Here is a 922,746-nt window from a genome sequence, read left to right as displayed (position 1 = left end):
CTGATTTGGCGAACTTATATCGTGCAAATCTAGTTGAAATCAAATAGGAAATAGCAAAGATTGTTTCACGTGAAACATTTTAGTCAGGAAAAATGAACACATGAGTTGAAATGGTCGGATCATAAGGAGTAGCAGGGCAGCTGTAGTTTATAGGCTGTCCTGTTTTTTACGTTAAAAATGAAGAGCTTGTGGTGTAAGGTTTAGTGCTAAACAATCATTGTTGATTTAACATAATTGCGGTTCTAAAGTTATTTAGGGACTTTGTCAAATAGTGTTGATGGTCCATAGAACTCTATCTTTATGGTAGGGTTCTTTTTTACTGCCATAGCTAGGTTAAAGTGTTTGGGTTGGGAGGCAGGTGCGGGTCCGAAGCGTAGCGAAACGGGCCCGCACCTGCCTCCCACAGTGTTGACCTAAATTTTTTATTTTAGGCATGGATCAATTTGATGCGGATAAAGAAATGCCTTAAGTTACTGAATCCGTAACAGCTACGTTTAAGTTCTTTGATCTTGCGATTGATCCCCTCTAACGGCCCATTAGAGTAGTCATAGAGACAAGCGTTCCTGATCCCTAAGTAGTTCTTTTGAATGGTCCTCATGACGGTATCCATTTCAGTACCATTGGGACGGTAGTTCATAACTAATTGTTGTAAAGTAGCCCGATCGCGGTTGCGAATAAAGGTTAAGATCGTTTGATAGGTCTGATAGTTTTCTGCGAACTGTGGAAAATTCTTGAGTCCCAGATCGACCACATTTTGGGCAGTCGTGTATTCATTTAATCCCCGATAATATTTAACCTGGGAGGTCTCAAGTTGATTTTCAGCTAAGTGGAATAAGCGCCAGTTGCTTTTTAAAACTTTATAGTTGCGGTCGTGGTGGTCGTTGATCCCTTTTAAAACACGCAGCCGTTCATGGTCAAGTGCCCGACCCGCTAACTGAACAATATGGAAACGGTCAAAGACGATCAGTGCGTTAGGAAAAAGACGACGGACGAAAGTCTGATACTGCGCATTCAGATCCATGGTCACCAGTTGAACTTTTTGACGCTCAGAAAGTGTATAAGTATTGGTGAAATACTCGCGGATCGTCTGCGAGAGACGATCTGGCAATAAGGTGACCAAATCATGGGTTTTTGCGTCAATGCAGATAAAAGAAAAGCAGTTCTTAGTTGAACGAAATTCGTCAAAACTGAGAGCTGTCGGCAGCTCTTTGGGCGTTACTAAAGCTCGCTGATCCTTATACAAGATCCGTTGAACCGAGGAAGCTGAGATTCCCACGGTCTGGCTGATCGTTTTGACTGGCAGTGAGTTCTTAGCCAAAGTCGCGATTTCGTGGACTGCTTGGCGGGTGATCGAGTGCCGAGGTGGAGCGAGCTGCGTCTGCGCGCTAAAAGTATGGTGGCAAGTCCGGCACAGATAACGCTGTTTGCGCAAGTTCATGCGGAGCGGTTGTTCACCTAGGCTGGGTAGTCTCATCTTGGTCAGGCGGGTCCCATTCTGAACGATATTCGTGGAACCACAATTAACACAGCGTTCGACGGGGTAAGTCAGCGTAGCTGAAAGCAGTTTTTCGTGAACTCCGGCCTGTGAAAAATCAGTACAAGCTGAAATTTTGATATTTGGGTCTTGGATATTGAGTAAATTTAGGATAGAATCAGTTTGGGACATCATTTATACCTCGCTTTGATTTGGTTTTGTCGCTTTAATCGTAGCATATGAGGACAAATGATGTCCTTTTTTGTACAAAAATAGTGCTGATGATTTTACCATCAACACTAAAAAGTGTAGACCCGTTATTTATTTGATATACTTAAATAAGTAGATAGCGCTAACATTTGAAAGGGGTCCCTTAGTATGAAAATTGTGGTTATTGGTGCTTATGGACATATTGGCTCGTATCTGGTTCCGAAGTTAGTTAAAAATAACAATGAAGTGATTGCTGTCAGTCGGGGAAAACATCAACCTTATACCCAAGATAGCGGTTGGAAAAAAATTCAGCATATGAGTTTAGACCGAGTAAAAGATCCAAAATTTGCAACTAAGATTGCAGCCTTAAACGCTGATGTCGTGGTTGATTTAATTAACTTTAAACTTGAAGATACGCAAAAAATGACGGCCGCGCTTAAAAACACTCAGCTTTCGCATTATCTTTTTTGTTCGTCGATTTGGGCGCATGGCAGAGCAAAAACCTTGCCGGCAGACCCTAATGATCCTGCCAAGGAGCCATTGGACGATTATGGTAAAAATAAATTTGCCAGCGAACAATTTTTGAAACATGAATATCGGACAAATGGTTTCCCGGTCACGATCATTATGCCAGGACAAATCTCGGGGCCGGGCTGGACTATTATTAACCCAGTTGGTAATACAGATCTTGGAGTTTTTCAAAAAATTGCTAATGGTGAAAAAATCACCTTACCAAATTTTGGTATGGAAACTTTGCATCACGTTCATGCAGATGATGTTGCACAGATGTTTTATAAGGCGATTTTGCACCGTAATCAAGCTTTAGGGGAAAGCTTTCATGCAGTCGCGGCTGAATCTATGACCCTATATGGTTATGCTAAAGCTTGCTATCAATTTTTTGGTCAAGAACCACAAATTGATTTTCTGGCTTGGCCCGAGTGGGTAAAATTAGTTAATAATCAAGAATTGTCTGAGCATTCCTATTATCATTTGGCTAGAAGTGGCAGTTATAGTATTGAAAACGCACGGAAATTGTTAAATTATGAGCCTAAATATACAACACTAGAAACTGTTGAACAAGGGATCCAAAGTTATCTTGAACGTGGGCTGATTACATTAAAAAAATCTGAATAGTAAAAATTTCGTTGTTAGAAACGGTTCTATTTAAAAAGACAAAACAAGGGCTATTAAGTCTGAGTTTTGCCTTTTTGGCTAACTAGTTTTCTATGTTGTATTTAAGTGGCTTTTAGAAGTATAAGTTGATTTTATTAAAAAAGAAAAAGATTGCATTAAATGGCGATTGAATGTATGCTGAAAATACACGGGTGAGCCTTTACTGTGTAACCATGAGAACAAAAGAACTATCACAATTGTCAACCTTTTTGCGATAGTTCTTTTGTTCTTTAAATAATCATGAGTTTTTTAGAAAATTGGGCTATTTAAATATTGATTCAGCCTTTCTCTGGTATTGGTGTTCATTCTAATAAAACCAATACCCTGACTCTTACATAAAGCTGCGTTACCCCAACTTTGCGGCTTTTTAAGATCAAGTTGGTTAAAGCCAGGTAGATCACCAAACTTAACAGCAAACATATTAGCCGAAATTCCCATGGAATGTGCAACCTCAGTTATTGGTCTAAAGTTTTCCTCTAAAACAGAATCGCCAATTTCGCGACAATGTTGTAACAAATTATCATATTCATTCATTAAAAAAACACCTTTCATTTGAGCTCATTTTGTTTTGATAAAAGATAATTTTGTGGTTCAAAAAAGCTAACCCATATGCCGGTTAGCTTTTTTGAATAAAATTTAGCAAAAAAATCTTTTGAACGATAAAAACAATAACCTAAACCCTAATTGTGTGGTGATGTCGCAAGAAGCTATCATTCTATACATAATAATAACAACCTCCACTTAAAACAGAGCAGAGTGAATCGTTTAGAAGTTGAGCACTATCGGGCTTCAACAATAAAGTCGTGCTTTTTGCGACTTGTTGTTGAAGTTGGATAGGCATAGTTGAGCTGCGTGAAACAGAAAGCTCCGCCTAATCAACTTAGACATCACGGCAAGAAAAAAGCACTTGTCATAATGCCTAAGTCCATTAGTGCTCGCTTTCTCCCGGTTCACTCCGCTCTGTTTTGCAGACTTTTGATTCACGCAGCTCGACTACTTAAACGAGGTTGGTAAAAAGAAATCAGTGCATTAACGCATAACTAACACAGAAACTGGCGCATATTTGGCCATATAAGCTGCTTCGCTCCCAAAACGGCGAGCAACCCCCGGCTTATCAAAGGAACCAATAATCAACAAATCTGGTTTAATATGCGGAATAACGTCATTGACAATTGTTCTACCAGGTTTTCCTTCAGCAACAACAGTCTGGACTTTTTTCACGCCAGCTTCTTTTGCTTCCTTTTCATATTCAAGCACGTGTTTTTCCAGTGCTTCCCTTTCGCCATGAATGTAATCATCATCAAGAGCTTGGTAAACATTCATTTCGTTACTTTCCAATACAGAAACGATAAAAAGCTCAGCGTTATTCTCCTTGGCATAATTAATTGCGTAATGGAAAGCTAACTGTGCGTCATGTGAATCGTCAGTTCCGACTAAAATACGAGTAAATTTTGTTTGTTCATCAGCCATGATCATTGTCCTCCTTGATTTTGCTCCTTTTCGAGAGCTTCTTTTTGCGCTAAACGTTTATCCCCACGATATAAATCAGTAATTGTCCAGATCAACAAAGCGATAATTAAAACAATGATGACATAAGCAATATTATCAGCCATAGAAACTTGCGCAGCAGTCAGATTATCCCCATAGAAGGCTTCAATTGATCCCGGTAAGCCGATCATATTCAAGTAAGTTAAGCCAACGACAGAAACCCAACCTAAGATATTGACCCAGAGTGAATTTTTAAACCGTAAACCCATTTCTGTTTTACTATTAGTTAACATTAATAAAGGCAACATTGAGAATGGTAAGGCAAAGGCTAAGAAGACCTGCGAGTTGTTCATTAAATTATTAATGGCAACGTGCTGTTGCACTTCACTTTGACCACTGGTTGAGATCACGGCAATCAGTACTGGGATCACAGAGATCAAACGTGTGACTAAACGACGTGCCCACAAAGGCATTTTCATGTGAATAAAACCTTCCATGACAACCTGACCAGTCAGTGTACCAGTAATAGTTGAGTTTTGACCAGAAGCTAATAAAGCGACCGCAAAAAGTGTTGATAAAATACCGGATTTAGCGACACCAATCAAAACACCATTACTTAATTTGGAAGTATCAGAAAGAGCTTTGTACAAACCAAAGAATGACGGATCTTGGACTGTTCCAGATTTGAAAACAGCAACACCCATGATCAAAAGCAAAGCATTAACAACAAAGGCTAATGACAGTTGGATATTAGAATCCCAAGTCGAAAAATTAACTGTCCGAGCAATGTCTTCTTGATCGTTATTGTCAATTTTACGAGTTTGGGAAATAGCTGAATGCAAGTACAGGTTATGTGGCATAACGGTAGCACCGATGATACCTAAAGCACCTGAAATAGGTGTCATGCCTTGAACGTCAGGTGAAGAGGCAAAAGTTTTACCGGCCGGAACTAATCCTTTGAATATGGCACCCCATGCAGGATCAGATAAAGCTACTTGATAAATAAAAACAGCTAAAATGACTAAAATTAAGCAAACCACGATTGCTTCGATTTTCCGAAAACCGATTTTAGTTAATAAGAGCAATAACAAAACATCTAGTACAGTCAAGAAAACGGCAATCACTAACGGAATATTAAACAGTAGATAAAGCGCGATCGCACCACCAATAACTTCAGCAATATCTGTCGCCATAATGGCTAATTCAGTCATGATCCACAAAATAATACCTAAAGTTTTACCAGTGCGGGCCCTGGTTGCTTGGGCCAGGTCCATTTGACTTACAATGCCCAGTTTAGCGGCCATGTACTGTAATAACATGGCAATCAAACTCGACATTAAAATCACGGACATAAGTAAGTAGGAGAAATTTTGCCCACCAGTGATTGAGGTTGACCAGTTACCGGGATCCATATAACCAACAGCAACTAAAGCTCCAGGACCAGAATACATAAATAATGTTTTCCAGAATCCCTTACCCTTAGGAACTTCCACAGTTCCATTAATTTCTTCCAGCGAAGGTCCATTAGCATAATGGATCAAATAGTGTTGCTTATGAGTTTTTGACTCATTTTGACTCATTTTTAAAGCCACCTTTCTTTTTAAACCATAGTTATTGTACAATGAATTTGCGTATATTGAAACAAAAAGTTTTGGTTACAGAAGAATGAAAGGGGTATTTTTAATATGAGGTCGATCGAAGACAATTATTTACGGGCTATTTTTGAAGGGAGTTATTTGAAAAAAGGTATCTCTAATAAACAATTATCGGAGTTGTTAAAAATCACTCCTGCTTCTACAACAGAATTTACTCAAAAATTACATAAACAGGGATTAGTTGACGGGGGAAAATATAAAAAAGTTTCTTTGAGTGAAAAAGGACAACAAAAAGCCCAAAAAATTATGCATAAATTTCGGTTATGCGAAGTTTTATTAGAAAAATGTTTTAATTTATCATTAGCAGAAGTGGTTCAACAAGCATGGCTGCTAGCTGACTTTTCTAGTGAAACTTTACTGCACGAGCTGAATGAGAAACTGGGAAGACCAAAGAAAACTTTTTTCGGAGCGGAAGTTCAAGAACCTAAAGTTTTTAATTCTGATCTGGAGATGTTAAGTAGTGTTAAAACGGGAAACGTGGTTATCTTGAGAGAGTATTTGGGAAGTAAGAATATGGTAATTTATTTTTCAGAGTTAGCTTTAAACCTAAATGAAGAATTAAAAGTGGAAAAATATGATCATGACTTTAATCTTTTTGTGTTAACAACAGTTAATAGTAAGAAGATCATGGTGAGTAAAGAGGTCGCAGATTTTATTTATGTAGAAATAAAGAAATAGGGCTAACATGAATTAAGAAATGTAAGTAGTCCAAATCTTAGCTGCTTTTAAAATAACGAAAATTCATATTGTGAGATTGCTCGGTGAGTCCGTTGATGGTGGTAACTTTCTATTTGAATTACTGACGAAAAAACCTCAAGGACACAATAGTTTTGCAAAAGTTGTGCACTTAACAAAAAAACTGACACAACGTGTTTTTCAACGTTGTATCAGTCAGTTTTATTCAAAGGATGTGATGAATCAAGTTATTGATTAGGATGCCAAACCATCGCCATAAACGATCACTGGCATTCCCTGATGACTGCGGTCAAATAGTTTTTCCATATCAGCAGGAGCAACGTTGATACAACCGTTTGAGCCATGGTCATAGCGGGCTGAGGGGTTTCCTAGGATGGTTTTTGAGACCCAAGGGGCTGAATGAATAAAAATTCCATCATCAGTTAGGTCCATCGCCTGCGGAACATAGGAGCTGTATTTGGTACCGTCTTTTTCAGTTCCCCGCATGGTCATCGGGGCCTTGCGCCATTTAATATAGTAGTAACCTGTCGGAGTTGCGATATTGACTTTTGGTGACCCCGTGTTGACAGGTGCCGTTTGGACAACTTTATTATTTTCCACCAAATAAAGTTGTTCATTAGTCAGATCTACTTCGATATGATTTTGATTTTTGATAGCATCTAAGTCAGATTTATCAAATTTTTGGTCGGAATTATCGATATTTTTAGCAGGAATGGTCAACTTGCCAGCTAATAATTGTCCTTGCAAATAGCGGCCTTCGTTGTATTCTTGAATCTTCCAGCCTAAAGTTCCTTGGGAATTATCAAAAGAAACATTCTGACCTTGAGCAGTAGTAAAATCTGTTTTCTGTGACCCAGATAAGGAATACTTTTGATTTAAATTGCGGATATAATTGTAACTTGGATTCATGTTTAAATTTGATCCGCTTTCGTTGATCGTTCCCTCAGTTAAAACATTTTTTACAGGCGTAGTTTCTGTTTTGCCCATGACAGTATATTTGAAATTCTGTTTTAGAATTTTGGTGATTTTTTGGTATTCATCTTCACCATACCAAGTTGGCTTTTTTAAAATAATTGAAACGTTCTGCTTAGGTTCATTATTAGGATCGAGTTGTTTTGCTAAATTATTGATAGTAGCAGTTGGATCGATCTGGTTGCCAGAAACAGCTTTTTTAAAAGTTGCTTGACCATTGGCTAAAGTGATCTGAGCATTTTGCGGTGCCGTTCGCTTTTGGTTCGCTTGTGCGATCGCTTGAGTAATTTGTGCTTTTTGGGAGTTCAAATTGTCAACAGCAGCTTTTTTGTCATAAATGCTAGCCTTTTTTGCAGCTTCTGGTTTGGTTGAGAAGGGGTGAGTCCGTCGCTGATGAAGCAAGTTTTTTAACTCATCACGGTAAGCATGACTAGCAGCTATTTTTAATTTACCTTGGTAGATTATTTCTTTGGTCTGTGGGTCTTTAAGCGTGAATTCGGGTTCCTTAAGTTCCGAGCTGATTTTTGAGTCAGCATTTTTATAGGATAACTTACCGATATTAACACCTTGAACAACGGTATTTTTTGCAAAGTGTGTAGTATGCCAGCCATAATAGCCGCCACAGACAGCTGCGATCACGGCTAAGGTAACTAGCAGCCAAAATTTTTTGTTGATTTTCAAACTTAAAACACCTTTCTGAGCTTTAAACTGGTTGGTTATCTAAAATATAATGCAATTTTGCCGATAAAAATGCGATTTCTAAAATAATTTATTACGCGTGGTGCTAGTTTGTAATAGTACAAAAAAATTAACAAAAAAGTCCAACACAGTTAGACTCATAAGTGACTAAACTTAAAAGGAGTCCTAACGATGTTGAACCATCCTAAGTTTAAACAAATTCGTCACGAATTACAAGGTAACTATCATTATTTTTATCAGCTGTGCCAGTCGCTTTACCAGCGCTATTGCCCACGTTGTGTGACGCAACGGCGTAATGTGGCGCACGTTAAAATCGATGACTGTCGATTGTTGGCGCTACTGTGTTTACAAACAACGCTTGGTATCCAATCACAACGCCGTTTTTGGCGCTTGATGACCGCCTTTATGCCGCAAAAAATCACCATTAGTCGGTCACGGTTCAACCGTCGCGCACTACAATTATTACCCGTGGTCAATGCGATCCGTACTGGTTTGACGCGTGAAGCAGCCCAACCTGGACAGATCGCAATCATTGATAGTTTGCCGAATCCATTGTGTGAACCAGTACGTAAATTTAGAGCACGTATTTTTGCTGGGCAAGCTAATATTGGCTACAATGCCACTAAGCAAATGTCGTTCTATGGGTTTAAAACCCACATGCTAGTAACCACTGATGGCTACATTCTGAATTATGTGGTGACTGCCGCTTCGGTCCATGATACAAAAGTTGCCGTTAGCTTGATTGATGATTGTCCTTGTCCAATTGTTTTGGCCGATGTCGGTTATGTAGGCAAGCGACTTGGCGCTGAATTTAAGCAATTAGGCTACACGTTATGGACACCATACCGTTCGAATATGAAGGGGGCCAAGGAACATAATAAGCGCGCGCTCAAGGCGTTACGTCGCACAATTGAATCGCGTTTTTCTACCTTAGTTAGTGATTTTGGAATTGAAACTAACTTAACGCGGAGTGCCTTTGGCTTTCAACTAAAAATTGAACTGGCAATTTTAGTCTATAATTTAGGATTTTTTAATTTTGTGACGAACTAGCACCACGCGTATAATTTATTGTAAATTAATAGTTGCACATTGGTGTATCTTAGCATAAATGTATATAAGAATACAGTGCCCTTAAGTTTTAAAAACAAACATGGTGTTTTTTCGTTAGATTCCTATTTAAGGCGGCAATAAACAGCTTACAGAGCACCAACCTTTTGACAAAATATACTATACCAATTTTTAAAAGTAGTACTCGAAACTTGTGAAAAAGGATAGCCTATAATTAGTATAACATAATTGCTTTTGAGCAAATGCTGACGTTTAATGGTTGAAAATGCTTAAATTAAGTAATATCATATTTATATTGACTTTATACAAAAACTTAAGCACGTCAACTTTGTGAGGTAATTGTAATGACAAGTGGTCTTAATGAACCAAACCAATTCAAAAAACGAGCAGACGATAATGAAAAGCAGTATTTACGTGAAATAATGGAAGAAAGATTTCCAACTAAAGAGGCTGTGATCACTGAGATCATGAACCTAGAGGCGATTTTACATTTGCCAAAAGCAACTGAGCATTTTGTGAGTGATCTACATGGCGAGTATAGCGCTTTTGACCATATTTTGCGTAATGGTTCGGGTAATATCAAAAATAAGATCACGGATGTTTTTGGCGGCAGAATGACACCCAGCCGCTTGCAAAATTTTGCGATTTTAATTTATTATCCGGAAGAAAAGTTGGAATATAAGAAACGGCAGCTGCAACAAGATGAAGATGATGCGTTAGAACAATGGTATTTGGACACGATCCAACGCTTAGTTGAATTATTGGAGTTTGTTTCAACAAAATATACACGATCAAAGGTTCGTAAAGCACTTGACCCAAACTTCGCGTATATCACAGAAGAATTGTTGTATACGGATCCACAAGAATTTGATAAACGCAGCTATATTGATCAGTTAATGAAAAATTTAGTGTCAATGGGAGTAACTGATGAATTTATTATTGCAACTTGCTATACGATCCAGCAGTTAGTTGTTGACCATTTACATGTTTTAGGTGACATCTATGATCGCGGTGACCATCCAGAATTGATCATGGAACGTTTGATGTCTTATCATTCGGTTGATATTCAGTGGGGAAATCATGATATGTTATGGGTCGGAGCTTCATCGGGCTCGGCATTATGTATGTTGAATTTGCTGCGGATCAGCGCACGCTATAATAACTTAGCTACGATCGAAGATGCATATGGGATCAGCTTACGGCATTTGTCGCGTTTTGCGGAAGAACATTATGCGGACAATCCAGCTTTTCGTCCTAAGTTAGTCGATGGTGATTCATTTAATTTTGACGGCGAACAGTTACAGTTGACTCAGATCCAACAAGCAGTAGCAATCATGCAGTTTAAGATGGAAGTACAAACGATTGCCAGGGAACCAGACTTTCAGATGGATGATCGTGCACTGCTGAATAAAATCGACTATGACAATAATACTCTTGAATTGCAAGGTAAAACCTACCAGCTGACTAATACTTGTTTTGACTTGATCGACCCGAAAGATCCGGGGAAATTAACAAGTGAAGAGCAAGAGCTTGTGGAAAGTTTACTGCATTCCTTTGTAGAATCTAAGAGCTTACAGAAGCACTTAGAATTTTTGGTAAATAAGGGGAGCATGTATTTGCGTTACAATGACAATTTGCTGCTTCACGGCTGCATGCCGGTTAATGAAAAGGGCAAATTTTTGCCGTTTAAGTATCATGGCAAGGAGTATCACGGCAAGCAGTTAGTAGATTTCTTTGATCAACAAGTGCGACATGCATATAATGATCCGTGTGCTAATGATTATAGTGCAGCTGATCTGATCTGGTATTTGTGGCAGGGGCCGATCTCGCCATTGTTCGGCAAAAAAGCCATGACGACTTTCGAACGTTATTTTATTAAAGATCAGGCTAGTCATGAAGAAGTTCGTAATCCGTACTTCAGATTACGTCATAATGAAATATTCGTTGATAGTATGTTAGAAGAATTTGGTTTGGATCCTCAGGATGGACATGTGATCAATGGACACACACCTGTTAAAAGAGGCCATGATGCCATTATGGCCAATGGTAAGATGTTAGTTATCGATGGGGGCTATTCGAAGGCATATCAGCCGACAACGGGTTTTGGAGGCTATACACTCTTATATAATTCATATGGTTTGCAATTAGTGGAGCACCATCCTTTTACTTCGAAAGAAGACTCGATCGTGAATGGTAAGGACATTGTTTCTACTAGAAGAGTGGTCAACCATGAGGTTCATAGAAAGTCTGTGGCTGATACAGATATTGGTGCGCGTTTGAAAGAAAACGTCAAAATATTACGCAGCTTACTGGACGAATATTAATATCAAGATGAAAAGTGAGACATTTCGAAGTTAGGTACTAAGCGTGCTTCTCGACGAATAATGCCTAAAGTGGATAAGCAAAAAGAGTCAAGGAAGTTTTTTTCCTTGGCTCTTTGTTTTTAAATTATGATAATAATTCGAAACCAGGCGCGATAACTTTAACATCTTTAGGATTTAAACCGCTAACTAAGATTTTGTTATCCTTTGTAACAAAAACAGCACCGTAAAGATCAGGATCGTCTTTACCCCAGTCTGTGACCGGTTCGCCAGCAAAGAACAGTTCAGTTGTGTGGATCTCACCATCGATCGAGTATTTAGAAAAGACAGTAACACTGGCTAAGTTATTGCTGCGAGGATAGCCCGTCTTTGAATCCAAAATGTGGTGGTAGCTTTTACCATTGATATCCAAATGGCGCTCATAGATCCCGCTTGTGACAATGGAAGAAGCGGGCGTCTTGACAACGGCCACAGCCTGACCGCGCTGATCTTTCGGGGCCTGAACACCCACACGCCATAGGCCATCTTCATGTATGGGTTGTTTGCCGACTAACAGAAGATTGCCCCCGAGGTCGATCATGCCACTGTTGATCCCGCGAGCTGCCCAAAGATCTTTAATTCGATCAGCAATATAACCCTTAGCGATCCCGCCAAGGTCGATCTTCATGCCAGCTTTCTTGAGAAAGACTGTTTGATCTTTGTCATTTAATTCGATCTCGTTAGGATCAACGATAGGCAAACGTTCATTGATTTCCTCTTTTGTTGGTAATTGAGCGTCATCAAAGCCGATGTCCCAGAGTTTTACCAATGGCCCGATCGCAGCATTGAAGCCTAAATGTTGCCGACTGATCTCCACGGCTTTTCTGATCAGATCGTAGACACCATTTGAAACTTGGACTGGCTTTTTTCCCGCAGCATGATTGACAGCCATAACTTCTGATTCTGGTCGGTTAACAGTTAGGAGGTCTTCATAACGGACGATCAATTCGTTGGCCGCGTCTAAATCATTTTCGGTCGTAGCACCAAAAGTCGTTAGGGTGATCTTTGTTCCTAAACCATAATATTGTTTGGTCAAACGTTGTTCAGCTATTTTTTTTACGGGTTCTGGGTGGATATCTGTCCAAAGAACCTCCTTATTTTCAGCCATATTTTTCATCCTCATCTCATAAACACAAATTAATTTCCATTTTTATTTTACCATAGCGAAGTTAGAGACATAGAGTGGGAATCCTTTATTTAACAAACCAAAAAGGACTGGCCTTTTCTAATCATTAGAATGGACCAGTACTTAATTAGCTTTCAGGATCATTGTTGTGTACTTAGCAGCTCGGTAATTTCATCTTGTGGGATTCCTGCGAAAAAGCGTGAGAGGTCAAGTGCGTTTAGTTTTTCTTTGATTTTTTCTTGGGAGTACTTCGTTCCCTTTAGTTCATCTTGTAATTCATCAACGTTTTCAGGTCCGAAGAAGTCGCCATAGATCACGACATTCTCGATCGTACCATTTTCAATGTTAAAGCGCGCATCGATCGTACCGCCAGCAAAGTGTTTCCGGCGTTGAACAGTGAATTTTGGTGATTTACCATAGACCCAATCCCAGTTATAGTAGATCTCTTGTTCAAGTTTAGCGATCTCTTTTTTATCTTCATCGTCTAAAACGTAAGCATAATTTTTTTCTGCTTCTTCAATAGTATTAGTTTTCCAAATCTTTTTGATCAATTCTTCACGTAATTGGAATGTATCCATATTTTGATATTCTTCCTTCAAATATGGTTTGATATTAATTACCCGTGAACGGACTGATTTAATGCCCTTAGATTCAATTTTATCCTTTGGGACACGTAAAGCACTTGCGACCACGTCTGTATCGACGTCAAACATACATGTACCATGTGAGAACGTCTTACCATCGCGAGTATACATTGCATTACCAGAGAACTTGCGTCCGTTTAATACGATATCATTACGCCCAGTTACTTCTATATTCGTGGCACCCATTTCTTTTAGTCCGGCAACAACTGGCTGTACCATCGATTTAAAGTCGCCAAATTCCTGATCTTTAGCTGGAATGACCATACTAAAACACATATTACCAAGGTCTTGGTACATAGCACCGCCGCCAGATAGGCGCCGCGTGATCGTAATATTGTGTTTTCTACAATACTCTGGATCGATTTCTTCCATGGTGTTTTGGTTACGGCCGACAATAATGCATGGTTTTTCGATATAAAACAGCATAAATGGCGGTGTCATTTTACCACTGTTCATTAAATACTGTTCTGTAGCCAGGTTAGTCCGAATATCTTTGGTATTCATTGCGATATATTGCATGTTATTTCCCTCTCTGTTACACAAAACCTGCTGCTTGACTAAAATAATTTAAATTTGTACTTGTCAGGTCTGTGTTTATTTATCAGTGTGCGTAAAGAATGTAAGTTCAAGCATTAATGATTACGTTTTCATGATAGCATTAATGCCTTTCTAATTCAAGAATACTTATATAGTAATAGTTGTTGTTTACTTCAGTTATGATTCATAAAAAAATGGGACTTTGTCAAATAGTGTTGATGGTCCATAGAACTCTATCTTTATGGTAGGGTTCTTTTTTTACTGCCATAGCTAGATTAAAGTGTTTGGGTTGGGAGGCAGGTGCGGGTCCGAAGCGTAGCGAAATGGGCCCGCACCTGCCTCCCACAGTGTTGACCTAAATTTTTTATCTTAGGCATGGATCAATTTGATGCGGATAAAGAAATGCCTTAAGTTACTGAATCCGTAACAGCTACGTTTAAGTTCTTTGATCTTGCGATTGATCCCCTCTAACGGCCCATTAGAGTAGTCATAGAGACAAGCGTTCCTGATCCCTAAGTAGTTCTTTTGAATGGTCCTCATGACGGTATCCATTTCAGTACCATTGGGACGGTAGTTCATAACTAATTGTTGTAAAGTAGCCCGATCGCGGTTGCGAATAAAGGTTAAGATCGTTTGATAGGTCTGATAGTTTTCTGCGAACTGTGGAAAATTCTTGAGTCCCAGATCGACCACATTTTGGGCAGTCGTGTATTCATTTAATCCCCGATAATATTTAACCTGGGAGGTCTCAAGTTGATTTTCAGCTAAGTGGAATAAGCGCCAGTTGCTTTTTAAAACTTTATAGTTGCGGTCGTGGTGGTCGTTGATCCCTTTTAAAACACGCAGCCGTTCATGGTCAAGTGCCCGACCCGCTAACTGAACAAGATGGAAACGGTCAAAGACGATCAGTGCGTTAGGAAAAAGACGACGGACGAAAGTCTGATACTGTGCATTCAGATCCATGGTCACCAGTTGAACTTTTTGACGCTCAGAAAGTGTATAAGTATTGGTGAAATACTCGCGGATCGTCTGCGAGAGACGATCTGGCAATAAGGCGACCAAATCATGTGTTTTTGCGTCAATGCAGATAAAAGAAAAGCAGTTCTTAGTTGAACGAAATTCGTCAAAGCTGAGAGCTGTCGGCAGCTCTTTTGGCGTTACTAAAGCCCGCTGATCCTTATACAAGATCCGTTGAACCGAGGAAGCTGAGATCCCCACGGCCTGGCTGATCGTCTTGACTGGCAGTGAGTTCTTAGCTAAAGTCGCGATTTCGTGGACTGCTTGGCGGGTGATCGAGTGCCGAGGCGGAGCGAGCTGCGTCTGCGCGCTAAAAGTATGGTGGCAAGTTCGGCACAGATAACGCTGTTTGCGCAGGTTCATGCGGAGCGGTTGTTCACCTAGGCTGGGCAGTTTCATCTTGGTCAGGCGGGTCCCATTCTGAACAAGATTCGTGGAACCACAATTAACACAGCGTTCGACGGGGTAAGTCAGCGTAGCTGAAAGCAGTTTTTCGTGAACTCCGGCCTGTGAAAAATCAGTACAAGCTGAAATTTTGATATTTGGGTCTTGGATATTGAGTAAATTTAGGATAGAATCAGTTTGGGACATCATTTATACCTCGCTTTGATTTGGTTTTATCGCTTTAATCGTAGCATATGAGGACAAATGATGTCCTTTTTTGTACAAAAATAGTGCTGATGAACGCTCATCAACACTAAAAAGTTTAGACCCAAAAAAATCCCCAGTGACGGGGATCAAAAATTGAATTGTGCAATTTTTAAATGTTGGTTGGGAATCCTAGACCAACATCAGCTGCATCCATAATACCTTCAGCTAAGGAAGGATGAGGATGGATAGTCAAGGCAACATCATCCAGAGTTGCGCCTGATTCGATAGCTAACGTTAGTTCGGTGATTAGATCGGCAGCATTTGCTCCAACGATTTGGGCTCCAACGATTTGTTCATCGTCTTTAGTAAACACTAAGCGAATAAAACCTTTTGTGGCATTCATTGAAATTGCACGGCCATTTGCAGCAAATGGGAACTGTGCTTTCTTAACGTCTAAGCCTTGATCCTTAGCTTCTGCAAGAGTTAAACCGGTTGTGGCGATTTGTTCGGCAGTGTAACAAACAGCTGGCATAGCCCGGTAATCAACAATGCTTGATTTTCCGGAAATGGCTTCGGCTGCAACTTTACCTTCATAGCTGGCTTTGTGAGCCAAAGCAGCTCCGGCAACGACATCCCCGATAGCGAAAATGTGTGAGACATTTGTCCGGCCTTGGTTGTCAACTTTGATCAAACCACGATCATCAGTTTCAACTTTCGCTTGTTCAAGACCCATTTCGGCCGTGTTAGGTTTACGTCCAACAGACACGATACAATAATCGGCTTTGATTTCTTTAGTTTCACCATTGATCTTTGCAGTTACTGTGACAGAATTATCATCTTGTTCTGCTTTTTGAGCCATGGCTGAAGTATAAATATCGACATTATGGTCGGTCATGTTCTTCTGAACAACTTTGACCATGTCTGATTCATAATTAGCTAAGATCGAGTCCATACCTTCTAAGATAGTTACATGTGAACCAAAATCTGCATAAGCTGATGCAAGTTCACTTCCAATATAACCGCCACCAATCACAATTAATTCTTGGGGAATTTCTTTAAGTGCTAAAGCACCAGTTGAATCAACCACACGACCCTCAAATTTGAAGTTAGGGATCTCAATTGGATGGCTGCCAGATGCTATGATCAAATTTTTGAAGTTGTAAGTCTGAGCGGAATCATCTTTACCGATCACACGCAAACTATGGTCGTCTTTTAAAAATGCTTCTCCCCACAAAACATCGATATGATGTTTCTTAAAGAGACCGGAAACTCCGCTTGTCAGCTTGTTGACTACAGAGTTCTTCCATTCTTGTGTTTTACCAAAATCGATTTGGGCATCTTTTGTAGTAATGCCCATGCCAGCTGTACCTAAAGCGTTTTGATAGTGATGAGCTGCTTCGATCAAGGCTTTAGAGGGGATACAGCCAATATTTAAGCAAACACCGCCGATAAATTCGCGTTCGATTACGGTAACTTTTTGTCCTAATTCGGCTGCGTGGATCGCTGCAACATAGCCGCCAGGGCCGGCACCGATCACAACAGTCTCTAAATCTTCTGCAAAATCTCCAACTACCATTTAATTATCCCTCCATCAAAAGTAATTCTGGGTCGCCCAGCAGTTCTTTCAAACGGTTAACTGCACGTTGAGCAGTTGCACCATCGATCACACGGTGGTCAAAAGCCATCGTCAACTTCAAGACACGGGCTGATTTAACTTCACCGTCGACAACAACTGGTTCTGGGCTGATTTTACCGATACCTAGAATTGCAACTTCTGGGAAGTTGATAATTGGGGTAAAGAAACCGCCACCGACTGAACCGATGTTAGTGATTGAAATTCCGGTGTGACTCATGTCACCTGAACTTAACTTACCGTCTTTGGCTTTTTCTGTATTAGCACTGATCGAACGTGCAATGTCGAATAAGCTTTGTTGGTCAGCATGCTTAACGTTTGGAACAAAAAGCCCACGATCAGTATCAGTTGCAATACCGATGTTGATATAGTCTTTAAACACGCTTTGCTTGTTATCCATGTCAACTTGCGAGTTGAAGATCGGGAATTCTTTCAAAACAACTGCAAGAGCTTTTGTAACATAAGCCAAGAATGTTAAATGAACGCCTTTAGAAGCAGCAAGTTCTTTGTACTTCTTACGGTGATCCCACATCTTATCAACAACAACTTCATCAAAGATGTGGACATGCGGTACATTGTCATTGGAACGAGTCATTGCTTTAGCTGTAGCATAACGGATCCCGGACATCTTTTCAGTATGCTCTGGCCAGTCAGTAGAAGTTGAAACAAGAGCAGCAGGAGCCTTTTGTTTTTCAGCAGGTTGTTCTGTTGTTTTCTCTGCTTCAGCGGCTTTTGCACCACCACCAGCCAAGAAGCTGTCGATGTCAGTCTTCAAGATCTGACCGTGGTTACCACTACCGGAGATTTGTGTTAAGTCAGCACCTTTATCACGTGCATAGGCCCGAACACCCGGCATTGCTAAAACAGGTAAAGAGTGATCTTGTTTTTCACCAGTTGGTGCTGCTGCGGCCGTGTTTGCAGCAGGAGTTTCTTTGCTTTCTGCAACAGGAGCTTCTTTTGTAGTGCCACCTTCAACGTTACCTTTTCCAGCAGCAACTTCGAGTTCAACTAAAGGTTGACCTACTTCTGCAGTTTCACCTTCAGGGACCAAGATCTTAGTAATTTTACCAGCAACAGGAGAAGGAAGTTCTTCAACAGATTTGTCGTTTTCGATTTGAACCAAATCGCCGTCTTCCTTGACTTCGTCGCCTTCTTTAACGTGCCATTCACCAACAGTACCTTCAGCAATACCTTCGCCAATGTCAGGTAAGTTGAATTGGTAAGTGTCTGTGCCAGAATTACCGTTACCGGCAGGTGCTGTGGCGGAAGCTTTTTCTTCTTGCGCGGGTTTTTCAGGTGCAGCTTCACCCGAAACGTTACCTTTACCATCTGCCACTTCAAGTTCGACTAAAGGTTGACCCACTTCTGCAGTTTCACCTTCAGGGACCAAGATCTTAGTAATTTTACCAGCAACAGGAGAAGGAAGCTCTTCAACGGATTTGTCGTTTTCGATTTGAACCAAATCGCCGTCTTCCTTGACTTCGTCGCCTTCTTTAACATGCCATTCACCGACTGTACCTTCTGCGATACCTTCGCCAATATCAGGCAAGTTGAATTGATATTTCTCCATTTGTTATATACCCCCGTATATTTGATCAAGTCATCAATGAGGGAAAGCAGCCTATATAAAAGATCCATATTACGAATTTACAATATGAAGATCAGCTAAGGCTTGCTTTGGTACACCTCATCTCGCTTTGTAATTAATAATTTACGATTTCTTTAGCTTTTTCAATAATATCGTTCTTATTTGGAAGCCATATTTCTTCTGCTTGACTGAATGGGTATGGAGTATCTGGTGCTGAAACTCTGCCAATTGGTGATTCAAGCGATAAGATCGCTTTTTCAGCAATGATAGAAGCAACTTGTCCCATGACTCCGGCTTGGTTTTGAGCTTCTTGTACCAAGACAGCCCGACCAGTTTTTTTAACAGAGTTGATAATTGTTTCCTCATCTAACGGGGAGATCGTCCGTAAGTCGACTACTTCAGCTTCGATACCTTCTTTAGCCAAAGCAGCAGCGGCTTTCAAACTCTCTTGAACCATATAACCATAGGAAACGAGTGTAATATCTTTACCTTCACGTTTAACATCAGCTTTGTCCAATGGAACAGTGTAAGGATCCTCTGGAACTTCTTCTTTAAATGAACGATAAAGTTTCATGTGTTCCAAGAAGACGACCGGATCATCAGACCGGATCGATGAAGCCAATAAACCCTTAGCGTCATATGGACCGCTAGGTATAACGACACGTAAGCCTGGAGTTTGGGCTAATAAGCCTTCCAAACTATCAGCGTGGAGTTCTGGTGTGTGAACACCGCCACCAAATGGGGCACGGATCGTGATCGGCATCTTACGTGAGCCGCCCATTCGGTGACCTGTCCGTGAAATTTGACCAGCAATTTCGTCCATTGTTTCAAATACGAAACCAAAGAATTGAATTTCAGGTACAGGACGGAAACCTTCCAAAGAAAGCCCCATTGCTAAACCACTGATCCCAGATTCGGCTAATGGTGTATCGAAAACACGATCTTCACCGTTTTCATCTTGCAAACCGTCTGTAGCACGGAAAACACCGCCGTTACGGCCAACATCTTCACCGAAAACTAGGACTTTTTCATCTCGTTTGATTTCTTCATCTAGGCCTTGAGTAATTGCCTTGACCATCGATAATTTAGCCATTCTTAGTCACTCTCCTTTGCAGTATAAGCATCGATCTCCGCTTTGATCGCAGGTGGGGTGTCGATAAACGTATTCTTCAGGAAGTCACTTACTTTTTGTGGTGCAATACTTTCAGTTTTTTTGATTGCTTCGTCAATTTGTTTGTTGACTTCTTCTTCCCAAGCTTTTTCTTGATCTGTTGACCAGATACCCTTATCTGTCAGATACTTACGCATTCTGATCAATGGATCTTTACGTTGCCAATCGTCAACTTCAGCTGATGTTCTGTAACGTTTTGGATCATCACCAGATAATGTGTGTGGACCATAACGGTATGTCAATGTTTCGATCAGAACAGGACCATTACCAGCAACTGCCCATTCACGAGCGGCTTTAGTTGCTGCATAAACAGCTAAAGCATCCATTCCATCAACTTGGATCCCAGGAATACCTACCGCAACAGCCTTTTGAGACAAAGTGGGAGCAGCAGTTTGTTTTGCACGCGGTACTGAAATAGCGTAGCCGTTGTTTTGCACAAAGAAGAGTGCAGGAGACTTAAAAGCACCCGCAAAGTTGATGCCTTCATAAAAGTCACCTTGTGAAGTACCGCCATCGCCAGTATAAGTGTATGCTACTGTTTTCTTATTGTTTTTCTTAATACCTAAGGCAACACCAGCCGTTTGAACATATTGAGCACCAATAATGATCTGAGGTGGCAAAGCCTGCATTGCTTCTGGATACTTGTTGCCATCAACATGACCACGCGACCAGAGAAATGCTTGATAAAGCGGAAGCCCGTGTTGTACAAGTTGAGGTACATCACGATATGCGGGGAGAATAAAATCATCTTTAGTCATCGCAAAATTCGAGCCGATCTGGCTGGCTTCTTCACCAGAAGTTGGTGCGAAGAAACCTAACCGTCCTTGACGATTCAACTTAGTAGACCGTTCATTTAAGACACGTGACCAAACCATCTGTTTAAATAATTCTGTTAGTTCATCGTCTGAGAGATCTGGTAAGAGATCCTTGTTGACGATTTGACCTGTTTCGTCCAAAATACTGAGAGTTTCAGTGTTTGGAGTACTCTTGAGTTGTTCAAAATCTATTTTTTTCATTTGTAAATTTTCCCTCCTCGAAAACTTGCTAATGATATACTGAAAAGCTTTACCATAACGCTTTCATTACTAATGCTAATACCTTTTGAGCCAAATGTAAACTTTAACAAATTGTGCACATTATATTTAAATTTTTTGTTGCTAGTATCAAGCCAAATACATATAAAAACAAATTTTTATACCCGATGTATGTGAACGCTTTCACGATAAACCGTTGACTTTTGATAACTTTAGATGACGTCATCAAATTAGTGGCAATTTGCGAATAGGTATTTATTAATGCCTTATCGAAAGGTGAACAATTAATTTAAAAAAAGGTTCAAATCAAGATAAATACCTAAGCAATGCACAAACTTTGCAGAAGAAGAGTTAGAGAACACGAAAAAACTAATTAAAGATAAATATATTGATGTTTAATTTTAAGAAGTATTGGATTATGATGTGGTTAGAGTATATGCTATGGAGCGAGTTTTGCGTGGTAAAGGGTTGCAGTTGTCCAAGCTCTGTTTTAAATGCTAAAGGCGCATTAATATTTTGGTTTCTGATAGTATGTGAGAGTTCTTATTTTGTTATGCTGTTAATTTGAGGGGGATATTTTATGGAAGAAACATTTGTGGCATATCCGATAGTGATCACGCCTGAAAAGAACAATGAATACTATCAATATTTAGTATTTTTGCCCGACTTTGGGACCTATTGCCAGGCGAATAGTATCATAGAAGCACTACGTGTGGCTGTGAAGTTTATTCGGGATTATGCATTGACCAATGAACTTCCTCCTATGAAGCTTGAATTGCCTCACAGTATTGGAGAACAGCTTGTGACTTTTGTAAATCTTGAAATGTCAAATTAAGTTAGAAATAACATAGCTGTTTATCTGTGATGTTTTCCATGAATACCTCAATTGGTGTTTTATAATTTAATGATTTTCTTGGAATATGATTACGCCGGCTACTGACTTGTTGAACTAAAGCATTTGGTAAATTGCGAAAATCCATGCTCTTGTTGAGACCATCTCGTCTAATTAGTCCATTATTATTTTCGTTTAAGCCACGCTGGTTAGGAGCCCCAACTTCGGCAAAATAAGTACTAATATCATGCTTATTTGCGATTTCTTTCCAACCAGTGAATTGTTTACCATTATCAAAAGTAATTGACTTGAAAAGGTGTTTTGGCTGTTGGGACAACCATTGATTAAGATGTTTATTAACGCATTCAGCCGATTTTTGTTGGATGTTTAAAATGATTTCAACTTTGGAGAGACGCTCAACTAAGGTCATAACTGCACCTTGATGTGCTTTGCCTTGGACGGTGTCTGCTTCTAAATGACCAAATTCATGTTGAAAATGAGGATAATCCTGATAGCGTTGATAAATACTTCTGCCGAGTCGGCCAGCTTTACCACGCCGTTCAACGTAACCATTTGGATGCCTTTTACCTTTCATTGGCAACAATTTCACATTGAAAACACCTCTTTGAAAAAGTCGGTATAAGGTTCTCATACTACAACTGATCTGTATCTCAGCTCGACCAATAATCGTATCAGGGGTCCAACCTAATGCGAGTTTCTGCTTAATGTATTTGGTTTCATCTTCTGGTAATTCAATTGCTTTTCGACCGCAATGAGTTTTATTAACTCGATGATTTTCTTGAAATTGACTAATTGAATTACCAGCATCTAGAAACCGGTAAACACGATAAACGGTTTCGCTGGAACGTTTAAGAGCTTTAGCGGCATGATAGGCTTTAATATCTTGTTTCCAAAAATTATATATAAAGGTTAATTCACGTGTGGTAAGATGTTTATAAGTCATTTGTGGTTACCTCTCTTTTGATTAGGGATATTCAAAAGTCTACCACAAATGGCTTTTTTATTTCTAACTTAATTTTACAAACGACGAATGTTAACTTGGCTGCTAAAAAAGGTAAATAATTTGTCAGCCGGAAGAATTTAGCGTATTACTAGGACAGTTAAAAGAGGAGGGGGTTAAAATGGCTGCAATCTACGATTTCAACGAGACAGAAATGAGTGGTCAAAAGCTTGAGATGAAAGATTATACTGGGAAAGTTTTGCTGGTAGTTAATACTGCTAGTAAGTGCGGTTTAGCTCCACAGCTGGAAGGCCTGGAACAATTGTATCAAACATACCATGAACAAGGTTTTGAAGTTCTAGGTTTACCATCTAATCAATTTCATCAAGAATTAGAAACAGATGATGAAGCAAGTGACTATTGTCAAGTTCATTATGGGGTTACTTTTCCGATGACAAAAAGAGTCAAATTAAATGGAGACGATGAAGACCCGCTTTTTACCTATTTAAAAGAAGAATCAGGTCATGGAAAAATCAAATGGAATTACACTAAGTTTTTAATTGGGCGTGATGGTCAATTGATCCATCGCTATGCCCCAACGACTAAACCAGAGAAAATCATTCCAGCAATTGAAGAAGCTCTTTTGGCGGAATAACTACTGAACAATGTGAATTATTAAAGATAAAGGTATTCATCATTTAGCAGAAAAAATGATGAATACTTTTTACTATGGTTGCTTTTAAATAGCTTGCTTTATTTTCGTTATGCTATATACTACTAACATAGATTTTTATAGATACAATTATAAAATTTGTAAAATGAAAATATTTAAAAAGTGAGGGAAAATTACTTATGAAACAAATTGTTTTCCAAGATATCTCATATCGAATCGATGATAAGCAAATATTAACTGATATTTCACTAAAAATTGATAAGGGAGAAATAGTGACGATTGCGGGGCCGTCTGGGAGCGGTAAGAGCACATTAGTCAGAATATTGGCTTCACTTGTAACACCAACAGCAGGGAAAATCATATATGCAGGTAAAGATATTGAAGAAGAAGAACCAATCAGTTACCGCAGGAGAGTGTCGTATGCAATGCAGCAGCCGACTCTATTTGGTAAGACTGTTCGTGAAAATTTAGAGTTTCCCTACCAGATCCGTCAGCAAGCCTTTGATGAAAACAGAGCGCTTATTGCTTTGAGGACGGTTGGGCTTTCTGAAGATTATTTACAACGTGAGGTCAATAATTTGTCCGGTGGTGAAAAGCAACGAGTCGCATTGTTGAGAAATATTTTAATTTTGCCAGAAACATTGATCATGGATGAAGTAACCGCTGGCTTAGATGGGGACAACCGTACTATCATTTATCAATTGATCGAAAAATTAAATCAACAAGGTGTGACGATTATTATTGTTACGCATGACGAACAAGAAATTGCGCAGGCAAAACGATTGGTAGAAATAAAGAGTGGGAAAATAATGGGGAGGTAAGGAACATGAATTTAGCCGTTAATAATCAAGGATTGGCTTTAGCGTTTGTGTTGGTATTGATCACAATGGGAATCGCTTATAAAGAAAAATTACAAGTCAACAAGGAAATCATTACCAGTGTTATACGGGCAATAGTGCAGTTGTTTCTGGTAGGTTATTTGTTGAAGTATGTTTTCCGAGCTAATAACAATATTTTGACGATAGCATTGGCCTTGATAATTGTTTTTAATGCTAGTTATAATGCAATGAAAAGAAGCCAAGGGATCGAACATGGTTTTAGAAACTCATTTTTAGCTATTTTCATCAGTACTGGAGTTACACTGACAGTCCTAATAGGAATCGGAACGATCAAGATGATACCTTCGCAATTGGTCCCTATTACCGGGATGATTGCATCAAATGCGATGGTCGCAATTGGAATTTGTTATCGTAATTTAAATCAAGCTTTTCGTGACCAACGGCAACAATTACTAGAACGTTTGGCATTAGGAGCTGACTTAAAAGATGCGTCATTACCGATCTTACAAGAAACGATCAAAATTGGTATACAGCCAACAATTGATTCAGCCAAGACAGTGGGGATAGTTAGTTTGCCAGGAATGATGTCAGGTTTGATTTTTGCAGGTGTTGATCCAGTACGTGCAATCAAATACCAGATCTTGGTAACTTTTATGTTGCTGTCAACGACTGGGATTGCTTCTTTTATTGCTTGTTATCTTTCTTACCGCTCATTTTACAATGAACGAAAACAATTACTGTAAAACATAGCTAATTGAGTACTTAAGGTCATCCAATGCTTAATTTTTGTCATGAAAATGTTTCACGTGAAACATTTCAGCAAAATTAATTCCGAATTGCTATACACAGTGTATTATTAGGGGTGTAAAGAGGAAAAAGGGAAGGGTGGTTTGATGTTAGCATTTATTTGGGCTGAAGATAGTAATCATGGTATCGGTTATCAAGGTCAACTACCTTGGCACATGCCCGCGGACATGAAATTTTTTAAAGATACAACTACAGGTAATACGATAGTCGCAGGGCGTAAAACTTTTGAGAGCTTTAAACGTCCACTGCATAACCGAAAAAATATAGTTCTGACTTCTCGTGATGAGAAAGACTTTCCTGAAGGAGTGGTTGTTTATCATAGTGTAAAAGAGGTATTGGAATACTATACGAGACAACCAAGTCAAAAAATGTTCATTATTGGTGGTGTGCGCTTATTTAAGGAATTTTTACCTTATGCTACAGATTTGTACCGGACAACGATCGACCATGAATTTGCGGTTGATACCTATATGCCTGAAATTGACTATAACCATTTTATGTTAAGTGATTTTGTGGAAGGAAAAGTTGATGAAAAAAACAAATATCCGCATCATTTTGAGCATTTTATGCGAGTCGAACCAGAAAATGAATAAAGATATTGTTGTTGATAAAGAGAGATTCTAAAAGCAGGATCTCTTTTTTGCTAGAACAAGGAAAGGAATTGAGAGAACATGGCAGCTAATTTGGAAGAAAAAATTAATGATACGAATGATCCGGACAAATTAAAACAGTACCTTGAGCCGCTTAGTGATATGGATTTCTGTCAGGTGATAGTTGATTGTGCAGATGGACAAAGGCTGGATAACTTTGTTCCACAGCATAAGTTTCCGGCTTACACGATTGCTTTGCATTGTATTGATCATCAGAAAATCAGTAGTAAGCAGCGGAAAACCATTCAAAATCTTTTTTTAGCGACGAAAGCAAAGGGGACTGACAATGCAGGATAGAAAAGGGCTATTAAAAGCATTATTGATTGCCTTGCTTTTTTTAATACTTGCATCACTTTATTTTAAGCGAGAATCTTTTGAATCTAATAGTACAACCGTAAATAGTAATGAGAATGTCGTGCAAACTTTTGCTTAGTAGTCATATCATGAAGTCATAAGAAAAGAGCCAGAAAAAAATAGTAGTTCTAGAGAATGTATTTAGGAAAAAAGCCGGACACAGACTTGACGTATAATCGACTAGGAAACATAGTGAACTTTTTGTACTCGGCTAAGGAAGGTGCTAAAAACTTTTTGTTGACCCAAGTTAGTCAAGAGATTGGTTAATAAAAACCATTATTTTGGTGGTCGACGAAAACGAATTGTTCTCAAAAAGTAAATACAAAAAAACAGGTGCAAAATGTTGGAAAAGCCAGAATTTTGCACCTGTTTTCAATTTTGAGGCCAGTTTTTCCTAGCTTCCTGCAAAAGGAGCTGTTTGATTAAGACAATTTGAAATAAAAGGGTAAAGAAGGCCATTGATAAATCGATACTTAACAAAATACTTGGAATCAAAGAAAAACTTAACGGAAGTTTTTACTCAGCACAAATCTGTTGTCTATATGATATCATTATGATATCATAATGGGTGTAAGGGGGGTAGATAGATATGTTTACATTTGGAAAAAAGATATCATTTCGGCCATTGATCATTGCTTTAATTTTCTTGTTAGTGGTGGGCTCACCTATTGCCGGCGCTTTTGGCATGTGGGGTTGGGCAGCTGGAATCGGAGTTTTTATTGTTGTAGTCTGTGTTTACTATCCGGGTGTACTTGAACTTGAATTTAACTATATTGAGATCACCGATTATGAAATTAAGTACTATGACTTTAGAAGTTGGTGGAAAAGAGTCTTGATGGTGTTTATGGGTCCAATGACACCATTAAAAAGCATTGATTTAGATGAAATTGTTAGCGCTCGCACTATTGGGCAAGAAAAAGGAGAAAAAATGCCAGTGGGCATGGCTATACCAGCTTCTAATTTTATTGGTGCTTTTGCCGGAGCAGTTTCCACCATCCAGAAACTGTATTGGATCGAAATTGAGTTAGAAAATGGAAAAAAGATAAAGTTATCCTTAGCACATGACAAAGCGTATAATACCGAAAAAACGGTTAAGAAGGCTAAATTAGCAGTAGAATGGATCTTAGCGGATAAGAAGAAAGAAGACCATTAAGAATGAAAAAATTAAGTGGAATTTTGTTCATACTGATCGGTATTTGGGAGTTCTATGCGGTTTACCGGTCCTTTAAAAATGTGCAGAAAAAAGGCAATGAAAATACATCTGGATTCATGCCCCTATCTTTATGGAGTGGTGGAGTTTTCGGATTGATTATGATTGGAATTGGCACTACATTACTATGCAATACACTGTAATATCAAAATTTTGTCAAAAAAGAAGGCTGTAGGACTTAAAAAAAATTTTCCTACGGCCTTTTTAAGTTATTGTTCATCCTTTATTTTGAAAACTCTCTCTGATATTCCTAGTTTATTGACGAGAATAAGGTAAATCACTAAAGCTATGATACCGATCACCCCACAGAAAATAAAACCTGAAATTTTACCAGATGGCAAATAAATGTTTCTTGCTAGCAAGGTGATCAGCGTAATCAAAAGAAAATAGCCAATGTTAATTAGTATGATTGGGAATAGCCGACGTAAACTGAAACCAAATTGTTCGTGAATCTTACGGTAACTTAGAAAGCTCACTAAGCCAAAGGCAATCGCTGTTGCTAAAACAGCTCCCATACCCTGAAAATAGTAAACAAAAGGAAATTGGCAAACTATTTTGGTAACTAAACCAAATAAAAGATAGGTCATTGCTTTGCGACTGTAATGTAATGACTGTAGTAAGGTCAAACCATTGATAGCAATAGCCATGATAACACTTTGCCAAATATTGAAATATAAGAATAAAGCACCTTTAGAATCATAAGTAAAAAAGATACCATTAATTTCGGGTGAAAGTACGGCCAACATTGTAGCAGCCGGCAACAAGATAAATAACAAATAAGATAGATTTTGCTCTAACAACTTTTTGATACCTATACGGTCATGAATTGCATTTTTACCAGCAATCAACGGTAAACTTGTTTCCGCCAGTGCTGTGGCTAATGCAATAATGACAGCAGTGATCTTTGAAGGATTAGCTGAAAAGATAGTATAAATGTATTGAGTGTATTCGGATGATTTAGCTAACAAACCTTGCATGATCTGTTTAAAAAACAGTTGATCTACAATCTGACAAAGGGTGATGCCAGCACCGACGATAACAAACGGCATTGATTCATATGCAATCATAAACAAAGTGTGTTTCATTCCGTGCAGATCAAGCGGTAGACTTTTCTTTTGTTCAGCATGATAAAGCGGCAATTGACGCTGATAATGAAAAAGTAAATAAAAGTAGCTCGCTAGTGCACCAATAAAGGCAGCAAAAACACTGAAGTATACTGCGATAACATAGCTGGCGTGAAACTGATAAATCAGCAAGTAAGTACTGCTTAGGATGAACACTACGCGAAAAATCTGTTCCCAAAGTTGGGAAATTCCAAATGGCCTGAGGTCCTGGTTTCCTTGAAACCAACCACGAATAATACTCATTGAAGGTAGAATAGCTACTGCTGGAGCTAAACTTCTAATAGCAATGGTAGAATTCCGCTGTGAAACAACAGGTGTGTTTTTGGCAAAAAAAGGTGCAAAGAAATATAGAAGAGCAGCAAAGAAAAATCCAGAAATGACCATCAACCAGAAACCAGTTTTGAATAATTTGTGACCATTTTTAAATTTTTGCTGACTATTATACATAGCAACCCGTCTAGCAATACCAGATGGAAAACCTGCAGTACCCAGAGAAAGAAAAATTGCATAAATAGTAAAAGAAGAATTATTTAATGCCTGTGCAGTTGTAATATTGTGGGCAGACCCCATCATGTAAAGCCAGGGAATCAAGTAAACGACGCCCAAAGCACGTGAAAAAATACTTCCAAAAGAAAGCCAAAAAGAACCGGATATCAATTTTTTGTTCACTTAAAATACACCTTACTTATCTAAAAATTTTGATTAAAGGAGGAAAGTTATTTCCCGGGTTATTTTTCTAAAAGTCGTAATAAAAATATATGTCAGCTTTGCCAGACTGAGAGGTATGATCATACACCTTAGTATTTAACCCGCCAATTCTAAATCCAAAAGATAGGTAAAACAAGCAAGCATTAAGGTTGTTGTTTTGGCAAACTGTAAAAATCCCTGCATATTTTGCCTTTTTTGCAAGTTGGCATGCCTGTAACAATAGCTTTTGTGCAATAGCTTGGTGGCGATATGCGACGTTAACTTTTAAATCGTCTAAATAGAGATACTTAAATGGCTGCTTCCTAAAAACAGCTAGTCCCACTGGTTGTGTTTGCGTAAATGCTCCGAGAGCAAAGCCGGTTGCATTGATCTCTGAAAGTTGGTAGTTTTCTTGTGGAAATATTTGTGAAGTACTTTGAGAAGCAGCATAAAAATTGATGTTGTAACACCATTTATTTGATAGCTTAACAACATTTAAATCTCCGATGATTTGAAAAGGCTCATTTTTAAGCTTCAAGGCAGACCGATTATTGTCTACAATGGGCTCGATTTTTATGTCCATATTAGTGTCTCTCCTTGTTAACTTTTCCATAGAGGATCACAGCATTAGAAAAAGCGGATTTATCTTACCGTGATTTGGTTTATTTCTTAAATAAGGTCCTTATCCTGGCATGTAAATGTTGCAGAAATAAGACTTGTTTGCGCGTTCTTTCCAAATGGCGATATCTTGTTTTAAACTTTTTATAAAACTCTTGATGATAATTTTCTGCGGGCCAGAATGTTTTTGCGGGTTCGATCGGAACAATGATTGGTTTTACATATTTATTGGAACTTTGTAATTCACTTTTTGATTTTTCTGCTATTTGTTTTTGCTCGGGTGTTGTGTAAAAAATTGCGGGACGATAATTGTTTCCTCGATCATCAAACTGCCCCTCAGCGTCTGTAGGATCGATCATTCTCCAATATGTTGCCAAGATTGTCTGGTAATTAATTTTTCTTGAATCAAAAATAATCTCTACAGCTTCTACATGCCCAGTTTTGTGTGTCTTGACTTGTTCATAAGAGGGATGTTGCAAATGTCCTCCCGTATAGCCGGATATTACTGATTTAACTCCTTCCTTGGTGTTAAAGGGTTCAACTAGGCACCAAAAGCATCCACCGGAAAAAATAGCACGTTCTTGAAAAGCTGGGTCTTTTTGATAATGAATACTATAATCAAAGCGCATTTTTCCCGCTGGGTCACCTTTTAGTTGCAAATAAAAATCTGCAACAGCAGGTGTTAAGTTATTTCTTAAGGCTAATGGACGTAAATTGAATTCAAGTTGTTCAAGTGAGGTTTTGATTTCTTGACCAGCTTGAATTTTTTTGCGTGTCTGTTCAAGTAATTGCTTTTCCCATTCATGTGTAGCTGTGTTGTTGAGTAAGGTCTGTAAATTTTGTAAAGTTTCAGTTTTATTCATATGTGAAACAGCCTCCTTACTAGTAAAAACCTTGCAACATGCATGTCTGAGTAATTATAGCACAGAGCTATGTGAAACTAATGAACTCGGCCGTTAAATTCTGCAAAGCATATATCTATTTATCGTGAAAACTTTGTTACTACTGAAATATACGCACTAAAAAAATTTTTTCTCAGTAATGAATAACTCAAGTCAGAAAACTTTATTTTTCAGAACCACGCCTATATTATTCACTGAAAATGAATATTATCTCTTTTTATTGCATAAAAGTAAAAAAACTTGCAATATATGTATAATTATTCTACTATTGAGAAAAAATTTTGAAAAGAGGAATTGACATGAGCAAAGAAAAAGTAGTTTTAGCATATTCGGGTGGTTTGGATACTTCTGTGGAGATTGCATGGCTCAAGAATGCTGGATATGATGTGATTGCTTGTTGTATTGATGTTGGTGAAGAAAAAGATTTGAACCAGATTCAACAAAAAGGTAAGGAGGTCGGGGCGATCGGATCAGTAGTAATCGATGCTCAACAAGAATTTGCAGAAGAGTATTGTTTGATCGCATTACAAGCACATACTTATTACGAAGGCGAGTATCCTTTAGTCTCTGCACTGTCGCGTCCCTTGATTGCGAAGAAATTAGTCGAAGTCGCTAAACAATATAATGCAACTACGATTGCACATGGTTGTACAGGTAAGGGAAATGACCAAGTTCGTTTTGAAACGGAGATCCATGCTCTGGCACCTGAATTAAAAATTGAAGACCCAATTCGTGACCAACATATGTCCCGGGAAATGGAAATTGAATATGCTAAAGAAAATGGCATTCCTATTCCGATCAGTAAAGAAAGCCCCTATTCGATCGATGAAAATTTATGGGGACGTGCTAATGAATGTGGCGTGTTGGAAGATCCGTGGGCAACTGCGCCAGAGGATGCTTATGAGAGAACAAATGCTTTGGATAATACCCCAGATATACCTGCTTATTTAGAGATTTCTTTTGAAAAAGGTGTTCCTGTTTCAATTGATGGGGAAGAATATCAATTGCATGATCTGATCAAATATGTCAACAAAATTGCTGGTCAACATGGTATTGGGCGGATCGATCACGTAGAAAATAGGTTGATCGGTATCAAGTCTCGCGAAATATACGAATGTCCCGGTGCCGAAGTTTTGTTAAAAGCGCATAAAGACTTAGAAGACTTGACCACAACGAAAGATTTAGCACATTTTAAACCTATCATAGAAAAAGAAATCACAGATACGATATACAACGCTTTATGGTATACGCCGTTATTTGATTCGTTAAAGGCCTTTTTAGTCGAGAGTCAAAAGGAGGTTAATGGTACTGTCAGAGTTAAACTATTTAAAGGAAATGTTATTTGTGAAGGACGGCAGTCAAAAAACTCCCTGTATGACTTGAATTTAGCTACTTATACTTCTGCGGACTCATTTGATCAAGAATCAGCAGCCGGTTTTATTAAGTTGTATAGTTTACCTTCGACAGTTCATGCCCAGGTTCAAAACAAACAACATATGCCACAAATGCAAGACTTTAAGTAAAGAGTGGGGGAAAACTAATGGAGATAAACCAAATGTGGGGCGGCAGATTTGAAAAAGGAAACAGCACAGATGTCATCGCTTTTAATGAGTCGATTTCTTTTGACAAACGTTTAGCAAAGCAGGATATTTTGGGTTCTCTTGCACATACTAAGATGTTGGTTCATACTCAGATCCTTTCTCAAGCAGAAGGTGAACAAATAATAAACGGCTTAGAAAAACTGCAAAAGAAGTTGTTGGCTGGAAATTTAAGCTTTTCAAGTGATTACGAGGATATTCATATGAATATTGAGACCCTGCTGCAGCAAGAAATTGGTCCAATTGCTGGCAAATTACACACTGCTCGCAGCCGTAATGACCAGACTGCCACGGACATGCATCTTTTCATGAAAGATGAAATTTCCCAGATCATTAACTTGTTAGACCATTTGCTCAAGGTCATTGTTATTAAAGCAGAAAAGAATATTACGACTTTGTTAGCAGGTTATACTCACTTACAACATGCACAGCCTATCTCTTATGCGCATTACTTAATGGCGTATTATGAGATGTTTACGCGAGACCTTCAAAGATTTCAGACAGCTAAAGCCAGTGCTGATGATTCTCCTTTAGGAGCTGCTGCTTTGGCAGGTACGACTTTTCCGATAAACAGGGAGTTTAGTGCACATGAATTGGGGTTTGGAAAAGTCTATCAGAATTCGATCGATGCAGTATCAGACCGCGATTATTTATTGGATTTTTTAAGTGCTTCGGCAACGGTGATGATGCACTTAAGTCGATTCTGTGAAGAGATCATTCAATGGAATTCTTATGAATATGACTACATTGAAATCAGCGATGAGTATGCTACTGGAAGCTCCATTATGCCGCAAAAGAAAAATCCAGATGTTGCAGAGTTGATCCGTGGGAAAACTGGGCGTGTGTATGGGGAACTTTTTTCCTTGCTAACGACACTGAAGGGGCTTCCTTTAGCATATGATAAAGATTTACAGGAGGATAAGGAAGGAGTATTTGACGCAATTGACACAGTAAAAGCCTGTTTGTCATTATTTGCAGGGATGCTTGAGACGATTTCAGTGAAAAAAGATAAGATGGCGGCAGCATTAAAAGACGACTTTTCGAATGCCACTGAGATGGCAGATTACTTAGCAAATAAGGGATTACCGTTCCGACAAGCACATCAAGTGGTTGGAAAATTAGTTCACTATGGAATGGAACATCACTTGCCCTTACAGGAAATGAGGCTGGAACAACTTCAGAAGTTTGAACCAAAGATCGAGGCTGATGTGTATAGTATTTTATCTCCCAAGAAAGCTGTAAAACGACGGATATCATTAGGAGCGACGGATTTTACGCGAGTCAGTGAGCAGATAAAGCGTGCTCAAGAAAAATTATTTCATTAGAGTAAGTTTTAAAAATATGTTGGTATTAAATTGATATGTTTATTTTAGTTATGTCTAGCATGATGATAAAGACAATTTTTTATATAAGGTCAATCAAAAATTTAAGAGAGTCTATGGTAATTTTAGTATTTGGAAAACGGTTTATTTGCTACAAAATAAGGATGCTGGTAAGATATTAATGTTATATTAAAAATTAATTATCGGAGGCATATATTACCATGGCAAAATTAACCAGTGAAATGAAAGAATTATTTGCAAGTGAATTTCCGTTTCTAGCTACCGCTGACAAAAATGGCAATCCTAAGGTCGGACCGAAAGGCTCTTTTAAGGTATATGATGACGAACATTTGGCATATGTAGAATGGACTGGCAAGGAAGCGTTTGCTAATTTGAAGGCTAGTGGCAAAGCTGCTGTTGCAGTTGCAAGCAAGCCGAAAAATGCTGGTTTTCGTTTCGAAGGGACAGCACATATTTACTATCCTAATTCTCCAGAATATACTGAAGCAAAGGAAAAAGGTGGATTTGGCGATGGAATCGCAATCGTTGTGATCGATGTTGAACGAATTTATCAATTAAAAGCGTCTGCTCAATCTGACGATTTGTTAGATGAAAGTGTTCCAGCACGAAGAGGATAATTTACTTATAAAAAAGGACCACTACAATTAGAGCGCAAAATAATGAGGGACTGACCTAAAAGTTCAACAAGTATAAAGTGCTTAAAGGTAGTGGTCCTTTTTCTACGTAAAGTCAATAGTTAAGCCTAATCTTATAGGATTTAGCTGTAATTGTTTAGTATTAAAAAAACACCAGCAGTTTGCTAGTGTTGAAAAGAATAAATAATTAGTAATCGAACATAGTAAACGCATTGTCTAAGACTTCGTCCCAATTACGATGCATGTCATGGACAAAAACGGCTTGTTCTTCAGGATGCTTGGCAAAATGAAAATTTTGGGGTTCACCGTGTGAGCGCAACCATTTTTTCGTAAATGACCATTCATACCGATAACCGATCGGCCGGCAATGCCAGTTAATGTTATTAATATTTTTAACGCCATCACGTGCGTGAATATGACCAAAAACTACATCTGTGGCTGTCTCACTGTAATTTGAAATTACATCACCGATTTTTTTGCTGCCAAGTACACCACCAAGAGCACGCCAAGTTACTGCTTTTCTGTCAAAGGGCGCGGGATACATGATAAATTCCTGACGTGGCACAAAATGAGTTGCGATGATCACTCTTTTATTTTGTTTTTGAAAATCGTCTAACAAAGAAGTAAGATGCATTGCTTGTTTCTGACTGATCACAGGGTCACTTTCTGAACGTTTAATGAATTTATCGATCCAATATTTATTTTTATAATCGGCTACGATTTTGTCAGGTGGCTGTTCGTCAGTTTCTCCTCTGGCAAAGCCGTAATCATACCAACCATTGAAGGGTAATAACACGGTGTCGGAGTTTAAGTTCAAGGGAGTGAAATTTAAAAAACCAGGTGTTTTGTTATTTTCAATATTGTTAGTATCTAACATGTCATGATTTCCAAAATTAAATGTTGTGGGCAAGATCGAGTTGAGTGTTTGGATGATCTCATTGCCTTCACGGCTAAAATGATTTGTAATGTCTCCCGCAATATGCAATTTTGTTGCCCCAGCATCTTTGATATAAGTTCCGATCGCAAGCAGATCATGTAAAGTAAATTTATTAATATCAACATGTAGATCTGAAATGATTGCTAATTTCCCCATTTGTGTTCCACTTTCCCCTTATTATTGAAGATAATAATTAGACTAAACATTTCTAACTTAGCCTATTGAAGCGTGATAGTCAATTTGTTGGCTTAAAGAGACCATGTGGAAGTTTGAATGCAAAAAACACGCGAGTGTCCTATAATCGACTGTGTGTTTTTTTTGCATGTACTTATTGAAGATAATGTTTGTTTACTAATTCAAACCCAAACACTGCTAGCCAGATACAGATGGCTGCTAGTATGAATAAGGTAGTATATGAGATATAGTGGATGATTACAGCTCCAACGATTGGTCCAAGAGCTCGACCAAACGATGTGGCACTAGCAAGCGATCCTTGAAAACGGCCCTTTTGTCCCTCTGGACTAATGTCATTAACAAAGGTTGAGGCGGCAGGGTTAACTAAAATTTCACCCAAGGTTAAAATTGCCATTGCTGTCAGGAAAAGAAAATAGTGATTTCCAGCTACGATCAGGATCAAAAATGAAGACCCGATCAATGCTAACCCACCGTACAAGCGTAGATGCAAATGACTCATTAACCATTCATCGAAATAGGTCATGATTGGCTGAATCAAAACGATCATGACCCCGTTTAAGGTCCAAACTGAACTATAATGTTTGATGCTTAAATTGTTTTCAACCATGAAAGTAGCGATGTTGCTTTGCCATTGTTCATAGAAGATCCATAAGACAACGATGTTAAATAATAGTGCTAATAAAGGCCAAAGTTTGTTAGGAGTCAGCTTATCTGGTTTCGGCAGTGATTCACTGCGATTTGTATTGTGTTGGCTCTCATGATTTCGATAGAATAAAATGATAATTATCGCAAAAATGATAAATAAAACTGTGGAAACCGCAAAGACTTTGCTAATACCAAAAGGTAGAATGTAACCTACCATTAAAGTTCCGATAACCATCCCCAGGTTGCTCATAAAATATAGAATGTTAAAGATGTAACTAGTTCGTTTGTTCTTAACGACGGTTGCAAATGAGTTAATGCAGGTCAAGTTCAAACCATTACCAAAGCCTAACATGACGAGACCTAGCGGAAAAGCAGGCCAACCATTGTTAAACATCAGAAAAGTACTGGCACAAGTGACGATGATGCTCCCGAGAAGGATCGTATAAAAGTGGGACCAGCGATCATAAAGGAAACCGCCTATTGTGTTCCCCAAAACAACGCATAGCGAATTACATAGTAGAACAAAGCCTGCTGTGATCAGAGTTTTTCCCAAGGTATCATGTAAATAAATTGTTGTTAGTGGCCAGATAAAACTTGTGCCGGTATTTGCCAAGAATGATCCGGCAAACAACCATTTAGCTGGCATTCCAGTCTGTTGTTTCAAAATATTGTCCCCCTTAAAAATTACCAAGGTAAAATGAGTGGATCAGAAGGCTGATATTATAGGAACTGAATAAAGTCTTCTGGTTCATACAACCAAATTAAAAACTCAACATTACAATGGCATTTAGACATCGTTACATTGGGCTTTGATTTGTGTATTCGATAGTTGCTAATAATTATTAAACGTGCTGCAAAACGCATCATTGGATACTGGACTGTCATAAAAACACCGTTAACCATCTTAACATAAGGGAAAGATGTTTGTCTGTGGTTTGTCGATAACAACTGAAAATACAGTAAACCTTATTTTTTGAAGGAAAAACCAAAAATTTAGAGAAAGCGCTTGCATTTTTAGAAAAATAGTGTAATATAAGAATTGGAAAGGGGTTAGATCCCACGGAGGTATGACCAAGGTTCAACGTCATACCATGAGTTTTAAAGATATAAGCTATTTCCGACACGGTCAGAGGGAATAGTGTGAAGGTGAATGATGGGATTAAGTACTCCTTTCAAATAACCAAGCCAGCAGGTCATGATAACGGATCACCGATAATGTAAAATAAAATTGTGAAATTTATTGCGGTGATGAAAGGTTAGCATGGGTTGCTGGTTTTTTGTGTCTATTTACATGTATAAATAAAAGTACTCATGGCAGTCAAGGTTGAGTACTTTTTTATTGGAATTTGCTTAATTTGTTCCAATAAGTTAAAATGAAATCGTATTCAAAACACCATAAGGAGTGACATCATGAAAATCAAATTGATTGCCATAGATATTGACGATACTTTGTTGAGTTCGGAAGGGAAAATTTTGCCAAGCACGAAAACAGTACTGCAAAAAGCGTTGAAACATGGTGTAAAAGTTGTTCTATGTTCCGGTCGTCCTTTGCCAGGGATGCGCCCGTTTTTGGATGAACTGGGTATTGCTGGGGATGAACAGTATGCAATCAATTATAATGGCAGCGTTATTGAAACTGTATCAGGCAAAGTGGTAGCTGAAACAGGCTTGAGCAATGCTGTTTATCGACAAATAGATACATATTCAAGTTTAAATGGGTTGCCATATAATGTGTTAGATCGTAATGGAGAGATTTATACTAGTAATCATGATGTAAATAGGATCACAGTCGTTCAAGCCTGGGAAAACAGTGCTGGCCTTCTGATCAGAAAGCCAAGTGAGATGCCAGCAGATTTCGGGATCGTTAAGGGGGTTTTTGTTGGAGAAACTGAAAAACTAGATCAGGCGCAGAGTGGGGTTCAGCAAGAATTTGGCAGCGAAAATTATGTTGTTCGAGCAGCAGATAATTTTTTGGAAATCATGAATGCGACCGCTGATAAAGGTAAGGCCCTCACCAAACTGACTGAAACTTTGGGACCGGATAAGAGTGAAGTGATGGCTATTGGTGATGAGCGTAATGATATTCCGATGTTTGATTTTGCCGGTCAAGCAGTTGCCATGGGGAACTCTTCATCTGCTGCGAAAGAACATGCTTCATATTTAACAGCATCTAACGATAATAATGGGATCGCACAAGCTTTAAATGAATTAGTATTTTAGAATGTCTAATAAAATAAGTAAATGGCTCTTATTGGTATTTGTTGTTTTTTTTCTGTAAAATTAACCTAATGTTTTGCAGCAAGTAAATTATTTTTGATGAATATGGTGGAGGAGTTTGCTATGACGTATGTTTTAGGTTTAACTGGCGGGATTGCTAGTGGCAAAAGTACCGTAAGTGATTATTTATATGAACAAGGTGCCGTGATCATCGATGCAGATGTTGTTTCTCGTGAAGTGGTTCGACCAGGAGCCAAAGGGTTATCTGGCTTGACCGCAGAATTCGGACAGCAAATTTTAGATGAAGGCGGGACTTTAAACCGTGCAGCCTTGGGTGATATCATATTCAATAGCAAGGAAAAAAGAGACATAGTTAATGGCATCTTACATCCTTTGATCAAGGAAGAAATGCTTGCACAGGTTGAAAGTGCTGCACAAAAAGGGACCGATGTGGTAGTGTTAGCAATTCCGTTGCTTTTTGAAAGCCACTGTGAACGGTATTGTGACGCCGTCTTAGTGGTCGATATTGATCCTAATACACAAATTCAACGATTAATAGAACGAAATGGGTACACAAAAGAGCAGGCACAAGCTAGGATCTCTAGCCAAATGGATCCTACTGAAAGGCGTAAACGTGCAGATTTCGTTGTTGATAACAATGGCAGCAAAGAGGAAACGTATCGCCAAATCGATATATTATTGGAAAATGTTTTAGAATAAATGTAAAAAAAGTTCAGGAATTTTGGGTCAAACCAGTTTCCTGAACTTTTTGATTTTTGCCAAAAATGTTTCACGTGAAACATTTAGAAGTTCTAGAACGAAGTGTTTTCACTAAAAGGCTGGGCTTTCAAGGCTTTGGCCATTGTGAAGGCTAAGATAAGTTTGATAGTATCTCCGGGTAAAAACGCTAAGTTTGAGAATAGTGCAGTCATAAAAGGAACCTGACTTTGAATAGTTAGCCAAATAGTACCAATTAAATCGGAGCAGATAACGCCTGCTAGCCAGACAACTAGTAACTTCAGAGTGATCGACTTCTTGTTTTTAAGAAATGATAGTCCAAAGTATATTAAAAAGGGTGTTAAGAGCCAACTAAACATGTAACCAGCTGTTGGTCCAAGTAAAATGGGCAGACCACCGCGACCGCCAGATAGGACAGGCAATCCGAGTGCAGCTAGCAGTAATAAAAGAAATATAGACATTGTTGCATGTTTAGGCTTAAGTATTAATGAAGCGAGCATTACGCCCATATTTTGTAAGACTATTGGCACAGGAATGATTCCCAAAGGGATCCCTGGTATCAGACCAAGGACAACTAGTATAGCAGTCATGAATGCAATAGTTGTTAAATCTTTTGTTTTCAAATTCCTTCTCCTTAACGTCAACCAAAAATATTATACAGGTTAACAATAGTAAAATAGCATAATTTGAGCAAATTAACAACCCAAGATATGCACAAGGCGTTTAAAATTACATTTATTTAATTTTTTGATAGACTAGATATGTCTTAAAGTCTTATAAGGGGGAATTTTGATGTCTGATAATAAACTTAGTACTGGGTCTGGACAACCGTGGGGTGATAATAATCACTCTCAAACAGCCGGTGTTCGCGGTCCGGTCTTATTGCAAGATTATCAACTACAAGAAAAATTAGCTCACTTTAATAGAGAGCGTATCCCGGAACGTGTTGTTCATGCGAAAGGGGCAGGAGCTTATGGTACATTTAAGTTAACAAAAGACATGAGTAAATATACTAAGGCTGATTTGTTCAATGGAGTGGGGAAAGAAACTCCAATTTTCCTTCGTTTTTCGCAAGTAGCTGGTGAAGCTGGTTATCCTGATACATTACGTGATGTCCGTGGCTTTGCCCTCCGCTTTTATACGCAAGAAGGCAATTATGATATTGTTGGGAATAATACACCGGTATTCTTCATTCAAGATCCGTTGAAGTTTCCAGACTTTATCCATTCACAAAAACGGGATCCAAGAACACATTTACGTGACAATAATATGCAGTGGGATTTTTGGGCTCATTCACCTGAATCCTGTCATCAAGTCACATATCTGATGGGGGATAGAGGAAACCCTGCTAGTTATCGAACAATGAACGGTTATGGAAGTCATACTTATAAGTGGGTCACTGAAGATGGTACAGCTTATTGGGTCAAATATCACTTTATTAGTAAACAAGGTGTTCAAAATATGACAGATGAAGTAGCTACTAAAGCTGCTGGTGAAGACACCGACTATTTACTGCATGATTTATTCGATGCAATTGAAAGAAAGGACTATCCATCCTGGAAAGTTTGTGTACAGATTTTGCCTTATGAAGAAGGATTGCACTACAAACATGATATCTTTGATGTAACTAAAGTTGTTTCTCATAAAGACTATCCTTTGACCGAGGTGGGAGAATTCACTTTAAATGAAAATCCGACTAACTATTTTGAAGACGTAGAAGAGGCTGCTTTTGCTCCAGCTAATTTAGTGCCCGGTATTGAGCCTTCACTAGATAAACTATTGCAGGGCCGCTTGTTCGCTTATAAAGATGCTGCGCGTTATCGTTTAGGAGCAAATTATGAGCAGCTTAAAGTCAATCGTCCGTTAAATGGAGTTAAAAATTATGAACGGGACGGGTTTATGTCCCAAGGGCACGGCTCAGAGGTCAACTATGAACCAAATAGTAAGAATGGGCCGGTTGAAGATCATTCAGCAAGAATTCATGGAGATCGGTTAGAGGGTCAAACAGGAAATTATGAAGCATATGAAACTGATAATTTCTCAGCAGCCGGTGACTTATACAATGTCATGAGTGAGGATGAAAAACAAAGATTAGTTAAGACCATTAAAGAAAATCTTGGAGTGGTCGATGATGAAAATATTAAAATTTTAGAAACAAAACAATTTTATCAAGCTGATCCTGATTATGGGATCAGGGTAGCAAAAGCACTAGGCTTGAATTTAGAAGATATCAAATAATAAAAAAATAAAGTTGAAAAACTTTCATCACATTCGTCTATTAAATCAGAGGCGAGTGGTGAAAGTTTTTTTATTGTGAAAAATTACTACAAGTTGTGTAATAACAGCTTGGCTATCGCTCCTCTTGTGAATTGAATTGTAAACGATATTATTTATTCAAATAAGCCTTGCTATTGGAACTAAATATGTGAATAATTGTAATTGAAAACGATTCTCAATTGAGAATCGTTGCTGGCAATACGTCAGTAATAATATAGTGAGGCGGGTATTGTTATGACAAGGTGTAAACGACTACTTAAAGTGGTTTTAATGCTGGTGATTTCTCTTATTTTTATAGGAGGATGTGCAAACAGCTCAAAAGCAAACCATGGTTCTAAAAGTAGTGAAAATAATAACAATAGTAAATCCTGAATTATTCATACTTTTCCCTTAAGGACTACTTTTTGTTGTTGTCATGCTAGTTCGCATCTTTTTCGTTTTTCACCTGTTGGGTGTACAAAAAGAGCACATCCTGTGCTATTGTAAAGTCGATGAAAACCACAAAGAACAGGAGTGCTCCTTATGTCAACTTTACATCATGAAAAACTTTTATTCAATGACCAGATCAACATTTCTAATGACGGTGGTGAGTTAGCGAACGATGCCGGAACTTTATTAATTGCTGAATTTCTGCACCAAATTCACTTTGACCAGCTCTTAGAAGATAACTTGCATTTTAAAGATGACCGTAAATATTGTACCTTTCCCTTGAACAATTTATTTAAGCAGTTGCTGTTGCAATTGCTGGCAGGATACTGCCAAGATCAGTCGGCTAATACCTTGTCACACGCCGTTGATTTTAAGCTGGTCTTGTCTCAAGCGGTCGCTTCCCAGCCGACACTTTCACGCTTTATCAATCACATTTCAGCGTCTGGGCTCTTTTCAGTCAAATCATTGCTCGGCTCGGTAGCTCACTTTGTTCTTGGGCAGCTAAATCAACATCAGCTGATCCTTGATCTAGATTCGACACATGCCGATACGTTTGGTGACCAAGAAAAGAGTGCTTATAACGGTCACTACCAGACCAACGGTTATCATCCTTTACTAGCCTTTGATGCTTTATCGGGCTGCTTGTTGAATGCTCAATTACGCCCCGGCAATCGCTATACTTCCCAAGGTGCGACTAAATTTTTATTACGGAGCTTACGGGCCTATGACGGATCTTCCCTGGATGTCTTAGTGCGGGGAGATTCTGGTTTCGCAGCTCCAGGGATCTACCATGCGTGTGATAAAAAGCAGGCTAAGTTCGTGATTCGTTTAAAAGCGAACTACCAGCTCCAAAGTCGGGCTGAGCACCTGATCCAAGTGGGTGACCAGGACTTCACCGAAGCTGAAGTCCAATGGCATGTCCTGCGAGACTATTGTCCTCAAAGTTGGTCACGACCTTATCGTGTGATTATTAAATCAACGCGGCCGGCGGGCAACTTTCTGTTTGACCATGAGTTTATCGTGACCAACTTGGAAGAATTAAGCGGTCCACAAGTCTTTGCCCTCTATCACCAACGCGGTTCCATGGAAGACTTGATCAAAGAAGTTAAACGTGGCTTTCACTTTGATAAAACGGACAGTTCTAGTTTTGAGGCCAATGAGTTCCGGATGCTGGTAGCTGGGGTCGCTTATAATATACTGCAAGCCATGAAGAACTTAGTTTTACCAACAAAGCTTAAACACGCTCAGGTCGGGACGATCCGTTTTAAATTACTCCATGTGGCAGCTAAGGTCACGCACCATGCGCGTCAAGTCTGGGTCCATTTATCTCAGACCAATGTGTTCGATAAATTATTTTGGCAGACACTGTTCAAGATTCAAAATCTAAAAATATATCCGCTGTGAACTCACAAAATAAAAAATGTTTTTCTTAGGGAAAGGGTGAAGTCTGTCCTTTTTTAAACAGTCCGACAACAAAACTAACAAAAAGCTGCTTTTTTTACACACTAAAGTAACTTTGCACAAAGTTTTAACTGCAACGAAAAGTATGAATAATTCAGGTAAATATCCACTGAAAATAAAGAATAAATTTGGTACTACAGTTATTAAACAGAAACCTAAGAGAATTGCAACGATTCAGTGGGGGAACCAAGACGTTTCTTTGGCATTAGGTGTTGTGCCGGTTGGATTCTCAGCGGCCAATTTTGGTGTTAAAGACAATAGCGGACTTTTACCATGGACTAAGAAGAAATTGGATCAGCTTGATGAAAAAAATCCGAATGTTTACAAAGACACAGATGGACTTGATTTTGAAGCTATTGCTGATTCTAAACCAGATGTTATCTTAGCTGCCTACTCAGGAATTACTAAAGAGGAATATAAAACATTATCAAAGATCGCACCAGTGGTAGCTTATCCCAAGTCAGCATGGACAACTTCATGGAAAGAACAAATTCATCTTGATTCTAAGGGAATGGGGATGGAAAAACAGGGAGACAAACTGATCAAACAAACAGAGCAAAAAATAAATACCAGAGTCAAAAAGTATCCCCAGTTAAAAGGAAATACAGTCACATGGGTCAATTTTTCAGCCAAGGATCTTTCTAAGTTCCAGATTTACACCTCTGCAGACCCGCGACCGGCCTTGTTAAAAGAATTTGGCTTAAATTATCCCGAGAATATAACCCGGGAAATAAAGAGTAAAAATAGTTATTCAAAAGATTTCAGTTCCGAAAAAGAATCTGTTTTAAATGATACAGATATTATCGTTGGCTATGGAGATAAAAAGTTATATCAGACTTTAAAAAATGATCCAGTTTTAGGTCAGGTCCCAGCTATTAAACGGGGCTCAGTTGCTTTTATTGGTAGTGATTCACCTATTGTTGCTGCTGGAACGCCAACGCCATTATCGATCAGTTATACCTTAGATGAGTATCTTAGATTATTAGGAAAGGCAGCCGGCAAAGTTCAATGACAGCAGTTGATCACGTGAAATCGCATAGTCGCATTAAATGGAAGCTGATCTCATCTTTGTTTGTGTTATTGATTTTTGCAGGTTTTGCTTCAGTTTTCTGTGGTGTTAAAGATATTTCTGCACACGATGTTTCTTCTATTTTGCTTATGCAGAAAGTAAGCGACCCTCTTGTGGAAAGCATTGTTCAGAAAAGGATAATCCGGACTTTTTTTGCAATTTTATGTGGGGTAGCTTTAGGTATCTCTGGAGCTTTAATGCAGGGGGTCACTCGTAACCCCTTGGCTGACCCAAGCATCTTAGGAATTAATACAGGAGCCTCTTTCTTTGTGGTTTGCGGTCTGGCATTTTTTAAAATCAGCTCAGCCTGGCAATATATTGGACTAGCTTTTATCGGAGCCTTAGCAGCTGTAACTATTGTTTTTGGAATCGTTTTTTTGGAACGTAAAGTTGATCCGTTAACGCTGATCCTTTCTGGTACAGCGGTCAGTATTATGTTTTCTTCTTTAGTTACGACTGTGATTTTAGTTAAGCAAGATTCCCTGGACCAATTTCGTTTTTGTCAAGTCGGAAGTTTAGGTTCGGCAACAAGTCAGGGAACAATGATCTTTGTTCCAATATTTATTGCAGGTTTTATATTGGCGATGTGTTGTGCACCTGGATTGAATGCGTTGATGCTTGGTGATGAACTTGCAAGAAACTTAGGAGTCAATGCCGTGTTGATTAACGTTTGTGCTTGTATAGCCGGTATTATCTTATGTGCAACTGCAACTGCTTTAGCCGGACCGATTGCTTTTATTGGTTTGTTATCTACACATATGACGAAATTGATCGTTGGATCTGATTTAAGAAAAGTAATTCCTTTATCTTCTCTGACTGGAGCGTTATTTTTAACGATCGCTGATGTAATCGGCCGGTTAGTCAGTGATTCTAATGAAATTAGTGTTGGAATCATAACAGCGTTAGTAGGCGCTCCTTTGTTGGTCTACTTAGCAAGAAGAATGAAGGTGCAAGCCCAATGATGGATGAAAATAATTCTAGTTCAAAGAAGTTTGTTGGGTCACAACGTCGTAAGATCCGTCGTTTTCTTTCAGTGGGTATATTAGGTGTAGTGTTGCTGGGGCTAATAGTTTTCTCGCTTTTATATGGGAGAACGATATATTCAATTTCAGAGGTTAGCCAAGTTATTTTGGGTAGGTTTGTTCCTGGCGCTTCTTTTACCATTTTAACCTTAAGATTACCTAGGATGATTGCTGCAGTTTTAGCTGGCTTTTCTTTTGGGATAGCTGGGTATATTTTTCAAACTATGTTACGGAACCCGTTGGCTAATCCTGATATTTTGGGGATCAGTTCTGGTTCAAGTTGTGCTGTGGTGATCTGCATTCTTGTTTTTCATGCTGGTCAGATGACACGCTCACTTGCGGCAGTATGCGCAGGATTATTGACCGTCATTATTTTATTTGGTTTATCTGGGCATAAAAGGGTGGTTGCTACACAGATCATTGTAGTTGGTATCGGATTACAAGCCTTTTATAACGCAATAATTTCGTATCTGACAGTGACTGGTGACCAAAGAGATCTGCCTGAAACGTTACGTTGGTTGAACGGTAGCTTGGATAGTGTAATGCTAGCCCAACTTCCTTTTCCGTACCGTTTTCCAGTTGGTGTTGTAACTGGACTGATAGGTGCGCCTTATCTAATTTGGCAATTGATGGTAATTAGTAAACGGGGTGGATATGATGAGTGAGCATGAATTTTACTGTGAAAATATTAATGCCGGTTATTCAGAAAGAAATATACTAAATAATGTTTCCTTACGTATACCAGCTGGGAAAATTAGTGTTTTGATCGGTTCTAACGGTTGTGGAAAGTCGACTTTACTGAGAGTTTTGGCCGGATTTCTTATCCCGACTTCAGGGCAAGTCAGGTTGGATGGCAAGCAGTTGAAAAAGTATTCAGCTAAACAAGTGGCGCAGATCCTTGCAGTACTGCCGCAACAGTCTAGTGCGCCTGTGGGCTTAAAAGTGATCGATCTTGTCAGTCAAGGTCGTTTTCCTCATCATTTTGTTTTTAGCAGATTCAATAAGCAAGATGAAGACGCGGTTTTAGAAGCAATGGAAATGGTTGGCATTACAGATTTAGCAAAGAGAGATGTTAGTGGGTTGTCTGGTGGTCAAAAGCAACGAGTTTGGATTGCTCTTGCATTAGCACAACAAACGGATATTATCTTTTTAGATGAACCGACAACATTTTTAGACATGACTTATCAAGTTGAAATTTTGGATCTGCTGTCCGATTTAAATAAACGTTTCGGTAAGACTATTGTTGTTATCTTGCACGATATCAACTTGGCTGCTCGTTATGCTGACCGACTTTTTGCCTTGAAAGACGGCATGTTGATCGAGGAGGGGGATACCGGAAAAGTGGTAAAAAAAGATTTGATTAAAGAAGTTTTTGGATTAAACTCAGTAATCGTTGAAGACCCAATTACGCATAGTCCCGTGGTAGTCCCGATCGGAAAATAGGCAAAAAAAGGAATGACTAGTTCGTTTGTAATTAACAAGCGCACCAGTCATTCCTTAATACTTCGAGGATTATCCATATGTCATTCTCTCCTTAAATATTTTGCGTGACAGAAAATTATTTTTTTGGCAAGAAAATGTCGTTGTAGATGTTTTCTTTGCGCCAATCTGAAAAAGACAAATTGTTTTTGCGCTTGGATTTCGAATAACCGTATAAGTCATCGGTGACATTCGAGGCCAGAGCCAAAACAATTAAAAGGAAAAGAAGTAGACCAACTAGTCTTAACATTTTGATCCCTCCCTGAGAATCATTATATTTAAGATGAAATAATCATCTTGTTGATTCGTCTTTATTATAGCAAAATTGTGTGGGAGTACTCAATCTAATTGTTTGGATAAAATCAATAAAAATAGTGTGTTCTCTTTTTTTTTTTTAGCTACTAAAACCATCAATTTTTATTAAAAATATGCAACAAATGTTTCACGTGAAACATTTGCTGCATATTTAAGCAGATCCAATTATTTCTGCGTATATAGCGGTTTATAGCTTAAGAATAGAGCTACGGATACTAGAAGTGCAAATAATAGTGGGATCCTAGTAGTTTTATCAAAGAGTAAGAAAATCAAAAAACCACCGAAAAAGAGTAGGGTCAGATAATCAGTCCATGGGTAGCCTGGCATTCTGAAAATTTGACTTCCTACAGGATTTGTTTTGCGGTACTTTAAATGACAATAGACGAGAATTAACCAGACTAAAACAAAACTGATTGTTGATACGCTGGAAATCAATTCAAACACATTATCTGGGATCAAATAGTTTAATAATACTACTAGCAATAAAAATACGGTTGAAAAATTTAACGAAGCATAAGGGACACCGTTTTGGTTTACACGGGCTAACTTTTTAGGAGCACTGCCGCTATCGCTGAGAGAGTGTAAAGTTCGACTTGTGCTAAATAAACAGCTGTTTGTCGCTGAAAGAGCAGCAGTCAAAACAACAAAGTTTAAAATACCAGCAGCTCCAGGAATTCCGATGGAAGCAAAAACTTGGACAAATGGGCTGGTGGATGTTGAAATCTTATCCCAAGGATAAATACTCATGATTGCAATCATTGAACCGACATAAAAAAGGCCGATCCTAATGGGCAGGCTATTAATAGCAGTGGGTAAATTTTTTTCAGGGTCTTCAGTTTCACCTGCAGTCAAACCAACCATTTCGATACCTACAAAAGCAAAAACGATCATTTGGAAGGACATTAAAAAGCCATAACCTCCGGTAGCAAAGAAACCACCGTGAGTCCATAGATTTTCAAAACCAGCAGAATTTCCATCGATATTAAATTTGAAAATAGCTAAGAAAAAGCCTACAGCAATCAGTATTATGATTGCCAAAACTTTAACTAGAGAGAACCATGATTCAAGATCACCAAAGAGACGGACATTTACGTGATTTACCAGATATAGACACAATAAAATTATTAGCGGCGTGGCCCATTGTGGAAAAGCTGGAAACCAATACTTGATGTAGATTCCACTTGCAGTTAAATCAGCCATTGCCAAGCTGATCCAACAAAACCAATAAAGCCAACCAACTACGAATTCTAAACGATCTCCCAAATAAATTTTAATGAAATCCAAAATTGAACGTTGAGACAAGTCGGATAGTAATAGTTCGCCGACTGCTCGCATCATAAAAAAACAAAATAGTCCGACTATTATGTAAGATAAGATGATTGCTGGGCCTGATGAATGAATCGCACTTCCTGATCCTAAGAACAAGCCAGTGCCGATCGCCCCCCCAATAGCAATCATTTGAATATGTTTGTTTTGTAAAGAACGCGACAGTTTTTGTGATTTCTGAGGTTGCTTCATTAATGTTCCTCCTCGTATTTGAAAATTCTAAAAATTTATGTCAAAGCGAAAATGAAAGCGCATTAAAAGACATCCCCCATACTATCGTAATAGTACAAGGGGCGTCTAAACGCTGTTCCACCCAAGATTTACGGTTTATTGACCGCCCTTCAGCAAGATGTCTTAATTTGTATAAGGAAATAATTGCTTTAACGCACTGATAAAGGTTGTGCTACCATTCCATTGTTGTTTACTGCCATTTTTGCTAGTTTTCAGCCCTTACCAGCTCTCTGATCCTTCCATGTATCAGTTACTTCCTTATCTTACATGTTTTTCGTGATAAATATCAAGTACTCTTTTAAAAATATTTCCATAAAAAAGAAACCCGTTATAAAGTGGGCTTCAATCTTTTTTTTGACAGATTACGTAACATGTCTCATTTGGAGAATGTAAACATGAATACAATTGCATTTTGGGTAACATACAACGATAAGGTTACTTCAGTTTTTACATAAAATCAAGTTAAAAAACACGAAAATCTAATTTTATTTATGAAACTGTATACAATGGTATATATCAATTATCGTTACTAAATTAAAGAAAGCGGTTAAAAACTTGTTATTGGTTTTTTTAAGCAATAAACGTTTTTTTAAGACAAAGAATTGTTAATGTGCATGTAAACAGTCATTCCCTTTTGAAAGTAAAAAGAATTAGAGTAATTGAAAGGATGCTCATTTTTGGTACAATTTATTTCTTCGATCTTTAAAGTTGGAGTACCAACTGGTTGCTTACTTTCTTGCGCTTCATTTTCACCTAGACTGTATACACTCACATATTCGTCGGCATTGGTAACCTCAATATCATAATTTTCCACGATGAAACTGAAAATTGAATCTTCACATATTTCTTTATTAAGATAAGGAACTTGTTGTTTTAAATAATAGGCATGTTCCAGACTGACCAAGTCTTTATTTGAGAAGCGTAACCTGCTAACATAATAAACTTGATCATCAGGATCACAATCTAAATGTGCAGCAATTTCTTTTCCTGCGGGGATAACTTTTAAAGCATTAACCTTTGATTTAATGATAGTTCTTTTTCCCAAACTGCCGAGTCCGTTTTTACCTGCAATGTTCATAAAATAACCATCGCTGTGCAAAGGCACGTTAACAAAATATCCACTACCTTGAACACGCTTGATCAAGCCCTGTTCAAATAGTGCGTCCATCGCATTTCTAATCGTATTTCGACTGGTGTTATATTTTTCAACTAATTCTGCTTCACTGGGTAATTTATCCGTGTATTTTCCGTCTGCAATGTGTCTTGAGATCTCAAATGCGACTTTTTTATATTTTAAAACCATTGTCTACCCTCCTCGTATGGGCTTTATTTTAATTAAACTTTGTTATTTTTAGGATAACTCCTCATGGCAAAGAGTTCCGCTTAACTAATTTCCACACTATACTGCTTAAAGCGCAATATGGTGTAGAAATCTGTTAATGCTCACTCTTTAGTCGTCATGCTCCGCTCACTTTTTAGAGTAAGTACTTTTTATCTCCAATCGGGTCTTGGGACGTTAAAATCTTTGGGCCGTCATTTGTAATTGCTAATGTATGCTCAAATTGGGCTGAAAGACTGCGGTCACCTGAAAGATAATATTCCCAACCAGTTTCTGGCACTATTTTTGTGTCGATTTCCCATGAACCACCAGCATTGACCATTGGTTCGATCGTGATCACCATTCCAGCTTTTAAACGTAATCCTTGATGAGGCATGCCATAATGATAAATATCTGGGGCTTCATGGACAGACGGTCCAATACCATGGCCAATAAGCTCTCTTACGTCTCCCATGTGATGTTTGGTCTCGACATATTCCTCGATCGCATGCCCAATATCGCCCACTCGATTGCCGACTTGTGCTTGTTCTATTCCAAGGTATAAAGCTTTATGCGTCACCGCTAATAATTTATCAATTTCGGGAGTTGAATCACCAACGACATAGGTCCAGGCAGAATCACTTTGATAGCCGTGCCAACTGACACAGAAGTCAACTTTAACCACATCATGATTCTTGAGTTTTAATCCCTTGCGGGGTGTAGCGTGGGCAACTTCATCGTTAATACTGATACAAGTTGCGTATTTATATCCATCGGCTCCTTTTTCTGAAGCAATGGCGTCATGATCTTGAATATATTGATCTACTGATTGTTCGATTTCCCAAGTATCCATACCCACATGTAATTTATCACGTAACATTAAATGCGCTCCTGCCAAAATAGCACCTGAATGTTGCATGCCTTCTATTTCTCGTTTAGATTTTAGAGTAATCAAAATCATTATCTCCTTAATGTTTTTCTGACCTAACAATAACTTATCATTTTAATTCATAATAGCATAATGGAATAAGTTATTTGAAATATTAGTATTGTTGTGCTATTGACAACACTAACTACACGTTACATTATACGCTTAAAGGAAAAATATTTGTTGGGATAATTACGATTTGTCACATGTTTCACAAAAACTAAAAACTTATCTTTTTTCATTCAAAAAAGCACCTTAAACCTGAGATTTCGGTCACGGTACTTTTTTAGGATAAGGTTTATAACTAAAGTAACTTTTTTAGACGCAGCATGTCTTTTAAAACTAGCTTATTTTCAATTATCTCTTTGTTGTAATGAATGGAAAAGAAGTCTTGGTCAATACCAACAATGCGGAAGCCGCGCTTTTGGTATAAGTATAGTTGTGCAAAACTAGTTGAACCAGTCCCAATCTCTAAACATTTGAATTTTTTGTTTCGAGCAGTCTTTTCTGCGAATGTTAACAATTGCTGTCCAATTCCCTGATTCCTTATTTTGGGGTCAACTGCGATGTTAACAATTTCCAGTGTCTCTGGATGTGTTGGTAGTAATATTATGATGCCGACAAGCTGACCTTGCGCAGTTGCTTGGTAACAAAAAGAACGATTCAAGTATGAATCTATTAGTTCTTTAGAAGGATCAGCCGCTAACAATAGTTGATAATGTTGAGTTGTTGGTTTCTTAAAAACTGTAATTTTGAGTTCCATAATGTCTTCCTTAAAGTTTGTGTCCAATCCGTAGTATAAATAACAAAAGGAGGGCGATGATCACTGAAAAAATCAGGACCATGATCCATGCGTATGATGTATGGGCGCCCGGCAGACCAACATTCATGCCATAAAATCCGGTCAGGATCGTGGGAATAGTCAAAGCAAGCGACCAGACGGTCAAGACTTTCATCGTATCGTTCAGGTTATTGTTGGCAATGGTGTTAAAAGTATCGCCGATCCGGCCAACGACCGCTAATTCAGTTTCGATCATTCGCGAGACCTGTTCGCTTTCGATCACGACGTCTTCTAACATGTCTTTTTTTGCACTTTGTTCACCGGTATAACTGGGCGTAAAGAAGTGCGTATGCGGTAATTTATGAAACATTGTTAAATTTAATGCACTGGCACTTGAAAAATAAGAGAGAGTTTGTTGTAAATGCGAAAATTTGATCAATTCTTTATTCTTGATTTCTTTATTAAGTACTTTATCCAAACGATTGCGTTCTTTAGTTAGATTATGCATGATAGGCATGAAGCTATCCATTAACTCGAATAGGGCAGCGAAAATAAACTCATTGCGAGTTTGGTAAGCTTTTTCGCTGTGCTTATGGATGATTTTTTCAAAGTTTTCTTCGCCACTTGGATTAAAAGTGAAGATAAGGCTGTCGTGTAATAAAAAACCTACTGGTTGAGTGATATATCTTAATTGTCCTTTATGCAAAGCATGTGGTATTTGAACGATGAAGAGTTCATCACTGCTGTCTTCATCATAGACATAATTTGGTACTTCATCGCGATCAATAACGTAGTTGATCACTTCTTGCGTAAGACCATATTGTTGTTTGAGTTGAGTAGTTTCTTCAGTGGACAAACGCTTTGTTTGGATCAGGGTCAGATCTGCGGTAATGTTTTTAGATTTGAGCATAATTTTTCCTCGGTTGATCAATTGTATTATTCACATTGTAATAGTTGTTGGTGCAAAAGACAAAAGTTCCTTGCTGTTTAGTTATAGTTGTAGAGATGATCGACATTATTTGACAATTATCTTTAAGTGCCAGAAACTAAACGTGTAAATTACTTTATCTATTTAATAGTAAGGGGGGTCGTTACTCCTGAGTTTTTGAAAGACGTTTGTTGTTAGTCAAAGTAAGAAGTACTTAATGGATCAAGGAGTGGTAATGATGAGTGAAAATGTTTTAGCTAAAACTACAGAATTAAATAATGGCGTCAAGATGCCGGTTTTTGGTTTAGGTGTTTGGAAGACCAATAATTCAAATGCGGCCAATTCAGTTTTTACAGCAATTGAGAAAGGATATCGCCTAATAGATACGGCTAAGCAGTATGGTAATCAGCCGGGTGTTGGCGCAGGGATAAAGCAGGGCCTGCTCAAAACAGGATTAAACCGTAAGGATCTTTTTGTAACATCTAAGGTGTTCAACGGTGATGTTGGTTATCAAGCTACTTTGGAGGGCTTCAAGGACACAATGAACCAGTTACAGCTTGATTACTTGGATCTTTATCTGATCCATTGGCCAGTAGATGGACGTTACTTGGACACCTGGCGCGCATTGGAAGAATTGTACCATCAAGGAAAAATCAGGGCGATCGGCGTTTCTAACTTTGATACTGAAAGGTTACAGGACTTGATGGCCCACTGTGATGTGACACCAGCTGTGAACCAACTAGAGTTTAATCCGTTGAATCAAGAAAAAGATATTCGGCAGTTAATGCAGTTGCAAGGTATCCAGCTAGAAGCATGGTCGCCTTTAGGTGGTGGTGAATCATTAAATGAACCAACGATTCAGAGATTAGCTGACAAATACCATAAGACACCTGCACAGGTTATTTTGCAGTGGGATATTCAGCAAGGTGTGATCACGATCCCTAAATCAGTGCACGAAAAACGTATCATAGAAAATAGTCAGGTCGGTAATTTTGAATTAACCCAGGAAGACCAAGCAGAAATCGCTAAGTTGGATCAGGCCAAAAGAAGTTTATGGTACGAAGATTTCGCATGGCATGATCCGCAAAACCCAAATGGAGTTTCAGATGCCGTTGATCAATGGGACGATACGGAAAAATTTTTGCCAAAAAACAAATAGGTGAGTTTTTAGCAAAGGACCTTGTCAAAATATGGCAAAAATATCTGTATGAGTGAAAATGAGATTTTGGTAAAACGCTTTACATGTTGCTATAAAACTATTATATTTAATTTGCACCGCTACTTTAAAAAATTTCAGTATTTTATTTAAAGCAAACAAGTTTAGCAAAAATTGTTAAGATAATGGGCTTGAGTAGCAAATAATCTTTCAGTGCTAAATAAATACACTTAATTATGAATAGTTTTAGCAGTCATACAAGGAGGAATATCAATGGCAATTAATATTATTATGGATACAGACCCGGGGATCGATGATGCAGCAGCACTTACGATGGCGATCAATGATCCACAGATCAACTTGAAGTTGGTTACTGCTGTTGCCGGTAATGTTACAGTTGATAAAACAACTGCAAACGCTTTAAAAATCGTGCATTTTTTTGGTAAAGACCAGGAGATCCCTGTTGCCGCAGGGGCTAAGCAACCTTTGATCAAGCCTTTCGAAGATGCTGCCAGGATCCATGGGGAATCAGGTATGCCGGGGTATGATTTCGGTACTGATTATGGTAAACCAATTCAGAAATCTGCGGTTGAAGCTTTAAGAGACGAAATTATGGCAAGTGATGAACCGATCACTTTGGTACCGACTGGTTCTTATACTAATATTGCGTTGCTATTTACCGAATATCCCGAAGTTAAGGATCGTATTAAAGAAATTATTGCGATGGGCGGGACTTTAGCAAAAGGGAATATGACCAGTGCTGCGGAATTTAATGTTTTTACCGATCCGCATGCGGCAAAAATTATGTACGATTCAGGGATCCCGATCGTGATGGTCGGATTAGATGTGACCTTGAAGGCGCTGTTAACTCCCGCAACGATGGATAAGTTAGGAACGATGGGTAGAACGGGGAAAATGTTGCAGGCGTTAGTTACTCATTACAATGACGGTGACGAGAATGGTCATCCGATGCATGATGTTAATACCATCTTCTATCTTCTCCATCCAGAAGCCATGACAACGGAAGAAATGTGGGTAGATGTGCAAACAGAGGGCCCAGCGATGGGAGAAACTGTGGGTGACATTCGTGGAGCATACCACGATGGTAAAACAAATGCTAAAGTTTGTGTTGATATTGACGCAGCAGCATTTAATAAGTGGTTCTTAGAAGAAGTTGCTGCAATCAAAGACTAGGGTCAAAATATATTAAAATCTTTGAGTTTTGTTTTTGCAAATAGGTAATTTTAGAGTGAGTAATATCACTCTATTTTTTTGTCTTTGATGTTTAATAATCAATTATTTTCTCAATTTTCTTAAGAAAATAATGTTTTTAATACAATAAGCAGAATGATTTGCGGAAAGTATGGTTAAAGATTTATAACAGAAAATGAGTAGAGTCGTGGGACAAAACAATAAAGTTTATATCCCAAGAAAACAGTTTTGTTAGAGGATAAAGAGCATACTAACCACTAAAAATTAACTATAAAGAATTGGTGAGAATAAATGAAGCAAAGCTATAATAATAAAGTTTTATTGATAATTAAACGTTGTTTGATAATATTGGCTCTCATATATTTGAGCATTGGTACTTGGGCAAATATATATAACGCTTCATCACCGCTAAATTCATTGGTATTACTGCCATTAATTATTATTGGTCCGCTTCTATTTAAAATGGTTTATTCATGTATCAATGGACTCACGGTCAGTCAGTTAAAAAAAGCAATCCTTTTTTCATTTGCAATTATGATCCTTGTCCAACTTTACGTCCTGATCGCAATGCCGGCAACGGTTTATCATGATGCATTCAGGACTGTGCAACAAGCTGAACAGATCAGTACTGGTGATATTGATTGGACGAGTACCTATTTTTTGCGGAACCCCAATAATGTACCGATCGTGGTTTTTTTAGGTCAGTGGTTTAAGTTCACTAATTTTTTAGGGCTTAGTCCTAATGTCGCATTGAGTGTTTTAAAATTACTTATTTTTGACGGAATGATCGTCACCATTTTAGCTATTTTGAAAGAAATTAAGGGTGATCTTAAATTATCGGCGATGGCCGCTATTTTTTTCTTACTAAGTCCATACAGTTATACGTATAATATCCAGGTTTTTTATACAGATACCCCTATTTTTTTAGCTTGTGCTGTGACGGTTTTGATTTTATTGAAATGGCAGGAAAGAAAAAACAGTTTAGATAAAAGCAAGCAAGGTAAGTTGTTACTGTTTCCGCTATTTGGGGCTTGTTTGCTGGCACAAATAATTAAGCCTAATTTTTTGATCTTTGCGATTGCAGCTCTGATCACAACCATACTGCTTTACTTTTTTCAAAGATTGTCCTTAAAAAAGATTTTAGCACCATTAGTTACCATAATTTTAGCAATTGGTTTAGCATTTCCCGCCGGTAAATTAGTCAATGCTTCTGTTGATTATCACTATCATCAGTCATATGAATTGCCAACTCTGCATTGGGTCGAAATGGGGCTTAATGCTAAGAGTTATGGGATGTACAGTGTACAAGATACTAAACGGACATTAAAAATTAAAAACTTAAAAAAAAGACAAACGGCAGCGAAAAAGGTCATTAAACAGAGGGTTAAAAAGTTAGGATTTTTTGATCTTAACAAGTTATGGGTCACTAAGATGGGGATCTTATTAAAAGTAAATTATTACAATCAAGCTTATACTGGTGGTTTTGTGCAGTCGCCATCCTGGTTTCAAAAACATCAACGCTGGTGGAGTGCTACCGCAGATATAATGTTGCGCTGTTCTTTTATTTTCCTTTATTCGCAAGCTTTATTAGCCTTAGTCAATGAATTTAAAAAACATCAAACTGCAGGGCTCATCATATTTTTGCTATTGGTGATCAATGGTTATTTGACGGCGCATATGCTTTTTTGGGAAGCTGAAGAGAGATATGGACAAGTTATTTTTCCGTTGTTAGTCACGGTGATCGGTTTGGATTTAAGTTCCTCTGTTCAGTCATTTACATTTGTAAAGACAAAGAGATGGCTTGTACTACGAGTATTGTCTCTGATCGCGGTCATTATTTTTGTTGGCGGTAATTATCTAGTTTTGAATAAAAAACAAATTCAGGGGCTACCCGTGATAACAGTTGCCCAACGCAGCCAATTATCAGATCAGTATCATGCCAAAGTTGTCTGGCTGGAACCGGGGGAGTATGTGACACAAAATATGTGGGTCAAAAGTCAAAATAATTATTTTTCCTTTTTAAAGGCCCCAGGCAGCCGAGCAAGTGCGATATTAACCAACATTGATAAATCTGTCTCTTATAATGTGACACCAGGGCATCTTAAGTTTAAGCAAAATAAGTTTGAACCTGGAAAATATCAATTAAGGCTTTACAATGCAACGTCCAGGCGACAACCTGTTTGGCTAGTGCGAACTCATCATTATCAATTAGGGCAGGAACCTGCCAACATTTCTGAACCAGATTGGGGAAAGAGAACGTTGATTTACTTATTTGGACAAACTCAAAAAAATATCAAACAATGACTTGCCTGCGGTGAAAAGAGTTGGTAATTATGAATTTCAAAAGAAAGTTGTTAATGATTGATTATTTAGCACACTAATTGGTGAGCGAATATTAGACAATATTGCTTTTGAGTATTATGGTGAACCCGAAGTATAGATAAATAAAATTGTAAGGAGGTAATTTTTTGAATAACTATCAACAACTATTAGCAGATTGCCAAGAAATTGGTGATGCAGCTCGAGCAGACCACTTTACAGAGGCGTCTACGATCAGCCAAGGGTTAAATATTTCAAGTGATAAATTTGCACAAAGATTTAAACAGTTACCTAAAATTCAACGAAGTGAATTATTGCAAGATCCGCAACATTTGAAAGGTGTTTTTGCTAAGTGCGACGGGATCTTAGTCATGAATCTTAATCAAACTGCTAGAGATGCATTAAATAATTATCTAGACGCCAAGGTTTATTAAACTACAGTTAACGCATGATCGATCTTGAAAGTATATAATTTAAAAAAGTTACTCAACAACAAATAATGGGACTTTGTAAAATAGTGGTGATGGTCCTTAGAACTCTATCTTTATGGTAGGGTTATTTTTTTTTACTGCAATAGCTAGATTAAAGTTTTTAGGCGGGAGATAGATGCGGGTCCAAAGAGTAGTGAAACGGACCCGCACCTGCCTTCCACATAGTTGACCTAAATTTTTTTATCTTAGGCATGGCAAGAGTCAAACAGTTAATTTTAATGGTATTGTCGTTGTTAGCCTAGTATTTTTTGCTAAGTAGTGCGAATTGGTCGTGGGTGCCGTGAATTAGTTGAGTTATAGCCTTCATCGACATAAAATAATTTCATAAAAAGATCCTTACTATCCTGATGAACGACACGGTCTTGGTTATCTTCAAAAACAATACCTTGGACCGATATCTTAATTTTAGATTCAGGGCGAGTCTGTTGGCAGTTCTGAATCCTTACCTTGGGCGTATATTTACATGAGCTGTACTATTTTTTTTCGTTTTTATTTCCTAGTACTTTCACATGACCTTACTGTATTCCATGTAGTTGTTTTAATAAATATTTTTCGCAAATTTATTTATATTTTTTGGGAGGGGACAGCAACGTTATTTGTATATAAAATTCACTTAATAGAACGACTGCAAGTTATTAATTATTTTTAGTGTCCTACTATAAATGTTGGCGGGGAGAATAGATGCTTGGTATGATTAAGATAATAAATTTGAAATGAGGTAACCATTTGAGTACAGAAATAATTACCGCTGCGATCGACCAGTATGGCTATTTAGGGATAGCCTTGCTGATCGCGCTAGAAAACGTATTTCCACCGATCCCTTCCGAAGTAGTACTTGTTTTTGCGGGGTACTCTACCTTACATACAAATTTAGGCCTTGTTGGAGCAACCATAGCTGCTACTGTTGGTGCTTATGTTGGAGCGTTGATCTTGTATATGGTGGGACGTTTTTTGAATGTTGATCAGCTTAAGAAGGTTGCACGTAGTAAAGCTGGTAAAGCAATAAGGCTGAAAGAGACCGATATTGATAGGACTGCCACTTTTTTTAATAAATATGGTGGATGGACAATTTTAGTGGGGCGTTGTGTACCTGTGATCAGAAGTTTGATCTCGATCCCTGCTGGTATGACGGGTTATCCGCTCGGAAAATTTAGTATATTGACAATTGGTGGAACTTTAATTTGGAACTTTATCTTAATAAACGTTGGTCATTATGCAGGAAAAGCCTGGCGCCAAATGTTAATAGTCGTTGATGAGTGGCTGTATGTTATTTTGGCAGTAGCAATTTTAATCGTAATATTGATTTGGTTGTTTAGAAAAAATAAGAAAACATAACTATATCCTGAATTATTCACCATAAGTTCTCCAAGCACAGTGTCACCCCGTTATCATGGGCGGTACTGTGTTTTTTATTTTTCACCTTTTTAGTGCAGAAAAAGAACCTCCGATTTGGTATAGTTGATTCACCACAAGTCAGCTATCCACCAAAAGAAAGAGGTCCTTCTCATGGCAACTTTACCGGAAAAACGAGTTAATTTCAATCCTAAATTACATATTTCGCACACTGGTGGTGAACTTTCCACTGATGCTGGGCTAGTGTTGGTCAAAGAATTAATGGCGCAACTCAATTTCACGACCTTAGCGTATCAATTAGTCCATTTTGATGACCAGCGCCATTACGCTCGTTACAGCAACGTTAGTCTACTAGAGCAGGTCGTGCTGCAGTTGATCGCCGGCTACCCTGCCGATCTAGCTGCCACTAGTTTGCGCGATGACCCCGCATTTAAATTACTATTGGCACAACCGCAATTGGCCTCACAACCGTCGTTATCCCGTTTTTGGCAACGCTGTGACGAGCAGACCATCACCTCATTACAAACGTTGAATCAAGCATTGCTTGACCAAGCGTGGACTGGCACCAAGCAACAACAGCTAATTCTCGATATTGACTCGACCCATGCCGATACTCATGGTCATCAGGAAAAACGGCCTTTAATGCGCATTACGGTACCACGGGTTACCATCCGCTGGTCGCTTTTGACGGGCAAACGGGCCACTGTTTAAAGGCTCAATTGCGCCCAAGTAATGTTTATACCAGTACGGATATTGCCCCCTTTATCACACCACTACTACAGCACTATCATCAAGTCAAACCGAACGCTGATATCTTGGTCCGCGGGGATAGTGGCTTTGCGACTCCAGAATTATACGAAACTTGTGAAGCCAACGACACTTTTTACTTGATCCGCCTGAAAGCCAATCGGCGGCTGAACCAACTGGCTGAACGTTTTGTTCAGATCAGTGATGAGCAGAATTGGACTGAGACCGAGGTCCATTATTATCGCGCGTCTTATCAAGCCCGATCATGGCCTAAGCCGCGCCAGATCTATATTAAATCAACTCGACCAGCTGGTGAATTGTTATTTCAACATGAATACCTCGTGTCCAATTTAACGAGTTTTGTCGCCGAAGATGCGTTTCACGCCTATCACCAACGGGGTCAAATGGAAAACTATATCAAGGAAGCCAAAGCTGGCTTTTACCTGGATAAAATGACTAGCTCGCAATTTATACCAAATTATGCCCGCATGATGCTCAGTGTCCTCGCTTATAATTTAGTCAGCTTGATGCGCCAATTGTTGCCTGCACAACATCAGCGATTACAGGTTACAACCTTGCGCTTATGGCTGTTTAAAGTAGCGGGTAAGCTGGTGACCAGCGGCCGGCAACTTTATCTAAAATTAAGTCGCCACCACGTCTATCAGGATTTGTTTTATCAACTGTTAGCTCGAATCCAAGCGCTACAGTGGGGCTAGCTCAGTACGATAAATCAAAAAAAGGCCGTTCGACCAAGGGGCAAGTACGCCCAAAATTGAGGATCAAAGATTTATCCAGCCCCATAATTTGGTAGCCTTTAGCAAAAACAGTACATCTTGGTTTGACTACGCCATAGCAGCACGAGAATTGGTCCAAAATTGTGCGGTATGCCGATATTAAACCTCGTATGAATAATTCGGGCTAAGAAATCAGTTTCACTTGAAAGAAATGAGTTGTAACGTGTTTTTTTAATTCACGTTATAACTCATTTTTTGTGGGTAAAAATTATTTTATAGCAGATCTATGGTTATTATCTAGGATTCCTTTTAGCACTTTGACTACGTTTAAATCTGGTATTGCATAATAAAAATGGATTTTAATAAAGTGCTATTCAAAAAAGGCCCTGCAGATCGTTAGTATATGTCTCCTGAATTATTCATACTTTTTGTCTTAAATAAAATTTGGCGCAAAATAACCGTGGTCTCAGAAAAAAGCTTTTTTTGTTAGTTTTGCGGTCGTATTGCTTAAAAAAGGGCAGACTTCACCCTTTCCCTAGAAAATATATTTTATTTTGTGAGTTCACAGCGGGTATATTTTAATGTTTTGGATCTTAAACAGTGTCTGCCAGAATAATTTATCAAACACATTGGTCTGGGATAAATGGACCCAGATCTGATGGGCGTGGTGCGTGACCTTAGCTGCCAAATGAAGTAATTTAAAGCGGATGGTCTCGACCTGAGCGTGTTTAAGTTCCGGTGGTAAAACCAAGTTCTTCATGGCTTGGAGTATATTGTAAGCCGTGCCAGCCACCAACATGCGAAACTCATTGGCGTTAAAGCTGGAACTGTCCGTTTTATCAAAATGAAAACCGCGTTTAACTTCTTTGATCAAGTCTTCCATTGAACCACGTTGTTGATAGAGGGCAAAGACTTGCGGACCACTCAATTCTTCCAAGTTGGTCACGATAAACTCATGGTCAAACAGTAAATTTCCCGCTGGCCGAGTTGATCTAATGATCACCCGATAAGGGCGTGGCCAACTTTGGGGACAGTAATCCTGCAGGACATGCCATTGGACTTCAGTTTCGCTGAAGTCGTGGTCGCCCACTTGGATCAAGCGCTCAGCCCGACTTTGGAGTTGGCGGTTCGCTTTCATGCGGATCACGAATTTAGCCTGTTTTTTATCACAGGCACGGTAGATCCCTGGCGCTGCGAAACCAGAATCTCCCCGCACGAGGACATCCAAAGAAGACTGGTCATAGGCCCGTAGGCCCCGTAATAAGAATTTAGTCGCTCCCTGTGAAGTATAGCGATTGCCTGGACGTAATTGGGCATTCAATAAGCAGCCCGATAAAGCATCGAAAGCTAGTAATGGATGATAACCGTTAGTCTGATAATGACCGTTATAAGCACTTTTTTCTTGGTTACCAAATGTATCAGCATGCGTGGAGTCGAGGTCAAGGATCAGCTGATGTTGATTCAGCTGGCCCAGGACTAAGTGCGCCAAAGAGATCATTACAGACTTGACGGAGAAAAGGCCTGTCGCCGAGACGTGATTGATAAAACGTGAGAGCGTCGGTTGGGAAGCGACTGCTTGTTTTAGAGCTAAGTTGAAATCAGCCGCTTGGGCCAAGGTGTTAGCAGACTGATCCTGGGAATACCCCGCTAGTAATTGAAATAACAACTGCTTGAATAAATCGTTCATAGTGAAGGTACAATACTTGCGACCATCTTTGAAACGCAAGTTAGTCTCTAAAAACTGGTCAAAGTGGAGTTGATGGAGAAACTCAGCAAGCAATAAAGTCCCCGCATCGTTCGCTAGCTCACCGCCGTCATTAGAAATTTTGATTTGTTTATTGAATAAAAGCTGTTTATGATGTAAAGTCGACATTAGGAGCACTCCTGTTCTTTGTAGTGTTTAGTCGACTTTACAATAGCACAGGATGTGCTCATTTTGTACACCCAGCAGGTGAAAAAGAAAAAAGGTCAGCAACAGCACGGCAACAACCAAAAGCAGACCTCAAGGTAAAATTATGAATAATCCAGGTGTCTAATTAAATTAAAAAACATTTATTTTAAAAAATTTGGTTTACCGGGACTGAACTCCAGCATAATAAAAGGAATACTTAAGGATATTAGATAATAATTGGAGAAAAATAATAAAATACTTTATTTGTCAATTTGAAAGGGCAGAGGTGCTATACTTTTTAAGTGTATGAATAAAAATACATAATAAACTAAATAGTTTGAATAAAATATCAGTTAGGTAGTTAGTGGATCTATATCAGTGATCATAAAAATTTTAAGATAAAGCCCAATCTATATGAAAAAGCAATAATATTTATCCGCCAAATAAGTAATTTTCTTTATTACTAAAGCTGGTCCATTTACTTAAACTGCCTTCTTTATTTTGTTGTTAGGAGAGTTTCATTTGGAGAATTCACATAAAATTAAAACTAAAGCATTAGTAATGATGATTTTTTCATCTATATTTGGCTTTGCTAATACAACTGTTGCTTATTATCAAATGGGCTATGCTAGTATTTTCTGGTATATTTTAGCAGCTTTGTTCTTCTTTTTGCCTAGTTCATTGATGTTTGCTGAGTATGGCGCTTCATTTAAGGAAGCAAAAGGTGGGATCTACTCTTGGTTGGAGGGATCGATCGGTGAAAAACCGGCCTTTATCGGGACTTTTATTTGGCTATCCTCGTGGGTGATCTGGTTAGTTTCCACATCATCTAAAGTTTGGATCCCTTTGTCCGCTTTGATTTTTGGACACGATGCCACGCAGTCTTGGACTTTATTTGGACTAAATTCGACACAAACAATTGGATTATTGGGGATAGTTTGGATCCTTTTTGTGGCCTTTACAACTACCCATGGAGTTGATTTTGTTGCTAAAGTTTCATCACTTGGTGGAACATGTATCGTGATCTTGGATGTCATATTTTTAATCGCCAGTCTAGTTGTTTGGATCGGTAATCATGGTGCCTTAGCACAACCGATCAGCGGGATCTCAAGTTTCTTCCGTTCTCCTAACCCAAGCTTTGGCAGTTCTTTGGCCTTGATATCATTTGTGATCTACGCGGTTTTTGCGTATGGCGGAATGGAGTCAATGGGCGGTATCATGGATGACATAGATAAGCCTGAAAAGACTTTTCCCAAGGCTTTGACGATCTCAACCCTTATTATTACTGTTGGTTATGCTTTGATGATCTTCTTTTGGGGTATTAGTAGTAACTGGAAAACTGATTTAGGCGGCTCTCAAGTTAATTTGGGAAATATCACCTATATCTTAATGAACAATCTTGGGATTCAATTGGGTAGTGCTTTAGGTTTGTCACATGCTACCGGTCTGGTGTTCGGTAATATTATGACTCGTTTTGCCGGTATTGGAATGTTTATGGGTTACTTAGGTGCTTTCTTTGTTTTGATCTATTCACCGATCAAATCGTTTATTATTGGATCAGATTCTCGCTTATGGCCTGCTAAATTAACTAAGATGAACAAGCACAATATGCCAGCTAACGCAATGTGGTTACAAACGGCGATCGTAGCTGTTTTTATCTTCCTAGTTGCTTTTGGCGGTTCCGCTGCTCAAAAATTTTATACGATCTTGACGGATATGGCCAACGTTTCGACAACATTTCCGTACTTATTTTTGGTAGGTGCTTTTCCTTTCTTTAAGAAACGTCAAGACCTAAAACGGCCATATGAGATCTATAAGAATAAGACATTTACTAATTTCATTGTCACTATAATTTTGATTATTTTAGCTGGTGGGATCATTTTCACGTGTGTTCAACCGATCATTGAACACGATTATCAAACTTCATTCTGGACAATGATCGGACCAATTTTCTTCGGGATCGTTGCTTGGGCTTTCTACTCTTATTCAGAAAAGAAAATTGCTAAAGAAGATACTAGTGTGACAGTTAAACCACAAAAGTAAAACAAAAAAGCCAGTCAAGCGACTGGCTTTTTTATGTAAAGAAAATTTTGTGGCACTGGAAATATAGAGCGAATACTACACATCCAGGCGTATATCGAGTCATACATTCAACCCTCTTAAAATTTAGTATAACACTAAAACACGAACAAAATAAATTACAAAAATATTACATTCTGTATGAAAAAAATATTTTATCCTATATTTTAGGATCAAAGGAGTCTAAAGGTTTGCTAAATTTAAGTTCAGAGTAGCTTTTCTCTAGTGAGAGCGTGCTGCCAGTCAATTAGGCCAAACATCAATACCATCCATTTTTACGAGCAAGTAAGTGAAAATGAAGGTGTTGGATCGACTGACCAGCTGCTTTTCCATTAGCATTTAAAATATTGAGACCAGTAAAGCCGTGATCAATGCAATGGTTGGAGATCATTTGAATAACTTTGATCAAATGAGATAGAATTTCTTGATCACAAATCATAATACTTGTGACATGCTTTTTTGGTATTATCAACATGTGGTAGTTCATATCTTGTGCGTTATCCAGAATAATTAATGTTGTCTCATCCTCCTATATTTTGTAACTAGGGATCTGGTGAGCAATAATTTGGCAAAAAAGACACATAATTTTAGTCCCCTTTTTTATTTCAATTTTTTAAGCAAAAAGTTGGTAATATGATCAGAATAGATTTTATCATAGATAATAACAAGAGTTTCTGTTAAGGAGGTAAATAAAAATGAGCTATACAGCAGTAAATCCTTATACCGGTCAAAAAATACGGTCTTTTGAAAATATGACCGATCAGCAGTTAGAGATGCTTTTAGATCAAGCCCAAGATTTCTATGAAAAAGCCCAGAGAAGAAGTGTTGAGGAAAGGACGGGATTCCTCAATGAATTAGCAGACGAGTTTGAATATAATACCGAAAAATATGCTCGCATTTTATCTACAAACATGGGAAAGTTGATATCCGAAGCACGGCAGGAAGTTGCTAAGACGGTTTCTTTTGCACGCTATTACGCCAAAAATGGTGTGCGCCTTTTGAAGCCGCAGCCGTACAATGATTTGTCCAGCGGACAGGCGCAAGTTGAGTTTTCAGGCATAGGGATCGTTTTAGCGGTTGAGCCGTGGAATTTTCCGTATGCTCAAGTCATGCGTGTCTTTGCTCCTAATTTTGTTTTGGGTGATCCAGTGATCTTAAAACATGCCAGCATTGTTCCAGAGGCTGCTTTAGCCTTTCAAGAAGCATGCGATAACGCTGGTTTACCCTTAGGGGCTTTTACTAATATTTTTGCAAGCTATGATCAGATCGATCATATAATTGAGGACCCGCGTGTGCAGGGTGTGGCTTTGACCGGTTCTGAAGGCGCTGGACGTAAAATTGCTGCTAGTGCTGGCAAAAATTTGACTAAGTCGACCTTAGAATTAGGTGGGACCGATGTTTTTGTTGTTTTAGATGATGTTGATGTTGGCGCAGCCGCTAAAGATGCTGCCAAGGCACGTTTGACTAACGCTGGTCAAGTATGTACTGCTGCCAAACGCTATATAGTGTCTGCAGAGATTTATCCGGACTTTTTAGCAGCTTTAAGGGATGAATTTGTCAAGTACCACTTAGGCGATCCACTGGATGAAAAGACGACCTTAGCTCCGCTGTCTTCAAAAAGTGCGCAAAAACAGTTGCAAGAACAAGTTGAAAAAGTGATTGCTGGAGGAGCTAAAGTCTTATTCGGAGATCCCACACCAAATAAGGGGAAGGGAGCTGGTTTTTCTCCCTTGATCTTATCTGGCATGGATGAAAGTAATCCAATGTATGAAGAAGAATTATTTGGACCAGTCGCCCAAATTTACCAGGCTCATTCAGACGATGAGGTCGTTAAAATCGCTAATAACTCACGCCATGGCTTGGGTGGAGCAATTTATACGAAGGATGTCGAGCGTGGTAAAAAGATTGCTTCCCGGATCGAAACCGGTCAAGTTACGATCAACCAAATTTTAAGTTCTCAGTCGGAAGTACCTTTCGGTGGGGTTAAAGATTCTGGTTATGGACGGGAGTTAAGTGATTGGGGGATCTACGAATTCGCTAATATTAAACCAGTGATATACTGAGAAATCCAGCTAGCTTTTTGATAGGACAAAAAAGAAGAGGTCACTTTATTAGTGAGGACCTCTTCTTTTTGCGTAGTTTTTCTGATTGATAAAGGATCAATCACTAATTGCTGGTGCTTTTTTAATATCCTTTATTCGTTTGATCTGTTCAAGCATATACCATGCTAAATTGGCCCGAGATAACTTACCCTTTAGTCTGTTTCTACCTAAATATCCAGTGTGGACATGTTTAGACAAGGGAGCATTAGTTAAAAGAAAAGCAATTCTTGACAAGAGTCCGATCAGTGTCTAAGTCGCACACTAATTGACTATACTTGACGATTTGTTCAAAAGTGGTCGGTCGACTTAAGCGGATCATGACTCTTCTTGATTTGAATTTCAGGGTATCTTTGTCCGATGGATCTTGTGTACTAGTTGTGAAGAGAACGATGAAACGTCTAACATTACATTTTCTAAGTTTATTGGCTAATAATAACTGGCTGATTTTGTTAGCCGGTGTTTGATCGATTGCAGCAGGAGAAAGTTCATTAAGATCCGCCCCGAGAATACTTGCAGTCTGCTGGGTGAAACGGGTACGTTCAATGTAGATAGCATCTAACCATTCTTCATCTGCAATAGAGGTGCGAACCTTGATCTCTGACATTTTTACACATTTAAAGAAGGTGAATCTGATGTTGTTCACATTTATCGATCAGCTCTTGTGGCCAGACACTAGCTTGAACTTCACCAACATGTGCTTTGCCTAAAAGCAACATACATAGGCGTGATTGACCGATCCCGCCCCCAATAGTAAATGGCATTTCATCATGAATGATACGTTGGTGATAAGGATATTTGAGACGATCAGTTGCGTGGGCAAGGTCTAGTTGTTCTTGTAAAGCAGCTTCCGATACTACTTTAAATTAATTCTAAATTATGTTTATGGCAATCCTAAAAAGTGTTAAAATTCTTGTCAGAGGGGGAAATCACGATGAAAACCTATACGGACTATTTCTTTGATGAGCCAGCGTTTGATCTCCACGATGGCGGGTACGTGCCGCTTGAGGTCAGTGATGCGCCTGAGAAGCCCTTAAATGTGCCGCCGTTGTTGAAACCGGATAAAGAGACGGCGACCGACATTTATTACACGGTGACAGCAGAGGCTGGGGAAACGCAACTGTTACCTGGGGCGAAGACCAAGACGTGGGGCTATAATACCAGTCTGTTAGGTCAGACGATTGTGTATCGCCGTGGTCAGCATACGCATGTGACACTGAAAAACACCCTGCCTGAGTTGACCACTTTTCATTGGCATGGGGCTAATGTCAGTGGCCCTTATGTTGATGGCGGATGCCATGCGCCGGTTTATCCGGGTGAAAGTAAGCATATCGACTTCACATTGGAACAACCGGCGACGACTTTGTGGCTGCACGCGCATCCGTGCCCATCCACAGCCGAGCAGGTTTGGCATGGTTTGGCTGCCATGGTGATTGTCAAAGACGACCATGAAGCCAGCCTGCCATTGCCAAGGAACTATGGCGTTGACGATATTCCGGTCATTTTGCAAGACCGGCGTTTTCATGAGAACAACCAGTGGGACTACCGGGCTGATTATGATCCTGACGGTGTTGCTGGGCCAACTGCAATGGTTAACGGTACAATCAATCCCTATTTTGATGTCACCACGCAAAAGGTCCGGTTGCGTTTTCTGGATGGTGCTAATCGCCGTGAATGGCGGTTGCATTTTTCCGATGACCTGCCATTTACGCAAATTGGCGGGGATGGCTCACTGTTACCGGAGCCGGTCAAATTTACTCATTTGATGCTGACTTGTGCTGAGCGTGCCGAAGTGATTGTTGATTTTGGCCAATACCATGAAGGCGACGAGGTCACCTTATATACGGATGATGTGCCATTGCTAAAGTTCCGCATTCATGCGTTCAAACCGGATCAGACTACCTTGCCTGATAAGTTGTTCGATGTGAAGGCACCAGTGGTTGACCCGGCTTTGCCAGTTCGCCACGTTGTGATGCAGGGGATGGACGAAGGTGTTGCGATTGATGGTAAAAAGTTTGCCATGCAGCGGATTGATGCCACGCAACCAATTGGCAAAGCCCAGTACTGGGATGTTACCAATAGCAATGATGCGCCTGGAATGGTTCATCCATTCCATGTGCATGGAACCCAATTCTTAGTCTTGTCGCGGAATGGGCATGCGCCGTATCCAAATGAACATGGTTTCAAAGATACAATTGGCGTGAATCCTGGTGAAACGGTTCGGCTGCTGGTTCGCTTTGATTTGCCAGGGGTTTATATGTATCACTGCCATATCATTGAGCACGAAGATGGCGGCATGATGGCACAGATTGAAACATTCGATCCAGCCAAGCCAAAGCAAGAATATAAATTGATGGATATGGATACGTTAATGATGGCCTTGGCTAAAGAACGTGGCGTCAAACCATCTGAGATTTGGATGGGCGGTATGCAGTCTTATGAAAAAATGGGAATGAAAATGTAAACGTCCCACAATACTAATATAGAAAAAGATGATTTTAATATGCACTCTCCAACGATCAAACATCGCGGGGCTTTTGTCGCCACGTTACTGACAGGTACCTTTTCGATGTCAATTTCTCAGTCTTCTTTAAGCACCGCTTATCCTGCTTTTATGAAAGCTTTTGGTTTAGGAGCGGATACAGTTGCTTGGCTGACAACCGGCTTTATGTTGGTGATGGCCTTGATGATTCCGGTTAGCCCATGGCTGTTGCATAATGTTACTTTCCAACGGCTTTTCCAAGCGATTGAACTCATTTTTGCCATTGGGACAGGCTTATGTATCTGGGCACCGAGTTTTACCGTGCTCATGATTGGCCGGTTGCTTGAAGCGATTGCGGTCGGGATTATTTTCCCGAGTTTCCAGACCGTGTTGCTGACGATTACGCCGCATAGTGAGCGTGGTCGGGTGATGGGCACGGCGGGATTGGTCATGGGCTCAGCCTTGGCAGTCGGTCCGATTATTTCCGGTGTTTTGCTGACATGGTTCCCTTGGCAGGCTTTATTCTTGTTCTTCTTGGTCGTTTCGCTGCTTGTGCTGGCCGTTTCAACGGTGACCATTGCGTCTGTCATGCCATTGCAACCGACGCAACTGGACTGGGTGTCCTTCCTTTTATCCGCAAGTTTTCCAATTCTACTTTATGCCTTGGGTGCTTTGTCGAAAAAAGGCTTAACTGTTGGCGTGGTTGGTTTGTTGATTTTAGGCGTTCTGGCAGCTGGTATTTTCGTTGTTCGGCAATTGAATCGCCAACCACCAATGTTGCAAATGCGAGTTTTTGCCACTGGTATGTTTACTAAAGCGGTGTTTCTGACCGGAATTTCATACGTCGGTTTGATTGTCACCACTATCCTGATGCCGCTTTACTTTCAAACGCTACTTGGTTTGTCACCGTTGATTTCTGGCTTGTCCTTAGTGCCAGCTGCGGTGTTGCTGAGTATTTTGAATCCAATTAGCGGGCGCCTACTGGATCGCTTTGGACCGCGTGTCGTGGCCATGATTGGCATGTTGTTGATTACTGGCGGCTTTGGTCTGTTAGCAGTCTTTGCCCATCATTTACCGCTGATTGGGGCAATTATGTTGGCGATGGCGACTGAAGCCGGCAATGCCTTTGTGATGATGCCTTCAGTGACGGCTGGCGCGAATGCTTTGCCGAATGAGCTCGTGGCAGACGGCACTGCGGTTACAACGACGGCTCGTCAGTTATTCGGTTCTGCCGGTGTCATGTTCGCCACAGTGTTGTTGGATGGCATGCAAACCACGCTGCGAAGTCATGCTGGCGGTTTTGCTGTTACCTTCGCTGTGTTTGCTGGCGTGGGCCTGATTGGCTTGCTGTTGGCGTTGACGTTACCAAAGGAAGTCGCGAAGAAAGCGGTATAGCTGCGAATTCGTGCTTTGCATCTACAAAAATAACCGCCTACCAAAATGTAGACGGTCATTTTTGTTGCAACTAAGCATGCTTGACTGGGTACTTAGCCGCAAATGATCAGGAGAGAAGCATCGCGACTAGGAAAGGAGGGCAACACGGTTGCTTTAGTCAACAAAGACCAGTTCGATAGTTTCATCTTCCGGTTTGATGTTGACAGATAAATGACGATTAAGGTCGGCCACCAATTTGCCTGCGAAGGCCATCTTCTCGTCGAATTCGGTCATGTGCGAAGTAAACGGGACGCTTTGGTAATTAAAGTTTTCGCCGATATAGCCCGGATCAGTCACGTAGCGCAAGTTGTTTTCGTCGTGGCGACTGCCCGGTTTCAGGACGGTATCCAAATACTGATAGAGAATCGTTGGATCGTAGTTCAGCGGCTTATCAAGGGTCGTGGAAAGCTTGTAGCCGGTTGCTTGACCAGCGAATTGTTCGTTGATTTGGACTTGGGTAAGGCTTTGATACAATTTCAAAACGATCACTCCTCTTCTTTTCACTTTTAGTATAGCAGTTATGGTAGATTGTAAAATTAATCCGAACGCTGTTCGGACAAAAAAGATCAGCTTCCTTTAAAATGTTGTTTACCACAAACCCATCTTTTAGGAGCTGATCTTTTGTCTGAGAGTATAAAATAGTTTGTGTAAATGAATAAAAGTCCTGTTGAAAAGGGAATCCCTTCCCCGTATGATTAAATCATCCAAATCAAACCAAAACGGAGGGATTCCCCATGGATCAGTTTACCAAAAATCTAACCAAAACTCTATTGTTAAATGGCGATGTTAAAGAACTTTTTCGCCAACAACTTGAAAAAGCTATTAATCAAATCTTACAAGCTGAGTTAACTTCGTTACTCGGTTATGATCCTTATGAACGTAATGGTTTTAAGGCTAACAATTATCGGAATGGTCAATACTTTCGGTTAATTGATTCCGAATATGGTAAGTTGAAAATTGCTGTGCCGCGTGACCGTAAAGGCCATTTTCATAACCACCTGCTTCCAGCTTATTCTCGTCGTCAAGATGCTTTAGAAACTACAATTATTCAACTTTACTCTAAAGGTGTTACCACTCGTGAAATCGCTGATTTGATTGAGAAAATGTATGGTTCTTATTATTCAGCTACAACTGTTTCTAACATTACTGCTCAAGTAACTGAGCAGATTGAAGCTTTTCATCAACGAACCATTAAAGCAAACTATGTTTGCTTATTCTTAGATGCAACTTATTTACCTTTGCGTCGTGACACAGTTCAAAGAGAAGCGGTTTATATTGCCTTAGGAATTACACCCACTGGAATTAAGGAAGTTCTTGATTATCGCATTGCACCCAGTGAAAATGCTGAAGTCTGGTCGGAAATGGCAGCAGATCTTAAGCAGCGAGGGCTTAAACAGGTTCAATTAATTATTGCGGACGGAATGGTCGGACTTCAACCAGCGCTGTTACATGCTTTTCCTAAAGCAAAATTTCAAAGATGTTTAGTTCATGTTATGCGTAATATTAGTACACATGTCCGTTTAAAAGACCGTGAGGTCATTTTAAATGATTTCAAACAGCTTCATTCGGTAACTAATAAAACTGAAGCTCATAAAATGCTTGCCGATTTTTATAGTACTTGGGAAAAGCAATACACAAATCTGATTAGTCACATTAGGTCAATTGAAAAGGAATTATTAGCTTTTTTGGCTTTTCCAGCCGCAATACGCCCAACCATTTATTCAACAAATATTATAGAATCACTAAATAAAAAGATTAAACGCAAGACTAAAGCAAAAGAACAGTTTCCCAATGAAAAATCATTAGACAATTTCATTGGAGTGCAAGTAATTAGTTACAACGAAAAGAACTTTAATCGAATTCATCGTGGATTCGGACAAGTTAAGGATACATTAGAATCACTTTTCGACTGAAAAGGTTTAATTTTATGGAGAAAGGGCAATCCCTTTTTACACAAACTTCTTGACACTCCCGCTACGGGACTTTAAAGATCATTGATGGAGATCAGGTTGAGGAAACTTCGGGTGATATGATCTATGAGTACAATTATATGGGTAAGCCCGATCCATTAGCCAAAATTTAAGTTTTTGAATAGCCATGAAAAGACCCGAAACACGACAATTTAAACGTTATGTTTCGGGTCTTTTGTTTAAAACTTTTAGAATGGACACGCAGATAATCTATGTTGATAGGTGATCCAGCAGAGTTCGGTGGATCTATCAAGGAAACACTCTCTATGAAATGTCCAGTTTCAAAATCTTTTTCACCGCTAAAGGTACATTAGTTAAAATGGCGGTAGGTATCAATGACCTTTAAACCAAGCTCTATGCTTTGAAACATACACAGGAACTGCTAGAGCATAGTTAGTATAAAATTTGACCACTGAATAAACGGAACATTTATTTTTTACTATCTCAGAAAATGCAACAGTATTGGTCAAGACGCTTTGTAAAACACCTGACAGAGTCTTTGTGAATGGTATTTTAAACTAAATGCGGTAAATTTTTGTTTCCTTGATAACTTTCGCTCCTAACAGACAGGGAGCCATGGAAATTTTTTGAAAAAGGGCAAGTACTTGCTTCTGTATGAAGATCCTTGATAGAATTTAATTATATCAGACATTAACAAAGTAGTTCATTAACTAGTTAAAACTGGGGGGCTTTTTATTTCTGTTGAAAAAAGTTTAATTCTTATTTTCCCTAGCTAAAGCTCGTAATAATTGTTCATCACGATACTTGATCGTTTCTTTTCCTTGTTCACCGGTCCAGTCGTAAAAACCTTCACCAGTTTTTTGTCCTAGTTTTCCTTCTTTTACTTTTTGGGCGAGTAACGGGTTCTCTCCAACAGCGTTGCTGATCTCATGAGTAAGATAACCGATAATGATGTTGAAAGTGTCCAAACCGCCTAAGTCAGCACTAGCAATTGGACCTAAGATGCTATAACGTAAACCTAAGCTATATTTTACAATGTCATCGATGGTTTCGGGTGATGCGATGTCTTGCTGTATAATTGACAGACACTCGCGTATAATAGCTGCTTGAATTCTATTCCCTACAAAGCCGGGCGCCTCTTTTTTGAGAGCTACAGCATGTTTACCGATATGATTCATTAGATCAACGGTTGTTTGGACCACGTTAGGATCAGTTTTTTGTGCTGGCACAACTTCGACTAATGGCATCAAATGAGCAGGATTGTAAAAATGTGCTACCAAGAAGCGCTCAGGTTTATTTAGATATTGGGCAATTTCAGTTGGACTTAGTCCGGAAGTATTTGTGGCCAAGATAGTCTGAGGTTTAACCAGATTTTCTATTTTTTGCCAGATCATTTTTTTAACATCCATCGATTCAACTACGGATTCTATTACGAAATCAGCACCAGTTAAAGCATCAGGATAGTCAGTTGTTATCGAGATCCGCGCCATAATTGCTGGGATCTCATTTTTAGTAATGATACCAGCCTTAACATAGGTTCTAAGATCGCTTTCAATTTTCTCTAAGCCATTTTTCAAGGCCTCTTCTGTCATCTCTTCTGTCATATCCAACAAGTTAACGGGATAACCCTTTAAGGCAAATTGCAGGGTGATAGCATGTCCCATAGTACCAGCGCCAATATTCGTGATTTTTTTAATATCTTCTAAAGACAAAAAATTACCTCCTTTTGTAAAGGGCAAGAAACACTCTCGGGTTTCAAAGCCCAACTACGAAAACAAAGTGAAGAAAGTGGAAGACAATTGACATTGTTATGTGTGGTCATTGCATTTTTAGCAATGTGAGATTTACGTTGAATAAGCGTAATTGCCTGATTTTTGCAACTTGATTACATGCATTTTATTCTGAGTTTGACTATATTCTAAAATAAATGTGAAAGTTAAAAGGTTATTTAAAATATGTTAGTGAATATATTCACTAATGGGTTTTAAAAAATCAGCATGATCAGTATATGATAATACTAAATCATGGCATATTAATTTCCGCTGAGAATAAAAACATACTATCTATAGTAAAAATACCGCAACATAATAGATAATACAAGAGCTTGTTGGGAGAAATTTATATTAAAATTTAGGCTTATGCCATATATTCTTTGTAGGATTTTCCAAGATATGGAAATTCATAGATCATACTGCCAGAACGTTCGATTTTATTATTAACGTCAACGATTTTAATACTACCATCAGCCATATCTCGAGTATAAGAGGGATTTAGGTTGAGTTTGTCAAATTGTTCTCTAATTCAAGAGGATCTGGCCCATAATAATCTTGTGATTCGACCTCTTTGGTTACTTTAAGGCTGTATGAAATCTGTTAATTGATCGATACTGCTCCACTGATAGTCGCGATGCCCATGATCGTTAACTTGGACGGTTTTCCCGTCGTAAGTTAAGGTCCCTTTGCAGTAGAAGGCATAAAGTTTTTATATTACTTTCCGTCTTTGTCGGTGATGGTGAATCCTAATACTGGTTGGATAGTATCTTCATTTAACAAATTTTTTTAGTTACAAACAACTTCTTTTTCATATATGCCTTTTTATATTACAATGTGAGTTGTAGTAGAAGATTTATATTTGGAGGCGAAAAGATGGGTAATACAGCAAAAGGAAACCGTTATCAATATGTCGTTGTTGGTGGTGGAGTGGTTGCCGGCTATGCGATCAAGGGTATCCGAAAAGAAGATCCAAGTGGATCAATTTTGGTTGTGTCAAAAGAGGCGGATGTTCCCTATGAACGGCCTGCTTTAAGTAAAAAGTTATGGTTAGATGATGAGTTTACCGAAGAAGATATTAGAATTGGTGCGGAAGATCATGCGGATGTTACCTTTAAGTTTAACACGACCGTTAATAAGATCGATCGCCAAGAAAAAGAGGTTGAGTTAGGAGATAATACTGTTGTCCATTATGAGCAGTTATTATTGGCAACTGGTGGCGAACCACGTAATATTAAAGGACCGGATGATCCGCATGTTTTAGTTTTCAGAAATTGGTCGGATTATCGTAGACTCCGCAAATTTAGTGGTAAAAATAAGCATGTTGTTATTATTGGCGGCGGATATGTTGGGACTGAATTAGCTTCTTCATTAACACAAAATGATACTAAAGTTACCATGATATTCCCTGAAAAAGCACTTGGAGAAGGTAAATTTCCTGAAGAGATCCGTCAAGAATATGAGGAGACCTTCAAGAAAAATGGGGTCGAGATACTAAGTGGTAAGATGGTTGAATCTTATCAGCGTCAAGGAGATCATTTGACTATTTCTATAGCTGATGGTTCAGAGATCTCTGCTGAAACCATTATTATTGGTCTGGGTGTTACTCCAAGGATCGAATTAGCTAAGGCTAGTGAGCTGGAATTGGCCGATGGTGGTGTAAAAGTCGATGAATATCTTCAAACTAGTGATCCATCGATCTGGTCAGCTGGGGATATTGCTTCTTATCCAGACAAGATCTTAGGCCGTCAACGGATCGAACATGTTGATCATGCTCGCCTTTCCGGTGAACTAGTGGGTCAGAACATGGCAGGAGCTCACCTTGCTTATCAGCATACCCCATACTTCTATTCAATGATTTTTGATATTTCTTGGCAGGCTATCGGGAATATCGACCTAAGTTTGAAAAAAATCTTCGACAAAAGGAATAGTGGAACTATCGTTTATTTCTTAAATGATGAAAAACTTGCTGGTGTTTTGGTTTGGAATGTTCCAGTCGATCTTGATGATGTTAGAAAACTTCTCGCAGATCCACCAGCAGATAATGATGAACTAATTGGCTCAATTAAAGAAAATTAATTTCAGTAAAGAAAAATCGTTTTATTTAAAAGGCATGCGTTTCCTGAACCTGAATCCCGGGAAACGCGTGCCTTTAATTTAATAACTAGTTAATATTTATTTTTTATCGACAGCATGTCCGCCAAAACCGTTTCTTAAGGAAGAAACAACTTTACCAGTCATCGTATCATTTTCTTCTGAACGGTATCTCATCATCAAAGCACTGCTGATCGCAGGCGTTGGTACATGAAGTTTGATTGCCTCTTCAACCGTCCAAGCACCTTCACCAGAAGAGTGCATAACTCCCTTGATCTTATCTAAATCGGCGTCATTGGCAAATGCCTCTTGGGCGAGTTTCATCAACCAGCTGCGTACAACGGAACCGTTATTCCAGACCTTAGCCACGGCTTCATTGTCAAAGTTAAATTGACTTTTGGATAAGACCTCAAAACCTTCACCGATGGCTTGCATCATGCCATATTCCACACCGTTATGCACCATTTTTAGATAATGGCCAGAACCGCATTGACCAGTGTATAGATAACCATTTTTTGCGGCAATTTTTTCAAATAAAGGCTTGATCTGAGAGAAAATGTCCTTTTCTCCCCCGATCATGAAATTTCCATCATGACGTGCACCGGACATGCCGCCCGAAGTACCAACATCAAAGAAATGGATCCCTTTTTTGGCAGCTGTTTGGCCATGGTCAATAGAATCCTTATAATATGAGTTACCACCATCGATTAGGATGTCGTCTTGATCCATCAAGTCGACCAATTTAGAGACACTATCGTTAGTCGGGCCGCCAGCAGGAACCATTAACCAGATAATGCGTGGTTGGGGCAAAGACTTAACTAGTTTTTCTAAACTGTTGGTTATTTCAATATCAAACTCTGAGTTTTGAGCTTTTTTGCGAGTTTCTTCATTTACGTCAAAAACACTGACTTCCACATCGTGGTCTAACATATTTTCCATTAAATTCCAGCCCATTTTTCCTAAGCCGATCAAACCAAGTTGCATTTTATTCTTCCTCCTAAATAGTTCGTTCATGTGTGATTATCTTTAGATTAGCAAGTTTTAAGCACTAGCACGAAAAATGATCAATCTTCATTTTGGGAGTGACTGTGTTCAATCTGGAAACGCGCGATATTTTCATATTCAGGTCTTAGTTGACGAGTTAAACGAATGTAGATCGGAACTAATTCACGATAAACAGCAAAATTTTTCGGATTTGGATCATAAGTTGATGTTTCACCGATAAATTGTTTGACAACACTAAGGTCGTCAACGATTCCGAGTGATTTCATACCTATTACCGCTGCTCCCAGGCAAGACGACTCAAAGTCTTGTGGTATCGTGACCGGAGTTTCGAAAACATCCGCTAGCATTTGCCGCCACAATTGAGATCGGGCAAAACCGCCAGTTGCTAAGATCTCTTTGGGTTGTCCGACAACTTCTTCTAGTGCCAGCAAGACAGTATAAAGGTTATAGACAATGCCTTCTAAAACAGCACGAACCATGTGTGCCCGAGTGTGCATTTGCGTTAAACCAAAGAATGAACCACGCGCGTTTGCTTCCCAGATCGGTGCACGTTCACCACTTAAGAAAGGATGGAACAGTAAGCCGTCAGATCCAGCTGGAACTTGTGCTGCAATTTCAGTTAGTAAGTCATAAGTATTCTTGTGCAGTAAGGCAGCTGTACTTTTTTCAGCATCGAACAGATTGTCGCGAGCCCAACGGAAGACAACGCCTCCGTTATTAACTGGGCCTCCAACTACATAGTGCCCTTTATCAACGGCATAGCAGAAGATTCTTCCCTTTGGATCAGTGACGGGATGGTCAGTAACAACACGCACAGCACCAGAAGTACCGATCGTGACAGCAACGACCCCAGCATCGATCGCGCCCACACCGAGATTTGATAATGCACCATCAAATGCTCCTTGGATAAAGGTCGTATTGGCAGGGCAACCGGTCTTTTTAACGAATTCATCTTTTAAACCGGAAAATTGATGATAGGCATCGACTACTGGAGGCAGTTGTTCTTCACTGACGCCGGCAACCTTGAGTGCTTCTTGCTCCCATTTTTGCTGAAAAATGTTAAAGAGTCCAGTGCAACTGGCAACTGATATATCCATTTGCCAAACACCGAATAGACGATAGAAAATGTATTCTTTGATGCCGCAATAGTATGCTGCCTTTTTATAAATATCCGGTCGTTCATTTTTTAGCCAGAGTATCTTACACAGTAGTGACATCGGGTGGATCGGTGTTCCTGTTTTTTCATAAATAGACTGACCACGAGCAGAATTTTTGATCTGTGCCGCATATTTGGCAGAGCGTGTGTCTCCCCAGGTCTGAACTCTGGTCAGTGGCCGGTGATTTTTATCTAATACGATCAAGCTTTGGTTAGCACTAGAAAAACTAACCCCCCTTAAGTTGTCTCTCTTGAGGTCAAGATAACTGATTACTTGTTTTAATGCTTTAGTAACAGCGGTCAAGATCTCTTCTTGATCTTCTTCTGCCATGCCTGTTGCGTCGCGGTATAAAGGATAGCCTTCGTTAGCGTGCGTGTAAACTTGACCATCTTCGCCATACAGCACGGCTTTTGTGCTGGTAGTTCCAATATCCATTCCAATGATGTAGTTCATTATATGACATCCTTTCGCAAAAATAGGTGACGAAAAATTGAATGTGGTTTTTAAAATTCGTTGTGTAATATGAATTTTTTGTAATTTACCAATTCTTTAGCGACTAGACGAAAAGAGATAAAGCGTAAACCGAGATCAATCCAGTCAGCGAAATGACCGAGGTCAAAGTTGTCCAGGAAAGGAAAGTCTCTTTTAAAGTTAAACCAAAGTACTCTTTGATCATCCAGAAACCTGCATCGTTGACATGGTCAGCAAAAATACTGCCTGCGCCTATGGCCAAAACCATTAAAACGGGATCAACGCCTGTTTGAGCGATCATGGGAACGACCAAACCAGCAGCTGTTAATGCAGCAACTGTAGAGGAGCCAAGACTGACCCGGAGAATAGCGGTGATCAGCCAAGCAGCGAAGATTGGTGACATATTAGTGTTGGCAAATAGGGATGAAATATAATTTGAGATCCCGCCTTCGACCAAAACTTGTTTGAAGGCACCACCACCACCGATAATAAAGAGCATCACGGCGATCTGCGTGATAGCCGATTCAAGTGTGGCACCAATTTGTTTCATAGGTATTTTTTGGCCAATACCCATTGTAAAAAGCGCTAAGATCAATGAAAGCAGCATAGCAACATCGGCATTACCGATAAATTGAACGGCTTTATTAAAGCTGTTGTTTGGCAGCCAATATTTTAGGATCGTAGAGATCCCGATCAAGATGACAGGCAGCATCGCTGTAATGACACTTTTAACAAAGGATGGCGTTTCTTCCAACTTAAATTCTTTGACTTTGCCAAGTCCAGGGATCGATTTTTGAATGCGATAAACTTGTGGATACCATTTATGCAGAAAGTGATTAAATACTGGACCAGAAACGATCACCGTTGGAATAGCAACAATAATACCAAGTAAGATCACCTGACCTAAGTCAGCATGTAAGATCCCAGCAATTGCAGTTGGGGCAGGATGTGGTGGGATAAAACCGTGCATGACATTTAAAGTCGCAGCCATTGGGATAGCAAGAACTAGCAACGGCAAACCTAACTCGTCAGCAATCACAAAGATGATCGGTAATAAGACGACTAGGCCAACTTCGAAGAATAAAGCTAAGCCGACGATAAATGAAGCTAGGATCACGGCAATTTGAATCCGCTTTTTACCAAAATTATCGATTAAAGTATGTGCAATTCGATAACCGCCACCTGAATCGGAAACAAGCTTGCCGATCATTGACCCAAGACCAAAGACGATAGCTAGGTCTCCAAGTTGATCTCCCATACCCGACGTAATAATATCGGGGATTTTTGCCAAAGGGATCTCTAGTGCTAAAGCTGTCAAAAATGAGGTAACGATCAGTGAAATGAAAGTATTTAATTTGACCTTAACGATTAAAAAGATCAATAATACGACGGCAGCCGCAACGATCACTAATTTCATAGTAAAAGCGTCCTTTCTTATAACCGTGTTAGAACAGTAAAAAATAATTAAAATGAAAAAAAGTAGCATAATAAAAATAAAAAAGATGACTTTTTTTTACAACTCCATTATAATTGAAAATGGTTACAATGCAAGAAAAACTTTTAAGAAAAATAAGCAATGTTAATAAATAAAGATATTAGAATAATGGAGTGATAAGAAATGGAAGGACAAATTACAGAAAGGATCAAAAAAGATTACGTCAGGATGGGTGCCAGCAGTAAAAAATTAGCTGATTTTATTATGAAAAACTATGCGCAGATCTCTTTTATGACATTAGCACAATTAGCAAAAAAAAGCGGAGTTTCGTTGGCAACTGTTTCACGTTTTGCTAAGGACATGGGATACCGGAATTTTTCTCAGTTTAAGTGGGCCTTAAACAGCCAGGTTGAAAATCCGCTTGCAATCGGCAGTGAGATTTCTGACCATGATACACTTAAAACCGTTTCGCAAAAGGTTTTGAGCGCTAACATTGAAACCTTAACGGAGACTTTTGATTTGATGCATGAAAAAGACCTGCTTGCTGCTAGAGAATTGATCGTTAGAGCTAAAAATTTGTCATTTTTTGGATTGGGCGGATCTAATATTGTTGCCTTTGATGCATACCACCGCTTTTTGCGGGTGCCATTATATGTAACTTATAATTCTGAATATCACATGTCACTGATGCAGGCTTCTAAGTTGACTAAAGATGATTGCGCGATTGTTATTTCACATACAGGTAGCAATAAAGATACTCTCAACATCGCAGAGGTCTTAGAGCAAAAACATGTGCCGATGATCGTTATCACTAGCACGCCTAAGTCACCGTTGACGACTTACGGCAAAATTTGTTTCTTTTCGATTTCTAAGTCTTTACAATATCGGCAAAAGGCTTTCTTATCAATGACTTCGCAGTTGGCGATCACAGAATGCTTGTATATGTTAACGGCACAATATTTTGGTAAAAAAGCCGATGAGACCTTTGATAGCCTGCAAAGTATCATTGAAACACGTCATAAATAGAGAATAACATAGTAAAAAAGGGCACGAGGCCTTTAAAGTAAGGATCTCGTGCCTTGTGCCATTCTTGAGTAAGAATTAAATTTTAAAACTAACGCATTACTAAAACAGGGACTGGCGCATACTTGGCCATGTAGGCGGCCTGACTTCCAAAGCGTTTGCTGATGCCGGTTTTATCAAAAGAGCCAATGATCAACAAGTCGGGGTTCACCTGTGGGATGACTTCAGAAACGATCGTTTTGCTAGGATCACCTTCAGCAATCACTGTTTGAATGCGTTTGACACCTGCTTTTTTTGCAGTCTCTTTGTAAGTTAATAGATGATTTTCTAATTCTGATTTTTCACCATGAATATAATCGTCATCTAAAGCTTGGTAAATATTCATCTCATCGCTTTCGAGCACGGAAACAATGAAAAGTTCTGCATCATTTTTCAAAGCATGATCGATCGCATAGTTAAAAGCTAATTGAGCGTCTCGCGAATCATCAGTACCAACGAGAAGACGTGAAAATTTAGGTTCTTTGTTTGTCATTATTCTTGCGACTGCTTTCTTTGTGCTTGTTCTTTTGCCAAACGTTTGTCACCACGATAGATATCAGTGACAGTCCAAACTAATAGAGCAATGATCAGTGCAATAATAATATATGCGATCGTGTCAGCTGTTGTAACTAGTGCAGCAGTTGGATCGTTTCCGAAAAATGCTTCGATCGATGCTGGTAATCCCTTCATGTTTAAGAAAGTTAGACCAAGAACAGAGATCCAGCCGAGGATCCTGACCCAAGTCGAGTTCTTAAAACGATTGCCCATTTCTGTCTTGCTGTTAGTTAGCATTAGTAATGGGATCATTGAAAACGGTAGGGCAAAAGCCAAGAAAACCTGCGAATTATTCATTAAGTTGTTGATAGTGACGTGTTGTTGAACTTCGCTTTGACCACTTGTTGATAACACAGCAATTAAAACTGGCACAACTGAGATCAAACGAGTGACTAAGCGACGAGCCCACAAAGGCATCTTCATGTGCACGAAACCTTCCATAACGACCTGACCGGTCAAAGTACCAGTAATAGTTGAGTTCTGACCTGAAGCTAACAAAGCAACGGCAAACAAGACTGACAAGGCACCAGAACGAGCAACTTTGATCAAGATACCATTGCTTAACGTCGAAGTATCTGAGAGTGCTTCATACAAACCGAAGAAAGAAGGATCTTGTACAGCTCCTGATTTGAAGACAGCGACACCCATGATCAAAAGCAAGGCATTAACGATAAATGCCAGGGATAGCTGGATATTTGAATCCCAAGTAGTGAACTTAACTGTCCGTGAAACATCTTCTTCGTCGTTATGATCAACTTTTCTGGTTTGCGAAATAGCTGAATGCAAGTATAAGTTATGCGGCATGACCGTAGCACCGATGATACCAAGGGCACCAGAAATTGGTGACATCCCATGAACTTCAGGTGAACTTGCAAAAGTATCTCCAGTTGGGATAAAGCCTTTGAACATTTCACCCCAATTTGGATCAGACAGAGCTACTTGATAAATGAAGACTCCTAAGATCACGAAAATTAAACAAACAACTATCGCTTCAATTTTTCTAAAACCGATCTTGGTCAATAATAGCAATACTAAAACATCTAAAACTGTTAAGAAAACAGCAATGATCAGAGGGATATCAAATAAAAGATAAAGGGCGATCGCACCACCGATAACTTCAGCGATATCGGTTGCCATAATAGCTAACTCTGTCATGATCCATAAAATGATCCCCAAAGCTTTACCTGTCCGGGCACGTGTTGCTTGTGCTAGGTCCATTTGACTTACTATGCCCAGTTTAGCGGCCATGTACTGCAACAGCATGGCAATTAAACTCGACATCAAAATCACAGACATTAACAAGTAGGAGAAGTTCTGCCCACCTGTGATCGATGTAGACCAGTTACCTGGATCCATGTATCCTACCGCAACTAAAGCACCCGGACCGGAATACATAAACAGCGTCTTCCAAAATCCCTTGCCTCTAGGAACTTCCACAGTTCCATTGATTTCTTCGAGCGAGCGACCGTTTGCATATTGAACCAAACGGTGCTTCTTTTGAGTTGGTTGCTCGTTTTGACTCACTTGTAAAACCACCTTTCCTTTTTCCACTGAATATTGTACACCATAAGTTCATAGATTAAAATAAAAAGTTTTGGTATACTTAAAAATAATAAAAGGGGGAATTAAGTGATGCATAATGTAGCGGATAATTACTTGCGGGCAATTTTTGAAGGGAGTTATTTAACAGGAAAAACGTCTAACAAACGTTTGGCAGGTTTATTGGGTGTATCTCCAGCAACTACCACCGAACAGGTCAAAAAAATGTGCCAAAAAGGAATTGTCATCAGTCAGAGGTATGGTGCGATCTCGTTTAGCAAAGAAGGCGAAAGACAGGCTATCCAATTGATAAAAAAATTTCGCTTATGTGAAGCCTGGCTTGACAATGAATTAAATTTGCCTTTAGAACAGATCGCGTCACAAGCCTGGAAACTTGCAAACTTTGATAGTCAGCTCATGTATGATCAGTTGAATGAGCAATTAAATTATCCAAGAAAGACTCCATTTGGGACTGATGTGCAAGAACCGCGGCTCTTTAATGAGTCAATACATTCGCTAAATTCGCTTAAACCCCAACAAAAATGCAAGTTAGCAGAGTATTTGGATAACTCAAAGGTCATTGGATATGTGCAGCAAATCGGACTGAAAATCGGGTATGGATATTTCGCTGAAAAAGTCGACCGTGATTTCGATATTTTGTTTTTATCATCTAAAGAAGGGCAGCAGCAAATGGTCAGTCGTAAAGTTGGTAAATATATTTATGTGCGTGTGCTCGAATAGAAGTTGAATTATCATTGAAATAAAATAATTTCCTACGGTTGCGAAAAGACTCTTATCCTGTAAATCTTTTAGCTTGAATAATTAAGCATTTATTTTGAAATTATTAGGGTGCCTATGGTACGGTTGATGTAATTCATTTATATAGGGGGTTTTTTATGTCAAGAAAGGAATTAAAGAAGGGTGCGAAAACCAAATTAAATGGTCATTTCAGTTTCTTCTTCTTACTTTTTCTACCGTACATAGTTCTATATTTTATTGGGAGTTCGCAAAGTAACTCTCAGGGTCTTAAGACCTTACAAAATCAACAAACAGGGCTTAATTGGGGATCGATACTCCTCTTACTTGCCAGTTTGATTTTAGTGGGCGCACAATTTGTTAGCTTGGACAGTATCCGCAATAAGGCCGAATATACACAAGGTTTCTCCAAGGGATTCACAATTTTTTCAAATTCAAAATACTTTTGGGGAGCTGTTGGTATCGGCTTGCTTGAATTTATCTGGGTTTTCTTGTGGACGTTACTGCTCTTTGTTCCTGGGATCATTAAGGGTTTAGCTTATTCACAGGCTTTTTACATCTATCGTGATTCTGTTGATGCTGGACAGCCGCTCCGCTTTCGTGGTGCCGTTACACAGAGTCGTCAGATGATGGATGGACATAAATGGGAATTTTTTGTTTTGCAGCTTAGCTTGATCGGTTGGCAGATCTTGGTTTGGATTACTAATGGTCTTGCTGGGATCTGGGTCTTTCCGTATACGAATTTAACTTACGCAAATTACTATGACCACTTGAAAGAAGAACAAGCTGGTAACATTGTGGAACCCGCAACTGAAAATTAATTCAAAAAGAAAAACAAGTTTGGCAATAACTTGCGTATATATTAGTGTATGTGCTTAATCATACCTGCATAGATCTTCCATGCAGCAGCTGACCTTGAACACTCACCTTCTAAAACCACCATCGCATCAGTGTGTGAGAGTGTTTGCTGTTAAAGAGAACTTCTAAGCGCAGATCATCCCTGAAAAATGGTGTAGGAAATTTTTTCTACGCCATTTTTGTCGTGAAAAAATTTGTATGAGGAAGAATCGCAGTTGATATTTATTCTTTTTGAAGTGATATTTCTTTTCTGAATGACAAATAATTGCTATGGTTAAGGTTGAAATGACTATAAAAAAGTTAATTACAGTAGGGAAATTTTTAATTTGCTAAAATAGAATGCAGAAGAGCTTTTTCATTCACTTAGTCTGTACGTAATTAAATATGGAAGGACAAATCGATGGAACAAATAATGCAAACATTCAATGAAAGAAGAGGGGATCTGTGGCAGGCATTGCTGCAGCATTTGCAGATCTCGACACTTTCTTTACTGATTGCGATGGTGATCGCGATCCCACTAGCGATCTGGGTCGTTAAACATAAAAAAATATCCGAGTTTCTCTTACAGTTGACAGGGGTTTTGCAGACAATACCTTCACTGGCTTTATTAGGTTTGTTGATACCGGTCGTGGGAATTGGGACAGTTCCAGCCGTGATTGCTCTGGTAGTCTATGCTTTATTGCCGATCTTTCAAAATACCTATCTGGGTTTAACTGAGATCGACCCAGCACTGGAAGAAGCAGCTGATGCGTTCGGAATGTCGCGCATGAAAAAGTTATTTAAAGTAGAGTTGCCACTCGCAATGCCGACGATTATTTCCGGTATTCGGACTGCTTTGGTTTTGATCATCGGTACAGCCACTTTAGCGGCTTTGATCGGAGCTGGCGGTCTGGGGACCTTTATTTTGTTAGGGATCGATCGCAACAATACATCATTGATTTTGATCGGGGCGGTTGCATCTGGAGTTTTGGCAATCATTATGAGTTCATTGATCAAATGGCTGGAACATGCATCCGTAAAGACGGCTGTTTCTGTTTTGGCTGTCATCGTTGTCTTATTAGGTGGCGGTAGCGCATATAATGCTTATATCAATCGGACTGAAACTGTCACGATTGCTGGTAAGTTGGGCTCAGAACCTGAAATATTGATCAATATGTATAAGGAATTGATCGAGCAAGATGAGCAGCATATTAAGGTAACTTTGAAGCCAAATTTTGGTAAAACGACCTTTTTATTTAATGCTTTGAGAAATGAGCAAATCGATATTTATCCGGAGTTTACTGGAACAGTCTTGGAAACACTAGCAAAAAAGTCACAAAAAACAAGCGGTTTAACAGCTAACGAAACCTATGACAAGGCTAAGCAAATCATGAGAAAGCAAGAAGACATCGAGCTTTTGCGGCCAATGAAATATAACAATTCCTATGCTTTAGCCGTCAAAGACAAATTTAAACAGCAACATCATTTGAAAACAATTAGTGACTTGCAAAATGTCCAGTCGATCCTAAGCGGAGGAATGACCTTGGAGTTTATTGATCGCAGTGATGGTTTAAAAGGGATCAAGAAAACTTATGGCTTGAATTTTCCTGTCAAATCGATGGAACCAGCTTTACGCTATCAGGCAATCAATAAAAATAAAATCAATATCGTTGATGCGTATTCGACCGATAGTGAGCTGCGACAGTACCATTTGAGTATTTTGCAAGATGATAAGCATATGTTCCCGACCTATCAAGGTGCACCAATGATGACGAAAGATTTTGCTGACAAGCATCCGCAGATCGTTAAAAGCTTGAATAAGTTAGCCGGTAGGATCACAGAAAAAGAAATGCAGGAAATGAATTATGAAGTCAATGTGCAAGACAAAGCACCAGCAACAGTTGCACATCATTATCTGAAGACCCATCACTTGTTAAAGGAGGGTGATTAAATGGCTGCTGCAATTGAGTTTCGAAATATTCAAAAAGCATTCGGAGATAATACAGTTATTTCAGGAATGGATATGAGTATTCGACAAGGTGAAAGATTTGTCTTAGTTGGTTCGTCCGGCAGCGGCAAAACAACTTCTTTAAAAATGATCAATCGTTTAGAACAGCCGACTGGTGGACAGGTTTTGATCAATGGCAAGAAAGCAGAGGACTATCCGCTCCAAGAGTTACGGTGGATGATGGGGTATGTGTTACAACAGATCGCCTTGTTTCCTAATATGACTGTTTCGCAAAATATTTCTTTGATCCCCGAGATGAAGGGGACTCCTAAAAATCAACTGCAAGAAATGGCAGACTCCCTTTTAAAAAGAGTCGGCTTGGATCCGGTCAAATACCGCAACCGTTATCCGCGTGAGTTATCTGGTGGTGAACAGCAACGTGTCGGGATCTTACGGGCGATCTCATCTAAACCGCCGATCGTGTTGATGGATGAACCTTTTAGTGCTCTAGACCCAATTTCACGTGCCAGTTTGCAAGACTTGGTGTTGGATATTCATGAGCAGTTGCATAACACGATCGTGTTTGTGACGCATGATATGGATGAAGCACTAAAGATCGGTGATAGAATTGGTATTATGAGTGAAGGCCAGCTGCTGCAAGCTGCTTGCCCGCAAGAAATCGCACAGCACCCGGTGAATAATTTCGTGCGTGACTTTTTTAGAGGGAGTATGGCGAAGAATATTTATGATACTCCTGTGAATAAAGTGTTGTTAGCAACTCAGCCGCTGAATGGATTAGCTAAAGAACAGCGTGAAGATGTTCCTGTCTTGGCAGAAAATGCGGTTTTACGCGATTTGTTTGAAAAATTAAGTACTAATAATTATGTGGAGATCAGAGATCGAAGTGGACAAAGTCAAGGCTATTTAGACCGGCAAAAAGTATTAAATTATCTTAGTCAAAATGAAGAACAGGAGGACTAAAACATGGAGAAGATCTCAGAAAAGTATGATGCGGTTGTGATTGGTGCAGGTCCGGCAGGAACGGCTGCAGCTGCGGCAATTAAAGCACAAGGACAGAAAGTTGCGTTGATCGAGGAAGACTTGTGGGGCGGTACATGTCCCAATCGGGGATGTGATCCGAAAAAAATCTTATATACAGCTGTGGAAGCTAAAGAACATGCTAAACTCTTAGCGGGTAACGGCTTAAAGGCACAAATCGATATTGATTGGTCAGCTTTGATGACGAATAAACGTGCTTATACGTCTGGAATCAGTTCGGCTACCAAAAAAGGCATGGAGAGTTCAGAGGTCAAGACATATACTGGGCATGCAGAATTCGTTGCTGGAACAACAGTGAAGGTTGGCGAATGTTTGCTGGAAGCTAGTAATTTTGTGATCGCTACGGGACAGCGACCAGGGCTGTTAGATATTCCGGGCAAAGAATTTCTGCAGACTAGCACGGACTTCTTGGACCTTGATAAAATGCCGCATGATCTAACTATCATCGGTGGGGGTTATGTTGCCTTTGAATTAGCAGGGATCGCAGCTTCAGCAGGAGCTCAAGTGACGGTTATATTGCATAACTCGCGACCGCTAAAAGCTTTTCCACAAAAATTAGTGACAGAGTTAGTGCAGTCCTTACAAGAACATGGGGTAGAATTTGTTTTTGATCAAGATGTTACTCAAGTGGAGCAAATTGGAGCTGGTTACCGTTTGTCAGGGACAAATGACTTCAGCCAAGATACTAATATGGTATTTGCGGCGGTCGGACGGCAGCCCAATGTGGATGACTCGGGCTTAACACAAGCTGGTGTGGAATATTCCAATCAGGGTGTCATAGTTGATCGACACTTACGTTCTACTGCAGCTCACATTTATGCCATCGGAGACGCAGCAGCATCTCCTGTACCAAAATTAACTCCAGTAGCTGGTATTGAGGCCAAGTATGTAGCAGCTCAACTTGCAGGGCGCGATGACGAGATCGATTATCCAAAGATCCCGACGGTAGTTTTTTCATTACCAAAGTTGGCTCAAGTAGGAATGACAGAAAATCAGGCTCAGCGAGATGAGGCACGGTACCAAACCAAAAATATAGACTTAACAGGATGGATCACCTACAAGCGACAACATGAAAAAAAGCCGTTAGTGCAACTGATCGTAGATAAGGTAAGTGAAAAAGTAGTAGGAGCGGCTTGTTTAAGTATGGAAGCCGATGAAATGATCAATTATCTGAGTGTATTGATCGGAGAAGAGTATACAGCAAAGCAGGTCAAAAAGATGATATGGGCATACCCAACAACCGCAAGTGATCTGCAGTATATATATTAGTCAGTGAAATGAGACGGTTAGAAGATGAACATTATCGGACTTAGGTAATATAGGGCATCTTTTTCACTGAATGTCTTGGTACAAAAAAGTAGTGCAATGATTTTTCTGACTTCTATGTTAGTTTGGAAAAACGGAGATAGGCAGTAATGTTAGGAGGGATCGAGTGAATAAAAAGGATGATGCTCGCCAATATTTGCTAGATTATTTTGCACAAGCTGACAAACTAAATGGAACAATTGAAGAAATGAAACAATTACGTAAAGGCAATGCACCAAAGCAAGAACAATTGGATGAAAAAGTGCAGGAATATGAGCAAAGACTGAATAATTTAAATTCTGGCAAAATTAAGATGAATCAAAGTTTAAAAATATTAGGTTTTGATAAGCCAATAGCTAAATTTAGTCAGGAAGAACTGATCCGTTTATCAGAAATACTTGAACCATAGAGTGTAATTTTGAGGCAAAACAATTAGAGGAGAACGGTATGAGTAAGCAGAATAATATGACACTGCTAGCTGAAAGACAGGTCCGACCAAATCCGTTGTTTGATCCTAAAGCATTAGCAAAATTTGTAGCCGAAAATGATGATCTGATTTTTGCGAAGGTTGATAGACAAGCTATGTGGTTATTTCCAAGTGGCCAGCTAGTACAGTCAAATAAAGAGAACAATCAAAAAAGAAGAGTATGTCATTATTATATAAAATACTATTTTAGATATATTGGTATGAAAAACGTGCTTAAGATAGAACAAGAAAATCAACATGTTTTCAATAATTTAGTCACAAAAGGTGTAGGAGTAGTTAATTTAGTTCCTGAAACAATGGCAGCGCTTAAAGGAGACGACCAGGACTTAACTGAGCAACAAAAACAGTTTTTGAGGGTAAATAAATACAAACTATATAGTTATGTCAAAAACCACCCGATTACAGCCAAATATTTAGCTAAGGCTGCTAAAATTTAATAAATAAGCCCTTCACTACAATTTATTCTGCAGCGAAGGGTTTGATTTTTCTTAACCTAAAAGAGCTTCTACAGAAACATGAAAATAACGAGCAACCGCAACTAATTTATTGCAAGGTGCCGTTTGATTCCAAGTTTGAAAAGTGCCAGCTGGCAATCCCAATGAAATTTCGATAGTACGTAATGGTATGTTTCTAGTAGCAGCCAAAGCTTTAATTGTTTCAAAAATCAAAAAGACATCTCCTTGCTTGTATATTCTACACACTATATTATGCAATAACTTTCACTAAATTGAAATAGCTTTCACATAGTTTAACTAAAAAAGAAGAATTAAAGGGATAACTTTGTATTAGCTTTTTGAAAGAAAGTTTGCTATTCTAATAATAATTTAAAGATGAAAGTGAGAGATCTGAGCATTGAAAAACTAATTTAACTTTTTAAAACTATCGTTAGCTGGGCAGGGTAGAAATCTAGCCATTATTTGGTGTGACTCGGATAGTTTTAAAGTTAAATTGTTTTAGTGCTACGGGTTTTTTTGTGTCTATAAAGGGATTTATTAAGCTCGCAATTTAACTTGAGAAACTACTACCTTGCAGATATTAAAGCAAGGAGGCAGTGTATGTCGCAAATTAAAATTAGAAATTTGTCTTTTTCTTATCCAGGACAGAAAAAGCGGTTATTTAATAAAGTTGATTTAAACTTAGATTCAGACTGGAAATTGGGGTTATTTGGCAGGAATGGTCGCGGTAAAACTACACTATTAAAATTATTACGCGCCAAGCTTGGGTATCAAGGGGAAATCTCGCACCAGGTGGAGTTTAATTATTTTCCCCAGGAGATCAATGATCCTAGTCAGCTGGCTATTTATGCATTAAGCGAGGCGGTTGAGTTTGAAGAATGGCAGTTGAAACGAGAATTGAATTTGATGCAGGTTGATCTTGACCTTATTTGGCGACCTTTTGCTAGTTTATCCGGTGGTGAACAGACTAAGCTTAGATTGGCATTATTATTTATTGATCAACAAAAATTTCCGTTGATCGATGAGCCAACTAATCATTTAGATCTAGCTAGTAGAAAGCAAGTGGCCACTTATTTGAGAAAGAAAAAGCAAGGATTCATAGTAGTTAGTCATGACCGTGGATTCGTTGATCAAATTTGTGATCACATTTTGGTGATAGAGAAGTCTAAAATTTCCTTATATAGCGGTAATTATTCGACTTATGATCAAGAAAAAAGGCTGTCAGATTCATTTGAGATACAGCAAAATGAAAAATTAAAAAAAGACATTGGTCGACTTAAACAGACGGCTCTTGAAAAAGAAAAGTGGTCAGGTTCTCGAGAAAGAGATAAACGCGGAGATCCGCACAAAAAGGGAAGCGGCAGTATTTATGATACGGGACACATTGGTGCACGTGCTGCTAGAGTGATGAAAAGATCAAAGTCTTTGAAAAAAAGAATGGACGATGAGATCCATGATAAAGAAAAGCTAATGAAAAATATCGAACAAGTCGATGAACTAGCACTTAATTTTCGCTCGAGCCACCACAAAACATTACTTCAAGTGGAAAATTTTAGTCTTTCTTATGGAAATGAGTCTTTATTTAAACCAGTCAGTTTTGCGATCAGAAAGGGAGAACAAGTCGGTGTAGTTGGCCCAAATGGGATAGGAAAAACCAGCTTGATCAAAGTTCTGCTAGGTACTTTTACTGGCAATAGCTCTGGAACTATCAAAATACCAGCTAATATCAAGGTTAGTTATATTTGCCAAGAGTTTGAAAAAAATGTGGGTCACTTGCAAGATTTCGCTGTAGATAATCAGTTAGATTATGAAATGTTTTTTAATAATTTGCATAAGTTGGGACTAGAAAGAGAAGTTTTTGCACAAAAAATCGAAAATATGAGTATGGGACAGCGAAAAAGAGTAGAAGTTGCTAAATCTTTGTCGCAACCAGCCGAATTATATATTTGGGATGAACCGTTAAATTATTTGGATGTATATAACCAAGATCAGTTAACTAAATTAATAGCTGAAAATAAACCGACGTTATTACTGATCGAACATGATCAGTGCTTTATCAAAAAAGTGGTCAGTGAAATTGTAGGTTTGAAAAAATAGGAGAGTTAAAAAAGTAAAAATGGCAATGAGAGGATCGATTTTTAATTCAACTTAAGCTTTTTGTAAATAGAACTAAAGGGTAAGAACATAGACATGGATCACGATCCCTGATGTTGCGTAGTTGTAGTTACTAACTATTAGTTTAGGCACTTACTCAGTAGACCGACAGGACTGCTGGGTAAGTGCCTTTTGAATTTGAAAGAATTGCAGCAAGCTCTTCTGTGATCAGAATTAATTGTTCATCTAGACTAGTAATCATTTTTAACAGCCAAGTCAATGGCCCATGACCGCAATCTTTATTAATGACTAGCCGTAATTATAAACTGAACCATTTAAGGCCCGTTCATTGATAACTTAAAAATATTTTGAAAGCGCTATCTAAAACGCGTTGACATTTAACTATAATTAATTACAATAAGACATATATGATAGCGCTATCAAATAAAGCTAATACATTAATTGGAGATTATTTTACATGAAAAAAATTAAAGCTGCTGTCTTAGATGGTATTAATGAAAATTTCAAAATCGAAAAAATTCAAATTAATGATCAATTAAGCCCACATGATGTTCGTGTTCACATTGTAGCCAGCGGAATTTGCCATACAGATGAAGCTGTTCGTAATGGCCAGGGGGGAGACTTTCCATTTCCAGCTGTTTTAGGTCATGAAGGTGCCGGGATCGTAACCGAAGTCGGCAGTGCCGTCCGCTCAACTAAAACTGGAGATCATGTTGTTTTGTGTTATGACTATGATGGGTATTGCAAAAATTGTCTAAATGGTCGTCCCGCAGCTTGTATCAACTGGAATCGTCTGAATATGGAAGGAACAAAGATCGATGGCTCTGTTCCCTTCTATACCGAAGATGGAACACCGATCAAGATGTTGTTCAATCAATCTTCATTTGCAACTGAAACCATCGTTGATGATCGTAATGTTACTGTTATTGACTCAGACATCGATTTGCGCAAAGTTGGACCTTTAGGTTGTGGTTTTGTTACTGGATCAGGAACTGTTTTTAATGGCCTGAAACCTGAAGTCGGCTCATCGATTGCGATTTTTGGGACTGGTGCTGTTGGTTTGGGTGCATTAATGGCAGCCAAAATTGCTGGTTGTTCAAAAGTTATTTGTATCGATATTGTGCCTAAACGTCTGGAAATTGCTAAAGGTCTTGGTGCTGATTATGTGATCAACAGCAAAGAAAATGATGCTGTAGCCGAAGTTAAAAAAATCACTGGTGGCGGTGCTAACTATATTATTGATACGACTGGTATCACCCCCGTCATGCAGCAAGGTTTTGATTCTTTAGCTTCTGGGGGGATTTTTGTTCCATTGGCAGTTACTCGTCATGAATTCAAGATCGATCATCCATTTGCTGATTTGACTGCTTACGAAAAAACAGTTAAGGGAGTTTTGATGGGCGAAGCTGTTCCGCAAAAAGCCATCCCTGAATTGATTGAATTCTGGCAACAGGGGAAATTTCCGTTTGACTCCTTAGAAAAATTCTTTACCTTGGACCAAATTAATGAAGCTAACCAAGCTTCAAGTTCAGGAGAGGTTATTAAACCTGTTTTTATCATTGACGATGATTATCAACCTGGTAAATAAAAAACAAATTTCAAATATGAATGGTTCCTTATAAAAAGCATTGCTACAGACGCTAGCAATGCTTTTTTAAGTGCGCCCGGCATGGGCAGTAACTAGGCGGTGTAAGTCCGCTGTGAGCCGTAGTGGCCGGTATCACGAGTCGAAGACAAGGGTGTCTATCGTGAGGTAGAATCTGAAGGAAGTCCTAGACGAAACATCGAATCGATGAACAAGAAGTGGCTAAAAGGCTGGAAACGGTGGGATGAGATTGCTTAACAAATCGAAGTCCCTGACCACTCGAAACCGTCACAGTAAAGCCAACGGTTTGATGCGAAAGCTACTGCTCTTACCCGGGGAGGTCTGTCATGGTAGTTCTCTCAAGCTGGAAGTTATTTCTGGCAGGAACAGGCTCAATAGTAATGTTGAGTTGTCCATGACAGAAGTCAGCCGAGGCCATAGTAGCCAGTAATGGTGAAAGGCTGAACAACAATAATTTTGATTCATCCTGGAGGTGGAAACAATACGACAATCGCAGAAAACAGAAAATAAAGCTGACTACCTGTGGAGGGTAACCCTGGAAGGGTCAGAGCAAACAGGAGCGCGTAGCGTTGTTTCTGGTGAAAAGAGAACTCAAAATGGCTTATTACGTGAGAAGGTCTTAGACCGGAATAATTTAAATCGGGACTTTGTCCATGTCAAGCGTAATAAAGGGGCTGGAGGAATTGACGGCATGTCCGTTGAGGAACTTGGCCCATACTTGAAAGAGAATAACGTAAAACTAATCGAGGCCTTGCGAACCGAAAGCTATGAACCCCAACCTGTCAAACGAGTTGAGATTCCTAAGCCAGATGGTTCGAAACGTCAGTTAGGAATCCCAACGGTCGTTGACCGTGTGGTTCAACAGGCGTTACAACAGCAACTGTCTCCTATTTTTGAAAAAGTATTCTCAGATAATAGTTATGGTTTTCGACCACACCGCAGTGCACAAAGTGCTGTGAAAAAGGTGGTTGCTTATTATAATCAGGGTTATCACTACGTGGTCGACCTTGATTTAAAGTCCTATTTTGACAATGTGAACCATGATTTACTAATTAAATTTGTTGAAAATTACATTAGTGAGCCATGGGTCTTGCATTTGATTCGTAAGTTCTTGACGAGTGGTGTGATGAATGGTCGATTTTTCGAGAAGTCCGCTAAAGGTACACCGCAAGGTGGCAATATTTCACCATTACTAGCAAATATTTATCTGAACGAGCTGGACAAAGAATTGACCAGAAGAGGACATAAATTTGTACGCTATGCGGATGACTGTAATATCTATGTTAAAAGTAAGCGTGCGGGTGAACGGGTTCTCAAAAGCATCACCCAGTTTTTAGAAAAGGAACTCAAAGTTGAAGTGAATGCAGAAAAGACGCAAGTCGGTTCTCCACTAAGACTGAAGTTTCTAGGTTTTTCGCTGGGTGCGGGACGCAAGGGAGCCTATTTGCGCCCACATCAGAAGTTAAAACAAAGAGTTAAGCAGGAACTGAAACGAATTACTAGGAGGAATCGAGGCGTTAGCCTAGACAAAATTCTCAAAGAAATCAAACAGAAAATGCAGGGCTGGGTTCAGTATTATTCCATTGGAAAAATGTCTTCATTCTTAAGGAATCTAGATGCTTGGTTGCGTTCGCGCATCCGTCAGTACATCTGGAAGCAGTGGAAGAATATTGGAACCCGATTCAAAGCGCTGGTCAAATTAGGGATGAGCCACAAACAAGCCAAAACCTACGCAAATACGCGGAAAGGATACTGGCGTAACGCTCACAGTAAAACACTGTTGATGACCATAACCAATAAAAGACTGACACAACGGGGACTATTAAACATGTCTCAGTTGTATCAGTCAATACAAAGTAAAGCTTAAATTGTTGAACCGCCGTATACGGTTCCGTACGTACGGTGGTGTGGGAGGTCGATAGTGCGAACTATCTCCTACCCGATTTAGAAGGCTAGCACCAACGATAAAAATCCTAGAGCTAAATCTCAAGATTAATCAATCACATTGTGAAGAATCCAATGGCTATAAGCAAGACGAGCACCAGGAGTAATCACCCAGGGGTGATTAATTTCGAAAATTTGAATTTCAGTTTCTAAGTAAAGCGGCGTCTTACCATGATTAAAAGCAAAAACGGGTTGTGGAAAATCAGGCTTACTAGCAACTTGATGAACACTTTGACGAGAGTTCATCTGCCACCGAATTTTTAGATCTTCACGCGACAATAATTTTGGCAGGTGTGTTTTTTCAATTTGAGCTTGTTGCTGCAACTTTTGTGTAAATTCTTGTTTAGTCTTGTTTTGGTGCCAATCATCAAACAGCTCATATTTGTTGGTTTTAAAATCTAAATCCATAAAGCCGGCCTCCTAACCAAAATCAATTTTATCCAGCATCGTTTCAGTACTAGCCTGGTCTAAGCCTAAATAAGCTAAAGTCATCGTCTCACTGGAATGATTGAGCAGATTCATGACTAAGCCAATATTATAGTTTGATTGTGTGTAGACACGATAAGCCCCGGTTTTGCGCATCGTATGAGTACCTAGATAATTAATTCCTAACAGATTGCCAACTTTACTCATAATTTTGTAGAACTGTTTTTCAGTGATATGGCGTTCTGGGTGTTGACTGGAAGGAAAGAGCCATTCGGATTCAAGCTTATGATCAAGCAGCCATTGACGATACAATAAGAGTTCTGTTTGAACTGGTTTAAGATACAAGGTATTAGGCTTACCCGTTTTTCGGTCGTGAATGAACGCATTTTGTTTAATAGAACCGTCCGGATTAAAAATATCGGTTTGTTTTAAGCCCATAACGTCACTCACTCTCAGTAGCGTAGCTTTACCAACTTGAAAGATTGTATAGTTACGCTGGCCAGCTTTAAAATTATTGAGTAAAGTATCTTGAACCTCTTTGAGAACGTTAGAATCTTTGATGGGTAAGACAACTTGTTGCATGTAAATGACCTCCAGTAACCTCCAGTAAGAATATTTGCATTGTGTATCTACGTGGGGTATACTTGGCTTGCAATAATAATTTAGGAGGGGAAAATATGGAACTTATTAAAGAACAAACACGCTTAGCAAAGTGGGGAAACTCGAAAGCTGCTAGAATTCCTAGCCAAATTATTAAACAACTGAAATTAGATGATAACCAAGATATGACAATAACCATTGAAAATGGATCAATTGTTTTAACACCAATAAAAAAGAACCCAACCAATATTCACGAACTATTTAAGAATTGGCAAGATGACGGGAAAAGGGATCACGAGCTTGATTGGGGAAAGTCAGAAGGTAATGAACTTCAATGGTAAGCCAAGGTGATATATTTTATGTTAACTTTAATCCAAGGCGTGGTCATGAACAGATGAATAAGCGACCAGCCATTGCTCTAAGCAATGATCTAGTCTGTCAGACAAGTAACATGACGATTGTGGCTCCAATTAGCAGTACCAAGCGTAATTTTCCAATGTATCATCGACTAACTAGTAGTCAAACAGTATATGGAAAAGTATTATTAGATCAAACCATAGCCTTAGATTTACGGGCAAGACATGTCACTGATGAAACTATTGTCGATCATGTATCGCGTGAAGAACTAGAAGAAATAATCACTTTGTACAAATTATTGTTTAGTATTGATGATAAATAGAAAGAGCCATTTATTTAATATTAAAACAAATAACCCCCAACATCTATATTATAGATATTGGGGGTTATTCTTTCAATGTTTTTGAGGGGCGATTTGAAGGTTATAGCCCCTTTTCCTTGCTCTTCTGTAATCATTGCAAATTATTATTTATACTTTCCTAGTACAATTTTTTTGACTTCCTGTAAATAATCATCAGGATATTCCGGCACTAGTAAATTTCCATCAATGGCATCAACCATGATCTTTTCTTTATCTTTTAACTTATTATAAACTGTTTGATCAATGAAACTACTGTGAGCAACATCGCCCTTGGTCATCAAATAGTAGTACCTTGTGTATTGATTTGCTGGTAGTCCCAGACGGTTAATCCGATCTCGGGACTGCAACATGAAGGTCAAATTAAAGTTGTATTCGAAGTAAACCGCGTCGTGTACAGTTTGATGCAACGAAATGGATTCCCCTAAAGTGTTAGGATTCGATACCAGTACTTGTGCATCACCGGTCCGGAAATTATTAATCATTCCTTCTCGATCCTGTTTTGGTGTCGCTCCATAAACCAAGGTAGTTTTAATGCCCATGCCATTAAGAGTAAACGCGTGGTGCTAGTTCGTAACATTCAACTATTTAGTACAAAATTTTACAAAAAAAGCCCAACAAGGTTAGACTCTTAAGTGACTTAAACAAAGGAGACCTGATCTTGTTGGACCACTTAAAGTTTAAACAAAAACGACACAATTTACAAGTCAATTTAGCTCAACTTAAAGTTCTTTGTGCTGAGCTTTATCAAAAATACTGCCCGCGCTATATTTCGCAACGCCGTAACACCACTAATTCTCGTGTTTCTGATGTGCAGATCTTAGCCTTACTGTGTTTACAGGTCATTACACAGATGCACTCCCAGCGTAAATTCTTTGCCTGGGCACAGACCTTCATCCCACATCAATTGAACATTGAGCGCTCCCGTTTTAACCGACGAGCACAACGTCTTCTCCCAGTGGTCATGGCCATGCGGCAGGGGTTGACTCGCGACTATGCGCAAACAGGACAGTTTGCGATCATTGATAGTTTGCCTAACCCTTTATGCCAAAAAGTTAGAAATAAGCGGGCCAAGGTTTTCCGCGGCATAGCTGACCTAGGCTACAATGCGACCAAAGACATGTATTTTTACGGGTTTAAGACTCATTTTGAGACCTCGCTCAGCGGTTATATCTTAAATTACACTGTCACCGAGGCCTCTAAACATGACACCCAAGCGGCGTCAACTTTGATCGCAGGCTGTCCGTGTCCCTTTGTTTTAGCGGATGTCGGTTATGTGGGACAGCCCTTACAAGAAGATTTTGGCGAGCTAGGTTATGAGCTCTGGACACCTTACCGTTCAAACATGAAAGGAGCCAAACAGCACAATGTTCCGGCTTTGAAAGATCTCCGGCGCACGATCGAATCCCGTTTCTCGATCCTAGTTGAAGATTATGGGATCGAAAAAAACCTCACGCGGTCAGTGGTAGGCTTTTGGTTAAAAATCGAATTGACCGTCTTTATTTATAATTTAGGCTTTTTTGATTTTACAGAAAATAGAATTATTACGAACTAGCACCACGCGTGATCATAATTAAAACTCCTCCCTAAAAATCTTCTCTAGGAACTGTACTTACTTTAATATTCAAAGGCTTAGGCATTGTTACTGTTACCAAATCTAAAATTTAAAGCAAAATATCGTTTACCTTACCAACTAATATATACAACTATGTATCAACATTGTGACTATAATCCATTTTACGTAATTTTCTTTTCAAAAAATCATCTCCCTTACATAATGTAATGAAGCAAATATCATGCCAATATAGTGTCAAGGAGAAGACGGTTCACAGACAACTATTTAAAACTAATATTAAAGTCCTGACTAATAATTACTAAAACTAAAGAAAAGAAACGTTGATTTCCTGAATTTTATTTTTATTTTTGTTAAAAATTAGTAATTTAAAAGGCTGGAACAAATCATTTTTAGTCAAAAAATGATTTGTTCCAGCCGTAAGATTTGTTCATTTATTCAGTTTTTAAGCCATCTAATAATTGGTAGTCAAAATATTTAAACTTGAATACTATCGCTTCAACAATTATAAGATGGAAGAAGAATACAAGTTTTCCTTCCTAATTATTATCGCAGTTATCTCATATTTCAATCTAATCATTGTTCGTTATTTACTTAATTTAGAAGCGGCTGCTTCATCTAGCAAAACAACAACATCAGGATGTTTTTGCAAAACACTTGCAGGAACATCTTCTGTAACTGGTCCTTCGACCATTTTGGCAACAGCGTCAGCTTTGTTAGCACCGAATGCTTCAAGAATGATTTTCTTTGATTTCATAATTGAACCAATTCCCATTGAATATGCTTGTTTCGGTACATCTTCAACATGTTCAAAGAAACGTGCGTTAGCTTCAATAGTTGAATCAGTTAGATCAGCAACATGTGTTTCTAAGTCAAAGGGTGTGCCTGGTTCGTTAAACCCAATGTGCCCATTACGACCGATCCCCAACAATTGTAGATCGATCGGATGCTCAGCAATGACCCTATCGTAACGCTTAATTTCTTCTTTTGGATCCTTTGCCAAACCATCAGGTAAGTATGATTTTTTAAATGGTTTCTTGGAAAAAAGATACTTATTCATGAAATATTTATAGCTTTGATCATTATCAGGACTAATACCCACATATTCATCCAAATTGATCGAAATACTATCAGAGAAATCTAAATCGCTTTTAACAAGTTCATCATAAGTCGTAAGTGGTGTTGATCCTGTAGCTAATCCAAAAACTTTTGCTCCACTTTGAACAGCTTCTTTAAATATCTTGTAGCCCTCAACACTCGCTTTTTGTTGATCTTTTTTAACAATAACTTTCATCGCTGAAAACCTCCGTTTCCGTTTTATTGGTATAGTCCAATTATAATTGATATAGACCAATGATGCAAGCCAACGAGCTAAAAAAATAACCACTAGCATAAACTTAGTAGTCATTTTTCAGATAATTTTAATATCCAGCGTATTGCTTAAATGCTATTCTATTCAAACCTGTAATTACCATCGTACAGTGGCATTCTATATGCGCGATAAACATAACCTTTCTTGCCACCGTGTTTGAACGAGAAGTTGAAAACTTGAGTTCCATCTGGTTTAACTTCAATAATATTGCTTTCTTTACCACCATTTTTAAAGCCAAAAGTTAGTAATGTGTTCCCATTGTCTAATCGTTGTGCGTTACCAATGACAGGAGTAAAATTCTGCTTCCCAAGTTGTTTACCGTATGACCATGTTTGCTTGATAGTCTTATTTTTTTGATCAATTTGATATTGAGTACCTTGGGAATATTTGCCAGAAGTCTTCTTAGGGCCGTTTGTCACAGCAATGTTGTTATCATACAACAGAATATTTTCTTTATTAGGATCTCCCGTGTCATTAGGCAACTGTGTCAAGGCATGTTGTCCTCCAGTATGCTTAGTTCCTTTTTCAGGCGTTAACAAATACTTGTGATATTTTTTAGGCCAAGCAGATTTTTTCTTACCGCTATATAGCCACTTAAATTCCTTGGTTCTATAATCAAGTTTGAATATTAGATCCTGATTACGGTTTGAGACTAATAGTGAATTTTCTTCCGGCAAATACTCTATTGAATTCATGTGCAACCAATCATGTCCAGGACTAGCCGAACCGTCTGAAGCAGCTCCTTTATCGGCTTTATATTTATACCAAACAGATTTAGGTAATAGACGTTTCATATCGATCAAGTTCACGATCTTGCCTGTTTGATGAGAGATCTCAGCAATTGTATCTTCCCCATAAACTGAGCCATCTGAAACCGTCGCTAGGATATTATGATTGGGCAGCTCAACAATATCGTGGTGGATCAGCGTTCGTTTGTTTTTCGGTGTGAATTGATATTCTTGGTAAACCCTACCTAAAGCATCGGTTTCAAGCAAACTATTATAAAGCTCTTTGCTATTATCTTTTTTGGTTAAGATCATTAAATGGCCCTGAGACCATGACTCTACAACATGTTGCGTATAAAGCGTGGAGTACCAGCGGATCTCACCATTGCTATCTACAGCAAACGGTTCTTGTGTTGTCCGGTTCATGACAGTCAGTTTGTTGTCTCCGATATCCATTTGATCTGCTTTCTTGTTAGAAACAGAACTTTTAGCCCGCTGCAAATTTGCTGGTAATTTATCAGTGTTGAGCGTCAATTCTTTTGTCTCAGTCGTTCCATTTTGATACTGAACATCGAGCCTGACTCTGTTAGCATGATCAGCATATAAGCCAACGATCGGAACTTTATGTACCGTGCTAGCTCCTCCGTTAACTTTGTTAGTCAGAGTTGTTTCGTTATTTTTTCCGATCACCGTGTATTTTACTGATGCAGGGATACTGGTATGAAACACCACTAAGGCACTCAATGGTGAAGTTTTATAAGGATTTACCTTAACGAAGGGATTTTCTAGAGTATAGTTCTGGTTTTGGGAAACTTCTTGATATTCTTGTGTCAGCTCTTTTTGTTCATCTTGTCTGACCGAAATCTTTTTTGCATTGATATTTTTCTTGATTTGTTTCTCTGTTAGTGGGACCCGATCCTTTTTTTCTTGATCTGGATCTTTTTTTGAAGTGTTATTGTTCTGCTGACCACAGCCAGCAATAAATAGTGTCAGAGAACTTATAAGTAATAATGATATTATCCAAATTTTGTGTTTTTTGGAAGAATGCAAAGAACCACTCCTTTTTTATTTTTATATTTCACATTATATTAATAGTACCAAACTTTCTGCTTTTATCTTTAACTTAATGTGTTAAAACTTTTAAAAGGGTAAAAATTTAAACAATTTTTTAGAACTAACTCGTTCTTTTACTATCTGACATCATGTGAAAGCAAATCATGCTAGCCCATTTTCTTTAGTAACCATCTGACCACACTTTTTTGAGACATCAAAAAAAGAGGCAACAATATAAACTTTAAAACATTGGGGTCTACACTTTTTAGTGCTGATGAACGCTCATCAGCACTAAAAAGTGTAGACCCTAATCCGGGACTTTGTCAAATAGAGTTCTATGGGCCATCAACACTATTTGACAAAGTCCCGGATTAATTTTACGATTTACCTAATTAGTTTTAATATTTTTAAGTTGATATTATAACTTAATGAATTATCTAATAAGAATTGATTGATATATAGCTGATACGAATAAATGACGATGTTCGGTAAAGAATATTGCTATTATATAGAAGTGAAAAAAGAACTGTAAAAACTTGACCATTTTTGTTGACATCAATTGTTACAACTTTATGACAAGACTGAATTCAAGTTGTTGGGTATATACCATTATGTTATAGTGTGATAGATAATGCATATTTTTATGATTTTTTATGAAGATTGCGGTAATGGTGGAGGTACGCATGAGACATAAAGCAGGACGAATCGTGGCAGTCTTACTGGTTTTGTTGATAATCGTCGGTGGTGGGGCTGTGGCAGCAATTTATCAAAAAAACAGTCTAGCTCACGTTTATTTTCACAAGTTGACTGATAAGACGGAGAAAACAACGCCAGTGGCAACAACGGATAAGACTGCAAGTTCTACCATTGATGAAGCTAAGCTGAAGGCACAGCTGAAACGGCTCCAGTTTGTCGGTAATGTGGCGGTAATTCAGGATGGCAAGTTGGTCTATCAACAGCCATACGGACAAGATCCACAAAAGAATACCAAAACAGCGACGACGGAGTACCAAATCGGAGCGCTACAAAATACGCTGACGGCGGCGGCCGTGATGCAGTTAGTCAAAGATGGCAAGTTGGATCTGACCACACCGGTAAGTAAATATTACCTATTAGATAATGCCGATGCCAGTGTCACGGTAGGCAGCCTTTTGGAAATGACTTCTGGTTTAACGTTGGATGTTTTACCGGCCAGTGAGTTAAATAAAGATGTGATTGGGTGGAATTTAGCGAATGCCACTGTGACCACAACAGGGCAGTATAACTTCCAGACGGTTAACTATGCGTTACTTTCTGGCATCATTGCGCAAGCCTCGGGTGTATCCTACCAGAAATTCATTAAGGACACGCTTTTGCAACCAGCTGGGGTCAAACATACAGGCTTTGTCACCAGCGCCGCGGTACAATCTAAGTTAGCCCCATCACTCACTTATGATAAGGCTAGTGACAGTGCTTCAGCGGTCACGCAAGACACACTTTTCCAAACGATGAATGATCAGTTAGGCTCAAAACAGCTCTATACCACAGCTAGCGATATGGCACAGTTGACTCATTACATCACCAGTAGTAGTTTTGTCGGTGAAAAGTACATGCATCAAGGGGCCATCGCCAAAGAGGGGACTGCCTATACTGGACGGTTGACTATTGATGGCAGCCGGTTAGTCAGTCGGGCTGACTTTGCTGGTTACCACAATGCGCTAGCCTTTACTGAGGATGGTAAAACTGGTGTCGTATTACTAAGCAATTATCAAAAAGATGGCAGCTTAAGTGATACGGCGAAAGCCATTTTGAAACTGGTGCAAAAAAACGACTAATTAATCGCACAAAAGGCACTATTTACGAATGATTGTCCAAAAGTTATACGACATAGTATGGCGTTTAACGATTAATATTCGTTTTGTCACGTGTTTGCCATGTTATGTAAACAAACTATAATGACAGTGAATTAAACAATAAGTTTAATCAATGATAGTGCTTATTAGAAAATATAAAACAAAAAGAAACTTGTTCGGTAGGTAGCCGAAACAAATCAAAAATTCAAATTTATGCTCTGCATAAATTATCCCGTCATCTATGTATGATCTGGTCATATTTCTTGTGGGACTTTTTAGCCACAGGGATGGTCACCAACTGTAACATCTAAAATTTATTAGTAGATTTAACTAATGGATTCACCTTAAGAGTGTGTAATAGGAGGAGCTTTTTAAATGAACGAAACGAGCCATTCAGAGGCAACCCTGAGTATTGAAGATATTCTGTTGACGTTGCGCAAACATTTAAAGATCATTATCGGATCAACGATCATCGTAACGTTATTGGCGTTCGTCGTGACGTTCTTCGTGATGACACCTAAATACCAATCAACAACCCAATTATTGGTTAACCGGAAACTAGACGACAATCAACAAACAGCTGTTTTACAGCAAACCCAGGCTGATGTCCAAATGATTAATACTTATAAGGATATCATCACTAGTCCAACGATCTTGAAGGATGTCGCTAAGGATGTGGGTAATGGGCAAACGGTTAGTAAATTAACTGATGAAATTTCGATCAGTAGTCAACAGAATTCACAGGTGTTCTCAGTCGACGTTAAAACGACCGATCCCCAAGAAGCAGCTAAAATCGCTAACATCACGGCACGGACTTTCCGTAATAAGATCAAATCGATCATGAGTGTTAATAACGTTTCGATCGTCTCCAAGGCAGCGGTCAATGAATCACCAGTTTCACCGCGGTTACCATTAAATATTGCCATTGGGTTCGTGCTCGGCTTGTTAGCCGGAATTAGCTTGGCCTTCTTAAATGAAGCGTTGGATAAAACGGTTAAGGATGAAGCCTTTTTGGCTGAAGCAGGTTTGACCAGCTTAGGGATCGTTTCGGAAATTTCAGACAAAGATATTAAGAAGCGAGCCTCTGCTGGACAACAACACGGTCAACACGGACATCATACGCGGGTTGCGGAAACAACCGATGAGTTGCCGCCGCGTAGTGCAGAATCACGACGGAGGGTGAACTAATGGCTTTATTTAAAAAGAAAAAGCAGTTGGATTCGAGCAGTATGAAAAATGGGGTCGGGTTGATCACCGTAACCAAGCCAACCTCTTCGATTGCCGAACAGTTCCGAACGATTCGGACTAACGTTCAGTTCTCTTCTGCTGATCGGCAATTGAAAACGCTGCTCTTTACGTCCGCTGATCCTTCAGAAGGTAAGTCAACGATTAGTTCTAACGTAGCCGTAACTTGGGCGGATCAAGGGAATAAAGTCCTGTTGATCGATAGTGATCTACGCCGGCCAACGGTTGCGCGCTCTTTTCGCGTTTCTAATAGTCAAGGGTTAACCACGATTTTAACGGCAAAACAGGCGAATTTAAGTGAAAGTATTCATGAGACTGAAGTACCGAATTTGTACGTTTTACCAAGCGGTCCGGTGCCACCGAATCCGTCTGAATTACTTAACTCTTCGAAAATGGATCAATTACTGAAAGTCTTAAAAGAACAATTCGATATTATTATTCTGGACGTACCACCAGTTAATACGGTCACCGATGCACAAATTCTAGCAAGTAAGGTTGACGGCGTGATCTTGGTGGTTCCCCAAGGTATCGCTCTTAAAGGGGCTGTTTTACGGGCGCGCGATTTACTCAAAAAGGTGAACGCTAACCTGATCGGTGCCGTACTTAACCGCGTGACAGATGCAGCTTCTGGTGGTTACTACGTTGGGTATTATGGTGGCTACTATGGTGGCTATTACGGAACGGACGATAAGAAATGATCGATCTACATTGTCATATCTTACCGGGATGTGATGATGGGGCGCCTACCATGGCTGATGCCTTAGCAATGGCCCGAGTGGCTGTAGATAATGGTATTAGTCATATTTTGGTGACGCCACACCACATGGACGGCAAATATACCAATCATAAGGCTGATGTGATTCAGCGGACTGCAGAATTTCAAGCAGCGCTGGATGAAGCTAAAATCGATTTAGTTGTCTTCCCAGGTCAAGAAGCGCATATCAATGGTGACTTAATGCAAGCCATTAAAAATGATGACGTGTTGTTCGCTGATGAAACTAATCGCTACTTGATGTTGGAGCTTCCCCACGGTGAAGTACCAGAGTATACGAACCAGATGATTTTTGAACTGCAAGCGGCAGGAATTACCCCAGTGATCGTCCACCCAGAGCGAAATCATGGTATTCAAAAGAAGCACGGGTTGCTCTATGATTTCGTGGCTAGCGGTTGCTTGACACAAATTACCGCTAGTAGCTACTTAGGCGTTTTTGGTTCCGAGGTCGAAGACTTTACGCAACGGATCATTGATGCCGACTTAGGCTTTGTTTTTGCCTCGGACGCGCACAACCTGAAGGGACGTAATTTCCGGATGCAGAAGGCGTTCGCTAAGCTGGAGCAGCATAATGGGGCGGAAATGGTCACTTGGATGCAAGATAATGCTAAAAAAATCATTAATGGTGATGACTTAGAGCCAAGTGAGTACCACCATATTAAAGAAAAAAAGAAGTTTTGGTTGTTTAGATAATAGTTGAATTTGGAGGACAGATAATTGAGTAAAGTTTTAGTGACCGGTGGTGCCGGATTTATTGGGTCAAATTTAGTTGATCAGTTAATACAGGATGGTGATGAGGTCGTGATCGTTGATGACTTATCAATGGGCTTGGCGAGCAACATTCCTAGCTCATCTAAAGTGACCTTTTACGAACACAGCATTACTGACCATAACTTTATGCAAGAACTGTTACTCAAAGAGGATTTTGATTATATCTATTTATTAGCGGCCATTGCTAGTGTTGCCGATTCGGTGGCACGGCCGTATGAAACACACCAAATCAATCAAGAAGCAAATATTTTTATCTTAGAAACAATTCGCCAAAATAAATTAAATGTTAAAAAAGTATTGTTTACTTCGTCAGCGGCAGTTTATGGAAATAATCCTGAATTACCTAAACGTGAGGACTCAACAATTGATCCGTTGACACCATATGCAATTGATAAATTTGCAACTGAACGGTTTGTAATTGATTATGGAAAACTATATAATATTCCAACAGTGGCGGTACGGTTCTTCAATGTTTACGGACCACGGCAGAATCCTAAATCACCGTATTCAGGGGTATTATCATTAATTACGCAAGCAGCTAAACATCAATCCGCATTTACAATTTTCGGTGATGGTGAACAAACGCGTGATTTTGTCTTTATTAAAGACGTAATCCAAGCATTATGCCTATTGACGAAGGGTAGCAACATCGTACATCAAGTTTTTAATGTTGGTGCCGGTAAACATACTAGCCTTAATCAAGTAATTCAGGTGTATGAACAAATTATTGAACGTGATCTGCAAATTATTCATAAAGCAGAACGGGTAGGGGATATCAAACATTCATATGCAGATATTACACAATTAAGAAGTTTAGGCTATCAGCCGCATTATGATATTACGACTGGGTTAAAGTTATATTGGGAATCGTTAACGGATTAGGGGGAACCTTATCATGGAAAACCAAATCAGTCATACACAAACAGTAGATGAACATGATTTTGTAGCTAAATTGGATCGACCGTTTCATCACATCTATTTACCATTTAAGCGTTTATTCGATCTAATCTTCGCAACGCTATTGATGATTCCAGCTTCAATTATTATTCTGATTTTTATGATTTTAGTTAAGTTAGAAACACCGGGCAAGTGCTTCTATAGCCAAGAGCGTGTTGGGCTAATGGGCCAATCGTTTAAAGTAACTAAATTACGATCAATGTATAGTGACGCGGAGAAGAAATCTGGTGCAATGTGGGCAAATAAAGAAGATCTACGGGTCACACGTGTTGGTCATTTTATGCGTAAAACACGGGTAGATGAATTACCACAATTGTGGTCAGTAATTAAAGGGGACATGAGTTTGATTGGTCCACGTCCGGAACGACCAATGTTCACGCAACAGTTTAGCGAAGATATTGATGGTTTTGAACAACGTTTGTTGGTTAAACCAGGTTTGAGCGGTTACGCTCAAGTCCATGGTGGTTACGACGATACACCAGCACAAAAGCTTGCTAATGATATGTACTACATAGAGCATTTTGGGGTATTGACTGATGTTGGGATTTTCTTTGAGACGATTCGGGTTATAGTGACCGGGGATGGAGCTAGATAATGGTAGTGACCGAACAGCCGTTAGTTTCAATTATAATGCCGGCGTATAATGCTGCACGCTTTATTGGAGAAACGATAAAGAGCATACAGAATCAAAGTTATATATTTTGGGAGTTATTGATTACCGATGATTGTTCAACCGATAATACATTTGAGATTGTTCAAGAATTCATAGCGAATGATGAGCGGATTAAACTATTTCAATTACCTCAAAACTCTGGAGCCGCAGTTGCTCGGAACAATAGCATGAGTGAGGCAAATGGTCGTTTTCTAGCTTTCTTGGACGCTGATGATTTATGGGAAAGTAAAAAAATAAATACACAATTGAATTTTATGCTTGATAACAATTTAGCATTTACGTTTACTAGTTACAGTTTTCTTGATAATCCAAGTAATATTGTTGAAGTTCCTGAACGGCTTGATTTGGCAGGCATGTTAAAGAATACTATTATAGGTACATTGACAGTTATGATTGATACGGATATGACCGGTCCTTTTCAGATGCCATTGGTAAGAAGAGGGCAGGATTTACTAACATGGGCTAACTTATTAAAGAATATTCAATATGCCTATGGAATAAATATTCCTTTATCTCAGTATCGTACAGTTAGGGGATCATTGTCGAATAATAGGCTGAAAGCTTTAAAAAGAACTTGGCACAATTACTATAAAGAGTTACATTTGGGGTTACCAAAAGCTTCATTTTATTTTTTTTGTTATGCTTTGAATGCTTTGAGAAAACATTATAAATCTTGAGTATTGCCTGAAAGGAGATGCTTTTTTTGCAAATAGGTCATTTAGTTTCTGGACTTAATATAATTAATCCTTTAGATCAAGTAAACAAAATGAATATATTGACGAATGCTATTCTAATTAATCAGTCAGATAGGTTTACATATGATCGGTTTCAAAATGGCAGAGTAGGGTATGATTTCTATTCATTTGATGAGCGTGGGGTAGGATTAAGTAGGAATAATGCATTGATGAGATCTCAATTCGACATATCAATTATTTCGGACGAAGATATGGTATATACAAAAGATTACCTAGATATTATACGTAAAGCTTATAAAAGGTTTCCGAGTGCTGACATGATAGTTTTCAATGTTCGTGTTCATGATCAAAATGGTATTCATGATAAAGTCACTAGAGTGGGCAAGGTACACTCTTGGAATGCATTGAGATATGGTACGGCCACGTTTACGTTTAAAACTGAAGTAATAAAGAAAAATAATATTACATTTTCTTTATTATTTGGCGGGGGAGCTAAATATTCTTCGGGTGAAGACTCTTTATTTATTTGGGAGTGTATAAATAAAGGTTTGAATGTTATTTCAGTTAATGAAACTATTGCTGACGTGTATAATACAAACTCTACATGGTTTGAAGGATATAATAAAAAGTATTTTAGAGATAAGGGCTCATTATTCTATGCGTTAAGCCCTTTACTTCATAATATACTTATTTTCCAGTTTCTGGTTAGAAAGAAAAGTTTGTACAAAGACTCTTATGATAAAAAAACTGTTCTCAAGCTTTTATTAGAAGGGGTTCGAAGCTTTAAATCGAATTCTATATGAAACATTTATGAGGAATGAGGGAGATCATTGACTGTATTGCTTACTTTTTTATATATTTTCCAGTTTCCCATTTTTAATATACCCGTTTTTAATTCTTCTCATTTAAGTTTCTTAATTCTTTTAATAATAATGATGTTCAACAAGGATTATAGGCTGAATATACATAAAGTTTTAATGGATAAAAGAGTTGTTAGAATATTTGTTTCTCTACTACTTATTATATTCTATGCTTTGTTAATTGCTACTATAAAGGAAACGTATGACTTTACAATAGGAAAAACATTCTTAAGTCAGCTGGTACAACTCTTAATTGGAGTTTTTTTGTTTTCATATATACATTCTAAAGGAAAACATGTACCAGTTATAATTATTGAATCTTTTTTCGTTCAATCTTTGATTATGGTGGCTTCTTTTTTGAATGAGAACATTAATTCATTTTTGGATTATTTTCGTAGTTCAACATTAGTTGATTTTATTGACCAACGTGAATGGTATCAAGGTATTCGTGGATTAGGCATAGCCGGTTCAAGTTTTTTCGGTTTAGCCATTGGATTTGGTATTCTTTATATTTTGATAGTTCATTACTATTCTGAACTTCCAATTAAAAGCTCGGTAGTTCGTGTTAGCTGTTTAATTATTATTGTTGTTATGGGTACCACAGCTGGGCGTATTTCATTAGTAGGGTTAGGTATTGCTGCGGTGTACGCTTTGTTAAGATGGTTGGAACCTAATAGAAAGAAAAAACAGAAGGTAAAATTAAAGAGATTTAACGTAAAAAGTCTCTTGATTTCATTCTTTGCTTTAATTGTTATTTTGATATCTTCACCGTCGTTAATAAACTTAGCAAGTAGCAATGCAACGGTCTCTAAATTATTGGACTGGGCCTTAGAATTTTATTATAAATTTCAGGCAACTGGTCAGGCATCGACAAGCTCAACCTCTGTTCTAAAAACTATGTATTTTAATGTAAAAAACTCTACGTTGCTATTCGGAGACGGACGTTACACTAATCAAGATAATACGTACTACATGCACACTGATGCCGGCTATATGCGAAATATTTTGTTTTTTGGTTTAATTGGGTTATTATTTTTAATTGCTTTTCAGATGCTCTTTTTCGATTGGAGAAAAGATATACAATTAAACTTATTTTTAATTGTTGCTATATTAATTTTTCATATAAAAGGTGAAACCATTGGTTTTGCTTTAATATTGCAAAGTATTTTATTTTTAAATTACCTAAGTCACATATACCCTTTAGGACCAGTTTTAACGAGGAGAACTAAAAATGATCTCAGTTATAATGAGCACCTATAATGAAAAAGTGGAATGGATTCAGGCAAGTATTTCTTCAATATTAAACCAAACATTTAAGAATATTGAATTGATTATTATTGTTGATAATCCTTTAAATCAAGAAATCAGGCAATGTTTAGAGCAGTATAGTGGGAATAAAAGGGTTAGCGTTTTTTTTAATGAAAAAAATATGGGTTTAGTTTATTCTTTAAACCGTGCGATCTCTGTATGCCATGGAGAGTATATAGCAAGAATGGATGCAGATGATATTGCTATAGAAACTAGGTTACAAAAAGAATTAGACTATCTAAATGACAATAATTTAGACTTTGTATTTGCCAATGTTAATCAAATGTCTGAGAATGGAAAGGTTACTTATCGGAATGCAGGTATCGACATGCGTCCCTCTGAAATAAATAAAATTATTAGATATGGTAATGTTTCTAAGCATCCTACTTGGTTTTTAAAAAGTACTGTCTTTAGTGATTTAGGTGGTTATAGGAATATAGAGTATTGTGAAGATTTTGACTTTGTCTTAAGAGCGTTAAGTATGGATTTTAAGATTGGATTATTAGGAACGAGTGTGTTAAATTATCGGTATAGAGAAAGTAGTATATCAAGATCCAATGCATTAGAACAATTCTTAAAAGCCGATTATATAAAGCGCCTTTATATAGATGAAAAACTTATTTCTACTGATGTTACCACTATTAACGAAAAATATAATAATTTATCTAGAAAAAGTAAAGAGAATTATGCTCAAGGGCTTTTGTATTTTCAGTGTTTTGTTAAGAACTTAAAACAAAAAAATATATTAGCATCGGGGATATTCTTAATCAGGACTGTTACTACTAGTAAGTTTTTAGTTAAAAAAGTGGTAGACACGACTCGTTTTAAAATCTATGAAAGAAAATTAAGTAAAGTATAAAGGAGATCACAATAAAGTACATGATGAATATTATCAATAGAATAAGGATAATTAAACGTAAAAGTATTATTGAGTGGATTAATTATTTTTCTAAAAAGCGGAGTTTTAAGCTGCCGAAGGATATGCATAAAAAAAGGGTGTTCTTATTCTTGACACCAACGCATACTAATTTAGGAGATCAAGCAATTGCAATTGCTGAATTAATTTATTTAAAAAAGAAATTACCTGAATATCAGGTAATTGAAGTACCAGATATAAATACTGTTAAAGGTATTAAACTAATAAAAAAAGTAATTGAGTCTGATGATATAGTTATGATTCATGGGGGGGGGAATTTAGGTGTTCTTTACCCTACCGCTGAAAAGAGAAGACGTTTAATAGTCCAAATGTTTGAGCATAATAAGATTATTACCTTTCCGCAATCAGCATACTTCTCAGACGATAAAGATAGTCAGGCAGAGTTAATAAAATCGCGCTCTATCTATTCCGATAATAAAAATTTTGTTTTAGTTGCAAGGGAAACATTAACAAAAAAATTTCTTGAAGAAAATTTTCCAAAAAATAAATTATTATTTACGCCTGATATTGTCTTTTTTTTGAATGCTCGGCTACAGCTAGAAGAGTATAAAAGGTCAGGTATTTTATTGGCTCTTAGAAAAGATAAGGAACGTTCATTATCTTCAAACTTTATCGATAATTTAGTTAATAGATTAAAACGTGATTTTCATATAACATATTCAGATACGGTTATTCACGAAAATATTGAAATTAATAGTATGAATAGAGATACGTATTTTATAAATAAGATTCACGAGTTCTCAAAACATCAATTAGTAATAACTGATAGGCTACATGGAATGCTTTTTTCTCTACTCACTAAAACACCGTGTATTGTTTTTAATAATAATAACGGAAAAGTAAAGTATACTTACTATAATTGGCTCAAAGAAGTCAATTATATTAAGCTTATGAAGACTGGTGATATAGATTTAATTTTAGCCAATATTAATCAATTATTGAAAATTAAGCCTATATCGAAAAAATTTGATACGGATTTTTATGAACTTACAAAGTATCTGAAAGAATAGCTGCTAAAAACTTAATCTAGGAAAATATAAATGAATAAAATTAAACATCTAATTGGAAACTCTATGGTATTCGCCGTTGGTAATTTGGGTAGCAAGCTTATATCTATATTATTAGTTCCGTTATACACATATGTATTATCAAAACAACAATATGGTACAGTTGACTTAATAACAAATACAGTAAGTTTGTTATTACCTATTATTTCTCTTGATGCATATGATGCCGTTTTAAGATTTGTAATGGATAAGTCGACTGATAACAGAAAGGTATACACAAATGCCATTATAATTACAGTAACAGGTGCCTTAATTTTTCTGTTAGTCATGCCGCTTGCTAATCTAGCACATATTCCACAATTATTTTACTTCTATATAATATTGGTTTGTCAGGCCTTTAATTCAACTTTTATTCAATATGCTCGTGCAATTGGCCAAGTAAAAGTTTTTGCGCTCAATGGTATTTTAACTACCTTAGTTACTGGTATATCAAATATTATTCTATTGGTATACTTGCACTGGGGGATTAATGGTTATTTACTTTCCATAATAATTGCTTCAGTAATAAGTTCTGCATATGTATTTATCAGACTTAGATTGATAAATGAATTTAAGATTTCGCTAATTAATAAAAAATTAATAAGAAAAATGTTGATATATAGTATTCCGCTTATTCCTAATGCATTAGCATGGTGGGCTACAAATACGTCTAGTCGTTATTTTATTTTGTATTTTGTCGGAGTCGGTGCAAATGGATTATTTGCCGTAGCAAATAAGATCCCTAATTTGTTATCCATGTTAAACTCAATTTTTTTCCAGGCTTGGCAAATGTCAGCTATTGAGGAGTATAATTCAGAGGAAAAGTCGGAATTTTATTCTAATGTCTTTAATTACTATAGTCAAATGATGTTCCTTGGATCATCATTTATTTTATTTGTAATTCAGCCTTTTATGCATATTTTTGTGGCCCAGTCTTTTTATAGTGCTTGGTCATTAATACCATTACTGCTGTTTTCGGTACTCTATTCGAGTTTTTCTAGTTTTTTAGGAACAAACTATATTGCCGCTAAACAAACAATGGGAATCTTTTACACTACTGTTATAAGTGCGGTCATCAATGTTGTTTTAATTTTTCTATTTGTTCCTATCTTAGGGGCAAACGGAGCAGGGTTAAGCAGTTCTATTAGCTTTTTAGTTATGTGGTTGATTAGAATAAGAGACACTAAAAGATTTATTGATATTCGTCTTGATGTTCAGAGCATAAAATTAAATCACGTAGTGCTTATTTTACAATCTATTATTCTGTATTTACCAATAAATTTTTTACTAATTCAAATAATAGAATTTAGTTTATTTATGCTCAATATTTTTGTTAATATTAAGTTTATTAAAGGACTTTTGGATTTCGGCAAAACAGTTTTTAGAAGGAGATAATATTATGAAAATAGCAGTTGCAGGTACGGGATACGTTGGCTTGTCATTAGCGGTTTTACTTTCACAACGTAATAAGGTAATGGCATTGGATGTAATACAAAAGAAAGTTGATCTCATAAATAATAAAGTATCACCTATTGTCGATGATTATATTTCTAAATACTTAGCTGAGAAGAAATTAGATTTAAGAGCAACGTTAGACTATAAACTTGCGCTGAAGGATGCTGATTATGTCATTGTTTCAACGCCAACTAACTATGATTCCGAAAAGAACTTTTTTGATACATCAAGCGTAGATGATATTTTAGAGAAAATCACTAGAATTAATCCTGACGCAGTTGTTATTGTAAAGTCAACAATTCCTGTTGGTTTTACTGAAGAGGCCCGTAATCGATTTAATAATGATAATATTATTTTTGCACCTGAATTTTTGCGCGAAGGTAAGGCTCTTTATGATAATCTTTATCCTTCACGTATTATTGTGGGTGAAGATTCTAAACGCGGGCATCTATTTGCCAAATTATTACAAGAGGCTGCCATTGAAGATAATATTGCAACCTTATTTGTTTCTAGTTCGGAAGCAGAATCTATTAAGCTATTTTCAAATACCTATTTAGCTATGCGTGTTGCTTTCTTCAATGAGTTAGATACGTATGCCGAGGTTCGTGGGTTAGATACCAAGCAGATCATTGACGGTGTGGGATTAGATCCGAGGATTGGCAATCATTATAATAATCCTTCATTTGGCTATGGCGGTTATTGCCTGCCTAAGGATACTAAACAGTTACTGGCTAATTATAATGATGTTCCCAACAATTTGATTCAGGCTATTGTTGATGCTAATACAACACGTAAAGACTTTATTGCTAATCAAGTATTAGCTCATGATCCTAAAAAAGTTGGTATTTATCGATTGACTATGAAATCTAATTCTGATAATTTCCGGCAGTCATCAATTCAAGGAATAATGAAACGAATCAAGGCGAAGGGAATTGAAGTAATTGTTTATGAACCAACTTTAAAAGATGCCACATTCTATAATTCTGACGTCGTTAATGATTTGGATACTTTTAAGCAAGAATCTGATGTCATCGTCGCTAATCGTAATGCAGATGAATTATTGGATGTACAGAGTAAGGTATATACACGCGATCTATATAATGTAGAATAATGATAGAAATTTTTAGGAGGTCAGTATTTTATATAAGTATAAGGAGAATGTGGGGAAAGTATGGTAAAAAAGAAGTGGTTATCTGAACTAACAGCATTAAGAGCTTTTGCAATTATAATGGTTGTACTAGGCCATAGTATGATTGTATACTCAACAAAATGGACAGTATATAGTATGGGAAACAACTCGCAATTTTTTAATGTCTTGAAAATGTATATCGACGTATTCCAGATGCCGTTATTTATTTTTATTTCAGGGTTAGTTTTTGGCTTTAACAGGATTAATTTGCGTAAGTACTTAAATTTCTTTGGTTTTATTAGAAATAAAATTAAACGAATTTTATTGCCATTTTTAAGTGCGCCCGGCATGGGCAGTAACTAGGCGGTGTAAGTCCGCTGTGAGCCGTAGTGGCCGGTATCACGAGTCGAAGACAAGGGTGTCTATCGTGAGGTAGAATCTGAAGGAAGTCCTAGACGAAACATCGAATCGATGAACAAGAAGTGGCTAAAAGGCTGGAAACGGTGGGATGAGATTGCTTAACAAATCGAAGTCCCTGACCACTCGAAACCGTCACAGTAAAGCCAACGGTTTGATGCGAAAGCTACTGCTCTTACCCGGGGAGGTCTGTCATGGTAGTTCTCTCAAGCTGGAAGTTATTTCTGGCAGGAACAGGCTCAATAGTAATGTTGAGTTGTCCATGACAGAAGTCAGCCGAGGCCATAGTAGCCAGTAATGGTGAAGGGCTGAACAACAATAATTTTGATTCATCCTGGAGGTGGAAACAATACGACAATCGCAGAAAACAGAAAATAAAGCTGACTACCTGCGGAGGGTAACCCTGGAAGGGTCAGAGCAAACAGGAGCGCGTAGCGTTGTTTCTGGTGAAAAGAGAACTCAAAATGGCTTATTACGTGAGAAGGTCTTAGACCGGAATAATTTAAATCGGGCCTTTGTCCATGTCAAGCGTAATAAAGGGGCTGGAGGAATTGACGGCATGTCCGTTGAGGAACTTGGCCCATACTTGAAAGAGAATAACGTAAAACTAATCGAGGCCTTGCGAACCGAAAGCTATGAACCCCAACCTGTCAAACGAGTTGAGATTCCTAAGCCAGATGGTTCGAAACGTCAGTTAGGAATCCCAACGGTCGTTGACCGTGTGGTTCAACAGGCGTTACAACAGCAACTGTCTCCTATTTTTGAAAAAGTATTCTCAGATAATAGTTATGGTTTTCGACCACACCGCAGTGCACAAAGTGCTGTGAAAAAGGTGGTTGCTTATTATAATCAGGGTTATCACTACGTGGTCGACCTTGATTTAAAGTCCTATTTTGACAATGTGAACCATGATTTACTAATTAAATTTGTTGAAAATTACATTAGTGAGCCATGGGTCTTGCATTTGATTCGTAAGTTCTTGACGAGTGGTGTTATGAATGGTCGATTTTTCGAGAAGTCCGCTAAAGGTACACCGCAAGGTGGCAATATTTCACCATTACTAGCAAATATTTATCTGAACGAGCTGGACAAAGAATTGACCAAAAGAGGACATAAATTTGTACGCTATGCGGATGACTGTAATATCTATGTTAAAAGTAAGCGTGCGGGTGAACGGGTTCTCAAAAGCATCACCCAGTTTTTAGAAAAGGAACTCAAAGTTGAAGTGAATGCAGAAAAGACGCAAGTCGGTTCTCCACTAAGACTGAAGTTTCTAGGTTTTTCGCTGGGTGTGGGACGCAATAGCGCCTACCCGCGTCCTCATCAAAAACCTAAACAGAGAATTAAACAGGAATTGACAAGAATCACCAAGAGAAGCCGAGGCGTCAGCCTTGATAGGATTCTGCATGAAATTAAGCAGAAAATGCAGGGCTGGATCCAATATTATTCCATTGGGAAGATGAAAAACTTTCTCCAACAACTAGACAAATGGTTGCGCTCGCGCATCCGCCAGTATATCTGGAAACAGTGGAAGAATATCGGAACCCGTTATAAAGCATTGATTAAACTAGGCTTGACACCCAAACAGGCGAAAATCTACGTCAATACTCGTAAGGGATACTGGCGCAACGCGCACAGTAAAACACTGTTGATGACCATAACCAATAAAAGACTGACACAACGGGGACTATTAAACATGTCTCAGTTGTATCAGTCAATACAAAGTAAAGCTTAAATTGTTGAACCGCCGTATACGGTTCCGTACGTACGGTGGTGTGGGAGGTCGATAGTGTGAACTATCTCCTACCCGATTCTTAAATTGTCAAATTAAATGTAAGGTTGCACCAAATAAACCTCATAATGTGACTTAAGGATACTTGTGAGAAATTAATTCTTGAAACATAGAGAATTAAAGTTCATCCTGAATTATTCATATTTTTTTCCTCGGTACTGTTTCTTGTTACTGCAATACATTTGACAGCTTTCTTCTTTTTCATCTGTTGGGTGTTGTGCTATTGTTAAGTCGACCAAAACCACAAAGAACAGGAGTGATCCTTATATTGACTTTACATCATGAACGATTTTTATTCAATAAACAAATCAAAATTTCTAATGACGGTGGTGAATTAGCGAACGATGCTAGAACTCTATTACTGGCTGAGTTCCTCCATCAACTCAACTTTGACCAGTTTTTACAGTCTAACATACATTTTAAAGATGATCGCAAGTCTTAGACTTTCTTCGCAAACAATTTATTCAAGTAGCTGCTGTTTCAATTGTTAGTGGGTACCCCCAAGATCAGCCCGCTACTGCTTTTGATACCTTATCGGGCTGCTTATTGAATGCTTAATTACGGCCCGATAATCGTTATACGTCGCAAGGTGTAACTAATTTCTTATTTCGGAGCTTACGGGTCTATGATGAATCTTCTGTGGATATCTTAGTGCAGGAAAATTCTGGTTTCGCAGCTCCGGGGATCTACCATGCCTGTGATAAAAAGCAGGTCAAGTTTGTGATCTGTTTGAAAACAATCCACTAGCTCCAAAGTCGGTTTGAGCGCTTAATCCAAGTGGGCATGTCCGGAACGATTAACGTCCAAAAAGTTGGTCACGTTCTTATCGTGTGCTTATTAGATCGATTCGGCCGGCCGGAAACTTGTTGTCTGACCATGAGTTTATTGTGACTAACTTGGAAGAATTGAGTGGCCCGCAAGTTTTCGCTCTCTACCAACAACGAGGGTCGATGGAAGTCCTGATCAAAGAAGTTAAACACGGCTTTACCATCTAGACTTAAACACGCTCAAGTTGACACTATCCGCTTTAAGTTACTACATCTAACAGCTAAGGTCACACACCATGCACATCAGATCTGGATCCATTTATCCCGGACTAATGTGTTCGAGAAATTATTCTGGCAGACATTGTTTAAGATTCAAGAGCTAAAAATATATCCGCTGTGAACTCACAAATTATAAAGGTACTTCTTAGGAAAGTTGTTCTTAATGAAGGTAATTGCTAATGTGATAATAAAGCGTCAAGTTTTTTTGGAAGTAGTATGTTTTGGAATAGTTGAAAGGACGCTCGTTTTTTAGATAATTGATCTCTTCAATTTTTAAAGTCGCCTCATTTACCGAACGTCCCGATTCAACGGCTTCCTGTTCTGTTAGTTGATGAATTTTAACGTATTCATCGGCGTTGACGATCTCAATATTGTAGTTATCCATGATAAACTTGAAAATCGAAGTTGAACAAATTTTTTTGTTTAAGTACGGGACAACGCTACGTAAATAGTAAGCTTCTTCTAAACTGAGTAGATTGTCTTTAGAACGTCGCAATCGTTTGACGTAATAAACTGGATCATCAACATTACAATGTAAAAACTTAGCGACTTCCCGACCCGCCGGTCTACTTTCAAAAGCCAAGATCTTTGAAGATACAGGTGCTTCATTAGATAAGGCATTCATTCCGACTTTATTTGCTAAATTCATTAAATTATCTTCGGTATGTAAGGGTTCATTAACAAAGTACCCACTTCCCTGGATCCGACTGATCAGACCTTGGTTATATAAAACATCAATGGCATTGCGGACTGTATTACGGCTTACTAAATACATGCCCATTAATTCAGATTCGCTAGGCAATTTTTTTTGGAATGTCTGGTTGGCAATTTTTTGTGCGATATCTTGAGCAATTTCCTTGTATTTTAGACCCATAAACCTGTCCTCCTTAATTCATTTAAAGGTACTTGTAAAATTGATACCAATATGGTATAAATATATTGTAATAGAAAGCGCTTTAATTAGCAAGGGCTAAAAATTGACTACGCTAACAAGGCGAAATAATAAAAAGTAAAGATGGAGGTCTTTATTATGGCAAAAAAGACGATCATGTTATGTTGTGCAGCTGGTATGAGTACTAGCTTGTTGGTGACGAAGATGCAAAAAGCTGCTGAAGCAGAAGGTAAAGATGTTGAAGTATTTGCTGTCCCAGCCGCTGAGGCAGATTCACAATTGGAAAGTAAAGATATCAACTGTGTGTTACTCGGACCTCAGGTTAGATACATGGAAGCAGATTTCCATAAAAAATTGGATGACAAGAAAATCCCTGTTGCAGTGATCGATATGCAAGCATACGGGATGATGCAAGGCGATAAGGTTATCAAACAAGCCTACGATTTGATGGGCGAATAAAAGCACTTGATTTTATAACGTAATGAAAACAGGAGGTTCAAGATGGCCGAAGAAGAAAAACAAACACAATCGTCTGCAGAGGAGCAACAATTACAAACAACGATGGGTTTGATCGTTAATGCAGGAAATGCTAAGTCCTTTGCTGTAGAAGCAATCAAAGCTGCCAAGGAAGCTAATTTCACTGAAGCCCATAATAAATTAGACGAAGCACAAAAAGCACTGGTTGAGGCACATAATACTCAGACGGGAATGTTGACTAAAGAGGCACAAGGTGAACACGCAAAAGTAACATTATTGATGGTTCATTCCCAAGACCATTTAATGACTGCGATCACCTTTGTTGATTTAGCAACAAACTTTGTTGACGTGTATGAACAGCTTGACGAACTAAAAAAATAATAGGGTAAGTTAAAGCCGCTTAAGACATGATTATTATCAGATGTGTATGCTATAGCTTGTTTTTCAGAGATGGAACACATATATCAGATAAGCGGAAGGCCTTGGTTAGAGACCCCGACTAATAACAGCTCTTAGTGCTTCGACGGGGAGTTCTCAGTGTTTGAAATGAAATAAATTATAAAGAAAGGGCAGGAGTAGACAAAGAAATTTGGCGACTCTTGCCCTTTTTTCTTTAAATAGGATCAATTTTAATAATACAAGGAGGATAACTATGGGTTTTAAAAAAGATTTTTTGTGGGGTGGAGCCACGGCCGCTAATCAATATGAGGGCGGCTATGATCAAGATGGGAAAGGACTAAACGCGATAGATGTATTAACTAATGGTGCAGTCGATCGTCCTCGCCTTGTCACTTGGAAAAAAGAAGATGGAACAACTGGAAATTCCCCGTTCGTGTGGGGTGGAGATTTTAATATTCCCGCAGATGCTACACCAGCCATTTTGTCTGATTATCATTATCCTAGCCATCATGGGACAGATTTTTATCATCACTATAAAGAAGATATTGGTCTAATGGCAGAAATGGGCTTTAAAGTATTTCGGTTGTCGATCAGTTGGTCGCGTATTTTCCCAAATGGAGATGAAGAAGAGCCTAATAAAACAGGTTTAAATTTTTACAAGCAGATCTTTGAGGAATGTCATAAGTATCACATTGAACCGATGGTAACTCTGTCGCATTACGATACACCATTAGCGCTCATCAAACGATATGGCGGCTGGTCCGACAGAAAATTAATTAATTTGTTTGAAAAATATGTAGTAACAGTATTTAAGTATTATAAAGGCCAGGTCAAATACTGGACTACCTTCAATGAGATCAATGCAATGACTCTTGCACCGTACATGGGTGGTGGTTTGACTGATCCTACTCCGCAAAATCGAGCTCAAGGAGCACATAATCAATTTGTAGCTAGTTCTTTGGCAGTCAAGGCTGCTCACAGGATCGATCCTGAAATGAAGGTGGGACAAATGCTGGCCTACTCTCCAATTTATCCTTACACTTGTGATCCGGCTGACCAAGTCGAGATAATGAAAGCTCAGCAAGAAACGTTATTTTATTCTGATGTTCAAGTCGGCGGCCGTTATCCAGAATATCGTTTAAAGAAATATGAGCGTGAAGGCATCAAGCTTGATGATCGGCCGCAGGATTATGAATTATTAGCTGAATATCCAGCAGACTTTTTAAGTTTTTCTTGCTATAGTTCCTCTGTCTTAACAACTCATGCTAATGATGACCATGCTGCTGGTAATTTAGGGGTGGCTGGTGTTACTAACCCATATTTGGAAACTAATGCTTGGGGTTGGGCAACTGATCCAGATTGCTTGCGTTTAGCATTGAATATTTTGTGGGACAGATATCATAAACCGCTATGGGTCGTTGAAAATGGACTTGGCTGGGCTGATAAACTCGAAGACGATCATAAAATTCATGATGATTATCGCATCAAATATTTGCGAGCTGCTATTAGCTCAATGTCTGATGCAGTTAAGATAGATGGTGTTGATTTGATGGGCTATACTATGTGGAGTGCTATTGACTTAGTTTCTAACGGAACTGGTGAAATGAAAAAACGTTATGGACTTGTGTATGTTGACTGCAATGATCTTGGTAACGGCACAATGAAACGCTATAAAAAAGATTCGTTTAGCTGGTATCAAAGGGTGATTGTATCTAATGGAGCGGACCTAAAATAGTTTAAACAAAAAAATGAAACGTTAAAGTGAACCCCCATAGTTGGAATTCTTTGTCCAACTATGGGGGTTCACTTCAGACAACACTTTTTTAGTATAAATAGCCCAGTAACAAGCCACCAAATAATGCAATTGGACCACCTAGATATGTGGCTAATGCATAAGGGATAACTTCAAATTGTTTGTTTCTTCTTAGCGTGATCAGTTCAACGTTGAGGGTCGAAAAAGTAGTAAAGCCGCCTAAAAGGCCGATCCCTAATATTGCGTATAAGTATGTAGTAATTTGCAGACCAACTAGTATTCCTAAAAGAAATGCTCCAATTAGATTGATAAGTAAGGTGGCCCAAGGAAAAATTTGCTTAGTGTGTTGTTTGATCATAGTAGTTACTAGAAAGCGGAGACTAGCGCCCAAGCCTGCGCTAAGGCCAATTAGAATTAAGCTCATTCTTGGTGCTCCTTTCTTTTAAACAGGTGGTTAGCTACAGTGAAACCCAGCCATGCTGCCAAGTATCCGCCGAAAATTGAAAAAAGTAAATAAAGGCTGGCCGGCAACAAATTATGAGTGAGTATAGCCTGATCAAAATCGTTACAAAATGAGGAAAAGGTGGTGAATGCGCCAATGAAACCTGTACCTATTCCAGCATTCATCCAACCAGAAAGCAGATTATGTTCGATAACATAGTAGGTCAAAAAAGAGAGTAAAAAACATCCGATAATATTGATCAATAATGTAGTTTGTTTGCCGGGAAACAGTAAAGTCAGACCATAGCGGCTAAGACTGCCAAGAGAGCCAAAGAAAAAAATACTAAGTAGGTCTTTGAATTTCATGTTTTAATATGCCTCCTTGTTTAACAACAAAATAAAAATCCGCACTCCTACGTAAAAAATTCACTTAGACGTCATTACGTGGGAGCACGGATTTTTGGACTGGTGAACGTCATCACCAGAAAACATTTTTTAATAAAGGATAAAAAATATTATAACGAAAGAAAAAAATTTTTTCAATCATAAGTATGATTTGAAAAGGGCGATAGTTAGGCTGCTTATGTGAAAGCAATATAAGTATCATTTTTAATGTGCTTATGTTACTTTAATTGTAAACGCTTGATAATTGTGGAGGAAAAAGAATGTTAAATCAGTGTAAATTAATTGCTGTTGATATGGATGGAACATTTTTGAATGACCAAAAAGACTATGATCGTCAGCATTTTGCTGCTCTATATCGTAAAATGCAGGAAAGAAAAATTCAGTTCGTGGTTGCTAGTGGGAATCAGTATTATCAGCTGTGTACTTTTTTTGCTGATTTTCCCGATATTATTTATATTGCGGATAACGGGGCTTATATTCGTGACCTTGCCACTGTGTATTTTGGCTCTCGTTTTGACCCTAAACAGGCAAAGAAAATTTTGGGTCAACTTAATACCTATCCAGGTCTGTTTGACGAGTTAGTAGTGAGTGGTTTTAAAAGTGCTTATATTCTGGAAGATAGCAGTGAGGAATTTAAGAAAGAGGCACATTTTTATAATAGGAAATTGCAAATTGTGGATTCCTTTGCAGAAATAATAGATGAAAGTACTAAGTACTCATTTAACTATACAACTCAAGATACGATGAGTTTTATGCAAAAGTTGCAAGAACAGTTATGGGGCATGGCGGAGATCACAACCAGCGGTCATGGTAATTTTGATATTATTCAACCCGGAGTGCACAAGGCTAGTGGATTAAGGCATTTGAGCCAAAGATTAGGGATCCCACTGTCTCAAATGTGTGCTTTTGGTGATGGCGGTAATGATTTGGAAATGCTAGAAGCTGTCGGTGACGGTGTAGCGATGGCTAACTGTGCACCTGGAGTCCAAAAAATAGCCCAGCATCAAACCGGAACTAATAACGAACAAGGTGTCTTGCAATATCTGGATAAATTACTGAATAATAATTAATAGGGAATATGTATTGATTTGAACGGCAACTGCTAAAGCAGAGTGGTCGTTCATTTTTTTGACGATTTTACCGTGATCATTGGGTCGAAAAAAAAATTTACCCTGCTGTAAAAGTAATTAGTTAAAAATACACAAGGAAGCTTTTGCTGCCTTGTGCATGTTAGCGTCATTATTTAATAATATAAGTGATTTTTTCAGGGGTCTCAATTCCAAAAATGTGTTTTTCTGGATCCTCGTCAATAGGACCTAGGTCAAAAATTGTTTTATTTCCATGCTTCTCGATGTTATGAATGCTTGAAAATACTAAATGACGTATTGATCGTGCAATGTCTTTGTTTTCTTGTGTTTTTTTCGCCGCGCCGCTTAAAGTGTAGCCATCATCAAGGAAAAACTTGATCATACGAATACTGGCAATTTGATTGTAAGGCAGCTTAATTGCACCATTATCTGCTTTAACAGTTCTTAGATAACCATTTTTGATCCAATAGCGGACTTGAGCATCGGTCACATTACTTGCTCTGGCAGCATCTCTAATGCTGAGCAGTATGTTATCAGATTTGATTATGTCGTGCATCCAATCTGAAAAATCTTGAAGTTTATCCATTAAAACTCTCCTATATGAAGTATTTATTAGCTGCATTAAAACTCTACACTATATTCATACCATAAAAATGTAAACGTATCAACTATTTGATAAACAATGTCAAATAGTTGACAAAAAAAGAAAAATAATTTATATTGGTCATTATCCAATTTAACGGTCAAATATAGATCAGCCTATCTAGGTCTTTGTTTGACTTTATTTGTATGATAAAAATTTGAAAGAAGGAATATCTTTTGTCAAAAACTGCTGATAATAAATTAGGTGGTTTTAACAAAACAATGATGATCATTGTTTTGTTAATTGGTACGTTTTGTACGGTCCTAAATCAGACTTTGCTTTCAACGGCTTTACCAAAGTTGATGTCGACTTTCGACGTTTCAACTGCAACAGTTCAGTGGTTGACCACTGGCTTTTTGATGGTAAATGGGATCATGATCCCTCTTTCTGCCTATTTATCAACGACTGTTAATACAAAATGGCTCTATATTGGAGCTATGACGATTTTCTTAGGTGGGACGATTTTAGCCTATACTGCTCCTACTTTCGGCGTTTTACTGGCTGGACGTTTGGTTCAAGCGCTTGGTGTCGGGATCACTATGCCTTTGTTGCAAACGATCATGTTGTCGATTTTTCCAGCTGAGTCTCGTGGTGCTGCTTTGGGTCTGGTGGGGATCGTTATTGGTGTGGCACCTGCCATTGGTCCTACTTTGTCCGGTTGGATCATTGATAAATATTAGTGGCGTGACCTTTTTTGTATGATCATTCCAATCATGACATTTGTAATTGTCTTAGCGCTTTTCTTTATGAAACCTGTTATTGAAACACATAAGCAAAAAATTGATTGGCTTTCTTTGATATTGTCGACAATTGGTTTTGGCAGCCTATTGTTTGGTTTCTCATCTGCCGGTAATGATGGTTGGACTTCAACGAAAGTCATTGTATCTCTTGTAGTTGGTGCAATTGTAACCACACTATTTGTTTGGCGTCAGTTAATTATCCCCAAGCCGTTTTTGGAATTACGTGTTTTCAAAATTGGTGAATTTACCCTATCAGCTATCTTGTCTTCGATCGTCATGATCGCTATGTTGGGTGTTGAAACAGTTTTGCCATTGTATTTACAGATCGCTCACGGAATGAGCGCCCTGCATTCTGGATTAACATTATTATCTGGTGCGGTCGTTATGGCCCTTATGAGTCCGATAACCGGGAAAACTTTCGATGCTTTGGGTGGGAAACGTTTGGCCACAACTGGTATGGTTTTATTAACTTTAGCAACGCTGCCTTTTATGTGGTTAACACTTGATACTCCAACAATCTACATCGTCTTCTTGTATGCAATTAGAATGTTTGGGATCTCAATGGTTATGATGCCAGTTACTACTTCAGGGATGAATGCTTTACCGGACAGTTTGATTGCTGATGGTACTGCTTCTAATAACACAGTGCGTCAGGTTGCTTCATCAATTGGTTCTGCGATCATGATCACTTTGCTGACTAACGTCACAAACAATGCCGAACCAGCTAAACATCTGCTAAAAGCAGCTCCACTTAGCTACAAGCAACAATATTTGCAGGCTTCCTTAGATGGGTATCATGCAGCGTTTGCCTTTTCATTAGTATTTGCTGTTATTGGTGTTGCCCTGACGTTCTTCTTGAAAGATCATGACCACGAAACGCATACTAAGAATATCAGTTCAGATGATTTTAAAAATAAAGGCGGTGATGCTGCATGATCTTAGCTACTTTAGTAATTGGTGCTGTCGCAGCATTCCTATGCTATGTTTATATTAAACCAGTCGTTTGGAGAACTATTGGGACTTTGCTTTCTGCAGTGCTTTTAGTTGTTTCATTAGTCATGTTGACGGTGAATAGTAGCAGTCATTACGGCATGCATAAAGTGACGACGACAAAGACAACACAGATTCATCCAGCAAGTTCTAAAAATAGCTTAAATATTATGCTTTACAAACCGATCGGTTCGAATGGTAAAGAAACTGTGCAAGTTTATAAAGAAACTTCGGATCAGAAGAAACCGAGCCATACTCAAGCTAATGAGTATACAGTCGCTAATAATCATATCAAACGTACTAATGCTAAGAGTGCGACTTTGCAAGTCAAGGAAACTCGTTGGAAGTTTAAATCTAATGGTTATAAGTTCTGGTTTGGTATTTCTGGAATGCAAAATAAACTTGTTAAACGTTCTAACACCTTTAATTTGCCAAAAGACTGGCTTTATTTGTCCACTACGCAAGTTAAAGCCTTACAAAAGAAAATGTCTGGTATGAAGACTAAGGCAGGACAGGCCAAGGTTAAGGAACAAGCGCAACAGTATGTTTCGCAAAAGATGAAAGCAGCTATTATGAAAGACCCTAGTTTAGCTACAGATAAGGCAAAACAAGCACAATTAGCTAAACAATATGGACAGGAATTCCAGCAACAGATGATCAAAAAGATCGTTGCGGAAGTTAAATAATAGTTCTGTTAAATAATGAAAAATAGTAAAAAAGCACGAAACTTCTTTAATGGGGAGTTTCGTGCTTTTGCGTAAAATAGACTGATTATTTAAACTTTGCAATATATTTTTGTGACTTTTCATCGTCAAACTCATTTTCTGATTTACCGATCACAACGGTCGCTAATGAATTTCCGACCACGTTAACAGCTGTCCGTCCCATATCAATGATGCGGTCGATCCCAGCAATAAAAGTTAAGCCGCTCATCGGAACACCGATCGTGGCGATAGTGGCCAGTAGGACAACAAAGGAGGCACCGGGAACACCGGCCATACCTTTCGATGTCAGCATTAAAACGATTAAAAGGGTCAACTGTTGTCCAAGAGAGAGGTGAATGCCATAAGCTTGAGCAAGAAAGAGGGCGGCCAGAGATTGATAAATGGCCGATCCATCTAGGTTAAAAGTATAACCAGTAGGAATGACGAAAGAAACGATCCCTTGGTTAACGCCGAATTTGTCCATTTTTTCCATCATTTTAGGTAAAACTGCTTCTGAACTAGCAGTTGAAAATGCTAAAATGATCTCATCTTTAATGACGTGCAGCAGATCTGATAGTTTGAATTTAAAGATCTTTGCGACGATCCCCATTACCACTATCACAAAGGCAATCATTGTCAGATACGTAATGGCTACAAAATAACCTAGTGGGAGTAAAGCATTGATCCCCATTTCTGCAAGAGTTACACCGATCAAAGCACAAACACCAATTGGAGCGGTTTTCATGACCCAGTTAGTTACTTTGAACATGACCTGTTGAACTGCCGTCAAGAAATCAACGATGATCTTGCCTCTTTCACCAATCGCAGAAATTCCTAAGCCAAAGAAGACAGAAAAGAAAATTACGGGCATCATATTTCCTTCTGATAGTGATTTAAAAATGTTAGTGGGAATGATCCCCAACAAAGTAGCCCAGATCCCTGTATTATGTTTAGCTGATTTAGCAGTTGCCATGTATTGGCTGATATCGGAACCATGGAGCGAATGAATGTTGATCATTGTTCCTGGGTGAAGCACATTAGCGACGATCATGCCAAGAATGATCGCGATCGTACTCAATATTTCAAAGTAAATCAAGGTTTTTAGACCGACTCTTCCGAGTTCTTTAATGTCACCCATATTGGCGATCCCTACAGTTAAACATGAAACTACTATCGGCAAAACGATCATTTGAATCAGGTTAATAAACATTGTCCCGATATTTTGCATAGCAGTGATTGCTGCTTGATTTTTGTAGAAGACTATCCCAAGTATTACACCTAAGATCAAACCAATCAGAATTTGCCATCCTAAAGATAGTTTAAAAAATTTATAATGTTTCAATTATGCTCCCTCTCTCTAATAATAAGCTGATGCCAGGCATATACAGAGCTAAAAAGTTTTGGATAAATCAATTTTTAAAATGTAATATGCGAGCACCATTTAATGACCAGTGTCTTTCAAATCTTTACTTTTTAATCAACTCTTTTTAGCCTGAATTATTCATACTTTTCGTTGCAGTTAAAACTTTGTGCAAAGTTACTTTAGTGTGTAAAAAAAGCAGCTTTTTGTTAGTTTTGTTGTCGGACTGTTTAAAAAAGGACAGACTTCACCCTTTCCCTAAGAAAAACATTTTTTTTTTGTGAGTTCACAGCGGATATATTTTTAGATTTTGAATCTTGAACAGTGTCTGCCAAAATAATTTATCGAACACATTGGTCTGAGATAAATGGACCCAGACTTGACGCGCATGGTGCGTGACCTTAGCTGCCACATGGAGTAATTTAAAACGGATCGTCCCGACCTGAGCGTGTTTAAGCTTTGTTGGTAAAACTAAGTTCTTCATGGCTTGCAGTATATTATAAGCGACCCCAGCTACCAGCATCCGGAACTCATTGGCCTCAAAACTAGAACTGTCCGTTTTATCAAAGTGAAAGCCACGTTTAACTTCTTTGATCAAGTCTTCCATGGAACCGCGTTGGTGATAGAGGGCAAAGACTTGTGGACCGCTTAATTCTTCCAAGTTGGTCACGATAAACTCATGGTCAAACAGAAAGTTGCCCGCCGGCCGCGTTGATTTAATAATCACACGATAAGGTCGTGACCAACTTTGAGGACAATAGTCTCGCAGGACATGCCATTGGACTTCAGCTTCGGTGAAGTCCTGGTCACCCACTTGGATCAGGTGCTCAGCCCGACTTTGGAGCTGGTAGTTCGCTTTTAAACGAATCACGAACTTAGCCTGCTTTTTATCACACGCATGGTAGATCCCTGGAGCTGCGAAACCAGAATCTCCTCGCACTAAGACATCCAGGGAAGATCCGTCATAGGCCCGTAAGCTCCGTAATAAAAATTTAGTCGCACCTTGGGAAGTATAGCGATTGCCGGGGCGTAATTGAGCATTCAACAAGCAGCCCGATAAAGCATCAAAGGCTAGTAAAGGATGATAACCGTTGGTCTGGTAGTGACCGTTATAAGCACTCTTTTCTTGGTCACCAAACGTATCGGCATGTGTCGAATCTAGATCAAGGATCAGCTGATGTTGATTTAGCTGCCCAAGAACAAAGTGAGCTACCGAGCCGAGCAATGATTTGACTGAAAAGAGCCCAGACGCTGAAATGTGATTGATAAAGCGTGAAAGTGTCGGCTGGGAAGCGACCGCTTGAGACAAGACCAGCTTAAAATCAACGGCGTGTGACAAGGTATTAGCCGACTGATCTTGGCAGTATCCTGCCAGCAATTGCAACAGCAACTGCTTAAATAAATTGTTCAAGGGAAAGGTACAATATTTACGGTCATCTTTAAAATGCAAGTTATCTTCTAAGAGCTGGTCAAAGTGAATTTGGTGCAGAAATTCAGCAATTAATAAAGTTCCGGCATCGTTCGCTAACTCACCACCGTCATTAGAAATGTTGATCTGGTCATTGAATAAAAGTTTTTCATGATGTAAAGTTGACATAAGGAGCACTCCTGTTCTTTGTGGTTTTCAACGACTTAACAATAGCACAGGATGTGCTCTTTTTGTACACCCAACAGGTGAAAAACGAAAAAGATGCGAACTAGCATGACAACAACAAAAAGTAGTCCTTAAGGGAAAAGTATGAATAATTCAGGTTTAGTTAAAGTAAGTGTGATACCTTAATTTTTTAAGCAAATAAAAATTATTTAACCATAAGATATATTCTACATCAAATACACGAACATTTTAAAGAAAAAAACAATAAAAAACAGAAAATCGGTTAAAATATATTGGAAATATCGTTGAATGTTATTCTATAGCAGTTATCAACCGACTATAAGTGGATTTTTAATAGGAGGAGAGCCTGTTAACCAAATCCAGGAGATGTAAGTTGACCAATTACGATTTTAAGTGAAAAAATGTGTATTTAACTTCAGAAATTCTGATAGAAAAGATTTGCAAAAAAACAGGGTGCAGAGAAATTTTTAATTAATTCCTACATCCTATTGTTATTAATAAAAATATTATCCCAGTTCTTTTATTATCATTTTTCAGTTTCTATGACTGGTTTTTCAGTCAAAGTTATCAACCCAATAGCTTTTAAACCAGTGTGAGTCATGATAATAGGACTAGTCAATTCTTGGATAAAATCTGCGGTCGGATTATCATGAAGAAAAATATCTTTAATTTTCTCCATGATGGAATTATCGGCTGCGACGTGGGGAAGTGCTAATGCCTGGAGTTTCTTATCTTTCAATTGTTCTTTTAATTTTTGACAATATTTAAACCAGCTTTTAGTATTGCGCCCCTTAGAAACGACATCTAATGATTTGTCTTTTAGTTCCGCCACTACTTTAATATTAACTAGCTTAGTTACTGCTCCCATCATTTTGCTGACACGTCCGCCAGCAACCAGGCAGTCAAGATTATCGATCAGAACATGAACTGTTGTCCGCTTATAAATTTCTGCGCAATGTAATTTAATATACTCAATGGTTTTTCCCAAAGCAGCATCTTCAGCCGCTGCAAGTACTTGGAATGCTTCGCCACGGTCAGTTGACTTGCTATTAATGACAGTCACTTCAGTTTTAGTCATATCTGCAGCTTGTTGAGCAGCAGATACTGTTCCACTTAAAACATCTGATAGTAGGATAGCTACAACTTGGCTGCCATCTTTGCCAAGTTCATTGAATGCTTCTACAAAGCGTCCCAAAGACGGCTGGCTTGTTTTGGGGATACTTCCGACCCTTAACATTTCGATGAGTTCGTCTCGGCTGATGTTTTTGCCATCAATATAATTTTTACCATTCACTTCTACAGAAAGAGGGACGATCGTAATTGAATATTGTTCTATTTCTTTAGGCGTTAGAAGGACTGAAGAGTCCGTTAAAACTTTGATTTTTTTCATTTAAAGAGCTCCTATGGACTTTATTAGTGTCATAATACCATAATTCGTTGTACCTTGAGGTAGAAATTTTCTTAGACTGAGGCTGTATTACTTGGTAAGTAGTGAAAAAATTTATGAGGTGGTATTTGAGGAGCAAGTTTAAAATGATTATTTTCAAAAATATGTAGTAAGTTATATTGATGAGCTGAGAATATGAACGATCGTTTTTAAAGCGGTTAGAGTTGCAATTAAAATCGTTAATAAATTGATTGAAAAAAGAATTGAGTAAGAAAATCGTTAGCGTGATCACTATTTATAATATGCGGGTTTTTAAAATCTTTAATGGCCTATTTATACGAGTTTAAGGGTAGAACTGTAACACAAAAAGAGATGACCGATACCCTTGTGTTAAATCACCAGACGATTCATAGTATTGTATGACGGCTGGGAAATAATAGATTGATCGAAGTGTGACATCTGAGAAGTGATAAATGGCAGGTCTCTTGATCGTTATCTGAAAAAGGGTTTAATTTATTAGAACAGTATATTGATAACATCTATGTAGTGATGGACGATATAAACCATCAAATCATGCTGGAATTAGATGAAAGCGAGGAACCGATTTTTTCAGAGGTTCTGGCAAAAATCATTCATGATTTTTAGACTTTCAGCCGCTATAAATGTAGTTTGCTATATAAAATAATATTCCTTAATTTTTTTCTGAAACAATTACAAATATTGATGGAAATTTTTGAAAAAAGTGATACAATTACAATTGTCACAAAAGCGAACTATAAACTTGATGTACTAATTTATAGTTCGTGATACAGGAGGAATACATTTTGGATAATTTTTTTCATCTAAAAAAATCGGGGACTAATGTCGGTACCGAGATCAGCGCTGGATTAACTACTTTTTTTGCTTTGTCATATGCTCTTTTTGTTATTCCAGGTGTTTTAAATGAGGCGGGGATCCCTGGCCAGGCAGCGTTTTTGGCCACGATTATTGCTTCAGTCGTGGGGACTTTGATCATGGGCCTTTTCGCAAACGTTCCTTATGCCTTAGCACCCGGCATTGGTTTGAATGCATTCTTTACATATACTGTTGTTATGAGTCTAGGCTTTCGTTGGCAAGAAGCATTAGCACTTGTTTTCTTCTGTGGTTTAGTCAATATCATAATTACTGTAACCAAGATCCGGAAAATGTTGATTTCCGCCATTCCAGTTAATTTACAAGTCGCTATTAGTGGTGGGATCGGTTGTTTCATTGCTTATATTGGACTTAAAAATGCTGGATTCTTACAGTTTAAAACTGGTGCAGCTGATATTTTAAGCGTTAATAATAAGCCGTTTTCAGCCGAACAGGAACATTTTTCTCATGGCATTTCAAGTGTTGTTTCTGGTGGTGGAATCGTTCCTTCTTTGAGTAATTTTAATAATCCTGAGATCATCCTAGCTGTCATCGGAGTTTTGATCACAGTTATTTTACTAGTTAAAAAAGTACCGGCGGCTTTGCTGGTTGGCATTATTCTTACTACTATCATTGGGATCCCGATGGGAGTGACTAATTTGCATATTTCTGGCCAGTACTCCTTCGGGGCTTCTGTTTCTCAATTAGGCGATACCTTCTTAGCAGCTTTTTCGGATAAAGGGATGGGAAGCTTATTTTCTGATCCGCATCGCTTGCCTTTAGTATTAGTAACTATTCTATCCTTTAGTTTGTCAGACACATTTGATTCTTTAGGGACCTTTATTGGAACTGGGCGTCAGACTGGGATCTTTTCTGGAAAAGAAGAAATGGAACTAGAGGAACAACCAGGTTTCAAGTCAAAACTAGATAAGGCCTTATTTGCTGACTCGATCGCCACGGGTGTTGGTTCGCTTTTTGGTACATCTAACATTACGGCTTATGTCGAAAGTTCAGCTGGGATCGGTGCCGGTGGTCGGACTGGCTTGACTAGCGTGACTGTGGCCGTCATGTTTATCTTGAGTGCATTTCTATCACCTTTCTTATCGATCATTCCGTCGGTTGCAGTTGCTCCATCACTGATCATGGTGGGTGTGATGATGATGGGTAACTTTAATGATATTCCATGGAAGGATCTGGAAGAAGCTATTCCAGCTTTCATGGCTTCGATCGTCATGGCATTTACCTATAATATTACCTATGGGATCGCCTTTGGTTTTATTTTCTATACACTTGTTAAAACGGTCTTAGGCAAAGGGAGGCAAGTTCATCCATTGATTTGGGTCGTTTCGCTGTTGTTTATAATCAACTTTGCTGTTTTAGCTTTGATTTAGGGAGTGTCAAGAAGTTTGTGTAAATGAAAATCCCTTCTCCTGGCAAAATAAAGTATTAATCGAAAAGTGATTCTAACGTGTCTTTGACTTGACCAAATCCGCGATGGCTACGATTGAAGTACTTTTCGTTATAGCTTATGACTTGAACTCCAATGAAATTGTCTAAAGATTTTTCGTTTGGAAATTGTTCCTTTGGTTTGGTCTTGCGTTTGATTCTTTTGTTCAGTGATTCTAAGATATTGGTTGAATAAATTGTTGGTCGAATGGCCGGGGGAAAACTCAGGAAAGCTAATAGTTCATTTTCAATGGATTTAAGTTGCTGGATCAGATTGGAATACGATTTCCCCCATGCACCATAAAAATCATTTAAGATCTTGTGTGCTGCAGTTACATCGGTCGCTGAATGCAACTCTTTAAAGTCATTTAAGATCGCCTCACGATCTTTTAAACGCACATGCGAACCAATATTGCGCATAACATGTACTAGGCATCTAGGCATCTTTGAAATTTAGCTTTCGGGAAAGCGTGCAATAATGCTGGCTGCAGACCAACCATTCCATCTGCAATGATCAACTGGACTTGTTCTAATCCACGTTTTTTAAGATCTTCTGCCATTTCTGACCAAACTCCTGTATTTTCACTTGGAGCGATTCGATAATCAAGAACTTCTTTGATGCCGACAGATGTAATACCTAAAGCAATATAGACCGCTTCTCTTTGAACTGAATCGCGGCGCAAAGGTAAGTAAGTTGCATCTAAGAAAAGACAAACATAGTTTGCCTTAATAGTTCGTTGATGAAAAGCTTCAATCTGTTTTGTTACCTGAGCAGTGATATTAGAAACAGTACTAGGTGAATAATAAGAGCCATACATTTTTTCAATCAAATCTGCAATTTCACGGGTCGTAACGCCCTTGGAATAAAGCTGAATGATTGTTGTTTCTAAAGCGTCCTGACGACGAGAATAAGCTGGAAGCAGGTGGTTATGAAAATGGCCTTTACGGTCACGCGGCACAGCAATTTTCAACTTACCATATTCAGAGTCAATTAAACGATAATACTGGCCATTACGAGAATTGCCAGTATTAAAGCCACTGCGGTCATAAGGATCATAACCAAGTAAGGCAGTCAGTTCAGCTTGCAAGATGTGATTAATAGCCGTTTCGAGTTGTTGACGAAAAAGTTCTTTAACATCGCCATTTGACAATAGAGTTTTGGTTAGATTTTTGGTAAACTAATCCATGGGGAATCCCTCCGTTTTGGTTTGATTTGGATGATTTAATCATACGGGGAAGGGATTCCCTTTTCAACAGGACTTTTATTCATTTACACAAACTATTTTATACTCTCTTGATTTAAAGAAGGATCACGAAATTAAAATAGATATTTGGCCCGTAAATGCTATGGTTAGTCTAATTTACGGGTTTTTCTGTATACTGAGACTATAATATTCAAAAAAGAAAGGACGATTACTTGTGGGAAAGATCCATAACTTAGAACAGGATGGTTCTAATCGAAATTTGAAAGTTGATCAAAAAACTTCGCTGCAATATCAAGAGGTATTAAAGCATTTGCATGATTTTAGAGAAAATCAAGGGTGGAGCGACTTTCATAATTTGAAGGACCTTGCACTTTCGTTGAACCTTGAAGCATCAGAGGTCCTGGAGATCTTTCAGTGGCAGGCTGAAGATGCTTCTTTAACGGACGACAAACGGATTCATTTGGAAGAAGAACTTGCTGATGTATTGACATATACGTTTTTTTATGTGTGATCAGCTCGACTTGGATCCGGTTAAATTAGTTGAAGCTAAAACAAAAATCAATAATCAACGAACATGGAACGTTTAAATGAAAAAATGAGATTTTGCCGGGAAAAATATTTCCGGTTTTTTCTTTTATTGCGAATTTTTTACCGATTAGCTGCTTAATACAACCAATCATTTCAAATTAGAGCTTGATGAGAAAAAAGATTGTATAATGTTTTCATACTAAGTGAAAGATAGGTAAAGGGGGCAGAGTGAACGTGAAAGTAAATTTCTTTATAGATGACGATCAACCTGAACATGTTGATTTCCACGTTAAGAAAATAACCCCAGAAATGCAGTCCATGGCCGATGATTTACAAAAATCGGATTCCCTATTGTGGGGCTATCAAGATAAAACTGTAAAGCCTCTGCAATTTGAAGAGATAATTAGGATCCGGACTGAAGCAAGTGACGTTCAAGTGCAAACTGTTTCTGGTACATATAAAGCCAAACAACGAATTTATCAGCTGGTAGAGTTGTTACCAAAAAAATTCATTCAGATCTCAAGTGGAGAAATCGTTAATTTTGAATTTATTGATCACTTGGAATTAGGTGGAAATGGAAATATTAAATTGATCATGATGAATAAAGAAGAATCATATGTATCACGACGTTACGTTTCAAAAATTAAAAGGAGGTTAGGAATATGATCCGGCGAATTTTAAACCACTTCTTCTTTGGAATGCCATTTGGTATCACCTATGGTTTATTAGTTACTTTGGGCTATTCATATGGCCGTGGCGACACATTTTATCAACCTGCTGAAGCTCGCTTTGCAGAACATTTTTCCAGCAACTTAGATGTATTGTTGATCTCTATAATCTTGTGGGCCTTGTTTGGTTCATTATTTTCCGTAACTGCCTTGGTATTTGAAATAGAAAGGTGGAGTTTAGCGCGACAAACTTTGACACATTTTGCGACAACTGTGTCTGGTTTTATGATCATTGCATATTTTGCAGGTTGGTATCCCTTAGATCTTGCGAGCATTACGAGTGAAATATTCGTTTTTGTCATTATTTACTTGGTGGTTTGGGGCTATAGCATGTTACGAGCAAAAAGAAGCGTTGATGCGATCAACAAGAAAATTAAGAAAGAAAAATAATTTTTGTTGTCGAGCTCTCCCGGCTTGCTTTGCTCTGTTTTAGTAGTCGAGCTCTGGCAAGCAAGAAGTTCCGTCTATCCAACTTTAACAAGACAGTGCCTAAAACGCACTATCTTGTTGAAGCCCGATATACTCGCTTCTTCCCGGCTTGCCTCCGCTCTGTTTTTATAGTCGAGCTCCGTGAAACAGAAAGCTCCGCCTATCCAAGCCAGGAATTACAACGCCCAACCCGCGTTATAATTCCTGACTCCGATAGTGCTCACTTTCTCCCGTTTCACTCTGCTCTGTTTTTATAGTCGAGCTACGCATGGCAGAAGGTTGCGCCTAACCGACTTTCACACTCCAATGCTAAAAAACGCATTATAGCGTGAAAGCCCGTTAGTGCTCACCTTCTGAACACCATGCTCCGCTCTGTTTTCATAGTCGAGCTCCGTGAACCAAAAGTCTGCGCCCATCCAACTTTAACAACAAGTCGTAAAAACCACGACTTATCGTTAAAGTCCGATAATGCTCAACTTTTAACCGGTTCACTCCGCTCTGTTTTCAAAGGAGGAATTTTTATGGCTGATTTTGATTATGATGTTGTCTTTATTGGTAGTGGTCATGCTGCTTTTCATGGGGCCTTTAAATTATTACAGGCTGGGAAAAAAGTTGCTTTTATCGAAGAAGATAAATTAGGTGGGACTTGTCCTAATTATGGTTGTGGCGCTAAATTACTTTTGGATGGCCCTTTTGAGGTGATTCAGGACAGCCAGAATTATAAGGGCTTTGGTTTAGATACTGCCCCACAATTAAACTGGGAAGATCTCATGAAATATAAGCACGCCTGGATCGACCGTATTCCCGGGATGATGAAAGAAATGTTCCCTAAAGCGGGGATCGATATCTATGAAGGAAAAGGTAAATTAACAGATGCTCATACGATAAAAGCTGGTGACAAACAAATCACTGCAGCAAATATTGTTATCGCAACTGGTGCACATGACTCGATTTTACCCGCAGCAGGTAAAGAATATATTCATGGCAGCAAAGATTTCTTATCTATTCCACATTTGCCGAAGTCTATTGTCTTTATTGGTGCCGGCTTGATTTCTCTTGAATTTGCCTCGATGGCTGTTAAAGCTGGCACGAAGATCGAAGTTATTGAGTATTCAGATCGGGCCTTGGCTCAAGATGACAAGAAGTATGTTGATAAATTAGTAGCCAAAATGGAAGCAGAAGGTGTCAGCTTCCATTTTAACGAAGCTGTTAATGAAGTTAAAAAGAACAATAACGGTTATTCTGTTACGACAGAAGCCGGTTTGAAGTTTGATACAGATTATGTCTTCGGAGCTACAGGGCGTCAGGTTAACACGCAAGATATGGGCTTGGATGAAGTTGGTATCACTTATACTAAAGGCGGCGTTAGTGTTGATGATCATTTGAGGACAAGTTTGAAGAATATTTATGCTAGCGGAGATGTGATCGACAAACAGATCCCTAAGCTAACACCAACTGCAGCTTTTGAATCAAATTACATCGCAGCACAGATTTTGGGTAAAGATGACCAGCCGATAGACTATCCGACAGTTCCATTTATCGCCTATACCTTACCGCGAATCGCCCAGATCGGTCTCACTCCAGAACAGGCTCAGGTAGAACCAGATAAATATCAGGAACAAGTTTTACCATATGGCAAGAGTTTTGATACTAAACACGATGATGATGCTGAGCTGACCGTAATTTTTGAAAAAGAAACTCATAAAGTTGCGGGTGCGGTAATTTATGGCGGCCAAGCTGCTTCTTTGATCAATATATTGACATTTGTTGTTGATAAAGGCTTGACTAACGATGACCTGGAGCAAATGATTTTCGGTTTCCCAGATGTTAGTTATTCAATTTTAGGTATGCTAAACCCTAATGGTGCAATGGGTTAATGTAAATTTAATAAAGAAAATGGTCATCCTAAGAATTAGTGTCAGGATGATCATTATTTTTACCGGTAAAACAAGTAAAGATAGCGGTCAATCAAGTTTGTTTATGGTATATTAGTAATAAATCGTGTACGCTTTATTTAGCAGCGAGAAAACTTATTAATATGAAAGGAGACGATTAACCATGGTAAAACAAGATATGGAACTAGCAAATCAGCTCTGTTTTTCGATTTACAACGCTAATCGTCTTTTTGCAAAGTTTTACCAGCAAACATTGGATGAATATAAACTGACCTACCCGCAATATTTAGTCTTGTTGGCTTTATGGGAGAAAGATCAGCGTAATTTACATGACCTTGGGAAAACTTTACACTTGGCAAGTAATACGTTGACTCCCTTATTACGGCGCCTTGAAAACACTGGGTGGATCACACGAGTTCATCCCTTGGAAGACAAAAGGCAGTTAGTCGTTAGCTTGACAGAGATGGGAAAAAAGTTAAAACCGCAAATCGAAGAAAAAATAGCTCATTGTATTAAAGATGTTGGAGAGTTTAGCGTTGAAGATTATCAGAAATTGCTCACGGACAACCAGAAATTGATCAAAAGCTTATTGAAACTGGTTTGACCCTCACTATTTATAGTTCACAAAAAGATCATGTTTAAACGCATGGTCTTTTTGTGTTCTAAGAGCTGTTCAGAGTCAGACTTTGAATCAATATGGTTAAATATATTTATAAAGCAGATGCCTCATTGACGAAGTTGTACCAATAAGTTATAATTCTTTTGGAAAGCGTTTTATTATAAACTTAACAAGAAAGAGAAGTGTGGAATAATGGTTGCAAATTCATTTCCAAAAGGGTTCCTATGGGGCGGTGCTGTAGCTGCTCACCAACTCGAAGGTGCTTGGCAAGAGGGCGGTAAAGGTGTTTCTGTCGCAGATGTGATGACTGCTGGAGAAAATGGTGTTCCCCGTGAGATCACTAAAGGTGTCTTACCTGGTAAAAATTATCCTAACCATGACGCAATTGATTTTTATGGACACTATAAGGAAGATATTGCGTTATTTGCTGAAATGGGTTTTAAGTGTTTTAGAACATCGATTGCTTGGACACGGATCTTTCCTAAGGGTGATGAAACTGAACCTAATGAAGAAGGACTCAAGTTTTATGATGATCTTTTCGCTGAATGCCATAAATATGGCATTGAACCAGTTGTAACTTTAGCGCACTTCGAAATGCCGTGGCATTTAGTTGAGAAATATAACGGTTTTGGCAGCCGGGAGACGATAGATTTCTTCCTGCGTTTTGCGACGACTTGTTTCAAACGTTACAAAGGCCAAGTCAAATATTGGATGACTTTTAACGAAATTGATAACCAAGCTTCATTCAATAATGATTTTTCGATGGCTACAAATTCCGGCTTACTCTTGGATAATGATAGTAATAATGAGGCTGAAATGTATCAGGCTGCTCATTATGAGCTAGTTGCGAGTGCGTTGGCTGTTAAGGAGGGTAAAAAGATCGATCCTGATTTTATGATCGGGTTAATGATCAATTATACACCAGCTTATCCTGCTTCTTCAGACCCAGAAGATATCTTGCTGGCTCAACGGGTCAACCAGCGTCGTTTCTGGTTCTCTGACGTTCAAGCTTGGGGTGAATATCCAAAGGGTGTTGAAGCCTATATAGAACGTCAGGGTTATCGACCAGATATTACAGCTGAAGACAAAGTTGTCCTTAAGGAAGGAACAGTCGATTATATTGGTTTCAGTTATTATCAATCAATTACAGTTAGTGCTAAGAAAGAAAATGCCGATAGTTTGGAATCACCTGATAATGTTATTGTCGAAAATCCGTATTTGGAAACAAGTGACTGGGATTGGTCGATCGACCCGATTGGCTTGCGTTACGGTTTGAATGAACTGACTGACCGTTACCATTTGCCATTGTTTATTGTGGAAAATGGGTTAGGTGCAGTTGATCAGGTTGAAGAAGACGGCAGCATCCATGATCCATATCGTGTGGATTATTTGCGCAAACATCTGGAAGAAGTTAAAAAAGCAGTTACTCTTGATGGGGTCGACTTGATGGGCTATACTCCATGGGGGTGCATCGATTTAGTTTCTGCTGGAACAGGCCAAATGTCGAAACGGTATGGTTTTATATACGTTGACAAAGATGATGATGGTCACGGTACATTAGCGCGTTCAAGAAAAGATTCGTTTTATTGGTATCAAAAAGTAATCAAAACTAATGGTGCAGATCTAGAAACCTGAATTATTCATACTTTTCGTTGCAGTTAAAACTTTGTGCAAAGTTACTTTAGTGTGTAAAAAAAGCAGCTTTTTGTTAGTTTTGTTGTCGGACTGTTTAAAAAAGGACAGACTTCACCCTTTCCCTAAGAAAAACATTTTTTATTTTGTGAGTTCACAGCGGATATATTTTTAGATTTTGAATCTTGAACAGTGTCTGCCAAAATAATTTATCGAACACATTGGTCTGAGATAAATGGACCCAGATTTGACGCGCATGGTGCGTGACCTTAGCTGCCACATGGAGTAATTTAAAACGGATCGTCCCGACCTGAGCGTGTTTAAGCTTTGTTGGTAAAACTAAGTTCTTCATGGCTTGCAGTATATTATAAGCGACCCCAGCTACCAGCATCCGGAACTCATTGGCCTCAAAACTAGAACTGTCCGTTTTATCAAAGTGAAAGCCACGTTTAACTTCTTTGATCAAGTCTTCCATGGAACCGCGTTGGTGATAGAGGGCAAAGACTTGTGGACCGCTTAATTCTTCCAAGTTGGTCACGATAAACTCATGGTCAAACAGAAAGTTGCCCGCCGGCCGCGTTGATTTAATAATCACACGATAAGGTCGTGACCAACTTTGAGGACAATAGTCTCGCAGGACATGCCATTGGACTTCAGCTTCGGTGAAGTCCTGGTCACCCACTTGGATCAGGTTTTCAGCCCGACTTTGGAGCTGGTAGTTCGCTTTTAAACGAATCACGAACTTAGCCTGCTTTTTATCACACGCATGGTAGATCCCTGGAGCTGCGAAACCAGAATCTCCTCGCACTAAGACATCCAGGGAAGATCCGTCATAGGCCCGTAAGCTCCGTAATAAAAATTTAGTCGCACCTTGGGAAGTATAGCGATTGCCGGGGCGTAATTGAGCATTCAACAAGCAGCCCGATAAAGCATCAAAGGCTAGTAAAGGATGATAACCGTTGGTCTGGTAGTGACCGTTATAAGCACTCTTTTCTTGGTCACCAAACGTATCGGCATGTGTCGAATCTAGATCAAGGATCAGCTGATGTTGATTTAGCTGCCCAAGAACAAAGTGAGCTACCGAGCCGAGCAATGATTTGACTGAAAAGAGCCCAGACGCTGAAATGTGATTGATAAAGCGTGAAAGTGTCGGCTGGGAAGCGACCGCTTGAGACAAGACCAGCTTAAAATCAACGGCGTGTGACAAGGTATTAGCCGACTGATCTTGGCAGTATCCTGCCAGCAATTGCAACAGCAACTGCTTAAATAAATTGTTCAAGGGAAAGGTACAATATTTACGGTCATCTTTAAAATGCAAGTTATCTTCTAAGAGCTGGTCAAAGTGAATTTGGTGCAGAAATTCAGCAATTAATAAAGTTCCGGCATCGTTCGCTAACTCACCACCGTCATTAGAAATGTTGATCTGGTCATTGAATAAAAGTTTTTCATGATGTAAAGTTGACATAAGGAGCACTCCTGTTCTTTGTGGTTTTCAACGACTTAACAATAGCACAGGATGTGCTCTTTTTGTACACCCAACAGGTGAAAAACGAAAAAGATGCGAACTAGCATGACAACAACAAAAAGTAGTCCTTAAGGGAAAAGTATGAATAATTCAGGAGAAAACTAATTTGTTAAATGTTCCTAAGTAAAAATATTAAGGATAAGAGAAGTTGGGGTAAAACATGGCTAAAAATAAAAAACAAGAACAAAAAAGAATAGAAGAACAGCGAAAAAAGCAGAGTAGGGAAACTATGTCTTTCAATCGTTTTTTGTTATTTAGATATGTCGCTGCATTTTTCTTTTTCCTGAATTTGTACTGGCTGGTACTGTTGATCCAAGGGCATCAGCAGACACTATTATTGCCTTTATTGTTGATGGTTGCAGTTTTGCCAGTTGTGTGGGAACACTTTAAAAAGTTGCATAACAGTTCTAACGAATTACCGTACTCTAAAATATATTTTTGGATTCAATTAGGCGTTAATTTTGCACTGTTGTTAATTTGCATGACGCCCTTGTTTGCTAATTTTTATCCGTTTATGTCAGTAAGGGGAAAGACACTGATCATTACCATGTTGATTTTAGGAATACTATTATGTTTGTTTATGGAAAGACGTGTCAACTTGATCGAACATGATCGTGACCGCTATTTAAAAACAATGCAGGAGTACAATGACGCACTCAATAAGAAATAAAAATATTACAGAATAATCGTTGCCACCGATAAAAGGGGGCAACGATTTTTTTGAAAGGAAAATAAAAGTTGTTAACTCGACTTGTAGGTTAAAATCACAAAAAATTGCGAAAAAAATTTAAAGGGACTTGTAAAAATAGTACCAACATATTATAATTTGTATGTAGGAATTAAAGCGCTTTAATTTGAATGGAAGGAGGTAACTTAGAAGCGCTAGTGTTGATATTTGAAGAATTATTATTTTTTTAGGACAGAATAATAACAGGAAGATGTACTTATTTGTGCCATTAAATGGTGAATATGCTTAAAAAAATATTTTTTTAAACATAAAATGTAACCGCAATCATGAGTTCCTGTTTTTTCTGGTTCTTAATAGTTGTCAGTATAAATTGACGTTAAACAAAGGAGAAAAAATTATGGGTGAAGATAACAAATTTATGAAGTTGTTAAATGATAAACTCATGTCCCCAATGGGAAAAATTGCTTCAACTCGGATCGTTCGAGCTATCATGGCAGCTGGCCTAGCAAGTATTCCTTTTACGATCGTAGGTTCCATGTTCTTGGTATTGAATATTTTACCGACCGTTTTCACAGGTTTAACAGGTTTCTTCAATGCAACATTTGTCAAGATCACTAACTTGTACATGATTGCTAACCAAACGACTATGGGAATCTTAGCTTTATACTTTACGATCGTTATTGGTTATGAATATACGAGAATTATCCGGGACGAAGAAAAAGTAAATCTTGATCCTGTTAATGGTGCTTTGTTAGCTGTTTTTGCTTTCTTTATGACAATTCCAGAATTGGTCATTAAAGGTGGTACTTTCACCTTGTTGAATGTTACTAATAAAACAGAAACAGTTATTAATGGCTGGAGATCTGGTGCTGGTGGTTTAGACCGGTTGGGAACTGGTGGTATCTTTACTGGTATTATCATGGCCTTGCTTGCGGTTAAGATCTATCAAATTATTGTTCAGAAAAATTGGGTCATCAGAATGCCGGAACAAGTACCTTCAGGTGTTTCTAATTCCTTTACAGCCCTGATTCCAACATTTGTTATTTCTTTTGTCGTTTTGCTGATCGATGGGATCTTGATTGCATTTAATACTGATATTTACAATGTGATCGCTATGCCATTTAGTTTCGTTACGAACTTGACTAATAGTTGGCTCGGGATCGTTGTCATCGAATTATTGATCTCATTGTTGTGGGTCTTGGGTATTCACGGTGCCAATATTATCGGTGCTTTCATTACACCTATTACTTTGAACAACTTGACGTTGAACGCCCATGGTGCACACATGATCTTTGCTGGTGAATTTAACAATATGTTTGTTATTATTGGTGGTTCCGGGGCTACTTTAGGTTTAGTATTCTTTATGACATTCATGGCTAAATCAGCTCAGTTGAAGACTTTAGGACGTGCTGCAATTGCACCAGCGTTCTTTAACATTAACGAACCGATCATCTTTGGTGCCCCAGTTGTGTATAACCCGTACCTGTCGATCCCATTTATGTTGGCCCCAGTGGTTACTTCATCATTAACATATTGGTCCATTAAGCTTGGGCTTACAAGCCAGATTATTGCACAGATGCCATGGCCATCACCTGTTGGTATTGGTGCTTTCCTTGGTACTGGTGGTGACTGGAGATCAGTTATCTTAGCATTCGTTAACGTAATTGTTGCTGGCTTAGTTTACTATCCATTTGCACGGATCTATGATAGAAAACTGTTAGCTCAGGAACAAGCAAACCTAGCTGCAGAAAAATAATATGAAAGTTTTTTAAATCAGTAAAAGAAGAAACTTCGCTACTACCACAAAATGGTAGAGCGAAGTTTTTATATATATCATTAACTAATTTTAGTTACTTTTAGAAATAATAAAAGCAACTATCCAAACGATGATCACGGCACCGATGATCGATGGAATAATTGCCATTCCAGCGACTTGAGGCCCCCAATCGCCAAGAAGTGCTTGGCCCAGAGAAGAACCAACCAAACCGGCGATAATGTTGGCTGCACAGCCCATTGATTTTCCTTGGCTAGTAATGCCTCCAGCGATGGCACCGATCACGGCTCCAACGAGCAAGACCCATATCCAATGCATAGTAATATCCTCCCTTTAAACGGTAATCAATAATAGTATGTGTCATAAGTATACCTATTTTTGTAACTAAGGTAAAAAATTTGAATCGCCTGAGGGCCAATTTTTACCGAATGTTTTGTAAACTCCATAAATTCAAAAAATTTAATATAGAAATTTAGGGCATATTTTTTGAGACAATTTTTTGAGAGTAATAACCGGTTACAGTTACTATAATATTAGTCATTGTGATTTTGACGTTATCGAATAAACGGGGAGAATAATAAGAAGAAACCGCTATGATAATAATTATCTTCAGTTAGTTTTGAATTAGATAATTTGACTTATTAGGTATTTATTTGAAATAATAGTTTGGTATTGTTTATAAAAGGGAGGAGTAGGAAAGAATGACAGAAAAAGTTAAAGTTACAAATTTAACTAAAATATTCGGCAAACAAATCCCCCAAGCCAAAAAATTACTGAGTCAAGGAAAAGATAAGAAAGAGATCCTTGCTCAAACTGGTTGTACAGTTGGGGTCAACCAAGCAAATTTTACTGTTAATGATGGTGAGTTGTTTGTCGTCATGGGACTTTCTGGGAGTGGAAAATCGACTATCATTCGGATGATCAATCGTTTGATCGATTCAACTGAAGGTGATGTTGAGATCGACGGTCAGAAAGTCATGGAGTTATCAAAAGAAGAATTACGTAAGTTACGTCAAGATAAAATTGGGATGGTTTTTCAAAACTTCGCCTTGTTCCCACACTTGACAGTTTTACAGAATGCAGAATATGGATTAGCACTAAAAAAAGTTGATCAGGAAACACAAGAAAAAAAGGCCAAGGATGCTTTGAATCTAGTTGGTTTGAATGGGTACGATCAACAATATCCTGACCAATTATCCGGTGGGATGCAACAGCGTGTCGGTTTAGCACGGGCAATTGCCAATGATGCCGAGATCTTACTGATGGATGAAGCCTTTTCTGCTTTGGATCCATTGTACCGGAAAGAAATGCAGGATCTCTTGTTACAGATCCAAGAAAAAATGCATAAAACGATCATCTTTATCGGGCATGATTTAAACGAAGCCTTGAAATTGGGTGATCGGATCATGATCATGCGTGACGGAAACATCGAACAGATCGGTGAACCTGAAGATATCTTGACGCATCCGGCTAATGATTATGTTGAACGCTTTATTGAAGGCGTTGACCGGACCCAAGTTCTGACGGCCAGTAGCGTCATGGCTAAAGCACAGGTGGTCAACATTGCTAAAGCTGGTCCGCGAGTTGCTTTACGCCGAATGCGGGAAAATGACATTTCTTCGATCTACGTGGTTGATAACGAAAACAGGTTCGTCGGCTTCGCTGACGCACATGATGTTTCGGACCTGATCAAGAAAAACAGTAAAGATTTACGGTCTGTTTTGAAGACGGATGTGCCCAAGACTCATGCTGATACACCGATCAATGATCTGATCAATGATATTTCGAAGACTCCGATTCCGTATATCGTGGTCGATGATGATGATCATTTGCTGGGTATTATCTTGCGTGGGACAGTCTTGGCTGCTATTTCTGGGGAAGAGGTGAGCGTTTAATGAAGGGTATCGGAGCATTACCATTAGCCGATTGGATCAACGCTGGTGTTGATTGGCTAAGTAAATTTACAGGATTTTTCAACAGTATTACGGCTTTTTTCCAGGCCATCATTGACGCGATCCAATGGGTCTTTGATTTGTTGCCGGAATGGTTATTTATCATTGTCATTTTGGCTTTAACGTATTGGGTCAAGAAAGACCAAAAGAAATTGGGTTTCATGATTTTCGAAGTTTTGGGTCTTTTATTGATCTGGAACTTAGGGTATTGGCGTGATATGACACAGACCCTGACTTTGGTCTTGTCGTCAAGTTTGATCGCGATCGTCATCGGGATCCCGCTGGGGATCTGGATGGCTAAGAGTAATAAGGCTGAAGTTGTGATCAAACCGATCTTGGACTTCATGCAGACTCTGCCAGCCTTTGTTTACCTGATCCCAGCTGTCGCCTTCTTTGGGATCGGGATGGTTCCTGGTGTCTTGGCATCTGTGATCTTCGCAATGCCACCGACAGTTCGAATGACCAACTTGGGTATCCGTCAGGTCCCAGCAGACTTGATCGAAGCTGCTGATTCATTTGGTTCGACTAGTTGGCAAAAATTGATCGGGCTGCAGTTGCCAATGGCTAAGACAACGATCATGTCCGGTGTTAACCAGACAATGATGCTTGGCCTTTCCATGGTTGTTATTGCGTCGATGATCGGTGCGCTTGGTTTGGGTACGCAGGTTTACTTCGCTGTTGGACGTAACGATGCTGGTGCAGGTTTTGCTGCAGGGATCGCGGTGGTTATCGTCGCTATTATATTGGATCGGATCACACAATCGTTCAACCAGACATCTAGATAAGGGGTGATCATAGTGAAGAAAAAAATCCTCCGTTATCTAAAATTAGCAGCCGCGACTTTAGGCTTGGCGGTAGTTGTTAGTGCTTGTGCCAAACCGCCCGAATATAATTCGCATAAAAAATTAGGGTCTCAGATCAACTATACGATCACAGGGATCGAAGCTGGTGCGGGTATTACTGATAGTACTGAAACGGCATTGAGTAAGTACCATCTGAAAAGCGCAAATTGGCAACTTATGCCAAGTTCTACTGCTGCCATGGTAAGTACATTGGATAAGGCTATTAAAAATAAAGAGCCGATCGTAGTGACAGGGTGGCAGCCGCACTGGATGTTCGCCAAATATCCGCTGAAATTCTTAGATGATCCTAAACATGCTTATGGCAAGGGTGAATCAATTCGGACTATTACTCGAAAGGGATTTAGACAAGATAATCCAGGTGCCAACAAGTTCTTAGAGAATTTCCACTGGTCGCTTAAAATGTCTAATCCATTAATGATGAAAATCAATAACGGTATGGATAAACAAAAAGCCGTTGATGAATTTATTAAGGACCATCCTAAGCAAGTCAAAGAGTGGCTAAAGGATGTGCCTGATGGAAAGAACAAGAAAATCAAAATCGGGTATACTCCATATGATTATGAAATAGCTGCTACTACCCTAGTCACGACTCTTTTGAAACAAAAGGGGTATGACGCAACGATGAAGCAGCTTGATGTTGGTATTATGTGGAGTGCGATCTCTAGTGGTAAATTGGATGCTACAGTTACGGTCGAACTTCCTGTGACACATAAGTTATATGCTAAGAAATATAAGGGTAAATATGTTGAAGTTAGGAAAAATCTGGAGCATGCTAAAACTGGATTGGCTGTGCCGAAGTATATGAAGAGTATTAATACTATCGATGATTTAAAAAACAAATAAGAATAAGGTTGATGCAAAAAGTATTAGCGGATCACCCTGAAATGTAACCTGGCTGTTAACGATTCATTACTTTCTTACTATTCTGAAGTTGAGGATATTACTAAGGATATTTTATTCTTGGCAAGTGACAAAGCTAAGACAATTACCGGAACAGAATTAGTAATTGATCATAATAGCCTACTATTTAAAAATATAAGACTTGTGAAAAGATATCCTGCAAATGTAAAGGGGTATCTTTTCTTTTGGGTCTAAACTTTTTGGTGTTGATGAACGTTCATCAGCACTATTTTTGTACAAAAAAGGACATCATTTGTCCTCATATGCTACGATTAAAGCGACAAAACCAAATCAAAGCGAGGTATAAATGATGTCCCAAACTGATTCTATCCTAAATTTACTCAATATCCAAGACCCAAATATCAAAATTTCAGCTTGTACTGATTTTTCACAGGCCGGAGTTCACGAAAAACTGCTTTCAGCTACGCTGACTTACCCCGTCGAACGCTGTGTTAATTGTGGTTCCACGAATCTTGTTCAGAATGGGCCCGCCTGACCAAGATGAAACTGCCCAGCCTAGGTGAACAACCGCTCCGCATGAACTTGCGCAAACAGCGAGTTGATGCCAAGTTCGACAGCTGCTATGACAAGCACATTAGACAAAGCAATCAAGTATAAAGAACCAATCGTTGTGACAGCTTATCAGCCACACTGGATGTTTTCTAAATATCCGATCAAGTGGTTAAAAGATCCGAAGAACGTTTTTGGCAGAGGTGAGCACGAAGCTACGATTGCTCGTAAGGGTTTGAAGAAAGATAATCCTGGTGCGTATAAGCTCTTGCAAAATTTCCATTGGGATCTGAAGAAAGATGCTGAACCTGTCATGATGGATATCAACGGCGGCGAAGATAAAACCGTTGCTGCGCAAAAGTTTATTAAAAACAATCCTAAAAAAGTCAGCAAAATGTTGCAAGGCGTGCCCGATGGAAAAGGTAAAAAAATCAAGTTAGTTTATATGCCTTATGATTATGAAATTGCTGCTTCCAATGTGGTGGAGCAATTGTTGAAACGAAAAAATTATGATGTAACATTACAACAACTAGACGTTGAAGTTATGTGGCAAGCAATTGTTTCTGATAAGGCAGACGCTTCAGTTACTGCCGAGTTACCTTCAACACACAAGGCATTTGCTAAGAAGTATAAGGGGCAGTATGACTATGTGCGGACAAACTTGAAGGGTGCTCGGATCGGTTTAGCTGTTCCTAAATATATGAAGAATATCAACTCGATCGAGGATCTGAAAAATAATTTGGATCGATCCTAATGGCTATCGTTAGATATATTAAACAAACTATCATCTTTTAACAGATGATAGTTTGTTTTTTTGGGGGGGTTTTGTTAGCAAAATTGGCAACTAGTCGATTCAGATCAAAACTGGTGGAGCCACCGCTACCAGTAGAGGAATATGCGACATTACTGCTGAAATTGTCAGTATAGTTGAATGGATGATCACTTGTATTATAATACTTTCATGTGCATAGACTGGGTAAACTTTGTTTAGCTGTCTTTGTCTAATATATCCAAAGCTGCAGCGGCTAATATATATTCATCCCAGAGACTGACCTCTTTAATATTTCTTTTACTTAGTAGGGAGAACTCTTCTAAATAGTTTTTTAATTGTACTATTTGCGTGCAAATTTTTATTCCCTCGTCGGTGAGCTGGTGATTGTCGTTTAATAACCATTTTGTGTCCAGTGGATCGCTTTACGGTTCTTTTTGTTGCGTGTTTTTAATGCATCAGCACTTGATTCAACTAAACTGTATTTCATGCAATAAGTATAACTGTAATCAGAAAACTTAGACATTAGTTCTTGCCAGTTAGAACCGTGGCTCAAGTATTTAGATAAGACGGGGTTCGGTTACCACATTATCTTTTTTAACACGATAAAAAACAGTGTATAATGCTTGAAGCGGTTCATGTGCATCTCTTTCAGGTTCCTGCAGCAAATTGATTTTATTCTGACTATTGCGGCATCTCCTGTTTATTTTCAGTATTTTTGAAGTAGTTTTGTTCCGTGAAACCAAAAGGACTTGCTAGAAGTGAGTTAGGAAACATTTTGATAGCCCGGTTAAAACGTGTGACAGTATCGTTATAAATCATCCTTGATTCTCTGACTAGATTTTCATATTTATCAACTGAAGACATTGTTTGGAGATTTACGTTGCTGGCTTTTAGGTCTGGATATTGTTCGGTTAGGGCGCTGATCACCCCTAAAACATTGCTGAAGAGCTGATCATCTTGGTCAATGTCTTTGACAGAAGCATCTTGTGATACGCTGGAACGATCTTCAATAATTTTGGTTAAAGTCTTGTTTTCGTAAGTTTGGTAATTTTTAGTAGCGGTTATCAAGTTAGTCAAGGCATCCCAGCGACTTTTGATTTGAGCTGAGATCTGACTCATAGCGTTATTGGTATTTTCTCTGAATCTAATAAATTTGTTATAAGTAACGATCCCCCAGATAAGTAAAATAGCATAATAGCTATAATGGTCAGCCATAGCATATAAAACCCTCTTTCAAAACAGAGTGGAAAAACCCGCTTAGAAGATGAGCACTAGCAGCCTTTTGTCATGCGGAGCTCGACTACAAAACCAGAACAAGTTGAGATGACATAGTGAGATATTTTTGAGTATGGTAAGAAAATACTAGCAGAAATTTATTGGCTAATGATAACAGCTGGTTAATTATTTAAATAGCTTAGCACTTTTCACAAGGCGAGTACTTGAAAATTATCTAATATTCGTCAGAAAAGGCTTGGTATGTTGAGGTGTTGCCATTTATGTGCACAGTGAAGGTGTTACTATTAGTTACTTTTGCAAAATATATTTCACAAATCCTATAACTAACACATTATCATTACTATTCAAAAAAACGCAAGTGAAACGATTTCGAATACAAAAAAACACCCCACAATTATTAGATTTCTATGTCTAATAATTATGGGGCACTTCGGCTCACTAGCCTTTTTCATTATTTATTATCAATGTGGTAATTTTTTTGTTTAAGTAAGTTTAGAACAAATGCTAATGCCATGCAGCCAACTGCGATCGTAAAAACATTTTGTAAACCGTTATGATAGATCTGATGCATTAATGGGATCAGTTTGTCCGGCAATTGATCTACAGTATGGGGATTGATCATTTTGTTGAACATATTAACGTTCAAATGCGCTTCTGGATGAGCGTGAATCCCATGAATCAAAGAACGATTGATAACGATCCCAAAAGCAGAAATTGAAATGCTTTGTGAAAGTGTCCGGACCAAAGTATTAAAAGATGTTGCCATCCCGACATTTTCTGGTGCAACGATACTTTGAGAAATAATTGTAGAACTTGTAACTGTGATACCAAAACCTGTTCCTAAGAACACTCCAATAATTAAAAAGGCATAAAAGGGTGTGTCCACTGGCAAGAAGACAAATACCGTACCTGAAATAACAAGCAGCCCCATACTCAACATTAATATTTTGCGTGGTGTCATCTTGCCTAAGAAGATACCTGCTAAAAATGAACCAAAGATCCATAAGATAGAACTTGGTGTTGTAGCGAAACCGGCAATTGTGGCTGGTAAGCCCAGAAGTCCTTGTGTCCATGAGGGTACGTAGACATCAAAAGCAATCAGAAAAATAGACATCATTGCTACTGCAAAATTTTGAATTACAAAAGTGCGCTTTTTAAAGAGATCTAATAAGATGATTGGATCCGCTGCTCGTTTTTCTTGTCGAATAAAGAGTATTAAACCAATAATTGCAGCTATAAAAACGCTAATTGCGGCTACGACGTTAATGTGGGTCTTGTTTAGGACTTCTACTCCATATAAGATCCCACCGATCGTCAAAGATAACCAAATAATTCCCCAGATGTCTAACTTGCCGTGGGCATAGTGTTTATCTTCGCGCAAATTGACCCAAATCAAAAGGATCGAGACCAGGCCGATCGGTACGTTGATGAAAAAGACCCATTTCCAACTTAAATTATCAACGATCAAACCACCTAAAAGCGGGGCAGCAACAGAAGCTATTCCCCAGGCTGAATTATTCAGACCCATCACTTGGGCCCGTTTATCTGGGGGATAGATGTCGGCGATGATCGTATTTGAAATAGGTAAGATCGCTCCCGCACCGATTCCTTGAACAGCACGCCAAGCAATTAACTGCGGCATGCTGGTCGATAGCCCACTTAACATTGATCCAATCAAAAAGACCAAAAGTCCAGTGATGAAGACCGGCTTTCTGCCAAGTTCATCAACTAACTTACCGTAAACTGGTGTAGATAAAGTGGTTGTTAATAAGTAGATCGAGAAAACCCAGTTCATGATCGAGATTCCTTTCAGATCTCCCACAATAGTCGGCATAGCCGTTGAAACGATCGTACCTTCGACCGCACTCAAGAAAGTGGCGATGAAAAGAGCAAAAGTAACTATTCCCTTATTTGTTTTTTTGTTTGAATTCAAAATAAAAACCCCTAGTTATTATAATTTACCAACATATTATCTTAGCATATTTAATGGTGAAAAATATATATCAATTTTGGTTGAAAATAAATAATTCCCTAAAAAATGAGGAATTTGTTTTTTCTTCGTAACTCGTAAAATATAAAGGCTGGTGTTAGTTCGTAATGATTTTTGCAAAAGTTCGATCAAATATTTGAAAGGGGCAAACTAGTACCATACGTATAATTTATGGGCGTGAATCAACGGACTTAAGGGTAGTCCAAAGTTTAATATAGAAAAATACAGATGATCAGTGATTAGGTTCTGATCATCTGTATTTTGAGTTAACCAATGATTTGATGCGTTTTTTCTGGTGCTAGTAACATTTCAGTGATTATTTGGACAAAATTTTTGTTAGAACCAAAAATTGTGCGAGTTAGTAAGGTCTCCAGTGTTTTATCATTTAAATCGGTTCCAAGCAGGACTTCTTCTAAGGCTTCGGCCGCATCTACTGTAATAGTGTTACCAAAGAATTTGATACGTGAGATTTGTTGGTTCTTTGTTGAAAAATTGACATGTAGCTGACCGTTTTTCAATTGAAGGTTCGAGTAATATTCATAACCGGGATTTTTTCCGTAATTCCAAACATCTTTCCCGTATTTTTGATCGATCAGCTTAAAGATATTTTTCCAATCTTTTTGCGTTAAATGGTAAGTTGGAATGTCCTCCATATGTTTCACGTGAAACATATGCAGTAAAAGTTCATTTTTAAAGGCCTCTGCTGACATGGACGCATATTTATTCGGCAGTAGGGGTTTTAAATTTATGATCGGTCGATCAGCTGATAAGACACCGCGTTTGACTTGATCACGTTTTTTGGGAGTCAAAGCAAGACGTGCATTTGCAATATTCATATCAAACATCAGTGTTCCGCCAGCGGCGTAGCCATCTTTACCCTTGATCATGCACATGCCAGAAAATTTATGATCATTTGCGACTAAAGCACTTTTAGCACTAACGTGACCTCCTTGAAGTCCCATTTCTTCTAAAGCAGATAAAATTGGTTCTGCAAAGTAATTATAGTCACTACAGTGATCAAAGCTGCCGCTAATAATGTTTTCAAAAATAATGTTGCCTTCGTCATGATAAACGGCTCCGCCGCCGGAAGTCCTCCTGACTAAGCTAACGTTGTTTTGCTCGAGGTAATTTAGGTCAACTTCACTAAAAGCGTTTTGTGCAGATCCGATGATCACCGATGTGCGATTAATATAACAAATCAGTCCGTGACCAGGTAATTTTAAGTCGTTGATCAAGTAGTTGTCGATCGATTGATTAACGATCGGGTCATAACAATTGTGGTTGTGAGGTGTAATATCGATTAAAAACATTTTGCTCCAGGCTTTCTTCATTTTTTTGGTTTTCTCAGAGGCGGTGGGGAAAAAAACACCGCTAATAAAGGAGTTGTACTTCTAGGTTACTTTCTTAATTATACTTGACTTTTGCATTTTTTGCTCGTATATTGTAACTAATCATTCTTATCTTAAACAGAGATAAAGTAGTCAAAGTGCTTTGTCCATGCCATTTTATTTGGCGTGGAGTGGCGCTTTTTTTGTGCCCTAAGGAGGGATTTTTAAAATGACGATGATGCAAACAACAGAATACGATACGATCGCTGCAATCTCGACCCCCCCTGGTGAGGGTGCGATCTCCATTGTGCGGATGAGCGGTGAGGAATCGTTGGAAGTTGCTGCTAAGATTTTTAAAGGAAGAAACTTACAAGATGTCCAGTCGCATACAATCAATTATGGACATGTCGTTGATCCGGAAACCAATGAAGAAATTGATGAAGTAATGGTGTCTGTAATGCGTGCGCCAAGAACTTTTACGCGAGAAGATATTATTGAGATCAACTGTCATGGCGGTATTGTGCCAACTAACAAAATTTTGCAGTTATTGTTGCAAAATGGTGCTCGTTTGGCAGAACCGGGTGAATTTACTAAACGTGCTTTCTTGCATGGAAGAATTGATTTAACTCAGGCGGAATCTGTGATGGATCTGATTCGAGCTAAAACTGACCGTTCAATGAAGGCCGCATTAAATCAGTTGGATGGTAACTTGTCGAAATTGATCAAAAATTTGCGGCAAGATATTCTGGATACATTGGCTCAGGTGGAAGTTAATATTGATTATCCAGAATATGATGATGTAGAAACAATGACAACTAATATTCTGAAAGAAAAAGCTCAGGAAGTTAAGACACGTATCCAAGATCTTTTACGCACTGCCAATCAAGGTAAAATCATGCGTGATGGATTGGCAACTGCAATCGTAGGTCGGCCAAATGTCGGCAAATCTAGTTTATTGAACTATTTGCTGCATGAAGATAAGGCAATCGTAACCGATGTTGCTGGGACTACCCGTGATGTGATCGAGGAATATGTCAATATTCGCGATGTGCCGTTAAAATTGATCGACACTGCCGGTATCCGTGATACAGAAGATAAAGTTGAAAAAATCGGGGTAGAACGTTCGCGTAAGGCGATCGAACAAGCCGACCTAGTGATGGTCTTAGTGAATGCCAGCGAACCTTTAACAAAAGAAGATCGTAAACTGTTAGATCTAACTAAAGAAAAGAAACGCTTGGTGATCTTAAATAAGACGGATCTGCCGCAAAAAATCGACATGAGTGAGATCAAACAGCTGGTTGCACCTGAAGAATTATTAAGCACATCAGTTTTAAAGAATGATGGGCTAGATGAATTAGAGGAACGGATCGCAAAAATGTTTTTCAATGGGATCGAAAATTCTCAAACAACAGTCATGCTGACAAATTCACGCCACATTGCATTGTTGCATCAGGCCAAAGATTCTTTGGAGGCCGTATTGCGTGGGATAGACGAAGGAATGCCAGTAGATCTCTGTCAGATCGACATGACGGATGCTTGGGATGACCTGGGAGAAATAACGGGAGACTCGTACAAAGATGAGCTATTGGACCAGCTTTTCAGCCAGTTCTGCCTTGGAAAATAAGTGGGTGGAACAAAGCGGTTAGAAGGTGAGCATTAACGGATTTCCGCACTAGGATGCGCATTTGGCATCGTAGAGCGGAAATCAGTTAAGCACAACCTTTTGCTTTGAGGAAACGGATAAGACGAAATTTAGCACTTAGAAAATGATTTTGTTAACAGATGATATTTAAAACAGGAGAAGAGAAATTATGCAGGAAATAAAACAGTATGCCGGCAAAAATTACGATGTCATCGTGGTTGGCGCAGGACATGCAGGATGTGAAGCAGCTTTAGCCGCTGCGAGAATGGGAAACAAGACCTTGTTGATGACCATTAACTTGGAAATGGTTGCTTTCATGCCATGTAACCCTTCGATCGGTGGGCCTGCCAAAGGGATCGTTGTTCGTGAATTAGATGCCCTTGGCGGTGAAATGGGTCGTAATATTGATCAGACATATGTTCAGATGAGAATGCTCAACACGGGTAAAGGACCAGCAGTTCGCGCTTTACGTGCGCAAGCTGATAAACGCCAGTATTCGATTGAAATGAAGCATACTCTAGAAAAACAAGAAAACTTGACCTTACGTCAAGGGATCGTTGATGACCTGATCGTTGAAGATGGTGTGATCAAAGGTGTTGTCACAAATACTGGTGCTCGTTATGGTGCTAAGTCAGTTGTTTTGACAACAGGGACAGCAGCACGCGGAAAAATTATTATCGGTGAATTGATGTATTCATCTGGACCAAATAATACACAACCATCGATGAAATTATCTGGTAATCTGGAGAAGCTGGGCTTTGAACTCAAACGTTTCAAAACAGGGACACCACCACGTGTTGATGGAAATACGATCGACTATTCCAAGACTGATGAGCAGCCTGGTGATGAAACACCGCATCATTTTTCATATGAATCTAAGGATGAAGACTATCTTTCAGCCAAAGACCAAATGTCTTGCTGGTTAACATATACAAATGGTGGAACACATGAGATCATTCATGACAACTTAAATCGTGCCCCAATGTTTACGGGTGTGATCGAAGGTGTTGGACCGCGTTACTGTCCTTCGATCGAAGATAAGATTGTTCGTTTTGCTGACAAACCACGTCATCAATTGTTCTTGGAACCGGAAGGCAGAGACACGGATGAATACTACGTTCAAGGTCTTTCAACATCAATGCCGGAGGAAGTTCAGCAGCAATTTGTGCACTCGATCGCAGGTTTAGAGAATGCTGAAATGATGCGTCCGGGTTATGCGATCGAATATGATGTTGTCTCACCATACCAATTACGTCCAACACTCGAAACAAAATTAGTTTCTGGACTATATACAGCTGGCCAGACAAACGGAACTTCAGGTTATGAAGAAGCAGCTGGGCAGGGGATCATTGCTGGTATTAATGCTGGGCGACATGCTTTGGGCAAAGACGAAATAACCTTGAAGCGCAGCGATGCTTATATTGGAGTTATGATCGATGATCTAGTTACCAAGGGGACTAATGAACCATACCGTTTGTTAACTTCTCGAGCAGAATATCGCTTGATTTTACGGCATGATAATGCAGATCTGCGCTTGACAGATCTTGGTCATAAAATTGGGCTGATTTCAGATGAAAGATATGCACAGTTTGAAAACAAAAAGCAACTCATTGAAGCTGAAATGAAACGTTTGTCAAGCATTCGGATCAAGCCAAACGACAAGGTCAACGCATACCTTGCAGAACATGGCGAACACGAATTGAGAGACGGTATTTTGGCTAGCGACTTTTTGAAACGTCCATATGTCAAATACATGGATCTTCTGCAATTTATTCCAGCACCAGAAAATAAATTGGAACAGCAAAGTATTGAACAAATTGAGATCCAACTCAAGTATGCTGGGTATATTAAAAAGTCCATGCAGAAAGTTGAAAAATTAAAACGAATGGAAGCTAAAAAGATCCCTGACCGTATCGATTATGCAGCTGTTGACGGTATCGCCACAGAGGCTCGGCAGAAATTGGAAAAGATCCGTCCGGAAACTCTTGCTCAGGCAGGCCGGATCAGTGGGGTAAACCCAGCTGATATGTCGATCTTAGCTGTATATATTGAACAAGGAAAGATCGCTAAGATCGATGATGACCAAGTTCAACGCGGTGCCTAGATCCTTACTAATATTAAGAGCGAAAGCAACATGTTCTTAGCCATAAAAACAGCACGAAGTTTACCAAAATTTTGGAAATTTCGTGCTGTTTTTTAGTATTGGCTATCACATGAAAATTACAATTAAAAAGCTTTTACTGTTAATAATTATGCAATTGTTGGAACAGTTTGATTTTGGCCGGCGAAAGGCGTGTCATTTTTGAGTGCGAGTCCAGATCCATATATTCGTAATTTCCTCTGTTGGCAGGCCAAGCAGGCACTCCAAATGAATTTGGCTGACCGGTGTAGGCAAAGTTTACAAGGTAGCGCGACATTGTCTGCCCTAGGTAAAAGTCCTTATTAGTCCAATAATCTTTTCGTAAGTCAGAAAAATTATTTAGGAAATAGGGAACATCCGAAGTATGGAATGCACCCCATTTATCAGACTCAGGTCCAGGCATCACATGAGAAAATAGGTAATTGTATGTTCGACTACGATAATTTTTATTTCTGATACGCGCTAATTCATTTTGTTTGACTAAAAGGTCATCAACATTTAATTTGTTGGCGACTTTTGTAACGTTGGAATCGGTGGCTGGGTATAGTTTTAAGAATTGCTCTGCGTAAGATCCAGTTTTTTCACGGACCTGTTTTTCGTAGGATGCTTTGGTCAAATTATCGGTCGAGAGTAATTCACCTTCGATGTCGTCTTGAGTGTACCCGGCTAAAACGGGGATATCCATAGAATTCCCTTTTTTGACTGCATCGATGTAATTTCCAGGAACAACTTTGCCATCGATATTAGGGCGACCCTTATACTTGGCGTTGAGCACATCTTGGGCTGGAAGTTGACGCATTTGTGACAATGATTTACCCGCAAAAGCTTTGGCACCTTCAGCTTCTTTTTGTGCCAGTGATGGTAATTTCCGCTGGTAATAGTTGATACTTAAGACTGCTGCCTTGTTAAACAAGCCTTTAGCTTTTGGCGAGATCATTAAGTCGTTGATGGATTCCGCGCCGGCAGATTGACCCATCAAAGTAACATTATTGGGATTCCCGCCAAATTGATGGATATTTTGTTTGACCTACTGTAAGGCTTTGACCTGATCCATTAAATCGTAGTTACCTGATGTACCATTCTTTGCTTCTTTTGTTAGTTCAGGGTGAGCAAGAAAGCCCATAGTGCCAACTCTGTAATTGAAACTGACAAAGATCGCACCCTGTTTAGCGATGTTTTCGCCATCATAGACTGGGCATGATGAACCACCGGAGTTAAAGCCACCGCCATAAACATAAACTATGACAGGTTTGTGCTTGTTGCGGTCGGTTTTTGCCCAGATATTTAGGTTAAGCGCATCTTCGGATAAGCCAGTGTCAGCATTGACGAATTCTTGGGACCATTCTTCAAATGGAGCCGGATCATTTTGAATCGGACTTTTCCCCCAATTATTGGCCTTAAGAACGCCTTGCCATGGTTCAACATTTTGCGGGTCCTGCCAACGTAAGGTTCCAGTTGGAGACTTTGCATATGGGATCCCTTTGTAGATTGCAACATCGTGGTGTTGTGAATAAGTGCCGCTGACCTGACCGCCAGTGATATTTACTGGAATGGTAGGGTCTAGGCGATGGTTGTTATGGATCGAATGATGTGGATAAGTAAAACCAGAGAAAAGTAATAGTGACAGACCAATGATAGCGGAATGAACAAGTTTACAATACTTCAAAAAAAAGACCTCCTCTTACGACTAAGTGTTAGAAAAGGGATAATATAAGCATTTTCAGCAATCGATCACTTTGTTGTTGTCTGAAACAAGCCCGAAGTTTTATTTTTGACAGCTGAAAAATAAGAAAAATACATAAAAAATACGTGATAGCGTTTACAACTAATAATATAGCACATTCTTGATATTTGAAAAGAAAGATCCAGACATAAATATGATATTAGTATCAAACTATTTTGAACCAATCAATTTTTATAGCAAAATAACTCGAAGTATTGGTAATAATGTTAGTGTCTTTTTTAACTTAATTTTTGTGAAAACGTTAACATAATAAAAATTAATTATTCTTTTTTAAAAAAATTCCACAGCAAAGCATAAGCTGAAATCTAGTTGCATTAATATATTTAAATGCAGTTATGACGGTGTTTTGAAGAGACTTATCCTTTTAAATCAAGCTTTAAAAGAGCATAAAAAGTTAAGCGTTTTCAAAAAATAGTTTGAAAAACATTGCACAAACAGCTTGAAAAATTTCCAGAAATGATATATTATAACAAGTGAAATAATTCACAACAAATACAAAAAATAACTTCATGTTGGAGGATATTAATTATGAAAACGGCAGAAAAGAGTCAAAGCAAAGTCACCGGAAATTCACTTGATGCACAAGAAAAAGCTAACGAGTATACGGGAAAATTAGTTAGTAAAGCTGTGAAAGCCGAAGAAGAATATAGTTCTTTTACACAAGAAGAAGTCGATAAAATAGTAGCCGCTATGGCTTTAGCAGGTTCAGAAAACTCGCTAGCTTTAGCTCACGAAGCTGTTGATGAGACTCAACGCGGTGTGGTTGAAGACAAAGATACTAAAAATCGTTTTGCGACAGAAAATGTTTATCACACGATCAAGAATGATAAGACCGTTGGGATCATTGAAGATGATGTGATTCGTGGCAGTATCAAAATTGCTGCTCCTTTAGGTGTTATCGCTGGGATCGTGCCGACAACCAACCCAACTTCAACGGTTATGTTTAAGGCTATTTTAGCAATGAAGACTAGAAATGCGATCGTCTTTTCATTTCATCCACAAGCACAAAAATGTTCTGCTCATGCCGCACAGATCGTCTATGAGGCAGCCGTTAAAGCTGGTGCTCCAAAAAACATTATTCAGTGGATCGAAACTCCTTCACTTGAAAACACGACTGGTTTGATCAGAAACCAAAATATTGCAACGATCCTTGCAACTGGCGGCCCTGGTATGGTCAATGCAGCTTTGAGCTCGGGGAACCCTTCACTTGGTGTTGGTGCTGGGAATGGTGCAGTGTTTGTTGATCATACTGCTAGGATCGACCGTGCGATCGAGGATCTACTGTTATCCAAGCGCTTTGATAATGGGATGATTTGTGCCACTGAAAATTCAGCAGTCGTTGAAGCTCCGATTTATGCAGAGTGGTTGCAAAAGATGCAAGATCGTGGTGCCTATTTGGTTCCTAAAAAAGATTATCAAAAATTAGCAGATTTTGTGTTTAATGAAAAGCATGGTGTCAATGGGAAGATTGCTGGGAAATCAGCACATTGGATTGCAGATCACGCTGGAATTAAAATGCCTAATGATAAAGATGTTTTGATGTTCGAATTAGATCGTAAGAACATTGGTGAAAAGCTTTCTTCTGAAAAATTATGTCCAATGATCTCTGTTTACCGAGCAAAAGATAGAGAAGAAGGGGTCGAAATTGTTTGTGAGTTGCTTAACTATCAAGGTGCTGGCCATAACGCAGCTATTCAAGTTGGGACACAGGCTGACCCATTCATTAAAGAATTTGCTAACCGGACTGAAGTCTCTCGGATCTTAGTGAACCAACCTGATGCACTCGGTGGTATCGGAGATATTTATACCGACGCAATGCGTGCTAGTTTGACGCTTGGAACAGGTTCCTGGGGGGATAATTCATTGTCACATAACTTGTCGACAGAAGATCTGTTGAATATTAAAACAATCGCTAAACGGCGTAACCGTCCACAATGGATTCGTTTGCCAGAAGATATTTTCTTTGAAAAAGATTCAGTCACTTACTTGCAAGAGATGCCCGGCCTAGAAAAAGTCTTTATTGTTGCAGATCCTGGTATGGTACAGTTCGGATTTGTCGATAAAGTTTATTCCCAGTTAGACATTAGACCTAACCGAGTTAAGACTTCTCTTTACGGCACAGTTGATCCTGACCCAACCTTGAGCCAAACAATTGAAATTGCTAAGCAAATGCATCAATTCAAACCTGATACGATCATCGCTATCGGTGGTGGTTCAGCCCTTGATGCCGCAAAGATCGCCCGTTATATCTATGAATATTCTTACGATAAAGAAGGGTTCTTAGATGACTACAGCAAGGTCAGTGCTTTGTTTGTCAAGTTGCAACAGAAATTTATGGATATCAGAAAGAGGATCGTAACCTTCAAGCATCAGACACATACGAAGATGGTTGCTATCCCAACGACCTCTGGGACAGGTTCAGAAGTTACTCCGTATGCCGTAATTACAGATGATGAAACACACGTTAAGTATCCATTGACTGACTACGAACTAACTCCAGAAGTATCAATTATCGACCCGCGTTTTGCTTTGACAGTTCCAGCACGGACAGTTGCATTATCTGGTTTAGATACTTTATCTCATGCTTTGGAATCGTATGTTTCAGTAATGTCTTCAGAGTTTACACGTCCTTGGGCACTACAAGCTATCAAGTTAGTCTTTGAAAATCTGGAAGATTCCTATAATTATCGGATCGAACACAGAACCAAAGGCGGCGAAAAATCCAGAGTTAACATGCACTATGCAGCCGCTTTGGCCGGAATGTCCTTTGCTAATGCTTTCTTAGGGATCAATCATTCCTTGGCTCATAAGACTGGTGGGGAATTTGGTTTACCGCATGGTTTGGCTATTTCGATCGCAATGAAACACGTAATTAAATTTAACGGTGTTAGCGGCAAAGTTAAACGGACACCATTCCCACGTTACGAAGTTTATAGTGCACAAAAAGATTATGCTGACATCGCACGTTATCTTGGCTTGAAAGGTAAGAATGATCAAGAATTAGTGGATGCATTATGCGATAAGATCGATCAATTAATGAAGGCAGTTGGCGTCACACCAACATTGTCTGCTAACGGCGTAACAAAGGAACAATTCAATGGTTCTTTAGATAAATTGGTAGACTTAGTTTATAACGATCAGTGTACGGCAGTAAATCCACGCCAACCAAGTTTAGCTGAGATCAAGCAACTCTTGCAAGATCAATTTTAATGACTATATAAATCTATTTTTTGATCCTCGTCTACATTGGATGAGGGTCTTTTTGGTGGTTAGGAAACAAACTGCAGAATAACGCAATCGTTGTTACAGTAAGGCTTCAATCTTTTGGAATATGTTTAAGGGCCGTCGATTTAACCCATGTAATGGGATAGATCGACGGCCCCTTTATGATCGGACAGCTAGTTATGTCCTAGATCCTTTATTATTTATGAATGAGGACTTTGCTTAAGAATTTTTGGGCTCGCGGTTGCGAGGGGTCGGTGTAAAACTTCTCAACTGGATCATCTTCAATGATCTCTCCTTGATCGATAAAGATCACGCGGTCTGCTACTTCGCGTGCAAAATCCATCTCGTGAGTAACTATAACGATCGTTTTATCAGTAGAGCTAACAATTTCTTTGATGGTATTGAGAACATCGTCGATCATTTCGGGATCTAGGGCACTAGTTGGCTCATCAAATAACAAAACTTTTGGATCCATTGCTAACGCGCGTGCGATTGCTGCTCTTTGCTTTTGACCACCTGATAACTCGCGCGGTTTTGCTGCCGTTTTTGAAGTTAGTCCAACTTGGATCAAATACTGCATTGCAGCTTCCTTATTCTCTGTTTCGTTTTTCTTGAGAACGATCCGCGGTGCTAACATTACATTTTCCAAAACAGTTTTGTTTTCATACAAATTAAAATGTTGGAAAACCATCCCGATATCACGACGTAAGGCGTTTAAATCAGCTTTTCTATCGGATAAATCGATACCGTTCACGATGAGCTGTCCGGATTGAATACTTTCAAGTCCGTTGATTGTTTTGATCAAGGTGCTTTTTCCAGAGCCGGAGGGGCCAACGATGACCACGACTTCACCTTGATAGATTTTTAAATCGATATCTGTTAATGCATGAAATTTGTCATAGTATTTGTTTACTTTCTCAAATTCGATCATTGCCATAAGACATCCACTCCTATCTGCAGCTTTTTTATAAAAATAAGCTAAACGAAATTAATTGTTTGTTAAAACGTTTGTCATATTTGCTCAGAGGTATCTTCAAAACAATTTGAAAATGAGACTAAAATGCTGAAAGACAGGGATCAATTCACCCTAAATATACTACTCTTTTTACTTTTCTACTATATTAAAAGATTGCAGGGTCCAGTTGTTTTTCAAAAATTAGTGCAAATTTTTGCTTCTATATTATGAAAAGATAAGAATTTGTATTACCATTGGGAAAGTAATAATTTTTAGGATAAATCTGGATGAGCTTAAATTTTGAATAGTGTTTAAAAATAATTATTCTATAGTTAACGCGATAACAGAACTATTTAGTTTTAAAGATAGTAGAGTTATTGCCAGATAAAATAGTAAGGAGATTTATATGAATCGAAAATTAAAATCACGACAAGCCAAATGATCGCTTTGGGAGGGACGATCGGTGTAGGCTTGTTTATGGGCGCAAACTCTTCAATAAAATGGACTGGGCCGTCAGTACTGTTAGCCTATGCTTTGGCGGGTGTTTTTCTGTATTTGATCATGCGTGCCTTAGGTGAGATGCTGTACATAGATCCAGCAACGGGTTCGTTTGCCAAGTATGCTACAGAATATATTCATCCGTTTTTTGGCTTTTTAACTGCTTGGTGTAATGTTTTCCAGTGGGTTATCGTTGGAATGAGTGAAATGATCGCCTTAGGGGGATATTTTGCTTTTTGGTGGCCTAATTTGCCGCAATGGCTCCCAGGCTTGATCGCGTTGATCATCATTACGTTAGCTAACTTAGCATCTGTTAAAGCCTTTGGAGAAATGGAATTTTGGTTTGCTTTGATCAAAGTCTTAACTATTATTTCTATGATCATTGCTGGGGCTTTATTAATTTTTGTCGGAGGGGGCAATGATTTTCATCCGATCGGTCTGGACAATTTATGGACACACGGTTTTTTTACTGGGGGATGGAAGGGCTTCTTCTTTTCTTTAGCTATTGTCGTGGGTTCTTATCAAGGAATGGAACTGATCGGTGTTAGTGCTGGTGAAACTGAAAATCCCCAGAAAACTTTAGTTCAAGCAATCAAGTCGATGATCTGGAGGATATTGATTTTTTATATTGGTGCAATTTTTGTGATTTTATGTATCTACCCATGGGATAAGCTCGGCGAAGTGGGCTCACCATTTGTGCAAACTTTTGCTAAATTTGGCACTCCGCTCGCTGCGGGATTAATTAATTTTGTTGTGATAACAGCAGCTTTATTAGGCGCAAATTCCGGGATCTATAGCTCCAGTCGGATGCTTCATACTTTAGCTGATAAAAAACAGCTGCCGCATAAATTTACGCTGTCAGGACGAAATGGTATTCCTATTTATAGTGTTTTGGCGGTTTCATGTGGAATTTTTTGGGTGTTTTATTGAATTTGATCCTACCATTGATATACAAGGATGCTGGTTCGGTTTTTGTCAAAGTTTTCAGTGCCAGTATTTTACCGGGAATGATACCATGGTTTGTGATCTTAGTCAGTCAGATAAAGTTTCGTAAGGTTCACCAAGAAAAATATGCAGACCATCCCTTTAAAATGCCTTTTTCACCTTATACGAATTACTTAACATTGTTCTTTTTGTTCGTTGTTTTGATTTTTATGTTTTTAAACAGCGAGACCAGAGTCTCTGTTATTGTTGGGGTAATATTCATTCTTTTCTTGGTTATTATTTATTTTTCTAAGCGAGGTACAAAAGCTGGGGCAAAGGACCTGTAAATCCTGGTAAAAGATATTTAAAAAGACAGTTGTTAAGGTGAACGTTGATCTTCTAGAACTCATTCGAAGATCAGCGGTTTACTAGCAGATAGTGGTTGGACAGTAATGTAAGTAAAACAAACGGGCTGGAGAAATCAAAAATCGATTTTTCCAGCCCATTTACATAACTTGGACTTATTACGAGTCACTTCTTTATTTATCCCAACCAAACTCTGAATATGGGATTTGTTGTAAATAGTTATATACACCAAGTTTACGATTTTTTATTAATTGGGAAGGCAGCTTATCTAAGGAAGCCCAAGTTAGTTCACTGTTTTTATCAGGTTCCATGATTTTTGGAGTACCATGGTACTTTTGGATAAGAAAATAAGCATTATGGTAAATTTTGCCAGTTTCTACGTCATTTTTGTGAATCAGCGTGACAAATTTAATGTCTTCTAAGTCTGTTTTCGGGGGGGGACGGTGCCTTACTAGCTAATCACAAAAAAGAACATATAATAGCTTTATGATATGCTCTCCTTATAGTAGACATGGAAATAAACAAAATCCGTATTCTACTGATAAGGAGAGCATATTAAAATCCTCAGCCAACTTAAGGGTCATTTGTTGCATTGTTTAGACCCTGCCAGATTTTTTGTTGTTAAAAGGCTGATCTTATGGAAAAGACGAGGGTCTATTACTAATAATGGACCCTGCTTTTAACTTATTCATGATGTCCTAATCTTTGCAAATATCCAGCAAAATCTTCATCTTCAGAAATAATTCCTGTTTCTTTTTCTTCATACCAGTTGATTTTGTCGTTTAAAATTTGCAGATGATGTTGAATTTCTGAAAATTGCTGTAAAAAATTATTTTTAGTTGTTTTTAAAAGCTTTAGACGTTGTGGAATAGTACTGTCTCCTTGTTCGCGCCACATAATATATTGCTTGAGTTCTTTAATACTCATACCAGTTCCTTTTAAATGATTTAAGAATTTAAGCCAACTAACATCTTCTGCGGTATAGTAGCGCCGTCCATTAAGATCTCGCTGTGGTTTGATCAAGCCTTCGTTTTCATAGTATCTTAAGGTGGAAGCTGGCAAATTAAATTTATGGCTGAATTCCCCGATATTATATTTTGTATTGTTAGAGAAATTATTCATTTTAGTCTCTCCTTAAAGTTAGATTCATTAACTATTATATAAAAATAGGCTGAAAAACAAAACTTTTCGTTTTCGTTGACTTAAAGTGTACTTTAAGTAGTATATTAAATTTCAGAGGTTAGGAATGGAGGTAAACGAATGAGCAAGCAGTGGACAACGGAACAATTAAATAAATTCACGAATGCTGATGACCTGCATGTTTCGCATTTTTATGCGGACAGAAAAACCTATGGAACGCCAACATGGGTCTGGACAGTTGTTGTCGACCATAATTTATACGTGCGAGCTTATAATGGTCAAAATTCTAGGTGGTATCAGTCAGCTATGGTACAACAAGCTGGTAAGATCAAACTAACAGGTAAAGGATTTGAAACAAAATTTATAGATGCAGCAGGGAACAATGAACTGGATTTAAAAATCAGTTCTGCATATCAAGCAAAGTATAAAGACAGTCCATATTTACCGCCTATGCTAAAAAAAGGTCCAGTCAATGCAACGGTTAAAATTTTACCTAGATAGTTTAATAAATTTATTTTATAGGAGGGATTTTTATGGTTAAGAAACAAACCGCCGGACAAGAACAGTTAGGTGCTTTTGCACCACAATTTGCCCACTTAAATGATGATGTTTTATTTAGGGAAGTTTGGAGTAAAGAAGACCAGTTATCTGCGCATGATCGTTCACTAGTAACTATTGCAGCGCTGATTTCCATGGGAAACACTGAGCAGTTAACGACTCACTTACAAATTGGGAAAAATAACGGTATTACACAGGAAGAAATTGTTGCTGAAATCACCCACTTAGCTTTTTATGTCGGTTGGCCGAAAGCCTGGTCAGCTTTTAACCGAGCAAAAGAAATTTGGCAGGAAAAATAATTCGTTTTAGACAAGATAAGGAGGAGAAGAATGACAGCGAAAAAAGTTGAACAACCAGGAGTATTTGCGACTGGGTCAAAAAACGATGCTTATGCCCAATACTTTATTGGTCAAAGCTATAACAATAAGTTAGTAACTCCTGGGAAAGATGTTAGTGTTCCTGTAGGAAATGTAACATTTGAGCCTGGTTGTCGTAATAACTGGCATATTCATCATCACGGGAGTCAAATTTTACTAGTTACTGGCGGCGAAGGCTGGTATCAAGAAGAAGGTAAACCAGCCCAACGATTAAAGCCAGGTGATGTCGTGATCGCACATGATGGCATAAAACATTGGCATGGGGCAACTAAAGATTCGTGGTTTAGTCATTTAGCCATTACTACAGGTACTTCAGAATGGCTCGAACCAGTGACAGATAAAGAATATTCTGCATTATCTTAAGTTAGCAGCAGCTGATTGAATAAGGAAGGTAGAAAGATGACAATTCTAAATGAAAAGTACACTTTAAATAATGGTGTTAAAATCCCTAAACTAGGTTTTGGTACGTGGTTGATCGACAATGATAAAGCAGCTACAGTAGTTCAACAAGCAGCCCGAATCGGATATCGTCACTTTGACACTGCACAAGCCTACGGCAATGAGGAAGGTGTTGGTGTCGGATTAAGGGAAACCGGCCTTAACCGGGATGATTTATTTGTGACAACTAAGGTGCAAGCTGAATTTAAAGACTATTCGACGGTTAAGAAATCTATTGACCAATCGTTACAAAAACTAGGGTTAGATTATGTGGACCTATTATTGATCCATGCTCCTGAACCGTGGACTGAATTTCATGGCGAGAACCATTATTTTAAAGAAAACTTAGAAGTTTGGCGTGCCATGGAAGAAGTGCTTCAAGCGGGCAAGGTTCGTGCAATCGGTGTTTCTAATTTTTTACAAACGGACTTAACTAATATTTTAGAAAAGGGTTCAGTTAAACCTGCAGTTAACCAATTATTAACGCATATTGGTAATACTTCTTTTGATTTACTGAAACAAGCAAAGCAAAATGATGTCTTAGTTGAAGCCTATTCACCCGTGGCACATGGTGAAATCTTGCAAAATGAACGGATCAAGCAAATGGCGCATAAATATCGAGTTTCAGTCCCGCAATTGGCAATTCGTTATTGCTTGGAATTAGGAACCTTGCCCTTACCTAAGAGTGAAGATCCGGAACATATTGCTAATAATGCGGACGTTAATTTTAAAATAGCCGTAGAAGATATGCAGACTTTACAAAACCTACCACAAGATAAAGATTATGGTAATTCAAGTGCTTTTCCTGTATTTAGCGGCAAATGATTTAATAGTCATAAAAAAATAAGGTTCTCCTATATGAAAAGGGAGTTCCTTATTTTTTAGATGATAACCTTTAGTTGCTATTAATAAAACATTCACTCACTTACTTTTTGAAGTGTAAAAACAATTTTATTTTTGTCTTTGACGTTTTGTTGTTTTACACCTTTACTTGCTTTCTTACCGTTAATAGTATACATCCAATACTTTTGCTTTTTGTCATTTTGCTTATGGCCGTTGATCTCTGTGATCATTCCTTTGTGTTCTTTAGTTGGCCAAGCCTTTTTAAGTCCCGTGTCAACTTTGGTGCCTTTCTTAAGTTGTACATTCTTAGTACCTAAAGATCGTCTGCCAGATTTTAACTGGTAAGTAACCCTAACAGTATCATTTTTCTTAACTTGTTTTAAATTATTGTTTTGTCTAGAACACCCAGTAGCAAAAAGCATATTTAACAATACTAATAAAGTTACAGAATATTTTTTTAACATTTTTTTCTCCGTATCATTATTTTTTAAATTGTTTATTTACTAAATGAATTTTTGGACTTTGCACATACGTCCTCGTAACCATCCATAAAGTTAGCATAACGCGCCAAAACAAATAAATAATCAGATAGCCGATTCATAAATTTTAACTCTGATTCAGCTAAAGTTTGTTGAGTATCATTGAGCTTAGCTGCTGTTCTTTCAGCTTTCCGAGCTAAAGTTCTGGCATATTGTAAATTAGCCCCGGTTTGCTGACCTCCAGGTAGGATGAAGGCCTTAATTTCTGGCGTCTCATTATTTAATTCGTCGATCTTTTTTTCAAGTATGTCGACATCTTTATCCTGAATATTGTGATGACGTTTGATCGCAATATCAGCCTGTAATTCATATAATTTACGTTGTAAGTGTTTGATGTTTGGCTCTAACTGTTTGTTTTTGATACTTAAAGACGCACAAGTTACTCCTAGCCAAGATTCTAATTCATCAATTTGTCCTAATGTTTCTATTTGCAAGTCATATTTAGGGACCATGTGACCAGTAACTTGTTTGGTCTGTCCTTTATCGCCCACTCCAGTATAAATTTTTAGCTTCATTCTGTCTTCTCCTGCTTTGCCTTTTGCGACAATTTATTTGACTGGACAAGCTCCACCTTCACAATCTTCTTGACCAACGATTTCAAACTCTTCCTGATCTTGACCCTGATTTTGACGTGCAAAGACTGTCTGTACATCATGCTTGATTTCGGCTTGTTTATGTTTAAAGGTAGCTTTGCTAATTGGTTTCTTGGGAGCTTGTTTAAAATCAGCACCAGAATATGGTAAAAGAGAAGTAGATTTTGTAATAAAACGATATTGATTTAATAGGTCACTTATTTCTGGAGCTTCCTCAGGTTGAAAAGTAATCGTGCAGCTGACCGCATTATCTGACCAGTATTCTTGTAAGAAAGCCTGAGTTGCAAATTGTTCAGCAATTGAAACTGTTCCAGCTGAAGCAAACTCCGGGTCGTCTGCATGTGGTGCACGCATTGGAAATTCAACGCACATGGTATTTTTAGTATAAACATCTGGCTCCATATGATAGCCAGCGGCACTTAATGACAAAAGTAATGGATCATTATCTTGAAAACGAATACGTTGAATTAAGTAACCAGCGTAATGAAAGTGCATTCCTTCTGAAGCACCGGCCAATTTTGCAACTGTTCCAGAAGGCTTGACAGTTGTATGTTTAAGCGAAGGAACACAATTAAGAGTCTGCGAATATTCTTTATCAGCTTGGATAACTGCTTGATAAAGTTGAGTGACCTTATGTGCAGCTTTTTGGTCATAAATAGGGCGTTTTACTTTTTTACCAGTTACTGGGTCATTGCCTTCGCCAAAACCACGAACCACACGATGCCCAAATTCATTTAAAATCCAATCTTGAATTCCAGACATTGAGATACCGATCCGACGATTTTGAGCAATGATAGTACGCGAAATTTCCCAATCATAGTGGCTAAAAGTCACGCGTTTAGCAAATCTTGTTCCTAACGTAAAGACTTCTTGTAAATTCCAGCCTTGTTGAGTGGCGATTCCCGGAAAAACTTCAAATAAATTACATGGTTCCCCATTTGCTAAAGAAATCTCACCACATGGATTTGTACCTTCAACATTAGGATCGATCCCAGTTTGTTTACCGTCCACAATGCGCCCATAATTTTTTGATAAGTCAAGGTTCACAATTCCTGGTTCCCCATTTTTACGTAACGAATTAGCAACTTCATCATAATTATTAAAGTTAGAATCAACAGCTACACTGTTATTAGAGGCCCACCGGTGATGATAAAGTTTGGCTCGATCTTGTTTCATGTTAATAAAGGCATGGTCATCAGCAGATCCCAGTGCCAATTCAGCTGAGCGACGCACATTACCCGCTACTACGGCTTTTCCAATTAAATTACCAATATCAGTACACTCTACAGAACTTAATTTTTTCCCAGCTTGTTCATTCAGAATTTGGTTAATATCAAAAAGCATCTCAACTAGTGGTGCTGGACCAGATGCGGTTCCACCAAACCCATGGATTGCTTCACCTCGCGCACGAATATGACTAACATCCAGCACAAGATCGGTGGAGCCAGTTATATTAGTAGAACTAAAATGATGATCGATCATCGTAGCATTTGCCAAGACCCAGCCCTCACGAGTGTCAGGAAGTTCATATAAATCATAATTATCTGGAACATGACCCGCTAACCATCGTTCCTTGTCTTGTGCTCCCATTTTAACTGTTTCAGCATAAGCTTTACTGTTGTGACTGATCAAAATGGTTAAATTGACTGTATTATCAACAGTTGGTAATTGATTGATGTTTTCTTGTGTGACGGAAAAGCCTACTCCGCCGCCCTTCATTAATTGATCAAACATAAATGAAAAGGGCATGGATGCTGCTGTCTGATCTTGAGTTAGATATTCAGGCACAATGTGACTATCGCCATATGCTTGAGGACGTATTGCAATAAACCAGCAATTGTTTAAAGCATCACCGTGTTCTTGTTGATATTTTGTGCCAGAAATCCACAGATTTCTCCCTGAGGGTGTCGCTCCTAAACCATAAATCAGACGAAAAAGCTTTTGCGCTTCTTGAGTTAGCTCGTCTTTTATTTTGGGGCTAGGATCATACTGCAAACGTGGGTCTAGATTAATATTACCCTCAACAGTCCGTTTAACAGTCTCATCCCAATTTTCTGTACGCTGTTTTTCAGGTAAATAACGTGCATAGGTCCTTTTATAAGTAACCCAGCCCAAAGGTCCCCAATGAGGTTTGATAGATTCTTTGATTTGCTCAATGAACTCATTAGATAGACTGATTTTTTCTTTTTGGATAGTTTTCATAAAGGTCCTCCTTTGTTCTTTTATACTATATATGGTATATCCTAATGAGAATTAATACAACATATAGTAGAAGTGTAAAAAGGAGAAATATAAATAAAAAGCGATAGGTGCAAAAACTATAGCGAATTTTTTTAATTTTTAAAATCTAATTTTTAGGTGCGCCCGGCATGGGCAGTAACTAGGCGGTGTAAGTCCGCTGTGAGCCGTAGTGGCCGGTATCACGAGTCGAAGACAAGGGTGTCTATCGTGAGGTAGAATCTGAAGGAAGTCCTAGACGAAACATCGAATCGATGAACAAGAAGTGGCTAAAAGGCTGGAAACGGTGGGATGAGATTGCCTAACAAATCGAAGTCCCTGACCACTCGAAACCGTCACAGTAAAGCCAACGGTTTGATGCGAAAGCTACTGTTCTTACCCGGGGAGGTCTGTCATGGTAGTTCTCTCAAGCTGGAAGTTATTTCTGGCAGGAACAGGCTCAATAGTAATGTTGAGTTGTCCATGACAGAAGTCAGCCGAGGCCATAGTAGCCAGTAATGGTGAAGGGCTGAACAACAATAATTTTGATTCATCCTGGAGGTGGAAACAATACGACAATCGCAGAAAACAGAAAATAAAGCTGACTACCTGCGGAGGGTAACCCTGGAAGGGTCAGAGCAAACAGGAGCGCGTAGCGTTGTTTCTGGTGAAAAGAGAACTCAAAATGGCTTATTACGTGAGAAGGTCTTAGACCGGAATAATTTAAATCGGGCCTTTGTCCATGTCAAGCGTAATAAAGGGGCTGGAGGAATTGACGGCATGTCCGTTGAGGAACTTGGCCCATACTTGAAAGAGAATAACGTAAAACTAATCGAGGCCTTGCGAACCGAAAGCTATGAACCCCAACCTGTCAAACGAGTTGAGATTCCTAAGCCAGATGGTTCGAAACGTCAGTTAGGAATCCCAACGGTCGTTGACCGTGTGGTTCAACAGGCGTTACAACAGCAACTGTCTCCTATTTTTGAAAAAGTATTCTCAGATAATAGTTATGGTTTTCGCCCACACCGCAGTGCACAAAGTGCTGTGAAAAAGGTGGTTGCTTATTATAATCAGGGTTATCACTACGTGGTCGACCTTGATTTAAAGTCCTATTTTGACAATGTGAACCATGATTTACTAATTAAATTTGTTGAAAATTACATTAGTGAGCCATGGGTCTTGCATTTGATTCGTAAGTTCTTGACGAGTGGTGTGATGAATGGTCGATTTTTCGAGAAGTCCGCTAAAGGTACACCGCAAGGTGGCAATATTTCACCATTACTAGCAAATATTTATCTGAACGAGCTGGACAAAGAATTGACCAGAAGAGGACATAAATTTGTACGCTATGCGGATGACTGTAATATCTATGTTAAAAGTAAGCGTGCGGGTGAACGGGTTCTCAAAAGCATCACCCAGTTTTTAGAAAAGGAACTCAAAGTTGAAGTGAATGCAGAAAAGACGCAAGTCGGTTCTCCACTAAGACTGAAGTTTCTAGGTTTTTCTCTGGGTGTGGGACGCAATAGCGCCTACCCGCGTCCTCATCAAAAACCTAAACAGAGAATTAAACAGGAATTGACAAGAATCACCAAGAGAAGCCGAGGCGTCAGCCTTGATAGGATTCTGCATGAAATTAAGCAGAAAATGCAGGGCTGGATCCAATATTATTCCATTGGGAAGATGAAAATCTTTCTCCAACAACTAGACAAATGGTTGCGCTCGCGCATCCGCCAGTATATCTGGAAACAGTGGAAGAATATCGGAACCCGTTATAAAGCGTTGATTAAACTAGGCTTGACACCCAAACAGGCGAAAATCTACGTCAATACTCGTAAGGGATACTGGCGCAACGCGCACAGTAAAACACTGTTGATGACCATAACTAATAAAAGACTGGCACAGCGTGGGCTAATAAATCTGTCCAAACTGTACCAGTCTATTCAAGCAAAAGCTTAAGTTGTTGAACCGCCGTATACGGTTCCGTACGTACGGTGGTGTGGGAGGTCGATAGTGTGAACTATCTCCTACCCGATTATAAACATTGGATCCTATAAGGAATTGAGCAAAAAATAGAGGATTCATTTCTCACAAATGGCCTCTAAGAAAGATTAAATTGCTCGATTATTTAACATTCTCACTTATCTTTTATTCAGAAGTGACTCAATTTTCTCTTGGATAAAAGTTGTTCTGTTTTTCCTGTAAGGGTCTAATTTCGCTATTTTGAAGCTCTCTTTTTGACCACTGGGGATCCCACTGGGGATCATCTTTGGGTAAAATAATAGTTTTTCAAACTGACAAAGTAATGTGAGGACAAAAAAGCTGCTAATCATGAAAAAAACTAGAGTATGTACAAATATTGACGAAATAAAAAGCCGCTCAAATACTGCTGTTAAGGAGCTTATCTTAATTTGGGATATATCCATACCAATTTAATAAAAACATTGACAAGTTTTACGCAAAGGTGTATTTTAAGCTTTGTAATATAAATAATAACTTAAATAAAATATATACCAATATAATTTTTACGCAGAGGTATAGCTAAAATTATTTAATGGAGGAGTTTCAAATATGTGCGGAATTGTCGGAGTAACAGGTAAAGAAAACGCCACAGAAATTTTATTGAATGGGCTTAAAAAGCTTGAATATCGCGGGTACGACTCGGCAGGTATTTATGTTAATGATCAAAAGGGCAATGGTTATTTAGTCAAGGAAAAAGGCCGGATCGAAGACTTACGTGCTGCTGTTGGTCCAGCAGTTAAAGGAACTACTGGGATCGGCCATACACGTTGGGCAACTCATGGTGCTCCAAGTCAGGCTAATGCTCACCCTCAAGTATCTGCAGATGGCCGTTTCTACTTAGTACATAACGGTATGATCGGTAATTTCCGTCAACTAAAACAAGAATATTTAGCTGATACAAAATTCGTGAGTGAAACTGATACAGAAGTGATCGTGCAATTGATCTCGCATTTTGTTAACGAAGGTATGGAAACCAAAGAAGCCTTCACACATGTTTTGAGCTTGATCGATAAGACATCATCCTATGCCTTCTTACTGATGGACAAGACACAGACTAACACATTATTTGTTGCTAAAAAGAAGAGCCCGCTGTTGATCGGTGTTGGCGATGGCTTTAACGTTGTCTGCAGTGATGCCATGGTCATGTTATCAGAAACTCATGATTTCATTGAATTAACTGATGGCGATGTTGTGACTGTTACACCGAGTGCTGTTGAGATCGAAGACAAAGATGGTAATCAAGTAGAACGTAACCAATTCCACGTTGATGATGACGCCACAGCCTCTGAAAAGGGTGCATATGACTTCTTTATGCTAAAAGAAATCGATGAACAACCAGCTGTGATCCGTGGTTTACAGCAAACATATATTGCCCAAGATGGTTCTATTAAAGTTGATAAAAAATTGATGGATGCTATGGATAAAGCTGATCGTTTATACATTGTTGCTGCTGGGACAAGTTATAATGCTGGTTTGGTCGGGAAAAACATTTTCGAAAAAATTGCGGGTATCCCAACTGAAGTACACATTGCTTCGGAATTTGGCTATAACATGCCATTGTTGTCAGAAAAGCCGTTGTTTATTTTCTTGACTCAAAGTGGAGAAACGGCGGACAGTCGTGAAGTTTTAGCTAAGGTCAATGAACTTGGGTACGAAAGTTTAACCATTACTAATGTTCCAAATTCTACTCTTTCTCGTGAAGCCACATATACAATGTTGTTAAATGCTGGGCCAGAGATTGCTGTTGCTTCAACTAAAGCATACACTGCTCAAATTGCTGCCGAAACCATTTTGGCTAAGGGATTGGGAATGATCAAAGGCACAAAACAAGCAACTGAATTTGATACAGGTTTTGAACTTACTAAAGCCGCTAATGCTATTCAGTCCTTAGTTGATCAGAAAGACATTGTTGAAGACTTGGCTAAAAAATACCTAGAAACAACTAGAAATGCTTTTTACATTGGTCGTGGGATCGACTATCAAACAGCCATCGAAGCTGCATTAAAATTGAAAGAAGTTTCTTATGTTCAAACTGAGGGCTTTGCTTCAGGTGAATTGAAACATGGCACGATCTCTTTGATCGAAGACAAAACACCAGTTATTGCGATCATTACGGATCAAAAGACTGCTAGTTTAACAAGAAGCAATGAACAAGAAGTGATCTCGCGTGGCGCTAATGTGATCAATATAGTGTCTGAAAACTTGGCAACAGACGGTGACCAGATCGTTTTGCCAGAAGTTCATCAATTATTAACACCGTTAGCAGCAATCATTCCAGCACAGTTACTTGCATACTACACAAGTAAGGAACGCGGCTACGACGTTGATAAGCCAAGAAACTTGGCTAAGAGTGTTACTGTTGAATAAACAACACAGCCTGATACAATAAGAGAAAATATTTAAAAAAAGATAACCGTTAGTTTAAAAAGGTCCGTTTTTTAAAACTAGTGGTTATTTTTTTAGATTTTTGTGTAAGTTTCCTTGCATTATTGGTCTATATCAATTATAATTGGACTATACCAATAAAACAGAGACGGAGGGTTTCAGCAATGAAAGTTATTATTAAAAAGAACCAGCAAGAAGCAGGCGTTGAAGGTTACAAGGTATTTAAGGAAGCTATTCAAAATGGTGCTAAAGTTTTTGGTTTGGCTACAGGCTCCACACCAGTTACAACTTATGAGGAAATTGTCAAAAGCGATTTAGATTTTTCAGACTGTACCTCAATTAACTTGGATGAATATGTAGGTATTAGTCCAGATAATGATCAGAGTTACAAATATTTTATGAATGAACATCTTTTCTCCAAGAAACCATTTAAGAAATCATATTTGCCAGACGGTTTAGCAGAAGATCCAGAAGAAGAAACCAAGCGCTACAATAAGGTCATTGCTGATAATCCAATCGATTTACAATTATTAGGGATTGGTCGTAACGCCCACATAGGCTTTAACGAACCAGGAACATCATTTGACTTGGAAACCCATGTTGCTGATTTAACTGATTCGACTATTGAAGCAAATGCACGTTTCTTTGAGCATGTTGAAGATGTTCCAAAGCAAGCTTATTCAATGGGGATCGGTTCAATTATGAAGTCAAAGAAAATCATACTTGAAGCATTCGGTGCTGAAAAGGCTGACGCTGTTGCTAAGATGATCGAAGGACCTGTGACAGAAGATGCTCCTGCAAGTATTTTGCAAAAACATCCCGATGTTGTTGTTTTGATCGACGAAGCAGCTGCTTCTAAACTAAGTAAAAAATAAAATATGTTAAATTAAAAATAAGGTCCCGCATATATTTCACAGTGTGAAGTATTGCGGGGCCTTTTTGTATTGGAACTAATGTAGGGAGGGCTTATTTTCTGATCGCTTCTAAGAATTTTTCAGTCAAAAACGAGCGTAATTTACTAGTTTTCCCGTGTTCAAAGAGGGCAGTGTTGTCATCGTTCATGATGATCAAGCTGCTGATCATCCCTAAGGTACTTTCGGTCAGTTCGTCAAGATCATAAGGAGCTAATAATACGACCATACGTTTAACGGAGATCTTTTCTTGATCCATTGCTTTCATCGTAAACGGCTTTTTTAATTCAAAAATTGAGCAGAATGGTTTTTTTACCCCTGCGGTACTGGTATGAAGGATCGCTAAGTTAGTATCTGGAATGCCGATCGGAGCAAGTTGGATCCTTTGGAGCAGTCCAGCAATAACATCTTTTGTGTCGGAAATAAAACCTGTGGGAATTTCGGTGATGATCTGACTTGTGATACTTTCTAAAGATTCTTCGTTATTAGTGATCTGTTTGACTCGGAAAGCTTGAACGATCTGATTGTACAAGTGGATCTCACTTTCCTTTTGCAACAAAACTTTTGGAGAAATTAGCGATTTATTTCCTGTAGGCACCGGTTCTTCTTGGATGGCTGAGTATTTCTTTTGATATGTTTGCAGCCAATTACGAACCTTGTTAACATCGTTTTCCAATAAAAGCGGACTGACAACTTGGTAATCTCTTGGAAAACCTGGGAGATCGATAGTCGAAAGAATAATGTCATAATTTTTTGGTTCTATTTGAGATAGATCGCTGACTTTTGTAGTATCGATTTTTTGAATTTCAGGTACTTCGCGTATCAAACGACTTTTTAAGATCTGTGAAGTTGAAAAACCATTTTCACAGATGACGAGTGCCCGTAATTCACGTTGATAAGTTCGATTAGTATATTCGTTGGCAAAATATAACAAAAGCAGTTGTAACTCAGGTTGAGTCAGTTCTTTACCTGGAAAAACTTCTTTCCATTTTGAACGGATCGTGGCAAATAAACGCGTATATTTATCACTGACACGTTGCAAAGTGTCAATTTGAACATTGGGTAATTGTTGTTGGTCGTTTTTGATCAAGTTTTCAATATGTTTTGACAAACGTTTGAAAAAATCTGGATTTCTGCGAAAATCCCAGCCGTAAGTAGTGGAAACCAATTCAACTAATTCTCTAACTTGAACCATCACTGAAAAGTCATTGACATCAAAATCGAATGAATTAACATTGGCTGTTGCGTTTTGGATGTGTTGCGCTAGGGAAATTACTTCTTCTTTAGTAATTTGTTTTTCATTTCCAACTTTTTCCCAATGAAAATTAGCAAAGAATTTATACGTAACGGCTAAATATTCGAGTTCTTTAGTCTTTGTGACAGAACGAGTGATCGCAGCATTATTGTCGAAACGAAAAATTGCAATTGCAAACATTAAGACAGTGCTGATGATCTGTCTGTCAGAATAAAAATTAATTTGCGGAAAGATATGGTGAGCTAATTGACGACTAACTTCGGACAATAACTCGTATGGCAGCAAGGTCATAAAGAAATTAGCGACGGAATCGTCACGTTCATTTAAGTAACGTAAAAATGAATATTCATTAATTTCAGTCAGTAAAATACCGCAGAGTACTTGGCGTCTTTTCAACTCATCTCCGGTGATCTGAACGCCGACTCCTTTCTTTTTTTCAACGGTTAAATTATATTCAGCCAAAGAATCAGATAGTGTCAGCAGGTCATGTTGGATCGTGCCTTCACTAACATCAAGATTATATGCAATACTAGAGATCTTGGTGTTTTCGCTATTCAGCAATAAGCTGGCGGCTACAGCATTTTGCCTTTGAGAAGTTGGCATATCATAGGCTGAATTTTGTCCATTGAGAGAGACTTTTAATTTTTGCTTACTGCTGTTTTTTCCTTCTAAAATGTAATTTCCATTTTGACTAGTGAGGATCAAATCATTTTGTTCTAGGAATAAACGAATGTTTGAAAATTCGCGGTAAAGTGTGCGACGGCTGACGTGTAATTGTTTTTCCATTTCCGTTAGCGATATCCCGTTTGTCTCGCTTAGTAACGTTAGTAAGATTTGTTTTTGTCGTGTAGAAAAAAGTATCATTATTTTTACCTCTTTAAACTTAGACGTTAAGTTGGTATATAGGTCATGGTAGATCACTTTTAAACATAATTAGTCTAATCATAATGAAAATTTGGAGAGCTGGCAATAGTTAATAATGTTTGATTCTATTTCCAGACACTTTTTATTATAAACGTTATATTTTTTGTTTCAGTACAAAAGCTGGCCAATAAAGTTTAATGATTGTGTTTTTCTGGCGAAGTTCTAGCTATTCTAATTAGTCGAATAGTCAAAAAAATCAACTAAAGGAAATTGGTAAAAAATTATTACAATGACTGGTCAGTAGAAATTATCGTTTCTTAGTAGTCTGGTTTAGAGTTTATGTTCTAACTGTTTTACGGCTGGTAGATATAATTATGCATGCTAAGTGTACAATAAATAAGGGTTTGATAATAATTGAGCACCGCTTAAATAGCTTAATAGTATCCATGCAATATATTTAGCAGCTGGTATGGATGGCTTAACTATAAATAAGTATGTAACAATTGCTGTGTAAAAGTGGCTACGCTAAAAGCCAAATTTGTATAGTGGCTTGAATAGCTTTAATAAAACTGATAAGAAATTAATTTGATGTGCAGATCGAAACTATATGGCCTATGATAAAAATTAACTAAAAACCCTTTATTGCTAGGAGATCAGAGGTTGTTTTTGATTTTGATACATTTTGATATGATTTTCAAATAGAAATTTTCAGTGTTTAACAATTTATCTGTAAGTTTCTATATATCAGTTTTATCAGACAGAAAAAATTCCCATTATAGTAGAATGCGGATTTTGTTTATCCCTTTACCTACTATAGTGGGAGCATATTACTTTTTAGAAAATTTAATGGTACTTTCTTTGCATCAAAGATTTTTCTCAGGTTTTACCTAATAAGATACTTGTATATTCATAGCCTGTTTTGGTTATATTAAAATATCATTTGTTTATATTGCATGTAATGACCAATACTACGTTTTATGACATACTTTATTTGTTATTCTCCAATTTCCTTTCGTAGATTATGAATGCTACTGATGCCTGCCTGCATAACATTTTCAACATATTTATCAAAGTTTTCAACGGATTCTTTTGAAACTATTGCTTCCAGTACCATTCCTAAATTAGCACCGGTTATACATTCAAAATTTAATTTTTCCATAGAAGCAGCAGTAACATTTGTGGGGCTTCCTCCAGGAATGTCGGTTAATACTAAAACCTGCCCATTTTTTGATTTTTCAGCGATGGCAGTTTTTACAACCTTTTCAAACTCTGCAATACTATTGCCAGGGTTTAACGAATAGGTAAAGACGTTTGTTGGTTCACCTGAAATTATAGTGCTGGCATTTAATAGTCCCTTTGATAAACTTCCATGAGTAACAATTATTAAACTTATCATTTAACACAATCCTTTCTTGTTCTACTCAATTTTTTAGTAGCAAAAAATGTGCCAACTCAGGAATTATTCCAAATAAAAGAATTTTATTGGTTTAGGGAATAATGTGTATCAAAAATTTCGACAATATATGCTAGCTCTGTATCAGGAATTTCTATAAAATAATCATTCTCAATTTCTTTAAAGGAACATTTGATAGTTTTAAATAGTTCAGGATTTCTTTGCTTGAATTTTTGAACGTTATTGTAAGGTAAGGGCTTTTTTAGCATAATTCTTTCCACCATACTGGAGCAATGGAACATAAATTTAATTTTTAAGTCATCATTTTCAGGAATTTTTTGGTGGTTAGTGATTCTGGTTAATGTTTTTTGTAACCTTGATATGACTTTTTTAGGGTCAATGAATAAGAGAAATTGTCCTAAAGAATCAATCATTTTTTGGTTAGAAAATGAAAAAGATTTTGGAGTGATTTTTTCCATTAAAAAATCACTTTTCAAAGAATTAAATAGATTATCAAGCGTTGCACTAGGTAATTGCGACTTTCTCGTTGCCTCTAAAAGCATTGGGGTGCTTATTGGAGAAATGTTTCTGACTTGATGATTGGTTTTTTCCTGTATCAAATTTGCAAATAACGACAGGGAGCCCATATCAGAAAGAATTAACACCCCGTGTCCATTGTCTATTCTTTCAATTGTATTTAATACTTTTTTGAATATTTTGTCTGTGCCTTCGTCTAAGGGCAAGTCGATTCCAATCGCATGTGTTGAATTTAAAAATGAATTAACCACTTCACACATACTTGATGCAATGTTATCCCCGTGGGAAAGAGCCAAAATACCAATGCTTTTTTGATTTTTTTCTTTGGACATGTGTAAAAGCATTGTTAGAAAGGTTAATTCTCCTTCCGGAATATAAAAATCGATCAGCTGATTTAGTCTCTTTCTGATATCTAGTGCTAATGTATATTCTTGTGGATACTGTTGCTTAACTGAAGTAGTTTGTGGATACTTGGGAATATTTTTTGAATAAATCCTATTCTTTAATGTATTAATGTGCAGCATTAACCCTAATATAGTATTCTTGTGGAGGTTTAACTGTAGTTCAGTCAATGTTGTTTTTACTGCCGTATATACAGAATAATTTATTATTTTGGTGATGGTTTGTGACCTATCAAGCTCTTCAAAAGCATCTATTTGCTGGTAAAAGCCCTTTGCTGCCACATATGCTTCGTTTAAGCCAGTGTTGTGCAAATATTCTTTTTTACTTGAAACTTTAAAGCTAGGTTCAAGTGTAGCGTTGGGGGTTGTTAAATAGTTAGGAGATGACTCAGGATTATTTGACTTTGTAGAGTCAATTTCAATAGTTTCATTTAATCGTGATACCAAATCTTGAATTAGTACTTCTTGATATTTTTTTTCTTTAAAGTAAGATTTAATAGTTTTCTCTGGTAAGTCATTAAAAGTAATAGAAATTTTATTTTCTAAGACACCATTTTCTTTCATATAGGCTTTAGCACATGTTAACTTGATGTCTACCTTTAGTTGACCTAGATTACTTGGTGTTTTGTAATTTAATAAGGCTTCTATGACGGATTTATCTACAAGTAGAGAGGATCCTATTTGTTTTGCCTCGGCTTTAAAAAATAAATATATGTAATCTAGTTTCTCGGTTGGAAAACGGTCATCTAAATCTGGTAAATTTACTGAAACAGGAATTCTACGAGTAAAAGTTCTTAATAAGGCAGAAGAGATATCCTCTGTTGTGGCCATGACAAAAAGAATGTGGCCAATAGTGTTTGGGGTTACCTGACCTAAACGACGATACGTTTGATTGTCAATTACCTGAAACAACATTTCTTGTGCTTGTGGCGGTAGTCTATGAACTTCATCTAAAAATAAGATACCATGTTCTGCTTGTTTGATAATTCCTTCTTTTGTGCTATTTGCTCCTGTAAAAGCCCCCTTTTCATATCCAAAAAGAAGTGACATTAATAATTGTGGGTTATCAACATAATCAGCACAATTAAAAGTGATCATTGGGGCGTTTTTTTTAAGAATACCTTTGCTTATGGCAAAATTGTAAAGATAACTAACCATTGTAGTTTTACCAACACCAGTAGATCCAGAAAGTAGGATATTCATACCGTATGGGGGATATAGTATTGCCGCTTTTAGCTGTTCTACTACAGATTTTAGACTTCCCTGATAACCAATCATTTTTTCAAAAGGGTCTTCAATTGCATTGTCTTTCTTTTTGACCGTTAGAAGCTTGCTTAGTTCCTCTTGTGTAAAAATGAAGTTATTTTTTTGTGGAAGATTTATTTTGGAAGCTAGTGCATTTACTGATAGATATAAAACAGGTTTTCCGCTGATCTTTATCACTTGTTTCTCTCTAAAAAGTTTATTAAGTTCTTTGCTGACGTTTGAGCGTGTTATATCAAGCTTCTTAGAAATATAACTTGTACTAATCCCAGAGTTTTGCTCTACACTTTCATTGAGGCTACCTTTGGTTTCTTCCTCCAAAAACATTTTTATACGGTCTTTTCTAGAAAATTGTCTCATAAAAGAACCCTCCTAATATCATGGTACAAAGACAATTGTATCAAATTTAAGCAAACAATTCATTATTAGTGATACACATTTGATACAGTTAAAGACATTATAAATAGAAAACCTGTAACCGCTTAATAGTTTGCTGTTGGCACACTTTTTGCTTCTTGATATTATGTAAAAGTAAAATATAGGAGGTTTTTTTATGGCAAACATAGCTTTATTGAGAGTCGATGATAGATTAGTACATGGACAGGTTGTTACAAAGTGGATCGGGGAAGCGGGAGCAAAGGAAATTGTAATTGTGGATGATTATTTGGCCACTAATACTTATTTAAGCAGTGTTTTCAAAATGGCTGCGCCTCATGGTGTAGAAGTCGTAACTTATTCTTCAGAAACTTTTGTGGAGAAGATTAATTCGGATAGTTTTGGAGAAGTACCTCTGCTGGTATTGTTTAAAAGCATTGAGATTTTAGGAAAAGTATATAGTTTAGGGTTTAAAAATAAAAATGTACAAATCGGGGGTATCGGAGCAAATTCAGATAGAAAAATAGTTTTCCAAAGTATTGCATTGTCAGAATCAGAAGCTCAGAAATTAAAAGAAATTCAACAGAAAGGAGTAAAAGTGATATTTCAAAGAGTACCCGATGAAAAGCCAAGTGATCTGTCAATGATTTTGAAAAAGAAGTTTAAAAATTTAATTTAGAGGTGAGTTATCGTGGATACAAAAATTACTATATTACAAGCAATTTTAATCGGATTATTTTATTGGTTTAGAGGATGTCGATTTGGATATACTTTTGGGGTTGTTACGATATTTTCACCTTTACCAGCAGCACTGTGGGTTGGTATTGTTTTAGGAGATATACCAACAGCTATGAAAGTTGGTGCAGCATTACAATTGATCTATTTGGGACTTCTAGTACCAGGTGGAGCAGCTCCTTCGGACCCTACAATTGCTGCTCTTGTTTCATGCTCTGTTGCTGTAGTTTCGAAAACTAATATTAATGCGGCTGTTGCATTGGCAGTTCCGATTGGTTTATTGGGTGTACAAATAAATAATATTGAATATATTATTAACGGCTTTTTAGCATCAAAAACAGATAAAAATGTAGAAGAGGCTGATACTAGAGGAATGTTTCGAACTTCTGTTATCTATCCTTCGGCGTATAAATTAATTTTATATGCGATACCGATGACTCTAGTACTATATTTTGGAGCAGCACAAATCGGTGGCCTAATAAATATGATCCCTCAAACTATTTTAAACGGATTAAATTTAGCCGGTGCTGTATTACCGGCAGTAGGTTTTGCTATTATTGTCCAGCAGATTGGGAAGAAGAGTCTACTTCCATATTTCTTAGCAGCATTCTTTTTGGAACAGTATAGTGGAATTCCTACCTTGGCAATTGCATTAGGTGGTTTATTCTTGGCATATTTGCATATAACTTTCACTTCAGATTCCAGTAAAGCAGCTAAGGAGGCATAGAGTATGAATAAAATTGTAGATAAAAGAGAAAAACAGGTTGAAAATAATAAAGAGAGTAAGATAACTAAAAAGGATTTAACAAAATCATGGTTGCTATGGTGGTTGTTTGCTGAAACAAACCATTCCTTTGAAAGAATGATGGGGCTTTCTTTTGGACTTTCTTTGTCTCCGATTTTGAAAAAAATTTATACAAAAAAAGAAGACTTAGTTGAGTCATTAAAAAGACATACTCAGTTTTTCAATACTAGTGGAAATTGGGGATCATTAATTCCTGGAATTGTTATTGCTATGGAAGAGCAGAAATCCAAGGGAAATGATATCCCTGAGGAAGCAATTGTAGGTACTAAAACAGGATTGATGGGAGCAATAGCAGGTGTCGGTGATACTATTGATTGGGGCATGTGGTTACCAATTATTTTTAGTTTGTTTATTCCCATGGCAAAAAATGGAAATGGATTAGCTGGGATACTTCCTTGGCTTATATTCATGGTGATTACTTTAGTTGAAAGCTATTTTCTCTTTCATCTAGGCTATAAATCCGGGACAGCATCTGTTGAAAAAGTTTTAGAAGGTGGCTTTGTTGACAAGCTGATCACAGGTGCAAGTGTTTTAGGACTTTTTATGATGGGTGGATTAGCTGCTTCATATGTGAAGGTGACCACACCTATAAAAATAGTTACTGCGGCAAAGGTTTTAAATATCCAAAAGGATATTCTTGATGCTATTGCTCCAGGAATTTTGCCTTTATTAGTAGTGGTTGGCGTATATTTTTATTTAGAAAAAGTTAGTAAAAACTATACCAAGGCTATGCTGTGGTTAATTCTTCTTTGCTTGATTTTTGGCGGATTTGGTATCTTGAAGTAGGAGGAGAAAAATGGCCTTATTGCATATTGATTTTAAGTCGTCAGTTTTAAATAAATCTAGTTCAATATACGCAATTACTCCTGAACCGACTAAAATAGATTCATGGAATGATTTGCAAGTATTATATTTATTACATGGTATGGGAGATGACCACACAAAGTGGATTAGGCGAACTAATGTTGAGCAATATGTTAAAAAGTATAACTTAGTCGTTATTAGTGCACAATTTGAAAAAAGTTTTTACTCTAATATGGTGTATGGTGAAAATTATTGGGATTTCTTAACTTCCGAGTTGCCATATTTAGTAGATAGAATGTTCCCAATATCAGATAAGAGAGAAGACAGATTCGTGGCAGGCTTGTCGATGGGTGGATTTGGCGCTTTTAAATGGGCTTTAAATTACCCTAAAATGTTTAGTAATGCTGCAAGCTTTTCAGGAGTTCTTTCTCTGCAGGACTTTTTTGAAATACGTAGTAAAAAGGTGCTCGAAGGGTTAAATATTAATAATTCGGTCGAACGTTTCAGGTCTCTAGCGAATTCAGTTATCGGGAACAAGGGCAAAATAGCCGGCACAAATAATGATTTGATTGAATTATTAAAACAAAATTCCAAGAGTAATTTACCCAACTTTTATCAATTTTGCGGAGATAAAGATCCAATTTTACAATTTAATAAAAAATTTAAAGAATGTGCAGAGAATATGCCACAACTTAATTATCAGTATTTTGAAAGCAGTGGGAAGCATGATTGGGTTTTCTGGAATAAGTGTTTGTTAAAGTATATCAATCTTTTACCTTTAAAAGAAGTGAGATGACATATTTTATAAACTATAATTTGGAAGAATTAAGTATGTGCTTAAATAGTTGATTTGTACGTATGACACTAAATCCCAGAAATTTTTTTGAAAAATATGTTAGTTATGAGCATAACTGCTAATTAAATTATATTTAAAGATGAAAACAGACTGCCTGAATACAGGGGTTAAGGATACAATGACTTAACTATAATTTAACTTTTACAAATTAACAGGTCAGGGATTACTGGACTTTAACGGGAAAATAGCATCCATTGTTTGCTTTTAATAATTTTGGCACTCCATACTGTGCCACTTTTGACACTAGATTTTATTGAAAACGCATCCTGTAAGCCTTAACATAATTAGTGGAGATTCACAAAAGGGAAAGGTGTTCTTTCCCAATTGCATTAATTATTTTAATTACAAGAGGCAAAATAATTTGCTTACTTTGTAAAAGGAGGAAAAATAATGTCACAAGATGCTACAGCTTCGTCTGGGAAACCAAAGACGAGTTTGAAGGCTAAAGTGCAAAAGTTTGGCACATTTTTATCAGGAATGATTATGCCAAATATCGCAGCAATCATTGCTTGGGGCTTGATCACGGCGATTTTCTTAACGCCAGGAGGCTGGTTTCCAAATGCTACTATCAATAAACTAAGTGGACCAGCGCTTACGTATTTATTGCCATTATTGATCGGTTATACTGGTGGAAAGATGGTCGACGATGAGCGTGGAGCTGTTGTTGGTGCTATTGCTACGATCGGTTCCATTGTGGGTTCGAATGTTCCAATGTTCTTAGGTGCAATGATCATGGGCCCATTAGGCGGCTGGTGCATGAAGAAGTTTGATGATTTATTCCAAGACAAGATCAAGTCGGGTTTTGAAATGATCTACAATAATTTCTCAGCTGGTATTATGGGAATGCTGTTGGCAATTTTAGCTCAGGCAGTTGTGGGGCCGTTTGTGGTTGCAGGCAGCAAATTTATGTCTAGCGGTGTTGATTGGATCATTTCTGTTCATGCTTTACCATTAGCTAATTTGTTTATCGAACCTGCTAAGATTTTGTTCCTGAACAATGCTGTTGGTAATGGTATCTTAGTTCCACTTGGAATTCAGCAGGCTTCTAGTGCTGGAAAGTCAGTTTTATTCTTACTTGAATCTAATCCTGGACCTGGTATCGGTGTTTTACTTGCGTTTTGCCTGTTTGGTAAAGGTAGTGCTAAGTCTTCAGCTCCTGGAGCTGCAATTATCCAATTCTTTGGTGGGATCCATGAAATCTATTTCCCATACATCATGATGAAGCCTTCTTTATTCTTAGCAGTCATGGCTGGTGGTGTAACAGGGACATTTACTTTCCAATTGTTAGGTGCCGGTTTAAAGGCCGCTGCCTCACCTGGTTCAATAATTTCCATTTTATTGATGACGCCGAAAGGTGCATATTTGGCCGTACTTTCAGGTGTGCTCACCGCTGCGATCGTTTCATTTTTGGTTGCTGCGTTTATCTTGAAGAGAGACAAGTCAACGCCTGAAGATGATGATTTTGCAAGTAAACAAGCTCAAGTCTCAGCCATGAAATCTGAATCTAAGGGTAATGCAGCCAATACTAATGACACCCAAGTTAGTGGTCAAGGAATGGATTACTCAGATGTTAAAAAAGTTATTTTTGCTTGTGATGCTGGTATGGGTTCCTCAGCAATGGGAGCTTCTCTGTTAAGAGATAAATTTAAAAAAGCTGGTTTGCAAGATATTTCTGTAACTAATATGGCCGTTCGAAACCTAAAGGACGAAGATGGGTTATTAGTCGTGACACAAGAAGAGTTGCAAGAACGTGCTCAACAAAAAGCACCAAGCGCTTTGAGTGTTGCAGTCCAAAACTTTATGAATAGTCCGCGTTATGATGAGATCGTAGCTAATTTGAAAGTTGCCCAACAAGGAACAACTGATGAAAAAGAAAACTCTCGACCTACGACTAATTCTCAGTCAGGAAAGCAAGAGTTTGGCGGAATTGATTTCTCTCAAGTTAAAGAGATTGATTTTATCCACCATGATGAACATACTGGTTCTGCAACGATGGCAACCAGCATGTTGAAAACGCAGCTTGAAAAAGCTGGTAAGAAAACGACCGTTAAACGTGTTTCAATTGATGATGTTGTTGATGACAAGGACAGATTAGTGATCTCAACACCGGAAACTATCAAAAACTTGAAGACTCGTTATACTAATGTTCAATCATTGTCTGTAGCTGATTTACGAGACCAAAAGCTGAGTGATATCGTGGAAAGGGTACAATAAGAGGGTAGTAATTTAGGAATCAAGCATAATGAGATGAGTTCTGTAAAGAATGTTCCGAAGGAAAGAGAGGCGTTTAGCAAATGGATCTACAAAAAGATATGGTCTTGTTAAACCAAAGTGTTCCTAATAAAACAGAGGCTATTAAATTAGCAGGCAAGTTGTTAGTGGATGCAGGTTGTGTTGAGCCGAAATATGTTGATGCAATGATTGCCAGGGACAACGACGTTTCGACTTATATGGGGAATTTTATTGCTATTCCACATGGTACAGATGAGGGAAAGCAATATATTAAAAAGACTGGGATCTCGGTCGTTCAGGTCCCGATGGGTGTCGATTTTAGCGAAGATAAAGAGACTGACAACACAGTAACAGTTGTTTTTGGGATTGCAGGTAAGAACAATGAACACTTGGATATTCTTTCGCAAATTGCATTGTTTTGTAGTCACATCGACAATGTTGCGAAGTTAGCCGATGCGCAGTCACCACAAGAGGTTATAGATTTATTGAAAGAGGTTGAAAACTAATGAAAGCAGTTCATTTTGGAGCAGGTAACATTGGTCGCGGTTTTATCGGAGAAACATTAGCCGCAAATGATTTTTCAATTGATTTTGTAGACGTTAATGATACGATCATTTCCGCACTGAATTCACGGCATGAATATGACATCGAGCTGGCTGCACCTAGCCAAGAAAAGATCCATGTTGAAAATGTCGATGGTATCAATAATGGCAAAGAACCCGAAAAGGTTGTGGCAGCCATTGCGGAAACTGACTTGGTTACAACTGCGATCGGTCCTAAAATCTTACAATTTATCGCACCTTTGATCGCAGAAGGTTTGGTTGCTCGTAAGAAACAAGGCAACACACAAAAGGTTGATGTGATCGCCTGTGAAAACATGATCGGTGGCTCAGCTCATCTAAAGGATGAAGTATACAAGGCTTTGGCTGATGAAGATCAAGCGTTTGTTAATGAATATGTTGGTTTTCCTAATGCTGCAGTTGATCGGATCGTACCATTACAGAAACATGATGATCCCTTGATGGTTTCTGTTGAACCATTCAAGGAATGGGTCGTCGATGAATCACAAATGGCTAACCCTAATTTAAAGCTGGAAGGCGTTTCTTATGCTCCAGACTTGGAACCATATATTGAACGTAAGTTATTCTCAGTTAATACTGGTCATGCTACAGTAGCCTATACTGGTAAAACGTTAGGCTATGATACGATCGGTGACGCTATTAAGGATGAACGTGTTTTGAATCAGCTGAAGGGTGTCTTGAAAGAGACTGGTGATTTGTTGATTGCTAAGTGGAACTTCAAGCGTGAAGACCATGAGGCTTATCAAAAGAAGATCATCAATCGTTTTGAAAATCCTTATATCTCTGACACAATTGCTCGTGTTGGTCGGACACCGATCCGCAAACTTGGCTTTGATGAGCGTTTTATTCGGCCGATTCGCGAAGCAAAAGAGCATGGTTTGGGCTATGAAAAACTGTTAGAAACAGTTGGTAAGATTTATCAATTCAATGTTCCAGAAGACGATGAGAGCGTCAAATTGCAACAAATGCTGCAAGATAAATTTGCTGAAGTAGTTACTTCTACGACTGATTTGAAAGATCAGGAATTAGTAAGTGAAATTGCTGGTAAAATGTCAGAAGAATTTACTGCAACGCATAAATAAACTATGCATAGTGAAAAATTAGCTTAAGGTACAACAAGATATAAATATATAAAAGGCAATTCAGTTTTTCTGTTTTGCCTTTTTATATATAATTTTCTATCTAAATTTAAAATTTATTAAATAACCTGAATTATTCATACTTTTCCCTTAAGGACTACTTTTTGTTGTTGTCATGCTAGTTCGCATCTTTTTCGTTTTTCACCTGTTGGGTGTACAAAAGTAAGCAGTGTTCAACTGGACGGATTTCAAGTAGAAGCTGATTCTTATACAATTACCTTATTCAATTAGCTAGAGGTGATTTTTTGGAAGATAAACCAGAATTTGTGCAAGTTAAGGTGGCTGCGCTTAAAAACAAAGATTATAAGCCGCAAAAAGCCATGCAGTTGCGTGTAGATCAAAATAAGACTGGCGTCATTTATAATCGGATCAATAATTATATCCTAGATGCTTTTTTGAAGGCGGTGTTTACGCATGACGATGCTTGATTTGTCCCAGCTCGACCGGATCTATTTGGCAACTGGGAAAACTGACCTTCGCAAAGGAATTGACGGTTTAGTTACTGTGATCACCGAACAATTCGCCTTGGATCCATACCAGAGTACCTTATTTTTATTCTGTGGTAGTCGCAAAGATCGTTTTAAGGGACTCCTGTGGCAGAAAGATGGCTTTTTGTTGCTTTACAAGCGTTTTGAAGACGGTCGTCTTCAATGGCCGAGGAACCAAGCTGAAATGCGGCAGCTTCAACCCGCTCAATTAGTCCGTTTACTACAAGGCTGGTCCATAGATGCGACGATTCATGACTTTGATCCAGCACATTTAAGACTGCAGCAAAAGAACAATGTGGTTTAGTTTTCCCTGTGGAAAACTAAATCTTTTTTGCTCATCCACAGTTTTAAATCTGTGGATGCAATTATGCTGAAAGCGTGCTATGCTAACTTTTGAAAACATCAGCTACATCGCTGATCAGAAAATGGTGAAGTTAAATGGATCAACAAAAAACGATTGCTAAATTAACACTTGAAAATGAAGAACTCCGTAAACAAAACAAGGCTAATGAACAGCGGATTGCTGAACTGGAAACTCTTTTAAAGTCTTTTCAGGCAAAATTATTCGGGACTAAGTCAGAAAAAACTGTCTCGGTTAACGAAAATCAAATGACACTTTGGGATGATGACAGTGTTTTTACCTGGTCAGAGCACACTGACAAACAAAGCGCAGAAAGTTCTCAAGAAAAGATCCAAAAGTCACCGAAAAAGCGGGAAAAACGGCAAAAGCAAATAGAAGATTTAGAGATAGTTAAAAACATTAAACGGCTCAAAGAAACTACTTGTCCTTACGGACAAGCACTTAAGGTTGTTGGAGAGAGATTTATAGGGAAAAAACTGCACTACAAACCAGCCGAATTATGGGTGGTCGAGGAATACGTTGCAACCTACGCTTGTGCTTGTGCTGCTTGTCTGGCGCAAAATAACGGTCAGACAGCTTTCTTTAGCGCCGAAAAAGCGACGCCTTTATTCCCACATAGTCTGGCTACCCCCACTCTGTTAGAGAATATCGTCTATCAAAAATACGTTTTAGGGACACCTCTTTATCGTCAATTAAAAGATTGGCGTCGTTTCGGGTGGAATGTCTGTGAGCCGACTTTAGCTGCTTGGGTCATTCAGGGGGCAGATATGCTAAGATCATTGTATGATCTCCTACATAAAAAATTGCTGCAACGTCCCTATTTACAAGGTGATGAAACTGTTGTCAAGGTTTTGCGTGAACCTGGGAAAAAGCCTACGGCTGAATCACGAATGTGGGTGCAACGCACGGTCCAAAAAGACAAACTACAAGCTATTTATTATGCCTATCGGCGCGATCGTTCTGAAAAATCGGCTTGTTCCTTATACAGTGGCTTTACTGGTGTTTTACAATGTGATGGTTATCAGGTTTACCCTAAAGTAGATTGTGCCGACCGCGTTGGTTGTTTAGCTCATGTGCGCCGTAAATTTTTTGAGGCAGCCAAATACAGTCAGGCCGCTAAAGGTCCGCTAAAAATCCTGGATCAGATTTTCCACCAAGAAAAGAAATGGGCCAGTTTAAATAGTTCTGCTAGAATAAACAAAAGGAATGAGTTTTTAAGGCCTTTGTTCGAAAAATTTTGGCAGGCTTTGGCAACTTGCGCTGCTCTACCTAAGTCCTTATTGGGGAAAGCTATCGCATACGCACTAGGACAAAGGGAAGCCATCAATAAATTATTACAATATGGTGAGATCGATATTTCCAATAATACTTGTGAACAGGCGGTAAAATCGTTGGTTATCGACCGCAAGAACTTTTTATTCAGTACAAGTGTGGCAGGCGCTGAGGCGAATGCCATCTGGCTGACCTTGATCGAAAGTGCCAAAGCTAATGGCCTTGATCCGCAAAAATATTTAACCAAAATCCTGACTGTAGTTCCTCAGCTGGGACCTTTCCCAACTGAAAAAGAACTAGAGCCTTATTTACCCTGGAATTAAACTTAAATAGCGCCAAAGATCCCTGATATGAAGCAAGGTTTGCTTTCGTGTCAGGGATCTCTATTTTGTCAAAGCAAATTTAAATGGTTTTGTCTAACCGTCCAGTTGAACACTGCTTACGTACAAAAAGAGCACATCCTGTGCTATTGTAAAGTCGATGAAAACCACAAAGAACAGGAGTGCTCCTTATGTCAACTTTACATCATGAAAAACTTTTATTCAATGACCAGATCAACATTTCTAATGACGGTGGTGAGTTAGCGAACGATGCCGGAACTTTATTAATTGCTGAATTTCTGCACCAAATTCACTTTGACCAGCTCTTAGAAGATAACTTGCATTTTAAAGATGACCGTAAATATTGTACCTTTCCCTTGAACAATTTATTTAAGCAGTTGCTGTTGCAATTGCTGGCAGGATACTGCCAAGATCAGTCGGCTAATACCTTGTCACACGCCGTTGATTTTAAGCTGGTCTTGTCTCAAGCGGTCGCTTCCCAGCCGACACTTTCACGCTTTATCAATCACATTTCAGCGTCTGGGCTCTTTTCAGTCAAATCATTGCTCGGCTCGGTAGCTCACTTTGTTCTTGGGCAGCTAAATCAACATCAGCTGATCCTTGATCTAGATTCGACACATGCCGATACGTTTGGTGACCAAGAAAAGAGTGCTTATAACGGTCACTACCAGACCAACGGTTATCATCCTTTACTAGCCTTTGATGCTTTATCGGGCTGCTTGTTGAATGCTCAATTACGCCCCGGCAATCGCTATACTTCCCAAGGTGCGACTAAATTTTTATTACGGAGCTTACGGGCCTATGACGGATCTTCCCTGGATGTCTTAGTGCGGGGAGATTCTGGTTTCGCAGCTCCAGGGATCTACCACGCGTGTGATAAAAAGCAGGCTAAGTTCGTGATTCGTTTAAAAGCGAACTACCAGCTCCAAAGTCGGGCTGAAAACCTGATCCAAGTGGGTGGGGTGACCAGGACTTCACCGAAGCTGAAGTCCAATGGCATGTCCTGCGAGACTATTGTCCTCAAAGTTGGTCACGACCTTATCGTGTGATTATTAAATCAACGCGGCCGGCGGGCAACTTTCTGTTTGACCATGAGTTTATCGTGACCAACTTGGAAGAATTAAGCGGTCCACAAGTCTTTGCCCTCTATCACCAACGCGGTTCCATGGAAGACTTGATCAAAGAAGTTAAACGTGGCTTTCACTTTGATAAAACGGACAGTTCTAGTTTTGAGGCCAATGAGTTCCGGATGCTGGTAGCTGGGGTCGCTTATAATATACTGCAAGCCATGAAGAACTTAGTTTTACCAACAAAGCTTAAACACGCTCAGGTCGGGACGATCCGTTTTAAATTACTCCATGTGGCAGCTAAGGTCACGCACCATGCGCGTCAAGTCTGGGTCCATTTATCTCAGACCAATGTGTTCGATAAATTATTTTGGCAGACACTGTTCAAGATTCAAAATCTAAAAATATATCCGCTGTGAACTCACAAAATAAAAAATGTTTTTCTTAGGGAAAGGGTGAAGTCTGTCCTTTTTTAAACAGTCCGACAACAAAACTAACAAAAAGCTGCTTTTTTTACACACTAAAGTAACTTTGCACAAAGTTTTAACTGCAACGAAAAGTATGAATAATTCAGGAATAATAAAGAAATATGTTCCATTTCAAGAAACGTTTCTAAAAATCAGAAACCGTTTCCAAAAAGCGCAAACAGTATTGATAAAGCAATCTGAAAAAGAGAAAATAAACTTGTACCAAAGAAGTAGTCACAAGAAAAAAGTTAAATTATTTACGGAGGTAATTATAATGGCTAAACGTGGCGATGGGAAAAAGTTTTCAGTTCTAATTGCTGGTGGGGGTAGTACTTATACACCAGGTATCGTGTTAACTTTATTGAATGGATTAGATAAGTTTCCACTTCGAAAGTTAAAATTCTACGATATTGATGGTGAAAGACAAGAAAAAATTGCAGAAGCAACCGAGATCTTGTTAAAAGAACGTGCTCCAGAAATTGAATTTTTAGCTACTACAGATCCAGAGAAGGCTTTTACCGATGTTGACTTTGTTATGGCACAGATTCGTGTTGGTAAATATGCTATGCGAGATGTAGATGAAAAGATTCCATTAAAGCATGGCGTAGTTGGACAAGAAACTACCGGACCTGGAGGTATTGCATACGGATTGCGTTCTATTCCAGGCGTTATTGGCCTAGTTAAGTACATGGAAAAATACTCGCCAGATGCATGGATGCTGAACTATTCTAATCCGGCAGCTATCGTAGCCGAAGCAACTCGTCGTGAATGTCCAAATTCTAAGATCATTAACATTTGTGATATGCCAATTGGTATCATGGATCGGATGGCTGAGATCGTTGGACTTAAAGATCGAAATGAACTTGATTTTAGATATTATGGTTTGAATCATTTCGGTTGGTGGACTGATGTTTGGGATAAGGAAGGCAATAACCTAATGCCAGAACTGAAAGAATATGTTTCTAAAAACGGTTATTGGATAGGCGGAGACTACGATAAGGGAACTGAAGCAAGCTGGGAAGCAACATTTAAGATGGCAGCTGACACCTTTGCTCTAGATCCGACGACGTTACCTAATACGTACTTGAAATATTATATGTATCCAACGCAAGTTGTTGAACATTCAGATCCACACCACACTAGAACTGACGAAGTTCGTGAACATCGTGAAAAGAATGTATTTAGCGAATGTAAACGAATTGTTAAAGAAGGAACTGCTAAAGATACAAACTTTGTTCCTGATGATCATTCAACTTATATCGTGGATCTGTGTGAAGCAATTGCCTACAACACCCATCAAAGAATGCTTGCAATTATTCCTAACGAAGGTGCTATCTCCAATATTGATCCAACTGCAACAGTTGAAGTACCTTGCTTGTTTGGTTCGAATGGGCCTGAAAGACTTGCAATGGGTGAAGCTGCTCAATACCAAGCTGGTATGATCACAGAACAAAATAGTGTTGAGAAATTGGCTGTGGATGCATGGCAGCAACATTCATACACTAAGTTGTGGCAAGCGTTTAGTTTATGCAAAATTGTGCCTGATGCTAAGGTAGCTAAAGATATCTTAGATGAAATGATAATTGCCAACAAGGATTACTGGCCAGAGCTTAAATAAAATTAAATGATCAACTAGAGGGGGAAGTCGATAATTAATTGTGTTAGTGACTTTTCCCCTTTTGCACTTATTCTAATTGAATGTGAGATGAATTTATTATGATGCAGAAATTGCAAAAATTCGGAGCAGCGATGTTTGTTCCTGTCCTATTATTTGCGTTTGCGGGACTTGTTGTCGCCTTTGGATCATTGTTTACTAACTCCTTGATTTTTCCTCATTTAGCACAGGAAGGTACTATTTGGTATGGAATTTGGTACATTATTTCCGAAGGTGGTTGGACAGTTTTACGTGAAGTTCCTCTTTTGTTTGTTATTGGTCTGCCAATCGGATTAGCTAAGAGGTCGCAAGGTCGTGCTGCTTTGGAATCTTTTGTGACCTATATGACTTTTAATTATTTTGTAGGAGGATTCTTAAGTCAATTCGGGTCTTTCTTTGGAATTAATAATTATAATAAACCAATTGTGGAAAATTCTACAAATGGTGGTTTAACGGAAATTGCCGGTATAAAAACATTGGACACAAGTATTATTGGTGCTTTACTTATAGCTGGCATCGTAGTTTGGTTGCATAATCGTTACTTTGATAAAAAGTTGCCTGAATGGTTGGGAACTTTTCAGGGATCAGCTTACGTAGTTATTTTGGGTTTTGTATCTATGTTTTTCCTTGCTTTTGTGACTTGCCTTGTTTGGCCTAAAGTACAAATGGGGATTGCAAGTCTGCAAGGCTTCTTGACACATTCTGGGGTCGTTGGAGTTTGGGTGTATGGTTTCTTACAACGTATATTAATTCCGACTGGACTTCATCATTTTATTTATATTCCGTTTCAGTATGGACCAGCAGTTGTTTCTGGTGGGTTGCAAGCGTGGTGGTTGGAACATTTAACAACTTTCGCTGCAACCAAAGAATCAATTAAAACTTTGGCACCCGCAATGGGCTTTGAGTTGTTTGGTAATGAAAAAGTCTTCGGTGTTCCAGCAATCGCATGTGCCTTTTATGCAACGGCAAAGAAGTCAAAAAAGAAGGAAACTGCTTCTTTATTAATACCTGCAGGTTTAACTTCTCTTTTAGCAGGAATTACGGAACCGGTTGAATTTACTTTCTTATTTGCTGCTCCAGCCCTATGGTTCGTGCATTCTTTTTTAGCCGCAACAATGCAGGCTGTTATGTATAGTTTTGGTGTAGTCGGACAGCTTGATGGCGGGCTTATTGGTGATGCTGGTCAGGTTTGGATTCCGTTATGGCACAATCATTGGCAAACATGGGTCACTCAAATTGTAATCGGTTTAATTTTCTCTTTGATCTATTTCTTTGTTTTCAAGTTCTTGATCGAGAAGTATGATTTTATGACACCTGGACGTGAAAAAGATGATCAGGATGTTAAATTATTACGGAAGAAAGATTATAAGGCAAAAAAGGCGGCCCAAGATAGTGGTTTAAATTCTAAAGATCCTTATATTCAAAGGGCCTCTGACTATATTGAGGAACTTGGAGGAGCAAGTAATATCGATGATATTACTAGTTGTGCAACGCGTTTACGTGTGACAGTTAAAGATGATAGTAAAGTTGCTGCTGACTCAGAATTTAGAGCAAGTAAAGCAACTAGTGTAGTTCGTCATGGAAAAGCCATTCAAGTGATCGTAGGTTTAGATGTTGCCCAGGTTTTGGAAAAAATCCAAGATTTATTGGAAAACAGTGATATTACTATTGCTAGTGAGGCTGCAGAGAATCCATATCATCAGTCTGCTCAATTTATTTTAGATTCTCTAGGGACCCAGACAAATGTGAAAAATATTGAGAATACAGCTGACGGAATAAGTGTTACTGTTAATGATCCCGCGCAAGTTGATAGTGAAGATATATTTATATCATTAGGTTTGGGTATTAAACAGGTCAAAGTAGACAAAGATAATGTTAAAATTAAAATTGAACAGCAAAACGAGTACTTCGATGCCATTAAAGCAATGATATAGGCACTTGTGTATTTTAAAAGCAAATCCGTCATCGGGGGTGATTACGGGTTTGTTTTTATATTTTTGACTTAGATGACCTAGCTTAGTTTTGGATTTTTAGGAAATATTATTTATATGAGTAGCCTGTATTGTATAATAATAGATAAGAATCACAAAATGTATATCGAGGTTATTTCATGAGAATAGAAAAGTACGTTAATAAACATTATGATGAATTAAACCAGACAGAAAAGGAAATTGCCAGTTTTGTAATGATGCATCCCAAAGAAACGATTGTTATGAGTCTTACTGAATTAGCTCAGGCATGCTTGGTTTCTCGGTCAGCGATATTTAGATTTACCAAAAAGATTGGGCTGAGCGGATTCAATCGTTTGAAGTATATATTAGAAGATGATCAAATGAATAATGAGAGTCAAAGAGATGAAGATTATTTAGAAAGCACAATAAATGCTATCGATGCGGCCGCTCGACAATTTAAAAACAAAGATGTTGAAAAAATATATGCAAGTTTTGATAAAGCAAAAAATATTTATATTTGTTCGACAGGTTGGGTTCAGGAAATAGTTTCTAATCAATTACAAAGAGATTTTTTTATTGCGTCGTTTGTAAAATTAAGTTAGAAATAAAAAAGCCATTTGTGGTAGACTTTTGAATATCCCTAATCAAAAGAGAGGTAACCACAAATGACTTATAAACATCTTACCACACGTGAATTAACCTTTATATATAATTTTTGGAAACAAGATATTAAAGCCTATCATGCCGCTAAAGCTCTTAAACGTTCCAGCGAAACCGTTTATCGTGTTTACCGGTTTCTAGATGCTGGTAATTCAATTAGTCAATTTCAAGAAAATCATCGAGTTAATAAAACTCATTGCGGTCGAAAAGCAATTGAATTACCAGAAGATGAAACCAAATACATTAAGCAGAAACTCGCATTAGGTTGGACCCCTGATACGATTATTGGTCGAGCTGAGATACAGATCAGTTGTAGTATGAGAACCTTATACCGACTTTTTCAAAGAGGTGTTTTCAATGTGAAATTGTTGCCAATGAAAGGTAAAAGGCATCCAAATGGTTACGTTGAACGGCGTGGTAAAGCTGGCCGACTCGGCAGAAGTATTTATCAACGCTATCAGGATTATCCTCATTTTCAACATGAATTTGGTCATTTAGAAGCAGACACCGTCCAAGGCAAAGCACATCAAGGTGCAGTTATGACCTTAGTTGAGCGTCTCTCCAAAGTTGAAATCATTTTAAACATCCAACAAAAATCGGCTGAATGCGTTAATAAACATCTTAATCAATGGTTGTCCCAACAGCCAAAACACCTTTTCAAGTCAATTACTTTTGATAATGGTAAAGAATTCACTGGTTGGAAAGAAATCGCAAATAAGCATGATATTAGTACTTATTTTGCCGAAGTTGGGGCTCCTAACCAGCGTGGCTTAAACGAAAATAACAATGGACTAATTAGACGAGATGGTCTCAACAAGAGCATGGATTTTCGCAATTTACCAAATGCTTTAGTTCAACAAGTCAGTAGCCGGCGTAATCATATTCCAAGAAAATCATTAAATTATAAAACACCAATTGAGGTATTCATGGAAAACATCACAGATAAACAGCTATGTTATTTCTAACTTAATTTGACATTTCAAGTTGTAGATAAAAATGCATACGTTTTGCCGGGAGAAGTTGATGAACTAGGGATAGTTTTGAAAAAGATGAAACCTGGCGATGTGTTGATCATTATTTCTTTTAATGGTGAAAATGAAAGATTAGTTGAACAAGTGAAACAAGCTCAAATACGTGGAATCGTAACTCTGTCGTTTACGTCTGTTAGTCAAAATAAACTGGCGGAAAATGCCCAGTACAGTTTATACTACAATGTTATTGATAAGCAGGTCCCGTATCCAAATAGAAATGAGAGTTTCTTTACAGGTTTATATGTTTTGAATGATCTTTTGACAATGGGGTATGCGGATTACAGAAAGAATCAGGAGTTGGAGGAACAAGATGGAAAAGGTAAAAAAGAAAAACAAAGTTAGTGAATACTTGAGAACTGTTCTGTATCAGATGGGATTGACGCCAAGAAGAGCAATCAACTCGATGATTTTTTTATTAGTTTTTAGTTTTTTAGCCAGTATATGTTATATCTTGTTCTTATCGAGTAAGAGTGGAACAAAGTTTCAGACTTTTCTTGGAGCAAATCCGCAGAGTGCGGTAATGTTTATTATTTCAGCGATAGACTTTGGGTTAGGTTATGTGTTGTGGAATAAAAGGGAGAAACTGGTAACTAGGAGAAAAAATTTTCAGGCAGTTAACTTTTTTTTGTTACTTTCTCAACTTATAGTGGGTAACTTAGTCTGTGTGATTTTGGCTGTAATTGCTTTATATGTTTCATCGCAAGTTAAAGACGATGGTGGGAAGTACTTGTCAAGCGCAGAAATCATGCTCTTTAGCCTTAGTGGTTTGGTGTACGTTTTCTGTGCTATTCTTTTATTACGTTTACGGTGATAGTTTTAAATATACGAGGAGGTAGTAACATGTTTGGATTTGGTAAAAAGAAGAAAGAACAAATGATATATTCTCCAGCAACTGGCAGATCGATGCCGATAACAGAGGTTTCAGATGAAGTTTTTTCTGGTAAAATGATGGGCGACGGCTTCGCTGTGGAGCCAACTGAAAATGCAGTATACGCTCCGTTAAAGGGGACAGTCTCTACAGTTTTTCCAACAAAACATGCGATCGGTATAACGACAGATAAGGGCTTAGAGGTGTTAGTCCATATTGGCCTAGACACAGTTGAGTTAGATGGCGCTCCTTTTATTAGCAAAGTTAAAGAAGGTCAAGAAGTGGATCAGAATACACAAATCTCTGAAATGAATATTGCCGATATTCGGCAAGCGGGTTACGATCCAACGATAGTTATCGTTTTTACTAATATGGATCTCGTAAAAACAGTGCCGGAACCTCAAAGTGGAGAAATTTCGCATTCTGCTGAAATTGGGATGCTGGAATATAATAAATAGACGTTCAAACGGTTTTATTTAAGTATAAATGAAAGGGCTTTTATGTTGACAACGGGATTTTGATCCAATAAGAAATGAGGCAAAATAATGGCATTTTTCAACGGTTTATCACACATTGGCATCCCAACTAAAGATTTTTATAAGAGTACAGAATTGTATGAAAAACTTGGTTTTGAACTAATTAATCAGGAAGATAATTTGGGTAGTAAGGTAAACTTCTATCAGATCAGTGATTTAATATTGGAAGTTTATGAAGATAAAACTAATTCTGAAAATGGCGCTATCAACCATTTCGCAATTGCTACGGATGAAATCGACAAAACTTTTGCACATGTGAAAAAACTTGGTTTTGAGTTGATTGATGATAAGATCATGCATTTACCGTTTTTTGAGCATGGCATTAGCTATTTCAATTTTTACGGGCCTAACCATGAAACGATCGAAGTTTGTCAAAAAAATAAAGAATAAGCGAGTGATCATATGTTAGTAGGATCTATTGAAGTAGGAGGAACAAAGTTTGTTTGTGCAGTTGGTAATGAAAATTATCAAGTTAAGGATCAAATTCAAATTCCCACAACGACTCCGAGTGAAACTTTGCAGAAAACAGCTGAATATTTTGCGCAGTTCGAAATTGAAGCAATTGGGATAGCTTCGTTTGGACCGATCGAGATCCGCAAGAATTCGCCCAAATACGGCTACATTACTAAGACACCTAAAGCAGGCTGGGAGAACACCAATTTTATTGGTTACCTAAAGAAGTATTTAAATGTGCCAATGTTTTTTACGACAGATGTGAACGGCTCTGCATATGGTGAATATGTGATGTCTCTTTTATCAAATGAAAAAATTGATTCGTTGGTCTACTATACTATTGGCACGGGAGTCGGCGGTGGTGCTATCGTTGATGGAAATTTGCTAGGTTCAACCGGTCATCCTGAAATGGGACATGTTTTATTAAAAAGGCATCCTGATGATCTTGATTTCGCTGGGGTTTGTCCATTCCATAATGATTGTTTAGAGGGCTTGGTTTCTGGGCCCACATTTGAGGCTCGTTTGAACAGGGCTGGCAAAGATGTTCCTCTTTCTGAACCTGTTTGGGATATTATGAGTTATTATGTTGCGCAAGCAGCTATTCAAGCGACTTTGATATTACGGCCGAATAAAATAGTCTTTGGTGGTGGGGTCACGAGTGAAGAATTTTTACGTAAAGTTCGGCGAGATTTCGCTAAACTGCTCAATGGGTATGTAGAGGTCCCTCAACTGGATAAATATATCACAATGCCTGAAATTAAAAATAATGGCTCCGCAACAGTGGGAGATTTTGCCTTAGCGATAGATATGCTTAAAAGATAGTTTAGAGTGGAGGTTATGTTTTATGCCAAAATGGTTTCAAGATTCTGTAGTTTATCAAATTTATCCACGCAGTTTTCAGGATAGTAACAGTGATGGGATCGGTGATTTGAATGGTATCAGCCAGAGATTACCATATTTGAAAAAGTTGGGCGTTGATGTTTTATGGTTGAATCCTATTTATAAATCTCCTGATGTTGATAATGGCTATGATATTGCCGATTACGAAACTATCCAGCCGGTTTATGGGACTATGAGTGATTTTAACAAGTTATTAGCCCAAATACATGAAAATGGTTTAAAACTTGTGATGGATTTAGTAGTTAACCATACTTCAGATCAACATAAATGGTTCCAAGAAAGCAAAAAGTCTCGGGACAATCCCTACGCGGATTACTATATCTGGCGAGATCCGGTGGATGGTCACGAACCTAATAATTGGGGGTCTGCGTTCAGCGGGCCGGCCTGGACCTATGTGCCGGAACGAGGGCAGTATTATTTGCATTTGTTTGCGACAGGGCAGCCAGATTTGAATTGGGAAAATCCACAGGTTCGCCAAGAAGTGTACTCTTTAATGCGTTTTTGGCTTGATAAAGGGGTCGATGGTTTTCGCATGGATGTTATTAATTTCATTTCCAAACCCGTTGGTCTGCCAGACGCACCGCAGGAAGGCGGTTCAGCTTATGGCGATAGTTTTGCTATTGTTTCGGGTGGGCCGCGGTTAGATGAATTTTTAAGGGAAATGAATCGGAAAGTATTATCTAAATATGATGTGATGACTGTCGGAGAAATGCCCGATTCTACTCCTGAAGAGGCAATTAATTATACTAATCTAGATGGAACTGAATTAAATATGATCTTTCAGTTCCAGCATGTGAATTTAGGCGGGAATCCAGATCCAAGGCTAGGAAAATGGAATGATCAGCCAGTAAAATTATCAGAACTAAAAGAAGCATTATCACGTTGGCAAGTAGAGTTGGATGGTAAAGCTTGGAATAGTTTGTATTGGGGTAACCATGATCAACCAAGGGTGGTCTCTCGTTTTGGATCTGATCAACCAGAGTATAGGGAATTATCAGCTAAGATGTTAGCTACCACATTACATATGATGCAAGGTACACCATATGTTTATGAAGGTGAAGAGCTGGGAATGACCAACGTTCATTTTAAAGAATTATCGGAATATGAAGATATTGAGTCAATCAATGCTTATCACCAATTGGTTGAAAAAGAAAGAGTAGTAGCACCTGAACAAATGCTGGAATATTTGTCTTTCATGTCACGTGATAATTCGCGGACTCCGATGCAGTGGAGTGCTGAAAAAAATGCAGGTTTCACAGATGGAGCAAAGCCATGGTATGGTCTGAATCCTAATTACCTTCAAATCAACGCTGAAAATGAATTGAAACAAGAAGGCTCAGTATTTTATTACTATCAGAAATTAATAAAAATGCGCCATGATTCAGAATTGATTAGATATGGATCATACGAGTTGTTAGACCCCAATGATGAAGAGGTTTTTGCCTATAAGCGGCATTACAAAGGGCAAACTTTACTAGTCATCAGCAACTTTACTGAAGACACTTTAGAGCGAGATTATGAGCAAGACCAGGGGGAATTAGTCCTTGCTAATTACTCTGAGAGACAGGAAAGATCCTTTAAGCCATATGAAACTAGAGTTTATTTATTTAAATAGTCTTGGCACTAGCCATAACTAAAGAATGCTGTCTGGGCGACATTTGTTAATTTGTCACGCTTAGACAGCTTTTTGCACTTAACACAAAAAAACAACATCTTGAAAAGATTAACGGATATTTCCCTCTAAAGTAAGTTTTTGTACGCTTGGTGTTAGTTCGTAACAACCAATCATTTATACAAAATTTTACAAAAAACCAATAAGGTTAGACTTTTAAGTGGTCAACCAAAAAAAATAAAACCAATTGAACCACATAAAATTAAAAAATGTCTTAATTTACAAGTCGATTTGAATCGGTTAAAGGAAATCTGCGGGTGCCCTTACGACAAATATTGTCGTTTTTTTATCTATAATTGGTGCAAAATCAAGCATACGTGCGTTTCTGACGTACAAATTTTAGCTTTACTTTGCATACAAATGATAAATAATATTCAATCTCAATGTAAATTTTCGAGCAGGTTAAGTTTTTTATTTTTAATCAAATTGCGCTGAGTTGGGCTGTACTCTTTTTGTTCGGCGAGCATATCAACATTTAACTGTCATAATGGTCATGCGTCAAGGAGCTAATGTTCAGTCAAATAAATTTATTGATAGTTTGCGTAACCTCTTATGTCAAAAACTAGAAATAAGCACGCCAAGGCTTTTTCTAACTTAGCGATATAGGATACAATGTCACGAAAACCATGTATTTTTATGGCCTTAAAGCCCACTTAGGAGCGGCAACTAATGGTTATATTTTGAACTATATTTGTCACCAAGTCTTCAATTCATGATACACAAATCGCCTTAATTTTGATCGAGAGCTGTCCCTGTCATTTTGTTTTGGTATGTTAGCCAAACTTTAAAAAAGTTTACAAAACATGGGTACAACCTTTAAACACTTTATTGTTCAAATATGAAAGGTGCAAGGCAACATAATAGTTGTGTTCTAAAGAAATTACGCTGTATCATTGAATCCCATTCGTCAATTTTGGTGGCCAAAATTATGGAATCGTAAATAATTTAATGCGTTCGTTAGACGGTTTTTGGCTAAAAAATGAGTTGATTGTTTTTACTTATGATCTTGTTTTTTGTTTTAACGAGAATGAAGTTATTACGAACTAGTACATACACGTTATACCACTTTTAATCAATTCATTTTTTATTTCAATTGAATATATGATTCTAAACGGGATAAAAGCGATAGATAACTTAACCTTTCAAGAAAAAGCGGTTTTTGAAAAATATTCGGATCTTAAATGAAAGTTTTTAAAATGAGAGTTATTGAAAAATTTTGTACATTTTTATTTTATGTATTATTATTCACAATGTTTTTAAACTTAATTGCTAAAAGAAGTGCGTATATAAGACGAAAATTCCCCAAATCTTGTATATTTTATTTGTAAGTGTTAATTTGTCTTAATCCATAAGAATTTAACTTTATAAAATCTGATGAATAATATAATCTAATTAGCGAATAAAGATACTCTAATGATAGTTTTAACCTCATTGCTTATGTGAAAAATAAAATATATAATTATGGTGAAATAGCAAAATAGAAGCGCTAACATAAATGTATTTTTGTTTACGATGTTTTATTTTCAAGGGGGCGAAATTGATGAATCGAGAAAAAAGGTTAGAGTTGATCAAAAAGATTGTAGATTCTGAGAAAATATCAACTCAAGAAGAATTATTAGAAACTTTAAAAAAAAGGGGCGTAAATGCGACTCAAGCTACGATATCGAGAGATATTAAATCTTTAGGGCTTTTTAAAAGTATGAAGAATGGGACAAAGTACTATATAACGCCTTATAAGCAAAAAGAAGCAAAAAAAATCAATAAAATTCAAGAAGCTATTCACGATAATGTGACTAGTGTTGAGAGAATTGCATGGCTAAATATTGTAAGAATGCCTTTAAATTCTAATTATGCAAACGCTTTAGGGTCGTTGCTTGACACAAGTAATATACCTGAAATCGTAGGGACTCTTGCAGGCAACGACACATTGGTTATTATTAGTAAAAGTGAAGATGATGCTGCTAAAATAAAACAATTTATTTTAGAAAGTATTGATAATTAGTAATTGCATTTTTCTTAAGGAGGAAAAAAATTGTTAGAGGAAACTGAAGTTAAAAGGTCTCTAAAAACTAGGCATTTGTCAATGATTGCATTGGGAGGTAGTATCGGGACAGGTTTATTTGTGGCAAGTGGGTCAGCAATTTCTAAAGCTGGACCAGGGGGAAGCGTTGTTGCATATGTTGGTATTGGAATAATGGTCTTTTCTTTGATGACTTCATTGGGAGAAATGGCAACATATTTTCCCGTTTCCGGTTCCTTTGCCAGCTATGCCCGACGATTTGTTGACCCAGCTTTTGGCTTCGCAATGGGTTGGAATTACTGGCTAAATTGGGTGATCACTCTGGCAGTGGATGTTTCGACGATTGGTCTCGTTTTTAAGTTTTGGTTTCCTAATAGTTATGGGTCACTTTTTAGTTTAATCGCCTTTATTTTAATTTTTTTGATAAACGCCTTGTCAGTTAGTTCGTTTGGAGAAACGGAATATTGGTTGGCGATAATAAAAGTCATTACAGTGATTTTTTTCTTGTTGGTCGGCTTTTTAACGATTGTTGGGATAATTGGTGGCCATCCAGTTTTTGGAAGAAATTTTACGTATAAAGATGCACCATTTGTTGGTGGCCTACCAAGTATTATTCAGGTCTTCTTAGTTGCTGGTTTTTCTTTTCAGGGTACAGAACTGATTGGAATTACTGCTGGGGAATCTGAAACCCCCGGTGAAAGTATTCCTAAAGCAATCAAGCAGGTTTTTTGGAGAATATTAATTTTTTATGTTTTTTCGATTGCAGTAATTGCTGCCCTAATACCTTATACTAGTCAAAATTTGTTAGGTACAAGTGCTTCAGATATTACTATCAGTCCATTTACTTTGGTTTTTAAACGTGCGGGTTTGGCCGGAGCGGCCAGTATTATGAATGCTGTTATTCTAACGTCTGTACTTTCTTCTGCTAATTCAGGAATGTATGCTTCTACTAGAATGCTTTTTTCTTTAGGGGTTAATGGCGATGCTCCTTCCATTTTTGCTCGGACTAATAGTCGTGGAATTCCTATGCCGGCATTATTAGTAACTAGTATTGTGGGATTGGTTATTTTTGGGACCAGCATTGGCGATAGTCATATATATACTTTCTTGGTTAGTGCTAGTGGGTTAAGCGGTTTTATAACGTGGTTAGGTATAGCAATATCCCATTACAGGTTTAGGAGAGCTTTTGTAGCTCAGGGACATCGGTTGAGTGAACTTAAGTATCACGCAATGATGTTTCCGCTGGGACCAATTATTGCGATGATTTTATGTGTGGTCGTAATCTTTGGTCAGGACGTTGATTCTTTTTTAAAACTTGACTGGCAAAATATCGTTATTTCGTATATGTCTATACCTATTTTTTTAGTTCTTTTTATTTACTATAAAGTCAAATATCACAGTAAATTAATACCTTTAGATCATGTTGATTTATCTGTTCATAAATAGCAGCAAACGTTTTAAACCCTGCCAAAAAAACGTATAAGTTTAAATAATTTTTTATTTTCGAGTAGCATATTGGGGAGTGTCAAGAAGTTTGTGTAAAAAGGGATTGCCCTTTCTCCATAAAATTAAATCTTTTCAGTCGAAAAGTGATTCTAATGTATCCTTAACTTGTCCGAATCCACGATGAATTCGATTAAAGTTCTTTTCGTTGTAACTAATTACTTGCACTCCAATGAAATTGTCTAATGATTTTTCATTGGGAAACTGTTCTTTTGCTTTAGTCTTGCGTTTAATCTTTTTATTTAGCGATTCTATAATATTTGTTGAATAAATGGTTGGGCGTATTGCGGCTGGAAAAGCCAAAAAAGCTAATAATTCCTTTTCAATTGACCTAATGTGACTAATCAGATTTGTGTATTGCTTTTCCCAAGTACTATAAAAATCGGCAAGCATTTTATGAGCTTCAGTTTTATTAGTTACCGAATGAAGCTGTTTGAAATCATTTAAAATGACCTCACGGTCTTTTAAACGGACATGTGTACTAATATTACGCATAACATGAACTAAACATCTTTGAAATTTTGCTTTAGGAAAAGCATGTAACAGCGCTGGTTGAAGTCCGACCATTCCGTCCGCAATAATTAATTGAACCTGTTTAAGCCCTCGCTGCTTAAGATCTGCTGCCATTTCCGACCAGACTTCAGCATTTTCACTGGGTGCAATGCGATAATCAAGAACTTCCTTAATTCCAGTGGGTGTAATTCCTAAGGCAATATAAACCGCTTCTCTTTGAACTGTGTCACGACGCAAAGGTAAATAAGTTGCATCTAAGAATAAGCAAACATAGTTTGCTTTAATGGTTCGTTGATGAAAAGCTTCAATCTGCTCAGTTACTTGAGCAGTAATGTTAGAAACAGTTGTAGCTGAATAATAAGAACCATACATTTTCTCAATCAAATCAGCGATTTCACGAGTGGTAACACCTTTAGAGTAAAGTTGAATAATTGTAGTTTCTAAAGCATCTTGACGACGAGAATAAGCTGGAAGTAAATGATTATGAAACTTGCCTTGTCGGTCACGCGGCACAGCAATTTTCAACTTACCATATTCGGAATCAATTAACCGAAAGTATTGACCATTCCGATAATTGTTAGCCTTAAAACCATTACGTTCATAAGGATCATAACCGAGTAACGAAGTTAACTCAGCTTGTAAGATTTGATTAATAGCTTTTTCAAGTTGTTGGCGAAAAAGTTCTTTAACATCGCCATTTGATAATAGAGTTTTGGTTAAATCTTTGGTAAACTGTTCCATGGGGAATCCCTCCGTTTTGGTTTGGTTTGACGATTTAATCATACGGGGAAGGGATTCCCTTTTCAATAGGATTTTATTTATTTACACAAACTATTTTATACTCTCTGATAAGGCAGACGAAAAAGCGATTCACGTTTTGTTAAAAAGAGAGGACAAGTTGGTTGCTTATACACGTATCGTACCTCACACAGATCAAGTACACATTAGTTTTGGTAGGGTCTTGGTTGTTAAAGAATATCGTAAACACGAATTAGGTAGAAAAGTTGTTCAAGCTACACTTAATCAAATTCAAAAACAATTTCCTGCTAAAGAAATTAAGATTCAAGCACAAAGTTACTTGCAAAACTTTTATAGCTCATTTGGGTTCTCACCTGTTTCTGACGTTTATTTGGAGGATAATATTCCACACCTGGATATGATTCTAAAAAAATAAAACACATGCTGAGGAGAGTGAAATAGAGTGAAGTTACTGGTGTTATTAGGAACAGTTATTTCAGCTTGTTTTGGTTCTATTTACTTAGTTGCCACCATTAAAGGTAAAGTACAACCAAATAGAGTAACCTGGTTACTCTGGTCGCTTTCTCCTATGAGTGCGACAATTGTGGCTATTTCAACGGGAATCAGCTGGTCTATTTTACCAGTATTCATGGCTGGATTCATGCTGTTCCTAATTTTCCTTGGTAGTTTTATTAACAAAAGTGCTTATTGGAAAATTAGTCTGTTAGATTTGCTTTGTGCCGCACTTTCAATTGGCACCCTCGTTATTTGGAAGATGACTAACGAACCTAATTTAGCTGTTTTGTTCGCTATTTTAAGTGACGCTTTAGCTGCATTGCCCACCTATATTAAAATTTGGTTGTTTCCTTATACCGAAAGGCCCTTTTTTTATATTGGCGGTACTTTTTCAGCTCTAACAAGCTTGATTGCAGCTCCTAATAATAAGTTGACAACCATCGGTTTTGCTGTTTATTTAGTAGTCCTCAATACATCACTCATGCTGCTTATTTATTTTCGCCAAAAAAAGTTTTCTAGTAGTAATTAATATCAAGCGAAAGCCAGTACAATACCATTTACGCTTTAAATGGCTGGTTTTGAAAAATTTTAATTAATTTAATTAATCAGTACACTTGACGAAGACCGCAATTTTAACATTCGTTCGATTTCACGGTAAATAAACCCTTGAGTTGTTTCCTTGTCGGAAATGATCCAATTGAGGTATTTAGTTGAAAAGAGCAAGTAGATATTTTTCCGAATCTAAGCCGTTGGCTTTGGCACTCTCAATTAAAATTCTTGCGGTCCATGACCAATAATTTTACGGCTTGTTTGTAAAAATTGTTGGAGTACTCTTTATCTATGGAACCAAAATTGAAGAGGATAGCAATAAGTCTTCTTTTACTTGGGAAAAGTAATCGCTAAATTTTATCCTAATTAAGGTCCAAATTGCTAAAATATTATGAAGAATTAATTAGAACTCATGCCGTTGAAGAGATCGAACAGAAATATTTGATTTCTAGCGATGATTTGACAGAAATGTTGGGTGATTGGATCGTGCAGTATGAAATCCAAAATTTAATTCAGAAAATTGAAGCCGAGCTTAAAGCTACTTAGGGCAACTCGCCTAACAAACGAGCGCAACTAAAGCTGAAAAATCTTTGCTGGACGCCACAACGCAACAGTTTTTTGAAACAGATCACGAAGCGACGTTTATGTCGATGAAAGCAAATTCCTTGATAAATGGACAACTAAAACCCGGCTATAATCTCCAAAAATCAATTTGTTTTGAACTATGAGATTCTTCTTAAGCCAGCTGATACTTGGACATTGGCTCCATTTTTGTTAGACATGCCGTATTTAGACTTATTCAAATGCAATTTAACTGACACTAATTATTGCAGTGAATCAAATTATAGTGTAATTCTAGGGACTGTCTGAAAACTAAAAATTCAGGTATAATCTGAGGAAAAACGAATCGAGGCATTCCGATGACAACACCTAAACGATACGAACTGGAAGATGCTCAGTGGGACCGAATCAAAGGATACTTCCCACCATACCGGACTGGCCGTCCATCAAGCCTAGACAACCGTACCGCCCTCAACGCTATCCTCTGGCTCATGCGCAGCGGGGCTCCTTGGCGTGATCTACCTGAACGCTATGGCTCTTGGAAAACGGTGTATAGTCGCTTCCGAGCCTGGGTAAGTTCAGGCTTGTTCGAACAGGTTTTTCTCGAATTGATTGACGATCCCGACATGGAAAACTTGAGCTTAGATTCAACGATCGTTCGAGCGCATCAAAAGGCCACTGGGGCAAAAAAAACGCCGAATGTATGGTCGAAAATCAAGCTATTGGACTAAGTCGAGGTGGCCGAACGACCAAGATTCACGCACTCGTTGACGGATTAGGGAATCCCTTGGGTTTTCGCCTAACAGGTGGTCAAGTACATGATAGCCAAGTTGCCAGTGAGTTGCTGGAAGGCTTCGATATTTCTCAATCAAATATTATCGCGGATAAAGCCTATGGCACCGCGAAACTTCGCCAGTATATTGAAGATAAAGCAGGCGTCTATACCATTCCGCCAAAGGAAAATACCAAAGACAAGTGGACCTGTGATTACCACGTTTATTGTGAGCGCCATTTGATTGAGAACTTCTTCAATCAGTTGAAGAACTTTCGTAGGATTGCAACGCGTTATGATAAGCTCGCTCATGTTTATCTGGCTACGGTCTACATTGCCTCAATTTGCATCTTACTTAAGTAGTTTTCAGACGGACCCTAGATGATTTTGAGAAATTTCCGCTGTTTCCTTACGGTGTATGTGCGAGAGAGAAAAGAAATGCATTTTTTGAGAATTACAGTGTACACAACGATAAATTAGGTTTTGAACGAAAATTTAAAGTTTATGAGTCCAACAAAACAAGTAACATCAGAGTTAGCCCGACTATCGAAAATTCTCAAAGGTACCAACGGTGCATAAACTACAATCCAACTCGTGAGTATTTCAAAAATTATATTAAAGAACAGCCCTCATTAGGAATAGGATTACAGCTCTTCGTCCAGAACAAGATCGATATTGAACCAGTTTTCAAGTACATCGAACTTATTTACGAGACGAAGAAGCCGTTTCAAACGAGCTAAGGTTCTCTGTAATGACCATTAATTTAACCAAGTTAGCTCAGTTTTTGGCTAGTGATAGCCATTACTTTGTTGGACGACATGAACAAATTGTTCTTAAAAGTAAATATATAAATCAAACAAATAGGGTCAAAATTTTGAAAAACCAGAATTTTGACTCTGTTTTACATTTTGGAGATAATCTTTCCCAGCTTCTCATAACTTATTATTAAAGACGGTCGGCTAAACAGCGCTTACATTTATTAGCGTTATACTAAAATGATTTTTACAATCATAAATTTTAAACAAGCAGAACCTATCAGAGTAAATATTGTTTGTTTTCAGCTGACTTAAGCATGCCTTTATTTTAAAAATCAATTATTTTTACTTAGTAAGAAGCAAAATAGATGGTGAATTTTTGGTAATATAACCGACTTGACTATCACAGTTGAAGTATTGTTTTAATTTGGTCTGTAATTCGGCAACGGCTTTTCTGTGATCATTCTGTCGCTTAGGATTTACATTTTCCATGTAAAATAGAGCGTCACTAGTGTTTTCAGTAACCTCAACTCTGGCGCTATCACGCCAAGACCAGCAACGACTTAAGATAGAATGATCGTCAGTATAGATCACTTCGTTAGGCATAGCTTCTTGCTCTTCTTTTTCACCAATCGGCCAGAATTTTTCGCCACCTGAAGCAACCGTTAGTCGAATATCTCCTTCAATTTTTGCCAGGTCTTCTCCTGCGACAGGGAAAGCCCAGTTTAACGAGACTGAATTATAAACATCGACTATTGGGTTGATACTAGTAACTCCCTTACCTTGCTTAGCCCTTTTTAGCAGACTTTCGACAGCGCAACGTGCACCTTTTTTTGTTTTAAATTTTTGAAATGCTTTTCTCCAATCAGAAATTACATCGTTGGAACTGATTGGATTATCCGGGATCCATTTGATTGCTTGGCAATTAGCTTTTTCAAGTAAATTTGCAGGAATTTTATCGTTTTCATGGTTATTAATATCCTCAGCTACGATCACTGCAATTTCTACATCTGGAAATAAGTTCCAGAAAGGTGCTTCAGCTCTAAAGTTTTTCTTCATCAATGATACCCTCCTAGTATTAAGTATTATATGTATAATTAGGATGCTAGTTTGTAAAACCCAACCATTTAATACAAAATTTTATAAAAACCTCAACTCAATAAAATGAAACTTTTAAATGACCAAACAAAAAGGAATATAACCAATTAATTCACATAAAGTTTAAACAAAAACGTCATAATTTGCAAATCGATTTGAATCAGTTATAGGAAATCTGTGAGTGTTTTTTCGGCAATTATTGTCTTTCTTTTATCTATAATCGAATCAATACCAAGCATGCGAGCATTTCTGGCATACAAATTTTAGCTTTGCTTACAGATAATTAGTAATGTCCAATCTTAACGTAGATTTTTCGAGTTGGCTAAGCTATCTATCTCAAAGAAAATTGCACTGGATTGTATTAACGTTAATCGGTGAGCACATCAGCTTTTACCTGTCATCATAAATGCGCTATAAGGCGTGAATATGTGCAAGCAGATCAGATCGTTATTATTGACAGTTTGCCTAATTCACTATGTCAAAAAGTTAGAAACAAGCGTGCAAAGGTTTTTCTCTAACGTAACCGATATAAGGTATAATGTCGCAAAATCTATGTATTTTTAGGACTTTAAAACTCATTTGATCAGGGTAACTAATGGTTATATTTTGAATTATTTCGCTACCAAAATTCCAGTTCATGATACACAAGCTGGCTCAACTTAGATCGAGAGCTATCCCTGTTTAAACAGGAGTGCAATCTTTAAGCATCTTACCATTTAAATATGAAAGACGCTGGGTAACATAATAGTTGTTGCTTTAAAGAAATTACATTGTATCATTGAAGATTCCTTTTCAGTTTTGAAAGACGATCATAGTACTGAACGTAATTTGACGCGTATTGTGTATCTTTCAAAAGTCCCCATTTTTTATAATTAGAATGGCTAAGTCTATATGGCATTATAATTATTTTAAAACATTAGTTGATATTATTAAATAAAAAAGTTGTAGTTTGGAAAAATGAAAGCGGCTCTAATTATAAAGTTAACAAAAAATAATAATTATTTCTTTATTCTCACTTTATTCAAAATAATAATCACTATGCAATAAAGCTCTCAAAAAATGTATAAAGTATTGATTGGAATTCATCTTTATTTAAACAAAAATTTCATTTTTAAATATTGATATAGCAGCATTTGACAGCGTTTTTTTAATGAAGTACACTCTGAGCGTCAAAAGAAATAAAACACTAAGGAGTGACATTTATGCAAAAATCTACAGGAGTCGTTACACCAGAATTCCATACAGATAATGCTAAAAATTATGGATTTAGTAGTCCAATTCACGTATCTTCGGAAATTGGAAAGTTGCGTTCAGTAATTTTGAAGCGACCTGGCAGAGAAATTGAGAATTTAACACCTGATACCATGCCACGATTGTTATTTGATGATATTCCATATTTACCGATTGCCCAAAAGGAACATGACTATTTTGCTCAAACTCTCAGGGATAACGGCGCTGAGGTTTTGTACCTTGAAAACTTGGCGGCCGATGCATTGAATGAACAACCTGTTAAGCAAGAATTTGTTGATCGCATGGTCAAGGAGTCGGGATTTAAGGATGGACTAACATATTCTGCTTTGAAAGAATACTTGGTGGGCATGGAGCCTTTGCAAATGATTACCACCATTATGGAAGGCATTCGCAAGAGTGACATTGATCTGAACTACAAGGATTTACGATTACTTTCAGAAGATGCTGATTATCCGTTTTTAATGGATCCAATGCCTAACTTGTATTTCACTAGGGATCCAGCTGCCTCGATTGGTGATGGACTCTCAATTAATCATATGACATTTGCAGCTAGAAGACGTGAATCATTATTTATGGAATATATCATCAAACATAATCCACGTTTTGCAGACCAGGGCGTGAATGTTTGGAGAGACAGAAATCATACCACACGTATTGAAGGCGGAGATGAATTAGTCTTAAGTGATCATGTGATGGCTATCGGAATCTCACAACGGACATCGGCTGACGCGTTGGAAGATATTGCTCGTAATCTTTTTACAAATTCAAACTATGACACAGTTGTGGGAATTAAGATTCCGCACAATCATGCAATGATGCATTTAGATACAGTCTTTACTATGATCAATTACAATCAGTTTACAGTTCATCCGCAAATTATGAACGGCGGCAAGATAGATATGTGGGTCCTTCATCCAAGTAAAGATGGACAGATCACTAGCGAACACCGTACTGATTTGCTCGAGGTTTTAAAAGAAGTCTTGCATCAATCTGAACTTGACCTGATTCCAACCGGCAATAGTGATCCAATCGTTGCACCACGTGAACAATGGAATGATGGTTCTAATACTTTGGCCATCGCACCAGGAGAAGTTGTCACTTATGATAGAAATTATGTTTCTAATGAGATGTTAAGGGAACATGGAATCTTAGTTCATGAAGTTCTCTCAAGTGAACTTTCACGCGGTCGGGGCGGCCCACGTTGTATGTCGATGCCAATTATCAGGGAAGATTTAGAAACTAAGTAATAAAAATTCAGGACTAACTCTAGGTAAGTTATTTTAATAGTTTTAATAAGATAACAAGGTATAACACTCGTTCAATAAAAATTTAATTTGAGGTGAAGAATCACATGGAGAGTAAATTTGTTGGTAAAGAAAGTAACGTTTTTCAAGGACGCAGTATTTTGTCGGAAACATCAATGACACCTGCAGAAATGGAATATTTGATTAATTTTGGGCTTCATTTGAAATTTATGAAAAAGAATAATATTCCGCATCGTTATCTAGAAGGGAAAAACATTGCTTTGCTGTTTGAAAAGGCTTCGACTAGAACAAGATCTTCTTTCGTGACAGCGGCAATTGAATTAGGTGCGCATCCTGACTATTTAGGTAAAGATGATATTCATTTAGGTAAGAAGGAAAGTGTTGAAGATACTGCTAAAATTTTAGGATCAATGTTTGACGGAATCGAATTTCGCGGTTTCAAACAAGAAACTGTTGATGGGCTAGCTAAGTATTCTGGTGTGCCGGTTTGGAATGGTTTAACAGATGAATGGCACCCAACACAAACGATTCCTGATTTAATGACAATGAAGGAAAATTTCGGCCGTTTAAAGGGATTGACATTAACTTACATTGGCGATGGCAGAAACAACGTGGCTAACTCCCTGTTAGTTGGCGGTTCAATGGTTGGTGTCAATGTTCACGTGGTCACACCTAAAGCTTTATATCCTTCTGAAAAACATGTTTCTATCGCCAAGGAATATGCTGCAAAGAGTGGTGCTCAAGTTATGATTACAGACAACATTGAAGAGGGTGTTAAGGGCTCTAACGCCATTTACACAGATGTTTGGGTCTCAATGGGCGAAAGTGATTGGGAAGATCGTGTTAAACTGCTCAAACCATATCAGGTCAATATGGAACTGATGAAGAAAACAGGAACACCGGATGATCAATTGATCTTCATGCATTGTTTGCCAGCCTTTCATGATACTAAGACAGCGTATGGACAAGATGTCTATGAAAAATATGGTATCAGCGAGATGGAAGTTACTGATGAAGTCTTTCGTAGTAAATACTCACGTGTCTTTGAAGAAGGTGAAAACCGGAAGCACGGGATTAAAGCTATTATGGCAGCTACGTTGGGGAATTTATTTATCCCATCAGTCTAAAATGCTATTTTAAGTTTTGATCAGGAGTGTGAACTAAGATGCCTAAGAAAATCGTAGTCGCTTTAGGTGGTAATGCAATCGCGACTAAAGACGGCTCGGCGGGAGCTCAACTCAATTCGATCAAGCAAACCGCTGAGGTGTTGGCACAATTTGTTAAAGCAGGTAATCAATTGGTTGTCACCCATGGCAATGGCCCACAAGTTGGAAATTTGTTATTGCAAATGACTAAGGGACAGTCAAAAGGCAATCCTCCCATGCCTTTGGACACGGTGGGAGCTATGACGCAAGGCAGTATTGGCTACTGGCTGCAAAAAAGTTTGTCTGAGATTTTTGAAAAAGAAAATATTCAAAAAACGACTGCTACTATTGTAACACAAACTATAGTTGATCAAAATGACGAGGCATTTCATGCCCCTTCTAAACCTATTGGTCCGTTTTATTCCAAAGCTAAAGTAATAGCATACCAAAAAGAACATCCGGGATATGTTTTTGCGGAAGACGCAGGGCGGGGGTACCGAAGAGTCGTAGCTTCCCCGCGACCGATAAATATTAAAGAATCTCCGCTGATCTCATTGATGTTGGAAAATGGTATGGTACCGATTGCTGCTGGTGGAGGCGGTATCCCAGTGATTAAAACCGCTGATGGCAGCTTAACTGGTGTGGAGGCTGTAATAGATAAAGATTTTAGCGCGGCTAAATTGGCTGAAAATATTGGTGCAGATGAGCTGATAATTTTAACTGCGGTTGATTATGCCTATATAAATTATGGAAAGTCTTCCCAGAAAAAATTAGGAGAAGTAACCGTGCATGAAACGATGGAATACCTTGAGCAGGGCCAATTTGCGGCGGGAAGTATGTTGCCTAAAATTCAAGCTGCAAATGATTTTGTTTCAAATACAAATGGTCAGGCAGTTATTACTTCCTTGAAAAATGTTTCTCATTTAATTACTGGTCGCTCTGGAACAGTGATCACTAATTGATTTGTCATAATTGTTTTTAATGACAGATGCAAGGAGAGTCTGAGCATAGGAACTATGCCAGACTCTTTTTTTCTTGAAAAATTTAATAGTTTTAGTGAAGCACATTTGCTAGTGAAAGTTATCAATAAAATTTGAAGGGAATGAATTTAATGGAGAATAATTCAAAAGGAATCGCTAAAGGTGAGCTTGTTGCTTTAATAATTAGTTCATCGATTGGAACAGGGATTTTCGGTATTATGAACGATTTAGCTAATGCTGCAGCGCCAGGTCCTGCGTTACTGGCGTGGGTCTTTGTTGGAATCGGTATTCTTGCCTTGGTTCTCTCGTTGAATAATTTGTCTGAGAGACGTCCTGAACTTGATTCCGGGATTTTCAGTTATGCTGGAGCACAGTTTGGACCCTTAGGTGAATTTATTTCAGGCTGGGCCTATTGGCTGTCATCTTGGTTAGGAAATATTGCCTTTGCCACAATGTTAATGAGTTCTTTTGGGACCTTTTTTAAAGTGTTCAAAGGTGGTCAAAATTTAGCTTCGATTTTTGCAGCAATAATTATTATGTGGTTACTGACTCTTTTGGTAAATAATGGCGTTGAAAGTGCTTCTTTCATCAATACGATCGTTACGATCTGTAAGTTAATCCCAATCTTTGCATTTGTTGTCATTATGATCATCAGCTTTAAGGGCGGAATCTTTACGGCTGATTTCTGGGGCAACGTTACTAATAATGTCTTACACGGGGGCAAAACAGTTTCATTATTTGAACAGATGAAAGGTTCGATCATGGTTATGATGTGGGTCTTCATTGGAATCGAAGGAGCTTCTGTTTTAGGCAACCGTGCTAAGAAAAAATCTGACGCACAGCAAGCCACAGTTTATGGTTTAGTTTCATTACTAGCAATTTATATTTTAGTTTCATTGTTACCATACGGAGTCTTGAGTCAAGCTAAGATAGCCACTTTGCAACAACCAGCCATGGGTGAAATTTTGAAACACGTTGTTGGGTCATGGGGTTCAGTTATGATCAACATTGGCCTAATCATTTCTACACTTGGGGCATGGATTTCATGGACGATGCTGCCAGCTGAAACAACGATGTTGATGGCTAAGGACAAGACTTTGCCTAAGTCATGGGGAAAGGTTAATAAGAAAAATGCACCTACCTATTCTTTGGTAATTACTGGTGTAATGCAGACAATCTTCTTGTTTTCGCTGCTCTTTACTGAATATGCATACAACTTTGCCTACAGTTTATGTACAGCTGCGATTCTGATTTCTTATTTGATGGTTGGATCATATCAAATGCAATTCTCTTACCAAAAGAAAGAATGGGGACAATTTGTGATAGGTATTATTGCGGCTGCATTTCAGTTGACAGCGATGGTACTAGCTGGTTGGCAACAGGTTTTGATGGTTTCGATCCTCTATATTCCTGGATTTATCTTTTATTATTTGTCTAGCAAAGAAAATGATCGTCGAATCAATAAAAATGAGAAGATTACTATGGGGATAGTACTATTGATTGCCGTAATAGCAATTATTATGATCTGCACCGGTACAATAAAAGTTGGTTAAAATGAATAAACAGCAGAATTTCGAATTTGTTAATGGAGGAAAATAAGATGGCAAAAATAGTTGTTGCTCTAGGCGGGAATGCGATCCTCTCAGAGGATCCATCGGCCCAAGCACAAAAACGTGCTGTTAGTCAGACAGCTAAAGAGTTGGTTAATTTTATTAAAAACGGTGACCAGTTGATCATTACTCATGGTAACGGTCCACAAGTGGGAAATTTATTGTTGCAGCAAAGTGCTGGTGACAGCTCAGAAAACCCAGCCATGCCATTGGACACTTGTGGAGCAATGACACAGGGCAGTATTGGCTATTGGTTCCAAAATGCTATGCGTGAGGAATTGCTTAAGAATGGGATTGACAAAGACGTAATGACGATCATCACACAAACAATCGTTGCAGAGGATGATCCGGCTTTTCAAGATCCTTCTAAACCGATCGGCCCGTTTTATAAAAAAAGCGAAGTAGCGAAACTAAGGCAAGAACACCCAGACTGGAAGCTGATGGAAGACGCTGGGCGTGGATATCGGCGAGTGGTTCCTTCACCAAAACCCGTTAAAATCAATGAATACCGGGCAATCAAACAAGTCGTTGAGGCTGGAATCGTGCCGATTGTTTCTGGCGGTGGCGGGATACCTGTTGTTGAAAGAGGCGACCGTTTGGTCGGCACAGAAGCTGTGATCGATAAGGACTTTAGTGCGTCTAAGATTGCTCAACTGATCAAAGCTGACAAGTTGATCATTTTAACTTCTGGCGGAGGTGTTTACTATAACTATGGTCAGCCCGAACAAGCCGAATTAAAAACTGTTGGCATTGAGGAGATTCAAGAGCATATTAACGCTGAAGAATTTTCGAAGGGCAGTATGATGCCGAAAGTTAAAGCAGCGGTAGACTTTGTCCGCCAAAGCGGTAATCCCGCTGTTATTGGGGATTTGAAAGATGCTAAAGAGATCATTGAAGGAACTCAGGGTACGATGATCATTAATGAAGGTACTCAAACAGAATACAGATAAATTAAAGTTTTGAGCAAATAAGTTTCAAAGCTATTAATCAAGAGGCAGGAAGATAATGATGATTTTCTTGCTTTTTTGCTTTATTCCTATAAATGATATTGTTTAATATCGGTGGGAAAGTAAGTAATAAGCTAGACTTGATTTATTTAATTGGTCGCTAGTAAACAAATTTTTCTTTTTTAAAGAGCCTTACATTGAGGATTTTTGTAAGGCCATTTTAAAGCTTTCATATAATCTCCATGTAACACCATAAAATATTTTCAAAAACATGAATTATTTTGCACAATATATTTTGAGATTTGTTTGCGAGCTTTACCTAAGTGAACATATCATTTGATAAAATTTTCTTGCCAAATAATAAGTAAAATGCAGAAAGTATAAGAAAGACTCGCTTGTGTAAAATTATTTATTCCCGACATATGCTATTTTAACGGCGTTTTCAGCTCGATTAAAGTATTTTTTAATTTTATTTAATAGAATAAAAAATATAAATATGGGCTTACTCTTTTTGATTTTTGTAGTATGATAAGTAGGTAGCTAAATATGTGAAAAAAATTCAATGTTATGAAAAAGAATTGTACTAGGAGGAACCTTTTATGAAAATTGCTGAAATTGTTGGGACTAATTCGGCTGGATCATATAATCGTAAACTTTTAAAATATATGCAAAAACAGTATAGTTCAGATGAATGTGAACTTTCAGTTTGTGAGATCGACAATTTGCCTTTGTTTAATGTGTCGTTATTGTCGGGGGATTTACCTCAAGCAGTCAAAGTGCTTTATCATGAAGTCGAAACTGCTGATGCAGTGATAATTTCCACGCCTGAATATGACCACGCGATCACAGCAGCATTAAAGAGTGCACTAGAATGGTTATCTTGTCGGAAAGAATTGTTTTTCCAAAAACCGGTTATGATCGTGGGAACATCTTTGGGTAATCAAGGAACTTCCCGTGCCCAAGATAGTCTCCGTCAAATTTTAAACTCACCAGGTCTGTGTGCAGATGTTTTGTCGGGCCATGAATTTTTGTTAGGCCATTGTCAAGAACAGTTTAACCAAGCTGGAGTTTTGAAGGATCAGGATACTGCTGGATTTTTGGATGAATGCTTTACAGCTTTTGTTCAAAAGGTACGCATGCATCAAAATAGAAATGAAGAAAATGTAGCTTAAACTGTTAAATATGAATAGCATCAGTTAGGCATTGATCGCGTAAGATGGGTCAATGTTTTTTATTGTCTTTAGTTAGTTTCGGTAGCTAATATTTGCTACAATAAGACCATGGACAAAAGTTCGTTGCCGGAGTTAACGGACTCCGGTCTCTATCGTTATTTGCAACAGAATAGCCATGAATTGATCAACTGACTTTGGGACAATTGTTTTTTCAAAAGTATAAAAAGACCAGTTGTTTTGGTATTAGCGGACTCTAGCTGTTATTATGGATATTAATAGCAGCTAGAAAATGAATAGAAAAAAATGATTTATCAATTAAGGATACCAATTAATAAATGAGATGAGGGAACGGGTTTGGCATATATTGAAATTGAGCATTATTCAAAAGTATTTGGCAGCGGTGAACGTGGGATCCGCGCTAATGATGATATTTCCTTTGAACTTGAAAAGGGACAGTTAATGGTCATTGTGGGTGCTTCTGGTGCAGGTAAGTCAACTTTATTGAATACTTTGGGTGGAATGGATTCAGCTACTGAGGGCCGAGTAGAGATCAATGGGAAAAACATAGCTGAATATTCAGAAAAGCAGTTAACTACTTATCGGCGAAATTCGATTGGATTTGTTTTTCAATTTTATAACCTGATTCCTAATTTAACTACTTTAGAAAATGTTGAACTGGCATCTGAAATTTCTCCAGACGCACTTGATCCAGCTGAAACGTTGGGCAAAGTTGGTTTGGAAAATCGGAAAGATAATTTTCCTTCACAGCTTTCGGGTGGAGAACAGCAAAGAGCTTCAATCGCACGCGCGGTTGCAAAAAATCCAGAACTTTTGTTGTGCGATGAGCCAACGGGGGCGCTTGATTATAAGACAGGCAAAACGGTTTTACAGCTTTTACAAGATTTCAGCCACAAAGAGAGCAAAACAGTTATTATTGTCACTCATAATGCTGCGATCAAAGCGATGGCTGATCATGTGATCGAGATCTCTGATGGCAAAGTCAAAGAAGATTATCTTAATGAGTGGCCAAAACCAGTTTCCGAGATCGAGTGGTAGGTGAAGAGTTTGCATAAAATTCTAAGAAAGAATATTTTTCGTGAGTTTAGAGGCTCGTTTCCTCGTTTTATTTCGATTGCGATCTTACTGGCTCTGGGAGCTTTTGTGCTGATCGGATTAAAGGTCACCGGAGACGATATGCGTGCAACAGGAAACCAGTATTTTCGCCAACATAAAATGGCCGATGCACAGGTTACTAGCACGGTTGGCTTTAATAATAGCGACCGAAAATATATTGAGCGGATGAAGCATGTTAAACAGGCAGAGTACAGTATTTATCGAGATGCTTTAACAGCGGATTCAAAAAAACGATCCGGTTAAACGAAAAGACTACTAAATTATCAATATATCAGGTAGTTCAAGGCAGGCTACCACATAAGCCAAATGAAATTGCTTTAAGTAAGTATGAAAAGAACAATTATAAAATTGGACAACAAATCAGTCTTGTTGATAATCAAGGCAAAAAGCAAATAGCTGGACTTAAATATCATAAATACAAAATTATTGGCTTTGTCACGTCCAGTGATTATTTGCAGAAAGATAATTTAGGAGTTTCTAATGCTGGCAAGGGACAAATCGATACTTTTGGAGTACTGACCAAGTCGGGCTTTAGTCAGCAAACTCCAAATGTTGCCAAGATTTCTTATGATAACCTGCGTGGTCAAAGTTATTCAGATCAATTTGAGAAACGATTAAACAAAAATATTGATCAGGCAGCACCAATTTTAGCAAAGAGAGCTGATAAAAGACAGTCGGAAATCAAGAAACAGAAAGAAACTAAAATAAAAAATGCCAGAACTGTTTTAGGTCAGCAAAAAACCAGTTTATTTGAACAACAAACAAAGTTAGACTGGAAGAAAAAACAACTGGAGCTCGCTGCGGCCGAAGTCAAGGATAGTCAACAGCAACTCGCCGGTTTTCAAGGTCAACTGCAAACAATGCCTGCTGGTTCGCAAAAGGATGCACAAAACCAGCAATTGCAAATGCAACAACAGCAAGCAGCTGTTCAAATAGCTCAACTTAAAGAAGGGCAAGAGCAGTGGCAGAAAAGTTCGCAGGCTCTGAGATCCGGTCAGAAAAGGTTAGCGAAGACAGAAGATAAACTTAACCAACAGGACAAACAAGTTAATAAAATGACTGGTCTGACTTACCAGCTTCAAGCTCGCAGCGATTATAACCAAGGCTATAATCAGTTTGGTGAAGCAGCTAAGAGGATAGATGTCTTGTCTAATACCTTTCCGCTGATTTTTTTTGCAGTAGCAATTTTAGTCACATTAACTACGATGTCTCGCATGGCTGAAGAGAAAAGAACGGATATTGGAGTGTTACGGGCATTGGGCTATACGAAGCTTGACGCGATGAAGCTTTTCTTAATATATGGGACTAGTGCAGCTGTTTTGGGGACAGCTGTCGGTAGTTATTTTGGTACCTGGTTATTACCCGAACGGATCTATGCTGCATACGCTGCTAACTTGGCAGTGCCCACGCTGCAAACGCCGCCGTCCTGGTTGTGGATCGGCATTAGTTTAGTGTTTGCCTTAATGTGTACCGTTGTTCCTTCGGTTTATGTTGCGTGGAATTCGTTGAAAGAACAGCCCGCATATTTATTGGTCGAAAAACCACCGCGGGCTGGGTCTAAGGTTTTACTTGAAAAAGTTCCATTTATTTGGAAGAAAATGTCATTTGATCAGAAAGTAACCATCCGAAATCTCTTTAGATATAAGAGCCGGATGTTTATGACAATCATTGGAATTTTTGGATGTACGGCGTTGCTGATCACTGGGTTTGGTATGCGTGACTCGATCAACGGGATCATCGATAATCAGTACCAAAAAATTACACATTATGATGTGGTCGGCATCTATGATCCTAATGCTAGTCAAACAGAAAAAGATAACTATCAAAAACAGGTTCATGATATTAAGACTGTCAAAAAGCAGGATAATATTTATTATGGGTCGGTAACCACTAGGCCGCAGGGAACGATCAGCAATCAGCAAATATCTATGATGGTCCCTCAACACGAGCAAAGGTTTGATGATTTTCTTACTTTGCGAGACTTTAGTGATCACAAGAAGCTGAAACTTCAGGGGCATGGAGCAGTGATCACAGAGAAACTGGCTAAGCTAGGACATTATCAGGTTGGTGACCATTTGGACCTAACCGACAGCTCTGGTCGCAGTCACCGCATCAAAATCAGTGGGATCAGTGAAATGTATGTTGGTCATGATGTTATTCTCGACAGTAGTTATTACCATAAAGTTTTTGGTAAACAAGTTGTTTATAATGCTAAGATCTTGGACCTAAAAGACCGTTCTGCCAATAATATCGATCAAGTTTCACGTAAATTGAACAGCCAAACAGCTGCAGTCACTGCAGTTCAATCAAACCAGGCTAAAATGGCGATCAATACGATTTTGCATGGACTTAATAATATTGTATGGATCATCGTGATCGCTTCTTCTGCTTTGTCATTCGTTGTGTTATTTACGTTGACTAACATCAATGTGTCTGAGCGGACACGTGAATTAGCAACTCTAAGGGTCCTAGGTTTTTATCAGCGTGAGACGGTGATGTATATTTATCGTGAAACGGCTATTTTGATGCTTCTTGGGATCTTAGTTGGTTTTAGCGGTGGATATTATTTACATCACTTTATTATGGAAACATTGCCGCCCAATAATGCACTGGCTGACATGACGCTGCGCTGGTCTAATTTAGGCTTGTCTGCTGGTTTGACCTTACTCTTTTCATTGATCGTTATGCTGATAATGGTGCAAAAAATCCGCAAAATTGATATGTTGGGTGCTTTAAATTCGGCAGATTAGTTTAAGCAAACGGGTAAGCTGAAATTATTTGAATATAACTTAAATTGAGTTAAAATATAGCCAAAATATTTGTCTATGAGTAATTCAGGGGGTATCATCATGTGGTTAGGGTGAATGATAAAAAACATCCTAGAAAAAGATAAACGATAGTTATCGTATAAGAGCTCTGCGAGGTAAGGATGCAGAATAAGTACCAACTGGGCAGATGCACATATTCTTAACTTTTGCGGTGCTCTGTGGAGGTGTTTTCTATGGAATTTGAATTTCCACTTAGTGTGCTAGATTATCAAACTGATTTAATTGACTCTCAAAAACTTAATGAAGTGTTAAAAAAAGACTTTCAAAACGTTCAACTTTTAGTTCAACGTATTTCACAAGCAAAGGATGCTTTGGAAAAATATTCGCGTGAAGAGCTGTCGTTAACTGCTTTGAGACAAGCATCTCGCCCAGCAATTCGCGGCTTGCTTGATCAAAGAAACCTAGAAGAGCACATGCACATTTTTGCAGATATGCATGTAGTCGATCAACTAAAAAGTGAACTCGATTTAAAGGGACTGCATGAGCTGGGGATCGTGACAGACTATGAGTTTGCACGGATAGATTCTGGTAAACTAATGTTGCGTTCGCGTCAGGACCGTATTAATTTTGAAAATGAGTATGGTGAATATGCACTTGAAGAGGATTTTGGACATACGGTGTAATATGTAATAATAAAATATTATGGGGTATCTGTCATTTGGCAGATATTTTTTTAGATAGTGATCAAAAAGTCATATTTTTTAAAATTTGTGTATAAAATGATAATATCTAATTAAAAGTTTTGTAAAACTTATTAAATGATGTTCTAAAGTTTATAGAAAAAAATTTGCTTAACCAGAAAAGGTTTTACGATAGTCATTTCACAATTTTGGTTGCACAATATATAAAAAATAATTGATATTTTTAATTTTTCTAATATGTGATAAAATGAAGTTGCATTAATTTTCATTTATATTTTGGGAGGGAATTATTTATGGTCAAATGGTTACGCAATAGTAAAAGCGGGATGTGGGTCATCACTATCATCCGTTTATATCTAGGTTACGAATGGTTAATGGACGGGATCGGCAAAGTCACTGGTGGTTTTAGTGCTAAGGGATTTGTTGCTGGCGCAATAGCCAACCCCGTTATGGACCCTCATGGTGCACAGGCTTTTCCATGGTATACACCATTTTTGAAGAGCTTTGTTATGCCTAACATCAACGTTTTTAGCTTCATGGTTGCTTGGGGTGAACTCTTAGTTGGTCTTGGCTTGTTACTTGGAACATTAACAACAGCCGCTGCATTCTTCGGGCTTGTTATGAACTTTGCTTACGTTTTTGCTGGTACTATCTCGGTTAATCCAACATACATCATTCTTGGTTTTTTGATCTTGGTCGCGGGTTACAATGCTGGTAAAATTGGTTTAGATCACTGGGTCGTTCCATTTATGCGTGAAAAGATGCCTTGGTTAAAACGATCAGTTGAATAAATTTTTCTAATAAATTTCAATAAAAAAAGACGAGCACATTTTCTGGTAGAGAATGTTACTCGTCTTTTTTCGGGACTTTGTCAAATAGTGTTGATGGTCCATAGAACTCTATCTTTATGGTAGGGTTCTTTTTTTACTGCCATAGCTAGATTAAAGTGTTTGGGTTGGGAGGCAGGTGCGGGTCCGAAGCGTAGCGAAATGGGCCCGCACCTGCCTCCCACAGTGTTGACCTAAATTTTTTATCTTAGGCATGGATCAATTTGATGCGGATAAAGAAATGCCTTAAGTTACTGAATCCGTAACAGCTACGTTTAAGTTCTTTGATCTTGCGATTGATCCCCTCTAACGGCCCATTAGAGTAGTCATAGAGACAAGCGTTCCTGATCCCTAAGTAGTTCTTTTGAATGGTCCTCATGACGGTATCCATTTCAGTACCATTGGGACGGTAGTTCATAACTAATTGTTGTAAAGTAGCCCGATCGCGGTTGCGAATAAAGGTTAAGATCGTTTGATAGGTCTGATAGTTTTCTGCGAACTGTGGAAAATTCTTGAGTCCCAGATCGACCACATTTTGGGCAGTCGTGTATTCATTTAATCCCCGATAATATTTAACCTGGGAGGTCTCAAGTTGATTTTCAGCTAAGTGGAATAAGCGCCAGTTGCTTTTTAAAACTTTATAGTTGCGGTCGTGGTGGTCGTTGATTCCTTTTAAAACACGCATCCGTTCATGGTCAAGTGCCCGACCCGCTAACTGAACAAGATGGAAACGGTCAAAGACGATCAGTGCGTTAGGAAAAAGACGACGGACGAAAGTCTGATACTGTGCATTCAGATCCATGGTCACCAGTTGAACTTTTTGACGCTCAGAAAGTGTATAAGTATTGGTGAAATACTCGCGGATCGTCTGCGAGAGACGATCTGGCAATAAGGCGACCAAATCATGTGTTTTTGCGTCAATGCAGATAAAAGAAAAGCAGTTCTTAGTTGAACGAAATTCGTCAAAGCTGAGAGCTGTCGGCAGCTCTTTTGGCGTTACTAAAGCCCGCTGATCCTTATACAAGATCCGTTGAACCGAGGAAGCTGAGATCCCCACGGCCTGGCTGATCGTCTTGACTGGCAGTGAGTTCTTAGCTAAAGTCGCGATTTCGTGGACTGCTTGGCGGGTGATCGAGTGCCGAGGCGGAGCGAGCTGCGTCTGCGCGCTAAAAGTATGGTGGCAAGTTCGGCACAGATAACGCTGTTTGCGCAGGTTCATGCGGAGCGGTTGTTCACCTAGGCTGGGCAGTTTCATCTTGGTCAGGCGGGTCCCATTCTGAACAAGATTCGTGGAACCACAATTAACACAGCGTTCGACGGGGTAAGTCAGCGTAGCTGAAAGCAGTTTTTCGTGAACTCCGGCCTGTGAAAAATCAGTACAAGCTGAAATTTTGATATTTGGGTCTTGGATATTGAGTAAATTTAGGATAGAATCAGTTTGGGACATCATTTATACCTCGCTTTGATTTGGTTTTATCGCTTTAATCGTAGCATATGAGGACAAATGATGTCCTTTTTTGTACAAAAATAGTGCTGATGAACGCTCATCAACACTAAAAAGTTTAGACCCCTTTTTTCACAAGTTCGGCAGGGTGATAGTTTAAAGAATTAAGTTAAAGAGTGCTGCAGAGATGATCCTAATGGTGACGATCACTAACAAATTTTTAGAAACTATTACAGAAATAATCGTTGGTAGTGACGCACATAGATTTAGATAATTGATACCAGGTAGTTCGCCTAGATGTTGAATAAAAATCTGTTGAAACCACAGAGCTGCCATGCTAGTGATCGGAAAGAAACCTAAAAACTCGATCACGGTCGGAGATAAGGCAAATTTTTTTAACAAAACAAAGGTATTATCCGTGACAACCAAGTCGCTAAACCTGTGGTAAAAATGGTCCAGAGAATAAAATTAATTAACGTCACCCCCAGCATGCATCCTAGTAAGGTAACCACTAGGATCAAAAGGTTTCCAGGAATAAAGGCCATTCCAAAATAAGTTAAAAGTAAAACAAAAAGAATAACTTCAACTTGCAGTTTGATTTGTATCGTTTTGTCAGAAATGATCTGTAAATATAGTAGACCAATGAACATGGCCGTAATTGTAAATTGAAAACCAAACTTATTGGGTTCTGTAATTAGTGAGCCTAATAAAGCTCCCATTCCTGTTACTGTTAGCCAAGTTAAGTAAGCTGCTAAGTTAACTGTATTAAGCCAGGTAAAACTAAGTGTACGATGGGTGTAATTTAACTTGTTCATTTCCAAAGCAAAACTTTCGTCAGTTAAAAAAGTTCCCAGCTAAATATTTTTCCAAGTCGGTTCTTGTTTGAAGTAGGGACTAAGGGTTGTGCTCATTAACATTATGCGAGCGTTCACTAAGAATATTGAAAAAACGATCGGTAGGAGTGGGCTGTGATTGACTAGCATGGTGATCAACACAAATTGTGCTGAACCGGCATAGACAAACGTTGAGATCAGAAGTGTGATCAAAACAGATATCCCAGCAGCACGACTGACGATACCAAAAACGATCCCGATCCCTACGTAACCCAAAACGGTCGGCAACACGTCATGCAGGGCGGAACGCGAAGTTAATTCAGAGTGCAAGTAAAAACCTCCTTTTAAATCAGAGCTGGTCGGGCAAAATTTATGCAATTTTAAAACAAGATGGAACAAAGCTCTTAGCACTAAAGGGCCCTGACTAGTATAAACAGAAATATTATCTAAGTTATGTTCAGCTATATGTAATGAATTTTGGTCAAAAAAATATTCAGCTAAACAACTATTTAAATTAACTTTTGATAAGTTCATGCTAATAAGATTCTAATTTAAAAGGTGAAAAAAACAAGGTCTAAGTAGTAAAGAGCTAAACGGCTTGTACTAGATAACCTTGTTTAAACGGACTATTTTAAATGACTTTTTAAGATCCATTGGTCTTCAATTTCTGGGAGTTTAATTTCTACTCGATCCATAATGCCGTGATATAAAGTGCGTTGGATAAAGACTGAAGCTACATCCAAGTCAAAATGGGGAAGAGTAAAAGTTAAGCCGCAACCCATATACCCCATTGAAACGATTCGGACATTGTCCAGTACTTCTAGAGTCTGCATGTTTTTATCCTCTTTGTAATAGGCATCCAGTTCTTTGTTTAAGCTGATCACTAATGGGTCTTCCGAATTTAGTTTTTTACGTGAGTCAAAACGGATCCCTGAAATTCCCTGGTCAAAACCGGTCCCACCATCATCAATGAATTTTTTTAACTGTTGGTAAACTTCATTGATGCCTTCTTCTTTAAAGCCGGATCCAATGTATTCTGTCGCAACTTCATTAACGATTTCATCTTCGTCTGTGTTAATGATCTCATTGGCAACATCAATGATTTGTTTTAATGAAACGTCCTTCACAGGAATTCCTCCTTGTTTCTCACCTAATTTATGAAACTACTGTTATTATAACAAAAGATACGGACATGTCACTTAGTATTGTTTTTTCTAGATAGTGTCAACTTTTTGTGGGTAACTTTTCAAAGAGCTTGTTTCTCTGCTTTTTGTAATTGTTATATTTATTTTTAGTTAGCTTCTGTGCTTGGAATATTTTATGTTTCCATTGGGTTGAAGTCAAGAGCCGCTGACGCTCCTTCTCTTGACTTCAACCCAATTCCAATAGAAAACTGGTCGACAAGCACCTAAGCCGACTCTTTAAGCTAATATGCAGCACTTAACTACCATCCGACTTGAATGCCACGCTGCCACAAACTACGGTGTCCTCTTTGGTGACCACTAAAGGACACTTGTGTTGCTTCATAATACTTATTTTTAATGTTTTTCCGAACATTTAAGCGGTGATCAAGTTTGAAAGCTTTCTCCTGCTGGATAGCTTGGAGCTGTCTTTCTTGCAGGTAACTCGCAATATTGCCACCATTTAACTTGAAAATTCGTGTCCGGGCAACACTTTGTGCACCAATTAAGCTCCAACCTTGAGGCCGAGAACTTAAGCGACGCGATAGATAGTGACTGATATGTCCTTCGGCCGAACAACCGTGGTAATCAGGCAAGCAGTTATCCTTAATAGCTGCGGCATTGTTAGTCAGATATCGCTCAGCTTGTTTCAGACTTTGAAGCTGACTAACAGTTACCGTTGGATCACTAAAGCGCACTTTAAAATAATCTTGCATAAAGTCAGTTTTCCCACCTAAAGCCCAATGATACAAGGTCCTGTCCATGCCTGCGATCCCCACAGAAGCCTTCTTACAATATTTACGCAGGTGAAAACGATCCAAAATAAATTTACAGTTAGGGATAAAGTCGGCGCCATTTTTGATCCATTTAGCCCCGTCTCCGCTCAAGTAAATTTGTGCTGGCTGATAGTGGCCTTCGATATAATCCAGGACTTCCGTCCAGAGCTCTTCGTTATCCGACCCGCGATAGTTGCCAGTGAAGTAGTGTGGATTGAGCAGCGGATGACGCGGATCAGTTAGGTCATACCCTTCATGGACATAGACTAATTTCATAAAACGATTCGTGCTATCTTGATAAGCCACATGATCTTCATCCGCTTCAACAAATAAAGTTTTGACTGCTTTTATTTCTGATCTTTCAGACAAAGCAGGACCATTAGGCAGTTGGCGACCTTCGTGGTGAACAATGTTCATCACTGCCGTTTTGGAGTGGATCCCAATATGCGGGATCATCGCGATTGCTTCTTGATAAGTGTGACCAGCAACGTTTTCTAAGATCTGTGCTTTAACGGCTAAAGTCATCCGGCTATATTTTTCCCAACTCAATAAGTTATCTAATAAGAAAAAATATTCCTTTGTTTCTTTATTTTGATAGTATGTCCGCTTGAGTGTGAGATCGCCATACAAAGTTGACTTAGTCGTTTCGCGGATCGCCTTGACCCCAAATCTATGCTTGCGGATCTCAGAATCCTTGAATTGACGATCAGCTTCTTCTAAGAAAGCCTTAATTAGGCTCAGAAGTAGTTCTCTGCCCTTGGACATCGTAATTTCTAGCCATTCATCAAGAGAAAGTTCTTGATAAAGTACTTTTTCGCCATTTTCAGTAAAATTAGTCCACATTTTTTCGGTCAGTTGTTGTAAAATATTCATTAGGAAATAACTCTCTCTTTCGTTGTTTTGTCGTAATTACAATTGTAACAGAGAGTTATTTCTCTTTTTTTGTCTTTTTACAATTACACCCACAAATACTTTACGCTAACTTTTTTCTAAAATTTGCCGAACCAATATTTGGAATAAATAACGTCAAATATGAGAAAATAAACCTAGGAAAAAAGAAGAGGGAATATGTAAATGAGTCTAAGAAATTATCGTCCAGTTATGACATCTAATTATACGCTGGATTGGTTAAATGCCTTTAAGTTAAAAGATATTCATGCAATGCGGGTTTCCAAGCTCGGCAACAAAGTTACTATGCTCCAAACAGCTTCATATGTAAATCAGTCTATGAGCGAAGTGATGCACGGAAATGCAGCTATATGGGGTGTGAAGGAAAATAAAACAGGGTACTTTGTTGGTATTTTAGCCTTGCAAAACGTTGATCTTCAAGGGAGATCTGCCCGCATATCTGCTAGTTTTGTGGATGGTAATGAGCAAAAAAATATTTTAAGGGAGATCGTGGTGCATGTTATCAAAATGTTGCGCACAGACCTCAAGTTAAATTCTCTTTTTGTTGCCGAAAATGCAGTGGCCGATTTTATGCCAGTTTTAGCAGAATTAAATTTTGAACGGGTAGAATATAGCGAAGAACCTACTCTAGCTAAATTTATGCTTTTTGTGCGGTAACGCACGGTTTGTCACAGAAATTATTGTTACATGGATATGTGTGATATTGAGTACAACATGTTGAGCAAGGAATAATCTTTTGTGTTTATCGTGAAAGTGCTATTATTAAAGAGGATAAAGATAATAATAAAAAATGCCAGCTTATAAGGAGATGTTCTAATGGCCGACAGGGAAATGAAATTTCATAAAATATTAGTGGGGGTCGATGACTCACATGATGCTCAATTAGCATTTTATTATGCAGTTCGTTATGCAGCGGAAAACGACGCTGATCTATATATCGTCTCAGTTCTTGAAAGTGATGAAATGAATGTATACCAAGCGCTTGACGATGATTATATTCACGGAGAACGGAGCCAGCTAGAAAAGCACATCTTGGACTTTAAACAGCAGGCGTTGGATGCCGGAGTTAAGAATGTAACGACTTTGGTTGCAGAAGGTGATGCAGGTAAGACGATCGTTAAGGACGTGATCCCACATGTTCAGCCGGATCTTTTAATGATCGGCTCATATGATAAGCCGGGTATTGCTCGTCGTTTTGGGAGTCAAGCGGCTTATATGTCCAAATACGCCCCGTGTTCAGTATTGGTTATTAGATAGTTGCAAAAATTATAGCAAACAGAGGTTGCAATGGCGCATTCCTCTGTTTTTTGTTTTTTTTCAGATCTTTCTTTAGACAGAAAAAACTGCCAAGTTGCAGTCTTTCGCACTCGACAGTTTGAATATTTGAAATTAATAATAGCTAAATTTTTGGTCCATTCCAACCTACTACATCGCCATCTTCAAAGTCATAAGTCAGCTTTGTGTGATAAGCAGTTTCGTAAGTTTCTTTTTTCTGAAGATAGTCCTGTTGCATCATTGCTAAACTATTTTCATCATTGCTTTTGTTTTGATCTGGATAAATTGGTTTTAAAATATGAACTTTATAATTGATCTGTTTGAACTGTTCATTGTCGTTTTCTTCTTGTGGTACCATTTCTACGAAACAAGAAATTATTGGCACATTAAAGCGGGCAGCATAATAATAAGGTCCGCGTTTGAAGGGGCGAGGTTTGCGATAATTGAACCACATCTCTTTTTCAGGATAAATCAAAACGTAATTGTTTTTTTCAAAAATATTTTGCAATAATGTTGGAAAAGTACGTCCCATATAGTGAATACTGCGACTGATCGGCAATGTGTCTGCATACTTTAAAAAGAAGCCGACCCAGCCGGTCATTTTAAAATTGGTTGGCTGACTGATAACAAAAAGTCTTTTATTGTTTACTTTCTTTAAAGCATAACGAATAGCAGTATTTTCTAAAGGATTAAAATGGTTGCTGGTAACGATCGCACCGCCAATGATCCCCATGATATTTTGTGCCCCTGTGACAATAGTTTGCTTGTTAAGGATGTCTGTTGCTAAGGCCATGCCTTGCCGTGCGATCATGTTTTTAGAGTGATAACTTAAGGTTGCACGTTCGGCAATAAAGTCAGTTAACAGTTGTTGTTCTTCTTGTTCTGACATATTAGGATCGTCAACTTCTACTTTGCTGTTAAGTTGCCTTTTTTCAGCCAAGTCTTTGATGTTTTCAACGACTTTTGTTTTGTCTCCCCCGATAATCATAAGCGTATCTGAACTCCCTTTGCAGCTTCATTTTTTAATGTGATCGGCAAGTCGGGAAATTCTCCCAAACGTTGGACTAAGAGATCCTTGTGTTTGGCATCATGCTCTGCCAGTTCAGGAGTTTTTTCATAAGTTTCCTTGATTTGTTTGATCTCAGCAAGAAATTCTGAATCTTGTGCGTACTGCCAGAAGAGTTCACCATAAGGAACCTGATCGTAACACCACGGTTTACCAAATAAGTTATAGTGGATCACTACTGGTCTATCAACAGGGAGTGGATATTCTGTTTGGTAATTCCACTTGTTTTCCAATAACAACATTTTTTTGTGGCAGATAGCGTTTAAATAGTCTTGATCAGGAGCAATCAGTTGAAAATGGAAATTGTTCATTAATTCCAAGAAATGAGTACTGAAATGCTTAGCACGTAATTGCTCCAAGTTTAATAACAAAACGCCAGAGTTGAAGTATTTTTCATGAGCAACACCCACGGCTTTTTCAGCATAATAAGAAGCTTGTGGATCATGGCTGATAAATGCGTCAGGAATAACTCCCACTAACTGATCATCCAGTGGTAATTTATAGAGGTCTGCAATGTCTTGATCGATGACCACATCGGCATCCAAATAGATCCCTTTATCATATTGCGGGAACATGTCTGCGATAAAGAGCCTGTAGTAGATCGTTAGTGTTTGATAATCAGCCCGTAAAGTATTTTGGTCTTTGCCTAAACGTTCATAAAGGTCATCTTTTAGGGAAATGAATTCCAATTTAACATTACCTTGATCTGTTACGATCGCACTTAACTTTTGCTGATTTTCTAGTGAAAGAGTTTGGTATAAGACATGGATATGATAAAAGTTCTCAGTACTTGCATTAGCCACTAATGAAAGCAATGCAACAGATAAGTAAGGGGCATATTTGTCATCGATGCTAAAAAATAATGGGATCTCGGGTTGTGTGTTGTTCATAAGAGTTAATTTCTCTCTTTCATTTTAATTTTTTTCAGTCATGAATTTATTAGATTCAGCGAGTACGTCGTCATACTCATAAATCCCTAATTCATTGTGCAATAATTCGACTTGCCAGGGCTTAATGGTCCGGATCTTGAAATGCGGCAAGAATTTAAAACTAGTCGTAAAATGTTGAAATACTGTTTGGTCTTTTAACCGATGTTGTTCGTTATATTTTGTTTCAGTAATGACCTTGGCGTGACACAAACGGTTTATGGCCGATTGGTCCGGCATAAACATCCGGGTGGTCCGGCATTTTCTACGACATTTTTCAAATAGTCCGTCTGCTCTGATCTGTTTTAGATTTAGTAACAAGACGCCAGAGTTAATATAATCAAACAAGCGTAATTGACGGTGGAAGAACCACTTGCCATAATGATCCAATGAACCGGCAATCTCGCCCTCTGATAGGTCTTGCTTGTAGAAATCGCTAAAATCTTGGCGACACAAAACATCAGCATCTAAATATAGGATCTTATCTGGCAAATCAGGGAGTAAGTCTGAATATAAGCGCAGCATGCAATTAGGCGTAAAGGACGTATTCAAATTAGCCAATGGAAGTGAAGCGTCAAATAAATCAGTGATATCAAATTTTCGCACAGTATTTTGTGCATCGAATTTTTGCGCATATTCGTTCAGTTTTGTGATAAACGTATCACTGATCGGATAAAATATTTGTTTTTTTGTTTTTATTTTGGCAGTCAGAATATAGAAGTGTAGGGGCTGCTTAGTGTTTTTTAACACTGAGATAATTGAAATTGCCAAGCCCTCTTCAATGTGCTGATCACCACAATACATAATATTCATTGCTGATCTTTCCTTTGATATTTAATATATTTATAGGTACTGTACTGACTTCTTTTTTGCATGCAATTATGCACTTGTTCACTTAAAACTTGCTGACGTTCCTTTTGCTTTAGACCATCTGGGGCAAAAAATGGACCATCAAGAAAGCTAGTGATCTGTGGTTTTTTTCCCCAGCGCCGTTTTTGATATGTATTTGTCAAGCAATAAACTGGGGCATTATCTTTAGCAGGATAATGAAAGGAAGCTAATTCAAATGGACGAATGCCAGTATAATACGGCCAGACATGCGCTTCAGGATAAATTACTACGCATCTGTTATTAGAGATCCTTTGGTGAACGACTTGATTGAAATCACGTAATTTACGTAATTGACTTGGGATCGGTAATCCGCCGCCGTAAGGTATCAGTTTTCCAATTACTGGAATACTTAGATTGGCAGGACTAACAATGATCGCTGGCCATTTTTTCTTTAAAACATAGTATGGGATCGCTGCATCGCCGATCGTTTGAGTATGGTTAACGTACAAATAGCAGCCTCTATCCAAAAGACTAGTTACTTCTTTGTAAGTTTCATGACGGTGTAAGTGCAAGTAAAATGGACAAAAAACATAACTGAATGCTCGGACTCCGTGACGAACTAACCAAGATTTTATCTTTGCACTTTGAGTGTCGCGCTGCCACTGATAGTCAGGTGGTAATGAAAAATTTTGATTTTGGGCTTGTATTATGTCTTCATCATAAGAGGTATAATAAAAAGTTTTTTCTTGCAAAATGATTCACCTTCTTGGCTGCTCAGCTTGTAATGCATTGTATATATTACTGGTTATTCTTGCTAGATCCTGATCGGTATTGTACGTACTTTTTGGTAACAAGCGAAAGCGCAGGATAAAGTAACCGATCAACTGGGTCACAAATAGGTAAAAAAGATTATCAAGGTCTGTGTTACCCTTTATTTCTGGGAAACGTTTAAAAAACTTTTGGATCCTGATAATAACTGGAAAGTTACTATGAACCAGCATTTTTTTGATTTGCTCTTTAACAGTATCGTCAGTTAATAAAACGTTGATCAAGATATTTACAAGTTCACTATTATCTACCATGAATTTGAAGCGATCACGAGTCACAAAACTTAAAACGGCAAAAAGTCCTTGATCTTGATGTTCTTTCAAGATTTCATCTAACAGTTGAACGGTAAAACGAGGAACAATATTTTTAAATAAAGGTTCGAGGATCTTTTCCAACAGTTTATGTTTACTGTGAAAATATTTAAAAAGTACTGCTTGACTGACACCAGCCCTTTTCGCGATTTCATTAGTGCTCGTTTTATCATAACCATTTTCGGAGAATAGTGTGATAGCAGCATCAAGGACTTTTATTTGACTGCTGGGCATATTTTGTGTTTTATACCATTTATTTAATGCTTGAGTTGCTGAGAAGTTCATTGAGATCATTCTTCCTTTCAAATGGATGATAAGCAAGTTAGTGAGTGACTACTTACTAATTTTGTTTATTATAGCATGAATGAAAAATTGTACAACCTTATAGTAAATTTAATATTTTCCAGAAACACTTTAAGCAAATGATAAATTATTAAAAACTGTACTGTCCCATTAGCTTTTAATTCACCGGACCACTGAAAAAGTGTTATCTTAGTAATTGGTGTCAGATAAAGAATGGACTAATAAATTTAATCAGAACGGAGCACATTAAAATGATTTTACAGCGCAGAAATTTTTTGAATTTAGGTGAGTTGCAGCGTCAGATGGAACAATCAGGTTTGAATGACAGACTTGATAATGTGCAACGGTTTAGTCAAATCTATTTGTTACGGCGCTTGGCTTTAAAAGAAGTCGGAACTAAGTTAGAAAATTTAGATGACGAATATTCGGCTTTACATTCTCATAATCCGATCCATCATATGGAAGAGCGTATGAAAAACCTGCAAGTTTGTTGGAAAAAATAGAACGTAAGGGTTATGGGATGACGATCGATTCTATTCAAGAAAATGTTTTTGATATTGCGGGTATCCGGGTGGTCACTAATTATATAGATGATATTCATCGTGTCGAAGATGCATTGGTCAATCAGGATGATATTACGGTAGTCAAACGAAAAGACTATATTACTAAGCCAAAATCCAATGGTTACCGGAGCCTGCATTTGGTGGTTTCTGTACCTGTTTTTTTGGCGGAGGGAGCACACAAACGGCGCCAGCTGAGATTCAGATCAGGACGATCGGGATGGATATGTGGGCCAGTCTTGAGCATAAGTTGCGTTACAAAAATCATATCGATCCCGATAAAGCGCAGAAATATGCCGGACAATTAAAAGATACTGCAAGACAACTCAATCAAATAGAAGCTTCGATGCAGGGGATCTACCAAGATCTGTTGTGAGAATTTTTAAATTATGAGATGAGAAAATGCTGGTTTTGCCACGGAGTGTGGCAGAGATCAGCATTTTTTAGCGCTTAATCACTAGTCAGTTTTTTCAAAGCAATAAAAAACCTGCATCATCACGGGAAATAGTACCGTTTTGTTGCAGATCATTTTGTTTTTATTTTAAAATACCAACAGTTTGCAAGATCAAGTAAATGTTTAATGCTACAAGGATCACTGTGGCGATCCAAGCCAACCATTTGACCCAAGTTTTGATTTTAAATTCACCCATAATTTTTTTACTGCTTGTAAATAATACTAACGGAATAATGGCAAATGGAAGTGCGATACTCAAGAAAACCTGTGAAGAGGTCAATAAACTTTCAATTTTAGCTTCATTGCCATGGTAATAAAAGGCGAACCATAATACGGGGGCAACTGAGATCAGACGGGTGATCAAACGCTGAGCCCATAAAGGCATGCGCAGATTGATGAAGCCTTCCATAATAATCTGACCTGACAAGGTTCCTGTAATAGTTGAACTTTGTCCTGAAGCTAAAAGAGCAACAGCAAATAACATACTTAACACAGGGCTAGCAATGCTTCCAACGATACTCGGATCGTTCAACGAATTGAACAGGTCAACGAAGCGCCCTAATTTACTATTAGTACCATAAAAAAGTGCTGCACCTAAGATCAACAGTAAACTATTAACAACAAAAGCAATTGTCAGCTGAATGTTGGAATCGATCGTACTGAACTTGATCGAACGGGTAACCGAGTCAGGATCAGAACGGTCGACTTCACGAGTTTGTGTGATCGATGATCCTAAGTAGAGATCATGGGGCATCACTGTCGCACCAACGATCCCAAGGGTGAGATAAAGCATCGACTTATTAGTGATGACCTCTTTAGTTGGTACATAGCCAGCCATGATCTCTGCAAAATGCGGCTCTGCTAGTAATACTTCATACAAGAATACGAACAAGATCACGGCGACTAATGTTGCAACGATAGCTTCAATCTTTCGAAAACCGAGTTTCATTAAAAACAATAACAGTAAAACATCAGCTGCTGTGATCACTATCCCGACGATCAAAGGAATCTTGAAGATCAATTTGAGGGCGATCGCGGAACCAATTATTTCTGCAATATCGGTGGCCATAATAGCTAATTCTGTGATGATCCATAAAATAAGGCCACCGGTTTTTGAAGTGTGTTCCCGTGTTAATTGAGCTAAATCTTTACCAGTAACGATCCCAAGCCTCGCTGACATAGCTTGCAACAACATAGCAATCAAACTGGAAATCAAAACAACGGTCAGAAGTGCATATTTGAACTGAGCACCACCAGCTATTGAGGTGATCCAATTACCTGGATCCATATAACCCACAGCGATCAAGATACCTGGACCGGTATAAGTTAGTAAAGTTCGCCAAAAGCCGGCATTTTTCGGAACTTTGATACTGCCATTAACTTCATCTAAACTCTTATTTTCTTCTGTGGTCTTACCTAAAAACTTATTATCCTTCTTTTCAATATCTTCTTGGACCATGAAAATCCCTCTTTTCTATTGGTTTAGAAATTCGGGCAACTTTTGAGTGATGGCTCATTAATTACCGTTTAAAGAATAGCAGTCTAGATTAGGCCTGTCAATCTTAATTTTTTGGAGAGCCAAACTTAAAATCTCAAAAACATCTTGTTGATACAAAAAAGCTCACACCATAGCAGCCATTTTGCTGACTTTATGATGCAAGCTTAATTAGTGAAAAATAAAAATGTTATTGCGCAGAATTTTTAATCAACAGTCTGTTACCAAATATTTACACGTTGCTCTTCAGGTAGATACATGCCATCACCAGGTTGAATATCAAAAGCAGCGTAGAAATCTATTAAGTTCTTTGGCTGGACGTTAGCCCGCAGTTCATTTGGTGAGTGGACATCAATACTTAAGAGTAGTTTTTCTCTTTCCAAAGATGATTTCATGCGCCAAATGCGCCCCCAATTGATAAAGAAAGCTTTAATATCTGCAGAATCTTCAGCCTTGGCTGCTTCCAAAGCACAGCTCAAACCGCCAGCATCTGCAATATTTTCTGAAACGACTAGTTTACCCTTAACTTTACCTGCCTTGGTCTCAAGCCCGTCAAATTGATCGATCTCGTCTTGAGCCAAAGCCTTGAAGTATTTCATGTCGTCAGCGGTCCACCAGTTATGCAAGTTGCCTAGTTCGTCAAACTGCGCGCCGTTATTATCGAAGGCATGCGAGATCTCATGTGCGATCACGGCACCGATCCCACCATAGTTTTCACTGGAGCTTTGTTCTAGTGAATAGAATGGAGCTTGCAAGATAGCGGCAGGAAAGACGATCACGTTAAACGATGGGTTGTAATAAGCATTGACCATGTGGGCTGGCATTTCCCAGCGAGTACGGTTGACCTCTTTGCCCCAACGACTGAAATGATCTTCTAAAATGATATGAGTGAAACGTGCATCGTTATCATATAGGTTTTCGTCTTCGTTGACAGTAAATTTTTTGTAGAGTGGATCTAATTCATCTGGATAACCGACTTGGATTCCTAAAGTGTTTAATTTAGTGACAGCTTTTTTCTTAGTATCTTCGCTTAGCCAGTCATTTTCTGACAAACGTTTCTGGTAGACAGCAACCATCTTTTCGACCATTTTATGCACATCATTTTTAGCAGTTTCTCCAAAATATTTATGAGCATAATAAAGCCCCACGACTTGATCGAATTGGCCAGTTGCAAAATAGTAAGCTGATTTCTTTTTGCTTTTTGGTTCTTTTGAACCAGACAAGGCACGACCATATTCTCCACCAATGATTCGTGCTTCATCACTCAGCAAACTTGAAGCACCGACGAGACGTTTGACAAAGATCCAACTTTTCATGTCGGTGAAAGTATCATCACTAACTAAATCGTCCAAAGCTTCATAAAATTTAGGCTCGCTGACGATCACCTGATCTGGTGTAGTCTTGATCAATTGTGTGGCATAACTGGTTAAATCAATGTTAGAACTTAATTTGACAAAATCTTCAAATGAATATTTATTGTAATCTTTGGCGTAATCTGCACGTTCGGTACTGTCTTTTTCATGTGGTGCTAAACTGCGGTCAAATTTTAAGGCACCAGCCAAGGTTTTCCGAGCAAATTTATCTGAATAACCGGCAAGTTTGAATAGTTTCAGGACCATTTGCGAATAAACCTGGAGCAAGGCTTCAGCCTGTTCGTTACCTTCCTCATAGTATGTTTTGTCTGGCAAGATCAGTGACGGCACTTCGGCGTTTAAAGCATAGTGCTGAGTATCTTTCATGTCTGGAGCTACATAAAGAGACACTGGAGCTGCATTGCCATCCATGGTAAGTTCATAAAGACTATCTTGCCAATCTTTAAGATCTTTGAGTTGGTCGATTTTATCAAGTGACTTTTTAATAGGTGTGAATCCTTGGGCATCACGTTTATCAAAGTCAGCGACGATGCGGTAGTACTTGATAAATTCTTGTAAGTATTTATCATCAGTGGTTTTGGAACCATCCAGAAATTTATCGAAGTCGCTCATTAAAGTTTCTTCGATATTGTCTGCCAAGTCAGCAAAACCGCCAGTAGTAGGTTTGTCGGCAGGAATCTTGGCTGTTTTTAACCATTCACCATTGACAGCTTGGTAAAGGTCATCTTTGAGTAAGTCAGTATTAATTGTATCGGACAAAATGTATACCTCCTATATTAAAAACAGAGCGGAGTGTGGCGTTTAGAAGGTGAGCACTAACAGACTTGCACGCTATAATGCGTTTTTCAGCATTGGAGTGTGCAAGTTAGTTAGGCACAACCTTCTGCCACACGAAGCTCGACTAAGAAAACAGAGCGGAGTGAACCGGTTAAAAGTCGAGCACTATCGGACTTTAACGATAAGTCGTGGTTTTTACGACTTGTTGTTAAAGTTGGATAGGCACAAACTTTTGGTTCACGGAGCTCGACTAAGAAAACAGGGCGGAGGCAAGCGGGAAGAAGCGAGTATATCGGGCTTCAACAAAATAGTGCGTTTTAGGCACTGTCTTGTTGAAGTTGGATAGACGGAACTTCTTGCTTGCCAGAGCTCGACTAAGAAAACAAAGCGGAACAAGCCGGGAGAACTCGAGAACCAAGGGACTCGGGCATTATGACAAGTGGTTTTCTGGTCATGATGTCGGAGTTGATTGGGCGGAAAGTTCTGGCTTGAGGAGCTCGACTAAAAAAACAGAGCGGAGTGAACCGGTTAAAACTTGAGCATCAAGGGACTCAGGCATTATGACAGTGTTTTTCTGGGCGTGATGTTCAAGCCCGATAAGCTTAGCACTTTGTAATTTTATCAGTTGAAACTATTTTAAACTATTAGACGGGCGATTTAAAGCGGTTGCTCTTAGCGAGCGAGGAAAATATTTGAAAAAAAGATTGAAACAAAATATTCTTTTTAAATCAGAAAAATTTTGCTTCAACCCTTTTTGTAGAGAAAGAAGAGCTAATTGGATAGAAGGCTAGCTTTTCTTTTATGTTAAATCTGCAATTGTCTGGTCACCGTAAAGGGCTACCCAGTCTTTTTTAAAATCTGTCACGGCTGTCGCGATCATAGGCGCATTTAATCCAGATGCAACAACATCTGTGCCGATCGTTACAGCCTGGGCGCCGTTTTTGATGGCGGCAGTTACTTGAGCTACGTTATGAAAACTGGCGGCCAAGATCTTAGTTTGGCTGACACTCATCGAAATTGCATGTGCTAACTCAGCAATAACTTGTGGAGCATCAATGTTCATGTTTAACATCCGGTTATAATAGGGTGCTAAATAATCGGCTCCTGCCGCGATGGCCAGTTCTCCTTGAAAGACTGTATAAATCGCGGTGGCGGTGATATGGACGCCCTCACGTTTTAAAATTTTCATTGCTTCAAGACCTTGTTCGTTAGTAGGGATCTTGATATAAACTTGCTGATCGATCTCTTTTAAAACGCGGTGGGCATCTGCTATGATCTCTTCTGCTGTTTCTCCAACTGCTTGAACATGCAATGTTTTATCCGGTCCGATTATTTCTCTAACTTTACGCAAATGTTCAAAAAAGTCGACTTTGCCTTCTTTTTTTATGATCGTCGGATTAGAAGTTACCCCACTTAAATTCAACATCTTGTTATATTTTCTGATTTCATCCAAATTAACCGTATCTACTAAAATTTCCATCTCGTTTTTACTCCTTTTTTAAATGCTTTGTTCTGTTCTTTCGATGATGTCGTCTTGCGTTTCTTTAGATAAGCCGACAAAGAATGCTGAATAACCGGCAACTCGAACGATCAGATCTCTATGTTTATCAGGATGTTTCTGAGCATCGACCAGTGTTTTTTTGTCTACCACATTATATTGAACATGATAGCCGTGCAAACGATTGAAGAACGTTCTTAACAGCATTACTAGTTTTTCGCAATTATCTGCACTTCTTAAAAGCTGAGGCGACATTTTCTGATTGAGTAAAACTCCACCAGTGATCGACTTGGTATTTAGCTTGGAAACACTCTTAAAGACGGCTGTAGGTCCATCTGTATCCATGGAGTGTGCCGGAGAACAGCCTTCAGATAATGGGGTGCGAGCGTACCTGCCATCTGGCGTGGCAAGAGTGCTATGTCCCTGACCCACATTAGCTGAAATCGAAGAAGTCCCAGCATAGCGTGTCCCGCCGATCGGTCCTCTGCCATAACGCGTGTTTTTGTATTTAGAAATTTCATCGATGTACGGCTGGTAAGCTGCGACGATCAGCTGATCGACATCATCATTATCGTTACCATATTTTGGTGCATCATTGAGCAACATTTGCCGGAGCTCTTCTTGGTTTGCCTCTTGAAAATTGTCTGTTAGAGCTTGCCATAATTCTTGTGGCGAGATCTTCTTTTCTTCAAAGACGAGCTTCTTGATCGCAGCTAATGAATCTGCCAAGTTAGCGATCCCGACCTGCAAGCCGCTGATAAAGTCGTAAACCGCGCCGCCTTCTTTGATCGTTTTGCCTCTGCCGATACAGTCTTCTGTCAGAACTGAACACAAAATATCCGGGTAGTTTTGTTCCAAAGCCAAATCACAAGTATTTTCGATTATGACACTTTGGCGGGTGATCTCACGTAAAGATTTGTCCCAAGCAGCAAATAATTCATCGTAAGAGGTCATCTCTGTGAAATAACCATAGTTAGGTAACAGTTGTTTGCCTGACTCGGGATCTTTTCCGCCGTTCATTACGATCAAAAGTGTCCGAGGAAAATTGATGAAACTCATGCCGGTGCAACGATAACCCCATTTTCCGGGGACTGCTGTTTCAACACAACCGATAGCACTGTAATTATAGGCATCTTCTTTCTTGATGCCCCGTGCGATAAATGATGGAATAATGATTTCATCGTTATTGAAGGCCGGCATCCCGAGACCTTCCTTGATGACTTCAACACATTGCCGCATAAAGTGGTCACTTAACCCGTGATGGTAGCGCACAGTGAGGTTGGGCTGCGGTAGATGGGCCTGCACGATGGCGTTTAAGATCAAATATGACATGCTGTTGACGGCGTCTTTGCCGTTTTTAGTCTGGCCGCCGATGGTGATATTTTGATAGAGTGGACTGCCTGCCGAAAACTCGGTGTGAGCCCATGACCGTACTTTATTGATCGTTAAAGTTTTCATGCACAAGTTAGTCAGTAATTCTGTTGCTTTTGCAGCGGCAATCTGGCCATTGCTCAGGTCTTTTTCATAAAATGGGTCTAAGTATTGATCCAAACGACCGTATGAAACAGAATGACCGTTAGATTCGATCTGTAAGACTAAATGGATCAGCCAAACTGATTGGATCGCTTCATAGAAGCTGTCAGCAGGCTGGTAGGGGATCTTACGCATAATACGAGCAATCTCTAATAATTCGTCGTGTCTTTGCGCGTTAGCTGCCTGCGCAGCTTCTTGTTCAGCTAGTTGGGCATATCTTTTAGCAAAATCCCGGACAGACTTGATCACGATCAGACCTGCTTGGTAGAAGTAAAGTTTCTTTTGTTGGTCGATGTCTGTTAGGTCAAGTTGGTCCATTTCTTCTTTGATCCTTTTTTCGTAGGAAACTAGGCCATATTTAATAACAGTTTCGTAATTGACCGCGATATGACCATCGCCAGAAGTAATGTTTCCGTCTGCGCCGATGATCCCTAAATCATAAAATAACTTACTTTTTTCAGGAAAGGCAGCGTATCCGCGGTCTTCCAGTGTATTATGCTGCCAAAATGGCGTGATTTTGCGTAATTGTTCTTTAGCATCGTCAGTAATGTAAAAAACATCGCCTGAGCGTTTTTCAAATGTGTCTAATTCGTCAATGACCCAGTTCATAGAGTATTCAGGGAAAACTGGCGCCCAGCGGTTATGCTGTGCTTGATTGCCAACAAGTAAAGTATCTTTTTCGATGAAGATCGTCATGTTATGCAAAATATGTTCAAGGACACGCGCCCGCAAAATGTCGACTTGCTGATCTTGATATTTTTGATAGGCTTCTGTTGTCAGAACAGCTCTTTCTGGGTCGACGTAAGGTTTTGCACTTAAAATTTCTTCACGATAGCGGTCCATTTTAGGAGTTAATTTTCCAAAATCTCCTAATGTGTTTGTAGGTGCAACTTTTGTCATTACCATAGATATAACCTCCTAATTTAAAACAGAGCGGAGCAAGCCGGGAAAACTCGAGCACCAAGGGACTCGGGCATTATGACAAGTGCCTTTCTTGTCGTGATGTCGGAGTTGATTGGGCGGAAAGTTTTGGCTTGCGAAGCTCGACTACAAATCCAGCCAAAAATGATTACACTAATTGTTTTATTTGTTTAAGAATTCACATAAATTTGCTGGTTTTACCAACCATTGATTTGCGCATCGATCCCAGCGTTTTGCAAGATCTTTTGATATTCTAATAAATCGTTTGTATGCAACTGTGCGACATCTTTTAATTCGTATTCTCGACCCAAGTCAGCATACTTTTTCAAGCCGAATTGATGGAAAGGAAGCAGCTCAACTTCTTTGACCCCCATCTTTTGAAATAACTCGCCAAAGTGTTTAGCATCATTATCTGTGTAGTTAAAACCAGGGATCACTGGGATCCGGATACAGTAGTCCTTGCCTGAATCAATGACAGTCTGCATGTTTTTTAAGATCATTTCGTTAGTCCCACCAGTCCCTTGACGATGTAGCAAAGGGCTCCATTGTTTACAGTCAAAATAAATCAAGTCCATATAGGGGTAAAATTCAGCAAAAACGGCTGGTGTGGCGTAACCTGTAGTTTCGCAAGCTAAATGTATTCCTTTTTCTTTAATAGCTTGTGCTAGTTTGATAGCAAATGGTGCCTGGAATAAAACTTCACCACCAGAAAAAGTTACTCCGCCGCCGGATTCTTCGTAGAAATCAAAATCTTGCATGATGACATCCATGATCTCAGGCACTGTTTTGTATTCACCGACCATGATCTTACAGCCTTTAGCTTCATCATACATTTCTTCTGGGTGCCGTAATTGCGACTCCGGATTAGCACACCAGGCACATTTTAACGGACAGCCTTTAAAGAAGACCACAGTGCGAATACCGGGACCGTCGTTTAAACTAAACTTTTGAATGTTAAAAAGTAAGCCTTTGTCAGCTGTTTTTGACCTTCGGGTTTGCCTTTGTCTTGTTGGCACTGAGCATACACCTCCATCTCATATTTTATACAAATGAATTATATCACATAATTACGAACGAAACACATAAATATTTCTTAGAAAAAAGAGATTGGCTATTCGATACCAAAAGTTGCTTTCACGCATTTTTAAACCTTTTTCGTAATAAAACGAATGTAAATAGATAATTAAATGTAAAAAATATAAGTGTAAACGTTTGACAAAAAATGAACATTGCCGTTATTATCAACGTGAAAGTGGTAACAATTAGAAATGGAGGCTTCAAGATGGTTAAAGAGTTTGAGAGTCCAGCTCATTATATTCAAGGAAATGGTGTATTTGATGAACCCAAAGAGTATCTAGCAAAACTTGGGTCAACCCCCGTTTTGCTGTGTGATAATACTGTTTGGAAAATTGTTGGTGAGAAGCTGAATGGAGTGCTGGAAAAAGAAGATTTTACAGTTACCCGTGTCGAATTTGTCGGTGAAGCTTCAGAAGAAGAAATTAGTCGGATAGTCGGGATCGCTAAAGAAAATAGAAATGATTTTATTATCGGCCTTGGCGGTGGTAAAACACTCGATACGGCTAAAAATGTTGCTCATCAATTAGGTCTTCCTGTGGCAATTTTACCCACTGTGGCTTCAACAGATGCCCCATGTTCTGCTTTGTCAGTTCTGTATACCCCAGAAGGTAACTTTAAAAAATATGCTTTCTATGATAAAAATCCCGACTTGGTTTTGATCGACACCAATGTTGTTGCTCATGCGCCAGTCAGAAATCTGATTGCCGGGATCGGGGATGCAATGGCAACTAATATTGAAGCTCAAGATGTTGCTCGCGGTTATAATCAATCAATGTTGGGCAACGATCCGACATTGGCTTCGTTGGCGATCGCGCAAACCTGTGCAGATAATTTATTTGCTCATGCGCATGCAGCTGTTGCAGCAGTTGAGGGTCAGACCGTAACTTCGTCTTTGGGAACAGTTGTCGAGGCGAACACTTTACTGAGTGGTCTTGGCTTTGAAAGTTCGGGGTTGGCTGCGGCGCACGCGATTTACGATGGTTTTACCGCTTTGTCTGGTGAAAGTGAAACATTGATGCATGGTGAAAAGGTGGCATATGGTTACTTGTGTGAATTGATGTTAGATAATGTTCCAACAGATGTTTTAGACAAATATATCAAGTTTAATAGGTCACTTGGATTACCAACAACATTAGCCGACCTTAAGTTAAGTGATGCTAGTTATGATGACCTTTTGAAAGTTGGAAAACAAGCCACCATTCCTTCTGAAACGATCCATCAAATGCCATTTGAAGTTTCAGCTGAAGATGTAGCGAATGTGATCGTTGCGGTTGATAAATATGTAACAGCTAATTTTGAATAAAAGTTATTTGTAATGAGCTAGTTTTTCTGGAAAGTAGGGGTGACTCTACTTTTTTTGTACTTAAAGATGATGTTAGGCTATTGAACTAATAGCAAATGCTTTTAGTTTTTGCATTTAACTACTAGAATGACCATGAGGGGAGATAGTGTTTTATGAAAAATGTTATAGTTTTAGGAGCTGCAGGAAACATAGCTAAGTTTGCCGAAGAGTATTTGGCACAACAAGGTGATGTAAAGTTAACACTTTATTTACGTCATCCAGACAAGTTGAAGACAGGGGAAGCTAAGCTTGGGACGATCGTTCAGGGTGATGTTTTGGATGAAACGACTTTAGTTTCCGCGTTGCAAGGACAAGATATCGTGTATGCCAATCTGGCCGGGACCGATATAAAACAGCAAGCTGAAACGATTATTAAAGCGATGGATAAAGTTGGTGTTAAACGTTTGATCTGGATTTCTTCAATTGGTATTTATGACGAAGTACCAGGTAAGTTTGGTGAGTGGAATAACAAGATGTTAGGTGAAACTTATCTGCCAACATACGCTGCAGCTGTTAAGGCAATCGAAGACAGTGACCTGGATTACACTGTTTTGCGCCCGGCATGGTTATCCAACAAGGATGAAGTTAGTTATGAATTGACCCAAAAGGGCAAGCCGTTCAAAGGGACAGAAGTTTCACGCAAGAGTATCGGTGAGTTAGTTGCAAAGTTAGTGGGTTCACCTGAAAAACACTTACATGAATCATTAGGTGTCAATAAACCGAATACTGCTGGTGATAAGCCTGCCTGGTATCAAAAGTAATTCATAGGACTATTTTTAATGAGTCGAGTAAAGGTTGAGCTGCTAATATTTAAATAAAATCCCGTATATTTCCATACCAGGAAACATGCGGGATTTTTACGCAGAGTTCTGAACATAAAGTTTCTGTACTTAAACTGTCCAGCCACCGTCGGCCTTAATTATGTCACCGTTTAAGAAACTCGATTCATCGGAACCTAAGAAAACAGCCAAAGCAGCGATTTGATGTGGGTCGCCTAATGGGCCTTCACCAGCCGCCTGCAAGGCCTGACCACCTAGGGGATCAACGTTAGTAATTGTACTTTGGATATTAGTGTTAACTCCACCAGGAGCAATAGCGTTTGCACGGACTTTACCAAACCGACCGTAAGTTGCAGCAATATTTTTGGTTAAACCGACTAAGCCATGTTTAGAAATAGTGTAAACTGCACCGCCGCGAGCGCCAAAAAGCCCGCCAACAGAAGCGTTATTTACTATCACACCGCCGTTTTTTTGTTTTTCCATAACGTTAATGGCGGACCGGGCTGCTTTGAATGGGCCCGTCAAATTTACAGCGATAACTTTGTCATATAGATCGTTTGAAACATTACCGACAGCAGTAAAATTGTCCATGATCCCGGCATTATTGGCTAAGATGTCCAGACTTCCATAAGTGTCTGTTGCTAATTTAATGACTGCATCGATGTCATTTTCATTTGCGATATTAGTTACACTGATTGTAGCTTGACCGCCAGCCTCTGTGATCTCTTGGTGAACTTCGTTTAAGGTGTCTTCGTTAATGTCGGCCAAGATGACCTTGGCGCCTTCTTTTGCATAGTCTTCTGCGATGGCTTTACCCATTCCTGAACCGGCCCCAGTTACAATTGCTACTTTATCTTTTAATCTATTTGGCATTAAATACATCTGCTGTAAATAAGTTTATTTATACAAAGTTATTGTACCAATGTAAGTAAGCGTTTGTAAGAGCAGCCTGTCATTTATTTTTATGCTTATATTACGTTAAATAGAATTTAAAAACTTTGTAGCTCCAAGGGAAAATTGCTTTAAAAAAAGAATGAAGTGAATTATACTTAAGTTGAAATTGTTCATCATTTCACAATAGACAAATTTTGCTTTATGTATTAAGTAAAATGTTGATTTGTTAAAAAATGGCTATAGCTATGAGAGGAGGAAGGATTCATGAATAATGCACTGTGTTTTTTGCGGTGGTTTTTTAATGATTTTTTGCAGGAATTTGTAAGTATTACTTTACGGATCCAAGTATTAAAAATGAATAGTACCTTAGATAGTTTAATTGATAAAAAACAGGCGCTAAAAGACATCAAACGATATCAACATTTACTTGAGCTCGCAAAGAAAAATGATCCATTAGTAAATCAAGCCTTATGTTGTGTTGGATTTGATAAAAGATTAGCTGATTTTGATGATTTGGATAAAAAATGGCTTCAAGAACTCTTGGAGTATGGTACTGTTTCATAACGGTCGACCGCTAAGAGAATTTCTGATTTAAATTATAGGATGAATTAGAGTCTAGGTCGACCAGAATTGTATTCTGTTAATTGGTTTTCAAGGTATTTTACGACGATCTCTTTTGAAGTATTTCCTAATGTGCTCATGAAATAACTTGGTGACCATATGTGCCCACCCCATAGTAATTGTTTAGTCTCTGGATATTGCTTAAACTACTGCCTAGCTGTTATTTCTTGGAACGACTTAACAATTGAGCCTGGTATGTTAGCATATGCTCCTCTTTACAGTAGATGTGGAAGTAATTCCTGTATCAAACTGTAAGGGGATTTTTTTCGCGTTTGGAAGATCGAACATTATTATTGTTTCGGAGTAGTGTCTCCAAGTGAAGGGCAATAATACAATAGAAATTAGATTTGACAGTTAAAAAATGAGCAAGTCTGTTAATATTGGTTACAATATCTATTTTTATTTAGTAACTAAAGGTTGAAAGTTAATTTTTAGTGCCTTTGCCTGTCAGCTCAAGCTATAAATGTCTTTAATTAGTCAACTGACCAGTTCGTCGCTGTGAAAGATTTCTTGCAGATCATTGGGTAAAGAATTGATAAATCGACTGCATAATCCCGTGATAAAAAAATCAGCGGTTTTTTCACAATGTTCTGCTAAAGCAAAAAGCAACTGTTTTACAGCTTGTAAAAGTGGGATGTCCGCGAGAAACTGATTGGCCGCATAGAAAATGCCGCCTAAGGTTTTCGGATCGTTCTCCTGTCGCTGGATCATAGCCAACAGATCGTAAGCTAAAAATGTCAGCGCCACATGGCCGCACAAGCCATCATAACTTTGCGTTTGGGTCTGGTCATACTGCAGGTATTGTTTTAAAGTCTTGAAACCACACTCGATCTGCCATCTCCGGGCATATAATTGAATGACCGCTTCCGGTGTCAGACTAAGTTTAGAAGTTGCCAAAGCAATGTAGTGTCCCTTGTCCGTGCGATTTTGGATAAAGACTATTTTTAAGCGCAGGTGGTCCTCGTTATCGGTCTCAACGACCGTACTGTAGAGATAGTTATCATGGATCCGATATTTTGAACCTTTAAAGCGTTGAAACAGCATTGGAACACTGTAACGGCGCCCGCGATATTTAAAATAAGTTTTTGAAGTGTTTTTTAACCGACCAACAGCAGCGAGACCTAATTCTTGAAATTGCTTGAAAGCTTTGGGATAGGCGTACCAACTGTCAAAGAGGACATAGCTGGCCTTGACCCCGGTTTTTAGAACTTGAGCTACTAATTCAACGGCGACTTCATTCATGTGCCGTTTAGCCTGAGCATAACGTTGGGCCGCTAAGGTCCGCTGATCAGTTGTTTGTGGTTCACGGCCGATCCGATTCTTAGCTTTGTCTGATGACATCAAAGCGAAATTCAGGGGCAGGAAAGTATTGCCGTCACTCCAACCGATCGTCAAGCCGCGAAAACCCTTGACATAGCGCGGCTGTCCTTGCGGTGCAGCATGATCATAAACATTCGCCAATAGTTCAGTCTTTTTTGAATGAGCTCGTTTGAATAAAGTGTCATCAATGATCAAGGCCGCTTTTCGGCGTAAGTCGATAAAAGGACTGAGTTCCGCGATCTGGTTCCGTCCGGCCAAGCTGACCAGCCGCTGCCAGTTGATATGGCGGTCATTTAAAAAGTTGCGGACCGTTTTCTTCGAAAAAGCAGTCGGAGTTGCGGATCGGTTCAAGGTCAAACGTTGGAACAAAGTCAGTAAGATCCAGCTGACAAGTTTGGTCAGTTTGATCCCACGGACACGATAGGCATTGGACTGACGTAATACCTGGGCGAAATCGATCACCTGCAAGAATTTGTGAAAACGTGCCATTAAAGTGGTTTTATTTTGAGTTGATTGTTGTATACTGGAAGTGGACATAAATTACTCTCCTTTATTAGTTTTTGACGACTCAATTATAGGACGCAGAGTAATTTGTGTCTATTTTATTAACAAAAACCCGTGATACAACAAGCAGCACAAGTATTCTTTAACTTTCAACCTTTAGTTAGTAAAAGTAGTTTCTAAGCCTAAATATGGAGGTACTTCATGTCTTTAATTTATTTACGTAAAGCAAATAGAGATCATTTAGAGCAAATTATGAATGTGGTTCATGATGCCCAAGAAAACTTAAACGCGGCAGGTATTGATCAATGGAAAAATGGTTATCCTGACAAATTTAACATTCTTTCTGATATCGATCAGAATTCACTTTATGAAATCATGTTTGAAAAGCAAATTGCTGGGATAATCACGATTCAAGACACTCCTGAACCAAATTATAAAACATTGTCAGGTGGCAAATGGTTGGGTAGTGATAACTACGCCACAATACATCGTCTAGCTATCGATTCATCTTTTTCACATCAAGGATTAGGGAAGATGGCACTGATCAGTGCACTATCTTTGATAAGGGAACAGCAAATAACATCTGTTAGGGTTGATACCCATCGGAAAAATCAGCGTGTCCAGCATCTAGTTACGCAATTGGGGTTTAAATACCGCGGAGTGATCCATATTGTTGATCCACATGGTGACCTGGATAATGATGCCTATGAATTGATTATGGAGTAGCGGATAAAGTTGTTGATTGGCCCGAAGTTGGTTAGATGTAGGTCCAAAAAATAGTTGATCGGATCTTAGATAGTAATAGTACCTGGTGTTTTATACATTTTGTTAACTGTAAATATGTCAAAAACATTATAGTCACTATTAAAACAACACTTGGTAATTATTCAACAAAATTCATTTGCCTATGGAGCATATTATTTCATAGCTTTATGAGGTCGTCTTGTCGTATAATGAAAATACGTGAACAAATTTATGTTAAATAAATGAGAATAAGGTTTGTTTTCATAGTCGAGTAGCAACAAGCAAGAAGTTCCGCTTGTTTTCACTCGGTTTTTAGTCGAGTTTCGCAAGCCTGGACTTTCCGCCTAACCAGCCCCACTATCATGGCGCAAAAACTGCACGCTATAATAGTAGGTCTCGTTAGTGCTCGAGTCCAAACCGGCTTGCTCCACTCTGTTTTTATAGGAGGTATTTTAAGTGACACGTTTATATGATAATTTTCAACCAGAAATGTACAAGGTTTACTTAGATATTGATCGTGGTTCAAAAACTATCACTGGTCGAACAAAGATTAGTGGTCACGCTCAAAGTGCTCAAATTGCTGTTAATCAAAAATTTTTGAAAATTTCTGACGTTAAAGTCGAAGAGAAGAGTGTTGACTTCTCAGTTGATGATGACGAGGAAATTATCAACATTGAATTGCCGCAAGCAGGTGATACGAACCTGACGATCGATTATACAGCACCTTTGACTGATTCAATGATGGGGATCTATCCTTCCTATTATCAAGTTGATGGTGAGAAAAAGCAGTTGATCGGGACGCAGTTTGAAACAACAGCTGCACGGCAAGCTTTCCCATGTGTCGATGAGCCGGAAGCAAAAGCAAATTTTGATTTAGCAATTAAATTTGACGAAAAGCCGGGCGAAACGATCATCGCTAATATGCCTGAAGTAGATGTCGATAATGGGGTACATTATTTTGATCGCACGGTTAAGATGTCAACTTACTTAGTGGCCTTTGCCTTTGGAGAAATGCAAAGTAAATATACTACAACTAAGAGCGGTGTGAAAATTGGTGTTTTCTCTACCAAGGCACATAAACCTAACGAATTAGATTTTCCGTTGGATATTGCCAAACGTTCGATTGAATTTTATGAAGACTTCTACCATACACCATATCCATTGCCGCATTCATGGCAATTAGCCTTACCAGACTTCTCGGCTGGTGCGATGGAGAACTGGGGCTTAGTTACTTATCGTGAAGCTTACTTGGTGCTTGATCCCGATAATACATCGCTTGAAACTAAAGAATTGGTTGCGACTGTGATTGCTCATGAGTTAGCTCATCAATGGTTCGGTGATCTGGTCACTATGAAGTGGTGGGATGATCTCTGGTTAAATGAAAGTTTTGCCAATATGATGGAATATGTAGCTGTTGATGCCTTAGAACCTGACTGGCATATTTGGGAATTATTCCAAACATCTGAAGCTCCAGCTGCTTTGCAACGCGATGCTACTGACGGAGTTCAGCCTGTCCATGTTCAGGTCGAAAAACCAGCTGAGATCGATTCGATTTTTGATGGTGCGATCGTTTATGCTAAGGGATCGCGGATGTTAGTCATGGTCCGTTCCTTGATCGGCGATGATGCTTTGCGCAAAGGATTGAAAGCATACTTTACAGCCCATCATTATGCTAATGCGTCTGGTGCTGACTTGTGGGATGCGCTTGGACAGGCGGCTGGGATCGATTTGGCCAAGATCATGAATACATGGTTGGAACAACCGGGGTATCCTGTGGTCAGTGCGAGTGTTGTTGCTGGTAAGCTGATTCTTTCACAAGAACAGTTCTTCATCGGTGACGGTAAAGATGTGGGCCGTTCATGGCAGATCCCATTGAACGGAAATTATGAGGCCGTCCCTCAAATTATGGCGGAAAAAACACTCGAGCTGGGTGATTATCAAGAATTACGTCAACAAGTGGGCGCACCATTGCGCTTGAATGTCGGCAATGAAGCTCATTTTATCGTTAAATATGATGATGCTTTATTAAACGATATTTTAGATAATAGTGATTCCCTAGATTCAATCTCACAGTTGCAATTACTCCAAGATCTACGTTTGTTAGCTGAAGGAAACCAGATCTCTTACGCAAGTGTAGTTCCGTTGCTCAAACGTTTTGCAGACAGCCACTCCAATGTTGTTAATGCAGCCCTCTATCAGGTTGCTGGCAACTTGAAGAAATTTGTTGCACCTAATTCAAAAGAAGAAAGTACTTTACGCCAGCTTTTTGACCAATTGAGTGCAGCACAAGTCAAACGCTTGGGCTGGACGCCGAAATATGGTGAGTCGATCGATGATCAATTGACCCGCCCATATGTTTTGAATGCTGCTTTATATGCAAAAAATCAAGATTCGATCACAGAAGCACACGGATTGTTCGAAGCTAATGCAGAGGCTTTAGTTGACCTACCAGCCGACATTCGGGTCTATGTTTTGGCAAATGAAGTGCAAAATTACAGCAGTTCAGATTTACTTGACCGGTTACTGACAGACTATATTCGTACATCTGATGGCAGTTACAAAGCAGACATTGCTGCTGCTTTACCAATGATCCCTGATAAGGATCTGTTGGCTCAAATCGTGGCTGAATATGAAAACAGTGAAACGATCAAGCCGCAAGATCTGCGTGCTTGGTACCGGGGAGTTTTGGCTAACGACCATGGTCAACAGTTGGCTTGGGATTGGATCCGTAACGACTGGCAGTGGTTGGAAGATACTGTTGGCGGTGATATGGAATTTCCAACCTTTATTACAGTAACTGCTGGGATCTTCAAGACGCCCCAACGTTTGGCTGAGTTTAAAGAATTCTTTGAACCTAAGATCAACATCCCTGGTTTGACTCGTGAGATTCAAATGGACACGAAGGTCATTGAAAGTCGAGTCGCTTTGATCGAGAATGAAAAAGACGCTGTTAATAAAGCAATCAACTTGTTTGTTTTTAACAACTAAAAGATAAAAAACGCCCTGCTCTTGAAGTGCTGCAAAGTACTTGAGAGCGGGGCGTTTTATGTCTTCATAAAAAATTCAAAGCTTTTGGCCTTGGCCTTAAAAAGATTTAATTACTTTTAAAAGTTTACTTCGTCGGGATTACCGCCGTAACCAGCAACACCAACCAGGTCATCGATCTTCTTCATTTGCTCGTCATTCAGTTCGAAATCGAAAGCATGTGTGTTTTCTTCGATCCGTTCTGCATGAACAGATTTTGGAAGAGGAAGATATTTATGTTGTAATGACCAGCGTAGACAAACTTGTGCAATGGTATGGCCAGTTTCATCGGCTAATTTTTGTAATGTCGGGTCAGTGAAGATCTTTCCTGTGCCGAAAGGACTGTATGCTTCCAGCAAGATCCCACGTTCACGACAATAATCAACCAATTCATCGTTATGGTCGCCAGGACATAAATGAATCTGGTTGACCATCGGTGTAATTGTTTGTGTCTTTTCCAAAACTTGCAGATGATGCTGGTAGAAGTTAGAGACACCGATTGCCCGAACTTTTCCAGCCTTGTAGGCATCTTCCATGGCGCGCCAAGTTTCTTGCAAATGTTTCTCCCAGTCGTCATTTCTATAAGGAGCAGGATTTGGCCAATGAATCAAAAAGAGGTCCAAATGATCTAATCCTAGGTCAGATAAGCTTTTGTCTAATGCAACAGCAGCTTCTTCATAAGTGTGGCTATTATTATTGAGTTTGCTAGTAACGAAAAGTGAATCGCGGTCTACACCACTAGCTTTGATCCCATGACCAACGCTTTTTTCATTGCCGTACATTTCAGCGGTATCGATGTGATGGTAGCCGGCATCAAGGGCAGCTTTAACTGAAGATTCAGCTATGTCACCATCAGGAGTTTGCCATGTACCAAAACCAACAACTGGAATTTTAACACCATTGCTCAATGTGTAAGTGCTTGTTAGATCCATTATCTAAAAACCTCACTTTTTTCAAATTTGTGATTCGCCAATATTATATAAATAATTCAGGTTAATGTAAAATAAACTAACCTAGGGAAGACTTTGGAGTTGGCGTGTTCACGAACAAAGAAGTTATGGTCGTTAGGCAAGATATTTGTATCGTCTTCTTTAAGGTGATTATTTGAACGTTAGAGCCCTGATAAAGCATAAAAAATATTGAGTTACGATTATCGTTGACAAATGTAAATATAAGAGTAATATATAGAGTGAGAGTTACAATTGTAAACGAAAAGAGATGAGACTATGACATTAGTTGTAGATGCGACGGAAATGACAACTTCTGAGTGGGAGTTGATGCGGATCATTTGGACAATAGGTCAAGCCAGCAGCAGTGAAGTGATCACTTTGATCCGGTCAAAGAAAAATTGGACCGAATCAACGGTCAAGACTTTGTTGCGTCGTTTGGTAAGAAAAAATGCCTTAAAGACGGCTAAAGATGGGCGTCGCTTTATCTATTCGCCAAATATCACTGAAAATGATGCGATGGATCAGATGAGTGCAGAAATGTTTTCCAGAATGTGTAACATGAAAAAGGGCAAAGAGCTCACTAAGTTAATTTCTGAAACAACTTTAAGTAAAGCTGATATTCAAACGATGCGGGCAGTTTTAAATGATAAAATGCAAACAGCGCCTGATCAGGTTGAGTGCAACTGCCTACCAGGAAAAGGAAGTTGTTGTTAGTGGTGGCAAGAGAGGAAGATTTACAATGATCAAGATCATAGTTTCAATTATAGGTTTGACGATGATCGGTTTTATCATCTGGTGGTTTTTTGGAAAGCACGAAGTCGAAGAAGGCGCCGCTGACGTTACTGGACATCAGCAAAGTATCGATGTTGAAGTTAAAGGCGGTTATTCTCCCGAAGTCGTTTTTTTAAAACTAGGAGTACCGGCAACTTTAAATTTTACGCGTACAGACCCATCGAGTTGTTTGGACAGAGTAGTCTTTCCAGATTTTGGGATCAATCAAGAGTTGCCTCAAAATGAGATGAAGAAAGTTCAGATCGATACCAGCAAGGCTGGAGAATATGAGTGGGCCTGCGGAATGGATATGTTTCACGGAAAAGTTGTCATCAAATAAATTTGGGTAGGAAGATTCACTTTTTAAAGTCAATCAGAGCAGAAAAGAATTATCTGGCCCCATATCAGGAAAAGTAAGGGCCAGATGAGATGGGTGTGGCCCCGCCTCTAGCAAAGAAGGGGCCAGACGAACGACTTTTAACCTAAAAGTTAGCAAATAAAATTTAGTTTCCAAAGTATGCACAATTTGCACGAATAAACTAATTAGAAATAGATGATCAACAAAATAACTGGGTGAAAAGATGTTTTGGACTCAAGTGTAACGAATTCCACTAATATGGCGCTTTGTTTTGAAACTATGGTAGTGGTGTTGACCAAGCAAAAAGTTCAGAATTTTGTGACCCGAGAAATACAAGACAGGAGGAATTATCATGAGTGAACAAGTACAAAAAGCTAATGTTACAGTTGCAGGCGGCTATGAGCCAGAGGTAGTTACTTTAAAGCAGGGTGTTCCAGCTGAACTAACTTTTAAGCGAACAAACGAAAAAGGTTGTTTGGATGTCGTCCATTCAAAAGAGCTCGGCTTCGAAACCGAGTTGCCTTTGAATCAACCTCAGACCGTCACAGTCCAAACTGACAAAGCAGGCGAATATCAGTTTTCCTGCGGGATGGACATGTTTTTCGGGAAAGTTGTTGTTGAATAATGAAAATTACTACACGTTTTTGGATCTCCTTGATTTTGTCCTTACCGATGTTAGCGGAAATGATTTTGATGCCATTGACTGGCTGGATGCTGCCCGGTGGAAAATGGACAATGCTTATTTTGACGACGATCGTAATGGCACTTTCAGCACGTCCGTTTTTGCAAAGTGCTTGGGCTTCTTTTAAAAAACATCATTCTAACATGGATACGTTGGTTGCGGTCGGGACTGCAACGGCTTATCTCTATAGTATTTATGCGATGTTTACCGGTAAGAAAGTTTTCTTTGAAAGTGCTGCTTTTGTGATCACCTTTATCTTGTTAGGACAAGTATTGGAAGAGCGGATGCGTAACAATGCGTCCAACGCCATTGAAAAACTGCTCGATTTACAAGCTAAGGAAGCTGAAGTCAAACGTAATGGACATTTTGTCAAACTGCCAGTTGATCAAATCGTGACCGGTGACGAGATCCGCGTTAAACCGGGTCAAAAAGTTGCCGTCGATGGTGAAATTTTGACAGGGAGTTCTAATATTGACGAGTCGATGGTCACAGGAGAAAGTATGCCAGTTAAAAAAGTGGTCGGTGACAAAGTCATTGGTTCGACTATTAATAGTAATGGAACTTTTACCTTCAAGGCTGAAAAAGTCGGTGATGACACGATGTTGGCACAAATCGTTGAACTCGTTAAAAAGGCACAGAATAGTCATGCACCGATCCAGAAGTTAACAGATAAAGTTTCTGATATTTTCGTTCCTGTTGTTTTGATCATTGCGATCGCAACTTTCTTGATCTGGTACGTGCTGCTGGGTGCCAGTGTCGCTAACTCCTTGATCTTTGCTGTTTCTGTTGTAGTTATTGCTTGCCCGTGTGCGTTAGGTTTAGCAACACCGACAGCTTTGATGGTCGGGACTGGTCGAGGTGCGAAGATGGGGATCTTGATCAAGAATGGTGAGGTCTTAGAAACGGTCAACGACGTGCAGACTGTCGTGTTTGATAAAACAGGGACGATCACTTTAGGTCAGCCGCAAGTAACCGATGTGATCGGTGATGGCAAACGTGTGCTGCAAGTGGCCGCTTCTTTAGAAGAATCTTCAGAACACCCTTTGGCTGCAGCTATTATGGACACTGTCTATGCACAAAAACTTTCATTTAAAACAGCTGAAAATTTTCAGGCTATCGAAGGCCAGGGAGTTTCTGCTACACTAGCAGGACAACAAGCTTTCGTCGGTAATGAAAAATTACAACATGATTTTAAAATAGCTGATGACTTAAAAAGTCAGATGGCTAGTTTGCAAGATCAAGCTACAACTGTGGTCTTGGTTGGATTGAATGATGAAGTTATCGGCTTGATCGCCATTCAAGACGCACCGAAAGAAACTTCTAAAGAGGCGATCTCAGCTTTGAAGTCACGTGGCTTGAAGACAGTTATGTTGACTGGCGATAATCAGCGAGTAGCACAGGCAATTGCTGACCAAGTGGGAATTGACCAGGTCATTGCGGAGGTCATGCCTAGTGATAAAGCTGACCGGGTTCAAGCTTTACAGGCGAACGGTAAAGTGGCCTTTGTTGGTGACGGGATCAATGATGCACCAGCCTTGAGTATTGCAGATGTCGGTATCGCTATGGGTTCCGGGACCGATATTGCGATCGATTCAGGCGGGATCGTACTTGTTAAAAACGACTTGCGTGATGTTGACCGGGCGTTAGCTTTAAGTAAGAAGACCTTTGGTCGGATCAAGTTGAATCTTTTCTGGGCGTTTATCTACAACGTTTTGGGGATTCCTGTTGCTGCAGGTGTCTTCTACGGGTTAGGTTTAACATTGAGCCCGGAAATTGCCGGTTTAGCGATGGCTTTTAGTTCCTTGTCTGTTGTGACAAGTTCAGTTTTACTGAACAAGGCAAAAATCACCAGCAAGGTTGAAATTGCATAGTTAATAAAAGAAATGCTATTTGGACAAGTTTTGTGCAAATAGCTTTTTTTAGTAGCAAAAAAAGTTGACTTTTTAACCGGCCAGCTTGCTAGAATAATATAAGATAAAGCTAGTGGGGAACAACATCTGGAAAAACTTTTTAGTAGTGATTGTTAAATTGAAGAAAAGAGTTTTGCCAAGTGATGTTGCAGTATTAACTACACATCTGCTATAGAAAGTGAAACTTGTATCGTAGAAAATTTAAGAAAGCCTGGATTATTCATAATTTTACCTTGAGGTCTGCTTTTGGTTGTTGCCGTGCTGTTGCTGACCTTTTTTCTTTTTCACCTGCTGGGTGTACAAAAAGAGCACATCCTGTGCTATTGTAAAGTCGACTAAACACTACAAAGAACAGGAGTGCTCCTAATGTCGACTTTACATCATAAACAGCTTTTATTCAATAAACAAATCAAAATTTCTAATGACGGCGGTGAGCTAGCGAACGATGCGGGGACTTTATTGCTTGCTGAGTTTCTCCATCAACTCCACTTTGACCAGTTTTTAGAGACTAACTTGCGTTTCAAAGATGGTCGCAAGTATTGTACCTTCACTATGAACGATTTATTCAAGCAGTTGTTATTTCAATTACTAGCGGGGTATTCCCAGGATCAGTCTGCTAACACCTTGGCCCAAGCGGCTGATTTCAACTTAGCTCTAAAACAAGCAGTCGCTTCCCAACCGACGCTCTCACGTTTTATCAATCACGTCTCGGCGACAGGCCTTTTCTCCGTCAAGTCTGTAATGATCTCTTTGGCGCACTTAGTCCTGGGCCAGCTGAATCAACATCAGCTGATCCTTGACCTCGACTCCACGCATGCTGATACATTTGGTAACCAAGAAAAAAGTGCTTATAACGGTCATTATCAGACTAACGGTTATCATCCATTACTAGCTTTCGATGCTTTATCGGGCTGCTTATTGAATGCCCAATTACGTCCAGGCAATCGCTATACTTCACAGGGAGCGACTAAATTCTTATTACGGGGCCTACGGGCCTATGACCAGTCTTCTTTGGATGTCCTCGTGCGGGGAGATTCTGGTTTCGCAGCGCCAGGGATCTACCGTGCCTGTGATAAAAAACAGGCTAAATTCGTGATCCGCATGAAAGCGAACCGCCAACTCCAAAGTCGGGCTGAGCGCTTGATCCAAGTGGGCGACCACGACTTCAGCGAAACTGAAGTCCAATGGCATGTCCTGCAGGATTACTGTCCCCAAAGTTGGCCACGCCCTTATCGGGTGATCATTAGATCAACTCGGCCAGCGGGAAATTTACTGTTTGACCATGAGTTTATCGTGACCAACTTGGAAGAATTGAGTGGTCCGCAAGTCTTTGCCCTCTATCAACAACGTGGTTCAATGGAAGACTTGATCAAAGAAGTTAAACGCGGTTTTCATTTTGATAAAACGGACAGTTCCAGCTTTAACGCCAATGAGTTTCGCATGTTGGTGGCTGGCACGGCTTACAATATACTCCAAGCCATGAAGAACTTGGTTTTACCACCGGAACTTAAACACGCTCAGGTCGAGACCATCCGCTTTAAATTACTTCATTTGGCAGCTAAGGTCACGCACCACGCCCATCAGATCTGGGTCCATTTATCCCAGACCAATGTGTTTGATAAATTATTCTGGCAGACACTGTTTAAGATCCAAAACATTAAAATATACCCGCTGTGAACTCACAAAATAAAATATATTTTCTAGGGAAAGGGTGAAGTCTGCCCTTTTTTAAGCAATACGACCGCAAAACTAACAAAAAAAGCTTTTTTCTGAGACCACGGTTATTTTGCGCCAAATTTTATTTAAGACAAAAAGTATGAATAATTCAGGGAAAGCGATCCACTTTAATTTTTGTATTTAAGCGTTATGAGCAAGAGAGCGGTTATTGTACTATTGATAATAGGCAAGATTATTATTTTTTGGCTGAGTAATTATTAACGAATGTCGAGATCAAGGTTATGGTACATTAATGGTGCAAAGCATGATGAATGTGTTAGAGATCTAACAACGCAAAAGTTCTGTCTCAAGTGGAGGCCAAGATATTTTGGCAGCGATCCAAGTATATAAAAAGTTGGTTTTGATGTTAAAACAGAAATCGTCTGTCTTGTGTAAAAATCTTTCCCAGAAGTGCGAGGAGTTGTGAATATTGTGACAAAACTAATTATTTTACGTGGAAATTCAGGCAGTGGTAAAACCACGATCGCAAACAAATTACGCTGCTCTTTAGCAGAGAAAAACATGATGCTGGTTTCTCAAGATACCGTTAGATTAGAGATTTTAAATGTGAAAGATCATCCTGGAAATCCAAGTATTGAGTTGATAGAAAAAATCTGTGAATTTGGCAAGGACCGATATGATTATGTGATCTTGGAGGGGATTTTAGGCGCAGAAAAGTATCAAAAAATGCTTTTCAAATTATGCTCTTTTTTTGAGAACAATGTACTGGCTTATTACCTAGATATCCCTTTTTCTGAGACGCTAAGACGTAACAATGAGCGTAACAAGGAAAGGCGATTTGATATTGAGCTATTGAAAAAATGGTGGTTAAAAAAAGATTATTTGCACGTTAACAACGAACGTGTGCTGACTGAAAATTTAAATCAAGCGGAAATAATCAGCCTGATTTTAAATGATTTGAAAGAAAAATAAAAGATTATTTACGCGTTTTTTCAGAACACTAAGTATTTGCAATTAAACAGTAACTGTGGAGAATTGTTTGTAAATACTTGCTAAAATTCTTTGTCCAAAAGAAGGGGGAAATTTACATGCCAAAAATCGTGATCCGTTCTGTAAGACAAGAAGATCTACCCAGCTTGTGGGACATAGACACAAAAGTAATGACCATAAATGAGGAGGGAGTGTCAAGAAGTTTGTGTAAATGAAAATCCCTTCTCCTGGCAAAATAAAGTATTAATCGAAAAGTGATTCTAACGTGTCTTTGACTTGACCAAATCCGCGATGGCTACGATTGAAGTACTTTTCGTTATAGCTTATGACTTGAACTCCAATGAAATTGTCTAAAGATTTTTCGTTTGGAAATTGTTCCTTTGGTTTGGTCTTGCGTTTGATTCTTTTGTTCAGTGATTCTAAGATATTGGTTGAATAAATTGTTGGTCGAATGGCCGGGGGAAAACTCAGGAAAGCTAATAGTTCATTTTCAATGGATTTAAGTTGCTGGATCAGATTGGAATACGATTTCCCCCATGCACCATAAAAATCATTTAAGATCTTGTGTGCTGCAGTTACATCGGTCGCTGAATGCAACTCTTTAAAGTCATTTAAGATCGCCTCACGATCTTTTAAACGCACATGCGAACCAATATTGCGCATAACATGTACTAGGCATCTTTGAAATTTAGCTTTCGGGAAAGCGTGCAATAATGCTGGCTGCAGACCAACCATTCCATCTGCAATGATCAACTGGACTTGTTCTAATCCACGTTTTTTAAGATCTTCTGCCATTTCTGACCAAACTCCTGTATTTTCACTTGGAGCGATTCGATAATCAAGAACTTCTTTGATGCCGACAGATGTAATACCTAAAGCAATATAGACCGCTTCTCTTTGAACTGAATCGCGGCGCAAAGGTAAGTAAGTTGCATCTAAGAAAAGACAAACATAGTTTGCCTTAATAGTTCGTTGATGAAAAGCTTCAATCTGTTTTGTTACCTGAGCAGTGATATTAGAAACAGTACTAGGTGAATAATAAGAGCCATACATTTTTTCAATCAAATCTGCAATTTCACGGGTCGTAACGCCCTTGGAATAAAGCTGAATGATTGTTGTTTCTAAAGCGTCCTGACGACGAGAATAAGCTGGAAGCAGGTGGTTATGAAAATGGCCTTTACGGTCACGCGGCACAGCAATTTTCAACTTACCATATTCAGAGTCAATTAAACGATAATACTGGCCATTACGAGAATTGCCAGTATTAAAGCCACTGCGGTCATAAGGATCATAACCAAGTAAGGCAGTCAGTTCAGCTTGCAAGATGTGATTAATAGCCGTTTCGAGTTGTTGACGAAAAAGTTCTTTAACATCGCCATTTGACAATAGAGTTTTGGTTAGATTTTTGGTAAACTGATCCATGGGGAATCCCTCCGTTTTGGTTTGATTTGGATGATTTAATCATACGGGGAAGGGATTCCCTTTTCAACAGGACTTTTATTCATTTACACAAACTATTTTATACTCTCAATGAGGATCCCAATCGTGTTTTCCCTGCCGACTATGATGAATTCGTGCATCGTTTATTGAAAGTTTCGACCCTTGTTGCAGTTGCCCCCAAGGTAAAATTCTGGGCTTTTTGGACTATTCATATGTTTTACCCATAGAAATGCATGGTAAGCAGTGGAATTTTGAAGTTTCTGTGGATCAAGCAGCACAAGGCTTGGGTGTTGGTAAAAAACTTTTACAGCATCTGTTGGTAAATGCTCAAGCCGAAAAAATCGTAAAAATCAGTTTGCGAGTACTGGGAACGAATCCTAATGCCATTGGATTTTATGAACATTTTGGTTTTCAACAAGAAGGTCATTATAAAAAAGAGTTCTTTTTAAACGGCAGATGGGTCGACGAATATCAGTATGCCCTTTACTATCCCTACTTGAATGAATAAACTTTGGTAGCAGAGTAAATCCTTGTGAAAAAAGTGGTCATAAATTCTGTGATACTTGCGTTTTTGGTATGCGGTGTTTTTACATAAAATATTGGAGTAATTTAATTCTAAAATAAACCTATTCATGCAGCGATACTTGAACAAATAATTGATATTAAGAAAGACGAGGAGAATATAAATGGCACAAACATGGTTGATTACGGGGACATCTACTGGATTTGGACAAGAGTTAGCGACTTTATTGGCGCAAAAAGCGGATGTGAATTTAGTCGCGACAGCCCGAAATACTGATAAGTTAGCTTATTTAGATCAGTATGATCACGGTCAGATCCTCAAGTTAGAGTTGGATGTGACTGATTCACAACAGATCAAGGAAGTAATTCAAACTACTCTTTCTAAATTTGGCAGGATCGATGTCTTGGATAATAACGCAGGTTTGGGCTACTTTTCGACATTTGAGGAAGCCGATGAAGCAACAGTCCAATACATGTTTGATGTTAATTTTTGGGGCTCAGTCCATCTGACACAAGCTGTCCTGCCTGTTATGCGCCAGCAAAAAAGCGGTGTGATCATTGGGATCTCTTCTGATGCTGGTTTGATCGGGGAAGCTGCATTAAGTTTTTATAGCGGGACTAAGTTTGCCCTGGAAGGTGTGTTCGAGTCTTTAGCACAGGAAGTTCAAGAAGATAATATTAAAGTCATGTTAGGTGGAACCTAGTTCATTTAGGACGGACTGGGCTGGTCGTTCATCACAGAAAAAAGAAACGGCTTTTCTTGATGATTATCAGTTGACTAATGCTGCCATTCAAAATTATTCTGACTCAGCTGGCAATGAAGCGGGAAACCCGCAAGCAGCCGCGCAAGTCATTTATGGACAGGTTATTTCCAATACCGAACATTTACCCTTACATTTACCTTTGGGAGAAATGTCTGTGACACGAGCACAGAGAAAATTTGCCGGACTGGCCCGAAAGTTTGCACAGTTAAGCGATTTAGCGATCTCAACTGATTATTCCAAGGAAGAGTAGGGGGGCCTACCGATCCAGAGAAAAAATGGGTGTGTTAATCTCAAAATGATTTATAAAATATTAGGATAAAAGCGGGTGGCTCGAGAAATGATAGAGTTAAAAAAAGTGACAAATGACCAAATCAAAGAATTACAAAAAATTAGCCGGCAAACGTTTGCAGATACTTTTGGCGCTGACAACACAGATTCCGACATGGAGTTATATTTGGATCAGACCTACGGCACGGAAACTCTCTTAGCGCAGCTAGCAAATCCGAATTCTATCTTTTTCTTTGCTTGGAAAGATGGAAATGTGGTTGGTTATCTAAAGGTCAATCTGGCGGACGCGCAAACCGAAAAAATGGGTAATGACAGCTTAGAAATTGAACGGATCTACGTACAGAAGAATTACAAAAGGCAAGGATTTGGTTCAAAGCTATTTCAACAAGCGCTAAGTTGCGCAAGAGAACAGAAAAAAGCAAAAGTGTGGCTGGGAGTGTGGGAACGTAACTATGCGGCCTTGAAATTTTATAATAAACAAGGATTTAAGCAAATTGGTGCGCATGTCTTTCAGCTAGGTGATGATGCACAAAGAGATCTGCTGTTGCAGTTGGAACTCTAGTTTTGGGTGACCTGGTTGTTGAATAGACAAAATAAAGTAAGTCTTTGAGGCGATGGTTAGAGGTGAAAAATTTACATTGTGCTTAGTAAAAAGCTCCTTCTCAGTTCGACAGTTGCCGAATTAAGAAGAAGCTTTTTATGAGGAAGGATCATTTGTTACCATTCATAGTTAGTTGGATCTTGCCGTCCTCTACCGGTGGCATTGTCCAAGATGATCCGTTGTTCAAAGTGAGCGATGTTGTGCTTCGTTTCTTTGACCATGTCTGGATTGACTGAAACATAATCAATACCTTGTTGTACCAGAAATTCAGTAAAGTCAGGGTATTCGGACGGAGTTTGACCACAAATCGACACTGTCTTACCGTCTTTGTGGGCCATTTTGATCAAATGAGTGATGGCACGTTTGACAGCGAGATTTCTTTCGTCAAACAATTCAGCCACAGTATCATTATTCCGATCACAGCCCAGCAGCAACATCGTCAGGTCGTTGGAGCCGATTGAATAGCCATCGATAAACTGATTGAATTGGTCAGCTAAAATAATGTTGGATGGGATCTCGGCCATCATATAAACTTTGAAATCTGGACTCCGGACTAAACCGGCAGCAGTCATGATATCTGTGACTTTTTTTGCTTCGGGAACAGTTCTAATGAACGGGATCATTACGTTAAGGTTCTTCAAGCCAAATTCATTTCTAACTTTCTTGACGGCTTTTAGTTCGAGCTTGAAAGCGTCAATATATTTAGGATCGTAGTAACGTGAAGCTCCTCGCCAGCCTAGAAGATCGGCTGATTCATGCGGCTCGTATTTGTCACCGCCTTTTAAGTTCCGATATTCGCTGGACTTGAAATCTGAAAACCGCAAAACGACCGGGCGGGGTGCCATTGCTCGGGCTACTTTACTGATCCCTTCAGCCAGCATATTTACGACTTTCTCGGGATGACCTTGGTCGATCAAGTAAAGGGGATGCTCATGAATATAACTTGTCCAAATAAACTCTTCACGCATCAGGCCGATCCCATCGGCAGGTAGCTTAGAGTATTTGTCTGCCAGGTCAGGGTCGCCCAGATTCATCATGACTTGAGTTGCCGTAGGTGCAAAGTACTCGGCATTACCAGCAATCTCTCCAGGTTGAATTGCTTTTTTGGCAGGAGCAACGATCGATTCCACGTTGCCATCGTAGACGATCCCGTTTTTGGCATCGACCGTGATGGTATCACCGGTGTGCAAAACATCCATTGCAGCTGCTCCACGGCTTGTCGTTCCTACAATACATGGAATCTGCATTTCACGTGAAACGATAGCCGCATGGCAAGTCATCCCACCATTATTAGTAATGATCGCCTTAGCTTTTTTCATAGCTGGGACCCAGTCAGGAGAAGTCATTGTTGTGACTAAAACTTCGCCCTCCTTGAATTCGTCGATATTTTTGGGATCAGCAATAACATGCACTTTGCCACTAGCTACGCCAGGGCTGGCTGCCAAGCCTCTAACTAAGACTTTAGCATCTGTTACGTTACCCACGTTCTCATCTCCCGTTGAGCTGCTGTTTTTCTTATTTTTGTTTTTTTGAGACCAAACTGTTTCTGGCCGTGCTTGAACTAACCAGAGTTTGTTAGTATTTTGGTCTAAGGCAAATTCCATGTCCATGTAACAACCGTAGTGTTTCTCGATCTCTTTAGCATATCCTGCCAACTCAATGACTTGCTCATCCGTTAGGGAAGGCTGTTTAACCTTAGCTGCGGGGACCTTTTGTTCCTCAACACCGCCACCTGGTAAACGTGTCAGTTCAATATCTTTTTGGTTGATATCTTTAGAAACGATCTCCAAACTTTCCTTATCTACCACGAAATCGTCTGGTGTAACCGTTCCTTGCACGATATATTCGCCAAGCCCCCAGATACTGTCAATAACAACTTTGGTATCATCACCAGTGCCAACATTGACAGAAAACATGATCCCAGAAGCCTTTGAGAAGACCATCATTTGAACGGTAGCTGACAGTGCAACTTTTTCAAACGGAAAGTTTTGTTTGTGCCGATAATAAGTAGCACGGTCAGTAAAAAGTGAGGCGTAGCATTCTTTAACTCTTTGCACGACGTCATCGGCGCCCTGGACATTCAAATATGAATCTTGTTGGCCCGCAAATGAAGCATCCGGCAGATCTTCGGCAGTTGCACTTGAACGGATAGCAACAAACGGTTCGGTTTCGCCAACTTTATCAGCTAATTCTGTGTAGGCTTCTTTGATAGTCTTCGCGAGGTCGGCTGGCATTTTGGAATCGGTCACGACTTTTCGGATCGCAGTACAAGTGTGGTGTAATTCGTCCGAATCTTCGTAGTCTTTAATGCTCTCCAACAGTTCTTTGATTTTGTCATTAGCACCAGTTGCATCCATAAAATGACGATAAGCATGAGCAGTAGTAGCGAAACCATAAGGAACAGGAATATCAGTCGATGAAGTCAATTCACCAAGTGATGAAGATTTTCCTCCGACCAGATCAACGTCGGAGCGATGAAGTTCATCAAACCACAGGACATTAGCAGTACTTCTATTTTTCATAAAAAAGATCTCCTTTTAGATGACTGAGAGTGGAGCAAGCCGATTATGACTCGAGCACTAATTGACTCTGTTGTGATGGAGCTGTGTCATTACTTTAGAGTGAATTAGGTAGAAAATTTCAGTAGTTAGATCTGGGTTAGAAAAAAGCAAAACAATGATAAAAATTACTTGATTTCAAACACCGTTGCTTAACTAAACCACGAGGAAATAATAGTTTTCTCCACTTAGACGTTAAACCAAAAAAACTGAGTTCTAGGACACGTGAAAAAGACGAGCAAGAGTACCTTCACTGGGAAACCTGTAGTCTGAGTAAGCCAATGAAACATGCTGGGCACTTTTTACAAGCGTACTGCAAACTCGACAACACGCATGACAATGGAAACGTTTACAGCGTATATCCAACTAAATTGTAGTTAATCAAATTAAAATAGTCAACCCAAAAATAAAGTGAAGAATTGTCTAAAAAAGAGATAAATCAAGCTTGAATGATTTGTCATATTGGGGAAAATCAAACAAAGGCAGCAATAATGAAACACACTAGTTAGCAGAAAAGATAGATTCTTTAGAGTTTTGCTAAAAAAATGTAAACGATATTGTTTGCGCTTACAAAAGGAGGTATACTTGATTTGTATTAAGTTATATTAATATAAGCAGGAGGAATTTATGATGACGAAAAAAGTTGCTGTAGTTACTGGTTCGGCAGGTGGTTTAGGTAAGGGAATCGCTGAACGTTTACTGAAAGACGGATTCAGCGTAATGATCCATGATATCAACGAGGAAGCTTTGACTAAAACTGAAAGTGAACTTAAGTCATTAGGTGAAGTTGCTAAATTTGTTGGTGATGTTTCTAAGAAAGAAGATCAAGAAGCTTTAGTTGCTGCAACCGTAGAAAAATTTGGCCAACTCAATGTTTTTGTTAATAATGCCGGTGTTGAAGCAGTCACACCGTTCTTGAAAATTGATGAGAAGGAATTGGAACGGACATTTAAGATCAATGTTTTCGGAACTGTTTATGGCACACAAGCCGCTGCGGAACAATTTATCAAACAGGGTACTCCTGGTAAGATCATCAATGCTTGTTCGATCGCAGGCCATGAAGCATATGAAGTATTAGGCACATATTCAGCATCCAAACATGCAGTTAAGGCCTTTACGCATGTTGCTGCTAAAGAACTTGCTTCAAAACATATTACTGTGAATGCTTATTGTCCAGGTGTTGCTAAGACGAAGATGTGGGATCGAATCGATGCTGAAATGGTCAAGGCTGATCCATCATTGAAACCTGGAGAACCATTTGCTAAATTCTCTGGTGAAATTGCTTTGGGCCGTTATGAAGAACCAACTGATGTTGCTAATTTGGTCCACTTCTTGGCTTCGGAAGATTCAGATTACATCACAGGTCAAGCAATCTTGGTCGATGGCGGTTTAGTTTATAATTAAAATAAAAAGAGCTGACACTAGTGCGTACTCTGAAAAGAGCTGGGCACTAGTGTTTTTTTGCGGCCGATATTTGAGAAAAGCGTGTGAATCTAGTGTATCTTAAAAATCCATTTGCTATACTTGGCCTGAATTATTCATACTTTTCGTTGCAGTTAAAACTTTGTGCAAAGTTACTTTAGTGTGTAAAAAAAGCAGCTTTTTGTTAGTTTTGTTGTCGGACTGTTTAAAAAAGGACAGACTTCACCCTTTCCCTAAGAAAAACATTTTTTATTTTGTGAGTTCACAGCGGATATATTTTTAGATTTTGAATCTTGAACAGTGTCTGCCAAAATAATTTATCGAACACATTGGTCTGAGATAAATGGACCCAGACTTGACGCGCATGGTGCGTGACCTTAGCTGCCACATGGAGTAATTTAAAACGGATCGTCCCGACCTGAGCGTGTTTAAGCTTTGTTGGTAAAACTAAGTTCTTCATGGCTTGCAGTATATTATAAGCGACCCCAGCTACCAGCATCCGGAACTCATTGGCCTCAAAACTAGAACTGTCCGTTTTATCAAAGTGAAAGCCACGTTTAACTTCTTTGATCAAGTCTTCCATGGAACCGCGTTGGTGATAGAGGGCAAAGACTTGTGGACCGCTTAATTCTTCCAAGTTGGTCACGATAAACTCATGGTCAAACAGAAAGTTGCCCGCCGGCCGCGTTGATTTAATAATCACACGATAAGGTCGTGACCAACTTTGAGGACAATAGTCTCGCAGGACATGCCATTGGACTTCAGCTTCGGTGAAGTCCTGGTCACCCACTTGGATCAGGTTTTCAGCCCGACTTTGGAGCTGGTAGTTCGCTTTTAAACGAATCACGAACTTAGCCTGCTTTTTATCACACGCATGGTAGATCCCTGGAGCTGCGAAACCAGAATCTCCCCGCACTAAGACATCCAGGGAAGATCCGTCATAGGCCCGTAAGCTCCGTAATAAAAATTTAGTCGCACCTTGGGAAGTATAGCGATTGCCGGGGCGTAATTGAGCATTCAACAAGCAGCCCGATAAAGCATCAAAGGCTAGTAAAGGATGATAACCGTTGGTCTGGTAGTGACCGTTATAAGCACTCTTTTCTTGGTCACCAAACGTATCGGCATGTGTCGAATCTAGATCAAGGATCAGCTGATGTTGATTTAGCTGCCCAAGAACAAAGTGAGCTACCGAGCCGAGCAATGATTTGACTGAAAAGAGCCCAGACGCTGAAATGTGATTGATAAAGCGTGAAAGTGTCGGCTGGGAAGCGACCGCTTGAGACAAGACCAGCTTAAAATCAACGGCGTGTGACAAGGTATTAGCCGACTGATCTTGGCAGTATCCTGCCAGCAATTGCAACAGCAACTGCTTAAATAAATTGTTCAAGGGAAAGGTACAATATTTACGGTCATCTTTAAAATGCAAGTTATCTTCTAAGAGCTGGTCAAAGTGAATTTGGTGCAGAAATTCAGCAATTAATAAAGTTCCGGCATCGTTCGCTAACTCACCACCGTCATTAGAAATGTTGATCTGGTCATTGAATAAAAGTTTTTCATGATGTAAAGTTGACATAAGGAGCACTCCTGTTCTTTGTGGTTTTCATCGACTTTACAATAGCACAGGATGTGCTCTTTTTGTACACCCAACAGGTGAAAAACGAAAAAGATGCGAACTAGCATGACAACAACAAAAAGTAGTCCTTAAGGGAAAAGTATGAATAATTCAGGCTTGGGATGGATAGTAATTAATTTGCAAATGAGAAGGCCCATTGAATATGAATAAAAAGAAAATAACAATTAAAGATGTCGCTAAAAAAGCAGGACTGTCAATTACCTCAGTTTCGCAGATCTTGAATGGCAACACTCAGCGTTTTAGTGAGAAGGCAATTAAAAAAGTCTATGCAGCACAAAAAGAATTAAATTATGTGCCCGACTTTTTTGCGCAACGGATGGTAACGAAGAAAAGCCATTTGATCGGCGTCTTAGTTCCAGATATCAGTAACCCCTTTTTTGCCCAACTTTTTTTGGGAATTCAAGATATCTTGAATAAGCAGGGTTATGTGGCTTTGATATATAACATGGAGGGCGACGAAAAACAAGAAAGTCATTATGTTGAGGATCTGATCAGACGTGGGGTCGATGGCTTGATCATCGCTAGTTCGGCCTTTTCAGATCAGTCGATCTATCAGGCCTTGCAAAGAGAAAACCTGCCAATGATCGTGATGGATCAAAAGACAGAAACTGACATGGTGGACGCTGTTCAAGCCGATAATTATGATGGTGGTAAACAAGCAGCGCTTTATTTACAAGAACTTGGTCATAAAAAAGCGGCTGTCGTTTTGCCTGAAAATCCAACTGTTAATGTTCGCAAACGCTATGAAGGATTTGCGAGTGTTTATGGTGATGAGTTGCTGGTGGTCAATGGCGAACTATCGACCAGTGGTGGTCAAGGTGCTGTGAAAAAAATCATAAATTCGGACATTACAGCGATTTTTGCGATCAACGATTTAATTGCGTTTGGTTTATATATGGGGCTAAAAGAGGCCGGTAAAAAAATCCCAAATGATTATAGCGTAGTCGGATTTGATGATATTAGTCCGTGCGGGTACGTCACACCGCCACTAACAACGATCGCACAGCCAACTTTTGAATTAGGACAAGAGGCGGCTAAGATGTTAATGGGACGGTTAAACTCACCTCAAAAAGAACCAGAAGAAAAAATGCTCCCTGTGAAATTAGTTCAACGTTTTTCAGTAATGCCCTTGAAATAGCTTTCAAAAGGTGTTACTATTTTTTTGTTGGAACTGATAAAACGTTTTACTAAATTTATTTTTGGTGGAACTAAGAACCCATGTAAGGTGGTAATTATTATGAATAAAGTAACGGTTGTCGGGAGTATTAACTTAGATACAAATTTGCGTGTTAAACGGATGGTCAAGCCTGGAGAAACGATCCACGCTAAAGAACATTATTCTGCAGGCGGAGGTAAAGGTGCTAACCAGGCCGTCGCTGCTTCTCGTGCCGGTGCTCAAACGTCATTTATCGGTGCTGTTGGAGACGATGCTCCGGGTAAGCAAATGATGGATCTTTTGAAAAATGAAGGGATCGATCTGACGGGGATCGATACTATCGCTGATGAATCCACAGGGCAAGCTTTTATTACTGTTGATGATGAAGGTGAAAATGCGATCACGATTTATGCTGGTGCCAACTTTGCTTTTGGACCAAAAGAGATTGCTCAAAAGAGTGCTTTGCTCAAGGATAGTGACTTTGTGATCGCTCAATTTGAAACACCGATCGCTGCAACTGTCAAAGCTTTTGAAATCGCACATGAGGCAGGCGTTAAAACGATCTTGAATCCTGCCCCTGGTGAAGACCACATTTCTGAAGAATTACTAAAAGTCACAGATATGATCACTCCAAACGAAACTGAAGCTGAGACGATCACTGGCATTCATGTTGAAGACGAAGCCTCTGCCAGAAAAGCTGCTACAAAGTTGCATGAGCTTGGTGTAGATGTGGCAATTATTACGATTGGTTCCAAGGGGGCCTTTTATGATTACGATGGTGTTAGCGAGTTGGTTCCGGCATTCAAAGTTAAGGCAGTGGATACAACAGCTGCAGGTGACACATTTATTGGGGCAATGAGCAGCATCCTAAAGCCGGATTTTTCTAATTTGAAGGAATCAATTTTGTTTGGCAACAAAGCTTCATCCTTGACTGTCCAGCGTTATGGAGCACAACCATCGATCCCATACCAAAAAGAGATCGAAGCAAAATAACAGGGCGGAGAAAACCGGTTAAGACTCGAGCATTATCGGACATATGCGTTAGAGCGCGTTTTTCAGCGATGTAACGCATAATGTTGGATAAGCGGAAAGCCTTGGTTTTTGGAGCCCGACTACTAAAACAGGGCGAAGCAAGCCGGGAGAACTTGGGCACCAAGGGACTCAGACATTATGACAAGTGATTTACTTGCCGTGATGTCGGAGTTGATTGGGCGGAAAGTTCTGGCTTGAGTAGCTCAGTAGCTTGACTAAGATTTTTGATTTATATGGAAGGAAGTATAGTTCATGAAAAAGACAGCAGTTATCAATTCGAATCTATCACGGGTAATTTCACAAATGGGGCATTTTGACAAATTAGCCATTGGCGATGCAGGTACTCCAGTTCCAGATGGGACTGAAAAGATCGACTTATCTGTTACTCGTGGGATCCCAAGTTTCATGGATGTCTTAAACAATGTCTTGGAAGAATTGGAAATTCAAAAAATCTATTTGGCTGAAGAGATCAAGACTGAAAATCCAGATATGTTGAAACAGATCAAAGAACGTTTGCCAGAAACACCAATTGAATTCATCACTCATGAAGAATTGAAGTCAGACCTGAAAGACTGCAAAGCCTTTGTTAGAACTGGTGAAATGACACCTTTTGCCAATATTATGTTGGAAAGTAATGTCGTATTTTAACGGATTTGCTGCATGTCTGATTTAGAGAGGTCAGATATGGAGGACTAATGAGAGAAAAGAAAGAGACAAAATTTTTGTTTCGTTTGAGCAGGAGGATAAATAATGAATGCAGTAGCACTTTTAGTAGGCCTTGGTCCTTTACTAGGTTGGGGCTTGTTTCCAACGATTGCTTCTAAAATTGGCGGCAAACCATCGCACCAAATTTTAGGTGCCACGGCTGGTACCTTTATCTTTGCAGTGATCTTTGCTTGGGTACAGGGAATTCCAATGCCAAGTGGTTCAGCTATAGTATTATCAATTATTTCTGGTGTTGGTTGGGCTTGTGCACAGATCGTTACTTTTATGTCATTTGGTTTGGTTGGTTCTTCACGTGCTATGCCTATTACGACAGCTTTTCAGTTGTTGGGTGCTTCTCTTTGGGGTGCATTTTACTTAGGTGATTGGCATGGTGTTACCAGCAAAATTATCGGGATTTTGGCTTTGGTTGCAATTATTATCGGAGTATATATGACAGTTTGGTCAGAACATAAAACTTCTGAAAAATCAGGCTATTTGAAAAAAGCCGTTTTATGGTTAGCAATTGGTGAAATTGGGTATTGGGCATATTCAGAAGCGCCGCAAGCAGCCCATATTGACGGCATGCATGCTTTCTTGCCGCAATCTATCGGTATGCTTCTTGTTGGTATCGTCTATGGGATCATCATGACGTTCAAAGGACAAGGAGAAAAGCCTTTGAAGGATAGTTTGTCATATAAGCAGATCATCGCAGGATTCTTCTTTGCTTTTGGTGCTTTGACATACTTGATCTCAGCTCAACCGGATATGAATGGTTTGGCTACAGGTTTTGTTTTGTCACAGACCTCAGTGATCCTGGCAACCTTGACGGGTATTTGGTTCTTGGGTCAAAAGAAAACCAAAAAGGAAATGACGATCACGGTCATTGGTTTGATAATTATTGTTTTAGCAGCAGCGGTAACTGAATTTATTTAGTAGATCAATGACACTAGTTAGTTGCTTGGTGTCAATTGAGCAAAGAAAAAAAGCTCGTATTTTGCCTAGGGAAACCAGGAAAAATACGAGCTTTTGTTAAACTGGAAAATGAGATCAGACAATGGGTTATTTTGTGTTTTTTACACTGAAAAGGATAATAATTTCTTGATGCGTAATTAATCAACTTGATTAACATTTCACAAAAAATAGTTCTTATGTTAGAATACAATAATTTATGATACTCATAGTTTTTTATGGGGTTGACAATTCTAAAATCTGTGCATCATTTGAAGTATGTTGTGGTATACTAAAATATGTTAACCGCGCTTTCATGCGGTTATTTTTGGAAGAAGAAATAATATATAAAAGACAGGAGGGAACACCGACGAAATATGAAGGAAATTCAGTTGAAGAAGCGCTTTCTGCAGGTTTGACTGACTTACATGTAACCCGTGCACAAGTTGACGTTCATGTTATTTCAAAAGGTAAAAAAGGTTTTTTAGGGATCGGGAAAAAATTGGCCGCAGTTGAAGTAACTGTTAAACAAGCAAAACGATCTGAAAAGTCGGCTCCAGAAAAAGAGAATAGGCCAAAGTATCAGGCTGTAAAAGAAGCTACAGCTGATCAGGCACAAAAAGAAAAGTCTAGTGTACAAAAAAAGCAGGTTAAAGCAGCACCTAAACAACAGTCAAAAGCTGCATCAGTTTCAGCTAAGGCTCAAGAAAAACCTGATACATCATTTGAAGATGTACTAGTGGATCTGGGTAATTACTTGGCAGAGGTCACGAAAAAAATGGGTATCAGTGCGACGATCAATGTTACACCTGAAAAACATACAGTTTATTATGACTTTGAGACAGAACAAGAAGGTTTGCTGATCGGCAAACGCGGTAAGAATCTAAATTCGCTACAGCTATTAGCGCAAGACTTTTTGGATAAACGTGTGCGTCGCCGTGTTCGCGTAATTTTAGATGTTGCTAATTATCGCGATCGGCGGGCGGAAACTTTGTCGCATTTGGCACAGAAAACGGCTCGTGATGCAATTGCCGCAGGTAAACCGATCACGTTAGATCCAATGCCAGCACTGGAACGCAAAGTGATCCACACTAGTTTGGCAGATAATGAGCATGTTAAAACGTATTCTAGGGGTAACGAACCACGTCGAGCAGTCGTAGTCGATCCGCAATAGTCAAATGATCAGTTGTTGATAGTTGGAACTCTTATATGAGCCTGATTATTTATAAAGAGGAGAATTTCCATGAAAGAATATAAACCAGAGCATATTGAAAACGAGCTTTGTTTTGCGATTTATTCGGCACAAAAATTTTATACGAAGTTTTATTCAGAGTCTTTAAGGGACTTTAACTTGACCTATCCACAATACTTAACTTTGTTAGTTTTGTGGGAAGAGAAACGTCCAATGATGATCAAAGAGATCGGTGCTCGTTTGAAACTGGACACGGGTACTTTGACACCATTATTGAAACGGATGGAAAAAGACGAATGGTTCACACGGACTCACGTTCCTGAAGACGGTCGTAAAGTTTACATTGAATTGACCAAGAAGGCCGTTGATAACGAAAATGTGATCAAGAATCAGATCAAAACATGTCTGGACTCGATCGATATGACTTATCCTGAATATCAGAATAGCGTTGAGACTGTTAAGTCGATCGGACAAAAAATCAAAAAAGTTGATGAAACTTTGGAAAGTCGCTAAAAAACAGAGTGGAGCAAGCCGGGAAAACTCGAATACCAAAGGACTCTTATATGACAAGTGTTTTTCTTGTGTTTGGAGTTGATTGGTGGAATGTTCTGGCTTGAATAGCTTGATTATCAAACAGCAGGTCCTCGTTGTGGGGACTTGCTGTTTTTGCAAGGAGGAAAATGAATTGTTATTTGAAAAGATCGATCATCTTGCTATTATTTGCCATGATGAACAGCAAGCAGTGGATTTTTACGTTAATAAACTCGGTTTCACAATCCAGGATCGCCATGAACGTCCAGAAAAAAATGATGTCTTATTTCACTTAAATGGCGGAAGCTTTGTAATAGAACTTTTTATCAAAGCAACGGCACCCGCACGTCTAACTGATCCGGAAGCATTAGGATTGCGTCATCTGGCATTTAAAGTCGCTGACATCGAGCAGGCGGTTCGTGATTTAGCCACACGTGGGATCGATTGTGAGTCAGTGCGCCGCGATGATTTCACTGGAGAAAAGATGACCTTTTTCTTTGACCCAGATCGTTTGCCACTAGAGTTGCATGAGTAAGAAATTTTTTATAATGAAGATGGGATGCAGAACATCAATTTTTGACTACTGCATCCCAATTTTCATTTTAATATTATTTTGAAGATCCGAGTTTCTTGAGGCAAAGGCTTGCGTTGGCTTGACTTGAGTTTAATTACGTTACTTTCGGACTAAATTCTCTTCGACTTAGGACTAATTGATTTGAACATAGAAGTTTTTGGGTCAAGTGTTAGTTTTGCTTGGTAATTTTTTTAGCAACGTGTAATATCCCTTCCCATGTTTTTGCTTCGGATGTTTTCAGATTATGCTTGATAGCAGGCAAGGGCAGAGCATAAAAATTGGTGATCAACTCTGCCACTAATTCTGGCTTTTCAAGGGGTAACCAGTGTCCGCCTTTGATAGACTACCACGAGAAATTTCCACCAACGTATTTTCCTGAAGCTGCCATTTGTGCTTCGCTGAGATAAAGATCATCTTTCCCAAAAATGCCAAAAACTGGAACCTGAGTTGGTGGGAAAGCAACTTTAATTTTTTGCGGTTTAAGATTAGCACGATATAGATTCAAGGCCGCTGTGAATCGTCCGGGACGACTCAAATCAGGGATCCAGTTAGAATCAACTTCGGGGTTGTTTTCGCTAAATAAACGGAGCACAGCCCAATCATTTTGCGAAAACATTTTTTCCGCAAAGCCTGCTGTTTGAAAGGCCATGGTATACCAGCCCTTTTGTTGTTGCTCAAAACCGCCATCATTTAAGTAAGCACGCGGATGACCGACGCAAAGCGGGACAAAAGAACTGAAATGTTCAGGGTAAAAAGTTATCAAACACCAACCCAGAAGCGAGCCCCAGTCGTGTCCTACCAACTTGATCGGACCATCTAATGCCAAACTCTTTTTAAGTTCGATGATGTCTTGAATTAAGTATTTGATTTTATAGCTTCCGCAAGCAATCGGCGCCTCTGATTCGCCGAAGCCGCGCAGATCTGGGGCAATGATCCGGTAACCATCTTTGATCAAAATAGGGGCGATATTGCGCCATACATCAGCGGAATCAGGAAAACCGTGGAGTAAGATGATCGGAGTTCCAGCGCCTTCATCATAGTATGCCATTTTAATACTTTTTAATTTGATTTTTTTGCGCGTTAACTGACGCTGCATAAAATTACCTCCTGCTTTTGTTGGTTTTCAACACTTTTATCATACGTTGATTTTACTCATTTTGCCAATGTCAAAGCTTATTATAGCAGCAAAAAAGCAGCCGCTATGAATAATAACAACTGCTTAAAAATTAAATATGATCAATTATTTATAATCATTGGGGTCAGCTTGGAGTGGGCCATACTCATCCATCTGAGAGTCACGGAAATCCCACCATTCACTTTCGTAACCGATAAATCCTGCTTGTTTCATTGCGTCATCTAAAATTTTATGATATTTAGCAGCTTCCTTTGGCCATTTTGATGAACGGCGCGCCATTCCTGTAAAATCATCGAAGCCGGTCGGCATCGGGCATTCTTCCCCATTTGCAAACGCCAAAGTCAAATCAAAGGTGACTCCTTTTTGGTGGCTGTAATTTGGATCGGGCGGTGCAACGAACTCAGGATCCGGGTAAACATCAAACAATTTTTTCTGAGCACTTGATGGACGAAAAGCGTCCCAGATTTTTAATCGGTAGCCTTGTTCTTTAACGATCGAGTTGGCCACGGCAAGTTTACGAGCCGTTCCTGTGCGTGCAATAGCAGTTGAAAAATCGTAAACCACTTTACCTGTGAAGTTATTAGTAGTGGCGTAGCGCAAATCTACGATAATATCAGGATCAAGTTTTTGGACATTGGTAAAACCGGTCAATTCAGCATCCATAAAAAATACCTCGCTTTCATTTTTACCCCAAAAAATTAGTTATTTTTATTACTGTAAGGTACTTCTTTCTAATCTCTTTTCTCATATATAATACTATTTTACTCGAAATAATGTCTGATTCATAATAATTGTTTTTTAAAAGTGCTTTTACTTGAGAAGACTTTTGAGACTTGCAATAATAAGGCTGAATCTAGCAGATAGAGACTTATTGCTAACTGTAGTTATATGTAAATTTAATAGAGTTGCACATTATTGCTTTACTTTTAATATTATATGTCATATAATATTGTCATAAAGTAAAAAAGAACTAACTTAAGCATAAATTAGTTAGGTACAGGGGGGAGTAATTATGGATAAAGCAAGGTATCTAGTTGACTTAGAAGATTACTTGAGTGGTTTAAGCGATGAAGAAAAGAAAAGTGTCCTAGAATACTATGATGAATACTTATCTGATGCCGGTTTGGAAACTCGAGAAGAAATTGAGCGCAAATTGGGTACTCCACGTCAATTAAGCCGAACGATCCTTGCAGATCGTTCGATCAAACAAAGTGAAAAAGAAACTAAAAGCAGCCGCTTTGCTTCACCATCGTCTAATTCAAAAATGATCTGGTTGATAGCTTTAGCGATCATTACCTCGCCGTTTACACTGGCGATCGGATTCTTTGTTTTAATTGCGTTGATAGTTGTAGGTGCTATATTGCTAGCAATTGTGATCAGTTTAGTAGTAATGATCGCCGCTGCGGTCGTGGTCGCGGGAATGGCTTTGTATGCCGGATTAGGTTTACTATTTACAGCACCATTTGTGGGTCTGTTTTATATTGGCGGCGCTTTGAGTGCAGCTGCTGCTTTAATGATCGTGATCCCGATCTTATATTGGTTATGTGCGGCTGTTATCCAAGGGATCGCTAATTTTTCCCGTTTCGTTTACCGCAAGTACGGAAATCGTAAAGGGGGCAGAGCATAATGAAAAAAGCATTTAAATGGGGCTGGGTCGTCTTAGCAGTCGGATTGCTGTTCTTGTTGATCGGTGGTTTTGCTCACGGTGCCAAAAATGTGGTTTTTAATGGTTGGCGTCCAATGGTTTATAGTACCAAACCTGATTTTCAAAAGGATTACGCTGTTGCTGATTTTGATCAAGTCGATGTGGCTACTAGCAATGCCGATGTTACGATCAGACGGGGTGATGCTTATCGGGTACAATATCATGGCCGGAAAAGTGCACGCCCAAGCGTTAAGGTCTTAAATGGCCGTTTGACAGTTCGTCAAAAAGGCTCAACCGAAAAAAATGGGTTTATCGGTTTTCGCTGGTTTGACTATAGCCAAGATGTAAGTAATAAATTAACGGTCTATATTCCAGATAACGTTAAACTTAAAAAGATCCGCAATCTCAATAACTATGGTGATACTCACATGCAAGGAATTAGTATTGCTAACTTAGAAGCTATCGGTTCCGATGGTTCCTTAAAATTGAGTAATTTGAATGTTGATACTACAAATATTGAAATGCGTGATGGCGATGTTTATTTGGAAAATACGAACTTGCTGGGCGGATTAGTTACCAGCGAAGATTCAGACATTGATGTGCAAAATGGAGCTTTAAGAAATGTTGAGCTCCAGCAAGATGATGGTGATATCAGCATGCACAATGTGGCGTTAGATGGCGGTAAAGCAAATGTTTCTGAAGGTGATGTCAATATTACCGAAAGTACAGTAACACGCGGCTATTCATTGACTAACTCTGATGGCGATAATGTGTTAAGAAATGTCAACGCAGGCGGTTTCGATGTGACAAACTCTGATGGGGATAATACGGTATTCGGTAATAGCTCTGAAAGCGGGCATATTCACAGCGGTACAACACAAAATGTGGTAATAGTTAAAAATTCTGATGGAGACAACACGGTACGTTAAGCAGGGTTTATCAAAGAAAGGAAGCATTGCTTATGAAAATTCAAGTGACCGCTGATCTGCTTGACGGACTGGTCTTAGCCTTGTTGAACCGTGAAGATTATTATGGTTATGCATTAACACAAGAAATGCAAAAGGCAATATCAATTTCAGAATCGACGATGTATCCTGTACTTCGTCGATTGAAAAAGGATGGCTATTTGACAACTTATGACCAGCCATTTCAAGGCAGGAATCGCAGGTATTACCAAATAACTGATAGTGGTGAAAAGCATTTAGAACAAGTCTATAAAATGTGGACTGATTATAAAAACAGCTTGGATCAAGTTTTTATTCCAGATAAAGAACATGATTCAGCTCGACAGGCTTAGAAAGATAAAACTTAATGGCGCGTAAAACCAACAAAGGAGTGGCTCTAATGGCTAAAAAGAAAAAACAATTGACGAAGTCGTCGGATAAGATCGTAAGTGGTGTGTTTGGTGGGATTGCTGAATATTTTGGTTGGGATAAGACAATTGTTCGGTTGATCGGGGCATTCTTGATCATCTTCCCTGGGACGGTTGTTTCCGGAGTGGTCTTATATGTGATCGCTGCGATGGTCATGCCTGATCCAACTCAAGGAAATGGCGGTCAGTCCGATGATGACGATGATTCAGTGATCGAGGGCGAATTTAGAGAAAAATAAAGATTCACAACTTACCAAAAAGTTTCCTCACATGCGTGTGGGGAAGCTTTTTTAGGTAGAGTGAGCAAGTGTCTTTATAGCGCGTCATTTTTTAAGGGTAATTGATTGTCAATTATTCAATTCTTCGATATGGTTAGGGCAGGAAAAGCATAGTGTGTTTCTGGCGATATAAAACCAGAGCGAATCGGTTAAAAGTTGAGCACTAGCAAGTTTTCTCGTTATATTGTGCACTTGGCAATATAGTGTGAAAGTTGTTTAGACGGAACTTCTTACTTGCAGAGCCCGACTACAAAAACAGGGCGGAGGCAAGCGGGAAGAAGCGAGTATATCGGGCTTTAATAGTATAGTGCGTTTTTTGCACTGTACTGTGAAAGTGAGATAGACGGAACTTCTTACTTGCAGAGCCCGACTACAAAAACAGGGCGGAGGCAAGCGGGAAGAAGCGAGTATATCGGGCTTTAATAGTATAGTGCGTTTTTTGCACTGTACTGTGAAAGTGAGATAGACGGAACTTCTTGCTTGCAGAGCCCGACTACAAAAACAGAGCAGAAAAATTCGACTACAAAGGAGTGGAAAAGTTGAAAAGATTAGTACAGTATTTATGCACAGCAGTAGTAATGTTGATTTTAGTGGTAGGCTGTTCCAGTACGTCTTCTCAAAACAAAAACTCATCTTCTCACAGTCATTCATCTGAAAAAATGGAGATGCATAAGCATTCAAATTCGAAAAAAGTGAGTGGTTTAAAGAAGGCTAAACATCCAAAATATGCAATCGGGACTAAAGTTAAATTAAGTGCTGATCATATGGAAGGTATGAAGGGCGCCGCTGCCACGATCGTAAACGCTTATGATTCAAAATTGTATGCAGTAAATTATAAGTCAACGACGGACAAGAAAGTTGTTAAAGATCATAAGTGGGTCACAAACGATGAAATCGAAGGTAACCGCAAAGAGTACAAAAAAGGTGACAAGGTGACCTTAAGTGCTGACCACATGCCTGGAATGAAAAACAGTTCGGCAACGATCGTTGAGATCAGGCGCGGTCCGGCTTATATAGTGAACTATCAACCAACGAACGGGGATAAAAAGGTCACTAACCACAAATGGGTTGCAGAAGATGAGATCGAAAAACGTTAGGTAACCTGAAAGTTTGTTTTTAAAGGTTTCGATTTGTTAAATTAGTCCTATGATGGAATCTGCAATCAAAAGACAGCGGAAGTAATAGCTGTAAATTTGAAACCTAACCAAGTTATTTTTTCAAAAATTAACTAACTATAAAAGTGCTCAATTTGTGATAGAGTCACATTTGTGCAAACAAAAACCATTATCCTAAATGATGAAGAGGGTAATGGTTTTGTTTTATTGATTTTTTAGTAAAGGCGAGTCGGCTTTATCCCCGAACCACTTCTGGTTGATTTTTTCTAAAGTTCCGTCTTTAGCAAGTTTTTTTAAGCCGCGGTTGATCTGTTTTTTCATTGTGACATCACTTTTCCGCATGCCAACGCCGAATTGTTCGGGTGGAAATGCACCGCGGATCGTCTTAAAATCTGCAGGATTTTTTTGGTGGGCAATGTAGTAATCGGCATAGCTGCTATCGATCAATAACCCCTGGATCCGTCCTGAATTTAAATCAATGAAGGCATTTGTAAATGAGTCGTAAAGTATGGGATCGTGGTCTTTGATCCGATTTTTCAAAAGCTGCGGGTATTTGTTGATATCATTGGAACCTGAAGAGCCTGTTTGTGCTCCCAGAATTTTTCCTTGCATAGCAGTGTAGGAATCAATGTGGTCTTTCTTCAACGAAACCAACACTTGGTCGTTGCGCAAATAGGTGTCGCTAAAGGCCATTTTTGCTTGGCGTTCTGGCGTTTTGGTCAGCCCGTTCCAAATTAGATCGATCGTGCCATTTTTTAATTCGGTAGCATTCATTGACCAGTCGATCGTTTGGAAGTTAGTCTTGATGCCATATAGTTTAAAAACAGCTTTAGCCAGGTCAATATCGTAACCGACTAGTTGACCGTTTTTTTGACGAAACCCCATCGGAACAAAGGTGTCGTCCACCCCGATCGTCACATAACCGCGTTTTTGAATCTTGGTCCAGTTGTCAGTTTGATCTGCCTTTTTTCCAACAGAGATGCCGCAACCAGTTAAAATCAATATACAGCATACTAGTGCTAGAAAAGTCGTCAGTAGTTTTTTCTTTTTCAAACAGAGTCGCCTCCTAAGGCATCCAGTGCATTGACGGTAAAGACTTTATCAGCAGTTTGTTTGGCAAAATCCATATCATGGGTCACGATCACTTGAGTCATTTTTTCATTTTTCAAGCTTAAGATGATCTCACCGACTTTTTCCCTTAAGGCTGGATCTAAGGCCGATGTTGGTTCGTCGTAACATAAAACTCGTGGTTCCATCGCTAAGGCACGAACGATAGCGACACGTTGCTGTTGACCACCGGATAATTGATACGGGTACAGCTCTTCTTTTCCAGCGAGATCTAATTTTTGCAGCAATTTTTCGGCTTTTTTTTGAGCATCTTTTTCGTTTTGCTTTAAAACCAGTTTTGGTGCTAAGGTAATGTTTTGCAAGACTGTCAAATTAGGAAAAAGTTGGTAGTCTTGAAAAACGACACCAATGATTTGTTCGGCACTTGCTGGACCTGCTGGGTCAAAGGGTTGACCGTTTAGCAAAAAAGAGCCGCTTTCAGGGATCTCAAGACCGCTTAAACAACGAAGCAAGGTAGTTTTACCTGCACCGGAAGGACCAACGATGGCAAGGATCTCACCGTCAGGGATCTGAAGATTTAAGTTATCAAGAATGGTACGTTCACCAAATTTTTTCGTAATATTTTTCAATTCAAGCATAAGGATCCTCCTTTTTTAAAACAGGGTGTAAAAGTTGGCTAGGCACAGACATTTGGTTCACGGAACCCAACTAGAAAACAGGGCGAAGAAAACCGCTTAAGGCTCGAGCGTTATCGGACCCATGTGTTAAATTGCGTTTTTTAGCGATGTAACACATAGGTTGGATAAGCGGAAAGTCTTGGTTTTCGGAATCCGACTAAAAAAACAGGGTGGAGTGGACCGGGTAAAAGTCGAACACTAGCGGACTTTAACGATAAGTCGTGGTTTTTACGACTTGTTGTTGAAGTTAGCTAGACACAGACATTTGGTTCACGGAACCCAACTAAATCACAGGGCGAAGTAAGCCGGTAGGACTTGAGCAGCCCGACAATGAAAATAGGTTGCAACATGACAGCAAGGGAATTCGGATCAAGTCTTACTGTCTTACTTTAACCATTTCTATCTCCACTTGGCGTAATGCTGTTCAACTTTTCGAAGTGCATATGAAGCAACACCGGTCATGGCAAGATAAATTACACCAACTAAAACAAGTGGAAGTAATGTTACGTCTCGAGCTGTTGCAACATTACCGGCTCGTAAGAGGTCACCGAGACCGATAACGTATACGAGTGAGGTATCTTTAACTAAGTTCACGACTTCGTTGCCGATCGATGGGATCACTATCTTGATAACTTGAGGGATCACAACATGCAGCAATGTTTGCCACCTAGTTAAGCGCAATACTTTAGCACTTTCAAACTGTCCCTCGGGAATTGCTTGAAAACCACCACGAAAAATTTCCGCGAAATAAGCCGTGTAGTTCAAGATAAAAGCACATAGCGCAGCATCATAACGTTGGAAAATGATCCCGATGATCGGCAGACCATAAAAAATAAAAATTAGTTGGAGCAATAATGGGGTCCCACGCATGATCCAAACATAAAATTTTAAAATAGCTCGTAGAGGACTAAATTTGGAAAGAAGCCCCAGACTAACGATAACGCCCAATGGAATCGAGGCAACTAATGTCCATAAAAATATTTTAAGGGACATCCAAGCCCCGGAAAGTAAAGATGGTGCAATTTGTTCAATATAATTCATAAAGTAACCTCCTATTGAAAAACATAGCGGAACAAGCCGGGAAAATTCGAGCACCAAGGGACTCGGGCATTATGACAAGAGATTTTCTTGTTATGATGTCGGAGTTGATTGTGCGGAAAGTTTTGGCTTGAGGAGCTCGACTACTAAAACTGAACAGAGTAATTCGGCTGCAAAACTTGCGAAATTTAAGTAATAAAAAAAGTCGTCTTCCATGCCATAATTGACACAGAGGACGACTTTTGTCGTGGTCCCACCTCGTATTTATTATCTGCTCACACAGATAAACTCAGTGAGTTTGTTTAAATTACCGTGATAAAATAAAAAGCCGTCCTTAGGCACTAGGCCTAAGAGGACGACTACTCGCGGTTCCACCTCATGTTCATCGTTTGTTCACACAAACGACCTCACAGAGTTTAATTTACTCAAACTCATGCACTAACGGGGCGTCCCGGAATTTCTTACTTTTATCAAATTCAGAAAATCAACTGACAGGTGTGATTCATTACAAACTGACATATACTCTTTCCAGCACCGAGTACTCTCTAAATGTGTATGTAATTACTAGTCTGCTCATAGCTTTTAGTTATTATTCAAGTTATTTTCAATTATAAAGGCCAAAAGTGAGAAGTCAATTCAAAATTTTTAATTAATTACATCTTTTGCCTTGCAAAAGCACTATTTGCAACTGAATTAAATGGTTGTTGATTCCACGATTTTAAATTAACATACGGAATCATTAGACTAAAAAACAAGATAATAAAATGGTCGATGGTTTTGTTTTACGACTTCTGAATTTTTTCAAATAAAAAAGCGGACTGTAAAGATAGCTACTATCTGCAGTCCACTTTTTGTCTGAAAAATGTTGTTTTTACTTAATAAAAAGTTCTTTTAAAGCATCTTGTGTAGACGATAATGGTTTACCTAAATATTTTTCCATATCATCAGGTTCAACAGCCAAACTACCGCTCTTAACGATCTCCTGTGAGGAAGCAGTAAAGTCAGCCGCATCTTTAGGTAAGTCTGCATTATCTTGAAGAAATTGTGAAACCGTGTCAGCGTCAGTTGTAATGAAGTCAAATTTTTTGCCAGATACTTTTTCTAAAGCTTCGGCTAATTGTTGATAGGTCAGCAGCGGGCCACCAACTTCAAGAATACTTGGAAAATCAAATTTACCCGAAACAGCCCGAGCGGCTAATTCTGCAAATTCACGTTTCAGACCCCAGCCGGCTTTGCCTTCACCGCCAGCGTGGATAAACTTACCAGTTTTTAAGGCAGAAGTAATTACGCCGCCTTCGTTTTCAAGGTACCAATTATTACGCAAGAAAGTATGGTCGATCCCTGACTCAAGGATCAACTTTTCAGTGTATGCGTGGTCTTGTGCCAGTGGGCTAGTTGATGTGTCTGCTTTGCCAAAACTTGTGTAAGCAATGTATGAGATACCGGTTTTTTGGGCAGCATCAATGACATTTTTATGTTGTGGTTGACGCCCAATTTCACTGCTAGATACGAATAGTAATCTATCTATGCCATGAAAAGCTTGTTCTAAAGATGTTGGGTCATCGTAAGTTGCGATTTTAACAGAGAAGCCGTTTTCTCTAAGCTGTGCAGCTTTCTCCTCACTTCTGGCTAAAGCGAAGATCTCATCTTGAGGAACTAATTTTTTTAAGGCAGCTAAAGCATAAGTTCCAAAACCGCCTGTTGCACCTGTCACTAAAATACTCATATTGTTACATCCTTTCATTTTGGCTGTTAGAATAAATAACTGTATATTTAAAATATACAGGTTTATAATAAAGACTCAAAGATAAATAGTCAAGAATTTGCAATTAGAAATAGTAATTAACTTTCTGGGGGAATAAAAAACGTATGAAAAATTCTATTCAATTTAGTGACACAGTGCATATTATTTCTTATATTGCTATATTTCAAAATACGGATCGGTTATCTAGTAAAGATATCGCAGAAAGCGTGCAGACCAATCCCACTAACGTCCGCAAGATAATGGGTAATCTCAGGAATGCCGGCTTGATCAAGACCACAAATGGGCGAGCACAGCCAGCCGTTGCCAAAGATGTCAATGAGATCTCTTTTTATGATATCTATCAAAGCTTGGATAATAAAGAACTATTTCAGGTGGATACGAATACGGAACCCAAGTGTGTAGTAGGGGGGAATATTCAAGAAATTTTGCAAGATGACTACGCTCTTTTGCAAACAACGGTTGAAGAAAAAATGAAGCAAATTTCTTTAGGTACTGTTTTGCATCAGCTGGCAACTATTGAGGTGAAAAAAAAGCGGGGAAATCAAGACATCGTGGCAAAATTCTTGTGATCTGCTGAGGCTTGTTCCAATAAAATGGTTATTCAAGACTGGCTCCTTCCATAATATAATCAAGAATTTTAAACATCACATTTTTATTTTCTGCTGGTACTGGAGTATTCAAAATATCGGCAGCTGTTTGTTGAAGCACAGTTCCTTTGATATAGGGGAAGTCGTTGACGACCATCTCGCGTACGTTGTCACTTTGCGGTTCAAAGTGGAATTGCAAGCCAACAATGCGGTGGTTCATCACGAATACTTGATTCTTGAGATGAGAACTGGAAAAAAGTAGTTGAGCTTGTGCAGGTATCTCAAACATTTCTTCATGCCAGTGCAAGGCTGTTAATTTTTCTGGAATACCAGAAATGACATTAGCTTGCAGGTAAACGGGCGCCCAACCGACTTCCTTAGCTGGTGCCTTGATGACAGGATAGCCCAAGGTTTTCGTAATTTGTTGTGCGCCATAGCAAGCTCCAAACATTGGCGTGTCATTGTTTAGCAACTGCTGGATCAAGTGACGTTCTTCCTTGATCCATGTCAAATCATCGTTTGGGCTCATTGGTCCACCCAAAATTACCAGCATGTCAGTTTCTGATGCCTGCGGCAGATAACCGAATTGATATGGATGGTAAATATAAGTTTGATGCCCGTGTAATTGGGCCCAATCTAAAATGGAACCTGGACCTTCATTAGGTGTGTGTTGTAAGATATTGATCCGCATGAAATTACCTCTTTTTGTTTGTAAAATAATTTATTGTTGTAATTAAATTGATGATCATATTTTAGTTTTGTTCTCAGATACATCAATAGCCAACGGTCACTGATATATCTGAGCCACTTTCCACCGTAGTATGCCTATCTTTTTCATATCAACACCGATCGTTTTTTGGTGCAAGTTAGTGGCGAATGCCAGCTTGTTTCTGGTACCGCCTTGAGGATCAGAAGTGTTGCTGCATTTAGTTTTTGGACTCAAGTTGGTTAACAAATTAGCTGTTTTTTTATTTGCCGCTAACTTGGTGAGCTTGGTATGATCTTGTTTTTCAAGCATAGTATTGATCTGATCGTTTAGCTCATAGGAAATATATGAGCCTGAATACACAAATAGTGCTGCGCTTAAGGCAAGTATTACCCCAACTGATAAAAATGCTGTGGTTTTAATCTTCATATTTTTATTCGACCTTACTCCAGCTATCTAGTGTTCTGCCGTCTTTGTCTTTAAGTTGCAGCCAACTGTTGGTCCCGCCAAAGTATAAAAACAAGCCAACCTCATTGGGACTTTTTAACACAATATCGGCAACTGTCTGCTTTCCAGTAATTTCATTCTCATGTTCGATTCGTAGTTTTTGAGCAAAGCGAGCGGAAAAACCGACCGAGCCGTCCTTGTTGAGGGGGATCTCTGTTTGCAGCTTTGCCCCGGATTTGATCACTATTTCTGAACGTTTTTGCCAAAAGACTGTGGCGGTCGCACCATGATAGTCAAGGTAAAAGGGGAGCGTGGAAATTTCTTTAGTCCATTTGTGACGTGGTTTGCCAGCTTTTTTGGCGTAGGGCTTTTTAACTTATAACCAAACTGAGCCAAAATTAAAGCAATAACTTGAACTTTTTTTTTCACGGCAGCTTCAAATTCAACCGGAATTTGAGGCGCTTTTTCATTTTTTCCAGCTAACTTTACTAAGCCAAATTTCAGATGATCCAGCTTAAGAGTATTGTCGTTCATTGAAATGATGATCATTGTCTGACTCTTTTTTGTTTTTGAAAGTGGAAGAGTAGTGATCGTAACAAGTTTCCGGTCGTCAAAGATCAAACAAAGGCCATCTTCTTTTAAATTTGCAACTGCACAGTCAGACGTGATCATCAGCTGTAATTGATGTGCTGGTATAGTTATCTGTGTGTTGTTCTCTTCGATTTTGACAGTTAAATTCAGCATGATACTTACTCCTTATTTCATTCATCTTTGAGCATTGTCCACAAGTTTCCGTCGTGGAAACCGTCCGCTAATAGTTCGCTTGCTCGGATCGTGCCATTCAAATGAAAACCGGCTTTTTGTGCGACATGGTTACTGCGTGGATTGTCAGTGGCAGCGTGGATCTCGATCTTATTGACAGCATAGTCTGCAAAGCCTAAATGACACATCGCTAAGACGGCGCGGTGCATGATGTTATTGCCGCTGAATTTTGTTGCTAGCCAGTAACCGATCTCGGTACTTTGATCCATTTGTAAAAAACGATTGAAGCTGATCATTCCGACAGGCTGGTCGTGATAGCGAATGATCAAGTTCACAGACGTGGAATTGCCAAAATGTTCGAGCACTGTGGTTAAAAATTTTTCTTCATCCGCCACGCTCTTCATTTCTGGGACCCAGGGCAGCCAAGTTGCCAAATCTGGACGACTTTTTTCAACCAGTTCAAACAATGGTTGTGCGTCGATTTGCGGACGGGGGAGAGCTAGACTGAGTTCGTCATCGATCTGATATGTAAACATGGTAGTTCATCTCCTAATTTCGTTATTGTTTTAACTAACTGTACTTACTTATTGCAAATTTAGCAATAAGTAAGTACGATAACATTAACAAAAATCATACACTTAAGGTGTAATGGAAGGTAGATCATGATGAGTGAAGAATAAATTTGTTTTGCTGGCAGATATGCTGGTCAATATGGGGATCGGGTTGATCATGCCGATCACGACGCTATACGTACATAATTCTCTCCACAAAAGTTTGGTCGTGGCGGGCTATGTCTTACTAGGTTTTTCTGGTGCGATGACACTTGGCAGCTTGTTGGGTGGGCGTTTGTTTGATAATTGGCACCAAAAAAAGACGATGTATTTAGGCGGAACGATCCAGGTTATAGCATTGCTGTTGTTGACCGTCTTTCCCGTCTGGCCGCTTTATCCCTTCTTATTAGTTTTGTATGGCTTAGGTTTGGGTATTTTAAATTCCGCAGTGAACGGTTATTTAGCCTTCCTGCAAAAGGATGACCCGAACATCTTTAACAACGGTTATTGGTTGGCAAATATTGGGATGGCTTTAGCGACGCTGCTGTCGGGTTTGTTATTTGACATCAGCATTCGTCTAATTTTTGGCGGTTCGGCGCTGTTGTTTTTCATGACACTGTTGCTGATTCGGGTCAAATTTCGAGACTTTTCGGTCGAAAAACATTCTGGGCGGCCGCTTGCAGTTTCCCAAAAGTCCAATCGGGCGAATGTTTGGGGGATCACGCTAGTATGTGTAACGATGATCGTGATCTGGATCTGTTATGAGCAGTGGAATAGTAACGTTTCCGTCTTAATGACTGGTCAAGGTATCTCTGTTGCACGTTACAGTATGTTATTTACAATTTCTACCCTAGAAATTGTGGTTATGCAACCCTTTATTACGCGACTTTTTCCAAATACATTTCGCGCTGACAAATTGCGGGTCATTTTAGGCGTTTTGGTCTTTGCTTGTTCCTATTTGACATTGGTCGGAGCCGATGTTTACTGGCAATTTGTTTTGGGGATCACGTTTGTTTCATTAGGTGAGATCTTAGCTTTGACAGCGATCCCGATGTTATTGAACCGTTATGCGCAGGATAATGATCGCGGAACGATTCAGTCTCTTGGTAGTCTGTCAGGGTCATTAGGTCGAGCTTTGGGGCCCTTATCTGGCGGTTGGTTAATTACTGCTTTAGGGTATAGCAAGACATTTTTAGTTTTCTTTGTGGTGCATTTAGTGATGGCAGTGATCTTACTTGGAGTTCATGCTCCAAGTAAAAGAATAAATGAATAGTGAGAGGATGAGATTTGATGCGGGCAATTTTAACAACGATCGGACAGGATAAAGTTGGTATCATCGCGGGTGTCAGCCAATATTTGGCAGAACACGCAATTAATATTTTAGATGTTTCGCAAACGATCATGGAAGGAAATTTCACGATGATGATGTTGGTCGACTTGCCACAGGAGACTGACTTCCAAAGTTTGACAGCAAAATTGAATGAATTAGGCACCAAATTGGGTGTTGAGATCAATATTCGTAACGAAGAAATTTATCGTGCCATGCATCAATTATAAAGAATGGAGGTGATTGCAGAAATGGAAACAGAGAAAATCATGGAGACGGTCAATATGATCACCAACGAAAATTTGGATGTTCGGACGATCACCATGTCCATCTCGCTATTAGATTGCATCGACAGCGACAGTGATACGGCTTGTCGCAAAATCTATAATAAGATCACAACTAAGGCGCGTGATTTGGTCAAAGTCGGTCAGCAGATCGAAGCAGAATATGGGATCCCGATCACTAATAAAAGGGTGACGGTCACTCCAATTGCTATCGTCGCAGCTGCTAGTCATGACAAAGATTATGTTAAATACGCTAAAACATTAGACCGTGCTGCACACACGATCGGCATCGACTTTATTGGCGGTTATTCAGCGTTAGTTCAAAAAGGTTTCCAACAAGGCGATCATACTTTATTGAATTCATTACCAGAAGCTTTAGCGGAGACTGAATTGGTTTGTGCCTCGGTCAATGTCGGCTCAACGCGTTCAGGGATCAATATGGACGCAGTTGCTCAAATGGGCGAAGTTATTGTGGATGCTTCCAAACGTGATGTGATGACTAACGCGAAGATGGTTGTCTTTTGTAACGCAGTCGAGGACAATCCATTTATGGCTGGCGGTTTTCAGGGGATCAGTGAACCAGATGTTGTGATCAATGTCGGAGTTTCTGGCCCAGGTGTTGTTAAAGCAGCACTAGAAAAGGTCAAAGGGCAATCAATGGATGTCGTGGCTGAAACAATTAAGAAGACAGCTTTCAAGGTCACTCGTATGGGGCAGTTGGTCGGCACGCTGGCAGCGCAGAAATTACACACTCAATTTGGCATCGTCGATTTATCCTTAGCGCCAACGCCGGCGGTGGGGGATTCGGTCGCTCAAATTTTAGAAGAGATCGGTCTTGAAAGTGTTGGAACTCACGGAACCACAGCGGCTTTGGCATTGTTAAATGATGCAGTCAAAAAGGGAGGCATCATGGCTTGCAGTCATGTTGGCGGACTCTCTGGTGCATTTATCCCAGTTTCAGAGGATGCTGGAATGATCGATGCCGTGACTGCGGGACATTTGAATATCGACAAGTTAGAAGCAATGACCGCAGTCTGTTCTGTTGGGCTTGATATGATCGCCATCCCAGGTGACACTCCGGCAACAACGATCAGTGCAATGATTGCTGATGAGGCTGCGATCGGTATGATCAACAATAAAACGACTGCAGTGAGAGTCATCCCAGTTCCTGGCAAAGACGTTGGCGATTTTGTCGAGTTTGGCGGTTTGTTGGGGCATGCGCCTGTCATGAGCGTTAACCAGGCCTCGTCGGCCGAAATGATCCAACGTGGAGGGACGATCCCCGCCCCAATTCACAGCTTTAAAAATTAGACCACTATTTGGCAATTGAATTGGGAGAACAAGGGGATAAAGCTTTGAAAGGTTCTGTCCTATCCAGTTGAGGAGCAAATTGGCTAGAAGTCGGCGAAAGAATTAGCCAATTCAGATAAATCGGCTAGAAGTCGGCGGAAGTATTAGCCAATTAAGGGTAAATCGGCTAGAAGTCAGCGGAAGTATTAGCCAATTAGGACAAATCTGCTAGAAGTCGGTAGAAGTATTAGCCAATTCAGATAAATCGGCTAGAAGTTGGTAGAAGTATTAGCCAATTAAGGACAAATCGGCTAAAAGTCGGCGAGATTTTCCTTCAGTTGGTCATTATTCCTTCGAATTAGACGGGGGCGGAGCCGAAAAAGTTAAATCGTTTTCTTATTGCTTTTATTGCATACAAGGTATATTATCGTAACTGGTAATACAATTAAATAAGACATCTGGGGTGCCATTAGGCTGAGAAAACACCCATTGAACCTGATACGGTCAATACCGGCGAAGGGAGTCAGTTTTTATCTGGTCGCAAATTGCGAATGTTAACGATAATCATGATCTCTTTTGGCATATGCTGAAGGAGATTTTTTTATTTATAAATTTGTGAGTTCATTTTCTTTCGTGAGGTCGGTGCGTGTATGTCTGATGTTGCTTCCTAGGGTTAGGAGAGAAAATTATGCATGAACAAAAATCAAATGCTTGGCATTTACGAGATGTTATTTTACTGACATTAACCGCAATTTTAACGGGAGTGATTTATTTTGGGGTAGTCTTTTTATATAACGGTTTGACTGCCTTATTGACACCGTTGGGGTTAGCTCCTTTTGGCAATGATTTGATCTTAGGCTTGTGGACGATGGCTGCTCCTTTAGCTGCCTGCTTATTGCAAAAAGTCGGTTCCGCTACTATCGGCGAAATACTTGCTTCAGCAGTCGAGGCTATTTTGGGCGGTCAATGGGGGATCAGTACCTTGATCTCCGGCTTTGTTCAAGGTTTCGGTTCTGAGCTTGGTTTTACTTTTACTGCTTACAAACGTTACGACATGTTTAGTCTGTCTTTGTCAGCATTGACCACGACGATCGTGACCTTTACTTGGGATCTCTTTAGAGAGGGATACGCGGCCTATCATGGTTGGATGATCATTGCTTTGTTCTTTACCAGACTATTGTCGATTTGGCTGTTTGGTGCCTTGTTAGTGCATGCTGTAGTTTCTCTGTTGGAACGTTCTCACATGCTGCGGGCCGAGTAAAGTAAGGAGAATCTGGTTTGAGTTATATTGATATTACCGATTTAACGTTTAGCTATACCAAACAGGGGCCTTTGGTATTGGAAAACCAACAGTTGAGTTTTCAGCAGGCCACTTTTAACGTGTTGACCGGTCCTTCAGGCTCTGGAAAATCCACGCTGTTACGGCTTTTGTGCGGCCTTTTTCCTCAATATACAGGTCACTTGCAAAACGGGCAGATCTTACTTGATGGAGAGGATATAGCTGGTATGGATATTAGCAAACGTGCGCAAAAAATTGCCATGTTGTTTCAAGTACCAGCTGAACAATTTGCCATGCCGACTCCTCGTCAAGAACTGATTTTTACACTTGAAAATATGCGGATCGCACCTGAGCAAATGGATCAACGAATAACGCAGGCTTTTGATTTTACTGGGATCAGCGAATTTGCGGACCGTGAGTTTAGTTCACTTTCTGGTGGAGAGCAGCAAAAAGTTGCCTTGGCCATCATTTTGGCACTTGATGCTGACACGATCCTTTTGGATGAACCATTTGCTAATGTTGACCCCGAGGCACGAAATTTTTTACTGCGTCGATTGAAACAACTGGTTTCCAACCGTGGTAAAACAGTGATCATTGCCGACCATGATCTGTCGGATTATCAGCAATTAGCGGACTATTTATATGTCATGGAACCAACACAAAAACAGATCCACCTCGCCACTGAAGCCGAAATGCAGCAACGTTTTTTGTCATTTGAACAAAACCGTCATCAGCAAATTTCGATCAGTTTGCCGGCTCAAACGGATACTGCAGAATTCAAGCTGCGTGACTTTTCTACGGGACATCAAAAGGTTTTGCTTAAGCAGGCTAATTTTGAATTGATGAAGCATCATTTGACAGTTTTTACTGGGCCAAATGGAGTGGGCAAATCCACCTTGTTTAATTCTTTGACTAAGTTGCAAGATTATCAGGGCTCGCTAACTTGGGAAAATAATGAGATCGCTAAACTTAAGGTCAAAGATTATAGTCGCCATGTTGCTTTAGTTTTTCAAGAACCGATCAGCCAGTTTCTCAAGGTCACAGTTGCAGAGGAGTTAGAGTTAAGTTTGCATAATCAGTATGATCATGCATGGACTAAAGAACGTGTTCGAGATACATTGGCAGATTTAGGTCTGACCGGTTTTGATGATCACGTGGTGTATATGTTGAGTGAAGGGCAAAAGCGCAAGCTGCAAATTTTATTGATGCTGATCATGGGAGTCCCCACTTTATTGTTAGACGAACCATTGACAGGCTTGGACTTAGTTTCAGTTCATAAGATCATGCAGCTTTTACAACAGGCAGTCAGAAATGAAGACAAGACAGTGATCATGATCAGTCATCAGTTAACAGATGTTGCTGACTATGCTGATTACCACATTAGTTTGCACGAAAAAGAGTTATCTTACGAGGCGAGTCTATGAATCCAACAGTCTTATTAGTGATCGTTTTGATTTGTGGGGTCGAGCTGTCATTTACTCGGGTTATTGCGGCGAATGTACTCGTAATTTTGGTGGGCTTGGTGATCATGTTATTCCGGCGGGCAAACTGGCGCTCGTATTTACGGCTATTTTTATTACCGCTGTTGCCGGCGTTAGGTGTTTGGTTTTCATTAGCTTATTTTTCAGTCGGTCATGATATTCACTTTGCCTGGGTACTAGCAACGCGGATCTATGCCTATTCATTCTTGGGTGCAATTTTTACCTTTTCGACAACTATCAGCGAAACTTTAGCTTCCTTAGAACAAAATGCACATATTCCAACGACTTTTGTGTATGGAATGTTAGCGGCCTTAAACTTTGTACCTAAAATTAGAAGTGAGGTCCAGAAGATCAAAGTCAGTGCCCAAATGCGGGGGATCACCTTGCATTTCTGGTCACCGCAATTGTTATTTAAGGGGATCTCGGCTGCTTTAAACTGGTCTGAAAATTTAGCCGAAGCTATGACATCACATGGCTTTGCAGAGAATCAGCCACGGACCCATTATTCTGTTATCCAAATTCCGTGGTGGAATTATTTAGTATCGATCCTAGTTTTAGCAATTTTTCAAATGTTTATTTTTACAGGTTTACCGTAGTTATCTGACTTGAGTTTCTCGTGGCAGAAGGCCGTGCCTAACTAACTACTCTACCCTAATGCAGAAAAGCGCATTATAGTACAGCAGTCCGTTAGTGCTCACCTTCTAAACGCCACGCTGCACTCTGTTTACAAAATAGGAGGTTTTCTTATGTCCCGATCTCGAAATAATACTCGTCTTTTGACCGAAACGGCCATTATGTCGGCTTTATCCATCGTTTTAAGTTATATTGTTATCTTCAGAATGCCGCAAGGCGGCAGTGTCTCACTAGTTTTGTTGCCCTTGATTTTCCTTTCTTTGCGTCGTGGACCGATTTGGGGCTGTACTGCTGGTGCGATCTGCGGTGTTGTTCAACTAATGTTTGGCGGCTATTTTTTAAATCTGCTGCAGGTGCTTTTTGATTATGTTTTTTGCTTTGGGACCGTCGGCTTTGCAGGTTTCTTTGCCAAACCGTTACAAGGTGCCTTGCGTGAAAAGAAACAGGGTCAGATTTTTGGCTATACCTTAGCTGCTAGCTTTTTGGGCGGATTTATGGCTTATCTTAATAACGTCATTTCAGGAATTGTTTTTTATGGAGAATATACTCCAAAAGGCCAGTCTGTGTTTGCCTATTCCACGATTTATAACGCTACATACATGGTTCCAGAAGCTTTGGCGGCAATGATCATTGTGTGGCTGCTGGCAGCACGTGCGCCAAAATTATTTATTCCAGAAAAATAGAACTTAAATTATCGAACGTGTGGACATTGGTCTGCACGTTTTTTAGGTGCGCCCGGCATGGGCAGTAACTAGGCGGTGTAAGTCCGCTGTGAGCCGTAGTGGCCGGTATCACGAGTCGAAGACAAGGGTGTCTATCGTGAGGTAGAATCTGAAGGAAGTCCTAGACGAAACATCGAATCGATGAACAAGAAGTGGCTAAAAGGCTGGAAACGGTGGGATGAGATTGCCTAACAAATCGAAGTCCCTGACCACTCGAAACCGTCACAGTAAAGCCAACGGTTTGATGCGAAAGCTACTGCTCTTACCCGGGGAGGTCTGTCATGGTAGTTCTCTCAAGCTGGAAGTTATTTCTGGCAGGAACAGGCTCAATAGTAATGTTGAGTTGTCCATGACAGAAGTCAGCCGAGGCCATAGTAGCCAGTAATGGTGAAGGGCTGAACAACAATAATTTTGATTCATCCTGGAGGTGGAAACAATACGACAATCGCAGAAAACAGAAAATAAAGCTGACTACCTGCGGAGGGTAACCCTGGAAGGGTCAGAGCAAACAGGAGCGCGTAGCGTTGTTTCTGGTGAAAAGAGAACTCAAAATGGCTTATTACGTGAGAAGGTCTTAGACCGGAATAATTTAAATCGGGCCTTTGTCCATGTCAAGCGTAATAAAGGGGCTGGAGGAATTGACGGCATGTCCGTTGAGGAACTTGGCCCATACTTGAAAGAGAATAACGTAAAACTAATCGAGGCCTTGCGAACCGAAAGCTATGAACCCCAACCTGTCAAACGAGTTGAGATTCCTAAGCCAGATGGTTCGAAACGTCAGTTAGGAATCCCAACGGTCGTTGACCGTGTGGTTCAACAGGCGTTACAACAGCAACTGTCTCCTATTTTTGAAAAAGTATTCTCAGATAATAGTTATGGTTTTCGACCACACCGCAGTGCACAAAGTGCTGTGAAAAAGGTGGTTGCTTATTATAATCAGGGTTATCACTACGTGGTCGACCTTGATTTAAAGTCATATTTTGACAATGTGAACCATGATTTACTAATTAAATTTGTTGAAAATTACATTAGTGAGCCATGGGTCTTGCATTTGATTCGTAAGTTCTTGACGAGTGGTGTGATGAATGGTCGATTTTTCGAGAAGTCCGCTAAAGGTACACCGCAAGGTGGCAATATTTCACCATTACTAGCAAATATTTATCTGAACGAGCTGGACAAAGAATTGACCAGAAGAGGACATAAATTTGTACGCTATGCGGATGACTGTAATATCTATGTTAAAAGTAAGCGTGCGGGTGAACGGGTTCTCAAAAGCATCACCCAGTTTTTAGAAAAGGAACTCAAAGTTGAAGTGAATGCAGAAAAGACACAAGTCGGTTCTCCACTAAGACTGAAGTTTCTAGGTTTTTCTCTGGGTGTGGGACGCAAGGGAGCCTATTTGCGCCCACATCAGAAGTCAAAACAAAGAGTTAAGCAGGAACTGAAACGAATTACTAGGAGGAATCGAGGCGTTAGCCTAGACAAAATTCTCAAAGAAATCAAACAGAAAATGCAGGGCTGGGTTCAGTATTATTCCATTGGAAAAATGTCTTCATTCTTAAGGAATCTAGATGCTTGGTTGCGTTCGCGCATCCGTCAGTACATCTGGAAGCAGTGGAAGAATATTGGAACCCGATTCAAAGCGCTGGTCAAATTAGGGATGAGCCACAAACAAGCCAAAACCTACGCAAATACGCGGAAAGGATACTGGCGTAACGCTCACAGTAAAACACTGTTGATGACCATAACTAATAAAAGACTGGCACAGCGTGGGCTAATAAATCTGTCCAAACTGTACCAGTCTATTCAAGCAAAAGCTTAAGTTGTTGAACCGCCGTATACGGTTCCGTACGTACGGTGGTGTGGGAGGTCGATAGTGTGAACTATCTCCTACCCGATTGCAAAATTAGGGATAAGTCGCTTGCTATGTTTTCTTTGCTAATATCATTTATTAGTGAAAATGTTATAATAACGTGTGGTGCTAGTTTGTAACATTTAGAAATTTAACAAAAAAGTCCAACCCAGTTAGACTCATAAGTGACAAAACTTAAAAGGAGTAATAACTGTGTTGAACCACCTCAAGTTTAAGCAAAATCGTCACGAATTACAAGTTAGTTTCCATTACTTTTACCAGTTATGTTCATTGCTTTATCAGCGTTATTGTCCGCGTAGCGTCATTGAGCGGCGCAACGTTGAACATACTAAAATTACTGATATTAAACTTTTAGCTTTACTGTGCTTACAAGTCACACTGGGAATTCAATCGCAACGCCGCTTCTATTATCTGATGGCAGCGTTTATGCCGCGGCAAATGGTGGTATCACGTTCACGTTTCAACCGCCGCGCGCAACAATTACTGGCAGTAGTCAATGCCATTCGCTCAGGTATCACTAAGGATTATGCTCATTCGGGCGACCTAGCGATTATCGACAGTTTACCCAACCCACTATGTGCCAAAGTTCGTAATTTCAGAGTTAGAATTTTTGCTGGGAAGGCCAACATTGGCTATAATGCCACCAAGAAAATGCCATTTTATGGGTTTAAAACCCACATGGTCGTCACGGCTAATGGCTATATTCTGAATTATGTGATCACGGCAGCCTCAGTTCATGATGCTAAGGTAGCGCCTGGGCTAATTAGCGGTTGTCCTTGTCCCAATATTTTGGCCGATGTTGGTTATGTTGGGAAAAAACTCAAGACCAGTTTTAGAGCCCTAGGCTATAACTTATGGACGCCTTATCGTTCTAATATGAAAGGTGCTAAACAGCATAATAAACGTCAACTCAAGGCGTTACGGCGGACAATAGAGTCACGCTTTTCAATTTTAGCCCAGTAATTTGGGATTGAAACCAATCTCACCCGTAGTCTATTTGGTTTTCAATTAAAGATTGAATTGACGATATTGGTATACAATTTAGGCTTTTTTGATTTTATGACGAACTAGCACCACGCGTGTTATAATAGTCTATAGTTACAGAGAGGAAAGGGGCAATTATAATGAATGTCGAAAAAATAAGTTTGGCTTTAGGTCCCGAAGACGTTTTGCGTGCCAAACAGCACAAATATTCTGATAGAGATTTGAAGTTATTGAAGTCCGTAACAGATGAGGATAAGTTCATGTTACTGGACAAGTCAAATAAAAAAACAGTCTTTGGCTCTGGTTTAAATTATGTTACCCAGCACGAGATCGGCAAGGAAAATTGGGAGGGTTATTTTGAGTTTCGGTACTTTACGTTAAAGACAGACCAGAACAAGCTGTTAGAGTCTTTGATGCAAAAATGGGAAAATGGTTATGAGGTCCCTGTTGGCCTGCGTTACAGTTTAGTTCTGCATGTTCCTCGCAAAAATTTACAATATTTAATGATCAACGTTTGGGATTCTGATATTGATTTCTTTGATTGGAATACTTCCGCTAAAAATGAGCTCAACCAATTTGGGTATAATGAAAACTCGGAGCCGTATATTAGCCATTTTGTGATTGCCCCAGAAAAGAAAGAAAAACAATAGTATATTTGAAAGCCAAGGGTTTGCGGTCCCTCTACGAATAGAAGGACTTAGCTCTTAGCTTTTTATTTTTCACGGTTTAAAACTGTAGTGAATAATATAGGGACTTTGTCAAATAGTGTTGATGGTCCATAGAACTCTATCTTTATGGTAGGGTTCTTTTTTACTGCCATAGCTAGGTTAAAGTGTTTGGGTTGGGAGGCAGGTGCGGGTCCGAAGCGTAGCGAAACGGGCCCGCACCTGCCTCCCACAGTGTTGACCTAAATTTTTTATTTTAGGCATGGATCAATTTGATGCGGATAAAGAAATGCCTTAAGTTACTGAATCCGTAACAGCTACGTTTAAGTTCTTTGATCTTGCGATTGATCCCCTCTAACGGCCCATTAGAGTAGTCATAGAGACAAGCGTTCCTGATCCCTAAGTAGTTCTTTTGAATGGTCCTCATGACGGTATCCATTTCAGTACCATTGGGACGGTAGTTCATAACTAATTGTTGTAAAGTAGCCCGATCGCGGTTGCGAATAAAGGTTAAGATCGTTTGATAGGTCTGATAGTTTTCTGCGAACTGTGGAAAATTCTTGAGTCCCAGATCGACCACATTTTGGGCAGTCGTGTATTCATTTAATCCCCGATAATATTTAACCTGGGAGGTCTCAAGTTGATTTTCAGCTAAGTGGAATAAGCGCCAGTTGCTTTTTAAAACTTTATAGTTGCGGTCGTGGTGGTCGTTGATCCCTTTTAAAACACGCAGCCGTTCATGGTCAAGTGCCCGACCCGCTAACTGAACAATATGGAAACGGTCAAAGACGATCAGTGCGTTAGGAAAAAGACGACGGACGAAAGTCTGATACTGCGCATTCAGATCCATGGTCACCAGTTGAACTTTTTGACGCTCAGAAAGTGTATAAGTATTGGTGAAATACTCGCGGATCGTCTGCGAGAGACAATCTGGCAATAAGGTGACCAAATCATGGGTTTTTGCGTCAATGCAGATAAAAGAAAAGCAGTTCTTAGTTGAACGAAATTCGTCAAAACTGAGAGCTGTCGGCAGCTCTTTGGGCGTTACTAAAGCTCGCTGATCCTTATACAAGATCCGTTGAACCGAGGAAGCTGAGATTCCCACGGTCTGGCTGATCGTTTTGACTGGCAGTGAGTTCTTAGCCAAAGTCGCGATTTCGTGGACTGCTTGGCGGGTGATCGAGTGCCGAGGTGGAGCGAGCTGCGTCTGCGCGCTAAAAGTATGGTGGCAAGTCCGGCACAGATAACGCTGTTTGCGCAAGTTCATGCGGAGCGGTTGTTCACCTAGGCTGGGTAGTCTCATCTTGGTCAGGCGGGTCCCATTCTGAACGATATTCGTGGAACCACAATTAACACAGCGTTCGACGGGGTAAGTCAGCGTAGCTGAAAGCAGTTTTTCGTGAACTCCGGCCTGTGAAAAATCAGTACAAGCTGAAATTTTGATATTTGGGTCTTGGATATTGAGTAAATTTAGGATAGAATCAGTTTGGGACATCATTTATACCTCGCTTTGATTTGGTTTTGTCGCTTTAATCGTAGCATATGAGGACAAATGATGTCCTTTTTTGTACAAAAATAGTGCTGATGATTTTACCATCAACACTAAAAAGTGTAGACCCATAATATACGCAACTGAAATGGAAAAATACAAGTGGGGTGATATGATGAAAGTCTTAATTTTAGGTGGGGCTTTGAATCACGAAGGAGCAGATAGTGCATTTGCAAAATTAACAAGTCAGACAGATGACGACTTCATTCTCAATCGCGATGATTTGACGGATGAGGAGCTGGCTGAAGTTGAAGTGATATTGGGTAGTGCTCCTGGCGTGTTGGAACGGATCTTTAGTTTACCAAGCTCAAACTTAAAGTGGATCCAAGCTTTCTCAGCCGGTGTTGATTATTATCCCTTAGAGCAGCTGGCAAAACGAAAAATCTTGTTGTCAAATGTTAGCGGCATTCACGCTGAACCGATCGCCGAAACGGTCTTCGGCCTGATATTAGGACAATTACGTGGGATCAAGGCTGCAGTGGAAAATCAACAACATAGCAACTGGGATCCTGATTCTTCGCATTACATGATTTTGAGCGGCAAGAAATTGGCCGTTTTTGGAACTGGACATATCGGCACACGAGTAGCTGAGTTAGGACGAGCATTTAAGATGGAAACGATCGGAGTCAATCATTCCGGTCACCGTGCAACGGGCTTTGAACAAACTGAGGCTATTAATGAACTCGGTCCTGCCGTGTTGAATGCTGACGTGATCGTGAATACATTACCGCTGACAAGGAAAACACATAGTTTGTATGATTCTGCTTTCTTTGCCAAACTAACGGCTGCACCATTATTCATCAGTATTGGCCGTGGTCCGAGTGTAGTCACGGAAGATCTGATCAAAGCGCTAAATGACGGACAAGTTGGTGCAGCGGGTTTAGATGTGACAGACCCTGAGCCGTTGCCAAGCGACAGTCCCTTATGGCACATGAAGAATGTGACCATCACGCCGCACGTTTCGGGCTTGTATCAAGAATATGTTCGAGATGTTGTGCACATCTTTAAGGAAAATTTATATCAGTATAAAAAAAATGGAACACTTGCAAGAAATGAAGTGGATATGAAAAAAGGCTATTAACGAAAAAAAAACGGCGTTTTAAGAGCAGCTCTAGCGGTAATTTACACTAGTTTATCTGACGAAACGTTTTTTAGCCGTAAGGAAAGAGAGAATCAAGTATTTTGAACCTAAGTAAAAAAGTGGTGCGTAGTTTTATTTGGCTAGCGTTTATTGTTTATTTGGTAACTGTGGCAATTCTATGTTTTGCCCCAACATTGCCGTTAGCGATCCCGAAAAGTAATCCGGCGCCCTATATCTATCTTGGTAAAGCACCGTTTATTTATTTGCCATTTGCTGAACTGCTGCACATGGATTTTTATCTCAACATTTTAATGACTTTTCCATTCGGAGTTTTTATTGCATTGTTGCAAAAAAGACCATCAGGCAGTGCACGAATAATTTGGTCCGGAGTCGCAGTGGGTCTGTTTATTGAGATCACTCAGTTGATCTTAGATAATCTGGGGATAACAGAGCGCTGGATCGATGTGAATGATGTTTTGGCCAATGGGATCGGTCTTTGTCTGGGATATTTGTTAATGTTTTGGATCTTACAAAAAATGGTTGGTCGATAAGAAAAGGTGGGTGCTTATTAAGCATATTGCGCCTTTTTTTGTTCTTTTTGCAAATTTAGTCAAACGTTCAGCGCCGGTTTTTGGCTAACGATCTTTTGAGTTTAAACTGGTAGTCAACTTGCGTTACACTGGGTGTGTTGACAGGTAACGTATAAAATTAAAGTTTTAAGAGTAGTCCTTACTCTGTTCTAATTGCTGAAAGGAGTTTTTGTATGAAAGTACGCAAAGCTGTTATTCCTGCTGCAGGTTTAGGAACTCGTTTTCTTCCTGCGACAAAGGCGATGCCAAAAGAAATGTTGCCGATCATTGACCGCCCGACAATTGAATTTATTGTTAAAGAAGCAACCGATTCTGGGATCGAAGATATTTTGATCGTGACTGGGAAAGGAAAACAGCCAATTGAAAATCACTTCGATTCAAATCCAGAACTAGAGGCCAACTTGAAAGAAAAAGGCAAGTCGCATTTATTGAAATTAGTCCAAGAAACGACCAATATCAATCTGTTTTTCATTCGGCAGCCTCATCCGAATGGTTTGGGCGATGCTGTCTTGAGGGCTCGCGATTTTATTGATAATGAACCGTTTGTTGTCATGCTTGGTGATGATTTAATGAAGGACAAAGTGCCCTTAACTAAGCAATTGATCGATCGTTGTGACAAAACACACGCTTCGACTCTGGCAGTCATACGGGTTCCCCGTGCCAAAACCAAGGATTATGGGATAATTGAACCCATTTCTGAATTAGATCAGGGTCTGTATGACGTTAAAAGTTTTGTAGAAAAGCCTGCACCAAAAGATGCTCCATCGGAGTTGGCAATTATTGGCCGTTATTTACTAACACCTGAAATTTTTGATCTCTTGGAGACCCAAAAGCCAGGAAAAGACCACGAAATACAGTTGACTGATGCAATCGATCGCTTGAATGCAACGCAGCGTGTTTTTGCTCATGAATTTACCGGCGAGCGTTTTGATGTTGGTAATAAATTTGGATATTTAAAGACTGCAATTCAGTTTGGTCTGGAAAATCCGGAGATCAAAGATGATCTGACGAAATACTTGAAGGAAGTCGGTCAGAAGTTAGAAACTAAGCCGCAACAGAAGAAATAAATCAAAATAATAAGAGCACAGAAATTTATGCTGCGCTTTGGAATATAGAAAAACCAGTAACAAGTCTCTGCAAAAAGAGATGTTGCTGGTTTTTAGTCGAGTTCCGCGTGGCAGCAGGCTGTGCCTAACCAGCTGCCATACCATAATGCTGCAAAACGCATTATAGTCCAGCAGTCCGTTAGTGCTCACCTTCTAAGCACCGCGCTACACTCTATTCTTCTTTATCCTTGCCTTCATCGTCTAATTTCTTATCTAATTTCTCTAATTGATGATGGGCAAAATCGCGACCGCCCAATCCGAAAGCAACGGCGAAGGCCACTGAAAGTCCACCAACAATAAATAAGAAAGCAATATTTACGATACTGTTTGCAAAGTCTAATTGGTCTAATGCCATGAAAACTGCGAAGATGCCAAAGACAACTTGAATAATGAACCCGAGCCATTTGTTTTTAGTAGCATTTGTAAGCATCTTGCCGACAAATTGTCCGCCAAAGAAGCCGAGGCCCAAGATGATCACAGCAAACAACAAGTTCGGCAAGTAGCCAATGATCGCTTCACCAACGTGGTCGAGAACTTTGAACTTCAGAGCTCCCAGCGCTTCAACTACGAAGAAGAGACTAACGACAACCGCGATGGTCTGGCCTAAGATCTTGGAGATCTTAGCAGCAGGCACTTTTTCTTTTGAATAAAGGCTTGCTGACATTTTGTCGATACCAGTATTTTCTAACAAACTTGTGACTAAATTACCGGCAACTTTCGCGATCACGATTCCGACAGTTAGCAAGATCGCTGCAACTAAGATATTAGGAATAGCACTTAAAATGCTATTTAAAACAGTTACGATCGGTTTAGTGATCGTGGAGATCTTAAGCGCTTCTAGAGCAACGACTGCAATTGGAAGCAAAACAAGTAAGTAACAAATCATTGCTAAAGACTTAGCAATTGATTCTTTGTTTTCTTCATCTTTTGAAGTTCCGACAAATTTGTCAACGTAATGATCAACTTTCAAAGTGCTTGCCAAATTGTAGACTAAGTTTTTGACTAATTTAGCTACGAGGATCCCAATAGTTAAGATCACAGCTGCCAATAAGATGTTAGGCAGGTATTGTAAAATATAATTCATCATATCTGTGATCGGTGAGGCGATCGAATTAAGTCCGAAAGTCGTGAAGATACCCGGCAAGAAAACCAGCCAAATTAAGTAATAACAGATCTTGCCCAATGAATCTAGCAAATTATCTGCCTGTTCAGTACTAGTGAACATCTTCCACTTAACTAACCGTTCATCCAGTTTGATTTTCTTGAATCCCTTGGTAACAACATTTTTGACTAGTACAGCAACTAACCACGCAATCAAGATCAATATCACGCCTTTAACTAAGGCTGGTAAAGTATCTTGAAATGACTGCCAAAATTCCGCAGTATCCATAAATATCGCTTCCTTTCTTGAATCATTTGTGTACGGTTTCATAGTAACGAAAGAAAACGTATTTGTAAAATAATTAGCGTTTTTTAATAATTAATCTACAAATAATTGCATGATCTGTTCTTTTGTAAGACGGGCTTTCTCGGCGTTTCTGACATCTAATGTGATCTGCCCGTCATGGAGCACTAGCAACCGGTTGCCATACTTCAAAGCATCTTCCATGTGGTGGGTGATCATCAGGCATGTTAGTTTTTGTGAAGCCACTGTTTTACTGGTTTGCTCCATTAAACCGGCACTGGTCTTGGGATCAAGTGCCGCGGTATGTTCGTCTAGCAATAAGATATCAGGGCGATTCAAGGTGGCCATCAAGAAACTGAGCGCTTGCCGTTGTCCCCCTGACAAATTTTCGGTTGGTGTGTCCAAACGTTGTGTTAAGCCGTTGCCCATCGATGCTGCTAATTTAGCAAATCGGTCCTTGTTGCCCCGTAAGTTGCGAAAGCGCAGACCCCGTTTTTGGCCACGTCTGGCAGCCAGCAACAGGTTTTCAGCAACCGTCATTCGTGGTGCGGTCCCCATCTTCGGGTCCTGAAAGACGCGGCTCAAAAATTTAGTTCTTTTTTCAACGGAGTCTCGGCTGATGTCATTTTTATTGTGAAAGATCTGACCTTCATCTGGCAACAGGTCACCCGATATTGTGTTGAATAAGGTGGATTTACCCGCGCCGTTTGACCCAATGACCGTGATAAAATCTCCAGCATAGACTTTTAAGTTGAGGTCTTTCAAAATTTTGGTCACGTTAGGAGTATTGCGGTTTACGAAAGTCGAAACATTTTTAAGTTCTAATACTGTGTCGTTATTCTTTTTCATTAGAAACTAACCCCTTTCGCAAAATACCATTTAAGTGCAATGAACTTCTTAAATTAGGTAACATCATGCACATGGCGAGAATAATAGCTGAGATCAAGTTGAGGTCGTTAGTTGAGAATCCAAGCTGTAAGACCAGCAACAAAACGAACCGGTAAATGATACTACCAAGTGTCACGGCGACCAACCGCTGATTCAAGGTCAATTCGCCAAAGACTACTTCACCGATGATGATCGAGGCCAGTGCCACCACGATGATGCCGATCCCCATGTTGACGTCAGAATAACCATTACTTTGTGAGATCAAAGCACCGCATAAGCCGACTAGCCCATTGGAAAGGGTGAGTCCAAGGATCGTCATGTTATCGGTATTTATCCCCTGGGAGCGTGCCATTATGGGGTTGTCGCCAGTCACTATGAAAGCTTGCCCCAACTCGGTTTCAAGAAAGACAACCACCAGGATGGTGATCACGCTAATGGTCAGCCCCCCAATGATCACACTGTCAAAATACTTGGGTAATGTTTGAAAGAAGGCTACTGAAAAAAAGGTCTTCTTACCGATCAAGGAAACGTTAGAGCCGCCCATCACTCGTAAATTGACGGACAGGCAGGCAGTCATTACTAAAATCCCAGCGAGTAAGATTGGGATCTTGCCTTTAGTATATAACAACCCAGTGATCAGCCCACCAGCTGATCCGGCCAAAAAGCCGTAAAGAGTTGCCAGTAAAGGTGAAGCGCCATGAGTAATGGCGGTGACAGTCACGGCTGCACCTAAAGGAAAAGTGCCTTCCACAGTCATATCAGGAAAATCGAGGATCCGGAAGGTCAAGAAAAGGGCGACCCCTAAAATTGCCCAAAGAAGACCCTGTCCGATACTAGATGTTATTAAACTCATTTGATCACCCTCCCATTTTTTTGTGCCTGCTGCATGATTTTAGCTGGTATTTTAATGTGTAGTTTATCGATCTGATCTTGGTTGAGGACGTATTTTCCTTTGACAACAAAGCCGACGGGGTAGGTTGCGGTTTTTTTGCCTTTAAGGACTCTGCCTGCCATTTGACCTGCTAAACGTCCCAAGTCATGTTGGTCGATCGCATAAGCGGCAGTTCCGCCGTCTTTGACCATCGTATCGGCTGCAGGAAAAACAGGTTTTCCGGCTTGGTTAGCATTATTGACTAAAGTCTTCATGGAAGAGGCCACTCCATTATCTTGGGGAGCATAGATCGCGTCCACTTGTCCAGCCATTTGTTGACTGATCTGCTGCATGTCATTGGTATTAGCGATGGTATAAAGTTTAGGTTGCAGACCAGCTTTCTTGACTAGTTTGACAAATTTCTTCGCGTTACTTTGACCGCCTGCATCAGAAGAAGTATAGATCACACCGATGTTTTTGGCTTGCGGCATAATGTCTTGAATCAATTTTAGCTGTTTTTCTAAAGGTGAATCGCCGGAAGAACCCGTAACGTTTGCACCCGGATGTTTTTCAGATTTGACCAAACCGCTGCCGGCTGGGTCACTGATACCAGCCATTATGATCGGGGTCGTTTTATTGGCTGAGTTGACCAAAGCCTGAGCTGCTGGAGTTGCGATCCCAAACAAAATGTCATCGCGATCTGCGATCTGCTGGGCCATGGTTTTTAGATTACTTTGATCCCCCTGAGCATTTTGAAACTCAATAGTAATATTTTTCTTTTCCTTGAAACCTTCATCTTTTAATCCGGTGATGATCCCGGCGTGAATTTGATCAAGGGCAGGGTGACTAACAAGTTGCAAGATCCCGATCTTGATTTTTTTTTGCTGCGATAATTTGGTGTTGTCGTTTTGTGCAGGTTGAGTGAAGAGAGCAACCGCTAAAAAAGCAACAATGGCACCAATAAATGCAATAATTCTTTTCATATTTTTCACTCCGATCCAAATTGTTAAAAGTTGACAAAAAAATAAGGGCAAACCAGCACACTCTGGTTTACCCTTAAAAGGTGATCACGCCAAAGCCTGCCATGTTAGACCATGCAGACTTTGACAAACGAAAAAGCAGTCGGCACGGATACAAACTGTTTGCCAGATCGTATCCGTCAGAGGCGTTACGACCTTGCGTGCCGGCTTTGCCAAGCCATATTCAAAACATTAGTAACTGACTTTTGCATTCTTCTTCGTCCTTTCCGTTAATTAATTGATTTAAGTATAGAAAAAGGCTGTGCGGATGTCAAGGGGCAAAATGATAAATTGTTTGCGTGGTTGCAGTCCCTAGTTTTGCGGAGCTAATGGCTAGAAGTCAGTTGGCTAATTGGACGAACATTTGTCAAGCTATAGTTCAGTTAGCTCCTGATCGGACTTATAGCTTTAAATGGCGCGTAACTATTTAAAGTTTTATTCGGTTGTGGACTACCTGGAGAAAAGCCTGCAAAAATCTCTCTACCATGGAGCAGAGCGAAAAAAACTATTACAATTAGCAGAGATAGCAAATTTTTCTCTTGCTTTGTAAGTTGTTTGTATTATTTTGTGCAAAAGCTTTATACTAGCATTATAGTTGAAATTATTGGGATCTGTGTTTTCAAAAAATACTTTTCTCATGATTTGAAAAAAAGAGGAGGATCTCATAGGATGAAAGATGTAAAAATCGGCGGAACAGGTTTTGCAGGCTCAGAGATCATATTAGGTATCATGCGGATGGACGCTTTGAGCGTTGACGATGCTGTTAAAGTTTTGGAAACAGCTAAAGACCTGGGGATCAACTTTATCGATTCTGCAGACATTTATGGCAACGGTAAAGCCGAAGAAGTCTTTGGCGCAGCTTTGAAGAAGTCGTCTTTAAGTGCCGATGATTTCTGTATTCAATCAAAGGGCGGTATTTTCAATGACCCGGATAAGGGTTTTGAAACAACACGGTATGACTTTTCTAAGAAACATCTGTTAGCAACTGTCGATGGCATCTTGCAACGGATGGGTGTTGATAATTTGGACAGTTTCTTATTACATCGCCCTGATGCGTTGATGGATCCAGCAGAAGTTGTATCTGCTTTTGACGATTTGCAAAATTCCGGTAAGGTGCGTCACTTTGGCGTTTCTAACATGAATTCCGGTCAGGTTGCTTTATTGCAATCCGCTGTTAGCCAAAAGCTTTTGATCAATCAGTTACAGTTCAGTGTGATGCATACTGGCCCAATTGATTTCGACCTGCATACAAACATGACTGATGCAAGAAGTATTGACCATGATGGTGGCATCTTGGAGTACTCCCAGTTGCATAATATGACGATCCAAGCATGGTCACCATTCCAGTATGGGCAGATCGAAGGGACCTTTATCAATAATCCTGATTTCCCAGAAGTCAATGTAGCCTTGCAAAAAATAGCTGATAAATATGGTGTTTCTAAAAATGCGATCGGGGCAGCCTGGATCTTGCGGCACCCAGCTCAGTTCCAAGTAATTGCCGGAACGATGAATCCAGAACATTTGAAAGACACTGCTGCTGGTGCTGATATTCATTTGACAAACCAAGAATGGTATGACGTTTACTTGGCAGCCGGTAATGATTTACCTTAAAATTAAGTAGTTAAAGAAAAGTGGTCACTTCCAGGCGGAGGTGACTTTTTTGGTGCATACCAATTTATATTCATCTAGCAGTCACTGCAATTTTTGGCGAGAGTCGTTAGTTAGACCAAAAAGCGTTTTTGTTTGTGTTTTAAAATTGAAGATGTTACTATATTTACGAAAGAAAGGAAAATATATTTCTTTCGTAAAAAAACTGGGTCAATAGCGAAGGGAGAGAAAGCTATGAACACATATGCACAGATCATTGATGGCAGTAATTCTTATTTTGGATTTTTAAATATCCAATTTCAAGATGGCAAAATGAAAATCAGTGTCACACAGGGAGTTAGACCGCCGCTTAAATGGGAAGTAGATTTAAGCAATATTAAAGGTTTGACGAGTGATCAGTTTATGGGTGCCAAACGGATCGCCTTTTACGACGGACAAGTTGAGTATATTTTATTCGAAGCAGGCGTAGGAGTCACTGAATTTTTAGAAGATAATTTATATGCAGAAGCTTAAAACGAACATGATAAAAGCGGTGAAACATTGATTTTACGATGTTTCACCGCTTTTATTTGAAATATGAGCTGTCCTAAACTACTGGGCTGGTTTACGAACGAAGCTTACTTATCTTCACTTTCTTCATCATTAACAACCAGGATCTTTGCTTTACTCTTACGAACGACATAACTAGTCGTTGATCCAAGCAATAATCTGTCAAATGCATCTGCCCCGGATTTACCGATCACGATCAGATCAATATGGTGTTCTGAAGGAAATTCGTCAGCAATGACTTGCTTAGGGATCCCGCGCTGAACAAAAACTTCTACAGCGACACCACGATCAGCGGCTTGTTTTCTGCCCTTTTCTGCAATATCTTCAGCATTACTTTTGAGTCCAGTTAAAATCATATCAGGAGATCCTGTCGTAAAAATCATGTTGCTTTCGTTAACAACGGACAAAATAGAGATCTTTGAACCAAATTTCTCAGATAAGTTGATTGCTTCGTCCAAGGCACGTTTGGAGTTAGAACTGCCATCCATGGGAACCAAAATATTACGATACATAAAGATCATCCTTTCCAAAATAAAAGTATGAGGTAAAGCACCCAAAAATATAAAATGAAATCTGGCACTTTACTTGAACTCAAGGTCATTTATGTGACCTTTCACTCATATTGTAACGATTTTATTTAAGTTTAGATAGTAAAATACCTTATCTTTTATTAGACTGAGGGGGCACCATTAGCGGTAGGTATTCTGGCAAAAATGTGATTGTTAAGGGTAGTTCGGGTCCTTCATCACCATCGATCCGTGACACAACTTTTTTACCATCTTGCGGTGTTACGGTCAGCTTTTGCGTAGTATACGTGGTGATGTTTTTCGCTCTACGCAACTTTCCTGTCACCGCAAAATAGATATACTCTCCCACCTGTTGGAGATGAATATTGTGTAATACTGAAACGTGCATTTTTTCTTTTGCTCCAGTGTCATAAGCAAAGCCGCCAACTAAACGAGAAGTTGTGATCAAGGTGAACCATGTGCGCAGAGTTTCGACCTGATGGTCTCCAATTTGATACTTGATCAGATAAGATTTGTTTTTACCGATCTGCTGGATGGCCTTGACTAAATAGACACCTAGACCAAATTTTTGTTTGTCTCTTTGGCGGACTTCATTAGATAGTGTTGCCAGGTTACCAAATGTCAAGGAACTGACTACTGCTTTATCCATGCCGCATTTACCTAGTCCGACCATGCGGAGTCGTGCTGGTACGATGATATTTGCAATCGCGTTTTCTGTGTCTTGCGGAATATGATATCTTTTAGCGAATTGTTGACTGTTCCAGCAGGAATGATACCAACTGGCAAGGGATGGTTGTTTTTTACGATGACGCTGAATGCTGCATTTAACGTTCCATCTCCGCCAATCACGATCAATGAATCAAGGTCAGGTAAACTGTTTGCTAAATGTCTTTGTGACTCATCCAGTGAATCCCCTGTTATCAAGACTACTTTACTGTCTTTTTCTGCCAAACGTTTTTGACAAAGCTCAGCTTTTTTTGTTGCTTCACCAGATCCTGAATTTTTATTATAGAAAATGCCCCAAGTTTTTGTCATAAGAGTCTCCTACTTTCTCCAATGTGAGTAAGCTATGATTCAAATTATATCGATATTATTTAATTTATTTTTAAGATACGTAAAAAGCCTATTGTTTAACGCTTTAGCGGTTGTCTCGTTCAGAAAGTTATCTTTTTCTATGGTACAATAGCAATAACTGTAGTTACTAGGAGAAGCTGACAGTACGCCATCTTTTCACAGACTATTTTTCTTATATCATACTATAAGTTGGGCGACGAAGTGTGATCGTTTGATTGCTGGAAAAAATCCAGCCGCAACCGAAACAAAAACGCCTAGACGTTTAAAAGGGGATATTTAAAAAATGGCACTTACAATGTCTCAAACTATGACACTTTTGTCAGAACATGATTTATTAATTGAAAAAAAAGCTGCACAAGAACCACCTAGAAAATTTACCCACGTGACTTATGATTCACGTCAAGCAACAGCACAAACACTGTTTTTTTGCAAAGGAAATTTTGAACCGGCCTATTTAAATCAGGCTAAAGAAAAAGGGGCAACTGCCTATGTTTCGGAAGGGGAATATGTGCAGGGACAAGGATTGACAGCCATTATTGTCAGAGATGTCCAAAAAGCGATGTCCTTGTTGGGTGCTGCGTTTTACGGCTTTCCGCAAAACCAACTATTTATTACTGGTATCACCGGAACCAAGGGAAAAACAACAACGGCTTATTTTGCGCACGGCGTTCAAGATGCACATACTAATGGCCACGCTGCCTTGTTTTCGACGATCGACCGGATCACCGGCCCCAAGCCTGAACAACGTTTCAAATCAGACCTAACGACACCGGAATCATTGGATCTGTTTCATGACATGGCTGAAGCAGTCAAGAACGGGATGACTCATTTGATCATGGAGGTCTCTTCGCAGGCTTTCAAGAAAAACCGGGTCTATGGTTTGAAATATGATTTAGGGATCTTTTTGAATATTTCACCAGATCATATTGGACGAAATGAGCACCCGACTTTTGAAGACTATCTATACTGTAAAGAGCAATTATTGCGTAATTCCAAAAACGTGATCATTAATGCCGAGTCGCAACACTTTGATGAAATCAACGGTGCTGCGAAGGGGTCACTGATGGATGATCATATATACTTATACGCACGGGAAAATTCATTGATCTCATTTCAAACGCAGGTTGATTTTGAATTTAAAGAGACCAGACAAGATTTGACTGAAAGTACGGTAGAAATCTCCTCATATTCTGACAAAGGTCGAAAATTAGCTATTGATGGTGCATATGAAGTGGATATCCCTGGGGATTATAATCAAGAAAATGCCATTGCCGCCATTGTGTCCGCTGCAATGACAGGCGTGTCTGCGACTGAGATCAGACAGCATTTGCCAGAGGTCCGTGTTCCAGGTCGCATGGAGGTTTTCCAAACTAAAGACCATGGGACAGTTTATATTGATTATGCGCATAACTATGCTAGTTTAAAGTCACTGCTGAGCTTCTTACGTCAACAGATCCCAGATGAGCGGTTGATCGTTTTGACAGGAAGTACTGGCGATAAAGGTATTTCAAGACGAAGTGGTTTGGGTCAGGCAATTAGTGAAGAAGCTGACGTGGCTATATTGACTTCTGATGATCCGGCGACTGAAGATCCACTGCAGATCGCACAAGAGATCGACCAGCATATCGATCACGATCAGGTTGAAGTTCAGATCGTTTTGGATAGAAAAACGGCTGTTAAACAGGCCATTATGCTTAGTAAACCTGGCGAGATCGTAGTTTTGGCAGGAAAAGGACGCGATGCCACGCAGAAGTTGAACGGGAAAAATGTGCCGTATGAAACTGATGTCAAGATAGCGGAAGATTTGATCAAGGAGAGATAAATCATGACAAATGAAAAAGTTGAGTTTACACCAGTCTTATTAGGGAGCGACTTTAATGTCTATGGGATGGCACGGTCGTTTTATCAAAAATATCATCGTCCAGTTAAAGCATATGCAGCCGCACAATTAGCACCGACACGCTTTACGAAGATCGTTGACCTCACGATCGTTGCCGGTTTTGATAAAGATCCCGTTTGGATCGAGACCATGAAAAAGCTAAAAGACCAGTACCAAGACCATGAAGAACCGGTTATTTTGATTGGTTGTGGGGATGGTTATGCAGAGTTGATCTCACAACATAAAGATGAACTAGCGGATGTTTTTGTTTGTCCATACATTGATTACAAACTTTTGAAGACTTTAAACAATAAGGAACGTTTCTACGAGATTTGTGAAAAATATGACCTTCCTTATCCGAAGACCAAGACCATCACGAAAGCAGAATGGGAAAAAGATCCAACAAATGTGCCGCAGCCGTTTGAATATCCAGTTGCTTTAAAGGCTGCTAACAGTGTGGAGTGGCTGGATGTACATTTCGAAGGACGCAAGAAGGCGTTTCGGATCCAAAGCCGAGAAGAATTCGACCAAATCTTACGCTTGTCTTATGAGAACGGTTATCAGTCCGACTTTATTTTACAGGACTTTATTCCCGGCGATGACAGCAATATGCGTGTTTTGAATGCTTACGTTGACCAAAATCATCAGGTTAAGATGATGTGTTTAGGACATCCGCTGTTGGAAGATCCTGCTCCTGCAGCTATTGGTAATTACGTCGCAATTTTGCCGGAATACAACGAAGAGATCTATCATACGATCCAAACCTTCTTAGAAGCTGTGAAATTCACGGGTTACGCTAACTTTGATATGAAATATGATGTTCGTGACCAGAAGTTCAAGCTTTTTGAGATCAACTTACGGCAAGGCCGCAGCAGTTTCTTTGTAACTTTAAACGGTTATAATTTGGCCGACTATGTAGTGCAGGATTACGTGACTAAAAAATTAGCTGATAAACCAGTTGTCTATGGTAATGACGATACCACTAAGCACCATTTATGGTTGGGAGTACCAGTCAAAACTTTCAAAAAATATGCTCGCAACAATCCAAATAAGCAAGCTGCACTCCAGTTGATCAAAGACAAGCGTGTCGGAACTACTTATGAATATTCTGAGGATATGAATCTTAAACGTTGGGCTTTGATCAAGTGGATGAATCATAATTATGTGAAGAACTTTGATCAGTATTTCAAACAAAATAAGGGGTGATCCAGATGGAACATTTCTTTACGATCATTGGCGGGATGGGAACGTCTGCCACTGAAACATATATCCATCAACTCAATGAACGCACACCGGCTAATAGTGATCAGGATTATTTAAATTATATTTTGGTTAACCATGCAACGGTCCCGGATAGGACAGACTATATTTTGGACCACACCAAGCCAAGTCCATTGACACCGTTGTTAGAAGACTTCAAACAACAAGCGGCTTTAAAACCAGACTTTTTCACTTTGCCATGTAACACTGCTCATTATTTTTACGATGAATTAACGAAAGTCACAGATATTCCGATTTTGCATATGCCGCGAGAAGCTGTGAAGTGGATCAGTAAGAAGCTTCCCACTGCCAAACGTGTGGGGTTGATCTCCACCGAAGGTACACGTGCGGATCATATTTATGATGATGAGATCCAGTCCGCAGGTTATGAGCTTGTGCTGCCGGATGATAAGATCCAGCAACAGACCACAGAACTCATCTATGGTAATGTTAAAGAGAAAAATCATGTTGATCGTACCTTGTATCACGAGATCTTACGACAAATGTTTGTAGAAAAGGGCTGTGATACAGTAGTTTTGGGCTGTACTGAATTGTCTCTTGCCCAAGAACGTGAGCCCTATACCATGCACCCTGTGACAGATTCTCAGTCGATCCTGGTTGACAAGACGATCGAGCTGGCACTAAAGTCACGTTCTGGTGTAAAAAAGTAAATAGTGATTTTTAGGACGGCTGTTCCTCATTTGATGATGGAGTGCAGTCGTTTTTTGATAGGATCATTGTGATTATCCAAGTAATTTTGGCAAATGTGACGCAAACTTTGACAAAGTAAGAGTTACAAGTGAGAATGTGACGCAAACTATGGTGAATTAAGTGCCACAAGTGAGAATGTGATGCAAAGTTTGGCGAAGTAAGAGTTACAAGCGGGAATGTGACGCAAAGTCTGGCGAAGTAAGCGTTACAAGTAAAAATGTGACGCAAAGTACAGCAAAGGAATAACAGCAATAATCCGTTCCTTTTCAAAATTTTCCAATGGTCAAATTATGAAAGACGTTACGGCAACAAGATATTTAAATTTCCAGATAAAAATACCGGTCCTCCAACTCTGAAGGATCGGTATTTGCTATTTATTTAAGGCCATCGCTTGATTCAACGTCCTTCCAGAAAGCTTGATAGATCGACTTTACAGATTCCATGTTGAATGTTTCGTTAGTAGAACCTGAGCCTGGATAGGCCACTGCGATCACAACTTGTGGATTGTCCGACGGCGCATAACTGGCCGCACTTAAGGTCGTAGTTGAAATGCCATTCGTGACAGTTTCAGCAGTACCAGACTTGGCGGAAACCGAAGGCTCTAAGTCTTCCAATCGTCGACCGGTACGCCATTGGTTATTACCGTGGACTACCTGCCATAATCCCTTATGAACAACATCCCATTGGGCTTTTGTTCCATTGACAACGTTCAAAACTTTAGGCTGGAACTCATAATTGACTGCTCCGAGCTTACCATTTTTACCCTTGCTTCGGATCGATTGCAACACGTGAGGCTGCATCCGATAGCCGCCGTTTGCAATCGTTGCCATGTATTGCGCCACTTGGATCGTAGTATAGGCATCGTAGTTACCAAATGATAAGTTCAACGCCTTTCCGATATCAGCGTAGGAAGATCCACCCTTGAATCCAGGGGCTTCACCAGGGATATCTACTCCTGTTTTGACACCTAAACCATATTGATTGAAGTTCCCCCGTAAGGTATCAAAAATCGAAACGGGCATATGCAAAGCTGCACCGGGTGTATAGTGGAAACCTGCTTCTTTCATCGTCAACTGCATCATATAAGAGTTAGAAGAAACTTCCAACGCATCTGCGGCTGACAAAGTCATATTGTTGTTCCCCGACTTGTTAAAGATCGAAGAGATCGTCGCTGTGCCGGCTAACTTGATCGGTGTATCAGTCAAAGTATTATTGGTAGGCGTAATGACTCCCTTGTTTAAAGCGCCCATAACTTGCGCGCCCTTGACAACAGAACCCATGACCATCGTTTGATTGAGCGGTCCGAGTGAGTTGGTTGTCAGTTTGCCGGTCTTGTTATCCCGGTCGACCCCCGCTAAGGCGTAAATTCCGCCGGTGTTAGGGTTCATGACTACTGCGTATCCGCCGGTCATCAATGGGTTTTGGTTAGCTGAGCCGGATTTGACCGCATTTTCAATAATATCTTGGACATCATTTTGGAACTTCGAATTGATCGTTAATTGGATATTGTCCCCCGCTTTACCACCATATTGTTTAGTCTTCTTCAAGATCTTGCCGTTCTGTGTTTCAACGTTGATTGCTTGCTTGGTACCCTTTAAGACGTTTTCGTATTGTGATTCGATGTAACTAGAACCAACGTTATCGTCCCGTGAATAACCTTCAGCAAGCAACTCATTGACTCTTTCACTTGGCAAACCTTGCTTTTGCGAAGTAACTGTACCAGCAACGTTTTTGATCGAGTTGCCATTTGGATAACTTCTGGTCCAGTCGGTCGTGATCTTAATGCCCGGCAGATCAGATTGATGTTCGCCGATCCGAGCCATTTCTTGGTCAGTAACACCAGCGGTTTTAAGATAGATCGTTGATAATGAATAAGCATTATTTATCTTATTGTAAATAACAGCGGCTTTCTTTTGTTTTTTTGACAAGTTGTCAGCTAAGTCGTGTTTTCTGACATAAGCGTCTTCCAAACGTGCCAGCTTTTTATCATCTGTGATCGAATTGACGTTTTGGATCTTCTTTTTAACGTCATCTTCATGCTGTGCCAAATAATAATTGACACGCATCGTTTTCGTGACCGGTTCATCTTCTAGGTCAACGTATTTTACCAGGTCATTAGCCACCGAGTACATTGTTTTTGGATTGACATTAAGTGGTTTAGAATAGCTGATCGCGCGAGCAGAATTATTTGCGACTAGCGGTTTGCCGGCCGAATCATAGATCATACCCCGTTGAACGTTTCTGGTTTCAGTTTTTATATCGCCGCTGTTGATCTCACTTTGAAAGTGTTCGCCTTGGATGATTTGCAGTTGAACTAACCGACCGATCAGCATGGCAAATAGCAGAAAAGCGACAAAAAACAAGACATTTAACCGAATTGGTATTCGTGATTTATTTACTTTTGGTGAATCGTCATTTGAATTTGATGGTTTAAAAAATTTCAAAATAAGTACTCCCATGTCATGTAATAATACAAAAGCAGAATAATTGCTCTTGAAACATTTATATAGCCAATGAGTCACTCACGCAATACTTTCAACTATATAATAAGAAAAAAACAACTTTTACTATAATGATACTGAACCATTATAGCATTTTACAAGTAGTCCTGTCCCTTGTAAAAGATATAAAAATAGCGTGAACTATGGGAAGTTCATGCTACGTTGACACTCTTAAAAAGAATATTTTACCAAATGATTGACTGGACCATACTTGTGGCCGACATCCAGTTGATCTGCGATCGCTGCAGTGACAAACTTTTTGGCTTGTTTAATTGCATCCGCGATACTTGTTTTCTTGGCGATCTCGGCGGCTATGCAAGCCGATAACAGGTCGCCGGTCCCATTAATGTGTGTGGTATTGATAAACGGTTCGCTTAAAGTAAAGGACGTTTTGTCTTCTAATAAAACAAGATCAGTTACTTTAGTTTGCTGTTTATCGTTGTGCTTACCCTTGACCATCACATTTTTAGCACCCATTTCTTGTAAGATCTGTGCTGCTTTTAGTGCGTCAGTTGTTGATTCGATCTGAATACCGGTTAATTTGACGGCCTCGTAATAATTTGGCGTTAACACAGTTGCTTGTGGGATCAGCTTTTCCTTGAGAGTTTCAAATGCATCTTCTTCAAGTAACATGTCCCCATGTTTGGTAATGATCACTGGATCCAACACGAGCGGTCCTAGATCATGTTTTTGATAATTTTTAGCAACAGTTTCAATAGTTCTAGTATCAGTTAGCATTCCGGTCTTGCAGGCATTGATTTGAAAATCCTCAGTCAAGACTGCAAATTGTTTATCAATGAATTCTGTTGGCATTGGTTGGCTGGCAAAGATTCCATATGAGTTGCCTGCAACGGCAGCGGTCAAGACACTCATACCATAAACGCCACATCTCTGGAAAGTGTTCATATCAGCTTGCAGTCCCGCGCTGCCATCACAATCGGATCCTGCAATCGTCAAAACTTGTGGAAATTGATTGACCATATTTAAATTCCTTCTTTTTAATTTGTCATAGTGTGCAGAAATTATCCTGACATTCTGACTATATTATAGATTATTGAATCAAGAATAGCATAATAACTTCCAAAACTAAAAGAATATTGAACAAATTTGATCAAAGAAGGTCTGAGTAAGTTTGCGCGTTTGTTAAAAACTTGATGTTTCCTGAATTATTCATACTTTTCCCTTAAGGACTACTTTTTGTTGTTGTCATGCTAGTTCGCATCTTTTTCGTTTTTCACCTGTTGGGTGTACAAAAAGAGCACATCCTGTGCTATTGTAAAGTCGATGAAAACCACAAAGAACAGGAGTGCTCCTTATGTCAACTTTACATCATGAAAAACTTTTATTCAATGACCAGATCAACATTTCTAATGACGGTGGTGAGTTAGCGAACGATGCCGGAACTTTATTAATTGCTGAATTTCTGCACCAAATTCACTTTGACCAGCTCTTAGAAGATAACTTGCATTTTAAAGATGACCGTAAATATTGTACCTTTCCCTTGAACAATTTATTTAAGCAGTTGCTGTTGCAATTGCTGGCAGGATACTGCCAAGATCAGTCGGCTAATACCTTGTCACACGCCGTTGATTTTAAGCTGGTCTTGTCTCAAGCGGTCGCTTCCCAGCCGACACTTTCACGCTTTATCAATCACATTTCAGCGTCTGGGCTCTTTTCAGTCAAATCATTGCTCGGCTCGGTAGCTCACTTTGTTCTTGGGCAGCTAAATCAACATCAGCTGATCCTTGATCTAGATTCGACACATGCCGATACGTTTGGTGACCAAGAAAAGAGTGCTTATAACGGTCACTACCAGACCAACGGTTATCATCCTTTACTAGCCTTTGATGCTTTATCGGGCTGCTTGTTGAATGCTCAATTACGCCCCGGCAATCGCTATACTTCCCAAGGTGCGACTAAATTTTTATTACGGAGCTTACGGGCCTATGACGGATCTTCCCTGGATGTCTTAGTGCGGGGAGATTCTGGTTTCGCAGCTCCAGGGATCTACCATGCGTGTGATAAAAAGCAGGCTAAGTTCGTGATTCGTTTAAAAGCGAACTACCAGCTCCAAAGTCGGGCTGAAAACCTGATCCAAGTGGGTGACCAGGACTTCACCGAAGCTGAAGTCCAATGGCATGTCCTGCGAGACTATTGTCCTCAAAGTTGGTCACGACCTTATCGTGTGATTATTAAATCAACGCGGCCGGCGGGCAACTTTCTGTTTGACCATGAGTTTATCGTGACCAACTTGGAAGAATTAAGCGGTCCACAAGTCTTTGCCCTCTATCACCAACGCGGTTCCATGGAAGACTTGATCAAAGAAGTTAAACGTGGCTTTCACTTTGATAAAACGGACAGTTCTAGTTTTGAGGCCAATGAGTTCCGGATGCTGGTAGCTGGGGTCGCTTATAATATACTGCAAGCCATGAAGAACTTAGTTTTACCAACAAAGCTTAAACACGCTCAGGTCGGGACGATCCGTTTTAAATTACTCCATGTGGCAGCTAAGGTCACGCACCATGCGCGTCAAGTCTGGGTCCATTTATCTCAGACCAATGTGTTCGATAAATTATTTTGGCAGACACTGTTCAAGATTCAAAATCTAAAAATATATCCGCTGTGAACTCACAAAATAAAAAATGTTTTTCTTAGGGAAAGGGTGAAGTCTGTCCTTTTTTAAACAGTCCGACAACAAAACTAACAAAAAGCTGCTTTTTTTACACACTAAAGTAACTTTGCACAAAGTTTTAACTGCAACGAAAAGTATGAATAATTCAGGTGTTTGCTTACTTTTTAATTTTTCCAAGTTAATATTTGATTTAATTATTAAGTGGATAGTATAATTACTTTGTAAATAAAAACGCTTCATAATTGCTAGAGGGGGAAATGTACATGATAGCTGTAAGATATTGTTCAAAATCTGGTAACACAAAGAAAGTTGCAAAAATGATCGCTGAAAAATTGGGCGTGGAAGCTGCTTCGATCGAAGAACCACTTCCAGATCAGGTCGATAAATTATACTTAGGCGGTGCTGTCCACGGGAAAATGTACTCTGATCTGAGAAAATATGCGGAGAAGATCGATCCAAGTCAAGTTAGTGAAGTATTTATGTTTGGTACATCTGGTGGTGCTTTTTCGATCAAAACCGAGTTCACTAAGGCACTCAGTAAAAGTGGTGTAAAAATTGGTGATGGATCATTATTCTTGCATGGTTTTGCGCCTAAGATCAAAGCTGATTTAAACGATAAACAGATCCAAGAATTAACGGACTTTGTTGAAGCAACAAAATAATAAAACAGTTAATGTTTCGGTGAAGATGTTAGTAGAAATAAGCAACTTGGTAGAAATCAATAATACCTTGGTGCTTATTTTTTTAGCAGAAATTGCGGGCTTTTGTCAGTACAATAAAGTATTGACAGTGTTTCGTTGGGTAATTTTTAAGATTGACTTAGGTTTGTAAAAATAGTGACACTGACAAGATCCGGTGGTAATTTCAGAAGTTTGGGAAAAAGATCGTGAACCAATAGAAATATTGTGTTAGTTAAAAAGACAAAGTGTATTGATACATGGAAGAAGTTTTAGCTAAAAAGCAAAGATATTTAGTCAGTTGAATGGTTATCAGAAAACAGCTACAATTTAAAAGAGTACAATTTCGATTTATGGCTGACAGAACAGCTAAAATCGTTTGAAAAAAGGGGAAAAAACTAATGGAACATAAGTGGCAGGAAAATTTACCACAAGATCTTAAACAGAAGATCTCAGAAGTTGACGAACAGATCGCACCACGATTACAGCAGATAGATGAACAAACTTTGTATAATCAGCAACGGGTGTTGAACTTATTTGCCGAAAATCATGTTGCTGAAGAAGACTTGGTAGGCTCAACGGGTTATGGTTATGATGATATCGGTCGTGATAAGTTAGAAAAAATTTATGCTGGTTATTTCAAGACTGAAGATGCTTTGGTTCGCCCGCAATTAACTTCAGGTACTCATGCGATCACGACGGCTTTGTTTTCCCAGCTTTATTATGGAGATACTTTATACTACATGACAGGTATGCCTTATGACACGATCCAAGAAGTGATTGGTTTGGTCGGTGATAATCCGGGTTCAATGAAAAAGCGCGGGATCAATTTCAAATGTACAGACTTATTGCCTAACGGCGAAGTTGACTATGAAAAAGTTGAAAAGGATCTGGCTGATGATCCAACGATCAAGGTTGTTACGATCCAGCGTTCCTTGGGATATTCAAACCGTGCCAGTTTTACATTAAAAAAGATCAAAAAAATGGTGGAGACTGCCAAACGTTTGGCACCGCAAGCCGTGGTCTTTATTGATAATTGTTACGGAGAATTCACGGAGACTGAGGAAGCAACTTTCTTTGGTGCCGCCGACCTCATGGCAGGCTCTTTGTACAAGAACGCCGGTGCTGGTATCGCCAAAACGGGTGCTTATATTGTTGGCCGCGAAAAACTGATCTTAGATTGTGCTGCACAGTTGATCGTGCCGGGCGTTGGTAAGTCCGAAGGTGCAACATATGGCTATTTACGTGATTTTTACGAAGGCTTCTTTATGGCTCCGCACACCACAGGTGAGGCTTTGAAGGGTATGATCTTCACAGCAGCTTTGTTAGAAAAAATGGGTATGGATACGGCACCGAAGTGGAACGCTCCCCGGACTGACATTGTCCAGACTGTGACGTTTGGCAAGCCAGAACCAATGGTTCAGTTCTGTGCTGCTATCCAGCACTATTCGCCGATGAACGCTTTCGTTGACCCGGAGCCAAGCTATCAAGATGGCTATGAAGATAAGGTCATCATGGCCTCCGGCAGTTTCACGGAAGGTTCTACGATCGAGCTTTCTTCTGATGGACCGTTGCGTGATCCATTTACGTTATATATTCAGGGAGGATTATCCTTCCAACATGTTAAAATTGCGATTGCTAATGCTGTTAGAGATACCTTCTTTCAAAATTAATGGAGCCAGCCGATAAAATTAATACGGCTGACTTGTGTGACTATATTTTAATACTCAGTAAGTTACTTTTAAGTAGATGAAACTTGCTGGGTATTTTTGTGCCCAAAAATTGATTTAAAGGTAATTTGCAAGAAAAAAAGTAATGTTGTCAAAAAAACGAAAAATAACTGCGGTAAGTGAGGGTGAATGCTCTTAGAAAAACCAGCAAATCAAGTTGCCAAGAGAATTTAAACAAAGTAGTACCGAAAAAAAGATGCAAGCTGCAAACACCAATGCAGGGATAAGTTATGTACATTATTTCTCGCAAATGGGCAGGTTTTAAAAAAATATTTTATTAGGTCCTTGACAAGTTCCAACTGTTATATTAAAATACTAACAATTTAATGAATATTTGCTAATAAAAGATGAGTAACTAATGAGAATCTTTGCAGAGAGTCGCGGCAGCTGTGAAGCGACAAGAGGATCGTGGTGAAGATGGTCTTGGAATGCAAACGAACGATGAGCTTATTGGCAAGTCGTTCGCGGGTCCGCCTGTTAGCGCGGTAAGGTATAGCAATTTTTGTGTACCTGATAAGGACATTATTTGTGAGAATAATGTTGCAAGTGGGTGGTACCGCGTGAAGTTTAAACTGTAAATGACACGCCCCTAGAAGATAGCGCAAGTTATTTTCTGGGGGCGTTTTTTGTGTCTGTACATTTGGAAAGGGAGAGATTTAGATGACGAAGCAAACAGCAACAAAGTTACATTATGATATTGTCGGAAGTTTTTTACGTCCAAGCGAATTAAAACGATCACGTGAAGATTTTGCTGCAGGTAAGATCGATCACAGCGAATTAACAGCAGTGGAAGATGATGCGATCCGGGATTTAGTCGCTAAGGAGATCGATGCAGGGTTAAAAATCGTGACTGACGGAGAATTTCGGCGCAGTTATTGGCATTTGGATACTTTCTGGGGCTTTGCCGGTATCAAACACACCAAACCAGAGCACGGTTATTTCTTCCACGATGAAGAAACGCGCGCTGATTCGGCTCAAGTTATCGGGAAAATCTCCTTTGATCCTGAACATCATGACTTGAAAGCTTTCCAGTTTTTGCATGATTTAGTTGCAGACCACGACGGGATTACGGCACGTCAAAGTATCCCAGCACCAGCTCAGTTTTATTCAGAATTATTACGTGGGGAAGAAAATGTTGCCGCAGTTAATAAATTCTACCCTGATCAAGATGAACTGATCTCAGATATTGGTCAAGCTTATCATGATTTGATCTTGGCACTATATGACGAAGGCTGTCGTGATGTAAAAATTGATGACTGTACCTGGGGCATGGTCGTGGATCACGACTTTTGGGAGCATCAGACGAATGGAGAATATGATCTAAATGAGCTGCAGGATATATATTTGAAATTAAATAATACTGTCTTAAGAGACTTGCCCGAAGATTTACGGGTCAGCACTCACGTTTGTCGCGGAAATTATCATTCGACTTGGGCAGCAAAGGGCGGCTATGTTCCAGTTGCCAGTCATTTGCTAGCGCAAGAAAAAGTAGATGCTTTCTACTTGGAATTTGATGATGATCGTTCAGGTGATTTTGCGCCGTTAGCTGAAGTTCCGGACGGTAAACAAGTGGTCCTTGGTCTGGTTACCAGCAAGAAACCAGAATTGGAATCTAAGCAAACGTTGGTCGAACGGATCAAGGAAGCAGCAGAATTTGTACCGCTGGAAAATTTATCACTCAGTACGCAATGTGGTTTTGCTTCCACTGAGGAAGGAAATAAGTTAACGGAACAACAAGAATGGGCTAAGATTCGGTTAGTTATTGAAACTGCCCAAGAAGTTTGGGGAGAATAAATATATCGTGACTTGTAGAGAAGTTGCAAAATAAGGGGGCCGTGGAATTGAGCTACGGGCCTCTTTTTGTGTAAAGTAAGACTGAGTTAGTTAGTATATTTTTGTAGCTTGACCTAATGCGAAGCAAAGTCGGTGAAAGTAAGCGCTACAAGTGGAAATGCGACGCAAACTATGGCGAAGTAAGTGTTACAAGTGAGAATGTGACGCAAACTATGGCGAAGTAGGAGTTACAAGTGAGAATGTGATGCAAACTATGGCAAAGTAAGTAGTACAAGCGGAAATGTGATGCAAACTACGGTGAAGTATGTGTTACAAGTAGAAATGCGACGCAAACTCCGTCCAAGTAAGAGCCACAAAGTAAAAATACGGGAGCATGCTTTTCAAAGCAACTCCCGCAATCAAAAGGACATCCCAAATAAACTCGGCAGTTTTCTAGCGGATCTTATGCCAGGCTGAAGCTCCGACTGATGGAAAAATGTGCGCCATTTGCCACATATCATTATCATCATAACCAGAAACGATTGCCGGCAGATAGGTGTTGACGGCATCTTCGGCTTTATCGCTGAATTCAGTCACACCAATTAAATGATGTTCCTTATCAAATACCAAAACCCGGTCACCAATTGTTTCTTGGTCGATTTGACGGTACCAGTCGTCTGGAATGTGATTTTCTACAATTTCAAAGTCACCCTGTTTAGCTTGTGCCGGCGTGACGCCAACTTGAGCGATCCGCGGCGAAGTATAAACGGTAGTGGGGATCGCCGGGTATTTAATAGTGTTTGTATTTTGTCCACTGAATAGTTGATACAGATAGTAGGACTCAAAGGTCGCAGTCGGCGTTAACTTCGGCTGACTTTTGTCCAGTACATCACCGGCTGCATAGATGCTTGGGACACTGGTCTGCAGGTAGTCATTGACTTTGATCCCGCGCTTTGAGTACTTAACACCAACTTCCTCTAGTCCCATATTATTAACGTTTGGTATCCGGCCAGTGGCATCTAAAAGCCAGTCGAATTCGGCTGTTTGCTCGTTGCCATAATGGACTGTGACTTCTTGGCCGTTTTTGGTAAATGAACTTACCTGCGCATTGTGAATAAATTTGACCCCACGGTCTGCAAGATCTACGGTAACTTTTTTTACAAACGTTTGATAAAAATTGCGGAGGGCTTGGTCGCCATGCATGAAAACAGTGACGTTTGCCCCAACGGCGTTAGCGATCGTGGCAAATTCATAGCTGATATAGCCTGCACCGACGATAGCGATATTGTGCGGCATTTCTGTGAGGTCCATGAATTCACTACTGTCATGGGCGAGTTCACTTCCGGGGATCTGCAAACGGTTCGGGTGTTGACCCGTGCCGATCACGATTTTTTCAGCAGAGTATTTTGTTTGTCCATCGATCTGTACGGTATGCGGACCAATTAAGCTAGCGTGTCCTCTGAAAATTTCCACGCCAGCGTTTGTCAGTTTATTTTCTGTCCCTTGGGGCAGATCCTTGATCACTTCTTTTTTGTGAGCGACCAAAGCGGGCCAGTCGATTGTGATCTCTCCGTGAACAAGTCCTTGCATGCGGTTTACTGCTCGTTGCAAGTTGACCGGAGCATCCAGCGTGATCTTGGCGTTACAGCCACGGTTAGTGCATGTTCCGCCAATTAAATCATCAGTGATCAGTGCCACTTTTTGACCAGTTTTAGCGAGAAGCTCAGCGCCGTCAAATGAGGCATGTCCCCCACCAATGTATATTACATCGTAAGCATATTTTTTAGTCATGGTTTTCCTCCTTATTCGATAGTTCGAGTTTAAATTCTCACAAAAATTGTTAAATAGCAAGAAAACCGGGCTGCCATCTTGGCAACTCGGTTTCTTTTCTATTTATAGTTCTTCATGGGTTTGCGGATCTTGCTGCGAGACGCGCGCGTTGTCTTGGTCTAGGTTGATGATCTCTTGCATTTCATCGTCAGTTAATGAAAAGTCGAAAATGTCTAAGTTTTGTGCCTGACGTCTTGGATCGTGGGATAGCGGCAAAGGTAAGACTCCCAACTGGTGTTCCCAGCGTAAGATAATTTGTCCGCCGTTTTTGCCGTATTTTTCTCCCAAACGTTTGACCAACGGTAATTCGCGGATCGGTTGACTCAAGCCCATGCCGACACCGCCTAGTGGACTCCAAGCTTCAGTGACTATTTCATGGTCCTGATCATATTTTTGCAGTTCGGGCTGGCTGAATAAAGGATGCAGTTCGATCTGATTAATTTCTGGCAATTCACCTGTCTGCTGTTGCAATTTTTCCAAATGTTCCGGTAAGAAGTTCGAAACACCCACGGCCCGTACTAGGCCAAAACGTTTGGCGTCGAGCAGTGCTTGCCAAGCTTCAACATATTCACCGCGCTTAGGGTTTGGCCAGTGGATCAAATAAAGGTCATAGTAGTCTAGTCCGGCACGGTAGAGCGATTCTTGGATCGCAGTGATCGCTTGTTTATACTTGTGATGGCGTCCTGGGAGTTTCGATGAGAGCAAAAGCTGCGAGCGGGCTATTCCAGAACGTTTGACAGCCTGCCCGACAGTGCCTTCATTTTCGTAGTTGTAGGCAGTATCGATCAAACGGTAGCCGTTAGCGATCGCGGTATCGATCGTTTCGATCCCAGCTGGACCTTTCAAGCCGGAAGTTCCAAAACCGACTGCTGGCAGTGACAGTCCGTCGCGTAAGGTAATAGTAGGTATTTGCATAAAAATCTTCCTTTCATTGATAATGCATGTGTTCTTCAGCGTCAGCGACTTGTGTTAAAAATTGCGCGATCGTGGCCAGGTCATCTTTGTCAAACGTTTGTAATACCTTAGTTAGTTGGGCGTTTTTTTGGCGTAAGAGCTCCTCATGGAGTCGTGCGATCTTGACTCCTGCAGGCAGTAGTGAATAATGCTTGCTGCGACCGTCATTAGCGTCAGTATGAGCGCAAACTAGTTCACGCTTGATTAAAAGTGACATTCTTTTGGATAAAGTTCCCCGCAAAATACTAAATTCCTGGCTGATTTCTTTAGCGGTCGCATCTGGATGCGCCAATAAATATGAGAGAATATGAAAATGAGAGGTCCGCAGGCCTTGAGCGTGCGGATCTTGGGTACTCAGCCACCGTTTTTCCTGATCGTCATCATCGTCTAAGGCCAGCAAATGATTGTATTTTTGCAAGATCTCTTGAGAAATTGCCAAGTTGTCAGACTCCCTTCGTGGTTCAGACACAGCTAATGTGCCCCGTTTCCGGTCATCCAAAATAAAATATTTGGCATTTCATTTTGAAAGTTGTAAGATTGATTGATAACAAAAGTTTCCAAGGAAATAATATTTATTTTCATCATAATCGTTAATGGAGAGAAAGTCAATTAGTATGGTCGAACAAAACGTTAGTCGGCAAACAAAAGCCTCAATCGCGGCGGCAGCAATGCTGTCATTTTTAGGAATATTGGTCGAGACCTCGCTGAACGTGACTTTTCCCACACTGACTCGTGAATTTAACGTCACACTTGGGACGATGCAGTGGGTCACATCCGGGTATTTGCTGATGGTCACGGTCATCATGTCAACGACCGGTTATTTAACTAAGAAGTTTAACGCACGTTCATTATTTTCGGTGGCAATCATTTTTAATTTATTGGGGGCTCTAATGTGTGCCACGGCGCAGGTATTTCCGGTCTTGTTGACAGGACGGTTGCTGCAGGCCGTCGCTACGGGGATTTCCACGCCTTTAATGTATCATTTGGTGATGTCGCTGATCCCGCAAAGAAAACTGGGGACCTATATGGGGATCGCTGCAATGATCATTTCACTCGCACCGGCTTTAGGACCGACATATGGTGGAACAATGGCCGCATTTTGGTCCTGGCGGGGAGTCTTTATAGTTGCCGTACCGTTGTTGTTGCTGACGGCGTGGATCGGTGAGAAAAATATTTTCTTAGAAGCTGATGGGACACAGGAGAAATTCGACTGGATCGGGCTAGTTTTACTGAGCCTGACATTCTTTTGTTTAAGCACAGCTTTTGCAAACGGCGGCAATTATGGCTTCAAAAGCAGCAGGTTTGCTTGGATGCTGGCTGCTTTTAGCGGCGGCGTTTTGCTGTTGATCGGACATTTTCATTTCTCTTCGCGCCAGATCTTGAATTTCAAACTGCTATTAAACCCTCTGATCTGTTTGCGCTGGTTGAACTTTTTTATCTTGCAGTTTATCAATATTGGGATCTCATTTGTGATTCCGATCTTTGTGGAAAACTATCTTCATTCAAGTGCATTTGTTGCCGGTTTGATCATACTGCCTGGCGCTTTGCTCGGTGCGGCTATTTCACCTTATGCCGGCCGTTTATTTGACAAACACGGAGCATTTATTCCACTGCTGATCTCCAGTATTTGTATAGTAGCTGGGACGGGCATGTTTTTTACACTGACGCCGATCTTGACGGCACTGTCAACGACCTTGATCTACCTATTCTTGCGGGGAGGCTTTAACTTCGGGTTTAGTAATTCAATGTCAGATGCCAGCACACAGGTCCTACCACAGCAAAAAGCAGATGTTAACTCGCTGTTCAATACTTTTCAACAATACGCCGGTTCTTTTGGAACAAGTGTCTTATCAGCAGTTATCTCATCGCAACAAATGAAAAAAGGCGCTTCTTTGGCGATTTTAACAGCCAAGGGCAGCCATTTTGATTACGGTATTTTGCTGATCTTAGCCTTGGTTAGTTTGGCAACAGTTTTAGCAGCAAAACATTTAACAACAAAAACTGACAAGTCCAAAACCCCGTATATCTAGTATGAAAGCAAAACTCACCACCTATAAGTTGTGGTTTTTAGCAAATTTTGTTCTTTATTTTTTGCCTAAATTCGCGTATGATTGGATAGAGAAATAATAGGATCGTAGACAAGGAGTGGTCCTTGTCTGTTGATAATTAGGGAAAGGATGCTTCAATCATTTTGATTACATTATCTGGTATTATCGGGTCGGGAAAGTCTAGCTTAACTGATATCCTTTCAGCAGAACTCGGAACAAAAGCATATTATGAACCAGTGCAGGACAATCCTGTCTTGCCAATTTTCTATAAAGGCAACGAGATCGCCGCACAGAAACGTGCTGCCGGCGACAAGGAAGCCACTAATCCATACGCATATTTGTTACAAACTTTCTTCTTGAACCGCCGTTTTTCGATGATCAAGGCAGCGATGCGTGAAGATAACAATATTTTAGACCGTTCAATCTATGAAGATGAGATCTTTATGAAAATCAATACGGAAATGGGTAACGCCACTCAAGTTGAGTATGACATCTACAAGAGTTTGCTTAACAACATGATGGAAGAATTGCCGTTTGCTTCACATAAGAAGTCACCAGATTTGATGATCACGATCAAAGTATCGTACGAGACGATGTTAAAACGGATCGAAAAACGCGGTCGTGACTACGAATTGGTGGAAAAGGACCCCTCATTGGAGGATTACTACCATCGTTTGTTAAACTGTTACGAGGTATGGATGAAAGAATATAAAGCTTCGCCGCTATTGGTGATTGATGGCGACAAGTATGATTTCGTCGATAGTTTAAGTGATCGGGTGGAAGTCTTTGACATGATCGAAAGCAAGCTGCATGAATTAGGCAACTTGAATGATGTTCAGATGGATAAATTCAAAGCCGAACATGAAAAAATTTTTAAAGCACAATAATTAAGGAAGGCCGTTGTTGACGGTCTTTTTTTATACAGGGCGGAGTGAACCGGAAGAAAGTGAGCACTAATGGACTTAGGCATTATGGCAAGTGTTTTTCTTGCTGTGATGACTAAGTTGATTAGGCGGAACTTTCTGGTTCACGCAGCCTGACTAAGAACACAAGGCGGAGTATGGCGTCCAGAAGCCGAGCACTAATGGGCTCTTACGCTATAATGCGTTTTTTGCATTGTGGCGTAAAAGTTAGTTAGGCGCAAGCTTTTGCCATGCGCAGCCCGACTAAGAACACAAGGCGAAGGCAAGCGGGAAGAAGGGAGTATATCGGACTTAAACAGCGGAGTGCGCTTTTTGCACTGTGCTGTTTAAGTTGGATAAACGGAACTTCTTGTTTGCCGCAACCCGACTATGAAACGCTTGTCTTTTGGTTGCATCGCTTGTTGTGATAAGATTATAATCATGAATATTAGTAATTAACGAAAGTGGTGATCAGGTGCGCTTCATCGGTGTATTTGAGCGGGAAGAGTATCAACGCTCAGTCAAAAAAGTTTGGCTGATCGGAGCAGTTTACACCATCGTGTTCCAGCTCATGGCGACGATTGCCGTGTTAGTCGAAGTATTTTATGATCCCAAACTCATGCACGGCGATAAGATCGACCAAATTGGTTCACCTTATTTTGTAGCTGTCGCGGCGGGGTTATTTGTCATTTTTGTTGCGACTTCACCACGACTGAGAAAAACTTTTTTTCAAACTGGACGTTCGCGGATGACCTGGCAAAAGTTTGTCAGTTTAGTTGCTTTGATGTTATTGATCCAACTAATATTTACGGTTTACTCAAATGGTTTAGAATCCTTATTGAATCAGTTGGGTTTTACGGCAAATGCCGAGCTGAAATCCGCTAGTGCAGGCAGTGAAACTTGGTCGATGTTTCTTTATTCAGGATTTTTAGCGCCGATCACAGAGGAGATCGTTTTCCGTGGTTTTGTCTTGCGTAGTGTTCAGCCTTATGGGATCAGTGCAGCTATCTTATTGTCAGCCGGCTTATTTGGACTTTATCACCTTAATATTATGCAATCACCGTTCGCATTTGGTATCGGGTTGATTCTGGCGGTTGTTGCGCTTAAATTTGGGATCAAGTGGTCGATTGCTCTCCATTCTTTTAATAACTTAGTATTAGGCGATGTATTTGGACGGATCTTAGATGCTTTGCCTAAGCAAGCCAGCAGTGTACTTAATGTTATTATTTTTGTCGGTGGCGGGTTGGTTGGAGCGTGGATCTTATGGCAAAAACGGCAGCGTATTAAAAGTTGGTATGCTCGTCACCGTTTACGCCGCCACGAGCTTAAATTAGTTTTTGGCAACTGGTTGGGGATCGTGATCACGGTCTTATCGATCATCATGATGGTAGCAAATTTGAGTCATAAATAAGTCAAAGGCAGCTTTTGAAATGGCTTTCATAACGAAAATGGAGTATGATGTTAAACATAAGTTTATTTTAGGGGGCGTGTGACGATATGACACTTAACTATCAACGAATCTTGGTTGCGGTCAATAAATCTGCAGGTGCCGATCGGGCTTTGGAAAAAGCCGTCGCCACTGCGAAACGCAATCACGCAAGATTAGATATTTTGCGGGTCATAGATATTAATTCATTACAGTATAAGGCAGGGGGCCAGACTGTGATCGATGGTCAAGGCATCTATGACATTGAACAATCTAATGAAGAGTTTTTAACTGAACTAAGGGAAAAAATACTGCGAAACGACGGGTTAGAGCCAGAACAAGTCTTTGTCCATCTGCGGTTTGGCAATCCTAGAACAGTGATTTTAGATGACTTTCAGCCTGAGTATCACAATGATTTGCTAGTGATCGGCGGAACTGAAATGAGTTTGTTCAAACGAATGCTTGCTGGTTCAGTAACTTCCTATGTTCCTAGGGCTGCTCAGTGTGATGTTTTAATAACAAAAAAATAAAAGTCAGGCATGTTTTTCGTAAGTACGAGAAACGTCTGGCTTTTTATGTGACTGCTTCGTTTTATTAAGTACTTCTTGGTTTGCAAACAATCGGAATCGGCTAAAAGACAGGCGAAGAATTAGCCAATTTGACAAAATCGGCTAAAAGAATGGCAAAGTACTAGCCAATTTAACAGAATCGGCTAAAAGAATGGCAAAGTACTAGCCAATTTAACAGAATCGGCTAAAAGTCTGGCGAAGTTCCAGCCAATTTAACAGAATCGGCTAAAAGACAGGCAAAGAATTAGCCAATTCAACGAAATCGGTTAAAAGTCTGGCGAAGTTCCAGCCAATTTGACAAAATCGGCTAAAAGATCAGTAAAGTTCCAGCCGATTTCAATCAAAGAAAAATCACATGAAGGAATAAAAAATCTCGGCCAGCTTAATTCAAACTGTCCGAGATTTTTAAAATCAATTTTTAGTCGTTCATTTTCTTTTCCACATACTTCGAGAGCCATGTCAGCAATGTGATGATCACTAAGTACATCAGCGCTACGATGCCCCAGACTTTGAAGCCTTCCAGGTTGCGCGCGATGATGATTTTCCCAGTTTGTGTTAATTCCAGGATGCCAATGATCGATAGGATCGACGTATCCTTCAGCGTAATGATGAACTGGTTGATAAATGATGGGACCATGATCTTGATCCCTTGCGGCAAGATAACTTTGCGCATCGCTTTGCCAAACGGCAGACCTAAACTGCGCGCGGCTTCCATTTGCCCAATGTCGACCGAATCTATCCCACCTTTGACAAAGGCCGCGGTATATGCTCCTTCATTAAGCATCAATGTGATCGTCCCAGCGACGAAAGCGGGGATCTTTGTTCCTGTCAAACTAGGTATCCCGTTGTAAATGAACAAAGCCAGTACCAGTAACGGCAGACCACGGAAAATATAGATCACCGTTGTGGATAGTCCGCGTGCAAATTTGTTAGGCAAAACACCCAACAAGCCAAAAATTACTCCAAAAACCGTTGCCGCAATGATCCCAACGATCGTCAGATAAAGCGTTTGTCCAAGTCCCTTTAACAAAACAGAATAGTTTTCTTTGATCAGACCGCTAAATGTGTGATCATTTGTCTTTTTCTTCTGTGAGTTTACTGTTTTGGTACTGAGATAACGGTCAGTGATTTTTTTATATTGACCATTTTTCTTAAGCACCTGCAAACCGTGATTGAATTTCTGAATTAATTCAGGATTTTGCCCCTTCATGACCGCAAATCCATAATAGCCGCTTTCTGCAGGTTTAGTCACGATCTTAAGTTTAGTCCCTGTTTTGATAGCATACTTCATAACAGGGTCGTCTTCGAAGGTCGCAACTGAATTACCATTGACCACGTCGTTATACATATTGTCTGAATCATCAAAAGTTACAGTCTTAAAGCCGTATTTTTTCTGTTGTGATTGTGCATAATCGGCAGCCGCTGTCCCAGTTTTTAGGGCTACACGCTTGCCTTTCAAGTCGCTTAAACCTTTGATCTTGCTATCTTGGGCCACTGCCATCACGACACCAGTTTTGTAATATGGATCAGAAAAATCAAATTTAGACTTACGTTCAGGCGTGATCGACATTCCTGCGATCACACCGTCGATTTGGTTTGATTGCAGTGATTGGACTGCGGCGTTAAAGCCCAGTTCCTTGATATTGACCTTGAAGCCTTCTTCTTTTGCGATGGTCTTCATTAAATCAATATCGATCCCAACGTATTTGTTATCCTTATTAGCAAATTCGAAAGGCGGGTATGTAACATCTGTCCCGATCGTATAAGTTTTTTCCGCGTGTATTTTTGGAGATACTGCGAAAAACAGGATCAGTGAAAACATAGCCACAAGAAATTTGATCATCCTATTTTTTTCATCAGATCTCGCCCCTTTACTTATTTATTTTTAATAATGTTTCTAGAATACCACATTTTAACTAATTAAGGGTAGCTGACCTAACCAAAAAAGCAAATTTATCTATCTATACCAAATGAATAATAAGCACCATGGTTAGTGCTATGCTTGAAGAATTCGTTGCTTGACCAAATGTCATTATGACTCAGGAGTTAGCTCGATGAAACTAAGATAGCTTTTGTTAAACGGCGGCATTTTTTTGGGACACACAATAAATATGCGAAAAAGTGCTTGTAATTTTGTTAGAAAGCGATTAGAATACAGTTGTAGGGAATGAACAGCTCATAATTTATATTTTATAAATTAGATGGTTGTTTCATTAAAAACCACACGAAAAGAGGTCAAGGGCTTGTTAAATTCTCTATCAGATAATGGTCAGACTCGACTATAGTGTGACAGTGCGTTCGATGTTGGTGCGAAATCAGCATTTTTCCGTTCTATGTCCGCTTTACTAGTTGCCTTGTGCAAGTAATTAAGTCTGATCATTATTTTTGTGTCTAAAAAACATTGCTTTGAATGGCAAACCAAGTAAACCTTTTTGACCCGGGTTTTAAATATTCAGTGAATTTTAAATTTCCTTGTGATACTACTAGCTTTGCTCGTTGTTTTAATAATGGGGATGCCGTTTTTGCTGCTCAGAAAAAATTTTACATAATAACACAAAAATAGTGCTGGTGATCAAAGTCACCAACACTATTTTTAAGTGCGCCCGGCATGGGCAGTAACTAGGCGGTGTAAGTCCGCTGTGAGCCGTAGTGGCCGGTATCACGAGTCGAAGACAAGGGTGTCTATCGTGAGGTAGAATCTGAAGGAAGTCCTAGACGAAACATCGAATCGATGAACAAGAAGTGGCTAAAAGGCTGGAAACGGTGGGATGAGATTGCTTAACAAATCGAAGTCCCTGACCACTCGAAACCGTCACAGTAAAGCCAACGGTTTGATGCGAAAGCTACTGCTCTTACCCGGGGAGGTCTGTCATGGTAGTTCTCTCAAGCTGGAAGTTATTTCTGGCAGGAACAGGCTCAATAGTAATGTTGAGTTGTCCATGACAGAAGTCAGCCGAGGCCATAGTAGCCAGTAATGGTGAAGGGCTGAACAACAATAATTTTGATTCATCCTGGAGGTGGAAACAATACGACAATCGCAGAAAACAGAAAATAAAGCTGACTACCTGCGGAGGGTAACCCTGGAAGGGTCAGAGCAAACAGGAGCGCGTAGCGTTGTTTCTGGTGAAAAGAGAACTCAAAATGGCTTATTACGTGAGAAGGTCTTAGACCGGAATAATTTAAATCGGGCCTTTGTCCATGTCAAGCGTAATAAAGGGGCTGGAGGAATTGACGACATGTCCGTTGAGGAACTTGGCCCATACTTGAAAGAGAATAACGTAAAACTAATCGAGGCCTTGCGAACCGAAAGCTATGAACCCCAACCTGTCAAACGAGTTGAGATTCCTAAGCCAGATGGTTCGAAACGTCAGTTAGGAATCCCAACGGTCGTTGACCGTGTGGTTCAACAGGCGTTACAACAGCAACTGTCTCCTATTTTTGAAAAAGTATTCTCAGATAATAGTTATGGTTTTCGACCACACCGCAGTGCACAAAGTGCTGTGAAAAAGGTGGTTGCTTATTATAATCAGGGTTATCACTACGTGGTCGACCTTGATTTAAAGTCCTATTTTGACAATGTGAACCATGATTTACTAATTAAATTTGTTGAAAATTACATTAGTGAGCCATGGGTCTTGCATTTGATTCGTAAGTTCTTGACGAGTGGTGTTATGAATGGTCGATTTTTCGAGAAGTCCGCTAAAGGTACACCGCAAGGTGGCAATATTTCACCATTACTAGCAAATATTTATCTGAACGAGCTGGACAAAGAATTGACCAAAAGAGGACATAAATTTGTACGCTATGCGGATGACTGTAATATCTATGTTAAAAGTAAGCGTGCGGGTGAACGGGTTCTCAAAAGCATCACCCAGTTTTTAGAAAAGGAACTCAAAGTTGAAGTGAATGCAGAAAAGACGCAAGTCGGTTCTCCACTAAGACTGAAGTTTCTAGGTTTTTCGCTGGGTGTGGGACGCAATAGCGCCTACCCGCGTCCTCATCAAAAACCTAAACAGAGAATTAAACAGGAATTGACAAGAATCACCAAGAGAAGCCGAGGCGTCAGCCTTGATAGGATTCTGCATGAAATTAAGCAGAAAATGCAGGGCTGGATCCAATATTATTCCATTGGGAAGATGAAAACCTTTCTCCAACAACTAGACAAATGGTTGCGCTCGCGCATCCGCCAGTATATCTGGAAACAGTGGAAGAATATCGGAACCCGTTATAAAGCATTGATTAAACTAGGCTTGACACCCAAACAGGCGAAAATCTACGTCAATACTCGTAAGGGATACTGGCGCAACGCGCACAGTAAAACACTGTTGATGACCATAACTAATAAAAGACTGGCACAGCGTGGGCTAATAAATCTGTCCAAACTGTACCAGTCTATTCAAGCAAAAGCTTAAGTTGTTGAACCGCCGTATACGGTTCCGTACGTACGGTGGTGTGGGAGGTCGATAGTGTGAACTATCTCCTACCCGATTGGATCTGATATATCTTAAATGTTCTTCAAAATGTCGCTGAATGCTGGTTGTTCCTCGGCTGGCAAATCATAAGTTTTCCGGTAGTTAGCAATCGTATCAGCATCAAAAGTTTCAGGGTCGACTGGAATAAATGACGTATCAAGCGGGTCGATATTTTGGATCTTAGCGTCCAAGACGATCGGTAACTGATTGCCTTTTTTTTGCAAATCATTGATCTGATTCATGGCGTCTTTGAGTTCTGCCAGATTAGTGACAGTAAAGCCGATCGCACCCATATCTTGAGCAACCTTACCCCAGTCAGCACCAACTAAGTCGATCCCATAAGGAGCTTGGTTTGCCTGGATCTTTTCGTGACCAATGTAACCAAAGGACTTGTTTTCTAAAACAACATTGATGACTGGTAAATTATACTTAACTTCAGTCAACAAGTCAGGCATGACCATCGCATAGCCGCCATCACCGGAAATACTCCAAACTTGGCGGTCAGGGAAGCTTAATTTGCCTGCTAGGCCAGCCGGTAAGCCGAAGCCCATTGTGCCATACCATGGGGACATCGCATATTTTTGCTCCTTGTTGAAAGGCAGTTGACGCAGCGACCATTCGGTGTTGTTACCAACATCTAAGCCGAAAATAGCATTGTCTGTGGCATTTTCTTTGATGGCCTGAATAACACCTTCAGCCCGCAGACCATTTTGATCATCAGCAGCTAACTTTTCAAGCCACTGCATCCACAAAGTACGGTCCTTTTGAGCGGCCTTTAAGAAAGCAGTTGGTTGTGCCTGGTAGTCTGTTTGCGCTAATCCTGCCAAGAATTGAGCGGCGTCGCCTAAAACAGTGATGTCTGCATCGTATTGTTTGCCCAGGTCAGCTAAATTGTTATTGACTTGGATGATCGTTTTGTCGGCCGGCATAAAGCGGGCAAATGGATAGTTAGTTCCGACAAATAAGATCAAGTCGCTGGCTTGTGAAACTTCAAAGGCTGGCTTGGTGCCTAACCGTCCGCGCGCACCCATGTAGTTTGCATGATCGCTTGGGAAAACGTTAGCGGCAGGAGCAGTTGTCAAAACAGGCAAGCCGAATTTTTCGGAAACCGCAACTGCGGCTTTTTTGGCACCATAAGCACCTTGACCGAGCCACATTATTGGTCGCTTAGCTTGTTTGATAGCGGCGGCAACTTGCTTAACATCAGCAGCATCAACTGGCAATTTAGTGGTTTGTTTGTTTAATGCAGCAGTTTTTAATTCATGGTAGTCGATTTCTTGGCCTGAAAGGTCATCCGGCAAAATTACGACTGAAACTGATTTAGTGGCGTAAGCTGAGCGAATCGCTTCGTCAACGACCTTAGGGATCTGATCAGCATTGACGACCTGCTTGTGAAACTCAGCTACATCCGCGAAAATTGGATCTTGATTCATTTCCTGGAAGAAGTTGGTATTCATCACGCCGGTAGCCGATTGTCCGACTAAAGCCAAAACTGGTGTGTGATCCATTTTAGCCTCGTATAAGCCGTTTAACATATGAACTGAGCCAGGGCCGGCAGAGCCAAATGCGACGCCAATCGTGCCGGTTAACTTGGCATCGGCAGCGGCAGCAAGTGCGCCGATCTCTTCGTGCCGAACTTGGATGTATTTGATCTGGTCACGTTCTTGATATAATCCATCGACGGTGTTGTTGATCGAATCTGCGGTGATCCCGTAGACGTGATCCACGTCCCATTTTTCTAATACTTTTGCGAGTGCTTGTCCTGCCATCATTGTAGCCATTTCAAAAACTCCCTTTCTCTTTAAACAATTTTTTATCAAAAGTAATACTGAAAATAACCGTTGCTCATCAACGGAACATTTCTTAGTATAACACTTACTTTTTGTAAGTCAATCTTTTTAGACAATTTATTGTGAGAGAAAGAAAGTTGTTAATACTGGTACTTCTAACACATCTTTTTGAAAAACGTTTGAGGTCATAAAATTTTTTTTGAAATTTTTCGCTGTGAAAATTGGAAAACTATCATGCTCCTGGCGTACCTGATCTGGTAAGGTCAAGCTTCAAAAAACTTTTCTGATCAAGTTGCGGAGATATTGAAAAGAAGAGTGAGCATGTTTCAAAATAAACTAGGACTATCAATTGGGTAAGAGCTCTCAAGTCAAAAGGTTGACAGTCCCAAGTCAAAGTAATGTGGATCCGAAAATAAGTGATCAGCCCCATAGCGCCAACTTCACAGTTGAAAAAGTAACTGGGATAAATATCTCCCCAATAAAAAAAGCTGCAGCAAATCAAACTAGATCTCTGCAGCACATTTTTATTAGAAAGGTGGTCTTGCCCTGGTAATTTATTTCAAAACGTCGGAATATTCTTCATGGTGTTTGTCGAAAAACTTAACGGCATAAGGGCAAACATTGATGATCTTATAATCATTTTTGCGAGCATGGTTGGCAACTTCTAACATCAAGTAGCCGCCCAGACCTTTGCCCCGTAAGGAAGGGTCTACAACGGTCGAATCGATCGTATAAGTTTTTTTATCATCATCTGGAGTAAAATCTACTTGAGCATCGACTTTGTCATCTTCGGTATAATGAACAAAACGGTCTTGTCCATCTTTGTAGTTTGATTCAAAAAGAAACTTCATTATAAATGACCTCCTCAGGTTCCTGTTAACGTTATCATACTATCGAATGAGAACTCCACGCAATTAGTTTGTTTGGTGCAGCTCTTTATTTAAGAACTCCTTTAAAATCACAGCTTGATTATGTTGTGTGTCCTTAGCACCATACAGTAAAGTAACGTCGTTTTCATTTAATTTTTGTTTGATAGTTGCGATAAACTCTGGCATGGCAGGATTTTCAGCCAATTCTTTCAAGTAAAGTTCCCTGAATTTGGCAAACTTTTCAGGGTCATGACCGAACCATTTACGTAATTCGGGTGAGGGTGCGATCTCTTTATTCCAGCTATCTAGTTTGGCGTTGATTTTTGAAATCCCCCGCGGCCACATTCTATCAACCAATACGCGGTAGGCTTGATAGTCTTGTTCATGGTCATAGATCCGTTGAATGTACAGCATGAGATCATCTCCTTAATGATTATTATTATTGTAACGCAAGCAAATAGTCTAAAAAAACCAAAAGGCTTCTGCTAAAATATACTATCAATTTGTAAGCAAATATATTGAAGAAAGCACAAAATAGTGTTAAATTTTGAATAGTAAATCGTGAACGACTAAAAACAAAGTGTCGCATGGTGGTTAGAGGCGAACGCTAACGAACGAGCACACTACAATGAGTTTCAGAACATTGGGGTGAGCTGGTAATTTAGGACTGAAACTTTGTTTATAGTCCTTCACGACAATATCTATTAAACTAAAGGTGGTGATGTCGATGTCATCGATCTACGAATTTGAAAAGCAAGAGATCAACGGACAGAAAATTGATTTTGCGGACTTTAAGGGACAGGTTTTATTGTTGGTGAACACCGCCAGCAAATGTGGGTTAGCTCCCCAACTTGAACAAATTGAAGCCTTGTATCAGAAATATCATGAGCAGGGGTTCACTGTAGTGGGTCTGCCTTCCAACCAGTTCAAACAAGAATTGGATTCTGATGAAGAAGCCGAGCAGTATTGTAAGACACACTTTGGAGTAACTTTTCCAATGACGAAGCGCGTGACCGTCAATGGTGAAGATGAAGATCCGCTATATACGTATTTGAAAGAGCAAACTGATGGCACAGATATCGCTTGGAATTATACGAAGTTTTTGATCGATCGTGAAGGTCAAGTGATCGGACGTTATGAGCCAAAAACAACTCCAGATGAATTTAGCGATGATATCAGAGAAGCAGTGCAAAACTCTAAATAATACGTTATCATAGTATTATATGATTTTAGATAGGACACGATATTAGTCGGAACTATCGAGGTTAGGCGGCCAGAAATCAAACAGATGACCGCATAGGAAAAAAATAGGAGGAATTAAATTATGGCAGTAAAAGAAATCACAGATGCAGATTTTGAAGAAGTTACTGGCAAGGGTGTTACTTTGACGGACTTTTGGGCAACATGGTGTGGTCCATGTAAAATGCAATCACCAGTTGTTGAACAATTATCCGATGAAATGTCCGATGTTTCATTCACGAAGATGGACGTTGATCAAAACCCTGAAACAGCAGCTCACTTTGGCATTATGAGTATTCCAACATTGATGGTCAAAAAAGACGGCGAAGTTGTCGATACAGTCGTTGGTTACCATCCTAAGGATCAATTGAAACAAATCTTAGAACAATACACTGACTAAGTTATATAATTAAGGGGCGCGGAAATTATCTGCGTCTTTTATATTGGAGAGGGAGTGCTTCGGATTGGAAAAAACAGCAATTTTTGCGGGTGGATGTTTTTGGTGCATGGTCAAACCGTTTGACGAACAGCCAGGCATCAATAAAGTAGTTTCTGGTTATACAGGTGGACATGTGCCAAATCCCACTTACGAACAGGTTTGCAGCCACACAACTGGGCATACTGAAGCAGTTGAGATCCACTATGACCCAGATGTTGTTTCATATAAGGATCTAGTAGAAGTCTACTGGCGCCAAACGGATCCGACCGACGCGATGGGGCAGTTCCAAGATCGAGGCGACAGCTATCGGCCGGTCATCTTTGTACACAATGATGAAGAGCGCCAGATAGCCGAAGCTTCTAAGAAAGAGTTAGAGGAAAGCGGCCGTTTTTCAGATCCGATCGTGACCCAGATCGAGGATGCTAAGCCATTCTATCCAGCAGAAGATTACCATCAGGATTTCTACAGGAAAAATCCGCTCCGTTACCAAATGGAAGAAATGGGCGGTCGCGAGAAATTTATTAAAAAGCAATGGAAATAAGCGTATCAAAAAAGTCTGAAGAATTCTCCAGACTTTTTGTTTTGCATATTTTTAGGTAAACGTTTGAGCCGTTAGTTTTTGTCTGCTTCTTTTTTAGCACGTCGTTTGCGTAAACGGATCAGAAGAGGAACACTCAGTGTTGTTCCAGCAGCGCTAAGTGCCAAAAAATCAGCCACCAATAGTATTAAAAGTAGGACTCCGCCAACCTTAAAGTGCCAGGCAAGGACACTTAGCCCGAGCAAAACAATGGACAACAGCCAAATCGCACCAACTAGGAAGAAAATTTTTTGTTTTTGTGACGAGTTCAATTTCATTCCCTCTTTTTTAATGATTAAGTTAGAATATAGCGCGCTAAGCTAATAAAAGCAAGCAGAACTCTTTAACGATCCCCCCAAGTATTCCATCCGTTTCCTGCAATTCAAGATCGAACTCCAGATGAGCAGCATGTGGACCTACATCCACGAAAGGAAAGCCCAGACGACAACTCGCTAATTCATCTAGACACGATGAAAACTGATTTATTCTTGGTGAATCAGAGTGGCAATTTGTTTACCTGCATTACGCCAGAAAAGGATCTCATTATTTTTGAAATCTTTTGAAAAAGTTGAAAAATCTGCACGCGGAATAACTGTGCCGATTTCTTCTTTTAGAGAACCAGTGATCACTAAGGATTTATCTTCGCTGCGCCAACGAACATTATAGTAAGGGCCTTCCAAGGCTTCGTCAAGCATCTCTTGAACCCCGCCCTTAACAGTTTCTAGCAGTATATCGTGTTCTGTAGTTTCGGGTTTACCATGGGATTGTAAATAAGCTAATTTTTGAGCAACTTCTCCCATGTCATTTGGAATCATATTAAACATTTTTTTACCTCCCAATTGACTAATAAAGTTTATTATAGCAAATATTTTCTCGATAAAATCAAGCAAGTTTTTCCAACTTAAGCTGTTTTGGCATTAAACTTTGTGTAGTGATCAGTATTGTGCTTCCAAGTTTTAAAAAAATAGGTAGTTCGCTATAGTGATACTAAGATCGATTCCGTTATTTACAATTACATGAGCACTAAGAAAGAAATTGTATTTGCCAAAAAGTTACGTTTCTGAGCAAGATGTTGTCTCAAGCTAACGATGAAAAGCAAAAAAATAGCCGTTTCACACAATGGATGCTGTGAAGCGACTGTTATTATTTATTTAACCGTTAACGACGGTGAAACGTTCTTGGTGATGGCTACTTTCTTGAATCTCTTGAACGATTGCTTTGGCCATTGTACCGCCAGTTGTTTCTGATTTGCCGTTTTTGTCCGTGAGTAATTCTTCTGTACCATACAAGATATTTTCGGCGGCGTCACCAGCTACAAAGGATGAAGCAGGTGAGATGCCGACCCAGTTAACGTTTGTAACATCTTGTAAAAAGTGCAATTCAGCTAACTGGTTGATTGGTGTGTTGATAAATGATTCTGCTCCAGGAACTTTCTTGATATCTTCTACTACCAAATGATTGTCATCACCAGTATGCAAACTTCCTGCACCTAGAATAAAAATAAAGCGTGGACTTTTTTCTTCACGGAACAAGCTGATCAAATGAGCTGTCAGATCTACATGTAAGTATGCTTGTGCTGGATCGGTCGAAAAGGCATCGACTACAACGTCAAAGCCTGCCAAATCTTCCTTTTTTAAAGAAAAGGCGTCCTTTTCGAGGATCTGGATCGAATCCCCCAGTTCCTTCCTTGCCTTAGCGGCGTTGCGTACGATGGCAGTGACATTTAAACCTGCTGTTTGAGCTTCTTTAAAAGCTGCTGAACCGGCCATCCCAGTTGCACCAATGATCCCAACTTTAGTCATTAAAAAACCTCCTTGTATTTATTATGTTGCTTACATTTTATAAGGAAAATTATAAAAATACAAGTGATAAGTTTCTGCTGTTAGTCAGGTTCCACACTGCAGAAGCTTGTGCTTAACTAACTTCACCAACAAGTCGAAAAACACGGCTTATTGATAAAGTTCGTTAATGCTCAGCTTCAAACCGCATTGTTCCACCTTGTTATTTTAGTCAGGTTCCACACTGCAGAAGCTTGTGCTTAACTAACTTCATCAACAAGTCGAAAAACACGGCTTATTGATAAAGTTCGTTAATGCTCAGCTTCAAACCGCATTGTTCCACCTTGTTATTTTAGTCAGGTTCCACACTGCAGAAGCTTGTGCTTAACTAACTTTACCAACAAGTCAAAAAACACGGCTTATTGATAAAGTTCGTTAGTGCTCAGCTTCAAACCGCATTGTTCCACCTTGTAAAAAAGCAATTGTTTTATCACGAAATTGAATCAGTTATAATAGTTGTAAATAGTAATTGAATGTTTGAAAGGAGAGCGCTGATGCAAGAAGAAAATCGCGAGACAAAGGTTAATATCGTTAACCTGATCTGGAGTTTTGACCGGCAAAAAGGTCAGGTGAATTTGCTACTCGTTAAACGAGCGCAAGAACCTGCCAAAAATATGTGGTCGTTGCCTGAAACATTTTTAGGTGAAAATGAAAGTGCTGACCAAGGAGCTTTACGTCTTGTACACGATAAGATCGGCCTGAAATTAGCGGCTTTTCATACTGAACAGTTGGAGACTTTTACTGAACCTCAGCGTTTAAGTGACGGTCAACGTGTCTTATCCTTGGCATATATGACATTCTTGCCAGAAATGCCCCCACTAGATCCTGGTTATGGAGCAATAGCTGCCAAGTGGTTTGCTCTAACAGTCAAAAATCATAAATATTGCTTTTGCAATGGCAGTGAACAGTATCGTGTTGCTCAGACTGAATTTCAAGAAGAGTATTATCATAATTTGACGGACTACGGCAAAACTGCCAGTGGTCAACTTGCTTTTGACCACGATTGGATCATCAAAGTGGCCTGCCAGCGGATCAAAAATAAACTAAATTATCAGCCTAATATTTTATTGATCTTAGGTGACAATTTTACCTTGAGAGAAGCTCGCAGTGTGTATGCTCCATTTTTGAAAACTAAATTAGAGCGTATTGACAACTCTAACTTCAAAAAAACTCATGGTAAGTTGTTTGAGGAAATAGGGACCGCAACAACCAAAAAACGCGGCCGTCCGGCTAATTTGTATTGTCTGAAATAGGCAGTTGCTTGTTTGGGTTGCAATTAAACCATAAGAAGTGTACTCTTGACAAGATAGGTTTGAAGCAAGGCTTTTTTATATTTTATTAAAAGTAATAAGTACTTTTAATTGTTCTAGGAGGAACGAGCAATGATCGAGCAAGGAAACATGGCACTATTGACTGATTTATATGAATATACAATGGCAAATGGTTTTTACCAAGATATGAAGGAACAACGAGGGTCTTTTGACATGTTCTTTCGTAAATTGCCGGATAATGGACGCTTTGTCGTTTTAGCCGGTGTTGAAACTGCACTGAAAGAAATGCAAAATTTCCATTTTGAACAGGAAGATCTTGACTACTTAAAGGGCTTGGGATTATTTTCGCAGGAATTTTTAAATTATCTGCGTGATTTTAAATTTAAATGTAAGGTTTACTCAGTGCCTGAAGGAACGCCAGTCTTTCCGCGCGAACCAGTTGTCACAGTCGAAGGACCATTATTGCAAGCTCAATTATTTGAAACCTTGCTGTTGAATGTGATCAACCATCAAACGTTGATCGCTACTAAGGCACGGAGGATCGTAGCAGCCTCTAAAGGTCGCGCCGTCATGGAATTTGGTGCTCGGCGGGCACAAGGCCCAGCAAGTGCCGTTTATGGTGCTCGGGCTGCAGTGATCGGCGGTTGTACCAGTACTTCCAACCTGCTGGCCGGACAAAAGTTTGGGATCCCAGTTGCAGGAACGATGGCTCACAGTTGGATCGAAGCATTTGATAATGAGCTGGCAGCTTTTGAGGCTTGGGCGAAGATCTACCCGCAAAATTGTTCATTGTTAGTCGATACCTATGATGTTTTGGAATCTGGTGTGCCCCACGCAATCAAAGTATTTGATCAATTAGCAACTAAAGGCTATCAGAAATTCGGGATCCGGATCGACTCCGGTGATATTACTCAATTGTCAACCCAAGCCCGTAAAATGTTAGACAATGCTGGGTATCCTGAAGCAACGATCACGGCTTCCAATGCTTTGGATGAACATATTATCCAATCTTTGGTCAGTGAAGGCGCTGCAATCGATAATTTTGGTGTAGGTGAAAACTTGATCACGAGTGCCAGCTCTCCTGTTTTAAGCGGCGTTTACAAATTAGGGGCTGTTCAAAAAGATGATGGTATTTGGTATCCTAAAGTTAAGGTCAGTGCCAGCTTAGGTAAATTAACGCTTCCTGGTCGTAAACAGATTTATCGTTTGTATGATCCGCGGACAGGCTCTCCATTTGCCGACCTTGTTTCGCTGCGGGATGAAAAGATTGCAGAAAATATTACTGAAATGAAAGTTTTAAGCGCTGATCCAGAAGCGACTAAGAGGTATCGGACCTTGAGAAACATTCAGGTCGTTGAATTGCAAAAAGAAGCCTTGAATGAACAAGGTCAGTTACTGACAGGCGACCCAAGTGTATTTGAAATTCAGAAATATAGTAAAAAGAAGTTGGCAGAGTTGCCGGCATCTAAAAAACGTTTGTTATATCCAGATGAATATCCTGTTTTTATTACAAAAGACTTGTACGAGCAACAACAAGAGTTGATCGAAGATAATAGGATAGAATAAAGGAAAACGTGACCCATCAGTCTAAGACAGGAGGCTGGTGGGTCATTTGAGTCTGGATGGAAAAAATATTCCGGTTTTGAACCTTAAAATAAGTTAGAATAAGGGAAAAGACTCAGGAAAGGAGAATTACCTATGGCTATCAAAATGATCACGACAGATATTGACGGAACTTTGCTGAATAACAATAAACAGATCACAACACATACTAAGGAGATCTTACAAGCAGCAAGACGGCAAGGTGTGTACATAGTATTATGCAGTGGACGGCCGTTGGTGGGTGTTGAGCAATATTTGGCAGAGTTGGGCTTAGATAGTGCGGATGACTACGTTATTACCTTTAACGGTGCTCAAGTTCAACGATCAACTTGTTCTGGACCATTGATCTCAAATTTATTAACTGGTAAAGACTTTCAGGTCTTAGATAAACTAGCTCATGATTTAGGTGTGAGAGGACAAGCAGTGACTCCCGATGGGAATATCTATGTCACAACACCTGATGTTAGCCCAGTATCAGTAATGGATTCGTATTTCACTAAGATGCCGCTGCATGTCAGGCCCAATGCAACATCTGCAGGAATCTCCTGCCTTGCCAAATATATGTGGGCGGATGCACCGCAGATTTTGACTGAAGCGTTAGTGAGTTTGCCAGAGAAAATCAGAGATAAATATTATAGTGTTCATAGTGAAGAGTGGTTCTTTGAATTTATGCATCCTTTGGCCTCGAAGGGGCAAGCAATGGTGGAATTAGCAGCCAAATTAAAAATTAAACCCAGCGAGATAATGGCGGCTGGAGACCAGAATAATGACTTGACGATGATCTCAGCAGCTGGATTAGGGGTCGCAATGGGGAATGCTAATCCACTAGTCAAAAAAGAAGCCCAGGTAGTCACTACAGATAATGAACACGATGGCCTGGCAGTCGCGGTTGAAAAATATGCTTTACAATGACTTCCTGACTGATAAAGCTTATTTTGGACTTATTTTCCTAAAATGAGCTATGATAGAATTAATAGAAATTAGCTAAGCTGGTTTTAAGGGAGCGAAAAAAATGTCAGAGCGTGAGGAGATGCGGGTCCGGACACATAACATTATTAGTTATCTGGACCAAACTTATGGAGATAACTGGGCACAAGATCCAGCGATTGCAAATGATCCCAAATTACAAGAGCATTTGCAATGGATCAAAACTTGTAGATAGAAAGCAAACAGTGTGTTGGAGACTGTTTGTTTTTTTATAACAAGGTGTAGTGAACCGGGTAAAAGTTGAGCACTATCAGACTTTGACAATAAGTCGTGTTTTGCGGCTTGTTGGCGAAGTTGGATAGGCACAGACTTTTGGTTCACGCAACCTGACTAAGAATAACAAGGTGTAGTGAGCCGGGAGAAAGTGAGCACTATTGGAAATTAGATTCTGATCACGCATTTTGCGATGTGGAGCTAATGTCAGATAGGCGGAGTTTTCTGTCTCACGTAACCTGACTAAAATAACAGGGTGGAGCAATGCGGTTATAAGCCGAGCGTTAACAGGCTTTAGCAATAAGTCGTGTTTTGCGACTTGTTGATGAAGTTAGTTAAGCATAAGCTTCTGCAACGTGGAACTGACTAAAAAGCCCCCCGCTGAAAAGAAAGGGGGGGCTTTGGCGGATCTTATTCTGCAGAAACTTCGACGTCAATGTTACCTGCAACTGCTTTGGAGTATGGGCAAACTTTGGCGGTCTCTTCCATATATTTCCGTGTTTCCTGCGGATCAACACCATCAATATGACCTACAAGTCTAACTTTTAAGTTAAAATCGGTTTGGCTAGCGGCATAAAGATCAACATTAGCCGTAACATTCCTGTGTAGGTCACCTTTGCCGGCTTTGGTCAACGTAAAGGACATGGCACTGTTGAAACAAGCTGCAAAACCAGCTGCAAATAACATTTCTGGTGTAGTTGTTCCTTCTTTTTTAGCCATGGAAGTTTTAACTGAAAAACTGCCATCGGGGGCAATGGATTCTCCTTCACGCCCACCAGTATTCACAGAACGAGAAACACCGATTTTTTTCATTGAATCATAATCCAAACTCATTGAAAAGCTCCTTTCTAAAATACCTTTTGTCAGTCATCCGTCAAAAATTAAACTACATACGCCAAAACAATCGCACACGATTTAACAACACTAGAGTAACATTGAAGCGCTATCAGTTCAAATCCTTTGCATTATTTTCCAATAAAAAAGCACGACCAAAGAAATATTCCTTGGTCATGCCTAATGTCGTAATATTTGCTTAAGCTCGAGCCCTGTTGACTTGATGGACAGCATCTTTAATGTTGACAGGATGTCCTGCATTACGCAGATCACCATACTCTGCGGCTGCAGTAAACAAGAGATCTGAAGCCGAATTAACCGCTGTTTCGACAGAATCCTGAATAACTCCGATCACAAAGCCGATACCAACGACTTGCATGGCAATATCATTACTGATGCCAAACAAACTGCAGGCCATCGGGATCAATAACAACGAACCGCCAGCGATGCCGGAAACACCGGTCGAAGCGATCGCTGTTAAGAAACAGAGGATCAGTGCTAGTGGAAATGAAAATTGCATTCCCAGCGTGTGAGTCGTTGCCAGTGTCATGATCGAGATCGTGATCGCAGCTCCGCCAGAGTTAGCGGATCCTCCTAGTGGGATCGAAACACCATAACTTTTTTCGTTTAGACCCAGATCCTGACAAGCTTCTAAGTTGATCGGAATATTGACTGCACTACTTCTCGTAAAGAAAGCGGGGATCCCGGAAACCTTTAGTGTCCAAAAGACCAGTGGAAACGGATTTTGGCGGGTCAAGACCCAAACCATCAAGGAATAGACGACTAGGTAAACAAAAATCATCGTCCCAACTAGTAGCAAGACTAATTGACCATAATGAACAACGCCCCTAGTTCCTGTTTCGACCAGTGCCTTGTGGATCAAACCAATGATACCAAATGGTGCAAATTGGATGATCCAGCCTGCCACATTACCGATCATTTTGGAGAAGTCGCCAACGATGTCGCGAGTCTTCTTGCTGACAGTTTGCAAGGCGATCCCCAATAAGACAGCCCAAAATAAAATTGCCAAGTAGTCACCGTTCATCACGGCATGCACTGGGTTCGAAACGGCTGTGGTTAAAAGATCATGAACGATCGAACCCAAGTCTTTGGGAGCACCGGCAGCATTGGCTGTAGTGGCCTTTGACAGCACAAGTTTGATCGGGAAAAAATAAGATGCAGCCACGGCAGCGACTGCCGATAAGAAAGTGGCACCTAAATATAAAATAATTACTGTTCCAAAATGGTTGTCCGCGCCTTTTTCGTAGCCCGAAATTGCCGCCATGATCACTAAAAACACTAAGAGCGGTGCAATAGCCTTCAAGGCCCCGATGAAGAGATCGCCTAACAAGTCGATCCAGGCCCAGGAAGGAAACATAACTCCTGCAAGAACACCGATCACAATGCCGACAAGTATACGCCCAATCAAGGGGGTCCTTGTGTACTTTTTAAACATATAGTTTCCTCCCATGAATGTGGAAGTAAGAAGTGTCTGCTAAAAATCCGTTAGAGGATACCAGTAAAACACCTGACCAACACATTTTATGTATTTTTATTCTAATATTATTAGAATTTTAAGGGGAAAATGAGTAAATGTCAATATTGATTTTGTGAGCGGTAGGATCTAATACGCTTTATTGCTTGCAAGACCAATGTTTAAGAGTTCGCAAAAAACTTGATATGTGAGCGTGAGACAAGATGAAAAAATCCTTATGAGTTAAAATAAAGGTGACAAGGGTTAAGGGTTGTTGATTACAGATGGATTCTGAATTTATGAAAAGAGGCGCAATGATAACATGGCAAGTTATTTTGAGAACACTTTGACCAATATTGTAGCTCTTTCTGGAAAAAATAGAGTAACTTACAAGGATGAGTTGCGTGCAAGTACGCATATCTATGGTTATGAAAAAGGCGAGGAGATCCCACGGCGTGATCTGGAACATTTTGCGCAGTTAGCGATGGTCTATCGGACAATGCTGCGCGAGGTCCCCGAATTAACACGACTTGTTTCTCGTAATAACGTTACTCTGCGATTCGTTAGAAATTTTAATTTAAAAGACGATGCCATCGTTTATACGGTGATTTTAGGAAATTCTTTGGGATTTTTAGTTGAGAATTCTGACCAAGGTCAAGTTCATGGCTCTTATGGTGTTCTTTACTTTGATGGCCAAAAAGATCAGACAAAAGATGGTGAAAACTGGCAGGAATTTCATGAATCAGTCGGAAAGTTGCTAGTTAATTTGCGAGATAATTTCTATGATGAAAAAGTGACACTATACGACCAGCTGCCATAAGTAAAGGAGAGATTGTGTGTGCAAAAAAATGGTGACTTTTTCGGTTCTTTTGTGGAGGGCCGCGCTGTCAGAAAACGCGTCCAAGAGGTTTTACATGCTGCGCAAGTTGACGGTCGCCTGGAAGATGTTAAAATGCTCAAGGAGGCTGGAGTTACCTTGTATTACGCTATCGTGCGCGATAAGTATGGTTTTCAAATATGTTACAAGGTAGACCTCACAAAAAACGAACTAGTTTAAAAGAATGGCTGCCCGAAATTAGGACGGCTTTTTTATACGTCGGAGTAGAAAGGACGGTAAATTTTTGTTCATAACTTCTATTGTTGCGTAACCGAGCCGCAGTGCACAATAAGAAGTGACTAAGATGTGTGACCGGGCCCCGGCCAACTAGCCAGCAGTATTGAAAAGCAAAACTGGCAAAGATTTATCCTAAAAGTGCTGCATGAACTATTCTTACATTTGGCTGCTGTTGGCCATTTTGCTAAACCTTTTAGTTATTACATGTTTTTTGTCTAGTTTTTATCCCTTGTAAAAAGCTAAAAATTAGCAAGTTTTGTGCGTCAAAATTAAACGATCAACTACTTGACAGATGCCGATAAATGTCTATGATACCATGGTCGAATCGGCTGATTGTGTGTATAATAAAGAATACTGTGGATCTGCAATCAAGTAAAGCGAGATCGATCAATATAATAATTTTACTGAGAGGAACAATGAAATGATCAACGGTGAATTAATTCGTAAAAGAAGAAAAGAACTTAAAATGTCTCAGAACGAATTAGCTGAGGGCATTACCTCACAAGGTATGATCAGCCAGATCGAAACAAGATCGTCAACCCCTTCTGGAGAAACCTTGGAGAAAATTGTGACACGCTTAAACTTAAGCTTTGCCGAAGCTGTCGAAACTGATGAATTTGTTGATGCTGGGGAAATTATCTTAGCTGCGAGTGTTCGTTTGATCCATCAACAATATGAAGCAGGAAGCGAATTTTTAGAGAAGATCAACGATAAGACCTATATCAGACCAGACCAGCAATTATTTTTGGAATTTACTAGAGCCTGGATCGCTGCACACAGCACTGGCGAACGTTCCGACACGATTTTTACTTATAATAAGATCTTACAGGAAGGACAGCAAAAATTAGGTGTTTTGTGGCCATTGGTTGCTAGCGACTTGGGCTATCAGTATTTGTGTGAAGGCCAATTAGAAGCCGCAAGTTACTATACTGATCTTGCAGTAGAAGCTTTTCAAAAGTTTGACTCTGAAAAATATGATTATGCAGCTCTCACAATTTGGACAAACGCTTCCTTTTATTATCTCGAGACTAAACAATATGAGAAAGCAATTCACTTTGCACAGTTAGGTATTGATTATGCCCAGAAGAAACTGATTTCTGGTCCTGTCGATATATTGTACTGTAATCTAGCTTTTGCTTTGGCTGGGAAAATAGGTAAATGGACTAGTGATTCTATTAAAGCATTGTATATGGCATATACATTTTCTGATCATACCAATAATGCAAAAGTGCATCATAAAGTCGTAACTGCTTTAGATGCACAAGTTTTTTCCCTTAACTAATTGAGATTTTTGCAAAATAAATCTCTAATTTGGAAAAAACATGGATTTCTTGTAAAACTAGTTTGGTCAGCTAACAAGGGCTGGCAGGTAAAATAATCTTACGATGATCGAGGTATTTTTAATGAGTCAATTTACAATTTTTGTCAGTGGAGGAATAATTTTTACACTGCTTTGTCTGGGTTTACTGGGTGTAAGCCTCCATCAAAATAAGTTTAGGTTATTGAATGGAGCACTTTGTAATATGGCACTGCTGGTTAGCGGTGTGACTATGATCATTGTGATCGAAACGTCTAATATTAAGTGGCTCAATTCCCTGTTGGTTTGGACCCTAGTGATCATCTCGATCCCACTGTTGCTCTTATACACGCTATAAGGTGTGCTATTGTTGTGGAATGCCTTTACGGTCTGGCGTAAAGAAAGCCACACGCTGGGAAACATGTTGACCTTAGGCCTAGGGATCATGGTGATCGTTGTTCTGCCATTGATGCGGGCAATTGACCAAGATTTATTTTCCAAAAACTCAGTGACTTTGTACAATGCTTTTGTCGTACCAGTCATTTTTTATTTGATTTTTTGGTTTTTAGCGTTTATTACGTCTTTTTTGATCACACGTCTCTATCGCCCGCACTATGATCAGGATTATATTATCGTTTTAGGAGCAGGGCTGTTGGATGAAGATTAGGTTTCACCTTTGTTGGCTTCCAGGATCCAGCGGGCGTTGGATTTCGCCGCTGCTCAAGAGAAAAAGACGGGTCAGTATCCGTGGTTGATTTTTTCTGGCGGTCAGGGCGGCGATGAAACGATCCCTGAGGGTGTTGCAATGAAGCAATATGCCTTAGCTCATGGGGTTCATCCTGACAAATGTTTGGCGGAAAAAAAGTCGCAGAACACTTATGAGAATATGGCATTTTCCAAGAAAATACTAACCAGAAAACAGATCGATTTAAACAAGGGGTTGTTTTCAACCAGTGATTACCATACCTTTCGTGCCGCAGGTTATGCACGTTATGTGGGTTTGCATATCGATGGTATTGGTGCGAAAACAAGTAACTTTTTCATTCCGAACGCTTTTTTACGTGAATATATCGCGTTGATGGCAAACCACAAAAAGGCTCACCTTATTGCCATACTCCTGATTTTATTGGTGTCAGCAGTTAATTTTTTGGTAGGTAATGGCCTGCAACTATTTTAAGAAAATTCGCAGAGTGGTTATATTTAAATTTTTTTATTCAGATGTTAACAAACCAGGAAATGGTTGTTACAATATATTTTGTAACCAATAACCTCCCTATAATTATTGATTACGTTAAAAAAAGGTTCTTTATCAAGTGGTACTGATGAAATGAATTATTAAAAATAATAAGCAATTGGTCTACTTGGTCAAGCTGCTTGTTCCTGAATGGAATGAGCAGCTTTTTTAAGTGCGCCCGGCATGGGCAGTAACTAGGCGGTGTAAGTCCGCTGTGAGCCGTAGTGGCCGGTATCACGAGTCGAAGACAAGGGTGTCTATCGTGAGGTAGAATCTGAAGGAAGTCCTAGACGAAACATCGAATCGATGAACAAGAAGTGGCTAAAAGGCTGGAAACGGTGGGATGAGATTGCTTAACAAATCGAAGTCCCTGACCACTCGAAACCGTCACAGTAAAGCCAACGGTTTGATGCGAAAGCTACTGCTCTTACCCGGGGAGGTCTGTCATGGTAGTTCTCTCAAGCTGGAAGTTATTTCTGGCAGGAACAGGCTCAATAGTAATGTTGAGTTGTCCATGACAGAAGTCAGCCGAGGCCATAGTAGCCAGTAATGGTGAAGGGCTGAACAACAATAATTTTGATTCATCCTGGAGGTGGAAACAATACGACAATCGCAGAAAACAGAAAATAAAGCTGACTACCTGCGGAGGGTAACCCTGGAAGGGTCAGAGCAAACAGGAGCGCGTAGCGTTGTTTCTGGTGAAAAGAGAACTCAAAATGGCTTATTACGTGAGAAGGTCTTAGACCGGAATAATTTAAATCGGGCCTTTGTCCATGTCAAGCGTAATAAAGGGGCTGGAGGAATTGACGGCATGTCCGTTGAGGAACTTGGCCCATACTTGAAAGAGAATAACGTAAAACTAATCGAGGCCTTGCGAACCGAAAGCTATGAACCCCAACCTGTCAAACGAGTTGAGATTCCTAAGCCAGATGGTTCGAAACGTCAGTTAGGAATCCCAACGGTCGTTGACCGTGTGGTTCAACAGGCGTTACAACAGCAACTGTCTCCTATTTTTGAAAAAGTATTCTCAGATAATAGTTATGGTTTTCGCCCACACCGCAGTGCACAAAGTGCTGTGAAAAAGGTGGTTGCTTATTATAATCAGGGTTATCACTACGTGGTCGACCTTGATTTAAAGTCCTATTTTGACAATGTGAACCATGATTTACTAATTAAATTTGTTGAAAATTACATTAGTGAGCCATGGGTCTTGCATTTGATTCGTAAGTTCTTGACGAGTGGTGTTATGAATGGTCGATTTTTCGAGAAGTCCGCTAAAGGTACACCGCAAGGTGGCAATATTTCACCATTACTAGCAAATATTTATCTGAACGAGCTGGACAAAGAATTGACCAAAAGAGGACATAAATTTGTACGCTATGCGGATGACTGTAATATCTATGTTAAAAGTAAGCGTGCGGGTGAACGGGTTCTCAAAAGCATCACCCAGTTTTTAGAAAAGGAACTCAAAGTTGAAGTGAATGCAGAAAAGACGCAAGTCGGTTCTCCACTAAGACTGAAGTTTCTAGGTTTTTCTCTGGGTGTGGGACGCAATAGCGCCTACCCGCGTCCTCATCAAAAACCTAAACAGAGAATTAAACAGGAATTGACAAGAATCACCAAGAGAAGCCGAGGCGTCAGCCTTGATAGGATTCTGCATGAAATTAAGCAGAAAATGCAGGGCTGGATCCAATATTATTCCATTGGGAAGATGAAAACCTTTCTCCAACAACTAGACAAATGGTTGCGCTCGCGCATCCGCCAGTATATCTGGAAACAGTGGAAGAATATCGGAACCCGTTATAAAGCATTGATTAAACTAGGCTTGACACCCAAACAGGCGAAAATCTACGTCAATACTCGTAAGGGATACTGGCGCAACGCGCACAGTAAAACACTGTTGATGACCATAACTAATAAAAGACTGGCACAGCGTGGGCTAATAAATCTGTCCAAACTGTACCAGTCTATTCAAGCAAAAGCTTAAGTTGTTGAACCGCCGTATACGGTTCCGTACGTACGGTGGTGTGGGAGGTCGATAGTGTGAACTATCTCCTACCCGATTGTGACTATGAAAATTCAAACTGACATAACTATTCTTTAATTCGATGAGAAGACGTAAACGGAAGTTTTCAAAGTTCCGGAAACCGTAAGCAGTCTTTTTAATGGCTTTGATCTTGTTGTTTGTTCCTTCCACGGGTCCATTAGAAAAGGTCGTCTGAAAGCTGTTCTTGATTTCTTGTAGATGTTTACGCAAGGTACGATTAGTTTTTTTGATGGGCTCAGGCATGCCTGCAGCTGAACGTGTTAGACTTTCTAAGAGCCTTGGATCTCGCTGATGGACAGCTTGTAAAAGTGTTTGATAATAAACGTAAGCTTGTCGCAAAGCGGAGGACATGTTTAATAAACGCTCCACAATATCCTGTTCACATAACTGCATATTACGAAAGTTTCTGCTTTTACGATAGGTTTTAAAATCAAGTTTGGTCGAGTCTTTAGTTAACGATTTCCAATAATGTTTCAAAGCACGTGCGTTGTGCGAACCCTGTCCCGCCTGTTTCATGGTTTGTGTCCGAACTAAGTTTAAGGCCCGATAAGCTTGGGTTACGACATGGAAGCGGTCGGCAATGATCAGCGCTTGCGGAAAGATCTCATGGATCAAGGATCGATAAGGCGAGTACAGATCAACTGTGACCGTTTGGACTGCCCAGCGAGCTTGACGGTCATATTGTAAAAAGTAACTTCGTAAGTATGTATTATGCCGAGAACGCACGATATCTAACGTGCGGCGTGTCGCAATGTCCATGACAATGATACTCATGCCGCTACTAGAAAAGTTGCCCGCTTTAAAGTCGTCAAAAGCGATATTTTGCGGTAAGAAATGATGATTGGGCCTTAAGTAAGTTGAGAGCTCTTGCGCAAAGCGCATCACTGTCATTCCAGAGATCCCAAAATCAGCGGCAATATCTTTTTGTGAGATATTCTGGTCTAATTTAGAAATAGCCTGATATTTAACGGCTTGTGAGATTTGGTCGTTAGCCTTGACGTCCTTGATCTCCGCAAGTTTTGTAATAGTTTTAGGGCAGGCAGCTGAAGCCGGGCAGAGATATTTTTGTTTGCGGATCGAAAAAACATTTGTGATCCCACCCGAAGGCAAACCGAGCATCTCAACGGTTTTAAAACCGTTGTAGCGCATTTTTTGACCACAAACTGGGCAAGCACAAGGATAAGATTGCCGCAAATGGATCTTGCGGACTTTTTTATGCTGGTAAAATCCTGCAGCTATCACTTTATTCTTATATTTTGGATCAAATTCCAGGTGTGAGTCTTTAATTCCCAATAGATCCAGTGTACAATTCTTCATGTAGGACATTCCTTTCAGTGTAGGGATTATTTCTTTGAGATGAAGTGTGTCTCCATCTCTATTTTTTTATCATAAAACAAAATTGGTACTGAGAGAAGATTTTTCTATCAGTACCAAATATTATAGAACCTAAAAAAACAGCAAAATGCTTTAGCTCTCAGGTCGGAAACAGACTTGGGGGTTTTTTGCGCACATAAAAAAACATGCTTTCGTAAAAAGACGAGCATGTCGGATCAGTATATTTTTTTTATTTGTGTTAAGAATTCAGCTGCCTCCTCATTGTAATGGTGCTTAGCGTTGATCTTCTTTAATAGTGGCCTGTTATGTGTGGAGGAATTTCCAGTTAATAGTATTTTTTGTTCCAGCTCGACATAGGGGAAGCCGTTATTTTTGCCCTTTCGCAATTCGATCTCTGGGTCATAAGCGACTCTGCGGAAATTGACATCATCGAGTCCGTTTTCTGAGACGGTTAAAAGCAAGTAACTGGCAGCTCGGTTTTGCAAAAGCTTGCCGCGCGGATCCCATGGACGACCGACAGAACCAGGATTCAAAATGATTTGCCCCGTGCGGCTGTAACGCCACAAGGGGCTATGGATATGTGCAAAAATTGCAATGTCGATCTCTTGGTCTAAGGTCAGCTGATCGAAGTTATCCTGGTTTTGGTCGGGATAAAGTGTATGTCCAAAATTATAGTTTGGTAAATTATGCGTTAAGGAAAAAATCAATTTGCCGACTTTTTTTCTGCCAGTCATGCGCAAATGCTTGATTTTTTCTTGGTGTTCTTTACTCAAATGTTCACTTTCAAATTTGACTAACATTGTGAAATAAACCGTCGATGGGTCGCTAATGTCATAGTTGGGATGGGTTAATTCTTTGTTAAAGTTATCCTCCCAGTTGCCCAGTAAAACTTGAGTCAAATTGATCTGGTCTAAAATTTGCAGACATTCTTCAGATGTTGCGCCGCCCAGAACCATGTCGCCCAGTGACCAAAACTCATTTGCACCAAGCTTTTGCGCATCTGAAACTACGGCTTGCAAAGCGGTGGAGTTTCCGTGGCTATCTGAGATCACTGCAATTCGTTGTTGCATAATAAAACCCTCCAGTAATAACTTCTTTCCAATTAAGCATAGTTAAGAAGGCACTAAAAGTAAAGTAATTAAATATTGTTTGTTGCAAACACTAATGCTAGGATATTACGTAAAGAGAAATAAATCGGTTGGAGCCGCGGCTTTCAAGAATTGAGTCCTAGTTTGGGTTGCTAGGGCGGCTTGGAGGCGGGCTTTTTTTGTTGCATGAATTTGAAAGGAAAGATGTACTTGGAAGCAATTGGTACGTTATGTTTGATTTTATTTGCAACGGCGCTGGCTGGTCACTTCAGCGCACGGTTGAATTTTCCACCTGTCATCGGGCAGTTGTTGATCGGGGTAGTCATTGGCCCGGCAGTTCTTAACTGGGTTCATCCCGGAAATTTTGTTGAGATCTTTTCTGAGATCGGTGTCGTGATTTTGATGTTTATTGGAGGTTTAGAAAGTGATCTGGCATTGCTCAAGAAATATTTAACGCCATCTTTGCTGGTGGCCGTTTGTGGGATGGTCTTACCGCTCGGCGGAGCCTATTTAGTAGGACAATTTTTTGGTTTAAATCATTTGGAAAATATGTTTTTGGGCGTGATTTTCGCTGCCACTTCGGTATCGATCTCTGTTGAGGTCTTGAAAAATATGCGTCAATTAGACACGCCAGAAGGAACGACGATTTTAGGTGCAGCTGTAGTGGATGACGTGTTGTCGATCATTGTGCTGAGTGTTTTGGTCAGTTTAGCCGGCAGCAAGATCAATACGGACGACCAGTTACCGTTGTGGTTGAGTTTACTGTTGCAGGTCGGTTTTTTCATGGTTCTTTTTGCTGCTGGTCGCTGGCTTGTTCCGAATTTGATGCGTTTAGGCGATAAGTGGTTAGTGCCGGTTTCTGAGACAGTGATGGCGTTGATCTTGTGTTTGGGTGCTGCATACTTGGCAGAAAAAGTTGGCTTAAGCAGTGCGATCGGTGCATTCTTTGCCGGTTTAGCTGTTGGGCAAACCAACTACCGGCAAAAAATTGACCGTAAGATCGAACCGATCGGTTATGCCGTTTTCATTCCGGTGTTTTTCGTCAGTGTGGGTTTGAATATGACCTTTACTGGACTGATTGAAAATTTCTGGCTTTTTTTGGCGCTGACAGTAGTCGGCACGCTGACCAAATGGCTGGGTGCAGGTTTAGGTGCTGGTTTAGCTAAGTTTAATTTTATCAGTTCTTCAATGATCGGTGCGGGCATGATCTCGCGCGGAGAAATGGCTTTGATCATCGCACAGTTGGGTTTTAACGCACATTTGTTATCGACTGACAATTATTCTGCAGTGATCGGGGCAATTGTCGTCACGACCCTATGTGCACCTTTCATTTTACGCGCCGAGATCAAACGTTTGTAAAAAATCAATTTTCCTACTAATTGCATATTTATTAGTAGGAGGTGAGCTAATGCATATGGAAGCACTAGAATTGCAATACTTGCAAACCTTAGAACAACGGGTCAAGATGACCAGAAAAGAACGACAAGAGTTGCAAAGCGCACTTGCCGGTTATCAAGGAGAGTGAACGCTTAACATTTTGCAAAATACCGACAGATTGTTAGATGATGTGAATTTAGATTATCAAAGCAGTCGCTGTCAAATTGACAAATTACTTGTCAGTGGTGATACTTTGTATATCGTAGATGTCAAAAATTACGATTGACACTATCAATATCATGATGGCTGCTGGTATTATGATAGGCAGGTGTTGTCCCATAATATTTTTGAACAGATCACACGTGCACAAGACATAGTTGCCCGCTGTTTGAGTGATCAGCTAGTACAAATGACTGTTAAAAGTGTTTTAGTGTTTGTGGGCAGTGATGTTGAGCTTGATGTGATCGATCCACCTGTGCGTATTGAGATCATGAATTTTGCTGAAGCCTGTGCTTGGCTGACACGGTTGCACCTTTCCACAAACGTTTCACATAATATATGTTGGAAGGCAGCTTTGAGCCGCTATTTTGTGCCAGCATATCGGCTTGAACATGATCTCAGCGTCATGTCAAACAAGGTGTTTGTTGTCTTAAGTGCGGGTCATTTGAAATGGAGCAAAGTCGGTGAAAGTAAGAGTCATAAGTTAGAATGTGACGCAAAGTCTGGCAAAGTAAGTGTTACAAGTAGAAATGTGACGCAAAGTCTGGCGAAGTAAGTGTTACAAACGGGAATGTGACGCAAAGTTTGGCAAAGTAAGTGTTACAACTCTTTAATTACTGCTCCTTCCAAAAATATTGCTCCACACGTAAAAAGCGACTCCCGTCACTTGCCAAGTTTATCCATGGCAAGCGACAAGGAGCCGCTTTTTACTTATTCTTGCTGTGGAAATCTTTTAGCCACGTCGACTTCATCTAAATGCAACGCTGTGTCCTTCGTGCAAACGACGGCGGCTAAGGCATCCATCCCGTTCGGAGCTGCCTTACCAGCTAGTAATTTGGAAGGGTTGCTTATCATGTTCGATAAATCTGTTAACTTGTCGACAGCTGTTTGTGATGCATTGCCATTGATCAGCAATTGATATTCCGGGTTTTGATCCAATTCTTTATGCAAGACGTCGATAAATTGCGGTTGTTGCGCTTCGCCTTGGTCCAATGTTAGAGCGACACGTTCTCGGAAGGTACCTAAATATTTACGCTGTTCGTCCGGCTTGATCTTAGGTGTTCCATATAAGCTTTCCGATAAACGATCGTTTAAGTCCCCATCAGTCATTATGTGATCCTCCTTTAAACTCGTTCCTTATACTCAACTATAACATATACTGTTCAGTAATTTAATCATTTTACTTGCCAATCGTTTGCTCGAACAAACTGCTAAAATAAATTCTGACTAAAAATACTGCTGTCATAAGCTTTTGGAGCACTTGCAAATGGGCTCCACAAAAAATTCACTTGAAAAGCAAACATATGTTCGTATAATAAAGAGTGAGGTGGTAATTATGAAAACAGCAGTCCAACATGTTGATGTGATGGAAGAACGGATCAACCATTATTTTAAGCCTCATATTAGGGCGCGCTATCAGATTCAAATCGTCAATGACAAATTCGATCACTCATTCAATTTCTTTTTTTTATACAAAATGGGCAATGAGAACACTCGCTCGATCCCGATCCGTGTGATCAAAGATTACGACTGGGTTTACTTTGAAAAAATCGTGCGTGAGTTGCATCGAAGAGTTAATTTTACCTTGCGTTTCACTGGTTTTACAGGTGAGATCTGGCAGTCGAATGGAAAAATGATCCCGCGTTATATGTAAAAAAACCGAAGACAACAAAAACTGGCGGCTTTGTTTGTCTTCGGCTTTTCAAAATAAGATAGAAGTTAATGACTGCTCAGGGGAGAACAGTCAAGAACCCAATCAACTTTAGCAGATTTGCAACTTGAATTCAATTGACGTGTTCGTTGTTCAAATGTTTGTCAGCCGCCACATTACGAGCAGAAGGGCGGAATAACATGACATTTTCTATCAAAATTACATTTCAACTCGGTTTATTTATTTTATTGTGCATTGCGATCTATAATTTGACCAAAAGGAAATGAATGAGCATTAAAGTGGAGCCGTTTTAAAGCATTGGGTATAATGAAAATGCTTAGATAAGCAAATCTAATTCAAGGAGTGTTTACTATGAGTAGCTTTGATGATAAATTGGATGAAGCAAAGAGTAAAGGGAAAGAAACATTAGGCAAGGTCACTGGTGATAAAGGCACAGAGGCTGAAGGTAAAGCAGAAGGCCTTGCAAGTAAAGCAAAACATAAGGCAGAAGACGTCAAAGATGCCGCTAAAGGTGCTGCTGAGGGTTTGAAGAAGAGCGCAGATAAAGACAAAGAATAAGCATGAAATATAATGAGGGCTAGCCAGCAAATGCTAGTCTTTTTATTTGCACAAATTAGTACTCCGCAAGCCATATTTATAAAAATAGCTACTCTCTAAATAATTTATATTTTTAACAAATTCTCTTTCTTTGTCCGTTATCATCCCGTTTGCCTGTGATCCAAAGCATGAATTATTCAGGTCTAAGATCGTTTTTTAATACTAATTTTATTCTGGTGACCTTTAAACTGAATCCTTGAAATACATTTCGCTAGTTCAAAAAATGCAGTTTAAAGAGCAAAGTCTAGGTGCTTTTATTTGTTTTTTTCACTACTCAAAATGACAAAAAAGGAGTATCATGATCCAATAGTACAGTCATTAAAATGTTATAGGGGAGGGGAAATTAATATGAACTTAGTTAATGAACTAGTCACTGTTGTTGGTAAAAAAAATGTCATTACCAACAAAGCAAAATCTTTACGTTTCCGGAAGGGTTATCGTTCAGGTAAGGGGGATGCACTAGCAGTAGTATTTCCAACCACTTTAATGGAAATGTGGCGTGTTCTGAATATTTTGCATGATAACAACATTATTATTATCATGCAGGCATCCAACACTAGCTTGACAGAAGGATCTACACCAACTCCCGGTTATGACCGACCGGCAGTTGTTGTAAGCGGAGCGAAAATCAAAGATCTACAGTTGATCAATAATGGGAAACAGGCACTTGCGTTTCCTGGAACGACACTGTTTCAATTAGAAAATGAATTAAAGCCGCTCAAACGGGAGCCACATTCAGTTATTGGTTCATCTAATTTAGGGGCATCAGTAATTGGTGGTATTAATAACAATTCTGGTGGCGCCTTGATCAGAAGAGGTCCAGCTTACACAGAGCTGTCATTATATGTGTGGATCGATGAAAATGACGAAATGCACTTAGTTAATCATTTGGGTATTGATTTGGGTGAAACACCTGAAGAGATCATTACTAATTTGCAAAATCGTAATTTTGATGTAAATCAAGTTCCAGCTACTAAACGCCATGGTTCAATGTACCAACATGAACAAGTTTTGCGTGATGTTGACTCAGATAACCCCATTCGATACAATGCCAACCCTAAAGAATTGTATGAAGTATCTGGCTCTTCTGGTCACGTTGCTGCGCTTGCTGTTAGATTAGATACATTTCCAATGGATAAGAAAACACAAATGTTTTACATTGGGACCAACAACCCTGATGAGTTGGAAGATATACGTCGCCATATCATGACAACTTTCAAAGAATTACCTGTTTCTGGTGAATATATGCATAAAGATGCTTATAGATTAGCTAAGCAGTATGGTAAAGATTCTTTGATTGTGATCGAAAAAATCGGTACAGGACACTTGCCACAGTTGTTTGCGCTAAAAGCGTGGGGAGAACGCTTCTTGAAGCCTATTCCATTTTTCAAGAATTATTTTCCAGATCGCTTACTACAAACATTAAGTCATTTATTTCCTAATCAAATGCCTAAAAGGTTAGATGACTATTATGAAAAATATGATCACTATCTGCAATTAAAGATGGCTGACAATGGTATTGAAGAAGCACGTGAGTACCTTAAGTCTTACTTCGCAAAGGCCAGTGGTGACTATTTTGAAGCCGATGTAAATGAGACTAGTAAGGCGGCAACGCACCGCTATGTAACGGCGGGTGTTGCTATTCGTTATCAGGAATTGAAGCAGGACAGTATTGATATCTTGCCATTAGACATTGCGTTGGCAAGTAATGAATATAAATGGTTTGAACATTTACCTAAGGAAATCGAAGATAAAATAGAGTATAAAATCTATTATGGTCATTTACTTGACCACGTAATGCACCAAGATTATATTTTAAAACCAGGTGTCGATGCACATAAGCTTAAAAAAGAAATGTTGAAAATCTTGGACGAAAGGCACGCTGTTTATCCGGCCGAACACAATGTAGGGCACTTATATTTAGCGTCACCGGCCTTAGTCAACCATTATAAGAAAAATGATCCAACCAACAGTTTCAACCCAGGTGTTGGTAAACAATCAATGTCTAAGTATTGGGGAGAATATTAAGCACGAGCTTTTGAATAGCCGCTATAATTTATAACCTAAAAAACATGTACTAGATCCTCATTAATGCCATGCAAAAAGGATAAATGCCTTGAAGTTTTAGTTCACTTATTAGGGGCTTGGATCTTTGAGATTTTTCGTCATGATTTCAAAGCACGAGAAAAACATTTGGTGCTTGATTAGCACTAGTTATTAAAAAGGGATTGGGACAAAATATCTCCAGTTTGATAAAAATTAAAGTAGTGCATATCAAAAGAACGAGATCAATTGCTAACAGCGGCAATTTTCTCGTTCTTTTTATTATCTTACTTTCTGACTAATTTAGCCAAGAGGTCGGCGAACTTGGGATCGTCGTTAAATGGCGACAGGTAGATGAATTCTTCGCCGCCATGAGTCATAAAGTAGCCCTTATTTCGACCTTTAACTCATGTAAAGTTTCCAGACAATCGGCCACAAACCCCGGCGCGATCACCATGATCTTGCGATAGCCGCGGTGAGGCAGCCCCTTGAGTGTGGAATCAGTAGCGGGTTTGAGCCATTCGCTTGGACCGAATTTCGATTGGAAAGTTTGAAAATATTTGACCTTGCCAACTTTTTCCATGATCTTTGCAGTAGTTTCGCGGCATTCTTGCGGGTAAGGGTCGCCGTTTGCAACATATGAGACGGGCACGCCATGATAGGAGAAAAGCAAGGCATTGACTGGCGTTTTTTGCAGTTGTTCCTTGATTTTTTCAGCATAGTAGTTGATGTAGTCGTCTTCCTTGTAAAAAGAGTGGATAAAACGTAAGTCCACGATCTTGTCAGTTTTGCGGAAGTAGTTTTGAACGTCGTCATAAACTGAGCCCACAGTCGTACCTGAATATTGCGGGTACAACGGGATGATCGTGATATCTTGATAGCCGGCAGTCCGCAGTTTGTAAAATGTTTCACTGATCCGAGGGTGACTGTAAGACATGGCGATCTCTACTCGATAGTCTGGCAAACGTTCTTGCAGGTAATTCTGTTGTGTTCTCGCATAGGTCAGGAGAGGCGAGCCATCTTCACGCCAGATCTGCTGGTATAGTTTGGCAGATTTCTGTGGCCGGTGTGGTAAGATCATTGTATGTAAGATAGGCTGCCACCAAAACGGACTCATTTTAATGATGCGTTGGTCTGACAAAAAGATGTTCAGATATTCACGCACACTTTTTGTGGTTGGTTTTTCAGGTGTTCCCAAGTTGATAAGAACTACGGCTTTTTTATCCATATAAGCTTTCTACTTTGTGAAAATGATTACAGTTGATTATAATATATAATTCACTTTAAATGAACCTTCGCTTAATGGCTGCTAACATTTGGATGATTTTGAACGTTTTAGAGATAAAATAACCAAAGTTACGCAAAGGTTCAGTAAAATAGGCATTATTTGGAATAATTTGAAAGTTTTTGACGGAACGTGATTGATTTTTTAGATGTGATTTGGTAATATACTTGCGGGGGGTAATGGAAGTGCTTGCAGAGCAAAGACAACAAATGATCATGGAGATGCTTTCGGACAGCAAAGTGGTCAAATTAAAGGACATCTGCCAACAGACAAAATGTTCTGCTTCTTCTGCCAGACGTGACCTGCAGATCTTAGAAGAGCAAGGCTCATTAGTTCGGATCCATGGCGGTGCCAAGGCCAAACACGACTTGCAACGAGAAATGGATATGACCGGTAAGTCGACCCAAAATGTGTCTGCTAAAGACCGGATCGCACAGTTGGCAGCTGACAAGATCACTGATGAAGACGTCATTTTCTTAGACGCTGGGACAAGTACTTTGGCTGTTGTTCGTTATTTGAGACCAGAACAGCATTTAACTGTTGTGACGAATGGTGTGATCCATGCGTCACAGTTAGCTGATCAAGGCATCCGGACACTGCTAGTTGGCGGGATGCTCAAGAATACGACTAAAGCAATCATCGGGACTAAAACCGTGCGTGACTTACAGCGGTATCGTTTCAACAAAGTCTTCTTAGGAACTAACGGTGTGCATGATGAATACGGTTTAACAACACCGGACCCTGAAGAAGCAGCTGTTAAACAAGCCGCTTTAGGTCAAGCAGAAGAAGTTTTTGTTTTGGCAGATGGTTCTAAGTTTGATGCCGTTTCATTTGTTAAGATTGCTGATCTCGAACAAGTTACGCTGATTACCACTGATATACCGCGTGTTGTTTTCGACAAATACAGCAGGCAAACTAATATTTTGGAGGTCTAGATGTCATGATTTATACAGTGACTGTCAATCCAGCAATTGATTATATTGTTCAGCTTAAAGAATTAACGCTGGGCGAAGTCAATCGCATGGATTATGACAACAAAATGCCAGGTGGAAAAGGGATCAATGTTTCCCGGATCCTAAAAGAACTCGGGCTTGATAATACAGCGCTGGGATTTTTAGGAGGATTTACCGGTGAATTTGTTGATGATTCCTTACAAGAACTTGGCTTACGCACCAATTTTACGCGGATCGCGGCCGACACCCGGATCAACGTTAAAATCAAGGCACAAACCGAAACAGAGATCAACGGTCAAGGACCGCAGATCACTGCTGCTGAAGTTGCAGCCTTTTCCCAACAGTTCGAACAACTGACACCCGCTGACACGGTGATTTTTGCCGGCAGCCTAGTACCAAGCTTAAGCACTGATTTTTATTCAGATTTGATCAAGATTATTCGTTCCAAGGGTGCGCAGTTTGTGATCGATACGACCGGGGAAAGTTTGCTAAAAACTTTGCCGGAACAGCCGCTCGTTGTTAAACCAAACAATCATGAGTTGGCAGATTTGTTTGGCGTTGAATTAAACAGCATTGCAGATATTGTTAAATATGCACGTAAATTGTTGGAGCTTGGAGCCCAGCACGTTTTAGTTTCAATGGCTGCTGATGGCGGTTTAATGGTTACTAAGGATAAAGTCTATCGTTCGAAGGCACCTAGGGGAACTGTGATCAATTCAGTCGGTGCTGGTGATTCAATGATCGCAGGCTTTACAGGTACATTTGCTCGTAGTAAAGATCCGCAAGAAGCTTTTAAGTATGGCTTAGCTTGTGGTTCAGCCACAACTTTCTCCGAAGATCTTGCAACTCGTGAAAAAATCGAGGAGATCTTACCTCAGATCAAGATCACGGAATGGGAAGAATAGATAAGTAAGTTAAATAAGTTTCAAGGACAAGGCGGGGCTAAAAAGCACCACGTTTTTCTTGGAGCAATCAGCGGGTCTTTACTGGTCAGATAATGAGGCTGGTTGTTTTGTTCAACATAGTAAGATGAGCGAAGCTGCTGGGATGTGAATTTGTTTGACTGGATTTGACCTACAAATGATGGAAGGAATTTAGAGCAATGGATATTCGTGAATTATTGATGAAAGATATCATGATCATGGATCTGGAAGCTGACACTAAAGCCGGCGTGATCGATGAAATGGTACACCACTATTATGAAAAAGGTATTATCGACGACGAAGAATTATACAAAAAAGATATTTTAGCTCGTGAGGAAGAAAACTCGACTGGGATGGGCGATGGGATCGCGATCCCCCACGCACACGATGCGGCTGTTAAGAAACCGGCCGTAATGTTTGCCCGCAGTGTTAAGGGTGTTGATTACGACTCGCTTGATGGTCAACCAGCTCATCTGTTCTTTATGATTGCTGCGCCTGAAGGCGGCGACAACACTCATTTGCAGGCTTTAGCTGCATTGTCGCAAGTGTTGTTGGATCCAGCAGTCGTTTCTTCTTTGAATGATGCTGATACGCCTGACAAGGTGCAAGCAATTTTCTCCGAAGCTGTTGGAAAGAAACAGGCCGAAAATGAAGCACAAGAAAAGGCCGAAAGACAACAAGACAAAGCCGCTGTTGCAAGCGACAAGCCTTATATCGTAGCCGTAACTGCTTGTCCTAACGGGATCGCGCATACCTACATGGCTGAAGATAATTTGAAAAAGGCTGCTGAAAAGTTGGGTGTTAAAATCAAGGTCGAAACAAATGGTTCTGAAGGTACTAAACATAAATTAAGTGCTGATGAGATCGACCGGGCCGAAGGTGTTGTTATCGCTGCTGATAAGAAAGTTTCCATGGGACGCTTTGATGGCAAAAAACTAACAAGTAAAGCTGTTACTGCCGCCATCAAAGACCCTGAAGCTTTGATCAACTCGATCTTAAACGACGAAGCCGGAACTTACCATGCTTCAGGCAGTGAAAGTTCCGATGATTCTGTCGATACTGGTGATTCTGGTTGGAGTGGTATCTACCGTCAATTGATGAATGGTGTTTCCCACATGTTGCCGTTTGTTATCGGTGGCGGGATCTTAATGGCCATTTCCTTTATCGTTGAAAACTATGCCGGCGGTGACAAGTCGATGGCCTTCATCTTCTTGAACAACGCTGGTAACATGGCTTTTGCCTTCATGGTCCCAGTTTTGGCAGCTTACATTGCCGAATCGATTGCTGATCAGCCTGCTTTGATGCCTGGTTTTGCTGGTGGGTTCATGGCAACTGTTTACACGGGTGCTTACGGCGGTGCCTACACGGCCAACGTCATGACTGATGCCAAGTCAGCTGGTGGTTTCTTAGGTGGTTTAGCAGCTGGTTTTATTGCCGGTTACTTCATGAAGTGGTTGGAAAAGAGCTGTGCTAAGCTGCCCCAATCTGTTGCTGGTATGAAGTCAATGTTGATCTATCCGATCGTTGGTTTACTGGTAATTGCTTTGATCATGTTCTTTATCGTCAACCCGATCTTCTCGACGATCAACGTTTGGATCACAAACTTCTTGAATCACTTAGGGACAGGTAACTCAGTGATCTTGTGCTTGCTGTTGGCTGGTATGATGGCGATCGACATGGGCGGTCCTTTCAACAAAGCTGCTTATGTTTTCGCCGCTGGTGCGTTCGCCAACGACCCGAACTCCCATCAAGCTACAATGTTGATGGCTGCAGTTATGGTCGGTGGTATGGTTCCGCCATTTGCCACAGCTATTGCTACTTTAGGCTGGAAGAACAAGTTCACCAAGCAGGAACGTCAATCTGGTGTCACGAACTGGATCTTAGGCTTCTCCTTCATCACAGAAGGTGCCATTCCATTTGCTACTGCTGACCCAGGCCACGTTATTCCTTCAAGTGTAATAGGTTCTGCAGTTGCCGGTGCCATTGTTGGTGCTTTGAAAGTCGGCGTTCCCGCACCTCACGGAGGTTTCTGGGTTGCACCGCTTGCAACAAATATTTGGGGTTACTTCTTAGCTGTGATCGTTGGTTCGATCGTTGCTGGTGTAATTCTTGGTCTATGGAAAAAAGAAGTTAAAGCTGCTAAATAATTAATAAAAAATGTCACTCCAACTGGGGTGGCATTTTTTGTGGAAGGTATTTTTGTCCTTGACTGACTCAAAGATGTTAGTTATTACTTGGTGAGGGAGGCACTCTTGTAAGGTTATGTTGAAAATGAATTTAGTTTGTACTGACCAGTTATGTGTTGAAATCGTTTATTTAAAAAAATGACACATGGGAAGCTCGCTCCCAGAGCCATTTTTTATAATAATATTTTTTCTGGTTGTGTAGTCTGCGGGTTAAGAAAAGACAGGCAGAATCTTTGAAAGATTTCTAAGTCTGAGTTAGATAGTTCAGGTAAAAGGGTGGCGAGTTGTTCTGTGAACGCAAGATCTTCCGGCAAGTTATCTTTAGCTAAAAAGTATTTTCTATCAGTAGCTAACAGGGTCATGCCCATCCGATAGCGAAGGTAATTGACCCAACAAAAATAAAAGAATTTTTCCTGTTGTTTACTGGTTAGATTTAAGTGTGAAGTCAAGATATCCGTTAAAGTGTGGATCGTCCCTGAAACTTCGGCTATATTAAAAAGTTTGTCATATTTGAACATATAAAGGACATTTGTGATCAGTAAACGGACTTCAGCTTCGCTGGTGGAGATCATGGTTACTTTTTCTGCACCTAAACTCTGAAACAAGGCATTCTTAGAGCGAAAATATGTGGCCGCGCTGATACCTTCTTTTTTTTGCAGATCCTCTTGTGTACGGGAAGCCACATTCATAAATAAATGAAGAAATATTTTAAATTTTAGTGAGTGAAGCGCAGCGTGCGTGGTTATCTTTTGCAGATCAATGGGGTCTGTGTCACTGATCTTGATAAAGCTCTTTTGCCGGTTTTGGATATCTATTGTGATCAAGCCGGTTGCGTTTATATTTTTGATCAGTTGTTTTAATTTATAATTTGTGATTGCTAGAGATGTCGTGACATCCTTGAAGCAGCTCCACTCTTCTGAGTTTTGTAAACAATATGAAACTAATTGCAATTCCTGATATTTAGTGCTGTCGGTAAAGGGTAAATAATTATTTAACAAGCAAAAGACTCCTTTATGTTAAGTCATTCAATCTATTATATCGGTAAAAAACTCGTGAGATTAATTATTATGGGTGAATAGATACTCAATTTTTTTAAGATCAGTTAAAAATATGATACTTAAATAAATTGTTTAGGTTTAGTTAGGCGATCACGATCAGCTAGGCTCAATTATTTTGCACGATCCATTGTAGCTCGCTATAATAAATTCAAGTGAGAAATTTAGGGGGGCGTAAGAAAGAGTGAAAAAAGAAGCAGTAACAAAATTCATTGCGGGCCTAGTTTTATGTTTGAGCGTAACTTTTGCAATCGGAAAGATCTCTGACCAGATCGAACCACATAACCAGTTGACACAGACAAAGACTAAACAGCTTAAAAAAGGCAGTAGGCAGGTACAAGTCAAACACAGAAAAAAAACTAAAAAATCGGTGATGCGCCGACCGATCAACTGGAAAAAGTCTTCTGAAACAGTGGCCTATCCTGAGCTAGCTAAAATCGACGATTTTTGGATCCATGTTTCGACTGGCAAATCGCGTGTTTTCTTGATGTCCGGTTCGAAAAAAATCTATACGATGTATGCTTCAACTGGTGCAGGCGGAGAACAGGCAACACCAAAGGGTACTTGGTATATTCAACCTGAAAAGGGCGACTTTTTCTATAATGGTCAGTCAGGTGAGGGAGCAAAATATTGGGTGTCATTTAAGGGCCATGGTGTTTATCTCTTTCATTCGGTGCCAACGGATCAAAAGGGAAAATTTATTAAAAAAGAAGCCGAGGAATTAGGTAGAAAAGCTAATTCGCACGGCTGTGTTCGTTTATCCGTACCTGATGCCAGGTGGATGTACCACAACTTGCAGACAGATACGAAGGTCGTTATTGATTGAAATTACTTAAAAGTTTAAGCTAGATAATTTGCTGACAGAAGGGAAGAGTGATGGTGGGAAATTTGGGGATTTTGGGAGAAGCTAGTAATGAGAAAAGAAATCAACGGATCATTAAATTACGCGATGCCTTTAATGATGAACGCATCAATACGGTGCAACAAGTAGCTAAATTGTCCGGTTATACTGTTAAAACAGTCGCTAAATGGGCGCAAGACGGCAACATTCCCTTATTAGATGAAGAAAATGGAGCAACTATTGTACCACTAACTAAGCAAAATCAGCGGAGCATCAATGAAAAAAGACAACTTGAGCATATCAATTATTTGAGTATGATTTTTAATAAACAAGAAGCAATCACCGTAGCTGCGTGTGCCCAAAAGATGAATTATCCGGAAGAAACTATCATTGCATGGGCGAGGGAAGGCGATGTCCCATTGTTAGTGGGAGCCAATGAAACTCTCGTGCCTTTAAATGATACTAATACTCCCGCCTGGCTCTAAACCAAAAAAGTCATTCTGTCCTTGAATGTTACATATTATAGGTTTTAAGTCTAATACTTGGGGGACGATTTTAGCTCGGTGTATTATTTTATGATCAAAATTTACGGTGATCTGCGTGCAGTTTATTTAAAGAGTAAGGCGATCCCCATTGCCAGATTGCCGATAATGATCAGTGCATCGATCAAGCTGTTGTTTTGAGAAGACGATTTTTTTGTGACTGATTTTTTTAGTAAAAATGTTCCTAAAATTGCACCAACTATCGCGCTGCCAGCGAGTGCTGCAGCTAGCGGCCAGTCAACTGTACCAACGCCTACCCGCATCAGGAATCCGACTAAAGAGATCCCAGCCAAAACGAAAACGGAAGTTCCGACAGTTTGCATTGTTGTACAACCTAATAAAGTGAGTCCTGCAATGATCGCAGTTGTTCCGCTAGTCCCAACTAAGCCTGAGAGAAGTCCGCTGACGATCCCGAAAAAGCTGGCCTGCAAAAATTTTTTATTTTTATTTTCATGTTCTTCGCTTTTGATGTCAGTCGGCTTTCTTTTCTTGATGATCATCAAGACAGTCAAAGCAATGATAACAACTCCGATCAGCGTGTTATAATCATTATCTGGAATGTCATTAGAAAAATATGAACCGACTAAAGCACCGATCGTTCCCCAACCAAGCATGGTCCAGCCGATTTTAAAGTTAACGTTGGAAGAACGAGCGTGCAAGTAGGCACTGACCGCAGCAGTTGGAAACATGGTAGCTAGTGAAGTAGCGGTGGCTACTGCAGGTGAGATATTGAAGAAGATCGTCAACACACTGACGTATATTGCGCCGGCACCTCCACCAGTGATGACGGTTGCGATCCCCATGACTAAACCAACGAGCGCTAAGATAATAAATTGCATGTCTCTTGTCTCCTTTGTTAAATTATTAGTTCAATTATTTGGCAAACGTTTGTGGTTAAATGCCACAAAATGTGCCTGTAATTAAAAATTATACTTATTTCAAAGACAGCAGCAATCAACAATTTAGGTGTTTTTGTCGGGTACTAAGCTAGAGAGGAATGGTACTATATTGTCACGGATAGGAAAAATCACGAATACAGAGCAGAAGATAATGAGTGCTTTTTGGCAGTTATATCAAGAAAAAAAGATCAGCCAGATCACTGTGCGTGAAGTCATTGAACTAGCTGATTGTAATCGAAGCACTTTTTATGCATATTTTGCTGATATGTATGATTTATTAGACAAATTCGAAGAGCAGCTTTTACCCGACTTGACCCAACCAGCCGTAAAAAAAATTATCGCTAAGGATGACATTTCTTTGTCGGTGCAGCACTGCATGGCCTTATATCAAAAATATAAGGATTATTATCAGGTCCTTTTAGGAGCGAATGGTGATCCTGCTTTTAGGGGTAAATTAACTGATATCCTTGATCAGATGATCAAAGCTCATTTAGGTCAAAGAAAAGGACAAACTAATTTTGAAGTAGATTTCTTGGTAGAAACAACGGCTTCGATCTTATTGACAGCTCTGATCTTTTATTTTAAACGAAGCGATCGCCCCAAAGCAGCAGAAATCATCGCTTTGCTGACAAATGTTTTAAATCAAGGGGTCGCCTCGCAGCTTGGCTGGCATATTTCATGCCAAGAAAAGAAGCAGACTGGTAAATAATAGAAATTGAATAATTAATCTGTACGCTGTAAACTAAACAGCAAGTAAAAATAACTTTGAGGAAAATGAATGATGAAGAAAAAACATAATTGGCTTTGGACCATGCTGTCATTTCTGTTAATTTTGGCAGGCCTGGGCCTGTTAGGCTATACTAGCTATCAGGAAAACTGGTTTGGTATGCAAAACTTTTTTAATCACCAGCAACAAGATGCTTATTTTAAGCACAATGAACAAGATAACGATAGTATGTCCTGGCAAAAGCGCCAAAAGATCCGTGACCAGATTATGCGCCAAACCCAAAAGGATAAGGGATTGACCAAGCAAGGCTTTGTCAGTGTGCCTCGGGTCAAGATCTTGCAGCCGGTCTTTGATGATGCATACTCCAAAAAGGGACTTGCAACCGGTGCTGATTATGCTAACCGCAATGAAGTGGATCCAGAGGGAAAAAAGCAGCCGCAAATGGGCGTCAGCAATTATGGACTCGCAAGTCATAATTTTTATGATGGTAAAACTGGTTTTAGTCCGCTCCAGCAAAACTTGGAACAAGATGAACCTTATATCGTGAATGGCAAACTACATGATAATGATTGGTTGAATGGAGAACGAATCTACTTGGCAAACCAAAAGGGGATCTATGAATATCGCATCGTGCGTCAACATATCGTCAAGCCGACTGATGTCAGTGTTTTGAATCCAACCAAAAAAGCACGAGTTACTATTATTACGTGTCTATACCCTAGCACGCAATACCGGATCATTACGGAGGGGACTATAGTCAAGCAATATTCCTGGCGGAAAGCACCAGTTAAGGCTGTGAACTATTTTGACCTGACTAAGCAACCGACTAATGCCCGAGTAGATTGGTTTAACCCAGGAACTGAAGAAGGCAGCAATGGAGATGCAGGCGGAACAAAAAATGTAAATTGAAAGATGAAACTACCAAGTAATAATTAAATGAAAAAATACCGGATAACGAGAGATTCAATCTCTTTATCTGGTATTTTTTTACTTTTAGGATTTGTAAGAGAATTTAATTCTCTGTGTTACTGCTTAAGTTATTATTGGCAGTTTTTTTGTGCTTAGCATTTTTGACTCTTACGATCAGTTCACGCAAATTGACCATATCCTTAGTTAACGGTGGATGATCCCACACAACCTGATCATTTTTAAAAGTTGGGTCAAAATTATTTGTTATATAAATGTCCGTTTTAGGATTAACAAACCTGTCAATTTGGATATTTAACAAAGCCATTTCTTCCAATTTTTTCTTGATGTAGTCGGTATATTCGATCCCCTGCGAAAAATCAACTGCTATGCGAACTTGATCGGAGAACGCTGTGGCAGGGATCTCAGAGAAAATGGCGAATAGGTATGAGTAATACAACTGTGTGTTCTCATTTTTTCCCAACGGTCGAGCGGATTTAAAGTCAGCACGACATTGTAAGAGCTGTTTGGCTAAGCGAGCAATCGACACGTAGGAATCCTCATAAAAATTCCAATCTTTCATCCTATTATAGGAAGTATCTAGGTAAACTGGAACTAACATTTTAGCGTTTATCTTTAATAATTTATTAGTTAAAGAAAATAAACTGATCTGAGAAAAATTTTCACCTAATGATTGATGGATAAGCGCTATTTGTTGATGTGTGAGTTTCTCTACTGAATCATAGTCTTGTAAGTTCGACAGCATGTCAGTATTAAGTTCTTCGATAGTTACCAAAAAGGTCAAAACAAAATTAGTGATCCTATAGGCGCTGATCACAGAACTTGCCCAGACTTTATTCAAGTAATCAACGATTTTTTTGATATCTGGGGTCTTTTTTAAATCTGCAAGGTATTTTTCATCGTTTTCTGACATTTTATAACCAATTTTGCTGCGCCAGTAGCAGACTGTAACAAAATATAGATGCTGTTTACGCTGAATATTTGTGGGACTAAGCTTGAGCAGCAATATGATGTAATTAATGCTTGCGGCAATGTCTTTTTTCCCAGAACTATCATCAATAAAGTTAAGGTAGGAAAAGTAGTAGATCACACTATAAATGTAATAGCGACTATATGCTTCACTAGAATTCATATTATTATTTATGTCAGTATTAATGTCGTTTAACAAAAGATTCTTTATTCGAAAATAGGTTGCGCGACTGATACCTTGTTTTTGTTGAAATTCAGTATCTGAATAGCCCTTAGGACGCAAGGTGATGTGAATAAAAATTTTAAAACGTAATGAGTGATGTGCCTCATATAAAATGATTTTTTTTAATTTTAGTGTGGTCAAACCAGTTAAGGTTATCTTTTTATCCTGTGCTTGTTCTAGTTTAAGTCCAGAAATCTGACTACATAGATTTTGTGCAGTTGAAAGCACTTTTTGTAAGTTATAAGAGCTGATTTCTAGGTTGTCCTGTAACTCAGAAAATGAAACTGTGTTCTTTGTTGATCCTCTGTTTGAAAAAAACTCAAAGAAACAAACAGTAAGATATCTTTCTTTATCTAAAAAAGGAATAAATGATTGTAACATTCTGATCACCCCCCAATCTTCATATAAAGTTAACTCTCATACATATCTTACTAAAGTACTGATCAATTGGGTAATTCAAATTGCTGAATGTATCATTTATTTTGAAAACAGGTAAAAATTTAAGACCTTGTTGCAGGGCATTTGGCAACTGTAAAAGTCGTTGACAAAAAATTAAGACATGTATAAAAGCTTGTTATATCAACAGTAAGCCTCCGTTAAAAGACTTACTGTTTTTGTTTGGGAATGGACCGTCTCAACTTTTTAATCGGAAAGAAAAAAGTTGATATCAATTTGTTTTTGAAAAGGAAAATTTGTCCATAATTTTGGATATACTGCAATGTAGACCTGTATCAAGAGCAATGAAGTTAGTTCCGAGAAAAATTAAAGCTCAGAATGTTTAGTTTCAGTTGGCGATTGACTTTCATAAATGTTTATACACAGTTGAAAACCCATAAACACTCAAGGCATTTTCTGAGAGAAAGGAAGAATAATATGAGTAATAAAAAAGCAAAATATCTAACTAAGTTATATGCGCTTTTAATGTCACTGACTTTAGTTGCCCAACTGTTTATGCCATTGGTTCAAGTGACAGCAGCTGAAGTTCCGACTGGGATCACCAGTATGGCTGCTAAAACAAAGGGTGACAATGAAGCAGAATTAAATCTTAGTTTGTACAATCCAAATGAAGAAAATAAAGCTGAGAAAATCAGTTTATCTTCGGATGCGCGTGTGAAGCAAATTCCAGCAACCAAGCTAGTTAACACAAACGGGGAGAATGTCGGTACATATCAAATCAAAGATCAGCAAATTGATTTTGATATTAATGGTAAAGTTTCAACCCAAGTTAAAGTGCCAGTTGTTTTTGCTGATGACAATATGGCTAGCCAGGTAATTTTTACCAGTGGGCAACTAAATGCAACTGTCAATTTAGCTAACAAACAAAGTGCACCTGCAAGTAATGAACAAGAGATGAGTAAGTCATCAGAAACAAGCAGTTCACAAGAAACTAGCAATACTTCAGTAAACTCTAGCTCAAGTTCTACTAGTTCAAGTTCTTCAACCACTACGGCTAAAAAAGCAGCTGGCGCTAAGAAAAGCGTTTCTAAAGTGCAAGCTCAGGCCGAAGTGGGAGAAGATATCAAACAATATCTGCCAGAAAAATCAAAGGGAACGATCATTACTGGTGCTGAATTCAAATTTTCTGATGCAAAGGGTAATGACATAACAGAAGATCAGATTACTCCTGATAGCCAAGTATCATTTAAATATCAGTGGGCGATTCCGAATGAATTGCGAAACGGTCATAGCATCAAAGCTGGTGATTATTTTGAGTTTAAACTGCCAGCTAATGTGCAATATAAACCGCAATCTAATGGAGACTTAGGTAATTATGCCTCCTATTCAATTAAGGCTGATGGAACTGTTAGATTTACTTTTAATGAAAAAGTTGAAAATGCTTCAGACATTCATGGAACATTCGAGTACTCTAAGGTTCGGTTAAATGTCAATGAACCCGGCGAAAATGAAATTACGATCGACACGACTTCTGGACCAATCAACCATCAGATCGTTGTGCATCCTAAGGGCGGAAATGACATTGCTAAGAGTGTTCGTAGCAATGATCCTGCAAAAAATCCCAAGAGCATTCAGTGGAATGTGGATATTAATACTAGTTTAAATGAACTTAATAACGCGCAAATAACTGACCAGCTGCCAGAAGGTTTGCAAATGAGTGAATCTGTTGCTCCTGTTGTGCAAGTTCTCAAAATAAACAATGATGGCAACATAACTGGTGTGGAAACAACGCTCATAGCTGATAAGGATTACACAGTGGATGCTGCCGGTAAAATCACTTTAATTGGGGATTATGCTAAAACGAACCAGGCATTCAGAGTAATTTACACAACGGATATTGAGGCCAGTTCGATTCCAGATAAAGGTGGAAATGTTTCGTTTGACAATAAAGCAATTTTAACTAACAAGGGGGAAAAATATTCTGCAAAAGCAACTGCGATTGTTTCTTATGGTAAATTGCTTGAAAAGTCGATGTCAGATACTCATAATAATCAAAAGCTGGATTGGACTATCAATTACAATAATGGCGATAAAAAATTGTCAGCAGGTACCAAGTTAATTGATAAATTAACTGGTGATCAAAAGTACGATGGACAACCAACATTGGTCTATTTGGATGGCCCTAGCGAAGGTCAAAAAGTTCCAGAATCTGACTATACGGTAACTCATAATGGTGACAAGGAAATGACGATCACCTTTACTAAAGATTTAGAGCAGGCAGTTAAGATCACTTATAGCACAAAAGTGACCGGTCCGATCAAAGGTTCAACGGGTGTTAATAACTCAGTTTCAAGTAATGGTGAAACCCCAGTTAATGCTGGAGGAAAAATCAATGAACAGGGGATTGTTAAAGCACGCGGTGCGGTTGATTATAATCAGAAAACTGTTGGTTGGAATGTGACGATCAACTCAGGCCGGCAAGATATGAAGAATTGGTCGGCTGAAGATACTCTGCCTGAAGGCTTAACTTTAAATGAAGAGTCAGTGAAGTTAATTGATACTGACGCTAAAAATGACCTAGAATTAGATAAAGACTATAAGATCAGTAAAACCGACAATGGCTTTAAGATCGAATTCTTGGGTGAATTAAAGAAGTCAGCACCTCATCAATACAAACTGACCTACACCACTAGTTTTGATACCAGCAAGTTAAGCGAAGGTCAAAAATCATGGACGAATGGTATCAAGGCTACTTGGACTGACATTAACGGTGTCGAACACAATAATGAGAAAGAAGCTAAATTTACTCCTAGAGATGAGTATGTTTCCAACGCTACGAAGTCTGGCAGTTATAATGCTACTAGTAAGCACATTACCTGGACGGTGGTAGTCAACTATAATCAACGCGAGTTAAAGAATGCAAAGATCGTAGATAAATTGGAGGGAGACCCAACTTATGTACCTGGCAGTGCTCAATTAAAAGTAGCAACTATTAATAAAAACGGTATCTACACACCAGGTAACGATGTAACTGATAAGGTTAACTATGATGACTCATCAAAGACAATTACTGCTAATTTGCCTGATGGAAATAGTGCTTATGTTTTGACATATGAAACTAGTTTGGAAGGTAAAGTGATCGATCAGAAATCTTATGACAATACAGCAATTTACACCAACAATGGTCAAAACCAAGACGTTAACGCACAAGTTTCAGTACCAAATTCTGGTGAAGTTGCCTACAAGACTGGACGACAAGACCCTGATGATAGTTCATATGCACTATGGGACATTTATGTAAACCGGGAACAGTCAACTTTGAATAATGTGACTGTGACTGATCATCCAACTGGTAGCCAGTATATTGAAAAGGGCAATGTGCATGTTTATGGTACCAAGGTTTCAGAAGATGGCAAATCAGTTACGATTGATAAGAGTCATGAACTCACACAAGGTACTGACTATACCGTTGATATCGAGACCAATCAAACAACTGGCGTTCAAACGATGAAAGTTAAGTTTACAAATAAGATTTCAACTTCTTATGTGGTTGAATATCGTTCTTTGATCACTACTCCAGAAGCTTCGGCAACTCTGGGCAACACGGCTGATGTCACAGCAACAGGGTTAAAAGAAGGCGGGAAGACCGTTGAAAAAGATATTGTAGTTCAAAATAGCGGTGGTTCTTCAACTGGTACTAGTTATAACTATCAACTAACTAAAGTTGATAAAGATCATCCTGACAAAGTATTGCCAGGAGTAACTTTTGAACTATGGACCAGTAAATTAGAAAATGGACAAAGAGTTAAAGGACAAGTTTTCCGGACAAGTACGACTGATAAAGATGGGCAGATCCAGTGGAATAATTTGAAAGCTGGGACATACTTCCTAGTGGAAAAATCCACTTTGCCTGGTTACCAGAAATCCGCAGATAAGAAAATAATTATCGATGACAAAAAAGCAAATAGCGATCATCTCGTTCCAGAAACAGTTGAGAATGAAAAAGTAAAGACTTCTGTCAGTGGAATCAAGACTTGGAATGATAAGAACAATCAAGATGGCAAACGACCAAGTCAGATTACTGTTAATTTGCTTGCAAACGGCGATAAAGTTAAAGATAAAAAAGTACAGGCAAGAACAGATGGAAAATGGAAGTACAACTTTACTAACTTGGACAAGTTTGATGCAGATGGCAAAGAAATCAACTATACAGTAAGTGAAGACCAAGTTCCTGATTATGAGTCCAAAATCGATGGGTATAACATTACGAATACGCATGAAGTTGCTAAAACTAATGTTTCTGGACACAAGACTTGGGATGACAAAGACAACCAAGATGGCATTCGTCCAAGTCAGATCACGGTTCACTTATTCGCTGATGATCAAGACACAGGCAAGAGCCAAGTCGTAACCGCTGAAAATGGGTGGGAGTATAATTTTAAAAATCTCGATAAGTATAAGGATGGCAAAGAAATAACGTATTCTGTTAAGGAAGATCCGGTTGCTAAGTACACTCCAACAACAAACAAAGACGGATACGGTATTACCAATACCCATACTCCAGAAACCTTTACTTTGAATGGTAAGAAGACTTGGAACGACAATAATGATCAGGATGGTAATCGCCCGGATAGTATTACCATACATTTATTGAAGAATGGTAAAGAAATCGATTCTAAGAAAGTCACAGCCAAAGATAATTGGGAATACTCATTTAAAGATTTAGACAAGAACGTTAATGGTAAAGAAGCCGTATATAAAGTAACTGAGGACAATGTTCCTGATTATTCATCTGATGTGAGTGATAATAAAAACATTGTTAATAACTACACACCTGATAAAACGAGTGCTACGGTAACTAAATCCTGGAATGACGCAAACGATCAAGATGGTTTGCGTAAAAATGTTAAAGTTCAGCTTTATGCGAATGACAAGGCCTATGGGGAGCCAGTTGAATTAAGCGAGGACCAGAATTGGACTTATACTTGGTCTGACTTAAATCAACGTCAGGGGAAGAAAAATATTAAGTATACCGTTAAAGAGGTTGATATTCCGGATGGTTATACTTCTGAAGTTAATAACGATAATCAAGGTAATATGATTATTACTAATACGCATAAAGTCGCTAAGACCAACGTTTCAGGTCAGAAGACATGGAAAGATAATGATGATCAAGATGGCAAACGGCCAAACAAGATCACCGTAAACTTGTTAGCTGATGGTCAGAAAGTTGCCTCACAGACAGTAACAGCCAAAGACGACTGGAAGTATGATTTTACTGACTTGGATAAATTCAAAGCGGGTAAAGAAATCAAGTACACGGTTCAAGAAGAGCCGGTAGCTGGTTATGAAACAACTTACGATGGCACTGATATTACCAATACGCATGAGATCATCAAGACTAACATTTCAGGTCAGAAGACATGGAAAGATAATGATGATCAAGACGGCAAACGGCCAAACAAGATCACCGTTAACTTGTTAGCTGATGGTCAGAAAGTTGCCTCGCAGACAGTAACAGCCAAAGACGACTGGAAGTATGACTTTACTGACTTGGATAAATTCAAAGCGGGTAAAAAAATCAAGTACACGGTTCAAGAAGAGCCGGTAGCTGGTTATGAAACAAATTACGATGGCACTGATATTACCAATACGCATGAGATCATCAAGACTAACGTTTCAGGTCAGAAGACATGGAAAGATAATGATGATCAAGACGGCAAACGGCCAAACAAAATCACCGTTAACTTGTTAGCTGATGGTCAGAAAGTTGCCTCGCAGACAGTAACGGCCAAAGATGACTGGAAGTATGATTTTACTGACTTGGATAAATTCAAAGTAGGTAAAGAAATCAAGTACACGGTTCAAGAAGAGCCGGTAGCTGGTTATGAAACAACTTACGATGGCACCGATATTACCAATACGCATGAGATCATCAAGACTAACGTTTCAGGTCAGAAGACATGGAAAGATAATGATGATCAAGACGGCAAACGGCCAAACAAAATCACCGTTAACTTGTTAGCTGATGGTCAGAAAGTTGCCTCGCAGACAGTAACGGCCAAAGATGACTGGAAGTATGACTTTACTGACTTGGATAAATTCAAAAATGGGAAAGAAATCAAGTACGCTATTTCAGAAAATCGGGTCGATGGATATACAACTCAGGTTGATGGCTATGATCTAATTAATACCTTGGAAGACAAAGATATCGTGCCAAATAATCATTCTAAGAACAATAAGAATGATCACCCACGTAATTCTCAAGATATTAGTCGGCAAAAAGCAAAGAAACATGGACTTTCTGCTTTCTTGCCGAAGACTGGTGAAATGAATTCAGAAAATCTTGTGATGGTAGGAATTTTATTAGCCATGATCATTTTAGGTACTGGCGCTTATATTTTTAGTAAAAAAAATCGGAATAAAGAATAAGACGTATAAGTAAATAAGGTTTGAAATTGAACTGCCTGTTTCTTCAAGGAATGGGCAGTTTTTATTTTGCTTTTTTCTCTGTTTAGAAATAATGATCGCTAGCTTCCCAGAGCTAATGCGGTTATTTTTTTGCTATTTATATAGCATATATATTTAAAATAGTTTTATATATGCCATAATAAACTTATGGAAAATCCAGAATTTGAATCATTTGAACGCTCTAATGGTCATGATGAATTTGACAATTGGTTGCAAGAACTATCACTTAAAGACCGGGCAAAAATGTTGCAGGTTATTACGGATGCACAAGAGCAAAGTTTATTAGTTGCACAACGGATGACGTGGGTTAAAAAAATAGATACGGAGAAGAACCTCTATGAGCTACGTAGCAAGGTTGCTAAAAATATTCAACGTGCCTTATATTTTCACGTTGAAGGACCGCGTTACGTGATCACACATGGCTTTACCAAGAAAACTCAAAAAAAGCCACCAACGGAAATTAATCATGCCCTTGCTTTAAGAAAAGAATGGAGGAATCAAAATGAAGATCAATGATATTTTAACTTGTGAATTAAAGGACCCAGAATTTGCTAAAAACTACCGTGTTGAAAAGGAACGTTCTGCGAGCGCGCTTGCCCTATATTATGCACGTGAAGAAGCTGGTTTAACTTAAGCTGATTTGGCCGAAAGAGCAGTCTACCATTGCTCGCATCGAACGTGGCGACAATGTAACCTTTGATAAATTGGCAGAAATTGCTCACGCTATGGGTAAAACAATCCGCGTTGAGTTTGTTAAATAAAAAGCTAATAGCGGACGTAATTTATACAGTAAAACAGCATTGATTTATCAAAAAAATCAATGCTGTTTTTTGCGTACACTTTTTGGTAGAAAAAATACAGTTTTAGCGTAACTTTTGAAGTGCAACAATTCAGTTGGGGTACTTTAAGAATTTAGAGTTTTTTTGAGACATATCGCTAATATTTCGTTAGATCTTTACTGTCCCTGCAATTACTTTTCCTGACATTGTTTGCAGGTAATTGCCCAAAGATGTGACATTATTTTTCTTGGGATCAGGATTATTATTTCGCACTTTTTTAAGCTGCTTTTCAAAATTAGCAAAGGTTGTTTGGTTTTGCTGATAGAGCTGTTTCTCGCTGATTTTAGCAGAAGTTTTAACGAAAATTATTTTTGGAGTTGGCATATCAGCACTTTTCTTTGAATCAGTAGTATCTTTTAAACTATCCTTGATATTTATTTTGTGAAAACTACTAGTTGTAGCACCAAGATTGCTCTTTTCTTGGCGGATACGTGGCAAATCTTCAAGAATCAAATAAGCCAACTTGCCGTCATTTGATTTTTGAAACTGTTTCTTGTCATTAAATAAGACATTACTTGGGTTATTCCCTAATTTTGTATTTTTTTTAGGAATATCATATTCTTGTGAAAGTTCTGGGTTCTTTTCAAACGGCTCGGGATAGCCTTTTGAAACGTTAGAAAGTACACTTTCATCGTTACCAGTATCTGTCTGAGAAGTTTGTTGCTCTTCTTGATTTTCGTTGTTGTTTGGTTCAACAGGTTCAACTGGAAGAATAGGTTCAGTCGGTTGAACAGGCTTGGCAGGGCCGATTGGCTGAACAGGTTCAGTTGGTTCGACTGGTTTAACAGGATCAATCGGTTGAGTAGGCTCAGCAGGTTCAACTGGCGCAACCGGTTCAGGATCCTTACTGTAGACAATATAATGTGTTGTGTCAGCGGAATCGTAATTGACGTCCTCTGATAGCGGAGCCTCATTTTTGGAATGATAGCCTGCAATTTCAGGAATAGCTACGTTATTAAATCTTTGAGCTGGTGACCATCTTTCAGAATCTGCCACCATTTGTCCAGTGACCTTGTCGAATGTATATGAATGTTCAAAATTAAGTGATTCACTATAAGGTTCAGCTAGTTCGTTACCGTCTTCATCAATAAAATGAACTGTGTTAGTAATTGTGTTTGTTTTATCGACGATAGTTTGAATACCATGTTTTAAATAAACATTGAACACTTGATCAGTTAGTGCATCGTTATCAAACCGCTGTCCACCGTTAAATTCATCGGTTACTGACTCGTAACCCTGGTCTTGATAACCTGTGATCTTTTGTGCAGTTGAATAATCAATGTTTTCCCCCGTCATACCTTCTACAGTGTCAACGCTAAGTTCTTGACCTGTATTTTGATCAATGTAATGGATCACAGCTTTTTTGCTGGCCACATAGTCAAAACTATCGATTTGAAATTGGTGCAAGTTTTTCGCACCACCCGTTGAGGCAGCCATCATGAAAGCGGCCAAGTTGTTATCAAAGTTACTCAAGTTAACTTCTTTGCTCCATGTCCAACTTTGACCATTCCCTTGTAGAGTTAGTGTCATCACATGGCTTTTTCCGTCATATTCGATAGTAAAATCGTGAAATCTGCCATCAATAATATCTTTGGTCAAAATTTGGTAGCCATTTTTGCCGTTATTTTGAGCCGTTTCAGCCCACCATGCTTCAGGGTTATTTGTATCATCACCAGGACGTTTCTTGCTGGTTGTTACGAAACCGCCAAATGGTTGACCACCAGTATCTGGGTCTTTATCCCAGCCGAACTGATCAGAAGTGGAGTTGCCGTTTGGGTTCGGCGCTTGGTAATCGTTGTGCCAAGTATCTAATTTAAAGCCGAAAGCATTTTCTAAGCCGGCGATCCCGTTATTACCGCCAGAGATACCAACGTCGTTAGTGTTGCCATTATGAAGAGCTAAACCAATACCATCTGCACCGTTTTTGTCGGCACCTAAATTGATCGAACCTGTCAATTTAAAATCATACTCGAGGTTAATTTTATTCTTTAAAGTAAAATTACCAACTTGATCATTTTTATTTGGTACTAAGGTCATGATTCCTGTTTGTGGATCATAGTCGGCATCACCATTCAAAACAAAATAATCCAAGAAATTGTCTTTGTTAACATGACTATAGTTGTTGTTAGTCCCTTTCAACTGGTGCAGTAAGTCTTGATATGACAATTCTTTTTTGGAAGAGGTTTGCTGGTTTTGCACTTCTTCTTTTTGTGCAGCGGCTTGTGTTGGTTGTGCAGCCTGTTGGCTCGTGTTATTTGTTGGCACTTGGTCTGGCTGCGCTTTCTCCTGCTTGCCTGTTTGGCTAGTTATCTGTGGCGAATGTTTATCATTTTTTGCCTCGTTTTGTCCTGAGTTGTGGGTTGAATCAGCCGTCACTTGAGGTGTTTGCTGCTCAGAGTTGGTAACCTCATTTTTAGGATCTGTAGTTTTGCGAGCAGAAATTACCTGCTGTTTTTCATCTTTGTTACTGTCATTAAACGAAGATCGTTGTTGCGGATTTTCTTGGACTACATCATTATCTTCCGTAGGTTCAGCTGTGTCTACTGCAAGTACATCATCTGTTTTTTCCTGCTGAATGGTAGCGGCCTGTGCTAGCAGAGAATGATTATAAAGAGTCACTCCGCCTAACCCAAGGGAAAAAAGGGTAAGTGAAGCAAAAATCCAGTGTTTACCAGCTTTATACATTTTATAGTGTATTTTTGGATTATTGTTATTAAACATTATTTTGTTTCCTCATCTCTTGTTTTTCCATATTTCTTTTGTTTGACGTCAACGATCACATCGCCTAGAAATGCCCAGTCTTCGGCTAACGGAGGATTTTCCCAAATAACTTGCCTTTTCTTGATCAGCGGATCATAAATATTTGATAGGTATATATCACAATCATTTGAAAGACTGTTCGTAATAACGATATTCAAGTTATCAAATTGTTTGACCTGATTATAAATATATTTCGTATATACTGCTCCTTGAGAAAAATCAATTGCGATCTTAACTTTATCCCGAAAAATATTGATCGGGATCTCATTTAAGATATTAAACAAATATGAATAATAAAGCTGTGTCAGTTCCTCTTGGTCCAGTAATATTCCACTCTTGGCAGCACATAGTTCAACAAAGCTTAGAGCTATTTGATCTGCCTGCGGGTAAGATTCTTGAAAGAAAAAAATTTGTTTGGGATCAATAAAGGAGTTGTTGAAGAAAGATGGCGAAAGTGTCTTGGCATTGATCTTAAACAAGGAAGTTACAAAGCTTTCATATTCTGGCTTTGTGGTATTGATCTGTAATTCTTCTTCGAGAACAACACATTGTTTTTGTGTGAGATATTTTATTTCTGCCAAATTTTTGAGCTGTAAAAAATTTTTTTCCTCTAAGAGGTCGTTAGTAGTTAGAAAAGTCATGAAATAGCGCGAGTCCCTTAATGCTTGCTTTTGCGGCAATTGATATTGTTTTTTAATAATTTCTGCAAAAGTTTTGACACGGGGGTCATCTGCAGTATCCATAATATTATTTTCATTATTATCCGTCAGAGTATTACCGCTCAAGGTTCTCAGGTGCACAATACTGATAAAATAAAGTAATTGTTTTCTTTGTGTATTTGAAAGACTTAATTTCCATCCTCAATTGTCAAGTTAAGTGCAACACTAATGGCCTATTCTTATAATTGGTCTAGAAAGTTAAACCAGTTGTGGCATAACATCCGCTGGACAACTATAGCTTAAACAGCGGCGGGGACGGTGATTCAGCGTGTCTTGAACCAACTGCAGATCCACTAATGAGAGGTTTTTAAAGGAATGCCCCTTTGGGAAGAACTCTCTTAATTGACCATTCACATTCTCATTAGTGCCCCGTTCCCAGGGAGAATATGGATGGGCAAAGTAGATTTCCGTTCCTTGAACCTGATTTAAACTAGCGAATTCCGAGCCGTTGTCAAACGTGATAGTCCGAAAGTTTTCTGCACCGTAATCATCAATCGTATCTTGGAGGGCTTGCCGGCAAGTCTCTGCCCGGTAATCAGGCAATTTAACGATAATTTCCATCCGGCTAACTCGCTCGGTTAACGTCATTAAAGCTGGTTCGGACTCAACCCGTTTGGCTTTCACTAAGTCGCCTTCCCAATGGCCCAACTCCTGACGTTTCCGAACCACTGCGGGCCGGTCTTCAATGGACTGTCCAAGCCGTTTTTTATTCAGGCGGGCATGTCGGTGATTCGGGCGTTTAACGCGGCGACGTAGCTTCATGGGTAAATCATAGTTGTGAAGCTCCGGGAGCTTGCCAGCCTCGATGTACCGATAGACCGTAGCCGTTGATGGGCAGGGAAAGCCCGGGTAATGAGCTTTGAAATAGTGGACATACGTATCGACACTGAAAACTCGTGGCTTAGCTTTTAAAGCTTTCGGCAGGGACTTGAAGAACACGGCAGCCCGCTGCAGTAAACCTTTGGGGTGACACTTGGCCCGCTGTTCTCGATAGTAAGCCGCCCCGCGCTCGGCAAAGTAGCTCTGATATGACCGATGTTTCTGGGAATCAATCTGGGTGGTTAACCCGCGTTTTAATTCGCGAGAAATGGTGCTGGGACTCCGGTGAAGCCGGCTGGCGATCTGACGAACGCCAAATCCTAATCGAGTCAGGGACTCAATTTGACCGCGTTCAAAAGATTGGAGTTGTTGGTAATGCTTAGGCATGATATTCTTAGTTTGGGTCATGAAGACACCTATCCTTATCTGTTGATTTTGTCGTTAATAATAAGAATAGGCCTTCATGGCCTTTTAAGCTAGTCTAATTGGTCTAGTTATCAAGTGTTGCACTTCAATTTTAAATCGGGGGACTTAATTTCCATATTAAAATAGCATCTCTTAGCAAATCTGTCACAGCTGATTTTACTTTTGGTGAATCGATATAGTCTGTATAAGAAAAATAGTACAGCACATCAAAGATATAGAAGCGCAGACGAATCTCGTCATTCTTGCTACTATCTGGAAGTTGAGTTTCGAGTGCTTTGGATAACGCGGCCTTTGACCGGAAAAAAGTTGCCCGGCTGATACCAACTTTTTTGACAAAGTCAGCTGTAGATTTGCCGCCATAGTTAAGGTAGTCATGGACAAAAATTTGTAGACGTAATGATTCTTGTGCCATTAAAGAAATAATTCTTTTAAGAATTTGAGTTGTGACTCCGGTCGCGATTATTCCTTTACTTTTATTGTATTGTATTTCTACATCATCAAATTGCTGTCCAACAGTTAATGCATTTTCGGCTAATTTATTAAGTTGATATTGGCTTAACCCCAACTCTTCTTTTAACACATCGATTGATGCATAGTCGTGTTCTTTATGAGCAAGAAATTCGAATAACTGAACTGTTAAGTATTTTTCTTCATCTAAAAAACAAATATATTTTGTTAGCATTTTACTGTTTTCACCTACTATTCTAGTTATCCCCAAATTTTATATAAAGTTCCGTGGTCATTATACTAAAGTGAAAAAACTAGCAATGCCCCTTGTTTTAAAATTTGGTATCAATGTTTTTTATATTTCTTGAAATGTCAAATTAAGTTAGAAATAACATAGCTGTTTATCTGTGATGTTTTCCATGAATACCTCAATTGGTGTTTTATAATTTAATGATTTTCTTGGAATATGATTACGCCGGCTACTGACTTGTTGAACTAAAGCATTTGGTAAATTGCGAAAATCCATGCTCTTGTTGAGACCATCTCGTCTAATTAGTCCATTATTATTTTCGTTTAAGCCACGCTGGTTAGGAGCCCCAACTTCGGCAAAATAAGTACTAATATCATGCTTATTTGCGATTTCTTTCCAACCAGTGAATTCTTTACCATTATCAAAAGTAATTGACTTGAAAAGGTGTTTTGGCTGTTGGGACAACCATTGATTAAGATGTTTATTAACGCATTCAGCCGATTTTTGTTGGATGTTTAAAATGATTTCAACTTTGGAGAGACGCTCAACTAAGGTCATAACTGCACCTTGATGTGCTTTGCCTTGGACGGTGTCTGCTTCTAAATGACCAAATTCATGTTGAAAATGAGGATAATCCTGATAGCGTTGATAAATACTTCTGCCGAGTCGGCCAGCTTTACCACGCCGTTCAACGTAACCATTTGGATGCCTTTTACCTTTCATTGGCAACAATTTCACATTGAAAACACCTCTTTGAAAAAGTCGGTATAAGGTTCTCATACTACAACTGATCTGTATCTCAGCTCGACCAATAATCGCATCAGGGGTCCAACCTAATGCGAGTTTCTGCTTAATGTATTTGGTTTCATCTTCTGGTAATTCAATTGCTTTTCGACCGCAATGAGTTTTATTAACTCGATGATTTTCTTGAAATTGACTAATTGAATTACCAGCATCTAGAAACCGGTAAACACGATAAACGGTTTCGCTGGAACGTTTAAGAGCTTTAGCGGCATGATAGGCTTTAATATCTTGTTTCCAAAAATTATATATAAAGGTTAATTCACGTGTGGTAAGATGTTTATAAGTCATTTGTGGTTACCTCTCTTTTGATTAGGGAGAGAGCGTAAAATATCTTGTGTAAATGCATAAAAGATTTCTGAATTGTATAGAAATAGGGAATGCCTTCCCTTATGATATTTAGTAACCACAGAAAACATCACAGGAGGCATTCCCCATGAATGAACTTACCACAGAAATTATCGCTGCACTAGCCCAAAAGCAAGATTTGGACGAAGTTTTTCGTCACCACCTCGAAATTGCGATTAACCAGCTGCTTCAAACCGAATTGGCAGAGTTTTTGGGTTACGAACGCTACTCATACGCTGGGATTAACACTGGTAATAACCGCAACGGCAGTTATGAGCGCTCGTTTGATACGAAGTACGGCCAACTTAACTTAACCATTCCTCGAGATCGCAATGGCCGGTTTGAAAATCATACCTTGCCAGCCTACGGTCGGCACAGTGATAATTTAGAAACAACGGTCATTCAGTTGTATACCAAGGGAATTACCACTGCTGAAATTGCCGAACTCATTGAGAAAATGTACGGTGCTCACTACTCCAAAGCCACGGTTTCCAACATGACTAAAGCCGTCAATGAACAGGTTCAAGCTTTCCAGCAACGTCGACTGGCTTCACAATATGCGGCCATCTTCTTAGATGCCACTTACTTGCCGTTAAAGCGGGATACCGTTCAAAAAGAAGCCGTTCATATTGCGATTGGCATTCGTCCAGATGGTACGAAAGAAGTGCTGAACTACCAAGTGGCGCCAACGGAATCGACTGGAATCTGGACTGAACTGCTGGGAACCTTGATCAAGCAGGGCGTTAAAGATGTGCTGTTGTTTGTGGCCGATGGGTTAGTTGGTTTGGATGAAGGCTTGAATCGGCATTTCCCTAAAGCCAAACGACAACGTTGCCTGGTTCATGTTGGGCGGAATCTGATGAACAAAGTTCGCGTAAAAGACCGCAAGGCCGTGATCAGTGACTTTAAACAAGTTCATCGGGCCGCCAACCGTGAAGCAGCCGAACTGAAACTGAATGAGTTCGCCAACAACTGGCATCAGACCTATCCCAAATTAATCAAAGATCTGCTTAAAATGCCGAATTTACTCACTTTCATGGACTTTCCACCAGCTATCCGGCAATCACTATACTCCACTAACCTGATTGAGAACTTTAATAAGCATCTCAAGCGCACCACCCACCACAAAGAACAATTTCCAACGGAAGATTCACTGGATCGCTTCCTGGTTTCTCAGTTTAATGTTTATAACGAGAAGTCTCTGAAGCGGATCCACCGAGGGTTCAAAGGACTCCAGGACACCTTGGAAGCATCATTTATTTAAGTTAGATACATATTATATGTACGAAGGCATTTCATTTACACAAGATTCTTGACGCTACCATTAGGGATATTCAAAAGTCTACCACAAATGGCTTTTTTATTTCTAACTTAATTTTACAAACGACGATAATAAAGAAGAAGTAGGCAGATGATATTTTTGTAGAAGAAATTTTTTAGTCTGAGTTTTAATACCTCTTAAATCTTATTACCTGTTAAAGGATATCGGTAGAATAACAAAGTTGCTTGATGGTATGTTATTATATAACTTAGTTATTGAATCTACTAATGAGAATGTATAATCTGTTAATAAATTAAAATTGAGGTCTGCAGTGTATGTATAAAATATTTGCAGCGTTATTTACTACTATGATAATTTCTGCGCTCCTTGTACCCATTGTACGAAAATTTGCCATTAAGGTTGGTGCAGTGGATAATCCAAATAAACGCCGTATAAATTCAAAGCCAATGCCGACTTTAGGCGGCTTAGCTATTTTTATTGCTTTTAACATTACTAATTTCTTTTTTCTACGGGGTCAGTATCCACAAAAGCAGATGATAGTATTGTTTTTAGCTGAATGTATCATCATTTTAACTGGATTTATTGATGATATTTATGAGTTGAAACCAAAACAAAAGCTGCTCGGGATCATAATAGCAGCATTAATTGTTTATTATGTTGCAGGAATCAAAATGACAACTATATCGATTCCTTTTGTTGGGTTGTTTCATCTGAAATGGTTGAGTATGCCGGTAACTATAATTTGGATAGTGGCAATTACTAACGCAATCAATTTATTGGATGGGCTGGATGGTTTAGCCACCGGGGTTTCGATTATCGCTGTGACTACTAGTGCCTTAACTAGTTTTTTCTTTTTGAATAACACTGGGGTTTTTGTGTCAGTCCTGATGTTGACTTTGGTTGCTGCTATGATAGGCTTTTTACCTTATAATTTTAACCCAGCAAGTATTTTTTTGGGTGATACAGGCTCGTTATTTATTGGATTTATGATTTCGGTCTTTGCTTTGTATGGGTTAAAAAATGCCACGTTCATTAGTTTGGTTATTCCAATCATTATTTTGGGAGTACCGATCACTGATACTGTTTATGCTATTTTGCGAAGGATGCTGAATAAAAAGCCTATTTTCCAAGCTGACAAACACCACCTACATCATAGATTAATGCAGATGGGTCTCACACACCGGCAAACGGTTTTAGTGATTTATGGTATTGCATTGATATTTTCGTTTATTTCTCTACTCTTTCCTCTTTCTAATTTTTGGGGTTCGGTTGCATTAATTTTTGCGACCTTAATTGGACTTGAACTTTTTGTCGAAGCAATTGGTTTAGTTGGAAGTAACAGACAGCCGTTGCTGCATTTGATTAAAAGAATGGTCCTTAGTTCTTCAGATACTAAAGGATTATACGAGAGGGAAGTTAAAAGAAAAAATAAAGATAAAAAATAAAAGGGTCTACACTTTTTAGTGTTGATGAGCGTTCATCAGCACTATTTTTGTACAAAAAAGGACATCATTTGTCCTCATATGCTACGATTAAAGCGACAAAACCAAATCAAAGCGAGGTATAAATGATGTCCCAAACTGATTCTATCCTAAATTTACTCAATATCCAAGACCCAAATATCAAAATTTCAGCTTGTACTGATTTTTCACAGGCCGGAGTTCACGAAAAACTGCTTTCAGCTACGCTGACTTACCCCGTCGAACGCTGTGTTAATTGTGGTTCCACGAATCTCGTTCAGAATGGGACCCGCCTGACCAAGATGAGACTACCCAGCCTAGGTGAACAACCGCTCCGCATGAACTTGCGTAAACAGCGTTATCTGTGCCGAACTTGCCACCATACTTTTAGCGCGCAGACGCAGCTCGCTCCACCTCGGCACTCGATCACCCGCCAAGCAGTCCACGAAATCGCGACTTTGGCTAAGAACTCACTGCCAGTCAAAACGATCAGCCAGACCGTGGGAATCTCAGCTTCCTCGGTTCAACGGATCTTGTATAAGGATCAGCGAGCTTTAGTAACGCCCAAAGAGCTGCCGACAGCTCTCAGTTTTGACGAATTTCGTTCAACTAAGAACTGCTTTTCTTTTATCTGCATTGACGCAAAAACCCATGATTTGGTCACCTTATTGCCAGATCGTCTCTCGCAGACGATCCGCGAGTATTTCACCAATACTTATACACTTTCTGAGCGTCAAAAAGTTCAACTGGTGACCATGGATCTGAATGCGCAGTATCAGACTTTCGTCCGTCGTCTTTTTCCTAACGCACTGATCGTCTTTGACCGTTTCCATATTGTTCAGTTAGCGGGTCGGGCACTTGACCATGAACGGCTGCGTGTTTTAAAAGGGATCAACGACCACCACGACCGCAACTATAAAGTTTTAAAAAGCAACTGGCGCTTATTCCACTTAGCTGAAAATCAACTTGAGACCTCCCAGGTTAAATATTATCGGGGATTAAATGAATACACGACTGCCCAAAATGTGGTCGATCTGGGACTCAAGAATTTTCCACAGTTCGCAGAAAACTATCAGACCTATCAAACGATCTTAACCTTTATTCGCAACCGCGATCGGGCTACTTTACAACAATTAGTTATGAACTACCGTCCCAATGGTACTGAAATGGATACCGTCATGAGGACCATTCAAAAGAACTACTTAGGGATCAGGAACGCTTGTCTCTATGACTACTCTAATGGGCCGTTAGAGGGGATCAATCGCAAGATCAAAGAACTTAAACGTAGCTGTTACGGATTCAGTAACTTAAGGCATTTCTTTATCCGCATCAAATTGATCCATGCCTAAGATAAAAAATTTAGGTCAACACTGTGGGAGGCAGGTGCGGGCCCATTTCGCTACGCTTCGGACCCGCACCTGCCTCCCAACCCAAACACTTTAATCTAGCTATGGCAGTAAAAAAAGAACCCTACCATAAAGATAGAGTTCTATGGGCCATCAACACTATTTGACAAAGTCCCAAATAAAATCGATACCCATCCGAGAAACTCTCAGATAGGTATCGATTTTTTATATATTTTTATCTGTGAAAACATACCACTTGCTGACTATATAGTTTAAGATTCCGACAACAATGTTATCAAAAATTTTTACTAAAAAAGAATTATAGTTCAAAACTTTAATTCCTAACCAAATTATGACTATATCCATCGCTAGCGCAAAGAGACGAACCACTAAGAAAGAACCTAATTCACTAAGCAACTGTCCAAGGCCATGATATTTGGAAGAAAAAACTAAAAATTTATTTGAAAAATAGGTTACAAAAACAGCTAATAACCAAGCTAATATGTTGCCAGCTTGATAATGCCATCCCAATTTAAGAGAGTATAAAATAGTTTGTGTAAATGAATAAAAGTCCTGTCGAAAAGGGAATCCCTTCCCCGTATGATTAAATCATCCAAATCAAACCAAAACGGAGGGATTCCCCATGGATCAGTTTACCAAAAATCTAACCAAAACTCTATTGTCAAATGGCGATGTTAAAGAACTTTTTCGTCAACAACTCGAAACGGCTATTAATCACATCTTGCAAGCTGAACTGACTGCCTTACTTGGTTATGATCCTTATGACCGCAGTGGCTTTAATACTGGCAATTCTCGTAATGGCCAGTATTATCGTTTAATTGACTCTGAATATGGTAAGTTGAAAATTGCTGTGCCGCGTGACCGTAAAGGCCATTTTCATAACCACCTGCTTCCAGCTTATTCTCGTCGTCAGGACGCTTTAGAAACAACAATCATTCAGCTTTATTCCAAGGGCGTTACGACCCGTGAAATTGCAGATTTGATTGAAAAAATGTATGGCTCTTATTATTCACCTAGTACTGTTTCTAATATCACTGCTCAGGTAACAAAACAGATTGAAGCTTTTCATCAACGAACTATTAAGGCAAACTATGTTTGTCTTTTCTTAGATGCAACTTACTTACCTTTGCGCCGCGATTCAGTTCAAAGAGAAGCGGTCTATATTGCTTTAGGTATTACATCTGTCGGCATCAAAGAAGTTCTTGATTATCGAATCGCTCCAAGTGAAAATGCAGGAGTTTGGTCAGAAATGGCAGAAGATCTTAAAAAACGTGGATTAGAACAAGTCCAGTTGATCATTGCAGATGGAATGGTTGGTCTGCAGCCAGCATTATTGCACGCTTTCCCGAAAGCTAAATTTCAAAGATGCCTAGATGCCTAGTACATGTTATGCGCAATATTGGTTCGCATGTGCGTTTAAAAGATCGTGAGGCGATCTTAAATGACTTTAAAGAGTTGCATTCAGCGACCGATGTAACTGCAGCACACAAGATCTTAAATGATTTTTATGGTGCATGGGGGGAAATCGTATTCCAATCTGATCCAGCAACTTAAATCCATTGAAAATGAACTATTAGCTTTCCTGAGTTTTCCCCCGGCCATTCGACCAACAATTTATTCAACCAATATCTTAGAATCACTGAACAAAAGAATCAAACGCAAGACCAAACCAAAGGAACAATTTCCAAACGAAAAATCTTTAGACAATTTCATTGGAGTTCAAGTCATAAGCTATAACGAAAAGTACTTCAATCGTAGCCATCGCGGATTTGGTCAAGTCAAAGACACGTTAGAATCACTTTTCGATTAATACTTTATTTTGCCAGGAGAAGGGATTTTCATTTACACAAACTTCTTGACACTCCCCAATTTAAGCCAAAGCATAAAAGTACCAATATTAACTAGTGTGGCGATTCCACCCCAAAAAACATAGACGAGAAATGTTTTATGCTTCTGTAGAAATTCAAGCAACATGCCGAAAATTCCCCTTATTTTTTCTCAGCATTTTTATTAAGATCGCTTTTGATCTGAGTCGTGCTGATTTCTGGTGTCCTTGGTAAATAAACTACTTCTACGCCTTCGTCTTTTAGAAAGTCGAACTTACCCGCCCAATCATCGCCAATGGCAAATGTATCAATGTCATACTTATGCACATCGGTTACTTTTTGATCCCAGTTTTCTTCTGGAATAACCAGATCAACATAACGAATAGCTTCTACTAACTGTTTTCTTTGTTCATACGTAAAGTATGTTTTTTTGTGTTTCTTCTCCCAATTAAATTCATCTGAAGAAATGGCAACGACTAAGTAATCACCAAGAGCTTTAGCTCGCTTTAATAAATTAATGTGACCATAGTGTAGTAAATCGAAAGTTCCGTATGTAATTACACGTTTAATAGTACTCACTCCTTCTAATAGTATTCTATCCATATAGGATACCATTAATTGAAAATAATAACTTTTAAGAAAGTTTGAATTTTTCGAAGAACAAGTTGCTGTTAAAAATTGTGTGAATCCTGATACATTTATGTTATAGAGATTTAAGATGACGAACAAGATATGAAACTTGGAAATTAAATGGTAAAAACATCTTACAAAATAAATGGTATTATATTTAAAGAGCGAGTAATATTGATACTTGAGCATTAGTACCTTAAGCAATTAAATAATTGTAATAATAGTTGGTATATATCATAAATACGAGAAAAAAGGTGAGAGAAAATGTCTAGGCAATTTAAGCAAAATGGAATCATTACTATCATGTTTATAATTTTGTCAGCAGGTGCGACTATAATGGTTATGAAAGATGGTGTCATAAATGGCATTGCTTCAGATGCAGGCTTTCATTTTTCACGTGTTGAACAAATATATGATAATCTAAAAAATGGCAGTTTCTTTACTTTTATTGCTACAAATACTTTTCATCAAACAGGTGCAGGCTCATTTTTGTTTTATCCAACAGTATTTTTATATCCGTGGGCTTTTTTACGTTTCTTTCTAGACCCTGTTTCTTCTTTCTATTGTTGGTATGGAATAATGACTTTTCTTTGTTTAATGATCAGTTATTTTTCGATGAAAAGCTTTTCTAAGGAAACATCTCGCAGCGCTTTTTTTGCTTTGTTATATACTTTTGGTTTGTACAGATTACGTTTGGGCATTGTGAATTTGGTTTTAGGAGAATTTGTTGCATACACTTTTTTGCCACTGGCTTTTGTTGGATTTTATCAAGTATTTTGGGGAGATTCAAGAAAATGGTATGATCTGGCAATAGGGGTGGCTTTGATCGGCTATAGCCATTTTCTAAGCCTTTATTTAACTGTGTTAATATTCATTACAATTCTGATTTGTAACATTATCATAAAGAATAATTTATCTAAAGGACGTTTGCTTTCTTTGGTCAAAAGCATAATTACAGCTATATTATTGATGGGCTATGTTTTAGTTCCATTTCTAACGGATTATCTTGGTAAGAATTTGAAAGTTCCTGCAAAGGGTGCTTGGTTTGTGAACACAATTAATGATCTGATCAGTTCTTCTCTAGCCAATGGTCCATTTGCAGCTTATAATATTGGTTTTTTCTTGATCGTTGGTGCTTTAATAGGCTGGTATTTTGTTAAGAATAACAATCTTGAATTAAGTATTTATATTTCAGGCATTTTGATATTGTTGATGAGTACAAGTTTTTTTCCATGGGAAGGTGTGAAAAAAACATTTCTCGGAACTATTCAGTTTCCATATCGTTTGCATAGTTATGGTTCTTTGCTGATTGCAGTAACTACTTCATTTATCCTAGTAAAAATTCTCAAGAAAAAGCCAAAACGTACAAGGATGTTAACGTATGTTGCTTTTCTTATTATATTTGGGATAAGTTATTCAGGAGTTATTCAAACAGTCAACAGCAAGGAAAGAATCAATTCTGCTCAGTACTTAGCTCCCAACAAGGATGGTTCTGTTCAGCCTTTAGACACACATAATTTATATAAAGTCGATAAAAGAAATTATCATAATATTTTTCAGTACAGTGTGACGTTCGGCGAAAGCGATTATTATCCCAAGAAATCTGTCAACGGGAAGAATACCCCTGAATATATTGGAAAAGAAGGAGGTATTTGGCAGAAAGTTGCGTTTATCAATAACAAAAAGAAAAATGTAATTCCTGTAGGTACACCCAACAATCTGACTTATTTCATAAAAACTAGTAAAAGTGGATCTATTGATTTACCTGTAGTTGCCTATTCAAACACTTATGCCTATATAAATGGAAGTCGCACTAATTATTCGATCAGCAAGAGAGGGACCGTGAGTGTTCAGGTCAAATCGGGAAACAATAGAATTACAGTCGGTTACAAACCATCAATGGCCTTTTACTTTTTCGTTGTAGTTGCGATAGCAACATGGGCCTGTCTTTTCCTGTCTTGGATCTATAGATTGAATAAACATACCAGACAGCAAGTAATTCAAAAGGAATAATAATTAATAACAAGAGGAGTAAAAAATATGGATAAATTGATTTCTTTAGTTGTTCCTTGCTTTAATGAACAGGAAACAATATCTTTGTTTTTTGAAACGGTTGAAAAAATCAAACCAAAATTAAGAGGCTATCAAGTAGAATACTATTTTATCAATGATGGTTCCTCTGATAATACGTTAAATATTTTAAGAAAGCTGCACGAAGACCATAAACAAAGTGTACATTATGTTTCGTTTTCCCGTAATTTTGGTAAGGAAGCAGCTTTATATGCTGGTTTAAGATCGGCTACAGGGGACTATGTTGCCGTGATGGACGTTGATTTACAAGATCCTCCGGAACAATTGGTTGATATGCTGGCAGGAATTGAAGATGAAGGATATGACATAGTGGGGACAAGACGTAAAGATCGTAAGGGCGAACCTATTCTCAGATCTTTTTTCTCTAATATGTTTTATAAAGTGATCAACAAAATTTCCGATACACAATTTTTGAGTGGTGTCAGAGATTTTCGCTTGATGACAAGACAGGTTGTAAACTCAATTTTAAAAATGTCAGAATATAACCGTTTTTCAAAGGGATTGTTTAGCTGGGTCGGATTCAATACAAAATACCTTGAGTATTCAAATCGAGATAGGGTTGCTGGAACAACTTCTTGGTCCTTTTGGGGTCTGTTTAAGTATTCTTTAGATGGGATAGTTAATTTTTCAGAAAAGCCTTTAGCATTAGCTTCATATACGGGATTATTTTCGTTTTTAGTTTCTGTTATAGCTATTATATTTATAATTTGCAGAAAGCTATTTTTTGGTGGAAGCGTCAATGGTTGGGCTTCATTGATTTCTATTATTTTATTTATTGGTGGGCTGCAATTATTCTGCATAGGGATTGTTGGCAGATACGTAGGTAACATATATCTGGAAGTTAAACATCGCCCTGTTTATATCGTTCAAGAAGAAAAGTAGAACTTATATTTCAATGTGATATTGGTTTTATACACTAGGGTTTCAATTTTAAAAGGTTTTGCTGAGTGATATAAATAGTAAGTACTTTGGGTGAGAAATATTATATATTTAGGGGAAGAAAATGTTTAAAGACAAGAAAATTAAATTAATAGGGTTAGAAATTGTTGTGTTTGGAATGATGACTATTTGGAATTACATAACTCCGTTGTGGGCAGATGATATTTATGCCGCCCACATGGGAGTAATGGACATTATAGGGATGGCAAAATACGATTATCTGAATTGGAATGGTAGGATCATTGGTCAATCGATTATGCGTTTTTTGTCTTCAGGGAACCATATGATTGTTGCGCTCTGTAATGCGTTAATGTTTGTTTTTTTAATACATTTAGTTTCTGTACTTTCCTTGCGCAAGTCGGAACAATTGACCAGCTTTCGTTATGTGATCGTTCTTTTGATTACAATTGTCTTCATTCCTGTGTTTGGACAAACAGTGTTATGGCGTTCTGGTTCTGGAAATTATTTGTGGACAACAGTCCTTAACCTTTTCTTTATTTGGATTTATGTAAGATCCGACTTTTTAAATAAAGATTTTTCAGTTAAATATAAAATCCTGCTTTTCATACCTTTCATGTTGTTAGCATTAATGGCCGGATGGTCAAATGAAAATACATCGGGAGGGACTTTTTTATTTCTACTAATTTATACTATTTTTAAATTGATCAAAAAGTCAAAAATTTCTTTTATGCATTATACTGGAATGGTAGTTTTTTTAGGTGGCTTTATAATGTTGCTCTTATCTCCTGGCAACAAGATCAGAACGGTTGCGACTTTAGGAAAAGATTACTTGAAAATACCATTAAGAACTAGATTTATGGTAGGCTTTACGAAAGTTAACTCTGCATTAATGGATCAGTATATTTTATTATTAGTTTTATGTGTTTTATTAGGTGTTGTCGCTTATAATTTTTGGATAAGCGATAAGGAGATGTTTGTTGCTCTTTCTTGGATATTTAGTGGTTTAGCAATTATTTATGTCTTGTCTTTCTCTCCAATAGGGCAAGACGGGGGTCGATCCTTTTTTGGCGGTATTATCTTTATTATTATTGGTCTGATAAGTTTTATCCCTAATGATTTTGGCTTGAGCGGTGATAAATTTCTTAAATCTTTTTATGAATTTGGAACAATTGTCCTGATTGCTTGCAGTTTTTTATCATTGACTAATGGAATGTATGATTCTTATAAAGCTTCAGATGCAATTACGCAGAGAAACACTTTCATTTTAAGTCAAAAAAAGAGAAGTACAAAAATTATCCAGCTAGATAAGCTGGCTTATTATCCTCAAACTAAATATGGTGTTGATTTTGGTCTACAAGATATTGGTCCCGATATGAATGCTTTCCCTAATAATGGTTATAAGGGTTATCTAGGTGTAAAAGGCGTTATTTTAAAGTAGCAAGCGAGAATCTTATTATTGTTAAGAGTACCCGTGGCTAAGTTCTGTTGGGAACAAAAAAGGGTTGTATTATGTTTAAGCGAATTTGTTTAATAATTGAGTATGTTAATATGTGTTTTATGAAGTACAGGAACAATAGCTAATTTTTGAAAGGATTCTGGTTTCTATGCAAGACATTGATCTGTCTGTTATTATTCCCACATATAATTCTGAAAAGTATATTGATAAGACGTTAAATAGTCTATTGACTTCATTTAATTACCAGTTGGAACGTATCGAAGTCATTATTATAGACGATGGTTCAGAAGATCGCACGGTTGATATAATTAATGAATATGCTAAACAATATGCAACTATTAGTGTATATGTTCAAAATCATCATGGTGTAAGCTGTGCAAGAAATGCTGGATTAAAAAGAGCTGGGGGAAAGTATGTGCTATTTTCCGACAGTGATGATTTATTTGAAATTGGATTTCTAGGTTTTTTCAAAAAGCAAGTTTCGCTTTCTCCAGATATAATATTAGAAGATGTTAAAAACTTAAAAGAAGATATTTTTTGGGAAAATTTAACTGACGAACAAGCCTTGTATGCAATGCAAGTCAATCTTCGTGTTTCTAAGGTTCAATTGGATTGGGGAATTGGTTCACGAATATATAAAAGAGAGTTCTTAATGGAACAGAATTTAACATTTGATCCTCACATAGTGGTTTCTGAAGATTTACTGTTTATATTGGAGGCAATATCTAAGGCACGCTCTCTTTTGATTTCGCCACGAAAGTTTTATCTTTTGCAAGAGTCCCATACCTTGTTCCGCTACAATAAGCTTAATTTGAGATCTGAATTAGAATTTCGTCGAAAAATGAGTCAATTAGTCAGTCAGTATCAGGTGCCGGAAGCTAGGGATATAAACAACCGAACAAAATTAACTGGGTTTATTTTTTTGATCGATAGTTATTATGGACCTTTATATTCGAACAGAAAAATTTCCTTGAATCAAGCTAGTTCTGACTTGAGAGCAATAACTGATAAATATTTTTATGATACTGCATTTGGTGAAAGAAAGTTTGACAATTATTTAAGTCGTAAGGCTCCAATTTATCGGAAACTACTAAAACATAGGTTGTATAAACCGGTGTTGCTTTTAAATAGGATGATTGATTTTTTATTCAAAATTCAACGTTGATTACTGTTGTTAAGAAGTGGAGATATTAAACTATGAGTGAAGATTATGTTTTGACATCTGTAATAGATAAGGGAAGTAAGCATGCCGGACCAAAGGCCAAAGAAGATATTGAATACTTTTTAGCTAAGGATGGGTATCATGATCTGACTTTAGCTTTGCCTAAGGGACATATTGATAAATTATTATTTACTTGGACTAAATTAAATGCATTGTTTAAAAATAAAAAGATAAAGAAAGTAGTTTTCCAATATCCAATATATTCCGTCTATTTGACTAAAAAAATTATTGCGGCTATTAGAAAAAATACGCAAGCAAAAGTTGTTATTATGATACATGATATTGAATCCATCAGGGTTTACAATGGGCAAGAAAAATTTTTTAAAGATGAAATTAGCATCTTTAATAGTGTGGATGGTTTAATTGTCCATAACGCAGGTATGGAAACATGGTTGAAAAATCATGGGGTGCATACCAAAATGATTCAGCTGGGTATCTTTGATTATCATAATCCAGTTAAGCTTATAGAACAGCAGACTTTTACAAAGAGTATATGTTATGCAGGCAACCTTGCTAAAGCAGAGTTTTTAGAAAAACTTAATTTAAGAAATAGTTCACTGGATGTTTTCGGGCCAAATCAAGCTGAAGAATATCCTGAAAATATTAATTATCATGGCTCCTTTTCGGCTGATGAATTGCCTTCTCAACTAAATCAGAACTTCGGTTTGATTTGGGACGGTGATAGCTTGGATAGTTGCGTTGGGTTAAGTGGTGATTACATGAGAATCAATGCACCACATAAAACATCACTTTATTTAAGTTGTGGGATACCTGTTATTGTTTGGGAAAAAGCAGCGGTAGCAAATTTTGTGCAGACAAATCAAGTAGGTATTGCAGTGAAAAATTTACATGAATTAGATGACATAATGAAAAATATGACTGCCGAAGAATACCATGTAATGGTTCACAATGCGGTTCAAATTGCTAAAAAAATTCGCATGGGTTATTTTATTCACCAAGCAACAGCTAAATTTTAACCTTAAATTTAGTAAGAATGTGACCTCACTGGTCTTTTTGTTCAATTATTTTAGATGGCTAAATTTTGCTAAATTAAGCTGTAGTTCCTAAATGGCTTTTAAGATAATTGGTTGTATATCGCAATAAAAGCTGTTTTTTGCTAAAATGAGTTCAGTAATTGTAAAGGGTTTAAGTGAGATTCAATGAATGCCTTTTAAAAGTACAGGCAAAAGCTCAAATTATTTTCTTATATCATTAAATTACTGGCTTGAAAATTTAGTTGACAGTATTTTTAATATGTCAAGAAATAAGCTGCTTCAATTTGCTAAAAAAAATTGGCGTAGTATAATTATTGCTATGTACCGTTAATTATGGTCAAAATTGACCGCTTAAAAGCGCACAGTAAATTGAGTTGATCTCTTACTGTGTCGCGTAGAGGAGAGTTAAGATGGGACAGAACAAAACGAATCATGTGTCTTTAAATCCAGGATATTTATTCGTTAAGCGTTTATTTGACATCTTGGTATCTTTGATAGCCTTAGTATGTCTAATTCCAATTTTTCTAGTGATATTTGTAATTTACCAGTTTGGAGATAATAAGGGACCAATGTTTTACCACCAAGAACGGATCGGTAAAAATGGTAAGACTTTTAATATTTATAAATTACGTTCAATGGTTGTTAATGCAGATGAAAAACTGCGGGCAAACGAGCAGCTATATGCTATGTATGTGGAAAACAGCTATAAATTACCTCCTGAAAAGGATCCGCGGGTGACTAAGTTCGGACAATTTTTAAGAAAAACTTCACTCGATGAATTACCTCAATTTTTAAATATCTTCAAGGGAGATATGTCTTTGATCGGACCACGGCCGGTGATAAAAGAAGAGTTAGCTGAATACGGAGATCAAAAAGACAAATTTTTATCGGTAACTCCGGGTGCAATGGGATATTGGCAAGCTACTGGCCGGAGTAATATTACTTATCCTGAGCGATGTGAGGTCGAACTTTACTATGTTGATCATGCCTCACTTTTATTTGATTGCAAAATTTTATTGAAAAATATCGTTAGTATTTTTAAAACCGATGGCGCTTATTAAATATGAAAGTGGGTTATTTACTTGAAAGCTGAAATTTATATTGTCAGTCATAAAAGAACAAGGATGGCAACTGACAAAATGTATAAACCATTGCAAGTTGGTTTTGCTAAAGAAAACTTTCATGGTTTTTTACGAGATAATACTGATGATAATATAGCAGACAAAAATGCTAATTATAGTGAGTTGACAGCTCAGTATTGGGCTGCACATAATCGTCAGGCGGATGTGAAGGGACTCGTTCATTACCGAAGATATTTTTCTGATGGGGCATCACATTTTTTCAACTCCGTTAACCAAAAATTTTCTGGCGTTTTGAGTTCCCATAAACTAGAAAAAATCATGAAAGAGCATGACATGATCTTGCCCAAGAAAAGGAATTATTATATTGAGACATCGTGGTCTCATTATGAACATGTTCATCATATTAAAGACTTAGAACTTACAAGACAGGTTTTAACTGAAATGTATCCTGCTTATGTTCCTTATTTTGATGAAATGATGGAAAGAAAAGCTGTACATATGTTCAATATGTTCATTGCTAAAGAAAAGATATTTGATGAGTATACTGACTGGTTGATAACAATTTTAGAAGAGGTAGAGAAGCGTGTTGATATTAGCGATTATACCTCTTATGAAAAAAGAATTTTCGGTTTTTTGAGTGAAGTTTTACTAGATGTTTGGGTTGAAAAAAATGAAATCGATTATGTTGAACTGCCTGTTATGTTTATGGGAAATCAACATTGGATCAAAAAAATAGTTAGTTTCTTATGGCGAAAGTTCCGAGGTGATCCAAATGAAGGTTGATTTAGATGATCGAAAAATTCTACAAAATGCGGAAAAAAGTCTGATCATCAAGTTTAGTAAGTTCTGTGAAGAAAATAATTTAAATTATTTCTTGATGGGAGGTAGTTTGCTTGGCGCAGTTAGACATCAAGGCTTTATTCCATGGGATGATGACATTGATGTTGGAATGCCGCGACCTGATTATGAAAAGTTACAGAAACTAATGTCTCAACAGCAAAATAAGATCGATGATTTTCCATTTACTACTTTCAAAAATTCAACAACTACTGAGTATGTTGCGCGTTTAGAAAATCCACAAGTTAAAATAGTTGATCGTTCAGCTTCAATAGCAGAGCAAAGAAACTCTTGGATGGATATTTTTCCTCTGGACGGCATGCCTAGAAGCCCATTTTTTAGAAAAATTCATGGGTATAATTTGTTGAGATTACGGTTAATGTTAAAATACTCTGAGTTTGATCGAGTTAGTGTTAATATGACGGAGCGTCCCTGGATCGAAAAAGTATTTATTAAACTCGGTAAAATAGTTAAACCTGAAAAACACTTGGATACAAAAAAATGCTTAGCAGATCTTGATCGAGCACTTCAGCGTTTCCCGTATCAACGTGCTAATTACGTTGTTAATTTTATGGGTGCTTATAAACTAAATGAAATGTTCCCTAAGAAAGTTTATCAGGGATTTAATCTTTACGATTTTGAAAACTTAAAATTAAGGGGAACAAAATTTTACGATGAAGTTTTGACCCAAATGTATGGTGCAAATTATATGGAGCCGCCTTCTGCACAGATTAAGAATAAACATTTTACTGAGGTTGTTAAAAGTAATGAAAGATGAGCAAGTAGTGATTCTGGGAAGCTTTAATACGAATAATGGTATTACTTCTTTTGTAAAACAAAATTATAGTCAATTAAAAAAACAAGGATGGCAGTTTCATTTTATCAATATTGCAAATGCGAAGCCTGCGCGTGAGCTTGCTTCTTTAGGGCATTATTCAGAAGTGAAACAGCTTAAGTTGGGTCCGGTAAAGCACGTGCTTGATTTAGCACGTGTTTTACGGCGCAATAGAAAGTTTAGTTCTGTAATTCATATGCATCTTGATTCGTTGCACAATTTTTTGCCTCTGTTAATTGCTAAATTTGTTGGGTATAAGAGAATTATTGTTCATGCTCATTCGGATCAACGAGGACAGTATTCTTGGAAAAAAGAAGTTGCGCAGAAAATGGGAATGAAGATTTGCGCCCAGACCGCTACTGACTTTATCGCATGTTCACAAAATGCGGCAGATTTTTTTTATCCTAAAAACATCCAACAAAATGATTCATTCAAAATAATTTTGAATTCTGCTGCTTTGAATAAATTTCAGTACTCAGAAGATGCGAATTTAAAAAGAAGGGCAGAACTTAATATTTCTAAAACAACCATCGTTGTTGGACACTGTGGCAGATTTAACCGGCAGAAAAATCATTCCTTTGTTTTACGCTCTTTTGCAAAGTTTCATCAGATGGTACCAGATTCTAAGTTGGTTTTGGTTGGTAATGGTGAAGATTTTGTTAAAATTAAGGATCTTGCTCAAAAACTAGGCATTGGGAAAAGTACTATTTTTACTGGTTATATAGATAATGTTGCAGAAGTTCAGAACATGTTTGATATATTTATTTTGCCATCTTTGTATGAAGGCTTATCTTTATCATTGTTGGAAAACTCTGCTAATGGTACGCAATGTTTACTTTCAGATCAGCAAACTAAAGAATCGTATTTCTTGGATTCTACTTATAAGTTGAGTATAAAAGATGGTGCTGAACAGATTTGGGCCGATAAAATGTTTGAGCTTGTGCAACAAGATTTGGATAAAAAACTGCAAAGTGTTAAAAATATTGAGCAACTTGAAGAGATGGGCTTTTCCGAGAAAAAGAGTGTGGCTTCATTAATTGAGTTGTACGAAAAATAACCGGCTTTTGCGGTTACACTACTTGAGCTTTTTGTAGTATGGTGTGCTGGTGGATCATGATTCAATATATTTTTAGCTACATTAAAAAATGAGGCTGTATGCCTATTTACAAAGGATAAAATGCAAGGAGTAACTTCTTATGGCTAACTACGTTTTAAGTTCGATAACAGGAAAAGATGGTAACAATGCGGGACCGAAAGCTAAACAGGATATAACGAAATTTTTGTTAGACAATAATTTTAAAAACTTAGAGTTCGAATTTCCTAAAACTAATTTTGACAAAATGAAATTTGTGATGCATGATTTGCCGCGTTTATTTAAGGGTAAGCAAATAGATAGTTTGATTTTCCAGTATCCAATTTATTCTTTAACATTAACTAAACAAGTTATTAGAGCTATAAGAAAATATACCAGGGCAAAACTTTATTTTGTGATTCATGATGTGGAGTCATTACGGGAATATCCAGAAAAGCTAAGTACAGAAAGAGAAATCTTTAATCAAACGGATGGTATGATAGTACACAATCAAAAGATGAAGGATTGGTTGATTGCAAAGAACATCACAGTACCAATGGTTGATTTAGAAATTTTTGATTACGATAATCCACAGATAATGCATGAAAATCAGTCTTTACATAAAACGATATGTTTCGCAGGAAATTTAGCTAAGGCTGGTTTTATACAAAAAGTATCTTGGAAAGAAACAAAACTATTTGCATTTGGGCCGAATTTCAACGACAATGTTAATCCTGAAAGTGTTGTTTATCAGGGGCAATTCCGTCCGGATGAATTGACAGATCACTTACAGCAGAGTTTTGGACTGGTATGGGATGGGCAGTCTCTCGATAAGTGTGATGGCGTTTTTGGAGAATATATGAAATATAATAATCCGCACAAAGCTTCTCTATATCTAAGTGCGGGTATCCCGATCCTTACCTGGAATCAGGCCGCTATTGCAGATTTTGTTCTACAAAATAATGTTGGTATCGCTGTTTCTAGTTTAGAGGAGTTAGATGATGTTTTATCTCACATATCGGAAAATGAATATGATCAGATGAAAAAAAACGCTATTGAAGTTGGTTTTAAAATGAGACGTGGATTTTATATTTTAAATGCTGTAAATAAATTGTCTGCTTTTTAATGGAGGAGTTATATGATTCCTAAAAAAATTCATTATGTTTGGTTGGGTGGAAAAGAAAAAACGCAACTTGTTCAGGATTGTCTCGCTACTTGGCGTAAAAACTTGCCAGATTATGAAATTATTGAGTGGAATGAAAAGAATTGGGATATTTCTCAAAGTAGATTTGCTGAAGAAAATTATCAGGCAGGAAAATATGCGTATGTTTCTGATGTAATAAGACTTGATGTATTGTATCGATATGGAGGTATCTATTTGGATACAGATGTTATAGTTAAAAAAACATTTGATTCACTTTTAGATGCTCCTTCTTTTTGGGGAAAAATGTATGATAATGTGATCAGTACAGCTGTTATTGGATCTGAGGCAAAACAACCATTTTTTGAGTTTTTGTTGCAAAGATATCAGGGTTATACACGAGAAATGATGCTGGAAAAAAAGATCGATCATACAAATAATAGTATTATTACCTTAGCCTTACTTGATTATTATCCGGAGTTTACCCTTACCAAGAAAAATCAAAAATTAAACGATGGTACTTTAGTTTATCCTAAAGAGTACCTTGAATTACCAACGTTTAATAAAGCAATTGACTATAGTGAACACAGATTTGCACGTTCTTGGGGTCCAATAGATTTTTCACCTGCTAAAAGGTTTTTAAAAAAATGGGGACCAATAATTTTAGGACCTGTAATTTTTGGAAAAATAACTGGTTATCGTGGAGCAAAAAGATATAAAAATTTATATTTAGCTGAAAAAGAAAGAAACCAGCGCTTATCAAGATTGCCCAAAGAATAGGGTAGTTAAGTTTTTATCAAACTTCGGGGCTTACGTAGTGCTACTTTTAAAAAATGCTATAATGTAAAGCGTGAGTATAATTTGGTTGAATTTTTAGAGTTTAATTATACTACGCTATTTTTTTATGCTTGATAAATTTTTATGGGCGGAGAATGCAATGGAAGTTAAAGTGATTTGTCATAATTTAAGTGGGACGGGTGGAACTGAAACTGTGTTGGTAAAAGTTCTTAATCATTTGTCCAAGTTTCACAATATCCAATTGGTATTACCCAATAAACCTGACAACACAGAATGGTTGCACAATTTGGATAGTAATATTCAGGTCAGAATGTTAAATAAAAATGGAAAATTAAGTAAAATTATGTTTTTCTTAAAAACTTTTCTTAAAACCACGGATGATACAGTTTTATTGATGCTTGGTGCTAATATGATCAAATTTGCAGCTAAGGTCAGAGAGGTTTTTCATAAAAAATATGGTATCATTTCGTGGATTCATTTTTCTCTTTTTGATCAACAAATGTTCGATCCTAAAAATATTAGGTATGCTGACCAGCATTGGGCAATCAGTACCAAAATAAGCAAACAACTACAATCGCTAGGAATTCCTGACAGTAAAATTAGGCTGATTTATAATCCTATTACGCCGGCAAAGATTCTTTCAGCTGATTCAGGGCAAAAAGATGTTTGTCATTTGGTGTATATTGGAAGGATTCAATTTGAAGGACAAAAAAATCTTAAGGAATTATTCGATGCACTTGGAAAGGTTCATAAACCAGTGTTTATTGATTTATATGGTGCAGGTGCTGATGTACAAAGGTGCCAGGAGTATTGTAAAATCATTGGAATAGAGAAAAATGTGAGATGGCATGGCTGGGTCAATGACCCTTGGCAAGAAATAGAAAGTTCTCCTGATGCAATCGTACTTTCGTCTCGTTACGAGGGACTACCTATGGTTATGCTTGAAGCTGCCTCAAGGGGAATTCCAATGATAGTTTCGCAGTTTGAAGGATATACTGATATCTTGCAAGAAAATATTAATGGGTATAGTTATGCTATAGGAAATTCCGACCAATTAGCGGAAAAAATTGATAAATTATCTGGCAGTAATATCAATGCTGAACAGGTCGTTGATAGTATTAAGAAATTTTATGAAAATGAGTATTTTGCTCGCTTAGATAAAATTTTGAGTTGAGCGAAAAATAAGGAGGATATTCGATTATGGCTAATTATTTAGTTGTAGGTGCTGGTTTGTTTGGTGCCACATTTGCTTATGAGGCAGCTAAAAGAGGTAATCACGTTAAAGTTATTGAAAAAAGAGATCACGTTGCTGGTAATATCTATACCGAAGAAGTTGATGGTATTCAAGTTCACAAGTATGGTGCACATATTTTTCATACTAATAAAAAAGAGATTTGGGAATATGTCCATCAATTTGCCGAATTTAACCGCTATACGAATAGTCCTATAGCAAACTACCATGGTGAAATATATAATATGCCGTTTAATATGAACACATTTAATAAAATGTGGGGAGTGACTACTCCTGCTGAAGCTCAAGCTAAAATTGAGGAACAGCGTGCTGAACTTAATGGTAAGAAGCCGGAAAACCTTGAGGAACAAGGTATCACCCTAGTTGGGAGAGATTTATATGAAAAACTAGTTAAGGGCTATACTGAAAAACAATGGGGTAAAAAAGCGGAAGATCTTCCAGCATTTATTATTCGTCGTATTCCAGTTCGTTTTACATACGATAATAATTACTTTAATGACCCTTATCAGGGAATTCCAATCGGTGGTTATACACAGATCGTCGAAAAAATGCTAGCTAGTGATTTGATCACTGTGGAGACAAGTGTTGACTTCTTCGACAATAAAGAGGAATACTTGAAAAACTATGATCGTGTTTTATTTACCGGTATGATCGATGAATTCTTTGATTATAAGTTAGGTGAACTTGAATATCGTTCCCTTAAATTTGAAACTGAAGAATTGGATGTTGGTAACTATCAGGGGAATGCTGTTGTTAATTATACTGATGCCGAAACTCCCTATACCAGGATCATTGAACATAAGCATTTTGATTTTGGCAAGGGTGATAAACATAAGACTATTATCACTCGTGAATATCCAAAAACTTGGCATCGCGGGGATGAGCCTTATTATCCAGTTAATGACAGAAAAAATGATTCATTATATAAGAAGTACACACAATTGGCTGCTGAAGAAGGTGGAAATGTTATCTTTGGTGGTCGTTTAGGTATGTACCGCTATTACAATATGGACCAAGTTATTATGGCTGCACTAGTCGCAGTTAGAAAAGAATTCGAGGGATAAACTTTTATGAAGGTTATTCGCAACTATTTATACAATGCAGGCTTTCAAGTTTTATCAATGATTTTGCCTTTAATAACAGGTCCGTATGTTTCCAGAACTTTAGGACCGCATGGAGTTGGGATCAACGCCTATACAAACTCTATTATTCAATGGTTCGTATTGTTTGGGAGCATTGGAATCGGTCTTTATGGAAATAGGGAGATTGCATATCGACGAGGAAATAAGCAAGACATGAGTCAAGCCTTTTGGGAAATACAAGCACTCAAGTTTTTGTTTATTGGACTAGCGTATGTTGCTTTTTTCGTCTACATCTTGCTTGTTCCTAAGTATCGTCCGTTAATGTGGTTACAATCACTTTATATTTTAGCGGCTGCGGTAGATATTTCATGGCTATATATGGGATTAGAGGATTTTAAGAAGACTGTTGTCCGTAATGCGTTAGTTAAAGTTGCTTCAGTTATTCTAATTTTTTCTTTTGTGCATGACTCAAGTGATCTGGGTCTATATATCTTGATCATGGGCTCAGCAACAGTCCTAGGAAATTTAACTTTGTGGCCATACCTTAGAAGATTTATTGTTAAGGTCAAATTATCTTCATTGCATCCATTGAGACATTTACGTCCGACTGTGGCGCTATTTGCTCCCCAGATAGCAATTCAGATTTATGTTATTTTAAACAAGACAATGCTTGGAGCTCTGGGACATACTAACGCTTCTGGGTATTATGATAGGGCAGATATGTTGGTGAAGTTTGTCCTCTCGATCGTGACGGCAACCGGTACAGTAATGTTGCCCCATGTTGCTAATACTTTTGCTAAGGGAGACAAGGAACGGGTTAAAGAAATGTTATATGATTCCTTTGACTTTGTTTCTTTCTTGGCAATTGCAATGACGTTTGGTTTGGCAGCTATCTCAATAAAATTAGGTCCTTTTTTCTTCGGTGTTAAGTTTGTTGAAGTTGGAGAAGCAATGCTGCTTGAATCAGCTGTTATTTTGTTAATTGGGTGGAGTAATGTTATTGGACAACAGTTTTTATTGCCAACAAGAAAAGTGAGAGAATATACGACTTCAGTTACACTTGGTGCTATAGCTAACATTATTACGAACTTTCCATTGATTTATTATTGGGGGCTTTACGGCGCAATTATCTCTACTGTAATTTCTGAACTGATAGTTACACTCTACCAGGTTTGGCATGTTAGGGATACGTTAGAGTTAAAGAAAATGTTCATCAACGTACCCAAGTATTTAATTGCAGCAGTACCGATGTTTATTGTTGTTTATTGGTTAAACGTGCACACGCATTTTTATATTGTTACTCTTTTTGGCGAAGTCTTGCTTGGTATAGTAATTTATTTTGGTATTCTGCTGCTTATACGTCCAAGTATCTTTAAGAAGGCTAAAAAATTACTAAAAAAATAATTTGAGTTAGGAATGAATCTTTATGATTGAAAGATACGTAGGTAGATTTCAAGAATGGAAGGAAAACTCTTCCAACGCAAAAAAATATTCAGAATCTATCTACTTGCTGCTTTTACCAATTTATTTATTTGCCCAGTTTATTCCAGGAACAATGGCGTACTCAAAGTTTCCAGCTGGATTTAGTTACCATGTAACTTTGGTCATGGGTATCCTGGTTGTTTTAAAGATGCTTCTTTTTGATACCTTTGAATGGAAAGACGCAGCTATGTTCATTTTAGTTGGGCTGTTAATATATTCTTCATGCATGAAAGTTATGACATTCCATATGTTTTACTATTATCTCTTTATCATTGGTGCAAGAAATATCGACTATAGGAAAATCATTCGTGTTTTTCTGATTTTTATTCCGACGTTTTTAGTTGTGATAGCAGTTTTAGCTAAATTACGTTACATACCTGGTTTGGTTTTTGGTCGCTATGGTGATGCAACGGTTAGATATGCGTTGGGAACTATTTATCCAACAGATTTGGCCGCACGGGTTTTTTATGTTGCCATGTTCTATGCGGTTTTGAGACGGTTTAAGTTTAACTTAGCTGAACATGTGGGCTATCTTGGCTTGACCATTTTAATATACGCTATTACAGATACCCGTTTAGATACAATGTTAATGATTTTGGTTTACCTAGTAGTTTTGTTTAGAAAACCAGTATTTAATTTCATTAACTGGTTAGGGTATCAGTGGATCAATTTATTAAGTTTGTTTGCGATTTTGGTTAGTATATTGTTAGCATACTTTTACAAGCCCAATAATCCAATGTTTACTCTTATTGATCGTGTTTTGTCTGGTCGTTTAGTTCATCAAAGAGAAGCTTTTACTAAGTATAATGTTACTGTTTTTGGTCAGTACGTTACTGAAAGTGGAAATGGTGGAGCAAACCACAATGAAAATTATAAATATTTCTTCATTGACTCTTCCTTTATGAGAGTTTTGATGATGAATGGTTTAGTGTGCTTTATTCTAGTTGTAATTGCCATCTGGTTTATGTCAAAAAGGTTTATTCAAGAAAATGCAATTTCTTTAGAAATATGCTTGTTACTAGTTATTGTTAGTTCAATTATTGATCAGCATATGATTGAAATTTCCTTTAATATTTTATTCTTAGCGTTTTTTGCAAATAACGCTTTCTTTTCTGAGCAGAAAGAAAACAGCCATTTGAGTGTCTCTTGAACCATATAAGAATAAAAGTGATAAGAACATGTGAAAGGTAGTGGATTTGATGGCCGCTGCCTTTTTGATTTGATGATCCTATTTTACTTCTGTATACTAAGTTATGGTTGCACTAAGGAGGTAATAAAAGATGACTGTGAAACAAAATCTTGTTAGAATTACTCAACGAGTGCGTTCGGAAAAATACGGACAAGCAGCTTATTTTATTGCGTTGATTGTTTTTTTAACTGCACTTTTTTTTAAATCTACTTTGTTCATTCCAGGTTGGACTAATTATTCTTTTTTATATCGTATAATAGAGATAGATGCCTTTCTTGTTGCTTATAAAGTCTTTATTGTTGATGATCATAAGCTAAATTTCAAATTATTTACTTTTCTTTTTTTAATTGCCTTATTGTATGTTCAAAGGTTTTCCAGAAATTTTGATATATTTTATTACTCCTTGTTTGTCATTGGAGGATATAAGATAGACTATAGAAAAATTTTGAAGATTTTTTTGCGTGTTAATATTCCACTTACTCTTTTAACAATTATTGCAACTTTATTAAAAATCATCCCTAATCAACTGCAGGGAAGAATCGGTGAACCAGGAATGATACGATATTCTATGGGATTTCTTTCGCCAACTGATTTTGCAGCCAGAGTTTTCTATCTAATTCTCTGTTATTTAATTTTACATAAGATGAAAATAAGCATTTCTGCTTATCTTGTTTGTGGTGGAGCTACATACTTAATGTTTTGCCTTACCAATGCAAGGTTAGATACTTTATTATTATTTTTGCTTTTGCTAACATCATGCTTATTCCCGTATATCCAGAGTCTGATTGTCAAAATGGGACATGTTGGCTGGTATGTGTGTTCGTGTGTTTATATTGCTGTGAATGTTTTTCTTGCTTACTTCTATTCTGCCAGTAATCCGTTGTTGGCAAGGATAGATGGTTTATTGTCTGGCAGGCTCAGGTATGGTCAAATTGCGTTACACGAACATGGAATTACTCTTTTTGGACAAATGATAAAAGAGCATGGCAATGGTGGAATTCAGCATGGAAATTTTGAATACTTTTTTGTGGATTCATCATTTATTCGTATGTTTGTAATACTTGGCTTGGCTGCTTCTATGTTATTTTTTGTGGTTTTATTTCTTTTATTTTTAAAATTTGAAAAAAACATGGCTTATGTACTTGTTGTATATGTTTTGTTCGTACTTTTAAGCTCCGCTTTTGATCAGCACTTATTAGACCCATCTTATAATGTGATGTTTCTGGCTCTCTTTGGAAATTTAAAGCATGAAAAAATAAGAGATGATTCAAAAAAGATTTTCTGTAGTCAATAAATGTATAATTATGTTTAAGCCGAAGTTTTTTTTCTTTATCAGACAAAAGATAATTTCGTAGACGATGATTTTTGGCAGGCCGTTATCTAATTATTATCGTATTCAAATTTTGAAAAGGGTGGTATTCTAAGTGAAGTTTTTATCAATTGTTGTTCCAGTTTTTAATAGTGGAAGTTATATCGCGCGTACAATACAAAGTATTATTGAGTCTATTCGTGGGTCAGAAAAAGATGTTGAAGTTATTTTGGTCGATGACGGATCTACAGACAACTCTGTTGAAACAATGGAAAAAATGACTGCAGATTTGAATAATTTTAAACTTATAGCAAAAGAACATAGTGGGGTCAGTGAAACACGAAATCTAGGAATAAGACACGCAAGTGGGAATTACATAACTTTTTTTGATAGTGATGATATCTTTAAATCTGGATATGTTTCCAGATTGATGAACGATGTTAAAGATAGCGAACCAGATTTTGTGATAATGGATGCCGATTGCGCTGAGCTGCATCATACAGCTTTAGAGACGGATGATGAGAGAGTGTCTTTATTAGAATCTTTGCTTGAAATCGGTTCCTTTAATTGTTCTGCAGGTCCTGCAAGTAAATTTTATCGCACTGATTTTTTAACAGGGCATAGCATTAAGTTTGATCCTGAGTTAGTGATGGCTGAGGATATGATGTTTAATTTCGATGTGATCAAGAATGCCAAGGACGTTGTTATTGATCACTTTGATTTTTATGAAGTGCTTGAATCTCATTCAATGTATCGTTTTAAAGAATATAATTTGCAAAATGAATTAGTCTTTAATCATTTGTTGTCTGAATACTTTAGTGATATGGAATATTCAGGAACGATTCGTCCGTTAATAAAGTTGCGCTTAACAGGGTTCATGTTTTTGCTGAATTGGTATTTTGATGATCTTATTAAGACTGGTAAAATTTCTGTAGCTGATTGTGCTAACCAAATAAAACGACTTGCTGAGGATGGAGGATATACTGAAGCTTTTATTCACAGCGAATTTGATTCATCAATTGGTCGAAAACATACTGTCTTTAGAAAGTTAATGAAGAATGGACATTACAAGTTAGTTTTACGCTTAAATCGTCTTTTTTGGAAAATTAAAAATTAGAGGATTTTTTAGCATATACGGGTAGTATAGTTTTATCTAGACGGAAAACAGATTGATTAAGAAAAATAGCGTTGCTGTATTTACTTTGAATGTGATCTGAAGATCCTAGCGTTGAGATGGGGTCTTTTTTTTTGCTATCAAAATTAATTACAAAACTTGAAGGATGTTGATTTACTTTATGAATTTTTTAAATTTCAAATTTCAATTAAAGCATTGTATTCACTAATGAATAAATAATATAAAACGCGTGGTGCTAGTTCGTAACATTCAACTATTTAGTACAAAATTTTACAAAAAAAGCCCAACAAGGTTAGACTCTTAAGTGACTTAAACAAAGGAGACCTGATCTTGTTGGACCACTTAAAGTTTAAACAAAAACGACATAATTTACAAGTCAATTTAGCTCAACTTAAAGTTCTTTGTGCTGAGCTTTATCAAAAATACTGCCCGCGCTATATTTCGCAACGCCGTAACACCACTAATTCTCGTGTTTCTGATGTGCAGATCTTAGCCTTACTGTGTTTACAGGTCATTACACAGATGCACTCCCAGCGTAAATTCTTTGCCTGGGCACAGACCTTCATCCCACATCAATTGAACATTGAGCGCTCCCGTTTTAACCGACGAGCACAACGTCTTCTCCCAGTGGTCATGGCCATGCGGCAGGGGTTGACTCGCGACTATGCGCAAACAGGACAGTTTGCGATCATTGATAGTTTGCCTAACCCTTTATGCCAAAAAGTTAGAAATAAGCGGGCCAAGGTTTTCCGCGGCATAGCTGACCTAGGCTACAATGCGACCAAAGACATGTATTTTTACGGGTTTAAGACTCATTTTGAGACCTCGCTCAGCGGTTATATCTTAAATTACACTGTCACCGAGGCCTCTAAACATGACACCCAAGCGGCGTCAACTTTGATCGCAGGCTGTCCGTGTCCCTTTGTTTTAGCGGATGTCGGTTATGTGGGACAGCCCTTACAAGAAGATTTTGGCGAGCTAGGTTATGAGCTCTGGACACCTTACCGTTCAAACATGAAAGGAGCCAAACAGCACAATGTTCCGGCTTTGAAAGATCTCCGGCGCACGATCGAATCCCGTTTCTCGATCCTAGTTGAAGATTATGGGATCGAAAAAAAACCTCACGCGGTCAGTGGTAGGCTTTTGGTTAAAAATCGAATTGACCGTCTTTATTTATAATTTAGGCTTTTTTGATTTTACAGAAAATAGAATTATTACGAACTAGCACCACGCGTTATAAAGAGAAAAGGTACTATAATTTACTTAAAAGTGCTATAATAAAAAAAGGCTTGATATCAACAAGCATAGAATCTTTGTTACGGTTGTTATTACTTGCTTACGAGGTCTTTTTAACTAAGATCTATTATTTATAAAAGATTAGGGGATGCATTTTTATGGAAAGAAAACAGCGTTATAAGATGTATAAGTCTGGTAAAAATTGGGTTATTGCACCCTTAGTATTTTTCGGAATCGCTTTAGGTTTTCAAGCTGGAGTACATAATGTTTTTGCCGATGAAACGATTCAAAAGCCGCAAGTTGTCAATTTGAATTCTCCGGTCGGAGACCAAAAAGAAAATTCTACTTCTACTGATAGTCAGGAAGATACTGCTTCGGATAAAGATCCTATTCAAACTAATGGTGAAGAGAAGGTAGCAAATCAGTCTCAATCTGAGAAAACAGTGACTACTGATGCAGGCAGTAATCAGAAAAAGGCCTCTTTTGAAGAAAATGATGGACAAGCTGATGATCAACAACAGCTAAAAGGTAAAGATCAATTAAATGATGAAACTATCAATAACAATGATCAAAATAATAGAACTCAGAGCGACAATGTTAATGATAAACAGCAAAACAATGATCAAAATAATAGAACTCAGAGCGACAATGTTAATGATAAACAGCAAAACAATGATCAAGCAGCAGTTGATTCACAAAAAGATTCTAACGAAGCTTTACGTAATGATTTAAATAAGCAACAACCATCTACTAGAAATTTAGTTTTGAAAAATGATCAACCAAAGCAAGTTAAAGAAAACGGATTCTGGTATCTGCGCGATAAAAATGGACATAACTTAATTGGTTTTCAAAATATTCAGGATCAAAACAAGCGTGTCTACTATAATAATCGGGGACAAATGCAGTACGGCGAACAAAAAATCAGTAATAATTGGTATCTGTTTGATAATGTGACTGGTGCGATGCAAACGGGCTTTAAGTATCTTTCAAAGGGCAATAAAACTGTTTATTATAATGAACAAGGAAAGATGCAAAAGGGGCAGGCTAAGGTTGCTGATAACTGGTATTTGTTTGATAACATTACTGGGGCTAGACAAACAGGTTTTAAACGTATTGCTCAACAAAATAAAACTGTTTACTACAACAATGTTGGTCAAATGCAGTATGGACAACAAAAAATACAAAATAGTTGGTATCTGTTTGATAATGTGACTGGTGCGATGCAGACAGGCTTTCAAAGGATACCTGAGCAAGCTAAGACAGTCTATTATGATCAACAAGGCAAAATGAGTCATGGTCAGTGGAAAATCAATGGTGCGTGGTATTTATTTGATCAGAATACAGGGGCTGTCAAAGTCGGCTTACAAAAGATAGCAGATCAAAATAAAACTGTCTACTATGATAAGAAAACTGCTCAAATGTTAAAAGGACAGCAACATGTCGACAATCGTTGGTACTTGTTTGATAAAGTTACTGGTGCGATGCAGACAGGTTTAAGAGCTATTCCCGAACAAAAAAAGCTGGTTTATTATGATCCTAAGAATGGTCAGATGCAATATGGAACAATTTTAATGGATGGTCAGAATGGAACTAAATCAATCTTCTATTTTGACAAGACTACTGGTGCTTTAACTGCAATCGGGGACCAGACATGGTATGATGAAGCACAAAATGACATGCCTTTTTCATTTGATGAAAGTTCAATGAGTACCGTTAATGGGTACCTGAGTTGGACAGGCTGGTATCGTCCGAAAGGTTATCACCAAAATGGTCAAAAGTGGGTACAAACCGGCGCTTCTGATTGGCGTCCATATATGCTTTACATCTGGCCTTCTAATGATATTCAGGCAAAATATATTCAATATTTTGTTGGTCATGGATATACAGACCAGTCACTTGGTTTAACGGCTAAAAATGTTAATAAACTCAATGGTTCAACCAATAGCCAGCTTTTAAATGATTATTCTCGCAAGTTAAGGGATGCTATTGAAAAAGAAATATTTGAAAATAACTACAGCACATCTAAGTTAGCAAGTACTATGGATGGCTTTGTGGCTTTTGTTCCAGAATTTAATGGCCTGTCAGAGTTACCTGTTGAAAAACAACCTGGCTACAAGCCTGATAATAGCGGCACAGTAGATAATGATCAGCTTTTGTTTGTTAATAGTGGTAATGGTAATCAAAAACAAGGTAACACGACGAATGCAGACAGCCAATTTCGTAATCTAAATCATACTATTTGGAATCAATATGGAACTGAAAAAGATGGCAATAAATTTGGACCTGAATTACTTGTTGGTAATGATATTGATAATTCTAATCCGGTTGTACAGGCTGAAAACATTAATTGGGAATATTTCTTGCTTAAATATGGCGAAATAATGGGCTATGGATCAGACGCCAATTTTGATGGCTTTAGAAATGATGCTGCTGATAATATTGATGCAGATGTTTTGGATCAACAAGCACAGTTATTAAATGACATGTTTGATTTGAAAGGTTCAGAAGCAAATGCAAATGGACATTTAGTGTACAATGAAGGCCATCATTCTGGCGCCGCTAACATGTTAGGAAATAAGAATAACCAGCAGTTGTATATGGATAGTCAAGAGTTCTATACATTGTTGAATACTCTTGGTAAAGCTCATGGGAAACGCAATAAGCTAACAGATTTGATCACCAATAGTGTTGTTGATCGTCACAATGATAACACTGATTCTTCTGCTCAACCTAACTGGTCTTTTGTAACCAATCATGATCAAAGGAAAAATGTGATCAATCAAATTATCATCGATTCACATCCTGGCGTAACAGATATTATGGGTGATAGTTATAAAGCGGAATATGCAGTCCAAGCATGGGAAAAGTATTATAATGATGAACTGCAGACTAATAAGCAATACGCTATTTATAATGTTTTAGCCCAATATGCTATTTTATTAAGTAATAAAGACACAGTACCTCAAATATATTATGGCGATATGTTTGATGAAACTAAGCCCTATATGGAATCTAAGTCTATATATTATGATGGCATAGTAGCAATGCTTAAAGCACGCCAGAAGTATGTCGCTGGTGGTCAATCCTATCAATCATATGGCGATGATTTAATTGCGAGTGTTCGTTATGGAAAGGGAAATGCTAGTGCTCAAGCCAAGGGCTCAGATCCATTGGGGAGAACTACAGGTATGGCAGTTATTGTCTCTAATAACCCAACAATGCAGCAAAGAACGATTACAGTTGCAATGGGGAAGGCACATGCAAATCAACAATATATGAATCTGATCAATACTACGGCTTCAAGTTCCAATGTTGGCGGTGTATCCTATAATTCCGACTCAATTTTAACTACGGATTCTGATGGTAATTTAGTTTTAACTATAAAGGGCTATGCAAATCCACTGGTAAATGGCTACTTGGGTGTGTGGGTACCAGTTGGTGCTGCTGAAGATCAGGTGGCAACGACTGCGGATTCAACTGCTAAAAAGTCCTCTGGAAAAATATATGAATCAAATGCTGCTTTGGATTCACATGTCATTTATGAAGACTTTAGTCTTTATCAACCAGAATTCGCTGACATCAATAAATCAGCCTATGTTGTTCTAGCAGATCACGCACAAGATTTCGCCGATATGGGTGTTACTGATTTCTGGATGGCTCCACCATATACATCTTTTTCTATGAGCAGATATAATGAAGGTTATTCGATCAATGATCGTTATACATTAGGAACAGATGAAGCACCAACAAAATATGGAACTGGCGCCCAACTTGCTGATGCATTAAAAGCTATTCATGCTGCAGGAATGAAAGCTCAAGTTGATATGGTTATGAATCAAATGATCGGTTTTCCAACCCAAGAAGCGGTTACTGTTAGTCGGACTGATAATTATGGTAATACCCTTTCAGTAGACGGAAAGACTTTTGCTAATGAAGTATATCTTCCTTATACAATTGGTGGTGGTCAAGGGCAGTCTACCTATGGTGGTAAGTTCTTGGATGAACTAAAGCAAAAGTATCCAGATTTGTTTACGACTAAGGCAGGTTCTACCGGGGTTGCACCTGATTCAAGTACGCATATTACCCAATGGTCCGCGAAATATGAAAATGGTACTTCAACTCAAAATATTGGGATCGGAAGGGTTATGAAAGAAAAAGATGGTAATTATGATTATGTTGAAAGTGGTAATAACCATTTATTGCATACACAATTGCCAAGTGAATTTACTTCTGAAGAAAAATGGTTGAGTAATAATTCTCAGAGTACTGGTTGGATCCATGTTAAAGGTCAAACCTATTATTACGATAAAGGTACTGTGGTCTTAGGTGAACAAAAAATCAATGGTCATTGGTATATGTTTGATTCACAAACGGGTGTGATGGATACCGGTTTTACCAATATTTCAAAAGCGAAGAAAACTGTTTATTATGACATTGACGGAAAAATGCTGTATGGAGAACAAAAAATCAATGGTCACTGGTATTATTTTGACCAAATAACGGGTAGTCGTGCAACAGGTTTTAAGAAGTTATCTGGTAAGACGGTATACTATAATGCAAATGGGCAAATGTTATACGGTAGACAAGTTATTAATGGTCATGTTTATAATTTTGATCGTGTAACTGGTGCTTTGAAATAATGGTTCTTTATCAAGTGGTACTGATGAAATGAATTATTAAAAATAATGGTTCTTTATCAAGTGGTACTGATGAAATGAATTATTAAAAATAATAAGCAATTGGTCTACTTGGTCAAGCTGCTTGTTCCTGAATGGAATGAGCAGCTTTTTTAAGTGCGCCCGGCATGGGCAGTAACTAGGCGGTGTAAGTCCGCTGTGAGCCGTAGTGGCCGGTATCACGAGTCGAAGACAAGGGTGTCTATCGTGAGGTAGAATCTGAAGGAAGTCCTAGACGAAACATCGAATCGATGAACAAGAAGTGGCTAAAAGGCTGGAAACGGTGGGATGAGATTGCTTAACAAATCGAAGTCCCTGACCACTCGAAACCGTCACAGTAAAGCCAACGGTTTGATGCGAAAGCTACTGCTCTTACCCGGGGAGGTCTGTCATGGTAGTTCTCTCAAGCTGGAAGTTATTTCTGGCAGGAACAGGCTCAATAGTAATGTTGAGTTGTCCATGACAGAAGTCAGCCGAGGCCATAGTAGCCAGTAATGGTGAAGGGCTGAACAACAATAATTTTGATTCATCCTGGAGGTGGAAACAATACGACAATCGCAGAAAACAGAAAATAAAGCTGACTACCTGCGGAGGGTAACCCTGGAAGGGTCAGAGCAAACAGGAGCGCGTAGCGTTGTTTCTGGTGAAAAGAGAACTCAAAATGGCTTATTACGTGAGAAGGTCTTAGACCGGAATAATTTAAATCGGGCCTTTGTCCATGTCAAGCGTAATAAAGGGGCTGGAGGAATTGACGGCATGTCCGTTGAGGAACTTGGCCCATACTTGAAAGAGAATAACGTAAAACTAATCGAGGCCTTGCGAACCGAAAGCTATGAACCCCAACCTGTCAAACGAGTTGAGATTCCTAAGCCAGATGGTTCGAAACGTCAGTTAGGAATCCCAACGGTCGTTGACCGTGTGGTTCAACAGGCGTTACAACAGCAACTGTCTCCTATTTTTGAAAAAGTATTCTCAGATAATAGTTATGGTTTTCGACCACACCGCAGTGCACAAAGTGCTGTGAAAAAGGTGGTTGCTTATTATAATCAGGGTTATCACTACGTGGTCGACCTTGATTTAAAGTCCTATTTTGACAATGTGAACCATGATTTACTAATTAAATTTGTTGAAAATTACATTAGTGAGCCATGGGTCTTGCATTTGATTCGTAAGTTCTTGACGAGTGGTGTTATGAATGGTCGATTTTTCGAGAAGTCCGCTAAAGGTACACCGCAAGGTGGCAATATTTCACCATTACTAGCAAATATTTATCTGAACGAGCTGGACAAAGAATTGACCAAAAGAGGACATAAATTTGTACGCTATGCGGATGACTGTAATATCTATGTTAAAAGTAAGCGTGCGGGTGAACGGGTTCTCAAAAGCATCACCCAGTTTTTAGAAAAGGAACTCAAAGTTGAAGTGAATGCAGAAAAGACGCAAGTCGGTTCTCCACTAAGACTGAAGTTTCTAGGTTTTTCGCTGGGTGTGGGACGCAATAGCGCCTACCCGCGTCCTCATCAAAAACCTAAACAGAGAATTAAACAGGAATTGACAAGAATCACCAAGAGAAGCCGAGGCGTCAGCCTTGATAGGATTCTGCATGAAATTAAGCAGAAAATGCAGGGCTGGATCCAATATTATTCCATTGGGAAGATGAAAACCTTTCTCCAACAACTAGACAAATGGTTGCGCTCGCGCATCCGCCAGTATATCTGGAAACAGTGGAAGAATATCGGAACCCGTTATAAAGCATTGATTAAACTAGGCTTGACACCCAAACAGGCGAAAATCTACGTCAATACTCGTAAGGGATACTGGCGCAACGCGCACAGTAAAACACTGTTGATGACCATAACTAATAAAAGACTGGCACAGCGTGGGCTAATAAATCTGTCCAAACTGTACCAGTCTATTCAAGCAAAAGCTTAAGTTGTTGAACCGCCGTATACGGTTCCGTACGTACGGTGGTGTGGGAGGTCGATAGTGTGAACTATCTCCTACCCGATTGTGACTATGAAAATTCAAACTGACATAACTATTCTTTAATTCGATGAGAAGACGTAAACGGAAGTTTTCAAAGTTCCGGAAACCGTAAGCAGTCTTTTTAATGGCTTTGATCTTGTTGTTTGTTCCTTCCACGGGTCCATTAGAAAAGGTCGTCTGAAAGCTGTTCTTGATTTCTTGTAGATGTTTACGCAAGGTACGATTAGTTTTTTTGATGGGCTCAGGCATGCCTGCAGCTGAACGTGTTAGACTTTCTAAGAGCCTTGGATCTCGCTGATGGACAGCTTGTAAAAGTGTTTGATAATAAACGTAAGCTTGTCGCAAAGCGGAGGACATGTTTAATAAACGCTCCACAATATCCTGTTCACATAACTGCATATTACGAAAGTTTCTGCTTTTACGATAGGTTTTAAAATCAAGTTTGGTCGAGTCTTTAGTTAACGATTTCCAATAATGTTTCAAAGCACGTGCGTTGTGCGAACCCTGTCCCGCCTGTTTCATGGTTTGTGTCCGAACTAAGTTTAAGGCCCGATAAGCTTGGGTTACGACATGGAAGCGGTCGGCAATGATCAGCGCTTGCGGAAAGATCTCATGGATCAAGGATCGATAAGGCGAGTACAGATCAACTGTGACCGTTTGGACTGCCCAGCGAGCTTGACGGTCATATTGTAAAAAGTAACTTCGTAAGTATGTATTATGCCGAGAACGCACGATATCTAACGTGCGGCGTGTCGCAATGTCCATGACAATGATACTCATGCCGCTACTAGAAAAGTTGCCCGCTTTAAAGTCGTCAAAAGCGATATTTTGCGGTAAGAAATGATGATTGGGCCTTAAGTAAGTTGAGAGCTCTTGCGCAAAGCGCATCACTGTCATTCCAGAGATCCCAAAATCAGCGGCAATATCTTTTTGTGAGATATTCTGGTCTAATTTAGAAATAGCCTGATATTTAACGGCTTGTGAGATTTGGTCGTTAGCCTTGACGTCCTTGATCTCCGCAAGTTTTGTAATAGTTTTAGGGCAGGCAGCTGAAGCCGGGCAGAGATATTTTTGTTTGCGGATCGAAAAAACATTTGTGATCCCACCCGAAGGCAAACCGAGCATCTCAACGGTTTTAAAACCGTTGTAGCGCATTTTTTGACCACAAACTGGGCAAGCACAAGGATAAGATTGCCGCAAATGGATCTTGCGGACTTTTTTATGCTGGTAAAATCCTGCAGCTATCACTTTATTCTTATATTTTGGATCAAATTCCAGGTGTGAGTCTTTAATTCCCAATAGATCCAGTGTACAATTCTTCATGTAGGACATTCCTTTCAGTGTAGGGATTGTTTCTTTGAGATGAAGTGTGTCTTCATCTCTATTTTTTTATCATAAAACAAAATTGGTACTGAGAGAAGATTTTTCTATCAGTACCAAATATTATAGAACCAAAATAATAAGCAATTGGTCTACTTGGTCAAGCTGCTTGTTCCTGAATGGAATGAGCAGCTTTTTTAAGGTGCGCCCGGCATGGGCAGTAACTAGGCGGTGTAAGTCCGCTGTGAGCCGTAGTGGCCGGTATCACGAGTCGAAGACAAGGGTGTCTATCGTGAGGTAGAATCTGAAGGAAGTCCTAGACGAAACATCGAATCGATGAACAAGAAGTGGCTAAAAGGCTGGAAACGGTGGGATGAGATTGCCTAACAAATCGAAGTCCCTGACCACTCGAAACCGTCACAGTAAAGCCAACGGTTTGATGCGAAAGCTACTGTTCTTACCCGGGGAGGTCTGTCATGGTAGTTCTCTCAAGCTGGAAGTTATTTCTGGCAGGAACAGGCTCAATAGTAATGTTGAGTTGTCCATGACAGAAGTCAGCCGAGGCCATAGTAGCCAGTAATGGTGAAGGGCTGAACAACAATAATTTTGATTCATCCTGGAGGTGGAAACAATGCGACAATCGCAGAAAACAGAAAATAAAGCTGACTACCTGCGGAGGGTAACCCTGGAAGGGTCAGAGCAAACAGGAGCGCGTAGCGTTGTTTCTGGTGAAAAGAGAACTCAAAATGGCTTATTACGTGAGAAGGTCTTAGACCGGAATAATTTAAATCGGGCCTTTGTCCATGTCAAGCGTAATAAAGGGGCTGGAGGAATTGACGGCATGTCCGTTGAGGAACTTGGCCCATACTTGAAAGAGAATAACGTAAAACTAATCGAGGCCTTGCGAACCGAAAGCTATGAACCCCAACCTGTCAAACGAGTTGAGATTCCTAAGCCAGATGGTTCGAAACGTCAGTTAGGAATCCCAACGGTCGTTGACCGTGTGGTTCAACAGGCGTTACAACAGCAACTGTCTCCTATTTTTGAAAAAGTATTCTCAGATAATAGTTATGGTTTTCGCCCACACCGCAGTGCACAAAGTGCTGTGAAAAAGGTGGTTGCTTATTATAATCAGGGTTATCACTACGTGGTCGACCTTGATTTAAAGTCCTATTTTGACAATGTGAACCATGATTTACTAATTAAATTTGTTGAAAATTACATTAGTGAGCCATGGGTCTTGCATTTGATTCGTAAGTTCTTGACGAGTGGTGTTATGAATGGTCGATTTTTCGAGAAGTCCGCTAAAGGTACACCGCAAGGTGGCAATATTTCACCATTACTAGCAAATATTTATCTGAACGAGCTGGACAAAGAATTGACCAGAAGAGGACATAAATTTGTACGCTATGCGGATGACTGTAATATCTATGTTAAAAGTAAGCGTGCGGGTGAACGGGTTCTCAAAAGCATCACCCAGTTTTTAGAAAAGGAACTCAAAGTTGAAGTGAATGCAGAAAAGACGCAAGTCGGTTCTCCACTAAGACTGAAGTTTCTAGGTTTTTCTCTGGGTGTGGGACGCAATAGCGCCTACCCGCGTCCTCATCAAAAACCTAAACAGAGAATTAAACAGGAATTGACAAGAATCACCAAGAGAAGCCGAGGCGTCAGCCTTGATAGGATTCTGCATGAAATTAAGCAGAAAATGCAGGGCTGGATCCAATATTATTCCATTGGGAAGATGAAAACCTTTCTCCAACAACTAGACAAATGGTTGCGCTCGCGCATCCGCCAGTATATCTGGAAACAGTGGAAGAATATCGGAACCCGTTATAAAGCATTGATTAAACTAGGCTTGACACCCAAACAGGCGAAAATCTACGTCAATACTCGTAAGGGATACTGGCGCAACGCGCACAGTAAAACACTGTTGATGACCATAACTAATAAAAGACTGGCACAGCGTGGGCTAATAAATCTGTCCAAACTGTACCAGTCTATTCAAGCAAAAGCTTAAGTTGTTGAACCGCCGTATACGGTTCCGTACGTACGGTGGTGTGGGAGGTCGATAGTGTGAACTATCTCCTACCCGATTGTGACTATGAAAATTCAAACTGACATAACTATTCTTTAATTCGATGAGAAGACGTAAACGGAAGTTTTCAAAGTTCCGGAAACCGTAAGCAGTCTTTTTAATGGCTTTGATCTTGTTGTTTGTTCCTTCCACGGGTCCATTAGAAAAGGTCGTCTGAAAGCTGTTCTTGATTTCTTGTAGATGTTTACGCAAGGTACGATTAGTTTTTTTGATGGGCTCAGGCATGCCTGCAGCTGAACGTGTTAGACTTTCTAAGAGCCTTGGATCTCGCTGATGGACAGCTTGTAAAAGTGTTTGATAATAAACGTAAGCTTGTCGCAAAGCGGAGGACATGTTTAATAAACGCTCCACAATATCCTGTTCACATAACTGCATATTACGAAAGTTTCTGCTTTTACGATAGGTTTTAAAATCAAGTTTGGTCGAGTCTTTAGTTAACGATTTCCAATAATGTTTCAAAGCACGTGCGTTGTGCGAACCCTGTCCCGCCTGTTTCATGGTTTGTGTCCGAACTAAGTTTAAGGCCCGATAAGCTTGGGTTACGACATGGAAGCGGTCGGCAATGATCAGCGCTTGCGGAAAGATCTCATGGATCAAGGATCGATAAGGCGAGTACAGATCAACTGTGACCGTTTGGACTGCCCAGCGAGCTTGACGGTCATATTGTAAAAAGTAACTTCGTAAGTATGTATTATGCCGAGAACGCACGATATCTAACGTGCGGCGTGTCGCAATGTCCATGACAATGATACTCATGCCGCTACTAGAAAAGTTGCCCGCTTTAAAGTCGTCAAAAGCGATATTTTGCGGTAAGAAATGATGATTGGGCCTTAAGTAAGTTGAGAGCTCTTGCGCAAAGCGCATCACTGTCATTCCAGAGATCCCAAAATCAGCGGCAATATCTTTTTGTGAGATATTCTGGTCTAATTTAGAAATAGCCTGATATTTAACGGCTTGTGAGATTTGGTCGTTAGCCTTGACGTCCTTGATCTCCGCAAGTTTTGTAATAGTTTTAGGGCAGGCAGCTGAAGCCGGGCAGAGATATTTTTGTTTGCGGATCGAAAAAACATTTGTGATCCCACCCGAAGGCAAACCGAGCATCTCAACGGTTTTAAAACCGTTGTAGCGCATTTTTTGACCACAAACTGGGCAAGCACAAGGATAAGATTGCCGCAAATGGATCTTGCGGACTTTTTTATGCTGGTAAAATCCTGCAGCTATCACTTTATTCTTATATTTTGGATCAAATTCCAGGTGTGAGTCTTTAATTCCCAATAGATCCAGTGTACAATTCTTCATGTAGGACATTCCTTTCAGTGTAGGGATTGTTTCTTTGAGATGAAGTGTGTCTTCATCTCTATTTTTTTATCACTTGAAATGTCAAATTAAGTTAGAAATAACATAGCTGTTTATCTGTGATGTTTTCCATGAATACCTCAATTGGTGTTTTATAATTTAATGATTTTCTTGGAATATGATTACGCCGGCTACTGACTTGTTGAACTAAAGCATTTGGTAAATTGCGAAAATCCATGCTCTTGTTGAGACCATCTCGTCTAATTAGTCCATTATTATTTTCGTTTAAGCCACGCTGGTTAGGAGCCCCAACTTCGGCAAAATAAGTACTAATATCATGCTTATTTGCGATTTCTTTCCAACCAGTGAATTCTTTACCATTATCAAAAGTAATTGACTTGAAAAGGTGTTTTGGCTGTTGGGACAACCATTGATTAAGATGTTTATTAACGCATTCAGCCGATTTTTGTTGGATGTTTAAAATGATTTCAACTTTGGAGAGACGCTCAACTAAGGTCATAACTGCACCTTGATGTGCTTTGCCTTGGACGGTGTCTGCTTCTAAATGACCAAATTCATGTTGAAAATGAGGATAATCCTGATAGCGTTGATAAATACTTCTGCCGAGTCGGCCAGCTTTACCACGCCGTTCAACGTAACCATTTGGATGCCTTTTACCTTTCATTGGCAACAATTTCACATTGAAAACACCTCTTTGAAAAAGTCGGTATAAGGTTCTCATACTACAACTGATCTGTATCTCAGCTCGACCAATAATCGTATCAGGGGTCCAACCTAATGCGAGTTTCTGCTTAATGTATTTGGTTTCATCTTCTGGTAATTCAATTGCTTTTCGACCGCAATGAGTTTTATTAACTCGATGATTTTCTTGAAATTGACTAATTGAATTACCAGCATCTAGAAACCGGTAAACACGATAAACGGTTTCGCTGGAACGTTTAAGAGCTTTAGCGGCATGATAGGCTTTAATATCTTGTTTCCAAAAATTATATATAAAGGTTAATTCACGTGTGGTAAGATGTTTATAAGTCATTTGTGGTTACCTCTCTTTTGATTAGGGATATTCAAAAGTCTACCACAAATGGCTTTTTTATTTCTAACTTAATTTTACAAACGACGTCATAAAACAAAATTGGTACTGAGAGAAGATTTTTCTATCAGTACCAAATATTATAGAACCGAAATAATTGATCAACATGAACCAGAAAAGATCTCGAAATTTTCGAGGTCTTTTTTATTTCCCCGATTTAAAATTGAAGTGCAACACTTGATAACTAGACCAATTAGACTAGCTTAAAAGGCCATGAAGGCCTATTCTTATTATTAACGACAAAATCAACAGATAAGGATAGGTGTCTTCATGACCCAAACTAAGAATATCATGCCTAAGCATTACCAACAACTCCAATCTTTTGAACGCGGTCAAATTGAGTCCCTGACTCGATTAGGATTTGGCGTTCGTCAGATCGCCAGCCGGCTTCACCGGAGTCCCAGCACCATTTCTCGCGAATTAAAACGCGGGTTAACCACCCAGATTGATTCCCAGAAACATCGGTCATATCAGAGCTACTTTGCCGAGCGCGGGGCGGCTTACTATCGAGAACAGCGGGCCAAGTGTCACCCCAAAGGTTTACTGCAGCGGGCTGCCGTGTTCTTCAAGTCCCTGCCGAAAGCTTTAAAAGCTAAGCCACGAGTTTTCAGTGTCGATACGTATGTCCACTATTTCAAAGCTCATTACCCGGGCTTTCCCTGCCCATCAACGGCTACGGTCTATCGGTACATCGAGGCTGGCAAGCTCCCGGAGCTTCACAACTATGATTTACCCATGAAGCTACGTCGCCGCGTTAAACGCCCGAATCACCGACATGCCCGCCTGAATAAAAAACGGCTTGGACAGTCCATTGAAGACCGGCCCGCAGTGGTTCGGAAACGTCAGGAGTTGGGCCATTGGGAAGGCGACTTAGTGAAAGCCAAACGGGTTGAGTCCGAACCAGCTTTAATGACGTTAACCGAGCGAGTTAGCCGGATGGAAATTATCGTTAAATTGCCTGATTACCGGGCAGAGACTTGCCGGCAAGCCCTCCAAGATACGATTGATGATTACGGTGCAGAAAACTTTCGGACTATCACGTTTGACAACGGCTCGGAATTCGCTAGTTTAAATCAGGTTCAAGGAACGGAAATCTACTTTGCCCATCCATATTCTCCCTGGGAACGGGGCACTAATGAGAATGTGAATGGTCAATTAAGAGAGTTCTTCCCAAAGGGGCATTCCTTTAAAAACCTCTCATTAGTGGATCTGCAGTTGGTTCAAGACACGCTGAATCACCGTCCCCGCCGCTGTTTAAGCTATAGTTGTCCAGCGGATGTTATGCCACAACTGGTTTAACTTTCTAGACCAATTATAAGAATAGGCCATTAGTGTTGCACTTAACTTGACAATTGAGGGGTCTTTTTTATTTTCAAAATAACATTTACATTAAAAAATAAAGTGAATATTCAGCAGCTTTTTAGAGACACAAAAAACTCCACACCATTGCTGGCATGGAGCTAAAAAGGAATGGTACAAACTATATGTCTAAGAAGACAATATAGTTACAAATTTTACTTACATATAGGGGGAGTAAGTTAATTCGTTTATGCTGTTTACTATACAGCTAAGAGTTAAAGAATTACTTAACAAATTCAAACAATTTTATTAAGAATTGAAAACCATCTTGTGACTGCCGGATGTTGGTGCCTTTTTACTGTGCCCATGACGTGCTCTTAGTGCCCACAAAATCGAAACCGTATCGACGACTTCTTGCAAGAGAGCACCGAAAAGTGTTGGCAGTACACCGAAGCTAGCAATCAGCATCAAGATTGTACAAATTGCGATTCCAATCATTACTGATTGGCGTGCCACTTTCATTGTATCCTCTGAGATCTCTACAGCTTTTTCCACTCGGGACAAGTCATCTTTTAAAATGACGGCTGAGGCTGTTTCACTGGCAGCTGTGGCTCCGTGAGCCCCCATAGCGATCCCAACATCTGCTTCTGCTAAAGCCGGGGCATCATTTACACCGTCACCGACCATCACAACAGGGCGATGATCTTTGGGAGTATTTTTGATCAGCTTAATTTTTTCATCTGGCAACAGCTCCGCATGAATCTCCGAAATTCCAGCCTGTTGGGCGATGTCTTCTGCGGTTTCTTGTTGATCACCAGTCAGCATCATGACTCTAGCGTGGTGCTGTTGTGTTAAAACATTCATAGTCTGCTTTGCTTCAGGTCTCATACGATCCGTAAAAGTCATGTAGCCGGCATATTGGTCGTTGATACTAATGAACATTGCTGTTTGTGTTTGCTCAAGTTCTGATGTTGCTCCCGTGACAAATGTGCTTTTACCGACTTTGATTATTTTTCCGTCCACTTCAGCTTGAATTCCATTCCCAGTTACTTCTTTGACTGAATTAGCTTTTTTCACTGGTATCCTTTGATCTTTAGCATAGCCTACCAATGAACGACCCAAAATGTGATTAGAATTATTTTCCACGCTGGCTGAAAGCTTAATTAGTTCTTGCCGGTCAACACCGACAGCAGGGACTACCTTGTCAACACTCAGAGTTCCGCGGGTGATGGTTCCTGTTTTATCGAATGCGAAAGTTTTGGCGGTTGCTAGTTTTTCGATCACATCACCAGTTTTAACAATGATTCCGTTTCTTGATGCCCGACTCATTCCGGCAACTAGGGCAACGGGTGCCGCAAGGATCAGTGGGCAAGGTGAAGCAACCACTAAAACTTCAGCGAAACGAACTGGGTCTTTAGAAATAAACCATGCGAAGCCTGCAATAACGTAGGCGATCAAGGTAAAAGGTACGGCGTAACGATCAGCCATCCGGACGAAATGTGCTGGCTTTGCTTCTGATTCACGGACTAAGGTGATCAGACGCTGGTATTGGCTGTCCTTACTTTCTTTGTCCGCCTGCATGATGACTACTGTGTCACCATTCAATGAACCAGACATCACATCATCACCGATGTCTTTTTCGATAGGTTTAGATTCGCCAGTCAATGATGATTGATCGAAGAAACTTGATCCTTTTAAGATATGACCGTCAGCTGGGACGATTTCACGTGCTTTCACCAATAACCAATCGCCAACTTGGATATCATCGATCTCGATATCTGCTGTAGTATTGTTTTTACTATTCAAGCGATGCGCAACTTGTGGTGAATTTTCTAATAATGACTTTAAATCAGAATTTGCTTTATGTGCAGCATAATCCTCCAAGGTATCACCACCGACCAGCATTAGCAAAATGATCATGGCTGCCCAATACTGTCCGACGGATAATGTAGCTATGATTGCGGTTATGGCTAATAAGTCGACCCCATATTTACCGGACATTAGAGTTTTGATCATTTCAACAAACATGGTGAATGCTAAGTATGCGCCAGTTAATGTGATCAAAATTTGCGCCCAGAGAGGGTGATGGAGACCAAATTCCATTATTAAAGCTAAGATTGCTATTACGAAAATTGCGATTAATTTTTGTATATGTTTCATACTCCGAACCTCTCTTTCTTTTTTCATTCTGATAATAACACCAGTCTTTTAAAATGTAAATTATAAACTTTCTAAATGAGAAATATTTTCAATTAGATTGGAAAAATGCTTTATTATCAAAGAAAAACCACTATTTTGTTTTTACAAAATAATTTTCTAATTGAGAATTATTTTCATTTGTGCTTTCATACACAGCTCTTTCGATAATTGCTATAATTTACTCACACAAATAGGACTGTTACGAGTCCTGACTCAGCATAACCCATGCTTATAGAAAAGTTTAAGCTCACTTAAATAACGGCAGAGCTCCCTGATATGAAGCAATTTTGTCTTCATATCAGGGAGCTCTGTTTTGTCCAAGAAATATAAACATTTTTGTCTAGTCGTATAGTTGAACACTACTTACGGAGTATTTGTAATGACAGAGGTTTAGGGTCTTAATGGTCCTAAATCTTTATTTTTTTAGGGCCAAATAAAAAATCCCGCCATCTCCAAGAAAATGACGGGAACAACAATACTATGCTAATTTAAAAATTGGGGACGGGTTTTTCAGATAACGTGATGACTCCGATGGCTTTTAGCCCAGTATGAGTCATGATCACGGGGCTAGTTAGCTCCGCGATAAAAGGTGTTTTAGACTCTGCACCAAGTAAAATATCTTTGGTTTTATCCAACATTGAATGATCAGCAGCAACATTAGAAAGTGATAAAGCTTGAATCTGATTATTCTGTCCTTCATGGACTCTAGCTATTTTTTCCACGAATTTAACCAAGCTTTTGGTACTTCTGCCCTTAGAAACAACATCTAAAGTCTTATCGTGTAATTCCACCACGACTTTGATATTTGCAAGCTTGGTGATCAAGCCGGTCATTTTGCTGATCCGTCCGCCAGCTACTAGACAATCCAAGTTATCGATCAAAACATCGATCGAGGTGCGCGAATATATATCTGCACAGTGTTCCTTGATTTCTGCTACACTTTTGCCTGCTTGAGCATCCCTAGCAGCAGCTAGTACCTGAAACGCTTCTCCACGGTCTGTGGATTTGCTGTTAATGACTGTTACTTTCGTATTAGTCATTTTTGCAGCTTGTTGAGCTGTATTGAAAGTCCCGCTTAAAACATCTGAGATAATGATAGCGACTACCTCACTGCCGTCTTCTCCTAGCTTGTCAAAGGCAGAGACAAATTTTCCTAAGGCAGGTTGGCTTGTTTTAGGAATGTCTCCCTCACGTAAAGCTTCAACCAATTCTTGGCGGGTAATGTCGACCCCATCAACGTAGTTTTTGCCAGCTACTTCTACTGAAAGTGGGACGACTGTGATTGAATTGTCTATGATTTCATCTTTTGTCAAAAGAACCGAGGAGTCGGTCACTATTTTGATTGACTGTGACATAAAAAAATCTCCTTGAATAAGAGTTTGGATATCCGGTCTACTAAATAAAACTAACCAATATCAGTATATATTAAAAATGTACTGGCGTAAATAATGGAAACGACATCATTCATAAAAAGTGGATTTTAAATGTAGATAATGACGGATATGAAAATAGTTTGCCCTTTAAGTTACAATAGACATGAGATATTGATTACTTGAATAGACGAGGAAGTGAGTGTATGGAACGATACTTGATCACAGGCGGGGCAGGGTTTATTGGGAGTAATTTTATTCATTATTTGTTAAAGAAATACCAAAACTGTGTGGTAGTTAATTTAGACCTGCTAACTTATGCTGGAAATTTAGCAAATTTAACAGATATTGAAAAAGATCCACGGTATGAGTTCGTACGAGGTGATATTAACGACCAAGATTTAGTTCAAAGGATCCTTGAAAAGAATAGGATAGATATAATTGTTAACTTTGCTGCAGAGAGTCATGTCGATCGTTCAATAGTTGGACCTGATATTTTCTTTGAAACAAATACCAGGGGAACTTTGTCTTTACTTAAAGCTGCTAAAAATACAAAACTTAGAAAGTTTTTGCAGATTTCTACAGATGAAGTTTATGGTTCTTTAGGGACGAACGGTTATTTTACTGAGCAATCACCGCTTCTACCTAGCTCACCGTATTCAGCCAGTAAAGCTGCCGCAGATATGTTTGTTCATGGATATTACAGGACTTATGGCTTAGATACTAATATTACCCGGAGCTCTAATAATTATGGACCATATCAGTTCCCTGAAAAACTAATACCATTGATGGTCACTAATGCACTTCAAGGAAAGAAACTGCCAATTTATGGTACCGGTCAGAATATTCGTGATTGGTTATATGTTAAGGATAATTGTCGGGCACTTGATTTAGTGATCCATCAAGGAAAAAAGGGCGAGATTTATAATATTGGCGGCAATAGTGAGCATACCAATAATGAAATTGTTCATTTGATCATCGATAAACTTGGTGCAAATGAAGAGCAAATCGAATATGTGACTGATCGGTTAGGCCATGATCAACGTTATGCTTTAGACTCTAGTAAGATCACTGCTGAATTAGGCTGGAAACCACAGGTTAGTTTTGAACTAGGTCTAAAGAGAACCATTGAGTGGTATTTGAAAAATAAGGCATGGTGGAGTAACTTTTAACGACAGTTGGTGTCGTAAAAAACAAAAATTGAAAGTACAAAAAGAAGAGGTTCTACCTGATATAATTCTGCTGTGGCATTAAATATTAGTATTTTTCATTTTTAGACACTAACAAGAATGCCTTTTTAAATTCAACAAAAGAGAGATTTTAAATAAATAAGCCTTGACCCTGTGATAAGATTCAGGACTATTTTTTGATTTTTAATGCCAAATTCAGAATATTGACGAAATGTAAAACAGCATGGTTTTATGTCTCCTGAATTATTTATACTTTTCGTTGCAGTTAAAACTTTGTGCAAAGTTACTTTAGTGTGTAAAAAAAGCAGCTTTTTGTTAGTTTTGTTGTCGGACTGTTTAAAAAGGACAGACTTCACCCTTTCCCTAAGAAAAACATTTTTTATTTTGTGAGTTCACAGCGGATATATTTTTAGATTTTGAATCTTGAACAGTGTCTGCCAAAATAATTTAGCGAACACATTAGTCTGAGATAAATGGACCCAGACTTGACGCGCATGGTGCGTGACCTTAGCTGCCACATGGAGTAATTTAAAACGGATCGTCCCGACCTGAGCGTGTTTAAGCTTTGTTGGTAAAACTAAGTTCTTCATGGCTTGCAGTATATTATAAGCGACCCCAGCTACCAGCATCCGGAACTCATTGGCCTCAAAACTAGAACTGTCCGTTTTATCAAAGTGAAAGCCACGTTTAACTTCTTTGATCAAGTCTTCCATGGAACCGCGTTGGTGATAGAGGGCAAAGACTTGTGGACCGCTTAATTCTTCCAAGTTGGTCACGATAAACTCATGGTCAAACAGAAAGTTGCCCGCCGGCCGCGTTGATTTAATAATCACACGATAAGGTCGTGACCAACTTTGAGGACAATAGTCTCGCAGGACATGCCATTGGACTTCAGCTTCGGTGAAGTCCTGGTCACCCACTTGGATCAGGTGCTCAGCCCGACTTTGGAGCTGGTAGTTCGCTTTTAAACGAATCACGAACTTAGCCTGCTTTTTATCACACGCATGGTAGATCCCTGGAGCTGCGAAACCAGAATCTCCTCGCACTAAGACATCCAGGGAAGATCCGTCATAGGCCCGTAAGCTCCGTAATAAAAATTTAGTCGCACCTTGGGAAGTAGATTGCCGGGGCGTAATTGAGCATTCAACAAGCAGCCCGATAAAGCATCAAAGGCTAGTAAAGGATGATAACCGTTGGTCTGGTAGTGACCGTTATAAGCACTCTTTTCTTGGTCACCAAACGTATCGGCATGTGTCGAATCTAGATCAAGGATCAGCTGATGTTGATTTAGCTGCCCAAGAACAAAGTGAGCTACCGAGCCGAGCAATGATTTGACTGAAAAGAGCCCAGACGCTGAAATGTGATTGATAAAGCGTGAAAGTGTCGGCTGGGAAGCGACCGCTTGAGACAAGACCAGCTTAAAATCAACGGCGTGTGACAAGGTATTAGCCGACTGATCTTGGCAGTATCCTGCCAGCAATTGCAACAGCAACTGCTTAAATAAATTGTTCAAGGGAAAGGTACAATATTTACGGTCATCTTTAAAATGCAAGTTATCTTCTAAGAGCTGGTCAAAGTGAATTTGGTGCAGAAATTCAGCAATTAATAAAGTTCCGGCATCGTTCGCTAACTCACCACCGTCATTAGAAATGTTGATCTGGTCATTGAATAAAAGTTTTTCATGATGTAAAGTTGACATAAGGAGCACTCCTGTTCTTTGTGGTTTTCATCGACTTTACAATAGCACAGGATGTGCTCTTTTTGTACACCCAACAGGTAAAAAACGAAAAAGATGCGAACTAGCATGACAACAACAAAAAGTAGTCCTTAAGGTGTCAAGGGCAACGTAAAAATGTAGGTTTATGGCAATCAAAAATGTAGGTTTTTGACAATTACAGTTTAGTTTTTAATCGATAAGACTTACCCGTGATTCTTATGGTATGAACATGATGAACTAATCGATCTAAAATAGCTGCAGTGACAGTTGGGTTTTGAAAAATATCGACCCAAGAAGATAAAGCACTGTTACTAGTAATAATTGTCGATTTTCTTTCATACCTGGCATTGATCAATTGAAAAAACAAATTAGCTTCATCGTGTTTAATGGGCAGATAACCTAATTCATCAATGATCAATAAATCGTAACGGGCGTAGCGGTTTAGTGCACGATCTAGTTCGTCTTTGTCATCGGCTTTTCTGAGTCTTAATAAAAGCTCATGACAATTAATAAATAACACTCTTGCACCTTGTTGACAGGCTTCGCGCCCTAAGGCGATTGCGAGGTGTGTTTTTCCTACCCCGGGGCTGCCTACTAGAAGAATATTTTCTGCTTTATCCATAAAAGCTAGGCTTTTTAATTCTAGAATCTCCTGTTTTTTGATACTTGGCTGGAAGGTAAAATCAAATGCTTCCAGCGTTTTAACGCTGGGAAAACGGGCCCTGGTAATCGTTCGTTCAACCTGAGCCTGATGTTTATAGTTTAATTCTTTGGTCGTTAAAGCTAAAAGTGCTTCCGAAAATGACATTTTTCCGGCTGTTACTTGTTCCAGATAATTAGGCAGGTAACTTTTTATTTCAAGCAGTTCAAGTTGAAGCAAATTATTGTTAAGTCGTTGATTGATACTACTCATCTCATAGGACCTCCTGAGAATTAGACTTGGTCATAGGCACTTAGATTTTTACTAATGAATTGTTCAATGTCATCTTCATTACGACCGTTCATTAAATCTGAACGTAAAATTGCCTTGGTATCTTCATAGTTATAATTATATTGTTGGGTAGTTATTTCGTGAGAGCGGATCAATTTTCGGTTATAATAAATCTGAACATGTTTCTCATCATCACTGACTTCGAGAGTAACTTGTTCACCAATATATTTTGGATCAACAGAGTACTTACATTTCCGAAAATTGACCATAGCTTCCTTAGAGACGATACGTGAGATATCTTCTTCAAAATAAGGCTTGAGTAGGTCAACGGGAGTTGAATGTAATTGCTCTTTTTCTTTGTCTTCCCAAAGAAGTGTAGGTTGCAGATGCGTGGCTTGAGAAATTTCCTGATTAAGTTCATCACTTAAGTTATCCACTAGTTCGATTAGATCCGTTCCGTCAAAAGGTTCGTAATTATAGGGACGCAGACGCTCAACAGTTCGTGCTAGTGCCTCAACGGCACCTTTAGTTTGCGGGCGAAAAACACGACAAGCAATTGGTTTAAAAGCGGCGTCTTTACTGAATTGATAAAAACGCTGGTTAAAAATTGCGTGTCCAAAGGAAGATTTCGAATGGTCTATGACAGTTTTCATGTTATCAAACCAAATTTCGTGTGGGATTCCGCCCGTAGCTTCAAAAGCTTGCGCCAAACAGCTAAATAAAGTATCCTGTGAGCGATCAAAAGTTAAGGTTAAGTATTTGTATTTAGAATAAGGAAGCACATATAAGAAAATATTAAACTTATAGAGGATACCTTCACTGTTCCTGAGCTTCATTTCTTCTTTCCAATCCACTTGGGCCGAGAGGCCCGGAGTATGAGTGACTCGAATGGTAGCTTTCTTGACCTCATGGTTTTTAAATTTACGACAATACGTTTTTACAGTTGAATAACTACCTAGATAGCCTTTCTTTTGAATAAATTTAAAGATTGCCATGGCAGAGCAATTAAGCGCTAATTTATCATGGATGATTGCTTTAAAAGGCTCCAGTAAGCTTGGCTTTTTAACAACTTTCCTGGTTTTGACTTGGTCGGTAGCAATTTCTTCAACTACCTTTTTAATAGTGCGATAATCCGCGTTATATTGCCTTCCTAGAGCAGCGTAATTTGGTTTAATGTTTTCTTTCATATCTTTTAGCACTCCTTGTCTTAAATCATTTCTCACATCAGTTGCCTCCTTGAAAACTAAAAATACTGATGTAATTAATGATACAAAAAAATGTAGAAAGACCGACATTTTTGATTGCCGTTTTCCTACATTTTATAGCTGCCTTTTACATTAAGGGAAAAGTATGAATAATTCAGGTGTCTTATTAAATTTTATATTTGTATATGTTTGAACAATTTTAGCAAAACTGTTTTAAAGATGAATCATTGTGAGTCGTAACAAATCATAATGAATGCAAAGACTATTGCCAGGACTTCAAAAAACGGACTTAACCAGAGCGCTTTATTGAACAGTTGACTGTGGTTGATTGTTTGCTAATTCTCTTTAAGAAATTGCTTTTACAGTATAATTTTAAAACAAGTTAAAATCGTTAAATCTATTTTGTAAAAGTTTTGAAAAACCGCAAAGGTTGAAGAGTTTGTTTCTAATGATTTCAATGGTGGAACAAATTCCAAAAATTATTAGGACTGTTATTAAATCTATTACGACAAAATTGATTAAGTTAGTAGTTGCTAGTTTTTCAAAGTGGAGAAGGTCAAACCAGATGAACTTCCTGACAAATGGATTATCGTGAATTAAATAAATTCCAAAAGTTGAAGATGCAACTAGATTGATAAGCCGATTAGGGCGTAAGGAAATATGATTGAAGAACATGAAAAAGCTAACAGCAAAAACTACAACACAAATGTTATTGTCGCCGAAAAATTTAGTTGTAGCGTTGATCATATCTGAGGAATGAGCTAAGTATCCAGCTCTAATTCCATGAAAAGTAAGGTAAGCATAACCAGTTAACGATAATAAAATTCCAACTATATAAACAGTTTTTTTATTCCAAAATGAAACCTTAGGAGTTCCTCTTATGTATCCTCCGATTAGATAATACATTATAAATATAAAAAATAGTGAGTTATCTGCATATAAACCAAGAGTTGGAAGAAGTATATAGGTCACAAAAAGTGAAATTATTATGTAGCCTTGTTGTTTTCTTGAACAGTGATGCCAGAGTGTATTCAAAGCTGGTATTGCAAACAATAACATGATGAAAAGAGTGATAAACCAGTAGGAGCGGAAAGTAACTGGGAAAAATGAGGCTAAAACTTGTCTTTTGTCAGTTAAAGAAGGACCAAACAACTTGAATAATATATAGCACAAAATCGAATAAAATAAAGTTGGTACCCAAACTTTAAGAATGCGTGACCATTTCATTTTGGAGTTAATAGAAAAGTAGCCAGTAATTAAAATAAATAGAGCAACACCTGTTTTGCCGCCAAAGGCAAAAAGACGTGCAACAAAAAATACTACAGGGTGATTACTATAAAGGTTGAATGAGTTTTGAGGAAAAAATTCTCCTAAAACCCCATGGACAATGGAATGATGCAAAACAATCATAAACATCGCAATTATTCTTAATAATTCGAAATTTGACATTCTTGGTTTTGATTTCACAGTATATTCTCTCCTAGACAATTAATATAACAGCATTATTATACAGTTTTCCAATAATAAAAAAAAGACCATACATTAAAATACAATTAGTGTAAATTCAATGTGGCCTTTTAATTTGTTATTTATTTTCCTGTATTCTGCGGTAAACGGCACCGATCATGCCGGCATCATTGCCGAGCTTAGCAGGGACGATCTCAGGAAGTTCCAAATCACGGACGCTGCTATGCTCACTTTGCAATTCTGTATAAGCCTGGTTTAGTCCAGACTGGAATGCAGGATTAACACTGATTCCGCCGCCTACGATCACTTGAGCTGGATCGAAAGAAACGACCAAATTTAAGATCCCCTGAGCTAATTTGCGGAAGTAATTGTGTAAGACTAGCTGCGCGATTGGCTCTCCGTTGTCTGCGCGAGCAAAGATCTCTCGTGCATCTGTCACTTCTTCTTGGGCTTTGATATTATAGATCCGCAACAAACCGATCACGGTTGCACTTTGGAAGTTTAGACTGCCATCTTCTAGTTCATCGTGCTGGTCATCAAGTAGCATCCAGCCAAATTCCCCTGAGCGGGCATGAGCTCCACGGTAGATCTGGTCATTGATCACCAAGGCACCGCCAACGCCTGTCCCCAGAACAATATCCAGATAATTATGCAGTCCTTGAGCTGCACCGAGCCATTGTTCGGCGATAGCCGCGGAGTTGGCATCATTTTCGATAGTTGTTTTGATACCGGTGCGTTGTTCCAATTCATCTTTGAGATTAATGCCATATAAGCATTTTACAGCACCGGCCGTGGTTAGCATACCGTCCGCCTCGATCACGCCGGGCATTGAGACACCTGTCCCGGCAATATGCTGTCCTTTATCCAGATATCCTTGTACGATATGTGCCATGTCAGCTAAAACTTGTTCCTTTTTTGCCGCTGTTTTGCTGTGGGCTTTTTCAATGATCTGACCATCTGCGCTAATTAGACCATATTTGATTGAAGTTCCACCAACGTCGATCCCAACGTAGTTTTCCAAAGTATTTCCATCTCCTAATTAAAGATAATTTATTCAGCGTTTCTGCAATCATATGTAGATAAAACCGGACAAGTAAATGCCCGGTTTAAGGTAGCTTAATTACAATTCTGCACCATTAGTTTCGATTACGTTTTTGAACCAGTAGAATGAATCTTTGCGATAACGGTCAAGTGAACCATTACCGTGGTCATCTTCATCAACATAGATGAAACCGTAACGTTTTGACATTTCACCAGTTCCAGCTGAAACCAAGTCGATACAGCCCCACGGTGTGTAACCCATTAAATCGACGCCGTCATCTAGAACAGCTCGCTTCATTTGCAAAATATGATCATGCATGTACTTGATCCGGTAGTCATCGTGCACCTTATGATCTTCAGTCAACTGGTCAACAGCACCTAGCCCGTTTTCAACTACAAACAGCGGCAAGTGATAACGATCAGTGAACCAGTTCAAGGCATAACGCAGACCCGTTGGGTCGATCTGCCAGCCCCATTCACTGGCCTTGACGTAAGGATTAGGGACTAGGTCGTGTGCTTCGTTGTAGTCTTCGTGACCGGTGTATTTGACTGTGAAAGACATATAGTAACTAAAGCCAATATAGTCAACGGTACCTTCCTTAAGTTGCGCTAGATCAGCAGTAGTAATGTCTAACTTAAAGTTCTTTTTCTCAAAGAAGTTCAGCAGCCACTGTGGGTAAAAACCGTTAGCATGCACATCGGAGAACCAGTAACGGGTTTGCATTGCACGTTGAGCAAACAAAATATCTTCGGGCTTGGATGTCAGTGGATAAATCGGGCACATCGCGATCATGCTGCCGATTTGCAGGTCAGGATCGAGCTGATGACCTAATTTAACTGCTTGAGCAGAAGCTACTAATTCATAATGCGCAGCTTGATACATCAATTTTTCATTATCTTCTCCCTCTTCTGGCACGATTCCAGAGTCGGTATATAGATGACCGGCAGCTTCAAAATCAGTTTGATTATTGATCTCATTAAAGGTCATCCAATACTTAACTTTATTGTGATAACGTTTGAAGCAGACATCGGCAAAATGAACGAAGAACTTGATCAACTTACGGTCACGCCAACCACCGTATTCTTGAACAAGGTGTAAAGGAATTTCAAAATGAGACAAGGTCACGACTGGTTGAATGTCGTATTTTAAACATTCATCAAAAAGGTCATCGTAAAACTTCAAGCCTTCTTCATTAGGTTCTGCTTCATCTCCATTAGGAAAGATCCGTGACCAAGCGATGGAAGTTCGAAAACATTTAAAGCCCATCTCGGCAAATAACTTGATATCTTCAGGGTAACGATGGTAAAAATCGATGGCCTTGTGATTAGGGTAGTACTGATCGGCTTCGATTTTTTTAGTGATCGTCCGTGGATGATCCTTGTCGCCTAGTGTAAAGAGATCAGCAATGCTTAAGCCTTTGCCGCCGTCTTGATAACCGCCTTCTAACTGGTGCGCCGCTACTGCACCTCCCCATAAGAAATCTTTGGGAAATTCTCTTTTATCTTCTGCCATACAATTTTCCTCCTGATTTGTGATTATTATTTTTGATGGTCAAAAATAACTTCGATGGTACATACTTGAATTCTCCTATGGTTTTAGTGACTGTCTTTTGCAGCTCTGTTAAGTTTTAGTGACTGTCTTTTGCAGCTCTGTTAATCTAATTGTCCTTCTTTTTCTGCAACTCTGTTTGCGGCCAAAACGAATGGCATATAAGTGAAGACTGAGATTATTAGGCAGATAAAACCAATGATCAATGCTAGCCAGTTACCGCCAGTTCCTAAGAAAGGCATTAACGGTCCCGGCGTGGTCCACGTCATACCTAAAGCCGGCGTTGGTATCCATTTTAAGATGTTGGTGACTAAGTAGCCGACCCAAATGTTAATGACAGGAGTCAGGACAAATGGAATTGCTAAGATCGGGTTCAAGACGATCGGTAAACCAAACATTAGTGGCTCATTGATGTTAAAGAGTCCTGGAACAAGTCCTAATTTGGCGACAGCGCGGTAATCTTTTCGTTTTGAGACCCAGAAGATCGCGATGATCAAGCCAAGGGTCATACCGCTGCCACCCATGTTGGCAAAGGTATCATTCATGTTGCCCCAAGTAGCGGGGTAAGGGACATCCCAGATACTGCCGTGATTATTGATAAACTGCTGATTGCTGAGATCTGCTTCGGTAAAGATCACGGAACGTAAGGCATTCAGGGTATTTGGACCGTGGATCCCGACCATCCAGAGCAAGTTTTGCACGATTGCTAATAATGTGACACTCCAGATATTAACCCCGATGTTTCTCAGTGGTGTTTGAATGGTGTCATAAATGATCTGGTTGATCCCTTCAGGTGCAACTAATGATAATAGATGATTTAAGATAGCTGCTATCATAATTACGATCACGATCGGGATCAAACCATTAAATGAACGAGCAACTGCGGGCGGTACCATATCAGGCATCTTGATCTGCATTTTCTTGATACTGAACAACTTAGGTAAAAATTCACCAACCATTATCCCAATAAACATTGCGACAAAGAGACCCTGTGCACCTAAGAAAGTTTTAGGTAAGTAGTTGATCCCGTCTTTAACGATCGGTGGTGTATACAAGATCATGAAGACTGCAATCGATGTCATCCCGGTCAGCATTTGATCTGCTTTGAAATGGCGCGCTAATTCGGCAGCAACCATATAAGCGATGAAGATCGATAAAATATCCATGGTCCCGTTGGTCACGGAATTTAACCAGCCTTGCATATCTTCCAGATGCGGAAAGATCTTATTGAGAAACAGGATCTGCGCTAAAAAACCGTCTTTACTGAAAAGCAAGCTATTGATCAAAATCACTAAAGACGCCGACATTGTGATCGGAAAGGTAAACATAAAAGAATCTCTAATGGCCGCAATATGCCGTTGTTCGTTTAACTTGGCTGCGGCTGGTACAATGTGTTTCTCCATGAAAGCATTGTATGAATCCATTTTAGACATGAAATATCACTCCTATATGATGAAAATATAATTTCTAAACCACTTCCAGCATATAAAAGCGATTTCACAGAAGCAATACTTTTCGAAGTATTTGGTCGGCGTTCCATACAATAGCAAGATATTCCAGAGATGAAACACCTTGTACCAAGCCAAACGAAAAAAATAATTATTAAATGGATTCGTGATCTTGTTCCACTGCCAAGCGCCGAGCGGTCGAGATCAGTTGCTCGATCAGATACATTGCGGGGACCTGCGTGGTTAAGTCGTAGTACTTGGCCAAGCGCTCTTGGCTGGTCGAATAACAGAGAACGTAACGCGACATTAAGGCTAATTGACTACTTGGGTCTGCAGTGACAGCTACAAGGGTCACATCTTCATCATTTACGAAGTTGTTTAACATTTCGATCAATTCGATGGTTTTTCCCGAGACTGAAAAGGTGATCAACAAGTTATTGCTGGTGTTTTTCAGCTGAGTGATCAAGGGATAAAAAGGATCCTTAACGCAAAAAGAATTAAAGCCAACGGCCGCAGTTTGCCGGGCTGCATATTCCGCTAAGGCCCCGGATGAACCAATGCCGCAGAAGATGATTTGATCTGATTGCTCCATTTTGTCAGCAATCAACTCGATCTTTTCATAAATGTCTGGTGGAAAGTTTTCTGCGGTAATGAAAGAAATCTCATGGTCATTTGTCTGAGACCGTCGTTGTTCCGAACGGAATGATACTTTAAATTCTGGAAAACTATCATAACCGAGCTTATGAATGAAACGCATTACCGAGGAATTGGAAACATGTGCTTCAGTGGCAATGTCTCTGACTCGCATGTACGGGACCTTTTCTACATTTTCTGTGAAGAAACGGTAAATAGCCATGTCAACTTCCGACAAACGGTCCAGCTCCTTGAACCCAAAAAACGCCATTTTAAAAACCCCCTAAAATAAATGCAAACGCTCTCTAAGTTCATTATAACATGTTCGTACCAATTATGGTTATCAGAAACAAATTAAAGTGCTTTTTAGGAAAGATATATCATCTAAGTCGTTTCTGCCGTTCTTTAACGGCATTTTTTACTTGTAAAATGTATTTTTCATCGGGTTTTTCATCGATCAGAGAGAAATTGTATTGCAAGACATCTTCAATGATCTTGTCGATAAAAGATTCCGTTATTTTATGGAAGTTAATATCTTGTGGTAATTGTTGTGGGAAAAGTTCTCTGATTTTATTATGGATACCTTTAATGAACTTATGTGGAAAATCTGCAATTAATTGTTCGATCATGCGAGTTTGAACTTCTGCAATTATTAATGCATTGGCATAGATCGTAGTGAATTGGTGTGAATTTACAGGAATTATGTATTCAGGACCATGCTGCTTGCTAAACTGCAGACCAACTTTGTTTTGGCCTAGACAGCAATAATCAATTAAGTTGGCTTGTACGATCCAGCTCGCTGGACTATGAACATAGCCTCTTGTTGGTAAAAGGATCTTATTACCCGAAACAAAAGGGACAATATGACGGTGTGAATGATCATGATATAGTTCTTCAATGATGAAAGTAGACAACACAAAGTTGAAATTTTGCCAGCTGATAAATTTTTTGACCAACATGTTAGTGGAACGTTTAGTGAAAATAGTTCCTCTCTTTTTATCGAGCAAGATTGCCTGGCAATTGGGTAATCCAAGCTTGTGAGTGTCAATTACCATGGTTGTGGTTGATGTGATAAGTGCCTGATCATCTTGAAAGGCTTCGCGATAAATTTTTCTGATACCTGTTTCGTCTAAAAATAAATTTGATTTGTGCATGCTTTTTAACCACCTTGCTATAGAAATATTTTTTTAAGGTTATCTCGAAAAGTGACTTATAAACATTGTGAAAGAAATAACGTAATATATTATACGCTAATTAAAATATATAAATCAATATAATAAATGAAGAATAATATTTAAACGGCACAAAAATGCCTATAATCAGCACAAAATACGTGTTTTGGGGACATTTACGGCGAAGCGGTCTTTCTTTATGCTTAGGTTATTCAAGGCCTTGGATAATTTAAATTAGGAAGTGTCTAGATGAATGATGAAGCTTTAAATTATCTGTTGGAAAATAATCGGATCAAAGTCATTTATGGTGTCTTAAAACAACTACATGTTTCACCAGCAACAGCATATTTCGAAGACTTAGTGGCTGAAGGAGAACTACTTTTTATTCAAGCTTATATCGACTATCAACGCAAAAATGAAGAATTGAATGAGCAACAATTGATGGGTTATGCTTTCCGCAAAATCAAGTGGGGATTACTAGATCTTTTACGCAAGGAATGGAAACAGGAAGCTAAAATAGTTCAACCAACGAAACAAGATGAAGAACAAAACTTTTTTCTCGAACAGGTACTTTCAGCAACTGAGCCCGCATTGGTCGATAATTATGAATTTTGGGAACTAGTCCGTGAGATCATCATGATCTGTAATGAGAATGAGCGTAAATTTCTGATCAAACGTCTTTTTTATGGTTATAGTGTGGCAGAAATTGCCGAGCAGGAGGGCGTTTCCCGTCAGACAGTCAATTACTGGAAGAATCGGCTCAAACAAAAGAGTCAGAAACTTTTTAAATTACAGTAACTTTCTTTTTACAAACTGAAATTGATTTTCGTTGGTAAGTATGTAAGGCGCGCGACTTACCCGAAAATTTAAACTGGTTAGTAGATCAGCAGCCATTGTGATTTGATGCCAGTAAAAAACAAGGAGGAAATAACATGGATAAGATGTGGGAAAAGACAAGCGTGGTCGTTCAGTCGACTAAAGAAGACGGAACAGCACGCAAACGCAATTTTAACAACATCGCCGAAAAAGCAACTGATGAACAGTTACAATCTTTCGGTGGGTTGGTGGCCCAATTAACGGGTGAAGCCACTGACAAAGTAACTGTTAATGTGACAACAGCTCTGGCTTAGCAACTAGTTTGCAGTTAAATGAACTTTAATTTATTGGACTTGAAAGGAAGGATAGTATGAAGAGTTTAGATTTAGCGTTCCGTTCTGCAATTGGTGGAGCAGTCCATCATTTGAAACTGAATTATGTCAATACTGATCTTGACGCAGATACGGTCAAAGCTGCAATGCAGCAGATCGCAGATGCAGAACTGTTTGTCGATAAAAAAGGTGAACAGATGTACTCCAAGCCAGTTTCTGCCACATATGTGACGGAACAAGACAATGTTTTGTTTGACGACAAAGCCTAACGGATAAATAAATTCCCATGCCTGTTTTCTAGGCATGGGAATTTTGGGGTAAGTGAACAAAAATTACGAGTTAGGAATGCTGGTTCGTTTGTTGACAGTGTCTAAGTACTTACAGTTAAGAAATGTTGCGGCGAAGTTTTTCCGAGTTGAATACTAAGTTATTGCCCACCATCTTTTGTGACTATGCTTTTAAACTACTAGGAACAACCTTATGAGGTCGAATTGAACTATGTGTCTTTTTTAAGCAATCTAAAGAAAGAGTTTAAGAAACAAGTTTAAGAAGAACACAGCTTAAAATGTAGAGCTCACATTGGGTAAAAAATTCAGGGCCGATCATAAAAAAAGCAGAACTTGGAAACCTATGTCTTTAGCGTGGGTCAATAAATAGCCAGCGCCTAATAATTAACCATCTAGCGGTTATCTGCAAATATTAATATGTTCCTAAATTTGAGCTGATGGCTGTTGGTTTGATTGCGTTATTTGTGCAAAACTGGTAATTTCTTAGTTACTATTGCGTGTAATGTTCATTTTCAATAGTAAATGCAAAGACAGCTGGGTGCAGTAAGATTTATCACGGTTTGGAGGTAGAGAGAACTGTGCAGAATATAAAATTTGGAGTAGCTTAGCTCACGTCTAGTGTGTGGCCTTGAAGATTACACGTCCACATAAAATAAATTATTAAGGAAAGGGTGAATTTCATGCCATATATTGGCTTTTTTGATCCAACTTACTTGCTGGTGGTCTTAGGACTTGTGATTTCGGTGGCAGCTTCCGCATATGTTAATTCGACCTTTAAAAAGTTTGACCAGTACCATTCGCAACGAGGGATAACTGGAACTGATGCTGCCCATTATATTTTACAGCAATCTTTGATCAATGATGTTGCAGTTCAGCAGACCAGTGGCGAGCTGACAGATAATTATAACGGCGGAAATAAAACTCTTAATTTATCGGATTCGACTGCCGATTCTGATTCAGTTGCTGCAATTGGGGTGGCTGCTCATGAATGTGGTCATGCAGTTCAAGATGCTCATAATTATTGGCCAATGCGGTTACGGACAGGTCTAGTGCCAGTTGCTAATTTTGGGAGTTCCTTTTCGCTACCCTTGATCGTAGTTGGTGTTTTGTTAAGCTATAATCAGCTTTTGATCCACATTGGAATATTTTTGTTTTCTTTTGCTCTGTTATTTCAATTAGTGACTTTACCGGTCGAATTTAATGCTTCGTCACGTGCGTTACACATCTTAGCTGACGGAGACCTATTGACCCCAGAAGAAGTTCCAATGGTGCGTAAAGTTTTAACTGCTGCAGCTTTAACCTATGTTGCTGCTGCATTATCCACTTTCTTGCAGTTATTGCGTTTAGTACTGTTATTTGGTAATGGTAATAACCGAGACTAAACAAAACATTTTGCAAGTGGGATAAATAGAAAGTTAACATCAGCAAAACAATAAAAAGACTTACTTATCTAGTGAATTATAGAAAACCTGCGGTAGGAGTAAAAATTATTCTCACCGTGGTTTTTTTGCTTATTATCGCAAGTTTACTAATGTGTCATTTCAGTTTCTTTTATTAGAACTGGTAGTTGTGTTAAGCGGCGTTGTTTGTGTTCGTTCCATATATTTATTTGGTTACAAAAATAGTGGTTTCTGCCTTGTTGCAAATTTACTTTTGTTGCTTAATTAAAAATAACTTTTACAGATTCGTTTTTTATTTCGTTAGTAAATATGTAAGGCGCGCGACTTACTAAATAACAACACTTAGGCTAATTTGACATGAACCATTGCGGTCTCAGTTGATAGAGCATGAGTGTTTAAAAATAGGAGGAACTAAAATGAGTCAAAAGTGGAGCAAAACGGGTATCAAGGTTAAGACAGGGACAGCGGAAGGCGACTTTCGTGATCGGAGTTTTAATAACTTGGCGGAGGACGCGACTTCTGAAAAAATTTTTGCTTTTGCTGGAATAGTAGCACAGCTAACAGGTGAGCCTCATGTTGAAACTGCAGTGACAGTTTCTAGTGAGCTCGCTGACGAAGAATAACTTATCGAGAAGGGAAGTTAATGGTTTATGAAGAGTATAGATTTAGTATTTCGTTCGAATATTAACGGTGGTTTACGTCATTTGAAATTGACAGACGTTAAGTCAGATCTTGATGCACAAACGGTTAAAAATATGATGCAACAGATCATCGATGCTAAGATTTTTGTCGATAAAAATGCAGAATTATTATATGCAAAACCAGTGTCGGCTGTTTATATCGACGAGCAAGATCATGTATTGTTCGAAGAAAAGTAAATGTGTAAATTAACAGCGAGCCTTAGCGTTACGTCACAGATGTAACATTAAGGCTTTTTCATTAGGATGGAGGAAAAATTAATGGTAGCAAAGTTTATCGATGTTGCAAGTTATCAACCAGCTACATTGGAGTATTTTAAGGCAGCAAGGGCGCAAGAAATTAAGGGAGTGGTCGTTAAAATTACCGAAGGAAGTGCGAATGGTACGAATTACGTTAATCCACAAGCAAATAAACAGGTTAAAAATGCGCAAGCAGTTGGGCTGATTGTTAGTGGTTATCATTTTTTTCGTGCGATTTCAGTTAAGGATGCACAAGAGGAAGCACAGTTTTTCGCCAGAGAAGCAAAAAAGAAAGGGTTAAAAACCAGCTCCATGCTGGCAATCGATGTTGAAGCTGATAATTTAACTAAAAATCCAGGGACTCTAACTACGCAGGTAAATGCGTTTTTTGCTGAGTTGAAAAAACTGGGCTTTAAAAATTTCAGTGTATATTCCAATACTTTCTGGATGAAGAAGCGTTTATTGAAAAATAGTTTGAACTCTCAAACCTTTTGGCTTGCTAGTTTTGGAACAAAAAATGCCGGTATTTCGTGTGCAGCCTGGCAGTATTCAAGTACACAAATCATTGCTGCGGTAAAAACGGATATTTCGGTGGATTATTCAGGAAAATTTACTAGAGGTCCAAAAGTAGATAAAAACCAAGCACAAGTTAAAAACAAATGGGTCGATGATTTAGGAGTAACCTGGTATCACGAAAAGAGAACGTTTACTAGTGATAGCGCAATAGTTTTACGCTGGGGTGCCAAGACTTCAGCAACCAAGATAGCGGTACTGCCAGTAGGATCGATCGTGAAATATGATGCGTTTGCCCATTGTGATGGGTATGTGTGGATCAGACAACCACGAGGAAAGGGACAGTATGGGTATCTGGCAACGGGAGAGTCTAGTGGCAAAAAGAGATTTTCGTCGTGGGGGAGATTTAGCTAAAAAGTGAAATAGTAATATTTAAGAGAATTGCATAGAAGTGTAAGCCTGAACTGAGAGCGCAGTATAATCAATGTATACGGAAAAGTTGTAAAAAATTTGAGTACACGTTAATTATGCAGTGCTTTTTTACATAAAAGTTCCATTTATTCGGGATAAGAATGCCTTTAGATCCCAATCTATAGGGTAGACAAAGAACTTAAAACAAAAGAGAATTATTAGCTGAATGTAGCGAGAAAAAAATTAAAAAATGTAGCAAATAAGGTCATTAAGTTCGATGGAAAGATTTCTCAATTACATAACCTATATATTAGAGAGCCTTTTCATCATTTTAAAGTTTCAAATTCATATACAACAACACTGATTTGAAATAGAAACGTAAAAGGGCAAAGAGAAATAAAATATTGATAAAATATTAATCAGTGAAACATATATATGCATATAAATCCTGAATTATTCATACTTTTCGTTGCAGTTAAAACTTTGTGCAAAGTTACTTTAGTGTGTAAAAAAAGCAGCTTTTTGTTAGTTTTGTTGTCGGACTGTTTAAAAAAGGACAGACTTCACCCTTTCCCTAAGAAAAACATTTTTTATTTTGTGAGTTCACAGCGGATATATTTTTAGATTTTGAATCTTGAACAGTGTCTGCCAAAATAATTTAGCGAACACATTGGTCTGAGATAAATGGACCCAGACTTGACGCGCATGGTGCGTGACCTTAGCTGCCACATGGAGTAATTTAAAACGGATCGTCCCGACCTGAGCGTGTTTAAGCTTTGTTGGTAAAACTAAGTTCTTCATGGCTTGCAGTATATTATAAGCGACCCCAGCTACCAGCATCCGGAACTCATTGGCCTCAAAACTAGAACTGTCCGTTTTATCAAAGTGAAAGCCACGTTTAACTTCTTTGATCAAGTCTTCCATGGAACCGCGTTGGTGATAGAGGGCAAAGACTTGTGGACCGCTTAATTCTTCCAAGTTGGTCACGATAAACTCATGGTCAAACAGAAAGTTGCCCGCCGGCCGCGTTGATTTAATAATCACACGATAAGGTCGTGACCAACTTTGAGGGCAATAGTCTCGCAGGACATGCCATTGGACTTCAGCTTCGGTGAAGTCCTGGTCACCCACTTGGATCAGGTTTTCAGCCCGACTTTGGAGCTGGTAGTTCGCTTTTAAACGAATCACGAACTTAGCCTGCTTTTTATCACACGCATGGTAGATCCCTGGAGCTGCGAAACCAGAATCTCCCCGCACTAAGACATCCAGGGAAGATCCGTCATAGGCCCGTAAGCTCCGTAATAAAAATTTAGTCGCACCTTGGGAAGTATAGCGATTGCCGGGGCGTAATTGAGCATTCAACAAGCAGCCCGATAAAGCATCAAAGGCTAGTAAAGGATGATAACCGTTGGTCTGGTAGTGACCGTTATAAGCACTCTTTTCTTGGTCACCAAACGTATCGGCATGTGTCGAATCTAGATCAAGGATCAGCTGATGTTGATTTAGCTGCCCAAGAACAAAGTGAGCTACCGAGCCGAGCAATGATTTGACTGAAAAGAGCCCAGACGCTGAAATGTGATTGATAAAGCGTGAAAGTGTCGGCTGGGAAGCGACCGCTTGAGACAAGACCAGCTTAAAATCAACGGCGTGTGACAAGGTATTAGCCGACTGATCTTGGCAGTATCCTGCCAGCAATTGCAACAGCAACTGCTTAAATAAATTGTTCAAGGGAAAGGTACAATATTTACGGTCATCTTTAAAATGCAAGTTATCTTCTAAGAGCTGGTCAAAGTGAATTTGGTGCAGAAATTCAGCAATTAATAAAGTTCCGGCATCGTTCGCTAACTCACCACCGTCATTAGAAATGTTGATCTGGTCATTGAATAAAAGTTTTTCATGATGTAAAGTTGACATAAGGAGCACTCCTGTTCTTTGTGGTTTTCATCGACTTTACAATAGCACAGGATGTGCTCTTTTTGTACACCCAACAGGTGAAAAACGAAAAAGATGCGAACTAGCATGACAACAACAAAAAGTAGTCCTTAAGGGAAAAGTATGAATAATTCAGGAAGTATTATAAATTATCTCTTAATACAAGGATGATTTTAAAATGATTGAGCATAGTGATCAAGTTTCGGGTGGGGTGGTACTTGAAGTTAAACATCTTGCACAAAATGCGATTAACCTACAAAAGGTAGATAAATTTCGAATCAAGCTTAGTGACATTAAGAAGTATGACAGGGGTGTGACCGAATTAGCTATGGATAATATTAAAGATAATTATAAATATGTTCGAACTGATGATGAATTCGAGTATTTTGAACTGATTTAATTTTTGTGTTTTGACATAGTTGAGTAGATTTAGAATAGATTTTTGGAGCATGTTTATACCTCGCTTTGATTGAATTTGGTTCTTTATCAAGTGGTACTGATGAAATGAATTATTTAAAAAAAACACCGCTTGAGCTAGCACTTAAAACAAAAAAAGATCCTACCTTTACGATAGGACCCTAAAAGTGAAATCAACACTATTTGACAAAGACCCAAAAATAATAATATCTAGGATTATCTGAGATGTTATTTAATTTCTAATTCAGTTTTCAACTCTTTTTGTGCAGAATTCAAAGTACTGTCGGAAACTACTTCATAAGAAACACCATCAATCATTTGACCTTGACCTTGTAGCTGCTTTTGTGAAATGTTAGTAGCACCTTTATACTTAGAATATATTTCTTTCATTTGGTTAAATGAGATATCAGTTTTCATATTTGAGGAAATGGCATTTAAAATAGATTTATATTTTGTGATACTTCCAACTGAAGCAATTTTTTTAACTAGGGCAGTTACAACTTTACGTTGACGAAGTTGACGTCCGTAGTCACCTCGTGGGTCTTCATGACGCATTCGTGAAAATGGCAAAATATTATTTTGGTCAATTGTAACTTTACCCCTTTCAAAATGATTTCCCGATTGAGTGAAATCTAGGTCGTTTTCTACTTCAACTGGTCCAATCGCAGCTGATAATTGCTGAAGACCTTTCATATTTACTTCAATGTAGTGATCTAGCGGAATTCCTAAATAACTTTGTAAAGTATTTAAAGAACCAGTTAATCCGCCATAAGAATAGGCTGCATTAATTTTGCTGTTTCCAGAATGGCCTGGGATGTTGACTAATGTGTCTCGAGGGATACTTAATAAGGTCGTCTTTTTGGATGTTACGGTTGCAACCATAATTGTATCAGAACGTCCATTTTTTTCTGTTCTTCCTAAATCGCCTGTGTCAGTCCCCAATAAAAGTAAAGAAAATGGCTGTCCATTTTTCAAGCTTACTTCGTTATTGCGTCCAGTCTTATGTTTGACTGGAGTATATGTAGACTCTACAGAATGTTTCGCGTCAAAATAAAACTTAGCTAAAACAGTACCGTTGATTAACAATAAAGCTAATACAATTCCTAAAACCCATTTCCAAACACGATTTTTTCTATGTTTGGAGTGATGATGCCTATGTTGGTAATTTTTATCTTTTTTTACCATTATAATACACCTGCTTTTTATATATAAATACTACCATACGCGTGGTGCTAGTTCGTAATATTCAACTATTTAGTACAAAATTTTACAAAAAAAGCCCAACAAGGTTAGACTCTTAAGTGACTTAAACAAAGGAGACCTGATCTTGTTGGACCACTTAAAGTTTAAACAAAAACGACATAATTTACAAGTCAATTTAGCTCAACTTAAAGTTCTTTGTGCTGAGCTTTATCAAAAATACTGCCCGCGCTATATTTCGCAACGCCGTAACACCACTAATTCTCGTGTTTCTGATGTGCAGATCTTAGCCTTACTGTGTTTACAGGTCATTACACAGATGCACTCCCAGCGTAAATTCTTTGCCTGGGCACAGACCTTCATCCCACATCAATTGAACATTGAGCGCTCCCGTTTTAACCGACGAGCACAACGTCTTCTCCCAGTGGTCATGGCCATGCGGCAGGGGTTGACTCGCGACTATGCGCAAACAGGACAGTTTGCGATCATTGATAGTTTGCCTAACCCTTTATGCCAAAAAGTTAGAAATAAGCGGGCCAAGGTTTTCCGCGGCATAGCTGACCTAGGCTACAATGCGACCAAAGACATGTATTTTTACGGGTTTAAGACTCATTTTGAGACCTCGCTCAGCGGTTATATCTTAAATTACACTGTCACCGAGGCCTCTAAACATGACACCCAAGCGGCGTCAACTTTGATCGCAGGCTGTCCGTGTCCCTTTGTTTTAGCGGATGTCGGTTATGTGGGACAGCCCTTACAAGAAGATTTTGGCGAGCTAGGTTATGAGCTCTGGACACCTTACCGTTCAAACATGAAAGGAGCCAAACAGCACAATGTTCCGGCTTTGAAAGATCTCCGGCGCACGATCGAATCCCGTTTCTCGATCCTAGTTGAAGATTATGGGATCGAAAAAAACCTCACGCGGTCAGTGGTAGGCTTTTGGTTAAAAATCGAATTGACCGTCTTTATTTATAATTAGGCTTTTTTGATTTTACAGAAAATAGAATTATTACGAACTAGCACCACGCGTACTACCATGATTATTATAGCAAAAAAATATTGAGTTAGTTGCTTTTCTTATTATGTAAGTGATTAAATTTCCTTCCTTAATTTTCAAATCAAGTGCAACAAGCGTAAAGATTAAACTATAAGTAAATCTATTAGCTCAGTGAGTAGGCAGATCAGGAAGCGTAGTGAGTGGGCTGACTCCTCTTCACCTGTTTAGTTATTCCTACTTCATTTTCAAGTACATCCTTTTTGCAAAAAAAGAGTAAACAAGTATTGAACATATGACAAACCTAGTTTACTATAATTTGCAGGAAAATAGGTTACAAATAAGAGGAAAATAGAAGTTAATGTGCGAGATTTTTCATTTTCGTATCAATTCATTTAAGAAGGTTATAACAAAGGAAGTGTTGTTGGTTAAAAGTGAATTAAACAATGGAATGGGTGATTTGAGTATTTGTAAAAATATTAGGGAACATTATAGCGATTTAAAGACCCAGCTGTTATGTTTTAGTGACTATAGTAGAAGGACAGTAGCGTTTTTTGCTTAATTACAATTTGTTAATGGATAGTAAGTTGTTAGCGTAAAGTATTTGTGGGTGGAAGTCTAAAAAGACAAAAAAAGAGAAATAACTCTCTGTTACAATTGTAATTACGACAAAACAATGAAAGAGAGAGTTATTTCCCAATGAATATTTTACAACAGATGAGCGAACAAATGTGGGCGAATTTTACAAAAAATGGTGAAAAAGTTCTGTACCAAGATCTTGCCTTTGATGACTGGATCGAAAATACAATGGCCGCAGGGAGAAAACTATGCCTAAACTTGATCAGGGTCTTTTTAGAAGAAGCCGACCGGCAGTTTAAGGAGTCTGAGATCCGCAAGGATAAATTTGCGATCAAAGCGATCCGTGAAACGACTAAGTCGACTTTGTACGGTGATCTCACAGTGAAGCGGACATATTATCAAAATAAAGAAACCCGGGCGTATTTCTTTTTGTTGGATAAAGTCTTAGGCTGGCAAAAATATAGCCGGATGACGCTGGGAGTCAAAGCGCAGATCTTAGAAAATGTTGCTGGACATACTTACCAAGAAGCGCTCACGATGATCCCCCATTTGGGGATCCACTCTAAAACAGCAGTCATGAACATTGTTCACCGTGAAGGTCAACAACTGCCCAATGAGCCTTCTGTGACTGAGAAGCCCGCCCCCAAACCGATCCAAACGCTATTTATTGAAGCTGACGAAGATCATGTTGCTTATCAGGACAGTACTAATCGTTTCATGAAACTAGTTTATGTTCATGAAGGTTATGACGTAACTGATCCGCGCCATCCACTGATCAAAGCGCATTACTTTACGGGTAACTATCCGGGCAAAGACAACGAAGAATTATGGACAGAAGTTCTAGATTATATAGAGACCAACTATCGGCCAGAAAAAGTTTATTTAAGCGGTGACGGTGCTCAATGGATCAAGCACGGAGCCGACTTTATTCCGCACTGCACGTTCATTTTGGATCGGTTTCACTTACGTAAATATTGTAAAAAAGCTTCCGTAGGGATCGCTGGTCTGGACCGGACTTTATACCATTGGGCTTTAGCTGGACAAACTAATTTTATCCAGGATTACTTTAGGGTCCGTTTTAGTGACCCAACGGTAACTGTCAGCCAATGTCACAGCTTGAAACAAGCCGCTAAATATCTGACCAACAATGCCGCAGCGATTTGCGATAACCGCTTAGAGGATTATCATGGCTGTTCGGCTGAGGGCCATATCAGTCATTATCTGTCCCGGCGCTTAAGCTCACGTCCGCAAGGTTGGAGTTTAGTGGGTGCGCAAAGTGTCGCCCGAACACGGATCTTTCAGCTGAATGGCGGCAATATCACCAATTTCTTACAAGCAGAACAGCTAAAAGCGCTCAAGCAAGAAAAAATCAGCCAGTTCGACCGGCGTTTGAATGTCAGAAAAAACATTAAAAATAAGTATTATGAACAAGCACAAGCTGCGTTCAGTGGGCATTTGCGAGGACATCGGAGTTTGTGGCAACATGGTCTGCAAGTTGGCTGGTAGTTCAAAGACGCTCAATTCAAGCACAGCATTGGACTAAAAATAAATAGAGCAATTACAAAAAGCAGAGGAACAAGCCTTTTAAAAATTTACCCACACAAAGTTGACACTATCTAGTAAGTTTCATTTGATATATATTCGTTAATCGTATAATATAATGATTGTGAATGAAAACACATAATAAAGGAGTGAGTGAAAACAAAAACAGCAATATTATACTTTAAGAGAATAATGATGCTGTTGAAAGCTGTTAATTGCGAGAATAGGGCTTTTTATTTGAAGTTAGGTTCAACAAATAGTCGGTGCTCGTGTTATAAAAAAGTGCAAGTTTAATTAAAGAGTCAAGTGGTATTTGTAAAGTTCCGTTTTCATAACGTGAATATGTGGCTTGCGTGACATTTAATAAATTAGCCACGCGTTCCTGACTGATGTCCAAATCTTCGCGCAAGTTGCGAATCCTTCTATACATGCGATCACCTCTATCATAATTCTAGGTGTTAACACGCCTTTTATTGTCATATATATACGATATTGGAATATAACAGGCAAAGCTGGGTAAGAACATACTTTAAATTTAACCACTTGGTATTATAGGGGTACTTAGAAATATTTTGATTTTGCTTCCTTGTCTATTTGATAAAAGCATTCTTTTCTTGCATAGATGGTTTAAGGCAGGCTAGTGACAGAAAAAAATTTGGATCTTTTTTAGAATGATATTTTTTTGCAGATAAGTGGTAACGTTTACGATATGGCTAGTAAGTTGAGAGGTTGTAATGAAAGTTATTCAAGTTTATGGTCAAAACGCTGTTAGAGTCCGTAATAGTTCGGGTGAAAGTATGATGTTGGTCGACAAAGGAATTGGCTTTAAGAAAAGGAGAGGCGACTTGGTTCACCAACGACCAACAACCTGGATCTTTATTGAAAAAACAGTTAAATAACACGCTTTAGTAGGGAGTAACTATCTGGTAGGCTTAACCTAAATTTTCATTTTATTGAAAATTTGGGATTTCTTAATGAAGAAATTACGGTTGTCCTGCTGCTAATGCATTAGCTTTTGCTGGTAATAAAACTAAATAATTGGGGAGCAACTGCTTGGTAGGCTTGACCCGGATCTTTCACAGATAATTCTGGAAAAAGATCCGGGTTTTATTTTTAGCAATTTTAAAGTTTCGTTTTTAGCTCAAATTTGCTTTAAGTTGGTCCACTTGAAAGGAGGTGAGAAAAATGCAGAAAAATTTAAAGATAGTAGTTGCCTCGGATTCTTATAAGGGCAGCGCTTCGACATTTGAAGTTAATCAAGCGATCGCTGCGGGAGTTAAAAGAGTTTTACCGCAGGCAACTGTGAAACAACTACCAGTTGGTGATGGAGGTGAGAACACTGCCCGTGCTTTAACTGCTGCGCTGGGTGGAGAAATGAAAACAGTGACTGTCACTGGTCCTCTCGGAATGCCAGTTGAAGCCGCTTATGGGTTACTGAATCAAGGTAGAGCAATTGTTGAAATGGCGCAAGCTTCAGGACTAACTACGGTTCCGGCTGATGCTTTGAATCCTTATCTGGCCACTACTTATGGAACCGGCGAATTGATCAGGGCGGCTCTGGATGATGGAGTGCAAGAGATTTATGTCGGAATCGGCGGAAGTGCTACTAATGATGGCGGGCTGGGGATGGCTCAAGCTCTTGGCTATGAATTTAAGGATGAGTCTGGTCAAGAAGTTGGTTATGGGGCTAGTGAAATTATTAAAATTAAGAGTATTTCTAAACGGAATGTTGATCCACGTTTGTTTAAGACGAAAATTACGATTTTATCTGATGTGACTAATCCACTAGTGGGAATAAACGGAGCCTCTTATGTCTATGGCAGACAAAAAGGAGCCACTGAAGATGATTTGTCACTGCTTGATCAACTTCTAGAGCGTTTCGCATCTTTATTGCAGGTGTTTTTTAAGAAAGATATTCGGACTAAAGCCGGTGGTGGAGCCGCTGGAGGTCTCGGGGCAGGGTTGATGCTTTTTTGTGGAGCAGAGTTCTACCAAGGAGTTGATAAGATCCTGGATTTGTTAGGAATCGACCAGTTGTTAAAATCAGCGGACCTAGTCATTACGGGTGAAGGAAAAATTGACGCACAGTCGCTGAATGGTAAGGCACCGCTTGGGATCGCCCAACGTGCTAAAAAGTATGGTTTGCCAGTGATTGCCATCGTCGGTGGTATCAGTGGTGACATTGAAAAGGTCTATGATCATGGAGTTGACTTAGTATTAACGACGGTCAATCGACCAATGAAATTAAAACAGGCAATAGGGGAGACGCGTTCATTATTGCAGAGTGCCGGTGAAACAGCAATTAGAAGTTATTTGTTAGGTAGTAATGTGAAAGGGACAGGTGTATAAGATGAAAGTTGGTTTTATTGGTTTAGGGATCATGGGCAAACCCATGGCAATGAACTTGCTTAAAGCAGGGTATGAATTGACTGTTTTTGATTTTAATCAAGCGGTTTTTGCTGAAGTGGCAGCAGCTGGAGCTAAAGAAGCTGCTAGTGGTCAAAAAGTGGCAGAACAAACTGACGTGGTGATTACCATGTTGCCAAACTCACCGAATGTTTCCAGTGCGTTATTTGCGGACAATGGCATCGCAGCTGGACTCACAGCTGGCCAGACTGTGATCGACATGAGTTCGATCTCGCCCGTGGCCTCAAAACAGTTTGCCCAAAGACTGCAGGATGATTACCAAGTCGATTTCTTAGATGCGCCAGTCTCTGGTGGTGAACCAGGTGCGATCGATGGTTCAATTGCGATCATGGTTGGTGGTCAACAGCGGGTCTTCGATAAGTTCAAAGAATTGTTTGATGTTTTAGGTGGTTCGGCAACTTTAGTTGGCGGTGTTGGTGCGGGTAATATTACCAAGCTGGCTAATCAGATGATAGTGGCAATCAACATCGCTGCTGTCTCGGAAGCATATTCTCTGGCAAAAAAGGCCAATGTGGACCCAGAAAGTGTCTATCATGCGATCCGTGGTGGTTTGGCAGGTTCAGCTGTAATGGAACAGAAGTCGGCGAAGATTTTGGCAGGCGACTTTGAACCAGGTTTTAGAGTTGAGTTGCATATCAAGGATCTGCAGAATGCTTTGGATACTGGTCATGAAATTACCGTCTCAACCCCATTTACTGCTTTAGCCATGGAAGTTATGCAGTCCTTAAAGGCGTATGGTCTAGAAAAAAAGACCATAGTGCGATTGCTAATTACTATGAAATGATTAATGGTTTAAAGTTACAAGACTAAAACGGCGAAAGGATATTAATGGGATGACAGTCAAAAATAACTTGTTACAGGAAGAGTTGATTTTCTTAGATGTGACAGCTCGTGATCAATTCGAGTTGCTGCAGAAGCTGAGTCAGGAATTATTTAAACGCGGCTATGCTAAAGATTCATTTGCCGCAGGGATCATCCAGCGAGAAAAGAAGTTTCCGACAGGGCTTGATACCGGTACAGTGAAGGTTGCTTTACCGCATACCGACGCAAAGCATGTTATTAAACCAGCAATCTTAGTCGCTTCTTTGAAGCAGTCAGTTGATTTTATGGCAATGGGCACTAATGACCAGCGAATGCCAGTGTCTTTAGTTTTTATGTTAGCGATCGCAGAACCCAAAGTTCAACTGGCGACTTTGAGTAAGCTAATGGGGATCTTTACTGAACATGAGATTTTAAACGAGATCCAGACTGCAAATTCTGCACCAGAAATTTATCAAAAATTAAGCGCGGTTTTGAAATAAGGAGGTCACAAAATGAGTTCACAGAAAAAAGTTGTGGTTGCGTGTGCTTCAGGTGTCGCAACTTCACAGACAGTAGCTTCTAAGATCCTGGATATGTGCGACCAGGCAGGTCTGAACGTTATGGTCGAAGCCACTAATATCAGCCATTTAGCTAGCATTATCGACAGCGTGGATGTGTATGTTTCGATTGTTCCGAACAGTGGCGAAAAGTGGGATATCCCCGTAGTCAGCGGGATCCCGTTTTTGACTGGTAATCAGATCGAGCAGGAATTCGCTAAACTAAAACAGGCCTTGAGCTAGAACGTGGAGGAAAAAAGAATGGAAATTTTAAAAACCATTGTTAACTATGTGCTTGACTTGGGTGCTGGTGTTTTTATGCCAGCCATCATGTTCTTATTGGGTCTCGTTGTTAGAATGCCGCTGAAGAAAAATATCACGGCAGCGCTGACACTGGGTGTGGCGTTTACCGGGATCAGTTTGGTGATGGGGTTTATGACAGATGCGATCAGTCCAGCGGCTCAGCAGTTAGTTAAACATACTGGCATCAAGCTGACTGCACTTGATGTGGGCTGGCCGCCATTGTCCGCGATTTCTTGGGCCTGGCCGTTGGCCTTCCTGATGTTTCCTTATCAAATCGGGATCAACATCGTCATGCTGATTTTTAAGTGGACTGATACCTTGAATGTTGATATGTGGAATGTTTGGAACAAGATCTTGACAGCGGTCTTGATTTACTTTGTATCCAAAAACATGATTTTAGCCTTTATCGGGGCCGGTGTGCAAATTATCTTAGAATTAAAGAACGGTGATTTGATTCAAAAGTCAGTCGAGGAAGCAACGGGGATTCCTGGTGTGACGGTGACTCATCCCCACGCTCTCGTGGCAATGCCGATGACATACCTTGATATGGTGCTTGATAGAATTCCCGGAATTAAAGATGTTCATTTGGATGCTGCGACGATGAAGAAAAAAGTGGGGATTTTTGGTGAAAACCATATAATGGGTTTTATTTTAGGAATCTTTATTGCTATTTTAGCGGGCTATAACTTTAAGAAAACGTTGGTCTTGGGGGTTCAAGCTGCTACGGCTCTTCTGTTATTACCAATGGTTGCCAAGCTGTTTATGGAAGCTCTGGCACCCTTCTCGGATGCCACCAGTACTTTTGTTAAGAAGAGATTTCCAGGCAGAGACTTTATTATCGGTCTGGACTGGCCAATTTTAGCCGGAAAACCAGAAATCTGGGTTGTCATGATCTTGATTATTCCGATTATTCTCTTGATGGCATTTATCATTCCAGGCAATTCAATTTTACCATTCGGGGGGATCTTGATGACTGGACTGGCATTTACTGCCTTGTTAGTTACCCGTGGGGACATGGTTAAAATGCTAATTTTATCGACTTTATTGATTCCAGTTTTCCTGTGGGTCGGAAGTTATCTAGCCCCGGGGATCACTGATTTAGCAAAAGCCGTGGGTGGCATCGACATTCCAGCGGGACAGATGATCACACGGATGGGAATTGAGGCACCGATTTTTAGATACGCTATTATTGAAGCTTCAAAGGTAACAATAGGCAGTTATATTGGAATCTTGTACATTCTCTTGTATGCGGCTGGTTGGTTTGGCTACCGGAAGATCATGCTGAAGAGAAATAAACAGTTGTTTGCAGGTACGAAAGAGGATTCAGTGGAGGAATAAGATGAGTGATTTGAAAGAAATTGAACAACAAGTTAGTGAAAAGTTAGTCTGGGCTGGCCAGGAGATGTGCCGAAAGAAACTAACTTCGGGTACAGCGGGCAACATCAGTATTAAAATCAGTAATGATTTATTTGCCATTACACCCAGTGGAACTAACTACTTTACCATGCAACCGAAAGACATTGTCTTTTTAAATTTCAAAGATGAAGTCGTGTACGGCGATAAAAAACCATCGATTGAAAAAACGATGCACAGAATGATTTATCAGTCTCGGCAAGAAGTGAATGCAATCGTGCATACTCATTCGACCAATGCGATCGCGGCTGCTTCTTCGCGCAACATTGATAAGTTACCGACAATGGAATTGGAAATGGTCTCATATCTGGGTGGAGACATCAACATTGCTGACTTTGCGCCAGCGGGCAGCTTGCAACTGGCGAATAACGTCCAGTATAAAATGGGGGACAGAGCTGGAGTACTGTTGCGTAATCATGGAGCTTTAGGTGTTGGTATCGACATTGAAAGTGCTTTTACCTCGACGGAAATCTTGGAAAAAGCTTGCTTGATTTATTTAAAGACTTTGGCTGCTGGTGGCCCAATCAGAATGCCGGCAGACTTTGTCCCGACGGGCAGACGAAAATATTTAGCCAAGTTTAATCGTTGAAAGGTGATCAAGGAGGGGCTTTATTATGAAGGATAGCATTCATAAGTATTTTAAGCTTGGGACGATTCAGTGGATGAGTCATCCGACAGAAAGCGTCGTTGATTCCATTCGCAGATTCGCTCAGGACGATTTTTTCGATGCACTAGAAGTGAAGGCTTTTCCAAGCGCAGCTGAAAGAAAAGCAGCCACAGAAATATTGAGTCAGTCGCACCTGACGGTTGCCTACGGCGCCCAGCCGACCTTGTTAGGGACGAAGTTGAATCCAAATGACCTTGATGAGCAAAATCGGGAAGAAACAGAAACTGAGTTGCTGAAGGGGATTGATGAAGCTGCGGAGCTTGGTTGTAAGTCTCTGGCTTTTCTGGCTGGTCACTGAGCTGAAGAAACAAGAGAGAAACAACTGGCGCAATTAGCTAAGACGGCCGGAAGTCTGTGTGCCTATGGGGAACAGAAGGGAATCTTAATTGAGTTGGAGCTTTTTGACAGTGATTTGGACAAAAAATCTTTGGTAGGACCAGCTCCTTTGGCTTTAAAGTTAGCCGAAGAAGTTCGAATGAAACACAGCAATTTTGGATTGTTGGTCGACTTATCTCATTTTCCGACCATGCATGAAACGACACAGTTTGTGATCCAGGTCTTGAAGCCTTACATTACGCACTTGCATATTGGAAATTGTGTCGTGCAAGCAGGTGCTGACTACTATGGTGATACTCATCCGCGCTTTGGTTTTCCAGGTGGTAGTAATGATGTCGCAGAACTGGTTGACTTCTTTGAGATATTGAGAATTGAAGGGTTCTTTAACGCTAAAAATCCGTATATCATGTCTTTTGAAGTGAAGCCTTACCCTGGTGAAGATGCAGAAGTTGTGATTGCTAATACTAAGCGGGTCATTAACCGTGCCTGGGCATTGGTGGCAGACTAAGAAGGTGTTTTTAATGAAAATTGTAGTTTTGGATGGTAAAACTTTAAATCCGAGTGATTTATCATGGCAAGGATTTGAAAAATTCGGTACTGTTAAAGTTTATGATCGGACGACGTTTGATCCAGAAGATGTGACCGCGGTGGTTGAAAAAGCAAAGGATGCCGAAATTATTTTGACCAATAAAACACCGTTGACTAAGAAAATGTTGGTGCAGTTGCCGCACTTGAAATATATTGGCGTCCTAGCAACTGGCTTTAATGTGGTAGACGTTATTGCGGCACAACAGTTGGGAATTACTGTGACTAATATTCCAACCTATGGTACAAACGCAGTCAGCCAGTACGCAATTGCGCTGTTGCTGGAGTTGTGCCACCATATCGGCGAGCATAACCGCAGTGTCCAAAATGGTGATTGGGCGAACAACGCTGACTGGTGCTACTGGAACTATCCTTTGACAGAACTGGCTGGCAAAACCATGGGAATCATTGGTTATGGCAGAATAGGCAAGCAGACGGGCAAAATTGCACAAGCAATGGGAATGGAAGTAATTGCTTACGATATTGCTCCAAGTTCAGATACTATAGCGCGTTATGTAACTTTAGATACATTATTCCATTCCGCAGATGTAATTGTTTTACATTGTTTACTGACAGAAGAGACCAGAAAGTTAATAAATACAGATACGATCTAAAAAATGAAGAATAATGTTTTTCTCATTAATAATTCACGCGGAGAGTTAGTTGACCAGCAAGCACTAGCTGAAGCATTAAAGAACGGCAAAGTTGCTGGCGCTGCAGTTGATGTAGTTGAAAAAGAGCCAATCGCACAGGATAATCCTTTATTAGAGCTAGATAATTGTATCATTACTCCACATATTTCCTGGGCTTCGCACGAATCACGGGCAAGATTGATGGACATTGCCGTTAAAAATCTGGAGAAGTATTTAGAAAATGATCCAGTGAATGTAGTGAGCGGAAATTAAAATGTAGATTTAGTAGTTAGGGGAAGAATTCGTTAGTGTAAATTTTATTACGGGTGCTCATATAGAAAAGTCCATCTCGAATTGAAGTGGGCTTTTTTCTATCTTCAAATTTTGTGGTCGGTTTGGTATTTGCACTATTTAATTGGAAGTGAAATCATGTTTCAGAAAAGAAATCTGAGTTTTTTTATTGAGAACTACAGACTTGGTTATTTGCAAATAATACTTGAATTTGGGCCATGCTATCCAGAAGTCAAAAACGATTGAATCCCAAGTATTAAGTTGGAAGATAAAAGAGTAAAAATGAGGCTTTCACTGCTTTAATTGAAAGCGCTCATTAGAAAATATTTTGAGTTGATGGTTTTAATTTAGTTCAGGTATAATTATCCTGAATTATTCATACTTTTCGTTGCAGTTAAAACTTTGTGCAAAGTTACTTTAGTGTGTAAAAAAAGCAGCTTTTTGTTAGTTTTGTTGTCGGACTGTTTAAAAAAGGACAGACTTCACCCTTTCCCTAAGAAAAACATTTTTTATTTTGTGAGTTCACAGCGGATATATTTTTAGCTTTTGAATCTTCCCCGATTTAAAATTGAAGTGCAACACTTGATAACTAGACCAATTAGACTAGCTTAAAAGGCCATGAAGGCCTATTCTTATTATTAACGACAAAATCAACAGATAAGGATAGGTGTCTTCATGACCCAAACTAAGAATATCATGCCTAAGCATTACCAACAACTCCAATCTTTTGAACGCGGTCAAATTGAGTCCCTGACTCGATTAGGATTTGGCGTTCGTCAGATCGCCAGCCGGCTTCACCGGAGTCCCAGCACCATTTCTCGCGAATTAAAACGCGGGTTAACCACCCAGATTGATTCCCAGAAACATCGGTCATATCAGAGCTACTTTGCCGAGCGCGGGGCGGCTTACTATCGAGAACAGCGGGCCAAGTGTCACCCCAAAGGTTTACTGCAGCGGGCTGCCGTGTTCTTCAAGTCCCTGCCGAAAGCTTTAAAAGCTAAGCCACGAGTTTTCAGTGTCGATACGTATGTCCACTATTTCAAAGCTCATTACCCGGGCTTTCCCTGCCCATCAACGGCTACGGTCTATCGGTACATCGAGGCTGGCAAGCTCCCGGAGCTTCACAACTATGATTTACCCATGAAGCTACGTCGCCGCGTTAAACGCCCGAATCACCGACATGCCCGCCTGAATAAAAAACGGCTTGGACAGTCCATTGAAGACCGGCCCGCAGTGGTTCGGAAACGTCAGGAGTTGGGCCATTGGGAAGGCGACTTAGTGAAAGCCAAACGGGTTGAGTCCGAACCAGCTTTAATGACGTTAACCGAGCGAGTTAGCCGGATGGAAATTATCGTTAAATTGCCTGATTACCGGGCAGAGACTTGCCGGCAAGCCCTCCAAGATACGATTGATGATTACGGTGCAGAAAACTTTCGGACTATCACGTTTGACAACGGCTCGGAATTCGCTAGTTTAAATCAGGTTCAAGGAACGGAAATCTACTTTGCCCATCCATATTCTCCCTGGGAACGGGGCACTAATGAGAATGTGAATGGTCAATTAAGAGAGTTCTTCCCAAAGGGGCATTCCTTTAAAAACCTCTCATTAGTGGATCTGCAGTTGGTTCAAGACACGCTGAATCACCGTCCCCGCCGCTGTTTAAGCTATAGTTGTCCAGCGGATGTTATGCCACAACTGGTTTAACTTTCTAGACCAATTATAAGAATAGGCCATTAGTGTTGCACTTAACTTGACAATTGAGGGCTTTTGAATCTTGAACAGTGTCTGCCAAAATAATTTAGCGAACACATTGGTCTGAGATAAATGGACCCAGACTTGACGCGCATGGTGCGTGACCTTAGCTGCCACATGGAGTAATTTAAAACGGATCGTCCCGACCTGAGCGTGTTTAAGCTTTGTTGGTAAAACTAAGTTCTTCATGGCTTGCAGTATATTATAAGCGACCCCAGCTACCAGCATCCGGAACTCATTGGCCTCAAAACTAGAACTGTCCGTTTTATCAAAGTGAAAGCCACGTTTAACTTCTTTGATCAAGTCTTCCATGGAACCGCGTTGGTGATAGAGGGCAAAGACTTGTGGACCGCTTAATTCTTCCAAGTTGGTCACGATAAACTCATGGTCAAACAGAAAGTTGCCCGCCGGCCGCGTTGATTTAATAATCACACGATAAGGTCGTGACCAACTTTGAGGACAATAGTCTCGCAGGACATGCCATTGGACTTCAGCTTCGGTGAAGTCCTGGTCACCCACTTGGATCAGGTGCTCAGCCCGACTTTGGAGCTGGTAGTTCGCTTTTAAACGAATCACGAACTTAGCCTGCTTTTTATCACACGCATGGTAGATCCCTGGAGCTGCGAAACCAGAATCTCCCCGCACTAAGACATCCAGGGAAGATCCGTCATAGGCCCGTAAGCTCCGTAATAAAAATTTAGTCGCACCTTGGGAAGTATAGCGATTGCCGGGGCGTAATTGAGCATTCAACAAGCAGCCCGATAAAGCATCAAAGGCTAGTAAAGGATGATAACCGTTGGTCTGGTAGTGACCGTTATAAGCACTCTTTTCTTGGTCACCAAACGTATCGGCATGTGTCGAATCTAGATCAAGGATCAGCTGATGTTGATTTAGCTGCCCAAGAACAAAGTGAGCTACCGAGCCGAGCAATGATTTGACTGAAAAGAGCCCAGACGCTGAAATGTGATTGATAAAGCGTGAAAGTGTCGGCTGGGAAGCGACCGCTTGAGACAAGACCAGCTTAAAATCAACGGCGTGTGACAAGGTATTAGCCGACTGATCTTGGCAGTATCCTGCCAGCAATTGCAACAGCAACTGCTTAAATAAATTGTTCAAGGGAAAGGTACAATATTTACGGTCATCTTTAAAATGCAAGTTATCTTCTAAGAGCTGGTCAAAGTGAATTTGGTGCAGAAATTCAGCAATTAATAAAGTTCCGGCATCGTTCGCTAACTCACCACCGTCATTAGAAATGTTGATCTGGTCATTGAATAAAAGTTTTTCATGATGTAAAGTTGACATAAGGAGCACTCCTGTTCTTTGTGGTTTTCATCGACTTTACAATAGCACAGGATGTGCTCTTTTTGTACACCCAACAGGTGAAAAACGAAAAAGATGCGAACTAGCATGACAACAACAAAAAGTAGTCCTTAAGGGAAAAGTATGAATAATTCAGGATTATTACAAATGGTTAAAAAATGTAACAAAAATATTATAGACATTTTTCATAAATGCGTTACAATAGATGATGTGAAAAAAATAACAACTAAGGAGCGAGTGCTTTTGAATAATTCAGCAAAAAAAGTTCTACTTGGTGCTGTTGGTGCAGCCAGCTTATTTGTAGCTTCGGCTAGTGTTAGTGCATCAACAACACATAAGGTCGTTTCAAACGATACAGTTTGGGGTTTATCTCAAAAATATGGTGTTTCAATTAAGTCTATTGAACAATTGAACCATATTAATACAGGTTCACATTTAATTAACGTTGGTCAAAATGTTCAAATCCCTAACAAAGGTAATGAAGTAAAGACTCCGGTTAAGCAAAGTACACCTCAAACAAATATTACATATACTGTAAAATCTGGGGATTCGTTGTACACGATTGCCCAAAGTCATGGTGTTTCGGTTGCTGCACTTCGTCAAGCTAATTCATTAACAGGTTCTGCGCTACAGATTGGTCAAAAGTTAGTGATCAATAGCAATGCAACACAAAGTGCCGCTACTCAAGTACAACAACCTACCGTTGCTCAGGATCAGACGCAATCACAACAAGCAACTGCTACTACTACGCAAGTTCAGGACCAAGCACAACAGTCAACGCCTTCTGCGCAAGTTCAAGCAAGGCCAGCTGCTAATAACTATGCTGCTCAAAACAATTCTGCTTCTACTACTTATAATACAGCACGTTCTAATTACAGCAATCAAAGTTATGCTAGAAGCCAAGCATCACAACCTCAAACACAGAATAACAATGTTAACGCTGCTAACTATAGTTCTGTTGTAGGTTATGCTCAATCATTTACTGGTTCTTCTTATGTTTATGGTGGAACAACACCTTCAGGTTTTGACTGCTCAGGCTTTGTTCAATACGTTTATTCTAAATACGGCAAGAGCTTGCCGCGTACAAGTCAAGCACAAGCTAGCGCAGGAACACGTATTTCTACGAGCCAAGCAAGACCAGGAGATTTGATCATCACTAATGGTGGCGGTCATGTTGGTATTGCTACTGGTAATGGTAATTTTATTTCTGCTGAAAATCCGCGTGATGGCGTTGCTACTTCTAATCTTAAGTACTGGGGTCCAAGCTATGCGGTGCGGTTGAGATAAAAAGTATGCTTTAATTAAGCTTTTCAACATTTGTACAATTATAGAAGTCACTATTTTCTTGTGGGATGGTGGCTTTTTTTGTGACGCTGCGAAAATTAGTTTTAATGTAAAAATGACCTGTACGGTAAAGGTATTAACTTTTGCCGACAGGTCATTTTATCTTTATGTAGACAGCAAGCCGCTTTCTGTATCATATAAGCTTCTAAAACAATAAAAAGGGGTGTTTTCCATGTACAAATAGTATTAACAATATAAACTAGCTTCGTTTCAACTTTTATAGAGTATTGTATCTATTCAAAAGTCATTAAAAATCTTTGTAATTAACTACCACCTGTTTATTAGTTTCATTTAATAGTTTTCTTGGGTATGTTTTTAACCAGGGGAGTGTCAAGAAGTTTGTGTAAATGAAAATCCCTTCTCCTGGCAAAATAAAGTATTAATCGAAAAGTGATTCTAACGTGTCTTTGACTTGACCAAATCCGCGATGGCTACGATTGAAGTACTTTTCGTTATAGCTTATGACTTGAACTCCAATGAAATTGTCTAAAGATTTTTCGTTTGGAAATTGTTCCTTTGGTTTGGTCTTGCGTTTGATTCTTTTGTTCAGTGATTCTAAGATATTGGTTGAATAAATTGTTGGTCGAATGGCCGGGGGAAAACTCAGGAAAGCTAATAGTTCATTTTCAATGGATTTAAGTTGCTGGATCAGATTGGAATACGATTTCCCCCATGCACCATAAAAATCATTTAAGATCTTGTGTGCTGCAGTTACATCGGTCGCTGAATGCAACTCTTTAAAGTCATTTAAGATCGCCTCACGATCTTTTAAACGCACATGCGAACCAATATTGCGCATAACATGTACTAGGCATCTATGAAATTTAGCTTTCGGGAAAGCGTGCAATAATGCTGGCTGCAGACCAACCATTCCATCTGCAATGATCAACTGGACTTGTTCTAATCCACGTTTTTTAAGATCTTCTGCCATTTCTGACCAAACTCCTGTATTTTCACTTGGAGCGATTCGATAATCAAGAACTTCTTTGATGCCGACAGATGTAATACCTAAAGCAATATAGACCGCTTCTCTTTGAACTGAATCGCGGCGCAAAGGTAAGTAAGTTGCATCTAAGAAAAGACAAACATAGTTTGCCTTAATAGTTCGTTGATGAAAAGCTTCAATCTGTTTTGTTACCTGAGCAGTGATATTAGAAACAGTACTAGGTGAATAATAAGAGCCATACATTTTTTCAATCAAATCTGCAATTTCACGGGTCGTAACGCCCTTGGAATAAAGCTGAATGATTGTTGTTTCTAAAGCGTCCTGACGACGAGAATAAGCTGGAAGCAGGTGGTTATGAAAATGGCCTTTACGGTCACGCGGCACAGCAATTTTCAACTTACCATATTCAGAGTCAATTAAACGATAATACTGGCCATTACGAGAATTGCCAGTATTAAAGCCACTGCGGTCATAAGGATCATAACCAAGTAAGGCAGTCAGTTCAGCTTGCAAGATGTGATTAATAGCCGTTTCGAGTTGTTGACGAAAAAGTTCTTTAACATCGCCATTTGACAATAGATTTTTGGTAAACTGATCCATGGGGAATCCCTCCGTTTTGGTTTGATTTGGATGATTTAATCATACGGGGAAGGGATTCCCTTTTCAACAGGACTTTTATTCATTTACACAAACTATTTTATACTCTCTTTCATAAACTTTTAAAACTAAAAAATAAATAAGTGAAACGTATAATTTAAACATTCAGTAAATACTAAAAAAGGACTTCCTGACAGTTTTAAAAATCAGACTAACAATTACATCCTAAATTTTTGTTTTATTTCTATGAATTGTTTACAAAAAGTCTGGGACAAAACTAGCATTAAAAGGAAAATAATCTTGTAGCAAAAAAGAACTACATCATAGTGGGATTCTTTCATCCTATGATGTAGTTCTTGTATTTAAAGCTAGAATCCAGTAGTTTTGTTCCAGCCCCTAAAAGGGTTGAAATTGAGTACTCAGTCAAGATCTTTATTTTAGTTGTGCTATTATCTTTGTAATTTGTAGTTACACCAGTTTTCCGCTATCCATTAAGGCTTGAACTTCAGGTTGAGCGTGCCCATATTTTTTGACTGTGTTATCAAAATCAATAAAGAATAGTTTGTACCAAACTAAGAAAGTGTAAATCGTCCAGATCTGTCTCCGACCATTGATCTTGCCTTCATAGTTATCTTGCAACAGTCTTAGAATCTGTCTTTGATTAAAGATCTCGTTGACCCAACTTTCTTCAAAGAGGTCTCGAACTTGGTCACAGTATTCTTCTTCCTCTAACCAATCTTTGACTGGGACAGGAAACCCCAGTTTTGGACGCTTAGCGAAGTCTTCTGGTAGGTGCCTTAAAGCAGCCTTTCGGAAAGCTTGCTTAGAGCCATTTTTGTTCAACAACATTTTAGTCGGGATGTTGTTGGCGACTTCGGCAACCTTACGATCAAGGAATGGGACCCGCAATTCGAGCGAATGTGCCATTGAGATCTTATCTGCTTTCTGTAAGATATCGCTAAACATGAAGTGATGTAAGTCAATGTATTGCATTTGTTTAACATCATCGACATCTTTGACTTTTCCAAAATCATCCTGGTAGATACTGTTAATAGTCAGATTATTTTGATAGTCACCCTGAAGTACCAGGTTAGCCTGATTTGATGTGAAAATCGAAGGCTGCGTTGGATCATAGATCCATGATTCGCCTGTATAATAATTAGATGGTTCAGCCGCCCAAGTGTAAAGCTGTGTTTTACCTGGAAAGTTTGGCATTTTTTTGATTATTTTGGCTGCACGTTGACGTTTCTTTTCGGGTAAGTTGTGTAGTCGAGAAGCAATTGATTTAATGGTATCATTTTTAGAATGCATCCCATAGTTAACATACCCAGCAAATAATTCATCAGCACCTTCACCTGAAAGTGCCACAGTGACCTTGCGACGAGCTAGCCGACAGAGATACCATAATGGAACTACTGAGGGGTTCGCATCTGGTTCATCCAAGTGATACTGCATTTCTGGAAAATCATCAAAGGCTTCCTTGGCATCAACTGTTTCAACGTTAAAGTTCAGGCCGTTTTCATCAGCCAACTCTTTTGCGACACTTGCTTCATCGAAAGGGCCGTTGGCAAAATTGACGCTAAAGACTTCTTGCGGCTTCAAGACGGAAGTGACATAGGAAGAATCAACACCTTCCGACAAGAAACTACCAACTTTAACGTCAGCAATATTGTGAAGCTTGACAGATTCAGTGACTGTCTTATCGATTTGATCGATAACTTCCTCTTCGCTGCGATTATCATCGATGTTGTATTGGGCATCCCAATACTTGTGCGTTGTTAAATGACCGTTAGAATACTCGAACCAGTGGCCAGCAGGAAAACGGTAGACGTTTTTAAATAACGTTTCTTTTAAGTCATTGTACTGGTTCATTAAATAAGGTTTAACAGCCTTTTTATTCAGTTCCATTTTGAAATTAGGATGACGCATGAATGACTTGATCTCTGAACCGACAATAAATGTTTCGCCTTGTAAATAATAATATAAAGGCTTGATCCCGAAGAAATCACGTGCACCATACATGGTTTGCTTGTTAGTATCATAGATAAAGTAGGCAAACATACCGCGAACTCGCTTTAAAGTACCTGCCATACCCCACTCTTCGTAGCCGTGCAACAGTACTTCAGTATCGGTGGCTGTCTTAAAATCGTGGCCGGCATTAATTAATTCTTTTCTTAAAGATTGATAGTTATAGATTTCACCATTAAAAGTGACCAAAATTGAATTATTTTCATTATATAAGGGTTGAGCACCACTTTTTAGGTCGATTACACTCAGACGAACAAATCCCATTGCGACCTTATCGTCCGTAAAGTTGCCACAACCGTCGATATTAGGACCACGGTGTTGAATCAGCTTCATCATTGAGTTGATTGTTTCTTCTTAGTGATCCACTTGCGGATCACTAAAAGCAATAATTCCACACAAAAAAATTTCCCCCTTAGAAAATGTAAACAGTCGAACTGTTTGTTTAACAACCCCTGATTATACGCCTAACTTGCTAAAAATTACAGAATAATTACAGATTTTACAAATGGTTAACAAGCAAATTATTTTGCTTATCCCATTATTCTATTGGATTATTATCATACCTTGAGTAAAAATTTTCAATGATTTGAATTTAAATCTTAAATAGTAGCTAAAAACCTGAATTATTCATACTTTTCGTTGCAGTTAAAACTTTGTGCAAAGTTACTTTAGTGTGTAAAAAAAGCAGCTTTTTGTTAGTTTTGTTGTCGGACTGTTTAAAAAAGGACAGACTTCACCCTTTCCCTAAGAAAAACATTTTTTATTTTGTGAGTTCACAGCGGATATATTTTTAGATTTTGAATCTTGAACAGTGTCTGCCAAAATAATTTATCGAACACATTGGTCTGAGATAAATGGACCCAGACTTGACGCGCATGGTGCGTGACCTTAGCTGCCACATGGAGTAATTTAAAACGGATCGTCCCGACCTGAGCGTGTTTAAGCTTTGTTGGTAAAACTAAGTTCTTCATGGCTTGCAGTATATTATAAGCGACCCCAGCTACCAGCATCCGGAACTCATTGGCCTCAAAACTAGAACTGTCCGTTTTATCAAAGTGAAAGCCACGTTTAACTTCTTTGATCAAGTCTTCCATGGAACCGCGTTGGTGATAGAGGGCAAAGACTTGTGGACCGCTTAATTCTTCCAAGTTGGTCACGATAAACTCATGGTCAAACAGAAAGTTGCCCGCCGGCCGCGTTGATTTAATAATCACACGATAAGGTCGTGACCAACTTTGAGGACAATAGTCTCGCAGGACATGCCATTGGACTTCAGCTTCGGTGAAGTCCTGGTCACCCACTTGGATCAGGTGCTCAGCCCGACTTTGGAGCTGGTAGTTCGCTTTTAAACGAATCACGAACTTAGCCTGCTTTTTATCACACGCATGGTAGATCCCTGGAGCTGCGAAACCAGAATCTCCCCGCACTAAGACATCCAGGGAAGATCCGTCATAGGCCCGTAAGCTCCGTAATAAAAATTTAGTCGCACCTTGGGAAGTATAGCGATTGCCGGGGCGTAATTGAGCATTCAACAAGCAGCCCGATAAAGCATCAAAGGCTAGTAAAGGATGATAACCGTTGGTCTGGTAGTGACCGTTATAAGCACTCTTTTCTTGGTCACCAAACGTATCGGCATGTGTCGAATCTAGATCAAGGATCAGCTGATGTTGATTTAGCTGCCCAAGAACAAAGTGAGCTACCGAGCCGAGCAATGATTTGACTGAAAAGAGCCCAGACGCTGAAATGTGATTGATAAAGCGTGAAAGTGTCGGCTGGGAAGCGACCGCTTGAGACAAGACCAGCTTAAAATCAACGGCGTGTGACAAGGTATTAGCCGACTGATCTTGGCAGTATCCTGCCAGCAATTGCAACAGCAACTGCTTAAATAAATTGTTCAAGGGAAAGGTACAATATTTACGGTCATCTTTAAAATGCAAGTTATCTTCTAAGAGCTGGTCAAAGTGAATTTGGTGCAGAAATTCAGCAATTAATAAAGTTCCGGCATCGTTCGCTAACTCACCACCGTCATTAGAAATGTTGATCTGGTCATTGAATAAAAGTTTTTCATGATGTAAAGTTGACATAAGAAGCACTCCTGTTCTTTGTGGTTTTCATCGACTTTACAATAGCACAGGATGTGCTCTTTTTGTACACCCAACAGGTGAAAAACGAAAAAGATGCGAACTAGCATGACAACAACAAAAAGTAGTCCTTAAGGGAAAAGTATGAATAATTCAGGAAAAAATCTGGATTAGATTTTCTAAGAAAAAATATGCCTGGAGTTTAAAATTATTGATCAGAATTTTAGACTTATTAAATTATTTGGCTATCCTGTATTGATAAGTCTTACATATTTGAATATTTTCAAGCGAGTAGTCTGTGGAATAAATGCTCATAACAAAAAATTTGATCATAGATTTCAAAAGATATTTTGATAAAATGATGAAGGTTTTTTAATTACAGAAAAAGAACCTGTTGCTATAAACAGGTTCAAGGCAGGTATTATTTTTTCAGATCTTCGATTGAATTAACATCTTTCATATAAGTTGGCACTGCTAGTCCGATGCGAGCATGTGGCAAATTAATGCGTACTTCATCAACTTGACCACGATACTTTTTCGCGTAAGCAGCATGGCTGACTGGAAGTTGTGCGACCATCGTGGCATCAACTTTTTTAGAAGCTAGTGCTTGCCACATGATGGAAACATCCAATTGTTGAGTAGTAGCTTGATAACCTTTTTGAACTAATAAGTTTTTGACTACATAAGTGACGGCACGTTCGTAATCGTAAGGTGTATAAACTAGCTTGATTTTTTGACCATGACCAACTGGCACATCTTGCAATATTTCGTTTACCTTTTTAGGATGGCTTTTGATATACTGTTTAGCTGCTTTATTAGATTTCATGCCACCATTGATTTTTAGCATAGTTGAGTATGAATCACTGATCGTCCAATGGAAATTCTGTAATAGTTTATAGGCACCAGGATTATCTTCTTGCAAGCCGTTTCGTGCAACAGTACTAAAATGCTGAGTTTTACCGAAGATATTTTTGGGATCCTTCAACCACTTCATATCGTATTTCGCAAACATCCAGTGGGGTTGAAAGGCAGTTACAACGATCGGCTCCTTATTTTTTATTGCTTTACCTAGAGTACTGACCATGGCTGCTGTTGAACTGGGCATTAACTGCCAATTTTTTTCTTTTAGACCGTAAGCCGTCAGCATTTTCTTTGCTTTACCCATCTCACCAGAAGAAGCATCGATCCCGGTGACCGTATAATTTAATTGCGGACCCAATTTTTTTATCAGGATCGTACGCTTTTGCTTGTTGGCTACTGCAAGCTGCTAACAAAAAAGCTGAGAGCATGATCAACAACAGTGATAATAACTTACCAGCGTTCCGTTTCAAAAATAAAACCTCCAAACAAGAGTTAATTACTAGCCTTTATTTCACTCTAACGTAAATTTTTAACTTTGTTAAATAATTAACATATAAAAATATTTAATTGCTAATTGGATAGTATCGTCTGGCGACTTATGGACAAGTATTAGCGGTATTGAGTTTTCGAAGATGGAAATTATACATGAGTGCGGTATAATGAACACGAATTAAAAATTAAGCAAGACCAAAAAGGAGGTTAGATAGTTTGCTAATTATTATAGTGATGGCTGTTCTGCTGTTTTTCTCGTTAGTACGTCGTGTTTATTTTCAATCCCAATTAGAACGCAAGGCCAAATATAATTTCTCTCCTGTTTTGGGTGGTATGATCTTGTTAGGCTTCTTGAGTCCGCTAATGCAGACGTTTGGGCATTCAGTGCTCTTTTTAATGATGATGTCTGCTCTAGTGATCTTGACATTTATTGCTGGGCGTAATGGCCTGACAGACCATGGGGTCCTGCTGCCGAATCTGTTAACAAGATTATTGGATTTTCAAAAGATAATAAAGGTCAACTTGCAACCAGTAGATGTTGATCAAGAAAGAAATGTGATCGTGGCAACCTTTGTTGAAAAGAAATCGCAGCGGCAACATGCATTAGTTTTTGAAATGTCGCTGAATGATTTGATAAGTTTCTTACAACAGAAATTACCATCTGAAGCCCAAATCGAAAAATAAAAAAGTGAAATTTTATTGCCTATCAAAGTGGTCTAGTTGCACACTTTGATAGGCTTTTTTGTTCTAAATGTAATAATAATGGGTAATTCCACTTTAACTTTTACGGAAATGTCCGATATAATACCTGAGTGGTAAAGAACTATTTTGGAGCTAACTAAAGTAAATTGAAAGAAGTGGATAATAGTGGAGACAAGTTCTGATTTTTTGAGTTCTGTAACTGAAAATTTGGCCGTAGTAACATTTGATACAAAAACAAATATTACTTATGCTTCAGATTTATTTGCTCAAACAATGGGATATTCCAAAGAAGAATTGTTAAAAATGCAACACAGAGATCTTTGTTTTAGTTCTTTTGTTAATAGTGCAAGTTATACGGAATTTTGGAAGCGCTTATTAGCTGGGCAGACTTTTCAAGATCAAGTTTTAAGAAAAGGTAAGGGAAACAAGAAAGTTTATTTAGAGGCTAATTATTTTCCTTTGCGCGATGAGGCGCATAATTTAACGGGGGTTTGTAAGGTTTGTTTCGATAAAACTAAAAGTACTTCAACTCTGATCAAGTCTATTGGCGAAATTGGTCAAATCACTAACACAGTGCATGAAATCGCATATAATACTAATATTTTAGCTGTCAATACGGCGCTACAAGCTGTTCGCTCAAGCGAAAATAGTAACGGCTTTTCTGTTGTTGCCAAAGAAATGCGTAAGTTATCTAAGGATGTCGATCAATCTTCAAAGGACATCAGAGAAACGGTCCAGAATATTTTACATCAACTAAATGTTATTGATCAAGATGCATACTAGACTTTAAGCAATTATACTAAGTTTTAAGGGTTTTAAAAAAGGAATAAGTAAGACTAGAAGTTGGGTCAGTGACTCAGCTTTTTTTATTATTTGATTTTCAAAAGATAATGAAAAGCAACTTGGATCTATTAGATGTCGAGCGATAAAGAAACAGGTTCGTGCAGTCTTTCTTGAAAAGGAATCGCAGTGGGCACATACGTTAATTTAAAATCTTTTCACCTGTCAAAGTGAAATGTTTAATTACTTTGATAGATTTTTTTACCTTAAAAGTAATAATAGTACTTTAACTTTGACAGAAATAGCCGATAATACATTCGGTGGAAAAGTAAATGGAAAGAGGAGAATAATTTTGGGAATGAGTTCAGATTTTTTAAGTTCTGTGGCTGAGAATTTAGCTGTAGTAATTTTTGATACAAGAAAGAATATTACTTATGTGACAGATTTGTTCGCTCAAACAATGGGATATTCCAAAGAAGAATTATTGACAATGCAACACCCAGACCTTTGTTTTGACTCTTTTGTCAATAGTGCAAGTTATACCGAATTTTGGAATCGTTTATTGGCAGGACAGCCATTTCAAGACCAAGTCTTGAGAAAAGGCAAGGGAGACAAGAAAATATATTTGGAAGCCAACTATTTTCCTTTGCACGATGAGACCCATAAGTTAACAGGAGTTTGCAAAATTTGCTTTGATAAAACAAAGAGTACTTCAGCCATTAATGAGGCGTTGACTGATATTACTTCAGTTTCAGATGCAATCGAACAAATGTATGATTCTCAAATGAAGCATATGAGTGAGACGAAAAGCATGATGGCTTCCATGCAATCATGCTCGACTGATAACTTGGAAAACACTGGTGCGTTGAAAAATGATACAACTGAAATTGGGCAAATTACAAAAACCGTGCATGAGATTGCCTACCATACTAATATTTTGGCTGTCAATACGGCTTTGCAGGCCGTTCGTTCAAGCGAAAATAGCAATGGCTTTTCAGTAGTTGCCAAAGAAATGCGTAAGTTATCTAAAGATGTGGATCAATCTTCTGAGAGTATTAGAGAAACTTTGCAAAATATTTTACATGAAGTTGAAAGTCTTGATAAAACCTCCAAGCAGACTAGTGAGCAAATCGACTCAGCTTTAAATGGTTTTAAGCAAAATCAAGATTCGTTGTATGAACTAGAAGCAAGTTCTGAAAAAATCAAGGATAATGTAGCCTTATTGAGTCAGTTATTTAAAGTAAAACATGATCAATAATAAGTAAAGATAGAGGTTGGATCAATGATCCAGCTTTTTATTTGTAATCATACAAGTTCAAGTATTTAAAACTCTCCGGTGAACTATCTATAGTGTGATAAGCTAAAGCATTGTTGCCTATTTTGGGTGAGGATGTCTTTTATTGCGGATCAGAAATAAAATGTTTTTATCGATCAATACTTTACTGTCTATGGGAAGTGGACTGATCACCCCAATCATTACACTTTATATCCATAATGATCTACATAAAAGTCTGGTAACTGCTGGCTATGTACTTCTTTTATATTCAGGGATGATCGCAGTCGGATATTTGCTAGGTGGTCGTTTATTTGATGTGTGGCAACCAGAAGCTTTGGTTTATATTGGTGGGACTCTGGCCATCTTTTTCTTGTTCTTACTGGCACTTTTTCCTAAATGGCCCTTTCTGATCACTTTTTTGGCTTTATATGGAGCTGGGCAAGGGCTTTGGCGCTCAGCTTTACTGGCGGATTATTTATTTTTGTTCGTTATTTTTCTTTGCCGAAAAACCAAGATCATTTAGAAGCGGGAGATGAAAAGCTCGTTGAGCACGTTTTCCCACTGAAATGAAACGTGCTAGTATTGCGCTCCTTTGGTCCTTCATGTTTTTGACATGTATTAGTTACGAACAATGGGAAAGTAATATTTCAGCTCTGATGACTTCACAAGAGATACCAGTTCAGAAATATAGTTTGTTGTTCACAATAGCTACTAGGCAGGTGATTATTTTCCAACCGCTTTTAATAAGTTTTTCCACATAAACCGGGGGTCGAACGTTTTTGTCTGCTACTTGGCTTGTTTTTGTATGGCAGTTCGTTTTTGATAGTTTTCGGTGCAAGTCAGTATTGGTGCTTTATTTTGGGTATTGTTATTCTGACTACTAATGAGATCTTGGTCACACCCATGATCCCCTTATTATTAAGCAAATATTCAGAGCGACAACACCATGGTTTTGTGCAGTCATTAGGAAGTTTATCTAATACGTTAGGGAGCGCATTAGGACCAGTTTTAGGGGTGTGGTGTACTTGATAACTTCTTAAGTTACTCGGAAACCTTTATTGCCTTTTTTATTTCGCAGCTGGTGATAATGTTAGTATTACGGTTTCCGGTTAGTTGATTCCAACAAAACGGTCAATGAGAAGGACGGCCTTGGAAGAGCTGTCTTTTTTACCAGTGAAATTGAGTGTATAATGAACAACGTTAAAAAATATGTAATTGGGGGTCTTAAAGGTGAAAGTTGCTATTGCAGGTGCAGGAGCAATGGGAAGTCGCTTTGGACTAATGCTGTCTCAAGGCGGAGTTGATGTAACCTTGATCGATGGATGGAAAGAGCATATCAATGCTATTCGAGAAAATGGTTTACAAGCTAATTATAATGGTAAGGATGTTACTGTTAAGTTACCGGTTATGTTGCAAGCAGAAGTTGGCCGCGCTGAGAAGTTTGATTTAGTGGTCGTATTTACTAAATCAATGCAGTTAGCACAAATGCTGCATGATATTCAAGGTGTGCTCGGTGAACAGACGAAAGTATTGTGTCTCTTAAATGGCCTAGGACACGTGGAAACTTTAGAAAAATATGTCCAGCGAGATAATATTTTCTTGGGAAATACGATGTGGACTGCTGGGTTAACAGGACCAGGAAAAGTTAAATTATTTGGCTCAGGTTCAGTTGAATTGGAAAACGTTGGAGATGGAAAACAAGATGACGCCAAGCAACTGGCTGAATTTTTATCAGCTTCTGGCTTGAATGCTAGTTATTCAGACAATATCTTGTATTCGATCTATCGTAAAGCTTGCGTGAACGGGACGATGAATTGTCTGACGACTTTGCTTGATTGCAATATGGGACAGTTCGGTGCTACTAGCACAGCGCACCAGATCGTCGTTACGATCGTGAAAGAGTTTGCAGCAGTCGCAAAGGTTGAAAAAATTGATTTGGATGTTGATGAATTGATCGCACATGTTGAATCGTGTTATGACCCTTCAATTTCAGGACACTATCCTTCCATGTATCAGGATCTGATTCAAAACAAACGGAAGACAGAAATAGACTATATTAACGGTGCAATTTCGCGCAAAGGGCGTAAATATGGTGTCCCCACGCCATACTGTGACTTGATCACTGAAATGATCCATGCTAAAGAAGAACTGTTAGGAGCCAAATAAGCGAAATAGTAAGTTACCCAACGTGTAGTGAAAAGGGCTTGAACGATTTGACATTCATCACGCTAATTCGTATATTTTTAATAGCGTAATTTTTTCGCAAAATTATATGTGAAATTAACTTATTATCTAACTATACTTTAATATGAGGTAGGATCAATGAAAAATAAGAAATGGCTATATTGGCTGGTTGCCTTGCTCTTAGTAGCTGCCGCTGGTTATAGCGTTATTCACGTGCACAAAGCAGAACAGGCCAATTCTGTTAAGATGGCAAAACAGGCCTCTATTGACAAAAAAAGGGATCAAAAGATCGCCAAGCAAAAAAAAGATCAGAAACAGCGGGCACGCAAGCTAGTGGATTGGTCTAAGCCGTCTTTGACCGGAGAATATCCAGACTTGACTCCTTATCGGCATATCAAGAAAAAGAAAGACAAGGTCTGGCTTGATGTTTCTGTTCGTAAGCAACGTGTGTATGTGATGCAGGGAAGATACATCCTTTATACAATGTATGCTTCTATTGGCAAGAATTATGATGGTCATACACAAGATTATCAACGAACACCTGTTGGTGACTTTAGGCTGCAAAAGGAACATGGTCCAGAATACTATGACGCGACTAAGAAGTATGGCGCCAAGTATTGGACTTCTTTTAGCGGTCATGGAGTTTATCGCTTTGAGTCAGTGCCATTTGATAAAAATGGTAAGGTCATCGAAAAACAGGCAGGACGCTTAGGAAGTCAAAAGGTAACTAAAAAGCATAATATCAAGAATTATGGTTCAATTAGATTGACCGTTCCTGATGCTAAGTGGTTGCAAGAAAATATTAAGCCGCACACCCGAGTTGTTGTGCACGGGAAAAAGTCTGATAAAGAGTTTTTAGACTTCTTATACTAAGTCTGACGGGCTGGTTCACTGAATTTAAAAAACAAATAAAAGACAGCAAAGGAGATCCGCTTTCAACTACGAGCGGATCTCCTTTGCTGTCTTTTGATGATTGCCTATTTCATAAAGTGCATATTTTTTAGATAATGTTTACCCGTAGTATTGTCGTATTGCACCAAACGATAATCATTTAGCAGTTCCTTTTGCTTTTTAGTAAGATTTTTTTCTTTCAAAACCTTATTTTGTTTGTCTACCAGTAATCCGTCAGAAGTGTCATTATTACCGCGTGATTGCGCGGGAAGCTGTTCGGTGACCTGTGTCATCATAGCGTAGAACGGACTGACTTTTTGGTTCATTTGCTTAAGCGCTAATGCCGTAAATGAGTTTGGACTGACCACTTGGACATGATCAGTTTGTTTACCGATACTGTCTCCATGATTTCTAGCGTATTTATTGCTGTAAATAAAATAATCAGTTTCGTGTAAAGGAACGTAATAATCGTTCATGTTATCACCGTCATAGATCCCTGGTAGATGATCGCCGTACCAGACTACTGTGATTGGACGTTGATATTGATCCAACTGATCAAGAAAGTCTTTAGTATACTTAGAAGTTAGTGCAATTCCCTGCATATAATGTTTAACTTGTTCTTTGAGTTCTGGATTAGCTACCGCCTGACCAAAAGCTTCAAATGGATACTCATTGTATTTATCAGTAAATGGCAGGTGGTTTTGCATAGTAGCTAGGTTAATGAATTGTCCTCTTCTTTCTTTATTAAGCTGCCATAAAACATTTTTGTACGCATCGTTGTCACCGACTAGATCACTTTTTTGAATTTTTTTCTGGTATTTTAGTTTTTCGTTTTTATCTTTACCATCCGTTGTTCGGAAAGTTTGAAAGCCAAATCTTTTGTAAACTTCTCTTCTTTGATAAAATGTGCCCAAGAATGGATGAATAGCGTTTTTTCTTTTGAAAAGATCAACTACGCTAGAATTATAATTAGATTTCATTACAACTTGTGTAAACGGAGTCGTCATACTAGGATCAAATAGCTGGAGATCCCAACTAGTTTCGACTCCGTATTCGATATTGGCAGTTCCACCACCATAACCAGAACTGAGCATTAGTCCAGAAGTATTGTTTTTTCTTATTTCATCAATCTCAGGGACTGGATTTTGATTAACTTTCATGTTAGGGACTCTTTTAGGATCTGAATAACTTTCACTTAAGACGTAAATTAAGGTCTGCTTATTAATGTCTTTGTTCTTACGTGTTTTATTGATTTGTTCAGCCTTGCGAGTATATTTTTTTGCAATTTTTTGCATATTCTGTTTCGAATATCCAGCAGGTTTTTCCATAGTTTTACTACCTAAGAAATTAACAAAAGTTAGCCATGGGCCATTATCATTTCCTGCTGCTCTTGCATCCCAAAAATAAATTTTATTTCCCATCCAGTTACTAAGATCGTTCATTGCTGAGCCCGCAGTATTGATTTTATTAAAATTGGAAAAACCAAGAATGGTCACTCCAATAATGACGATCCGAATAACCCAAAAACGTTTTAAGTTTTGCCACTTGATCGGGAAAAACTTTTCAAGCAGAACTGTTAATACAATCAACATGATGATGCCGAGAATAATTTTTAGCAACATACTCTGGTCGGCCATTTTTAACATTTCGTCAGGTTCTTTGATGAAGATCAGGTCACTTGGGAGCAGAGTTTCACTACGAGCAGCGAGTTTTTGCTGGTTTGTAAAGGCGAAAACGATTTCAAAAGTAAGAAGAATCGTATTAGAAGTCCAAAATCTACCAATTAGTGCACATAACGAAACTCCCAGTACAGTTAAACTCAGTGAGGTAACTGCAAAAATCTTTTTATGCATGATCACCCAAATTAATCCCTTATCGACATTTCCGATTTGTAACATTTGAGTAATAGCTACAATTACCATAGTCTCTAGTAGCATTAAGGAGATACATCTGAGAATGGTTAATGTATTCTTACCTTTTATTTTCCAGTCAATATTTCTAAAAAAACTAAGATATTGCTTTTTTTCCAATGTATTCATTCCTTCTAAAAATTTTAACTATGTTTTATTTTTTGCTTGAATGCAGTACACATCCCAACTATTATACCAAGTTGTGGAGTCCTTTTAAAATAATAAAAGTGAATTATCTTACTTTGTTATCAAAAAATTAAGACATATGATAGAATTCTTGAAAAAAGAAGCAAACGTTGTCCATTTTTAACAGTAGAAAAGATAATAGTGTATACTAGGTGATAATACAAAAAGAATAAACTAACAAGCGAATATAGGGAACTGGGGTGGAATTTTGAATTTTGAAAAGATGGTCGACTTGCATTGCCATATTTTGCCAGGAATAGATGATGGCTCGCCCAACTTGGAGAGTTCTTTGCAACTGGCAAATGATGCAGTACATGATGGAGTGACTCATATTTTAGCAACACCTCATCACTTGGATAATGATTATGTCAATCATGCACGTGATGTGATTCAAGCAGCAGATATGTTTCAGGCAGAACTAGATAGTAGAAAGATTCCTTTAACTGTTTTTCCGAGCCAAGAGGTCCACATCAACGGTAATTTGGTAGCTCATTATGATGATTTGCTAGGAATCGATGAAACCAAAAAATACATGCTGCTAGAGTTTCCGCATGGTGAAGTACCGCATTATGCTGATCGGTTGATTTTTGATTTGAAAAAACAGGGTACAACACCGGTGATCGTTCATCCGGAACGAAACAAGGGAATTCAAAACGACCTGAATCTCTTGTACGGATTTATCAAAAATGGTGCCTTGGCACAAGTTACTGCTACTAGCTATGTTGGTGGTTTTGGGGAACATGTTGCTAAGATCTCACACCAGTTAGTTGAAAATAATTTAGTGCAAATCGTCGCTTCCGATGCTCATGCTTTAAAAGGACGCAAGTTTGTTTTAGGTGAAGCACTGGACAAAATTGCCCAGGATTTTGGTAAAAAAAAGCTGCTGAATTTGAAAAGAATGCTGAAAATTTGATCAATGGTGAATATGTAGCGGCGCATGACTATTCGCCGATTACAAAAAAGAAGAGATTTTTATTCTTCTAAACTCTGAATTTTAAGAAGGCAGGTGAATGAGCAGATGTTTCCAGTTAGGTTAAGAGCTTTGAGGCAAGGCAGAGGGCTATCTTTGTCTGGTCTGGCTAAAGAATTAAATAAAGTGATGGGTAGTTCTGAAGAACGGCATAACACGGGTCACCAAATCGGTAGTTGGGAACGGGGAGTTAATACTCCTTCTTATATTGAAGTGGTCAAATTAGCTGATTACTTTAATGTCTCGTTGGATTTTTTGATTGGTCGAGATTATGACGATTTTGAGATCGAAGACATTTTTGCTTCAACTTCTCGTTTACGTTTTAATGGTAAAACCTTGAATAAAAATGATCGTAATGCTGTTTACGGTATGATCAAAGGATATTTACGAGCAAAATATCCGACGCAAGATGAAGATGAGGGAGAAAGCAACCAGGTAACTTTGCCGTTAGAATAGTTTATTAAATATTTTTATTTGTCATTATGGGGGGATTCTGTGTTTAAACAGATGGTGATTATGGATGAGTAAGAGAATTGAATGGATCGACATGGCTCGTGGAATTGCCATAATTATGATCGTGATCACTCATTCATTGAGTCAGTATTCAAGATCATTTTTTTCTGCATTGTTGTTTGTAGTTAATGTTCCGATTTTTTTCATCTTGTCGGGATACTTGTTCAGGAAAAAGATTTAGCGATGTAATTAAGAATGCTTGTCGGAACTTATTGTTACCTTACTTTTCAACTGTAGCTTTAATTGGGCTCATTAAATTAGTTGGTCATAATTTTGTACCTAACTGGATCAGTCCGATTGGAGTGGTTCAATACATAGTGAGCGCCTTATACGGTTTAGGAACAAACTCTTTTATCCCAGGAATTAAAGTGACGGTGTCAGCAATCGGAGCCATATGGTTTTTACCAGCGATGTTTGTTGGCAACATAGTGTTTAATGCCGCCTTTAAACTCAGTAAAAAATTTGTCCACGCTAAAACTTTATTGCTTATCTTCAGCTTGGCATTAACGGTTTTGGGATTCTTATTAAGTAAAAAAATACAATTACCATGGTCATTTGATGCAGCGTTGATCAGCCAATCATTTTATTGTTTTGGCTATATGGTCCGCCAGCTTAACTTGATTGAAAGAGGTAAACTTTTGTTGGATTTGGCTGGATTGTTGTTCTGGGTATTTTCTGCTGAGTCGGGTTTCTTTTATATGAATATTGGGTATGCAGATTCGCCAATTTTAGCTACTCTTGGAGCAGTCGGCGGCAGTTATTTTATCATGAGAGTATGCTGCTTATTAATGAGAAGCCAATATCAATGGCCTGTCTTTCGAAAGTATGGTAAAGATTCATTGGTTATGTTATGTTTCCACTTGATTGACTTAAATGCTTTTTTGATTGGGCCAAGACTTTTTAACAAAGTAGTTACAATGAGCGGGAAGATAGAAGTTGCCATTGTAGTAATTATTTGCTATCGGTTGTTTGTTATTTGGGTGGCTTCCATTATTGTTCCCCATATCCCAGTGATCAGGTCCTTTTTCTTTCCAAGAAAGTTTCCCTTTAAAGTCAAAGATAAACAAAGCCTGGTAAAAAATAGTCTACGATAATAAGTTCTATGTTAGAATATTATATTCTCCAAATAAACTACAGAGAGGAAATCTTGATTGTCACTGATTAAAAATTTATATGGTCCTTTTTTTGATTTACACAATTGGCAAACTGTATTAACATCTGGACAAGACTGGATGATCATCTTGTCATTGATTCTGATCGAATGTTTGTTGTCAGTAGATAATGCTATCGTATTGGCTGCGCAAACTCAGAAATTACCGACGAAAAAAGAACAAGAGAAGTCCTTGTTTTACGGGATCTGGGGAGCTTATATTTTCAGATTTTTGTTGATCGGATTAGGTAGTTATCTGATCAATTTCTGGGAGATCAAGGTCATCGGCGCCGCTTATTTAATGTATTTATCTGTGAAGCATTTCTGGGGACGTGCTCATCCACATAAAGAACACTCGTCTAAAAAGAAGAGAAAGCCTATCTTGCCCTTGTTTTGGTCAGTTGTTATTTCGATAGAAGCGATGGACGTGGTGTTTTCGATCGACTCGATCCTTGCTTCGTTAGCAATTTCACCTAATCCAGTGATCGTTTTGATCGGTGGGTTAGTAGGAATTTTAGCGATGCGTGGTGTGGCAGAGATCATCATGCGCTTACTTGAAATCGTCCCAGAACTTGAAGTTGTTGCTTATGGTTTGATCGCACTGATCGCGGTCAAACTCTTCCTAACGATTCCCGCAATTGATATCGAGATCCCAGCAGTTGTCTTTGGTGCAATAGTGCTTCTCTCTATTTTAGGAGCTATAATAGTGAACCGAATCAAAAACAATAAGGCTGGAAAGTAAAACGAAAGAGCATTTAGACCGGAGTTGGTTGAATGCTCTTTTTTCTTGATTATCAAAATGTGTTCGCTTTTTAGTGAAAAGGGCTACAAATGCTAAACTTGAAATGTAAGAGAAAGTACGATAGATTTATAAATGTAAGCATTATTTTATGAAGGCTTATTAGATGGTCCACTAATTAATTAAAGAAAGTTGGATATTCAATGTATAAACTAATTACGAGTGATATGGACGAAACTTTATTAAATGACAACAAAAAAATTACGCCGAAGACAATTGAGGCGGTCAAGCGGGCGACTGCCGCTGGAGTTCATTTTGTGCCTAACACTGGACGCAGTTTTACGAGTATTCAAGATAATTTGATCGAACTGGGTTTAAGTCAAAAGCCTGATCAATATGTGATTTCTTATAATGGGGCTGCGATCGTGGAGAACAAAGAGAATCAAGTCCTGCAAGTCAACGCTTTGCCACATGAAATAGTCGATCAACTTTTCCAAATCGGCATGAACGAAAACGTTTGTATTCACGTTTATACTGTGGATCAATTATATATCTGGAATATGAACAAAAACGAAGAAAATTATCTGGATGGCCGGGTAACTGGTTGGCACTTGATGCGTGAAAATAATATTAAATTCTTACAGGATACGCCGATCACCAAGATCATCTTTAATATCGAAGAAGAAGCAAAACGTTTATCCATGCAAGATTATGTTAATGAACATGTTGAATTTGCGCTGAATATCAGTTTTTCTTCAGATCGCTATATTGAATTCAACGATCCAACCGCGGATAAGGGTCAAGGCACCATGGCTTTGGCGAAAAAACTAGGGATCAAACCCAGTGAAGTGATAGCGATCGGTGATAATAGCAATGACCTTCCAATGATCAAGGATGCAGGCTTAGGAGTCAGTGTCGCTAATGGACGAGATTTCGTTCAGGCTGCAGCTAATTATGTTACCCAAGCGGACAACAACCACGACCCGATCGCTGAAGTGATCGATAAATTTATTTTTAATGAAGAGTAGGTAGTTTAATGGCGGTAGAAATTACAGCTGAAAATTTTGTGGCTGAAACAGCAAACGGGTTGACCTTGGTTGATTTTTGGGCGGATTGGTGTGGCCCATGTCATATGCTTGAACCTGTTTTTGAGGAATTGGAAGAAGACTTTGACGGACAGGTCAGTTTTGCATCGCTGGATGTTGAAGATCAGCAAGACTTGGCAGTCCAATTCAATGTTATGAGTATTCCGACGTTGATTTTATTTAAAGATGGTGTGGCGAAGGAGAAAATCACTGGTTACAAACCCAAAGCTGCTTTAAGTCAGTATTTAGCAAAGAAAGTTGCAGAAAATAAATAGTTTAAGCTATAAGTCATGTTCACGAAACACTAGTGAGCATGACTTTTTAAACACAATCATAATATTTGTTTAATACAAAAGATAAGTTATAATGTTAGTTACTTATGAAGTGAATTTTAGTCGGGCTACGGCAAGCAAGAAGTTCCGTTTATCCAACTTAAACAGCACAGTGCAAAAAGCGCACTCCACTGTTTAAGTCCGATATACTCGCTTCTTCTCGCTTGCCTTCGCCCTGTGAATTTACGCGGGTTGCGTGAACCAAAAGTCTGTGCTTATCTAACTTCGCCAACAAGTCGCAAAGGACACGACTTCTTGTCAAAGTCCGATAGTGCTCGACTTTTAGTCGGTTCACTCCACCTTGTTTGAAAATATTGGGGGAATTAATATGGCAGAAGATGCTGGAAAGTATACATATTGTACCAATTGCGGTACTAAAAACGCTGCAACTAATAAGTTTTGTTTAGAATGCGGGCAGCCTTTGATTGAGCAGGATAAGCAAACAAAGGGTTCACGGACGGGTAATATTTTAGATAATGCTACCAAGGAAATGAACAGCTGGACCGGTGAAGATAAGAGTGTCGAGATCAATTTTAAGTCGATTTTTAACCAAGTTTTTAAAAAACATACACAAGATGAAACAGACCGAATTTTTATCGCGGGTACTAAAGAAACAACTCCAACTTTAAATGAAGTTGCTGATAAAGAAGTCAGGCCGTGGTTATTTTCGCGGGTGTTCTTGTACCTGTCATCTTTACTTTTGATCTTACTGGCAGTTTTGATGATTTTCCAAAATAGTAACGCTTATCCAGGTCTGCTATTTATGGGTGCGCTGTCTGTGCCATTTTCTTTATTGATCTTCTTTTTTGAAATCAATGTCTTTAAAAACATTAGTATTTATCAAGTGATGAAAATCTTCTTCATTGGCGGAGCCTTTTCATTATTGATGACAGTCTTTATTTATTCACTCACCGGCAGTGGAAATTTTTCGCTTTTGGGTTCGCTTTTGATCGGACTAGTTGAGGAGACCGGAAAGTTAGTGATCATTAGCTATTTTGTTCATAAGGCTAATGTCTCTCATATTTTTAATGGAATGTTGATCGGTGCTGCGATCGGCGCGGGCTTTGCCGTCTTTGAAAATGCAGGTTACGCACAAAATTACGGGATCGCAGTATTGTTGGTCCGTTCTTTCGGCTCCTTGGGTAGTCACACGATTTGGAGTGCGATTATTGGAGCTGCGCTGGTCATGGTCAAAAAAAATCATAAGTTGACTAAAGCACATTTTACTGACCGTCATTTTATTAATTTCTATCTCTTGTCTGTGCTGTTACATGCTTTATGGGATCTGAAGACACCTTTTACTGACGTGAAATTAGTATTGTTGATCATCAGCGGCTGGGTCGCTATCTTTGTTTTGATCCATGCTGGCCTGCGTGAAGTCAAGGAACTTAAAAAATTAAAATTAAAAAATATGTTAGAAGAACCTCATGAAGCTTAAGTGTTACGAAGGCCCAACTAATAGGCAAAACCGCTAATATTTAAATTTTCATTTATTAAAAATGGAGAATTTGAAAGTTGAAAAAAGCGATTTTTGTTATGCAAATATACACTAGTTTGTTATGATAAAAGCAGATAACATCAGCGCCTTCACAGGAATTACGAGGAGGAGATAATCATGCAGTATCAGCGAATTAGAATTACAGCCGAAATATTGACGGTTATCATCTTGATATTTTTTGCGTGGGCAGCTTTACGGCCGGCTCAACAAAAAGATGAGCATTACACTCTTGATCAAGACCGAATTGTTTATGACGGACAAGTATTTAAAAATAAATTTAATGGTCAAGGTACATTGAAGCTAAAAAATGGTGATCGTTATCATGGGCATTTTAAAGATGGACGCTTTGATGGCCAAGGAACTTTCATTTCAAACTCCGGTTGGAAATTTGAGGGTCATTTTTCCAGGGGACAAGTCACAGGCCGGGGAAAGTTGACAACAGCTAAGGACAAAGTTTATCAAGGAGAATTTGCTAATGGAAATTTCAAGCAAGCCAAAAAGACTAAAAATTAAATGGTTTAGCCTCGTTCGGATCACTGGACTATTTTTGGTACTTGGATATCACTTTTTCCAGAATACTTATCCAGGCGGATTCGTTGGGGTCGATGTGTTCTTTGCATTTTCAGGTTTCTTGATCACATCACTGATGTTCGATGAATTTGCTGCGAGCGGTTCTTTTAAGCTCGGCAGTTTTTATCAACGGAGATTTTATCGGATCGTTCCGCCGCTGATCTTATCAGTTTTGATAGTTATGCCGTTTACTTATCTAGTCGGGACTGATTTTATTACGGGGATCGGCAAACAAATCGCGGCTGCATTTGGTTTTGTCACCAATTATTTTGAGATCGCCACTGGCGGCAGCTATGAAAATAACTTTATTCCGCATTTATTTGTGCATACCTGGTCATTAGCAGTCGAAATGCATTTTTATATTATCTGGGGCTTTTTGGTCTATCTTTTTTCTAAAGCCATTCACTTTATCCCTGGTGGTCGCCACCAGCAGTTAAAAACTTTTCGAAGTATTATTTTCTTGATCTCAGCTATCTTTGCATTAGCCAGTATTGTTGGAATGAAGATCGGCGGGGAAGGTTTAAGGGATTTCTCACCTGTTTATTTTTCTAGTTTGACTCATTGTTTCCCCTTCTTTATTGGGGCGGTTTTAAGTACCGTCACTGGAGTCTCAACTTTGCCACATTCATTTGAAAAACATATCGCTGAAAAATGGACCGCGCCGCGAGCTATTTTATTGATGGCGGCCGCTTTTGTCGGTCTGTTAGTTATTACTTTCAAACTTGACTTTAGTGCATCCTTTACTTATCCATACGGGATGGTGTTAGCTGTGCTATTGGCAGCTGCCATGATCTGCGGGGCACGGATCTTACATGAAAAGACTCCTAATGTCAGTGAACCGTGGCTTTTTGGATTTCTTGCCGATTGTTCATATAGCGTTTATTTGTATCACTGGCCTTTGTATGTGATTTTTTCGCATAAAATGTCAAACGGCTGGGCAGCTGTCTGGACCATAGTGTTAAGCTTTTTATTTGCGGCTTTTTCGTATTATTTAGTTGAACCGCTTGTTGCTGGCCGTAAGGGCCATTTGTTTGGCTATCGAGTTTCCGGCAAGGCGATCACTCTCCCGCTGACAGCCCTGATCGCGGGCTTGTTAGTGGCCACAGGATTTACTGAAAATAAAGCACCGCAGATGTCTAAGCTAGAAAGAAACTTGTGGATTGGCGGGATCTATCAGGATGCAGATGGAGTCAAAGCTGCACAGGATACAGTGATGGCCCAAGTTGCTTCACCTAAGGCAAAAAAGAAAGATGAAGCTGAACAAAAGACAGATACAAATGATTATCGCAAGTATAATAAGCAAAGTACCGCCGAGAAGTTTAAACTTCCGCCAGGAGTGTCCATTATTGGTGATAGTGTGACCTTGGGAACACGACGTTACCTAGAGCCGCATGTTGCTGATGCTCAGGTCGATGCTGAAGGTGACCGCAAGTTAGATCAGGCACATGGTGTCATGATGGAACAGCAAAAAAATAATACTTTGCGAGAATTTGTTGTGGTCTGTGTGGGAACTAACTCACTGAATGATTATGAAGAACAGGCTAAAAAAATCATTGCTGACTTGAAACCAGGACATAAATTAGTTTTTATGACACCTTATGACAAAACAGCGACTGCTTCTTGGAACTCGACCAAGTTGGGTGAGTTTGAAAGAACTTTGCCCACTAAGTATAAGTGGATCACGATCGCTGATTGGGGTAAGATCGCGCCACAGCACCCAGAAGTGTTCAATGGGACTGATGGTGTTCATTTTGCAGGTCGTGCAGCTGGAGATCGTCTATATGCTAAGGTGATCAATGATAGTTTGATCGCAGCTGCTAAGAAGCCGGGGAAACCAGCAGAGAAAGATTGAGACTGGTAAGCCGTCTCAATAATAACAATTATGTATTAGCGTTAATGATGATATCTATTAACGCTAATTTTATTATCCGCAAAAATAAGCTGCGGGCAATAAAAGAATGATACAAAAGTTGGTGGTTGCTATATTTTGTTTCATTTGCTTAATGAGCGAGCGGATAAGCATATTGCAATAAAATCACGCCTGATGCCGCACTGTGACTTTGAATAGCTGTTTCCGGTGTTTTGGTGGTCCAGTCATTGCCGCTAGTCCCTGAGAGTTTTGATTCATGACAACATGATAGGCGTTATTTTGCAAGAAACGTGAATATTTGAATGAATGAGTTTTCTGCGCAAATTCAGCCAAACCTCTGACGTAAATGCCTTTAAAGCCGCCGGCATCGTAGTTGCCTTCAGCTGGCAAAATGCCATCTTGTGCGACATTTTTGATCGAATAGTCATAGGTCTTATCTGCTAGCAGGTAGTATTCTCTTTTACCCGTCAGGCGATAGAGCTGAAAAGAGGCATTCGCAAATTGTCCATAGTCATAAATCCAATCTTGAAAGATCGGCTGACCGTTACGGATTCGATCCACTATCCGTCCGTTATGGTAATAATTGTCTTTCAAGAAGCTGAATAGACGTGTGGCTGTATTTAAGTAATGTCTTTGTCCGGTGATCCGATAAAGTCGGGTGGCTGTCATTGCCGCTGTCCCATTTGTGGCGACGTTTTTCTCATTGTCGGCATTGGGACCGGTCTCGGTGTTTTTCCACCAAATACCGCCACCAAAATTTGAATCTTCATAACCGAGAATAAAGTTAAACATTTTTTGTGAAGTTACCAAGAATTTTTTTTCCCCAGTCAACTGGTAGGCTCTTGCCAAGTAATTCGCCCACCAGCCAATATCATCATTGTAATCATTTTGAAGATAGTTCGGATAAGCCTTTAAAAAGCCATAATAAGCTTGTTCGATGATCTTGTGATCTCGCGGCGAACGGGTGCGTTGATAGTGGTCAAGTACCAGGTCAAAAGACTGGGCTTCCCACCAATAGTCGCTATAACGCCCGTTTTCCGGGCCAACTTGGTGAGTGGGGTCGATATTATGATCACTTTGCATGTAAAAATAGCCCTTTTTAGGATCGCAATAAGATCTCAGAAAACTATTATATGATTTTTCTGCATAAGTTGACTTAATATTTGGAAGTCCTTGTGTTCTTGCAGCGTGAGCAGTAAGAGACGGTAGTAAGAAAGCTAAAGCGAAGAGACTAAAAACAAGTACTGGTTTTAAATACTTCTTCATTTTGTGTGACTCCTTCCTTAAATCACAATAGAAAACGGTTACAAAAATCAGCAATCACTAAAACTTTTGTTCACCATAAGTAATATCATCCTGGATTATTCATAATTTTACCTTGAGGTCTGCTTTTGGTTGTTGCCGTGCTGTTGCTGACCTTTTTTCTTTTTCACCTGCTGGGTGTACAAAAAGAGCACATCCTGTGCTATTGTAAAGTCGACTAAACACTACAAAGAACAGGAGTGCTCCTAATGTCGACTTTACATCATAAACAGCTTTTATTCAATAAACAAATCAAAATTTCTAATGACGGCGGTGAGCTAGCGAACGATGCGGGGACTTTATTGCTTGCTGAGTTTCTCCATCAACTCCACTTTGACCAGTTTTTAGAGACTAACTTGCGTTTCAAAGATGGTCGCAAGTATTGTACCTTCACTATGAACGATTTATTCAAGCAGTTGTTATTTCAATTACTAGCGGGGTATTCCCAGGATCAGTCTGCTAACACCTTGGCCCAAGCGGCTGATTTCAACTTAGCTCTAAAACAAGCAGTCGCTTCCCAACCGACGCTCTCACGTTTTATCAATCACGTCTCGGCGACAGGCCTTTTCTCCGTCAAGTCTGTAATGATCTCTTTGGCGCACTTAGTCCTGGGCCAGCTGAATCAACATCAGCTGATCCTTGACCTCGACTCCACGCATGCTGATACATTTGGTAACCAAGAAAAAAGTGCTTATAACGGTCATTATCAGACTAACGGTTATCATCCATTACTAGCTTTCGATGCTTTATCGGGCTGCTTATTGAATGCCCAATTACGTCCAGGCAATCGCTATACTTCACAGGGAGCGACTAAATTCTTATTACGGGGCCTACGGGCCTATGACCAGTCTTCTTTGGATGTCCTCGTGCGGGGAGATTCTGGTTTCGCAGCGCCAGGGATCTACCGTGCCTGTGATAAAAAACAGGCTAAATTCGTGATCCGCATGAAAGCGAACCGCCAACTCCAAAGTCGGGCTGAGCGCTTGATCCAAGTGGGCGACCACGACTTCAGCGAAACTGAAGTCCAATGGCATGTCCTGCAGGATTACTGTCCCCAAAGTTGGCCACGCCCTTATCGGGTGATCATTAGATCAACTCGGCCAGCGGGAAATTTACTGTTTGACCATGAGTTTATCGTGACCAACTTGGAAGAATTGAGTGGTCCGCAAGTCTTTGCCCTCTATCAACAACGTGGTTCAATGGAAGACTTGATCAAAGAAGTTAAACGCGGTTTTCATTTTGATAAAACGGACAGTTCCAGCTTTAACGCCAATGAGTTTCGCATGTTGGTGGCTGGCACGGCTTACAATATACTCCAAGCCATGAAGAACTTGGTTTTACCACCGGAACTTAAACACGCTCAGGTCGAGACCATCCGCTTTAAATTACTTCATTTGGCAGCTAAGGTCACGCACCACGCCCATCAGATCTGGGTCCATTTATCCCAGACCAATGTGTTTGATAAATTATTCTGGCAGACACTGTTTAAGATCCAAAACATTAAAATATACCCGCTGTGAACTCACAAAATAAAATATATTTTCTAGGGAAAGGGTGAAGTCTGCCCTTTTTTAAGCAATACGACCGCAAAACTAACAAAAAAAGCTTTTTTCTGAGACCACGGTTATTTTGCGCCAAATTTTATTTAAGACAAAAAGTATGAATAATTCAGGATCATGAATAATAGTAAAAAAGAAGTACACTAACTACAAGTGTACTAGGTTGACATTAACTTTTGAATACGCTTACTTTAAAATTAACTTGAAAGGATGAGTATTTTGAATACAGATAATTCGTCGACTAATTTAACTATCAAAATAACTAAATATCTTCTTTCTAAGTCAGTAGTGCACTATGTAGATTTAATGGAGTATACCAACCTTTCTCGTAAAACAATTTCTAAATACCTTGATCGAGTGGAAAAAATGATTGCCGAATATGATGTAACTTTGGTTCGCAAGAGAGGAGCAGTCATTTACCTGACGGGTTCTTTGGACCGTTTAAGAAGCAGTCTGCCAGGTTGTGATGCTGCCGAACAAAGCGATGATTCACGCCGGATAGATCTGTTGTCATTTTTACTTGAGTTAAAGCAGCCGAGCTTATTAGATGATCTAGCACAACATTTTTTTGTCAGTCGGAGTACTTTAGAACGGGATCTAAATTATCTTAAAGAACACTTTGGAGTGCAGTTGAAAAAGACCCAGCAAGGTATTTCTTTGAATAATGATGAGCTTGAGGTCAGACAGATTTTAAGTAAGTTGACTCAAGAAAACTGGAATCAAAGTTTGACCGAAAATAAAAAAACGGGGCATTTGGTTCAAGATTTTCAGATTCCTGATTTTTTAAGGGAATATGTTGATCCGCAGATCCTTTCTGTGGTTCAAAACGTCTTGGTGGAATTTAGTCAAAAGTATAATATTCGTGCTAATGAATATCAATATGAGCCCTTACTGGTGCACATTGCAATATCAATGAAAAGGATCAGTGAGAAAAAATACATTGACCAAAAAGAGATCTTTGATTTGACTATTTCGCCGGCAACTCAGTACTTGATCACTTTACTGGAACAAAAGTTTAAGTTTACTATTCCACTCGCAGAAGCTAAATATTTAGAACTTTATGTAGCGGTTTTTAACGATAATTTTGATTCATTCAGTAATTTGCAAGTAGTGGGCGAGTTGACCTTATGGTTGAAGCAAAATTTGTCAGCATATGACGATGAGCTTTTGCGTAACCTGGCCACCCATCTAGTGCCCGCACTTAAACGTGGAAAGATGGGCTTCGCTGTTAAAAATCTGTATGCCAGTGAAATAAAGGAAAAATTTCCGACTGCTTTTGACCAGGCGCTTGACTTGACGCTAGCGATCCAACAACATTTTAAAGTTGTTTTGCCAGAAAATGAAATCGCCTACATGGCTTTGCACTTGGAGCTTTTTAATAAACGTCATCCGCACCAAGCAAACGAGGTCACACTCGTGATAGTTTGCAGTTCGGGTTATGGAACGGCACAGCTCTTGCGACAGCGAGTCATAGAAAGTGTCAAGGATGTTACCATAGTAGGTACGATGTCAGTCAGTGATTTTATGGAAAAGGCACCCGTTACAGATATCGTGCTATCGACGGTCCCGTTAAAAATGGCTAAAACACGTGTCCTGCAAGTTAGTCCATTTTTAAATGAGACTGAAGTGGAATTGTTAAAGAAAGTTTGTGATGAGGTCAGAAAACGAGAATATATTCATGCTGAATTTATGGAATTACTGCGGCCGGAATGTATTATTGCCGATTCAGAGCTAACTGACAAGAATGCTGTAATTCAGAAGCTAACAAAGCGCTTATAACAACACGGTTATGTGGATCAGAAAATGGCTGACTCTGCTTTGGAAAGAGAAAAACTGGCAACAACTAAGTTGGGTAAAATAGCTATTCCGCATGGTGGGATCGAGCACGTTTTAAAGCCAACTTTGGGGATCTTAACTTCCCAGGCAGGAGTTAAGTGGAATCATGATGGTCAAGTGAATTTAGTGTTCTTTATTGCATTTAATCAACAGTTAGAGAGCCTCAATTGTCAAGTTAAGTGCAACACTAATGGCCTATTCTTATAATTGGTCTAGAAAGTTAAACCAGTTGTGGCATAATATCCGCTGGACAACTATAGCTTAAACAGCGGCGGGGACGGTGATTCAGCGTGTCTTGAACCAACTGCAGATCCACTAATGAGAGGTTTTTAAAGGAATGCCCCTTTGGGAAGAACTCTCTTAATTGACCATTCACATTCTCATTAGTGCCCCGTTCCCAGGGAGAATATGGATGGGCAAAGTAGATTTCCGTTCCTTGAACCTGATTTAAACTAGCGAATTCCGAGCCGTTGTCAAACGTGATAGTCCGAAAGTTTTCTGCACCGTAATCATCAATCGTATCTTGGAGGGCTTGCCGGCAAGTCTCTGCCCGGTAATCAGGCAATTTAACGATAATTTCCATCCGGCTAACTCGCTCGGTTAACGTCATTAAAGCTGGTTCGGACTCAACCCGTTTGGCTTTCACTAAGTCGCCTTCCCAATGGCCCAACTCCTGACGTTTCCGAACCACTGCGGGCCGGTCTTCAATGGACTGTCCAAGCCGTTTTTTATTCAGGCGGGCATGTCGGTGATTCGGGCGTTTAACGCGGCGACGTAGCTTCATGGGTAAATCATAGTTGTGAAGCTCCGGGAGCTTGCCAGCCTCGATATACCGATAGACCGTAGCCGTTGATGGGCAGGGAAAGCCCGGGTAATGAGCTTTGAAATAGTGGACATACGTATCGACACTGAAAACTCGTGGCTTAGCTTTTAAAGCTTTCGGCAGGGACTTGAAGAACACGGCAGCCCGCTGCAGTAAACCTTTGGGGTGACACTTGGCCCGCTGTTCTCGATAGTAAGCCGCCCCGCGCTCGGCAAAGTAGCCCTGATATGACCGATGTTTCTGGGAATCAATCTGGGTGGTTAACCCGCGTTTTAATTCGCGAGAAATGGTGCTGGGACTCCGGTGAAGCCAGCTGGCAATCTGACGAACGCCAAATCCTAATCGAGTCAGGGACTCAATTTGACCGCGTTCAAAAGATTGGAGTTGTTGGTAATGCTTAGGCATGATATTCTTAGTTTGGGCCATGAAGACACCTATCCTTATCTGTTGATTTTGTCGTTAATAATAAGAATAGGCCTTTATGGCCTTTTAAGCTAGTCTAATTGGTCTAGTTATCAAGTGTTGCACTTCAATTTTAAATCGGGGCAACAGTTAGAGAGTCAAATGGATGATATTTATGCCTACTTTTATAGTTTGATCAAAAACCAAGAGATCATCGACCAGTTGGTCCATGCTTCTTCAAGTGAGGCAATTATTACACTTTTAGAGAATAGTGAATTAGATGTGTAAACAAGCAGCTTTGTTACAAATGTACACGAAAATAGGGGATGGCAGAATGAGAGAACTCTTGCAAAAAAAATATATTTATTTAGATGTGGATCTGCACACCAGAGAGGAAGTGTTTCACTTTATATCAAAAGAGTCATTCAAGCTTGGATTAGCGGAAAATCAGGTCGCTGTTGGCAGATCATTAGCCGAGCGCGAAGAGCAGTCTTCAACCGGGTTGTTAGATGGGATCGCAATCCCGCATGCAATCAGCGCTGACATCAAGGTGCCAGCAATTTTATTTATTCGGGCTAAAGAAGGTGTGACCGACTGGCAAACGATCGACAATAGTCAGGTCAAGCAGGTGATAACGATGTTAGTTCCCAAAGATGGTGAGCAAGAACACCTGGAAACTTTAGCAGACCTTTCGGGCGAACTAGTTGATGAAGAGCAAAGAAAAAAACTAGCAGCTTGTTTATCAGTTGATGAAGTTTATGACTTTTTGAATCAAAACGATAACTCTAGGTAAATTGGAAAGGAAGTTTTTATTATGGATTTTGTTGCAATTACTTCGTGTCCCGCTGGCTTGGCACATACACCGATGGCAGCGAAAGCACTTGAAAAAGCTGCTAGTGAATTAGGTTTAGAAGCTAAAGTCGAACAACAAGGAGCAATGGGTTTAAAAAATGAGATCACCCAAGAAGAGGCAGACAGTGCTAAATTTTTGCTGATCGGTTCTGATCAGAAAATAGAAAAACTGGACCGCTTTGAAAAAATTCCCAAATTAAGGGTTTCGATCGACACCTGTATCGAAAAACCTAAAGCAGTTATAAAAAAAGCTGCTAAAGCTGTCGCGCAGAGACAAAAGTCAAACTAAAGGAGGCTGTGCTTCATGAAGAAATTATTAAATGATTGGAAGGGATACCTCATGTCAGGTATCTCATACATGTTGCCTGTTGTGATCGGCGGTTCACTGGTCGTTGCTGTTCCTACCATTATCGCGTTGTGTTTTGGCGTTACTAATCTAGGTTCATACAAAACCGGCATTTGGCATTTGATGAATGAAATCGCACAGATCGGTTGGACTGGGATCGGCTTAGTCAACTTGGTCTTAGCTGGTTATATTGCCTATGCGATCGGTGATAAACCAGGTTTAGCTGCGGGCTTTATCGGTGGTGCTTTTGCGACAGATTCCAATATGGGCTTCTTGGGAGCTTTGGTTGCCGGATTCGCTGCTGGTTATACAGCACGCTGGTGCCAAAACCATATTCATGTTGGTGAAAAATTCGAAACAATTATGCCTTTAGTTGTCGTACCTCTGAACTCGACTATGGTGATCGCCATTTTAATGGGGGTTATTTTGAAAGATCCACTACTTTGAATCAATAGCTCACTGGTAGCTTGGGTCAAAGGAATGGTCAACAGCGGGGTCAGTTCTGTTGTTTTGGCACTGATCATCGGCGGTATGATCGGTTCTGATTTAGGTGGACCAGTCAATAAAGCTGCCTGGATGACAGGTAATATTTTACTTGCAGAAAAAATTTATACTCCAGCTATGATGGCCAACGTCGCAATTGCTGGTATTCCTTTGGGCTATGCCGTTGCTACTTTGTTATTCAAAAAGAGATTTTCTTCTGAACTATTGGATGCGGGTCGGAGGGATTGGTTCATGGGATTTGTTGGTATCACAGAAGGTGCGATCCCATTTACTTTGATGAGTCCTTTGAAGTTGATCCCGATCAATATGTTAGCCGGAGCTGCGGGCTCGGCAACAACTGTTTTGCTAGGGGCCAAAGCTAATATTTCTCCTGTCGGCGGTATTTATGGCTTCGTTACTCTGCATAATGGGTGGGCATATCTGATCGGCCTAGCAGTTTGTGCTTTGATCATTGGTGTCTTAGCACCATTGGCAGTTGACTTTACAGTTACTAATACTGAAGAGGATAACGCCGATGATGAAGATGATATTGATTTTAAATTTGAATAAGTGAATTTGATAGACGAAAAAGCATTGTTGAACAATTCAGTGATGCTTTTCTGTTGTTAAAGGCGGCAAGTAAGAAAGGGGAATAGTGCATGGTTAAGGCACATTTAGTTAATCATACCCATTGGGATCGTGAATGGTACTTTACAACGATGGACGCACAGGTTTTAAGTGAGCAGTTATTTACTGAAGTTTTGGATGAATTGGAAAAAAACAGCGACGCTAATTTTTGTCTGGATGGTCAAGTCTCAGTGGTGGATGAATATGTTGAAATACATCCAGAAGCCAAGGAACGGATCCGTAAGCTGGTCGGTGAAGGACGTTTGTTCGTCGGTCCGTGGTACACACAAACCGATGCGTTGATTCCTGACCAAGAATCGATCATTCGCAATTTAGTGATCGGGATGAAAGATATGCAGCAAAATTATGGAGAGCCGATGAAAGTCGGATATTTACCTGATACTTTTGGTTTTAATGCGCAAATGCCGACTCTTTTGCAACAAGTTGGGATCGACAACTTCCTCTTTTGGCGGGGAACTAATTTTAGCCAGCAGACAAATTCAGTTTATTTTCGGTGGCGTGGTTTAAATGAGCAGGAAGTATTAGCAATTGATTTTCCTTTTGGTTATTTTACCGGGCAAATTACTCCAGAAACTAAGCAAAATCTCGCTGAATTCGCCAAAGTTCGTTATGATCCAGCTGTTAAGTTTGAATCTGAGCATGGCAATCATGAAGATGTCTTAATGCCATCAGGAATTGATCAGATGAACATCATTAAAAACATCAAGCAGACAGTGGCTGAGTTAAATAAGCAAAGTAAATATCAAACAGAAATCAGTACCTATCCGGAGTTTGTTGATATTATCAGGAAAAAGAAGGAACAATTACCAAAATATCAAGGTGAATTACGGCTGCCAACTTATGCACGTGTTCATCGCTCGATCGGTTCTGTTAGAAGTCAGATCAAACGGGAAAATTTTCAGTTGGAACAAAAAATCTTAAAGAGAGTTGAACCGCTCTGTGTGATCGGTGCTAAAGTCGGAGTACAGATCGGCAATGGCCTGTTGCTTAAATTGTGGAAGAAGTTGTTAGAATGTCAGGCTCATGATACTTTAGGCGGCAGTGTGTCGGATAATGTTGCCACAGATATTTTGCACCGCTTTAAGGAAGCTAATGAGCTCGCAGATGGGATCGAAAACATTGTCAAAAAGAAAATTGCTCAGTATTTGCAATTGCAGTCTGATCAAGTTCTCGTATTTAACACAGAACCATACGAATTTAATGGGGATAAGACGGTCAAGATAGTTGCTTCTTCCAAAAAAATCGCGCTTTCTGGCATGAAAGATCCGGTCATCACGGCAGCCAAGAAATATTCTGCACGGCAGCATATTTTGATGATGACTTCTAGAGGACAAGAATACACAAATGAGCCAGAGTACTATGAATTAGAGATTACTGGTCATGTGAAGTTACCCGCTCTGGGGTATGTTGTTTTACGGATCCAGCAAGCTGATACTGAAATGGTTCAGACAAAAAAAGGGCAATTCGGCTCTTATGGCAAGATCGAAAAAGGGCAGCAACGGCTTGAATTTGTTGAAGGTCGCATAGATCTGATAGTCAATCAGCACAGGATCAAAAACATTCTTTCCTTGGTAGATGCCCCAAACGATGGCGACACTTATGATTCCTCGCCATTCAATGGAATTCAAGAACAACGCTTACCGCTTAACATGGGCACGGTGGTTTCAAGTCCACAAGAAGATGCATTGTTAGTTCGTGGTTCCGCCAGCTTACCGGCAAACTTGGATGATTATGCTAAAACCTGTCCGAAACTAGGAGTATTAACGTATAGTATTAAGCTTAGTTTTAATGAGAACGGGCAGATCAATGCTCACTTGAAAGTGGACAATGAAGTTAATTCTCATCGCTTACGGCTCTGCTTCGCACCACAGATCGAGACAGACGAGGTCAATGCCCAGATCCAAGCCGGTTATGTGAGGACTAGAAATGAGCCGCTGCCCGCAGACTGGGCTGATAAATTTGTCGAAAAACCGGTCAACTTATACAACTTTGATAAAAGCCTGACCTTGATGACGGAACAGCAGCATTTTACTTTTTGGGGAGCTGGACAAAAGGAATACGAATATCGTGACCAGCGGTTGTTAGTTACCTTAATGGCCACGACAGGTCAGCTGGGCAAACCAAACTTGGCATGGCGCCCAGGCAGGGCCTCAGGAGACACCACGAGCCAAGGACACATTATGATGCCGACACCACTTGCGCAAGAACGTGGATTCAATGAATTTGATTTTGCTTTTAAATTCAGCAACGAAAAATTTACAGCTGCAACTAATAACAGACTGACCCGCGAATGGCTAGCACCCAGCGTGTCATATCAAAATCAATCTTTGAATGTCTTTATCAATCGTTTGGATAACAAGATCTGGCAAACAGAAAATGAGCCGCATATACCAGAAAAACTGGCAATGCTGAAGTTGCCGCCAGAACTTGATGTTTCGGCATTATATCCAGCTTATTCAAGTCAAGGAGCCTATATTTTACGTTTGCAAAACCTAAGCTCCGTGTCTCAAAAACTGCCCGCAGACTTATTGGAAAAAGCGCAGGCAGTTACCGCATTGGAAGAACCGATCAAGCAAACAGAGATCAAGCCTTACGATCTGTTATCGTTAAAAATTGAGCTATAGGATCCAGAGTATAAGAAAATAGCCTGAAAACTCCAACTTCGGAGCTCTCAGGCTATTTCTTTGACTGCGGTCAACAATGTTAGTCCATGTTTCCTAACAATTCAACTTCAGCTAATTGACCGCTGCCGCCTTCGAATTTAAGACGATAGTGTTGATATGGAACAAATGTTTTTCTGATCAGGTATGGTTTGGTTGATTTGTCATACGTGAACTTGACGTTTCTGACCTGATCTACTGGACGCAAGTGTTTGCCGTCACGAGAACCATAGATCTTGACGTTCTTGAACTTGGTATCTTTCGTGCTGTTAGACAAGGTCAGCATATCGATCCTGCGAGCCCGGTCAAGCTTGACATCAAGGGTACTGTTATTTTTGACTGTAGTAACAGTATTACTATCATTATCTACCAGCTTCTTGTAATCTTGGTCGCTGCCAACGACTTGCCCTTTATCAAATGCATCAGTCTTGACTTGCGGAGCTTTACGACCTTGTGTCAAAGATGCAGGTTTTTGCCACTGCTGTGTCCCACGCCGCGTACTTGGCCGAGGAGACATGTTGAAGCGTAAGACACCGCCACGCATGATCTGCTTATAATCCAAGTACGTTTTGTCGATCCGCCGACCGTTCAAGTAAACACTGTTTACATAAACATTCTTATCACTATTGTTTGGTGCTTTAACAGTCAGTGAACGACCATGAGGCAGTTGAACTTTAGCTTCTTTAAAGAGTGGTGAACCTAGAACAAACTGGTTAGAAGCCAGGTTTTGTGGGTAGATGCCAAGTGCTGAAAGGATATACCAGGCAGATTGTTCGCCATTATCTTCATCACCGACATATCCCTGGCCGAAGTCAGAGCCAACATAGAGACGTTTCAAAATATCACGCGTGTATTTCTGTGTTTTCCATGGCTGGCCGGAGAAAGCATACATATACAAAATATCATGGGCGGGCTGGTTACTGTGCCCATATTGTCCCAGTTTAACTTCTCTTTGTTCGCGCATTTCATGGATCACACCGCCATCAGTTGTAAAATCGCCAGGAGTATTCACGATCTGGTCGATCTTTTGTGTTAACCCTGCTGGACCACCATACAGATTAGCTAGTCCATTTCCGTCTTGCGGTACTGAAACTGCCATATTGTAAGCGTCTGTTTCGGTGTAGTCGCGACTCCACGATGTTGGGTCAAAATTCTGCGGATCTGTAGTCCAGGAACCATCTTGTTTTTTGCCCTTAAACCATTTGTCGGCGGCTTGCTGTCCGTTACCGTCAAACATCTTTGCATAGGTTAAAGCACGGTTCTTGTAATATTTTGCTTCAGCTAATTTATGCTGTTTTTTAGACATCTGATATAAGCCCCAGTCATTGATATAACCCTCCATGGACCATGATAAACCGAAGTTATCACTTTCTGAAGGAACATAACCCAGGAAGTTAGACTGATTGAGAGCTTTGCGTCCACCGTTAGTTAAGTTTTCAGATTGGACTGACGCATTTTTGATGGCTGATTCATAAGCATCCTTGTGTGCGAATGGAATATTTTTCATCATGGCATCTGCGAAGATTATATCTGAGCTAGTCCCGACCATACTATTTGTTCCGCCTGGTGCGATCCAACGTGGGACCCATCCTTGGTTACGATAGTGTTGAACTAAGCCATTCAGATAATCTGTTTCTTTATCAGGTGAGAGGATGGAATAGGCCGGCCATGCTGTTCGGTAGGTATCCCAGAAACCATTGTTAAAGTACATTTTACCGCTTTTAGCAACAGGTTTTTCCATAGAGCCGCTGTATGGATCACTATGGACCCAGTCTGGGCGGGCGTTTCACCATAGAAGTTAGGATACATGTATAAGCGATACATATTTGAATAAAGTGTGACTAACTGATTGTGAGTAGCACCCTTAACTTGAACCTTATTCATGATTTTTTCCCACTCAGAGGTCGTTTGTTGTTGTAAACTGTTAAAGTTTTGGTTGGCTAGCTCGAGCTCGTAATTCTTTTGAGCCTGTTTAGCGCTGACAAATGATGTGGCAACTTTCATGGAAACATCGTTATCTTTGAAGGAAACGATCCCTTGTTTGGAATTTTCGACCTTGCTTACTTGGTAAGGTTTGTCAAAAGTTCCATAGACATACATCTGGTGCATCCCATTATTACCGTCTTTGGTAATGGCGGAAAATGAGTTGTTCGTGGCATCAAATTCCAGGTTGCCGTCTGCACGTGAAGAATCGAAAACAACGTTTTTGTTTTTGGCATTATTGTCAAATTGGAAACGGGTGATCGCACCGTGCATACTTGGTGTCAAGCTCATCTTAGCTCCAGCAGCATTTGATTTGTCAGGAAAAGCGATCGAGTAGAGCTGCGGTTTAGCCGTTTCATTTTCGTGACTGAAATCGGAAGCATATTTAGTATGGTCAATGTCGCTTCCACTTGAGACTTTGGAGCTGTCAATGGAAGTATTGACCATAAATTGCCAGGTACCACGGTCACCGACCCAGATCGATGGTTCGTGACTGACGGTCATGTATTGGAATTTTCTGTCACCATTATTTTGATATTCGTAAACTAGGTTACTATTATAGTTCGTGGCAGGTGTCCAAAAATTAAAACCATTTGGCACGGTGGTTGCCGGAATATTCAAACCGCGTGAGAAATCGCCTGTAGCGTTTGTGCCGCGTAATGTATTGACATAGTCCGTCTTATTGGCGGCGCTGGTTGTCCCTGTGCTGCTATTAGAGAGCTTAACATCGTCGATAAAATCATCAAACGTTTTGCCGGCTTTGGCATTTTGATCGTCAAAACTGATCATGACACGTTTGATAGTTTTCCCTGCGGCAACTGATCCGATATTAGTCGTGATCTGATTCTACTGGTTGTAGTACAGTGAACGAGAGCTTCCTTGCTCTTGAGGGGTAACTGCAAAATTATCAGTGCTTAACGGTTTTAGCTGACTAAGGTAAGTTCCATCGCTAAATTCCAAGTTGATGGAAGCATACATGGGGGTAAATTCATAATCATAGTTATTATCATAGTCATGCTGTCCGTTGGAAGGAAAAATCTTATATTGGAGATTTGTATTTCTATTGACCTTAATGTTGAGATCGTTGATCAGGTTGTTATGGGAATAGGCATGACCATTTTTAGCCACACTGCCCTTGAATTCAAGAGCTTTTTTTCCAGTCCAGCCCATGTTATTTTGTTGATTGATCGCATCTTTTGGACCAGTGCTAAGAGTTGACGACATCATTGGGCTAGGACCCGGGTTATCATCTTTATTGCCTGTCCCAATTTTCAATTCAGAAAGTTGGGTCATGTCAGCACCATTGTTTTTATCGACTTGGAATTTGTAGTACTTATAAGCTTTTTTAGCTTGGACTTGATACTTTTTCCATTGCTTGCGGCCGCTAAATTTCTGGTCGGTTTGTCGATCGATGCTCTCCCATTTCTGACCGTCTGTGCTGCCGTAAAGCTGCCAATTTTTGGGGTCACGGCTAGATTCATCGTTAGCGGATCCAAGTGCATAAACACCGATCTTTTGTGCCTTTTCTAAAGAAAAGCTGACCCAAATGCCTTTGCCTTGATCTTCATTAGATAAAAACTTAGTACTTAAATCAGAGTCAAAAAGATTTTGCTTGGTTTCAGAATCATTAAAGTCTTTGCTGCCCTTGATCGAGTCTTGATCGACCTGGTTGGTCAGATCACCATCAATTTCAGGCGCAAAAGTGTTGCTGAGGTTACTGGACCCCAGTCTGGAATTTAGGTCATTTTCAGGAAAAGTTTGGTTCTCATCAGTTTCAAAAGAAGTCGAAAATAAGGTCTGGTCAGCGTGAACTGTTGTATTGCTATTATGAAAATTTAAGCCCGTACCGATCAGTATTCCAGCTCCAACTGAGACTATCAGTGCCCCAAAACGATTCAGGTTCTTCATGCAATATCACTCCTTTTTTATGGACAAAACGAAATTCTGTTGCAAAAATTGGCTGTGACAAGATGGAAATTAAGCGGAAACATGACAGTAAGGCACTTTCTTTTACCAAATAAATAATTAGACCTATCTCTCCCTAAATAAGTTGTTCTCTATGTGCTGTGTGCTTATAAGGCATGTTCTTTTTAAAGCACTTTAAAGTAGTCATGTTCCGCAAAATGGTTACTGAGTTGGTAAAATTATCCTCCTTTCTGCAGAATAACGTATAATTTTTATACAGAAAAATTTAGTTAAAAGTATAATAATTACAAGAAATCCTGCTAATATTTGTGTACCCGCTTACATTTTACCGTAACTACAGACAAAATCAAGCTTATAATAATTATTATTTATGCTAAAGACGGCTTTTAGAAAAGTTATAGAAAATGTTTGAATAAAAAAATGGGTTATAGTTTTGTATAATAAATCTCAACTATAACTTGTTTACATATACACGTACTTAAGGTATAATATATTAAACAAAACAAAGGAAAAACTTATGATAAGAAATTTCGCAGATAAGGAAACCAAGAAAATATTTAGTCAACAATTTTCTAAAAGATTACCTCAAGCAATTCAGAAAGCAACTTTACGAAAGCTAATTATGTTAGACAATGCCACAAATATCAATGATTTAAGAGTTCCACCCGCTAATCATCTGGAACAACTAGTGGGAGATCGTGAAGGACAGTATAGTATAAAGATCAATGCACAATACCGACTTTGCTTTTCTGTTGAGAACCAGAATGATTTTATCAATGTTGAAGTTGTTGATTATCACCATTAAGGGGAGTGAATATTATGAATAAGATCCCAACACCAAAAATTAGTGAGATCTTGAAAGAAGAGTTTATGGAACCGTTGAATTTTTCAGCCTATGCGCTGGCAAAAAGAATCAATGTTCCAACGTCTAGGATACAGGATATTTTACATGACCGACGGCAAATCACGGTCGATACTTCCGTTAGATTGGGCAGAGTTTTTGGAGTTTCTGACCGCTATTTTTTGAATTTACAAAATGATATAGATATTCGTAATGTTGAGGAAGCTAAAGGGAAAGAGTATGCCCAAATAAAACAATTCCAATTAGGATAAATTTGAGAGAGTACTAGGGAAAAGAGTTTCTAGTTTGACAAAAAAGGGGTTGGAGAAATCAATTTTTGATTTTTCCAACCCTTTTCTTATCAAAGCTAGTTTTTGTTTATTTAGTTATTTAGTGATTTCATCGATCGCATCAAGTTCTTCTTGGTCAAAGCGGATGTTTTTGGCAGCTTCCAAGTTGTCTTGCAAGTGATCGATATTAGTAGTACCGATAATTACTGATGATACTACTGGATCTCTTAATAGCCATGCTAAAGCCATTTGTGAGAGTGTTTGACCACGTTTTTTGGCAATGTCATTGAGTTTGTTTAAATCCTCAGTTACTTTGTCAGCACCTGCTTGCATAACATACTTGCTGGTTGGATGAATAGCGAAATCTGCCGGAACACCATCTAAGTATCTGTCACTGAGTAAGCCTTCAGCTAATGGACCGTAAGCAACGATACCGCGTTTTTGGCGCTTCATTTCATCCACAAGACCGATCCGTTCTGGACGACGGTTGAGCATGTTATACGAAATTTGGTTAACAGTATATGGTGTGCCCAAGTCATCAAACATTTTAGCAACTGTTTTGGCTTGTTCTGTATCAAAATTGGAAATTCCGATGTACAATGCTTTACCAGCACGAACAACATCGTCTAAAGCTTGAGCTGTTTCCCATAAATCAGTATTGGGATCGAAACGATGAGCGTAGTAGATATCAACATAGTCTGATTGAAGACGTTCCAAAGTACGGTCGATCGATTGTAAAATAGTCTTTCTGGACAGGAAGTGACCATATGGTCCAGGAATAGTACGATAGCCAACCTTAGATGTGATCACCAATTCATCACGGTATGGTTTTAATTCAGCGGCTAATACCTGACCCAAAAGTGACTCAGAAGTGCCGATCTCAGGAGAACCATAATGGTCAGCACAGTCGAAACTAAAGACCCCCTGATCAAAAGCTTTTAAGATCACACGTTTGCGATCATACAATGGGTCGGCGCTGCTAAAGCTATGCCAGAGACCTAAAGAGATCAAAGGTAAACGTAGGCCAGTTTCACCTACTCGTCGGTGTGGTAATTTATTGTATCTGTCGTCATCTGCTACGTACATACATAATACCCCTCTCTAACAGATCTGATCCGTTCAAAAATATTTACTATAATAACAGTATAACGGTTATAACGAAAAAACCAAAATACAACGAGTTCTTGGAGCTAAAGAAATAAGAGAATCAGCTAGGCTTTATATTGTACAATTCTCACAATATTATGTAAACTATAATGTAAGAACTTTTTTGGAGGTGGTTAAATGAGCGATGTGGCGATAAGTTTCCCAGTTAAAATTACAAAACCGAAGGATGAAGATGAGCCTTACGTAGTGTATTTTCCAGATTTTGACGAGTATCTCTATGCTGAAAGTTTTTCGGATTCTTTCGTTCAGGCACAAGAATTTTTGAAAGAGCACTTGTTAGATGATGATCTGCCAGAACCAAGTGAAGTGTTGCCTTTTGCAAAAGAAGGACAGTTTACAAGTTTTGTGACTGTTCCCAAAGCCTTGGTAGATTAGTGCTCAAATTATATTGGAGAAAAGGCATTTAGGTAGGTAAAATGACGAATATTATTGGGTTTGCAGTCACTGGTTGCAAAAGCAAACTGGATTTTATAACTGAATACGAATTGAAGTAGGTCATGTATCAATTAAATTGATAGGTGGCCTATATTTTTTGTTAAATAAGAGTAAAAAAATGAATGTATCCAGGTTTTAGATACATTCAAATCCATAAATATTCCTAAATATTTTAGTTCTTTAATGCCCCAGTGATTGTGTCAAAATAATAGATTTTGCCATTTATTTTCTGATAACCATAGAGCATTTGACCGCTGGCATTGTAAAAGACAGTTTTATTTCCTTGGTTAATGTGCTGGAAACCAGTCTTCCTAGCACCGGTGACACTATCGAAGAGATACCAGTGACCGTTAATTTTTCTTTCGCCGTAGACCATCTGACCATTGGCATCGTAAAAGACAGTTTTATTTCCTTGGTTAATGTGCTGGAAACCAGTCTTCCTAGCACCGGTGACACTATCGAAGAGATACCAGTGACCGTTAATTTTTCTTTCGCCGTAGACCATCTGACCATTGGCATCGTAAAAGACAGTTTTATTTCCTTGTCTAATGTATTGGAAACCAGTCTTCCTAGCACCGGTGACACTATCGAAGAGATACCAGTGACCGTTGACTTTTCTTTCGCCGTAGATCATCTGACCATTGGCATCGTAAAAGACAGTTTTATTTCCTTGTCTAATGTATTGGAAACCAGTCTTCCTAGCACCGGTGACACTATCGAAGAGATACCAGTGACCGTTGACTTTTCTTTCGCCGTAGATCATCTGACCATTGGCATCGTAAAAGACAGTTTTATTTCCTTGTCTAATGTATTGGAAACCAGTCTTCCTAGCTCCTGTGACGTTATCAAAGAGATACCAGTGACCGTTGACTTTATTTTCACCATAAACCATTTGTCCATATGAATTGTAAAAAACAGTCTTGTGCTGATCAGAAATATATTGTAAGCCTGTTTGAAGTCGACCACCTTTATACAAGTACCAGTGACCATTTTGGGAAAGTTGGCCATTTGTAATGATCGTGGAATTATTGGGGCTAGTTAGTAAACTGTTAAATGAATGTGAAACATCTAAAAAGTTTTCGCGTAATTTTGCTTGTGAGGAAAATTGCCAACCGCCATAACCTGCTGCTTGCCATTTTTGTTCATAATATCCACTCTTAGTAGGAGTAAATGGGTATTGAGCTAGCCAAGTCCGATCTTTTCCAACGGTTGCGACGACCTGATTTAGGTATTTATAGTTTGGTCCCACATAAACACCATGGTTAGTATATCCGTGTTGACTTAAAATAGACCAAAACATTTTGAGGGCAGAGTTCATATTAAGGTTATCTTGCATAGTTTCGTCGGCTTCTATGTCAGCAAATATTAAAGTGGAATAAGGCAACTTAAAATTGTTCATGACCGAGACAGCATAGTTAGCTTCATTGCGTGCACTATTTGTATCATTAAAGCGCACAAAGTGGTAAATTGAAACGTTCAATCCTGCATTCTTAGCCAAGTTGATCTGATTCTGTGCATAGGGATTAGTATAATCATGGCCTTCAGTGGTTTTGATGATGATCGTTCTGATACCAATTTGTTTCAGGGAATTAAAATCCGCTTGTGTCATCCAATTTTGCCAAGATGAAATGTCTACAGCATCAGCGATTGTGTAACGTTTATAACCAATATTAAATTGATCAGGGGAAATTGTCCTAGTCAGTGCAGCGATGCGTGGCTGGTTTGAAACAGTTTGACCATTTTGTTTGTCATTTTGACCATTGTTTTTTTCGTTTTCTTCTGAATTTTGGCTGACGTTTCCTGTAATTGTGTCAGTTTTAGATGTTGTTTCAACTGCTGAACTTGAACTAGCATCACTGTTTGTCACTTGTGTAGTCTCAGATTTAGATGAACTTTCGTCCATGATGTTTGAAGGAGCTTGTTCATTTGTTCCTGGAGCTGCTGGCTCACTAACATTAGTTTCTGATTCTTGCTGTGCTGTGTTGTTGTCAGTTTCAGCGTCATCAGCATCTTTAGCACTATTATTATTGCTTATATTCTCAGTTGATTCAGACTCTTCCGCTTTGGATACGCTTGATTGTGTATCATGGTTATGTAAAGCGACTTCATTTTTGCCAGAAGGACTGCTTTCCATTGAATTTACTTGGTTAGTTGTGAGTTCATTTGGTACTTCAGCTGCATGAGTGCGCAACGAAGATGTCAATAATGCACCACTAACACTTAGCGTTGTAATACCTGTGGTTAAAAGTGCTTTCTTTATTTGATAATGCCGAGCATGCTTTTTTAAATTGCTTCTTTGTTTTGAATTCAAAAATTAACCTCCCAATATTATTTATATACTATAAACCATACTAATTATGTTAATGAAATTTTTAACAGCGGTCAATGAATTTTTCAAAGTAAAAAAATTAAAGATTGGGCTTAATTTTTGCACTGTACTATCCGATAAAGTAACTGGGATAGATTATAATTATGAGAGAATTATTGTGGAAAACAAGTGAAAATACAACATATTGTGATCCCGTTAACTTTGAAATGGCTTTTTTATGCGATACGAATATTCTTAGTAGTAGATGAGATTATTTATTTTAAGTTGAAGAACTAAACGTAAATGATCAAATTTCTAGGGAAACATAGTCAATCCTTGGTTGACAAGTTTGGTATTGTTACTAAAGTATTGGCTTTGCAAAATCGATTTGCTTGTCGAATTCCATGCTAACATTTTAGACTTATATACTAATTTCTTCGCAAAAACGGGTCGAGACCGACCACATTATATTCTAGCAAAGTAGGTTGATTTTCAATTAGATGTGAAAGAAAAAAATTTATTTTAACCTGAATTATTCATACTTTTTGTCTTAAATAAAATTTGGCGCAAAATAACCGTGGTCTCAGAAAAAAGCTTTTTTTGTTAGTTTTGCGGTCGTATTGCTTAAAAAAGGGCAGACTTCACCCTTTCCCTAGAAAATATATTTTATTTTGTGAGTTCACAGCGGGTATATTTTAATGTTTTGGATCTTAAACAGTGTCTGCCAGAATAATTTATCAAACACATTGGTCTGGGATAAATGGACCCAGATCTGATGGGCGTGGTGCGTGACCTTAGCTGCCAAATGAAGTAATTTAAAGCGGATGGTCTCGACCTGAGCGTGTTTAAGTTCCGGTGGTAAAACCAAGTTCTTCATGGCTTGGAGTATATTGTAAGCCGTGCCAGCCACCAACATGCGAAACTCATTGGCGTTAAAGCTGGAACTGTCCGTTTTATCAAAATGAAAACCGCGTTTAACTTCTTTGATCAAGTCTTCCATTGAACCACGTTGTTGATAGAGGGCAAAGACTTGCGGACCACTCAATTCTTCCAAGTTGGTCACGATAAACTCATGGTCAAACAGTAAATTTCCCGCTGGCCGAGTTGATCTAATGATCACCCGATAAGGGCGTGGCCAACTTTGGGGACAGTAATCCTGCAGGACATGCCATTGGACTTCAGTTTCGCTGAAGTCGTGGTCGCCCACTTGGATCAAGCGCTCAGCCCGACTTTGGAGTTGGCGGTTCGCTTTCATGCGGATCACGAATTTAGCCTGTTTTTTATCACAGGCACGGTAGATCCCTGGCGCTGCGAAACCAGAATCTCCCCGCACGAGGACATCCAAAGAAGACTGGTCATAGGCCCGTAGGCCCCGTAATAAGAATTTAGTCGCTCCCTGTGAAGTATAGCGATTGCCTGGACGTAATTGGGCATTCAATAAGCAGCCCGATAAAGCATCGAAAGCTAGTAATGGATGATAACCGTTAGTCTGATAATGACCGTTATAAGCACTTTTTTCTTGGTTACCAAATGTATCAGCATGCGTGGAGTCGAGGTCAAGGATCAGCTGATGTTGATTCAGCTGGCCCAGGACTAAGTGCGCCAAAGAGATCATTACAGACTTGACGGAGAAAAGGCCTGTCGCCGAGACGTGATTGATAAAACGTGAGAGCGTCGGTTGGGAAGCGACTGCTTGTTTTAGAGCTAAGTTGAAATCAGCCGCTTGGGCCAAGGTGTTAGCAGACTGATCCTGGGAATACCCCGCTAGTAATTGAAATAACAACTGCTTGAATAAATCGTTCATAGTGAAGGTACAATACTTGCGACCATCTTTGAAACGCAAGTTAGTCTCTAAAAACTGGTCAAAGTGGAGTTGATGGAGAAACTCAGCAAGCAATAAAGTCCCCGCATCGTTCGCTAGCTCACCGCCGTCATTAGAAATTTTGATTTGTTTATTGAATAAAAGCTGTTTATGATGTAAAGTCGACATTAGGAGCACTCCTGTTCTTTGTAGTGTTTAGTCGACTTTACAATAGCACAGGATGTGCTCATTTTGTACACCCAGCAGGTGAAAAAGAAAAAAGGTCAGCAACAGCACGGCAACAACCAAAAGCAGACCTCAAGGTAAAATTATGAATAATCCAGGTTTAAAAAGATTAGGACATTTTTATCATAGCAGGGAGTATTGACACGAATCTCAATAAATGTCATATTCATTTAATAGGTGAGAAAGTCATTAAGCGAGAAAGTATAAAATGCGCAAGCTGAAAGTAAAGGAAGTTCATCTTGTTTTTGTAAGGTAATTTCTTTCGTTCGTTTTTGTATATAATCGTAGGGTAAAAGCAGTTTATTTGTTCAATATTAAAAAGTATATGCCACCGGATTTTTTAATTGTCAAAATGGTACTGTCAAATATTCTAAAAAACTATATAATTAGAAATCGTGATAGTAATTAAAGAAAGAAACGGGTTTTAAAAATGAATTTAGTTAATAATGACCTGCAAGTTCATAATAATGGGACGATGCAAGCCACAACACAGGCATCTAATTCGCAGCAAGCAGCTGAGTTTTCGGATGCTTTAGAAACAGCACAACAAACGATCAAAATCAAAAAGGGCGATACTGTCTCTGAGTTGGCAGAGAAATATCACACCACTACACAAGCTGTTGCTCAGGCTAACCAGTTAAACGATCCGGATTTTATTCTAGCCGGACAGAACTTAACTATTCCTGGAAGACCGCAAATAAGTTCGACTGCGCAACCGACCTCTATGGTCAATGATGCTGGAACAATAACGTCACTAGCGAATGTTGACCTTGATAAGGGCGCTTCTGCCAGTTCTAGCAATAGTTTAGAGCCAACATTGGCTGGGGCAGAAAAAAGTGCACGTGATTATATTATTCAGCATGAATCGAGTAATAACTATAATGCTCGAAATGGACGCTATATTGGTAAATATCAGCTAGATAAAAATTATTTGCATGGTGATTTTTCACCTGCCAACCAAGAAAAAATTGCGGCTCAATATGTCCAACAAAGATACGGCAGTTGGGCTAACGCACAGAAACATTGGGTCAAGAATCACTGGTATTAAATTGATTTCATAACAAGAACGGGGTCACATCACAAAAGATGCGGCTCTTTTTTTAAGAAAGAGGGATATTTGGCGTTAAAACATGTCTTTTTGAAAAAATTTCAAAAAATGACTTAAACAATTTAAAACTGGACCGATATATATATTTGTAAGCAACAAAATACAAAATATTTGGGGGAACAAACAATGAGAATTAATACTAACGTAGCTGCATTGAACACATATTCACGTTTATCTGCAGCCAATGCTTCAAAGAGTGATTCTTTGGCAAAACTTTCATCCGGCAAGCGGATCAACAAAGCCGGCGACGACGCTGCAGGCTTGGCTATCTCAGAAAAAATGAAGGCACAGATCGGTGGCTTGAAGCAAGCTAAACGTAATGCCCAAGATGGTATTTCTTTGATCCAAACAGCTGAAGGAGCTTTGAGTGAAACTCATAGTATCTTGAGCCGGATGAATGATTTGGCAGTGCAAGCTTCCAACGATACTTTAACTGACGAAGATCGTGGTAAGATCACTAAAGAAGTTACGGCTTTGCAAAAGAACATTGATGATATCTCTAACAACACAGAATTTAATACTAAGAAATTGTTAGATAAGGCTGATAATAAATTTACTTTCCAGGTTGGTGCCAGTGAGGGACAGACCGCTGAAATTACTATTGGAAAGATGGATTCGAAAACCTTGGCTGTTGATGCAGACAGTGTCAAATTGGGAACTGCAGTTGATGCATCTGCTTCTATCAAGAAAATAACTGATGCGATCAATACAGTTTCTGACCAACGTGCAGATTTGGGTGCAGCGCAAAATGGGTTAAACCATACGATCAATAACCTGGGCACCACAACAGAAAATCTTTCTGAAGCTAATTCACGGATCGAAGACGTGGATATGGCTGAAGAAATGATGAACTTTACGAAGTCTAATATTCTTTCGCAAGCAGCAACATCAATGTTGGCTCAGGCAAATGCAATGCCAAATAGTGTTCTTTCTTTGTTACAAGGTTAATATTTCTAAACAAATTTAATTTACCCTAACGAATGATTATGTTGAAACGTATAACCGGTATGAGAACCATTATTCTTGTACCGGTTTTTTTATGTAAAAATGCTAAATTTAGGGCTTAAACATTTTAAATAAGTTCCGATAGTTATAAGTGTAAAGATATCCAACAATAAATATTTAGGGGGACTTAAAATGAGGATTAATACAAATGTTGCAGCATTGAATACTTATTCGCGTTTAACCGCTGCAAATGCTTCTAAGAGTGATTCATTAGCAAAGCTTTCGTCTGGTAAGCGCATCAACAAGGCTGGTGACGATGCCGCAGGTTTAGCTATTTCAGAAAAAATGAAGGCTCAGATTGGTGGTTTGAAACAAGCTAAGCGTAATGCCCAAGATGGGATCTCTTTGATTCAGACAGCTGAAGGTGCTTTGAGCGAAACTCACAGTATTTTGAGCCGAATGAACGACTTGGCAGTTCAAGCTGCTAACGATACCTTGACTGACGAAGACCGGACTAAGATCACTAAAGAAGTTACGGCTTTACAAAAAAACATCACTGATATTTCTAACAACACAGAGTTTAACACTAAGAAATTGTTGGACACAGCTGCTAATAAGTTTACTTTCCAAGTCGGTGCTAGTGCAGGTCAGACTGCTGAAATCACTATTGGAAAGATGGATGCTGATACTTTGGGCGTTGGTGATACTTTGACTCCTGGAACACCTGAAGATGATACAGATTCTGAAAATATAATTCCAGCTGTTCCAGGTAAAGGTGTTGACTTAAGCGATGCTACCAAGGCTAGTCAATCAATTGCTAATATTAAAGCAGCTATTGACACTGTTTCTAGTCAACGTGCTGACTTGGGTGCTGTTCAAAATGGTTTGAACCATACGATCAACAATCTGGGAACAACAACAGAAAATCTTTCTGAAGCTAACTCACGGATCGAAGACGTTGATATGGCGGAAGAAATGATGAACTTTACGAAGTCCAACATTCTTTCACAAGCTGCAACATCAATGTTGACACAGGCTAACGCAATGCCAAACAGTGTCTTGTCATTACTTCAAGGCTAATAAAATATTGTTGGCACAGGCCGATCGTCGTTTATTCGGCGGTCGGCTATTTTAAGTGCGCCCGGCATGGGCAGTAACTAGGCGGTGTAAGTCCGCTGTGAGCCGTAGTGGCCGGTATCACGAGTCGAAGACAAGGGTGTCTATCGTGAGGTAGAATCTGAAGGAAGTCCTAGACGAAACATCGAATCGATGAACAAGAAGTGGCTAAAAGGCTGGAAACGGTGGGATGAGATTGCTTAACAAATCGAAGTCCCTGACCACTCGAAACCGTCACAGTAAAGCCAACGGTTTGATGCGAAAGCTACTGCTCTTACCCGGGGAGGTCTGTCATGGTAGTTCTCTCAAGCTGGAAGTTATTTCTGGCAGGAACAGGCTCAATAGTAATGTTGAGTTGTCCATGACAGAAGTCAGCCGAGGCCATAGTAGCCAGTAATGGTGAAGGGCTGAACAACAATAATTTTGATTCATCCTGGAGGTGGAAACAATGCGACAATCGCAGAAAACAGAAAATAAAGCTGACTACCTGCGAAGGGTAACCCTGGAAGGGTCAGAGCAAACAGGAGCGCGTAGCGTTGTTTCTGGTGAAAAGAGAACTCAAAATGGCTTATTACGTGAGAAGGTCTTAGACCGGAATAATTTAAATCGGGCCTTTGTCCATGTCAAGCGTAATAAAGGGGCTGGAGGAATTGACGGCATGTCCGTTGAGGAACTTGGCCCATACTTGAAAGAGAATAACGTAAAACTAATCGAGGCCTTGCGAACCGAAAGCTATGAACCCCAACCTGTCAAACGAGTTGAGATTCCTAAGCCAGATGGTTCGAAACGTCAGTTAGGAATCCCAACGGTCGTTGACCGTGTGGTTCAACAGGCGTTACAACAGCAACTGTCTCCTATTTTTGAAAAAGTATTCTCAGATAATAGTTATGGTTTTCGACCACACCGCAGTGCACAAAGTGCTGTGAAAAAGGTGGTTGCTTATTATAATCAGGGTTATCACTACGTGGTCGACCTTGATTTAAAGTCCTATTTTGACAATGTGAACCATGATTTACTAATTAAATTTGTTGAAAATTACATTAGTGAGCCATGGGTCTTGCATTTGATTCGTAAGTTCTTGACGAGTGGTGTTATGAATGGTCGATTTTTCGAGAAGTCCGCTAAAGGTACACCGCAAGGTGGCAATATTTCACCATTACTAGCAAATATTTATCTGAACGAGCTGGACAAAGAATTGACCAAAAGAGGACATAAATTTGTACGCTATGCGGATGACTGTAATATCTATGTTAAAAGTAAGCGTGCGGGTGAACGGGTTCTCAAAAGCATCACCCAGTTTTTAGAAAAGGAACTCAAGGTTGAAGTGAATGCAGAAAAGACGCAAGTCGGTTCTCCACTAAGACTGAAGTTTCTAGGTTTTTCGCTGGGTGTGGGACGCAATAGCGCCTACCCGCGTCCTCATAAAAAACCTAAACAGAGAATTAAACAGGAATTGACAAGAATCACCAAGAGAAGCCGAGGCGTCAGCCTTGATAGGATCCTGCATGAAATTAAGCAGAAAATGCAGGGCTGGATCCAATATTATTCCATTGGGAAGATGAAAATCTTTCTCCAACAACTAGACAAATGGTTGCGCTCGCGCATCCGCCAGTATATCTGGAAACAGTGGAAGAATATCGGAACCCGTTATAAAGCATTGATTAAACTAGGCTTGACACCCAAACAGGCGAAAATCTACGTCAATACTCGTAAGGGATACTGGCGCAACGCGCACAGTAAAACACTGTTGATGACCATAACTAATAAAAGACTGGCACAGCGTGGGCTAATAAATCTGTCCAAACTGTACCAGTCTATTCAAGCAAAAGCTTAAGTTGTTGAACCGCCGTATACGGTTCCGTACGTACGGTGGTGTGGGAGGTCGATAGTGTGAACTATCTCCTACCCGATTAACAATAGGTCGTGAGCTTTGCGACCTGGTATTAAAGTTGGATAGGTTACGTAGCCCGACTAAGAAAATAAGGTGGAGAAATGCGGGCAGAAGCCGAGCATTAACGGACTTTAACAATAAGTCGTGTCTTTAGCGACTTGTTGTTGAAGTTAGTTAAGCGCAAGCTTTTGCATTTCGTAACCTGACTAAAAAACAAGGTGGAGCAAATCGGAAACTTCCGAGCATTGGAACAACAGACTTTGAAACTTGGCATCGAAATTTGTTGCTTAGATAAGCCGAAGAAGTTGACTTGTGCAACCTGATTAAGTTAAAAGATGGGTAGGGAGAATTTAACAAGAAATGAAATATTGGAGTGAATATATGTAGGACACAGAAAGAAGGGACAGGTAACATGCAGATCAATAATATTCCACCAGTTGACCCCACGCCGGCTGTTAATAAAATCCAGAAAGTTGCAACTGATAGTTATGAAATGGATACTTCATTAATGGACGAATCGTTCATTCGCAAAGATCAGGAAAAATATTTGGGTAAACTTTTTCATTTAAATGATGGTAAAAACGTTAAAGAAGTTGAAGATTCAGACGATAATGTAGTTGTAGATCCGCAAGAACTGCAAAAAGCAGTTGAAACATTGAATAAAAAGATACTGGGCCGCGATTTTAAATTGAAATTCGAAATTCACCAGCGGACTGGACGGCAGTACGTTGAAATGGTGGATATGCAAAGCGGTAAAGTGTTAAAAGAGATTCCTTCTCATAAAATGCTTGATGTTTTGGGAAAAATCTGGGATCAGATGGGAATTGCGGTCGATAAGAAAGGATAGTGACGTAAATGGCTGATATTACAAGTGCTACTTCAGCACCAAATGCTGGGCTCAGCTTTTTGGGCCAGTACTCTGGGATCACAACGGATGTTGTTGACCAGTTGATCGAGGCTGAATCTGGTGGAAAAACGCTATTACAAAACAAAGTTACCAAATATAACCAGGAAAAATCTGCCTGGAGTGAAATTTCATCAGCTTTAAGTAATTTTCAAACTAAGCTTAAAGCCTTGCAGAATAATGACAGTTATTATTCTAAAATTGCTAAAAGTTCGAATGAAGACCTAGCAACGATCTCAGGAAATTCTGACGCCAAAAATGGTGGTGATTTTGAGTTGTTGGTCAGTCAATTAGCTAAGCAAAATAAGTTGACTGGTAGCCAGGTCAGCGCAGCAGAGACGAATAGCACTGATCTTAACTTGAACGGTAAACTGACTTTTGCTTATCAAGGAGAAAAAACTGATGATAGCCCAGAAACTGTTGATATTGATATCACAGAGAAGGACTCACTACTCGATATTGCTGATAAGATCAATAAAGAATCAAAAAATATCGGTGTTTCGGCAGTAGTGATCAACAAACGCCTAGTTTTGACGAATAACAAATCTGGCGCCAAAGAAACAACACTGGATCAAACAAAGAATACAGCTACTTTAGCTGCCTTGGGCTTAAATACTTCCGCTGATCTAGGACAGGCTGCCAAGTATAGCTTAGACGGCATTGACATGGAAAGTGACAGTAACGTGATCTCCGATGCGATCGATGGTGCGACGATCACCTTGAAAAAAGAAATCAAGCCTGAAGATACAGTTACTTTATCCTTGAAGAATGATGATTCTAAAACAGTCAAGGCCGCTACTGATTTTGTAACACAATACAATAACTTAATGAGTTTGATCAAAAGTGACTTGGATGTGGGCAACCCGTCAGCTTCCACAGCGGATAGTTCTTCGACTAATGTTCAAGGTAAGCTGGTTGGCGATTCGACCTTGCAACGGCTACAGTCATCTTTGAGAAATATGATCACACAAGCCGATAAAGATAATGGTGCTAGTCTGAGTCCCTTCGATATGGGCTTTTCTGTTGACAAGGATGGTGTTTTGAGCCTTGATGAAGACAAGTTTAAGTCACAGTTAGCTGATTCACCGGAAAAAGTCCATGACTTTTTCTATGTTCAAGGTGAGGACAGCTTCGACGAAAGTACTGACACGGGCTATACCGCTAAATTAAATAATTTGGTCAATGAATTTATTAGCAACGATGCTACTAAAAAAGGGATCATTACTAATAAAAGCGACAGTATTGATAAGATGGTCAAAGACTTGAATTCGCAGATCGATGACTTCACCGCGCGTCTGGCCGATAAACGGGAACAATATATTGCACAGTTTACTCAGTTAGACTCGATCATGATGCAAGCCGATTCACAAATGCAGTACATGCAAAGTCAGCTGGGTGTAGATCAACAATAATAACGATCATAAAAGAGGTGTAGAAGTTTGGGAGAACAAGAAATTGAACGAATATTAACAGATTTAAAGCAAAATATGAAAAACTGGGATCAATCAACTTTCTCAATCACGGCTTTACTACAAGCTAATGATCAATTATTGACTCAATTGCAGGAAACTGAGTCAAACTTGTCAGCGCCGCAAAAAGCAGTTTTACAACAAGTTATGTCTGAATATCAGAGTCTGATGCAAGTAACGGTGAAAGAGAAGAAAAAAGTGTTGCAACAATTAAAGAGTTTAGATCGTCAAAAGTCTTCCAGGGGTGGGACTTACCACCAAAAAATTATCGATGGGACGATGATCGAACTGAAATATTGATCCGCAACTCCAAGCTGGGATTACAAAAAATAGTTAAATTGATGGCGGAGGAATTGAATTAATGGATGTAAAACAGAGACAAAAGCAACGTGATTTTTACTTGAAGAATCAAGTGTTGACTGCTTCGCCTAACAAGTTGATCAGTTTATTGATCTCTGGAGGCATTAAAGCAATCAAATTAGCTGAAATCTCATTAGATCAAAATGATATGGTAAAGGCAAACCATGAATTGCTTAGAGCTCAAGACATTGTTGATGAACTTAAATTTTCACTAGATCATTCAGTTGAGAGTCAAATTACGGTAGACTTAGATCGTTTATATAATTTTATCACGCAACAGTTAGTGGCCGCTAATGTCAGCAAAGACCAGGAAAAACTGCCGCCAATTGTTAAATTGCTAGAAGAATTATTAGAAACTTGGAATGAAGTCAGCCAAAAACAAAATATTTAGTAAAACTACTACAGAACTGACAGCAGTTTTGTAGTGGTTTTATTTTTTTGAAAATTTTTTTAATAAGTTTGCTTAAATCTTTTCATTTTTGTCCGATAAGTAAAAGTGGAAGATCAAAGAGGAGGAGAAACAAATGGACCTGTTTTTACTGATCGGTATTTGTGCCGCATTGGTTATCGTGGTGGCAGCGATGATTTTAAAGGGTGCTAGCCTAGCCATGCTATTTAGCCCTGAAGCCATGATGATTATTTTTGGGGGGATCATTGTAGCGCTGATCAATACATATCCGTTAGCTGACATCAAACGTTTACCAGGAATTTTTAAAGTATTATTTCAATCAAAAAAGTATGATTACCGCGCAACAATCGATAAATTAGTAGAACTATCAAATGTTGCCAGGCGTGAAGGATTATTGGCCTTGGAAACACCTGTTAATAATTTGGATCCTGAAAAAGATGCCTTTTTAAAACGCGGCATGGAGATGGTGGTTGATGGGATCGATAAAGAAGAGATCCAAGAAATCATGGAAAATGAGATTTCATCGATCGAGGAACGTCATGCTAAAGGAACTGCCATGATGCAAACTGCCGGCAGTACTTCACCCACACTTGGTGTGATGGGTGCCGTGATCGGCTTGATCGGTGCACTTGGACACTTAGATAACGTTAGTGTATTGGGAGAGTCGATCTCATCGGCCTTTGTTGCGACGTTATTTGGTATTTTTATGGGATACTTAGTGTTCATGCCTTTTGCTAAAAGACTGCAACGTAAATCAGAACAAGAAATTCAAAATTTAGAACTGATCATGGCAGGAACATTGGCGATCGAAGAAGGAGTTTCAGCGAAAACAATGGAAAAGAACCTTGAAAGTATGATCAGTGAAACAAATCGGGCCGATATCGAAAAAAATAAATAGTACTTAAAGGAGTGGGACAATCATGCGTAAGAAAAAGAAAAAAAATGATAGTGATAGTGAAGCATGGATGCTCCCTTATTCTGACATGTTAACATTGCTACTTGCCCTGTTTATTGTGATGTTTGCTTCAGCCAAGGTCGATGATAGTAAGTTCCAAAAAATCAGTTCAGAGTTTGGGTCGATCATGGCTTTGTCACCAGAGCAACAAAATCATAAAAGTGCGGCAGTCGGTGGATCAAACGCAATCGAACTTGATTCAACGTCAGTAACTAATAAAGAAAAAGATAGTCAGGCACCGGACCCTAAAACTAAAAAAGCAGCGATCAAACAAGAAAATGGAGTAAAGGGCAGTATTTCGCAACAGAATCAAGAACAACGGTTAAAAGAAATTGTGAAGAGTTTAAATCAGACCGCTGCAGAGATGAATCTAGGAAAGAATACAAAAGCTTCAATTAAATCCGACGGATTACATTTAAATTTGGATAGTAATATTTTATTTGACAGTGGTAGTGCGGATCTGACTGCCGATTCTGCTGCAGCTTTAAAGGAACTGGGACCAAAGATTCAACAACTGAAAGAAAATGAGGTTATTATTGCTGGTTATACAGATAATGTGCCGCAAGAATCGAAAGACTATCCAAGTAACTGGGAATTGAGTGCTGCTCGAGCAGTTTCAGTCATGCGGTTCTTTGTGCAGCAAAAGGCAGTGACGGAAGGCAACGTCTCAATTGAAGCTTTTGGTGAAAATAACCCCAAAGCAACTAATGATACACCAGCAGGACGTGCTAAAAATAGGAGAGTGGAACTAGTGATAAAAAAATAAACTGAGCAAACTATTATTGAAAAATAGATGAAGTACATTTTCACTATTGGAATAGTGAAAAATCAAAAGTGGATAGGTAACTTGGTTATTCAGTAAGAGAATCTTGTTTTCTCCACAAAAATTATTTCAAGAAGAATAATTTATAAAATATGGTATAGGTAAAAAATGCCAAAAAATTGACTAATTTTTAAAATTGTATATTAACGAGTAGATTTATCAGACATTATTTAAATTTATATATAAATTAGTGATCGAGGCGCTTTCAAAATTTTTGTGGTTCAGAAATGACATACATAAATGCGATGTTTCGCCTTTTTTAGTTAAAAAAATAATTAATAAAATAATTGAAAATAACTTAAAAATTAACTTGATTGTGAGCGTGTTAACAGCTAAAATGGGAGTATTAAGAAGTTTGTGTAAATGAAAATCCCTTCTCCTGGCAAAATAAAGTATTAATCGAAAAGTGATTCTAACGTGTCTTTGACTTGACCAAATCCGCGATGGCTACGATTGAAGTACTTTTCGTTATAGCTTATGACTTGAACTCCAATGAAATTGTCTAAAGATTTTTCGTTTGGAAATTGTTCCTTTGGTTTGGTCTTGCGTTTGATTCTTTTGTTCAGTGATTCTAAGATATTGGTTGAATAAATTGTTGGTCGAATGGCCGGGGGAAAACTCAGGAAAGCTAATAGTTCATTTTCAATGGATTTAAGTTGCTGGATCAGATTGGAATACGATTTCCCCCATGCACCATAAAAATCATTTAAGATCTTGTGTGCTGCAGTTACATCGGTCGCTGAATGCAACTCTTTAAAGTCATTTAAGATCGCCTCACGATCTTTTAAACGCACATGCGAACCAATATTGCGCATAACATGTACTAGGCATCTTTGAAATTTAGCTTTCGGGAAAGCGTGCAATAATGCTGGCTGCAGACCAACCATTCCATCTGCAATGATCAACTGGACTTGTTCTAATCCACGTTTTTTAAGATCTTCTGCCATTTCTGACCAAACTCCTGTATTTTCACTTGGAGCGATTCGATAATCAAGAACTTCTTTGATGCCGACAGATGTAATACCTAAAGCAATATAGACCGCTTCTCTTTGAACTGAATCGCGGCGCAAAGGTAAGTAAGTTGCATCTAAGAAAAGACAAACATAGTTTGCCTTAATAGTTCGTTGATGAAAAGCTTCAATCTGTTTTGTTACCTGAGCAGTGATATTAGAAACAGTACTAGGTGAATAATAAGAGCCATACATTTTTTCAATCAAATCTGCAATTTCACGGGTCGTAACGCCCTTGGAATAAAGCTGAATGATTGTTGTTTCTAAAGCGTCCTGACGACGAGAATAAGCTGGAAGCAGGTGGTTATGAAAATGGCCTTTACGGTCACGCGGCACAGCAATTTTCAACTTACCATATTCAGAGTCAATTAAACGATAATACTGGCCATTACGAGAATTGCCAGTATTAAAGCCACTGCGGTCATAAGGATCATAACCAAGTAAGGCAGTCAGTTCAGCTTGCAAGATGTGATTAATAGCCGTTTCGAGTTGTTGACGAAAAAGTTCTTTAACATCGCCATTTGACAATAGAGTTTTGGTTAGATTTTTGGTAAACTGACCCATGGGGAATCCCTCCGTTTTGGTTTGATTTGGATGATTTAATCATACGGGGAAGGGATTCCCTTTTCAACAGGACTTTTATTCATTTACACAAACTATTTTATACTCTCGCTAAAATTATAATGCTGTGAAAAATATAGAAAAAGTTTGATAAAGAGGACATCTTGGCTGCAAGCAACTACTATGAAAATTGAAATATAAAAAGTTTGAAAATATTAGTGTTAAATCAAAGAAAATAGGTGTAATTAATTTTGGAAAATACATATGGCTTAATGAAAGAAGCTTTAAACGTTTCTTCTAATAGAGCACAATTGAACGCAAATAATATTGCTAATGTCAATACGCCGGGTTTCAAAGCTAAACGAATCGAGTTTGAAAGTGTTTTGAATAATGCTTTGGACCAAGAAACACACCTAAAAACTACATCTAAAATGCATATGCAAGCAGGCGGGGCAATTGAACCGCATGAAAGCGTGCGCAATGATACGGCTGTTAAAGAAAATGGCAATAACGTTGATTTAGATGTTGAGATGTTAAATCAGGCACAAAATGGTTTGAATTATAGCGCGTTGACATCACAACTCAAAGGGCGTTACCAAATGATGAGTTATGTTTTGAATCATTAATGGTAAGACTAAATTGGAGAAGAGGAGATCAGAGTGAGTATTTTTAATGGATTGCAGATCAATGCCAGCGGCTTAGCCTTAGAGCGGTTAAAGCTTGATACGACATCAACTAATATTGCAAACGTCAATACAACACGAACGCCGGAAGGTGGCCCGTACCGCCGGAAGTCAGTTCAATTCGCTGAAAATTTACGTCAAGTCGAAGCAGACAATGGAAATATCATGGAAGCCAACAAACGACAGAGTTCCGGTGTAAGAGTGACTGGCATTGCACAGGATCAAACTGAGAAGTTGAGTTATAAACCAGATGACCCCGATGCCGACCAAAATGGTTATGTTCATTTACCGAATGTTAACTTGGCGGATGAGATGATCGACTTGATCCAATCGCAAAGATCTTACGAAGCAAATGTTGCTTCGAGTCAGGTCAATAAGCAGATCTTGAGTAAGGCACTAGAAATATCAGAAAATTAGGAGAGATAAAATGGCACAGGTCAATGGTATTAACGGCTTAAATAATTATGCTACTCAACTGCGCAAAGTTACTGGACTCGATAATTCTGATCAGACAGTTAAAGGCGCCGGTAAAACATTCGGTGATTATTTGGATCATGCTTTATCCGGTTTAAATTCAAGCATGAAAGTTATGGATCAGTCAACTACCGATATGATCAGTGGAAAACAAGATGACTTAGGGCAGGTCATGATCAATATGACTGAAAGTCAATTAACTTTACAGACTGCAGTTCAAGTTCGTAATAAAGCTTTGGAAGCTTATAACGATCTTAAGAACATGCAGTTTTAGTCGTGTAGTGGGGGCTTGGAAGTGGATAAAGTAAAGGACTTTTTTGGAAACTTAAAAGACAAATGGTCTAATCTAAATCGTTTAGTAAAAATTGCTATCATAGCTGGTTTGATCAGCATACTTGCTGCTGGTGGGATCGTATATTATCTGAACACCAGAGTTGAGTATGCCGTTTTGTTTTCGAATTTAAGTGACGCAGACGCTGGGACGGTTACGAAAGATTTGGAAGATCAAGACATCAAGTACAAGTTAAAAGATGATGGTAAAACGATCTTAGTTGATAAGACAAAAGTCGACCAGTATCGGATCGATATGGCCGTCGATAACAAACTGCCCGATAGTTCACAAGGCTATGAGTTATTTGATGATACCAGCATGATGACCACTGATGAAGACCGTAAGATCATGTATCAGCGGGCAACGACTGGTGAGCTGGAACGTTCGATCGGTTCTTTAAATGCTGTCAAAAAAGCTAAAGTAATGTTAACGATGCCTGATGATGATGTCTTTAGTGATGATGCCAAAGGAAAAAAAGCCAAAGCATCGGTTGCATTGACGTTGAATGGCAACACGATCTCAAATTCAGCAGTTAAAGGGATCGTTGAGTTGACCACAGGTGCCGTTAAGGGATTAACAGCCGAAAACGTTAAAGTTGTTGATAGTAATGGAAATGTATTGGCTGATGGGAATAATGACAATGATGATCTGACAGGTGCGAACAGTAAATATATGCAGATCCAAAAACAGTTTGAAAAACAACTTGAAAAGAAGATCACACGTGTTTTGGGCCCATTAGCTGATGGAAACAAAATCAGCGTCGCAGTTAACGCTGACCTTAATTTTGACGCACTGGAACGCAAGACTACGAAATATAGCAATCCAAATTTACGGAGTGAAAATGTTCAAGCTAATGGGAACCAAGAACAGATCCAACAAGCACAGACTGGTCAAACCGATGATAATGTCTCTAACGTAACTGGCGATAATACCGATAATGGCGCTTCATATAGCCGGACGATCAATAATGAATTAGATACTGATGTGACTAAGCAAGTTAGCGCACCGGGAACTGTGAAGAGGTTAACGACCTCTGTTGCTATTCGTGGAGATGTTAGTGGGGACCAGCAGGCGCAGATCAAAAGTATTGTGCGTTCAGCTATCGGTTACGATAAGGATCGTGGTGATAAAGTTACTGTTCAAGCTTTAGATGTTCCAGACACGACACCAAAAGTTCATAAGACTAAGACGGTGAAGAATAATGTGCCGTGGTGGTACATCGCCCTTCCGATCGGTGTCATCGCAATCGCTGGTATCGCAGCCTTTTTGATCATTCGCAAGAAACGCCAAGATGACGATGATGACTACTACGATGATGATTATGATGTCGATGTAACTGATGATTCACCACAACCTGGACCTACTTCTTCAGCGAATAGTGAGCCGTTACCGGAAGCAAAACAAGAGGAAAAAGCAGTACCTCTGCAGGAAAAACCAGAAGTCAAAGAAAGACAAGCTAAGGATAAACAGGCTAAAGATTATGCCCAGACTAATCCAGCAGTTACGGCTGAATTGCTGAAAGCTTGGATGAAAGATCATCACTAGGAGGGGAAATAAGAGATGGCTCAATTGAGTGGAGTAAAAAAAGCGGCGATCTTAATGATCTCTTTAGGGTCAGAAGCGTCCTCCCAGGTAATGAAACTTTTACCTGACAGTATGATTCAAAAAGTCAGTTATGAAATAGCTAATACAGATTATGTGACTCCAGAAGAAAAGAATGCTGTCATCGATGAATTTGTCGACACTGCCACAGCCAGACAATATGTTTTGGATGGTGGGATCGACTACGCAAAGGATCTTTTAGTTAATTCGTTAGGGCCGCAACGAGCCAAAGAAGTTCTGGATGGTTTGAACACGATCCAGTTGCGGGAACAACCGTTTAACATTGCCCGTCGTGCTAATGAGCAGCAATTAGTTAATTTGCTAGTAGAAGAACATCCACAAACTATTGCTTTGATATTGTGTTATATGCAGGCTGAGAAGGCTGCCAGTGTTTTGTCAGAATTTCCAGATGAATTGCAATCTGATGTAGCTGAACGAGTGGCAACGATTTCGGCCACTTCACCAGAAACGATTCAGCGGATCGAAAAAGTTATGGAAGATAAGTTTTCCAATGTGGTTGATGGTGAACGTGAGAATATCGGTGGTGTCGGCGCATTGGTCGATATCTTGAATTCAACGGGCCGCAGTACCGAAAAGACGATCTTGGCCGGTCTGGAAAGCAGACAGCCAGAATTGGCCAGTGAAGTTCAGGCCAACCTATTTACTTTCGAAGATATTACTACTTTGCAAGCGTTGGATGTGCAAAAAGTATTACGTGATGTGACAAACGATGTATTAGAGCTGGCCTTGAAAGGCAGCGATGATCGTATCAAAGACTTTATCTTCGGTAATATGTCACAACGTGCGGTTGAAAATATCAAAGAAGATCTTGAGTTTATGGGGCCAACTAGATTATCAGCTGTCGAAGAAGCGCAACAAAAAGTTGTCGCAGTTATTCGGAAGTTAGACGAAAGAGGCAAGATCTATATTGGTCGAGGAGGTCAAGACAGCATTGTCTAATAATATTTTGAAACAGCAGGCAATGCCCCTGCATGGTAAGAATGTTGGTATAAAGACAGCAGATTTTGTTCCTCAAATAAAAAAGCAAGATCCACAGTTAACAGCTCTTGACGCTAAATTAGCACATCAGACGGCAGCTTACCAGCAAAAGCTAAAACAGCTGAAAGCTGAGATGTTAGTAGATGCAAAACAAAAGGCAGCAGAAATCAAGCAAGAAGCCTATGATTCTGGTTATGCTCAGGGAAAAAAAGATGGATACCAGGAGGCTGTGACAAAAGGACAACAAAAAATGGCACCTCTAGTCAAGCAGGCACAAGATAACGTGGAGCAAAGTCTGGCAGAGTCAAAACAGTACCTGGCAGAAAAACAGGATGAGATCACTTCTTTTGCAGTACAGTTGGCCGAAATTATTTTGAAGACGCAGTTGGAACTAACGCCAGAAAAGATCACTGCAATTTTGAGTCCATTATTATTCGAACTCGAAAAACCAGATGAAGTATTGATGGTCTGGGCTAACTCCGCTTATCATGAATCACTGACCACTAAGTTAGAGCAGGTCAAAGAAGAAATTTCTGATCTGCGTTACATAATTTTTGATGATGATAGTTTAAATGCTTTGCAGCTGCGTGTCGAATCAAACGAATCGGTAGTTGATATTGACATTAAAAAGGAATTACAAGGTTTTCTGGAACAATTGTGAGGTAAATAAATGACAAAGATAAAGATCCCCTTTAAAAATTATTTAAACCAAGCGAAAAAATATCCTTTTTATTCGGTATACGGCAAAGTCAGCGAAGTTGTTGGTCTTGTGATCAAAGTCGAAGGTTTGCAAGCCTTCGTCGGTGAAGTCTGTGAGGTCTATGCGAAAAAAGCGGGCAAAAAGACAGTGACGGAGGTTGTTGGATTCGTTAAACAAACGGTCTTATTGATGCCATTAGATGAGCTAGAGGGGATCGCGCCGGGTTGCCTAGTGGCTGCAACTGGCAAGACACTTGAAGTCAAGGTCGGGCCAAAAATGCTGGGACATACTTTCGATGGCCTAGGACGTCCATTGAAAGGTTCCAAGCTTGACCAGTCTGAAATGGTCGGGTATCCAGCGATGCAGGAAGCCCCAGATCCATTTAAACGGCAAGACATTGAAAAAATCATGCCGACTGGTATTCGAGCAATCGATGGATTATTAACGGTTGGCGAGGGACAGCGAGTCGGGATCTTTGCCGGCAGTGGGGTCGGTAAAAGTACTTTGCTGGGGATGATCGCTAAGTATTGTCAGGCCGATGTGATCGTGATCGGTTTGATCGGTGAACGTGGCCGTGAGGTGAGAGAATTTATCGAAAAAGACTTGGGTGAAGGTTATGCTAAGTCGATCGTAGTGTGTGCTACTTCTGATATGCCGCCCTTAGTTCGACTGAAAGGTGCATATACGGCCACGGCAATTGCTGAGTATTTTCGTGATCAGGGCAAAAAAGTTGTTTTGATGATGGATTCGGTCACACGTTTTGCGATGGCTCAACGTGAAATTGGTCTATCAACTGGGGAACCGCCAACTACCCGGGGTTATACTCCTTCGGTTTTTGCCGAATTACCCAAGTTGATGGAAAGAAGCGGAATGTCTGACAAGGGTTCGATCACAGCATTTTATACGGTCTTGGTCGAAGGTGACGACATGAACGAACCGATTGCTGATGCAGTTCGCGGGATCTTAGACGGGCACATTATTTTATCGCGAGAAATTGCGGCCCAAAATCATTATCCGGCAGTTGATGTTCAACCTAGTGTCAGTCGTTTGATGAAATCGTTGGTCTCTCAAGAACATAATATCCATGCCAGTGAATTGCGTGAAAATTTGAAAGCATACGCTGATGCGAAAGATTTGATAGATATCGGGGCATATAAGAGCGGAACAAATCCTGTGATCGACTATGCTGTGCAGCTGCACAAACCGATCGATGACTTTTTGCAACAAGCCGTGGATGAATTTTCAAGTTTCACAGATACAGAGGAGAGATTGCAGCAGTTGTTTGCTTCGAATAATGTTTTAGGTGACGGTCGGATCACTGCAGAAGAGTAGGGAGATCAGGGATGGAAGAATTTAATTTTTCATTACAAAAAGTGCTGGAATATCGTTTGCAAGTTGAAGACCAGGTCAAGGGGCATTTTGCTGAAGTCAACCGCCTGGAAAACGAGAAAAATACTGAATTGGATCAAGTCATGCAAGAAAAAGACAGCATGATGGAAACTCCACAATTTTCAGTTAGCAGAATGCAAGTCACACGACGCTATATTCAAGCTCTTAACGACCAGATCATGATTTGTCACGATCAACTGTTGGGGTTGCAAGCACAAAAAGAGCAAATTCGCAGTGAATTGATCGAAACACAGAAACAACGGAAAATATTAGAGCGGCTTAAAACAAAGCAGCTTGCACAATATCAAAAGGAGCTAGCCCGTGAGGAACAAAAGCAGTTGGATGATTTTCACCGGCCACAACAAAATGTAAATATCGCTTGACCTTGACGTTAAAGCAAGGGTTTGAAAGGAGGACAATGAAATGCAAAAGGTAGTTACAGGTAAGAAAATTGCTGGTTTGCAGGTTGCTAAAGCCAAGCCAACCAAAAAACAAACGGGGAAATTTCAGGCTTTTTTAGCACAAGATAAGCCGGAAATTGCGGTTAATGATGATAAAGGTTTCAGACAAAAAAAGGCTAAAAATCGACTAGAGACTTCTAAAGCCATGCTTAACATACATATTAAAACTACTGATTCGCAAACAAAAAAAGAGCTAGAGCAAGTCTTGCAAATTGACTCGAAAACGTTCCAACAGTTAGTAAACGGTACAGTTTCTTTGGATGACTTGGTCAAGCAAGGAAAAGTCCAAATATCGCCTGATTTGCTGGAAGGACTCAAGGAATTAGTTAGCAGTAGCGATCATTTGAAAAAGCAAAATATTTTACTAGAGATCGAGCATGACCAATCAGAAGCAGTCGAACCGCTCCAAGAAAATGATAACGCCGGAAAAAATGAAAAATTACCTAAGGATGCTGCTCCTCCACTAGACTTAAAGCAAGCCAAGGCAGGACCGATAGTCGAAATTATTGCAGACAATGACGTTGCACCACAACAAACCGAGCAATTTGGCGAAAATCCGGCACAAAGCGTAATTGACTTGGATGAAATGTCTGCAACCCAGCAAGCGACCTTGAAGGAACAGATAGCAAACTTTGTTAGTATGGTAACTTCTAAGTCAGCTGGTGAAAGCCAGGCTATTCAAGAATCTAACTCGACAATAAATCTGGTTGTGAGTTCGGACACAAAGATCAAGCAGGAAGCTGCTCAGCAGACTGATCTGGAAGTTGAGTCGGTTCAACCTACAAAGATCATTGAGAGCCCGTTAGTTTCTAAAGCAGGGCAGCTGGGTAAACAAGAAATTAAAACATCACCTGAAGTTGCAGCGATGGCAGACGAGCTTTCAGTATCGTCGCTAAAACAGTCAGCGGAAACTTTATCAGTTAGTTCAAAAATCTTGATCGGTACGAAAGCTTCGCTAGCAGGACAAAAACAAGCAGCTGAAATCATAGATTTTAGTGAGCTTACAGATAGAACGGGTATGGTAAGCGTAGTTGAACAAAAAAGCGCGACAGTTACGCAAGCTAATGTGGGGCAAAAAGTAACAACGATAACTAGACCGGTCGAGCAGGTCGTGAGAAATTTGCAAAAAGCACTTACTCCAGTAGTTGAGAAAAGCTTGTTATCCAGTAAGGGCAATACCCAGAGCATAGTTTTTAATTTGAAACCGGCTAATCTGGGTGAGATGAAAGTTGCGGTAAAGACGAATGAACAGGCAGTCAGCCTAGAATTTGAAGTTCAAGATAGTACTGCACGTGATATGTTACAAAAAAGCACACATAAATTAGAGCAGATCATGGAGCAGCTGCAGCTTGATCCAACGACTAAAACATTGAAACAAGTTGAAACTGTGAGACAAACGGCGGAAACTTCTGAACTTTTAGGCGAGCAGCGAGATGGTCCAGCTGGTGATTTCATGCAAAATGAGCAAGAACAGCAAGGCCGATTTGCACGTTCGCACAAGACGAGGACACAAGTGGTCAGTGAAGAACATTTGCCAGGCGAAGAACAAATCAAGCACGGAACGATCAGTTTGTTGGTTTGAGCGGCCCAGAGTATGCGTGATCAAAGGAGGAATATATTTCATGGACAATTTAAGCGGTGTACAAGCAAACAGTCTTGGCAGTTCGAGTGAGATAACAAAAAGTACTTCACAAAACGATGCTGCTAAAAATGCTTTGGGACTTTCAATGGATGATTTTTTGAAGATCTTAGCGACATCAATGTCTAACCCTTCCATGACCGGAGATGGAGATTCCAATAGCAGTGGTACAGATTATATTTCACAAATGGCACAATTTGCTACCTTACAGGAATTAAATAATATGTCGACAATGATGAATAATTCTTTGCTTTTAGGGCAGCAACAACAAGCTTTCAATTTAATGGGCAAGGATGTCACAGTTGTTGATGAACAAAGCAATGAAAAGCAAGGAAGAGTTGATAAAGTCAACTTTACTGGCGGTATTGCCAAGCTGACCGTCAACGGTACGGAATATGAAATGGGTGCCATCAAAGAAGTTAGAGAACCAAAAGATTAAAAAATAGCAAAATTTAAAAAGATGCTACACAAATAGGAGGAATTTTAAATGTTACGTTCATTGTATTCAGGTGTTTCAGGAATGAAGAGTCAACAAACCAGGTTGGATGTTATTTCCAACAACATTGCTAATGCGAACACGATCGGCTTCAAGTCAAGCCGTGCTAACTTTTCAGATATTTTAAGTCAGACAACTGCGAATGCTTCAGGACCACGTGCAACCGTTGGCGGTATTGATGGTAAGCAAGTTGGACTTGGGGTTCAGGTCGGTGCGATCGATACAGACATGGGTCAAGGTATTCAAAACACGACTGGCCGTGCTTTGGACTTATATATCAATGGTAGCGGGTTTTTAGTATTTGAGCGAGATGGTAATAATGGTCAGGTTTATTCACGTAACGGTGCTTTGAAGATCGATGCTAATGGCAACTTGACTAATGCTGATGGTTTACGTGTGATGGGCTATGCTCCCGGACAGGAAGGCGGAGCGTTAACTCCAATTACAGTACCAGCTCAAAATGCAGCTGGTGAAAAGTTAGTTGAAGGTCACGTTTCAATCGGTCCTGATGGCAAAGTTACTGCGCGTTATGGCGCGGAAGATGAAGTGATCGGTACAGTGTCGATTGCTACGTTCAGTAATCCAGCCGGCTTAAGCAAGATCGGTAACAGCACTTATGAAATATCACAGGATTCTGGTAATGCCAATAATTTAGTACCTGGTACAGATGGGACCAACACTTTATTAGCAGGGACATTGGAAGATTCTAACGTTGACTTAGCGCAAGAATTCTCTGACATGATCGTTACAAGCAGAGCATATCAGGCCAATGCAAGGAGTATCACAACGTCAGACGAGATGTTGCAAGAATTGATCAACCTAAAGAGATAGTGAGCGAAACAACGCGGTTAGGAGACGAGCAATATCGGGTTTAGACATCATGGTGCGTTTTTGGCACCGTGATGTTTAAACTGGATAGGCGCAGATTCCTGCGTTGAGGAGCTAGATAGTGAGCGAGGTAAGCCGGGTAGGACTCGAGTACTAACGGACTTCTAGGCCATAATGCGTTTTTTAGCATTGTGTGTGGAAGTTGGTTAGACGGAAAGTCCTGGCTTGAGGAGCTGTCCTAGAATAGTGAGCGCAGCAATTTGATCAAAAGGGGAAAAAGAACCTGTAAGGTAAAATTTTTATTTTATGTACAGGATAAATAATAGGGGGCAGGTTCATGATTTTGTTAACTTCATTTAAAGGAAAAGAATTTTATTTGAACCCAGATTTGATCTATCGAATTGATGAAACCCCAGATACAGTGATCACGCTTGTCGATGGGAAAACGCTGGTAGTTAGAGATACAGCGTTTGAAATTAGGGAAGCGATCATAGAATATCGTCACCGAATTTTTTCTGGTGAGAATCTTTTTGAAGGGAATAACGAGGGAAACAATGAAGAAGAATGAAGAAGTAGAAACAACTGAAACTAAAGCAGGTGGCATCAAATGGGGATTGCTTATTGTTTTAGTAGTCGTTTTAGCATTTGGGGCTAGTGCTGCCGGCACGATCATTTCCGGCAAGTACTTTAATAGTCAAGACGCAAAACCTAAAGCTGAAAAAGTGAAAACAGGAGCTGCCATTTCTAAAAGACAGCGTCTGGTAAACGTCAAAAAGTTTATTGTTAATTTGGCAACGGATGATGCAGCTGATCCACAATATTTACGCTTAAAGGTCTCTTTGTTAGTGGCTGACGATGATCAAGCAAAAGCATTAAAAAAAGACATGCCTTTAGTGCGTGACAGCATGATCCGTGTTTTGAAACCAAAAAGGGCCGCAGATTTATTGAAAAATAATCAAAGTATCGATGAGGTCAAAGAACAAGTCAAAGAGGCTATTAATAAAAATTATGGCAGTTCAATAGTGCAAGAAGTTTATGTAACAGATTTTGTGATCCAATAAGTTAAATCATACGAGGAGTATTCAAATGGAGTTAACGTTGTCGTTGATCAAAATGGTGGTTGGATTAATTATCGTGATCGTTTTGATCAACTTATTTTTAAAATACTTACAGAAATTCGTTGCTCCACAGGATCGGCAATTTCGAGTTATCAAGAAAATCCCAGTTTCAAAAACTTCCGCACTTGGGATCGTGCAAGTCATCGAGCGCTATTACTTGATGAGCTTGGCAGAACAAGGCAGTACGGTGATCTCTGAGTTATCAAAAGAAGAGGTTGAGCAATTATTTACCAGTTCAGATGATCAAGCGAGTGAAAAAATAGATTTTGCGGCCATTCTCAAGCAAAAGACGATCAAGCTGCAGAATAAGAGAAAGAAGTAATGACTACGAAAAAGCAAAGTAAAATACTGAGCGGGTTGTCCTTAACGGCTTGCTTGTTCCGACCAGTTTCAGTGCATGCAGCTGGCCTCAATGATGTTTCTCGTGGCATTACTGATTTGATCAATAGTGGACAGAGCGGAAATTCGTCGCAGATCGTTAATGTGTTTGTGATGATGACGATTTTATCCGTGGTCCCGCTGTTGTTAGTCATGATGACATCTTTTACACGGATCATCATGGTCCTTTCATTTACTAGAAGTGCCTTAGGAACGCAGCAAAACCCACCAAATCAAGTTTTGCTTGGCTTGGCTTTGTTTTTGACCCTGTTTACGATGAAGCCTGTTTATACAGATATCTATAAAGAAGCGATCCAACCTTATAGTCGGCAGGAGATCACTGAAAAACAAGCATTCAACCGTTCAGAGGTCAGGCTTAAGGAATTTATGGGAAAAGAAACTCGAAAAAAAGATGTCAAATTGTTCTTAGATGTTTCTAAAGACAAGCATCGCTATAAAAATGTGGAGTCAGTTCCGCTAACGACACTTACTCCGGCTTTTATTATTAGTGAGCTGCGGACAGCCTTTAGTATTGGCTTTTTGATATTTATCCCGTTTTTGATCATAGATATGGTCGTCTCGAGTGTGCTGATGGCGATGGGGATGATCATGCTGTCGCCGGTTATGATCTCATTGCCGTTTAAATTATTATTATTCGTGATGGTAGATGGCTGGTACTTGTTAGTCGAATCGTTGGTTCATAGTTTCAGTTAGAGGGGGAGCTTAATGTCTGTTTCATTAGTCTTGACGGTCATGCGTGAAGCGGTGATCAGAATCTTAGTAGTTTCAGGTCCAATCGTGATAGTTGCGATGGTCGTTGGTTTGGTCATTAGTATCTTTCAAGCTACGACCCAGATTCAAGAACAAACTTTGAGTTTTGTCCCTAAGTTGGTCGCAATTTTTGTGACCCTGATCTTGGCTGGAAACTTTATGATCACAACGCTAAAAGAATTCACGGAATATATCTTCCGCTTGATCTCGGGGATGTGACGTCAGTGGCCGAAGTACAATTAGTTAGTTTGGTGATTTGCCGGATATTTTCTTTTATGGTCACAGCGCCGATTTTATCACAAAGAAGTTTTCCTAATACTGCTAAGCTGATCGTTGGGGGGAGTTTGGTGGTTGCTGCCATTCCTTTAGTTGGTAAGGTCAAGGCGATGAGTGTGGTTATCTTCGCTTTGGTGGCTTTAAAGGAGACTTTATTGGGGCTTGCCATGGGCTATGTTAGTCAACTGGTTTTTCAAGCTGTGATCATGGCGGGTTCCCTGATCGATTTTCAAAATGGTTTTTCGATGGGCCAGGCTTATGACAGGACAATGGAAGTTTCCAGTTCACAATTTGGTCGGATGTACTACTGGTTGGCACTGGCAGTTTTCTTCATGTTAAATTTGCATCTGGAATTGTTTCGCGCTGTGATGCTATCTTTTACGATTGTTCCTTTAGGAACCGCCACTTTGACGAATGCAAGTGTTAAGGGTGTGGTCATTTTGACTAGTAAGACCCTTGCCATGGCTTTTAATGTTGCTGCACCTTTGATCATTGCTGTGATGGTGATCGATATTGTATTGGGGATCTTGTCACGGTCTGTGCCGCAAATGAACGTGCTGATGTTAAGTTTGTCTCTTAAATCTACTGTAGGAATGATCATCTTTTTGATCATGCTGCCAAATGTCGTGGAATTGTTGGGAAAGATAATCCCACAGTCATATGAGTATCTAGTCGAGTTCCTGCGTTCGGTAGGTCAGGCATAGTCTGATAAAGGAAAGGTTATTTCATGGATAAAGATGGTAAAACTGAAAAACCGACCCCTAAGCGTAAAAGAGATGCGCGCAAGAAGGGAAATGTTGCTAGAAGTCCAGACTTAACAGCTGCTTTGGCTTTATTGACCTTTTCGTTTATCTTTATTCCTGCTTGGCAATTTGGATTAGGCAAGTTTTTTCCTTATATGACAGGCTTTATCGAGCAGTTGGATAACTACCAGGTCTTATACGCAGACCTGCCTAAGGTTGGCTTGCAGGCGATCTTAATGGTTTTGATCGTGGCAGCACCATTCTTGGTCGTCGGTTATTTGATCAGTTTTTTGGGGAATTTTGTGCAAATTGGTTTTTTATTTACGGCTAAACCATTAAAGCCTGATTTCAAACGTTTGAACCCTTTAAGTGGTTTCAAAAGGATGTTTAGTCTGGATGCGATAGTCAACCTGGGAAAAACGCTGGCAAAGTTCTTACTGATCGCATATCTGTGTTATCGCAAATACATATCTACGTTACGTGACATTTTAAATGCTGGTTCTGTTGGTCCTGCCAAGATCTTGTTTTTTATTCTCAATTTTTGTAAAGAACTAGGGATGCAGATTGCCTTGGTTTTGTTGGTTTTGGGGTTGGCAGATTTTGCCTATCAAAGTTTCAGTCGGACTAAGAAATTGAAGATGACTAAACAAGAGATCAAAGAAGAAATGAAACAAATGGAAGGCGATCCGAAGGTCAAAGCGCAGCGGAAAGCTAAGTATCAGGCGATGGTCCGGAACTCGATCGCCCAAGTTAAAGATGCGACAGTCGTTTTGGCGAACCCGACTCATTTAGCGTTGGCAATCAAGTATGATAAGACAGAAACACCAGTCCCACAGCTGCTTGCTAAAGGAGCTGATGAGGTCGCCATGAAAATGAAAGAAGAAGCCAGAAAAAATGATGTACCGATCATTGAGAATAAACCGCTGGCAAGAGCAATTTATCCCAAGATCGAGGCAGGAGAATTCATTCCGGAAGAGTTTTTTGAGCCAGTCGCTGATTTGATCGCTTTGCTCTACCGGTTGGATGAAGAAGCTAAGTATAAAATATAAGTCTGGTTAAAGTTGAACCGGATTTGAGTTGATAGGAGAGAGAGTAACTGATGAAAAACAAGCAAAAAGCAGCTAAGAAGAATGCACTCAGACCAGCTGACCTGATCGTTTCACTTTTGGTGGTCAGTATCATTGGTTTGATCATCATTCCGCTTCCGCTGCCAGTCTTGGATTTTTTTATAACCATCAACATGGCGATCGCCATGAACATATTATTGATCACCATGTTTACTCACTCAGTCTTGGAATTTACTACTTTTCCAACCTTACTTTTGATCACAACGATGTTCAAGTTAGGTTTAAACATGTCATCGACTCGTGCGATCCTAACACAAGGTGATGGGGGACATGTTATTGCCGCCTTTGCTGACGTTGTGGCAGGGAAAAACTATATTGTTGGGATCATCTTGTTCGTGATCATCATGATCGTGCAGTTGGTCGTTGTGACTAACGGTTCCGGCCGTGTTTCAGAAGTGTCGGCACGTTTCACCTTGGATGCTATGCCAGGGAAACAGATGGCGATTGATTCGGATCTGAACTCGGGTTTGATCGATGAAAAGCAGGCTAGAAAACGACGGGAAGACCTGCAACGTGAAGCAGATTTTTATGGTTCGATGGATGGTGCCAGCAAGTTCGTTAAAGGTGATGCCATTGCGGGGATCGTCATTGTTTTAGTCAATCTGATCGGTGGAACGATCATCTTTACTATGAAAGGTGATCTCAGCGCAATGGAAGCTTTATCACAGTTTGGCAAGCTGTCGATCGGTGATGGCTTGGTCAGTTCGATCCCTTCACTATTGATCTCAATTGCCTCAGGTATTATTGTTACTCGCTCTGATAATGATAGTACGTTTGGTAAAGATATTGCTGAAGATGCGTTGCGCAATCCGCAAATATTCCGGATCGTAGCGGGGATCTTAATGGTTTTATCCCTTGTCCCCGGTTTTCCGTTTATTCCCTTTATGGTTATGGGGTTAGCCCTACTTGGTGTTAGCTTCCTGATCAAACAACAGGATGCTAAGAAAGTTAAGGAAGAGCAACAACGAAAACAGACTTTGGCTTTACAAAAGAAAAAAGATGTCCAAGAAGACGAAGATGTAGCCGATTTCCAAGTCGAAACTTTAGCGATCGAAATTGGTTATGCACTGATACCGCTGGTCGATAGTTCGATCGACAATAGTTTGATGAGCCGGATCATTGCTTTACGTAAACAAACTGCTCATGAATTAGGGATCTTGGTCAGTCCAGTGAGGATCCGAGATAACTTGTACCTGGATGCAAATAATTATTCTATCAAGATCAAGGGCAATGAGGTCGGCACGGGTGATATTTATCCTGATAAATACATGATCTTTAGTCCGACTGGGGATGAGATCCCGTTTAATGGCATCCAAGCCGTGGAACCAGCCTTTCATTTAGAAGCGATGTGGATCAATGAAAGTGATAAAGAAGCGGCTGACCTGCAAGGATTCACAGTTATCGAACCTTTGACTGTTATCGCCACTCATTTGAAGGAAGTTATTTACTCACATGCTCCTGAACTTTTGGGACGCCAAGAAGTTAAGCAATTATTGGAAGGCATTAAGCAACAAAGCAACGTTGTGATCGATGAATTGATCCCAGATATTTTACGCTTAGGAGAAGTTGAAAAGGTCCTCCAGAATTTGTTGGAAGAAAAGGTACCGATCAATGATTTATCAACTATCTTAGAAACTCTGGCAGATTATGGGACCGTCACCAAAGATACCGAAACGCTGACAGAATACGTTCGCCAAGCATTAAGAAGAACAATTGCCAACAAGTATGTCGGTGAAGATAACAAAATTTATGCCGTTACTGTGCATCCCAAAATTGAAGAAATGGTTGCACAGAGTATTAAAAAAACAGCAACTGGTTCGTATCCTGTTTTGCAGCCGGATACGGTCAATAAGATGTTGGATGCGATCACTCAGCTGAATCAAAAAATGCTGGTGGAAAATATTTCCTTTGTCCTTTTGACAAATCCACAGACTAGAACTGCGTTTAGAAAGTTGTTGTCGTTTAACTTCCCAGATTTGGCAATTTTGTCGTTAAATGAGATCCCAAATGAAATCGGGATCGAGGCAGTCGGGCAGTTGCAATTTTAGGAAGGCACTCTGTGGGAAGGCGTGTTGAAGATAGCTGGCCAGAGTACGCGTTACATTCTGATTTGTGAGACAAACTATGCCAAAGTAAGCATCACATTCCAATTTGCAACACATATTTGCAGGAACAAGGATAGAAGACAATTACTTCACCCGGTATTTTCAGAAAGGAGCTTTTTTCTTGTATGAGATGAATATGGAAGATCAAGTTATCAAATATTTGCCTTTAGTTGAAAAGGTCGTCGCTCGGATCACTGTTAAAAGCTCCGATTATGACTACGAAGATCTCTTCAATACTGGAGTGATCGGCTTGATCGATGCACTTAAGAAATTTGATCCACAAAAGAAAGTACCATTTGAAAGTTATGCTTATGTACGGATCCGTGGGACCATCATTGATGAGATCCGCAGTCACGGTCGGTTGTCTCGTTATAAATTTGACAATTTGACTCGCTATTATCGGGCTAAGCAGGAATTAGAGCAAGAATTGAAACGAGAAGCTACTGACAAAGAATTATGCAGTAAGCTCCAAATCAATCAGAAAAAGCTGAACGATATTTATGATAGCTTGCATTATATGGCTAGTATCTCTTTGGAGGATGTCTTGTTTTCAGCAGAACAATCGCCTAGCAGACAAGAGATCTTTCGTGATAAAAAAACGGGCGATGCACAAGCACATTTGTTGGAAACAGAAATGAAACAGGAGTTGGCAGCGGCGATCAGCAAGCTTTCTGAAAGAGAACAATTAGTTTTGAGTTTGTATTACGAACAGGAAATGACACTTAAAGAAATTAGTTTGGTCTTAGACGTTTCTATTGCACGCGTTTCACAGATCCATGGGCGTGCAGTTGGAAAACTAAAAGGATTTATGGAGGAAAATGATGATTAGAGGAATTGATACTTTAAGACATAGTTTTAATGTTTTGCAAGCTCAACAAGAAAATATTAGCAGTAACATCGCTAATATCAAGACACCTGGCTACCTGCAAAAAAATTTGTTTGAAGCAACAATGAACGAGGCACAGTTACATAATAACCAGGCTGGTCCCAAAAATGAAACCCGCCATGAGATTGGCGGTTTTACATGGGGCAATCAAATTCAGGGCAGTGCGCTGGACATGCAAAAAGGCTCGCTTGAACCGACAGGCTTGGCAACGGATTTTGCAGTTCAAGGCAATGGCTTTTTTGCCGTTAGAATGGGAAATGGGCAAATCGCGTATACGCGTGATGGTCATTTTTCAGTGAATGATGCCGGTCAGCTGATCACTGAAGAAGGTTTTCAAGTGATAGGTCGAAATGGCGGCCCAGTTGATGCCCAGCAAGCACAACAAAATTTGATGGTGGTGTCTTTCCCAGCAAATGCACAACTTCAAAATGTCGGCGGAACGCTTTATACCGGGCAGGGAGCCCAGCAAATTGATTTGCCGGTCCAAGCTGGAATGCTTGAAAATTCTAATGTTTCTACTGCTGATGAGATGGTCTCATTAATGGAAACCGGGCGCCAATTTCAGGCTCAACAAAAAGTGCTATCAGCTACTAATTCGACCTTGGATAAGGCAGTCAACCAACTAGGTCGGATCTAGATCAAATAGTTTGTTATTTTTCTCAGGCGTACAGTGAGTCTTGATGGTACTTAGTATAGGCTTGAGAAAACAGATCATGTAGGAAATGAGGAGAGTAAGTAAAAATGAACTTGAATTCTATTTTATCCATTAACAGAACAGGTTTGAACGGCTTGCAAAATAATCTGGATAATGTTTCACATAACATTGCTAACGCAAACACAGTAGGCTATAAGGGAATCATCAATTCATTTAATGAGCTGATGAATAATAATTTAACTAATAGCGACGGTGCACTTGGTAATTCTAATGCAAGAGTTGATTCGAATACTGGTCTAAATGCCGCGGGAGCACGAGTCGATGATCAAGTCGGAAAATTTGAAACGACCGGTCGTGCACTTGATATGGCTATTAACGGCAATGCTTTTTTTGGGATCATTGGTCCCGATGGTAATACATACTTGACTAAGGCAGGAGACTTTCATCGTGATGCTAACGGTGGTTTGATCGCCAGCAACGGCTATCGTGTTGCAGTTGACGCGCGGGTGCCAGAACAAAATTGGCCAGCAGGGGACTTGAAAGTTTCTTCAGACGGAACGATCAGATCCGGTGATCAGGTTTTAGGGTCTTTACGTTTATTTGAACCAAACAACGCACATTCATTGGTGTCAGTTGGTGATAACTTGTATTTAGCCAATGGCGGTTTTAGAGCCGCTGGGGCAGGTAGTAGTGTGATGCAAGGAACTCTTGAAAGTTCCAATGTAGATCTGGCTACTCAAATGACAGAATTATTAACAGCACAGAGGTCTTACCAAATGAATGCCCGCGCTGCTTCATCTACAGATGAAATGATGGAGACCATCAACCACTTTACCGACTGATTTAGGAGAAAAAATTGATCGAACTTAAAAATGTAACAAAAAAATATGGCAATGTTTGGGCAAATAAAAATATTTCATGCGTGATCGAACAAGGTGAATTTGTTTATGTAGTTGGTCCAAGTGGGGCTGGGAAAACAACTTTACTTGAGATCTTAAGTGCTCAACGCTCCATTGATTCTGGTATAGCCCGGATCGGCAATATTGAAATTGAATATTTGAGAAATGAACAGATATACAAACTACGCCGTCAATTGGGGATCGTTTCGCAAAAAGACCTTTTTTTACCGCGATTGACGATCAAAGAAAATATGGAAACCTGTATGTCAGCGCTAGAGATCCCCACTGAAAAGTGGGAAGAGCGGATGGCAGAGGTATTGACCAGTGTCGAAATGATGCTATTTATTGAGCGGTTGCCTCAGGAACTTTCAGTCGGGCAACAAAAGAAAATTGCGATCGCTCGTGCGTTATTGAATGATCCGCCAGTTATTATCGCGGACGAACCTACTGCTAATTTAGACGTTAAGTCGGCCAAAGAGATCATGCAAATTTTCTTTCGCCTGAATCAGATGGGGACAACGATCATTTTAGCAACACATGACAGTACCATGGTTAATTCTTTGCGTCATCGAACTTTGGAACTAAAAAATGGAGAACTGATCCGAGATGATCCAGACGGTGGATATTCAAGATTTTCTGATCCAAAAGATGTCTATGTTTGGTAAACGGTTAAAAAAATAAAATTTTAACCGATATAACAGATTGGAGTGTCGTTTTGCTTAAGTGAGTATTATGACAGATACCAAATCTTTTATATGGGGAAGGAAAACAAATGGAAAAACGTAAGAAGACGGCTAAAAAAGCTAACTCCGAAGTAGCTTTCTTGCCAGTTTTAGGGACAGTCATTGTTTTAATTGTTTTTCGGGCTTTTGTTTTAAGTTCGGCACAGACAGCGGAGATGAGAAGGTTTTGGATACTCGCGGTCATTGTAGTCGCTTTGCATCTCTTGTATGTACTATTTGGTCATAAAAATACGGCAGTAACAGGAGGAGAAGCCGGCGGATTAAAAAAACTTTCTGTTCAGGTCGGTAAGATGGTAGAGGGAGATTTCAGTCAGATCGACGAGATCGGCAAAGTTCCCGGCCAAAGCCCAATGTTTATTAAAACTCGTGACCAGTTGCTTGGTTTAGCCAATGCATTTTCAGCTTTATTAACTGGGATCAAGGAAGAAACTGAGCAGTCGGAAACAATGGTCAACGATCTAAGTGGAAAATCGACGCACGCTAAAAGTTCGATCGATGGTGTCCGTCAAGCGATGGGGACTATTGCTACTAATGCTGGACAGCAAGCAACAGCTTCTCAAAGTACAGTTGCTCAAATGAATGTTTTTGGTGACCAAATTGAAGAGATACGCCAGAAAATTGAAAAAATGAATAGCTATGCTGACAAATCAAAGCAAAGTAATATTCAAAACATGGAAATGATGCGCCAAGTTTCACGGTCTTGGAACCAAGAAACAGAAAGTCAAAAGAAGATTGTTTCTGAAATGACGGCGATGAATCAAGATATTCAAAGTATTGGCAATATCGTGCAGTTGATCAATGATATTTCAGAACAGACTAATTTGTTGGCTTTGAATGCTTCAATAGAGGCGGCTCGTGCAGGCGAGGCAGGTAAAGGCTTTGCAATCGTTGCTGAGGAAGTCCGTGATCTGGCAGAACAATCCGGCAAATCAACCACTAATATTAGAGAACTGATCGAATCGATCCGTGCTAAGTCTAAGAAAATGACTGTTGATCTGGATGCATCATACAAGGGCAGTCAGCAACAGCAGATGAATATTTCTGGTGTACTGAAGGCTAGCGAACAAATCACCGAGGATGTCACGCAGTTGAGCGATGGCCTAACCGATGTTAGTTCACATGCAGATGAGATCAAAGATAAAAAAGATGCAGTCAATAATTCTATTCAGCAAATGGATTCACAGATCGCTGAAACTTCTGCAAGTACACAGGAAGTCTCGGCTAACTTGGATGATTTTTATTCCTTGATCGAAGAACTCGAAAAAAGTGTCGAACAGCTTCAACAAGCTGATGAGATCAGACGTTTGCAAATCGGCAGTTTCAAATTAAAAAACTAGCAGCGTCAATTCTTAGTTGTAGAAGTTAAAGAGGGGTACAAAAATGGGACAATATGTTGTTTTTAAAAGTCATAAGCAAGTTTTTGCTTTGCCAGTTGAAATGGTTAAACGAGTGATCGAAACTGAAAAGTTTATCTCGTTGCCGGAAGTGCCAGACTATGTATTAGGTGTGTATGAATATCAAGAACAGATGTTGCCAATCGTTGATCTTAGTAAGCGGCTTTACGGCGAATTATCGCCTGCAATGCTGGACTCTAAGGTGATCTTGGCACATTGGAGCGAACGGACGATGGGGATCTTTGTCGAGGAGATCGTAGGGATCATGTCGCTGACTGAGACGGATTATGAAAAAGATTTGGACAGATCATCACTGAAGCGCCCGTATATCAGTCAATTTTTGAAGATGGGCGATGAAGTAGTGATCGAGTTGAACTTAGATTATCTTTTCAACTCTTCACAAGAAGAGGAGATCATTTCATCCGTAGATTCCATTACTGAAAATTCAGAAAAAGAAGAGAATACGGATGATGCTGCAGAACACTAACGAAACCAGGGTAGGAATCTCTGATTATAAAATTTCATACGCGCCTAATAAAATAATGACCGTGGGGCTAGGTTCTTGTATTGGAACGATCGTTTATGATCCAGTTTCAAAAATCGGTGGATTGAGTCATATTATGCTCCCTGATAGTAAACCGTTTGAAAAGAACGGGACTTCAGGTTTGAACTTGGCTAAGTATGCCAATACGGCGTTACCCCTGATGGTCAAAGAACTTAAGCAAAAAGCACCACGAGCTAAATTTCAAGCTAAGATCTCTGGTGGTGCAAATATGTTTAGATTTAAAAACAACCTCACGACAGCTAATATTGGTCAGAGAAATGTTGACGCTGTTTTAAATCAGTTGGCAAGCCTGCAGATCCCGTTAGTTGGCCAAGATACGGGCGGCAGCAGCGGAAGGACCATGGTCGTCGATTTAAACGATTTTTCGACCTTGATCAGGGTCGTGAGACAGGAAAATAGATACATTTAAAAACTATGTACTGTTTTTTAATTAGCGAAAATTTGCTCATTGATGACTTGAGAATGTTGTTTAAGAGAGAAAAGTAAAGATGTGAAAGGATTCTTATACCTTATGAATAGGATTTTGATGGTTGATGACTCTGCATTTATGCGCAAAGTGATCTCGGATATATTGAATAAAATGCCCAGTGTTTCAACGGTTCGAATTGCACGAAACGGTCAAAATTGTTTGGACATCCTTGATGCAGATAATGATTTTGACTTAATTTTAATGGATATTGAAATGCCTGTTATGGATGGCTTGAGCGCCCTTAGACAGATCAAAAAGGATTATTCTATCCCGGTCATAATGCTAAGTGCAGTCAGTGATCAGGCAGTAACCATCAAAGCTCTAGAATATGGTGCGGCCGATTTTATCGAAAAACCTGTGAACCTGATGGAAATTCAAGACGAGTGGGTCAGAGAACTGTATGCAAAGATCAAAAATATTTGCGGACGTTCTAGTAAACCGCCAGTTGCTGCCAATCATAAAGCCAAACCCAACGGAGCACATAAAAAGCGAAACATCAGGCCCCAAGCCGTTGTGATCGGCTCATCAACGGGTGGACCAAAAGCACTATTAGAAATTATTAAAGGTGTGAGTCATACAAACATTCCTGTTTTTATCGTACAACATATGCCAGCGGGATTTACCCGCACGTTTTCTGAGCGTTTAAATGAAGAAAGCGGCGCTACAGTCGTTGAGGCTAGTGATAATATGCTGGTCAAAAATCAGATCTACTTGTGTCCTGGTAATTATCACATGACGATCCAAGGTGACCGGCTCAAGTTAGATCAACGTCCGAAGATGCATGGGACAAGGCCAGCCGTTGATTACTTGTTTGAAACGGCGGCTGCTCATTATGGTGCTAATTTAACAGCTTTTATCCTGACTGGAATGGGGCATGATGGAACGGCAGGATTGCAAACAATCATGGATGAAGGCGGTTATGTAATAGCTGAAGATCAGGAATCTTGTACCGTTTTTGGAATGCCAAGATCTGCAATTGAAGCTCAAGTTGTCGATGAAGTTGTAAGTTTGCATGAGATCGGGAAAATACTACAGACGATCGTTGGGTGAAATTAAAATGTTGGAAGAAAATTTTACTGATTTTAATAGGTGGGTGGAGCAGAAATATCATATCCATCTCGATGATTATAAAGAAAGACAAATGCAACGCAGGATCAAAAATATTATGGATAAAAACGGGGTCAACTCGTTGCATGAATATGAACACCTTTTGGACAAAGATCCAATCAAACGAGCGGAGTTTATCGAGCATTTGACAATTAATGTGACTGAATTTTACCGCAATCAAGAAATATTTAGTAATTTTGAAAAATGTTTGTTAGAAAAAGTTGCTCCACAATTTAATAATTTGAAACTATGGAGTGCGGCTTGTTCGACCGGCGCCGAACCATACACCTTAGCGATGATCTTAGAAAAAAATCATCTTATGGGCAATGTTCTAGCAACGGATATTGATGATGACATTTTAAAGAAAGCACGTTTAGGTCAGTATTCGACAAATGAGTTAAAAAATGTTTCTGATACTGATGTTAGACGATATTTTAAGTCATTAGGACCAGACCAGTATCAAATAGGACCAGCCGTCAAACAACGAGTTTCGTTCAAGAAACATGATTTATTGGCTGACCAGTATGAATCAGGTTTTCATGCGATAATTTGTCGCAATGTAACGATTTATTTCAAACCCGAGGCACGCGATCGAGTTTATCAAAAAATAAGTGAGGCGCTGGTACCAGGTGGAATATTGTTCACGGGAGCAACAGAAACACTTAACAGCGCAGAAAAGCTGGGGTTAAAGAAAATAGAGTCGTTTATATATGAGAAACAAGGTGAGTGAGACGGGAGAAAGTGAGCACTATCGGACACTAGATTCAGATTGCGTATTTTGCGATGTGGAACTAATGTTGGATAGGCGGAGCTTTCTGTCTCAAGCAACCTGACTAAGAAAACAAGGTGGAGTGAGCCGGTTAAAAGTCGAGCATTAGCGGACTTTAACAATAAGCACAGACCATTCGTGCTTAGGTGTAAATAATTTGAATGGGGGGATCATTGATGGCTGACGATAATAGTGTTTATCGCGATATCTTTTTCGAAGAAAGCGAAGATAATTTAACACAACTAAATGATAATATTCTAGAACTTGAAAAAGAACCAGACAATATCGATTTGATCAATGAAATTTTTAGAGCTGCACATACCCTAAAAGGAGTGTCAGCAACTATGGGATATACTGTCATGAGCAAGTTGACTCATAAAATGGAAGATATTTTTGATCTTTTCAAATCAGGCAAGTTGAAGGTAACAAGTGATCATATTTCTCTGATTTTTCGGTGCTTAGATAAATTGACCGAACTTCTAGACGGCTTGCGAGATGAAGAAGAACAAAGCGAAGATCAGATCACAGAATTATGGAATGAATTAGATAAAGTTGAAAATGAATTAGATGGCGGCCAAACAAAAACCGCTGATAAAAATGTAGATGAGAAGAAAGCTCCAGAAGATAGTCAGCTCGAACTGAAATTTGAAACTTTAGAAGAAGCTGACTTATCAGTGATCGAACAGGCTAAAACACAACATCTTAATGTGATCAGTGCGGCAGTTCGAATCGATCCAGAGTCAATGCTGAAAGGCCCACGAGCATTCTTAGTCATCGATAAGCTCGACAGTGAAGGAGATATTATTCACACTGAACCGGCTCCTGACCAGCTGGAAGAAGGCAATTTTGATACAGATTTCAAATTGTTGATCCTAACTGAAAGTAATCAATATGACATTAAGAAGATCATTGAATCTAGTAGTGAGATCGCTGAAGTTTTGACGGCAGAATTCGATGAGAAAACTCAAAAGGCAGCCGCTGAAGAACCACAAAAAGACGCACAACCAGCTGTTGACAAAGAAAATACTACTGAGAAAAAAAGCGCTTCTCCTGAACCTAAGAAAGCAAAAGCCCCGTCTAAGAAGAGCACTTCGCATCAAAAAAATGCCAAAAATCAGTCGATCAGAGTTGATCTTTCTCGGTTGGATACCTTTTTGAATGTTGTATCTGAGTTGGTCGTTTATCGCAATCAACTAGAAGATGCCAATAGTCGCCAAAATTTAGAAGAAGTGCATGAATCTTTAGAACAGGTTTCACGCTTGACATCTGAACTGCAGGATTTGGTTTTGAAAATTCGGATGCAGCAAGTCAGCGTTGTCTTTAGTCGTTTTCCACGGATGGTTCGCGATCTTTCCAACCAGTTAAATAAAAAGATGACTCTTGAAATTGAGGGCGAAGAAACTGAATTAGATAAAACTGTGGTTACCGAACTCAGTGAGCCCTTGATCCATTTAGTTAGAAATTCAGCCGACCATGGGATCGAGGATGCTGAAAACAGAAAGAAACTTGGCAAACCGGAAGAAGGAAAGATAAAATTATCGGCTTATCAAGAAGGAAATAAGGTCATGATCACTTTGAGCGATGATGGTAAAGGCCTTGATCCACAAGTCCTTAAAATTACCGCTGAAGAGCGTGGAATCGATACGACCGGTATGAGTGATAAAGAGCTGCAAATGTTAGTCTTTAATCCTGGCTTTTCAACGGCTAAAAAGATCACTAACATTTCAGGACGTGGGGTCGGCTTGGATGCTGTTCAAGCTAAAATCAACGAACTGGGCGGTTCATTGGAAGTTGACAGTAAAGTCAATGTGGGTACGAAAACAGTTATCAAATTACCGTTGACCTTGTCTATTATTCAGGCACTGATGGTCAAACTAGGCGAAGAAACATTTGCTATCCCGTTAGATGTTGTTGAACGGGTCGAAATGATCCATGAAGATAATATTTTACAAACTGCTAGTCAGGAAGTCTATCCTTTACAGACAGGATTGACACCAGTGATCCGGACTGCCAACATTTTGAATATCCCTGAAAAGGATCAGGGAAAGAAATATATGATCTTGATCAAGGGTGATAATAAAGACTTTGGGATCGTAGTTGATGAATTGATCGGACAGCAAGAAATCGTGATCAAGAAGATTGATCCGATGTTGCAAAAAATCAAAAGATTCCAAGGCGCGACGATCCTTGGCAACGGCTCGATCGCATTGATCTTGGACGTCAATACGATCTGTAAAGACGCACAGGTGGGTTAAGATGGCATATTCAAACATACAATTAGATGCGTTAAAAGAAGTTATGAATATTGGCGGCGGCAAAGCAGCTACAACAATATCGCAAATGGTTGGTAGTGTGATCAGGATGCGTGTTCCAGAAGTCAATATCTTAAGTTATGACGAGCTTTACCAGCAAGTCATGGCCGATGACCAAGAAGTTTATGCCGTCTTGAGCAGCATCCATGGTGACTTAAAGGGTGCGATGCTATTTGTTATTACGGACCCGGCCGCTGAAGAGATCTCAAGTTTGATGATGGGAACAGATCAAGGTGTGACCGAAGAAATTAAGGTTTCTGCAGTTAGTGAATTGACCAACATTGTTTCAAGTTCATTTTTAACATCGATTGGCGGGATGCTGGAAAAGAAATTAAAACCAGAAGTTCCGGTAAGTTCGTTTGATATGTTTGGTGCCGTGATCAGTAGTGCATATATGGAATTTGAACAGTTTGGTGATGAGATCATGGTGATTAGAAATGAATTTACTTATGATTCTAATTACCTGGAAGCTTCACTATACTTCATCCCAGAGTTGGGTGTAATTGACAAAATGATAAAATCACTTGGAGTTTGAGAGGAGAATGTCGCGTGGCAAATAAAGTTTTGATCGTTGATGACGCTGTTTTTATGAGAATGAAATTAAAGGATATTTTAGAAAAGAACGGCTATGAGGTCGCTGGAGAAGCACAAAATGGGCAGGAAGCCTTCGACCTTTATCAATCTGAGAAACCGGACTTGGTAACAATGGATATTACCATGCCGGATGTGGATGGGATTCAGGCCGTGAAAATGATCAAGGAATTTGATAGCAATGCAAAAGTTGTGATGTGCAGTGCGATGGGCCAACAAGGAATGGTCATGGATGCTATCAGAGCTGGAGCAGTCGATTTTATCGTCAAACCTTTTGATACTGATCGGGTGATCAAAGCCTTAGATAAGGCATTGTCTTAATTAAAGTTCTATTGACTGAATTTAATTAAGAAAGGGAGTGTGTTTTTATGCAGATGATTTTGTTTAAAATGAATCAGCAACATTATTTGATAGCCGCAGGAACTGTAGAAGAAGTTGTTGATACGGTTCAAATTACCAAAGTCCCGCTTGCTCCGCTTTGGGTCAAGGGCTTGATAAATTTGCGAGGCACAGTGTTGACGGTGATCAGCTTGGCACAGTTAGTAGGACTGCCGGAATCAAAAACAAACCGAAATATTATGATAATGAAAAAAGATGATGAACGTCGTGGATTATTGATCGATGAAGTGATCGAAGTTGTGGATGTTGATCCTGATGATATTCAACTAAGTGAAGATCAAGCCGCCCTTTATTTTACCGGTGTGGTAGATTTGGGTGAACAAACGATTGCTGATGTGATCGACGTTAATGATAAGATTTTTTAATTGTGGAATGAACTAATAAGCGAGAGGAAGTGTCTTTGTGGATCAGGTGTTATCACAGCAGGAAATCGATTCACTTTTAAATGCCTATGATTCGGGTGAATTAGACGAAGAAGTGATCGATGAAGAACAAAATGACGAATCACAAGCGAAGCCATACGATTTTAGAAGACCGACACGGCTATCTAAAGAATATATAAATACTTTACACATGATTTTTGAAGACTTCGCTAAGATGAGCGGCAATGTTCTTTCAAATATCTTGCGGACTAACTTGGATATGCAATTAGCATCGATCGAGCAGATCAGTTATGACGAATTCATTCATTCAATCCCACGTGTGACTTTGATTGGAATGTTTAAAGCAGCTCCACTTAAAGGATCACACATGATCGAAATCAATCCCCAACTATGTATGACTTTAGTCGAATTGTTGTGTGGCGGTGCTGATTTGGAGAGTAACCGAAAAAATCAACCGCCTTTGGACAAAAATGGTTTTACAGATATCGAATTAAGTTTATTGGATGAAGTTATGAGTGAATTCTCTAAAATTTTGCAATCGGTTTGGAAAGAAGTCCTAACACTTGATGTTGAGCTTGAATCTCTAGAAACAAATCCACAATTACTACAGTCCTTATCACCTAATGAACCAGTCGTATTAGCTACTTTCACAGTACAGCTTTTCGGAGTTTCAACATTTATTAACTTGTGTATTCCTTATGTTTCATTCGAAGGTATCCTAGATAAATTGAGTTTGCATAATTGGTTTGACTCAAGCCAGGAATTAAGTGAAGATGACCAAAGCGAATTAAAACACGGGTTAAACGCAATAGATCTGCCAATGGAAGTCGCTTTGGGCAACACCCAAATGGACTTGGCTGATTTCTTGAAATTAGAACCAGGCGATGTCATCAAACTGGACTCTAAAATCTCCAGTCCGTTAGATACGTACATTGAAGACCGACCGTTTTACTGGGTCAAACCAGGGAAAAAGAATGGACAATTCGCAATTGAGTTATTGAGCAAGATCGAGGGGGAAGAAGAATGACGGAGAGTTTAACACAAGAACAAATAGATGCTTTGATGAATGGCAGTGATACTCAAGAAGCTGCGCAATCAGATGATGAAGAATTATTGGAGGGGTTAGATCGCCAAGGGGTCAAAGACCTGATCGGTGAAGTTGGTAATATTTCCATGTCACAGGCAGCAACAACTCTGTCATCAATTCTGACTCATCGTGTGGCAATTACGACACCACGTGTTAAAAAAATCCATTTTGGTGAATTACTCGACCAGATCCATGCACCCAAGGTCGCTACGACCGTTGAATTTCGTGAAGGTTTGGCAGGAACTAACTTAATGTTGCTAGAGGTCAGTGATGCAACGGTTATTGCTGATCTGATGATGGGCGGCGATGGAAAGTCAGCTTCAGAAGAATTTACTGAAGTCGAGCTAAGTGCTGTGAGTGAAGCAATGAACCAAATGATTGGTTCAGCTTCAACGTCCATGGCCACTATGATCAACCAAAAAGTTGATATTCTTCCACCTAAGGTGCACTTGTGGGAAAATCCTGACGATGTGGATGAAAACTCTTTAGACCGCGGAGAAGAAATCTACTGTATTTCATTTAAATTGGATGTAGAAGGATTGATCGAAAGTGAAATTATGCAGATCTTTTCTTTGGAAATGGTCAGAGATATTGTGAAAGCAATGATGTCTGACAAAGCAACCGTTGTTAAACGTGATGTGGAGAAACCAGCAGTTGAGAAAGCCAAGACTATTAGTAAACCACAACCAACTCCGCAGCAAGTTAATATCCCGCAAAAGCCAAGCAATGAACATCCACAAAGAAAGGCGCAGGTCACTAACGTGGAAATTTCTAAACCTGAATTTGAAGAATTGTCGAGTCACCAAGAAATCAGCGGCGATAACTTAGATTTGATTTTAGATATTCCATTAAACCTAAATGTCGTCTTGGGACGGGCTAAAAAGACTGTTCGAGATATTTTAAACTTTAATACGGGTTCAGTTATCGAACTTGATAAATTAACAGACGAACCTTTGGAGATCATGTTGAATGGGAAATTGATCGCGACTGGGGAAGTTGTTGTGATCAATGAAAACTTTGGTGTGCGGATCAATAAGATCATTTCTCAAAAACAAAGGATCAATAAAATAAATTAAGTTAAAAAAAGTTGAACCTTTAGGTTTAACTTTTTTTATTTTGGCCGATAACTGTATTTGTAAAGTCAAAAAGGAAAAAGGAGGCATTCACATGAAAATTAATCGAGATATTTCTTCAATCAATTCACAAATGATCCAAAACTATTATCACAATCAAGCCTCAAAAACAACGAAAAAGGGTGCACCACAACAGTCTAATGTTAACTTATCAGATACTGCTCAAAGATTAGTAAACAACGCTAAAAATCGTGATATAGACGCTGATGTGGATGCAGCTAAGGTCGACAAAATCAAACAGCAGTTGGCAAACGGAACATATAAGGTCTCACCAGAAAAGATTGCTGATCAGATGTTCCAGGAAATGAAACAAGAAGGAAATAAAGATGAATGAAAGGGCATTTCAGGCTAAGCTTAAATTATTTATCAAAATACTAAAACGTGAACAAAAGTTTTTAGTTCTTGATGACGGAGAATCGCTAAATGGAATTGTTCCGCAAAAGGAAGATTTCTTACTGATTTTTGATAAGTATACTGGTGAAATTGGCGACAAAACAAAGATGCTGATTCAAGAGATCCAGGAGTTGCAAGAAACCAATTTATTGTTGACCCAACAAGCCTTGGCTTACCAGAAAAAAATGATGGATACGATCCAACACAGCTTGGAAAAACAGGAAAATACGTATGTTGATAAGCATAGGACTCAAAGTCAACCTAAGCGAGAAGATATTCCTGCGGCAATCGTAGATCAGTCATTTTAGGTTGTAGAAGGGGTGCGTGAACCAAAAGTTCGATAGTGCTCACTTTCTCCCGTCTCACTCTACCTTGTTATTAGTTAGGTTACGAAATGCAAAAGCTTGCGCTTAACTAACTTCAACAACAAGTCGCTAAATGCACGACTTATTGTTAAAGTCCGTTAATGCTCGGCTTCTAACCGCATTTCTTCACCTTGTTATTCTTAGTCAGGTTGCGTGAACCAAAAGTCTGTGCCTATCCAACTTTGACAACAAGTCGCAAACCACGACTTATTGTCAAAGTCCGATAGTGCTCAACTTTTATGCGGTTCACTTCACCTTGTTATTCTTTAGGAGGACTTTCATGTCAGGTTTATTTGGTACTTTGAATACTGCTCGCAGTGGGTTAGATGCTAACCAAATCGGCTTGCAGACTAGCAGTCATAATATTGCTAATACTAATACCGAAGGTTACTCGCGCCAGCGTGTTGATTTATCAACGAAGATCCCTTATGCAAAAGCAGGAGTGGGTTTGATCGGTAGCGGTGTTCAAGCTGACGGTATCTCACGGATCGTTGATGACTTTGTACGTTCACAGGTTCGAGATTCTAATTCAGATTACAATTTTAACGTCCAAAAGTCAGATGTTTTGGCTTTATTAGAAAATGCATTACATGAGCCGTCAGACGATGGACTCATTACACAATTGAATAATTTTGCTGACAGCTTACAAAAGTTAGCCGACAATCCTGAGTTAGATACGGCTAAAACTAATAGTGTTCAAATGGGTGTTGCTTTAGCTTCTTATATCCAGCAAACTGCGCGGCAAGTTTCACAAGTTTCTACTGATACACGTTCTTCTCTGGCGAAAACTGTTCTAGATTTTAATGAAAAGGCGGAACAACTCGCTAATTTGAATCAACAGTTGTATGACAGTCATTTAAGTGATGAACAGCCCAATGATTTGTTAGATCAGCGCGATAGTTTGTTAAAGGATATGTCTGCTGAAAGTAATTTAACAGTCTCGTTTGACAAATATGGCCGTGCTTCACTTAGTATCGGTGACCATGCCGTGGTTGACAGTGAAAAAGGAGTACAGACTAAGTTAAATGTTGTTGTCAGTAATTCTAACGGCGAAGCTCAGATTTTGCCGAGTGGTGATGAAACACAACCGAAGCAAACGATCGATGGAGATTTCACGGTCGGAGAGGTCGTTTTTGAAACAGCGAACGGTTCAGAGAAGTACAGCAAGTTAGCAGTCAAGTCTGGTTCGATCGGCGGTTTGCAAGAATCATTGGCTGAAGTGGAAAGCCATCGAGCTGAATTAAATGATTTTGCCAAAGGCGTTGTAGAAATCGAAAATATCGTTTATTCTGATGGGCAAACTCCAGATAGCGGCTTTTTTGAAATCACTGATCCAAGTGATCCGGCTTTAAGTATTAAGATCAACGATGATTTAGTCGCAGATCCAGGCAAAATGAAAGTCGGTACTGGTGATGATCCGGCCGAAGGAGATAATGGCCGTGCTTTAGCGATGGCTAAGGCGCTTAAGAGTAAGCTTGATTATCCGGTTGATACGGCGAAATTGTTGGAAAATTATAATAAGGGTACTTTGACCTTCAATAATTCTCAAGATGGTTTAACGATTCCAGGTGCCTATAACAGTATCGTGACAAAAAATGGGATATCTAAACAAAAAGCAGACAATATGGCATCTGCTCAATTATCAGCGTTGAACCAACTGGAATACAAAGACCAAGCAGCTTCTGGTGTTAATTTGAATGAAGAAATGTCAGATGTGATCAGATTTCAACAGGGGTTTCAGGCTAATGCCAAATTATTAAATGTCGTTTCAGAAATGTTGGATACTTTGATCAATAGAACGGGGGTTTAATCAATGAGAGTTTCCAGTAAAATGGAATATTCTGATTTCTTGAAGAATTTACAGATCAGTACTAACAAGGTTCAAAAGACAATGAATCAACTGTCTAGTTTGAAAGAAGTCAATAAGGCTTCTAATAATCCTTTGTTAGTCGCAAAGATCTTAGATCTGAATGTTTCGATTTCACAAAACAAAACGTATGGCCAAACAATTTCTGATTCCAAGCTCTGGTCGCAAACGCAAGACTCAGCTTTAGATAATGTTTCGACCTTGATGCTTTACATTAGAAATTTGATCGAGTCGTCGGCCAATAGCGGAACAGCTACACCTGCGGTTTACAATGCGAACCGTAAAGAAATCTCGCAGTCGATCTCAGGGATAGTTGATGCTTTGAATACCAACTATGATGGCAGGTATATCTTTGGGGGGACAAAGACACAAGAACCGCCATTTGCTGTTGTGACAGACGAGGGGGAAGCTGTCAGCTTAGAATACAGAGGCAACGTGGATAATTTACAGCGTGAGATTTCCGATGGCGTTAACATAGATTTAGCTACAGACGGGTCACGTTTGATGCACGCCGATGGTTCGTCTGGCATTGATAAAGATAGCAAGTCTGAACTGACCGAATTCTTTAGCGGTTTGATCGATACTTTGAAATCGGGGGATCCAGATAGAAAGTTATCCAGTGAATATTTGTCAGGGATCGATAAATTTACTGAAAACTTTACTGACTATAGATCTAAGATCGGTTCGATCGAAAATCGTTTAAGTTCAGCATCAGCTCGAAATAAATCTGAGAAAAATACTTTAGCGGAAACTTTATCTAATAAACAAGATGTTGATGTTGCAGAGAAGTATATGGGATATCAAAATCAAATGATTGCATATCGTTCGACCTTGGCTATGGGGACTAAGGTCATGCAAACTTCGATATTAGATTATCTGCGTTAAAGTTATGTTTTGTTTTAGTGGGGCTAAAGGGGTAAAAGAGCAGTAATTGCTCGTTAATTTGATGACTTCAGTGCAAGCAAAAGCAAATACTGGCAAACATATTATTTAGGGGTTGTTTGCTCTAGTGGTTTTGTGAACGATAGTCATGAGATCCTTAGGGGGTCAAATTAGATAGTTAGGGAAAGATGGGGAAAGAAAATGGCAAGTAAGAAAAAAGTTGCTAAAAAGAGTATTCAGAAGTATATTTTACCGTTACTCTTATTGATAGCATTGGTACCGGCAATTATAATGAATTTGATCTCATACGGGAATACACGTCAGCAATTGATCGAGAAAAATGACCGTTTAAAAGTGACGGCTGTAAATGTTTTGCAACGGCAACAAGTTGACATGCGGCAAGATGTTACTGGACAAATTGCTAGTTTGGAAAAAAGACCAGAGTTGACCAATAATGTCAACTTAAAAGACGCTAACAGAACTTTGAAAATTGCCAATGGCGACGCTCAGGGAACGATCACAAACTTGATGTATGTCAATACTGATGGTACATATGCCTATTCAAATTTTGCGATGCCTAAAGATATGAATATTTTAGATCAAGATTGGTATCAAAAAGCACCTACAGGGCATGCATATTGGTCGATTCCATATGAGGATCCGGCTAATCATTCGTATAGTGCAAGTGTTTCCCAGAAAATCATAGATAAGCAGGGAAAGGCCCATGTTTTAGCAATTACTGTTTCATATTCATCAGTACAAAAATCTGTTGAATCGATGGAAATCGGAAACAATGGTCAAGCCGCCGTTTTAACTAAAGCCGGCAGGGTTTTGATCAAAAAGAACACTGGTAAAAGCAATAATACTTTTAAAGCAGGTAAAATGATCAACAAGACAGCCGTTTATAAAGCAGTGGCTGCTTCAGCGAAAAAGAAGGGGACGATCAAAGTTCCTGGAGGTTCGCAGATCAATAAGGTTACCTTTGACAAGGGCAATGGAACAACTGACAATTGGACCATCGCCCAAATGAACAATAGTGATTTGAGCGCAGGCACACATCATATGTTGATAACCTTGACAATCTCAATGTTGGCGATCATCATTTTAGCCGTGATAATATCTTACTATAGTGCAGGTTTGATCAAACGTGCTTTATTAATACTTGAGAAGTTCTTTATAGATGCTGGCCAAGGTAAGATGAGTTACGTGCCTGCAGTGGGTGAAAAAATCGAGTATTCTAAGGTAACAATAGAACGTCTAGCTCAAAAGATGACCAGAGCTGATGCGAATGGACATGAGTTTAACAGAGTAGCGGCTAGTTACAATAATATGATCGCTTCTGTCACTGTTCTGATCGGACAAACACAGCAAGAAGCCAAGAATGTTTCTGAACAAGCTGCATCATTACTTGACCTTTCGAAACAAACAACAACTGCTTCTGAAGAAATCGCACAGACGATCACTGAAATTGCTGAAGTGACAGGATCACAAGCAAAAGAAACTACTGAAAGCGTGGACAACGTTCAAAAAATCACTGCACATATTGATAATGTCAATACGAATATGGAAGAGCTTGCTAATTCATCCAAAGAAGCTTCAAAAGTTGGACAAAATAACCTGGATGTCATGGACAAGGTCAATGGTAACTGGTCAAATGAGATCAACGGAATGCAAGCTTTGATGAGTAGTGTTCAGGAAATGGATAGTGATGTACAAAACATTACTAAGATCATTAACGTTATCAATGATATTGCAAGACAGACGAACTTGCTTGCTTTGAATGCATCAATCGAAGCAGCTAGTGCAGGCGAAGCAGGAAAAGGATTCTCAGTTGTTGCAGCGGAGATCCGGAAGTTAGCTGAACAAAGTAATGATTCAACTAAAGAAATTGAGTCGATCATTGAACAGATCAGACAACAATCAACTGGTTTGGTCAAGGCAACAACAGACTCACTGGAAAGCAGTGAAAAACAGACTGGTTTGATCACAGAAGCTATCAAGTCGACAATGAACGTTTATCAGCATAATGAAGCTATGGGTGCAAATGTTCAAAAGATCCATGAGGGTACAAAAGAGATCAGTGAAACTCAAAAGATGATCTTAGATAAACTTGAAAGCATCTCAGCTTCAACACAAGAAAACGCAGCTGGAACAGAGGAAGTTTCGGCTAATTCTGAAGAAGTGCAAGCTACGATGGATGAGTTTACCCAACATGTTTCGACCTTGGAAGAAACTGCTGCTCAGTTGCAAAAACTGACGGGTCAATTTGACTTAGATAACTAAGCAGACAGCTGAGAAGCTGGCCAATTGCGAGTCCGTTATTAAATAGCAAAAAGTTAATATAAGAGAACTGCAAACAAAAAAGATCGTTCTTCTTTAAATTGAAGGACGATCTTTTTGCATGCAGTTAATTATTTTGCCAACTAATAATCAGTGCTTGTGGACCGATGAAGGAAAATATCGAAGGTGAATATAGATCAGTTACTAGTCGAAGTTGCGGCATAATTTCTTTCAGGCAAGAAACATATTTTTCCAAGACCATTGTATTGTCTGCCATGATTGCTAGTTCCGGCTTGCTTGCAGAACTGCGAAACTTATTCAATATTGCCGTTGCAATTTTTTTCGTGCGTGAACTTTTCATCAGAACTTCAAGTTCACCATTTTCGGAAAAATGCAGCAAGGTTTTATAATGCAGCATATTATTACTGAAAAGATGTGCATTATTTGAAATAGAACCGATCCGACGCAGATTTTTGAGATTTTCCATTATGACCAGCGTATGTTGTTTTTGGCGGTACTTGGTTAGTTCTGTTAAAATGTCAGCAATTTTCAATCCGTGAGTAATCAGAGTAAGTGCTCGTTCAACCAACGCACCTTCTGCAGGACCAAGAGTATGAGAATCAAAGAGATGGATCTTAAGCGGCTGTTGACAGTTCTTGGCGAAAGTAGAGAGATTTGAGCCTAAGCCACTGATCGAACTGGCAATATGTATACAAAGTATGTCAGTATAACCAGCCTGTTGAAGTTCATCAGTTACTGCAGAAATTGTTGTTAGTGGGATCTGCTCTTCTGTTACAGTGTTGAGTGTGGCTTCCCTTAGTGTTTCTAGTCCAGCAACTTCTGGCAATTCATTGGGATAATAAGTTTCTCCATCCAATGAAAGTGGGATCTGTAAGACCTTAATATTCGGTTGTGATCTGACTTTACTGCTGATCATCGCAGCACTGTCAGTTAAAATAGCGATTTTCATTAGTAATATCCATTCATTGTAAAAATTTCGCGGGTCGTGTCAAATATTTGTTAGAATAGACAGTTAGTTGATCCACGATTTTTAGCGACTAGTTACTCGGTCGTTAAAATGTCCAATAATAAAATTATAACATGCTTTTTAGGTTGATAAACGGTCGTCTTTTTTCTATACTTGAAAGTGCAGTATTAATGGAATAATTACTTGTTACATGGTGGTTCGTGACCATCCCACCTAAAAAAACTAGGAGGTTTTTAAAAATGACACGTGTTAATAATAAAGTTGCTGAGATCACCAAAACAGCTTTGATCGCTGCACTTTATGTAGTTTTAACCGTTACTTTTATACCATTGAGTTATGGCTCGATCCAATTTCGTTTGTCAGAACTGCTCAATACTATGGTGGTTTTCAACAAACGTTACATGAGGGGTGTTTGATTGCTAATTTATAGTCATCAATGGGGCCGGAATGTCATAGGCAGTCGCACTAGAATTACATCTGGTCAGTGAAGTTTTGTTTTGGATGACATATTTGACAGTCGGCATTGGTGAATTTGTTGTGGTTTTAATTGGCGACATTGTTGTGTGGCTGATCAATGAAAAAGTTGATCTAAGCCGGTAAAAGTGAGCGTGGTTTGCAAATAAAGAGGTGGCAATGATGCTGACATTCCTGTTTATATTATGCGTCCTTTTTGTGTGGAGCGTTTTGAGCTTCTTTTTCAACATCGGCTGCGGTTGCTTGTTAGGAGTCATATTTTTACTAATAATAATTGCTATTCTTTAAAATTAATCGAATAGAACTGAGGCAAAGCATTTTTGACGATAAACATGTTTTGTCTCAGTTTTTTTACGAAGTGTTAGGAAGATGAAAGCTTTTGATTACAAATGTGGCCTTCAAGCTGTCCAGACGAGGGCGGTGTGGCCACAACTTTAGTGAAACGATGAATATCCAGAGACAGACTAGAAACATGATAGATTTTCTTCAGTGTAAATTAAAAAAACATAATGTTGATCACATTACAGTTCTTTGCTTTATAGGTGGTTCACATTATTTAACTGTTACTGCTTTTGTAAACCGTCGATGGCTTGGGAGATATTATTCACAGCGTTAGTAACGTCTTGCTGAGTGGCAGCGTAAGACTTGATAACACCATTACCTCTCATGGCAGCCTAACGTAAGTTATCTAAGGAGCTCTTGGTATAAACGCCATTGGTGTAGAGATACTTATTGGCTTCTTGCAGTTTTGCTTCTAAGCTGCTTTTATCAACGTTATCTGCAGGAGTAGGTTGACTGGTTGGAGCGCCGCCGCTATTTGATGGCGCTGTTACAGTTTGACCATTGAATGTCAAACTATTGCCAGCATAAATCAGGTCAGCATTTGCGATATTATTTTGTGAAGCAAGCTGATCTGGTGTAACAGTCAGACCTTTCGTTTTCAATGCTTCAGAGATCCCCCATAGGCTGTCGCCGTATTTGATCGTATATGGGCTGGAAGTATTTGTAATATTAGCTGCGATCTCATTAGGAGTATTGGCCTTCCATGTATCAGCAGATGCTAAATTTGGAACGGCAAATAAGGCACCGGCTAAGACTGCAGTTGCACCAGCAATCTTAAGTTTATTATTTGTTGAGTGTACTTTTTTCTTGTTACGGTAATTAATACTTTCATTGTTCATCTGGTATAACCTCCATTCGAAAATCTTCGAAGATCAGTTTCCTTGTTTCAATGACTAATATTTAACCTTGAGTAACTGTCGTGTCAATGTTTCCTCCTCTTCGAGTGATTTAGTTAATCCTTGCTTTTGTTAACAATTGTATCTTAACACGGGATAACTATAAGTTAAATGTTTTGAATTCCATAAATAATAAAAAGATTTTAAGCAAACAAATGTTGATATGGCGGGAACTATGTTAGAAAGATATTTAAAATTATTATTATTAGTGTTTAAAGTGATTGGTGTAGTTAATTTCCAGGATGGAGTGTGGAAGTTATTTAGGTTAAAATAGTTAAGAAGAAACTTTAGCAAAACAGTGACAAATTTGAGCGAGCAGTTTTAGCTCGTTGATCTTAAGGAGACTAAAAAATGAAGCACATTGTGACAGGTATCGTGGCTCACGTTGACGCGGGCAAGACGACACTTTCTGAAGCCTTACTATATCAAACGGGTGAGGTCCGCCATTTTGGCAGAGTTGATGATCAAAATACCTTCTTAGATCCTGAGGAGTTGGAGAAAAAACGTGGGATCACGATTTTTTCTCACCAAGCATGTCTGACAACCAGCGATTTGGCGCTGACCTTGTTGGACACCCCAGGGCACGTCGATTTTGCAGCCCAGACGGAACAGGTTTTAAGTGTGCTCGATTATGCGGTACTTGTCATCTCTGCTAACTCAGGAATTCAGGGGTATACATTAACTTTATGGCGTCTTTTGGAACGATACCATGTGCCGGTTTTTATTTTTGTAAATAAAATGGATTCTACCCAAAAAAAGTGCCAAGATCTAGTCCAGCAATTACAAGCTAATTTATCAGCAGCCTGTCTAGATTTTGGAAATGCCATTCCAAAACTGGCAGAAAACAATCAGTTGGCAGATGATTTTTATGAGTCTGTAGCACTGAGCGATGATGAAATTTTGAATCAATTTTTGGATACCGGGCACGTCAAGCCAGCTGCGATCCGCGACTTGATCAGTCAGCGTAAAATCTTTCCATGTTATTTTGGTTCAGCCTTAAAAGTGGACAAAACGGATGAACTGTTGACTGGTTTAGAGTATTGGACACAAGAAAAGCCCATGGTCAGCGGGGACTTTGGCGCACGTATTTTTAAAGTTTCACATACTGAAAAAAAAGAACGGTTAACATGGCTGCGAGTCACCAGCGGCGCGTTACATCCTAAGGCGATCGTACTAGGCGAGCAAAAAGCCAATCAACTGCGAGTTTATAACGGAACAAAATATGAAGTTTCCAAAGAAATAAGCAGCGGGGAAGTTTGCGCGATCCCAGGTTTGAAAGAAACATATCCAGGGCAAGGTTTAGGGATAAAAGAAGATGCTGAAGCCCCGCAATTAACCCCAGTCCTTAATTATGCAGTTGATCCTAAAGGACAAGGTATTCAAGTTTGCTTGCAAGCTTTACGTGAGTTAGAAGATGAGGATCCTCAATTGCACGTCACGTGGTCAGAACAACTTCAAGAAATTCAAGTTCAGTTAATGGGAAAGATTCAACTAGAGATCTTAGCAAATTTATTAGCCGCTCGTTTTGGCTTAGAATTGGCATTTGATCAAGGAAGAATTTTGTATCAGGAAACCATCACGACACTAGTTGAAGGAGTGGGCCACTTTGAACCCTTGCGCCATTACGCTGAGGTCCATTTATTATTAGAACCGACACCACGGGGCAGTGGTCTTAGTTTTGGCAGTGATTGTTCGTTGGAAGTCTTGGCAAGTAATTGGCAACATCAAGTCCTGACAAATTTGCAGGCCAAGCAACACCTAGGGGTCCTAGCCGGCATGCCTGTGACCGATATGAAAATCACTTTGATCAGCGGCAAAGCAAGCAATGTGCATACTGTTGGCGGAGATTTTCGCCAGGCAACCTGGCGGGCTGTGCGACAAGGACTAATGGAATTGCGACAACAAGGAAAGTGTGAGTTGTTGGAGCCATGGTATCAGTTTAATTTGCAAGTCGGTACGGACCAAGTTGGGCGTGCAATGACTGATATTGAAAGAATGAGCGGTCATTTTGCAACACCTGAGCAAAGTACTAGCCAGTCAGAAACAGTGGTATTAACGGGAGAAGCGCCAGTGTCAGAAATGCAGGGGTATGCGGAAGAAGTGCGCTCCTACACCCATGGAAAAGGACAACTGGAATGTATTTTTGCTGGTTATCGTCCGTGTCACAATACTGCCGCAGTAATTGCAGAGAAGTCGTATGATCCAGTTAGTGATCTGGATAACACACCAGACTCGGTTTTTTGTGCTTATGGAGCTGGCTATCCGGTTGCGTGGAATGAAGTTCCGCAAATGGCACATGTATCTTATAGAAATTAAAAATAATTTTAAAAAAACAAAAAATTTAGCAAAATAAAAGAGTCTGCGTAAGCAACAGGCTCTTTTTCTATGAGATAAAGTAATTTTTCTGATACAAAATAAACAATGAGAAAAGTATATGTAAGTCAATTAATGTGAGGATATTTTCTCAGTTTTAACTACGATAACGTATTCATTGTTGAAATGGTTGATCTGACAGTCTTCCATTCGATAATCCGCTAAGGTTTGCGAGCAGGCATTTTCAAAAGTTTGATCAAGATCTTGACCATGAAAAACTTTAATTAATGAATCCTCCAAGATATTCACTCCTATTCTTTAAATATCAAATAGAAATATAGCATAAAGAGCGGTAAAAATCACATTGTGCATTATATGATTTAACGTAAATTTTTAGATATAATAATCATTTAAGGAATACAATCTTTTGCAATATCGTTTATTTTTTAGGAGGAAAGCAAAAACTATGCAAGATCAATTCGTTGTTTATCCTATCAAAATCAAACCGACTGGTGAAAATTCATCCAATTATCTGGTTTACTTACCGGATTTTCAAGGTTATACGCTGGGAGAAGATTATGATAATGCACTTTTTATGGCTCGTGATTATATTGGAACACGCAGCCTTTTCAATAAGTTGCCGCCAGCCATCAAGCACTTACCTTTAGTGGGTGGATCTGAAACTGCGTTATTTATTAAAGTGAATATTACTTCATTTCGTTTACAGCATGGTGTGAGGGCTAACGGACATTTATAGGTTGGGAAGAATTATTTCCAATTTACAGCGTGGAAAGGCGAGAAAAGTGGCACTATACTCGGTTCGCGCCACCTTGTTCTTAGTCAGGTTACGAAATGCAAAAGCTTGAGCTTAACTAACTTCAACAACAAGTCGCTAAAACCACGATTTCTTGTTAAAGTCCGTTAATGCTCAGCTTCTGCTCGCATTTCTCCACCTTGTTATAAAAAAAGTTACTTCTATTGGGCTTCAACTTTGCTTTTGCTGATGTCCGCTAGAAGTAACTTTTTTGCTTGTGTTTTTTATTTATTGGAATAGGTTGCGATCTCGATCAGGTTTTGGTCGTAGTCATGGATATAAATCGAAGTCATTTGACCTTCAGATCCATTGCGCTTAACTGGTCCTGCAACAATGTCGACAAAATAGCTTTTAAGATGGTTCATAATATCATCAGCCTTATCTTTGACAACGATGCACAGGTCAGTGCTGCCACTCGTTGGGGCTGATGCTTGTAATTTTACAGGCTGATCGATCTGGCGCAAGCGGATCAACTGATGGCCGCAACGAATCGTTTTTGTTCCTGCGGTACTTTGTTCCGGGAGCTCTTGCATATCAAACACTTCATGATAAAAGCGAAAAGCCTGCTCTAAATTATTGACGGGTAAAACAATATGGTCTAAACGACTAACTTTCATTTTTTGACAACTCCTATATTTCTTACAAAATCATTTCCATGATTATTATAACAATCTCAGTTGTAGATTAACATAGTTTGGAGCGGCTGCTGTCAGTTAGTTTGTGTAAGTCAAAATTAGGTGACTATAAAATTTTCACACCTGTAAGTGAGTCCTTTTACTTGACGAAACTTTTAATTTTGTTTTTACAATTAGCGAAATAAGAGGAGGCATAACAGATGGAGAATATCAAGTTAAACAATGGTGTAAAGATTCCACAATTAGGACTTGGCATGTTCCAGATCGAGGATGATAAGGTGCTCAAGCAGGCCGTTTTAGCCGCAATTAAGGCTGGTTATCGTCATTTCGATACGGCTACCTTATATCGTAATGAGCAGGCTTTAGGTGAGGCATTAGCCGAATCCGGGATAGCACGCGATGATTTGTTTGTCACATCGAAAGTCTGGAATACTGTGACAACTTATGATGGGACTAAGCAAGCTTTTGCAGACAGTTTGAAGAAATTGAACATGGATCATTTGGGCCTGTACTTGATCCACTGGCCAACAGAAGGCTACTTAGAAAAATGGCGTGCACTGGAAGATCTATATTCACAAGGCTTAGTACGTGCGATCGGAGTTTCTAACTTTGAGAAGAAAGACCTCGACACACTGTTGGCACATGCTCGAGTTAAGCCGGCAGTTGATCAGGTTGAAACACATCCTTATTATCAACGGCCAGAGTTACATGCCTTGTTGAAAGATCTAGGGATTGCTTATGAGTCTTGGAGTCCCTTGGGACGTGCTAAAAATGGCGCACTGCAAGATCCACTCTTGCAAAAAATTGGTCAGAAGCATAATAAAACGGTCGCTCAGGTCATTATTCGGTGGCATTTGCAAAAGGGTGAGATCGTGATCCCTAAATCGACCCATGAACAGCGGATCTTTGAAAACAGCAATGTTTTTGATTTCGCTTTGTCAGCTGATGAAATGAAGCAGATCGAAATTTTGGATAAGAACGAATCAATGAATTAAATTACTTGCTGGTCCAGAAGTTTTGAGGTTGCACCCTGTAGCCTTGAAAAATCAGCAAGTTCATAGATTTAAGTCACGCTGGGGTTGAAATTGAAAACAAAAAGTTACTAAAAAATGAGATGCGGAAAATCGTTTGTGATTTTCTCCATCTCATTTTCAGTATTAAAGCTATTTTTAAAATTATGTTAACAAGAGTTCAGCTTAATCCTTGTCAAATGGTCCTTGATCAAGGTAAGCATTCAGCATCCAAATTTTCTTATCGATGTCGCTCTTGAAGCCGTTGATCATATCCTGTGTTGGCTGATCATTTTCTTCATCGGTAATATCGATGGCTTTTTGGAACTGATCTCTAACATATCTGAACTGATCGACTAAACGTTGCATTAACTCTGGCAATGTGTATTGACCGTAGTCGATTTTTTCGTCAGGTAAGCCGGTGTTTTCGATAAACTCATGTGTTGTGGCAAATGGTGCACCGTTTAAGGCGATCAAACGTTCAGCAACTTGGTCCAGCTCGTCAGCAAATGCTTCGTTGAATTCATCCATCTGTGGGTGCAAATTAAAGAATTGCTTGCCCCGCATATACCAGTGAACTTGGTGAACGTTGGTTTGGATCTGTTCCAAATCAGCGACCAGTTGGTTCAGTTGTGCACGTGTCTTAGGATAATCATATTTTTGATTCATAAATAATAACTCCTCCTTAAATATTGGTGATCCTCTTACATCTTTATTATATGATTAATGTTTGCGAAATCAAGTAAATACTCTTTAAATTTTAGTGTTTTATAATATTTATAAATGAGTTCGCTAAATGTTTTAGATATAGGAGTAGATTTTTTAAATTCAAATATACAAATGATCTTTTTACGGTATTTTAAAGGAAGTTGTAGTACTAGCTGGGTGGTACTTGCGGGTCCGTATCAGTGGAATTACTTTAAATGAATACGTTATAATTAACTTGTGATGAAAAATACTTTTAACATCTTAATGGACGTAATAAAATGTAAAACTTATTTTAGTGAGACAAAGAAACTTGTTGTCAAAGGAGTGGATTTTTATGTCAGTTGATATGGATAATAAGTTGAGTCAATGGAATTTGGATTATACACAAGGAAAATTAAGCCTGACAGAACTTTTGTCACGGTTGCCTCAACACCAGCAACGCTTTTTTATGTTCGGGATCCCGACTTATAATAATTTAGGCGACCAAATGATCGGTTTCGCGCAGAAACTTTTTTTCCGGCGTAATTTTCCGCAACTACTTTATATTGAGATCACTGAACCGCAGACAGATCAAGCGATAGCTGAACTTCAAAAACAACTTCGCCCCAGCGATATGATCGGCTTTATCGGGGGAGGGAATGTTGGGAGTTATTACTTGAACCATGAACGTGCACGCCGCAAAGTTTTCAGCACTTTTATCGATAATTTGACGGTCTCATTTCCACAATCAGTCAACTTTAATGAGAATAGCCGGCAGGGGCAAAGGGAGTTAGGGTTAAGCCAGGAAGCCTATGGTAAGAATCCTAACTTGACCTTGTGTGCTCGTGAGACTCAAACGTTTCGCCGTTTTCAGCGCTATTTCGATAATAATGTTCTCTTCACGGGTGATATGGTGCTCTCGCTAGACCCCTTGCCTGGAAGAGGAAAACACGATGGCGTACTAATGATCATGCGCCACGACGATGAAAAGGTGACGGGTGATGATCCGTTGGACAAAATTACCACAGTTTTAGAGGAGTCTGATAGGTCTGTTTATCAAACTGATACAGTCGTGCCTTTTAAAGTTGAGGATGGTCAAGAAGACGACCCTAGCAGATCGACCTTGAAATTAAACGAACGCTGGCAATTATTTACGAATAAATTAGACGAGATCCGTGCCGCTAAAGTTGTGGTGACTGATCGCTTGCATGGGATGATTTTTTCAGTCATTACGCAAACCCCGGTCTTGGTGTTTGACAATAGCTATGGCAAGGCCAGCACATCTTATCATAACTGGTTCGCTGACCTAAATTATGTCAGACAGACCAACGATACCAGTCCAGAAAATGTGCTTAAAAACATTGAAGAATTAGAAAATATCAAACGAGTGGATCCATTAGAATTTGACCATAGTTATGATGCGTTGCTTAATCTGATCAACAGCCATTTGGTTGAAGAAGCTTGATATTTTCAGAGAGTTTTTAAGTTAAATCATTTGCCTAAAATTATTGATTATATTATTCTACAGTCAGATACTGAGAGGTAACTATGATATGCATCGCTCAAATAGGCTGAGGCTAGGAAAAATTTATTCCTCAACCTCAGCCTATTTTATTTTTGATTTATTGTATGCGTTTTCTTGCTATCGATTTATTCAAACGTTTGCCAAGCTAATGATCTTTATTAGCATACATGCGTTGGCCGGTTTCAGCATCGAAAAAATAAAGATCTTCTGGTGCGACTTGCAGCGTGACTTGCCGGTCATGCGGACTGCCTTTGATCTTACGTTCCAGTTGTGAAACGATGCTGCGCTCATGAGCTTCCAAATACAACAAAGTATATGCACCCATGTATTCAGCGTAATGCAACTGCGCTTTGAAGGTGAATTTTCCGTGCGGCTGTTCCTGACCTTCTTCAGCCGGCGTCAACGGGCTGGTCTTTTCAGGAACGAAGCCGACAAATATTTCCTGGGTTTCTTTTGGGATCAGCTCTTTTGCAATCAAAGCGGAAAGATCATAACTTGTTTCGCCGACCTTGAAGTGTGCCTCAGGATCAAGAAAACCGCGGAAAATGTTCATGCTGGGAGAGCCGATGAACCTGGCTACGAAAATATGATGCGGATCATCGTAAAGGTCGGCGGGCGACCCGGATTGCATGATGATCCCGTCGCGCATCACGATGATCTTATCCGCTAGGGCCATCGCCTCGGCTTGGTCATGGGTGACATATAAAGTTACTGTTCCAAGTTGCCGGTGTAAGTCGATAATATCTTGGCGAGTCTTAACTCTTAGCTTAGCATCCAGGTTTGACAGCGGTTCGTCCATTAAAAAGATCTCTGGGTCACGGACCATCGCCCGACCTAAGGCGACCCGCTGACGTTGCCCCCCTGAAAGCTGAGCCGGTTTTTGTTCAAGATAATCTGTCAATTGCAATTTGTCAGCTGCTTGTTCAACTTTTTCTTGGATCGTCTCCTTATCTTGCCTGGCGATCTTGAGGTTGTAAGCCATATTTTTAAAAACTGTCATGTGCGGGTATAAGGCATAATCCTGAAAAACCATTGCCACATTGCGCTTTCTCGGATCGATCGTGTCGAAACGCTGGTCATCGACCATGACTTGTCCTTTGGTGATCTCTTCTAAACCGGCAAAACAGCGCAGCAAAGTAGACTTACCGCAACCTGAAGGACCGACAACAGCAACAAACTGTTTATCTTCGATACTTAAATTAATATCTTTTAACGTATAATCCGACTGATTTTCATATTGTTTATATAAGTGTTTGATCTCGATTTTTGCCATCATTGGTGTCCACCTTTCAAATTATGGGCTTTACTGATCCATTAGAAATGAGTGAGACTTTGCTGGACTACTGAAAAGACTATTTCTTTTTGAGAGTTATGTGCCAAGATACAACAAGGAGGGCTGACCTATGCGAAAGTTGAAATGCTTACTAGTTTTATTACTAGTTATTGTAACACCATTTTTGTTATCTGCCTGCAAATCTGCTGAGTCTCCCAACTCAACACAAGATAAAAAAGTAACTATTAACTTTTTTAACCAAAAACCAGAGATCACGACGCAGTACCAAAAGTTGATCAAAATGTATGAAAAGAAACATCCAAATGTTTCTGTCCAGTTAACAACTTCTGGGCAAGGCGGTGGTGCAGCTGCTTTGCAATCTAAGTTCTCTTCAGGAGAAGCACCCGATATTATCATGCTGGGCGGTTTGCCTGAAATCGACCGCTACAAGGAGCACTTATTGACTTTAAAGGACATGTCAGCCACTAAGAATACCTTACCGCGTTTGATTTCAGGCGGAATGACTGAAAAACATCGCTTGGTAGGGATTCCCGTTGACTTGGAGGCCTATGGGTGGGTCATTAACAAGGAGGTTTTTCAAAAAGCAGGGATCGATCCAAATCGGATCCATAATTACGCAGAGTTTGTCAGTGCTGTCCAAAAAATCGATGCTCAAAAAGACAAGTTAAGACTACAGGGTGTTTTCGGTTTTAACGGCGCAGACACCAATTCGATTACCTCGATGTCAGCCCAGCTCACATCTGACTATTATAAAAATGATCAAGTCAAAGCCTTTGACAGCAAGAAATTCCCGTGGACTAAAGAGGAACGAATGAAACAGTATTTGCAGCTAGTCAAGCAATATAGTGTTAAACCGATCTTATCTGTTAAGTACGATGAGTCGATCCAAGATTTGCTGTTTAACGGTAAAGTGGCCATGATCCCGCAAGGTAATTGGGTCATCCCGACTTTAGACGGATTGCAAAAAGGCTGGGTCCAACAAAAAATGGGGATGCTGCCCTATTATGTCAAAGACGATGGTTCCGATGAACTGTTGACTGGGTCGTCGTGGTATTTGGGGTTGACCAAGGACCACCCCAGCCATGAGAAAGCAGCCAAAGATTTTATCAATTGGATGTACAATTCTAAGGAAGCGCAAGACGTGATCATCAACGAAATGCGTTTTGTTCCCGCCACGAAAGATTTTGACATCAAACGTTTGTCAGACGATGTTTCTAAAGAGATCTATGAAGTCGGGATTTCCAAGGATGCGGTTACACCGATCCACAAGCAATATCCGAATGGTTTTGCCAATGAAGTGATCGGGCCGATAGTTCAACGGTATTTGGTCGGAAAAACTACCTGGGAGAATTTAAAGAAAGTTATTTCAAACCAGTATAAACAGCTGAAAACAGTACAAAGCGGTCAGTAGGTGTTAGAAGTTGGAATGTGATGCAAACTTCGGTGAAGTAAGTGTTACAAGTTGGGATGTGATGCAAACTTCGGTGAAGTAAGTGTTACAAGTTGGGATGTGATGCAAACTCTGGTGAAGTAAGTGTTACAAGTTGGAATGTAACGCAAACTCCGGCAAAGTAAGTGTTACAAGTTGGAATGTAACGCAAACTCCGGCAAAGTAAGTGTTAGAAGTGAGAATGTGATGCAAACTCCGGCGAAGTAAGTGTTTGAAGTTGGAATGTAATGCAAACTTCGGTGAAGTAAGTGTTAGAAGTTGGGATGTGACGCAAACTTCGGTGAAGTAAGTGTTAGAAGTGAGAATGTGATGCAAACTCCGGCGAAGTAAGCGTCACAAATGAAATTGTAACGCAAACTTTCGCAAAGTAAGTGTCAGACTTAACGGTGAGGAGAGTGAGCTTATGCTAAAAAGACATCAATACTACGGCTTTATCATTCCGGCACTGGTGTTTATCATTGGAATCATTATTATTCCCTTTATTTACGGAGTTTTTGATTCCTTTACCAATTCCAATGGTATCAGTCGCCAGTTTATCGGCTTAAAAAATTATGAGCTATTATTTCACGATTATAATTTTTTGCAAAGCTTTTGGCTAACCGTCAAATTTTCGGCCGTTTCAGTCATCCTGATCAATCTGGTCGGTCTGATCTTTGCCTTGATCGTGACGCATAAAGACAACTGGTTCAATAATACTTTGAAGACGGTCTTTTTTGTACCTAATTTGATTGGGGGAGTATTGTTAGGTTTCATCTGGCAGTTTATTTTTACTAACGCGTTTAAAGCCCTGGCTGTCAACTTGAGTCTAAGTTGGCTCAATGGCTGGTTAAGTGACGAAACGACCGGCTTTTGGGGAATGGTGATTTTGTTTACTTGGCAAATGAGCGGATATATTATGCTGGTATACATCTCATTTTTAAACGCCATCCCGAAAAATTCGATCGAGGCCTCAACGTTGGACGGAGCCAGTGAATTACAGACTTTCTTCAATGTCAAACTGCCACAGCTGGCACCAGCCTTTACGATCAGCTTATTTTTGACCTTAGCCAATTCCTTCAAGATGTACGAACAAAACTTAGCGCTGACAAATGGTGGACCGTATCGCTCGACTGAAATGATCTCAATGTATATTTACAACACCGCGTTTGTCAATTTCCAGCAAGGTTATGCACAAGCAGCGGGGATAATTTTGTTTATTGTAGTTGCGGTAGTTTCTTTCGTACAATTGTATTTTAGCCGGAAGGGGGAGCGACAATGAAAAAAGCAGCTAAAAATAAAAAGACACAAAGTTTGATATACGGCTGTTTGGCAGCATTAGTCGGCTTGGTTTGGGTCTATCCGTTTGTGATCGTGGTCGTCAATTCACTGAAAACGAAGCGGGGGATCTTTAGCAATCCGCTGTGGTTTACGCATGACTTTACTGTGGATAACTTTAAGACGGCTTATCAGGCATTAGACTTTACGCACAGTTTTGTCAATTCGGTGTTGATAACTGTCGGCAGTGTCGTAGTTATTACGGCAATCTCGGCGGCTGCGGCTTATGCGTTGACCAGACACCAAGTCCGAATGAGTTCTGTTGTGTATTACTTATGTGCAGCAACAATGTTGATTCCTTTCCAGTCGATCATGATCCTCCTTAGTGTCGATGTTTGGCGCGCTTAACTTTTTGAATCGGACAGCACTGGTCTTGATGAATACTGGTTTGTCGGTCTCACTATCGATTATTTTGTATTACGGAGCTTTTCAGGGTGTTCCAAAATCGATGGATGAAGCAGCTACTCTCGATGGGGCGCCTGCGTTTCGAACCTTTGCTGACGTGATCTTGCCCGCAGTTAATCCGATGACAGGGACGGTTATTATCTTGAATGCGATGAAATTGTGGAATGATTACCTATTGCCATCTTTGGTTGTGAATAAAAATGGAATGTACACGCTTCCGCTCAAGATGTACATGTTTTTCGGAGAAACCAATAGTGAGTGGGAGTTAGCGTTGGCCGGACTTGTATTGTCGATGGTCCCGATCATTATCTTGTTTTTGTTATTGCAAAAGCAGATCATGAGTTCCGTGACTGAAGGTGCTATTAAATAAGCAAGATATTTTGCGGTTGTTTGTAAGTGTGAATGGTTAAAGCTGTTAGAAAAAGACAAGTTTAGCACCACGAATTAAATTGTGGATAAAAGTGTGACTTAGTTGTTAGTGCAAGAATTATCCACAGGCAGAAAACATTGTTTGAATAAATTTAGTTCAAAAAAATAGGAAGTAGAAAACCGTTTGTGATTTCTACTTCCTATTTTAAGAATTATGCTATTTCAAATAGTACAGAACCGCTCTTTTGAGAGTTGTCAGTATCCGCTCTATATTTATTGTTAGTTTTTTGATATTACATTTAATGTTTACATCACAGATTTAATAAATGGACTATGAATATTCAAGAAAAAAGTTGAGCGTTTATTATTTAGTTTAAACTGCCCTCAATACTGTCAATATCCGGTTTTCCATTCATTTTTACGATTGCAGTGAGAGCTACAGTGAGCCCTTTTACATCATTTGCTAAGCTCATTGAAGGAGTTTCTGGTTTAGCTGTTACTTGGGCAGGTAAGTAAGGAATATGGATAAACCCTCCCTTTAAATTTGGAAATTCTTTATCGATCATATACTGTACCTGATACATAATATGGTTGCAAACGTAAGTCCCTGCGGTAGTTGAAACCGTACTAGGTATACCGACTGCACGTATTGCTTTAGCTATGGCTTTGACAGGTAACTGCGTAAAATAAGCATTTTTTCCATCTTTTTGAATCGGCACTGCTAATGGTTGATAGCCCTCATTGTCCTTGATTCTGCCATCATCAAAATTTATTGCGACTCTTTCAGGGGTCAGGGCATAACGGCCGCCTGCTTGGCCAATACTCAATACATACTCAGGTTTTTCTCTTATGATTGCTTGACGAGTTACTTCTGCGCATTTGCCAAAAACTGTTGGAATTTCTTGTTTCACGATTTCCGCTCCTTCAACAATCTCGGGGAGTCTTTTTACAGCCTCGATGGCAGGATTAACTTTATCTTCACCAAATGGATCGAATCCGGTTACTAAAATTTTCATTATTGCATTCTCCTTTTTGATTATTATTTTAGAAAGCTAACAAATACATCAATATAATTTGAATTATTAAAAGAATTAGAGATATGGGCAGTTGCCGTTTAATGACTCCTAATTGATCATTCATCTTCATTAATGCCACAGGTAACGTATTAAAATTTGCGGCCATTGGGGTCAACAAAGTTCCACAATAGCCAGAAGTCATACCTAAAGCAGCAACGACTACGGGTGATCCTCCCTGTGCAACCACAAACGGAATTCCAATTCCTGCAGTAATTACAGCAAAAGCAGCAAAGGCATTACCCATGATTGCAGTAAAAAGTGCCATTGCAATACAATACAGTGCGACACCTAAAAGATGATTTCCAACTGGAAATATACCAGAAATTGCTTTAGAAGTAGCATTGCCGACTCCCGATGCGGTAAATACAACCCCGAGAGTTGCCAACAGTTGTGGAAGAATACCGGCTGTTCCAACAGAACGTACCATTCTTTGAGTGTCTTCATACGAAGTTTTAACGTTGGACTTTGTCAAAAACATTGCGACTAATAAAGAAATAATCGCTGCTAATCCGATACCAACTTGGCCACCAAGGGGTGTAAACTGGGCAATTAAAATTGCTAAAACTGCTAGCAAAATACTGGGTAAGAAAATCCAATTGCCAATTTTTTTAATCGTATGTGCAGCAATTTTTGAATCTAGTTCTTTAATATGACCAACCTTTACTTGCTTTGTTAATGACAGAATAGCTATGATAATAAGCATAGCCCCATTGACACCATTAGGGATCCATTCGCCAGCAACGAACAATACTGCAAACAACAGCCAAAAGAGTCCCGTACCATAACGAGCAGAATTAGTTTTGTCACGGACTGATTCGATAGCAGCTGCTAAGAAGAACAAACCAATTATCACATAAAAAATAGTTAACAAATTGTTAATTATTGTGCTCATTTCTGCTACCTCCTTTTTCTAACTGCTTGTCAAATCGATGGTTATAATATACACAGATTAAAAAGGTAATAACAGCCATTGGGATAGAATACAATACAATGCCGTTTGTAGATACTGGGTGTCCTAAAGATTTCATTGTGCTAGCAATTAGTAAAACGCTAGCAGAAGCAACAAATAAATTTTGAGCAAAGAAATTACCGAAGTTTTCATTAGCCGCTGCCTGTCCTTTGATCAAATCAGACGAATTATTATCAAAAACGCCGTCTACTTTGCCGGCAGCTTGTGCCATTGGATTGATAAGTGGTGCAATGAATTGAACATGACCCTGCAGTGAAATACCAAATACACCAGCAAGCTCACGAATTGCTAAATAAATATCAAAAATTCTACCCGGTGTTAATTCTTTTACTTTATGTATCAGATTGACTGCTGCTTGTTTCAAGCCATGTCTTTCAATGATACCAATTGTTGGCAAGGTTAAGAAGAATAGCGAGACCATACGATTGTCCATGAAACCCTTGCCCAAAATTTCTAAAAAAGATACAAAATCGATGCCTGATACTAATGCTGTCACTAAAGCTGATAATACAACGACAGCAAGCGTATCTAATTTAAAAGCAAATCCAAGTATAATAACTAGAACGCCTAATAAACTTATGTATTCCATACTGATTTTCCTTCTTTCGATAGTATTATACACATATTAAACAGTTTTCCTTTTTGAGTCAAAGGGAAACTAGTGATTACTTGATAAGAACTAATTAAAGGAAAATTACATGGTCAATATAAGTGTACTCAAAAAAATATAGCGTGTTAAGATGCTTTAAAAGTTTCAATACTAAAAGTGACAACAATATTTAAAGCTAAACGACTTGAATCCTCTAGTTTATAGGAATCAAGTCGCATATTCGATATTCAGTTAGTGTAAATTAATTCTAGTACGAGACCTATCTGAATTAAGGAAAGTCTTTCTGACAGTTCCTTTGCTTATAAATCTAAGATAAATTTGTGGAGTGCTTTGCCAACGCCACTGTGGTCATTGTCATCAGTGATATGATCGGCAGCTTTTTTGACGGCGGGGACCCCGTTGCCCATCGAGATCCCAAGTCCCGCGGCTTCAAACATCGGCAGGTCATTGATCTCATCGCCGATTGCCATCGTTTCTTGTTTTTTAAGCCTTAGTTCTTGAGCGAGATCTGTGAGAGCTTGCCCTTTGTTGGCGTTTTGATCAAGAATTTCTAGCAAAAATGGGCGAGAGCGGACTACATAATAGTTGCTGCCAAACTTCTGCTGAATTTCGGGTTCAATTTCATCTAGGATCTCGGGGACTTCGGTGATCCCAAATTTGGCAAAGGTCCGCTGGGAAAAGTCGGCTATGTGATTAAAGACTTGGAGTGGGGCCTGGTACTTGGCCGCCAACTGGACAGTGTAAAAGCCAACTCGCATGTCGGTCGTGCACATTGTGGAGGTAGAGTCGATGGCGTTATAATGCCAGTGATTTTGCTGACAAAATTGCGCCAATTGACTCACTGTTTGTTGTGCGAGAGTGTGGGTCGCCAACGTTTTTCCGGTGACGGTTTGTACCAAAGCGCCATTGTCGACGATCACGTATTGGTCGTTAGAAGTGATCCCGGCCTGTTTCAGAAAACGTTTGACACCAGCTAATGGTCTGGCCGAGCACAAGACGATCTTAATTCCTAGCTGTAGTGCCTGCTGGATCGACTGGATATTTTCTGTGGTTAACTTGTGTTCAGGCGCCGATGTCAGCAAAGTATTGTCAATATCGATCGCCGCTAATTTAATTGCCATTTTACGAGTGATCCTTTCGTTTCAATTTCTAAGCAACCATATCTTAACACATCTAAATAAAAAAACAGAGATGGTTCTCTTTAGCGTATTTATGAGTGAGTGCGCAAAAATGGCGAATTTGTCCGTTTAAAAAACAAGTCGACTTGCGAAATGGCGGAAAACGTTTGGCGGTCAGAAGTCCTGTTAAAGAGCAGACGTGGCAGATCCATCACTCAAAAAAACCCACTGTCTTAGGTAGTAAATACCTAAAATAGTGAGTTTTTTATTAGTCGTTAAAATTGTCTGTTTCAACATCCTTGAGAAATGTCATCAAGTGGTCGAAGTAAACTGGTGCGTTGTCGACCATGTGATGGTGCCCGCCATTAGGTGTAGTTACAAAACGTGCATGAGGGATGGTTTCAGCCATGCGTTTGCCAGTAGCAAGTGGCATTGATTCATGTTCGCCGTAAGTGATCAAGGTCGGCAATTGAATGTTGTGAATATCTTTGATACGATCCCAGCCGGCCAACTTACCAGTAACGACGAATTCGTTATCTCCTTGGAAGTAATTGTAAACCTGAACTCCCATTGTAGAGGTCAAATGACTGATTGCGGCAGGTTGCTTACGATCGATATAATCCTTATTTAGTTTCTCGATCAATTCTTCATAACGTTCATTAAAGTCATTTTTGGCTTCGCAGTCTTTCAGGAAGGCTAATTCTTCTGGGCTAAATTCAGCTTCACGGATCTTGGTGATGTTTTCCATGTATTCATCAATATTGTCGGTCATTGATGAAATGATGATACCTTTCAAGTGGTCAGGGTATTTCAGCACGTATTCTTGAACTAAAGCACCGCCCCACGACTGACCGATCAAATAGAAATTATCTAAGCCAAGTTTTTGGCGAACTTCTTCAACTTCGTCGACAAAGTATTCCATGTGCATAAACTTGTCGATGTTTTCCTGTTTAGTAAAATCAGGCTGGTCAGAATACCATGAACCTAACTGATCGTACATTGTTACCTGAACGTTCAAGTCTTTCAGCTTTTCAGCAAAGTTCTCATAGTATTCATGGTTTCCGCCAGGGCCGCCATGTAAACATAATAGTTGGATGTCACCGCCAACGTTGTCTGTACGTGTCCACAAGTGATAACCGTTGTCTAAAGTAATGATCGTGTTTCCTTCGCGCATTGCTTTCACCTAGTTTCTTAAAATTTTATGTAGAAAACTGTGTATCTCACCAGTAACTAACATAATGCTATGAGGATATTCTAACATTTAATTGGGTAAATTTGTGGGGATCAGAGATTTTTTCGAGTGGTTAGGCGATTTTAGCGGGTAGTTTACCGAGTCGCAGGAAAAAGTGGTCAGGAATAAAGTTTATGAGAAATGTGACGCAAAGTTTGGCGAAGTAAGTGTCACAAGTGAGAATGTGACGCAAACTTCGGCCAAGTAAGTGTTACAAGCTGGGATGTGACGCAAACTCAGGCCAAGTAAGTGTTACAAGTGAGGATGTGACGCAAACTCAGGCCAAGTAAGTGTTACAAGTGAGAATGTGACGCAAACTTTGACGAAGTAAGTGTTACAAGTGAGAATGTGACGCAAACTTTGACGAAGTAAGTGTCACAAGTGAGAATGTGATGCAAAATTTGGTCAAGTAAGTGTTACAAGCTGGGATGTGACGCAAACTCAGGCCAAGTAAGTGTTACAAGCTGGGATATGGATGCAAACTTCGGCCAAGTAAGTCTTACAAGTTGGAATGTGACGCAAACTCTGGCGAAGTAAGTCTTACAAGTGAGAATGTGACGCAAACTCTCGCAAAGTAAGTCTCACAAGTGGGTCGTACGAGGCACCTCGCTGAAATTTTGTTGCTAACGTCTTTCAAATAAAAATATTTGATTCTTGACAAGTAGGTTAAATGAGCTTAAACTACAAATTAACTTAAAAAATGATTAGAAAGCAATGAAGAGATGAGTAGAATTTTGAAGCGTAAAGAAAGTTTGCAGCTGGTGTGAGCAAACGGCGGAGAAATTTGAAGATGGTCTTGGAGCTGAAGTGGGCGAGCGTTCGTAAGCCACTGGTGGGCGACTTCCAATATCAAGTTGAGATCAGTTTTATTAAATAAGCTGGTTGTTGAGCCGACTAATGTCGGAAATTAAGGTGGTACCGCGGATGTTCGCCCTTAGGAAAGAAATTTCTTAAGGACGAATTTTTTTTAGAATTTTAAATGAATCGATTCGGAAAGTAGTGCTAGAAAAATAGTTAACAGAGAGACGATATTTGCTGAAAGTTGTCACTATTTGCTGCATGAAAAATGGCCGATGATCAGGTCACGTGAGCTGACAATTTGTGAGCGTGTCTCGGCTTGTCTCCGTTAAAGGACAAGCCGCAAACAAGTTAAGTTATGCTTGCCGGTTAGTAAGGTTTGTATGAGTGATCTGCAAACAAATCAGGATGGTAAAGTGACTTCCCCGCTTCTGTTGTTTAGTGACAGGAGTGGGGAATTTTTTATATAAATTAAAAAAGGGGTAATCAATATGAGTAAAACAGCAATTATTACAGGAGCAGGACAAGGGATCGGTGAAGCTGCAGCTTACCGTTTGGCACAGGATGGATTTGCAATTGCTGTGGCTGACATCAACGAAAAAACAGCGCCAAAAGTGGCACAAAATTTACGGAAACAGGGATATCAAGCACAGGCCTACATTGTTGATGTGGCTGACCGGGACGCAGTCTTTGATTTAGTAGATCAAGCTGTGGCGGACTTAGGCAAACTGGCCGTCTTTGTGAATAATGCTGGTGAAGCATTTATCGATCCGATCATTGATTCGGATCTGGAGCAGATCTCGCATCTTTTGGATGTGAACTTGAAAGGGACTTTCTGGGGGATCCAAGCCGCCGCGAAACGCTTTAAGCAACAAGGAAATGGTGGGCGGATCATTAACGCTGCTTCATTAGCGGGAGTCGAAGCCTCAGCTTTACAAAGTGCCTATTCTGCTTCTAAGTTTGGAATCAGGGGTTTAACGCAATCTGCTGCCAAGGAATTAGCCGCTGATCAAATCACAGTTAATGCTTATAATCCGGGAATCGTTCGGACTCCTTTAAGAGATGCGATCGACGAAAAAACTTCTAAACTCAAAGGTTTGTCGGTTGCAGAACAACAAGCCAATTGTTTAACGGAGATCGGCTTAGGGCGTGAAGGAGTACCGGCAGATGTCGCTGAAGTGATCGCATGGTTTGCTTCGCCGAGTGCTGCTTATATCACGGGACAATCATTGCTGGTTGATGGCGGGATGAAGTTCCACTAAAGACTAAGAGAGGAAGTGAGCAGATGAGTAAAGCAGAAGTGGCGATCGACCTGCAAGATATCAATGTTAGCTTTGATAAAAAAGGTGAGACATTTACCGCCGTCGATGATGTTTCTTTGCAGGTCCGCCAAGGCAGTGTCTATGGTATTGTTGGTTATTCGGGTGCGGGTAAAAGTACCTTGGTGCGAGTCATCAATTTATTACAACGGCCGACAAGCGGCACGGTGACAGTGTCCGGACAAAATTTGCAAGAATTAAATGATAAAAAATTGCGCAAAGTCCGCAAGAAGATCGGCATGATCTTTCAGCAGTTCAACCTCTTGCAGTCGCGAACTGTCTTGAATAACGTTGAATATCCTCTGCTCAGTGAAAAAACTCCGCACGCAAAGCGGAAGGCTAAGGCGCAGAGATTATTGGAGCTAGTCGGTCTGGCAGACTATGCTGCTTCTTACCCGGAGGATTTGTCTGGTGGGCAAAAGCAGCGTGTGGCGATCGCACGCGCACTGGCTAACGACCCTGATATTTTGATCAGTGATGAAGCAACTAGTGCGCTGGATCCGCAAACGACGGATTCGATCCTGCAGCTTTTACAAAAACTAAATGAAAAATTCGGGTTGACTGTGGTTTTGATCACCCATGAGATGGAAGTCATTAAGTCGATCTGCCAAGAAATGGCTGTCATGGAAGATGGGCGGATCATCGAACGTGGCCCAGTAGGACAAGTTTTTGCTCAGCCAAAGCAGTCTTTGACCCAAACTTTTATCGAGTCTGCCGCCAACGTCACGCAGATGCGCCAGCAGGTCGTTGATGATGATTTGTTGGCGAACTTGACTGCAGGTGAACGTCTTTTGTATTTGCAATTTTCAAGTCAAGTAACTGATGAATCTGTGATCTCGGAATTGACTGCTAAATTTGGGATCAAGGCCAATATTTTATTTGCTAACGTCCAAAAAGTTGCTCAACTTTCTCTGGGCTACATGCTGGTGATCCTGTCAGAAAAAGATGGAAAAGTTGAACCAGGGATCACTTATTTGAAGAATGTTGGCGTGACAGTCACAGACTTAGCCGTACAAGAAAGGAGTCCTGAAAATGATAGCTGAATGGTTTCCAAATGTAGTCAAAATTTGGCCGCAGTTCGTGCAGGCAACTTGGGAGACGATTTATATGACCTTTTGGTCGGCCGTGGTCGCCGCAGTATTAGGGATTGGGACGGGAATTTTTTTAGTCATGACTCAGCCAGGAGGGATCGATGCTGATCCGCCATTTTACAGCTTCTTAGACAGGGTCGTCAATTTATTACGGTCAGTGCCCTTTATTATTTTGCTGGCAGTTATCGCTCCAGCATAGTGGGGACGACCGTTGGGACGGCCGCGGCTTTAGTTCCGCTGATCGTAGGGATTTTCCCCTTTTATGCACGGCAGATTCAAAATGCGTTGCTCAGTATTGAACCATCGGTGATCAAAGCCGCGCAGGCGATGGGGTCTAGTCCGACAGAAATTGTTTTCCGGATCTATTTGCGTGAATGTTTGCCTGACATTATCCGAGCGTCGGTCGTGACGATCATTAGTTTATTAGGACTGACCACGATGGCTGGTGCAATTGGATCTGGCGGTTTGGGCGATATTGCGATCAGTATCGGCTATGCACGTTTTGAAAACGACGTGACTTTTGCGGCTTTGCTGGTAATTTTGGTGCTGGTGTTTGCCACGCAAATTATTGGTGATCAGCTTGCCAAAAAACTGGCGCGTCTTTAGTTTCAAGAGTTTGACAAACGTTTGAAAAAATCATTCAAGAAAGGTGGGGTAAGCGTGAAAATTAAAAACTGGCTGGTCTTATGCGCCAGCTTGGTAGTGGGTGTTTTGGCAGCGGTCGGTTTGCATACCTACAATACTTATAGTGCTCAAAGTGCACCAGACCAAATCACTGTTGGGTCGCAAGGCAGTGACTATGACGTTTGGCAGCGCATCGCGGCAAGCCCGCAAGCTAAAAAATTGAACTTAAAGATCACGGACAAGCAGATCTCAGACGGTGTGCAGTTAAACAACGCGACTTCCGAAAATAACGTGAATGTCAATGCGTTCCAGTCATATTCATATATGCAGGCTTATAATAAGGAAAATCCGCAACATAAATTAGCTGTTATCGGGACAACCTACTTGGAGCCGCTCGGAATCTACTCTGATAAGTACGACTCTTTAAAGCAAATTCCGACTGGAGCGACGATCGCACTTGCAAATAACCCTGCCAACACGGCGCGAGACTTATTGTTGCTGCAAGATGCCGGCTTGATCAAGTTAAAGAAGAACTTTGGTTTATTAGGCAATACCAATGATATCGTTGAAAATCCGCGGGGTCTGAAGTTTAAAGAAATCGACGACACGACGGGACCGCGCGTGCTGAATAGTGTTGACGCAGTCTTGATTTCAAACACGGTTGCGTTGGAGGGCAAATTGAATGTTCTGCACGATTCGCTATATCATGAAAAAATCAATCAAAGTACTCGGCAAAATATCAATATTTTGGCTACTGCCGCTGGCAACCAGAAGAAAAAAGTATACCAGAAGCTGCTTAAGCTGTATCACGAGCCGGTTATCCAAAAATATGTTAAAAACCAATATCATGGGACTAAAATTGAGGTCAAAAAGCCAATTTCTTATTTGAAGTAATGGGAAAAGCGGAGTCAGCATGGTGCTTAAATGAAGTTTACTAAAAATGCGGGACTGACTTTGGTAAAGTATGTGTTACAAGTGAGAATGTGACGCAAAGTCCGACGAAGTAAGTGTTACAAGCGAGAATGTAACGCAAACTTTGACGAAGTAAGCGTCACAAGTTGGAATGTGATGCAAACTCAGGCGAAGTAAGTGTTACAAGTTGGAATGTGATGCAAACTTTGGCGAAGTAAGTGTTACAAGTTGGGATGTAACGCAAACTCAGGCGAAGTAAGTGTTACAAGCGAGAATGTGATGCAAATTATGACAAAGTAATTGTCGCAAGTTGGAATGTAACGCAAACTCAGGTCAAGTAAGCAGCACAATTCAAAAAAAATTCTCCGCCTAGCGTAGTGACCCATCAAAAAAACGTTCCGCTGCACAAATTTGTCGTGCGTGCGGAACGTTTTTTAAATTAATATTTGCTAGTTTTAAGAGTCAATTGACATTCGGACAAGTCTAGGGTGTAGTTGATTTTTTCGTTGCCGCGCACTGTCATTTCCATGTCAGTGGAATAGACTACGAGTCCTAATTGATGGTCCTGCGGCAAGTGATAGAAAGTCGGTTGCAAGTCGAATTCGATGTCGTAAAATTCGCCAGCCTGTAAGTCGTCTGTTTTGTAATTTGCCGTCCTGTTTTGCAAGTTGATGTGACCTTTAGAAATCATTTTAAATGGTGTTTTCTTGGTCAGCTGGAACTCATTTAAGTCATCTTCGCGCCAGTGATAGCCTTCACTGATGCTCTTGCGTGCTAAGACTGTTGGAGAGACTCCCAAACGTTTGGCGGTGCCATAGTCGACTAACATTACCGACAGCATGCCGTGATCTTGGTTGCTGGCAACCTTTAACTTCAGATGAGCCGCCCCGCGCAATAATTCGTCGTTGGCTAATGGCTGAGTTTTGAATAGCAAACGTTTGTCGCTCAAGTCACTGGCGTGGTCGGCCAAAATAGTGTTTCTCCAGTTTTCGAAGTTCTGACGGTACTTGGCAAATTGTTCATCTGACAAATGATCAGAAAATGAGACCGTGGCAGTTTTGGCAGGTTGGTTTTCAGTTAGTTTTTCTTGGTCAAAGTATAAGTTTTGCTGTTTAACCTCTGTTTTGTCCCAATCAGGATAAGCCGTCCATGTTTCGGGCTGGACATTATCTTGTACTAATACGGCTGGTAAGATCTGGTCGGCGTTATTGGCGACATCATATAACTTATTTGTCAGCCATAAGTTGATCATCTCACTATAATCTAGCGAACGAAAGGCATTGATATGGATGTGTTGGCCTTGATGCAAGATCAATTTTTTTGTAACAGGCAGTTTGGCTAAAGCACGGTAAAAATTGTAGACGTTGCGCGGCTTAACGTTCCAGTCGTTGACACCGTGCACCATGAGTACATCGCACTTGACATTTGCGACGTCTTTTAAATAATTACGCGCGTCCCAAAATGTGTTGTAGTCGCCAGTAGTGCGATCTTGTCCGCGGGTGATCTGTGCTAGTTGCTGATCAAAGAAAGGTTTGACCTTCAGATAATCGGCGCCGTCTAGTTGGCGGCTGAAACATTCTTCGGCCAAGACGTCGGCATCTTCGCCGGGAAAGCCGCCAGGCGCGATGACTAATCCATTATCGCGATAATAATCGTACCAGCTGGAAATAGCTGCTTCTGAAATAATTGTTTTTAATCCGGTAACGCCAGTCGTGGCCGCCGCCGTGGCTAGTGTTCCTAAGTATGAGCGGCCGGTCATAGCGACAGAACCGTTACACCACCAGGCTTTGATCTCAATGTTGTCGGTCTTATTTGTGAAGGCACGTCGATTGCCGGCTAGCCATTCGATAATAGCAATCGTCGAGGCAGTTTCTGCTGGACTGCCGCAGGTACGGACACCTTGTGAACCACGAGTGCCGATCCCAGCCGCGTAGACGATGGCAAATCCACGAGCAGCCAGATAATCGTTTAAAGTGTAGGAGAATTCTCGTCCAAATGTTTCCTCGGCTTGTTGGGTAGTGCCCTTTACTGGGCGTTCGGGCGGTAATTCTTCTGTGTCTTGCTGGTATTTAATGTCTTCATATTGGAGTTCATTTGGTTCTTTGCGTGTCAAAGGCTGGTCAACATTGTGCATCATTTTATCCCCAGCTTCGTCGTTGGTCCCTTGGTTATAAGGACTGGCTGTATAAACTGCTGGGACCTTTAACCCATTATTGGTGTCAGACGGTCGTAAGATCTCGGCTTTCAGCAGGTCACGTTTGCCATCATGATCAGTATCCAAGCTGGATTCGATGTAAACGACCTCTCTGATCAAATCATCAGTTGCAAAGACCGGTTGTGACTTGCCATTAAAAAGCAGCGGCTTTTGAGCGATGGGGAGGTCATATAATGGTAGAAAGTATCCTTGAGCAGCTAAAGCATCAAGTAAAATTTGGCCATTTTTGCCGCGAGTATTGAGCAGATCGTACCAAGCTCCGACTAGTTCTTCGATGTTGTTGAGTTTTTCATGATAGAGCAGGTTAAAATCCTTCATGGTTTGTAAGGGCTGGTCTACCTTGAAATCATCACCACAAGTAAAGCCGAGCAGCTGCAATCCGACTGTGTAAAATGAAGCTGCATCGACTGTCTTTTGGTCTATGTATTCCAAGACGTTTTGTGTCGGCGTCGCTAATAGGTTGCTGACCATCTCTTTTAAAGTGCTCTGACTTTGAGCTTGAGGGAAAGATTTATAAATAAACGACAGCCACAAGTCATTCAAGCTGGTTTGCGGCGTGACTAATTGGTCTAAAAAGCCGATGCCTTGGAGTTCGGAAACTTGGGTGCGGTAGGGCACTATCATGCGTGAGTACTGATTAAATTTCATACATTTCCCTTCTTTTCTAGATAATTATTGTTACCAGCAATTATAACTCAAGTCAGCGCTTTTAGCAGGACTATGTGCTAGGAAGACTATTATTATTTGGCAAATGAGACAGCAGACAGGACTAGTTCATAGGTAGGCAAATATTTTTATTTTGGCTGCGTGAACCGGCAAGTTCCGCCTGATCAACTTAGGCATCACGACAAGAAAAAACACTTGTCATTATGCCTAAGTCCATTAGTGGTCAGCTTTCGTCCGGTTATCTAGTCGGGCTCCGAAACTCAGACAATTTCCGCTTTGTGATCTTAGTCGGGCTACGTGAACCAAAAGTCTGCGCCTATCCAACTTTAACAACAAGTCGCAAAAAGCACGACTTATCGTTAAAGTCCGATAGTGCTCAACTTTCTCCCGGTTCACTTCGCCCTGTGTTTTAGTCGGGCTACGGCAAGCAAGAAGTTCCGTATATCCAACTTAAACAGCACAGTGCAAAAAGCGCACTCTACTGTTTAAGTCCGATATACTCGCTTCTTCCCGCTTGCCTTCGCTCTGTGATTTTAGTCGGGCTGCGCATGGTAGAAGCTTGCGCCTAACTAACTTTTACGCCACAATGCAAAAAGCGCATTATAGCGTGAAAGTCTGTTAGTGCTCGGCTTCTGGACGCCATGCTCCGCCCTGTGTTTAATTAAACGCTTGCACTTGTTCTTGGGTAATGCTAGAATAAGTTTAACAAATAAATACGGTTTGTCTTCAGGGCAGGGTGTAATTCCCGACCGGCGGTAATAGTCCGCGACCCTTATCTTTTTGATGAGGCTGACTTGGTGTGATCCCAAGACCGACAGTTAAAGTCTGGATGGAAGAAGATAGAGTGATTTGGAAAATACAAACTCGCTCTGTTACCCTGGAAAAAGGTAGCAGAGCTTTTTTATGTTGACAAATTGCCGTTGAAGATAAACCTCTAATTAATTTTAGGAGGGGTTTCATCATGAAGCATAGTTCAATGAAAAAGTGGGTCATCGCAGCAGGTTTGGCAGGAATTTCTTATATCTTAAGGTTTATTGCATTTCCGGTCATTCCGCTGGTACCTTACTTGAAGATTGAGTTTGCTGATGTGCCGATCCTCTTGGGCTTCTTTGCTCTAGGGGTTGGCGGCGGAATTGGGATCGACCTGATCCGCTCATTATTGTTTTTCATCGTCTCGGGGGTTTCTTTACCTAACTTGATCGATGTCTCAACGGAGTTTGTTTCAACTTTGGCAATTTGCTTGCCAGTGTACTTGATCTTGAAGGGTAAAGACGATCCGCGTGTTAAAGATTACTTATTAGCGGGTCTGGCTGGAACGTTAACTTTGACCGTTGTTCTGGCGATTGCCAATGTGGCGGTCATTATGCCGGCTTACGTTGCTTCGTTAGGAATGAAGTTGTCGTTGCCGATTAGCAAAATGGTCTTGTATGGTGTCATACCATTTAACCTGATCAAGGGTACAGCAGTCATCGGCGTCTTTGCAGTAGCATATGCTAAGATGCACGGCTGGTTGGCCAGCAAAGCAGCAACATTAAAAGCAGCACATTTATCATAAAAATTGGGTCTAAACTTTTTAGTGTTGATGAGCGTTCATCAGCACTATTTTTGTACAAAAAAGGACATCATTTGTCCTCATATGCTACGATTAAAGCGATAAAACCAAATCAAAGCGAGGTATAAATGATGTCCCAAACTGATTCTATCCTAAATTTACTCAATATCCAAGACCCAAATATCAAAATTTCAGCTTGTACTGATTTTTCACAGGCCGGAGTTCACGAAAAACTGCTTTCAGCTACGCTGACTTACCCCGTCGAACGCTGTGTTAATTGTGGTTCCACGAATCTTGTTCAGAATGGGACCCGTCTGACCAAGATGAAACTGCCCAGCCTAGGTGAACAACCGCTCCGCATGAACCTGCGCAAACAGCGTTATCTGTGCCGAACTTGCCACCATACTTTTAGCGCGCAGACGCAGCTCGCTCCGCCTCGGCACTCGATCACCCGCCAAGCAGTCCACGAAATCGCGACTTTAGCTAAGAACTCACTGCCAGTCAAGACGATCAGCCAGGCCGTGGGGATCTCAGCTTCCTCGGTTCAACGGATCTTGTATAAGGATCAGCGGGCTTTAGTAACGCCAAAAGAGCTGCCGACAGCTCTCAGCTTTGACGAATTTCGTTCAACTAAGAACTGCTTTTCTTTTATCTGCATTGACGCAAAAACACATGATTTGGTCGCCTTATTGCCAGATCGTCTCTCGCAGACGATCCGCGAGTATTTCACCAATACTTATACACTTTCTGAGCGTCAAAAAGTTCAACTGGTGACCATGGATCTGAATGCACAGTATCAGACTTTCGTCCGTCGTCTTTTTCCTAACGCACTGATCGTCTTTGACCGTTTCCATCTTGTTCAGTTAGCGGGTCGGGCACTTGACCATGAACGGATGCGTGTTTTAAAAGGAATCAACGACCACCACGACCGCAACTATAAAGTTTTAAAAAGCAACTGGCGCTTATTCCACTTAGCTGAAAATCAACTTGAGACCTCCCAGGTTAAATATTATCGGGGATTAAATGAATACACGACTGCCCAAAATGTGGTCGATCTGGGACTCAAGAATTTTCCACAGTTCGCAGAAAACTATCAGACCTATCAAACGATCTTAACCTTTATTCGCAACCGCGATCGGGCTACTTTACAACAATTAGTTATGAACTACCGTCCCAATGGTACTGAAATGGATACCGTCATGAGGACCATTCAAAAGAACTACTTAGGGATCAGGAACGCTTGTCTCTATGACTACTCTAATGGGCCGTTAGAGGGGATCAATCGCAAGATCAAAGAACTTAAACGTAGCTGTTACGGATTCAGTAACTTAAGGCATTTCTTTATCCGCATCAAATTGATCCATGCCTAAGATAAAAAATTTAGGTCAACACTGTGGGAGGCAGGTGCGGGCCCATTTCGCTACGCTTCGGACCCGCACCTGCCTCCCAACCCAAACACTTTAATCTAGCTATGGCAGTAAAAAAAGAACCCTACCATAAAGATAGAGTTCTATGGACCATCAACACTATTTGACAAAGTCCCTAAAAATTAGGCTTCCTGTCACATGCGGCAGGAAGTTTTTTGCGCCTTAAATAAAACCGTTTACGCAAACACCGATAAATTTGATATGCTATGATTAAGACACTTACCAAAAAAGGAGCAAGCAAATGAAAATTGAACACGTTGGTCTATTTGTAGTTGATCTGGAACGGACTGTTGAATTTTATGAGCAGTTTTTTCAAGCACAGCGTTCTGATAAGTACTACAATCCACGCACGACCTTTTCTTCATATTTCCTGACTTTTCCCAGTGGGGCCCGATTGGAAGTAGGGACTAGGGACGACCTTAATAAGACCCGCCAAGAAGGTTATCCATTAGGGTATATGCATCTGGCATTTTCTTTAGGCTCCAAGAGTGCGGTCGATGATCTGACTGAGCAGATCACGGCTGCCGGCTGCCAGCATTTGAGCGGTCCGCGGACTACGGGTGATGGCTATTATGAAAGTGTAGTGTGCGATCCGGAAGGCAACCAAATCGAATTGACCGTCTAAAAAAAGATGTCGTTGTTCTCTGTTTCAGAGATAACGACATCTTTTTTGTTTGTCAAACGTTTGATAAATTAGTCATCTTGCGCGAGTTTGCTATGTTTGAGACCATAACTGAAGTAGATGATGATCCCAATGATGAGCCACACAAGAAACATCAGCCATGTTTCACTAGAAAGCTGTGTCAGCATTACGATACATAAAATCACGGAAATGATCGGTAAAATGGGATAGAAGGGAACCTTGAATCCATTTGTATTCGGAATATCCTTGCGTTTGCGCAACGGGATGATGCCGGCAGAAACAAAAGTAAAGGCCATCAAAGTTCCGATATTGACTAAGTTAGTCAGTTGGTCAAGCGACAACATACTGCCAGTCAGGCTGATAATGATCGTGACTGCCAGCATACTGTGAGTCGGCATGTGAGTTTTCTCGCTGATCTGTCCCAAGAACTTAGGAAACAGACCATCACGACCGATCGAATAGATCAGACGTGAAGAGCTGTAGATCATTGAGATCATCATCGTAAACATTCCTAACATGGCACCAACCGAGATCACACCGGCGACCCAGTTTTGGTGGACCAGCTGCAAGGCAAAAGCAACTGGATTACCCACATCTAATTTAGTGTATTTGACCATTCCTGTTAGAACGACCGAAACTAAGATATATAGTAGCGTGCAGATCACCAAAGTCCCAATGATCCCACGGGGCATGTTCTTTTCAGGGTGTTTGACTTCGGCAGCAGCGGCTGACACGCAGTCAAATCCTAAGTACGCAAAAAAGACCAGTGAGGCGCCAGAAAAGACACCTTTAGCGCCAAAAGGAGCAAAAGGGCTCCAGTTGGCTGGTTTGATATAAAAAGCACCGACAATGAGGAACAAGATAATAATAGCAATCTTGATCACAACCATTAAATTATTGACTTTCATGGAAGTTGAGACTCCCTGTGAGAGCAACAAGAAAATTAACCAAACGATAGCAAAAGCTACGATATTAAAATATGTGCCATGCGCAGGATCGAATGGACCGTCCAGAGCCTGTGGAATATGTAATCCAAAACCTGCAATAAATGAATTAAAATATGAAGCAAATCCTGTAGAAACTGCGGCAACGGCCAGCATGTATTCTAGGATCAAAGACCAGCCTAAAAACCACCCGATCCCCTCACCGAAAATAACATTACCAAAAGAATAAGCACTCCCGGCAATTGGCAGGGCTGATGAAAACTCAGCGTAGCACATGGCAGCGGTCGAACAGACCACGGCTGCGATAACAAATGATAAAACGATGGCAGGACCGCTATGGACAGCTGCTACAGTCCCAGGCAAAATGAAGATCCCAGTACCGATCACTGCTCCTACGCCCATAGCGATCAGGTCGGATGAACCAAGAGGTTTTTCAAACCTTTGATCTTGATCCAGGTAACGTGAGAGGTTCTCTTTGCGGGTCACGCGTTCTTTTAAACTCATAACTATGCCTCCAAACAAAATTTAACAACCTGTCACGTAAATGAGATTTTCATTAATTTGTGTAGTTGCAAATTTGAAACTTGATATACATATGGTTATATCATAAAGTTTTGTAATATTAAAGAAAAATTAGAAAAATATTTTTGCGTTTAAATAATTTGAATTTAAAAAATGTCTAAATGACATCAGATGTCAGAAGTCTGCGTGACCAGCGATTTTTTTGATACACAGAAAATTGAGAGAATGATAGAATGTAGAAAAGCACAGGGGGAATTTGATATGAAACATGTGGTAGTGATCACCGGAGCACCTGGGACCGGCAAAACGACGGTGCGCAATTATTTGACAGAAAAATATGGCATGGAAAAGGTCTTGACCCATACGACCCGCATGAAACGTGTGGGTGAACAAGACGGCGTGGATTATTATTTTGAAACAGATGAAACATTTTTTCGCAATCATTTTCTAGAACACGTTGATTATGATGACAAAAAATATGGTTCTTCGCTTGAAGGTCTGCAACGTGCCTGGGAAGATAATGATTGGGCTGTGATCGTTTTAGATACAAAAGGAGCAATTTCGTATTTACGAAAGATGCCGGCAGAAACATTGGTGCTCTATTTAGAAACCTCTGACCAAAAAAAGCAAGCGCAACGCTTGGCGGAGCGTGGTGACAGAGTGGAGCTGATCAAAAAGCGTTTAGCAAGCCAAGAGGCTAAACGTGATCTCGAATTACCCCAAGAATTACACGCACATGCCCAGCTTTTATTAAATGATGACTGGGAACAAACTAAGCATTATTTGGATGCATGGCTGGTCAAGGTTGGTTGGAAGGTTGCTGCTTCCGACTTTCAGGATTAAAAATTGCTTGTTGCTAAAGAACAGTTACTGTGCTTTTTTGACTAAATGTAAAATCTGTCAGTTAACGTGGACAAATATTCGTGATACTATACCATAGTAGTAATGATTACTTTTTAAAGGACGTGAATGATTTGATTGCTGATGCAGTGCGGATCTTGAAAAAGAACAATTATAAATTAACCAAGCAGCGGCGCAGTCTGCTGGAGTACTTGAGTGATAATCAGCACGAATATTTGGAAGTCACACAAGTCGATAAACACATGCGCGAAATTTATCCAACAATGAGTTATAACACGGTTTACCGTAATCTCCGTGAATTCGAGCAAATTGGTATCATTGAGACTAAAAGTCAGGCTGGTGGTACGATCGTTAAGTATCAGTGCGATTTCAGCAATATGCACCACCACCATTTTATTTGCCGCAATTGTGGCGCGGTGTTTGAATTAGAAGAATGCCCGCTGGATTATTTTCAAGAACAGCTTCCCGGCTGTAAAATTGAAGGACATCGTTTCGAAATCTATGGGATCTGCGATAAATGTGTGGCTCAAGGTGTTTCCTAAGAGATGCAGTCAACTTTTTTATAAAATTGGTAAACACTTTTAAAATTGTCTAAGGAAACAGCTGTTTGTGTTTTTTATTGAAAAAATTATTCTATAATAAGAAAATAGGGTGGAGCAGGTTGGGCGAAATTAAGCCGCTTGTTTCCACTGTTTTAATAGTCGGGCTACGGCAAGCAAGAAGTTCCGTATATCCAACTTAAACAGCACAGTGAAAAAACTCACTCCGCTGTTTAAGCCTGATATACTCGCTTCTTTCTGCTGGCCTCAGCCCTGTGATCTAGTCGGGTTCCGAAACTCAGACAATTCCGCTTATCCAACTCAGACCTCACAGTGCCAGAAACGCACTATCAGGTCCGAGTTGGATAATGCTCGTTGTCTCCCGAGTTTCTCCACCCTGTGATCTAGTCAGGCTGCGTGAACCAAAAGCCTGCGCCTATCCAACTTTAACGACAAGTCGCAAAAAGCACGACTCATCGTTAAAGCCCGATAGTGCTCAACTTTTAAACGGTTCATTTCGCCCTGTGATTTTAGTCAGGCTGCACATGGCAGAAGCTTGCGCCTAACTAACTTTTATGCCTCAATGCAAAAAACGCATTATAGCGTAAAAGTCTGTTAGTGCTCATCTTCTGGGCGCCATGCTCCGCCCTGTTTATAAAAAGGAGGAAGAGAAGTGTCTAAAAGAACGGCACCATTTATTACACCGTTTGCTATATTTTCGGCGGTCCTTGCCCTCGGTGCAACTAACGTCGTTGTGAATATTGCTACTCATTCTTCAGAAGGTAAACCACGGACTTCTGTGGTTTCTAGTTCGTCATCTTTGTCTAGTAGTAGTTCGCTTCACTCAGACGAGTCCGCTTCTTCTATGAGTTCATCCAGTCAAGATGAAAGTTCTTCTTCGGAAAGTAGTTCTGCAGAAAGCTCATCTTCAACATCTCGTGCAAGTTCGTCATCTGAGGATAATCAAAACGATAACAGCAATAATAATAGCGACCAGAGTCAAAACGAATCCTCTGATAATAGTTCTAATGATGACAGCTCGGATACTAACAACGATAACAATACAGAAAATAACACTGATAATAGTACGCGTGGTGCTAGTTCGTAATAATTCTATTTTCTGTAAAATCAAAAAAGCCTAAATTATAAATAAAGACGGTCAATTCGATTTTTAACCAAAAGCCTACCACTGACCGCGTGAGGTTTTTTTCGATCCCATAATCTTCAACTAGGATCGAGAAACGGGATTCGATCGTGCGCCGGAGATCTTTCAAAGCCGGAACATTGTGCTGTTTGGCTCCTTTCATGTTTGAACGGTAAGGTGTCCAGAGCTCATAACCTAGCTCGCCAAAATCTTCTTGTAAGGGCTGTCCCACATAACCGACATCCGCTAAAACAAAGGGACACGGACAGCCTGCGATCAAAGTTGACGCCGCTTGGGTGTCATGTTTAGAGGCCTCGGTGACAGTGTAATTTAAGATATAACCGCTGAGCGAGGTCTCAAAATGAGTCTTAAACCCGTAAAAATACATGTCTTTGGTCGCATTGTAGCCTAGGTCAGCTATGCCGCGGAAAACCTTGGCCCGCTTATTTCTAACTTTTTGGCATAAAGGGTTAGGCAAACTATCAATGATCGCAAACTGTCCTGTTTGCGCATAGTCGCGAGTCAACCCCTGCCGCATGGCCATGACCACTGGGAGAAGACGTTGTGCTCGTCGGTTAAAACGGGAGCGCTCAATGTTCAATTGATGTGGGATGAAGGTCTGTGCCCAGGCAAAGAATTTACGCTGGGAGTGCATCTGTGTAATGACCTGTAAACACAGTAAGGCTAAGATCTGCACATCAGAAACACGAGAATTAGTGGTGTTACGGCGTTGCGAAATATAGCGCGGGCAGTATTTTTGATAAAGCTCAGCACAAAGAACTTTAAGTTGAGCTAAATTGACTTGTAAATTATGTCGTTTTTGTTTAAACTTTAAGTGGTCCAACAAGATCAGGTCTCCTTTGTTTAAGTCACTTAAGAGTCTAACCTTGTTGGGCTTTTTTTGTAAAATTTTGTACTAAATAGTTGAATGTTACGAACTAGCACCACGCGTATAATAGTACTAATACTGGCGACAATACTCGCAGCCAAAATACACCTACTGCGCAAAATGAGAGTGAATAGAGAGGAAGGGTTAATTTATGTTTGCTTTATTTCAGACGATTGCCGCCTCGCTTGGCTACGTGAACTTAAGTGCTACGATCAAGAGTCGAGTCTACACGATCCTAGCGACAGGAGGTAATTTCTACCTGTTGTACGTGTCATATCGCTTCTTTAGAAATGGTTTTCCTGGGCGGGGGAGCTTGTTTATTCTGGCTTTTCTGGTAATTGCATATTTCTGTTATCTGAATATAATGTATTATTTTACAGACAAACAGGCTAAATATGATTTGTCGCCGAAGGTTGAAGAGGTTTTGCACATTGAATCTAAAGATCCGTTGAGTGAAGAAGAGCAAGCTTTGGCACATGCTGGTTTGGGCTACATTCAAACAAATGGCATTTTTAGTGAAGATGAAGATTTTCTTCCCGCTACTCTGAATATTTCTGATACTCAGAAACAAAATATTCAAGAAGTAGAACAAGCTTTGCAAGATATCGGTTTTGTTCATGCAAATTATGCCGGCTTGACCGATAAGCAAATTGCCAAACGCGTCCAAGACAGCGGAAAAGAAGTCCATAAATTGGTCGAGCCCGTAGCTTTGCCATATTTTGAAATGGTCAAAAAACAAAAGAAATTAGTGATCCGCGGCGGGGTCAACCAGATGCGCTCGGCCGAATTGGCGACGGTCAAAACTATTGGCCTTTTGCCAGCTAGCGAAGCTGTCAAGAAGTTTGATGTGTACCTTGCAACAGCTGCCTTAACTGGCGGTCCAGCTAAAAAAGCCACTCGGCAGGGAGCTGAAGAGTTTGAACGCCTATATCAGATCGATGTGAAATTTGCTTATAAGAAGAAGGACGCACCAGCTCCAAAATTAAATCCAGTTAAGGAAAAAGAGCTGCAAAGTGCAGAGGTCGTACAAGGACCTGAAAAAAGTCCAAATGCCGCCAATGAAAAACAAGCCGTTGTTGAAAATGAGACTGGTTCAAAAACTAGTGAGACACCAACAGGCGTTGATCATCATCTGAGTCGTAAAGAAAGATACGACCGCTAATTTAGACTTGCACTTAGTTTTTGTGTGACATCTTTATGTTAGGTTTATGTTTGAAAAATTTAACTAAAATTGATCCTCTGTTTATCAAAAAATGATTGATAGCAGGGGATTTTTTAGTAGTTATTACCTTCACAAGGTACACAAAAATGTTCTCACATTGAGTTAGATTTTGACGGCAAAATGTGTCACTTTTCGTGAATGTATGCCGAATGTATATATTCAAATTTTGCAAACCTTTTAATATCAGTATTTATAAGCGGTAACATAAAAAATAAAATAGTAAGCCACCTGAGTATTTTCTTGCTTTTCTTTGTTTTTTTCTATAAAATTAATTAGTATTACAAAAAGCAAAGTACATATTTGCAAAATTGAAACGAAAGCAGGCGATAGATATGGCAATGATCGAATTTAATAAAGTGAATAAATTTTATGGCGACTTTCATGCTTTAAAAGATATCGATTTGAAGGTCAATCAAGGTGAGGTCGTTGTTGTGATCGGTCCATCTGGTTCTGGAAAAAGTACTTTGATCAGGACCATCAATGGATTAGAAGGCTTTTCTTCTGGCCAGTTACTCGTTAATGGGATGGATCTTTCAGATAAAAAAGCGGATCTTAATACACTCCGCCGTGATGTTGGGATGGTTTTCCAGCATTTTAACCTCTATGACAACAAAACAGTTTTAGAAAATGTGATGTTGGCACCCCGCTTGGTCCTTAAACGTGACGAAAAAGAAAACAAAGAGATCGCAATGAAGTATCTCGAATTAGTTGGTTTAACTTCCAAAGTGGATTTCAAGCCGCGCCAGTTATCTGGTGGGCAAAAACAACGGGTCGCCATCGCGCGGTCCTTGGCAATGCGGCCTAAGGTCATGTTATTTGACGAACCGACTAGTGCCTTGGATCCAGAAATGATCGATGATGTTTTGAACGTAATGAAAACAATTGCAAAAACTACTGACATGACAATGGTCGTTGTGACTCACGAAATGGGCTTTGCCCGTGAAGTCGCTGGCCGCGTCGTCTTTGTAGACGATGGAGTGATCGTTGAAGATGATCCGGCAGAAAAATTTTATAATCATCCAACTGAAGAACGTGCGCGTCAATTCTTAAGTAAGATCAGCGTGCACAAATAGGGGGGAGCAAGCATGTCAAAATGGTTCAAAAGGGTACTTGCTTTGCTGGTGCCAGTTTTTTTGGTGACCGTGCTTGCTGGCTGTGCTGAAAAGAAACCAGATAATGTGTACGAAAGTACGAAAGAAGCTAAAAAGATCGTTTGGGGCGTTAAAGCTGATACGCGTCTGTTTGGCTTAATGAACGTTAAGACCGGCAATATCGACGGCTTTGACGTTGATCTGGCGCGAGCATTGACTAAGCAAATGTACGGTAAAGACGCCAAAGCAGAGTTTGTCCAAACAACTGCGAAAACTAAAGTCCCGCTGTTAAAAAATGGGAACATCGATGCCGTGGCGGCTGCAATGACCATTACTGATGAACGTAAGAAGATCATCAACTTTACCCAGCCATATTTTGGTGCGGGTCAATCCCTTTTGGTCAAACGGGGCAGTTCGATCAAGACGATCCGCGATCTGAATAAACCAGGCACTAAGGTCATGGCCGTGAAAGGAACGACGGCAGTCGCAAACGTGCATAAGTTTGCACCGCAAGCCAGGGTCTTAGAGTTAGACGATTATGCCCAGGCCTTTACTGCTTTGAAATCAGGACAAGGTGTGGCGATGACTACAGATAACGGTATTTTGTACGGTATTGCTAAGGAAAATCCCGACTATGAGGTCGTGGGCGGGACATTTACTAACGAACCCTATGGCTTAGCTGTCGATAAGGGGCAAGATGAAATGCGCGACCATTTGAATAAAGCTTTGAATGAACTTCAAGCTAATGGAACATACAAACGTTTGGTACAAAAATGGTTTGGCGGGATCCTGGGCTTTGATGTTAAGGAGGTGGAAGAACCATGATCCAAGTTTTAACTAATAATTGGTCGACCTTATTAACTGGTTTTGGAAATACCTTGCTGGCCAGTGTGATCGCCTTGTTCTTCTCACTGCTTATCGGGTCAGGCTTGGCAATCATGGAGACCGTGCCCAGTAAAACTGCTCGTGTGATCGCACATATTTATATTGAGATCTTTCGGAATATTCCCTTACTGGTCATTACCATGTTCTTTTACGTGGTGATCCCGCAATATGTCGCACCGATGTCGGGTTTTGCTGCCGGGACGATCGGCCTGACCTTGTATACTTCATCTTTTATTGCTGAAACAGTCCGGGCTGGGATCCAGTCTGTTGACCCAGGGCAAATGGAGGGAGCTCGTTCTAATGGGATGACCTATTGGCAAGCCATGCGTCATATCGTCTTACCCCAGGCATTTCGTTTGGTGATCCCGCCTTTGGGAAATCAGTTCATCAACCTGATCAAGAACTCGTCAGTCCTAGCATTTGTGGCTGGTTTTGATTTGATGTATCAGGGTGACGCTTTAGCATCAGCAACTTTCGATACGTTCAATACTTATCTGGTCGTGGGGGTCTTTTACTTGATCTTGACACTGCCGCTGAGCTATTACATGCGTTATCTCGAAAAGAAATTAGCCTAGGGGGTGAGAAAAGATGTCTATTTTAAGTCAAGCTTATTCGTGGATCAACATTAAATTTTTACTGGCAGGGTTAGGGATCACGCTTGAAGTTTCACTGATCTCGATCGTTTTAAGTTTCGTGATCGGTTTGATCTTGGGTATTATCCGCTATGTTGGTTTCAAGTATGTTTCGGCGCTAGTCGGGTTCGTGATCGATATCCTGCGGAACTTGCCGTTATTGCTGATCATCTTTTTCACCTACTTTGCTTTGCCAAAAGCGGGTCTGCGTATGACGCCGATGTCCGCTGCGATCACCGCCTTAGTGGTCTTTGAGTCGGCAATGTTAGCTGAGATCGTACGTAGTGGGATCATAGCGGTCGATCCTGGTCAAATGGAAGGAGCCCGCTCGACTGGGATGTCTTACTGGCAGGCAATGTGGCATATTATTTTACCGCAGGCCTTGTTGAAGATGATCCCACCGTTGGTTTCACAGTTTATTTCCTTGATCAAGGATACTTCTTTAGCAACGATCATTGTGTTGCCGGAATTACTCTACCGGGCGCAGATCATTTACGGGCAAGATACGAGATATATGCTGCCGATGTATTTGATCATCGCGGTGATGTACTTTATTGTCTGTTATGCTCTATCGTTGGTGGCAAAGAGTATGGAAAAAAGGTACGGCTAAATTTAATTAAAAAAATTAACAATTATAATTATGAGAAGCTGCTTGTTCAAGGAGAATGAGCGGCTTTTTTGTACAGGGCGGAGTGAACCGTTTAAAAGTTGAGCACTATCGGACTTTAACGATAAGTCGTGTTTTTTGCGACTTGTTGTTAAAGTTGGATAGGCGCAGACTTTTGGTTCAAGTAGCCCGACTAAACTACAAGGCAAAGTGAACCGGGAGAAAGTGAGCACTAATGGACTTAAGCATTATGACAAGTGTTTTTCTTGTCGTGATGCTTAAGTTGATTAGGCGGAGCTTTCTGGTTCAAGTAGCCTGACTAAGAACACAGGGTGGAGCATGGCGCCCAGAAGCCGAGCACTAACTGACTTTTACGCTATAATGCGTTTTTTGCATTGTGGCGTAAAAGTTAGATAAGCGGAACTTCTTCCTTGCCGCAGCCAGAATAAAAAATCAAAGCTGAATCCCCGCTTACTTTCCTACATTTTTTTCTTGTCCCAAACAACCTGGAATTTAAGGAAGATAGTGGAACAATCTATAACTACGCGTGGTGCTAGTTTGTAATAGTACAAAAAAATTAACAAAAAAGTCCAACACAGTTAGACTCATAAGTGACTAAACTTAAAAGGAGTCCTAACGATGTTGAACCATCCTAAGTTTAAACAAATTCGTCACGAATTACAAGGTAACTATCATTATTTTTATCAGCTGTGCCAGTCGCTTTACCAGCGCTATTGCCCACGTTGTGTGACGCAACGGCGTAATGTGGCGCACGTTAAAATCGATGACTGTCGATTGTTGGCGCTACTGTGTTTACAAACAACGCTTGGTATCCAATCACAACGCCGTTTTTGGCGCTTGATGACCGCCTTTATGCCGCAAAAAATCACCATTAGTCGGTCACGGTTCAACCGTCGCGCACTACAATTATTACCCGTGGTCAATGCGATCCGTACTGGTTTGACGCGTGAAGCAGCCCAACCTGGACAGATCGCAATCATTGATAGTTTGCCGAATCCATTGTGTGAACCAGTACGTAAATTTAGAGCACGTATTTTTGCTGGGCAAGCTAATATTGGCTACAATGCCACTAAGCAAATGTCGTTCTATGGGTTTAAAACCCACATGCTAGTAACCACTGATGGCTACATTCTGAATTATGTGGTGACTGCCGCTTCGGTCCATGATACAAAAGTTGCCGTTAGCTTGATTGATGATTGTCCTTGTCCAATTGTTTTGGCCGATGTCGGTTATGTAGGCAAGCGACTTGGCGCTGAATTTAAGCAATTAGGCTACACGTTATGGACACCATACCGTTCGAATATGAAGGGGGCCAAGGAACATAATAAGCGCGCGCTCAAGGCGTTACGTCGCACAATTGAATCGCGTTTTTCTACCTTAGTTAGTGATTTTGGAATTGAAACTAACTTAACGCGGAGTGCCTTTGGCTTTCAACTAAAAATTGAACTGGCAATTTTAGTCTATAATTTAGGATTTTTTAATTTTGTGACGAACTAGCACCACGCGTTCTATAACTATAAAATTATGACACCATTGGCTTAGTTGAATGTATACATCAATGAATAATGCTGCATTGATTTATGAGGAATTTTGGAATTTACAGCAAAAAAATCTCATTTTTTAATCAGGAAAAATTAGCGGAATTTGTTCTTACAAGCGCTAAATATAAGGATATTCGCAAATTTTACTTGAAAAATAAAGCTGATTTTCTTATAATAAAAAACATAAAATTATCATATTTCTTTAATCTTTGGCATGAATACATGTTCGGGAGAGGTGAAATCATGGATTTGATTGTAAATCCCAGACTAACTAAAAAGGAGATCACCACGCTTTATGACTCAGTCGGCTGGAAAAAAGATGTTGAAAATATTGATAACCTAAAAAAAGGCTTGAAGAAATCTTTTGTGATCGCAGCTTATGAGGATGGGTGTTTGGTAGGACTTGTCCGGGCTTTGAGTGATTTTTCAACAGTTGTGTACATTCAAGATCTGTTGGTTTGCCCTGAGTTTCAGGGGAAACGCATTGGTAAAACTTTAATGCTTCATCTCTTGAATTACTTTGGGGCGGTCGGTCAAATCATGGTTGCAGCAAAGCCCAATAATGATGCATGCAAATTTTTCCACTACTTAGGTTTTCAAGAGGGCAGTGACCGACAATTGTCCGCCTATGTCATGGACCGGCGCGTCCATTAACAACAAAAAAGAAGTAACGTGCAAACTTATCACGTTACTTCTTTTTATTTGGACTAAGAATTTTCAAACTTCTGTAAGATACTAGCAGTTGTGGGTGAGACTTCCGCTGTAATGACGGTCCCGTCAGCTGTGTAATCAGTTTTTAAGACACTTGAATTACTGTTGAGCTGTTCCAAGTATCTGCCTTGGTCAAAAGGTATCAGGTAAGTCTTGGTCATGAAATCGGCAAATAACTTATCTTTGACCATTTTGATCAAGAGCTTGAGTGAGTCATCATCACGAGCGCTATATGTGATCTGGTCGCCAGCAATTTCAGGATAGCGTAACTGTGGTTCCATGTCGGCCTTATTAAAGGCATAGATCATGGGGATCCCAGTCACGCCGATCTCTCGTAAAGTTTTCTCGGTGGTTTTGACCATTTCTTTGGCATGAGGGTCTGAGACATCGATCACCTGGACCAAGAGATCAGCTTGCGCAGCTTCAGCTAGTGTAGTCTTAAAAGCTTCGACCAGTTGGTGGGGTAAAGATGAAACAAAACCAACTGTATCGCTGAGCAAGATCTCTTTGTTATCATCGAACTGGACTTTGCGCACAGACGTGTCCAAAGTGGCAAAAAGCATATTTTTTTCAAAGACCTGTTTTTCTTTTGCTTCGCCCGTTAAGCGCAGCAAGCCGTTCATTGTCGTTGATTTGCCGGCATTCGTATAACCAACAAGGGCAACTGTTTTAATGCCGGAACTATCACGGGCTTTGCGTTTGGTTTGTTCTTCTTGTTCAACTTCTTTAAGTTGATGGCGCAAATGTGTGATCTGATTTTGGATAGTCCGTCGGTTTAATTCCATTTGGGTTTCACCAGCACCACGACTGGTAAAACCGCCACCGCTGCTTCCGGCGGTTTGCTGGTCAAAACGGTTTAAACTAGAAGTCCGCAACCGGGGGAGCCGGTATTGCAGAGAAGCGATCTGTACTTGGAGTTTGGCCTCTCGCGTATGAGCGCGACGGGCAAAAATTTCTAAGATCAAAGCAGTGCGGTCAATGACTGTCAGACCAGTCTCATCTTCGATGTTTCTGAGTTGGGTGGGTGTCAGTTCGTCATTTACGATCAGGTCGTTGGCTTCTTTGGCTTCAGCAGCGTTTTTAAGCTCGATCAGTTTGCCGCTACCAAAATAACTGGCAGAGACCGGCTTATCTAATTTTTGAGTGATAGTCAATTCGGGACTAATGGTGGCGGCCTTGGCAAGGGCGGCCAATTCACTCATTTTATATTCAAAATTTTCATGTCCATTATCGATTCCTGCAATAATTGCACGATCCATATATTTTCCTCCATTCGTATTTCACAGCTATTATAACATTTACTTTCCTTTGTTTGGTCAGAGTTAGAAAATGAGGAAAAAACTATTTTTAGCCATATTTGCCAGTAAACTCTTAGAAATCTTGCCGAATGGATGAAAGAAAAATAAGAATCTCTGAAATACTTTATTTTTTAAGGGCTATATTAAAACGCTAACATTCATTTTATTTTGAGAAAAATGAGAAAAATTAAGACTGTTAGACCGCATAAAACTGGAACTTATGCGGAATTACAAAAATAAATATTAAAAAAATTAGAGTATACTCTTGATTTTAATATCAATTTCATATAAAATTTATACAACGTAAAGAGAGATATGAGCGGTATCTGTCAATACATAGAAAAAGGAGTTGTTACTAGAATGAAGCTTAAAAAATTTGCTACAGCGGGTGCTGTAATGGCTGTTTCAGCTTTAACTTTGGCTGCTTGCGGATCTAAGTCTTCATCTAATGATTCAAAACAAGTTTTGAATTGGGATGAAACTGCTGAATTACCATCAATGGATCTGTCTAAAGCAACTGACGTGGTCAGTTTTGACCAGTTAAATAACACAATGGAAGGACTTTATCGTTTAGGTAAAGACTCCAAGGTTGAACCAGGTTTGGCTAAAAAGACTCATGTTTCAGACGACGGTTTGACATACACATTTGATTTGCGTAAATCAAATTGGTCTAACGGTGACAAGTTGACTGCTAAAGATTTCGTTTATTCTTGGCAAAGAACTGTTGATCCTAAGACTGGTTCACAGTATGCTTACCTCTTCGATGGTGTTAAAAACGCAAACGACATCATGGATGGCAAAAAGAAAACTAGTGAATTAGGGATCAAAGCTGACGGCGACTACAAGCTGACAGTTACTCTCGACAAGAAGATCCCTTATTTCAAATTGCTGATGGGCTTCCCTGTATTCTTCCCACAAAATGAGAAAGTCGTTAAGGATGCCGGCAGCAAATATGGTACTGCTTCGAAATATATGGTTTATAACGGACCATTTAAGTTGACTAAGTGGACTGGCTCTAACTTGAGCTGGACAGCCGCTAAGAACAACAAGTATTGGGATAAGAAGAATGTTAAACTTGATGCTATCAACTTTAAGGTCAACAAGAGCAACTCAACTTCTTACAACTTGTACAAGACAGATAAATTGGATGGAACTCCTTTAAGTTCTGAACAAGCAAAACAGTTGAAGAATGATAAAGAATTTACTGTTCGTAAGAACGCAAGTACTTTCTACTTCCAATACAATCAAACTCAGAAACGTTTCCAAAACAAGAAGATTCGTCAAGCATTATCAATGGCGATCAACCGGAAACAACTTACTAACAAAGTCTTAGGCGATGGCTCAACCGTTTCTAAGGGACTTGTTTCTAAGGGCTTAGCTAAGAATGACGGTAAAGATTTTGCAGACCAAGCTTACGTCAAAGAAGGCGTTGAATACAATAAGGCCGAAGCTAAGAAGCTATGGCAAGAAGGTTTGAAAGAAGTCGGCGAAGCTAAGATGGATATCAACCTATTGAGTGATGACACAGATAAGGCTAAGGATTCAACAGAATTCGTACAAAGTCAGATCGAATCAACATTGGGCGACAGTGTTAATGTTCACGTTCAAAACGTTCCATTCAAGACACGTTTGACACGTTCTGAACAAGGCGACTTTGATCTTGTTATCTCAGCTTGGGGTGCTGACTTTGCTGATCCAATCAGTTTCTTGGACTTGTTCACATCTGATAACTCGCTAAACAATGGTGAATGGAAGAATGCTGACTATGACAAGTTGATCCAAGCTTCTAAGACAACTGATGCCGGCAGCACCGACAAACGTTGGGATGACTTAGTTCAAGCTGAAAAGATCTTGATTCAAGAACAAGGTATTGCACCACTTTATCAACAATCGACTGCATGGATGGTCAAGAGTAAAGTTAAGGGCATTATCTACAATTCATCTGGTGCCAACTACAACTTTAAGAACACTTATATCAAGGAATAATCCGGTCTTGTTAATTTGAAAAGCCGAGTGCAGCCAGGGGGAATTGACACGCTCTATGTTGTCAGTTCCCTTTGACTTATCTTAGAAGTGATCAGCAAAAACCGAACTTTGTAAGAGTAATCAATTGCTAATCGATGTTCTAAAAGTTAAAATAAAAAAATGCTAATTGCATAATGCTGCATCAGCAAAAAAGGTAATGACCGATTTTGCTGTTGTACATAGTATGAACCTAGAATGTGAGGGTGAATTATGAAGAAATACCTGCTAAAAAGGGTTTTATATATGGCCTTGACACTGTTCTTGGTAGCTACCATAACATTCTTCTTAATGAAGTTAATGCCAGGGACGCCATATTCTAACCAGGAAAAAATGACACCACAGCAGATCAAGATCATGAACCAGCAGTATGGGTTGGACAAACCCATTTGGCTACAGTACGTGATTTATATTTTCGGGATGCTTCATGGAGATCTGGGAACTTCTTTCCAGTTTAGTAATCAGCCCGTTTCGTACTTGATCTCAAGCCGGATCGGTGCTTCCGCTCAATTGGGTATTCAAGCAATGATCTTCGGTGTTGTTTTAGGGATCATTGTTGGGTCCGTCGCTGCGATCTACCGGAATACATGGGTCGACACTACAGCGACAGTCTTATCTATCATAGGTAAGTCAGTACCTAACTTCGTGTTGGCTGTTTTGTTACAGTATTATATTTCGTTGAAGCTGGGCTGGTTCCCAATTGCCGATTGGGGCGGTTTTTCATACACAGTCTTGCCTACGATCGCTTTAGGAGTTGGACCCCTAGCGGAAACGGCGCGTTTCATTCGGACCGGGATGGTCGATGTACTAAACTCCGATTATATCGAATTGGCGCGCGCAAAAGGTTTAAACAAGTTTGGGATCATTTACCACCATGCTTTAAGAAATAGTTTGATCCCATTGGTTACACTGATCGGGCCATATACTGTTGCATTGATGACAGGTTCAATGGTTATCGAAAACATCTTCTCGATCCCTGGGATCGGTGAACAATATGTTAAGTCGATCCAAACAAACGACTACCCAACTATCATGGGTGTTACCATGTTATTCTGTTTCGGCTTAGTTTTGATCATCTTGTTCACGGACATTATCTATGGAATTATCGATCCACGGATCAGACTTACTGGAAATGAGGACTAATAAATGGCAGAAGAGAAATATAATTTACAACCAGATAGCTTCGAACCATTGGCTCAAGATCAAGAGCAAGAGCTTGACAGTGAAAAAATTGCTGCTCCTTCATTGACGTTCTCACAAGATGCATGGCGTCGTTTGAAAAAGAATAAGGGTGCATTGATCTCCTTGTTTATCGTTTTGATCATGGTCATCGTGTCGTTTGGCTCGACTCCTTTCATCAATCATTCAGAGTTGGTCAAGTCTAATCCTGAATATGCTAACTTACCAGCCAAGATCCCAGGTGTTAATATCAACGGATTAAACGGTAAGATGAAGGTTAGCGGCGTGTGGACTGATGTTTACAAGGAAAATGGCATCAAAGATAATGTGCACTTTATGTTGGGGACCGATTATTTGGGTCATTCCCTTGCACAACGTATTATTTACGGAACAAAAATTTCACTGACAGTTGCGATCGTTGCGACCTTGTTTGACTTACTGATTGGGGTCACGTATGGTATCGTATCGGGTTGGAAAGGAGGGCGAACTGATAACGTGATGCAGCGTATTATCGAAATCATTTCGTCCATCCCTAACCTAATTATCGTTGTTTTGATGTTGATCATCTTTAAACCAGGGATGACATCGATCATTTTGGCCTTGGCGATCTCAGCATGGACTACGATGGCCAGGATGATTCGAGCGGAGACGCTGTCACTTAAGACAGAAGAGTATGTCTTGGCTGCGCGGACACTAGGTGAGTCGACAACGAAGATTGCTTGGAAACATTTGGTACCAAATGTTTCAAGTATTATCATTATTCAAACGATGTACACGATCCCAACTGCCATCTTCTTTGAAGCTTTCTTGAGTTTCATTGGTATCGGGATCTCGGCACCACAAACATCACTGGGTGTATTGTTGAACGATGGTCAAAAGAACTTCCAGTTCTTGCCTTACCAGATGTGGTATCCGGCAATCGTTCTGGTTATCTTGATGATTGCTTTCAACCTTTTGGGTGATGGTTTACGTGATGCATTTGATCCAAGAACAAGGAGGTAGGTCGTATTTATGGGTGAAAGAATCTTAGATGTAAATAACCTTGAGATCAATTTTCATACCTATGCAGGCGATGTTAAAGCTATTCGTAATGTTAGCTTTCATCTGGATAAAGGTGAAACGCTTGCAATCGTAGGGGAATCCGGCTCAGGTAAGTCAGTTACAACTAAAAGTTTAATGGGACTTTTGGCTAACAACGCTGAAGTGGTTGGCGGCTCGATCATATTCCATGGGGAAGATATCTTAAAGAAGTCTGAAAAACAGATGCAAGGGATCCGTGGTAAAGATATTGCCATGATTTTCCAAGATCCAATGACTTCTCTTGATCCTACTATGAAGATTGGCCGTCAGATCGCGGAACCATTAATGAAACATAAAAAAGTTGAAAAGAAAAAAGCTCTAGCACAAGCTTTGGAAATCTTAAAGCTAGTTGGGATCGACAACGCAGAAAAGCGGATCAATGAATATCCGCACCAATTTTCTGGTGGACAACGACAACGGATCGTGATCGCGATTGCTTTGGTTTGTTATCCAGAGATCTTGATCGCCGACGAACCAACAACAGCTCTGGATGTTACGATCCAAGCACAGATCTTGGACTTGATGAAAGAATTGCAAAAAAAAATCGAAACTTCGATCATCTTCATCACCCATGACTTGGGAGTTGTTGCGGGCATGGCTGATCGTGTGGCTGTTATGTATGCTGGACAAATTGTTGAATATGGTTCTGTGGATGAGATTTTCTATAATCCACAACATCCATATACATGGGGGTTGCTTAACTCAATGCCGACATTGAGCAGTACAGATCTTCAAGCTATCCCAGGAACACCGCCTGACTTATTGGATCCGCCAAAAGGAGATCCATTTGCAGCAAGAAATCCTTATGCAATGAAGATCGATTCCGAAGAGAAGCCGCCCTTCTTTAAGGTTTCTGAAACGCACTATGCTTCAACCTGGCTGCTTCATCCGGATGCACCGAAGATCACACCGCCAGAAGAGATCGTGCGGCGCCAAGAAATCTTCAAGAAAATGCAAGCAAGCGCAAATTAATAGACCAAGGAAGGAAGAAACCACATGCCAGAAAATCGAAAAAAAGTTCTCGAAGTTAAGCATTTGAAGCAATACTTCGGCGTGGGCAAACCTGAGATGGTCAAGGCGGTCGATGACATTTCTTTTGATATTTATGAAGGAGAAGTGTTTGGACTTGTTGGTGAATCAGGATCAGGTAAAACAACAGCAGGTCGGAGTATCATTCATTTGTATAATCCGACTGATGGACAGATCATTTTTAATGGGAAGGACGTTAGCTCGTTTAAGAGTAAGAAAGAAAAACTAGAATTTACTCGTAACATGCAAATGATCTTCCAAGATCCGCAGGCTTCATTAAATCCCCGGATGACAGTTGAAGACATCATTGCTGAAGGGATAGACATCCATCATTTGGCAAAGGACAAAGCTGATCGACGCAGGAAAGTTGAAGAATTGCTTGAAACTGTTGGTTTGAATCGCGATCACGCCAGCCGTTATCCGCATGAATTTTCAGGTGGACAGCGACAACGGATCGGTATCGCGCGTGCCTTGGCAGTTGAGCCTTCCTTCATCATTGCTGATGAACCGATCTCAGCTTTGGACGTTTCTATTCAGGCCCAAGTTGTCAACCTGATGAAAGACCTGCAAGAAGAAAAGGGATTGACTTATTTATTCATCGCGCATGATTTGTCGATGGTCAAGTACATTTCTGACCGAATTGGAGTTTTGCACTTTGGACACCTATTAGAAGTTGGTCCGGCCGATGATGTTTACTTAACACCGTTACATGATTACACGAAGAGTTTGATTTCAGCGGTCCCTGAACCGGATCCAGAGTTTGAAAGAACTCGTAAACGCGTTCCTTATGATGCTTCGATCGAGAAAGATAAAGCAGGCCAACCACGTAAATTGCGTGAGATTACGCCAGGCCATTTTGTTCGTTGTTCAGAGGAAGAAGTTCCATTTTATCAAGAACGTGCGGCAAGTTATAAAAAAATGAACAAGCAACACCTAATGTTTAATTAGAAATGAAGAGGGGACTTTGTCAAATAGTGTTGATGGCCCATAGAATTCTATCTTTATGGTAGGGTTCTTTTTTTACTGCCATAGCTAGATTAAAGTGTTTGGGTTGGGAGGCAGGTGCGGGTCCGAAGCGTAGCGAAATGGGCCCGCACCTGCCTCCCACAGTGTTGACCTAAATTTTTTATCTTAGGCATGGATCAATTTGATGCGGATAAAGAAATGCCTTAAGTTACTGAATCCGTAACAGCTACGTTTAAGTTCTTTGATCTTGCGATTGATCCCCTCTAACGGCCCATTAGAGTAGTCATAGAGACAAGCGTTCCTGATCCCTAAGTAGTTCTTTTGAATGGTCCTCATGACGGTATCCATTTCAGTACCATTGGGACGGTAGTTCATAACTAATTGTTGTAAAGTAGCCCGATCGCGGTTGCGAATAAAGGTTAAGATCGTTTGATAGGTCTGATAGTTTTCTGCGAACTGTGGAAAATTCTTGAGTCCCAGATCGACCACATTTTGGGCAGTCGTGTATTCATTTAATCCCCGATAATATTTAACCTGGGAGGTCTCAAGTTGATTTTCAGCTAAGTGGAATAAGCGCCAGTTGCTTTTTAAAACTTTATAGTTGCGGTCGTGGTGGTCGTTGATCCCTTTTAAAACACGCAGCCGTTCATGGTCAAGTGCCCGACCCGCTAACTGAACAAGATGGAAACGGTCAAAGACGATCAGTGCGTTAGGAAAAAGACGACGGACGAAAGTCTGATACTGTGCATTCAGATCCATGGTCACCAGTTGAACTTTTTGACGCTCAGAAAGTGTATAAGTATTGGTGAAATACTCGCGGATCGTCTGCGAGAGACGATCTGGCAATAAGTCGACCAAATCATGTGTTTTTGCGTCAATGCAGATAAAAGAAAAGCAGTTCTTAGTTGAACGAAATTCGTCAAAGCTGAGAGCTGTCGGCAGCTCTTTTGGCGTTACTAAAGCCCGCTGATCCTTATACAAGATCCGTTGAACCGAGGAAGCTGAGATCCCCACGGCCTGGCTGATCGTCTTGACTGGCAGTGAGTTCTTAGCTAAAGTCGCGATTTCGTGGACTGCTTGGCGGGTGATCGAGTGCCGAGGCGGAGCGAGCTGCGTCTGCGCGCTAAAAGTATGGTGGCAAGTTCGGCACAGATAACGCTGTTTGCGCAGGTTCATGCGGAGCGGTTGTTCACCTAGGCTGGGCAGTTTCATCTTGGTCAGGCGGGTCCCATTCTGAACAAGATTCGTGGAACCACAATTAACACAGCGTTCGACGGGGTAAGTCAGCGTAGCTGAAAGCAGTTTTTCGTGAACTCCGGCCTGTGAAAAATCAGTACAAGCTGAAATTTTGATATTTGGGTCTTGGATATTGAGTAAATTTAGGATAGAATCAGTTTGGGACATCATTTATACCTCGCTTTGATTTGGTTTTATCGCTTTAATCGTAGCATATGAGGACAAATGATGTCCTTTTTTGTACAAAAATAGTGCTGATGAACGCTCATCAACACTAAAAAGTTTAGACCCACTATTTTCTGAAAAAGAGAAAAGTTGCTCTTTTTTTGATAGAAATGGGCCAGTTTTGCGTATTTGAGGTTAGTTAAAGAAAGGAGAATGATCAGATGCGCAAAAAATCATTCGACCAGCAATACCTAGAAACGCTAAGCAAGCGAACGTCATTAAATATAAGAGAACAAAAGCAATTGCAATCTTGTCAGAAAGGTTTTGAAGGAGAGTGCAGGACCGATGAAGTAACTGTACAAGTCACAAAAGGACTTTTTTTGTGTCTAGATGATGTGAATCTAGTTTTTGATGATCAGCGAATTCAAATTGATAAGTTACTTCAAATAGGAAATAGGCTGTATTTAATTGATATTAAAAATTATCATGGTCATTATACTTTTCATGATCGTACCTGGTATTGTAACGGGAAGCCCTTGACTCACAGTATCTTTGGCCAAATTGATCGTGCACACGATATATTAGCGCGGATTTTTGCAGAAAATCATGTGAACATTGAAATTATAAAAGTACTGGTCTTTACTGATTATGAAGTAGAGCTTGATATTCAGGAAGAAACCGGAGTAGTGGTTAAATACTTATGGGATTTTTGCGGCTGGTTGCAAAAACTATGTACTGAGTCGGGGCAAAGAGGATCAATACCTTGGAAGGAGTGCTTAGAGTCCTATACTGTTACTCCTTATCGACCAGTTAAGGATTTTTCCTCAGAGATGACCCGGAAATTAACGCCTGGAATTATATGTCCTAATTGTAATGGATTTGAATGGCAACAGCACCGGTATTATTTATGTTGCCAGCATTGTGGTTACTGTGAGCCTAAAGAGACCGCTTCTGTGCTCACAATTTGTGAGTATGGAACTTTGTTTTTCAAAAAAACGCTAACGATTGGCGAATTGATGAAATTTTTGGGACAGAACTATAGCAGAAGTTATTTGGAGAGAGTCTTGCTAAAACATTTTCAGTCACTTAAATTCAAATCCAAGCAATTTTGTTATCAGAATAATGGAATCGAATTTGAGTATTGGTTTAGTGACAGAAAAAAATACTTTGATAAGCTGCAAAAGAGAATCCACTGGGGAAGTTAAGCTAAATATAGCTTTAAGCTGGGGCACTGGTAAGAATGCAACGCAAACTTCGCCGAAGCAAGCGTCACAAGCAAGAATGTGACGCAAACTATGGTGAAGTAAGTATTACAAGTAAGAATGTGACGCAAACTCCGGCGAAGTAAGTGCCGCAAGTAAGAATGTAACGCAAACTATGGTGAAGTAAGTGTTACAAGTTGGGATGTGACGCAAACTTCGGCGAAGTAAGTGCCACAAGTAAGAATGTAACGCAAACTCCACCGAAGTAAGTGTTACAAGCGGAAATGTGACGCAAACTCTGGCGAAGTAAGTGTTACAAGCGGGAATGTAACGCAAACTCCGCCGAAGTAAGTATTACAAGTAAGAATGTGATGCAAACTCCACCGAAGTAAGTGTTACAACCGAGGATGTAACGCAAACTTCGGCGAAGTAAGGTAAGCAGTGTTTAATTGGACGTATAGCTTTTGCTAGGAAATTATTTGAAGTTAAGAAAACGCCTGAAGTTCGTGTTTTGAACTTCAGGCGTTTTTTTCAATTTTAGGTTGTTTTTGATTCCATGGTAAATAAGGCTCTAACTCTGTTGTACTTGGAAATGGTCCTAATTGCGAGACCTGAGTTAGGAGCCCAATCAAATATTGTTCAGGATCTAAGCCGTTGGCTTTCGCACTCTCGATCAAGGTCAACCAGACTGCATTAGCCTGGGCGCCTGCCACACTAGTGCTGAACAGAAAATTTTTCCGTGCGATCACTAAGGTTTTGACAGCCTGTTCGCAAGTATTGTTAGAGAGATCAAACGCACCATACTCTAATAATTTATCCACGGCACTTCGCTGCCCCACTGCATAAGTGATTGCTTTTCCGAGCATTGATTTGGGCAAGACCGGTAAAGCAGCGACACATTCCCAAAATTTATCGAATAAAGGTCGGAGTTCACGTTGGCGGTAAATTCGGCGTTCCTGACTGGAAAGTTCCGTCCCAGCTTTTTCCTGCCGGAAAATATCATCTAAGAGCTTTAAAGGCCGCTTAGCCTGTGAGTCAAATTTGGCTGCATCGTAAAACTTGCGCCTAACATGAGCTAAACAACCTACTCGATCTGCGTGATCGACTGCATGATACACTTGGTAGCCGTCACACTGCAAAACACCTTGAAATCCCTGGTAGAGTTCCCGACCGGACTTTTGTGTGCGGTCGGGCTTGTAAGCATAATAGATTCCTGGCCGCGAGGCTTTTTGAACTGTCCGCAGGACCCACATCCTTGACTCGGAAGTAGGACTCTTAGCGGGTTCTCGTAAAACTTGAATGACTGTTTCGTCACCTTGTAAATAAGGGCGTCGCAAAAGTTCTTGATGGATCAAGTTATACAAGGGTGTCATCAGCTTTGCCCCTTGCACGAGCCAACTTGCCAGAGTGGGTTCCGCGACTTGCCAGCCTAAGCGGTGCCAATCTTTTAATTGACGGTAAAGCGGGGTGTCCAAAACGAACTTTTGATAAACGATATTTTCCAAAAGTGCCGGGGTCGCCAAACTATGTGGAAACAACGGTCGAGGTGTGGCGGCCTGATAAAAAGCCGTGTATGCTTTTTTAGCAAAACAAGCAGCACAATCACAGGCATAAGTGCGGACATATTCATACTCGACCCATAATTTTGCCGGAGCAAAGTGCAATTTACTAGACACAAGTTTTTTGCCTACGACTTTCAGGGGCTGTCCTTCAGGACAAAACAAGTTTGGCAGTTCATAGATTTTTTCTTTAGCAGGTAGGTCAGCTACTTGCGCTTGACGTGGTTGCCCTTTTTGTGGCCGTTTTTGGTTCGTTGATTGAGTTTCTTGCGTGCTTTGTTCGTCAGTGGGCTCTGACTGGGTAAAAACACCCTCATTTTCTTCCCAGAGCTCCAGTTGATCAGCATCAACCGGGACAGATTTTTCGGACTTTGGTGCATACAATTTTTTAGTTAGATATGCGTTCATGTTTTCAAGTTCTGCGATCCGAGCATCTTTAGCCTGGCTTTCTTGTTTTAATAACTGCACTTGTGCAGTTAGTTCTTTGACTTGTGTCATTAATGCTGCGAACTGTTTTTGTTGGTCCATTTCTATCCCCACCCACCGGTATGACTAATAAGCCATCCGGCTTATCTTTACAAGTTTTAGCATAACACGCTCCCACGCAAATAGCATCCACAGATTTAAATCTGTGGATGGGGGGTTAAAAAGATATCCACAGGTGGATATGTCCGCTAGGCTTCAAAAACTTTGTGGGGGTCATATTGATGGACCGTGGCATCTAAAGACCATCCTTGTAAGAGTCTCTTTAATTGAAGTGATGTTAATTTACGCACATTGTCTTGGTCAAGCGGCCATTGTAAACTACCGTTTTCAAATCTTTTATACAAGAGCAAAAAACCGTCACCTTCCCATAAAAGAGCCTTGAAGCGATCCTTGCGCGTCCCACAAAAGAGAAATAAAGTTCGCCGGTATGGCTCCAATTCAAATTGTTCAGTGACCACGCCGACTAACCCGTCGATCCCTTTGCGCAGGTCAGTTTTGCCACACACTAAGTAGATCTGGTCAACTTTATTTAAATCAAGCATCATGGTCAAACGCCGCCTTTAAGAATGCATCTAGAATATAGTTGTTGATCCGGTTATAGATCACGGCTGTCTTATTTTGATCCAGCCGTATTTGAAGCGCTTTTTGCGGTGCTTTTGGTGTTTCATGTGAACGACCATTAAGTTTAACTTCCACAAAATCATGTTTATTTTCCAAAAAACCACCTCATCTTTTTTGATGAGATGATCATATAATATCTTTCATCTGGTTGAAATACGTCCAATTAAACACTGCTTACGAAGTAAGCGTCACATTCAAAAAAGCATCTCAAAGTCTCCCAGACTAAGTCACATATTACACGTTCAGCCGCAAAAAAGATCCCAGCGAGCTAAATCAACAAAGCTTACTGGAATCTTTTGTTATCTACAACTTAATATTTAAACTCATCATCAGTTTGATTAAAGTATGCGACTTGAACATCGTTTCCATTCATCACTAGTTTTGTGATGGAGCCATTTTTAGGTCCGACCGTCTGATCAACGTTCTTGTCAAAACGAGCTGCGATACTTCTGATCGTGGTCCCATGGCTGACTAGCAAGATGTTATCGCCATCGTGGGCAATGCTTTTGATATAATCGAAGCCTGCATCGACACGTTTCCAGTATTCCTGGGCGTCTTCCGCATTGTGGAACGGATCTGCTTGTTTCGTGAAATTCTTGGTGTCATCCATCGAGTATTTAGCGGCCATCTCGTGAAACGAGCGACAGCCGTGGGATGCCCCGATCATTAACCAAGCCTGGTCCGAGTCGCTGCCTTCGTAATAACCATAACTTTGTTCGCGAAAGGCTGGCAGTTCTTCTGGCTCTGGCAACTCTGGTGAAGCAACGTTTTCTTGCAATAAGAAGTGACAAGTTTTCTCAGCACGGGTCGTATCACTATGAAATGCTTTGGCAAAATTGATGTGGCTCAAATGGTGCCCCGCCATGTGTCCGTCTTGCATCCCCTTGGGAGTTAGCGGCGAATCACACCAGCCCTGCATTCTGTTATAGCGATTTAGGATCGTTTGTCCGTGTCTGACTAAGTAAATGTTAAATGACATAATTTCTACTCCTTACTTTCAAATCTTTTAGTAATCGAAATCTTCGCCTGTTTGATTGTAATAATCGACTGTGAAATTGTGCCCATCTACGGTCAGCTTAGTGACCGATCCGTTAGCTGGATCTGGGAATAAGGGTGTTTTTTCGTCAAACAGATTAGCGATACTTCTGATCGTCATCGCATGGCTGACCACTAAAACGTTCTTGCCATCTGGAATTTTATCTCTCAAATAGTCAAACCCGATTTTGACCCGACTCCAAAACTCTGCATCATTTTCTGCATCGTCAAATGGATCTGCTTCTTTCATGAAGTCTCGTGTTTCCACTAATGAGTAATTATTTACGACATCTTTGAATGAATGGCAGTTGTGCTTGGCTCCGATCATCGTCCAAGCTTGGCTGGCATCTGAACCTTCAAAATAGCCAAAGCTTTGTTCCCGAAAATTCCGGAGTTCTTTAGGTTTTAGACTAGCGTCTGTCGCCTGATTTTCTGCTAAAAGATACTCGCATGTTCTTTTGGTGCGCATTGTGTCGCTGTGAAAAGCGTAGTCAAAGTGTTTATTTGCCAAACGTTTTCCGGCTAAGTGTGCGTCTGCGACACCTTTTTGTGTTAATGGTGAATCACACCAGCCTTGCATTCTATTGTAGAGATTTAAGTAAGTCTGTCCATGGCGCACTAGATATACTGAAAAAGACATTATAGAATTCCTCCTTCTACAGTGTTGTTATATTTAGTATACAACAAATCACTGACAGTATCTTCCCAAATACTTAAAACCGGTTTTATTGGTCGACTGAATTTTGATTATTCAAAATTTGGCGTAAACGTGCTACGACTTCCCGACTTCCTGAAAGTAATAAGTGGTCGCCGAGCTGCAGTTGTGTGCCTCCTTTAGGTGCAATGAATTGATGTTCACGAACGATCCGGCTGATCACGATATTTTGAATCTCAGGCAGCTCTGACAATTCTGTTCCTTCATAAAGAGAGTTGGTCAGCTGGATCTCAAATATTTCAGCATCGCTTGACGTTAACAAGCGCAAGACTTCAGGTGACTGGATCGCCGAGCGTAACACACCGACACCGGTCGTGAATGTGCTAAAGAATTCGATGTTTTTCTTTTCAAGTTCGACTTTCATTCTCTGCGCTTCTTCTGGGTCTTGGGTGTCTAAGCGTAACAGGACTCGCGGAACTCCGTATTTTTTGGCGGCGAGTGCTAAGTCGTAGTTATCCGCTGCCAAACGGTGGGCCAAGACCAGTACATCGGTGTCAAAGATCCCCGCTGTGATCAATTCTTTGGCATCCATCGTTTCTAAAAATGTAATGTCAGTTACGCCTTGATAAGCTTCATAGCGCCCATGATTATCCGTGTATAGTTTGACTGAATACCAGTCTGTTGGGAGCCCCTGGGCGGCATTGACCGCTGTTAAATTAGCACCGATCAAGTGCACATCGGTTTTGGCGGCAGGTTCGTGCTCTGGATGGTACAAACGTTTGAAAAACAAGGGCCCTAATAAGCAGGTCAGGATACCTGCAATAATAAAGGCTCCACTCTGGTCGGCTTTCATCGCCCCAATGTTTTGGGCGACGGTCGTGGCCGCTAAGATCAGTGTGATGGTCGTTTCCGACAACATTGTTGCCGCAAAAGCATTAGGTTTGCTAAAGAGAGCTTTGAACCCGAAGAAGGCGGGTAGCTTGGTCAGCATAAAGGCCACCAGCAGCAACGGGATCAAAAGAAGCGTTGTTTTAGAACTTAGCAATCCCGGCAAGTCCAGCTTGGCCCCAGTTAAAATGAAGTAAAACGGGATCAAAAAGCCGTAACCTAAGGCGTCTAATTTTTGCTGGGTCGTTTCTTCCGGTTCTAATAACTTAATGACGATCCCGGCTAAAAACGCACCGAGTATGTTTTCAGCACTCACAGTTTCAGCAAGAACAACTAAAACGATGATCACTAAAAACGCGAAACGCATATCTAGCTGTGTTGTTGACTTCGTGTATTTTTGAAAGTGAGTAAAGAAGTTGCGAAACCGAAATAATAAAAAGGCAGCGGCTAAGAAAACTAGTGAGATCAGCCATAATGTTCCACCGCGCCCGCTCTTGAGTGAAGAGTAGATCGTTAAGGCCAGCAGCGGGATGACTTCACCTAGGACAGCGAATAAGAGGATCGTTTGGCCAAACTTCTTGCCCAATAGTTCATTTTCTTTCAAGACACCGATCACGATCCCTAAGGCAACTGTCGCTAACAAGATCGCAGCGAGAGCCATATCAGAAAAGAGTCCGCTGATTTTTAAAATTGCTGCTAAAATAATAGCTGCTAGCACTGTCAGGCTATAGGCAACTCCGGCTACAAAGACAGGAGAGCGTTCTGAGGTAGACTGCTCAGCTTTTTTGGCTGCCAAAGCAGTGGAGGTGTCGGTTCGTTTGAATAAAGAAAAGTCGATCTCCATTCCACTTAAAAACAGTAGTAAGATCACGCCTAAAGTTGACATGGTCGTTAAAACGCCGTTTAAGTGGATCACATTGAAAAAACTTTTACCCAAAACGATCCCCACTAAAATTTCGGCGATCGAACTGGGTAAGAGTAAAACTTTAAATTTTGCTAAGAGCATCGGGGTGATAAAAGCGGCGAATGCTACGATAACAAGGGATAGATCCACAAAATCAGCTCCTTAGATTTAGGGTAATGGTTGAAATAAGTAGTTTACATACATTGATTTAATTGTACAAGCAATTTAGCCGGAGGTGCAACTTTCAACGTTCTTTTAATTTGATAAAACGAATAAACTTTGTTTGTAGCAGCTGTCAAATAATGGTAAAATATTTCATTAGATTTTAAATCAAACGGGGGCGTTAGGCGTGAGTTTGACTATTAAACAAAAAGAGCAGCGGCGAATGGATGAAGTTGTTGCAAAAATCAAGCAAGCAGAAAAGAAAAGCCAGGCCAACATTGATAGTGCCGGCAAGGATCAGCAGGCGATCATGAATGATTTCAAAAATAATGTGCGGATCAAAACGGGGACATATTCAGGCATGATGGAAACGTCTTTGACGGTCCGTCAGCAACAAACCATGCTGCAAGAAAGAGAAAATAATTGGCGTCAGGCAACGCGGCAGTTAGATGTGCTGCAACGTTTGGAAAAAACGCCGTATTTTGCGCGGATCGATTTCCAAGAAAATGGTGAAAGCAAGCCGGAAAGTGTTTATATTGGGCTGAGTTCTTTTACGGACACGCCGGATCACTTTTTGATCTATGACTGGCGCGCACCGATCTCAAGTATCTATTATGAGGGCGGATTAGGGCAGGTGTCTTACGAAACACCCGATGGCAGGCAAAACGTTGAATTGACATTGAAACGTCAGTTTATGGTTGAGGACGGCACGATCTTGACAGTTTTCGACACAGATGAGACAGTGGGCGACCAGATGTTGTTGGAAGTTTTAGATGAATCTTCTGATACTAAGATGAAGAGTATTGTGTCGACCATTCAAAAAGAACAAAATAAGATCATTCGCGATACTAAATCAGACTTGCTGTTTGTTCAGGGTGCTGCAGGGTCTGGAAAAACGTCGGCAGTCCTTCAACGTGTAGCCTTCCTCTTGTACCGCTATCGGGGCAATTTAAATTCCAGTCAGGTGATATTATTTTCGCCAAACCAGTTATTTAATGACTATATTAATGAAGTTTTACCAGAACTCGGTGAACAAAATATGGTCCAAATGACTTTCTATCAATACGCTAAACGGCGGGTGCCGCGGCTCCATGTTGAAACCTTACAAGAACGTTTTGAAGAAAGCAATGACGAACAGGAACGAAAAGCTAAGAACTTAAAGGATAGTTTAAGTTTCTTTAAGGCTACTAATGCCTACGCTGACTTTTTGAATAGTAACGGGATGCACTTTAAGAACATCATGTTTCACGGTAAGCCGTTCTTTAGCAAAGAGCAGATCAAAGAAATTTATTACAGCTTTAACAGCAATTACAATCTGCGCAACCGTTTGGCAGCGACGCGTGAATTTTTGCTGAAGAAATTAAGCAGCAAGGTCAACCGTGAGGCACGGACAGAACGAGTTCAAAAAGCGGTCCAAGATTTAGGCCAAGATGAACTGAATGACTTATATGGTGACCATCCGCGCAACTTTGCCAATGGTGACAAGGAAATTACTTTTCTGACCAAAGAATATGTCACGCGCGAATTTCAAACGATCAAACGGGCGATCACCCGCAATCGGTTTATCAATATAAACGGTCAGTATGTTCATTTCTTGCGACACTTGCCTGATTTGTTGGACCTAAGCGAGTTTGGCTTGGCTGAAAATGAGTGGCAAAAAACAGTTGAAAAGACGATCGCCACGATGAAAAACGGCAGCATTTCTGTAACAGACGTGACCGCTTACCTCTACTTGTTTGACCAGATCATCGGCAAGCGGGGCGACCTAGAGATGCGGCAGGTCTTTATTGATGAGATCCAGGATTATTCAGCTTACCAGTTAGCCTTATTAAAGGAAGAATTTCCTCGGGCTAAATTCACGATGTTGGGTGATTTGAACCAGTCGATTTTTACGCAAGAAAGCAGCCATTCACTGTTAAATGAATTAAGTACGATGTTCGAACCTGATAAGACGCAAGTGGTACAGTTAACGAAGTCTTATCGTTCGACGCAACAGATCACTGATTTCAGTAAGGATATTTTACACAATGGCGAAGAAGTTGAAGCTTTTGATCGGGCGGGCGATTTGCCGACAGTCACGGTCGATTCCAATGAGCAGCGCATGGTTCAAGATGTAGCTACTCAGTTAGACCGTAATAAAGAAGATAAGATGACCACAGCTATCATCACTAAGAGTTTGCAGGAAACTGAAGAACTGACAGCTAACTTGAAGGAGTTAGGTCAGTCCGTGACTGCGATCAAAACTGAAAATCAGCGTTTAGTCCCAGGAACGATAATTGTGCCGTCTTATTTGGCTAAAGGCCTGGAATTTGATGCGATCATCGTCTGGAATGCGAATGAGGCAAATTATCACCGCGAGGATGAACGTCAGTTAGTCTACACGATCTGTTCACGCGCAATGCATCGTTTGAACATTTTCTCCGCTGGCAAGTTAACGCCATTGATGGCCGACATTCCAACTGAGCGTTATGAATTGATCGATCGGTTGTAAAATGAAAATTACAGAAAAATAGGAACTGGGTCCCAGCATTTTGATCAAAATGCTGGGCTCTCTTTTGATAGCTGGAATTATTAAAAAACGAGCTGCTATTGCTTGATTTAGTCAGCAGTATGGCAAACGTTTGTCTGTTAAGTTCATTTATTCCAAAAAGGTCCAGATGAAGTTGATGTGGCCCCAAGTATGCGAAAGAAGGGTCCAGATGAGAGCTAACTGGGTAAAAGTATATCAAATGAAGGCTCGGGTTCGATTCAAGAATCTCTCAAGATAAACGCAAAACAGCCAATCGGGAAAACTATTTTTTTCGTAAATAAAACTACAACATAAAAAGGATTTGAAATTTTCCTATTATATTGCAGTTTGCTGTTATATTATTGTAGTTTTTGTTGAATAACTGGGTCCAATTGAGTCAGCAACAAGTCATAGGCACGAGGTGCATAGTGCAAATCATCTTCTTGCAGCAGTTCTGCTGCAGAGTGTTTGACAGCTTCAGCAAACCAATCAATGTAGTCTGCTTGTTTATCCTTGGCAGTTTCAATAGTGGCTAGTGCGTACTGTTGCAGTTTCTCGATCGGGCGATGACCTTGTCTTGTTGGTCCTGTGATCCCTGGTGTGATCAAGATAGATTTTGCAGCCCCTATTTTTTCTATCATGATCTCAAGATTATTTTGATACTGCTGTAAAGTCATTTTGGGTACTTGAACATCGTTGGTCCCAAAAAAGATCACGACTAGGTCTGGCTTATGTGCCAATACATCTGTCTGCAAACGTGCGAGGCCGCCCTGAGTATTGTCGCCTAAAACGCCGCGGTTCATGATTTCCGCTTGCGTAGGCGCTAATTTTTGTCGTAATTTGTCAGTGAAAATTGAAGTCGGGTAACCATGAGTTGCCCCAGCGGTGATACTATCACCAAATAAAATGATCCTTTGCATAAATTTCTCATCCTTTAGAACTCTTTTAATTCACTATAGCATAATTGTTCTGCTCGATGCCAAATGTTGATTTTTAGTAAGCGTTTTAATTTTAAACGAACACAATGGTACAAATCCCGACCTGTTGTGCTATAATTCATAGCGAATGCTTAAAATCAAAAGTGGAAGGCGTTTATCACTAATGGAAAATCGACTTAATTATTATCAGATCCCTCGTGAAGAATGGCGCTCATTTTATCGGGATCACTATGTTCCCTTATCTAGTCGGGAATTGATGCGGATCAAATCCTTAAACGATGAGATCTCTTTAAAAGATGTAGAAGAAATCTATATGCCTCTGGTCCATTTGCTGGGAATGCGAATGGAGGCACGCAATTATGGTCAAAATCAATTGGCTGACTTTTTAGGTATCAAACATAAGCCGACTCCCTTTATTTTGGGAATAGCCGGTTCAGTGGCCGTTGGAAAAAGTACGGTTGCACGGTTGTTACGTGATTTGTTGACGGAAATTTTTCCCAACAAAAAGATCCAGCAGATCACAACTGACGGTTTTTTATATCCATCTGAAGAGTTGAAAAAAAGGCATATTATGAAACGCAAAGGCTTTCCTGAAAGCTACGATATGAAAGCTTTGATCAATTTTATCAATGATGTGAAAAATGGCCTGCCTGCTAAAGCTCCGGTATATTCCCACCAGGTCTATGATCGTGTCAAAGGTGAGTACGACCTGATCGACCAACCGGACGTCTTGATTTTGGAAGGAATCAATGTATTGCAGTTGCCAAGCAACCAGCAAATCTTTGTCAGCGACTTTTTTGATTTTTCAATTTATGTTGATGCAGATGAGAAGCTGATCAAGAAATGGTACATGGAACGTTTTGAATTGATCTTGGATCGTGCCCAAGATGAACCAAATGACTATTACCACGCGTATGCGATCGGTGATCGGGATGTCGCGCGTAAAATGGCGGAAAATGTCTGGCATGATGTGAACCATAAAAACCTACACTCATATATTTTACCAACCAGAAATCGCGCAGATTTAGTTTTAAATAAGGGTGAAAATCATCTGGTTGACGAACTATATTTACGCAAATTTGTTTAGGATAGCGTTTTTGTCCGGTTTTTCTTGAGAAAACATTGACCACTAGGAATTCAGCCGGTACAATTAACTGAGTAAAGATTGTAAAAATTAAGATGAGGTGAATATCTTGGCTAAAGTTGATATGCAGGACTTCGACAAGATCATCGTTCTTGATTTCGGGAGTCAGTATAATCAGCTGATCACACGGCGTATCCGTGAATTCGGCGTTTATTCTGAATTGTTGTCACACAAATTGACAGCAGCTGAAATCAAGAAAATGGCACCAAAGGGGATCATCCTTTCGGGCGGTCCCAATAGTGTTTATGATGATGGTGCTTTTGATGTTGATCCTGAGATATTTGATCTTGGTATCCCAGTGTTAGGGATCTGTTACGGAATGCAGATCATGGCAAATGAGCTGGGTGGTAAGGTTGAAAGTGCAACTAATAAGGAATACGGTAAGGCATTGATTCAAGTGACAAATGATCAGGCGCCAACCTTTAAAAACTTGCCCGAGGAACAAACAGTGTGGATGAGTCATGGTGACTTAGTCACAGAAGTTCCGGAAGGTTTTGTATCGACAGCAACGAGTGCTAATTGCCCGATTTCTGCGATGGCAAATAATGCCAAGAAATTCTATGGTCTGCAATTTCATCCAGAAGTTCGCAACACAGAATATGGTAATGACATTTTGCGTCATTTTGCCTTTGATGTTTGTGAAGCTCGTTCGAATTGGACGATGGCAGATTTTATCGATATGCAGATCGAAAAGATCCGTGAAAAAGTTGGCGACGATAAGGTCTTATTAGGCCTGTCCGGCGGTGTTGATTCTTCAGTTGTCGGCGTCTTATTACATAAGGCGATCGGTGACCAGCTGACATGTATCTTCGTTGATCATGGTTTGTTACGTAAAAATGAGGCGCAGCTCGTGATGGACAGTCTAGCCGGAAAATTTGGGCTGAATATCATCAAAGTTGATGCTCAGCAACGTTTCTTGGATAAACTAGCTGGTGTTTCTGATCCGGAAAAGAAGCGTAAAATTATTGGTAATGAATTTATCCAGGTCTTTAATGATGAAGCTATCAAATTGAAGGGTGTTAAGTGGTTGGCACAAGGCACACTTTATACTGATGTGATCGAATCAGGTACTGATACCGCGCAAACGATCAAGTCACATCATAATGTTGGTGGTTTACCAGAGGACATGGTCTTTAAGTTGATCGAACCGTTAAATACTCTGTTTAAAGATGAAGTCCGTGAGTTAGGTGAAAAACTTAATATGCCTCATGAACTTGTTTGGCGTCAGCCGTTCCCAGGTCCTGGTTTAGGGATCCGAGTCATCGGTGAGATCACTGAAGATAAGTTGGAAATCGTGCGTGACAGCGATGCAATTTTACGTGAAGTTATCGCTCAGCATGGCTTGGACAAGGAAATTTGGCAGTACTTTACTGTTTTGCCGGGCTTCAGGTCCGTTGGTGTCATGGGTGATGGTCGGACATACGATTATACGATCGGGATCCGTGCCGTTAACTCGATCGATGGGATGACAGCTGATTTTGCTCAAATTCCTTGGGATGTCTTGCAAGAGATTTCAGTGCGGATCGTAAACGAAGTTGATCACGTTAATCGCGTAGTGTACGACATTACTTCTAAGCCGCCTTCCACCATTGAGTGGGAATAGACAGAATCGGCTTATAAATGCCGGTATATCAACGTTTTGATGACTGTCTAACCCGTTCGTGCAACTATCGTGCAACTTCTGGTGCAAGTCCAGCGGTAGCACCGTTGTTTTGAACCTGCGCCACGTCTGATTTAGCGGTCGAAATTTCGACTAGACCATTCAGCCGTTTGGCGGCCTCAAAGTTCATATTCGGATATAAGTGCCCGTAAGTTCCGAGCGTCGTCTGAATGTCTTCGTGGCCGAGGCGTTCTTTAATCACCAGTGGGTTCTCACCCAGACTGATCAATAACGAAGCATGTGAATGCCGTAAAGCATGAACGCGGATGCGATGAACTCCTGCCAGAGCTGCATGTCGTTTAATGATTCGCATGACCAGATCGCGGCGAGTAGGAACGCCGTTGAACGATAGAACAAAATCAGTTTTACACTCAAGCGCTTGTGTTTTCTTCCAATCGGAGAGAAGCTCAAGTGTTTTTGCGTCCAGTGGAATCGTGCGATTGCTGGCTTTGGTCTTCGGTGTGGAGAAGGAGTAGTTCGTGTAGCTGCGTAACCACAGCGTCTTGTTGATCCGAACTGTGCCTTCCTCAAAGTCGATGTCGTCCCACTGCAGGGCGGTTGCTTCACCGATGCGCATACCAGTCATAAACAGAAACCACAAGGTGAAGAAGCAGAAGTTCTGGTAGAAGTCTTCGATATAGAAGGTCTTGATGACCGCCTCGAATTCTTCCTTCGTCCAGAAGTCCACTTGGTTCTTCACTTTCTTAACATTGCCGACGGTCTTGGTGGGGTTCTCATTCATGAAGCCGAGTACAATGGCTCGTTGAAAGACGCGTGATAGCATGCATTGGACTAAGCGGGTGTAGCTTTTACTTACTTGATAGGTCATTTGGTTCTGCCATTTCTGTATGTCCACCGGCTTAATTTTGTCCATGTACATGTGCTCAAACATCTTGAAGTGCTTCAAACTGGAACGCCGACTGTCGTAGGTTTGCGGCTTGACTTGGTTCTTGTACCATGGAAGAAAGAATTCTTCCCAGAATTGTTTGAATTGAATGTGTTGTTGGTCACGTTCCGCGACAACTTTCTCTACACCGCTACCGACCATTTCTTTGTAGGCCTTGCGTGCATCACGACGGGTCGTAAAGCCGCCGACCTGCTTCTGGATCTTCTCGCCTGTTTTAGGGTCAACACCGAGGTAGGCGCGGAAGTAGAAAGTACCATTGCTGCGTGTTTTGATTGGGTCTTTAGTTGTAGCCATGTTTTATTTCTCCTTTGGTGCTTCGGAGTGCATGGTTTTGGCGAGTTCCGCCAACGTGCGCGTGCTAATTTGGAGACCCAGTATTTCTTCAATGGCAGTTACCGGTACGCGTCCGAGCTTCGGGCTTTTGTAGTAGGGAACACCTTTGCGCACCATCAGCAGCTTTGCGCGTCTGACAATGTCCTGTGCGCGTGAGGCACCATACCCAAGAGCAATCAGTTCGTGTTTCGTCATCGTGATCACGTGAACCATATTCTTCTCCTTTCTGGGGAGCACGGATCGTACCGATGCTCCAGTCTACCATCCAAAAGGTACGTGCAACAACACCTAGTGTGAAAAATAATAAAGTGATTCGTCATCATTCAGCCCGGTTCCGACCGGCTATCGAGGCTCTTAAACAGAACCTCTCTCCCTTGTTTCGTCAGGGTGACGTGCAAGTATCTGGCCTACTGGTTTAGTCGCTCGCTCGTTAGAGGTCGTGGCGTTTTGGAGCCTTCGTTGCTGAATGATGCCATTCAGTTGTCAAAGAACGTTGGCGGGAAAATAAAAACCCGCTTCGTATATACAGACAACGAAAGCGGGTCGAAATGAAAGAGATGGCGAAAAAAGATTATGTTTTTTTCTGACCGGTTTTTTTGAAGATATTGCAAGGTGTTTCTCAACATCGAAACACTTTGCAATGTAGATCAGTTTGATTTGAAGCTCTTGCCTCAAATCCGGATCAATATGCCGTTGCCCGTATCTGGTCTCGTAGTCAATATCACGACCAAATAATTCAAGCAAGAGCGTAATAGCGTCGTTGTCATCCTCCTGAACTGCTAAAATAACCGGTACTAGGTTATCGATCTCTGAGTAATGCATCGAGTACCTCCGCATCCATTACAGGTTTGTGTATGCTACCCGAATTCGTTCTAGTGCACGCTGACGCCGATAATTTACTCCTTGACTTGTTTTGCCACTACGGTTGCCAATTTCGACGTCGTTGAGTTCGCCATAATAATATTGATACAAGACCGTTTTATCCGCCGAAGAAAGTGTGGAAACTGCTCTTGATAACTTCTCACTTTCGATGAAATCTTCAAGATGCTCGATTTCCTCATTGGTCAACCTGAATTCATCGAGATGATAGGGATCTTCGATTTCTTCCAGTAGCAAGGCCTCCAGTGGTGTTTCCTTGATTCGCCGAAGAGAGGCCTTATACCGATTGATTCGTTCATTTTTGAGGGCTTGTTGTACATAGCGAATAAACATTCGTGTCACTTCTTGCTCACTACTCATTGGGTTATCCTCCTCGTTTGATTTTTTGGGCTACATAATTCCAGACAATTTTTTCGGTCGCTTATGAAAACGATTTCCAAATATTTCTTTGACGAATTACCTGATGGAGAGTAAGCACCTAATAACAGACCGGATATGAATGCCAGCTTCTGGGCGATATGATTGCCTCATCAAATATGGTGAGGTGATTTTTATTGGATGAGAAGCCAGAGATTGTTCGCATCAAATTGGAAGAGAATCAACGCCGGCAGACTCAGAGCGTGCCGACTAAGGCGTTCCAGGTCAGGATTGGTGACAGACCGTGGTGGTCTATGGCCGGATTCAAGGTTACATTCTTGATGCCCTACTGAAAGCCGTGTTCAACGATGCTCATTGATGTGCGTAGACTAAGCGGCATTTATCCGATCTGTGGCAAGACCGACTCGCGTCGCGGCATCGATGGTTTGGCTGGCGTGATCAAGGAAGAATATCAACTTGACCCATACAGTCGAGCGCTATTTCTATTCTGTGGCACACGCAAGGATCGGTTCAAAGCCCTCTACTGGGCTGGTGATGGATTCATACTGCTCTATAAGCGGATCGAAGACGGCCGACTTCAGTGGCCAACGACCCAAAGTGAGGTGAAAAAGCTACACGCAAAACAACTAGAACGGCTGTTATCGGGCTGGGGACTGGAGTCCACATTTCGGCCTTACTGTCCACAAAGACAGACGCCGAATTCTGGTAAAGTGTCCACTAAATAAAGCTAGGAAGCCTGTCGTATCAGTGGTACACTCAGCCCATCTTGATGAATTGAGGTCCACGCCGATGGCGAAAACGACTGAAGAATTACTCGAGCAGGCGCTCGAGCAAAATAGCGAACTGACCAAACAGGTTGGGAGTCTGACTGACCAAATTCAGGCCCTGACGGAACAGGTCGCATATTTAACTCGGAAACTCTACGGGTCTCATTCAGAGAAGCTGGTTGATCCGAATCAGCTTTCTCTGTTGGAGGACAGTAGTGTTTTTACGGACCCAGAGCAGACTGGGGAACAAAGCGAAGAAGCAGTCGTAACGTCAACCCAGCGTAAAGCTAAACGGCGCCGCGTTGAAACCATTGATGTCAATCTACCGGTTGAAGAAACGGTTATTGAGCGCGAAAGCAGCGTTTGCGAACATGGACATCAGCTAATAAAGGTCGGCAAACACTTTGTTCGCCAGGTCGTGCAACACATTCCAGGTAGACTCTATGTTGAGAACATTTATGAAGCGACATACAAGTGCGCTGACTGTGAACAATCCGATGGCGTCTCTCACCTGTATCAAGGCCAGGCGCCGCAGGCGTTGTTTCCTCACAGCGAGGCAACCCCATCATTAGTCACCGAGGTGCTTCATCAGAAATATACTCTGGGGACCCCACTCTACCGCCAGAAATTGGAGTGGGCGCGTGCTGGCCTGATCGTCAGCGAAACAACGATGGCCAACTGGGTCATTAACGCCGCAGAAATCGTCAGACCAGTTTATGATCTTATGCATGAGCATCTCTTATCGCAGCGATTTCTTCAGGGTGATGAAACACCATTCCAAGTGTTAAGAGAACCTGGCAAGTCTGCCAGGAGCAAGTCTTACATCTGGGTCGAGCGCAGTATTCGTCTCGCCGACCAGCAGGTCGTCTACTACGCATATGGCAATACCCGTTCCGGTAAGTTCGCCCAGCAAATTTACTCAGGTTATACGGGTATCCTGCAGTGTGATGGCTACGCCGGTTATAATCTCCTCGGCGATAGCGTCATCCGGGTTGGTTGTTGGGCCCACGTAAGACGCAAGTTCTACGATGACGCCGCGAAGGTCAAAGGTAAGTTCACTCGCACGAAGCCTTTAGAGCTGCTCAACCAGATGTTCCATTCGGAAGAACAGTGGTGCCTTCTCTCGCCAGAGGAGCGTCTGAAGTGTCGACAGACCGACCTGAAACCGCTGATCGATCAGTTCTGGGCATGGTGTGAACAAGCCGCTCCAGCGCCAAAGTCGCGATTGGGCGTCGCTTTGACCTACGCCTTGAATCAGCGCCAAATGCTCAACCGTGTCTTGGAGTTTGGCGAGATCGATCTGAGTAATAACGCTTCAGAGCGAAACATGAAGTCCTTCGTGATCGGTCGCAAGAACTGGTTGTTTGCGACGAGCCCGAAGGGTGCCGAGGCCAACGCCATCTGGATGACGATTGTTGAGACCGCAAAGGCCAACGGACTGGATCCAAGAACTTACATCGAACGTCTTCTGCACGAGCTGTCGCAGCTCCCCACTTCTCCTACGAGAGAACAAGCTGAGTCTTATTTACCTTGGAATCAGTATCTGAAGCCATCAAAACAAGAGATTACTTGAACAACGAAGGGGCGCCCGGCATGGGCAGTAACTAGGCGGTGTAAGTCCGCTGTGAGCCGTAGTGGCCGGTATCACGAGTCGAAGACAAGGGTGTCTATCGTGAGGTAGAATCTGAAGGAAGTCCTAGACGAAACATCGAATCGATGAACAAGAAGTGGCTAAAAGGCTGGAAACGGTGGGATGAGATTGCCTAACAAATCGAAGTCCCTGACCACTCGAAACCGTCACAGTAAAGCCAACGGTTTGATGCGAAAGCTACTGCTCTTACCCGGGGAGGTCTGTCATGGTAGTTCTCTCAAGCTGGAAGTTATTTCTGGCAGGAACAGGCTCAATAGTAATGTTGAGTTGTCCATGACAGAAGTCAGCCGAGGCCATAGTAGCCAGTAATGGTGAAGGGCTGAACAACAATAATTTTGATTCATCCTGGAGGTGGAAACAATGCGACAATCGCAGAAAACAGAAAATAAAGCTGACTACCTGCGGAGGGTAACCCTGGAAGGGTCAGAGCAAACAGGAGCGCGTAGCGTTGTTTCTGGTGAAAAGAGAACTCAAAATGGCTTATTACGTGAGAAGGTCTTAGACCGGAATAATTTAAATCGGGCCTTTGTCCATGTCAAGCGTAATAAAGGGGCTGGAGGAATTGACGGCATGTCCGTTGAGGAACTTGGCCCATACTTGAAAGAGAATAACGTAAAACTAATCGAGGCCTTGCGAACCGAAAGCTATGAACCCCAACCTGTCAAACGAGTTGAGATTCCTAAGCCAGATGGTTCGAAACGTCAGTTAGGAATCCCAACGGTCGTTGACCGTGTGGTTCAACAGGCGTTACAACAGCAACTGTCTCCTATTTTTGAAAAAGTATTCTCAGATAATAGTTATGGTTTTCGACCACACCGCAGTGCACAAAGTGCTGTGAAAAAGGTGGTTGCTTATTATAATCAGGGTTATCACTACGTGGTCGACCTTGATTTAAAGTCATATTTTGACAATGTGAACCATGATTTACTAATTAAATTTGTTGAAAATTACATTAGTGAGCCATGGGTCTTGCATTTGATTCGTAAGTTCTTGACGAGTGGTGTTATGAATGGTCGATTTTTCGAGAAGTCCGCTAAAGGTACACCGCAAGGTGGCAATATTTCACCATTACTAGCAAATATTTATCTGAACGAGCTGGACAAAGAATTGACCAGAAGAGGACATAAATTTGTACGCTATGCGGATGACTGTAATATCTATGTTAAAAGTAAGCGTGCGGGTGAACGGGTTCTCAAAAGCATCACCCAGTTTTTAGAAAAGGAACTCAAAGTTGAAGTGAATGCAGAAAAGACGCAAGTCGGTTCTCCACTAAGACTGAAGTTTCTAGGTTTTTCTCTGGGTGTGGGACGCAATAGCGCCTACCCGCGTCCTCATCAAAAACCTAAACAGAGAATTAAACAGGAATTGACAAGAATCACCAAGAGAAGCCGAGGCGTCAGCCTTGATAGGATTCTGCATGAAATTAAGCAGAAAATGCAGGGCTGGATCCAATATTATTCCATTGGGAAGATGAAAATCTTTCTCCAACAACTAGACAAATGGTTGCGCTCGCGCATCCGCCAGTATATCTGGAAACAGTGGAAGAATATCGGAACCCGTTATAAAGCATTGATTAAACTAGGCTTGACACCCAAACAGGCGAAAATCTACGTCAATACTCGTAAGGGATACTGGCGCAACGCGCACAGTAAAACACTGTTGATGACCATAACTAATAAAAGACTGGCACAGCGTGGGCTAATAAATCTGTCCAAACTGTACCAGTCTATTCAAGCAAAAGCTTAAGTTGTTGAACCGCCGTATACGGTTCCGTACGTACGGTGGTGTGGGAGGTCGATAGTGTGAACTATCTCCTACCCGATTTGCCGGCAGAAAGGCAGGAGTGGCTCGATTTAAACGTATTTCGTGTTATAGTAATCAGTAACAACAAATTTAAATGTTAAAGGAGAAAAATAGTGAAACTAATTTCATGGAATATTGATTCTTTAAATGCTGCTTTGACTAGTGATTCTAATCGAGCACTTCTATCGCGTGATGTTTTAAAAACTATCAGTACATACGATGCTGATGTGATCGCAATTCAAGAAACCAAGCTTTCTGCCAAGGGGCCAACTAAAAAACATGTGGAAGTTTTGAATGACTTTTTCCCCGACTATGCGCTTGCCTGGCGCAGTTCTGAAGAGCCAGCACGAAAATCTTACGCGGGCACGATGTTCATCTACAAAAAATCGTTAGACCCCACAGTCACCTATCCACAGATTGGTGCACCAGCGACGATGGATCAAGAAGGACGGATCACCACACTTGAATTTGAGAAGTGTTTCGTGACCCAAGTTTACACACCTAATTCTGGCAATAAGCTCGACCGTTTGAGCGACCGCCAGGTATGGGATCAGAAATATATTGAATATTTACAGACATTAGATCAACAAAAGCCAGTCATCAGTTCAGGTGATTTTAACTGTGCGCACGAAGAGATCGACTTGGCTCACCCAGACCGTAATCATCGTTCCGCCGGTTTTACTGATGAAGAACGGATTGATTTTACTAAACTTTTGGAAAGCGGATTTACCGACAGCTTCCGGACTGTTCATGGTAATGTCACCGGAGCTTATTCATGGTGGGCTCAACGGGTCAAAACCAGCAAAACGAACAACTCGGGCTGGAGGATCGACTATTACCTGGTCAGCGACCGCATCAAAGACAAAATCATTAAATCTGAAATGATCGATTCTGGTACGAGACAAGATCATACACCGATTTACCTAGAGATCGACCTTTAGAAAAACATATTTGCAAAAATAAGTCTTAACTTTTAGGACTTTTTTCTAATTGCGAAGGGGGCAGCATGGAAAAAGCAGATCTGATGCAGTATCTGACTGAAATCAGCAGGTTACCGCTCAAAACAGACGGTCATTATACTAAAAAAGAATTGCTCACAAAGCGCTTTTTGTTGGCTCAAGATGAGCGGCTGCAAATTTACTTTGCGCCGCACAACTTAATTACCCAGCGCAAAGCTCGCATAATGATCGTAGGTATTTGCCCCGGGTGGACGCAGACAGAAATAGCCTTTCAAACGTATCGCGCCAACTTAGATTTAACCTTGAATGCACGCTTGCTCAGCTGTAAAAAAGCTAGTCGCTTTGCAGGCGGAATGCGGAAAAACTTGATCGAGATGCTCGATCAGCTAGACTTACCGGCATACTTGGGCTTAAGGTCAGCTGCAGAGTTGTTTGACGGTCGAAGTGAGTTGTTACACACGACCTCATTGATCAAATTTCCGGTTTTTAAAGCCGGTAAAAACTATCCCGGGTATGGACCGAAAATTTTGAAAAGCCCGCTTTTAAAAGACTACGTGCAGACATATTTTTTAGCGGAAGTCCATGAATTTACCCAGCCTTTGCTAGTGATTCCACTGGGCAAGGCAGTCGAAGAAGTTTTACTGACCTTACAGCAGCAACATGAACTGCCGTATTGTCAAGTCATGACTGGTTTTCCGCATCCTTCAGGAGTTAACGGGCACCGTAAAGAACAATTTGCTGCTAACTTTACCTTCTTAGCGCAAGAGCTTCAGAAATTTTTTGCTGCAGTTGGTCAATAATTTAAAAATTAAATTAAGATGGAAGGACCTGACATGAGTACAGATAATGGTAAGCAACTAGTACTTGAAGCAAAAGAGGGAAGCTTTGAGCTGCCCCACGATCCGGAAAACTGGACTTTGAAAGCAGACCGCGGTTATTCACCTGTGCAAATGATTGCTGCAGCGACTGCTTGTTGCGGCGGCTATGTTTACCAGGAGATCTTGGAAAATTCACACGTACCATTTGAAATGCAAAAAGCTGAAGTTATGTACACTAGAGATGAAGTGGAAAATAAGGCTCATCCGATCAATAAGATCGAGATCACTTTTTATTTACGAGTGGATAAAGAGCTTCAAAAGAAAGCAACAAGCTGTTTGCGGTTGATCGGGCGAAACTGTCCCGTAATGCAAACGCTAGACCCTAAAGTGGCAGTGACCGAAAAAGCGGTGTTTGTAGATCAAAATGAGTTGTAAAAAATAAAGAAAAAGGAAACGCCATGGAAATTGTGGTCGTTTCCTTTTTTGAAAAGTAATATTTTTGCTATTTAAAAATAACAAACTTGCTATAAAGAAACCGGCTATCCTTTTTATTGGAAAATTATTGTGAAAACGATACAATAAATTAGTGTGAACGATCAAAAATTATGATCACTCAGAATAAACCTTGGAGGTTGGTATTATGACTGTAAAAACTATTAGACTGGTCAATGAGCAGTGGCAAGGAGGGATGAATGAAAATTATAGTTTTGGTGCGCGGCTTTTATCACATATTGTGCCGCCAAGTTATTCTGATGAAACGGAAACAGTTTTTGCCCCGATTAGTGCTGAGACAAAGGGCGGTAACGGGATCGATGCCGGTGAGACTTTGAAAGAACAAATTTCTGCAGCTTATAATATTTTAACTGCAAAAGATCCGCGCAATGTTTTAACTTTGGGTGGTGATTGCAGTGTCTCAGAAGCACCCTTTGATTATTTGCATGGCAAATATCCAGCTAAGTTGGGTTTGATCTGGCTGGATGCTCACCCGGATGTTGCTACACCAGAAACCTCACATCATTTGCATAAAATGGCGTTAGCTGACTTGATCGGGCAGGGCGGCCCAGGATCTGCCGAAATGATCAAGGCTCCTTTTGACCCAAGTGACGTTTTATTGGCAGGGTTGCGTTATGATCAGTTAAGACCAATGGATGCAAAAGTCGCTGATTTAGGACTCAGCTATGTCACGCCGGATAGACTGCATGAAAAAAGTTTGCCAGTGACAAATTGGATCAAACAGCGCGGTTTTACTAAAGTGGTGATCCACTGGGATCTGGATGTCTTAGACCCAGCTGATTTTCATGCAATCTTGCCAGCACAGCCAGGATTAGACCGGCGGGATTTTGGAGCTGCGATCGGGACGTTGAAGCTGGATGAAGTGTTGCGTTTGTTAGGTGATATCTCAAAAACAGCTGATATTGCAGGGTTGACTCTGGCTGAACACATGCCTTGGGATGCCTTACGTTTACGCCAAGGCTTGGCAGACTTGCCGATTTTTAAATAAACATTATTTCAGCTGTGACAGCGAACTGTTAAGATTGCTGTCTTGGGTCGTAAGCGGGTGTTGGTCTGACAGTGTTAGATCGGACTATGCGGCAAGCAACGGACATAAGCAGCAGATAAAAATCTTGGCGAATTTTTGTGACATCATGAGTATTTGGTGTATTCAAAACAGCTAAAATTTGCTATTGTTAAGGGAGGAAGACTCGAAAGGAGTTTGATCATATTGAAAGAGCCAAGCCAACAAACTTTACAAAGACTTTTAGCAGAGGCAGATGATAATTGCGCCAAATTTTTGAAGTCACCGCTGGGAGTCCCATTTACTAAAACGGCACACCCGGATGATGTTAATTTTATCATTGAGACTTTTACGGGAACTGCTTATATGGGCGATGGCCGAACACCCAAACGCTGGACTGCTGAAACAGCAGGTAACGTGATCGCCTCATACTTTCCCCAATTTATGGAATTTGACGTTAATTTGATTGGGCAGGTGGTGCCGATCTTAGTTAACTATTTCTCATTTTTGGAACACGATTTACACTATATCAAGAATAGTGCCGCTTTGACAAAAGCAGCTTTCACGGCAAACTGCGGCTTAGTTGCTGCCTACGCTGCTGGACCGGCTGAATTGTCTGATGACGAAATGGATTCTCTCGCTCATGGCGAACTGGGAGAGGAATTCTTAAATCGGGTCTCGCCTGAAGAATTAGAGCAGATGAAACAGGCCTATACAGTCTTGTTACAAGAACAGCAACAGGGAACCTTGGATGATGAGGGAGAAAAGATGCTGAAGATCATTGACAGTGTCCTTTCCCGTGAAGATGGAAAAACTTCCCCTCAGCAGCAAAAACCAGCGGGTCACCCGCAGATGAAATTGCATAAGAAACCTAAAAAATCAGAATAATGTCATAGGGAGCCCGTTGGAAATTGCGGACTCCTTATTTAGTAAAAAAACTTGTATCGCTGCAAATTTTTGGCTATTATCAAGTTATGGTGTGCTAATTAGTTAGTTAAATAGGGGGAAATCAATGCACAGGAAAGTTTTAATATTGTTGGAAACTTTGGGAGCAGCAGTTTTGTTGGTCGGCTGCGGAGCCAAAAAAACACAGGAGTCAAAAAAAGATAGTCAGCCCAAGTCTGAGAAAGTACATAAGAAACAGGCTAGCTCCAGCAGCTCATCAAGCAGTAGTTTGGCAAGCTCAACTGCAAAAGAGGAACCAAAAGACGTTAATGAATCGGGGATCGATGATACCGGCTTTAAAAAAACACCTTTCCCCAGCCAAATGCAAGGCACTTGGTACGGTTGGGACAAGTATAGCAATGCTATTAAAACAGTCACATTCGCAGATAATAAATGGATCACCGGCGGAACGGAGCCACAAACTCTTTTTGCCTATGATGGTTCTGCCCGGACAGCTAGCGACCAAGCAGCCTTTAATGATCCCAGCAGTCAACAAATGGATGCTAATAAACAAAATAAGTGGGCTGCGTTTGCGAAAATGAGTTTTGATAAAAGCCCGATCAGTCAAAATGGACAGGCTGTTGAGATCGTCAATTTACGCGGCTGGTATCAAAGTGCGGGCGACGGAAGTTATTATTACATCACGACGGTCAATATCAATGGACAGCCAACGCAAGTTTTGACTGAAGCCAGTGGGGCGGGCATCTGGGTGAACATGCATTATTATCACTCTAAGACTCTCGCTGAAAGTCAGAAAGACGCTGGGATCGAGACTGACGTCAACCAAGATGAAGATTATTCTGATGGGGAAGACAGCGATGATAGTGAAGATTACGATGATGAAGACACGGGCGAAGAGCAAAATAACTACCAAGATAACGAAGATTACGACGAAGAATCAGATGAATACTAACTAAAACAACAGGGAGCCCCGTGACTTTTCATGGTGCTTCCTTTTTTGATGGGAGTAGACTGGCAAAACCATGGAAAAAAAGCGCCACAAGTGAGAATGTGACGCAAACTCCGGCAAAGTAAGTCTCACAAATGGGAATGTAACGCAAACTTTGGCGAAGTAAGTCTCACAAGTGGGAATGTGACGCAAACTTAGGCGAAGTAAGTCTCACAAGTGGGAATGTGACGCAAACTTCGGCAAAGTAAGCCTTACAAGCGAGAATGTGACGCAAACTTAGGCAAAGTAAGTCATACAAGTTAAAATGTGACGCAAACTTCGGCAAAGTAAGTCTCACAAGTAGGAATGTAACGCAAACTCTGGCGAAGTAAGTCTTACAAGTGGGAATGTGATGCAAACTTCGGCAAAGTAAGTGTTACAAGTTAAAATGTGACGCAAACTTTGGCGAAGTAAGTCTCACAAGTGGGAATGTGACGCAAACTCCGGCAAAGTAAGTCTTACAAGCGGAAATATGACACAAACTCCGGCGAAGTAAGTCTCTCATTTTGCTCCAAAGTCTTTCTAGTTGATTTGAAAAGGCGAGCAACAAAGGATTACTGCTGTTAGATCACTAAGCAAAGTCGTCATGATCGTTATCCGCAGGGAAACGGCGGCAAAATATAAACTTATTACCTTTCTGAAGCCAAGTAGGCTATAATATTAAGAGTAAATAAAGCAAGATGGAGTGTAGAATGACAAATCAGAAAAAAAGTATCGATGAGAAAGTCAATCACTGGCTGACCGACCCAAAAACTTTTTTCTTTCTTGGGTTGGTAGTGATCGTGATCATTGTCGGAGCAACCCTGTTTTCAGGTAACTCAGACAAACGTTATTTGGATAAGCAAGGATGGAATTTGGAAATCAACGAAGGTACAGAGAAATTGAAAGTAAACGTTTATTTTGATGGGGATAAGGCGTACGGATTTGTACCTCAGCAAACGAAGTTATCCAAAAAACATGCTTCTAAGGTTGAATATAATAAGAAACGTCACCAAGTTAGCGTGTATGGGTCTAAGTCGCAGATGACTTTTTTGATCGGCAAAAAGAAAAATGATCAAGTTGAAGGTTCAGTCACTTTTGGTCATAGCAGCGAGCAGTATTCTTATGTGATGACTAAAGACGACACGATCCACCTTAAATAATAGCGAGACACTTAGTAGTTAATTTCACTTTAGCGGTGAAATCGACTGTTAGGTGTCTTTTTTGCTTGCGGTTGGTTATTTTGGCAAAGCGATATTTGCTGGCAAACAAGAAGATCGCTATATGTAAAGGCTTAAAAGGGGCTGCATTTGTAATTCCTAACATTTTAAATAAAAGCGTGTTAGAATTAAAAAAACGGTACCGATTTCATAATGGAATGAGGAGGAGTTAAATGAAAAAAGCGACTTTTATTGCACAAGTCCAAAATGGCTTGATCGTTTCTTGTCAGGCTTTGCCGGGTGAGCCGTTATACTCAGAAACCGGCGGGGTAATGCCCATGCTGGCACGAGCGGCTCAAGAAGCTGGAGCTGTTGGGATCCGTGCAAATTCGGTCCGTGATATCAAAGAGATCAAAGCAGCGGTCACTTTACCAGTGATCGGTATCATTAAACGGGATTATCCTCCAGAAAAGCCCTACATTACTCCCACAATGAAAGAAGTGGACGAATTGATGGCCGTTAAACCAGAGGTGATCGCATTAGACTGTACATTACGTCCGCGACATGACGGCTTAACCATCACCGAATTTATCCAACAGGTCAAAAGCAAATATCCTAATCAATTATTGATGGCGGATATTTCTACTGTGGAAGAAGGAGTTAACGCGTCTCAAGCAGGTGTTGATCTCGTGGGTACTACTTTGGCCGGCTATACAGCCGAAAGTGAGCAACTTCCTGGTCCAGACTTTAACTTGATCAAAGGTTTGACGGCACATTGCTTAGATGTGATCGCAGAAGGTAAGATCCATACGCCAGAGCAAGCACGACAGGTGCAAGACTTAGGTGTGACGGCTTTGGTCGTTGGCGGGGCGATCACTAGACCGAAAGAAATTGCCAAGAGATTTATTAAAGAATTACATTGACATTAAAGAAATAGCTGATAAAATGAGATTATCATTAAAAGACGTTGAAGAGAAGAGTAGCTCGAGCAGCCAATTTAAAGAGAACGCGAGTGGGTGAAAGCGCGTATTGGTCAGTCGAGTGAAGATGAGCTCAGAGTCTGTTGGCTGTGCAAGCAGCGACACGGAACGGGACCGTTACTACCTGCGACTTTTGTTAGAACAGAAGTTAGTAAGATAGTCAGTGTGAATTGGCTATAAAAAAGGCGGTACCGCGCACAAGCGTCCTTTCAGAATTTTCTGGAGGGGCGCTTTTTTTGACTGTTGAGCTTATCTTTTACTTTTTTCTTACAAGAATATGAGGGGGATACATATTATGAATAAAAAGTTACTTGCAACATTTGCAGCAACTACCGCACTGTTTTTGACCGCCTGTGGCAATAATGAAAAAACAGGACAGACCGGCTCTGGTAAATATGCCGACAAACAAGAATTGCGCTGGACCGAAGCTTCGACTTTGGCAACAGCTGATCTGTCCAAAGCAACAGATACTTTAAGTTTTAATACCTTGATGAATACACAAGAGGGTCTGTATCGTTTGGATAAAAAAGGTCAGCCGCAACCAGCTTTGGCTGTCAAAACTAAAAAATCAAACGGCGGTAAGACTTATGATTTTACTTTGCGTAAGAACGTCAAGTGGTCTAACGGCGACCCAGTGACTGCTAAGGATTTTGTATATTCCTGGCAGCGGACGGTCGATCCGAAAACAGCGTCGCAAGATGCTTTTTACTTCGATGGTGTTAAAAACGCTACGGATATTTATAACGGTAAAAAGGACAAGTAAACTTTAGGCATCAAGGCTCTAGATGACCATCATTTACAAGTCACTTTAGCTAAGCCGGTCAGTTATTTTGACAAGTTGCTGGCCTGGCCCTTGTTTTATCCTTTGAACCAAAAGACAGTTGATAAATATGGTGCCAAGTATGGGACTCAGTCAAAGTATTTAGTATCTAACGGTCCATTCAAGTTGACAAAATGGGACGGGACCGGCAAGTCTTGGACTTTAGTCAAAAATGGTTCTTATTGGGATAAAAAGCACGTTCATTTGGATAAAATTACAGAGCTAGTGACTGAAAGTACGACTACAAGTTATAACATGTACAGTGCTAAAAAGGTCGATGAGACTTTACTCAATGGGCAGCAAGTCAAGGCTAACAAGAATAAGAAAGATTTTGTCAAACGTTTGCCCACCGCCACCACGCGCTTGGATCTGAACCAAAATAAAGTTCCGGCTTTCAGAAATAAGAAGATCAGACAGGCTTTTTCACTGGCAATCGATCGGAAGCAATTGACGGATAAAGTTTTGCAAGATGGTTCCGAGCCGTTGAAAGGTTTTGTACCCGGTCAAATGGGCGATAACCCTCAGACTGGTCAGTATTTTGAGAACGAAGCATATGTTAAAAAGGCCGTTTCATTTAATTTGAAAAAGGCTAAGTCTTTGTTAAAAGAAGGCTATCAAGAAGAAAACATCAAGTCGTTGAAGGTCAACCTGTTGACATCAGACACTGACAGCAGCAAGCAAGCCGCTGAATTTTTGCAAAGTAAATTAGAAAGTTTGCCGGGAGTTAGTGTTTCGGTATCCAAGGTGCCATTTGTGCAAATGATCTCTCGTCAAAGTCAGAAAGATTACCAAATGACCGTCAAGACATGGCAGTCCGTGTTTGCTGATCCAATCAACTTCTTGGATGTTTTCGAATCCGCTACAAGTTACAATACTTCCGGTTTTAAGAATGCTGAGTTTGATAAATTGCTTGACCAATCAGAAAACGAATATGGCAATCAACCTGAAAAGCGTTGGCAAAACCTGGTTCAAGCAGAGAAGATCTTGATGGAAGACCAAGGTACGATCCCGCTTTATCAAGTTGCTAAATCACAACTGTTACGGACAAACGTCAAAGGGATCATCTTTAATCCGGCAGGTGTGCCGTATGATTGGAAAAAAGCCTATATCAGTAATGAACAGTAGGAGGCAGCAAGCATGGTGGAAATAGACACTAATTATCTTGAACAGCAATTTATTGATTCTTGTCGGTATAATACCCGCTCTGACGCTCAGAGCCAGACGATCCCGTCTACACCAGGCCAGATTGATCTGGCAAAACGGGTGGTCACAGATTTGAAAAAGTTGGGGCTCAAAGCTTGGTATAACGAAAAGAATGGTTATGCACTCGGATATGTGCCCGGTAACTGTGATAAGGAAATATCAGCGGTGGGTTTTTTCGCTCATTTGGATACTGCTGATTATCCGGCTGACAATGTTTCGCCCCAAGGTCATCCTGATTATGATGGGCGCGATGTTATCTTGAATGAAGAAAAACAGATCATTTTACGTGTAGCGGAGTTTCCGGAATTGAAAGACTTAGCAGGGCAGCGTTTGATCACGACTGATGGAACTACTTTATTGGGAGCAGACGACAAAGCCGGGGTCGCTGCATTATTGGCGGCGGTGCAGTCTTTAGTTACCCAGCCAGAGATAAAACATGGACCTTTGTATGTAGCTTTTGGTCCAGATGAAGAGATCGGTCAGGGAGCTAAACGTTTCGATGAGACAGAATTCCCAGTAGAATTTGCTTATACCTTAGATAACGGACAGCCAGGCGACTTGGAGTATGAAACTTTCAATGCTGCGGCAGCGACTGTCGAGATCGAAGGTACCGCGGTCCACCCGGGCGATGCTTATCATTTGATGGTCAATGCTTCTTCGCTGGCGCATGAGCTGGTAGCGGGCTTACCGCTTGCTGAGGTTCCCGAAAAAAGTCGGGGTCGCCAAGGATTCATTATGGTCCCCCGCCAAGAAAGTACGCCTGACCACGCTCATCTGGAATTGATCATCCGTGACTTTGATCAGCAATTATTTGCAAATAAAAAACAGTTGCTAAAAGACTTGGCCCAGCAAATTAACGATCGCTATGACCAAGAAAGGGTCAAAATCGAAATCAAAGAACAATATTCCAATATTGGCGAAGAGATCAAGAAAAATCCAGCCATTGTAAAGTTAGCACTGAAGGCTTATGACACACTGGGATTAAAACCCAACATCGTTCCTTTCAGAGGCGGGACAGACGGCAATTTTTTGACGGAAAAAGGCATTCCGACGCCAAATTTATTTAACGCCGGACATAATTTTCACGGTAAATATGAATACGTCACGGTTGAAGGAATGCAGACAGTGGCGCAGACGATCATCGAGATCAGTAGAACACATGCCAACACTAAGTAATTCTTTTTAAGAACAGGCTTCAAGTCAGAAACCATATGACTTGAAGCTTTTTAAATCAGTCTGAGCGTTAATTCAATTTGAAATATGTTGTTCAATTTGACTATAATTGACAATGTAAAGGGTTTTCAAGATGTAGAGATCCTTGAGACTGCGGCTTATTATGTGAGGGGGGACCTCCAACTGGCTGAAGTATATGTAATTAACAAATATGAGAGCAGGGAAAATAGATGGAAACTAAGATCAAACAGTTTTGGGATGATTTCGCGGCAGAGCACGGGTTGGTCAATGTGAGCGAACCTGAAGCATGGAGTTTTGGGACTGATGCAGATACTTTGGCTCAGTTAGTTAAGCAAGGAATAAAAACGGCAACGACTTCCGGTTTTGAATTATATGCATTTGACAATGATCCACTCCCTAAGGTCGGGGAATATAATATTATATTAGACAGCCAAAATGAACCGGTGTGTGTGACTAAGACTAAAGTAGTTGAGGTCTTGCCTTTTAAATATATTTCTGCAGAACATGCATATCATGAGGGTGAAGGTGATCGGAGTTATGATTATTGGCACCAGGTCCATGTCGATTTTTTTACTAAGGAATATGCATCTTATAATGCAACATTTACACCAGAGTCTAAATGTGTGTGTGAAGTATTTGAATTAGTGGAATAATTTGCGGCTTGTTTTTCAAAAGGCAGATTGCAAGAAATAACTTGAACAAATTTAGTAACGCAGATTACGCAAAAAGATCTCAATCGGTGTTCGCCAATTTAAACATTTGAGTGGTCGGGAATTCAAATACCAGTTAATTTGAATCAATTCATCATCGGTAATCTCATCAATCGGTTGACCTTTGGGAATGAAGCGGCGTAGTACTCGGTTGCGATTTTCATTACTGCCTCGTTCATGTGGCGAATAAGCGTGCGCAAAGTACAGCGGAACACCGGCCTGTTCTTCAATCAAATTGTAGTTGGCGAATTCTTTCCCATGGTCAACAGTAAGGGTCTTGAGATTATCTCCTAACTGGTTAGCCAATTCTAAAATAGCCTTGGTCATTGAAGTACTATCTCGTCCATTAAGCCGTTTAACGATGGTAAGCCGACTCTTACGCTCGACAAACGTAGCTACTGCTTGACCTTTACGTTTTCCAGATAAAACTGTATCAGCTTCGAAGTGACCTGAAGTATTACGATCAGAAATTTCAGCTGGACGATCTTCGATGGAACGTCCATGACTAAAAGTACCACGGGTTTCTTTAGCTCGTTTGCGACGAATACCATGGTCAGGTAAATCAGTCACATTAATATCCAGTAGTCCCTGATCAATCCAGTTATAGATGGTTTTGTAGGCAATTCTAACTACATGAGCCACTTGTTCAATTGACCATTTTTGGATCTTGATTTTTTCTTCAATCAATCGCTTTAGGTTAGTCGTTAAGATGGTTTTACGACCACGATGACTAAGTTTAACTTCATGGTCAGTTTGAGCCTTAACTGCGTGATACTCACCAGCTAAGCGATGAACCTCATTAAAGATAGTGGTTTTACTAAAGCCTAAATAATCGGCAATATATTGAAGTGAGTGCTTTTCATGATGAAGTGTTTCGATGACAACGCGGTCTTCAAATGATAAAATAGTGGTGCCCATAAAGGTCCTTCTTTCTAATGGAATGTTGTGGTGACACTATTAAAGACCTTTATGGGTTTTTCTGTCCACTAATATGTTCAACTTAAATTTTACAATCTATCAAAAATAATTTGACAGTCTAATACGAGGAGGTAAGCAGATGAGATTTAAAACAAGTGATGGTGTCAGACTTGAGTATGATGATAGTGGTCAAGGTCCAGTAGTGATGATCTTGAGTGGGATCGGCGGCAGTCGGGTGATCTGGCGCGATCAGGTGAGTGCGCTGGTTGACGCAGGTTACCGCGTGATCAATATTGATGCTAGAAATCAAGGGGCCTCCGAGCACACTAAAAAAGGTTTGCGGATCTCAAGGCATGCGATGGATCTGCGTGAGATCTGCGAAGCTTTAGATATCCATCAGCCGATCTTGATCGGCAATTCCATGGGAGCTTCGACCATGTTTGCTTACGCTTCATTATTTGGCACACAGGATGTGGCAGCAATAGTCGACGTTGATCAAAGTCCGAAAATGATCAATGAACCTGGCTGGAAGTACGGGTTTAAAGGCGAGGTCACTTGGGATAATTTTCCGGATATTTTAAAAAAGCCGTTTGGCAAGTCGACCTATCACAAACTCCGAGACGAAACATATGCGGTCAATAAAAAAGCACAGGTTGAACATCCATACGATCCGGCATTAAACTTGCCTTTCTTACAAGATCACGCTTCCCAAGATTGGCGTGATGTTATTGCTGAGTTCGCTTGTCCGTTTTTAATTTTGGCTGGTGAAAAATCGCCGTTTTTTGACTACCATTATGCACCAGAAGTTGCAAGTTTGGCAGCCAAAGGAAAGTATCAGATCATTAAAGACAGCGGGCATATCGTGATGGCCGAGCAGCCTGTAGCCTTTAATCAAGAGTTGTTTAAATTTTTAAAAGAAAATGACCTTTGATCAAGGTCCGACTGGGGTAAATGTACTTGGTGTTAGAGCGCTGAGTACATTTACCTCTTTTTGTGCTTAAATGTGGAAGCCAACATAGTGCCGCAAGTGGGAACGTGATGCAAAGGCTAGCAAAGTAAGTCATACAAGTGGGAATGTAATGCAAACTATGGCGAAGTAAGTGTTACAAGTGGGAATGTAACGCAAACTTTGGCAAAGTAAGTGTTACAAGTGGGAATGTAACGCAAAGGCGGGCAAAGTAAGTCTCACAAATGAGAATGTGATGCAAAGTCTGGCGAAGTAAGTCATACAAGTGGGAATGTGATGCAAAGTCGGGCAAAGTAAGTCTCACAAGTGGGAGTGTGACGCAAACTCCGGCGAAGTAAGTCTCGCAAATGAGAATGTAACGCAAACTATGGCGAAGTAAGTGTTACAAGTGGGAATGTAACGCAAACTTTGGCAAAGTAAGTCTCACAAGTGGGAGTGTGATGCAAAGTCCGGCGAAGTAAGTCATACAAATGAGAATGTAACGCAAAGTCCGGCAAGGTAAGTCTCACAAATGCGTGTGTAGGGGGATAAAAGTAGAACACCACAGGAGGCCTAACTGCGTTGAGTCCTGTTAGGTAGTTCATGGGCCACCTCATTTTAAAGAGTATCTGGCAAGTTACTCATGTTTCTTGATATAATTACGTGAGAAATGAAAGATGAGGTGCAGATAATGAAGACAGATAAACCCTATGTTGTCTACCAATCGAAGGGAAAACAGACCCAACTGTTATTCATGGACTTGTTGTTGGTAGTTTTCAGCCTTAGCCTGTGGTATTTGGGGCAGCATGGGGCAAACATTTCTTATTTAGCGGCTGGCGTGAGTGGCACACTGTTGTTTGGCTGGTGGGGGGTGTTTTTATTACACCGGCTTTTCAAGGGGAAAGTGTTGTTGCAGCTAACGCCAGAAGGCTTTTATGATCATTCGACTTGGGCGGCAAGCGGACAATTGATCAGATGGACAGATGTTGAAGCCTTACACGAAGTCTTGATCGGTAATCAAATGTTTGTGGGTGTGGAACTCACTAATGAAACTGAGTATCTGGCAAGTTTACCTGCTTACAAACGTTTGCTGGGACAAGCCAATGGCAAAATAGTTCATAGTCCGTTAAATATTAATTTAAAAACGGCAAGATTCGTGACTAGTCATGAGGTCGTTGCAGTCATGGAAAAATACCGACAAAATAGTCGAAAATTAGTCTGATGACCAGTTAAAATTGTCGATATTGAAAAAATATTATTCGCTATGATCGTTGGTAAATCGGCACTATGACGGTTTTGTGTTATCTTTTTTGAAAGCGGATCCAAAAAAATATCGCTTTAAATTAGAATTTTATGGTATACTTAAGATTCTAAATAAACCTGGAGGTGTTCGACCTATGAAAATTGCCGTTTTAGCGGGTGGACGCAGTACCGAGCGGAATGTTTCAATTTCAAGTGGTTACCGGATCACAAATGCTTTACGTGAGCAAGGTTACCAATCAACTTTTATCGACCTGTTTCTTGGTTACGATCTGCCAGCAGGCGCAAGTGCCGAATCAGTTTTTGAGGATGCCAATACGAGCAAGGATTTGGAGATCTCAGACGCGATCCTCACTGATGCCGACATTAATGCCCTGCGTGAAGATGGTTCGACTGAGTTATTCGGGCCAAATGTTTTAGAGCTCTGCAAGGCTGCAGATATTGTTTTCTTGGCATTGCACGGAGGCGATGGAGAAAATGGTAAAGTGCAGGCTGTCTTAGATCTTAATAATATTCGCTACACTGGAAGTGGTTCAACTGCCAGCGGAGTATGTATGAATAAAGTTTATAGCAAGGAATTAATGCTATATAACAATATCCAAACAGCTGCTTTTGTTGAGATCAAACGTGATCAAGGGTCAAAAGGCCACAAGTTACCATTTGACTACCCAGTTGTTGTTAAACCTACTTCTGGCGGTTCGTCTGTTGGGACACATATCGTTCACAATGATGAAGAATTGGCAGAAAGTTTGGCAGATGTATTTCGTTTTGACAACAGTGCGATCATTGAGGAATTTATTGGTGGCCGTGAATTTTCTTTGGGTGTGGTCAATGGTTATGCTTTCCCTGCAGTTGAGATCAAAGTTCACGACGGTTGGTATGATTTTGAGCATAAGTTCCAAGCAGGGTATACAGATTTTATTACCCCGCCAGAAGACCTGGACCCAGAAGTTCATTCTGAAATGAAGAAGGTTGCTGTTGAAGCGATGGATGCTTTAGGTCTGCAAAACTACGGCCGGATCGACTTCTTCACGAACGACCGCGGAGTTTGGGTCATTGAGGGCAATAATTTGCCGGGAATGACACCACTTTCTTTGTTGCCGCAAGAAGCCGAAAAAGATGGCGTTCCTTATGGCGAACTAGTTGAAAGCATCGTAAAAGGCAAGATGAAGATTTATGATGAAGGTATGAATAATTAATTCGCTACTTACAAACTGCTGTCAGCGATGATAGACAGTAAAACACGCAATTTCCTCTCGTGGGAGATCGCGTGTTTTTTTAACGGTTAAAATATTTTAAAGTGTGGCTTTGCGAGGTCCATTCGATCCTAGTGATCCCGGCATTTGTCGGTTCATCCAGGGCAGTCAGGTTATCGATGCCCAAAATTATGTCAACTATCAGTTTGATGGTGTAACCGTGACTGACCAGTAAAACTTGTGCGTCTTGCGGCAGCTTTTGGGTCGTTTCGTCAAAGAAACTGAGGAGTCGCGCCTTTGCTTGTGAGTGTGTTTCACCGTGAGAATATTCTTGTGAGCCGGGTAATAAATTATGATTTTCATCAAAAAATTGTGCATACTCCCGCCATAATTGCGTGGTTTTTTGCCCATCCCATAAGCCATAGTCAAATTCACGCAAACGCCAGTCGTATGTAATAGTTGCTTTAGGAACGATGATCTGGGCAGTTTGTGCGGCGCGCAGCAGCGGACTGGCAAATACTTGAGTAAAATTGTGCTGGCTTAGCTTGGCAGCTGTTTTGTAGTCCTGAGCTTGACCTGTAGTTGTTAACGGCGTGTCGATCATTGCCCCCTGCATGATTTTTTGCGAGTTAGCAATACTTTGCCCATGACGGACGATGTAAAATGTTGACATTTTGTTCCCTCCATTTTTTCATACAAATATTATAGCGAGTTTTCTTGGATCGGAGCAAGTAAATACGTTTCTTTAAAGATATGATGAACGAGCATATTTTGGTAAGCAGGCTGCTGAAATTCTTTAAAGCTTCTCTGCTCTGTGGAGCATTTGATTGGCTATTTAACTTGAGGTCTGTTAAATTAATAAGGAACACGCAGTAAATTATAGATGTGTATTTTGTTTTAATAGGGGTATTGTTTTCTAGGTTTTATCGTATTAAAGGAGAGAATAAAGCCATGATGCCGGAGAAGTTACAAATTGAAAATGGTTTTAATTTTAGGGAGCTTGGGGGCTATCAGACTACAGATGGTCGACGTCTCAAGAAACACAAATTAATTCGTTCAGCTGCACTAAGTACTTTATCGAAACGAGATTTAACTTACCTTGATGAATATGGTTTACGGTATGATATCGATTTTCGTTCACCAAGTGAAAGACAAAAACAGCCAGATCGTTTGCCTGCACAAACGACTTATAATTTTGCACCAGTTTTTACTGTTGACGAGACGAAAAGTCAGACAGATGACCGGGAAGAAGATAACCGTTTGCTGACCGAGCGCAACGCTGGGTTTAAGCAAATGTTGGATGCCTATAACGACATCGTTTTATCAGCAAACGCTAAAAAAGCGTACCGTAAGTTTTTTGATCTCTTGCTCGCTAATGAGCGGGATAACGAATCAGTGATTTTTCATTGCTCAGCTGGGAAAGACAGGACAGGCATGGGTGCTGTATATGTACTCACAGTCTTAGGTGTTGATCAAGAAACGATTCGAGCAGATTACCTGATCTCCAATGAATTTTTAAAGAAACGTCGAGGGTTTAAACCTGTCTCAGACCGGGTACCACTCCAAGCACAAAACGCGACCTACTCGGAAAATATGCGAGCATTGAGTTGTGTTTCTGAAAAATATTTAGACTGTGCACTAGGTACGATGCAGCGAGAGTACGGGGATTTGGGGCATTATTTGGAAACAGAGTTAGGGATCACCAAGCAGCAAAAAAAAGAGCTGCAACAGATATATTTGGAAGATTAGCAAGGGCAGGGGGCAAGCGAAAGCGGGCTCCTTTTTCAAAAAATTTTTGGGGACACCGTGTTTTTCTGGGTTGGATGAAGGTTAGGTTAGATCAGAGTTACTTAGTGGAAAAGTTGAAAAAGTTGAGCTTTACCGCACAAAATCAAGAAAAAGGAGCATCAGTACTTAAGTAGTACTGGTGATTTCATTTTAGTGAATCTATGGAGGTGGTCACATGAAAATTTTGTTCTGTTTAGAAAACTTGAAAATGGATGGTGCGCACCGGGCAAACATCGTTGTGGGTAACTATTTATCACAGATCTACGATGTTTCGTTTTATTCACTATCTACAATTAAGTCGTATTTTGAATTAGATGCACCGTTATTTGTCGCAGAGCACCCATTTGATACAGGAAAGAGTTATCGTGGCGACGATCCGTGGAATGATTTTGATCAACAAATCAAGGATCTGACTAAAGTGCTCAAAGAAAATCGCTTTGATGCTGTTGTTTTGACAGCTGGGACTTTGACCAGTTTTGCACCCTTTATCAGAAAAGCATGTCCAAATGTTATTCAGCTGGCATGGATGCATAATAACTTCAACACATACATGAATCAATATTATAAGGATATGCAGCCGGAGTTCCAGTCTGGCTTGAAATCTGTCGATACCATCATTGCTTTGACTCAGTCGGACGCTGATTTATTTGTCCAGTTTAACCGAAATACAGTTCGTCTTTATAATCCTTTGACTTTAGAAGCCAAGGAACCGGCTGATTTAAATAAGAAAGTCATTTCAATGGTCTGCCGGATGGATATCGCACATAAGGGCCTCGATCTAATGGTCGATGTCGGCGAATTACTGCCAGATCCTTGGCAGCTCCGCGTGGCTGGGACTGGTGCAGATGAAAAGCAGGTTCAGCAAATGATAGATGACAAGGGTTTGCAAAATAAGGTTATTTTGCGGGGCGCCTTGAGTGATGAGCAGCTTCAAGAACACTACCGTGATTCATCGATTTTCCTGCTGACTTCACGCTGGGAAGGATTGCCGCTGGTAGTCGGTGAAGCCATGACTTTTGGTTTGCCGATCGTGGCGACTTATAATACCGGGACTGAGGAGTACCTGAAGGAAAGCCGATATGGACGTTTGGCAAAATTTGAAAAAAATTCTGTTTTTCGTGCCTTGAAACCTTTATTAGAAAGTCACGAACAACGCGAGCTCTGGGGGCAAACAGCTCTTGAGCGTTCCAGTGAATTTAGCGGTAGTCGGATCATTGAACAATGGGTACGTTTACTTGAAATGCTTAGTGGTCGCAAAAATCAAAAAGTATGATAATATGGAAACTAGAATTTAGTTAAAAATTATGAGACATAGGATCTTGCTGTCTTATGTCTTATAATATGGATTATTTTTTTGCTAGCAATTACAATTTTTCTACTTGCTGATAAATAGGTGGTTATTAGCTTAAACCTAAAAAATATTACTTTATCATCGTTTTTGTGACAGGCTTAACTTATTTTTTGAGAAAAAACTTTGACTAACTTTTATTAAGCTAAGTGGAGCAGCAATTTCACTATTGAATGATAAGAGGGTGATCTTAGATCTATGTCGCAAAGTGTTGATTGGACTATTAGATTGTTAGTAGCAGCATTGTGTGGGGCATTGATCGGATTCGAAAGGTCAAAATTACGTAAAAGTGCGGGTATTCGGACTCATATGGTGGTCGCAGTTGCTTCGGCGCTGATCATGTTGGTTTCAAAATATGGGTTTTATGATATTTTAGCGACGACCAACATTGATCTGGACCCGTCACGGATCGCTGCTCAGATCGTCAGCGGGATCAGTTTTATTGGTGCCGGCACGATCTTAGTCCGGCGCTCGCAAATCAGTGGTCTGACTACGGCAGCCGGTGTCTGGGCTACAGCGGCAATTGGGATGTCCGTTGGTGCTGGCATGTATATGACCAGTGTGATAGCAACTCTTTTGATCGTCTTGGTTCAGAAATATTTCCATGATGACTCACTGATCAATTCGTTGATGCGCAGTGTACGTTTACGGTTGCATATTGAAATCGAGCCTAGTCAAGCAGATTTGGACGGACTCAAGAACTTTTTTGCAGAACAAGGTATCACTGATACCTCATTTAATTTATTAGCGATCAATGATAAGATGATCGTATTAGAATCAGACGCCTTAGTTGATCATCGGTTTGATACAAATCAATTTTTGCTCAGGCTTAAGGAAAGACCAGGTGTCCTTATGGTTCAAGTCTCAAATATGAAAGAATAGACAGGCTCAACCATAGTCAGATATAGGAAAAACGACTTGGAGGAAATTTTTACATGTTAGAGAAGACAATTTATAGGAAACTTTTGAGCAACGCATTTGATATCCCTGTTTCAGTCACATACTGGGACGGGAAAACTGAAGATTATGGTCGGGGCACCCCAGAAGTTAAAGTTGAGATCCGTCAGGCTTTTCCGTTAAAGGAATTGACTTCAGCTCCGACCTTGGTTTTAGGTGAAGCTTATATGAATGAAGACCTTTTGATCGAAGGAGATCATGCAATTCAAAAACTGGTAACTTCAGCTTTCCGTAAATCGGGCAGTTTTTTAAAAAAGAATTCGTTCTTAAAACACCTTCCTAAGATGTCCCATTCGAAAACGGATTCTAAAGAAGATATTCAAAGTCACTATGATATCGGGAATGACTTTTATGGGATGTGGCTTGACAAGACGATGACTTATTCTTGTGCTTACTTCCAACATGAAGATGACACCTTGGAGCAAGCCCAGATCAATAAGGTCCACCATATCTTAAACAAGTTGGATATCACTGATGGCGGCAGTCTGTTAGACATTGGTTCAGGCTGGGGGACAGTGTTGTTTATTGCTGCTGAAGAATACGGTGTTCACGCTACTGGTGTGACACTTAGTCAAGAACAATACAATTACACCAAACAACAAATCAAACAACGTCACTTAGAAGATAAGATCGATGTGTACTTGGAAGACTATCGTGATTTGAAAGGTCAGTACGATTACGTGACTTCCGTGGGGATGTTTGAACACGTTGGCAAAGAAAATCTAGCTGAATATTTCCAAACTGTTAAAAGATTATTGAAACCAAATGGACGGGCTTTGATCCATGGGATCACCGGACAGCATGATGGTGCCGGAGTCGATCCATTCATTATCAAATATATTTTCCCAGGCGGCTACATTCCAAATATGGTCGAAAACTTGCAGCACGTGATGGATGCTGGCCTACAGTTAACTGATTTGGAACCGTTGCGTCGCCATTACCAAAAGACCCTGGAACATTGGCAAAACAATTTTGCTGCTAACTACACCGTGGTTGAGGGACGTTACGGGCATAAATTTGCACGTATGTGGGATCTGTATTTGCAGGCCTGTGCGGCATCATTTGAAGCAGGTAATATTGATGTCATGCAGTACTTGCTGATTAATGGAACTAGCGGAACTGGAACACCAATGACTCGTCAATATATTTATGATGCTGACAACAAATAAATAGCTATAAGTAAAAGACCGAGGACACTGAAGTGCAAAAAAGTGATCCAACGGTCTTTTTTATAAGGGTCTAAACTTTTTAGTGTTGATGAGCGTTCATCAGCACTATTTTTGTACAAAAAAGGACATCATTTGTCCTCATATGCTACGATTAAAGCGATAAAACCAAATCAAAGCGAGGTATAAATGATGTCCCAAACTGATTCTATCCTAAATTTACTCAATATCCAAGACCCAAATATCAAAATTTCAGCTTGTACTAATTTTTCACAGGCCGGAGTTCACGAAAAACTGCTTTCAGCTACGCTGACTTACCCCGTCGAACGCTGTGTTAATTGTGGTTCCACGAATCTTGTTCAGAATGGGACCCGCCTGACCAAGATGAAACTGCCCAGCCTAGGTGAACAACCGCTCCGCATGAACCTGCGCAAACAGCGTTATCTGTGCCGAACTTGCCACCATACTTTTAGCGCGCAGACGCAGCTCGCTCCGCCTCGGCACTCGATCACCCGCCAAGCAGTCCACGAAATCGCGACTTTAGCTAAGAACTCACTGCCAGTCAAGACGATCAGCCAGGCCGTGGGGATCTCAGCTTCCTCGGTTCAACGGATCTTGTATAAGGATCAGCGGGCTTTAGTAACGCCAAAAGAGCTGCCGACAGCTCTCAGCTTTGACGAATTTCGTTCAACTAAGAACTGCTTTTCTTTTATCTGCATTGACGCAAAAACACATGATTTGGTCGACTTATTGCCAGATCGTCTCTCGCAGACGATCCGCGAGTATTTCACCAATACTTATACACTTTCTGAGCGTCAAAAAGTTCAACTGGTGACCATGGATCTGAATGCACAGTATCAGACTTTCGTCCGTCGTCTTTTTCCTAACGCACTGATCGTCTTTGACCGTTTCCATCTTGTTCAGTTAGCGGGTCGGGCACTTGACCATGAACGGCTGCGTGTTTTAAAAGGGATCAACGACCACCACGACCGCAACTATAAAGTTTTAAAAAGCAACTGGCGCTTATTCCACTTAGCTGAAAATCAACTTGAGACCTCCCAGGTTAAATATTATCGGGGATTAAATGAATACACGACTGCCCAAAATGTGGTCGATCTGGGACTCAAGAATTTTCCACAGTTCGCAGAAAACTATCAGACCTATCAAACGATCTTAACCTTTATTCGCAACCGCGATCGGGCTACTTTACAACAATTAGTTATGAACTACCGTCCCAATGGTACTGAAATGGATACCGTCATAAGGACCATTCAAAAGAACTACTTAGGGATCAGGAACGCTTGTCTCTATGACTACTCTAATGGGCCGTTAGAGGGGATCAATCGCAAGATCAAAGAACTTAAACGTAGCTGTTACGGATTCAGTAACTTAAGGCATTTCTTTATCCGCATCAAATTGATCCATGCCTAAGATAAAAAATTTAGGTCAACACTGTGGGAGGCAGGTGCGGGCCCATTTCGCTACGCTTCGGACCCGCACCTGCCTCCCACCTAAACACTTTAATCTAGCTATGGCAGTAAAAAAAGAACCCTACCATAAAGATAGAGTTCTATGGACCATCAACACTATTTGACAAAGTCCCTTTTATAAACAAAAGGGCCGCTGACCGGCGTGTAAAGCGGTTGGCGAGCCTAATCGTTTAATCTGAAATAGTGACGAAGGTATTGTATTTCATATATTTGTAGTGGAGCCTCATCCGCGAGAATTCAAAGGGAGTTCCATTGTTTAAAAAGAAGATCCCCTCCATGACACCTACGGGTTCGTTTGGCAATAGGTGTAACAGTTTTTGATCATATTTTGTCGATGGCTCTGCAAAAATTGATAGGAATGACTTAGAAACAGTTTGGCCAAATGCTTGCTCTACGTAAGAAAAAATCGAGCCCTCGATTTTCTTGAGTGACAGACTAGGCAAGATCTTGATCGGGATATAGCCAGTCTCGATCATAAAGGGCTGGTCATCAAAGAGCCGCAACCGGTCGATTTTATAAACAAAGTCGTCTGGCCGTAAAAAAAGGTCGCGTTGGATCTCTTCGGTCGGGCGAATGACTTCGAAGTTTAAGACTTTGATCTGAGGGCTTTTGCCGTTCATTTCGAAATTGTCTGAAACACCTAAATTGGAGCTTTCTTCATAATTAAAGACGGATTCATTTTTTAAGTAGAGAGGGTTGATAAAAGTACCTGAACCCCGTTTTTTAAAGATTACGCCGTCGCTTGCCATCCTGGTCAACGCACGCTTGATCGAGCTTCTGCTGACTGAGTATTGTTCGGCCAATGAACGTTCATCAGGCAAACGCATTGAGGAAAATTCCCCTGCGAAAATTTTTTTCTTCAGATCTGCGATGATCTGTTTATATACGAGTTCGGCCATGACAGTCTCCTTTGAATAATTAGGTGAGCAAGTCAGGTTCAAGATAAGGTATTGCAAGAGCAGCAAAATGCTTCTGGAAATCCGAAATTATCTTACTCATCTATACTTTAGTTTGCCACAAGTCTGTGATTTGAACAAGGATATGTGATCAAAAATTTACCGATCAGGAGGTTAAGAACTGTTTAATTAAGCAAAGCCTGGTCAGTTGTGCGGCTGAAAGGTGTAAATAAATTGTGAGCGGCAAATAATTACAGATTTTGTTAAATCTTCGTCAAGAGAAGTTTTATTTGTACTAAATATGCATATAATTAAGGTACAATAACTAAGATGGTTGGTGTAAAAGATGCGGTTATCAATAATATTAATTATCTTGCTGCTTTGCTTAGTTGGTTTACTGATGGTGGTCAGTGCTGCAGGAATGAAAGAGGAAGACGCTTTTGCTGTGAGGTTGCTACTTTATGCGTTGGGACTTATTTGCATAGCAATTGGGTTATATGTCTTATTTAAAATATATTTACCGCAACACTCTGCTTTGTCATTGTTTGTGCCACAGCATTTTATTTAAATGTCACTTTAAACGTGTCTTAAGGTATAATTAAAACTAAATTGAATTACGAGGAGATCCGCTGATGAAAAAAGTAGACCATGAACAACCACAAGCTCCACGCTTTACAGAATTTTTGACTAAACAGTTTGATATTTTCCAACAAAAACAACAAGTTTTTATTGAATATCTTAATGTTCCGCAACCGTTGAGTGCCTGCATTCAAGAGATCGCTCATGCTGCGGGAATGTTTGCCGCTATGGACTTGCTGGCTAAGGCGCAAGACCGGATCGATACTAATGGGACTTTTACATTAAATGATGAAGATACTCATGAGATCGATCTTTTGCATGATCGGTTATTAGATTTTATTTCTAAACAGGTTTTTGCAAATTTTGATGAACGTTTGATCGATCTGTGGCCAGATGAATATGGCGATTTGATCGAAGATGGGTATAATGGTGGGCTTGAAGCAATTTTGAATCAAGGATAGTCTGGCTGATACAGGCAGACTTTAAGAGCAGTGATGCTCTTTTTATGATAAAATTAAGCGAACTAACGTTTGAAAAAAAGGACTGGAGGAAACGAAATGCGTTTTTTACATACAGCAGATTGGCATATTGGCAAGAAACTACACGGTTTTGACTTGCTTGCCGAACAAAAAGACGCTTTTTGCCAAATTAAGCAAATTGCTGCCGCACAAAACGTCGATGCGATCGTGATCGCAGGTGATCTGTATGATCGAGCAGTTGCGAGTGAAGATTCTGTCGCTGTACTAAATAAGATGCTCAAAGAGTTGAATTTAGAGGAAAAGTATCCCTTATTGGCGATCAGCGGTAATCACGACTCGGCGATCCGTTTAGAAACAGGCAGTGAGTGGTATACGGCTACAGAATTTTACCTCAAGACCAAATTTTCTGATGCCTTTGAGCCGGTCACATTGAATGATACACAATTTTTTATGCTGCCTTATTTTCAACCACAGATGGCGCGCAATTATTTTCAAGATGAGTCGCTTAAAAATTTGCCGGAGATCATGGAAAAAGTCGCAGCAGCAATGGTTCAAGAGTTTGATCCGACGAAAAAACATGTTCTGATCGCGCATTTTTTTGCTGCGGGCAGTTCACATACAGATTCAGAAACGATGTTAGAGGTTGGCGGCTTGAACCCAGTCCCGGTCGATCTTTTAGAGGAGTTTGACTATGTTGCTTTAGGACATTTGCATGACAAAAATGCTCTGAAGCACCCTTTTATCCATTATGCAGGTTCGCCTGTTAAATTCTCAATTAGTGAAGCAGAAACACAAAAGGGTGTGTGGATCGTTGATACTGACCCCTATCAGGCGAAGTGGATCCCGTTAAAGCCTCTGAATGATATTCATGTTTTGGAAAATTCTTTTGCTGAATTAACAGACCCTAAACTTTACCGTGCGATCCCCGCAGATGATTACGTCGCGGTGCGTTTAACAGACCGGGCAGTGATCGATGATATCATGAATAAATTACGACATTATTATCCACGGATAATTAGTTTGTCACGGGTAAATGGGCGGGAGAGCCTGATAGCTGATGAAAATAATGGCGGTCAGGTCAATTTAGATCCACTCGAGTTGTTTGAGAGTTTTTTTGAAAAAATGACCGATGAAAAGCCGACCCAGCTGCAAGAGCAGATCGTGCAGGAAAGTTTTGAAGAACTGCAGAAAGGGGATACTTATGAAACCAATTAAACTCCGTATGCAAAACTTTGGGCCGTATGTGGATGAGACCGTTGATTTTGGCGATTTTTTCGATGCGCCGGTTTTTTTGATCAGTGGGAAAACAGGAACAGGCAAAACAACGATTTTTGATGCCATGTGTTTTGCCTTGTTTGGGCGCACGTCCGGCGGTGAACGTGATGCCGAAGAAATGAGATCTGATTTTGCGAGTGATCAAGAACTGACCGAAGTTAGCTTTATATTCGAAGATCATAAAAAAAGTTATCAGATCACTCGTTCACCCAAGCAAACAGTTGCTTCTAGACGGGGTAATGGTCAGACTGTTCGGGCTGCTAAGGTTTCTTTGATCTATCAAGATCCGACTGGTGAAAAACGCGAGATCGACAAGATCAATCAAGCTAATCAGTTTATCAATAATTTATTGAATCTTACTGCGGAACAGTTTTCGCAGATCGTATTACTGCCACAAGGTCAATTTCGGAATTTTTTAGCGGCTGACAGTAATGATAAAGAAACCGTGTTGCGGGAATTATTCGGCACGGAATTTTATCAGCGCTTTGTGGAAAACATCAAGGATCGGACCAAAGAAAGAAGAAACGCTGCCAAACAGCAGCTTGATCACTTGCATGACCTGCAAAAGGTAGCTAATTTTGATGAGCCGGAAAAAGTGGATCCAGAACAACCAGTATTAGATTGGTTAGATTTATTGGCTGCACAGCTCAAGTTACAAAACGAACAGCTCAACAAATACAAGGCCGAAAATGATGTTAACGAGCGAAAGAAAACACAACTGGATCGTTTGTATCAAGCACAGCAGAGTTTGTTAGCTGATCAACAGAAACTGGTTCAATATCAGCAAGAAGCCAAAAAACTTCAGGAAAAAGAAGCAGAGATCACAAAGTTAAAGAAACATGTCCAAGATTTGGAATGGGCTGATCAACAGCAGGGGACTTTGAAAGACCTGACCGATTCTGCTGCTCAACAAATCAAGTTGAAGGCTGAACAAGAAAACGGAAAACAGCGGCAAGGTGAACTAAAAAGTGCCCTGGCAGAAATTGAACAAAAACAATCTATGATCAAGGCTAATGAGCCGCAAATTCTTGCATTTCAGGGTAAGGTTGAAAGGCTAAAAGATAAAGTCAACCTGTATCAAGAGGTAGAAAGACTCCATCAGCAGCAAAGACGTATTGCGACCCAAGTTAAGCTTGCGCAAGAAAAAGTCGCAAACGCCCAAAAAGAGTTGACTGAAAGCAAGCAAAAACAACAAGAACTAACGAAAAAATTGGAGACTTATGCTGACTTACACCAGCAAGCACTTCAACTACAAGAACAAAAACAACGAGTTCATAATTTCGAACAACATTTACAAGAGCTGCAACAGTCTATTTATAAAAAAGAACAGACCACACAGCAGATCGCGGACTTAAAAAAAGAACTCACTGAGTTACGGTTGGCGGCCAAGGCTGCCCAGGACAAATATAATGAGATGGATTCTCAATATGCAGCAGATCAAATAGTGCTCTTGGCGGCTCGGTTAAAACCGGGCACACCTTGTCCTTTGTGCGGGTCGACTGAACATCCGCATCCGGCTGCAAATGTTGCAGTTGCAAAACCTGTGACAAAACAACAGGTCCAAACGGCACAAAAAGAGGCCCAACAAGCTGCTGCAGCTGTTAATACTAAGTGGGGGACTCTTGAAGCCCGCAGTAATTATGTGGACCAACAAAGTAAAGAAATTCAGACACAACAAGAAAAATTAGCTGATAATTTGTCATTAGCGGCTGATTCAAGTTTGGATAAAGTGGTTCAAGCGATAGAAGAAAAGCGTAAGCAGTTAGAGCAAGACGGTCAAAAACAAGAAAAACGCCAGGCCGAAAATGACGCGATGACAACGCAATTGGCTTCATTGCAAGTAGAGCAGCCGCAAATAGAGACTAAAGGCAAAGCTGCTGCTGAAAAATACACTCAGTTACAGATCACTAAGGAAAAATTGCAAACTGAGTGTGAGCAAAAACAGGCGCAACTCCCGCCAGAATATGCCTCCAGTCGGGAACTCAAATCGCAGTTGGATTCCTGGCAAGAAAAGATCAGTGCTCATCAGCACGAAAAAGAACAGGTGCAACAGCAGCTGTCTTCGTTAAATGAACAGTTGGCTGGAGTAGAGTCTGGGTTTAGAGAACGGGCAAAACAACAAGCTGAAGCAATTGAGAAACATGAAAATGCACGTCAAAAGCTGGTCCAAGCCTGTCTTGCCTATAATGAGCAGATGGATCTAAGGAAGCTCACAGCTTTAAACAGTGAATTAAGTACGCTAAGTCAGCTCAGAGATCAGATCCAAGGCTACCAGCAAGAAGTTACTATCAATCAAACTACACAAAAGCAGTTGAAACAGCGGATCGCAGGCCAACCGCAGCCGCAAATCGCTGAAACCAAAAAAGAAATTCAGCAGTTGCAAGTCAAGCAAGACGAGTTATTTCAAAAGCGGAGTTTGGTCAATCATCGGTTTAACCAAAACAAGGAAACGTATCAACATGTCAGTGAGATCTGGCAGCAATATCAAAATGAATTGGAACAAGATCAACAATGGAATCAATTGGCCGATGTTGTTTCTGGTAAAGGCAAGTTGAAATTAAATATTGAAAGATATGTCTTACAAAGCTACTTTAAGCAGGTCTTAGAGGTCGCTAACCAGCGTTTCGCTGAATTGACTGGCGGCCGCTATAGCTTTTGCTTGGATAAAAAGACCGGCAGTTATGCTTCAAATACCGGATTAGAGCTTGATATTTATGATGATAATGCCGGGAAGATCCGTTCAGTTCATACTTTATCCGGCGGTGAAAGTTTTATCGCGGCTTTATGTTTGGCTTTGGCTTTGGGCGAAGTTGTTTCTGCTCAGGCTGGCGGTGTGAGTGTAGAAGCACTATTCGTTGATGAAGGTTTTGGTTCGTTAGACACTGATAGTTTACAGGTTGCTTTGGACGCTTTGAGGGCGATCGAAGGTGAAAATCGCTTGATCGGGATCATTAGTCATGTTACTGAGCTGCGGACAGAGATCCCTGACCAATTGCATGTTTTGTCGGATAATGGCCGGTCAGTCATCAAATATGAACATGAATTTGAGCAGTGAGTTGAAGTGAAATTTTGTAGTATAAAAGGGATCAGTTATGGAGTATAAAACGCATTTAGTATCAACGGTGGTCGTAGGCTTGCCGGTTATGGCAAGTGGCGGACAAGTGGATGTATTGAATATGGGGATGCTGGTATTAGGAAGTTTACTTCCGGATATCGATCATCCGCAATCATTTTTAGGAAAAAGAAATAAAATCGCGAGCGGCCTGACCAATAAGGCATTTGGGCACCGCAAGGCCACTCATTCTTTGGCGGCTTTAGTGCTTGTTTATTGGTTAATGAGCGTGATTGCCGCGCACTATTTGACCAGTCGTGGGATCTATACTCCTTTTTGGCTGACGTTTGGTTATTTATGTCATTTATTAGAAGACAGTTTTTCACGGGATGGTGTTAATTGGTTGTGGCCTAAAAAAAGGAAGGCTATACACGGAGCTCACCAGGTGGTTTTTTATAAGACCGGCGGTTTAGGCGAGTATCTGGTTTTGGGGTTGATGATCTGTTTGCTGGTGATCGAGATCCGCTTGTTGTGGATCGGTCAACTCGACCGTTTGTTGGCTGGCAAGTATCTTACTAACTTGCAAACCTGGCTTTTTTCACTTGACCAGTTTTTACCTTTTATTAAGTGAGAACGTATTTGTTAAAATTTGACTGTGTTTTTTGATAGATTTTTCTTTTTAACTGGTGCTACAATAACAATGTAGTAGGAGTTTTATAAAAATTACAAATACGAAAAATTTTAACAATGAGAAGGGGGCGTAGTTTATGCTCAGAAACCAGGAAATGTTGGTCACTGCAGCTGAAAATCTCAAAGAACACGGTATCAAGAATACACCGCAACGTCAGGCGATTTTAGCTTATTTGATGACTTCGCATGAGCATCCGTCAATTGAAATGATATATGAGCATGTTCGTCAAAGCGGCTTTAGCGTCAGCTTGGCGACTGTTTATAATACGCTTGAATTATTACAAGCTAATAAATTGATCACTGAAGTTGCTCCGGATAATGATGGGCATATGCGCTATGATTATTTGGACAAGCCTCATTATCATGTGATCTGTGTTTCTTGTAATAAGATCGTTGATGTGTTTGATGATTCGTTTAAACAGTTGGAAAAGAAAGCGGCGGTTGAAACAGGTTATCAGATTTATAATAGTCAATATGAAGTTTATGGTCTTTGTCCGGCATGTCAAGCAAAGCAACAAGCAGCGCATGAGTAAAAGACTATTGACTTTTTAGACATGATAGCATAGGATAATTTTAATAATGCAATGAAGTAACGCAGTAGAGTCTTAGGCACTAGTCAAGAGAGCTGATGGTTGCTGGAAATCAGCCTATCCTAAGAACTTGAATTACATTATGGAGCAAGATTCGGTTGATCCCGTTACAGATAGTTAAGGTGACTGCAGCAGTGCAGTAATCTGGGTGGTAACGCGGAAAATTTCGTCCCTGATGTCTTTGAGACATTGGGGGCTTTTTTTGTTTTCAAAAGCCGATGTGGTGATCACTTGGTTCAGCCGACCAAACTAAGGATGGCAATTTGACGTTTTTGGTTTGCAAACAATTGAGCCCATATAGTTAGTATTGATAGAAGCAGAGAGGATGGTAGAATATTGGAAAATATTATTGATGAATTAAGATGGCGTGGAGCTATCAATCAAGTCACAGATGAAGAAGGATTGTACAAACTAGTTAACGATAAGTCGGTTGGCTTATACTGTGGGACAGATCCTACTGGGGATAGTTTGCATATTGGTCATTTGATCCCTTTTATGATGCTTAAAAGATTCCAGATGGCCGGTCATCGTGCTCACATCATTATTGGCGGAGGAACAGGTTCGATCGGCGATCCGTCTGGGCGTAACTCAGAGCGGACTTTGCAATCGATGGAAACTGTTCACCATAACGAAGAAGCTTTGACTGCTCAAATGAAGAAATTGTTTGGTGCTGATAACATTACTGTCGTTAATAATTACGAGTGGTTATCTAAAATCGACTTACTAAGTTTTTTGCGTGATTACGGCAAACTGTTCAACATCAATACAATGCTCAATAAAGAAGTAGTTGCAACTCGTTTGGAAGCCGGGATCTCATTTACTGAGTTTACTTATCAAATCTTGCAGTCCGTTGATTTCCATCATTTGTGGAAAGAACATGATGTGCAGTTGCAGATCGGTGGTGCTGATCAGTGGGGTAATATTACGAGCGGGATCGATCTGATCCATAAAATGGAAGGACAAGAAGCCCAGGCATACGGTTTAACGATCCCACTAATGGTCAAAGCTGATGGAACTAAGTTTGGTAAAACGGCTGGCGGCGCAGTTTGGCTAGATCCAAAGAAGACGACTCCATACGAATTTTATCAGTTCTGGTTGAATCAAGATGATCGTGACGTAGTGAAATACTTGAAGTACTTTACTTTCTTGTCACGCGCAGAGATCGATGAGTTGGCTGAAAAGGTCAAGACTCAACCTGAAAAACGAGAAGCGCAACGTAGGTTAGCTGAAGAAGTAACAGAGTTTGTGCATGGCAAAGACGCTGTTGAACAAGCTGAACGTATTTCGCAGGCACTATTCTCAGGTGATGTTAAGGCTTTGACTGCTGATGATATTGAACAAGGCTTTAAAAATATGCCTTCAGTCGAATGTTCCAGTGAACCGACAAATATTATAGAATGGCTAGTGGATACCGGCATTGAGAAATCTAAACGGCAAGCACGTGAAGATGTCAATAACGGTGCGATCCGGATCAACGGAGATCGTATCAGAGACCTTGAACATGTGATCGATCCAGCGGCTATGTTTGATGGTCGTTTTGTTATAGCTAGACGTGGAAAGAAGCGTTATTTCTTAGCTAATGTTAAGTAAAACCTTAAGTAGATCCGTTTGATCGAAGTAGGGCTCTACTCTTACATAGTTTCTTTTGTTGCAATTTGTAATGAAGTTACGTAAGAGCAGGGCTCTTTTTGTGTTTATATGGTGTGTGATCGGTGCTCTTTAAATTAAAATATAGGTTGAGGGTGCAGTCTTATGTGCTGAGGATAGTTAATTTGTTTTATGGTTGCCGGCAGTTGATCATTGTTATTAGTCGTAAATTTTTAAAAATTTTTTGCATTTTTTAAAGTCGAATTATAGGAAAAAGCAAGGCTATTTCGACTTAAAACTTTATATTTTTTGAAATATTATAGTTTTAAGTTCGTGAATCGAAGAAATTTTGTTATTTTGAATAACTTTAATAAAAAAATGGCAGTTGACGTATTAAGAATTAGCTTGTATATTTATATATGCTGATTGATTAGTTATTAAGTTTCTGATTTTTCTTCACGTTCAGCAAATATTCAATTAAATTTTTTTAAAATTATTGTTGACATTTTTGCTCAGCGTGGTAAACTAATAAAGTTGTCATTTCGGCAACACAGCAAGTAATAATCAAGTGGATCTTTGAAAACTGAACAAAGTTTCGACAAATCAAATGTGTGAGGTCGCTTATCTTAACGATAAGTGCAAACAACATTTGCGAAGTCAATTCGCTAGTAAAATTTATGAGTCACAAACTTTAAAATGAGAGTTTGATCCTGGCTCAGGACGAACGCTGGCGGCGTGCCTAATACATGCAAGTCGAACGCAATCTTTTAACAATGAGTGCTTGCACTCAGCGTTTTAAGTGCGAGTGGCGAACGGGTGAGTAACACGTGGGCAATCTGCCCAAAAGTGGGGGATAACACTTGGAAACAGGTGCTAATACCGCATCAACCGGCTGACCGCATGGTCGGCCGGGCAAAGACGGCGTCAGCTGTCGCTTTTGGATGAGCCCGCGGCGTATTAACTAGTTGGTAAGGTAACGGCTTACCAAGGTGATGATACGTAGCCGAACTGAGAGGTTGATCGGCCACATTGGGACTGAGACACGGCCCAAACTCCTACGGGAGGCAGCAGTAGGGAATCTTCCACAATGGACGCAAGTCTGATGGAGCAACGCCGCGTGTATGAAGAAGGTCTTCGGATCGTAAAATACTGTTGTCAGAGAAGAACACGTGATAGAGTAACTGCTATGACGCTGACGGTATCTGACCAGCAAGTCACGGCTAACTACGTGCCAGCAGCCGCGGTAATACGTAGGTGGCAAGCGTTGTCCGGATTTATTGGGCGTAAAGGGAACGCAGGCGGTCTTTTAAGTCTGATGTGAAAGCCTTCGGCTTAACCGGAGAAGTGCATTGGAAACTGGAAGACTTGAGTGCAGAAGAGGAGAGTGGAACTCCATGTGTAGCGGTGAAATGCGTAGATATATGGAAGAACACCAGTGGCGAAAGCGGCTCTCTGGTCTGTAACTGACGCTGAGGTTCGAAAGCGTGGGGAGCGAACAGGATTAGATACCCTGGTAGTCCACGCTGTAAACGATGAATGCTAGGTGTTGGAGGGTTTCCGCCCTTCGGTGCCGCAGCTAACGCACTAAGCATTCCGCCTGGGGAGTACGATCGCAAGATTGAAACTCAAAGGAATTGACGGGGGCCCGCACAAGCGGTGGAGCATGTGGTTTAATTCGAAGCAACGCGAAGAACCTTACCAGGTCTTGACATCTTTTGACCATCTGAGAGATCAGAATTCCCTTCGGGGACAAAATGACAGGTGGTGCATGGCTGTCGTCAGCTCGTGTCGTGAGATGTTGGGTTAAGTCCCGCAACGAGCGCAACCCTTATTGTCAGTTGCCAGCATTCAGTTGGGCACTCTGGCGAGACTGCCGGTGACAAACCGGAGGAAGGTGGGGATGACGTCAAGTCATCATGCCCCTTATGACCTGGGCTACACACGTGCTACAATGGACGATACAACGAGTCGCGAGACCGCGAGGTTTAGCTAATCTCTGAAAGTCGTTCTCAGTTCGGATCGTAGGCTGCAACTCGCCTACGTGAAGTCGGAATCGCTAGTAATCGCGGATCAGCATGCCGCGGTGAATACGTTCCCGGGCCTTGTACACACCGCCCGTCACACCATGAGAGTTTGTAACACCCAAAGCCGGTGCGGTAACCATTTTGGAGCCAGCCGTCTAAGGTGGGACAGATGATTGGGGTGAAGTCGTAACAAGGTAGCCGTAGGAGAACCTGCGGCTGGATCACCTCCTTTCTAAGGAAAATTACGGAAACTCACACGATTTGTTACATGAAACTTTGTTTGGTTTTGAGAGGTCTACTCTCAATCCATAAATCAATAATTTATGGGCCTATAGCTCAGCTGGTTTAGAGCGCACGCCTGATAAGCGTGAGGTCGATGGTTCGAGTCCATTTAGGCCCATTTGTGATGGGGGTTTAGCTCAGCTGGGAGAGCACCTGCTTTGCAAGCAGGAGGTCAGCGGTTCGATCCCGCTAACCTCCATTGATGACGTTAGTCATCATGGATCCGTTCTTTGAAAACTGAATAACATTTATTTCTTGATCAATAATTTTATTAAACCGAGAACACCGCGTTTGAAAGAGTTTCAAACAAGAATTCAATTATTAAGTATTAAACGCAAACTCATGACCCATTTATCTTTGATAAATGAGAGGTTAAGTTAGGAAGGGCGCATGGTGGATGCCTTGGCACTAGGAGTCGATGAAGGACGTGACTAACTGCGATATGCTTCGGGAAGCTGTAAGTAAGCAATGACCCGGAGATCTCCGAATGGGGCAACCCAATGACTGTAACGAGTTATTATCGCCGGCTGAATACATAGGCCGGTGGAAGACAGACGCAGGGAACTGAAACATCTAAGTACCTGCAGGAAAATAAAGAAATTTCGATTCCCTCAGTAGCGGCGAGCGAACGGGGAACAGCCCAAACCAAGAAGCTTGCTTCTTGGGGTTGTAGGACTGGACATTTGAGTTACCAAGAAAAACTGTAGTCAAACGGCCTGGGAAGGCCGGCTAGAAAGGGTGACAGCCCCGTAGACGAAACAGTTTTTCCTCAGTCCAGGATCCTGAGTACGGCGGAGCACGTGAAACTCCGTCGGAATCCGGGAGGACCATCTCCCAAGGCTAAATACTACCTAGTGACCGATAGTGGACCAGTACCGTGAGGGAAAGGTGAAAAGCACCCCGGGAGGGGAGTGAAACAGTTCCTGAAACCATGTGCCTACAAGTAGTCAGAGCCCGTTAAGGGGTGATGGCGTGCCTTTTGTAGAATGAACCGGCGAGTTACGTTAACGTGCCAGGTTAAGGTGGAAAGACCGGAGCCGCAGCGAAAGCGAGTCTGAACAGGGCGCACGAGTACGTTGACGTAGACCCGAAACCAAGTGACCTACCCATGTCCAGGTTGAAAGTGCGGTAAAACGCACCGGAGGACCGAACCCGTGTATGTTGAAAAATGCTGGGATGAGGTGTGGGTAGCGGTGAAATTCCAAACGAACTTGGAGATAGCTGGTTCTCTCCGAAATAGCTTTAGGGCTAGCCTCGGAAGTTAAGGATCGTGGAGGTAGAGCACTGTTTGGACTAGGGGCCCGTCTTGGGTTACTGAATTCAGATAAACTCCGAATGCCACTGATCTTGTTCCGGGAGTCAGACTGCGAGTGATAAGATCCGTAGTCGAAAGGGAAACAGCCCAGACCACCAATTAAGGTCCCTAAATATGTGTTAAGTGGAAAAGGATGTGGGATCGCACAGACAACTAGGATGTTGGCTCAGAAGCAGCCACCATTCAAAGAGTGCGTAATAGCTCACTAGTCGAGTGATCCTGCGCCGAAAATGTAACGGGGCTAAACACATTACCGAAATTGTGGATCCGACCGTCAGGTCGGGTGGTAGGAGAGCGTTCTAAGGGCGAAGAAGCCGGACCGTCAGGACCGGTGGAGCGCTTAGAAGTGAGAATGCCGGTATGAGTAGCGCAAGGTCAGTGAGAATCTGACCCACCGTATGACTAAGGTTTCCTGGGGAAGGCTCGTCCTCCCAGGGTTAGTCGGGACCTAAGCCGAGGCCGCAAGGCGTAGGCGATGGACAACAGGTGGAGATTCCTGTACTGATCAGATCTGTTTGAGCAATGGAGGGACGCAGGAGGCTAACGGAGCGTGCAGCTGGAATTGCACGTCCAAGCAGCGAGTCGCAAAACGAGTGAAAGGCTTGTTTTGGTGGTAGATGAGCTGTGATGGGGAGCGAAATTTAAGTAGCGAAGGAAGTCATGTCACACTGCCGAGAAAAGCTTCTAGCGAGGATCTGATCACCCGTACCGCAAACCGACACAGGTAGTCGAGGAGAGTATCCTCAGGTGAGCGAGTGAACTCTCGTTAAGGAACTCGGCAAAATGACCCCGTAACTTCGGGAGAAGGGGTGCTGGTCGACAGACCAGCCGCAGTGAATAGGCCCAGGCGACTGTTTATCAAAAACACAGGTTTCTGCAAAATCGTAAGATGACGTATAGGGGCTGACGCCTGCCCGGTGCTGGAAGGTTAAGAGGATGAGTTAGCGCAAGCGAAGCTCAGAATCGAAGCCCCAGTAAACGGCGGCCGTAACTATAACGGTCCTAAGGTAGCGAAATTCCTTGTCGGGTAAGTTCCGACCCGCACGAAAGGCGTAACGATCTGGGCACTGTCTCAACGAGAGACTCGGTGAAATTATAATACCCGTGAAGATGCGGGTTACCCGCGACAGGACGGAAAGACCCCATGGAGCTTTACTGTAGCTTGATATTGGGTGTTCGTGCAACTTGTACAGGATAGGTAGGAGCCGTAGAAAACGGGACGCTAGTCTCGTTGGAGGCAGTGGTGGGATACTACCCTCGTTGTATGAACACTCTAACCCGCGCCGGTTGATCCCGGCGGGAGACAGTGTCTGGTAGGCAGTTTGACTGGGGCGGTCGCCTCCCAAAAGGTAACGGAGGCGCCCAAAGGTTCCCTCAGAATGGTTGGAAATCATTCGCAGAGTGTAAAGGCAGAAGGGAGCTTGACTGTGAGACTTACAAGTCGAGCAGGGACGAAAGTCGGGCTTAGTGATCCGGTGGTTCCGTATGGAAGGGCCATCGCTCAACGGATAAAAGCTACCCTGGGGATAACAGGCTTATCTCCCCCAAGAGTCCACATCGACGGGGAGGTTTGGCACCTCGATGTCGGCTCATCGCATCCTGGGGCTGTAGTCGGTCCCAAGGGTTGGGCTGTTCGCCCATTAAAGCGGTACGCGAGCTGGGTTCAGAACGTCGTGAGACAGTTCGGTCCCTATCCGTCGCGGGCGTAGGAAATTTGCGAGGATCTGTCCTTAGTACGAGAGGACCGGGATGGACACACCGCTGGTGTACCAGTTGTCTTGCCCAAGGCAGCGCTGGGTAGCTAAGTGTGGATGAGATAAACGCTGAAAGCATCTAAGTGCGAAACTCGCCTCAAGATCAGATTTCCCATTCCTTTATGGAAGTAAGACCCCTGAGAGATGATCAGGTAGATAGGATGGAAGTGGAAGTGCCGTGAGGCATGGAGCGGACCATTACTAATCGGTCGAGGACTTAACCAACGAGTCGCGTGAGTGGGCTCGGTCAGATAAAAGCAGCAAGAAATGAATGTTAGTCAGTTTTGAGGGAATGGATCTCTCAAAGAAAAAAACAGAAGTGCGGTGGCGATAGCACGAAGGCTACACCTGTTCCCATGCCGAACACAGCAGTTAAGCTTCGTCACGCCAAGAGTAGTTGGGGGATCGCCCCCTGTGAGGGTAGGTAGCTGCCGCGCTTTGTTTTTGGAGGATTAGCTCAGTTGGGAGAGCGTCTGCCTTACAAGCAGAGGGTCATAGGTTCGACCCCTGTATCCTCCATTTTTCTTGAGTCGTTAGCTCAGTTGGTAGAGCATCTGACTTTTAATCAGAGGGTCGACAGTTCGAGCCTGTCACGACTCATTGCTTTTTTTGCGGGTGTGGCGGAATTGGCAGACGCGCTAGATTTAGGTTCTAGTGTTTTTTAACGTGGGGGTTCGAATCCCTTCACCCGCACCATTTTAATGCCGACTTAGCTCAGTTGGTAGAGCATCTGATTTGTAATCAGAGGGTCGGGCGTTCGAATCGTCTAGTCGGCATATGCGGAAGTAGTTCAGTGGTAGAACATCACCTTGCCATGGTGGGGGTCGCGGGTTCGAATCCCGTCTTCCGCTTCGCTGGAATTTTCAGTGAATTAAATTATAATAGACTTATATGCACCCATAGCGCAATTGGATAGAGTGTCTGACTACGAATCAGAAGGTTGTAGGTTCGACTCCTACTGGGTGCATTTTTTATCGGGAAGTAGCTCAGCTTGGTAGAGCACCTGGTTTGGGACCAGGGGGTCGCAGGTTCGAATCCTGTCTTCCCGATCACTACAATATATCAAAGATAGCTTTATGACAGAGTAATTTGTTATTGAAGTTGTCTTTTGTGTTATTTGCATATGTTCAACGGGAAGTAGCTCAGTTTGGTAGAGCGCCACGTTCGGGACGTGGAGGTCGCAGGTTCGAATCCTGTTTTCCCGATAACTTTGAAGGCAGACGTTTTTGAGGGACTTTGTCAAATAGTGTTGATGGCCCATAGAATTCTATCTTTATGGTAGGGTTCTTTTTTTACTGCCATAGCTAGATTAAAGTGTTTGGGTTGGGAGGCAGGTGCGGGTCCGAAGCGTAGCGAAATGGGCCCGCACCTGCCTCCCACAGTGTTGACCTAAATTTTTTATCTTAGGCATGGATCAATTTGATGCGGATAAAGAAATGCCTTAAGTTACTGAATCCGTAACAGCTACGTTTAAGTTCTTTGATCTTGCGATTGATCCCCTCTAACGGCCCATTAAAGTAGTCATAGAGACAAGCGTTCCTGATCCCTAAGTAGTTCTTTTGAATGGTCCTCATGACGGTATCCATTTCAGTACCATTGGGACGGTAGTTCATAACTAATTGTTGTAAAGTAGCCCGATCGCGGTTGCGAATAAAGGTTAAGATCGTTTGATAGGTCTGATAGTTTTCTGCGAACTGTGGAAAATTCTTGAGTCCCAGATCGACCACATTTTGGGCAGTCGTGTATTCATTTAATCCCCGATAATATTTAACCTGGGAGGTCTCAAGTTGATTTTCAGCTAAGTGGAATAAGCGCCAGTTGCTTTTTAAAACTTTATAGTTGCGGTCGTGGTGGTCGTTGATCCCTTTTAAAACACGCAGCCGTTCATGGTCAAGTGCCCGACCCGCTAACTGAACAATATGGAAACGGTCAAAGACGATCAGGGCGTTAGGAAAAAGACTACGGACGAAAGTCTGATACTGCGCATTCAGATCCATGGTCACCAGTTGAACTTTTTGACGCTCAGAAAGTGTATAAGTATTGGTGAAATACTCGCGGATCGTCTGCGAGAGACGATCTGGCAATAAGGTGACCAAATCATGGGTTTTTGCGTCAATGCAGATAAAAGAAAAGCAGTTCTTAGTTGAACGAAATTCGTCAAAACTGAGAGCTGTCGGCAGCTCTTTGGGCGTTACTAAAGCTCGCTGATCCTTATACAAGATCCGTTGAACCGAGGAAGCTGAGATTCCCACGGTCTGGCTGATCGTTTTGACTGGCAGTGAGTTCTTAGCCAAAGTCGCGATTTCGTGGACTGCTTGGCGGGTGATCGAGTGCCGAGGTGGAGCGAGCTGCGTCTGCGCGCTAAAAGTATGGTGGCAAGTCCGGCACAGATAACGCTGTTTGCGCAAGTTCATGCGGAGCGGTTGTTCACCTAGGCTGGGTAGTCTCATCTTGGTCAGGCGGGTCCCATTCTGAACGATATTCGTGGAACCACAATTAACACAGCGTTCGACGGGGTAAGTCAGCGTAGCTGAAAGCAGTTTTTCGTGAACTCCGGCCTGTGAAAAATCAGTACAAGCTGAAATTTTGATATTTGGGTCTTGGATATTGAGTAAATTTAGGATAGAATCAGTTTGGGACATCATTTATACCTCGCTTTGATTTGGTTTTGTCGCTTTAATCGTAGCATATGAGGACAAATGATGTCCTTTTTTGTACAAAAATAGTGCTGATGAACGCTCATCAACACTAAAAAGTTTAGACCCGTTTTTGACGCCTGTCTTTTTTGTGGCCTAATTTTTGAGAACAGCGAGCAAGGATCTTATTTTGTGCGTTTTAGTTGCAATTTTTTGAACTATGGCCATAATAGAGCATCTGATCAATGTTTTATAGTGAACGATTTGCAGCTGCGGCATGTAATGGATAGCTGTAAGGGACTGAAACATCAAAATGTTAGATAAAGTACCTTGGTTTATGCGCTGAGCGGATCGTATTTTGATAAGTCCTAGGAGTAAGAAAATAAAAACATCAGCGTTAGTGGGGTTAAGAAAAAACGGCCCAAGAAAGACCGTCGTCAAAAGAAATGACAGCTATCGCTAGAGATAAATATAATAAAATAAGTTAGCTTTGTTTCCATGGGTTACTCGCTTTGATTAGTGGTAGTTTAAACAACTCAAAGAAAATACTTGCGGTCAGATCATTATAAGGAGTACAATTTGTCAGCGTGATTTGAAAGATATTTAAACAAATATGGCATTATCTTTGCAATTTGACCATGTTTCCATATATAATAATAGTCAATATTAGTCAAAGTTGGATAATAAGGAATGTGGTTTAAATGCAAAATCGCAACATATCCGATATTATTGAGAAGTATCTCAAAAGTATTTTAGCCGATTCGCAAAAAATAGAGATCAAGCGTTCTGAGATCGCGGAGCAATTTGATGTTGTTCCTTCTCAAATCAACTATGTTATCAAAACGAGGTTTACGATCCAAAATGGATATTTAGTTGAGAGTAAACGCGGTGGCGGCGGATACATTCGGATCGCAAAAGTCAATTTGATCGACGACACCGATGTTTTGGACCAACTGATCGATCTTATCGGAGAAAGTATTACTTCTGGTAAAGCTTTGCAGATCATACAAAGTCTTTACGAGGATAAGTTTTTGACACAAAAAGAAGCAAACCTAGTATTAGCGACTATGGATCGGACGACTTTAGATTTTGCCGATAAACGTTTGGAAAACGCGGTTCGTGCACGGATCTTAGTTAGTGTTTTAAATCGCTTAAGGTGTGCAGATTGATTTGTATCTTGTGATCGTAAAAAATAGCTTAAGTAAAGAAGTCTTCTTTTTTAAAGAAAAGAATTTTTGCTTTAAAAAACCTGACTATATAAGGGGGACTTGAAATGAATGAATCATATACTCCTAGTGCTAAAAGAGTTTTAGAACTCGCACAAGTCAATGCAAATGGCTTTAGGCATCAGGCCATCGGTACGGAACACTTGTTGCTGGCCCTCGTTTCTGAAGAACAGGGGATCGCCCATAAAGTTCTGGCACAATTCGTGATCACGCCCACTGATATCAAGGAAGAAATTGAACGCTTGACAGGTTATGGCACTTTGAAAAGACAAGCACCAGACAATTACTTGCCATATTCACCTAAAGCAAAGAAAATCTTGACTCGTGCCGTTGCTCAAGCAGAATTGTTAAATTCCGAAAAGATCGGGACAGAGCATATTTTATTGGCTTTACTTGAAGATGACGATATTTTGTCATCACGGATCTTGGATAGCTTAAATATCGACATTAAGCGGATCAGACAAACAGTTTTCAGACAGTTGGGGATCAGCCAGACTCAAGTTCGCAGAAATGCGAAGAAAAAAGACAAGGTCGAAGGAACACCTACCTTGGATGGTTTGGCTCGTAACCTAAATGAAATGGCTGAAAATGGTCAGATCGATCCTGTTATCGGCCGACAAAAAGAGGTCACCCGTGTGATCCAGATTTTAAGCCGACGGACTAAAAATAACCCAGTTTTACTGGGGGAGCCAGGTGTTGGTAAAACGGCTATTGCTGAAGGCTTTGCCCAAGAAATCATTAATGATAATGTGCCGGTAGAGCTTACCAACAAACGGGTCATGATGCTCGATATGGGCTCATTAGTTGCTGGAACTAAGTATCGTGGTGAGTTTGAAGATCGACTGAAAAAAATTTTGGATGAAGTTTACCATGACGGCAATGTCATCTTGTTTATCGATGAAATGCATACCTTGATCGGTGCCGGCGGTGCTGAAGGTGCGATCGATGCTTCTAATATCTTGAAACCTGCCTTAGCTCGTGGTGAAATGCAAGTCATTGGAGCCACGACTTTGGATGAATATCAGAAATATGTTGAATCAGACGCTGCTTTGGAGAGACGATTTGCAACGATCATTGTTGATGAACCAACTCCAGAAGAAACAGTTGATATTTTAAAAGGCTTGCGTCCGAAGTATGAAAAGCATCACCAGTTGAAATTATCTGATGAAGCTTTGCAGGCCGCAGTTAAGATGAGTGATCGCTATATTACTAACCATTTCTTGCCGGATAAAGCCATCGATTTGATGGATGAATCTGCTGCTCGAGTTCATATTGCAGCATCTGGCGGCCAACAAAAACTAGCTCGGGCCTCGCATAAGTTAAAAGATGCCAAGGCCGCTAAAGAACAAGCTTTAGTTGATGAAGAATTCGAGGATGCTGCAAAGTACCGTAAACAGGAATTAAAGTGGAAAGAAAAGCTGGCTAAGTTAGAGGCACAAGAAGAAGGACAAGACGGTCATTACACTAAGGAAGTTGGCGAGGAAGATGTTGCTAACGTTGTTTCTGAGTGGACCGGTGTCCCGGTTACTCAGTTAACTAAGAGTGAAAGTGATCGGTTAGTCAATCTGGAAAATATCTTGCACAAACGTGTCATCGGTCAAAATGAAGCAATTGCTGCTATTTCTAAGGCCATTAGGCGTGCTCGCAGCGGCTTAGGCGACCCGACTCGTCCGATCGGTTCGTTTATGTTCTTGGGGCCGACTGGTGTCGGTAAGACTGAATTGGCTAAGGCGTTGGCCGGGGCAATGTTTGGTGATGAAGACAATATGGTCCGGATCGATATGAGTGAATACATGGAGAAATATTCAACCAGTCGTCTGATTGGTGCTCCTCCGGGCTATGTTGGCTATGATGAGGGTGGACAGCTTTCTGAAAAGGTCAGAAATAAGCCGTATTCAGTTGTTTTACTCGATGAAGTTGAAAAAGCTCACCCTGATGTTTTCAACATCTTGCTGCAAGTTTTAGATGATGGTTTCTTAACAGATTCCAAGGGACGCAAGGTCGATTTTAGAAATACGATCATCATCATGACATCTAACTTAGGTGCCACTGATATCCGTGATAAAAAGGAAGTTGGTTTTGGTGCCAAGGCCACTACTGATGAATATCAGGCAATGTCTGATAAGATCAAGGGTCGTTTGAAACAATCTTTCAGACCGGAATTCTTGAACCGAATCGACGAGGTTGTTATTTTCCATTCCTTGGATAAACAACAATTGCATGAAATTGTCAAGTTGATGACCCATGACGTGATCGAACGGATCAAGGAGCAAAATATCAAGCTCAAGATCACACCAGCAGCCATTGACGTTGTTGCTAAGGCAGGATTTGATCCAGAGTATGGTGCGCGTCCAATCAGAAGAGCTGTTCAAAGTGAAATTGAAGACCGATTAAGTGAGTCTTTGCTAGAAGGCAAGATCACGCCGGGGTCAACTGTAACGATCGGTGCTCAAAAGGGCAAGATCTCTTTGAAGGTCAAAGAACAAGAAACAAAAGAACCTGTCACCCAAAGCAAATAGCTTTTGTTCCGGTGATTGACCCTTTGGATCTCAACAGCTTTTAGAGTATTTAGGCTTGACAAAGTTGAAATACTTGGTATAATTAACAATTGCAAAAACTGTGAATTTAGCTATCGGCTGTGATATATTGTCCATGGTTGATAGAGAAATAGCAAAAATAGTGATGTCCATTTTTAGCGACGATCTGTTTTTGCTTTTTTTTGCTTAAAATCACGAAATTTTTTGCATTAGTTGAATTTGTAAATAAAATGTAACATTAGTCTTTTCAGTTTAGTCAGATACTGAATTCACAGAAATATTTTGAGAGGTGAACAATTTGGCAGGACACTTGGTAAAATACGGCAAAAACCGTGTGCGTAGAAGTTATTCCCGCATTAAGGAAGTTCTTGATCTGCCTAACTTGGTCGAGATCCAAACTAATTCCTATAAATGGTTCTTAGATGAAGGTTTACGGGAAATGTTTGAAGACATTATGCCGATCGATGACTTCCAGGGTAAGCTTTCCATGGAATTTGTCGATTATCAACTTTTAGAACCAAAGTATACCGTTGATGAGGCACGTGAACATGATGCTAACTATTCTGCACCACTGCACGTTACTTTGCGTTTGATCAACCATGAAACAGATGAAATCAAATCACAAGACGTGTTCTTCGGTGATTTTCCTTTAATGACTAGGGAAGGAACATTTATTATCAATGGGGCAGAACGTGTTATCGTTTCACAATTAGTTCGTTCCCCTGGTGTGTATTTTAATTCTGAGCTGGATAAGAATGGCCGGACCAACTATGGGACTACAGTCATTCCTAACCGTGGTGCTTGGTTGGAATATGAAACAGACGCTAAGAATATCTCATATGTTCGGATCGACCGGACACGTAAGATCCCGATGACTGAACTGATCCGTGCTTTAGGTTATGGTTCTGACAGTGAGATCTTGGATATGATGGGCGAAACAGATAGTTTAATGTTCACCTTAGAAAAAGACGTGCATAAGAATCCTGAAGATTCTCGAGTTGAAGAATCACTGAAGGATATCTATGAACGGCTGCGTCCTGGTGAACCTAAGACGGCTGATTCTTCCAGAAGTTTGTTAACTGCACGTTTCTTTGATCCTAAACGTTATGACCTAGCTGCTGTTGGTCGTTATAAGATCAATAAAAAATTAGACTTGAAGACTCGTTTACTGAACTCAGTAGTTGCTGAAACCTTGGCTGACCCTGATACGGGTGAGATCATCGTCAACAAAGACGAAACGATCGATAAACGAGTAATGGACAAATTAGCACCTTACTTGAAACGCGATGACTTTAAGATGGTCACTTTCCAACCTTCTGATGATGGTGTAGTTCAAGAACCAATGAAATTGCAGATCATTAAGGTTTATTCGAAAAATGACCCAGAACGTGTCGTTAATATTATGGGTAATGGTAATGTTGATTTGAAATACAAGCATATTACTCCAGCCGACATCATCGCTTCCATGAACTACTTCTTCAACTTGCAAGAAGGCTACGGTTCAACTGATGATATCGATCACTTGGGTAACCGACGGATCCGTTCTGTTGGTGAATTATTGCAAAATCAGTTCCGGATCGGTTTATCCCGGATGGAACGTGTTGTTCGTGAAAGAATGTCGATCCAAGATACTTCCACAGTGACACCGCAACAATTGATCAATATTCGTCCAGTTGTGGCTTCGATCAAAGAATTCTTTGGTAGTTCACAGCTGTCACAGTTCATGGACCAGACTAACCCATTGGGTGAATTAACGCATAAGCGTCGTTTATCTGCCTTGGGACCTGGTGGTTTGACTCGTGATCGTGCCGGATATGAAGTTCGTGACGTTCACTATACTCACTATGGCCGGATGTGCCCGATCGAAACTCCTGAAGGTCCTAACATTGGACTGATCAACAGTTTGGCATCGTACGCCCGTGTTAATAAGTATGGTTTCGTTGAAACTCCGTACCGTCGTGTATCTTGGGATACGCATAAAGTTACCCAAAAGATCGACTACTTGGCTGCTGACGAAGAAGATCCATACGTAGTTGCTCAGGCTAACACTCCGTTGAACGATGATGGTTCATTTGTCAATGACATCGTTATGGCCCGTAAAGAAGAAGAAAACATGGAAATCAGCATCGATAAGGTCGATTACATGGATGTTTCTCCTAAGCAGGTTGTTGCAGTTGCTACGGCATGTATTCCTTTCTTGGAAAACGATGACTCTAACCGTGCTTTGATGGGTGCCAACATGCAGCGTCAGGCTGTGCCGTTGCTGCAGCCGCATTCTCCGTTAGTCGGAACTGGTATTGAATACAAGGCTGCTCATGATTCTGGTGATGCTTTGATCGCCGATCATGATGGGGTAGTTGAATATGTTGATGCTAAAGAGATCCGTGTTCGTCTAGAAGACGGTTCGCTCGACAAATATAAATTAATGAAATTCCGCCGTTCAAATGGTGGTAAAAACTATAACCAAACTCCGATCGTCCATGTTGGTGAAGAGGTCGAGGCAGATTCTGTCTTAGCCGATGGTCCTTCGATGGAACAAGGGGAATTAGCTTTGGGACAAAACCCATTGATTGCCTTTATGACTTGGGATGGCTATAACTTTGAAGATGCGATCGCTATTAGTGAACGCTTAGTTAAAGATGATGTTTACACTTCGATCCATATTGAAGAACATGAATCTGAAGCACGTGACACCAAACTGGGACCTGAAGAAATTACTCGTGAGATCCCGAACGTCGGTGAAGATGCTTTGAAAGATCTTGATGAATTTGGGATCGTCCGCATTGGTGCTGAAGTGCAAGACGGTGACATTTTGGTTGGTAAGGTTACTCCTAAGGGTGTGACTGAATTATCAGCTGAAGAACGTTTGCTGCATGCTATCTTCGGTGAAAAAGCCCGTGAAGTTCGTGATACTTCACTCCATGTTCCTCATGGTGGTGGCGGTATCGTTCAAGATGTCAAGATCTTTACTCGTCAAAACGGCGATGAACTCTCGCCTGGTGTTAACCAAATGGTCCGCGTTTATATCGCTCAGAAGCGTAAACTTCAAGTTGGTGATAAGATGGCCGGACGTCATGGTAACAAGGGTACTGTTTCCGTTGTTATCCCAGAAGAAGATATGCCATTCATGCCTGATGGAACACCGATCGACATTATGTTGTCGCCAATGGGTGTTCCTTCCCGGATGAATATTGGTCAGGTTTTGGACTTGCACTTGGGAATGGCTGCCCGTAAGTTAGGTATCCATGTTGCTTCACCTGTTTTTGATGGTGCAACTGACGATGACATTTGGGCTGCTTTGAAAGAAGCCGGCTTGCCTAACGATGGTAAGAGCATCTTGTACGATGGCCGGACAGGTGAACCGTTTGATAATCGGATCGCCGTTGGTGTTATGTACTACATGAAGTTAGCTCATATGGTCGACGATAAGATCCATGCTCGTTCAATTGGACCATATTCACTAGTTACGCAACAACCATTAGGTGGTAAAGCACAGTTTGGTGGGCAGCGTTTCGGTGAAATGGAAGTTTGGGCTTTGGAAGCTTACGGTGCTGCTTATACACTGCAAGAAATCTTGACCTACAAGTCTGATGACGTCACCGGACGTGTCCGGACTTATGAAGCCATCGTCAAAGGTGAACCGATCCCTCAACCAGGAGTACCGGAATCATTCCGCGTACTTGTTAAGGAATTACAAGCTCTGGGCTTAGACATGAAAGTGCTCGATAGCGACAAGCAAGAAATCGAATTACGTGAAATGGACGACGATGATGATGAAGTCGTCAACGTAGACGCTTTGAACAAGTATGCTAAAGAACAAGCTGATAAAAAGGCTGAAGAGGCACAAGAAAGTAAAGATTCAGAGACTGAACAAAAATCTTAAGAACAATAAATTCAACATTAAAAAAGGGAGGTCGGTCCTTTGATCGATGTCAACAAATTCGATAGTATGCAGATCGGTTTGGCTTCGTCTGATAAGATCAGAAGCTGGTCATATGGGGAAGTTAAAAAACCAGAAACTATCAACTATCGGACTCTGAAACCTGAAAAAGACGGTTTGTTTGATGAACGTATTTTTGGACCCACAAAAGACTGGGAATGTGCTTGTGGGAAATATAAGCGGATCCGTTATAAAGGGATCGTTTGTGATCGTTGCGGCGTCGAAGTTACTCGTTCTAAAGTACGACGTGAACGGATGGGCCACATCGAGCTTGCTGCTCCTGTAACTCACATTTGGTACTTTAAAGGGATCCCTAGCCGGATGGGTCTTGTCTTAGACATGAGCCCTCGTGCTTTGGAAGAAATTATCTATTTTGCTTCATACGTTGTAACAGAACCTGGTGACACTCCGCTTGAGAAAAAGCAGTTGATGACTGAACGTGAGTATCGTGAGAAACGTGAAGAATACGGTAATGGCTTTAAGGCTGACATGGGTGCCGAAGCAATTCGGACACTGTTAAAAGACGTTGACCTTGAAAAAGAATGTGCAGAGTTAAAAGATGAATTACGTGAGGCTACTGGTCAGAAACGTACTCGTGCTGTTCGTCGTTTGGATATCTTGGAAGCCTTCTTGAACTCTGGCAATGAACCAGAGTGGATGGTCATGGAAGCAATCCCGGTCATCCCGCCGGATCTGCGGCCAATGGTTCAGTTGGAAGGCGGACGTTTCGCCACATCCGATCTGAATGACCTTTATCGTCGTGTGATCAACCGAAACAATCGTTTGAAACGTTTGTTGGACTTAAATGCTCCTGGCATTATTGTTCAAAATGAAAAACGGATGTTGCAAGAAGCTGTCGATGCCTTGATCGATAATGGCCGTCGGGGTCGTCCGGTGGCTGGTCCTGGTAATCGTCCATTGAAGTCACTTTCACATATGCTGAAAGGTAAGCAAGGACGTTTCCGTCAGAACTTGTTAGGTAAGCGTGTCGATTATTCTGGTCGTTCCGTTATTGATGTTGGTCCTAAATTACGTTTGAATCAAATGGGTATTCCGCATGAAATGGCTTTGGAACTGTTCAAACCATTCATGATGAAAGAATTGGTCAAACGCGAAATGGCTTCAAACATCAAGAATGCTAAGCGTAAGATCGATCGTCGTGATGAAGATATCTGGGATGTTTTGGAAGATGTTATCAAAGAACATCCGGTTTTGTTGAACCGTGCCCCTACATTGCACCGTTTAGGTATCCAGGCTTTCGAACCAGTTTTGGTCGATGGTAAAGCGATGCGTTTGCATCCTTTAGCTTGTGAAGCCTACAATGCCGACTTTGACGGTGACCAGATGGCTATTCACGTTCCTTTGTCCGATGAAGCTCAGGCTGAAGCTCGTTTGTTAATGCTTGCTGCTCACCATATCTTGGCACCAAAAGATGGGAAACCTATCATTTCACCATCACAGGATATGACGATCGGTAACTATTACATTACGATCGAAGGATCCAAGCGTGAAGGCGAAGGGATGATCTTCAAGGATGTTAACGAAGTCAGGACTGCATATCAGAACAACTATGTTCATTTGCATACTCGGATCGGTTTACAGGCATCATCCTTGGCACAAAAAGGGACACCATTCACTGACTGGCAAAAAGAACGGATCTTAGTCACCAGTGTTGGTAAGGCGTTCTTTAACGAGATCTTACCTGCTGATTTCATTTACTTGAATGAACCAACTGAAGATAACTTGATCGATCAGACACCAGACAAGTATTTCTTAGAACCAGGTCAAGACATCCATGAATATTTGCGTGATGCAGAATTGGTCAAGCCTTTCAAATCTGGCTTCTTGTCAGATATCATTGCCCAAGTCTATCAAGACTACAAGGTAACTGAAACTTCTGAATTACTTGACCGGATGAAAGATCTTGGTTATGCAGAATCTACTAAGTCTGGTTTGACAGTCGGTGTTTCTGATGTGACTGACTTGAAAGAGAAACCTGCTATCATTGAAAAAGCCCATAAAGACGTGGCTACTGTTGGTAAACAGTTCCGTCGTGGTTTGATCACTGATGACGAACGTTATAACCGAGTTATCTCGATTTGGAACAAGGCTAAAGACGACATCCAAGAAAAGCTGGTTGCTAACATGGATCCGTCTAACCCTATCCAAATGATGAGTGATTCCGGTGCCCGTGGTAATATCTCTAACTTTACTCAGTTAGCTGGAATGCGTGGCTTGATGGCTTCTCCTTCTGGTAAAACAATGGAGTTGCCAGTTATTTCAAACTTCCGTGAAGGTCTTTCCGTTTTGGAAATGTTTATTTCTTCTCACGGTGCTCGTAAGGGTATGACTGATACGGCTTTGAAGACTGCTAACTCTGGTTACTTGACTCGTCGTTTAGTCGATGTTGCTCAGGACGTTATTATCCGTGAAGATGATTGCGGTACTGATCGCGGCTTAGATGTTACTGCTATCCGCGAAGGCAATGAAATGATCGAACCGTTATATGACCGGATCTTAGGCCGCTTTACTATGAAGACTGTTTATGATCCGCAAACGGGGGATGTTATCGTCCCTGGTGACACATTCATCAATGAAGAACTTGCACAAAAGATCATCGATGCAGGTGTTGAACTTGTTACGATCAGAACTGCTTTCACATGTAATACACGTCACGGTGTTTGTCGTAAATGTTACGGACGTAACTTAGCGACAGGAGATCCTGTTGAAGTCGGTGAAGCTGTTGGTACAGTTGCTGCTCAGTCTATCGGTGAGCCAGGTACTCAGTTGACTATGCGTACTTTCCATACCGGTGGTGTTGCCGGCGGTGATATTACTCAAGGTCTTCCTCGTGTGCAAGAATTGTTTGAAGCACGTAATCCTAAAGGTCGTGCTGTGATCACTGAAGTTACTGGTGTGATCGATTCGATCGAGGAAAATCCGGCTGACCGGACTAAAGAAGTTACAGTCAAGGGTGAAACAGATACAAGAACTTACAGTTTACCGTTTACTGCTGTTTTACGTGTTGCTGAAGGTGATCAGATCCACCGCGGTGACCCATTGACAGTTGGTTCGATCGATCCTAAGGAATTGATCAAAGTTCGTGATGTTTTGTCAACCGAAAACTATATCTTGGCTGAAGTTCAAAAAGTTTACCGTATGCAAGGTGTTGATATCTCCGATAAGCATATCGAAGTTATGACACGGCAGATGTTACAGAAGGTTCGTGTCATGGACCCAGGTGACACTGACTTATTGCCAGGAAACTTGATGGATATTAAGGACTTCTCTGCTCGTAACGTTAAAACACTGATCAATGGCGGTATCCCAGCCACTTCACGTCCTGTTTTACTTGGTATTACGAAAGCTGCTTTGGAAACAAATAGTTTCTTGTCAGCTGCTTCCTTCCAGGAAACAACACGTGTCTTGACTGATGCTGCTATCCGCGGTAAGAATGACCCATTGGTAGGTTTGAAGGAAAATGTTATCATTGGTAAGATCATTCCTGCTGGTACTGGTATGGCTAGATACCGTAACATTGAACCAGAAGAAAAAAGTAGTGTTTCCGACAGCGTTTATTCGATTTCAGATGTTGCTAAGAAATTAAACATCGAAGAAAATAATGAATTGCCATCGGATCATCAATAAAAGCTGAGTATGACTTGGCTAAAAAAGAGTTCTAGACTTTGGGCTAGAGCTCTTTTTTTTGGTTCTTTATCAAGTGGTACTGATGAAATGAATTATTAAAAATAATAAGCAATTGGTCTACTTGGTCAAGCTGCTTGTTCCTGAATGGAATGAGCAGCTTTTTTAAGGTGCGCCCGGCATGGGCAGTAACTAGGCGGTGTAAGTCCGCTGTGAGCCGTAGTGGCCGGTATCACGAGTCGAAGACAAGGGTGTCTATCGTGAGGTAGAATCTGAAGGAAGTCCTAGACGAAACATCGAATCGATGAACAAGAAGTGGCTAAAAGGCTGGAAACGGTGGGATGAGATTGCCTAACAAATCGAAGTCCCTGACCACTCGAAACCGTCACAGTAAAGCCAACGGTTTGATGCGAAAGCTACTGCTCTTACCCGGGGAGGTCTGTCATGGTAGTTCTCTCAAGCTGGAAGTTATTTCTGGCAGGAACAGGCTCAATAGTAATGTTGAGTTGTCCATGACAGAAGTCAGCCGAGGCCATAGTAGCCAGTAATGGTGAAGGGCTGAACAACAATAATTTTGATTCATCCTGGAGGTGGAAGCAATGCGACAATCGCAGAAAACAGAAAATAAAGCTGACTGCCTGCGAAGGGTAGCCCTGGAAGGGCGAGAGAAAACAGGAGCGCGTAGTATTGTTTCTGGTGAACAGAGAATTCAGAATGGCTTATTACGTGAGAAGATTTTAGACCGTAACAATTTAAATACGGCCTACCAACATGTCAAACGTAATAAAGGAGCTGGAGGAATCGACGGCATGACTGTTGAAGAACTCGGTCCTTACTTGAAAGAAAATAACACCAAGTTGGTGGAAGAGTTGCGCTCTGAAAGCTATCAGCCTCAGCCGGTCAGGCGAGTAGAAATCCCTAAGCCGGACGGCTCAAAGCGCAAGCTGGGAATCCCAACGGTCGCCGACCGTGTGGTTCAACAAGCCGTGGCACAACAGTTGATACCAATCTTTGAACAGGTATTTTCCGACAATAGTTATGGTTTTCGCCCACACCGCAGTGCACAAAGTGCTGTGAAAAAGGTGGTTGCTTATTATAATCAGGGTTATCACTACGTGGTCGACCTTGATTTAAAGTCATATTTTGACAATGTGAACCATGATTTACTAATTAAATTTGTTGAAAATTACATTAGTGAGCCATGGGTCTTGCATTTGATTCGTAAGTTCTTGACGAGTGGTGTGATGAATGGTCAACTTTTCGAAGAGTCCGTTAAAGGTACACCGCAAGGTGGCAATATTTCACCATTACTGGCAAATATTTATCTGAACGAGCTGGACAAAGAATTGACCAGAAGAGAACATAAATTTGTACGCTATGCGGATGACTGTAATATCTATGTTAAAAGTAAGCGTGCGGGTGAACGGGTTCTCAAAAGCATCACCCAGTTTTTAGAAAAGGAACTCAAAGTTGAAGTGAATGCAGAAAAGACGCAAGTCGGTTCTCCACTAAGACTGAAGTTTCTAGGTTTTTCTCTGGGTGTGGGACGCAATAGCGCCTACCCGCGTCCTCATCAAAAACCTAAACAGAGAATTAAACAGGAATTGACAAGAATCACCAAGAGAAGCCGAGGCGTCAGCCTTGATAGGATTCTGCATGAAATTAAGCAGAAAATGCAGGGCTGGATCCAATATTATTCCATTGGGAAGATGAAAACCTTTCTCCAACAACTAGACAAATGGTTGCGCTCGCGCATCCGCCAGTATATCTGGAAACAGTGGAAGAATATCGGAACCCGTTATAAAGCATTGATTAAACTAGGCTTGACACCCAAACAGGCGAAAATCTACGTCAATACTCGTAAGGGATACTGGCGCAACGCGCACAGTAAAACACTGTTGATGACCATAACTAATAAAAGACTGGCACAGCGTGGGCTAATAAATCTGTCCAAACTGTACCAGTCTATTCAAGCAAAAGCTTAAGTTGTTGAACCGCCGTATACGGTTCCGTACGTACGGTGGTGTGGGAGGTCGATAGTGTGAACTATCTCCTACCCGATCTTCAAATCAAGCCTAAAAAGGTTAAAATTACAAACCCAGCGGTTAAACAAGGAAGAAAAGCATGGGGAGTGTGTCGACCTTGCCGGTAAAAGTTTAGCAAAAATAAAGTGGTCGCAACTAACAGTATGTAACAACCAAGTTCGAAACCATAGATCAACATTAAAACTAACAGGCAAAAAGTATCAGCCTGTCCTAACTTATTCATTTTTTCAAAAGTAAAGCATAATAAGAAGAAAAGCAGCAATTGGAGCCAAGAAGCTGTGCATGAAAGATATATTTGAGGCAGGGCCTGCAATAATATTAGCAAACTGCCGAAATACAGCAGGCGACTAGAGACATGCATAGTATAATGATCTTCGAGAGCTAAAAGTAATAACCAGATCTGTAGGCAAGTTGCCAGCAAAAAAGCCTGACGAGTCAGACTGTGGTAACTGATGAAAATAAATAATGATCCGTAGATCAATTCAAGGACAAAACTTAGCAGAGGTATCTTGTGCCCGCAAAAAGCACAACGTCCCTTTTGCAAAAGCCATCCCAGTATGGGGACTAACTGCCACCACTTTAATTGCCGGCGACAGTGGTCGCAAAATGAGCGGGGCGTCAGTATTGAAATTTTGTTTTGATAGCGAAAAGCTGTGCAGACAGTAAAGGATGCCAGACTGGCACCGCAACAAAAAATTAAAAAGTTTAGCAATTTGATCACCTCATTAAAAGATACGCAAAAAACTGCAGAATTTGTTTGACAAGTAACAGAAAATGATGGTACCCTAGTAAAGGTGCTTTATGTGAACAGTTCTCTTGGTCTTGCCAAGATCGTGCTGGCTGTGAACAAGTTAGCGCAAGTATGACATTACGTCTGGCGACGTTTATTTTTATGAACAAAAATGAAACTCCTGGATGTGTGGACTTAAAATTATCGAAAACAAGGAAGGAGGAAGTTTTAGATGCCAACAATTAACCAGTTAATTCGTAAAGGTCGTAAATCTAATTCTTCAATGTCTGATTCCCCAGCTTTAAACTTTGGGTATAACAGTTATAGAAAAGTAACTACAAAAAATGCTGCTCCGCAAAAACGTGGTGTTGCTACTCGTGTCGGTACAATGACACCAAAGAAGCCTAACTCAGCTTTGCGTAAATATGCGCGTGTTCGTTTGTCTAACTTGATCGAAGTTACAGCTTACATTCCTGGTATCGGCCATAACTTGCAAGAACATAGTGTTGTTTTGGTTCGTGGCGGTCGTGTAAAGGATCTGCCTGGGGTTCGTTATCACGTTATCCGTGGTGCTTTGGATACTGCAGGTGTTGAAGGCCGGATGCAAAGCCGTTCTAAGTACGGTGCAAAGAAGCCTAAGAAATAAGCTGACTACTTAGTCGCTCAGTTACAATAAACATATTTTTCTAGAATTTGAGGAGGTTATCTACGATGCCAAGAAAAGGTGCCGTTGCAAAACGCGAAGTACTCCCAGATCCAATTTACAATTCTAAATTGGTGACACGTTTGATCAACCGTTTGATGGTTGACGGTAAACGTGGGACAGCTTCAAGAATTTTATATGATGCATTTGATATGATTAAATCTGAAACAGGAAATGAACCACTTGATGTTTTCGAAGAAGCAATGAAGAACATCATGCCAGTCTTGGAAGTTAAAGCTCGCCGTGTTGGTGGTTCTAACTATCAGGTCCCGATCGAAGTTCGTCCTGAAAGAAGATCAACACTTGGCTTACGTTGGCTTGTAAATTACTCACGTTTGCGTGGGGAACACACAATGTCAGAACGTTTAGCACGTGAGATCATGGATGCAGCTAACAATACCGGTGCATCTGTTAGGAAACGTGAAGACACACATAAAATGGCAGATGCTAACCGTGCATTTGCACATTATCGCTGGTAATTTTTTGAAAATGGCTGTTATATGATTTCAAGAAATCCTATAATGGCCGTTTTTTAGATTGTATAATAATGTTAGACACTTGCCAGGTGTCAGCCGACCTTACTTTGTCTGGGCCGGTTAACTAATGATTTTGGAAGGAGACAAATTCTCAATGGCTAATAAACGTGAATTTCCATTGGAAAAAACCCGGAACATCGGGATCGTTGCCCATATTGATGCAGGTAAAACGACTACGACTGAACGTATCCTTTACTATACTGGCCGTATTCATAAGATCGGTGAAACTCATGATGGCGCATCACAAATGGACTGGATGGACCAAGAACAAGAACGTGGGATCACTATCACATCGGCTGCTACAACAGCTGAATGGAAAGACCACCGCATCAACATTATTGATACCCCAGGACACGTTGACTTCACAGTTGAAGTTGAACGTTCCTTGCGTGTCCTTGATGGTGCTGTAGTTGTCTTGGATGGTCAATCAGGTGTTGAACCTCAGACTGAAAATGTTTGGCGTCAAGCTACAACCTATAATGTTCCCCGTATCGTGTTCGTTAATAAGATGGACAAGCTTGGTGCTGACTTTGACTACTCAGTATCTACGATCAAGGATCGTTTGCAAGCTAATGCTGTTGCCGTTCAAATGCCTATCGGTGCCGAAGATGATTTCCAAGGTGTCATCGATTTGATCGACATGAAAGCTGACTTGTATGATGAAGATGAACTTGGTTCAGAATGGGATACCGTTGATATTCCTGATGACTTGAAGGAAGAAGCTCAAAAACATCGTGATCAAATGCTTGAACAATTAGCTGATCTTGATGATGATATCATGGAAAAATATCTTGAAGGTGAAGATATTCCTGCTGATGAGATCAAGGCTGCTATCCGTAAAGCTACTTTGAACTTAGATATCTACCCTGTTTTTGCTGGTTCTGCTTTCAAGAACAAGGGTGTTCAGATGATGCTTGATGGTGTGAATGATTACTTGCCATCACCACTTGATGTTCGTCCATACAATGCAACTGATCCTGATACAGGTGACCAAGTTGAATTGCATGCCGACGATGATGCACCATTTGCTGGTTTAGCATTTAAGATCGCTACTGATCCATTCGTTGGTCGTTTGACATTCTTCCGTGTTTACACGGGTACTTTGGAAGCCGGTTCATATGTTTTGAACGCTACTAAAGACAAACGTGAACGTGTTGGACGTTTGTTGCAGATGCATTCTAACCACCGTAAAGAGATCCCAGAAGTATTCTCTGGTGATATCGCTGCTGCGATCGGTTTGAAGAACACCACAACAGGTGACTCATTGACAGCAACAGACCGTCCATTGATCCTTGAATCAATGGAATTCCCAGATCCAGTTATCCAAGTTTCGATCGAACCTAATACTAAGGCCGACCAAGACAAGATGGATGTTGCTTTGCAAAAACTTGCTGAAGAAGATCCTACTTTCAAGGCTGAAACTAACCAGGAAACTGGTGAAACATTGATCTCTGGGATGGGTGAACTTCACTTGGATATCATCGTTGACCGGATGAAACGTGAATTCCACGTTGAAGCTAAAGTCGGTGAACCACAAGTTGCTTACCGTGAAACATTTACTAAGCAGGTTTCTGCTCAAGGTAAATTCGTTCGTCAGTCTGGTGGTAAGGGACAATACGGTGATGTTTGGATCGAATTCACACCTGCTGAAGAAGGCGAAGGATTCTCATTCGAAAATGCTATCGTTGGTGGTGTTGTTCCTCGTGAATATATTCCTGCTGTAGAACAAGGCTTGAAAGAATCAATGGCTAACGGTATTCTTGCCGGCTATCCTTTGATCGACGTTAAAGCTAAGTTATACGATGGTTCTTACCATGATGTCGATTCTAGTGAAGCGGCCTTTAAAGTTGCTGCCTCGATCGCTTTGCGTAATGCCGCTAAAGGTGGTGGCGCTGTGATCCTTGAACCGATCATGAAGGTCGATATCGTTGCCCCTGAAGATAACTTGGGTGATGTTATGGGTCACGTTACTGCTCGTCGTGGACGTGTTGACGGTATGGAAGCTCGCGGTAACGCTGAGTTAGTACATTCATTCGTTCCGTTGTCAGAAATGTTTGGTTATGCTACTACCTTGCGTTCATCAACTCAGGGTCGTGGTACCTTCACAATGACATTTGACCACTACGAACCAGTACCGAAGTCAATTCAAGAAGATATCATCAAGAAGAACGGCGGAGAAGCTAAGTAAGCTTGAATGAAAACAAAAAAAGAGCTGTTCGAGTTAAATCTCGAGCGGTTCTTTTTTCGTATGATCCGAAAAATCATTTATCAGTTGTAAGCACGTTAGCTCCGAGTGAGTTTTTGAAATGCGCCAGAGCCCACTTGTGACCGACTTGGTCGAAGCTGGCGACGCTGTCTTCATAGACATTAATGTGATAATCTAAATTGTATGCAGCAATGGCAGTATGCAGAACACAAATGTCGGTACAAACACCTGTTAAATAAAGGTCTTTGATGTCGCGACTGCGCAAATAGTTGTCCAAGTTGGTATTTTGAAAACTAGAATAACGATTTTTGTTGAATTTGTAAACATTGTCTTGGTCCTGATGTTTGTGATACCAGGAGGCTAACTGACCATAAAGTTCTTGCCCAGGTGTACCAGCGATGTTATGAGGTGGGAAAAGGGCAGTTTCAGGATGAAAAGGATCATCTTTAAAATGATAGTCAGTTGGCAAAATGATGTAATCGCCTTTTTCGTCGAATTCTTTAACGTGTTGCAATAAATCATCTTCGATTGCACGACCAGGTTCACCGCAATTCAAAGCTCCGTCACTTGCGACAAAGTCATTCGTATAATCGATCACTAGTAATGCTTTTTTATTTGACATGGTAAGACTCCTTTGAGTGAGATAATGAAGTACTTTGCCAATATTTTACCTATATCTATGAAAAGGTTCAATAAAAAACTTTTTGCAGGTTGTGCTAAATAAGCCTGACTTTTCATTTCGCAAACAAGTTAGAGTCAGATGGATAAGAGTAAAGCAGATATCTATCTGTAGAAAGTTAGTATTTGACTATTAAATAGTCTTAATTATCCTGAATTATTCATACTTTTCGTTGCAGTTAAAACTTTGTGCAAAGTTACTTTAGTGTGTAAAAAAAGCAGCTTTTTGTTAGTTTTGTTGTCGGACTGTTTAAAAAAGGACAGACTTCACCCTTTCCCTAAGAAAAACATTTTTTATTTTGTGAGTTCACAGCGGATATATTTTTAGATTTTGAATCTTGAACAGTGTCTGCCAAAATAATTTATCGAACACATTGGTCTGAGATAAATGGACCCAGATTTGACGCGCATGGTGCGTGACCTTAGCTGCCACATGGAGTAATTTAAAACGGATCGTCCCGACCTGAGCGTGTTTAAGCTTTGTTGGTAAAACTAAGTTCTTCATGGCTTGCAGTATATTATAAGCGACCCCAGCTACCAGCATCCGGAACTCATTGGCCTCAAAACTAGAACTGTCCGTTTTATCAAAGTGAAAGCCACGTTTAACTTCTTTGATCAAGTCTTCCATGGAACCGCGTTGGTGATAGAGGGCAAAGACTTGTGGACCGCTTAATTCTTCCAAGTTGGTCACGATAAACTCATGGTCAAACAGAAAGTTGCCCGCCGGCCGCGTTGATTTAATAATCACACGATAAGGTCGTGACCAACTTTGAGGACAATAGTCTCGCAGGACATGCCATTGGACTTCAGCTTCGGTGAAGTCCTGGTCACCCACTTGGATCAGATTTTCAGCCCGACTTTGGAACTGGTAGTTCGCTTTTAAACGAATCACGAACTTAGCCTGCTTTTTATCACACGCATGGTAGATCCCCGGAGCTGCGAAACCAGAATCTCCCCGCACTAAGACATCCAGGGAAGATCCGTCATAGGCCCGTAAGCTCCGTAATAAAAATTTAGTCGCACCTTGGGAAGTATAGCGATTGCCGGGGCGTAATTGAGCATTCAACAAGCAGCCCGATAAAGCATCAAAGGCTAGTAAAGGATGATAACCGTTGGTCTGGTAGTGACCGTTATAAGCACTCTTTTCTTGGTCACCAAACGTATCGGCATGTGTCGAATCTAGATCAAGGATCAGCTGATGTTGATTTAGCTGCCCAAGAACAAAGTGAGCTACCGAGCCGAGCAATGATTTGACTGAAAAGAGCCCAGACGCTGAAATGTGATTGATAAAGCGTGAAAGTGTCGGCTGGGAAGCGACCGCTTGAGACAAGACCAGCTTAAAATCAACGGCGTGTGACAAGGTATTAGCCGACTGATCTTGGCAGTATCCTGCCAGCAATTGCAACAGCAACTGCTTAAATAAATTGTTCAAGGGAAAGGTACAATATTTACGGTCATCTTTAAAATGCAAGTTATCTTCTAAGAGCTGGTCAAAGTGAATTTGGTGCAGAAATTCAGCAATTAATAAAGTTCCGGCATCGTTCGCTAACTCACCACCGTCATTAGAAATGTTGATCTGGTCATTGAATAAAAGTTTTTCATGATGTAAAGTTGACATAAGGAGCACTCCTGTTCTTTGTGGTTTTCATCGACTTTACAATAGCACAGGATGTGCTCTTTTTGTACACCCAACAGGTGAAAAACGAAAAAGATGCGAACTAGCATGACAACAACAAAAAGTAGTCCTTAAGGGAAAAGTATGAATAATTCAGGATTATGAAAGTTAGATAGGATCTTCTTTAAATTTGCGAAAATTAGAGATTTTTCAAAAAACTTTCAGAAAATCCTTGCTAACACGGAATAAATGTAATACTATAGTTAGGTACCTGTTTGAACAGGTACGTCGTTTGGGACGCCGCCAAACGGATATTTCGAGCTTTGATGCGAAAGGTTGCGACACACCCGGATGCTTTGCCACGGGTATATCGGTAATTTTCGCGGAGCTAGTCTTATTTCTAAAATGGACGAAGGAGGGAACAACATGGCAAAACAAAAAATTCGTATTCGCCTTAAAGCATACGAACACCGTATTTTAGATCAGTCTGCGGACAAGATCGTTGAAACAGCAAAGAGAACAGGTGCTGAAATCTCAGGCCCAATTCCATTGCCTACAGAACGTACATTGTACACAGTTCTTTCATCACCACATAAGCATAAAGATGCTCGTGAGCAATTTGAAATGCGGACACATAAACGTTTGATCGACATCGTCAACCCAACACCAAAGACAGTTGATTCATTGATGAAACTCGACTTGCCTTCTGGCGTTGACATTGAGATCAAGCTTTAATTCATTTTTTCTATTTTAAATCAATTTAATTGGAGGTGTACTCATGACCACAAAAGGAATCTTAGGAAAAAAAGTAGGTATGACTCAAGTTTTCACAGAGAACGGCGAATTAGTTCCCGTAACTGTTGTGAAAGTTGATGCCAACGTTGTAATGCAGATCAAAACTGTTGAAAATGACGGTTACGAAGCAGTCCAATTGGGCTACGACGATGTGCGTGCGATCAAGGCTAACAAACCTGCTAAAGGTCATGCAGCAAAAGCAAATACTGCTCCTAAGCGCTTCGTTCGTGAAATCCGCGATGTTGAGCTGGGAGATTACAAAGTCGGTGACGAAATTCATGCTGACGTCTTCTCAGAAGGAGACAGCGTGGATGTAACCGGAACATCAAAGGGTAAAGGTTTCCAAGGTAACATTAAACGTTGGAACCAGGCTCGTGGTCCGATGGCACACGGTTCTCGTTATCATCGTCGCCCAGGTTCAATGGGTGCAATTATCAACCGCGTATTTCCTGGCAAGGTACTTCCAGGACGTATGGGTGGTAACAAGGTAACGATTCAAAACTTAAAGATCGTTAAAGCTGATACAGACAATGGTGTACTTTTCATTAAGGGTAACGTACCTGGCGCGAACAAGTCATTCGTTACTGTTAAAAGTACAGTGAAATAAATTAAGGGAAGGGAGGAAATACAAACATGCCTACAGTTGCATTATTTAAACAAGATGGTAGCAAAAATGGTGAAGTTGAATTAAACGACACAATTTTTGGTATCGAACCAAACAACAACGCAGTTCATGACGCAGTCTTGATGCAACGCGCATCACTTCGCCAAGGAACACATGCTGTTAAGAACAGGACTGCCGTTCGCGGTGGTGGTAAGAAACCATGGCGTCAAAAGGGTACTGGCCGTGCTCGTGCTGGTTCCACACGCTCACCACTTTGGGTCGGCGGTGGTACGATCTTCGGACCAACACCACGTTCATACGCCTACAAACTTCCACGCAAAGTTAGTCGTTTGGCTCTTAAATCTGTTCTTTCACAAAAAGTAATTGATGAAAGCTTAGTAGTTGTTGATTCATTTGAATTCGAACAACCAAAGACTAAGGACTTTGCAGCATCTCTTAAGAGTTTAAATGTTAACTCTAAAGTATTAGTAGTTCTTGAAGATGATAACGAAAACGCTGCTCGTTCAGCTCGTAACCTTAAAAATGTTACAGTTCTTCCTGCAAAAGGTTTGAATGTATTGAACGTTATTGACAGTGACAAAGTTGTCATCACAAAAGGAGCTCTTTCTCAAGTAGAGGAGGGTCTAGCATAATGGAAGCACGTGATGTAATTTTACGTCCAGTTATCACCGAAGCATCGATGGCTGACTTGGACGACAAGCGCTACACATTTGATGTTAATACTAATGCAACGAAGTTCCAGATCAAAGATGCTGTTGAAGAAATCTTTGATGTTAAAGTTGCAAAAGTTAATGTCATGAACTTAAAAGGTAAGAAGAAACGTATGGGTCGTTACGAAGGCTACACAAAGAAGCGTCGTAAGGCAATCGTTACTTTAACACCTGAATCAAAAGAAATTAAAATTTTTGAAGAAGAATAATTAACATAGGAGGGAAAAATAGTGGGGATCAGAGTATACAAACCGACCTCAAATGGTCGCCGTAATATGACTACTTCTGACTTTGAAGAAATTACAAGCACAACTCCTGAAAAGTCATTGCTTTCTTCTCAAAGCAAAACTGCTGGTTGTAATGTTTACGGTCATAAAACTGTTCGTCACCGTGGCGGCGGTCACAAACGTCAATATCGCCTGATCGATTTTAAGCGTATTAAAGATGATGTTCCCGCAACAGTTAAGACGATCGAATACGATCCTAACCGTTCAGCTAACATCGCCTTGATCGTTTACGCTGACGGTATTAAATCATACATTCTCGCACCTAAGGGCCTTGAAGTTGGCCAGACTGTTGAATCTGGTGCAGATGCTGATATCAAAGTTGGTAATACATTACCATTAATGAATATGCCAGCTGGTACTACTATTCATAACATCGAATTAAACCCTGGCCAAGGTGGACAATTAGTTCGTTCTGCTGGTACATCAGCACAATTACTTGGTAAGGAAGAGAAGTATGTTACAGTACGTTTGGCTTCCGGTGAAGTACGCCAAATCTTAGGTACTTGTCGTGCAACGATCGGTTCTGTTGGTAATGCACAGCATGAATTGATCAAGCTTGGTAAAGCTGGTCGTAAACGTTGGATGGGCGTTCGTCCTCAGTCTCGTGGTTCTGTAATGAACCCTAATGATCACCCGCATGGTGGTGGTGAAGGTAAGGCTCCTGTTGGTATGCCAAGTCCTTTGTCTCCTTGGGGTAAGAAGACTGCTGGTAAGAAGACACGTTCTAAGAAAGCACGTTCAAATAAATTTATTGTTCGTGGTCGCAAGAAGAAATAATCACCAGTAAAATCATGGTGGTTCTATCCGAAAGGAGGATAACTCTTGAGTCGTAGTTTGAAAAAGGGACCTTTTGCAGATGAACATCTGTTAAAAAAAATCGCAGCACAAGCTGATAATGAAAAGAAATCCGTTATTAAAACTTGGTCACGTCGTTCGACGATCTATCCTAGCTTTGTTGGATATACGATCGCTGTTCATGACGGCCGCAAGCAAGTTCCAGTTTATATCCAAGAAGATATGGTTGGTCATAAACTTGGTGAATTTGTTCCAACACGGACATTCCATGGTCATGGCACTGACGATAAAAAGACCGTCGCAAGATAATCTAAGGGAGGAAATAAAATGGCTGAACAAGTAACCTCAGCAAAAGCAACTGCTCGCGTAGTTCGCATCCCTGCACGTAAGGCGCGTCTTGTGATCGATCTTATCCGTGGGAAGAGTGTTGCTGAAGCACTTGGTATCTTGAAGTTTACTCCAAGATCTGGTGCTTACCTAATTGAAAAAGTTTTAAAATCCGCAATTGCCAACGCAGAAAACAATTTTGACTTGGATGCTGAAGATTTATATGTAAGCGAAGCTTTTGTCAACGAAGGACCGACTTTAAAACGGTTCCGTCCTCGTGCTAAGGGTTCTGCTTCTCCAATCAACAAGCGTACCAGTCACATTACTGTAGTGGTATCTGAAAAATAAGGAGGGATAAGCGTGGGTCACAAAATAAATCCTACTGGATTACGTGTTGGTATTATTCGTGATTGGGAATCCAAATGGTATGCTGAAAAGGACTTTGCTTCATACCTTCACGAAGATATCCGTATCCGTGAATATATTCAAAAGAAATTAGCCGACGCATCTGTCTCTACCGTTGAGATCGAACGTGCCGCAAAGCGCGTTAACATTTCTATCCATACTGCAAAACCAGGTATGGTTATCGGTAAAGGCGGTTCTGAAGTTGAAAAATTACGTAAAGAATTAAACAACTTGACCGGCAGACGTGTACACATCAACATCATCGAAATCAAGAAACCTGATTTGGATGCTAAATTAGTTGGTGAAAACATTGCACAACAATTGGAAGGCCGTGTTGCTTTCCGTCGTGCTATGAAACAACCAATGCAACGTACAATGCGTGCAGGTGCAAAGGGTATCAAAGTTCAGGTTGCTGGACGTTTGAACGGTGCCGACATGTCACGTGTGGAACACTTCTCACAAGGAACTGTTCCTTTGCACACACTTCGTGCTGATATTGATTATGCTTGGGTCGAAGCTAATACTCAGTATGGTCAGATCGGTGTTAAGGTTTGGATCTTCCGTGGTGAAGTTCTACCTGAAAAGAAAGATCAAAGTAAAGGAGGGAAATAGTCTATGTTAGTACCAAAGCGTGTTAAGCATCGTCGCGAATTCCGTGGCAAGATGCGCGGGGAAGCCAAAGGTGGTAAGACAGTTGCTTTCGGCGAATACGGTTTACAAGCACTTGATTCACATTGGATCTCAAACCGTCAGATCGAAGCAGCTCGTATCGCTATGACCCGTTACATGAAGCGTGGTGGGAAAGTTTGGATCAAGATTTTCCCTCATAAATCATATACTTCAAAAGGTATCGGTACTCGTATGGGTAACGGGAAAGGTGCACCAGAAGGCTGGGTAGCACCTGTCAAGCGTGGCAAGATCATGTTTGAAGTTGGTGGAGTTTCTAAAGAAGTTGCGCACGAAGCATTGCGTTTAGCTTCACACAAGCTCCCTGTTAGAACTAAAATCGTTTCTCGTGAGGAAGTAGGTGGCGAATCTGATGAAAACTAAGGAATTCAAAGACGAACTCAACAAATTGACCACTGACGAATTACTTGCTAAAGAAAAGCAATACAAAGAAGAATTGTTCAATTTGCGTTTCCAATCTGCAACTGGTCAGCTTGAAAATACTGCTCGCTTGCAAACAGTTCGGAAAGCAATTGCTCGCATTAAGACTTTGCTGCGTCAAAACGAAGCTGCAAAATAAAGAATACGAAGAGGAGGCTAATCGCGCATGAGTGAAGGTCGTAACTACCGTAAAGTTTACCGTGGCCGTGTTGTTTCTGATAAGATGGACAAGACGATCACTGTCGTTGTTGAAACATACAAGTTTCATCCTGTATATGGCAAACGTGTTAAGTATTCCAAGAAATACAAGGCTCATGATGAAAACAATGAAGCAAAAACGGGCGACATCGTAAAAATCATGGAAACCCGGCCATTGTCAGCTACAAAACGTTTCCGTTTATTAGAAATCGTTGAAAAAGCAGTTGTTCTTTAATTGATACTTAGAGACAATCAATAAACTGATTCGTATTCTGATCTAATAACGAAAGGAGGTCACATAACTGTGATCCAACAAGAAAGTCGTTTACATGTTGCTGATAATTCCGGAGCACGTGAGCTTTTAGTTATTAAAATTTTAGGTGGCTCTCGTGTTAAAACTGCCAGTGTCGGTGACATTGTGGTTGCTACTGTTAAACAAGCAACACCAGGTGGCGTTGTCAAAAAGGGCGATGTTGTTAAAGCAGTCATCGTTCGTACTAAATATGGTACACATCGTACAGACGGTTCATACATCAAGTTTGATGAAAATGCAGCTGTTATCATCGGTGATGATAAATCACCAAAAGGCACCCGTATCTTTGGACCGGTTGCCCGTGAACTACGTGCTGGGGACTACATGAAAATTGTTTCTCTCGCACCTGAAGTTCTGTAAAACAACCGTCTATCCGACAAGGAGGTGCACAAGTAATAATGTTCATTAAAAGAAATGATAAAGTTAAAGTAATTGCCGGTAAAGATAAGGGCAAAGAAGGAGAAGTCCTTCAATCTATTCCTGCTAGAGACCGTGTGGTCGTGAAGGGTGTCAATATCGTTAAGAAACATCAAAAGCCAACTAATGATAACCCAAGTGGTGGTATCGTTGAAGTTGAAGCTCCGATCCATGTTTCTAACGTTATGTTGATCGATCCTTCTAACAATGAAGCAACTCGTGTTGGCTTCAAGGTAGAAGATGGCAAGAAAGTCCGTGTTTCGAAAAAAACTGGTGAAATTATCTAAACCTAGCAAGGAAGGAGGAACACTTTTTCATGGTTAACCGTTTAAAAGAAAAATACACAAACGAAATCGTTCCATCAATGATCGATAAGTTCAATTATTCATCAATCATGCAAGCACCTAAAGTTGAAAAAATCGTGATCAACATGGGTGTGGGTGATGCAGTCAGCAACGCTAAGAATCTTGACGAAGCCGTTGAGGAATTGACTTTGATCTCTGGTCAAAAGCCAGTTATTACAAAGGCTAAGAAATCAATCGCCGGTTTCCGTTTACGTGAAGGAATGCCGATCGGTGCTAAGGTCACATTACGTGGTACACGTATGTATGACTTCTTAGACAAGTTGGTTTCTGTATCATTGCCGCGTGTGCGTGACTTCCATGGTGTAAGTAAGCGTGCCTTTGACGGCCGTGGTAACTATACTCTTGGTGTCCGTGAACAATTGATTTTCCCTGAAATTGATTTTGATAATGTCAACAAAGTTCGTGGAATGGATATCGTTATTGTTACAACTGCTCAGACTGACGAAGAATCCAAGGAATTGTTGTCACAACTTGGAATGCCATTCGCTAAATAAGGAGGTTACAAACTTGGCAAAGAAGTCACAAATTGCAAGAAATCATCGTCCTGCTAAGTTCTCATCACGTGAATATACACGTTGCGAACGTTGTGGACGTCCACATTCTGTCTATCGCAAATTTAAATTATGCCGTGTTTGCCTACGCGAACTTGCTCATCAAGGTCAGATCCCTGGCATGAAAAAGGCTAGTTGGTAAACCATAATATACAGTAAAAGGAGGCAAACAACATGGCAATGACCGATCCAATTGCAGACTTTTTAACTCGCATTCGCAATGCCAACATGGCAAAGCACGAATCAGTTGAAATTCCTGCTTCAAAAATCAAAAGCGGTATGGCTGAAATTCTTAAGAATGAAGGCTTTATCCGTGATGTCGAATACATTGATGATGACAAACAAGGTGTCATCCGCGTATTCTTAAAATATGATAAGAACAACGAACGTGTTATCTCCGGTTTACGTCGGATCTCAAAGCCCGGCTTACGTTCTTATGTCAAAGCTGATGCAGTTCCTAAAGTTTTAAACGGCTTAGGTATTGCTTTGATCTCAACATCTGAGGGTGTTATTACAGACAAAACAGCTCGTTCTAAGAACATCGGTGGCGAAGTTCTCGCTTACGTTTGGTAATATTAAATAGAAGCAAGGAGGTGTACATCTCGTGAGTCGTATTGGTTATAAAACTGTTACAGTCCCAGAAGGCGTTGAAGTCAAACAAGATGGTAACTTTGTTACTGTTAAAGGCCCAAAAGGAGAATTAACTCGTGAATTCTCTGACGTGATCTCAATGAAGATCGAAGGCAATGAAGTTTCTTTTGATCGTCCTACTGACGACTACAAAACTAAAGCTTTGCATGGTACAACCCGTGCTAACTTTAACAACATGGTAATTGGTGTCACAGAAGGCTTCAAGAAAAACCTTGAACTTCGTGGTGTTGGTTACCGTGCACAAATGAAAGGCAAAACACTGATCTTAAACGTTGGTTATTCTAACCCAGTTGAATTTGCCGAAGAAGAAGGTATTACTGTCGAAGTTCCTTCTAACACAGAAATTACTATTTCTGGTATCGACAAAGAACTTGTCGGTGATGCTGCAGCCCGGATCCGTGCTACACGTGCACCAGAACCTTACAAAGGTAAAGGTATTCGCTATGTTGGTGAATATGTTGCTCATAAGGAAGGTAAGACTGGTAAGTAATAAAGCAGCATGATAGTTGTTAAATAAATTCAAGAGGTGAAAATAGTGATTTCGAAACCAGACAAAAATAAGACACGTCAAAAACGTCATATTCGTGTCCGTAATAAGATCTCTGGTACTGCTGAGTGCCCACGCTTAAATGTTTATCGTTCAAACAAAAACATCTACGCTCAAATTATTGATGACGTAGCGGGTGTGACGCTGGCTAGTGCCTCTACTTTAGATAGTGAAATTGCTGCAGGTACAAAGACAGAACAAGCTTCTGCCGTTGGTGCTTTGGTAGCAAAACGTGCTGCAGATAAGAACATCAAAGAAGTTATTTTTGATCGTGGCGGTTACTTGTACCATGGTCGCGTGTTGGCATTAGCTGATGCTGCTCGTGAAAATGGCTTAGACTTTTAAAAGAAGGAGGAATTAACGTTTATGGCTTTTATTGACCCAGCTCAATTAGATTTGGAAGATCGTGTCGTAGCGATCAACCGTATTACTAAAGTTGTAAAAGGTGGACGTCGTTTGCGTTTTGCCGCTTTAGTAATTGTCGGCGACCATAATGGTCACGTAGGATTCGGTACTGGTAAAGCTCAGGAAGTTCCTGAAGCTATCCGTAAGGCCGTTGATGCTGCTGGTAAGAACTTAATCGAAGTTCCAGTTGCTGGAACAACTCTTCCTCATGAAGTTGTTGGCCAACACAGTGGTAGCAAAGTTTTACTTAAGCCTGCTCAAGCAGGTTCCGGTGTTGCTGCCGGAGGCGCTGTTCGTGCCGTTATGGAACTTGCAGGTATTGATGATGTTACAAGTAAGTCACTTGGCTCAAATACTCCTGTTAACGTCGTACGTGCAACTATTAAAGGTTTAGAAAACATGCGTAGTGCAGAAGAAACAGCAGCCCGTCGTGGTGTTTCTGTTTCCCACTTTGCTGAATAAGGAGGACGCAAATAATGGCTAATATTAAAGTTACTTTAATTCGCTCAGTTATCGGGCGTCCCCAAAATCAGCGTGAAATTGTTAAGAGCTTAGGCCTGACAAAACTTCACAGTTCTGCTATTGTTCCTAATAACGCAGCAATGCGTGGAGCAATTCGCAAGATCAACCATTTAGTGGACGTTCAAGAAGCTGAATAATAATTATTTAGTTAGGACAAGGAGGTGCCAACCGTAATGAAATTACATGAATTACAAGCAAGTGAAGGCTCACGTAAAGTACGTAATCGTGTCGGCCGTGGAACTTCATCTGGTAATGGTAAGACTGCAGGCCGTGGCCAAAAAGGTCAAAAGGCTCGTAGCAAGGTACGTTTGGGTTTTGAAGGTGGACAAATGCCTTTGTTCCGCCGTATGCCAAAACGTGGTTTCAACAACATCAACCGTAAAGATTATGCGATCGTGAATGTTGAAACACTTAATAAATTTGAAGATGGTGCAGAAGTTACACCTGTATTGCTCGTTGAATCCGGTGTCGTTAAGAACGAAAAAGACGGCGTTAAGATTTTGGGTAATGGTGAACTTAGCAAGAAGTTAACTGTTAAAGCTAACAAATTCTCTGCATCTGCAAAAGCTGCCATTGAAGCAGCAGGCGGTCAAACTGAGGTGATTTAATAAATGCTGAAGACACTGAGAGATGCCCTTGCTGTTAAAGAGATCCGCAGAAAAATCTTTTTTACACTTGGTGTCTTGATTGTATTTCGTCTCGGCACTTATATTACCGTCCCTGGGATCAACGCTAAAGCTTTGAATGGCGTTGCGTCTTCAGGGTTAATTAGTATCTTGAATACTTTTTCAGGTGGTGGACTGACTAACTACTCCATTTTAGCAATGGGAGTCTCACCTTACATTACTGCTCAAATTGTTGTGCAACTGTTGCAAATGGACATTGTACCGCGGTTTGTTGAGTGGAGTAAGCAAGGTGAAGTTGGTCGGCGTAAACTTAATCAAGTAACGAGATACTTGGCAATCGTGTTGGCGTTTATACAGTCAATCGGGATCACTGCCGGATTTAATACATTGAGTAGTTTGAGTCTTGTGGAAAATCCGAGTGTAAAAACTTATATTAGTATCGGTATCATTTTAACTGGTGGTACGATGTTTACAACTTGGCTTGGTGATATGATCACAGATCGCGGTTTAGGTAACGGGATCTCGATGATCATTATGGCCGGGATCATCGCGCGGATGCCTGTAGGTATTCAGCAAATAGCTCAAGAGCAGTTTGCTGGTGTGCATATGAGCCAAGTTTGGCAGCCGATTCTATATGTAGTTATTCTTTTGGTAGTTTTGTTAGCGATCGTTACCTTTGTAACTTATGTTCAACAAGCTAATTATAAGATACCGATTCAATATACTAGACGCTTGGCCGGTGCTGGTAATAACTCATATTTACCATTGAAGGTCAACGTAGCGGGTGTTATTCCTGTTATTTTTGCCAGTTCGTTTATTGCAACACCACAAACGATCTTGATGGCATTTGCGCAGAACCATTCGCAAGATACCTGGTATCAAGTAATGTCAAGTATCTTTAGTATGCAAACTACACCAGGGATGATCCTGTATACGGTATTGATCGTTGTATTTACATTCTTCTATGCCTTTGTGCAAGTTAATCCGGAAAAATTATCTGAGAACTTGCAAAAACAAGGCAGCTATATTCCATCAGTTTGGCCTGGTAAGGAAACTGAACGCTATGTTTCTTCTCTTTTAATGAGGTTGAGTACAGTGGGTTCACTTTTCTTAGGCTTGGTTTCATTGATCCCATTGATCGGTTCAGCCTACTTTGGTTTGGATGAATCTATCGGATTAGGTGGTACTAGTCTTTTGATCGTTGTCGGTGTTGCACTTGAAACGATCAAGCAATTAGAAGGTATGATGATGAAACAAGAGTACGTCGGTTTCATTCGTGAATAGTAAAATTGGGTTGTGTTCATTGACTTGGACTCACCCAATTTTTTGTGAGAGGACTTTGTTTAATAATTTAAATGTAGTCTTCTGGTACTTATAATGTAGTTTTTCTTTTAAAATTTAGGAGGGTTATTGATGGCATTGAATCTGATGTTAATGGGTCTGCCAGGTGCCGGTAAAGGAACACAGGCAGAACGAATCGTTGATGAATATAAAGTAGTTCACATTTCTACTGGCGATATTTTTCGTGCAGCAATGAAAAACGAAACCCCAATGGGCTTAGAAGCAAAGAAATACATCGATAAAGGTGAATTGGTCCCTGATGAAGTAACTAATGGTATCGTTAAGGAACGTTTAAGTGAGGACGATGTCAAAGATGGTTATTTGCTGGACGGCTATCCACGTAACATGGCCCAAGCACATGCTTTGGAAGAGATCGGTCAGGAACTTTCACGTCCATTAAATGGAGTGATCAATATTGATGTTGACCCTGATTCATTGATGGAACGTTTGACAGGCCGGTATATTTGTCGTAATTGCGGTGCAACTTATCATAAAGTATTCAACCCAACTAAAGTAGAAGGAACTTGCGATCGTTGCGGCGGGCATGAATTTTATCAACGTGATGATGACAAGCCGGAAACTGTTAAGAATCGTTTGGATGTTAATATCAAAATGAATACTCCGCTTTTGGACTTCTATGAAGAAAAGGGACTTTTGCATAATGTTAAAGGTAATCAGGAGATCTCAGCAGTCTATGCGGATATTGAGAACATTTTAGATGCATTAAAGTAAGTAGTTGATAAAGAGAAGTTTTGTTGGAAGAGACCATCATGGCAAGCAAAATAGCTAGGCACGATCTTTGAGTTTGGGAGTTTGACTATAATAACAGAGCAAAGCATGGCGGGTTGAATGGGAGCATTAACGGGCTTTTGTCCTATAATGCGTTTTTCAGCATTGGAGGGCGAAAGTTGGTTAAGCGCAACCTTCTGCCATGTGGAGCTCGACTAAATAACAAGTCAGCAACTTTTTCAAACTATTTGCCGCTCTTGCTAATTTGTCCTTGCATGTCAAGGACTGCTATGCTATGATAACTTAGGTTTATCTTTTCAATAGGTTAAGTTCGCCCAAAATTAGGGTAAGAAACGAAACCTGACGGAAAAAAGGTGGGACTCCAACAAAGCTTCTCACGTTTTTAAGTGTAAAGTTTTAAAACCAATTTAAGGAGGTACTTTTAGCGTGGCGAAAGATGATGTGATTGAAATTGAGGGTACGATCAAGGAAACCTTGCCGAATGCGATGTTCAAAGTTGAACTCGAAAATGGGCATGAGATTCTAGCTCATGTATCAGGTAAGATCCGGATGCATTATATTCGTATTTTGCCGGGTGATAAGGTGACGGTTGAAATGTCTCCATACGACTTAAGTAAGGGTCGCATCACCTATCGTTACAGATAGATTGTACTTCAATCTTATGTAGGAGGTATAATTCATGAAAGTAAGACCATCAGTTAAGCCAATGTGTGAACATTGCAAAGTAATCAAACGCAAAGGTCGCGTTATGATTATTTGCTCAAATCCGAAGCACAAACAAAGACAAGGATAATAATAAATAGGAGGTGTAATTGTAATGGCTCGTATAGCAGGTGTCGATTTACCACGTGACAAACGTATCGTGATCGGCTTAACTTATATCTACGGAATCGGTAAAACAACTGCTCAAAAGATTTTGAGCGAAGCAGGTGTTTCTGAAGACGTTCGTGTACGCGATCTCGCTTCTGATCAAGAAGATAAGATCCGTGCTGTTGTTGATAACTATAAGGTTGAAGGTGATCTTCGTCGTGAAGTCGCTTTGAACATCAAACGTTTGTCAGAAATTGGTTCTTACCGTGGCATGCGTCATCGTCGTAATTTGCCCGTTCGTGGACAACACACGAAGAACAATGCACGTACACGCAAAGGCCCAGCAATTTCAATTGCCGGCAAGAAGAAATAATCTAATAAAAAAGGAGGTCAGCTAATTAATGGCAGTCAATAAATCTCGTAAGCGTCGTGTCAAGAAGAATATAGAAAGCGGCGTTGCACATATTCATTCTACTTTCAATAATACACTTGTTATGATCACAGATGTCCATGGTAACGCTGTTGCTTGGTCTTCAGCTGGCTCATTGGGCTTTAAAGGCTCACGTAAGTCCACACCATTCGCAGCTCAGATGGCATCTGAAGCAGCTGCAAAAGGTGCAATGGATTATGGTATGAAGACAGTCGGTGTTACTGTTAAGGGACCAGGTTCTGGTCGTGAAGCTGCAATTCGTGCACTTCAAACAACAGGTCTTGAAGTAACTTCTATCAAAGATGTTACTCCAGTACCTCATAATGGATGCCGTCCTCCAAAGCGCCGTCGTGTTTAATTTGGACATGCATTCATTTTGAAGGAAATCTTCATGATGTTGTCTCCAGATTGCACGTTACGTTTTGAAAGGGGTAAAGGTAAGAATGATCGAATTTGAAAAACCAAAAATTCAAAAAGTTGAAGAAAGTGAAAACTATGGTAAATTTGTTGTTGAACCGTTAGAACGCGGTTATGGGACAACCCTAGGCAACTCTTTACGTCGGATTCTTCTTTCTTCATTGCCAGGTGCTGCTATCACCGATGTTCAAATTGATGGCGTTTTGCATGAATTCTCATCAATTGATGGTGTTTTGGAAGACGTAACCACAATCATTTTGAATCTGAAAAAAGTTGCATTGAAGTTAAATTCCGAAGACGTTCAAACATTGGAAATTGATGTTACCGGCCCAATGGAAGTAACTGCAGGCGACATTCAAGGAAGCAGTGAAGTTGAAGTACTCAACCCTGACTTGTATATTTGTACAGTCGCTGATGGTGCTTCGTTCCATGCGCGGATGACTGCTAACAAGGGTCGTGGCTATGTTTCAGCTAATGAAAATAAAGCTAAAACTGAAGATATGCCTATCGGTGTATTGGCAATCGACTCGATTTATACCCCAATCGAACGTGTCAACTACCAAGTAGAAAAAACACGTGTTGGTCAAAAGAGTGATTTTGACAAATTGACGCTTGATGTCTGGACTAATGGATCAATTACTCCGAGTGAAGCAATCAGTCTGTCAGCTAAGATCTTGACAGAACATTTGACTTTATTTGTTGATTTGACTGACGAGGCTAAGAATGCCGAGATCATGGTCGAAAAAGAAGAGACTCATAAAGAAAAAATGCTCGAAATGACGATTGAGGAACTCGATTTGTCTGTTCGTTCATATAACTGCTTGAAGCGTGCCGGTATCAATACCGTGCAAGAATTGACTAATAAGTCAGAAGCAGACATGATGAAGGTCCGTAATTTGGGTCGGAAATCATTGGAAGAAGTTAAGGCAAAATTGGCCGATTTGGATTTGTCATTGCGTCATGATGACTAGTAATATCAACTAACTAACAAGGGAGGGAATCTGTTCATGGCATACCGTAAATTAGGGCGTGACAGTGCTCATCGTAAAGCAATGTTGCGCAACCTGACAACTGACGTGATCGTTAATGGTAAAGTTGTTACAACTGAACCACGCGCTAAAGAAGCACGTAAGTTTGTTGAAAAAATGATTACTTTGGGTAAGAAGGGTGACTTAGCTGCTCGTCGTCGTGCTGCCGCATTCATGATGGATGTTGTTGCTGATGTTAAAGAAGACGAAGATAAAGTTGTTATCCAAACTGCTTTACAAAAATTATTTGATGAGGTAGCTCCACGTTATGCAGAGCGTAACGGTGGTTACACTCGGATCTTAAAAATGGATCAACGTCGCGGAGATGCAGCCCAAATGGTTGTTTTGGAATTAGTTGATTAATTTTTACATGCATCTAAAAATAAATTAACAAGTGTCACTTTTATGGCAATAGATAGGCGTTACGATGATGGGTCAAACCGAGTCTAGTCTTAAGTAGCAGTTCTCTGTGAAAGTTTTGTCGTAAAAAGTGATTTTTTGTTTGGTATAATTTTTGAATTTTTTAAAACGGCTTACGAATATTTCGTGAGTCGTTTTTACATATCGAGAAATCAACGTGCTGGAGCGGGTCTTGTTAATTTGTATTTTTTCATTTATGGCATTATGGTATGATTAAAGCTATAGACTAATTTTGAAAGGGCAGGTAAAATGAACGGAATAATTGACATTAAAGATCTATGTTTTCGTTATTCACAGGAAAATGAGAAATTAGATCTTTCCCATATCGACCTGCATGTCAATGAAGGTGAATGGCTGGCGATCATTGGCCATAATGGTAGTGGAAAGAGTACCTTGGCCAAGGCAATCGATGGTTTGATCGAACCAGAAGCTGGCGAAGTATTCATAGGTGGGGAAAAATTAACAGACAAAAGCTTATGGAATATTCGAAAAAAAATCGGCATGGTCTTTCAAAATCCGGACAATCAATTTGTTGGTGCTGATGTTGAAGGAGATGTGGCCTTTGGGCTCGAAAACCAAGGAATAGAGCGTGAAGAAATGCATGCGCGTGTCAAAAAGGCTTTGGAAGTTGTTGATATGCAGAATTTTGCCAAGCACGAACCAGTTCGTTTGTCGGGCGGGCAAAAGCAACGCGTCGCGATCGCGGGAGTATTAGCTCTTCGACCTAAAATTGTCATTTTTGATGAATCGACCAGTATGTTGGACCCTGAAGGACGACTGCAGATCATCTCGTTGATCCGACAAATGAATCAAATCGAAGGATTTACGGTGATCTCTATTACACATGATATTGATGAGGCGTCGCTAGCTGACCGAGTGATCGTGATCGATGACGGTCAGATCATTGATGACAGTTTGCCGGAAAAGCTTTTTCAAAAGGGTGAACAATTGATCGATATTGGTTTGGATGTTCCCTATCCGCAACGCTTAAAACTTGAACTAAAAAAACGTGGTATTCAAATACCGGCAGAATACATGGATGAAGAAAGCATGGTGAATTGGTTATGTCGATCCATATTGAAAAACTAAATTACGTTTACCAAAGTGGGACACCATTTTCTCACCGTGCTTTGACAGATGTTTCACTGGATATTGCTGATGGGAGTTATACTGCTATTATTGGTCACACTGGGAGCGGTAAATCGACTTTACTGCAACATTTAAATGGTTTGCTCAAACCAACTGCCGGGACATTGACGGTGGCAGGCAACAAAATCACACCCGAAACAAAAAATAAGGAATTAAACGAGCTTAGACGTCACGTGGGCTTTGTTTTTCAGTTCCCTGAAGCACAGTTGTTTGAAGAAACAGTTTTAAAAGACATTGCCTTTGCGCCAAAAAACTTTGGTAAAAGTGATGAAGAAGCCGAAGACCTCGCTGCCAAAATGGCTGAATTGGTCGGCTTACCAGCAAGTGTCTTGCAAAATTCACCATTTGAGTTATCAGGTGGTCAGATGCGTCGTGTCGCGATCGCAGGAGTATTAGCTATGGAACCACAGATCTTGGTTTTAGATGAACCTACAGCCGGATTGGATCCTAAAGGCCGCTTGGAAATGATGGAAATGTTTGAACGATTACACCAGCAACAAAACCTCACAATTATTTTAGTAACTCATCAGATGAATGATGTGGCTAATTATGCTGATCACGTGCTTGTGATGGAAGAAGGCCGCTTGATCGCAGATAGTACACCACAAGAAGTGTTCAGTGATCCTAAGTGGTTGAAAGGGCATCATTTGGGTTTGCCGCAAACAACGGCTTTTGCGGCTAAATTAGCAGACAAGGGTGTCCCATTTAAAAATTTACCTTTGACCGAGGAGCAATTGGCTGCACAGCTGGCCGAGCTTTTGGCAGGCAAGGGAGATGAACAACATGGATAAAATGCTGTTAGGTCGTTATATCAATGGCGACTCTTTGATCCACCGGATGGACCCGCGAGGGAAGTTGTTTCTTAGTTTTTACTTTATCGTGATCGTCTTTTTGTGTAATAATTGGGAAACTTATGTCCTAATGACTGCGATGGTCATGTTGTTCGTTAAACTTTCAGATATTTCGCTTGGCTTTTTCATTAAGGGTGTCAGACCATTGATCTGGCTGATCTTATTTACAGTCTTACTGCAGATTTTCTTTTCCAGTGGTGGACACGTTTATTGGCACTGGGGTCCTTTTACAGTTACCGACAGCGGGATGATCAATGGTGTCTTTGTCTTTTGCCGTTTTGTGTTGATTATTTTTATGTCGACACTGCTGACTTTAACTACGACACCGATCGAAATCTCGGATGGGCTAGAATTGCTTTTAAAACCGTTGACGAAGATCAAAGTGCCGGTTTATGAGATCGCGCTGATGTTGTCGATCGCCTTGCGTTTTGTCCCAACTTTAATGGATGAGACTACGAAAATCATGAACGCACAACGAGCACGTGGTGTTAATTTTGGTGAAGGTAATTTGATCAAGCAGATCAAGTCGGTGATCCCATTACTGATCCCTTTATTTGTAAGTTCGTTCAACCGGGCTGAAGATTTAGCGACAGCGATGGAAGCACGCGGGTATCATGGAGGCGAAGGAAGAACCAAGTATCGCAAGCAGGAATGGAAAAGAAATGATACGATCGCAGTTATTTTATTTGTCGTGCTAACGATAGCTTTAGTCGTGCTTAGAAAATAACTGGGGAAAGAAATTCGCCGGAAAGCCGAGCTAGATCTGGTTTTCTGGCAACCACAACCAAAATAAAAGTGTATTCTTTAAGAGAGCAAAATGCTTACTCAGAAATAATTAAATGTATTAGAAAAGGAACAAATAATGACGAGTCGTTACAAAATAACAATAGCATATGATGGAACAAGATTTGCTGGTTTTCAAAGTCAGCCTAAGCAACGGACAGTGCAATCTGTCTTAGAACAAGCCTTAAACAAAATGAGCAAGTTTGATGAATATATCACGATTTTTGGCTCAGGACGAACCGATTCGGGTGTTCATGCCTTAGGGCAGGTTGCTCATTTTGACTTCCCCCATGATATGCCGGCCGACGCCATGTTACGGGGACTTAACAGTATGTTGCCATTAGATATTGAAATTGTTGACTGCCAGATCGTGCCACAGACTTTTCATGCGCGTTATGAAGCTCACGCGAAGAGGTATATGTATCGGGTTTCGCGTTCCTGGTTCATTGACCCTTTCAAACGTTTTTACACTGGACACTATAAGTATCCCTTGGACATCGAACGGATCAAGCAGGCGATGGGAGATGTTGTTGGAACTCACGATTTCAGTAGTTTCGTTGCCTCAGGCAGTCAAACAAAATCTCATGTTCGCACGATCTATGAGGCAACTGTTCGTGAAGACCAAGCAAACAATGAAGTGATCTTTGAATTTTGCGGTAATGGTTTTTTGTATAATCAAGTCCGTATTATGGTCGCCACGTTATTGGAGATCGGTAATAAGCGACGACCGGTCCATGATTTCTTACGTTTGTATGAGGTCAAGGATCGTAATCAGGCCAGAGAAACTGCGCCGGCCAGCGGTTTATACTTAAAAGAAGTTTACTATGGACAACAAGCGCAACAACTTGAAAAAAAAGGACACTTGCAAAACTGAGTTGAGAATTTCAGAAATCAACAAGAGGTCAGCTGAATTTAGGACGAAAAAAGTTATCTTTTTATCGGTTTTTATTTGACTAGTCGTCAAAAAAATCGTACTATAGTACATGGTATTGTTTGCCCCACAGTAGGCCCCGTTAACTTATTGTATGTCAAACAAGCATCATAAATGGAGGAAATAAACGTGCGTACAACATATTTAGCAAAATCAGGCGAAGTAGATCGTAAATGGTATGTCGTTGACGCTACAGATGTCCCTTTGGGTCGTTTGTCAAGCGCAGTAGCATCTATCTTACGCGGTAAAAATAAGCCAACTTATACACCAAACGTTGACACAGGCGACTTTGTGATCATTATCAATGCTGACAAGGTTGCTTTGACAGGTAAGAAAGCTTCAAGAAAGATCTATTATCATCACACATTACATCCAGGTGGTTTGAAGGAACGGACTGCTGGGGATTACCGTGAAAAGGATCCAGAGAAGTTGCTTGCACTCTCTATTGGAGGCATGCTTCCAAAGGGTACTCTTGGCCGTCAACAACTTAAGAAGTTACATGTATATCGCGGTGCAGATCACAAGCATGCAGCACAAAATCCAGAAGTTTTGGATATCAATACTTTAATCTAGGAGGAATTCGAAATTGGCTCAAGTACAATATAGTGGCACAGGCCGTCGTAAAAACTCCGTTGCTCGTGTTCGTTTGGTACCCGGTACTGGTAAGATCACGATGAACGGCAAATCAGTTGAAGAATATATTCCATTTGAAAACTTGATCGAAGTTATCAAGCAACCATTTGGTGTTACAGAAACAGCAGACCAATATGACGTTTTAGTAAACGTTAATGGTGGTGGCTATGCAGGCCAAGCCGGAGCAACTCGTCATGGTATTGCTCGTGCTTTGTTGCAAGTTGACCCAGAATTTCGTGGTGTTTTGAAGCGCGCTGGTCTTTTGACTCGTGACTCCCGTATGAAGGAACGTCGCAAGCCAGGTTTGAAGAAGGCTCGTAAGGCTCCACAATTCTCAAAACGTTAATTTATTATCGTTTATTCCAAAAACACTTTCCATTACGGAGAGTGTTTTTTGTTTACAGTGCTTTTGAAAAAATGGGAAGACTGCTAAGAAAATAATTGGTGTTTATTCACAATGAAAGTGGAGAATTGCAACAGTTTTAAGTATCAGAAATCAGTCAGGTTTCAAAGCGTAAAGTATTGAAAAATGAGAACGTGGCCTAATTTCGATAAAGTAAGTGCCAGAAGTTCTGCAAAATAAGAGGCACAAATGCCAGTTGAAACTTGAGCGGCCATAACTTACTAAATTTGCCGTAAAAAAATTGTCCCCGATTTAAAATTGAAGTGCAACACTTGATAACTAGACCAATTAGACTAGCTTAAAAGGCCATGAAGGCCTATTCTTATTATTAACGACAAAATCAACAGATAAGGATAGGTGTCTTCATGACCCAAACTAAGAATATCATGCCTAAGCATTACCAACAACTCCAATCTTTTGAACGCGGTCAAATTGAGTCCCTGACTCGATTAGGATTTGGCGTTCGTCAGATCGCCAGCCGGCTTCACCGGAGTCCCAGCACCATTTCTCGCGAATTAAAACGCGGGTTAACCACCCAGATTGATTCCCAGAAACATCGGTCATATCAGGGCTACTTTGCCGAGCGCGGGGCGGCTTACTATCGAGAACAGCGGGCCAAGTGTCACCCCAAAGGTTTACTGCAGCGGGCTGCCGTGTTCTTCAAGTCCCTGCCGAAAGCTTTAAAAGCTAAGCCACGAGTTTTCAGTGTCGATACGTATGTCCACTATTTCAAAGCTCATTACCCGGGCTTTCCCTGCCCATCAACGGCTACGGTCTATCGGTATATCGAGGCTGGCAAGCTCCCGGAGCTTCACAACTATGATTTACCCATGAAGCTACGTCGCCGCGTTAAACGCCCGAATCACCGACATGCCCGCCTGAATAAAAAACGGCTTGGACAGTCCATTGAAGACCGGCCCGCAGTGGTTCGGAAACGTCAGGAGTTGGGCCATTGGGAAGGCGACTTAGTGAAAGCCAAACGGGTTGAGTCCGAACCAGCTTTAATGACGTTAACCGAGCGAGTTAGCCGGATGGAAATTATCGTTAAATTGCCTGATTACCGGGCAGAGACTTGCCGGCAAGCCCTCCAAGATACGATTGATGATTACGGTGCAGAAAACTTTCGGACGATCACGTTTGACAACGGCTCGGAATTCGCTAGTTTAAATCAGGTTCAAGGAACGGAAATCTACTTTGCCCATCCATATTCTCCCTGGGAACGGGGCACTAATGAGAATGTGAATGGTCAATTAAGAGAGTTCTTCCCAAAGGGGCATTCCTTTAAAAACCTCTCATTAGTGGATCTGCAGTTGGTTCAAGACACGCTGAATCACCGTCCCCGCCGCTGTTTAAGCTATAGTTGTCCAGCGGATGTTATGCCACAACTGGTTTAACTTTCTAGACCAATTATAAGAATAGGCCATTAGTGTTGCACTTAACTTGACAATTGAGGGTAAAAAAATTGTGGCCCACCAGAGGTGAAATACAAGACCCCCGGTAGACCACAATTTTCAATTTTTACTTGAAACTTAACTTTGCCTTAGTACTTCTAAGTAACATTTTAATTAAAATCATTTCTGGCTTAGCTTTTGTGTGTTAGTTTTTGCAGGTAGACCAAGCCTAAATATTTGGGAAGTGCCATCATTCGCCCTATGCGGCTTGGTTCTTTCAGAAAACGATAGAGCCATTCAACATGGTGATCTTGCCATTTTTGGGGTGCTCTTTGGGCAAAACCCGCTAAGACGTCGAAACTACCGCCTACACCCATCCAGATGGCATCTGCAACATGACGGTATTTAGCAATGAAATATTCTTGCTTGGGAAAACCCAACGCTGCGAAGACAAAGTCGGGATGAGCACTTCTGATTTTTTCTGCCACTGCATCTTCGTCTTCAAAGTAGCCGTCTTGCCAACCACAGATCTTGATCCCAGGGAATTTTACTTCAACTTTAGTGACGGCAGCTTTGACCACTTCCGGTTTTGCTCCCAACAAGAAGACGCGTTTGTGATGTTGGCTCGCCCATTTCAATAAAGCTAGCATACTATCAAAGCCAGTGATCCTTTCTGGAAGAGGGGTCCCGAGGATTTGAGCGCCCTTAATGATCCCGATTCCATCGGCGGTGGTGTAGTCCGCCCCAGCAACTATTTGGGCGTATTTATGATTTGCCCTAGCCGTTAAAACTATTTCTGGATTGGCCGTTACGATAAAGCGGTTTTGCTGGTCAAGGCTGTCTTGATAGACTTGATTTAGAAACTGTTGGACAGTTGCTTGAATAAAGTTAACTCCGAGTACGGAGACTTCCGTAAACTTTTGGCTCATTTTGACCCTGCCTTTATTTCTTATAAGTTGCTACCATTATACCAAATGTATGCTTGAATAGACCAGCAAGTCCAAATCTTATTAAAAATGCTATAATTATTGCTGTTGTTTAGCGAAATGTGTGTACGAATAGCCAGTCATGTTCCACAATAAGATTTAAAAGAGTCTGGTGCAAAATTTTTGAAAAAAATGGTGATATTCGTGTAAAAATCGCTTAAAAAGTGTAAAATAACACCTGTGGTAGAAAATATGACATCAATTTTTGATCAGCTTTAACTGCTGTCAATTTGGCAGGAAAAGTGCAAAATTTGCTCGGCTAATTACGGGGGGGAATCAACCTATACCACTTTGAACAAAGTCAATGACATTAAAGGCTACCATGTAATGTTCAATAAAGAAAGTAAAAATTGTTAGTAAACCTGGTTTAAAAACCAACGTTTATTTTTAACCATACGAGGAGGAATATGGATGCGTCCGTTGCAAAAACAAATTATTTCCGAACTACGAGTAGTTCCTGAGATCGACCCCAAACAAGAGATCAGGCGTTCAGTCGACTTCTTGAAAAATTATCTCAGAAAATATTCATTTCTTAAGTCTTTAGTTTTAGGGATCTCTGGTGGGCAGGATTCAACTTTGGCCGGTGTTTTGTGTGAACAAGCCGTTAGTGAATTGCGCCAAGAAACAAGAGACCAGGACTATCAATTTATTGCCGTCCGTTTGCCATACGGCTCACAAGCTGATGAACAGGATGCCTTGGATGCGATCGAATTTATGCAGGCCGATCAGATGGTCCGAGTCGACATCAAGGATAGTGCCGATGCCATGATGGCCGCTGTTGAAGCTAATGATCTCACTGTCAGTGATTTCAATAAGGGCAACATTAAGGCCCGGGCCCGTATGATTGCTCAATACGCTGTCGCTGGTGCTAAGGCTGGTGCTGTCGTTGGGACTGATCACGCCGCTGAAGCGGTAACTGGCTTTTATACTAAATTTGGCGATGGTGGTGCCGATATTACACCTCTTTGGCGTCTAGACAAGAGACAAGGCAAGGCTTTACTGACTTATTTAGGTGCTCCTAAGCATTTGTATGAAAAAGTTCCGACAGCCGACCTGGAAGAAGATCGACCTGCTTTACCGGATGAAGTGGCTTTAGGCGTCACTTATCAACAGATCGATGACTATCTGGAAGGTAAAGAGATTGCAGATAGTGCCGCTGAAAAAATTGAAAATTGGTATTTGAAAACACAACACAAACGTCATTTACCGATCAACGTCTATGATGATTTTTGGAAATAAAGCAAAGAAGAAGGGGATGACCCTTCTTTTTTGTGTGGGCAATAAAATGGTATACTTGTTGTAATTGGAACTAGAGGAGGAACGATTTTGAAGAAAAAAGCTGATCTGGGGCACTACTTACAAACGATCACAGACATTTTACAAGCGACTGAAGATATGGGTGGAAATCTAAATTCATACTTTGACTTGGCAAATGGAGTCGCGACTGACAAGAAAGAATTAAGTGCAGACCAGTACGCACAGATCCAGGAAAGCTTTAGCCAGGGAATCGAAGTCTATCAGCAAAACATGGCTAAGCTTGAGAAAATCAGCGCACCAGTTGCAATCATCGGGCCGCATAAGCAGTTAGTGAAAGCGTACCGTGATTTTGTTGCTGGGTGTGAGAAAATGCATGCCAGCATTGATTATTCGGGGCAAAAGATTGATGGCCCAGCCTTTAAGGAGTCAGAACAGGAACAATCTGATGCCATGGATCACGTTAATGCCCATATTGGCCGGATCATGCAACGAGTCGGTTAAGATAGGGTGGATAAAAAAGCATTTCCCCGCAGCAGACGAGAAAATGCTTTTTTTATTTAAGCTAGGTCGGAAGGTTCTTTGTCACGATAACTGTCGAGTACGGTCAGGAATTGTTGTCCGTATTTGGCTAATTTTTGTTGGCCGACACCCTTGATCTCTAACATTTGCTCAAGTTCATCCGGCAATTGACTGCACATTTCATGCAAAGTCTGATCAGAGAAAATAACGTAGGGCGGGACTCCTTGTTTTTCGGCCAGTTCATAGCGTAAAGCTCGCAAACGTTCAAATAATTCAGAATCCTCGGGGTTAGCACTATTTTTTTGAATAATAGCTACTTTGCGAGTCACCATACCTTGTCCCCGCAAGATATCCGCCCCTAATTGTGTGACATGTAAGGTCGGATACTGCGGGTCCGGCATCGTCAAGTAACCGCTGGCCGTTAAGTAATCGATCAATTCTTCGATCTGATTGGCCTTGGTGTCGTGCATAATACCGTAGGTCGGCAGCTCGGTCAAGTTCAGTTCTAACACTCGCTTGGCTTTTGAGCCGGCTAAGACCTGGGCAACCAGTTTCCGACCGTAACGTTGGTGCATCCGCATTACACATGACAAGATCTTTTGAGTTGTGACGGTAATGTCAGTTTCTTGGCGGTCATCGGTACAGTTGGAACAGGTACCGCAATCTTCCATGTCTTGACCAAAATAATTTACGATGAATTTTTGTAAGCAAGTCTGTGTGTTGACGTAATTTACCATACTTTGAATGTTATGGTAAATGACTTCTTTATGTTTTTCATCGGCATCAGAGTTTTCTGCAAATAAACGTTGAATCTGCATGTCTTGCGCAGCATACAGCAAGATCGCCTCTGCATTTGAACCATCGCGTCCAGCCCGGCCGGCTTCTTGGTAGTATGCTTCTAAACTACCTGGCGCTTGAGCATGGATAATATAGCGGACGTTACTTTTATCGATCCCCATGCCAAATGCGTTTGTTGCTACAATGACTGATAAGCGGTCGAATAAAAAATCTTCCTGATTCTTTTTCTTAACATCTTCAGGTAAACCAGCGTGATAGACTGCGGCCTTGATCCCCGCTTTTTGCAGCATAGCACCGATCTGTTCTGCTTTTTTGCGGGTCGCTGCGTAGATGATCCCCGCTGAATTTCGATTAGCTTTGACGTATTTTAAAATAAAATTGTTTTTGTTTTGCCCCTTGACTACTTTAAAAGCTAAATTAGGACGGGCAAAACCGGTTTTGACTTCGTTTTCTGGTGGAATATCTAGACGTGCCATGATATCTTGTGCGACCGCAGTCGTTGCTGTGGCAGTCAAAGCGATGATCGTTGGCTGAGATTGGATCTGTGGTAGAATAGAGCTTAGAGCTAAATAACTTTTACGAAAATCATGTCCCCATTGTGAAATACAATGAGCCTCATCGATGGCTGCTAAAGCAACATGTAAGTGTTGGAGCCGTTCCATGAACCCCGGCTGCTCCAGACGTTCTGGTGCAATGTATAAAAGCTTTAGCTCACCATTAGCTGCTGCTGCTAAGATTTGGCGTGTTTCTCCCCAGCTTTGCGAACTGTTGATGAATCCGGCGTGGATCCCGCTATCCCTTAAGGAATCGACTTGATCTTTCATCAAGGAGATCAGCGGTGAAACTACCAGAGTCAAGCCAGGCAGCAATAAAGCCGGCACCTGGTAGCACAGCGACTTTCCACCCCCGGTCGGCATGATTGCTAAGGTGTTTTGCCCGGCCAAGATTTGGTCAATGATCTGTTTTTGGCCAGGGCGAAATTCAGTATAACCGTAGTATTTTTCTAATATATCTTGTGGAGTCAAAGAAAAGCTCCTTTCTAAAAACTTCATCTTAAATTTTAGCATTTTATGGAAGAGATTTTTAGACTTGAATTTAAATTAGTGTAGGAAGTGTCCAATGACAAACGATGACTTGCAAAATTTAGTTGAAAAACTCTCTAACGATTTCTTTGGGCGCCCGTTTTTGCATCGTGCTTTTTTCAACAAACGTTTGCGTACGACCGGCGGCAGATATCAGCTGGCGACCCATGATATTGAGATCAATCCAAAAATGTTGACAGAACATGGCAAACAAACTTTGGTCGGCGTGATCAAACATGAGTTATGTCACTATCACTTGCATTTAGTGCATGCAGGATACCGTCATTGCGATAATGATTTCAAACGTTTGTTACAAGAAGTCGGCGGCTCACGCTATGCACCACGAGCGAAGCAAGCTGTCCGGCAAAAACGAAAGTATTTGTACCAGTGTGTTTCATGTGGGCAAACATATCCACGGGTCCGGCGAGTCAATACCGATCGTTATGTGTGTTCTCGCTGCCACGGACATTTGCAGCTGGTTGCAAATGGCGCTTGGATCGGCGATAAAGAGGTACTGCGTTAGTGTAATGGCTAGTACAATAAAAAACTATTGCAGAATTAATCAACCTTTGATATAATAATATTTGTTGTCGCGGGTATGGCGGAATTGGCAGACGCGTCAGACTAAGGATCTGGTGAGCATTGCGCTCGTGATGGTTCGAATCCATTTACCCGCATCAAAATAGGCCGTGGGAAACTGAAAAGTTTCCTGCGGTTTTTTCGTAAGGCAAGTGTTTTAAGCCTTGTCTTATGAAAAAATAGGGGGAGCAGTGTTTTTTTTGTGCTGTTTTTAAAAACAAAAAACTTTTTGCAGCTGTTAGCTGGCAAATGAATCTGGGGTGCAGAATATGACATACGTAACAGCTAGGGCTTGGGCCGAATATTTTCCGCCACGAGTTGTAGATAACGATGAATTGAGCTCTTTAATGGAAACGTCTGATAAGTGGATCCAGACACATACCGGGATCAAAACTCGCCACATCGCAATTGATGAGAATACTTCTGAGATGGCAACTAAGGTCGGCGAGAAGTTGCTGGCACAGTCTAAACTTCGTGCTGCTCAAATAGATATGATCATTGTCTCAACGATCTCTCCTGATGCTTTAACACCGTCAACAGCCGCCTTGGTCCAAGCTAATCTGGGAGCGACCACAGCATTTGCATATGATATTTCGGCAGCCTGTGCGGGTTTTGTGTTTGCATTAAGCACTGCGGAAAAATTTATTCGCAGCGGTGCCTATCATAATGTGATGGTGATCAGTGCGGAAAACAACTCGAAGATGCAAGACTTTAAGGACCGGACTTCAGCAGTTTTTTTTGCCGATGGGGCAGCTGGGATGATCATCAGTTCTACGCCGGAAAAAGAAAAAGAGATCTTTGTTGCTGAAAAACTTTGTACCGCTGGCAATGCTGACGTTATTCACAGCGGAAGGATCGCACCGTTAAAGGAGATCTCTGCTGCTAATTATCCTAAGGTAGATGCTTTTTACCAGGATGGACACGCTGTTTTTAATTTTGTAACTGAAACCGTCACGAAACACATTGCTGATTTTTTACAGAAACAAAAAATCTCACCGCAGCAACTTGATTTAGTGGTACCTCATCAAGCTAACTTACGTTTGATCGAAAAGATTGCGGCTTATCTGGACTTGCCAACGGATCGCTTTGGCGTGAATATTACCGACCATGGAAATACTTCTTCAGTCGGTATCCCATCAGTTTTAACTGAAGAGTTAAATGATAGGGATCAAGTGGGCCTAGTTTTGTTGAGCGGTTTTGGGGCAGGTTTGGCCTATGGTAGCTTATTACTAAATTTCTCCGGTTGTGACCTGAATCAATAATGGCAATAAAATATCCTGACACTGTTCATTTCAATGTCAGGATATTTTTTATCTGTATTTTAATAGCCGTAAGTGCCAGTGTCTTGAGATTGGCTGTAGGTTGATCGTTGTCCAGAATAATCTTGACCACCGCCATATATTTGGGCTTGTCCATTTTGGCTTTGATCAGTCGTAGACCCTGTGGTGCCTTGTCCCTGACCCCTTGAGCCATCACTTTCGACCGGGTTACTGAAAGTTTCGGTAGTTGGTTGCAAGTTGAGCTGTTCACGGATCCGGTCAGAAGTCTTCTTCTTTTCTGACGATGAGGCAATTTGATAAGAAGCACCGCCAAGCATTGCATCATTTCCACGTAATGTGTAGGAGTCAACTTTTTTACCAGCACTCTTATAGTTGCTTTCAATCGTCATCATATCGTCATAACTTAGGTCGGTTTTCATGTTTGTTTGGATCGACTTGAGCAAGTCTTGGAACTGAGTGATAGATGAGACGCTGATTGCTTGATTAATGATCTCTTCTATAACTTGCCGTTGACGTTTTTGCCGACCATAATCACCTTCTGGATCATCGTAACGCATTCGTGAGTACGCGAGAGCCTGTTTACCATTCAATGTAACTTTTTTACCCTTAGTAACATCAGCATCGCTGTATTTGAAAGTCAAAGTTGGGGTGACGGTGACACCGCCTAATGTGTCAACGATCTTACGCAAACTGCCCATGTTTACCAGTAGGTAGAAATCGATCGGGACGTCCAATGTATTTTGTACGGTTTTGATCGCAGTCGAAACACCGCCGATGGTGTAAGCCGAATTGATCTTATCGTAGGAATTATCCGAGCCGGCGATCCTAACTTCAGTATCCCGCGGGATACTTGTTAAAGTGACATGCTTTTTTTCCGGATTGACTGTTGCGATAATGATCGTATCTGTGCGGCCTTTATCTGAACGACCCAGATCACCGGTATCCGTTCCCAAAATCAATAAGGAAAAAGGCTTTTTATTTTTGATCACGTCAGAAACATTGCGCATTTTTTTGACATTTGATTCTGTATAAGTATCGTTGAGGGTATTTTTAGCGGAATGTAACATGTGATAACCATATGCAGTTCCGCCATAAATTACTGCCAGTCCAACGACTAAAAGAATAGCACAGATCCTTTTGCGCCAGGTATGCTTTTTTTTGAACTGGTGTGAACTCCCGTTATCTTGCCGACGCAGGGGTGTTTCATAATAGTCCTCTTCGTTGTTATTTTTATTAGCCATATATGACTCCTTTATGTGTTCTCAAACATAATTGAATTATACACTTTAAGCCTTTTTTTTGAAATAAGCTGAAGAGCTTTTTAGGAAAATTAAACAATTAGCAAAAAAATTCATGAATTTAATGAGTGGTTGCTGAGAGAGTATGAAAAGTGTGGTGAGCATATAAAATATTTTGCTTCGCTTTTCATGAAAATAAAAAACGAGTATACTCACAAGTAAGATAGGTTTTGTAATACAGAGTTAGAGAGAAGAGTTTATTTTGAGTGTGTTTTTACAAAGTATTTCGGGTGTCATTATTATTTTGGTCTTGATCATCGTCGGATATGTTCTGGCAGCTAGAGGATGGTTTCCCGGTTCAACTGACAAGCTGATTGCTGAGCTAGTTACGCAGATCGGCTTACCATGTTATATGATTGATACGATCACTAGTCGGTTCACAGCACATCAGCTGATAGGGATCATTCCTGACTTGGTGTTTCCGATCATTTCGATGTTGATCTTGATGGTCGTGGCACTTCTTTTTGCCCGGATATTTAAGGTTTCCGGCAGTCATCGCGGCTTATTTTCATCAATGTTCTTCAATTCAAATACAGTTTTTGTTGGTTTGCCAATTAACCAAGCCTTGTTTGGCAGCAAGAGTATTCCCTTTGTTTTGATCTATTATATGGCAAATACCACGATTTTTTGGACGATCGGGACATATTTTATTCAAAGAGATGGGATGCAAGATGCTAAGTTTAACCTAAAGACTACGGTCAGAAAAGTTTTTTCACCGCCATTGCTAGGTTTTATCGTTGGGGTACTGCTTGTTTTGCTAAAAATCAAATTACCGTTATTTGTGATCAAGGACTTAAGCTATCTAGGTAATTTGACGACCCCTTTGTCCATGATCTTTATTGGGATCTGTGTGTATAATGCCGGCCTAAAGCAGCTGTCACTGAAGAAAGACAATCTATTGATCTTGTTAGGACGTTTTGTGTTAGCACCATTATTGATGACACTTTTGGTGGCATCGACCAATTTTCCTACTTTAATGAAACAAGTCTTTATTTTGCAATCAGCGATGCCCGTGATGACAAATGCACCAGTTGTTGCTCGTTTGTATAATGCTGATGCTGATTATGCCTCCGTAATGGTCACAGAGACGACTTTTCTCGCGTTGATAGTTGTCCCAATCTTAATGGCTTTGACGCAGAATATATAATATATAAGCAAATAACCTTTAACGTCAATATCAGGGCGTTAGAGGTTATTTTTCACTAAATATAGTTAATTCCGAATAAAAATTAAAAAAAAGTTCGCAACTGAATGAAATTATTGTAACAAATCTTAAAAATTGTGGAAAATATAAAGAAGCTAGTTGTAGGCACAAAACCTTGTTGGTTATCATGTTTATTGATGAACAAGCGTTGTTGTTTTTTGTTTGTGAAACATTTTTGTAATATAAGAGTCTTTTTTCTTAAATAATATCAGTTTTTGTAAATATAATGTAATGGTTATCCTATGTTAATAATGATAATATGGAAATCGTGGTAATTAAGCGAACGAAAAATATTTATTAAATTACATTATTTTACATAGGAGAACATATTCATGAAGAAAAACTTACTTAGTCAATGTGCCATCGTTTTGGCAACAGTTACAACTATGAGTGTCGTTGCGCCAGCTGTTTCAGCTGATACTGCTGCTGATTTAAACGATGTTAACACTGAAATCGCAGCTACCAAGAAGAAAATCGCAGATTCACAAAAGAAGATCGATGCAGCTACAGAACTGCAGATGGAGAAATCTCAAAAAATCAACGATTTAAAAGTTCAGATCAGCAAACGTGATGGTCAGTTGAAAAAACAGGCTCAATCAGCCCAAATCAACAATTCCGGTTCTATTTTGGATTTTGTGACTGATTCTGACAGCATTTCAGACGCGCTTGGTCGGACTGTCACTGTTGCACGTGTTGTTCATGCCAACAACCAAACAATGGAACAACAAAAAAATGATCAAGAGCAAGTTGAAAAAGAACAAGCAGATTTGACTAAATCAGTTAAAGATGAAGAAAAATCAAAGATGAGTTTATATCGGGATATGGCTTCCTTGAACGCTAAAGAAGCAAAATTAGCTGCTCAAAATGATAAAGAAAATGCGGCAAAACAAGAAGCAGCTGAAAAAGCAGCTCAAGCTGAAAAAGCAGCTAAGAAGGCTAAGAATACACAAGATGCTTCATTGGCGGCTGATAAAGCTAACGCTGCTGCTCATTCTGATACCAACAAAGATAATCAGCAAAAGCAACAAGCATCTGTCGACAACGGTTCAAATGCTGGTAACCAAACTGCCCAAGCTGCAATGCAACAAGTCAGCACGGTCAGTCATGGTAATGGTGGCGGTGCTAACGGTTATCCATATGGTGAATGCACTTATTTTGTTAAAGTTCATGCGCCTTGGGTAGGCGGACACTGGGGCAATGGTCAGGAATGGGCTGGTTCAGCAGCTGCTGCAGGTTTCCGTGTTGATCATTCACCTTCTGTTGGGTCAGTAGTTGTATTTCCAGGTGGTTCAAATGTGGGGGGATGGATTGCAGCGCCCGGCTATGGACATGTGGCAATCGTTACTGCTGTGAATGGAAATAGCTTTAGTATCATTCAAGGCGGGAATGGTTTCTCAAATCCTATGGGTGGCAATCCACAGACTGTAACATTAGGATCAGGTATGTCATTTATTCATCAATAATAAATATTAAACATGAATATGAAAAAAGAGTACACTTGTGTGCTCTTTTTTGTTATACGTAAAACTTTATATTTGAAATATCTGGAAATAAATTATCCAAATGTTACAAAATGTAATCTAACTTGGTGATGAATAAGCAAATAATAATTGCAGCAAAAGTAAGGGACGACCAAAGCTCAGCAATTAACAAGGAAAAGCTATTGTGGAACAAGCGGCTAAAAAGAGTTGATTTGCCGGCGTTTCACAAAAATTTGTAAAATAACTGTAATGGTTATGGGCATAACTTAATGATATTATTACCATTGTAGGATTTAAATTGTTTGTAGGGTTTACATATATAAGCGTTGTAAACTAGTCGGGTGCTGCTTTACTAATAGCAGGTACCTATGTCTGGTGACTTTTAATAGGAGAATAGTATATTATGAGAAAAAACTTTTTAAGCAAAAGTGCTCTTACACTGGCAACCGTTACGTTATTGAGTGTCACTGCTCCAAGTATCTCAGCAGACACGACTTCTGATTTGGAAAACGTTAATACTGAAATTGCAGCTGCACAACAGAAATTGAAGGCTGCTCAGCAAGAAATTGGGAGTAACACAAAATTACAAGTAACTAAGACGCAAAAATTGCTGATTTAAAAAAAGACATTTCAGAAAGAAACGGTCAGTTACAAAAGCAAGCACGCTCAGCACAGGTCAATAATTCAGGTTCTGTTTTGAAATTTATCTCTGATTCAGAGAGTTTTTCCGATGCTGTGAGTCGGACTATCACTGTAGCTACAGTCGTACGGGCTAACAATCAGACTATGAAGCAGCAAGAAGACGACAAAGCCGAAGTTGAAGCGCAACAAACTGCTTTGAATAAGTCGATCAAGAAAGACAAGACTTTACAGATCGAGTTAATGCAAAGTAGTGCTGACTTGGATGCTAAGCGGGCGGAACTGAATGCTAAAAAGAATAAAGAAGACGCAGCTGCACAAAAAGCGGCTGCAGATGCCAAGAAGGCTGCCGACGACGCAGACAAGGCTAAAACTATTGCTGCCGCAACTAAGGCTGCTGACACTGCTAAAGACAGTGTTGGCAATAAAGACCAAGGCCAGCAAGCAACAGAACCTGCGAGCACACAGACAGTTCAATTAGCAAGTAATAACAATAATGCAAAGCGTAATAATAGTGCTGGCAGTAACGGTGGTAGTGGGAGCTTCACGCCTGCATCGGCTGCGTCATATGGTTCAGTTACAGCGTATGCACTTTCATTTGTAGACAAGTCGCCATATGCGTGGGGCGGGACAACTCCTGCAGGATTTGATTGCTCTGGTTTCGTGCAATACGTATTTGGCAAAAAAGGCAAGTCCTTGCCACGTATGACGACTGCACAGGAAAACGCGGGTACTCAGATCCCTGTCGGTCAGGCTCAAGCTGGTGACTTATACTTCTGGGGCGGACGTGGCAGTTCATACCACGTTGCCATCGCTTTAGGTGGTGGAAGCTTTGTTCATGCACCGGCACCCGGACAAAATGTTTCAGTTGGCAATACTCACTATTACACACCATCATTTGCTGTTCGTTTAAATTAAGATTAAAGATGTATTATCCAAGCACGGGAGAGATCCTGTGCTTTTTTGCTAGGACTGTTTTTTACATTAAAAATTTGCTATGATAAGTGGCGAAGAGAGTAGAGAGGATGAGCTCTAATGTCAAAATTGGTTCTTTTACGTCATGGTCAAAGTTTGGCAAATAAAGTCAATGAATACACGGGTTGGTCAGACTCCCCGCTGACAGAGTATGGGATCAAGCAAGCTCATGAAGCAGGCAAATTACTGCTAAAACAGCAACTTGAATTTACTGATATTCATACTTCGGTTTTGGTCCGTGCTATTAAAACGTCCAACATTGTTCTGGATGAATTACACCAGTCATATATCCCAATTCATAAAACTTGGCGTTTAAATGAGCGCCATTATGGTTCATTGCGAGGCTGGAATAAAGATGACACCCGTAAAATTTTCGGAGTCGAGCAGGTTGCTTTGTGGAGACGCTCTTATTATGCAGTACCTCCTAAGTTGGAATTTCCAGACCGAGACCGTCGTTACGCTGATTTACCGGATAGTTCATTACCGTTGGCGGAAAGTTTGGCAATGGCGACGGAGCGGATCGTGCCTTATTGGGTAGATTCAATTGCCCCTAAATTGTTGGCGGATAAAAATCAGCTAGTAGTCGCTCACGGTAGTACGGTGCGTGCGATGATCAAATTTATCGAGCAGATCAGCGACAAGGATATTGATGGAGTTGAAGTTGCTAATGGCGAACCGATTATTTACACTTTCGATGACAAATTAAATTTACAAGACAAACAAATAATCACGCATTAAATCAAGTGATCACGGAACTTTAGATAACGGTGCTTCTTGGCTATTAGGGCTGAGAGGCTTTTTGTTTGGACTGAATTGTTGAGTCAGAGCAGCAGAATGAGTGGTGAAATTTGTTTAATTTGAGAGAAATGTGATGCAAAGTCGGGCGAAGTAAGCGTCACAAATGAAAATGTGACGCAAAGTTTGACAAAGTAAGTGTTACAAATGAAAATGTGACGCAAACTATGGTGAAGTAAGTGCTACAAATGGGAATGTGATGCAAACTTTGGCGAAGTAAGTCATACAAGTGAGAATGTGACGCAAACTTCGGTGAAGTAAGTGTCGCAAGTGAGAATGTGACGCAAACTATGGTGAAGTAAGTGTTACAAATGAGAATGTAACGCAAACTATGGCGAAGTATGAGTTACAAATTGGAATGTAACGCAAACTATGGCCAAGTAAGAGTCACAAGTTGGAATGTGACGCATAGTCGGGCGAAGTAAGAGTCACAAGTTGGAATGTGATGCAAACTATGACAAAGTAAGAGTCACAAGTTGGAATATAACACAAACTTTGGCAAAGTAAGTCGCACAAGTCGGAATGTGATGCAAACTATGGTGAAGTAAGAGTCACAAGTCGGAATGTGACGCAAAGTCGGGTGAAGTAAGTCTCACAAGTGAAAATGTAACGCAAACTCCAGCGCAGTAATAATCGCAAATGCTGCAAGAGACTGTAAAAGCGGCAACAACAAAACGAGAGACAGCCCGTTTTGTCAGCAGAAAGATAAAGACAAACAAAAAACACCACATACTACTACAAGCAACACGTGGTGTTTCAAATATCCTATTAAATTAAGCTAATGAACCCATTGGATCCCATGGTGCAAGAACTTTAGGTTCTTCTTTCAAAGCTTCTTGCAATTCTGCTGGCAAGAACTTCTTGTTAACAACAACTTGGTAGCAGTATTCGTCCATCCAGCTGTCACTCATTACGAAGAAACCTTTTGTTCCGACTTTGTTACCCCAGGAGTTTTCAACTTTCCACTTCGTTGGTTGATCATTTACCAAATCAACACCAGTCAAGACCATAGCGTGAGTCATTAAGCTTTCGCCATAATCCAAACGCTCTGCCTTAGACATTGAAAAGTCAATGTCGAATAATTCATCGTTGCTGTAAAGTTCAGTATCCATGATACCTTGCTGACGGTCAGATGATTGGCCAACGTCACAGCCGAACCAAACACTTTCGCCGGATTTTAATTGTTTAACAGCAACATCACGGAAGGTGTTCATGTCAACGTTTAAATGGCGAACCTGACGGCCATCAACGACATTGCCCAGCATTTCAACTGTGTACATATGGTTGTATGGTTTGTCATCAGTTGGTCCGTTGATGATCGAAACGTAGTCATCCAAGTTCCAGCCAACATACTTATCAAAGAATTCCCTTGGTGTGATGTTTTGGTCGATGTGATAGTTGTTATCCTTGTCACGGTATTCGAAGTCAAATGTTTGTGTTGGTTCACCGAAACTGTATGCACACATACGGTAAACTTCATTCAACATCTTGTCTTTGCGTGCTTGAATGTCTTCATCGCTAGCCTTGCTTGCGACTAATTCGCGTAATTCAACGGCATCTTTACGTAATTTAAGATTCAATGTGCTGTTGAATTCGCCAGAAGCTGATGAACTCTTGGTTTCAGGCATTACTGATTGAGGAACGACACCGTATTTTTGAATCAAAGCGATGACCATATCCCATTGGCCGCCATCTTGTTGCGGCGTTGTCATCAACCAGCTGACTTTACGGTCGCTAGTTGGAAGGTCTGCCGTTTTCAAAACATTTTCATAGAAATAGTTTGCTTTTTCAAGTTTGTCCCAGAAATAAGTGTAGCTTTGGGATAATTCGAAGTCATCGGCAACTTTGAAGTTATTGTGAATGTCATGACGCATCGTGTTCAATGCAGCAAACATCCAGCAACGGCCAGATTGTTTTTGGTTAGCTACTTCACCGGTGTCTAAATCAATTGAGAAAACAGGATTCATATTGATTTTTGAACGATAGTCGATACTTGTAGCTAAGATACCATTTTTCGTTACAGCACGTTCGGCAACTTGTGCGCCTTCATGTTTATCAAGATCTTGTTGATAATTTTTTAATTGATCAGCAGTAATAGCTTTGGTCATTAAAAAGTCACTCTCCTTTAACAGTCTACTCATATATTACGTCATTTTTTAATAATAGTAAATATAATTTGCTCAGACATATTTTACAAAACATAAGCAGATGGTTCAAAGCAATGGTAGCCAGCAAGGCACCTGGAGAAATTTGCACAGGCTGGCAGTTTTCTCAATAAAAATAAGAGAGGCTGACCAGTCTCTCTTATCATATGGAAATATTTTAATTTAACGGTGGGCATCTAAAACTTCTGGACCATCGGAGCGGCCAACGATCACGGTGTTGACCATGTTCAAGAACAAGCCGTGCTCAACAACACCAACTTCTTTGATCAAATCCGCAGCTAAGGTTTCTGGATCCAAGATATCATGGAGGTGCAGGTCAATGATATAGTTTTCTGAGTCAGTTAAGAGTAGGCTGTTACCATCTGCACTCTTGCGGAATGTTGGTTGGTAACCCTTCTTTTCAAAACGTTCGAAGACTTTTTGACTTCCGTAAGGAATGACCTCAACCGGCAGTGGGAAAGCACCTAAGTTTTTGACCATCTTGCTTTCATCCACGATCCACATGACCTTGTCGGAGTTAGTTGCAACGATTTTCTCAAACAATAGGGCTGCACCGCCACCCTTGATACCTTGAAAATCATCGCTGATCTCATCGGCACCATCGATGGTCAAGTCGATATGGTCAACGGCATCAACTGATTTGATAGTGATCCCGAGATCTTCGGCTTGTTTGGCAGTGGCTTTGGAAGTGGTGACTCCAGTAATATTCAATCCTTCAGTTTTGACGCGACGTCCGAGGGCATCGACCATAAATTTTACGGTCGAACCGGTCCCTAAACCAACTGTCATACCGTCTTTGATCCATTCAACGGACTTTTCACCAACCAGTTTCTTTAATTCATCCTGCTTCATGACGAGCTGTCTCCTCCTCGTGATTTTCCTTAAGTTTAAACAAAGTTTTTTTTCGGTAAACGGCGGAAAAATTTGTTAAACTTGATTTCTTTAAGTTCCTATATTATAGCATAAGGTTTATTTAATTAAAAAAAAAGTTCTAATGGGTCAATCGGATATTGAAATATGTTATCATGAAAATATATGAAAATTTATGTGAAAATGAGGGTCGAAAGTGAAAAGAGGATTCGAAAAAGTTAGCAGTTATGCTGCACAGGACATAAAATTACCACAAAGAGCAACACAAAATGCTGCAGGCTACGATTTTTTTGCTGCGAAAGATTTTGTGTTACCAAGTATTTGGAAGAAAAACTTCATTAAAGTTCTCGCTGCGCTTAGAAAAGGCCTAACGATCAATGAGGATGAAATGGCAAATGCTCAAAAAATATTAAAACCGTACTTAGTGCCAACGGGTATCAAAGCCTATATGGGTGACGATGAATATTTATTACTGGCTGATCGTTCCAGTGCGCCATTGAAACGCGGCTTGGTCTTACCCAATGGTGTGGGTATCATCGATGCTGATTATTATAATAACGATAGCAACGAGGGAGAAATTTTCTTTCAACTTTTGAACTTTTCTCTCTTTGATCAAACGATCAAGCAAGGTGAAAAACTCGGCCAGGGGATCTTTATGCCGTATTTAACAGCTGATGGTGAAGAAAGACCGCAAACCAAGCGGACAGGCGGTTTTGGTTCTTCCGGCAGATAAGACTAAGTTTTTTTGAAAGAATAATAAGCAGATTTTACGCTGGTAGTTCGAGAAAATCAGTTCGTTGATCAGGTCAACAAATTTATTTGAAAAGTGTGTCATGTTTTGACACATTTATAGCGCCGAAAAACGCGCTATTGTTTTTGATTGAATAACGACGTAAAACTTGGGCTTGAACGCCGAAACGGCTATAATTTGCACAAGATACTACATTTGTCGCAAGCTGATGTTGTGATCCATCTATTTAGAAAGAAAGGGGGCAGCCAATTGGCAAAAGCAAAAATCAAATATGTCTGCCAGAACTGCGGGTATTCTTCACCGCGCTACTTGGGCAGATGTCCGAATTGCGGTCAGTGGAATACATTAGTTGAAGAAGTCGAAAGAAAAGAACCTAAGGCGTCTGTTTCTTCATTTTCCGGCGGAACAGCGACTTCCAGCAAGCCGCAGCTATTAAAAGATGTTTCCTTGAAACAAGCGCCACGGGTGCAAACGCAGATCGATGAGTTAAATCGAGTGCTCGGTGGCGGGATCGTACCGGGCTCATTAGTTTTGATCGGTGGTGATCCGGGGATCGGTAAGTCTACTTTGTTATTGCAAGTTTCTGGACAGTTGGCACAAACGGGCGGCAAAGTCCTTTATGTTTCTGGAGAAGAAAGTGCAAATCAGATCAAGATGCGTGCTGACCGTTTGTCAGTCTCTAGTGATGATTTTTACCTCTATCCGGAAACTGACATGGGCGCGATCCGAGCTAATATTGATAGTTTGAAGCCAGACTACGTGGTGATCGATTCCGTGCAAACCATGCAAGAACCCGAGATGTCGTCAGCTGTTGGGAGTGTGTCGCAGATCCGTGAAGTGACCGCGGACTTGATGCGCTTGGCTAAGGGACAGGGTATCACGATCTTCGTTGTTGGTCATGTGACTAAGGGGGGCGCCATCGCCGGACCTAAGATCTTAGAACATATGGTGGATACTGTTTTGTATTTTGAGGGTGACCTCCATCATTCCTATCGTATTTTACGAGCAGTCAAAAATCGCTTTGGCTCAACTAACGAGATCGGGGTGTTTGAAATGCGCGAAGGTGGCTTGTACGAAGTTAGCAATCCATCCCGGACCTTCTTGGAGGAACGTTTGCAGGGAGCAACAGGGTCAGCGGTGGTCGTTTCATTAGAAGGGACACGGCCGATCATGGTCGAGATCCAAGCTTTGGTGACACCGACGGCCTTTGGCAATGCAAAAAGAACCACTTCAGGTCTTAACCAAAATCGGGTGTCATTGATCATGGCTGTCTTGGAAAAACGAGCCGGCTTGATGCTGCAAAATCAAGATGCTTATTTAAAAGCAGCAGGCGGAGTTAAGTTAGACGAGCCCGCCATTGACTTGGCATTAGCGATCAGTATTGCGTCAAGCTACCGTGAAAAAGAAACAGTCGCAACAGATTGCTTTATTGGAGAAGTTGGTTTGACAGGTGAGATCAGACGAGTTTCTGATATTGAAACTCGCGTGCGTGAAGCCCAAAAACTGGGATTCAAGCAGATCATTATTCCGCAAAATAACCTGTCTGAAGCAGATCTGCCGGAGAATATCGAAGTCCGTGGTGTTAAAACGTTAAATCAAGCGTTACATTTCGCTTTCGATTAAGTAAAAAAAGACACATAATTAATTTATTTTTGGTAAAATATTTAAAGGATGGTAAAACATTCTGTGACAAATCAAATCAGGAGAAAGTGAAGTGATAAGGATGCGAAAAAGAATGATCCAGTTAATTTTCGCACTTTTAGGAATAGGCGCGGGCTACTCATTCATGCCAATGGTATGGGCGGGATTTAACGTGCAAAATCGATGGCTTAACAATATTTTTATTGATATGGTGATCGGTTTAGTCGTTTTTGTTGTTTTAAGTATTATTTTGATCGAACCGGTTGAAAAGTTAGTTCAAAGGATAGAAAAATTTTTAACTAATGAAAAACCGGAGATGATCGTAACTGAAGTTATTTCGACGGTTATTGGGTTATTGATCGCGGTTTTGATTTCCTTATTATTCTCGAATTCGCAATTATTTTTCTTAAACACGATCTTACCCATTGTTTTATTGATTTTGTTTGCTTACCTGGGATTTATTTTAGGACGCTCGCGTTTTAATGATATTCGCAAGATCTTTGTTCGCCGCAAGAAGACGGGTTTAGAGGACAGCGAGCATTCTGGTGATGTTTTAGAGCGTAAAGCAGGCGACAATTTTCGTAAGTATAAGTTGCTAGACACCAACATCTTGATCGATGGCCGGATCTACGATCTTGCCAAGACTGGTTTTTTGGAAGGGATCTTAGTCGTTCCGAACTTCGTCTTGTATGAATTGCAGTATATTGCTGATTCGGCTGATAGTGTCAAACGTGTGCGTGGACGGCGTGGTCTTGATATTTTGAACAAACTCCGGGATGAAAAAATCATGCCGGTCCAAATGTATGATGGCGATTTTGACGATATCCAAGAAGTTGACAGCAAATTGTTGAAGTTAGCTAAACTGATCGATGCGGTTGTTGTTACTAACGACTATAATTTGAACAAAGTCGCTGAATTTCAAAATGTTCAGGTCTTAAACGTTAATGCTTTGGCTAAGTCGCTCAAACCGCGAGTTATCCCCGGCGAAACACTGAAAGTGATGATCATTAAAAACGGAACAGAACGGCAGCAAGGTGTTGCATACTTGGATGATGGCACTATGATCGTGGTCGAAGATGGGCACTATTATATGAACAAATCGATCGAAGTTGAAGTTACGAGTGCGCTCCAAACGGATGCCGGACGGATGATCTTCGCTAAACCGACACATTCTAAACGTGGCATTAACGAGAAAAACTCCAATTAGTTTGCTTAAGAGTGTTTATTTTTGCTGGTAAGCATAGTACAATTTAATGGTGTGGCTGTTTTAACGGCCCAGAAGAGGAATATCAATGAAAGAGGCGTAATTTATTAATGGCTAGTGATAAAATTCGGGTACGGTATGCTCCAAGCCCAACAGGACATTTGCATATCGGAAACGCTCGGACAGCGTTATTCAATTACTTATTTGCACGGCATAACAATGGGACATTTGTTTTGCGGATCGAAGATACTGATACTAAAAGAAATGTTGAAGATGGCGAAAAAAGCCAGATGGAAAACTTGGAATGGTTAGGCATTGATTGGGATGAAGGTCCAGACAAGCCTGGCGAATATGGGCCATACCGTCAGTCAGAAAGACGTGACATCTATGCTCCATTGATCCAAGAATTGATGGATAAAGATCTGGCTTATGAATCATACATGACTGAAGAAGAACTTTCAGCTCAACGTGATGAACAACGGGCTAACGGTGAAGCTCCTCGTTATATCTATGAATATGAAGGTATGAGTGAAGACGAGATCAAGGCATCCCAAGAAGCTGCTAAAGCCAAGGGGATCAAGCCGGTTATCCGTTTGCGTGTACCACATGATCATTTATATGAATGGGACGACATCGTTAAGGGCAAGATCAGTTTTCAGTCTGATACGATCGGCGGCGACTTTGTCATTGCTAAGCGCGATGGCATGCCAACCTATAACTTCGCCGTGGTCGTCGATGACCATTTGATGGCGATTACCCATGTTTTACGTGGTGATGACCATGTTGCTAATACTCCTAAGCAGTTGGCTGTTTATGATGCATTTGGTTGGGAACCTCCTGTTTTTGGTCATATGTCATTGATCATCAACACTGCTACTGGTAAGAAGTTAAGTAAACGTGACGAAACTGTGTTGCAGTTTATCGAACAGTACCGTTCACTAGGTTATTTGCCAAATGCGATGTTTAACTTTATTACATTATTAGGCTGGTCACCAGTAGGTGAATCCGAAATATTTACGAAGAAGCAATTTATCAAGATGTTTGATCCCAAACGTTTGAGTAAATCGCCAGCTTCATTTGATAACAAGAAATTGGAATGGGTCAACAACCAGTACGTCAAGGCCGGTAACGCCGACCAGATCACTTCATTAGCGATCAAACAGTTGATCAAGGCAGGCCGTTTGCCAGAAAATCCATCGAAAGAGAAGATCGAATGGGCACGTCAGTTGACAAACCTTTACAAACAACAGATGTCTTACGCTGCTGAAATGATCGATCTTTCGTCCGTCTTCTTCGATGAACCTGAGTCTTTAAGTGAAGATGCTTTGAAAGAACTATCACAGGAAACTGCTCCGGTAGTTCTGCAGGAATTTGCTGCTAAGATCAAGGAATTACCAGTCTTCGATGCATTTGAGATCCAATCAGTGATCATGCAGATCCAAAAGGAAAAGGGTATTCGCGGCCGCAAGCTGTATATGCCGATCCGGATCGCCACGACCCGTGAAATGCACGGACCAGATCTGGCACCTTCGATCGAATTGATTGGCCGTGAAAAAGTGTTGTCGCACTTGGATAAGACTTTTGCAGAATTAGGAATTTAGTTTTAAACACTGATAAGTGAAAAGTTCGGAAGCAAAACTGAGTTTGTTTTGTCACCGGACTTTTTTGTTAAATTGGGTAAGTGAGATGCTGTTCCTTTCCTCTTAGGCGGCGCTTGAAAGACCAAGTCTGGCGAAGTAAGTGTTACAAGAGAAAATGTGACGCAAACTTTGGCGAAGTAAGTGTTACAAGTAGAAATGTAATGCAAACTTTTGCGAAGTAAGCAACACAAGTGGGAATGTGACGCAAACTTCGGCGAAGTAAGCAACACAAGAGGAAATGTGACGCAAACTTTGGCGAAGTAAGTGTTACAAGTAGAAATGTGGCGCAAACTTCAGGAAAGTAAGTCTCACAAGTGGGAATGTAACGCAAAGTCCGGTGAAGTAAGTCACACAAGTAGAAATGCGACGCAAACTTTGGCAAAGTAAGTCTCACAAGCGGAAATGTGACGCAAACTTCAGCAAAGTAAGCAACCACTGAAGCAGTATTTTTTTTAAATCAACAAAAAATTCCAGTAAAAAAAGTGTAAATACTGTATGATTGCAGTATATATTAAGTGAAAGGTAAATCAGCGACTCTAACTGGGGTCCGTAGGGAGGCTTTTAAATGATCCAGCTTTATAATACTTTAACTAAGAAAAAAGAAGAATTTGTGCCGATGCAGCCGGGAAAAGTTAGGATGTATGTCTGTGGACCGACTGTCTACAATTATATTCACATCGGTAATGCGCGTAGTGCGATCGCTTTTGACACGGTTCGCCGTTATCTGGAGTACCGGGGGTATCAAGTCAAGTATGTTTCCAATTTCACGGATGTTGATGATAAGATCATCAAGGCCAGTCAGGAAATGGGTCTGACCGTCCCCGAAGTTACTGAAAAATTTATCAAAGCTTTCTATGCTGATACGGATGCCTTAAACGTCAAACGTGCAAACCTCAATCCACGCGTGATGGACAATATGGATGATATCATTGAATTTGTTAAGGTGCTGGTCGACAAAGACTATGCCTATGAATCCGGCGGTGACGTTTATTACCGTGCCCGTAAATTCAAGAAGTATGGTCTGTTATCTGGTCAATCCGTTAATGATCTGGAACAAGGTGCTAGTGCTCGGTTAAGCGCCGAGGATCAGGCCAAAAAAGAAGATCCGCTGGATTTTGCGGTGTGGAAGTCTGCCAAAACTGGTGAGATTGCATGGGATTCTCCATTTGGCAAGGGGCGTCCAGGCTGGCATATTGAATGTTCGGTAATGGCTACCAAATACTTGGGTGACACCATCGACATTCATGGCGGTGGCCAAGATTTAGAGTTCCCGCATCATGAAAATGAGATCGCCCAAAGTGAAGCTAAAACTGGCAAGAAATTTGCCAACTACTGGATGCATAATGGTTTTGTAACGATCGGTGAAGAAGACGAAAAGATGAGTAAATCTTTGGGGAACTTTGTAACTGTTCGTGATTTGTTAAAAGAAGTTGACCCGCAGATCGTCCGTTTCTTTATGGCAACTACCCAATACAGACGACCGATCCGCTACACATCAGCTAATTTAGACGAGGCTAAAACAAACCTCGAACGCATCCAAACGGCGGCAACTAATATCGGCTACCGGTTGCAAGACGCAAAGCAAGGTGCTGTTGATCCCACAGTCCAAAAAGAGTTTCAAGACCATGAAGCTGAATTTGAAGCAGCCATGGATGATGATTTCAACGCGCAAAATGGGATCGCGGTTGTCTACGAGCTGGTCAAACAACTTAACATTTATGCGGCTAAAGAAGAGGTGACTGCAACAACCTTGCAGTACCTGCTGGACGGCTTTGAAAAAATCGTGGGCGTGTTTGGTATTAAGCTCAAGCATGCTGACATTTTGGATGATGAGGTCGAAACTAAAATTGAACAAAGAAATGCTGCGCGGAAGAATAAAGATTTTGCTTTGAGTGATCAAATTAGGGATGAATTAAAAGAACAAGGGATCATTTTGGAGGATACTCCACAAGGTACCCGCTGGAAGAGAGAATAAAGTAATATGACAAGAGCAAATTATCAACAGATCAATGGGATCGCACTGGCTTATATCGGCGATGCGGTGTGGGAAGTTTTTGTGCGTGAACATTTGTTAGAACTTGGGTTAACTAAGCCCAACAAACTTCAGCACACTGCGACTCACTATGTTTCAGCCAAAGCCCAGGCTTTTTTGGTCGATCAAATGGAGCAAGCAGACAAGCTGTCTGAAGAAGAGTGGCTTTTTTTCAAAAAGGGGCGTAATGCCAAAAGTCACACTTCCGCTAAAAATACGGCGGTAATGACTTACCGGATCTCGACTGGCTTTGAAGCTTTGTTTGGCTATCTTTATACCAGTGAACAAGATGAACGGTTACAAGCGCTTGCCCACTGGTGCATTGAAACTGTTGAGACAAATAAAAGGAAGAAAAAGATATGAATAATAAGAATCAGACTGATGAGCAAGGCTTAGTGATTGGACGTCACGCTGCCATGGCTGCCCTAAAAGGGACCCAACCCGTCAATAAAGTCTATATCCAAGAAAAGCTGAAGTCCGATGCTTTACACGAGTTGGCAACGCTGGCACGCAAAAAATCGATCGTCGTTTCACGTGTTCCTAAGGCCAAAATGGATATGTTGAGTGATCACGCTAACCACCAGGGTGTGGCTGTTTCTGTGGCACCATTTCAATATGCCAAACTAGATGATTTATTTGCCAAAGCTCAGGTTGTGGGAGAACCTCCGTTTTTCTTGATCTTAGATGAGATCGAAGACCCCCATAATCTAGGTTCGATCATTCGGACAGCGGATGCGGCTGGAGTTCACGGAGTCATTATTCCCAAACGGCGAGCTGTCCAGTTGACTGCGACAGTGACTAAGACATCGACAGGTGCAGTTGAGTATGTGCCGGTGATGCGCACTAATAATTTGACTAATGTCGTTAAAGAATTAAAAAAACGCGGTGTTTGGGTTTTCGGTACCGATATGGAAGGACAAGATTTTCGCAAATTTGATGGGGCTGCCCCGACAGCTTTGGTGATCGGTAACGAAGGCAAGGGGGTCTCTCCTTTGTTAAAGAAAAACTGCGACGGTATGGTGTCGATCCCGATGAGTGGACACGTGCAAAGTTTGAACGCCAGTGTTGCGGCAAGTTTATTGATCTATCAAGTCTATACAAGTAGAGGAAAGTAAGCAGATAATGAAGAAAAACATTCTGATCGTCGATGCCTATAATATGATCGGTAACTGGCCAAAATTGAATAAGCTTAAGAAAAATGACCAATTAGAAGAGGCACGTGACCAATTGCTGCGTGTTCTTTCTGATTATCATAAGCAAAGTGGTTATCAGATCATCGTGGTTTTTGATGCCATGTATGTGCCAGGTCTGTCTAAAAGATACAAACAGTATACCTTACAGGTAATTTGGACGGATGAGGGTCAGACTGCGGATAGTTATATTGAATCTTTGGCGGGGCAGTTGATGAACCCGTTGACGCAAGTGACGGTGGCAACAAGTGATCAAGCTGAGCAATGGACTATTTTCTCGCAGGGCGCTTTGCGCAAACCAGCGTGGGAACTAGCTCAAGATATTCGGCGGGCCCAAAAAGAAGTTAAGCAAACGGCACGGCATTATCAAGATGAACACTCAGTCAGAAGTAATCCATGGAGCGAAGAGCAGTTGATTGAGTTAAGAAATTTACTGCAGCATCTGTCGCAATAAAAGCCGCATAAATTTGATAAAAATAAAATATTAAACGGCAAAGTTTCCCAAGAGTGTGAGGTGTTTTTATAGTCGAATCGCGTGCAACAAAAATCGGTGCCTGTCCAACACCAGATTCACTTCGCGCAACCTGCGATTTGAGTCTAATGTCAACTAGTGCTTGACTTTTCTTGTCCCGTGTTCCATCGCTTATTATGTTTAGTTAAACAGCTGATAATTCAGCGCTCCGACAGCAACTGAATTACCAACAGTTTAAAGTAAAACTCTGGGCGATTACCACAAACAGGTGGATTTTTCAAAAATTAGCAGCATTAATTCGACTTCTGGCGGGTGGAGGGTACTCACTCTTATACTGGCGTAAGCAACGTTAATAGCGAAATGAAAATAACTAACTTACTTACTTGCAAATTAGTAGTGAGTAGGTTAGTTTTTTTGTGATTTATTTTAGGAATGTTTGCTACTGGCGTTAAAATAAAAACAGGATAACTAAAATATAAGACGGTGGGGCTGTCTTTGTATTGACTTGCCTTGATGTCCATGATAAGGTTACAATGATATAATTTAAGGAGAACTGAAGATGGCAGGAAAAAGAAAAATTGCCTTGGCATGCTCAGAATGCGGTTCGCGAAATTACACTTTGGTAGAAAATCCTGCTCGGGTTTCTCGACTTGAAGTTAAGAAGTTTTGTAAGTATTGCGGCAAACATACAGTGCACCGCGAGACAAAATAAACTCATTTAATTTCGTGGATCTATGGAGGCTTAACGATGAAATTTTTAAAAGATGTTAAACAAAGTATGAGAGATACAACTTGGCCGACAGCTAGCGAAAACCGTAAAGACACGGTGACCGTTGTTTTGATGGCAATTGGTTTTGCGATTTTCTTTGGGATCGTCGATTATCTAGTTCAATTGATCATTAAATTTTTTGTGTAGTTGATCAGACGGACAAACTAGCAATTTAGCCAGTAATTTGATATAATCTCGTTTGTAAGGAAACTTCGCGTGGTCGAGGTTTTTTTATTTTGGAGAAATATTTTGATAAAGATAACTAAAGTTTGAAAAAGGAGAATAGAATAACATGGCTGAGAATATGGAAAAGAAATGGTACGTGCTGCATACTTATTCTGGTTACGAAAACAAAGTAAAAACTAACTTGGAATCACGGGCTCAATCCATGGGAATGGAAAACAACATTTTCAGAGTTGTTGTTCCAGAAGAAGAAAAACGGGAAACCACTAAAACAGGTAAAGAAAAGGTGGAGAAATTAAAGACCTTCCCTGGTTATGTCTTAGTCGAAATGGTGATGTCAGATCAGTCATGGTACGTTGTCCGTAACACACCTGGAGTAACAGGTTTTGTCGGTTCCCACGGCGCAGGTAGTAAACCAGCTCCTTTACTTGAAGAAGAAATTGACAGCATCTTGCATCAGTTGGGCTTGAGTGCTCGCCACGAGAAATTTGATGCTGAAGTAGGCGACTCAGTTACGATCGTTGATGGCGCCTTTTCTGGCATGGTCGGCAAGATCACTGAAATTGATAATGAAAAAATGAAGCTGCGCGTTGACATTGAAATGTTTGGCCGTGAAACTGCAGCCGAATTGAACTTTGATCAAGTTGATAAGTTAGTTTAAGCAGCATCGAAACTTGTCCGAGTTTAGTGTGTTGCTGGTAGTTTGTGCAAATTTGTGAAAACACCTTGCAAACGACTAACGGGCATGCTATATTTTATAGGTATGCTTATGGCATACTAGTGGGAGGCCAAATTTCATGGCCATCCGTACCACACACGGAATATAAGGAGGAATACACCGTGGCAAAAAAAGTAACAAACGTCGTTAAATTGCAGATCCCTGCTGGTAAAGCAACTCCTGCACCGCCAGTTGGTCCTGCATTGGGTCAAGCCGGTATCAATATCATGGGCTTCACAAAGGAATTTAATGCCCGTACTGCTGACCAAGAAGGCATGATCATCCCTGTTGAGATCAGTGTCTACGAAGATCGTTCATTCGACTTCATTACAAAAACTCCACCTGCAGCTATTTTGCTTAAGAAGGCTGCCGGTGTAGAACACGGTTCCGGTGAACCTAACACAAACAAGGTCGCTAGTGTAACTAAAGACCAAGTTAAGGAAATTGCCGAAACAAAAATGCAAGATCTAAACGCTGCAGACGTTGAAGCTGCTATGCGCATGATTGAAGGTACTGCACGAAGCATGGGCTTCACAGTAGAAGGCTAGTCGCTAGCCACCATGCTTTCCAGTCGGATACTTCGCGAAAGTGAATGTATCAAGTGGGAGGTTTATCCGATAGACCACATATTGCAAGGAGGAAAAATTTACTAATGGCAAAGAAAAGCAAGAAATATTTAGAAGCCGCTAAGCAAGTAGAAGCAAACAAAGAATACAGTCTTGATGAAGCAGTTAGCTTGGTCAAGAAAATCGACTTTGCTAACTTCGATGCAAGTGTCGAAGCAGCTTTCAAATTAAACGTTGATACAAAACAAGCAGACCAACAATTACGTGGTGCTGTTGTGCTTCCTAATGGTACAGGTAAAGACCAAACAGTTGTTGTTTTTGCTAAAGGACCTAAAGCACAAGAAGCTAAAGATGCTGGCGCTGATGTTGTCGGTGACGATGACTTAGTTGCACGTATCCAAGATGGTTGGTTAGACTTTGATGTAGCTATTGCTACACCAGATATGATGGCTCAAGTAGGTCGTTTAGGACGTGTCCTTGGACCTAAGGGCTTAATGCCTAACCCTAAGACAGGTACTGTTACAATGGACGTAAACAAAGCTGTTACGGAATCTAAGGCCGGTAAGGTTACTTATAGAACTGACCGTGACGGAAATGTTCATGTTCCGCTAGGCAAAGTTTCATTTAGCGAAGATGCTATCAAAGGCAACTTCCAGACTATCAGTGATGTGATCACAAAGGCTCGCCCAGCATCTGTGAAGGGTATCTATATCCAACACGTTTCCTTGGCTTCAACATTTGGCCCAAGTGTAACACTTGATATTTCATCTCTTTAATTTAATGAATTAAATTAAGAATATAGTTGACTTCTAATGGTGTACATGTTACATTATTAGAGGTCAATTTTTTATATGATTCTACCTAAGACTCAGGTGGCGTAAGCCTTAATATCCTGCCGAGGAGTAATGTTTATTATTCTCTCTCTGTGTCTTGGTGGATACGGAGCTTTTTTATTTGGAAAAGTTCTACACAATGACTGGGAGGTGAATCAAGTGAGTAAAGAAGTTATTACCCAAAAAGCTAAAATTGTTGACGGTGTTGTTGAAAAATTCAACAATGCTTCATCGATCGTGGTTACTGATTATCGTGGTTTAACGGTGGAAGAAGTTACTGAATTACGTAAGCAATTACGTGAAGAAGGCGTTGAGATGCGTGTCATCAAAAACACATTCTTAAAGCGTGCAGCTGACCAAACAGGCTATGAAGGTTTGGACGAAGTATTTTCAGGTCCTACTGCAGTTGCTTTTGGTAGTGAAGATGTTGCTGCTCCTGCACGTGTGATCGCAAAATTTGCTGAAGACCATGAAGCATTAAGCATTAAGGGTGGCGTTATCGAAGGAAAGGTTTCTTCTGTCGAAGATATCAATGCACTTTCCAAGTTGCCAGACCGCGACGGCTTGTTGTCAATGTTGCTTTCAGTATTGCAAGCACCAGTGCGCAACGTTGCTTATGCTGTTAAGGCTGTTGCCGACAGCAAGGATGAAGATGCAGCTTAATGTTGTATTTTAAATATATTTGATCAAAAATTTGGAGGAAAACAAAATGGCATTAGATACAGAAAAAATCATTGCTGACCTTAAAGAAGCCAGCATTCTTGAATTAAACGATTTAGTTTCAGCTATTGAAGAAGAATTCGGCGTTTCAGCAGCTGCTCCAGTTGCAGCTGCAGGTGCTGCTGGTGGCGACGCTGCTGCAGAACAAACAGAATTCGACGTTGAATTAGCTAGTGAAGGTACAGCTAAGGTTAAGACGATCAAAGCTGTTAAGGACATCACAGGTCTTGGCTTGAAAGATGCTAAGGGCTTGGTTGACAATGTTCCTTCAGTTATCAAGGAAGGCGCTTCTAAGGAAGAAGCTGAAGATATCAAGGCTAAGCTTGAAGATGTTGGTGCTACAGTTAACCTTAAATAATCATTCTTTGAATGTCAGAGCATCTCTCCTGTCGGAGGGGTGCTTTTTTGTGCTCTTTTATAAAAAAAGTTGGCTTTGAGGGATCAACAAATAGGAATGCGATGCAAACTTTGTTGAAGTAAGTCCCACAAGTGGAAATGTGACGCAAACTTCGGCGAAGTAAGTCTCATAAGTAGGAATGTAACGCAAACTCCGGCAAAGTAAGTCTCACAAGTGAAAATGTAACGCAAACTTTGGCAAAGTAAGTCCCACAAGTGGAAATGTGACGCAAACTTTGGCAAAGTAAGTGTTACAAGTGGAAATGTAACGCAAACTTTGGCAAAGTAAGCAACACAAGTAGGAATGTGACGCAAACTCCAGCGAAGTAAGTCTCACAAGAGAGAATGTGACGCAAACTTCGGCAAAGTAAGCAACACAAGTAGGAATGTGACGCAAACTTCGGCAAAGTAAGTCCCACAAGTAGGAATGTGACGCAAACTCCGGCGAAGTAAGCAACACAAGTGGAAATGTGACGCAAACTTCGTCCAAGTGAGTCCCACAAGTTATCCAGCCTGAAGCCGTCTGCTGTACCCAGGCAGCCAATTTGTTGCTGACTTTGCGATAGTCGTTTTGAGCTTCGAAATGTGCTACACTCAATAAAGCGAGTTCGTTTTTGAAAGGAAAGTTATTGAATGAAACAACTGATTTTGGCAGAAAAACCAAGTGTGGCACGAGATCTCAGCAAGACTCTAGGTGCGACACAGAAACATAAAAATTATTTTGAAGGCGACAAGGTCGTTGTGACTTGGGCTTTAGGCCATTTGTTAGGCTTACAGATGCCGGAAGATCTCAACAAAAAGTGGGGAAAATGGCAGATGGAAACTTTGCCGATGCTCCCTAAGAAGATCGGTATCAAGCCGTTGCCTAAAACGCAGGGCCAACTAAAGACTATTTCAAGTTTAGCAAAAAGAAAAGATATTAAAGAAGCTGTGATCGCGACTGACGCTGGACGTGAAGGTGAGTTAGTTGCTCGGTGGATCTTGCAGTATATCCGTTTCAGCAAACCTGTCAAACGTTTGTGGATCTCTTCGCAAACGAATAAGGCAGTTAAAGAAGGCTTCGATTCCTTGAAGCCGGCTAAGGAATATGATGATCTGTATTACTCCGCTTTAGCACGGGCTAAGGCGGATTGGCTAGTAGGGTTAAACGTGACTCGTGCCTTAACAGTCAAGTATGATGATAATTTATCAGCGGGCCGTGTTCAAACACCGACGCTAGCTCAAGTTAATCAACAGGCGCAAAAAATCAATCAATTCAAACCTCAGCAATATTACACGATCAGTTTGGATGTCGCTGGTCAAAAAGCAGACCGTCAGCAGAAAGATAAGTTCGAGCTCAAGGATCTGCCAGCTGCACAAAGAATCGTCAAAGAACTTGAAACACATAGTGGGAAAGTCGTTGATATTAGTCAAAAAGATAAATCACAACAGGCACCGTTACCCTATGATTTGACAGAATTGCAACGGGAAGCCAACCAGATTTATGGCTATTCCGCTAAAAAAACTCTGTCATTAGTCCAAAGTCTCTATGAAATTCATAAGATCGTTTCTTACCCACGGACTGATAGCAAATATCTGAGCACTGACCTCAAGTCGACCATGAAGGAACGTTTGCAGGCCATCAGCAACTTAGTACCTGAGGCTAAACATTACTTGGCAAACGGCAGTCACGTTGTTTTGCAGAAGGTTTTTAATGACAAAAAGGTCACTGACCACCATGCGTTGATACCAACGGAACAAAAGCCGCGTTATGAAAAGCTGTCGCAAGATGAGCACCGGATCTATAGTATGATCGTCAAACGTTTTGCGGGCTTGTTTGCGCAGCCTTACCAGATAAAACAAGAAAAAATCACTGTTCAATTTGGTCAGGATATTTTCGTTTTTACGCAAGAAAAAGTCGTTGAAGCGGGATGGAAGACAGCTAAAGTACAAGAAAGTAAACAAAGAGACTGGCAGGTCGGTGAAAAAATTACCCCGAAGTTTAAGGTCTCGGCAAAACAAACTACGCCACCGGCTCCCTTGAACGAAGGTAGTTTGCTTGCCAAGATGGAGAAATACGGTTTGGGTACTCCGGCTACTCGGGCAGAGATTATTGAAAAATTAGTTAAGACAGAATTGATGGAGAGAACAGGGAAAAGTTTGCAAGTCACACCAAAGGGCAAACAGCTCCTACACCTGGTAAATCCTGCCTTGATCACACCTGAACTGACTGCCAAGTGGGAAGAACAATTGGAACAGATCGCCCACGGCAAGTATAATAGTCAGAACTTTATTTCAGAGATCGAAAGGGAAACCGGTCATCTTGTAGCTGAAATCAAAAACAGCCAGCAAAAATATCAGGACCATTCCTTGACTTCGAAGAAATGTCCTAAGTGTGGTTCCTTATTGAAAGAGAAGAATACTAGGAATGGCAAGATCTTAGTTTGCACTGCCCCGGATTGTGACTATCACCGGCGCGCCGAGGCGAAGGTTACTAACCATCGTTGCCCGCAATGTCACAGAAAAATGTTGCTGATCGAAGGCAAGAATGGAACTTATTTCCGGTGCAAGTACGATGGGACCACTGAAAAGCCAACTGGTAAAAGTAAGAAGAATAAGAAAATGACCAAGCATGAGGAAAAACGTTTGCTCAAAAAGGTCAATCAAGATGATGAACCGGTAGAAAGTCCATTGGCGGCTGCTTTGAAAAAAGCGATGCAAGAAAAGTAAGAGTCGGGTTTTCTTCGAAAAAGTAAAGAAGCAGCTGTTTTCACATTGACGTGAAGCAGCTGCTTTTAATTTTTATTTTATGTATAGCATGGGTCAAACGGGCATCAGCACGAATGACTCAAATATAATTAATCTTGGACCATGATCACTGTCATCATCTTGAAGTATAGTGATTCATACCATTTCATTCCACGTTCTTCAAATTCTTGTCTTTTTTGTTTACAATGTTCAGTCAAACCGCTAAATAACATCCGGTAAACTTTAGTATTGGTTATCCAATGATGAAAACGTGGAGAAACTTTGGATAAACCGAAAAATCCTGTGATCAAAAAAGGCAGTTGCGGCATAACCGGTAGAGCCAACCCGATCAAAGCTAAAGCAAATGCGACCACGGTCAGCAAACACCATAACACCTTAGTAATATTTTGCGTCAATAGGATCCCTCCTTAAAAACTTGGAGTCAAACGAATAATGGGGAATAGCTTCAACCAAGTTTACTTAACAACAGCCAACTTGGTCGAATGCTACTAGTAACTTACATTCAATTGTTTCTGATTATAGCACGTTGGCAGCGGTTTGAATATCGCAACGCTTATAAGAATTAGTTAAGGTGATTAATTAAATGTAAACGCAAAAATATTTTTTGATGAGGCAAAGTACGAATCCGCTAACAGAAAACTTTTAAGATAAAGTATTTTTTTAGACATGTGAAAGCGCAGTAAGCTTATTTCAAAAAATTACTGTCATACATTAGAAAAATATTTGGTTTTTTATATACAAACTGAGTTTAAAAAGTTTCACATTCTGTGTTAAAAATTTAATTTGAAAAAATTAAGATAATTTTCTTGCGTTCTTTGGCAAATGTCGTACAATATAATGTGTACATGTCTAAAAGTGAATGTTGAAGGTCTTCAATGAATCACGCATTTAGACATATAAATTTGTTGGGGAAATTAAATAATGGGGGGTAAATTGTGAGTTCGCTACAGAAGCTTATAACAGATCTAACACAGATCTTACAGTTAACAAGTCAGCAGTATGAAGATGAGGAGTCGGCTAAGCTGGGGGTTATCGATGTTTATTATTTGGAAGCTATTTATCAGCTGAAACAACCGACGATCGGTAAAATCTCGCGGTTGTTAGGGCAATCGACGCCAAATACCAACTATCATATCAAGAAACTGATCAACATGGGTTTGATCGAAAAACGGATCGACCCATCCGATCATAGGGTCACTCACCTGACTACTACAGAAAGATATTCAGATAGTTTTAAAGCTAATGGAGAATTTTGGGAAACGTTGCAGCAACGTTTGGAAGACGAAATTGAACCGCGTGATTTTGCTATTTTTAAGCGGGTCCTTGGTCAAACGGTCGATATTGTTCATGAAGAGCTTTAAACAAGATCCATTATAATGAAAAAAACGACTGCCCCGGGGCGGTCGTTTTTGTTAGCGCCTGATCTTAAAATAGGCAATCAGCCTCTTTCGGAAATATGCTATAATGATAAGCAACAATTAAACGTTTAAAAAATCATCTCGAGTTAGTACACCTTGAATTTTTGTTGAGTTGTCAAAGCGGCTTTTTGCACCTATTTAAGTCCTGTTTTCTATGCTAAAAGCGAATTATTGAAGATAAAAACAGGAGTTTAAGCTTTGCTATGCTCAGCTATTTTAGCCAATTTCTGTGAGATAAGAGAGTTTGTTTTTTCAATTAAGTCTCCAAGTTATTATAAGTTTCAATCTTTGATAACAGTCATCTCTTAAACGTCTCGCTGTGTTCTTTCATTTCATGGGGGTAAAATAAGTGGTTAAAAATAACCAGGTTTACCATAAAGTTCTATATGCGTTGTTTACAGCAATTATTATTGTCCAAAATTTTGTGCCATTTTTGGGCTATATTCCTATTGGTCCGTTGAATTTAACGATCATTCATGTGACAGTGATCATAGCTGCCCTGACCCTAGGGCCAAGTGGAGGTGCCATTGTTGGCGGTATCTGGGGCGGTATTACATTTGTCAGAGCGTTTGTCTGGCCGACCAGTCCACTAGCCGCTATCGTTTTTGTGAATCCTTTGGTCTCGGTGTTGCCTCGGATCTTGATCGGGGTTGTGGCAGGGTATGTCTTCCGCTGGTTGACGCACAAAATGAGGCAGCAGTATTTAGCACTCGGAATAGCCGGCTTATTAGGTTCGTTGACTAACACATTTTTGGTGTTAGGGCAGATCTATCTCTTCTATAATGGACATTCTCAGGCACTTTATCAAATTGATACGAAAGCAATGATGCCATATTTGCTGGGAGTCATTGCTACAAATGGGATCCCTGAAGCGATAATCGCTGCGATCGTTGCACCATTGATCGCTAAACCGTTAATGGGTCGAGTACGAAAAGGATGAGCTGATTGGCACAAAAAAAAAACGGAGTACTAAAAAAACAAGGCAAATAAAAAAGCGCCGCCCAGCTGCCAAGCGTAAGTCAAAAAAGGTTGCATTTAGGTGGCCGGACCTGATCTTGGCAATCCTTTTGATAACATTAGTTTCGGTGCAAATGATCAAATGGCTCGATCATCATGCTCAAGAAACACCCAAGGTCGAACAGACATCACAGACTAAGAGCAGACAGGCTTTTATTAAACAACTGGTCCCAAGCGCCCAAAAACAGCAGCGGCAGTATCATGTTTTTGCAAGTATCACTTTGGCGCAGGCTAGTTTAGAATCAGATTGGGGTACAAGTGAATTATCGCAGAAGTATCATAATTTATTTGGGATCAAAAGTTCAGATCCTAATAGCCCGTTACTGACAACAAAAGAATATGTTAATGGCCAGTGGATCACTGTTAAGGCACGGTTTGCAGCTTATAATAATTACGATGAATCGATCAGTGCTCATACTCAATTATTTGTCAGTGGGACTGGCTGGGATTCGGGCCATTATCAAGCCGTCATAAATGCTGAGAATTATCAGGAAGCCGCGCGGGCTTTACAGTCTAAGGGTTACGCAACTGACCCAGACTACGCACAAAAATTGATTGACTTGATCAAGGAATATCATTTAGATCAATATGATCTGTAAGAAAGACATGTGAATGGCAAACTTTTGCTGGTGGATATTGTCGGTTGTCTTTTGATGTGCTATTCTTGAATAGTAATATAGGCTGTGATAGTGCAGTTACAAGGGATAGGTTAGGCTTATAGGAGGAAAATTTCAGTGAAATTATTAGAGGAACGCATTAGAGAAGACGGCTTAGTTTTGCCAGGCAATGTGCTAAAGGTCAATTCATTTTTGAACCACCAGATCGACCCGGAATTGATGAATACGATCGGACAGGAATTTGCCCATTTATTTCGGGATAACAATATTACGCGCATCTTGACGGTCGAATCTTCCGGGATCGCTCCTGCAATCATGACCGGCTTGGCCTTGCATGTGCCGGTTTTGTTTGCTCGTAAGACTAAGAGTTCCACTATGAATACTTCACTTTTTACCGCTGATGTGTATTCTTATACTAAAAAAGTTACCAACAAAATTTCAGTTGACCAGAAGTTTTTACTCCAGACAGACAATGTCTTGATCATTGATGATTTCCTAGCAAATGGTCAAGCCGTTTCAGGATTGTTGGAGATCTGCAAGCAAGCAGATGCACATGTTGAAGGCGTTGGGATCGTTATCGAAAAAGCTTTCCAAACTGGTGGTAAGCTCTTGCGTGACCAAGGTGTTCGCTTGGAATCATTAGCTCGGATCTCTTCTTTTGAAGATGGAAAAGTTAATTTCGTTGGTGATTAATGTGTGGTTTAAGAGCCGTTAGGTAAGCTGCTTTCATAAGATGTGAGCAGCTTTTTTTAGGTTAATTTAAAAAGATTATATTTTTTACTAAAAAGAGTAGTTATCACAGGTTATACAAGTAAAACTATGTTATGATTTTATTTGAAAAGTAATATTTGAAGTCAAGGAAAGTAGTGAATTTAAAGTGGCAGAGAAAGTCATATTTCCTAATAGTACGATCGGTGTGATCGGCAGCAGTCCGAACGGGATCGCCCTAGTTCGTAAAGCTAAGCAAATGGGTTTTAAAACAGCGGCTTATGGTTCTAACGCTGAAAGTCCGACCTTACGAGAAGCAGATTTGCCGATCGTGGGTCGAGGCAACGACCAATTACAGTTGCAGAGATTTGCTGAACGCTGCGATCTGGTAGTTTATGAGTCCGAGCAGGTCAGTTCGGAGTCTATTAAATATATCCAAAAATTCACCAGTGTGCCTCAGGGCAGCGAGGCTCTTGAACTGATGCAGGATCGGTTGTTGGAACGGGCATTTTTTGAACAATTAAATGTCAATATTGCTCCATACGTGACGATCGTTAGCTTGGATGATATTTATCAGGCGATTTCTTCGATCGGATTTCCTTGCGTGTTAAAACCGATTCAGAAGGGCTTGATGCGTACCGCACAGTTTGTTTTACGCAAGCAGTCAGATATTGCCAAATGTGCAGAACTAATCGAACAAGGTACGTTTATTCTTGAATCGTGGATCCCATATCAACAGGAGATCTCGGTGGTCTTAGTTCGTGACCAAAATGGCACGTTAACTTATATGGCGCCGTTGGAGACACATTATAGAGAACATCGATTGATTCAAGTTGTTGGACCGGCAGAAATCGACAAACCGATTTGGGATGAGGCAAAGAATATCGCCACATTGATCGGTGATAACCTGAATTATACCGGTGTGATCGAAGTTGGTTTCTTTGTTACGCAAGCAGGAGCGATTTATGTCAAACGAATCGTGCCTGCGATCCATGAAGCTGGGGATATTTATCAGTACATCAGCAACGTGTCTTTGGAAGAAGAACAGTTGCGGGCAGCAGCAAATATGCCAATCGTTTTGCCTAAGGTGGTCCAAAAAGGTGCTATTGGTTTTCTGCAGGAAAAAGACTTCAATGCCATCAAGACGCAGTGGATCTTAAAGGAAAACTGGTTCTATAACTTCTTCCGTTATCCAGCATCAATGTTACCGCAATCAACGAGCGGTTTTGTGTTCACAGCTGGGCAGACTGGGACCGAGGCCAAAGAACAGTTGGATTCAACGGGCATTTGGGACGGAGCACGTTTAGAAGAAGATAAAAACGAGTAAATAGGAATGGAGCCTGAGAAAAATCATGGGCTCCTTTTTATTTACCAGACAAACGAAGTATTAGTACATGATGTGGCCTCCTATCACATAAGACGGTCCAGATGAAGTTAAGAGTGCATGAGTCGAAAGGTTAAACAAAATTCTTCGGGTTCAGATATTTGCACCAGACCAAGAAATAATGTAGAAAGAACTTGAGTAAATGTCCGTTTCACTTTCATACTATTTCACCTAAACACATCACTTTTCTCAAGGGACTAATTATCTGAATTGGATGCCTTTCCATGGGCTTAGTCGGTGCCCAAGCAGAGGTGTCCTGTGCTATAATGAAACAGACTGAAGATTTAGAGAGGATTGAATAATTTGGGTCAAAATAACCTACTAGACAAAATGAATGATAAACAAGCACAAGCGGTTCGCTGTACAGAGGGACCGCTTTTGATCATGGCTGGAGCAGGCAGTGGTAAGACGCGTGTTTTAACGCATCGGGTCGCTTATTTGATCCAAGAAAAAAATGTCTTGCCGTGGCATGTTTTGGCGATCACTTTTACCAATAAGGCTGCGCGAGAGATGCGTGAACGTGTTGACAAGTTATTAGGAGAAGCCGGCTCGGATATTTGGGTCTCGACTTTCCATGCTTTGTGTGTGCGGATCTTACGGAGGGAAGCTGAAAAAATCGGTTTTAACCGTTCGTTTACAATTGCCAGTCCTAGTGAGCAGCGGACGTTGATGAAACACATTCTAGCTGATCTGAATGTTGATACTAAGCGCTACGATCCTCGGATGGTTTTAAGCAATATTTCAAATGCTAAAAATGATCTGTTAACGGTCGATGATTATAAGAAAAATGCTGAAAGTCCCGTGGAACAAATCACGGCACAGGCTTATGAAAAATATCAAGAAGAATTACGTAAGGACTCGGCGATGGACTTTGACGACCTGATCATGCAAACGATCGAGTTATTTACAAAAGATCGTGAAACTTTGGAGTACTACCAGCGTAAATTCCAGTATATCCATGTTGATGAATACCAGGATACTAACGAAGCTCAGTATCGTTTGGTCGGCATGTTGGCTGAAGGTTCCCGTAACCTTTGTGTCGTGGGTGATGCAGACCAGAGTATCTATGGTTGGCGTGGTGCTAACATGGAAAATATTATGAATTTTGAGAAAGACTATCCAGATGCCACAGTCGTTAAATTGGAACAGAATTACCGTTCTACTAAGACGATCTTGGATGCTGCTAACTCAGTTATCAAAAATAACGTTAACCGTAAAGTCAAAACTTTATGGACTGAAAATAAGGCTGGCGATAAGATCCACTATTATCGCGGCATGAACGCTAATGATGAAGCTTATTTTGTCGTTAAAAATATTCAGCAAAAGATCCGTGAAGAGGGCAGAAAGTACAATGATTTTGCCATTCTTTATCGGACTAATGCACAATCGCGTGTGATGGAAGAAACATTTGTCAAAACCAATATTCCATATAAGATCGTGGGCGCTCATCGTTTTTATGATCGAAAAGAAATCTTAGATATTTTGGCATACTTGCGTTTAGCAACTAATCCGCAAGATTCGATGAGTTTTAATCGGGTAGTCAATGAACCTAAACGTGGGATCGGTCAGGCTAGCCTGGATAAATTAAACGACTTTGCCGCTATGAACGGTTTAAGTATGTTGGAAGCTGCTGAAAATGTTGTGATGACTAATGTCACGGGCAAAGCTGCTAAGCAGTTAGAGAAGTTTGCTAAGTTAATGCGCGACTTGCACGAGATGGAAAAAAGTGCGACCGTGACGGAACTGACTGATGCGATCTTAGATCGTGCCGGTTACCGTCAAGCTTTGAAGAAAACACAGTCGCTGGAAAACGAAAGTCGTTTGGAAAACTTGGACGAATTCTTGACTGTGACCCAACAATTCGATTCATCCTGGCAAGAAGACGAAGAACATGAAGATCCATTCGTTGACTTCTTGGCCGAACTGTCGCTGGTTTCTGACCAGGACAGTGTCGATGAAGAACAAAATGAAGTGACGATGATGACTCTTCATGCTGCTAAGGGCTTGGAATTTCCAGTAGTCTTCTTGATCGGAATGGAAGAGGGGATCTTCCCGTTATCCCGTGCAATGACCGATGAAGATGAACTGGAAGAGGAGCGCCGATTAGCGTATGTCGGTATTACCCGCGCGCAACAAGAATTATTTTTGACTAATGCTTTTTCACGGATGTTATATGGGCGCAAACAAAATAACCCAACTTCTCGTTTTATCGAGGAGATCGATGATGACCTCTTACAGTCAGAAAATGAACAGCGGACGTCGAGTACCGGCTTCACACAGCATCGGACTGCTCGTCAGATCAACCCTTACAAGCAAGCTTCACTAAGACCAGGGACCGTGACGAAGCCAACTACGACCGGAGCCGAAAAGAAGGCTTGGAACGTGGGCGATAAAGTCTTCCACAAGGCTTGGGGTGAAGGAACAGTCGTGAAAGTCAGCGGTGAAGGTGAAAATACCGAGCTGGATATTGCTTTTGATTCGCAAGGTATCAAACGTTTGCTGGCATCCTTTGCGCCGATCAGTAAACGCTAGCCATAAGGTTTGGTAAAATTTTGGAATAAAGCTTAATTAATAGTTACCAGAGAAATAAAATAAGAAATGATTGAAAAATTGGGAGTGACCATTTGTTTTACCAATTTTTCAATAGTAGTTTGAGGAGGAGAAACGATGGCCGCAGATCAGGCAAATGTCGCAAAACAAGCGCAAGAATTACGACAACAATTAAATCAATGGGGCCGGGAGTACTATGTTTTGGATCAGCCGACAGTCGAAGATGCAGTTTATGATCAGACTTACCGGCAGTTGCAGGACTTAGAAAAACAACATCCCGAAGTCATTACTGCGGATTCACCTACTCAGCGAGTCGGTGGACATATTTTATCCGGCTTTGAAAAAGTTACTCACGAAACACCAATGCTTTCACTCGGAGATGTTTTCTCAAAAGATGAATTGCGGGCCTTCATTGACCGCCTGCATACCAACGTTGATGAAAAGGTCGCCTTTAATTGTGAATTAAAAATCGATGGTTTAGCGATCTCATTGACATATGAGGATGGAGTCTTTGTCAAAGGCTCGACCCGTGGTAATGGGATGATCGGTGAAGACATCACTCAAAACTTGAAAACGATCAAGGCGATCCCTTTGCGCTTGAGCGAACCTGTTTCAGTCGAAGTTCGTGGTGAGTGCTACATGCCTAAGAGTTCTTTTGTACACTTGAATGAATACCGTGAAGAGCAGGGCTTACCGGTTTTTGCGAATCCGCGTAACGCGGCGGCCGGGTCTTTACGTCAATTGAATTCAAAGGTCACAGCGGCACGAAATCTGAGTACCTTTATCTATTACTTAATGGAACCAGAAAAATTTGGTGTCAAGTCACAAAGTGCTGCCTTAAAAAAGATGCATGAATGGGGCTTTAAGACGAATACCGCTTCACGTTTAGCAACTAATATGGATGAAGTTAACGCCTATATTGATGATTATCAGGACAAACGTACTCAGCTCGAATATGATATCGACGGGATCGTTTTGAAGGCTGATCCATTTACAGTCCAGCAAGAGTTAGGCAATACTGTCAAAGTTCCCCGCTGGGCGATCGCCTATAAATTTCCGCCAGACGAACAAGAAACTGTTGTCCGCGACATTGAATGGACGGTGGGACGGACTGGTGTGGTGACACCGACTGCGGTCATGGATCCAGTCCAATTGGCTGGTTCAACGGTGAGTCGGGCGTCATTACACAACCCCGACTACTTGGAAGAAAAAGGGATCCGCGTTTTAGATACCGTTAAGCTGCATAAGGCTGGCGATATCATTCCTGAAATTTCAGAGGTCGTGCTTGACAAACGTCCCGCTGACTCTACTTTATATGAGATCCCGACCCACTGCCCAGAATGCGGTGCAAAGCTGGTACACTTGGATGATGAAGTCGCATTACGTTGCGTCAATCCTAAATGCCCGTCACTTTTGAAAGAAAGTGTGATCCATTTCGCATCCAGAAACGCGATGGACATTCGGGGCTTGGGAAAACGGATCATCCAGCAAATGTTTGACTTGGAGCTGATCACGGATGTCGCTGATCTGTATAAGTTAACTAAAGAAGACTTGCTCAGGTTAGATAAGGTCAAAGATAAGTCAGCCTCTAATTTGCTTGAGGCTATCGATGCCAGCCGCCAAGAATCAGTGGAGCATCTGTTGTTTGGCTTAGGGATCCGGCATGTCGGTGCAAAAGCTGCACGGATCTTGGCGCAACATTTTGGCAGCTTGGATCAGATCAGTCATGCTTCGGCACAAGAAATCGAGGAGATCGATTCGATGGGTGGAGTTATTGCAGAAAGTATCGTTAAGTATTTTGCGACTGCTGAAGTGGCCGACTTGATCGGTGAATTAAAGAAACAAAAAGTCAACATGGATTATTTGGGCAAAACAGCCAGCCAAGTTGAAGAACAAGCTCAAGAAAGTGAATTTAACAAGCAGACGGTCGTTTTGACCGGAACGCTGGATACGATCACGCGAGCTGACGCTAAAAAATGGCTGCAAGAGCATGGCGCCAAAGTCACGGGCAGTGTCTCTAAGAAAACGACGCTTTTGATCGCGGGTCATGATGCCGGCAGCAAGCTGACCAAAGCCCAAGACTTAGGTACGCAGATCATGGATGAGGCACAGTTTGTTAAGAAAATGGGGGCAGAACGATGAGAAAAAAGGCAGCAATTGTTATCAGCTTACTGATGTCGGTCCTGCTGATCAGTGCATGTTCGAATACGTCCGATAATAACGGCGGTTCGACTAACACGGCACGTACAAATAAAACTACTTCAAAAAAGGGTTATCAGACTACGGGAAAAACTGCGGATTCAGATTACCAAGGTGTGATCAAGAATGGCAGGTACAAGGCTAGTCGGGCACGTGGTGTCGGGATCACTCAGGACGCTGATAACATATTGAACCTGCAGAGTTTTGAATCGGGATTGACGTCACTTTCTAAGACCCAATTTTCTCCTAAGAAGTATGTGTTCCAAGAAGGCCAGATTCTTTCGCGTTCGACCGTTGAAAACTGGCTAGACCGGCAATCAAGGGATAATCCTACGGGCTTAAACCCTAAAGATAACGGGCAAAAGGATGCTAAAAAGCGGACGCCGAAATACATTCAACAAATCGAAGAACAAGATTACATGAATGATGACAACGGTAAGCTGAGTTTAGGCGGGATCACGATCGGGATCGGAATGAATCGTAAGGATTACTATCAAAAAGAACAGTATGGTGCAACTTACTCGACCGATATTTCGCAGGATGAAATGGTCAAGCAAGGCCGGATCGCAGCTGCCAAAATATTGGCTCGTTTACGGAAGGAAAAGGGCGTTACTAACGATACGCCGATCATGATCGCAATGTTTGAACAGGCTCCTAACGATAGTTTAGTCGGCGGTTCATTTTACTCTACAACACTTAGTAAGAGCGGTAACGAGATCAATAATTGGCAGGACACTCATTTGTCTAGCTATACTTTTCCAGCTACGGCCACTAAGTCGGTGCCAAATGACAATGATGAGACATCATTTGAAGGCTTCCAGAATAAGATCAAGGACTTCTTCCCGAACTTAGCAGGTGTGACGGCACAAGGACAGTACAAAAATAAGACGCTGCAAGGAATGAAGGTCAATATTACGACCCAGTTCTATAGTCAAACAGAGATCACAAGTTTCACGCAGTATGTCGCGCAAGCCGCACGGACATATTTGCCAACAGGGATCCCGATCGACATCACGATCAAGGGCGCCGATGGCACAGTCCAAGCTTTCTTATCGCGTGAAGATGACAATGGTGATTTCTATTCCCATGTTTTTAGCAGTTACTAATGTTAGAAAGCTCGGTGAATGTAGCAATTCTTTACAAATGCCGAAAAAATTTGCTAAAGACCTCTCAATTAAGATGCAAGAGTAAGTCAGTTAGAATGATGCGCACAATTGAGAGCTGTGGATAAATTTTCTCACTAAGCAGCAAATCACTGCTCTTTACAAATGATGGACAGCTAAAACTGTGATGTGTCACACAGACATGTCCAGTTTTTAGTTATATTAGTGCCAAACTTTTCTGGAAATATGCTAGAATAGCTAGTGTTAACTTGCAACATTTCTGCAATTTTTTGCGGGAAACAATAATTCTTTACAGCAGTATCAGATAACAAATTGAAAACAACGTAGAAAGAGGGAAACAAAATGGCAATCACAGCCGATGAAGTGAAGCATGTCGCCAAATTAGCCAAGCTCGAATTCACTGATGATGAATTACAAATGTTTGCTGGCCAGATGGATGATATCATCAAAATGGTCCAGCAGCTTGGTGAAGTTGATACAACAGGCGTTCCAGTAACATCTACCGTTGCTGAAGCTAAGAATGTCATGCGTGAAGACGTGGCAGTTAAGGGAACTGATCGTGACCAGTTGATGCATAATGTTCCTCAAAAAGACAAGGGCTTTGTTAAAGTTCCTGCAATTATTGATGAAAGCGAGGAAGGTTGATAAATGGATTACTTTAAAAATGACCTGTCATCGATCCATGCAGGTTTACTTAATAAAGATTTTAGTTCTAAAGAACTAACAACAGAAACCTTCAAGCAAATCAAGGCTACCGATGCCAAGATCGAAGCTTTTCTGACTTTGGACGAGAAACAAGCTTTGGCTGCTGCCCAAAAAGTTGATGAAAGGGGCATCACTGATGCTGACAAATTAGCCGGCATCCCAGTTGGTATCAAAGACAATATCGTTACAAAGGGGTTAAAGACAACTGCTGCAAGTAAGATTTTGGGTAACTTCGAACCAATCTACAACGCAACTGTGATGGATAAGTTGGAAGCTGCTCGCATGATCGACGTGGGTAAGTTGAACCTCGATGAATTTGCCATGGGTGGTTCTACTGAAAACTCGGCCTTTAAAATTACTAAAAATGCTTGGGACCAAACTAAAGTTCCTGGTGGTTCTTCTGGTGGACCGGCAGCCGCTGTGGCTTCTGGTCAATTGTTAGTTGCCTTGGGTACCGATACTGGCGGTTCGATCCGGCAGCCAGCTGCTTTTAACGGCATCGTTGGCGTTAAACCGACTTATGGCCGCGTGTCCCGTTATGGTGTGATCGCCTTTGGTTCTAGCTTGGATCAGGTCGGTCCAATGACTCGGACGGTCAAGGACAATGCCTTGATGTTGAGTGCCATTTCTGGTCATGACAAGCATGACTTTACTTCCTCTGAACGTGAAGTCCCTGATTTTACCGCTAAATTAAACGGCGACATCAAGAAAATGCGCATTGGTCTACCTAAAGAATTCATGGATAAAGGTGTTAATGAAGATGTACGTGCCGCTATTCAAAATGCGGCCAAGACCTTTGAAAAATTAGGTGCTGTTGTTGAAGAAGTTTCTTTGCCTTACAGCAAGTACGGTGTACCGGTCTATTACATCATTGCTTCGTCTGAAGCTTCTTCTAACTTGCAGCGTTACGATGGGATCCGCTATGGCTTTCGGGCTGACGATGTGAAGAATTTGGAAGATGTTTATGTGCGTTCCCGTTCCGAGGGCTTTGGTGACGAAGTCAAACGGCGGATAATGTTGGGGACATTCTCTCTTTCAGCCGGGACCTATGATGCATACTTCAAGAAGGCTGCTCAGGTCCGGACCTTGATCTGTCAAGATTTCGCCAACGTTTTTGCTAATTACGACTTGATCTTAGCGCCAACCACGACCTCAACGGCCTTTGGTATCGGTGAAGAGATCAATGATCCGGTGACAATGTATATGAATGATATTTTGACTATTCCAGTTAACTTGGCTGGTTTGCCAGGAATGTCGTTACCAGCAGGTTTTTCCAATGGTTTGCCGATCGGGATGCAGCTGATCGCACCGCAGTTTGGTGAAGAAACGATGTATCGTGCCGGTTATGCCTTTGAACAAGCAACTGACTTTCATAAAGAAGTACCAACGATCGGAGGGGAAAATTAATGAACTTTACCACAACAATCGGACTTGAAGTCCACGTTGAAATGAAAACTAAGTCTAAAGCATTTTCTCCCGCACCAGTCCAATATGGTCAAGCACCAAATACCAACACGAATGTGATCGACTGGGGTTATCCGGGAGTTTTACCTGAGGTCAACAAGGGTGCTTTGGAATATGGGATGCGTGCTGCTTTGGCTTTAAATTGCCAAATTACGCAAGATATCCATTTTGATCGGAAGAACTACTTTTACCCAGATAATCCGAAAGCTTATCAGATCACACAAGCTCAAACGCCAATTGGTCATGATGGTTTCTTAGAGATCGAACTGGAAGATGGTTCAACTAAGAAGATCGGGATCGAAGAAATGCATGTCGAAGAAGATGCTGGGAAAAATACCCATGATCCAGATGGATATTCCTACGTCGATTTGAACCGTCAGGGAACACCGTTGATCGAAATAGTTTCGAAACCAGATATTGCTTCGGCTGATGAAGCTTATGCCTACTTAAAGAAACTACGTCAAGTTATCCAATTTACCGGCGTGTCTGACGTGAAGATGGAAGAAGGTTCCATGCGGGCCGACGTCAACATTTCGGTTCGTCCAATTGGCTCTGATCAATATGGAACTAAAACTGAAATGAAAAACTTGAACTCATTTGAACACGTACGTTCAGGTTTGAAGTATGAAGAACAACGCCAGGAAAATGTCATCCGAGCTGGCGGCAGTATCCAACAGGAAACTCGTCGTTTTGATGTCAATACTGGTGAAACAGTCCTGATGCGTGTTAAGGAAGGTAAGAGCGACTATCGTTACTTCCCAGAACCAGACTTGCCGCCGATCCATATTTCAGATGATTGGATCAAGAAAATCAAAGACTCGATCCCGGAAATGCCGGAAGATCGTCGTAAACGTTATGTCAATGAGTGGGGCGTCACTGAATATGATGCCGACGTTTTGACACAAACGATGGAAATGTCAGACTTTTTTGAAGCAACTGTTGCTGCAGGTGCTGATCCGAAGTTAGCCGCTAACTGGTTGATGGGTGATGTAAGTGCCTATATGAACGACAAGAAGGTTGAATTGGCAGACTTAGCCTTGACCCCTGCACATTTGGCACAAATGATCGGCTTGATCCAAGATGAGACCATTTCTAGCAAGATTGCCAAGAAAGTCTTCAAACAGATCGTTGCCAACGATACTGATCCAAAAGCCTGGGTTGAAGAAAAGGGTATGGTGCAATTGTCTGATCCCGCTACTTTGCAGCCGATCATCGATGATGTTTTGGATAACAATGCTAAATCGATCGAAGACTTCAAGAATGGTAAGGACCGCGCTGTTGGGTTCTTGGTCGGTAATATCATGAAGCAGACTCGTGGGAAAGCCAACCCGAAAGTTGTCAATAAACTCTTAATGGCTAGTTTGAAAGAAAGGTAAGGGAGTTCAGTTTCCCTGGAGATCGTTAGAACTATGAAAAAACGTTGTCGTGTAATTTATAATCCCACTTCTGGCAGGGAAGCCATGAAGAAGGATTTGGTCGGTATTTTAGATATTATGGAAAATGCCGGTTATGAAACAAGTGCCTTTGCAACTACTGCTGAGGAAAATTCCGCTCAAAATGAAGCCAAGCGTGCTGCACGCGATGGCTTTGATCTGCTGATCGCCGCAGGTGGTGACGGCACGATCAATGAAGTCGTCAACGGAATCGCGCCGTTGAAAAAACGTCCGAAAATGGGGATCATTCCTGCTGGAACGACCAATGATTATGCGCGAGCTTTAAAGATCCCGCGTGAAGATCCGTTGGCAGCAGCTAAAGTGATTGCTAAGGGAAAGACGATCAGAATGGACATTGGTCAGGCTAATGATAATTACTTCGTAAATATTGCTGCAGGCGGTTTGTTATCAGAAATTACCTATTCTGTGCCGTCTGAATTGAAGTCACAGTTTGGTTACTTGGCGTATTTGGCCAAAGGGGCAGAGTTATTGCCACGAATTAAACCAGTCAACATGAAAATTAAGTATGACGATGGTGAGTTTGACGGCAAGGCCTCAATGTTCTTCGTTGCTCTAACGAACTCTGTCGGTGGTTTTGAACAGATCGTACCAGATGCTTCACTTGACGATGGCAAGTTTACTTTGATCATTGTGAAGACTAGTAATTTGGTCGAGATATTGCATTTGATCCGCAAAGTATTTAACGGTGGTAAGCACGTGGATGACCCACGGATCGTTTACGTTAAAACTTCTAAAATCAAAGCCAGCTCACCGGGGCAACGAATGATGATTAACGTTGATGGTGAATATGGGGGAGATGCACCGATGACATTTGTTGACCATAAACAACATATTGAAATGTGTGCTAACATTGATCAGATCCCAAATTCAGCGATCACGGCCGAGACGGCTTTAGCAAAAGATGCGCGTGACCGTTTTGTTCATGAGATGGAACAGTTGCCAGATGACGGTGGGTCTGAAGACGAAAGTGTTAATGAAAAATAATTTGTACTAAGGATAAAAGTGGTCGTAACAATCAGCTTTGTTGCGGCCGCTTTTTAACAGGTGATTTTTGGCAAACGTTTGAGCCGGATGACTGGCAATACTATCCCACCAAGTTTGGTAAAGTAGATGTTACAAGCGATGGTGTGCAGCAAATTTTGGCAAAGTAGGTGTTTATAAGTAGGAATGTAACGCAAACTTAGATGAAGTAAGTGTTACAAGCTAGAATGCAACGCAAACTCTGGCAAAGTAAGTGTTATAAGCGAGAATGTGACGCAAACTTTGGCGAAGTAAGTGCTACAAAAGGAAATACGACGCAAACTTTGGCAAAGTAAATGTCGCAAGTGAGAATGTAATGCAAACTTTGGCCAAGTAAGTCTCACAAGTGGAAATGTGACGCAAACTTAGGCGAAGTAAGTGTTACAAGTGGAAATGTAACGCAAACTTCGGCAAAGTAAGTGTTACAAATAGAAATGTGACGCAAACTCTGGCGAAGTAAATCTCACAAGTGGAAATGTGACGCAAACTTAGACAGAGTAAGTGTTACAAGTAGAAATGTGATGCAAACTTCGGCAAAGTAAGTGTTACAAATAGAAATGTGACGCAAACTCTGGCGAAGTTTGCGTTACAAGTGGAAATGTGATACAAACTTAGGCGAAGTAAGTGTTACAAGTGGAAATGTAACGCAAACTTCGGCAAAGTAAATGTTACAAATAGAAATGTGACACAAACTTAACCAAAGTAAGCATTACATTTATATTAGATGCGTGCTGCACTAAGCTGTTGAAGATCAAAGCATGAAAAATGACGCCAACCAGGGGAAATGGCAAACTTAACTTGCACCTCTGGCAGTCCTTTTGTACACTATGAGCGATACTGACAAACGAAATAAGAATGAAGCACCATAATTTAAGGAGTATGAAATGAAGAAAAAAACACCCGTCACTAAAAATGACGAATTAACCGCAACGATCACGGACTTAACGTACCAAGGCATGGGAGTTGCCAAGATCGACGGCTATCCATTGTTTGTTGCTGGTGCCTTACCAGGCGAGCAGGTCAAACTGCACGTTTTGAAGGCTGATAAGAAATATGGTTTTGCCAAGGCAGTCGAGTATTTGACTACCAGCCCTGAGCGAGTTGCCGTTGGTAAAAAAGAACTCGTTCAAACGGGGATCGCGCCCTTGCAGCACTGGGCTTATCCAGCACAATTGAAATATAAGCGCAAATTAGTAGTCGATCTTTTACAAAAAGCACATTTGTCACACTTAGAAGTCGCTCAAACGGTGGGCATGGATGAACCACGTCACTATCGGAATAAAGCACAGGTCCCAGCACGCGAATACCAAGGCCAGCTGACGACTGGTTTTTTCCGTCGAGGCAGCCACAACTTTATCCAGCTTGAAGATTATGAGATCCAAGATCCGCGGATCGATGAAGTGATCCTCGCAGTCCGCGATATTTTACGCGAATTCAACGTGCCAGCTTATAATGAGGAAAAACACACCGGTGTGATCCGTAACGTGATGGTCCGTCGTGGTCATTATAGCGGTGAAGTGATGGTCGTCTTGATCACACGGACTAAGAAGCTGAAGGGTGCCGCTGAGATCTCGGCTAAAATTCAAGAACAATGTCCTGATGTTGTCAGCGTTCAACAAAATATCAATCCAGATCAGACGAATGTTATCTTAGGCAAGACGACTAAGGTTATGCGTGGACGAAACTACATTCAAGACCAATTAAATGGCTTAACCTTCAATATTTCGGCACAATCATTCTACCAGGTCAATCCAGTGCAAACAGAGAAACTCTATGCTCGGGCAGTTGAGCTAGCTGATCTGCACGGTGATGAAACCGTGATCGATGCATACTGTGGTATCGGAACTATTTCTCTCAGTTTAGCCAAAGCTGCTAAAAAAGTTTATGGCGTGGAAATTGTACCCCAGGCCATTGAGGACGCTAAGGAAAATGCTCGTTTGAATAAACTTGATAATTTGCATTTTGAAGTAGGAACGGCTGAGGAAACGATGAAAAAATGGGCTGATAATGGTATTAAGCCCGCTGTGATCGTTGTTGATCCACCCCGTAAAGGTTTGACGGCCGACTTCATCGAAGCAGCTGCTAAAACTGCTCCGCAAAAAATTGTCTATGTCAGCTGTAATCCGGCTACATTAGTCCGCGACATCGAGCGTTTTGGCGAGCAGGGTTACTCTGTCAAACGTCCGCTGGAACCATTCGATCAATTTCCGCAAACGACACATGTCGAATCCGTAACCGTTCTTGAACGCACAGAAAAATAGGCGATAAATGCCAGTGTAGCGGCATTCTTAATAGATTGAAAGTGTACTAGTTCTTTTTTTGATGATGGGAGTTAGTACACTTTTTACTTTTCTGACTGGCGGGTTGAGTGGACAGCGTCCTGTTTTTTCGGATTGAGTAGGCAAGTGTCCGTTTTGGGGAGTTGAGTTGGTTAAGGTGATGGAAAGAGCTTAAATAGTCGATGTAGAGCAGTTTGGGCTGAATAAAAAATAAGAAATTTAGTGTTGCAGGACCAGTTGACAAAGGCACAGTGACAAATCGAGTATTATATTTTCCGGCAACGAAAATTAACAGAATACTAGCAGATTCGACTTGTCGGTAGCTGGGGCCATGCTTGATAAAAAAGATGTGATTTGTTAGAATTAACAGCAATTGAATAACTAAAGTTCAGAGGGTTTGTAAAAATTACAGGCTGGATAAGGGCGTTGCTAAGGCAGCGGGTTTCTTATCCAGCTTTTTTGTTTTAGGAGGAAACACTATGAAATTCATTATTAAACCAGGAATATTTGAAAAATTGCCGAGTATGTATGTTGGGGTAGTTGTTGCTCATGAAATCGATAATCAAACGTCATACCCAGAAATTTCGCAAATGTTAGATAAATATGAAAAACTAGCGCAAGATAAATTTGCTGGCGTTAATGTTAAAAAACGTCCAGAGATTATACCCTACCGAGAGGCCTTTCGGCAATTAGGAATTAATCCGAATAAGTACCCGTGTTCTGTTGAAGCCTTGTTTAAGCGCCTCTCAAAAGGAAAGAGTTTACCTCATATCAATCCGCTCGTTGATCTCAACAATGCGATTTCTTTGAAATATACACTACCAATGGGTACTCACAATTTAGATGATACTCAAGGAAATATTGAGATGCGGTTTGCTGACTCAAACACTGATACCTTTATTCCTCTGGGTAAAACAGCAGAAAATATAGAGAAGCCAGATACTGGCGAGGTTATTTATGCAGTTGGCAATGAAGTTAGGACGAGACGTTGGACTTGGCGGCAAAGTGATCAGGGGAAGATTACGCCGAATACAAGGAGTGTCTTTTTCCCAATTGATGGCTTTGCGGATGTTAACAAGGAATTGGTCGATCAGGCTGTGCAAGACTTATCAGCCAAGTTAGAAATGATTTTTAAGGTTAAAGTACAAAACGGCATTGTTGATCAGAATCACCCGATATTTGAATGGAAGTAGGCTTTTATGTCCACCATTATGAATAAAAGAAGAATATTTTTGATGATGGCAACATTATTACTTGGTAGTTTTGTAACAACACTTGCAGAAACCTTAATGAATAATGGCTTGCCAGCTATTATGAAAGAAACACATGTCAACCAGATGAGCGCTCAGTGGCTGAACACGGGATATATGCTGATGAGCGGTATGATGATGCCCTTAGCTAATTTCATCATGCATCGGTTTCCTTTGCGGCGGATCTTTACTGTGACCATGACAGTCTTTTTAACTGGCTTAATTATTTCCGCAACAGCTCCTAATTTTCCAATTCTATTATTAGGAAGATTAATTCAGGCCAGCGCAGTGGGAATCAATATGCCGTTAGTGACTAACGTTTTAACGGTAATCATTCCAGTGGAGCATCGAGGCTTAGCACTGGGGCTTGCAGGAATCATTATTAACTTGGGCCCAGCTATTGGTCCAACACTGTCAGGAGTAATTTTGGAGTATTTTAATTGGCGAATGTTGTTCATTATCTTGATTCCAATTGTCATTATAACGATCATTGCCACAAATATTTGGGTGCAAAATGTGTTGAAGCCAGTGGCAATTCCAGTTGATATTCCATCAGTTATTCTAGTTATGTTCGGGTTGGGGATTTTACTCTACAGTTTAGGACGCCTTGGTGAAATGGGTCATAATTTCCTAATCACGATGGGACTCATTGGGATTGGATTAATGGCCTTGCTGATCTTTTCCAGGCGTCAATTAAAACTGGATAATCCATTATTGGATCTTCATGTTTTCCAGTCCAAACATTTTTGCTTAGGGATGACAATTGCATTATTAATTTCAGCTGCGATTATGGCGCCAGAGTTGATATTGCCACTATTTAATCAAAATGTAAAAAAAGTTAGTGCCTTGATATCAGGTCTAGTGATGATTCCGAGTGCCTTAGCGATGGCGTTTTTGTCACCATTTGCGGGTCGTTTATATGATGACTTTGGAATTAAACATCTGGGCATCTTTGGTTCATTAATTGCTCTTTTAACAGCGGTGCCAATGTTTTTCTACGATGCAAGTACTAGCATTGTCTTAATTACGATCCTTTATTCCATTCGGTGTGGTGACTTAACCTTGGCATACACACCGGCCAGTGTTTATGCGTTAAATTCACTTTCGCAAAAGCAAGTTACCTCTGGAAATACGATTATCGTCACAATGGTTCAAGTTGCAAACTCATTTAGTACGACTCTGGCAGTTGCTATCCAAGGCCTGGTACAAAATTGGCAGATAGTTCATCATGATTCAATATTATTAGCAATGACACGAGGCTACCAAGGAGCATTTGCTTCAACAATATTGATTACGATAATTGCTTTATTGCTTTTAACAAGAATAAGTGATGCTGAAAATACTTCTAGTAACGATATATAGAAAACGACACCCAGCCAAAATAGCTGAGTGCCGCAGATCCTAAATATTTACATCTTAACTTTAATCACTTCACCATCTTTGAATGCGAACTCTATGTAGCGTTGAAAGATGGTGATTTTTTCGATTAACCGGCGAACCAACTGCGGGTCGAATTCTTGAATACCGTGTTGATGTTCATCCACGAAGTCGCTAACCTGGTCGATATTATGGAGCTTGGCTTGATTTTCGGATTCAATCCTTTGGACCTTTTCTTTTTGGTTACGCAGCTCCATTACTTGCTGGGTAAGGTCATTACAATTTTGATGCTGGTTAGCTGCTTGGATCAGCTTCAACTGCGCTTCTTCTAGTCGTTTGTCCAGCTCCTCAATCGTAGGCCCTTTGGAGTTCTTAACGATTTTCATGATATTCGCTTTGATTTGCTTATCCGCTAATTCATGGCTTTCGATTAGCTGATTGATGGCATCAAGGGTAGCGGTTTTGAGAAGAGGTTCTTTGACATTGCGGATCATGCAGCGGCTGCCTTTTTTACTGCGTTTAATACGGCTGGCACAGCGCCAAACTGCAACCTTAACGGGGTTATACCACATATTTCGTTGGAAGATATCCCCACATTTTCCACAATAGACCCGTTGCGAAAAACAATACTTGCTGTTAACTCTCCGGTGTTTGCCATTCTTAGTGGTGATACCGTTATGGCGCCGCTGGATCAAGTTCTGTACTTGCATAAAAACGGACTTGGGAATAATAGCGGGATGGTCGTTCTCAACATAGTACTGCGGCATAATGCCATTGTTCTTAACGCGCTTCTTGGTTAAGAAGTCAACGGTGTAAGTTTTCTGTAGTAGAGCGTCACCCATATATTTCTCATTCTTGAGGATCAAGGCAATCCCGCTAGAGTGCCAATTAGTTTTCTTTCCACCCGTTAATACACCGTCTGCTTTGAGTGCTTCGGCAATTTGCTTCATCGTCATCCCTTGCAGGTAGCTGTAGAAGATCCGTTTAACTGTCTTGGCTTCCTCTGGTTCAATCACCAGGTTGCCCTCTTTATCTTTGGTGTAGCCGAGAAAGTGATTATGGTTGATTAGCACTTTGCCTTGCTGGTAACGGTACTGCAGGCCGAGCTTAACGTTTTGCGATAGCGACTCACTTTCTTGCTGGGCGAGGGAAGCCATAATGGTAATTAAGACTTCACCCTTAGCATCCATGGTATTGATATTCTCCTTCTCAAAGAAGATGGCCACGTTGATGGCTTTCAGGTCACGAATGTATTTTAAACAATCGATCGTGTTTCGAGCAAAACGGCTTATTGACTTGGTGACAATCAGATCAATCTTCCCTGCTTTACAGGCTTTGATCATTTTATTGAATTGATCACGCTTTTTAGTGTTAGTTCCCGAGATCCCATCGTCGGCAAAGATTCCAGCAAAGTCCCAGCTGGGGTCTTTTTGAATCAATTCTTTGTAGTGGCTAACCTGTGTTTCGTAGGAGTTAGCCTGTTCATCGAGTTCAGTTGAAACCCGGCAGTAGGCAGCAACTCGCAGCCTTTCTGATTGCGGTTCATCTGGAGAACGGTTAATGCTGTTGCCGTGTTGCTGATGAGCCGGAATGATACGTACTTTACCCAATTAAATCTACCTCGCTTTTGATGATGCTATACAGATATTCTGCTTGTTTTAATGGTTCATTAAAACGTTGACGAATTACCTCACGATAAAAATGCTGACTGACCAAGGTATTCTTCGGCAGGTGTTCAGCCAAATGCAGTCCGCACTTGAGTTGAAAGACAATCTCGTGTTGGCTATTAACTTTGATGTTCTGGACAAAAGCCTTGAATAAGCCAGAATCAAAGTCGTCCAGCATTTGTCCCTGTTGGCACCAGCGAAGAAGGTCACGAAAATCTCCCAGGTTATTAGCATTATCAGTATTGTTGCTGCTAATTTGCTTGATCTGTTGCTGGCATTGATAGCTACTTTGTTCCAGTTCAGCGGTCTGATTAATGTACAGCCCCTTATCGATTAAGCCTTCTTTCACTAATTTCATCAGCGTTTCGGCTTTCTGATCGTTGGACTCAATCTGATTAGTTAATTTGCTTAATTATCCGTCTGGATCGTTGAAGTTTTCCTTCAGCTCTTGTACCAATGGAGAGAGTAAAAATTTCCTGCTGAAAATCAGTTTATTCATCATGATGCAGAAGGCATTTTGAATGCTTTTTTCAGAAACCGACTTCACTGGACATAGCTTTGCCGAGTGCAAATGCTTCTGACAAGCCCAGCAGATTTTGTTAGGGCGGGTTTGACGCTTGAAAGTGGAGCCGCAATGGTCACAAATGATCTTGCTAGAGAATAGGTAGTGTTGTTGATACTTATGACTGCCGGACTCAATATTTCGCTGTTGGGCAGTTTGTTTTAACCATTCTTGTACTTCATTAAATTCGCGATGGCTGACTAAGGCCGGATGATGTTCTTCAATTAAGTATTGTGCTAGTTCACCTTGATTAAAATGCCGGTGGTATTGATCATCACGGTAAGTTTTTTGGCACAGCATATCGCCGGTATAGTTGATATTGCGAAGAATATTAATGACCGTACTGCTCCACCAATGGTGGCCACGCTGGGTTGGAATATGTTCATTGTTCAGCTGCTTAGCAATTTGACCAGTTGATGTGCCTCGGAGAAACTGACTGAAGATTTGTTTCACGATCCGAGCTTCTCGTGGCCTAATAGCCAAATTGCCATTCTGAATCGAGTAGCCGTATGGTGCTGAAGAAACTTTGAAACTGCCATCCGCAAACCGCTTTCGAATGGACCAGCGTAAATTACCCGCAGTTGAGTGTGATTCATCCTGAGCAATGCTGCTGAGAATAGAAAGAAACAGTTCACTAGCCATCTCACCCGTATTGATTCGTTCCTTTTCAAAGTAAATTGGAATGTTTAATTGTTGTAGTTCACGAACAATTTGCAAACAATCAGTAGTGTTACGTGATAGTCGGCTAATTGACTTGGTAATCACCAAATCGATCCGGTGGTTATGGCAATCAGCGAGTAATTCTTTTAAGGCATTGCGGTGATTCAGTTTGGTGCCCGAAATCCCCTCATCAAAGTAGATTCTAGCTAGCTGCCAATTAGGATGGCGGTTGATATATTCCTGATAATGCTGCCGCTGATTTTCCAGGCTTTCCAATTGTGCTACGTTATCAGTGGATACCCGGCAATAAGCCGCTACTCTTAATTGTTTCACATCACGTTGGTAGCCTTGAATTTTCGTAATGGTTGACATGGCAAACCTCCTTTCATCAGTGTGGTATGTTAGCTCTGAACAGTTGATGTATCAACGCTTTCTGGCTTTAATGGTGGAAAGGATTGCTGATTTAATTGATCAATTTGCTTGAATTCATTCTCGGAGATCAATCCCTTGTTTAGTAGTTTCGTGATGAGCTGGCGGGATTGTTGATAATGCAGTTCATTCAGTAATTGTTGTTGTGTTACGTTAGTTTTAAAGGGCATCAGTGGTTGGTGAGTCACGGTTTTAACTTTTTTAGTCATTGTAATTACCTCCACTGATAAGCCAGCTAAGTCCAAAAAGTAAACCATGGCAAAATAAAAAAGCCTGCAGACCGCAGTCCACAGGCATGAATTAAAGTAGTTGATTGACACGTTGCTGAATTTGATGGGGGTCATAACCGGCTCGTCTTAGACGGTTAATTCGATCACTACCGTTACCCCAGGTTCCGCGAATTACCTCACGGGCCACTTGGTCGACGGATTTTCGATTCAATAGTTGATTAACTTTTTCTTGGACGATTGGGTAATTATAACCCGCCGCGGTTAAACGCTGTTGCCGATCAGCGCCATTACCCCATTGACCAGCTAGTACTTCATTAGCCAGTTCATCAGAACTCTTTCTGGTGACTGGCCTTTCTTTGTTAATCACGGCAGCGTAATCGATAAACGCATAATCTAAATCGCAGCTACCATTAACACCAGGCACGGAACCGGTAGAAGAATGCTGCCAGATGCCGTAGCTGCCATTATAGTTGCAACGTGATCCGTACTCAGCTACCCAGATAGCATAACGTTGGGCGACTACTGGAGAGATGTAGGTCTGCAGTGGTGATTGGGAGATGTATAACCCTGCGTAGCAACCATGCTGTTCAAGAACCGAGCAGAAACTTTTTACTAAACTATCGCAAAAACTCCGTCCTTGTCGGAATTGCCACTGTTCTTCCAGGTCAAAGTAGATTGGAAAGTCAAAGTGACGATTGCCCAAGACGGTTAAGCAAGCGCAGGCTTCGTTAGCAGCATCAGCGGGTGAAATCGCATAGGAGTACCAATAAGCGCCCACTTGCAAACCAGCCGACTTCGCTTGAGCATAGTGTTCTGCAAAATAGCGATCTTCTTGGCTAGCTGAGCGTCCATATCCAGCGCGAACTAGGACGAACTTAACACCACTAGCTTTGACAGCTTGGAAGTCAACATGCCCCTGCCACTCTGAAATATCAATTCCTTGGATCATGATTTATCACCATCCTTATCGTGTAATTGCTGCAAAACACTCTTTAGTTTATCGGGCACTGGCAAACCGAGGCGGCTGGCATTCTCAAGTAGGGAAATACCTTCATTGGAAATGTAAAAGAAGATGGTAGCCGTTCTGATTGCCGAACCGTTCTTCAATAAATGAATGTCTAAGACATTAGCAATTCCCACTAAAACTAAAATGAGAATTTTCCTGGTGAGTCCTCGGAAGCCAATTTCGCTCGATAGCTGATGTTCATTGATGGCACAGAGGATTCCGGTTAAGTAATCCACCACCATAAAGATCAGCAGGGCATACAAGAAATCATCCAGCCCGCCCAAGTACCAGCCAAGAAAAGCACCAATGGCACCACAGCAGGAGTTGATAGTAAGCAAACTTGTTTTCATCTTGGTAAATAAACTCCTCTCGAGTATTCAGCTTTGATTTCCATATATTCATGACCGTATTTGACATAATCGATAAAGCCAATGTTGTAACCTCGGTTCTCAAACCAGATGTTAGTGTTTTCGTCAATATCGTTACGGTAGCGAATGATGAAAGAGAGCTGCTTTTCCAGCTTTACGGAAACGGCGGTGTAATATTCCTGGCCATGCAGAGCAGAAACCTTGGCCCAAACTTCTGCAAAAATACTATTTTCCCGAATATCTTCACCAGTATTAGGGTTGATTTTCCCAGTATCCATCATTTTCATTAACTGAATTCGTTTGTTCAGTTCGCCAATATCAGCGATTTTGCTGACCCGTTTATTTTGCTGCTGCAATTAAAATTCCTCCTTCCGGTAAGGCGCTAAAATAGCACGGAGAAATTTAATCATGGCATCAAAATCGGCCGTTTCTCGGTATTCGTAAAGGTAGGCAATCGTGTAGAGCACCGCTGTGTGAATATCGTCAGGGAGGGGATCAAATACCGACAATGGCTGCCGGAGCACATTCTCGACAGTAGCAGTTGCGGAACCAATCAGTTTGGTGATAAGGTCATCTTCTGTTGTGACGTCAACCCTCAGGTAGGTTTTTGCTTCAGCCAAAGTAATAACAGCCACATTCCATCATTCCTTTCTACTTGGCAGCCATTGCGAGTGTCTTAATAGCTTCTGGCAAAATGACTTTACCATCGACACGTTGTGAGCCTAGGAAACCAACCTGACCAGTTACGGCGTAAAGTTCATTAAGACGTTTGAAGGTTCGTCCTTGGCGATCTGCAATCCAGTAGTAATTGAAGTCACCAAAAAGCACCGGCTTGTTACCGGCAGCTAGTGTTGGCATAAACGGGCTGGTATAAACTGGGCAGTTGAGAATTCGATCAGGTTGTCCCGCCTGGACAGATGGCTGCCAGATGTATTGATCGTTCTTATCTTTCATTTTGCGAATTGCCTTAACGGTGTTATCGTTCATTAGAAAGACGGCATTTTGTCGATATGGCGCTTTTAAGGAATAGAAGAGGTCGATTAAATCATCAAAGGTCAGGGAATCTGCTTTAGCGGCAGTAGATCCGGCTGAAGCCCCGTTTGTATCAGTAAGAATGCCGGATGGCTGGCCCGTGCCCGTACCGGTTAAAAAGGATTGCTCTTCGGCATTGCCCAACCGGCGGCCAAATTCATCGGAAAGGTAAGTCATTAAGTCAAAGGCGGAATCGTTCAGTAGCTCTTCCGATACCTTGATCAGGGTGCCAAGTTTATGTGCACCGAGCGATACTTGGCTAAATTGGGTGTTGGATTCCGTGTAGGCAGCCTCTTCGTCAAGCCAAGCCGCGGTTCCTTCGCTGGCAACAACGGGAATTTTATGTTCGCCACTGTTAGTTTGGATAACGTGGCTAATGGTCCGTAGAACGTTGGCTTCCTGCAGCTTTTGAATTAATTGATTTTCGAATTCATCAGGAACCAGGAAGCCGCCATCAGGATCGGCACCTTCTTTTAAGGCATTGACCACACCACGTCCACGCATCATTTGCCAAAAGTCTTTTGCATACCCTGTTTGTTTATTGGATAGAGTTCCATCAGCCGGGGTATTAGTAATGGCCTGGGAAGTCGGCTGATTTAGAGCAGCTTCAATTTCCTCTTGCTTATGGCGACGGTCAATTTCCTTGCCGAGATTGACGACATCTTGTTCCATTTTTTCGTAGGTAGCATTATCTTCAGCGGATAATACGTCGGCTTCCTTTTGTTTGGTATCAAGAAAGTCCTTGGCTTGCTTCCAGATCCGGGCACGCTTTTCTTGCAGTTCAGTAATCTTATTCATAGGTATGTTCCTCCTCAAATTAGTGCGATAACAAAGAAAGCCGCTTTTGCAGCGACTTTACAGAGATAGTTGATTTAGTTGTTGGCTTGAGTTTATTAAGTAAAACAAGGTCTGATTGCTTGTCAGAGTATGAGTAACAATCTGTTATGTTCTTATCTTGACCAAGCATTTTGTCCGCAAAGCCCAATTCAATCGCTTTGTTGACGTTCATCCAAGTTTCATCATCCATCATGGCTGAAATCTTTTCTCGGGGCAGGTTAGTTTTCAGCTCATAAGCATTGTTAATTGATTCTTTGGTTTCGGCTAACATTTGAGCGGCTTGATCCAAGTCTTTCTTTTGACCACCGACAATGGTTAAAGGATTATGGATCATTAACATTGCTGCCGGTGCCATTGAAACATTGGTTCCCGCCATAGCAATTACTGATGCTGCAGAAGCGGCAATCCCATCGATCTTGACATTAACATCGTCGGGATAATTCATCAGCATCATGTAAATACGACTGGCAGCTACGCAGTCACCTCCAGGAGAGTTAAGCCAGAGATCAATTGGTCCTTGGCTTTCGTTGAGTTCATCCTGGAACACTTGTGGTGAAATATCATCTTCAACCCAGCTATCTGGGGCAATGACTCCCGAAATTGCTAGTTGACGCTGGCCGCCATCATGGTTCCAGTTCCAGAATCTTTTCAAATCTGATCATCCTCACTTTCTTGTTTTGGCTTTGGGTTATAGAAATTGCCGGCTTGACTTAGCGGCAGCATGTTGCCGTTAACCAAGTACTGATCACCGCCTTCACTTGCCGGAATTCGGTTGAGATCTTCAAGTTCCCGAATGTCGTTAGCGGACAACCAGCCGTTTTGCCGACCGATGGCTTAGCCATTCATGCGGCTTTCATAATCACCACGAAGCAAGCCGTCAACGTTGAACTTGATAAAGTATTTCTGCTGATCATCAGTGGAAAGCAGCTGCTGATTCATGGCCTGTTCCCAACGAACACACCAGGGGTTTAAGGTATACTTCACAAATTCCAGTGACTGTTGTTCGATGTTGGAGAAGGTTGATCGATCCAGATCACCGACCATATGAGGGGGTATCCGGAAGATCCGGGCAATTTCGTCAAGCTGAAACTTCCGGGTATCGAGAAACTGAGCCTGGTCTGGCGGAATGGAGAGCTGGTGAAAAGTCATCCCTTCTTCAAGGACCGCAATGCTATGATTGTTAGATCCAGAAAATTGAGATTGCCAGCTTTTGCGCAGGCGTTCCGGGTCCTTCACCACATTAGGATGTTCGAGAACGCCGCCAGGGGTTGCATCGTTCTTAAAGAAGGTTGAACCATATTGCTCAGCAGCCATCGATAAGCCTATCGCGTTCTTAGCCATGGCAATGGGGCTATAACCGATTAGGCCATCAAAACCTAACCCAGCAATGTGGAAAACTTCATCAGACAGGAGGATCACTTGCTTGAATTTATTCTTCGCCTGGTAATCGTCATAATTTCTGGTGTAGGTATAATAGAGTTCACCGTTGGTGGCGCGGTTAACGTCTATTCGATCCGGCATTAAAGGATAAAGACCAGTAATCTGCCCTTGACCATTCCGGATAATCTGGGCATAGGCGTTACCCCAAAGTAAAAGATGGTTCATCAAGGTTTCCCGGAAGATGAAACTGGTCATCTCTGGGTTAGGCGCATCATGCAGCAAAAAATAAAGCGGGTGCTTGATCGCCCGTTGCTTGCCGCCATCATTAGTGTATTGGTAAATATGAAGTGGTAATTCTGCTAACCCTTCAGCTAATACCCTGACGCAGGCATAAACAGCCGTATTCTGCATTGCTGTGCGTTCAGTTACTGTTTGTCCTGCCATCGAACTGCCGAAAAGAAATGACATAGTGCTAGACAAGGTATTCTTAGGTGAAGCTTTGTTGGTGTGGAATAGTTTATTGAAAAAGCCCATAGCATCAACTCCTTTCAGGGCATAATAAAAGCACCGACTTGTTTAAAGCCGATGCTAATTTTGAATATTTAATTCTTTTTCAATTTCTTGGGCAGTAAATGTTTGATCATGCTTGAAATCATCAAAGCCCCTTTGAATTTCTCGGTTAAATTCACTTTTTGATAGCTTTGATAGATCTAATGATCGTTTACCTTTTTCGTTTGTAGATGTCATTTCTTTTACCTGCCTTGACAACAACAACCGTAAAGACTTCATCTTGAATATCAGCAATGATGCGGTAACTACCAATTCGGTAACGCCACAGAGTACCGAGTTCACCTTCCAGGGCTTTGCCCCAAACTCTAGGATTATCAGAACCTTCGATATGTTTGTCAAGCCAATTAATGATTCGTCGCTGAACAGGTTTATCGAGATTTTTCTTAAAATCTTTTAGTGCTTTTTGATTAAATGACCAAGTGTATTTCATCATTAAAGACCTAATTGCTTCTTAACGTCATTGCGAGATACGGTTTGACCATGGGATTCGCGGATATTTTTGACTGCATCTTGGTAGTCAAGGCTATCCTCAAGCTTTTCTAAAACGGCACTTCGCATGAATTCAGTAGAAGTTTGACCATCAAGATCCGCTTGTTTGTGAATCAGTTTTAAGACATCTTCATCAAAACGGATAGTAGTGGACTTAGTAGTAGTTGCCATGTTTAGACCTCCTCGGATTTATTAATGATATTATAGCACATTAGAATGCAAATGCGTTCTATTTTGATGATTAAAGCATCAATAGTCCACGTCCGTCATAAACCGAGTCACCACTGTCTTCATTTCGGATTGCCCGATCCAAACCCATGATAGTTGCTACTACGCCATCAATTTTTTCAGTGGATTTGGCCTTGTCGGGCTTAATGTTGCCTGCGGGGTCAGTCCGAATATAGATATTATCCATCATCCAGCGCATTATCGGGTGGCCACCGTGGGTGATCTTCTTTTCGAGGGTTAACCGCATCAGCTCCTTGGTTGGCGGCGTCATATCTTTAAAGCCCTGGCCAAATGGCACGACCGTAAAGCCCATTCCTTCCAGGTTTTGCACCATTTCAACAGCTCCCCATCGGTCAAACGCGATTTCTCGGATATGATATTTCTTACCAAGATCGTCAATAAAATGTTCGATAAAACCATAGTGAACGACATTACCTTCGGTAGTTTGCAGATATCCTTGCTGTTTCCAGATGTCGTATGGAACATGGTCGCGGCGAACCCGTAAGTCGACATTGTCTTCAGGAATCCAAAAGTAGGGGAGCAAAGTGTAGCCTTCCGATTCATCACGAGGTGGAAAGACAAGGACAAAGGCCGTGATATCAGTGGTGGAAGATAGGTCCAATCCGCCATAGCAATCGCGCCCGCGCAACTCATTGGGGTCAACTGGAAAAACGCAAGCATCCCACTTATCCATCGGCATCCAACGAACGTCCTGTTTAACCCATTGATTTAGTCGGAGCTGCCGGAAGGTGTTTTCTTCAGCCGGATTTTCTTTGGCTGAATTGTAGGCGTCCTTTACTTTTTCCATTTTGACGGTAATTCCTAGTGAGGGATTGGCATTTTTCCAAACCTCGGGGCTGGACCAATCCTCGTCACGCCCGGCTCCGTAAATAACCGGATAGAAACGAGAATCATGTTTGCGGCCTTTCATAATATCGATCGCTTTTTGATGAACTTGATAGCAGATGGAATGTTCATCGTTGCCGGCGGTAGTGATTAAAAAGTAAAGCGGCTGGGTGCGGGCATCCCCAGAACCTTTCGTCATCACATCGTAAAGCTTTCGATTCGGTTGAGTGTGCAATTCGTCAAAGATAACCCCAGAAACGTTAAATCCGTGTTTGGAATAAGCATCAGCAGATAGAACCTGGTAGAAACTATTAGTTGGCTCATAAATTAATCGTTTCTGGGAAGCTAAGATTTTGCAACGCTTCTTTAAGGCCGGATTCATTCGTACCATGTCAGCAGCCACATCAAATACAATTGCTGCCTGTTGGCGATCAGCGGCACAACCATAAACCTCAGCTCGTTCTTCGCCATCGGCACAACAAAGCAGCAGGGCGATTGCCGCAGCCAATTCTGACTTGCCCTGTTTCTTGGGGATTTCCACATAAGCAGTGTTGAACTGCCGGTATCCGTCTGGCTTAAGAATTCCGAAGATGTCACGGATGATTTTTTCTTGCCAATCAATCAGATCAAAAGGTTTTCCTGCCCAGGTACCTTTGGTATGGCAAAGACATTCGATAAACGAAACTGCAAAGTCGGCTGCATCTTTGTTGTAGGTGGAGTCTTTAGCCATAAAACGAGTTGGCTGGTAATTCTTTAGCTTGCGCAAAGCGAGATCACATCCTTTCGGTAGTACTAAAAAAGCACTGAGCTTTAACCCAATGCTAAATTGATTAATTGAACTTGCCTGTCAAAATCAGATTGATGTATCCAGCGCGATCAGTATTCAAATAGTTGATCAATTCATGGCAATTATAGTAATAGGCCAGGCGTTTCACGTTTTCGACATCAAACATATTCGTTTCGCCCGTATTGCGAATTAAAAGGACCTGTTGACGGATCCGATCTCGTTTAGCTAATTCATCTTTAATCCGATTCATAATTAAGCCTCCTGATTCTTAAATGCAGCAGAGCCAGTTAAGTTGCGGAGCAGCACCTTCCGTTGTGCCTTAAACTTTGGGCCAATGAAGCCAAGTCGTAGCAGGAAGCAACGGAAGGCATATTTTTCATTGTTTTCCTCCCGTGGTTCTGACAGTAATTCAAAATTTTATTTCTTTATTTCCTTGTTATTCTAACAGTGACAAGCTTTAAGCCGCTTTTTGAGTATCCCCCCTTAAAGCACCACTGTTACTATTTTCGTTTAGTCAAAATTGTGAACCTGAGTTGCCAGTCTGTGCCTTGCATGCTTGTCAACCAGGTCTTGCCGGAAGTAGTTGAATGTCAAGAGGAAGAGCGTAGCGGCTCTTGACATGCAACTACTGGAGGCGAAATAATTCCTGCAAGCATCCAGGTCAGACTTCGCGACACAAAAAAACACTTGCCTCTCCAGACAAGTCAGTTAAAATGAGATTACCACAAATCACCAACTGAAAAGAGGAGATACAAGTGCTAATTCCATTTATAACTTATCTGTTTAAAATTATCAAGTTTTTATGCGAACATATTGACCAACAATCTCAAAAAATTCATGAACTTGAAGAAGAAATCAACGCCTTTAAAAAATATTCTAAAAAGCCTCAGTTTGATAAACCGGCTGACCTTGATTTCCAGAAATTAACAATCGACAAACTGCCGAAAGTGGTTAAAGCAGAAACCGTTAATTACCGTCAATTACTACAAGAAAAATTCCAACTCACTGGTAAACCGATCAAACCAATCGTGCGTCATGGTCAAAACCAAGGCCCGGCAGCAGACTCCGTCTGCCCACATTGTGGTGCGCCACAGATTTATCTCTATCAAAACAATGGAGCACAAGGACAATTAGTTTGTAAAATTTGTGGTGAACGTTTTATTGCACATAAGAAACACTCAAAAGATATCGAGCTATTATGTCCCCACTGTGAACGGCGAATTTATAAGATCAAAACACGCAAGGACTTTGATATTTATCGTTGTCCACACACCGATTGCCCTTATTACCAAAAAAGATTAAGCAAGCTTTCTAAGAAGGAACGCAAACTTTTTAAAAGTGAACCAAATCGTTTTAAAATGCGTTACATCTACCGTCAGTTCCATCTTAAGCTGGCAGATCTAGAACAAGACAGTGACATTCCCACACGAGTTAACTTAAATAACATTCATAGTTCACCCCAAGTCTTAGGACTGATTTTGACCTACCATGTTAATTATGGGATGTCAGCTGAAAAAACTGCCGCACTCATGTATGACGTCCACCAGGTTAAAATCTCTGGTCAAACTATTCGGAACTACGCACGCTCAGTCGCAGCTTATGTGAGACCCTTTACTGATCACTATCCATACCAGCTGTCCGATCAGTTCTGTGGTGATGAGACTTACATCCGAGTTTCAGGAAAGTGGCACTACATATACTTCTTCTTTGGTGCCACTAATAAAATTATTTTGTCACATCGTGTCAGTCCACATCGTGATACTAAAACCGCGATTCAAGCTATCTTTGATGTCATTCGACGTCTGGATCCACTTCCAGCAGATTTAAACTTGATCGTGGATGGTAATCCCATTTACAAGTTAGCCCAGGCCTTTTTTAAAGAAAATGGTTTCCCTTTTAAAATCTCGCAAGTCATTGGCTTAACCAATGAAGATGAGGTTTCGCGCCAATATCGACCTTTAAAACAGATTATCGAGCGCTTAAATCGCACTTTTAAAGGTAACTATAAAATGTTGGGTGGTTTTAATTCAGACGCTGGCTCGATCGCTCATGTGGCACTTTTTACCACTTATTTCAACTTTCTGCGGCCACATTCAAAGCTTAAAGACAAACATGTTCCGGTTCAAATTCCTGAGCTAAAAACATGTGCCGATATGCCACAGAAGTGGCTCAAACTACTTGAACTAACTGAAAAATTCCTAACTCAACCACAACCTGCTTAGCGAAAAAATTAGCTAAGTGTAGGTTTATTTGACTTGTCCAGAATAATGTTTTAACGATAGTGATTTAAACTTTAACATTCAGACACCTTATTCTTATTGCCTAGACCACCTACCTACTCACTATTTTCATAGATTATTTTGAATTACCGTTCTGACAGTAATTCAAAATTTTATTTCTTTATTTCCTTGTTATTCTAACAGTGACAAGCTTTAAGCCGCTTTTTGAGTATCCCCCCTTAAAGCACCACTGTTACTATTTTCGTTTAGTCAAAATTGTGAACCTGAGTTGCCAGTCTGTGCCTTGCATGCTTGTCAACCAGGTCTTGCCGGAAGTAGTTGAATGTCAAGAGGAAGAGCGTAGCGGCTCTTGACATGCAACTACTGGAGGCGAAATAATTCCTGCAAGCATCCAGGTCAGACTTCGCGACACAAAAAAACACTTGCCTCTCCAGACAAGTCAGTTAAAATGAGATTACCACAAATCACCAACTGAAAAGAGGAGATACAAGTGCTAATTCCATTTATAACTTATCTGTTTAAAATTATCAAGTTTTTATGCGAACATATTGACCAACAATCTCAAAAAATTCATGAACTTGAAGAAGAAATCAACGCCTTTAAAAAATATTCTAAAAAGCCTCAGTTTGATAAACCGGCTGACCTTGATTTCCAGAAATTAACAATCGACAAACTGCCGAAAGTGGTTAAAGCAGAAACCGTTAATTACCGTCAATTACTACAAGAAAAATTCCAACTCACTGGTAAACCGATCAAACCAATCGTGCGTCATGGTCAAAACCAAGGCCCGGCAGCAGACTCCGTCTGCCCACATTGTGGTGCGCCACAGATTTATCTCTATCAAAACAATGGAGCACAAGGACAATTAGTTTGTAAAATTTGTGGTGAACGTTTTATTGCACATAAGAAACACTCAAAAGATATCGAGCTATTATGTCCCCACTGTGAACGGCGAATTTATAAGATCAAAACACGCAAGGACTTTGATATTTATCGTTGTCCACACACCGATTGCCCTTATTACCAAAAAAGATTAAGCAAGCTTTCTAAGAAGGAACGCAAACTTTTTAAAAGTGAACCAAATCGTTTTAAAATGCGTTACATCTACCGTCAGTTCCATCTTAAGCTGGCAGATCTAGAACAAGACAGTGACATTCCCACACGAGTTAACTTAAATAACATTCATAGTTCACCCCAAGTCTTAGGACTGATTTTGACCTACCATGTTAATTATGGGATGTCAGCTGAAAAAACTGCCGCACTCATGTATGACGTCCACCAGGTTAAAATCTCTGGTCAAACTATTCGGAACTACGCACGCTCAGTCGCAGCTTATGTGAGACCCTTTACTGATCACTATCCATACCAGCTGTCCGATCAGTTCTGTGGTGATGAGACTTACATCCGAGTTTCAGGAAAGTGGCACTACATATACTTCTTCTTTGGTGCCACTAATAAAATTATTTTGTCACATCGTGTCAGTCCACATCGTGATACTAAAACCGCGATTCAAGCTATCTTTGATGTCATTCGACGTCTGGATCCACTTCCAGCAGATTTAAACTTGATCGTGGATGGTAATCCCATTTACAAGTTAGCCCAGGCCTTTTTTAAAGAAAATGGTTTCCCTTTTAAAATCTCGCAAGTCATTGGCTTAACCAATGAAGATGAGGTTTCGCGCCAATATCGACCTTTAAAACAGATTATCGAGCGCTTAAATCGCACTTTTAAAGGTAACTATAAAATGTTGGGTGGTTTTAATTCAGACGCTGGCTCGATCGCTCATGTGGCACTTTTTACCACTTATTTCAACTTTCTGCGGCCACATTCAAAGCTTAAAGACAAACATGTTCCGGTTCAAATTCCTGAGCTAAAAACATGTGCCGATATGCCACAGAAGTGGCTCAAACTACTTGAACTAACTGAAAAATTCCTAACTCAACCACAACCTGCTTAGCGAAAAAATTAGCTAAGTGTAGGTTTATTTGACTTGTCCAGAATAATGTTTTAACGATAGTGATTTAAACTTTAACATTCAGACACCTTATTCTTATTGCCTAGACCACCTACCTACTCACTATTTTCATAGATTATTTTGAATTACCAATTGTTTAATGCTATTAATATGATGTAAGGAGTTGATATTTATGACGTTGAGAGTAAAGCAAAGTGAATTTAAGGCTCATATGAATGCTTATTTAGATCAAATTTGCCAGAACGATCAGATAGTTTATGTTTCTCGAACTAATAATCAATCAGTTGCTGTTATGTCACAGGAAAAATTGTACTGGATGGAAAAAGCACTACAGTCTGAAAAAGATTCAATAGATTATGCCATTGCTCGAGACCAGCTTATTCAGCGACACGTTTTATCAGATGATCCCGTTACTGAGGCAAAAAATGAGTACTGGGGCCAATTTAAATAATGCTTCTAATTCATTCCTTTCCTGCTTCTCAAGAGCCGTTCCATGACGTCATCCTGTGGTGTAGATCCTTGATAGGCTGTTGCGTTGTTTTCCTTAACCACTTGAAAGATCTGAAACCATAATTGGCTTGATTGCTTCATGTAGTCGCGGCTCATTGACACGTAGGGTGATGCAATTGCGTTTCCAGTAGTTGGGTGGCGAGCAAGGAAGCCAAATTTAGAGATGCATTCTTCACATTGAATCCACCGACTAACACTAACTGCATATTGTTCGATCAGCTGGGTGTTGACTAGTTTTTCGCCCCCGCGTTCCCCCAGCCACTCCCAGGTTTCATGAAAGATGTCGGCGGCGTCAAACTCTAAACCATTCTTCTGCTTGGCTTTGAGGTACTTCTTCACTGGCGGCATAACATGCCCTTCAAGATTAGTCGGAGTAGGCAAATCAATTACAGTTGCTTCCTGGCCGGCTTCGAGCTTATTGTGAAGTGATTTAGATTTCCGGCCAGCTCCGATCCGAGCCCCGCCACGATTTGTACCATCTTTAGCCAAATCTCTCCCTCCTTCCGGCAGGGGTTAATACCCTGTTTGATTTCTATTTTTTGTACACGAAGGCCCAGCCCCGCTCCCGCGCAAAGAATTTTTAACGATTTGCTGGCCCCCTCCGTTGATTAATAGTGGTATTGACGTGGCTTTTGATGCCAACGATCGTCCATCTGGGCGGTAATCCGGGAGTGACAAGGCTTGCATAATGCCATCAAGTTCTTGAAATCATTGGTTCCACCGTGTTCTAAAGGAAGAACATGATGGACCTCAGTGGCCCGGGTGTACCTGCCTTGGCTCAAGCACATCTCGCAGAAAGGGTGGTGGAGCAGATACTGCTGCCTGATCTTTGGCCAGCCACGATGATAACGTGGTCGGCTTCGCTTTGGTCGTTGGTAACGATTGTAGTGGGAGCTGACTTGCCTGGCGTGAATATCACAGTAAGTGTTGTGGGTCAGTCGCGGGCAGCCAGGATACCGACAGGGCTTCTTAGGTGAGTAAGGCATGGCACTCCTCCTTTCTGCAGGCATAAGAAAAACCCAGCAGGGTAACCTGCCAGGCCTCAGTGTTATAAAGCAAATGCCTTGTCTTAATTTTCTACACTATCATCGTAACATGAATAAGGCTTCTATTTGTTCTCTGTTTTACCTCATTAATGGTGTGCTCCGTAAAGCAGGAGGGTAAGGTGGTCGAGTGCCTTATTCTTTCGGTTGTAGGCAGTGGTTTTAGCGATGAAGTACTTGTCCATCAGCATGGCTAGTCCTTGGTTCATTGACTGGTTGGGGGTTCGGTAACAAACGTCGAGAACAAAACGCTCGTCCTCAGACAGCTCTTGCCAGGCTGGTTCAAACCATTTGAAGTAAAGCCGGGCTTGCTGGTAGCGTTCATTCAGCTTAGCAGTTTGGCTAATGCCATGGATCAGCCGGTGTTCGGTGGGATTGTCCTTGTTGCTGCTGCTCGGGGCGAAGCCATACTGTGGGGAACTGACACCAAGCATCTGTTCTTTGGCCAGTTTCAAATCATCCTGGTAAGAATCAATGATGAACTTCATGCCATCGTAGTCTTTTAAAGCTGCAACGGTAGCTCTTCGTTTATCTAGGTAATTCCACATGATACTCATGCCACAACACTCCCTCTCAAGTTAGCCTTCACCGCGTTGATCAATGCCAGCTGGATTTTATCCTTGTGCTTCAAGGCGGCCAGAATGTTCTCATCAATTGTGTCTTCAGTGATAATGTGGTGGATCACCACGGGCTGGTGCTGACCCTGCCTCCAGAGCCGGGCATTGGTTTGCTGGTAAAGTTCCAGACTCCAAGTCAGTCCATACCAGATTAAGGTGGCACCACCAGCTTGCAGGTTGAGCCCGTGACCCGCGGAAGCAGGATGGATCAGTGCGAGTGGAATCCTGCCAGCGTTCCAGTCTTGAATATCTTTAGGTGTTTTAATCTCGCGAACCGTGAAACGTTGTTTAATCTGTGCAAGATCATGCTTGAACCAGTAAGCAACTAGCACGGGCTTGCCGTTTGCGGCTTCGATTAGATCTTCTAAAGCATCGAGTTTGCGCTGGTGGATTTGAACAACTTGCTGCTGATGATCGTAGATACAACCATTAGCCATCTGACATAGCTTGTTGGAGAGACTGGCCGCGTTCAGTGCATCAATTTGCTGGCCTTGGGTTGAAACCACCAACTGGGCCTTGAGTTCATCATAAATGGCTTGTTCACTACGACTCATCTTGACCGGCACCGTGTTCATGGTTAGCGGCGGCAGGTCTAAGTAATCCTGAGACTTCATGGAGATTGTGATATCATCAATGGCTCGGTAAATACTTTGTTCAGCACCTGGCTTTGGCTTGTAGGTAAAAACCTAGTACATATTTCGTTTATCTGGATCAAAATACGCGGCTCGGTAGTAAGAAATGAAGCGGCCGAGTCTTTTTCCCATGTCCAGCACCCGGAATTCTGCCCACAGATCCATCAATCCATTGGAGGATGGCGTGCCAGTCAAACCAACCACGCGCTTGATTAATGGCCGTACTCGTTTGAGGGCTTTGAAGCGTTGGGAACGATAAGATTTGAAACTTGATAGCTCATCAATTACCAGCATATCGTAATTAAAGGGTACGCCGGAAGACTCGATTAGCCACTTTAAGTTTTCCCGATTAATAATGTAAATGTCGACATTTTGGTGCAGGGCTTTAATACGTTGTGGCTTGGAACCTGTTACGACCGAATAGGTCAGATCCTTTAAGTGATTCCACTTCTCAATTTCTTTTGGCCAGGTTTGTTTAGCCACCCTAAGCGGGGCCACAACTAAGACTCGGTGAACTTTGTCTTCTTGGTGGCCGTCAGGGTAATAACACTTTTACCCAGGCCCATGTCAAGCAGGATGGCAGCGACTGGATGATCCAGAATAAACTGAGTCGCATATTGTTGATATTCATGCGGTTTGTATTGCATCGAGCATTCCTCCAATCTGATCTAATTGGTCGCAGACAAAGAATTGAAAGCCAAGTTGTTTTAACCGATTGAGTCTTTGTACCTGCAGTGGGCGGGGATGTTTACCTGGAGCTTTCATTTCCACAAAACCCATATGACCATCAGGAAGCAGAACTAACCGGTCTGGCACTCCGGCCATGGAAGGAGAGGTGAACTTCAGGCAGAGTCCGCCGCGATGCTGAGTAGCTTTCACAAAAGCGGCTTCGATTCGTTTTTCTAACATTTTTGATAATCCTTTCTAATCGCTGATTCATCAACGCTTTCACACGATTTGTGACGGTCATGTCAGTTGAATTACTACTCTTCTCTATACTTCTTTTTCTATGTTTTATTTCTATATACAAGTAAGAAAATAGACTGTCATGAGTGTCATAGTTGTTAAGGAAGGTTGATGGATCAAGCTTTTTTCTTAATTGAGAATGACGGTCAATGACACTCAGCTGAGAAACTCGTCAGCATCGACCTTCAATCGTAGTCCTTTGACGAACCTTCCATGTTGTTTTCGCAGACGTTGGAAGCCGGCATTCTTGAGGGCGGTGTAGAAGTCAGTGGTGCTTCGGGTATACTCACCGATGGTTTGGCAGTACTCACGGTATTTTTGATAGAGATCACCTGACTTTTGCTCATAGTTCGGGTCCAATTCGCATTTTTCGTTGAGAAAGTGCCCAAGCCAATCATTGTCGGCATGATAAGCATTGACCGCTTTCTCGACTGCAGCCGGAGTAGTTAACCGATAATTTTGCTGAATGATTCGTTGCGCACCCTCAATGATCCACTGCAAAACAGCTGGACCAGCTTGTTCGGTTAGATACTGGGCATAGTTTTTAATGTCGTTCCGTGTGGCAATCTTGGCCTTAAAGGGAATCACAATTAACCGCCGCCAAATTCCTTCATCATTACCACCCACGTGGGGGAGGTAGTTGGTGTAAAGGACGATGGTGTGACTGGGGGTAAAGGAGAAGGGCTTCATGTACTTCTTTTCGGCATAAATTTCATCGGTCGAACAGAGCTGCTTGACGATGGAGGTGTTCAGCCGTTTGCCTTCTTCTAGCTCAGCGGAGATGATCAGTCGCTTGCCTTTTACTTCGGCCATCTCTGGCTTGACGTTACGGTGGACACCAGTCGTTAAGGCATCGGCCGAGAGGTGGCCAGTGTAAGTGCCAAGTACATTAGCAATCGTGTTCCAAAAAGTTGATTTACCATTTCGTCCACTGCCATAAGCAATGATCAGGGCTTCTAAGTAAACTTGACCGATTGCTACCAAACCCACGATTTCTTGAACATAATTAATTAATGCTTGGTCGTTGCAGAAGAAAGTTTTCAATGCTTCTTGCCAGAGGTCCATTCCCTGATTACCGGGAATATAGGAAGCTGATTTAGTAATTAATTTGCTTGCTTGAATATCCTGTTGGCCGTGCATCCCTTTCTTTAAATTGAAAGGACCAATCGGGGTATTCAGTAAAAATGGATCGGCATCGAACTCGTTGATTTCTTTGACAAGCTTTGGCCGTGAATTGGTTAAGATCCCGTTAATCCCCCGAGTGCTGCGCTCTTTCAAAATGAAAGTCTCATAGTTTTTAGCATTCTCGTAGTCTTTGAACGCCACTTGTTGTTCATCATTAAAGGTCCGGCTGGCTTTTGTCTTGCCCATTGTTTGCAGGGCGTTAGCGACCCCATTGTTTTTAATTGCTTGGTAACTTTGAGAGACACGGAGTTGGGCATCAGCTAGTTGTTGATCGGTGAAACGCTGAACCTCACCGAGAGCTAGCGGTTCTGATTCCTGCCAGACCTTGCCATCAAACCACATGAATCCTGACTGGTTGGTGTAGCAGACTCGGTTCTCGCAATTGTCGACAAAGACATAGGATTCGCCAGTGTCAGAATAGTCATCGGGTTGCAGGTCATCGTTAGGCTGGTTATATTCTTCTGGTGGAATATAGCCTTTTTGACTAGCTATTCGCTGCCCGAATTTAATGGCACTGTGCCAGATAGTTTGTAGCTCTTGCTCTTCTAATGGTGGATCGCACTTGGCTGCTTCATCTTGAAATGCTTGACGGGCTTCAGCGGTATCGCCCAACCGCATAATGATCCGTCCAGCAAAATGGGAAAGGGTTGCATTGCGCTTGCCTTCGCAAATGGTGCCGACACCTTGCTTAGCAAAGTAACGCTGGGCCATCATAAATTGGTCCACCGTTTGTGTTCCTTCATGCCAAGAAGCTTTTGTGGTTGAAACACCGAAGACAAAACGTGCTGCATCGAGGGCGTTAGCGTCAAAATAGGGGAAGTATTCCTGGAGTTCATGTTTCAGCTCGGCATAAGTTTTCGCATTTGTAATCTCAGCAATAGGGAAGTAGACGTGAAACTTAGGTCGGGGTACCTTCTGGTTCTTGGCTTTCATGTTGTTGCGTGACAGTGTGATAGCAAAGACAACACCATCAAAGTAATTGGCAATATCGGCGGGCTTGATCCAGGCTGTAGGATCATCTGAGTGATCATTGTCACAATCCATCACCAGACAATCGGCTTTTATGAAGTTCGGAATGTTGCGCTGATTGTTTTTGAATAATCCACAAACATGATCGTAGTGGACAGCTTGTTCTAGTTCTTTAACGTTAGTGACCGTCAACTGATGGGGATAGATCGTGTTGTTAGCCTGACCAGCACTGGTTGCAGTTGATAAGGTAAAGTGCATCTTTAGCGGACCTCCATTTCGATATTAAAGTAGCGAATGTGCTTGTTTTTACGCCTAGCTAGACGGATGAAGTAGCGCATGTCGTGCGTTGATTTGCCAAATGACCAGACTTCAGCACACTTGGTGAGCATGACGATGTTGATAAAGGCCGCGGCTTGAAACTCCTTGGAACGGTGCAGGTTAATAAATTGTGGCAGGTAAAGCTGTGGACAAACGGGAATTCCGCCGTGTTGATATACAAAACGGCAGTAAGAGCGTACTGCTCTGAGACTTGTCGGCTTGCCTTTCACCGCTTCGGTAAAGGGAGCAACTACAAAGATCATTGGTCGGTAGTGTGGGTTCGGTTTGTCTTGGCGCAGCTTGGCAATTGCCTTGGTTGCTTCTGACATAGATTCAGATCCTTTCATAAAAAATCTTGAGTACTTAAAAAGCCCTCACCAATAAGCCAGATGAGGGCAGAAAGTAAACCGTCAAAATTAATCTTTTTTGTAAAAATCACCAACAAATCCAGCTGCATTCAGGATCAAGCCGTCAGCCCAATTAGAAACTTCAGTCATGATATTGATCTTCGTATTTAGTGAACTGTCTTTTGGGGCATCAATGACTGCCTCATCGTGAATGTGCATGACGACCGGATTGCCAGCTGTTTCTAAGCGACGCATTGCTTCAGCCAAGAGATCCCGACTGGTAGCCTGGACAATATTTTCAACTAGTTTTGCTCCATAGGTTTCGATCCGACCCCATTTTTTCACTGTGTTGATCCCCATGAAAGTAATGGACTCAGAACCAAAGCGATTGATGCCGATTTTCGGCTGTGGGTAGCAAAGATAGCGTCCTGACCGTAAACGGAGAAACAAGCAACCAGAGCGGTAGATAAATTTCATTCCGTGAGTGGTTTGGGGCAGGTGAGTTTTGATGCACTCTTTGGCCACCTTGTCGACGTCTTACCAAAACTGAACGATATTGGGACTGGCATTGCGCCACATCTGAACCAATGGCGGGAGCTCATCTTCAGTCAAACCTAGTTTAATGGCCCCCATGGCTTTAAGAGCGCCAACAGATCCACCATAGCCCTGGGCTAATTCTGCAATTTTTCCTTTTTGCCGAAGTTCACCGTTAACCCCATGTTTGACCACCGGGACACCGAACATCCGACTGGCGGATGCACAGTAGATATCCTAATTCATAGCAAAGGCTGCTTGCCGCCACTCTTCACCGGACAGCCAGGCAATCACCCGTGCTTCGACAGCTGAAAAGTCAGCCACGTAGAAGTGATGACCCTTGCTGGGGATGAAAGCAGTCCGAATTAATTGTGATAAGACATCTGGCACTGAATCATAAAGCATTGCGAGTGCTCTTGTGTTGCCCTGTTTAACCAACTCGCGTGCTTCTTCCAAATCGGGCATCGAGTTACGAGGAAGGTTTTGAACTTGCACCAGGCGTCCAGCCCAACGACCGGTTCGATTGGCTCCATAAAATTGCAAAAGTCCATGAACCCGGCCATCCCTGCACATTGCTTTTTGCATGGCTTGATATTTTTTGACACTGGATTTAGAGAGTAGTTGCCGCAACACTAATACCTGATGTACGGTGCCAGTAGTAGCTTTCAAGAGTTGGGCGACCGAAGCCCTCGAGAGGGAATCTGTTTCCACGCCTTGTTGGTGAAGCCAATCTTTCAGCTGTAATGGCGAGTTCGGATTAGCCAAACCAGTTAATTGCTGGGAAGTTCGCAAGTATTGATCATGAAATTCTTTTTGACATTTGATGGCATTATTAACCAATTGCTGATCGATTTGAATCCCTCGGTCGTTGATATCTTGATCCATCCAGTAGTTTTCCCATTCGTTTTGTGGGACTAGGAAGCGGCTGAGCTTCTGGGTGATTTCCATTTCAACTTCCACATCACGCTGGTTATACCGCTTAAATTGCTGCCACTTGTCCGGTGCATGGTAGGAAAAATTGCGTGTGCGATTCAGATTAGCCTTTGTGGGTTTGCAAGGGGTACAGAAATAGCGTACTAGTTTTTTACCGGCGGTGATTTTTTGGCGAGGGAGTCCAAGCACCGTTCCCACATCGCGCAGTGATAAGGGCAGACCGAGGGTGGCAGACCAGACTCGTGAACAATGCCAACCAGCAGGCTTTAAGCGGTGGCCAACAAAACGTGACAGGCAGACGCGTTCAAACTGTGCGTTGAAGGCACTTTTGATAATGGCGGGGTCGTCTAGGGCTTGGATAATTTGCGACGGAATCTTTTCACCTTGGGTTAAATCAACGACTTTAACTGGTCCAAAGTCGACAGCATAGCCGAATAACAAGAGTTCAAAGTCATCACTATCGGCATAACGGTAAACACCGGTCTGGTTTAAATTAGTGCTGGAATAAGTTTCAATATCGATTGAGAGTTGCTTCATTAGAAATCCTTTCTACAAAAAATGGGTAGCCATATACGACTGCCCATCTTTTGATTTAAGCTAAGAAATCATTATCACTGTTGTCATCAATGGCGGTAAAGTCATCGCTAGCACTAGCATGACCGCCAAGCGGCTCCCCGTCCCGAATCTTCTGGATATTGCCAAGTCCACAGGCAATTCCGCGATTACCATTAGTGTTGAAAGCGTAGAAGTTGATTGATACTCGCGTGTAGCATCCGCTGTAAACTTCATTGCGGTCGAGAATGGGTTGGACATGCTTATCCACAATCTGTGGGGCAGTAATGGAGTTAGCGTTAATGAAGTAACTATTTTGGTAAGCGTCATCATCTCGTTCAACATCGCCATCACGTAAGGGAAGCTTGAGAGTAGCCTTGTTTGGTTTCTTACCGCCAAACTTTCCAATGCCTTCTTGAATGGCGGCATCGATGGCTTTTTCAATGGCAGTGATTGTCTTCTGGTCGGACTTGGGGATGATCAAACTGACCGAGTACTTTTCTTTGCCGCCATTGATGGATTTTGGTTCCCAGATGTTAGCGTATGAGAGACGGGTATTGATACCGGTAACGACTTTTGTTTGTTGTGACATGTTATGGTTCCTCCTTAAATTCATCCTTTGGGTTTGATTTGCCAATACTCTGCCGCCGGTCGGAATTCGGCACTAGGGTTGGCTTGCCCGCGGGTTTAACAATTTCTTGACTGAACAGTTCGGTGAATTTCTTTTTACCGAGCCGTTTTTTTAACTTTGTAATAGGAAGCAGCTTTTTCTGATAGATATCATGATAGCCATTAGCTTCAGCGATCTTGGCGACCGCATTTCATCTTTATAACGCCGGGTGGAGCGGCCTTCGACAATTTTGTAGCCGGGCCACCGCTTGCCATGATTGATAGCCAGGTCAGCAGCGTAAGCTTTTACTTCGTACGCCCACCGATTCAAGTCATCGATATGCTCCAGGACTTCAGTCACTTCGCTGTCCGTCAGCAAACTTGGTGAACGGAGTTGAAAACGAGTGAGCTTGTGATGGTAATCATAGCGGGCGCGCAGGACTGCGTTGCAGGCTGAAAATTGACACCAGGGACCGTATCGAACCGTTCCCTGACCGGCGAAGGCGAGTTCGGCTTTTTCTTTCAACTCGGTGTTAGCCCAATGCATCAATTCCTTGGCATTGATGGTCCAAGTGCTGATGTTGCCCATGCGGGGTTGAAAGATCGTTGTTTCGACTTCATCGACATTGTAAAGACTGCCGAACATCTCAAGGGCTCCGATCGCGTAAAGCTTCATTTGCGGGTTGTCCTTAGCTTCAACACGGACACCTTTGCCGTATTTGAAGTCGATGATATGGAGCAGGTGGTCGGAAACAATCACACAGTCACCAGTGCCGAAGCCATCTGGGACATATTTGGAGAAGTCCAGCTTTTGTTCAACACTGATGGTGGCATCTCTGGTATATCGTTTGGCTTTCTGATATTGCTCCAAGACATAACTGGCGTAGTCGTCAGTCAGGCTTTCCATCTCGTCTGATTGATAATCAGAAGCAGGGCGCTTGAATTGGTCACCGAGCAGCCGATGGATTTTGTATTCACCCAAGGCGTGGGCAGCAGTTCCTTCGGCGGCTGCACTTGAAGTGGAGTGGGGGGAGTATTGCTCTAGACGTGGTAATGGTGGAGCACTTAGCCAACGATTAGCACTGGAAGCCGATAGTAAGGCATGGCGTTTAGGTGAACTCATTGACCACTCCCCTCCGCGCTGTAATACAGATCTTCGTAATCTTTTGGATCAACATCCGACAGCTTTTCAGCACCGAACTTGTGAAGAAGGTCTTTGACCTGAGCGGTATAACCTTCTTGGCACTTCTTAGCCAACAATTGACGGATCGTGACCTTATCTTGGATTGGGTCACGTTTTAGGTGGTTATCTGCCGGTTCACACTTCCCATTGTCAGTTAAGCTTTGACGGATTGCTTGAACCAGCTTATGCCCCTCAGCAGCTGCTTCTTCCATTCGTTTACAGTTCTTATCAAACTCCTTTAATCGAAGATCTAAGTCATTCATTGCGCTCATGGGAAGCCTCCTTTACCTCGTTAATCTGCAGTTGTTGAACATCGTTGCCAGGCGCAATCACCATCAAGTGATGTGGTTTGCCAAGCAGCAAACGGAGTAATCGTTCCCGGATCGTGATGTTGCGCATGCTGATAACACCATCTTGTCTGGGGTGCTTAGTAACCTTGATTGATACCTTATTAGCCATCTTCTGGTCTCCTTTCATTAGATGTAGTGAGTTATTCCTCACATCTATTTGCCAGAGACAGCAAAAAAGTGAACCTACTTTGGTCCACTTTTTTCTAATTAATTTTCAGTGCCGTAAAATTGGCGTAGCTTTTTGGCGGCAGCTTTCACATGCCGGCCGGCCATAACCTTGCTGATTCCCATCTTCTTAGCAATTTGATTTTTCTTAGTACCATTACAGTAATACTGAGTAACGGCATATTTCTGTTTGTCCGTTAAAGTAGCTATGGCAGCCGGTAATTGCTCAACTAGCATTTGACGACTTTGACGCTTCTCTTTTTCAATGATTTTGTCGAGTAGGTTGTTCTTGCCATAGACTGAGGTGACTTCAATCGATCCTCGATCGGCCAAGGTATCTATCATATTCATATCCGAATTGGTCGGATCTTGCTTGAAAAACTTATCCTGGTGGCGTTCATTTCGGTGGTCGGAATTGTATTGCTGATGGTCGAGGTCAAAGATGATGTTGCCCTCGGCTTTGGTAATCATCACCGTTTGGCTGCTCATATGCTTTACGCGGACGATAAGTTTGTCATCTTGTTTGCTGACTAATTCGTACTCGCTATTATTAAACTTCATAAAAATTCCTCCTCTTGGATCTCCCAAGCGAAGGAATTGAAGGCATACTAAAAGCCACTAGTAGGGCAATAAGAAACAGACCTAAACGATTAATCGCTTGGGTACTGCAACTTGCCTTACTAGTGACTTGTCACAGAGAGTTATTCAATTGGGTGCATGCTAGTAAAAGTTGTTGATCGGGCAACACATGCTAATTAATCAGCTAAAAATATACGCGAATGTAAAGATAATTATCCGAAAGGAAAGGCTAATCTGGTATAATTATCGTTGTCGAGTACTAATCTCTAACTGATATTTGAATAGTAACAAGATAATTAAGTCATCTCAGTCATTTTAGATACTCAAAGTCACTGAAAGTTATTTTTAGAAGGTGGGGAAATTGGCGATTAACAGGTTTCAGGTACTAGTAGATGCATTAAAGCCTCTTAGTGAAATCGATGAGTCAGTACCTATCCAAGATGCAGTACTAGTGATATTTGAGAATTACACAAAAAACTGGAATGCACATAATTATCAAGAATCAAACTATAAAAGGCTGTATTACAAAGGGTTGAATCGTTCGGCTGCTCATAAGCTTGAAAAAAGTGGTATAGCCAAAGATAAATTCAAGGATTATATCAATGAGGCTAGTTATTCCCAAAAAGAATCAATCAGTAAGTATCTTTTGGAAAAATTGCAATTAAAAGAAGAAATTCCGGCAGAAAGTCTTGCATATTATTGCGTTAACCTAATGTCCGAATTAGTAGAAGAAGCAAAGCGTAAAAAGCAATTAAGAAAACAAAAAATCCCCACAAAAAGTGAGGATAAGGATATATTTACAAAAACTGTTTCAGATGAGACGTTCACAACAGTCTTTCGTCAGGTTAATGCTAGTGAGATGGATGCTGTGAAAAATAGAAATATAATTCATGCTTTTGTTTTGAAACCAGAACTGTTGCCTTTTAGCTATACGAATTTAAAGGATCTAATGACATCCAATATTACTAGCTACGCAATAGCCCGTGGAGTTAGCAAAACGGATGTTATAGGTTTGCAAGCAGCAAATTTACTAAGAAAATATGCTAAAAGTGGTATTCCAAATAATTTACTAGGTGAATTGCTAGCATATATTTTTTTAGAGCATGAGGATAATGCACTCAAACTCTATACCAGGGCGGAAATTTTAAAAGTCAAGCGAACAATCGATAGTGAAGGCATATATCTGAAAAGAGACCAGGGTAAAACTCAACTAATCCTTGGGGCATCACAATTAAACAATAATCTCGAGAATGCAATTAATAATGTAGTGAAGAAAATAGCAACCTTTGATAATAATCGGTCCAATGAGATGGTGCTGGCTACCGACATAGTTGACAGTTCCATTCTTCAGACTCAATTTGGTGAAGATAAGAGTAATGCCATTATTAAGTTAATGGCACCAACTGAAACAGACTTTGAAGATATTGCATCATATGGGATCTTTATTGGCTATAAGTTTAGAACCAAGTTAGATTTAGATGATTGCACGCAAGAAGAAGCAAAAGAGAAGTGTCGTCAAGCTATTAATTGTGATTTGGAACAAGCGGTTGGTCAATTGAATATAGCTATTCAGCAGCATCATTGGCAAAAATCGTCGTTTTATGTGTATTTGTTACCTTTTACTAATGCTGAACAGGATAGCCATGCAATAATGAAGGATTTGATAGGGGAATAAGATTATGCCACAACAGGGGAAAAAACTGGGTGAATACCTTTATGAGTATTTGGAAAATGATAAATACTTACACAAGCTGATGAGTATTTTGTCTAAGCAGTATGCTTGTTGGCTCTTCGGTTTTGATTGGAAGCTAACGAATAAACAAAAGCATGATTTACTACGGTTCGCTGACCTACTAGCAAAATCAATCAATGAAAAGGGAGACAATAGGCAAAAAAACATTGCATTAAAAATTATTGCCATCTTATCCAAAATGTATCCTGATGATCCTGAAGTAGGGCTGATTGCTAACGAGGTTTTAACCAGTTTTAATAATTTTTTGCCTCGTCGTGAGCAGAGCTACACGTTAGTTCCAACAATTGAACGGTTATGGAATGAGACCTTGATAAACTACCAAAAAGGAAAACGCCAAATCCCTGGAGAAGAGGATAAGTCATTCATCGGTAAGCAGAATATAATTTTTAAGTCATTGAGTAACGAACTTACCAGTTTTTCAGCTCCTACATCAATGGGGAAGACTTTCTTAATTGAGAAGTATATTGAGTTCAAGGTAAAGTCAGGTACCGTAGGTAGCTTTGCAATTACTGTGCCCAGTAAAGCTCTTATTACCGAAGTGAAGACTCAGCTTATTGATGATCTAGGCATGAAGCTGAAAGAAAAAACATACCGAGTGATTTTTCATCCTGATGAGTACCGGTCAGATTATGAGGGCAGCTACATTTGTGTGATGACGCCAGAACGTCTATTGGCCCTGTTAACACAATATTCAGAAGTACGGTTAATACATCTATTTATTGATGAATCTCAAAAAGCTACAGAAGCGAGTTCACGCAGCACCTTTTATTATGAGATATTTGACAAAATTAGTGCATGGGAAAGTCAGCCGAAGGTAACCTTTGCATCACCACTGATTCCAAATCCAGGAATATTTAAAAAATTAGTACAAACAGCCGAAGCAAATGATGGCCTTCGCATTGTCGAATCCCCAATAACCCAGGTGGAAATTATCTTTGATCGCTACGCTAATAAAGCGGAAGTATATGATGATTTGAATCAAAATACTATTCCGATAGGCACATTTAAAGAAACGCTATCAGTACCAGATATTATTCGGAAGATGATAAGCATTTTAGGGAATAGTAATTGCAACTTGGTTTATTATGGTTCAAAAGTCAATGCCATTTCAGATGCTGTGGTTGTTAGTCGTTCAATGGAAGAAAGTAACGATCCAAGGTTGATAGAGTTAGCTGATTATATTTCACGTAAAATTCACCCTAAATACATCTTGGTAAAACTAGTTAGAAAAGGAATAGCCTTCCACACTGGAGAATTGCCAGTTGACGTTCGCATTAGAATCGAGGAAGCCTGTCGGCAAGGAATCTTAAAGCTGGTTTTCTGCACCAGTACCCTACTGGAGGGAGTAAATTTGCCGGCTGATAATATTTTCGTTACTACGCTGCAAAATGGAAAAAGGACGCTCAGTCAATTAGACTTCTTGAACTTAATTGGTCGAGTGGGTAGGTTAGGTCACTCCATGCTAGGAAATGTCTTTCTAATTACTGGCGATACAGAGAATTCGCATAGTAACCGTGCTGCTTATTTATCTAGGATGAATAACAGACTAAAAAAAGCTAAGTTATCTGTTGATGTTATTAAGCCTAAGCAAGCGGCAGCAATTAAGAAGAGGCTAGAGAAAGGCGATGTACGTTTAGATAACATTGAAAAAGATAAGAACTATGATTTAATTCGTAAATTATCATTACTTTATGTCAAGGAATTACGGAATGATCATCATGGAGTAGTTAGAACCCATTTAGCAAAACATATAACCTACAAAGAAGAACGAAAAATTTTACAATCCTTACAAGAACGATATGCTGACGAATTAGAGGATGATATTAACTTCTCTTCTGATCAGTCTGAAAGTCTTAGAAACAAGATTAGTCAGGAAAATATTAAAGGATATCCTAATATTCATGATGGGGAAAAATTGAGGTGGCCGGAAGCCAAAGCTTTTTTACTCAAACTATCAGAAATATTTAACTGGGCTATTTATGAATCTGACTTTGTCCAGTCAAATCAAGATAAAGAGACTCGAGATAAGATAGTAGAAGATGATGCGAAAGTAATCTTACTTTGGATGAGTGGGTACAGTTTAAAGCAAATTTGTGACATCGCAATTCGAATCCGCGATCCGAGATATGGAGACACCAGGTTTCTAAATAGAGTAAGTCAACGTTATAATGACACACCTAATATTAACTGGGAGACTATAACCATCAATAAAGTGATGAAAAGATTGCAAAAACTTCAGTTTATATTAGGAAAATATTTCTTAAAGGTTACACAGGAGCTGACTAAAAGCAGAATACCACCGCAAAACGACTGGTATCGTTTTATGGAGTATGGAACAGATAGTGACTTACGGATTTGGCTACAACAAAATGGATATTCACGTGAATCCTCAGAATATATAGAAGACAATAAAGATGAATTTATCATTCAAGCCGATAATAATTACTTTGTCTCCAAGAATATTTTAAAAGCGAACGATCTTGATGCTGTTAGTGAGACTAAGGAAATTGAAATAAACGTTCCAGAAATTTTTATTTAGAGGAAGTAATCATGAATAACGAAAACTTAAGCATCAGTTATAACAAATTATGGAAGCTGTTAATTGATCGTGGAATGAAGAAAAAAGAATTACAAGAGGCTAGTGGAATAAGCGCTGCTTCTATTGCTAAGTTAGGTAGAAATGGTAATGTTACGACTGATATATTATTAAAGATTTGTGGTGCTTTACATTGCAACATTAGTGACATTCTTGAAATCAAAAGATAGGTGGTTATTTAGTAAATGGCAATTACAGAAATCGAAGACCGTATTACAGATATTATTAACCAAAATGATCCAAATGAGTTTATTTATGACTTTTTGAGTGTGTATGATTTTCCTAAGGCTACTATTACTAAGTTACGTAAGGGAACCAATAATTTAGCCAAAGAACAGGACGAAGTATATCTGAAAAATCGCTTGTACTTTAAACAGACTGATGAGAACCTAATGCAGAGTTTTATTGATGTTAAGGATAAGGTTAACCAGCTGGGATCCAAACCACGGTATATAATGGTGACGGACTTTAAGGACGTATTAGCCGAGGACACCAAGACAAACGATACACTTGATGTTGAATTTGAACGCCTACCACAAAAGTTTGAATTCTTCTTGGCTTGGAACGGGATTGAAAAGGCCGACTTTGACAGGGAAAATCCGGCGGATATTCGAGCAGCTGAGCGTTTTGCAAAACTGTATGACGTGGTGGTGAAAGACAATCCGACCGCTACCCGTCATGGACTGAACTTATTTTTAATTCGAGTATTGTTCTGCCTGTTTGCGGAAGATACCGATATCTTTGAAAAGAATCTGTTTACTAATCGTTTAAAGGAGTTAACTAAGCCAGATGGCAGTGACTTGGACAGCTTTATTAGTGATTTATTTAGCGTGTTAGATATCGAAAAAAAACGGCGGCCAGCTGAGACACCAAGTTGGCTGAGTGATTTTCCGTATGTGGACGGAGATTTATTTAAGGATCCGCATGAGCATTTGAAGTTTACAGAGTACTCCCGCAAGTTAATTATTGACGCCGGCGAAAAGCTGGAATGGGATCAAATTAATCCAGATATTCTCGGTTCAATGATTCAGGCGGTGGCGAGTGAAGACAGTCGGAGTCACTTGGGAATGCACTATACTTCTGTGCCTAACATTATGAAAGTTATCAAGCCATTGTTTCTTGATGATTTACGCCAAGCTTTTGAGGATGCTAAGGGGAACGAAAAGAAACTCAATCAATTGTATGACCGTGTCGGCAAAATTAAGTTTATGGACCCAGCCTGTGGGTCTGGTAATTTTCTGATCATTACTTATAAGGAACTACGGCAGTTAGAGATTGATATTCTCAAAGAATTAAACCGAATGGGAATTGCCACGATGTATGTTCCTTCGGTTACCCTTGATCAGTTTTATGGGATTGAAATTGATGACTTTGCATGTGATGTGACCCGTCTTTCCTTGTGGATTGCGGAACACCAGATGAACAAACAGCTGCATAAGGAAATTGCGGATGCTATTCGACCAACATTACCTCTGCAGCACGCTGGTGCGATTGTCTGTGGTAATGCTTTGCGGGTTGATTGGAATGAAGTACTGCCACATAAAAAGGATGATGAAGTTTATCTTTTTGGGAATCCACCATATTTAGGAGCAAAGAAACAAAACAAAGATCAAAAGGCAGATTTGAAGGCTGCTTTAATCGACAATAAGAAATATAGAAAATTGGATTACATAAGTGGTTGGTTTTATAAAGCAGCACTGTATATTAAGGATTCAGTGGCTACGGCGGGATTTGTTACCACTAATTCTATTATCCAAGGTGAACAAGTAAGTATGATTTGGCCTTCAATCTTATATTTTGCAACTATTATATTTGGTTATGCATCTTTTAAGTGGACTAACAGTGCGAAGAATAATGCAGGTGTAACCGTTAGTATTATTGGCTTAGCAGCAAAAAAACAGTTGAGTAATAAATGTTATTTGTTTAATAAAAACCATGTACTTTCAGTAAATCATATATCTCCATATATTGTTGAAGGTTCTGATGAAACAGTATCGAGTACGAGAAAAAATATAAATGGGCGAGGGTTACCAATTGCAGCTTTAGGGTGCCTTCCTTTAGATGGTGGTAACCTTATTTTATCCAATGATGAGTACGGCACCGTTGTTAAACAATATCCGATCTTAAAAAAAATAATCAGGAAGTTTATAGGTTCTTCTGAATTCATTAATGGAAAAACAAGATATGTATTTTGGATGAATGAAAGCAACTATAAGGAATATTCAAATATACCCATTGTGAAAAAAAGAGTGGATTTGGTTTATCAATTTCGGAAAAATGGGGGGCAGTCGGCTCGTGGTGCAATAGATACCCCCTATAAATTTTTTACTCGAGAACTAAGAGATGAAGCTCTTATTAAATCCCACAATGATCAAAAAAAACTATTAATGATAATTATTCCACGAGTTTCATCTGAAAATAGGTTATATGTACCGATGGGAATAGTTGGTGAAGACACAATTATATCTGATTCTGCAACCGCAATTTATAATGCCCCACTGTGGCTATTTGGACTTCTTGAGTCACGCATGCACATGACTTGGCTACGTGCAGTTGGGGGAAGGTTAAAGACGGATTATAGGTATTCAGCTGGGCTTGTTTATAACACTTTCCCTGTTCCGGAATTATCATCGCGTCGTAAAAATGAGATTGAAGAAATTGTTTGGGAGATCCTCGATATTCGTGATGAAGAGGGCGGCACTTTGGCCGAGCTGTATGGGTCCCCGCTGGCTGCCAAAAACCCGAAGCCAATGAATCCACGACTTAAGGCTGCTCATGAAGAACTGGACCAAGTTGTCGATCGAGCATATCGGGTTCGACCATTCAAAGATGATAATGAACGATTAGCATTACTACTAGAAATGTACAGTCAGAAAGTTAATGAGGAGAAGTAAATGAAAGATAAAAATGTAGTGGAGGTTAATTACCACCAGACTGGTAAAAGTACCAACACCAATGAACTAGGAATGCGGGAAATGCAGGTCCGTGTTTATCAACATCGGAAGTCAAAATATATTCTAGTTAAAGCACCACCAGCTTCTGGTAAGTCCCGGGCTTTGATGTTCGTGGCTTTAGATAAACTAGCTAACCAAGGTGTTAAAAAAGTGATCGTGGCCGTCCCTGAACGTTCAATTGGGCGGTCATTTAAGAATACCGATTTAGTTAAGTTTGGCTTCTATGAGGATTGGCAAGTTGATCCACAATATGATTTGACACTAAACGGTGGACAGGAAAGTAAAGTGCAAAAATTGCTAGATTTTCTGAAAGATCCCAGTGGACGGATTCTAGTTTGTACTCACGCTACCCTGCGCTTTGCTTATCAAAAGGTGGTAGATGATCATGCCTTTGACAATGTCATGGTGGCGATTGATGAATTTCACCATGTTTCTTCAAACGATAGTTCTGTTTTAGGAGATGCCTTACGGAATATCATGCACAACTCATCGGCCCATGTTTTAGCGATGACGGGTTCCTACTTCCGAGGTGATTCGGAACCAATTTTGTCTCCAGAAGATGAGCAGATGTTTGATAAGGTTACTTACACTTATTATGAACAATTGGATGGTTACCAGTATCTGAAGTCCTTTGGAATTGACTATAAGTTCTATCAAGGTCGCTATACTGATGCTTTAGATGAGGCACAGGACACAACTAAGAAAACAATTATTCATATTCCAAGTATTAATTCAAGTGAATCAACTAAAGATAAGTATGACGAAGTTGATCGTATTTTTGACACGATTGGTGATATTGATCATCAAGACGAGCAAACTGGTATTTACTTCATTAAAGATAAACACACCGGGAAATTGCTAAAAGTTGCTGATTTGGTGAATGAGGATGGCCGGGAAAAAGTCGGTGAATACTTACGGCAACTTAGTGGTCCCAATGATTTGGATATTATAGTGGCACTAAACATGGCTAAGGAAGGCTTTGATTGGTCATGGGCAGAGCAAGCATTAACGATCGGTTATCGGCACTCGCTAACTGAAATTGTTCAGATTATCGGCCGAGTTACTCGTGACAGCTCTAATAAGAATCATGCCCAGTTTACGAACATGATCGAACAACCTGATGCCAAGGATGGCGATGTTGAGTATGCGGTCAATCAGATTTTGAAGGCTATTACCGCATCGTTATTGATGGAACAAGTGTTGGCACCTGAGATTCATTTGAAGCGGCGTCAACATAAAAATGAGAAGCCAACCGGTGATACTGACATTTTGATCAAGGGATTGAAAGAACCTTCTACCAAACGAGTTCAGAGCATCATTGAAAATGATTTACCGGACTTAAAGGCAGCTATTTTGCAGGATTCATCAGTTAAACAAGGCATTGCTGCCAATGTGAGTGCGGAAGTTATGAATAGGGAACTCATTCCCAAAGTAGTTATGACTCGTTACCCTGACCTGAATGACGATGAAATTGATCAGGTCAGTCAATATGCCTTAGCTGATACGATTGTTCGTCATGCTAAAGTTGAAACGACTCAGGATAGTAAAGGCAATACTGATCAATTCTTACGAATGGCAGATAAGTTTATCAATGTTGACCAGCTAGACATTAACCTGATCGAATCGATTAATCCATTCCAGCGTGCTTACGATGTGATGTCACAAAATATTGATAGTGACACATTGCGCTTAATTGAGAGATCAATTGATTCCAAGAAGTACGATTTTACGGATGAAGAACTAGTTCAGCTATACAAGAACGCTAAGCAATTTGTTGCAGAGCATGGTCGGCGGCCAGACAAAAATTCTAACAATGAAGAAGAAGTTCGGATGGCCTATGCTTTAGCTAAATTGGCAGATCTGCGGGCAAGGAGGAATCAAGAAAATGAATAATCAACTGATCCATTCTCTTGAGGATGTGTTCAATGATCCTGAGGCAGATGAATTGCTTGTAGCTAAACCGAAGAAAAAGCCAGTTTCAACCGATCCGGACGTTGAGAATTTTAAAGAAATTCAAGAATGGGTTAAGCAACATCATGGCAAGGAACCGGAAAAAACTCGGGATATGTCAAGAATGGCAGAACGACGGATGGCAAACCGGCTGAAAGGTTACCGGAGCCATACCGATATGATTGAGTTACTGAAACCATATGATGAACTTGGCTTGTTAAATCAGGAAAGTCAAAAGCTCACCTTAGAAGACACGGTTAAGAGTGAACAGCAGGACTTTAATTCGCTTGATGATATATTGGGTGATGACTCGATCTTATTCGGTGATAGCAATCAAAATACTGTTAACAGTAAACTGTTTGATACTAAAAAGCTGCACGAGATCAAACGGGAACAAGAAAACCAGCCAGAGAAGGTTTCCCAACGTCACCAGATGGCAGATTTTGAGAAGTATGAGCCCTTGTTTAAAAAGGTACAGGCTGAGTTAGCATCCGGAAAACGCCAATTGCGTCCATTTAAAAACTATGAAATTTTGCTGCATCATTTCTATATCTTGAAGGGACAACTGCTTTATATTGAAGCAGTTGGTGACCGTAAATTGACCAATAATAAGAGTCAGCGTAAGACAGATGCTAGACTACATGTAATCTATGAGAATGGTACCGAGAATACACCACTACTAAATGGCTTGGCAGCCTCTATGTATGGGCGTAATGGAAAAATCGTTACTGAACCAGATGACAATATTGAACTGTCACCAGAAGAAGTTACCGGTTATATTTATGTATTGAAATCCGAGAGTGATAATCCTGAGGTACGCCGTGTTCAAGAAGAACACTCATTGTACAAGGTTGGTTACACCACAGGATCGGTTGAAAAACGGATTGCTAATGCTGAGAATGAGCCAACTTATCTTTATGGTCCTGTTAAGATCTGTGAGGAGTTTCAAGTAAGCAACTTAAACTCTGAGGCCTTGGAGACGGCAATTCATCATGCTTTAGCTAATTATCGCTTGGATGTAGATATTAAAGCACCGAATGGTAGACTTATTCATCCACGAGAATGGTTTGTGACTGATTTGGGTACTATTAATGATGTCGTTAATGGTATTGTTGCTAAGCTGCAAATGAATCAGGAATTGTAGGAGAATTAATATCAAAAATTCAAATTTTGAGGTTTTAAAGGATAGAGATATTGTGGCAGTTTTGGACGGGGATGAGCGTTTAGGATTCATCGATGAAAATGATCCTTTTTCAGATGAAATAAGGATGCCGTATTTATCTGGACCGATGATAAAAGAAATCTCAGTTCGCTTCTCGTGTTCAATACAGAATTACGAATGCCCTAGCCGTTGGAAATATATGTACTTACTGATGGACAAAGCTATTTCTAGCAATGTTATTTCCAAGGTTATAGCCTATATTTTTAGTAAATCTGAATACTTAGCTAAAGAGGGTTCTTTAGATCTGTATGATGCAACTGTGAGGATGGCTTTAGAACGTATAAATGGATTACTTGAATTTAGTGGATTCAAATTAAAAATAAAAAATGATACTGCTTTCATAGTAGATAAACAATTATCTGCTGTTCACGATCCCAACATTAATAGGATTGATGTGAACTACATAAGAGAATTGTCCGAAAGAGTATTTGATGATATCGATAGATCTGAATATGACAGTGCTATAACTAAATCTAGAACTCTATTAGAGGAAACGTTTAATTATGCTATTGAGCAAAAAGGTGAAGAAGCATCTACAAATGGTAATATTCACAGATTATATAAACAAGTAAAGAACTTATACTCTATGCATACCGATAATGTTGCAGATAAAAGAATAAATAAGCTTTTATCAGGACTAGAAAATATAGTAAGTGCTATTGCAGAGATGAGAGACAGTGATAGTGATGCACATGGTGTAGGAAATCGTCGATTAAAAATTGATAAACACCATGCTGGATTAGCAGCTAATTCGGCCGTAACTATGTCAGACTTTATTATTGCTGTTGTAAGAAAAAATAAGGGACAAGATAACTATTAATAAACTAGGAGTTGGTAACTTTTGGCTGTATATAAATTAAAGATAGATGCATTTGCTGATAAATTTGATGAGTTTATCAGTGACAGCAATAAAAATAGTCTTTTAATTCGTGGCTTTTATGACGTAGATAAGTTACTATCCGTATTTAATATTCTTAGTAAAAACAAATATTGCCATAAAGGTGTTATCGTTTTAGGTAACGTTACTATAAAACATGAACAAGAATTATTTCAAAGAATATTTAGGAACAAGTTGCCAACTTTTAATTTAAGTGATGAATTTGACTTAGCAGACTTAACGGTGTCGTTTACTAAATGGGGACAAAATACAGAATTCCCTTATGGTCAGTTTGATGATTTCGCACTTTTTTATCCTGTTGAATCAGTTCTGTTTAATGCGAAGGATACTGCCAAGTTTGTTAAAGCGGTAAAAGGGTCTAAAGCTAAGAAAAATATTTTAATTACTACGAATGATTTTACAAAAAAGGCTGAAGAATTGTATGAAATTGTAGATGATTGTCTAATACTTGACACTGTGGATCTTAATGAAAAACATAAAAAGATATTCAATACTATTGAGCAGAACATAAAGGCCAAACATAATGAATTGCCTTATTAGATAATGGTCCGTCAAGGGTGCCGGATATTGTTCCCACAAACACACTGTCTTGATTGATAGCACTAATAGGTTTCCACAGATCGATTAAAAATCCTGCCTTTTAGTAATGATGAAAATCTCTGAATCCATGGGGCGTGAGGGTTGTGTAGATGTATTTGCTACTATTACACAGACATAGACAACCGCGACACATTGCCATTTATCCCCAATGTGCAATTGGCAGAAACCAGTCACTGCACGTAGAGAGCGTTACTGTCCTGGAACGTACAGAAAAATAGCCGACAATCCGCGCTCTGACGGCATTTATAGGTGATTGAAAGTGTACTAATTCTGATTTTAAGGTTCTTTATCAAGTGGTACTGATGAAATGAATTATTAAAAATAATAAGCAATTGGTCTACTTGGTCAAGCTGCTTGTTCCTGAATGGAATGAGCAGCTTTTTTAAGTGCGCCCGGCATGGGCAGTAACTAGGCGGTGTAAGTCCGCTGTGAGCCGTAGTGGCCGGTATCACGAGTCGAAGACAAGGGTGTCTATCGTGAGGTAGAATCTGAAGGAAGTCCTAGACGAAACATCGAATCGATGAACAAGAAGTGGCTAAAAGGCTGGAAACGGTGGGATGAGATTGCCTAACAAATCGAAGTCCCTGACCACTCGAAACCGTCACAGTAAAGCCAACGGTTTGATGCGAAAGCTACTGCTCTTACCCGGGGAGGTCTGTCATGGTAGTTCTCTCAAGCTGGAAGTTATTTCTGGCAGGAACAGGCTCAATAGTAATGTTGAGTTGTCCATGACAGAAGTCAGCCGAGGCCATAGTAGCCAGTAATGGTGAAGGGCTGAACAACAATAATTTTGATTCATCCTGGAGGTGGAAACAATACGACAATCGCAGAAAACAGAAAATAAAGCTGACTACCTGCGGAGGGTAACCCTGGAAGGGTCAGAGCAAACAGGAGCGCGTAGCGTTGTTTCTGGTGAAAAGAGAACTCAAAATGGCTTATTACGTGAGAAGGTCTTAGACCGGAATAATTTAAATCGGGCCTTTGTCCATGTCAAGCGTAATAAAGGGGCTGGAGGAATTGACGGCATGTCCGTTGAGGAACTTGGCCCATACTTGAAAGAGAATAACGTAAAACTAATCGAGGCCTTGCGAACCGAAAGCTATGAACCCCAACCTGTCAAACGAGTTGAGATTCCTAAGCCAGATGGTTCGAAACGTCAGTTAGGAATCCCAACGGTCGTTGACCGTGTGGTTCAACAGGCGTTACAACAGCAACTGTCTCCTATTTTTGAAAAAGTATTCTCAGATAATAGTTATGGTTTTCGACCACACCGCAGTGCACAAAGTGCTGTGAAAAAGGTGGTTGCTTATTACAATCAGGGTTATCACTACGTGGTCGACCTTGATTTAAAGTCATATTTTGACAATGTGAACCATGATTTACTAATTAAATTTGTTGAAAATTACATTAGTGAGCCATAGGTCTTGCATTTGATTCGTAAGTTCTTGACGAGTGGTGTTATGAATGGTCGATTTTTCGAGAAGTCCGCTAAAGGTACACCGCAAGGTGGCAATATTTCACCATTACTAGCAAATATTTATCTGAACGAGCTGGACAAAGAATTGACCAGAAGAGGACATAAATTTGTACGCTATGCGGATGACTGTAATATCTATGTTAAAAGTAAGCGTGCGGGTGAACGGGTTCTCAAAAGCATCACCCAGTTTTTAGAAAAGGAACTCAAAGTTGAAGTGAATGCAGAAAAGACGCAAGTCGGTTCTCCACTAAGACTGAAGTTTCTAGGTTTTTCTCTGGGTGTGGGACGCAATAGCGCCTACCTGCGTCCTCATCAAAAACCTAAACAGAGAACTAAACAGGAATTGGCAAGAATCACCAAGAGAAGCCGAGGCGTCAGCCTTGATAGGATTCTGCATGAAATTAATCAGAAAATGCAGGGCTGGATCCAATATTATTCCATTGGGAAGATGAAAATCTTTCTCCAACAACTAGACAAATGGTTGCGCTCGCGCATCCGCCAGTATATCTGGAAACAGTGGAAGAATATCGGAACCCGTTATAAAGCATTGATTAAACTAGGCTTGACACCCAAACAGGCGAAAATCTACGTCAATACTCGTAAGGGATACTGGCGCAACGCGCACAGTAAAACACTGTTGATGACCATAACTAATAAAAGACTGGCACAGCGTGGGCTAATAAATCTGTCCAAACTGTACCAGTCTATTCAAGCAAAAGCTTAAGTTGTTGAACCGCCGTATACGGTTCCGTACGTACGGTGGTGTGGGAGGTCGATAGTGTGAACTATCTCCTACCCGATTGTGACTATGAAAATTCAAACTGACATAACTATTCTTTAATTGTAAGCAGTGTTCAACTGGACGGATTTCAAGTAGAAGCTGATTCTTATACAATTACCTTATTCAATTAGCTAGAGGTGATTTTTTGGAAGATAAACCAGAATTTGTGCAAGTTAAGGTGGCTGCGCTTAAAAACAAAGATTATAAGCCGCAAAAAGCCATGCAGTTGCGTGTAGATCAAAATAAGACTGGCGTCATTTATAATCGGATCAATAATTATATCCTAGATGCTTTTTTGAAGGCGGTGTTTACGCATGACGATGCTTGATTTGTCCCAGCTCGACCGGATCTATTTGGCAACTGGGAAAACTGACCTTCGCAAAGGAATTGACGGTTTAGTTACTGTGATCACCGAACAATTCGCCTTGGATCCATACCAGAGTACCTTATTTTTATTCTGTGGTAGTCGCAAAGATCGTTTTAAGGGACTCCTGTGGCAGAAAGATGGCTTTTTGTTGCTTTACAAGCGTTTTGAAGACGGTCGTCTTCAATGGCCGAGGAACCAAGCTGAAATGCGGCAGCTTCAACCCGCTCAATTAGTCCGTTTACTACAAGGCTGGTCCATAGATGCGACGATTCATGACTTTGATCCAGCACATTTAAGACTGCAGCAAAAGAACAATGTGGTTTAGTTTTCCCTGTGGAAAACTAAATCTTTTTTGCTCATCCACAGTTTTAAATCTGTGGATGCAATTATGCTGAAAGCGTGCTATGCTAACTTTTGAAAACATCAGCTACATCGCTGATCAGAAAATGGTGAAGTTAAATGGATCAACAAAAAACGATTGCTAAATTAACACTTGAAAATGAAGAACTCCGTAAACAAAACAAGGCTAATGAACAGCGGATTGCTGAACTGGAAACTCTTTTAAAGTCTTTTCAGGCAAAATTATTCGGGACTAAGTCAGAAAAAACTGTCTCGGTTAACGAAAATCAAATGACACTTTGGGATGATGACAGTGTTTTTACCTGGTCAGAGCACACTGACAAACAAAGCGCAGAAAGTTCTCAAGAAAAGATCCAAAAGTCACCGAAAAAGCGGGAAAAACGGCAAAAGCAAATAGAAGATTTAGAGATAGTTAAAAACATTAAACGGCTCAAAGAAACTACTTGTCCTTACGGACAAGCACTTAAGGTTGTTGGAGAGAGATTTATAGGGAAAAAACTGCACTACAAACCAGCCGAATTATGGGTGGTCGAGGAATACGTTGCAACCTACGCTTGTGCTTGTGCTGCTTGTCTGGCGCAAAATAACGGTCAGACAGCTTTCTTTAGCGCCGAAAAAGCGACGCCTTTATTCCCACATAGTCTGGCTACCCCCACTCTGTTAGAGAATATCGTCTATCAAAAATACGTTTTAGGGACACCTCTTTATCGTCAATTAAAAGATTGGCGTCGTTTCGGGTGGAATGTCTGTGAGCCGACTTTAGCTGCTTGGGTCATTCAGGGGGCAGATATGCTAAGATCATTGTATGATCTCCTACATAAAAAATTGCTGCAACGTCCCTATTTACAAGGTGATGAAACTGTTGTCAAGGTTTTGCGTGAACCTGGGAAAAAGCCTACGGCTGAATCACGAATGTGGGTGCAACGCACGGTCCAAAAAGACAAACTACAAGCTATTTATTATGCCTATCGGCGCGATCGTTCTGAAAAATCGGCTTGTTCCTTATACAGTGGCTTTACTGGTGTTTTACAATGTGATGGTTATCAGGTTTACCCTAAAGTAGATTGTGCCGACCGCGTTGGTTGTTTAGCTCATGTGCGCCGTAAATTTTTTGAGGCAGCCAAATACAGTCAGGCCGCTAAAGGTCCGCTAAAAATCCTGGATCAGATTTTCCACCAAGAAAAGAAATGGGCCAGTTTAAATAGTTCTGCTAGAATAAACAAAAGGAATGAGTTTTTAAGGCCTTTGTTCGAAAAATTTTGGCAGGCTTTGGCAACTTGCGCTGCTCTACCTAAGTCCTTATTGGGGAAAGCTATCGCATACGCACTAGGACAAAGGGAAGCCATCAATAAATTATTACAATATGGTGAGATCGATATTTCCAATAATACTTGTGAACAGGCGGTAAAATCGTTGGTTATCGACCGCAAGAACTTTTTATTCAGTACAAGTGTGGCAGGCGCTGAGGCGAATGCCATCTGGCTGACCTTGATCGAAAGTGCCAAAGCTAATGGCCTTGATCCGCAAAAATATTTAACCAAAATCCTGACTGTAGTTCCTCAGCTGGGACCTTTCCCAACTGAAAAAGAACTAGAGCCTTATTTACCCTGGAATTAAACTTAAATAGCGCCAAAGATCCCTGATATGAAGCAAGGTTTGCTTTCGTGTCAGGGATCTCTATTTTGTCAAAGCAAATTTAAATGGTTTTGTCTAACCGTCCAGTTGAACACTGCTTACTTTTGAATTACAGAGACGGAACATTTTAATTAGAATATTCTTCGTCACTGAGCCTCCATGTTTATATTCATCAGAAATAATATAGTTTGTAAGAATGATAAAAATAAGGTGACAAAACTATTCAGCGATCATCAGCTTGATGTTATTTCTTTTTATTGAATCTAAGATGTCTTTTGATGGCAGCTGGTCAGTAATAATTATATCAATTTGAGTAGAGTTGAAACTATCTAAAAGAATATAATCTTTTTTATTAAATTTAGAATAATCCACAAGTAAGACATTTTTTTCGGAACATTGGAATACGGTTCGTTTAAGTTCGTTTTGTTTTTCATTAGCCATATAGAATCCATTTGCATCAATGGACTTACATGACATGAACGAAATATTTGGTCGAAAGTTTGAAATTAAGTCTGAAATTGCACGTGGACCTAATATTGATTTAGAACGATAGAGTAATGTTCCACCAAGTACATATAAATCAATATTTTTCAGCTGATTAACCTCTGATGCGATGTTGATGTTGTTAGTAATAACATGAATATTGGTTTTGTTCGCAAAATATTTGGGTAAAAAGGATAAGGTTGACGATCCATCTAAGAAAATAGCCTGGTCGTTATTGATGAGTGTTGCTGCTTTTTTACATATTCTACTTTTGATTGTTCCGTTTTTGCTACTTCTAGTTCCGTAGGCAATTTCAACATTAGAATATTCTAGTAAACTAACATAGCCGTGTGTTCTTCGAATAGAGTTGGTCATTTCTAAATCCAGTAGGTCTCGTCGAAGTGTAGAGGTGCTAACATCCATCATCGCTTGTAATTTCTTTGTACTAATTTTTTTGTTTTGTGAGAGAATACGTAACATTTTTTTAAGTCGTTCATCTTTTTGAAGGTACAATTTGGTTTCACTTCTTTCTATATAATTTGAACAGTGAGAAAAAGAATAATTTACTTAATAAAAATGTGAATCTTGTTCAATTTTAAGCGCTAACAGGATTGAAGACACTGTATTTATTAAAGGTATATCCAATTTATTCAGCTATGTCAACAGGATGGTAGAAACATTTTGAAAAATGAACAATTATGAACAATGTTCATTGTATATCAGCCCGCTAAAAAATAAATGAAAACGCTTTAATAGCCAAAGAAAGCGCTTTATAATGAAGCTGTTAATCGGATTAACTGTAGAATAAAAAATCACTTATGTTCATGAGCATGAACGGAAAGGCGGCTTTGCTATGAGCGATTACTCTAAATTGTTCGATAAAGAATTAATTTTTTTGAATTTAGATGTTTCGAATCGGAATGAGCTATTTAAAAAGGTATATGAAAAATTGGCAGAAAAAGGAATTGTAAAAGAAAGCTATTTAGATGCTTTGACTAAGCGAGAGGATGAGTTCCCAACGGGTGTAGTCACTCAGTTTTTACCAATTGCGTTACCACATGCTAATCCAGAAAATGTGAATCTTCCCTTTATTGCAGTTGTTCAAACAAAAGATGATATTCGTGTTCAACAAATGGGAACAAATGAAGACGAGGATACCAAAAACTTCTTCTTTTTGGGGATTGTTAAGGAAACTCAGGATTTGCAGGTCAAGTTATTACAAAGATTTATGCAACTGATGAATGATGAAAAATTTGTTTTAGACTTTAAGGAAATAAAAAAGCCAGACGATATGTATGATTATCTGATCAATAATTTTTAGGAGGTAATTAAAATGCTAAAAGTTGTAGTTGCTTGTGGTAGCGGAATTGCTACTAGCGAAACAGTGGTAGGTTCACTTAGAACATTTTTAGAAGAACATTCTGTTAGTGGTGTTGAAGTTGAAACTACTGATTTTAAGCAATTAGCGGGAGTACTTGCTAACTATGATGTATATGTTTGGTTGGCAAAACCAACACCGGAAATTCAACAGATTTGTGATGAGGAAGGTATTCCTGATGTTAATGGTGTTGACATTTTGACTGGATCAAAGGGTGATAAAACTTTTTTAGATTTCGTAAATGCTTTAATGAGTTTAAAGAGTGCATCCTAACTAAGAAAGGGGAAACCTATTATGGAAGTCTTAAAAACAATAGTTAATTATGTTTTAGATTTGGGTGCAGCAGTTTTTGTTCCGTTGATCATGTTTTTGATTTCATTGTTAGCCAGATTGAAGCTTAGCAAGGCCGTTAAAGCAGCATTAACATTAGGCGTTGCTTTTAGTGGAATGACATTAGTTGTTAATTATATGACAGATGCAATTTCACCAGCAGCAAAATCAATGTCGAAATTGATGCATTTGAGTTTAAATGCGATCGATCAAGGTTGGCCAGGTGTGGCTGCAATCACATGGTCGTATAAAACGGCTTTCCTATTTTTCCCGCTCTTATTGGTTATTAATTTTATCATGCTATCAATTAATTGGACTAAAACCTTGAATGTTGATATGTGGAATGTTTGGAATAAAATTTTCACATATGTTGTTGTCTTATATTTTACGCATAATTCGCTGTATGGCTTTGCGATCGCCAGCCTACAGATCATTTTAGAATTAAAAGCAGGGGATATGTGGCAAAGGCATATTGAAGATCTGACAGGTATTCCAGGAGTTACAGTTCCACATTTTATTACTTTATTTGCTGTAATTTTAATGCCGCTTAATAAATTACTCGATTTTATTCCGATAATGAATAAACCGGCTGATGCTAATGCTATTCAAAAGAAAATTGGGATTTTTGCAGATAATTCAGTTATGGGTGCGATAATCGGTGTTTTACTTGGATTTGGTGCTGGATATTCTATCTCAGGATCGTTGCAATTAGCCATTGAAGCTGCAGCAGCCATGACCATGTTCCCGATGATTTCAAAATTATTCATGGAAGCTTTAAATCCAATCGCGGATGCAATGAATAAGATGATGAAAGATCATTTTAAAGGACGTGAAGTATTTATTGGACTTGATTGGCCGATTTTAGCTGGGCGAAATGAATTATGGGTTACTGTAATCATACTAGTTCCTGTAATGCTGATATTGGCAATGGTTTTGCCTGGTAACACTGTCCTTCCATTTGCTGGAATTATTAATTTATCTTTTGTAGTTGCTGCCTTGCTATTAACTGGTGCTAACTTGTGGAGAATGCTGACACTTGGAATTATCACAACGCCAATTTTCCTATACGGTGCAACTTATTTTGCCCCAGTTATCACTAATTTGGCAAAATCTACTGGTGCTGTCAAGGTTCGACCGGGACAACAACTTTCATGGTCGACATTTGAAGGACCTGATTTTCGGATGTTATTCGCGCAAGTTTATAATGGAAAATGGTGGGCAATAATTGGTGCAATCGTATGGCTATTGGTTTTTGTTTGGCTGTATAAGGATCAAAATAAAATCTCCATTCCAAGTAAGCGTTATAAGTTAGCTGGTATTGAAGATGTTGATGTCTCTAATGAACATGAATCTAATAGTGCAACGAATGGTTCTGCTAAAGAAGAATGGAAAGTTTCTGATATAGACGGTCTTGATTTTAGCAACGTTAAAAAGAATAAAAAACCTAAGAGTAAACAAGCAACAAGTGTTGATGAGATCAACGGTATGGATTTTAGTAATTATAATAGAAAATAAAATGAGGAGAGACAGCATGGAAAAAAATCAATCACAGAAAAATGTTGGTGCGAAAATATTGTGGTCATTAGCGTTATTCATTAATGTTATTTTGACAGTTTTGGTAGTTTTCACAAAGAACATTCCAGGGTGTATTGCTGTGATTGCTTTTGGCTTATACCTATCAAAATACGGTGATCCAGTTATTTTTAAAAACTACAATCAGAGACGTAAAGAAAAGTATGAAGCTTTTGAAAAAATGAGAAAAAATCGAAAGGGGAACGAAAAATTATGATGGAACAAAATATTACTAAAGAACGCCTGCCTTTTGAAACAGAGCGACAAGATCTGGCTAATGTTGCCCGTGAGATGTTTAACAGAAAAATGACTAATGTGGCTGGGGGAAACATTTCACTTAGAGTTACTCCTGATGAAACTTTTGCTTATGATGGACAAGAGTATAAAGCTGGTCATGATTATTTATTGATGACACCTACCTTTATGTCGGAAGCTTGGTTTGCCAAGATGAGTCTTTCGCAAATTTTAGTAGTTGATTTAGAAACAGGTGAAAAGTTGGCTGGTGAGGGAAGGCTGACTAGGGAAATTAATATGCATGAGGGAGCTTATAGGGCTAACCCAGATATTAATGTTGTTTATCATTCTCATGCTCCAAACTGTATGTTTTGGGCTACATTAGGGGTTGATATGCCTAACCTGACAGAAGTGACCTCTGTGAATGTTCCATTAGGAAAAATTAAATGCTTACCATACCGCGAAGCTTGCTCACAGGAATTAGCCGACATTGTTCAATCAGAGATTAAAAAATTAGGGAACGATGCGACACAGAACATCTTTTTGCTGGACAGTCATGGTGTCTTGATAACAGATACCGATTTACATGCCGCAACAGAAGTTCTTGAAACGGTGGAGTGGAATGCTGATATTGCGTATAAACAGACAATTTTTAAGAAGTTGGGGATTATTGATGACTATCGTTCCTGTGGTAAAAAAACTGATGGTCAAGCCAAATCAAAGTTAAATGTATAGAGTAATAGTAAAACTACCTGTTCTCTAGAGAGTAAAAAGTGCCCCATAATTGTTAGACATAAAAACTAACAACTATGGGGCACTTCATGCTGATACTGTTTACTTATCCCACTTTTATGTCATGTTTTAGTCTTCATAGTACAAAATTGAGTGCTTGAAGATCTTTAATGTGCGACCATCGTCGCAGTCAACAACGATCCGTTTTGGCTTGACCATCTTTAATGTTCCCTTGATGATCTCACCGTTGATCAACTTGATAGTCGTTGGCTTGGGAATACCCAGTCGTTTTGCTGTATGTGGATCCATTTCTTCTGCCATGATATCAACCTTCTTAAAAATTATGCAGATATTAGAGATATCTACTTACACTTAGTATACCGCTTACTTGTTTAGATTTCAGTCGTTTACCCTTAAAATATTAACACTTAGTAGTAAACTATTCCTGAGCGTAGTTCTGTAAAACTTTGCTCAACGGCCAGTAAATCAAAGGATAGAAGACTAAATTTCCGGCTGCGTGATAGATGTCAAATAGAAATCCGCTGGTGTAATAGGCGATAAAAGCAGGGGTCTGACCAATTACGACCATACATAAGCTAACTATCAGGCCATATTCCAAGCCTAGAAGAGTTGCCACTCCTAACTGCAACCACCAAAATTTCTGTAAAAAGAACAGCTTTTTGAAAAGCAAGACTGTTAGCACACAAACAATATAAGCAGCTATTTGCGGAACAGTCCAAATGCCAAATCCTAAGTACAAGTTGGAGACCAACATGGTCAAGATCGCCAAGACCAAACCAGCACCACTACCATTAATCAAAGTAACGATCATGATTATATCTGTCACTGGTTGGACATTGGGGAGCGGGACCTTAATGATCCGCAAGACAGTACAAATGGCCGCTAACAAACCCAACATCGTTATTTTCCGAATGGAATTATGCGCTTGTCTCATCGTTATTCTTCCTCGTATTATTAAAATTAAACATTGGCTTTTAAACCAAGTTTTAGTGATATGACAACTTTCCTTGTTGGACATTACATGATAATCTCTAAGTGTCATTAGCTTTGATCAACTGGTATAGGATCATTTATCCTGTAGTCCAACTACTTTTTAAGACTGGCGCCCAGGTAATCATTTTAAGTACCAACCACATGTTGTATCGATCGATCTGTCAACTAGTTTAGCAGAGCTAGTCGCAGCTTTAATTTGACTGACTTACGAGTATTTATGGTGCGAGAATGTTTTTAGTGATTTATAGTTAGGGACTCTCATGCAGTGTTTAACTTAAGAGCAGATAGTTTCAATGAAAAAGGGCCATTCACCAAAGAAAATTACTTGTCGGTATTGCCATTAACTCAAAAGGACTAAAAGCACAATACAACTCTTCTATGCGTCGGTTTCCAATGATGAAGGCAGCCAGCTTAATATTGACGCAGTTTTACTTAATTTGTGAAATGCTTAAACGGTATAAGCACGTCTTTGAAACGTCTAAAAATGATTCATTCGGTATCCTTACATGCTGACATTGATTTGAATTAAGGGCGACTTTGTCCTTCTTTTTGACTTTTGTTGCTGGACACTTTTCTTGGAAGTTTTACCGTTGACCTTATATGCCCAGTAGATGGTTTTATTAGCGTTTTATTTATGTTTGCTGGTCTGTGTGACCATTTTCCTTAGAGTTTGACTGACAAAGCTTTCTTTAGTTCGGTCAAGACCGTAGCGTTTTTCTTTACATGAACGTTTTTGGGAGTGATTTGATTGCTGTTATTTTGTAATTGATAAGTGTCCTTCGACCTGAGCAGTAGGTGCGGGCTTTTTAGTGGTTTGAGAACAACCTATTATCAAAAGAAATAACTACTAAAACCACCAAATTAAAAAATATCTTCTTTTAAAAATCATGCAAAGTTTCTCCTATATTTTCTCTAACATACTTAAAAATTACGTTATTAGATTACCATTTAATTTCTATTTGTCAAATTTATGTGAATATAATTTCATTTAGAGCTGAACCGTTAAGACTAAATCTTTACATGTGAAAAAATAAGTGTTAAAATGATTATGAATCATATTTAAAAATTAATGCATTATGTTATTAAGACATTATTTTTAAACATCAAGTGAAAATGCATACAAATATTTTTTTAAAGAGTCCATTCCTGATAAAATTACTTTACGTTTCCACTTGACGGCAAACATTGTGCAGTATTTTTCAAATAAATATAAACAGGAGGTCTTTATTTATGGCAGAACGCAGTTATGATTTTTTAATGCCAAGCGTTAACTTTTTTGGCTCAGGTGTCATTGCAAAAATTGGTGAAAGAGCAAAAATGCTGAGGATGAAAAAACCAGTCGTTGTGACTGATAAGTTCCTGGAAAATTTGGAAGGTGGTGCTGTTAAACAAACACTTGCTTCCTTAGACGAAGCCGGCGTTGATTATGTTATTTACAACGGTGTTGAACCTAACCCAAAGATCCATAACATTAAAGAAGTTAAGGCCTTATTTGAAAAAGAAAACGCTGATTCCATCATTACGGTTGGTGGGGGATCCGCTCACGATACGGGCAAGGGTGCAGGGATCATCTTGACTAATGGTGATGATATTACCAAGTTAGCTGGGATCGAGACTTTGGATAATGCCTTACCGCCGTTGATCGCTGTTAACACCACAGCCGGTACAGGTTCTGAATTGACTCGCCACGCTGTGATCACTAACGAAGAGACTCATTTGAAGTTTGTTGTCGTTTCATGGCGCAATATTCCGCTGGTTTCATTCAACGATCCAAGCTTGATGTTGGATGTACCGAAGGGCTTAACAGCCGCGACCGGGATGGACGCTTTCGTGCAATCGATTGAACCATATGTTTCAGTTGACCATAACCCGATCACAGATTCTCAATGTATTGAAGCCATCAAGTTGATCGAGACTTCTTTGCGTGAAGCAGTCGCAAACGGCCACAACTTGAAGGCTAGAACGAAGATGGTCGAAGCTGAAATGTTAGCCGGTATGGCTTTCAATAACGCTAACCTTGGATACGTGCATGCGATGGCTCATCAATTGGGCGGTCAGTATGACGCACCACATGGTGTTTGCTGTGCTTTGTTGCTGCCATACGTGGAAAAGTATAACCTGATCGCTGACCCGCAAAGGTTTGCGGAATTAGCTGAATTTATGGGCGAAAATACAGCCGGTTTATCAACTCGTGATGCTGCTGAATTGTCCATTAGAGCTATGAAGCAGATGTCTGATGATGTTGGTATCCCAGAAACGATCAAAGATATTGGTGCTGACCCGAAAGACTTTGAGCTGATGGCTGAAAATGCCCTGAAAGATGGAAATGCAGCTTCTAATCCACGTGTTGGCACCAAAGAAGATATCGTGAAGATCTTCCAGGCTGCTTACGCTGGTAATTTAGACTTTTCATTTTAGCCATTAAACTTGAAGAGGACAGCTGAAAACTTGAATTACCCCATAATCGTTAGACATAGAAACTAACGATCATGGGGTGTTTTTAGGCTCTTCGTCAACTGTTGTTGGTGAATCCATATTTCGAGTTCTAATCACTTCGTGATTAGGGCTCTTTTTGTTTTGATTTTGAAAACGTATAGTACTCGAGTTCTAAACCTCCAGAAGCTGCGATAGCCAAAACTGGCTCGTTTGATCGCCTTGATTTTATTATTAGAACCTTCCAAAGGACCATTTGAATAGTGTGTGGTAAAGGTGTTACGAATCTCATCATGATGGCTTTCAAGTGTTTTAATCGTGTTCTTCATTTCTTCAGAATACGTTTTGTTATTCCAAAATGCCGCATTGTAGTTATGCCAATCTTGATGTTGGACAGCTGACCGGACGCTGTTTAAGACTTGATAAGTTTGTTCTAGTTCTGAATCCAACGATAACAGCTGATGGACAACATCGGTGGCAGCCATCCAGTAAGGAAAATTAGTCCACTTTTTGAATTGTTCAAAGTTAAGCTGTTCAGTTGGTACTAACAACAGCTTCCAGTAGCGCTTAAGGGCGTGAAATTCGCGAGAAGACGGGGTAAACTTCTTCATCACCTTGATTCTGGTTTTGTTAAACGCCCGATTTAGGGCGTTGATAATATGAAACTTGTCCATGACCACCATGGCATTGGGGAACACGGTCTGCACAAGCTTGGGGTAGGTATAATTCATATCAGTCACAATAATTTTGACGTTTTCTCGGGCAGCTTGATCGAAGCGGTAAAAATACTTCTCTAGTTTATTGATGGTTCGATAAGGGAGTAAGTCGATTAATTCATGGGTTTCGCCATTCATGAACTCAAAGCTCATGGCACCAGTAGCGCTCTTGGTACTCTTCACCTCATCCATTAAGATGATCTCTGGTAAATAGTGCCAATTGGTTTGAAAGTCTCGTTCAGCGCGCATTAACTGGCGGCCCACAAATGAATCTGATGCCGATACTTCATTGGCAATGTGCTTCAAAGAGACCGGTTCACCGAGCTTCTCTAGGCATTCTTTGCGGCTGGGGTTTGAAATTGTACAGTGTTTCGGAACTGCCACTGTTTGTGCAAGAAAGTTGCCGTGACATTCTTTACAGTGGAAATAGCGACGCTTTAAGGCTAAGATGACGGTGTTGCTCAGAACCTTCGAGAATCTGATAGTGGTATTGCGCCAGCCGTAGTTAATAATCTTTTGATCATTGATAATCCCGCACTTGGGACAAGCCTTCGGCGTGTAATCCAAGTGGCCAGTTAAGCGAATAACCCCGTCTTCTCCAGTTTCACCGTCAGTAATTTTTAGGTTCTCGTCAGCTATTCCTAATAATAATTTTGTAGTATCATGACACATAGGGCATTTCCTTCTTTCTGAAAAATCTTCGTGGTGGTTGACTTGGATGAACGGACAGGAAATGTCCGCTTTTTTATTCTAGCCATAAATAAAAAATCTGTCATCGGTAATAGATGAAAATCTATTACCAACAACAGATATTGTAGAACCTGTTTTTAGTCCTCTTTTCTCGTACAACGTATTAGGTATAAATTTGATAAAAAGAAGGTTTACTGCACATAAAGAAAGCAGGATTTTGAAAAGTTAAAATAGCAAGCTCCCAAGATGATAATAATGAGTGTGTTTAAAATTGCTAATAATTCGTGTGTTCTTAAATGTTCTGCGCAACAAGAAACAAAGTCGAGGGCGGAGGCTAGTGGTAAATGAGTTCTTGAGCTTAAGCGGTTGTAAAGTACTTGCCCGTGTGTTTTGAACCAATGTGTTATTTAGAAAGCGGCGCACATCAGTAATTGATTTATATGGATGTTTATCCTTTAGGTAGGTTTTTTTCATATATGGTTCGATTTGTGAGTTCCAGTTTTTCAAAACGATGTGCCTACTACTAGAAGGCACATCGTTTTGGTAATAAACAATTGGAATGAGGCTTGCTTTTGTTTTCTTTAGTTTAGTAGGTCTAACTTGGATTGATTAGAATGATCTTTACTTGTGGTGTGGTACACTCATTAAGTCATTCTGCAGATAAAATTCCTAACAACTGGTAAAGGCCACCCAGCTGACACTGTATTCCTTAAGAAATTTTGCTCTAGCTAAATTAGTTTTTGCAAGCCCTAGAATAGTAGCTAATTTTTCTGTGGTCGTAAACTTTGTTCTAGACATAATAAAAGTCCCTGAAACTTGCCAGATGAATGATACTTTTTCATTTGGCAACTTTCAGGGGCTATAGCAGTGTCCAAGCTGGAAAGTTATTTTGTTTTCTAAAAAATACCCTGCCTTGTTAGCAAGGCTCAACCGTTTTTAATTATTGCTGCCTATAAGTTAGTGGAATCACAAGGAGTCAACTGGTAAACCCGATCATCGGCCTCATCATAGACACTGATCGGGTGTTCGTCAATGGCATCTATTCGGAGATGGTAACCATAAGTATCTAGAAAAACGAGTTCTTTTTCGTTGAGATTCAAGACTGAACCTGGCAATGACCGTCCATCTAATGAAATTGAAAGGTCCAGGCTAATGTGTAAATGATGGATCCGAGAATTATTTTCATCAACGAACTGCCAATTTCCAGCAAAAATACCCGCCAGATTATTGCTTGGTTGCTGTTTTTGTTTGCCCGGCCGGATTATTTTAGCCAAAAAACTTCCAATTAAATGTGACCTCCGTTTGCCGAAGCGCATCAATCCCATTTTTGCTCCCTCTTTCTCACCTTTGGCAATATATATCATAATCTAAATATAACACCATTTAATAGATAAAAACAGAAAAGAACTTTGATTTAAACGTAAATAGAACTATTTGCAACAATTTAGAAATTTGGTTCTTTATCAAGTGGTACTGATGAAATGAATTATTAAAAATAATAAGCAATTGGTCTACTTGGTCAAGCTGCTTGTTCCTGAATGGAATGAGCAGCTTTTTTAAGGTGCGCCCGGCATGGGCAGTAACTAGGCGGTGTAAGTCCGCTGTGAGCCGTAGTGGCCGGTATCACGAGTCGAAGACAAGGGTGTCTATCGTGAGGTAGAATCTGAAGGAAGTCCTAGACGAAACATCGAATCGATGAACAAGAAGTGGCTAAAAGGCTGGAAACGGTGGGATGAGATTGCCTAACAAATCGAAGTCCCTGACCACTCGAAACCGTCACAGTAAAGCCAACGGTTTGATGCGAAAGCTACTGCTCTTACCCGGGGAGGTCTGTCATGGTAGTTCTCTCAAGCTGGAAGTTATTTCTGGCAGGAACAGGCTCAATAGTAATGTTGAGTTGTCCATGACAGAAGTCAGCCGAGGCCATAGTAGCCAGTAATGGTGAAGGGCTGAACAACAATAATTTTGATTCATCCTGGAGGTGGAAACAATGCGACAATCGCAGAAAACAGAAAATAAAGCTGACTACCTGCGGAGGGTAACCCTGGAAGGGTCAGAGCAAACAGGAGCGCGTAGCGTTGTTTCTGGTGAAAAGAGAACTCAAAATGGCTTATTACGTGAGAAGGTCTTAGACCGGAATAATTTAAATCGGGCCTTTGTCCATGTCAAGCGTAATAAAGGGGCTGGAGGAATTGACGGCATGTCCGTTGAGGAACTTGGCCCATACTTGAAAGAGAATAACGTAAAACTAATCGAGGCCTTGCGAACCGAAAGCTATGAACCCCAACCTGTCAAACGAGTTGAGATTCCTAAGCCAGATGGTTCGAAACGTCAGTTAGGAATCCCAACGGTCGTTGACCGTGTGGTTCAACAGGCGTTACAACAGCAACTGTCTCCTATTTTTGAAAAAGTATTCTCAGATAATAGTTATGGTTTTCGACCACACCGCAGTGCACAAAGTGCTGTGAAAAAGGTGGTTGCTTATTATAATCAGGGTTATCACTACGTGGTCGACCTTGATTTAAAGTCCTATTTTGACAATGTGAACCATGATTTACTAATTAAATTTGTTGAAAATTACATTAGTGAGCCATGGGTCTTGCATTTGATTCGTAAGTTCTTGACGAGTGGTGTGATGAATGGTCGATTTTTCGAGAAGTCCGCTAAAGGTACACCGCAAGGTGGCAATATTTCACCATTACTAGCAAATATTTATCTGAACGAGCTGGACAAAGAATTGACCAGAAGAGGACATAAATTTGTACGCTATGCGGATGACTGTAATATCTATGTTAAAAGTAAGCGTGCGGGTGAACGGGTTCTCAAAAGCATCACCCAGTTTTTAGAAAAGGAACTCAAAGTTGAAGTGAATGCAGAAAAGACGCAAGTCGGTTCTCCACTAAGACTGAAGTTTCTAGGTTTTTCTCTGGGTGTGGGACGCAATAGCGCCTACCCGCGTCCTCATCAAAAACCTAAACAGAGAATTAAACAGGAATTGACAAGAATCACCAAGAGAAGCCGAGGCGTCAGCCTTGATAGGATTCTGCATGAAATTAAGCAGAAAATGCAGGGCTGGATCCAATATTATTCCATTGGGAAGATGAAAATCTTTCTCCAACAACTAGACAAATGGTTGCGCTCGCGCATCCGCCAGTATATCTGGAAACAGTGGAAGAATATCGGAACCCGTTATAAAGCATTGATTAAACTAGGCTTGACACCCAAACAGGCGAAAATCTACGTCAATACTCGTAAGGGATACTGGCGCAACGCGCACAGTAAAACACTGTTGATGACCATAACTAATAAAAGACTGGCACAGCGTGGGCTAATAAATCTGTCCAAACTGTACCAGTCTATTCAAGCAAAAGCTTAAGTTGTTGAACCGCCGTATACGGTTCCGTACGTACGGTGGTGTGGGAGGTCGATAGTGTGAACTATCTCCTACCCGATTGCGCCCGGCATGGGCAGTAACTAGGCGGTGTAAGTCCGCTGTGAGCCGTAGTGGCCGGTATCACGAGTCGAAGACAAGGGTGTCTATCGTGAGGTAGAATCTGAAGGAAGTCCTAGACGAAACATCGAATCGATGAACAAGAAGTGGCTAAAAGGCTGGAAACGGTGGGATGAGATTGCTTAACAAATCGAAGTCCCTGACCACTCGAAACCGTCACAGTAAAGCCAACGGTTTGATGCGAAAGCTACTGCTCTTACCCGGGGAGGTCTGTCATGGTAGTTCTCTCAAGCTGGAAGTTATTTCTGGCAGGAACAGGCTCAATAGTAATGTTGAGTTGTCCATGACAGAAGTCAGCCGAGGCCATAGTAGCCAGTAATGGTGAAGGGCTGAACAACAATAATTTTGATTCATCCTGGAGGTGGAAACAATACGACAATCGCAGAAAACAGAAAATAAAGCTGACTACCTGCGGAGGGTAACCCTGGAAGGGTCAGAGCAAACAGGAGCGCGTAGCGTTGTTTCTGGTGAAAAGAGAACTCAAAATGGCTTATTACGTGAGAAGGTCTTAGACCGGAATAATTTAAATCGGGCCTTTGTCCATGTCAAGCGTAATAAAGGGGCTGGAGGAATTGACGGCATGTCCGTTGAGGAACTTGGCCCATACTTGAAAGAGAATAACGTAAAACTAATCGAGGCCTTGCGAACCGAAAGCTATGAACCCCAACCTGTCAAACGAGTTGAGATTCCTAAGCCAGATGGTTCGAAACGTCAGTTAGGAATCCCAACGGTCGTTGACCGTGTGGTTCAACAGGCGTTACAACAGCAACTGTCTCCTATTTTTGAAAAAGTATTCTCAGATAATAGTTATGGTTTTCGACCACACCGCAGTGCACAAAGTGCTGTGAAAAAGGTGGTTGCTTATTATAATCAGGGTTATCACTACGTGGTCGACCTTGATTTAAAGTCATATTTTGACAATGTGAACCATGATTTACTAATTAAATTTGTTGAAAATTACATTAGTGAGCCATGGGTCTTGCATTTGATTCGTAAGTTCTTGACGAGTGGTGTTATGAATGGTCGATTTTTCGAGAAGTCCGCTAAAGGTACACCGCAAGGTGGCAATATTTCACCATTACTAGCAAATATTTATCTGAACGAGCTGGACAAAGAATTGACCAGAAGAGGACATAAATTTGTACGCTATGCGGATGACTGTAATATCTATGTTAAAAGTAAGCGTGCGGGTGAACGGGTTCTCAAAAGCATCACCCAGTTTTTAGAAAAGGAACTCAAAGTTGAAGTGAATGCAGAAAAGACGCAAGTCGGTTCTCCACTAAGACTGAAGTTTCTAGGTTTTTCTCTGGGTGTGGGACGCAATAGCGCCTACCCGCGTCCTCATCAAAAACCTAAACAGAGAATTAAACAGGAATTGACAAGAATCACCAAGAGAAGCCGAGGCGTCAGCCTTGATAGGATTCTGCATGAAATTAAGCAGAAAATGCAGGGCTGGATCCAATATTATTCCATTGGGAAGATGAAAACCTTTCTCCAACAACTAGACAAATGGTTGCGCTCGCGCATCCGCCAGTATATCTGGAAACAGTGGAAGAATATCGGAACCCGTTATAAAGCATTGATTAAACTAGGCTTGACACCCAAACAGGCGAAAATCTACGTCAATACTCGTAAGGGATACTGGCGCAACGCGCACAGTAAAACACTGTTGATGACCATAACTAATAAAAGACTGGCACAGCGTGGGCTAATAAATCTGTCCAAACTGTACCAGTCTATTCAAGCAAAAGCTTAAGTTGTTGAACCGCCGTATACGGTTCCGTACGTACGGTGGTGTGGGAGGTCGATAGTGTGAACTATCTCCTACCCGATTGTGACTATGAAAATTCAAACTGACATAACTATTCTTTAATTCGATGAGAAGACGTAAACGGAAGTTTTCAAAGTTCCGGAAACCGTAAGCAGTCTTTTTAATGGCTTTGATCTTGTTGTTTGTTCCTTCCACGGGTCCATTAGAAAAGGTCGTCTGAAAGCTGTTCTTGATTTCTTGTAGATGTTTACGCAAGGTACGATTAGTTTTTTTGATGGGCTCAGGCATGCCTGCAGCTGAACGTGTTAGACTTTCTAAGAGCCTTGGATCTCGCTGATGGACAGCTTGTAAAAGTGTTTGATAATAAACGTAAGCTTGTCGCAAAGCGGAGGACATGTTTAATAAACGCTCCACAATATCCTGTTCACATAACTGCATATTACGAAAGTTTCTGCTTTTACGATAGGTTTTAAAATCAAGTTTGGTCGAGTCTTTAGTTAACGATTTCCAATAATGTTTCAAAGCACGTGCGTTGTGCGAACCCTGTCCCGCCTGTTTCATGGTTTGTGTCCGAACTAAGTTTAAGGCCCGATAAGCTTGGGTTACGACATGGAAGCGGTCGGCAATGATCAGCGCTTGCGGAAAGATCTCATGGATCAAGGATCGATAAGGCGAGTACAGATCAACTGTGACCGTTTGGACTGCCCAGCGAGCTTGACGGTCATATTGTAAAAAGTAACTCCGTAAGTATGTATTATGCCGAGAACGCACGATATCTAACGTGCGGCGTGTCGCAATGTCCATGACAATGATACTCATGCCGCTACTAGAAAAGTTGCCCGCTTTAAAGTCGTCAAAAGCGATATTTTGCGGTAAGAAATGATGATTGGGCCTTAAGTAAGTTGAGAGCTCTTGCGCAAAGCGCATCACTGTCATTCCAGAGATCCCAAAATCAGCGGCAATATCTTTTTGTGAGATATTCTGGTCTAATTTAGAAATAGCCTGATATTTAACGGCTTGTGAGATTTGGTCGTTAGCCTTGACGTCCTTGATCTCCGCAAGTTTTGTAATAGTTTTAGGGCAGGCAGCTGAAGCCGGGCAGAGATATTTTTGTTTGCGGATCGAAAAAACATTTGTGATCCCACCCGAAGGCAAACCGAGCATCTCAACGGTTTTAAAACCGTTGTAGCGCATTTTTTGACCACAAACTGGGCAAGCACAAGGATAAGATTGCCGCAAATGGATCTTGCGGACTTTTTTATGTTGGTAAAATCCTGCAGCTATCACTTTATTCTTATATTTTGGATCAAATTCCAGGTGTGAGTCTTTAATTCCCAATAGATCCAGTGTACAATTCTTCATGTAGGACATTCCTTTCAGTGTAGGGATTGTTTCTTTGAGATGAAGTGTGTCTTCATCTCTATTTTTTATCACTTGAAATGTCAAATTAAGTTAGAAATAACATAGCTGTTTATCTGTGATGTTTTCCATGAATACCTCAATTGGTGTTTTATAATTTAATGATTTTCTTGGAATATGATTACGCCGGCTACTGACTTGTTGAACTAAAGCATTTGGTAAATTGCGAAAATCCATGCTCTTGTTGAGACCATCTCGTCTAATTAGTCCATTATTATTTTCGTTTAAGCCACGCTGGTTAGGAGCCCCAACTTCGGCAAAATAAGTACTAATATCATGCTTATTTGCGATTTCTTTCCAACCAGTGAATTCTTTACCATTATCAAAAGTAATTGACTTGAAAAGGTGTTTTGGCTGTTGGGACAACCATTGATTAAGATGTTTATTAACGCATTCAGCCGATTTTTGTTGGATGTTTAAAATGATTTCAACTTTGGAGAGACGCTCAACTAAGGTCATAACTGCACCTTGATGTGCTTTGCCTTGGACGGTGTCTGCTTCTAAATGACCAAATTCATGTTGAAAATGAGGATAATCCTGATAGCGTTGATAAATACTTCTGCCGAGTCGGCCAGCTTTACCACGCCGTTCAACGTAACCATTTGGATGCCTTTTACCTTTCATTGGCAACAATTTCACATTGAAAACACCTCTTTGAAAAAGTCGGTATAAGGTTCTCATACTACAACTGATCTGTATCTCAGCTCGACCAATAATCGTATCAGGGGTCCAACCTAATGCGAGTTTCTGCTTAATGTATTTGGTTTCATCTTCTGGTAATTCAATTGCTTTTCGACCGCAATGAGTTTTATTAACTCGATGATTTTCTTGAAATTGACTAATTGAATTACCAGCATCTAGAAACCGGTAAACACGATAAACGGTTTCGCTGGAACGTTTAAGAGCTTTAGCGGCATGATAGGCTTTAATATCTTGCTTCCAAAAATTATATATAAAGGTTAATTCACGTGTGGTAAGATGTTTATAAGTCATTTGTGGTTACCTCTCTTTTGATTAGGGATATTCAAAAGTCTACCACAAATGGCTTTTTTATTTCTAACTTAATTTTACAAACGACGTCATAAAACAAAATTGGTACTGAGAGAAGATTTTTCTATCAGTACCAAATATTATAGAACCAAAAATTTTGAAATAGTTTTGTATTTGTTAAGCGCTTTTATAATGAAATGTGTCAAAAAAATTGTGATTTGCATAAAAATAATTCGATAAAAGCCCAAATTAATGTTTCAAATGTAAATTTACGTATCCTTTACATTAACAACATATAGGCTTTACCAAAAAAGGTTATTCTAGAGACAGTCAAAAAATATTAAAAGTAAAGAAGGGCTATTGATGAAAAAGACAAAATTTGCGACGCTAGCAGTGGCGACTTTGGGCTTGTTTGGTTTGGTACTTGGAGGATGCAGTTCTAATTCTGGGAGTAAGGATTCGTCCTCGTCAAGTTCTTCCAAAGAAAAAATCACCATTGTTGGTTCAACAGCTTTGCAGCCTTTGATAGAAAAGGCATCTTCACAATTCCAAAATGATAATCCAGGAGCTAACATTACTGTCCAAGGTGGCGGTTCAGGTACAGGCTTGAGTCAAGTTCAATCAGGTGCTGTTCAGGTCGGAAATTCTGATATTTTTGCCGAACAACAAGAAGGGATCCATCCTGAAAAATTAAGCGATCATAAAGTGGCCGTTGTCGGGATGACCCCAGTTGTCAACAAAGATGTTGGGGTCAAGAATGTTTCGATGGATCAGTTACGTCAAATCTTCACGGGTAAGATCACTAACTGGAAAGACGTCGGCGGTAAAGACGAAAAGATCTCTGTCATCAACCGTGCCAAAGGTTCTGGCACACGTGCAACCTTTGAAAATGCTGTTTTGCAAGAAGGCGACAAGCCGGTCAATGCACAAGAACAAGATTCCAATGGGACAGTTCAAAAAATTGTTGGCCAAACACCAGGAGCAATCAGTTATCTAGCCTTCTCATATGTCAACAAGGATCTGCAAGAACTCTCGATCGATAGCGTTAAGCCAAATTACAGCAACGTTTCTACTAACAAATGGAAGATCTGGTCATACGAACACATGTATACCAAAGGCAAAGCAAAAGGGACTGCTAAAAAGCTGATCGACTATGTTTTATCCAAAGATGTTCAAAAAGGTCTGGTATCTAAACTGGGTTACTACAGTGTCCATAACATGAAAGTTACGATGGATCCAGATGGGCAGGTCAAAGATAAATAAGCATTCTGCAACAAGAATAACTTGTTAAATATTTGAAAGAAATTACCTCATTTGCCCAAAGGTGAGGTAATTTTTTTAGGTGCGCCCGGCATGGGCAGTAACTAGGCGGTGTAAGTCCGCTGTGAGCCGTAGTGGCCGGTATCACGAGTCGAAGACAAGGGTGTCTATCGTGAGGTAGAATCTGAAGGAAGTCCTAGACGAAACATCGAATCGATGAACAAGAAGTGGCTAAAAGGCTGGAAACGGTGGGATGAGATTGCCTAACAAATCGAAGTCCCTGACCACTCGAAACCGTCACAGTAAAGCCAACGGTTTGATGCGAAAGCTACTGCTCTTACCCGGGGAGGTCTGTCATGGTAGTTCTCTCAAGCTGGAAGTTATTTCTGGCAGGAACAGGCTCAATAGTAATGTTGAGTTGTCCATGACAGAAGTCAGCCGAGGCCATAGTAGCCAGTAATGGTGAAGGGCTGAACAACAATAATTTTGATTCATCCTGGAGGTGGAAACAATGCGACAATTGCAGAAAACAGAAAATAAAGCTGACTACCTGCGGAGGGTAACCCTGGAAGGGTCAGAGCAAACAGGAGCGCGTAGCGTTGTTTCTGGTGAAAAGAGAACTCAAAATGGCTTATTACGTGAGAAGGTCTTAGACCGGAATAATTTAAATCGGGCCTTTGTCCATGTCAAGCGTAATAAAGGGGCTGGAGGAATTGACGGCATGTCCGTTGAGGAACTTGGCCCATACTTGAAAGAGAATAACGTAAAACTAATCGAGGCCTTGCGAATCGAAAGCTATGAACCCCAACCTGTCAAACGAGTTGAGATTCCTAAGCCAGATGGTTCGAAACGTCAGTTAGGAATCCCAACGGTCGTTGACCGTGTGGTTCAACAGGCGTTACAACAGCAACTGTCTCCTATTTTTGAAAAAGTATTCTCAGATAATAGTTATGGTTTTCGCCCACACCGCAGTGCACAAAGTGCTGTGAAAAAGGTGGTTGCTTATTATAATCAGGGTTATCACTACGTGGTCGACCTTGATTTAAAGTCCTATTTTGACAATGTGAACCATGATTTACTAATTAAATTTGTTGAAAATTACATTAGTGAGCCATAGGTCTTGCATTTGATTCGTAAGTTCTTGACGAGTGGTGTTATGAATGGTCGATTTTTCGAGAAGTCCGCTAAAGGTACACCGCAAGGTGGCAATATTTCACCATTACTAGCAAATATTTATCTGAACGAGCTGGACAAAGAATTGACCAGAAGAGGACATAAATTTGTACGCTATGCGGATGACTGTAATATCTATGTTAAAAGTAAGCGTGCGGGTGAACGGGTTCTCAAAAGCATCACCCAGTTTTTAGAAAAGGAACTCAAAGTTGAAGTGAATGCAGAAAAGACGCAAGTCGGTTCTCCACTAAGACTGAAGTTTCTAGGTTTTTCTCTGGGTGTGGGACGCAATAGCGCCTACCCGCGTCCTCATCAAAAACCTAAACAGAGAATTAAACAGGAATTGACAAGAATCACCAAGAGAAGCCGAGGCGTCAGCCTTGATAGGATTCTGCATGAAATTAAGCAGAAAATGCAGGGCTGGATCCAATATTATTCCATTGGGAAGATGAAAACCTTTCTCCAACAACTAGACAAATGGTTGCGCTCGCGCATCCGTCAGTACATCTGGAAGCAGTGGAAGAATATTGGAACCCGATTCAAAGCGCTGGTCAAATTGGGGATGAGCCACAAACAAGCCAAAACCTACGCAAATACGCGGAAAGGATACTGGCGTAACGCTCACAGTAAAACACTGTTGATGACCATAACCAATAAAAGACTGACACAACGGGGACTATTAAACATGTCTCAGTTGTATCAGTCAATACAAAGTAAAGCTTAAATTGTTGAACCGCCGTATACGGTTCCGTACGTACGGTGGTGTGGGAGGTCGATAGTGTGAACTATCTCCTACCCGATTTTGACAAAGGATTAAGAAGCGTTAAATAGTGTTAAAACGAGTTAAATAGGTAGATGAGAAGACACATAATGCGCTAAAATAATAGGTATAGTTTTTGAGATGGATAGAGTAAGAGAAAAAGGGAATGATTCTATGATCTTGTCAGCAATCATTATTATATTATTGATTTTCGGAGCCATTACCGGTTATAAAAGAGGCTTTATTTTGCAATTGGGTGGTTTGCTTTCTTTAGTTTTGGGCGTAATTTTTGCGATGTTTTACGGGCAAACGGCGGCAAACTGGGCAACCGAGATGTTGACTAAATATGCCCACATGCAATTTTCAGTCCCAGAACGTTACTTTACTAATATTGTTGTTTTTTTTGTCCTGTTTACACTCGCCAGCGGAGTCTTTCAAGGAATTTGGCGCAGCTTGAATAATTTGACACGGCTGCCGTTTTTGCATATCGGAAATTCTATTTTGGGGATCTTTGCTGGGATCGCCGTCCAATATTTGCTGATTTTTGTAGTTTTGAATCTATTCTTAGCGACTTCATCCAATTGGGTCCAACAGCAGTACAATGATTCAACGGTTGCACAGAGGATCGTTAAAATCGATCATGGTACTGAGAATTTATAGTCTGAGCTAGGAAAACAGCAGATTGTAAATGTACAAGGACTTTGAAGCTCAGACCAGACAGGCTTTGTACAGTGAAAGATTGCGGACTGGCTAACTTACGACTATACACACCCTAAGTCCGTGAGGTTTGTTTTCTGAACGCTGCATCATGTTCTGTGATGTGAATAATGGAGGAAATTATGATGAAATGGGTCAAACGAGTCATTTCGGCCGTTGTGGTCGTGTTGACTTTCAATATTTTTTTGACACCTAATTTGGGTGAAAAGTTAGTTGACCAGACACAAGATTTTGGTTCGATCGTTGAACAAAAAGTGACGCAAAATTTTGCTGATACAGCGGTTCAAAAAGACGATCAAAAAACAGACAAAGATGGTATCGAAAATATTGTCGTAAACCGTAACCTGTCGAATAAATATTATTACCATTTCGCTAATAATGTTCCTGCCAATTTCCAGCAAAAATTTAAACAGGCGATTGCTCTCTATAATCAGACTGGGATCGTTAAGCTGGTTCCGGGTAAGGGCAGCGGCCAAGATAATGAATTGACTTTGGGTGTTTATCAAAAAGAAAACCGGACTCAAAGTCAGAGTCAGATAGGATTAAGAGAGTTGGGCTTTGGTGGGCCGCGAATCTATCCTAAGATGGGTATTGGCGGTTCTGATATGAATAGTGGACAGGCAAATTTGAATAGTAAATACCCGCCGCGTTTATCCGTGGCTTTACATGAGATCGGGCACTCGCTGGGATTGGATCATCGCAATGACCGTAATTCTATCATGTTCCCGATCGACCAAGGACGAACTTCATTTTCGGATGCAGATCTGCGTGCGTTAAAAGAAATTTATACTCATAATTAAATTTCCACTTTTTAGAGGAGTTTGCCAGAATGATTTTGGCAGGCTTTTTTAATGTTGAGCGATCAGTAGTAAAAATCACAGAAAAATGTTTCTGTTGTTATACGTGAGCGGTGGTTTCTGTTAGAATAGGAATAAGCGAAATTTGAAGTAGAGTAAGAAAAGTTGCGCTTTTACTTGAGCTGCACGTGACAGCAGGCCGTGCCTAACTAACTTGCACACTACAATGCTGAAAAGCGCATTATAGCGTACAAGTCGGTTAGTTCTCGCATTCATCCGTCACGTTTCGCTCTGTTTTGTATTCGAGCTGCGCATGGCAGAAGTTTGCGCCTAGCCGACTTTCACACTCCAATGCTGAAAAACGCATTATAGCGTGAAAGCCCGTTAGTGCTCAACTTCTGAACACCATGCTCCGCTCTGTTTTCATAGTCGAGCTCTGGCAAGCAAGAAGTTCCGTCTATCCAACTTTAACAACCCAGTGCCTAAAACGTACTATGGCTGTTAAAGCCCGATATACTCGCTTCTTTCCGCTTGCCTCCACTCTGTTTTAGTAGTCGAGCTCCGTGAACCAAAAGTCTGCGCCTATCCAACTTTAACAACAAGTCGTAAAAACCACGACTTATCGTCAAAGTCCGATAGTGCTCAACTTTTAACCGGTTCACTTCGCTCTGTTTTTTAAATAGGAGGTAATTTCATGTTAAAACTTGGCATCATTGGGACTAACTGGATCACTGAACAATTTGTTAATGCTGCTCATGAAACAAAAAAGTGGCAGTTAACTTCTGTTTATTCACGTACCCTTGATAAAGCTCATCAGTTTGGCGATAAATTTGCAAGCACTTCCGAATTTTTTGATAACTTGGATGATTTCTTTGAAAAAGGGAGCTTTGACATTGTCTACATTGCCTCACCAAATAGTCTACATTTTGAACAGTGCAAACAAGCAATTTTGGCCGGAAAAGACGTTGTGGTTGAAAAACCTGCCACTTCAAATCCATTTGAAATGAAACAGTTGGTTCAAGTCCTGCGCGAACATCCAGAAACATTCCTGTTCGAAGCAGCTCGTCATGTTCACGAACCGAACTTTAAGGCAGTCAGCAAGGCTGTTGAATCATTGAATGTGGTCCAAGGTGCAACATTGACCTATGCCAAGTATTCGTCACGGTATGATGCGGTTTTAGCAGGTAAAGAACCTAATATTTTCTCGCCTGATTTTTCTGGCGGATGTGTCCAAGATTTGGGTGTTTACCTTGTGTATGATGCAATCGTGTGGTTTGGTATGCCGAGTTCTGTCGATTATCATGCTACTATGCTCCCAACCGGAGTTGATGGCAAGGGTGTTGCAATCTTGCACTACCCAGGTTTTGATGTCACACTTAATCTGGCCAAGAATGTTAATTCGTATTTGCCAGGCGAGATTTATGGACTTAAAGAAACCATCCGGATGGATCATTCCAGTGATTTGAATAAGGTTGTTTTAGACGATGGTAACGGACATCAAAAGGAATTATCTGTGCCGCAAAAGGATAATCCAATGGTCGCTGAAGCTAATGAATTTGCCGATGTGCTAAATGACAAAGGCTCCAACGATGCAAAACAATTAGAAGAAGACTGGCTCGCTTATGCTGTGCAGGTCAATAAAGTCCTGTATCAATTGCGGCAAAGCGCCAACATTAAATTTAAGGCCGATAGAGTGGCCGAAGAAGTAGAAGAGGAAAATAATGAATCCTAAGTTTGTTGAAGAATTTGAAAAAGAGAAGTTTGCCGGCTTAAGCCCGATCCAAGAGGCTGTTTACGAACCCTTATCAGCTGGTAAAAATGTAATTGGGTATGCGCCAACTGGCTCCGGTAAGACATTAGCTTACGCGATGCCTTTGTTAGAGACACTGCTGCCCAAGGATGGGACCCAGTTGTTAGTGCTGGTACCATCGCAGGAGTTAGCCGTACAGGTCAATAACGTTATGGGGCGTTTTGCGTCTTTATTAGGAATGAAGTCGATCGCTGTGATTGGTGGAGCCAATGTTAAGCGCCAGTACGAAAAGCTGAAAAAACACCCAGAGGTCATCGTTGGGACTCCGGGCAGGGTCTTGGACGTGATCAAAGAGCGCAAGCTGAAGATGCACAAGTTAACTGCATGTGTGATCGATGAAGCAGACCAAATGTTGGCTGATGAGGCATCCTTGGCTTTATGCCGAGAAATCGTCAGTCATGCTCATGCTGATATCCAATTGTCTTTCTTCTCTGCAACAGATTCTGCTAATTTATCCGACGTTCATCATTGGTTCGGAGTCGAGCCTGAGGTGATCGATGTACGTCAGATCGACAATACTCAAGGTCATGTGACTCATTATTTGATCGAAAGTCCGGTTCGAAAGCGAGTTGAAATGTTACGGAAACTTGCTAATTTGGATGACTTTGCAGGGTTAGTCTTCTTTGATTCAACCACTCAAGTCAAAGATGCGTCCGAAAAACTTGCTTTTCAACACGTTGCGATCGGTGAATTAAGCTCGGGGCAAAGTTCTCAAAAACGTAAGCAAGCCCTGGCTGATCTGCGCAAACGAAAGATCAGATTGTTATTGACTACGGACGTAGCAGCGCGTGGTTTGGATATTGCAGAACTGCCGGCTGTTGTCAATTTTGATATCCCCCGTGACCTCACAACCTACATTCACCGCAGCGGTCGGACCGGTCGGATGGGTGCGCAAGGAACAGTGATCAATTTAGGCAACGAACATGATCTGCGTCAGTTTAAACAACTGGTCAAAGACAAAGACTATGATCTGCAAACGGGCTATATATACCAGCATCAGTTGGTTACTGATCTTAAAGCGGCTCAAGCTGAAAATAAGCAGCAAAATAAACCTAAAAAGAAGAAAAAGAAAACTAAAACTGAGATAAAACAAATTCGAGCTGAAGAAAAGAAACAAAGTATCAAGCATAAGAAAAATCGGAAACGTGACCGAAAAAATAAGGGTAAGCCTAAGCCAAAAAAGAGGCAAGGCGAGTAACCGAACTTCATTTGCCAAGAAGTTTGGGCCCAAGTAAAGGAAAGTTGCAAAGTTGGTCAAACTGCTTTTAATCAGGTCGTAAATGGCTTATGATAATAGAGTAGACAAATGCTTATCAAAACGAGGTGGTCTTTGATGAAGACTTCAATTAAACTAAATGTTTCGGCACAATACATTTTCGAACGACTGGTAGATTCACGAATCTACGATATATTTGAGGCCACTGGGCGTTTTATGGCTGCTGATGAGTTAGCTGGCTTTGCCTATTCGTCGGTCAACGATGAGGGTGAATCGTGTCAGATCCAAATCACAAAGTTGATTTCTGCGGCCAGTTACCACTTTCAGGTCGAAACCAAAGATGAAATAGTTTCTAAGGCCTATGATTTGAAAAAACTGGCTGCAGATCAAGTCGAGGTCAGCTACACTCAAAAGGTAAAAGCTAAGAACTTATTGGTAGCGCTGAAAAACAAAACGAACAGCATTTTGTTTGATTGGCTGTTGGCTAACAATTTCAAAAAAATTTTGAAGCAACTAGAAATTGGTTATTAAAAATAATTGATACTATTGACTTTATGGCTTTTTAACCGCTATACTAGTAAAGGCTGGTTGCTACATGCGCTTGTAGCTCAGCAGGATAGAGCAACCGCCTCCTAAGCGGTAGGTCATCGGTTCAATTCCGATCAAGCGCATAGTATATGAACGGCATGACTGCATGGTGCAGGCATGTTGTTTTTTTTAAATGATGGAAGCAACTTGGCTCCTAATGAAATTGGTGTTGAGAGCTAGGCAGACCCACATACAAAAAGATTGTTATCTGCACGCAGATCTGCAAAACAAATGTACATCAATTAGTTGATGTGGCCCCAAGTTTGGTAAAGTTAGGTCCAGAAGAGGTCGATGTCGCCCCAAGTATGGCAAAGTTAGGGTCACATCAGGCATTAAACTTAATTAAGTAAACATTAGTAAGATAAATTAACAAATAAGGTAATGGAGTGGAGAAAATGAATAAGATCAAAATTATGACTGTCTTTGGCACTCGTCCTGAAGCAATTAAAATGGCGCCGCTGATCAAAGCAATGCAGCAACGTCCCGCGGAGTTTGAAACAATAACAGTGGTAACGGCACAGCACCGTGAAATGTTAGACCAGGTTCTGGAAATATTTAAGATCACACCTGATTTTGACTTAAATATTATGCACAAGGGACAGACCTTAAACGAGATCACGACTGACGTCTTACAAAAGCTTGACCAAGTCATCGCTGAGGCTGAGCCTGACATTATTTTAGTCCATGGTGACACTACGACCACTTTCGCTGCCAGTGTAGCTGCTTTTTACCGGCAAAAGACTTTAGGTCATGTTGAAGCCGGGTTGCGGACTTGGAATAAGTTTTCTCCATACCCTGAAGAAATGAATCGGCAAATGACGGATGTGTTAAGTGACCTGTATTTTGCACCAACAGAGCAAAGCAAGCAAAATCTGCTGCAAGAAAATCATCCTTCTGACCAGATATTTGTTACCGGTAATACTGCAATCGATGCTTTACATGAGACTGTGCAAAAAGATTATCATCACTCAGCTTTAGATGAAATTGCCGCTGAAAATCGCATGATCTTGGTCACTATGCATCGCCGGGAAAATCAAGGCGAACCGATGCGCCAAGTCTTTCATGCAATGAAAGAAGTTTTAGATGAACGACCTGATGTAGAAATCGTTTATCCGGTACATTTAAGTCCTGCTGTGCGTGAAGTTGCCCACGAAGTTTTTGCTAATGTTAAACGTGTGCACTTGATCGAACCGCAAGATGTGATCGATTTTCATAACTTATCGGCTCGTAGTTATTTCATTATGACGGATTCTGGCGGCGTTCAAGAAGAAGCACCGTCTTTGGGCAAACCTGTCCTGGTTTTGCGTGATACGACAGAACGCCCAGAAGGTGTGACTGCCGGTACGCTCAAGTTGGTCGGGACAGATCACGACCAAGTCAAAAAAGAAATGCTCAACTTGCTGGATAACAAAGACAATTATCAGCAAATGGCGGAGGCTTCTAATCCATATGGAGATGGACATGCCTCTGAACGGATCTTGGCCGCTATTAAATACCATTTTAAAGCCCAAGCAAAACGACCAGAAGATTTTAAATAAGATTTTTAGCAAACGGCGGACTGATCATCAGCGCCGTTTTTGGTTACGCTGAAACTGGGAAGTACAGTCCGAGACACATAAAAATAGCGAACTTTCCTTCCTCAGCTAAATGTCTGGATAAATAGAAAAGAGATGCAAAAATCAACTTCAGGAGGATTTTTGCATCTCTTTTTTTAGATATTTATTTCTGGCGCGAGCGACGATAGTAAATTAGTGAGACGATCCCACCGAGCAGGGCCGCTAATAAGCCGGTGATCGAGAGTTTTTGGCCTAATTTCGCTCCAGGTAACTCGTAGGTAAATGTTACCTGGTGGTGTCCGCGTGGAAGTCTAACTCCAATAAAGGCTGTATTTGTCTTTAAGACTGGGCGTTTTTTGCCATCAACTTTGACTTGCCAGCCCTTTGAGTATGGGACTGAGGAGGTCAGGATCCCTGTATTCGCGGTGGTGATCTGACCGGAAATTTTATCCTGTGACATTTTTAGATCTTGCAGCTTATCTTTTTGAATCTGTTTGACCTGTTTTTGATAATTGCTGTTTTTAGCCAAAGGCGTCGCTACGACCTTCAGATCAAAACTATAATCACCTAATTTTGAAGGTGTCAGCGTCAAAGACTGCGGCAAAGAATTATTGAAGTGACCGACATTCATCGAACCGCCCTTAATGTCCTTGTAAAATGACAATGCACTTTGTTTGGGCTGTTCGATCGTTTCAGTTCCCAAAGAAGAATCGACATTCAACTTGAAACTGGTGTCTGGTGACCCTTGCAAAACGTGATAACGCAAATACTTGTAATAGTTATACTGATTATTTTGCGATAGCAAGCCTGTCATCCCGCGAGAACTTTGGTGCAGCTGTTCGAATTTGATTTGCTGATCCAGTGAATATGGTTGATACTTGATATTCGTGAATTCCAAATGGAGCTCCGAGTCCGGATAGTAATCTTCGCTTTCTTCGTTCACTGGACGCGACAAGACGATCTGATAAGTTTCTTCACTATCCTTTTTTTCGAGATGATGAGGGTCGACCTCGTTGCCGCGACTTGAAATCAAACGATAAGGGATCTTGTTAGTTTCATTTTTGACCGTGGCTCGTTTTAAACCCCGAGCGGCTTTCTCACTGACCTTTACCCCACTGGCTAAAGCTCTTTCCTTTTGACTGGCAGTGTATTTACGCTGCTGTTTATGAGTAAAGACTTGGCCTTGCCAGTAAAACAGTGGGAAGGCGTTATCTGATTTATATCGTCTGGCCTGTTGGTCCTTATCTCCAGTGCCATTTGGATCAGTGACTAACTGAGAAGTTTTGTCTAAGTAGTAACCAGCTGGGACTTTTTGATAGTTATCTTGGTTGAGCCAGTTGAAGATGTACCGGACTCCCAAAAAGTTGTTTAAAATTGTCCGATCATCTACTTGGCGCAAAGGAACATTTGCATCATACTGAATGTTTTTCATCTCTTCAGCGAACTGACCGATATATTTGTTTTGAACAGAATAATACGACGTTAATGACGTGGAGTTATTGGGCAAGCTATTGTACAAATGATAGCCTGCGCCTAAGTCAAAGTTATTGCTGGTCGTAGAAGTTCGGTAACCTCGCTGGTCGACTGGTGCCAATTTTTTGTCCAAACCAGAGTACAAATTATCATTCAAATTTGTATATGCCCCAAGCGGCAGCATTTCGTTGGAATAGCCGCCATTGTATGGTGCTTCATAGTAGATCGCATTTAGAGAAACGTTGGCCAAGACTATCAGCATTAAGAAACGATGCGGGTGAGCTAACTGCTTAAAATGAATGATCATTAGCGCTGCTAAGCTGACAAACAAAAAGATAAACGGCACGAATAATTTCTCGTCACTTTGAAAATAATAAGTGATCCCGATGATTACGGCATAAATCAATAGTGCATAAGAAAAATACTTAAATAAGCGGTCGGACAGTTTGACAGAATCTTGGACCAAGGCACAAGTTGCCAGAGAGATTGGCAGGCATAATAGCAAGGTCCAGCGGTTCGATGGTGCCATACCACCGTTGAAAATCGCACCAAATACCGGGAATAACAACATGACAAAACTGATAATAAAAGTCGTTGATAATAATGGGAAACGTTTGAGCCTGCTAAAAATAAAGACGACTGCAAAAAAAGCGATGCTGGCATATCCAAGTGCGGACCAGAAGTAAAAGTCACGGTTACCGCCGTTGATAAATTGTGAAGGCAAAGCCAAATAGTAATAGAGTGGATAGATTTTTAAACCATTTGCAAAATTACCGGCTGCCCGGGTCGAATTCATAACAGCAAAAATTTCCGGCACTAGCATAAACGACGATACCAAGATACTAGTGAGTGTCGCAAAGGCTAGTTTACCCAAAGTTTTTAGATAATTTAAATCATGTAAATAATAGAAGGACACTCTTAAAACTAAATAAATGATCGCACCTAAACCAAGTACAAAGGCAAAATAATAATTGCTGACCAACATCCAAATAAAAGCGCCTGTGAGCGGCCAGGGTGATCCTTTCTGCAAAATTTTCTCGATTCCTAAGACCAGGAACGGAAAAATAATAAAAGGTGTCGTGAAAAAAGGCTGAGCTTCGGCAGAATACAATAAAAAGGCATTAAATAAATAAACCAAAGCGCCTGTATTGATGACATTTTTGGTGAAGTCAAAATGAGACGCCAAAAAAACAAATGACAATCCCGCACAATATAGTCGCAATACGATCAGCCACTGATAAACAACAACGACCTTAGCCGCTGGAAACAACAGTGTTAAATATGCAAAAATATCACCGATCAAGTAGTAGGAGTAAACGGAAAAATTGTCACCGCCTAAGCCCATTTGATAAGACCATTGGGGTAAGGAAGAGATCTTACCGCTGAGCAGGTCTCCTAATCCTTGGCGGAAATTTTCCAGCAAGGGTAAATGCTGGTTAGCTCCATCTAACCGCCAGATCAACGAATGTCCTGTCAATAAGTATGTTCCAAACATACAGACTGCGACGATTAAAAAGACGATCGTATAATCACGATAGAGATGTTTGATTTGATGATGTTTGACCGAAAAATGCACAAAAAAACCTCCAATTCATTCTTTAATATTGTAACCTAAAAAAGGCCTGAGCAATATTGAATTGGAGATTTTTTAATTGTTTCTTCTAATTTTGACTGGCAAGCTGCACCAGCCAGAACTTTTTGCCTGATCAACTTGAACATCACGACAAGAAAAGCACTTGTCATAATGCTCAAGTCCATTAGTGCTCGAGTACTCCCGGCTTGCCTCCGCTCTGTTATCTTAGTCGAGCTACGCAAGCCAAAACTTTCCGCCCAATCAACTCCGACATCACGACAAGAAAGGCACTTGTCATAATGCCTGAGTCCCTTGGTGCTCGAGTTTTCCCGGCTTGTTCCGCTCTGTTTTATAGTCGAGCTACGCATGGCAGAAGTTTGCGCCTAACCGACTTTCACACTCCAATGCTGAAAAACGCATTATAGCGTGAAAGCCCGTTAGTGCTCAACTTCTGAACGCCATGCTCCGCTCTGTTTTAGTAGTCGAGCTCCGTGAACCAAAAGTCTGCGCCTATCCAACTTTAACAACAAGTCGTAAAAAACACGATTTATCGTCAAAGTCCGATAGTGCTCAACTTTTAACCGGTTCACTTCGCTCTGTTATTATTTATTGCCATTTTTAAAAATCAAAAACTTGCTGAAGAAGTAGTTGATCAAGACAACAACTACCTGGTCGAGTAACTTGGTTAAATTTTTATCAACTTTCAAGACTGAAACGCCTAAAAACATGATGGCAGCATCGATCACCAAGGAAACACCGCGGTAGAAAAAGAATTTGCCCATTTCACTCCAAAAGGCTTTCATTGTAGTGTACTTGGAACCAAAAACCCATACTTTGTTAGTGAAAAAGGCAAATAGCACCGAAAGCAGCCAGGCGATCACGTTTGCTAGCTGGTAGTACAAAGCAAATACTGTTCCAAATAAGTAGAAAGCGATAATGTTGATCAGTGTGGTTAAGACACCAAAGAAAAGATAGGCGATCACACCTTTATATTTAAGCCAAATTTTTTTAATGGTTGTCATTTATTTTGTTGTTCCTTATATGTGTTTACCAATTTTTGACTGAAGTCATCTAATGCTGCCAGGTCTTCATCAGAGTCTGGTGCTAGATTGATTTTAAGGTCTGGAGCGCCTTGGATCGCATGGGCTTTTTTCATGGCATTGCTGAAATCATCGACAGCAGTGCAGTAAAAACCTTCATAGAAGGTGTCGCCAGATCCAGCAACTCCATATACTTTACCACTGAGATCCGCTTCTTCTTTGAGGTCGTCATAGAAGTCTAGCCCCTCATCAGGCAAAGCTCCCTCGTCATAAGTGTAAGGGCAGATCACACAAATATCTGCCTCCTCGAAGTCTTCGATCTCTGCTTGAGAGATCTCGATTTGCTCGATCTCAAAACCTTGATCTTCTAAATTATCAGACACAATATCTGCGATATCTTCATTATTCCCTGTAATTGTGGCGAAAACAACTTTTGCCGTTGGCATGACTGATCCTTCTTTCAAAATTTATATCAACAGCTATTATAGCAGATTATGTGAGAAATTTATCCTTTAGTTTGGTAAAATTAAACATTAATTCTCAAATACGCTATAATGAAGGGGTACCCGAGTAGACACTGGAAAGATCTTCTGTTTTGTAGTAGTGTGTTTGCTTAGGAATACTGAATAAATAGAACGAAATATTATTCAAATATCTGGAATTAATGGAGGTAACTTATAGATGATAACTTTGAAATCGGACCGCGAGATCAAAGAAATGGCTGAGTCTGGTGCAATTTTGGCCGGCATGCACGTTGGGATCCGTGATTTGATCAAACCAGGTATGTCAAGCTGGGATATCGAAGAGTTTGCACTGAAGTATTTTAAAGAGCACGATGCGATCCCTGAACAAATTGGTTTTGAAGGATACAAGTACGCAACTTGTATCAGTGTTAATGATGAGATCTGCCACGGTTTTCCACGTAAAGACCTGATCTTGAAAGATGGCGACTTGATCAAAGTGGATACTGTTGTCAACTATCATGGTGCAATGAGTGATTCTTGCTGGAGCTATGTGGTCGGTAAATCAACACCTGAGATCGACCGGTTAATGGATGTTACGAAAAAGGCTTTATATTTGGGAATTGACCAAGCTCAGGTCGGTAATCGGATCGGTGACATCGGTGCTGTGATCCAACATTACACTGAAGATGAAAACGGCTATGGCGATGTTCGTGAATTTATCGGCCACGGCATCGGACCTACAATGCATGAAAGCCCTAATGTACCGCACTACGGTGAAGCAGGTAAAGGCTTGCGCTTACGTCCTGGCATGACAATCACGATCGAACCAATGATCAACATGGGCGGCTGGCAAGCAGTTATGGATGACCCAAATGGCTGGACAGCACGGACACAAGATGGCAGCTTATCTTGTCAATTCGAACATACGTTGGCTATTACCAATGATGGGCCGAAGATTTTAACGTCCCAGGATCATGAGTTTGACTCAAAATATTTGCTTTAAAATTTTAAGTAAGTATAATTCAGGCTAGAGGTAAACATTTTTGTTATGAAAAGGGATACATTTACTAATAGCCTATTAATTGATATAATGTCAGCGGACTACCTAGTAAGTTAGTTGTACTAATAATGCTAGTAATATGTACTAATTATTATAGAGGAGCGATCAAATGAAAGTAAGAAAAGCTGTTATTCCAGCTGCTGGACTAGGAACGCGTTTTTTGCCGGCAACTAAAGCTTTAGCTAAGGAAATGTTACCGATCATTGATAAACCAACGATCCAATACATCGTTGAGGAAGCTAAAAAATCAGGTATCGAGGACATTTTAGTTGTCACAGGGAAGGGTAAACGTCCGATCGAAGATCACTTTGACTCGGTCCCTGAATTGGAACAAAATTTGAAAGATAAGGGCAAAACAGATCTTTTAAAGCTAGTTGAACAGACTACGGATATCAACCTTTACTTCATCAGACAATCTCATCCCCGTGGCTTAGGCGATGCTGTCTTGATGGCCAAAGATTTTGTGGGCGATGAACCCTTTGTTGTGATGTTAGGTGATGACATCATGGAAGACAAGGTACCATTGACTAAGCAATTAATGCAACGCTATGAAGATACGCATGCATCTACGTTAGCAGTAATGAAGGTCCCACATCAAGAAGTTAATAAATATGGTGTGATCGACCCAGCCGCACAGACAAAACCTGGCTTGTACGATGTTAAGCGTTTCGTTGAAAAACCGGATGTTGATAAGGCGCCATCTGACTTGGCAATTATTGGTCGTTACTTGTTAACGCCTGAGATCTTCCAAATGTTAGAGACACAAAAACCGGGCGCCGGTAACGAAGTTCAATTGACTGACGCGATCGATCGTTTGAACAAGATCCAACGCGTATTTGCTCATGAATTCAAAGGTGACCGTTTTGATGTCGGCTACAAGTTTGGCTACTTGAAGACTTCGATCGAATTTGGCTTACGTCATCCAGAAGTTAAGGATGAATTACGAGCATACATTAAAGATCTCAGCAAAAAAATTAAGTAAATTGATGCTGGTAAATAATCACGGGAGTTCTGATCAAGATCAGAGCTCTTTTTTTAGAGTTTTGATTGGTTTTTTAAAGAGTGAGATGGTACACTTCCAGTGTTTATATTTCTGACTCTACTATTTATTTTATTTTTAGTGTAAAATGAATGGTGTAATAATTATTGTGTATTTTATATGTACACATCTGTAAAAGTTATTTTTCAATACACATTTAATAATAGTAGGGGAGTAGTATTATGTAAAAACATAAGAAACACGTACACTCAAGACGCAAGAAAACACTGAAGAAAGTTGGCTGGACAGTCTTAGCTGTCGTGATCTTACTCGCTGTTGGCTCGTGGGCCTGGGGCAGTACGTTGGTTCAGAGTCGTGTTCAGGCTTCTTTTGGCAATAATGCGGCATATCAAAAAAAGGAGTACGATAAGCAACGTGCCTTTGCCAAGAAGAAATATGGTGACACAACGGAGAATACTGCTGCGGTTAAAAAAAAACCGACGGCAAAAGAAAGTTCCTCTGCAAGTAAAACAAACAGTTCTACTAAAAAAACGTCAAGTGATCAAAAATATATCTACATCACGGTCAAACAGGGTGAATATTTGTCAACGATCGCTAACAATTACAATACGACAGTCGACATGTTAGTCGAGTTAAATGATTTAGAAAGTCGTGATATTTCGGCTGGAGTCCAACTTAAGGTCCCAGCTAATGGTAATACTTCAACGGGGAATTCAGCAGATAGCTCAGGACAGTAAAAGTGATATAGGATGTGAACTAACTGAATGGATCTCGGAAAAAAATTTCAGCCGGTCAAGAAATTTGTGCGGCTAGTGATCAAACAATTTGGAGAAGTGAACATTGGCAATACTGCGATAGTGACGGCTTATTATTCACTGTTAGCAATATTTCCGATGCTGATTTTTATAACTAACCTGCTTCCAATGTTGGGTCTGAAGGCGGACACGATCCTGCCTTATTTGCAAACAGCTTTCCCATCAACGGTCTTTAGTACTATCAAACCGATCGTGATGGACTTTTTGAATAATAGTTCTGGTAGTTTGGCTTCAGTGACTGGGATACTAACGATCTGGTCAGCAAGTCGGGGAGTTAATGCCCTAAAAATGTCGATCAACCAAGTATATGGGGTCAAAGATTATGATAATGCAATTACCAGCCGCATCTTTTCATTCTTTATGATCTTGTTGTTTGCGATCATCGTGATCGTGGCTTTTGTTGTCAACAGTTTTGGTCAGATCGTCCTTGAATATTTAACACCGATTTTCCATTTATCGTTAGGGTGGTTAGATGCTTTTTCGAAATATAAATCATTAGCTACTCTGGTAATTATCTTTTTGGTAATGGTCTTCCTTTATGTGACTTTGACTAATGCCAAGACCCACTTGCGTTATGTGTGGCCTGGAGCGTTATTTGCCGCAGCAGGGTGGATGATCTTGACACAAGGTTTTTCGATCTATTTGAAATATTTTGCCAAATCAGTTCTGAGTTACGGGACGATCGGAACGTTTATCGTCTTGCTGTTCTGGTTGAATTTTTCCAGTTGGCTTATTTTACTGGGGGCTTTATTGAATTCAACTTTAGAGAGGTATCACTACGGTAAAATCGAGCCTAAAAAGACTGCTATTAAAAGATTGTATGATCGGGTGGATCCAATGAATAAAGACAATTCTAAAAAGAAAAAGTCTACTAAATAAAAAGTTTTAATTCAAAATACCTCATAGTTAGATCGAAGTGCAACAAACGATCTAGTTATGGGGTATTTTGAATTTATTGTCTGGTACTACTCTGTTTTTGAAACGCCACGCTCAATAACTTACTGGCAAAGTTTATTTGGAAAACGCAAATCAGTCTTTAGAACAGTTCAAGTAACTTCAGAAAAACTCCCAGTTTGGTTGAAAATCTGACTGGGAGTTTGCTAATGATTATTCTGAATTTTTATCTTCAAGATAGCGGGTGATCATATCACCTGAAAATCCCTTGCGATAGAGACCCTGACGAACTTTTTGTACTCGTTGCTTTTGTTCATAACGGTGGTTTTTACGCCAAAGTTTGTCGCCTTGTTCCTGTAGAGCAGCTGTTTCTTCTTGATCATCGGGTTGAAGGTCTAATTCGTCCATGATCAAGTTGATCACATCACTGGAAAAACCTTTTTGCATTAATTGCTGCCGGACCTTATTATTTTTAGTGCGGAATGATTCGCCGTGAAAGTGCTTAGCGCTTTTTTTAGCAACAGTCACTCCGTTTTCTACCTGCTGCTCTTCTGGAAATTCTGCCAGTGCTTCTTCAATATCAACTGCAGGGACTCCTTTTTGGCGGAGTTTGTTGGCAATCACGGTTGGCCCTTTATCTGCAGTTTTAGCCATGGTGCGAACATAACTTTGAGCATATTGCAGATCATCTATCAAGTCCATTTCTGCTAATTTGGCTAAAGTCGATTCAATATCTTGCTCTGCGATCTCATTTTGACGCAAATGGTCGCGGACTTCGCGTTTTGTTCGTAGCTGATGGGCTAGGTAATTCAAAGCTTTTTGGTAGGCTTTAGAAGTATTGTCAGCCTCTTTGATGTTTTCGATGTCTTCGTCAGTTAGCTCTTTACCCTTGCTTAACGCAAAGCGGATCAGAACATCTTCACCGATCGGAAAAGAATATTTACCATCTAGGTATACATTGTAGCGACCCTTACGTTTCTGTGTTTTGATCAGGGTGATCGTTTTTGTCAAAATAGTCCTCCCCTTAACTCTCAAAAATTAGTTATTATAGATATTATAATAGCAAAAGCAGCTATTTTCCACGGTTAGCATGTTATAATCGAAAGCGACAGACTGACAGAAAACTAATTTCACTGCCGGTATGAAGGGAAAAGTAATGAAAAATAATCAGTATACAGCACAACATAATAAAAAGCAGCACGGCTCCCAACGTGATAGTTTGCTGGAAAAGGTCATTTTAGTAACTATTAAACGACTTGGGATTAATGGTGAAGGCATCGGCTATTATAAGCGGAAGATTATTTTTATTCCGGGAGCCTTACCACATGAAGATGTGTTAGCACGTATCACGCTTGAAAAAAAGAAATATTTGGAAGGCGAATTGGTCCGTGTCAAAAAGAAGAGCAAAGACCGGGTCAAACCGATCGATCATTATAATGTTGGCGGCATTGAGCTGGAACATTTGGCTTATCCAGCTCAGCTTAAATTTAAACGAGATGTGATCAAGCAAGCTCTAAAAAAATACCGTCCTGCCGATTTTGCTAACTATCAGATCAAAGCAGCGATCGGCATGGAAGAGCCGTATCATTACCGTAATAAGCTGCAATTCCAGGTACGGGCGGGAGAACACGGCAAGATCAAGGCAGGTTTGTATCGTCCAGACAGTCATGAGCTAGTTGACTTGCCAACATTTTCCACCCAAACTGACCTTTCGCTGAAAACCGTGCGTTTGATTTGCAAGTTGTTAGCCAAGTGGAAGATCCAACCATACCATGAACGTCAAGATGCAGGGATCGTTAAAACGGTGGTCGTGCGTGAGTCTTTTGCCAACCATCAACTGCAAGTCGTACTTGTCAGTCGGACTAAAAAGATCCCCCAGATCAATAATCTGATCACTGATCTGGTCAAGCAAGAACCAGCTGTCGTTTCGGTCATGCAAAATATCAATCCGCAAAAAACATCTTTAGTGTGGGGAGCCAAAACTGTTCATCTTTATGGACAAGACCAGTTAGTTGAAAGAATTGGCAATGTTGAGTACCGTTTGTCGGCGCGCGCTTTTTTCCAGCTGAATACTCTTCAGACTGAAAAGTTATATGCAAAAGTGAAGGAAGCTCTTGATTTAGAGGCAGGGGAGCTGTTAGTTGACGCCTATTGCGGTGTCGGAACGATCGGCATTTTTCTGGCACAAGAAGCTCGTGGGGTCTACGGCATGGATGTCACACCTGAAGCAATCGTTGATGCACGGCAAAATGCGCAACTGGCTGGTCTGACTAACGCCCACTATGAGGTTGGAACGGCACAAGATTGGTTTGCAAAATGGACCAGTCAAGGGATCATCCCAGATGCTTTGGTTGTTGATCCGCCACGAACCGGTCTGGATGATAAGCTGATCGCTACTATCTTGAAATATCGACCGGCCAAATTTGTTTACGTTTCTTGTAATCCCTCAACTTTGGCTGCTGACTTGGTTTTGTTGACCAAGGCTTACACAGTAGAATACATTCAACCGCTGGATATGTTCCCGCAAACGGCACGCAGTGAAGCAGTGGTTAAACTTAAATTGAAAAAATAAAAAACTAAGCTGAAATGAACAAAAGTCTAGGAATATACTTTGTGCATTTCGGCTTGTTTTGCTATAATTAGAGTGATTTCGGTGTATTTACACCTGTGTTTATGGAAAGCAGGGAAGTTTATGCGACATTTCAGTGGACCCAAGGAAGGCGAGTTCATTACTTTAAAGAGTTATAAACACGATGGTAGTTTACACCGCACATGGCGTGATACGATGGTTTTGAAAACTAGTGAAAATGCTTTGATCGGATGCAATGACCATACTTTAGTCACAGAATCTGATGGGCGCAGATGGCTCACCCGGGAGCCGGCATTGGTTTATTTTCATGCTAATTACTGGTTTAATATTGTAACCATGATCCGTGATAATGGGATCTCCTATTATTGTAATTTGGCTTCACCGGCGGTTTTAGATAAAGAGGCATTGAAGTATATTGATTATGACTTGGATGTGAAGGTCTTTCCAAATGGGGAAAAGCGGCTCTTAGATGTCGATGAATATCAGGAGTTTGGTTCACGTTGGCATTATTCGGCGGAAACAGACAAGATCTTAAAACATAATGTGCGGACATTAGTGGATTGGATCGATCATAAAAAAGGACCGTTTTCACAAGAATATGTCGAGATCTGGTACAATCGCTACTTGGAATTATCTAAGCGGCAGTAAACCAAGACCGGTGTTTATAACAATAAAAAGTTCAACGATGGCAACTTAGGTTGTGTGTCGTTGAACTTTTTTGATCAAAGGATAGCTTTTGTCCTTTTAGTTTGCGGTGAAAATTATTTAATATTAGTAAACAGATTTGTTTAAAACCTTGTTAAATCGGACTTGATTTGTCATCAGATTGCTTGAAAAGTATAAATATGGTATTGTTACTCTCGTAAATAGTTCGTAATTATCGAAAAAATAAGATTGGGATGAAACGTTGATCATGAGTAAAAAAGTTGCTGTTTTAGGCGCCGGTTCTTGGGGTAGCGTTCTTGCAAATGTTTTAATCGAGAACCAAAACCAAGTTGAATTGTGGACCTATAAGGCTCCTCAAGCTGACGAAATTAATTCACAACATACCAATAATAAATACATCAAAGATTATCATTTTTCTGAGAAATTGCATGCAACAACAGATATGAATGAAGCTTTGAAGGATGCTGAAGTTGTGTTATTTGTTGTGCCGACTAAAGCTATTCGTGAGGTTGCAGTTCAAGTCTGTGATGTTTTGCGTTCAACCAATAATGCTCCCTTGATCGTTCATGCCAGCAAGGGCTTGGAATTAAAAACCTACAAGCGGATCTCTGAGATCATCGATGAAGAGATCCCATCAGGATATCGGCAGGGGATAGTTGCCTTGTCCGGACCTAGTCATGCTGAAGAAGTTGCGCACCATGACTTGACTCTGATCACTGCTGCTAGTGAAGACCTAGAATGTGCTAAGGAAGTTCAGTCTTTGTTTATGAACGAGTATTTGCGGATTTATACTAACCCAGACCTCTTAGGAGTTGAATTAGGAGCTGCATTTAAAAATATTATCGCGCTTGGTGCAGGTGCTTTGCATGGTCTTGGCTATGGCGATGATGCCAAAGCAGCCCTTATGACTCGTGGACTGGCTGAAATCAGTCGGATCGGAGTGGCCTTTGGGGCTGATCCGCTGACCTTTATCGGCCTTTCTGGTGTCGGAGATCTGATCGTTACTTGTACTAGTGTCCATTCCCGTAATTGGCGTGCTGGTGACCAGCTTGGTGCCGGTAAAAAACTGCAAGATGTGATTGCCGATATGGGAATGGTCATCGAAGGGATCAACACTACACAAGCAGCTTACGAGCTCGCACAGCAAAAACAGATCGACATGCCGATCACCACTGCAATTTATAATGTTTTATACCAAGGTGCGGACATTAAAGAAGAAGTGGGCGGACTGATGACCCGTGAAGGAAAGTCAGAAGAAAGTGCTTCAACTTTTAATTTTACTGAACAAAACTAAATCATGTCTCATTATAAATGGACCTCGGCTGGAGAATTAAATTGTCTTTCTCTTAGTTGAGGTCCTATTAATTGGTAGTGGACAATTATTTCATTCTCTTTAATTATTCCGCTAGTAATTGACAGTTACTGGCTATTTCTTTAATATTTAACATATCCGAGTTTAAAAATTTCAGGGAGATTATGATGGCTAAAATTGAATTAAAATATATAACAAAAGAAAGTCCTTTGTTGATCGACAAGAAAGAACGTAACAAAGGTGTTGTACAAACTGCCGAAAATGATAGTTTTTGGCAATTACGCGGTATCTCTTTAGACATAAATGATGGCGAAGCTGTTGGTTTAGTCGGGATGAATGGATCAGGTAAATCTGCTTTATTGCAGATCATTGCCGGTTTAACACAACAAACGACTGGCTTTATTACTTGTCCGAGCCGGATCAATCTTGCTTCTGCAACCCACGGCTTGGCTGATGACCAGACTGGGTTGGAAAACATTCGTACTAAGATCGCTGAAGCTGATATTGATAGTTTCAAAGGTGACCATTTGACCAACGGAGTGATCAATTTTTGTGAACTGGGTCAGTGGCTGTATCGGCCGGTTTCGGAATATTCTATTGGTATGCGGGCTCGCTTGAGCTTGGGGATCGCCTTATATATTCAACCAGAATTGGTTTTGATCGATGATTTGTTTTTCTTGTTGGATCAGGATTTCTTTCAAAAAACGGCGGCAAGGATCCAACGGTTAAAAGATCTCGGGGTTTCATTTTTCATTAGTGATTCACGCGGTTTGAACGTTGAGGCTTTCTGTGAAAGAACAGTTTGGCTGCAGTTTGGTGAACAACAAGACTTTGGCCCGTCACGTGACGTGATGCAACAGTATCAATACTTTATTGACTATTATTATGGTTTGAGCCTGCCGGAACAAAATGATTATTTGGCTAAAAAGCAACAAGAACAGGTCGACTTTGATATCAGTCATTTGTACGATGAGTTCAAGAGCGAACAATTTAAGCAGGGTTATACTCGTAAAGATGAACCGCGTATGCGCAAAGCCTTCTTTGTGGAACGCGGTGCTGATCCAGTTGGTAAAACAGCGAAGAAGGAAAAGACTGTTAATACTGAAAGTGAACCAGCTCCAGCTCAACCTAAAAAATCGGGTAAAATGGGTTGGATAGTGACTGCAGCGGTCATTTTGGTATTTGGCGGCGGTTGGTGGTTCGCTGAAAGTCAGCAGTTTAGCCTAAGCGGTAAGCAGGCAAGCGAGTCTTCTCAGGTCGAAAAAAGAGAAAAGGCAGACTCTAGTTCGCTAGCAGCAGCTAAAAAGAAAAGCAATACCAGTTCTGATATTGCGGCCTCGAGTGCGGCTAAAAAACAAGCTAGTGAAAAGAAAGCCAGCTCAGAAAAGGCCGCTTCAGAAAAGGCTGCTTCGGAGAAAAAAGCCAGTTCTGAAAAGAGCGCAAGTTCAGCTAGTTCTTCATCACAAGAAGAAACACAAACAGTTAATGTTGGCGATGGGGAAACGATCGGCGAATTGGCTCAGAAATATGCCACGACCGTTGCTAAGATACAAGAACTAAATAATATGGGCAGCGACATTAACTTAACTGCCGGCGATAGCGTCAAAGTTCCAAAATAATTTGTTTAAAGTGTTTGATATATAGTATAATTTATACCATGTAAACTTAATTATTGGAGTGGTGGAAAATTATGGATGCTGATCCTGGACAGCAGTGGGGTTTGTTGATTCTAGCCTTAGTGTTGATGGTACTAGGTTTTTGTTTTGCTATATATGAGCGGGCTTTGAAGACCACAACGAATCAGGCGCTTGAAAGTGCTAGTGAATCGTTGTCTGCTAAAAAGAAAGAAAAAGTCGCAGGTTTGATCAAAAGATTACCTCATGAATTTCAAATGGCGCAGGTTGCTCGTTTAACGACCTGTTTGCTTGCCTTGATATTTTTAGTAACGGCTGTCTTTTTAGCACTAGGCGAAAGTCTAACAAGTGTGCTCGTTAGTGGGATCGTACTAGGAGTAGTTGCCAGTGCCATAAACGAGCCGCTGTTCGTTAAGTTGCCACTAAAAGTTGTTGTTCATGATCCAGTTAAAGCAGCCTTAAAGGGTTACCGTATTTTGCATTGGGTCATTTCATTATTCATTCCAATTGTTTTTGCGATCAACTGGTTCTGCAAGTTGTTGGGCAGGGATAAGATCGTAGCGGTTGAACCTAGTCAGGTAATGTCTTGGCAAAATATCGTCGATTTGATCGAAGAGGGTCGCAGTAAAGGTGAGATCGATAACGACGAATATGAAATGATCGAGGGGATCTTGTCTTTACATGAGAAGATGGCCCGCGAAGTAATGGTGCCGCGAATTGATGCATTTATGATCGATATTACGAATGATAATGACCGAAGTATTGATGATATCCTACAGATGAATTATTCGCGTGTACCAGTCTACCATGAAGATAAGGATAATATTATCGGTGTTGTGCACATTAAAAACTTGGTGAAGGCTGCACGACAATTTGGTTTCGAACATACTACGATCCGGCAAGTGATGCGGGAACCTTTCTTTGTTCCAGAAACCATTATGATCGATCAACTGATTTATGAAATGAAGAAAAAGCAAAATCAAATGGCGATCTTGCTGGACGAATATGGAGGGGTGGTCGGACTTGTTACCTTGGAAGATTTGATTGAAGAGATCGTTGGGGAAATTGAAGACGAGTCTGATGAACCGGATCAAATGATGATCTCACTCACACCAGCTGATTTTCTGGTTCAAGGAAAAATGGCCTTAGATGATTTTAATGACGAATTTGGTCAAGATCTCCAAGTTCCAGATGTCGATACAATTGCCGGCTATGTGATCACGCAACTTGGCTATATTCCACAAGAATCCGATGTTGATTCAGTTACCCTGGATGACGGTTCAACGATCGTGGTTCATAAGATGGAAGATGATCGCTTGTTAGAATTAGAAATAGAATTATCGCATGAGGCGGTCGACTATCGAGTTGAACGTGAGAAATCGAAGAAGAAGGCTCAAGCTAAACTTGAACTAAATCGATGAAAGTAAATTTGATAAAATCTGGATAGTAACAACTGGACTGGTCTGTTAACAATTTTAAAACCGGTCCTTTTTTTTAAAATATGAAATAAATAAAAATGAGGAATAGTGAGAAAAATGAATAAAAAAGAATTAGATAGTGAAGTTGCCAAACGGCGGACCTTTGCTATCATATCACACCCTGACGCTGGGAAAACGACGATCACTGAGCAATTGCTGCTTTTTGGTGGCGTTTTACGTTCTGCAGGAACGGTCAAGGCTAAAAAAAGTGGGAACTTCGCTAAATCAGACTGGATGGAAATCGAAAAGAAACGTGGGATCTCTGTTACCAGTTCAGTGATGCAGTTTGACTATGCTGGAAAAAGGATCAACATTTTGGATACACCTGGGCATGAGGACTTCTCTGAAGATACTTATCGAACTTTAATGGCGGTTGACTCTGCGGTGATGGTGATCGATGCTGCCAAGGGGATCGAACCTCAGACCAAAAAGCTGTTTCAGATCTGTAAAATGCGGGGGATCCCGATTTTCACCTTTATGAATAAACTTGATCGTGACAGTAGGGAACCGCTGGATCTCATCGCTGAATTGGAAGATGTTTTAGGTATTGATGCTTACGCAATGAACTGGCCAATTGGAATGGGTAAAGGTCTCAAGGGTTTATATGACATCTATAATAACCGGATCGAACTTTATCATTCAGAAGATAAGGGTCAGGACTTCTTACCACTGAATGAAGACGGGACCTTGGCAGTCGATGACAAGTTAGCTGAGGACAGCATTTACCAGCAGGTTTTGGATGATGTTGAGTTAGTTAAAGATGCCGGGAATGAATTTGACGCTGACAAGATAGCTAAAGGTGAACTTACACCAGTCTTCTTTGGTTCAGCTCTGACTAATTTTGGGGTCAAAACTTTCCTAGATGCTTATTTGCAGTTTGCTCCAGCCCCTGCTTCACATCAAACTATTGCAGAGACCGAAGTTCAACCCGATTCAGAAGATTTTTCTGGTTTTATTTTTAAGATCCAGGCTAATATGAATCCAAACCATCGGGACCGGATCGCATTTGTGCGCATCTGTTCCGGAGAGTTTGAGCGCGGCATGGATGTCAACTTAAAGCGTACTGACAAAAAGATGCGTTTATCTAACTCGACCCAATTTATGGCGGACACCAGAGAAAACGTTGAAAGTGCAGTGGCAGGGGACATTATTGGATTATATGATACCGGTAATTTTCAGATCGGTGATACTATTTACACGGGTAAAAATGCGGTAGAGTATCCCAAATTACCACAATTTACCCCAGAATTATTTATGCGAGTCACTGCTAAAAATGTGATGAAACAAAAATCATTTCATAAAGGTATTCAACAATTAGTTCAGGAAGGTGCAATTCAGCTGTATCAGAGTTATTCGACAGGTGATTACATTTTGGGTGCTGTAGGGCAGCTGCAGTTTGAAGTTTTTCAATTCCGGATGCTAAATGAATATCACTCAGAAGTTGTTTTGACTCCGTTAGGACATAAGATCGCCCGTTGGATCGATCCAGAACAATTAGACGAAAAGATGGCTAGTTCCAGAAATATGCTGGTTAAAGATCGAAACGAAAAGCCATTATTCTTATTTGAAAACGAGTTTGCTGAACGCTGGTTTGCTGATAAATATCCAGATGTTAAGCTGTTTTCATTACTATAAAAACAAAGTGGAAACAAGCGGGAAGAAGCGAGTATATCGGACTTTAATCCCATAGTACGTTTTTAGTACTGTGGGGTTGAAGTTGGATAGACGGAGCTTCTTGCTTGTTGGAACTTGACTATAAAAACAAAGTGGCATTTAATTTCAAAAAAGCTCGAGTCTTTCTTTTTCTTCAGGAAAACGAGAAGGACGCGAGCTTTTTAGGTTTTAAAATTTTAAATATTCGGCTAGTAACCAGCCGACATTAGCAACTTGGTACCACTGCATACCGTTGATGTTTTTTTGTGCGCTAAGTTTAACAGTCTGACCATCCATTAATTGTGCTGTTTTTTTACCGCAAGGAAGATCATATAAATTAACCTTTTTGCCTGGAATAAAATCGATCCTGGCTGATGCTTTAAGGGAAACAGCATAACTTTCAGGGACATTATTGGTTTGAGCCATCTGTGTTAAATATTTGTTTTTATCAACTAATTTGATATTTTCGTCAGCTTTTACCCAGGTATTTCCGCCTAAACAATACCAGATCTGGTTGTCAGTCGTTGTGACGGTTTTAAAAATTTGCCAAAAAGTATTTTTAGCTAAAGTCATCTTTAAAGTTCGACCGTGGGGTTCACTGACGCATTTAATGAAGTCAGTGGTTTTTAACAACCGTAACTCTTCGTCAACTTTTTCCCATAATTTCTGACGGTACAAATAAGTCACAAACTGTTGTCTTTCCAAGAAATGCCCAGTTACCGGTCCCCGAGCCTGCAATAAACGATAATTAGCGAAACTTGGAGCAACCAGGGAATAGGGGGCATGTAATTTTCCGCGGACAAATTCAGGTTTAGCCAGCATTGTTTGTTGATCTATATCTTTGGCCAATAGCCACACAACTGCTGCTTGATGCCTATGATAGTGGATTTTGATCACACCATATTTGTGAATGAAAGTAGATGTATAGCCTTCGATTTGACTGATATAATAATCGCTAAATCGTTTCAGCTTGAGATCAATTTCTTGTCCGCGATAGCCATGTAAAACTTGAGCCGCTGCCAAATAATTTTGTTTTTCATCTAGATACAAGACCAATAAAGCAGCAGGGATCGGACGTGCACTTGCACTAGTTGAAGTCAGTACACCTTGGTTAAAACTTTGTTTTTTTGAAACACTCATGATCTCAGAGTGGATCTCAGGTCGTATTGTGACTTTAGAGTCGTTATTTTCATGATAAATACGTGTCTGAGTATATTCTGTTGTGGAAGGTGTTTTTTCGTTTTTTTCAGCTGAAAATTCTTTTCTAAGTACTTTCAAACCGCGTTTGATAACGTTAAATGGTTCGAAACCTGACATACAATCCACCTCTTCCACCTAAATTTTATTTCTTACTTATTATTATAACGTAACAAGGGAGCTTTTTTAAATATGAATTTAGTAATGCTTGCACAACTTAGTTAAAAACATTAAAAAAGCAAAATATACTAGAGTCCGAACCCAGGTTCAAAACTGAAAGCGTATTTTGCTGGCTGAAATATTTTTTTAAATTGTTTGGACTCTTGTTTTAACTGAGGTCAGACTGGATCTCGATCACTTTATCCGCTCTGGAGATGGTAGCATCGGCCTTGGATTCACCTAAGAGGTTGTCTAAAACAAAATTGATCTCTTTTTCTGTGATGGAACGTAATTTATTAGAGATCACGATCTCGTTGGAACTTTCCTTTTTTTTGTGAACGACGATCGAATTCCCCAGCGTGTAAACTTTAATAAAGTGAGCAGGTGAATTTCTTAGTTCTTTGCTGATCTCATGTGCATAACTATTTGTAACGTCGACTAAATTCAACATTTTATGACCTCCCAGTGTTTTGTCCTTTGACTATATTATATATTAAAATTTACCAATCCAAAAATTTAAAGTACTCAAAAGAGGAGATTTTTTAACTCCCATAAAACATAAAGTTTGTGAAATAAGTCAATTATTAAAGGAAAGTGATAAATTACTATGTTTTAATCAAAAACAGCGAAAAAAAGCACAGGCGCTCAACATACTGAGCGCCTGTGCAAGCACTAATTACTATTCAGTTGTATGGGAACTGCTATCTTCAGCAGACTTTTCGACTGGCTCATCATTTTTAGTGATCTTGATCACGCCATCTTCAAGTCGAGCAGATAAGTTCTTATTGTTAGGATTGTCAAGATAATAATCAGCTATCTTATCTTCTAGTTGTTCTTGAATAACACGGTGTAATGGACGTGCACCCATCTTCGGGTCATAACCAAGGTCAACTAATTTATCAGCAACTGGACCAGTAACGTGAAGTTCGATCCCTTTAGCAGCCAACATTTCGTTAACATCATCTAACATTAAGGAAACAATGTGATGCAAATTCTCCTTGGATAAAGCATTAAATTCAACGATACCGTCAAAACGGTTCAAGAATTCAGGTTTGAAGTATTTGGATAAGCTGTTCAAAATTGAATGAGTCTCACCGGAAGCTTCAGCACCAAAACCTACGGAAGAAACAGAATCACCACTGCCGGCGTTAGAAGTCATGATGATGATCGTATCCTTAAAGGACACTGTCCGACCCTGAGAATCTGTTAAACGTCCATCATCTAAGATCTGTAAGAATGTGTGCAAAACATCCGGATGGGCCTTTTCAACTTCATCCAACAAAATCAAGCTGTATGGGTGACGCCGAACTTGTTCGGTTAATTGACCAGCTTCTTCATAGCCAACATATCCTGGCGGTGAACCAATCAGTTTCGAAACTGAGAATTTCTCCATGTATTCACTCATATCAAAGCGGATCATTGCATCTTCGGTTCCGAATAACTCACGAGCTAATTGCTTAGCAGTTTCAGTTTTACCGACACCGGTTGGACCAACGAATAAGAAAGAACCAATCGGACGGCCGGATTTGTTAAAGCCGACCCGGTTACGCCGGATCGCCCGCGCAACCTTCGTCACAGCTTGGTCTTGCCCGATCACATGCTGTTCTAGTGAATTTGCTAAATTCTTCAGTTGTGTTTGCTCTTTTTCTTTTAATTCGCCAACTGGAATGTCTGTTTTTTCTTCGACGATCTTTTCCATATCTTTTTCAGTGATCTCAGGAGTCGACTCATCAGTCGTCGAGTTTTCCTTCATCTTATTGAACTTGGAAACTTGATCACGATAGTAAGCAGCTTTTTCATAGTCCTCAGCTTTCAAAGCGGCCTGCTTTTCTTCTTCAGCCTTGTTGATTTTTTCATCCATCACTGCTGGATCAACTGTATGAATCGTTAGGTTTTTCTTCGAGCCGGCTTCATCCAAGAGGTCAATTGCTTTATCAGGCAAGAAACGGTCTTGAATATAACGGTCTGATAGAGTAGCTGCAGCTTCCAAAGATTTTTCAGAAAACTTAACGTGATGATAATCTTCATATTTGCCACTGATCCCTTGCAAGATCTTGATCGTTTCTTCAACTGAAGGTTCATCGACTTGGATCGGTTGTAAACGACGAGCTAAGGCAGCATCTTTTTCAATCGTCCGATATTCATTTAATGTTGTAGCACCGACCAATTGCAGTTCGCCACGAGCCAGGGCTGGTTTCAAAACGTTACCCGCGTCCATACCGCCTTCGGCATTGCCAGCACCCACGATCTCATGAATTTCATCAATAAAGAGGATCGTATTCTTCTCTTTTTTCAATTCATCCATTAATTGTTTCATCCGCTCTTCGAACTGACCACGGATCCCCGTGCCCTGAACGAGTGAAACAACATCTAAGCGGACAACTTTTTTATTTTGCAATTTTTGCGGAACATCATTATCAACAATTTTTTGGGCCAAGCCTTCAACAACAGCTGTTTTACCAACACCAGCTTCACCGATCAAGACTGGATTATTTTTTGTTCGCCGGTTTAAGATCTCGATCACGCGCTCAATTTCTTTATCTCTACCGATCACTGGGTCGATCCTGCCATTTTGAGCCTCATTAGTAAGGTCCAGGCCATACTGACCGAGGATCGTATTGCTACCGTTATTGCGGCCATTACCGCCAGCAGCTTGAGTTGGCGGAACTTGTCCTTGTCTTTGTGCACCTTGTTGGTCACTAGACATTGCTCGGAATAAGTCGTCTAGGTTACCAAAACCAAATGGATCTTGCATCATGGAACTAGAACGACCGTTATTCCCAGCTTGATCTTTTAACTTCTGATAACAGTTTTGGCAAAGATCGATCGAAGTTTGCCGACCGTTGATACTAGTTGTCAAATGGATCGTTGCTGGGTTCTGATGACAATTTTGACATAACATATATTTTTTCACGACCTTTCGTAAGATCAGGTTTTGAAAGTCAAAAACATTTGACCTTCTTTGACCTTTATGGTTTTATTATACAAAGTTCTGAGAAAACTTCAAGCTATACGCTTAGAAAAATATTTGTTTTTCATGCTATAATTGCATTCGGAATTAAATAAGGAAAGAAGGGGCAGTTATGAGCAAAGATTATCAGCAGATGTTAGAGCAGATACGTTCGGGTGAATTAGAGGAATTCGAGATCAATACGGACGAATTTATGGACTTTCAAAAAGTTTTGATGGAGTATTCGCATCGCAAAAAAGTTGTGGGGAGTGCTAAACGCGGCGGTGGAGCTGTCTATCACTATGATCACACATCGGAGCATGAATAAGATTATTTTATCTGTAAGATGTAGTTTAATATGATGAAAATGAATTGTGCAAAAGATAGTTTTCAATTCAATTAATGAAAAACTATGAAAATACAATCGCATAGGGTAGCACCTTGTTTAAACATTAGCTACACGCAGAACCTTTGATTTTAGCGCTTTATCGCGTGAACTCATATGATTGGAAAGCAAAACAAACTTGTTTTATCACATGATACATGGTATTATTTTTTTAGCGAGTTTTACCATGAAGTAGCATTTTATGGACAGTTTTAAATGTAAACGTGTTCGGAAAATTTGTCTCACTTTTCATTGGTCAAGCTCAACAATTTTTTATACTCAAAGGAGAATGGTTTAAAATGGAAAAGAAAGACTTTCACGTAATTGCAGAAACAGGTATTCACGCTCGTCCTGCTACTTTGTTGGTACAGGCAGCAAGCAAATTCAATTCTGACATCACATTGGCATTCAACGACAAATCAGTTAATTTGAAGTCGATCATGGGTGTTATGTCTTTGGGCGTTGGCCAAGGTTCAGACGTAACTATTACTGCCGAAGGTGCAGATGAAGCAGATGCTATTGCAGCAGTTGCTGAGACAATGAAAAAGGAAGGACTTGCTGAATAATGACGAAAATGTTGAAAGGGATAGCAGCCAGTGATGGTATTGCCGCAGCTAAAGCTTACATGCTTGTGCAACCCGATTTATCATTTTCCGAGACAAAAATTGATGACCCAGAAGCTGAAATTGCTCGTTTAAACGACGCTGTTGCAGCTTCGAAAAAAGAGCTTGAGGTCATTAAAACTAAAGCTGCTGAAAATTTGGGTGATGAAGAAGCACAGGTTTTCGAGGCGCATTTGACCATTCTTTCTGATCCAGAAATGTTGGGTCAGATCAGTGATAAAATCAAGAATGATAAAGTTAACGCAGAAGCTGCAGTCAAGAGTGTGACTGACATGTTCATTCAAATGTTTGAAGGTATGACCGATAATGCCTACATGCAAGAACGTGCTGGTGATGTTCGTGATGTTACGAAACGTTTGATGAGTCATTTACTGGGTGTTACCTTACCGAGTCCTGCTTTGATCAATGAAGAAGTTGTCATTGTAGCTCATGATTTGACACCATCTGATACAGCTCAATTATACCGTAAGTATGTCAAAGGGTTTATCACTGATATTGGTGGACGGACATCACATTCTGCAATCATGTCACGGACACTGGAGATCCCAGCTATTGTTGGTTCCGGTTCCGCTACGGATGACATTAAAGCTGATCAAACAGTGATCATCGATGGTATTAATGGTGATGCTTTAGTTGACCCAAGTGATGCTGAATTAAAAGAATATCAGCAAAAAGCTGACGACTTTGCCGCACAAAAAGCAGAATGGGCTCAGTTGAAAAACGAACAGTCTGTTACTGCTGATGGTAAGCAAGTTACTCTTGGTGCCAATATTGGTACTCCAAAAGATGTTGAAGGTGCCACTGATAATGGTGCCGAAGCAGTTGGCTTATTCAGATCTGAATTCTTATACATGGATGCTTCCGAGTTGCCATCTGAGGATGACCAATTTGAAGCATACAAACAAGCAGTTGAAGGTATGAATGGCAAACAAGTAGTTGTGCGCACGATGGATATTGGCGGCGATAAGAAATTACCTTATTTGCCATTACCTGAAGAACAAAATCCGTTCTTGGGTTATCGTGCTATCCGGATCTCTTTGGATCGCCAAGATATTTTCCGGACACAGTTACGAGCTTTGTTACGTGCTTCTGCCTATGGCCGTTTAGCAGTCATGTTCCCAATGATCGCAACAGTCAAAGAATTCAAAGATGCTAAGGCTGTCTTTGAAGAAGAAAAGGCTAAGTTGGTTACTGACGGTGTTAAGGTTTCTGATGATATCGAAGTTGGTATGATGATGGAGATCCCTGCAGCTGCAATGATTGCTGACAAGTTAGCTAAATACGCTGATTTCTTTAGTATCGGTACTAACGACTTGATTCAGTACTCAATGGCTGCAGACCGGGGCAACGAACACGTTTCATACTTGTATCAACCATATAATCCTTCATTGTTACGTTTGATCAAGAATATCATCGATGCTTCCCATAAGGAAGGCAAATGGACTGGCATGTGTGGTGAAATGGCCGGCGATCAAGTCGCTGTTCCATTGCTTGCAGGTTTAGGATTAGATGAGTATTCAATGAGTGCAACTTCAATTTTGAAGACTCGTAGCTTGTTGAAGAAACTTGACACAAACAAGATGAAAGAATTAGCTGATAAAGCTGTGACTGAATGTGAAACAACTGAAGAAGTTGTTGATTTAGTACACAAGTATACTGACTAATTACAAATAAATTAGAGGTTCGAATAACTCGCATTTTGTGGGCTTATTCGAGCTTTTTTTGTTGTAAACAGTTTGACAAGTAAGTGGAAGACTGTATAATCAGCTTTGTCGTTTTTAAAATAAATTGTTTAAGAAAAGATTGTGTTAACAGGCATTTAGTTGCTTATAGTTGTCGAAAACAATATAATGATACTTGACTATTATTCAGACTAAGGGGGATCACCGTGAATATAGGTATATTTACAGATACATATTATCCGCAAGTCAGCGGTGTTGCGACTTCGATCAAAACATTGCGTGAACAACTAGAGAGTTTGGGGAATAATGTGTACATTTTTACAACAACGGACCCTAAGGTCGATCAAAACGTTTTTGAAAGAAATGTTTTTCGATTTACGAGTCTTCCTTTCATTTCGTTTACGGATCGCAGGATCGCTGTCCGTGGTCTTTTTCAAGCGTATGAGATCGCCAAAGAGCTCAACTTGGATCTGGTTCACACACAGACAGAATTTTCAATGGGAATGATCGGCAAGTTTGTTGCTAAAAATTTGAAGATCCCATGCGTGCATACTTACCATACGATGTATGAGGATTATTTACATTATGTGATGAAAGGCAAAGTTTTACGGCCTTCGCATGTTAAACAGCTCAGTAAAACTTATTGCGAGCACATGGCGGGAATAGTCGCACCTAGTACCCGTGTCTTGGATACTTTGACCGGTTATGGTGTCAAAGAGCCGATTTCGGTTATTCCCACAGGAGTAGATGTCAGAAAATTTTCTGGGCCAAAAAATACGAAGTTACGGGAAAAATATGATATTTCTTCGAAGACGCCTTTAATGTTAACGTTGAGTCGAGTCGCCTATGAAAAGGATATTGATCGGTTGATTGATGCATTCCCTGAGATCCAAAAACAAGTCCCAGGAGTGAAATTGATGATTTGCGGTGATGGTCCAGCTAAGGACCAACTAAGTCAACAAGTTGCGCAGATGGGTTTGACTGACAAAATCATTTTTACTGGAGAGATCGATCACGATGATGTACCTGCTTATTATCATATGGCAGATCTCTTTGTTTCTACTTCTATTTCAGAATCACAGGGATTAACTTTTATCGAAGCCATTGCTGCCGGTTTAAAAGTTGTTGCTGCTAGTGGCCCATATACAGATGATTTGTTGGATAACTTAAATATTGGGACTATTTTTGAAACCCCAGTGCAATTTGTCCAAGAAGTGGTCAAATATTTGAATGAACCGGCCAAGTTTAATGATCAAAGGTTTCGCGAGGAAAAAATTGCCAGTATTTCGGCAGAAAATTTTGGCGAACAGATCATGCAGTTTTATCAGGATAGTTTTACTTTCTTTGCTGAGGCTCAAGCGAGTCGTTCAAGAGAAAGTATTTAAAGTTTTGTGTAGGAGCGATCAACATGTTAACAATCCGTATGTATTCGTCCGCGGCTAAAGTCGACGGACAAGGAGTGGGCAGCGCTTACTCTGAATTGATCGATTTATTGGAAAAACATTATCCGACCGAGATAAACTTGATCGTTAATCGTTTTGGCAGTGCTGACGTTAGTCATTATCACACGATCGACCCGCAGTTTTACTTATCGACATTTTCGCCGAAAAGTGGTCGGAAGGTAGGTTACGTTCACTTTTTGCCGGAAACGATGAAGGGCAGTCTGCAAATGCCCGCATTGGCTGCCAAGGTCTTTAATTCATATATGATTTCTTTTTATAAGAGGATGGACGCTTTGGTAGTGGTCAATCCGTCGTTTATTCCAAAATTAGTTGCATATGGGATCGCTAAGAATAAGATCACCTATATCCCTAATTTTGTATCTAAAAAAGAATTTTATCCGTTGAAGCAGGAGCAAAAAAATAAACTGCGTGCTAAACATGGCTTAGATCCTCATAAATTTACAGTGATCGGGGTCGGTCAGGTTCAGGCACGTAAGGGGCTTTTTGATTTTATTAAATTAGCGCAACAATTACCTGATGTGCAATTCGTCTGGGTTGGCGGCTTTTCTTTCGGGAAGATGACTGATGGATATAACGAACTCAAGAAGGTCGTCGATGATCCGCCAGCTAATTTATTTTTCCCGGGAATAGTAGCACGGCAGGAAATGAATGAGTACTATAATTTAGCCGATCTGTTCTTGTTGCCTTCTTACAATGAATTGTTCCCGATGAGTGTATTGGAAGCTTTTAGTTGTGAAGTGCCAGTATTGTTACGTGATCTGGAGCTGTATCATTCAATTTTAACTGGTTATTATGAACCGGCTGTTGATGTCGTCCAGATGAAAGCTAAAATTGAGCACTTTAAGGCTGATCGACAAGCTTTAGGTGAGTTGAAGGATAAAGCTGTTCGTGCTTCTGCTTATTACAATGAAGATCATATGGCTGAAGTTTGGCGTGAATATTATACAGGACAAGCAAAGTTGGGCCGCTGATGAATTGGAAAAATAAGTTGAGCTTATTAGTTGTCATACTAGTAGGTGTGGGAATTTTTATCTATTCGATGAAAGATGTACCGTTCCATATTATCAGACATGAGCTTGCTGATCTGAGATGGTACTGGTTGATCTTTGCAGTGCTGTGTATGCTGATCTCCTTATTGTTTGAGGGAGCGATCGTCTATGTGTTATTAAAGAAGCAGTATCCTGGCTTTCGCTTTCGAGATGCTTTTCGGGTACCATTGATCGAACAATTATTTAACGGTATCACCCCTTTTCAAAGCGGTGGCCAGCCTGCGCAGCTGTTCGCATTATTACAGTCTGGGATCGATGCGGGCCGTGCAGCTTCTAAAATGTTGATGAAATTCGTGGTTTATCAATCGATGATAGTCGTGTGCTTTTTGATTAGTTTGGTAGCACAATTTCATTACTTAGCAGCAAAATTGCATGCTTTATCTGCCCTTGTGATTTTTGGATTCTCAATTCATTTTTTTGTAATTGCTGGGCTGTTAATGATCATGTACTGGCATTCTTTTACGAAAAAGCTTGTTGGGGTTTGCCTAAAACCTGTGAAGTGGTGGGCGAAACCAGAGACTTATCAGCGTTACAATGCTTATTTCACCGAAAAAATCGATAATTTTTACCTTGAAAGTTTAAGCCTACGCGATGATCCACTTACATTGGTCAAGGTCAGTTTGTTAACTTTAGGACAGCTTTTATTTTACTATGTCATCCCATACTTTATTTTACTTTCTTTAAGGGTGACTAATATTGATCCGTTGACGGTCGTTGGTATGCACATTTTGATCGTAATGATTATTTCGTTGTTTCCATTACCGGGTGGATTAGGCGGCGCTGAGTTTAGCTTTTCTGTTATTTTTGCTACCTTTTTGACCCAAAATGGGAAAGTCGTCTTAGCAATGATACTTTGGCGTTTGATCACATATTATTTAGGAATGTTTTTGGGAATGGGCGGTTTGGCTGTGGAACCTTATAGGATCAAGCAGTGAGTTCTTCCAAGCTTCAGTTTTTAACTGGGGCTTTTTTTGAACGATTGGGTTTTGCTGCTTGTTAAGTACTAGTAAAAAAAGAGGCCAAATCGACCTAATTTAAGAATTTCAATTTTATTTTGTTTAAGAAAATGTTATTATCGTTTTTGTATGTAATAGATATATCAGATAGTTTTGTCTGGTACCTATTTAGCAGTTTTAAAGAGTGGAAAAGGGGTTTGTCATGGAAAATTCACAATTAGTTGCGATTATTTCGCGCTTGGATGCAATGATCAAGAGTGCCGATGATGAAGTAGTTTCAAGACGTTTTGAAAAAGAAGGGGAAGAACGTGGTGTAGTTACTTACGACCCGAAAGCAAACGCCTTTGAATTAGAAGAGATCAGTACCAAACAAAAATTTCAATTCGATAACATTGATCTAGCTGCAATAGAAATTTACGACTTGCTTGATTATTGATTATTAAGTTAAACTGAAGATATTGTATTTTCAGTTTTTCTTTTTTATTAATCCTTTATACTTGTCAGCAGGCAAGTTTTTAATTTGGAGGAATTTTGTAAAATGAATTCGTTTTTTAAAAAAACACGGCAAGTTTTAAGTAACAGAGCAGGTTTTTTCTGGCTAGTCCTTTTTTTATTCTGGCTTAAAACATACCTTGCTTATCAAAATAACTTTACTTTAGGTGTTAATAACACAATGCAGCAATTTTTGCTGTTATTAAATCCGCTTCCTGTTGGATTACTTTTGATAGGTATTGGTTTATATTTTGGCGGCAAAAAGTCTTATTGGATCGAGATCATTGTGAGTCTGATCCAATCCACTTGGCTATTCGCTAATACATTATATTATCGTGAGTTCTCAGATTTCTTATCATTTGGTATTATTAAATCTTCTAGCTCCGTTTCAAATAATCTGGGTTCTAGTATTTTAGAGATCATTCATCCGACTGACTTTTTGTTATTCTTGGATGTTGTGATCCTGATATTGATGATGTCGTTTAAGGTGATCCAGCCTGATCAGTCCCGTCCTAAGAGACGTTATGGTGCCATTACTTCAGTTATTGCCATTGTTTTATTTGGGATCAACTTGAGCTTGGCAGAAGGCGACCGTTCGCAATTATTGACCCGAACTTTTGATAATAACTATATTGTCAAGTACTTAGGCGTTGATTTTTTTGCCGGATATTCAGCTTATCAAACGCATCAGCAAACATCTACTAGAAAAAATGCCAATAGTAGTGATGTGGACAAGGTCTTGGATTTCGTCAACAAAAATCGTTCGCAGCCGAATGTGTCGTATTATGGCAAAGAAAAAGGCAAAAATGTCTTTATTTTCCATCTGGAAAGTTTCCAGCAATTCTTGATAAATTACAAATCTGATGGCGAAGAAGTGACACCGAATATCAACCGGTTCTATGCGGATCAACATACCATGTCTTTTGATAATTTCTTTAATCAGGTTGGTCAAGGTAAAACATCTGATGCGGAAACGATGTTAGAAACTTCTTTATATGGTTTGCCTTCTGGTTCTAGTATGACATCTTACGGTTCTTCTAATACCTACCAGGCTTTACCAGCGTTTTTAGATCAAAGAGGATATGCAACAGCTTCAATGCATGGCGATGTGGGTAGTTTTTGGAATCGTGATAATACCTATAAGTCATGGGGCTATCAGTACTTTTTTGACTCGGCTTATTTCGATGATAAAGATGATTATAATAATGGCTATGGGATGAAAGATAAGATTTTTCTGAAGCAGTCTGCTAAGTATCTCGAGCAGTTGCCGCAGCCGTTTTATGCTAAGATCATTACTGTTACTAACCATTACCCATATGATTTGGATAAGCAGAATCAATCGATCGCTAAGACCAAGACTGGTGACAAAACCGTTGATGGCTACGTTCAAACTGCTCATTATCTAGATCAAGCGTTTGGCGAATTCATTAATTATCTCAAGAAGTCAGGCTTGTATGATGATTCGATGATCGTTGCTTATGGTGATCACTATGGTATTTCCAATAATCATCCAAAAGCATTGGCAAAGCTTTTAGGTAAGAAGTCTGTCTCTAAATACGACTTAGCGATGTTAGAGAAAGTTCCGTTTATGATCCATTCTAATAATTTGCAAGGTGGGGTCAATCATACATACGGCGGTGAGATCGACGTGATGCCGACGTTAATGGACCTTTTGGGTATTAAAGATGATGATACTATTCAACTAGGCAATGATCTGCTGTCGACTAATAGAAATCAGACAGTTGCTTTCCGGAACGGGGACTTTGTTTCTCCTGATTTAAGTAAACTTGGCAGTAAGGTTTATGATAACCAGGGTAAGAAGATAGACACTAAGAAGCTGACTGCCCAGCAAAAGCAGATTTTAAAAGAGCAACAAGATCATACTGATAAGTCGCTGTCAATGTCTGACAAGATCACAACTGGGGATTTATTACGTTTCTACACGCCACAGGACTTTAACAAAGTGGATAAATCGCAGTATAAATATAAATATTCAGACGGGATCAAAGCATTGAAGAAGGCACGTCGTGAGAAGAAATCTAGTTTGATAGATCAAAATGGCGGAAAGTCCACTCAAGATCTGTATGAAACTGATGCTCCTGAATTAAAAGATGATGACAATAAATAAAATAGATTTTTTTTAACAGTCCCTTACTTATTTGGGGGCTGTTTTTTTGTTGCCGTTCGGCTGCACAAGAGACGTTTTTTTTATTGCAAGAAATTGGCGGAGGAAGATTATGTGTACTGGCTGATCCGTAGCAGTTATCTGAATTCATGGTTTTGAGAGTCTGTTAACGAATTGATCAAATAGTTTTTAGCCGCTTTATGCTGTCCTTGAGATGGCTAATAAGTCAGAGACAAACTTTTTGATGAACGATCTGGTGGGTCTGCTTTTAAATAATAGTCAACGAAATATTGATTATTTAATTTTTAGCAGTGGAGTGTTACGGATCATTTACAGTAAAAAAGAACATTTTTCCGTTTTTAAATACCTAGGACAGCAAAAGACAAACATTATTTTAGATTTCCGGTTTTTTTGTTAGCATCAATAAATTTAAATTTAGAAATGCAAAAAAGTTATTGACGAAGTCTCGAAATGTTGCTAAGATAGTATTTGTCGCTAAGGCGCTGTGGCAGTTTGAATTTCTTTGAAATTTGTTGTTGACAGCGTCGCAATCGACATTGTATAATGTTTAAGTTGTCGATTTTACTTATTCTAGAGTATTATTGATATTTTAGTAATTAAGTAAGACACTTACAATTTTTTCATAATAAAGATTGAAATAAATGTTTGACAATTGTTTCAAACAATGATAAAATATACTTTGTTGTGAAATGACAAGTAGATCTTTGAAAACTGAACAAAGTTTCGACAAATCAAATGTGTGAGGTCGCTTATCTTAATGATAAGTGCAAACAACATTTGCGAAGTCAATTCGCTAGTAAAATTTATGAGTCACAAACTTTAAAATGAGAGTTTGATCCTGGCTCAGGACGAACGCTGGCGGCGTGCCTAATACATGCAAGTCGAACGCAATCTTTAGCCACTGAGTGCTTGCACTCAGCAGTTAAAGTGCGAGTGGCGAACGGGTGAGTAACACGTGGGCAATCTGCCCAAAAGTGGGGGATAACACTTGGAAACAGGTGCTAATACCGCATCAACCGGCTGACCGCATGGTCGGCCGGGCAAAGACGGCGTCAGCTGTCGCTTTTGGATGAGCCCGCGGCGTATTAACTAGTTGGTAAGGTAACGGCTTACCAAGGTGATGATACGTAGCCGAACTGAGAGGTTGATCGGCCACATTGGGACTGAGACACGGCCCAAACTCCTACGGGAGGCAGCAGTAGGGAATCTTCCACAATGGACGCAAGTCTGATGGAGCAACGCCGCGTGTATGAAGAAGGTCTTCGGATCGTAAAATACTGTTGTCAGAGAAGAACACGTGATAAAGTAACTGTTATCGCGCTGACGGTATCTGACCAGCAAGTCACGGCTAACTACGTGCCAGCAGCCGCGGTAATACGTAGGTGGCAAGCGTTGTCCGGATTTATTGGGCGTAAAGGGAACGCAGGCGGTCTTTTAAGTCTGATGTGAAAGCCTTCGGCTTAACCGGAGAAGTGCATTGGAAACTGGAAGACTTGAGTGCAGAAGAGGAGAGTGGAACTCCATGTGTAGCGGTGAAATGCGTAGATATATGGAAGAACACCAGTGGCGAAAGCGGCTCTCTGGTCTGTAACTGACGCTGAGGTTCGAAAGCGTGGGGAGCGAACAGGATTAGATACCCTGGTAGTCCACGCTGTAAACGATGAATGCTAGGTGTTGGAGGGTTTCCGCCCTTCGGTGCCGCAGCTAACGCACTAAGCATTCCGCCTGGGGAGTACGATCGCAAGATTGAAACTCAAAGGAATTGACGGGGGCCCGCACAAGCGGTGGAGCATGTGGTTTAATTCGAAGCAACGCGAAGAACCTTACCAGGTCTTGACATCTTTTGACCATCTGAGAGATCAGAAATTCCCTTCGGGGACAAAATGACAGGTGGTGCATGGCTGTCGTCAGCTCGTGTCGTGAGATGTTGGGTTAAGTCCCGCAACGAGCGCAACCCTTATTGTCAGTTGCCAGCATTCAGTTGGGCACTCTGGCGAGACTGCCGGTGACAAACCGGAGGAAGGTGGGGATGACGTCAAGTCATCATGCCCCTTATGACCTGGGCTACACACGTGCTACAATGGACGATACAACGAGTCGCGAGACCGCGAGGTTTAGCTAATCTCTGAAAGTCGTTCTCAGTTCGGATCGTAGGCTGCAACTCGCCTACGTGAAGTCGGAATCGCTAGTAATCGCGGATCAGCATGCCGCGGTGAATACGTTCCCGGGCCTTGTACACACCGCCCGTCACACCATGAGAGTTTGTAACACCCAAAGCCGGTGCGGTAACCATTTTGGAGCCAGCCGTCTAAGGTGGGACAGATGATTGGGGTGAAGTCGTAACAAGGTAGCCGTAGGAGAACCTGCGGCTGGATCACCTCCTTTCTAAGGAAAATTACGGAAACTCACACGATTTGTTACATGAAACTTTGTTTGGTTTTGAGAGGTCTACTCTCAGATCCGTTCTTTGAAAACTGAATAACATTTATTTCTTGATCAATAATTTTATTAAACCGAGAACACCGCGTTTGAAAGAGTTTCAAACAAGAATTCAATTATTAAGTATTAAACGCAAACTCATGACCCATTTATCTTTGATAAATGAGAGGTTAAGTTAGGAAGGGCGCATGGTGGATGCCTTGGCACTAGGAGTCGATGAAGGACGTGACTAACTGCGATATGCTTCGGGAAGCTGTAAGTAAGCAATGACCCGGAGATCTCCGAATGGGGCAACCCAATGACTGTAACGAGTTATTATCGCCGGCTGAATACATAGGCCGGTGGAAGACAGACGCAGGGAACTGAAACATCTAAGTACCTGCAGGAAAATAAAGAAATTTCGATTCCCTCAGTAGCGGCGAGCGAACGGGGAACAGCCCAAACCAAGAAGCTTGCTTCTTGGGGTTGTAGGACTGGACATTTGAGTTACCAAGAAAAACTGTAGCCAAACGGCCTGGGAAGGCCGGCTAGAAAGGGTGACAGCCCCGTAGGCGAAACAGTTTTTCCTCAGTCCAGGATCCTGAGTACGGCGGAGCACGTGAAACTCCGTCGGAATCCGGGAGGACCATCTCCCAAGGCTAAATACTACCTAGTGACCGATAGTGGACCAGTACCGTGAGGGAAAGGTGAAAAGCACCCCGGGAGGGGAGTGAAACAGTTCCTGAAACCATGTGCCTACAAGTAGTCAGAGCCCGTTAAGGGGTGATGGCGTGCCTTTTGTAGAATGAACCGGCGAGTTACGTTAACGTGCCAGGTTAAGGTGGAAAGACCGGAGCCGCAGCGAAAGCGAGTCTGAACAGGGCGCACGAGTACGTTGACGTAGACCCGAAACCAAGTGACCTACCCATGTCCAGGTTGAAAGTGCGGTAAAACGCACCGGAGGACCGAACCCGTGTATGTTGAAAAATGCTGGGATGAGGTGTGGGTAGCGGTGAAATTCCAAACGAACTTGGAGATAGCTGGTTCTCTCCGAAATAGCTTTAGGGCTAGCCTCGGAAGTTAAGGATCGTGGAGGTAGAGCACTGTTTGGACTAGGGGCCCGTCTTGGGTTACTGAATTCAGATAAACTCCGAATGCCACTGATCTTGTTCCGGGAGTCAGACTGCGAGTGATAAGATCCGTAGTCGAAAGGGAAACAGCCCAGACCACCAATTAAGGTCCCTAAATATGTGTTAAGTGGAAAAGGATGTGGGATCGCACAGACAACTAGGATGTTGGCTCAGAAGCAGCCACCATTCAAAGAGTGCGTAATAGCTCACTAGTCGAGTGATCCTGCGCCGAAAATGTAACGGGGCTAAACACATTACCGAAATTGTGGATCCGACCGTCAGGTCGGGTGGTAGGAGAGCGTTCTAAGGGCGAAGAAGCCGGACCGTCAGGACCGGTGGAGCGCTTAGAAGTGAGAATGCCGGTATGAGTAGCGCAAGGTCAGTGAGAATCTGACCCACCGTATGACTAAGGTTTCCTGGGGAAGGCTCGTCCTCCCAGGGTTAGTCGGGACCTAAGCCGAGGCCGCAAGGCGTAGGCGATGGACAACAGGTGGAGATTCCTGTACTGATCAGATCTGTTTGAGCAATGGAGGGACGCAGGAGGCTAACGGAGCGTGCAGCTGGAATTGCACGTCCAAGCAGCGAGTCGCAAAACGAGTGAAAGGCTTGTTTTGGTGGTAGATGAGCTGTGATGGGGAGCGAAATTTAAGTAGCGAAGGAAGTCATGTCACACTGCCGAGAAAAGCTTCTAGTGAGGATCTGATCACCCGTACCGCAAACCGACACAGGTAGTCGAGGAGAGTATCCTCAGGTGAGCGAGTGAACTCTCGTTAAGGAACTCGGCAAAATGACCCCGTAACTTCGGGAGAAGGGGTGCTGGTCGACAGACCAGCCGCAGTGAATAGGCCCAGGCGACTGTTTATCAAAAACACAGGTTTCTGCAAAATCGTAAGATGACGTATAGGGGCTGACGCCTGCCCGGTGCTGGAAGGTTAAGAGGATGAGTTAGCGCAAGCGAAGCTCAGAATCGAAGCCCCAGTAAACGGCGGCCGTAACTATAACGGTCCTAAGGTAGCGAAATTCCTTGTCGGGTAAGTTCCGACCCGCACGAAAGGCGTAACGATCTGGGCACTGTCTCAACGAGAGACTCGGTGAAATTATAATACCCGTGAAGATGCGGGTTACCCGCGACAGGACGGAAAGACCCCATGGAGCTTTACTGTAGCTTGATATTGGGTGTTCGTGCAACTTGTACAGGATAGGTAGGAGCCGTAGAAAACGGGACGCTAGTCTCGTTGGAGGCAGTGGTGGGATACTACCCTCGTTGTATGAACACTCTAACCCGCGCCGGTTGATCCCGGCGGGAGACAGTGTCTGGTAGGCAGTTTGACTGGGGCGGTCGCCTCCCAAAAGGTAACGGAGGCGCCCAAAGGTTCCCTCAGAATGGTTGGAAATCATTCGCAGAGTGTAAAGGCAGAAGGGAGCTTGACTGTGAGACTTACAAGTCGAGCAGGGACGAAAGTCGGGCTTAGTGATCCGGTGGTTCCGTATGGAAGGGCCATCGCTCAACGGATAAAAGCTACCCTGGGGATAACAGGCTTATCTCCCCCAAGAGTCCACATCGACGGGGAGGTTTGGCACCTCGATGTCGGCTCATCGCATCCTGGGGCTGTAGTCGGTCCCAAGGGTTGGGCTGTTCGCCCATTAAAGCGGTACGCGAGCTGGGTTCAGAACGTCGTGAGACAGTTCGGTCCCTATCCGTCGCGGGCGTAGGAAATTTGCGAGGATCTGTCCTTAGTACGAGAGGACCGGGATGGACACACCGCTGGTGTACCAGTTGTCTTGCCCAAGGCAGCGCTGGGTAGCTAAGTGTGGATGAGATAAACGCTGAAAGCATCTAAGTGCGAAACTCGCCTCAAGATCAGATTTCCCATTCCTTTATGGAAGTAAGACCCCTGAGAGATGATCAGGTAGATAGGATGGAAGTGGAAGTGCCGTGAGGCATGGAGCGGACCATTACTAATCGGTCGAGGACTTAACCAACGAGTCGCGTGTGTGGGCTCGGTGAGATAAAAGCAGTGAGAAATGAATGTTAGTCAGTTTTGAGGGAACGGATCTCTCAAAGAAAAAAAACACAAGTGCGGTGGCGATAGCACGAAGGCTACACCTGTTCCCATGCCGAACACAGCAGTTAAGCTTCGTCACGCCAAGAGTAGTTGGGGGATCGCCCCCTGTGAGGGTAGGTAGCTGCCGCGCTTTGTTTTTGTTATTCCGGCATAGCTCAGTTGGTAGAGCATCTGACTGTTAATCAGGGTGTCGACGGTTCGAGTCCGCCTGCCGGAGTTTTTATTGATGGAGAGCTGTCCGAGTGGCTTAAGGAGCATGATTGGAAATCATGTAAGGGGGCATGCCCTCCTTCAAGGGTTCGAATCCCTTGCTCTCCGTAGATAAATGACCCGTTGGTCAAGTGGTTAAGACACCGCCCTTTCACGGCGGTAACATGGGTTCAAATCCCGTACGGGTCATATTGGAGGATTAGCTCAGTTGGGAGAGCGTCTGCCTTACAAGCAGAGGGTCACAGGTTCGAGCCCTGTATCCTCCATAAATAATTCGGTCCTATGGTGTAGGGGTTTATCACGCCTGCCTGTCACGCAGGAGATCGCCGGTTCAAATCCGGCTAGGACCGTTAGGATAAGATTTCATCTTATTCATTTAAAATTGATGTAAATGGCTCGGTAGCTCAGTCGGTAGAGCAATGGATTGAAGCTCCATGTGTCGGCGGTTCGATTCCGTCCCGCGCCATTATGGAAGGGTAGCGAAGTCTGGCTAAACGCGGCGGACTGTAAATCCGCTCCTTCGGGTTCGGTGGTTCGAATCCACTCCCTTCCATCAATTTATAGGGATATAGTTCAAGGGCAGAACAACGGTCTCCAAAACCGTCGATGCGGGTTCGATTCCTGCTATCCCTGCCAGTTATGGCGGTAGTGGTGAAGTGGTTAACACACCGGATTGTGGCTCCGGCACGCGTGGGTTCGACCCCCACCTACCGCCCTTATTATTGGGGTATAGCCAAGTGGTAAGGCATGGGACTTTGACTCCCACATGCGCTGGTTCGAATCCAGCTATCCCAATAAGGGTTTGTTCCTTTAGAATGGCGGTATAGCCAAGTGGTAAGGCAGAGGTCTGCAAAACCTTCATCACCGGTTCAAATCCGGTTACCGCCTTTAGTTGCTTTAGGCGCTAACATATAGTATAATTATTTTTGTTGATATGCCGGTGTGGCGGAATTGGCAGACGCGCTGGACTCAAAATCCAGTTCCCGTTGAGGGAGTATCGGTTCGACCCCGATCACCGGTATTTTTTATACATTTTATCAGTAGTAAACGCCTAGAAATAGGCGTTTTTCTTTGGGTCTAAACTTTTTAGTGTTGATGAGCGTTCATCAGCACTATTTTTGTACAAAAAAGGACATCATTTGTCCTCATATGCTACGATTAAAGCGATAAAACCAAATCAAAGCGAGGTATAAATGATGTCCCAAACTGATTCTATCCTAAATTTACTCAATATCCAAGACCCAAATATCAAAATTTCAGCTTGTACTGATTTTTCACAGGCCGGAGTTCACGAAAAACTGCTTTCAGCTACGCTGACTTACCCCGTCGAACGCTGTGTTAATTGTGGTTCCACGAATCTTGTTCAGAATGGGACCCGCCTGACCAAGATGAAACTGCCCAGCCTAGGTGAACAACCGCTCCGCATGAACCTGCGCAAACAGCGTTATCTGTGCCGAACTTGCCACCATACTTTTAGCGCGCAGACGCAGCTCGCTCCGCCTCGGCACTCGATCACCCGCCAAGCAGTCCACGAAATCGCGACTTTAGCTAAGAACTCACTGCCAGTCAAGACGATCAGCCAGGCCGTGGGGATCTCAGCTTCCTCGGTTCAACGGATCTTGTATAAGGATCAGCGGGCTTTAGTAACGCCCAAAGAGCTGCCGACAGCTCTCAGCTTTGACGAATTTCGTTCAACTAAGAACTGCTTTTCTTTTATCTGCATTGACGCAAAAACACATGATTTGGTCGCCTTATTGCCAGATCGTCTCTCGCAGACGATCCGCGAGTATTTCACCAATACTTATACACTTTCTGAGCGTCAAAAAGTTCAACTGGTGACCATGGATCTGAATGCACAGTATCAGACTTTCGTCCGTCGTCTTTTTCCTAACGCACTGATCGTCTTTGACCGTTTCCATATTGTTCAGTTAGCGGGTCGGGCACTTGACCATGAACGGCTGCGTGTTTTAAAAGGGATCAACGACCACCACGACCGCAACTATAAAGTTTTAAAAAGCAACTGGCGCTTATTCCACTTAGCTGAAAATCAACTTGAGACCTCCCAGGTTAAATATTATCGGGGATTAAATGAATACACGACTGCCCAAAATGTGGTCGATCTGGGACTCAAGAATTTTCCACAGTTCGCAGAAAACTATCAGACCTATCAAACGATCTTAACCTTTATTCGCAACCGCGATCGGGCTACTTTACAACAATTAGTTATGAACTACCGTCCCAATGGTACTGAAATGGATACCGTCATGAGGACCATTCAAAAGAACTACTTAGGGATCAGGAACGCTTGTCTCTATGACTACTCTAATGGGCCGTTAGAGGGGATCAATCGCAAGATCAAAGAACTTAAACGTAGCTGTTACGGATTCAGTAACTTAAGGCATTTCTTTATCCGCATCAAATTGATCCATGCCTAAGATAAAAAATTTAGGTCAACACTGTGGGAGGCAGGTGCGGGCCCATTTCGCTACGCTTCGGACCCGCACCTGCCTCCCAACCCAAACACTTTAATCTAGCTATGGCAGTAAAAAAAGAACCCTACCATAAAGATAGAGTTCTATGGACCATCAACACTATTTGACAAAGTCCCTTTTCTTTTGTATAAAAGTTATCTAAAGTTAATAAACTTGAGCTTGTTGTCTTCCTGTTGTCCTAGGTTGTCCATTAATGCTTCAATTTGGTTGTCTGATTTAGCTTTGTATTCGTCAATCAAATAGGCGTATTTTTTTGCTGTGATCGTCATGTTAGAGAGACCTAGTCTTTTTACTAATGGCATACATATCAACGCCTTGAAACAGCAAATAAGCAACGTGTGAGTGGCGTAAGCTATGAAAGTGGAATCCTTGACGGTTTATATTACATTCTTGTAGCAATTTACGCAGGACATTATTAACTGCGTTCGAACCCGGAACTGTTTTTTGATTGTTCTCAAAAACATTCTTTGTCTTATTCGCTTTTAGTTGTCCAAGACAACTCAACAAATCGTTATTAACTCAAATGGTTCGATTGGATCCTTCTGTTTTTGCTGTCTTTATTTGATGGCTGTGATAATCATATGATTTATTAACTGATATTGTTTTATGCTTAAAGTCGATGTCATCCCACGTTAGTGCCATGATCTCACCTAAACGCAGGCCGGTATATATTGCAGTCAAAATCATGTATCTGCTAGTATAGCGATGATCTAATTTTATTTTGGTGCGATTAATCAGCTTATTGATCTCACTTATATTAAGATAGTCCACAGCATAGCGCTTATTGTCGTTATATTTGAGTTCTGTGCGTTGTGTGAAGTCATGTGGGATAATATATCATCAAGTACAGCATTCTGTGCACAGGAGCGAATATATCCGGCAATTTTGCTAATGGTTTCTTTAGCGTGATCTTTACCGTACCAGTTAATAAATGTTTGATACTCGGTACGTGTGATCTCTTTTAATAATTGCTTGCCAAAATACCTATGAATTATCTTACTGGCCAGTTTGTAATGCCGTAGAGTTGATTCAGTAATCTTATTTTCTTTGTAAGTTTGATACCAATAATCAAAGTAATCTGCAAAAGTCATATCTCTTTTGGAGCTGGTTAAAACCTCTGATTTTGATTCGACTTTTAGGGCGTATTCACGTGCCTCATTTTTGGTACTAAAACCGTTTCTGGAAGTTTGATGTAAATTGCCTTCACTATCTCGTTTAGAAATAGTTACTTTCCAGCCAGACTTCTGTTTTCTAAAACTCTCCATAAGCTTCACTTCTTTCTGTGTTATAATAAAAAAGGACACATTAATCCACTCATTAGAGTAAGGCACATCTCAAACTCTGGTCGGGGCGGGATGTGTTTTTTATTTAGCGGCGATCTGTTTCAGAAGAGAAATGATTTTTTCATTCTGCGAAATCAACATGCTTATGTTATCGGTTTCGATTGAAGACTGTGATGCTTGATGTAATTTTCTTTTATATTCTTTGGCAGATCTTTTAATTGCATCTACCATTAACGGTGCAGTCTCTTTACTAACATCCTTTATTAAAGTATCCTTGGCTCCATTGGTTACAATAATATTTCCCATTAACATTCCTTTAGAATAAGAAACTCCATTAACCATATCCAAAGGAATCTCATTAGATCTAACTCCGTACACCATGCCTTTATCTACGAATAAAACACGCTCATTAGTACAAACAACTAGCACAGTATTACCTTCAACCAGTCCAGAGGTTGCATATTGAATAATTTCATCATCAGACAAGATCTCAGGTAAATATTTAACTTCTTTCCTTGTACCGAATGTATCGCTAACATTTGCATTCTTAAATTGTTGTTGAACTGTTTCTAAATCCATATTAAAACCTCCAAAAATATATTGTAAAACGTTTGTTCCCCTAATTATTAAAATAAATAGCATACCTTCGTTTTACGTTTTCTTCTAAACGCAACGGTACACTATAATAATACATGAAATCTGAATAATTTTCAGTTTCTTTTCCGTTCGAAACGCAATAATCTATTAATAAATCGATAGCTCTGTTATCTGCATCAGCTTCAATTTTACTATGTGACGAGTAGGAACTGTAATACAGAACACCTTCATCTTTGTTTAACATGTGTCCGATTTCGTGGGCAATCTGAAAAGGCAATTCATCCTTATTTTTCCATTGCCCATTGATAATAATTTTATTATTTTTTGGAATTGCACACGATGGAGCAGATGATTTCAATTGATTAGTCCAGACAATTTCAAAACCATGATCAAAAGCAAAATTAAGCAAATAAGTTATAACCTCGTTCATTTACTTCCCCCTAAGCAATCTTCTAATAATCTCCTTATCTTCATCATCTAATGGCTTACCTTCATAAGTAAAAATTGTTTCGTCATCTGCCAGATCAGCAGACTTTTTACCACGTGAAGTGTCATCAGTTTTCCCTAATAAATAATCAGATGAAACCCCCAAAACAACTGCTACTTTTTCTAAATTTTCAGCACTTGGCTTTTGTTTCTCCCATTTATAGATGGCATTTTTACCCAAACCGGCTTTATTATTTAAAGATAATAGACTTAAACCACGGTTTTTTGAAATAAATTTAACCCTGTCTAATACTGACACGCAGGCATTTCTCCTAGTCATGACTCATTATATTGTGTCAAATTTGTAATCAATACCTATATATAGTATGATACTGACTATTGACAAACAACATCTTGCGTATTGGCATAAGAAATCGTTACATAATAGTTCAGAAGGGGGATAATCGAATTGATAAATATCAAGGAACATTTAAAGGTAAAAGTTAGTTTACCAACAGAAGTTGTAAAACGTGATGGTTATCCGGTAAAATTTCAACTTTATAAATTAGAAAACGTGCTTGAAAATTTAAATTTAGAAGCAAAATCTTCTACCTTGTTAAATACACTACTGGCTTCTTTTAACGGGCAAAGTTCGATCACCGCGCAGGAACTTTCTCAAAAAATGGTCGAAGTACTCGAGCATTTTGGTTATCAAAATGAAGCACAAGCATATCTTACTTATCGGCAAAAAGAAGAGCAATCATGGAAAGAACAGACCGACCCACGTACAAGGTTAGAGAGGCTGCTTTCACAAGATCCAGAATTAGTACATGAAAATGCCAACAAGGATAGTAATGTTTTTAATACACAGCGTGATCTGACAGTTGGGACGGTAGGAAAGACTTTAGGCCTTAAGTTAATGCCACAACATGTGGCTAAAGCACACTTACGTGGTGATATTCATTATCATGACCTTGATTATACTCCGTGGAGCCCGATGACTAACTGCTGTTTGATCGATTTTAAAGAAATGTTGACTAATGGCTTTAAAATCGGTAATGCTGAGGTCGTAAGCCCACACTCGATTCAAACTGCAACGGCTCAGATGTCACAAATTATTGCCAATGTTGCTTCTAGTCAATATGGTGGATGCTCAGCCGACCGTGTCGATGAACTCTTAGAGCCGTTTGCGCTTAAAAATTATCACAAACATTTGGTAGAAGGGGCGGAATTTATTGACAGTCAGGAAAAAGTCGAGCAGTTTGCAAAGAAACGGACTAAAAAAGATATTTATGACGCCATGCAAGCCCTGGAATACGAAATCAATACTTTGTTTTCATCGCAAGGACAAACGCCATTTACCACTTTAGGATTCGGTTTAGGAACTTCGTGGATCTGTCGTGAGATCCAGAAATCTATTTTAAGGATCAGGATCACTGGCTTAGGTAAGGAAAAGAGAACGGCTATTTTCCCTAAACTCGTTTTTACAATTAAAAAAGGGGTCAACTTCGCACCAACAGACCCTAATTATGATGTTAAAGAATTAGCGGTCGAATGTGCAACTAAAAGAATGTATCCGGATGTTTTAATGTACGATAAAATCAAAGAAATCACCGGGAGCTTTAAAGTTCCGATGGGTTGCCGTTCCTTTTTACAAGGCTGGACAGATGAAAACGGGGTCGAAATCAATTCTGGACGGATGAATCTCGGTGTTGTGACAGTTAATTTACCCAGGATAGCTTTAGAATCTCATGGCGATTTTGACTTGTTCTGGCAAATCTTTGAGGAACGAATGAATATTGCTAAAACTGCGTTAGATTTCAAAGTTAAGCGTGTCTTAGATGCAACTCCTGAAAATGCGCCGATCCTTTACCAGTATGGGGCATTTGGCAAGCGTCTTAAACCGGATGATGATGTGTCAGTGATGTTCGATCATGAACGTGCTACTGTTTCTTTAGGGTATATTGGATTATATGAAGTTGGGACCGTGTTTTTTGGCCCGAACTGGGAAAAAAATCAGGAAGCCCATGACTTTACAGTTTCGATCGTGCGCTCTTTAGATGCTCATTGTAAAAGGTGGTCCAAAGAAACAGGCTATCATTTTAGTGTATATTCTACGCCTAGTGAATCTTTGACTGACCGCTTTTGCAGGCTGGATCTGGCAAAATTTGGTGAATTGAAAGATATTACAGCTAAGGAGTACTACACTAATAGTTTTCACTATGATGTTCGCAAGCATCCTACACCATTTGAAAAGTTGAGTTTCGAAAAAGATTATCCGCAGTATGCAGCTGGTGGTTTCATTCATTATTGCGAATACCCAAATCTTAAACAAAACCCTAAAGCTTTGGAAGCAGTCTGGGATTGGGCCTACGATAAAATCGGCTATTTAGGTACAAATACTCCGATCGATCACTGTTATAAGTGTGGTTTTCAAGGTGAGTTCAAGGCTACTGCACGCGGTTTTGAGTGCCCCGATTGTGGAAACCATGACCCTAAAACTTGTGATTGTGTCAAGCGGACTTGCGGCTATTTAGGTAATCCATTGCAAAGACCAATGGTTCACGGCAGACATGTGGAGATTGCTTCTCGTAAGAAAAATATATCAAGTGAGATGAGATAAATGGGAGAACAGATCCGGATCACAGTTCACGGCGACACGGATTTTGTTGATAAATCCAGTTTAGCTCAAACAGACCCTGCTAAAGTAAAAAAAAGACGAGAGCGCAAAAGCAAACGAGTACGAGCACCGAAAAATCCTCGTCCGCAAGAATGGTTAGCAAAGGATCTGTCTCAAGGTTATATTGCTGATTATAAGCCGTTTAACTTTGTTGATGGAGAAGGGGTTCGTTGTAGTTTATATGTCAGCGGGTGTCTGTTTGCATGCCCAGGGTGCTATAACAAAGTTGCTCAGCAATTTAAATATGGACATCCTTATTCTAAAGAATTAGAAGATCAGATCGTGGCCGATATAGGACAAAGTTTTTGTCAGGGTTTGACCTTATTGGGTGGAGAACCGTTCTTAAATACTCAAGTTTGTTTATCTCTGATCGACCGTTTAAGAAAAGAATATGGCTCCAGTAAAGATATCTGGTCATGGACAGGCTATACGTGGGATGAATTACAAAAAGAGTCTGCTGATAAATTAGAAATGCTCTCTAAGATCGATATTTTAGTTGATGGTCGCTTCTTAGAACCGCTAAAAGATTTAACTTTGCAATTTAGAGGAAGTTCTAACCAAAGGATCATCGATGTGCAAGCATCTTTGAAAGCTGGTAAAGTCGTGCTATGGAAAAATTTAGTTCGCTAGTTAAAAAAGTAGCAAGCGCCTATTATTGAGCCTGCTGCTTTTTTGTAGTATTTTTTATCATGGATTTTGATAAAACGTGATTATTTTATAAATAAAGTTTTTCGAGATAAATCTGCCAACATATAAATTTATTAGCTCAATATACATTAGATATAGTTAATAATTAGAGTTACATAAAAGTTATCTAATGAAAAACGTTATATATATATATATCAATGCTATTTATGACTATTTAGACTAATTCTAAATAAAAAAATAGTATTTTTACAAAAATATTTCAAAATAAGGTTTTATTTGTGTGAAATTAGTGTATAATAATGAGTGTAGAGAATATGGTGTTTGAATATGGTTTAACTATTAAAGGAGCGATTTACATGGTTACATTATATACGTCACCAAGTTGCACTTCATGTCGGAAAGCTCGCGCATGGTTAACAGAACAGAATATTCCTTTTAAGGAACGCAACATCTTTTCAGAACCGCTCAGCATTAATGAGATTAAACAGATTTTACAGATGACTGAAGATGGAACTGAAGAGATCATCTCGAAGCGTTCAAAAGTTTATCAAAGCTTAGATGTTGACTTAGATGAACTTCCATTAAAAGAATTATTTGATTTAATTCGTAAAAATCCAGGTCTCTTGCGTCGGCCAATTATTATGGATGACAGACGTCTCCAAGTTGGTTACAACGAAGATGAGATCCGTCGGTTCTTGCCACGTGATGTTCGGGCAATGGAGTTAAAAGAAGCTCAAGCTTTGGCAGGATTTTAATTAAGAAGGTCAAACCGTCTGTGAATGCAGGCGGTTTTTTTGGGCTCTTTGTCAAATCCTGTTGATGAATAGCTTTTACAGAGTTGAAAGTCATGCGACTTTCAACTCTGTTTTTTTCATTGGTTTTGTTCTCATTTGCCGTAACTTAATACGTGAAATCATATGATGGTAATTACGGAATCCAAATGCTGTGCGTTGAATTTGTTTAATCATTCGATTCATGCCTTCGACTGGGCCATTCGTATAGTCCGATTCACTGGCGTTGAGTACAACCACTAAGTTCTTTTTGAACGTTTGAAACACTGCTTTCATGTAGGGACTTATATTTTGATTTGTATATAGATCTTCCACAAGCTTGTCTTTGTCTTGATTCTTAAGGTTTTCCATGATGCTTTGCATCGACTCGTACGATGCTTTAAGTTCTTCGTTAATTGTCAGTCCTTGTTCTACACGTTCTAGTTGTGTGAGTTGTTTTCGCAGGTGTCGGTCATAAAAGACATGTTCCTCATCTAGATTTCCGGCATACTTCAAATAAAGCCGCCAGGCGAACTTTAACGTGCGATATTCATAGGATCTTTTATTGTACTTTTTCATGGTTTGCACCCGAGTTTGATTAAAAGCTCGAGTCATCATTGCAACGATGTGAAAGCGGTCGATCACAATTTTTGCCTGCGGAAACATTGCCTTGGCAATGTCTTGATAGTAACTATTTAGATCTACGGTAACTGTTTTGACACGTGCTCGAACACTTGCTGGAAATTGTTTAAAATAATCAGTAATACTTTGCTTGAATCGGTCTGGCAGAATTTGTTGAATTTCGTGCTCACCAGCGCCATTAATACAGATGAAATGGAGCCGACCACCAATTCCTCTAAATTCATCCATGGCGAGATGAACCGGTAGATAGTTAAGATTTCTGCGAAATAAGTCATCATAGTTGTCTAAGTAACGACAGACAGTGCTAGCTGATATGCCGGCATCGATCGCAATGCTAGCTTGAGTGCGGTCGTCTTGTAGACTCATAAACACTTTCTGACGCGTGGCTCGGGAGATACAACAGTACTTGTCTACCACATCAGAAGTAGCCATAAACGACGCTTTACAATTACGACAAATGACGCGTTCTTTATGGAGTTCTAAATAAACTGGTTCACTCGCATTCGCTGCCAGATAGGTCACGCGTGATACGTAGTGTCCATTATGAATTAGCTCGCAAAAGCCACAGTTAGCGCAATGTTTCTGGTCGAACTTAACCGTGGCTATATATACTTTTGCGCGCTTAGCTTTAATCACTTGATAGTTATATTTGTAAAAAACCACATTTGGGTCTTTAATACTGAGCGCAAATTTTATATTATTATCTACAGGGTCCATAAGTTTTCACGTCCTTTAAAAATGATACTGTAGTGGGTGGATTTTTTAGGTGCGAGGCTTATGGGCCTTTTTTATTTTGCACTAAAAAATCCTGCTAATAGATTACCATGTTAAGTAAGCTATCAACAGGAAAAAGTATAGAACCTTTTTTTGTCCTATGTGGGCTAGACTGTGTATTTTTTGGTCAATGCGTGGTACAATCGAACTAATTGTTAAAATAGAGTTGTTTAGTTAAATTGAAAGGTGGGGCGACCACAGATGGAAATGGAGAAAATCAATGACAACACGATTCGAGTTCTTTTAGAAAACCAAGATTTGGCTGATCGTGGAGTTACAGTCCTAGATCTGTTAGGGAGCCAAAGTGAGATCGAAAGCTTCTTTTATAGCATTTTGGATGAAGTGGACGTTGATCATGAATTTAGAAATATTGATGCCGTAACTTTCCAAGTTTTACCTAACAGGAATGGTTTAGAGCTTTTTATTTCTAAAGTCGACCCTAACAACATGGACAAGATGCCTTATAATCCAGCCAATGATCACACCAATGATGCTTCGACTGATGAAATCAAGAAAACTTTAGATCAACTGAATATGAATGGCTTTGGAGTTAACGATGATGTAGCTGATTATATCCAAAACCATATCTCTAATTATCGAGATGAGAGAAAAACGAAGATTCAGGCGAGCGATGATCAGCAACAACATGATGATCAACTGACGATCAAACATTATGTAGTCGGATTTTCAGACTTCGAAGATTTTATTGAACTTGTAAAGACGGTCGGTGATAGTGATGTCACAGCTAGTTTATATATGTATAAATCACAATATTACCTTGACTTGGCCTTCGATACTCATGAGGTGTCGGTTGAACGGATCAAGGATTTTATGAGCAACATGTATGAATACGGACAGACTGTCACATTTGGATCAGCTCTTTTACGTGAAAGAGGACATGTGATCGTTGAAAATAATTCATTTCACTGGGCTCTGAGTTATTTTAAGTAGTCTCTTTTAGAAAAACTTAAATATAAATTAGCAAGAATCAGCTTTTTTTTTTTTTTTTTTTCAGAAGTAGTAGGAAAAAAGCAGATTCTTGCTTTTTTTGCGTATTTTTTTATGGAGGTGTCAGGATGTTTTATGCAAAAGACCAACATGGAAACTATATCAGCGCGGAAAAAGCAAGCAAACAAAGTAGTTATTTTTGTCCAAGTTGTTTGGAAACAGTAGTTTTAAAACATGGACAGTTAAAAATAGCCCATTTTGCGCATCGAAAGCATGGTTGTTATGCGTTTAGCGAAGGTGAAACAGCAGAGCATTTGGCTGGGAAAAAATTATTGGCCTCTTGGTGTTATCAGTTTCATTGTCAAGTTGAATTGGAAGCATATCAAGAAGATTTTCGCCAAAGACCTGACGTTTTATGCCGTTTTAAAGATGGACATCGGCTTGCCTTTGAATTTCAATGCGCTCCTCTAACTGCAACAGCAATGTTTCAACGTTCGGCAGGCTATCAACAGCATAACTTCAAGTATGTTTGGATCTTAGGTCGACGTCATTATCCGCAGCGAAACTTGACTCAGCAAATCGCACAGTTTATTCGTTGGCACCATAATTTAGGCTTTTATTTGGTTTATTTAGATACAGTTTATGAGCGGTTTGAAGTATTATATGGGATACAGATGGCCGATTTGCTGCCATTGAAGTATATGCGTTTTTTTGCCAGTAATTTAAAAGAATTAGAGAATTTTTTACATACTGACCACCACATTCGCTATTTTAGATTGACTAATTCAGAACAAGAAAAACAAATACGTCATTTGGTTTTTAAAATGCACCAGCGAAGTCGGCAAATTTATAGACTGCAAAACATGTGTTACGAGCGTCGGCTTTCATTTATTGATCTTGTAAAAGGGGTGATCACAGCCGAGTATTTTCCGCCAATTTACCGGCAGCCGGCTTTTTTGTGGAAGGCACGTTTTTGTTTGTTGTTTCCTAGAAATGCAAAAAATACCAGCATGAAGAAGTTCTTGAATCAACACAATATCTTTATAATGCCGTTTGTTTCTTTGAATCAGTTTTGCTATTCAGAATGGACGGAGTTTCAAAAAATGACTGGTAAAATTGATTTTAGTCAAAATTATCGCTACAATTGATTGCAATACGAGAATTCCAAGTGACGAATAAGCTTTGTAGAACCAAAACTAATATCGTTTTTAGCTTATCTTATGCAGCGATTTTAGTTTTCCATTATTCGCTCGTTTCTTGTGACTCTTTTAAATATGAGGAGGTCAGTTATGTCTGAAGTTAAAAAAGTACCACAACGAAGTGAAGTTGCTCCGGAGTTGACCTGGAATCTGGGTTTAATTTTTGCGACTGATCAAGATTTTGAAGATGCATTTAAAAAGGTTAATATCGAAGCTGAGAAATTTAAGGGATATCAGGGCACTCTTTGTGATGGACCAGCTGCATTATTAGCTGCTGTCAAAGCCTTGTTGGACGTGTACCGTTTATCCGAAAAGGTGTATGTATATGCTAGTATGAAAAATGATCAGGATACAACGAATTCGAAGTATCAAGGTATGTTTTCTAGGGTTCAGGCACTAATGGCGTCAATAGAAGGAGAATTAGCTTGGTTTGACCCAGAACTTATGAGCCTAGGTAAAGAAAAGGTGCAAGAGTATTTACAACAGGAGCCAGAACTTAAAGAATATTCTCATTTATTTGAGGACACCTTACGTTTTGCTGAACATACTTTAAGCGCGCCGGAAGAAAAATTATTAGCTTCGATGGGAGATATTTTTGCTGTTCCGGAAAATATCTTTTCAGTCCTAGATGATGCGGATCTGAAGTTTGCTGATGTGATCGATCAAAATGGTGATAGAACTGAGCTGACTGATAGTACATACAGCCAACTGATCCAGTCTACAGATCGCGAGATTAGAAAGCAGGCTTTTACCAAATTATACGAAGTTTACCACCAATTCTTACGAACTTTCGGTAAAACACTTGGGTCTCATGTTCATATTCAAAACTATGATGCGAAAGTCCGACATTATGGTAGTGCAAGACAAGCAGCATTAAATGCAAATAATATTCCAGAAACGGTTTATGATAACTTAGTTCAGACTGTTCATCGCCACCTTGATCTGTTACAACGTTATGTTGGTTTGCGAAAAAGAGTCTTGAAATTAACTGATTTGAGCATGTATGATCTTTATACGCCATTGACAGGTAAGCCTGAATTGACGTATACATTTGAGGAAGGTAAAAAAATTGCTTTAAAGGCATTGTCAGTTTTGGGCTCGGATTATGTTGGACAGGTTCAAAATGCCTTTGAAAAACGGTATATCGATGTTATTCCTAATAAAGGGAAAAGAGGGGGAGCTTATTCAGGCGGCGGCTATGATACACCACCATATATTTTATTGAACTGGAACGATGATCTGGATAGTTTGTATACTTTAGTTCATGAAATGGGACATAGCATGCATAGCCAACTGACCAAACAGCATCAGCCCTTTCAATATGGTGACTATTCTATTTTTGTGGCTGAGATCGCTTCAACTACAAATGAAAATTTGCTGACTGCTTACTTATTGGAACACGAAGCTGATCCAGCTGTTAGAGCATATGTTTTAAATTACTATTTGGACGGCTTTAAGGGTACAGTCTATCGGCAAACACAGTTCGCTGAATTTGAACAGTGGCTCCATGAAACAGATGCAAAAGGAGAATCTTTGACAGCTGATGAAATGTCGACTAAATACTTGGACCTTAACCGACAATACTATGGCAAAGAAGTCGGCAGTACCCCACAAATCGCTGACGAGTGGGCTAGGATCCCACATTTTTACTATGATTTTTATGTTTACCAATACTCTACAGGTTTTGCTGCAGCGACAACATTAGCTAATAATATTCTAGATGACCAGCCTGAAGATACTGCAGCCTACCTTCATTACTTGCAATCAGGAAGTTCAGACTACCCGATCAACATTATGAAACAAGCTGGGGTAAATATGACTAAAGTTGATTATTTAGAAAATGCTTTTACTGTCTTTGAGAAGCGACTTGAGGAACTGAAACAATTATTAAAATAGGGACATATTCCCTACAAAAAAGACCCGGCCATTTAAATTTTGGTCGGGTCTTTTGAATGATATTAACTAATTATTGCTGTCAATTTGAATTTTAAGTGGAGTACGATTAGATTTTAAAAATGAATTCATCTGTGAGTGGCACCCGCAGTCTTTTCAACTAAATCAGTTGGCATTCTACCAGCAAGGATCTCCTTTAAAACATGATCGGACTTGCACGCATCCATGGCAATGCCGCAATCATAACCTTTAACGTTAAATAAGACAACCGTTGGATGATGCTTAACGTTCATTTCTGCAGCAGTTTTTTGATCTTTCATAAAAGATTTAGCAGTGAATTCGGAGTTTCGGTCATGGATAAACATTTCCTTATCCAACCCGCTCTCTAAAGCTGCTTGCATAGCAATATCATTGGTATAATTGCCATCAACAGAATATTCCATTTGCCTTTGAATGCTTAACAAAAAATTTCTTCCACGCTTTTTACCTTGAAACAAAGACGCTTTAAAATCTAATGCAGCATGATAAATGTTCATAACTAACTTATTGCGGGTCGCTAAATCTGTCCGGGACTTGCCATTCATTTCCATAATGTCTTGCACACTTTGCATATTCATTAAAGGAATGAAGCGGAAACGAACATCTTCTCTAGCTTCTTGGATCATATCCAAAATATTTTGCTCGGCATGATAACAAGTACTACCGATAGGGTTGATAAATAAATACATTTCTAACAAAATTGTTTCCTCCAAAAACTAACTGTCTTTTTCATTAGATGTTATCCTCACTTTACCAGACTTATTTTTAATTGCAATGAATGTGTTTATCACAAACATTATCTGAAAAAAGAAGTTAAAGTTGCTATTTTATAATAAGCGTAAATCTAAATTTACATAGGCGCTTTTCACCTAAACTTTTATTCCGTTAATTGAAACCTTACCTATTATAGTGAATCTGTTTGTAAATTTAAAGTAAAATACATTATTTTTTGGTATATACCATAACTTTTTTTAACAGATCCCAGATTATTGGTTTGAGCTCAAATATTCATGCCATAGATTAACAAAAAATAGAGTAGCTTGCAAAAATAGTGCTTAAATTTAGCAGTAAAAACTCAGATTTTCTAAGGAAGCAAAAAAACTGATCTTTAAAAATTTTAAAAAATTAAAAAAGCTTGGAGGTAAGTGGGCAAAAGCGAATATAGTGAACTTAAAAAGCGAAGTGCGCATTTTGCATTATGCTGTTTAAATTGGATAAACAAAACTTCTTGCTTGCTGCAGCCCGACTAAAAAATAAAGTCAAAATTCAAATGATTTAGTAACTGTGGTACACTAGGTAAGTGAATGAGGGCATGGTAACATTGGCTTTTTATCTATTATATTCAAGTGCTTCAGTATTTAAGTAAATCAAGCAAAAGAGGAAAGTTATGAAAATCGAGATTTTTGCAAATGACTCAGATAAATCATTAGCAATCAAGCAGCAGCTGCAAAAAAAGCTGGCTGATAGACATTTTATTTTTGACTCCGAAAATCCCGATATCGTGATCACTGTCGGAGGTGATGGAACATTACTTTCTGCTTTCCATCATTATGAAAAACAGTTAGATCAGATCCGCTTTGTTGGCGTTCATACTGGTCATTTGGGCTTTTATACAGACTGGCGCGATGGTGAGATCGATGATTTGGTCGTTAGTTTACAATCTGATAACAGGCAATCAGTTTCATACCCGTTGTTAGATGTTAATGTTTTGACACGTAAGGATGGTGAAGTTCATCAATTCTTAGCACTGAATGAATCATCTATCAGGAGAGTCGGTCCGACTATGACATCTGACGTATATATAGGTGGAGACTTGTTTGAACGTTTTCGTGGTGACGGTTTGTGTGTGGCAACACCAACGGGATCTACCGGATATAGTAAGTCGTTAGGCGGAGCTGTTGTTCACCCAGACATGCCCGTTTTACAGTTGGCTGAGATCAGTTCGATCAATAACCGAGTTTTTAGAACAATCAGTTCACCTTTGATCATTAGCCCTAACGACTGGGTAACTATTCGACCCGTTAGCCCTGGTAGCAACCAAGATTTCTTGTTGGCAGTAGATTCGCGCTACTACCATACTATTGATGTTGCTCAGATCACATATAAAGTTTCTAAGAAAAAAGTTTATTTTGCCAAGTATCGTCACAACGGTTTCTGGAATCGTGTGAAAGATTCATTTATTGGTGACGAGCAATGAAATTTGAGTGGCAATATTTGGGGGACTCAGAGATCAGACTGAAGTCCTTTTTAAAACAACAACATGTTTCTCGCAGATTATTAGCTAAGATCCGTCATGAAGGCGGGGAGATCTTGGTTGATAATGTTTCAGGACGAACGATCGATAAAATTCATTCAAAACAAGTTGTTACGCTGCTCTTGCCTCCTGAACACGGACGTAAGACAGAACTTGTCCCATCTTATGTGCCGCTTGATATTATTTACGAGGATCGTGACTTGTTAATTATTAATAAACCTGCTCATTTAACCTCGGTCCCATCGAAACTCTACTTGAATGATTCATTGGTCAATCGGGTTTGCGGCTACTATGAAGTTCGTAATTATCGGGGGCTTATTCCACACATTGTTTCAAGGCTCGATCGGGATACGAGCGGCTTAGTTTTATTTGCTAAGCACCGTTATGCTCACGCGTTGTTAGATATTCAAATGCAACAAAGAAAAATATCCAAACAGTATGTGGCACTAGTAGAAGGTCAGTTAGCACAAAGCGATGAATTTGATGTACACGCCGCGATCGGACGCGATCCGCAAAGTCTGTTCAAACGTCAAGTTGTAACGGATGGGCAGCAAGCCCTGACTCATATTAAATGTTTGCAAAGCAGTGCCGCAGGTTCGTTGCTTTTAGTACAGCCTAAAACAGGGAGAACACACCAAATCAGAGTCCATTGTGCAAGTATCGGTCATCCATTATTAGGGGATACGATGTATGGTGGTCATTTTAAGGGCGGATTGTACCGTCAGGCGTTGCATTGTTACCGGTTGACTTTTAAACATCCGTTAACAGGAAAAATCATGACCTTCACTGCTCCATTAAAAAAAGACATGTCCGAATATATGAAGAATCTTTAGAAGAGGTATAAAAATGGCCGATAAACAAATGCAAAATGCAAATAAAAACGACCAGATCGCTCAACTGTTGTCCGATCAAAAAGCTAAGTTATTTCGGCGTGAATATCTAGACTTACATGTCCATGAACAGGCACAAATTTTTTCAGACCTGGACCGAACATTGCGCAGCAGAGTCTATCGGTATTTAAGTGCCGAAGAGGTCGGCGATATGTTCGATGCGATCGAAGAAGAACCAGAGGATGTAGTTAGATATTTTAAAGAAATGCCGGTTCAATATGCTGCCAAAGTTATTGACGAAATGTATACCGATAATGCGGTCGATATTTTAGCCTATGCGCAAAATAAAGATCTGACTCATTATTTGTTGGCACTGCCAGAAGAACGCTCTGCAGAGATTCGTGAGTTGCTGCATTATGAGGATAAAACTGCCGGTGCTTTGATGACGACTGAGTATGTCGATATTTTTGCCGACCAGGATATTAGTTCTGCGATCAAAGATATTCGTGAAGAAGCAGCAGACGCAGAATTGATCTATTATGCTTATGTTGTGACTAATGATAATGAATTGATCGGAGTCGTGACTTTGCGTGATTTACTAACTAATCCGGAAGAGACTCAAATTTCTGAGATCATGACTGAACCTGTGATCTCGGTACCAGTCGATGAAGATCAGACCGAAGTTGCACAGAAAGTGCGTGATTATAACTTCGTGGCTTTGCCAGTTATTGATTATGCAAATAAATTAGTCGGTATTATCAATGTTGATGATGTTATCGATGTTATTGATGAAGAAAATGCCGGTGAATATTCAGGTTTGGCTGGTGTTGATACTGAAGAAACTCCAGAAAACCCATTTCAAGCTTCACTCAAACGTTTGCCATGGTTGTTGATTTTACTGTTGATGGGGATGTCAACTACTACTTTGATCGACCATTATGAAGTTTTGATTTCTCAGGCCAGTATCCTTGCGGTTTTTGTTTCTTTGATCACGGGGACTGCAGGTAATGCTGGTACCCAGAGTTTAGCTGTGGCGATCCGTGGGTTGTCTAACAGTGAAGAAGATCGGCGCTCAGGTTTGAAAACAATTTTTAACGAGCTACTTACGGGATTGTTTGCCGGTGTGACAACAGGCCTAGCTGTTTTCTTACTCGTCGGTTTTTGGAAAGAAAATTTTATTTTAGGTTTCGTGATCGGTATCTCGATGTCAACAGCGATCACGGTTGCAACTGTGGCGGGCAGTATTATTCCGTTGATCATGGATAAAGTGGGGGTGGACCCTGCCGTTGCGTCAGGACCATTTATTTCCACTTTAAGTGATTTGACCTCAGTATTGATTTACTTTAATATTGCACACTTATTCTTAAGTTTCTTCTTGAATAATTAAAAAGCAATTCTCAAACAGCTAAGTGAGAATTGCTTTTTGTGTGTTCATATAATTAATAAACTGCTATAGCTCAGTTTTGGGAACTGTCTCTGACCACAAGCCTGACTCCACATGTTATTTTTTTTGGAACATTTTCAAAATTAGATGAAGATAACTGCGCTGTTAAGAGTTTGACTGCCGTTATTCCCATTTGCTTAGTTGGAACATGGACACTGCTGAGTTTAGGATAAACAAATTCAGCTAATGAAGAATCATTAAACGAAATGACACTAATATCTTCTGGAACTTTGATGTTTTTTTCTTGTAAGGCTCGTAATGCGCCCACTGCCAAAGAATCGTTGGCCATGAAAAATGCTTCAGGCAGATCGTTTTTTAAATCGACCAAAGCTTGCTGCATCATTTGGTAACCAGCATCCATAGTGAAGTCACCAACGTAAACATAGCGACTATTATACTTTTTTTGAGTTGTCAGTAATTTTTTAAAGGCTAAAAAACGTGGGTCAAGCAGGCTTTCCTCTTGGTCGGATGTATGTTCTTCACCGGCTAACATGCCGATTTTTTTTAGACCGGCTTTTTCGAATTGCGCCAAGACTGTAGTCACACCGTTTTCGAAGTCAGGAACCACACAGCTGTAACCAGCAAAGAGGGTATCGCAGTCAACAAAAATGATGTGGTCTGAGAGCTGCCCCAACTCTTGTATCTGAGGAGTGCTAAACTTGCCTAAAGCTAATATTCCGTCACAAGCTGCTGCCTTTTCTAAGGGATCCGTATGGAACAGTCGTGTGATGCGATAGCCTAGTTCTTGTGCTTTTTTTTCGATACTTTCGCGTAAAGAAAAGTAATAGCGGTCATTTAATTCTTGTTGTTCGGTATACCACTCGATGATCGCCAGTGTCTTTTTTGTTGTTTTTTTAGTTGCCCGGCTACCAGTTTTTTTGTAGTTTAACTGATGTGCAGCATTGAAAATGCGTTCTTTTGTTTCTGTGCCGACCGACATACTTGAATCATGGTTTAAGACCCGTGAGACTGTGGCTGATGAAACTTTGGCCAGGTGGGCAATGTCTTTAATAGTTGCCATTCGTGCACATCCTTCCATTTATAATATAGTTTTATTTTACCACAGTGATTAATTAAGTAAATATATTAGTAAAACATTGATGATTTTAGTAAAATAGTTTACAATGAAAATGTTAAGCGTTTACTTAAAAATCTGGGAGGCTTTATCAATGGACAAACAAGAACTTATTACAGCATTTACTAATATCTACCAATCAAAACCAAGCGCGGAATACTTTTCACCGGGACGGATCAACTTGATCGGTGAACATACTGACTACAATGGGGGACATGTTTTCCCGTGTGCGATCTCATTGGGTATCTGGGGCGCTGTCGCTAAAAGAACAGATCGAAAAGTGCGTCTTTATTCTGGCAATTTTACTGATCTTGGTGTGGTTGAAGCTGACCTTGATTCTTTGGAATATAGCAAGAAAGATTCGTGGGCTAACTACGCCAAGGGAATGATCAAGTTTCTGCAAGAGGCAGGTCATGTCCTGTCGAGCGGTTTAGATATATACATCAATGGTAATATTCCTAATGGCTCAGGACTTTCTTCTTCAGCTGCATTAGAAATGTTGATCGGGTCGATCGTGAATGATCAATTTAACTTGGGAATCGAACGCCTTGATTTAATTAAATTAGGTGTGAAGACTGAAAATGAATTTATTGGGGTCAATTCAGGGATCATGGATCAGTTTGCCGTTGGTATGGGGCAAAAAGATCATGCACTCTTATTGGACACTAATACGCTTGAATATGAAGTTGCGCCGATCGACTTGAAAGATCATGTCATTATTATTATGAACACTAATAAACGTCGCGAACTTGCCGACTCCAAATATAATGAACGTCGGGCGGAATGTGAAAAAGCTTTAAGTGAATTACAGACTGAACTTGATATTTCTTCTTTAGGTGAATTGGACGCAAATACCTTCGATGAATATTCATATTTGATTGAAGACGGCAATCGTCTTAAACGGGCTCGTCATGCTGTTCTTGAAAATGAGCGGACATTACGTGCAAAAAAACTCTTGCAAGAGGGAAAATTAGCAGAATTTGGTCGCTTAGTCAATGCTTCTCATGTTTCTTTGGAGCATGACTATGAAGTTACTGGTAAAGAGTTAGATACATTGGTTCACACTGCTTGGCAGCAAGATGGTGTGTTAGGTGCTCGCATGACTGGTGCTGGTTTTGGTGGATGTGCGATCGCCATAGTCGCTAGTGCACAAGTTCCAGAATTTGAAAAACAAGTTGCTGCTAAATACACAACAGAGATCGGTTATGCTCCTTCATTTTATGAAGCCAAGATCTCCGATGGAACCAAAGTTATTTAAGAGATTTGAGAGAGCAGAGAATTAAAAGAGTAGGTGAAAGAAAAATGGCTCAACAGAAATTAGTTGATGCTTTTGTAAACGAAGTCATTAACAACAGCGAGTTTGAAGCAACTGACCACATTTATTTACGAAATTATGTTTTAAGATTGGTTGGTGACGAAACTTTAAATGTCTTTACAAAGCAAACAGGATTACTAGACCTCAAAGACGAGCTGGTCAAGCAGGCGCAAATAAACGGTCGATGCGGTGAGACCCACGATGAACAGGATATTGTCGCTTCTCAATTAATGGAACTCATCGTCCCGCGGCCAAGTCAAGTTAACCGTCATTTTTGGGAAACTTATGCAAATATTAGTCCAAAACAAGCAATTGCTGACTTTTATGCATTGAGTAAAAAAAGCGATTATATTAAAACTCGTGCGATCGCCAATAATATTTACTTTCCAGCTAAAACTGAGTATGGCGATTTGGAGATCACGATCAATTTGTCCAAACCAGAAAAAGATCCCAAACAGATCGCACTGGCTAAAAAACAAAAGGCAACAGGCTATCCTATGTGCCAACTTTGTCTCGAAAATGAAGGTTATTTAGGGCGGATCGGGTATCCAGCTCGGAGTAACCACCGTGTTGTTCGTTTTGATATTGATGATGAAAAATGGGGCTTTCAGTATTCACCATATGCTTATTTTGACGAGCATTGTATTTTTTTGGATACTAAACATCATGAAATGCAGATCGACCAGGAGACTTTTAAACGTTTACTGACGATCATTGAAAAATTCCCCGGATATTTTGTGGGTAGTAATGCCGACCTGCCGATCGTGGGAGGTTCGATCTTAACTCATGAACATTATCAAGGAGGGCGGCATGTATTTGCAATGGAGCAGGCACCAATCGAAACGCCGCTGAGTTTTGTCGGTTTCGCAGATATAACGGCAGGGATCGTTAAATGGCCGATGTCAGTTGTTAGATTACGTGGGACATCTAAGGATAAATTGATCAAACTAGCGACAAAGATTTTGGATAAATGGCGCGGTTATAGTGATGAAAGTGTAGGGGTCCGTGCAAAAACAGCAGGTGAACCACACCATACGATCACGCCGATCGCTCGTCATCGTGGAGAGCAGCTTGAGTTGGATCTCGTTTTACGAGACAATCAAACATCTGCAAAATTTCCCGACGGTATCTTCCATCCGCATCCAGATGTTCAACATATCAAACAAGAAAATATTGGTTTGATTGAAGTTATGGGTTTGGCTATTTTGCCGCCACGCCTAAAAGATGAACTTAAAGAAGTCGCTAATTATTTATTGGGTCAGCCTAATCAAATTGCCGCTTATCATTTAAAATGGGCGCAAGATATTAAACGGACTCAACATGAAATATCAAGCACCAATGTTAATTCAGTTTTGCAAAAAGAGGTCGGTAAGGTATTTGCCAGGGTCTTGGAAGATGCTGGGGTTTTTAAGCGAGATCAGCAGGGTCATGTTGCATTCCTTAAATTTGCAAAAGAAGTTGGATTGAAATAAGCTGACGTGAGCTCAATCGGGTAGGAGATAGTTCACACTATCGACCTCCCACACCACCGTACGTACGGAACCGTATACGGCGGTTCAACAACTTAAGCTTTTGCTTGAATAGACTGGTACAGTTTGGACAGATTTATTAGCCCACGCTGTGCCAGTCTTTTATTAGTTATGGTCATCAACAGTGTTTTACTGTGCGCGTTGCGCCAGTATCCCTTACGAGTATTGACGTAGATTTTCGCCTGTTTGGGTGTCAAGCCTAGTTTAATCAATGCTTTATAACGGGTTCCGATATTCTTCCACTGTTTCCAGATATACTGGCGGATGCGCGAGCGCAACCATTTGTCTAGTTGTTGGAGAAAGGTTTTCATCTTCCCAATGGAATAATATTGGATCCAGCCCTGCATTTTCTGCTTAATTTCATGCAGAATCCTATCAAGGCTGACGCCTCGGCTTCTCTTGGTGATTCTTGTCAATTCCTGTTTAATTCTCTGTTTAGGTTTTTGATGAGGACGCGGGTAGGCGCTATTGCGTCCCACACCCAGCGAAAAACCTAGAAACTTCAGTCTTAGTGGAGAACCGACTTGCGTCTTTTCTGCATTCACTTCAACTTTGAGTTCCTTTTCTAAAAACTGGGTGATGCTTTTGAGAACCCGTTCACCCGCACGCTTACTTTTAACATAGATATTACAGTCATCCGCATAGCGTACAAATTTATGTCCTCTTTTGGTCAATTCTTTGTCCAGCTCGTTCAGATAAATATTTGCTAGTAATGGTGAAATATTGCCACCTTGCGGTGTACCTTTAGCGGACTTCTCGAAAAATCGACCATTCATAACACCACTCGTCAAGAACTTACGAATCAAATGCAAGACCCATGGCTCACTAATGTAATTTTCAACAAATTTAATTAGTAAATCATGGTTCACATTGTCAAAATAGGACTTTAAATCAAGGTCGACCACGTAGTGATAACCCTGATTATAATAAGCAACCACCTTTTTCACAGCACTTTGTGCACTGCGGTGTGGTCGAAAACCATAACTATTATCTGAGAATACTTTTTCAAAAATAGGAGACAGTTGCTGTTGTAACGCCTGTTGAACCACACGGTCAACGACCGTTGGGATTCCTAACTGACGTTTCGAACCATCTGGCTTAGGAATCTCAACTCGTTTGACAGGTTGGGGTTCATAGCTTTCGATTCGCAAGGCCTCGATTAGTTTTACGTTATTCTCTTTCAAGTATGGGCCAAGTTCCTCAACGGACATGCCGTCAATTCCTCCAGCCCCTTTATTACGCTTGACATGGACAAAGGCCCGATTTAAATTATTCCGGTCTAAGACCTTCTCACGTAATAAGCCATTTTGAGTTCTCTTTTCACCAGAAACAACGCTACGCGCTCCTGTTTGCTCTGACCCTTCCAGGGTTACCCTCCGCAGGTAGTCAGCTTTATTTTCTGTTTTCTGCGATTGTCGTATTGTTTCCACCTCCAGGATGAATCAAAATTATTGTTGTTCAGCCCTTCACCATTACTGGCTACTATGGCCTCGGCTGACTTCTGTCATGGACAACTCAACATTACTATTGAGCCTGTTCCTGCCAGAAATAACTTCCAGCTTGAGAGAACTACCATGACAGACCTCCCCGGGTAAGAGCAGTAGCTTTCGCATCAAACCGTTGGCTTTACTGTGACGGTTTCGAGTGGTCAGGGACTTCGATTTGTTAAGCAATCTCATCCCACCGTTTCCAGCCTTTTAGCCACTTCTTGTTCATCGATTCGATGTTTCGTCTAGGACTTCCTTCAGATTCTACCTCACGATAGACACCCTTGTCTTCGACTCGTGATACCGGCCACTACGGCTCACAGCGGACTTACACCGCCTAGTTACTGCCCATGCCGGGCGCACTTACAAAAACAACCGGTAACACATAAGCTAAGAAACTTATGTGTTACCGGTTGTTTTTACAGAAATATTCTTATTTTTGTGTAGATTTTAAAGAAACTATCTTAGACCTGAATTATTCATACTTTTTGTCTTAAATAAAATTTGGCGCAAAATAACCGTGGTCTCAGAAAAAAGCTTTTTTTGTTAGTTTTGCGGTCGTATTGCTTAAAAAAGGGCAGACTTCACCCTTTCCCTAGAAAATATATTTTATTTTGTGAGTTCACAGCGGGTATATTTTAATGTTTTGGATCTTAAACAGTGTCTGCCAGAATAATTTATCAAACACATTGGTCTGGGATAAATGGACCCAGATCTGATGGGCGTGGTGCGTGACCTTAGCTGCCAAATGAAGTAATTTAAAGCGGATGGTCTCGACCTGAGCGTGTTTAAGTTCCGGTGGTAAAACCAAGTTCTTCATGGCTTGGAGTATATTGTAAGCCGTGCCAGCCACCAACATGCGAAACTCATTGGCGTTAAAGCTGGAACTGTCCGTTTTATCAAAATGAAAACCGCGTTTAACTTCTTTGATCAAGTCTTCCATTGAACCACGTTGTTGATAGAGGGCAAAGACTTGCGGACCACTCAATTCTTCCAAGTTGGTCACGATAAACTCATGGTCAAACAGTAAATTTCCCGCTGGCCGAGTTGATCTAATGATCACCCGATAAGGGCGTGGCCAACTTTGGGGACAGTAATCCTGCAGGACATGCCATTGGACTTCAGTTTCGCTGAAGTCGTGGTCGCCCACTTGGATCAAGCGCTCAGCCCGACTTTGGAGTTGGCGGTTCGCTTTCATGCGGATCACGAATTTAGCCTGTTTTTTATCACAGGCACGGTAGATCCCTGGCGCTGCGAAACCAGAATCTCCCCGCACGAGGACATCCAAAGAAGACTGGTCATAGGCCCGTAGGCCCCGTAATAAGAATTTAGTCGCTCCCTGTGAAGTATAGCGATTGCCTGGACGTAATTGGGCATTCAATAAGCAGCCCGATAAAGCATCGAAAGCTAGTAATGGATGATAACCGTTAGTCTGATAATGACCGTTATAAGCACTTTTTTCTTGGTTACCAAATGTATCAGCATGCGTGGAGTCGAGGTCAAGGATCAGCTGATGTTGATTCAGCTGGCCCAGGACTAAGTGCGCCAAAGAGATCATTACAGACTTGACGGAGAAAAGGCCTGTCGCCGAGACGTGATTGATAAAACGTGAGAGCGTCGGTTGGGAAGCGACTGCTTGTTTTAGAGCTAAGTTGAAATCAGCCGCTTGGGCCAAGGTGTTAGCAGACTGATCCTGGGAATACCCCGCTAGTAATTGAAATAACAACTGCTTGAATAAATCGTTCATAGTGAAGGTACAATACTTGCGACCATCTTTGAAACGCAAGTTAGTCTCTAAAAACTGGTCAAAGTGGAGTTGATGGAGAAACTCAGCAAGCAATAAAGTCCCCGCATCGTTCGCTAGCTCACCGCCGTCATTAGAAATTTTGATTTGTTTATTGAATAAAAGCTGTTTATGATGTAAAGTCGACATTAGGAGCACTCCTGTTCTTTGTAGTGTTTAGTCGACTTTACAATAGCACAGGATGTGCTCTTTTTGTACACCCAGCAGGTGAAAAAGAAAAAAGGTCAGCAACAGCACGGCAACAACCAAAAGCAGACCTCAAGGTAAAATTATGAATAATCCAGGTTAGAACCATGGACTTGTGAAACGCCAAGCTCTTTAGCAATCTTGTCACAGTTTTCAGCAGTGATCCCGCCGCCTGGTAGAATGCTTACTCGCCCAGCTGCATACGCTATTAGCTCCTTAAGGTGCGAAACTGTTGCGGTAATGGACTGCGACAAGGGTCCTCCGTGAGTTAAGATCCGTTCATAGCCTTGTTCGGCTGCCCAATCGATTGCTTTTTTCTGCTGCGCGAAATCCATTTCATCAAAGGCCATATGCAAGATCAGCTGCATTCCGCCAGCTGCAGCCCCAAGTTGGTTCATGGCTTCAAGATCCAAGTCGTTATCCGGTGTCAAAGCTCCAAAGGATATTCCATCCGCACCTAGTGCCTGTGCTTCAAAAATATCAGCTTCCATGATCTTGATTTCAGTGTCGGTATAAACATAGTTGCCTTTTCTCGGGCGGATCAAAACGATCAGCAAAATGTTTTTGTCGTGACAATATTTGGCAGCTTCGGCGATCACTCCTTTACTGGGAGTTGTGCCTCCAACGGCAAGATTATCACACAACTCGATCCGAGCAGCTCCATTCAGGCAAGCAGCCGGCAGATCTGTAAAGTTTTCGAGACACGCTTCTTTTAATAACAAGGGTTTCATCTCCAAATTTAATTTTTATGCTTGGTCAGCAAAGCAGACACAAACGCCCTCAGGGACAACAACATCTTTTTGCAGACAGGTCAATTGGCCACTGCGAGAGTCACGGGCGTACAAAGTGACGTTGTCGGTATTTTGGTTGGCACAGACAATGAATTTTTCTGTCTTGTCTATTGCAAAATCTCGCGGAAAGTCACCTTCGGTTGAAATTTGTTGAACTAATTGTAGATGCTGATCGGCTTGAACTTCAAAGACAGCCAGTGAATTGTAACCGCGATTGGAAACATAGACGAATTTTCCGTCGCTTGAGATTTTAATTGCAGCTGCACCATTGTGCTTCGTCCAATCGGAGGGGATCGTTTTGAGTGTTTGTAAAACTTCAAAGGCTCCCTCTGCTTTTTTGTATTTCAAAGTACTGATCTGACTAGATAACTCTCCAGCCAAATAAGCATATTTACCATTCGGAGAAAAAACCAAATGACGTGGACCATAACCGGATTCAGTCTCCAACACGTTGACTTGTGTTAACTTGCCGGCCGTTGAGACATCGTATGTGTAAATTTTATCGCTGCCTAGGTCAACTGCAACCAAACGTCCATCAGGAGTGAGATCGGTGAAATGGACGTGTGCGATATCTTGCTCTTCACGTGGGCCTTGACCAGTAACGGTCACACTATCGGTCTGTGATAAAGTATGATTCTCATTGATCTTGTAGACAATGATCTGGCCCTTATGATAATTAGCTGAATAAACTAGTTGTCTTTTATTGTCAACACCGATGTAACAAGGACTAGCCCCTGGGTGTAAGACATCATTATTTTTAGTAAAATCAGCAGCTGTTATTTGATAACTGCTGATCCCACCTTGGTCATCTTGAGAAGTGACCGCAAGCAAGTCATTAGCAGAGGTCAGACGTAAATAAGTTGGGCCCCCGATCTTAACAGCCAATTGCGGTTGACTCAGCTTTTCTTGCTTCGTGTCAAGTGTTGCCTGATATATACCCTGACTGGTTTTTCGGGTATATGTACCGAAAAAGATTTTTTCTTTCATAAAGTACTTATACACTTCCTTTCAAAACTTCTATGTTAAAGTATAGCATTCAAAACGCTTGGCGTCTTTCATTATGGATCATTTTACCAACGACTATTTTGCCTGCTTTAATTAGCATAAAATATAAATTTTGTACAAGTATTATGCTAAGATAGAAGGTGAAATGTTTTTTAAAGAAAGAGGTAAATGGAATGCTTAAGACAAGAATCACTGCCATCGGAAAGCATGCAGATTCTAAAGAAGATGGCTTGATCATTTTATTTGATGAGACGGCGTCCGACAAACTGCGTGATGTTTCACTGATCCATGAAGTACTTCCTGATTTTGAACAAAAATATGAGCTGAAAGTTGGTCAAAAAGTCAGCTTTGATCAACAAGAATATGAGATCACATATCTTGGTCCGCTTGTTGAAAGTAATTTAATGTCGATCGGACATACTATTTTTGATTTTCATCAGGTTCCAGACCGTCCCAGAGCCAATGCGATTTATTTAAAGCCTCATGGCGAGCCCGATGTTCACGTGGGAACTATAATTACATTTGGTGCATAAATTAGCTGATATTGAAAACGACCTGAACACTTTTAGAGAAAGCGGCTCAGGTCGTTGTTTTTAGTTTTAAGAAATCAGTAGGTTAAATCGTATCTCCGTTAAAAATCGAATTCTTGACGATCACATAATCTACCTTGCGTAAGGCTGCTAATGAACGTCCTCCCGCATAAGAAATAGAGGATTGCAGATCTTCTTGCATTTCACGGAGTGTAGTAGCGATGCTGCCACGGTATGGGACCAGTAATTTTTTACCTTCAACATTTTTGTATTCGCCTTTTTGATATTCTGAGGCGGAACCGTAATAGGTTTTGAATTTTTCACCATTTTCCTCGACGATATCGCCGGGTGTTTCAGTGTGACCAGCAAACAAAGAGCCGATCATGACCATTGAAGCACCAAAGCGGATCGATTTGGCAATGTCGCCATTGTTTCGAATCCCACCGTCGGCAATGATCGGTTTGCTGGCTGCTTTGGCACAGAGACGCACAGCTGCTAACTGCCAGCCGCCAGTCCCGAATCCGGTTTTTAATTTAGTAATACAAGCCTTGCCTGGTCCGATCCCAACTTTAGTGGCATCTGCACCGGCATTTTCGAGTTCACGAACTCCTTCTGGTGTACCAACATTTCCTGCGATCACAAAAGAGCCAGGGAGATGTTTTTTGATATAGTGGATCATATTGATCACTGAATCAGCGTGACCATGAGCAATATCGATCGTGATGTATTCAGGTATAAAATCGTCTTTGCTCAACTGATCTACTAAATCGTATTCTTCTTGTTTGACCCCAACGGAAATCGAAGCAAATAAACCTTGGTCATGCATTTTTCTGACAAACTCAAGGCGATTTTCTTTATCAAAACGATGCATGATATAAAAATAACCGTTTTGTGCTAACCAGATAGCTAAACTTTCATCAATGATCGTTGCCATGTTGGCAGGAACCACTGGGATCTTAAACGTCATTGGTCCGAACTTAATGGTAGTATCAGCCTCGGAACGGCTATTGATGATACACTTATTAGGAACAAGCTGGATGTCCTCATAATCAAAAACTGGCATGTTTATCCCTCGCATTCTGAATTGTGGAGCTTATTTATAATTATTCGTTCTTGTGCATTTATTGTTTCCACAAACATATGAATTTTACCTAATTATAATCTAAAAGTCAAATTTAAGGTTCGTAGTTTTCAATGAACGTTCGTGTTCTACTAAAAAAGAGGGCCAGTGTCAGGTTTCATCTTTTTAAAAAACAAAATATTTCCTGAATTATTCATACTTTTCCCTTAAGGACTACTTTTTGTTGTTGTCATGCTAGTTCGCATCTTTTTCGTTTTTCACCTGTTGGGTGTACAAAAAGAGCACATCCTGTGCTATTGTTAAGTCGTTGAAAACCACAAAGAACAGGAGTGCTCCTTATGTCAACTTTACATCATGAAAAACTTTTATTCAATGACCAGATCAACATTTCTAATGACGGTGGTGAGTTAGCGAACGATGCCGGAACTTTATTAATTGCTGAATTTCTGCACCAAATTCACTTTGACCAGCTCTTAGAAGATAACTTGCATTTTAAAGATGACCGTAAATATTGTACCTTTCCCTTGAACAATTTATTTAAGCAGTTGCTGTTGCAATTGCTGGCAGGATACTGCCAAGATCAGTCGGCTAATACCTTGTCACACGCCGTTGATTTTAAGCTGGTCTTGTCTCAAGCGGTCGCTTCCCAGCCGACACTTTCACGCTTTATCAATCACATTTCAGCGTCTGGGCTCTTTTCAGTCAAATCATTGCTCGGCTCGGTAGCTCACTTTGTTCTTGGGCAGCTAAATCAACATCAGCTGATCCTTGATCTAGATTCGACACATGCCGATACGTTTGGTGACCAAGAAAAGAGTGCTTATAACGGTCACTACCAGACCAACGGTTATCATCCTTTACTAGCCTTTGATGCTTTATCGGGCTGCTTGTTGAATGCTCAATTACGCCCCGGCAATCGCTATACTTCCCAAGGTGCGACTAAATTTTTATTACGGAGCTTACGGGCCTATGACGGATCTTCCCTGGATGTCTTAGTGCGGGGAGATTCTGGTTTCGCAGCTCCAGGGATCTACCATGCGTGTGATAAAAAGCAGGCTAAGTTCGTGATTCGTTTAAAAGCGAACTACCAGCTCCAAAGTCGGGCTGAGCACCTGATCCAAGTGGGTGACCAGGACTTCACCGAAGCTGAAGTCCAATGGCATGTCCTGCGAGACTATTGTCCTCAAAGTTGGTCACGACCTTATCGTGTGATTATTAAATCAACGCGGCCGGCGGGCAACTTTCTGTTTGACCATGAGTTTATCGTGACCAACTTGGAAGAATTAAGCGGTCCACAAGTCTTTGCCCTCTATCACCAACGCGGTTCCATGGAAGACTTGATCAAAGAAGTTAAACGTGGCTTTCACTTTGATAAAACGGACAGTTCTAGTTTTGAGGCCAATGAGTTCCGGATGCTGGTAGCTGGGGTCGCTTATAATATACTGCAAGCCATGAAGAACTTAGTTTTACCAACAAAGCTTAAACACGCTCAGGTCGGGACGATCCGTTTTAAATTACTCCATGTGGCAGCTAAGGTCACGCACCATGCGCGTCAAGTCTGGGTCCATTTATCTCAGACCAATGTGTTCGATAAATTATTTTGGCAGACACTGTTCAAGATTCAAAATCTAAAAATATATCCGCTGTGAACTCACAAAAAAAATGTTTTTCTTAGGGAAAGGGTGAAGTCTGTCCTTTTTTAAACAGTCCGACAACAAAACTAACAAAAAGCTGCTTTTTTTACACACTAAAGTAACTTTGCACAAAGTTTTAACTGCAACGAAAAGTATGAATAATTCAGGTATTTGTAAAATAAAATGAGTGTTGTGATAGCAGATCAAAAATGAGACGTATTGAAAAGTTTGCTAAATATAATAGAATAAAAGGGATAGAGAGTGGGGAAGAAAATGGCAAAAAAGAAAAAACAACCCAAAAAAACTAATGAAGAGCGAATTTTAGATGACAATCATATTGTTTTCAGTGAAATGCAATTTGACTGGTTATCTGGTAAGGAAAAAGCGTTGAAGCAGGTTAAAGAAGCCGGTTTAAACGAAGAAAGCATTTTGAAGACTATCGTTTGTTTAGGCAGTGATGGTCCCAAGGACTATCTGGTAGTTTGTCTGCCGATCATTAGTGAGATCGATTTAAAGATGGTTGCCCGTGAGCTTGGCAAAAAGCAGATCCATTTGGCTGATAATAAAAAATTGATCAAAATTACAGGCTATATTCACGGAGCAAATACTCCGATCGGGATCCATGCTTTTAAAGATTTTCCGATTTATTTTGATCAGCGGATCAAAGATTTTCCAGAAGTTTGTGTTTCAGCGGGCAAGGTCGGGCGTTCTGTACGAATCAAATTAAATGAATTGATGGGCTTGGTTGATGGACATTTCATCCAAGTTTCAGACCATACACAAATATAGTAAAAAGGTCAAGGAGATAAAATGAAAAAAATCGAGCAGGGTGCATTGTTTTTACAGAGGCATTTAGCGTTGTTTAAATGTCCGATCTGTGGAGAAGCCTTTAGGGAAGTTGTTGGCTATCAATTGGTATGTCAGCTGGATCACAGTTTAGACCTGTCTCGCAAAGGGACTTTATTTATGATCACACATAAGGTCAAAAGCGAATATGATAGTCCTGAAATGTGGCAAGCTCGGCGTAAAATGTTGACTTTAGGTTTGTTTGATCCGATCATCGCAGCAATCAACGAGGCAATGCCTGTTGAAGAGAAGTTGAATATCCTTGATATTGGATCCGGCGAAGGCACTCCGCCTGCTAAGTTAAAAAAACTGCGAGCAGGAATTGAGGATACTTTGGTAGGGGTCGACATTTCTAAAAGTGCCGTAAATTTAGCAACATCATATCAAAATGATAACTTCTTTTGTGCGGCTGACTTGGCAGCCCTGCCATTTGCAGATCAGTCATTTGATTGCATTACGGATATTTTTTCACCCGCAGCATATCATGAATTTAAACGAGTTTTACGACCACATGGTAAAATTTATAAAATCGTTCCTAATAGCGGTTATCTAAAAGAATTGCGGGCATTGTTGTATAATGAGGAAAGTGCACATCGGACATATGATAACTCGGCAGTCTTATCTTTGTTTGCTAAAAACTTCCCTGACTATCAGAAACAGGACATCAAATATACCTTTGAATTTTCTGAGACAGATTTTAGTTCATTGCTAATGATGACACCGTTAAATTGGGGAGCTTCTCAGCAAACCAAACAAAATGTCCTAGAAACACCGTTGAAGCAGATCACAGTAGATGTTTCATTACTGACAGCGGCCAAACAATAAGGCGAACTGAGAAAACTAGACCGACTTTGCAAGAATAATAAACGTTCGAAGCATCTTTTACTATAAGATTTGTCAGAAAAGGGTTGCAAATCTCAGCCTTTCAATGTTATGGTTGATTTAAGGATTATGTGGCAAATAAAAGTGCTAAGTCGCTGTTATTTGTGGACGTATTTCATTAACGCAGCCGGTCGCAGTCAACGCACCGAACGGCTGCGCTTTTTTTGCCAGTGAGATAAAATTCTTAGTTGTTCTGGCAGTAGTTAAGTTGGGCAGATGATGCCTAATAAAATCATACGGGCTCAAAACTAAGCCCAAGGAAGGAATCAATAGTGACTAACCATATTGCTTTATTTGAACCATTAATGCCTGCTAATACCGGGAATATCGCTCGGACTTGTGCCGGGACTAATACTGAATTGCATTTGATCGAGCCGCTTGGCTTTTCAACTGACGATAAGTATTTAAAGCGGGCAGGACTTGATTATTGGGATCATGTTAAAATTACTTATCATAAAAATTTAGTTGATTTTATCGAAAGTATTCCTGATTTAAGCTATTTGTACCTAGTTTCTAAATTTGCGGAACATGCTTATACAGAAGTTGATTATTCTGATGTCAGTCAAGATCATTATTTTTTGTTTGGCAAGGAAACGACTGGCTTGCCTGAACCTTTTATGCGCCAGTATCCTGACAAGTGTATTCGGATCCCCCAAAATGATCAAAATATTCGGGCTTTGAATTTATCTAATTCAGCAGCAATTGTCATTTATGAAGCCGTTCGGCAACAGGGATTTCCTAACTTGGAAACGACTCATTTGTATGATAATGATAAATTAAAATAACTTGTTATGCAGGATTAGGATCAACTAGTCTTGAAGAGAAAATGGAATGCAGCGATCGCTTTTTGATTTGTGCATTCCGTTTTTCATTATGCAGAAGTGTTTTTCGAACAACTCTTCTAAGATGAGTCTCTCTGAATACTGTGCAAATTGTGTTTTATGTTTTTTTCCGATCCTTCATTGTAGGATCGATGGATGAATAAATAACAAGATTTTTCACTGTGAAAAAAAAGCTCACCGCTAAAAATTAGTTTTAAAATGAGTGTGTTTCAAGAAAAAATGACCACCGCACAAATGTTCCTATACTAATGATTATGGTATACTGACATAAGTGATTATTGAAGACAGCATTTTTGCGAGCAATACTAATGTGCGAAAATGGTGCCTTAGAAAGGAATTTGAAATTGGCTATAAAAAAGAGAAAAACAGGCCGCAAACAAACAAAAAAACAAAAGCAGCAAATGACTGCAAGGATCATTGGTATAGTGCTGATCATTTTGAGTTTGGCAGGTGGTTTTCACTTAGGCAACATGGGATTATTACTGGCCAATTGTTTTCGGATTTTCCTTGGTGATGCTTATCAGCTAGGAACTCTTTTTGTTGTGTTTGTGGGAGCATATATGTTGATAAGCGCTAAAGAACCGCGCGTTAAAGTAAATTATTTGGGCGGGGGTATTTTAGTTACGGCCAGTGTGATCCTCTTTTTAAGCACCTATCTATTTGGTCGCCTTGACTTACATACAGATTTTTTGACAGTTACTTGGCAATATTTAAAATCTGACATCATATCAAACAGTGTCGGCAGCGCTGTCGGTGGCGGTCTGCTGGGCGCTTTTCTATACCAAATAACATACTTTTTGTTAGCCCAGATAGGCAGTTACGTGATTGCTGCTTTGTTAATGTTGGGTGGAGGATGCCTGATCTTGGGAATTTCATTTGGTAAAGTTGTCGATTTTTTGGGCCTATCTTTGTATGAGATCTTAAAGTTTTTCAAACAAGTAGGTTTATGGTTAACTGATTTGTTCAAGAAAAGCGGTCCATGGCTAAAACGCAGACGCAATAGTTTACATGATAAAGTTCAGCAAGACTATTTTGAAGATACAAAACAAGGGCAAGATAACACTATTAATGAAAAAGTGAAAGATGAAGGACTGACTGCGACTGAGCTTAGTGCAGATGAGCCGACCGAAACTGTGACGATAGAAAACGACATCAATGATGATAAGAACCTGCCGCCAGCTCATTCGACGGATGATCCGGCTTTATGGAATGAGCAAAGTTCACAAAATTCCCAAAAAAATGTGCGAGAAATTCAACCTAAGCCGACTAACCCAGACTATGAATTACCGGATGCCAGCTTACTACAAGATGTCGCTCCAACAGACCAAAGCCAAGAAAAAAAGGCTTTACGCCGTAATCAGGATGTCTTGAAAAAAACATTCAAGAGTTTCGGGGTCGATGTTGAATTAAAAAATACGATCTTGGGACCATCTGTGACGAAATACGAACTGCATCCAGCGATCGGTGTCAAGGTTTCCAAGATCGTTAATCTTTCAGATGACTTGGCTTTAGCTTTGGCTGCGAAAGATATTCGGATCGAAGCCCCAATTCCCGGCAAACCTTTGATCGGGATCGAAGTTCCCAACCAACAGGTGGCTACGATCTCCTTTAAAGATGTGATCAGTTCAATGAAACCAGATCCCGATAAACCGCTTAAAGTTCCATTAGGGCGTGATGTTTCCGGCAATTTAGTTACAGCAGACCTTTCCAAGATGCCTCATTTATTGATCGCTGGTTCGACAGGAAGCGGGAAGTCAGTAGCTATCAATGGTATTATCACTAGTTTATTGATGAATGATACACCTGACCAGGTCAAGATGATGTTAGTCGACCCTAAGAAAGTTGAACTCGGAGTATACAATGAGGTTCCGCATTTGTTGACACCAGTTGTCACGGATCCGAAAAAAGCCGCCCGTGCCTTGCATAAACTAGTGTCTGAGATGGAACGCCGTTATGAGTTGTTTGCAAACACTGGTCAAAGAAACATCAACGGCTATAATAAAATGGTCAAGCGCCAGAACAAGGAGCAAAAAACCGCCGAGCCGACTCTGCCATATATAGTGGCGATCGTTGATGAATTGTCAGATTTGATGATGGTCGCATCAAACGAAGTGGAAGATGCGATCATCCGTTTAGCGCAGATGGCTCGGGCGGCAGGGATCCATATGATCCTTGCAACTCAGCGTCCGTCGGTCGATGTTATTACCGGTTTGATCAAGGCAAACGTTCCATCACGAATGGCATTTGCTGTTTCATCGGGGACAGACTCGCGCACAATCATTGACTCTTCTGGTGCCGAAAAATTATTAGGTCGTGGAGATATGTTATTCTTGCCGATGGGAATGAATAAGCCAGTCCGTGTGCAAGGGGCCTTTATTTCTGATAAGGATGTTGAAAATGTTGTTGAATTTGTCAAAGCTCAACAGGAAGCTTCTTACGATACTTCAATGGAAGTGACGGATGAAGAGGCTAATGACTCTGGCAGTGATGATGAAGAGGACGAGCTTTTTGCTGAAGCTGTCGAATTCATCACTAAAGAACAAAAATGCAGCATTTCTTTATTACAGCGTAAATTTAAAATTGGCTACAACCGGGCAGCTCGGATCGTGGATAGGATGGCAGAAAAAGGTTTTGTTGGCCCACAAGAAGGTAGTAAGCCTCGCCAAGTTTATTTAAAAAAGGAAGAATAATTCAAATTGAAAAACTTGTTTCGATGTGATGATGAGTGTTGCATTGAAACAGGTTTTTTACTTGTCAAAAAGCAGATTATTTGAATAAAAATGAGTATGAATTGTAAAAATAGTTCTTCTCCTTGCAAAAAGCTGATAATTTTGTGGTCTGCGTTGTTTTTATTGCAAATTTCGACTATGATATAAATTGTATTTTTAGACTATCTCAGAGGAGAATTGATCGTAATTGGAAATAATGGACGGCGTAAATTTGACGCTTAAACCAACAAAAAAATTTAAAACTAATCAAATCTTAGTTTCTTTTACCACTAATATTAAAAACCATCAGGAAATTACTGCCCGCACATTACTGGCTGATCTTTTGGAAAGTACAAGTGAACACTATTCTACCCAACGTGCGGTTGCTTTAAAACTTTCTGAATTGTATGGTGCAAGTTTTGGAACTTCAGTTAGTCGTTACGGCAATGTCTACGGACTTAATTTTATTATTAATGTTGTTAACGACCAATATTTGCCAGGTACAACTAATGTTTTACAGGAGACATTTGCCTTTTTAAATGAGATGATTTTTTCACCACAGATAGTGGATGGGAAATTTGCAGCAGATGCTTTTCAGATCCAAAAACAGAATTTGGAAGCTTTTTTGGCTTCACTTGACGACAATAAACAAGGTAAAGCTTTGACTGGTATGAATGCGCTATATTTTCATGACCGCTTGCAACAAATCCCAGCAGTCGGGCAAATTGCTGATATTGGCGGGCTAAGTGCCGCTAATATGGCCGCACTTTATCATAAGATGATCACAGAAGATCAAATCAATATCGTTGTTTCCGGTCATGTAAAAGAAGATGAAGTTGTTTCAGCACTTAAGGTCATGCCATTCACTGCTAGGAAAAAGAAGCATTTGAGTTTGATCTATACTCAAGCACGATCGCCACAAGTTAAAAACAAAAGTGAAAAAGAAAAGGTCAGTCAAAGTAAATTAAACTTGGCTTATAATCTGCCGATCGCTTATGACTCACAGGAACGCTTTTCTGCAATGGTCTTCAACGAACTTTTCGGCGGGTCGGCTTTATCGCTGCTTTTTCAAAACGTTCGCGAAAAAAACAGTCTTGCTTATTATGCCGAAAGCGATATGGATCTGTTTCGGCAGGATCTTTGGGTGCAAACCGGGATCCAAGCTGAGAACAAGGACAAAGTTTTGCAGGTCGTTAAGCAGCAATTGGCTGCCTTGCAGACGGGGCAAATTGATAAAGAGCAGTTAAAAAAGATCAAAGCTTCGATGATCAATAGTTATATTGCGCGGGCTGATAGCCAGTCGGTCGCATTGAGCCGGGCTTTAGGAGCTAGTCTGACAGGAGTTTTAACTTCTGAAAAGCAGTGGATCTCTGGTGTAGATGCTGTGAGTGCAAAAGACGTTTCTCAAATTGCCCAAAAGGCTCATCTTCAAGCAGTCTACTTTTTAGATGGGGGGATTCAATGAAGGTGCAAAAGTTAAACTATCCACAATTTAATGAAACGTTATATCGGACCACTCTTTTTAATGGTCTCACTGTTAATTTGCTGCCACGCGAAGGTTTCCATAAAACCTATGCTGTTATGACAACTAATTATGGTTCAGTTGACACCCAGTTTGTCAATAGCCAAGGGAAACAGGTCGATGTTTTGGCTGGGACTGCTCATTTTTTGGAACATAAGCTATTTGAAAAAGAAGACCATGATGCTTTTGATGTGTTTGGCGAGTATGGTGCTGATGTTAATGCCTTTACGAGTTTTACGAAGACCAGTTTCCTTTTTTCAACTACGCAAAATTTGTCCAAGTGTTTAGAGACCTTGTTGGACTTTGTACAAGAACCTTATTTTTCTACACAAACAGTTGAAAAAGAGAAAGGGATCATCGGCGAAGAAATATCGATGTATGATGATGATGCCGACTGGCAGCTTTTTTTGGGGATACTAAAAAATCTATATCCCAAAGATCCCTTGAGTGTCGACATTGCGGGTACGAAAGATACAATTGCCCAGATCGATCCTCAAGTATTGTATGATTGTTATAACGAATATTATCAGCCGGCTAACATGGACCTTTTTGTGGTTGGAGGTTTTGATCTGACTGAAGTATTGGATGTTATTGAAGCTGACCAAGCAAAAAAAGATTTTAACGCTTTCCAAAATAATAATGAATTGCCGCTGTTTTTAGGCAAGTCAGGCAGTGACATTCGCACTTTTGCCGAAAAAACTTTAAATGTGACTCGTCCGAAGTCCATGATCGGGATCAAAGGGATGCAGGAAACGCCGCAAAAAAGGGCGGGATTAAAGTATAAGTTAGAACTTGAATTGGGACTATATTTATTATTCGGTGAATCTTCCTTACTGTTCCAGGAGCTGTTTCAAGCTGGAATAGTTGATGATTCATTCAACTATGAGTTGGAAATGGAACGCGGTTTTCATTTTGCTGTGATCTCGGGTGATACTTTTCGTTTTGAAGAAATGGAAGAGAGGATCAAAAAGACTATTGCTCATGCGCCTGAGATATTAGCCAATTCTTCGACAGAGCTGGAACTCGCCAAAAAAGAATTTTTAGGTCAATATATTCAGGCGCAAAATTCTCTTGAAAGTATTGCTAACGGCTATGACGGAAAATTGTTCGACCATGCTACTTTGTTTGATTATGCTGAGTTGGTCCCACAAGTTTCATTAGCTGATGTTTGTGCGGCAATCGAAAGATTATTTCGGCCACAAGTTATCAGTACGTTTAGGGTAATGCCAGTAAATGAAGAAAAATAATGTAGTGAAACTATTTTTGGTAATTTGAAAGGAGAAATTCTATGCAATGGGCTCTTATTTTAGGAGCGTCTGGAGATATTGGCAAACAGACAGCCGTTGACTTGGCGAAGGCCGGATGGTCGCTTTATTTGCATTATTTTAAAGGAAAACAAACGGCGGTCAAACTACAAAAGCAGCTGCATGAAAGGTATCCGGACCAAGATTTTCTCTTGATACAAGCAGATCTTTCTCAAAACAGCAGTGTGTCTCAGATAATAAGCCAGCTCTTTTCTCTTAATGCTGTGATTTTTGCACAAGGAACGACTGACTACGGTCTTTTTGCCGAGGCTGACCCCCAAGCATTGAGTAAAATGTTAACTATGCAAGTTGAGCTGCCCTTACAGTTGATTCAGTCTGTACAAGACAAGCTGGCACTTTTAGGGCAAGGACGGGTCGTTTTTGTAGGGTCTGTGTATGGCGGTGCAGGAAGTGCGATGGAAGTTGGTTATTCCACGGTCAAAGGGGCTTTGAGTGCTTTTGCTTCTGCTTATAGTAAAGAAGTTGCTTCTTTAGGTATTACAGTTAATGTGATCGCTCCCGGAGCAGTTTCGACCAGAATGAATATGACCTTTTCTGCCGCAGAACGGGCCGAAGTTGCCGCAGAGATCCCAGCTGGGTACTTTGCTCAGACAAGTGAGATCAGTTACTGGATCAAGGCGCTTTTGGACAAACAGGCAGGGTATTTGACCGGGCAGACTATCTATGTCACAGGTGGATGGTTAAAATAATGATTTCTTAATGAAATGCATTATCTTCCTATGCTATACTATTATTGTTTAAAAGTATCTAAATTAAGCAAGATATGGAGTAATAAAAGTGAATGAAATCGGACAAACATTAAAAAATGCGCGGGTCGATCAAGGTTTGACCCTTGATGATCTACAACAAACAACAAAAATTCAAAAGCGTTATTTGATTGCGATCGAAGAAGAAAATTTTGATGCACTTCCAGGCGATTTTTACGTTAGAGCATTTATTCGCGAATATGCTGAAACGGTAGGCCTTGATGCGGATGAGTTGTTGGCTTCGATCGATAAAGAGCTTGGGCAACATGAAGAAGAAAAAACTCAAACTAATGAGACTGTTTCACGGATGAATTTGCGTGAAAAAAATAAAGATACTGAAATGGGCAACGGACAAAAATTGCTTAATTATTTGCCGACTATTGTGATCGTTGTCGTTGTGGTAGCTATTATTGGAACTGTTTTCGGAGTTTCTTATAATAACAAGCGGCAAGCACAAAAGTCAGTTAATACTGATGTCAAAGTTTCATCTGCAGTTTCAACGTCCAAGAAACCTGTAGCTAAAAGCTCAAAATCTGCGTCAAGTAAAGCAAGTTCCCAGTCTAAGCAAGAAACAAGCCAAAAGAAAACTAAAAAAGCTAAGAAATCTAAACAAAAGATCCGTTTAACTCAAAACTCAGGCTCCAGCTTTACCTATAATATGACAAATGCTCCCAAAACCAACAAAGTTTCGTTAAAGGTTTCTGGCGGTAATGCTTGGAATGCTGTTTCAGTTAATGGTAGTCAGACTTGGCAAGGGACCTTGGCACAAGGGGAAGATCATACGGTAAATATTCCTGAAGGTGCAACTAGCGTGACTATTCAGCTAGGAAATTCAAAGGCTACTTCGATCAAGATCAATAAAAAGAAGTTCAATTTTTTGAAGGATAATGCCGATTTAACTGTCCGGACGATCACGCTCCAGCTAAATGGCACAAGTGATAGTCAAGAGAGTACCAGTTCAGTAGATCAAACTAGTTCAAGTAGTACTCAAACAACTACGGGAACACAGTCTGAACAAAATACAAGTACGACATCAAATACTAATAATGGTACTAATCAATAATAAGGAGTGGAGTATTTTATGAATCTTCCTAATAAATTAACGGTCATCCGCATTATTTTGATCCCCGTTTTTATTTTAGTTTTAGCTTTACCCCTCGATTGGGGTTCTGTGACTGCTGCTGGAACTACCATCCCGGTGACAGAATTAGTTGCTGCAATTATTTTTGCAGTCGCTTCATTAACCGACTTTGCAGATGGGCAGATCGCACGGCGCAATCATTTAGTCACGAATTTTGGTAAATTTGCTGACCCGCTTGCGGATAAAATGTTAGTGATGACTGCATTTATCTTTCTAGTTGCTTTAGACAAGGCACCGGCTTGGGTCGTAACGATCATCGTGTGTCGTGAATTAGCAGTTACTGGTTTGCGTCTGATCGTTGTCGAAAATAATGGTGAAGTAATGGCCGCCGCTATGCCCGGCAAAATTAAAACAACTTCGCAGATGTTTTCGATCATCTTCTTATTCTTGAATAATGTATTTTTCGCAAATATTCATTTTCCAATCGGTGAGATCCTCTTATATATTTGCTTATTCTTCACGATTTACTCTGGAATAGAATATTTCTACAACGCGCGCGCTGTCTTTGCTGACTCATTTGGCAATTAATTTTAAAAAATAGCAATAATTTGCTGGGACCACGACTAGAAAAATTTAAGTCGTCGGTCTTTTTTTAGTTCAACAATGGAATTTCACTCTAGTGGTATGATAGAAACTATACTAAAAAATAAATTTTAAGAAATTTTTTCACAGAAAAATGATGAAATTGCGTAATATTATATTAGGAGGTATAAGACATGCACGCAGAAGTTATTGCTGTTGGGACCGAAATGCTTTTAGGTGAGATCACTGATACAAATTCTCAAGTTATCAGTGAAGGACTGGCAGATTTAGGGATCAATGTTTATTATCACAGTTTAGTGGGTGACAATGAGGCCCGGATGACGGAAGTTGTTAAGTTAGCAGCTTCGCGGAG

The 922,746-nt window shown here is 40.2% G+C and carries 802 protein-coding genes, 24 tRNA genes, 6 rRNA genes, 39 pseudogenes, 4 riboswitches and 4 other annotated features (2 of these 879 cut by a window edge); of the genes and pseudogenes, 605 read left to right on the top strand and 266 right to left on the bottom strand.

Translation table 11 applies throughout. From position 1 onward, the window contains the following. A protein-coding gene (araA, locus tag BQ5903_RS12020) for an L-arabinose isomerase (protein WP_079579630.1) crosses the window boundary here: on the top strand, positions 1–47 show its 3' end. Its footprint begins 1,378 nt before the window's first position; the window shows 47 of its 1,425 coding nt (coding positions 1,379–1,425); its start codon lies beyond the left edge, outside the window; it ends in the stop codon at positions 45–47. A 380-nt stretch (positions 48–427) separates the two neighbouring features. Here the strand turns inward: araA and BQ5903_RS12015 are convergent, their stop codons facing one another. Next, positions 428–1,669: an ISL3 family transposase gene (locus BQ5903_RS12015; RefSeq protein ID WP_079578646.1), complete on the bottom strand. Its 1,242-nt coding sequence runs from the start codon at positions 1,667–1,669 to the stop codon at positions 428–430. 183 nt (positions 1,670–1,852) lie between these two features. Here BQ5903_RS12015 and BQ5903_RS12010 point away from each other — a divergent pair, with 183 nt between their 5' ends. Continuing rightward, complete coding sequence (locus BQ5903_RS12010; RefSeq protein WP_010495679.1) at positions 1,853–2,818, top strand: NAD-dependent epimerase/dehydratase family protein; 966 nt, start codon at positions 1,853–1,855, stop codon at positions 2,816–2,818. 288 nt (positions 2,819–3,106) lie between these two features. On the opposite strand, the gene BQ5903_RS12005 is transcribed toward BQ5903_RS12010, so the two are convergent. The 3 genes from BQ5903_RS12005 to BQ5903_RS11995 all read right to left on the bottom strand — a co-directional run bounded on the left by BQ5903_RS12005 (position 3,107) and on the right by BQ5903_RS11995 (position 5,925). Next, positions 3,107–3,391 (bottom strand): hypothetical protein, encoded by a 285-nt coding sequence (locus BQ5903_RS12005; RefSeq protein WP_010495681.1) that lies wholly within the window; start codon positions 3,389–3,391, stop codon positions 3,107–3,109. A gap of 495 nt (positions 3,392–3,886) precedes the next feature. Beyond that, a complete protein-coding gene (locus BQ5903_RS12000) occupies positions 3,887–4,327 on the bottom strand; it encodes a universal stress protein (protein ID WP_010495683.1) in 441 nt (146 codons plus the stop codon). 2 nt (positions 4,328–4,329) lie between these two features. After that, positions 4,330–5,925, bottom strand: coding sequence for an Nramp family divalent metal transporter (locus BQ5903_RS11995; protein WP_010495685.1), 1,596 nt, complete (start codon positions 5,923–5,925; stop codon positions 4,330–4,332). 105 nt (positions 5,926–6,030) lie between these two features. Here BQ5903_RS11995 and BQ5903_RS11990 point away from each other — a divergent pair, with 105 nt between their 5' ends. Continuing rightward, positions 6,031–6,678 carry a metal-dependent transcriptional regulator gene (locus BQ5903_RS11990; protein ID WP_010495687.1) on the top strand — a complete coding sequence of 216 codons (648 nt, stop codon included), beginning with the start codon at positions 6,031–6,033 and terminating at the stop codon, positions 6,676–6,678. Between the two features lie 70 nt (positions 6,679–6,748). Then, on the top strand, positions 6,749–6,934 hold the full coding sequence (locus BQ5903_RS12370) for a hypothetical protein (RefSeq protein WP_010495689.1): 186 nt from the start codon (positions 6,749–6,751) through the stop codon (positions 6,932–6,934). Here the strand turns inward: BQ5903_RS12370 and BQ5903_RS11985 are convergent. Next, positions 6,931–8,349, bottom strand: coding sequence for a L,D-transpeptidase family protein (locus BQ5903_RS11985; RefSeq protein WP_010495690.1), 1,419 nt, complete (start codon positions 8,347–8,349; stop codon positions 6,931–6,933). The genes BQ5903_RS12370 and BQ5903_RS11985 overlap by 4 nt on opposite strands. Before the next feature lie 189 nt (positions 8,350–8,538). On the opposite strand from BQ5903_RS11985, the gene BQ5903_RS11980 reads away from it, so the two are divergent. Both BQ5903_RS11980 and BQ5903_RS11975 read left to right on the top strand, forming a co-directional pair. Continuing rightward, positions 8,539–9,417: an IS982-like element ISLpl4 family transposase gene (locus BQ5903_RS11980; RefSeq protein WP_003561820.1), complete on the top strand. Its 879-nt coding sequence runs from the start codon at positions 8,539–8,541 to the stop codon at positions 9,415–9,417. Positions 9,418–9,779: 362 nt separating this feature from the next. Continuing rightward, entirely contained in the window at positions 9,780–11,759 is a 1,980-nt protein-coding gene (locus tag BQ5903_RS11975; RefSeq protein ID WP_154022048.1) for a fructose-1,6-bisphosphatase, read from the top strand. A gap of 124 nt (positions 11,760–11,883) precedes the next feature. Here BQ5903_RS11975 and BQ5903_RS11970 read toward each other — a convergent pair whose 3' ends face one another. The 7 genes from BQ5903_RS11970 to pdhA form a co-directional block, all read right to left on the bottom strand. Then, positions 11,884–12,903 carry an FAD:protein FMN transferase gene (locus tag BQ5903_RS11970; RefSeq protein WP_010495696.1) on the bottom strand — a complete coding sequence of 340 codons (1,020 nt, stop codon included), beginning with the start codon at positions 12,901–12,903 and terminating at the stop codon, positions 11,884–11,886. Positions 12,904–13,061: 158 nt separating this feature from the next. Further along, positions 13,062–14,084 (bottom strand): lipoate--protein ligase, encoded by a 1,023-nt coding sequence (locus BQ5903_RS11965; protein ID WP_010495697.1) that lies wholly within the window; start codon positions 14,082–14,084, stop codon positions 13,062–13,064. A 387-nt stretch (positions 14,085–14,471) separates the two neighbouring features. Next, a complete protein-coding gene (locus BQ5903_RS11960; protein WP_079578367.1) occupies positions 14,472–15,713 on the bottom strand; it encodes an ISL3 family transposase in 1,242 nt (413 codons plus the stop codon). Between the two features lie 166 nt (positions 15,714–15,879). Then, on the bottom strand, positions 15,880–17,286 hold the full coding sequence (gene lpdA / locus BQ5903_RS11955; protein WP_010495698.1) for a dihydrolipoyl dehydrogenase: 1,407 nt from the start codon (positions 17,284–17,286) through the stop codon (positions 15,880–15,882). Positions 17,287–17,290: 4 nt separating this feature from the next. Beyond that, the gene (locus BQ5903_RS11950; RefSeq protein WP_010495699.1) at positions 17,291–18,913 is read right to left on the bottom strand and encodes a 2-oxo acid dehydrogenase subunit E2; all 1,623 of its coding nucleotides are present in this window, start codon (positions 18,911–18,913) and stop codon (positions 17,291–17,293) included. Between the two features lie 133 nt (positions 18,914–19,046). Continuing rightward, positions 19,047–20,024: an alpha-ketoacid dehydrogenase subunit beta gene (locus BQ5903_RS11945; RefSeq protein ID WP_010495702.1), complete on the bottom strand. Its 978-nt coding sequence runs from the start codon at positions 20,022–20,024 to the stop codon at positions 19,047–19,049. Positions 20,025–20,026: 2 nt separating this feature from the next. Then, positions 20,027–21,118, bottom strand: coding sequence for a pyruvate dehydrogenase (acetyl-transferring) E1 component subunit alpha (gene pdhA / locus BQ5903_RS11940; protein ID WP_010495704.1), 1,092 nt, complete (start codon positions 21,116–21,118; stop codon positions 20,027–20,029). A gap of 598 nt (positions 21,119–21,716) precedes the next feature. On the opposite strand from pdhA, the gene BQ5903_RS11935 reads away from it, so the two are divergent. After that, on the top strand, positions 21,717–21,971 hold the full coding sequence (locus BQ5903_RS11935) for a hypothetical protein (RefSeq protein WP_056988145.1): 255 nt from the start codon (positions 21,717–21,719) through the stop codon (positions 21,969–21,971). 1 nt (position 21,972) lies between these two features. Here the strand turns inward: BQ5903_RS11935 and BQ5903_RS11930 are convergent, their stop codons facing one another. After that, positions 21,973–22,932: an IS30 family transposase gene (locus BQ5903_RS11930; RefSeq protein ID WP_079579629.1), complete on the bottom strand. Its 960-nt coding sequence runs from the start codon at positions 22,930–22,932 to the stop codon at positions 21,973–21,975. A gap of 178 nt (positions 22,933–23,110) precedes the next feature. Between BQ5903_RS11930 and BQ5903_RS11925 the strand changes: the two genes are divergently transcribed. The 8 genes from BQ5903_RS11925 (at position 23,111) to BQ5903_RS11890 (ending at position 27,605) form a co-directional block, all read left to right on the top strand. Further along, positions 23,111–23,584 (top strand): glutathione peroxidase, encoded by a 474-nt coding sequence (locus BQ5903_RS11925; protein WP_010495714.1) that lies wholly within the window; start codon positions 23,111–23,113, stop codon positions 23,582–23,584. 197 nt (positions 23,585–23,781) lie between these two features. Beyond that, entirely contained in the window at positions 23,782–24,423 is a 642-nt protein-coding gene (locus BQ5903_RS11920; protein ID WP_010495716.1) for an ABC transporter ATP-binding protein, read from the top strand. 5 nt (positions 24,424–24,428) lie between these two features. Beyond that, entirely contained in the window at positions 24,429–25,184 is a 756-nt protein-coding gene (locus BQ5903_RS11915) for an ABC transporter permease (protein WP_010495718.1), read from the top strand. A gap of 150 nt (positions 25,185–25,334) precedes the next feature. Then, on the top strand, positions 25,335–25,841 hold the full coding sequence (locus BQ5903_RS11910; protein ID WP_010495720.1) for a dihydrofolate reductase: 507 nt from the start codon (positions 25,335–25,337) through the stop codon (positions 25,839–25,841). 78 nt (positions 25,842–25,919) lie between these two features. Continuing rightward, positions 25,920–26,195 carry a hypothetical protein gene (locus BQ5903_RS11905; RefSeq protein WP_010495721.1) on the top strand — a complete coding sequence of 92 codons (276 nt, stop codon included), beginning with the start codon at positions 25,920–25,922 and terminating at the stop codon, positions 26,193–26,195. Further along, positions 26,185–26,331 (top strand): hypothetical protein, encoded by a 147-nt coding sequence (locus tag BQ5903_RS11900; protein WP_154022047.1) that lies wholly within the window; start codon positions 26,185–26,187, stop codon positions 26,329–26,331. Before BQ5903_RS11905 ends, BQ5903_RS11900 begins: the two co-directional genes overlap by 11 nt. A 510-nt stretch (positions 26,332–26,841) precedes the next feature. After that, positions 26,842–27,405, top strand: coding sequence for a hypothetical protein (locus BQ5903_RS11895; RefSeq protein ID WP_010495724.1), 564 nt, complete (start codon positions 26,842–26,844; stop codon positions 27,403–27,405). A 2-nt stretch (positions 27,406–27,407) separates the two neighbouring features. Beyond that, positions 27,408–27,605, top strand: coding sequence for a hypothetical protein (locus BQ5903_RS11890; protein WP_010495726.1), 198 nt, complete (start codon positions 27,408–27,410; stop codon positions 27,603–27,605). Between the two features lie 66 nt (positions 27,606–27,671). Here BQ5903_RS11890 and BQ5903_RS11885 read toward each other — a convergent pair whose 3' ends face one another. The 3 genes from BQ5903_RS11885 to msrA (BQ5903_RS11875) all read right to left on the bottom strand — a co-directional run bounded on the left by BQ5903_RS11885 (position 27,672) and on the right by msrA (BQ5903_RS11875) (position 30,754). After that, positions 27,672–29,255, bottom strand: coding sequence for a putative polysaccharide biosynthesis protein (locus tag BQ5903_RS11885; protein ID WP_079579628.1), 1,584 nt, complete (start codon positions 29,253–29,255; stop codon positions 27,672–27,674). A 67-nt stretch (positions 29,256–29,322) separates the two neighbouring features. Further along, positions 29,323–29,856, bottom strand: coding sequence for a GNAT family N-acetyltransferase (locus BQ5903_RS11880; protein ID WP_056971861.1), 534 nt, complete (start codon positions 29,854–29,856; stop codon positions 29,323–29,325). A 79-nt stretch (positions 29,857–29,935) separates the two neighbouring features. Continuing rightward, positions 29,936–30,754 (bottom strand): peptide-methionine (S)-S-oxide reductase MsrA, encoded by an 819-nt coding sequence (msrA, locus tag BQ5903_RS11875; RefSeq protein WP_056971860.1) that lies wholly within the window; start codon positions 30,752–30,754, stop codon positions 29,936–29,938. Positions 30,755–31,092: 338 nt separating this feature from the next. Between msrA (BQ5903_RS11875) and BQ5903_RS11870 the strand changes: the two genes are divergently transcribed. From BQ5903_RS11870 to BQ5903_RS11860, 3 genes are all read left to right on the top strand, one after another. Then, positions 31,093–32,316, top strand: a complete 1,224-nt coding sequence (locus tag BQ5903_RS11870; RefSeq protein ID WP_010495741.1) for an argininosuccinate synthase — start codon at positions 31,093–31,095, stop codon at positions 32,314–32,316. A gap of 17 nt (positions 32,317–32,333) precedes the next feature. After that, the gene (argH, locus tag BQ5903_RS11865; RefSeq protein ID WP_010495744.1) at positions 32,334–33,716 is read left to right on the top strand and encodes an argininosuccinate lyase; all 1,383 of its coding nucleotides are present in this window, start codon (positions 32,334–32,336) and stop codon (positions 33,714–33,716) included. Positions 33,717–33,934: 218 nt separating this feature from the next. Then, positions 33,935–34,351: a pyridoxamine 5'-phosphate oxidase family protein gene (locus BQ5903_RS11860; protein WP_079579627.1), complete on the top strand. Its 417-nt coding sequence runs from the start codon at positions 33,935–33,937 to the stop codon at positions 34,349–34,351. 205 nt (positions 34,352–34,556) lie between these two features. On the opposite strand, the gene BQ5903_RS11855 is transcribed toward BQ5903_RS11860, so the two are convergent. Together BQ5903_RS11855 and BQ5903_RS11850 are read right to left on the bottom strand one after the other, a co-directional pair. Further along, on the bottom strand, positions 34,557–35,462 hold the full coding sequence (locus tag BQ5903_RS11855) for a metallophosphoesterase (protein WP_056972146.1): 906 nt from the start codon (positions 35,460–35,462) through the stop codon (positions 34,557–34,559). A 172-nt stretch (positions 35,463–35,634) separates the two neighbouring features. Continuing rightward, entirely contained in the window at positions 35,635–36,810 is a 1,176-nt protein-coding gene (locus BQ5903_RS11850; protein ID WP_079579626.1) for an MDR family MFS transporter, read from the bottom strand. Positions 36,811–37,556: 746 nt separating this feature from the next. On the opposite strand from BQ5903_RS11850, the gene BQ5903_RS11845 reads away from it, so the two are divergent. Further along, the gene (locus BQ5903_RS11845) at positions 37,557–38,366 is read left to right on the top strand and encodes a Cof-type HAD-IIB family hydrolase (RefSeq protein WP_010495751.1); all 810 of its coding nucleotides are present in this window, start codon (positions 37,557–37,559) and stop codon (positions 38,364–38,366) included. A gap of 120 nt (positions 38,367–38,486) precedes the next feature. Next, on the top strand, positions 38,487–39,083 hold the full coding sequence (gene coaE, locus BQ5903_RS11840) for a dephospho-CoA kinase (RefSeq protein WP_010495752.1): 597 nt from the start codon (positions 38,487–38,489) through the stop codon (positions 39,081–39,083). A gap of 92 nt (positions 39,084–39,175) precedes the next feature. On the opposite strand, the gene BQ5903_RS11835 is transcribed toward coaE, so the two are convergent. After that, entirely contained in the window at positions 39,176–39,724 is a 549-nt protein-coding gene (locus tag BQ5903_RS11835) for a biotin transporter BioY (RefSeq protein WP_010495753.1), read from the bottom strand. A gap of 169 nt (positions 39,725–39,893) precedes the next feature. Here BQ5903_RS11835 and BQ5903_RS11830 point away from each other — a divergent pair, with 169 nt between their 5' ends. The 6 genes from BQ5903_RS11830 (at position 39,894) to BQ5903_RS11805 (ending at position 46,802) form a co-directional block, all read left to right on the top strand. Continuing rightward, positions 39,894–41,339: a catalase gene (locus tag BQ5903_RS11830; protein WP_010495755.1), complete on the top strand. Its 1,446-nt coding sequence runs from the start codon at positions 39,894–39,896 to the stop codon at positions 41,337–41,339. A gap of 561 nt (positions 41,340–41,900) precedes the next feature. Next, the gene (locus BQ5903_RS11825) at positions 41,901–43,211 is read left to right on the top strand and encodes an IS1380 family transposase (protein WP_079578404.1); all 1,311 of its coding nucleotides are present in this window, start codon (positions 41,901–41,903) and stop codon (positions 43,209–43,211) included. Between the two features lie 142 nt (positions 43,212–43,353). Beyond that, a complete protein-coding gene (locus BQ5903_RS11820; RefSeq protein ID WP_231920873.1) occupies positions 43,354–44,280 on the top strand; it encodes an iron-siderophore ABC transporter substrate-binding protein in 927 nt (308 codons plus the stop codon). Then, complete coding sequence (locus tag BQ5903_RS11815) at positions 44,277–45,299, top strand: FecCD family ABC transporter permease (protein WP_079579624.1); 1,023 nt, start codon at positions 44,277–44,279, stop codon at positions 45,297–45,299. The genes BQ5903_RS11820 and BQ5903_RS11815 overlap by 4 nt, the downstream gene beginning before the upstream one ends. After that, entirely contained in the window at positions 45,296–46,024 is a 729-nt protein-coding gene (locus tag BQ5903_RS11810) for a FecCD family ABC transporter permease (protein WP_010495767.1), read from the top strand. The genes BQ5903_RS11815 and BQ5903_RS11810 overlap by 4 nt, the downstream gene beginning before the upstream one ends. After that, positions 46,017–46,802: an ABC transporter ATP-binding protein gene (locus tag BQ5903_RS11805; protein WP_172823853.1), complete on the top strand. Its 786-nt coding sequence runs from the start codon at positions 46,017–46,019 to the stop codon at positions 46,800–46,802. The genes BQ5903_RS11810 and BQ5903_RS11805 overlap by 8 nt, the downstream gene beginning before the upstream one ends. A 516-nt stretch (positions 46,803–47,318) precedes the next feature. On the opposite strand, the gene BQ5903_RS11800 is transcribed toward BQ5903_RS11805, so the two are convergent. From BQ5903_RS11800 to BQ5903_RS11780, 5 genes are all read right to left on the bottom strand, one after another. After that, entirely contained in the window at positions 47,319–48,671 is a 1,353-nt protein-coding gene (locus tag BQ5903_RS11800) for an amino acid permease (RefSeq protein WP_010495771.1), read from the bottom strand. A gap of 628 nt (positions 48,672–49,299) precedes the next feature. Next, complete coding sequence (locus tag BQ5903_RS11795; protein ID WP_079579623.1) at positions 49,300–50,013, bottom strand: GntR family transcriptional regulator; 714 nt, start codon at positions 50,011–50,013, stop codon at positions 49,300–49,302. 172 nt (positions 50,014–50,185) lie between these two features. Next, the gene (gene map / locus BQ5903_RS11790) at positions 50,186–50,983 is read right to left on the bottom strand and encodes a type I methionyl aminopeptidase (protein WP_079579622.1); all 798 of its coding nucleotides are present in this window, start codon (positions 50,981–50,983) and stop codon (positions 50,186–50,188) included. Positions 50,984–51,260: 277 nt separating this feature from the next. Then, on the bottom strand, positions 51,261–51,719 hold the full coding sequence (locus BQ5903_RS11785; protein WP_079579621.1) for a GNAT family N-acetyltransferase: 459 nt from the start codon (positions 51,717–51,719) through the stop codon (positions 51,261–51,263). Between the two features lie 10 nt (positions 51,720–51,729). After that, positions 51,730–52,647 (bottom strand): magnesium transporter CorA family protein, encoded by a 918-nt coding sequence (locus BQ5903_RS11780; RefSeq protein ID WP_079579620.1) that lies wholly within the window; start codon positions 52,645–52,647, stop codon positions 51,730–51,732. Between the two features lie 256 nt (positions 52,648–52,903). Here BQ5903_RS11780 and BQ5903_RS11775 point away from each other — a divergent pair, with 256 nt between their 5' ends. The 6 genes and pseudogenes from BQ5903_RS11775 to BQ5903_RS11750 all read left to right on the top strand — a co-directional run bounded on the left by BQ5903_RS11775 (position 52,904) and on the right by BQ5903_RS11750 (position 60,659). Beyond that, a complete protein-coding gene (locus BQ5903_RS11775) occupies positions 52,904–53,824 on the top strand; it encodes an aldo/keto reductase (RefSeq protein WP_079579619.1) in 921 nt (306 codons plus the stop codon). 270 nt (positions 53,825–54,094) lie between these two features. Next, on the top strand, positions 54,095–55,015 hold the full coding sequence (gene rihC / locus BQ5903_RS11770; RefSeq protein WP_079579618.1) for a ribonucleoside hydrolase RihC: 921 nt from the start codon (positions 54,095–54,097) through the stop codon (positions 55,013–55,015). Positions 55,016–55,495: 480 nt separating this feature from the next. Further along, positions 55,496–57,337, top strand: coding sequence for a glycosyltransferase family protein (locus tag BQ5903_RS11765; RefSeq protein WP_231920872.1), 1,842 nt, complete (start codon positions 55,496–55,498; stop codon positions 57,335–57,337). A gap of 164 nt (positions 57,338–57,501) precedes the next feature. Next, positions 57,502–57,786 (top strand): hypothetical protein, encoded by a 285-nt coding sequence (locus tag BQ5903_RS11760; protein ID WP_079579616.1) that lies wholly within the window; start codon positions 57,502–57,504, stop codon positions 57,784–57,786. Between the two features lie 783 nt (positions 57,787–58,569). Further along, positions 58,570–59,178, top strand: a complete 609-nt coding sequence (locus BQ5903_RS11755; RefSeq protein WP_056971984.1) for a DedA family protein — start codon at positions 58,570–58,572, stop codon at positions 59,176–59,178. A 171-nt stretch (positions 59,179–59,349) separates the two neighbouring features. After that, positions 59,350–60,659 (top strand): annotated as a pseudogene (locus BQ5903_RS11750) (IS1380 family transposase). 580 nt (positions 60,660–61,239) lie between these two features. On the opposite strand, the gene BQ5903_RS11745 reads toward BQ5903_RS11750, so the two are convergent. Beyond that, complete coding sequence (locus tag BQ5903_RS11745; protein ID WP_010499943.1) at positions 61,240–62,550, bottom strand: IS1380 family transposase; 1,311 nt, start codon at positions 62,548–62,550, stop codon at positions 61,240–61,242. A gap of 540 nt (positions 62,551–63,090) precedes the next feature. Here BQ5903_RS11745 and yjeM point away from each other — a divergent pair. Next, on the top strand, positions 63,091–64,611 hold the full coding sequence (gene yjeM / locus BQ5903_RS11740; protein WP_079579615.1) for a glutamate/gamma-aminobutyrate family transporter YjeM: 1,521 nt from the start codon (positions 63,091–63,093) through the stop codon (positions 64,609–64,611). Between the two features lie 295 nt (positions 64,612–64,906). Here the strand turns inward: yjeM and BQ5903_RS11735 are convergent. After that, positions 64,907–65,164, bottom strand: a pseudogene (locus BQ5903_RS11735) (HIT family protein); the annotation flags it as partial. 178 nt (positions 65,165–65,342) lie between these two features. On the opposite strand from BQ5903_RS11735, the gene BQ5903_RS11730 reads away from it, so the two are divergent. After that, the gene (locus tag BQ5903_RS11730; protein ID WP_010495807.1) at positions 65,343–66,710 is read left to right on the top strand and encodes an aldehyde dehydrogenase family protein; all 1,368 of its coding nucleotides are present in this window, start codon (positions 65,343–65,345) and stop codon (positions 66,708–66,710) included. 244 nt (positions 66,711–66,954) lie between these two features. Here BQ5903_RS11730 and BQ5903_RS11725 read toward each other — a convergent pair whose 3' ends face one another. Both BQ5903_RS11725 and BQ5903_RS11720 read right to left on the bottom strand, forming a co-directional pair. Continuing rightward, a complete protein-coding gene (locus BQ5903_RS11725) occupies positions 66,955–67,353 on the bottom strand; it encodes a hypothetical protein (RefSeq protein ID WP_010495808.1) in 399 nt (132 codons plus the stop codon). A 10-nt stretch (positions 67,354–67,363) separates the two neighbouring features. Then, positions 67,364–67,603, bottom strand: a pseudogene (locus tag BQ5903_RS11720) (aspartate--ammonia ligase); the annotation flags it as partial. A 77-nt stretch (positions 67,604–67,680) separates the two neighbouring features. Here BQ5903_RS11720 and BQ5903_RS11715 point away from each other — a divergent pair. After that, positions 67,681–69,210, top strand: a complete 1,530-nt coding sequence (locus tag BQ5903_RS11715) for a multicopper oxidase family protein (RefSeq protein ID WP_056972038.1) — start codon at positions 67,681–67,683, stop codon at positions 69,208–69,210. Between the two features lie 39 nt (positions 69,211–69,249). Further along, positions 69,250–70,623 (top strand): MFS transporter, encoded by a 1,374-nt coding sequence (locus BQ5903_RS11710; protein ID WP_079579613.1) that lies wholly within the window; start codon positions 69,250–69,252, stop codon positions 70,621–70,623. A gap of 153 nt (positions 70,624–70,776) precedes the next feature. Here BQ5903_RS11710 and BQ5903_RS11705 read toward each other — a convergent pair whose 3' ends face one another. Next, complete coding sequence (locus BQ5903_RS11705) at positions 70,777–71,142, bottom strand: hypothetical protein (RefSeq protein WP_056972039.1); 366 nt, start codon at positions 71,140–71,142, stop codon at positions 70,777–70,779. A gap of 254 nt (positions 71,143–71,396) precedes the next feature. On the opposite strand from BQ5903_RS11705, the gene BQ5903_RS11700 reads away from it, so the two are divergent. After that, positions 71,397–72,575: an IS256 family transposase gene (locus BQ5903_RS11700; protein WP_079579612.1), complete on the top strand. Its 1,179-nt coding sequence runs from the start codon at positions 71,397–71,399 to the stop codon at positions 72,573–72,575. Positions 72,576–73,345: 770 nt separating this feature from the next. Here BQ5903_RS11700 and BQ5903_RS11695 read toward each other — a convergent pair. Next, positions 73,346–74,305, bottom strand: coding sequence for a 3-hydroxyacyl-CoA dehydrogenase family protein (locus BQ5903_RS11695; RefSeq protein ID WP_079579611.1), 960 nt, complete (start codon positions 74,303–74,305; stop codon positions 73,346–73,348). Between the two features lie 933 nt (positions 74,306–75,238). Here BQ5903_RS11695 and BQ5903_RS11690 point away from each other — a divergent pair. Next, positions 75,239–76,441 (top strand): NAD(P)/FAD-dependent oxidoreductase, encoded by a 1,203-nt coding sequence (locus BQ5903_RS11690; protein WP_010495878.1) that lies wholly within the window; start codon positions 75,239–75,241, stop codon positions 76,439–76,441. A 96-nt stretch (positions 76,442–76,537) separates the two neighbouring features. On the opposite strand, the gene gnd is transcribed toward BQ5903_RS11690, so the two are convergent. The 3 genes from gnd to BQ5903_RS11675 all read right to left on the bottom strand — a co-directional run bounded on the left by gnd (position 76,538) and on the right by BQ5903_RS11675 (position 80,506). After that, positions 76,538–77,440 (bottom strand): phosphogluconate dehydrogenase (NAD(+)-dependent, decarboxylating), encoded by a 903-nt coding sequence (gene gnd, locus BQ5903_RS11685; protein WP_010495880.1) that lies wholly within the window; start codon positions 77,438–77,440, stop codon positions 76,538–76,540. An 80-nt stretch (positions 77,441–77,520) separates the two neighbouring features. Further along, a complete protein-coding gene (gene gntK, locus BQ5903_RS11680) occupies positions 77,521–79,071 on the bottom strand; it encodes a gluconokinase (protein ID WP_056971738.1) in 1,551 nt (516 codons plus the stop codon). Positions 79,072–79,174: 103 nt separating this feature from the next. Further along, complete coding sequence (locus BQ5903_RS11675; RefSeq protein WP_079579610.1) at positions 79,175–80,506, bottom strand: gluconate:H+ symporter; 1,332 nt, start codon at positions 80,504–80,506, stop codon at positions 79,175–79,177. 201 nt (positions 80,507–80,707) lie between these two features. On the opposite strand from BQ5903_RS11675, the gene BQ5903_RS11670 reads away from it, so the two are divergent. After that, on the top strand, positions 80,708–81,550 hold the full coding sequence (locus BQ5903_RS11670) for a MurR/RpiR family transcriptional regulator (RefSeq protein ID WP_010495895.1): 843 nt from the start codon (positions 80,708–80,710) through the stop codon (positions 81,548–81,550). 88 nt (positions 81,551–81,638) lie between these two features. On the opposite strand, the gene BQ5903_RS11665 is transcribed toward BQ5903_RS11670, so the two are convergent. Continuing rightward, the gene (locus tag BQ5903_RS11665) at positions 81,639–82,079 is read right to left on the bottom strand and encodes a universal stress protein (protein ID WP_010495896.1); all 441 of its coding nucleotides are present in this window, start codon (positions 82,077–82,079) and stop codon (positions 81,639–81,641) included. Continuing rightward, positions 82,079–83,665, bottom strand: a complete 1,587-nt coding sequence (locus BQ5903_RS11660; protein ID WP_079579609.1) for an Nramp family divalent metal transporter — start codon at positions 83,663–83,665, stop codon at positions 82,079–82,081. Before BQ5903_RS11660 ends, BQ5903_RS11665 begins: the two co-directional genes overlap by 1 nt. A gap of 108 nt (positions 83,666–83,773) precedes the next feature. Between BQ5903_RS11660 and BQ5903_RS11655 the strand changes: the two genes are divergently transcribed. From BQ5903_RS11655 to BQ5903_RS11625, 7 genes are all read left to right on the top strand, one after another. Further along, on the top strand, positions 83,774–84,421 hold the full coding sequence (locus BQ5903_RS11655; RefSeq protein ID WP_010495898.1) for a metal-dependent transcriptional regulator: 648 nt from the start codon (positions 83,774–83,776) through the stop codon (positions 84,419–84,421). A 155-nt stretch (positions 84,422–84,576) separates the two neighbouring features. Then, positions 84,577–85,257 carry a DUF975 family protein gene (locus BQ5903_RS11650; RefSeq protein WP_079579608.1) on the top strand — a complete coding sequence of 227 codons (681 nt, stop codon included), beginning with the start codon at positions 84,577–84,579 and terminating at the stop codon, positions 85,255–85,257. A 437-nt stretch (positions 85,258–85,694) separates the two neighbouring features. Next, positions 85,695–87,224, top strand: coding sequence for an ABC transporter permease/substrate-binding protein (locus tag BQ5903_RS11645; RefSeq protein ID WP_079579607.1), 1,530 nt, complete (start codon positions 85,695–85,697; stop codon positions 87,222–87,224). Next, positions 87,225–88,202: an ABC transporter ATP-binding protein gene (locus BQ5903_RS11640; protein ID WP_010495902.1), complete on the top strand. Its 978-nt coding sequence runs from the start codon at positions 87,225–87,227 to the stop codon at positions 88,200–88,202. A 3-nt stretch (positions 88,203–88,205) separates the two neighbouring features. Beyond that, on the top strand, positions 88,206–89,549 hold the full coding sequence (locus tag BQ5903_RS11635; RefSeq protein WP_079579606.1) for a dihydrolipoyl dehydrogenase family protein: 1,344 nt from the start codon (positions 88,206–88,208) through the stop codon (positions 89,547–89,549). A gap of 163 nt (positions 89,550–89,712) precedes the next feature. Further along, complete coding sequence (locus tag BQ5903_RS11630) at positions 89,713–89,994, top strand: hypothetical protein (protein WP_010495904.1); 282 nt, start codon at positions 89,713–89,715, stop codon at positions 89,992–89,994. A gap of 38 nt (positions 89,995–90,032) precedes the next feature. Then, entirely contained in the window at positions 90,033–90,509 is a 477-nt protein-coding gene (locus tag BQ5903_RS11625) for a hypothetical protein (protein WP_010495905.1), read from the top strand. A gap of 51 nt (positions 90,510–90,560) precedes the next feature. Here the strand turns inward: BQ5903_RS11625 and BQ5903_RS11620 are convergent, their stop codons facing one another. Continuing rightward, the gene (locus BQ5903_RS11620) at positions 90,561–90,740 is read right to left on the bottom strand and encodes a hypothetical protein (RefSeq protein WP_010495906.1); all 180 of its coding nucleotides are present in this window, start codon (positions 90,738–90,740) and stop codon (positions 90,561–90,563) included. 387 nt (positions 90,741–91,127) lie between these two features. Between BQ5903_RS11620 and abc-f the strand changes: the two genes are divergently transcribed. From abc-f to ltrA (BQ5903_RS11605), 3 genes are all read left to right on the top strand, one after another. Then, a complete protein-coding gene (gene abc-f / locus BQ5903_RS11615; RefSeq protein ID WP_056972053.1) occupies positions 91,128–92,624 on the top strand; it encodes a ribosomal protection-like ABC-F family protein in 1,497 nt (498 codons plus the stop codon). Positions 92,625–93,099: 475 nt separating this feature from the next. Beyond that, a complete protein-coding gene (locus BQ5903_RS11610; protein WP_079579605.1) occupies positions 93,100–94,230 on the top strand; it encodes an NAD(P)-dependent alcohol dehydrogenase in 1,131 nt (376 codons plus the stop codon). 499 nt (positions 94,231–94,729) lie between these two features. Further along, on the top strand, positions 94,730–96,115 hold the full coding sequence (ltrA, locus tag BQ5903_RS11605) for a group II intron reverse transcriptase/maturase (protein WP_079579685.1): 1,386 nt from the start codon (positions 94,730–94,732) through the stop codon (positions 96,113–96,115). 125 nt (positions 96,116–96,240) lie between these two features. Here ltrA (BQ5903_RS11605) and BQ5903_RS11600 read toward each other — a convergent pair whose 3' ends face one another. Further along, positions 96,241–96,600: a hypothetical protein gene (locus BQ5903_RS11600; protein WP_056972596.1), complete on the bottom strand. Its 360-nt coding sequence runs from the start codon at positions 96,598–96,600 to the stop codon at positions 96,241–96,243. Positions 96,601–96,612: 12 nt separating this feature from the next. After that, a complete protein-coding gene (locus BQ5903_RS11595) occupies positions 96,613–97,200 on the bottom strand; it encodes a site-specific integrase (RefSeq protein ID WP_079579604.1) in 588 nt (195 codons plus the stop codon). A gap of 95 nt (positions 97,201–97,295) precedes the next feature. Between BQ5903_RS11595 and BQ5903_RS11590 the strand changes: the two genes are divergently transcribed. Both BQ5903_RS11590 and BQ5903_RS11585 read left to right on the top strand, forming a co-directional pair. Continuing rightward, positions 97,296–97,559 (top strand): AbrB/MazE/SpoVT family DNA-binding domain-containing protein, encoded by a 264-nt coding sequence (locus BQ5903_RS11590; protein ID WP_056972592.1) that lies wholly within the window; start codon positions 97,296–97,298, stop codon positions 97,557–97,559. Beyond that, complete coding sequence (locus tag BQ5903_RS11585) at positions 97,553–97,897, top strand: type II toxin-antitoxin system PemK/MazF family toxin (protein WP_056972590.1); 345 nt, start codon at positions 97,553–97,555, stop codon at positions 97,895–97,897. Before BQ5903_RS11590 ends, BQ5903_RS11585 begins: the two co-directional genes overlap by 7 nt. Before the next feature lie 143 nt (positions 97,898–98,040). Here BQ5903_RS11585 and BQ5903_RS11580 read toward each other — a convergent pair. Beyond that, positions 98,041–98,487 (bottom strand): annotated as a pseudogene (locus BQ5903_RS11580) (helicase-related protein); the annotation flags it as partial. 107 nt (positions 98,488–98,594) lie between these two features. Between BQ5903_RS11580 and BQ5903_RS11575 the strand changes: the two are divergent. After that, positions 98,595–99,488: an IS982 family transposase gene (locus tag BQ5903_RS11575; protein WP_079578748.1), complete on the top strand. Its 894-nt coding sequence runs from the start codon at positions 98,595–98,597 to the stop codon at positions 99,486–99,488. A gap of 604 nt (positions 99,489–100,092) precedes the next feature. Here BQ5903_RS11575 and BQ5903_RS11570 read toward each other — a convergent pair. Together BQ5903_RS11570 and BQ5903_RS11565 are read right to left on the bottom strand one after the other, a co-directional pair. Continuing rightward, positions 100,093–100,800 (bottom strand): glucosamine-6-phosphate deaminase, encoded by a 708-nt coding sequence (locus tag BQ5903_RS11570; protein ID WP_010495907.1) that lies wholly within the window; start codon positions 100,798–100,800, stop codon positions 100,093–100,095. Positions 100,801–100,958: 158 nt separating this feature from the next. Then, positions 100,959–102,653, bottom strand: a complete 1,695-nt coding sequence (locus BQ5903_RS11565; protein WP_079579603.1) for an aryl-sulfate sulfotransferase — start codon at positions 102,651–102,653, stop codon at positions 100,959–100,961. A 686-nt stretch (positions 102,654–103,339) separates the two neighbouring features. On the opposite strand from BQ5903_RS11565, the gene BQ5903_RS11560 reads away from it, so the two are divergent. The 16 genes and pseudogenes from BQ5903_RS11560 to BQ5903_RS12635 all read left to right on the top strand — a co-directional run bounded on the left by BQ5903_RS11560 (position 103,340) and on the right by BQ5903_RS12635 (position 119,712). Further along, positions 103,340–104,470, top strand: coding sequence for a serine hydrolase domain-containing protein (locus BQ5903_RS11560; protein WP_079579602.1), 1,131 nt, complete (start codon positions 103,340–103,342; stop codon positions 104,468–104,470). Between the two features lie 393 nt (positions 104,471–104,863). Next, positions 104,864–105,676 (top strand): YveK family protein, encoded by an 813-nt coding sequence (locus tag BQ5903_RS11555; RefSeq protein ID WP_079579601.1) that lies wholly within the window; start codon positions 104,864–104,866, stop codon positions 105,674–105,676. Beyond that, entirely contained in the window at positions 105,676–106,431 is a 756-nt protein-coding gene (locus BQ5903_RS11550) for a CpsD/CapB family tyrosine-protein kinase (protein ID WP_079579600.1), read from the top strand. Before BQ5903_RS11555 ends, BQ5903_RS11550 begins: the two co-directional genes overlap by 1 nt. After that, entirely contained in the window at positions 106,428–107,198 is a 771-nt protein-coding gene (locus BQ5903_RS11545) for a tyrosine-protein phosphatase (RefSeq protein ID WP_331199999.1), read from the top strand. Before BQ5903_RS11550 ends, BQ5903_RS11545 begins: the two co-directional genes overlap by 4 nt. 24 nt (positions 107,199–107,222) lie before the next feature. After that, positions 107,223–108,158 carry an NAD-dependent epimerase/dehydratase family protein gene (locus tag BQ5903_RS11540; protein ID WP_079579598.1) on the top strand — a complete coding sequence of 312 codons (936 nt, stop codon included), beginning with the start codon at positions 107,223–107,225 and terminating at the stop codon, positions 108,156–108,158. A 13-nt stretch (positions 108,159–108,171) separates the two neighbouring features. Further along, positions 108,172–108,828 carry a sugar transferase gene (locus tag BQ5903_RS11535; RefSeq protein WP_079579597.1) on the top strand — a complete coding sequence of 219 codons (657 nt, stop codon included), beginning with the start codon at positions 108,172–108,174 and terminating at the stop codon, positions 108,826–108,828. Beyond that, positions 108,828–109,583, top strand: a complete 756-nt coding sequence (locus tag BQ5903_RS11530; RefSeq protein WP_079579596.1) for a glycosyltransferase family 2 protein — start codon at positions 108,828–108,830, stop codon at positions 109,581–109,583. The genes BQ5903_RS11535 and BQ5903_RS11530 overlap by 1 nt, the downstream gene beginning before the upstream one ends. A gap of 26 nt (positions 109,584–109,609) precedes the next feature. Further along, the gene (locus tag BQ5903_RS11525; RefSeq protein WP_231920871.1) at positions 109,610–110,404 is read left to right on the top strand and encodes a hypothetical protein; all 795 of its coding nucleotides are present in this window, start codon (positions 109,610–109,612) and stop codon (positions 110,402–110,404) included. 174 nt (positions 110,405–110,578) lie between these two features. Beyond that, positions 110,579–111,721: a hypothetical protein gene (locus BQ5903_RS11520; RefSeq protein WP_154022045.1), complete on the top strand. Its 1,143-nt coding sequence runs from the start codon at positions 110,579–110,581 to the stop codon at positions 111,719–111,721. Beyond that, entirely contained in the window at positions 111,693–112,628 is a 936-nt protein-coding gene (locus BQ5903_RS11515; RefSeq protein ID WP_079579593.1) for a glycosyltransferase, read from the top strand. Before BQ5903_RS11520 ends, BQ5903_RS11515 begins: the two co-directional genes overlap by 29 nt. A 20-nt stretch (positions 112,629–112,648) precedes the next feature. Further along, positions 112,649–113,716: a polysaccharide pyruvyl transferase family protein gene (locus BQ5903_RS11510; RefSeq protein ID WP_079579592.1), complete on the top strand. Its 1,068-nt coding sequence runs from the start codon at positions 112,649–112,651 to the stop codon at positions 113,714–113,716. Between the two features lie 30 nt (positions 113,717–113,746). Next, entirely contained in the window at positions 113,747–115,147 is a 1,401-nt protein-coding gene (locus BQ5903_RS11505; protein ID WP_079579591.1) for a lipopolysaccharide biosynthesis protein, read from the top strand. Between the two features lie 4 nt (positions 115,148–115,151). Then, entirely contained in the window at positions 115,152–116,318 is a 1,167-nt protein-coding gene (locus BQ5903_RS11500) for a nucleotide sugar dehydrogenase (protein ID WP_079579590.1), read from the top strand. Positions 116,319–116,378: 60 nt separating this feature from the next. Continuing rightward, positions 116,379–116,699 (top strand): acyltransferase family protein, encoded by a 321-nt coding sequence (locus BQ5903_RS12610; protein WP_079579589.1) that lies wholly within the window; start codon positions 116,379–116,381, stop codon positions 116,697–116,699. Positions 116,700–117,102: 403 nt separating this feature from the next. Next, on the top strand, positions 117,103–118,488 hold the full coding sequence (ltrA, locus tag BQ5903_RS11490; RefSeq protein ID WP_079579684.1) for a group II intron reverse transcriptase/maturase: 1,386 nt from the start codon (positions 117,103–117,105) through the stop codon (positions 118,486–118,488). A 322-nt stretch (positions 118,489–118,810) separates the two neighbouring features. Next, positions 118,811–119,712, top strand: a pseudogene (locus BQ5903_RS12635) (transposase). Positions 119,713–119,751: 39 nt separating this feature from the next. On the opposite strand, the gene BQ5903_RS11480 reads toward BQ5903_RS12635, so the two are convergent. Beyond that, positions 119,752–120,465 carry a GntR family transcriptional regulator gene (locus tag BQ5903_RS11480; protein ID WP_079579588.1) on the bottom strand — a complete coding sequence of 238 codons (714 nt, stop codon included), beginning with the start codon at positions 120,463–120,465 and terminating at the stop codon, positions 119,752–119,754. A 156-nt stretch (positions 120,466–120,621) separates the two neighbouring features. On the opposite strand from BQ5903_RS11480, the gene BQ5903_RS11475 reads away from it, so the two are divergent. From BQ5903_RS11475 to BQ5903_RS11465, 3 genes are all read left to right on the top strand, one after another. Continuing rightward, positions 120,622–120,942, top strand: a complete 321-nt coding sequence (locus BQ5903_RS11475; protein ID WP_010495936.1) for a PTS sugar transporter subunit IIB — start codon at positions 120,622–120,624, stop codon at positions 120,940–120,942. Between the two features lie 42 nt (positions 120,943–120,984). Next, positions 120,985–121,341 carry a PTS lactose/cellobiose transporter subunit IIA gene (locus BQ5903_RS11470; RefSeq protein ID WP_010495938.1) on the top strand — a complete coding sequence of 119 codons (357 nt, stop codon included), beginning with the start codon at positions 120,985–120,987 and terminating at the stop codon, positions 121,339–121,341. A gap of 271 nt (positions 121,342–121,612) precedes the next feature. Next, positions 121,613–123,094: a family 1 glycosylhydrolase gene (locus tag BQ5903_RS11465; protein WP_079579587.1), complete on the top strand. Its 1,482-nt coding sequence runs from the start codon at positions 121,613–121,615 to the stop codon at positions 123,092–123,094. A gap of 88 nt (positions 123,095–123,182) precedes the next feature. Here BQ5903_RS11465 and BQ5903_RS11460 read toward each other — a convergent pair whose 3' ends face one another. Next, the gene (locus BQ5903_RS11460) at positions 123,183–123,536 is read right to left on the bottom strand and encodes a CrcB family protein (protein ID WP_079579586.1); all 354 of its coding nucleotides are present in this window, start codon (positions 123,534–123,536) and stop codon (positions 123,183–123,185) included. Then, on the bottom strand, positions 123,533–123,919 hold the full coding sequence (locus BQ5903_RS11455) for a fluoride efflux transporter FluC (protein WP_010495944.1): 387 nt from the start codon (positions 123,917–123,919) through the stop codon (positions 123,533–123,535). The genes BQ5903_RS11460 and BQ5903_RS11455 overlap by 4 nt, the downstream gene beginning before the upstream one ends. 58 nt (positions 123,920–123,977) lie before the next feature. Further along, positions 123,978–124,045: riboswitch (Fluoride riboswitch) on the bottom strand. A 173-nt stretch (positions 124,046–124,218) separates the two neighbouring features. Between BQ5903_RS11455 and BQ5903_RS11450 the strand changes: the two genes are divergently transcribed. Beyond that, positions 124,219–125,028: a Cof-type HAD-IIB family hydrolase gene (locus tag BQ5903_RS11450; protein WP_079579585.1), complete on the top strand. Its 810-nt coding sequence runs from the start codon at positions 124,219–124,221 to the stop codon at positions 125,026–125,028. A 169-nt stretch (positions 125,029–125,197) separates the two neighbouring features. On the opposite strand, the gene BQ5903_RS11445 is transcribed toward BQ5903_RS11450, so the two are convergent. Next, positions 125,198–125,632, bottom strand: a complete 435-nt coding sequence (locus BQ5903_RS11445; protein WP_079579584.1) for a MerR family transcriptional regulator — start codon at positions 125,630–125,632, stop codon at positions 125,198–125,200. A gap of 233 nt (positions 125,633–125,865) precedes the next feature. Here BQ5903_RS11445 and BQ5903_RS11440 point away from each other — a divergent pair. Next, positions 125,866–127,365, top strand: a pseudogene (locus tag BQ5903_RS11440) (MDR family MFS transporter). Beyond that, positions 127,362–128,105: a DUF4811 domain-containing protein gene (locus BQ5903_RS11435; protein ID WP_079579583.1), complete on the top strand. Its 744-nt coding sequence runs from the start codon at positions 127,362–127,364 to the stop codon at positions 128,103–128,105. Before BQ5903_RS11440 ends, BQ5903_RS11435 begins: the two are co-directional and overlap by 4 nt. Positions 128,106–128,190: 85 nt before the next feature. On the opposite strand, the gene BQ5903_RS11430 is transcribed toward BQ5903_RS11435, so the two are convergent. The 3 genes from BQ5903_RS11430 to BQ5903_RS11420 all read right to left on the bottom strand — a co-directional run bounded on the left by BQ5903_RS11430 (position 128,191) and on the right by BQ5903_RS11420 (position 132,488). After that, complete coding sequence (locus tag BQ5903_RS11430; RefSeq protein WP_079579582.1) at positions 128,191–129,465, bottom strand: cation:dicarboxylate symporter family transporter; 1,275 nt, start codon at positions 129,463–129,465, stop codon at positions 128,191–128,193. Positions 129,466–129,769: 304 nt separating this feature from the next. Continuing rightward, complete coding sequence (locus BQ5903_RS11425; RefSeq protein WP_079578404.1) at positions 129,770–131,080, bottom strand: IS1380 family transposase; 1,311 nt, start codon at positions 131,078–131,080, stop codon at positions 129,770–129,772. 544 nt (positions 131,081–131,624) lie between these two features. Continuing rightward, positions 131,625–132,488, bottom strand: a complete 864-nt coding sequence (locus tag BQ5903_RS11420; RefSeq protein ID WP_079579581.1) for a DegV family protein — start codon at positions 132,486–132,488, stop codon at positions 131,625–131,627. 821 nt (positions 132,489–133,309) lie between these two features. On the opposite strand from BQ5903_RS11420, the gene BQ5903_RS11415 reads away from it, so the two are divergent. After that, complete coding sequence (locus BQ5903_RS11415) at positions 133,310–134,767, top strand: NCS2 family permease (protein ID WP_079579580.1); 1,458 nt, start codon at positions 133,310–133,312, stop codon at positions 134,765–134,767. A gap of 55 nt (positions 134,768–134,822) precedes the next feature. Here BQ5903_RS11415 and BQ5903_RS11410 read toward each other — a convergent pair. Further along, positions 134,823–135,973, bottom strand: a pseudogene (locus BQ5903_RS11410) (IS256 family transposase). A gap of 268 nt (positions 135,974–136,241) precedes the next feature. On the opposite strand from BQ5903_RS11410, the gene BQ5903_RS11405 reads away from it, so the two are divergent. The 6 genes from BQ5903_RS11405 (at position 136,242) to BQ5903_RS11380 (ending at position 141,861) form a co-directional block, all read left to right on the top strand. Then, a complete protein-coding gene (locus BQ5903_RS11405) occupies positions 136,242–136,538 on the top strand; it encodes a nucleoside triphosphate pyrophosphohydrolase family protein (RefSeq protein WP_231920867.1) in 297 nt (98 codons plus the stop codon). 251 nt (positions 136,539–136,789) lie between these two features. Further along, complete coding sequence (locus tag BQ5903_RS11400) at positions 136,790–137,221, top strand: LytTR family DNA-binding domain-containing protein (protein ID WP_010495970.1); 432 nt, start codon at positions 136,790–136,792, stop codon at positions 137,219–137,221. Further along, complete coding sequence (locus BQ5903_RS11395) at positions 137,218–137,673, top strand: DUF3021 domain-containing protein (RefSeq protein WP_056972691.1); 456 nt, start codon at positions 137,218–137,220, stop codon at positions 137,671–137,673. The genes BQ5903_RS11400 and BQ5903_RS11395 overlap by 4 nt, the downstream gene beginning before the upstream one ends. A 560-nt stretch (positions 137,674–138,233) precedes the next feature. Next, positions 138,234–139,589, top strand: coding sequence for a dihydrolipoyl dehydrogenase family protein (locus tag BQ5903_RS11390; RefSeq protein ID WP_079579579.1), 1,356 nt, complete (start codon positions 138,234–138,236; stop codon positions 139,587–139,589). 181 nt (positions 139,590–139,770) lie between these two features. Then, complete coding sequence (locus BQ5903_RS11385; protein ID WP_079579578.1) at positions 139,771–140,211, top strand: MarR family winged helix-turn-helix transcriptional regulator; 441 nt, start codon at positions 139,771–139,773, stop codon at positions 140,209–140,211. Positions 140,212–140,418: 207 nt separating this feature from the next. Continuing rightward, positions 140,419–141,861 carry a 6-phospho-beta-glucosidase gene (locus BQ5903_RS11380; protein ID WP_079579577.1) on the top strand — a complete coding sequence of 481 codons (1,443 nt, stop codon included), beginning with the start codon at positions 140,419–140,421 and terminating at the stop codon, positions 141,859–141,861. A gap of 151 nt (positions 141,862–142,012) precedes the next feature. On the opposite strand, the gene BQ5903_RS11375 is transcribed toward BQ5903_RS11380, so the two are convergent. Next, positions 142,013–143,323, bottom strand: coding sequence for an IS1380 family transposase (locus BQ5903_RS11375; RefSeq protein ID WP_079578588.1), 1,311 nt, complete (start codon positions 143,321–143,323; stop codon positions 142,013–142,015). A 220-nt stretch (positions 143,324–143,543) separates the two neighbouring features. Here BQ5903_RS11375 and BQ5903_RS11370 point away from each other — a divergent pair, with 220 nt between their 5' ends. Further along, complete coding sequence (locus tag BQ5903_RS11370) at positions 143,544–144,053, top strand: hypothetical protein (RefSeq protein WP_010499342.1); 510 nt, start codon at positions 143,544–143,546, stop codon at positions 144,051–144,053. A gap of 415 nt (positions 144,054–144,468) precedes the next feature. Further along, positions 144,469–145,827: a PTS cellobiose transporter subunit IIC gene (celB, locus tag BQ5903_RS11365; RefSeq protein ID WP_079579576.1), complete on the top strand. Its 1,359-nt coding sequence runs from the start codon at positions 144,469–144,471 to the stop codon at positions 145,825–145,827. A gap of 90 nt (positions 145,828–145,917) precedes the next feature. On the opposite strand, the gene BQ5903_RS11360 is transcribed toward celB, so the two are convergent. After that, entirely contained in the window at positions 145,918–146,163 is a 246-nt protein-coding gene (locus BQ5903_RS11360; RefSeq protein WP_010499332.1) for a GlsB/YeaQ/YmgE family stress response membrane protein, read from the bottom strand. A 383-nt stretch (positions 146,164–146,546) separates the two neighbouring features. Here BQ5903_RS11360 and BQ5903_RS11355 point away from each other — a divergent pair, with 383 nt between their 5' ends. The 5 genes from BQ5903_RS11355 (at position 146,547) to BQ5903_RS11335 (ending at position 150,824) form a co-directional block, all read left to right on the top strand. Beyond that, positions 146,547–147,740, top strand: a complete 1,194-nt coding sequence (locus BQ5903_RS11355) for a quaternary amine ABC transporter ATP-binding protein (RefSeq protein WP_079579575.1) — start codon at positions 146,547–146,549, stop codon at positions 147,738–147,740. After that, positions 147,740–148,582, top strand: a complete 843-nt coding sequence (locus tag BQ5903_RS11350) for an ABC transporter permease (RefSeq protein WP_079578480.1) — start codon at positions 147,740–147,742, stop codon at positions 148,580–148,582. The genes BQ5903_RS11355 and BQ5903_RS11350 overlap by 1 nt, the downstream gene beginning before the upstream one ends. A 12-nt stretch (positions 148,583–148,594) precedes the next feature. Continuing rightward, on the top strand, positions 148,595–149,503 hold the full coding sequence (locus tag BQ5903_RS11345; protein ID WP_010499917.1) for a glycine betaine ABC transporter substrate-binding protein: 909 nt from the start codon (positions 148,595–148,597) through the stop codon (positions 149,501–149,503). Positions 149,504–149,867: 364 nt separating this feature from the next. Then, a complete protein-coding gene (locus BQ5903_RS11340) occupies positions 149,868–150,056 on the top strand; it encodes a hypothetical protein (protein ID WP_154022044.1) in 189 nt (62 codons plus the stop codon). Positions 150,057–150,122: 66 nt separating this feature from the next. Then, on the top strand, positions 150,123–150,824 hold the full coding sequence (locus tag BQ5903_RS11335) for a glycine betaine ABC transporter substrate-binding protein (protein WP_237756883.1): 702 nt from the start codon (positions 150,123–150,125) through the stop codon (positions 150,822–150,824). 233 nt (positions 150,825–151,057) lie between these two features. Here the strand turns inward: BQ5903_RS11335 and BQ5903_RS12605 are convergent, their stop codons facing one another. The 5 genes from BQ5903_RS12605 to BQ5903_RS11315 form a co-directional block, all read right to left on the bottom strand. Beyond that, on the bottom strand, positions 151,058–151,255 hold the full coding sequence (locus BQ5903_RS12605; protein WP_154022061.1) for a DUF2207 family protein: 198 nt from the start codon (positions 151,253–151,255) through the stop codon (positions 151,058–151,060). Then, positions 151,234–151,395 carry a hypothetical protein gene (locus BQ5903_RS12350; RefSeq protein ID WP_231920865.1) on the bottom strand — a complete coding sequence of 54 codons (162 nt, stop codon included), beginning with the start codon at positions 151,393–151,395 and terminating at the stop codon, positions 151,234–151,236. The genes BQ5903_RS12605 and BQ5903_RS12350 overlap by 22 nt, the downstream gene beginning before the upstream one ends. 128 nt (positions 151,396–151,523) lie before the next feature. Continuing rightward, entirely contained in the window at positions 151,524–152,057 is a 534-nt protein-coding gene (locus BQ5903_RS11325; RefSeq protein WP_154022043.1) for a LemA family protein, read from the bottom strand. 472 nt (positions 152,058–152,529) lie between these two features. Then, a complete protein-coding gene (locus BQ5903_RS11320; RefSeq protein WP_056972009.1) occupies positions 152,530–154,011 on the bottom strand; it encodes an MDR family MFS transporter in 1,482 nt (493 codons plus the stop codon). Between the two features lie 323 nt (positions 154,012–154,334). Continuing rightward, a complete protein-coding gene (locus tag BQ5903_RS11315; RefSeq protein WP_035631482.1) occupies positions 154,335–155,378 on the bottom strand; it encodes a lipoate--protein ligase in 1,044 nt (347 codons plus the stop codon). Between the two features lie 247 nt (positions 155,379–155,625). Here BQ5903_RS11315 and mnmE point away from each other — a divergent pair, with 247 nt between their 5' ends. Together mnmE and mnmG are read left to right on the top strand one after the other, a co-directional pair. Continuing rightward, positions 155,626–157,020, top strand: a complete 1,395-nt coding sequence (gene mnmE / locus BQ5903_RS11310; RefSeq protein ID WP_079579573.1) for a tRNA uridine-5-carboxymethylaminomethyl(34) synthesis GTPase MnmE — start codon at positions 155,626–155,628, stop codon at positions 157,018–157,020. 187 nt (positions 157,021–157,207) lie between these two features. After that, complete coding sequence (mnmG, locus tag BQ5903_RS11305; RefSeq protein WP_010499313.1) at positions 157,208–159,142, top strand: tRNA uridine-5-carboxymethylaminomethyl(34) synthesis enzyme MnmG; 1,935 nt, start codon at positions 157,208–157,210, stop codon at positions 159,140–159,142. Between the two features lie 139 nt (positions 159,143–159,281). Here mnmG and BQ5903_RS12345 read toward each other — a convergent pair. Continuing rightward, positions 159,282–160,844, bottom strand: a pseudogene (locus BQ5903_RS12345) (carboxylesterase/lipase family protein). A gap of 606 nt (positions 160,845–161,450) precedes the next feature. Between BQ5903_RS12345 and adhE the strand changes: the two are divergent. Beyond that, entirely contained in the window at positions 161,451–164,132 is a 2,682-nt protein-coding gene (adhE, locus tag BQ5903_RS11290; RefSeq protein ID WP_010499310.1) for a bifunctional acetaldehyde-CoA/alcohol dehydrogenase, read from the top strand. A gap of 211 nt (positions 164,133–164,343) precedes the next feature. Here adhE and BQ5903_RS11285 read toward each other — a convergent pair whose 3' ends face one another. After that, a complete protein-coding gene (locus BQ5903_RS11285; protein WP_029605685.1) occupies positions 164,344–165,084 on the bottom strand; it encodes an amino acid ABC transporter ATP-binding protein in 741 nt (246 codons plus the stop codon). A 424-nt stretch (positions 165,085–165,508) separates the two neighbouring features. Between BQ5903_RS11285 and BQ5903_RS11280 the strand changes: the two are divergent. Beyond that, positions 165,509–166,871: pseudogene (locus BQ5903_RS11280) on the top strand (amino acid permease). A 703-nt stretch (positions 166,872–167,574) separates the two neighbouring features. Here the strand turns inward: BQ5903_RS11280 and BQ5903_RS11275 are convergent. Continuing rightward, positions 167,575–168,012 carry a MerR family transcriptional regulator gene (locus BQ5903_RS11275; RefSeq protein WP_010499306.1) on the bottom strand — a complete coding sequence of 146 codons (438 nt, stop codon included), beginning with the start codon at positions 168,010–168,012 and terminating at the stop codon, positions 167,575–167,577. 138 nt (positions 168,013–168,150) lie between these two features. On the opposite strand from BQ5903_RS11275, the gene BQ5903_RS11270 reads away from it, so the two are divergent. From BQ5903_RS11270 to BQ5903_RS11255, 4 genes are read left to right on the top strand one after another with little or no spacing between them, the layout of a single operon-like run. Next, entirely contained in the window at positions 168,151–168,531 is a 381-nt protein-coding gene (locus tag BQ5903_RS11270) for a DUF2255 family protein (RefSeq protein ID WP_079579570.1), read from the top strand. 32 nt (positions 168,532–168,563) lie between these two features. Further along, positions 168,564–168,887 (top strand): carboxymuconolactone decarboxylase family protein, encoded by a 324-nt coding sequence (locus tag BQ5903_RS11265; RefSeq protein WP_079579569.1) that lies wholly within the window; start codon positions 168,564–168,566, stop codon positions 168,885–168,887. Between the two features lie 30 nt (positions 168,888–168,917). Beyond that, on the top strand, positions 168,918–169,328 hold the full coding sequence (locus BQ5903_RS11260; RefSeq protein ID WP_056972080.1) for a cupin domain-containing protein: 411 nt from the start codon (positions 168,918–168,920) through the stop codon (positions 169,326–169,328). 36 nt (positions 169,329–169,364) lie between these two features. Continuing rightward, on the top strand, positions 169,365–170,228 hold the full coding sequence (locus BQ5903_RS11255) for an aldo/keto reductase (RefSeq protein ID WP_079579568.1): 864 nt from the start codon (positions 169,365–169,367) through the stop codon (positions 170,226–170,228). Positions 170,229–170,320: 92 nt separating this feature from the next. Here the strand turns inward: BQ5903_RS11255 and BQ5903_RS11250 are convergent, their stop codons facing one another. The 3 genes from BQ5903_RS11250 to nrdJ are packed head-to-tail and all read right to left on the bottom strand — an operon-like array spanning position 170,321 to position 173,580. Further along, positions 170,321–170,710, bottom strand: coding sequence for a DUF4430 domain-containing protein (locus BQ5903_RS11250; RefSeq protein WP_010499296.1), 390 nt, complete (start codon positions 170,708–170,710; stop codon positions 170,321–170,323). Positions 170,711–170,742: 32 nt separating this feature from the next. Further along, positions 170,743–171,300 carry a cob(I)yrinic acid a,c-diamide adenosyltransferase gene (locus BQ5903_RS11245; protein ID WP_079579567.1) on the bottom strand — a complete coding sequence of 186 codons (558 nt, stop codon included), beginning with the start codon at positions 171,298–171,300 and terminating at the stop codon, positions 170,743–170,745. 33 nt (positions 171,301–171,333) lie between these two features. Continuing rightward, entirely contained in the window at positions 171,334–173,580 is a 2,247-nt protein-coding gene (gene nrdJ, locus BQ5903_RS11240) for a ribonucleoside-triphosphate reductase, adenosylcobalamin-dependent (RefSeq protein ID WP_079579566.1), read from the bottom strand. 585 nt (positions 173,581–174,165) lie between these two features. On the opposite strand from nrdJ, the gene ltrA (BQ5903_RS11235) reads away from it, so the two are divergent. The 3 genes from ltrA (BQ5903_RS11235) to BQ5903_RS11225 all read left to right on the top strand — a co-directional run bounded on the left by ltrA (BQ5903_RS11235) (position 174,166) and on the right by BQ5903_RS11225 (position 178,874). After that, positions 174,166–175,551 carry a group II intron reverse transcriptase/maturase gene (gene ltrA, locus BQ5903_RS11235; RefSeq protein ID WP_079579310.1) on the top strand — a complete coding sequence of 462 codons (1,386 nt, stop codon included), beginning with the start codon at positions 174,166–174,168 and terminating at the stop codon, positions 175,549–175,551. Positions 175,552–176,163: 612 nt separating this feature from the next. Continuing rightward, a complete protein-coding gene (gene glmS, locus BQ5903_RS11230) occupies positions 176,164–177,981 on the top strand; it encodes a glutamine--fructose-6-phosphate transaminase (isomerizing) (protein WP_079579565.1) in 1,818 nt (605 codons plus the stop codon). A 182-nt stretch (positions 177,982–178,163) separates the two neighbouring features. Continuing rightward, positions 178,164–178,874: a glucosamine-6-phosphate deaminase gene (locus BQ5903_RS11225; protein WP_079579564.1), complete on the top strand. Its 711-nt coding sequence runs from the start codon at positions 178,164–178,166 to the stop codon at positions 178,872–178,874. 91 nt (positions 178,875–178,965) lie between these two features. Here BQ5903_RS11225 and BQ5903_RS11220 read toward each other — a convergent pair whose 3' ends face one another. From BQ5903_RS11220 to BQ5903_RS11210, 3 genes are all read right to left on the bottom strand, one after another. After that, positions 178,966–181,029 carry a BglG family transcription antiterminator gene (locus BQ5903_RS11220; protein WP_079579563.1) on the bottom strand — a complete coding sequence of 688 codons (2,064 nt, stop codon included), beginning with the start codon at positions 181,027–181,029 and terminating at the stop codon, positions 178,966–178,968. Positions 181,030–182,023: 994 nt separating this feature from the next. Further along, on the bottom strand, positions 182,024–182,425 hold the full coding sequence (locus tag BQ5903_RS11215) for a PTS sugar transporter subunit IIA (RefSeq protein ID WP_056971913.1): 402 nt from the start codon (positions 182,423–182,425) through the stop codon (positions 182,024–182,026). Positions 182,426–182,508: 83 nt separating this feature from the next. Beyond that, positions 182,509–184,983 (bottom strand): sigma 54-interacting transcriptional regulator, encoded by a 2,475-nt coding sequence (locus BQ5903_RS11210; protein WP_079579562.1) that lies wholly within the window; start codon positions 184,981–184,983, stop codon positions 182,509–182,511. Between the two features lie 193 nt (positions 184,984–185,176). On the opposite strand from BQ5903_RS11210, the gene BQ5903_RS11205 reads away from it, so the two are divergent. From BQ5903_RS11205 to BQ5903_RS11095, 23 genes and pseudogenes are all read left to right on the top strand, one after another. Continuing rightward, on the top strand, positions 185,177–185,677 hold the full coding sequence (locus tag BQ5903_RS11205) for a PTS sugar transporter subunit IIB (RefSeq protein ID WP_056971915.1): 501 nt from the start codon (positions 185,177–185,179) through the stop codon (positions 185,675–185,677). A 12-nt stretch (positions 185,678–185,689) separates the two neighbouring features. Further along, entirely contained in the window at positions 185,690–186,460 is a 771-nt protein-coding gene (locus BQ5903_RS11200; RefSeq protein ID WP_079579561.1) for a PTS mannose/fructose/sorbose/N-acetylgalactosamine transporter subunit IIC, read from the top strand. Between the two features lie 3 nt (positions 186,461–186,463). Beyond that, a complete protein-coding gene (locus BQ5903_RS11195) occupies positions 186,464–187,324 on the top strand; it encodes a PTS system mannose/fructose/sorbose family transporter subunit IID (protein ID WP_079579560.1) in 861 nt (286 codons plus the stop codon). 10 nt (positions 187,325–187,334) lie between these two features. Further along, a complete protein-coding gene (locus tag BQ5903_RS11190) occupies positions 187,335–188,138 on the top strand; it encodes an alpha/beta hydrolase (RefSeq protein ID WP_079579559.1) in 804 nt (267 codons plus the stop codon). A gap of 450 nt (positions 188,139–188,588) precedes the next feature. After that, entirely contained in the window at positions 188,589–190,412 is a 1,824-nt protein-coding gene (locus BQ5903_RS11185; protein WP_079579558.1) for a PTS mannitol transporter subunit IICBA, read from the top strand. 80 nt (positions 190,413–190,492) lie between these two features. Then, on the top strand, positions 190,493–190,936 hold the full coding sequence (locus tag BQ5903_RS11180) for a PTS sugar transporter subunit IIA (RefSeq protein ID WP_056971920.1): 444 nt from the start codon (positions 190,493–190,495) through the stop codon (positions 190,934–190,936). Then, on the top strand, positions 190,936–192,093 hold the full coding sequence (locus BQ5903_RS11175) for a mannitol-1-phosphate 5-dehydrogenase (RefSeq protein WP_079579557.1): 1,158 nt from the start codon (positions 190,936–190,938) through the stop codon (positions 192,091–192,093). Before BQ5903_RS11180 ends, BQ5903_RS11175 begins: the two co-directional genes overlap by 1 nt. 302 nt (positions 192,094–192,395) lie before the next feature. Beyond that, entirely contained in the window at positions 192,396–192,578 is a 183-nt protein-coding gene (locus BQ5903_RS11170) for a hypothetical protein (protein WP_079578630.1), read from the top strand. Beyond that, positions 192,565–192,942: an IS66 family insertion sequence element accessory protein TnpB gene (tnpB, locus tag BQ5903_RS11165; RefSeq protein ID WP_056972637.1), complete on the top strand. Its 378-nt coding sequence runs from the start codon at positions 192,565–192,567 to the stop codon at positions 192,940–192,942. The genes BQ5903_RS11170 and tnpB (BQ5903_RS11165) overlap by 14 nt, the downstream gene beginning before the upstream one ends. A 134-nt stretch (positions 192,943–193,076) precedes the next feature. Beyond that, positions 193,077–194,594, top strand: coding sequence for an IS66 family transposase (gene tnpC / locus BQ5903_RS11160; RefSeq protein ID WP_079578626.1), 1,518 nt, complete (start codon positions 193,077–193,079; stop codon positions 194,592–194,594). 188 nt (positions 194,595–194,782) lie between these two features. Continuing rightward, positions 194,783–196,098, top strand: a pseudogene (locus tag BQ5903_RS11155) (IS1380 family transposase). A gap of 322 nt (positions 196,099–196,420) precedes the next feature. After that, a complete protein-coding gene (locus BQ5903_RS11150) occupies positions 196,421–197,764 on the top strand; it encodes a 6-phospho-alpha-glucosidase (protein WP_079579556.1) in 1,344 nt (447 codons plus the stop codon). Between the two features lie 98 nt (positions 197,765–197,862). Further along, positions 197,863–199,734, top strand: a complete 1,872-nt coding sequence (locus tag BQ5903_RS11145; protein WP_079579555.1) for an alpha-glucoside-specific PTS transporter subunit IIBC — start codon at positions 197,863–197,865, stop codon at positions 199,732–199,734. Positions 199,735–199,910: 176 nt separating this feature from the next. Beyond that, complete coding sequence (locus BQ5903_RS11140; protein WP_231920863.1) at positions 199,911–200,354, top strand: MurR/RpiR family transcriptional regulator; 444 nt, start codon at positions 199,911–199,913, stop codon at positions 200,352–200,354. A gap of 63 nt (positions 200,355–200,417) precedes the next feature. Then, positions 200,418–201,377, top strand: coding sequence for an IS30 family transposase (locus BQ5903_RS11135; RefSeq protein ID WP_010500073.1), 960 nt, complete (start codon positions 200,418–200,420; stop codon positions 201,375–201,377). A gap of 6 nt (positions 201,378–201,383) precedes the next feature. Then, positions 201,384–201,785: an SIS domain-containing protein gene (locus tag BQ5903_RS11130; RefSeq protein ID WP_079579554.1), complete on the top strand. Its 402-nt coding sequence runs from the start codon at positions 201,384–201,386 to the stop codon at positions 201,783–201,785. Further along, positions 201,754–202,254, top strand: a complete 501-nt coding sequence (locus BQ5903_RS11125; protein ID WP_079579553.1) for a hypothetical protein — start codon at positions 201,754–201,756, stop codon at positions 202,252–202,254. Before BQ5903_RS11130 ends, BQ5903_RS11125 begins: the two co-directional genes overlap by 32 nt. Before the next feature lie 29 nt (positions 202,255–202,283). After that, on the top strand, positions 202,284–202,769 hold the full coding sequence (locus BQ5903_RS11120; RefSeq protein WP_079579552.1) for a PTS sugar transporter subunit IIA: 486 nt from the start codon (positions 202,284–202,286) through the stop codon (positions 202,767–202,769). An 87-nt stretch (positions 202,770–202,856) separates the two neighbouring features. Further along, complete coding sequence (locus BQ5903_RS11115) at positions 202,857–203,237, top strand: VOC family protein (RefSeq protein ID WP_079579551.1); 381 nt, start codon at positions 202,857–202,859, stop codon at positions 203,235–203,237. A 12-nt stretch (positions 203,238–203,249) separates the two neighbouring features. Continuing rightward, positions 203,250–204,122 carry a fructokinase ScrK gene (scrK, locus tag BQ5903_RS11110; protein WP_056972580.1) on the top strand — a complete coding sequence of 291 codons (873 nt, stop codon included), beginning with the start codon at positions 203,250–203,252 and terminating at the stop codon, positions 204,120–204,122. Positions 204,123–204,144: 22 nt separating this feature from the next. Next, a complete protein-coding gene (locus tag BQ5903_RS11105) occupies positions 204,145–205,815 on the top strand; it encodes a glycoside hydrolase family 13 protein (protein WP_079579550.1) in 1,671 nt (556 codons plus the stop codon). A gap of 1,597 nt (positions 205,816–207,412) precedes the next feature. After that, the gene (locus BQ5903_RS11100) at positions 207,413–207,874 is read left to right on the top strand and encodes an arginine repressor (protein WP_056972420.1); all 462 of its coding nucleotides are present in this window, start codon (positions 207,413–207,415) and stop codon (positions 207,872–207,874) included. 81 nt (positions 207,875–207,955) lie between these two features. Then, a complete protein-coding gene (locus BQ5903_RS11095) occupies positions 207,956–209,338 on the top strand; it encodes an amino acid permease (protein WP_231920944.1) in 1,383 nt (460 codons plus the stop codon). A gap of 132 nt (positions 209,339–209,470) precedes the next feature. Here the strand turns inward: BQ5903_RS11095 and BQ5903_RS11090 are convergent, their stop codons facing one another. Then, a complete protein-coding gene (locus tag BQ5903_RS11090) occupies positions 209,471–210,649 on the bottom strand; it encodes an IS256 family transposase (protein WP_057785074.1) in 1,179 nt (392 codons plus the stop codon). Between BQ5903_RS11090 and BQ5903_RS11085 the strand changes: the two genes are divergently transcribed. The 4 genes from BQ5903_RS11085 (at position 210,648) to BQ5903_RS11070 (ending at position 213,407) form a co-directional block, all read left to right on the top strand. Beyond that, positions 210,648–211,082: a GNAT family N-acetyltransferase gene (locus tag BQ5903_RS11085; protein WP_079579548.1), complete on the top strand. Its 435-nt coding sequence runs from the start codon at positions 210,648–210,650 to the stop codon at positions 211,080–211,082. The genes BQ5903_RS11090 and BQ5903_RS11085 overlap by 2 nt on opposite strands. A 27-nt stretch (positions 211,083–211,109) precedes the next feature. Next, positions 211,110–211,691 (top strand): hypothetical protein, encoded by a 582-nt coding sequence (locus BQ5903_RS11080; protein ID WP_010499244.1) that lies wholly within the window; start codon positions 211,110–211,112, stop codon positions 211,689–211,691. A 398-nt stretch (positions 211,692–212,089) separates the two neighbouring features. Beyond that, positions 212,090–212,257, top strand: coding sequence for a hypothetical protein (locus BQ5903_RS11075; RefSeq protein WP_154022042.1), 168 nt, complete (start codon positions 212,090–212,092; stop codon positions 212,255–212,257). 374 nt (positions 212,258–212,631) lie between these two features. Beyond that, a protein-coding gene (locus tag BQ5903_RS11070) for an IS5-like element ISLpl3 family transposase (protein ID WP_086989537.1) occupies positions 212,632–213,407 on the top strand; the annotation gives its coding sequence in 2 pieces (ribosomal slippage) (positions 212,632–212,956 and positions 212,956–213,407; 777 coding nt in all). A gap of 737 nt (positions 213,408–214,144) precedes the next feature. Here the strand turns inward: BQ5903_RS11070 and BQ5903_RS11065 are convergent. Further along, a complete protein-coding gene (locus BQ5903_RS11065) occupies positions 214,145–214,858 on the bottom strand; it encodes a B3/B4 domain-containing protein (protein WP_010499671.1) in 714 nt (237 codons plus the stop codon). Positions 214,859–216,099: 1,241 nt separating this feature from the next. Here BQ5903_RS11065 and arcA point away from each other — a divergent pair. The 11 genes from arcA to BQ5903_RS11015 all read left to right on the top strand — a co-directional run bounded on the left by arcA (position 216,100) and on the right by BQ5903_RS11015 (position 228,661). Continuing rightward, on the top strand, positions 216,100–217,395 hold the full coding sequence (gene arcA / locus BQ5903_RS11060; RefSeq protein ID WP_010499667.1) for an arginine deiminase: 1,296 nt from the start codon (positions 216,100–216,102) through the stop codon (positions 217,393–217,395). 104 nt (positions 217,396–217,499) lie between these two features. After that, complete coding sequence (gene argF, locus BQ5903_RS11055; RefSeq protein WP_010499666.1) at positions 217,500–218,540, top strand: ornithine carbamoyltransferase; 1,041 nt, start codon at positions 217,500–217,502, stop codon at positions 218,538–218,540. Between the two features lie 38 nt (positions 218,541–218,578). Further along, a complete protein-coding gene (gene arcC, locus BQ5903_RS11050) occupies positions 218,579–219,520 on the top strand; it encodes a carbamate kinase (RefSeq protein WP_010499665.1) in 942 nt (313 codons plus the stop codon). A 149-nt stretch (positions 219,521–219,669) separates the two neighbouring features. Beyond that, on the top strand, positions 219,670–221,091 hold the full coding sequence (locus BQ5903_RS11045) for a basic amino acid/polyamine antiporter (RefSeq protein WP_010499663.1): 1,422 nt from the start codon (positions 219,670–219,672) through the stop codon (positions 221,089–221,091). Positions 221,092–221,138: 47 nt separating this feature from the next. After that, positions 221,139–222,098 (top strand): carbamate kinase, encoded by a 960-nt coding sequence (gene arcC, locus BQ5903_RS11040; protein WP_079579547.1) that lies wholly within the window; start codon positions 221,139–221,141, stop codon positions 222,096–222,098. A 596-nt stretch (positions 222,099–222,694) separates the two neighbouring features. Continuing rightward, the gene (locus BQ5903_RS11035; RefSeq protein WP_079579546.1) at positions 222,695–223,267 is read left to right on the top strand and encodes an NADPH-dependent FMN reductase; all 573 of its coding nucleotides are present in this window, start codon (positions 222,695–222,697) and stop codon (positions 223,265–223,267) included. Between the two features lie 354 nt (positions 223,268–223,621). After that, positions 223,622–224,323, top strand: coding sequence for an ABC transporter ATP-binding protein (locus tag BQ5903_RS11030; RefSeq protein ID WP_079579545.1), 702 nt, complete (start codon positions 223,622–223,624; stop codon positions 224,321–224,323). A gap of 9 nt (positions 224,324–224,332) precedes the next feature. Further along, positions 224,333–224,644: a hypothetical protein gene (locus tag BQ5903_RS12335; protein WP_035631529.1), complete on the top strand. Its 312-nt coding sequence runs from the start codon at positions 224,333–224,335 to the stop codon at positions 224,642–224,644. Positions 224,645–224,853: 209 nt separating this feature from the next. Continuing rightward, complete coding sequence (locus tag BQ5903_RS11025; protein ID WP_231920861.1) at positions 224,854–227,151, top strand: ABC transporter permease; 2,298 nt, start codon at positions 224,854–224,856, stop codon at positions 227,149–227,151. A gap of 251 nt (positions 227,152–227,402) precedes the next feature. Continuing rightward, positions 227,403–227,852, top strand: coding sequence for a hypothetical protein (locus BQ5903_RS11020; RefSeq protein WP_010499655.1), 450 nt, complete (start codon positions 227,403–227,405; stop codon positions 227,850–227,852). 311 nt (positions 227,853–228,163) lie between these two features. Continuing rightward, on the top strand, positions 228,164–228,661 hold the full coding sequence (locus BQ5903_RS11015; RefSeq protein ID WP_010497830.1) for a DoxX family membrane protein: 498 nt from the start codon (positions 228,164–228,166) through the stop codon (positions 228,659–228,661). A 244-nt stretch (positions 228,662–228,905) separates the two neighbouring features. On the opposite strand, the gene BQ5903_RS11010 is transcribed toward BQ5903_RS11015, so the two are convergent. From BQ5903_RS11010 to BQ5903_RS10990, 5 genes and pseudogenes are all read right to left on the bottom strand, one after another. Next, positions 228,906–230,147, bottom strand: coding sequence for an ISL3 family transposase (locus BQ5903_RS11010; protein WP_079579394.1), 1,242 nt, complete (start codon positions 230,145–230,147; stop codon positions 228,906–228,908). Between the two features lie 150 nt (positions 230,148–230,297). After that, the gene (locus tag BQ5903_RS11005; RefSeq protein WP_154022041.1) at positions 230,298–230,543 is read right to left on the bottom strand and encodes an AzlD domain-containing protein; all 246 of its coding nucleotides are present in this window, start codon (positions 230,541–230,543) and stop codon (positions 230,298–230,300) included. Between the two features lie 77 nt (positions 230,544–230,620). Next, positions 230,621–231,304, bottom strand: a pseudogene (locus BQ5903_RS11000) (AzlC family ABC transporter permease); the annotation flags it as partial. Between the two features lie 296 nt (positions 231,305–231,600). Continuing rightward, the gene (locus BQ5903_RS10995) at positions 231,601–232,101 is read right to left on the bottom strand and encodes a hypothetical protein (RefSeq protein ID WP_079579544.1); all 501 of its coding nucleotides are present in this window, start codon (positions 232,099–232,101) and stop codon (positions 231,601–231,603) included. A gap of 317 nt (positions 232,102–232,418) precedes the next feature. Further along, positions 232,419–233,804 (bottom strand): ISLre2 family transposase, encoded by a 1,386-nt coding sequence (locus tag BQ5903_RS10990; RefSeq protein ID WP_079579543.1) that lies wholly within the window; start codon positions 233,802–233,804, stop codon positions 232,419–232,421. A gap of 201 nt (positions 233,805–234,005) precedes the next feature. On the opposite strand from BQ5903_RS10990, the gene BQ5903_RS10985 reads away from it, so the two are divergent. Beyond that, complete coding sequence (locus tag BQ5903_RS10985) at positions 234,006–234,497, top strand: hypothetical protein (RefSeq protein WP_079579542.1); 492 nt, start codon at positions 234,006–234,008, stop codon at positions 234,495–234,497. A 159-nt stretch (positions 234,498–234,656) separates the two neighbouring features. Further along, a complete protein-coding gene (locus BQ5903_RS10980) occupies positions 234,657–235,097 on the top strand; it encodes a universal stress protein (protein WP_010497813.1) in 441 nt (146 codons plus the stop codon). Between the two features lie 142 nt (positions 235,098–235,239). Here the strand turns inward: BQ5903_RS10980 and BQ5903_RS10975 are convergent, their stop codons facing one another. From BQ5903_RS10975 to BQ5903_RS10955, 5 genes are read right to left on the bottom strand one after another with little or no spacing between them, the layout of a single operon-like run. Further along, entirely contained in the window at positions 235,240–236,103 is an 864-nt protein-coding gene (locus tag BQ5903_RS10975) for a lysophospholipid acyltransferase family protein (protein ID WP_056988051.1), read from the bottom strand. After that, positions 236,100–237,071, bottom strand: coding sequence for a glycosyltransferase family 8 protein (locus BQ5903_RS10970; protein WP_010497804.1), 972 nt, complete (start codon positions 237,069–237,071; stop codon positions 236,100–236,102). The genes BQ5903_RS10975 and BQ5903_RS10970 overlap by 4 nt, the downstream gene beginning before the upstream one ends. Before the next feature lie 24 nt (positions 237,072–237,095). Next, entirely contained in the window at positions 237,096–237,920 is an 825-nt protein-coding gene (locus tag BQ5903_RS10965; RefSeq protein WP_010497801.1) for a glycosyltransferase, read from the bottom strand. Further along, on the bottom strand, positions 237,917–238,690 hold the full coding sequence (locus BQ5903_RS10960; protein WP_010497799.1) for a lysophospholipid acyltransferase family protein: 774 nt from the start codon (positions 238,688–238,690) through the stop codon (positions 237,917–237,919). The genes BQ5903_RS10965 and BQ5903_RS10960 overlap by 4 nt, the downstream gene beginning before the upstream one ends. Positions 238,691–238,696: 6 nt before the next feature. After that, on the bottom strand, positions 238,697–239,362 hold the full coding sequence (locus tag BQ5903_RS10955) for a TetR/AcrR family transcriptional regulator (RefSeq protein WP_172823852.1): 666 nt from the start codon (positions 239,360–239,362) through the stop codon (positions 238,697–238,699). Positions 239,363–239,655: 293 nt separating this feature from the next. Here BQ5903_RS10955 and BQ5903_RS12535 point away from each other — a divergent pair, with 293 nt between their 5' ends. From BQ5903_RS12535 to BQ5903_RS12525, 3 genes and pseudogenes are all read left to right on the top strand, one after another. Next, positions 239,656–239,883, top strand: coding sequence for a hypothetical protein (locus BQ5903_RS12535; RefSeq protein WP_331199998.1), 228 nt, complete (start codon positions 239,656–239,658; stop codon positions 239,881–239,883). Positions 239,884–239,900: 17 nt separating this feature from the next. Continuing rightward, a pseudogene (locus BQ5903_RS12530) lies at positions 239,901–240,029 on the top strand (GTP pyrophosphokinase); the annotation flags it as partial. A gap of 131 nt (positions 240,030–240,160) precedes the next feature. Continuing rightward, the gene (locus BQ5903_RS12525) at positions 240,161–240,316 is read left to right on the top strand and encodes a hypothetical protein (protein WP_331199997.1); all 156 of its coding nucleotides are present in this window, start codon (positions 240,161–240,163) and stop codon (positions 240,314–240,316) included. Between the two features lie 160 nt (positions 240,317–240,476). Here the strand turns inward: BQ5903_RS12525 and BQ5903_RS10945 are convergent, their stop codons facing one another. From BQ5903_RS10945 to BQ5903_RS10925, 5 genes are all read right to left on the bottom strand, one after another. Further along, positions 240,477–241,853: an Nramp family divalent metal transporter gene (locus BQ5903_RS10945; protein ID WP_010497795.1), complete on the bottom strand. Its 1,377-nt coding sequence runs from the start codon at positions 241,851–241,853 to the stop codon at positions 240,477–240,479. A gap of 257 nt (positions 241,854–242,110) precedes the next feature. After that, positions 242,111–244,021 (bottom strand): M13 family metallopeptidase, encoded by a 1,911-nt coding sequence (locus BQ5903_RS10940; RefSeq protein ID WP_079579540.1) that lies wholly within the window; start codon positions 244,019–244,021, stop codon positions 242,111–242,113. A gap of 817 nt (positions 244,022–244,838) precedes the next feature. Continuing rightward, positions 244,839–245,519 carry a fructose-6-phosphate aldolase gene (locus BQ5903_RS10935; protein ID WP_079579539.1) on the bottom strand — a complete coding sequence of 227 codons (681 nt, stop codon included), beginning with the start codon at positions 245,517–245,519 and terminating at the stop codon, positions 244,839–244,841. An 18-nt stretch (positions 245,520–245,537) separates the two neighbouring features. Continuing rightward, a complete protein-coding gene (locus tag BQ5903_RS10930) occupies positions 245,538–247,976 on the bottom strand; it encodes a glycyl radical protein (protein ID WP_079579538.1) in 2,439 nt (812 codons plus the stop codon). A gap of 212 nt (positions 247,977–248,188) precedes the next feature. Then, a complete protein-coding gene (locus BQ5903_RS10925; protein WP_010497787.1) occupies positions 248,189–249,007 on the bottom strand; it encodes a glycyl-radical enzyme activating protein in 819 nt (272 codons plus the stop codon). Between the two features lie 266 nt (positions 249,008–249,273). Here BQ5903_RS10925 and BQ5903_RS10920 point away from each other — a divergent pair, with 266 nt between their 5' ends. Further along, positions 249,274–250,371: a glycerol dehydrogenase gene (locus tag BQ5903_RS10920; RefSeq protein WP_079579537.1), complete on the top strand. Its 1,098-nt coding sequence runs from the start codon at positions 249,274–249,276 to the stop codon at positions 250,369–250,371. A gap of 152 nt (positions 250,372–250,523) precedes the next feature. Beyond that, the gene (locus BQ5903_RS10915) at positions 250,524–251,171 is read left to right on the top strand and encodes an SDR family oxidoreductase (protein WP_010497783.1); all 648 of its coding nucleotides are present in this window, start codon (positions 250,524–250,526) and stop codon (positions 251,169–251,171) included. Positions 251,172–251,300: 129 nt separating this feature from the next. On the opposite strand, the gene BQ5903_RS10910 is transcribed toward BQ5903_RS10915, so the two are convergent. After that, complete coding sequence (locus BQ5903_RS10910) at positions 251,301–252,062, bottom strand: SDR family oxidoreductase (protein WP_056971708.1); 762 nt, start codon at positions 252,060–252,062, stop codon at positions 251,301–251,303. A gap of 285 nt (positions 252,063–252,347) precedes the next feature. Here BQ5903_RS10910 and BQ5903_RS10905 point away from each other — a divergent pair, with 285 nt between their 5' ends. Continuing rightward, a complete protein-coding gene (locus BQ5903_RS10905) occupies positions 252,348–252,647 on the top strand; it encodes a hypothetical protein (RefSeq protein WP_010497779.1) in 300 nt (99 codons plus the stop codon). Between the two features lie 44 nt (positions 252,648–252,691). On the opposite strand, the pseudogene BQ5903_RS12330 reads toward BQ5903_RS10905, so the two are convergent. Together BQ5903_RS12330 and BQ5903_RS10895 are read right to left on the bottom strand one after the other, a co-directional pair. Next, positions 252,692–252,847: pseudogene (locus BQ5903_RS12330) on the bottom strand (transposase); the annotation flags it as partial. Positions 252,848–253,181: 334 nt separating this feature from the next. Further along, on the bottom strand, positions 253,182–254,561 hold the full coding sequence (locus BQ5903_RS10895; protein ID WP_154022040.1) for an IS4 family transposase: 1,380 nt from the start codon (positions 254,559–254,561) through the stop codon (positions 253,182–253,184). A 168-nt stretch (positions 254,562–254,729) separates the two neighbouring features. On the opposite strand from BQ5903_RS10895, the gene BQ5903_RS10890 reads away from it, so the two are divergent. Both BQ5903_RS10890 and BQ5903_RS10885 read left to right on the top strand, forming a co-directional pair. Next, the gene (locus tag BQ5903_RS10890) at positions 254,730–255,254 is read left to right on the top strand and encodes a GNAT family N-acetyltransferase (RefSeq protein ID WP_010497777.1); all 525 of its coding nucleotides are present in this window, start codon (positions 254,730–254,732) and stop codon (positions 255,252–255,254) included. Between the two features lie 507 nt (positions 255,255–255,761). Beyond that, positions 255,762–258,260, top strand: a complete 2,499-nt coding sequence (locus BQ5903_RS10885; RefSeq protein WP_172823870.1) for a M1 family metallopeptidase — start codon at positions 255,762–255,764, stop codon at positions 258,258–258,260. Positions 258,261–258,376: 116 nt separating this feature from the next. Here BQ5903_RS10885 and BQ5903_RS10880 read toward each other — a convergent pair whose 3' ends face one another. Then, on the bottom strand, positions 258,377–259,228 hold the full coding sequence (locus BQ5903_RS10880) for an aldo/keto reductase (RefSeq protein ID WP_079579534.1): 852 nt from the start codon (positions 259,226–259,228) through the stop codon (positions 258,377–258,379). A 294-nt stretch (positions 259,229–259,522) separates the two neighbouring features. On the opposite strand from BQ5903_RS10880, the gene BQ5903_RS10875 reads away from it, so the two are divergent. The 6 genes from BQ5903_RS10875 to BQ5903_RS10850 all read left to right on the top strand — a co-directional run bounded on the left by BQ5903_RS10875 (position 259,523) and on the right by BQ5903_RS10850 (position 265,616). Beyond that, on the top strand, positions 259,523–259,960 hold the full coding sequence (locus BQ5903_RS10875; RefSeq protein WP_079579533.1) for a CopY/TcrY family copper transport repressor: 438 nt from the start codon (positions 259,523–259,525) through the stop codon (positions 259,958–259,960). 25 nt (positions 259,961–259,985) lie between these two features. Further along, positions 259,986–260,357 (top strand): cupredoxin domain-containing protein, encoded by a 372-nt coding sequence (locus BQ5903_RS10870; protein WP_079579532.1) that lies wholly within the window; start codon positions 259,986–259,988, stop codon positions 260,355–260,357. 370 nt (positions 260,358–260,727) lie between these two features. After that, entirely contained in the window at positions 260,728–261,000 is a 273-nt protein-coding gene (locus BQ5903_RS10865; protein WP_010497768.1) for a cupredoxin domain-containing protein, read from the top strand. Continuing rightward, complete coding sequence (locus BQ5903_RS10860) at positions 261,000–262,928, top strand: copper-translocating P-type ATPase (protein ID WP_079579531.1); 1,929 nt, start codon at positions 261,000–261,002, stop codon at positions 262,926–262,928. The genes BQ5903_RS10865 and BQ5903_RS10860 overlap by 1 nt, the downstream gene beginning before the upstream one ends. Before the next feature lie 405 nt (positions 262,929–263,333). After that, positions 263,334–264,644, top strand: coding sequence for an IS1380 family transposase (locus tag BQ5903_RS10855; protein WP_010499943.1), 1,311 nt, complete (start codon positions 263,334–263,336; stop codon positions 264,642–264,644). 471 nt (positions 264,645–265,115) lie between these two features. Then, positions 265,116–265,616: an AAA family ATPase gene (locus BQ5903_RS10850; RefSeq protein WP_079579530.1), complete on the top strand. Its 501-nt coding sequence runs from the start codon at positions 265,116–265,118 to the stop codon at positions 265,614–265,616. A gap of 261 nt (positions 265,617–265,877) precedes the next feature. On the opposite strand, the gene BQ5903_RS10845 is transcribed toward BQ5903_RS10850, so the two are convergent. Continuing rightward, positions 265,878–267,056 carry an IS256 family transposase gene (locus tag BQ5903_RS10845; RefSeq protein ID WP_079578928.1) on the bottom strand — a complete coding sequence of 393 codons (1,179 nt, stop codon included), beginning with the start codon at positions 267,054–267,056 and terminating at the stop codon, positions 265,878–265,880. A 148-nt stretch (positions 267,057–267,204) separates the two neighbouring features. Between BQ5903_RS10845 and BQ5903_RS10840 the strand changes: the two genes are divergently transcribed. The 4 genes from BQ5903_RS10840 (at position 267,205) to BQ5903_RS10830 (ending at position 269,210) form a co-directional block, all read left to right on the top strand. Beyond that, on the top strand, positions 267,205–267,582 hold the full coding sequence (locus BQ5903_RS10840; protein WP_079579529.1) for a GNAT family N-acetyltransferase: 378 nt from the start codon (positions 267,205–267,207) through the stop codon (positions 267,580–267,582). Positions 267,583–267,760: 178 nt separating this feature from the next. Continuing rightward, complete coding sequence (locus BQ5903_RS12520) at positions 267,761–268,300, top strand: SDR family NAD(P)-dependent oxidoreductase (RefSeq protein WP_331199995.1); 540 nt, start codon at positions 267,761–267,763, stop codon at positions 268,298–268,300. Next, positions 268,290–268,610, top strand: coding sequence for a Rossmann-fold NAD(P)-binding domain-containing protein (locus BQ5903_RS12515; RefSeq protein ID WP_331199994.1), 321 nt, complete (start codon positions 268,290–268,292; stop codon positions 268,608–268,610). The genes BQ5903_RS12520 and BQ5903_RS12515 overlap by 11 nt, the downstream gene beginning before the upstream one ends. Positions 268,611–268,697: 87 nt before the next feature. Next, complete coding sequence (locus BQ5903_RS10830) at positions 268,698–269,210, top strand: GNAT family N-acetyltransferase (protein ID WP_079579528.1); 513 nt, start codon at positions 268,698–268,700, stop codon at positions 269,208–269,210. Between the two features lie 155 nt (positions 269,211–269,365). Here the strand turns inward: BQ5903_RS10830 and ppsA are convergent, their stop codons facing one another. Further along, complete coding sequence (gene ppsA / locus BQ5903_RS10825; protein ID WP_079579527.1) at positions 269,366–271,771, bottom strand: phosphoenolpyruvate synthase; 2,406 nt, start codon at positions 271,769–271,771, stop codon at positions 269,366–269,368. 666 nt (positions 271,772–272,437) lie between these two features. Here ppsA and BQ5903_RS10820 point away from each other — a divergent pair. Then, positions 272,438–273,211, top strand: coding sequence for an acetoin reductase (locus tag BQ5903_RS10820; RefSeq protein WP_079579526.1), 774 nt, complete (start codon positions 272,438–272,440; stop codon positions 273,209–273,211). A gap of 280 nt (positions 273,212–273,491) precedes the next feature. On the opposite strand, the gene BQ5903_RS10815 is transcribed toward BQ5903_RS10820, so the two are convergent. Further along, a complete protein-coding gene (locus BQ5903_RS10815; protein WP_010499933.1) occupies positions 273,492–274,802 on the bottom strand; it encodes an IS1380 family transposase in 1,311 nt (436 codons plus the stop codon). Positions 274,803–275,004: 202 nt separating this feature from the next. Between BQ5903_RS10815 and rbsR the strand changes: the two genes are divergently transcribed. The 7 genes from rbsR to gloA2 all read left to right on the top strand — a co-directional run bounded on the left by rbsR (position 275,005) and on the right by gloA2 (position 280,961). After that, positions 275,005–276,000, top strand: a complete 996-nt coding sequence (rbsR, locus tag BQ5903_RS10810; protein WP_056988110.1) for a ribose utilization transcriptional repressor RbsR — start codon at positions 275,005–275,007, stop codon at positions 275,998–276,000. 99 nt (positions 276,001–276,099) lie between these two features. Beyond that, positions 276,100–277,011 carry a ribokinase gene (gene rbsK / locus BQ5903_RS10805; protein WP_079579525.1) on the top strand — a complete coding sequence of 304 codons (912 nt, stop codon included), beginning with the start codon at positions 276,100–276,102 and terminating at the stop codon, positions 277,009–277,011. A gap of 291 nt (positions 277,012–277,302) precedes the next feature. Then, positions 277,303–277,698: a D-ribose pyranase gene (gene rbsD / locus BQ5903_RS10800; protein ID WP_010497730.1), complete on the top strand. Its 396-nt coding sequence runs from the start codon at positions 277,303–277,305 to the stop codon at positions 277,696–277,698. Positions 277,699–277,800: 102 nt separating this feature from the next. Next, the gene (gene rbsU / locus BQ5903_RS10795) at positions 277,801–278,688 is read left to right on the top strand and encodes a ribose/proton symporter RbsU (RefSeq protein WP_079579524.1); all 888 of its coding nucleotides are present in this window, start codon (positions 277,801–277,803) and stop codon (positions 278,686–278,688) included. 343 nt (positions 278,689–279,031) lie between these two features. Then, on the top strand, positions 279,032–279,877 hold the full coding sequence (gene jag, locus BQ5903_RS10790; RefSeq protein WP_154022039.1) for an RNA-binding cell elongation regulator Jag/EloR: 846 nt from the start codon (positions 279,032–279,034) through the stop codon (positions 279,875–279,877). A gap of 69 nt (positions 279,878–279,946) precedes the next feature. Continuing rightward, entirely contained in the window at positions 279,947–280,408 is a 462-nt protein-coding gene (locus tag BQ5903_RS10785; protein WP_056972521.1) for a MarR family winged helix-turn-helix transcriptional regulator, read from the top strand. Positions 280,409–280,580: 172 nt separating this feature from the next. Then, the gene (gloA2, locus tag BQ5903_RS10780; RefSeq protein WP_079579522.1) at positions 280,581–280,961 is read left to right on the top strand and encodes an SMU1112c/YaeR family gloxylase I-like metalloprotein; all 381 of its coding nucleotides are present in this window, start codon (positions 280,581–280,583) and stop codon (positions 280,959–280,961) included. Positions 280,962–281,169: 208 nt separating this feature from the next. Here gloA2 and BQ5903_RS12475 read toward each other — a convergent pair whose 3' ends face one another. The 3 genes from BQ5903_RS12475 to BQ5903_RS10770 all read right to left on the bottom strand — a co-directional run bounded on the left by BQ5903_RS12475 (position 281,170) and on the right by BQ5903_RS10770 (position 282,798). Then, positions 281,170–281,298 carry a hypothetical protein gene (locus BQ5903_RS12475; protein WP_269148726.1) on the bottom strand — a complete coding sequence of 43 codons (129 nt, stop codon included), beginning with the start codon at positions 281,296–281,298 and terminating at the stop codon, positions 281,170–281,172. A 45-nt stretch (positions 281,299–281,343) separates the two neighbouring features. Then, on the bottom strand, positions 281,344–282,096 hold the full coding sequence (locus BQ5903_RS10775) for an alpha/beta fold hydrolase (protein WP_231920860.1): 753 nt from the start codon (positions 282,094–282,096) through the stop codon (positions 281,344–281,346). A gap of 144 nt (positions 282,097–282,240) precedes the next feature. After that, positions 282,241–282,798, bottom strand: a complete 558-nt coding sequence (locus BQ5903_RS10770) for a M15 family metallopeptidase (protein ID WP_056972343.1) — start codon at positions 282,796–282,798, stop codon at positions 282,241–282,243. 349 nt (positions 282,799–283,147) lie between these two features. On the opposite strand from BQ5903_RS10770, the gene BQ5903_RS10765 reads away from it, so the two are divergent. The 5 genes from BQ5903_RS10765 (at position 283,148) to BQ5903_RS10745 (ending at position 286,527) form a co-directional block, all read left to right on the top strand. Beyond that, positions 283,148–283,762, top strand: a complete 615-nt coding sequence (locus BQ5903_RS10765) for a DUF1700 domain-containing protein (RefSeq protein ID WP_056972344.1) — start codon at positions 283,148–283,150, stop codon at positions 283,760–283,762. Further along, complete coding sequence (locus BQ5903_RS10760) at positions 283,762–284,709, top strand: DUF4097 family beta strand repeat-containing protein (protein ID WP_056972346.1); 948 nt, start codon at positions 283,762–283,764, stop codon at positions 284,707–284,709. Before BQ5903_RS10765 ends, BQ5903_RS10760 begins: the two co-directional genes overlap by 1 nt. A gap of 32 nt (positions 284,710–284,741) precedes the next feature. After that, complete coding sequence (locus tag BQ5903_RS10755) at positions 284,742–285,077, top strand: PadR family transcriptional regulator (RefSeq protein WP_010497707.1); 336 nt, start codon at positions 284,742–284,744, stop codon at positions 285,075–285,077. Between the two features lie 47 nt (positions 285,078–285,124). Continuing rightward, positions 285,125–285,391 carry a PspC domain-containing protein gene (locus BQ5903_RS10750; protein ID WP_010497705.1) on the top strand — a complete coding sequence of 89 codons (267 nt, stop codon included), beginning with the start codon at positions 285,125–285,127 and terminating at the stop codon, positions 285,389–285,391. Between the two features lie 578 nt (positions 285,392–285,969). Beyond that, complete coding sequence (locus BQ5903_RS10745; RefSeq protein ID WP_010497704.1) at positions 285,970–286,527, top strand: YdhK family protein; 558 nt, start codon at positions 285,970–285,972, stop codon at positions 286,525–286,527. Positions 286,528–286,749: 222 nt separating this feature from the next. Here the strand turns inward: BQ5903_RS10745 and BQ5903_RS10740 are convergent, their stop codons facing one another. From BQ5903_RS10740 to BQ5903_RS10725, 4 genes are all read right to left on the bottom strand, one after another. Then, positions 286,750–287,598, bottom strand: a complete 849-nt coding sequence (locus BQ5903_RS10740) for an amino acid ABC transporter substrate-binding protein (protein WP_079579521.1) — start codon at positions 287,596–287,598, stop codon at positions 286,750–286,752. Further along, positions 287,595–288,251: an amino acid ABC transporter ATP-binding protein gene (locus BQ5903_RS10735; RefSeq protein ID WP_010497700.1), complete on the bottom strand. Its 657-nt coding sequence runs from the start codon at positions 288,249–288,251 to the stop codon at positions 287,595–287,597. The genes BQ5903_RS10740 and BQ5903_RS10735 overlap by 4 nt, the downstream gene beginning before the upstream one ends. Before the next feature lie 438 nt (positions 288,252–288,689). Then, positions 288,690–289,331, bottom strand: a complete 642-nt coding sequence (locus tag BQ5903_RS10730; RefSeq protein WP_056972763.1) for an amino acid ABC transporter permease — start codon at positions 289,329–289,331, stop codon at positions 288,690–288,692. Between the two features lie 345 nt (positions 289,332–289,676). Then, positions 289,677–289,914 (bottom strand) — a binding site (T-box leader). A gap of 285 nt (positions 289,915–290,199) precedes the next feature. After that, the gene (locus BQ5903_RS10725; RefSeq protein ID WP_010497670.1) at positions 290,200–291,054 is read right to left on the bottom strand and encodes an NAD(P)H-binding protein; all 855 of its coding nucleotides are present in this window, start codon (positions 291,052–291,054) and stop codon (positions 290,200–290,202) included. A 143-nt stretch (positions 291,055–291,197) separates the two neighbouring features. Between BQ5903_RS10725 and BQ5903_RS10720 the strand changes: the two genes are divergently transcribed. After that, entirely contained in the window at positions 291,198–291,662 is a 465-nt protein-coding gene (locus tag BQ5903_RS10720) for an Rrf2 family transcriptional regulator (RefSeq protein WP_079579520.1), read from the top strand. Positions 291,663–291,690: 28 nt separating this feature from the next. On the opposite strand, the gene BQ5903_RS10715 is transcribed toward BQ5903_RS10720, so the two are convergent. From BQ5903_RS10715 to BQ5903_RS10695, 5 genes are all read right to left on the bottom strand, one after another. Then, the gene (locus BQ5903_RS10715) at positions 291,691–292,371 is read right to left on the bottom strand and encodes a type 1 glutamine amidotransferase (protein WP_079579519.1); all 681 of its coding nucleotides are present in this window, start codon (positions 292,369–292,371) and stop codon (positions 291,691–291,693) included. A 96-nt stretch (positions 292,372–292,467) separates the two neighbouring features. Continuing rightward, entirely contained in the window at positions 292,468–292,815 is a 348-nt protein-coding gene (locus BQ5903_RS10710; RefSeq protein WP_010497658.1) for a hypothetical protein, read from the bottom strand. A gap of 4 nt (positions 292,816–292,819) precedes the next feature. After that, positions 292,820–293,077 (bottom strand): hypothetical protein, encoded by a 258-nt coding sequence (locus tag BQ5903_RS10705; protein WP_010497656.1) that lies wholly within the window; start codon positions 293,075–293,077, stop codon positions 292,820–292,822. After that, a complete protein-coding gene (locus BQ5903_RS10700; RefSeq protein WP_010497654.1) occupies positions 293,077–293,577 on the bottom strand; it encodes a hypothetical protein in 501 nt (166 codons plus the stop codon). The genes BQ5903_RS10705 and BQ5903_RS10700 overlap by 1 nt, the downstream gene beginning before the upstream one ends. 17 nt (positions 293,578–293,594) lie before the next feature. Then, complete coding sequence (locus BQ5903_RS10695; protein ID WP_010497652.1) at positions 293,595–294,131, bottom strand: GNAT family N-acetyltransferase; 537 nt, start codon at positions 294,129–294,131, stop codon at positions 293,595–293,597. 133 nt (positions 294,132–294,264) lie between these two features. Between BQ5903_RS10695 and BQ5903_RS10690 the strand changes: the two genes are divergently transcribed. The 10 genes and pseudogenes from BQ5903_RS10690 to BQ5903_RS10645 all read left to right on the top strand — a co-directional run bounded on the left by BQ5903_RS10690 (position 294,265) and on the right by BQ5903_RS10645 (position 304,669). Beyond that, entirely contained in the window at positions 294,265–295,419 is a 1,155-nt protein-coding gene (locus tag BQ5903_RS10690; protein ID WP_010497650.1) for an MFS transporter, read from the top strand. A 17-nt stretch (positions 295,420–295,436) separates the two neighbouring features. Next, positions 295,437–295,703 (top strand): ACT domain-containing protein, encoded by a 267-nt coding sequence (locus BQ5903_RS10685; protein WP_010497649.1) that lies wholly within the window; start codon positions 295,437–295,439, stop codon positions 295,701–295,703. A gap of 21 nt (positions 295,704–295,724) precedes the next feature. Beyond that, positions 295,725–297,068, top strand: coding sequence for a PFL family protein (locus BQ5903_RS10680; RefSeq protein WP_010497646.1), 1,344 nt, complete (start codon positions 295,725–295,727; stop codon positions 297,066–297,068). Positions 297,069–297,496: 428 nt separating this feature from the next. Next, a riboswitch (TPP riboswitch) is annotated at positions 297,497–297,587 on the top strand. A 148-nt stretch (positions 297,588–297,735) separates the two neighbouring features. Then, positions 297,736–298,308, top strand: coding sequence for an ECF transporter S component (locus BQ5903_RS10675; RefSeq protein ID WP_056971628.1), 573 nt, complete (start codon positions 297,736–297,738; stop codon positions 298,306–298,308). A 17-nt stretch (positions 298,309–298,325) separates the two neighbouring features. Next, positions 298,326–299,750 (top strand): ABC transporter ATP-binding protein, encoded by a 1,425-nt coding sequence (locus BQ5903_RS10670; protein WP_010497642.1) that lies wholly within the window; start codon positions 298,326–298,328, stop codon positions 299,748–299,750. Next, entirely contained in the window at positions 299,747–300,403 is a 657-nt protein-coding gene (locus tag BQ5903_RS10665) for an energy-coupling factor transporter transmembrane component T family protein (protein WP_010497640.1), read from the top strand. The genes BQ5903_RS10670 and BQ5903_RS10665 overlap by 4 nt, the downstream gene beginning before the upstream one ends. 150 nt (positions 300,404–300,553) lie before the next feature. Next, positions 300,554–301,123 (top strand): energy-coupled thiamine transporter ThiT, encoded by a 570-nt coding sequence (thiT, locus tag BQ5903_RS10660; protein ID WP_010497637.1) that lies wholly within the window; start codon positions 300,554–300,556, stop codon positions 301,121–301,123. Between the two features lie 475 nt (positions 301,124–301,598). After that, the gene (ltrA, locus tag BQ5903_RS10655; protein WP_079579680.1) at positions 301,599–302,984 is read left to right on the top strand and encodes a group II intron reverse transcriptase/maturase; all 1,386 of its coding nucleotides are present in this window, start codon (positions 301,599–301,601) and stop codon (positions 302,982–302,984) included. A gap of 243 nt (positions 302,985–303,227) precedes the next feature. Then, positions 303,228–304,106: pseudogene (locus tag BQ5903_RS10650) on the top strand (IS982 family transposase). 53 nt (positions 304,107–304,159) lie between these two features. Then, positions 304,160–304,669, top strand: a complete 510-nt coding sequence (locus tag BQ5903_RS10645; RefSeq protein ID WP_010497629.1) for a hypothetical protein — start codon at positions 304,160–304,162, stop codon at positions 304,667–304,669. Positions 304,670–304,940: 271 nt separating this feature from the next. On the opposite strand, the gene BQ5903_RS10640 is transcribed toward BQ5903_RS10645, so the two are convergent. Then, the gene (locus BQ5903_RS10640; RefSeq protein ID WP_079579518.1) at positions 304,941–306,182 is read right to left on the bottom strand and encodes an ISL3 family transposase; all 1,242 of its coding nucleotides are present in this window, start codon (positions 306,180–306,182) and stop codon (positions 304,941–304,943) included. A gap of 139 nt (positions 306,183–306,321) precedes the next feature. Here BQ5903_RS10640 and BQ5903_RS10635 point away from each other — a divergent pair, with 139 nt between their 5' ends. The 3 genes from BQ5903_RS10635 (at position 306,322) to galU (BQ5903_RS10625) (ending at position 308,971) form a co-directional block, all read left to right on the top strand. Continuing rightward, a complete protein-coding gene (locus tag BQ5903_RS10635; protein ID WP_010497623.1) occupies positions 306,322–307,314 on the top strand; it encodes an NAD(P)-dependent oxidoreductase in 993 nt (330 codons plus the stop codon). Positions 307,315–307,433: 119 nt separating this feature from the next. Next, a complete protein-coding gene (locus BQ5903_RS10630; protein WP_269148737.1) occupies positions 307,434–307,865 on the top strand; it encodes a VanZ family protein in 432 nt (143 codons plus the stop codon). 212 nt (positions 307,866–308,077) lie between these two features. Then, a complete protein-coding gene (galU, locus tag BQ5903_RS10625; RefSeq protein ID WP_010497619.1) occupies positions 308,078–308,971 on the top strand; it encodes a UTP--glucose-1-phosphate uridylyltransferase GalU in 894 nt (297 codons plus the stop codon). Positions 308,972–309,182: 211 nt separating this feature from the next. Here galU (BQ5903_RS10625) and BQ5903_RS10620 read toward each other — a convergent pair whose 3' ends face one another. The 4 genes from BQ5903_RS10620 to trpX form a co-directional block, all read right to left on the bottom strand. Then, a complete protein-coding gene (locus BQ5903_RS10620; protein WP_079579517.1) occupies positions 309,183–310,400 on the bottom strand; it encodes a mechanosensitive ion channel in 1,218 nt (405 codons plus the stop codon). A gap of 90 nt (positions 310,401–310,490) precedes the next feature. Beyond that, positions 310,491–311,264 carry an ABC transporter ATP-binding protein gene (locus tag BQ5903_RS10615; RefSeq protein ID WP_079579516.1) on the bottom strand — a complete coding sequence of 258 codons (774 nt, stop codon included), beginning with the start codon at positions 311,262–311,264 and terminating at the stop codon, positions 310,491–310,493. Beyond that, positions 311,251–312,156 carry an ABC transporter permease gene (locus BQ5903_RS10610; RefSeq protein ID WP_079579515.1) on the bottom strand — a complete coding sequence of 302 codons (906 nt, stop codon included), beginning with the start codon at positions 312,154–312,156 and terminating at the stop codon, positions 311,251–311,253. Before BQ5903_RS10610 ends, BQ5903_RS10615 begins: the two co-directional genes overlap by 14 nt. Then, the gene (trpX, locus tag BQ5903_RS10605) at positions 312,153–313,157 is read right to left on the bottom strand and encodes a tryptophan ABC transporter substrate-binding protein (protein WP_079579514.1); all 1,005 of its coding nucleotides are present in this window, start codon (positions 313,155–313,157) and stop codon (positions 312,153–312,155) included. The genes BQ5903_RS10610 and trpX overlap by 4 nt, the downstream gene beginning before the upstream one ends. A gap of 705 nt (positions 313,158–313,862) precedes the next feature. Here trpX and BQ5903_RS10600 point away from each other — a divergent pair. Continuing rightward, the gene (locus tag BQ5903_RS10600) at positions 313,863–314,804 is read left to right on the top strand and encodes an aldo/keto reductase (protein WP_079579513.1); all 942 of its coding nucleotides are present in this window, start codon (positions 313,863–313,865) and stop codon (positions 314,802–314,804) included. A 231-nt stretch (positions 314,805–315,035) separates the two neighbouring features. Continuing rightward, positions 315,036–315,314, top strand: a complete 279-nt coding sequence (locus tag BQ5903_RS10595; RefSeq protein WP_010497603.1) for a hypothetical protein — start codon at positions 315,036–315,038, stop codon at positions 315,312–315,314. 104 nt (positions 315,315–315,418) lie between these two features. Here the strand turns inward: BQ5903_RS10595 and BQ5903_RS10590 are convergent, their stop codons facing one another. The 3 genes from BQ5903_RS10590 to BQ5903_RS10580 all read right to left on the bottom strand — a co-directional run bounded on the left by BQ5903_RS10590 (position 315,419) and on the right by BQ5903_RS10580 (position 316,912). Next, complete coding sequence (locus BQ5903_RS10590; RefSeq protein ID WP_079579512.1) at positions 315,419–315,862, bottom strand: universal stress protein; 444 nt, start codon at positions 315,860–315,862, stop codon at positions 315,419–315,421. Between the two features lie 148 nt (positions 315,863–316,010). After that, positions 316,011–316,550, bottom strand: coding sequence for a diacylglycerol/lipid kinase family protein (locus BQ5903_RS10585; protein WP_231920858.1), 540 nt, complete (start codon positions 316,548–316,550; stop codon positions 316,011–316,013). Beyond that, positions 316,538–316,912: an acylglycerol kinase family protein gene (locus tag BQ5903_RS10580; RefSeq protein WP_079579510.1), complete on the bottom strand. Its 375-nt coding sequence runs from the start codon at positions 316,910–316,912 to the stop codon at positions 316,538–316,540. The genes BQ5903_RS10585 and BQ5903_RS10580 overlap by 13 nt, the downstream gene beginning before the upstream one ends. A 322-nt stretch (positions 316,913–317,234) precedes the next feature. Here BQ5903_RS10580 and BQ5903_RS10575 point away from each other — a divergent pair, with 322 nt between their 5' ends. Genes BQ5903_RS10575 through BQ5903_RS10565 form a run of 3 tightly spaced genes read left to right on the top strand, consistent with a single transcriptional unit; the run spans position 317,235 to position 320,761 of the window. Next, positions 317,235–318,773 carry a UDP-N-acetylmuramoyl-L-alanyl-D-glutamate--2,6-diaminopimelate ligase gene (locus BQ5903_RS10575; protein ID WP_079579509.1) on the top strand — a complete coding sequence of 513 codons (1,539 nt, stop codon included), beginning with the start codon at positions 317,235–317,237 and terminating at the stop codon, positions 318,771–318,773. A 3-nt stretch (positions 318,774–318,776) separates the two neighbouring features. After that, positions 318,777–320,036 carry a carboxylate--amine ligase gene (locus BQ5903_RS10570; RefSeq protein ID WP_010497595.1) on the top strand — a complete coding sequence of 420 codons (1,260 nt, stop codon included), beginning with the start codon at positions 318,777–318,779 and terminating at the stop codon, positions 320,034–320,036. A 5-nt stretch (positions 320,037–320,041) separates the two neighbouring features. Further along, a complete protein-coding gene (locus BQ5903_RS10565; RefSeq protein WP_010497594.1) occupies positions 320,042–320,761 on the top strand; it encodes an aspartate/glutamate racemase family protein in 720 nt (239 codons plus the stop codon). 414 nt (positions 320,762–321,175) lie between these two features. On the opposite strand, the gene BQ5903_RS10560 is transcribed toward BQ5903_RS10565, so the two are convergent. Further along, positions 321,176–323,245: a peptidoglycan D,D-transpeptidase FtsI family protein gene (locus BQ5903_RS10560; protein WP_079579508.1), complete on the bottom strand. Its 2,070-nt coding sequence runs from the start codon at positions 323,243–323,245 to the stop codon at positions 321,176–321,178. A 228-nt stretch (positions 323,246–323,473) separates the two neighbouring features. Beyond that, positions 323,474–324,283, bottom strand: a complete 810-nt coding sequence (gene thiD / locus BQ5903_RS10555) for a bifunctional hydroxymethylpyrimidine kinase/phosphomethylpyrimidine kinase (RefSeq protein ID WP_056971600.1) — start codon at positions 324,281–324,283, stop codon at positions 323,474–323,476. Between the two features lie 334 nt (positions 324,284–324,617). Here thiD and BQ5903_RS10550 point away from each other — a divergent pair, with 334 nt between their 5' ends. The 5 genes from BQ5903_RS10550 to BQ5903_RS10535 all read left to right on the top strand — a co-directional run bounded on the left by BQ5903_RS10550 (position 324,618) and on the right by BQ5903_RS10535 (position 330,135). Further along, entirely contained in the window at positions 324,618–325,928 is a 1,311-nt protein-coding gene (locus BQ5903_RS10550; protein WP_010499933.1) for an IS1380 family transposase, read from the top strand. A 269-nt stretch (positions 325,929–326,197) separates the two neighbouring features. Further along, complete coding sequence (locus tag BQ5903_RS10545; protein ID WP_010497581.1) at positions 326,198–326,596, top strand: flavodoxin family protein; 399 nt, start codon at positions 326,198–326,200, stop codon at positions 326,594–326,596. Then, positions 326,580–326,765 (top strand): hypothetical protein, encoded by a 186-nt coding sequence (locus tag BQ5903_RS12325; RefSeq protein ID WP_231920951.1) that lies wholly within the window; start codon positions 326,580–326,582, stop codon positions 326,763–326,765. The genes BQ5903_RS10545 and BQ5903_RS12325 overlap by 17 nt, the downstream gene beginning before the upstream one ends. 247 nt (positions 326,766–327,012) lie before the next feature. Next, a complete protein-coding gene (locus tag BQ5903_RS10540) occupies positions 327,013–328,284 on the top strand; it encodes a methionine gamma-lyase family protein (RefSeq protein ID WP_079579507.1) in 1,272 nt (423 codons plus the stop codon). Between the two features lie 717 nt (positions 328,285–329,001). Next, positions 329,002–330,135: a 5-methyltetrahydropteroyltriglutamate--homocysteine S-methyltransferase gene (locus BQ5903_RS10535; RefSeq protein ID WP_079579505.1), complete on the top strand. Its 1,134-nt coding sequence runs from the start codon at positions 329,002–329,004 to the stop codon at positions 330,133–330,135. A gap of 432 nt (positions 330,136–330,567) precedes the next feature. On the opposite strand, the gene BQ5903_RS10530 is transcribed toward BQ5903_RS10535, so the two are convergent. The 3 genes from BQ5903_RS10530 to BQ5903_RS10520 all read right to left on the bottom strand — a co-directional run bounded on the left by BQ5903_RS10530 (position 330,568) and on the right by BQ5903_RS10520 (position 333,367). Beyond that, a complete protein-coding gene (locus BQ5903_RS10530; protein WP_079579504.1) occupies positions 330,568–331,905 on the bottom strand; it encodes a dihydrolipoyl dehydrogenase family protein in 1,338 nt (445 codons plus the stop codon). Positions 331,906–332,007: 102 nt separating this feature from the next. After that, the gene (locus tag BQ5903_RS10525) at positions 332,008–332,859 is read right to left on the bottom strand and encodes an aldo/keto reductase (protein WP_010497564.1); all 852 of its coding nucleotides are present in this window, start codon (positions 332,857–332,859) and stop codon (positions 332,008–332,010) included. Between the two features lie 13 nt (positions 332,860–332,872). Continuing rightward, positions 332,873–333,367 (bottom strand): MarR family winged helix-turn-helix transcriptional regulator, encoded by a 495-nt coding sequence (locus BQ5903_RS10520; protein ID WP_231920857.1) that lies wholly within the window; start codon positions 333,365–333,367, stop codon positions 332,873–332,875. Between the two features lie 145 nt (positions 333,368–333,512). Here BQ5903_RS10520 and BQ5903_RS10515 point away from each other — a divergent pair, with 145 nt between their 5' ends. The 4 genes from BQ5903_RS10515 to BQ5903_RS10500 all read left to right on the top strand — a co-directional run bounded on the left by BQ5903_RS10515 (position 333,513) and on the right by BQ5903_RS10500 (position 337,804). Continuing rightward, positions 333,513–334,928 carry an MFS transporter gene (locus BQ5903_RS10515; protein WP_079579503.1) on the top strand — a complete coding sequence of 472 codons (1,416 nt, stop codon included), beginning with the start codon at positions 333,513–333,515 and terminating at the stop codon, positions 334,926–334,928. Positions 334,929–335,089: 161 nt separating this feature from the next. Then, positions 335,090–335,833 (top strand): deoxynucleoside kinase, encoded by a 744-nt coding sequence (locus tag BQ5903_RS10510; RefSeq protein WP_010497558.1) that lies wholly within the window; start codon positions 335,090–335,092, stop codon positions 335,831–335,833. 490 nt (positions 335,834–336,323) lie between these two features. Then, entirely contained in the window at positions 336,324–337,259 is a 936-nt protein-coding gene (locus BQ5903_RS10505) for a CPBP family intramembrane glutamic endopeptidase (protein ID WP_010497556.1), read from the top strand. Positions 337,260–337,345: 86 nt separating this feature from the next. After that, the gene (locus BQ5903_RS10500; RefSeq protein ID WP_010497554.1) at positions 337,346–337,804 is read left to right on the top strand and encodes a universal stress protein; all 459 of its coding nucleotides are present in this window, start codon (positions 337,346–337,348) and stop codon (positions 337,802–337,804) included. 457 nt (positions 337,805–338,261) lie between these two features. On the opposite strand, the gene BQ5903_RS10495 is transcribed toward BQ5903_RS10500, so the two are convergent. Continuing rightward, a complete protein-coding gene (locus BQ5903_RS10495) occupies positions 338,262–339,665 on the bottom strand; it encodes an amino acid ABC transporter substrate-binding protein/permease (RefSeq protein WP_382385129.1) in 1,404 nt (467 codons plus the stop codon). Positions 339,666–340,869: 1,204 nt separating this feature from the next. On the opposite strand from BQ5903_RS10495, the gene ltrA (BQ5903_RS10490) reads away from it, so the two are divergent. Then, positions 340,870–342,255, top strand: coding sequence for a group II intron reverse transcriptase/maturase (gene ltrA / locus BQ5903_RS10490; protein ID WP_079579652.1), 1,386 nt, complete (start codon positions 340,870–340,872; stop codon positions 342,253–342,255). 92 nt (positions 342,256–342,347) lie between these two features. Here ltrA (BQ5903_RS10490) and BQ5903_RS10485 read toward each other — a convergent pair whose 3' ends face one another. From BQ5903_RS10485 to BQ5903_RS10475, 3 genes are all read right to left on the bottom strand, one after another. Next, entirely contained in the window at positions 342,348–344,096 is a 1,749-nt protein-coding gene (locus tag BQ5903_RS10485; protein ID WP_010497544.1) for a thiamine pyrophosphate-dependent enzyme, read from the bottom strand. A gap of 563 nt (positions 344,097–344,659) precedes the next feature. Beyond that, on the bottom strand, positions 344,660–344,956 hold the full coding sequence (locus BQ5903_RS10480; protein ID WP_079579501.1) for a GNAT family N-acetyltransferase: 297 nt from the start codon (positions 344,954–344,956) through the stop codon (positions 344,660–344,662). 63 nt (positions 344,957–345,019) lie between these two features. Further along, positions 345,020–345,388: a DUF488 domain-containing protein gene (locus BQ5903_RS10475; RefSeq protein ID WP_079579500.1), complete on the bottom strand. Its 369-nt coding sequence runs from the start codon at positions 345,386–345,388 to the stop codon at positions 345,020–345,022. 313 nt (positions 345,389–345,701) lie between these two features. Here BQ5903_RS10475 and BQ5903_RS10470 point away from each other — a divergent pair, with 313 nt between their 5' ends. From BQ5903_RS10470 to msrA (BQ5903_RS10460), 3 genes are all read left to right on the top strand, one after another. Beyond that, positions 345,702–346,178, top strand: a complete 477-nt coding sequence (locus BQ5903_RS10470; RefSeq protein ID WP_056971298.1) for a glutathione peroxidase — start codon at positions 345,702–345,704, stop codon at positions 346,176–346,178. A gap of 120 nt (positions 346,179–346,298) precedes the next feature. Continuing rightward, positions 346,299–346,613 carry a thioredoxin gene (gene trxA / locus BQ5903_RS10465; RefSeq protein ID WP_010497537.1) on the top strand — a complete coding sequence of 105 codons (315 nt, stop codon included), beginning with the start codon at positions 346,299–346,301 and terminating at the stop codon, positions 346,611–346,613. 64 nt (positions 346,614–346,677) lie between these two features. Beyond that, positions 346,678–347,193 carry a peptide-methionine (S)-S-oxide reductase MsrA gene (gene msrA, locus BQ5903_RS10460; protein ID WP_010497536.1) on the top strand — a complete coding sequence of 172 codons (516 nt, stop codon included), beginning with the start codon at positions 346,678–346,680 and terminating at the stop codon, positions 347,191–347,193. Positions 347,194–347,264: 71 nt separating this feature from the next. On the opposite strand, the gene BQ5903_RS10455 is transcribed toward msrA (BQ5903_RS10460), so the two are convergent. The 3 genes from BQ5903_RS10455 to BQ5903_RS10445 form a co-directional block, all read right to left on the bottom strand. Continuing rightward, positions 347,265–347,507 (bottom strand): hypothetical protein, encoded by a 243-nt coding sequence (locus BQ5903_RS10455; protein ID WP_231920856.1) that lies wholly within the window; start codon positions 347,505–347,507, stop codon positions 347,265–347,267. A gap of 204 nt (positions 347,508–347,711) precedes the next feature. Next, the gene (locus BQ5903_RS10450) at positions 347,712–348,053 is read right to left on the bottom strand and encodes a hypothetical protein (RefSeq protein ID WP_079579499.1); all 342 of its coding nucleotides are present in this window, start codon (positions 348,051–348,053) and stop codon (positions 347,712–347,714) included. Between the two features lie 327 nt (positions 348,054–348,380). Further along, positions 348,381–349,031, bottom strand: a complete 651-nt coding sequence (locus BQ5903_RS10445) for an NAD(P)-dependent oxidoreductase (protein WP_010497529.1) — start codon at positions 349,029–349,031, stop codon at positions 348,381–348,383. 530 nt (positions 349,032–349,561) lie between these two features. Here BQ5903_RS10445 and BQ5903_RS10440 point away from each other — a divergent pair. The 4 genes from BQ5903_RS10440 (at position 349,562) to BQ5903_RS10425 (ending at position 353,102) form a co-directional block, all read left to right on the top strand. Further along, a complete protein-coding gene (locus tag BQ5903_RS10440) occupies positions 349,562–350,320 on the top strand; it encodes an NUDIX hydrolase (RefSeq protein WP_010497521.1) in 759 nt (252 codons plus the stop codon). A 129-nt stretch (positions 350,321–350,449) separates the two neighbouring features. After that, entirely contained in the window at positions 350,450–351,904 is a 1,455-nt protein-coding gene (locus tag BQ5903_RS10435) for a nicotinate phosphoribosyltransferase (RefSeq protein WP_079579498.1), read from the top strand. 132 nt (positions 351,905–352,036) lie between these two features. Continuing rightward, complete coding sequence (locus BQ5903_RS10430; protein ID WP_010497517.1) at positions 352,037–352,852, top strand: Cof-type HAD-IIB family hydrolase; 816 nt, start codon at positions 352,037–352,039, stop codon at positions 352,850–352,852. A gap of 100 nt (positions 352,853–352,952) precedes the next feature. Continuing rightward, positions 352,953–353,102 (top strand): hypothetical protein, encoded by a 150-nt coding sequence (locus BQ5903_RS10425; protein WP_154022037.1) that lies wholly within the window; start codon positions 352,953–352,955, stop codon positions 353,100–353,102. 449 nt (positions 353,103–353,551) lie between these two features. Here BQ5903_RS10425 and BQ5903_RS10420 read toward each other — a convergent pair whose 3' ends face one another. Together BQ5903_RS10420 and sstT are read right to left on the bottom strand one after the other, a co-directional pair. Further along, the gene (locus tag BQ5903_RS10420) at positions 353,552–353,974 is read right to left on the bottom strand and encodes an Ohr family peroxiredoxin (protein ID WP_010497514.1); all 423 of its coding nucleotides are present in this window, start codon (positions 353,972–353,974) and stop codon (positions 353,552–353,554) included. 199 nt (positions 353,975–354,173) lie between these two features. Then, complete coding sequence (gene sstT / locus BQ5903_RS10415) at positions 354,174–355,430, bottom strand: serine/threonine transporter SstT (protein ID WP_079579497.1); 1,257 nt, start codon at positions 355,428–355,430, stop codon at positions 354,174–354,176. 340 nt (positions 355,431–355,770) lie between these two features. Between sstT and BQ5903_RS10410 the strand changes: the two genes are divergently transcribed. The 7 genes from BQ5903_RS10410 (at position 355,771) to ltrA (BQ5903_RS10390) (ending at position 361,080) form a co-directional block, all read left to right on the top strand. After that, positions 355,771–356,268 (top strand): hypothetical protein, encoded by a 498-nt coding sequence (locus BQ5903_RS10410; RefSeq protein WP_056972403.1) that lies wholly within the window; start codon positions 355,771–355,773, stop codon positions 356,266–356,268. Between the two features lie 18 nt (positions 356,269–356,286). Next, the gene (locus tag BQ5903_RS10405) at positions 356,287–356,505 is read left to right on the top strand and encodes a hypothetical protein (RefSeq protein ID WP_010497508.1); all 219 of its coding nucleotides are present in this window, start codon (positions 356,287–356,289) and stop codon (positions 356,503–356,505) included. A 478-nt stretch (positions 356,506–356,983) separates the two neighbouring features. Further along, a complete protein-coding gene (locus BQ5903_RS10400; RefSeq protein WP_079579496.1) occupies positions 356,984–357,844 on the top strand; it encodes a helix-turn-helix domain-containing protein in 861 nt (286 codons plus the stop codon). 241 nt (positions 357,845–358,085) lie between these two features. Next, the gene (locus BQ5903_RS12470) at positions 358,086–358,217 is read left to right on the top strand and encodes a hypothetical protein (protein ID WP_268869422.1); all 132 of its coding nucleotides are present in this window, start codon (positions 358,086–358,088) and stop codon (positions 358,215–358,217) included. Positions 358,218–358,226: 9 nt separating this feature from the next. Continuing rightward, positions 358,227–358,526 (top strand): hypothetical protein, encoded by a 300-nt coding sequence (locus tag BQ5903_RS12320; RefSeq protein WP_231920855.1) that lies wholly within the window; start codon positions 358,227–358,229, stop codon positions 358,524–358,526. A 9-nt stretch (positions 358,527–358,535) separates the two neighbouring features. Then, positions 358,536–359,036 (top strand): YdcF family protein, encoded by a 501-nt coding sequence (locus tag BQ5903_RS12315; RefSeq protein ID WP_331199992.1) that lies wholly within the window; start codon positions 358,536–358,538, stop codon positions 359,034–359,036. Positions 359,037–359,694: 658 nt separating this feature from the next. Continuing rightward, positions 359,695–361,080, top strand: coding sequence for a group II intron reverse transcriptase/maturase (ltrA, locus tag BQ5903_RS10390; RefSeq protein ID WP_079579635.1), 1,386 nt, complete (start codon positions 359,695–359,697; stop codon positions 361,078–361,080). A gap of 78 nt (positions 361,081–361,158) precedes the next feature. Here ltrA (BQ5903_RS10390) and BQ5903_RS10385 read toward each other — a convergent pair. Together BQ5903_RS10385 and BQ5903_RS10380 are read right to left on the bottom strand one after the other, a co-directional pair. Further along, a pseudogene (locus BQ5903_RS10385) lies at positions 361,159–362,457 on the bottom strand (ISL3 family transposase); the annotation flags it as partial. 233 nt (positions 362,458–362,690) lie between these two features. Further along, the gene (locus tag BQ5903_RS10380; protein WP_056988071.1) at positions 362,691–363,545 is read right to left on the bottom strand and encodes a metallophosphoesterase family protein; all 855 of its coding nucleotides are present in this window, start codon (positions 363,543–363,545) and stop codon (positions 362,691–362,693) included. 228 nt (positions 363,546–363,773) lie between these two features. Between BQ5903_RS10380 and BQ5903_RS10375 the strand changes: the two genes are divergently transcribed. From BQ5903_RS10375 to BQ5903_RS10365, 3 genes are all read left to right on the top strand, one after another. Next, the gene (locus BQ5903_RS10375; protein WP_029605378.1) at positions 363,774–364,922 is read left to right on the top strand and encodes a cation:proton antiporter; all 1,149 of its coding nucleotides are present in this window, start codon (positions 363,774–363,776) and stop codon (positions 364,920–364,922) included. A 178-nt stretch (positions 364,923–365,100) separates the two neighbouring features. Next, positions 365,101–365,226 carry a nuclease-related domain-containing protein gene (locus tag BQ5903_RS12600; RefSeq protein WP_158308969.1) on the top strand — a complete coding sequence of 42 codons (126 nt, stop codon included), beginning with the start codon at positions 365,101–365,103 and terminating at the stop codon, positions 365,224–365,226. Positions 365,227–365,268: 42 nt separating this feature from the next. Then, positions 365,269–365,715, top strand: a complete 447-nt coding sequence (locus tag BQ5903_RS10365) for a hypothetical protein (RefSeq protein ID WP_079579494.1) — start codon at positions 365,269–365,271, stop codon at positions 365,713–365,715. A 155-nt stretch (positions 365,716–365,870) separates the two neighbouring features. Here the strand turns inward: BQ5903_RS10365 and BQ5903_RS10360 are convergent, their stop codons facing one another. After that, entirely contained in the window at positions 365,871–366,269 is a 399-nt protein-coding gene (locus BQ5903_RS10360) for a DUF1694 domain-containing protein (RefSeq protein WP_010497496.1), read from the bottom strand. A gap of 226 nt (positions 366,270–366,495) precedes the next feature. Here BQ5903_RS10360 and BQ5903_RS10355 point away from each other — a divergent pair, with 226 nt between their 5' ends. The 3 genes from BQ5903_RS10355 to dld all read left to right on the top strand — a co-directional run bounded on the left by BQ5903_RS10355 (position 366,496) and on the right by dld (position 369,456). Further along, on the top strand, positions 366,496–366,813 hold the full coding sequence (locus BQ5903_RS10355) for a hypothetical protein (protein ID WP_056988070.1): 318 nt from the start codon (positions 366,496–366,498) through the stop codon (positions 366,811–366,813). 369 nt (positions 366,814–367,182) lie between these two features. Continuing rightward, the gene (locus BQ5903_RS10350) at positions 367,183–367,389 is read left to right on the top strand and encodes a CsbD family protein (RefSeq protein ID WP_010497492.1); all 207 of its coding nucleotides are present in this window, start codon (positions 367,183–367,185) and stop codon (positions 367,387–367,389) included. Between the two features lie 387 nt (positions 367,390–367,776). Then, positions 367,777–369,456: a D-lactate dehydrogenase gene (gene dld / locus BQ5903_RS10345; RefSeq protein WP_079579493.1), complete on the top strand. Its 1,680-nt coding sequence runs from the start codon at positions 367,777–367,779 to the stop codon at positions 369,454–369,456. Between the two features lie 302 nt (positions 369,457–369,758). Here the strand turns inward: dld and hemH are convergent. Continuing rightward, positions 369,759–370,699: pseudogene (hemH, locus tag BQ5903_RS10340) on the bottom strand (ferrochelatase). 242 nt (positions 370,700–370,941) lie between these two features. Here hemH and BQ5903_RS10335 point away from each other — a divergent pair. The 3 genes from BQ5903_RS10335 to BQ5903_RS10325 all read left to right on the top strand — a co-directional run bounded on the left by BQ5903_RS10335 (position 370,942) and on the right by BQ5903_RS10325 (position 374,779). Further along, a complete protein-coding gene (locus BQ5903_RS10335) occupies positions 370,942–371,691 on the top strand; it encodes a DeoR/GlpR family DNA-binding transcription regulator (protein ID WP_331200006.1) in 750 nt (249 codons plus the stop codon). A 5-nt stretch (positions 371,692–371,696) separates the two neighbouring features. Then, positions 371,697–372,614: a 1-phosphofructokinase gene (gene pfkB, locus BQ5903_RS10330; protein ID WP_079579491.1), complete on the top strand. Its 918-nt coding sequence runs from the start codon at positions 371,697–371,699 to the stop codon at positions 372,612–372,614. Between the two features lie 197 nt (positions 372,615–372,811). Next, on the top strand, positions 372,812–374,779 hold the full coding sequence (locus tag BQ5903_RS10325; protein WP_079579490.1) for a PTS fructose transporter subunit IIABC: 1,968 nt from the start codon (positions 372,812–372,814) through the stop codon (positions 374,777–374,779). A gap of 212 nt (positions 374,780–374,991) precedes the next feature. Here BQ5903_RS10325 and BQ5903_RS10320 read toward each other — a convergent pair whose 3' ends face one another. Then, positions 374,992–375,816 carry a hypothetical protein gene (locus tag BQ5903_RS10320; protein ID WP_056988068.1) on the bottom strand — a complete coding sequence of 275 codons (825 nt, stop codon included), beginning with the start codon at positions 375,814–375,816 and terminating at the stop codon, positions 374,992–374,994. A gap of 241 nt (positions 375,817–376,057) precedes the next feature. Here BQ5903_RS10320 and BQ5903_RS10315 point away from each other — a divergent pair, with 241 nt between their 5' ends. Both BQ5903_RS10315 and BQ5903_RS10310 read left to right on the top strand, forming a co-directional pair. Next, the gene (locus BQ5903_RS10315) at positions 376,058–376,699 is read left to right on the top strand and encodes a L,D-transpeptidase (protein WP_010497473.1); all 642 of its coding nucleotides are present in this window, start codon (positions 376,058–376,060) and stop codon (positions 376,697–376,699) included. Positions 376,700–376,749: 50 nt separating this feature from the next. Beyond that, on the top strand, positions 376,750–377,199 hold the full coding sequence (locus tag BQ5903_RS10310) for a hypothetical protein (RefSeq protein ID WP_010497471.1): 450 nt from the start codon (positions 376,750–376,752) through the stop codon (positions 377,197–377,199). Positions 377,200–377,321: 122 nt separating this feature from the next. Here BQ5903_RS10310 and BQ5903_RS10305 read toward each other — a convergent pair whose 3' ends face one another. Further along, positions 377,322–378,095, bottom strand: coding sequence for a sulfite exporter TauE/SafE family protein (locus BQ5903_RS10305; protein ID WP_010497469.1), 774 nt, complete (start codon positions 378,093–378,095; stop codon positions 377,322–377,324). Between the two features lie 169 nt (positions 378,096–378,264). Here BQ5903_RS10305 and BQ5903_RS10300 point away from each other — a divergent pair, with 169 nt between their 5' ends. Both BQ5903_RS10300 and BQ5903_RS10295 read left to right on the top strand, forming a co-directional pair. Beyond that, entirely contained in the window at positions 378,265–378,864 is a 600-nt protein-coding gene (locus BQ5903_RS10300) for a TetR/AcrR family transcriptional regulator (protein WP_010497467.1), read from the top strand. Positions 378,865–378,933: 69 nt separating this feature from the next. Further along, positions 378,934–379,791, top strand: a complete 858-nt coding sequence (locus BQ5903_RS10295) for a class A sortase (RefSeq protein WP_231920853.1) — start codon at positions 378,934–378,936, stop codon at positions 379,789–379,791. Between the two features lie 103 nt (positions 379,792–379,894). On the opposite strand, the gene BQ5903_RS10290 is transcribed toward BQ5903_RS10295, so the two are convergent. Further along, a complete protein-coding gene (locus BQ5903_RS10290; protein ID WP_079579489.1) occupies positions 379,895–381,382 on the bottom strand; it encodes a hypothetical protein in 1,488 nt (495 codons plus the stop codon). A gap of 492 nt (positions 381,383–381,874) precedes the next feature. Between BQ5903_RS10290 and BQ5903_RS10285 the strand changes: the two genes are divergently transcribed. From BQ5903_RS10285 to BQ5903_RS12590, 4 genes are all read left to right on the top strand, one after another. Next, entirely contained in the window at positions 381,875–387,829 is a 5,955-nt protein-coding gene (locus BQ5903_RS10285; protein WP_172823850.1) for a Cna B-type domain-containing protein, read from the top strand. 186 nt (positions 387,830–388,015) lie between these two features. After that, the gene (locus tag BQ5903_RS10280; protein ID WP_079579487.1) at positions 388,016–388,384 is read left to right on the top strand and encodes a type II toxin-antitoxin system RelE/ParE family toxin; all 369 of its coding nucleotides are present in this window, start codon (positions 388,016–388,018) and stop codon (positions 388,382–388,384) included. Next, positions 388,371–388,502 (top strand): hypothetical protein, encoded by a 132-nt coding sequence (locus BQ5903_RS12595; protein WP_407936220.1) that lies wholly within the window; start codon positions 388,371–388,373, stop codon positions 388,500–388,502. The genes BQ5903_RS10280 and BQ5903_RS12595 overlap by 14 nt, the downstream gene beginning before the upstream one ends. Before the next feature lies 1 nt (position 388,503). After that, positions 388,504–388,629, top strand: a complete 126-nt coding sequence (locus tag BQ5903_RS12590) for a helix-turn-helix domain-containing protein (RefSeq protein ID WP_407936229.1) — start codon at positions 388,504–388,506, stop codon at positions 388,627–388,629. 186 nt (positions 388,630–388,815) lie between these two features. On the opposite strand, the gene BQ5903_RS10270 is transcribed toward BQ5903_RS12590, so the two are convergent. The 6 genes and pseudogenes from BQ5903_RS10270 to BQ5903_RS10250 all read right to left on the bottom strand — a co-directional run bounded on the left by BQ5903_RS10270 (position 388,816) and on the right by BQ5903_RS10250 (position 395,220). Next, positions 388,816–391,326 carry a lectin-like domain-containing protein gene (locus BQ5903_RS10270; protein WP_231920852.1) on the bottom strand — a complete coding sequence of 837 codons (2,511 nt, stop codon included), beginning with the start codon at positions 391,324–391,326 and terminating at the stop codon, positions 388,816–388,818. A 6-nt stretch (positions 391,327–391,332) separates the two neighbouring features. Then, positions 391,333–391,428 (bottom strand): annotated as a pseudogene (locus BQ5903_RS12585) (KxYKxGKxW signal peptide domain-containing protein); the annotation flags it as partial. Further along, positions 391,428–392,252: a hypothetical protein gene (locus BQ5903_RS10265; protein ID WP_231920851.1), complete on the bottom strand. Its 825-nt coding sequence runs from the start codon at positions 392,250–392,252 to the stop codon at positions 391,428–391,430. The pseudogene BQ5903_RS12585 and the gene BQ5903_RS10265, both read right to left, overlap by 1 nt. Before the next feature lie 132 nt (positions 392,253–392,384). Continuing rightward, a complete protein-coding gene (locus BQ5903_RS10260; RefSeq protein WP_079578752.1) occupies positions 392,385–393,413 on the bottom strand; it encodes an IS30 family transposase in 1,029 nt (342 codons plus the stop codon). A gap of 109 nt (positions 393,414–393,522) precedes the next feature. After that, a complete protein-coding gene (locus tag BQ5903_RS10255) occupies positions 393,523–394,113 on the bottom strand; it encodes a hypothetical protein (protein WP_079579484.1) in 591 nt (196 codons plus the stop codon). 147 nt (positions 394,114–394,260) lie between these two features. Further along, on the bottom strand, positions 394,261–395,220 hold the full coding sequence (locus BQ5903_RS10250; protein WP_079579483.1) for an IS30 family transposase: 960 nt from the start codon (positions 395,218–395,220) through the stop codon (positions 394,261–394,263). A 145-nt stretch (positions 395,221–395,365) separates the two neighbouring features. Here BQ5903_RS10250 and BQ5903_RS10245 point away from each other — a divergent pair, with 145 nt between their 5' ends. The 3 genes from BQ5903_RS10245 to BQ5903_RS10235 all read left to right on the top strand — a co-directional run bounded on the left by BQ5903_RS10245 (position 395,366) and on the right by BQ5903_RS10235 (position 399,368). Continuing rightward, positions 395,366–396,541 (top strand): IS256-like element IS1310 family transposase, encoded by a 1,176-nt coding sequence (locus BQ5903_RS10245; RefSeq protein ID WP_003561746.1) that lies wholly within the window; start codon positions 395,366–395,368, stop codon positions 396,539–396,541. Between the two features lie 332 nt (positions 396,542–396,873). Continuing rightward, the gene (locus tag BQ5903_RS10240; protein ID WP_079579482.1) at positions 396,874–398,004 is read left to right on the top strand and encodes a glycosyltransferase family 4 protein; all 1,131 of its coding nucleotides are present in this window, start codon (positions 396,874–396,876) and stop codon (positions 398,002–398,004) included. A 122-nt stretch (positions 398,005–398,126) separates the two neighbouring features. Then, positions 398,127–399,368 carry an ISL3 family transposase gene (locus BQ5903_RS10235; RefSeq protein WP_079578956.1) on the top strand — a complete coding sequence of 414 codons (1,242 nt, stop codon included), beginning with the start codon at positions 398,127–398,129 and terminating at the stop codon, positions 399,366–399,368. A gap of 222 nt (positions 399,369–399,590) precedes the next feature. Here BQ5903_RS10235 and BQ5903_RS10230 read toward each other — a convergent pair whose 3' ends face one another. Next, positions 399,591–399,914: a GtrA family protein gene (locus BQ5903_RS10230; protein WP_079579481.1), complete on the bottom strand. Its 324-nt coding sequence runs from the start codon at positions 399,912–399,914 to the stop codon at positions 399,591–399,593. 94 nt (positions 399,915–400,008) lie between these two features. On the opposite strand from BQ5903_RS10230, the pseudogene BQ5903_RS10225 reads away from it, so the two are divergent. After that, positions 400,009–401,196 (top strand): annotated as a pseudogene (locus BQ5903_RS10225) (IS256 family transposase). A 178-nt stretch (positions 401,197–401,374) separates the two neighbouring features. Here BQ5903_RS10225 and tagD read toward each other — a convergent pair. Next, positions 401,375–401,782 carry a glycerol-3-phosphate cytidylyltransferase gene (tagD, locus tag BQ5903_RS10220; RefSeq protein WP_079579678.1) on the bottom strand — a complete coding sequence of 136 codons (408 nt, stop codon included), beginning with the start codon at positions 401,780–401,782 and terminating at the stop codon, positions 401,375–401,377. A 396-nt stretch (positions 401,783–402,178) separates the two neighbouring features. Here tagD and BQ5903_RS10215 point away from each other — a divergent pair, with 396 nt between their 5' ends. The 20 genes and pseudogenes from BQ5903_RS10215 (at position 402,179) to ltrA (BQ5903_RS10120) (ending at position 429,564) form a co-directional block, all read left to right on the top strand. Next, positions 402,179–403,855 (top strand): hypothetical protein, encoded by a 1,677-nt coding sequence (locus BQ5903_RS10215; RefSeq protein WP_154022035.1) that lies wholly within the window; start codon positions 402,179–402,181, stop codon positions 403,853–403,855. 27 nt (positions 403,856–403,882) lie between these two features. Continuing rightward, positions 403,883–404,815, top strand: coding sequence for a glycosyltransferase family 2 protein (locus BQ5903_RS10210; protein ID WP_079579479.1), 933 nt, complete (start codon positions 403,883–403,885; stop codon positions 404,813–404,815). 121 nt (positions 404,816–404,936) lie between these two features. Continuing rightward, on the top strand, positions 404,937–406,271 hold the full coding sequence (locus BQ5903_RS10205; protein WP_079579478.1) for a DUF3329 domain-containing protein: 1,335 nt from the start codon (positions 404,937–404,939) through the stop codon (positions 406,269–406,271). Between the two features lie 166 nt (positions 406,272–406,437). Beyond that, positions 406,438–407,454, top strand: a complete 1,017-nt coding sequence (locus tag BQ5903_RS10200; protein WP_079579477.1) for a glycosyltransferase family 2 protein — start codon at positions 406,438–406,440, stop codon at positions 407,452–407,454. 32 nt (positions 407,455–407,486) lie between these two features. Next, on the top strand, positions 407,487–408,488 hold the full coding sequence (locus tag BQ5903_RS10195) for a sugar transferase (RefSeq protein ID WP_079579476.1): 1,002 nt from the start codon (positions 407,487–407,489) through the stop codon (positions 408,486–408,488). Positions 408,489–408,916: 428 nt separating this feature from the next. Further along, entirely contained in the window at positions 408,917–409,567 is a 651-nt protein-coding gene (locus BQ5903_RS10190; RefSeq protein WP_079579475.1) for a sugar transferase, read from the top strand. 21 nt (positions 409,568–409,588) lie between these two features. After that, the gene (locus BQ5903_RS10185; protein WP_079579474.1) at positions 409,589–410,371 is read left to right on the top strand and encodes a DUF4422 domain-containing protein; all 783 of its coding nucleotides are present in this window, start codon (positions 409,589–409,591) and stop codon (positions 410,369–410,371) included. Then, complete coding sequence (locus BQ5903_RS10180; protein WP_079579473.1) at positions 410,361–411,203, top strand: LicD family protein; 843 nt, start codon at positions 410,361–410,363, stop codon at positions 411,201–411,203. Before BQ5903_RS10185 ends, BQ5903_RS10180 begins: the two co-directional genes overlap by 11 nt. Further along, positions 411,193–412,317 carry a glycosyltransferase gene (locus BQ5903_RS10175; RefSeq protein WP_172823849.1) on the top strand — a complete coding sequence of 375 codons (1,125 nt, stop codon included), beginning with the start codon at positions 411,193–411,195 and terminating at the stop codon, positions 412,315–412,317. Before BQ5903_RS10180 ends, BQ5903_RS10175 begins: the two co-directional genes overlap by 11 nt. 139 nt (positions 412,318–412,456) lie before the next feature. Beyond that, positions 412,457–413,458: a sugar transferase gene (locus BQ5903_RS10170; RefSeq protein WP_079579471.1), complete on the top strand. Its 1,002-nt coding sequence runs from the start codon at positions 412,457–412,459 to the stop codon at positions 413,456–413,458. Between the two features lie 12 nt (positions 413,459–413,470). Continuing rightward, positions 413,471–414,253 carry a glycosyltransferase family 32 protein gene (locus tag BQ5903_RS10165; RefSeq protein ID WP_079579470.1) on the top strand — a complete coding sequence of 261 codons (783 nt, stop codon included), beginning with the start codon at positions 413,471–413,473 and terminating at the stop codon, positions 414,251–414,253. Between the two features lie 157 nt (positions 414,254–414,410). Beyond that, positions 414,411–415,445 (top strand): glycosyltransferase, encoded by a 1,035-nt coding sequence (locus BQ5903_RS10160; protein WP_172823848.1) that lies wholly within the window; start codon positions 414,411–414,413, stop codon positions 415,443–415,445. Positions 415,446–415,471: 26 nt separating this feature from the next. Continuing rightward, on the top strand, positions 415,472–416,587 hold the full coding sequence (gene glf / locus BQ5903_RS10155) for a UDP-galactopyranose mutase (protein WP_079579468.1): 1,116 nt from the start codon (positions 415,472–415,474) through the stop codon (positions 416,585–416,587). Positions 416,588–416,593: 6 nt separating this feature from the next. Beyond that, positions 416,594–418,009 (top strand): oligosaccharide flippase family protein, encoded by a 1,416-nt coding sequence (locus tag BQ5903_RS10150; RefSeq protein ID WP_079579467.1) that lies wholly within the window; start codon positions 416,594–416,596, stop codon positions 418,007–418,009. Positions 418,010–418,031: 22 nt separating this feature from the next. After that, on the top strand, positions 418,032–419,237 hold the full coding sequence (locus BQ5903_RS10145; protein ID WP_079579466.1) for a hypothetical protein: 1,206 nt from the start codon (positions 418,032–418,034) through the stop codon (positions 419,235–419,237). 130 nt (positions 419,238–419,367) lie between these two features. Next, the gene (locus BQ5903_RS10140) at positions 419,368–420,570 is read left to right on the top strand and encodes a hypothetical protein (protein ID WP_079579465.1); all 1,203 of its coding nucleotides are present in this window, start codon (positions 419,368–419,370) and stop codon (positions 420,568–420,570) included. A 130-nt stretch (positions 420,571–420,700) separates the two neighbouring features. Then, on the top strand, positions 420,701–421,702 hold the full coding sequence (locus BQ5903_RS10135; protein ID WP_079579464.1) for a glycosyltransferase family 2 protein: 1,002 nt from the start codon (positions 420,701–420,703) through the stop codon (positions 421,700–421,702). A gap of 348 nt (positions 421,703–422,050) precedes the next feature. Continuing rightward, positions 422,051–422,945: pseudogene (locus tag BQ5903_RS10130) on the top strand (IS982 family transposase). A gap of 169 nt (positions 422,946–423,114) precedes the next feature. Beyond that, the gene (locus BQ5903_RS10125) at positions 423,115–427,596 is read left to right on the top strand and encodes a glycoside hydrolase family 70 protein (protein ID WP_079579463.1); all 4,482 of its coding nucleotides are present in this window, start codon (positions 423,115–423,117) and stop codon (positions 427,594–427,596) included. Positions 427,597–428,178: 582 nt separating this feature from the next. Beyond that, positions 428,179–429,564 carry a group II intron reverse transcriptase/maturase gene (gene ltrA / locus BQ5903_RS10120; RefSeq protein ID WP_079579635.1) on the top strand — a complete coding sequence of 462 codons (1,386 nt, stop codon included), beginning with the start codon at positions 428,179–428,181 and terminating at the stop codon, positions 429,562–429,564. A gap of 78 nt (positions 429,565–429,642) precedes the next feature. Here ltrA (BQ5903_RS10120) and BQ5903_RS10115 read toward each other — a convergent pair. Continuing rightward, a pseudogene (locus BQ5903_RS10115) lies at positions 429,643–430,941 on the bottom strand (ISL3 family transposase); the annotation flags it as partial. Between the two features lie 628 nt (positions 430,942–431,569). Between BQ5903_RS10115 and ltrA (BQ5903_RS10110) the strand changes: the two are divergent. Continuing rightward, on the top strand, positions 431,570–432,955 hold the full coding sequence (gene ltrA / locus BQ5903_RS10110) for a group II intron reverse transcriptase/maturase (protein ID WP_079578848.1): 1,386 nt from the start codon (positions 431,570–431,572) through the stop codon (positions 432,953–432,955). Positions 432,956–433,033: 78 nt separating this feature from the next. On the opposite strand, the pseudogene BQ5903_RS10105 reads toward ltrA (BQ5903_RS10110), so the two are convergent. Together BQ5903_RS10105 and BQ5903_RS10100 are read right to left on the bottom strand one after the other, a co-directional pair. Next, positions 433,034–434,332, bottom strand: a pseudogene (locus BQ5903_RS10105) (ISL3 family transposase); the annotation flags it as partial. A 91-nt stretch (positions 434,333–434,423) separates the two neighbouring features. Then, complete coding sequence (locus BQ5903_RS10100) at positions 434,424–435,383, bottom strand: IS30 family transposase (RefSeq protein WP_010500073.1); 960 nt, start codon at positions 435,381–435,383, stop codon at positions 434,424–434,426. 327 nt (positions 435,384–435,710) lie between these two features. On the opposite strand from BQ5903_RS10100, the gene BQ5903_RS10095 reads away from it, so the two are divergent. After that, positions 435,711–436,739 carry an IS30 family transposase gene (locus tag BQ5903_RS10095; RefSeq protein WP_079578752.1) on the top strand — a complete coding sequence of 343 codons (1,029 nt, stop codon included), beginning with the start codon at positions 435,711–435,713 and terminating at the stop codon, positions 436,737–436,739. 309 nt (positions 436,740–437,048) lie between these two features. On the opposite strand, the gene BQ5903_RS10090 is transcribed toward BQ5903_RS10095, so the two are convergent. Continuing rightward, a complete protein-coding gene (locus BQ5903_RS10090; protein ID WP_079579462.1) occupies positions 437,049–438,899 on the bottom strand; it encodes a heavy metal translocating P-type ATPase in 1,851 nt (616 codons plus the stop codon). 527 nt (positions 438,900–439,426) lie between these two features. Further along, positions 439,427–440,293 (bottom strand): DegV family protein, encoded by an 867-nt coding sequence (locus BQ5903_RS10085; protein WP_079579461.1) that lies wholly within the window; start codon positions 440,291–440,293, stop codon positions 439,427–439,429. 221 nt (positions 440,294–440,514) lie between these two features. On the opposite strand from BQ5903_RS10085, the gene rfbB reads away from it, so the two are divergent. Next, positions 440,515–441,480, top strand: a complete 966-nt coding sequence (rfbB, locus tag BQ5903_RS10080; RefSeq protein WP_079579460.1) for a dTDP-glucose 4,6-dehydratase — start codon at positions 440,515–440,517, stop codon at positions 441,478–441,480. Between the two features lie 410 nt (positions 441,481–441,890). Here rfbB and BQ5903_RS10075 read toward each other — a convergent pair. The 9 genes and pseudogenes from BQ5903_RS10075 to BQ5903_RS10035 all read right to left on the bottom strand — a co-directional run bounded on the left by BQ5903_RS10075 (position 441,891) and on the right by BQ5903_RS10035 (position 452,643). Then, positions 441,891–443,197: pseudogene (locus BQ5903_RS10075) on the bottom strand (IS1380 family transposase). A gap of 193 nt (positions 443,198–443,390) precedes the next feature. Further along, complete coding sequence (gene istB, locus BQ5903_RS10070) at positions 443,391–444,128, bottom strand: IS21-like element helper ATPase IstB (RefSeq protein WP_079578407.1); 738 nt, start codon at positions 444,126–444,128, stop codon at positions 443,391–443,393. A gap of 20 nt (positions 444,129–444,148) precedes the next feature. Beyond that, entirely contained in the window at positions 444,149–445,369 is a 1,221-nt protein-coding gene (gene istA / locus BQ5903_RS10065) for an IS21 family transposase (RefSeq protein ID WP_010499979.1), read from the bottom strand. A gap of 354 nt (positions 445,370–445,723) precedes the next feature. Beyond that, on the bottom strand, positions 445,724–446,818 hold the full coding sequence (locus BQ5903_RS10060) for an acyltransferase (RefSeq protein ID WP_079579459.1): 1,095 nt from the start codon (positions 446,816–446,818) through the stop codon (positions 445,724–445,726). Positions 446,819–446,936: 118 nt separating this feature from the next. Next, entirely contained in the window at positions 446,937–447,839 is a 903-nt protein-coding gene (locus BQ5903_RS10055; protein WP_079579458.1) for an ROK family protein, read from the bottom strand. A 99-nt stretch (positions 447,840–447,938) separates the two neighbouring features. Further along, the gene (locus tag BQ5903_RS10050; protein ID WP_056971531.1) at positions 447,939–449,372 is read right to left on the bottom strand and encodes a 6-phospho-beta-glucosidase; all 1,434 of its coding nucleotides are present in this window, start codon (positions 449,370–449,372) and stop codon (positions 447,939–447,941) included. A 140-nt stretch (positions 449,373–449,512) separates the two neighbouring features. Continuing rightward, positions 449,513–450,832 carry a PTS sugar transporter subunit IIC gene (locus BQ5903_RS10045; RefSeq protein WP_079579677.1) on the bottom strand — a complete coding sequence of 440 codons (1,320 nt, stop codon included), beginning with the start codon at positions 450,830–450,832 and terminating at the stop codon, positions 449,513–449,515. Between the two features lie 178 nt (positions 450,833–451,010). Next, positions 451,011–451,760, bottom strand: coding sequence for a MurR/RpiR family transcriptional regulator (locus tag BQ5903_RS10040; RefSeq protein ID WP_056971530.1), 750 nt, complete (start codon positions 451,758–451,760; stop codon positions 451,011–451,013). Positions 451,761–451,869: 109 nt separating this feature from the next. Next, positions 451,870–452,643, bottom strand: a complete 774-nt coding sequence (locus BQ5903_RS10035) for a hypothetical protein (protein WP_010498674.1) — start codon at positions 452,641–452,643, stop codon at positions 451,870–451,872. A gap of 267 nt (positions 452,644–452,910) precedes the next feature. On the opposite strand from BQ5903_RS10035, the gene BQ5903_RS10030 reads away from it, so the two are divergent. The 7 genes from BQ5903_RS10030 (at position 452,911) to BQ5903_RS10000 (ending at position 457,361) form a co-directional block, all read left to right on the top strand. Continuing rightward, positions 452,911–453,459: a sigma-70 family RNA polymerase sigma factor gene (locus BQ5903_RS10030; RefSeq protein ID WP_079579457.1), complete on the top strand. Its 549-nt coding sequence runs from the start codon at positions 452,911–452,913 to the stop codon at positions 453,457–453,459. Between the two features lie 134 nt (positions 453,460–453,593). After that, positions 453,594–453,791, top strand: coding sequence for a DUF1659 domain-containing protein (locus tag BQ5903_RS10025; protein WP_079579456.1), 198 nt, complete (start codon positions 453,594–453,596; stop codon positions 453,789–453,791). A 56-nt stretch (positions 453,792–453,847) separates the two neighbouring features. Next, positions 453,848–454,078 (top strand): DUF2922 domain-containing protein, encoded by a 231-nt coding sequence (locus tag BQ5903_RS10020; RefSeq protein ID WP_079579455.1) that lies wholly within the window; start codon positions 453,848–453,850, stop codon positions 454,076–454,078. Positions 454,079–454,776: 698 nt separating this feature from the next. Then, complete coding sequence (locus BQ5903_RS10015; protein ID WP_079579454.1) at positions 454,777–455,478, top strand: zinc metallopeptidase; 702 nt, start codon at positions 454,777–454,779, stop codon at positions 455,476–455,478. 434 nt (positions 455,479–455,912) lie between these two features. Further along, a complete protein-coding gene (locus BQ5903_RS10010) occupies positions 455,913–456,119 on the top strand; it encodes a DUF1659 domain-containing protein (protein WP_010498667.1) in 207 nt (68 codons plus the stop codon). 27 nt (positions 456,120–456,146) lie between these two features. After that, positions 456,147–456,374 (top strand): DUF2922 domain-containing protein, encoded by a 228-nt coding sequence (locus BQ5903_RS10005; protein ID WP_079579453.1) that lies wholly within the window; start codon positions 456,147–456,149, stop codon positions 456,372–456,374. Positions 456,375–456,455: 81 nt separating this feature from the next. Further along, complete coding sequence (locus tag BQ5903_RS10000; protein ID WP_079579452.1) at positions 456,456–457,361, top strand: GH25 family lysozyme; 906 nt, start codon at positions 456,456–456,458, stop codon at positions 457,359–457,361. Positions 457,362–457,961: 600 nt separating this feature from the next. Here the strand turns inward: BQ5903_RS10000 and BQ5903_RS09995 are convergent. Next, positions 457,962–459,272, bottom strand: a complete 1,311-nt coding sequence (locus tag BQ5903_RS09995; RefSeq protein WP_079579451.1) for an IS1380 family transposase — start codon at positions 459,270–459,272, stop codon at positions 457,962–457,964. A 196-nt stretch (positions 459,273–459,468) separates the two neighbouring features. Between BQ5903_RS09995 and BQ5903_RS09990 the strand changes: the two genes are divergently transcribed. Continuing rightward, positions 459,469–459,690 (top strand): hypothetical protein, encoded by a 222-nt coding sequence (locus BQ5903_RS09990; protein ID WP_079579450.1) that lies wholly within the window; start codon positions 459,469–459,471, stop codon positions 459,688–459,690. 245 nt (positions 459,691–459,935) lie between these two features. On the opposite strand, the gene BQ5903_RS09985 is transcribed toward BQ5903_RS09990, so the two are convergent. Next, on the bottom strand, positions 459,936–460,892 hold the full coding sequence (locus tag BQ5903_RS09985; protein WP_010498628.1) for an LCP family glycopolymer transferase: 957 nt from the start codon (positions 460,890–460,892) through the stop codon (positions 459,936–459,938). A 142-nt stretch (positions 460,893–461,034) separates the two neighbouring features. Here BQ5903_RS09985 and BQ5903_RS09980 point away from each other — a divergent pair. Together BQ5903_RS09980 and BQ5903_RS09975 are read left to right on the top strand one after the other, a co-directional pair. Then, positions 461,035–461,927, top strand: a pseudogene (locus tag BQ5903_RS09980) (IS982 family transposase). A gap of 673 nt (positions 461,928–462,600) precedes the next feature. Beyond that, positions 462,601–463,986, top strand: coding sequence for an ISLre2 family transposase (locus BQ5903_RS09975; protein ID WP_079578614.1), 1,386 nt, complete (start codon positions 462,601–462,603; stop codon positions 463,984–463,986). A gap of 247 nt (positions 463,987–464,233) precedes the next feature. On the opposite strand, the gene BQ5903_RS09970 is transcribed toward BQ5903_RS09975, so the two are convergent. Then, on the bottom strand, positions 464,234–464,452 hold the full coding sequence (locus tag BQ5903_RS09970; protein WP_079579448.1) for a helix-turn-helix domain-containing protein: 219 nt from the start codon (positions 464,450–464,452) through the stop codon (positions 464,234–464,236). A gap of 304 nt (positions 464,453–464,756) precedes the next feature. Between BQ5903_RS09970 and BQ5903_RS09965 the strand changes: the two genes are divergently transcribed. The 11 genes and pseudogenes from BQ5903_RS09965 to BQ5903_RS09920 all read left to right on the top strand — a co-directional run bounded on the left by BQ5903_RS09965 (position 464,757) and on the right by BQ5903_RS09920 (position 473,738). Next, on the top strand, positions 464,757–464,921 hold the full coding sequence (locus BQ5903_RS09965; RefSeq protein ID WP_079579447.1) for a CAT RNA binding domain-containing protein: 165 nt from the start codon (positions 464,757–464,759) through the stop codon (positions 464,919–464,921). A 286-nt stretch (positions 464,922–465,207) separates the two neighbouring features. After that, positions 465,208–466,371 carry a glycerate kinase gene (locus BQ5903_RS09960; RefSeq protein ID WP_079579446.1) on the top strand — a complete coding sequence of 388 codons (1,164 nt, stop codon included), beginning with the start codon at positions 465,208–465,210 and terminating at the stop codon, positions 466,369–466,371. Between the two features lies 1 nt (position 466,372). After that, positions 466,373–467,233: a 2-hydroxy-3-oxopropionate reductase gene (locus BQ5903_RS09955; protein WP_331199991.1), complete on the top strand. Its 861-nt coding sequence runs from the start codon at positions 466,373–466,375 to the stop codon at positions 467,231–467,233. 49 nt (positions 467,234–467,282) lie between these two features. After that, on the top strand, positions 467,283–467,750 hold the full coding sequence (locus tag BQ5903_RS09950) for a PTS sugar transporter subunit IIA (RefSeq protein ID WP_079579445.1): 468 nt from the start codon (positions 467,283–467,285) through the stop codon (positions 467,748–467,750). A gap of 12 nt (positions 467,751–467,762) precedes the next feature. Further along, a complete protein-coding gene (locus BQ5903_RS09945; RefSeq protein WP_079579444.1) occupies positions 467,763–468,050 on the top strand; it encodes a PTS sugar transporter subunit IIB in 288 nt (95 codons plus the stop codon). An 18-nt stretch (positions 468,051–468,068) separates the two neighbouring features. Next, on the top strand, positions 468,069–469,448 hold the full coding sequence (locus BQ5903_RS09940) for a PTS galactitol transporter subunit IIC (RefSeq protein ID WP_079579443.1): 1,380 nt from the start codon (positions 468,069–468,071) through the stop codon (positions 469,446–469,448). A 1-nt stretch (position 469,449) separates the two neighbouring features. Beyond that, complete coding sequence (locus BQ5903_RS09935; RefSeq protein WP_079579442.1) at positions 469,450–470,112, top strand: class II aldolase/adducin family protein; 663 nt, start codon at positions 469,450–469,452, stop codon at positions 470,110–470,112. Between the two features lie 25 nt (positions 470,113–470,137). Beyond that, complete coding sequence (locus BQ5903_RS12310) at positions 470,138–470,488, top strand: hypothetical protein (protein WP_231920849.1); 351 nt, start codon at positions 470,138–470,140, stop codon at positions 470,486–470,488. Between the two features lie 114 nt (positions 470,489–470,602). Further along, positions 470,603–471,034, top strand: a complete 432-nt coding sequence (locus BQ5903_RS12305) for a sugar phosphate isomerase/epimerase (RefSeq protein WP_231920848.1) — start codon at positions 470,603–470,605, stop codon at positions 471,032–471,034. Positions 471,035–471,047: 13 nt separating this feature from the next. After that, positions 471,048–472,016: pseudogene (locus BQ5903_RS09925) on the top strand (D-2-hydroxyacid dehydrogenase). Positions 472,017–472,709: 693 nt separating this feature from the next. Next, positions 472,710–473,738: an IS30 family transposase gene (locus BQ5903_RS09920; protein WP_079578752.1), complete on the top strand. Its 1,029-nt coding sequence runs from the start codon at positions 472,710–472,712 to the stop codon at positions 473,736–473,738. A gap of 42 nt (positions 473,739–473,780) precedes the next feature. Here the strand turns inward: BQ5903_RS09920 and BQ5903_RS09915 are convergent. Continuing rightward, positions 473,781–475,088: pseudogene (locus tag BQ5903_RS09915) on the bottom strand (IS1380 family transposase); the annotation flags it as partial. A gap of 261 nt (positions 475,089–475,349) precedes the next feature. Here BQ5903_RS09915 and BQ5903_RS09910 point away from each other — a divergent pair. After that, the gene (locus tag BQ5903_RS09910) at positions 475,350–476,393 is read left to right on the top strand and encodes a LysM peptidoglycan-binding domain-containing protein (protein ID WP_010498604.1); all 1,044 of its coding nucleotides are present in this window, start codon (positions 475,350–475,352) and stop codon (positions 476,391–476,393) included. A 436-nt stretch (positions 476,394–476,829) separates the two neighbouring features. Here BQ5903_RS09910 and BQ5903_RS09905 read toward each other — a convergent pair whose 3' ends face one another. The 4 genes from BQ5903_RS09905 to BQ5903_RS09890 all read right to left on the bottom strand — a co-directional run bounded on the left by BQ5903_RS09905 (position 476,830) and on the right by BQ5903_RS09890 (position 483,321). Further along, positions 476,830–477,996, bottom strand: coding sequence for an IS256 family transposase (locus BQ5903_RS09905; RefSeq protein WP_079579441.1), 1,167 nt, complete (start codon positions 477,994–477,996; stop codon positions 476,830–476,832). Positions 477,997–478,461: 465 nt separating this feature from the next. Then, on the bottom strand, positions 478,462–480,366 hold the full coding sequence (gene asnB, locus BQ5903_RS09900; RefSeq protein ID WP_231920943.1) for an asparagine synthase (glutamine-hydrolyzing): 1,905 nt from the start codon (positions 480,364–480,366) through the stop codon (positions 478,462–478,464). 428 nt (positions 480,367–480,794) lie between these two features. Next, complete coding sequence (locus tag BQ5903_RS09895; protein ID WP_079578404.1) at positions 480,795–482,105, bottom strand: IS1380 family transposase; 1,311 nt, start codon at positions 482,103–482,105, stop codon at positions 480,795–480,797. 418 nt (positions 482,106–482,523) lie between these two features. Next, positions 482,524–483,321: a glycine betaine ABC transporter substrate-binding protein gene (locus tag BQ5903_RS09890; protein ID WP_231920846.1), complete on the bottom strand. Its 798-nt coding sequence runs from the start codon at positions 483,319–483,321 to the stop codon at positions 482,524–482,526. Between the two features lie 350 nt (positions 483,322–483,671). Between BQ5903_RS09890 and BQ5903_RS09885 the strand changes: the two genes are divergently transcribed. From BQ5903_RS09885 to BQ5903_RS09855, 7 genes are all read left to right on the top strand, one after another. After that, positions 483,672–484,139 (top strand): hypothetical protein, encoded by a 468-nt coding sequence (locus BQ5903_RS09885; RefSeq protein WP_056972755.1) that lies wholly within the window; start codon positions 483,672–483,674, stop codon positions 484,137–484,139. 183 nt (positions 484,140–484,322) lie between these two features. After that, a complete protein-coding gene (locus BQ5903_RS09880) occupies positions 484,323–484,940 on the top strand; it encodes a methyl-accepting chemotaxis protein (RefSeq protein WP_056988085.1) in 618 nt (205 codons plus the stop codon). 355 nt (positions 484,941–485,295) lie between these two features. Continuing rightward, positions 485,296–486,195: a methyl-accepting chemotaxis protein gene (locus BQ5903_RS09875; protein WP_010498571.1), complete on the top strand. Its 900-nt coding sequence runs from the start codon at positions 485,296–485,298 to the stop codon at positions 486,193–486,195. Between the two features lie 142 nt (positions 486,196–486,337). Next, a complete protein-coding gene (locus tag BQ5903_RS09870; protein ID WP_010498568.1) occupies positions 486,338–486,736 on the top strand; it encodes an MFS transporter in 399 nt (132 codons plus the stop codon). 260 nt (positions 486,737–486,996) lie between these two features. Then, the gene (locus tag BQ5903_RS12580) at positions 486,997–487,242 is read left to right on the top strand and encodes an MFS transporter (protein WP_079579438.1); all 246 of its coding nucleotides are present in this window, start codon (positions 486,997–486,999) and stop codon (positions 487,240–487,242) included. Between the two features lie 201 nt (positions 487,243–487,443). Continuing rightward, a complete protein-coding gene (locus BQ5903_RS09860; protein WP_010498566.1) occupies positions 487,444–488,379 on the top strand; it encodes a 2-dehydropantoate 2-reductase in 936 nt (311 codons plus the stop codon). 156 nt (positions 488,380–488,535) lie between these two features. Then, on the top strand, positions 488,536–489,270 hold the full coding sequence (locus BQ5903_RS09855; RefSeq protein ID WP_079579437.1) for a L,D-transpeptidase: 735 nt from the start codon (positions 488,536–488,538) through the stop codon (positions 489,268–489,270). Between the two features lie 104 nt (positions 489,271–489,374). Here BQ5903_RS09855 and BQ5903_RS09850 read toward each other — a convergent pair whose 3' ends face one another. After that, positions 489,375–491,186: an LTA synthase family protein gene (locus BQ5903_RS09850; RefSeq protein WP_231920845.1), complete on the bottom strand. Its 1,812-nt coding sequence runs from the start codon at positions 491,184–491,186 to the stop codon at positions 489,375–489,377. Positions 491,187–491,592: 406 nt separating this feature from the next. Here BQ5903_RS09850 and BQ5903_RS09845 point away from each other — a divergent pair. From BQ5903_RS09845 to BQ5903_RS09800, 9 genes and pseudogenes are all read left to right on the top strand, one after another. Further along, a pseudogene (locus tag BQ5903_RS09845) lies at positions 491,593–492,368 on the top strand (tyrosine-protein phosphatase). 82 nt (positions 492,369–492,450) lie between these two features. Beyond that, the gene (locus BQ5903_RS09840; RefSeq protein ID WP_231920844.1) at positions 492,451–492,810 is read left to right on the top strand and encodes a helix-turn-helix domain-containing protein; all 360 of its coding nucleotides are present in this window, start codon (positions 492,451–492,453) and stop codon (positions 492,808–492,810) included. 64 nt (positions 492,811–492,874) lie between these two features. Next, a pseudogene (locus BQ5903_RS09830) lies at positions 492,875–493,961 on the top strand (acyltransferase family protein). Positions 493,962–494,018: 57 nt separating this feature from the next. Beyond that, a complete protein-coding gene (locus tag BQ5903_RS09825) occupies positions 494,019–494,759 on the top strand; it encodes a TerC family protein (protein ID WP_010498533.1) in 741 nt (246 codons plus the stop codon). 200 nt (positions 494,760–494,959) lie between these two features. Next, entirely contained in the window at positions 494,960–495,784 is an 825-nt protein-coding gene (locus tag BQ5903_RS09820) for a Cof-type HAD-IIB family hydrolase (protein WP_010498531.1), read from the top strand. 8 nt (positions 495,785–495,792) lie between these two features. Beyond that, positions 495,793–496,116 (top strand): thioredoxin, encoded by a 324-nt coding sequence (gene trxA / locus BQ5903_RS09815; RefSeq protein WP_010498529.1) that lies wholly within the window; start codon positions 495,793–495,795, stop codon positions 496,114–496,116. 385 nt (positions 496,117–496,501) lie between these two features. Continuing rightward, positions 496,502–497,611, top strand: coding sequence for a PrsW family glutamic-type intramembrane protease (locus BQ5903_RS09810; protein WP_010498527.1), 1,110 nt, complete (start codon positions 496,502–496,504; stop codon positions 497,609–497,611). Positions 497,612–497,788: 177 nt separating this feature from the next. Next, on the top strand, positions 497,789–498,184 hold the full coding sequence (locus BQ5903_RS09805; RefSeq protein WP_010498525.1) for an MORN repeat-containing protein: 396 nt from the start codon (positions 497,789–497,791) through the stop codon (positions 498,182–498,184). After that, a complete protein-coding gene (locus BQ5903_RS09800) occupies positions 498,147–500,093 on the top strand; it encodes an acyltransferase family protein (RefSeq protein ID WP_079579433.1) in 1,947 nt (648 codons plus the stop codon). The genes BQ5903_RS09805 and BQ5903_RS09800 overlap by 38 nt, the downstream gene beginning before the upstream one ends. Before the next feature lie 183 nt (positions 500,094–500,276). Here the strand turns inward: BQ5903_RS09800 and BQ5903_RS09795 are convergent, their stop codons facing one another. Continuing rightward, on the bottom strand, positions 500,277–501,377 hold the full coding sequence (locus BQ5903_RS09795; protein WP_010498520.1) for a glycosyl hydrolase: 1,101 nt from the start codon (positions 501,375–501,377) through the stop codon (positions 500,277–500,279). Between the two features lie 245 nt (positions 501,378–501,622). Here BQ5903_RS09795 and BQ5903_RS09790 point away from each other — a divergent pair, with 245 nt between their 5' ends. The 3 genes from BQ5903_RS09790 (at position 501,623) to BQ5903_RS09780 (ending at position 505,015) form a co-directional block, all read left to right on the top strand. Continuing rightward, positions 501,623–502,933 carry an IS1380 family transposase gene (locus BQ5903_RS09790; RefSeq protein ID WP_010499943.1) on the top strand — a complete coding sequence of 437 codons (1,311 nt, stop codon included), beginning with the start codon at positions 501,623–501,625 and terminating at the stop codon, positions 502,931–502,933. 258 nt (positions 502,934–503,191) lie between these two features. Further along, positions 503,192–504,751: a BglG family transcription antiterminator gene (locus tag BQ5903_RS09785; RefSeq protein ID WP_050955744.1), complete on the top strand. Its 1,560-nt coding sequence runs from the start codon at positions 503,192–503,194 to the stop codon at positions 504,749–504,751. A 12-nt stretch (positions 504,752–504,763) separates the two neighbouring features. Continuing rightward, positions 504,764–505,015 (top strand): PTS sugar transporter subunit IIA, encoded by a 252-nt coding sequence (locus tag BQ5903_RS09780; protein ID WP_269148724.1) that lies wholly within the window; start codon positions 504,764–504,766, stop codon positions 505,013–505,015. Positions 505,016–505,028: 13 nt separating this feature from the next. Here BQ5903_RS09780 and BQ5903_RS09775 read toward each other — a convergent pair whose 3' ends face one another. Then, positions 505,029–506,057, bottom strand: a complete 1,029-nt coding sequence (locus BQ5903_RS09775) for an IS30 family transposase (RefSeq protein ID WP_079579430.1) — start codon at positions 506,055–506,057, stop codon at positions 505,029–505,031. 138 nt (positions 506,058–506,195) lie between these two features. On the opposite strand from BQ5903_RS09775, the gene BQ5903_RS12465 reads away from it, so the two are divergent. From BQ5903_RS12465 to BQ5903_RS09755, 5 genes and pseudogenes are all read left to right on the top strand, one after another. After that, positions 506,196–506,321 (top strand): hypothetical protein, encoded by a 126-nt coding sequence (locus BQ5903_RS12465; protein ID WP_269148723.1) that lies wholly within the window; start codon positions 506,196–506,198, stop codon positions 506,319–506,321. A 46-nt stretch (positions 506,322–506,367) separates the two neighbouring features. Further along, on the top strand, positions 506,368–506,826 hold the full coding sequence (locus BQ5903_RS09770) for a PTS sugar transporter subunit IIA (RefSeq protein ID WP_172823845.1): 459 nt from the start codon (positions 506,368–506,370) through the stop codon (positions 506,824–506,826). Positions 506,827–506,847: 21 nt separating this feature from the next. After that, positions 506,848–507,174 carry a PTS fructose transporter subunit IIB gene (locus BQ5903_RS09765; protein ID WP_010498509.1) on the top strand — a complete coding sequence of 109 codons (327 nt, stop codon included), beginning with the start codon at positions 506,848–506,850 and terminating at the stop codon, positions 507,172–507,174. A gap of 15 nt (positions 507,175–507,189) precedes the next feature. Then, a pseudogene (locus BQ5903_RS09760) lies at positions 507,190–508,284 on the top strand (PTS fructose transporter subunit IIC). 89 nt (positions 508,285–508,373) lie between these two features. Then, a complete protein-coding gene (locus tag BQ5903_RS09755) occupies positions 508,374–510,986 on the top strand; it encodes a glycoside hydrolase family 38 N-terminal domain-containing protein (RefSeq protein ID WP_079579428.1) in 2,613 nt (870 codons plus the stop codon). A 79-nt stretch (positions 510,987–511,065) separates the two neighbouring features. Here the strand turns inward: BQ5903_RS09755 and BQ5903_RS12460 are convergent, their stop codons facing one another. Genes BQ5903_RS12460 through BQ5903_RS09745 form a run of 3 tightly spaced genes read right to left on the bottom strand, consistent with a single transcriptional unit; the run spans position 511,066 to position 514,913 of the window. Beyond that, positions 511,066–512,733, bottom strand: a complete 1,668-nt coding sequence (locus BQ5903_RS12460) for a glycoside hydrolase family 92 protein (RefSeq protein WP_269148736.1) — start codon at positions 512,731–512,733, stop codon at positions 511,066–511,068. Next, entirely contained in the window at positions 512,643–513,794 is a 1,152-nt protein-coding gene (locus tag BQ5903_RS12455) for a glycoside hydrolase domain-containing protein (RefSeq protein WP_269148722.1), read from the bottom strand. Before BQ5903_RS12455 ends, BQ5903_RS12460 begins: the two co-directional genes overlap by 91 nt. A gap of 57 nt (positions 513,795–513,851) precedes the next feature. Beyond that, positions 513,852–514,913, bottom strand: a complete 1,062-nt coding sequence (locus BQ5903_RS09745) for a discoidin domain-containing protein (protein WP_197684885.1) — start codon at positions 514,911–514,913, stop codon at positions 513,852–513,854. Positions 514,914–515,448: 535 nt separating this feature from the next. Between BQ5903_RS09745 and BQ5903_RS09740 the strand changes: the two genes are divergently transcribed. Continuing rightward, positions 515,449–515,736, top strand: a complete 288-nt coding sequence (locus BQ5903_RS09740) for a type II toxin-antitoxin system RelE/ParE family toxin (protein ID WP_056972398.1) — start codon at positions 515,449–515,451, stop codon at positions 515,734–515,736. A gap of 14 nt (positions 515,737–515,750) precedes the next feature. Continuing rightward, positions 515,751–516,044, top strand: coding sequence for a HigA family addiction module antitoxin (locus tag BQ5903_RS09735; protein ID WP_056972400.1), 294 nt, complete (start codon positions 515,751–515,753; stop codon positions 516,042–516,044). A 114-nt stretch (positions 516,045–516,158) separates the two neighbouring features. On the opposite strand, the gene BQ5903_RS09730 is transcribed toward BQ5903_RS09735, so the two are convergent. After that, positions 516,159–517,148 carry an aldo/keto reductase gene (locus BQ5903_RS09730; RefSeq protein WP_079579427.1) on the bottom strand — a complete coding sequence of 330 codons (990 nt, stop codon included), beginning with the start codon at positions 517,146–517,148 and terminating at the stop codon, positions 516,159–516,161. Between the two features lie 198 nt (positions 517,149–517,346). On the opposite strand from BQ5903_RS09730, the gene BQ5903_RS09725 reads away from it, so the two are divergent. Then, positions 517,347–517,604: a type II toxin-antitoxin system HicB family antitoxin gene (locus tag BQ5903_RS09725; RefSeq protein ID WP_010498484.1), complete on the top strand. Its 258-nt coding sequence runs from the start codon at positions 517,347–517,349 to the stop codon at positions 517,602–517,604. 232 nt (positions 517,605–517,836) lie between these two features. On the opposite strand, the gene BQ5903_RS09720 is transcribed toward BQ5903_RS09725, so the two are convergent. Both BQ5903_RS09720 and BQ5903_RS09715 read right to left on the bottom strand, forming a co-directional pair. Continuing rightward, entirely contained in the window at positions 517,837–519,975 is a 2,139-nt protein-coding gene (locus tag BQ5903_RS09720) for a GH25 family lysozyme (protein ID WP_079579426.1), read from the bottom strand. 676 nt (positions 519,976–520,651) lie between these two features. Then, positions 520,652–521,962, bottom strand: a complete 1,311-nt coding sequence (locus BQ5903_RS09715) for an IS1380 family transposase (RefSeq protein WP_010499943.1) — start codon at positions 521,960–521,962, stop codon at positions 520,652–520,654. A 487-nt stretch (positions 521,963–522,449) separates the two neighbouring features. Here BQ5903_RS09715 and apf point away from each other — a divergent pair, with 487 nt between their 5' ends. The 10 genes from apf (at position 522,450) to BQ5903_RS09665 (ending at position 531,942) form a co-directional block, all read left to right on the top strand. Further along, complete coding sequence (apf, locus tag BQ5903_RS09710; protein ID WP_079579425.1) at positions 522,450–523,067, top strand: aggregation-promoting factor; 618 nt, start codon at positions 522,450–522,452, stop codon at positions 523,065–523,067. Between the two features lie 186 nt (positions 523,068–523,253). Continuing rightward, entirely contained in the window at positions 523,254–524,075 is an 822-nt protein-coding gene (locus BQ5903_RS09705; protein WP_079579424.1) for a flagellin N-terminal helical domain-containing protein, read from the top strand. Positions 524,076–524,264: 189 nt separating this feature from the next. Continuing rightward, positions 524,265–525,152, top strand: coding sequence for a flagellin N-terminal helical domain-containing protein (locus BQ5903_RS09700; protein WP_079579423.1), 888 nt, complete (start codon positions 524,265–524,267; stop codon positions 525,150–525,152). Between the two features lie 484 nt (positions 525,153–525,636). Beyond that, the gene (ltrA, locus tag BQ5903_RS09695) at positions 525,637–527,022 is read left to right on the top strand and encodes a group II intron reverse transcriptase/maturase (protein WP_079578317.1); all 1,386 of its coding nucleotides are present in this window, start codon (positions 525,637–525,639) and stop codon (positions 527,020–527,022) included. Between the two features lie 469 nt (positions 527,023–527,491). Next, positions 527,492–527,926 carry a flagellar protein FlaG gene (locus BQ5903_RS09690; RefSeq protein ID WP_010498465.1) on the top strand — a complete coding sequence of 145 codons (435 nt, stop codon included), beginning with the start codon at positions 527,492–527,494 and terminating at the stop codon, positions 527,924–527,926. An 8-nt stretch (positions 527,927–527,934) separates the two neighbouring features. Then, positions 527,935–529,395: a flagellar filament capping protein FliD gene (fliD, locus tag BQ5903_RS09685; protein ID WP_079579422.1), complete on the top strand. Its 1,461-nt coding sequence runs from the start codon at positions 527,935–527,937 to the stop codon at positions 529,393–529,395. Between the two features lie 27 nt (positions 529,396–529,422). Beyond that, positions 529,423–529,752, top strand: coding sequence for a hypothetical protein (locus tag BQ5903_RS09680; RefSeq protein ID WP_010498460.1), 330 nt, complete (start codon positions 529,423–529,425; stop codon positions 529,750–529,752). 61 nt (positions 529,753–529,813) lie between these two features. Continuing rightward, on the top strand, positions 529,814–530,203 hold the full coding sequence (fliS, locus tag BQ5903_RS09675; protein ID WP_010498459.1) for a flagellar export chaperone FliS: 390 nt from the start codon (positions 529,814–529,816) through the stop codon (positions 530,201–530,203). 133 nt (positions 530,204–530,336) lie between these two features. After that, on the top strand, positions 530,337–531,119 hold the full coding sequence (locus BQ5903_RS09670) for a MotA/TolQ/ExbB proton channel family protein (protein ID WP_010498457.1): 783 nt from the start codon (positions 530,337–530,339) through the stop codon (positions 531,117–531,119). 22 nt (positions 531,120–531,141) lie between these two features. After that, entirely contained in the window at positions 531,142–531,942 is an 801-nt protein-coding gene (locus tag BQ5903_RS09665) for an OmpA family protein (RefSeq protein ID WP_079579421.1), read from the top strand. A gap of 452 nt (positions 531,943–532,394) precedes the next feature. On the opposite strand, the gene BQ5903_RS09660 is transcribed toward BQ5903_RS09665, so the two are convergent. Next, positions 532,395–533,573 (bottom strand): IS256 family transposase, encoded by a 1,179-nt coding sequence (locus BQ5903_RS09660; RefSeq protein ID WP_079579420.1) that lies wholly within the window; start codon positions 533,571–533,573, stop codon positions 532,395–532,397. Positions 533,574–533,821: 248 nt separating this feature from the next. Here BQ5903_RS09660 and flgB point away from each other — a divergent pair, with 248 nt between their 5' ends. The 39 genes from flgB (at position 533,822) to BQ5903_RS09465 (ending at position 568,872) form a co-directional block, all read left to right on the top strand. After that, positions 533,822–534,196, top strand: a complete 375-nt coding sequence (flgB, locus tag BQ5903_RS09655) for a flagellar basal body rod protein FlgB (protein ID WP_010498161.1) — start codon at positions 533,822–533,824, stop codon at positions 534,194–534,196. Positions 534,197–534,229: 33 nt separating this feature from the next. Continuing rightward, positions 534,230–534,670 carry a flagellar basal body rod protein FlgC gene (gene flgC / locus BQ5903_RS09650; RefSeq protein ID WP_039099298.1) on the top strand — a complete coding sequence of 147 codons (441 nt, stop codon included), beginning with the start codon at positions 534,230–534,232 and terminating at the stop codon, positions 534,668–534,670. A 10-nt stretch (positions 534,671–534,680) separates the two neighbouring features. After that, positions 534,681–535,001, top strand: a complete 321-nt coding sequence (gene fliE, locus BQ5903_RS09645) for a flagellar hook-basal body complex protein FliE (protein WP_010498165.1) — start codon at positions 534,681–534,683, stop codon at positions 534,999–535,001. Between the two features lie 21 nt (positions 535,002–535,022). Further along, positions 535,023–536,603: a flagellar basal-body MS-ring/collar protein FliF gene (gene fliF / locus BQ5903_RS09640; protein WP_010498167.1), complete on the top strand. Its 1,581-nt coding sequence runs from the start codon at positions 535,023–535,025 to the stop codon at positions 536,601–536,603. 15 nt (positions 536,604–536,618) lie between these two features. After that, a complete protein-coding gene (fliG, locus tag BQ5903_RS09635; protein ID WP_079579419.1) occupies positions 536,619–537,620 on the top strand; it encodes a flagellar motor switch protein FliG in 1,002 nt (333 codons plus the stop codon). Then, entirely contained in the window at positions 537,613–538,320 is a 708-nt protein-coding gene (locus BQ5903_RS09630; RefSeq protein WP_079579418.1) for a FliH/SctL family protein, read from the top strand. The genes fliG and BQ5903_RS09630 overlap by 8 nt, the downstream gene beginning before the upstream one ends. 9 nt (positions 538,321–538,329) lie before the next feature. Beyond that, positions 538,330–539,691, top strand: coding sequence for a flagellar protein export ATPase FliI (fliI, locus tag BQ5903_RS09625; RefSeq protein WP_079579417.1), 1,362 nt, complete (start codon positions 538,330–538,332; stop codon positions 539,689–539,691). Positions 539,692–539,702: 11 nt separating this feature from the next. Beyond that, positions 539,703–540,131, top strand: coding sequence for a flagellar export protein FliJ (gene fliJ / locus BQ5903_RS09620; protein ID WP_079579416.1), 429 nt, complete (start codon positions 539,703–539,705; stop codon positions 540,129–540,131). A gap of 40 nt (positions 540,132–540,171) precedes the next feature. After that, positions 540,172–541,791 (top strand): flagellar hook-length control protein FliK, encoded by a 1,620-nt coding sequence (locus tag BQ5903_RS09615; protein WP_079579415.1) that lies wholly within the window; start codon positions 540,172–540,174, stop codon positions 541,789–541,791. A gap of 40 nt (positions 541,792–541,831) precedes the next feature. Beyond that, positions 541,832–542,287 carry a flagellar hook capping FlgD N-terminal domain-containing protein gene (locus tag BQ5903_RS09610; protein WP_010498181.1) on the top strand — a complete coding sequence of 152 codons (456 nt, stop codon included), beginning with the start codon at positions 541,832–541,834 and terminating at the stop codon, positions 542,285–542,287. Between the two features lie 48 nt (positions 542,288–542,335). Further along, positions 542,336–543,175 carry a flagellar hook-basal body complex protein gene (locus BQ5903_RS09605; RefSeq protein WP_010498183.1) on the top strand — a complete coding sequence of 280 codons (840 nt, stop codon included), beginning with the start codon at positions 542,336–542,338 and terminating at the stop codon, positions 543,173–543,175. Between the two features lie 334 nt (positions 543,176–543,509). Next, the gene (locus BQ5903_RS09600; protein ID WP_010498185.1) at positions 543,510–543,740 is read left to right on the top strand and encodes a flagellar FlbD family protein; all 231 of its coding nucleotides are present in this window, start codon (positions 543,510–543,512) and stop codon (positions 543,738–543,740) included. After that, positions 543,727–544,233: a flagellar basal body-associated FliL family protein gene (locus tag BQ5903_RS09595; protein ID WP_010498187.1), complete on the top strand. Its 507-nt coding sequence runs from the start codon at positions 543,727–543,729 to the stop codon at positions 544,231–544,233. The genes BQ5903_RS09600 and BQ5903_RS09595 overlap by 14 nt, the downstream gene beginning before the upstream one ends. A 25-nt stretch (positions 544,234–544,258) precedes the next feature. Continuing rightward, positions 544,259–544,612, top strand: coding sequence for a flagellar biosynthetic protein FliO (locus tag BQ5903_RS09590; protein WP_010498189.1), 354 nt, complete (start codon positions 544,259–544,261; stop codon positions 544,610–544,612). Continuing rightward, positions 544,612–545,382, top strand: a complete 771-nt coding sequence (gene fliP, locus BQ5903_RS09585) for a flagellar type III secretion system pore protein FliP (RefSeq protein WP_010498191.1) — start codon at positions 544,612–544,614, stop codon at positions 545,380–545,382. The genes BQ5903_RS09590 and fliP overlap by 1 nt, the downstream gene beginning before the upstream one ends. A gap of 12 nt (positions 545,383–545,394) precedes the next feature. Continuing rightward, positions 545,395–545,658, top strand: coding sequence for a flagellar biosynthesis protein FliQ (gene fliQ, locus BQ5903_RS09580; RefSeq protein WP_010498193.1), 264 nt, complete (start codon positions 545,395–545,397; stop codon positions 545,656–545,658). Positions 545,659–545,663: 5 nt separating this feature from the next. Further along, the gene (locus BQ5903_RS09575) at positions 545,664–546,419 is read left to right on the top strand and encodes a flagellar biosynthetic protein FliR (protein WP_010498195.1); all 756 of its coding nucleotides are present in this window, start codon (positions 545,664–545,666) and stop codon (positions 546,417–546,419) included. A 23-nt stretch (positions 546,420–546,442) separates the two neighbouring features. Beyond that, complete coding sequence (locus BQ5903_RS09570; RefSeq protein WP_079579414.1) at positions 546,443–547,507, top strand: EscU/YscU/HrcU family type III secretion system export apparatus switch protein; 1,065 nt, start codon at positions 546,443–546,445, stop codon at positions 547,505–547,507. Between the two features lie 50 nt (positions 547,508–547,557). Further along, positions 547,558–549,633, top strand: coding sequence for a flagellar biosynthesis protein FlhA (gene flhA, locus BQ5903_RS09565; protein WP_079579413.1), 2,076 nt, complete (start codon positions 547,558–547,560; stop codon positions 549,631–549,633). Between the two features lie 178 nt (positions 549,634–549,811). After that, positions 549,812–550,519: a sigma-70 family RNA polymerase sigma factor gene (locus tag BQ5903_RS09560; protein WP_010498200.1), complete on the top strand. Its 708-nt coding sequence runs from the start codon at positions 549,812–549,814 to the stop codon at positions 550,517–550,519. Beyond that, positions 550,512–551,213, top strand: coding sequence for a flagellar hook-basal body complex protein (locus BQ5903_RS09555; RefSeq protein WP_010498202.1), 702 nt, complete (start codon positions 550,512–550,514; stop codon positions 551,211–551,213). The genes BQ5903_RS09560 and BQ5903_RS09555 overlap by 8 nt, the downstream gene beginning before the upstream one ends. Before the next feature lie 104 nt (positions 551,214–551,317). After that, on the top strand, positions 551,318–552,073 hold the full coding sequence (locus BQ5903_RS09550) for a flagellar hook-basal body protein (protein ID WP_056971511.1): 756 nt from the start codon (positions 551,318–551,320) through the stop codon (positions 552,071–552,073). Positions 552,074–552,087: 14 nt separating this feature from the next. Then, positions 552,088–552,795 (top strand): cell division ATP-binding protein FtsE, encoded by a 708-nt coding sequence (locus BQ5903_RS09545; RefSeq protein ID WP_010498204.1) that lies wholly within the window; start codon positions 552,088–552,090, stop codon positions 552,793–552,795. Between the two features lie 107 nt (positions 552,796–552,902). Continuing rightward, positions 552,903–554,210, top strand: coding sequence for a methyl-accepting chemotaxis protein (locus BQ5903_RS09540; protein ID WP_079579412.1), 1,308 nt, complete (start codon positions 552,903–552,905; stop codon positions 554,208–554,210). 43 nt (positions 554,211–554,253) lie between these two features. Next, positions 554,254–554,754, top strand: coding sequence for a chemotaxis protein CheW (locus tag BQ5903_RS09535; RefSeq protein WP_079579411.1), 501 nt, complete (start codon positions 554,254–554,256; stop codon positions 554,752–554,754). Next, positions 554,738–555,241, top strand: a complete 504-nt coding sequence (locus BQ5903_RS09530) for a chemotaxis protein CheD (protein WP_079579676.1) — start codon at positions 554,738–554,740, stop codon at positions 555,239–555,241. Before BQ5903_RS09535 ends, BQ5903_RS09530 begins: the two co-directional genes overlap by 17 nt. Positions 555,242–555,343: 102 nt before the next feature. Continuing rightward, positions 555,344–556,351 carry a chemotaxis-specific protein-glutamate methyltransferase CheB gene (cheB, locus tag BQ5903_RS09525; protein ID WP_010498208.1) on the top strand — a complete coding sequence of 336 codons (1,008 nt, stop codon included), beginning with the start codon at positions 555,344–555,346 and terminating at the stop codon, positions 556,349–556,351. Positions 556,352–556,358: 7 nt separating this feature from the next. Then, entirely contained in the window at positions 556,359–557,138 is a 780-nt protein-coding gene (locus BQ5903_RS09520) for a CheR family methyltransferase (protein WP_079579410.1), read from the top strand. A 215-nt stretch (positions 557,139–557,353) separates the two neighbouring features. Next, positions 557,354–559,432, top strand: coding sequence for a chemotaxis protein CheA (locus tag BQ5903_RS09515; protein WP_079579409.1), 2,079 nt, complete (start codon positions 557,354–557,356; stop codon positions 559,430–559,432). Between the two features lies 1 nt (position 559,433). Further along, a complete protein-coding gene (locus BQ5903_RS09510; RefSeq protein ID WP_079579408.1) occupies positions 559,434–560,024 on the top strand; it encodes a chemotaxis protein CheC in 591 nt (196 codons plus the stop codon). Between the two features lie 14 nt (positions 560,025–560,038). Next, entirely contained in the window at positions 560,039–560,401 is a 363-nt protein-coding gene (locus BQ5903_RS09505; protein WP_010498213.1) for a response regulator, read from the top strand. A gap of 47 nt (positions 560,402–560,448) precedes the next feature. Then, positions 560,449–560,844 carry a chemotaxis protein CheW gene (locus BQ5903_RS09500; protein WP_010498215.1) on the top strand — a complete coding sequence of 132 codons (396 nt, stop codon included), beginning with the start codon at positions 560,449–560,451 and terminating at the stop codon, positions 560,842–560,844. A 37-nt stretch (positions 560,845–560,881) separates the two neighbouring features. Continuing rightward, the gene (gene fliM / locus BQ5903_RS09495; protein WP_010498216.1) at positions 560,882–561,889 is read left to right on the top strand and encodes a flagellar motor switch protein FliM; all 1,008 of its coding nucleotides are present in this window, start codon (positions 560,882–560,884) and stop codon (positions 561,887–561,889) included. Next, positions 561,886–563,025, top strand: coding sequence for a flagellar motor switch phosphatase FliY (fliY, locus tag BQ5903_RS09490; RefSeq protein WP_010498218.1), 1,140 nt, complete (start codon positions 561,886–561,888; stop codon positions 563,023–563,025). The genes fliM and fliY overlap by 4 nt, the downstream gene beginning before the upstream one ends. Positions 563,026–563,116: 91 nt before the next feature. Next, positions 563,117–563,416 (top strand): flagellar biosynthesis anti-sigma factor FlgM, encoded by a 300-nt coding sequence (flgM, locus tag BQ5903_RS09485; protein ID WP_079579407.1) that lies wholly within the window; start codon positions 563,117–563,119, stop codon positions 563,414–563,416. Then, entirely contained in the window at positions 563,409–563,783 is a 375-nt protein-coding gene (locus BQ5903_RS09480) for a hypothetical protein (RefSeq protein WP_010498221.1), read from the top strand. The genes flgM and BQ5903_RS09480 overlap by 8 nt, the downstream gene beginning before the upstream one ends. Positions 563,784–564,120: 337 nt before the next feature. Further along, entirely contained in the window at positions 564,121–565,650 is a 1,530-nt protein-coding gene (gene flgK / locus BQ5903_RS09475) for a flagellar hook-associated protein FlgK (RefSeq protein ID WP_079579406.1), read from the top strand. Between the two features lie 3 nt (positions 565,651–565,653). Next, a complete protein-coding gene (locus tag BQ5903_RS09470) occupies positions 565,654–566,592 on the top strand; it encodes a flagellin N-terminal helical domain-containing protein (RefSeq protein ID WP_079579405.1) in 939 nt (312 codons plus the stop codon). Positions 566,593–566,790: 198 nt separating this feature from the next. After that, the gene (locus BQ5903_RS09465) at positions 566,791–568,872 is read left to right on the top strand and encodes a methyl-accepting chemotaxis protein (protein WP_079579404.1); all 2,082 of its coding nucleotides are present in this window, start codon (positions 566,791–566,793) and stop codon (positions 568,870–568,872) included. Positions 568,873–568,996: 124 nt separating this feature from the next. On the opposite strand, the gene BQ5903_RS09460 is transcribed toward BQ5903_RS09465, so the two are convergent. Next, positions 568,997–569,839 carry a DegV family protein gene (locus BQ5903_RS09460; RefSeq protein ID WP_079579403.1) on the bottom strand — a complete coding sequence of 281 codons (843 nt, stop codon included), beginning with the start codon at positions 569,837–569,839 and terminating at the stop codon, positions 568,997–568,999. Positions 569,840–570,044: 205 nt separating this feature from the next. Continuing rightward, positions 570,045–570,089, top strand: a riboswitch (PreQ1 riboswitch). A gap of 7 nt (positions 570,090–570,096) precedes the next feature. Between BQ5903_RS09460 and BQ5903_RS12295 the strand changes: the two genes are divergently transcribed. Beyond that, entirely contained in the window at positions 570,097–570,273 is a 177-nt protein-coding gene (locus BQ5903_RS12295; protein ID WP_010498233.1) for a QueT transporter family protein, read from the top strand. 732 nt (positions 570,274–571,005) lie between these two features. On the opposite strand, the gene BQ5903_RS09450 is transcribed toward BQ5903_RS12295, so the two are convergent. Further along, positions 571,006–571,512, bottom strand: a complete 507-nt coding sequence (locus BQ5903_RS09450; RefSeq protein WP_010498234.1) for a LysM peptidoglycan-binding domain-containing protein — start codon at positions 571,510–571,512, stop codon at positions 571,006–571,008. Between the two features lie 408 nt (positions 571,513–571,920). Here BQ5903_RS09450 and BQ5903_RS09445 point away from each other — a divergent pair, with 408 nt between their 5' ends. Further along, positions 571,921–573,885: an elongation factor G gene (locus BQ5903_RS09445; RefSeq protein WP_079579402.1), complete on the top strand. Its 1,965-nt coding sequence runs from the start codon at positions 571,921–571,923 to the stop codon at positions 573,883–573,885. A gap of 129 nt (positions 573,886–574,014) precedes the next feature. Here the strand turns inward: BQ5903_RS09445 and BQ5903_RS09440 are convergent, their stop codons facing one another. Further along, complete coding sequence (locus BQ5903_RS09440; RefSeq protein WP_154022034.1) at positions 574,015–574,182, bottom strand: hypothetical protein; 168 nt, start codon at positions 574,180–574,182, stop codon at positions 574,015–574,017. 166 nt (positions 574,183–574,348) lie between these two features. Here BQ5903_RS09440 and BQ5903_RS09435 point away from each other — a divergent pair, with 166 nt between their 5' ends. Beyond that, positions 574,349–574,639, top strand: a complete 291-nt coding sequence (locus tag BQ5903_RS09435) for a hypothetical protein (RefSeq protein WP_010498238.1) — start codon at positions 574,349–574,351, stop codon at positions 574,637–574,639. Between the two features lie 281 nt (positions 574,640–574,920). Here the strand turns inward: BQ5903_RS09435 and BQ5903_RS09430 are convergent, their stop codons facing one another. Then, positions 574,921–575,313: a VOC family protein gene (locus BQ5903_RS09430; RefSeq protein WP_010498240.1), complete on the bottom strand. Its 393-nt coding sequence runs from the start codon at positions 575,311–575,313 to the stop codon at positions 574,921–574,923. Positions 575,314–575,531: 218 nt separating this feature from the next. Between BQ5903_RS09430 and BQ5903_RS09425 the strand changes: the two genes are divergently transcribed. Beyond that, positions 575,532–576,326: an aldo/keto reductase gene (locus BQ5903_RS09425; protein WP_079579401.1), complete on the top strand. Its 795-nt coding sequence runs from the start codon at positions 575,532–575,534 to the stop codon at positions 576,324–576,326. Positions 576,327–576,527: 201 nt separating this feature from the next. Here the strand turns inward: BQ5903_RS09425 and BQ5903_RS09420 are convergent, their stop codons facing one another. Continuing rightward, positions 576,528–577,010 carry a Dps family protein gene (locus BQ5903_RS09420; RefSeq protein ID WP_010498243.1) on the bottom strand — a complete coding sequence of 161 codons (483 nt, stop codon included), beginning with the start codon at positions 577,008–577,010 and terminating at the stop codon, positions 576,528–576,530. A gap of 373 nt (positions 577,011–577,383) precedes the next feature. Between BQ5903_RS09420 and BQ5903_RS09415 the strand changes: the two genes are divergently transcribed. After that, positions 577,384–578,493 (top strand): polysaccharide pyruvyl transferase family protein, encoded by a 1,110-nt coding sequence (locus BQ5903_RS09415; protein ID WP_010498245.1) that lies wholly within the window; start codon positions 577,384–577,386, stop codon positions 578,491–578,493. Between the two features lie 205 nt (positions 578,494–578,698). Here BQ5903_RS09415 and BQ5903_RS09410 read toward each other — a convergent pair whose 3' ends face one another. Then, positions 578,699–579,829: an ABC transporter ATP-binding protein gene (locus tag BQ5903_RS09410; protein ID WP_231920843.1), complete on the bottom strand. Its 1,131-nt coding sequence runs from the start codon at positions 579,827–579,829 to the stop codon at positions 578,699–578,701. A gap of 127 nt (positions 579,830–579,956) precedes the next feature. On the opposite strand from BQ5903_RS09410, the gene BQ5903_RS09405 reads away from it, so the two are divergent. The 4 genes from BQ5903_RS09405 to BQ5903_RS12570 all read left to right on the top strand — a co-directional run bounded on the left by BQ5903_RS09405 (position 579,957) and on the right by BQ5903_RS12570 (position 583,386). Further along, positions 579,957–581,258: an ABC transporter substrate-binding protein gene (locus BQ5903_RS09405; RefSeq protein ID WP_079579400.1), complete on the top strand. Its 1,302-nt coding sequence runs from the start codon at positions 579,957–579,959 to the stop codon at positions 581,256–581,258. A gap of 442 nt (positions 581,259–581,700) precedes the next feature. Further along, positions 581,701–582,555, top strand: coding sequence for a carbohydrate ABC transporter permease (locus BQ5903_RS09400; RefSeq protein WP_010498275.1), 855 nt, complete (start codon positions 581,701–581,703; stop codon positions 582,553–582,555). Next, positions 582,552–582,959, top strand: a complete 408-nt coding sequence (locus BQ5903_RS12575; RefSeq protein ID WP_231920842.1) for an ABC transporter permease family protein — start codon at positions 582,552–582,554, stop codon at positions 582,957–582,959. The genes BQ5903_RS09400 and BQ5903_RS12575 overlap by 4 nt, the downstream gene beginning before the upstream one ends. Before the next feature lie 4 nt (positions 582,960–582,963). After that, positions 582,964–583,386 carry a carbohydrate ABC transporter permease gene (locus BQ5903_RS12570; RefSeq protein WP_231920841.1) on the top strand — a complete coding sequence of 141 codons (423 nt, stop codon included), beginning with the start codon at positions 582,964–582,966 and terminating at the stop codon, positions 583,384–583,386. Between the two features lie 367 nt (positions 583,387–583,753). Here the strand turns inward: BQ5903_RS12570 and pcp are convergent, their stop codons facing one another. The 5 genes from pcp to BQ5903_RS09370 form a co-directional block, all read right to left on the bottom strand. Continuing rightward, on the bottom strand, positions 583,754–584,401 hold the full coding sequence (gene pcp, locus BQ5903_RS09390; protein WP_010498277.1) for a pyroglutamyl-peptidase I: 648 nt from the start codon (positions 584,399–584,401) through the stop codon (positions 583,754–583,756). 28 nt (positions 584,402–584,429) lie between these two features. Then, on the bottom strand, positions 584,430–585,353 hold the full coding sequence (locus BQ5903_RS09385; protein ID WP_010498279.1) for a DUF979 domain-containing protein: 924 nt from the start codon (positions 585,351–585,353) through the stop codon (positions 584,430–584,432). Next, a complete protein-coding gene (locus BQ5903_RS09380; protein WP_010498281.1) occupies positions 585,337–586,020 on the bottom strand; it encodes a DUF969 domain-containing protein in 684 nt (227 codons plus the stop codon). Before BQ5903_RS09380 ends, BQ5903_RS09385 begins: the two co-directional genes overlap by 17 nt. A 320-nt stretch (positions 586,021–586,340) precedes the next feature. Beyond that, positions 586,341–587,162 (bottom strand): Cof-type HAD-IIB family hydrolase, encoded by an 822-nt coding sequence (locus BQ5903_RS09375; RefSeq protein ID WP_010498283.1) that lies wholly within the window; start codon positions 587,160–587,162, stop codon positions 586,341–586,343. A 265-nt stretch (positions 587,163–587,427) separates the two neighbouring features. Next, complete coding sequence (locus tag BQ5903_RS09370) at positions 587,428–588,333, bottom strand: proline iminopeptidase-family hydrolase (protein ID WP_079579399.1); 906 nt, start codon at positions 588,331–588,333, stop codon at positions 587,428–587,430. 1,346 nt (positions 588,334–589,679) lie between these two features. On the opposite strand from BQ5903_RS09370, the gene BQ5903_RS09365 reads away from it, so the two are divergent. From BQ5903_RS09365 to BQ5903_RS09350, 4 genes and pseudogenes are all read left to right on the top strand, one after another. Next, on the top strand, positions 589,680–590,450 hold the full coding sequence (locus BQ5903_RS09365; RefSeq protein ID WP_079579398.1) for an acetoin reductase: 771 nt from the start codon (positions 589,680–589,682) through the stop codon (positions 590,448–590,450). Positions 590,451–590,473: 23 nt separating this feature from the next. Then, the gene (locus BQ5903_RS09360) at positions 590,474–591,550 is read left to right on the top strand and encodes a methionine ABC transporter ATP-binding protein (RefSeq protein ID WP_079579397.1); all 1,077 of its coding nucleotides are present in this window, start codon (positions 590,474–590,476) and stop codon (positions 591,548–591,550) included. Continuing rightward, positions 591,540–592,204 (top strand): annotated as a pseudogene (locus BQ5903_RS09355) (methionine ABC transporter permease). The gene BQ5903_RS09360 and the pseudogene BQ5903_RS09355 overlap by 11 nt, the downstream one beginning before the upstream one ends. Before the next feature lie 54 nt (positions 592,205–592,258). Beyond that, a complete protein-coding gene (locus BQ5903_RS09350; protein ID WP_079579396.1) occupies positions 592,259–593,116 on the top strand; it encodes a MetQ/NlpA family ABC transporter substrate-binding protein in 858 nt (285 codons plus the stop codon). Positions 593,117–593,573: 457 nt separating this feature from the next. On the opposite strand, the gene BQ5903_RS09345 is transcribed toward BQ5903_RS09350, so the two are convergent. Next, complete coding sequence (locus BQ5903_RS09345) at positions 593,574–595,997, bottom strand: Xaa-Pro dipeptidyl-peptidase (RefSeq protein ID WP_079579395.1); 2,424 nt, start codon at positions 595,995–595,997, stop codon at positions 593,574–593,576. Between the two features lie 736 nt (positions 595,998–596,733). Beyond that, a riboswitch (FMN riboswitch) is annotated at positions 596,734–596,860 on the top strand. A 116-nt stretch (positions 596,861–596,976) separates the two neighbouring features. Here BQ5903_RS09345 and BQ5903_RS09340 point away from each other — a divergent pair. The 3 genes from BQ5903_RS09340 (at position 596,977) to BQ5903_RS09330 (ending at position 599,619) form a co-directional block, all read left to right on the top strand. Further along, positions 596,977–597,570: an ECF transporter S component gene (locus BQ5903_RS09340; protein ID WP_010498296.1), complete on the top strand. Its 594-nt coding sequence runs from the start codon at positions 596,977–596,979 to the stop codon at positions 597,568–597,570. Between the two features lie 125 nt (positions 597,571–597,695). After that, on the top strand, positions 597,696–598,937 hold the full coding sequence (locus tag BQ5903_RS09335) for an ISL3 family transposase (RefSeq protein WP_079579394.1): 1,242 nt from the start codon (positions 597,696–597,698) through the stop codon (positions 598,935–598,937). Between the two features lie 298 nt (positions 598,938–599,235). Continuing rightward, positions 599,236–599,619, top strand: a complete 384-nt coding sequence (locus BQ5903_RS09330) for a VOC family protein (protein ID WP_010498298.1) — start codon at positions 599,236–599,238, stop codon at positions 599,617–599,619. 68 nt (positions 599,620–599,687) lie between these two features. On the opposite strand, the gene BQ5903_RS09325 is transcribed toward BQ5903_RS09330, so the two are convergent. Then, entirely contained in the window at positions 599,688–601,085 is a 1,398-nt protein-coding gene (locus BQ5903_RS09325; protein WP_079579393.1) for an APC family permease, read from the bottom strand. A gap of 243 nt (positions 601,086–601,328) precedes the next feature. Here BQ5903_RS09325 and BQ5903_RS09320 point away from each other — a divergent pair, with 243 nt between their 5' ends. The 3 genes from BQ5903_RS09320 to BQ5903_RS09310 all read left to right on the top strand — a co-directional run bounded on the left by BQ5903_RS09320 (position 601,329) and on the right by BQ5903_RS09310 (position 603,611). After that, positions 601,329–601,946, top strand: coding sequence for a guanylate kinase (locus BQ5903_RS09320; protein WP_331199989.1), 618 nt, complete (start codon positions 601,329–601,331; stop codon positions 601,944–601,946). A gap of 131 nt (positions 601,947–602,077) precedes the next feature. Next, a complete protein-coding gene (locus tag BQ5903_RS09315) occupies positions 602,078–602,506 on the top strand; it encodes a Fur family transcriptional regulator (protein WP_056971938.1) in 429 nt (142 codons plus the stop codon). Between the two features lie 670 nt (positions 602,507–603,176). Beyond that, positions 603,177–603,611 carry a hypothetical protein gene (locus BQ5903_RS09310; protein WP_079579392.1) on the top strand — a complete coding sequence of 145 codons (435 nt, stop codon included), beginning with the start codon at positions 603,177–603,179 and terminating at the stop codon, positions 603,609–603,611. Here the strand turns inward: BQ5903_RS09310 and BQ5903_RS09305 are convergent. Beyond that, positions 603,601–604,494, bottom strand: coding sequence for an IS982 family transposase (locus BQ5903_RS09305; RefSeq protein WP_079578748.1), 894 nt, complete (start codon positions 604,492–604,494; stop codon positions 603,601–603,603). The genes BQ5903_RS09310 and BQ5903_RS09305 overlap by 11 nt on opposite strands. 193 nt (positions 604,495–604,687) lie before the next feature. On the opposite strand from BQ5903_RS09305, the gene BQ5903_RS09300 reads away from it, so the two are divergent. The 7 genes from BQ5903_RS09300 to BQ5903_RS09270 all read left to right on the top strand — a co-directional run bounded on the left by BQ5903_RS09300 (position 604,688) and on the right by BQ5903_RS09270 (position 611,189). Then, positions 604,688–605,698, top strand: a complete 1,011-nt coding sequence (locus BQ5903_RS09300; RefSeq protein ID WP_079579391.1) for a DUF6681 family protein — start codon at positions 604,688–604,690, stop codon at positions 605,696–605,698. Positions 605,699–606,090: 392 nt separating this feature from the next. Beyond that, a complete protein-coding gene (locus BQ5903_RS09295) occupies positions 606,091–606,831 on the top strand; it encodes an amino acid ABC transporter ATP-binding protein (RefSeq protein ID WP_079579390.1) in 741 nt (246 codons plus the stop codon). Positions 606,832–606,843: 12 nt separating this feature from the next. After that, the gene (locus BQ5903_RS09290; protein WP_079579389.1) at positions 606,844–607,674 is read left to right on the top strand and encodes a transporter substrate-binding domain-containing protein; all 831 of its coding nucleotides are present in this window, start codon (positions 606,844–606,846) and stop codon (positions 607,672–607,674) included. After that, positions 607,671–608,309 (top strand): amino acid ABC transporter permease, encoded by a 639-nt coding sequence (locus tag BQ5903_RS09285; protein WP_010498313.1) that lies wholly within the window; start codon positions 607,671–607,673, stop codon positions 608,307–608,309. Before BQ5903_RS09290 ends, BQ5903_RS09285 begins: the two co-directional genes overlap by 4 nt. Positions 608,310–608,322: 13 nt before the next feature. After that, entirely contained in the window at positions 608,323–608,976 is a 654-nt protein-coding gene (locus BQ5903_RS09280) for an amino acid ABC transporter permease (protein WP_056972535.1), read from the top strand. A 636-nt stretch (positions 608,977–609,612) separates the two neighbouring features. Then, the gene (locus tag BQ5903_RS09275; RefSeq protein WP_003561820.1) at positions 609,613–610,491 is read left to right on the top strand and encodes an IS982-like element ISLpl4 family transposase; all 879 of its coding nucleotides are present in this window, start codon (positions 609,613–609,615) and stop codon (positions 610,489–610,491) included. 83 nt (positions 610,492–610,574) lie between these two features. Continuing rightward, positions 610,575–611,189, top strand: coding sequence for a GNAT family N-acetyltransferase (locus BQ5903_RS09270; protein WP_231920840.1), 615 nt, complete (start codon positions 610,575–610,577; stop codon positions 611,187–611,189). Between the two features lie 53 nt (positions 611,190–611,242). Here BQ5903_RS09270 and hflX read toward each other — a convergent pair whose 3' ends face one another. Beyond that, complete coding sequence (hflX, locus tag BQ5903_RS09265) at positions 611,243–612,505, bottom strand: GTPase HflX (protein WP_079579387.1); 1,263 nt, start codon at positions 612,503–612,505, stop codon at positions 611,243–611,245. A 399-nt stretch (positions 612,506–612,904) separates the two neighbouring features. Between hflX and BQ5903_RS09260 the strand changes: the two genes are divergently transcribed. The 5 genes from BQ5903_RS09260 to BQ5903_RS09240 all read left to right on the top strand — a co-directional run bounded on the left by BQ5903_RS09260 (position 612,905) and on the right by BQ5903_RS09240 (position 618,802). Continuing rightward, complete coding sequence (locus tag BQ5903_RS09260; RefSeq protein ID WP_079579386.1) at positions 612,905–614,530, top strand: peptide ABC transporter substrate-binding protein; 1,626 nt, start codon at positions 612,905–612,907, stop codon at positions 614,528–614,530. Positions 614,531–614,779: 249 nt separating this feature from the next. Continuing rightward, positions 614,780–615,709: an oligopeptide ABC transporter permease gene (gene opp3b / locus BQ5903_RS09255; RefSeq protein WP_010498329.1), complete on the top strand. Its 930-nt coding sequence runs from the start codon at positions 614,780–614,782 to the stop codon at positions 615,707–615,709. A 3-nt stretch (positions 615,710–615,712) separates the two neighbouring features. Beyond that, on the top strand, positions 615,713–616,747 hold the full coding sequence (locus BQ5903_RS09250) for an ABC transporter permease (RefSeq protein WP_010498331.1): 1,035 nt from the start codon (positions 615,713–615,715) through the stop codon (positions 616,745–616,747). A 9-nt stretch (positions 616,748–616,756) separates the two neighbouring features. Further along, positions 616,757–617,797, top strand: a complete 1,041-nt coding sequence (locus BQ5903_RS09245) for an ABC transporter ATP-binding protein (protein WP_056988173.1) — start codon at positions 616,757–616,759, stop codon at positions 617,795–617,797. Positions 617,798–617,821: 24 nt separating this feature from the next. Next, a complete protein-coding gene (locus BQ5903_RS09240) occupies positions 617,822–618,802 on the top strand; it encodes an ABC transporter ATP-binding protein (protein WP_010498333.1) in 981 nt (326 codons plus the stop codon). 183 nt (positions 618,803–618,985) lie between these two features. Here the strand turns inward: BQ5903_RS09240 and BQ5903_RS09235 are convergent, their stop codons facing one another. Then, the gene (locus BQ5903_RS09235) at positions 618,986–620,227 is read right to left on the bottom strand and encodes an ISL3 family transposase (RefSeq protein WP_079579385.1); all 1,242 of its coding nucleotides are present in this window, start codon (positions 620,225–620,227) and stop codon (positions 618,986–618,988) included. Between the two features lie 215 nt (positions 620,228–620,442). Here BQ5903_RS09235 and BQ5903_RS09230 point away from each other — a divergent pair, with 215 nt between their 5' ends. Continuing rightward, positions 620,443–621,426: a nuclease-related domain-containing protein gene (locus tag BQ5903_RS09230; protein WP_010498341.1), complete on the top strand. Its 984-nt coding sequence runs from the start codon at positions 620,443–620,445 to the stop codon at positions 621,424–621,426. A gap of 515 nt (positions 621,427–621,941) precedes the next feature. Here the strand turns inward: BQ5903_RS09230 and tnpC (BQ5903_RS09225) are convergent. The 6 genes from tnpC (BQ5903_RS09225) to BQ5903_RS09200 all read right to left on the bottom strand — a co-directional run bounded on the left by tnpC (BQ5903_RS09225) (position 621,942) and on the right by BQ5903_RS09200 (position 627,721). Beyond that, positions 621,942–623,510, bottom strand: coding sequence for an IS66 family transposase (gene tnpC / locus BQ5903_RS09225; RefSeq protein ID WP_079579384.1), 1,569 nt, complete (start codon positions 623,508–623,510; stop codon positions 621,942–621,944). 146 nt (positions 623,511–623,656) lie between these two features. Then, positions 623,657–624,013: an IS66 family insertion sequence element accessory protein TnpB gene (gene tnpB, locus BQ5903_RS09220; protein ID WP_079579383.1), complete on the bottom strand. Its 357-nt coding sequence runs from the start codon at positions 624,011–624,013 to the stop codon at positions 623,657–623,659. Then, a complete protein-coding gene (locus BQ5903_RS09215) occupies positions 624,003–624,185 on the bottom strand; it encodes a hypothetical protein (RefSeq protein WP_056988103.1) in 183 nt (60 codons plus the stop codon). The genes tnpB (BQ5903_RS09220) and BQ5903_RS09215 overlap by 11 nt, the downstream gene beginning before the upstream one ends. A 214-nt stretch (positions 624,186–624,399) precedes the next feature. Beyond that, positions 624,400–625,068, bottom strand: a complete 669-nt coding sequence (locus BQ5903_RS09210) for a histidine phosphatase family protein (RefSeq protein ID WP_079579382.1) — start codon at positions 625,066–625,068, stop codon at positions 624,400–624,402. A gap of 27 nt (positions 625,069–625,095) precedes the next feature. Then, a complete protein-coding gene (locus BQ5903_RS09205; RefSeq protein ID WP_056971998.1) occupies positions 625,096–625,764 on the bottom strand; it encodes a histidine phosphatase family protein in 669 nt (222 codons plus the stop codon). A gap of 85 nt (positions 625,765–625,849) precedes the next feature. Continuing rightward, complete coding sequence (locus BQ5903_RS09200; RefSeq protein WP_079579381.1) at positions 625,850–627,721, bottom strand: cation:proton antiporter family protein; 1,872 nt, start codon at positions 627,719–627,721, stop codon at positions 625,850–625,852. Between the two features lie 199 nt (positions 627,722–627,920). Here BQ5903_RS09200 and helD point away from each other — a divergent pair, with 199 nt between their 5' ends. Further along, positions 627,921–630,224 carry an RNA polymerase recycling motor HelD gene (gene helD, locus BQ5903_RS09195; RefSeq protein WP_010498355.1) on the top strand — a complete coding sequence of 768 codons (2,304 nt, stop codon included), beginning with the start codon at positions 627,921–627,923 and terminating at the stop codon, positions 630,222–630,224. A 377-nt stretch (positions 630,225–630,601) separates the two neighbouring features. Here helD and BQ5903_RS09190 read toward each other — a convergent pair whose 3' ends face one another. Then, positions 630,602–631,162 carry a GDSL-type esterase/lipase family protein gene (locus tag BQ5903_RS09190; RefSeq protein WP_010498357.1) on the bottom strand — a complete coding sequence of 187 codons (561 nt, stop codon included), beginning with the start codon at positions 631,160–631,162 and terminating at the stop codon, positions 630,602–630,604. Positions 631,163–631,343: 181 nt separating this feature from the next. Between BQ5903_RS09190 and coaA the strand changes: the two genes are divergently transcribed. Together coaA and guaA are read left to right on the top strand one after the other, a co-directional pair. Then, the gene (gene coaA / locus BQ5903_RS09185) at positions 631,344–632,267 is read left to right on the top strand and encodes a type I pantothenate kinase (RefSeq protein ID WP_056988104.1); all 924 of its coding nucleotides are present in this window, start codon (positions 631,344–631,346) and stop codon (positions 632,265–632,267) included. A gap of 106 nt (positions 632,268–632,373) precedes the next feature. After that, the gene (gene guaA / locus BQ5903_RS09180; RefSeq protein WP_010498359.1) at positions 632,374–633,927 is read left to right on the top strand and encodes a glutamine-hydrolyzing GMP synthase; all 1,554 of its coding nucleotides are present in this window, start codon (positions 632,374–632,376) and stop codon (positions 633,925–633,927) included. A gap of 64 nt (positions 633,928–633,991) precedes the next feature. Here guaA and BQ5903_RS09175 read toward each other — a convergent pair whose 3' ends face one another. From BQ5903_RS09175 to BQ5903_RS09160, 4 genes and pseudogenes are all read right to left on the bottom strand, one after another. Further along, the gene (locus BQ5903_RS09175; RefSeq protein WP_010498362.1) at positions 633,992–635,185 is read right to left on the bottom strand and encodes a site-specific integrase; all 1,194 of its coding nucleotides are present in this window, start codon (positions 635,183–635,185) and stop codon (positions 633,992–633,994) included. Between the two features lie 3 nt (positions 635,186–635,188). Then, entirely contained in the window at positions 635,189–635,437 is a 249-nt protein-coding gene (locus tag BQ5903_RS09170; protein WP_010498364.1) for a DUF3173 family protein, read from the bottom strand. Positions 635,438–635,795: 358 nt separating this feature from the next. Continuing rightward, positions 635,796–636,046: pseudogene (locus tag BQ5903_RS09165) on the bottom strand (helix-turn-helix domain-containing protein). An 18-nt stretch (positions 636,047–636,064) separates the two neighbouring features. Next, positions 636,065–636,463 (bottom strand): sigma factor-like helix-turn-helix DNA-binding protein, encoded by a 399-nt coding sequence (locus BQ5903_RS09160; protein ID WP_079579380.1) that lies wholly within the window; start codon positions 636,461–636,463, stop codon positions 636,065–636,067. A 377-nt stretch (positions 636,464–636,840) separates the two neighbouring features. Here BQ5903_RS09160 and tnpB (BQ5903_RS09155) point away from each other — a divergent pair, with 377 nt between their 5' ends. The 14 genes and pseudogenes from tnpB (BQ5903_RS09155) to BQ5903_RS09090 all read left to right on the top strand — a co-directional run bounded on the left by tnpB (BQ5903_RS09155) (position 636,841) and on the right by BQ5903_RS09090 (position 651,878). Then, positions 636,841–637,206, top strand: a complete 366-nt coding sequence (gene tnpB, locus BQ5903_RS09155; RefSeq protein ID WP_231920839.1) for an IS66 family insertion sequence element accessory protein TnpB — start codon at positions 636,841–636,843, stop codon at positions 637,204–637,206. Between the two features lie 64 nt (positions 637,207–637,270). Beyond that, on the top strand, positions 637,271–638,821 hold the full coding sequence (gene tnpC / locus BQ5903_RS09150) for an IS66 family transposase (protein ID WP_010498381.1): 1,551 nt from the start codon (positions 637,271–637,273) through the stop codon (positions 638,819–638,821). A 438-nt stretch (positions 638,822–639,259) separates the two neighbouring features. Continuing rightward, on the top strand, positions 639,260–640,645 hold the full coding sequence (gene ltrA, locus BQ5903_RS09145) for a group II intron reverse transcriptase/maturase (RefSeq protein WP_079579310.1): 1,386 nt from the start codon (positions 639,260–639,262) through the stop codon (positions 640,643–640,645). 170 nt (positions 640,646–640,815) lie between these two features. After that, positions 640,816–641,643: an exodeoxyribonuclease III gene (locus BQ5903_RS09140; RefSeq protein ID WP_056972717.1), complete on the top strand. Its 828-nt coding sequence runs from the start codon at positions 640,816–640,818 to the stop codon at positions 641,641–641,643. Between the two features lie 65 nt (positions 641,644–641,708). Further along, positions 641,709–642,461, top strand: a complete 753-nt coding sequence (locus BQ5903_RS09135) for a hypothetical protein (protein WP_010498391.1) — start codon at positions 641,709–641,711, stop codon at positions 642,459–642,461. 33 nt (positions 642,462–642,494) lie between these two features. Then, entirely contained in the window at positions 642,495–642,914 is a 420-nt protein-coding gene (locus tag BQ5903_RS09130; RefSeq protein ID WP_010498393.1) for an OsmC family protein, read from the top strand. Positions 642,915–643,119: 205 nt separating this feature from the next. Then, positions 643,120–643,980, top strand: coding sequence for an arginase family protein (locus tag BQ5903_RS09125; protein WP_010498394.1), 861 nt, complete (start codon positions 643,120–643,122; stop codon positions 643,978–643,980). Between the two features lie 222 nt (positions 643,981–644,202). Beyond that, positions 644,203–644,883, top strand: coding sequence for a hypothetical protein (locus tag BQ5903_RS09120; protein ID WP_010498396.1), 681 nt, complete (start codon positions 644,203–644,205; stop codon positions 644,881–644,883). Between the two features lie 124 nt (positions 644,884–645,007). Then, positions 645,008–645,853 (top strand): hypothetical protein, encoded by an 846-nt coding sequence (locus BQ5903_RS09115; RefSeq protein WP_010498399.1) that lies wholly within the window; start codon positions 645,008–645,010, stop codon positions 645,851–645,853. Positions 645,854–646,581: 728 nt separating this feature from the next. Beyond that, a complete protein-coding gene (locus BQ5903_RS09110) occupies positions 646,582–647,031 on the top strand; it encodes a hypothetical protein (RefSeq protein WP_010498401.1) in 450 nt (149 codons plus the stop codon). Between the two features lie 230 nt (positions 647,032–647,261). Beyond that, on the top strand, positions 647,262–647,951 hold the full coding sequence (locus BQ5903_RS09105; RefSeq protein WP_010498403.1) for an N-acetylmannosamine-6-phosphate 2-epimerase: 690 nt from the start codon (positions 647,262–647,264) through the stop codon (positions 647,949–647,951). A 35-nt stretch (positions 647,952–647,986) separates the two neighbouring features. Then, positions 647,987–648,220 (top strand) — a binding site (T-box leader). Between the two features lie 83 nt (positions 648,221–648,303). Continuing rightward, positions 648,304–649,953: pseudogene (locus tag BQ5903_RS09100) on the top strand (peptide ABC transporter substrate-binding protein). Between the two features lie 12 nt (positions 649,954–649,965). After that, positions 649,966–651,207, top strand: a complete 1,242-nt coding sequence (pepT, locus tag BQ5903_RS09095; RefSeq protein ID WP_079579379.1) for a peptidase T — start codon at positions 649,966–649,968, stop codon at positions 651,205–651,207. 227 nt (positions 651,208–651,434) lie between these two features. Next, complete coding sequence (locus BQ5903_RS09090; protein ID WP_010498407.1) at positions 651,435–651,878, top strand: ASCH domain-containing protein; 444 nt, start codon at positions 651,435–651,437, stop codon at positions 651,876–651,878. Between the two features lie 51 nt (positions 651,879–651,929). On the opposite strand, the gene BQ5903_RS09085 is transcribed toward BQ5903_RS09090, so the two are convergent. Then, entirely contained in the window at positions 651,930–652,853 is a 924-nt protein-coding gene (locus BQ5903_RS09085; RefSeq protein ID WP_004271276.1) for an IS30 family transposase, read from the bottom strand. Positions 652,854–652,992: 139 nt separating this feature from the next. Here BQ5903_RS09085 and BQ5903_RS09080 point away from each other — a divergent pair, with 139 nt between their 5' ends. From BQ5903_RS09080 to BQ5903_RS09070, 3 genes are all read left to right on the top strand, one after another. After that, entirely contained in the window at positions 652,993–653,784 is a 792-nt protein-coding gene (locus tag BQ5903_RS09080) for an alpha/beta fold hydrolase (protein WP_010498416.1), read from the top strand. Between the two features lie 706 nt (positions 653,785–654,490). Next, positions 654,491–655,021: an STM3941 family protein gene (locus BQ5903_RS09075; protein ID WP_079579378.1), complete on the top strand. Its 531-nt coding sequence runs from the start codon at positions 654,491–654,493 to the stop codon at positions 655,019–655,021. Positions 655,022–655,196: 175 nt separating this feature from the next. Beyond that, positions 655,197–656,258 carry a D-alanine--D-alanine ligase family protein gene (locus BQ5903_RS09070; protein WP_010498419.1) on the top strand — a complete coding sequence of 354 codons (1,062 nt, stop codon included), beginning with the start codon at positions 655,197–655,199 and terminating at the stop codon, positions 656,256–656,258. Positions 656,259–656,337: 79 nt separating this feature from the next. On the opposite strand, the gene BQ5903_RS09065 is transcribed toward BQ5903_RS09070, so the two are convergent. Continuing rightward, a complete protein-coding gene (locus BQ5903_RS09065) occupies positions 656,338–656,928 on the bottom strand; it encodes a histidine phosphatase family protein (RefSeq protein ID WP_010498421.1) in 591 nt (196 codons plus the stop codon). Positions 656,929–657,206: 278 nt separating this feature from the next. Here BQ5903_RS09065 and BQ5903_RS09060 point away from each other — a divergent pair, with 278 nt between their 5' ends. The 5 genes from BQ5903_RS09060 (at position 657,207) to BQ5903_RS09040 (ending at position 662,945) form a co-directional block, all read left to right on the top strand. Continuing rightward, on the top strand, positions 657,207–658,004 hold the full coding sequence (locus tag BQ5903_RS09060) for a tyrosine-protein phosphatase (RefSeq protein WP_010498423.1): 798 nt from the start codon (positions 657,207–657,209) through the stop codon (positions 658,002–658,004). Positions 658,005–658,218: 214 nt separating this feature from the next. After that, positions 658,219–659,316 carry a glycosyltransferase gene (locus BQ5903_RS09055; RefSeq protein ID WP_079579377.1) on the top strand — a complete coding sequence of 366 codons (1,098 nt, stop codon included), beginning with the start codon at positions 658,219–658,221 and terminating at the stop codon, positions 659,314–659,316. Positions 659,317–659,589: 273 nt separating this feature from the next. Then, entirely contained in the window at positions 659,590–660,273 is a 684-nt protein-coding gene (locus BQ5903_RS09050; RefSeq protein WP_079579376.1) for an MgtC/SapB family protein, read from the top strand. A 53-nt stretch (positions 660,274–660,326) separates the two neighbouring features. Then, positions 660,327–661,517 carry an SAM-dependent methyltransferase gene (locus BQ5903_RS09045; protein ID WP_010498428.1) on the top strand — a complete coding sequence of 397 codons (1,191 nt, stop codon included), beginning with the start codon at positions 660,327–660,329 and terminating at the stop codon, positions 661,515–661,517. Positions 661,518–661,703: 186 nt separating this feature from the next. After that, positions 661,704–662,945 (top strand): ISL3 family transposase, encoded by a 1,242-nt coding sequence (locus tag BQ5903_RS09040; protein WP_079579375.1) that lies wholly within the window; start codon positions 661,704–661,706, stop codon positions 662,943–662,945. A 229-nt stretch (positions 662,946–663,174) separates the two neighbouring features. On the opposite strand, the gene BQ5903_RS09035 is transcribed toward BQ5903_RS09040, so the two are convergent. Further along, positions 663,175–663,903, bottom strand: coding sequence for a GntR family transcriptional regulator (locus BQ5903_RS09035; protein WP_010498437.1), 729 nt, complete (start codon positions 663,901–663,903; stop codon positions 663,175–663,177). A gap of 629 nt (positions 663,904–664,532) precedes the next feature. On the opposite strand from BQ5903_RS09035, the gene BQ5903_RS09030 reads away from it, so the two are divergent. The 19 genes from BQ5903_RS09030 (at position 664,533) to BQ5903_RS08940 (ending at position 678,732) form a co-directional block, all read left to right on the top strand. Then, positions 664,533–664,940, top strand: a complete 408-nt coding sequence (locus BQ5903_RS09030) for a hypothetical protein (protein WP_010498439.1) — start codon at positions 664,533–664,535, stop codon at positions 664,938–664,940. Between the two features lie 96 nt (positions 664,941–665,036). Beyond that, complete coding sequence (locus BQ5903_RS09025) at positions 665,037–666,173, top strand: exonuclease SbcCD subunit D (protein WP_010498440.1); 1,137 nt, start codon at positions 665,037–665,039, stop codon at positions 666,171–666,173. Beyond that, positions 666,160–669,288, top strand: coding sequence for an AAA family ATPase (locus tag BQ5903_RS09020; protein WP_010498442.1), 3,129 nt, complete (start codon positions 666,160–666,162; stop codon positions 669,286–669,288). Before BQ5903_RS09025 ends, BQ5903_RS09020 begins: the two co-directional genes overlap by 14 nt. A 37-nt stretch (positions 669,289–669,325) precedes the next feature. Beyond that, positions 669,326–669,916 (top strand): metal-dependent hydrolase, encoded by a 591-nt coding sequence (locus BQ5903_RS09015; protein ID WP_010498444.1) that lies wholly within the window; start codon positions 669,326–669,328, stop codon positions 669,914–669,916. A gap of 136 nt (positions 669,917–670,052) precedes the next feature. Further along, positions 670,053–670,508 (top strand): Fur family transcriptional regulator, encoded by a 456-nt coding sequence (locus BQ5903_RS09010; protein ID WP_010498446.1) that lies wholly within the window; start codon positions 670,053–670,055, stop codon positions 670,506–670,508. A gap of 42 nt (positions 670,509–670,550) precedes the next feature. After that, positions 670,551–670,742: a binding site (T-box leader), on the top strand. Between the two features lie 159 nt (positions 670,743–670,901). Then, complete coding sequence (tyrS, locus tag BQ5903_RS09005) at positions 670,902–672,155, top strand: tyrosine--tRNA ligase (protein WP_010498448.1); 1,254 nt, start codon at positions 670,902–670,904, stop codon at positions 672,153–672,155. Between the two features lie 689 nt (positions 672,156–672,844). After that, a 16S ribosomal RNA gene (locus tag BQ5903_RS09000) occupies positions 672,845–674,408 on the top strand. A 93-nt stretch (positions 674,409–674,501) separates the two neighbouring features. Continuing rightward, positions 674,502–674,576, top strand: a tRNA-Ile gene (locus BQ5903_RS08995). An 8-nt stretch (positions 674,577–674,584) separates the two neighbouring features. Next, positions 674,585–674,657 (top strand) — tRNA-Ala (locus BQ5903_RS08990). A gap of 171 nt (positions 674,658–674,828) precedes the next feature. Next, positions 674,829–677,752 (top strand): 23S ribosomal RNA (locus tag BQ5903_RS08985). A 95-nt stretch (positions 677,753–677,847) separates the two neighbouring features. Continuing rightward, a 5S ribosomal RNA gene (rrf, locus tag BQ5903_RS08980) occupies positions 677,848–677,964 on the top strand. Together the 16S, 23S and 5S rRNA genes with 10 tRNA genes alongside form the textbook arrangement of a ribosomal RNA operon. 9 nt (positions 677,965–677,973) lie before the next feature. After that, positions 677,974–678,046, top strand: a tRNA-Val gene (locus BQ5903_RS08975). Between the two features lie 8 nt (positions 678,047–678,054). Continuing rightward, positions 678,055–678,127: transfer RNA gene (locus BQ5903_RS08970), tRNA-Lys, on the top strand. A gap of 11 nt (positions 678,128–678,138) precedes the next feature. After that, a tRNA-Leu gene (locus BQ5903_RS08965) sits at positions 678,139–678,223 on the top strand. 7 nt (positions 678,224–678,230) lie between these two features. Then, positions 678,231–678,303: transfer RNA gene (locus tag BQ5903_RS08960), tRNA-Thr, on the top strand. A gap of 3 nt (positions 678,304–678,306) precedes the next feature. After that, positions 678,307–678,378, top strand: a tRNA-Gly gene (locus BQ5903_RS08955). A 42-nt stretch (positions 678,379–678,420) separates the two neighbouring features. Further along, a tRNA-Arg gene (locus tag BQ5903_RS08950) sits at positions 678,421–678,494 on the top strand. Positions 678,495–678,502: 8 nt separating this feature from the next. Continuing rightward, positions 678,503–678,576: transfer RNA gene (locus BQ5903_RS08945), tRNA-Pro, on the top strand. An 82-nt stretch (positions 678,577–678,658) separates the two neighbouring features. Beyond that, positions 678,659–678,732 (top strand) — tRNA-Pro (locus tag BQ5903_RS08940). Between the two features lie 198 nt (positions 678,733–678,930). On the opposite strand, the gene BQ5903_RS08935 is transcribed toward BQ5903_RS08940, so the two are convergent. After that, entirely contained in the window at positions 678,931–680,172 is a 1,242-nt protein-coding gene (locus BQ5903_RS08935; RefSeq protein WP_079579373.1) for an ISL3 family transposase, read from the bottom strand. Between the two features lie 692 nt (positions 680,173–680,864). Between BQ5903_RS08935 and BQ5903_RS08930 the strand changes: the two genes are divergently transcribed. The 5 genes from BQ5903_RS08930 (at position 680,865) to ltrA (BQ5903_RS08910) (ending at position 693,496) form a co-directional block, all read left to right on the top strand. Further along, entirely contained in the window at positions 680,865–681,332 is a 468-nt protein-coding gene (locus BQ5903_RS08930; RefSeq protein WP_010499357.1) for a CtsR family transcriptional regulator, read from the top strand. A gap of 104 nt (positions 681,333–681,436) precedes the next feature. After that, entirely contained in the window at positions 681,437–683,908 is a 2,472-nt protein-coding gene (locus tag BQ5903_RS08925; RefSeq protein WP_010499359.1) for an ATP-dependent Clp protease ATP-binding subunit, read from the top strand. A 307-nt stretch (positions 683,909–684,215) separates the two neighbouring features. Continuing rightward, positions 684,216–687,809 carry a DNA-directed RNA polymerase subunit beta gene (rpoB, locus tag BQ5903_RS08920; protein WP_148266373.1) on the top strand — a complete coding sequence of 1,198 codons (3,594 nt, stop codon included), beginning with the start codon at positions 684,216–684,218 and terminating at the stop codon, positions 687,807–687,809. A 39-nt stretch (positions 687,810–687,848) separates the two neighbouring features. Continuing rightward, the gene (rpoC, locus tag BQ5903_RS08915; RefSeq protein ID WP_010499362.1) at positions 687,849–691,514 is read left to right on the top strand and encodes a DNA-directed RNA polymerase subunit beta'; all 3,666 of its coding nucleotides are present in this window, start codon (positions 687,849–687,851) and stop codon (positions 691,512–691,514) included. 596 nt (positions 691,515–692,110) lie between these two features. After that, positions 692,111–693,496 (top strand): group II intron reverse transcriptase/maturase, encoded by a 1,386-nt coding sequence (gene ltrA / locus BQ5903_RS08910; protein WP_079579372.1) that lies wholly within the window; start codon positions 692,111–692,113, stop codon positions 693,494–693,496. A 79-nt stretch (positions 693,497–693,575) separates the two neighbouring features. Here the strand turns inward: ltrA (BQ5903_RS08910) and BQ5903_RS08905 are convergent, their stop codons facing one another. Further along, positions 693,576–694,277 carry a prepilin peptidase gene (locus tag BQ5903_RS08905; RefSeq protein WP_231920838.1) on the bottom strand — a complete coding sequence of 234 codons (702 nt, stop codon included), beginning with the start codon at positions 694,275–694,277 and terminating at the stop codon, positions 693,576–693,578. Between the two features lie 241 nt (positions 694,278–694,518). On the opposite strand from BQ5903_RS08905, the gene rpsL reads away from it, so the two are divergent. The 3 genes from rpsL (at position 694,519) to fusA (ending at position 697,713) form a co-directional block, all read left to right on the top strand. Continuing rightward, positions 694,519–694,932 (top strand): 30S ribosomal protein S12, encoded by a 414-nt coding sequence (gene rpsL / locus BQ5903_RS08900; RefSeq protein ID WP_010496682.1) that lies wholly within the window; start codon positions 694,519–694,521, stop codon positions 694,930–694,932. A 65-nt stretch (positions 694,933–694,997) separates the two neighbouring features. Continuing rightward, positions 694,998–695,468: a 30S ribosomal protein S7 gene (gene rpsG / locus BQ5903_RS08895; RefSeq protein WP_010496685.1), complete on the top strand. Its 471-nt coding sequence runs from the start codon at positions 694,998–695,000 to the stop codon at positions 695,466–695,468. Between the two features lie 151 nt (positions 695,469–695,619). Beyond that, positions 695,620–697,713 (top strand): elongation factor G, encoded by a 2,094-nt coding sequence (fusA, locus tag BQ5903_RS08890; RefSeq protein WP_010496686.1) that lies wholly within the window; start codon positions 695,620–695,622, stop codon positions 697,711–697,713. Between the two features lie 73 nt (positions 697,714–697,786). Here the strand turns inward: fusA and BQ5903_RS08885 are convergent, their stop codons facing one another. Beyond that, on the bottom strand, positions 697,787–698,353 hold the full coding sequence (locus tag BQ5903_RS08885) for a cysteine hydrolase family protein (RefSeq protein ID WP_079579371.1): 567 nt from the start codon (positions 698,351–698,353) through the stop codon (positions 697,787–697,789). Between the two features lie 363 nt (positions 698,354–698,716). Then, a complete protein-coding gene (locus tag BQ5903_RS08880) occupies positions 698,717–700,027 on the bottom strand; it encodes an IS1380 family transposase (RefSeq protein ID WP_079579370.1) in 1,311 nt (436 codons plus the stop codon). A gap of 423 nt (positions 700,028–700,450) precedes the next feature. On the opposite strand from BQ5903_RS08880, the gene rpsJ reads away from it, so the two are divergent. The 36 genes from rpsJ (at position 700,451) to BQ5903_RS08700 (ending at position 721,010) form a co-directional block, all read left to right on the top strand. After that, positions 700,451–700,759, top strand: a complete 309-nt coding sequence (gene rpsJ, locus BQ5903_RS08875; protein WP_010496695.1) for a 30S ribosomal protein S10 — start codon at positions 700,451–700,453, stop codon at positions 700,757–700,759. A 43-nt stretch (positions 700,760–700,802) separates the two neighbouring features. Then, positions 700,803–701,426: a 50S ribosomal protein L3 gene (gene rplC, locus BQ5903_RS08870; RefSeq protein ID WP_010496697.1), complete on the top strand. Its 624-nt coding sequence runs from the start codon at positions 700,803–700,805 to the stop codon at positions 701,424–701,426. 26 nt (positions 701,427–701,452) lie between these two features. Then, positions 701,453–702,076, top strand: a complete 624-nt coding sequence (gene rplD / locus BQ5903_RS08865) for a 50S ribosomal protein L4 (protein WP_010496699.1) — start codon at positions 701,453–701,455, stop codon at positions 702,074–702,076. Continuing rightward, on the top strand, positions 702,076–702,363 hold the full coding sequence (gene rplW, locus BQ5903_RS08860) for a 50S ribosomal protein L23 (RefSeq protein WP_010496701.1): 288 nt from the start codon (positions 702,076–702,078) through the stop codon (positions 702,361–702,363). Before rplD ends, rplW begins: the two co-directional genes overlap by 1 nt. 21 nt (positions 702,364–702,384) lie before the next feature. Then, complete coding sequence (rplB, locus tag BQ5903_RS08855) at positions 702,385–703,218, top strand: 50S ribosomal protein L2 (protein ID WP_079579368.1); 834 nt, start codon at positions 702,385–702,387, stop codon at positions 703,216–703,218. 45 nt (positions 703,219–703,263) lie between these two features. After that, positions 703,264–703,545 (top strand): 30S ribosomal protein S19, encoded by a 282-nt coding sequence (rpsS, locus tag BQ5903_RS08850; RefSeq protein WP_010496705.1) that lies wholly within the window; start codon positions 703,264–703,266, stop codon positions 703,543–703,545. An 18-nt stretch (positions 703,546–703,563) separates the two neighbouring features. Further along, entirely contained in the window at positions 703,564–703,911 is a 348-nt protein-coding gene (gene rplV / locus BQ5903_RS08845) for a 50S ribosomal protein L22 (RefSeq protein ID WP_010496707.1), read from the top strand. Between the two features lie 12 nt (positions 703,912–703,923). Beyond that, the gene (gene rpsC, locus BQ5903_RS08840; RefSeq protein WP_010496708.1) at positions 703,924–704,580 is read left to right on the top strand and encodes a 30S ribosomal protein S3; all 657 of its coding nucleotides are present in this window, start codon (positions 703,924–703,926) and stop codon (positions 704,578–704,580) included. A gap of 3 nt (positions 704,581–704,583) precedes the next feature. Further along, complete coding sequence (gene rplP, locus BQ5903_RS08835) at positions 704,584–705,018, top strand: 50S ribosomal protein L16 (RefSeq protein WP_010496710.1); 435 nt, start codon at positions 704,584–704,586, stop codon at positions 705,016–705,018. Then, on the top strand, positions 705,008–705,214 hold the full coding sequence (gene rpmC, locus BQ5903_RS08830; protein WP_010496712.1) for a 50S ribosomal protein L29: 207 nt from the start codon (positions 705,008–705,010) through the stop codon (positions 705,212–705,214). The genes rplP and rpmC overlap by 11 nt, the downstream gene beginning before the upstream one ends. A 27-nt stretch (positions 705,215–705,241) precedes the next feature. Then, positions 705,242–705,508, top strand: coding sequence for a 30S ribosomal protein S17 (rpsQ, locus tag BQ5903_RS08825; protein ID WP_010496714.1), 267 nt, complete (start codon positions 705,242–705,244; stop codon positions 705,506–705,508). Positions 705,509–705,577: 69 nt separating this feature from the next. Then, complete coding sequence (gene rplN, locus BQ5903_RS08820) at positions 705,578–705,946, top strand: 50S ribosomal protein L14 (protein WP_010496715.1); 369 nt, start codon at positions 705,578–705,580, stop codon at positions 705,944–705,946. Between the two features lie 38 nt (positions 705,947–705,984). After that, positions 705,985–706,290, top strand: coding sequence for a 50S ribosomal protein L24 (gene rplX / locus BQ5903_RS08815; protein WP_010496717.1), 306 nt, complete (start codon positions 705,985–705,987; stop codon positions 706,288–706,290). A gap of 29 nt (positions 706,291–706,319) precedes the next feature. Then, positions 706,320–706,862: a 50S ribosomal protein L5 gene (gene rplE, locus BQ5903_RS08810; protein ID WP_010496719.1), complete on the top strand. Its 543-nt coding sequence runs from the start codon at positions 706,320–706,322 to the stop codon at positions 706,860–706,862. Between the two features lie 13 nt (positions 706,863–706,875). After that, positions 706,876–707,061 (top strand): type Z 30S ribosomal protein S14, encoded by a 186-nt coding sequence (locus BQ5903_RS08805; RefSeq protein ID WP_010496720.1) that lies wholly within the window; start codon positions 706,876–706,878, stop codon positions 707,059–707,061. Between the two features lie 32 nt (positions 707,062–707,093). Then, positions 707,094–707,492, top strand: a complete 399-nt coding sequence (rpsH, locus tag BQ5903_RS08800) for a 30S ribosomal protein S8 (RefSeq protein WP_010496722.1) — start codon at positions 707,094–707,096, stop codon at positions 707,490–707,492. 31 nt (positions 707,493–707,523) lie between these two features. Continuing rightward, positions 707,524–708,060, top strand: coding sequence for a 50S ribosomal protein L6 (gene rplF / locus BQ5903_RS08795; protein ID WP_079579367.1), 537 nt, complete (start codon positions 707,524–707,526; stop codon positions 708,058–708,060). Between the two features lie 45 nt (positions 708,061–708,105). Further along, a complete protein-coding gene (gene rplR / locus BQ5903_RS08790) occupies positions 708,106–708,462 on the top strand; it encodes a 50S ribosomal protein L18 (protein WP_010496726.1) in 357 nt (118 codons plus the stop codon). Positions 708,463–708,483: 21 nt separating this feature from the next. Beyond that, positions 708,484–708,984 carry a 30S ribosomal protein S5 gene (rpsE, locus tag BQ5903_RS08785; protein ID WP_010496727.1) on the top strand — a complete coding sequence of 167 codons (501 nt, stop codon included), beginning with the start codon at positions 708,484–708,486 and terminating at the stop codon, positions 708,982–708,984. Between the two features lie 14 nt (positions 708,985–708,998). Beyond that, entirely contained in the window at positions 708,999–709,181 is a 183-nt protein-coding gene (gene rpmD, locus BQ5903_RS08780) for a 50S ribosomal protein L30 (RefSeq protein ID WP_010496729.1), read from the top strand. A 36-nt stretch (positions 709,182–709,217) separates the two neighbouring features. Further along, on the top strand, positions 709,218–709,652 hold the full coding sequence (gene rplO / locus BQ5903_RS08775) for a 50S ribosomal protein L15 (protein WP_010496730.1): 435 nt from the start codon (positions 709,218–709,220) through the stop codon (positions 709,650–709,652). Between the two features lie 3 nt (positions 709,653–709,655). After that, positions 709,656–710,954 carry a preprotein translocase subunit SecY gene (gene secY, locus BQ5903_RS08770; RefSeq protein WP_010496731.1) on the top strand — a complete coding sequence of 433 codons (1,299 nt, stop codon included), beginning with the start codon at positions 709,656–709,658 and terminating at the stop codon, positions 710,952–710,954. A gap of 129 nt (positions 710,955–711,083) precedes the next feature. After that, positions 711,084–711,743 (top strand): adenylate kinase, encoded by a 660-nt coding sequence (locus tag BQ5903_RS08765; protein WP_029605238.1) that lies wholly within the window; start codon positions 711,084–711,086, stop codon positions 711,741–711,743. A 444-nt stretch (positions 711,744–712,187) separates the two neighbouring features. Beyond that, positions 712,188–712,406 carry a translation initiation factor IF-1 gene (gene infA, locus BQ5903_RS08760; protein WP_010496733.1) on the top strand — a complete coding sequence of 73 codons (219 nt, stop codon included), beginning with the start codon at positions 712,188–712,190 and terminating at the stop codon, positions 712,404–712,406. Between the two features lie 34 nt (positions 712,407–712,440). Beyond that, positions 712,441–712,554, top strand: coding sequence for a 50S ribosomal protein L36 (rpmJ, locus tag BQ5903_RS08755; protein WP_010496734.1), 114 nt, complete (start codon positions 712,441–712,443; stop codon positions 712,552–712,554). 24 nt (positions 712,555–712,578) lie between these two features. Beyond that, positions 712,579–712,944, top strand: coding sequence for a 30S ribosomal protein S13 (rpsM, locus tag BQ5903_RS08750; RefSeq protein WP_010496735.1), 366 nt, complete (start codon positions 712,579–712,581; stop codon positions 712,942–712,944). A gap of 28 nt (positions 712,945–712,972) precedes the next feature. Then, positions 712,973–713,359, top strand: a complete 387-nt coding sequence (rpsK, locus tag BQ5903_RS08745) for a 30S ribosomal protein S11 (protein ID WP_010496736.1) — start codon at positions 712,973–712,975, stop codon at positions 713,357–713,359. An 85-nt stretch (positions 713,360–713,444) separates the two neighbouring features. Beyond that, on the top strand, positions 713,445–714,389 hold the full coding sequence (locus BQ5903_RS08740; protein ID WP_010496737.1) for a DNA-directed RNA polymerase subunit alpha: 945 nt from the start codon (positions 713,445–713,447) through the stop codon (positions 714,387–714,389). A gap of 36 nt (positions 714,390–714,425) precedes the next feature. After that, the gene (rplQ, locus tag BQ5903_RS08735) at positions 714,426–714,809 is read left to right on the top strand and encodes a 50S ribosomal protein L17 (RefSeq protein ID WP_010496739.1); all 384 of its coding nucleotides are present in this window, start codon (positions 714,426–714,428) and stop codon (positions 714,807–714,809) included. A 306-nt stretch (positions 714,810–715,115) separates the two neighbouring features. Further along, positions 715,116–715,955: an energy-coupling factor ABC transporter ATP-binding protein gene (locus tag BQ5903_RS08730; protein ID WP_010496740.1), complete on the top strand. Its 840-nt coding sequence runs from the start codon at positions 715,116–715,118 to the stop codon at positions 715,953–715,955. Then, positions 715,931–716,806, top strand: coding sequence for an energy-coupling factor ABC transporter ATP-binding protein (locus BQ5903_RS08725; protein WP_079579366.1), 876 nt, complete (start codon positions 715,931–715,933; stop codon positions 716,804–716,806). Before BQ5903_RS08730 ends, BQ5903_RS08725 begins: the two co-directional genes overlap by 25 nt. Beyond that, a complete protein-coding gene (locus BQ5903_RS08720; protein ID WP_010496742.1) occupies positions 716,799–717,593 on the top strand; it encodes an energy-coupling factor transporter transmembrane component T family protein in 795 nt (264 codons plus the stop codon). Before BQ5903_RS08725 ends, BQ5903_RS08720 begins: the two co-directional genes overlap by 8 nt. A 135-nt stretch (positions 717,594–717,728) precedes the next feature. Further along, positions 717,729–718,523: a tRNA pseudouridine(38-40) synthase TruA gene (gene truA / locus BQ5903_RS08715; protein WP_056988081.1), complete on the top strand. Its 795-nt coding sequence runs from the start codon at positions 717,729–717,731 to the stop codon at positions 718,521–718,523. Between the two features lie 186 nt (positions 718,524–718,709). Continuing rightward, positions 718,710–719,153, top strand: coding sequence for a 50S ribosomal protein L13 (gene rplM, locus BQ5903_RS08710; RefSeq protein WP_010496744.1), 444 nt, complete (start codon positions 718,710–718,712; stop codon positions 719,151–719,153). 13 nt (positions 719,154–719,166) lie between these two features. Then, positions 719,167–719,559: a 30S ribosomal protein S9 gene (rpsI, locus tag BQ5903_RS08705; RefSeq protein ID WP_010496745.1), complete on the top strand. Its 393-nt coding sequence runs from the start codon at positions 719,167–719,169 to the stop codon at positions 719,557–719,559. Positions 719,560–719,981: 422 nt separating this feature from the next. After that, entirely contained in the window at positions 719,982–721,010 is a 1,029-nt protein-coding gene (locus BQ5903_RS08700; protein ID WP_056962141.1) for an IS30 family transposase, read from the top strand. 188 nt (positions 721,011–721,198) lie between these two features. Here the strand turns inward: BQ5903_RS08700 and BQ5903_RS08695 are convergent, their stop codons facing one another. Beyond that, a complete protein-coding gene (locus tag BQ5903_RS08695) occupies positions 721,199–721,936 on the bottom strand; it encodes a WecB/TagA/CpsF family glycosyltransferase (RefSeq protein ID WP_010496747.1) in 738 nt (245 codons plus the stop codon). 468 nt (positions 721,937–722,404) lie between these two features. On the opposite strand from BQ5903_RS08695, the gene nadE reads away from it, so the two are divergent. Continuing rightward, positions 722,405–723,232, top strand: a complete 828-nt coding sequence (nadE, locus tag BQ5903_RS08690; protein ID WP_010496749.1) for an ammonia-dependent NAD(+) synthetase — start codon at positions 722,405–722,407, stop codon at positions 723,230–723,232. 87 nt (positions 723,233–723,319) lie between these two features. Next, positions 723,320–723,751: a hypothetical protein gene (locus BQ5903_RS08685; RefSeq protein WP_010496750.1), complete on the top strand. Its 432-nt coding sequence runs from the start codon at positions 723,320–723,322 to the stop codon at positions 723,749–723,751. Between the two features lie 56 nt (positions 723,752–723,807). Here BQ5903_RS08685 and recQ read toward each other — a convergent pair whose 3' ends face one another. After that, positions 723,808–725,634 carry a DNA helicase RecQ gene (gene recQ, locus BQ5903_RS08680; RefSeq protein ID WP_231920837.1) on the bottom strand — a complete coding sequence of 609 codons (1,827 nt, stop codon included), beginning with the start codon at positions 725,632–725,634 and terminating at the stop codon, positions 723,808–723,810. A gap of 52 nt (positions 725,635–725,686) precedes the next feature. Between recQ and BQ5903_RS08675 the strand changes: the two genes are divergently transcribed. From BQ5903_RS08675 to BQ5903_RS08665, 3 genes are all read left to right on the top strand, one after another. After that, a complete protein-coding gene (locus BQ5903_RS08675; RefSeq protein WP_079579365.1) occupies positions 725,687–726,172 on the top strand; it encodes a SprT family protein in 486 nt (161 codons plus the stop codon). A 69-nt stretch (positions 726,173–726,241) separates the two neighbouring features. Next, positions 726,242–726,326 (top strand) — tRNA-Leu (locus BQ5903_RS08670). A 171-nt stretch (positions 726,327–726,497) separates the two neighbouring features. After that, on the top strand, positions 726,498–727,490 hold the full coding sequence (locus tag BQ5903_RS08665) for a beta-ketoacyl-ACP synthase III (RefSeq protein WP_079579364.1): 993 nt from the start codon (positions 726,498–726,500) through the stop codon (positions 727,488–727,490). A gap of 59 nt (positions 727,491–727,549) precedes the next feature. On the opposite strand, the gene BQ5903_RS08660 is transcribed toward BQ5903_RS08665, so the two are convergent. After that, positions 727,550–728,749, bottom strand: coding sequence for an LCP family glycopolymer transferase (locus BQ5903_RS08660; RefSeq protein WP_079579363.1), 1,200 nt, complete (start codon positions 728,747–728,749; stop codon positions 727,550–727,552). 259 nt (positions 728,750–729,008) lie between these two features. Between BQ5903_RS08660 and BQ5903_RS08655 the strand changes: the two genes are divergently transcribed. The 5 genes from BQ5903_RS08655 to BQ5903_RS08635 all read left to right on the top strand — a co-directional run bounded on the left by BQ5903_RS08655 (position 729,009) and on the right by BQ5903_RS08635 (position 733,843). Beyond that, positions 729,009–729,953 (top strand): AEC family transporter, encoded by a 945-nt coding sequence (locus BQ5903_RS08655; protein WP_079579362.1) that lies wholly within the window; start codon positions 729,009–729,011, stop codon positions 729,951–729,953. Positions 729,954–730,342: 389 nt separating this feature from the next. After that, positions 730,343–731,473, top strand: coding sequence for a coiled-coil domain-containing protein (locus tag BQ5903_RS08650; protein ID WP_079579361.1), 1,131 nt, complete (start codon positions 730,343–730,345; stop codon positions 731,471–731,473). Positions 731,474–731,894: 421 nt separating this feature from the next. After that, a complete protein-coding gene (locus BQ5903_RS08645) occupies positions 731,895–732,110 on the top strand; it encodes a hypothetical protein (protein ID WP_079579360.1) in 216 nt (71 codons plus the stop codon). Then, positions 732,098–733,048, top strand: coding sequence for an NlpC/P60 family protein (locus BQ5903_RS08640; protein WP_456237228.1), 951 nt, complete (start codon positions 732,098–732,100; stop codon positions 733,046–733,048). Before BQ5903_RS08645 ends, BQ5903_RS08640 begins: the two co-directional genes overlap by 13 nt. Before the next feature lie 117 nt (positions 733,049–733,165). After that, a complete protein-coding gene (locus tag BQ5903_RS08635) occupies positions 733,166–733,843 on the top strand; it encodes a 2,3-bisphosphoglycerate-dependent phosphoglycerate mutase (protein ID WP_079579358.1) in 678 nt (225 codons plus the stop codon). Between the two features lie 830 nt (positions 733,844–734,673). Here BQ5903_RS08635 and BQ5903_RS08630 read toward each other — a convergent pair. Together BQ5903_RS08630 and rpiA are read right to left on the bottom strand one after the other, a co-directional pair. Then, the gene (locus BQ5903_RS08630) at positions 734,674–736,008 is read right to left on the bottom strand and encodes a C1 family peptidase (RefSeq protein WP_010496785.1); all 1,335 of its coding nucleotides are present in this window, start codon (positions 736,006–736,008) and stop codon (positions 734,674–734,676) included. A 219-nt stretch (positions 736,009–736,227) separates the two neighbouring features. Further along, positions 736,228–736,917: a ribose-5-phosphate isomerase RpiA gene (gene rpiA, locus BQ5903_RS08625; protein WP_010496786.1), complete on the bottom strand. Its 690-nt coding sequence runs from the start codon at positions 736,915–736,917 to the stop codon at positions 736,228–736,230. Positions 736,918–737,131: 214 nt separating this feature from the next. On the opposite strand from rpiA, the gene BQ5903_RS08620 reads away from it, so the two are divergent. From BQ5903_RS08620 to BQ5903_RS08545, 16 genes are all read left to right on the top strand, one after another. Then, the gene (locus tag BQ5903_RS08620) at positions 737,132–737,668 is read left to right on the top strand and encodes a dCTP deaminase/dUTPase family protein (RefSeq protein ID WP_010496789.1); all 537 of its coding nucleotides are present in this window, start codon (positions 737,132–737,134) and stop codon (positions 737,666–737,668) included. 267 nt (positions 737,669–737,935) lie between these two features. After that, entirely contained in the window at positions 737,936–739,309 is a 1,374-nt protein-coding gene (gene radA, locus BQ5903_RS08615) for a DNA repair protein RadA (protein WP_079579357.1), read from the top strand. A gap of 100 nt (positions 739,310–739,409) precedes the next feature. Beyond that, on the top strand, positions 739,410–740,534 hold the full coding sequence (locus BQ5903_RS08610; protein ID WP_010496793.1) for a PIN/TRAM domain-containing protein: 1,125 nt from the start codon (positions 739,410–739,412) through the stop codon (positions 740,532–740,534). Positions 740,535–740,641: 107 nt separating this feature from the next. After that, positions 740,642–742,132: a glutamate--tRNA ligase gene (gene gltX, locus BQ5903_RS08605; protein WP_079579356.1), complete on the top strand. Its 1,491-nt coding sequence runs from the start codon at positions 740,642–740,644 to the stop codon at positions 742,130–742,132. Positions 742,133–742,736: 604 nt separating this feature from the next. After that, complete coding sequence (gene cysS, locus BQ5903_RS08600; RefSeq protein ID WP_010496797.1) at positions 742,737–744,146, top strand: cysteine--tRNA ligase; 1,410 nt, start codon at positions 742,737–742,739, stop codon at positions 744,144–744,146. Positions 744,147–744,152: 6 nt separating this feature from the next. Beyond that, positions 744,153–744,566 (top strand): Mini-ribonuclease 3, encoded by a 414-nt coding sequence (locus BQ5903_RS08595; protein ID WP_010496799.1) that lies wholly within the window; start codon positions 744,153–744,155, stop codon positions 744,564–744,566. Continuing rightward, positions 744,563–745,318, top strand: coding sequence for a 23S rRNA (guanosine(2251)-2'-O)-methyltransferase RlmB (gene rlmB, locus BQ5903_RS08590; RefSeq protein WP_010496801.1), 756 nt, complete (start codon positions 744,563–744,565; stop codon positions 745,316–745,318). Before BQ5903_RS08595 ends, rlmB begins: the two co-directional genes overlap by 4 nt. A 7-nt stretch (positions 745,319–745,325) precedes the next feature. After that, positions 745,326–745,847: an NYN domain-containing protein gene (locus BQ5903_RS08585; RefSeq protein ID WP_010496803.1), complete on the top strand. Its 522-nt coding sequence runs from the start codon at positions 745,326–745,328 to the stop codon at positions 745,845–745,847. 577 nt (positions 745,848–746,424) lie between these two features. Further along, complete coding sequence (rpmG, locus tag BQ5903_RS08580; RefSeq protein WP_010496805.1) at positions 746,425–746,577, top strand: 50S ribosomal protein L33; 153 nt, start codon at positions 746,425–746,427, stop codon at positions 746,575–746,577. Between the two features lie 36 nt (positions 746,578–746,613). Beyond that, positions 746,614–746,781: a preprotein translocase subunit SecE gene (gene secE, locus BQ5903_RS08575; protein WP_010496806.1), complete on the top strand. Its 168-nt coding sequence runs from the start codon at positions 746,614–746,616 to the stop codon at positions 746,779–746,781. A 145-nt stretch (positions 746,782–746,926) separates the two neighbouring features. Further along, positions 746,927–747,478 carry a transcription termination/antitermination protein NusG gene (gene nusG / locus BQ5903_RS08570; RefSeq protein WP_056972134.1) on the top strand — a complete coding sequence of 184 codons (552 nt, stop codon included), beginning with the start codon at positions 746,927–746,929 and terminating at the stop codon, positions 747,476–747,478. A 179-nt stretch (positions 747,479–747,657) separates the two neighbouring features. Further along, positions 747,658–748,083, top strand: coding sequence for a 50S ribosomal protein L11 (gene rplK / locus BQ5903_RS08565; RefSeq protein ID WP_010496811.1), 426 nt, complete (start codon positions 747,658–747,660; stop codon positions 748,081–748,083). Positions 748,084–748,187: 104 nt separating this feature from the next. After that, the gene (gene rplA / locus BQ5903_RS08560; protein ID WP_010496812.1) at positions 748,188–748,877 is read left to right on the top strand and encodes a 50S ribosomal protein L1; all 690 of its coding nucleotides are present in this window, start codon (positions 748,188–748,190) and stop codon (positions 748,875–748,877) included. A 66-nt stretch (positions 748,878–748,943) separates the two neighbouring features. After that, positions 748,944–749,062, top strand: a sequence feature (ribosomal protein L10 leader region). Between the two features lie 31 nt (positions 749,063–749,093). Beyond that, on the top strand, positions 749,094–749,597 hold the full coding sequence (gene rplJ, locus BQ5903_RS08555; protein ID WP_079579355.1) for a 50S ribosomal protein L10: 504 nt from the start codon (positions 749,094–749,096) through the stop codon (positions 749,595–749,597). Positions 749,598–749,643: 46 nt separating this feature from the next. After that, positions 749,644–750,012 (top strand): 50S ribosomal protein L7/L12, encoded by a 369-nt coding sequence (rplL, locus tag BQ5903_RS08550; RefSeq protein WP_010496817.1) that lies wholly within the window; start codon positions 749,644–749,646, stop codon positions 750,010–750,012. A gap of 671 nt (positions 750,013–750,683) precedes the next feature. Continuing rightward, a complete protein-coding gene (locus tag BQ5903_RS08545) occupies positions 750,684–752,759 on the top strand; it encodes a DNA topoisomerase III (RefSeq protein ID WP_079579354.1) in 2,076 nt (691 codons plus the stop codon). A 128-nt stretch (positions 752,760–752,887) separates the two neighbouring features. Here the strand turns inward: BQ5903_RS08545 and BQ5903_RS08540 are convergent, their stop codons facing one another. After that, complete coding sequence (locus BQ5903_RS08540) at positions 752,888–753,193, bottom strand: DUF454 family protein (protein ID WP_010496821.1); 306 nt, start codon at positions 753,191–753,193, stop codon at positions 752,888–752,890. A 540-nt stretch (positions 753,194–753,733) separates the two neighbouring features. On the opposite strand from BQ5903_RS08540, the gene BQ5903_RS08535 reads away from it, so the two are divergent. From BQ5903_RS08535 to BQ5903_RS08465, 15 genes are all read left to right on the top strand, one after another. After that, positions 753,734–754,159 (top strand): MarR family winged helix-turn-helix transcriptional regulator, encoded by a 426-nt coding sequence (locus BQ5903_RS08535; protein WP_010496824.1) that lies wholly within the window; start codon positions 753,734–753,736, stop codon positions 754,157–754,159. 406 nt (positions 754,160–754,565) lie between these two features. Then, positions 754,566–755,156: an ECF transporter S component gene (locus tag BQ5903_RS08530; protein WP_056972476.1), complete on the top strand. Its 591-nt coding sequence runs from the start codon at positions 754,566–754,568 to the stop codon at positions 755,154–755,156. Between the two features lie 46 nt (positions 755,157–755,202). Next, positions 755,203–755,832 carry a glycoside hydrolase family 73 protein gene (locus tag BQ5903_RS08525; RefSeq protein ID WP_172823866.1) on the top strand — a complete coding sequence of 210 codons (630 nt, stop codon included), beginning with the start codon at positions 755,203–755,205 and terminating at the stop codon, positions 755,830–755,832. Between the two features lie 135 nt (positions 755,833–755,967). Beyond that, a complete protein-coding gene (locus tag BQ5903_RS08520; RefSeq protein ID WP_056988073.1) occupies positions 755,968–756,543 on the top strand; it encodes a xanthine phosphoribosyltransferase in 576 nt (191 codons plus the stop codon). A 184-nt stretch (positions 756,544–756,727) separates the two neighbouring features. Then, on the top strand, positions 756,728–757,885 hold the full coding sequence (locus BQ5903_RS08515; protein ID WP_010496853.1) for an ATP-grasp domain-containing protein: 1,158 nt from the start codon (positions 756,728–756,730) through the stop codon (positions 757,883–757,885). Positions 757,886–758,245: 360 nt separating this feature from the next. Beyond that, entirely contained in the window at positions 758,246–760,474 is a 2,229-nt protein-coding gene (gene pcrA, locus BQ5903_RS08510) for a DNA helicase PcrA (protein WP_154022031.1), read from the top strand. Positions 760,475–760,609: 135 nt separating this feature from the next. Further along, on the top strand, positions 760,610–762,634 hold the full coding sequence (ligA, locus tag BQ5903_RS08505) for an NAD-dependent DNA ligase LigA (protein ID WP_079579353.1): 2,025 nt from the start codon (positions 760,610–760,612) through the stop codon (positions 762,632–762,634). Then, positions 762,631–763,797 (top strand): CamS family sex pheromone protein, encoded by a 1,167-nt coding sequence (locus BQ5903_RS08500; protein WP_079579352.1) that lies wholly within the window; start codon positions 762,631–762,633, stop codon positions 763,795–763,797. Before ligA ends, BQ5903_RS08500 begins: the two co-directional genes overlap by 4 nt. A 360-nt stretch (positions 763,798–764,157) precedes the next feature. Continuing rightward, positions 764,158–764,460 (top strand): Asp-tRNA(Asn)/Glu-tRNA(Gln) amidotransferase subunit GatC, encoded by a 303-nt coding sequence (gene gatC, locus BQ5903_RS08495; protein ID WP_079579351.1) that lies wholly within the window; start codon positions 764,158–764,160, stop codon positions 764,458–764,460. Positions 764,461–764,463: 3 nt separating this feature from the next. Beyond that, the gene (gene gatA / locus BQ5903_RS08490; protein WP_010496862.1) at positions 764,464–765,927 is read left to right on the top strand and encodes an Asp-tRNA(Asn)/Glu-tRNA(Gln) amidotransferase subunit GatA; all 1,464 of its coding nucleotides are present in this window, start codon (positions 764,464–764,466) and stop codon (positions 765,925–765,927) included. Further along, complete coding sequence (gene gatB / locus BQ5903_RS08485; RefSeq protein WP_010496864.1) at positions 765,927–767,360, top strand: Asp-tRNA(Asn)/Glu-tRNA(Gln) amidotransferase subunit GatB; 1,434 nt, start codon at positions 765,927–765,929, stop codon at positions 767,358–767,360. Before gatA ends, gatB begins: the two co-directional genes overlap by 1 nt. 33 nt (positions 767,361–767,393) lie before the next feature. Beyond that, positions 767,394–768,422, top strand: a complete 1,029-nt coding sequence (locus tag BQ5903_RS08480) for a diacylglycerol kinase (RefSeq protein ID WP_056988074.1) — start codon at positions 767,394–767,396, stop codon at positions 768,420–768,422. Positions 768,423–769,342: 920 nt separating this feature from the next. Beyond that, positions 769,343–770,719, top strand: coding sequence for a 23S rRNA (uracil(1939)-C(5))-methyltransferase RlmD (rlmD, locus tag BQ5903_RS08475; RefSeq protein WP_079579350.1), 1,377 nt, complete (start codon positions 769,343–769,345; stop codon positions 770,717–770,719). A 497-nt stretch (positions 770,720–771,216) separates the two neighbouring features. Then, positions 771,217–771,930, top strand: a complete 714-nt coding sequence (locus tag BQ5903_RS08470) for a B3/B4 domain-containing protein (protein ID WP_079579349.1) — start codon at positions 771,217–771,219, stop codon at positions 771,928–771,930. 18 nt (positions 771,931–771,948) lie between these two features. Beyond that, complete coding sequence (locus BQ5903_RS08465; protein ID WP_079579673.1) at positions 771,949–773,349, top strand: DHA2 family efflux MFS transporter permease subunit; 1,401 nt, start codon at positions 771,949–771,951, stop codon at positions 773,347–773,349. A gap of 47 nt (positions 773,350–773,396) precedes the next feature. On the opposite strand, the gene BQ5903_RS08460 is transcribed toward BQ5903_RS08465, so the two are convergent. The 15 genes and pseudogenes from BQ5903_RS08460 to BQ5903_RS08395 form a co-directional block, all read right to left on the bottom strand. Beyond that, positions 773,397–774,974, bottom strand: a complete 1,578-nt coding sequence (locus BQ5903_RS08460; protein WP_079579348.1) for a recombinase family protein — start codon at positions 774,972–774,974, stop codon at positions 773,397–773,399. Further along, the gene (locus BQ5903_RS12275) at positions 774,967–775,380 is read right to left on the bottom strand and encodes a hypothetical protein (RefSeq protein WP_231920836.1); all 414 of its coding nucleotides are present in this window, start codon (positions 775,378–775,380) and stop codon (positions 774,967–774,969) included. Before BQ5903_RS12275 ends, BQ5903_RS08460 begins: the two co-directional genes overlap by 8 nt. Before the next feature lie 63 nt (positions 775,381–775,443). After that, a complete protein-coding gene (locus BQ5903_RS08455) occupies positions 775,444–776,625 on the bottom strand; it encodes a recombinase family protein (protein ID WP_231920835.1) in 1,182 nt (393 codons plus the stop codon). A gap of 29 nt (positions 776,626–776,654) precedes the next feature. Beyond that, positions 776,655–776,891 carry an SHOCT domain-containing protein gene (locus BQ5903_RS08450; protein ID WP_079579347.1) on the bottom strand — a complete coding sequence of 79 codons (237 nt, stop codon included), beginning with the start codon at positions 776,889–776,891 and terminating at the stop codon, positions 776,655–776,657. 91 nt (positions 776,892–776,982) lie between these two features. Continuing rightward, on the bottom strand, positions 776,983–777,861 hold the full coding sequence (locus tag BQ5903_RS08445) for a GH25 family lysozyme (RefSeq protein WP_079579346.1): 879 nt from the start codon (positions 777,859–777,861) through the stop codon (positions 776,983–776,985). Next, complete coding sequence (locus BQ5903_RS08440) at positions 777,858–778,268, bottom strand: phage holin family protein (protein WP_079579345.1); 411 nt, start codon at positions 778,266–778,268, stop codon at positions 777,858–777,860. The genes BQ5903_RS08445 and BQ5903_RS08440 overlap by 4 nt, the downstream gene beginning before the upstream one ends. Next, positions 778,265–778,642, bottom strand: coding sequence for a phage head closure protein (locus BQ5903_RS08435; protein ID WP_079579344.1), 378 nt, complete (start codon positions 778,640–778,642; stop codon positions 778,265–778,267). The genes BQ5903_RS08440 and BQ5903_RS08435 overlap by 4 nt, the downstream gene beginning before the upstream one ends. Then, positions 778,643–778,921 (bottom strand): head-tail connector protein, encoded by a 279-nt coding sequence (locus BQ5903_RS08430; RefSeq protein WP_079579343.1) that lies wholly within the window; start codon positions 778,919–778,921, stop codon positions 778,643–778,645. Positions 778,922–778,937: 16 nt separating this feature from the next. Beyond that, positions 778,938–780,116, bottom strand: coding sequence for a phage major capsid protein (locus tag BQ5903_RS08425; RefSeq protein ID WP_079579342.1), 1,179 nt, complete (start codon positions 780,114–780,116; stop codon positions 778,938–778,940). 19 nt (positions 780,117–780,135) lie between these two features. Then, positions 780,136–780,807 carry a head maturation protease, ClpP-related gene (locus BQ5903_RS08420; protein ID WP_079579341.1) on the bottom strand — a complete coding sequence of 224 codons (672 nt, stop codon included), beginning with the start codon at positions 780,805–780,807 and terminating at the stop codon, positions 780,136–780,138. Beyond that, positions 780,804–782,069: pseudogene (locus BQ5903_RS08415) on the bottom strand (phage portal protein). Before BQ5903_RS08415 ends, BQ5903_RS08420 begins: the two are co-directional and overlap by 4 nt. A 187-nt stretch (positions 782,070–782,256) precedes the next feature. After that, positions 782,257–782,535, bottom strand: a complete 279-nt coding sequence (locus tag BQ5903_RS08410; protein ID WP_079579672.1) for a type II toxin-antitoxin system RelE family toxin — start codon at positions 782,533–782,535, stop codon at positions 782,257–782,259. A 2-nt stretch (positions 782,536–782,537) separates the two neighbouring features. Then, positions 782,538–782,765, bottom strand: a complete 228-nt coding sequence (gene relB, locus BQ5903_RS08405) for a type II toxin-antitoxin system RelB family antitoxin (RefSeq protein WP_079579340.1) — start codon at positions 782,763–782,765, stop codon at positions 782,538–782,540. Positions 782,766–782,835: 70 nt separating this feature from the next. Then, positions 782,836–784,434, bottom strand: coding sequence for a terminase large subunit (locus tag BQ5903_RS08400; RefSeq protein ID WP_197684884.1), 1,599 nt, complete (start codon positions 784,432–784,434; stop codon positions 782,836–782,838). Between the two features lie 64 nt (positions 784,435–784,498). Then, positions 784,499–784,705: a DUF5049 domain-containing protein gene (locus BQ5903_RS08395; RefSeq protein ID WP_079579339.1), complete on the bottom strand. Its 207-nt coding sequence runs from the start codon at positions 784,703–784,705 to the stop codon at positions 784,499–784,501. Between the two features lie 505 nt (positions 784,706–785,210). Between BQ5903_RS08395 and BQ5903_RS12270 the strand changes: the two genes are divergently transcribed. From BQ5903_RS12270 to BQ5903_RS08380, 3 genes are all read left to right on the top strand, one after another. Continuing rightward, positions 785,211–786,677 carry a DDE-type integrase/transposase/recombinase gene (locus BQ5903_RS12270; protein WP_079579338.1) on the top strand — a complete coding sequence of 489 codons (1,467 nt, stop codon included), beginning with the start codon at positions 785,211–785,213 and terminating at the stop codon, positions 786,675–786,677. Positions 786,678–787,185: 508 nt separating this feature from the next. Further along, positions 787,186–788,652 (top strand): DDE-type integrase/transposase/recombinase, encoded by a 1,467-nt coding sequence (locus BQ5903_RS12265; protein WP_079579338.1) that lies wholly within the window; start codon positions 787,186–787,188, stop codon positions 788,650–788,652. 190 nt (positions 788,653–788,842) lie between these two features. Beyond that, positions 788,843–789,121 carry a hypothetical protein gene (locus BQ5903_RS08380; RefSeq protein ID WP_063507627.1) on the top strand — a complete coding sequence of 93 codons (279 nt, stop codon included), beginning with the start codon at positions 788,843–788,845 and terminating at the stop codon, positions 789,119–789,121. A 5-nt stretch (positions 789,122–789,126) separates the two neighbouring features. Here BQ5903_RS08380 and BQ5903_RS08375 read toward each other — a convergent pair whose 3' ends face one another. From BQ5903_RS08375 to BQ5903_RS08315, 13 genes and pseudogenes are all read right to left on the bottom strand, one after another. Beyond that, entirely contained in the window at positions 789,127–789,669 is a 543-nt protein-coding gene (locus tag BQ5903_RS08375; RefSeq protein WP_079579337.1) for a P27 family phage terminase small subunit, read from the bottom strand. A 119-nt stretch (positions 789,670–789,788) separates the two neighbouring features. Then, positions 789,789–789,968, bottom strand: a complete 180-nt coding sequence (locus tag BQ5903_RS12630) for an HNH endonuclease signature motif containing protein (protein WP_269148735.1) — start codon at positions 789,966–789,968, stop codon at positions 789,789–789,791. A gap of 344 nt (positions 789,969–790,312) precedes the next feature. Further along, complete coding sequence (locus BQ5903_RS08365; RefSeq protein ID WP_079579335.1) at positions 790,313–790,780, bottom strand: restriction endonuclease; 468 nt, start codon at positions 790,778–790,780, stop codon at positions 790,313–790,315. Further along, positions 790,777–792,119 (bottom strand): annotated as a pseudogene (locus tag BQ5903_RS08360) (SNF2-related protein). Before BQ5903_RS08360 ends, BQ5903_RS08365 begins: the two are co-directional and overlap by 4 nt. Next, positions 792,100–792,381: a VRR-NUC domain-containing protein gene (locus BQ5903_RS08355; protein WP_079579334.1), complete on the bottom strand. Its 282-nt coding sequence runs from the start codon at positions 792,379–792,381 to the stop codon at positions 792,100–792,102. The pseudogene BQ5903_RS08360 and the gene BQ5903_RS08355 overlap by 20 nt, the downstream one beginning before the upstream one ends. Before the next feature lie 213 nt (positions 792,382–792,594). Next, on the bottom strand, positions 792,595–794,850 hold the full coding sequence (locus tag BQ5903_RS08350; RefSeq protein WP_079579333.1) for a phage/plasmid primase, P4 family: 2,256 nt from the start codon (positions 794,848–794,850) through the stop codon (positions 792,595–792,597). Positions 794,851–794,852: 2 nt separating this feature from the next. Then, positions 794,853–795,239 carry a DUF7768 domain-containing protein gene (locus BQ5903_RS08345; RefSeq protein WP_231920834.1) on the bottom strand — a complete coding sequence of 129 codons (387 nt, stop codon included), beginning with the start codon at positions 795,237–795,239 and terminating at the stop codon, positions 794,853–794,855. A gap of 87 nt (positions 795,240–795,326) precedes the next feature. Continuing rightward, a pseudogene (locus BQ5903_RS08340) lies at positions 795,327–797,261 on the bottom strand (DNA polymerase). A 55-nt stretch (positions 797,262–797,316) separates the two neighbouring features. Beyond that, positions 797,317–797,868, bottom strand: coding sequence for a DUF2815 family protein (locus tag BQ5903_RS08335; protein WP_172823842.1), 552 nt, complete (start codon positions 797,866–797,868; stop codon positions 797,317–797,319). Position 797,869: 1 nt separating this feature from the next. Further along, positions 797,870–799,008 (bottom strand): annotated as a pseudogene (locus BQ5903_RS08330) (DUF2800 domain-containing protein). Continuing rightward, entirely contained in the window at positions 799,005–799,340 is a 336-nt protein-coding gene (locus tag BQ5903_RS08325) for a hypothetical protein (RefSeq protein ID WP_079579331.1), read from the bottom strand. Before BQ5903_RS08325 ends, BQ5903_RS08330 begins: the two are co-directional and overlap by 4 nt. Next, complete coding sequence (locus BQ5903_RS08320; protein ID WP_079579330.1) at positions 799,324–799,527, bottom strand: hypothetical protein; 204 nt, start codon at positions 799,525–799,527, stop codon at positions 799,324–799,326. The genes BQ5903_RS08325 and BQ5903_RS08320 overlap by 17 nt, the downstream gene beginning before the upstream one ends. Before the next feature lie 98 nt (positions 799,528–799,625). Then, positions 799,626–800,144 (bottom strand): sigma-70 RNA polymerase sigma factor region 4 domain-containing protein, encoded by a 519-nt coding sequence (locus BQ5903_RS08315; protein ID WP_079579329.1) that lies wholly within the window; start codon positions 800,142–800,144, stop codon positions 799,626–799,628. Positions 800,145–800,523: 379 nt separating this feature from the next. Between BQ5903_RS08315 and BQ5903_RS08310 the strand changes: the two genes are divergently transcribed. From BQ5903_RS08310 to tnpC (BQ5903_RS08255), 12 genes and pseudogenes are all read left to right on the top strand, one after another. Then, positions 800,524–801,837 (top strand): HamA C-terminal domain-containing protein, encoded by a 1,314-nt coding sequence (locus tag BQ5903_RS08310; RefSeq protein WP_231920833.1) that lies wholly within the window; start codon positions 800,524–800,526, stop codon positions 801,835–801,837. Positions 801,838–801,841: 4 nt separating this feature from the next. After that, positions 801,842–804,454: a DEAD/DEAH box helicase gene (locus BQ5903_RS08305; RefSeq protein WP_079579327.1), complete on the top strand. Its 2,613-nt coding sequence runs from the start codon at positions 801,842–801,844 to the stop codon at positions 804,452–804,454. Between the two features lie 11 nt (positions 804,455–804,465). After that, complete coding sequence (locus tag BQ5903_RS08300; protein WP_079579326.1) at positions 804,466–804,681, top strand: helix-turn-helix domain-containing protein; 216 nt, start codon at positions 804,466–804,468, stop codon at positions 804,679–804,681. Positions 804,682–804,696: 15 nt separating this feature from the next. Continuing rightward, positions 804,697–807,405 (top strand): class I SAM-dependent DNA methyltransferase, encoded by a 2,709-nt coding sequence (locus BQ5903_RS08295; protein WP_079579325.1) that lies wholly within the window; start codon positions 804,697–804,699, stop codon positions 807,403–807,405. Continuing rightward, complete coding sequence (locus tag BQ5903_RS08290; protein WP_079579324.1) at positions 807,406–809,358, top strand: DEAD/DEAH box helicase; 1,953 nt, start codon at positions 807,406–807,408, stop codon at positions 809,356–809,358. Then, positions 809,351–810,559, top strand: coding sequence for a GIY-YIG nuclease family protein (locus BQ5903_RS08285; RefSeq protein ID WP_172823841.1), 1,209 nt, complete (start codon positions 809,351–809,353; stop codon positions 810,557–810,559). The genes BQ5903_RS08290 and BQ5903_RS08285 overlap by 8 nt, the downstream gene beginning before the upstream one ends. Before the next feature lie 52 nt (positions 810,560–810,611). Then, entirely contained in the window at positions 810,612–811,457 is an 846-nt protein-coding gene (locus BQ5903_RS08280; RefSeq protein WP_197684883.1) for an abortive infection family protein, read from the top strand. Between the two features lie 21 nt (positions 811,458–811,478). Continuing rightward, a complete protein-coding gene (locus BQ5903_RS08275; protein ID WP_079579321.1) occupies positions 811,479–812,075 on the top strand; it encodes a hypothetical protein in 597 nt (198 codons plus the stop codon). 875 nt (positions 812,076–812,950) lie between these two features. After that, a pseudogene (ltrA, locus tag BQ5903_RS08270) lies at positions 812,951–814,336 on the top strand (group II intron reverse transcriptase/maturase). 202 nt (positions 814,337–814,538) lie between these two features. After that, positions 814,539–814,721, top strand: coding sequence for a hypothetical protein (locus BQ5903_RS08265; protein WP_079578630.1), 183 nt, complete (start codon positions 814,539–814,541; stop codon positions 814,719–814,721). Continuing rightward, a complete protein-coding gene (tnpB, locus tag BQ5903_RS08260; protein ID WP_056972637.1) occupies positions 814,708–815,085 on the top strand; it encodes an IS66 family insertion sequence element accessory protein TnpB in 378 nt (125 codons plus the stop codon). The genes BQ5903_RS08265 and tnpB (BQ5903_RS08260) overlap by 14 nt, the downstream gene beginning before the upstream one ends. A 134-nt stretch (positions 815,086–815,219) precedes the next feature. Continuing rightward, positions 815,220–816,737, top strand: coding sequence for an IS66 family transposase (gene tnpC / locus BQ5903_RS08255; RefSeq protein WP_079578626.1), 1,518 nt, complete (start codon positions 815,220–815,222; stop codon positions 816,735–816,737). 237 nt (positions 816,738–816,974) lie between these two features. Here the strand turns inward: tnpC (BQ5903_RS08255) and BQ5903_RS08250 are convergent, their stop codons facing one another. Continuing rightward, entirely contained in the window at positions 816,975–817,751 is a 777-nt protein-coding gene (locus BQ5903_RS08250; protein ID WP_079579320.1) for a DeoR/GlpR family DNA-binding transcription regulator, read from the bottom strand. A 340-nt stretch (positions 817,752–818,091) separates the two neighbouring features. Between BQ5903_RS08250 and BQ5903_RS08245 the strand changes: the two genes are divergently transcribed. The 5 genes from BQ5903_RS08245 to BQ5903_RS08225 are packed head-to-tail and all read left to right on the top strand — an operon-like array spanning position 818,092 to position 821,487. Further along, positions 818,092–818,559 (top strand): PTS sugar transporter subunit IIA, encoded by a 468-nt coding sequence (locus BQ5903_RS08245; RefSeq protein ID WP_079579319.1) that lies wholly within the window; start codon positions 818,092–818,094, stop codon positions 818,557–818,559. Between the two features lie 12 nt (positions 818,560–818,571). Continuing rightward, the gene (locus BQ5903_RS08240) at positions 818,572–818,889 is read left to right on the top strand and encodes a PTS sugar transporter subunit IIB (RefSeq protein WP_079579318.1); all 318 of its coding nucleotides are present in this window, start codon (positions 818,572–818,574) and stop codon (positions 818,887–818,889) included. Between the two features lie 21 nt (positions 818,890–818,910). After that, complete coding sequence (locus tag BQ5903_RS08235; RefSeq protein WP_079579317.1) at positions 818,911–820,461, top strand: PTS galactitol transporter subunit IIC; 1,551 nt, start codon at positions 818,911–818,913, stop codon at positions 820,459–820,461. A gap of 16 nt (positions 820,462–820,477) precedes the next feature. Beyond that, positions 820,478–820,735 carry a hypothetical protein gene (locus BQ5903_RS08230; RefSeq protein ID WP_079579316.1) on the top strand — a complete coding sequence of 86 codons (258 nt, stop codon included), beginning with the start codon at positions 820,478–820,480 and terminating at the stop codon, positions 820,733–820,735. Then, positions 820,732–821,487 (top strand): class II aldolase/adducin family protein, encoded by a 756-nt coding sequence (locus BQ5903_RS08225; protein WP_079579315.1) that lies wholly within the window; start codon positions 820,732–820,734, stop codon positions 821,485–821,487. Before BQ5903_RS08230 ends, BQ5903_RS08225 begins: the two co-directional genes overlap by 4 nt. A 126-nt stretch (positions 821,488–821,613) precedes the next feature. Here the strand turns inward: BQ5903_RS08225 and BQ5903_RS08220 are convergent, their stop codons facing one another. After that, positions 821,614–821,805, bottom strand: a complete 192-nt coding sequence (locus tag BQ5903_RS08220; RefSeq protein WP_010496960.1) for an LSm family protein — start codon at positions 821,803–821,805, stop codon at positions 821,614–821,616. A gap of 118 nt (positions 821,806–821,923) precedes the next feature. Then, positions 821,924–822,439 (bottom strand): ECF transporter S component, encoded by a 516-nt coding sequence (locus BQ5903_RS08215; RefSeq protein ID WP_079579314.1) that lies wholly within the window; start codon positions 822,437–822,439, stop codon positions 821,924–821,926. A gap of 1,289 nt (positions 822,440–823,728) precedes the next feature. Here BQ5903_RS08215 and BQ5903_RS08210 point away from each other — a divergent pair. Next, positions 823,729–824,916: an iron-containing alcohol dehydrogenase gene (locus tag BQ5903_RS08210; protein ID WP_079579313.1), complete on the top strand. Its 1,188-nt coding sequence runs from the start codon at positions 823,729–823,731 to the stop codon at positions 824,914–824,916. 131 nt (positions 824,917–825,047) lie between these two features. Here BQ5903_RS08210 and BQ5903_RS08205 read toward each other — a convergent pair whose 3' ends face one another. Next, on the bottom strand, positions 825,048–826,319 hold the full coding sequence (locus tag BQ5903_RS08205; RefSeq protein ID WP_079579312.1) for an ISL3 family transposase: 1,272 nt from the start codon (positions 826,317–826,319) through the stop codon (positions 825,048–825,050). Between the two features lie 968 nt (positions 826,320–827,287). Then, a complete protein-coding gene (locus BQ5903_RS08200) occupies positions 827,288–827,611 on the bottom strand; it encodes a DUF4828 domain-containing protein (protein WP_231920832.1) in 324 nt (107 codons plus the stop codon). A gap of 716 nt (positions 827,612–828,327) precedes the next feature. Between BQ5903_RS08200 and ltrA (BQ5903_RS08195) the strand changes: the two genes are divergently transcribed. Both ltrA (BQ5903_RS08195) and ltrA (BQ5903_RS08190) read left to right on the top strand, forming a co-directional pair. Next, entirely contained in the window at positions 828,328–829,713 is a 1,386-nt protein-coding gene (gene ltrA / locus BQ5903_RS08195; protein WP_079579310.1) for a group II intron reverse transcriptase/maturase, read from the top strand. A gap of 505 nt (positions 829,714–830,218) precedes the next feature. After that, positions 830,219–831,604: a group II intron reverse transcriptase/maturase gene (gene ltrA, locus BQ5903_RS08190; protein ID WP_079578848.1), complete on the top strand. Its 1,386-nt coding sequence runs from the start codon at positions 830,219–830,221 to the stop codon at positions 831,602–831,604. Positions 831,605–831,682: 78 nt separating this feature from the next. Here the strand turns inward: ltrA (BQ5903_RS08190) and BQ5903_RS08185 are convergent. Further along, a pseudogene (locus BQ5903_RS08185) lies at positions 831,683–832,981 on the bottom strand (ISL3 family transposase); the annotation flags it as partial. 90 nt (positions 832,982–833,071) lie between these two features. Continuing rightward, positions 833,072–834,031, bottom strand: a complete 960-nt coding sequence (locus BQ5903_RS08180; RefSeq protein ID WP_010500073.1) for an IS30 family transposase — start codon at positions 834,029–834,031, stop codon at positions 833,072–833,074. Between the two features lie 360 nt (positions 834,032–834,391). On the opposite strand from BQ5903_RS08180, the gene BQ5903_RS08175 reads away from it, so the two are divergent. The 9 genes and pseudogenes from BQ5903_RS08175 to wecB all read left to right on the top strand — a co-directional run bounded on the left by BQ5903_RS08175 (position 834,392) and on the right by wecB (position 843,887). Continuing rightward, the gene (locus tag BQ5903_RS08175; protein WP_079579309.1) at positions 834,392–835,291 is read left to right on the top strand and encodes a phosphate ABC transporter substrate-binding protein; all 900 of its coding nucleotides are present in this window, start codon (positions 834,392–834,394) and stop codon (positions 835,289–835,291) included. A gap of 508 nt (positions 835,292–835,799) precedes the next feature. Continuing rightward, positions 835,800–837,185, top strand: a pseudogene (gene ltrA, locus BQ5903_RS08170) (group II intron reverse transcriptase/maturase). Positions 837,186–837,362: 177 nt separating this feature from the next. Continuing rightward, entirely contained in the window at positions 837,363–837,881 is a 519-nt protein-coding gene (locus BQ5903_RS08165; RefSeq protein WP_231920831.1) for a CvpA family protein, read from the top strand. 179 nt (positions 837,882–838,060) lie between these two features. Further along, positions 838,061–838,738, top strand: coding sequence for a matrixin family metalloprotease (locus tag BQ5903_RS08160; protein ID WP_231920830.1), 678 nt, complete (start codon positions 838,061–838,063; stop codon positions 838,736–838,738). 691 nt (positions 838,739–839,429) lie between these two features. After that, a complete protein-coding gene (locus tag BQ5903_RS08155; protein WP_010496987.1) occupies positions 839,430–840,467 on the top strand; it encodes a Gfo/Idh/MocA family protein in 1,038 nt (345 codons plus the stop codon). Further along, positions 840,457–841,743: a DEAD/DEAH box helicase gene (locus tag BQ5903_RS08150; protein ID WP_010496989.1), complete on the top strand. Its 1,287-nt coding sequence runs from the start codon at positions 840,457–840,459 to the stop codon at positions 841,741–841,743. Before BQ5903_RS08155 ends, BQ5903_RS08150 begins: the two co-directional genes overlap by 11 nt. 135 nt (positions 841,744–841,878) lie before the next feature. After that, complete coding sequence (locus tag BQ5903_RS08145) at positions 841,879–842,292, top strand: DUF3284 domain-containing protein (protein WP_010496991.1); 414 nt, start codon at positions 841,879–841,881, stop codon at positions 842,290–842,292. Positions 842,293–842,358: 66 nt separating this feature from the next. Further along, positions 842,359–842,432, top strand: a tRNA-Arg gene (locus tag BQ5903_RS08140). Between the two features lie 312 nt (positions 842,433–842,744). Then, positions 842,745–843,887 (top strand): non-hydrolyzing UDP-N-acetylglucosamine 2-epimerase, encoded by a 1,143-nt coding sequence (wecB, locus tag BQ5903_RS08135; RefSeq protein ID WP_079579308.1) that lies wholly within the window; start codon positions 842,745–842,747, stop codon positions 843,885–843,887. A 181-nt stretch (positions 843,888–844,068) separates the two neighbouring features. On the opposite strand, the gene BQ5903_RS08130 is transcribed toward wecB, so the two are convergent. From BQ5903_RS08130 to BQ5903_RS08120, 3 genes are all read right to left on the bottom strand, one after another. Then, positions 844,069–846,954: a YfhO family protein gene (locus BQ5903_RS08130; protein ID WP_079579307.1), complete on the bottom strand. Its 2,886-nt coding sequence runs from the start codon at positions 846,952–846,954 to the stop codon at positions 844,069–844,071. Positions 846,955–847,553: 599 nt separating this feature from the next. After that, positions 847,554–847,973: a GtrA family protein gene (locus BQ5903_RS08125; RefSeq protein WP_010497006.1), complete on the bottom strand. Its 420-nt coding sequence runs from the start codon at positions 847,971–847,973 to the stop codon at positions 847,554–847,556. Then, positions 847,970–848,437 carry a flavodoxin gene (locus tag BQ5903_RS08120; RefSeq protein ID WP_010497008.1) on the bottom strand — a complete coding sequence of 156 codons (468 nt, stop codon included), beginning with the start codon at positions 848,435–848,437 and terminating at the stop codon, positions 847,970–847,972. The genes BQ5903_RS08125 and BQ5903_RS08120 overlap by 4 nt, the downstream gene beginning before the upstream one ends. Before the next feature lie 235 nt (positions 848,438–848,672). Between BQ5903_RS08120 and map (BQ5903_RS08115) the strand changes: the two genes are divergently transcribed. The 4 genes from map (BQ5903_RS08115) to BQ5903_RS08100 all read left to right on the top strand — a co-directional run bounded on the left by map (BQ5903_RS08115) (position 848,673) and on the right by BQ5903_RS08100 (position 852,209). After that, the gene (gene map / locus BQ5903_RS08115) at positions 848,673–849,458 is read left to right on the top strand and encodes a type I methionyl aminopeptidase (RefSeq protein WP_010497010.1); all 786 of its coding nucleotides are present in this window, start codon (positions 848,673–848,675) and stop codon (positions 849,456–849,458) included. 166 nt (positions 849,459–849,624) lie between these two features. Further along, positions 849,625–850,497, top strand: coding sequence for a UTP--glucose-1-phosphate uridylyltransferase GalU (gene galU, locus BQ5903_RS08110; protein WP_010497012.1), 873 nt, complete (start codon positions 849,625–849,627; stop codon positions 850,495–850,497). A 317-nt stretch (positions 850,498–850,814) separates the two neighbouring features. Further along, a complete protein-coding gene (locus tag BQ5903_RS08105) occupies positions 850,815–851,252 on the top strand; it encodes a LysM peptidoglycan-binding domain-containing protein (protein ID WP_231920829.1) in 438 nt (145 codons plus the stop codon). Between the two features lie 27 nt (positions 851,253–851,279). Beyond that, positions 851,280–852,209: a YihY/virulence factor BrkB family protein gene (locus BQ5903_RS08100; protein ID WP_010497023.1), complete on the top strand. Its 930-nt coding sequence runs from the start codon at positions 851,280–851,282 to the stop codon at positions 852,207–852,209. 228 nt (positions 852,210–852,437) lie between these two features. Here the strand turns inward: BQ5903_RS08100 and recX are convergent, their stop codons facing one another. Next, entirely contained in the window at positions 852,438–853,235 is a 798-nt protein-coding gene (gene recX / locus BQ5903_RS08095; RefSeq protein WP_010497025.1) for a recombination regulator RecX, read from the bottom strand. Positions 853,236–853,365: 130 nt separating this feature from the next. Here recX and rlmD (BQ5903_RS08090) point away from each other — a divergent pair, with 130 nt between their 5' ends. The 6 genes from rlmD (BQ5903_RS08090) to BQ5903_RS08065 all read left to right on the top strand — a co-directional run bounded on the left by rlmD (BQ5903_RS08090) (position 853,366) and on the right by BQ5903_RS08065 (position 861,539). Further along, positions 853,366–854,796: a 23S rRNA (uracil(1939)-C(5))-methyltransferase RlmD gene (rlmD, locus tag BQ5903_RS08090; RefSeq protein WP_407936219.1), complete on the top strand. Its 1,431-nt coding sequence runs from the start codon at positions 853,366–853,368 to the stop codon at positions 854,794–854,796. A 120-nt stretch (positions 854,797–854,916) separates the two neighbouring features. After that, positions 854,917–855,462, top strand: coding sequence for a DUF402 domain-containing protein (locus BQ5903_RS08085; RefSeq protein ID WP_010497028.1), 546 nt, complete (start codon positions 854,917–854,919; stop codon positions 855,460–855,462). Positions 855,463–855,727: 265 nt separating this feature from the next. Beyond that, a complete protein-coding gene (locus tag BQ5903_RS08080) occupies positions 855,728–856,774 on the top strand; it encodes an NAD(P)H-dependent glycerol-3-phosphate dehydrogenase (protein ID WP_010497029.1) in 1,047 nt (348 codons plus the stop codon). Between the two features lie 185 nt (positions 856,775–856,959). Then, the gene (locus BQ5903_RS08075; RefSeq protein WP_056971524.1) at positions 856,960–858,411 is read left to right on the top strand and encodes an ATP-binding cassette domain-containing protein; all 1,452 of its coding nucleotides are present in this window, start codon (positions 856,960–856,962) and stop codon (positions 858,409–858,411) included. Positions 858,412–858,482: 71 nt separating this feature from the next. Continuing rightward, complete coding sequence (locus tag BQ5903_RS08070) at positions 858,483–859,847, top strand: hemolysin family protein (RefSeq protein ID WP_079579305.1); 1,365 nt, start codon at positions 858,483–858,485, stop codon at positions 859,845–859,847. 114 nt (positions 859,848–859,961) lie between these two features. Further along, positions 859,962–861,539 (top strand): peptide chain release factor 3, encoded by a 1,578-nt coding sequence (locus tag BQ5903_RS08065; protein WP_010497032.1) that lies wholly within the window; start codon positions 859,962–859,964, stop codon positions 861,537–861,539. Positions 861,540–861,746: 207 nt separating this feature from the next. Here BQ5903_RS08065 and BQ5903_RS08060 read toward each other — a convergent pair whose 3' ends face one another. From BQ5903_RS08060 to BQ5903_RS08050, 3 genes are all read right to left on the bottom strand, one after another. Further along, positions 861,747–862,874, bottom strand: a complete 1,128-nt coding sequence (locus BQ5903_RS08060; RefSeq protein WP_079579304.1) for a MucBP domain-containing protein — start codon at positions 862,872–862,874, stop codon at positions 861,747–861,749. A 208-nt stretch (positions 862,875–863,082) separates the two neighbouring features. Continuing rightward, positions 863,083–863,364, bottom strand: coding sequence for a DUF1827 family protein (locus BQ5903_RS08055; RefSeq protein WP_010497034.1), 282 nt, complete (start codon positions 863,362–863,364; stop codon positions 863,083–863,085). Between the two features lie 228 nt (positions 863,365–863,592). Beyond that, positions 863,593–865,815: an ATP-dependent Clp protease ATP-binding subunit gene (locus BQ5903_RS08050; RefSeq protein ID WP_079579303.1), complete on the bottom strand. Its 2,223-nt coding sequence runs from the start codon at positions 865,813–865,815 to the stop codon at positions 863,593–863,595. Positions 865,816–865,996: 181 nt separating this feature from the next. On the opposite strand from BQ5903_RS08050, the gene BQ5903_RS08045 reads away from it, so the two are divergent. From BQ5903_RS08045 to BQ5903_RS07930, 24 genes are all read left to right on the top strand, one after another. After that, positions 865,997–866,191 (top strand): hypothetical protein, encoded by a 195-nt coding sequence (locus BQ5903_RS08045; protein ID WP_010497036.1) that lies wholly within the window; start codon positions 865,997–865,999, stop codon positions 866,189–866,191. A gap of 356 nt (positions 866,192–866,547) precedes the next feature. Then, a complete protein-coding gene (locus BQ5903_RS08040) occupies positions 866,548–866,814 on the top strand; it encodes a phosphocarrier protein HPr (RefSeq protein ID WP_010497037.1) in 267 nt (88 codons plus the stop codon). Further along, positions 866,814–868,535 (top strand): phosphoenolpyruvate--protein phosphotransferase, encoded by a 1,722-nt coding sequence (ptsP, locus tag BQ5903_RS08035; protein ID WP_079579302.1) that lies wholly within the window; start codon positions 866,814–866,816, stop codon positions 868,533–868,535. The genes BQ5903_RS08040 and ptsP overlap by 1 nt, the downstream gene beginning before the upstream one ends. A 224-nt stretch (positions 868,536–868,759) precedes the next feature. Next, positions 868,760–869,938 carry a glycosyltransferase family 4 protein gene (locus BQ5903_RS08030; RefSeq protein WP_010497040.1) on the top strand — a complete coding sequence of 393 codons (1,179 nt, stop codon included), beginning with the start codon at positions 868,760–868,762 and terminating at the stop codon, positions 869,936–869,938. Between the two features lie 23 nt (positions 869,939–869,961). Further along, positions 869,962–870,987 (top strand): glycosyltransferase family 4 protein, encoded by a 1,026-nt coding sequence (locus tag BQ5903_RS08025; protein ID WP_010497042.1) that lies wholly within the window; start codon positions 869,962–869,964, stop codon positions 870,985–870,987. Continuing rightward, a complete protein-coding gene (locus BQ5903_RS08020) occupies positions 870,987–872,000 on the top strand; it encodes a lysylphosphatidylglycerol synthase transmembrane domain-containing protein (RefSeq protein ID WP_079579301.1) in 1,014 nt (337 codons plus the stop codon). Before BQ5903_RS08025 ends, BQ5903_RS08020 begins: the two co-directional genes overlap by 1 nt. A 223-nt stretch (positions 872,001–872,223) precedes the next feature. Then, positions 872,224–872,457: a YkuJ family protein gene (locus BQ5903_RS08015; RefSeq protein WP_010497047.1), complete on the top strand. Its 234-nt coding sequence runs from the start codon at positions 872,224–872,226 to the stop codon at positions 872,455–872,457. 102 nt (positions 872,458–872,559) lie between these two features. Continuing rightward, positions 872,560–874,641, top strand: coding sequence for an LTA synthase family protein (locus BQ5903_RS08010; RefSeq protein WP_010497049.1), 2,082 nt, complete (start codon positions 872,560–872,562; stop codon positions 874,639–874,641). A gap of 838 nt (positions 874,642–875,479) precedes the next feature. Continuing rightward, positions 875,480–877,044, top strand: a 16S ribosomal RNA gene (locus BQ5903_RS08005). Positions 877,045–877,266: 222 nt separating this feature from the next. Continuing rightward, positions 877,267–880,190: ribosomal RNA gene (locus BQ5903_RS08000) — 23S ribosomal RNA — on the top strand. A 96-nt stretch (positions 880,191–880,286) separates the two neighbouring features. After that, positions 880,287–880,403 (top strand): 5S ribosomal RNA (gene rrf / locus BQ5903_RS07995). Between the two features lie 14 nt (positions 880,404–880,417). Next, positions 880,418–880,490, top strand: a tRNA-Asn gene (locus tag BQ5903_RS07990). Between the two features lie 11 nt (positions 880,491–880,501). Further along, positions 880,502–880,591 (top strand) — tRNA-Ser (locus tag BQ5903_RS07985). 9 nt (positions 880,592–880,600) lie between these two features. Continuing rightward, positions 880,601–880,672: transfer RNA gene (locus tag BQ5903_RS07980), tRNA-Glu, on the top strand. A 4-nt stretch (positions 880,673–880,676) separates the two neighbouring features. Then, a tRNA-Val gene (locus BQ5903_RS07975) sits at positions 880,677–880,749 on the top strand. A gap of 10 nt (positions 880,750–880,759) precedes the next feature. Then, positions 880,760–880,833: transfer RNA gene (locus BQ5903_RS07970), tRNA-Asp, on the top strand. A 43-nt stretch (positions 880,834–880,876) separates the two neighbouring features. Continuing rightward, positions 880,877–880,949 (top strand) — tRNA-Phe (locus BQ5903_RS07965). A gap of 4 nt (positions 880,950–880,953) precedes the next feature. Then, positions 880,954–881,036: transfer RNA gene (locus BQ5903_RS07960), tRNA-Tyr, on the top strand. 9 nt (positions 881,037–881,045) lie between these two features. Further along, a tRNA-Trp gene (locus BQ5903_RS07955) sits at positions 881,046–881,119 on the top strand. A gap of 6 nt (positions 881,120–881,125) precedes the next feature. Next, positions 881,126–881,198 (top strand) — tRNA-His (locus tag BQ5903_RS07950). Between the two features lie 8 nt (positions 881,199–881,206). Continuing rightward, positions 881,207–881,278 (top strand) — tRNA-Gln (locus BQ5903_RS07945). Between the two features lie 22 nt (positions 881,279–881,300). Then, positions 881,301–881,371, top strand: a tRNA-Cys gene (locus tag BQ5903_RS07940). Positions 881,372–881,419: 48 nt separating this feature from the next. Beyond that, positions 881,420–881,504 (top strand) — tRNA-Leu (locus tag BQ5903_RS07935). Between the two features lie 172 nt (positions 881,505–881,676). Continuing rightward, the gene (locus BQ5903_RS07930) at positions 881,677–882,918 is read left to right on the top strand and encodes an ISL3 family transposase (protein ID WP_079578423.1); all 1,242 of its coding nucleotides are present in this window, start codon (positions 881,677–881,679) and stop codon (positions 882,916–882,918) included. Positions 882,919–883,109: 191 nt separating this feature from the next. On the opposite strand, the gene BQ5903_RS12260 is transcribed toward BQ5903_RS07930, so the two are convergent. The 6 genes and pseudogenes from BQ5903_RS12260 to BQ5903_RS07910 form a co-directional block, all read right to left on the bottom strand. Next, the gene (locus BQ5903_RS12260; protein ID WP_231920950.1) at positions 883,110–883,277 is read right to left on the bottom strand and encodes a hypothetical protein; all 168 of its coding nucleotides are present in this window, start codon (positions 883,275–883,277) and stop codon (positions 883,110–883,112) included. Beyond that, positions 883,246–883,746, bottom strand: a pseudogene (locus BQ5903_RS12255) (site-specific integrase). The gene BQ5903_RS12260 and the pseudogene BQ5903_RS12255 overlap by 32 nt, the downstream one beginning before the upstream one ends. Next, the gene (locus BQ5903_RS12250) at positions 883,728–884,240 is read right to left on the bottom strand and encodes a tyrosine-type recombinase/integrase (RefSeq protein WP_231920828.1); all 513 of its coding nucleotides are present in this window, start codon (positions 884,238–884,240) and stop codon (positions 883,728–883,730) included. Before BQ5903_RS12250 ends, BQ5903_RS12255 begins: the two are co-directional and overlap by 19 nt. 99 nt (positions 884,241–884,339) lie before the next feature. Beyond that, positions 884,340–884,837, bottom strand: a complete 498-nt coding sequence (locus tag BQ5903_RS07920; RefSeq protein ID WP_079579299.1) for a PH domain-containing protein — start codon at positions 884,835–884,837, stop codon at positions 884,340–884,342. 40 nt (positions 884,838–884,877) lie between these two features. After that, positions 884,878–885,285 (bottom strand): ImmA/IrrE family metallo-endopeptidase, encoded by a 408-nt coding sequence (locus tag BQ5903_RS07915; RefSeq protein WP_079579298.1) that lies wholly within the window; start codon positions 885,283–885,285, stop codon positions 884,878–884,880. Further along, positions 885,286–885,600: a helix-turn-helix domain-containing protein gene (locus tag BQ5903_RS07910; protein WP_079579297.1), complete on the bottom strand. Its 315-nt coding sequence runs from the start codon at positions 885,598–885,600 to the stop codon at positions 885,286–885,288. A 144-nt stretch (positions 885,601–885,744) separates the two neighbouring features. Here BQ5903_RS07910 and nrdD point away from each other — a divergent pair, with 144 nt between their 5' ends. From nrdD to spxA, 3 genes are all read left to right on the top strand, one after another. Continuing rightward, positions 885,745–887,904: an anaerobic ribonucleoside-triphosphate reductase gene (gene nrdD, locus BQ5903_RS07905; RefSeq protein ID WP_407936228.1), complete on the top strand. Its 2,160-nt coding sequence runs from the start codon at positions 885,745–885,747 to the stop codon at positions 887,902–887,904. Further along, positions 887,905–888,591: an anaerobic ribonucleoside-triphosphate reductase activating protein gene (gene nrdG / locus BQ5903_RS07900; protein WP_056988166.1), complete on the top strand. Its 687-nt coding sequence runs from the start codon at positions 887,905–887,907 to the stop codon at positions 888,589–888,591. A gap of 374 nt (positions 888,592–888,965) precedes the next feature. Beyond that, complete coding sequence (gene spxA / locus BQ5903_RS07895) at positions 888,966–889,364, top strand: transcriptional regulator SpxA (RefSeq protein WP_010498925.1); 399 nt, start codon at positions 888,966–888,968, stop codon at positions 889,362–889,364. A gap of 90 nt (positions 889,365–889,454) precedes the next feature. Here the strand turns inward: spxA and BQ5903_RS07890 are convergent, their stop codons facing one another. Continuing rightward, entirely contained in the window at positions 889,455–890,738 is a 1,284-nt protein-coding gene (locus tag BQ5903_RS07890) for an ISL3 family transposase (protein ID WP_079578369.1), read from the bottom strand. Positions 890,739–890,996: 258 nt separating this feature from the next. On the opposite strand from BQ5903_RS07890, the gene BQ5903_RS07885 reads away from it, so the two are divergent. The 3 genes from BQ5903_RS07885 (at position 890,997) to pepF (ending at position 894,838) form a co-directional block, all read left to right on the top strand. Then, positions 890,997–891,746, top strand: a complete 750-nt coding sequence (locus BQ5903_RS07885) for an adaptor protein MecA (protein ID WP_010498926.1) — start codon at positions 890,997–890,999, stop codon at positions 891,744–891,746. A gap of 125 nt (positions 891,747–891,871) precedes the next feature. After that, positions 891,872–892,891, top strand: coding sequence for a competence protein CoiA (locus BQ5903_RS07880; protein ID WP_079579295.1), 1,020 nt, complete (start codon positions 891,872–891,874; stop codon positions 892,889–892,891). 141 nt (positions 892,892–893,032) lie between these two features. Then, positions 893,033–894,838: an oligoendopeptidase F gene (pepF, locus tag BQ5903_RS07875; RefSeq protein ID WP_079579294.1), complete on the top strand. Its 1,806-nt coding sequence runs from the start codon at positions 893,033–893,035 to the stop codon at positions 894,836–894,838. 125 nt (positions 894,839–894,963) lie between these two features. Here the strand turns inward: pepF and BQ5903_RS07870 are convergent, their stop codons facing one another. Next, positions 894,964–895,563, bottom strand: a complete 600-nt coding sequence (locus BQ5903_RS07870; RefSeq protein ID WP_231920942.1) for a DsbA family protein — start codon at positions 895,561–895,563, stop codon at positions 894,964–894,966. Between the two features lie 698 nt (positions 895,564–896,261). On the opposite strand from BQ5903_RS07870, the gene BQ5903_RS07865 reads away from it, so the two are divergent. The 3 genes from BQ5903_RS07865 to mgtE are packed head-to-tail and all read left to right on the top strand — an operon-like array spanning position 896,262 to position 899,345. Continuing rightward, positions 896,262–897,071, top strand: coding sequence for an NAD kinase (locus BQ5903_RS07865; RefSeq protein ID WP_079579293.1), 810 nt, complete (start codon positions 896,262–896,264; stop codon positions 897,069–897,071). Next, positions 897,068–897,961: an RluA family pseudouridine synthase gene (locus BQ5903_RS07860; RefSeq protein WP_010498948.1), complete on the top strand. Its 894-nt coding sequence runs from the start codon at positions 897,068–897,070 to the stop codon at positions 897,959–897,961. The genes BQ5903_RS07865 and BQ5903_RS07860 overlap by 4 nt, the downstream gene beginning before the upstream one ends. A gap of 13 nt (positions 897,962–897,974) precedes the next feature. Next, a complete protein-coding gene (mgtE, locus tag BQ5903_RS07855) occupies positions 897,975–899,345 on the top strand; it encodes a magnesium transporter (protein WP_056971694.1) in 1,371 nt (456 codons plus the stop codon). A gap of 70 nt (positions 899,346–899,415) precedes the next feature. Here mgtE and BQ5903_RS07850 read toward each other — a convergent pair whose 3' ends face one another. Further along, complete coding sequence (locus BQ5903_RS07850) at positions 899,416–900,423, bottom strand: substrate-binding domain-containing protein (RefSeq protein WP_010498952.1); 1,008 nt, start codon at positions 900,421–900,423, stop codon at positions 899,416–899,418. Positions 900,424–900,571: 148 nt separating this feature from the next. On the opposite strand from BQ5903_RS07850, the gene BQ5903_RS07845 reads away from it, so the two are divergent. Then, positions 900,572–901,735 (top strand): galactokinase, encoded by a 1,164-nt coding sequence (locus tag BQ5903_RS07845; RefSeq protein WP_010498953.1) that lies wholly within the window; start codon positions 900,572–900,574, stop codon positions 901,733–901,735. Between the two features lie 44 nt (positions 901,736–901,779). Beyond that, a complete protein-coding gene (galT, locus tag BQ5903_RS07840) occupies positions 901,780–903,264 on the top strand; it encodes a UDP-glucose--hexose-1-phosphate uridylyltransferase (RefSeq protein WP_056971699.1) in 1,485 nt (494 codons plus the stop codon). A 92-nt stretch (positions 903,265–903,356) separates the two neighbouring features. On the opposite strand, the gene ltrA (BQ5903_RS07835) is transcribed toward galT, so the two are convergent. The 4 genes from ltrA (BQ5903_RS07835) to BQ5903_RS07820 form a co-directional block, all read right to left on the bottom strand. Then, positions 903,357–904,742: a group II intron reverse transcriptase/maturase gene (gene ltrA, locus BQ5903_RS07835; RefSeq protein ID WP_079579668.1), complete on the bottom strand. Its 1,386-nt coding sequence runs from the start codon at positions 904,740–904,742 to the stop codon at positions 903,357–903,359. A 688-nt stretch (positions 904,743–905,430) separates the two neighbouring features. Further along, positions 905,431–906,741 (bottom strand): IS1380 family transposase, encoded by a 1,311-nt coding sequence (locus BQ5903_RS07830; protein WP_010499943.1) that lies wholly within the window; start codon positions 906,739–906,741, stop codon positions 905,431–905,433. A 140-nt stretch (positions 906,742–906,881) separates the two neighbouring features. Next, positions 906,882–907,520, bottom strand: a complete 639-nt coding sequence (locus BQ5903_RS07825) for a copper homeostasis protein CutC (RefSeq protein ID WP_079579292.1) — start codon at positions 907,518–907,520, stop codon at positions 906,882–906,884. Between the two features lie 24 nt (positions 907,521–907,544). After that, a complete protein-coding gene (locus tag BQ5903_RS07820; protein ID WP_010498969.1) occupies positions 907,545–908,576 on the bottom strand; it encodes a lactonase family protein in 1,032 nt (343 codons plus the stop codon). Between the two features lie 191 nt (positions 908,577–908,767). On the opposite strand from BQ5903_RS07820, the gene BQ5903_RS07815 reads away from it, so the two are divergent. Beyond that, a complete protein-coding gene (locus BQ5903_RS07815) occupies positions 908,768–909,127 on the top strand; it encodes a PTS glucitol/sorbitol transporter subunit IIA (RefSeq protein WP_010498971.1) in 360 nt (119 codons plus the stop codon). Positions 909,128–909,209: 82 nt separating this feature from the next. Here BQ5903_RS07815 and BQ5903_RS07810 read toward each other — a convergent pair whose 3' ends face one another. Further along, entirely contained in the window at positions 909,210–910,187 is a 978-nt protein-coding gene (locus BQ5903_RS07810) for a GMP reductase (protein ID WP_010498973.1), read from the bottom strand. A gap of 356 nt (positions 910,188–910,543) precedes the next feature. On the opposite strand from BQ5903_RS07810, the gene BQ5903_RS07805 reads away from it, so the two are divergent. The 11 genes from BQ5903_RS07805 to BQ5903_RS07755 all read left to right on the top strand — a co-directional run. After that, on the top strand, positions 910,544–911,854 hold the full coding sequence (locus BQ5903_RS07805) for an IS1380 family transposase (protein WP_079578404.1): 1,311 nt from the start codon (positions 910,544–910,546) through the stop codon (positions 911,852–911,854). A gap of 258 nt (positions 911,855–912,112) precedes the next feature. Continuing rightward, positions 912,113–912,628: a YbaK/EbsC family protein gene (locus BQ5903_RS07800; protein ID WP_056988047.1), complete on the top strand. Its 516-nt coding sequence runs from the start codon at positions 912,113–912,115 to the stop codon at positions 912,626–912,628. A 21-nt stretch (positions 912,629–912,649) separates the two neighbouring features. Beyond that, the gene (locus tag BQ5903_RS07795; RefSeq protein ID WP_079579291.1) at positions 912,650–913,510 is read left to right on the top strand and encodes a methyltransferase domain-containing protein; all 861 of its coding nucleotides are present in this window, start codon (positions 912,650–912,652) and stop codon (positions 913,508–913,510) included. A 329-nt stretch (positions 913,511–913,839) separates the two neighbouring features. Continuing rightward, on the top strand, positions 913,840–914,352 hold the full coding sequence (locus BQ5903_RS07790; protein WP_010498999.1) for a tRNA (cytidine(34)-2'-O)-methyltransferase: 513 nt from the start codon (positions 913,840–913,842) through the stop codon (positions 914,350–914,352). 407 nt (positions 914,353–914,759) lie between these two features. Further along, entirely contained in the window at positions 914,760–917,099 is a 2,340-nt protein-coding gene (locus BQ5903_RS07785) for a DNA translocase FtsK (RefSeq protein ID WP_407936227.1), read from the top strand. Between the two features lie 235 nt (positions 917,100–917,334). Beyond that, positions 917,335–918,582: an EF-P 5-aminopentanol modification-associated protein YfmF gene (gene yfmF / locus BQ5903_RS07780; protein WP_056971905.1), complete on the top strand. Its 1,248-nt coding sequence runs from the start codon at positions 917,335–917,337 to the stop codon at positions 918,580–918,582. After that, the gene (gene yfmH, locus BQ5903_RS07775; RefSeq protein WP_154022027.1) at positions 918,579–919,886 is read left to right on the top strand and encodes an EF-P 5-aminopentanol modification-associated protein YfmH; all 1,308 of its coding nucleotides are present in this window, start codon (positions 918,579–918,581) and stop codon (positions 919,884–919,886) included. Before yfmF ends, yfmH begins: the two co-directional genes overlap by 4 nt. 41 nt (positions 919,887–919,927) lie before the next feature. Further along, complete coding sequence (gene ymfI, locus BQ5903_RS07770; RefSeq protein WP_079579290.1) at positions 919,928–920,653, top strand: elongation factor P 5-aminopentanone reductase; 726 nt, start codon at positions 919,928–919,930, stop codon at positions 920,651–920,653. 88 nt (positions 920,654–920,741) lie between these two features. Continuing rightward, on the top strand, positions 920,742–921,773 hold the full coding sequence (locus BQ5903_RS07765) for a helix-turn-helix domain-containing protein (RefSeq protein ID WP_079579289.1): 1,032 nt from the start codon (positions 920,742–920,744) through the stop codon (positions 921,771–921,773). 18 nt (positions 921,774–921,791) lie between these two features. Next, positions 921,792–922,379: a CDP-diacylglycerol--glycerol-3-phosphate 3-phosphatidyltransferase gene (gene pgsA, locus BQ5903_RS07760; protein WP_079579288.1), complete on the top strand. Its 588-nt coding sequence runs from the start codon at positions 921,792–921,794 to the stop codon at positions 922,377–922,379. Between the two features lie 188 nt (positions 922,380–922,567). Beyond that, positions 922,568–922,746: the 5' portion of a competence/damage-inducible protein A gene (locus BQ5903_RS07755; RefSeq protein WP_056988046.1), read on the top strand. 1,066 nt of this gene lie beyond the right edge of the window; the window shows 179 of its 1,245 coding nt (coding positions 1–179); its start codon is at positions 922,568–922,570; the stop codon falls past the right edge of the window.

This window comes from Ligilactobacillus acidipiscis (assembly GCF_900116935.1).
Taxonomy (GTDB): domain Bacteria; phylum Bacillota; class Bacilli; order Lactobacillales; family Lactobacillaceae; genus Ligilactobacillus; species Ligilactobacillus acidipiscis.
The sequence above is the reverse complement of the archived record's forward strand: the minus strand, read 5'-3'. Positions and strand labels throughout refer to the sequence as shown.

Bases quoted from the DNA above. Each gene is read 5' to 3' on its own strand.
- BQ5903_RS12015 (WP_079578646.1), bottom strand. From the start codon at position 1,669: ATGATGTCCCAAACTGATTCTATCCTAAATTTACTCAATATCCAAGAC.
- BQ5903_RS12010 (WP_010495679.1), top strand. From the start codon at position 1,853: ATGAAAATTGTGGTTATTGGTGCTTATGGACATATTGGCTCGTATCTG.
- BQ5903_RS12005 (WP_010495681.1), bottom strand. From the start codon at position 3,391: ATGAATGAATATGATAATTTGTTACAACATTGTCGCGAAATTGGCGAT.
- BQ5903_RS12000 (WP_010495683.1), bottom strand. From the start codon at position 4,327: ATGGCTGATGAACAAACAAAATTTACTCGTATTTTAGTCGGAACTGAC.
- BQ5903_RS11995 (WP_010495685.1), bottom strand. From the start codon at position 5,925: ATGAGTCAAAATGAGTCAAAAACTCATAAGCAACACTATTTGATCCAT.
- BQ5903_RS11990 (WP_010495687.1), top strand. From the start codon at position 6,031: ATGAGGTCGATCGAAGACAATTATTTACGGGCTATTTTTGAAGGGAGT.
- BQ5903_RS11980 (WP_003561820.1), top strand. From the start codon at position 8,539: ATGTTGAACCATCCTAAGTTTAAACAAATTCGTCACGAATTACAAGGT.
- BQ5903_RS11975 (WP_154022048.1), top strand. From the start codon at position 9,780: ATGACAAGTGGTCTTAATGAACCAAACCAATTCAAAAAACGAGCAGAC.
- BQ5903_RS11970 (WP_010495696.1), bottom strand. From the start codon at position 12,903: ATGGCTGAAAATAAGGAGGTTCTTTGGACAGATATCCACCCAGAACCC.
- BQ5903_RS11965 (WP_010495697.1), bottom strand. From the start codon at position 14,084: ATGCAATATATCGCAATGAATACCAAAGATATTCGGACTAACCTGGCT.
- BQ5903_RS11960 (WP_079578367.1), bottom strand. From the start codon at position 15,713: ATGATGTCCCAAACTGATTCTATCCTAAATTTACTCAATATCCAAGAC.
- lpdA (WP_010495698.1), bottom strand. From the start codon at position 17,286: ATGGTAGTTGGAGATTTTGCAGAAGATTTAGAGACTGTTGTGATCGGT.
- BQ5903_RS11950 (WP_010495699.1), bottom strand. From the start codon at position 18,913: ATGGAGAAATATCAATTCAACTTGCCTGATATTGGCGAAGGTATCGCA.
- BQ5903_RS11945 (WP_010495702.1), bottom strand. From the start codon at position 20,024: ATGGCTAAATTATCGATGGTCAAGGCAATTACTCAAGGCCTAGATGAA.
- pdhA (WP_010495704.1), bottom strand. From the start codon at position 21,118: ATGAAAAAAATAGATTTTGAACAACTCAAGAGTACTCCAAACACTGAA.
- BQ5903_RS11935 (WP_056988145.1), top strand. From the start codon at position 21,717: ATGGAAGAAACATTTGTGGCATATCCGATAGTGATCACGCCTGAAAAG.
- BQ5903_RS11930 (WP_079579629.1), bottom strand. From the start codon at position 22,932: ATGACTTATAAACATCTTACCACACGTGAATTAACCTTTATATATAAT.
- BQ5903_RS11925 (WP_010495714.1), top strand. From the start codon at position 23,111: ATGGCTGCAATCTACGATTTCAACGAGACAGAAATGAGTGGTCAAAAG.
- BQ5903_RS11920 (WP_010495716.1), top strand. From the start codon at position 23,782: ATGAAACAAATTGTTTTCCAAGATATCTCATATCGAATCGATGATAAG.
- BQ5903_RS11915 (WP_010495718.1), top strand. From the start codon at position 24,429: ATGAATTTAGCCGTTAATAATCAAGGATTGGCTTTAGCGTTTGTGTTG.
- BQ5903_RS11910 (WP_010495720.1), top strand. From the start codon at position 25,335: ATGTTAGCATTTATTTGGGCTGAAGATAGTAATCATGGTATCGGTTAT.
- BQ5903_RS11905 (WP_010495721.1), top strand. From the start codon at position 25,920: ATGGCAGCTAATTTGGAAGAAAAAATTAATGATACGAATGATCCGGAC.
- BQ5903_RS11900 (WP_154022047.1), top strand. From the start codon at position 26,185: ATGCAGGATAGAAAAGGGCTATTAAAAGCATTATTGATTGCCTTGCTT.
- BQ5903_RS11895 (WP_010495724.1), top strand. From the start codon at position 26,842: ATGTTTACATTTGGAAAAAAGATATCATTTCGGCCATTGATCATTGCT.
- BQ5903_RS11890 (WP_010495726.1), top strand. From the start codon at position 27,408: ATGAAAAAATTAAGTGGAATTTTGTTCATACTGATCGGTATTTGGGAG.
- BQ5903_RS11880 (WP_056971861.1), bottom strand. From the start codon at position 29,856: ATGGACATAAAAATCGAGCCCATTGTAGACAATAATCGGTCTGCCTTG.
- msrA (WP_056971860.1), bottom strand. From the start codon at position 30,754: ATGAATAAAACTGAAACTTTACAAAATTTACAGACCTTACTCAACAAC.
- BQ5903_RS11870 (WP_010495741.1), top strand. From the start codon at position 31,093: ATGAGCAAAGAAAAAGTAGTTTTAGCATATTCGGGTGGTTTGGATACT.
- argH (WP_010495744.1), top strand. From the start codon at position 32,334: ATGGAGATAAACCAAATGTGGGGCGGCAGATTTGAAAAAGGAAACAGC.
- BQ5903_RS11860 (WP_079579627.1), top strand. From the start codon at position 33,935: ATGGCAAAATTAACCAGTGAAATGAAAGAATTATTTGCAAGTGAATTT.
- BQ5903_RS11855 (WP_056972146.1), bottom strand. From the start codon at position 35,462: ATGGGGAAATTAGCAATCATTTCAGATCTACATGTTGATATTAATAAA.
- BQ5903_RS11845 (WP_010495751.1), top strand. From the start codon at position 37,557: ATGAAAATCAAATTGATTGCCATAGATATTGACGATACTTTGTTGAGT.
- coaE (WP_010495752.1), top strand. From the start codon at position 38,487: ATGACGTATGTTTTAGGTTTAACTGGCGGGATTGCTAGTGGCAAAAGT.
- BQ5903_RS11830 (WP_010495755.1), top strand. From the start codon at position 39,894: ATGTCTGATAATAAACTTAGTACTGGGTCTGGACAACCGTGGGGTGAT.
- BQ5903_RS11825 (WP_079578404.1), top strand. From the start codon at position 41,901: ATGTCAACTTTACATCATGAAAAACTTTTATTCAATGACCAGATCAAC.
- BQ5903_RS11820 (WP_231920873.1), top strand. From the start codon at position 43,354: ATGAATAATTCAGGTAAATATCCACTGAAAATAAAGAATAAATTTGGT.
- BQ5903_RS11815 (WP_079579624.1), top strand. From the start codon at position 44,277: ATGACAGCAGTTGATCACGTGAAATCGCATAGTCGCATTAAATGGAAG.
- BQ5903_RS11810 (WP_010495767.1), top strand. From the start codon at position 45,296: ATGATGGATGAAAATAATTCTAGTTCAAAGAAGTTTGTTGGGTCACAA.
- BQ5903_RS11805 (WP_172823853.1), top strand. From the start codon at position 46,017: ATGAGTGAGCATGAATTTTACTGTGAAAATATTAATGCCGGTTATTCA.
- BQ5903_RS11800 (WP_010495771.1), bottom strand. From the start codon at position 48,671: ATGAAGCAACCTCAGAAATCACAAAAACTGTCGCGTTCTTTACAAAAC.
- BQ5903_RS11795 (WP_079579623.1), bottom strand. From the start codon at position 50,013: ATGGTTTTAAAATATAAAAAAGTCGCATTTGAGATCTCAAGACACATT.
- BQ5903_RS11785 (WP_079579621.1), bottom strand. From the start codon at position 51,719: ATGGAACTCAAAATTACAGTTTTTAAGAAACCAACAACTCAACATTAT.
- BQ5903_RS11780 (WP_079579620.1), bottom strand. From the start codon at position 52,647: ATGCTCAAATCTAAAAACATTACCGCAGATCTGACCCTGATCCAAACA.
- BQ5903_RS11775 (WP_079579619.1), top strand. From the start codon at position 52,904: ATGAGTGAAAATGTTTTAGCTAAAACTACAGAATTAAATAATGGCGTC.
- rihC (WP_079579618.1), top strand. From the start codon at position 54,095: ATGGCAATTAATATTATTATGGATACAGACCCGGGGATCGATGATGCA.
- BQ5903_RS11765 (WP_231920872.1), top strand. From the start codon at position 55,496: ATGGTTTATTCATGTATCAATGGACTCACGGTCAGTCAGTTAAAAAAA.
- BQ5903_RS11745 (WP_010499943.1), bottom strand. From the start codon at position 62,550: ATGTCGACTTTACATCATAAACAGCTTTTATTCAATAAACAAATCAAA.
- BQ5903_RS11730 (WP_010495807.1), top strand. From the start codon at position 65,343: ATGAGCTATACAGCAGTAAATCCTTATACCGGTCAAAAAATACGGTCT.
- BQ5903_RS11725 (WP_010495808.1), bottom strand. From the start codon at position 67,353: ATGTCAGAGATCAAGGTTCGCACCTCTATTGCAGATGAAGAATGGTTA.
- BQ5903_RS11715 (WP_056972038.1), top strand. From the start codon at position 67,681: ATGAAAACCTATACGGACTATTTCTTTGATGAGCCAGCGTTTGATCTC.
- BQ5903_RS11710 (WP_079579613.1), top strand. From the start codon at position 69,250: ATGCACTCTCCAACGATCAAACATCGCGGGGCTTTTGTCGCCACGTTA.
- BQ5903_RS11700 (WP_079579612.1), top strand. From the start codon at position 71,397: ATGGATCAGTTTACCAAAAATCTAACCAAAACTCTATTGTTAAATGGC.
- BQ5903_RS11690 (WP_010495878.1), top strand. From the start codon at position 75,239: ATGGGTAATACAGCAAAAGGAAACCGTTATCAATATGTCGTTGTTGGT.
- gnd (WP_010495880.1), bottom strand. From the start codon at position 77,440: ATGCAACTTGGTTTGATCGGCTTAGGAAAAATGGGCTGGAATTTAATG.
- gntK (WP_056971738.1), bottom strand. From the start codon at position 79,071: ATGAACTACATCATTGGAATGGATATTGGAACTACCAGCACAAAAGCC.
- BQ5903_RS11675 (WP_079579610.1), bottom strand. From the start codon at position 80,506: ATGAAATTAGTGATCGTTGCGGCTGCCGTCGTATTATTGATCTTTTTA.
- BQ5903_RS11670 (WP_010495895.1), top strand. From the start codon at position 80,708: ATGGAAGGACAAATTACAGAAAGGATCAAAAAAGATTACGTCAGGATG.
- BQ5903_RS11665 (WP_010495896.1), bottom strand. From the start codon at position 82,079: ATGACAAACAAAGAACCTAAATTTTCACGTCTTCTCGTTGGTACTGAT.
- BQ5903_RS11655 (WP_010495898.1), top strand. From the start codon at position 83,774: ATGCATAATGTAGCGGATAATTACTTGCGGGCAATTTTTGAAGGGAGT.
- BQ5903_RS11650 (WP_079579608.1), top strand. From the start codon at position 84,577: ATGTCAAGAAAGGAATTAAAGAAGGGTGCGAAAACCAAATTAAATGGT.
- BQ5903_RS11645 (WP_079579607.1), top strand. From the start codon at position 85,695: ATGGAACAAATAATGCAAACATTCAATGAAAGAAGAGGGGATCTGTGG.
- BQ5903_RS11640 (WP_010495902.1), top strand. From the start codon at position 87,225: ATGGCTGCTGCAATTGAGTTTCGAAATATTCAAAAAGCATTCGGAGAT.
- BQ5903_RS11635 (WP_079579606.1), top strand. From the start codon at position 88,206: ATGGAGAAGATCTCAGAAAAGTATGATGCGGTTGTGATTGGTGCAGGT.
- BQ5903_RS11625 (WP_010495905.1), top strand. From the start codon at position 90,033: ATGAGTAAGCAGAATAATATGACACTGCTAGCTGAAAGACAGGTCCGA.
- abc-f (WP_056972053.1), top strand. From the start codon at position 91,128: ATGTCGCAAATTAAAATTAGAAATTTGTCTTTTTCTTATCCAGGACAG.
- BQ5903_RS11610 (WP_079579605.1), top strand. From the start codon at position 93,100: ATGAAAAAAATTAAAGCTGCTGTCTTAGATGGTATTAATGAAAATTTC.
- BQ5903_RS11600 (WP_056972596.1), bottom strand. From the start codon at position 96,600: ATGGATTTAGATTTTAAAACCAACAAATATGAGCTGTTTGATGATTGG.
- BQ5903_RS11595 (WP_079579604.1), bottom strand. From the start codon at position 97,200: ATGCAACAAGTTGTCTTACCCATCAAAGATTCTAACGTTCTCAAAGAG.
- BQ5903_RS11590 (WP_056972592.1), top strand. From the start codon at position 97,296: ATGGAACTTATTAAAGAACAAACACGCTTAGCAAAGTGGGGAAACTCG.
- BQ5903_RS11585 (WP_056972590.1), top strand. From the start codon at position 97,553: ATGGTAAGCCAAGGTGATATATTTTATGTTAACTTTAATCCAAGGCGT.
- BQ5903_RS11570 (WP_010495907.1), bottom strand. From the start codon at position 100,800: ATGAAAGTTATTGTTAAAAAAGATCAACAAAAAGCGAGTGTTGAGGGC.
- BQ5903_RS11560 (WP_079579602.1), top strand. From the start codon at position 103,340: ATGAGACATAAAGCAGGACGAATCGTGGCAGTCTTACTGGTTTTGTTG.
- BQ5903_RS11555 (WP_079579601.1), top strand. From the start codon at position 104,864: ATGAACGAAACGAGCCATTCAGAGGCAACCCTGAGTATTGAAGATATT.
- BQ5903_RS11550 (WP_079579600.1), top strand. From the start codon at position 105,676: ATGGCTTTATTTAAAAAGAAAAAGCAGTTGGATTCGAGCAGTATGAAA.
- BQ5903_RS11545 (WP_331199999.1), top strand. From the start codon at position 106,428: ATGATCGATCTACATTGTCATATCTTACCGGGATGTGATGATGGGGCG.
- BQ5903_RS11535 (WP_079579597.1), top strand. From the start codon at position 108,172: ATGGAAAACCAAATCAGTCATACACAAACAGTAGATGAACATGATTTT.
- BQ5903_RS11530 (WP_079579596.1), top strand. From the start codon at position 108,828: ATGGTAGTGACCGAACAGCCGTTAGTTTCAATTATAATGCCGGCGTAT.
- BQ5903_RS11520 (WP_154022045.1), top strand. From the start codon at position 110,579: ATGGATAAAAGAGTTGTTAGAATATTTGTTTCTCTACTACTTATTATA.
- BQ5903_RS11515 (WP_079579593.1), top strand. From the start codon at position 111,693: ATGATCTCAGTTATAATGAGCACCTATAATGAAAAAGTGGAATGGATT.
- BQ5903_RS11510 (WP_079579592.1), top strand. From the start codon at position 112,649: ATGATGAATATTATCAATAGAATAAGGATAATTAAACGTAAAAGTATT.
- BQ5903_RS11505 (WP_079579591.1), top strand. From the start codon at position 113,747: ATGAATAAAATTAAACATCTAATTGGAAACTCTATGGTATTCGCCGTT.
- BQ5903_RS11500 (WP_079579590.1), top strand. From the start codon at position 115,152: ATGAAAATAGCAGTTGCAGGTACGGGATACGTTGGCTTGTCATTAGCG.
- BQ5903_RS12610 (WP_079579589.1), top strand. From the start codon at position 116,379: ATGGTAAAAAAGAAGTGGTTATCTGAACTAACAGCATTAAGAGCTTTT.
- BQ5903_RS11480 (WP_079579588.1), bottom strand. From the start codon at position 120,465: ATGGGTCTAAAATACAAGGAAATTGCTCAAGATATCGCACAAAAAATT.
- BQ5903_RS11475 (WP_010495936.1), top strand. From the start codon at position 120,622: ATGGCAAAAAAGACGATCATGTTATGTTGTGCAGCTGGTATGAGTACT.
- BQ5903_RS11470 (WP_010495938.1), top strand. From the start codon at position 120,985: ATGGCCGAAGAAGAAAAACAAACACAATCGTCTGCAGAGGAGCAACAA.
- BQ5903_RS11465 (WP_079579587.1), top strand. From the start codon at position 121,613: ATGGGTTTTAAAAAAGATTTTTTGTGGGGTGGAGCCACGGCCGCTAAT.
- BQ5903_RS11460 (WP_079579586.1), bottom strand. From the start codon at position 123,536: ATGAGCTTAATTCTAATTGGCCTTAGCGCAGGCTTGGGCGCTAGTCTC.
- BQ5903_RS11455 (WP_010495944.1), bottom strand. From the start codon at position 123,919: ATGAAATTCAAAGACCTACTTAGTATTTTTTTCTTTGGCTCTCTTGGC.
- BQ5903_RS11450 (WP_079579585.1), top strand. From the start codon at position 124,219: ATGTTAAATCAGTGTAAATTAATTGCTGTTGATATGGATGGAACATTT.
- BQ5903_RS11445 (WP_079579584.1), bottom strand. From the start codon at position 125,632: ATGGATAAACTTCAAGATTTTTCAGATTGGATGCACGACATAATCAAA.
- BQ5903_RS11435 (WP_079579583.1), top strand. From the start codon at position 127,362: ATGATCTTAGCTACTTTAGTAATTGGTGCTGTCGCAGCATTCCTATGC.
- BQ5903_RS11425 (WP_079578404.1), bottom strand. From the start codon at position 131,080: ATGTCAACTTTACATCATGAAAAACTTTTATTCAATGACCAGATCAAC.
- BQ5903_RS11420 (WP_079579581.1), bottom strand. From the start codon at position 132,488: ATGAAAAAAATCAAAGTTTTAACGGACTCTTCAGTCCTTCTAACGCCT.
- BQ5903_RS11395 (WP_056972691.1), top strand. From the start codon at position 137,218: ATGATCCGGCGAATTTTAAACCACTTCTTCTTTGGAATGCCATTTGGT.
- BQ5903_RS11390 (WP_079579579.1), top strand. From the start codon at position 138,234: ATGGCTGATTTTGATTATGATGTTGTCTTTATTGGTAGTGGTCATGCT.
- BQ5903_RS11385 (WP_079579578.1), top strand. From the start codon at position 139,771: ATGGTAAAACAAGATATGGAACTAGCAAATCAGCTCTGTTTTTCGATT.
- BQ5903_RS11380 (WP_079579577.1), top strand. From the start codon at position 140,419: ATGGTTGCAAATTCATTTCCAAAAGGGTTCCTATGGGGCGGTGCTGTA.
- BQ5903_RS11375 (WP_079578588.1), bottom strand. From the start codon at position 143,323: ATGTCAACTTTACATCATGAAAAACTTTTATTCAATGACCAGATCAAC.
- BQ5903_RS11370 (WP_010499342.1), top strand. From the start codon at position 143,544: ATGGCTAAAAATAAAAAACAAGAACAAAAAAGAATAGAAGAACAGCGA.
- celB (WP_079579576.1), top strand. From the start codon at position 144,469: ATGGGTGAAGATAACAAATTTATGAAGTTGTTAAATGATAAACTCATG.
- BQ5903_RS11360 (WP_010499332.1), bottom strand. From the start codon at position 146,163: ATGCATTGGATATGGGTCTTGCTCGTTGGAGCCGTGATCGGTGCCATC.
- BQ5903_RS11355 (WP_079579575.1), top strand. From the start codon at position 146,547: ATGACAGAAAAAGTTAAAGTTACAAATTTAACTAAAATATTCGGCAAA.
- BQ5903_RS11350 (WP_079578480.1), top strand. From the start codon at position 147,740: ATGAAGGGTATCGGAGCATTACCATTAGCCGATTGGATCAACGCTGGT.
- BQ5903_RS11340 (WP_154022044.1), top strand. From the start codon at position 149,868: ATGATGTCCCAAACTGATTCTATCCTAAATTTACTCAATATCCAAGAC.
- BQ5903_RS11335 (WP_237756883.1), top strand. From the start codon at position 150,123: ATGCCAAGTTCGACAGCTGCTATGACAAGCACATTAGACAAAGCAATC.
- BQ5903_RS11325 (WP_154022043.1), bottom strand. From the start codon at position 152,057: ATGGCTGACCATTATAGCTATTATGCTATTTTACTTATCTGGGGGATC.
- BQ5903_RS11315 (WP_035631482.1), bottom strand. From the start codon at position 155,378: ATGTTTTTAATCGATATTACACCTCACAACCACAATTGTTATGACCCG.
- mnmE (WP_079579573.1), top strand. From the start codon at position 155,626: ATGACGATGATGCAAACAACAGAATACGATACGATCGCTGCAATCTCG.
- mnmG (WP_010499313.1), top strand. From the start codon at position 157,208: ATGCAGGAAATAAAACAGTATGCCGGCAAAAATTACGATGTCATCGTG.
- adhE (WP_010499310.1), top strand. From the start codon at position 161,451: ATGAAAACGGCAGAAAAGAGTCAAAGCAAAGTCACCGGAAATTCACTT.
- BQ5903_RS11285 (WP_029605685.1), bottom strand. From the start codon at position 165,084: ATGGCAATGATCGAATTTGAGAAAGTAAACAAATACTATGACAAATTT.
- BQ5903_RS11275 (WP_010499306.1), bottom strand. From the start codon at position 168,012: ATGAATAATTTCTCTAACAATACAAAATATAATATCGGGGAATTCAGC.
- BQ5903_RS11270 (WP_079579570.1), top strand. From the start codon at position 168,151: ATGAGCAAGCAGTGGACAACGGAACAATTAAATAAATTCACGAATGCT.
- BQ5903_RS11265 (WP_079579569.1), top strand. From the start codon at position 168,564: ATGGTTAAGAAACAAACCGCCGGACAAGAACAGTTAGGTGCTTTTGCA.
- BQ5903_RS11260 (WP_056972080.1), top strand. From the start codon at position 168,918: ATGACAGCGAAAAAAGTTGAACAACCAGGAGTATTTGCGACTGGGTCA.
- BQ5903_RS11255 (WP_079579568.1), top strand. From the start codon at position 169,365: ATGACAATTCTAAATGAAAAGTACACTTTAAATAATGGTGTTAAAATC.
- BQ5903_RS11250 (WP_010499296.1), bottom strand. From the start codon at position 170,710: ATGTTAAAAAAATATTCTGTAACTTTATTAGTATTGTTAAATATGCTT.
- BQ5903_RS11245 (WP_079579567.1), bottom strand. From the start codon at position 171,300: ATGAAGCTAAAAATTTATACTGGAGTGGGCGATAAAGGACAGACCAAA.
- nrdJ (WP_079579566.1), bottom strand. From the start codon at position 173,580: ATGAAAACTATCCAAAAAGAAAAAATCAGTCTATCTAATGAGTTCATT.
- glmS (WP_079579565.1), top strand. From the start codon at position 176,164: ATGTGCGGAATTGTCGGAGTAACAGGTAAAGAAAACGCCACAGAAATT.
- BQ5903_RS11225 (WP_079579564.1), top strand. From the start codon at position 178,164: ATGAAAGTTATTATTAAAAAGAACCAGCAAGAAGCAGGCGTTGAAGGT.
- BQ5903_RS11220 (WP_079579563.1), bottom strand. From the start codon at position 181,029: ATGATACTTTTTTCTACACGACAAAAACAAATCTTACTAACGTTACTA.
- BQ5903_RS11215 (WP_056971913.1), bottom strand. From the start codon at position 182,425: ATGATAAGTTTAATAATTGTTACTCATGGAAGTTTATCAAAGGGACTA.
- BQ5903_RS11210 (WP_079579562.1), bottom strand. From the start codon at position 184,983: ATGAGACAATTTTCTAGAAAAGACCGTATAAAAATGTTTTTGGAGGAA.
- BQ5903_RS11205 (WP_056971915.1), top strand. From the start codon at position 185,177: ATGGCAAACATAGCTTTATTGAGAGTCGATGATAGATTAGTACATGGA.
- BQ5903_RS11195 (WP_079579560.1), top strand. From the start codon at position 186,464: ATGAATAAAATTGTAGATAAAAGAGAAAAACAGGTTGAAAATAATAAA.
- BQ5903_RS11190 (WP_079579559.1), top strand. From the start codon at position 187,335: ATGGCCTTATTGCATATTGATTTTAAGTCGTCAGTTTTAAATAAATCT.
- BQ5903_RS11185 (WP_079579558.1), top strand. From the start codon at position 188,589: ATGTCACAAGATGCTACAGCTTCGTCTGGGAAACCAAAGACGAGTTTG.
- BQ5903_RS11180 (WP_056971920.1), top strand. From the start codon at position 190,493: ATGGATCTACAAAAAGATATGGTCTTGTTAAACCAAAGTGTTCCTAAT.
- BQ5903_RS11175 (WP_079579557.1), top strand. From the start codon at position 190,936: ATGAAAGCAGTTCATTTTGGAGCAGGTAACATTGGTCGCGGTTTTATC.
- tnpB (WP_056972637.1), top strand. From the start codon at position 192,565: ATGACGATGCTTGATTTGTCCCAGCTCGACCGGATCTATTTGGCAACT.
- tnpC (WP_079578626.1), top strand. From the start codon at position 193,077: ATGGATCAACAAAAAACGATTGCTAAATTAACACTTGAAAATGAAGAA.
- BQ5903_RS11150 (WP_079579556.1), top strand. From the start codon at position 196,421: ATGGCTAAACGTGGCGATGGGAAAAAGTTTTCAGTTCTAATTGCTGGT.
- BQ5903_RS11145 (WP_079579555.1), top strand. From the start codon at position 197,863: ATGATGCAGAAATTGCAAAAATTCGGAGCAGCGATGTTTGTTCCTGTC.
- BQ5903_RS11140 (WP_231920863.1), top strand. From the start codon at position 199,911: ATGAGAATAGAAAAGTACGTTAATAAACATTATGATGAATTAAACCAG.
- BQ5903_RS11135 (WP_010500073.1), top strand. From the start codon at position 200,418: ATGACTTATAAACATCTTACCACACGTGAATTAACCTTTATATATAAT.
- BQ5903_RS11125 (WP_079579553.1), top strand. From the start codon at position 201,754: ATGGAAAAGGTAAAAAAGAAAAACAAAGTTAGTGAATACTTGAGAACT.
- BQ5903_RS11120 (WP_079579552.1), top strand. From the start codon at position 202,284: ATGTTTGGATTTGGTAAAAAGAAGAAAGAACAAATGATATATTCTCCA.
- BQ5903_RS11115 (WP_079579551.1), top strand. From the start codon at position 202,857: ATGGCATTTTTCAACGGTTTATCACACATTGGCATCCCAACTAAAGAT.
- scrK (WP_056972580.1), top strand. From the start codon at position 203,250: ATGTTAGTAGGATCTATTGAAGTAGGAGGAACAAAGTTTGTTTGTGCA.
- BQ5903_RS11105 (WP_079579550.1), top strand. From the start codon at position 204,145: ATGCCAAAATGGTTTCAAGATTCTGTAGTTTATCAAATTTATCCACGC.
- BQ5903_RS11100 (WP_056972420.1), top strand. From the start codon at position 207,413: ATGAATCGAGAAAAAAGGTTAGAGTTGATCAAAAAGATTGTAGATTCT.
- BQ5903_RS11095 (WP_231920944.1), top strand. From the start codon at position 207,956: ATGATTGCATTGGGAGGTAGTATCGGGACAGGTTTATTTGTGGCAAGT.
- BQ5903_RS11085 (WP_079579548.1), top strand. From the start codon at position 210,648: ATGGGGAATCCCTCCGTTTTGGTTTGGTTTGACGATTTAATCATACGG.
- BQ5903_RS11090 (WP_057785074.1), bottom strand. From the start codon at position 210,649: ATGGAACAGTTTACCAAAGATTTAACCAAAACTCTATTATCAAATGGC.
- BQ5903_RS11065 (WP_010499671.1), bottom strand. From the start codon at position 214,858: ATGAAGAAAAACTTTAGAGCTGAAGCACCTTTCTGGAACTTATTTCCA.
- arcA (WP_010499667.1), top strand. From the start codon at position 216,100: ATGCAAAAATCTACAGGAGTCGTTACACCAGAATTCCATACAGATAAT.
- argF (WP_010499666.1), top strand. From the start codon at position 217,500: ATGGAGAGTAAATTTGTTGGTAAAGAAAGTAACGTTTTTCAAGGACGC.
- arcC (WP_010499665.1), top strand. From the start codon at position 218,579: ATGCCTAAGAAAATCGTAGTCGCTTTAGGTGGTAATGCAATCGCGACT.
- BQ5903_RS11045 (WP_010499663.1), top strand. From the start codon at position 219,670: ATGGAGAATAATTCAAAAGGAATCGCTAAAGGTGAGCTTGTTGCTTTA.
- arcC (WP_079579547.1), top strand. From the start codon at position 221,139: ATGGCAAAAATAGTTGTTGCTCTAGGCGGGAATGCGATCCTCTCAGAG.
- BQ5903_RS11035 (WP_079579546.1), top strand. From the start codon at position 222,695: ATGAAAATTGCTGAAATTGTTGGGACTAATTCGGCTGGATCATATAAT.
- BQ5903_RS11020 (WP_010499655.1), top strand. From the start codon at position 227,403: ATGGAATTTGAATTTCCACTTAGTGTGCTAGATTATCAAACTGATTTA.
- BQ5903_RS11015 (WP_010497830.1), top strand. From the start codon at position 228,164: ATGGTCAAATGGTTACGCAATAGTAAAAGCGGGATGTGGGTCATCACT.
- BQ5903_RS11010 (WP_079579394.1), bottom strand. From the start codon at position 230,147: ATGATGTCCCAAACTGATTCTATCCTAAATTTACTCAATATCCAAGAC.
- BQ5903_RS10990 (WP_079579543.1), bottom strand. From the start codon at position 233,804: ATGAATATTTTACAACAACTGACCGAAAAAATGTGGACTAATTTTACT.
- BQ5903_RS10985 (WP_079579542.1), top strand. From the start codon at position 234,006: ATGAGTCTAAGAAATTATCGTCCAGTTATGACATCTAATTATACGCTG.
- BQ5903_RS10980 (WP_010497813.1), top strand. From the start codon at position 234,657: ATGGCCGACAGGGAAATGAAATTTCATAAAATATTAGTGGGGGTCGAT.
- BQ5903_RS10975 (WP_056988051.1), bottom strand. From the start codon at position 236,103: ATGATTATCGGGGGAGACAAAACAAAAGTCGTTGAAAACATCAAAGAC.
- BQ5903_RS10970 (WP_010497804.1), bottom strand. From the start codon at position 237,071: ATGAACAACACACAACCCGAGATCCCATTATTTTTTAGCATCGATGAC.
- BQ5903_RS10965 (WP_010497801.1), bottom strand. From the start codon at position 237,920: ATGAATATTATGTATTGTGGTGATCAGCACATTGAAGAGGGCTTGGCA.
- BQ5903_RS10955 (WP_172823852.1), bottom strand. From the start codon at position 239,362: ATGAACTTCTCAGCAACTCAAGCATTAAATAAATGGTATAAAACACAA.
- BQ5903_RS12525 (WP_331199997.1), top strand. From the start codon at position 240,161: ATGGATATGTGGGCCAGTCTTGAGCATAAGTTGCGTTACAAAAATCAT.
- BQ5903_RS10945 (WP_010497795.1), bottom strand. From the start codon at position 241,853: ATGGTCCAAGAAGATATTGAAAAGAAGGATAATAAGTTTTTAGGTAAG.
- BQ5903_RS10935 (WP_079579539.1), bottom strand. From the start codon at position 245,519: ATGGAAATTTTAGTAGATACGGTTAATTTGGATGAAATCAGAAAATAT.
- BQ5903_RS10930 (WP_079579538.1), bottom strand. From the start codon at position 247,976: ATGGTAATGACAAAAGTTGCACCTACAAACACATTAGGAGATTTTGGA.
- BQ5903_RS10920 (WP_079579537.1), top strand. From the start codon at position 249,274: ATGGTTAAAGAGTTTGAGAGTCCAGCTCATTATATTCAAGGAAATGGT.
- BQ5903_RS10915 (WP_010497783.1), top strand. From the start codon at position 250,524: ATGAAAAATGTTATAGTTTTAGGAGCTGCAGGAAACATAGCTAAGTTT.
- BQ5903_RS10910 (WP_056971708.1), bottom strand. From the start codon at position 252,062: ATGCCAAATAGATTAAAAGATAAAGTAGCAATTGTAACTGGGGCCGGT.
- BQ5903_RS10905 (WP_010497779.1), top strand. From the start codon at position 252,348: ATGAATAATGCACTGTGTTTTTTGCGGTGGTTTTTTAATGATTTTTTG.
- BQ5903_RS10895 (WP_154022040.1), bottom strand. From the start codon at position 254,561: ATGTCCACTTCCAGTATACAACAATCAACTCAAAATAAAACCACTTTA.
- BQ5903_RS10890 (WP_010497777.1), top strand. From the start codon at position 254,730: ATGTCTTTAATTTATTTACGTAAAGCAAATAGAGATCATTTAGAGCAA.
- BQ5903_RS10885 (WP_172823870.1), top strand. From the start codon at position 255,762: ATGTACAAGGTTTACTTAGATATTGATCGTGGTTCAAAAACTATCACT.
- BQ5903_RS10880 (WP_079579534.1), bottom strand. From the start codon at position 259,228: ATGGATCTAACAAGCACTTACACATTGAGCAATGGTGTTAAAATTCCA.
- BQ5903_RS10875 (WP_079579533.1), top strand. From the start codon at position 259,523: ATGACATTAGTTGTAGATGCGACGGAAATGACAACTTCTGAGTGGGAG.
- BQ5903_RS10870 (WP_079579532.1), top strand. From the start codon at position 259,986: ATGATCAAGATCATAGTTTCAATTATAGGTTTGACGATGATCGGTTTT.
- BQ5903_RS10865 (WP_010497768.1), top strand. From the start codon at position 260,728: ATGAGTGAACAAGTACAAAAAGCTAATGTTACAGTTGCAGGCGGCTAT.
- BQ5903_RS10860 (WP_079579531.1), top strand. From the start codon at position 261,000: ATGAAAATTACTACACGTTTTTGGATCTCCTTGATTTTGTCCTTACCG.
- BQ5903_RS10855 (WP_010499943.1), top strand. From the start codon at position 263,334: ATGTCGACTTTACATCATAAACAGCTTTTATTCAATAAACAAATCAAA.
- BQ5903_RS10845 (WP_079578928.1), bottom strand. From the start codon at position 267,056: ATGGATCAGTTTACCAAAAATCTAACCAAAACTCTATTGTCAAATGGC.
- BQ5903_RS12520 (WP_331199995.1), top strand. From the start codon at position 267,761: ATGGCACAAACATGGTTGATTACGGGGACATCTACTGGATTTGGACAA.
- BQ5903_RS10830 (WP_079579528.1), top strand. From the start codon at position 268,698: ATGATAGAGTTAAAAAAAGTGACAAATGACCAAATCAAAGAATTACAA.
- ppsA (WP_079579527.1), bottom strand. From the start codon at position 271,771: ATGAAAAATAGAAGTACTGCTAATGTCCTGTGGTTTGATGAACTTCAT.
- BQ5903_RS10820 (WP_079579526.1), top strand. From the start codon at position 272,438: ATGACGAAAAAAGTTGCTGTAGTTACTGGTTCGGCAGGTGGTTTAGGT.
- BQ5903_RS10815 (WP_010499933.1), bottom strand. From the start codon at position 274,802: ATGTCAACTTTACATCATGAAAAACTTTTATTCAATGACCAGATCAAC.
- rbsR (WP_056988110.1), top strand. From the start codon at position 275,005: ATGAATAAAAAGAAAATAACAATTAAAGATGTCGCTAAAAAAGCAGGA.
- rbsK (WP_079579525.1), top strand. From the start codon at position 276,100: ATGAATAAAGTAACGGTTGTCGGGAGTATTAACTTAGATACAAATTTG.
- rbsD (WP_010497730.1), top strand. From the start codon at position 277,303: ATGAAAAAGACAGCAGTTATCAATTCGAATCTATCACGGGTAATTTCA.
- rbsU (WP_079579524.1), top strand. From the start codon at position 277,801: ATGAATGCAGTAGCACTTTTAGTAGGCCTTGGTCCTTTACTAGGTTGG.
- BQ5903_RS10785 (WP_056972521.1), top strand. From the start codon at position 279,947: ATGAAAGAATATAAACCAGAGCATATTGAAAACGAGCTTTGTTTTGCG.
- BQ5903_RS10775 (WP_231920860.1), bottom strand. From the start codon at position 282,096: ATGCAGCGTCAGTTAACGCGCAAAAAAATCAAATTAAAAAGTATTAAA.
- BQ5903_RS10770 (WP_056972343.1), bottom strand. From the start codon at position 282,798: ATGGATGCTGAATTGACCGGTTTTACCAATGTCCAAAAACTTGATCCT.
- BQ5903_RS10765 (WP_056972344.1), top strand. From the start codon at position 283,148: ATGGATAAAGCAAGGTATCTAGTTGACTTAGAAGATTACTTGAGTGGT.
- BQ5903_RS10760 (WP_056972346.1), top strand. From the start codon at position 283,762: ATGAAAAAAGCATTTAAATGGGGCTGGGTCGTCTTAGCAGTCGGATTG.
- BQ5903_RS10755 (WP_010497707.1), top strand. From the start codon at position 284,742: ATGAAAATTCAAGTGACCGCTGATCTGCTTGACGGACTGGTCTTAGCC.
- BQ5903_RS10750 (WP_010497705.1), top strand. From the start codon at position 285,125: ATGGCTAAAAAGAAAAAACAATTGACGAAGTCGTCGGATAAGATCGTA.
- BQ5903_RS10735 (WP_010497700.1), bottom strand. From the start codon at position 288,251: ATGCTTGAATTGAAAAATATTACGAAAAAATTTGGTGAACGTACCATT.
- BQ5903_RS10730 (WP_056972763.1), bottom strand. From the start codon at position 289,331: ATGAATTATATTGAACAAATTGCACCATCTTTACTTTCCGGGGCTTGG.
- BQ5903_RS10725 (WP_010497670.1), bottom strand. From the start codon at position 291,054: ATGAGTATTTTAGTGACAGGTGCAACAGGCGGTTTTGGAACTTATGCT.
- BQ5903_RS10720 (WP_079579520.1), top strand. From the start codon at position 291,198: ATGAAAAATTCTATTCAATTTAGTGACACAGTGCATATTATTTCTTAT.
- BQ5903_RS10715 (WP_079579519.1), bottom strand. From the start codon at position 292,371: ATGCGGATCAATATCTTACAACACACACCTAATGAAGGTCCAGGTTCC.
- BQ5903_RS10710 (WP_010497658.1), bottom strand. From the start codon at position 292,815: ATGAAGATTAAAACCACAGCATTTTTATCAGTTGGGGTAATACTTGCC.
- BQ5903_RS10700 (WP_010497654.1), bottom strand. From the start codon at position 293,577: ATGCTGAATTTAACTGTCAAAATCGAAGAGAACAACACACAGATAACT.
- BQ5903_RS10695 (WP_010497652.1), bottom strand. From the start codon at position 294,131: ATGTTTACATATCAGATCGATGACGAACTCAGTCTAGCTCTCCCCCGT.
- BQ5903_RS10685 (WP_010497649.1), top strand. From the start codon at position 295,437: ATGCGGGCAATTTTAACAACGATCGGACAGGATAAAGTTGGTATCATC.
- BQ5903_RS10680 (WP_010497646.1), top strand. From the start codon at position 295,725: ATGGAAACAGAGAAAATCATGGAGACGGTCAATATGATCACCAACGAA.
- BQ5903_RS10675 (WP_056971628.1), top strand. From the start codon at position 297,736: ATGCATGAACAAAAATCAAATGCTTGGCATTTACGAGATGTTATTTTA.
- BQ5903_RS10665 (WP_010497640.1), top strand. From the start codon at position 299,747: ATGAATCCAACAGTCTTATTAGTGATCGTTTTGATTTGTGGGGTCGAG.
- thiT (WP_010497637.1), top strand. From the start codon at position 300,554: ATGTCCCGATCTCGAAATAATACTCGTCTTTTGACCGAAACGGCCATT.
- BQ5903_RS10645 (WP_010497629.1), top strand. From the start codon at position 304,160: ATGAATGTCGAAAAAATAAGTTTGGCTTTAGGTCCCGAAGACGTTTTG.
- BQ5903_RS10640 (WP_079579518.1), bottom strand. From the start codon at position 306,182: ATGATGTCCCAAACTGATTCTATCCTAAATTTACTCAATATCCAAGAC.
- BQ5903_RS10635 (WP_010497623.1), top strand. From the start codon at position 306,322: ATGGAAAAATACAAGTGGGGTGATATGATGAAAGTCTTAATTTTAGGT.
- galU (WP_010497619.1), top strand. From the start codon at position 308,078: ATGAAAGTACGCAAAGCTGTTATTCCTGCTGCAGGTTTAGGAACTCGT.
- BQ5903_RS10620 (WP_079579517.1), bottom strand. From the start codon at position 310,400: ATGGATACTGCGGAATTTTGGCAGTCATTTCAAGATACTTTACCAGCC.
- BQ5903_RS10615 (WP_079579516.1), bottom strand. From the start codon at position 311,264: ATGAAAAAGAATAACGACACAGTATTAGAACTTAAAAATGTTTCGACT.
- BQ5903_RS10610 (WP_079579515.1), bottom strand. From the start codon at position 312,156: ATGAGTTTAATAACATCTAGTATCGGACAGGGTCTTCTTTGGGCAATT.
- trpX (WP_079579514.1), bottom strand. From the start codon at position 313,157: ATGAAAAGAATTATTGCATTTATTGGTGCCATTGTTGCTTTTTTAGCG.
- BQ5903_RS10600 (WP_079579513.1), top strand. From the start codon at position 313,863: ATGAAAGATGTAAAAATCGGCGGAACAGGTTTTGCAGGCTCAGAGATC.
- BQ5903_RS10595 (WP_010497603.1), top strand. From the start codon at position 315,036: ATGAACACATATGCACAGATCATTGATGGCAGTAATTCTTATTTTGGA.
- BQ5903_RS10590 (WP_079579512.1), bottom strand. From the start codon at position 315,862: ATGTATCGTAATATTTTGGTTCCCATGGATGGCAGTTCTAACTCCAAA.
- BQ5903_RS10585 (WP_231920858.1), bottom strand. From the start codon at position 316,550: ATGGTCGGACTAGGTAAATGCGGCATGGATAAAGCAGTAGTCAGTTCC.
- BQ5903_RS10580 (WP_079579510.1), bottom strand. From the start codon at position 316,912: ATGACAAAAACTTGGGGCATTTTCTATAATAAAAATTCAGGATCTGGT.
- BQ5903_RS10575 (WP_079579509.1), top strand. From the start codon at position 317,235: ATGGCACTTACAATGTCTCAAACTATGACACTTTTGTCAGAACATGAT.
- BQ5903_RS10570 (WP_010497595.1), top strand. From the start codon at position 318,777: ATGACAAATGAAAAAGTTGAGTTTACACCAGTCTTATTAGGGAGCGAC.
- BQ5903_RS10565 (WP_010497594.1), top strand. From the start codon at position 320,042: ATGGAACATTTCTTTACGATCATTGGCGGGATGGGAACGTCTGCCACT.
- thiD (WP_056971600.1), bottom strand. From the start codon at position 324,283: ATGGTCAATCAATTTCCACAAGTTTTGACGATTGCAGGATCCGATTGT.
- BQ5903_RS10550 (WP_010499933.1), top strand. From the start codon at position 324,618: ATGTCAACTTTACATCATGAAAAACTTTTATTCAATGACCAGATCAAC.
- BQ5903_RS10545 (WP_010497581.1), top strand. From the start codon at position 326,198: ATGATAGCTGTAAGATATTGTTCAAAATCTGGTAACACAAAGAAAGTT.
- BQ5903_RS10540 (WP_079579507.1), top strand. From the start codon at position 327,013: ATGGAACATAAGTGGCAGGAAAATTTACCACAAGATCTTAAACAGAAG.
- BQ5903_RS10535 (WP_079579505.1), top strand. From the start codon at position 329,002: ATGACGAAGCAAACAGCAACAAAGTTACATTATGATATTGTCGGAAGT.
- BQ5903_RS10530 (WP_079579504.1), bottom strand. From the start codon at position 331,905: ATGACTAAAAAATATGCTTACGATGTAATATACATTGGTGGGGGACAT.
- BQ5903_RS10525 (WP_010497564.1), bottom strand. From the start codon at position 332,859: ATGCAAATACCTACTATTACCTTACGCGACGGACTGTCACTGCCAGCA.
- BQ5903_RS10515 (WP_079579503.1), top strand. From the start codon at position 333,513: ATGGTCGAACAAAACGTTAGTCGGCAAACAAAAGCCTCAATCGCGGCG.
- BQ5903_RS10500 (WP_010497554.1), top strand. From the start codon at position 337,346: ATGACACTTAACTATCAACGAATCTTGGTTGCGGTCAATAAATCTGCA.
- BQ5903_RS10495 (WP_382385129.1), bottom strand. From the start codon at position 339,665: ATGTTTTCACTGATCCTGTTTTTCGCAGTATCTCCAAAAATACACGCG.
- BQ5903_RS10485 (WP_010497544.1), bottom strand. From the start codon at position 344,096: ATGGCTACAATGATGGCAGGACAAGCACTCGCAAAAGTATTAGAAAAA.
- BQ5903_RS10480 (WP_079579501.1), bottom strand. From the start codon at position 344,956: ATGAAGTTTCTTTTTGAATCAAACTACAAAGATGGACAAGACCGTTTT.
- BQ5903_RS10475 (WP_079579500.1), bottom strand. From the start codon at position 345,388: ATGCTGTACATTCAACGGATCTATGACCATGAACAAGACTATCAAGCC.
- BQ5903_RS10470 (WP_056971298.1), top strand. From the start codon at position 345,702: ATGTCATCGATCTACGAATTTGAAAAGCAAGAGATCAACGGACAGAAA.
- trxA (WP_010497537.1), top strand. From the start codon at position 346,299: ATGGCAGTAAAAGAAATCACAGATGCAGATTTTGAAGAAGTTACTGGC.
- BQ5903_RS10455 (WP_231920856.1), bottom strand. From the start codon at position 347,507: ATGAAATTGAACTCGTCACAAAAACAAAAAATTTTCTTCCTAGTTGGT.
- BQ5903_RS10450 (WP_079579499.1), bottom strand. From the start codon at position 348,053: ATGTTTAATATGATTCCAAATGACATGGGAGAAGTTGCTCAAAAATTA.
- BQ5903_RS10445 (WP_010497529.1), bottom strand. From the start codon at position 349,031: ATGACTAAAGTTGGGATCATTGGTGCAACTGGGATGGCCGGTTCAGCA.
- BQ5903_RS10440 (WP_010497521.1), top strand. From the start codon at position 349,562: ATGCAAGAAGAAAATCGCGAGACAAAGGTTAATATCGTTAACCTGATC.
- BQ5903_RS10435 (WP_079579498.1), top strand. From the start codon at position 350,450: ATGATCGAGCAAGGAAACATGGCACTATTGACTGATTTATATGAATAT.
- BQ5903_RS10430 (WP_010497517.1), top strand. From the start codon at position 352,037: ATGGCTATCAAAATGATCACGACAGATATTGACGGAACTTTGCTGAAT.
- BQ5903_RS10425 (WP_154022037.1), top strand. From the start codon at position 352,953: ATGTCAGAGCGTGAGGAGATGCGGGTCCGGACACATAACATTATTAGT.
- BQ5903_RS10420 (WP_010497514.1), bottom strand. From the start codon at position 353,974: ATGAGTTTGGATTATGATTCAATGAAAAAAATCGGTGTTTCTCGTTCT.
- sstT (WP_079579497.1), bottom strand. From the start codon at position 355,430: ATGTTTAAAAAGTACACAAGGACCCCCTTGATTGGGCGTATACTTGTC.
- BQ5903_RS10410 (WP_056972403.1), top strand. From the start codon at position 355,771: ATGGCAAGTTATTTTGAGAACACTTTGACCAATATTGTAGCTCTTTCT.
- BQ5903_RS10400 (WP_079579496.1), top strand. From the start codon at position 356,984: ATGATCAACGGTGAATTAATTCGTAAAAGAAGAAAAGAACTTAAAATG.
- BQ5903_RS12470 (WP_268869422.1), top strand. From the start codon at position 358,086: ATGGCACTGCTGGTTAGCGGTGTGACTATGATCATTGTGATCGAAACG.
- BQ5903_RS10380 (WP_056988071.1), bottom strand. From the start codon at position 363,545: ATGCAACAACGAATTGCAGTGATCTCAGATAGCCACGGAAACTCCACC.
- BQ5903_RS10360 (WP_010497496.1), bottom strand. From the start codon at position 366,269: ATGACTGATGGGGACTTAAACGATCGTTTATCGGAAAGCTTATATGGA.
- BQ5903_RS10355 (WP_056988070.1), top strand. From the start codon at position 366,496: ATGAAAACAGCAGTCCAACATGTTGATGTGATGGAAGAACGGATCAAC.
- BQ5903_RS10350 (WP_010497492.1), top strand. From the start codon at position 367,183: ATGAGTAGCTTTGATGATAAATTGGATGAAGCAAAGAGTAAAGGGAAA.
- dld (WP_079579493.1), top strand. From the start codon at position 367,777: ATGAACTTAGTTAATGAACTAGTCACTGTTGTTGGTAAAAAAAATGTC.
- pfkB (WP_079579491.1), top strand. From the start codon at position 371,697: ATGATTTATACAGTGACTGTCAATCCAGCAATTGATTATATTGTTCAG.
- BQ5903_RS10325 (WP_079579490.1), top strand. From the start codon at position 372,812: ATGGATATTCGTGAATTATTGATGAAAGATATCATGATCATGGATCTG.
- BQ5903_RS10310 (WP_010497471.1), top strand. From the start codon at position 376,750: ATGGTGGGAAATTTGGGGATTTTGGGAGAAGCTAGTAATGAGAAAAGA.
- BQ5903_RS10305 (WP_010497469.1), bottom strand. From the start codon at position 378,095: ATGCAATTTATTATCTTAGCGCTCGTTGGTTTAGTCATGGGGATCGCA.
- BQ5903_RS10295 (WP_231920853.1), top strand. From the start codon at position 378,934: ATGATGAAGAAAAAACATAATTGGCTTTGGACCATGCTGTCATTTCTG.
- BQ5903_RS10290 (WP_079579489.1), bottom strand. From the start codon at position 381,382: ATGTTACAATCATTTATTCCTTTTTTAGATAAAGAAAGATATCTTACT.
- BQ5903_RS10285 (WP_172823850.1), top strand. From the start codon at position 381,875: ATGAGTAATAAAAAAGCAAAATATCTAACTAAGTTATATGCGCTTTTA.
- BQ5903_RS10280 (WP_079579487.1), top strand. From the start codon at position 388,016: ATGGAAAATCCAGAATTTGAATCATTTGAACGCTCTAATGGTCATGAT.
- BQ5903_RS12595 (WP_407936220.1), top strand. From the start codon at position 388,371: ATGAAGATCAATGATATTTTAACTTGTGAATTAAAGGACCCAGAATTT.
- BQ5903_RS10260 (WP_079578752.1), bottom strand. From the start codon at position 393,413: ATGACCCAAACTAAGAATATCATGCCTAAGCATTACCAACAACTCCAA.
- BQ5903_RS10255 (WP_079579484.1), bottom strand. From the start codon at position 394,113: ATGCTAACAAAATATATTTGTTTTTTAGATGAAGAAAAATACTTAACA.
- BQ5903_RS10250 (WP_079579483.1), bottom strand. From the start codon at position 395,220: ATGACTTATAAACATCTTACCACACGTGAATTAACCTTTATATATAAT.
- BQ5903_RS10245 (WP_003561746.1), top strand. From the start codon at position 395,366: ATGAATGAACTTACCACAGAAATTATCGCTGCACTAGCCCAAAAGCAA.
- BQ5903_RS10240 (WP_079579482.1), top strand. From the start codon at position 396,874: ATGTATAAAATATTTGCAGCGTTATTTACTACTATGATAATTTCTGCG.
- BQ5903_RS10235 (WP_079578956.1), top strand. From the start codon at position 398,127: ATGATGTCCCAAACTGATTCTATCCTAAATTTACTCAATATCCAAGAC.
- BQ5903_RS10215 (WP_154022035.1), top strand. From the start codon at position 402,179: ATGGTTATGAAAGATGGTGTCATAAATGGCATTGCTTCAGATGCAGGC.
- BQ5903_RS10210 (WP_079579479.1), top strand. From the start codon at position 403,883: ATGGATAAATTGATTTCTTTAGTTGTTCCTTGCTTTAATGAACAGGAA.
- BQ5903_RS10205 (WP_079579478.1), top strand. From the start codon at position 404,937: ATGTTTAAAGACAAGAAAATTAAATTAATAGGGTTAGAAATTGTTGTG.
- BQ5903_RS10200 (WP_079579477.1), top strand. From the start codon at position 406,438: ATGCAAGACATTGATCTGTCTGTTATTATTCCCACATATAATTCTGAA.
- BQ5903_RS10195 (WP_079579476.1), top strand. From the start codon at position 407,487: ATGAGTGAAGATTATGTTTTGACATCTGTAATAGATAAGGGAAGTAAG.
- BQ5903_RS10190 (WP_079579475.1), top strand. From the start codon at position 408,917: ATGGGACAGAACAAAACGAATCATGTGTCTTTAAATCCAGGATATTTA.
- BQ5903_RS10180 (WP_079579473.1), top strand. From the start codon at position 410,361: ATGAAGGTTGATTTAGATGATCGAAAAATTCTACAAAATGCGGAAAAA.
- BQ5903_RS10175 (WP_172823849.1), top strand. From the start codon at position 411,193: ATGAAAGATGAGCAAGTAGTGATTCTGGGAAGCTTTAATACGAATAAT.
- BQ5903_RS10170 (WP_079579471.1), top strand. From the start codon at position 412,457: ATGGCTAACTACGTTTTAAGTTCGATAACAGGAAAAGATGGTAACAAT.
- BQ5903_RS10165 (WP_079579470.1), top strand. From the start codon at position 413,471: ATGATTCCTAAAAAAATTCATTATGTTTGGTTGGGTGGAAAAGAAAAA.
- BQ5903_RS10160 (WP_172823848.1), top strand. From the start codon at position 414,411: ATGGAAGTTAAAGTGATTTGTCATAATTTAAGTGGGACGGGTGGAACT.
- glf (WP_079579468.1), top strand. From the start codon at position 415,472: ATGGCTAATTATTTAGTTGTAGGTGCTGGTTTGTTTGGTGCCACATTT.
- BQ5903_RS10150 (WP_079579467.1), top strand. From the start codon at position 416,594: ATGAAGGTTATTCGCAACTATTTATACAATGCAGGCTTTCAAGTTTTA.
- BQ5903_RS10145 (WP_079579466.1), top strand. From the start codon at position 418,032: ATGATTGAAAGATACGTAGGTAGATTTCAAGAATGGAAGGAAAACTCT.
- BQ5903_RS10140 (WP_079579465.1), top strand. From the start codon at position 419,368: ATGACTGTGAAACAAAATCTTGTTAGAATTACTCAACGAGTGCGTTCG.
- BQ5903_RS10125 (WP_079579463.1), top strand. From the start codon at position 423,115: ATGGAAAGAAAACAGCGTTATAAGATGTATAAGTCTGGTAAAAATTGG.
- ltrA (WP_079578848.1), top strand. From the start codon at position 431,570: ATGCGACAATCGCAGAAAACAGAAAATAAAGCTGACTACCTGCGGAGG.
- BQ5903_RS10100 (WP_010500073.1), bottom strand. From the start codon at position 435,383: ATGACTTATAAACATCTTACCACACGTGAATTAACCTTTATATATAAT.
- BQ5903_RS10095 (WP_079578752.1), top strand. From the start codon at position 435,711: ATGACCCAAACTAAGAATATCATGCCTAAGCATTACCAACAACTCCAA.
- BQ5903_RS10090 (WP_079579462.1), bottom strand. From the start codon at position 438,899: ATGAAACATATACAAAAATTAATCGCAATTTTCGTAATAGCAATCTTA.
- BQ5903_RS10085 (WP_079579461.1), bottom strand. From the start codon at position 440,293: ATGTCACAGTCAATCAAAATAGTGACCGACTCCTCGGTTCTTTTGACA.
- rfbB (WP_079579460.1), top strand. From the start codon at position 440,515: ATGGAACGATACTTGATCACAGGCGGGGCAGGGTTTATTGGGAGTAAT.
- istB (WP_079578407.1), bottom strand. From the start codon at position 444,128: ATGAGTAGTATCAATCAACGACTTAACAATAATTTGCTTCAACTTGAA.
- BQ5903_RS10050 (WP_056971531.1), bottom strand. From the start codon at position 449,372: ATGGCAGAAGATAAAAGAGAATTTCCCAAAGATTTCTTATGGGGAGGT.
- BQ5903_RS10045 (WP_079579677.1), bottom strand. From the start codon at position 450,832: ATGGATTCATACAATGCTTTCATGGAGAAACACATTGTACCAGCCGCA.
- BQ5903_RS10040 (WP_056971530.1), bottom strand. From the start codon at position 451,760: ATGGCGTTTTTTGGGTTCAAGGAGCTGGACCGTTTGTCGGAAGTTGAC.
- BQ5903_RS10035 (WP_010498674.1), bottom strand. From the start codon at position 452,643: ATGCACAAATCAAATTTATTTTTAGACGAAACAGGTATCAGAAAAATT.
- BQ5903_RS10030 (WP_079579457.1), top strand. From the start codon at position 452,911: ATGAATGATGAAGCTTTAAATTATCTGTTGGAAAATAATCGGATCAAA.
- BQ5903_RS10025 (WP_079579456.1), top strand. From the start codon at position 453,594: ATGGATAAGATGTGGGAAAAGACAAGCGTGGTCGTTCAGTCGACTAAA.
- BQ5903_RS10020 (WP_079579455.1), top strand. From the start codon at position 453,848: ATGAAGAGTTTAGATTTAGCGTTCCGTTCTGCAATTGGTGGAGCAGTC.
- BQ5903_RS10015 (WP_079579454.1), top strand. From the start codon at position 454,777: ATGCCATATATTGGCTTTTTTGATCCAACTTACTTGCTGGTGGTCTTA.
- BQ5903_RS10010 (WP_010498667.1), top strand. From the start codon at position 455,913: ATGAGTCAAAAGTGGAGCAAAACGGGTATCAAGGTTAAGACAGGGACA.
- BQ5903_RS10005 (WP_079579453.1), top strand. From the start codon at position 456,147: ATGAAGAGTATAGATTTAGTATTTCGTTCGAATATTAACGGTGGTTTA.
- BQ5903_RS10000 (WP_079579452.1), top strand. From the start codon at position 456,456: ATGGTAGCAAAGTTTATCGATGTTGCAAGTTATCAACCAGCTACATTG.
- BQ5903_RS09995 (WP_079579451.1), bottom strand. From the start codon at position 459,272: ATGTCAACTTTACATCATGAAAAACTTTTATTCAATGACCAGATCAAC.
- BQ5903_RS09990 (WP_079579450.1), top strand. From the start codon at position 459,469: ATGATTGAGCATAGTGATCAAGTTTCGGGTGGGGTGGTACTTGAAGTT.
- BQ5903_RS09985 (WP_010498628.1), bottom strand. From the start codon at position 460,892: ATGGTAAAAAAAGATAAAAATTACCAACATAGGCATCATCACTCCAAA.
- BQ5903_RS09975 (WP_079578614.1), top strand. From the start codon at position 462,601: ATGAATATTTTACAACAGATGAGCGAACAAATGTGGGCGAATTTTACA.
- BQ5903_RS09970 (WP_079579448.1), bottom strand. From the start codon at position 464,452: ATGTATAGAAGGATTCGCAACTTGCGCGAAGATTTGGACATCAGTCAG.
- BQ5903_RS09965 (WP_079579447.1), top strand. From the start codon at position 464,757: ATGAAAGTTATTCAAGTTTATGGTCAAAACGCTGTTAGAGTCCGTAAT.
- BQ5903_RS09960 (WP_079579446.1), top strand. From the start codon at position 465,208: ATGCAGAAAAATTTAAAGATAGTAGTTGCCTCGGATTCTTATAAGGGC.
- BQ5903_RS09955 (WP_331199991.1), top strand. From the start codon at position 466,373: ATGAAAGTTGGTTTTATTGGTTTAGGGATCATGGGCAAACCCATGGCA.
- BQ5903_RS09950 (WP_079579445.1), top strand. From the start codon at position 467,283: ATGACAGTCAAAAATAACTTGTTACAGGAAGAGTTGATTTTCTTAGAT.
- BQ5903_RS09945 (WP_079579444.1), top strand. From the start codon at position 467,763: ATGAGTTCACAGAAAAAAGTTGTGGTTGCGTGTGCTTCAGGTGTCGCA.
- BQ5903_RS09940 (WP_079579443.1), top strand. From the start codon at position 468,069: ATGGAAATTTTAAAAACCATTGTTAACTATGTGCTTGACTTGGGTGCT.
- BQ5903_RS09935 (WP_079579442.1), top strand. From the start codon at position 469,450: ATGAGTGATTTGAAAGAAATTGAACAACAAGTTAGTGAAAAGTTAGTC.
- BQ5903_RS12310 (WP_231920849.1), top strand. From the start codon at position 470,138: ATGAAGGATAGCATTCATAAGTATTTTAAGCTTGGGACGATTCAGTGG.
- BQ5903_RS09920 (WP_079578752.1), top strand. From the start codon at position 472,710: ATGACCCAAACTAAGAATATCATGCCTAAGCATTACCAACAACTCCAA.
- BQ5903_RS09905 (WP_079579441.1), bottom strand. From the start codon at position 477,996: ATGGATCAGTTTACCAAAAATCTATTGTCAAATGGCGATGTTAAAGAA.
- BQ5903_RS09895 (WP_079578404.1), bottom strand. From the start codon at position 482,105: ATGTCAACTTTACATCATGAAAAACTTTTATTCAATGACCAGATCAAC.
- BQ5903_RS09875 (WP_010498571.1), top strand. From the start codon at position 485,296: ATGAGTTCAGATTTTTTAAGTTCTGTGGCTGAGAATTTAGCTGTAGTA.
- BQ5903_RS09855 (WP_079579437.1), top strand. From the start codon at position 488,536: ATGAAAAATAAGAAATGGCTATATTGGCTGGTTGCCTTGCTCTTAGTA.
- BQ5903_RS09850 (WP_231920845.1), bottom strand. From the start codon at position 491,186: ATGTTACAAATCGGAAATGTCGATAAGGGATTAATTTGGGTGATCATG.
- BQ5903_RS09820 (WP_010498531.1), top strand. From the start codon at position 494,960: ATGTATAAACTAATTACGAGTGATATGGACGAAACTTTATTAAATGAC.
- trxA (WP_010498529.1), top strand. From the start codon at position 495,793: ATGGCGGTAGAAATTACAGCTGAAAATTTTGTGGCTGAAACAGCAAAC.
- BQ5903_RS09810 (WP_010498527.1), top strand. From the start codon at position 496,502: ATGGCAGAAGATGCTGGAAAGTATACATATTGTACCAATTGCGGTACT.
- BQ5903_RS09805 (WP_010498525.1), top strand. From the start codon at position 497,789: ATGCAGTATCAGCGAATTAGAATTACAGCCGAAATATTGACGGTTATC.
- BQ5903_RS09800 (WP_079579433.1), top strand. From the start codon at position 498,147: ATGGAAATTTCAAGCAAGCCAAAAAGACTAAAAATTAAATGGTTTAGC.
- BQ5903_RS09795 (WP_010498520.1), bottom strand. From the start codon at position 501,377: ATGAAGAAGTATTTAAAACCAGTACTTGTTTTTAGTCTCTTCGCTTTA.
- BQ5903_RS09790 (WP_010499943.1), top strand. From the start codon at position 501,623: ATGTCGACTTTACATCATAAACAGCTTTTATTCAATAAACAAATCAAA.
- BQ5903_RS09775 (WP_079579430.1), bottom strand. From the start codon at position 506,057: ATGGCCCAAACTAAGAATATCATGCCTAAGCATTACCAACAACTCCAA.
- BQ5903_RS12465 (WP_269148723.1), top strand. From the start codon at position 506,196: ATGGATGATATTTATGCCTACTTTTATAGTTTGATCAAAAACCAAGAG.
- BQ5903_RS09770 (WP_172823845.1), top strand. From the start codon at position 506,368: ATGAGAGAACTCTTGCAAAAAAAATATATTTATTTAGATGTGGATCTG.
- BQ5903_RS09765 (WP_010498509.1), top strand. From the start codon at position 506,848: ATGGATTTTGTTGCAATTACTTCGTGTCCCGCTGGCTTGGCACATACA.
- BQ5903_RS09755 (WP_079579428.1), top strand. From the start codon at position 508,374: ATGGTTAAGGCACATTTAGTTAATCATACCCATTGGGATCGTGAATGG.
- BQ5903_RS12460 (WP_269148736.1), bottom strand. From the start codon at position 512,733: ATGTACTTTAACAATGGTTTCTGGGATACCTACCGAACAGCATGGCCG.
- BQ5903_RS12455 (WP_269148722.1), bottom strand. From the start codon at position 513,794: ATGATCAGTTTTGACGATCAAAATGCCAAAGCCGGCAAAACGTTTGAT.
- BQ5903_RS09745 (WP_197684885.1), bottom strand. From the start codon at position 514,913: ATGAAGAACCTGAATCGTTTTGGGGCACTGATAGTCTCAGTTGGAGCT.
- BQ5903_RS09740 (WP_056972398.1), top strand. From the start codon at position 515,449: ATGATAAGAAATTTCGCAGATAAGGAAACCAAGAAAATATTTAGTCAA.
- BQ5903_RS09735 (WP_056972400.1), top strand. From the start codon at position 515,751: ATGAATAAGATCCCAACACCAAAAATTAGTGAGATCTTGAAAGAAGAG.
- BQ5903_RS09730 (WP_079579427.1), bottom strand. From the start codon at position 517,148: ATGTACGTAGCAGATGACGACAGATACAATAAATTACCACACCGACGA.
- BQ5903_RS09725 (WP_010498484.1), top strand. From the start codon at position 517,347: ATGAGCGATGTGGCGATAAGTTTCCCAGTTAAAATTACAAAACCGAAG.
- BQ5903_RS09715 (WP_010499943.1), bottom strand. From the start codon at position 521,962: ATGTCGACTTTACATCATAAACAGCTTTTATTCAATAAACAAATCAAA.
- apf (WP_079579425.1), top strand. From the start codon at position 522,450: ATGAATTTAGTTAATAATGACCTGCAAGTTCATAATAATGGGACGATG.
- BQ5903_RS09705 (WP_079579424.1), top strand. From the start codon at position 523,254: ATGAGAATTAATACTAACGTAGCTGCATTGAACACATATTCACGTTTA.
- BQ5903_RS09700 (WP_079579423.1), top strand. From the start codon at position 524,265: ATGAGGATTAATACAAATGTTGCAGCATTGAATACTTATTCGCGTTTA.
- ltrA (WP_079578317.1), top strand. From the start codon at position 525,637: ATGCGACAATCGCAGAAAACAGAAAATAAAGCTGACTACCTGCGAAGG.
- BQ5903_RS09690 (WP_010498465.1), top strand. From the start codon at position 527,492: ATGCAGATCAATAATATTCCACCAGTTGACCCCACGCCGGCTGTTAAT.
- fliD (WP_079579422.1), top strand. From the start codon at position 527,935: ATGGCTGATATTACAAGTGCTACTTCAGCACCAAATGCTGGGCTCAGC.
- fliS (WP_010498459.1), top strand. From the start codon at position 529,814: ATGGATGTAAAACAGAGACAAAAGCAACGTGATTTTTACTTGAAGAAT.
- BQ5903_RS09670 (WP_010498457.1), top strand. From the start codon at position 530,337: ATGGACCTGTTTTTACTGATCGGTATTTGTGCCGCATTGGTTATCGTG.
- BQ5903_RS09665 (WP_079579421.1), top strand. From the start codon at position 531,142: ATGCGTAAGAAAAAGAAAAAAAATGATAGTGATAGTGAAGCATGGATG.
- BQ5903_RS09660 (WP_079579420.1), bottom strand. From the start codon at position 533,573: ATGGGTCAGTTTACCAAAAATCTAACCAAAACTCTATTGTCAAATGGC.
- fliE (WP_010498165.1), top strand. From the start codon at position 534,681: ATGGCACAGGTCAATGGTATTAACGGCTTAAATAATTATGCTACTCAA.
- fliG (WP_079579419.1), top strand. From the start codon at position 536,619: ATGGCTCAATTGAGTGGAGTAAAAAAAGCGGCGATCTTAATGATCTCT.
- fliI (WP_079579417.1), top strand. From the start codon at position 538,330: ATGACAAAGATAAAGATCCCCTTTAAAAATTATTTAAACCAAGCGAAA.
- fliJ (WP_079579416.1), top strand. From the start codon at position 539,703: ATGGAAGAATTTAATTTTTCATTACAAAAAGTGCTGGAATATCGTTTG.
- BQ5903_RS09615 (WP_079579415.1), top strand. From the start codon at position 540,172: ATGCAAAAGGTAGTTACAGGTAAGAAAATTGCTGGTTTGCAGGTTGCT.
- BQ5903_RS09610 (WP_010498181.1), top strand. From the start codon at position 541,832: ATGGACAATTTAAGCGGTGTACAAGCAAACAGTCTTGGCAGTTCGAGT.
- BQ5903_RS09605 (WP_010498183.1), top strand. From the start codon at position 542,336: ATGTTACGTTCATTGTATTCAGGTGTTTCAGGAATGAAGAGTCAACAA.
- BQ5903_RS09600 (WP_010498185.1), top strand. From the start codon at position 543,510: ATGATTTTGTTAACTTCATTTAAAGGAAAAGAATTTTATTTGAACCCA.
- BQ5903_RS09595 (WP_010498187.1), top strand. From the start codon at position 543,727: ATGAAGAAGAATGAAGAAGTAGAAACAACTGAAACTAAAGCAGGTGGC.
- BQ5903_RS09590 (WP_010498189.1), top strand. From the start codon at position 544,259: ATGGAGTTAACGTTGTCGTTGATCAAAATGGTGGTTGGATTAATTATC.
- fliP (WP_010498191.1), top strand. From the start codon at position 544,612: ATGACTACGAAAAAGCAAAGTAAAATACTGAGCGGGTTGTCCTTAACG.
- fliQ (WP_010498193.1), top strand. From the start codon at position 545,395: ATGTCTGTTTCATTAGTCTTGACGGTCATGCGTGAAGCGGTGATCAGA.
- BQ5903_RS09570 (WP_079579414.1), top strand. From the start codon at position 546,443: ATGGATAAAGATGGTAAAACTGAAAAACCGACCCCTAAGCGTAAAAGA.
- flhA (WP_079579413.1), top strand. From the start codon at position 547,558: ATGAAAAACAAGCAAAAAGCAGCTAAGAAGAATGCACTCAGACCAGCT.
- BQ5903_RS09555 (WP_010498202.1), top strand. From the start codon at position 550,512: ATGATTAGAGGAATTGATACTTTAAGACATAGTTTTAATGTTTTGCAA.
- BQ5903_RS09550 (WP_056971511.1), top strand. From the start codon at position 551,318: ATGAACTTGAATTCTATTTTATCCATTAACAGAACAGGTTTGAACGGC.
- BQ5903_RS09540 (WP_079579412.1), top strand. From the start codon at position 552,903: ATGGAAAAACGTAAGAAGACGGCTAAAAAAGCTAACTCCGAAGTAGCT.
- BQ5903_RS09535 (WP_079579411.1), top strand. From the start codon at position 554,254: ATGGGACAATATGTTGTTTTTAAAAGTCATAAGCAAGTTTTTGCTTTG.
- BQ5903_RS09530 (WP_079579676.1), top strand. From the start codon at position 554,738: ATGCTGCAGAACACTAACGAAACCAGGGTAGGAATCTCTGATTATAAA.
- cheB (WP_010498208.1), top strand. From the start codon at position 555,344: ATGAATAGGATTTTGATGGTTGATGACTCTGCATTTATGCGCAAAGTG.
- BQ5903_RS09520 (WP_079579410.1), top strand. From the start codon at position 556,359: ATGTTGGAAGAAAATTTTACTGATTTTAATAGGTGGGTGGAGCAGAAA.
- BQ5903_RS09515 (WP_079579409.1), top strand. From the start codon at position 557,354: ATGGCTGACGATAATAGTGTTTATCGCGATATCTTTTTCGAAGAAAGC.
- BQ5903_RS09510 (WP_079579408.1), top strand. From the start codon at position 559,434: ATGGCATATTCAAACATACAATTAGATGCGTTAAAAGAAGTTATGAAT.
- BQ5903_RS09500 (WP_010498215.1), top strand. From the start codon at position 560,449: ATGCAGATGATTTTGTTTAAAATGAATCAGCAACATTATTTGATAGCC.
- fliY (WP_010498218.1), top strand. From the start codon at position 561,886: ATGACGGAGAGTTTAACACAAGAACAAATAGATGCTTTGATGAATGGC.
- flgM (WP_079579407.1), top strand. From the start codon at position 563,117: ATGAAAATTAATCGAGATATTTCTTCAATCAATTCACAAATGATCCAA.
- BQ5903_RS09480 (WP_010498221.1), top strand. From the start codon at position 563,409: ATGAATGAAAGGGCATTTCAGGCTAAGCTTAAATTATTTATCAAAATA.
- flgK (WP_079579406.1), top strand. From the start codon at position 564,121: ATGTCAGGTTTATTTGGTACTTTGAATACTGCTCGCAGTGGGTTAGAT.
- BQ5903_RS09470 (WP_079579405.1), top strand. From the start codon at position 565,654: ATGAGAGTTTCCAGTAAAATGGAATATTCTGATTTCTTGAAGAATTTA.
- BQ5903_RS09465 (WP_079579404.1), top strand. From the start codon at position 566,791: ATGGCAAGTAAGAAAAAAGTTGCTAAAAAGAGTATTCAGAAGTATATT.
- BQ5903_RS09460 (WP_079579403.1), bottom strand. From the start codon at position 569,839: ATGAAAATCGCTATTTTAACTGACAGTGCTGCGATGATCAGCAGTAAA.
- BQ5903_RS12295 (WP_010498233.1), top strand. From the start codon at position 570,097: ATGACACGTGTTAATAATAAAGTTGCTGAGATCACCAAAACAGCTTTG.
- BQ5903_RS09450 (WP_010498234.1), bottom strand. From the start codon at position 571,512: ATGAACAATGAAAGTATTAATTACCGTAACAAGAAAAAAGTACACTCA.
- BQ5903_RS09445 (WP_079579402.1), top strand. From the start codon at position 571,921: ATGAAGCACATTGTGACAGGTATCGTGGCTCACGTTGACGCGGGCAAG.
- BQ5903_RS09435 (WP_010498238.1), top strand. From the start codon at position 574,349: ATGCAAGATCAATTCGTTGTTTATCCTATCAAAATCAAACCGACTGGT.
- BQ5903_RS09430 (WP_010498240.1), bottom strand. From the start codon at position 575,313: ATGAAAGTTAGTCGTTTAGACCATATTGTTTTACCCGTCAATAATTTA.
- BQ5903_RS09425 (WP_079579401.1), top strand. From the start codon at position 575,532: ATGGAGAATATCAAGTTAAACAATGGTGTAAAGATTCCACAATTAGGA.
- BQ5903_RS09420 (WP_010498243.1), bottom strand. From the start codon at position 577,010: ATGAATCAAAAATATGATTATCCTAAGACACGTGCACAACTGAACCAA.
- BQ5903_RS09415 (WP_010498245.1), top strand. From the start codon at position 577,384: ATGTCAGTTGATATGGATAATAAGTTGAGTCAATGGAATTTGGATTAT.
- BQ5903_RS09410 (WP_231920843.1), bottom strand. From the start codon at position 579,829: ATGATGGCAAAAATCGAGATCAAACACTTATATAAACAATATGAAAAT.
- BQ5903_RS09405 (WP_079579400.1), top strand. From the start codon at position 579,957: ATGCGAAAGTTGAAATGCTTACTAGTTTTATTACTAGTTATTGTAACA.
- BQ5903_RS09400 (WP_010498275.1), top strand. From the start codon at position 581,701: ATGCTAAAAAGACATCAATACTACGGCTTTATCATTCCGGCACTGGTG.
- BQ5903_RS12575 (WP_231920842.1), top strand. From the start codon at position 582,552: ATGAAAAAAGCAGCTAAAAATAAAAAGACACAAAGTTTGATATACGGC.
- pcp (WP_010498277.1), bottom strand. From the start codon at position 584,401: ATGAAAATTTTAGTAACCGGATTCGATCCATTTGGTGAAGATAAAGTT.
- BQ5903_RS09385 (WP_010498279.1), bottom strand. From the start codon at position 585,353: ATGAGCACAATAATTAACAATTTGTTAACTATTTTTTATGTGATAATT.
- BQ5903_RS09380 (WP_010498281.1), bottom strand. From the start codon at position 586,020: ATGGAATACATAAGTTTATTAGGCGTTCTAGTTATTATACTTGGATTT.
- BQ5903_RS09375 (WP_010498283.1), bottom strand. From the start codon at position 587,162: ATGGCAATTAAATTAGCGGCGATCGATATTGACAATACTTTGCTGACA.
- BQ5903_RS09370 (WP_079579399.1), bottom strand. From the start codon at position 588,333: ATGCGCGAAGGAAACACGATCATTACTTTAGACAACGGTTATCACTTG.
- BQ5903_RS09365 (WP_079579398.1), top strand. From the start codon at position 589,680: ATGAGTAAAACAGCAATTATTACAGGAGCAGGACAAGGGATCGGTGAA.
- BQ5903_RS09360 (WP_079579397.1), top strand. From the start codon at position 590,474: ATGAGTAAAGCAGAAGTGGCGATCGACCTGCAAGATATCAATGTTAGC.
- BQ5903_RS09345 (WP_079579395.1), bottom strand. From the start codon at position 595,997: ATGAAATTTAATCAGTACTCACGCATGATAGTGCCCTACCGCACCCAA.
- BQ5903_RS09340 (WP_010498296.1), top strand. From the start codon at position 596,977: ATGAAGCATAGTTCAATGAAAAAGTGGGTCATCGCAGCAGGTTTGGCA.
- BQ5903_RS09335 (WP_079579394.1), top strand. From the start codon at position 597,696: ATGATGTCCCAAACTGATTCTATCCTAAATTTACTCAATATCCAAGAC.
- BQ5903_RS09330 (WP_010498298.1), top strand. From the start codon at position 599,236: ATGAAAATTGAACACGTTGGTCTATTTGTAGTTGATCTGGAACGGACT.
- BQ5903_RS09325 (WP_079579393.1), bottom strand. From the start codon at position 601,085: ATGAGTTTAAAAGAACGCGTGACCCGCAAAGAGAACCTCTCACGTTAC.
- BQ5903_RS09320 (WP_331199989.1), top strand. From the start codon at position 601,329: ATGATAGAATGTAGAAAAGCACAGGGGGAATTTGATATGAAACATGTG.
- BQ5903_RS09300 (WP_079579391.1), top strand. From the start codon at position 604,688: ATGTTTGCTTTATTTCAGACGATTGCCGCCTCGCTTGGCTACGTGAAC.
- BQ5903_RS09295 (WP_079579390.1), top strand. From the start codon at position 606,091: ATGGCAATGATCGAATTTAATAAAGTGAATAAATTTTATGGCGACTTT.
- BQ5903_RS09290 (WP_079579389.1), top strand. From the start codon at position 606,844: ATGTCAAAATGGTTCAAAAGGGTACTTGCTTTGCTGGTGCCAGTTTTT.
- BQ5903_RS09285 (WP_010498313.1), top strand. From the start codon at position 607,671: ATGATCCAAGTTTTAACTAATAATTGGTCGACCTTATTAACTGGTTTT.
- BQ5903_RS09280 (WP_056972535.1), top strand. From the start codon at position 608,323: ATGTCTATTTTAAGTCAAGCTTATTCGTGGATCAACATTAAATTTTTA.
- BQ5903_RS09275 (WP_003561820.1), top strand. From the start codon at position 609,613: ATGTTGAACCATCCTAAGTTTAAACAAATTCGTCACGAATTACAAGGT.
- BQ5903_RS09270 (WP_231920840.1), top strand. From the start codon at position 610,575: ATGAGGAATTTTGGAATTTACAGCAAAAAAATCTCATTTTTTAATCAG.
- hflX (WP_079579387.1), bottom strand. From the start codon at position 612,505: ATGGATCGTGCAATTATTGCAGGAATCGATAATGGACATGAAAATTTT.
- BQ5903_RS09260 (WP_079579386.1), top strand. From the start codon at position 612,905: ATGAAGCTTAAAAAATTTGCTACAGCGGGTGCTGTAATGGCTGTTTCA.
- opp3b (WP_010498329.1), top strand. From the start codon at position 614,780: ATGAAGAAATACCTGCTAAAAAGGGTTTTATATATGGCCTTGACACTG.
- BQ5903_RS09250 (WP_010498331.1), top strand. From the start codon at position 615,713: ATGGCAGAAGAGAAATATAATTTACAACCAGATAGCTTCGAACCATTG.
- BQ5903_RS09245 (WP_056988173.1), top strand. From the start codon at position 616,757: ATGGGTGAAAGAATCTTAGATGTAAATAACCTTGAGATCAATTTTCAT.
- BQ5903_RS09240 (WP_010498333.1), top strand. From the start codon at position 617,822: ATGCCAGAAAATCGAAAAAAAGTTCTCGAAGTTAAGCATTTGAAGCAA.
- BQ5903_RS09235 (WP_079579385.1), bottom strand. From the start codon at position 620,227: ATGATGTCCCAAACTGATTCTATCCTAAATTTACTCAATATCCAAGAC.
- BQ5903_RS09230 (WP_010498341.1), top strand. From the start codon at position 620,443: ATGCGCAAAAAATCATTCGACCAGCAATACCTAGAAACGCTAAGCAAG.
- tnpC (WP_079579384.1), bottom strand. From the start codon at position 623,510: ATGGACCAACAAAAACAGTTCGCAGCATTAATGACACAAGTCAAAGAA.
- tnpB (WP_079579383.1), bottom strand. From the start codon at position 624,013: ATGATGCTTGATTTAAATAAAGTTGACCAGATCTACTTAGTGTGTGGC.
- BQ5903_RS09210 (WP_079579382.1), bottom strand. From the start codon at position 625,068: ATGTCATTTAACATTTACTTAGTCAGACACGGACAAACGATCCTAAAT.
- BQ5903_RS09205 (WP_056971998.1), bottom strand. From the start codon at position 625,764: ATGTCTTTTTCAGTATATCTAGTGCGCCATGGACAGACTTACTTAAAT.
- BQ5903_RS09190 (WP_010498357.1), bottom strand. From the start codon at position 631,162: ATGCAAAGGATCATTTTATTTGGTGATAGTATCACCGCTGGGGCAACT.
- coaA (WP_056988104.1), top strand. From the start codon at position 631,344: ATGGAAAATCGACTTAATTATTATCAGATCCCTCGTGAAGAATGGCGC.
- BQ5903_RS09175 (WP_010498362.1), bottom strand. From the start codon at position 635,185: ATGGCTACAACTAAAGACCCAATCAAAACACGCAGCAATGGTACTTTC.
- BQ5903_RS09170 (WP_010498364.1), bottom strand. From the start codon at position 635,437: ATGGTTCACGTGATCACGATGACGAAACACGAACTGATTGCTCTTGGG.
- BQ5903_RS09160 (WP_079579380.1), bottom strand. From the start codon at position 636,463: ATGAGTAGTGAGCAAGAAGTGACACGAATGTTTATTCGCTATGTACAA.
- tnpC (WP_010498381.1), top strand. From the start codon at position 637,271: ATGGCGAAAACGACTGAAGAATTACTCGAGCAGGCGCTCGAGCAAAAT.
- ltrA (WP_079579310.1), top strand. From the start codon at position 639,260: ATGCGACAATCGCAGAAAACAGAAAATAAAGCTGACTACCTGCGGAGG.
- BQ5903_RS09135 (WP_010498391.1), top strand. From the start codon at position 641,709: ATGGAAAAAGCAGATCTGATGCAGTATCTGACTGAAATCAGCAGGTTA.
- BQ5903_RS09130 (WP_010498393.1), top strand. From the start codon at position 642,495: ATGAGTACAGATAATGGTAAGCAACTAGTACTTGAAGCAAAAGAGGGA.
- BQ5903_RS09125 (WP_010498394.1), top strand. From the start codon at position 643,120: ATGACTGTAAAAACTATTAGACTGGTCAATGAGCAGTGGCAAGGAGGG.
- BQ5903_RS09115 (WP_010498399.1), top strand. From the start codon at position 645,008: ATGCACAGGAAAGTTTTAATATTGTTGGAAACTTTGGGAGCAGCAGTT.
- BQ5903_RS09110 (WP_010498401.1), top strand. From the start codon at position 646,582: ATGACAAATCAGAAAAAAAGTATCGATGAGAAAGTCAATCACTGGCTG.
- BQ5903_RS09105 (WP_010498403.1), top strand. From the start codon at position 647,262: ATGAAAAAAGCGACTTTTATTGCACAAGTCCAAAATGGCTTGATCGTT.
- pepT (WP_079579379.1), top strand. From the start codon at position 649,966: ATGGTGGAAATAGACACTAATTATCTTGAACAGCAATTTATTGATTCT.
- BQ5903_RS09090 (WP_010498407.1), top strand. From the start codon at position 651,435: ATGGAAACTAAGATCAAACAGTTTTGGGATGATTTCGCGGCAGAGCAC.
- BQ5903_RS09085 (WP_004271276.1), bottom strand. From the start codon at position 652,853: ATGGGCACCACTATTTTATCATTTGAAGACCGCGTTGTCATCGAAACA.
- BQ5903_RS09080 (WP_010498416.1), top strand. From the start codon at position 652,993: ATGAGATTTAAAACAAGTGATGGTGTCAGACTTGAGTATGATGATAGT.
- BQ5903_RS09075 (WP_079579378.1), top strand. From the start codon at position 654,491: ATGAAGACAGATAAACCCTATGTTGTCTACCAATCGAAGGGAAAACAG.
- BQ5903_RS09070 (WP_010498419.1), top strand. From the start codon at position 655,197: ATGAAAATTGCCGTTTTAGCGGGTGGACGCAGTACCGAGCGGAATGTT.
- BQ5903_RS09065 (WP_010498421.1), bottom strand. From the start codon at position 656,928: ATGTCAACATTTTACATCGTCCGTCATGGGCAAAGTATTGCTAACTCG.
- BQ5903_RS09060 (WP_010498423.1), top strand. From the start codon at position 657,207: ATGATGCCGGAGAAGTTACAAATTGAAAATGGTTTTAATTTTAGGGAG.
- BQ5903_RS09055 (WP_079579377.1), top strand. From the start codon at position 658,219: ATGAAAATTTTGTTCTGTTTAGAAAACTTGAAAATGGATGGTGCGCAC.
- BQ5903_RS09050 (WP_079579376.1), top strand. From the start codon at position 659,590: ATGTCGCAAAGTGTTGATTGGACTATTAGATTGTTAGTAGCAGCATTG.
- BQ5903_RS09045 (WP_010498428.1), top strand. From the start codon at position 660,327: ATGTTAGAGAAGACAATTTATAGGAAACTTTTGAGCAACGCATTTGAT.
- BQ5903_RS09040 (WP_079579375.1), top strand. From the start codon at position 661,704: ATGATGTCCCAAACTGATTCTATCCTAAATTTACTCAATATCCAAGAC.
- BQ5903_RS09035 (WP_010498437.1), bottom strand. From the start codon at position 663,903: ATGGCCGAACTCGTATATAAACAGATCATCGCAGATCTGAAGAAAAAA.
- BQ5903_RS09030 (WP_010498439.1), top strand. From the start codon at position 664,533: ATGAAAAAAGTAGACCATGAACAACCACAAGCTCCACGCTTTACAGAA.
- BQ5903_RS09025 (WP_010498440.1), top strand. From the start codon at position 665,037: ATGCGTTTTTTACATACAGCAGATTGGCATATTGGCAAGAAACTACAC.
- BQ5903_RS09020 (WP_010498442.1), top strand. From the start codon at position 666,160: ATGAAACCAATTAAACTCCGTATGCAAAACTTTGGGCCGTATGTGGAT.
- BQ5903_RS09015 (WP_010498444.1), top strand. From the start codon at position 669,326: ATGGAGTATAAAACGCATTTAGTATCAACGGTGGTCGTAGGCTTGCCG.
- BQ5903_RS09010 (WP_010498446.1), top strand. From the start codon at position 670,053: ATGCTCAGAAACCAGGAAATGTTGGTCACTGCAGCTGAAAATCTCAAA.
- BQ5903_RS08935 (WP_079579373.1), bottom strand. From the start codon at position 680,172: ATGATGTCCCAAACTGATTCTATCCTAAATTTACTCAATATCCAAGAC.
- BQ5903_RS08930 (WP_010499357.1), top strand. From the start codon at position 680,865: ATGCAAAATCGCAACATATCCGATATTATTGAGAAGTATCTCAAAAGT.
- BQ5903_RS08925 (WP_010499359.1), top strand. From the start codon at position 681,437: ATGAATGAATCATATACTCCTAGTGCTAAAAGAGTTTTAGAACTCGCA.
- ltrA (WP_079579372.1), top strand. From the start codon at position 692,111: ATGCGACAATCGCAGAAAACAGAAAATAAAGCTGACTGCCTGCGAAGG.
- rpsL (WP_010496682.1), top strand. From the start codon at position 694,519: ATGCCAACAATTAACCAGTTAATTCGTAAAGGTCGTAAATCTAATTCT.
- rpsG (WP_010496685.1), top strand. From the start codon at position 694,998: ATGCCAAGAAAAGGTGCCGTTGCAAAACGCGAAGTACTCCCAGATCCA.
- fusA (WP_010496686.1), top strand. From the start codon at position 695,620: ATGGCTAATAAACGTGAATTTCCATTGGAAAAAACCCGGAACATCGGG.
- BQ5903_RS08885 (WP_079579371.1), bottom strand. From the start codon at position 698,353: ATGTCAAATAAAAAAGCATTACTAGTGATCGATTATACGAATGACTTT.
- BQ5903_RS08880 (WP_079579370.1), bottom strand. From the start codon at position 700,027: ATGTCAACTTTACATCATGAAAAACTTTTATTCAATGACCAGATCAAC.
- rpsJ (WP_010496695.1), top strand. From the start codon at position 700,451: ATGGCAAAACAAAAAATTCGTATTCGCCTTAAAGCATACGAACACCGT.
- rplC (WP_010496697.1), top strand. From the start codon at position 700,803: ATGACCACAAAAGGAATCTTAGGAAAAAAAGTAGGTATGACTCAAGTT.
- rplD (WP_010496699.1), top strand. From the start codon at position 701,453: ATGCCTACAGTTGCATTATTTAAACAAGATGGTAGCAAAAATGGTGAA.
- rplW (WP_010496701.1), top strand. From the start codon at position 702,076: ATGGAAGCACGTGATGTAATTTTACGTCCAGTTATCACCGAAGCATCG.
- rplV (WP_010496707.1), top strand. From the start codon at position 703,564: ATGGCTGAACAAGTAACCTCAGCAAAAGCAACTGCTCGCGTAGTTCGC.
- rplP (WP_010496710.1), top strand. From the start codon at position 704,584: ATGTTAGTACCAAAGCGTGTTAAGCATCGTCGCGAATTCCGTGGCAAG.
- rpmC (WP_010496712.1), top strand. From the start codon at position 705,008: ATGAAAACTAAGGAATTCAAAGACGAACTCAACAAATTGACCACTGAC.
- rpsQ (WP_010496714.1), top strand. From the start codon at position 705,242: ATGAGTGAAGGTCGTAACTACCGTAAAGTTTACCGTGGCCGTGTTGTT.
- rplX (WP_010496717.1), top strand. From the start codon at position 705,985: ATGTTCATTAAAAGAAATGATAAAGTTAAAGTAATTGCCGGTAAAGAT.
- rplE (WP_010496719.1), top strand. From the start codon at position 706,320: ATGGTTAACCGTTTAAAAGAAAAATACACAAACGAAATCGTTCCATCA.
- rpsH (WP_010496722.1), top strand. From the start codon at position 707,094: ATGGCAATGACCGATCCAATTGCAGACTTTTTAACTCGCATTCGCAAT.
- rpsE (WP_010496727.1), top strand. From the start codon at position 708,484: ATGGCTTTTATTGACCCAGCTCAATTAGATTTGGAAGATCGTGTCGTA.
- rpmD (WP_010496729.1), top strand. From the start codon at position 708,999: ATGGCTAATATTAAAGTTACTTTAATTCGCTCAGTTATCGGGCGTCCC.
- rplO (WP_010496730.1), top strand. From the start codon at position 709,218: ATGAAATTACATGAATTACAAGCAAGTGAAGGCTCACGTAAAGTACGT.
- secY (WP_010496731.1), top strand. From the start codon at position 709,656: ATGCTGAAGACACTGAGAGATGCCCTTGCTGTTAAAGAGATCCGCAGA.
- BQ5903_RS08765 (WP_029605238.1), top strand. From the start codon at position 711,084: ATGGCATTGAATCTGATGTTAATGGGTCTGCCAGGTGCCGGTAAAGGA.
- rpmJ (WP_010496734.1), top strand. From the start codon at position 712,441: ATGAAAGTAAGACCATCAGTTAAGCCAATGTGTGAACATTGCAAAGTA.
- rpsM (WP_010496735.1), top strand. From the start codon at position 712,579: ATGGCTCGTATAGCAGGTGTCGATTTACCACGTGACAAACGTATCGTG.
- rpsK (WP_010496736.1), top strand. From the start codon at position 712,973: ATGGCAGTCAATAAATCTCGTAAGCGTCGTGTCAAGAAGAATATAGAA.
- BQ5903_RS08740 (WP_010496737.1), top strand. From the start codon at position 713,445: ATGATCGAATTTGAAAAACCAAAAATTCAAAAAGTTGAAGAAAGTGAA.
- rplQ (WP_010496739.1), top strand. From the start codon at position 714,426: ATGGCATACCGTAAATTAGGGCGTGACAGTGCTCATCGTAAAGCAATG.
- BQ5903_RS08730 (WP_010496740.1), top strand. From the start codon at position 715,116: ATGAACGGAATAATTGACATTAAAGATCTATGTTTTCGTTATTCACAG.
- BQ5903_RS08725 (WP_079579366.1), top strand. From the start codon at position 715,931: ATGTCGATCCATATTGAAAAACTAAATTACGTTTACCAAAGTGGGACA.
- BQ5903_RS08720 (WP_010496742.1), top strand. From the start codon at position 716,799: ATGGATAAAATGCTGTTAGGTCGTTATATCAATGGCGACTCTTTGATC.
- truA (WP_056988081.1), top strand. From the start codon at position 717,729: ATGACGAGTCGTTACAAAATAACAATAGCATATGATGGAACAAGATTT.
- BQ5903_RS08700 (WP_056962141.1), top strand. From the start codon at position 719,982: ATGACCCAAACTAAGAATATCATGCCTAAGCATTACCAACAACTCCAA.
- BQ5903_RS08695 (WP_010496747.1), bottom strand. From the start codon at position 721,936: ATGAGCCAAAAGTTTACGGAAGTCTCCGTACTCGGAGTTAACTTTATT.
- nadE (WP_010496749.1), top strand. From the start codon at position 722,405: ATGCGTCCGTTGCAAAAACAAATTATTTCCGAACTACGAGTAGTTCCT.
- recQ (WP_231920837.1), bottom strand. From the start codon at position 725,634: ATGCTAAAATTTAAGATGAAGTTTTTAGAAAGGAGCTTTTCTTTGACT.
- BQ5903_RS08675 (WP_079579365.1), top strand. From the start codon at position 725,687: ATGACAAACGATGACTTGCAAAATTTAGTTGAAAAACTCTCTAACGAT.
- BQ5903_RS08665 (WP_079579364.1), top strand. From the start codon at position 726,498: ATGACATACGTAACAGCTAGGGCTTGGGCCGAATATTTTCCGCCACGA.
- BQ5903_RS08660 (WP_079579363.1), bottom strand. From the start codon at position 728,749: ATGGCTAATAAAAATAACAACGAAGAGGACTATTATGAAACACCCCTG.
- BQ5903_RS08650 (WP_079579361.1), top strand. From the start codon at position 730,343: ATGAAGAAAAACTTACTTAGTCAATGTGCCATCGTTTTGGCAACAGTT.
- BQ5903_RS08645 (WP_079579360.1), top strand. From the start codon at position 731,895: ATGAGAAAAAACTTTTTAAGCAAAAGTGCTCTTACACTGGCAACCGTT.
- BQ5903_RS08635 (WP_079579358.1), top strand. From the start codon at position 733,166: ATGTCAAAATTGGTTCTTTTACGTCATGGTCAAAGTTTGGCAAATAAA.
- BQ5903_RS08630 (WP_010496785.1), bottom strand. From the start codon at position 736,008: ATGACCAAAGCTATTACTGCTGATCAATTAAAAAATTATCAACAAGAT.
- rpiA (WP_010496786.1), bottom strand. From the start codon at position 736,917: ATGAAGCAGGATGAATTAAAGAAACTGGTTGGTGAAAAGTCCGTTGAA.
- BQ5903_RS08610 (WP_010496793.1), top strand. From the start codon at position 739,410: ATGCGAAAAAGAATGATCCAGTTAATTTTCGCACTTTTAGGAATAGGC.
- gltX (WP_079579356.1), top strand. From the start codon at position 740,642: ATGGCTAGTGATAAAATTCGGGTACGGTATGCTCCAAGCCCAACAGGA.
- cysS (WP_010496797.1), top strand. From the start codon at position 742,737: ATGATCCAGCTTTATAATACTTTAACTAAGAAAAAAGAAGAATTTGTG.
- BQ5903_RS08595 (WP_010496799.1), top strand. From the start codon at position 744,153: ATGACAAGAGCAAATTATCAACAGATCAATGGGATCGCACTGGCTTAT.
- rlmB (WP_010496801.1), top strand. From the start codon at position 744,563: ATGAATAATAAGAATCAGACTGATGAGCAAGGCTTAGTGATTGGACGT.
- BQ5903_RS08585 (WP_010496803.1), top strand. From the start codon at position 745,326: ATGAAGAAAAACATTCTGATCGTCGATGCCTATAATATGATCGGTAAC.
- rpmG (WP_010496805.1), top strand. From the start codon at position 746,425: ATGGCAGGAAAAAGAAAAATTGCCTTGGCATGCTCAGAATGCGGTTCG.
- secE (WP_010496806.1), top strand. From the start codon at position 746,614: ATGAAATTTTTAAAAGATGTTAAACAAAGTATGAGAGATACAACTTGG.
- nusG (WP_056972134.1), top strand. From the start codon at position 746,927: ATGGCTGAGAATATGGAAAAGAAATGGTACGTGCTGCATACTTATTCT.
- rplA (WP_010496812.1), top strand. From the start codon at position 748,188: ATGGCAAAGAAAAGCAAGAAATATTTAGAAGCCGCTAAGCAAGTAGAA.
- rplL (WP_010496817.1), top strand. From the start codon at position 749,644: ATGGCATTAGATACAGAAAAAATCATTGCTGACCTTAAAGAAGCCAGC.
- BQ5903_RS08545 (WP_079579354.1), top strand. From the start codon at position 750,684: ATGAAACAACTGATTTTGGCAGAAAAACCAAGTGTGGCACGAGATCTC.
- ligA (WP_079579353.1), top strand. From the start codon at position 760,610: ATGGCCGCAGATCAGGCAAATGTCGCAAAACAAGCGCAAGAATTACGA.
- BQ5903_RS08500 (WP_079579352.1), top strand. From the start codon at position 762,631: ATGAGAAAAAAGGCAGCAATTGTTATCAGCTTACTGATGTCGGTCCTG.
- gatC (WP_079579351.1), top strand. From the start codon at position 764,158: ATGGCAATCACAGCCGATGAAGTGAAGCATGTCGCCAAATTAGCCAAG.
- gatA (WP_010496862.1), top strand. From the start codon at position 764,464: ATGGATTACTTTAAAAATGACCTGTCATCGATCCATGCAGGTTTACTT.
- gatB (WP_010496864.1), top strand. From the start codon at position 765,927: ATGAACTTTACCACAACAATCGGACTTGAAGTCCACGTTGAAATGAAA.
- BQ5903_RS08480 (WP_056988074.1), top strand. From the start codon at position 767,394: ATGAAAAAACGTTGTCGTGTAATTTATAATCCCACTTCTGGCAGGGAA.
- rlmD (WP_079579350.1), top strand. From the start codon at position 769,343: ATGAAGAAAAAAACACCCGTCACTAAAAATGACGAATTAACCGCAACG.
- BQ5903_RS08470 (WP_079579349.1), top strand. From the start codon at position 771,217: ATGAAATTCATTATTAAACCAGGAATATTTGAAAAATTGCCGAGTATG.
- BQ5903_RS08465 (WP_079579673.1), top strand. From the start codon at position 771,949: ATGAATAAAAGAAGAATATTTTTGATGATGGCAACATTATTACTTGGT.
- BQ5903_RS08455 (WP_231920835.1), bottom strand. From the start codon at position 776,625: ATGTCAACCATTACGAAAATTCAAGGCTACCAACGTGATGTGAAACAA.
- BQ5903_RS08450 (WP_079579347.1), bottom strand. From the start codon at position 776,891: ATGACTAAAAAAGTTAAAACCGTGACTCACCAACCACTGATGCCCTTT.
- BQ5903_RS08445 (WP_079579346.1), bottom strand. From the start codon at position 777,861: ATGATCCAAGGAATTGATATTTCAGAGTGGCAGGGGCATGTTGACTTC.
- BQ5903_RS08440 (WP_079579345.1), bottom strand. From the start codon at position 778,268: ATGAAAACAAGTTTGCTTACTATCAACTCCTGCTGTGGTGCCATTGGT.
- BQ5903_RS08425 (WP_079579342.1), bottom strand. From the start codon at position 780,116: ATGAATAAGATTACTGAACTGCAAGAAAAGCGTGCCCGGATCTGGAAG.
- BQ5903_RS08410 (WP_079579672.1), bottom strand. From the start codon at position 782,535: ATGAAATACACTTGGTCATTTAATCAAAAAGCACTAAAAGATTTTAAG.
- relB (WP_079579340.1), bottom strand. From the start codon at position 782,765: ATGGCAACTACTACTAAGTCCACTACTATCCGTTTTGATGAAGATGTC.
- BQ5903_RS08395 (WP_079579339.1), bottom strand. From the start codon at position 784,705: ATGAATCGGATTAAAGATGAATTAGCTAAACGAGATCGGATCCGTCAA.
- BQ5903_RS08380 (WP_063507627.1), top strand. From the start codon at position 788,843: ATGACGTTGAGAGTAAAGCAAAGTGAATTTAAGGCTCATATGAATGCT.
- BQ5903_RS12630 (WP_269148735.1), bottom strand. From the start codon at position 789,968: ATGTGCTTGAGCCAAGGCAGGTACACCCGGGCCACTGAGGTCCATCAT.
- BQ5903_RS08365 (WP_079579335.1), bottom strand. From the start codon at position 790,780: ATGAGTATCATGTGGAATTACCTAGATAAACGAAGAGCTACCGTTGCA.
- BQ5903_RS08355 (WP_079579334.1), bottom strand. From the start codon at position 792,381: ATGTTAGAAAAACGAATCGAAGCCGCTTTTGTGAAAGCTACTCAGCAT.
- BQ5903_RS08350 (WP_079579333.1), bottom strand. From the start codon at position 794,850: ATGCACTTTACCTTATCAACTGCAACCAGTGCTGGTCAGGCTAACAAC.
- BQ5903_RS08345 (WP_231920834.1), bottom strand. From the start codon at position 795,239: ATGTCAGAAGCAACCAAGGCAATTGCCAAGCTGCGCCAAGACAAACCG.
- BQ5903_RS08335 (WP_172823842.1), bottom strand. From the start codon at position 797,868: ATGTCACAACAAACAAAAGTCGTTACCGGTATCAATACCCGTCTCTCA.
- BQ5903_RS08325 (WP_079579331.1), bottom strand. From the start codon at position 799,340: ATGAGCGCAATGAATGACTTAGATCTTCGATTAAAGGAGTTTGATAAG.
- BQ5903_RS08320 (WP_079579330.1), bottom strand. From the start codon at position 799,527: ATGGCTAATAAGGTATCAATCAAGGTTACTAAGCACCCCAGACAAGAT.
- BQ5903_RS08315 (WP_079579329.1), bottom strand. From the start codon at position 800,144: ATGAAGTTTAATAATAGCGAGTACGAATTAGTCAGCAAACAAGATGAC.
- BQ5903_RS08305 (WP_079579327.1), top strand. From the start codon at position 801,842: ATGCCACAACAGGGGAAAAAACTGGGTGAATACCTTTATGAGTATTTG.
- BQ5903_RS08300 (WP_079579326.1), top strand. From the start codon at position 804,466: ATGAATAACGAAAACTTAAGCATCAGTTATAACAAATTATGGAAGCTG.
- BQ5903_RS08295 (WP_079579325.1), top strand. From the start codon at position 804,697: ATGGCAATTACAGAAATCGAAGACCGTATTACAGATATTATTAACCAA.
- BQ5903_RS08290 (WP_079579324.1), top strand. From the start codon at position 807,406: ATGAAAGATAAAAATGTAGTGGAGGTTAATTACCACCAGACTGGTAAA.
- BQ5903_RS08285 (WP_172823841.1), top strand. From the start codon at position 809,351: ATGAATAATCAACTGATCCATTCTCTTGAGGATGTGTTCAATGATCCT.
- tnpB (WP_056972637.1), top strand. From the start codon at position 814,708: ATGACGATGCTTGATTTGTCCCAGCTCGACCGGATCTATTTGGCAACT.
- tnpC (WP_079578626.1), top strand. From the start codon at position 815,220: ATGGATCAACAAAAAACGATTGCTAAATTAACACTTGAAAATGAAGAA.
- BQ5903_RS08245 (WP_079579319.1), top strand. From the start codon at position 818,092: ATGAGCGATTACTCTAAATTGTTCGATAAAGAATTAATTTTTTTGAAT.
- BQ5903_RS08240 (WP_079579318.1), top strand. From the start codon at position 818,572: ATGCTAAAAGTTGTAGTTGCTTGTGGTAGCGGAATTGCTACTAGCGAA.
- BQ5903_RS08235 (WP_079579317.1), top strand. From the start codon at position 818,911: ATGGAAGTCTTAAAAACAATAGTTAATTATGTTTTAGATTTGGGTGCA.
- BQ5903_RS08230 (WP_079579316.1), top strand. From the start codon at position 820,478: ATGGAAAAAAATCAATCACAGAAAAATGTTGGTGCGAAAATATTGTGG.
- BQ5903_RS08225 (WP_079579315.1), top strand. From the start codon at position 820,732: ATGATGGAACAAAATATTACTAAAGAACGCCTGCCTTTTGAAACAGAG.
- BQ5903_RS08220 (WP_010496960.1), bottom strand. From the start codon at position 821,805: ATGGCAGAAGAAATGGATCCACATACAGCAAAACGACTGGGTATTCCC.
- BQ5903_RS08215 (WP_079579314.1), bottom strand. From the start codon at position 822,439: ATGAGACAAGCGCATAATTCCATTCGGAAAATAACGATGTTGGGTTTG.
- BQ5903_RS08210 (WP_079579313.1), top strand. From the start codon at position 823,729: ATGGCAGAACGCAGTTATGATTTTTTAATGCCAAGCGTTAACTTTTTT.
- BQ5903_RS08205 (WP_079579312.1), bottom strand. From the start codon at position 826,319: ATGTGTCATGATACTACAAAATTATTATTAGGAATAGCTGACGAGAAC.
- ltrA (WP_079579310.1), top strand. From the start codon at position 828,328: ATGCGACAATCGCAGAAAACAGAAAATAAAGCTGACTACCTGCGGAGG.
- BQ5903_RS08180 (WP_010500073.1), bottom strand. From the start codon at position 834,031: ATGACTTATAAACATCTTACCACACGTGAATTAACCTTTATATATAAT.
- BQ5903_RS08175 (WP_079579309.1), top strand. From the start codon at position 834,392: ATGAAAAAGACAAAATTTGCGACGCTAGCAGTGGCGACTTTGGGCTTG.
- BQ5903_RS08165 (WP_231920831.1), top strand. From the start codon at position 837,363: ATGGATAGAGTAAGAGAAAAAGGGAATGATTCTATGATCTTGTCAGCA.
- BQ5903_RS08160 (WP_231920830.1), top strand. From the start codon at position 838,061: ATGATGAAATGGGTCAAACGAGTCATTTCGGCCGTTGTGGTCGTGTTG.
- BQ5903_RS08155 (WP_010496987.1), top strand. From the start codon at position 839,430: ATGTTAAAACTTGGCATCATTGGGACTAACTGGATCACTGAACAATTT.
- BQ5903_RS08150 (WP_010496989.1), top strand. From the start codon at position 840,457: ATGAATCCTAAGTTTGTTGAAGAATTTGAAAAAGAGAAGTTTGCCGGC.
- BQ5903_RS08145 (WP_010496991.1), top strand. From the start codon at position 841,879: ATGAAGACTTCAATTAAACTAAATGTTTCGGCACAATACATTTTCGAA.
- wecB (WP_079579308.1), top strand. From the start codon at position 842,745: ATGAATAAGATCAAAATTATGACTGTCTTTGGCACTCGTCCTGAAGCA.
- BQ5903_RS08125 (WP_010497006.1), bottom strand. From the start codon at position 847,973: ATGACAACCATTAAAAAAATTTGGCTTAAATATAAAGGTGTGATCGCC.
- BQ5903_RS08120 (WP_010497008.1), bottom strand. From the start codon at position 848,437: ATGCCAACGGCAAAAGTTGTTTTCGCCACAATTACAGGGAATAATGAA.
- map (WP_010497010.1), top strand. From the start codon at position 848,673: ATGATAACTTTGAAATCGGACCGCGAGATCAAAGAAATGGCTGAGTCT.
- galU (WP_010497012.1), top strand. From the start codon at position 849,625: ATGAAAGTAAGAAAAGCTGTTATTCCAGCTGCTGGACTAGGAACGCGT.
- BQ5903_RS08100 (WP_010497023.1), top strand. From the start codon at position 851,280: ATGGATCTCGGAAAAAAATTTCAGCCGGTCAAGAAATTTGTGCGGCTA.
- rlmD (WP_407936219.1), top strand. From the start codon at position 853,366: ATGAAGGGAAAAGTAATGAAAAATAATCAGTATACAGCACAACATAAT.
- BQ5903_RS08085 (WP_010497028.1), top strand. From the start codon at position 854,917: ATGCGACATTTCAGTGGACCCAAGGAAGGCGAGTTCATTACTTTAAAG.
- BQ5903_RS08080 (WP_010497029.1), top strand. From the start codon at position 855,728: ATGAGTAAAAAAGTTGCTGTTTTAGGCGCCGGTTCTTGGGGTAGCGTT.
- BQ5903_RS08075 (WP_056971524.1), top strand. From the start codon at position 856,960: ATGGCTAAAATTGAATTAAAATATATAACAAAAGAAAGTCCTTTGTTG.
- BQ5903_RS08070 (WP_079579305.1), top strand. From the start codon at position 858,483: ATGGATGCTGATCCTGGACAGCAGTGGGGTTTGTTGATTCTAGCCTTA.
- BQ5903_RS08065 (WP_010497032.1), top strand. From the start codon at position 859,962: ATGAATAAAAAAGAATTAGATAGTGAAGTTGCCAAACGGCGGACCTTT.
- BQ5903_RS08060 (WP_079579304.1), bottom strand. From the start codon at position 862,874: ATGTCAGGTTTCGAACCATTTAACGTTATCAAACGCGGTTTGAAAGTA.
- BQ5903_RS08055 (WP_010497034.1), bottom strand. From the start codon at position 863,364: ATGTTGAATTTAGTCGACGTTACAAATAGTTATGCACATGAGATCAGC.
- BQ5903_RS08050 (WP_079579303.1), bottom strand. From the start codon at position 865,815: ATGTTATGTCAAAATTGTCATCAGAACCCAGCAACGATCCATTTGACA.
- BQ5903_RS08045 (WP_010497036.1), top strand. From the start codon at position 865,997: ATGAGCAAAGATTATCAGCAGATGTTAGAGCAGATACGTTCGGGTGAA.
- BQ5903_RS08040 (WP_010497037.1), top strand. From the start codon at position 866,548: ATGGAAAAGAAAGACTTTCACGTAATTGCAGAAACAGGTATTCACGCT.
- ptsP (WP_079579302.1), top strand. From the start codon at position 866,814: ATGACGAAAATGTTGAAAGGGATAGCAGCCAGTGATGGTATTGCCGCA.
- BQ5903_RS08025 (WP_010497042.1), top strand. From the start codon at position 869,962: ATGTTAACAATCCGTATGTATTCGTCCGCGGCTAAAGTCGACGGACAA.
- BQ5903_RS08020 (WP_079579301.1), top strand. From the start codon at position 870,987: ATGAATTGGAAAAATAAGTTGAGCTTATTAGTTGTCATACTAGTAGGT.
- BQ5903_RS08015 (WP_010497047.1), top strand. From the start codon at position 872,224: ATGGAAAATTCACAATTAGTTGCGATTATTTCGCGCTTGGATGCAATG.
- BQ5903_RS08010 (WP_010497049.1), top strand. From the start codon at position 872,560: ATGAATTCGTTTTTTAAAAAAACACGGCAAGTTTTAAGTAACAGAGCA.
- BQ5903_RS07930 (WP_079578423.1), top strand. From the start codon at position 881,677: ATGATGTCCCAAACTGATTCTATCCTAAATTTACTCAATATCCAAGAC.
- BQ5903_RS12260 (WP_231920950.1), bottom strand. From the start codon at position 883,277: ATGCCATTAGTAAAAAGACTAGGTCTCTCTAACATGACGATCACAGCA.
- BQ5903_RS12250 (WP_231920828.1), bottom strand. From the start codon at position 884,240: ATGGAGAGTTTTAGAAAACAGAAGTCTGGCTGGAAAGTAACTATTTCT.
- BQ5903_RS07920 (WP_079579299.1), bottom strand. From the start codon at position 884,837: ATGGATTTAGAAACAGTTCAACAACAATTTAAGAATGCAAATGTTAGC.
- BQ5903_RS07915 (WP_079579298.1), bottom strand. From the start codon at position 885,285: ATGAACGAGGTTATAACTTATTTGCTTAATTTTGCTTTTGATCATGGT.
- nrdG (WP_056988166.1), top strand. From the start codon at position 887,905: ATGGGAGAACAGATCCGGATCACAGTTCACGGCGACACGGATTTTGTT.
- spxA (WP_010498925.1), top strand. From the start codon at position 888,966: ATGGTTACATTATATACGTCACCAAGTTGCACTTCATGTCGGAAAGCT.
- BQ5903_RS07890 (WP_079578369.1), bottom strand. From the start codon at position 890,738: ATGGACCCTGTAGATAATAATATAAAATTTGCGCTCAGTATTAAAGAC.
- BQ5903_RS07885 (WP_010498926.1), top strand. From the start codon at position 890,997: ATGGAAATGGAGAAAATCAATGACAACACGATTCGAGTTCTTTTAGAA.
- BQ5903_RS07880 (WP_079579295.1), top strand. From the start codon at position 891,872: ATGTTTTATGCAAAAGACCAACATGGAAACTATATCAGCGCGGAAAAA.
- pepF (WP_079579294.1), top strand. From the start codon at position 893,033: ATGTCTGAAGTTAAAAAAGTACCACAACGAAGTGAAGTTGCTCCGGAG.
- BQ5903_RS07870 (WP_231920942.1), bottom strand. From the start codon at position 895,563: ATGTATTTATTTATCAACCCTATCGGTAGTACTTGTTATCATGCCGAG.
- BQ5903_RS07865 (WP_079579293.1), top strand. From the start codon at position 896,262: ATGAAAATCGAGATTTTTGCAAATGACTCAGATAAATCATTAGCAATC.
- BQ5903_RS07860 (WP_010498948.1), top strand. From the start codon at position 897,068: ATGAAATTTGAGTGGCAATATTTGGGGGACTCAGAGATCAGACTGAAG.
- mgtE (WP_056971694.1), top strand. From the start codon at position 897,975: ATGGCCGATAAACAAATGCAAAATGCAAATAAAAACGACCAGATCGCT.
- BQ5903_RS07850 (WP_010498952.1), bottom strand. From the start codon at position 900,423: ATGGCAACTATTAAAGACATTGCCCACCTGGCCAAAGTTTCATCAGCC.
- BQ5903_RS07845 (WP_010498953.1), top strand. From the start codon at position 900,572: ATGGACAAACAAGAACTTATTACAGCATTTACTAATATCTACCAATCA.
- galT (WP_056971699.1), top strand. From the start codon at position 901,780: ATGGCTCAACAGAAATTAGTTGATGCTTTTGTAAACGAAGTCATTAAC.
- BQ5903_RS07830 (WP_010499943.1), bottom strand. From the start codon at position 906,741: ATGTCGACTTTACATCATAAACAGCTTTTATTCAATAAACAAATCAAA.
- BQ5903_RS07820 (WP_010498969.1), bottom strand. From the start codon at position 908,576: ATGAAAGAAAAAATCTTTTTCGGTACATATACCCGAAAAACCAGTCAG.
- BQ5903_RS07815 (WP_010498971.1), top strand. From the start codon at position 908,768: ATGCTTAAGACAAGAATCACTGCCATCGGAAAGCATGCAGATTCTAAA.
- BQ5903_RS07810 (WP_010498973.1), bottom strand. From the start codon at position 910,187: ATGCCAGTTTTTGATTATGAGGACATCCAGCTTGTTCCTAATAAGTGT.
- BQ5903_RS07805 (WP_079578404.1), top strand. From the start codon at position 910,544: ATGTCAACTTTACATCATGAAAAACTTTTATTCAATGACCAGATCAAC.
- BQ5903_RS07800 (WP_056988047.1), top strand. From the start codon at position 912,113: ATGGCAAAAAAGAAAAAACAACCCAAAAAAACTAATGAAGAGCGAATT.
- BQ5903_RS07795 (WP_079579291.1), top strand. From the start codon at position 912,650: ATGAAAAAAATCGAGCAGGGTGCATTGTTTTTACAGAGGCATTTAGCG.
- yfmF (WP_056971905.1), top strand. From the start codon at position 917,335: ATGGACGGCGTAAATTTGACGCTTAAACCAACAAAAAAATTTAAAACT.
- yfmH (WP_154022027.1), top strand. From the start codon at position 918,579: ATGAAGGTGCAAAAGTTAAACTATCCACAATTTAATGAAACGTTATAT.
- ymfI (WP_079579290.1), top strand. From the start codon at position 919,928: ATGCAATGGGCTCTTATTTTAGGAGCGTCTGGAGATATTGGCAAACAG.
- pgsA (WP_079579288.1), top strand. From the start codon at position 921,792: ATGAATCTTCCTAATAAATTAACGGTCATCCGCATTATTTTGATCCCC.